General features: G+C 66.5%; 681 protein-coding genes, 7 tRNA genes, 4 pseudogenes and 1 riboswitch (1 of these 693 cut by a window edge). Of the genes and pseudogenes, 358 read left to right on the top strand and 334 right to left on the bottom strand.

Going from position 1 to position 708,022, the window contains the following annotated elements; all coding sequences use genetic code 11:
• The first annotated feature begins 822 nt into the window (after positions 1 to 822).
• Positions 823 to 1,209, top strand: a complete 387-nt coding sequence (locus tag CAL26_RS05920) for a phage tail protein (protein WP_179283265.1) — start codon at positions 823 to 825, stop codon at positions 1,207 to 1,209.
• Here the strand turns inward: CAL26_RS05920 and CAL26_RS05915 are convergent.
• Entirely contained in the window at positions 1,206 to 2,216 is a 1,011-nt protein-coding gene (locus CAL26_RS05915) for a site-specific integrase (protein ID WP_256988010.1), read from the bottom strand. The two genes, CAL26_RS05920 and CAL26_RS05915, sit on opposite strands and share 4 nt — an antisense overlap.
• Positions 2,217 to 2,459: 243 nt before the next feature.
• On the opposite strand from CAL26_RS05915, the gene CAL26_RS05910 reads away from it, so the two are divergent.
• From CAL26_RS05910 to CAL26_RS05870, 9 genes are all read left to right on the top strand, one after another.
• Positions 2,460 to 2,663 carry a Com family DNA-binding transcriptional regulator gene (locus CAL26_RS05910; protein ID WP_094845932.1) on the top strand — a complete coding sequence of 68 codons (204 nt, stop codon included), beginning with the start codon at positions 2,460 to 2,462 and terminating at the stop codon, positions 2,661 to 2,663.
• On the top strand, positions 2,593 to 3,384 hold the full coding sequence (locus CAL26_RS05905; protein ID WP_218831504.1) for a DNA-methyltransferase: 792 nt from the start codon (positions 2,593 to 2,595) through the stop codon (positions 3,382 to 3,384). The genes CAL26_RS05910 and CAL26_RS05905 overlap by 71 nt, the downstream gene beginning before the upstream one ends.
• 127 nt (positions 3,385 to 3,511) lie before the next feature.
• Positions 3,512 to 4,693 carry a phage tail sheath protein gene (locus CAL26_RS05900; protein ID WP_094845930.1) on the top strand — a complete coding sequence of 394 codons (1,182 nt, stop codon included), beginning with the start codon at positions 3,512 to 3,514 and terminating at the stop codon, positions 4,691 to 4,693.
• A gap of 60 nt (positions 4,694 to 4,753) precedes the next feature.
• Positions 4,754 to 5,269 carry a phage major tail tube protein gene (locus CAL26_RS05895; RefSeq protein ID WP_094845929.1) on the top strand — a complete coding sequence of 172 codons (516 nt, stop codon included), beginning with the start codon at positions 4,754 to 4,756 and terminating at the stop codon, positions 5,267 to 5,269.
• A gap of 23 nt (positions 5,270 to 5,292) precedes the next feature.
• Complete coding sequence (locus CAL26_RS05890; protein ID WP_094845928.1) at positions 5,293 to 5,628, top strand: phage tail assembly protein; 336 nt, start codon at positions 5,293 to 5,295, stop codon at positions 5,626 to 5,628.
• Positions 5,628 to 5,756, top strand: a complete 129-nt coding sequence (locus tag CAL26_RS05885) for a GpE family phage tail protein (RefSeq protein ID WP_373454442.1) — start codon at positions 5,628 to 5,630, stop codon at positions 5,754 to 5,756. Before CAL26_RS05890 ends, CAL26_RS05885 begins: the two co-directional genes overlap by 1 nt.
• Before the next feature lie 3 nt (positions 5,757 to 5,759).
• Positions 5,760 to 8,378: a phage tail tape measure protein gene (locus CAL26_RS05880; protein ID WP_094845927.1), complete on the top strand. Its 2,619-nt coding sequence runs from the start codon at positions 5,760 to 5,762 to the stop codon at positions 8,376 to 8,378.
• A gap of 11 nt (positions 8,379 to 8,389) precedes the next feature.
• The gene (locus tag CAL26_RS05875) at positions 8,390 to 8,848 is read left to right on the top strand and encodes a phage tail protein (protein ID WP_094845926.1); all 459 of its coding nucleotides are present in this window, start codon (positions 8,390 to 8,392) and stop codon (positions 8,846 to 8,848) included.
• Positions 8,845 to 9,906, top strand: a complete 1,062-nt coding sequence (locus CAL26_RS05870) for a contractile injection system protein, VgrG/Pvc8 family (RefSeq protein ID WP_256988004.1) — start codon at positions 8,845 to 8,847, stop codon at positions 9,904 to 9,906. The genes CAL26_RS05875 and CAL26_RS05870 overlap by 4 nt, the downstream gene beginning before the upstream one ends.
• On the opposite strand, the gene CAL26_RS05865 is transcribed toward CAL26_RS05870, so the two are convergent.
• The 3 genes from CAL26_RS05865 to CAL26_RS28285 form a co-directional block, all read right to left on the bottom strand.
• Positions 9,893 to 10,174 carry a hypothetical protein gene (locus CAL26_RS05865; RefSeq protein ID WP_094845925.1) on the bottom strand — a complete coding sequence of 94 codons (282 nt, stop codon included), beginning with the start codon at positions 10,172 to 10,174 and terminating at the stop codon, positions 9,893 to 9,895. The genes CAL26_RS05870 and CAL26_RS05865 overlap by 14 nt on opposite strands.
• 162 nt (positions 10,175 to 10,336) lie before the next feature.
• A complete protein-coding gene (locus tag CAL26_RS28030) occupies positions 10,337 to 10,825 on the bottom strand; it encodes a hypothetical protein (RefSeq protein ID WP_143277357.1) in 489 nt (162 codons plus the stop codon).
• A 9-nt stretch (positions 10,826 to 10,834) separates the two neighbouring features.
• Positions 10,835 to 11,236 (bottom strand): hypothetical protein, encoded by a 402-nt coding sequence (locus tag CAL26_RS28285; protein WP_179283264.1) that lies wholly within the window; start codon positions 11,234 to 11,236, stop codon positions 10,835 to 10,837.
• Between the two features lie 78 nt (positions 11,237 to 11,314).
• Here CAL26_RS28285 and CAL26_RS28025 point away from each other — a divergent pair, with 78 nt between their 5' ends.
• From CAL26_RS28025 to CAL26_RS05825, 9 genes are all read left to right on the top strand, one after another.
• The gene (locus CAL26_RS28025) at positions 11,315 to 11,527 is read left to right on the top strand and encodes a hypothetical protein (protein ID WP_143277356.1); all 213 of its coding nucleotides are present in this window, start codon (positions 11,315 to 11,317) and stop codon (positions 11,525 to 11,527) included.
• A 2-nt stretch (positions 11,528 to 11,529) separates the two neighbouring features.
• Positions 11,530 to 11,814 (top strand): ogr/Delta-like zinc finger family protein, encoded by a 285-nt coding sequence (locus CAL26_RS05855; protein ID WP_256988001.1) that lies wholly within the window; start codon positions 11,530 to 11,532, stop codon positions 11,812 to 11,814.
• Positions 11,801 to 12,211, top strand: a complete 411-nt coding sequence (locus CAL26_RS05850; protein ID WP_094845924.1) for a hypothetical protein — start codon at positions 11,801 to 11,803, stop codon at positions 12,209 to 12,211. The genes CAL26_RS05855 and CAL26_RS05850 overlap by 14 nt, the downstream gene beginning before the upstream one ends.
• Positions 12,212 to 12,289: 78 nt before the next feature.
• The gene (locus CAL26_RS05845) at positions 12,290 to 12,529 is read left to right on the top strand and encodes a hypothetical protein (RefSeq protein WP_094845923.1); all 240 of its coding nucleotides are present in this window, start codon (positions 12,290 to 12,292) and stop codon (positions 12,527 to 12,529) included.
• Positions 12,526 to 12,861, top strand: a complete 336-nt coding sequence (locus tag CAL26_RS05840) for a hypothetical protein (protein WP_094845922.1) — start codon at positions 12,526 to 12,528, stop codon at positions 12,859 to 12,861. The genes CAL26_RS05845 and CAL26_RS05840 overlap by 4 nt, the downstream gene beginning before the upstream one ends.
• Complete coding sequence (locus tag CAL26_RS05835) at positions 12,858 to 13,184, top strand: DUF4406 domain-containing protein (RefSeq protein ID WP_094845921.1); 327 nt, start codon at positions 12,858 to 12,860, stop codon at positions 13,182 to 13,184. Before CAL26_RS05840 ends, CAL26_RS05835 begins: the two co-directional genes overlap by 4 nt.
• Positions 13,185 to 13,190: 6 nt before the next feature.
• Entirely contained in the window at positions 13,191 to 15,875 is a 2,685-nt protein-coding gene (locus tag CAL26_RS05830; RefSeq protein ID WP_179283263.1) for a toprim domain-containing protein, read from the top strand.
• Positions 15,875 to 16,144, top strand: coding sequence for a hypothetical protein (locus CAL26_RS28020; RefSeq protein WP_143277355.1), 270 nt, complete (start codon positions 15,875 to 15,877; stop codon positions 16,142 to 16,144). The genes CAL26_RS05830 and CAL26_RS28020 overlap by 1 nt, the downstream gene beginning before the upstream one ends.
• Before the next feature lie 37 nt (positions 16,145 to 16,181).
• Positions 16,182 to 16,436: a hypothetical protein gene (locus CAL26_RS05825; protein ID WP_306437088.1), complete on the top strand. Its 255-nt coding sequence runs from the start codon at positions 16,182 to 16,184 to the stop codon at positions 16,434 to 16,436.
• Here CAL26_RS05825 and CAL26_RS05820 read toward each other — a convergent pair.
• Complete coding sequence (locus tag CAL26_RS05820) at positions 16,433 to 17,461, bottom strand: site-specific integrase (protein ID WP_094845920.1); 1,029 nt, start codon at positions 17,459 to 17,461, stop codon at positions 16,433 to 16,435. The two genes, CAL26_RS05825 and CAL26_RS05820, sit on opposite strands and share 4 nt — an antisense overlap.
• Before the next feature lie 170 nt (positions 17,462 to 17,631).
• Between CAL26_RS05820 and CAL26_RS05815 the strand changes: the two genes are divergently transcribed.
• Together CAL26_RS05815 and pbpG are read left to right on the top strand one after the other, a co-directional pair.
• Positions 17,632 to 17,706 (top strand) — tRNA-Arg (locus CAL26_RS05815).
• Positions 17,707 to 17,959: 253 nt separating this feature from the next.
• Positions 17,960 to 19,126 carry a D-alanyl-D-alanine endopeptidase gene (gene pbpG / locus CAL26_RS05810; RefSeq protein ID WP_094845919.1) on the top strand — a complete coding sequence of 389 codons (1,167 nt, stop codon included), beginning with the start codon at positions 17,960 to 17,962 and terminating at the stop codon, positions 19,124 to 19,126.
• A 46-nt stretch (positions 19,127 to 19,172) separates the two neighbouring features.
• Here the strand turns inward: pbpG and CAL26_RS05805 are convergent, their stop codons facing one another.
• The gene (locus tag CAL26_RS05805) at positions 19,173 to 19,814 is read right to left on the bottom strand and encodes an HD domain-containing protein (RefSeq protein ID WP_094845918.1); all 642 of its coding nucleotides are present in this window, start codon (positions 19,812 to 19,814) and stop codon (positions 19,173 to 19,175) included.
• 124 nt (positions 19,815 to 19,938) lie between these two features.
• Between CAL26_RS05805 and CAL26_RS05800 the strand changes: the two genes are divergently transcribed.
• Positions 19,939 to 20,907: a GlxA family transcriptional regulator gene (locus CAL26_RS05800; protein ID WP_094845917.1), complete on the top strand. Its 969-nt coding sequence runs from the start codon at positions 19,939 to 19,941 to the stop codon at positions 20,905 to 20,907.
• A 9-nt stretch (positions 20,908 to 20,916) separates the two neighbouring features.
• Here CAL26_RS05800 and ybaK read toward each other — a convergent pair whose 3' ends face one another.
• The 3 genes from ybaK to fumC form a co-directional block, all read right to left on the bottom strand.
• The gene (gene ybaK, locus CAL26_RS05795; protein WP_094845916.1) at positions 20,917 to 21,405 is read right to left on the bottom strand and encodes a Cys-tRNA(Pro) deacylase; all 489 of its coding nucleotides are present in this window, start codon (positions 21,403 to 21,405) and stop codon (positions 20,917 to 20,919) included.
• A gap of 87 nt (positions 21,406 to 21,492) precedes the next feature.
• Positions 21,493 to 22,476 (bottom strand): tripartite tricarboxylate transporter substrate binding protein BugE, encoded by a 984-nt coding sequence (locus tag CAL26_RS05790; RefSeq protein WP_094845915.1) that lies wholly within the window; start codon positions 22,474 to 22,476, stop codon positions 21,493 to 21,495.
• Positions 22,477 to 22,700: 224 nt separating this feature from the next.
• A complete protein-coding gene (gene fumC / locus CAL26_RS05785) occupies positions 22,701 to 24,098 on the bottom strand; it encodes a class II fumarate hydratase (RefSeq protein WP_094845914.1) in 1,398 nt (465 codons plus the stop codon).
• An 82-nt stretch (positions 24,099 to 24,180) separates the two neighbouring features.
• Between fumC and tsaE the strand changes: the two genes are divergently transcribed.
• Positions 24,181 to 24,702: a tRNA (adenosine(37)-N6)-threonylcarbamoyltransferase complex ATPase subunit type 1 TsaE gene (gene tsaE, locus CAL26_RS05780; RefSeq protein ID WP_094845913.1), complete on the top strand. Its 522-nt coding sequence runs from the start codon at positions 24,181 to 24,183 to the stop codon at positions 24,700 to 24,702.
• Complete coding sequence (locus CAL26_RS05775) at positions 24,648 to 26,033, top strand: N-acetylmuramoyl-L-alanine amidase (RefSeq protein ID WP_094845912.1); 1,386 nt, start codon at positions 24,648 to 24,650, stop codon at positions 26,031 to 26,033. The genes tsaE and CAL26_RS05775 overlap by 55 nt, the downstream gene beginning before the upstream one ends.
• Here the strand turns inward: CAL26_RS05775 and CAL26_RS05770 are convergent.
• Positions 26,026 to 26,664 (bottom strand): VTT domain-containing protein, encoded by a 639-nt coding sequence (locus CAL26_RS05770; protein WP_094845911.1) that lies wholly within the window; start codon positions 26,662 to 26,664, stop codon positions 26,026 to 26,028. The genes CAL26_RS05775 and CAL26_RS05770 overlap by 8 nt on opposite strands.
• 100 nt (positions 26,665 to 26,764) lie before the next feature.
• Between CAL26_RS05770 and mutL the strand changes: the two genes are divergently transcribed.
• Together mutL and miaA are read left to right on the top strand one after the other, a co-directional pair.
• Positions 26,765 to 28,771 carry a DNA mismatch repair endonuclease MutL gene (gene mutL / locus CAL26_RS05765; protein WP_094845910.1) on the top strand — a complete coding sequence of 669 codons (2,007 nt, stop codon included), beginning with the start codon at positions 26,765 to 26,767 and terminating at the stop codon, positions 28,769 to 28,771.
• 73 nt (positions 28,772 to 28,844) lie between these two features.
• Positions 28,845 to 29,780, top strand: coding sequence for a tRNA (adenosine(37)-N6)-dimethylallyltransferase MiaA (miaA, locus tag CAL26_RS05760; RefSeq protein WP_094845909.1), 936 nt, complete (start codon positions 28,845 to 28,847; stop codon positions 29,778 to 29,780).
• Positions 29,781 to 29,796: 16 nt separating this feature from the next.
• Here miaA and purM read toward each other — a convergent pair whose 3' ends face one another.
• Positions 29,797 to 30,846, bottom strand: a complete 1,050-nt coding sequence (gene purM, locus CAL26_RS05755) for a phosphoribosylformylglycinamidine cyclo-ligase (protein WP_086063726.1) — start codon at positions 30,844 to 30,846, stop codon at positions 29,797 to 29,799.
• A gap of 207 nt (positions 30,847 to 31,053) precedes the next feature.
• On the opposite strand from purM, the gene hda reads away from it, so the two are divergent.
• Genes hda through CAL26_RS05735 form a run of 4 tightly spaced genes read left to right on the top strand, consistent with a single transcriptional unit; the run spans position 31,054 to position 34,361 of the window.
• The gene (hda, locus tag CAL26_RS05750; protein WP_094845908.1) at positions 31,054 to 31,755 is read left to right on the top strand and encodes a DnaA regulatory inactivator Hda; all 702 of its coding nucleotides are present in this window, start codon (positions 31,054 to 31,056) and stop codon (positions 31,753 to 31,755) included.
• The gene (locus CAL26_RS05745) at positions 31,752 to 32,450 is read left to right on the top strand and encodes an HAD family hydrolase (protein ID WP_094845907.1); all 699 of its coding nucleotides are present in this window, start codon (positions 31,752 to 31,754) and stop codon (positions 32,448 to 32,450) included. The genes hda and CAL26_RS05745 overlap by 4 nt, the downstream gene beginning before the upstream one ends.
• A gap of 5 nt (positions 32,451 to 32,455) precedes the next feature.
• On the top strand, positions 32,456 to 33,841 hold the full coding sequence (gene pcnB, locus CAL26_RS05740) for a polynucleotide adenylyltransferase PcnB (RefSeq protein WP_094845906.1): 1,386 nt from the start codon (positions 32,456 to 32,458) through the stop codon (positions 33,839 to 33,841).
• A 4-nt stretch (positions 33,842 to 33,845) separates the two neighbouring features.
• Positions 33,846 to 34,361 (top strand): 2-amino-4-hydroxy-6-hydroxymethyldihydropteridine diphosphokinase, encoded by a 516-nt coding sequence (locus CAL26_RS05735; RefSeq protein WP_094846029.1) that lies wholly within the window; start codon positions 33,846 to 33,848, stop codon positions 34,359 to 34,361.
• 9 nt (positions 34,362 to 34,370) lie between these two features.
• Here the strand turns inward: CAL26_RS05735 and CAL26_RS05730 are convergent, their stop codons facing one another.
• The gene (locus CAL26_RS05730; protein WP_094845905.1) at positions 34,371 to 35,891 is read right to left on the bottom strand and encodes a fumarate hydratase; all 1,521 of its coding nucleotides are present in this window, start codon (positions 35,889 to 35,891) and stop codon (positions 34,371 to 34,373) included.
• 34 nt (positions 35,892 to 35,925) lie between these two features.
• Positions 35,926 to 36,693, bottom strand: a complete 768-nt coding sequence (locus CAL26_RS05725; RefSeq protein WP_086063721.1) for a crotonase/enoyl-CoA hydratase family protein — start codon at positions 36,691 to 36,693, stop codon at positions 35,926 to 35,928.
• A 166-nt stretch (positions 36,694 to 36,859) separates the two neighbouring features.
• On the opposite strand from CAL26_RS05725, the gene glyQ reads away from it, so the two are divergent.
• From glyQ to CAL26_RS05700, 5 genes are read left to right on the top strand one after another with little or no spacing between them, the layout of a single operon-like run.
• Positions 36,860 to 37,771: a glycine--tRNA ligase subunit alpha gene (gene glyQ / locus CAL26_RS05720; protein ID WP_094845904.1), complete on the top strand. Its 912-nt coding sequence runs from the start codon at positions 36,860 to 36,862 to the stop codon at positions 37,769 to 37,771.
• On the top strand, positions 37,768 to 39,903 hold the full coding sequence (glyS, locus tag CAL26_RS05715) for a glycine--tRNA ligase subunit beta (protein WP_094845903.1): 2,136 nt from the start codon (positions 37,768 to 37,770) through the stop codon (positions 39,901 to 39,903). The genes glyQ and glyS overlap by 4 nt, the downstream gene beginning before the upstream one ends.
• Positions 39,900 to 40,445, top strand: a complete 546-nt coding sequence (gmhB, locus tag CAL26_RS05710; protein ID WP_094845902.1) for a D-glycero-beta-D-manno-heptose 1,7-bisphosphate 7-phosphatase — start codon at positions 39,900 to 39,902, stop codon at positions 40,443 to 40,445. Before glyS ends, gmhB begins: the two co-directional genes overlap by 4 nt.
• Positions 40,442 to 41,179, top strand: a complete 738-nt coding sequence (locus CAL26_RS05705; protein WP_094845901.1) for a lysophospholipid acyltransferase family protein — start codon at positions 40,442 to 40,444, stop codon at positions 41,177 to 41,179. The genes gmhB and CAL26_RS05705 overlap by 4 nt, the downstream gene beginning before the upstream one ends.
• A complete protein-coding gene (locus CAL26_RS05700) occupies positions 41,166 to 42,137 on the top strand; it encodes a M48 family metallopeptidase (RefSeq protein ID WP_094845900.1) in 972 nt (323 codons plus the stop codon). Before CAL26_RS05705 ends, CAL26_RS05700 begins: the two co-directional genes overlap by 14 nt.
• Before the next feature lie 22 nt (positions 42,138 to 42,159).
• Here CAL26_RS05700 and CAL26_RS05695 read toward each other — a convergent pair whose 3' ends face one another.
• Positions 42,160 to 43,149, bottom strand: coding sequence for a Bug family tripartite tricarboxylate transporter substrate binding protein (locus CAL26_RS05695; protein ID WP_094845899.1), 990 nt, complete (start codon positions 43,147 to 43,149; stop codon positions 42,160 to 42,162).
• Between the two features lie 240 nt (positions 43,150 to 43,389).
• Between CAL26_RS05695 and gloA the strand changes: the two genes are divergently transcribed.
• The 3 genes from gloA to CAL26_RS05680 all read left to right on the top strand — a co-directional run bounded on the left by gloA (position 43,390) and on the right by CAL26_RS05680 (position 45,650).
• Positions 43,390 to 43,785 carry a lactoylglutathione lyase gene (gene gloA / locus CAL26_RS05690; RefSeq protein ID WP_094845898.1) on the top strand — a complete coding sequence of 132 codons (396 nt, stop codon included), beginning with the start codon at positions 43,390 to 43,392 and terminating at the stop codon, positions 43,783 to 43,785.
• Positions 43,786 to 43,870: 85 nt separating this feature from the next.
• Positions 43,871 to 44,404, top strand: coding sequence for a peptide deformylase (gene def, locus CAL26_RS05685; protein ID WP_094845897.1), 534 nt, complete (start codon positions 43,871 to 43,873; stop codon positions 44,402 to 44,404).
• Positions 44,405 to 44,420: 16 nt separating this feature from the next.
• Positions 44,421 to 45,650, top strand: a complete 1,230-nt coding sequence (locus CAL26_RS05680; RefSeq protein ID WP_094845896.1) for a nucleoside recognition domain-containing protein — start codon at positions 44,421 to 44,423, stop codon at positions 45,648 to 45,650.
• A gap of 10 nt (positions 45,651 to 45,660) precedes the next feature.
• On the opposite strand, the gene pyk is transcribed toward CAL26_RS05680, so the two are convergent.
• Positions 45,661 to 47,103: a pyruvate kinase gene (gene pyk, locus CAL26_RS05675; protein ID WP_094845895.1), complete on the bottom strand. Its 1,443-nt coding sequence runs from the start codon at positions 47,101 to 47,103 to the stop codon at positions 45,661 to 45,663.
• Between the two features lie 157 nt (positions 47,104 to 47,260).
• On the opposite strand from pyk, the gene CAL26_RS05670 reads away from it, so the two are divergent.
• Positions 47,261 to 48,400 (top strand): glycerate kinase, encoded by a 1,140-nt coding sequence (locus CAL26_RS05670; RefSeq protein ID WP_094845894.1) that lies wholly within the window; start codon positions 47,261 to 47,263, stop codon positions 48,398 to 48,400.
• A gap of 56 nt (positions 48,401 to 48,456) precedes the next feature.
• On the opposite strand, the gene rsmA is transcribed toward CAL26_RS05670, so the two are convergent.
• The 3 genes from rsmA to CAL26_RS05655 are packed head-to-tail and all read right to left on the bottom strand — an operon-like array spanning position 48,457 to position 53,379.
• Positions 48,457 to 49,275: a 16S rRNA (adenine(1518)-N(6)/adenine(1519)-N(6))-dimethyltransferase RsmA gene (gene rsmA / locus CAL26_RS05665; protein WP_094845893.1), complete on the bottom strand. Its 819-nt coding sequence runs from the start codon at positions 49,273 to 49,275 to the stop codon at positions 48,457 to 48,459.
• A 19-nt stretch (positions 49,276 to 49,294) separates the two neighbouring features.
• On the bottom strand, positions 49,295 to 50,929 hold the full coding sequence (locus CAL26_RS05660; protein ID WP_256987992.1) for a peptidylprolyl isomerase: 1,635 nt from the start codon (positions 50,927 to 50,929) through the stop codon (positions 49,295 to 49,297).
• The gene (locus CAL26_RS05655) at positions 50,926 to 53,379 is read right to left on the bottom strand and encodes an LPS-assembly protein LptD (protein ID WP_373454441.1); all 2,454 of its coding nucleotides are present in this window, start codon (positions 53,377 to 53,379) and stop codon (positions 50,926 to 50,928) included. The genes CAL26_RS05660 and CAL26_RS05655 overlap by 4 nt, the downstream gene beginning before the upstream one ends.
• A gap of 194 nt (positions 53,380 to 53,573) precedes the next feature.
• On the opposite strand from CAL26_RS05655, the gene CAL26_RS05650 reads away from it, so the two are divergent.
• The 3 genes from CAL26_RS05650 (at position 53,574) to CAL26_RS05640 (ending at position 56,231) form a co-directional block, all read left to right on the top strand.
• The gene (locus CAL26_RS05650; RefSeq protein WP_256987991.1) at positions 53,574 to 54,614 is read left to right on the top strand and encodes an aminoglycoside phosphotransferase family protein; all 1,041 of its coding nucleotides are present in this window, start codon (positions 53,574 to 53,576) and stop codon (positions 54,612 to 54,614) included.
• Positions 54,614 to 55,318, top strand: a complete 705-nt coding sequence (gene murU, locus CAL26_RS05645) for an N-acetylmuramate alpha-1-phosphate uridylyltransferase MurU (protein ID WP_094845891.1) — start codon at positions 54,614 to 54,616, stop codon at positions 55,316 to 55,318. The genes CAL26_RS05650 and murU overlap by 1 nt, the downstream gene beginning before the upstream one ends.
• Before the next feature lie 211 nt (positions 55,319 to 55,529).
• Positions 55,530 to 56,231, top strand: a complete 702-nt coding sequence (locus tag CAL26_RS05640; RefSeq protein WP_179283262.1) for a DUF6776 family protein — start codon at positions 55,530 to 55,532, stop codon at positions 56,229 to 56,231.
• Positions 56,232 to 56,295: 64 nt separating this feature from the next.
• Here CAL26_RS05640 and CAL26_RS05635 read toward each other — a convergent pair whose 3' ends face one another.
• The 3 genes from CAL26_RS05635 to CAL26_RS05625 form a co-directional block, all read right to left on the bottom strand.
• Complete coding sequence (locus CAL26_RS05635; RefSeq protein ID WP_094845889.1) at positions 56,296 to 56,841, bottom strand: cytochrome b; 546 nt, start codon at positions 56,839 to 56,841, stop codon at positions 56,296 to 56,298.
• Positions 56,842 to 56,904: 63 nt separating this feature from the next.
• Positions 56,905 to 58,125, bottom strand: a complete 1,221-nt coding sequence (locus tag CAL26_RS05630; RefSeq protein ID WP_094845888.1) for an amidase — start codon at positions 58,123 to 58,125, stop codon at positions 56,905 to 56,907.
• Between the two features lie 4 nt (positions 58,126 to 58,129).
• Entirely contained in the window at positions 58,130 to 59,005 is an 876-nt protein-coding gene (locus tag CAL26_RS05625; protein WP_256987989.1) for an IclR family transcriptional regulator, read from the bottom strand.
• Positions 59,006 to 59,132: 127 nt separating this feature from the next.
• Between CAL26_RS05625 and CAL26_RS05620 the strand changes: the two genes are divergently transcribed.
• Together CAL26_RS05620 and CAL26_RS05615 are read left to right on the top strand one after the other, a co-directional pair.
• The gene (locus CAL26_RS05620) at positions 59,133 to 60,002 is read left to right on the top strand and encodes a polysaccharide deacetylase family protein (protein ID WP_094845887.1); all 870 of its coding nucleotides are present in this window, start codon (positions 59,133 to 59,135) and stop codon (positions 60,000 to 60,002) included.
• Positions 60,003 to 60,186: 184 nt separating this feature from the next.
• A complete protein-coding gene (locus tag CAL26_RS05615; RefSeq protein WP_094845886.1) occupies positions 60,187 to 61,167 on the top strand; it encodes a Bug family tripartite tricarboxylate transporter substrate binding protein in 981 nt (326 codons plus the stop codon).
• Positions 61,168 to 61,285: 118 nt separating this feature from the next.
• Here CAL26_RS05615 and dnaJ read toward each other — a convergent pair whose 3' ends face one another.
• The 6 genes from dnaJ to hrcA all read right to left on the bottom strand — a co-directional run bounded on the left by dnaJ (position 61,286) and on the right by hrcA (position 67,790).
• A complete protein-coding gene (gene dnaJ / locus CAL26_RS05610) occupies positions 61,286 to 62,410 on the bottom strand; it encodes a molecular chaperone DnaJ (RefSeq protein ID WP_094846025.1) in 1,125 nt (374 codons plus the stop codon).
• Between the two features lie 122 nt (positions 62,411 to 62,532).
• A complete protein-coding gene (gene dnaK, locus CAL26_RS05605; RefSeq protein ID WP_094845885.1) occupies positions 62,533 to 64,458 on the bottom strand; it encodes a molecular chaperone DnaK in 1,926 nt (641 codons plus the stop codon).
• Between the two features lie 99 nt (positions 64,459 to 64,557).
• Positions 64,558 to 64,893 carry a thioredoxin family protein gene (locus CAL26_RS05600; RefSeq protein WP_094846024.1) on the bottom strand — a complete coding sequence of 112 codons (336 nt, stop codon included), beginning with the start codon at positions 64,891 to 64,893 and terminating at the stop codon, positions 64,558 to 64,560.
• A 62-nt stretch (positions 64,894 to 64,955) separates the two neighbouring features.
• Positions 64,956 to 65,510, bottom strand: coding sequence for a nucleotide exchange factor GrpE (gene grpE / locus CAL26_RS05595; RefSeq protein WP_094845884.1), 555 nt, complete (start codon positions 65,508 to 65,510; stop codon positions 64,956 to 64,958).
• Positions 65,511 to 65,662: 152 nt separating this feature from the next.
• Positions 65,663 to 66,739: a ferrochelatase gene (gene hemH / locus CAL26_RS05590; protein ID WP_094845883.1), complete on the bottom strand. Its 1,077-nt coding sequence runs from the start codon at positions 66,737 to 66,739 to the stop codon at positions 65,663 to 65,665.
• A 46-nt stretch (positions 66,740 to 66,785) separates the two neighbouring features.
• Positions 66,786 to 67,790 (bottom strand): heat-inducible transcriptional repressor HrcA, encoded by a 1,005-nt coding sequence (gene hrcA / locus CAL26_RS05585; protein ID WP_094845882.1) that lies wholly within the window; start codon positions 67,788 to 67,790, stop codon positions 66,786 to 66,788.
• A 117-nt stretch (positions 67,791 to 67,907) separates the two neighbouring features.
• Between hrcA and CAL26_RS05580 the strand changes: the two genes are divergently transcribed.
• Together CAL26_RS05580 and recN are read left to right on the top strand one after the other, a co-directional pair.
• Complete coding sequence (locus tag CAL26_RS05580; RefSeq protein WP_094845881.1) at positions 67,908 to 68,807, top strand: NAD kinase; 900 nt, start codon at positions 67,908 to 67,910, stop codon at positions 68,805 to 68,807.
• A 7-nt stretch (positions 68,808 to 68,814) separates the two neighbouring features.
• On the top strand, positions 68,815 to 70,461 hold the full coding sequence (gene recN / locus CAL26_RS05575) for a DNA repair protein RecN (protein ID WP_094845880.1): 1,647 nt from the start codon (positions 68,815 to 68,817) through the stop codon (positions 70,459 to 70,461).
• Between the two features lie 28 nt (positions 70,462 to 70,489).
• On the opposite strand, the gene fur is transcribed toward recN, so the two are convergent.
• Positions 70,490 to 70,909 (bottom strand): ferric iron uptake transcriptional regulator, encoded by a 420-nt coding sequence (fur, locus tag CAL26_RS05570; protein ID WP_086063696.1) that lies wholly within the window; start codon positions 70,907 to 70,909, stop codon positions 70,490 to 70,492.
• A 185-nt stretch (positions 70,910 to 71,094) separates the two neighbouring features.
• On the opposite strand from fur, the gene CAL26_RS28550 reads away from it, so the two are divergent.
• The gene (locus tag CAL26_RS28550; protein ID WP_373454453.1) at positions 71,095 to 71,670 is read left to right on the top strand and encodes an outer membrane protein assembly factor BamE; all 576 of its coding nucleotides are present in this window, start codon (positions 71,095 to 71,097) and stop codon (positions 71,668 to 71,670) included.
• 33 nt (positions 71,671 to 71,703) lie between these two features.
• Positions 71,704 to 72,495: a 4-hydroxy-tetrahydrodipicolinate reductase gene (dapB, locus tag CAL26_RS05560; protein WP_094845879.1), complete on the top strand. Its 792-nt coding sequence runs from the start codon at positions 71,704 to 71,706 to the stop codon at positions 72,493 to 72,495.
• Positions 72,496 to 72,572: 77 nt separating this feature from the next.
• Here dapB and murB read toward each other — a convergent pair whose 3' ends face one another.
• Complete coding sequence (murB, locus tag CAL26_RS05555; protein ID WP_094845878.1) at positions 72,573 to 73,616, bottom strand: UDP-N-acetylmuramate dehydrogenase; 1,044 nt, start codon at positions 73,614 to 73,616, stop codon at positions 72,573 to 72,575.
• Between the two features lie 89 nt (positions 73,617 to 73,705).
• On the opposite strand from murB, the gene CAL26_RS05550 reads away from it, so the two are divergent.
• A tRNA-Gly gene (locus CAL26_RS05550) sits at positions 73,706 to 73,781 on the top strand.
• A gap of 96 nt (positions 73,782 to 73,877) precedes the next feature.
• Here the strand turns inward: CAL26_RS05550 and CAL26_RS05545 are convergent.
• On the bottom strand, positions 73,878 to 74,669 hold the full coding sequence (locus tag CAL26_RS05545) for a helix-turn-helix transcriptional regulator (protein WP_094845877.1): 792 nt from the start codon (positions 74,667 to 74,669) through the stop codon (positions 73,878 to 73,880).
• Between the two features lie 124 nt (positions 74,670 to 74,793).
• On the opposite strand from CAL26_RS05545, the gene CAL26_RS05540 reads away from it, so the two are divergent.
• A complete protein-coding gene (locus CAL26_RS05540) occupies positions 74,794 to 75,405 on the top strand; it encodes a glutathione S-transferase family protein (RefSeq protein WP_094845876.1) in 612 nt (203 codons plus the stop codon).
• A gap of 135 nt (positions 75,406 to 75,540) precedes the next feature.
• On the opposite strand, the gene CAL26_RS05535 is transcribed toward CAL26_RS05540, so the two are convergent.
• Positions 75,541 to 76,512, bottom strand: a complete 972-nt coding sequence (locus CAL26_RS05535; protein WP_094845875.1) for a Bug family tripartite tricarboxylate transporter substrate binding protein — start codon at positions 76,510 to 76,512, stop codon at positions 75,541 to 75,543.
• Positions 76,513 to 76,753: 241 nt separating this feature from the next.
• Here CAL26_RS05535 and CAL26_RS05530 point away from each other — a divergent pair, with 241 nt between their 5' ends.
• Complete coding sequence (locus CAL26_RS05530; RefSeq protein WP_094845874.1) at positions 76,754 to 77,770, top strand: GlxA family transcriptional regulator; 1,017 nt, start codon at positions 76,754 to 76,756, stop codon at positions 77,768 to 77,770.
• A 10-nt stretch (positions 77,771 to 77,780) separates the two neighbouring features.
• Here the strand turns inward: CAL26_RS05530 and CAL26_RS05525 are convergent, their stop codons facing one another.
• From CAL26_RS05525 to purU (CAL26_RS05485), 9 genes and pseudogenes are all read right to left on the bottom strand, one after another.
• A complete protein-coding gene (locus CAL26_RS05525) occupies positions 77,781 to 78,812 on the bottom strand; it encodes a proline racemase family protein (RefSeq protein WP_256987986.1) in 1,032 nt (343 codons plus the stop codon).
• A gap of 131 nt (positions 78,813 to 78,943) precedes the next feature.
• Positions 78,944 to 80,348 (bottom strand): annotated as a pseudogene (locus tag CAL26_RS05520) (L-serine ammonia-lyase).
• Entirely contained in the window at positions 80,348 to 82,114 is a 1,767-nt protein-coding gene (locus CAL26_RS05515) for a gamma-glutamyltransferase family protein (RefSeq protein ID WP_094845872.1), read from the bottom strand. Before CAL26_RS05515 ends, CAL26_RS05520 begins: the two are co-directional and overlap by 1 nt.
• Before the next feature lie 17 nt (positions 82,115 to 82,131).
• Positions 82,132 to 82,824: a sarcosine oxidase subunit gamma gene (locus tag CAL26_RS05510; protein WP_094845871.1), complete on the bottom strand. Its 693-nt coding sequence runs from the start codon at positions 82,822 to 82,824 to the stop codon at positions 82,132 to 82,134.
• The gene (locus CAL26_RS05505) at positions 82,748 to 85,759 is read right to left on the bottom strand and encodes a sarcosine oxidase subunit alpha family protein (protein WP_094845870.1); all 3,012 of its coding nucleotides are present in this window, start codon (positions 85,757 to 85,759) and stop codon (positions 82,748 to 82,750) included. Before CAL26_RS05505 ends, CAL26_RS05510 begins: the two co-directional genes overlap by 77 nt.
• Positions 85,756 to 86,055 carry a sarcosine oxidase subunit delta gene (locus CAL26_RS05500; protein WP_094845869.1) on the bottom strand — a complete coding sequence of 100 codons (300 nt, stop codon included), beginning with the start codon at positions 86,053 to 86,055 and terminating at the stop codon, positions 85,756 to 85,758. The genes CAL26_RS05505 and CAL26_RS05500 overlap by 4 nt, the downstream gene beginning before the upstream one ends.
• 12 nt (positions 86,056 to 86,067) lie before the next feature.
• On the bottom strand, positions 86,068 to 87,309 hold the full coding sequence (locus tag CAL26_RS05495; RefSeq protein ID WP_094845868.1) for a sarcosine oxidase subunit beta family protein: 1,242 nt from the start codon (positions 87,307 to 87,309) through the stop codon (positions 86,068 to 86,070).
• On the bottom strand, positions 87,306 to 88,247 hold the full coding sequence (locus tag CAL26_RS05490) for a bifunctional 5,10-methylenetetrahydrofolate dehydrogenase/5,10-methenyltetrahydrofolate cyclohydrolase (RefSeq protein ID WP_094845867.1): 942 nt from the start codon (positions 88,245 to 88,247) through the stop codon (positions 87,306 to 87,308). Before CAL26_RS05490 ends, CAL26_RS05495 begins: the two co-directional genes overlap by 4 nt.
• Positions 88,222 to 89,067 (bottom strand): formyltetrahydrofolate deformylase, encoded by an 846-nt coding sequence (gene purU / locus CAL26_RS05485; RefSeq protein WP_094845866.1) that lies wholly within the window; start codon positions 89,065 to 89,067, stop codon positions 88,222 to 88,224. Before purU (CAL26_RS05485) ends, CAL26_RS05490 begins: the two co-directional genes overlap by 26 nt.
• Before the next feature lie 195 nt (positions 89,068 to 89,262).
• Between purU (CAL26_RS05485) and CAL26_RS05480 the strand changes: the two genes are divergently transcribed.
• Complete coding sequence (locus CAL26_RS05480; protein WP_218831502.1) at positions 89,263 to 90,144, top strand: LysR substrate-binding domain-containing protein; 882 nt, start codon at positions 89,263 to 89,265, stop codon at positions 90,142 to 90,144.
• Here the strand turns inward: CAL26_RS05480 and CAL26_RS05475 are convergent.
• Entirely contained in the window at positions 90,135 to 91,115 is a 981-nt protein-coding gene (locus tag CAL26_RS05475) for a Bug family tripartite tricarboxylate transporter substrate binding protein (RefSeq protein ID WP_179283261.1), read from the bottom strand. The two genes, CAL26_RS05480 and CAL26_RS05475, sit on opposite strands and share 10 nt — an antisense overlap.
• Before the next feature lie 256 nt (positions 91,116 to 91,371).
• Here CAL26_RS05475 and CAL26_RS05470 point away from each other — a divergent pair, with 256 nt between their 5' ends.
• Entirely contained in the window at positions 91,372 to 92,823 is a 1,452-nt protein-coding gene (locus CAL26_RS05470; RefSeq protein ID WP_256987983.1) for a DHA2 family efflux MFS transporter permease subunit, read from the top strand.
• A gap of 10 nt (positions 92,824 to 92,833) precedes the next feature.
• Here the strand turns inward: CAL26_RS05470 and CAL26_RS05465 are convergent, their stop codons facing one another.
• Positions 92,834 to 93,742 carry a LysR substrate-binding domain-containing protein gene (locus CAL26_RS05465; RefSeq protein ID WP_094845862.1) on the bottom strand — a complete coding sequence of 303 codons (909 nt, stop codon included), beginning with the start codon at positions 93,740 to 93,742 and terminating at the stop codon, positions 92,834 to 92,836.
• A gap of 157 nt (positions 93,743 to 93,899) precedes the next feature.
• On the opposite strand from CAL26_RS05465, the gene CAL26_RS05460 reads away from it, so the two are divergent.
• Together CAL26_RS05460 and CAL26_RS05455 are read left to right on the top strand one after the other, a co-directional pair.
• The gene (locus CAL26_RS05460; RefSeq protein ID WP_094845861.1) at positions 93,900 to 94,880 is read left to right on the top strand and encodes a Bug family tripartite tricarboxylate transporter substrate binding protein; all 981 of its coding nucleotides are present in this window, start codon (positions 93,900 to 93,902) and stop codon (positions 94,878 to 94,880) included.
• Between the two features lie 66 nt (positions 94,881 to 94,946).
• Positions 94,947 to 95,822, top strand: coding sequence for an N-formylglutamate amidohydrolase (locus CAL26_RS05455; protein WP_094845860.1), 876 nt, complete (start codon positions 94,947 to 94,949; stop codon positions 95,820 to 95,822).
• 24 nt (positions 95,823 to 95,846) lie between these two features.
• On the opposite strand, the gene CAL26_RS05450 is transcribed toward CAL26_RS05455, so the two are convergent.
• Positions 95,847 to 96,764, bottom strand: coding sequence for a LysR family transcriptional regulator (locus CAL26_RS05450; RefSeq protein ID WP_094845859.1), 918 nt, complete (start codon positions 96,762 to 96,764; stop codon positions 95,847 to 95,849).
• A gap of 109 nt (positions 96,765 to 96,873) precedes the next feature.
• On the opposite strand from CAL26_RS05450, the gene CAL26_RS05445 reads away from it, so the two are divergent.
• Positions 96,874 to 98,412, top strand: a complete 1,539-nt coding sequence (locus CAL26_RS05445; RefSeq protein WP_094845858.1) for an MFS transporter — start codon at positions 96,874 to 96,876, stop codon at positions 98,410 to 98,412.
• 108 nt (positions 98,413 to 98,520) lie between these two features.
• On the opposite strand, the gene CAL26_RS28545 is transcribed toward CAL26_RS05445, so the two are convergent.
• The 3 genes from CAL26_RS28545 to CAL26_RS05430 all read right to left on the bottom strand — a co-directional run bounded on the left by CAL26_RS28545 (position 98,521) and on the right by CAL26_RS05430 (position 100,702).
• Positions 98,521 to 98,739 carry a hypothetical protein gene (locus CAL26_RS28545; protein WP_256987981.1) on the bottom strand — a complete coding sequence of 73 codons (219 nt, stop codon included), beginning with the start codon at positions 98,737 to 98,739 and terminating at the stop codon, positions 98,521 to 98,523.
• A gap of 201 nt (positions 98,740 to 98,940) precedes the next feature.
• Positions 98,941 to 99,741, bottom strand: a complete 801-nt coding sequence (gene otnI / locus CAL26_RS05435; protein WP_094845856.1) for a 2-oxo-tetronate isomerase — start codon at positions 99,739 to 99,741, stop codon at positions 98,941 to 98,943.
• Between the two features lie 13 nt (positions 99,742 to 99,754).
• On the bottom strand, positions 99,755 to 100,702 hold the full coding sequence (locus CAL26_RS05430; RefSeq protein ID WP_094845855.1) for a peptidylprolyl isomerase: 948 nt from the start codon (positions 100,700 to 100,702) through the stop codon (positions 99,755 to 99,757).
• A gap of 276 nt (positions 100,703 to 100,978) precedes the next feature.
• On the opposite strand from CAL26_RS05430, the gene CAL26_RS05425 reads away from it, so the two are divergent.
• The 7 genes from CAL26_RS05425 (at position 100,979) to urtE (CAL26_RS05395) (ending at position 108,647) form a co-directional block, all read left to right on the top strand.
• On the top strand, positions 100,979 to 101,305 hold the full coding sequence (locus CAL26_RS05425) for a helix-turn-helix domain-containing protein (RefSeq protein WP_094845854.1): 327 nt from the start codon (positions 100,979 to 100,981) through the stop codon (positions 101,303 to 101,305).
• Positions 101,292 to 102,515 carry a type II toxin-antitoxin system HipA family toxin gene (locus CAL26_RS05420; protein WP_094845853.1) on the top strand — a complete coding sequence of 408 codons (1,224 nt, stop codon included), beginning with the start codon at positions 101,292 to 101,294 and terminating at the stop codon, positions 102,513 to 102,515. The genes CAL26_RS05425 and CAL26_RS05420 overlap by 14 nt, the downstream gene beginning before the upstream one ends.
• A 421-nt stretch (positions 102,516 to 102,936) precedes the next feature.
• On the top strand, positions 102,937 to 104,190 hold the full coding sequence (gene urtA / locus CAL26_RS05415; RefSeq protein WP_094845852.1) for an urea ABC transporter substrate-binding protein: 1,254 nt from the start codon (positions 102,937 to 102,939) through the stop codon (positions 104,188 to 104,190).
• Positions 104,191 to 104,276: 86 nt separating this feature from the next.
• Positions 104,277 to 105,902, top strand: a complete 1,626-nt coding sequence (urtB, locus tag CAL26_RS05410; RefSeq protein WP_094845851.1) for an urea ABC transporter permease subunit UrtB — start codon at positions 104,277 to 104,279, stop codon at positions 105,900 to 105,902.
• Positions 105,903 to 105,904: 2 nt separating this feature from the next.
• Positions 105,905 to 107,089, top strand: a complete 1,185-nt coding sequence (gene urtC, locus CAL26_RS05405) for an urea ABC transporter permease subunit UrtC (protein WP_373454452.1) — start codon at positions 105,905 to 105,907, stop codon at positions 107,087 to 107,089.
• Positions 107,086 to 107,946 (top strand): urea ABC transporter ATP-binding protein UrtD, encoded by an 861-nt coding sequence (urtD, locus tag CAL26_RS05400; protein ID WP_094845849.1) that lies wholly within the window; start codon positions 107,086 to 107,088, stop codon positions 107,944 to 107,946. Before urtC (CAL26_RS05405) ends, urtD (CAL26_RS05400) begins: the two co-directional genes overlap by 4 nt.
• A gap of 2 nt (positions 107,947 to 107,948) precedes the next feature.
• The gene (urtE, locus tag CAL26_RS05395; RefSeq protein ID WP_094845848.1) at positions 107,949 to 108,647 is read left to right on the top strand and encodes an urea ABC transporter ATP-binding subunit UrtE; all 699 of its coding nucleotides are present in this window, start codon (positions 107,949 to 107,951) and stop codon (positions 108,645 to 108,647) included.
• An 18-nt stretch (positions 108,648 to 108,665) separates the two neighbouring features.
• Here the strand turns inward: urtE (CAL26_RS05395) and CAL26_RS05390 are convergent, their stop codons facing one another.
• Positions 108,666 to 109,724 carry a DUF481 domain-containing protein gene (locus CAL26_RS05390; RefSeq protein ID WP_094845847.1) on the bottom strand — a complete coding sequence of 353 codons (1,059 nt, stop codon included), beginning with the start codon at positions 109,722 to 109,724 and terminating at the stop codon, positions 108,666 to 108,668.
• A gap of 353 nt (positions 109,725 to 110,077) precedes the next feature.
• On the opposite strand from CAL26_RS05390, the gene CAL26_RS05385 reads away from it, so the two are divergent.
• From CAL26_RS05385 to CAL26_RS05370, 4 genes are all read left to right on the top strand, one after another.
• Positions 110,078 to 110,153 (top strand) — tRNA-Gly (locus tag CAL26_RS05385).
• 262 nt (positions 110,154 to 110,415) lie between these two features.
• Complete coding sequence (locus CAL26_RS05380; RefSeq protein ID WP_256987980.1) at positions 110,416 to 111,354, top strand: LysR family transcriptional regulator; 939 nt, start codon at positions 110,416 to 110,418, stop codon at positions 111,352 to 111,354.
• A gap of 121 nt (positions 111,355 to 111,475) precedes the next feature.
• Positions 111,476 to 112,447: a Bug family tripartite tricarboxylate transporter substrate binding protein gene (locus tag CAL26_RS05375; protein WP_094845845.1), complete on the top strand. Its 972-nt coding sequence runs from the start codon at positions 111,476 to 111,478 to the stop codon at positions 112,445 to 112,447.
• 36 nt (positions 112,448 to 112,483) lie between these two features.
• Positions 112,484 to 113,494, top strand: coding sequence for an ornithine cyclodeaminase family protein (locus tag CAL26_RS05370; RefSeq protein WP_094845844.1), 1,011 nt, complete (start codon positions 112,484 to 112,486; stop codon positions 113,492 to 113,494).
• Between the two features lie 15 nt (positions 113,495 to 113,509).
• Here CAL26_RS05370 and CAL26_RS05365 read toward each other — a convergent pair whose 3' ends face one another.
• On the bottom strand, positions 113,510 to 114,421 hold the full coding sequence (locus CAL26_RS05365; RefSeq protein WP_179283260.1) for a LysR family transcriptional regulator: 912 nt from the start codon (positions 114,419 to 114,421) through the stop codon (positions 113,510 to 113,512).
• A gap of 117 nt (positions 114,422 to 114,538) precedes the next feature.
• Here CAL26_RS05365 and CAL26_RS05360 point away from each other — a divergent pair, with 117 nt between their 5' ends.
• From CAL26_RS05360 to CAL26_RS05350, 3 genes are all read left to right on the top strand, one after another.
• The gene (locus tag CAL26_RS05360) at positions 114,539 to 115,579 is read left to right on the top strand and encodes a Bug family tripartite tricarboxylate transporter substrate binding protein (protein WP_094845842.1); all 1,041 of its coding nucleotides are present in this window, start codon (positions 114,539 to 114,541) and stop codon (positions 115,577 to 115,579) included.
• Positions 115,580 to 115,613: 34 nt separating this feature from the next.
• Positions 115,614 to 116,780, top strand: coding sequence for an enolase C-terminal domain-like protein (locus tag CAL26_RS05355; RefSeq protein WP_094845841.1), 1,167 nt, complete (start codon positions 115,614 to 115,616; stop codon positions 116,778 to 116,780).
• Positions 116,781 to 116,858: 78 nt separating this feature from the next.
• A complete protein-coding gene (locus tag CAL26_RS05350) occupies positions 116,859 to 117,710 on the top strand; it encodes a fumarylacetoacetate hydrolase family protein (protein ID WP_094845840.1) in 852 nt (283 codons plus the stop codon).
• 17 nt (positions 117,711 to 117,727) lie between these two features.
• On the opposite strand, the gene CAL26_RS05345 is transcribed toward CAL26_RS05350, so the two are convergent.
• Entirely contained in the window at positions 117,728 to 120,586 is a 2,859-nt protein-coding gene (locus tag CAL26_RS05345) for an autotransporter family protein (RefSeq protein WP_094845839.1), read from the bottom strand.
• A 491-nt stretch (positions 120,587 to 121,077) separates the two neighbouring features.
• Between CAL26_RS05345 and CAL26_RS05340 the strand changes: the two genes are divergently transcribed.
• The 4 genes from CAL26_RS05340 to CAL26_RS05325 are packed head-to-tail and all read left to right on the top strand — an operon-like array spanning position 121,078 to position 125,734.
• Positions 121,078 to 122,343 (top strand): MFS transporter, encoded by a 1,266-nt coding sequence (locus CAL26_RS05340; RefSeq protein WP_094845838.1) that lies wholly within the window; start codon positions 121,078 to 121,080, stop codon positions 122,341 to 122,343.
• Between the two features lie 27 nt (positions 122,344 to 122,370).
• Entirely contained in the window at positions 122,371 to 123,906 is a 1,536-nt protein-coding gene (locus tag CAL26_RS05335) for an LVIVD repeat-containing protein (RefSeq protein ID WP_094845837.1), read from the top strand.
• Positions 123,907 to 123,928: 22 nt separating this feature from the next.
• On the top strand, positions 123,929 to 124,918 hold the full coding sequence (locus CAL26_RS05330; protein ID WP_094845836.1) for an amidohydrolase family protein: 990 nt from the start codon (positions 123,929 to 123,931) through the stop codon (positions 124,916 to 124,918).
• Positions 124,919 to 124,969: 51 nt separating this feature from the next.
• Positions 124,970 to 125,734, top strand: a complete 765-nt coding sequence (locus tag CAL26_RS05325; protein WP_094845835.1) for an IclR family transcriptional regulator — start codon at positions 124,970 to 124,972, stop codon at positions 125,732 to 125,734.
• Positions 125,735 to 125,749: 15 nt separating this feature from the next.
• On the opposite strand, the gene CAL26_RS05320 is transcribed toward CAL26_RS05325, so the two are convergent.
• From CAL26_RS05320 to CAL26_RS28280, 5 genes are all read right to left on the bottom strand, one after another.
• Complete coding sequence (locus CAL26_RS05320; RefSeq protein ID WP_094845834.1) at positions 125,750 to 126,523, bottom strand: ABC transporter permease; 774 nt, start codon at positions 126,521 to 126,523, stop codon at positions 125,750 to 125,752.
• Positions 126,520 to 127,296: an ABC transporter permease gene (locus CAL26_RS05315; protein ID WP_094845833.1), complete on the bottom strand. Its 777-nt coding sequence runs from the start codon at positions 127,294 to 127,296 to the stop codon at positions 126,520 to 126,522. The genes CAL26_RS05320 and CAL26_RS05315 overlap by 4 nt, the downstream gene beginning before the upstream one ends.
• Positions 127,293 to 128,081, bottom strand: coding sequence for an ABC transporter ATP-binding protein (locus CAL26_RS05310; protein ID WP_094845832.1), 789 nt, complete (start codon positions 128,079 to 128,081; stop codon positions 127,293 to 127,295). Before CAL26_RS05310 ends, CAL26_RS05315 begins: the two co-directional genes overlap by 4 nt.
• On the bottom strand, positions 128,078 to 129,115 hold the full coding sequence (locus tag CAL26_RS05305) for an ABC transporter substrate-binding protein (RefSeq protein ID WP_179283259.1): 1,038 nt from the start codon (positions 129,113 to 129,115) through the stop codon (positions 128,078 to 128,080). Before CAL26_RS05305 ends, CAL26_RS05310 begins: the two co-directional genes overlap by 4 nt.
• Positions 129,116 to 129,192: 77 nt before the next feature.
• Positions 129,193 to 129,612, bottom strand: a complete 420-nt coding sequence (locus CAL26_RS28280) for a RidA family protein (protein WP_179283258.1) — start codon at positions 129,610 to 129,612, stop codon at positions 129,193 to 129,195.
• A 249-nt stretch (positions 129,613 to 129,861) separates the two neighbouring features.
• Here CAL26_RS28280 and CAL26_RS05295 point away from each other — a divergent pair, with 249 nt between their 5' ends.
• Positions 129,862 to 130,797: a LysR family transcriptional regulator gene (locus tag CAL26_RS05295; protein WP_094845829.1), complete on the top strand. Its 936-nt coding sequence runs from the start codon at positions 129,862 to 129,864 to the stop codon at positions 130,795 to 130,797.
• A gap of 1 nt (position 130,798) precedes the next feature.
• On the opposite strand, the gene CAL26_RS05290 is transcribed toward CAL26_RS05295, so the two are convergent.
• On the bottom strand, positions 130,799 to 131,560 hold the full coding sequence (locus tag CAL26_RS05290; protein WP_094845828.1) for a YdcF family protein: 762 nt from the start codon (positions 131,558 to 131,560) through the stop codon (positions 130,799 to 130,801).
• A 287-nt stretch (positions 131,561 to 131,847) separates the two neighbouring features.
• Here CAL26_RS05290 and CAL26_RS05285 point away from each other — a divergent pair, with 287 nt between their 5' ends.
• Positions 131,848 to 133,197, top strand: a complete 1,350-nt coding sequence (locus CAL26_RS05285; RefSeq protein WP_373454451.1) for an MFS transporter — start codon at positions 131,848 to 131,850, stop codon at positions 133,195 to 133,197.
• A gap of 28 nt (positions 133,198 to 133,225) precedes the next feature.
• Here CAL26_RS05285 and CAL26_RS05280 read toward each other — a convergent pair whose 3' ends face one another.
• Entirely contained in the window at positions 133,226 to 134,299 is a 1,074-nt protein-coding gene (locus CAL26_RS05280; RefSeq protein ID WP_094845826.1) for an alpha/beta fold hydrolase, read from the bottom strand.
• 237 nt (positions 134,300 to 134,536) lie between these two features.
• Here CAL26_RS05280 and CAL26_RS05275 point away from each other — a divergent pair, with 237 nt between their 5' ends.
• Positions 134,537 to 135,541 (top strand): alpha/beta fold hydrolase, encoded by a 1,005-nt coding sequence (locus tag CAL26_RS05275; RefSeq protein WP_179283257.1) that lies wholly within the window; start codon positions 134,537 to 134,539, stop codon positions 135,539 to 135,541.
• On the opposite strand, the gene CAL26_RS05270 is transcribed toward CAL26_RS05275, so the two are convergent.
• The 5 genes from CAL26_RS05270 to CAL26_RS05250 all read right to left on the bottom strand — a co-directional run bounded on the left by CAL26_RS05270 (position 135,538) and on the right by CAL26_RS05250 (position 142,034).
• On the bottom strand, positions 135,538 to 136,515 hold the full coding sequence (locus CAL26_RS05270) for a Bug family tripartite tricarboxylate transporter substrate binding protein (protein WP_094845825.1): 978 nt from the start codon (positions 136,513 to 136,515) through the stop codon (positions 135,538 to 135,540). The two genes, CAL26_RS05275 and CAL26_RS05270, sit on opposite strands and share 4 nt — an antisense overlap.
• Before the next feature lie 31 nt (positions 136,516 to 136,546).
• Positions 136,547 to 137,542, bottom strand: coding sequence for a ketopantoate reductase family protein (locus CAL26_RS05265; protein ID WP_094845824.1), 996 nt, complete (start codon positions 137,540 to 137,542; stop codon positions 136,547 to 136,549).
• A 9-nt stretch (positions 137,543 to 137,551) separates the two neighbouring features.
• Positions 137,552 to 139,306 carry a thiamine pyrophosphate-requiring protein gene (locus tag CAL26_RS05260; protein WP_094845823.1) on the bottom strand — a complete coding sequence of 585 codons (1,755 nt, stop codon included), beginning with the start codon at positions 139,304 to 139,306 and terminating at the stop codon, positions 137,552 to 137,554.
• A gap of 32 nt (positions 139,307 to 139,338) precedes the next feature.
• On the bottom strand, positions 139,339 to 140,787 hold the full coding sequence (locus CAL26_RS05255; protein WP_094846022.1) for an aldehyde dehydrogenase family protein: 1,449 nt from the start codon (positions 140,785 to 140,787) through the stop codon (positions 139,339 to 139,341).
• A gap of 578 nt (positions 140,788 to 141,365) precedes the next feature.
• On the bottom strand, positions 141,366 to 142,034 hold the full coding sequence (locus tag CAL26_RS05250; RefSeq protein WP_094845822.1) for an RraA family protein: 669 nt from the start codon (positions 142,032 to 142,034) through the stop codon (positions 141,366 to 141,368).
• 287 nt (positions 142,035 to 142,321) lie between these two features.
• Here CAL26_RS05250 and CAL26_RS05245 point away from each other — a divergent pair, with 287 nt between their 5' ends.
• The gene (locus tag CAL26_RS05245) at positions 142,322 to 143,179 is read left to right on the top strand and encodes an oxidoreductase (protein WP_094845821.1); all 858 of its coding nucleotides are present in this window, start codon (positions 142,322 to 142,324) and stop codon (positions 143,177 to 143,179) included.
• A gap of 94 nt (positions 143,180 to 143,273) precedes the next feature.
• On the opposite strand, the gene CAL26_RS05240 is transcribed toward CAL26_RS05245, so the two are convergent.
• Positions 143,274 to 144,236, bottom strand: coding sequence for a LysR family transcriptional regulator (locus tag CAL26_RS05240; RefSeq protein ID WP_094845820.1), 963 nt, complete (start codon positions 144,234 to 144,236; stop codon positions 143,274 to 143,276).
• Positions 144,237 to 144,407: 171 nt separating this feature from the next.
• Here CAL26_RS05240 and CAL26_RS05235 point away from each other — a divergent pair.
• A tRNA-Cys gene (locus tag CAL26_RS05235) sits at positions 144,408 to 144,481 on the top strand.
• A gap of 608 nt (positions 144,482 to 145,089) precedes the next feature.
• Here CAL26_RS05235 and CAL26_RS28275 read toward each other — a convergent pair.
• The 35 genes from CAL26_RS28275 to CAL26_RS05060 form a co-directional block, all read right to left on the bottom strand.
• On the bottom strand, positions 145,090 to 145,473 hold the full coding sequence (locus CAL26_RS28275) for a hypothetical protein (RefSeq protein WP_179283256.1): 384 nt from the start codon (positions 145,471 to 145,473) through the stop codon (positions 145,090 to 145,092).
• Between the two features lie 7 nt (positions 145,474 to 145,480).
• Positions 145,481 to 145,963: a glycoside hydrolase family 108 protein gene (locus CAL26_RS05220; protein ID WP_094845817.1), complete on the bottom strand. Its 483-nt coding sequence runs from the start codon at positions 145,961 to 145,963 to the stop codon at positions 145,481 to 145,483.
• Positions 145,956 to 146,168 carry a DUF7940 domain-containing protein gene (locus tag CAL26_RS05215; protein WP_094845816.1) on the bottom strand — a complete coding sequence of 71 codons (213 nt, stop codon included), beginning with the start codon at positions 146,166 to 146,168 and terminating at the stop codon, positions 145,956 to 145,958. The genes CAL26_RS05220 and CAL26_RS05215 overlap by 8 nt, the downstream gene beginning before the upstream one ends.
• Positions 146,165 to 146,503, bottom strand: coding sequence for a hypothetical protein (locus CAL26_RS05210; protein WP_094845815.1), 339 nt, complete (start codon positions 146,501 to 146,503; stop codon positions 146,165 to 146,167). Before CAL26_RS05210 ends, CAL26_RS05215 begins: the two co-directional genes overlap by 4 nt.
• 115 nt (positions 146,504 to 146,618) lie before the next feature.
• A complete protein-coding gene (locus tag CAL26_RS05205; RefSeq protein ID WP_094845814.1) occupies positions 146,619 to 149,348 on the bottom strand; it encodes a glucosaminidase domain-containing protein in 2,730 nt (909 codons plus the stop codon).
• Positions 149,349 to 150,680, bottom strand: a complete 1,332-nt coding sequence (locus tag CAL26_RS05200; protein ID WP_094845813.1) for a hypothetical protein — start codon at positions 150,678 to 150,680, stop codon at positions 149,349 to 149,351.
• 7 nt (positions 150,681 to 150,687) lie between these two features.
• Positions 150,688 to 151,389, bottom strand: coding sequence for a hypothetical protein (locus tag CAL26_RS05195; RefSeq protein ID WP_094845812.1), 702 nt, complete (start codon positions 151,387 to 151,389; stop codon positions 150,688 to 150,690).
• 7 nt (positions 151,390 to 151,396) lie between these two features.
• Positions 151,397 to 152,527: a hypothetical protein gene (locus CAL26_RS05190; RefSeq protein ID WP_094845811.1), complete on the bottom strand. Its 1,131-nt coding sequence runs from the start codon at positions 152,525 to 152,527 to the stop codon at positions 151,397 to 151,399.
• Entirely contained in the window at positions 152,524 to 152,949 is a 426-nt protein-coding gene (locus CAL26_RS05185) for a hypothetical protein (RefSeq protein WP_094845810.1), read from the bottom strand. Before CAL26_RS05185 ends, CAL26_RS05190 begins: the two co-directional genes overlap by 4 nt.
• Before the next feature lie 2 nt (positions 152,950 to 152,951).
• Entirely contained in the window at positions 152,952 to 153,353 is a 402-nt protein-coding gene (locus tag CAL26_RS05180) for a hypothetical protein (RefSeq protein WP_094845809.1), read from the bottom strand.
• Between the two features lies 1 nt (position 153,354).
• Positions 153,355 to 153,849 carry a hypothetical protein gene (locus CAL26_RS05175; RefSeq protein WP_094845808.1) on the bottom strand — a complete coding sequence of 165 codons (495 nt, stop codon included), beginning with the start codon at positions 153,847 to 153,849 and terminating at the stop codon, positions 153,355 to 153,357.
• Complete coding sequence (locus CAL26_RS05170; protein ID WP_094845807.1) at positions 153,849 to 155,393, bottom strand: hypothetical protein; 1,545 nt, start codon at positions 155,391 to 155,393, stop codon at positions 153,849 to 153,851. The genes CAL26_RS05175 and CAL26_RS05170 overlap by 1 nt, the downstream gene beginning before the upstream one ends.
• A 2-nt stretch (positions 155,394 to 155,395) precedes the next feature.
• Complete coding sequence (locus CAL26_RS05165; protein WP_094845806.1) at positions 155,396 to 156,607, bottom strand: hypothetical protein; 1,212 nt, start codon at positions 156,605 to 156,607, stop codon at positions 155,396 to 155,398.
• Positions 156,607 to 157,188 (bottom strand): phage adaptor protein, encoded by a 582-nt coding sequence (locus CAL26_RS05160; protein ID WP_094845805.1) that lies wholly within the window; start codon positions 157,186 to 157,188, stop codon positions 156,607 to 156,609. The genes CAL26_RS05165 and CAL26_RS05160 overlap by 1 nt, the downstream gene beginning before the upstream one ends.
• Positions 157,185 to 157,499 carry a hypothetical protein gene (locus CAL26_RS05155; protein ID WP_094845804.1) on the bottom strand — a complete coding sequence of 105 codons (315 nt, stop codon included), beginning with the start codon at positions 157,497 to 157,499 and terminating at the stop codon, positions 157,185 to 157,187. Before CAL26_RS05155 ends, CAL26_RS05160 begins: the two co-directional genes overlap by 4 nt.
• A 44-nt stretch (positions 157,500 to 157,543) precedes the next feature.
• The gene (locus tag CAL26_RS05150) at positions 157,544 to 158,482 is read right to left on the bottom strand and encodes a DUF5309 domain-containing protein (RefSeq protein ID WP_094845803.1); all 939 of its coding nucleotides are present in this window, start codon (positions 158,480 to 158,482) and stop codon (positions 157,544 to 157,546) included.
• A 4-nt stretch (positions 158,483 to 158,486) separates the two neighbouring features.
• Complete coding sequence (locus tag CAL26_RS05145) at positions 158,487 to 159,452, bottom strand: hypothetical protein (RefSeq protein WP_094845802.1); 966 nt, start codon at positions 159,450 to 159,452, stop codon at positions 158,487 to 158,489.
• 119 nt (positions 159,453 to 159,571) lie between these two features.
• Positions 159,572 to 160,030, bottom strand: a complete 459-nt coding sequence (locus CAL26_RS05140; RefSeq protein ID WP_094845801.1) for a hypothetical protein — start codon at positions 160,028 to 160,030, stop codon at positions 159,572 to 159,574.
• A complete protein-coding gene (locus CAL26_RS05135) occupies positions 160,023 to 160,337 on the bottom strand; it encodes a hypothetical protein (RefSeq protein ID WP_094845800.1) in 315 nt (104 codons plus the stop codon). Before CAL26_RS05135 ends, CAL26_RS05140 begins: the two co-directional genes overlap by 8 nt.
• On the bottom strand, positions 160,324 to 162,468 hold the full coding sequence (locus CAL26_RS05130) for a portal protein (protein ID WP_094845799.1): 2,145 nt from the start codon (positions 162,466 to 162,468) through the stop codon (positions 160,324 to 160,326). Before CAL26_RS05130 ends, CAL26_RS05135 begins: the two co-directional genes overlap by 14 nt.
• Entirely contained in the window at positions 162,468 to 163,733 is a 1,266-nt protein-coding gene (locus CAL26_RS05125) for a PBSX family phage terminase large subunit (protein WP_094845798.1), read from the bottom strand. Before CAL26_RS05125 ends, CAL26_RS05130 begins: the two co-directional genes overlap by 1 nt.
• On the bottom strand, positions 163,734 to 164,174 hold the full coding sequence (locus CAL26_RS05120; RefSeq protein ID WP_179283255.1) for a terminase small subunit-like protein: 441 nt from the start codon (positions 164,172 to 164,174) through the stop codon (positions 163,734 to 163,736).
• Between the two features lie 52 nt (positions 164,175 to 164,226).
• Positions 164,227 to 164,565, bottom strand: a complete 339-nt coding sequence (locus CAL26_RS05115; RefSeq protein ID WP_094845797.1) for a hypothetical protein — start codon at positions 164,563 to 164,565, stop codon at positions 164,227 to 164,229.
• A 173-nt stretch (positions 164,566 to 164,738) separates the two neighbouring features.
• On the bottom strand, positions 164,739 to 165,260 hold the full coding sequence (locus CAL26_RS05110; protein WP_094845796.1) for a hypothetical protein: 522 nt from the start codon (positions 165,258 to 165,260) through the stop codon (positions 164,739 to 164,741).
• On the bottom strand, positions 165,260 to 165,601 hold the full coding sequence (locus CAL26_RS05105; RefSeq protein ID WP_094845795.1) for a DUF1064 domain-containing protein: 342 nt from the start codon (positions 165,599 to 165,601) through the stop codon (positions 165,260 to 165,262). The genes CAL26_RS05110 and CAL26_RS05105 overlap by 1 nt, the downstream gene beginning before the upstream one ends.
• Entirely contained in the window at positions 165,598 to 165,972 is a 375-nt protein-coding gene (locus CAL26_RS05100; protein ID WP_094845794.1) for a hypothetical protein, read from the bottom strand. Before CAL26_RS05100 ends, CAL26_RS05105 begins: the two co-directional genes overlap by 4 nt.
• A complete protein-coding gene (locus CAL26_RS05095) occupies positions 165,969 to 166,319 on the bottom strand; it encodes a hypothetical protein (protein ID WP_094845793.1) in 351 nt (116 codons plus the stop codon). Before CAL26_RS05095 ends, CAL26_RS05100 begins: the two co-directional genes overlap by 4 nt.
• Entirely contained in the window at positions 166,316 to 167,266 is a 951-nt protein-coding gene (locus CAL26_RS05090; protein WP_094845792.1) for a DnaB-like helicase C-terminal domain-containing protein, read from the bottom strand. The genes CAL26_RS05095 and CAL26_RS05090 overlap by 4 nt, the downstream gene beginning before the upstream one ends.
• A complete protein-coding gene (locus CAL26_RS05085) occupies positions 167,263 to 167,589 on the bottom strand; it encodes a hypothetical protein (RefSeq protein WP_094845791.1) in 327 nt (108 codons plus the stop codon). The genes CAL26_RS05090 and CAL26_RS05085 overlap by 4 nt, the downstream gene beginning before the upstream one ends.
• Positions 167,586 to 168,311, bottom strand: a complete 726-nt coding sequence (locus CAL26_RS28015) for a hypothetical protein (protein WP_143277352.1) — start codon at positions 168,309 to 168,311, stop codon at positions 167,586 to 167,588. Before CAL26_RS28015 ends, CAL26_RS05085 begins: the two co-directional genes overlap by 4 nt.
• Entirely contained in the window at positions 168,308 to 168,709 is a 402-nt protein-coding gene (locus CAL26_RS05080; protein WP_094845790.1) for a nuclease domain-containing protein, read from the bottom strand. The genes CAL26_RS28015 and CAL26_RS05080 overlap by 4 nt, the downstream gene beginning before the upstream one ends.
• Entirely contained in the window at positions 168,709 to 169,122 is a 414-nt protein-coding gene (locus CAL26_RS05075) for a recombination protein NinB (protein WP_094845789.1), read from the bottom strand. The genes CAL26_RS05080 and CAL26_RS05075 overlap by 1 nt, the downstream gene beginning before the upstream one ends.
• A gap of 2 nt (positions 169,123 to 169,124) precedes the next feature.
• Positions 169,125 to 169,313, bottom strand: coding sequence for a hypothetical protein (locus CAL26_RS05070; RefSeq protein ID WP_094845788.1), 189 nt, complete (start codon positions 169,311 to 169,313; stop codon positions 169,125 to 169,127).
• Positions 169,310 to 169,663, bottom strand: a complete 354-nt coding sequence (locus CAL26_RS28010; RefSeq protein WP_143277351.1) for an XRE family transcriptional regulator — start codon at positions 169,661 to 169,663, stop codon at positions 169,310 to 169,312. The genes CAL26_RS05070 and CAL26_RS28010 overlap by 4 nt, the downstream gene beginning before the upstream one ends.
• 109 nt (positions 169,664 to 169,772) lie before the next feature.
• Entirely contained in the window at positions 169,773 to 169,988 is a 216-nt protein-coding gene (locus CAL26_RS05060; RefSeq protein ID WP_094845786.1) for a Cro/CI family transcriptional regulator, read from the bottom strand.
• A gap of 18 nt (positions 169,989 to 170,006) precedes the next feature.
• Here CAL26_RS05060 and CAL26_RS05055 point away from each other — a divergent pair, with 18 nt between their 5' ends.
• Both CAL26_RS05055 and CAL26_RS05050 read left to right on the top strand, forming a co-directional pair.
• Positions 170,007 to 170,795, top strand: a complete 789-nt coding sequence (locus tag CAL26_RS05055; protein ID WP_256987975.1) for a LexA family transcriptional regulator — start codon at positions 170,007 to 170,009, stop codon at positions 170,793 to 170,795.
• Positions 170,796 to 170,797: 2 nt separating this feature from the next.
• Complete coding sequence (locus CAL26_RS05050) at positions 170,798 to 171,814, top strand: acyltransferase family protein (RefSeq protein ID WP_094845784.1); 1,017 nt, start codon at positions 170,798 to 170,800, stop codon at positions 171,812 to 171,814.
• Between the two features lie 29 nt (positions 171,815 to 171,843).
• Here CAL26_RS05050 and CAL26_RS05045 read toward each other — a convergent pair whose 3' ends face one another.
• Positions 171,844 to 172,818: a P63C domain-containing protein gene (locus CAL26_RS05045; RefSeq protein WP_094845783.1), complete on the bottom strand. Its 975-nt coding sequence runs from the start codon at positions 172,816 to 172,818 to the stop codon at positions 171,844 to 171,846.
• A gap of 106 nt (positions 172,819 to 172,924) precedes the next feature.
• Entirely contained in the window at positions 172,925 to 173,158 is a 234-nt protein-coding gene (locus tag CAL26_RS05040) for an Arc family DNA-binding protein (RefSeq protein ID WP_094845782.1), read from the bottom strand.
• A 140-nt stretch (positions 173,159 to 173,298) separates the two neighbouring features.
• Between CAL26_RS05040 and CAL26_RS05035 the strand changes: the two genes are divergently transcribed.
• The 25 genes from CAL26_RS05035 to CAL26_RS04940 all read left to right on the top strand — a co-directional run bounded on the left by CAL26_RS05035 (position 173,299) and on the right by CAL26_RS04940 (position 184,555).
• Positions 173,299 to 173,496 carry a hypothetical protein gene (locus CAL26_RS05035; RefSeq protein ID WP_094845781.1) on the top strand — a complete coding sequence of 66 codons (198 nt, stop codon included), beginning with the start codon at positions 173,299 to 173,301 and terminating at the stop codon, positions 173,494 to 173,496.
• A 162-nt stretch (positions 173,497 to 173,658) separates the two neighbouring features.
• Entirely contained in the window at positions 173,659 to 173,856 is a 198-nt protein-coding gene (locus CAL26_RS05030; protein ID WP_094845780.1) for a hypothetical protein, read from the top strand.
• Between the two features lie 9 nt (positions 173,857 to 173,865).
• Positions 173,866 to 174,096 (top strand): hypothetical protein, encoded by a 231-nt coding sequence (locus CAL26_RS05025; protein WP_094845779.1) that lies wholly within the window; start codon positions 173,866 to 173,868, stop codon positions 174,094 to 174,096.
• A 130-nt stretch (positions 174,097 to 174,226) separates the two neighbouring features.
• Positions 174,227 to 175,030, top strand: a complete 804-nt coding sequence (locus tag CAL26_RS05020; RefSeq protein WP_094845778.1) for a DUF7666 domain-containing protein — start codon at positions 174,227 to 174,229, stop codon at positions 175,028 to 175,030.
• A gap of 11 nt (positions 175,031 to 175,041) precedes the next feature.
• Positions 175,042 to 175,293: a hypothetical protein gene (locus CAL26_RS05015; protein WP_094845777.1), complete on the top strand. Its 252-nt coding sequence runs from the start codon at positions 175,042 to 175,044 to the stop codon at positions 175,291 to 175,293.
• 3 nt (positions 175,294 to 175,296) lie between these two features.
• Complete coding sequence (locus tag CAL26_RS05010; RefSeq protein ID WP_094845776.1) at positions 175,297 to 175,536, top strand: hypothetical protein; 240 nt, start codon at positions 175,297 to 175,299, stop codon at positions 175,534 to 175,536.
• Complete coding sequence (locus tag CAL26_RS05005) at positions 175,533 to 175,817, top strand: hypothetical protein (RefSeq protein WP_094845775.1); 285 nt, start codon at positions 175,533 to 175,535, stop codon at positions 175,815 to 175,817. The genes CAL26_RS05010 and CAL26_RS05005 overlap by 4 nt, the downstream gene beginning before the upstream one ends.
• Positions 175,818 to 175,913: 96 nt before the next feature.
• A complete protein-coding gene (locus CAL26_RS28270; RefSeq protein WP_179283254.1) occupies positions 175,914 to 176,069 on the top strand; it encodes a hypothetical protein in 156 nt (51 codons plus the stop codon).
• Positions 176,056 to 176,325 carry a hypothetical protein gene (locus tag CAL26_RS05000; protein WP_094845774.1) on the top strand — a complete coding sequence of 90 codons (270 nt, stop codon included), beginning with the start codon at positions 176,056 to 176,058 and terminating at the stop codon, positions 176,323 to 176,325. The genes CAL26_RS28270 and CAL26_RS05000 overlap by 14 nt, the downstream gene beginning before the upstream one ends.
• Positions 176,322 to 176,540, top strand: a complete 219-nt coding sequence (locus CAL26_RS28005; protein ID WP_143277350.1) for a hypothetical protein — start codon at positions 176,322 to 176,324, stop codon at positions 176,538 to 176,540. Before CAL26_RS05000 ends, CAL26_RS28005 begins: the two co-directional genes overlap by 4 nt.
• Positions 176,537 to 176,806 (top strand): hypothetical protein, encoded by a 270-nt coding sequence (locus CAL26_RS28000; RefSeq protein ID WP_143277349.1) that lies wholly within the window; start codon positions 176,537 to 176,539, stop codon positions 176,804 to 176,806. Before CAL26_RS28005 ends, CAL26_RS28000 begins: the two co-directional genes overlap by 4 nt.
• A gap of 140 nt (positions 176,807 to 176,946) precedes the next feature.
• The gene (locus CAL26_RS04995; RefSeq protein WP_094845773.1) at positions 176,947 to 178,005 is read left to right on the top strand and encodes an AAA family ATPase; all 1,059 of its coding nucleotides are present in this window, start codon (positions 176,947 to 176,949) and stop codon (positions 178,003 to 178,005) included.
• Positions 178,005 to 178,454, top strand: a complete 450-nt coding sequence (ssb, locus tag CAL26_RS04990; protein WP_094845772.1) for a single-stranded DNA-binding protein — start codon at positions 178,005 to 178,007, stop codon at positions 178,452 to 178,454. Before CAL26_RS04995 ends, ssb begins: the two co-directional genes overlap by 1 nt.
• A gap of 10 nt (positions 178,455 to 178,464) precedes the next feature.
• A complete protein-coding gene (locus tag CAL26_RS28265; protein WP_179283253.1) occupies positions 178,465 to 178,614 on the top strand; it encodes a hypothetical protein in 150 nt (49 codons plus the stop codon).
• A 6-nt stretch (positions 178,615 to 178,620) separates the two neighbouring features.
• Positions 178,621 to 179,505 (top strand): hypothetical protein, encoded by an 885-nt coding sequence (locus CAL26_RS04985; protein WP_094845771.1) that lies wholly within the window; start codon positions 178,621 to 178,623, stop codon positions 179,503 to 179,505.
• The gene (locus CAL26_RS04980) at positions 179,498 to 179,821 is read left to right on the top strand and encodes an ASCH domain-containing protein (RefSeq protein WP_094845770.1); all 324 of its coding nucleotides are present in this window, start codon (positions 179,498 to 179,500) and stop codon (positions 179,819 to 179,821) included. The genes CAL26_RS04985 and CAL26_RS04980 overlap by 8 nt, the downstream gene beginning before the upstream one ends.
• Complete coding sequence (locus tag CAL26_RS04975; protein ID WP_143277348.1) at positions 179,818 to 180,210, top strand: hypothetical protein; 393 nt, start codon at positions 179,818 to 179,820, stop codon at positions 180,208 to 180,210. The genes CAL26_RS04980 and CAL26_RS04975 overlap by 4 nt, the downstream gene beginning before the upstream one ends.
• Positions 180,207 to 180,551, top strand: coding sequence for a hypothetical protein (locus CAL26_RS04970; RefSeq protein ID WP_094845768.1), 345 nt, complete (start codon positions 180,207 to 180,209; stop codon positions 180,549 to 180,551). The genes CAL26_RS04975 and CAL26_RS04970 overlap by 4 nt, the downstream gene beginning before the upstream one ends.
• Before the next feature lie 5 nt (positions 180,552 to 180,556).
• Positions 180,557 to 182,080, top strand: a complete 1,524-nt coding sequence (locus CAL26_RS04965) for a hypothetical protein (RefSeq protein WP_094845767.1) — start codon at positions 180,557 to 180,559, stop codon at positions 182,078 to 182,080.
• Positions 182,073 to 182,318, top strand: coding sequence for a hypothetical protein (locus CAL26_RS27995; protein WP_143277347.1), 246 nt, complete (start codon positions 182,073 to 182,075; stop codon positions 182,316 to 182,318). The genes CAL26_RS04965 and CAL26_RS27995 overlap by 8 nt, the downstream gene beginning before the upstream one ends.
• Positions 182,305 to 182,706 (top strand): hypothetical protein, encoded by a 402-nt coding sequence (locus CAL26_RS04960; protein WP_094845766.1) that lies wholly within the window; start codon positions 182,305 to 182,307, stop codon positions 182,704 to 182,706. The genes CAL26_RS27995 and CAL26_RS04960 overlap by 14 nt, the downstream gene beginning before the upstream one ends.
• Positions 182,703 to 182,978 carry a hypothetical protein gene (locus CAL26_RS04955; RefSeq protein WP_094845765.1) on the top strand — a complete coding sequence of 92 codons (276 nt, stop codon included), beginning with the start codon at positions 182,703 to 182,705 and terminating at the stop codon, positions 182,976 to 182,978. The genes CAL26_RS04960 and CAL26_RS04955 overlap by 4 nt, the downstream gene beginning before the upstream one ends.
• 149 nt (positions 182,979 to 183,127) lie before the next feature.
• Positions 183,128 to 183,406 carry a hypothetical protein gene (locus tag CAL26_RS04950; RefSeq protein ID WP_094845764.1) on the top strand — a complete coding sequence of 93 codons (279 nt, stop codon included), beginning with the start codon at positions 183,128 to 183,130 and terminating at the stop codon, positions 183,404 to 183,406.
• Between the two features lie 49 nt (positions 183,407 to 183,455).
• Positions 183,456 to 183,773, top strand: a complete 318-nt coding sequence (locus CAL26_RS28845) for a helix-turn-helix domain-containing protein (protein ID WP_094845763.1) — start codon at positions 183,456 to 183,458, stop codon at positions 183,771 to 183,773.
• On the top strand, positions 183,668 to 184,555 hold the full coding sequence (locus CAL26_RS04940; RefSeq protein WP_373454450.1) for a tyrosine-type recombinase/integrase: 888 nt from the start codon (positions 183,668 to 183,670) through the stop codon (positions 184,553 to 184,555). The genes CAL26_RS28845 and CAL26_RS04940 overlap by 106 nt, the downstream gene beginning before the upstream one ends.
• A gap of 350 nt (positions 184,556 to 184,905) precedes the next feature.
• Here CAL26_RS04940 and CAL26_RS28260 read toward each other — a convergent pair whose 3' ends face one another.
• Positions 184,906 to 185,331 (bottom strand): hypothetical protein, encoded by a 426-nt coding sequence (locus CAL26_RS28260; protein WP_179283252.1) that lies wholly within the window; start codon positions 185,329 to 185,331, stop codon positions 184,906 to 184,908.
• A 115-nt stretch (positions 185,332 to 185,446) separates the two neighbouring features.
• Here CAL26_RS28260 and CAL26_RS28255 point away from each other — a divergent pair, with 115 nt between their 5' ends.
• From CAL26_RS28255 to CAL26_RS04910, 6 genes are read left to right on the top strand one after another with little or no spacing between them, the layout of a single operon-like run.
• Positions 185,447 to 186,394 (top strand): aldose 1-epimerase, encoded by a 948-nt coding sequence (locus CAL26_RS28255; RefSeq protein ID WP_179283251.1) that lies wholly within the window; start codon positions 185,447 to 185,449, stop codon positions 186,392 to 186,394.
• Between the two features lie 35 nt (positions 186,395 to 186,429).
• The gene (locus CAL26_RS04930) at positions 186,430 to 187,047 is read left to right on the top strand and encodes a DUF2946 family protein (protein WP_094845760.1); all 618 of its coding nucleotides are present in this window, start codon (positions 186,430 to 186,432) and stop codon (positions 187,045 to 187,047) included.
• Complete coding sequence (locus CAL26_RS04925) at positions 187,044 to 187,619, top strand: NUDIX hydrolase (protein WP_373454440.1); 576 nt, start codon at positions 187,044 to 187,046, stop codon at positions 187,617 to 187,619. Before CAL26_RS04930 ends, CAL26_RS04925 begins: the two co-directional genes overlap by 4 nt.
• A complete protein-coding gene (gene aat, locus CAL26_RS04920; protein WP_094845759.1) occupies positions 187,616 to 188,383 on the top strand; it encodes a leucyl/phenylalanyl-tRNA--protein transferase in 768 nt (255 codons plus the stop codon). Before CAL26_RS04925 ends, aat begins: the two co-directional genes overlap by 4 nt.
• Before the next feature lie 60 nt (positions 188,384 to 188,443).
• A complete protein-coding gene (locus CAL26_RS04915) occupies positions 188,444 to 189,187 on the top strand; it encodes an arginyltransferase (RefSeq protein WP_094845758.1) in 744 nt (247 codons plus the stop codon).
• A gap of 42 nt (positions 189,188 to 189,229) precedes the next feature.
• Positions 189,230 to 190,276, top strand: coding sequence for a quinone-dependent dihydroorotate dehydrogenase (locus tag CAL26_RS04910; RefSeq protein ID WP_094845757.1), 1,047 nt, complete (start codon positions 189,230 to 189,232; stop codon positions 190,274 to 190,276).
• Positions 190,277 to 190,541: 265 nt separating this feature from the next.
• On the opposite strand, the gene phaP is transcribed toward CAL26_RS04910, so the two are convergent.
• Positions 190,542 to 191,126 (bottom strand): TIGR01841 family phasin, encoded by a 585-nt coding sequence (phaP, locus tag CAL26_RS04905; protein ID WP_094845756.1) that lies wholly within the window; start codon positions 191,124 to 191,126, stop codon positions 190,542 to 190,544.
• A 489-nt stretch (positions 191,127 to 191,615) separates the two neighbouring features.
• Between phaP and CAL26_RS04900 the strand changes: the two genes are divergently transcribed.
• Positions 191,616 to 192,593, top strand: coding sequence for a tripartite tricarboxylate transporter substrate-binding protein (locus CAL26_RS04900; protein WP_094845755.1), 978 nt, complete (start codon positions 191,616 to 191,618; stop codon positions 192,591 to 192,593).
• A 57-nt stretch (positions 192,594 to 192,650) separates the two neighbouring features.
• On the opposite strand, the gene CAL26_RS04895 is transcribed toward CAL26_RS04900, so the two are convergent.
• Positions 192,651 to 193,556: a LysR family transcriptional regulator gene (locus CAL26_RS04895; RefSeq protein WP_094845754.1), complete on the bottom strand. Its 906-nt coding sequence runs from the start codon at positions 193,554 to 193,556 to the stop codon at positions 192,651 to 192,653.
• Positions 193,557 to 193,761: 205 nt separating this feature from the next.
• Here CAL26_RS04895 and CAL26_RS04890 point away from each other — a divergent pair, with 205 nt between their 5' ends.
• Together CAL26_RS04890 and CAL26_RS04885 are read left to right on the top strand one after the other, a co-directional pair.
• Entirely contained in the window at positions 193,762 to 194,745 is a 984-nt protein-coding gene (locus CAL26_RS04890; protein ID WP_094845753.1) for a Bug family tripartite tricarboxylate transporter substrate binding protein, read from the top strand.
• A gap of 6 nt (positions 194,746 to 194,751) precedes the next feature.
• Positions 194,752 to 196,041 carry an amidase gene (locus CAL26_RS04885; RefSeq protein WP_094845752.1) on the top strand — a complete coding sequence of 430 codons (1,290 nt, stop codon included), beginning with the start codon at positions 194,752 to 194,754 and terminating at the stop codon, positions 196,039 to 196,041.
• Between the two features lie 45 nt (positions 196,042 to 196,086).
• Here CAL26_RS04885 and CAL26_RS04880 read toward each other — a convergent pair whose 3' ends face one another.
• The 3 genes from CAL26_RS04880 to CAL26_RS04870 all read right to left on the bottom strand — a co-directional run bounded on the left by CAL26_RS04880 (position 196,087) and on the right by CAL26_RS04870 (position 198,762).
• Complete coding sequence (locus CAL26_RS04880) at positions 196,087 to 196,947, bottom strand: IclR family transcriptional regulator (protein ID WP_094845751.1); 861 nt, start codon at positions 196,945 to 196,947, stop codon at positions 196,087 to 196,089.
• Between the two features lie 188 nt (positions 196,948 to 197,135).
• Complete coding sequence (locus CAL26_RS04875; protein ID WP_094845750.1) at positions 197,136 to 197,957, bottom strand: competence/damage-inducible protein A; 822 nt, start codon at positions 197,955 to 197,957, stop codon at positions 197,136 to 197,138.
• A complete protein-coding gene (locus tag CAL26_RS04870) occupies positions 197,947 to 198,762 on the bottom strand; it encodes an EI24 domain-containing protein (RefSeq protein ID WP_094845749.1) in 816 nt (271 codons plus the stop codon). The genes CAL26_RS04875 and CAL26_RS04870 overlap by 11 nt, the downstream gene beginning before the upstream one ends.
• 88 nt (positions 198,763 to 198,850) lie before the next feature.
• Here CAL26_RS04870 and CAL26_RS04865 point away from each other — a divergent pair, with 88 nt between their 5' ends.
• Positions 198,851 to 199,231: a thioredoxin family protein gene (locus CAL26_RS04865; protein WP_094845748.1), complete on the top strand. Its 381-nt coding sequence runs from the start codon at positions 198,851 to 198,853 to the stop codon at positions 199,229 to 199,231.
• A 116-nt stretch (positions 199,232 to 199,347) separates the two neighbouring features.
• Here CAL26_RS04865 and CAL26_RS04860 read toward each other — a convergent pair whose 3' ends face one another.
• The 3 genes from CAL26_RS04860 to CAL26_RS04850 all read right to left on the bottom strand — a co-directional run bounded on the left by CAL26_RS04860 (position 199,348) and on the right by CAL26_RS04850 (position 202,089).
• Positions 199,348 to 200,841: a DEAD/DEAH box helicase gene (locus CAL26_RS04860; protein WP_094845747.1), complete on the bottom strand. Its 1,494-nt coding sequence runs from the start codon at positions 200,839 to 200,841 to the stop codon at positions 199,348 to 199,350.
• Between the two features lie 163 nt (positions 200,842 to 201,004).
• A complete protein-coding gene (locus CAL26_RS04855) occupies positions 201,005 to 201,334 on the bottom strand; it encodes an AzlD domain-containing protein (protein WP_094846020.1) in 330 nt (109 codons plus the stop codon).
• A gap of 8 nt (positions 201,335 to 201,342) precedes the next feature.
• On the bottom strand, positions 201,343 to 202,089 hold the full coding sequence (locus CAL26_RS04850) for an AzlC family ABC transporter permease (RefSeq protein ID WP_179283250.1): 747 nt from the start codon (positions 202,087 to 202,089) through the stop codon (positions 201,343 to 201,345).
• Positions 202,090 to 202,227: 138 nt separating this feature from the next.
• Between CAL26_RS04850 and CAL26_RS04845 the strand changes: the two genes are divergently transcribed.
• The 4 genes from CAL26_RS04845 to CAL26_RS04830 all read left to right on the top strand — a co-directional run bounded on the left by CAL26_RS04845 (position 202,228) and on the right by CAL26_RS04830 (position 205,102).
• The gene (locus CAL26_RS04845) at positions 202,228 to 203,148 is read left to right on the top strand and encodes a branched-chain amino acid transaminase (RefSeq protein ID WP_094845746.1); all 921 of its coding nucleotides are present in this window, start codon (positions 202,228 to 202,230) and stop codon (positions 203,146 to 203,148) included.
• 76 nt (positions 203,149 to 203,224) lie between these two features.
• A complete protein-coding gene (locus CAL26_RS04840; RefSeq protein ID WP_094845745.1) occupies positions 203,225 to 203,437 on the top strand; it encodes a zinc-finger domain-containing protein in 213 nt (70 codons plus the stop codon).
• 130 nt (positions 203,438 to 203,567) lie between these two features.
• A complete protein-coding gene (locus CAL26_RS04835) occupies positions 203,568 to 203,990 on the top strand; it encodes a YybH family protein (RefSeq protein ID WP_086063607.1) in 423 nt (140 codons plus the stop codon).
• Between the two features lie 14 nt (positions 203,991 to 204,004).
• A complete protein-coding gene (locus tag CAL26_RS04830) occupies positions 204,005 to 205,102 on the top strand; it encodes a YheT family hydrolase (RefSeq protein WP_094845744.1) in 1,098 nt (365 codons plus the stop codon).
• Positions 205,103 to 205,116: 14 nt separating this feature from the next.
• Here CAL26_RS04830 and CAL26_RS04825 read toward each other — a convergent pair whose 3' ends face one another.
• The gene (locus tag CAL26_RS04825) at positions 205,117 to 206,583 is read right to left on the bottom strand and encodes a M48 family metalloprotease (RefSeq protein WP_256988050.1); all 1,467 of its coding nucleotides are present in this window, start codon (positions 206,581 to 206,583) and stop codon (positions 205,117 to 205,119) included.
• A 118-nt stretch (positions 206,584 to 206,701) separates the two neighbouring features.
• Between CAL26_RS04825 and galU the strand changes: the two genes are divergently transcribed.
• Positions 206,702 to 207,541, top strand: a complete 840-nt coding sequence (galU, locus tag CAL26_RS04820; RefSeq protein ID WP_094845742.1) for a UTP--glucose-1-phosphate uridylyltransferase GalU — start codon at positions 206,702 to 206,704, stop codon at positions 207,539 to 207,541.
• A 4-nt stretch (positions 207,542 to 207,545) separates the two neighbouring features.
• Here galU and CAL26_RS04815 read toward each other — a convergent pair whose 3' ends face one another.
• The 4 genes from CAL26_RS04815 to CAL26_RS04800 all read right to left on the bottom strand — a co-directional run bounded on the left by CAL26_RS04815 (position 207,546) and on the right by CAL26_RS04800 (position 211,428).
• On the bottom strand, positions 207,546 to 208,397 hold the full coding sequence (locus CAL26_RS04815) for a cytochrome c oxidase assembly protein (RefSeq protein ID WP_094845741.1): 852 nt from the start codon (positions 208,395 to 208,397) through the stop codon (positions 207,546 to 207,548).
• Positions 208,398 to 208,480: 83 nt separating this feature from the next.
• On the bottom strand, positions 208,481 to 209,602 hold the full coding sequence (locus CAL26_RS04810) for a porin (RefSeq protein ID WP_094845740.1): 1,122 nt from the start codon (positions 209,600 to 209,602) through the stop codon (positions 208,481 to 208,483).
• A gap of 45 nt (positions 209,603 to 209,647) precedes the next feature.
• Positions 209,648 to 209,983 (bottom strand): hypothetical protein, encoded by a 336-nt coding sequence (locus CAL26_RS04805; protein WP_094845739.1) that lies wholly within the window; start codon positions 209,981 to 209,983, stop codon positions 209,648 to 209,650.
• 434 nt (positions 209,984 to 210,417) lie between these two features.
• On the bottom strand, positions 210,418 to 211,428 hold the full coding sequence (locus tag CAL26_RS04800; protein WP_094845738.1) for a sodium:calcium antiporter: 1,011 nt from the start codon (positions 211,426 to 211,428) through the stop codon (positions 210,418 to 210,420).
• 117 nt (positions 211,429 to 211,545) lie between these two features.
• Positions 211,546 to 211,645, bottom strand: a riboswitch (yybP-ykoY riboswitch).
• Positions 211,646 to 211,734: 89 nt separating this feature from the next.
• On the opposite strand from CAL26_RS04800, the gene CAL26_RS04795 reads away from it, so the two are divergent.
• The 8 genes from CAL26_RS04795 (at position 211,735) to CAL26_RS04760 (ending at position 220,434) form a co-directional block, all read left to right on the top strand.
• Positions 211,735 to 213,078 (top strand): aminopeptidase P N-terminal domain-containing protein, encoded by a 1,344-nt coding sequence (locus tag CAL26_RS04795; protein WP_094845737.1) that lies wholly within the window; start codon positions 211,735 to 211,737, stop codon positions 213,076 to 213,078.
• A gap of 39 nt (positions 213,079 to 213,117) precedes the next feature.
• Positions 213,118 to 214,011 (top strand): LysR family transcriptional regulator, encoded by an 894-nt coding sequence (locus CAL26_RS04790; RefSeq protein ID WP_094845736.1) that lies wholly within the window; start codon positions 213,118 to 213,120, stop codon positions 214,009 to 214,011.
• Between the two features lie 129 nt (positions 214,012 to 214,140).
• Entirely contained in the window at positions 214,141 to 215,295 is a 1,155-nt protein-coding gene (locus CAL26_RS04785; RefSeq protein ID WP_094845735.1) for a ring-opening amidohydrolase, read from the top strand.
• Positions 215,296 to 215,387: 92 nt separating this feature from the next.
• Positions 215,388 to 216,416: a BMP family protein gene (locus CAL26_RS04780; protein ID WP_094845734.1), complete on the top strand. Its 1,029-nt coding sequence runs from the start codon at positions 215,388 to 215,390 to the stop codon at positions 216,414 to 216,416.
• Between the two features lie 35 nt (positions 216,417 to 216,451).
• Positions 216,452 to 218,002: an ABC transporter ATP-binding protein gene (locus CAL26_RS04775; RefSeq protein ID WP_094845733.1), complete on the top strand. Its 1,551-nt coding sequence runs from the start codon at positions 216,452 to 216,454 to the stop codon at positions 218,000 to 218,002.
• Positions 217,999 to 219,063: an ABC transporter permease gene (locus CAL26_RS04770; protein WP_094845732.1), complete on the top strand. Its 1,065-nt coding sequence runs from the start codon at positions 217,999 to 218,001 to the stop codon at positions 219,061 to 219,063. Before CAL26_RS04775 ends, CAL26_RS04770 begins: the two co-directional genes overlap by 4 nt.
• Positions 219,064 to 219,071: 8 nt before the next feature.
• A complete protein-coding gene (locus tag CAL26_RS04765) occupies positions 219,072 to 219,995 on the top strand; it encodes an ABC transporter permease (protein WP_179283248.1) in 924 nt (307 codons plus the stop codon).
• A 25-nt stretch (positions 219,996 to 220,020) separates the two neighbouring features.
• Entirely contained in the window at positions 220,021 to 220,434 is a 414-nt protein-coding gene (locus CAL26_RS04760) for a RidA family protein (protein WP_094845730.1), read from the top strand.
• Here the strand turns inward: CAL26_RS04760 and CAL26_RS04755 are convergent.
• Complete coding sequence (locus CAL26_RS04755) at positions 220,429 to 220,881, bottom strand: TM2 domain-containing protein (protein WP_094845729.1); 453 nt, start codon at positions 220,879 to 220,881, stop codon at positions 220,429 to 220,431. The genes CAL26_RS04760 and CAL26_RS04755 overlap by 6 nt on opposite strands.
• Before the next feature lie 102 nt (positions 220,882 to 220,983).
• Here CAL26_RS04755 and CAL26_RS04750 point away from each other — a divergent pair, with 102 nt between their 5' ends.
• The 6 genes from CAL26_RS04750 to ruvA all read left to right on the top strand — a co-directional run bounded on the left by CAL26_RS04750 (position 220,984) and on the right by ruvA (position 226,372).
• The gene (locus CAL26_RS04750) at positions 220,984 to 222,162 is read left to right on the top strand and encodes an FAD-dependent monooxygenase (RefSeq protein WP_094845728.1); all 1,179 of its coding nucleotides are present in this window, start codon (positions 220,984 to 220,986) and stop codon (positions 222,160 to 222,162) included.
• Positions 222,163 to 222,291: 129 nt separating this feature from the next.
• Positions 222,292 to 223,317: a tRNA dihydrouridine synthase DusB gene (dusB, locus tag CAL26_RS04745; protein ID WP_094845727.1), complete on the top strand. Its 1,026-nt coding sequence runs from the start codon at positions 222,292 to 222,294 to the stop codon at positions 223,315 to 223,317.
• A gap of 37 nt (positions 223,318 to 223,354) precedes the next feature.
• Positions 223,355 to 223,594 (top strand): helix-turn-helix domain-containing protein, encoded by a 240-nt coding sequence (locus CAL26_RS04740; RefSeq protein ID WP_086063588.1) that lies wholly within the window; start codon positions 223,355 to 223,357, stop codon positions 223,592 to 223,594.
• 46 nt (positions 223,595 to 223,640) lie between these two features.
• Positions 223,641 to 225,230 carry a bifunctional phosphoribosylaminoimidazolecarboxamide formyltransferase/IMP cyclohydrolase gene (gene purH, locus CAL26_RS04735; RefSeq protein ID WP_094845726.1) on the top strand — a complete coding sequence of 530 codons (1,590 nt, stop codon included), beginning with the start codon at positions 223,641 to 223,643 and terminating at the stop codon, positions 225,228 to 225,230.
• On the top strand, positions 225,230 to 225,781 hold the full coding sequence (gene ruvC, locus CAL26_RS04730; protein ID WP_094845725.1) for a crossover junction endodeoxyribonuclease RuvC: 552 nt from the start codon (positions 225,230 to 225,232) through the stop codon (positions 225,779 to 225,781). Before purH ends, ruvC begins: the two co-directional genes overlap by 1 nt.
• Before the next feature lie 18 nt (positions 225,782 to 225,799).
• A complete protein-coding gene (gene ruvA / locus CAL26_RS04725; RefSeq protein WP_094845724.1) occupies positions 225,800 to 226,372 on the top strand; it encodes a Holliday junction branch migration protein RuvA in 573 nt (190 codons plus the stop codon).
• A 25-nt stretch (positions 226,373 to 226,397) separates the two neighbouring features.
• Here ruvA and CAL26_RS04720 read toward each other — a convergent pair whose 3' ends face one another.
• Both CAL26_RS04720 and CAL26_RS04715 read right to left on the bottom strand, forming a co-directional pair.
• A complete protein-coding gene (locus CAL26_RS04720; protein WP_094845723.1) occupies positions 226,398 to 227,330 on the bottom strand; it encodes a complex I NDUFA9 subunit family protein in 933 nt (310 codons plus the stop codon).
• Between the two features lie 81 nt (positions 227,331 to 227,411).
• On the bottom strand, positions 227,412 to 228,377 hold the full coding sequence (locus tag CAL26_RS04715) for a threo-3-hydroxy-L-aspartate ammonia-lyase (RefSeq protein ID WP_094845722.1): 966 nt from the start codon (positions 228,375 to 228,377) through the stop codon (positions 227,412 to 227,414).
• Between the two features lie 120 nt (positions 228,378 to 228,497).
• Here CAL26_RS04715 and ruvB point away from each other — a divergent pair, with 120 nt between their 5' ends.
• A complete protein-coding gene (gene ruvB / locus CAL26_RS04710; protein ID WP_094845721.1) occupies positions 228,498 to 229,571 on the top strand; it encodes a Holliday junction branch migration DNA helicase RuvB in 1,074 nt (357 codons plus the stop codon).
• Between the two features lie 74 nt (positions 229,572 to 229,645).
• Here ruvB and recQ read toward each other — a convergent pair whose 3' ends face one another.
• Together recQ and CAL26_RS04700 are read right to left on the bottom strand one after the other, a co-directional pair.
• The gene (gene recQ / locus CAL26_RS04705) at positions 229,646 to 231,472 is read right to left on the bottom strand and encodes a DNA helicase RecQ (protein ID WP_094845720.1); all 1,827 of its coding nucleotides are present in this window, start codon (positions 231,470 to 231,472) and stop codon (positions 229,646 to 229,648) included.
• Between the two features lie 126 nt (positions 231,473 to 231,598).
• Positions 231,599 to 233,005 (bottom strand): hypothetical protein, encoded by a 1,407-nt coding sequence (locus CAL26_RS04700; RefSeq protein WP_094845719.1) that lies wholly within the window; start codon positions 233,003 to 233,005, stop codon positions 231,599 to 231,601.
• Between the two features lie 219 nt (positions 233,006 to 233,224).
• Here CAL26_RS04700 and CAL26_RS04695 point away from each other — a divergent pair, with 219 nt between their 5' ends.
• Positions 233,225 to 233,926 (top strand): response regulator, encoded by a 702-nt coding sequence (locus CAL26_RS04695; protein ID WP_094845718.1) that lies wholly within the window; start codon positions 233,225 to 233,227, stop codon positions 233,924 to 233,926.
• The gene (locus CAL26_RS04690) at positions 233,926 to 235,389 is read left to right on the top strand and encodes a sensor histidine kinase (RefSeq protein ID WP_094845717.1); all 1,464 of its coding nucleotides are present in this window, start codon (positions 233,926 to 233,928) and stop codon (positions 235,387 to 235,389) included. Before CAL26_RS04695 ends, CAL26_RS04690 begins: the two co-directional genes overlap by 1 nt.
• 35 nt (positions 235,390 to 235,424) lie before the next feature.
• Here the strand turns inward: CAL26_RS04690 and CAL26_RS04685 are convergent, their stop codons facing one another.
• Together CAL26_RS04685 and CAL26_RS04680 are read right to left on the bottom strand one after the other, a co-directional pair.
• The gene (locus CAL26_RS04685) at positions 235,425 to 236,468 is read right to left on the bottom strand and encodes a cytochrome d ubiquinol oxidase subunit II (protein ID WP_094845716.1); all 1,044 of its coding nucleotides are present in this window, start codon (positions 236,466 to 236,468) and stop codon (positions 235,425 to 235,427) included.
• On the bottom strand, positions 236,465 to 237,808 hold the full coding sequence (locus CAL26_RS04680) for a cytochrome ubiquinol oxidase subunit I (protein WP_094845715.1): 1,344 nt from the start codon (positions 237,806 to 237,808) through the stop codon (positions 236,465 to 236,467). The genes CAL26_RS04685 and CAL26_RS04680 overlap by 4 nt, the downstream gene beginning before the upstream one ends.
• Before the next feature lie 165 nt (positions 237,809 to 237,973).
• Here CAL26_RS04680 and CAL26_RS04675 point away from each other — a divergent pair, with 165 nt between their 5' ends.
• A complete protein-coding gene (locus tag CAL26_RS04675) occupies positions 237,974 to 239,743 on the top strand; it encodes a glutamine--tRNA ligase/YqeY domain fusion protein (protein ID WP_094845714.1) in 1,770 nt (589 codons plus the stop codon).
• A 35-nt stretch (positions 239,744 to 239,778) separates the two neighbouring features.
• Here the strand turns inward: CAL26_RS04675 and CAL26_RS04670 are convergent, their stop codons facing one another.
• Entirely contained in the window at positions 239,779 to 240,117 is a 339-nt protein-coding gene (locus CAL26_RS04670) for a hypothetical protein (protein ID WP_094845713.1), read from the bottom strand.
• A 193-nt stretch (positions 240,118 to 240,310) separates the two neighbouring features.
• Here CAL26_RS04670 and minC point away from each other — a divergent pair, with 193 nt between their 5' ends.
• The 3 genes from minC to minE all read left to right on the top strand — a co-directional run bounded on the left by minC (position 240,311) and on the right by minE (position 242,572).
• A complete protein-coding gene (gene minC / locus CAL26_RS04665; RefSeq protein WP_094845712.1) occupies positions 240,311 to 241,324 on the top strand; it encodes a septum site-determining protein MinC in 1,014 nt (337 codons plus the stop codon).
• Between the two features lie 174 nt (positions 241,325 to 241,498).
• Positions 241,499 to 242,314: a septum site-determining protein MinD gene (gene minD, locus CAL26_RS04660; RefSeq protein WP_086063573.1), complete on the top strand. Its 816-nt coding sequence runs from the start codon at positions 241,499 to 241,501 to the stop codon at positions 242,312 to 242,314.
• A gap of 3 nt (positions 242,315 to 242,317) precedes the next feature.
• On the top strand, positions 242,318 to 242,572 hold the full coding sequence (minE, locus tag CAL26_RS04655) for a cell division topological specificity factor MinE (protein ID WP_086063572.1): 255 nt from the start codon (positions 242,318 to 242,320) through the stop codon (positions 242,570 to 242,572).
• Positions 242,573 to 242,660: 88 nt separating this feature from the next.
• Here the strand turns inward: minE and CAL26_RS04650 are convergent, their stop codons facing one another.
• The 3 genes from CAL26_RS04650 to ettA all read right to left on the bottom strand — a co-directional run bounded on the left by CAL26_RS04650 (position 242,661) and on the right by ettA (position 245,344).
• Entirely contained in the window at positions 242,661 to 242,882 is a 222-nt protein-coding gene (locus CAL26_RS04650; RefSeq protein ID WP_094845711.1) for a glycine zipper 2TM domain-containing protein, read from the bottom strand.
• Between the two features lie 189 nt (positions 242,883 to 243,071).
• The gene (locus CAL26_RS04645) at positions 243,072 to 243,608 is read right to left on the bottom strand and encodes an isochorismatase family protein (protein ID WP_094845710.1); all 537 of its coding nucleotides are present in this window, start codon (positions 243,606 to 243,608) and stop codon (positions 243,072 to 243,074) included.
• Positions 243,609 to 243,670: 62 nt separating this feature from the next.
• A complete protein-coding gene (gene ettA / locus CAL26_RS04640) occupies positions 243,671 to 245,344 on the bottom strand; it encodes an energy-dependent translational throttle protein EttA (RefSeq protein WP_094845709.1) in 1,674 nt (557 codons plus the stop codon).
• 216 nt (positions 245,345 to 245,560) lie between these two features.
• On the opposite strand from ettA, the gene CAL26_RS04635 reads away from it, so the two are divergent.
• The 5 genes from CAL26_RS04635 to CAL26_RS04615 all read left to right on the top strand — a co-directional run bounded on the left by CAL26_RS04635 (position 245,561) and on the right by CAL26_RS04615 (position 251,273).
• Positions 245,561 to 246,109 carry a hypothetical protein gene (locus CAL26_RS04635; protein ID WP_094845708.1) on the top strand — a complete coding sequence of 183 codons (549 nt, stop codon included), beginning with the start codon at positions 245,561 to 245,563 and terminating at the stop codon, positions 246,107 to 246,109.
• A gap of 163 nt (positions 246,110 to 246,272) precedes the next feature.
• Positions 246,273 to 247,421, top strand: a complete 1,149-nt coding sequence (locus tag CAL26_RS04630; protein WP_094845707.1) for an ABC transporter substrate-binding protein — start codon at positions 246,273 to 246,275, stop codon at positions 247,419 to 247,421.
• 8 nt (positions 247,422 to 247,429) lie between these two features.
• Positions 247,430 to 248,467: a branched-chain amino acid ABC transporter permease gene (locus CAL26_RS04625; protein WP_094845706.1), complete on the top strand. Its 1,038-nt coding sequence runs from the start codon at positions 247,430 to 247,432 to the stop codon at positions 248,465 to 248,467.
• Positions 248,464 to 250,254 (top strand): branched-chain amino acid ABC transporter ATP-binding protein/permease, encoded by a 1,791-nt coding sequence (locus tag CAL26_RS04620; protein ID WP_094845705.1) that lies wholly within the window; start codon positions 248,464 to 248,466, stop codon positions 250,252 to 250,254. The genes CAL26_RS04625 and CAL26_RS04620 overlap by 4 nt, the downstream gene beginning before the upstream one ends.
• Before the next feature lie 98 nt (positions 250,255 to 250,352).
• Positions 250,353 to 251,273 (top strand): LysR family transcriptional regulator, encoded by a 921-nt coding sequence (locus tag CAL26_RS04615; protein ID WP_094845704.1) that lies wholly within the window; start codon positions 250,353 to 250,355, stop codon positions 251,271 to 251,273.
• A gap of 120 nt (positions 251,274 to 251,393) precedes the next feature.
• Here the strand turns inward: CAL26_RS04615 and CAL26_RS28540 are convergent, their stop codons facing one another.
• The 4 genes from CAL26_RS28540 to CAL26_RS04600 all read right to left on the bottom strand — a co-directional run bounded on the left by CAL26_RS28540 (position 251,394) and on the right by CAL26_RS04600 (position 254,066).
• Positions 251,394 to 251,522, bottom strand: a complete 129-nt coding sequence (locus CAL26_RS28540) for a hypothetical protein (RefSeq protein ID WP_256987965.1) — start codon at positions 251,520 to 251,522, stop codon at positions 251,394 to 251,396.
• A gap of 132 nt (positions 251,523 to 251,654) precedes the next feature.
• Complete coding sequence (locus CAL26_RS04610) at positions 251,655 to 252,578, bottom strand: sugar kinase (RefSeq protein ID WP_094845703.1); 924 nt, start codon at positions 252,576 to 252,578, stop codon at positions 251,655 to 251,657.
• Entirely contained in the window at positions 252,571 to 253,230 is a 660-nt protein-coding gene (locus CAL26_RS04605) for a bifunctional 4-hydroxy-2-oxoglutarate aldolase/2-dehydro-3-deoxy-phosphogluconate aldolase (protein ID WP_094845702.1), read from the bottom strand. Before CAL26_RS04605 ends, CAL26_RS04610 begins: the two co-directional genes overlap by 8 nt.
• Positions 253,227 to 254,066, bottom strand: a complete 840-nt coding sequence (locus tag CAL26_RS04600; protein WP_094845701.1) for an IclR family transcriptional regulator — start codon at positions 254,064 to 254,066, stop codon at positions 253,227 to 253,229. The genes CAL26_RS04605 and CAL26_RS04600 overlap by 4 nt, the downstream gene beginning before the upstream one ends.
• Before the next feature lie 135 nt (positions 254,067 to 254,201).
• Here CAL26_RS04600 and uvrA point away from each other — a divergent pair, with 135 nt between their 5' ends.
• Genes uvrA through CAL26_RS04585 form a run of 3 tightly spaced genes read left to right on the top strand, consistent with a single transcriptional unit; the run spans position 254,202 to position 261,777 of the window.
• Positions 254,202 to 259,952, top strand: coding sequence for an excinuclease ABC subunit UvrA (gene uvrA / locus CAL26_RS04595; protein WP_094845700.1), 5,751 nt, complete (start codon positions 254,202 to 254,204; stop codon positions 259,950 to 259,952).
• An 8-nt stretch (positions 259,953 to 259,960) separates the two neighbouring features.
• Complete coding sequence (locus tag CAL26_RS04590) at positions 259,961 to 261,094, top strand: aminodeoxychorismate synthase component I (RefSeq protein WP_094845699.1); 1,134 nt, start codon at positions 259,961 to 259,963, stop codon at positions 261,092 to 261,094.
• Positions 261,091 to 261,777 carry an aminotransferase class IV gene (locus tag CAL26_RS04585; protein WP_094845698.1) on the top strand — a complete coding sequence of 229 codons (687 nt, stop codon included), beginning with the start codon at positions 261,091 to 261,093 and terminating at the stop codon, positions 261,775 to 261,777. Before CAL26_RS04590 ends, CAL26_RS04585 begins: the two co-directional genes overlap by 4 nt.
• 4 nt (positions 261,778 to 261,781) lie before the next feature.
• Here the strand turns inward: CAL26_RS04585 and CAL26_RS04580 are convergent, their stop codons facing one another.
• The 3 genes from CAL26_RS04580 to CAL26_RS04570 are packed head-to-tail and all read right to left on the bottom strand — an operon-like array spanning position 261,782 to position 264,837.
• On the bottom strand, positions 261,782 to 262,633 hold the full coding sequence (locus CAL26_RS04580; RefSeq protein WP_373454439.1) for a tRNA threonylcarbamoyladenosine dehydratase: 852 nt from the start codon (positions 262,631 to 262,633) through the stop codon (positions 261,782 to 261,784).
• Positions 262,634 to 262,684: 51 nt separating this feature from the next.
• Positions 262,685 to 263,353 (bottom strand): response regulator, encoded by a 669-nt coding sequence (locus CAL26_RS04575; protein ID WP_094845696.1) that lies wholly within the window; start codon positions 263,351 to 263,353, stop codon positions 262,685 to 262,687.
• Positions 263,354 to 263,361: 8 nt separating this feature from the next.
• On the bottom strand, positions 263,362 to 264,837 hold the full coding sequence (locus tag CAL26_RS04570) for an ATP-binding protein (RefSeq protein WP_094845695.1): 1,476 nt from the start codon (positions 264,835 to 264,837) through the stop codon (positions 263,362 to 263,364).
• 244 nt (positions 264,838 to 265,081) lie between these two features.
• Here CAL26_RS04570 and CAL26_RS04565 point away from each other — a divergent pair, with 244 nt between their 5' ends.
• From CAL26_RS04565 to purU (CAL26_RS04540), 6 genes are all read left to right on the top strand, one after another.
• Positions 265,082 to 266,290 (top strand): MFS transporter, encoded by a 1,209-nt coding sequence (locus CAL26_RS04565; protein WP_373454438.1) that lies wholly within the window; start codon positions 265,082 to 265,084, stop codon positions 266,288 to 266,290.
• Positions 266,283 to 266,921 (top strand): gamma-glutamylcyclotransferase, encoded by a 639-nt coding sequence (locus tag CAL26_RS04560; RefSeq protein WP_256987963.1) that lies wholly within the window; start codon positions 266,283 to 266,285, stop codon positions 266,919 to 266,921. Before CAL26_RS04565 ends, CAL26_RS04560 begins: the two co-directional genes overlap by 8 nt.
• A 137-nt stretch (positions 266,922 to 267,058) precedes the next feature.
• Positions 267,059 to 267,700, top strand: a complete 642-nt coding sequence (gene pdxH, locus CAL26_RS04555) for a pyridoxamine 5'-phosphate oxidase (protein ID WP_094845693.1) — start codon at positions 267,059 to 267,061, stop codon at positions 267,698 to 267,700.
• Positions 267,701 to 267,705: 5 nt separating this feature from the next.
• Positions 267,706 to 268,224 carry a flavin reductase family protein gene (locus CAL26_RS04550; protein WP_094845692.1) on the top strand — a complete coding sequence of 173 codons (519 nt, stop codon included), beginning with the start codon at positions 267,706 to 267,708 and terminating at the stop codon, positions 268,222 to 268,224.
• Between the two features lie 10 nt (positions 268,225 to 268,234).
• Positions 268,235 to 269,350, top strand: a complete 1,116-nt coding sequence (locus CAL26_RS04545) for an NAD(P)/FAD-dependent oxidoreductase (protein WP_094845691.1) — start codon at positions 268,235 to 268,237, stop codon at positions 269,348 to 269,350.
• 97 nt (positions 269,351 to 269,447) lie between these two features.
• Positions 269,448 to 270,305: a formyltetrahydrofolate deformylase gene (gene purU / locus CAL26_RS04540; RefSeq protein ID WP_373454449.1), complete on the top strand. Its 858-nt coding sequence runs from the start codon at positions 269,448 to 269,450 to the stop codon at positions 270,303 to 270,305.
• 67 nt (positions 270,306 to 270,372) lie between these two features.
• Here purU (CAL26_RS04540) and CAL26_RS04535 read toward each other — a convergent pair whose 3' ends face one another.
• From CAL26_RS04535 to CAL26_RS04515, 5 genes are all read right to left on the bottom strand, one after another.
• Positions 270,373 to 271,110 (bottom strand): amino acid ABC transporter ATP-binding protein, encoded by a 738-nt coding sequence (locus CAL26_RS04535; protein ID WP_094845689.1) that lies wholly within the window; start codon positions 271,108 to 271,110, stop codon positions 270,373 to 270,375.
• A gap of 34 nt (positions 271,111 to 271,144) precedes the next feature.
• The gene (locus CAL26_RS04530) at positions 271,145 to 271,837 is read right to left on the bottom strand and encodes an amino acid ABC transporter permease (protein WP_094845688.1); all 693 of its coding nucleotides are present in this window, start codon (positions 271,835 to 271,837) and stop codon (positions 271,145 to 271,147) included.
• A gap of 10 nt (positions 271,838 to 271,847) precedes the next feature.
• Positions 271,848 to 272,606: an amino acid ABC transporter permease gene (locus tag CAL26_RS04525; protein ID WP_086063545.1), complete on the bottom strand. Its 759-nt coding sequence runs from the start codon at positions 272,604 to 272,606 to the stop codon at positions 271,848 to 271,850.
• A 125-nt stretch (positions 272,607 to 272,731) separates the two neighbouring features.
• A complete protein-coding gene (locus CAL26_RS04520) occupies positions 272,732 to 273,661 on the bottom strand; it encodes an amino acid ABC transporter substrate-binding protein (protein WP_094845687.1) in 930 nt (309 codons plus the stop codon).
• A 243-nt stretch (positions 273,662 to 273,904) separates the two neighbouring features.
• Positions 273,905 to 274,798, bottom strand: a complete 894-nt coding sequence (locus CAL26_RS04515; RefSeq protein WP_094845686.1) for a LysR substrate-binding domain-containing protein — start codon at positions 274,796 to 274,798, stop codon at positions 273,905 to 273,907.
• Between the two features lie 202 nt (positions 274,799 to 275,000).
• On the opposite strand from CAL26_RS04515, the gene CAL26_RS04510 reads away from it, so the two are divergent.
• The 7 genes and pseudogenes from CAL26_RS04510 (at position 275,001) to CAL26_RS04480 (ending at position 286,027) form a co-directional block, all read left to right on the top strand.
• Positions 275,001 to 275,531, top strand: a complete 531-nt coding sequence (locus CAL26_RS04510; RefSeq protein ID WP_179283247.1) for a DUF2846 domain-containing protein — start codon at positions 275,001 to 275,003, stop codon at positions 275,529 to 275,531.
• A 193-nt stretch (positions 275,532 to 275,724) separates the two neighbouring features.
• Positions 275,725 to 276,045, top strand: coding sequence for a hypothetical protein (locus CAL26_RS04505; RefSeq protein ID WP_094845685.1), 321 nt, complete (start codon positions 275,725 to 275,727; stop codon positions 276,043 to 276,045).
• A 4-nt stretch (positions 276,046 to 276,049) separates the two neighbouring features.
• The gene (locus CAL26_RS04500; RefSeq protein ID WP_179283246.1) at positions 276,050 to 276,538 is read left to right on the top strand and encodes a hypothetical protein; all 489 of its coding nucleotides are present in this window, start codon (positions 276,050 to 276,052) and stop codon (positions 276,536 to 276,538) included.
• A gap of 157 nt (positions 276,539 to 276,695) precedes the next feature.
• Positions 276,696 to 278,381 (top strand): thiamine pyrophosphate-binding protein, encoded by a 1,686-nt coding sequence (locus CAL26_RS04495; protein ID WP_094845684.1) that lies wholly within the window; start codon positions 276,696 to 276,698, stop codon positions 278,379 to 278,381.
• Positions 278,382 to 278,517: 136 nt separating this feature from the next.
• On the top strand, positions 278,518 to 279,711 hold the full coding sequence (locus CAL26_RS04490; RefSeq protein ID WP_094845683.1) for an acyl-CoA dehydrogenase: 1,194 nt from the start codon (positions 278,518 to 278,520) through the stop codon (positions 279,709 to 279,711).
• A 471-nt stretch (positions 279,712 to 280,182) separates the two neighbouring features.
• Positions 280,183 to 284,361 (top strand): annotated as a pseudogene (locus CAL26_RS28790) (autotransporter outer membrane beta-barrel domain-containing protein).
• Positions 284,362 to 284,482: 121 nt separating this feature from the next.
• Positions 284,483 to 286,027, top strand: coding sequence for a hypothetical protein (locus CAL26_RS04480; protein WP_094845681.1), 1,545 nt, complete (start codon positions 284,483 to 284,485; stop codon positions 286,025 to 286,027).
• Here the strand turns inward: CAL26_RS04480 and CAL26_RS27985 are convergent.
• Entirely contained in the window at positions 285,979 to 286,449 is a 471-nt protein-coding gene (locus CAL26_RS27985; protein ID WP_143277343.1) for a hypothetical protein, read from the bottom strand. The two genes, CAL26_RS04480 and CAL26_RS27985, sit on opposite strands and share 49 nt — an antisense overlap.
• 1,569 nt (positions 286,450 to 288,018) lie before the next feature.
• Here CAL26_RS27985 and CAL26_RS04475 point away from each other — a divergent pair.
• The 4 genes from CAL26_RS04475 to CAL26_RS04460 all read left to right on the top strand — a co-directional run bounded on the left by CAL26_RS04475 (position 288,019) and on the right by CAL26_RS04460 (position 296,345).
• Entirely contained in the window at positions 288,019 to 290,145 is a 2,127-nt protein-coding gene (locus CAL26_RS04475) for a hypothetical protein (RefSeq protein ID WP_094845680.1), read from the top strand.
• Between the two features lie 109 nt (positions 290,146 to 290,254).
• The gene (locus CAL26_RS04470; protein WP_094845679.1) at positions 290,255 to 293,854 is read left to right on the top strand and encodes a hypothetical protein; all 3,600 of its coding nucleotides are present in this window, start codon (positions 290,255 to 290,257) and stop codon (positions 293,852 to 293,854) included.
• A 63-nt stretch (positions 293,855 to 293,917) separates the two neighbouring features.
• The gene (locus CAL26_RS04465; RefSeq protein ID WP_094845678.1) at positions 293,918 to 295,171 is read left to right on the top strand and encodes a hypothetical protein; all 1,254 of its coding nucleotides are present in this window, start codon (positions 293,918 to 293,920) and stop codon (positions 295,169 to 295,171) included.
• A gap of 46 nt (positions 295,172 to 295,217) precedes the next feature.
• Positions 295,218 to 296,345 (top strand): hypothetical protein, encoded by a 1,128-nt coding sequence (locus tag CAL26_RS04460; protein ID WP_094845677.1) that lies wholly within the window; start codon positions 295,218 to 295,220, stop codon positions 296,343 to 296,345.
• A gap of 18 nt (positions 296,346 to 296,363) precedes the next feature.
• Here the strand turns inward: CAL26_RS04460 and CAL26_RS04455 are convergent, their stop codons facing one another.
• From CAL26_RS04455 to CAL26_RS04430, 6 genes are all read right to left on the bottom strand, one after another.
• Positions 296,364 to 297,302: a hypothetical protein gene (locus CAL26_RS04455; RefSeq protein ID WP_094845676.1), complete on the bottom strand. Its 939-nt coding sequence runs from the start codon at positions 297,300 to 297,302 to the stop codon at positions 296,364 to 296,366.
• 14 nt (positions 297,303 to 297,316) lie between these two features.
• A complete protein-coding gene (locus CAL26_RS04450) occupies positions 297,317 to 297,766 on the bottom strand; it encodes a MaoC family dehydratase (protein ID WP_094845675.1) in 450 nt (149 codons plus the stop codon).
• A gap of 85 nt (positions 297,767 to 297,851) precedes the next feature.
• Positions 297,852 to 299,195 carry a benzoyl-CoA 2,3-epoxidase subunit BoxA gene (boxA, locus tag CAL26_RS04445; RefSeq protein ID WP_094845674.1) on the bottom strand — a complete coding sequence of 448 codons (1,344 nt, stop codon included), beginning with the start codon at positions 299,193 to 299,195 and terminating at the stop codon, positions 297,852 to 297,854.
• Positions 299,196 to 299,226: 31 nt separating this feature from the next.
• The gene (boxB, locus tag CAL26_RS04440; RefSeq protein ID WP_094845673.1) at positions 299,227 to 300,654 is read right to left on the bottom strand and encodes a benzoyl-CoA 2,3-epoxidase subunit BoxB; all 1,428 of its coding nucleotides are present in this window, start codon (positions 300,652 to 300,654) and stop codon (positions 299,227 to 299,229) included.
• Between the two features lie 10 nt (positions 300,655 to 300,664).
• Positions 300,665 to 302,323 carry a 2,3-epoxybenzoyl-CoA dihydrolase gene (gene boxC / locus CAL26_RS04435; RefSeq protein ID WP_094845672.1) on the bottom strand — a complete coding sequence of 553 codons (1,659 nt, stop codon included), beginning with the start codon at positions 302,321 to 302,323 and terminating at the stop codon, positions 300,665 to 300,667.
• Positions 302,324 to 302,459: 136 nt separating this feature from the next.
• The gene (locus CAL26_RS04430; RefSeq protein ID WP_094845671.1) at positions 302,460 to 303,365 is read right to left on the bottom strand and encodes a helix-turn-helix transcriptional regulator; all 906 of its coding nucleotides are present in this window, start codon (positions 303,363 to 303,365) and stop codon (positions 302,460 to 302,462) included.
• A gap of 182 nt (positions 303,366 to 303,547) precedes the next feature.
• Here CAL26_RS04430 and CAL26_RS04425 point away from each other — a divergent pair, with 182 nt between their 5' ends.
• The 8 genes from CAL26_RS04425 to CAL26_RS04390 all read left to right on the top strand — a co-directional run bounded on the left by CAL26_RS04425 (position 303,548) and on the right by CAL26_RS04390 (position 315,484).
• A complete protein-coding gene (locus tag CAL26_RS04425; protein ID WP_094845670.1) occupies positions 303,548 to 305,104 on the top strand; it encodes a benzoate-CoA ligase family protein in 1,557 nt (518 codons plus the stop codon).
• A 2-nt stretch (positions 305,105 to 305,106) separates the two neighbouring features.
• Positions 305,107 to 305,910, top strand: coding sequence for an alpha/beta fold hydrolase (locus CAL26_RS04420; protein ID WP_373454448.1), 804 nt, complete (start codon positions 305,107 to 305,109; stop codon positions 305,908 to 305,910).
• Between the two features lie 73 nt (positions 305,911 to 305,983).
• Positions 305,984 to 307,153, top strand: a complete 1,170-nt coding sequence (locus CAL26_RS04415) for an ABC transporter substrate-binding protein (RefSeq protein WP_094845668.1) — start codon at positions 305,984 to 305,986, stop codon at positions 307,151 to 307,153.
• Positions 307,154 to 307,163: 10 nt separating this feature from the next.
• Positions 307,164 to 308,045: a branched-chain amino acid ABC transporter permease gene (locus CAL26_RS04410; protein ID WP_094845667.1), complete on the top strand. Its 882-nt coding sequence runs from the start codon at positions 307,164 to 307,166 to the stop codon at positions 308,043 to 308,045.
• A gap of 33 nt (positions 308,046 to 308,078) precedes the next feature.
• Positions 308,079 to 309,071: a branched-chain amino acid ABC transporter permease gene (locus tag CAL26_RS04405; RefSeq protein WP_094846016.1), complete on the top strand. Its 993-nt coding sequence runs from the start codon at positions 308,079 to 308,081 to the stop codon at positions 309,069 to 309,071.
• A 67-nt stretch (positions 309,072 to 309,138) separates the two neighbouring features.
• A complete protein-coding gene (locus CAL26_RS04400) occupies positions 309,139 to 309,903 on the top strand; it encodes an ABC transporter ATP-binding protein (protein ID WP_094846015.1) in 765 nt (254 codons plus the stop codon).
• Between the two features lie 23 nt (positions 309,904 to 309,926).
• A complete protein-coding gene (locus CAL26_RS04395) occupies positions 309,927 to 310,667 on the top strand; it encodes an ABC transporter ATP-binding protein (protein ID WP_094846014.1) in 741 nt (246 codons plus the stop codon).
• A 110-nt stretch (positions 310,668 to 310,777) separates the two neighbouring features.
• Positions 310,778 to 315,484 carry an NEL-type E3 ubiquitin ligase domain-containing protein gene (locus tag CAL26_RS04390; RefSeq protein WP_094845666.1) on the top strand — a complete coding sequence of 1,569 codons (4,707 nt, stop codon included), beginning with the start codon at positions 310,778 to 310,780 and terminating at the stop codon, positions 315,482 to 315,484.
• Here the strand turns inward: CAL26_RS04390 and CAL26_RS04385 are convergent.
• From CAL26_RS04385 to fba, 8 genes are all read right to left on the bottom strand, one after another.
• Positions 315,432 to 316,454 carry an amino acid ABC transporter substrate-binding protein gene (locus CAL26_RS04385; protein WP_086063523.1) on the bottom strand — a complete coding sequence of 341 codons (1,023 nt, stop codon included), beginning with the start codon at positions 316,452 to 316,454 and terminating at the stop codon, positions 315,432 to 315,434. The two genes, CAL26_RS04390 and CAL26_RS04385, sit on opposite strands and share 53 nt — an antisense overlap.
• Positions 316,455 to 316,590: 136 nt before the next feature.
• Complete coding sequence (locus CAL26_RS04380) at positions 316,591 to 317,625, bottom strand: L-threonylcarbamoyladenylate synthase (protein ID WP_094845665.1); 1,035 nt, start codon at positions 317,623 to 317,625, stop codon at positions 316,591 to 316,593.
• Positions 317,626 to 317,638: 13 nt separating this feature from the next.
• Positions 317,639 to 318,904 carry a 5-(carboxyamino)imidazole ribonucleotide synthase gene (locus CAL26_RS04375; RefSeq protein ID WP_094845664.1) on the bottom strand — a complete coding sequence of 422 codons (1,266 nt, stop codon included), beginning with the start codon at positions 318,902 to 318,904 and terminating at the stop codon, positions 317,639 to 317,641.
• The gene (gene purE, locus CAL26_RS04370; protein ID WP_094845663.1) at positions 318,901 to 319,431 is read right to left on the bottom strand and encodes a 5-(carboxyamino)imidazole ribonucleotide mutase; all 531 of its coding nucleotides are present in this window, start codon (positions 319,429 to 319,431) and stop codon (positions 318,901 to 318,903) included. Before purE ends, CAL26_RS04375 begins: the two co-directional genes overlap by 4 nt.
• Before the next feature lie 57 nt (positions 319,432 to 319,488).
• The gene (locus tag CAL26_RS04365) at positions 319,489 to 320,061 is read right to left on the bottom strand and encodes a disulfide bond formation protein B (protein WP_094845662.1); all 573 of its coding nucleotides are present in this window, start codon (positions 320,059 to 320,061) and stop codon (positions 319,489 to 319,491) included.
• A gap of 10 nt (positions 320,062 to 320,071) precedes the next feature.
• Positions 320,072 to 320,230 carry a DUF5993 family protein gene (locus CAL26_RS28250; protein ID WP_179283245.1) on the bottom strand — a complete coding sequence of 53 codons (159 nt, stop codon included), beginning with the start codon at positions 320,228 to 320,230 and terminating at the stop codon, positions 320,072 to 320,074.
• Positions 320,231 to 320,365: 135 nt separating this feature from the next.
• Entirely contained in the window at positions 320,366 to 321,247 is an 882-nt protein-coding gene (locus tag CAL26_RS04360; protein ID WP_094845661.1) for a phosphoribosylaminoimidazolesuccinocarboxamide synthase, read from the bottom strand.
• Between the two features lie 92 nt (positions 321,248 to 321,339).
• Positions 321,340 to 322,404 carry a class II fructose-bisphosphate aldolase gene (fba, locus tag CAL26_RS04355; protein ID WP_094845660.1) on the bottom strand — a complete coding sequence of 355 codons (1,065 nt, stop codon included), beginning with the start codon at positions 322,402 to 322,404 and terminating at the stop codon, positions 321,340 to 321,342.
• A 290-nt stretch (positions 322,405 to 322,694) separates the two neighbouring features.
• On the opposite strand from fba, the gene CAL26_RS04350 reads away from it, so the two are divergent.
• Together CAL26_RS04350 and CAL26_RS04345 are read left to right on the top strand one after the other, a co-directional pair.
• Positions 322,695 to 323,018 carry a hypothetical protein gene (locus tag CAL26_RS04350; protein WP_094845659.1) on the top strand — a complete coding sequence of 108 codons (324 nt, stop codon included), beginning with the start codon at positions 322,695 to 322,697 and terminating at the stop codon, positions 323,016 to 323,018.
• Positions 323,019 to 323,148: 130 nt separating this feature from the next.
• Complete coding sequence (locus CAL26_RS04345; RefSeq protein WP_306437087.1) at positions 323,149 to 323,724, top strand: hypothetical protein; 576 nt, start codon at positions 323,149 to 323,151, stop codon at positions 323,722 to 323,724.
• A 77-nt stretch (positions 323,725 to 323,801) separates the two neighbouring features.
• Here CAL26_RS04345 and CAL26_RS04340 read toward each other — a convergent pair whose 3' ends face one another.
• Entirely contained in the window at positions 323,802 to 324,236 is a 435-nt protein-coding gene (locus tag CAL26_RS04340; RefSeq protein ID WP_094845658.1) for a hypothetical protein, read from the bottom strand.
• 191 nt (positions 324,237 to 324,427) lie between these two features.
• Here CAL26_RS04340 and CAL26_RS04335 point away from each other — a divergent pair, with 191 nt between their 5' ends.
• The 3 genes from CAL26_RS04335 to CAL26_RS04325 are packed head-to-tail and all read left to right on the top strand — an operon-like array spanning position 324,428 to position 326,798.
• Positions 324,428 to 324,970 (top strand): YfiR family protein, encoded by a 543-nt coding sequence (locus CAL26_RS04335; protein WP_094845657.1) that lies wholly within the window; start codon positions 324,428 to 324,430, stop codon positions 324,968 to 324,970.
• The gene (locus CAL26_RS04330) at positions 324,967 to 326,247 is read left to right on the top strand and encodes a diguanylate cyclase domain-containing protein (protein WP_094845656.1); all 1,281 of its coding nucleotides are present in this window, start codon (positions 324,967 to 324,969) and stop codon (positions 326,245 to 326,247) included. The genes CAL26_RS04335 and CAL26_RS04330 overlap by 4 nt, the downstream gene beginning before the upstream one ends.
• Positions 326,248 to 326,267: 20 nt before the next feature.
• Positions 326,268 to 326,798, top strand: a complete 531-nt coding sequence (locus CAL26_RS04325) for an OmpA family protein (protein WP_256987960.1) — start codon at positions 326,268 to 326,270, stop codon at positions 326,796 to 326,798.
• A gap of 10 nt (positions 326,799 to 326,808) precedes the next feature.
• Here CAL26_RS04325 and CAL26_RS04320 read toward each other — a convergent pair whose 3' ends face one another.
• From CAL26_RS04320 to phnG, 8 genes are all read right to left on the bottom strand, one after another.
• Positions 326,809 to 329,796, bottom strand: coding sequence for a hypothetical protein (locus CAL26_RS04320; RefSeq protein WP_094845654.1), 2,988 nt, complete (start codon positions 329,794 to 329,796; stop codon positions 326,809 to 326,811).
• A 73-nt stretch (positions 329,797 to 329,869) separates the two neighbouring features.
• A complete protein-coding gene (locus tag CAL26_RS04315) occupies positions 329,870 to 331,072 on the bottom strand; it encodes an alpha-D-ribose 1-methylphosphonate 5-triphosphate diphosphatase (protein ID WP_094845653.1) in 1,203 nt (400 codons plus the stop codon).
• Between the two features lie 3 nt (positions 331,073 to 331,075).
• Complete coding sequence (gene phnL / locus CAL26_RS04310; protein WP_094845652.1) at positions 331,076 to 331,789, bottom strand: phosphonate C-P lyase system protein PhnL; 714 nt, start codon at positions 331,787 to 331,789, stop codon at positions 331,076 to 331,078.
• A gap of 21 nt (positions 331,790 to 331,810) precedes the next feature.
• A complete protein-coding gene (gene phnK / locus CAL26_RS04305; protein WP_094846013.1) occupies positions 331,811 to 332,587 on the bottom strand; it encodes a phosphonate C-P lyase system protein PhnK in 777 nt (258 codons plus the stop codon).
• Positions 332,587 to 333,504, bottom strand: coding sequence for an alpha-D-ribose 1-methylphosphonate 5-phosphate C-P-lyase PhnJ (locus CAL26_RS04300; protein WP_094845651.1), 918 nt, complete (start codon positions 333,502 to 333,504; stop codon positions 332,587 to 332,589). Before CAL26_RS04300 ends, phnK begins: the two co-directional genes overlap by 1 nt.
• Entirely contained in the window at positions 333,501 to 334,700 is a 1,200-nt protein-coding gene (locus CAL26_RS04295; protein ID WP_094845650.1) for a carbon-phosphorus lyase complex subunit PhnI, read from the bottom strand. Before CAL26_RS04295 ends, CAL26_RS04300 begins: the two co-directional genes overlap by 4 nt.
• Before the next feature lies 1 nt (position 334,701).
• Positions 334,702 to 335,346: a phosphonate C-P lyase system protein PhnH gene (phnH, locus tag CAL26_RS04290; protein ID WP_094846012.1), complete on the bottom strand. Its 645-nt coding sequence runs from the start codon at positions 335,344 to 335,346 to the stop codon at positions 334,702 to 334,704.
• An 88-nt stretch (positions 335,347 to 335,434) separates the two neighbouring features.
• A complete protein-coding gene (gene phnG, locus CAL26_RS04285) occupies positions 335,435 to 335,911 on the bottom strand; it encodes a phosphonate C-P lyase system protein PhnG (RefSeq protein ID WP_094845649.1) in 477 nt (158 codons plus the stop codon).
• A 124-nt stretch (positions 335,912 to 336,035) separates the two neighbouring features.
• On the opposite strand from phnG, the gene phnF reads away from it, so the two are divergent.
• Genes phnF through phnN form a run of 4 tightly spaced genes read left to right on the top strand, consistent with a single transcriptional unit; the run spans position 336,036 to position 339,343 of the window.
• Positions 336,036 to 336,770: a phosphonate metabolism transcriptional regulator PhnF gene (gene phnF / locus CAL26_RS04280; protein ID WP_094845648.1), complete on the top strand. Its 735-nt coding sequence runs from the start codon at positions 336,036 to 336,038 to the stop codon at positions 336,768 to 336,770.
• Positions 336,771 to 336,824: 54 nt separating this feature from the next.
• Positions 336,825 to 338,021 carry an alpha-D-ribose 1-methylphosphonate 5-triphosphate diphosphatase gene (locus CAL26_RS04275; RefSeq protein ID WP_094845647.1) on the top strand — a complete coding sequence of 399 codons (1,197 nt, stop codon included), beginning with the start codon at positions 336,825 to 336,827 and terminating at the stop codon, positions 338,019 to 338,021.
• A gap of 24 nt (positions 338,022 to 338,045) precedes the next feature.
• The gene (locus tag CAL26_RS04270) at positions 338,046 to 338,783 is read left to right on the top strand and encodes a DUF1045 domain-containing protein (RefSeq protein WP_094845646.1); all 738 of its coding nucleotides are present in this window, start codon (positions 338,046 to 338,048) and stop codon (positions 338,781 to 338,783) included.
• Positions 338,780 to 339,343 (top strand): phosphonate metabolism protein/1,5-bisphosphokinase (PRPP-forming) PhnN, encoded by a 564-nt coding sequence (gene phnN, locus CAL26_RS04265; RefSeq protein ID WP_094845645.1) that lies wholly within the window; start codon positions 338,780 to 338,782, stop codon positions 339,341 to 339,343. The genes CAL26_RS04270 and phnN overlap by 4 nt, the downstream gene beginning before the upstream one ends.
• Before the next feature lie 92 nt (positions 339,344 to 339,435).
• Here phnN and CAL26_RS04260 read toward each other — a convergent pair whose 3' ends face one another.
• Positions 339,436 to 340,365 (bottom strand): LysR family transcriptional regulator, encoded by a 930-nt coding sequence (locus CAL26_RS04260; protein WP_179283244.1) that lies wholly within the window; start codon positions 340,363 to 340,365, stop codon positions 339,436 to 339,438.
• Between the two features lie 161 nt (positions 340,366 to 340,526).
• Between CAL26_RS04260 and CAL26_RS04255 the strand changes: the two genes are divergently transcribed.
• A complete protein-coding gene (locus CAL26_RS04255) occupies positions 340,527 to 341,411 on the top strand; it encodes a TauD/TfdA dioxygenase family protein (RefSeq protein ID WP_094845643.1) in 885 nt (294 codons plus the stop codon).
• Between the two features lie 63 nt (positions 341,412 to 341,474).
• Entirely contained in the window at positions 341,475 to 342,356 is an 882-nt protein-coding gene (locus CAL26_RS04250) for a TrmB family transcriptional regulator (RefSeq protein ID WP_094845642.1), read from the top strand.
• Here CAL26_RS04250 and CAL26_RS04245 read toward each other — a convergent pair.
• A complete protein-coding gene (locus CAL26_RS04245) occupies positions 342,353 to 343,429 on the bottom strand; it encodes a mandelate racemase/muconate lactonizing enzyme family protein (RefSeq protein WP_094845641.1) in 1,077 nt (358 codons plus the stop codon). The two genes, CAL26_RS04250 and CAL26_RS04245, sit on opposite strands and share 4 nt — an antisense overlap.
• 314 nt (positions 343,430 to 343,743) lie before the next feature.
• Here CAL26_RS04245 and CAL26_RS04240 point away from each other — a divergent pair, with 314 nt between their 5' ends.
• Complete coding sequence (locus CAL26_RS04240) at positions 343,744 to 344,808, top strand: Bug family tripartite tricarboxylate transporter substrate binding protein (RefSeq protein ID WP_094845640.1); 1,065 nt, start codon at positions 343,744 to 343,746, stop codon at positions 344,806 to 344,808.
• Positions 344,809 to 344,837: 29 nt separating this feature from the next.
• On the opposite strand, the gene CAL26_RS04235 is transcribed toward CAL26_RS04240, so the two are convergent.
• The 4 genes from CAL26_RS04235 to phnC are packed head-to-tail and all read right to left on the bottom strand — an operon-like array spanning position 344,838 to position 348,091.
• A complete protein-coding gene (locus CAL26_RS04235; RefSeq protein ID WP_094845639.1) occupies positions 344,838 to 345,389 on the bottom strand; it encodes an HD domain-containing protein in 552 nt (183 codons plus the stop codon).
• A 10-nt stretch (positions 345,390 to 345,399) separates the two neighbouring features.
• Positions 345,400 to 346,197, bottom strand: coding sequence for a phosphonate ABC transporter, permease protein PhnE (phnE, locus tag CAL26_RS04230; RefSeq protein WP_094845638.1), 798 nt, complete (start codon positions 346,195 to 346,197; stop codon positions 345,400 to 345,402).
• Between the two features lie 4 nt (positions 346,198 to 346,201).
• Positions 346,202 to 347,194 (bottom strand): phosphonate ABC transporter substrate-binding protein, encoded by a 993-nt coding sequence (gene phnD, locus CAL26_RS04225; RefSeq protein ID WP_094845637.1) that lies wholly within the window; start codon positions 347,192 to 347,194, stop codon positions 346,202 to 346,204.
• Between the two features lie 39 nt (positions 347,195 to 347,233).
• Entirely contained in the window at positions 347,234 to 348,091 is an 858-nt protein-coding gene (gene phnC, locus CAL26_RS04220; protein ID WP_094845636.1) for a phosphonate ABC transporter ATP-binding protein, read from the bottom strand.
• Positions 348,092 to 348,519: 428 nt separating this feature from the next.
• Between phnC and CAL26_RS04215 the strand changes: the two genes are divergently transcribed.
• A complete protein-coding gene (locus CAL26_RS04215) occupies positions 348,520 to 349,614 on the top strand; it encodes an acyltransferase family protein (protein WP_094845635.1) in 1,095 nt (364 codons plus the stop codon).
• On the opposite strand, the gene mctP is transcribed toward CAL26_RS04215, so the two are convergent.
• Both mctP and CAL26_RS04205 read right to left on the bottom strand, forming a co-directional pair.
• Positions 349,582 to 351,081 (bottom strand): monocarboxylate uptake permease MctP, encoded by a 1,500-nt coding sequence (mctP, locus tag CAL26_RS04210; RefSeq protein ID WP_094845634.1) that lies wholly within the window; start codon positions 351,079 to 351,081, stop codon positions 349,582 to 349,584. The genes CAL26_RS04215 and mctP overlap by 33 nt on opposite strands.
• Complete coding sequence (locus CAL26_RS04205) at positions 351,081 to 351,260, bottom strand: DUF3311 domain-containing protein (protein WP_086063493.1); 180 nt, start codon at positions 351,258 to 351,260, stop codon at positions 351,081 to 351,083. Before CAL26_RS04205 ends, mctP begins: the two co-directional genes overlap by 1 nt.
• Before the next feature lie 495 nt (positions 351,261 to 351,755).
• On the opposite strand from CAL26_RS04205, the gene infA reads away from it, so the two are divergent.
• Complete coding sequence (infA, locus tag CAL26_RS04200) at positions 351,756 to 352,019, top strand: translation initiation factor IF-1 (RefSeq protein WP_094845633.1); 264 nt, start codon at positions 351,756 to 351,758, stop codon at positions 352,017 to 352,019.
• Positions 352,020 to 352,109: 90 nt separating this feature from the next.
• Positions 352,110 to 352,406: a hypothetical protein gene (locus tag CAL26_RS04195; RefSeq protein WP_094845632.1), complete on the top strand. Its 297-nt coding sequence runs from the start codon at positions 352,110 to 352,112 to the stop codon at positions 352,404 to 352,406.
• Between the two features lie 69 nt (positions 352,407 to 352,475).
• On the opposite strand, the gene CAL26_RS04190 is transcribed toward CAL26_RS04195, so the two are convergent.
• The 3 genes from CAL26_RS04190 to CAL26_RS04180 form a co-directional block, all read right to left on the bottom strand.
• Complete coding sequence (locus CAL26_RS04190) at positions 352,476 to 352,814, bottom strand: hypothetical protein (RefSeq protein ID WP_094845631.1); 339 nt, start codon at positions 352,812 to 352,814, stop codon at positions 352,476 to 352,478.
• Positions 352,815 to 352,927: 113 nt separating this feature from the next.
• Positions 352,928 to 353,554, bottom strand: coding sequence for a molybdopterin adenylyltransferase (mog, locus tag CAL26_RS04185; protein WP_094845630.1), 627 nt, complete (start codon positions 353,552 to 353,554; stop codon positions 352,928 to 352,930).
• A gap of 119 nt (positions 353,555 to 353,673) precedes the next feature.
• Positions 353,674 to 354,603 (bottom strand): DnaJ C-terminal domain-containing protein, encoded by a 930-nt coding sequence (locus CAL26_RS04180; RefSeq protein WP_094845629.1) that lies wholly within the window; start codon positions 354,601 to 354,603, stop codon positions 353,674 to 353,676.
• A gap of 237 nt (positions 354,604 to 354,840) precedes the next feature.
• Here CAL26_RS04180 and CAL26_RS04175 point away from each other — a divergent pair, with 237 nt between their 5' ends.
• Both CAL26_RS04175 and yfcF read left to right on the top strand, forming a co-directional pair.
• Positions 354,841 to 356,511: a sensor domain-containing diguanylate cyclase gene (locus CAL26_RS04175; protein ID WP_179283243.1), complete on the top strand. Its 1,671-nt coding sequence runs from the start codon at positions 354,841 to 354,843 to the stop codon at positions 356,509 to 356,511.
• 119 nt (positions 356,512 to 356,630) lie between these two features.
• Positions 356,631 to 357,260, top strand: a complete 630-nt coding sequence (gene yfcF, locus CAL26_RS04170; RefSeq protein WP_094845627.1) for a glutathione transferase — start codon at positions 356,631 to 356,633, stop codon at positions 357,258 to 357,260.
• Positions 357,261 to 357,290: 30 nt separating this feature from the next.
• Here yfcF and CAL26_RS04165 read toward each other — a convergent pair whose 3' ends face one another.
• The 3 genes from CAL26_RS04165 to tkt all read right to left on the bottom strand — a co-directional run bounded on the left by CAL26_RS04165 (position 357,291) and on the right by tkt (position 361,730).
• Entirely contained in the window at positions 357,291 to 358,484 is a 1,194-nt protein-coding gene (locus tag CAL26_RS04165) for a phosphoglycerate kinase (RefSeq protein WP_094845626.1), read from the bottom strand.
• 173 nt (positions 358,485 to 358,657) lie between these two features.
• Positions 358,658 to 359,668, bottom strand: coding sequence for a type I glyceraldehyde-3-phosphate dehydrogenase (gap, locus tag CAL26_RS04160; protein ID WP_094845625.1), 1,011 nt, complete (start codon positions 359,666 to 359,668; stop codon positions 358,658 to 358,660).
• Positions 359,669 to 359,684: 16 nt separating this feature from the next.
• Entirely contained in the window at positions 359,685 to 361,730 is a 2,046-nt protein-coding gene (gene tkt, locus CAL26_RS04155) for a transketolase (RefSeq protein WP_094845624.1), read from the bottom strand.
• Between the two features lie 259 nt (positions 361,731 to 361,989).
• Here tkt and CAL26_RS04150 point away from each other — a divergent pair, with 259 nt between their 5' ends.
• Positions 361,990 to 362,751 (top strand): 16S rRNA (uracil(1498)-N(3))-methyltransferase, encoded by a 762-nt coding sequence (locus tag CAL26_RS04150; RefSeq protein WP_094845623.1) that lies wholly within the window; start codon positions 361,990 to 361,992, stop codon positions 362,749 to 362,751.
• On the opposite strand, the gene CAL26_RS04145 is transcribed toward CAL26_RS04150, so the two are convergent.
• The 3 genes from CAL26_RS04145 to CAL26_RS04135 all read right to left on the bottom strand — a co-directional run bounded on the left by CAL26_RS04145 (position 362,733) and on the right by CAL26_RS04135 (position 366,819).
• The gene (locus CAL26_RS04145) at positions 362,733 to 363,197 is read right to left on the bottom strand and encodes a barstar family protein (RefSeq protein WP_094845622.1); all 465 of its coding nucleotides are present in this window, start codon (positions 363,195 to 363,197) and stop codon (positions 362,733 to 362,735) included. The genes CAL26_RS04150 and CAL26_RS04145 overlap by 19 nt on opposite strands.
• A 267-nt stretch (positions 363,198 to 363,464) precedes the next feature.
• Positions 363,465 to 365,753, bottom strand: a complete 2,289-nt coding sequence (locus CAL26_RS04140; protein WP_094845621.1) for an NADP-dependent malic enzyme — start codon at positions 365,751 to 365,753, stop codon at positions 363,465 to 363,467.
• A gap of 151 nt (positions 365,754 to 365,904) precedes the next feature.
• Positions 365,905 to 366,819: a hypothetical protein gene (locus tag CAL26_RS04135; protein WP_094845620.1), complete on the bottom strand. Its 915-nt coding sequence runs from the start codon at positions 366,817 to 366,819 to the stop codon at positions 365,905 to 365,907.
• A 47-nt stretch (positions 366,820 to 366,866) separates the two neighbouring features.
• On the opposite strand from CAL26_RS04135, the gene CAL26_RS04130 reads away from it, so the two are divergent.
• Positions 366,867 to 368,033, top strand: coding sequence for a pyridoxal phosphate-dependent aminotransferase (locus CAL26_RS04130; protein WP_094845619.1), 1,167 nt, complete (start codon positions 366,867 to 366,869; stop codon positions 368,031 to 368,033).
• A gap of 88 nt (positions 368,034 to 368,121) precedes the next feature.
• Here CAL26_RS04130 and CAL26_RS04125 read toward each other — a convergent pair whose 3' ends face one another.
• Positions 368,122 to 368,988 (bottom strand): transglycosylase SLT domain-containing protein, encoded by an 867-nt coding sequence (locus tag CAL26_RS04125; protein WP_094845618.1) that lies wholly within the window; start codon positions 368,986 to 368,988, stop codon positions 368,122 to 368,124.
• 145 nt (positions 368,989 to 369,133) lie between these two features.
• Here CAL26_RS04125 and ubiD point away from each other — a divergent pair, with 145 nt between their 5' ends.
• Entirely contained in the window at positions 369,134 to 370,678 is a 1,545-nt protein-coding gene (gene ubiD, locus CAL26_RS04120; protein WP_094845617.1) for a 4-hydroxy-3-polyprenylbenzoate decarboxylase, read from the top strand.
• Here ubiD and CAL26_RS04115 read toward each other — a convergent pair.
• The 4 genes from CAL26_RS04115 to CAL26_RS04100 form a co-directional block, all read right to left on the bottom strand.
• Positions 370,635 to 371,039, bottom strand: coding sequence for a hypothetical protein (locus CAL26_RS04115; protein WP_256987952.1), 405 nt, complete (start codon positions 371,037 to 371,039; stop codon positions 370,635 to 370,637). The genes ubiD and CAL26_RS04115 overlap by 44 nt on opposite strands.
• On the bottom strand, positions 371,032 to 371,490 hold the full coding sequence (locus tag CAL26_RS04110) for a phage holin family protein (RefSeq protein ID WP_094845616.1): 459 nt from the start codon (positions 371,488 to 371,490) through the stop codon (positions 371,032 to 371,034). Before CAL26_RS04110 ends, CAL26_RS04115 begins: the two co-directional genes overlap by 8 nt.
• Positions 371,491 to 371,557: 67 nt before the next feature.
• A complete protein-coding gene (locus CAL26_RS04105) occupies positions 371,558 to 371,872 on the bottom strand; it encodes a DUF883 family protein (RefSeq protein ID WP_094845615.1) in 315 nt (104 codons plus the stop codon).
• A 113-nt stretch (positions 371,873 to 371,985) separates the two neighbouring features.
• Positions 371,986 to 372,744, bottom strand: coding sequence for a hypothetical protein (locus CAL26_RS04100; protein WP_256987951.1), 759 nt, complete (start codon positions 372,742 to 372,744; stop codon positions 371,986 to 371,988).
• A 324-nt stretch (positions 372,745 to 373,068) separates the two neighbouring features.
• Here CAL26_RS04100 and cysG point away from each other — a divergent pair, with 324 nt between their 5' ends.
• Complete coding sequence (gene cysG / locus CAL26_RS04095) at positions 373,069 to 374,487, top strand: siroheme synthase CysG (protein WP_094845613.1); 1,419 nt, start codon at positions 373,069 to 373,071, stop codon at positions 374,485 to 374,487.
• Between the two features lie 6 nt (positions 374,488 to 374,493).
• On the opposite strand, the gene upp is transcribed toward cysG, so the two are convergent.
• Positions 374,494 to 375,132, bottom strand: a complete 639-nt coding sequence (upp, locus tag CAL26_RS04090) for a uracil phosphoribosyltransferase (RefSeq protein WP_094845612.1) — start codon at positions 375,130 to 375,132, stop codon at positions 374,494 to 374,496.
• 39 nt (positions 375,133 to 375,171) lie between these two features.
• Entirely contained in the window at positions 375,172 to 376,695 is a 1,524-nt protein-coding gene (gene dacB / locus CAL26_RS04085; RefSeq protein WP_094845611.1) for a D-alanyl-D-alanine carboxypeptidase/D-alanyl-D-alanine endopeptidase, read from the bottom strand.
• Between the two features lie 128 nt (positions 376,696 to 376,823).
• Here dacB and queA point away from each other — a divergent pair, with 128 nt between their 5' ends.
• The 6 genes from queA (at position 376,824) to CAL26_RS04055 (ending at position 383,109) form a co-directional block, all read left to right on the top strand.
• Positions 376,824 to 377,870 carry a tRNA preQ1(34) S-adenosylmethionine ribosyltransferase-isomerase QueA gene (gene queA, locus CAL26_RS04080; RefSeq protein WP_094846011.1) on the top strand — a complete coding sequence of 349 codons (1,047 nt, stop codon included), beginning with the start codon at positions 376,824 to 376,826 and terminating at the stop codon, positions 377,868 to 377,870.
• Positions 377,867 to 379,003 (top strand): tRNA guanosine(34) transglycosylase Tgt, encoded by a 1,137-nt coding sequence (tgt, locus tag CAL26_RS04075; protein ID WP_094845610.1) that lies wholly within the window; start codon positions 377,867 to 377,869, stop codon positions 379,001 to 379,003. Before queA ends, tgt begins: the two co-directional genes overlap by 4 nt.
• A 180-nt stretch (positions 379,004 to 379,183) precedes the next feature.
• Positions 379,184 to 379,516, top strand: coding sequence for a preprotein translocase subunit YajC (gene yajC, locus CAL26_RS04070; protein ID WP_373454447.1), 333 nt, complete (start codon positions 379,184 to 379,186; stop codon positions 379,514 to 379,516).
• A 154-nt stretch (positions 379,517 to 379,670) separates the two neighbouring features.
• Positions 379,671 to 381,566, top strand: a complete 1,896-nt coding sequence (secD, locus tag CAL26_RS04065) for a protein translocase subunit SecD (RefSeq protein ID WP_094845609.1) — start codon at positions 379,671 to 379,673, stop codon at positions 381,564 to 381,566.
• Between the two features lie 116 nt (positions 381,567 to 381,682).
• Positions 381,683 to 382,612, top strand: a complete 930-nt coding sequence (secF, locus tag CAL26_RS04060; RefSeq protein WP_094845608.1) for a protein translocase subunit SecF — start codon at positions 381,683 to 381,685, stop codon at positions 382,610 to 382,612.
• Between the two features lie 119 nt (positions 382,613 to 382,731).
• Entirely contained in the window at positions 382,732 to 383,109 is a 378-nt protein-coding gene (locus tag CAL26_RS04055) for a hypothetical protein (protein WP_094845607.1), read from the top strand.
• Positions 383,110 to 383,134: 25 nt separating this feature from the next.
• Here CAL26_RS04055 and CAL26_RS04050 read toward each other — a convergent pair whose 3' ends face one another.
• The 3 genes from CAL26_RS04050 to CAL26_RS04040 form a co-directional block, all read right to left on the bottom strand.
• Positions 383,135 to 383,863: a haloacid dehalogenase type II gene (locus CAL26_RS04050; protein WP_373454437.1), complete on the bottom strand. Its 729-nt coding sequence runs from the start codon at positions 383,861 to 383,863 to the stop codon at positions 383,135 to 383,137.
• Between the two features lie 189 nt (positions 383,864 to 384,052).
• Positions 384,053 to 384,910 (bottom strand): FRG domain-containing protein, encoded by an 858-nt coding sequence (locus CAL26_RS04045; RefSeq protein ID WP_179283241.1) that lies wholly within the window; start codon positions 384,908 to 384,910, stop codon positions 384,053 to 384,055.
• Between the two features lie 27 nt (positions 384,911 to 384,937).
• Positions 384,938 to 385,744, bottom strand: coding sequence for a transporter substrate-binding domain-containing protein (locus CAL26_RS04040; RefSeq protein ID WP_094845604.1), 807 nt, complete (start codon positions 385,742 to 385,744; stop codon positions 384,938 to 384,940).
• Positions 385,745 to 385,955: 211 nt separating this feature from the next.
• Between CAL26_RS04040 and CAL26_RS04035 the strand changes: the two genes are divergently transcribed.
• Both CAL26_RS04035 and CAL26_RS04030 read left to right on the top strand, forming a co-directional pair.
• Positions 385,956 to 386,882, top strand: a complete 927-nt coding sequence (locus tag CAL26_RS04035; RefSeq protein WP_179283240.1) for an SMP-30/gluconolactonase/LRE family protein — start codon at positions 385,956 to 385,958, stop codon at positions 386,880 to 386,882.
• A gap of 71 nt (positions 386,883 to 386,953) precedes the next feature.
• Entirely contained in the window at positions 386,954 to 387,337 is a 384-nt protein-coding gene (locus CAL26_RS04030; RefSeq protein WP_086067681.1) for an RNA-binding S4 domain-containing protein, read from the top strand.
• 25 nt (positions 387,338 to 387,362) lie between these two features.
• Here the strand turns inward: CAL26_RS04030 and CAL26_RS04025 are convergent, their stop codons facing one another.
• Positions 387,363 to 388,112: a phosphatase PAP2 family protein gene (locus CAL26_RS04025; protein WP_094845602.1), complete on the bottom strand. Its 750-nt coding sequence runs from the start codon at positions 388,110 to 388,112 to the stop codon at positions 387,363 to 387,365.
• A 169-nt stretch (positions 388,113 to 388,281) separates the two neighbouring features.
• Between CAL26_RS04025 and miaB the strand changes: the two genes are divergently transcribed.
• From miaB to lnt, 5 genes are all read left to right on the top strand, one after another.
• On the top strand, positions 388,282 to 389,721 hold the full coding sequence (gene miaB / locus CAL26_RS04020) for a tRNA (N6-isopentenyl adenosine(37)-C2)-methylthiotransferase MiaB (RefSeq protein ID WP_094845601.1): 1,440 nt from the start codon (positions 388,282 to 388,284) through the stop codon (positions 389,719 to 389,721).
• On the top strand, positions 389,721 to 390,737 hold the full coding sequence (locus CAL26_RS04015; protein ID WP_094845600.1) for a PhoH family protein: 1,017 nt from the start codon (positions 389,721 to 389,723) through the stop codon (positions 390,735 to 390,737). Before miaB ends, CAL26_RS04015 begins: the two co-directional genes overlap by 1 nt.
• On the top strand, positions 390,727 to 391,227 hold the full coding sequence (gene ybeY, locus CAL26_RS04010; protein ID WP_094845599.1) for an rRNA maturation RNase YbeY: 501 nt from the start codon (positions 390,727 to 390,729) through the stop codon (positions 391,225 to 391,227). The genes CAL26_RS04015 and ybeY overlap by 11 nt, the downstream gene beginning before the upstream one ends.
• A 107-nt stretch (positions 391,228 to 391,334) precedes the next feature.
• Entirely contained in the window at positions 391,335 to 392,228 is an 894-nt protein-coding gene (locus CAL26_RS04005; protein WP_094845598.1) for an HlyC/CorC family transporter, read from the top strand.
• 104 nt (positions 392,229 to 392,332) lie between these two features.
• Complete coding sequence (gene lnt, locus CAL26_RS04000) at positions 392,333 to 393,913, top strand: apolipoprotein N-acyltransferase (protein ID WP_094845597.1); 1,581 nt, start codon at positions 392,333 to 392,335, stop codon at positions 393,911 to 393,913.
• Between the two features lie 104 nt (positions 393,914 to 394,017).
• On the opposite strand, the gene CAL26_RS03995 is transcribed toward lnt, so the two are convergent.
• On the bottom strand, positions 394,018 to 395,025 hold the full coding sequence (locus CAL26_RS03995; protein ID WP_218831514.1) for an aldo/keto reductase: 1,008 nt from the start codon (positions 395,023 to 395,025) through the stop codon (positions 394,018 to 394,020).
• Between the two features lie 272 nt (positions 395,026 to 395,297).
• On the opposite strand from CAL26_RS03995, the gene CAL26_RS03990 reads away from it, so the two are divergent.
• The 3 genes from CAL26_RS03990 (at position 395,298) to CAL26_RS03980 (ending at position 395,628) form a co-directional block, all read left to right on the top strand.
• Positions 395,298 to 395,373 (top strand) — tRNA-Ala (locus CAL26_RS03990).
• 36 nt (positions 395,374 to 395,409) lie between these two features.
• Positions 395,410 to 395,485, top strand: a tRNA-Glu gene (locus tag CAL26_RS03985).
• 66 nt (positions 395,486 to 395,551) lie between these two features.
• Positions 395,552 to 395,628 (top strand) — tRNA-Asp (locus CAL26_RS03980).
• Positions 395,629 to 395,680: 52 nt separating this feature from the next.
• Here CAL26_RS03980 and CAL26_RS03975 read toward each other — a convergent pair.
• The 5 genes from CAL26_RS03975 to CAL26_RS03960 all read right to left on the bottom strand — a co-directional run bounded on the left by CAL26_RS03975 (position 395,681) and on the right by CAL26_RS03960 (position 399,386).
• Positions 395,681 to 395,884 (bottom strand): hypothetical protein, encoded by a 204-nt coding sequence (locus CAL26_RS03975; RefSeq protein ID WP_094845595.1) that lies wholly within the window; start codon positions 395,882 to 395,884, stop codon positions 395,681 to 395,683.
• Between the two features lie 230 nt (positions 395,885 to 396,114).
• Positions 396,115 to 396,288: a hypothetical protein gene (locus tag CAL26_RS28245; protein ID WP_179283239.1), complete on the bottom strand. Its 174-nt coding sequence runs from the start codon at positions 396,286 to 396,288 to the stop codon at positions 396,115 to 396,117.
• A gap of 92 nt (positions 396,289 to 396,380) precedes the next feature.
• Positions 396,381 to 396,878 (bottom strand): TspO/MBR family protein, encoded by a 498-nt coding sequence (locus CAL26_RS03970; protein ID WP_094845594.1) that lies wholly within the window; start codon positions 396,876 to 396,878, stop codon positions 396,381 to 396,383.
• Positions 396,879 to 396,946: 68 nt separating this feature from the next.
• On the bottom strand, positions 396,947 to 398,227 hold the full coding sequence (locus CAL26_RS03965) for a RidA family protein (RefSeq protein ID WP_094845593.1): 1,281 nt from the start codon (positions 398,225 to 398,227) through the stop codon (positions 396,947 to 396,949).
• Positions 398,228 to 398,387: 160 nt separating this feature from the next.
• Complete coding sequence (locus tag CAL26_RS03960; protein ID WP_094845592.1) at positions 398,388 to 399,386, bottom strand: Bug family tripartite tricarboxylate transporter substrate binding protein; 999 nt, start codon at positions 399,384 to 399,386, stop codon at positions 398,388 to 398,390.
• Positions 399,387 to 399,765: 379 nt separating this feature from the next.
• On the opposite strand from CAL26_RS03960, the gene CAL26_RS03955 reads away from it, so the two are divergent.
• Positions 399,766 to 406,077: an autotransporter outer membrane beta-barrel domain-containing protein gene (locus CAL26_RS03955; RefSeq protein ID WP_094845591.1), complete on the top strand. Its 6,312-nt coding sequence runs from the start codon at positions 399,766 to 399,768 to the stop codon at positions 406,075 to 406,077.
• Between the two features lie 47 nt (positions 406,078 to 406,124).
• Here CAL26_RS03955 and CAL26_RS03950 read toward each other — a convergent pair whose 3' ends face one another.
• Entirely contained in the window at positions 406,125 to 406,427 is a 303-nt protein-coding gene (locus CAL26_RS03950; protein WP_094845590.1) for a YciI family protein, read from the bottom strand.
• 275 nt (positions 406,428 to 406,702) lie between these two features.
• Here CAL26_RS03950 and bioB point away from each other — a divergent pair, with 275 nt between their 5' ends.
• The 4 genes from bioB (at position 406,703) to bioD (ending at position 411,127) form a co-directional block, all read left to right on the top strand.
• Positions 406,703 to 407,704 (top strand): biotin synthase BioB, encoded by a 1,002-nt coding sequence (bioB, locus tag CAL26_RS03945; protein WP_094845589.1) that lies wholly within the window; start codon positions 406,703 to 406,705, stop codon positions 407,702 to 407,704.
• The gene (gene bioA, locus CAL26_RS03940; RefSeq protein ID WP_094845588.1) at positions 407,692 to 409,050 is read left to right on the top strand and encodes an adenosylmethionine--8-amino-7-oxononanoate transaminase; all 1,359 of its coding nucleotides are present in this window, start codon (positions 407,692 to 407,694) and stop codon (positions 409,048 to 409,050) included. The genes bioB and bioA overlap by 13 nt, the downstream gene beginning before the upstream one ends.
• Positions 409,051 to 409,142: 92 nt before the next feature.
• Positions 409,143 to 410,351, top strand: a complete 1,209-nt coding sequence (gene bioF / locus CAL26_RS03935; protein ID WP_094846010.1) for an 8-amino-7-oxononanoate synthase — start codon at positions 409,143 to 409,145, stop codon at positions 410,349 to 410,351.
• On the top strand, positions 410,348 to 411,127 hold the full coding sequence (gene bioD / locus CAL26_RS03930; RefSeq protein WP_094846009.1) for a dethiobiotin synthase: 780 nt from the start codon (positions 410,348 to 410,350) through the stop codon (positions 411,125 to 411,127). The genes bioF and bioD overlap by 4 nt, the downstream gene beginning before the upstream one ends.
• On the opposite strand, the gene CAL26_RS03925 is transcribed toward bioD, so the two are convergent.
• The gene (locus CAL26_RS03925) at positions 411,042 to 411,575 is read right to left on the bottom strand and encodes a thioredoxin family protein (protein ID WP_094845587.1); all 534 of its coding nucleotides are present in this window, start codon (positions 411,573 to 411,575) and stop codon (positions 411,042 to 411,044) included. The genes bioD and CAL26_RS03925 overlap by 86 nt on opposite strands.
• A 111-nt stretch (positions 411,576 to 411,686) precedes the next feature.
• Positions 411,687 to 412,388, bottom strand: coding sequence for a cytochrome c biogenesis CcdA family protein (locus CAL26_RS03920; RefSeq protein ID WP_094845586.1), 702 nt, complete (start codon positions 412,386 to 412,388; stop codon positions 411,687 to 411,689).
• A gap of 193 nt (positions 412,389 to 412,581) precedes the next feature.
• On the opposite strand from CAL26_RS03920, the gene CAL26_RS03915 reads away from it, so the two are divergent.
• The 3 genes from CAL26_RS03915 to CAL26_RS03905 are packed head-to-tail and all read left to right on the top strand — an operon-like array spanning position 412,582 to position 415,304.
• Positions 412,582 to 413,322 carry a response regulator gene (locus CAL26_RS03915; protein ID WP_094845585.1) on the top strand — a complete coding sequence of 247 codons (741 nt, stop codon included), beginning with the start codon at positions 412,582 to 412,584 and terminating at the stop codon, positions 413,320 to 413,322.
• A 12-nt stretch (positions 413,323 to 413,334) separates the two neighbouring features.
• Positions 413,335 to 414,666 (top strand): sensor histidine kinase, encoded by a 1,332-nt coding sequence (locus tag CAL26_RS03910; protein ID WP_094846008.1) that lies wholly within the window; start codon positions 413,335 to 413,337, stop codon positions 414,664 to 414,666.
• Positions 414,667 to 414,677: 11 nt separating this feature from the next.
• Positions 414,678 to 415,304 (top strand): alpha-ketoglutarate-dependent dioxygenase AlkB, encoded by a 627-nt coding sequence (locus CAL26_RS03905; protein ID WP_094845584.1) that lies wholly within the window; start codon positions 414,678 to 414,680, stop codon positions 415,302 to 415,304.
• Here the strand turns inward: CAL26_RS03905 and CAL26_RS03900 are convergent.
• Positions 415,261 to 415,860 carry a YbhB/YbcL family Raf kinase inhibitor-like protein gene (locus CAL26_RS03900; protein WP_094845583.1) on the bottom strand — a complete coding sequence of 200 codons (600 nt, stop codon included), beginning with the start codon at positions 415,858 to 415,860 and terminating at the stop codon, positions 415,261 to 415,263. The two genes, CAL26_RS03905 and CAL26_RS03900, sit on opposite strands and share 44 nt — an antisense overlap.
• A 282-nt stretch (positions 415,861 to 416,142) precedes the next feature.
• Here CAL26_RS03900 and CAL26_RS03895 point away from each other — a divergent pair, with 282 nt between their 5' ends.
• Positions 416,143 to 417,138, top strand: a complete 996-nt coding sequence (locus CAL26_RS03895; protein WP_306437086.1) for a GGDEF domain-containing protein — start codon at positions 416,143 to 416,145, stop codon at positions 417,136 to 417,138.
• A 24-nt stretch (positions 417,139 to 417,162) separates the two neighbouring features.
• Here CAL26_RS03895 and CAL26_RS03890 read toward each other — a convergent pair whose 3' ends face one another.
• The 3 genes from CAL26_RS03890 to CAL26_RS03880 form a co-directional block, all read right to left on the bottom strand.
• Positions 417,163 to 418,083: a 2-deoxy-5-keto-D-gluconate 6-phosphate aldolase domain-containing protein gene (locus tag CAL26_RS03890; RefSeq protein WP_094845581.1), complete on the bottom strand. Its 921-nt coding sequence runs from the start codon at positions 418,081 to 418,083 to the stop codon at positions 417,163 to 417,165.
• A gap of 19 nt (positions 418,084 to 418,102) precedes the next feature.
• Complete coding sequence (locus tag CAL26_RS03885; RefSeq protein WP_094845580.1) at positions 418,103 to 418,780, bottom strand: HAD family hydrolase; 678 nt, start codon at positions 418,778 to 418,780, stop codon at positions 418,103 to 418,105.
• 140 nt (positions 418,781 to 418,920) lie between these two features.
• Positions 418,921 to 419,433 carry a DUF1993 domain-containing protein gene (locus CAL26_RS03880; RefSeq protein WP_094845579.1) on the bottom strand — a complete coding sequence of 171 codons (513 nt, stop codon included), beginning with the start codon at positions 419,431 to 419,433 and terminating at the stop codon, positions 418,921 to 418,923.
• Between the two features lie 244 nt (positions 419,434 to 419,677).
• On the opposite strand from CAL26_RS03880, the gene CAL26_RS03875 reads away from it, so the two are divergent.
• Positions 419,678 to 421,189, top strand: a complete 1,512-nt coding sequence (locus CAL26_RS03875) for an FAD-dependent monooxygenase (protein ID WP_094845578.1) — start codon at positions 419,678 to 419,680, stop codon at positions 421,187 to 421,189.
• A 31-nt stretch (positions 421,190 to 421,220) separates the two neighbouring features.
• Here the strand turns inward: CAL26_RS03875 and CAL26_RS03870 are convergent, their stop codons facing one another.
• The 7 genes from CAL26_RS03870 to CAL26_RS03840 all read right to left on the bottom strand — a co-directional run bounded on the left by CAL26_RS03870 (position 421,221) and on the right by CAL26_RS03840 (position 428,449).
• Positions 421,221 to 422,033, bottom strand: coding sequence for an amidohydrolase family protein (locus CAL26_RS03870; RefSeq protein ID WP_094845577.1), 813 nt, complete (start codon positions 422,031 to 422,033; stop codon positions 421,221 to 421,223).
• A 23-nt stretch (positions 422,034 to 422,056) separates the two neighbouring features.
• The gene (locus CAL26_RS03865) at positions 422,057 to 423,118 is read right to left on the bottom strand and encodes a Bug family tripartite tricarboxylate transporter substrate binding protein (RefSeq protein WP_094845576.1); all 1,062 of its coding nucleotides are present in this window, start codon (positions 423,116 to 423,118) and stop codon (positions 422,057 to 422,059) included.
• A gap of 138 nt (positions 423,119 to 423,256) precedes the next feature.
• On the bottom strand, positions 423,257 to 424,183 hold the full coding sequence (locus CAL26_RS03860; protein WP_094845575.1) for a LysR family transcriptional regulator: 927 nt from the start codon (positions 424,181 to 424,183) through the stop codon (positions 423,257 to 423,259).
• Between the two features lie 63 nt (positions 424,184 to 424,246).
• Positions 424,247 to 425,239 carry a D-2-hydroxyacid dehydrogenase family protein gene (locus CAL26_RS03855; RefSeq protein WP_094845574.1) on the bottom strand — a complete coding sequence of 331 codons (993 nt, stop codon included), beginning with the start codon at positions 425,237 to 425,239 and terminating at the stop codon, positions 424,247 to 424,249.
• Complete coding sequence (locus tag CAL26_RS03850) at positions 425,236 to 426,612, bottom strand: MmgE/PrpD family protein (RefSeq protein ID WP_094845573.1); 1,377 nt, start codon at positions 426,610 to 426,612, stop codon at positions 425,236 to 425,238. Before CAL26_RS03850 ends, CAL26_RS03855 begins: the two co-directional genes overlap by 4 nt.
• Positions 426,613 to 426,670: 58 nt before the next feature.
• Complete coding sequence (locus CAL26_RS03845; protein ID WP_094845572.1) at positions 426,671 to 427,645, bottom strand: Bug family tripartite tricarboxylate transporter substrate binding protein; 975 nt, start codon at positions 427,643 to 427,645, stop codon at positions 426,671 to 426,673.
• Positions 427,646 to 427,750: 105 nt separating this feature from the next.
• Positions 427,751 to 428,449 carry a GntR family transcriptional regulator gene (locus CAL26_RS03840; RefSeq protein ID WP_094845571.1) on the bottom strand — a complete coding sequence of 233 codons (699 nt, stop codon included), beginning with the start codon at positions 428,447 to 428,449 and terminating at the stop codon, positions 427,751 to 427,753.
• 205 nt (positions 428,450 to 428,654) lie between these two features.
• Here CAL26_RS03840 and CAL26_RS03835 point away from each other — a divergent pair, with 205 nt between their 5' ends.
• Positions 428,655 to 430,181 carry a methyl-accepting chemotaxis protein gene (locus tag CAL26_RS03835; RefSeq protein ID WP_094845570.1) on the top strand — a complete coding sequence of 509 codons (1,527 nt, stop codon included), beginning with the start codon at positions 428,655 to 428,657 and terminating at the stop codon, positions 430,179 to 430,181.
• 76 nt (positions 430,182 to 430,257) lie between these two features.
• Here the strand turns inward: CAL26_RS03835 and CAL26_RS03830 are convergent, their stop codons facing one another.
• The 3 genes from CAL26_RS03830 to CAL26_RS03820 form a co-directional block, all read right to left on the bottom strand.
• Positions 430,258 to 430,665, bottom strand: coding sequence for a VOC family protein (locus tag CAL26_RS03830; protein WP_094845569.1), 408 nt, complete (start codon positions 430,663 to 430,665; stop codon positions 430,258 to 430,260).
• A gap of 166 nt (positions 430,666 to 430,831) precedes the next feature.
• Positions 430,832 to 431,521 (bottom strand): helix-turn-helix transcriptional regulator, encoded by a 690-nt coding sequence (locus CAL26_RS03825; RefSeq protein WP_094845568.1) that lies wholly within the window; start codon positions 431,519 to 431,521, stop codon positions 430,832 to 430,834.
• Between the two features lie 124 nt (positions 431,522 to 431,645).
• Complete coding sequence (locus CAL26_RS03820) at positions 431,646 to 433,028, bottom strand: aldehyde dehydrogenase family protein (protein ID WP_256987943.1); 1,383 nt, start codon at positions 433,026 to 433,028, stop codon at positions 431,646 to 431,648.
• 155 nt (positions 433,029 to 433,183) lie between these two features.
• On the opposite strand from CAL26_RS03820, the gene ptrR reads away from it, so the two are divergent.
• Positions 433,184 to 434,071, top strand: a complete 888-nt coding sequence (gene ptrR / locus CAL26_RS03815; protein WP_094845566.1) for a putrescine utilization regulator PtrR — start codon at positions 433,184 to 433,186, stop codon at positions 434,069 to 434,071.
• A gap of 31 nt (positions 434,072 to 434,102) precedes the next feature.
• On the opposite strand, the gene CAL26_RS03810 is transcribed toward ptrR, so the two are convergent.
• The 5 genes from CAL26_RS03810 to CAL26_RS03790 all read right to left on the bottom strand — a co-directional run bounded on the left by CAL26_RS03810 (position 434,103) and on the right by CAL26_RS03790 (position 437,294).
• Entirely contained in the window at positions 434,103 to 434,555 is a 453-nt protein-coding gene (locus tag CAL26_RS03810) for a GNAT family acetyltransferase (protein ID WP_094845565.1), read from the bottom strand.
• 265 nt (positions 434,556 to 434,820) lie between these two features.
• Positions 434,821 to 435,201: a type II toxin-antitoxin system VapC family toxin gene (locus tag CAL26_RS03805; protein ID WP_094845564.1), complete on the bottom strand. Its 381-nt coding sequence runs from the start codon at positions 435,199 to 435,201 to the stop codon at positions 434,821 to 434,823.
• Complete coding sequence (locus CAL26_RS28530) at positions 435,198 to 435,350, bottom strand: DUF2191 domain-containing protein (RefSeq protein ID WP_094845563.1); 153 nt, start codon at positions 435,348 to 435,350, stop codon at positions 435,198 to 435,200. Before CAL26_RS28530 ends, CAL26_RS03805 begins: the two co-directional genes overlap by 4 nt.
• Positions 435,351 to 435,397: 47 nt before the next feature.
• Positions 435,398 to 436,027 (bottom strand): Vgb family protein, encoded by a 630-nt coding sequence (locus tag CAL26_RS03795; protein ID WP_094845562.1) that lies wholly within the window; start codon positions 436,025 to 436,027, stop codon positions 435,398 to 435,400.
• 46 nt (positions 436,028 to 436,073) lie between these two features.
• Positions 436,074 to 437,294, bottom strand: coding sequence for a helix-turn-helix domain-containing protein (locus CAL26_RS03790; RefSeq protein WP_094845561.1), 1,221 nt, complete (start codon positions 437,292 to 437,294; stop codon positions 436,074 to 436,076).
• Positions 437,295 to 437,452: 158 nt separating this feature from the next.
• Here CAL26_RS03790 and CAL26_RS03785 point away from each other — a divergent pair, with 158 nt between their 5' ends.
• Positions 437,453 to 438,487, top strand: a complete 1,035-nt coding sequence (locus CAL26_RS03785) for a ketopantoate reductase family protein (RefSeq protein ID WP_094845560.1) — start codon at positions 437,453 to 437,455, stop codon at positions 438,485 to 438,487.
• Between the two features lie 64 nt (positions 438,488 to 438,551).
• Here CAL26_RS03785 and CAL26_RS03780 read toward each other — a convergent pair whose 3' ends face one another.
• The 4 genes from CAL26_RS03780 to CAL26_RS03765 all read right to left on the bottom strand — a co-directional run bounded on the left by CAL26_RS03780 (position 438,552) and on the right by CAL26_RS03765 (position 443,136).
• On the bottom strand, positions 438,552 to 439,931 hold the full coding sequence (locus tag CAL26_RS03780; protein WP_094845559.1) for an MmgE/PrpD family protein: 1,380 nt from the start codon (positions 439,929 to 439,931) through the stop codon (positions 438,552 to 438,554).
• A gap of 13 nt (positions 439,932 to 439,944) precedes the next feature.
• Positions 439,945 to 440,949 carry a Bug family tripartite tricarboxylate transporter substrate binding protein gene (locus CAL26_RS03775; protein ID WP_256987942.1) on the bottom strand — a complete coding sequence of 335 codons (1,005 nt, stop codon included), beginning with the start codon at positions 440,947 to 440,949 and terminating at the stop codon, positions 439,945 to 439,947.
• A gap of 83 nt (positions 440,950 to 441,032) precedes the next feature.
• Positions 441,033 to 441,800, bottom strand: a complete 768-nt coding sequence (locus CAL26_RS03770) for an SDR family NAD(P)-dependent oxidoreductase (RefSeq protein WP_094845558.1) — start codon at positions 441,798 to 441,800, stop codon at positions 441,033 to 441,035.
• Positions 441,793 to 443,136 carry an MFS transporter gene (locus tag CAL26_RS03765; RefSeq protein ID WP_094845557.1) on the bottom strand — a complete coding sequence of 448 codons (1,344 nt, stop codon included), beginning with the start codon at positions 443,134 to 443,136 and terminating at the stop codon, positions 441,793 to 441,795. Before CAL26_RS03765 ends, CAL26_RS03770 begins: the two co-directional genes overlap by 8 nt.
• 206 nt (positions 443,137 to 443,342) lie before the next feature.
• Between CAL26_RS03765 and CAL26_RS03760 the strand changes: the two genes are divergently transcribed.
• The 3 genes from CAL26_RS03760 (at position 443,343) to CAL26_RS03750 (ending at position 445,904) form a co-directional block, all read left to right on the top strand.
• Positions 443,343 to 444,041 (top strand): GntR family transcriptional regulator, encoded by a 699-nt coding sequence (locus tag CAL26_RS03760; protein ID WP_094845556.1) that lies wholly within the window; start codon positions 443,343 to 443,345, stop codon positions 444,039 to 444,041.
• A 211-nt stretch (positions 444,042 to 444,252) separates the two neighbouring features.
• Positions 444,253 to 444,558 (top strand): helix-turn-helix domain-containing protein, encoded by a 306-nt coding sequence (locus tag CAL26_RS03755; protein WP_094845555.1) that lies wholly within the window; start codon positions 444,253 to 444,255, stop codon positions 444,556 to 444,558.
• Positions 444,558 to 445,904, top strand: coding sequence for a HipA domain-containing protein (locus tag CAL26_RS03750; protein ID WP_094845554.1), 1,347 nt, complete (start codon positions 444,558 to 444,560; stop codon positions 445,902 to 445,904). Before CAL26_RS03755 ends, CAL26_RS03750 begins: the two co-directional genes overlap by 1 nt.
• Positions 445,905 to 445,909: 5 nt before the next feature.
• On the opposite strand, the gene CAL26_RS03745 is transcribed toward CAL26_RS03750, so the two are convergent.
• Complete coding sequence (locus CAL26_RS03745; RefSeq protein WP_094845553.1) at positions 445,910 to 446,710, bottom strand: class I SAM-dependent methyltransferase; 801 nt, start codon at positions 446,708 to 446,710, stop codon at positions 445,910 to 445,912.
• A gap of 128 nt (positions 446,711 to 446,838) precedes the next feature.
• Here CAL26_RS03745 and CAL26_RS03740 point away from each other — a divergent pair, with 128 nt between their 5' ends.
• A complete protein-coding gene (locus CAL26_RS03740; protein ID WP_094845552.1) occupies positions 446,839 to 447,744 on the top strand; it encodes a LysR family transcriptional regulator in 906 nt (301 codons plus the stop codon).
• A gap of 5 nt (positions 447,745 to 447,749) precedes the next feature.
• Here CAL26_RS03740 and CAL26_RS03735 read toward each other — a convergent pair whose 3' ends face one another.
• Together CAL26_RS03735 and CAL26_RS03730 are read right to left on the bottom strand one after the other, a co-directional pair.
• A complete protein-coding gene (locus CAL26_RS03735; RefSeq protein ID WP_094845551.1) occupies positions 447,750 to 448,739 on the bottom strand; it encodes an NAD(P)H-quinone oxidoreductase in 990 nt (329 codons plus the stop codon).
• Positions 448,740 to 448,755: 16 nt separating this feature from the next.
• Positions 448,756 to 450,192 carry an NAD-dependent succinate-semialdehyde dehydrogenase gene (locus CAL26_RS03730; RefSeq protein WP_094845550.1) on the bottom strand — a complete coding sequence of 479 codons (1,437 nt, stop codon included), beginning with the start codon at positions 450,190 to 450,192 and terminating at the stop codon, positions 448,756 to 448,758.
• Positions 450,193 to 450,321: 129 nt separating this feature from the next.
• On the opposite strand from CAL26_RS03730, the gene CAL26_RS03725 reads away from it, so the two are divergent.
• Positions 450,322 to 451,266 carry a LysR family transcriptional regulator gene (locus tag CAL26_RS03725; RefSeq protein ID WP_094845549.1) on the top strand — a complete coding sequence of 315 codons (945 nt, stop codon included), beginning with the start codon at positions 450,322 to 450,324 and terminating at the stop codon, positions 451,264 to 451,266.
• Between the two features lie 65 nt (positions 451,267 to 451,331).
• Here the strand turns inward: CAL26_RS03725 and CAL26_RS03720 are convergent, their stop codons facing one another.
• Both CAL26_RS03720 and CAL26_RS03715 read right to left on the bottom strand, forming a co-directional pair.
• Positions 451,332 to 451,703, bottom strand: coding sequence for a YciI family protein (locus CAL26_RS03720; protein ID WP_094845548.1), 372 nt, complete (start codon positions 451,701 to 451,703; stop codon positions 451,332 to 451,334).
• Positions 451,704 to 451,808: 105 nt separating this feature from the next.
• On the bottom strand, positions 451,809 to 452,699 hold the full coding sequence (locus CAL26_RS03715) for a LysR family transcriptional regulator (protein ID WP_094845547.1): 891 nt from the start codon (positions 452,697 to 452,699) through the stop codon (positions 451,809 to 451,811).
• Positions 452,700 to 452,843: 144 nt separating this feature from the next.
• On the opposite strand from CAL26_RS03715, the gene acnA reads away from it, so the two are divergent.
• Positions 452,844 to 455,510, top strand: coding sequence for an aconitate hydratase AcnA (gene acnA, locus CAL26_RS03710; protein WP_094845546.1), 2,667 nt, complete (start codon positions 452,844 to 452,846; stop codon positions 455,508 to 455,510).
• A gap of 7 nt (positions 455,511 to 455,517) precedes the next feature.
• Here acnA and CAL26_RS03705 read toward each other — a convergent pair whose 3' ends face one another.
• On the bottom strand, positions 455,518 to 456,474 hold the full coding sequence (locus CAL26_RS03705) for a GlxA family transcriptional regulator (RefSeq protein WP_094845545.1): 957 nt from the start codon (positions 456,472 to 456,474) through the stop codon (positions 455,518 to 455,520).
• 120 nt (positions 456,475 to 456,594) lie between these two features.
• Here CAL26_RS03705 and CAL26_RS03700 point away from each other — a divergent pair, with 120 nt between their 5' ends.
• The 3 genes from CAL26_RS03700 (at position 456,595) to CAL26_RS03690 (ending at position 458,938) form a co-directional block, all read left to right on the top strand.
• Positions 456,595 to 457,137, top strand: a complete 543-nt coding sequence (locus CAL26_RS03700; RefSeq protein WP_094845544.1) for a carbonic anhydrase — start codon at positions 456,595 to 456,597, stop codon at positions 457,135 to 457,137.
• Positions 457,138 to 457,155: 18 nt separating this feature from the next.
• Positions 457,156 to 458,052, top strand: a complete 897-nt coding sequence (locus CAL26_RS03695) for an NmrA family NAD(P)-binding protein (protein WP_094845543.1) — start codon at positions 457,156 to 457,158, stop codon at positions 458,050 to 458,052.
• Between the two features lie 142 nt (positions 458,053 to 458,194).
• Positions 458,195 to 458,938, top strand: coding sequence for an SDR family oxidoreductase (locus CAL26_RS03690; RefSeq protein ID WP_094845542.1), 744 nt, complete (start codon positions 458,195 to 458,197; stop codon positions 458,936 to 458,938).
• A 21-nt stretch (positions 458,939 to 458,959) separates the two neighbouring features.
• Here CAL26_RS03690 and CAL26_RS03685 read toward each other — a convergent pair whose 3' ends face one another.
• Positions 458,960 to 459,208 (bottom strand): hypothetical protein, encoded by a 249-nt coding sequence (locus CAL26_RS03685; protein ID WP_094845541.1) that lies wholly within the window; start codon positions 459,206 to 459,208, stop codon positions 458,960 to 458,962.
• Positions 459,209 to 459,280: 72 nt separating this feature from the next.
• Positions 459,281 to 459,484, bottom strand: a complete 204-nt coding sequence (locus CAL26_RS03680; protein ID WP_094845540.1) for a cold-shock protein — start codon at positions 459,482 to 459,484, stop codon at positions 459,281 to 459,283.
• Positions 459,485 to 459,837: 353 nt separating this feature from the next.
• On the opposite strand from CAL26_RS03680, the gene CAL26_RS03675 reads away from it, so the two are divergent.
• The 7 genes from CAL26_RS03675 to CAL26_RS28235 all read left to right on the top strand — a co-directional run bounded on the left by CAL26_RS03675 (position 459,838) and on the right by CAL26_RS28235 (position 465,956).
• Positions 459,838 to 460,107: a hypothetical protein gene (locus tag CAL26_RS03675; protein ID WP_094845539.1), complete on the top strand. Its 270-nt coding sequence runs from the start codon at positions 459,838 to 459,840 to the stop codon at positions 460,105 to 460,107.
• Between the two features lie 457 nt (positions 460,108 to 460,564).
• Complete coding sequence (locus CAL26_RS03670) at positions 460,565 to 461,161, top strand: VOC family protein (protein ID WP_094845538.1); 597 nt, start codon at positions 460,565 to 460,567, stop codon at positions 461,159 to 461,161.
• 14 nt (positions 461,162 to 461,175) lie between these two features.
• Positions 461,176 to 461,931 (top strand): SDR family NAD(P)-dependent oxidoreductase, encoded by a 756-nt coding sequence (locus CAL26_RS03665; RefSeq protein ID WP_094845537.1) that lies wholly within the window; start codon positions 461,176 to 461,178, stop codon positions 461,929 to 461,931.
• A gap of 74 nt (positions 461,932 to 462,005) precedes the next feature.
• A complete protein-coding gene (locus CAL26_RS03660; protein ID WP_094845536.1) occupies positions 462,006 to 463,007 on the top strand; it encodes a Bug family tripartite tricarboxylate transporter substrate binding protein in 1,002 nt (333 codons plus the stop codon).
• Positions 463,004 to 463,963 (top strand): TRAP transporter substrate-binding protein, encoded by a 960-nt coding sequence (locus CAL26_RS03655; RefSeq protein WP_094845535.1) that lies wholly within the window; start codon positions 463,004 to 463,006, stop codon positions 463,961 to 463,963. The genes CAL26_RS03660 and CAL26_RS03655 overlap by 4 nt, the downstream gene beginning before the upstream one ends.
• Before the next feature lie 41 nt (positions 463,964 to 464,004).
• Positions 464,005 to 464,976, top strand: coding sequence for a Bug family tripartite tricarboxylate transporter substrate binding protein (locus tag CAL26_RS28240; protein WP_179283237.1), 972 nt, complete (start codon positions 464,005 to 464,007; stop codon positions 464,974 to 464,976).
• 2 nt (positions 464,977 to 464,978) lie between these two features.
• The gene (locus CAL26_RS28235; RefSeq protein ID WP_179283236.1) at positions 464,979 to 465,956 is read left to right on the top strand and encodes an NAD(P)-dependent oxidoreductase; all 978 of its coding nucleotides are present in this window, start codon (positions 464,979 to 464,981) and stop codon (positions 465,954 to 465,956) included.
• Between the two features lie 40 nt (positions 465,957 to 465,996).
• Here CAL26_RS28235 and CAL26_RS28840 read toward each other — a convergent pair whose 3' ends face one another.
• The 6 genes from CAL26_RS28840 to CAL26_RS03615 form a co-directional block, all read right to left on the bottom strand.
• A complete protein-coding gene (locus CAL26_RS28840) occupies positions 465,997 to 466,332 on the bottom strand; it encodes an RES domain-containing protein (protein ID WP_373454436.1) in 336 nt (111 codons plus the stop codon).
• Positions 466,333 to 466,374: 42 nt separating this feature from the next.
• Positions 466,375 to 466,614: an MbcA/ParS/Xre antitoxin family protein gene (locus CAL26_RS03635; protein WP_094845534.1), complete on the bottom strand. Its 240-nt coding sequence runs from the start codon at positions 466,612 to 466,614 to the stop codon at positions 466,375 to 466,377.
• A 34-nt stretch (positions 466,615 to 466,648) separates the two neighbouring features.
• Positions 466,649 to 466,987: a hypothetical protein gene (locus CAL26_RS03630; RefSeq protein ID WP_143277342.1), complete on the bottom strand. Its 339-nt coding sequence runs from the start codon at positions 466,985 to 466,987 to the stop codon at positions 466,649 to 466,651.
• Positions 466,972 to 467,658 carry a Fe2+-dependent dioxygenase gene (locus tag CAL26_RS03625; RefSeq protein WP_094845532.1) on the bottom strand — a complete coding sequence of 229 codons (687 nt, stop codon included), beginning with the start codon at positions 467,656 to 467,658 and terminating at the stop codon, positions 466,972 to 466,974. Before CAL26_RS03625 ends, CAL26_RS03630 begins: the two co-directional genes overlap by 16 nt.
• 9 nt (positions 467,659 to 467,667) lie before the next feature.
• On the bottom strand, positions 467,668 to 469,878 hold the full coding sequence (locus tag CAL26_RS03620; RefSeq protein WP_094846005.1) for a TonB-dependent receptor: 2,211 nt from the start codon (positions 469,876 to 469,878) through the stop codon (positions 467,668 to 467,670).
• A 119-nt stretch (positions 469,879 to 469,997) separates the two neighbouring features.
• Positions 469,998 to 470,885: a LysR family transcriptional regulator gene (locus tag CAL26_RS03615; protein WP_094845531.1), complete on the bottom strand. Its 888-nt coding sequence runs from the start codon at positions 470,883 to 470,885 to the stop codon at positions 469,998 to 470,000.
• Between the two features lie 78 nt (positions 470,886 to 470,963).
• On the opposite strand from CAL26_RS03615, the gene CAL26_RS03610 reads away from it, so the two are divergent.
• Positions 470,964 to 471,746, top strand: coding sequence for an MBL fold metallo-hydrolase (locus CAL26_RS03610; protein ID WP_094845530.1), 783 nt, complete (start codon positions 470,964 to 470,966; stop codon positions 471,744 to 471,746).
• A 26-nt stretch (positions 471,747 to 471,772) separates the two neighbouring features.
• Positions 471,773 to 472,486, top strand: a complete 714-nt coding sequence (locus CAL26_RS03605; protein WP_373454435.1) for an SDR family NAD(P)-dependent oxidoreductase — start codon at positions 471,773 to 471,775, stop codon at positions 472,484 to 472,486.
• Positions 472,487 to 472,497: 11 nt separating this feature from the next.
• On the opposite strand, the gene CAL26_RS03600 is transcribed toward CAL26_RS03605, so the two are convergent.
• Positions 472,498 to 473,478: a Bug family tripartite tricarboxylate transporter substrate binding protein gene (locus CAL26_RS03600; RefSeq protein WP_094845528.1), complete on the bottom strand. Its 981-nt coding sequence runs from the start codon at positions 473,476 to 473,478 to the stop codon at positions 472,498 to 472,500.
• A gap of 192 nt (positions 473,479 to 473,670) precedes the next feature.
• Between CAL26_RS03600 and CAL26_RS03595 the strand changes: the two genes are divergently transcribed.
• The 5 genes from CAL26_RS03595 (at position 473,671) to CAL26_RS03575 (ending at position 480,317) form a co-directional block, all read left to right on the top strand.
• Positions 473,671 to 474,594: a LysR family transcriptional regulator gene (locus tag CAL26_RS03595; protein ID WP_094845527.1), complete on the top strand. Its 924-nt coding sequence runs from the start codon at positions 473,671 to 473,673 to the stop codon at positions 474,592 to 474,594.
• Between the two features lie 131 nt (positions 474,595 to 474,725).
• Positions 474,726 to 476,918: an acetate--CoA ligase family protein gene (locus CAL26_RS03590; RefSeq protein WP_094845526.1), complete on the top strand. Its 2,193-nt coding sequence runs from the start codon at positions 474,726 to 474,728 to the stop codon at positions 476,916 to 476,918.
• A complete protein-coding gene (locus CAL26_RS03585) occupies positions 476,915 to 478,207 on the top strand; it encodes a DUF1254 domain-containing protein (protein WP_094845525.1) in 1,293 nt (430 codons plus the stop codon). The genes CAL26_RS03590 and CAL26_RS03585 overlap by 4 nt, the downstream gene beginning before the upstream one ends.
• A gap of 13 nt (positions 478,208 to 478,220) precedes the next feature.
• Positions 478,221 to 479,405 carry an acetyl-CoA C-acyltransferase family protein gene (locus CAL26_RS03580; protein WP_094845524.1) on the top strand — a complete coding sequence of 395 codons (1,185 nt, stop codon included), beginning with the start codon at positions 478,221 to 478,223 and terminating at the stop codon, positions 479,403 to 479,405.
• Between the two features lie 33 nt (positions 479,406 to 479,438).
• The gene (locus tag CAL26_RS03575) at positions 479,439 to 480,317 is read left to right on the top strand and encodes an SDR family NAD(P)-dependent oxidoreductase (RefSeq protein ID WP_094845523.1); all 879 of its coding nucleotides are present in this window, start codon (positions 479,439 to 479,441) and stop codon (positions 480,315 to 480,317) included.
• An 86-nt stretch (positions 480,318 to 480,403) separates the two neighbouring features.
• Here CAL26_RS03575 and CAL26_RS03570 read toward each other — a convergent pair whose 3' ends face one another.
• The 8 genes from CAL26_RS03570 to CAL26_RS03535 all read right to left on the bottom strand — a co-directional run bounded on the left by CAL26_RS03570 (position 480,404) and on the right by CAL26_RS03535 (position 487,256).
• On the bottom strand, positions 480,404 to 481,543 hold the full coding sequence (locus CAL26_RS03570) for a DUF1501 domain-containing protein (RefSeq protein ID WP_094845522.1): 1,140 nt from the start codon (positions 481,541 to 481,543) through the stop codon (positions 480,404 to 480,406).
• Entirely contained in the window at positions 481,540 to 482,934 is a 1,395-nt protein-coding gene (locus CAL26_RS03565) for a DUF1800 domain-containing protein (protein ID WP_094845521.1), read from the bottom strand. The genes CAL26_RS03570 and CAL26_RS03565 overlap by 4 nt, the downstream gene beginning before the upstream one ends.
• A 55-nt stretch (positions 482,935 to 482,989) precedes the next feature.
• A complete protein-coding gene (locus CAL26_RS03560) occupies positions 482,990 to 483,502 on the bottom strand; it encodes a periplasmic heavy metal sensor (RefSeq protein ID WP_094845520.1) in 513 nt (170 codons plus the stop codon).
• Positions 483,499 to 483,915, bottom strand: coding sequence for a hypothetical protein (locus CAL26_RS03555; protein WP_094845519.1), 417 nt, complete (start codon positions 483,913 to 483,915; stop codon positions 483,499 to 483,501). Before CAL26_RS03555 ends, CAL26_RS03560 begins: the two co-directional genes overlap by 4 nt.
• Entirely contained in the window at positions 483,905 to 484,471 is a 567-nt protein-coding gene (locus tag CAL26_RS03550; protein ID WP_094845518.1) for an RNA polymerase sigma factor, read from the bottom strand. Before CAL26_RS03550 ends, CAL26_RS03555 begins: the two co-directional genes overlap by 11 nt.
• Before the next feature lie 178 nt (positions 484,472 to 484,649).
• Positions 484,650 to 484,952 (bottom strand): YXWGXW repeat-containing protein, encoded by a 303-nt coding sequence (locus CAL26_RS03545; protein ID WP_094845517.1) that lies wholly within the window; start codon positions 484,950 to 484,952, stop codon positions 484,650 to 484,652.
• A gap of 121 nt (positions 484,953 to 485,073) precedes the next feature.
• On the bottom strand, positions 485,074 to 486,228 hold the full coding sequence (locus tag CAL26_RS03540) for an MFS transporter (RefSeq protein WP_256987934.1): 1,155 nt from the start codon (positions 486,226 to 486,228) through the stop codon (positions 485,074 to 485,076).
• A gap of 83 nt (positions 486,229 to 486,311) precedes the next feature.
• Positions 486,312 to 487,256, bottom strand: a complete 945-nt coding sequence (locus CAL26_RS03535; protein WP_094845516.1) for a LysR family transcriptional regulator — start codon at positions 487,254 to 487,256, stop codon at positions 486,312 to 486,314.
• Between the two features lie 127 nt (positions 487,257 to 487,383).
• On the opposite strand from CAL26_RS03535, the gene CAL26_RS03530 reads away from it, so the two are divergent.
• Entirely contained in the window at positions 487,384 to 488,796 is a 1,413-nt protein-coding gene (locus CAL26_RS03530; protein ID WP_094845515.1) for an MmgE/PrpD family protein, read from the top strand.
• 69 nt (positions 488,797 to 488,865) lie between these two features.
• On the opposite strand, the gene CAL26_RS03525 is transcribed toward CAL26_RS03530, so the two are convergent.
• From CAL26_RS03525 to yghU, 9 genes and pseudogenes are all read right to left on the bottom strand, one after another.
• Complete coding sequence (locus tag CAL26_RS03525) at positions 488,866 to 489,456, bottom strand: cupin domain-containing protein (protein WP_094845514.1); 591 nt, start codon at positions 489,454 to 489,456, stop codon at positions 488,866 to 488,868.
• Positions 489,457 to 489,575: 119 nt separating this feature from the next.
• Positions 489,576 to 489,779: a putative motility protein gene (locus CAL26_RS03520; protein WP_094845513.1), complete on the bottom strand. Its 204-nt coding sequence runs from the start codon at positions 489,777 to 489,779 to the stop codon at positions 489,576 to 489,578.
• Between the two features lie 79 nt (positions 489,780 to 489,858).
• On the bottom strand, positions 489,859 to 490,134 hold the full coding sequence (locus tag CAL26_RS03515; protein ID WP_094845512.1) for a DUF3325 domain-containing protein: 276 nt from the start codon (positions 490,132 to 490,134) through the stop codon (positions 489,859 to 489,861).
• On the bottom strand, positions 490,131 to 491,702 hold the full coding sequence (locus CAL26_RS03510) for a PepSY-associated TM helix domain-containing protein (protein ID WP_256988036.1): 1,572 nt from the start codon (positions 491,700 to 491,702) through the stop codon (positions 490,131 to 490,133). Before CAL26_RS03510 ends, CAL26_RS03515 begins: the two co-directional genes overlap by 4 nt.
• A gap of 209 nt (positions 491,703 to 491,911) precedes the next feature.
• Positions 491,912 to 494,275, bottom strand: coding sequence for a TonB-dependent receptor (locus CAL26_RS03505; protein ID WP_094845511.1), 2,364 nt, complete (start codon positions 494,273 to 494,275; stop codon positions 491,912 to 491,914).
• A gap of 176 nt (positions 494,276 to 494,451) precedes the next feature.
• The gene (locus CAL26_RS03500; protein ID WP_094845510.1) at positions 494,452 to 495,480 is read right to left on the bottom strand and encodes a FecR domain-containing protein; all 1,029 of its coding nucleotides are present in this window, start codon (positions 495,478 to 495,480) and stop codon (positions 494,452 to 494,454) included.
• A 4-nt stretch (positions 495,481 to 495,484) separates the two neighbouring features.
• A complete protein-coding gene (locus CAL26_RS03495; protein ID WP_094845509.1) occupies positions 495,485 to 496,000 on the bottom strand; it encodes a sigma-70 family RNA polymerase sigma factor in 516 nt (171 codons plus the stop codon).
• Between the two features lie 220 nt (positions 496,001 to 496,220).
• A pseudogene (locus CAL26_RS03490) lies at positions 496,221 to 496,693 on the bottom strand (hypothetical protein).
• A gap of 152 nt (positions 496,694 to 496,845) precedes the next feature.
• On the bottom strand, positions 496,846 to 497,724 hold the full coding sequence (gene yghU / locus CAL26_RS03485; protein WP_094845508.1) for a glutathione-dependent disulfide-bond oxidoreductase: 879 nt from the start codon (positions 497,722 to 497,724) through the stop codon (positions 496,846 to 496,848).
• Positions 497,725 to 497,892: 168 nt separating this feature from the next.
• Here yghU and CAL26_RS03480 point away from each other — a divergent pair, with 168 nt between their 5' ends.
• Complete coding sequence (locus CAL26_RS03480) at positions 497,893 to 499,551, top strand: ATP-binding domain-containing protein (protein WP_094845507.1); 1,659 nt, start codon at positions 497,893 to 497,895, stop codon at positions 499,549 to 499,551.
• A gap of 31 nt (positions 499,552 to 499,582) precedes the next feature.
• Here the strand turns inward: CAL26_RS03480 and cydC are convergent, their stop codons facing one another.
• Positions 499,583 to 503,257, bottom strand: coding sequence for a thiol reductant ABC exporter subunit CydC (gene cydC / locus CAL26_RS03475; RefSeq protein ID WP_094845506.1), 3,675 nt, complete (start codon positions 503,255 to 503,257; stop codon positions 499,583 to 499,585).
• Between the two features lie 118 nt (positions 503,258 to 503,375).
• Here cydC and CAL26_RS03470 point away from each other — a divergent pair, with 118 nt between their 5' ends.
• The 3 genes from CAL26_RS03470 (at position 503,376) to CAL26_RS03460 (ending at position 505,920) form a co-directional block, all read left to right on the top strand.
• A complete protein-coding gene (locus CAL26_RS03470) occupies positions 503,376 to 504,311 on the top strand; it encodes a LysR substrate-binding domain-containing protein (protein ID WP_094845505.1) in 936 nt (311 codons plus the stop codon).
• A 43-nt stretch (positions 504,312 to 504,354) separates the two neighbouring features.
• Positions 504,355 to 504,615: a hypothetical protein gene (locus tag CAL26_RS03465; protein ID WP_094845504.1), complete on the top strand. Its 261-nt coding sequence runs from the start codon at positions 504,355 to 504,357 to the stop codon at positions 504,613 to 504,615.
• Between the two features lie 135 nt (positions 504,616 to 504,750).
• Positions 504,751 to 505,920, top strand: a complete 1,170-nt coding sequence (locus tag CAL26_RS03460) for a zinc-dependent alcohol dehydrogenase (RefSeq protein ID WP_094845503.1) — start codon at positions 504,751 to 504,753, stop codon at positions 505,918 to 505,920.
• On the opposite strand, the gene CAL26_RS03455 is transcribed toward CAL26_RS03460, so the two are convergent.
• From CAL26_RS03455 to CAL26_RS03445, 3 genes are read right to left on the bottom strand one after another with little or no spacing between them, the layout of a single operon-like run.
• A complete protein-coding gene (locus CAL26_RS03455) occupies positions 505,898 to 507,469 on the bottom strand; it encodes an efflux transporter outer membrane subunit (protein WP_094845502.1) in 1,572 nt (523 codons plus the stop codon). The two genes, CAL26_RS03460 and CAL26_RS03455, sit on opposite strands and share 23 nt — an antisense overlap.
• A complete protein-coding gene (locus tag CAL26_RS03450; protein WP_094845501.1) occupies positions 507,469 to 509,049 on the bottom strand; it encodes a DHA2 family efflux MFS transporter permease subunit in 1,581 nt (526 codons plus the stop codon). Before CAL26_RS03450 ends, CAL26_RS03455 begins: the two co-directional genes overlap by 1 nt.
• Complete coding sequence (locus tag CAL26_RS03445) at positions 509,046 to 510,251, bottom strand: HlyD family secretion protein (RefSeq protein WP_094845500.1); 1,206 nt, start codon at positions 510,249 to 510,251, stop codon at positions 509,046 to 509,048. The genes CAL26_RS03450 and CAL26_RS03445 overlap by 4 nt, the downstream gene beginning before the upstream one ends.
• Positions 510,252 to 510,396: 145 nt before the next feature.
• Here CAL26_RS03445 and CAL26_RS03440 point away from each other — a divergent pair, with 145 nt between their 5' ends.
• Positions 510,397 to 511,293 carry an RNA polymerase sigma-70 factor gene (locus CAL26_RS03440; protein ID WP_094845499.1) on the top strand — a complete coding sequence of 299 codons (897 nt, stop codon included), beginning with the start codon at positions 510,397 to 510,399 and terminating at the stop codon, positions 511,291 to 511,293.
• A gap of 53 nt (positions 511,294 to 511,346) precedes the next feature.
• Positions 511,347 to 512,357: a LysR family transcriptional regulator gene (locus tag CAL26_RS03435; protein ID WP_094845498.1), complete on the top strand. Its 1,011-nt coding sequence runs from the start codon at positions 511,347 to 511,349 to the stop codon at positions 512,355 to 512,357.
• On the opposite strand, the gene CAL26_RS03430 is transcribed toward CAL26_RS03435, so the two are convergent.
• Positions 512,354 to 512,833, bottom strand: a complete 480-nt coding sequence (locus CAL26_RS03430; RefSeq protein ID WP_094845497.1) for a carboxymuconolactone decarboxylase family protein — start codon at positions 512,831 to 512,833, stop codon at positions 512,354 to 512,356. The two genes, CAL26_RS03435 and CAL26_RS03430, sit on opposite strands and share 4 nt — an antisense overlap.
• A 241-nt stretch (positions 512,834 to 513,074) precedes the next feature.
• Here CAL26_RS03430 and CAL26_RS03425 point away from each other — a divergent pair, with 241 nt between their 5' ends.
• A complete protein-coding gene (locus CAL26_RS03425; protein WP_094845496.1) occupies positions 513,075 to 514,382 on the top strand; it encodes a UDP-N-acetylglucosamine 1-carboxyvinyltransferase in 1,308 nt (435 codons plus the stop codon).
• Positions 514,383 to 514,410: 28 nt separating this feature from the next.
• On the opposite strand, the gene CAL26_RS03420 is transcribed toward CAL26_RS03425, so the two are convergent.
• Positions 514,411 to 514,728 (bottom strand): DUF4148 domain-containing protein, encoded by a 318-nt coding sequence (locus tag CAL26_RS03420; protein ID WP_094845495.1) that lies wholly within the window; start codon positions 514,726 to 514,728, stop codon positions 514,411 to 514,413.
• Between the two features lie 357 nt (positions 514,729 to 515,085).
• On the opposite strand from CAL26_RS03420, the gene CAL26_RS03415 reads away from it, so the two are divergent.
• Positions 515,086 to 516,324, top strand: coding sequence for an ABC transporter permease (locus CAL26_RS03415; RefSeq protein WP_094845494.1), 1,239 nt, complete (start codon positions 515,086 to 515,088; stop codon positions 516,322 to 516,324).
• A 73-nt stretch (positions 516,325 to 516,397) separates the two neighbouring features.
• On the opposite strand, the gene CAL26_RS28525 is transcribed toward CAL26_RS03415, so the two are convergent.
• Genes CAL26_RS28525 through CAL26_RS03405 form a run of 3 tightly spaced genes read right to left on the bottom strand, consistent with a single transcriptional unit; the run spans position 516,398 to position 518,004 of the window.
• Positions 516,398 to 516,766 (bottom strand): nucleotidyl transferase AbiEii/AbiGii toxin family protein, encoded by a 369-nt coding sequence (locus CAL26_RS28525; RefSeq protein WP_256987930.1) that lies wholly within the window; start codon positions 516,764 to 516,766, stop codon positions 516,398 to 516,400.
• Positions 516,735 to 517,418: a nucleotidyl transferase AbiEii/AbiGii toxin family protein gene (locus CAL26_RS03410; RefSeq protein ID WP_256987929.1), complete on the bottom strand. Its 684-nt coding sequence runs from the start codon at positions 517,416 to 517,418 to the stop codon at positions 516,735 to 516,737. The genes CAL26_RS28525 and CAL26_RS03410 overlap by 32 nt, the downstream gene beginning before the upstream one ends.
• The gene (locus tag CAL26_RS03405; RefSeq protein ID WP_094845493.1) at positions 517,411 to 518,004 is read right to left on the bottom strand and encodes a DUF6088 family protein; all 594 of its coding nucleotides are present in this window, start codon (positions 518,002 to 518,004) and stop codon (positions 517,411 to 517,413) included. The genes CAL26_RS03410 and CAL26_RS03405 overlap by 8 nt, the downstream gene beginning before the upstream one ends.
• A 176-nt stretch (positions 518,005 to 518,180) precedes the next feature.
• Between CAL26_RS03405 and CAL26_RS03400 the strand changes: the two genes are divergently transcribed.
• The 3 genes from CAL26_RS03400 to CAL26_RS03390 are packed head-to-tail and all read left to right on the top strand — an operon-like array spanning position 518,181 to position 521,191.
• Entirely contained in the window at positions 518,181 to 518,390 is a 210-nt protein-coding gene (locus tag CAL26_RS03400) for a hypervirulence associated TUDOR domain-containing protein (protein ID WP_094845492.1), read from the top strand.
• Between the two features lie 51 nt (positions 518,391 to 518,441).
• Positions 518,442 to 519,665: a putative DNA modification/repair radical SAM protein gene (locus tag CAL26_RS03395; protein WP_094845491.1), complete on the top strand. Its 1,224-nt coding sequence runs from the start codon at positions 518,442 to 518,444 to the stop codon at positions 519,663 to 519,665.
• The gene (locus CAL26_RS03390) at positions 519,662 to 521,191 is read left to right on the top strand and encodes a UdgX family uracil-DNA binding protein (RefSeq protein WP_094845490.1); all 1,530 of its coding nucleotides are present in this window, start codon (positions 519,662 to 519,664) and stop codon (positions 521,189 to 521,191) included. The genes CAL26_RS03395 and CAL26_RS03390 overlap by 4 nt, the downstream gene beginning before the upstream one ends.
• Here the strand turns inward: CAL26_RS03390 and CAL26_RS03385 are convergent.
• Positions 521,188 to 522,111: a LysR family transcriptional regulator gene (locus CAL26_RS03385; RefSeq protein WP_094845489.1), complete on the bottom strand. Its 924-nt coding sequence runs from the start codon at positions 522,109 to 522,111 to the stop codon at positions 521,188 to 521,190. The two genes, CAL26_RS03390 and CAL26_RS03385, sit on opposite strands and share 4 nt — an antisense overlap.
• Before the next feature lie 117 nt (positions 522,112 to 522,228).
• Between CAL26_RS03385 and CAL26_RS03380 the strand changes: the two genes are divergently transcribed.
• From CAL26_RS03380 to CAL26_RS03365, 4 genes are all read left to right on the top strand, one after another.
• The gene (locus CAL26_RS03380) at positions 522,229 to 522,843 is read left to right on the top strand and encodes an FMN-dependent NADH-azoreductase (RefSeq protein ID WP_094845488.1); all 615 of its coding nucleotides are present in this window, start codon (positions 522,229 to 522,231) and stop codon (positions 522,841 to 522,843) included.
• 73 nt (positions 522,844 to 522,916) lie between these two features.
• The gene (locus CAL26_RS03375; protein WP_094845487.1) at positions 522,917 to 523,261 is read left to right on the top strand and encodes a DUF2322 family protein; all 345 of its coding nucleotides are present in this window, start codon (positions 522,917 to 522,919) and stop codon (positions 523,259 to 523,261) included.
• Between the two features lie 129 nt (positions 523,262 to 523,390).
• On the top strand, positions 523,391 to 523,651 hold the full coding sequence (locus tag CAL26_RS03370; protein WP_143277340.1) for a hypothetical protein: 261 nt from the start codon (positions 523,391 to 523,393) through the stop codon (positions 523,649 to 523,651).
• A 54-nt stretch (positions 523,652 to 523,705) separates the two neighbouring features.
• Positions 523,706 to 523,894 carry a hypothetical protein gene (locus CAL26_RS03365; protein WP_086063329.1) on the top strand — a complete coding sequence of 63 codons (189 nt, stop codon included), beginning with the start codon at positions 523,706 to 523,708 and terminating at the stop codon, positions 523,892 to 523,894.
• Between the two features lie 24 nt (positions 523,895 to 523,918).
• Here CAL26_RS03365 and CAL26_RS03360 read toward each other — a convergent pair whose 3' ends face one another.
• Together CAL26_RS03360 and argH are read right to left on the bottom strand one after the other, a co-directional pair.
• Positions 523,919 to 524,881: a Bug family tripartite tricarboxylate transporter substrate binding protein gene (locus CAL26_RS03360; protein WP_094845485.1), complete on the bottom strand. Its 963-nt coding sequence runs from the start codon at positions 524,879 to 524,881 to the stop codon at positions 523,919 to 523,921.
• Positions 524,882 to 524,908: 27 nt separating this feature from the next.
• The gene (gene argH / locus CAL26_RS03355) at positions 524,909 to 526,441 is read right to left on the bottom strand and encodes an argininosuccinate lyase (protein ID WP_094845484.1); all 1,533 of its coding nucleotides are present in this window, start codon (positions 526,439 to 526,441) and stop codon (positions 524,909 to 524,911) included.
• A gap of 143 nt (positions 526,442 to 526,584) precedes the next feature.
• Here argH and CAL26_RS03350 point away from each other — a divergent pair, with 143 nt between their 5' ends.
• The gene (locus CAL26_RS03350) at positions 526,585 to 527,541 is read left to right on the top strand and encodes a LysR substrate-binding domain-containing protein (protein WP_094845483.1); all 957 of its coding nucleotides are present in this window, start codon (positions 526,585 to 526,587) and stop codon (positions 527,539 to 527,541) included.
• Here CAL26_RS03350 and CAL26_RS03345 read toward each other — a convergent pair.
• The gene (locus CAL26_RS03345) at positions 527,477 to 528,331 is read right to left on the bottom strand and encodes an EamA family transporter (protein WP_094845482.1); all 855 of its coding nucleotides are present in this window, start codon (positions 528,329 to 528,331) and stop codon (positions 527,477 to 527,479) included. The genes CAL26_RS03350 and CAL26_RS03345 overlap by 65 nt on opposite strands.
• A 106-nt stretch (positions 528,332 to 528,437) precedes the next feature.
• Between CAL26_RS03345 and gcvA the strand changes: the two genes are divergently transcribed.
• From gcvA to CAL26_RS03300, 9 genes are all read left to right on the top strand, one after another.
• The gene (gcvA, locus tag CAL26_RS03340; protein ID WP_094845481.1) at positions 528,438 to 529,328 is read left to right on the top strand and encodes a transcriptional regulator GcvA; all 891 of its coding nucleotides are present in this window, start codon (positions 528,438 to 528,440) and stop codon (positions 529,326 to 529,328) included.
• A gap of 172 nt (positions 529,329 to 529,500) precedes the next feature.
• Positions 529,501 to 531,222, top strand: coding sequence for an allophanate hydrolase (gene atzF / locus CAL26_RS03335; RefSeq protein ID WP_094845480.1), 1,722 nt, complete (start codon positions 529,501 to 529,503; stop codon positions 531,220 to 531,222).
• Positions 531,223 to 531,277: 55 nt separating this feature from the next.
• Positions 531,278 to 532,294: an ABC transporter substrate-binding protein gene (locus CAL26_RS03330; protein ID WP_094846002.1), complete on the top strand. Its 1,017-nt coding sequence runs from the start codon at positions 531,278 to 531,280 to the stop codon at positions 532,292 to 532,294.
• 3 nt (positions 532,295 to 532,297) lie between these two features.
• Positions 532,298 to 533,158, top strand: coding sequence for an ABC transporter permease (locus CAL26_RS03325; protein ID WP_094845479.1), 861 nt, complete (start codon positions 532,298 to 532,300; stop codon positions 533,156 to 533,158).
• A gap of 6 nt (positions 533,159 to 533,164) precedes the next feature.
• On the top strand, positions 533,165 to 533,986 hold the full coding sequence (locus tag CAL26_RS03320) for an ABC transporter ATP-binding protein (RefSeq protein WP_086063321.1): 822 nt from the start codon (positions 533,165 to 533,167) through the stop codon (positions 533,984 to 533,986).
• Positions 533,983 to 534,204, top strand: a complete 222-nt coding sequence (locus CAL26_RS03315) for an AtzG-like protein (protein WP_094845478.1) — start codon at positions 533,983 to 533,985, stop codon at positions 534,202 to 534,204. Before CAL26_RS03320 ends, CAL26_RS03315 begins: the two co-directional genes overlap by 4 nt.
• The gene (locus CAL26_RS03310; RefSeq protein ID WP_094845477.1) at positions 534,201 to 535,622 is read left to right on the top strand and encodes an AtzE family amidohydrolase; all 1,422 of its coding nucleotides are present in this window, start codon (positions 534,201 to 534,203) and stop codon (positions 535,620 to 535,622) included. Before CAL26_RS03315 ends, CAL26_RS03310 begins: the two co-directional genes overlap by 4 nt.
• Positions 535,622 to 535,996 carry an oxalurate catabolism protein HpxZ gene (hpxZ, locus tag CAL26_RS03305; RefSeq protein WP_094845476.1) on the top strand — a complete coding sequence of 125 codons (375 nt, stop codon included), beginning with the start codon at positions 535,622 to 535,624 and terminating at the stop codon, positions 535,994 to 535,996. Before CAL26_RS03310 ends, hpxZ begins: the two co-directional genes overlap by 1 nt.
• A 9-nt stretch (positions 535,997 to 536,005) precedes the next feature.
• Positions 536,006 to 536,725, top strand: coding sequence for a GntR family transcriptional regulator (locus tag CAL26_RS03300; RefSeq protein ID WP_094845475.1), 720 nt, complete (start codon positions 536,006 to 536,008; stop codon positions 536,723 to 536,725).
• Positions 536,726 to 536,777: 52 nt separating this feature from the next.
• On the opposite strand, the gene CAL26_RS03295 is transcribed toward CAL26_RS03300, so the two are convergent.
• Entirely contained in the window at positions 536,778 to 537,821 is a 1,044-nt protein-coding gene (locus CAL26_RS03295) for a lysophospholipase (RefSeq protein ID WP_094845474.1), read from the bottom strand.
• Positions 537,822 to 538,016: 195 nt separating this feature from the next.
• Here CAL26_RS03295 and CAL26_RS03290 point away from each other — a divergent pair, with 195 nt between their 5' ends.
• Positions 538,017 to 538,382, top strand: coding sequence for a nuclear transport factor 2 family protein (locus CAL26_RS03290; RefSeq protein ID WP_094845473.1), 366 nt, complete (start codon positions 538,017 to 538,019; stop codon positions 538,380 to 538,382).
• Here the strand turns inward: CAL26_RS03290 and CAL26_RS03285 are convergent.
• From CAL26_RS03285 to CAL26_RS03265, 5 genes are read right to left on the bottom strand one after another with little or no spacing between them, the layout of a single operon-like run.
• Positions 538,379 to 539,521: a mandelate racemase/muconate lactonizing enzyme family protein gene (locus CAL26_RS03285; protein ID WP_094845472.1), complete on the bottom strand. Its 1,143-nt coding sequence runs from the start codon at positions 539,519 to 539,521 to the stop codon at positions 538,379 to 538,381. The two genes, CAL26_RS03290 and CAL26_RS03285, sit on opposite strands and share 4 nt — an antisense overlap.
• 6 nt (positions 539,522 to 539,527) lie before the next feature.
• Complete coding sequence (locus CAL26_RS03280; RefSeq protein WP_094845471.1) at positions 539,528 to 540,484, bottom strand: NAD(P)-dependent oxidoreductase; 957 nt, start codon at positions 540,482 to 540,484, stop codon at positions 539,528 to 539,530.
• 4 nt (positions 540,485 to 540,488) lie between these two features.
• Positions 540,489 to 541,382, bottom strand: coding sequence for a fumarylacetoacetate hydrolase family protein (locus tag CAL26_RS03275; protein WP_094845470.1), 894 nt, complete (start codon positions 541,380 to 541,382; stop codon positions 540,489 to 540,491).
• Between the two features lie 20 nt (positions 541,383 to 541,402).
• On the bottom strand, positions 541,403 to 542,371 hold the full coding sequence (locus tag CAL26_RS03270) for a Bug family tripartite tricarboxylate transporter substrate binding protein (RefSeq protein ID WP_094845469.1): 969 nt from the start codon (positions 542,369 to 542,371) through the stop codon (positions 541,403 to 541,405).
• Positions 542,372 to 542,404: 33 nt separating this feature from the next.
• Entirely contained in the window at positions 542,405 to 543,514 is a 1,110-nt protein-coding gene (locus tag CAL26_RS03265) for an enolase C-terminal domain-like protein (protein ID WP_086063313.1), read from the bottom strand.
• A gap of 170 nt (positions 543,515 to 543,684) precedes the next feature.
• Here CAL26_RS03265 and CAL26_RS03260 point away from each other — a divergent pair, with 170 nt between their 5' ends.
• Positions 543,685 to 544,446, top strand: coding sequence for a GntR family transcriptional regulator (locus CAL26_RS03260; RefSeq protein WP_094845468.1), 762 nt, complete (start codon positions 543,685 to 543,687; stop codon positions 544,444 to 544,446).
• Positions 544,447 to 544,463: 17 nt separating this feature from the next.
• Here CAL26_RS03260 and CAL26_RS03255 read toward each other — a convergent pair whose 3' ends face one another.
• The 5 genes from CAL26_RS03255 to CAL26_RS03235 form a co-directional block, all read right to left on the bottom strand.
• Positions 544,464 to 544,760, bottom strand: coding sequence for a hypothetical protein (locus tag CAL26_RS03255; RefSeq protein ID WP_094845467.1), 297 nt, complete (start codon positions 544,758 to 544,760; stop codon positions 544,464 to 544,466).
• 64 nt (positions 544,761 to 544,824) lie between these two features.
• A complete protein-coding gene (locus CAL26_RS03250; protein ID WP_094845466.1) occupies positions 544,825 to 545,910 on the bottom strand; it encodes an ABC transporter ATP-binding protein in 1,086 nt (361 codons plus the stop codon).
• On the bottom strand, positions 545,907 to 547,658 hold the full coding sequence (locus tag CAL26_RS03245; RefSeq protein ID WP_094845465.1) for an ABC transporter permease: 1,752 nt from the start codon (positions 547,656 to 547,658) through the stop codon (positions 545,907 to 545,909). The genes CAL26_RS03250 and CAL26_RS03245 overlap by 4 nt, the downstream gene beginning before the upstream one ends.
• A 20-nt stretch (positions 547,659 to 547,678) precedes the next feature.
• A complete protein-coding gene (locus CAL26_RS03240; RefSeq protein ID WP_094845464.1) occupies positions 547,679 to 549,016 on the bottom strand; it encodes an ABC transporter substrate-binding protein in 1,338 nt (445 codons plus the stop codon).
• Between the two features lie 627 nt (positions 549,017 to 549,643).
• Positions 549,644 to 550,282 (bottom strand): DJ-1/PfpI family protein, encoded by a 639-nt coding sequence (locus CAL26_RS03235; protein ID WP_094845463.1) that lies wholly within the window; start codon positions 550,280 to 550,282, stop codon positions 549,644 to 549,646.
• Positions 550,283 to 550,581: 299 nt separating this feature from the next.
• Here CAL26_RS03235 and CAL26_RS03230 point away from each other — a divergent pair, with 299 nt between their 5' ends.
• From CAL26_RS03230 to CAL26_RS03175, 12 genes are all read left to right on the top strand, one after another.
• On the top strand, positions 550,582 to 551,901 hold the full coding sequence (locus tag CAL26_RS03230; protein ID WP_256987927.1) for an MFS transporter: 1,320 nt from the start codon (positions 550,582 to 550,584) through the stop codon (positions 551,899 to 551,901).
• 100 nt (positions 551,902 to 552,001) lie between these two features.
• Entirely contained in the window at positions 552,002 to 552,388 is a 387-nt protein-coding gene (locus tag CAL26_RS03225) for a RidA family protein (RefSeq protein ID WP_094845461.1), read from the top strand.
• A gap of 13 nt (positions 552,389 to 552,401) precedes the next feature.
• Positions 552,402 to 552,893 carry an MOSC domain-containing protein gene (locus CAL26_RS03220; protein WP_094845460.1) on the top strand — a complete coding sequence of 164 codons (492 nt, stop codon included), beginning with the start codon at positions 552,402 to 552,404 and terminating at the stop codon, positions 552,891 to 552,893.
• Between the two features lie 11 nt (positions 552,894 to 552,904).
• A complete protein-coding gene (locus CAL26_RS03215) occupies positions 552,905 to 553,855 on the top strand; it encodes a PDR/VanB family oxidoreductase (RefSeq protein WP_094845459.1) in 951 nt (316 codons plus the stop codon).
• A gap of 53 nt (positions 553,856 to 553,908) precedes the next feature.
• Entirely contained in the window at positions 553,909 to 554,583 is a 675-nt protein-coding gene (locus tag CAL26_RS03210) for a helix-turn-helix domain-containing protein (RefSeq protein ID WP_094845458.1), read from the top strand.
• Between the two features lie 278 nt (positions 554,584 to 554,861).
• Positions 554,862 to 555,698 carry a MurR/RpiR family transcriptional regulator gene (locus CAL26_RS03205; protein ID WP_094845457.1) on the top strand — a complete coding sequence of 279 codons (837 nt, stop codon included), beginning with the start codon at positions 554,862 to 554,864 and terminating at the stop codon, positions 555,696 to 555,698.
• 45 nt (positions 555,699 to 555,743) lie between these two features.
• A complete protein-coding gene (locus tag CAL26_RS03200; RefSeq protein WP_094845456.1) occupies positions 555,744 to 557,369 on the top strand; it encodes an ABC transporter substrate-binding protein in 1,626 nt (541 codons plus the stop codon).
• Between the two features lie 15 nt (positions 557,370 to 557,384).
• Complete coding sequence (locus CAL26_RS03195) at positions 557,385 to 558,209, top strand: ATP-binding cassette domain-containing protein (protein WP_218831500.1); 825 nt, start codon at positions 557,385 to 557,387, stop codon at positions 558,207 to 558,209.
• Positions 558,206 to 559,225, top strand: coding sequence for an ABC transporter ATP-binding protein (locus tag CAL26_RS03190; RefSeq protein WP_094846001.1), 1,020 nt, complete (start codon positions 558,206 to 558,208; stop codon positions 559,223 to 559,225). The genes CAL26_RS03195 and CAL26_RS03190 overlap by 4 nt, the downstream gene beginning before the upstream one ends.
• On the top strand, positions 559,218 to 559,955 hold the full coding sequence (locus CAL26_RS03185; RefSeq protein ID WP_094845454.1) for a glycerophosphodiester phosphodiesterase: 738 nt from the start codon (positions 559,218 to 559,220) through the stop codon (positions 559,953 to 559,955). The genes CAL26_RS03190 and CAL26_RS03185 overlap by 8 nt, the downstream gene beginning before the upstream one ends.
• Positions 559,952 to 560,884, top strand: coding sequence for an ABC transporter permease (locus tag CAL26_RS03180; RefSeq protein ID WP_094845453.1), 933 nt, complete (start codon positions 559,952 to 559,954; stop codon positions 560,882 to 560,884). Before CAL26_RS03185 ends, CAL26_RS03180 begins: the two co-directional genes overlap by 4 nt.
• A 4-nt stretch (positions 560,885 to 560,888) precedes the next feature.
• The gene (locus tag CAL26_RS03175) at positions 560,889 to 561,773 is read left to right on the top strand and encodes an ABC transporter permease (RefSeq protein WP_094845452.1); all 885 of its coding nucleotides are present in this window, start codon (positions 560,889 to 560,891) and stop codon (positions 561,771 to 561,773) included.
• Positions 561,774 to 561,789: 16 nt separating this feature from the next.
• Here CAL26_RS03175 and CAL26_RS03170 read toward each other — a convergent pair whose 3' ends face one another.
• From CAL26_RS03170 to CAL26_RS03160, 3 genes are all read right to left on the bottom strand, one after another.
• Positions 561,790 to 562,218, bottom strand: a complete 429-nt coding sequence (locus tag CAL26_RS03170) for a nuclear transport factor 2 family protein (protein WP_094845451.1) — start codon at positions 562,216 to 562,218, stop codon at positions 561,790 to 561,792.
• A 132-nt stretch (positions 562,219 to 562,350) separates the two neighbouring features.
• Positions 562,351 to 562,821, bottom strand: a complete 471-nt coding sequence (locus CAL26_RS03165) for a MarR family winged helix-turn-helix transcriptional regulator (protein ID WP_094845450.1) — start codon at positions 562,819 to 562,821, stop codon at positions 562,351 to 562,353.
• 50 nt (positions 562,822 to 562,871) lie between these two features.
• Positions 562,872 to 563,675 carry an alpha/beta fold hydrolase gene (locus tag CAL26_RS03160; protein ID WP_094845449.1) on the bottom strand — a complete coding sequence of 268 codons (804 nt, stop codon included), beginning with the start codon at positions 563,673 to 563,675 and terminating at the stop codon, positions 562,872 to 562,874.
• A 94-nt stretch (positions 563,676 to 563,769) separates the two neighbouring features.
• Here CAL26_RS03160 and CAL26_RS03155 point away from each other — a divergent pair, with 94 nt between their 5' ends.
• The 5 genes from CAL26_RS03155 to tehA all read left to right on the top strand — a co-directional run bounded on the left by CAL26_RS03155 (position 563,770) and on the right by tehA (position 567,516).
• Complete coding sequence (locus tag CAL26_RS03155; protein ID WP_094845448.1) at positions 563,770 to 564,675, top strand: alpha/beta hydrolase; 906 nt, start codon at positions 563,770 to 563,772, stop codon at positions 564,673 to 564,675.
• Positions 564,676 to 564,720: 45 nt separating this feature from the next.
• Positions 564,721 to 565,122, top strand: a complete 402-nt coding sequence (locus CAL26_RS03150) for a tautomerase family protein (protein WP_094845447.1) — start codon at positions 564,721 to 564,723, stop codon at positions 565,120 to 565,122.
• 77 nt (positions 565,123 to 565,199) lie between these two features.
• Entirely contained in the window at positions 565,200 to 566,213 is a 1,014-nt protein-coding gene (locus CAL26_RS03145) for a Bug family tripartite tricarboxylate transporter substrate binding protein (RefSeq protein ID WP_094845446.1), read from the top strand.
• Positions 566,214 to 566,234: 21 nt separating this feature from the next.
• Complete coding sequence (locus CAL26_RS03140) at positions 566,235 to 566,390, top strand: hypothetical protein (protein ID WP_256987923.1); 156 nt, start codon at positions 566,235 to 566,237, stop codon at positions 566,388 to 566,390.
• A gap of 97 nt (positions 566,391 to 566,487) precedes the next feature.
• On the top strand, positions 566,488 to 567,516 hold the full coding sequence (gene tehA / locus CAL26_RS03135) for a dicarboxylate transporter/tellurite-resistance protein TehA (protein WP_094845445.1): 1,029 nt from the start codon (positions 566,488 to 566,490) through the stop codon (positions 567,514 to 567,516).
• Between the two features lie 87 nt (positions 567,517 to 567,603).
• Here the strand turns inward: tehA and CAL26_RS03130 are convergent, their stop codons facing one another.
• Both CAL26_RS03130 and CAL26_RS03125 read right to left on the bottom strand, forming a co-directional pair.
• Positions 567,604 to 569,130, bottom strand: a complete 1,527-nt coding sequence (locus CAL26_RS03130; RefSeq protein WP_094846000.1) for a tripartite tricarboxylate transporter permease — start codon at positions 569,128 to 569,130, stop codon at positions 567,604 to 567,606.
• Positions 569,130 to 569,558: a tripartite tricarboxylate transporter TctB family protein gene (locus tag CAL26_RS03125; protein WP_094845444.1), complete on the bottom strand. Its 429-nt coding sequence runs from the start codon at positions 569,556 to 569,558 to the stop codon at positions 569,130 to 569,132. Before CAL26_RS03125 ends, CAL26_RS03130 begins: the two co-directional genes overlap by 1 nt.
• Before the next feature lie 332 nt (positions 569,559 to 569,890).
• Here CAL26_RS03125 and CAL26_RS03120 point away from each other — a divergent pair, with 332 nt between their 5' ends.
• Positions 569,891 to 570,103, top strand: coding sequence for a hypothetical protein (locus tag CAL26_RS03120; RefSeq protein ID WP_094845443.1), 213 nt, complete (start codon positions 569,891 to 569,893; stop codon positions 570,101 to 570,103).
• 135 nt (positions 570,104 to 570,238) lie between these two features.
• A complete protein-coding gene (locus CAL26_RS03115; RefSeq protein ID WP_179283234.1) occupies positions 570,239 to 571,837 on the top strand; it encodes a methyl-accepting chemotaxis protein in 1,599 nt (532 codons plus the stop codon).
• Positions 571,838 to 571,844: 7 nt separating this feature from the next.
• Here the strand turns inward: CAL26_RS03115 and CAL26_RS03110 are convergent, their stop codons facing one another.
• Positions 571,845 to 573,341 (bottom strand): RecQ family ATP-dependent DNA helicase, encoded by a 1,497-nt coding sequence (locus CAL26_RS03110; RefSeq protein ID WP_179283233.1) that lies wholly within the window; start codon positions 573,339 to 573,341, stop codon positions 571,845 to 571,847.
• Between the two features lie 202 nt (positions 573,342 to 573,543).
• Here CAL26_RS03110 and CAL26_RS03105 point away from each other — a divergent pair, with 202 nt between their 5' ends.
• Positions 573,544 to 574,512 carry a tripartite tricarboxylate transporter substrate binding protein gene (locus tag CAL26_RS03105; protein ID WP_094845440.1) on the top strand — a complete coding sequence of 323 codons (969 nt, stop codon included), beginning with the start codon at positions 573,544 to 573,546 and terminating at the stop codon, positions 574,510 to 574,512.
• A gap of 3 nt (positions 574,513 to 574,515) precedes the next feature.
• Here the strand turns inward: CAL26_RS03105 and hpaH are convergent, their stop codons facing one another.
• The 5 genes from hpaH to CAL26_RS03080 are packed head-to-tail and all read right to left on the bottom strand — an operon-like array spanning position 574,516 to position 578,479.
• On the bottom strand, positions 574,516 to 575,298 hold the full coding sequence (gene hpaH / locus CAL26_RS03100) for a 2-oxo-hept-4-ene-1,7-dioate hydratase (RefSeq protein ID WP_094845439.1): 783 nt from the start codon (positions 575,296 to 575,298) through the stop codon (positions 574,516 to 574,518).
• A 55-nt stretch (positions 575,299 to 575,353) separates the two neighbouring features.
• On the bottom strand, positions 575,354 to 576,235 hold the full coding sequence (locus CAL26_RS03095) for a fumarylacetoacetate hydrolase family protein (RefSeq protein ID WP_094845438.1): 882 nt from the start codon (positions 576,233 to 576,235) through the stop codon (positions 575,354 to 575,356).
• Positions 576,232 to 577,104 carry an amidohydrolase family protein gene (locus tag CAL26_RS03090; protein ID WP_094845437.1) on the bottom strand — a complete coding sequence of 291 codons (873 nt, stop codon included), beginning with the start codon at positions 577,102 to 577,104 and terminating at the stop codon, positions 576,232 to 576,234. Before CAL26_RS03090 ends, CAL26_RS03095 begins: the two co-directional genes overlap by 4 nt.
• On the bottom strand, positions 577,101 to 577,496 hold the full coding sequence (locus CAL26_RS03085; protein WP_094845436.1) for a RidA family protein: 396 nt from the start codon (positions 577,494 to 577,496) through the stop codon (positions 577,101 to 577,103). Before CAL26_RS03085 ends, CAL26_RS03090 begins: the two co-directional genes overlap by 4 nt.
• An 11-nt stretch (positions 577,497 to 577,507) precedes the next feature.
• On the bottom strand, positions 577,508 to 578,479 hold the full coding sequence (locus CAL26_RS03080) for a Bug family tripartite tricarboxylate transporter substrate binding protein (RefSeq protein ID WP_094845435.1): 972 nt from the start codon (positions 578,477 to 578,479) through the stop codon (positions 577,508 to 577,510).
• A gap of 243 nt (positions 578,480 to 578,722) precedes the next feature.
• On the opposite strand from CAL26_RS03080, the gene CAL26_RS03075 reads away from it, so the two are divergent.
• From CAL26_RS03075 to CAL26_RS03060, 4 genes are all read left to right on the top strand, one after another.
• Entirely contained in the window at positions 578,723 to 579,373 is a 651-nt protein-coding gene (locus CAL26_RS03075; RefSeq protein WP_094845434.1) for a flavin reductase family protein, read from the top strand.
• On the top strand, positions 579,370 to 580,203 hold the full coding sequence (locus CAL26_RS03070) for an IclR family transcriptional regulator (RefSeq protein WP_094845433.1): 834 nt from the start codon (positions 579,370 to 579,372) through the stop codon (positions 580,201 to 580,203). Before CAL26_RS03075 ends, CAL26_RS03070 begins: the two co-directional genes overlap by 4 nt.
• Before the next feature lie 132 nt (positions 580,204 to 580,335).
• On the top strand, positions 580,336 to 581,652 hold the full coding sequence (locus CAL26_RS03065) for an MFS transporter (protein ID WP_094845432.1): 1,317 nt from the start codon (positions 580,336 to 580,338) through the stop codon (positions 581,650 to 581,652).
• An 8-nt stretch (positions 581,653 to 581,660) separates the two neighbouring features.
• Positions 581,661 to 582,485, top strand: a complete 825-nt coding sequence (locus CAL26_RS03060; protein WP_094845999.1) for a phosphodiesterase — start codon at positions 581,661 to 581,663, stop codon at positions 582,483 to 582,485.
• 40 nt (positions 582,486 to 582,525) lie between these two features.
• Here the strand turns inward: CAL26_RS03060 and CAL26_RS03055 are convergent, their stop codons facing one another.
• Positions 582,526 to 583,554, bottom strand: coding sequence for a Bug family tripartite tricarboxylate transporter substrate binding protein (locus tag CAL26_RS03055; protein WP_094845431.1), 1,029 nt, complete (start codon positions 583,552 to 583,554; stop codon positions 582,526 to 582,528).
• A gap of 139 nt (positions 583,555 to 583,693) precedes the next feature.
• Here CAL26_RS03055 and CAL26_RS03050 point away from each other — a divergent pair, with 139 nt between their 5' ends.
• Positions 583,694 to 585,112: an amidase gene (locus tag CAL26_RS03050; protein WP_094845430.1), complete on the top strand. Its 1,419-nt coding sequence runs from the start codon at positions 583,694 to 583,696 to the stop codon at positions 585,110 to 585,112.
• Here CAL26_RS03050 and CAL26_RS03045 read toward each other — a convergent pair.
• The 10 genes from CAL26_RS03045 to urtA (CAL26_RS03000) form a co-directional block, all read right to left on the bottom strand.
• Entirely contained in the window at positions 585,105 to 586,772 is a 1,668-nt protein-coding gene (locus CAL26_RS03045) for a TRAP transporter large permease (RefSeq protein WP_094845429.1), read from the bottom strand. The two genes, CAL26_RS03050 and CAL26_RS03045, sit on opposite strands and share 8 nt — an antisense overlap.
• A 1-nt stretch (position 586,773) precedes the next feature.
• Entirely contained in the window at positions 586,774 to 587,427 is a 654-nt protein-coding gene (locus tag CAL26_RS03040; RefSeq protein WP_094845428.1) for a TRAP transporter small permease subunit, read from the bottom strand.
• Positions 587,428 to 587,437: 10 nt separating this feature from the next.
• Positions 587,438 to 588,541 carry a TRAP transporter substrate-binding protein gene (locus CAL26_RS03035; protein ID WP_094845427.1) on the bottom strand — a complete coding sequence of 368 codons (1,104 nt, stop codon included), beginning with the start codon at positions 588,539 to 588,541 and terminating at the stop codon, positions 587,438 to 587,440.
• Positions 588,542 to 588,733: 192 nt separating this feature from the next.
• A complete protein-coding gene (locus CAL26_RS03030; RefSeq protein WP_094845426.1) occupies positions 588,734 to 589,066 on the bottom strand; it encodes an FmdB family zinc ribbon protein in 333 nt (110 codons plus the stop codon).
• Between the two features lie 18 nt (positions 589,067 to 589,084).
• Positions 589,085 to 590,314, bottom strand: coding sequence for a formamidase (gene fmdA, locus CAL26_RS03025; protein ID WP_094845425.1), 1,230 nt, complete (start codon positions 590,312 to 590,314; stop codon positions 589,085 to 589,087).
• An 18-nt stretch (positions 590,315 to 590,332) separates the two neighbouring features.
• Positions 590,333 to 591,025, bottom strand: coding sequence for an urea ABC transporter ATP-binding subunit UrtE (urtE, locus tag CAL26_RS03020; RefSeq protein WP_094845424.1), 693 nt, complete (start codon positions 591,023 to 591,025; stop codon positions 590,333 to 590,335).
• An 18-nt stretch (positions 591,026 to 591,043) separates the two neighbouring features.
• Complete coding sequence (gene urtD, locus CAL26_RS03015; protein ID WP_232464698.1) at positions 591,044 to 591,817, bottom strand: urea ABC transporter ATP-binding protein UrtD; 774 nt, start codon at positions 591,815 to 591,817, stop codon at positions 591,044 to 591,046.
• A complete protein-coding gene (urtC, locus tag CAL26_RS03010; protein ID WP_094845423.1) occupies positions 591,814 to 592,977 on the bottom strand; it encodes an urea ABC transporter permease subunit UrtC in 1,164 nt (387 codons plus the stop codon). The genes urtD (CAL26_RS03015) and urtC (CAL26_RS03010) overlap by 4 nt, the downstream gene beginning before the upstream one ends.
• Positions 592,978 to 592,995: 18 nt before the next feature.
• Positions 592,996 to 593,913: an urea ABC transporter permease subunit UrtB gene (urtB, locus tag CAL26_RS03005; RefSeq protein WP_094845422.1), complete on the bottom strand. Its 918-nt coding sequence runs from the start codon at positions 593,911 to 593,913 to the stop codon at positions 592,996 to 592,998.
• A gap of 38 nt (positions 593,914 to 593,951) precedes the next feature.
• Positions 593,952 to 595,214 (bottom strand): urea ABC transporter substrate-binding protein, encoded by a 1,263-nt coding sequence (urtA, locus tag CAL26_RS03000; protein ID WP_094845421.1) that lies wholly within the window; start codon positions 595,212 to 595,214, stop codon positions 593,952 to 593,954.
• A 202-nt stretch (positions 595,215 to 595,416) separates the two neighbouring features.
• On the opposite strand from urtA (CAL26_RS03000), the gene CAL26_RS02995 reads away from it, so the two are divergent.
• Positions 595,417 to 598,827 carry an ATP-binding protein gene (locus tag CAL26_RS02995; RefSeq protein WP_094845420.1) on the top strand — a complete coding sequence of 1,137 codons (3,411 nt, stop codon included), beginning with the start codon at positions 595,417 to 595,419 and terminating at the stop codon, positions 598,825 to 598,827.
• Complete coding sequence (locus CAL26_RS02990; RefSeq protein ID WP_094845419.1) at positions 598,808 to 599,770, top strand: response regulator transcription factor; 963 nt, start codon at positions 598,808 to 598,810, stop codon at positions 599,768 to 599,770. Before CAL26_RS02995 ends, CAL26_RS02990 begins: the two co-directional genes overlap by 20 nt.
• Before the next feature lie 60 nt (positions 599,771 to 599,830).
• Here the strand turns inward: CAL26_RS02990 and CAL26_RS02985 are convergent, their stop codons facing one another.
• Complete coding sequence (locus tag CAL26_RS02985) at positions 599,831 to 600,724, bottom strand: LysR family transcriptional regulator (protein WP_094845418.1); 894 nt, start codon at positions 600,722 to 600,724, stop codon at positions 599,831 to 599,833.
• Positions 600,725 to 600,874: 150 nt separating this feature from the next.
• Here CAL26_RS02985 and CAL26_RS02980 point away from each other — a divergent pair, with 150 nt between their 5' ends.
• Complete coding sequence (locus CAL26_RS02980; RefSeq protein WP_094845417.1) at positions 600,875 to 601,552, top strand: type 1 glutamine amidotransferase domain-containing protein; 678 nt, start codon at positions 600,875 to 600,877, stop codon at positions 601,550 to 601,552.
• A 93-nt stretch (positions 601,553 to 601,645) separates the two neighbouring features.
• Here CAL26_RS02980 and CAL26_RS02975 read toward each other — a convergent pair whose 3' ends face one another.
• Positions 601,646 to 602,395: a glucose 1-dehydrogenase gene (locus CAL26_RS02975; protein WP_086063261.1), complete on the bottom strand. Its 750-nt coding sequence runs from the start codon at positions 602,393 to 602,395 to the stop codon at positions 601,646 to 601,648.
• 171 nt (positions 602,396 to 602,566) lie between these two features.
• Here CAL26_RS02975 and CAL26_RS02970 point away from each other — a divergent pair, with 171 nt between their 5' ends.
• Entirely contained in the window at positions 602,567 to 603,484 is a 918-nt protein-coding gene (locus CAL26_RS02970) for a LysR family transcriptional regulator (protein WP_094845416.1), read from the top strand.
• Between the two features lie 15 nt (positions 603,485 to 603,499).
• Here the strand turns inward: CAL26_RS02970 and CAL26_RS02965 are convergent, their stop codons facing one another.
• On the bottom strand, positions 603,500 to 604,147 hold the full coding sequence (locus CAL26_RS02965) for an ArsR/SmtB family transcription factor (protein ID WP_256988034.1): 648 nt from the start codon (positions 604,145 to 604,147) through the stop codon (positions 603,500 to 603,502).
• 284 nt (positions 604,148 to 604,431) lie between these two features.
• Here CAL26_RS02965 and CAL26_RS02960 point away from each other — a divergent pair, with 284 nt between their 5' ends.
• The gene (locus CAL26_RS02960) at positions 604,432 to 605,796 is read left to right on the top strand and encodes an MFS transporter (protein WP_094845415.1); all 1,365 of its coding nucleotides are present in this window, start codon (positions 604,432 to 604,434) and stop codon (positions 605,794 to 605,796) included.
• Between the two features lie 3 nt (positions 605,797 to 605,799).
• Here CAL26_RS02960 and CAL26_RS02955 read toward each other — a convergent pair whose 3' ends face one another.
• Entirely contained in the window at positions 605,800 to 607,296 is a 1,497-nt protein-coding gene (locus CAL26_RS02955; protein ID WP_094845414.1) for a M81 family metallopeptidase, read from the bottom strand.
• 82 nt (positions 607,297 to 607,378) lie between these two features.
• On the opposite strand from CAL26_RS02955, the gene CAL26_RS02950 reads away from it, so the two are divergent.
• The 4 genes from CAL26_RS02950 to CAL26_RS02935 all read left to right on the top strand — a co-directional run bounded on the left by CAL26_RS02950 (position 607,379) and on the right by CAL26_RS02935 (position 613,227).
• A complete protein-coding gene (locus tag CAL26_RS02950) occupies positions 607,379 to 608,377 on the top strand; it encodes a LysR family transcriptional regulator (RefSeq protein WP_256987920.1) in 999 nt (332 codons plus the stop codon).
• Between the two features lie 121 nt (positions 608,378 to 608,498).
• Positions 608,499 to 609,467: a Bug family tripartite tricarboxylate transporter substrate binding protein gene (locus CAL26_RS02945; RefSeq protein WP_094845412.1), complete on the top strand. Its 969-nt coding sequence runs from the start codon at positions 608,499 to 608,501 to the stop codon at positions 609,465 to 609,467.
• A gap of 123 nt (positions 609,468 to 609,590) precedes the next feature.
• The gene (locus CAL26_RS02940; RefSeq protein WP_094845411.1) at positions 609,591 to 611,567 is read left to right on the top strand and encodes a CocE/NonD family hydrolase; all 1,977 of its coding nucleotides are present in this window, start codon (positions 609,591 to 609,593) and stop codon (positions 611,565 to 611,567) included.
• A 70-nt stretch (positions 611,568 to 611,637) separates the two neighbouring features.
• Positions 611,638 to 613,227 (top strand): ABC transporter substrate-binding protein, encoded by a 1,590-nt coding sequence (locus CAL26_RS02935; protein ID WP_218831499.1) that lies wholly within the window; start codon positions 611,638 to 611,640, stop codon positions 613,225 to 613,227.
• Here CAL26_RS02935 and CAL26_RS02930 read toward each other — a convergent pair.
• On the bottom strand, positions 613,204 to 613,752 hold the full coding sequence (locus CAL26_RS02930) for a M23 family metallopeptidase (RefSeq protein ID WP_179283232.1): 549 nt from the start codon (positions 613,750 to 613,752) through the stop codon (positions 613,204 to 613,206). The two genes, CAL26_RS02935 and CAL26_RS02930, sit on opposite strands and share 24 nt — an antisense overlap.
• A 143-nt stretch (positions 613,753 to 613,895) precedes the next feature.
• Entirely contained in the window at positions 613,896 to 615,161 is a 1,266-nt protein-coding gene (locus tag CAL26_RS02925) for an MFS transporter (RefSeq protein ID WP_094845409.1), read from the bottom strand.
• Positions 615,162 to 615,404: 243 nt separating this feature from the next.
• Here CAL26_RS02925 and CAL26_RS02920 point away from each other — a divergent pair, with 243 nt between their 5' ends.
• Positions 615,405 to 616,169: an SDR family NAD(P)-dependent oxidoreductase gene (locus CAL26_RS02920; protein WP_094845408.1), complete on the top strand. Its 765-nt coding sequence runs from the start codon at positions 615,405 to 615,407 to the stop codon at positions 616,167 to 616,169.
• A gap of 49 nt (positions 616,170 to 616,218) precedes the next feature.
• Here the strand turns inward: CAL26_RS02920 and CAL26_RS02915 are convergent, their stop codons facing one another.
• Positions 616,219 to 616,866 carry a TIGR02444 family protein gene (locus tag CAL26_RS02915; protein WP_094845407.1) on the bottom strand — a complete coding sequence of 216 codons (648 nt, stop codon included), beginning with the start codon at positions 616,864 to 616,866 and terminating at the stop codon, positions 616,219 to 616,221.
• Complete coding sequence (locus tag CAL26_RS02910; RefSeq protein WP_179283231.1) at positions 616,863 to 617,720, bottom strand: IclR family transcriptional regulator; 858 nt, start codon at positions 617,718 to 617,720, stop codon at positions 616,863 to 616,865. Before CAL26_RS02910 ends, CAL26_RS02915 begins: the two co-directional genes overlap by 4 nt.
• 203 nt (positions 617,721 to 617,923) lie before the next feature.
• Between CAL26_RS02910 and CAL26_RS02905 the strand changes: the two genes are divergently transcribed.
• From CAL26_RS02905 to hutH, 9 genes are all read left to right on the top strand, one after another.
• Positions 617,924 to 619,267 carry a UbiD family decarboxylase gene (locus CAL26_RS02905; protein ID WP_179283230.1) on the top strand — a complete coding sequence of 448 codons (1,344 nt, stop codon included), beginning with the start codon at positions 617,924 to 617,926 and terminating at the stop codon, positions 619,265 to 619,267.
• Positions 619,254 to 620,285: a glutamate cyclase domain-containing protein gene (locus CAL26_RS02900; protein WP_094845404.1), complete on the top strand. Its 1,032-nt coding sequence runs from the start codon at positions 619,254 to 619,256 to the stop codon at positions 620,283 to 620,285. Before CAL26_RS02905 ends, CAL26_RS02900 begins: the two co-directional genes overlap by 14 nt.
• Positions 620,273 to 620,998 (top strand): maleate cis-trans isomerase family protein, encoded by a 726-nt coding sequence (locus CAL26_RS02895; protein WP_094845403.1) that lies wholly within the window; start codon positions 620,273 to 620,275, stop codon positions 620,996 to 620,998. The genes CAL26_RS02900 and CAL26_RS02895 overlap by 13 nt, the downstream gene beginning before the upstream one ends.
• On the top strand, positions 620,995 to 622,116 hold the full coding sequence (locus CAL26_RS02890) for a pyridoxal phosphate-dependent aminotransferase (protein WP_094845402.1): 1,122 nt from the start codon (positions 620,995 to 620,997) through the stop codon (positions 622,114 to 622,116). Before CAL26_RS02895 ends, CAL26_RS02890 begins: the two co-directional genes overlap by 4 nt.
• Positions 622,091 to 622,897, top strand: a complete 807-nt coding sequence (locus CAL26_RS02885) for an ABC transporter permease (protein ID WP_094845401.1) — start codon at positions 622,091 to 622,093, stop codon at positions 622,895 to 622,897. The genes CAL26_RS02890 and CAL26_RS02885 overlap by 26 nt, the downstream gene beginning before the upstream one ends.
• The gene (locus CAL26_RS02880; RefSeq protein WP_094845400.1) at positions 622,894 to 623,670 is read left to right on the top strand and encodes an ABC transporter ATP-binding protein; all 777 of its coding nucleotides are present in this window, start codon (positions 622,894 to 622,896) and stop codon (positions 623,668 to 623,670) included. Before CAL26_RS02885 ends, CAL26_RS02880 begins: the two co-directional genes overlap by 4 nt.
• A gap of 22 nt (positions 623,671 to 623,692) precedes the next feature.
• Positions 623,693 to 624,706 carry an ABC transporter substrate-binding protein gene (locus CAL26_RS02875; RefSeq protein WP_094845399.1) on the top strand — a complete coding sequence of 338 codons (1,014 nt, stop codon included), beginning with the start codon at positions 623,693 to 623,695 and terminating at the stop codon, positions 624,704 to 624,706.
• A gap of 57 nt (positions 624,707 to 624,763) precedes the next feature.
• The gene (locus CAL26_RS02870) at positions 624,764 to 625,339 is read left to right on the top strand and encodes a UbiX family flavin prenyltransferase (RefSeq protein WP_094845398.1); all 576 of its coding nucleotides are present in this window, start codon (positions 624,764 to 624,766) and stop codon (positions 625,337 to 625,339) included.
• A 68-nt stretch (positions 625,340 to 625,407) separates the two neighbouring features.
• Positions 625,408 to 626,946, top strand: a complete 1,539-nt coding sequence (hutH, locus tag CAL26_RS02865; protein WP_094845397.1) for a histidine ammonia-lyase — start codon at positions 625,408 to 625,410, stop codon at positions 626,944 to 626,946.
• Here the strand turns inward: hutH and CAL26_RS02860 are convergent.
• Positions 626,943 to 628,913: a hybrid sensor histidine kinase/response regulator gene (locus CAL26_RS02860; RefSeq protein WP_179283229.1), complete on the bottom strand. Its 1,971-nt coding sequence runs from the start codon at positions 628,911 to 628,913 to the stop codon at positions 626,943 to 626,945. The genes hutH and CAL26_RS02860 overlap by 4 nt on opposite strands.
• Before the next feature lie 99 nt (positions 628,914 to 629,012).
• Positions 629,013 to 629,897: a methyltransferase domain-containing protein gene (locus CAL26_RS02855; RefSeq protein ID WP_094845996.1), complete on the bottom strand. Its 885-nt coding sequence runs from the start codon at positions 629,895 to 629,897 to the stop codon at positions 629,013 to 629,015.
• Positions 629,898 to 630,074: 177 nt separating this feature from the next.
• Between CAL26_RS02855 and CAL26_RS02850 the strand changes: the two genes are divergently transcribed.
• Positions 630,075 to 631,493, top strand: coding sequence for an iron-containing redox enzyme family protein (locus tag CAL26_RS02850; protein WP_179283228.1), 1,419 nt, complete (start codon positions 630,075 to 630,077; stop codon positions 631,491 to 631,493).
• On the opposite strand, the gene CAL26_RS02845 is transcribed toward CAL26_RS02850, so the two are convergent.
• Positions 631,490 to 632,401 (bottom strand): LysR family transcriptional regulator, encoded by a 912-nt coding sequence (locus CAL26_RS02845; protein ID WP_094845394.1) that lies wholly within the window; start codon positions 632,399 to 632,401, stop codon positions 631,490 to 631,492. The two genes, CAL26_RS02850 and CAL26_RS02845, sit on opposite strands and share 4 nt — an antisense overlap.
• A 117-nt stretch (positions 632,402 to 632,518) precedes the next feature.
• On the opposite strand from CAL26_RS02845, the gene CAL26_RS02840 reads away from it, so the two are divergent.
• The 14 genes from CAL26_RS02840 to dbpA all read left to right on the top strand — a co-directional run bounded on the left by CAL26_RS02840 (position 632,519) and on the right by dbpA (position 649,065).
• Positions 632,519 to 633,343 carry a TauD/TfdA dioxygenase family protein gene (locus tag CAL26_RS02840; protein WP_094845393.1) on the top strand — a complete coding sequence of 275 codons (825 nt, stop codon included), beginning with the start codon at positions 632,519 to 632,521 and terminating at the stop codon, positions 633,341 to 633,343.
• 102 nt (positions 633,344 to 633,445) lie between these two features.
• Entirely contained in the window at positions 633,446 to 634,468 is a 1,023-nt protein-coding gene (locus CAL26_RS02835; RefSeq protein ID WP_256987917.1) for a Bug family tripartite tricarboxylate transporter substrate binding protein, read from the top strand.
• 2 nt (positions 634,469 to 634,470) lie between these two features.
• Positions 634,471 to 635,193, top strand: a complete 723-nt coding sequence (locus CAL26_RS02830) for an SDR family oxidoreductase (RefSeq protein ID WP_179283227.1) — start codon at positions 634,471 to 634,473, stop codon at positions 635,191 to 635,193.
• 223 nt (positions 635,194 to 635,416) lie between these two features.
• Positions 635,417 to 636,760 (top strand): hypothetical protein, encoded by a 1,344-nt coding sequence (locus CAL26_RS02825; RefSeq protein WP_094845392.1) that lies wholly within the window; start codon positions 635,417 to 635,419, stop codon positions 636,758 to 636,760.
• 100 nt (positions 636,761 to 636,860) lie between these two features.
• Positions 636,861 to 637,532, top strand: a complete 672-nt coding sequence (locus tag CAL26_RS02820) for an HAD family hydrolase (protein WP_256987916.1) — start codon at positions 636,861 to 636,863, stop codon at positions 637,530 to 637,532.
• A gap of 45 nt (positions 637,533 to 637,577) precedes the next feature.
• On the top strand, positions 637,578 to 639,062 hold the full coding sequence (locus tag CAL26_RS02815; RefSeq protein WP_094845390.1) for a sensor histidine kinase: 1,485 nt from the start codon (positions 637,578 to 637,580) through the stop codon (positions 639,060 to 639,062).
• The gene (locus tag CAL26_RS02810; RefSeq protein WP_094845389.1) at positions 639,047 to 640,435 is read left to right on the top strand and encodes a sigma-54-dependent transcriptional regulator; all 1,389 of its coding nucleotides are present in this window, start codon (positions 639,047 to 639,049) and stop codon (positions 640,433 to 640,435) included. The genes CAL26_RS02815 and CAL26_RS02810 overlap by 16 nt, the downstream gene beginning before the upstream one ends.
• Before the next feature lie 184 nt (positions 640,436 to 640,619).
• Positions 640,620 to 641,477 carry a hypothetical protein gene (locus CAL26_RS02805; RefSeq protein ID WP_094845388.1) on the top strand — a complete coding sequence of 286 codons (858 nt, stop codon included), beginning with the start codon at positions 640,620 to 640,622 and terminating at the stop codon, positions 641,475 to 641,477.
• Positions 641,478 to 641,578: 101 nt separating this feature from the next.
• Positions 641,579 to 642,133 (top strand): hypothetical protein, encoded by a 555-nt coding sequence (locus CAL26_RS02800; RefSeq protein WP_094845387.1) that lies wholly within the window; start codon positions 641,579 to 641,581, stop codon positions 642,131 to 642,133.
• A gap of 69 nt (positions 642,134 to 642,202) precedes the next feature.
• Positions 642,203 to 643,390: an MFS transporter gene (locus CAL26_RS02795; RefSeq protein WP_094845386.1), complete on the top strand. Its 1,188-nt coding sequence runs from the start codon at positions 642,203 to 642,205 to the stop codon at positions 643,388 to 643,390.
• Positions 643,391 to 643,437: 47 nt separating this feature from the next.
• The gene (locus CAL26_RS02790; RefSeq protein WP_094845385.1) at positions 643,438 to 644,706 is read left to right on the top strand and encodes an Hsp70 family protein; all 1,269 of its coding nucleotides are present in this window, start codon (positions 643,438 to 643,440) and stop codon (positions 644,704 to 644,706) included.
• A gap of 160 nt (positions 644,707 to 644,866) precedes the next feature.
• A complete protein-coding gene (locus tag CAL26_RS02785) occupies positions 644,867 to 645,622 on the top strand; it encodes a class I SAM-dependent methyltransferase (protein WP_218831498.1) in 756 nt (251 codons plus the stop codon).
• A gap of 137 nt (positions 645,623 to 645,759) precedes the next feature.
• Positions 645,760 to 647,673, top strand: coding sequence for a B12-binding domain-containing radical SAM protein (locus CAL26_RS02780; RefSeq protein WP_179283226.1), 1,914 nt, complete (start codon positions 645,760 to 645,762; stop codon positions 647,671 to 647,673).
• Positions 647,674 to 647,676: 3 nt separating this feature from the next.
• Positions 647,677 to 649,065 (top strand): ATP-dependent RNA helicase DbpA, encoded by a 1,389-nt coding sequence (dbpA, locus tag CAL26_RS02775; RefSeq protein WP_094845382.1) that lies wholly within the window; start codon positions 647,677 to 647,679, stop codon positions 649,063 to 649,065.
• Between the two features lie 93 nt (positions 649,066 to 649,158).
• Here the strand turns inward: dbpA and CAL26_RS02770 are convergent, their stop codons facing one another.
• The gene (locus tag CAL26_RS02770; protein WP_094845993.1) at positions 649,159 to 650,586 is read right to left on the bottom strand and encodes an aminotransferase-like domain-containing protein; all 1,428 of its coding nucleotides are present in this window, start codon (positions 650,584 to 650,586) and stop codon (positions 649,159 to 649,161) included.
• A 127-nt stretch (positions 650,587 to 650,713) separates the two neighbouring features.
• Between CAL26_RS02770 and CAL26_RS02765 the strand changes: the two genes are divergently transcribed.
• The 5 genes from CAL26_RS02765 to CAL26_RS02745 all read left to right on the top strand — a co-directional run bounded on the left by CAL26_RS02765 (position 650,714) and on the right by CAL26_RS02745 (position 655,659).
• On the top strand, positions 650,714 to 652,012 hold the full coding sequence (locus CAL26_RS02765; RefSeq protein WP_094845992.1) for a hydroxymethylglutaryl-CoA reductase, degradative: 1,299 nt from the start codon (positions 650,714 to 650,716) through the stop codon (positions 652,010 to 652,012).
• Positions 652,013 to 652,080: 68 nt separating this feature from the next.
• Positions 652,081 to 652,575, top strand: a complete 495-nt coding sequence (locus CAL26_RS02760) for a hypothetical protein (RefSeq protein WP_094845381.1) — start codon at positions 652,081 to 652,083, stop codon at positions 652,573 to 652,575.
• Positions 652,572 to 653,960, top strand: coding sequence for a tripartite tricarboxylate transporter permease (locus CAL26_RS02755; protein WP_094845380.1), 1,389 nt, complete (start codon positions 652,572 to 652,574; stop codon positions 653,958 to 653,960). Before CAL26_RS02760 ends, CAL26_RS02755 begins: the two co-directional genes overlap by 4 nt.
• Positions 653,961 to 654,100: 140 nt before the next feature.
• Complete coding sequence (locus CAL26_RS02750) at positions 654,101 to 655,093, top strand: zinc-dependent alcohol dehydrogenase family protein (protein ID WP_094845379.1); 993 nt, start codon at positions 654,101 to 654,103, stop codon at positions 655,091 to 655,093.
• A 74-nt stretch (positions 655,094 to 655,167) separates the two neighbouring features.
• Positions 655,168 to 655,659 (top strand): hypothetical protein, encoded by a 492-nt coding sequence (locus tag CAL26_RS02745; RefSeq protein ID WP_373454446.1) that lies wholly within the window; start codon positions 655,168 to 655,170, stop codon positions 655,657 to 655,659.
• 12 nt (positions 655,660 to 655,671) lie between these two features.
• Here the strand turns inward: CAL26_RS02745 and CAL26_RS02740 are convergent, their stop codons facing one another.
• The 6 genes from CAL26_RS02740 to CAL26_RS02715 all read right to left on the bottom strand — a co-directional run bounded on the left by CAL26_RS02740 (position 655,672) and on the right by CAL26_RS02715 (position 658,759).
• A complete protein-coding gene (locus CAL26_RS02740; RefSeq protein WP_256987913.1) occupies positions 655,672 to 656,235 on the bottom strand; it encodes a hypothetical protein in 564 nt (187 codons plus the stop codon).
• Complete coding sequence (locus tag CAL26_RS02735) at positions 656,235 to 656,714, bottom strand: hypothetical protein (protein WP_256987912.1); 480 nt, start codon at positions 656,712 to 656,714, stop codon at positions 656,235 to 656,237. The genes CAL26_RS02740 and CAL26_RS02735 overlap by 1 nt, the downstream gene beginning before the upstream one ends.
• Positions 656,715 to 656,992: 278 nt before the next feature.
• Positions 656,993 to 657,556 carry an isochorismatase family protein gene (locus tag CAL26_RS02730; protein WP_094845376.1) on the bottom strand — a complete coding sequence of 188 codons (564 nt, stop codon included), beginning with the start codon at positions 657,554 to 657,556 and terminating at the stop codon, positions 656,993 to 656,995.
• Between the two features lie 20 nt (positions 657,557 to 657,576).
• On the bottom strand, positions 657,577 to 657,978 hold the full coding sequence (locus CAL26_RS02725) for a type II toxin-antitoxin system VapC family toxin (protein ID WP_094845375.1): 402 nt from the start codon (positions 657,976 to 657,978) through the stop codon (positions 657,577 to 657,579).
• Complete coding sequence (locus tag CAL26_RS02720; protein ID WP_094845374.1) at positions 657,975 to 658,247, bottom strand: antitoxin; 273 nt, start codon at positions 658,245 to 658,247, stop codon at positions 657,975 to 657,977. The genes CAL26_RS02725 and CAL26_RS02720 overlap by 4 nt, the downstream gene beginning before the upstream one ends.
• 104 nt (positions 658,248 to 658,351) lie before the next feature.
• Positions 658,352 to 658,759: an NUDIX domain-containing protein gene (locus CAL26_RS02715; protein ID WP_179283225.1), complete on the bottom strand. Its 408-nt coding sequence runs from the start codon at positions 658,757 to 658,759 to the stop codon at positions 658,352 to 658,354.
• Between the two features lie 92 nt (positions 658,760 to 658,851).
• On the opposite strand from CAL26_RS02715, the gene CAL26_RS02710 reads away from it, so the two are divergent.
• From CAL26_RS02710 to CAL26_RS28515, 3 genes and pseudogenes are all read left to right on the top strand, one after another.
• Complete coding sequence (locus tag CAL26_RS02710) at positions 658,852 to 659,424, top strand: helix-turn-helix domain-containing protein (protein WP_094845372.1); 573 nt, start codon at positions 658,852 to 658,854, stop codon at positions 659,422 to 659,424.
• 1 nt (position 659,425) lies between these two features.
• Positions 659,426 to 659,947: pseudogene (locus tag CAL26_RS28520) on the top strand (GNAT family N-acetyltransferase); the annotation flags it as partial.
• Between the two features lie 150 nt (positions 659,948 to 660,097).
• Positions 660,098 to 660,478: a GNAT family N-acetyltransferase gene (locus tag CAL26_RS28515; RefSeq protein ID WP_306437089.1), complete on the top strand. Its 381-nt coding sequence runs from the start codon at positions 660,098 to 660,100 to the stop codon at positions 660,476 to 660,478.
• A gap of 50 nt (positions 660,479 to 660,528) precedes the next feature.
• Here CAL26_RS28515 and CAL26_RS02700 read toward each other — a convergent pair whose 3' ends face one another.
• Positions 660,529 to 661,269: an IclR family transcriptional regulator gene (locus CAL26_RS02700; protein ID WP_094845370.1), complete on the bottom strand. Its 741-nt coding sequence runs from the start codon at positions 661,267 to 661,269 to the stop codon at positions 660,529 to 660,531.
• Between the two features lie 245 nt (positions 661,270 to 661,514).
• Here CAL26_RS02700 and CAL26_RS02695 point away from each other — a divergent pair, with 245 nt between their 5' ends.
• The 3 genes from CAL26_RS02695 (at position 661,515) to CAL26_RS02685 (ending at position 665,151) form a co-directional block, all read left to right on the top strand.
• Positions 661,515 to 662,507, top strand: coding sequence for a Bug family tripartite tricarboxylate transporter substrate binding protein (locus tag CAL26_RS02695; RefSeq protein WP_094845369.1), 993 nt, complete (start codon positions 661,515 to 661,517; stop codon positions 662,505 to 662,507).
• Positions 662,508 to 662,570: 63 nt separating this feature from the next.
• On the top strand, positions 662,571 to 664,061 hold the full coding sequence (locus CAL26_RS02690; protein WP_094845368.1) for an aldehyde dehydrogenase: 1,491 nt from the start codon (positions 662,571 to 662,573) through the stop codon (positions 664,059 to 664,061).
• A 106-nt stretch (positions 664,062 to 664,167) separates the two neighbouring features.
• Complete coding sequence (locus CAL26_RS02685; RefSeq protein ID WP_094845367.1) at positions 664,168 to 665,151, top strand: aldo/keto reductase; 984 nt, start codon at positions 664,168 to 664,170, stop codon at positions 665,149 to 665,151.
• On the opposite strand, the gene CAL26_RS02680 is transcribed toward CAL26_RS02685, so the two are convergent.
• Complete coding sequence (locus CAL26_RS02680) at positions 665,148 to 666,092, bottom strand: LysR family transcriptional regulator (RefSeq protein WP_094845366.1); 945 nt, start codon at positions 666,090 to 666,092, stop codon at positions 665,148 to 665,150. The genes CAL26_RS02685 and CAL26_RS02680 overlap by 4 nt on opposite strands.
• A gap of 142 nt (positions 666,093 to 666,234) precedes the next feature.
• Here CAL26_RS02680 and CAL26_RS02675 point away from each other — a divergent pair, with 142 nt between their 5' ends.
• The 3 genes from CAL26_RS02675 to CAL26_RS02665 all read left to right on the top strand — a co-directional run bounded on the left by CAL26_RS02675 (position 666,235) and on the right by CAL26_RS02665 (position 681,852).
• Positions 666,235 to 667,680 (top strand): MFS transporter, encoded by a 1,446-nt coding sequence (locus CAL26_RS02675; protein WP_094845365.1) that lies wholly within the window; start codon positions 666,235 to 666,237, stop codon positions 667,678 to 667,680.
• Between the two features lie 380 nt (positions 667,681 to 668,060).
• A complete protein-coding gene (locus tag CAL26_RS02670) occupies positions 668,061 to 674,909 on the top strand; it encodes an autotransporter outer membrane beta-barrel domain-containing protein (RefSeq protein WP_143277338.1) in 6,849 nt (2,282 codons plus the stop codon).
• 211 nt (positions 674,910 to 675,120) lie between these two features.
• Positions 675,121 to 681,852, top strand: coding sequence for an autotransporter outer membrane beta-barrel domain-containing protein (locus CAL26_RS02665; protein ID WP_094845363.1), 6,732 nt, complete (start codon positions 675,121 to 675,123; stop codon positions 681,850 to 681,852).
• Here the strand turns inward: CAL26_RS02665 and CAL26_RS02660 are convergent.
• Complete coding sequence (locus CAL26_RS02660) at positions 681,849 to 682,769, bottom strand: LysR family transcriptional regulator (protein WP_179283224.1); 921 nt, start codon at positions 682,767 to 682,769, stop codon at positions 681,849 to 681,851. The genes CAL26_RS02665 and CAL26_RS02660 overlap by 4 nt on opposite strands.
• 161 nt (positions 682,770 to 682,930) lie before the next feature.
• Here CAL26_RS02660 and CAL26_RS02655 point away from each other — a divergent pair, with 161 nt between their 5' ends.
• Together CAL26_RS02655 and CAL26_RS02650 are read left to right on the top strand one after the other, a co-directional pair.
• On the top strand, positions 682,931 to 684,400 hold the full coding sequence (locus tag CAL26_RS02655; protein ID WP_094845361.1) for a sulfatase-like hydrolase/transferase: 1,470 nt from the start codon (positions 682,931 to 682,933) through the stop codon (positions 684,398 to 684,400).
• 105 nt (positions 684,401 to 684,505) lie between these two features.
• On the top strand, positions 684,506 to 685,486 hold the full coding sequence (locus CAL26_RS02650) for a Bug family tripartite tricarboxylate transporter substrate binding protein (RefSeq protein WP_094845360.1): 981 nt from the start codon (positions 684,506 to 684,508) through the stop codon (positions 685,484 to 685,486).
• A 14-nt stretch (positions 685,487 to 685,500) separates the two neighbouring features.
• On the opposite strand, the gene CAL26_RS02645 is transcribed toward CAL26_RS02650, so the two are convergent.
• From CAL26_RS02645 to CAL26_RS02635, 3 genes are all read right to left on the bottom strand, one after another.
• Complete coding sequence (locus tag CAL26_RS02645) at positions 685,501 to 687,135, bottom strand: amidase (RefSeq protein WP_094845359.1); 1,635 nt, start codon at positions 687,133 to 687,135, stop codon at positions 685,501 to 685,503.
• 74 nt (positions 687,136 to 687,209) lie between these two features.
• Positions 687,210 to 688,217: a Bug family tripartite tricarboxylate transporter substrate binding protein gene (locus CAL26_RS02640; protein ID WP_094845358.1), complete on the bottom strand. Its 1,008-nt coding sequence runs from the start codon at positions 688,215 to 688,217 to the stop codon at positions 687,210 to 687,212.
• A complete protein-coding gene (locus CAL26_RS02635; protein ID WP_094845357.1) occupies positions 688,214 to 689,677 on the bottom strand; it encodes an MmgE/PrpD family protein in 1,464 nt (487 codons plus the stop codon). The genes CAL26_RS02640 and CAL26_RS02635 overlap by 4 nt, the downstream gene beginning before the upstream one ends.
• Before the next feature lie 132 nt (positions 689,678 to 689,809).
• Here CAL26_RS02635 and CAL26_RS02630 point away from each other — a divergent pair, with 132 nt between their 5' ends.
• Positions 689,810 to 690,721, top strand: a complete 912-nt coding sequence (locus tag CAL26_RS02630; protein WP_094845356.1) for a LysR substrate-binding domain-containing protein — start codon at positions 689,810 to 689,812, stop codon at positions 690,719 to 690,721.
• A gap of 9 nt (positions 690,722 to 690,730) precedes the next feature.
• Here the strand turns inward: CAL26_RS02630 and CAL26_RS02625 are convergent, their stop codons facing one another.
• A complete protein-coding gene (locus CAL26_RS02625) occupies positions 690,731 to 691,612 on the bottom strand; it encodes an NmrA family NAD(P)-binding protein (protein ID WP_094845355.1) in 882 nt (293 codons plus the stop codon).
• A gap of 200 nt (positions 691,613 to 691,812) precedes the next feature.
• Between CAL26_RS02625 and CAL26_RS02620 the strand changes: the two genes are divergently transcribed.
• Positions 691,813 to 692,775, top strand: coding sequence for a GlxA family transcriptional regulator (locus CAL26_RS02620; RefSeq protein ID WP_256987910.1), 963 nt, complete (start codon positions 691,813 to 691,815; stop codon positions 692,773 to 692,775).
• 21 nt (positions 692,776 to 692,796) lie between these two features.
• Positions 692,797 to 693,492, top strand: coding sequence for a substrate-binding domain-containing protein (locus tag CAL26_RS02615; protein ID WP_094845990.1), 696 nt, complete (start codon positions 692,797 to 692,799; stop codon positions 693,490 to 693,492).
• A 25-nt stretch (positions 693,493 to 693,517) separates the two neighbouring features.
• Here CAL26_RS02615 and CAL26_RS02610 read toward each other — a convergent pair whose 3' ends face one another.
• A complete protein-coding gene (locus tag CAL26_RS02610; RefSeq protein WP_179283223.1) occupies positions 693,518 to 694,270 on the bottom strand; it encodes an IclR family transcriptional regulator in 753 nt (250 codons plus the stop codon).
• Positions 694,271 to 694,434: 164 nt separating this feature from the next.
• Between CAL26_RS02610 and CAL26_RS02605 the strand changes: the two genes are divergently transcribed.
• The 4 genes from CAL26_RS02605 (at position 694,435) to CAL26_RS02590 (ending at position 698,594) form a co-directional block, all read left to right on the top strand.
• Complete coding sequence (locus CAL26_RS02605; protein ID WP_218831497.1) at positions 694,435 to 695,826, top strand: MFS transporter; 1,392 nt, start codon at positions 694,435 to 694,437, stop codon at positions 695,824 to 695,826.
• Positions 695,795 to 696,280 carry an ureidoglycolate lyase gene (locus tag CAL26_RS02600; RefSeq protein WP_094845352.1) on the top strand — a complete coding sequence of 162 codons (486 nt, stop codon included), beginning with the start codon at positions 695,795 to 695,797 and terminating at the stop codon, positions 696,278 to 696,280. Before CAL26_RS02605 ends, CAL26_RS02600 begins: the two co-directional genes overlap by 32 nt.
• A gap of 10 nt (positions 696,281 to 696,290) precedes the next feature.
• Positions 696,291 to 697,229 (top strand): polysaccharide deacetylase family protein, encoded by a 939-nt coding sequence (locus tag CAL26_RS02595; protein WP_094845351.1) that lies wholly within the window; start codon positions 696,291 to 696,293, stop codon positions 697,227 to 697,229.
• A 90-nt stretch (positions 697,230 to 697,319) separates the two neighbouring features.
• Positions 697,320 to 698,594: a YbfB/YjiJ family MFS transporter gene (locus tag CAL26_RS02590; protein ID WP_094845350.1), complete on the top strand. Its 1,275-nt coding sequence runs from the start codon at positions 697,320 to 697,322 to the stop codon at positions 698,592 to 698,594.
• A 21-nt stretch (positions 698,595 to 698,615) separates the two neighbouring features.
• Here the strand turns inward: CAL26_RS02590 and CAL26_RS02585 are convergent, their stop codons facing one another.
• The 10 genes from CAL26_RS02585 to CAL26_RS02540 all read right to left on the bottom strand — a co-directional run.
• Positions 698,616 to 699,323, bottom strand: a complete 708-nt coding sequence (locus tag CAL26_RS02585) for an ABC transporter ATP-binding protein (RefSeq protein ID WP_094845349.1) — start codon at positions 699,321 to 699,323, stop codon at positions 698,616 to 698,618.
• Positions 699,316 to 700,095: an ABC transporter ATP-binding protein gene (locus tag CAL26_RS02580; RefSeq protein ID WP_094845348.1), complete on the bottom strand. Its 780-nt coding sequence runs from the start codon at positions 700,093 to 700,095 to the stop codon at positions 699,316 to 699,318. The genes CAL26_RS02585 and CAL26_RS02580 overlap by 8 nt, the downstream gene beginning before the upstream one ends.
• Positions 700,092 to 701,072 carry a branched-chain amino acid ABC transporter permease gene (locus CAL26_RS02575; RefSeq protein WP_094845347.1) on the bottom strand — a complete coding sequence of 327 codons (981 nt, stop codon included), beginning with the start codon at positions 701,070 to 701,072 and terminating at the stop codon, positions 700,092 to 700,094. The genes CAL26_RS02580 and CAL26_RS02575 overlap by 4 nt, the downstream gene beginning before the upstream one ends.
• The gene (locus tag CAL26_RS02570) at positions 701,065 to 701,958 is read right to left on the bottom strand and encodes a branched-chain amino acid ABC transporter permease (protein WP_094845346.1); all 894 of its coding nucleotides are present in this window, start codon (positions 701,956 to 701,958) and stop codon (positions 701,065 to 701,067) included. Before CAL26_RS02570 ends, CAL26_RS02575 begins: the two co-directional genes overlap by 8 nt.
• A 21-nt stretch (positions 701,959 to 701,979) precedes the next feature.
• Positions 701,980 to 703,170, bottom strand: a complete 1,191-nt coding sequence (locus tag CAL26_RS02565) for an ABC transporter substrate-binding protein (RefSeq protein ID WP_218831496.1) — start codon at positions 703,168 to 703,170, stop codon at positions 701,980 to 701,982.
• A gap of 120 nt (positions 703,171 to 703,290) precedes the next feature.
• Positions 703,291 to 704,097, bottom strand: a complete 807-nt coding sequence (locus tag CAL26_RS02560) for an enoyl-CoA hydratase/isomerase family protein (protein WP_094845345.1) — start codon at positions 704,095 to 704,097, stop codon at positions 703,291 to 703,293.
• Between the two features lie 41 nt (positions 704,098 to 704,138).
• The gene (locus CAL26_RS02555) at positions 704,139 to 705,674 is read right to left on the bottom strand and encodes an AMP-binding protein (protein ID WP_094845344.1); all 1,536 of its coding nucleotides are present in this window, start codon (positions 705,672 to 705,674) and stop codon (positions 704,139 to 704,141) included.
• Positions 705,667 to 706,203, bottom strand: a complete 537-nt coding sequence (locus CAL26_RS02550) for a (2Fe-2S)-binding protein (protein ID WP_094845343.1) — start codon at positions 706,201 to 706,203, stop codon at positions 705,667 to 705,669. The genes CAL26_RS02555 and CAL26_RS02550 overlap by 8 nt, the downstream gene beginning before the upstream one ends.
• A complete protein-coding gene (locus tag CAL26_RS02545) occupies positions 706,200 to 707,018 on the bottom strand; it encodes an FAD binding domain-containing protein (protein ID WP_094845342.1) in 819 nt (272 codons plus the stop codon). Before CAL26_RS02545 ends, CAL26_RS02550 begins: the two co-directional genes overlap by 4 nt.
• Positions 707,015 to 708,022, bottom strand: partial view of a xanthine dehydrogenase family protein molybdopterin-binding subunit gene (locus CAL26_RS02540; RefSeq protein ID WP_094845341.1) — the 3' end only. 2,070 nt of this gene lie beyond the right edge of the window; the window shows 1,008 of its 3,078 coding nt (coding positions 2,071–3,078); its start codon lies beyond the right edge, outside the window — the gene reads right to left on this strand; its stop codon occupies positions 707,015 to 707,017. The genes CAL26_RS02545 and CAL26_RS02540 overlap by 4 nt, the downstream gene beginning before the upstream one ends.

Below are 708,022 nucleotides of genomic sequence, written 5' to 3'. Positions count from 1 at the left end.
GCATCAATCACCAGGTCAGCTTCGACTCGGCTCGGGTTGCGCGATCGTCGAGCGAAACCCGCCCGGTGAACGCCGCCTACCATCCTCGCATCCATGCGTGACGTACCTGACACTGCAAATGCAAGGGCGCTCGGATCCAGGCAGAGCGACGCGTTCAAGGCCCACAGCCACCAGCTCTCGTCCAAGTCGCTGTCTATCGGTTCCGGCGGCTTGGTAGATGTGGCTTCGAGTGCTGCTACGGGCGGCTGGGGGCTCACCACGAACACAGGCGGCGCTGAAACCCGCCCCATAAACCTAGCCTTCTTTCCGCGTCTTCATGCGTGATCTAGACATGGATTCGCGGGTTGTAGGCAGTGTTGTCCGGCCGGCTTTCAGCGCCACCGGAAGAACCAGTGGCGGTAGTCGCCAGCCCGTTGTACGGCTCGGACGAGCGCCACACAGCTCCGTTGTTCAGCGACACCAGATTAGGGACGGAATGAGTATGCGCCTTGTTCTGGTTCGATTGCCGAGAGCCCATTACCCTTGCATTTGCAGTGAAAGGTACGTCACGCATGGATGCGAGGATGGTAGGCGGCGTTCACCGGGCGGGTTTCGCTCGACGATCGCGCAACCCGAGCCGAGTCGAAGCTGACCTGGTGATTGGTGCTTCGCGTGCCAGTATTCGGGGTGTTGGAGCTTGTGTTGCTGCCGACGAAAGCACCAGAGAACGTTGCGAAGTCGTTGTACCCGTCGACCGACCCCTGGATGCGTTGGAGGGCATCCAACTGCCGGCTACCGAGCGCTCTTGCATTTGCAGTGCAAATTTCTTAACCACAGGAGTAGATGATGCAACTTCCCGTATATCAAACTGACACCAGCGGGCTTTTCCTCTACCCGACAAAGGCAAACGAACTGGCCTTGGATGCCGGCAACTACAACATCCCTTTTGGCGCGGTTCGCCAATCACCGCCGCAGGCGCCCGAGGGGCATGTCGCGCGCTGGAACGGGCAAGCGTGGGATGTGGTCGAAGACCATCGCGGTGACACCCTTTATATGGTAGGCACCGGCAAGCAATACACGCTGGGCGAAATCGCGGAGGTCGATGGGCAGGACGCGCGATACTCAGGATGGGGAGAAATCCCCGCTTGGCTTACTACGGAAGCTCCCGAAGTGGTGGAACCCGGGGACGGCGATCAGCAGGTAGACGACGAGACTGCGGCGTCCACCTAAGCCGCCTCCAGCAGCAGCCGCTCGTCCCGCAACTGATCGAGCTGACGCCGGCCCAACGCGCTGCGCGTTAGCTTCTGGGCCAACTCCCTGCCGTGAGGATGGTAGTAGCGCAGCAGCATCCGCGTATCGACGTTACCGTTCACCTTCGCCAGCTCATGGATCTGGAATACCGTCGCGAGCTGCGATGTCCCCTCGTGCCGCGCATCATGAAAGCGCAGGTCTTGGAAATAGGCGGTGTTCGGCCGGCGCCCATGCTCACGGCAAAGCGCCTCGTAATGTCGGCGCGCGCGCTTCCTGGCACGGATGAACGCCCGTGTGACCGATCCGCCCGCCATCGAAAATATCCGCCCGCGCATTGGCCGTCCGATCACCCACCGCCGCAACGCTTCCTTTGCGAACGGCGTCAACGGCACGTCGCGCGCTCGGCCGTTCTTGGAGTTCGGCACATGCACCACGCCATGCTGCAGGTCGAGGTTCTCGCGGCGTATTCCCACGATCTCGGAGCGGCGCATGCCCGTTTCGACTGCGAGGGTAAGGATGGTCGGCAGCTCGCGCGACCGCGTGGCGCGAATGATCCATTCGACCTCGCGGCGCGGGCATTCCCCTTCCGACACGCCACGCAGACGTATCCGGTCGAAGAACCGCCGGTCGCGGGCATCGCTGACCGCAGGCCTGCGTACGAGCTGCACGGGGTTCGCCAGCGAGTCGAATCCCCAATCCTTGCGGATGACGGTGTAGACATGAGACAAGAAGGCAAGGCGGCGGACCACGGTCGAAGCTGCGTGCGTCGCCTGCCAGGCGTCGCGCAGCTCGATTAAGTCGGAATTCCTGATGCGGTCCACGGGGCGATTGCACAGGCGCGTTGCCATCCAGGCACGGGCGATGGATCGTTCCTGGATGTGCCCTTTCTTCGCTATCGACACCTCTTCCAGATATCGCCGTAGCGCCTCGCTCAATGTCGGGGTGATTTCACGAAGCCGCCGTGCCTTGATGCCTGCAATGTTCATTGTCTGCGCAAAAAGACGAAGTATCACATTGTGATCGAGGCGCAAACAACCCATTCGGGGTGCGCGGGTGCGCGGGAACGCAGACACTACCCGCAGCACGAAAAAGACGCGGCGGTATCGGGAGTGCGCTAACACTCCCGATACCCCGCACCAGCAGTATAGGGCTGCCGGATTGGCCAGGGCCGCGCCACCTGTCGACAGGCGGGGCAAAGGCTACCAAAACTTCACACGGTTTGCAGCCCCATGACCGAATTTCGATGCGGTTCCTGCCAGCGCAAGCTGGCCGAAGGTCTTTTTGTCTCCATCCGGATCAAGTGCCCGCGATGCGGGACTTTCAATCACGCGAGTGCCGCGAGCACCCTAAACGCCGAACGCCATGGAGCGTCCAACAAGGAATTGCTCCATGAAGATTCGCCCCCGCACCGCTCCCGTCGCAGTCAGGCATAAGGCCCTTACCACGGCCGATCTGTTCCTGGGCGACTGCCTTTCCATATTGCCAGCGCTGACCGGCACGTTCGACGCCGTCGTCACGGACCCACCCTATTCCAGCGGCGGGCAGTCCAAGGGTCAGCGCGCCGGATCCACCGGGAACAAATACCTGAATTCCGGCAAGGATTCACCCTGGCCCGATTTCCCCGGCGATACCAAGGACCAGCGGAGTTACTTGCATTGGTCCGCCTTATGGATGTCCCTATGCTTTGCGCGCCTCGCCCCCGGCGGCCTGATGGTTGTTTTCAGCGACTGGCGGCAACTTCCCGTCACCACCGACGCGTTGCAATCGGCGGGCTTCACCTGGCGTGGCGTCGGCGTATGGGATAAAGCGGGCAGCTCGCGCCCTTACAAGGGCGGTTTTCGCGCCCAGGCGGAGTATTTCGCGTGGGGCAGCAAGGGCGCCTTGACGGGCAATGGCTATGCCCCGGGCGTATTCCGCGTCCAGCAGAAGCCGGGGGAAAAGCTGCACCAGGTCGGCAAACCACTGCCCTTGATGGACAGCCTGCTGGCCGCGTGCGGCGCGCACGTCCTCGATCCGTTCATGGGGTACGGGACGACGGGCGCCGCCGCCATCCTGCAAGGAAAGCAGTTCACCGGCATCGAGATGAGCGAGCACTATTTCAACGTGGCCGTGGATCGCCTGTCCGGCATCACGAAAGAGCGCCGCACAGCATAGCCACCACCTTGTTGGCGCGCCGTATACAACGGCGAATACGTGCGCGCGCGAGAGCGCAACCTCAGACTGGGCGGTATTCCCGTCGCCATCCCGGCGGGTTCCGCTCACCATCACTTGAGGGCTCTCCATGGCTGCCGATTCCTACCATCACGGCGTACGCGTGCTCGAAGTCGACGACGGCACACGGCCGATCCGTACCGTCGAAACCTCCATCGTCGGCATTGTCGCGACGGCCGAGGATGCCGATGCGACGACGTTCCCGCTCAACCGCCCCATCCTATTGACCAACGTCCTGGGCGCGCTGGGCAAGGCGGGCGACAAGGGCACGCTCGCCAAGACACTGTCCGCCATTTCCGCGCAAACCAATCCCGCCACCGTCGTGGTGCGCGTGGCCGAGGGCGAAACGGAGGCGGAAACCACGTCCAACGTTATCGGCGGTGTCGACGCATCCGGCATGTACACCGGCTTGAACGCCCTGCTGGCCGCACAGACTGGCGGGCCGCGCGTCAAACCCCGGATCCTGGGCGCACCGGGCCTGGAAAATGAAAGTGTCACCGCGCAGCTCGCGAGCATCGCACAGAAGCTACGCGGCTTTGCATACGCGAGCTGCCTGGGGAACGACACGAAAGAGGACGTGGCGGCGTACCGCGAAACGTTCGGCCAGCGCGAGCTGATGCTGATCTGGCCCGAGTTCATGGGCTGGGACACCGTCGCCAGCGCCGATGCCATCATTTCGGCGTCAGCCACCGCCCTGGGCCTGCGCGCTAAGATCGACAACGATATCGGCTGGCACAAGACCCTGTCCAACGTCGTCGTCAACAACGTGACGGGCATCAGCAAAGATGTTTGGTGGGACCTGCAGGACCCCGCCACCGATGCGGGCTACCTGAACGCAAAGGACATCACCACACTGATCGAAAAGACCGGCTACCGCTTCTGGGGTAGCCGGACCTGCGCCGGGCCACAAAGCCTCTATCCCTTCGAGAATTACACCCGCACCGCCCAGATCATCGCCGACACCATGGCCGAGGCACATATGTGGGCAGTGGACGCACCGCTGCACCCCACGCTGGTGAAAGACATCATCGAAGGCATCAACAGCAAGATGCGGACGTGGAAGAACCTGGGTTACATCATCGACGGCCAGGCCTGGTTCGATCCCGAGCCCAATACCAAGGAAGTGCTCAAGTCCGGGCAGTTCTACATCGACTACGACTATACGCCGGTCCCGCCTGCCGAGAACATCGTCTTCCGTCAGCGCATCACGGACCGCTACCTGGTCAATTTCGCTGATCGCGTGAACGCCTGATAGCCGGTCGGGCATCCGCCCGGCCCCTTTTTCCGATCATCGACTTACGGAGCAATCGACATGGGCATGCCCTCCAAGCTCAAGAACATGAATATTACGAACGATGCCGAGTCCATGCTCGGCGTCGCCACGGCCGTCACGCTGCCCAAGTTGTCGCGCAAGATGGAGGCCTTTCGGGCCGCCGGCATGGGTGGCGCGGCCAAGGCCGATTTCGGCCTGGACGACGACGCTCTGAAACTGGAGTGGACGTGCGCCGGCTACGTCAAGAAGGTGCTCCAGCAAATGGGTAACGGCACCGTCGACGGCGTACAGCTCCGGTTCATGGCCGCGTACCAGCGCGACGACACCGGGGCCGTGGACACGGTGGAAATCGTCTTTCGCGGCCGGCACTCGGAGCTTGACCGCGGCGACTCGAAAGTGGGCGACGACACCGAATGGAAGATTTCCACCGAGTGCGTCTACTACAAGGAAACGCTCAACGGCGAAGTCCTGATCGAAGTCGATATCTTCAACCTGTTGGAAATGATCGGTGGCGTGGACCGCAACGAAGCCATCCGCCGCGCCATCGGCATGTAAGCCGCCAACCCTCTGGAGCATTCATGACTACCACCAATGACCAGGACGGCAAGCAAGCTGCCACCGAAAACCCGAACATCCGCGTCGTCGAGTTGGACGAGCCCATTCAACGCGGCGAGCAGAGCATCGGCAGTATCACCATCCGCAAGCCGGATGCCGGCGCCCTGCGCGGCGTGTCGCTCGTCGCGCTGGGCCAGATCGATGTCATCGCCCTGCAGACGGTGCTGCCGCGCGTCAGCACGCCGATGCTGACCGCGCTGGAGGTGTCCCGGCTCGACCCCGCCGATCTGATGAGCCTGGGGGCGGCGATTGCCTCTTTTTTGCTGACGAAGGCAGACAGGGCCAAATTCCTGATCTAGTGGACGAGGCGGTGGCCGACATCGCCTATGTCTTTCATTGGCCGCGTGCGGATCTTTACGCCATGGCCTTGCACGAGCTGTACCAATGGCGTGAACGGGCGCGGGTGCGGCACAACCCGGAATCCTGACCCATGGACAAAGCCCTCGCGCTGCGTGTCGTCACGGCCCTGCAGGACAAGCTTGCAGGGCCACTCTCCAAGATCAAGGGTGAAGCCGCCGCGTCAGGCAAGGAAATGGTGGCGCTACGTGATCGCCTGCGCACCTTGAATGCCACCCAACGCGACATCGGCGAGTTTCGCGGCCTGTCGGCCGGTCTGCGCGGCGCCCGTAGCGAGCTTGCCGCTGCCCAAGAACGTGTCGGGCAGCTCTCCCGGCAAATGCGCGACACGCAGAATCCAACACGAGAGATGCGCCGCGAATTCGACCGTGCCGTCGCGACGGCTGGCCGTTTAAAGGATGCCGCTGCCCAGCAATCCGTCCGGCTCCAAGAGCTGCGCAGCCGGTTGTCGGCAGCGGGGGTCTCCACCGGCAACCTCTCCAGCCACGAACGCGAACTGCGCCAGAACATCGGACAGACCAACCAGGCCTTGGCGCAACAAGCGGCACGGCTGAAGGCTGTCGCAGAACGTCAGGAACGGCAGGCGCGAGCCCGGACGGCACTGGAGCGCGGGCGCAGCGTAGCGGGCAGCGCGGCGGTGGCCGGTGCGGGCGGCCTGGGTGGCGCCTATGCGCTGTCACGGCCTCTGAGCGCCGTGGTCGGCGCTTTCGCGCCCGCCGAGGACGCCGCCACCCAACTCAAGGTCGCGCTAATGGGCAGCGACGGCACCGTGGCGGCCGATTTCCAACGCATCAGCGATCTGGCGACGCAGTTGGGCGACAAGCTACCCGGCACGACCGCTGACTTCCAGAACATGATGACCATGTTGCGCCGCCAGGGCATGTCATCCGCAACGATACTGGGCGGCCTGGGCAAGGCCACGGCCTACCTCGGCGTGCTGCTCAAAATGCCTGTCACCGAAGCCGCCGAGTTCGCCGCCAAGATGCAGGACGCAACACGCACCAGCGAAAAGGACATGATGGGCCTAATGGACGTGATACAGCGCACGTTCTATATCGGCGTCGACTCCAACAACATGCTGCAGGGCTTCACGAAGCTTTCTCCAGTCCTCGGCATCATCGGGCGCGAGGGCCTGGAGGCCAGCAAGATGCTGGCTCCGCTGCTGGTCATGATGGACCAGACCGGCATGGTGGGCGAATCGGCCGGCAATGCCCTGCGGAAGGTATTCCAGGCCGGGCTTGATGCCGATAAGGTGGGTAAAGCCAACGCACTGCTCGCGACGCAAGGTTTCAAACTGGACTTCACTGACGGCAAAGGGGAGTTCGGCGGACTGGACCAACTATTCGCGCAGCTCGACCGCCTGAAATCGCTCACCAGCGTGCAACGCACCAGCGTCCTGAAAGCGCTATTCGGCGACGATGCCGAAACGCTGCAAGTCGTCAATACGTTGATGGCGAAGGGAGTCGCGGGCTACAAGGATGTCGTCACGCGCATGCAGGAGCAAGGCGACCTGCAAAAGCGCGTCGACGAGCAGTTGCAAACGCTCGCCAATACCGCCGAAGCCGCCGAGGGTAGCTTCACAAACGCCCTTGCCACCGTGGGTGCCACCGTGGCGCCGCAATTGAAGGAACTGCTCAATTGGGCGGGCGACCTGGCCGCGCGCTTCGGCGAGTGGGCGCGCGCCAATCCCGTACTGGTCGGAACGCTGGTCAAGATCCTGGCCGTCGCGACGGGCCTGGCCGCTGCGTTCGGTGGACTCGCGCTGGCCTTCGCGTCCGTCGTCGGCCCCATGGCGCTGACTCGGTTCATGTTCGCGCAGATCGGCATAGCGCTACCCAGCGTTGCATCCCTCTTCGGCCTATTGGCCCGGGCGGTGGGCGGCGTCGGGTCCGCTGTCGTGGCCGTTGGCCGGGCATTGCTCACGAACCCACTGATGCTCGCATTGACGGGCATCGCCGTGGCCGCTTACCTGATCTATCAGTATTGGGAGCCGATCAGGGCGTTTTTCATCGGGTTGTGGGATAGCGTGAAACAGGCATTCTCCGGCGGCCTTGCCGGCGTGGGCGCCCTGCTCGCCGACTGGTCGCCCATGGGCTTGCTCTATCGCGCGATTTCGGCCGGCCTGTCCGCCCTCGGCGTCGAGCTGCCCGCGAAATTCAGCGAGTTCGGCAGCATGCTGATCCAGGGCCTTATTAACGGCATTACCAGCATGGGCGGCGCCGTGAAGGACACCATCAGCAACCTGGGCGGCGGCATGGTCGACTGGTTCAAGGAGAAATTGGGCATCCGCTCGCCTAGCCGGGTTTTCATGGCGCAGGGCGAATTCGTGTCCCAAGGTGCGGCCGCCGGTATCCGCAATGCCCAGCCGGCCGCGATACGCGCCGCACAGGCGCTTGCCGCTTCGGTAGCTATCGGAGGTGCCCTGGCGCCGGTTTCGCCCGTCCTGGCCGATTCTGGCGCGCCGGGCGGCGTCATTGCCGCGCAAGGTGCCGGGCCGTTCGATACCCGGCCGGCACTGCCGCCTGCCGAGGCCCGCCAGGTCATCGTCCAGGGCGACACCATCCAAATCACCATTTCGCCCGCCGCCGGCATGTCGGCCGACGACATCGGACGCGCGGTCGAGGACGCATTGCGCAGGCGAGACCGCGAGAAAGCCGCGCGCGTGCGGTCTGCCTACCTCGACGACGCATAGGAGCATTCACCATGATGATGGCCCTTGGAATGTTTGTTTTCAGCCTGCCGACGGTCGCTTACCAGACCTTGCGGCGGCAATCGGAATGGCGGCATCCGTCCAAGCCGAGGATGGGCGCCCAGCCTGCCTACCAGTTCGCCGGCATCGGAGAGGACACCATCACGTTGGCCGGATGGGTCGCGCCCGAGCTGATTGGGTCGGCCGGCTCGCTCACGCTCCTGCACCGCATGGCTGACACCGGCAAGGCTTACGTCTTGGTGGACGGGTCGGGCGCGGTCTACGGCGCCTACGTCATCCGCGACAAGAGCGAGGACCATAGCAACCTCAGCGTGAACGGCCAGGCCCGGAAGGTCGATTTCAGCATCACGCTGGCGCGCGTGGACAGCAGCAAGGCCCAGACACTGCTCGATGACTTGCAGCTTCCTATCGGCGCCCTGGATGGCTCTGTGACCGATTGGGGGCTTTCGTGAGCATTGGGCCGTATGCATATCCGCGCGCGATCTGGCGCGTCACGCTCGATGGTCGCGATGTCAGCGCCGGGATGGCGTCGCGCCTGGATAGCCTGTCGATCACCGAATGCCGGGGCGGCGAGGCGGACCAGCTCGATATCGTGCTGCACGACAACGATGGCCTGCTGGAGATCCCGAGGCTGGGTGTCACGCTACGCGTGTTCCTCGGCTGGGAGCAAACCGGCCTGGTCGACAAGGGAACGTTCGTCGTGGACGAAGTCGAGTACAGCGGCCCACCGGACCAGATCACACTGCGCGCCCGCAGCGCCAACCTGGCGGCGGCGCTGCGCACGCGCACCGAACGCAGCTTTCACGGCAAGACCATCAACGATATCGTGTCCACCGTTGCCAAGGCGCATGGCCTGGATCCAGTTGTGGGGCAATCGTTCGGCAACGTAGTGGTGCCGCACATCGACCAGACGAACGAATCGGACGTGGCATTCCTGAACCGGATAGGCAAGCGATACGACGCGGTGGCGACGGTCAAAGAGGGACGGCTGCTCTTTCTCTCCATCGACAAGGGAAAAACGGCCAGCGGCGCCGACATGCCTACCGTGGTCTTGTCACGCGCGGATGGCGACGGGTTTCGCTTCCACGTCGCCGACCGCGACGCGTATACAGGCGTGCGGGCGTATTGGCAGGACAAGGCGGGAGGAACACGCCGCAACGTCGTTGTCGGCGTAATCGGCAATGCAAAGCGAATGAGGTCCGTCTTTGGCAGCGAGCAGGACGCGCTCGATAACGCCCGGGCCGAATGGCAGCGAATTCAGCGCGGCACGGCGACGCTGCAATTCGATTTGGCCTACGGTCGCCCGGAGCTGGTGCCACAAGCAAAGATCCAGTTTCCTGCCATGAAAGCCCCCATGGGCGGCATCACGTGGCTTGTATCGCGCATCGTGCACAAGCTAGACGAAAATGGTCTGACCAGCAGCCTGGAGGCTGAAACTGTCGAGGCCGTCGCGCTCCAACAAGAGGCGGACGACGCGGCGGCACTCGATGGTGAAGCTACTGACGGTTGACGCGAACGTTTACGCGCACCAGTAGGTGGGCGCCGCTGATCTGCACGTTGTTGTTGCCGCAGATTTTCTGCGATGTCGCGTCGGCAGTCGTGACCTGCACGTTCCAATCTCCTTTGACTTTCTGATGGTGCTCAGGCTTGGAAGCCGGTGCATCCGTGGGTGTGGATTCCTGTAGCGCCGCCGCCAGTACGCGCAGCACGTCAACATTGGCCTTGTGGGCCGTTGCATTGGGTTTGAAGGGCAGCACCTTTGATTCTTCCGTGTACATCGATCCTTCCTATACGAGCTGCCGGCGCCATGCACGCGCGCTTTTCCTCTCCCCACACGGTGCAGCCCTTACCGGCGAGTTAAGGGCAACGCTGCAAACGAAGCGAACCAACAGGCTATACCTAATGCAAGGAATCGCGACGCGAGTGGAAAGCATAGAAAGTCATATTTCTCGAGCGCATAGGAGTGCCAAAAACGCGCTAATGCCGGCGACAAGAGTCAAAGGCCAGTGCCACGAAACGGGCAGGTCCAGTTGCATCAGGGCCATGGCGATCAAAAAGACGGTGAATAACCCGCCACCTACATAGGTCGCTCGCCGCTGCACTCTGGCGCGATGAATCTGCTGGAAATGACGAGTGACGTTGTTACCGCAATGCAAGCAATGATCTGCATATCGCCCGACGGCTAAACCACACGCAGGGCAAGAAATGAAATCGCCACGCGATGGGAACGACGCCCCATGATGCACGTGGACGTCGCCCGCGACCTGCATGTTTCGATCTCCCTTAATGGACTGTCGCGTGACTGGCCGCTGTGCCTCGTCTATTACTGATTTCTCTGACTCAGATTCGGACAATGCGGCCTGGAGTGTTTGGAGCACATCTGAATCGCGGCCCGAACCGGGAAACCTCAATATCTTGTCGTCGTCCATATCCTGTCCTCAGGCCGCGAGTTCTATTACCAACGAGAGCTGTTGCTCATCGATTCCGTCTTGGCCCTTGCTTGCGCGGTACAGCGCGTCGACAGCCTTGCGCTTTTTCTCGGGCGGGAGCGTCCGCTTGAACTTGCTCAATGCCGCGTCAAGCAATTGCCACGCGTCGGCGTAGCGCTTTAAGTCCTCAGCGGCTTGCCCTTCAGACATGGCGCGGTGTCCCGTGACGATATAGAGCACGTCAGCCCCGACCTTTGCGATGGCCGCGAGATAGGGCAAATCCGGTTGTCTGATGCCCTTCTCATAATTCGCTTGCGCTCCCCTGCCGACGCCGCCAGCGGCCGCAAATTGCCCAATCCCCATCCCAAGTCGAGTCCGTTCTTCCGTAATGCGCTCGGCCGATGCATCCATTTGAATTCATTCCTATTGACGAATGCTCTCGATTGAGAGCATAATCAGGTCGTCACGCTACAAATCAGGGTGTCACACATGGAACATACACCAAACATGAGTAAAGATGCGCTCAAACGGGGGCACCGTCCGATGATTGGTCTCCGCATGGAGTCGCTCGAATTCGAGAAATGCAAGCGTTACGCAGCCGCCGACGAGCGTTCGGCTGCTCAGTTCGCGCTACTGATGTACCGGCGCGGTCTTGAGGCCTACGAAGCCGAATGCAAGAAGCAACGGCGGCGTCAGGGATAGCCGTGAACACCATCGGCCAGCACTGCCCCCATTGCGGACACTTCGCCACGGTGCGAACCAGCGAAACCATGTCGCCAACGCTGCGCGTCCTCTACTTCCAATGCCGCAGCCTCTTTTGCGGTCACACCTGGGTGTCCCATCTGGAAGCAGTGCGCACCGTTTCACCGCCGGCCATCGCCAACCCGGCAATCGACCTGCCTCTCGCCAGCCGCGCCGACATCCTGCGCAAGCTGGCCGAATCCAAGACAGACCCTCGTCAAGGGAGCTTCCTCCATGAGCACGATTAACCCGCACCGCATCCACTACCGCAACCAGGTCGCCGCCGTGGACTGGGGCCGCGACTTTATCTCCGACCAGGCCTATCAATTCGTCCGGCTGGAGCTGGAGAACGGCACGCCCAAGCCTGGCTTGCAGGACAACCTCATGCTGGAGCGCTGCGTGTCGCATTTGATGGCGCTGTGCAGTTGCTCGAAACACACCGCCGAAACGCATGCGGCCCGGGCCATCGCCGAACTGTGCAGCCGCGAAAGCCGTGTCAGCTTCGATATGGACCGCAGCACCAGCTACGCGCTCTTCGTCGTCGACCGCGCGACGAACACCACGCGCGTGGTGTCCGCCGCCGAGCTGCTGCGGATGCTCCACCAGCACCACGTCTCGCCGGCCGAGCCCACCACCGCCGCCTAAAACCTCCCATTTTTCATCCGATCCGCCAGTGGGCGTCCGCGCCCATTGCGGGGAACTGTTGCCCGAAGGAATGCAAATATGCCCGCAATCCCCGTCATGGCCCGCATAGAGGCCCATTTGAGCGATGCCCAACTGGTGGCCTTCAACGGCCTCATGGAGCGTCTGATCGTCGCGCACTACGAGAACGCAAGCACCTGGTTCCTCGACGCGGCCCAGGGCGAGAAGGACCTCGCCACCGACATGCTCAACGCGGTGTGCCTGGTTCACGTCGCCGCGCGCCACGCCATGCTTGAACGCAACATGCCGGAGGCCGCATGATGCCCATCGGCAAACCCACACCCGAATCGTGGCACCTCGATGACTCGATATCGCTACGAATCGTCGCTGGCGACAAGATAATCGCAGATGTCGCCCCGCATTGCGCGGGCGTCGGGCGGGCCAACGCCCGTCTGATGACCGCTGCGCCGGATCTGCTGGCGGAGCTGCACGCTGCCGAAGAAATCATCCTGGTGATGCTGAACGTCATGACGCCCGCACAGAAGGCGCGTGCCGACGAAAAGCTGACGCACGCCGGCATCAGTCCCGACGGCATGACGCGATACCACGAGCGCCGCGCCGCCATCGTCAAGGCCACCGGGGGACAGGCATGAAGGTCTATCTTGCCGGCCCGATGACGGGCCATCCTCACCTGAACCACCCCGCGTTCCATGACGCCGCTGCCAGGTTGCGCGCCCACGGTATCGAAGTCATCAACCCGGCCGAAATCGTCAAGCACCACGGCACACCGTGGGCCGAATGCATGCGGCGCGACATTCCCGAATTGGTAGGGTGCGAAGCCATTGTTTTGCTGCCCAGATGGGACGCCTCGCGCGGCGCGAAGCTCGAATGCACCATCGCCACATCACTGGGCATGCGCGCCTGGCTCTACCGCCTGGACGAACACGGCGCCGCCGTCCTTCAACAATATCGGTAGACCAGCATGAAACCGGACATTCACCGCGAAGTGCTGGCGCGCCTGGAGCCATACGGCTTCAAGGAACGCGCGGGATGGCTCCGGCAAGGGCTGTGCCCCGCTTGCCACAAGAAAGAGCTGTATACCAATGCGGAGCACCCCTGGGTGCTCCGTTGTGGCAGGCTGAATAACTGCGGGTGGGAGGGACACGTCAAGGAACTGTTCCCGGATATCTTCGACCATTGGTCGAAGCGGTACGCCGAGCAGCAAAAGACCAACCCGAACGCCGCCGCCGACGCGTACCTGGTCCACGCGCGCGGCTTCGACCTGTCAAAGATTGCCAGCACCTATTCGCAGGAGCATTATTTCGACCGGGACAGAAACATCGGCTCCGCCACGGTGCGGTTTCCGGTGGCGAACACCTGGTGGGAACGCCTGATCGACGAACCGTCGCGCTTTGGCAAGCAGAAGGCGCGGTTCAAGTTCGGCGGCAGCTACATGGGCGAATGGTGGACACCGCCTCGCGTGGACCTGAATACCGTCGACGAATTGTGGCTTGTGGAAGGCATCTTCGATGCCATCGCCTTGCTGCATGTCGGTATTCCGGCCGTCGCACTGCTTTCATGCAACAACTACCCCAGCGGCGCGCTACGCGCTTTGCGTGACAGCCGCGATTCCCTGCCTAAGCTGGTATGGGCACTGGACGGCGACAAGGCTGGAAGGTCCTACACGGTCAAGCACGTGCGCCGCGCCCGGGCCGACGGCTGGACATGTCGTGCCGCCCTCATTCCCCAGGGCAAGGTCAAACGCGACTGGAACGACCTGTATTTGCTGGACCGCAATGCAGGCGACGACACCGCGAAGAAGCACCTTACACCGGATGGCCTGAAGGCCTATTTCCACCACGGTGCGCTGCTGCTGGCGTCGAACGCCACGGAAAAGGCCCTGCTGATCTACGAGCACGACAACAGCCGTACCGAGTTCGACTTTGAATTCGGCAAGCGCCTGTACTGGTTCAGCATCGACCTCAATGCGTACCACAAGGCCATGGACCGGATAGCCGAGGAGCCCGGCGCCGAACCTATGACGCACGACGAGTTGCGCGAGAAAGCGCTACGCGAGTCGGGCGGCATTCGCCCTATCTCCAACTGCTACCCGCAACCGCTGTACTTCCAGGAAAACAAGCTCACCGACGAAAGCTGGTACTACTTCCGCGTGGAATTCCCGCACGATGGCGCCCCCGTGAAAAACACCTTCACGGCGTCCCAGGTATCCACGGCCAGCGAGTTCAAGAAGCGGCTTCTTGCCGTGGCGCCAGGCGCGATGTTCAGCGGCACAGCCCAGCATCTTGACCGCATGATGGAGCGCCGCCTGTACAACATCAAACGGGTGGAGACGGTCGATTTCATCGGATACAGCCGAAACCACGGCTGCTATGTCCTCGGCGACATCGCCGTCAAGGACGGCACCATCTACCGAATCAACGAAGAAGATTTCTTCGACATCGGCAAACTGTCGGTCAAATCCCTAAACCAATCGGTCGCGTTGTCGGTCAACAACGATCCACACGCCTACACGTCGGGATGGGTTAACCAGGTCTGGACGGCCTTCGGGGCGAAAGGCCTTGTTGCCCTGGCCTTCTGGTTCGGGTCCCTGTTTGCCGAGCAGATACGTGCGATCCACAAGAGCTATCCATTCCTGGAAATCGTCGGCGAAGCCGGTTCTGGGAAATCGACGCTCATCGAGTTCCTATGGAAACTGGTCGGGCGAAGCGACTATGAGGGCTTCGATCCGTCCAAGGCGTCGCTCGCAGCACGCGCGCGCAACTTCTCCCAGGTGTCCGGCCTACCTGTCGTGCTGATCGAGTCCGACCGCGAGCGCATGGGAGACGAGAAAACCCATGTGAAGTCCTTCGATTGGGACGAGCTGAAAACCGCGTACAACGGCCGCAGCATCCGCGCTCGCGGGGTCGCCAACGGTGGCAACGAAACCTACGAACCCCCGTTCCGGGGATCCATCGTCATCGCGCAGAACAACGACGTGAGCGCGTCGGAAGCGATTCTTTCCCGTATCGTTCACCTGAACATCGACCGCGCCGGCCAGAACGCACAGACCTATGCCGCCGCGGTAGCGCTGGAATCGACGCCAACGGCCGACGTGTCCGGATTCATTCTCGCGGCGACGAAGCGCGAGGCCCAGGTGCTCCAGATCATCGAAGCGCGCACGCCGCACTACCACGACGTAATCAAGGCGCGGCCCGACGTGAAAATGGTCCGCATCGTGAAATGCCACGCGCAAATGATGGCGACCATCGATGCCCTGCGCATTGTCGTCAAACTGACCGACGAGCAGCACGCCGCAGCCATCGCGCTGCTGGGCGACATGGCGGCGGAACGACAGCACATCATCAATGCCGACCATCCCATCGTGCAAGAATTCTGGGATTCGTTCGAATACCTCAACGGCGACGAGCTGCCGCCTAAGCTGAATCACAGCTGCAATGACGACGAGATAGCTGTCAACCTGAACCAATACGTCGAGGAAGCGGTCAACCGGCGCCAGCAAGTCCCCAACCTGCGGGATCTGAAAAAGGTCCTGCGCACCAGCCGCCGGCACAAGTTCATCGGCGTCAAGACGGTTAAGAGCCGAATCCGAACGAACGCCAGCGGCGCGAGCACCGTGCATTGCTGGGTCTTCCGGAAGGGAGCGTGATGCCTAAGCCCACGCCCCAGCAGATCGAGCGCGCCTACGCGGCTTCTAACCTGCACGTGCCCCTTCCTGACGCGCTGCGCAACCCGCTGCTCGCCCGTTGCCTCGAAATCACGGCCGAGGCTCTTGCCAGTCGCGCCCATCCCAACGAATTCCGCCCGCCACCAGCCGAGGCGCTCGTTCTCGACCCACCTGGATCAACCCGTACCAACCACAACCCGCAGGCAGCGCTCGATTTCAAACGGGCCTGCGCGGGAGACGTGGACGATTAAAAATGCGCACAGCGATGGATCTCATATGAAAGGCCGCATGACGTCTCAGACCGGAAATGCAGGGGGCGCGTCCACCTCGATGCTTCTATACATGCGGTACGGCCGCATGCGCCTGACTCTCGGAGAGCTGGCAATAGAACTTGGAATCGCCGAGGGAACGCTGCGCAACCAAATATCCGACGACAAGTGCCCAGTCCCGACGTACAAGGAAGGCCGCAACCGCTTCGCCGATGTCCGCGCCGTGGGCGAGTACCTCGACCAGCGGTACCACGCCGCCCGACAGGCCAATTAGGCAGCAGCCTTGCGCAGCGGCAGCACCTTGCTGTGCAGCCCTGCCGGGTCGATCTGCGTGTATCGCTTCAATTGCCGCCAGTCCTTATGTCCGGACACGGCGGCAACCTCCGGGATCTGCCACCCTGCCTCGAACAAGCTGCTCACTGCCTCGTGGCGCATGTCGTGAAAGTGCAGGTCCTGGATGCCCAGGTCTCGGCAAGTTCTTGTGAATAGCTGGCTCACAGTCGGCGCCCGATAGGGAAATATGCGGCCGTCGACCGTATCCCTCGGTTGACGGTCCACGGCGGGCCAGGCCTCGCCCAGCAGCGGCACCTCCTGGTCGTTGCCGATCTTCTGCTTTGGGTGCTTGCGGTCCCGCACCACGATGATGCGGCGCTTGGAATCGAGGTCGGCCCATCGGATACGAAATATCTCGCCCTGCCGCAGCCCCGTGTGCAGCGCGACGGTCAGCACGTCCACCATGTAAGGGAAATGAGCGGCGAAATACGTGAAGAGCGCCTCCAGCTCTTTGGCCGTCGGCCGGCGGTCGCGCTTCTTCCCCGGCCCAATGAGGCCGAAATGATGCAGAGTCGGACGGGCATCGCCGACGGGATCGCCCAGGCGCAGGCCGAGCACACTTTTCGTATGCTTGATGGCGGTTCCAAGCTTCGACATGTGCATGTTGATCGTGTACGGCCCAACGTTATCTTTCTTGCGTCGCTGACACCAGGCCACCAGGTCGGACGTGCCGAGGCGTTCCATCTTGATCGGCCCCAGGCCGAGGTCCGCGTCCGCCAGGTGCCGAAGCATGTAGTCCTCGTTGGACTGGTCTTTGACCGGCCGGCCGGAGTCCCGACGCAGGTCACGGTATTTCTGGATCAGAGCGGCCACGGTAAGGTCGGTCGCCTGGCCAGGGCTGCACTCGATTTCCATCGCCCAGCGTTGCGCCTCGATTTTGGTGTCGAACGTCCTGCTGATAGACTTGCGTCCGGCTTTGCGTACCTGAGCGCGCCACTTGGCGCCGATCTTCACAATCGCGGCCATGATCCCGTCCCTGCTGTAGTAGTTTCTGTAGTAGCTGGATATTAGATCAGATGAGATTGCGTGATAAATCGTGATATAGTTTTGGCTAGCGCTTCCCCTGAGAAATCAAAGCCTTAGCTAAAAAATTCAGTGTTTTTCAGGGGTTACGCAATCCCCGCAAAAAAGCACGTCTCGCCGTAGTTAAATGGATATAACCGGCCCCTCCTAAGGGTCAATTGGTGGTTCGATTCCACCCGGCGAGGCCATCCCCCCCCGCTCGCGCGCCGTCCCGCGCTGCCGGCCCCCCTCTTCCCTCCCCCAGCCCAGACCCTGCTCTTCCGTGCCGCGCCGTGCACCAGGATGAGCATCTGGCTGTTCGTCCGACGGAAATCTCGGATATCATCGCCGGGAAGCTTAAAAAGATTGTTTAAATTCTCAGGCTAACCCTATAATTCGATTCAACTTTCTGACGCGCCCCATTACGGTGCGTCGATCCAGTCATTCGGACCTGTCCTAACTATGGCGCTATTTTCGACACGTTCAGTGGTAACAGCGACCGCGCCGGTCCTGCTTGCCGCCTCCCTGTTCCTATCGCCCGGCGCCCGGGCGGCAGCTGATCCTTGCAAGGTCAACGCCAAGTCCTCCGCCTGCAAGGCGGCCCAGGCCAAGGCCAAGGCCAAGCAGACCACCACGACCACCGTCACCAAGAGCACGACCACCGCCAAGACCGGCAACAAGACGACGGTGGCGAAGACGGAAAGCAAGACCACGACCGTCGCCAAGAAAACGCCCGGCGGCAAGACCAACACGACCGTGCGCAAGGAAGTGGTCGCGGATACGACCACCAAATCCGGCAACAAGGTCGTCGCCCACAAGAGCACCGCCACGCGCAGCAAGGTCACCGCCGCCGCGCCGCCGGCCACGACCTCGGCCCAGGCCGCGGCCTTGCGCTCCAGCGTCGCCTACGTGCAGGACCTGGCCACGTCCACCGTGCTGTTCTCCAAGAACGAAGACACGATCAAGCCCATCGCCTCGATTTCCAAGCTCATGACCGCGCTGGTGGTGGTGGACGCCAACCAGCCCATGGATGAGATGCTGGAGGTCACCGATGACGACATCGACCGCCTGCGCCACGCCGCTTCGCGCCTGCCCGTCGGTTCGCGCCTGACGCGCGCCGACATGCTGCACGTCGCCCTGATGTCCTCGGAAAACCGCGCCGCCCATGCCCTGGGCCGCTATTACCCGGGCGGCATGCCGGCCTTCGTCAGGGCCATGAACGCCAAGGCGCGCGATCTGGGCATGATGGACACGCACTTCGTCGAGCCCACGGGCCTGTCCAGCGAAAACGTCTCGTCGCCGCGCGACCTGGCGCGCCTGCTGCGCGCGGCGGCGCAGCGGCCGCTGATCCACCGCTACACCACGGATACCGAGTACGACGTGGACATGGGCAAGGGCCACACGCGCACCTTCCGCAATACCAATGCGCTGGTGCGCAGCGCGGACTGGGACATCAAGGTATCGAAGACGGGCTTCATCAACGAAGCCGGCGAATGCCTGGTGATGCTGGTCAACATGCAGGGCCGCGAGCTGGCCATCGTGCTGCTCGACTCGCAAGGCAAGTATTCGCGCATTGCCGATGCCGTGCGCATCCGCAAGTTCGTGCAGAACGAAGTCGCGATGATGTAAACCGCGCCCCGGCGCCGTGCACGCGGCGCCGGGCCTCGCGTCCCCTTCAGGAACGCCAGGCCGAATCGCGGATGACACTGCAGAAGTTGCCGCGATGGAAGTGCGGCTCCTTGTCGGCGATGACGTCGGCCTTGACGTTGCCGAAGGTGGTGTCCGGCTTGTGCCTGATGCCATCGTAGAAGGTCTGGATGATGCCTTCCTTGAAATGGTCGCCGCGCGGATGCGCATGCACCACGGCTTCACGGTCGGCATCGGCGAAGCCGGAATAATCGATCCCCAGGACATCCATCTCCACGCCCGCCGTCAGCAACGCGACGACGGGATGCATGTGTTCGGGGATGCCGGGCGTCGTGTGCAATGCGATCGCCGTCCACACCAGATCGATCTCTTCCGGCGCGATCCCGTGGCTTTTCAGGAAGTCGCGGGCGACGTTGGCGCCATCCACCTCGAAACGCAGATGATCGCTGGCGTGCTGATGCGTCAGCCCCATGTCGTGGAACATGGCGCCGGCGTACAGCAGTTCCGGATCGAATTCCAGGCCGCGGCGCTTGCCGGCCAGGGCGCCGAAGTAGTACACCCGGCTCGAATGATGGAATAACAAGGAAGATTCGGTGTCGCGCACCAACTCGGTGATCTCGCGCGCCAACTGGCTGTCGGGGATGGCGATGCCGTCTATGGTCAGGCTCATGGCTGCTGCTCCGTAAGAGTGTGTGCGGCCATTGTGGAATCGCGGCGCCATGGCATCAATCGGCGGATTACGTCATATACTGCCATTTCGCGCGTGATCGGGACATGACGGGAGAATCGACGGAATGGCCAAGTCCATCGCCATCCTGGCCCTGCCCGGCGTCCAGCTGCTGGACGTCTCGGGACCCCTGGATGTATTCGCCCAGGCGAACCTGGAAGCCGGACGGGATTGCTACGACCTGCACGTGGTCGGCTACGAGCGCGGACCGCTGCGCAGCTCTTCCGGAGTGCGGGTCCTGCCGGACCTCGTCGCCGGCCAGACGGATGAGCGCTTCGACACGCTGCTGGTGGCCGGCGCGCCGCACGCGCACCAGTTGGCCTTGCGCAAGGATGTCATCGAATGGCTGCGCGGCAGCGCGCGCCGGGCGCGCCGCTACGGCTCGGTGTGCACCGGCGCCTTCGTGCTGGCCGCGGCCGGGCTGCTGGAGGGCCGCCGCATCACCACCCATTGGGCCGCGGTGCAGACGTTGATGCAGGCCTATCCGTCGGTCACCGTCGACGAGGACGCGCTCTATGTGCGCGACGGCAAGCTGCGCACCGCCGCCGGCGTGACGGCGGGCCTGGACCTGGCCCTGGCGCTGGTGGAAGAAGACCTGGGCCGCGATATCGCGCGCCGGGTGGCCAGCCAGCTGGTGATGTTCTTCAAGCGGCCGGGCGGCCAGTTGCAGTTCAGCCGCAAGGGCGAAACGCATGCGGCGGGCCGCTCGGTGCTGCAGGAAGTACAGCGCTGGGTCGCCGCCCATCCCGGGCTGCGGCATGACGTCGCCAGCCTGGCGGAACACGCGGGATTGAGCCCGCGCCATTTTGCCCGGCTGTTCCGCACGGAAACCGGCATCACACCGGCGTCATGGGTGGAAGCCGCACGCGTGGCGGCCGCCCGATCGATGCTGGAATCCGGTACCCGCATGCCCAAGCAGGTCGCGGCGGAGTGCGGCTTCGCCAATGCCGATACGCTGCGCCGCGCGTTCTGCAAGCACGTGGGAATCACGCCGGCGGAGTACCGCCGCCGCCATGCGCACGCGCAGGAATCCTGACGGCGGCGCCTATTCCAGCGCGACCGTCACCGGGCGCGCGCCCAGCAGATCGACCAGCACCGCCGGCGCGATACCGATCAGATAGCCCCGCCGCCCGCCATTGACGTAGATGGCCGGGTAGTCCAGCACGCTGGCCTCCACCCATACCGGCATGCGCTTGCGCGTCCCGAACGGAGACGTGCCGCCCACCTGGTACCCGGAATGGCGTTGCGCCACGTCCGGCTGGCAGGGGCCGACTTTCTTCAAGCCGGCCTGGCGCGCCAGGTTCTTCGTCGACACTTCGCGATCGCCATGCATCAACACGATCAATGGCCGCGCCGCTTCGTCTTCCATCACCAGGGTCTTGACGACGGCGTGCGGATCCAGGCGCAGCTGGCGCGCGGCCTCGCCCGCGCCGCCGTGGTCGACGTAGTCATAGGTGTGCTCGGTGTAGGCGACCTTGTGCTGCTTCAGGAATTGCGTCGCCGGCGTCTCGGATACGTGTCGTGTCTTGCTCATGATGACGCATTGTAGAAAAGAAAAGCCAGGCTCGATGCCTGGCTTTTCATCACGTCGCGCCCGGGCGGCGCCGGGCGATCGCGACCATTACTCCAGCTTGATGTTCTGCTTCTTGACGATTTCCTTCGCCCAGTCGTACTGCGACTTGATTTCCTTGGCGAATTCCTCGGGAGTGTTGCCGGACGGCTCGGAACCCTGTTCGTCCAGCGCCTTGATCACCTTGGGATCCTTCAGCGCCACCACGGCAGCGTCGCGCAGCTTGTTGACGATGGCCATCGGCGTGCCGGCGGGCGCCAGCAGGCCGTACCACACCGGCTGGTTCACCGCGGGGAAACCGACTTCCGCGAAGGTGGGAACGTCGGGCATGGTCTTGATGCGCGTGGGCCACGCCACTGCCATCGCGTTGATGGCCTTGGCCTGGATCTGCGGCATGGACGACGGCAGGTTGTCGAACAGGATCTCGATCTGGCCGCCAACCGCGTCGGCCAGCGCCGGGCCCGATCCCTTGTACGGCACATGCACGATGTCCGTGCCCGTGGCCAGCTTGAAGGACTCACCCATCAGGTGCAGCACGCCGCAGGTCCCCGAACTGCCGTAGGAATACTTGCCCGGGTTCTTCTTCAGCACATCCAGGAATTCCTTGAAATCCTTGACGGGCATCTTCTTGGGATTCACCGACACCACGTTGGCGGTATTGGCGAAGTTGGTGACCGGCTGGAAATCCTTGATCGGGTCGTAAGGCAGGTCGTTGGGGCGGCAGGCCGGGTTCACGGCCATGGTCGACACCGTGGCGATGGACAGCGTATAGCCATCGGGCGCGGCCTTGGCGGCTTCGGCCGCGCCGATGGCGCCGCCCGCGCCGCCCTTGTTTTCCACGACCATGGGCTGGCCCAGCTCCTGGCTCATGCGCTGGGTGACCAGGCGCGCGATGATGTCGGTGGAGCCGCCCGGCGCGAACGGGACGATCACGCGTATGGCGTGGCTGGGAAATTTATCGGCGGCCTGGGCGGAAGACGCCAGCGCCCCGGCGCCCAGTGCGATTGCCACGGCCAACGTGCGGATTTTCATCATTTGAGAGATCTCCTGTATGTTCTTCAACCCGCCCTTCGCGGGCTGATTTGACTGCGGAAGCGCATCGCCGGGCTTCTTGGGCCGGCGCGCCTTCCTGCACATTCGCCAGGATAGCAGCATTCTTTTACATGAGGTGGGAACGATCCCCGCAGCCGCCGGGCGAGGCGGCCGCGGGGACCGGTCCGGCCCTTGCCGTCGCGCGCGGCAGGGCCAGGGACCGTCGCCTACGGCTTGCGCCTGGCGTTGGTCATGTCACCCGGCACCACCCATTGCTGGAACTGGTCTTCGGTCACATGGCCCAGCTGCAGCGCCGCTTCCTTCAAGGAAAGGTTTTCCTTGTGCGCCTTCTTGGCGATCTGCGCGGCCTTGTCGTAGCCGATGTGCGGGTTCAGGGCGGTCACCAGCATCAGCGAACGGTCCACCAGCTCGGCGATGCGTTGGTGATTGGGCTCGATGCCCTTGGCGCAGTGTTCGTTGAAGCTGTTCATGCCGTCGGCCAGCAGGCGCACCGACTGCAGGAAGTTGTGTATCAGCAGGGGCTTGAACACGTTCAGCTCGAAGTTGCCGCTGGCGCCGCCGATATTGATGGCGACGTCGTTGCCCAGCACCTGCGCGCCCAGCATGGTGACGGCTTCGCACTGCGTCGGGTTGACCTTGCCCGGCATGATGGAGCTGCCGGGTTCGTTCTCCGGAATGCTGATTTCGCCCAGGCCGGAACGCGGGCCGCTGGCCAGCCAGCGCACGTCGTTGGCGATCTTGATCATGCCGGCGGCCAGCGTCTTCAGCGCGCCATGCATGAACAGCAGGGCCTCATGCGAAGCCAGGGCCTGGAATTTGTTGGGCGCCGACACGAAGGCCGCGCCGGTATCGTGCGCCAGCTGCGCCGATACGCGCGTGCTGAATTCGGGATGCGCGTTCAAGCCGGTGCCCACGGCCGTACCGCCGATGGCGAGTTGGTGCAGGCCGGGCAGCGCCGCGCGTATCTGCTGTTCGGACAGGTCCAGTTGCGCGACGTGGCCGGACAATTCCTGGCCGAGCGTCAATGGGGTGGCGTCCTGCAGGTGGGTACGGCCGATCTTGACGATGTCGTAGAACGCGGCGCTCTTTTCCGCCAGCGTCGCGCGCAGCGACTTCAGTGCCGGCAGCAGATGCTGTTCGACCTGCACCGCCGCGGCCACATGCATCGCCGTGGGGAAGGTGTCGTTGGACGACTGGCCGCGGTTCACGTGATCATTGGGATGCACCTTGCGGCCTTCGCCGCGCTCGCCGCCCAGGATTTCCGAGGCGCGATTGGCCAGCACCTCGTTCATGTTCATATTGCTTTGCGTGCCGGAGCCGGTCTGCCAGACCGACAAGGGAAACTCGTCGGGCCACTTGCCGGCGATGACTTCGTCGGCGGCCTTGACGATGGCGTCGGCGATGCCGCCATCCAGTTCGCCGAGCTGGGCGTTGACCTGCGCCGCCGCCTTCTTCAGCCGGGCCATCGCGTCGACCAGGGGCACCGGCATCTTTTCCGTGGAGATGGCGAAGAACTGCAGCGACCGCTGCGTCTGCGCGCCCCACAGGTGATCGGCCGGGACATCGATGGGGCCGAAGGTGTCTTTTTCGGTGCGGGTCTTCATGGTGATGCGGCTCCGTTGTTCGCCGGCGCGGCAGGCGCCTGCGGTTCCTATAATCCCTTGTTTTTACCACTCGCCTCGCGCCATGTCCCCCTCCAGCAGCCTGACCCTGCATCTGCCCGACGACCAGGCCACCGACGCGCTGGCGCGGCGATTCGCCCCTTTGCTCGACGGCAGGGCCGGAATCGCGCCGCCGGGCGGCCGCATCCACCTTTCGGGCGACCTGGGCGCCGGGAAAACTGCCTTCGTCCGGGCGCTGTTGCGAGAAAGCGGCATTAAGGGCCGGATCAAAAGCCCGAGCTATGCCCTGCTTGAAAGCTATAAAGTTTCTAACTTATACTTCTATCACTTTGATTTTTATAGATTTAGCGATCCGCGCGAGTGGCTGGACGCAGGATTCCGCGATTTACTGCGGGATGATGTGGTCGTCTTGATCGAATGGCCAGAGCGGGCGGAGGCCTTTTTGCCCCCTCCCGATCTGCACATACACCTGGCTTATGCCGATCAAGGACGCGACGCCACGTTGACCGCGCATACCGCTCGAGGACAACTATGGCTGAACGCGATTGTCCCCCCGCCGGCGCACCGGTCCACCGGAGCGCCCTGACGCGACGCCGCCTGATCGGCGCCGCGGCGACCCTGCTCGTCCTCCCCGTTATTCCGCGCCTGGCCCAGGCCGCCACCATCCTGGCGGTACGGACCTGGCCTGCCGACGAATACACCCGCGTGACGCTGGAACTGGACAGCGAACTCAAGGCGGAACAATTCACGCTGGAAAATCCCGACCGGCTGGTCGTCGATATCCAGGGCCTGTCGATGAGCCACTCTCTGAACGAGCTGGCGGCCAAGATCCGCAAGGACGATCCGTATATCCGTTCACTGCGCATCGCGCAGAACCGTCCCAATGTCGTGCGCCTGGTATTCGATCTGAAGCAGGCGGTGGCGCCGCAGATCTTCACGCTCAAGCCGGTGGCCGACTACCAGTTCCGGCTGGTGCTGGACCTCTATCCCAAGGTGGCCCAGGATCCCCTGATGGCGATCCTGAAAAAGTCGCCCGGACCGGACGTGGACGACCCGCTGGCGCGCATCCTGGACGATATTTCGCGCAATCCGCCCGGCCCGGCCACGGCGACGATTCCGCCTCCCGCGCCGCTGCCCAATACGCCCCCGCCGTCGGTCGCGCTGCCGCGTCCGAGCGACTCGCCGCCCAAGCTCAGCGGACGCAAGCGCATGCTGACCATCGCGCTGGATCCCGGCCACGGCGGCGAGGACCCGGGCGCCAGCGGCCAGACCGGCCTGCGTGAAAAAGACGTGGTATTGCGCATCGCCCATCGTCTGAAGGCCCTGATCGACTCGCAGCCGAACATGCGCGCGTACCTGACCCGCGATGACGATTATTTCGTCCCGCTGCACGTGCGCGTGCAGAAAGCCCGCCGCGTGCGCGCCGACCTGTTCGTCTCCATCCACGCGGATGCCTGGATCAAGCCCAGCGCCAGCGGTTCATCGGTTTTCGCCCTGTCGCAGCGTGGCGCTTCCAGCGCCGCGGCGCGCTGGATGGCGAACAAGGAAAACGCCGCCGACCTGATCGGCGGCGTGAACCTGGGCGCACACGACGAACAGGTCGCGAAAGTCCTGCTGGACCTGTCGACGTCGGCGCAGATCCACGATTCCCTGAAGCTGGGCAGCACGCTGCTGGAGGAAATCAAGAAGATCAACCGGCTGCACAAGGACGATGTCGAACAGGCCGGTTTCGCGGTGCTGAAGGCCCCCGATATTCCGTCCATCCTGGTGGAAACGGCGTTCATCAGCAATCCGAACGAGGAAGCGCTGCTGAAATCGTCGGCTCACCAGGACAAGCTGGCCCTGGCCATGTTCACGGGCATCCAGCGCTACCTGACCACCAACCCCCCGCTGGCGCGGGTGGGCGACGTCAGCTAGCCTGCCGGCGGCGCACCAGCTTCCACACCCCCGCCAGCACCAGCGGGGCGATCGCCGCCGCCAGGCCGACCAGCACGATCAGGTTCAGGTGCTCCTTGACCGCCGGGATGTTGCCGAAGAAGTATCCGGCGGCCACCAGGCTGCCCACCCACAGGATGGCGCCGGTGATATTGAAGAGCTGGAAACGCGCCACGCTCATTTCCGCCACCCCGGCCACGAAGGGCGCGAAGGTGCGCACCAGCGGGATGAAACGCGAAAGCACGATGGTCTTGCCGCCGTGCTTTTCGTAGAACGCGTGCGTGCGCATCAGCGCGGACCGGTCCAGGAAGCGCACGTTCATGGAAAAGACCCGCGGGCCGATGTAGCGCCCGATCGCATAGTTCAGGGTATTGCCGGTGATCGCCGCCACGATCAGCAGCACGCCCAGCAGCACGGGATCGATGTGGCCCGATGCGCCGAAGGCGCCGGCGATGAACAGCAGCGAATCGCCCGGCAGGAATGGCAGGACGACAAAACCCGTTTCGCCGAAAACGATCAGGAACAGGACCAGATAGACCCAGGCGCCATACTTGGCGACCCAGATCCCGAGCGTCTGGTCGACGTGCAACACCATATTCAGTAGATCGAGCATGCCGGCGAAATCAGGAAAGTAGGGGTGGGCGTAGCCCGCGACTATAGCCGACCCGGCACCCCGGCTAAAATCGATCGCAAACCCTGAGTCATCCTTGTCCATGTCCGACCGCCGCCCCATCACCGCCCTGCCCGACCTGTTGATCAGCCAGATCGCCGCTGGCGAGGTCATCGAGCGCCCCGCATCGGTGCTGAAAGAGCTGCTGGAAAACGCCATCGACGCCGGCGCGCGGGCCATCGAGGTCCGGCTGGAAGGCGGCGGCATCCGGCGCATCGCCGTCAGCGACGACGGCGGCGGCATTCCGCCGGAAGAACTGCCGCTGGCCCTGCGCCGCCATGCGACCAGCAAGATCGCCACGCTGAACGAACTGGAAGCGGTGGCGTCCATGGGTTTCCGCGGCGAAGCGCTGGCGTCCATCGCATCGGTCGCGCAGGTCACCCTGATCTCCCGTACGCGCGATGCGTCCCACGCGTCGCAGATCGATGCCGGCAGCGGCGAAATCGCCCCGGCCTCCGGCCCGGCCGGCACGACCGTGGACGTACGCCAATTGTTCGATGCGGTGCCGGCGCGGCGCAAATTCCTGCGGTCGGAGGCGACCGAGTTCGGCCATTGCCTGGATGCCATGGAGCGCATCGCGCTGGCGCATCCCCGCATCGCGTTCCGCCTGTTCCACCATGATCGCGCCCATCGCCAATGGCTGCCGGCCGAGCCGCCGCAGCGCATCCGCGACGTGCTGGGCGCGGAGTTCGCCGACCAGGGCCTGCTGATCAGCCGCGCGGTGGGGCCGGTCGCCTTGAGCGGCATGGTCACCCGGCCCACCGCGGCGCGGGCGCGGGCCGATCGCCAATACCTGTACGTGAACGGCCGCTTCGTGCGTGATCGCACGGTCAGCCACGCGCTGCGCAGCGCCTATGCGGATGTGCTGCATGGGGACCGCCAGCCGGCCTACGTGCTGTTCCTGGACATCGATCCCGCCGCGGTCGACGTCAACGTGCATCCGGCCAAGCATGAAGTGCGTTTCCGCGACAGCGGCGCGGTGCACCGCTTCGTGTCCCAGTCGGTCGCGGATGCGCTGGCGCAGACCGGCGGACAGAACGCCGCGGGTGGGGCAGCAGCGGCCGAGGCGCCGGACGCCTTGGCGGCGCGCGATGGCGTGGCCATGGGCGGCGGCGCGTACGCCGTTCCGGATACGCGCATGCCGGCTGGCAATGGCAATGGTGCTGGCAATCACGTTGGCAATTACGTTGGCAATGGCGCTGGCATAGGTCCGGGCGCCGGCGCGCGCCCGCATACGCAGATGCCCTTCCGTCTGCACACGCCGCCGGCAAGCGGCGGCTCGGCCGACTGGCAGAGCCTGTACCGCCCGCTGGAAGTCGGCACGAATGCCGCTGCCGCACAGCTCGGCAGCCGCGACGCGCCGGCCCTGGTCGACTACGCATCCGTCATGGCGGACGCCGCGCGCTTGCAAGCCGCCACGTCGCTGCGCGAACCCGCACCCGGCGGCGGCTTGCCGATGGACGAGGAACAGCCCCTGGGCATGGCCCTGGGCCAGTTGCACGGCATCTATATCCTGGCGCAGAACAGGCGCGGCCTGGTGCTGGTCGATATGCACGCCGCGCACGAGCGCGTCGTGTACGAGCAGCTCAAGAGCGCGCTGGATGCGCGCGACATGCCACGGCAGGACCTGCTGGTGCCCGTGGTGTTCAATGCGCAGGAAAAGGACGTCGCCCTGGTCGAGGAATGCGAGGAACAGATGGAAGAGCTGGGCTTCCGCATGCGGCCGTCCGGGCCGGCGTCCATCGCGGTGCGTTCGGTGCCGGCGCTGCTGGCGCGCGGCGACGTGGAATCGCTGGCGCGCGCGGTGCTGCGCGACCTGGCCACGGTCGGCGTGTCGCGGCTGTTGACCGAACAACGCAACGAACTGCTGTCCACCATGGCATGCCATGGCTCGGTGCGCGCGAACCGGCGCCTGACCATCGAAGAGATGAACGCGCTGCTGCGCCGCATGGAAGCCACCGAGCGGGCGGACCAATGCAACCATGGCCGGCCCACCTGGGTGCAATGGTCGGTGGCGGAGCTGGACCGGCTTTTCCTGCGCGGGCAATGAGACGCATGACCCAGTGCATGCATCAAAACCCACATCGACATCCGAACCAGCGCCCGCGATACCGCGTCACGGCATGACCCGCCGCACCATTCTCTGCCTGACCGGCCCCACCGCCGCCGGCAAGAGCGCCGCCACGCTGGCGCTGGCGCGGCGCTGGCCGCTGGAAATCGTCAACGTCGATTCGGCGACCATCTATCGCGGCATGGACATCGGCACGGCCAAGCCGACCGCCGAAGAGCGCGCGCGCGTGCCGCAGCACCTGCTCGACATTCGCGACCCCGTGCAGGCGTATTCGGCGGCGGAATTCCGAACCGACGCCTTGCGCCTGATCGCCGATATCCACGCGCGCGGCCGCATCCCGCTGCTGGCGGGCGGGACCATGCTGTACTTCAAGGCGCTGCGCGAAGGGCTGGATGACCTGCCCTCGGCCGACCCCGCCCTGCGGGCCTCACTGGAAGCACGGGCGGCGCAGCAGGGCTGGCCGGCGATGCACGATGAGCTGGCGCGCCTGGACCCGGTGACCGCGGCGCGGCTCAAGCCCAATGACAGCCAGCGCATACAGCGGGCCCTGGAAGTGTGCATCGTCAGCGGACGACCCATGTCGTCGCTGTTCCGGCGCGCTGCCGCACCCCAGGACCACGATTATGTGACCATCAGCATGGAGCCGGCCGATCGCGCCGCGCTGCATGCGCGCATCGCGCGGCGCTTCGACACGATGCTGGAACAGGGACTCGTGGAAGAAGTCGCGGCGCTGCGGGCGCGCGGCGACCTGCATACGGGATTGCCGTCGGTGCGCTGCGTGGGCTATCGCCAGATATGGGCCTACCTGGAGGGCGAAGTCGACCTGCCCACCGCGCGGGAACAAGGCATCGCCGCGACGCGGCAGCTTGCCAAACGGCAGATCACCTGGCTGCGCGCGCAGCCGGAACGACTGGTCGTGGACAGCCTGGCCCCCGATGCGACGGAGCAGGTGGAAAGGACCTGCGCCAGGATCCTGGCGCAGACCTAGCGCCGGAGAGCGGCGATCAGCGAACCACGGTCTGCGGGGCGTCGCCCTGGCGGGCGACGACCACGCCGATCCGGTCGACGGTTTCGCCCTGCTCACGCAAGGTGGCCGCGACGGCGTCGGCCTGGGCCGCGTCGACCACGATGGCCATGCCGATGCCGCAGTTGAAGACGCGATGCATTTCCGCGTCCGCCACGCCGCCCTGCTGCTGCAGCCAGCTGAACAGCGGGGGCATCTTCCAGGCGTCCCGCTGCAATTCGGCGGCGACGTCCGCCTGCAGGATGCGCGGCACGTTTTCGACCAAGCCGCCGCCGGTGATATGGGCCATGCCCTTGATGGCGGCCCCATGGCGCGCCAGCGCGGCCAGCACCGGCTTGACGTAGATGCGGGTGGGCGCCATGACGACGTCGCCCAGGGGCTGGCCCTGGAAGTCCTGCTCCGGCCGGGCGCCGGCACGGTCGAGGATCTTGCGCACCAGCGAATAACCGTTGGAATGCGCGCCGCTGGACGCCAGGCCCAGGATGGCGTCGCCCGGCCGGATCGACTTGCCGTCCAGGATGGCGGACTTTTCCACCGCGCCGACGGCAAAGCCGGCCAGGTCGTACTCGCCATCGGGATACATGCCCGGCATTTCGGCGGTTTCACCGCCGATCAGGGCGCAACCGGCCAGTTCGCAGCCGCGCGCGATGCCGCCGACCACCGCCGCGGCGGTGTCCACGGCCAGCTTGCCGCAGGCGAAATAATCCAGGAAGAACAAGGGTTCGGCGCCCTGGACGAGGATGTCGTTGACGCTCATCGCCACCAGGTCGATACCCACGGTGTCGTGCCGGTTCCACTGGAAGGCCAGCTTGAGCTTGGTGCCCACGCCATCCGTACCCGACACGAGCACCGGTTCGCGGTATTTCCCGGGGACTTCGAACAGTGCGCCGAAGCCGCCGATGCCGGCCAGCACGCCGGGCCGCATGGTGCGAGCCGCCAGCGGCTTGATGCGGTCGACCAGGGCGTCACCCGCGTCGATATCGACACCGGCGTCGCGATAGGTCAGCGGGGCGGAAGGTTGATTTGTCATGAGGAAAACCGTGGGGTGTGTAAAAATTGCGGGATTTTTTCAAGTCAGCTTTCCTGATTTTACGATGAGCCCACCTTTTCTACGCCAGCGGACCTCCGAAGCGGGTTTTGGCCGCGCCGCGCCAGGCCGAGCCGCGCCAGGCCGAGCCGCGCCAGGCCGAGCCACGCCAGGCCGGCCCGCGCCTGGGCGGGCTCCCGGCTTCTCCAAATGAATCGCCAGCTGCTGCTAGACGTCCTGCCCGAGCCTGCTCCGTCGCTCGGCAACTACATACCCGGCCCCAACGGACAGGCGCTGGACGCGGCGCGCCGCCTCGCGCCCGGACATGCGCTGTACCTCTGGGGCCCGGCCGGCTGCGGGCGCAGCCATCTGCTGCGCGCCATCGCCGGGACGCCCGGCGGCCGCTATATCGGCGCCCAGGACGCTGCCGCCGCGCTGGCTGGCCTGGCCCAGGCCAGTCCCACCGACCCCATGCCCCGCGTCGTGGCGGTGGATGACCTGCACCGCATGGACGAAGCCGGGCAGGCGTCGCTGTTTGCCTTGTACAATCGCTGGCGCGAGTCGGCGGCCACCCAGCATGCATTCGCGCTGGCCGTCGCCGGGGACCGCGCGCCCCTGGCCATGCCGCTGCGCGAAGACCTTCGCACCCGGCTGGGCTGGGACCTGGTGTTCCGCCTGGACCCGCTGTCGGATGCCGACAAGCTGGCGGCGCTGTCCGCGCAGGCCGCCGAGCGAGGACTGCAACTGGCGCCGGAAGTCATCAATTGGATGCTGACGCATTACGAGCGCGACATGCGCCGCCTGGCCGCGCTGCTGGACGCGCTGGACCGCTATTCGCTGGCCACGCGCCGGCCCCTGACCATACCGCTGCTGCGCGCGATGCTGGCGGACCCGGATACTCCTACTTCATGACTGCTGCACGCCTGGCCCTCTTCGATCTCGATCACACGCTCCTGCCTCTGGATAGCGATTACCAATGGGCCGATTTCCTGGCCCGTACCGGCCGCGCCGGCGACCCGGACGAAGCCCGCGCGCGCAACGAAGACCTGATGGCCCGCTACAACCGCGGCGAACTGACCGCCGAGCAGTCGGCGGCGTTCATGCTGGGCCTGCTGGCCGCCCATACGCCCTTCGAGCTGGCCCTGTGGCACGAGGAATACATGGCGCAGGTCATCCGCCCCGCCATCGAGGCCAGCGCCGTGCAACTGGTGCGCCAGCACCTGGAAGCGGGCGACCTGTGCGCCGTGGTCACCGCCACCAATCATTTCGTCACCGCGCCCATCAGCCGCGCCTTCGGCATTCCGCACCTGATCGCCACCGACGCGGAATACGTCGCCGGCCGCTACACCGGCCGCATCGCCGGCACCCCCAGCTTCAAGGAAGGCAAGGTGGTGCGGGTGCGGGAATGGCTGGCCAGCATGGGGCTGGCCCTTGCGGATTTCTCCGAAACGTTTTTTTATAGCGACTCGATCAACGACGTACCGCTGCTCGAAGCGGTCACCCGGCCGGTGGCGACCAATCCCAGTCCCGCGCTGCACGAGCTCGCGCGGGCGAACGGATGGCAGGTGCTGAATTTGTTCGCCCACATGGAAGATGCGAAGTCCTGAATTCGATGATCACCGAAACCATAAAAAAATTCGTCGCCCGGCTATTCCCGGCGCGCGGCCCGCAGCGTATTTCGAAAGAGCGCCACGGTATCGATCGCCGCAACGTTTCGCGGCATGCCATCAAGGTCTGCGAAGTCCTGCGACAGGCAGGCTATGAGGCCTACATCGTCGGCGGCGCGGTACGCGACCTGATCGTCGGCATGGAGCCCAAGGATTTCGACGTGGCCACCAATGCCACGCCGGAAGAAATCCGCCCCCTGTTCCGCCGCGCCCGCATCATCGGCCGGCGCTTCCAGCTGGTCCACGTCGTTTTCGGCCAGGAGATCATCGAGACCTCCACCTTCCGGGCCTTGGCCACCGGCGACCAGGAAACGGACGAACATGGGCGCATCCTGCGCGACAACGTCTTCGGCAGCCAGGAAGAAGACGCCGCGCGCCGCGACTTCACCCTGAACGCCCTGTACTACGACCCGCTGACGGAAGTCGTCATCGACTACCACCAGGGCGTGGCCGACCTGAAAAAGCGCGTGGTGCGCATGATCGGCGATCCCGCCAGGCGCTATCGCGAGGATCCGGTGCGCATGCTGCGCGCCGTGCGCTTCGCGGCCAAGCTGAATTTCGTCATCGACGACGAAACGCGCGCGCCGATCCGCGCCATGTCCGCCCTGATCGAGAACGTGCCCGCGTCGCGGCTGTTCGACGAGATGCTCAAGCTGCTGACCTGCGGCCACGCCATGGACTGCCTGCGCCAGCTGCGCGCCGAAGGCCTGCATCACGGCGTGCTGCCTTTGCTGGATGTCGTGCTGGAGCAGCCTCAGGGCGAGCAGTTCGTCGAGCTGGCGCTGGAACGCACCGACGCGCGCGTGCGCGCCGGCAAGACCATCAGTCCCAGTTTCCTGTTCGCCTCGCTGCTCTGGCAGCAGGTGGAAGTGCGCTGGCGCGACCTGTGCAAGCAGGGCGAGCTGCCCATCCCCGCCCTGCTGCAGGCGGCGGACTCGGTGCTGGACGAGCAGACCGAAAAGCTGGCGATCCAGCGCCGGTTTTCTTCCGACATGCGGGAAATCTGGTTCATGCAACCGCGCTTCGAACGGCGCGTGGGCAAGACCATCTTCCGCATGCTGGAGCAGCCGCGCTTCCGCGCGGCCTGCGATTTCCTGCAGCTGCGCGCGGCGGCGGGCGAGTTCGATAGCGTGCTGGCGCAATGGTGGATGGATCTGGCCAATGCCGACGACATCACCCGCGCCCAGATGATAGACGAGGCCTCGCGCGCGCCCCGCGCCAAGGGCGATGAACCCGCGCCCCGGCGGCGCCGTACGCGGCGGCGCAGCGGTGGCGGCGACCAAGGCGGCCAAGGCGGCCAGCCCGTCATCGCCCAGGGCGGCGACGAGTAGCGCCATGCAGGCGGACCGAGCGGTTCCGCCCGGCGCGTTTGCCTACATCGGCCTGGGCGCGAACCTGGGCGATGGCGCCGCCACGCTGCGGGCCGCCTTGCGCCAGCTGGCGGCCCTGCCGGATACCCGGGAATGCACGGCATCGCCCTTCTACCGGTCCGCGCCGGTGGACGCCACGGGTCCGGATTTCGTCAATGCGGTCGCGCGCCTGCGCACCACGCTGGCGCCGCTGGATCTGCTGGATGCCCTGCAGGCCATCGAGCTCGAGCAAGGCCGCGCGCGGCCTTACCGCAACGCGCCGCGCACCCTGGACCTGGACCTGCTGCTCTACGATGACCTGCGCCTGGATACGCCGCGCCTGACGCTGCCGCATCCGCGCATGCATGAACGCGCTTTCGTGCTGCTGCCCCTGCGCGACCTGACGCCGGACATGCGGCTGCGGGACGAAACGCTGGACGCCCTGCTGGCGCGTTGCGCGGACCAGGCCATTCACCGAATGGCCGGTCCCGGCGATCGCTGAGTCTTCGCGTCAGGCCACGGCGACGGGAATCTTGCCGATCTTCGCCTGCCATTCGCGCGGGCCGGTGGTATGCACCGACGTGCCCTGCGCATCCACGGCCACCGTCACCGGCATGTCCTTGACGTCGAACTCGTAGATCGCTTCCATGCCCAGGTCTTCGAACGCCAGCACCTTGGCGGCGCGGATCGCCTTGGAAACCAGGTAGGCCGCGCCGCCCACCGCCATCAGGTACGCAGACTGGTGCTTGCGGATGGCCTCGATCGCCACCGGACCGCGCTCCGACTTGCCGATCATGGCGATCAGGCCGGTCTTGTCCAGCATCATGTCGGTGAACTTGTCCATGCGGGTGGACGTGGTGGGGCCGGCCGGGCCGACGACTTCGTCGCGCACCGGATCGACCGGGCCGACGTAATAGATCACGCGATTGCGGAAGTCGACCGGCAATTGCTCGCCCTTGGCCAGCATGTCCTGGATGCGCTTGTGCGCGGCGTCGCGGCCGGTCAGCATCTTGCCCGACAGCAGCAGGGTCTGGCCCGGCTTCCAGCTGGCGACTTCTTCCTTGGTCAGGGTGTTCAGGTCGACCTGCCTGGACTTGTTGTAGTCCGGCGCCCAGCGCACTTCCGGCCATTCCGACAGCGCCGGCGGCGTCAGGTGCGCGGGACCGCTGCCGTCCAGCTCGAAGTGCGCATGGCGGGTCGCCGCGCAGTTCGGAATCATCGCCACGGGCAGCGAGGCCGCATGCGTGGGGAAGGTGGAGATCTTGATGTCCAGCACGGTGGTCAGGCCGCCCAGGCCCTGCGCGCCTATGCCCAGCGCGTTGACCTTTTCGTAGAGCTCGATGCGCAGCTCTTCCAGCTTGTTCTGCGGGCCGCGCTGCAGCAGCTCGTACATGTCGATGTCTTCCATCAGCGACTGCTTGGCCATCAGCATGGCTTTTTCGGCCGTGCCGCCGACGCCGATGCCCAGCATGCCGGGCGGACACCAGCCGGCGCCCATGGTCGGGACCGTCTTCAGCACCCAGTCCACCAGCGAATCGCTGGGATTGAGCATGGCGAACTTGGACTTGTTCTCGGAACCGCCGCCCTTGGACGCCAGCTGCACGTCGACCTTGTCGCCGGGGACCAGTTCGACGTTGACGATACAGGGCGTGTTGTCCTTGGTATTGCGCCGGGCGAACAGCGGATCGGCCAGCACCGATGCGCGCAAGGGATTGTCGGGATTGGTGTAGCCGCGGCGCACGCCTTCGTCGCACAGTTCCTGCAGGCTGCGCGCCGTGTCGAAACGCACGTTCATGCCGACTTTCAGGAACACGTTGACGATACCGGTGTCCTGGCACAGCGGGCGCTTGCCTTCGGCGCACATGCGCGAATTGGTCAGGATCTGCGCGATGGCGTCGCGGGCCGCGGGACTTTCCTCGCGCTCATAGGCGCGCGCCAGGTGGCGCAGGTAGTCCACGGGATGGTAGTAGCTGATGAACTGGATCCCATCCGCGATGGACTGGATGAAGTCTTCTTCCTTGATGACGGTCATGACGTGCTGTAGCGTAAGGTTGAGCGATGAAGGTTTATTTTCCCTGCCAGACCGGCTTGCGCTTTTCGGCGAAGGCCAGTGCGCCTTCCTTGGCGTCGGCGGACGTGAATATATGCGCAATCAGGGGCCGCTGGCGATCGAACATGCCGGCCTGCTCCCAATCGACGGCCTGCGACACGATGCTTTTGGCGGTCTGGACGGCCAGGGGACCGTTTTCGACGATGGTGCGGGCCAGGGCCTTGGCCTCGTCCAGCGCCTTGCCGGGTTCCGTCAGGCGATTGACCAGGCCGAAAGCGTGGGCGCGTTCCGCCCCCAGCATGTCGCCGGTCAGGATGATTTCCATGGCGATGTGGTACGGCAGCCGGCGCGGCAGCCGCAGCATGCCGCCCGAGCCCGCCACCAGGCCGCGCTTGACCTCCGGCAGGCCGAAACTGGCGTTGCGGGCCGCGACGAGCAGGTCGCAGGCCAGCGCCATTTCGAAGCCGCCCGCCAGCGCGTAGCCTTCCACGGCGGCGATCAGCGGCTTCTTGGGCGGCGCTTCGTTCAGGCCGGCGAAGCCGCGTCCCGGGATCAGCGGCCGTTCGCCGCGCTGCCCGAAGGCCTTCAGGTCCATGCCGGACGAAAAGGTATTGTTGGCGCCGGTCAGGATGCCGATGCGCACGGCCGGATCCTTGTCCAGCTGGTCCAGCGCGGCGGCCATCGCCTGCGCGGTTTCCAGGTTGATGGCGTTGCGGGCGTCCGGACGGTTGATGGTGATGGTCTGGATGCCGTCTTCGACTGCCACCTCGATCAGGTCGGCCATGTGCTGTTCTCCTTCCAGTTGGCGGATGCGCGCCGCGGGGGCGCGCGAGGCGCGGAAATGGAATGATACGACCAACGCCGCGCAAGGATTTTCCGGCGGACGGGCCGGCTCCAGTAAAATGCCGGGTTTGTCATCCGCGGGCCCATCGGGCGGTTTCCCCAGCACCATGCTCACCTTTCAGCAAATCATCCTAAAACTCCAGGAATACTGGGATAAGCAGGGTTGCACGCTGCTGCAGCCCTACGACATGGAAGTCGGCGCGGGAACCTCGCATACGGCCACCTTTCTGCGGGCGATCGGCCCGGAGCCCTGGCGCGCGGCCTACGTGCAACCGTCGCGCCGCCCCAAGGATGGACGCTACGGCGAAAACCCCAACCGGCTGCAACACTATTACCAGTACCAGGTCGTGCTGAAGCCGGCGCCGCCGGAAATCCTCGACCTGTACATCGGTTCGCTGAAGGCCTTGGGCATCGATCCGACCCGCCACGACATCCGCTTCGTCGAAGACGACTGGGAAAACCCCACGCTGGGCGCCTGGGGGCTGGGCTGGGAAGTCTGGCTGAACGGCATGGAAGTCACCCAGTTCACGTACTTCCAGCAGGTCGGCGGCTTGAACTGCACCCCGACCACCGGTGAAATCACCTATGGCCTGGAACGCCTGGCCATGTACCTGCAGGACGTGCAGAGCGTCTACGACCTGGTCTGGACGATCGGCCCGGACGGCCGCCCGGTCAAGTACGGCGACGTGTTCCACCAGAACGAAGTGGAACAGTCCACCTATAACTTCGAATACTCCTCGGCCGACATGCTGTTCGCGCATTTCAACGACTACGAATCCGAAGCCAAGCGGCTGATGGAAGTCCCGCTGGCCCTGCCCGCCTACGAGGCGGTGCTCAAGGCCGCGCACACCTTCAACCTGCTGGACGCGCGCGGCGCCATCAGCGTCACCGAGCGCGCGGCCTACATCGGCCGCATCCGCAACCTGTCGCGCGCCATTGCGCAGGCCTACTACGAATCGCGCGAACGGCTGGGCTTTCCCATGCTGGGCGGCCGCAGCGCCGCGGAGGTCGCGCAATGAGCGACGTCCGTCCCCTGCTGGTCGAACTGCTGACCGAAGAACTCCCGCCCAAGGCCCTGCGCAAGCTGGGCGAGGCTTACGCCGAAGGCATCCGCCAGGGCCTGGACGCGCGCGGCCTGCTGGGCGCCGACTGCCGCACGCAGGCCTACGCGACGCCGCGCCGCCTGGCAGTGCACCTGTCCGCCGTCCTGGCGCAGGCGCCCGACCAGGACTACGCGGAAAAGCTGATGCCGGTGAAGGTGGGCCTGGACGCCGAAGGACGGCCGACCCCCGCGCTGCTGAAGAAACTGGCCGCCAAGGGCCTGGACAACGTCGACGTCGCGGCGTTGGCGCGCGAATCCGACGGCAAGCAGGACTACCTGGTGGCGCGCGGCACGGCGCCCGGCGCGCGCCTGGCCGACGGCCTGCAGCAGGCGCTGGACGCGGCCATCGCCGGCCTGCCCATCCCCAAGGTCATGAGCTACCAGTTGGCCGATGGCGTAACCACCGTCAAGTTCGTGCGCCCGGCGCATGGCCTGGTGGCCTTGTTCGGCGCCGACGTCGTGGACATTTCCGCGCTGGGCCTGACGGCCGGCCGCGACACGCTGGGCCATCGCTTCATGAGCGAAGGCGCCATCAGCCTGGCCGACGCCGATACCTATGTCGACCGGCTGGCGGACGCGGGCCGCGTGATCGCCTCCTTCGATGCGCGCCGCGATGAAATCTCGCGCCAGCTACAGGCGCACGCCCAGCGCCTGGGCGCCACGCTGGGAGACGATCCCGAAGTGCCGGCGCTGCTGGATGAAGTCACCGCGCTGGTCGAGCATCCCACCGTCTATGTCGGCGAGTTCGAACCGCGCTTCCTGCAGGTGCCGCAGGAATGCCTGATCCTGACGATGCGGTTGAACCAGAAATATTTCCCCTTGTTCGCCCCCGACACCGGCAAGCTGACGCACCGCTTCCTGATCGTCAGCAACATGCAGGTGGCCGATCCGGTGAACATCGTCGAAGGCAACCAGCGCGTGGTCCGGCCCCGGCTGGCGGACGCGCAGTTCTTCTTCGAGACCGATCGCAAGACGCCGTTGGCCGCGCGCGTGGAGCAACTGGGTTCGATCGTCTATCACAACAAGCTGGGCAGCCAGCTGCAACGCGTCGAACGTGTGCGCGGCGTGGCGCGCGGCGTCGCGCAGGCGCTGGGCGCCGATCCGCAAGCCGCCGACCGCGCGGCCCTGCTGGCCAAGGCCGACCTGGGCACCCTGATGGTGGGCGAGTTCCCCGAGCTGCAAGGCATCATGGGCGCCTACTACGCCGAAGCGGATGGCGAAGCCGCCGACGTGGTGCGCGCGCTGCGCGAGCAGTACCGCAACCGCCTGGACGCGCCGGTCGACCGCGACAGCCTGACCATGGCGGCCCTGTTCATCGCCGAGCGCGCCGAGACCCTGGTGGGCATCTGGAGCATCGGCCTGGCGCCTACCGGCGAACGTGACCCCTTCGGCCTGCGGCGTGCCGCGCTGGGCCTGATCAGCGCCTTCGAACAACTGGCGGCCGGCGGATGGCTCAAGCCCAGCCAGAATGGTCCCCTGACCCTGCAAGGCGTGCTGCGCCTGGCGGCCGACAGCTTCGGCGCCGGCCAGATCGCCGATACCGTGCTGGCGGAAGTCGCCGACTTCACCTACGAACGCTACCGTAACCAACTGGCCGCCGAATTCGACCGCAACGCGGTCGATGCCGTGGTGGCGCTGGCGCCGCCGCTGCACCAGGTGGCCGCCCGCGTGCGCGCCGTCACCGCCTTCGGCGCGCTGCCGGAGGCCGCCAGCCTGGCGGCCGCCAACAAGCGCGTCGGCAATCTGCTGAAGAAGGCGGAAGGCGACATCGGCGCCGTCGATGCCGCGCGCCTGCAGGAGCCCGCCGAGCGCGCATTGGCCCAGGCCATCGACAGCCTGAGCCCGCGCGCGCAAGCGCAATTCGACGCCGGCGATTTCGCCGGCAGCCTCAGCACGCTGGCCCAGGCTCGCGAACCGGTGGACGCGTTCTTCGCCGATGTCATGGTCATGGCCGACGACCCGGCCGTGCGCGCCAACCGGCTGGCCCTGCTGGGCCAGCTCCATGGCCTGATGAACAAGGTCGCAGACATTTCCCGGCTCGCCCAGTGAAAATCATCATCCTAGACCGCGACGGCGTCATCAATCAGGACAGCGACGCGTTCGTCAAGTCGCCGGACGAATGGGTCGCCCTGCCCGGGTCCTTGCACGCAATCTCGCGGCTGCACCAGGCCGGCTGGACGGTCGTCATTGCCTCCAACCAATCGGGATTGGGCCGGGGCCTGTTCGATATGCGCACGCTGACCGCCATCCACGCCAAGATGCGGCGCGAACTCGCCCAGGTCGGCGGCGCCATCGACGCCATTTTCCTTTGCCCGCATCTGCCTGAAGACAACTGCCGCTGCCGCAAGCCGCTGCCCGGCATGTACGAGCAGATCGCCGAGCGCTTCGACGTGGACCTGGCCGGGGTGCCGGCCGTCGGAGACTCGCTGCGTGACCTGCAGGCCTGCGCGACGGCGGGCTGCGCGCCTTGGCTGGTCAAGACCGGCAATGGCCAGAAGACGCTGGCCTCGGGCCAGATGCCGGCGGGTACGCGAGTGGCCGACGACCTTGCCGCGGTGGTGGATATCCTTCTGGAAGAAAGCGCCGCATGAAGGCCGTCTTGTTTCTGCGTTCGCTGCTGTATGTGGTTTTCCTCAGCGTCACCGTCATTCCCTACGCGCTGGCCTGCCTGCTGTGGGCGCCCCTGCCCCTGCACTGGCGCTATCGCCTGACGGTGGGCTGGCCGCGCCTGGCCATCTGGGGCGCGCGGGTGTTCTGCGGCATCCGGTGGCAGGTGCGCGGCTGGGAGAACCTGCCCGACGGCCCTGCGATCCTGCTTTCCAAGCACCAGTCCGCGTGGGAAACGCTGTGCTTCCCGGCCCACATGCCGCGCGAGGTCTGTTTCGTCTACAAGCGTGAATTGCACTACGTGCCGTTTTTCGGCTGGGGACTGGCGCTGCTGCGCATGATCCCGATCGATCGCGCAAAGGGGCGCGACGCCTTCGAACAAGTGGTGCGGCAAGGACAACGCCGCCTGAACGAAGGCCGCTGGCCGCTGCTGTTCCCGGAAGGCACGCGCATCGCACCCGGGCAGAAGGGCCGCTTCAAGATGGGCGGCGCCCTGCTGGCATCACGCACCGGCAGCGTGGTGATTCCCATCGCGCACAACGCCGGCGAGTGCTGGCCGCGCAACGCTTTCGTCAAGCGTCCGGGCATGATCACCGTTTCGATCGGCCCCGCGATAGAATCGCAAGGCAAATCACCGGAGGAGCTGAATCGCCAGGTCCAGGACTGGATCGAAGGCGAAATGCGCCGCCTCAACCCTGAAAGGTATGTCTCGGAATAATCAGCTCGAACTTCTGTTCGATGCAGCCGGTTCAGGCGCGCCGCCCGGCGATACGGGCGGCGGCGACGCCGAGCCGGCGCTATTCCCTGCGGAATCGCCCGCGCTGGGTGCGACGGTTCCGTCGACGCGGGACGCCCCCGATACTTTCGATCTGCGGCCTTCTTCGGCCAGCCCGTTCATCGTCCCGACGATCTGCCCGCCCACCCTGCCGCCCAATGCACGCTGGCGCGTCGTCGCGACGCCGCAGCAGGAGATCGGCTTCGTGCTGCTGCGCTCGCGCCGGCGCACGATAGGCTTCGTGGTCAGCGACGATGGCCTGCGCGTGACGGCGCCGAACTGGGTCACGCTGCGCCAGGTCGACGAGTCCGTGGTGGAGAAATCCGGGTGGATCCTGGCCAAGCTGCGCGATTGGCAGAAGCGCAGGGAACAACTGGCGCTGTCGCAGACGCAATGGCGCGCGGGCGGCGAACTGCCCTACCTGGGCAAACGCATCGTGCTGGAACTGGGGTCACACGAACGGCATGCGGCATTGTCCGGCGACGCGGACGCGCCGTGCGACGGCGACGTCCTCCGGCTGGCGCTGCCCGCCGACGCCGCCGCTTCGCGTATCCGGGACGCCGCGCAGGCCTGGCTGCAGCAGCGCGCCGGGATCTGGTTCGGCGCGCGCCTGGGGTATTTCCTGCAGGCGAGCGGCTTGAAGATCCGCCGCTGGCGGCTGTCGTCCGCGGCCACGCGCTGGGGGTCGTGCACCAGCGACGGCAACATCATGCTGAACTGGCGCCTGATCCATTTCGGGCCCGCCATCATCGACTATGTGATCGCGCATGAGCTGGCGCACTTGCGGGAAATGAATCACAGCCCCAATTTCTGGAACGAGGTCGGGCATATCCTGCCCGACTACCAGCAGGCGCGCGACGTCCTGCGCCGCCACGATCCCGCGATGCTGCCGCAGCTTTGAACCGCCAACGGACAGGAACCGCCTAGGACGAAGGCTGGACGTTGCGGGTTTCCAGGATGGTCGTCCACCTTTCGGTTTCTTTCGCGATCAAGGCCCCGAAGGCCGCCGGCGTGTCCGGCGCGGGCGGGACATAGGCCAGCTGGAGCAGGGCCTCCTGCAGCTCCTGCCTGGCCAGCGCCGCGTTCATCGATTGATTGAGCCGCGCCACGACTTCAGGCGGCGTAGCCGCCGGCGCCATCAGGCCGTACCAGGCGTCCAGCGCCAGGGAGGGGAAGCCGGCTTCGGCGATGGTCGGGGTGTGCGGGAGACTGGACACCCGCTCTCGGGACATGACGGCAAGCGCCTGCACATTGCCCGCCTGGATATGCGGAAGCGCCGCTGGCAGCGGCGCGAAACGCATATCGACCCGTCCTCCTATGACGTCGTTGAACGCATGCAAGCCACCCCGATAAGGCACATGCGCAATGTCGGTGCCTGTCTCCTCCTGGAACATCGCACATAGAAGATGATCGCTGGTGCCGACGCCCGCCGAGGCGCAGGTCGGCGCGCCGGGGTACGTTTTCGCCAGGTCGATGATGTCTTGCACACTGCCGAGAGGAGCGTCCTTGCCCACTGCGATGACGAACGGCATCGTCGCGGCCAGGCCGATGGGTACCATCTCGCGCGCGAAGTCGAAATCCAGCTGCGGATACATCGCCTTGTGTATCGTGTTCGGGCGTGCGCCCAGATAAATGGTGTACCCATCGGGCTTCGCGCGTGCGACAGCCTTGGCGCCGATATTGCCCGCCGCGCCCGGCCGAAAGTCGACAATCATGTTCTGCCCCAGCTCCGCGCCCATATATTTGGCCAACACCCGTGCAAGGGCCTCCGCGCTGCCGCCCGGCGGGTAGCCAATGACCAGTGTCACAGGCCGCTGCGGGTACATCAGTTCCGCGTCGGCCGCCGTGGCGCTCCACGGGATGAAGCTGCTCAACAAGGCTAGGGCCACGAACTCCCGTTTGCAAAATTGCATACCTGTCTCCTGTTCTGCTGTTGTGGCCGGCGGCGGCGATCGTGGGTGGCCGGCGCACAGTTGATCGCGGCGGGTTGGGTGCCAGCCCGGCGGCAGGGGTTCCTTGCCGCGGGCACAGGGGCCTCGCAAGGCACGCCGGCGTCGGCCTGCTCGACGCGGCTCGGGCTCGCAGCCTCTACAATGTCGAATTGCCCGCGCCCCGCGCGGCCGCCGCGATCAGCCAGTTGAAAGGAAACCATCATGCGACTGCTCCACACCATGCTCCGTGTCGGCAATCTGGACCGTTCCATCGATTTCTATACCAACGTGCTCGGCATGCGCCTGCTGCGCCGCAAGGACTACCCCGACGGCAAGTTCACCCTGGCCTTCGTCGGCTACCAGGATGAGAAGGACGGCGCGGTGCTCGAGCTCACGCACAACTGGGACACCGAACGCTACGACCTGGGCACGGGCTACGGCCACATCGCCATCGACGTGCCCAATGCCTACGAAGCCTGTGATCGCGTGCGCGAACGCGGCGGCAAGGTCACGCGCGAGGCCGGTCCCATGAAGCACGGCACCACGGTCATCGCCTTCGTCGAGGACCCCGACGGCTACAAGATCGAGTTCATCCAGAAAGGATCGCAGAACGATTGATCCGAGTTTGCGCGGCGTGTGGACGGGCCATGGACACGCCGCCTAGAATGCTCCGCCGAGCATCCTTCACCGTGACACCGACGCCATGATCCACGAAATCCTCAAAATGGGTGACCCCCGCCTGCTGCGCGTGGCGGCCCCCATCCGCGACTTCGACACGCCTGAGCTGCACGCCCTGGTTCAGGACATGTTCGACACCATGAAGCACGCGCACGGCGTCGGCCTGGCGGCGCCGCAGATAGGCGTGGACCTGCAGCTGGTGATCTTCGGCTTCGAACGCAGCGAACGCTACCCGGATGCGGAGCCCGTCCCGCAAACGGTGCTGTGCAATCCCATCATCACCCCGCTGTCGGACGACCGCGAAGAAGGCTGGGAAGGCTGCCTGTCGGTGCCCGGGCTGCGCGGGCTGGTACCGCGCCATACGCACATCCGCTACACCGGCTACGATCCCGCCGGCAACATGATCGAACGCGAGGCGCGCGGCTTCCATGCACGCGTCGTGCAACATGAATGCGATCACCTGATCGGCCGCCTGTACCCCACCCGGATGACCGACCTGACCAAGCTGGGCTACACCGACGTGCTATTCCCGGGACTGGATCCCAAGAGCGACGATTGAGCCGCGATGCCGAGTCATGCTGAATAGGCTCTGGCTGGCATTCTTCCTGGCCGCCGGCGTCGCCGGCGGGCTGCGTTGGCTGATCGGCGGCGATGCCGGCGTCTTCGCGTCCATGGTGGGCGCGCTGTTCGACATGGCGCGGCTGTCGGTGGAAGTCATGGTGCTGCTGTTCGGCACCTTGACCTTGTGGCTGGGATTCCTGCGCATCGCCGAGCAGGCAGGGCTGGTTGGCGCCCTGGCCCGCCTGCTCGGCCCGCTGTTCGGCCGGCTCATGCCGGAGGTGCCGCGCAACCATCCCGCCATCGGCCTGATCACGCTGAACTTCGCCGCCAACGCGCTGGGGCTGGACAACGCCGCCACGCCGATCGGGCTGCGCGCCATGCGCGAACTGCAGACGCTGAATCCACAGCCGGAAACGGCGACCAATGCCCAGATACTTTTCCTGGTGCTGAATGCCTCGTCGCTGACGCTGCTGCCGGTCACGATCTTCATGTATCGGGCACAGCAAGGCGCCACCGACCCCACGCTGGTCTTCCTGCCGATACTGCTGGCGACCTGCGCATCCAGCCTGGTGGGGCTGCTGACGGTCGCCGCATGCCAGCGCCTGCGCCTGCACGACCCCGTCGTGCTTGCATGGCTGGCGGCGGTCGCCGTGATCCTGGGTGGCTTTGCCGCGCTGCTGGCCACGCTGTCGTCCGGCGCGATCGCGGCGCTGTCCTCGCTGCTCGGCAACCTCACGCTGTTCGGCATCATCCTTGCCTTCCTGCTGGCGGGTGCGTGGAAAAAGATCCCGGTGTACGAGTCCTTCATCGAAGGCGCGCGCCAGGGCTTCGACATCGCGCGGGACCTGCTGCCCTACCTGGTCGCCATGCTGTGCGCGGTGGGCGTGCTGCGGGCCTCGGGCGCCCTGGACGCCGTGCTGGACGGCATGCGCTGGCTGGCGCATGCGGCGGGCTGGGACACGCGCTTCGTCGACGCCATGCCCACGGCGCTGGTCAAGCCGTTTTCGGGCAGCGCCGCGCGCGCCATGATGCTGGACACCATGTCCCATTTCGGCGTGGACAGCTTTCCGGCGCTGCTTGCCGCCACGGTGCAGGGCAGCACCGAAACCACCTTCTACGTGCTGGCGGTGTATTTCGGCGCGGTCGGCATCCGCCGCGCGCGCCACGCCGTGGGCTGCGCATTGCTGGCCGACCTGGCCGGCGTGCTGGCATCCATCGGCGTGTGCTACTGGTTCTTCGGCTGAGCCGCCGCGCCTATTCCACCGGCAGCAGCTTCATGCCATTGGTGCCGCCGCTGTCGCGGTAGGAATCGCCTTTCGTCAGGATGACCCAATCGCCCGCTTCCACACGGCCACGCTGCTTCAGCTCATTGATCGCGGCGTTGCTCAACTCCGCGGGATCATAGGACGACGGGTCGAAGGGTACGGTATATACGCCACGAAACAGCGCCGCGCGATGCTGCGTCACGGGGTGCGGGCTGTAGCAATAGATGGGCACGCCGGAGCGGATGCGCGACATGATCAGCGGCGTATGGCCGCTTTCCGTCATGGCGATCACCGCCTTGACGACGGGAAAGTGGTTGGCCGCGTACATGGCCGCCAGCGCGATGGTTTCGTCGCAGCGGGAGAAGGTCTCGCCCAGGCGGTGATGCGAATGCGTGGACGTGGGATGCTTTTCCGCGCCCAGGCAGACGCGCGCCATGGCCTCGACCGCTTCGACCGGATACTGGCCCGACGCGCTTTCGGCGGACAACATCACGGCATCGGTGTAATCGAGCACCGCGTTGGCCACATCCGAAACTTCCGCGCGCGTGGGCAAGGGATTGGTGATCATCGATTCCATCATCTGCGTGGCGGTGATGACGACCTTGTTCAGCGTGCGGGCGTGCTGGATGATGCGCTTCTGGATGCCCGCCAGTTCGGCATCGCCGACTTCGACACCCAGGTCCCCGCGCGCCACCATGACGCCGTCGCTGGCGCGGATCAGGGCATCCAGGGCTTCATCGTCGACCACGGCTTCGGCGCGTTCGATCTTGGCGATGATCCATGCGTCGCTACCCGCCGCACGCACCAGTTCACGCGCCTCTTCGATGTCGGAACCGTGGCGCGGAAAGGAAACCGCCACGTAGTCCAGCTGCAACTCCGCCGCCACCTTGATGTCGGCGCGATCCTTGTCGGTCAGGCTGGGCGCCGACAGGCCGCCGCCGCGGCGATTGATGCCCTTGTTATTGGACAGCACGCCACCGACCATGACGGTGGTCTGCACCGAGTCGCGGTCTATGCTTTCCACGCGCAGCACCACGCGGCCGTCATCCAGCAGCAGCTCGTCGCCCGGGCGGCAGTCCTGCACCAGTTCCGGATAGTCGATGCCGACGATTTCCGCATTGCCCTCGTCGTAGGGATAGCTGTTGGACAAGGTGAACGTGGACCCGACCTTCAGCGTGACCTTGCCATCGGCAAAGCGCGCGATGCGGATCTTCGGACCTTGCAGGTCGCCCATCAACGCCACGAAGCGGCCCTGCCTGGCAGCGGCCTCGCGCACCAGTTGCGCGCGCTGCCGATGGTCTTCGGTATCGCCATGCGAGAAGTTCAAGCGGGCTACGTCCATGCCGGCGCGCACGAGCGCTTCGATCCGCTCCGGCGACGATGTCGCGGGACCCAGGGTGGCGACGATTTTGGTGCGACGCAGCACTGCCATGACGTATTCCTCGGGAAGTTGAGCAAGCGTCCTATGGTACGCCTGCCGGACTGCAATGGTCATACACGCGCCGGCAGGGCGTTATCATGGGCGGCTCCCAGCGGGGCAGCCGCCCTGCCCCGCAGCCCACAGCACACAACCAACAACGAGACCGCCTGTGAAAATCGTCATCGCGCCCGACTCTTTCAAGGAAAGCCTGTCCGCTCCCGACGCCGCCGCCGCCATCGCGCGTGGCGTGCGCGCCGCCTGCCCGCAAGCGGAGATCGTCGAGATCCCGATGGCCGACGGTGGTGAAGGGACGGTGGCGGCAGTGCTGGCGGCCGCTGGCGGCGAATGGCGATCGACGGATGTGACGGACGCGCTCGGTGGCCGCGCGGCGGCAGCCTGGGGCTGGCTGGACGACGGCACGGCGGTCATCGAAATGGCGGCCGCCGCGGGCCTGGAACAGGTCCCGCCGGAACGGCGCGATCCCTTGCGCGCGACCAGCCGCGGTGTTGGCGAACTGATGCGCGCGGCACTGGATGCCGGCGCGCGCCGCATTATCCTGGGGCTGGGTGGATCGGCGACCAACGACGCCGGCGCGGGCATGCTCTGCGCGTTGGGCCTGCGCATACTGGATGCGCACGGTCATCCTGTTCCCGACGGCGGCGCGGGCCTGGCCCAGGCCGCGCGCATCGACACCGGCACGCTGGATCCGCGGCTGGCGAAGGTGCGCGTCGAAGTCGCGTCCGACGTCGACAACCCCTTATGCGGCCCGCATGGCGCGTCCGCGGTGTTCGGGCCGCAGAAAGGCGCGACGGCCGAACACGTGCGGCAACTGGATGCGGCGCTCGCGCGCTTCGCGGACCTGAGCGCGCGCACCTTGGGGCGCGACGAACGCGAACGGCCGGGCGCCGGCGCGGCGGGCGGGCTGGGCTTCGCGGCGCACGCCTTCCTGAACGCCGATTTCCGGCCGGGCGTCGAGGTCGTCGCGGAATTGGGGAAACTGGCGCACGCCATGCAGGGCGCTGTCCTGGCCTTCACGGGCGAAGGCCGCATGGACGAACAGACGCTGCATGGCAAGACCCCGGCGGGCGTCGCGCGCATCGCCAGCCAGGCGGGCGTGCCCGTGGTGGCGCTGGCGGGGTCGCTGGGCGAAGGCTACGAAAAACTGTATGGCGCCGGGATCACGGCGGCGTACAGCCTGGCGGCCGGGCCGATGACCCTGGCCCAGGCGTGCGCGCAGGCCGCGCAACTCTTGTCCGATCGCGCTCGCGATGCGACGCGCCTGTTCCTGGCCGGGGCGCGCAGGCTGTAGGCCCCGCGCCGGCGCCTGAAAGCCCAAATCTTGGCGCCGGTATTCAGGCGCCGTTATCAGGCATCGAGCTCCGCGCTATGCGGCCGCTCCGGCCCTACCAGGCCGGCATCGAACAGCGCATCGGCCAGGGCAATGAACCGGGCCACCGGCACTTCTTCCGCGCGCGCCGTGGGCGCGATGCCCAGCGCTTCCCAGGGCACGTGCGCCGCCCAATCGCCCAGGGCGCGGCGCAGCATCTTGCGCCGCTGCGCGAATGCCCGCGCCACCACCTGTTCCAGCGCGGCCTCGCTGCGCGGCCGGGTCCGGTCCGCCGGCAGCGGCACCATGCGCACGACGGCAGACACCACGCGCGGTGGCGGGTCGAAGGCTTCCGGCGGGACATCGAAAAGCTTGTCGATGCGATAACGTGACTGCAGCATCACCGACAGCCGCCCGTAATCCGACGACGACGGCTGCGCCGCCATGCGATCGATGACTTCCCGCTGCAGCATGAAGTGCTGGTCCCGCACCGTATCGCTGACCGTCATCAGATGGAACAGAATGGGGCTGGAAATGTTGTACGGCAGGTTGCCGACGACGCGCAGGCCGGCGCCGAATTGCGAGAAGTCGACGGTCAGCGCGTCGGCTTCCACCACCACCAGCCGGTCGGCGGGATGGTCGCGCCGCAGGCGTTCCGCCAGGTCGCGGTCGATCTCGACCACATTCAACTGCCGCACACGTTCCAGCAGGGGGCGGGTCAGCGCGGACAAGCCCGGCCCGATTTCCACCATGCGGTCATCGTGTGCGGGCCCGATGGCGCGGACGATGGCGTCCACGACGCCTTCGTCGACCAGGAAATGCTGTCCGAAGCGCTTGCGCGCCTGATGCTGGGCCATAAGCTATTTGACGACGGGGTTACCGCGTAGCGCTGTCCTGGCTATTTTCGCGATCCTGCTTCTCCAGGCGATTGTCGATATACGCCGCGTCGCGCAGTTGCTCCAGATAGTCGTCGAACGCCAGTTCGGAGCGCCGTTCGAACAGCACACGGCGGGCCTGCAGGCGCTGGACCTCGTCCTTGACGTCCTTCTCGCGACGTTCCAGGACCTGGATCAGGTGCCAGCCGAAGCGGGTCTGGACGGGTTCGCTGACCTGTCCGGGTTGCAGGGCATTCATGGCCTGTTCGAATTCCGGCACCGTTTCGCCCGGGTTCAGCCAGCCGAGGTCGCCGCCCTGCGGTGCCGTGGCGTCCTGCGAGTTCTGCCGCGCGAGCAGGCCGAAGTCCTCGTGCCCTTCGACGATACGCTGGCGCAACAGCGTCAGGCGCTGGCGAGCCTCGTCATCCGACATGACGGCGGAGGTCTTGATCAGGATGTGGCGCGCATGGGTCTGGGTGACCTGCACCGGACCCTGCGGCAGCGGCACGGTGCCGTCCGAGCTCGGGTTGGGCGGCGCGGCCGGCGGCGTGGCCGGCGTCTGCGCCGGATTGCGCGCCGGCGCGGGCGCGCCCGCGCTGCGGCGGTCCAGCACCTTCAGGATGTGGAAGCCGTTGCCGCTCTGGACGATGCCGGATACCTCGCCCTTGCGGAGGTTGGCGACCGCATTGACGAACAGGTCGGGCCAGCCTTCCAGCGGACGCTCGCCCATCACGCCGCCCTGCAGGGCTTCGGGGCCGTCCGAGGCGGCGGCCGCGACGCTGGCGAAATCGGCGCCGCCTTTCAGGCGCGCCAGGATGTCTTCGGCTTTCTTGCGCAAGGCGGCGACGGCATCGCGCGTGGCGCTTTCGGGCACGCGCACCAGGATCTGGGCCAGGGCCACGATTTCCGGCCCGGCCGGGGCCTGGGCCTGCGGCGCCGCCGCGACGGCCGGTCCGGGCGCGGCGGGCGCGCTGCCCGAACGGCCCTGGCGGCGCTCCTGTTCTTTCAGGAAGGCATCGACTTCCGCGTCCGATATCACCAGTGTGGCGTCGACGGTGCGCTGGCGCAGGCGGTCAGCCAGCACTTCGCTGCGGATGCTCTTGCGATAGGCTTGCCAGGTGATGCCCTGCTTTTCGATGGCCTGCCGCAGTTGGTCGGTGGACATCTTGTTGCGCGAGGCGACCGTACCGATGGCCTGGTCCACCTGCGCGTCGTCGACACGGATATTCAGGCGCTTGGCATCCTGGCGCTGCAGGTCTTCCATGATCAGGCGTTGCAACACCTGGCGCTGCAGGACCTTGGTGTCGGGCAGCTGGATGTTCTGGCGCGTCAATTCCTGCGTGGCGGTTTTGACGCCTTCGTTGACCTCGCGCATCGTGATGACGTCCTTGTTCACCACGGCGGCGATGCCATCGGCGAACTGGTCCGTCTGCGGCGCGGCCGCGGGCTGCGGTGCGGGCGCGGGCGCCGCCGGCTTGGCGCCGGGCTTGGCGGCGGGCTTATGCGACTGCGCGGAAGGCCGCCCCTGCGACTGCGATTGCGACTGCGCGACAGCCGAGAGCGGCAGCGCGGCGCACGCGATCGTTACCACGATGTCGCGCGCCAGGCTGGCCGGCAAAAACACACTACGCATCATTCATACCTTTCGAAAGTCGTTCCGGACGCCGGGGGCGGATTGACCGGCTCGTAACCCGGGATGCTGCGCCGCAGGAGCTTCAGGGGATCGGTTCCCAACGCGCCCAGTCCGGTCAGCTCCAGCTGGAGGAAGAAGGCCGTATTGTTCTCGTCGGTCGCCACGGCATAGCGCTGGAATACCGCGCGGCCTGTCCAGCAGCAATCGCCTTTGTACTCCACGCCGAGGATAGCCTGCGTCACGCGCCGCGAATCCTGGGTCTGCAAGCCGTTGGAATCGGTGATCGGCCCGGTGTGCAAGGAATAGTCGATGCGGCCCACCCCGAATATGCGCTGGGTGAAGGGCCACTGGAACGCCAGGCTCACCTGGTTCTGGCCTTGGATATAGGACTGCTGCGCGCCCGTGCTGATCGTCGGGGGATCGCGCTGGTAGCGATAGGAGACGGAAATCGACGTCAGGCGCTGCGGCGACCAGCGGGCGGATATCAGGCCCTGCTGGAAGCGGCTATTGTAAGGGTCGTACTGGCCGCTGAGGGTCGTGGTCAGCGTGTCCGTCAGCGCCGCGGTCGTTTCCGCCAGGAAATTGGAACGGACGTTGGTGCGCGGCGTTTCGTTCGGCAGCGTGACCCGCTGGTCCTGGAAATAGATCTGCTGCCCTATCGACGCGGACAGGCGCTCGAACCCGGAGTTGGCATCCAGCCAGCGCGTCGTCAGCGCGGCGGTCAGCTGGTTCGCGTTGGCGATCCGGTCCCAACCGCCGGTATAGATGTTTTCCTCGAAAGCCTGGGCGAAGCTGAAGTCCGCCAGCGCGGTGTCGTAGACGGGCAGCTTCGACTGATCGCGATACGGCACGCGCAGGTAGTACAGACGCGGTTCCAGCGTCTGGATGGAGTCCTTGCCGAACAGCGTGGTATCCCGTTCGAAGGTCATCCCGCTGTCGACCGAGAAGATGGGCAGGCCGCGCGACTCGCTGCTCGGATAGTTGGTCGTGCCCAGGAAGTTCCAGTCACCGCCGTACCAGTTGGTGCTTTGATACTGGGTGAAGTTGTAGCCGACCTTCGGGGTGACATACCAGCCCGGACGCACGATCGGGAAGGCCAGTGTCGGATACGCCTGCAGGCGGTCGCCGTTCGGTCCGTAGTGGCCGTTGATGGCGCCAGCGATGTTTTCCGCGGGTCCCACCAGAGTCCGTTCGAAGCGCGTCGCGGTGCTGGTGAGATTGGCGTCGAATCCGTAGAAGTTGTAGCGCTGGCCACGCAGGGAGAGCTCCGGCACCTTGTCGTACGGCGGCAGGATCAGGGAGTCGACGTCCTGCAGCGTTTGATACTTGTAGACCTGGACGTAGGTCTGCCAGTACTGGTTGCTCCAACCCACCATGCCTTGGCGAGGCAGGTAGGTGGTGGACGCCTCGTTCAAGCCGATCGTGGAAAAGTCGCGGTAATAGTCGTTATCCGACACACCATTGAGATTCCACATCCCATAGAAGCCGTTGCCGAACGTCTGCCAATGCTTGCTGCTGTACATCCATCGCTTCTCACCCGTCTGCGCGTCGTCGGGCAGATAAGTGCCCTGCATGATCCCGCTGTATGACGGCCCCAGATACCGGAATTCCCCGCCGAGCTGCAACCCGCGCTTGGACAGCAGCCTCGGGTACAACGTGGCGTCATAATTCGGCGCCAGGTTGAAGTAGTACGGCGTCATGACCTCGAAGCCGCTGCGGCTGGTCGACCCATACGTGGGAACCAGGAGACCCGACTTCCGCTCCTTCTTGACCGGAAAGGTCATGTACGGCGACGCCAGGATGGGCACGTCCTTGAAGTACAGCACCCCATTGCGCGCCACGCCTTCGTTTTCGTCGAAATCCAGATCCGCGGAATCGGCCTTGATGTACCAGGACGGGTTGTCGCAGGCGCAGCCGGCGTAGGTGGTGTTCTGCAGCCGCATCGTCGAACGGCTGAAGATGTCGGCATGCTGCGCCTGGGCGAAGCCGCCGGAAGCGCCCAGCCAGAAATCCGGCGCGGTCAGCTGGCCGCTGTCGGTGTCGACGTTGTATTGCAGGGCCGGCCCGGTCACCACCGTGCCGTCGCGCATCAGCCGGGCGCTGCCCTGGGAGTCGACCTGGCCCGACGCGCGGCGGTAGGTGATCGTGTCACCCTTGAGCACGGAATCGATGCGGCGCACCTGCGCGCTGCCGGTCAGCGTGAGATTGGAATCGGGGTCGCCGTCCATTTTGTCCGCTTCCAGGTAGGCGGGCGCCTGGTCGCCGTTCAGGCGATGCACCCGCAAACCCGGCGACGAACGCAGGCCCAGGACCTCGACGTCCTGGCCGGCGGTTTTGGAAACGGACTGCGTCGTCGACGACTTGGAATCCGCTGACGTATCCGTTGCGACTTGGGCCTGGGCGACAGAGACCGCGCCAGCAAGGAATAGGATCAACGACCGGACGATGCGCACGTACGAGGGAACCTGAAAAAAGGGCAATGCGGCCGGAACGGCGATGGTCGCCCGCCCGGTGTAACCCGCGAAGAGCCGGTATTATAGATAAGCTCGGCGTCAGCGCAGCCAGCGATTGCCCGGCATGCGCGTTATTCCGTACGACCGGCCTTTCACGCCCCTCGAACGCCCCTATTCCACACAGGTCGCTTTCCTTGTCTCCCACCGCCGATTCCCGCCTGGAAGCGCTGCGCCTATGGCTGCGCGGCCTGCCCTCCTCCCTGGGGCTGCAAACCGAAACCCTGCGTCCGGCCTCCAGCGATGCCAGCTTCCGCCGGTATTTCCGCCTGGATGCCGGCGCCGGCTCCGTCATCGTCATGGACGCCCCGCCGCCGCATGAAGACACCCGGCCCTTCCTGCACGTGGCCGGACTGCTGCGTGACGCCGGGCTGAACGTGCCGGCCATCCTGGCCGAGGACCCGCCCCGCGGATTCCTGCTCCTGTCGGACCTGGGCCCGCATACCTACTACCAGCGCATCCAGGACGGCCTGGACGACGCCACCCTGCAGACCCTGTACCGGCAGGCGCTGGCCGCGCTGGTGCGCATGCAGCAGGCCTCGGTCAGCGGCCTGGCCGCGTACGACAGCGCCAGGTTGATGGCCGAACTGGAGCTGTTCCCGGAGTGGTACGTGGCGCGCCATCACGGCCTGGCCCTGGATACCGACGCCCGGGCGGCCCTGCAAGGCGTCTTCCAGCTGCTGTCCACGGCCAACGGCAGCCAGCCGACGGTCCTGGTCCATCGCGACTTTCATTCGCCCAACCTGATGGCCTGCGAGGATCCGCGCCACGGCCCCAACCCGGGCATCATCGATTTCCAGGACGCCCTGGCGGGTCCCATCACCTACGACCTGGCATCGCTGGTGACGGACGCGCGCACGACCTGGGAAGAAGCCCAGCAACTGGACTGGGCGATCCGTTATTGGGAAATGGCGCGCGCCGCGAGCCTGCCCGTCGCGGCGGATTTCGCCGATTTCCACCGCGCCTACGAGTGGATGGGCCTGCAACGCAATCTGCGCATCCTGGGCGTCTTCGCGCGCCTGCATCACCGCGACGGCAAACCGGGCTACCTGGCGCATATTCCACGCGTCAACGGCTATGTCCGCCAGGTAGCGAGCCGCTACGGCGTGTTCGCCCCCCTGCTGCGCCTGCTGGACAGGCTGGACGACAGCCAGCCCACGGTGGGATACACGTTCTGATGCGCGCCATGATCCTGGCCGCGGGGCGCGGCGAGCGGATGCGTCCGCTCACCGACACCACGCCCAAGCCCCTGCTGCGGGCGGGCGGCAAGCCGCTGATCGCCTGGCATATCGAACGGCTGGTCGCGGCGGGCATGCGCGACATCGTCATCAATCACGCCTGGCTCGGCGACCGGCTGGAAGCCGCCCTGGGCGACGGCAGCGCCTATGGCGCCCGGTTGCGCTACTCCCGCGAAGGCACGGCGCTGGAAACCGCGGGCGGCATCGCCCTGGCGCTGCCGATGCTGGGCGACGCCCCCTTCCTGGTCGTCAATGGCGATGTCTGGTGCGACTGGAATCCCGCCGCCGCGCCGGCCCGGGCGCGGGAACTCGACGGCGTCCGCAGCCAGGCCTGGCTGCTCCTGGTCGATAACCCGGATCATCACCCCCTGGGCGATTTTCACGCCGGCACCGCCGGCGTGCTGGACCCGGATGTGGGCGATCGGCTGACCTTTTCCGGCATCGGCATCTACCATCCGTCGCTGTTCGGCGGCATCGCGCCGGGCGCGGCGGCCCGGCTGGGGCCCTTGCTGGGACAGGCCATCGCCCGGCACGCCGTGCGCGGGCAGCGGCATGACGGGCGCTGGGTCGACGTCGGCACGCCCGAGCGCCTGGCCGCGCTCGACGCCGAACTGCGTAAAAAGGCCTCGGGCGCGGCGTCCTGACCGGATATTTCACAATATCAAGGTAGGCAACCATGCTTGTCGAAATGGCTAAGCCCTGGCCGGCCGGGTTATCCTTTCAGGCTTTCAGCGATCGGCCCGCCTTTCGGCGGGCCGATCGCGTCGCAACGCATACTGGTTTCCGCGCGCTTTCAACGCCGTCATGACGGCGCTGCAAACAGGCACGGAGTGGTTTCTGTTTGGATGGATGGGGATGTTCGGACGCTCGCAGCGCGCGGTTTTCAAACCTTCGGTTTATCAACCCGGTAAACGGTCGCGGCGCATGCCGCGCTGGCTGGTCCTGCTGCTCGCCGGCGTCGTGCTGGGTGCGGGCGGGGTGTTGTTCCTGCAGACCAATTATGGACCGCAGCGGTTGACGGTCGAACAGTCGGAACAGTTGCACGGCGAACTCAGCGCCGCCAACGTCGATCGCCAGCGGCTGCAAGGGCTGGTCGAAGAACTGACGCAGCAACGTGACGCCGCCCGCGCCACGCACGACAAGCTGACCGCCGATCTGTCACAGGCGCGCCAGCAGATACAAGGACTCAACAAGGACCTGACGCTGTTCCAGGACGCCGTACCGCCCGATCCGCGCGGCGGCCCCATCGGTATCCGGTCGGCCACGCTTTCGCGCCAGCCCGGCCAGTTGAATTACCAGGTGCTGGTGATGCGGGATAAGGACAACAGCGGCGTCCCGTTCAAGGGCACGCTGGTCTTCGCCATCGAAGGCCGTTACCCGAACGGCCGCAGCGGCACCGTCACGCCCGATGCGCTGCCCGTCGATCTGGATCGCTTCGACAACCTGAGCGGCACCCTGCAGCTGCCGGACGGCTTCATCGCCCGCGGCGTCACCATCAAGGTGCTGGACTCCGCGCAGAAGCAACAGGCCATGCGGATCTTCTACGTACGCAGCTGACGCGGGCGACCGCAAGGCCGCCCGCGTGCAAAGCCGGCGCGGCGGCCAGTCTTGCGATCCATCTTCAGAGCATCTTGCGCAGCGTGCCATCCTTGCGCACGTACTGGTGCCACAAGGCGGCCAGCGCATGCAGGGCGATCAAGTAGAACAACGCATTGCCCATGAAAACGTGGATGTCGTGCACGACGCCGCGCGCGTCGCTGTTGGCGCCGGCGATGGTGATGGCGATACCGGTCCCCATCAGCCTGACCGGATTGCCGCCGAAGTTGATCATCAGGATGCCCAGCAGCGGCTGCGCCAGCAGCACGATGTAGAACAGCCAATGCACCGCCCGCGCGGTGACGGCCAGCAGGCCGCCGCCCTGCTCGGCCGCCGGCACGCCGTGCACCAGGCGCCAGACCAGCCGGACCGCGGTCACACAGAGCACCGACACGCCGGCCCACATATGGATGCCCGTCCAGAACGCCCGCGAATCGCTGCCGCGCGGACCACGGATTTCGATCGCGAACAAGGCCAGCGCGACCAGCAGGAAGACCACCCAATGCAGGATGATGGCCGGGCGGCTATAGCGGGCCGGCGCGAGGGATGTAGCGGAAGGCGTGGCGGACATCAAGGGCTCCTGTTCCTGTATGTGGATGGTGCGGGCGACCGGGCATCGCCAGGTGTCCCTACCTTACAGCACCCAGCGGGCGGCGCTGTCCAGCAGAGCCTGGTCGCGGCCGCGAGCCGTTATCAGTGACAGGCCGACCGCGCACTGGTTCCCCGCCATGGCGGGCATGGTCAACTGCGGCAACCCCGCGAGGCTGGCGACGCAAAGCAGGCAAAGCGCACGGGTGCGATCCTCGGCCGCGGTCGTCGAGCCCTTGATGGGCGCCACGAAGGAAACCGTGGGAATGCAGAGGACCGCGTCCCGCAGCAGCTCGTCCAGCTGCGCGGCGATGCGTTGGCGCTGGATCGCGGCGGCGTCGGCGTCATCGGCGGCGATGGTGGAAGCCCATTTGAAGCGTTCGGCGATATCCGGGCCGAAGCTGGGCGCGTGGCGGCTGATCCATGCGCCATGCGCGGCCCAGACTTCGCGGCCCTGGATGACGCGGAATACCTGCTGCCATGCCAGCAGGCCTTCCGTGGCCAGCGTCATATGTTCGACCTTGCCGAATCGCGCCTGGGCCTTTTCCAGCGGCGCGGCCAGGCCCTGGCGTACCTCATCCGACGCCAGCGCCCAGGCGTCGTCGGCGATCAGCAGGCGGCCGTCCAGCGGCTGGCCCGGCGCGCCGCCAGGCAGCAGCGTCTGCCCCACCCGCGCCAGCGTCGCCGCGTCGCGGGTGATCCAGCCCACCACGTCGTAGCTGGGCGCCAGCGGAACGACGCCGGCGCTGGACACGGCGCCGTGCGTGGGCCGGAACCCCCAGGCGCCGCAGAACGTCGCGGGCAGCCGGATCGAACCCGCCGTATCCGTGCCGAGTCCGATATCGCACAAACCGCTGGCCGCGGCCACGGCCGAGCCGCATGAAGAGCCGCCAGGAATGCGTTCGGGAGTGACCGGATTCACCGGCGTCCCATAATGGAAATTCTCGCCATTCAGGCTGTAGGCGAGTTCGTCGGTCAGCGTCTTGCCGATGACGTCGGCGCCGGCATCCAGCAGTTGGCGCACCACCGGCGCATGCTGTGGCGCCGGCCCATGCGTGGCCCGCCAGTCCGGGTTGCCGGCCCCGGTGATCCTGTCCTGGATGTCGATCATGTCCTTGACGCCGACGCGCAGCCGGGCCAGGGGGCCGGCTGCCGCGCCGGCCAGCTCGAAGCGGCCTTCCGGCGCGAAGGCGCCGCTGGGATTGGCCGCGGCCGAGTCCGCCGGCTTGCCGCCGGCCGGGGCCGACGCGATATTCGCTTGTGTCATTGGGTCACCGATACAAAAGAGTTCCGATTACGTTCACTTCATTGCGCAGCAAGGGGTAGAGCGCGGCCTGTCGCGCCGGCGTCATCCGGCTGGAAATCGCCGCGATCGCCAGCGCCGCCACCGGCGCGCCGAAGGGATTGCGCACGGCCAGGCCGATGGCCGTGACGCCCGGCACCGCCTTTTCGCCGATGGACGCATAGCCCTGGGCGCGGCCGGCGGTGATGGCGTCCTTCAGGTCCCGCTCGTCCAGCTCGCCGTAGGCGCCGATGCGCGGCCGTATGGCCTCGACCACGCGGTCCACTTCGGCGGGCGCGAGCGCCAGCAGGATCGCCAGGCCGCCCGCGTTCACCCCCAGGGGTTGCCGGCTGCCAACCGTGACCACCGGGGTCTGGATGGGGTAATGGCCTTGCATGCGGCTGATGCATACGGCGTCGTTGCCACGGCGGATGAACAGGAAGGCCGTGTCCCCGGTCGCCTCGGCCAGGCGCTGCAACGATGCGGCGCATAGTTCGCGCAGGTTGAACTGCGGCGCCGCCACCAGCCCCAGTTCGAAGACCAGCGTGCCCAGGCGGTAGCGCCGGGCCCGGGCGTCCCTGGACACCATGCCCTCGGCCACCAGCGCCTTCAGCATGCGATGCGCCGTGGGCGCTTCCAGCCCGCACAGGCGCGCGACGTCGACGAAGCGCAGCCCGCCTTCCTGGTGTTGCGCCAGGACCTTCAGCACATTCACGACGCGGCGGATGGCCTGGGTGCCCGCCGGCGCGCCTTCGGCCGACGCCACCAGTCGCGCGGCGTCCAGGGCAGCGCCGGGATCCGCGCCGGTTTCCGGCTTCATGAAGTCGCCATTGTCCGGGCGCAGCAAGGCGTCAGGGTTTACCACGACCAAAACTTCCAATAGATGGATACTTTATTGCACTGCATTGACAGCCCACGCCCTGCTAAATACATTGGCCCGAACAATACAGAGGCGGAAGGCCCGGGTCAAACATCCATTATATGGACTATCAATGCTACCCAAGCAACGTATCGATTACTCCGCGATCATCGATCGCAAGAAGCTGACGCCGCCGGACGGCGCGCGCGTCATCGTCTGGCCCATCGTCAACGTGGAAGACTGGCAGATCGAGCGCTATATGCCGCGCCAGGTGCTGCCCCCGCCGACCGGCGTGACCACCCTGCCCGACATCGCCAACTGGGCATGGCATGAATACGGTATGCGCGTCGGTTTCTGGCGCCTGAAGGCCGCGCTGGACCGCCTGGGCATCGTGCCCACGCTGTCGATCAACGGCAGCGTCTGCCTGAACTATCCGCGCGTCGCCGAGGAAGCCCACAAATCCGGCTGGGAGTTCATGGGCCATGGCTTCATCCAGATGCCCACGCATCAGGTCGAGGACCAGCGCGCCATGATCAAGCGCACCGTCGAAACCATCGAACAGTTCACCGGCAAGAAGCCGGTCGGCTGGCTCGGACCGGGGCTGACCCAGACCCTGGAAACGGTCGACTACCTGCACGAAGCCGGCATCCGCTACATCGGCGACTGGTGCCTGGACGACCAGCCCTGCAAGGTGCGCACGGCCACCGGCGATATGGTCGCCATGCCGTACGCCCTGGAACTCAACGACATTCCGGTCGTGGCGGTCCAGCACCATTCGTCGGACGAACTGCTGATCCGCGTCAAGGACACCTTCGACCGCCTCTACCAGGAAGGCGGGGATCACGTGCGTGTCATGGGCATCGCCGTGCATCCCTTCCTGAGCGGCGTGCCGCACCGGATCAAGTATTTCGAAGAAGCACTGGCCTACGTCGCCGGCCACGATCACGTCAAGTTCATGACCGGCGCGCAGATCCTGGAGTGGTACCAGGCGCAGCAGGCCTGACGGCACCGGCATTACCAGCGGTACCCGGACAGCGGTGCGGCCTGCCAGGCCTGCATCGCGCCGAAAAAATCAGGGGATCAGGGCGGTGGGGGAAAACAACGGACGCAAGTGTCCAGATACATTGCGCGGCGCGCCATGCGAGCCGCGTTACCGCCCTAGTTATTCAAATCAGTTCGGAGTTTTTATGCGTACCCGCAGTCTACTCGGCGCCTTCGCCTGCCTATTCGCTTTGTCCGCCAGCACGGGGGCCCTGGCCCAGGCCGACGACTATCCCAACCGGCCGATCCGGCTGCTCGTGGGCTTCCCGCCCGGCGGCATCTCGGACGTCATCGCCCGCACGGTCGCATCCAAGGCCAGCTCGATCCTGAAGCAGAACATCGTCGTCGAAAACCGCCCCGGTGCCGGCACCACCATCGCCGCCGATACGGTGGCGCGCTCGGCCCCCGACGGCTATACGCTGCTGCTGCAGGACACGACCACCCACGCCATCAACGCCAGCCTGTATCCCAAGCTGCCGTTCGATACGGTCAAGAGCTTCACGTCGATCTCGCTGGTTTCCAGCTCGCCGCTGATGCTGGTGGTCAAGGAAGATTCGCCGGCCAAGACGGTGAAGGAGCTGATCGCCCTGCTGGCGTCCAAGCCGGGCGGTTATGCCTATGGCTCGTCCGGCAACGGCACCATCATCCACCTGGCCAGCGAAATGATGGACCGCGCGGCCAACGTGCAGGCGGTGCACATTCCCTACAAGGGCAGCGCCCCCATCATCCAGGCCCTGTTGTCGGGTGACGTGGCCTACGCATGGAGCAGCATGCCGCCCGCCATTTCGCAGGTGAAGGCAGGCAAGCTGCGCGCGCTGGCCGTCAGCACGCCCAAGCGCATCCCGGCCGCGCCGGATGTCCCGACGATCGCCGAAGCCGGCGTACCGGCGGCGGAAGTGATTCTGTACAACGGCGTCCTGGGACCTGCCAATCTGCCGCCCGCCATCGTCAAGAAGTTGAATGCCGCCTTCAATGAAGCGGCCAACAGCGACGAAGTCAAGACCGTCTATGCCACGCTGGGCGCCGAGCCGGTGGCCGTGACGCCGGAACAGATGCAGGCGCAGATCAACGCCGACATCCCCAAGTACGGCAAGGTGGTGAAGGAAGTCGGCGCCAAGGTCGACTGAGGCACCGGAATAAAAAAGCCCGGATTCCATCTGGAATCCGGGCTTTTTCGTTTCCTTCGTTTCGGCGGCGCCGATCCGGCGCCACACGCGAACGCCTGGACGCACGAACGCATGGACGTCAGCTGAAGAACTCCTTCACCCGGTCCGTCCAGGACTTGCTTTGCGGCGAATGGCGGTCGCCACCGTCGTTCAGCGAGGCTTCGAACTGGCGCAGGATGCCCTTCTGCTCCTCGCTCAAGCGCACCGGGGTTTCCACCACCACGTGGCAATACAGGTCGCCCGGATAGCTGCCGCGCACGCCGCGTATGCCTTTGCCGCGCAGGCGGAAGGTCTTGCCCGACTGCGTGCCTTCGGGAATGGTGATCTCCGCCTTGCCGCCCAGCGTCGGCACCTGCAGTTCGCCCCCCAGGGCCGCGGTGGTGAACGGGATGGTCAGCTCGCAATGCAGATCGTCGCCGTCGCGCTGGAAGATCTTGTGCTGCTTGATGTGGATTTCCACATACAGATCCCCGGGCGGGCCCCCATTCAGGCCAGGTTCGCCATTGCCGGCCGAGCGGATCCGCATCCCATCGTCGATGCCGGCGGGAATCTTCACCTGCAGCGTCTTGTTGCGGCGGATGCGTCCCACGCCATCGCAGTTCGTGCAGGGATCGGTGATTTCCTTGCCGCTGCCATGGCAGGTCGGGCAGGTCTGCTGCACGCTGAAAAAGCCCTGTTGCATGCGCACCGCGCCGGAGCCGCCGCAGGTGCGGCAGGTCTTGGGCGTGGTGCCGGGCTTGGCGCCGCTGCCGTGGCAGACTTCGCAGTTTTCCCAGCTGGGCACCCGGATTTCGGTATCGAAACCGTTGGCGGCCTGCTCCAGGGTGATTTCGAGCGCGTACTTCAGGTCCGCGCCGCGGTACACCTGAGGCCCGCCGCCGCGCCGCGCGGCGCCACCGAAAATCTCGCCGAAGATATCGCCGAACGCATCGGCGAAGCCGCCGCCCATGCCGGCCCCCATGCCGCCCGCGGCATTGGGATCGACGCCGGCATGCCCGTAGCGGTCATAGGCGCCCCGTTTCTGTTCGTCGGTCAGGACCTCGTAGGCTTCCTTGGCCTCTTTGAACTTTTCCTCGGCCTCTTTGTTATCCGGATTGCGGTCCGGATGGTATTTCATCGCCAGCTTGCGATAGGCCTTCTTGATGTCGTCGTCCGAGGCGTTCTTGGCAACACCCAGGATCTCGTAATAGTCACGTTTTGCCATGATCTTCCAAAGGCTTTCTTCTTCGAGGGCGCCGAACAAAACCCTGCTTTCATACGACCGCGCCCGGGGCAGGAAAACTTCCGGCCCCGGGCGTTCACACCATCACTATACGCGGTGGTTCATCACTGGTCGCGCTTGACTTCCTTGAAGTCGGCATCGACCACATTGTCGTCGGCCGGCTTGGCGTTGTCCGCCGCGGTCTGCTGCTGCGCGGCCTGTTGGGCCTGCATGTCGGCGTACATCTTTTCGCCCAGCTTCTGCGACGCGGTGGACAGCGCCTGCACCTTGGCATCGATCGCGGCCTTGTCGCCATCCTTCAGGGTGGCTTCCAGGTCCTTGATCGCGGCCTCGATGCTTTCCTTTTCGGCGGCATCCAGCTTGTCGCCATACTCGGTCAGCGACTTGCGCGTGGCGTGCACCAGGGCGTCCGCCTGGTTGCGCGTCTGCGCCAGCTCGGCGATGCGGTGATCCTCGTCGGCGTTCGCTTCGGCGTCTTTCACCATGCGCTGGATCTCGTCTTCCGACAGACCCGAGTTCGCCTTGATGGTGATCTTGTTTTCCTTGCCCGTACCCTTGTCCTTGGCGGACACGTGCAGGATGCCGTTGGCGTCGATGTCGAAGGTCACTTCGATCTGCGGCACGCCGCGCGGCGACGGCGGGATGCCTTCCAGGTTGAACTCGCCCAGCGCCTTGTTGCCCGCCGCGATCTCGCGCTCGCCCTGGAAGACCTTGATGGTCACCGCCGGCTGATTGTCGTCGGCCGTCGAGAACGTCTGCGAGAAACGGGTCGGGATGGTCGTGTTCTTCTGGATCATCTTGGTCATGACGCCACCCAGGGTTTCGATACCCAGGGACAGCGGCGTGACGTCCAGCAGCAGCACGTCCTTGCGTTCGCCCGACAGCACGGAACCCTGGATCGCGGCGCCAGCAGCCACGGCTTCATCCGGGTTCACGTCCTTGCGCGGATCGCGGCCGAAGAATTCCTTGACCTTGTCCTGCACCTTGGGCATGCGGGTCATCCCGCCGACCAGGATCACGTCATGGATTTCCGAAACCTTGACGCCGGCGTCCTTGATGGCGATGCGGCACGGTTCGATGGTGCGCTCGATCAGGTCTTCCACCAGCGCTTCCAGCTTGGCGCGCGTGATCTTCAGGTTCAGGTGCTTGGGACCGGAAGCATCCGCCGTGATGTACGGCAGGTTGATTTCGGTCTGCTGGCTGGAGGACAGCTCGATCTTGGCCTTTTCGGCGGCTTCCTTCAGGCGTTGCAGCGCCAGCACGTCCTTGGACAGGTCGACGCCCTGCTCTTTCTTGAACTCGCCGATGATGTAGTCGATGATGCGCTGGTCGAAGTCTTCGCCGCCCAGGAAGGTGTCGCCGTTGGTGGACAGCACTTCGAACTGCTTTTCACCGTCGACGTCGGCGATTTCGATGATGGAAATATCGAAGGTACCGCCGCCCAGGTCATACACGGCGATCTTGCGGTCGCCCTTTTCCGCCTTGTCCAGGCCGAAGGCCAACGCCGCCGCGGTGGGCTCGTTGATGATGCGCTTGACTTCCAGGCCCGCGATGCGGCCGGCGTCCTTGGTCGCCTGGCGCTGGCTGTCGTTGAAGTACGCCGGCACCGTGATGACGGCTTCGGTCACTTCCTCGCCCAGGTAGTCCTCGGCGGTCTTCTTCATCTTGCGCAGCACTTCGGCCGACACCTGCGGGGGCGCCAGCTTCTTGCCCTGGGCTTCGACCCAGGCATCGCCATTGTCCGCCTTGGCGATCTTGTAGGGCATCAGGTTGATGTCCTTCTGCACTTCTTTTTCGTCGAACTTGCGGCCGATCAGGCGCTTGACGGCGTACAGGGTGTTCTTGGGATTGGTGACGGCCTGGCGCTTGGCGGGGGCGCCGACCAGGATTTCACCATCGTCCATGTACGCGATGATGGAAGGCGTCGTGCGGGCGCCTTCGGCGTTTTCGATGATGCGGACCTGGCCACCGTCCATCACAGCCACGCAGCTGTTGGTGGTGCCCAGGTCGATGCCGATGATCTTGCTCATGATGGTTTACCTTGGATTAGGTCGTATTTAAGGTTGAATTGGTAAAAAAACCGCTTAGCAGATAAGTGGGGCTGGCGTCAGGGTTTTCAAGCGCTTTCTTCAGCTCTTTTCCGACTGCAGCCGCCGCACGGCTTCGGTGAACTGCGGCAGGCCCGGCCAGCCGGTGATCCGGCCCAGCCGCTTGCCCGCGCGGTACATCACAAAAGTGGGGACGCCATGCAGGGCGAAGCGCCGGCCCAGCGCGACGTCCGCGTAGACGTCCGCCTGGAACCAGCTCAGCCCCAGCGCCAGCAACGCGTCCTTGTGCAGCAAGGCGGTCTGCTTGAAGAGATTGCAGTTATAGCAATCGGTACCCCACAGGAAGACGCAGCGCAGGTCGTCGCCCGGCGCCTGCACGACATCGCGATCGAAGCCATCGCTGGCGACGGGACGCATGCCGAACAGCTCGAACACCTGGGAAGGGTCGAAAGCCTGGGACGTTGCCACGGGGCGCTCCGTCAGCCCTGCTGGCCCGCGGACACCACGACCAGCGCCGGACGCAGGACACGGTCGACGATCAGATAGCCCTTCTGCAGGGTCTGCACGACGGTGTTGGCGGGCTGGTCGGAGGGGACCGAGGAAATGGCCTGGTGCTGGTGCGGGTCGAACTTCTCACCCGCCGCCGGCGCGATTTCCATCAGCTTGTTCCGCTCGAAGGCGGAGGCCAGCTGCTTCAGGGTGGCCTCGACGCCTTCGCGCAGGAATTGCACGGTCTGGTCCTGCTGGGCCAGGGCGGCTTCCAGGCTGTCCTTCACGGGCACCAGGCTTTCGGCAAACGACTCGATGCCGAACTTGTGCGCCTTGGCGACGTCGTCCTGCGCGCGGCGGCGGATGTTTTCCGCGTCGGCGCGGGTGCGCAGCAGTTGATCGTAGTGTTCGGCCGCCTTGGCTTGCGCAGCCTCCAGTTCGGCGCGCAGCGTCGCCAGCAGGTCCTGCTGGCCTTCGGCCGCGCCCGCGCCGCTCGCTGCGTCGATGTCGGGCCTTTTCTCGGCAGGCTCGTTCTGTGCCGTCATGGGATGGATCCTCCTGGGTAACGAACAACGTTGGAGAGCAGTGTGGGGGCCAATGCCCCCATTTCAAGGGGGGTTAAAGCGTCGGGTGGAAAGAGGGGCGACAGGGGCCATTCCACGGCCCCGCCCCGGGCGCGGCAGTCAGCGGTCGGCGGTCAGGCCGGCCAGCCCTGCAACTGGCGTTGCACCAATTCCGACAGCGCGGCGATCCAGGTCTCGTCATCGTTGAGCGCCGGGATGTAGCGCAGGCGCTTGCCGCCGGCCTCGATGAAGGCATCGCGGCATTCGACCTGGACCTCTTCCAGGGTTTCCAGGCAGTCGGCCAAAAAACCGGGACAGACCACGTCGACCTCGGTGACGCCGTCCCGCGCGAGGGCCATGACGGTGGGCGCGGTGTAGGGTTCGAGCCAGCGGGCCGAGCCGAAGCGGCTCTGGAAGGTGACCAGGGCCTGTTCGGGCATGAGGCCCAGGCGCTCGCGCAGCAGGCGGCCGGTGCGCAGGCAGTCCTGGTAATAAGGATCCCCGAGCTCCACCGAGTAGCGCGGCAGTCCGTGAAAGCTCATCACCAGCTTCTGCGGCCGGCCATGCTCGGCCCAGTAACGTTCGATCTTGCCGACGATGGCCTGCACATAGCCCGGATCGTCGTGGAAGCGCTTGATGAAGCGCAGTTCCGGCTGGTCGCGCAGGCGCGCCGCATGGCGGCCCACCGCGTCGACCACGGTCGCCGTCGTGCTGGCGGCGTATTGCGGATACATGGGGACGACCAGGATGCGTTCGCAGCCGCGGCGCCGCAGCTCATCCATGGCGTCGGCCACCGCCGGGCTGCCATAGCGCATGCCGAGCGCGACTTCCACCTGCAGGCCGCGCTGCGCGAGCAGGCGGCTCAAGCCTTCGGCCTGCCGGCGGCTGTAGACCATGAGCGGCGAACCGCCGTCCATCCAGATGCCGCGATAGCGGGGCACCAGTTTCCGGGGCCGCAGGGTCAGCACCAGCCCATGCAGGATGGGCCACCACAGATAGCGGGGGATCTCGATGACGCGGGGATCGGCCAGGAACTCGCCCAGGTAGCGGCGGATTTCCGGGGCCGTCGCGGCCTGAGGCGTGCCCAGGTTGACCAGCAGCACGCCGGTCTTGCCCAGCGCGGGCAGCATGCGCTCTTCGAAGGGATCGGCTTGTTCGGGTTCCGGCAGGAAACGCTCGGGCCACAAATACTTGAACGCACGCAGGAACACGCGGATACCTCGCCACCCGTACGTCCCCCGCGGGACGCCGGAATTATCAGTGGTTATGACTCAATGCGTTGGACAGCAGGCGTGCCGTGATGTCCACGATGGGAATGACGCGCTCGTACGACATGCGGGTGGGGCCGATCACGCCCAGGGTGCCGACGACCTGGCCATCGACGCCATACGGCGCCGTGATGACCGAGACTTCTTCCAGCGGCACCAGTTGCGAATCCCCGCCGATATAGATCTGGACGCCCTGGGCCCGGCTGGACACGTCCAGCAGCTGCAGCAGGTCGGTTTTCTTTTCGAACAGGGCGAACATCTTGCGCAGCCGGTCCATGTCCGAGGCGATGTCGGTGACGTCCAGCAGCTTGCGTTCGCCGGAAATCACCACGGCGTCGCCGTCTTCGATGGCCTCGGTGCCGGCTTCGACCGCGGCCTGCATCAGGCGCGAGATATCGTCGCGCAACTGCGCCAGCTCGGTCGCCAGCGTGCGGCGCACGGCGTCGAAGGACTTGCCGGCGAAGTGCACGTTGAAGAAATTGGCCGCCTCCAGCAGTTCATGCTCGGCGTAATCGCGCTGGACGAACAGGATGCGGTTCTGCACGTCGCCGTCCGGCGTGACGATGATCAGCAGCACGCGCTTGTCGGAAAGGCGGATGAACTCGATCTGGCGGAAAACCTGGGCGCGCTTGGGCGTGAGCACCACGCCGGCGAACTGGGTCAGGTTGGACAGCAGCGCGGCCGCCGCATTCACCGCCCGCGCGGGCTCCGCGGCCGGCAGGCTTTCGCGGATGTGCTCCGGCTGGATGTCGTAGCTGCGCACCGCCAGCAGCGAATCGACGAAGAGCCGGTAGCCGCGTGGCGTGGGAATCCGCCCGGAAGAGGTATGCGGGCTGTGGATCAGCCCGGACTCTTCCAGATCCGCCATCACATTCCGTATGGTGGCCGGGGAAAGATCGAACACCTTCGAAAGCGTGCGCGATCCGACCGGTTGGCCGTCGGCGATATAGCGTTCAATCAACGCCTTGAGCAGTGCGCGTGCGCGGTCGTCCATGTCGCTATTCTATGGAAACTTTTTTGCAACGGTGCCAATTTTGTCCCTTAAAGGCAAATATGACCCCATATAATCGTTGAATCCTAGCTCAAACCCACACCGGACGCCGCCTCCAGCATGCATTTTCCGACTGTCGCCCTCATCGGCAGATACCAGGACACCGGACTGGACGCCCCCCTGCGCGCCTTGGCCCAGATGTTGACCGAGGAAGGCCGCGGCGTGCTTATCGAAAGGGACACGTCCCACAATACCGGCCTGGCGGAATTCCCCGTGGCGGACATCGACGAGATCGGCCGTCGCGCCGATCTGGCCGTGGTGATGGGCGGCGACGGTACCATGCTGGGCGCGGCGCGCTACCTGGCGCCGCACGGCGTGCCCCTGATCGGGGTCAACCACGGCAGGCTGGGCTTCATCACCGACGTGCCTCTGCACGACGCCAAGAGCGCCCTGTCGCGCGTGCTGGAAGGCAACTTCAAGGCCGAAGACCGCATGCTGCTGGAAGGCGGCATCTGGCGCGGCGACCAGCAATTGTTTTCCTCATCCGCGGTGAACGACGTGGTGCTCAACCGCGCCGGCCGCGGCGGGATGATCGAAGTCCGGGTCGAGCTGGACGGGACCTTCATGTACACGCAGCGGGCGGACGGCCTGATCGTCGCCACCCCCACCGGGTCCACGGCCTACGCCCTGTCGTCCAACGGCCCCATCCTGCATCCGGGCCTGCAGGCCATGGTGCTGGTGCCGGTGGCGCCGCAGACCCTGTCGAACCGGCCCATCGTCATCCCGGACAACGGCGAACTGGTGATGACCCTGACCGGCATGGGCCGCGTCGAACATGGCGCGTCCTGCCATTTCGACATGCAGACCTGGTCGGACCTGCAGCCCGGCGACCGCATCGTGGTCCGCCGCGCGCCGCATACCATCCGCTTCCTGCATCCCGAAGGCTACAGTTTCTTCACGACCCTGCGACGCAAGCTGCATTGGAATCTGATGCCGCAAGCCACCGACAGCGGAGAATGACGCCGCCATGCTGCGCACGCTGCATATCCGGGACTTCGTGATCGTTGAGAAGACCGACATCCATTTCGGTGCCGGCTTTACCGTGTTTTCCGGCGAAACCGGCGCCGGCAAATCCATCCTGATCGACGCGCTGGCGCTGACGCTGGGCGAACGCGCCGACGCGTCCGTATTGCGCGAAGGCGCGGCGCGCGCCGACATCAGCGCGGTGTTCGACACGCCCGAGCATCTGCGCCCCTGGCTGGCCGAACGCGAAATCGACGCGGAAGACGAACTCGTGCTGCGCCGCGTGGTGGACGCGCAGGGCCGCAGCCGCGCCTTCGTGAACGGCGTGCCGTCCACGGTGGCGCAGTTGCGCGAGCTGGGCGACAGCCTGGTGGATATCCACGGCCAGCACGCCCATCAAAGCCTGATGCGGCCCGATGCCCAGCGCGACCTGCTGGACACCCAGGGCGGCCATGGCGAGCTGCGGCAAGCGGTATCGCAGGCCTGGAAGCGCTGGCGCCAGCTTGCCAAGCAGCTGGAAGGCGCCGAACGCGACAGCGCGACGCTGGAAGCCGATCGCGAACGCCTGCAATGGCAGGCCGACGAGCTGGACAAGCTGGATCCTCACCCCGGCGAATGGGAAACGCTGCAGGCGGAGCATACGCGCCTGTCGCACGCGCAATCGCTGCTGGACGGGGCATCGCGCACCGTGCAGGCGCTGGATGGCGACGATGAGTCCGCGCATAGCCGGGTGGTGGCCGCCGTGCACGTGCTGGAGCAGCTCAAACGCCACGATCCCGAACTGGCGGGCGTCTACGATGAACTGGAGTCCGCCCGGATCGCCATCGCGGAGGCGGTCTCGGACCTGAACAACTATGTCAGCCGCGTCGAGCTGGACCCGGCCCGGCTGGCGCAGGTCGAGGAACGGATGACCGCGGTATTCGAGCTGGGACGCAAGTTCAAGGTCGATCCCGAAGGCCTGTCCGAACTGCGCGAAACGCTGCACGCCCAGTTGGCGGACATGGCGGCGGCCGCCGACGTGGACGCGCTGCGCGCCCAGACCGAAGCCGCGCAGGCCGACTACGCCAAGGCCTCGGCCAAGCTGTCGACGGCCCGCCGCAAGACCGCCAAGGAACTCGGCAAGCTGATCACCGAAGCCATGCAGACGCTGGCGATGCAGGGCGGCCGCTTCGAAGTGGCGGTGGAAAAAGCCTCCGCGCCGTCGGCGCAGGGGGACGACGTCGTGGAATTCCTGGTCGCCGGGCACGCCGGCACCACGCCCCGGCCGCTGGCCAAGGTCGCGTCGGGCGGCGAGCTTTCGCGCATTTCGCTGGCCCTGTCGGTGATCGCCAGCCGGGCGGCACGGGTACCCACCTTGATATTCGATGAAGTCGACAGCGGGGTGGGCGGCGCGGTGGCCGAGGTCGTGGGCCGCCTGCTGGGAGAACTCGGGCAGCGCCATCAGGTGCTGTGCGTGACCCACCTGCCGCAAGTCGCCGCGCGCGGCGGTGCGCATTACCAGGTCAGCAAGGCGGAAAAGGCCGGCACCACGCACTCGCGTATCGTCGAGCTGGATGCCGAGGCGCGCGTCGAGGAGATCGCGCGCATGCTGGGCGGAATCAAGATCACGGCGACCACCCGGCAGCACGCCCGGGAAATGCTGGGCGCCTGAGCAGGCGCCCACCGCGTCGGCCGTCGCATCAACGGCGCGTGGCGCAGTCCCCGCACGTGCCGTACAGCACCATCGCATGGCTTTCGAGTAGAAAGCTATTGTCCTTGGCGATCTTGTGCTGGCGCTTTTCGATTTCGATATCGTTGAACTCGACCACCTTTCCGCAGTTGGTGCAGATCAGATGGTCGTGGTGGTCGCCGTCGTTCAACTCGAAAACGGCCTTGCCGCTATCGAACTGGCTGCGCGCCAGGATGCCCGCCTGCTCGAACTGCGTGAGCACGCGGTAGACGGTGGCCAGGCCGATTTCGACGTTTTCGGCGATCAGGGCACGGTATACGTCTTCCGCGCTAAGATGGCGCTGCTCCGCCTTACGGAAAATATCCAGGATCTTCAGGCGCGGAAAGGTCGCCTTCAAACCCATCGTCTTGAGGTCGCTTTGATCGCTCATTGGTCCAATGGAGAAAGATCCGCGCCGTAGGCGGGACGGGAACGGGCCGGCGTGGCCGCCGACTCATGCCCCTGCGCTTGAGCTTTGCTCATGCGCCCGTCGCCCACGCCACGCGGAATGACTTGATAAACCTTTATGATAACGGTTTTGCCAGTATCCATTACGGGGAACCCCGAGTGTCCACGATCATACGTCCCACATCCCGCCGCTTGAAAGCGGTAATCGCAGTCGGTGCGATCGCCCTTGCCCTGGCGGGATGCAGTTCCGGCAAATGGGGCTTCCCGTACAAGGCGCCGGTCCAGCAAGGCAACTGGATCACCAGCGAGCAGGTCGGCCTGCTGCGCCCCGGCATGACCCGGGAACAGGTGCGGTTCGCCCTGGGCAGCCCCACGCTGACCAGCGTGCTGCACGCCGACCGCTGGGACTATCCCTACTACTACAAGCCCGGCTATGGCGCGGCCCAGGAACGCAAGTTCACCGTTTTCTTCGAAAACGACAAGCTGACCCGTTGGCAGGGCGACCAGCAGCCTGACGTGCAGCCTTATCAGCTGGCCGACGGCCCGTCCAATTCGGCCGGCACCAACGTGCCGCCACCGCAGGCGCCGGCACCCGCCGGTACCGCCCCGGTCGGTCCGACCGGGGCCGGCCTGCCCGCCGGCGTCAGCGGCAGCAGCGGCACGCCCGCCAACGTCAATGGCACGGGCGGTACGCCCACCACCATCAATGGCGCCAGCACCCCGGCGGCTCCCAGCCAGAAGTAGCGCCTACCCAGCAGCCAACGACAAGGATTTCACATGCGCATCGCCATTGCCGGCGCCGGCGGCCGGATGGGCCGCATGCTTATCGAAGCGGTCCTGAACCATCCCGACATGACGCTGGCGGTCGCGCTCGACCGCGCGGGCAGCGATCGGATCGGTCAGGACGCCGGTGCCTTCCTGGGCCGCGATACCGGCGTGGCGATCACCGATGACCTGCAGGCGTTGGCCGGCGCCGACTGCCTCATCGACTTCACGCGCCCGGAAGGCACGTTGGACCATCTGCGGGCCTGCGTGCGGCATGGCGTCAAGGCGGTGATCGGCACCACCGGCTTCGACGAAGCCGGCCGCGCCGAAATCGCCAAGGCGGCGGAAAGCATCGCCATCGTCTTCGCGCCGAACATGAGCGTGGGCGTCAACGCGACGCTGCGCCTGCTGGACATGGCGGCACGCATCCTGAATTCGGGCTATGACGTGGAAGTGTTCGAAGCGCATCACAACAAGAAGGTGGATGCGCCGTCGGGCACCGCATTGAAGATGGGCGAAACCATCGCGCAGGCCTGGGGCGTGGACCTGCCCGACGTCGCCACGTGGACGCGGCATGGCGACACGGGCGTGCGGGAGCCGGGCACCATCGGGTTTTCCGTCGTGCGCGGCGGGGACATCGTCGGCGATCACACGGTGTATTTCTGCGGCATCGGCGAGCGCGTCGAGATCACGCACCGCAGCAGCAGCCGCGCCACGTACGCGCAAGGCAGCCTGCGCGCCGCCGCCTTCCTGCGCGACAAGACGCAGGGGCTGTTCGATATGCAGAAGGTCCTGGGACTTTAGGCGTACAGCGGGCAGGTCGGGGCCCCCACCGCTCACGGCTGCACTACTCGGGGTCGCACTACACGGGGCCACATCACTCAGGGTCGCACCGGCTCGGGTTCCAGGTCCACGCCATAGCGCGCCTGGACGTCCGCGCGTATCGCGTTGGCCAGGGCCATGATGTCGGCGGCGCGAGCGCCCCCGCGATTGACCAGTACCAGCGCCTGGCGGTCATGCACGCCCACCGGCCCCAGCGAACGCCCTTTCCATCCGCATTGGTCGATCAACCAGCCGGCCGCCAGTTTATAGCGGCCGTCCGCCTGGGGGTAGGACACCAGTCCGGGAAAGCGGTCGCTCAGGACGGCATGCTGCGCGGCCGTCACGATCGGATTCTTGAAAAAGCTGCCGGCGTTGCCGATCACCGCGGGGTCCGGCAATTTCTGGCGGCGGATGGCGCATACGGCATCGAAGATCGCCCGCGCCGACACGGCGTCGGCCAGCGCCGGATGCGTCCGCAGATCGGGATAATCGAGCACGGGTTGCCAAGGCCGCGGCAACGCGAAGCGCACCGACACGATGGCCCATCGGCCAGGCGCGTCATGCTTGAAGCGGCTGTCCCGATAGGCGAAGCGGCAGTCCCGCGCCGACATCTCGACCCTCTCGCCGCGCGCGATGTCCCAGGCCGTCAAGCCCAGGAAGCGCTGATCCAGCTCGACGCCATACGCGCCGATGTTCTGCACGGGGCTGGCGCCGACCGTACCCGGTATCAGGGCAAGATTTTCCAGGCCGTCCCAGCCGTTGCGCAGGCATGCATCGACGAAGCCGTGCCAGCTTTCGCCGCCGCCGGCCTCGACGATCCACGCGTCACCGCGCGCTTCGACCAGCCGGATGCCGGGGATGGCCATGTGCGCCACCAGGCCTTCCATGGTGGACGGCAGCACGACGTTGCTGCCGCCGCCCAGCACGAAGGCGCCGCCGTGCGCCTGGGCAAGCCTGGACAAGGCGGGGAGCTGCGCCGGCGAAACGATGCGGACGTAGGCGGCCGCTTTCGACACCAGGCCGAAGGTGTTCAGCGGGGTCAGGTCCGCCGCCATCGGCGTAAGAGTGTCGATTTCGCCGACGGGCGCCGCTGAGTTTGACATCGCTTTTCGTGATCTGATATAGTTTCTGTCTTCGCTGATTTTACGCGAAGCATGAAAGACCGATGTGGAAACACCGGTTTTGAAACACTGCGGGAATAGCTCAGTTGGTAGAGCGCAACCTTGCCAAGGTTGAGGTCGCGAGTTCGAGACTCGTTTCCCGCTCCAGAATGATCGAAAAAGGCCGGACACTTGTTGTTCGGCCTTTTTCTTTTCCACTTTCTCTTTTCCACTTTTTCTTTTCCAGCGAAAGTTCAGCCGTGCTCACGCTCCATCCTGGATGGGCGTGCATATCACGACCCGCAAGCTGGGCGTGTCCTCCGCGCTCAGCAAGTGCAGCATAAAACTGCGCGGGGCGCCGTTGGCTTGGCGCAGTGCGATTACCGTATTACCAATGCGAACCACCTCAGGGTCCGCCCACCAGCTCGCGGCGGCGGGAAGCCGTTCCAACGCGTCATCGAGAATGCCGCGCAGCATCGGCGATTTTTCGCCCGTCAGATGATCATGGCGTGCCTTGAGCAATATCAGGCGAGCTGCCCGCTCCCAATCGAGCACCCGGGCGCGATATCGGCTGGAGAAGAGCACGATGCGCAGCATGTTCGGATTGGGTTCCCGAAAATCCTCGAATAGCTCGGTGGCCGCGTCGTTGAACGCCAATATGTCCCACGCACGGTTCATCACATAGACGGCTTGGGGCAGTGTCGCAATGAGCGTGCGCAGGCTTTCGGGCACTTCGGCAACGTTGCTCGTTGCAGTCACTTGCCGTCCCGCCAAGGCGAACAAATGCTCATGCTCGGCACGACTCAGGCGCAAGCCATGCGCGAGACGGTGCAGGAAGGCGTCGGAGACGGCGATGTCGCGTCCCTGCTCAAACCACGTGTACCAAGTCAGGCCGACGCCGCATAGCGCGGCCGCTTCCTCGCGCCGCAATCCTGCCGTGCGCCGACGCCGCGCCGGCGGGAAGCCGCACGCTTCGGGCGAAGCACGTTCACGGCAAAACCGGACGAACTCCGACAGCCGTTGTTTGGCAGGCAGGCGTGCCAGCCGATCGCTCATAAACGATGCCTTCCCACCCAATGCATCTCGTCCATTACCTTAGTAATAGCATAAAGCGAATATTGTAATAGCTAAAACTCCTTCCTACACTGGCCGCACCTGAACGGAAATAACGAGAACATTCATGCTGCTTTACCAGTTTCGAAAGGGCACCAACCCCAGGCGCGTCATCATCTACCTGAGCGAAAAAGGCCTGCATGTGCCGCGTTATGAGCTCGACTACGCACAGGGCGAACACAAATCGCCCGAGTACCTGGCCATCAACCCGAGTGGCAGGGCTCCCACCCTGCTTACGGACGACGGTACGCCCATCAACGACTCCGCTGCGATCGTCGAATACCTGGAAGAGCTGTATCCGCAAAAGCCGATGATGGGCGCGGACGCCGCCTCGCGCGCGAAGGTGCGCGCTCTCGAGCGCCTTGGGACGGACCTCATCGTACGTTCGCAGTTGTGGCTGTGGAATGTGACGACGGCTTTCCCGGCGAAGGAGGCGCAACCGTCGCGTGAACTGGCGGACAAGCTATATACCTATGTCGATGAGATTCTGGAGGCACTGGAAGCCTCGATCGGTGAACAGGCGTTCTTGGCCGGCGCCGCGCCTACCATCGCCGATTGCACCGTGTTCGCGATTCTTCAAACCGCGCGGGAGCGCTTTGAATTGCCCTTTGCGAACCGGTATGAGCGCCTCAATGCCTGGTACGACAATTTCCGCCAGCGCCCCAGCGCAGACTATTGATCTCCCTCTGACGTGGCAGCCAGACGCGTCGCGATATGTCCGCGACGCGACCATCGACGAGATCGATGAATCATCGCCGCGCACCGCGCCATCCTGGCGCGGGCCGCAACGCCCGCGCGCGCCGCACAATAACCCCTACTCCGCAACGATGCCCTTCTCCCTGATCAGTTTTCCCCACACGTCGCTGTCCGTGCGGGCCCGGCTCAGGAATTCGGCTGCGTTGCCCTGCCACAGGATCAGGCCCTGTGCGTCGTAGAACGCCTGGACCTTGGGGTCCTGCTGTGCCCTGTGCAAAGCATCGGCGAGCTTCACGGCGATCTCGGCCGGCAGTCCCGCCGGTCCCACCAATCCCACCCAACCCGCGATCTTCGGCAATTCATAGCCTTGTTCGGAGGACGTGGGCACGTCGGGTAGCAAGGCGCTACGCTTGTCCGCGAACACGACGATCGGCACCAATTTTCCGGATCGGGCGGGCCCATATACCGCGCCTACCACGTTCGACAGCAGGTCCGTCTCATTGGCTATGACGCTTGTCACCGCGGGTGCGGTGCCTTTATAAGGCACGTGCAGCAACGATATCCCTGCACGCTCCGATAGCATCTCCACGGACAGCTGGGAAGCCGACCCGACACCGGAACTTGCGTAAGTCATACGCCCCGGCGCCGCCTTGGCCTTGCGAACGAGCGTAGCCAGATCGGTGACGCCGCTTTTGTCGCTGGCGGTCAATACCATCACGACATCGGCCGCGGGAGCGATATAAGTGAAATCCTTGAACGGGTCATAGGCCGCCTTCTTGAAAAGATGCGGTCCCAGGCTCAGTTGGGAGGCAATGCCCATCATGAGCGTGTATCCATCGGGCTTCATCTGCGCCACGCTCGCCGCGGCAATCGTGCCGCCAGCGCCCGCCTGGTTTTCGACGACGACCGACTGGCCCAGGTACTTGCCCATCTCGGCCGCGAGCAGGCGCGCGACCCCATCCGCGGCCGAGCCTGGCGACTGCCCCACGATAAGCCGGATGGGCCGCTCCGGATAATGCTGCTGGGCATCAACCGGCGAAGCCGCGGTCATCAGGGCCGCAAGTGCGGCGCCCGCGATCAGTCCTTTCATGGAATCCCCTTGTATGAGGCGACGAACGCGCCGTCTCCAGCGGCTACGATATAAAGGTCCGCGCCCGGGTTCTTCGTAGTTTCGGGACAAGGTGGAGTACAAAAGCGACAGGCGGGGGAATACCCTGCCCCAAGGCGCAGCCGAACTACGGCATTCTCGCTTTTCGTGTAGTGCGGCAACGGCACCGTCCGCGCGCGGATGCGGCGGGCTTTGCCAAACGCCTCGTGGCCAAGGAAGTCCGATGGATTGGGAAACCCGATTGGAAGATACGGTGTGCGAAACCGGCCGTCCCAGCCTGGCTGTCGGCTTCGTCCTGCTGCCGAACTTCACCCTGATGGCGCTCAGCTGCTTCGTCGAAGTCCTGCGGCATGCGGCCGACAGGGGGGACCGCAGCGGCCAGTTGCTGTGTTCGTGGACCATCATGACCCACGATGGCGCCGCCGTGCTGTCCAGCTGCGGAATACGGATTACGCCGACGTGCGGACTGCTGGCTCCGAAGCGTTTCGATTATGTCGTCGTAGTGGGAGGAAAACTTCCGGAAGCCCTGGAGTACGACGGCCGCGTTCTATCGTATGTAGACCGGGCCGCGCGCGAGGGAACGGCACTGGTGGGCGCATGCACCGGATCGTTCGTGCTCGCCAAGGCGGGTCTGCTGAGAGGGGTGCGAACCAGCGTCCACTGGTACCACTACGAAGATTTCCTGAGTCATTTCCCTGGCGCCCTGCCCGTCACCGACGAGATCTTTTCCATAGATCAAGGCATCATCACATGCGCGGGAGGGGCATCGACAAGCGATCTCGCCATGTACCTGGTAGAGCGCCATTGCGGCCCGGAGCGAGCCCTGAAATGCATGAGGCAGCTGGTCCTCGCACAGCTGCGGCCCCCGGCCCATCCTCAGTTCTACTCCGTTTCCAGCGGAGCCCTGCCGGCCGACCCCCGGCTACGCAAGGCGGTCTTTCTCATGGAACGCAACCTGCGGGAGCCGCTATCCCTGGACGATCTGGCGCACAGAGTCAATGTCAGCTCACGCCAGCTTTCCAGGCTTTTCAAAAGCCATTACGCGGAAACCATTACCCAGCACTACCGGTCATTGCGCCTGACGTACGCCCGTTATCTTCTGGAGAATACCCACCACCCGCTGGAGCGGATCGCGCAGGAATGCGGATTCACCGACGCCTCGCACATGAACAGGCTGTTCCGCGCCAAGTTCTCGCTGTTACCGAGCCAATGCCGCGATTCGCAATCCGCCGACGCGTAGCAACGCACGGCTAAGGGCGCCCGTGCGCTCCGATCCTGGTCGCACCTGGTCCCCAGGTATCGGCCAGCACGTAGCCATCGGGATAGGGATCATCCGGATCGCGGCCATACTGTTCCATCGAATAGATCCATGCCCGTCCCGATATTCGAGGCACCACCGCGGCACGCGAGGCCACCTGCGTCGTGCGCGCGATCTGGCAATCGAAGCGGCTATCGATCAGGCTGTACATGACCACGTCCTCGCCCACGTCCAGCAGACCGCGCGCATGCATCACCGCCAGCCTGGCCGCGCTCCCCGTGCCGCAAGGAGACCGGTCGACGCGGCCGGGGAAAATGATATTGCAGTTACGGAATCCATCGGAGTGGGACCCGGCGAAGAGCGCATATTCGATTTCACTCACCTGCTGCAATACGGGGTGACGGACCGCGATCTGCGCGGCTGCCGCCTGCTGGATCGCCGCACCGAGCTCCACCAGTCGACGCGCCTCCGTCCGGTCCAACGCCAGGCCCAGCTGGCGCGGATCGACCAGGGCGAAATAGCAGCCCCCGAACGCGACGTCCACGGTGATCCGGCCCACCCCCGGCACATCGATCGGGTAGTCGAGATGCTCGACAAAGCTGGGCACCATCTCCAGTGACACACGCTGGCATTTCCCATCCTTGCACTGCGCGGACACCTGGATCAGGCCGGATGGCGTCTCCAGAACCAATCGGGTTTCCGGTTCGCGCATGGGCACCACGCCGGTTTCCAACAGTGCGGTGGCTACGCACATGCAATTCGATCCGGAGAGCGCGTGCGCGCCGTCCGGCTGCAGCGGGATGAACGCGACGTCCGCATCGGGGTGGATGGCGGGCAACAGTACGTTCACGGTCATCTGCGCCGCGCCCCTGGGCTCGAACAGCAGGAAGCGCAGGAGCCTATCGTCGGCGGTGTTGATGTGATGCATTTTCTCAAGCAGCGTTCTGCCTGGAATAGGCGGCAACCCGCCGGTGATGACGCGGCCAATTTCGCCTTCCGCGTGCACACCCAGTGCGGAAACCATTCGGTTCCAACGCATGGTTCTACGTCCTCATCGCGCTTCATTGAACTGCCATCAGGATAAGAGACGCGGCATTGTCTCCCGCTGGTAGATTCCGGCCATATTCGAGTATCGCCGTGACGTCGCGCCGCGTTCTAACACTGCTTGATATTGATGGCCAATCCGCCGCGCGACGTTTCCTTGTATTTGGTCTTCATGTCCTGGCCGGTCTGCCACATCGTCTGGATGACCGCGTCCAGCGATACATGGTGGGGAGCGCGGCTGCGCAACGCCAGGCGGGCCGCGTTCACCGCCTTCGCGCTTGCCACCGCGTTGCGCTCGATGCACGGTATCTGGACCAGGCCTCCCACCGGATCACAGGTCAAGCCGAGATGATGTTCCATCGCGATCTCCGCGGCCTGCTCGACCTGCCCAGGCGTCCCGCCGAGCACTTCACACAAGCCGCCCGCGGCCATGGAGCACGCCACCCCCACCTCGCCCTGGCAGCCGACCTCGGCTCCCGAGATCGATGCATTCAGCTTGTAGAGCATGCCGATGGCGGCGGCGGTCAAGAGAAAGCGACGAACCCCGCCGATATCGGCGCCGTCGATAAAGCGCATGTAGTAATGGAGGACCGAAGGAATGATGCCGGCGGCGCCATTGGTCGGCGCAGTCACAACTTTTACTCCCGCGGCGTTTTCCTCGTTTACCGCCATCGCCCAAACGTTCAGCCAGTCCATGGCGTGCAGCGCGTCCTTCGCGCCCGCGCCTTCAGAAAGGAGGAAGCCGTGAAGATCCTTCGCGCGCCTGCTCACCTTGAGCGGGCCGGGCAATTGTCCCTCGGCCATCACTCCCCGGCGCACGCAATCCTCCATCGCGCGCCAGATCGTGTCCAGGCGCGCATGGATTTCGGCCGCGGGCGTCATGCAGGCTTCGTTGGCATAGACGATTTCCGATACCGGACATTGCCGATCCTGGCACCAGCCCAGCAATTCCTGGCCCGAGCCGAAGGGATAGGGGACGCGCACGCGCGGCGAGCCATCGTCGCGGTTATCGTCGCCGTGGAGCAACGCCCCCCCACCGATCGAGTAGTAGGTCCGCTGCATCAATTCAACGGCCTCGACATCGAATGCGTGGAAGGTCAGTCCGTTGGGGTGTCGGTCCAGCGGCCTGACGCGAAAGACGATATCCGAGCGCGGATCGAAAGTTATCCGCCTGCATCCCGACAGCGCCAGGGAGTTCGTCGTGCGCAGCATCCAGAATGCCGCTGATTTCCGGCGACGTGACAGTTTCGGGCAGCTTGCCGGCCAGGCCCAGGATGACGCCCCGGTCCGTCCCATGCCCCTTGCCGGCGGCGCCCAGCGATCCATACAGCACGATGCTCACGCGGGCGACGCGTGGCAACAAGTCCGAGGCCTCCAATTCACGAACGAAAGCGCCTGCGGCGCGCATCGGGCCGACGGTATGCGAACTGGACGGACCGATGCCGATATGGAAGATATCGAAAACGCTGTAACGCGCTACCGCCGGACCGTCGGGCGGGGAAGCCGAAGTCCGCATCACCAGGCCAGCGCGTAGGCTTCCCGACGCGGGTCGGCGCCGGCATGGAACAACCGGGTATGCGGGTCCCGCAGGACGGCGCATACCGCACCGCTCATCGCGGGCAAGACAGGAATTGTCTGCACATCATGTCCCAGCGCCCGCATCGCGTCGAAGACCGTCCGCGGCATATTTGCCTCAAGGCAGAGGCGGCCCGGCATGTAGTCGTGCGGCGCGAACGAGTTGGGGAAGCTCGCGCTCGAGAACCGGGGCGCCTCGACGGCTTGCTGTACCTGCATGCCGAACTCCGTGATATTCAGAAAGACTTGCAGCATCGCCTGCGATTGCACATCGCCACCCGGCGTGCCGAAGCAAAGGTAAGGGCTGCCGTCGCGCAGCGCCATGCCGGGACTCGGCGTCAGGCGCGGTCGCTTGCCGGGCTCGACCCTGGCGGGGTGGCCGTCCTGTAGTCGCGACTGATGGCCACGCGTGGAAACCACCATGCCCAATCCCGGTACCACCGGGGCATCGTGCGATGTATCCGACAATGTCGCCGAATAGGCGTTGCCATATCGGTCCATGACGCAGGCATAGATGGTGTCCGGGGACATGCCCACGGGGCCGGAAGAAGGATTGTTCGCGTCGCGCTTGCCTTTCCACACGCCATGCGCATCGCCCGGATCGGGCATTTCGCCGAAACAGGCATCGGGTCGGATACGCGCACGCTGCGCCCGCGCATAGGCATCCGAAAGCAGCGTCGCCGTCGGGACATCCACGAACTTCGGATCTCCGATGTACGCTTCGCGATCCGCGAAGGACAGATTCAGGGCCTCCGTCAGAAGATGCACATAGGCTGGAGAGTTCTGACCAAGCGCGCGCAGATCGTCATGCTCGAGCAGCTTGAGCGTTTGCAGCAGTACGATGCCCTGGCACCAGGTATCGCAGGAGTGGACCTCCGTGCCATGGTAGACAGCGTGAATGCTGTCCTCGGGCTCCACTTCGAACGCGGCCAGGTCCTCATGGCGTAGGAATCCCCCGCTTTCCCGCTGAAACCGGACGATCGCGTCGGCGATCGGTCCTCGGTAGAAATGGTCATGCACCGCCCGCAGCTTCTTGTCGCGATCGCCATGCGCGCCGCGCTCGGCCTCGACCAGGCGTTGCAGTGTCCGGGCAAGATCGCGCTGGACGAACAGCTCGCCGACACCAGGCGTGCGCCCATCCGGGACGAAGATCTCCCTGCTCGACGGCCAGCGCTCGTATCTCCATTTGGCCTGGCGCAGGCTTTCCGCCAGAAAGGGATACGTGGCGTAGCCATCCCGCGCAAGCTCGAGGGCAGGCGCCACGGCGTCGGCGAAGGAGATCGTCCCGTACCTGCGCAAGGCGGTAATGTGGGTGGCCGGCGCGGCCGGGACAACCGTGCGCAGCACTCCGTCCGGCACGGAAAACCCATCCCCTTCGGCGAGCAGGCGCCGGATATCCGTAGCGGCCGGCCAGTGCCCCAGGCCTGGCAGGGATACGACGCGGCCAAGCTGCTGCACATAGATCAGCGTCGGCGCCACCCCGGCAACCGATACGATGTCCGGCTGCAGCACCGCGAGCGCGAATGCAGCCGTCACGCCCGCATCGATCGCATTGCCGCCGGCGTCCAGCACCCGATTGGCGGCTATGCTCGCCAGATAGTGTCCGGTCGAGACCGCATGCTGCCTTCCCATGGGAGTCGGCCGCATGCTGACGGCGGGGATCGCCAGCGATACAGGTCCGCTTTCGGCTTGCTTGGCATGTTCCATTTATCAACCCCTGAGGCTCAGTAGCGCAGGTTTGCCTGCTGGATCGGCTTGTAGGCGTCGAGCAACATCAGCATGACGTACTCCGCGAAGCTGCGCCTGACGATCAGGTCATATATTCCGCAGCCGCCGGCGCAGACAATGACCGGCGCCTTGAAAAGGACGCTTTGTGCGCACTCGCCCATGGCGAACGCCCGGGCGCTCAGGTCCAGCGGGCAGCCACGCGAAAGGACGAGCGGCGCTTTCCTGCCGCTCAGGGTCACGCTGGTATAGCCGCTGGTCACGTCGACAACCGAATAATGCCCCGGGCCCAGCGCATGCCGGAGCCTGTCTTCCATATCGCGTGCCGACCGGACAGCGGATGCAAGCATCCATTCGTCAGGCCCCAGCCAGATGGCGCGGATATCGGCGCCTTGCGTGAAAGTATTCGGCCGAAGCGGCAAGCCGATGCCTAGTACGGAAGCTGCGCGCGCGTGCAGGGCTTCATCCTCGGGCGAGGCGCGGAAGATGCAGAAACCGACCAACGGGCGGCCCTGCACCTGGAATTCCCCATTTGGCACGCCATGCTCCGCCAGCAGGTGTCCAATACCCGCCAACGGCGATTCATGCCGGGGAGCCGTCCAGGCGGCTTGCTGTTCACTCAACATTTTGGCGCAGCCCCTCTTTATCGAAAAACACGGTATCGCCGACTTTCGCGGCAACGTGGGTGCCATTCGCCAGACCGACCATCACGGTCTGGCCCTTCATGTTCGACCCGTTGCGCAACATGGCCAGGGCGATGGACCGTTGCAGTATCGGACTGAAATAGCTGGACGTGACATGACCGGCGGACTTGAAGCCGTGTCCGGCGGCATGGCCAGGGCCGTCCGCCGGCAGGACTTGGCTCCCCTCGGGCAGCACCAAGGCGGCGTCTTCAGTCAGCAAGCCGACGTACTGCCGTCTTCCTTCACCCGCCGTATCCATGCGGGTCAATGATCTCTTCCCCAGGCATTCCTTGTTCCTCGATACCATCGCGCCCATGCCCATGTCGGCCGGCGTCATCGATCCATCCGTATCCTGGCCGACGATGATGAAGCCTTTTTCCGCGCGCAGCACGTGCAGCGCTTCGGTCCCGTAGGGAACGATGCCGTGTTCCGCCCCCGCGGCCATGAGCGCTTCCCATACCGCCCGCCCATAGTCGGCCGGCACGTTGACTTCATAGGCCAGCTCGCCCGAAAAACTGATACGCATGACGCGGGCGGAGACGCCGGCGACAGTGCCTTCGCGATAGCTCATGAAGGGAAAGGCCGCATTGTCGAAGTCGATGTCGTCGCAGACCTTCCGCAGAACGGCGCGGCTGCGCGGCCCGGGTACGGCGATCGTGCACCAGTGGTCGGTCACGGAAGTCAGGCGCACCCGCATATCCGGCCATTCGGTCTGCAGCCACAGCTCCAGCCAATTCATGACGGTAGCCGCATTGCCCGTGGTCGTAGTCATGAGGAAATGTTCCTCGCCCAACCGCACCGTCACGCCATCATCGAAGATCATGCCGTTTTCGTTGAGCATCAACCCATAGCGGGCGCGGCCGACAGCGAGCTTGCTCCAGTCGTTCGTATAGACCCAATTCAGCAGCTTGACCGCGTCCGGGCCCTGGATGTCGATCTTTCCCAGCGTGGAGGCATCCAGCAAGGCCACCGAACGCCGCACGGCCAGGCATTCGCGCGCCACCGCCGCATGCATGTCCTCGCCGTGCCGGGGGTAATACCAGGGCCGTTTCCATACCCCGACGTCTTCGAATACCGCCCCGTGTTCGGCATGCCAGTCATGCAGGCAGGTTTTGCGGACAGGTTCGTGATGAAGGTCCAGATCGCGGCCGGCGAACGCACCGAAGGTCACCGGCGTGTAATTTGGGCGGAACGTCGTGGTGCCGACATCGGCGATCGGCTTGCCAAGCAGGCCGGCCAGGATCCCCATGCCGTTGATATTGCCGAGTTTTCCCTGGTCGGTGCCGAAGCCGAGCGCGGTGTACCGCTTGACGTGCTCCACCGATTCGAAGCCCTCGCGCACGGCCAGCATGATGTCGGCGGTGGTGACGTCGTTCTGGAAGTCCACGAACTGCTTCGGGCCCCGGCTCGCCGTGACGTCGTCGGTCACCCGCCACAATGGAAGAAGCGGCATCCCCTGGCCTGCGTCAACCACATTGTCCGGTTGCTGCCCTGGCGGCTCGAAGCCGCATGCGTTCGCCGCCGCCCGGCCCGCCGCCTCGCCTTCCGCCATGGCGGCGGCGAGCGCGAACGTGCCATTGGCGGCCCCGACGCTCTGTGCCCCTTGCCCGCCGGCGCCGGGAACAAAGCACGAAAGCGCTTCGTCCCATCGCGCCTTTCCACCCGACTGGCTGAACAAATGTATGGTTGGACTGAGTCCGCCGGATACGGCCACCAGGTCGCATCGCAGGACGACTTCGTCGCCCTTGCCGCTACCGGCATGCCGGCGGACCTTCACGCTACTGACGCGCTTGTCGCCCGACGCCGCAACCACGACCGAATCGTTGTACATCGCCACGCGCGCTTGGCGCGCCGCTTCGAACAGTGCCCCGTGGCCAGGCTTGCGTGGATCGACGACGGACACGGCGGCGCCTACCGCCGCCAGTGCGCACGCGGTACGGTAGCCTTCATCGTTGTTGCAGAAGACCACGACGTTGCGACCGGGCAGCACACCGTAGCGATGGATATACGATGATACGGCTGACGCCAGCATGATGCCGGGCAGGTCGTTGTTTCCAAACACGATGGGACGCTCATGGGCGCCCGTCGCCAGGACGACGCGCCTTGCGCGGATTTTCCACAGCAACTCGCGCGTGCCGATGCGCCGGTCGAGCGGCAGATGGTCGTGCAGCCGCTGCGTCACGGTGACCAGGTTGTGGTCATGATAGCCAAAGGCGGTGCTCCGGTTGAGTATCGTGACGGAGGTCGAGGCCGCGAGCTGCTGGCAGGCCCTGGCGATCCATGCCGCGGACGACTGCTCCCCTATCGCCCGAGGACTGGACAACAGGAAGCCGCCCGGCGCCGGCTGGTCGTCGACCAGGATGATTCTTGCGCCGCTGCGCGCTGCGGCCAGCGCGGCCGAAAGCCCCGCGACACCGCCTCCCACGATCAGCACATCGCAATGCGCGAACCGCTTGTCGTATCGCGACGGGTCGCGTGCCGCCGGCGATGTCCCCAGGCCAGCGGCGTCGCGAATGCGGCGTTCGTACCTGGGCCAGAAGGACCGCGGCCACATGAAGGTCTTGTAATAGAAGCCCGCGGGCAACAAGCGCCCTATACGCTGGTTGAACGCCATGCGGTCCTTCTCCAGCGTAGGGTATGCATTGACGCTGCGCGCGGCCAACCCTTCGTACAACTCGATCTCGGTGGCCTTGGCGTTCGGCACGGTGTGCGGACCGTCTTCCAGCTGCACGATGGCATTGGGTTCTTCGGGACCCGCCGAGACGATGCCCCGCGGCCGGTGATACTTGAAGCTGCGCGCGACGAAATGCACGTCGTTCGCCAGCAGGGCCGACGCCAGGGTGTCTCCCTGGAAGCCCGTATACCGCTTTCCATTGAAGGTAAACGTGATGGGCCTGGCCCGGTCGACGTTGCCGCCGCCAGGGATTCGATTCTGTTGCTTCATTGTTTATCTTCCTGGCCGCCGTCGCCGATGGCTCGACCGGTACCGAACCGCGACGTCCGCAAAATTTCATAAGTCACGGTGTCGCGCTCCACCTTGAACCAGCGGCGGCAGCCCTGGGCGTGCAGCCATTGCTCCTCGCCTGGCCCACGGGGGTTCTTGCGCATGAACAGGTAGTCGGCCCATTCGCCGTCCGTCACGTCGGCCGACGGCGCGGGACGGCGGATATTGGCCTCGCCACCGTAGGAAAACTCGATCTCCGCGCGCGGACCGCACCATGGGCAATCGATCAGTAGCATGTCAGTTCTCCATCAGTGCGCGACGTTCGCGGCGCCATACTCATCGATCAGCCTGCCGGTGGTGAAGCGGTCCAGGCCAAACGGTGCATTCAATTCGTGCGGCCGGTCCAGCGCCACCGTATGCGCGAAGACGGTGCCCGATATCGGGGTCGCCTTGAAGCCTCCGGTCCCCCAGCCGCAGTTGAAGTAGAGGCCTTTGACGTCCGTCTTCGTGATGATCGGGCACGAGTCCGGTGTCAGGTCGACGATGCCGCCCCATTGCCTGTTCATCCGTACGCGGGAGAACACCGGGAACATCTCGACGATCGCCGTCACCGTGCTTTCTATCGTCTGGAAACTTCCGCGCTGGCCATAGCCCACGTACTGGTCGGCACCCGCGCCGATGACCAGGTCGCCCTTGTCCGATTGGCTGATGTAGGCATGCACGGCATTGGACATCACCACCGTATCGAGCACGGGCTTGATCGGCTCCGACACCAGCGCCTGCAAGGGATGGCTCTCCAACGGCAGCCGTATGCCCGCCATATCCGCCAGGACCGTCGTGTTCCCGGCCGCGACGACCGCGACCTTCCTGGCCTTGATCGTCCCTTTCTCGGTCCTCACCCCAGTGACCTGGTTGCCGTCCCGCTCGATCCCCAGCACCGCGCAGTTCTGGATAATGTCCACCCCGCCCCGGTCGGCGGCTCGGGCGTAGCCCCACGCGACCGCGTCATGCCTGGCCACACCCGCCTTCCTTTGCATGGCACCGCCCCAGACGGGGAACCGGCAATCCAGATTCAGGATCGGGATCTCGCGCCCGAGCGCTTCCCGGTCGAGATACTCCACATCGATACCGAGCAGCCGGTTCGCGTGCATGCGGCGCTGCACATCCCGGAAGTCCTTCTGCGAGTGGACCAGGCTGACCACGCCGCGCTGGCTGAACATGACGTTGTAGTTCAGGTCGGCGGACAGGTTTTCCCACAGCTTGATGCCCGCGTCGTACAAAGCCGCCGATTCTTCCCATAGATAACTGGATCGGACGATCGTGGTATTTCGCGCGGTGTTGCCGCCGCCGATCCATCCTTTCTCCACGACGGCCACATTGGTGATGCCGTGGTTCCTGGCCAGGTAGTAGGCTGTCGCCAGGCCATGCCCACCGCCGCCGACGATAATCACGTCGTATTCCTTCCGAGGTTCCGGGCTGCGCCACTGGCGCTCCCATCGTTCGTGGTACGACATGGCGTTCCTGGCGATACTGAAAATCGAGTATTTCATCGACCATTGCTCCCCGTCACCGGCACGGCACGCGTTTGCATCCTGGCCTGCTCGGCCAGGACCGCGGCGGTATAGGTGTTTTTCATCAACATGGCGATGGTCATCGGACCCACCCCTCCGGGCACGGGGGTGATAAAGGACGCGATTTCGGCCGCTTCGTCGTAGGCCACATCGCCGGCAAGCCTTTTCCGCCCGCCTTCGCCGTCGACGCGATTGATACCGACGTCGATGACGACGGCGCCCGGCTTTATCCAATCCCCCCTGACCAGACCCGGCGAGCCGGCGGCCACGACCAGGATGTCGGCCGTACGGCAGAGCTGTTCGATATCCCGCGTGTGTATGTGGGCGACGCTCACTGTGCACTCGGCGTGCATCAACAACGTCGCCATCGGCCGGCCGACGATGTTCGATTTGCCGATGACGACCGCGTTCAGGCCCTTCAAGTCATGGCCGATGGCCTGGTGTATCAGATGCATGCATCCCAACGGCGTGCAAGGGACGAATGCGCTCCGACTCGATCGCAGCGTCATGCGACCGACGTTGACCTCATGAAATCCATCGACGTCCTTGTCCGGGGCTATCTGGCAAGCGACCGCTTCCGCGGATAAATGCGGCGGAAGCGGCAGCTGCACGAGTATCCCGTGCACGGATGCATCGTCATTCAGCCCGCAGATAACGGCGGCAAGCTCCGCATCCGACGTCCGTGCGGGCAGGCGGACCTGCAGCGAAGCGTAGCCGATGCGCTCGGCCTGCCGGGCTTTGTTCGCAACGTACACCATGCTCGCCGGATCCTCGCCGACCAGGACGACCGCGAGCTTCGGCACGACGCCCGAACGCCGCATCTGTCGGGCGACGTCGGCGATCACTTCCGCCGCCGCCTCGGTGCCATTGAGCGCCTGGGCGGCGCGGGCCTTAGAAGATGACGGTGCGGTTTTCATTCAGCAGTATCCGGTGTTCGACATGAGTCTTGACGGCCTTGGCTAGTACCTGGCACTCGGTATCCCGTCCGATCGCGACCATTTCATCCGGGCTCGTCCCGTGGTCGATACGCCGGATGTCCTGTTCGATGATGGGTCCTTCGTCCAGGTCGGCGGTGACGTAATGCGCGGTCGCGCCGATAAGCTTCACTCCGCGCTCGTACGCCTGGTGGTAGGGCTTCGCGCCCTTGAAACTCGGCAGGAAGGAATGATGGATATTGATGACCTTGCCGGGCAGCCTGCGGCACAGGTCGTCGGATAAGACCTGCATATACCTGGCCAGAACCACCAGGTCCACCTGGAGGGTATCGAGCAATTCCAGGAAGATCCGCTCCTGCCGCGCCTTGTTTTCCGGCGTGATCGGCATATGGTGGAACGGGATGCTTTCGTGCTCCACCCTCGAGCGATAGACCGTGTGGTTGGACACGACCCCCACGAGTTTCAAGGGCAGCTGGTCGATGCTATTCCGGTAAAGCAGATCGTTCAGGCAATGGCCCAGCTGTGAAACCATGATCAGCACCCTGGGCTTTTCCGCAAGGTCGAAGGTCTCCATCTGCATCCCGTACCGCCGCGCAATGGGGTCCAACTGCAGATCGAGCGCTTCGTGCGACATGTCGGTTTCGCATTGGAAGCAGACTCGCATGAACAGGCGGCTGGTCGTGGGATCGACGAATTGGCCGCTTTCCGTTATGCATCCACCCAGCGTGGCGATGCATTGGCCCACCGCTCCGACGATGCCACGTTGGTCCTGGCACGTCAGCTTGAGTACGAATTTCTTCATGGCCGGCTTATTCAACTATTCCTGGGGAGAATGCCTTGATAAAGGCTGTTTATTTACTTCCACGCTTGCTATCATGAATTCAGCCAACGAAATTCACTAGCGAATTGGACGCACAACTCATTCCCATTGGGAATTCATAACCGGCCTGTCATGCTCGATATAAATGGTCCCCGCCTGTTCGCCAGGCTTCCGTCCATGGAAAACCTGGTCTGCTTCGAAGCGGTCGCCCGGTGCGGCAGCTTCACCCGGGCCGCGCAGGAGCTTTCCCTGACCCAGAGCGCGGTCAGCAAACAGATGGCAATGCTGGAGGACAGCCTCAAGACGTCGCTGTTCGACCGAGTGGGCCGTGGCATACGCCTGAGCGCGCGTGGCCGTGAACTGCAATCGGAGTTGCAGCCCCTGCTCCTTCGACTCAATGACGTGGTGGCCCGCCTGCGCAGCACCAATGCCGAGCAATCTGTCGCGGTCCGGTGTACCCAGGCGGTGGCGCATAGCTGGCTTTTCCCGCAGGTGGTTTATTTCAACCAGGACCACCCTGAAATCAATGTGAATATCATCGCCAGCAATTCGATCAACGAAGAGAGCTGCAGCGATGGATCCTTCGGCATTCTCTATGGCGATGGAAACTGGAATTCCCTGGACGCGACCCCGCTGTTTCCGGAAGTCGTCTATGCGGTCTGCCGGCCGGATCTCCCCTTGCCCCCGATCGACACCGTCGAGCAGTTGCGCGACGCGCCGCTGATCCAGCTCGACTCCCGAGAATGGAACTGCATGGATTGGCCCGCCTGGTTCAGCCAGTTCGGCGTCGAGTACACCGCCCCGACGCGCGCGCTGACATTCAACCAGGTGACACTCGTGTACAACGCGGCGCTGCAAGGACTCGGTGTGGGATTGGGATGGGACTACATGGTCCGGGAATCGATCGATCGAGGCCAGTTGCGGACAATAGGCAACTTTGCCTGCCGCACCGGCCGATACGACTATCTCGTGCATTCGCGGCACCGGACGCTCAGTCCAGCGGCCCGACTGTTCCGGGAATGGCTGCTGCAAAGGAAACCCCTCTGGGGTCAGTCATAGGTGATCGACAGTTCCTTGCCCAAGGGCACCCATTTCTTGATCTCGCCATCGATGTCCGACGAGAATCCGGCAGGTGATTCCGGTGTCAGCTGGATGCCCAGTTGGGCGAACCGTGCGGCGACATCCGGTTCCGCCAGCACACGGTTGATGCGCGTATTGAGCAGCTCGACGATCCGCGGAGAAGTGCCCGTCGGCGCGACGAAGCCGAACCACTGCATGACTTCGAATCCAGGCATGCCTTGGGATGCAAGCGGCGGGATATCGGGCGCGATGGCCGCCGGCGCCAGGCTGGTGACGCCGAGCGCCTTGAGCTTGCCCGCTTTTATCAAGGGCAAAGCCGCCGACAGGCTCGGATAGTTGAGGCTGATCATGTGGCCCACGACGTCGCTCATTGCTTGCGCAGCCGACTTGTAGGGCACGTGCATCATCGAGACGCCGAGTTTCTTTTCCACCAACGCCCCGATCAAGTGCGAATAGGTGCCTATACCGGCGCTCGAATAGGTGAGCTTTCCCGGATTCTGCCGGGCATATTCCGCCATTCCGGCCACATCCCCGAATGGCGCATCGGCTGCGGCAACCAGCACGCTCGGCGCCGCGCCGACTTTCGCCACGGCGACGAAGTCCTTGGAAGGATCATAAGGCGTTCGCTTGAAGAAGTACGGGGTGTAGGCCCAGGGCGAAGCCGCAAAAAGCAGCGTGTAACCATCCGGCTTGGCACGCAACACGTATTGAGCGCCAATGAAGCCGCCCGCCCCATCCTTGTTTTCAACGACGACGGATTGGCCTAACGCCTCCCCCAGCCTGGCGCCGATCAGGCGGGCGTAGGTGTCGCTTGCGCTGCCGGCTGAGAATGGCACCACTACCGTAATGGCTCGTTCGGGATAGGCGGGCTCGCCACGGGCCCCGATGGACCAGGCAAGGAAAGCGAGCGCAAAAGCTCCTCCCAGGAACTTGGAAATTCGATTGTTCAAGATAGCCCCTTGTATGAATGCATGGCGGGCCGTTGGCGCCCGATGCAACCGTTATCTCGGTGAAGACAGCATACAAATGCGGGGCTGGCAGGACTAATGAAAGAATCGCACAACTCATTCCAGCGAGAAATGTGTCGCGCGTCCGCCGGCAATGGCCGCGCCCGGGTGCGCCGCGGCGCAGGTCCTTTTAAGCGGCCGGACACTAGAATCCCGGTGATCTCACCACCAATGCCAGACTGCCGAGTTCGATTCCGCCGTGTCCGTCACCACCCCGGGTAAGTCCCGAGCCAGCCAACCCTCCGCCGAACCCGTCGCCGGGGGGCTCGCCCACGACCGCATCGACGCCCGCGTATGGAAAACCGCCAGCGTGGTGATGCTGGCGCCGCTGATGGCGCAGCTCGATTCGACCGTGGTGAACGTATCGCTGTCGACGCTGGCGCAGGCGCTCAATACGGACCTGGCCACCATCCAATGGGTGTCCAGCGGCTATCTGCTGGCCCTGGCCTTGACGCTGCCGCTGACCGGGTGGCTGGTGGACAGGATGGGCGCGAAGCGGATGTACCTGATCTGCTTTTCCATCTTCACGCTGACCTCGCTGTTCTGCGGCATCGCCACCGATGCCAACGGGCTGATCGTGTCGCGCGTCCTGCAGGGCATGGCGGGAGGACTGCTCACACCGATGACGCAAATGATGATGGCGCGCGCGGCGGGGCGGCACATGGCGCGCGTCATGGGCTTCGCGGTCATGCCGGTGATGATCGGGCCCATCCTCGGCCCCACGTTGGCGGGCCTGATCCTGCAACATGCCGGGTGGCCCTGGATCTTCCTGATCAACCTGCCGGTGGGCGTGCTGGCCATCCTGCTGGCCTGGCGCGTGCTGCCGGCGGACGGCGACCTGCGGGTGCGGCGGGGCTTCGACGCGATCGGCTTCCTGTTGCTGGCGCCCGGGCTGGCCATGCTGCTGCACAGCCTGGAAGCGCTGGCGAACACGGATAACGGGGCGGCCAGCGTGAACGGGCTGGAACTGGCCATCGCCGTGCTCCTCCTGGCGGTCTTCCTGCTGCACGCGCTGCGCCGCGGCGCGAAGGCCCTGATCGATATCCGCCTGTTTCGCGCGCGGTCGTTCGCGCCTTCGGCCGCCACCCAGTTCCTGACAAACTGCATGACCTTCGGCGGCCAGTTGCTGTTCCCGCTATACCTGATCAGCGCGCGGGGCTACAGCCCGTCGCGCGCCGGCATCCTGCTGGCGGCGATGGGCATCGGACTGCTTTGCGCGTTTCCGTGGATGGGCCGGCTGACGGACCGCTACGGCGCGCGCCGCGTCTCGACGGCGGGCGCGCTGATCGGGCTGGCCGGTACCGTGCCCTTCATGCTGGTCGGCGTCTACGAAATGCCGGACACGCTGATCTGCCTGCTGCTGTGGCTGCGCGGCGTGGGCCTGGGTTCGATCAACATCCCGTCCATGTCATCCGCCTATGCCAGTATTCCGCGCGAACAGCTGCCGGTCGCGACGACGGCGCTGAACATCGTGCAACGACTGGGCGGCCCGATCGCCACGACCTGCCTCGCCATCTGGCTGCACGCCAGCCTGGCCGCGCACCAGGCCGACGCGCCGCCGGCGTTCTCCAGCACCTTTGCGGCCTTCTGCCTGATACACGCGTTGGGCGTGGTGGCCGCATGGACGATTCCGGCACGGCGCGGGGCTTGACCGCCCTGGCTCAACCGCCGTCCGTCCTCGGCTCCGCCACCTGCGACGCTTCCATCAGCCACTGCCGGAAAGCCTGCAGGATAGGCAGCTTGGATTTGGTCTCGGGATAACACAGGTAATACCCTTGACGGGCGCGCAGCCGCAGATCGATGACCGGCGCCAGTTTGCCGTCGCGCAGTTCGTCCTCGATCAGGCAGCGCGGGATCAGGGCAATGCCGAAACCCGCCGCCGCGGCCTGGGACAGCAGGTTGTACTGATCGAAGCGGGCGCCTTCCCGCGTGCGGCGGGTATCGCAACCGGCCTGCGCGAACCAGTCGGTCCAGCCATCCAGCGCCGAGGTGTGATGCATCAGCGGTTGCTTGAGCAATTCCTCCGGCGTCGCGCAGGGGCGCGGGAAAAGCCTGGGACTGCCCACCGGCACGATGTCACGGCCGACGATATAGTCGGCCCCGCTACCCGGCCATACGCCTTCGCCGAAGCGCACGGCGGCATCCAGTTCCGGCGTCGAAAAGTCATAGCCCTGGCGGTGCGGCAGGAACTCGACGTGGATGTCGGGACGCAGGCGCATGAAACCGGCCAGGCGTGGAATCAGCCAGCGCGCGCCGAAGGTCGGCATGCTGGTCAGATGCAGCATGCCGCCCTGGCCCTGGTGCGAGATCAGTTCCAGCGTTGCCGCTTCGAGCTGCCCCAGGCCGACCTGGATCTTGGCGAGGTAGGCCTGTCCGGCTTCCGTCAGCACCAGGCCATGCCTGAGCCGCAGGAATAGCTCGACGCCGACGAATTGCTCCAGTTGCTTGACCTGCTTGCTCACCGCGCCCTGCGTGACGGACAGTTCCTGGGCGGCGCGCGTGAAACTACCGTGGCGGGCAGCCATTTCGAAGGCCTGCAGATCGGTCAGGGAAGGGCAAAGGCGGCGCATGAATAAGGGTCGTAAGGATGGGCACAAGCCATCAGGTATGAAATATTTTCATAGCATAAGGAGAATTCTTCGTTTGCACAATTTGTTGCGCAAGCCAAGAATCGCCGGGGCTCATCAAGCGCCCATATATCCAGAACACCTTCCACAAGGGATCTCCATGTTTTCCAAGCAACGCCTCCTCGGGCTGGCCGCCGTCGCCGCCATGGCCGCCCTGCCGCTCGTGGCTCACGCCGACGACGCCTACCCCAGCAAGCCCATCCGCCTGATCGTGCCCTTCCCGCCCGGGGGCACGACCGACATCATCGGCCGCCTGTTCGCCGACAAGCTGGGCCGTGAACTGGGCCAGACCGTGGTGGTCGAGAACCGCGGCGGCGCGGGCGGCTCCATCGGCAGCGCGGCCATCGCCAGCAGCACGCCGGACGGCTACACGCTCGGCATCGCCACCGCCAGCACCCACGGCATCAACCCGGCCGTGTACGCCAAGCTGCCGTTCGACGCCGAAAAGGACTTCACGCCCATCACCAACCTGGCGGCGGTGCCGAATATCATGGCCATCAACCCCAAGCTCGGCGTGAAGAACATGGCCGACTTCATCAAGCTGGCCAAGAGCGAGCCGGGCAAGCTGACGTACGCCTCGGCCGGAAACGGTTCGGTGTCGCACATGATGGGCGAACTGTTCAAGATGGCCTCGGGCACCAACCTGGTCCACGTGCCGTACCGCGGCGTGGGTCCGGCCTTGAACGACGTGCTGGCGGGCCAGGTCGACGTCATGTATGACAACCTGCCCTCGACGCTGCCGCACGTGCAGGCCAACCGCCTGATCGCCATGGCCGTGGCCGCGCCCCAGCGGGTCAAGGCCCTGCCGGACGTGCCGACCTTCGCCGAAGTCGGCCTGCCCGCTGTCAACGACGCGTCGTGGTTCGGCCTGGTCGGCCCGGCCAAGCTGCCGAAGGCCGTGGTCGACAAGCTGAACGCCGCCGTCGCCAAGGTGGAAGGCGAAGAAGACGTGAAGGCCCGCCTGGAAGCGCTGGGCGCCGCGCCGGCCAACAACACGCCGGAAGCGTTCGCCAAGCAGATCGACGCCGAGATCACCAAGAACAAGCGTGTGGCCGCCGAAGCCCACGTCAAGGTCGACTGACCGTAGCCACGGGCCGCGGGACGACACGCCCCGCCGCCCGTCTTCCCGAATACCATAGCCATCACCATGCTGAAAACCCAGCCGCTTTCCTACCGCCTCCATGCGCCGGACAATTACCCGGCCACTTCCGTCTCCGCTCCCCTGGTCCTCGATTCGCCGCACAGCGGCACCACCTATCCCCCCGACTTCGCGCCCGCCATCGATTTCGGCGCGTTGCGCACCGCGGAGGACACCTGGATCGACGATCTCTGGAGCGGGGCGCTGGCGTTCGGCGTGCCCATGGTGGCGGCGTCCTTTCCGCGCGCCTATATCGACGCCAACCGCGCGGCCGATGAAATCGACGCGCTATTGCTGGACGCGCCCTGGGATGGGCCGCTGAACGAGACGGGCAAGGTCAAGCTGGGCAAGGGACTGATCTGGCGCATGCTGGACGACGGCACCCCGCTGTACACGCGCAAGCTGAGCGTGGCGGAAGTCCACCATCGGATCGACGCGTGCTGGAAGCCTTACCACCAGGCCGTGGCGCAGCTGCTCGACGCCGCCCACCAGCGCTTCGGCAAGGTGTGGCACATCAACTGCCACTCCATGCCCAGCGTGGCGGGCGCCTACGCCACCGACAAGCCCGGGCTGGTCCATCCCGACTTCGTGCTGGGCGACCGCGACGGCAGCACCAGCGCGCCGGAATTCCGCCAGTTCGTGGCGGGCTGGCTGCGCGACAAGGGCTACGACGTGGCCGAGAACGACCCCTACAAGGGCGTCGAGCTGGTGCGCGCCTTCGGCCATCCGGCCGCCGGCCGGCACAGCCTGCAGATCGAAGTCAACCGCAAGCTCTACATGGACGAAGTCACCCTGCGTCCGCATGAAGGCTATGCGCGCCTGCAGGCCGACCTGCGCGGCTTGAGCGAGGCCCTGGTGGCCTGGATGCGCGGCCAGATCGCCTGATCCGGCCTGGATCGCTCGCGGCGTTCACGCCAGCGGAAACGGCGACGCCACGACCGGCTCGGTCTGCCGGATCTGCTCGATGAAGTGCCGCACCGTGGGCGTACGCTCGTGGCGCCGGTAGAGCGCCGCGATCGTGGATGGAATGTCCGCCCCGGCGACCTGCCGGAACACGACGTTGGGCAAAGCGAGCACGTCCTTGACGATGCTGGGCAGCACGGCGACGCCGACGCCCAGGGACACGTGGGTCACCACCGCGAGCAAGGAACCCGGCACGGCGCCTATGCGTGGCGTGAAGCGGCCGCGCCTGGCGACTTCGCGCAGGCCGAGGTCCTGCTCGGGGACGATGAAGTCCTCGTCCGCCAGGTCGCGAGCCTTGACCGCGGGTCCGTGCCGGCGTCCGCCGGTGCCGGCCAGGCGATGGCCGGACGGCAAGGCCAGGCAGAAACCGTCGCGCACCAGGACGTGGCTGGCGATGCCCCCCGGCAGGGGAACCGGCAGGCGGACGAAGCCAATGTCCACCGTGCCGGCGTCGATGCACGCGGCCACCTGGTCCATGGGCAGTTCGCGCGCGTGCAGCGTCACGTCCGGCCAGTCCGCGCGAAAGCGTTGCATCTGGTGCTGCAGGACGCCGGAAAAGGCAGCGGAACCGACGTAGCCCAAGGCGATGCGTCCAAGCTGCCCGCGGCCCGCGCGACGCCCCACATTGACGGCCCGGTCGAAGCGGTCGAGCACCGCGAGCGTTTCCGCCAGGAAGGCGACGCCGGCCTGCGTCAAGGCCACGGACCGCTTGGTGCGGTCGAACAATCGCGCCTGCAATGCACGCTCCAGCTCCTGGATCTGCAGCGTCAAGGTGGACGAGGAGACGCCCAGTTCTTCCGCTGCCTTGGCGAAGTGCAGCGCGCGGGCCGCGACGACGAACGAGCGCAGATGGCGCAACTCCATGGCGAGCTCCTGTATTCGATTTTTTCGAATTATCTTGCCTGAGTAGTTCATTGAACTCAATCATTCCCCGTGCTGCAATGTTCCGTTCCGCCCCCCCACCGAGGCAGCCATGGAAGCCACCCTCCCCGCCCGGCCGGCCAGCAGGCAGACCGCGATCCTGTTGATCGCATCGCTCGGTTGCGCGATGACGGTGCTCGACACCAATGTCGTGGGCATCGTGCTGCCGACGATCGCGCGCGACCTGCAGGCGACCTTCGCCGAGATCGAATGGGTGATCAGCGCCTACGTCCTGTGCTTCGCGTCGCTGCTGCTGCCGGCGGGCTCCATCGCCGACCGCTACGGCCGCAGGCGTGTATTCCTGTGCGGGATTGTGTTGTTCGCGCTGGCCTCGCTGGCCTGCGGGCTGGCGCCGTCGCCGGCGGCGCTGTACGCGGCGCGCGCCGCGCAGGGCGCCAGCGCGGCTTTCCTGCTGGCGCCCGCGCTGGCGATCGTCGGCCACGCCTTTCATGACGAGCATGCGCGGGGACGCGCATGGGCGGTGTGGGGCGCCATCATGGGCCTGACCATGGTCCTGTCGCCCTTGCTGGGCGGCGTCATCAACAGCCTGCTGGGATGGCGCTGGGCCTTCCACGTCAACGTGCCGATCTGCGCGGTGCTCGGCGTGGCCGTATTCCGGCGCGTCGACGAATCGCGCGATCCCACGCCGCGGCCTTTGGACTTCGCGGGTATCGCGCTGTTCGCGTCGGCCATGTTCGCGGTGACCTGGGCTCTGATACTCGGGCCGGGACACGGCTGGGGCAGCGCCGCCGTACTGGGCCGCGCGGCGATCGGGGTGATGCTGTTTTTCGCCTTCTGCCTGGTGGAGCGCGCGCGGCCGCATCCCATGCTGGACCTGGCCTTGTTCAAGGCCTGGCCTTTCGTCGGCGCGGTCATCGCCATGTTCGCCTATGCCTCATCGGCCCAGGTCATGGCTTCCGTGCTGCCCCTGTTCCTGCAGAACGGGCGGGGCGACAGCGCGCTTGCGGCAAGCGTCGGCATGTTGCCCTTCGCCCTGGCGATGCTGGTCTTTCCCCAGGTCGGGCGGCGCCTGTCGCGGTGGCTGGACGGCAAGGACATCCTGGCGCTGGGGCTGGCTGTCGTCGCCCTGGGCAACGCGATCATGGCCTACGCGGCGCTGCAGGCCGGCCAGGGCGTCGTGATCGCGGGAATGGCGCTGCTGGGGACCGGCGGCGGCCTGCTCAATGGCGAAACGCAGAAGGCCATCATGGGCAATGTCCCGCCGCACCGGGCGGGCATGGCGTCCGGCATCAGCACGACGGCCCGCTTTTCCGGCATCCTGCTGGGCTTCGCCGGCCTGGGGGCGGTGCTGGCGAGCAATACCGGCGCGGCCATCCGCGCGGCGACGGAGGCGGCACGCCTGCCTGTCGACGACGCCTTCATCGGACGCGTGGTGGCAGGCGACATCCAGGGCGCGATCGCCGCCTATCCGTCCAGTGCGTGGGATGCGCTGGGCGCCATCGCCCGCCTTGCCTACGGCGCCGGCTTTTCCGGTGCATTCCTGCTGGCCGCCGGTAGCGCGGCAATCTGCGCGGTTGCCGTCTTTCTGGCTATGGGACGATCAGGCAAGCGCGCTACGCTGTCCGGATAGGAATGACGGTCGATCTGACGTTCCAGGGTAGCGATATCGATCTCATTCACGCCGTGGCGGATGAAGTGATCTTTCCAGCCCGCCACCACCTTTCGATATTGAAGGCGATCATGTGTCAACATCCGAGGTACCGTTGGTCGGCGACGGTAGTTGGTACAGCGGCGGGCGCTTGCGCACGGAGCGCGACTTGGCCGCGCGGATAGCGTCTTCCAGCGCGCCCCTGTCGTGCTCGGGGGCCGCGATTTCGGCGAGCACCTGAGCACGCCCCATCATCCATAACGCCGTCGCGTAAACACCCATCGAAACGCTGGGATCGCCCTTTTCCATGCGTATAAGCGTGGGCTCAGAAACCCCTATTCGCTGAGCCCAGGACCTTAAGGGTTCGCGGCGACGCTTGCGGGCGATAGCCAGGTCCTCGCCCAGCGCCCGCAGGTTCGCGAGCACGGACGGGGGCATGGTATCGAGCGCGGCAGATCGCTTTGACATAACATATATTTTATTATTTTCAGAAAAATACTCAATTTTATGTTAATTGCGCGAAGCGGCATGCCCTGCGGCGCGCAGCCATCCCAGGCCAGCGCGGGTGCCGTTGGCCGGGCGGTATTCGCAGCCTATCCAACCGTCGTAGCCCAGTTCGTCGAGCACGCGGAACAGATGGGGATAGTTGACTTCGCCCGCGTCCGGTTCGTGGCGGGCGGGGACGCCGGCGATCTGCATATGCCCTATCCGGCCGGTGGGTAGATATTGGCGGATACGCATTTCCAGATCGCCTTCGACGATCTGGCAGTGGTACAGATCCATCTGGACTTTCAGGTTGGGCGCGCCGACCGCGTCGATGGCGGCGTGGGCGTCCGCCTGCCGGTTGAGGAAATAGCCGGGGATATCCCGCGTGTTGATGGGTTCGATCATCACGTCGCGGCCGGCCTTCGCGGCGGTCTCGGCGGCCCAGGCCAGGTTGCGGACGTAGGTTTCGCGCAGGCTGGCGCGATCGGCGTCGGCCGGCGCCAGGCCGGCCATGACATGGATACGCGGACACGATAGGACTTCGGCGTAGTCCAGCGCCCGCTCGATACCGTCGCGGAATTCCGCTTCGCGGCCGGGCAGGCAGGCCAGGCCGCGTTCGCCGGCGTCTTCCCTGCCGGGCGGGCCGTTGAACAAGGCCTGGGTCAGGCCGTTATCCCGCAGGCGAGCGGCCAGTTCGCTTGCCGGCCAGGCGTAGGGGAACAGGCACTCCACGCCTTTGAATCCATCTTGCGCGGCGGCCTGGAAACGGTCCAGGAAGCCGTATTCGTTGTACAGCAGGCTGATATTCGCGGCGAACTTCAACATAGTTGGTCCTTGGCTATCGGGGGGCGGCGTCCAGGACGGCGCCCAGCGCGGCGCCATCGACGGTCACCGACTGCTTGTCCAGCAGGCCCTGCAGATAGGCCTGCGCCGACTGCTGCTGGCGCTCCTGCCGCATGCCCTGGCGCAGGCGATCGCGCACCTGCGCGTAGGTAGCGGCCTGCTGCGGGCGCTCGTCCACGAGCTTCAGGATATGGAAGCCCTGCAGCGACTGCACGGGCGCGGATACCTGGCCCTTGCGCATGGTGGCGACCACGGGCCGCATTTCCGGCAGCAACTGCCCCAGCGGGATCATGCCGGTATCGCCGCCCTGCTGGGCGCCCGCGTCCTGGGAATACTTCCTCATCAAGGCCGTGAAGTCCGCCTTCGGACCCTGGGCCTGTTTGGCGACGTCGTCCGCCTGCTTGCGGGCGCGCGCCACGGCGGCGGTGTCGTTGGCCGGCGCGGCCAGGAAAATCTGCGCCACCCGGTACATGGCGGGTTCGACCCAATTGGATTTGGTGCGCTCGTAGGCGGCGCTTAGCTCTTTGTCGGAAGGATAGTCGGCGGGCACCGTGCTGACCGACGCCAGGTAGGAGCGGAACACGAGTTCCCGCGTGGCGGCCTCGATCTGCGCCTTGACCTCGGGACGCTGCGCCCAGTTCTGGCTTTGCGCCTGCTGGAGCAAGGCTTTCTCCGCCAGGCGGCCTCGGACCATATTGTCCAGCAGGGAACGGTTGGCCTTCACTTGCGCGCGGGCCTGCGGCGTCAGCGCGTTCAGCATGGCCTGGACTTCGCCTCTCAGGACTTCCACGGTGCCCATTCTGGCCACGACCGCACTGTCGCTGCTGTCCGCCGTCGAAGATGCCTTGGCAGCGGGCTTGGCGGCATCCGCCGCCTGCGCTTGAGCGGCGCAGGCCATGCAAATCGCCGCGGCGGCGATCCATCCATAGGTATGGTTTTTCATCGGGCGGGTATTGTCATGGGACGCGGAGCGGCAACGATAACTCGAATATGCCGGACCCGCGTCGGACGCGCGTGGAATCAAAAGCGCAGGTTGTTGACACTCAGCCCGCCGTTCCGAATGGCTGCCGTGCTGAAAATGCAATAGATTAGACCTATCATAGATATCGGGTTACTGCAGATAAAACGATATCTATAAGATAATTAACGCAGAGATTCCGGTTGCCACCCATCGTAGAAGTCGGTTTAATTGGCTTAATCCGACATTTATGACTGCCCAATGCCCAAGAAAATCCAGCCAACGGCCGCCGTGCCCACACTCGTGGCCGAACGTCTGCGCATCTGGGGTCGCTGCATCCGGACACAACGCGTGGCGCAACATCTTCCCGCCGCGGACCTCTGCGCCCGCATGGGGATATCGGACGCCACGCTCCGCCGCGTGGAGCGGGGCGACCCTGGCGCCGGCGCGGCCGTCTATCTGTCCGCTTTCTGGGTGCTAGGTATCCTCGACACCATCGCGCCCCCGCCCGATCCACCCTACTGGTCGGCGCATCCCAACTCGCGCGCGCGCACCCCGTCATCCGAAGCGAACGATGAATACTTCTAAACCGTTGTACGTCTACCTGCAACGCCCCGACAGCGACGAGTGGGTCACCGTCGGGCGCTACAACAGGCGCGACGAGACGGGGGTCTTCCGCTATGCGCCCAGCTATCTCGAAGCCGGGCTCCCGTGGTCGATCGACCCGGTGAACATGCCCTTGCTGGGCGGTATCGATCTGCTCGCCCATCGATACCGCGGCCTGCACGATGCATTGCGTGATACCTGTCCGGACTCCTGGGGCAGGCTGCTGCTGCAACGCCAATATGGCCTGCCGGACAATTCGCCTGACATCGAGTACCTGCGACGCGCGCGCAACGGCGACCTGTGGGGGGCGCTGGCCATCGGCACGTCTCGCCGGCCCTCCATCGATGTCATCCAAAGTCCCAGGCTGCCTCAACTCGAGGAACTGACGGACGAGTTATTGGCCTTGTACGAGCGGCGCCCGCCCGTGCACCCCGGGTTGCGCAAGATGCTCATGGCCACGCCCAGCCTGGGCGGCGCTCGGCCGAAGGGCACGCTCCAGGACGATGACCTTTGCTGGTTGGTGAAACCGCTGCTGCCCAGCGACGTGGTCGATATCCCCGTGCTGGAACACTTCGCAATGCGTTGGGCCGCCAGCGCCGGCTTGAACGTAGCCCCCACGGTCCATCACTCGGAGGGAATAAGCGTGTTGCGCGTGCTGCGCTTCGACAGGCACGGCGCGCGCCGGACGATGGCGATCAGCGGCGCCACCCTTTTGAGCACCGAGTATCCAGGCGCCGCGCGTGCCTCATGGAGCTATCCCCGACTTGCGGAACAGCTCCGCCAGATCGGCGCGCCGGTCGAAGACCAGATCGAGCTTTTCGACCGCATGGTGTTCAATGCCATCGTTGGCAATGACGACGACCATCCGCGCAACCATGCGGCCATCTATTGCGCCGACGAAAAGCGCTGGCGCCTTTCGCCAGCATTCGACATCGTTCCCGACCCGGAATCGACGCCCCGCATGCTGTCGATGCAGCTGTCGGAAGGCCGCTTCGATATTGATCGCGAAGCCGTGCTGGCCGGCGCGGCGCATTTCGGCCTGTTCGACAAGCACGCCGCGGACGCGCACCTGCAGGCCCTGGTTCAACGCATCGCCGACGCCTATGGCAAGGTGGACGCCGAGCTGCCGCCGGCGCTGCGCCGCCTGCTGGACGACAGGCTCGCCCATAACCTCCATCTGCTGCACGGGTAGACCTGGCGTCATGAACGCCGGGGCAGGCCGCACCGCACCAGGGCGGCCCGCGCGCGCCCCGATCGCTGACGAAAGGCTCCCGAAAGCAAACATCTCGCACCAGGTTGCCGCAAAGGACGCACCATTGACGTGCGCATTCGCGTAACCACGCCCTCTATCGGTGCGCGGATTCACGCCGTCGTGCAGGCCGGTGACGCCGCGCTGGACGCGCGCCGCGCATACGGCGGGTCGTCGCCACGCACGACCGGTGCGCGCGGCGGGGACCCGTCCAGGGCCGTCTTCCGCCGCAAAAATTGGCATACGTTTTGCTTTGAATGCTCGTGCCTCCGCGCATCCATCGACGCGCGGGCCGCCGCTGTACGACGCATTGCCACGCACTCCTGCCGGCCCGTGCCGGCTCACCGTTAAGGATCCCGACAACATGAACCGCAGACTCGTACTCAAACAATTGACGGCCGCCAGCGTGATGGCGATGACGGGATGGCTGCCGGAAGCCCTGGCCGCCGAAGAGACCATCAAGGTCGGCATCCTGCATTCGCTGTCCGGCACGATGGCGATTTCCGAAACGTCGCTGAAAGACGTTGCCCTGATGACCATCGAAGAAATCAACGCGGCCGGCGGCGTGATGGGCAAGAAGCTCGAACCCGTGATCGTGGACCCCGCGTCGAACTGGCCGCTGTTCGCCGAGAAGGCTCGCCAGCTGCTGTCGCAGGACAAGGTCGCCGTGGTTTTCGGCTGCTGGACCTCGGTGTCGCGCAAGTCGGTCCTGCCGGTCTTCAAGGAGCTGAACGGCCTGTTGTTCTACCCCGTGCAGTATGAAGGCGAGGAGCTCGAACACAACGTCTTCTACACCGGCGCGGCGCCCAACCAGCAGGCCATCCCCGCGGTGGAATACCTGATGAGCGAAGACGGCGGCGGCGCCAAGCGTTTCGTGCTGCTGGGTACGGACTACGTCTATCCCCGCACCACCAACAAGATCCTGCGCGCCTTCCTGCATTCCAAGGGCATCAAGGACGAGGCTATCCAGGAGGTCTACACGCCCTTCGGCCACTCCGACTATCAAACCATCGTCGCCAACATCAAGAAGTTCGCCACCGGCGGCAAGACGGCCGTGATCTCCACCATCAACGGCGACTCCAACGTGCCCTTCTACAAGGAACTGGGCAATGCCGGCCTGAAGGCGACCGACGTGCCCGTCGTGGCGTTCTCGGTGGGCGAAGAAGAACTGCGCGGCGTGGACACCAAGCCGCTGGTCGGCCACCTGGCGGCCTGGAACTACTTCGAGTCCATCAAGAATCCGGTCAACGCCGAGTTCATCAAGAAGTGGAAGGCCTACGCCAAGGCCAAGAACCTGCCCAACGCGGATACGGTCGTCACCAACGATCCGATGGAAGCCACCTACATCGGCATCCATATGTGGAAGCAGGCCGTCGAACAGGCCAAGACAACCGACGTCTCCAAGGTCATCGCGGCGGTGGGCGGCCAGAAGTTCAATGCGCCTGACGGCTACACCATCGAGATGGACAAGACCAACCATCACCTGCACAAGCCCGTCTACATCGGCGAAATCCGCGCCGATGGCCAGTTCAACGTCGTCTGGAAGAGCAAGGGTCCCATCCGCGCGCAACCGTGGAGCCCCTACATCCCCGGCAACGAAGGCAAGCAAGGCCTGTAATGGCGATCCTCGCCGGGGCGGCCCGCAAGGCCGGCCCGCAAGGACGCCGCCGAGTACGGAAACGCATAGGAAGGAACGGCATCGCCATGCGCCTCGCGCTCTTCGCAATCACTCTGCGCCGCCTGCTGGCCGCATGGCTGCTCGCCATGCCCATGGCGGCGGCGCTGGGCGCGGGGCTCGATGCCTCGCTGCTCGCGCCGCTGGCCGGCGACGATACCGACGCCAAGCTGGAGGCGATCGGCAAACTGGGCCAGTCCACGCAAGCCGAGGCCGCCGATGTTCTGGCGGCCATGGGTTCGGACCGCCTGTATGCCACCGCCGACGGCCGCGTGCTGGTCGATACCGGCAAGGGCGCGCTCGACCCCGCCACGGGGCAGAGCCTGCCGATGCCCGCCGACGCAAGCTCCGTCATGATCAACAACCGCCTGCGCCGCGCCATCGATGGCGCGCTGGCGGAGTCGCGGCTGCATGCCGCCGATCCCGCCCAGCGCCTGGCCGCCGCGCAGCGCCTGCAACAGACCTCGCAAGCCAGCGTGCTGCCGCTGATCGTCGCCGCGCTGGACAAGGAAAAAGACCCGCAGGTGCGGGCCGCGCTGGAAATCGCGCAAGCCAATCTCGAACTGAAAAGCCCCGACGCCAACGTGCGCCGCCACGCCGTCGACATCCTGGGCCGCAGCCTGAACACCGGCTTCATTCCGGTCCTGACCGCGATGACCGGCCGCGATGCGCAGGGCAACTACGCGGAAGCGGATGCCGGCGTGCGCGACGCGGCGGCCGCCGCGCTGCGCGCCATCGACCGGCACCTGGCCGCCATCGAATGGGCCGGCAATCTCTTCTACGGCATCAGCCTGGGCAGCGTGCTGCTGCTGGCCGCGCTGGGCCTGGCCATCACCTTCGGCCTGATGGGCGTCATCAACATGGCGCACGGCGAACTGCTGATGATAGGCGCCTACGCCACCTTCGCCGTGCAGGGCGCGTTCCGCGCCTGGGCGCCCGCCTGGCTGGACTGGTACGTGATCGCCGCGCTGCCGGTCGCCTTCGTCGTGACCGCGCTGGTGGGCATGGCGCTGGAGCGCACCGTCATCCGCTGGCTGTACGGCCGGCCGCTGGAAACGCTGCTGGCGACCTGGGGCATCAGCCTGATCCTGATGCAGCTGGTGCGCTCGCTGTTCGGGGCGCAGAACGTGGAGGTCAGCAATCCCGGCTGGATGAGCGGCGGCGTCACCGTCATGGGCGGACTGGTGCTGACCTACAACCGCATCGTCATCATCGTGTTCTCGCTGCTGGTGCTGTTCTTCGTCTGGCTGCTGCTGAATCACACGCGGCTGGGCCTGTTCGTGCGGGCCATCACGCAGAATCGCCGCATGGCGGACTGCGTGGGCGTCCCGACCGGGCGCATCGATATGCTGGCCTTCGGGCTGGGATCCGGCATCGCCGGGCTGGCGGGCGTGGCGCTGTCCCAGCTGGGCAACGTCGGACCGGACCTGGGCCGCGGCTACATCGTCGACTCCTTCATGGTGGTCGTGCTGGGCGGCGTCGGCCAGCTCGCCGGCACCGTCATCGCCGCGCTGGGCCTGGGCGGCCTGAACAAAATCATGGAGCCCTACGCGGGCGCCGTGCTGGCCAAGATCGCCATCCTGGTGCTGATCGTGCTGTTCGTGCAAAAGCGGCCGCAAGGCCTGTTCGCCCCGCGCGGCCGGAGCGTCGAATGAAGATGTCCCCTTCCATGGACCTGGCCGCGATGGCGCGGCCACCGCTGTATTCCCGGCGCGCCTGGATGGCGCTGGCCCTGGTGGCGCTGATCCTGGCCCTGCCTCCGCTGCTGAACCTGGCCTTCCCGCCGGGCAGCCCGCTGCACATGTCTTCGTACGTGGTGGCGCTGCTGGGCAAATTCATGTGCTACGCGCTGGCCGCGCTGGCGCTGGACCTGGTGTGGGGCTACGCGGGCATCCTGTCGCTGGGCCACGGCCTGTTCTTCGCGCTGGGCGGCTATGCCCACGGCATGTACCTGATGCGCGCCATCGGCCATGACGGCGTCTACAAGAGCGACCTGCCGGACTTCATGGTGTTCCTGAACTGGAAGTCCTATCCCTGGTACTGGTCGTTCACCGAGCACTTCTGGTACGCCGCCTTGCTGGTGGTGCTGGTGCCGGGCGTACTGGCCTTCGTGTTCGGCTACTTCGCCTTCCGCTCGCGCATCAAGGGCGTGTACTTCTCCATCATCACCCAGGCCCTGACGTTCGCCGCCATGCTGCTGTTCTTCCGCAACGACACGGGCTTCGGCGGCAACAACGGGTTCACGGATTTCAAGCGCATCCTGGGTTTCGACATCACGTCGGCCGGCACCCGCGCGGCGCTGTACTGGATCACCCTGGCCTTCCTGGGCGGCTGCCTGGTGCTGGCGCGGTCGGTCACGCAATCCAAGCTGGGCCGCGTGCTGACCGCCGTCCGCGATTCGGAAAGCCGCCTGCGCTTCATCGGCTATGAGCCGCTGGGCTTCAAGCTGTTCGTCTGGACGCTGTCGGCGGTGATGTGCGGCATCGCCGGCGCCCTCTACGTGCCGCAGGTGGGCATCATCAATCCCGGCGAAATGTCGACCGAGAACTCCATCGAAATGGTGATCTGGGTCGCCACCGGCGGACGCGGCACCCTGATCGGGCCTATCCTGGGCGCGGGCGTCGTCAACGGCCTGAAGACCTGGTTCACCAGCGTGTTTCCGGAGTTCTGGCTGTACGCGCTGGGCCTGATTTTCGTGCTGGTGACGCTGTTCCTGCCGCAGGGCATCGTCGGCCTGGTGCGGCAGCTCGCCGCGGCGCGCGCCGACCGCCGCGCACGCGCGCAAGGCAGGCCGCCGTCCATGGGCGAGAATGCCGACGGCGACAGGAGGGTGACGGAATGAGCCGCGAAGCAATACCACCACACGTGCCCGCCGAGCCGCCGCTTCCGGAAAACGACGGCCCCAGCGGCAGCGCCAGCTACGGGCGGGTCAATTCCAAGGACGTCGACACCACGCACGGGGCGATCCTGTACCTGGACGGCATCACCGTCAGTTTCGATGGCTTCAAGGCGCTGAACAACCTGACGCTGGACATCAGCGTCGGGGAACTGCGCTGCATCATCGGTCCCAACGGCGCCGGCAAGACGACCATGATGGACGTGATCACCGGCAAGACCCGGCCCACGTCCGGATCGGCCTTCTTCGGCCAGAACATCGACCTGACCACGCTGAACGAGTCGCAGATCGCGCATGCCGGCATCGGCCGCAAATTCCAGCGTCCCACGGTGTTCGAGAACCATACCGTGTTCGAGAACCTGGAATTGGCGATGAAGACCGACAAGCGTGTGCGGCCCACGCTGTTCGCGCGCCTGGACAGCGCGCAGGCGGACCGCATCGCCGACACGCTCGCGCTGATCCGCCTGACGGCGGAAGCCTATCGTCCGGCCGGCCTGCTGTCGCACGGGCAGAAACAGTGGCTGGAGATCGGCATGCTGTTGATGCAGGAGCCGCGCCTGCTGCTGCTGGACGAGCCGGTGGCCGGCATGACCGACGCCGAAACCGAACGCACGGGCGAACTGCTGAACGAACTGCGGGGCCGCCACTCGCTGATGGTGGTGGAGCACGATATGGATTTCGTGACCGGCATCGCCGGCGACGGCAAGGTCACCGTGCTGCACGAAGGCTCGGTCCTGGCCGAAGGCAGCATGGCCGAGGTCCAGGCGCATCCCCGCGTGATCGAAGTGTATCTGGGACGCTAAGGATGCTGGACGTACAAGCCATCAACCAATACTACGGCGGCAGCCACACGCTGCGCGGCGTGTCGCTGGACGTCCGCCAGGGCGAGTGCCTGGCCCTGCTGGGCCGCAACGGCGTGGGCAAGACCACGCTGCTGAAATGCCTGATGGGCGTACTGCCGCTGGCCAGCGGCAAGGTGCTGTTCGCAGGCCAGGACGTTTCGAAGCTGCCGCCGCACCGGCGGGCCGCCATGGGCATGGCCTACGTGCCGCAGGGCCGCGACATCTTCGCCCGCCTGACGGTGGAAGAAAACATCGTCATGGGCATGGCGGCGTTCTCGGGCGCCAAGGCGCGGCGCATCAAGGACGAAGTCTTCGAACTGTTCCCCGTGCTGAAGACCATGCTGGCGCGCCGCGGCGGCGATCTGTCCGGCGGCCAGCAGCAACAACTGGCCATCGCGAGGGCCCTGGTCGCCGAACCGAAGCTCATCATCTTCGATGAGCCGACCGAAGGCATACAGCCTTCCATCATCAAGGACATCGGCCGCGTCATCCGCCTGCTGCGGGAACGCGGCGACATCGGCATCCTGCTGTGCGAGCAGTACTTCGACTTCGCCCACGAACTGGCCGACCGCTTCGTCGTCATGTCGCGCGGCGAGGTCGTGGCGCGCGGCGAGCAGGCGGCGATGGGCGACGCCGAGGTGAGGCGCCACCTGTCGGTGTGACGCGCGGGCGGCGCTCCGCTAGAAGCTCCAGCCCACGCCCGTACCGTAGATGGACTCGTTCATGCTTTCGCGGGTGCCCGTGACCAGGTCGCGCGCGTACTTCACGTACAGCGACAAGGTGCTGTTGATGTTGTAGCGCAGGCCGACTTCGCCGTTCAGGCCGAAGCCGGCATCGCCCAGCGCCCGATAGAATTCGCCGTTGGTATACACCTGGAACTGCTTGCCGCTCAGGTAGCGCGAGTAGTTCCAGCGCAGGCCGCCGGCGAAGAAGCCTTCGTTGCCGCCGTCGCTGTAGCCGTACTCCACGCGGCCCACCAGCGCCGACAGCGAGAACGCGCCCAGCTCGTCATCCCAGAACTGATAGCCCGGACCGGTGCCGTAGGCGGTCTGGCGGCTGACTTCCTCGACGAAATCGCGCTTGTAGCGGATGCGGCCCTGCCAGAAGGCCTTTTCGGTCAGGAAGCGGTCCAGCGCATAGTCGCCGCCGTAGTTGTCCGTACCGACGTCGTCGCCGTCCTTGCTGCGGTTGTAGGCCGCGCTGAGGACGTTGCGCCACAGGCCTCGGCGCGCATCCAGGGAAAACGCGGCCGCGTAGTTCTGGGAATTGACCGACGCGGTTTTCTGCGCGATCGACAAGTCCAGCTTGCCCTTCACCGAAGTCTCGCCCAGCAGGGGCTTGGGGGCCGTGATGCTTTGCAGCGACGAAAGCGCCACGTCGGTCTTGACCTCGTTTTCGCCGTCCGGGCTGCGCTGCAAGCCCTCCACCAGCACCTTGCCCTGGTCGGCGCTCACCAGCTTGGCGTAGTAGTCGTGCTCCACGGATTTGTCGCGGATGACCAGCGCCTTGTCGCTCTGCAGGGTCTTGACATGCTTGAACTGCAGGCGCACGTCGCCGCCATAGGGCGTGTTCACCAACAGGATGCCGTTGTCCAGCGACAGGATATTGCCGCTGATCCGGTCGCCGTTGTCCATCCACACGGTACCGGCCTGCGCGCAGGCGGCGAACAAGGCCAGGGACGACAGCAGGAGAAAACGGACAATGCGGCGGCACGGCGCCGCGTAGGCGGGGTTCGGCATGGATTGCTTCTGGGGAGTGTTGGCGATGGATCAGGCAGGCGGGCCCGAGGCCGGGCAGCTCTGCCGTGAGTCCTACATCCTAAAGAGTCCACACGAAGCGCCACGCGATGGGATGTAACCAGAGACTCGGCAGGTAAGCGCCCGTTGCCCCTGTCGGGGCGCTCGCGCGGGGTGGGGCGGAAAGCGCTGATGCTTCTTGTATCGTCACTGTCAGCCTGGGCGCGGCGGTCCGCGTCGCGAGGCGGGCCGACCCGGATTGCCGAATGCCCTCGGCCCGATAAGACAGCCGCCAGGATTTATGTATAATGCCGGTCTTGCTGCTGACCCAGGCGCCACGCCAGGCCAGCCAGTACGCGGGAATAGCTCAGTTGGTAGAGCGCAACCTTGCCAAGGTTGAGGTCGCGAGTTCGAGACTCGTTTCCCGCTCCAGAATTTGGCATGCAGGCTGGTGAACGGCCTGCGGGCCGATCAAAAAAGGCGAATCGCAAGATTCGCCTTTTTCTTTGCGCGTCACTATCTGGCGGGTAGCCGCCATGCCATGTCCCGCCGCTGACATGCACGACCACTCGGCCGGCGAGATTTGCAAGGACCTGGATGCATGCGCCGCGCATCAGGGAAATATATTCTTGGCGCACCGAAGCAAGCCTCTGGCTATGCAATACTGCTCCGTCGATCATGTGGGAGCCTACCCGTGCGCCTTCCGCAGCTTCATTACTCCCTGCGCCAGCTGCGCTATTTCGTGGCGGCGGCCGAAACCCTCTCGTTCACGGCGGCCGCCAAGGCGCTGCATATCTCGCAGCCGTCCATGTCCACAGCCCTGGCCGAGCTGGAGTCCAGCTTCGGTGTCCAACTGTTCATCCGCCACCACGCGTCAGGACTTTCCCTGACCCAGGCTGGACAGGAGATGCTGGGCCGCGCCCGAGCGCTGCTGAAGAATGCCGAAGAGCTGCAGAACGCCGCGCGGGACATCGATGCGGGCCTGTCCGGCGATATCGCGCTGGGTTGCCTGACGTCCCTGGCGCCGCCGCTGTTGCCGGGCCTGATCAGCCGGTTCATGAAGGCACACACGGGCATCAGCTTCCGCACCCGCGAAGCGCCGCAGAACGAGTTGCTGGATGGGCTGTACGACGGTTCGCTGGACGTCGCACTGACCTACGACATCGACACCGGAGATACCATCGACTTCCAGCCGCTACTGACGCTGCCGCCATACGTTATCCTGCCGAAGAACCATCCACTCGCATCCCGCCGCACCATCCCTATTCCCAGCCTGCTGACGGTGCCTTATGTGATGCTTGACCTGCCTCACAGCCGTGAATATTTCTCGAGGCTTTTCGATTCCCTGGGCGAGCGTCCCACACCCGTATTCCAATCCGCTCAGCCCGAAGTCGTGCGCGGCCTGGTCGCCAACGGCCTGGGATACAGCATCCTGAACTTTCCGTTGAAATCCACCCGCACCGTCGACGGCGCCGAATTCGCGGTCCGTCCCTTCAGCGGGGAAGTCGGCGCGATCACATTGGGCATTGCTCAAGCCGGCGGGATGAAACCCAGGCGCGCGGTGCAGCAATTCGCCGCATACTGCGGCGAGTACATACGCACGCACTATAAGCGGAGAGCGGGCCGCGCATAGTTGTTAACCCTGATGCTGCATAGCCGCAAACTTGGGGTTGTATTCAAAAACAATATTTTATTTTTGCGCCTGATCTGGCCGAGACTTGTGCAAAGCACACAACGACAGCCAAGGGGAAATCATGCGAGCGCTCATCACCGCATCCATCATGGCGCTGGCGGCGATTGGTACCGCCAGCGCGCAAAGTCCGGACGGCGGCTACCCATCCAAGCCCATCCATCTGGTCGTGCCCTATCCGGCCGGCGGAATGCCGGATCGTGTTGCGCGCGACGTCGCCCAGGAACTGCAAGGACGCCTCAACCAGCCTGTGATCGTGGAAAACCGGTCTGGAGCATCGGGCAATATCGGCTTCGATTATGCGATGCGCCAGCCGGCCGACGGCTATACGCTGGTGTTGTCCCCCGCCTCGAACCTGGCAACCCAGAAAGCGTTGTTCAAATCCCTTTCCTATGACCCCCAGCGCGATTTCGAGGTCGTGTCCGTGCTCGTCGAAGCGCCGCAGATATTGCTGGTCAACCCCAAGGTGGAAGCGGAAAGCGTCGGGCAACTGATCGCCTTCGCCCGCGCGCACCCTGGCAAGCTGAGCTTCGGCACCACGCTGGGCGCATTCTCGCACCTGGCGGGCGAACTGATGCGGACCCAAGAGGGAATCAGCTTCGCGACCATTCCATACCAGGGGAGCAATGTGGCCGTGCGCGATCTCCTCGGCGGCCAGGTGGACATGATGTTCTACGACAGTGTGGGTTCGATCCCCCTGATACGCGGCGGCAAGGTGCGCGCCCTGGGCGTGGCGTCCTCCACGCGGCTGGTGGCCCTGCCAGACGTGCCGACCCTGGACGAAGCGGGAATCAAGGGGTTCGAGGCCATATCCTGGTACGCGCTCGTGACCCGCACCGGCACCCCGGACTCGGTGGTGGATACGCTCGGCAAGGAACTGCGGGAGATCCTGGCATCCCCTGCCTTCCGCAAGCGCTACGAAGAAATGGGAGCGTCGACCGTCTCGTGGACGACCAAAGAGGCCGCGGCCTTCGTGGCATCCGAAACCGCCAAATGGACCGCGGTAATCAAAACCGCCGGCGTGCAGGCCAACTAACGTCAACATATCGATCCACACCAGCAAGGGACCAATATGGCCAAAGTCGATTTCCGCATCCTCAATCGCGAACAGGTCTCCGGCCTCATACCCGCCGGCGCCGAGCTCGTGGACATTGTCGCCAGGGGATTGCAGGCGCATGCCCAGGGCAAGGTGGTCCTGCCGCCCAAGGCCCATGTGGATCTGGACGACAGGTTCAACGGGCACCTGAATATCCTTGTGGGCTGGGCCGAACCAGCTGGGCTTTCGGGCGTCAAGGTCATCAGCGACTACGTCGACAACTATAAGCTCGGGCTACCGTCGGAAGTGGCGATGCTGACGCTGTACGACCCGAAGACGGGAGTTCCGGTGGCCATTATCGATGCGACGGACATCACGACCTGGAGAACCGGGGCGGTCACCACGATAGGCGCGCGCCACCTGGCGCCATCGGGCAGCAAGGTCCTGGGCCATATCGGCGCACGCGGCACGGCGTTCGCGAACATTGCCCTCATGGCCCGTCAGTTCGACCTGGAAGAAGTCCGCATACACAGCAAGCGCAGCGAAACCCGTGAGCTGCTGGCCAAGCGCGTCAGCGAGGAGCTGAAAATCAAAGCCGTCGCCGTCGACTCCACGGAGGCCGCCGTCCGCGATGCTGACATCGTGGTCGAGGCGACGCGCCTTGAAAAACCGGAAATACTGATCCGGGACGCATGGCTCAAGCCGGACTGCCTGCTGGTGTGCTACGGCTGGAAGATGGCGGTCGACCCCACAACGGTACTGACGGCGTCCAAGGTAGTGGTGGACGATTGGCGCCAGTGCTGCGTCGGCGGCCAGCTGCATGAGCTGATCGTACAAGGCAAGCTGACCCGGGACATGCTCCACGCGGAAATCGGCGAGATCGTCGACGGAAGCCGGACAGGCCGTGAAGAAGGCGATGGTCGCATCGTCTTCTGGCACCGTGGCTTCGCCATCAGCGACATCATGGTCGGCCGCGCCGTTATCGACCGCGCGCAGGCGCGGGGCGTGGGGGCGTCCTTCACCCTGTTCGACGGCCCGGACGAATAGCCGATTTCCTCGCGCTCAGGCCGCCAGAAACAGGCCTTCGCTTACGCACTGGGCCACGTGCTCTTCGATCGCGCCGCGGAAAGCTTTCGCGGCGAGGCTGACGGGTCGCCCCTTGGCAAGGGCAAGCATGCGCGTGACAGAGAAGGCCCGGATCGGCACCGCCACCAAGCCCTGCCAGATCGCCGATGTCCGCGAGACCGACCCCGGCATCACCACCACCCCGACACCGGCTCGGGCCAGCTGCGCGGCGCCCTCTCCGCCATCCATCTGTATGACGGGCTGCACCGCGCCGTGCTGCGCTTCGAGGCTGTTGCGCAAGCCCAGCGAAATGATGATCGGCAGCTTGGCCAGCTCACGGGCGTGCAGGCTGGACCGGGCGGCCAGCTTGCTGCCCGGTTGGCAGAAGACGGCGATCTCCTGCCTCATCAAGGGCGTGAAGCGAATGTGTTCCTGGTTGCCCGGATCCGAGACGATAGCCATGTCGATGGTGCCCGCGGACAGGCGATGCAACGCGTCCTCGGTCGGGCTTTCGGTCAGCTCGAGCCGGACCTGCGGAAATCGTGTGCGGAAATCCAGCGCGGTCCGCCCGTACAGGGCCTGACCCACCGTCGGAGCCGCCGACATGCGCACTGTGCCACGCACGTCGCGATTGGAGCCTCGCATCCCTCGGTTGAAATCCGAGACATCCTGGGTGGCGCTCTGCAATTCACGCAGGATGAATCTGGCACGCTCCAGGAACATGAGACCGCTGTCGGTCAGCTCCACGCCGGCGACACTGCGTGCGAATAGCGGGCCGCCCAGGCTTTCCTCCAGCAGGCGTATCTGCCGGCTGATGGCCGACTGGGCCACGTGCAACACCGCGGCGGCCGCGCTGATGCTGCCCTTCTCCGCCACCGCCAGGAAATACCGCACCGGCCGCAGATCCATCCGCGTCTCCTTGTATAAGTCCATATAAATTATAGATGGAAGGCATCTGAAAACGATTATTTTTAGTTGGCTCGGTACGATCCAGAATACGCAGGCAAACTACAAAACGGAGACAACATGGCCACCATGGACAAGGCGCCGCGCGCGTCACGATCCGCCTGGGCGCGGCGAGCGAAACGGACCCGGCACAAGCATCCAGGCTGGGGCGCGATCGCGTTGGCCACCCTGCTGTCGGGCACCACCGTCCATGCCGAGTACCCTGAAAAGCCGGTGCGCGCCATCGTGCCATTCGCGGCGGGCGCGGGTGCCGACATCGCGTCGCGCTTCATGGCCGAAAAGCTGAGCGCGATGTGGGGCAAGGGCGTGGTCGTGGAAAACCAGGTCGGCGCCAATAGCATCATCGGCGCACAGCAGGTCGCTCGCGCCCCCGCCGACGGCTATACGCTGCTGGTTCCCAACGACACTACCCTGGCGGCCAACCCATGGTTGTATGCCAGGCTTCCCTATGCCCCCTTGAAGGACTTCGCGCCCATCGCGCTGATCGGCGAGACGCCCTTTGTGCTGGTGGCGTCGCCGCGACTCCCGGCGCGCTCGGTGAAGGAACTGGTCGAGCTGGCGCGAGCCAGGCCCGGCGCGATCAACTTCGGCTCCAGCGGCCTGGCCAGCGCGCAGCATCTGCCGATGGAAATGCTGATGCACAGCGCGCACATCAAGTTGACGCATGTTCCGTACAAGAGCGCATCGGATGCGGCGGTCGGCGTCGTGAGCGACCAGATACAGGTGATGTTCGCGGGAGTGTCGGCGGTGCTGCCATTCCTGCAGTCCGGCAGGCTGGTCCCGCTGGCGGTAAGCACGGCCGGAAGGCTTGCCGTCCTGCCCCAGGTGCCCACGATAGCCGAGTCGGGCTACCCCGGCTTCCGTTATGGCGCATGGCTGGGTTTCGTGGCGCCCGCCGGCACGCCGGCGGCCATCGTGAACAAGATAAATGCCGACGTCAACAGCGTGCTGCGCCGGCCGGAGACACGCCAACGGCTGACCGAACTCGGCTTCCTGCCCGCCGCGCCGGCCACACCGGACGCCTTCCGCACGTTCATCAGCGACGAGACCGAACGCTACGGCACGCTGATCCGCGCCGCCGGCATCGAACAGACTCGCTGACGCGACACAACATACAGGGACCCCGAACCACGCCATGCGCATCATCGCCCTTCACGAAGCCGCGTTTCCGGTGCAAAGCACCATGCGTAACGCGGTATTCTCCTTCGCGGAGATGACCACCTCGATCGTCGCCGTCAAGCTCGATCCGGGCGCCGGCGCAGCCCCGGTAACCGGCTACGCCTTCAACTCCACCGGCCGCTATGCCTGCGGCCAATCGATGCGCGACCGCTTCTTCCCGCGCCTGCTCCGCGCCAAGCCCGAAGCGCTGCTGGACGCCGCCGGCATGCTCGATCCGGCAAAGGCCGTGGCGACGATGCTGGTCGGCGAAAAGCCTGGCGGCCACGCCGAACGTTGCATCGCCATCGGCACCATCGAGACCGCGCTGTGGGACGCCTTGGGCAAGGCGCGGGACCTGCCCACCGCGGAGCTGCTGGCGCGCCGATACCGCGGCGGCTCGATGCGGCAGAAGGTGTCGGTATACGTGGGCGGCGGATGGTATCGCCCGGGCGGCGTTCCGCGGGACGTGGCCGACGAGATCCGTGGCCACCAGGAAAGCGGCTATACGCACGTCAAGATCAAGGTGGGCGGCGCGTCGCTGGACGAAGACCTGCGGCGCATCGACTGCGCCCTGGGCGTGTTGCCCGACAGCGGGTACCTGGCGGTGGACGCCAACTGCAAATTCGAGCGCGACGAAGCGCTCACCTATGCGGCCGCGCTGGCCCCGTACCGGCTGCGCTGGTTCGAAGAACCATGCGACCCCAACGACTATTCGTTGATGGCGGAGCTCGCCTCCGTCTACGCGCCGCCGCTGTCGGCCGGAGAAAACCTCTACGGCATGCAGGATGTGGTGAACCTGGTTCGCCTGGGCGGCTGGCGTAGCGGACAAGACCTGATCCAGGTGGATCCTCCGCAATCCTATGGCATGGCCGCATACGCCACCATGGTGCTCGATCTGGAAGCGCGGGGCTGGCCGCCGTCCAGCCACTTCCCGCATGGCGGCAACCAGATGTCGCTGGCCCTGGCCGCCGGACTGGGCCTAGGCGGCTGCGAGGCCTATCCCGGTGTGTTCGGCTCCTTCGGCGGCTACGCGGACGGTACGGTGGTGGAAGAAGGCTATATACATCCGCCACAGTTGCCCGGCATCGGCTTCGAGGGCCACGGCGCGCTGTACGCATTGATGCGCACGGTCGGTGCGGATTGACGCCGATCGCTCCTCAGCCGGGACCGCGCGCGGGCCCCGCGCCGTCCTCCCACCTACAAGCAACCCTGGAATATGCCTATGAACTTCGTCACTTTCCGAACCGCCACCGACGGTATGCCCCGGTTGGGCGCCGTGGTGGATGACTCAGTCGTCGCCCTTCCCGGCGACATGGCCAGCCTGTGCGCCAGTGGCGCTGACGGCTTCGCCGCGGCGACACGGACGGCTGCCGCGGCGCCCGCCGCGGATCGCCGCCCCCTGGCCAACGTGGCGCTGCTGCCGGTGGTGCCGCGTCCCGGCAAAATCATCTGCCTGGGCCTCAACTATGCCGACCACGCCGCCGAGGGCGGCAACAACAAGCCGGAATACCCAAGCTTCTTCATGCGTGGCCCCTCGTCCCTGACGGCCCACGGCGCACCTTTGCAGCGCCCGCGCGCGTCGACGAAGCTCGACTTCGAAGCCGAGCTGGCCGTGGTCATCGGCAAGACCGCGCGCCACCTCATCCCGGCCAACGCCCTGGAAGCCGTGGCGGGTTATTCCTGCTTCAACGACGGCACGCTGCGCGACTACCAGCGCAAGACGGCGCAATGGACGATAGGCAAGAACTTCGACCGGACAGGCGCCTTCGGTCCCTGGCTGGTCCCCGCGTCGGCGCTGCCCGCCGGCGCGGCCGGCTTGAAAATCCAATCCCGCCTGAACGGGACGGTCATGCAGAGCAGCAACACCGCGCACATGCTCTTCCCGGTGGAAGAAACGCTGTGCCTCATTACCGAAGCCATCACCCTGGAACCGGGAGACGTCGTCATCATGGGGACGCCGGCCGGGGTCGGCTACGCGCGCACGCCGCCAGTGTGGATGAAGGCCGGCGACACGATCGAGATCGAAATCGAAGGGATAGGCGTACTGTCCAACCGGATCGAAGACGAAATGTGACGTCGGCCGGCGCCGGACTAGAAGCGCATGGCCACCTTGAACAGCCCCGCCTGCTGCCGGTTGCCGCCGCCGAACTGCGCGTCGTAGCTGACGGCGGCGGTCGTGTTGCGCGTGATCGCCATCTCGATCCCCAGGCCGAGCACCGCGGCGTCGCGGGCGATCGGGACGCCCGCCACGGTGAAGGTGCTGCCGCCATCGAAAGACAGGTCCTGCCTGGGCGTGACGTCACCCATGGCGTGGCGCCAACCCAGCGATGCGGTCAGGCGGCCCGGCGCGCGCTCGGATTCGAACTGCCATGAGCCGCGCAGGCCCAGCGTGGTGCTGGTCACGTCGCTGTGGTCGGCCGAGCCGTGCAAGGCCGCCGTGCCGCCCGATTCATCGAAGGCGCGCGTGCGCAACTGGTTCCAGGCGACGCCCGCGAACGGCTCGATGGTGTAGGCGTCGCCCAGCGGCAGGTTGTAGCCCAGTTCGCTGAACAGCTGCGTCGAAGACGCGTGGTAGGACGATTCCAATTGCTGGTTCAGGGCGCCCGCCGCCACGTCGCGCTTGGTATCAATGTCGTGCCAGGTGTAGGCGGCGCCGGCGGTGAAGCGGAAATGGCCGGCGCCAGCCTGGAAGTTCCGCCCGCCGAATACCGTCGCCGTGTAGCTGTCGATGCTGCTGCGCGACGACACGTCGTCGATGGAACTGTGGCTGCCGATGTAGCCGACCGCGCCGCCCAGCCGCCAGCCGCCGCCGACCGCGCCGTCGCCGCCGACGAACAGCCCGCCGTCGGACTGCCGCACGCGGGACGCATTGCCGTCGCCCGAGAAGGTGCGCCAGTTGCCGAACACCTGGGCCCACACCGGCGACGCGCCGCTGCCGGGAAGGGCGTCGGCGGATGGCGATCCCAGCTGCGCCGTCGGCCGTCCCGCCACTGCCGGTGCGTCCAGGTTGCCACGCAGATGGGCCATCGGCAGCGTGCGCACGGTATCGCCCAGGCCTTGCAAGACGCTGGCGGTGCTGGCGTAGGCTTCGCCGGAAAGCATGTTCAGCGCCGACCGCGCCTGGTCCGGCGTCATGGCGAGAACCGCCGCGGCGACCTGGCTTGCGCCGGTGCCGCTGGCCGCCCCGGCCACGGAGCCGACGGCGCCATTGCCGCCGCCCGGCGCGGCCCCCGCGCCGGCACCGCCCGCCGCGCCATTCGCGCCACCGGCCCCACTGGTGCCACTGGTGCCGCCAGCACCCGCGCCGCCGCTGCCCGCAGGCGCTCCGTTACCGTTGGCCGGCGGCGCTTCGTTATCCAGCGCGCCGCCCACGCTGCCCTGGTTGCCCGTGTTGCCGACGCTGCCGATCGGCACGTCGTTGCGCGTCAGCGTCATGAACGCGTTCTTCGGGTCGTAGCTCAGCGTCGGGGTCAGGAACGCATAGTCGCTCGACACGCCGGTGAACCGGCCCTGGATGCCGCCGTCCGCCGTCAGGATGTTGTACGTCGTGCGCGGCGCATAGCTGCCGTTGGGCCCCACGTGCGCGACGGTGCCGTCCAGGTAGGCGATGCCGGTCACGTGGATGTGATCGCTGGCGCTGCTGGCCGGATCCGCATGCACCCGATAGATGGTGTCCTGGCCGAAGGTGAGGTTGCCGTTGACCGTCAGCGTGCCGATCGGCGACGCATCGTTGCCCGGGGAGATGACCGCGGTGGGATACAGCGTGGTGGTGCCCACCTGCCCCACGCCGGCCAGCACGACCTCGCGGCCGATGTCGATCGGGCCGTTCAGCTTGCCGTTGATCTCCAGGGCGCCGTCGGCGATCAGGATGGGGCCGCTGAGCCCGCTGCTGTCGGCGTTCAGGATGACCGACCCGGGGCCGGTCTTGACGAAGCCGCTCGTGCCCTGCAGCGGGTTGTCGATGGTGTCGACGAACTGGCCCGACGCATAGGTGCCGTCACCCACCACGATCGCCGGCGGATTGCCGCCGCTGGCGACCAGCGTGATGGGCGCGCCCTGCAGGCGATACCGGTCGGTGGCGAACTGGATGCCCGACACCCGGACCGGTCCGGCGCCGCCGTCGACCGTCACCAGTCCGGCCGCGCCGGTGAAGATGGCGTACGCGCCATCGGGCAGCGCGCCCGTGGCATTGGCGGGGCTGTTCCAGTTCGTGCTCGCGGCGGTCCATGTCCCGTCGCCGCCGCCTGCGCGAGTCGCGGACGCCAGGCCGTTGCCGTTCCAGAGATTGGTCGTGCTGGGGCCCAGGATCAGGTTGATCTGCTTGTCGCCCGTCAGCGATTGGATGGTGGCCGCGGGCAGCGAATCGCCGCTGACCGTGCCCAGGGACAGGCCGTTGCCGCTCAAGGTGCCGCCGTACGACATGATCCGGTAATAGCCGGCGTTGACCCCCAGCGTATTCACGGAGACGTTCAGCGTGGCGTTGTTGAGGGCGACGTTGCCGCCCACGGTGATGTTGTCGCCGGTACCTGGCTGCGTGATCGGCAGCCCGGCATAGCCGGTTTCGAAGTCGAAGGCGGCGTTGCTGATCGACAGGTTGCCGTTGACGACCATATTCCCGTTGGACACCCCGGTCGGCGTACCGACGGGGTAACCCGGCGCGACCCGTGAATTGCCGGTCAGGCTGAGATCGCCGTTGACCGCGCCAAAGCCCCCGACGGTGGCGCCCGCGGTCGCGGCGACATTCCCGTTGAGGGTGGTGCCGCCTCCCGGGCCGGCGCTGCCGATCACCAGGGTGCCGCCGTTGACGTCGACCCCGCCCGGATAGCTGGCGGAGCCGTCGATGAGCCTGGTATCGGTCGGCCCGACCACCAGGTCGGCGGCCATGACACCGCCGCAATAGGACGCGCTGAGCGCGAGCGTTGCCTTGAGCAACTTCTTCGTTTTAGCCATAGCTTCGGATTCCCCTTCTGGCGCATGCCGTCCGCGGTTCCGGGACGGCGTTTCCGACTCCCACGAATGCGCCTCGGCAAGGAAGAGCATTCGCCAAAAAAGAAGGCAATGTATACGCCTTTCGTGGCAATACCAAGCATTTAGTGCGTAGATACCATCCAGTTAGCCGAAGATACATACTAGATAGCATCTAAAAGATGTAGAAGCGCGCTGCTGGATACCATCCGGAACCGGCCGGCGCTATCGTTTTCCCGCGAATTTATTGCTATCTGGGAAAAGTCCGGATTCTCCTTTGACCACGTTTTGGCCGCGCCACTAGGATCGATTCGAGCGGTTGACCGGGCCCCTTCCCCCATGCAAATGCGGCGCGACCGGCCGCACCTGGCCGGCCGCACCTGGCCGGCCGCACCTGGCCGGCCGCACCTGGCCGGCCGCACCTGGCCGGCCGTACCTGGCCGGCCACGTCCGCCGGTCCCCAAGGGAGAAATTCCATGCAAAAACGCCACGCCGCGATTGCAATGTTCCTGATCCTGCTGCTGTCCTACGTGCTGAACGCCGTCGACCGCACCCTGTTCTCCGTCCTGGCCATCGAAGTGCGCAACGCGATGAACCTGTCGCTGCCGCAAGTCGGCCTGGCATCGACCCTGTTCACGCTGGGCATGGGATTGGCCGCGATACCGACCGGCTATCTGCTGGGCATCCGCTCGCGCAGGTCGGTGGTGATCCTGGGCCTGCTGATTTTCTCCGTGGCAACGCTGATGACCGCCTACGCCCACGGGCTGGCGGACCTGCTCGCCTACCGCTTCATTTCCGGATTGGGCGAAGCCATGCAGGCGACGGCCATCATCGCCATCGGCGCCATCTATTTCTACAGGCACCGCGCGCTGGTCACGGGATCGGTCTCGTTCGGCTACGGCATCGGCGCCTTCCTGGGACCGACCAGCACCGCCGCGCTGTTGAACGCATACGACTGGAAGCAGCCGTTCATCGTCTTCGGCATGATAGGCGCCGTCGCGATGGTGATGGTCTGGTTGTGGGTCAAGCCATGGTTCAGCGAGAGCCGTGAAAACGAGTCGCCGGCCAATACCGCGGGCAACAGTGCTCCCTACGACACCAACGAGACCATCTGGAACCCGACCACGGTCACGCTGGGGCTCGCCGCGATCTGCGCGGGCGTGGCGGTCTACGGCTTCTCTGGCCTGTATCCCACCTATCTGCGCAACGCACTGGGATTCACGCCCGCGCAAGCGGCCTACGTCATGAGCGCCATCGGCATCGGCGGTTTTCTCGCGCCGCTCAGCGGCTGGCTGGGCGACCGCCTGGGTTATCACAAGGTGCTGTTCCTGGCGCTGCCGCTGGGCGCCCTGTCCGGCGGCATCGCCTTCACCGAACTGGATCGCTCGGTGTTCCTGCATGCCCTGGCGGCCGGCGTGTTCGGCGTGTCGGTGCTCAGCCTGCTCTATTCCAACCTGTCCGCCATCATCATCGAATCCATGAGCCCGGCCAAGACGGCCCAGGGTTCGGGCATGTTCATCGCCAGCTACTACATCCCCGCCGCCTTCGCCGGCTATCTGCTCGCCGAGCTGAAGGAAGTGTTCGGCTGGACCGCGGCCGGCATCATCCAGACATCCGGATTCGCGATCCTTTCCATGATCCTGGTCATGATCGCCACCACGATGCGCCGCAAGGCGACGCGCCCGTCCGCCGGCATCGAACTCGGCGCGGCGGGCGGGCCGGCGCATCGGCTCAAGGCATAGGCACCACTTACCCACAGGAGATCCGCAATGGCGAAAATCGACGACCAGGCACTTGCTTCAGGCGGCCAGGCCCAAGCCGAACGCATCGAAGGCGTCATGCCGGGCGGGGGGACCGTACCCTTCCGGCTGCCCGCCGGCGCCCTGAACTACCTGGACAAGAACCAGTACCTTTCCAATATGGAGGTCATCGACTTCTTTCCGTCGATCAAGCTGACGATCTTCGGGGACGAGCATTCCTGCATGTGGGCCAAGGGCGAGCGCCGCCTGATCGCCTTCGAAGGCGGCTGGGTCGACATCACGGACCCGCGCAAGGCAAGCGTCATTCCGGAAGAGAAACTGTCGACCTTCCAGAGCTGCGTCTACAACGAAAAGCTCGGGAAATGGATACGCGTCGTCGCGCACCAGATGCCGCTGACCCCGGGCACGATGCAATACCCGCGCGGCAAATACCACGAGGAATATGCCGACAAGGCAAAGCGCCACGCGGGCTTTCGGGGCATCAAGACGTATGACGTCACCAATCCCGAAAAGACCGTGTTGCTGAACGAGTTCGAAACAGGCAGCACCGGCCATGGGGTACACCTGCCCTTCTACGATGGCGGCAAGTACGCCTACCTGGCCTGCGGCTGGGACGATCAGCTGCGCATGGAAAGCACCGAGCGCGTCTACAGCAACGGACTCATGATCGTCGATATGTCCGACCCCGCCAAGGTCAAGGAAGTGTCGCGCTGGTGGGCGCCGGGCCAGCGGCTGGACGAAGAGGACTACTACCGCGCCACCTACCCCTTCGCCGGCGACCAGAGTTCCTGGACCTGCAACCGCACGCCCTGCATCGTCCCTGTCCGCGTCGAGGACGGCGGCACCGTCGGCTACGGCGGCTGGGGCCATTTCGGCATGTACGTCCATGATCTTTCCGACATCCGCAATCCCAAGGTGTACGGCAAGGTGACGCATCCCTTGGAAGCCATCGGCGGCATTCCGTATCACCACGTCGTGCCCGTCACCGCCGACCCCAAGCGCTATCCGCAGTTGCAGAAGCTGGTGATCGCCATACCGGAGTCGCTGGAGTCCGACTGCCGCGAACCTTTCCATACCAGCTATGTGGTCGATGTAAAGGATCCTGCCCATCCCCGCATCATCGGGCTGTTCCCGCGCCCCATGCCCCATCCGGATGCGCCGTACAAGGATTTCGCGATGGCGCGCGGCCGCTTCAGCTCGCGCGTCATGCAGCACTGGATCGCGCCGGGCCAGGCGCGCCCGGACATTGTGGCGCTGTCCTACCTGAATGCCGGCCTGCGTCTTTTCGACATTTCCGACCCTACCACGCCCAAGGAGGTCGCCTACTTCGTGCCGGCGCGCGACGGCGATATCCACGACTACATGAGCTGGCGCCGCGGCACGTCGGAGGCGGTCTTCATCGAATGGGATCGCAAATTGATCTGGCTGTCCACGCACGCCGGCCTGTACCTGCTGTCGGCGCCCTTCCTGGGCGAGCCGGTGCTCAAGCCCATGGCTGTCGAACAATGGTCGGTGCCGCACGTGAACGTGGGCTGGGAAGGCTAGCGCAACGAGGATCGCCCCAACCATGCAGATCGATATCCACAGCCACGTCATTCCCGATCGCATCGTCGCGGCGATCGCGGCCGACCCCGCGCGCTTCCAGGCGCGGATCGTGGGGGAAGGCGCCGCCCGCAAGATGGTCCATGACCAGGGCTACGTCTACCCGCTGTTCGACGAATTCCACGTCGTCGAAGCCAAGCTCGCGGCGATGGATCGCAAGGGCATCGATATCTCGGTGATCTCGCCCGCGCCGCCGATGTTCTATTACTGGGCGGACGCCGACCTGGCGCTGCACGTTGCCAGCCTGGTCAATGACGGCGTCGCCGACATGGTGGCGCGCAAGCCCGACCGGCTGCGCGCCATGGCCACCGTGCCGATGCAGCATCCCGACGCCGCGGTGGCCGAACTGGAGCGCGTCGTGCGGGATTACGGCTTCAAGGCGGTGGAGATCGGCACCTCCATCGAAGGCGCCCAGCTTGCCGAGGAACGCTTCCGGCCCTTGCTGCGGCGCGCCGCCGAACTGGGCGTCTTCGTCTTCGCGCATCCGTACTACGTCGGCGCCAAGAGCGGCCTGGAAAACTACTACCTGACGAACCTGATCGGCAATCCGCTGGATACGACCGTCATGCTGGCCAACCTGATGTTCTCGGGCCGCCTGGACGAGCTGCCCGACCTGCGCATCGTGCTGGCCCATGGCGGCGGCTTCGCGCCCTACCAGATCGGCCGGCTGGTGCACGGCCACGCGGTGCGCGCCGAGACGCATGGCGTCAGCAAATCGTCGCCCAAGGATCTGTTGAAGCGCATTTACTTCGACAGCCTGGTGTTCGATCCGCAGGCGCTGCGGTATCTTATCGATCTGGTCGGCGCCGATCATGTCTGCGTTGGCACCGACGCGCCGTTCGACATGGCCGATGACGATCCCGCGGCCACCCTGGACGCGGTGCCGCGCATGACGCCCATGGAGCGACGATGCGTGTGTTGCGGCACGGCGTTGAAGCTGCTGCGCGAAGCGTGAAACGTTACGTCCGGCGCGGCCTGCGCGCCAGGTTGAAGCGGGAGGTGTATCGTGGCCGTCGCCACATCGACGTCGCAAACGGTGGGCCGGGCCATCCAGTTGATCCGGCTGGTCGCATCGAGCAAATCGCACAACCTGCGCCTGATCGATATCGCCGAAATGGCGGCGCTGGACAAGTCCACGGCGCACCGGCTGCTGCAACGCCTGGTGCAGGAACGGATGCTGGCGCGCGATCCGGGCCGGCGCGGCTACCGGCTGGGACCGCTGCTGCACGAACTGGGCCTGGGCGCCCTGCCGGAAACCAATGTGGAAGAAGCCGCCGAGCCCGCCTTGCGGCAACTGGCCCGCACCACCGGCGACATGGCCTTCCTGAGTAGCCGCAGCGGGCTCGAAATCGTCTGCCTGCGGCGGATAGCCGGCAACTTCGAGATCCAGACGCTGGCCCGCAACGTGGGCGACAGGCACCCCTTGGGCATAGGCGCGGCCGGCCTGGCGATCCTGGCCGCGATGAACGATCACGACGCGGACGTCGCGATCGAGGCGATTGCGCCGCAACTGGGCCGCTACTGCCTGACGGAGGCTGTCCTGCGCGACAGGATCATGCAGACCCGCCATCGCGGCTACGCGCTGGACCAAGGCAGCGCCGCGCTGGACATCGTCGCGCTGGGGCGGGTGGTGCGCAACCGCGGCGGCGTCCCCAGCGCGGCGGTTTTCGTCGCGTCCATCAGCAGCCGCATGACCGAGATGCGCCAGCGCATGGTCGACAGGCACGTCCTGGAATGCGTCGCGTCGATCGAAGCCGCGCTTATCCGTTAGCCATCGCGCCGCGACTCAGCCATCATGTTCGTCCTGCCAGGGGATGAACCGCCCCCGCAGCGCCACCAGCAGCCGGTCCAGCAGCACCCCGGACAGCAGCATCAGAACGATGCAGACGAAGACGGTGGGCGTTTCGAAGAATCGTTGCGCATACATCAACACCGCGCCCAGCCCGCCGCCGCCGGCCACCATCTCCGCCGTGTAGGCGGTGATCAGGGCGACGGGAACGGTGACGCGGACGCCGCTGAAGATCGCCGGCACGGCCGCGGGCAGCACGACGCGCCACAGCATGCGGCGCGGCGTGGTGCCCATGGCGCGCGCCGACCAGAGCATGGGCGCCGGCGTCGAAATCGCGCCTTCGTACGCCGCGATGATCATGGGGAAAACGCAGGTGAACGCCACCAGCAGCACTTTCGAGAGGCTGTCGATGCCGAACCAGAGGATGAAGATGGGCATGAACGCTATCTTGGGCGCGGGAAAGGCCACCGCCACCAAGGGGTCGGCCACCCGGCGCAGCCAGCGCACCCGTGCCATGCCCAGACCCAATGCGACGCCCGCGGCCACCGCCAGCAACAGCCCCAGGAAGGCGCGATAGAGGCTCAGGAGCACGGGCTGGATGACCTCCTGCGAAGACAGCAGGGAGAGGAACTGGCGCAGGACCGCCATGGGTGACGGCAGGAACATGGGACGCGCCGCGCCCCACTCGGTCGCGGCGAACCAGGCCGCGATGACCAGGGCGAACGGATAGAGCCCGACCAGCCAGCGGAAACATTTCGACCGCGCCATCATGCGGCCTCCCGGGCCTGCGCGGATTCGTGCCACCGCAGCAGGCGCGCCGTCAGGCGCACCATCAGCCGGTCCATGGCATACGCCAGGATCACGATGGACGTGATGCCGGCGAACATATAGGCATAGGATCCGTTCTCGCCGTACTGGAACACCAGCTTGCCGATACCCGACCGGGCGGCGATCATCTCGGCCGACAAGGTCAGCACCCAGGAGAATCCCAGGGCAATGCGCACGCCGGTCAGGATATGGGGCGCGCTGGCGGGCAGCAGCACCCGTGTCAGTATCCGATGGAACGGCGTCCCGAAAGCGCGGGCGCTCCACACGAGCGTATGCGGGACCGCCTTCACGCCATGGTAGGTATTGACCACCACCGGCAGCAGGCTGGACAGGAAGACGGTCAGCATATTGGTCACGTCACCCACGCCGAACCACAACACGAACAGCGGCACCAGGGCGGCCTTGGGCAAGGAATAGGTGGCCGCCACCAGCGGCCCGAAGAAACCGTTGGCGCGGCGCGAGGTGGCCATCAGCAATCCCAGCGCGACGCCCGCCGCGGAACCCAGCACCAGGCCGCCCAGCGCGCGGTAGGCGGATATCGCCAGGTCACGCCAGGCCTCGCCTTCGGCCACCAATTGCCAGAACGCCTCCGCCACCTGGTGCGCCGGCGGTAGAAAGGCCGGATCGACCACGCCCGCCATGACGACGGCTTCCCACAGGAGCACCAGGCCCAGCAGAGGCAGGGCCCGGCGCAGATGCAATGCGACGGCGGTCATGCGGGATGCGTCTCCGTATCCGCGACCGCCTGCCGGCGCACCGACAGCCACACCCGATTGCGCAAGGCATTGAAGGCATCGGAAAGCATCAGCGCTTCGCGCCCCTGCGCATGATCGAGGTCGACGTCGAATTCTTCCACGACCGTGCCGGGACGCCGGCTCATCACCACGATGCGGCTGGACAGGTAAACCGCCTCGTTGACGTCATGGGTGATCATGATGACGGTGGTGGAGGTGGCCTTCCAGATTCGCAGCAGCTCGTCCTGCATGCCTTCGCGGGTCTGCGCGTCCAGCGCGCCCAGGGGTTCGTCGAGCAGCAGGATGCGCGGCCCGCAGGCCAGCGTGCGCGCGATGGCCACGCGTTGCTTCATGCCGCCGGACAGCTCCTTGGGATACCGGTTCTCGAATCCGGCGAGCCCGATCAGGCTCACGTAATGCCGGACGATGCGCTCGCGCTCCGATGCCGGCTTGCCGGCCTCTTTCAGGCCGTATTCGATATTGCCCGCCACCGTCAGCCACGGGAACAGCGCGTACTCCTGGAACACCACGCCGCGGTCCACGCCAGGGCCGGTAACCGGCCGGCCGGCGGCATGGATGGCGCCCTGCTCGGCTTGCAGGAACCCCCCGATCAGGTAGAGCAGCGTGCTCTTGCCGCAGCCTGAAGGCCCCACGATCGAGACGAACTCGCCTTCCCGTATGGACAGGTCGACGTCGCGCAGGGCCAGGACGTCGCCGTGGCGCGAGCCGTAGCGCTTGGAGAGGCCGCTGACGGTGATGAAACTCATGACGCGCAGGTTCCGGGCAACAGGCTGGGATCCAGATAGTCGGCGATTTTCAAGGGCTGGGGAATCAGGCCTTGTTCCACCATGGCGTCCACCGGCCGCTGGATCAGTTCCGCATTGACGCAGGCATTGCGGTCGCGGTAATAGTCCTTGCCGGTCATGAAGTACGAATCCAGCACGTCGGGCGACGACTTGGTGAACCCGGCCGTCAGCGCGATGGCCTGCTTGCGGTTGGCGGGGTCGTAGAACCACTGCAGCCCGCGCACGTAGTCGGCCAGGAAGGCGGAAACCGCCGGACGGTTGGACTTGATGAAGGCGCGCGTGGCGACCTGGAAAATGGGGGCATAGGTACCGAAGGCGTCGCCGCCATTGAACAGCGCGCGCAGGCCGCCCTTGGCGGTTTCATTGACCATGAAGGGAATCACCAGCACGCCGCAGTCGATGCGTTTTTCGCGCAAGGCCGCGCCGATGTTGGGAAAGGCGACCTCGACGATTTCCACGTCCTTGCGGGCGTCCAGGCCGCTTTTCTTCAGGCGCACCCGCAGCCCGAGGTCCACCGCGGAGCCATAGGCGTTCACGCCGATGCGCTTGCCGCGCAGGTCTTCCACCTTCCGGATCGGCGAACCCTCGAGCACGAAGAAGGTGTTCGCGGCATAGCCCGGCTTGGCGTCCTGGTAGTTGTCCGCCACGATGGACAGGCCGTCCGGCACCGCGCCTTTCAGCATCAGCGTCGCAAATACGGAAAACGACAGCGTGGCCATGTCGGCCTGGCCCGCCGCCAGCAGGGTGGCGGCCTCGGGCGTGCCGCGCGTGTAGGTCATGTCGACCACGTAGTCCTTGCCGTACTGCCGCAGCACGTTCTTCTGCATCCAGTCCAGGAAGATCACGGTCTCCATTTCGTTGGGACCGATGCCGCCGCCCGTGGCGTAGCGGATCTTCACCGGCGCGCCCTGCGCGCCGACCCAGGCCGGCAAGCCCAATGCCGCGCCCGCGGCGGCCGTCGCCCCGGCGCGCAGCAAAACGCGCCGGGACCGCATGATTCCGCTGCTGTTTCCACTGTTGTTTTCACTCATCGTCGTTTTCCCTTGTATCGTTTTTTTCCTGCCCGCGGCGCTTATGCCGCCGGTGGCGCCAGGACCGCCATCGCTTCTATCTCCACCATGAAATCCGGATGGGACAGCCGCGTGACCTCGACGGTGGTACTGGTGGGCAGGCTGGTGCCCAGGTATTCGTGGCGCGCGTCGACATGGCGGAAGAACTCGTCGATCTTCGTGGTGTAGGTCGCCGTGCGCACCAGATCGTCCAAGGTCGCGCCCACCGACGACAAGGCGCTCTTCAGGTTGGCGCCGACCTGGTGGATCTGCGCCGCCATATCGCCAGCCCCGACGATATCGCCGTCGGCGTTGCGCGCCAGCAGGCCAGAGACGAAAACCAGCTTGTAGCCGCCAATATCCACCGAAACCACCGGCGAATAAAGCGTTCTTCCTCCCACGATGCGCTTGGACAGGCCGTCCGGGAACACATTGGCGCGCATGAAAATCTCCGTATTGGTGCGCCAGGCACTGATCCAGTGCGGCGCGGGTCGCCGCGCGCGGCGGCATGGATGGCGTGAGGAAATTCTAGGGTCGCGTGGCGGCCGCGATAAGCCATCCCGCTGGAATTTGTCTTTTTCCATTCGTTGACGAATCGGTGCGCCGTTCGTAACCTTTGGTGGCGCTGAACGCCGCTCGCCCCATTTCGCCGGTTCGCCGATTCGCCGATTCGCCATCGCGTATAAGCCTGTATGCACAATCCCATCGACATGATCGTGTTCGCCAAGGTCGTCGAATACGAGAGCTTTTCGGCCGCCGCCCAGCACCTGCAGATGTCCGCGTCCGCGGTCAGCAAACATGTCTCGCGCCTGGAGCAGTCGCTGGGCGTACGCCTGCTGAATCGCACCACCCGCCGCCTGAGCCTGACCGAAGTCGGCGAAGCCGTATTCGCCCACTGCGCCCGCATGTCCCGGGAAGCGGAAGCCGGCGAACGCGTGGCCGGCCATTTCGCGGCGGAAGCCCGCGGCCTGCTGCGCATCGGCGCGGCATCGGCGTTCGGCCGCCTGTATGTCGCGCCCGCCATTCCGGAATTCCTGCGCCTGCATCCCCATCTATCCATCGAACTGACGATGAGCGATCGCCTGGCGGATTTCGTCAAGGAACGCTTCGACCTGGCCATCGGCGCGGACGTGATACCCGGCGCGAATCTGGTGGCCCGCAAGCTTGCCGACGTGCGCTGGGTGGTCTGCGCGACCGACGACTATCTGGCGCGCCACGGCGTCCCCCGCACGCCCGCCGACCTGGAGGCGCACAACTGCGTGTTCTACCGGTCATCGGTGACGTCGGGCGAGGTATGGCGCTTTCGCGCCGGCACGGCCGAATTCGCGATTTCCGTCCGCGGCCGCTACCTGGTCAACGACAGCGAGGCCGTCTACCGCGCCACGCTGGCGGGCATGGGGGTGGGCTTGATGCCGACCTTCGCCATCGGCGCCGAGGTCATGGAAGGCAGGCTGCGGGTACTGCTGAGCGATTACGAGGCCCTGGGCACCTTTGGTTCGCACGTGTGGCTGCACTACGTGGCCGGGCCCTTCGTGTCGCCCAAGATCCGCGCATGCGTCGACTACTTCGCCGAACGCTTTCGCCATGATCTGTATTGGGACAAGCTGGCGCTGACGGCGGCGAGCTGATTCACGCCTGGCCGGGCAAGGTCCTTGCCGCGTTCCACCCCATCGCGTTGTAGACGTGGTAGCGCGCGATGCCGATGAATTCGTGCAGCGCGACATCCGCCAGGGTGAAATTGAAGGACAGCGGCAGCCACGATCTGACGGCCTGCAGGTAGTCGGCTCGCACCGGCACCGGCGCGATGCCGAAATGCGCGAAATACATCAGGCCGCGCCGCAGATGCAGGGCCGATGAAACCAGCACCACGCGGCCGGGCCGGTAATCGGCCAGCATGGCGCTGGTGAACTGCGCGTTCTGCCAGGTATTCATGCTTTCGGCTTCGGACAGGATGTCTGAAGCCGGAATGCCGATGTCCACGAGCGCGGCCCGGTAGACCGAGGCTTCCGGCATGCCGTGGTACTGCGCGTCGCCGCCGGTCACGATGATCTTGCAGTCCGCCTGCGTCGCGCGGCAGCCGCGATACAGCATCGCGGCCTCGACCAGGCGCGGGTAGGAGAAGAAGCCGGGTTCGACGCCGGGCGAACCATAGATCCGCGCGGTGCCGGCGCCCAGCAGGACGATGGCGTTGCGCTCCGCCCATTGCACCACGGGCCGCTTTGCATAGGCGGTTTGCAGCTCACCGAGCAGCCAGGCCGGCACGGGCCCGCAGCCGACCGCCAGGAACAGGACGGCCGCGACGCCGTAGCCGGCCTGGCCGGAGCGGCGCCCGCCCAGGCAAAGACACAGTGTGGCGATCGCGACGATCGCGACGAAGACGATAAGCGTCATTTGTATTCAGCGTAATGCAAGGTCGCCGCACGTCGTGGGACAGGGGGGACTGACAGGGAGGACGGACAACGCGCCTGAGAACCGCCCACGCCGGACAAGTTCATTATTGGAATGGAACGCATGCTGACAGAACCATGAATCGCTGGCAATCGCTGCTCGGCATTTTGACAAGGCACGGGCCTGTAGCGAGAATCCTGGCTGCCCGCCGCCCTCACCAGCAACAACGATTTGTGAATCCGCACAGCAATTTTCGCGTCATCGCCGTGGTGGTCGCCACGACGCTATTCATGCAGAACATCGACAGCACCGCCATCGCGACGGCGCTCCCGGCGATGGCGCGCGATATGAACGTCAATCCGGTGCACCTGAGCGCGGCGATCACATCGTATCTGGTGGCGATGACCGTTTTCATCCCGGTCAGCGGCTGGGTGGCGGACCGCTTCGGCGCCAAGCGGATATTCATGTGCGCGATCTTCCTGTTCACCGCGGCATCCTGTTGCTGCGCCCTGTCCAATGGCCTGGGCGGCCTGGTCATCGCCCGCATCGTGCAGGGCGCCAGCGGCGCGATGATGGTGCCGGTGGGCAGGCTGGTGCTGCTGCGCGGCGTGCGCAGGGAAGACCTGCTGTCCGCCACCACCTGGCTTTCCATGCCGGCGATGGTCGGACCGGTGATCGGTCCGCCCCTGGGCGGTTTCCTGACGGATGCGTTTTCCTGGCGCAGCATCTTCTGGATCAACCTGCCGATAGGCATACTCGGCCTGGCCCTGGTCTGGCGCCTGATTCCGCGTTCGGAAACCGAACGTCCGCCCAAGCTGGACGTCATGGGGATGACCTTGATGGGCATCGCCATCAGCGTCTTCATGATAGGCGTGGAAACCGTCGGCCGCGGCATCGTGGCGCCGCAGTTGCCCTGGCTGGCGATCGGCGCCGGCCTGCTGTTCTTCTGCCTGACGGTGTGGCATTGCAAGCGCGCGGCCAATCCGGCGATCGATTTTTCGCTGCTGGCCATTCCCACCTTCCGGGCCGCGACCGCGGCCGGCAGCCTGTTCCGCGCCGGCGCCGGCGCCCTGCCCTTCATGGTGCCGCTGACGCTGCAGCTGGGCTTCGGGCTGTCGGCGTCGCGCAGCGGCATGCTGACGCTGGCCAGCGCCGTGGGCGCATTCTGCATGCGCCCCATGGCGCAGTTTTTCCTGCAGCGCTATCGCGTGCGCACCATCCTGCTGGGGGGCTGCTATGCCTTCACCGCGACCCTGCTGGTTTGCGCGACGCTGACGTCCAGCTGGCCGGAGAGCGCCATCTTCGTGCTGCTGCTGTGCGGCGGCCTGGCGCGTTCGCTGAACTTCGCCTGCATGAATGCCTTGACGTATGCGGATATCCCGCCGGCCAAGCTTTCCGCCGCGACCTCGTTTTCCGGCACGGCCCAGCATCTGCCCCGCGCCGCCGGCGTCGCGGTGGCGGCGGGCGTCATGCAGCTGTCCATGCTGATCGCCGGCCGCGACCATCCGGAACATTGGGATTTCGCCTGGTCTTTCATCGCGATCGGCGCGGTGGTGCTGGCGTCCACCCCGGGCTACGCCGCGCTGGCGCCGGAAGCGGGCGCGGGGATCTCGCGCGGACGCGCACGCAAGGTCGCGTGAAGGACGGCGCGGGGCAGGTCGGCGCCCGCTACCACCTGGCCACTTCGATGATGGCGTCGGCGAACTCGCGCGGCGCTTCCTGCGGCAGGTTGTGGCCGATATCGCCGGGCAGGTCGATGTGCTTGTACTGGCCCGTGAATTTGTTCGCGTAGGCGGCGGGCGGCGGATGCGGCGCGCCGTTGGCCGCGCCTTCCATGGTGATGGTGGGCACCCTGATGGTCGGCAGATCGGCCAGCCGCCTTTCCAGCGCATCGTATTGCGGTTCGCCTTCGGCCAGGCCCAGGCGCCAGCGGTAATTGTGGATCGTGATGGCGGCATGGTCGGGATTCGCCAACGACGCCGCGGACCGTTCGAAGGTCGCGTCGTCGAAGCGCCATTGGGGCGATGCGGTCTTCCAGATCAGCTTGGCGAAATCGTGCCAGTTCTTTTCATAGCCCAGGCGGCCGCGATCCGTGGCGAAATAGAACTGATACCACCACGCCAGCTCCGCGTCCGGCGCCAGCGGCGCCTGGTTCGCCGCCTGCGTGCCGATCAGGTAACCGCTGACGGACACCATGGCCTTGCAACGCTCCGGCCACAACGCGGCGATCACGTTCGCCGTGCGCGCGCCCCAGTCATATCCGCCGATGACCGCGCGGCGGATCTGCAGCGCATTCATCAAGGCGATGATGTCGGCCGCGACCGCGGTCTGCTGCGCGGTGCGCCGCGTCTCTTCGGACAGGAAGCGCGTGGTGCCGTAGCCCCGCAGATGGGGAACGATGACGCGGTAACCCTTGGCCGCCAGCATGGGCGCGACGTCGGCATAGCTGTGGATATCGTAGGGCCAGCCGTGCAGCAGTATCACCACCTGGCCATCGGCGGGACCGACCTCGGCATAGCCGATGTTCAGCGGTCCCGCGTCGATCTGCTTGATCACCGGGAACGGCGCGGCGGCGCGCGCGGTCTTGCCGGTGGCGGCCGGGGCAGGCTCATTCCCGGGCTGGCTGGCGGGCGCCACGGTATCGGCATGGGCCAGCCCGGCCATGGCCAGCTCCACGGCGCCGATCCCGGCGGCGGCTGTCCCGAGGAAACGGCGGCGACGTTGATTGATCTGGTCCGGCATCGGTGGTTCTCCTGTGCGTGGCGTTGGCGGGGTGCGTGGTACGGATTGCACGCATTTCAACGGACCGATGTATCGGGCGTTTCTTCGGATCGGGCCCTGCTGGTATCGCCATGTACCGCCCGCGGGTATCCGTATACAGTGCGATACATTGCGCCTTGGACGGCCGCCAGGATGCGGCGGGACGCCCGCCGGTCCGGCGGACACGTCCCACACGAGCGGGCGCGGGAGGATAAACGCATGCACCCTATGACGGCGTTCCGCCGGCCCCACCCGGGCCTGGCCGGGCGCAAACTGCTGGCGACGGCCGCTCTGGCCACCTTGGCCGCCCTGGGCACCGGCGGCGCATCATGGGCCCAGCCGGTCAGTTGGAAGGAAGCCATGGTGTGCGGCACGGATCCGCGCCGCCCCGATGCGCAGGCCGGCCTGACCCAACGGTACGTGGTCACGCCCAACGGGCCCATCGCCTATTACCGGTTCGGCCAGGGCAGCCCCATCGTGCTGGTCACGGGCTACCGCGCCACCATTGCCAACTGGAATGCCTACTTCCTGGGCGAACTGGCGACGCGGCATGAGGTCATCGTGTTCGACAACCGTGGCATAGGCGGGTCGGGGCCGGCCGCCGGGGACTACGGCATCGAGGACCTGGCACGCGATACGTCGACCTTGATGCAGACGCTCAGGTTGCGGGACGTCACCCTGCTGGGATGGTCGATGGGCGGCATGATTGCCCAGACCCTGCTGGCACACCAGCCGGAGCAGGTGCGCAATGCGGTGCTGATGAATACGGCGCCGCCCGGGCCGGCGGGCGCCCCGGTGCCGGAACAGGCCATGCGCGTCCTGTCCGGCGGCCCCGGCGTCACCTTCTCGCAGGTGATGGCGGTGCTGTTTCCCGCGAATGCCCGCGAACAGGCGGACCGCTGCTTCGCGCGCGACATGTTTCGTCCGGCAGACTATGGATCGGTCGGCATCCCGGCCCAGGTCACCCGGTCACAGGACGCCATCCTGCAGGCCTGGAGCGTGGACAGGCCGGCCTACGCCGCGCTGGCACATATCGGCGTGCCGACGCTGGTGGCCTATGCGAAGGACGATGCCATCCTGGCGCCCCGCAACGGCGACGCCTTGCTGCAGGCGCTGCCCGGCTCCACCGCGCTGGAAGTGGACGACGCCGGCCACGCCATGATGTACCAGTACCCACGCGCGCTGGCGCGCCGCATCAGCGAATTCGCCGATACGGGCCGCTAGTTCGGCTGTATGCCGGCGTCCGCCGCGACCTTCTGCCACAAGGGGATTTCCTCGGCGATGCGGGCGGCGAAGGCCTTGGACGTGCTGCTGACGGGGGTGATGGACATGCCTTCCACCCGCTTGCGGACGTCGGCGTCGTCCATGATGGTTTTCATCGTGGCCTCGAGCTTCCGGACCACGGCGGGCGGCGTCCCGGCCGGGACGAACAGGCCGCTCCACAGCTCCACATTCATGTCGATGCCGAGCTCCTTCATCGTGGGCGTGTCGGGCAGGAAGCCGGTCCGGCTCGGCGACGTCACCGCCAGCGGCCGCACCCGGCCGCCGGAAATGCCCTGCATGGCGGGCCCCGAATCGGCCAGCGTCATCGTGGCGTCGCCCGTGCTGACCGCCATCACGGATTCGTAGCTGCCCTTGTAGGGGATGTACTCGAACTGCGTGTCCGTGCGGCGCTTGAACAGCTCGGTGATCAGTTGGAAGGAAGCCGAACTGGCGCTGTAGTTCGATTTGCCGGGGTGGCCCTTGGCATAGGCGGCCAGGGCGGGCAGGGAGCCGGTGTCCGGGTTGGACTTCTGCGTCAGCAGGACCAGCGGGAATGTGCCCACCAGGGAGACCGGCGTCAGGTCCTTCTGCGGATCGTAGGGCAGTTTCTTGTACAGCGAAGGATTGAAGGAAATCGGGCCGCTGGCGCCCATCAGCAGCGTGTAGCCATCCGGCTTGGCCTTGGCGACGAAGTTCGCGCCGATGATGGACCCGGCCCCCGGCTTGTTCTCCACGATGACCGGCTGCTTCAGCAGGGTGGACATTTTCTCCGCCACGACGCGCGCCAGCAGATCGTTGGCGCCGCCCGTGCTGTAGCCGACCACGATGGTGATCGGCTTGGAGGGATAGGTGTCGTCGGCGTGGGCGCAGGTCGCGGCCAGCAAGCCCGCCGCCAGGGCCAGCGCGCGCAGGCCGCGCTCGGGGATAAGCGTCATGATTCTTGTCTCCAGTGTTTTATAAGGTCTGTTATTTCGTGGGTGGCGGCGCGTTGTCGATCACGTTGTTGTTCGCGCTGCTGTTCGCGCTGTCCTCAAGCTGGATCGCGCGCGCCAGCTCCAGCCCCTTGACCAGGCGATAGACGGTGCGGCATGCCGTCACGTCGACGCCCAGCCGGTCGCCCTCGCGGACGACGAACCCGGTCAGTTCCTCGATTTCCGTCGGGACCCCGCGCGCGATGTCCAGGGCCATGGACCCCGCATGGCGCGTGATCGGACGCTCGCCCGCGCGCGTCTGCTTGACCAGTTGCATGGGATCGAAGGCGAGCCGGCCGCCCAGGGCGGTCACCACATTCGAGCACTCGCGCGCCAGATCGTCGATCAGGTCGCGCACCTGCGGCACGTCATACCGTGCGCGATTCACCCCCAGCAGCAAGGCGCCGACGGGATTCATCACCGCGTTGAAGATGAACTTGGACCAGACCGCATCCATGGGATCGGCGATCGCCTGCGCGGGCATGCCGGCCTCGCTCAAGAGGCGCGCCAGCCAGTCGCAGTCTTCCACCACGCCGCGTACCGGGCCGATCCACGTCGTATTGCCGCGGATCAGGTGTTCGACCCGGCCGGGCCCCAGGTAACGGCCCGCGTCGAGCGTGATGCCGCGCGCCACCGGCGCATCGCCGCCGTCCTGCAGGGTCTCGCTGTTGCCCATGCCGTTCTGCAGCGTGACCAGCAGCGGCGTGCCGGCCAGCACGGCCCGCAGGGCCGACCATGCGGCGCCCGTCTGGCCGGATTTGGTCAGGAAGATCAGCGCATCGAAGGACTCGCCGGCAAGCGCATCGGCCGACAGGACGGCGCGCAAGGGCACGGTGCGCGGTTCGGCGCCTTCCACCCGCAGGCCCTGCGCGCGGATCGCCTGGACATGGTCCGCGTTGACGTCCAGCGCGGTCACGTCCGCCACGGCGGCCAGGTGGGCGGCGAAGATGCCGCCCATGGCGCCGCACCCCACGATCAATATGCGCCGCATGGCTGCCCCCTACAGCGCCGCGATGCGCACGTGCATGACCGCCGCCTGTCCCGCGTCCACGGCGGCCAGGCAGCGCGCGATCGCGGCCTCCAACTGCGCGGGCTCGTCCACGTATTCGCCATGCGCGCCGAAGGCCATCGCCACCTGGTCGAAACGGCGCTCGCCGCGGTTCGCCAGGCGGGCCTGGAAGTTGTCCACGCCGGCGGCCTCGCCTTCGGGATACACCCGCAGCACGGCTTCCTTGACCGCCTGCCAGCCGCCGTTGTCCAGCACCACCGTGAAGATGGGCAGGCCATATTGCTGCGCGACGGCGTAGACGGAGGTCGGCGTGGAGAAATGGAAACCGCCGTCGCCGACGATCTGCACCACGCGGGCCTCCGGCCGCGCCAGTTTCACGCCCAGCGCCATGCCGCCGCTGTAGCCCAGCCCGCCGCCGGAACATCCCAGCAGGCTGAGCGGCCGGCTGCGCGGGATCTGTCCCAGCACGGCGGGCGAATTGCGTATGGCCTCGTTGACGACCACGTCGTCGCTGGCGATGGCCCGGCCCACGGCGGCGCACACATACGGCGCGGAGAGCGCGCGCGCCGCGCCCGGCTGCGACGCGGCACGCGCCAGCATGGCCCTGCGCTGCGCGTTGTCGGCTTCCCAGGCCTCGCGGCGCTGCCGGGCGCGCTGGTCGAAATCGGCCGTGGCCAGGCGCTCCACCGCCGCCAGCACCTGTTCCAGGGCGCGTCCGCAATCGGCCTGCAGGCGCCGATGCGTGGCGAAGCCCCACATGGGAAAGTCCTGCTTGACCGCGTCCACGTCGATGTGAGTCCAGGCGGTGCGCGGGTTCGCTTCCGCGAAGGCGGGCAGCCACGGCACGTCCACGTCCAGCAGCATGCCGACGTCCGCGCCGGCCAGGCCGGCCTTGGGGTCGAAGCCGCCGAAGCAGGCCGCGTCGCGCGGCACGTTCATGTAGGTGGGCATGAATTCATAGACCCGCATGCCGCAGCGGTCGGCCAGCCGGGTCAGGGCCGCCACGGCCTGGGGATTGCGGCCCAGGTAAGCCGTCACGGCGATCGGCATTTGCGCCGCGATCAGGTCGCGCGCGATCGCCTCGGCCTGTTCGGCATCGATGCCGCCGCGCATCACCGCGCCATAGCGTTCGGCGGGATAGGCCGGCATTTTCGTTTCCGGCCAGGACTCGGCCAGGGTCTCGCGCGGCAGCGTCATGTACACCGGCCCCGGTGGATCGCTCTGCATCATCGTATGGGCGCGGCGCAGCGCTTCCTTCGCCACCACGCCGGAAGGCAGGGTGTATTCCCACTTCACGTAAGGGCGCACCAGGCTGCCGATATCGAACGGGTCCTGCACGAAGTGCACGTAGTTGTCGCGCGAGGCCGGCAGCTCGCCGCGCAGCGTATAGGGCGCCTTGCCGGCCATGAGCATGACGGGCAGGCGGCTGCGGAACATGTTGTGCATGCCCATGGCGGCGTTCGCGGTACCGGCGTCCACGTGCACCATGACGGCCTGCCCGCGTCCCGTCATGGCCGCATAACCGGCCGCCATGTGCATGGCGACATTTTCGTGGGGGCACAGCACGGTGGCGGGCGCGCGCCGGCCTTCGCGCTGCCAGCGCGCCAGCTCTTCGATCAGCGTCACATGGTCGGTGCCCAGGTTCGAGAAGATGTACTCGACGCCCGTATCGGCCAGTCCTTCCAGGAAGTAGTGCGCCGTCGTGCGCCGGGTCTGCGCGCCCGAACCGGTTTGCTGCGTGTCCATGTCGTCTCCTGTGTTGTTTCGTCGCGGTGCGGTCAGACGCCGGTCTCGAAGTAGTAATGCTTGGTCTCGAGGAAATCGTTGAGCCCTTCCACGCCATGGAGCCGGCCATAGCCGCTATCGGCGTGGCCGCCGGTTTCCGCCTCGGCGAACAGGCGGTTGTGGGTATTGGCCCAGACCGTGCCGAAGCGCAGCTTCGCGGCCACCCGTTCGCCGCGCATCGCGTCGGCGGTCCACACGCTGGAAGCCAGGCTGTAGCGCGTGGCGTTGGCGCGGCGGATGGCGTCTTCCTCGTCCTTGAATCGCTCGACCACCAGCAGCGGGCCGAACAGTTCGCGCTGCACGTAGTCCGATTCCAGGTCATCGATGGCGACCAGGCTGGGCGTCAGGAAAGCCCCCCTGGCCAGCACGCCGCCCGGCACCTCGCCACGCACCAGCACTTCACCGGCGTCGCCGGCGCGCGCGACCAGTCCGGCCACGCGATCGCGGCTGGCGACGTCGATCAGGCTGCCCATCTGCGATCCGGGATCGCTGCCCGGGCCTACCCGTACCGACCGGAAGGACTCCGCCAGGCGGCGGGTGAAGTCGTCATAGACGCTGTCCTGGACCAGCACGCGGCTGATGGCGGTGCATTGCTGGCCGGCGAGGACCAGGCTGCCCGCGGTGATGCCCTTGATGGTGGCGTCCGAGGCGCCATCCGCGAAGACCAGCGCGGGGGCCTTGCCCCCCAGCTCCAGCGACAGGCGCTTGAGCGTGCCCGCGGCGGCCGCCGCGATCTTCTTGCCCACGGCGGTCGATCCGGTGAAGCTGACGACGTCCACTTCGGGCGAGGCGCAAAGCGTCTCCGACACCGCCGATCCGCTTTCGATCACGGAATTGACGATTCCCGCCGGAAGCCGGTCGTCCACCGTCAGGCATTCCAGGGCCAGGTTATGGGCCAGCGCGGTCTGGAAGGCCGGCTTGATGACGGTGGAACAGCCCGCCGCCAGCGCCGGAGCCAGCGATCGCACCAGCAGCGTGATGGGCGCGTTCCAGGGCAGGATGATGCCCGCCACGCCCGCGGCCTCGCGCCGCAGCGAAGCATGGCAGCCGGGCTCGACTTCGATGAGCCGCCCGAATAGATTGCGCGCCAGGCCGGCGTAGTACTTGAGCTCCGACACGCCCGCCATGATCTCGCCCATGGCCTCGCGCCGCAGCTTGCCGTTCAGCGTGACCAGCCAGTCGGCGATTTCCTCCTTGCGGGCGTCCAGGCGCAGGGCATAGTCCCACAGCACCTCGGCGCGCAGCCGTGGCGACCGGCGCCAGGCGGTCTGCTCGAAAGCGCGCCGCGCCGCGGCGATGGCGGCGTGCGCGTCTTCCACGCCACCGTCGGCGTAGCGAGCCGCCGGTTCCGAGGTCGCGGGGTTGCCGGACACGCCCTGCCTGTCGCTGCCCCCGATGGAGTCGGTCCATTTTCCGTCGATATGGTGCCTGGCAAGCTGCATGCGCATCGTCCTGTGAGGGGTTCGAATAAGGGGTTTGAAATATGCGGCGCGGCGCCCTCGCCTCCAGGCGACGGGCGTACGTATCCATCGCGCCTGGCGTCCAGCAACGGACGCAGGCGCGTCCAGGTGGAGATTGGAGTGCGGCGTGCGCCTGCCGCGACGCGCGCGAAGGCGCGGCGCCGCCGGCGGCGGAGGCTAGCCCGCGCTATCGCGTGGGCCCGCGCCGCGGCGTGCGTCGGCAGCGGACGCGCGCAGCGGTCGCGCGCAGCGGTCGCGCGGCGCGCGGGTCGTACAGGGGAATGGAACAGGCGCGATGAAGCCGCGCGCGGGAAAACATGGCCATGACTGTCTCCATATGGCTAGCCGCATGGCGCGGCTGCTATGACCGCCTCCGGCGGCGTTACCCGCCGGGGTCGGCATGTGCCGGTTGGATCGCTCGCCCAACGTGGCGCCGCGATCCCCGTGCTTGTTTTGTCATTCGTCTTCGAAGGAAATTATCCTGTCGGAGCCATGCAGTCTGAAATGAATTTAAATTATCAACCATACCGCCCAGCGTATATCTGCCGGGGCGTTCCGGTTCACTTGATCACGCCCAGCGCCTTGAGGCGGGCGTCGACCCAGCTGGTGTCGTGCTTACCCGAGGCGATGTTGGCGAAGGTCTTTTCCTCGGCGGCGTGCTTGCCCTTGGCCGCTTCATGGATGGCGTCCACCTGGTCGTAGGGGATGCACAGCAGGCCATCGTCATCGCCGACGATCAGGTCGCCCGGCTCGATGGTCATGCCATCCAGCGCGATCGGGCAATTGATTTCACCCGGGCCGTCCTTGTAGGGACCGCGATGGGTAATGCCCGCCGCGAACACCGGAAAATCGCCGCGCCGCAACGCCCCGGCGTCGCGGATCGAGCCATTGATGACGATGCCGCCCAGCTTCCGCGATTTGGCGTACGACACCATGATTTCGCCGATGATGGCATTGGTCAGGTCGCCGCCGGCATCCACCACGACCACGTCGCCCGGCGCGGCCAGGTCCAGCGCCTTGTGCACCATCAGGTTGTCGCCCGGCCGCGTGCGGACCGTCAACGCCGGGCCCGCCATGAAGCTGCCGTCATGCATGGGACGCAGGCGCGGGCCGCCGGCGGTCATGCGGGACATGACGTCGCTGATATTGGCGACGGGCAGGCCGACGTATTTGGCGACGATGTCGGCGGCGACCGCGCGGCGGCGGGCGTGAATTTCAAAACCGATCATGGGCAGTTCTCCGTGTTTGGCGCGACAGAGTCGGGATGCTTGGCGCGCCCGCGCCGCAGGCCGGCCTCCAGCCGCCACGCGACGCTTCGGGGACATCGTAAACGACCCTTGCTGGCAACCCGCTTGCAAGGCCATGGAGGACGGATTCACAAGTTCTGCTTGTCAATCAAATCAGTATTCCGTGGCTAGGCCGGATACGGGCGGAAACCTAAAGTGGCATCCAACACGGCGCCACAAGCAAATGCATACGGGCCGTGCCCTCTCACCTGATATCCCGGAGAATTGCCATGACGACTACGACTTCTTCCTCTTTCAAGCGCGTGTGGTTCATCACCGGCGCCGCCCGCGGCCTGGGCGCCCTGATCGCCGATGCGGCGCTGGCCGACGGCAACGCCGTGGTGGTGGCCGGCCGCAACGTCGCCGCGCTGGCGGAACGTTTCGGCGACGCGCCCAACGTGCTGGCCGTCCAGCTCGACGTCACCGACGAAACCCAGGCCCGCGCCGCGGCCAGCGCGGCCATCGGGCGCTTCGGCCGCGTCGACGTGCTGATCAACAACGCCGGTTTCGGGCTGCTGGGCGCGGTCGAAGAGGCCGACGACGCCGACGTCCGCCGCATGTACGACACCAACGTCTTCGGGCTGTTGAACGTTACGCGCGCCATCCTGCCGTATATGCGCGAACAGAAGGCCGGCCACGTCATCAACATTTCATCCATCGGCGGCTATCGCAGCGCGGCGGGTTTCGGCGTGTACTGCTCCACCAAGTTCGCGGTGGAAGGCCTGACCGAAGCCCTGCATGACGAGCTGGCGCCCCTGGGCATCCATGCCACGGTGGTCGAGCCGGGTTATTTCCGGACGGAATTCCTGGATGCGACGTCGCTGGTGAAGTCGCCCACGATCATCGACGACTACGCGGAGACCGCCGGCAAGGTGCGCGAACGTGCCGTGCAGGTCAATCATCAGCAGCCGGGCGACCCCAAGCGGCTGGCCGCCGCGATGATCGCGCTGGTGGACGCCGGCCAGCCGCCGCTGCGCATGCCTTTCGGCACCGATACGCTGGCCGCCATCGCCGACAAGAATGCCTATGTGGCCGCGGAAACCGCGGCCTGGCGCGCGCTGGCCGCGTCCACGGACTTTCCGAGGTAAGGTCGGGCGCCACGCGCACGGGCTCGGGCCTGGCCCTGGGGTCAGGCCCAGGGCTCAGCCTCGCGGGCCAAGCCCGCGGGCGTCCACGCACGGATCATCCCTTGCGCGGCTGACGCTTGCGCCCCGGCTTGCCGGCGCGCAGTTCGTCCTCGCTCAGATGCCACTCGGTGCTGGCCAGCAGCCGTTCCATCATGAAGTCGATGAACAGCCGCGCCCGCTTAGGCATCTGCGTGCGGCGCGCGTAATACAGGTACATCGCGATACGCTGCACCGTATGCGGCAGCAGCAGCGGCACCAGTTGCCCCGCCCGGATCAGGGGCACCGCATTGAAGCTCCCCAACTGCCCTATCCCCAAGCCCGCCAGCACGGCGCGCGTTTCCAGGTCCGGATCATTCATGCAGATGGCGGGCGGTACGTCGCGATAGACGACGTCATCGCCCACCTGGAATTCCCAGGGCGCCACCTTGCCCGTGTTCGGCTGCAGGTAGCCGGTGCAGCGATGCGCGCCCAGATCGTCGATGCTGGCGGGCGCGCCATGCCGCGCCAGGTACTCCGGCGACGCGCACACGATCAGCTGTATGGGCAGGACCCGCCGCGCGATGATGCGTCCGTCCGGCTGCTGACCGGTGCGAAAGCCCACGTCGATGCGTTCGGCCACCCAGTCCTGCAGGCGATCTTCCAGCTGGATGTCCAGATGCACGTCGGGATGCGCCCGCGCGAAGGCCTCGAACAGCGGCCACAGCACCGAGTAGCCCAGGCTGCGCGGCGCCGTCACCCGCAATGGGCCGCTCGCCAGGTCGGCATGGCGGGCGCTGTGCATGGCATCGTTCAGCGCCTCCAGCGGCGGCTGCACGGATTCCAGGAACCGGCGGCCTTCGTCGGTCAGGCTGATCCGCCTGGTGGTGCGATGGAACAGCCGTATGCCCAGATGCTTTTCCAATTGCGTGACCGCCAGGCTGGCCGCCTGCGGCGTCACGCCCTGCTCGATCGCGGCCTGGCGCAGGCTGCCCAACGTGGCCGTCCTGACAAAAAGCGAAATGGCGCGGATCTCGTTCAAGGAATCCCCTTTGCTGTTCCGCGCGGATTTTTGCACGCTGGCGGCGGCTTGGCATGGCCGGACGGGCACCGCTGCAGGCCGCCCGTGGATGATGTTAGAATCTCGGGCTTCCCTGCGGAGATCGCCGGGGGAAACCAAGGCGACGCCCGGGCAATATCCAGGCAACAGCAAGGCGCAATGGCAGAGTGGTTATGCAGCGGATTGCAAATCCGTGTACGTCGGTTCGATTCCGGCTTGCGCCTCCAGAATTCCAGCGGCCCCCAGCGATGGGGGCCGTTTTTCATTCTGCGGCAGTCTGGGGAGAATCTGACATTGCTTAGTGGGACGTGGGTAATTACACTGTACATCCATACAGCAATAAGATGCTCAGCCATGCCGTTCCGCCCCGCCCTGACCCGAGAAGAGTTAGCCAAGATCCGAGCCAGGTACGCCCCTACGCCGGAACGTGCCCCCTGCAATTACCAAGATGCCGTGGTGTGGGCGGATGTAGTCACACTGCTCTACGAGATAAAGCGCCTACGCGCCATGTTGCTCAAGGCTGAGCAGCTTCGGGACCGCTTCCCAAGGCCGGACAACGCCCTGAACCCTCTTTGGGAGCGATTCGTTCGGGAGTTGTCGGAAGAGCCCTGTGTGATCGAGCAGGTGCAGCTGAAGAGTGAATTGCTCTCCCCCTTGGGAAAGCTGGAAGGGTAGCCGAGGCAGGACCCGGCTATGCCGCAAGAGCTAGCTCCTCGGCTTCCAGCCGCAGTTCCGTGCCCCGGCTAGGTTGTGTGCCAAGATTTGCTTTGCTGTTCCGTCCGAAAGGACGTCGCCCTTGTCCACGAAGATTGGCTTCGTCCAATCGCAGCCGGTATCAATGATTCGCGTCTTGACCTGCACTTCCGGCTGCACTGGCTGCACCTGTTGGGGCTGCCCATTCGTCGAGCAGCTGGCCAGCAGCAGCACCAGCAGGCAGGGAAGCAACGTCGATTTCCACATTCGCACGCTCCTTGACGGAATTGGCACCAGCGGCGGCAGCCGCGGCATTTGCTTGGGATTCGCCATCCCGCACGGTAGCGGTCTGGGCCTTGGCTTCGGCGGTGGCCTGATTGGCCTCCGCAACCCGCTGGTCAGCCTTCGCTACTTTTGTGTCGGCCGACTTCTTGACCACGAAGGCGGTCAACAAGCTGCCGACCGCCAGGACGGCGCTAGCGATATAGGGCCACGCAGAGCCCAGCAATCCAAGAATGGTGGTCATTGCTCTCTCACATGTCTTGTGCGCCATAGCGCAGGTTGTCGGCCATGCGAGCCATCCAGCCACTGCCGAAATAGGAGAAGGTGGATCGCGTGCGCATGAAGTCGATGCGCTGGGCCACATAGCGCATGATCTGCGGCCCCTCCGCCATTGCCAGGGCAGCCGCGCGGGTGACCGGTCCCCATACGCCATCAGCGGGCACGCCAAGCGCCTGCTGAAGCCCCAGGATGGCCTGCTTGATGCCGGAGTTAATGGCGTAGTCCAACCCCTGATAGGCAATGCCGTCATACAGCTCGTCGGCGTGGATCTTCTGCCAGAAGTCGCGCTGGTAAATCTCGATGGCCTGGTCGCGCGTCAGGTTCTTGATGTCGAGATTGGGGTAACTGCGCTTGCTGATGCCCCATTTCGTCTCACCGCCAGGGTCTCTGGGGTCGTTCACATAACCACCCTCATGGCCAAGAACTCGCTCGATGGCAGTCCGAAAATCAACCATCGCCTTCCTTGCGCTGGTCGATCAGCCTGCCCAACACGCCGAGTCCCAGTATGGCCATGGTGAGAAGCGCGACAGCCCACAACGGGATGGAGCGCCGCATGTCGTCCGGCAGCGCGATGTAAGCACCCTGAATGGCTGTCGCTGTTGCCATGCAGTGCATGGAGAACCACCGCCAAGCTTGACGCCAGTTATCTACAAGCTTCATTTCGCCCACCTTTGAATGTCTGGCCTGTTGGCTACGCTGTTCGTGATCATTTGGTCTTTGAGCTGGTCGAACTTGCCGCTCAGCTCCTTCACGTCCTGACCGATTGAGCGGAGCTGATCGCGTGTGTCAGACCGCTGCTCCATGATGGAAGCTTCGATCCGGCCAAATCGAAGTTCCTGCTGCCGGTCATGCTCTTCAAGCGTTTGAACTCGGCTCCCCAATGAGAACCAAGCCGTCACCGCGACGGCGGCAATTGCCGTCAGCCAGACCAACAGGCTTTGCAGGCTGATCGTGTAGTCGATCCATTTCGGCTTCTGAGGGTGCGGATCCTGCATATCCTTCCTTTGTCCCGGTGGCATTAAAAAACCGCCTTGCGGCGGTCATTGGTCGTAGAATTCGAAGATGGTTTTCGACCCCATCTATCTCGGCTGGCTCGGTGCGCTCGTGGTCCTATGGGCCTGGAACGCCTGGCGCCGCAAGTAGGCCACCCATCGACGCAGCAGGCAGCAGAAGGCTCGCACCAGCGGGCGCTTGGCGTTGGGTCTGCATCAGAAGTCCGGGCAAGATATTCTGCGCCTGACCTTGACGGATAGAAATCTCGATATTCCGCAACGGATTGAGAATCGCAGCCTCGCCAAACGGGATCTTCCCCGCAATCGACCGCATCAGGTCGTAGCCGCGTCCGGCCAGAAGCGCCCCGGAATTGCTGTTGTTCACGGCCGACCCGACCGGCTGGGCCTGGAGATAGCTCGCCACGCGACCAACCGCTTTCAACTGCGTGATTTCCTGCGGCGTGAAGAACAGCTGAAGCTTTCGATCCCCGATGGCTTTGATGGCACGGTTGTACGCGGATTGGCTGAACTTCCCTACCTCGTCAGAAGCACCATTGAGAGCCTTGTCGCGCAGATGACCGACAATGGAATTGCGCACCGCTTCCTTTTCGCCGGGGCCAATGTTGGCCACCACCGCGCGGGCGTCGGTTAGGTCGCCGTTCACCACGAACTTCTGCACGAACTTGTCCGGCTGGGCACCGGCGAGAGCCGCCTCCACCGGCTTGGACGACTCCTGCCAATCGAAACGCGCCTTGGACGCAGCGCGAGCCTGATTCAGGGCCTCCATGTACGCGGCAGGCGACTCGTCAGCATTGCGCAGGGCGCTTGCCATATCGCCGGTCACAATGCCCTGCGGCAAGCCCGTAGCGGGCCGGGGCTCCGCGGCGTCGATAGCCCGGCGCGCGATGGCGAGCGCCGCCTTCACGTTCCCGTCCTGGGTGCCTCGCTGGGCCGTGGCGAGCATGGTTTTTAGGTTATCCAGCACCTGGGCGTTGAACGGAACCTGGAACTCTTGGTCACCTACGCGGACGGTCCCCTTGGAAATCTGGTTCAGCATCGAGCCGATGTTGTCCGGCAGGAAAGCCAGCTTGTTCTCTTTCGCCAGCGCATCGAACACCCCATTTATCAGAGGCGCACGATCCAGCGGAATATCCCCACCCGCCATTGAGCGGGCGCGGTTGTACAGGTCTGTGACGTGAGATTGCGCCGCTGCGTCCCGATTCAGGATGGTTCCGATCACACCGGAACCCGCCTGAAACGGATCAGCCTTATCCGCGCCCGCTTCGTTCAGCCGCTGGATGAGGGTGGCGTTGTTCGCGTTCTGGATTCGCGGCAGAGCGGCGAGCTGATCATCCGACGTGTTGGCCGCGACCTTGGCCAGGTTCTGCTCCCGGGTGATCTGCACGGGATCCAAGGTGATAGCGCCACGGGTGGGCGTCGCACCGACAGTGCGGAAATCGGCCAGGCGGCGGACCGCATCCGGCCGCAGCTCTCGGCCAGTACGGAGAACAGAACCCATCTCCGCTTTCAAGGCCCGGAGGACGCCATCAGGCAGCGTGGACGCATCTATCCCTGCGTCAGTAAGCGCGTTAGATAGCCGGACGTCGATGTCAGCGGGAGATAGGCGAGAGAGCAGCGACCTGCCGGCATTGATCCCGGCATTGGCAGCGCTTGTCAAACCAGCACCAGCCAGACCTCCCAGCAGCGCGCCACCGGCTTGCCCCAGCGCACCACTGCCATTTTCCCTCGTCAAACCCCCGAGCAGGCCCGCCCCAGTGGCCGAAGCGACTTGCGCGCCTGGCCCTGTGGTCAGCAGGCTACCAACCTGTCCAGCGATCCCGGGAGCGGCCTCAAGCACCTTGGCGACACCAAAACCAGGGGCAACACCGGCCATCAGTCGAGCGGCATCCCCGACGATGCGCTCTTGCTTCGTCTCAGGCTGAGGGAGCCCCACGGCACCCGCCAACTGAGAAGCCGATTTCCCGGTCGGCGCAGCCTCGGGCAGCCCGACCGCGCGCGCGATAGGATTAACGACACCGGCGCGCAACGGTTCGGTGAACAGTTGCAGGGCATTGCCCACACCCTCGAGGCCATACCGCGCCGTCAGACCGAACTGGCGCGCCAGGTCTTCCATGAAGGTGCGGTCTTGCGGTGCTTCCTTCTGGCCTGCGGGCGCAGACGGAGCGGTGGACGGCGGAGTCGATGGAGCTTGGGTCGGCGCGACGGGCGCGTCCTGATTCCCCATCTCGACCCGAAGTACACCGTCCGGACCACGGGACGTGGAGACACGCGGCGCGGCGGTCTTCGCGCCTGCGAAAATGTCGTCCGTAGACTCAGCCTTTGGCGCCGCTGTTTTGGCTCCGCTGAAGATATCGTCCGACTCCGCAGCCTGCGCCGAGGGGAAGATAGCGTCCGCCGCTTGGTTCAGCATGCCACGCCACCCGGAAACGCCGCGTACGGCGCTCGCAGCAGCCACAAGCTTGTCCGCGTACTGGGGATCTTGGGCATAGCCACCGGATGCCAGCGCAGCAGCGTACTTCTGGGCGTCATCCCCCACATTCATCGCGCCCTGGTACCGACGCCCAATCAAACCGGCGAAGTCCCTCCCGAAGTCGTCAGGGGATGCATACGCCCGGTACTGGTCATTGCTGCCAGTCATGTTGTCGGTTGCGGCGACGCCTGGACCTTTGATGTTGCCCAGGTTGTTGGTGCCGGGCACGACGCTCTTGCCCCAGCCGGTTTCTAGCCCCCACTGACCTAGCAGGATCGACGGATCGACGCCCAGTTGACCGCCGATGGTGTCGGCCAGGCCGCCGTACTGCTGTACGAACTGCTGCGGATTAGCCATTTACTGTCCTTGCGGGAAAAGCGGGTTGTTCGCGGACCAATTGGAGAGCGCGGTTTGGAAGTCGTTGCCACTCGGATCCTGGGAATCCAGGCGCCCAAACTTCTGCCGCCACTTGCGTGCGAACGCGGCCACGTCCTTGTTCCGCTCCAGCACCTTTACCTGATAATCGATCAGCTGCTTTCGGCCGGCGTTACTCTGGGTCAGGTTCGGCACAGACGCTTGGAGGAAGTTGCGGTCAGCGTCCGACATGGCGCCAGGCATACCGCCACCGTTGGCCGGGTCGCGGAGTTGCAGGGCCAGTTGATTCCCGATGGCGACGGCGGCTTCCTTGGCCGGCAGCTTTTCGTCCAGCTTAATATCGAGCGAGTTCGCCAGCTTCGCCCCTTGCAAGCCAAGATTGGACAGCGTGCCACCCTCGAATCCGTCCAGCAGTTGGCCTACGCGCTGGTAGTTGGCAATCTGCTTGTCCGCGTTCATGCCGGAGGTTTGCAGGTTGTTGTAGGTGTCAGCCGACGCTTTCGCGACAGATTCATTGAAAGTCTGGTCCGCCTGGCTCGGCGTGCGCCCCAAACCGCCAGCCTGCCGGTCGCCACCCAACATGCCCACGGCCTGTGCGCGGGGCATCAGCTGCGTGCCGCCCTTACCGTCAGGCACAGGCACCAAGTCATATCCAGCCTGCGCGCCTGCTGTGGCGGCAGCCGTGGCGCCTGCCATGTTGGCAGCCGAGGCCACCGCGCCAGGCAGATTCTGCACGCCGACAACACGCCCGTCCTTGATGACAGGCGTCTGGCCCTTGTCGATGTTCGGCGTATATGTCAGTTGCCCATCAGCGCCCACATTGAAAGAGCCAGGGTTACGGTCTTGTCCATAATGCGCGAGCTTCCACGCGTCGGTCAGATCGCCTCCACCCAGCGCCTTGATTAGCGCAACCTGATCGATGCTCATGTTCGCCAGTCCGCCCTTAGGCGGCGCGACGGGAGAGGCCGGAGCGGTCCCGTTGGCACTGACCGGCATTGACTGTGCCGCACCACCACCCGCTTGCCCGCCCGGCGTTATTCCGCCCAAAAGCCCCAGCAGCGCGCGTTGCTTGTCCGATTCCTGCTGGAGCTTCGCCGCTTGAGCTTTGCGATAGTCGTTCAGGTAGGCCGTCTGCTGCGCGCCTTGTGCCGCTTGTAGGCCTGCCAGCGCTCCAGCTCCGATGGCGTTTTGCGAGTTGGCGCCGCGAGCGTTGGCGAGGATACCCAGCCCAGCGGCCAGGAGACCATAGTTGCCAGGATTCTGGAGCTGGTTGAAGAAGCCGCCGTCCGCGTCCGATCCGTCTAGGAGTGCCATATTTCCCTCAACCCAAAATTCCAAAGCCGGTCAGTAGAGAAGATTTCTTCAAATCCTTGAATGCCTTCCCGAACTGGAAGGACCCGACGTCAGCGGCGAACGAGGCATCGTGGCCGAAGCCCATGTTGTCGTTCTTCCCGAAAATCATCGGACTCCACCGGTTGTCCACGTCTTGGCTCAACACGCGGCCGGTCGCCAAGTCCTTGTAGTAATCCGCGCCGTCGCGGCGATACCCGTGATTCTTGGCGTACATCTCATTGCCGACCGCAGCAGCCACCACCGCGGCGGGCCAAAACGCCGCCAGGCCTGCGCCGGCGCTACCACCACCAGCAGCGCCACCCGCCGCCGCTCCGCCACCTTCGGCAAAAGCACCCAGCGTTCCGCCCGCCCCGATGCCGCTGGTCGCCGCGCCACTTCCGGCCAAACTAACCCCGGGCGCTGCCGTGAGTCCGCCAAGCCCGCCAAGTCCACCGGCTTGCGATACCGGCAGCCATGAGCCGGTCATTCCATCGGTAGAACCCAGCAGGTTGTTCCCCCCGGCTTTCGGCAGAAACTGGTTGAGCATGGACGTGTTGATTCCACCGCCCTGCTGCTGTTGGCGTTGCTGCTGCTGTTGCAGCATCATCTCCCGCTGCCGCCTCGCTTGGTCGGCCTGCTGGCCTGCGGCTTGAAGGGACTGGAGCAGGCCTGGATTCAGTGTCGTCAGCATGTCGGCCTCACAGCGCGCTCAGAAGGCCCAGACCGCCGCCTATCAGCGCCCCATAGCCACCGTTGCCGCTTCCAATACTGTTCCCGATGGCGCCACCAGCCAAAGCCCCACCCAGCCCACCGGCCAGGGGGTTGGACCCGCCAGACACTGAGCTCGTGCTCGAGCCGCCAATACCCGCGCCAGGAGAGATGATCGAGGCGTAGTTGCCCAGATTCGCCCAGTTGTAGTTGTCACCCGCACCCAGCAAAGACAGCATCTGCTGATAGCGCGCGTCTTCCGCCGCTTGGTTCTGCTGCGTCATGGCAGCGCCAGAGCCGATCAGCGACGCGCCGACCTGGGCCGCGTTCAGGCGGTTATTGATGTTGTTCTGAGCGACTGTCCCGGCCTGGTCGTTCAGCGCCTGGGCAGTGGTCTGCATCCGGTTCTGAGCATTCTCGAAGGCGGTCCCGCGCAGATTCGCGGCCTGCGTCGCCAAAGCGTCCGTGACGCCCTGCGTACCTAGCCCTTCCACGATCCCTTGACGCGACCCGCCAAAGCCACCCGCAGCAGTGGCACCAGAGCGCAGGCCCGGAGCGACGTTCTCGAGGAAATTGCTCGACAGGTCGTTACCCAAGGCAGCGATCTGGTCGTCCAGGTACGGATTGTTGACCTGGCCCGAGAGAATCTGCTGTAGCGCCGCAGTCGGGTCTAGGGCACCCTGCGATGCGCGAGCGGCATTCAGGTCAACCTGCGAGCCGTTCCCGTTGATGATGGACTGCCCTGCATTGGTAATCGCGCTCGCCCCGCTTTGATCGGTCTGCCGGCCACCAATGGACGCAAGCCATTGGTTCACCACGTCCTGCATGCCGGAGGTCCAGCCTCCATTCTGGTACAGATTCTGGGCCTCTCCGTAGATACCTGGAGTGCCGCCCGTGGTCGTCGTGATGTAGTCGTTCGGATCGTAGATCGGGGCTCCCTGACCAGGCCGCACTGGGTCATAGTCACCGCCGCTGCCCACCTGTTCATAGCCGATCGGCACCGCACCAGGGCGTAGCGTCTTGGTCGTTGTGCCACCGCTTCCCGTGAGGTACTTCTTTACCCCATCCCACGGTTCCGACGTGGTGGTCTGTTCGTTGCTTCCGCCGCCGCCCTTGCTCATGCTATTTCCTTCATCACGTTAACCGTGTCTTCCTGCCATCCGTATTGAGCCAGCCGCTTGACCCATCCCCGTCTACCGTGCAGATAGACCCGTTTGCATCCTTTGTCTTTGGCGAACCCACAAATCACGTCTTCGACCGCGAATAGCCAGCGATCCATTCCCTTCCCGCCCAGGCACACAGCGACTAAAGCCGAGCCGAGCGAGCCCGAATAGATGCGCGTCACGAAAGCCGCAGCAGGTTGACCGTCATCCACCACCCAGAGCTGATATTCCTTGGCGAGGATGCGAGTCAGAACGTCATCGGGCGTATCGAGCGACTGGCCACGCTCCAGTGCTTCTGCGATCCACTCTTGAACCAAAGGCCAAATAGCCGGCACCGCATCCGTGGGAACACCCTGGATGCGGATCACGATTTCAGTCATGGCTAGATGATCTTGTTGGCTTCGATAAACATCGTGTCACGCTGTTCGTCACTGATGCCCATCTGCTCACACGCATAGTTCAGCGCCGGGCTGCTACGGTTGAACGTAGGAGCACGCAGCCACGCAATCTTTCGTTCGTCGTCGTCTGCCATGGTGGAAAAGAGGCCGTCAGCCGTCGCCCATATCCCGATGCGACGCATGTAGACTTCGCCTTGGTAGCGGGTGACCGATTGGGGAACAATGATCGGTAAGCCTGGAGCTGGATCAGGCGTGTTTCCGTTGCTGGCCCACGCCTCATAGGACTGCCATGCGGCGTCATCTGGGTTGTTGGCGATCCAGAGAACCGACCCGTCGTCCTGCGTCGCCACAACGCCGTCGTAGCCCTGTTGCAGTCGGTATCCCATGTCAGTGAGTCGTCACCGCACCGATGCGCGTGCCGTCGATGTAGACAGAAAGACCAGAACCATCCCATCCAAACTGCACGACATTGCCGGTTAGCGTATTAACGAGCCAGTTCTGGTTTGTGGTGTCAATGGTTAATTTCAGAGCGCCGGTAGTTCCCTGGGCAGTCCACGCCACATTGACCGCGTTGCCACCGCGCGTCACATAGTTGCCGGCCGGCTGTTTTCCCGCAATCGTCGCTGAAGTCCCGACAGGCAGCCCTGACGGCACCCACTGGCCACCAAAGTAGCCGTAATAGCCCTTCCCCTGCCCAGGATTCCACTGCGTGCCGTCTGCGAGCGCGATCATGCCTTCACGCGGCTTGGGGGGTGCGACATATTGCATATCCAGGTAGGCAAACGGCTGCTGCCCTGTCATTGCCTCCCGGATCTTCTGTAGCTCCTGGCGCATCCACACAGCGTCGTACTCGACGGGGGGATTGGCGGGTGAATATGCCATCAATATCCCCCTACCACGGTCACGTCCATATCGAATTGCTTCAACCGCCAGGACACAATACCGGTCGATTCGATCCGAACCGCCAGATATCGACCCTCAAATTCCATGTCGGCCTGTAGGCCTTCTCCCACCACATACTGAACTGGGTCGGTCCACGTCACGGCGCCTTCAAGGTCGTCCTGCGCCCCGCCATAGACGTTCAGCACAGTCCCAGCCTGGGCCTCAACACGCAGTCGAATCCCCTTGCAGTACTTGACCATTTCCGGGGTGTCAAAGGACATGCCTGTCTTTTCGACGTAGCTGGTGAAGGCTTGACCCTTGAAGGTCTTGCCAGTATCTACCAGCGACAATGAGCTGTTCACGGCAGATGCCAGCACCACGCGCGGAGATGCCTGCGTGTACTCGTACTGGTTCCAAGCGGTGTCGTCGGTATCCCAGGGGTCCGGGTCAGCATCCCAGGAATTGCCCAGGCTATAGACTATGGTGCCTGAAGCGCCCGCGGAAGTTTGGCCCAGATCACGAATGCCCCACGTGCCATCTTTCCAGTTATAGATGAGTGCCGTATCGGGCCAGTCAGAGCCGGTACGGGGCACACACAACCACGCCTCGTTGCGTCGATAGTTCGGCACCGCGAATGAGCGCTGATACGTATCGGCGTTCAGGTTATCGAACAGCCATTTACGCACACGCGCATCCGCGATGGAGGGAGCAGTGGACCCGTCGAAGTTCACCACATCGCCCTGCGTCAGAACGATATGGCCACCCGCGTAGGGAACCACGCAGTTCTGAGCCAGAGCACCCACGCCAGCGCCCGGCACAGGCTTGTTCGACCAGATGTAGGGCGCGCCCACATAATCCATTTGCCAGATGCTGTTCTCTTTGTAGACGATCAGGCTTTGTCCCAGCGGGACAGCATCGACGATCACATCACTGGTATCCGCAAGGTCAAACTGGCCTGCGTCCTTGGTCGGATCGGTGATATCCCAAGACACTGGGAGCGTCCCAGGGTCGGCAGGATGAGACCAGCGCACCGCGTACGGGCGTGCGGCGCCGTTATCGGTCAGGTTCAGCGCGAACAGGTAGTTTCGGAATGGTCGGATGACCTTTGCCCTCAACGTTGAGGGCCAGGCCGTCAGGTTTGCGGCTTTCGTGGCAGGGTTCCCGCCCCAGAACTGCGGAATATCCTTCCCATTGTTGACGACCAGCACACCCGATAGAACGCCGCCATTCCATCGGTCGTCCGCTGTCCCCGTGTACGCGCCAGCAGTGCGCGTAATGTCGGTATGGGTCACGTTCTGCACACACGCGAGTTTCTGCAATCCCGCGTAGACCCAATAGCGCCCGGATGTTCCTTGCGTCGGGAAAAGAGCGTATGGCGCGAACAATGGCGTACCGTTTACAAGGGCCTCCCCCTGCATTTTCTCGGAGTACCCGTCCCTGAAACGCACGTTCCGGCCATTGGACCATTCAGCAGGCGCCAACTCGTGAGGGAACCCGTCCAGGTTCAAGCCAGCCCCCATCGATTTGAACGGAATGAATGACATTGTCACGCCACCTGTATGTAGCCGATGTCAACCCCGTTCACAACCATACGCATACGACCAGCCCCCGGATCCCAGCGGAATTGCAAAGCGGGTATCCCGCCAGATGCCGCAGTCACGATCGGATAGTTACCCGCCGCCTGCTTGCTGCTTGGGTCAAAGTTCCCGCTCGTCCAAACCGCGCCCATGCTGGTGCTGTCTACCCCCAAGTTCACCCGCGAGCCGTCCCAAGCCATCGATACAGCATTGCCCGAGTTGTTGAGTACATACCCCGAGCCGCCGAAACCGCCTCGGATAGATACCTTGCTCGAGATGCTAGGCGTGATGACGTTTGCAAAGTATGAGCTGAGCGTCCCGCCCCACGTCCCGCCGATCAGATCTCCTGAAGTTGTCAACGTCGCGCTTCCGCTGCCGGACGAGATGTTCCCCGTTGAGACAATAGACGGGGCCGTGATAGGCCCTGAGAATGCCGCACTCGCAAGGTTTGCCTTCGCGTTCAAGGCGGTTTGCGTGGCGGTGCTTATGCCCTTGTTTGCGTCGGAAGTGTTATCGACGTTGCCCAGCCCAATACTTGCTTTGGTAATAACTGCGGCGTAAGCCGACCCATTCCATTCCTGTGGCCCAACTCCACCACGATAAATAGGACCGATGTTAGAAGTCGGTGCGGCGTTGTAGATGGGTAGCGCAGGCTGCCAAGACGCAGTTGTCCCGTTCGTGGTGAGGAACTTGCCAGCCTGCGACGCCTGGCCTGGCAAGGAAGACTGGAACTGAGCCTGATCCACGTAGTCATAGATCGCCTGGCTATTCCCGGCGAGCAGGCGGAAGTTCGTCCCGTCGCATATGACCATCGTCATGCAGTCAGCGACAATCGCATTCGCGCGAATGGGCGTACCCTCCGGGTTGACGATGGAAACAGCCGCTAGCGAGCCAACCTTGAGCGTCGCGGCCCCGGTGTTCGCATGCGTCGCCTTGAAGACCAGCACGGTATTGGCTGCATACGCTGTCGGTGCCGGGTCCACCGTCACCACGTAGTCGTTTGCCGTCGCGCCCTGCGCTTCCGTGCCCGCCAGCAGCACTTCCGCGGCGAACCCACCAAAGCAGTGCTGCAAGACGTTCTTGAGCAGGCGCAGGTGATCGTCGCCCTCTGACTTCGGGCTAGACCCATCCGGCTTGGTCGGATCCAGTCCGTTGATTTTTGTAGTGTTCTCGACCGCCATTATTGCCTCGCCCGTCCAATAGCCAGTGTTCCACCTGCGAATCGCGCCTGATCGTCCGCGAGCTGGATACCTTGAATAGCGGTATCGCCACGGTCCTTCCACATCTGCATACGCGCGTCGTTCAAGAGATAGGGTTCCGCCTCCGTCAGCGCCCCGAACAGGTACGCATCAGGGTGATTGGCCAATACCCAGTTGCTGGGCATATCAGCGGTCAGCGACGGAATCCGCGCGTAATAGCGAAGGTTCACCAGGCCGGTATCGCCGGACACCAGGATGGAACCACCCTCTATCGCGTAGAACCCGTTCTCGACCTGGCTGGGTCCGAATTGCAGGGTCGTCATGAAGTTCAGCCCATCCTTGCCGTCGTCGATGGCGATGGGCTCGAGGAAGTCGTCAGGCAGGACAACCGAGCCGCCATAGACGGTGAGCGCCGCATATTTCCGCTGGTTCGTAGTCCGCAGAACTCGGTTCATGCGGGCCTCAAAGAGGGCGATGAAGTCCGGAATCCGTGCCTGCTGGTCCTTACGCTTGATCCACCCAGCGATGGAGGTCGTCAGCGCCGTGTAGCTCTCAAAGCTCATACCTGGCCCTTATCCACACGGAAATGGCTGTGATCGGGATCATTCAAAAACTCTTTCAAGATCCGGTTGTCCTGCATCACCGCGTCAAACGTCACGCCGCGCTTGATCGCCCAGGCGTTCAGCACCACAGCTGGGATCGACGCCACATGCCTGTCGCCCGAGGCGGTGCGATGAAAGCCCTCGTTGTGGAGTGCCTTGGCAAACTCCAACTCGGGCTCTACATCGGCTACCGTTTCGATGGCGAAACCCTCTTCCAACTCATGGAATCGGGTGACTTTTCGCGTTTCAGCGGTCAGGATTCGTCCGGCCATAAAAAAAGCCCGGGTTTCCCCGGGCCTCTCCCTCTCGTTGCGGCTTAGGTCAGGTCGCGGACCGCAAAATTTGCCAGCGGCGCATCGCACTTCAGCGTCCATTCCGTGTTGACCAGACGCTTGCGGTTGTCACCCGTCTTCGCCAGGTCCTGGCCCTTCATCGGGCGCAGGGTCAGAATCGACCACTTCGCCGTATCGATGCCGAACACTTCGCGCTGACGCTGATAGCGGCTGTTGACGACCTTGTAGGTGCCGAAGTCACCCACGTAGACGTCGATGGTCGCGTTCAGCTCCTTGCTTTCGGTGCGCTGGAACTTAGTGGAGTTCGCGTCGAAGGACGAAAACACCGGACGCTGCGACGAAGGCACGTACAGGGACAGGCTGTCGGACGCACCGGCATCCCATGCCTTGGTCGCGGCTTCGTTCAGCAGTGCTTCCGTGAACGCGCGTTGCGTGCCATCGGTCGGCGCCGTGTTGGTGACCGGGTTGGGGTCCGCGCCACCCGTGCCGATGCTGGTGTTGCCGTAGATGAAGCCCAGCACGCCGCGCGACTGCGGGGCGGTCGTGGCGTCGCCAGCGATGGCGGTCGTGTTCTGGAGCGCGGCGAACTCGATATCGCGCTTCAGTTCCACCATCTTCTTGGCGTCCTGGTACGCGACTTCGGATTTGCGGCCGGCCTTGTTCACCGCTTCCTGCGTCTCGGTGATGGCGTACGTCTTTTCCGAGATTTGGGTACGGTTACCCAGGCGGACGGTCGGGGTCAGCGCGGCCGGAGTGGCCTCGTTACCCTGCACCACCTTGTTGTTGCTGGGCGTAGCCAGCGCGTCGGTCTGCCATTCTTCGAACGTGGCTTGGGCCTTGCCCTTGCCGATGGCCGACACGAACGGGGTTTCCTCCGGGCTGATCCGATAGATCTGGTCCGAGAGGGATTCGCGGTCACCTACTGCGGTGTAGGTGTCAAAGGAATTGGCGAGTTTTGCCATGATTTCATACCTTTCCAGTTGCCATGAGCATTTCAGCCAGGCCACCCACGGTGGGTTTGGCATTGAAACGCTTCCTGACGGTTTCAATGGTCGAAGGCGGGGTCGAACGGGTCTGCTTGGCCGGCTTTTGCGGCGCGGCGGCAGCCTTCTTCACCGCTTCGGGCTTGCGGTTTTGCAGGTCGCGGAACTTCACTGCGTCATCCAACATGCGGAAGACGCGCGGATCGGTCACGCGGCTCAATTCCTCGGGCTTGAACCCATAGGTCTCGACAGCGTGCTTGTTCCAGGCCTTCAGACGATTCCCAAAGTCCGGCATTTCGGCAGACAAGACTTTCGCCGCCTCCTGCTGGCCCTTCGCGATCCGTTCAGCCTCTTGCGACTGCATCAGCTGAGTTGCTTTGCCGAGCCGTTCAGACAGGTCCTGCGCGGTCTGTCGGGCGGTCGATAGGTCGGACTGCACCAGGGCGTAACGGGACGGGTCATCTTCGCGGTTGATCTGCTTGAGGGCAGATTCCAGATGCGCCACCGCCGCGCGGGCCATGTGCAATTCGCCAATCTTCTCGCCATACAGGTTCAGCGCTGCGACCTGCTGTTGAGCTCGGTTCTGGATCTCGCTTTCCGCCTGCTCACGTTCGCGTGCGAGGCCCTGGGTCTTCTGGCGGTAATCCTGCTCCCGCATGTAACCCTTCTGGAGTTCGGACTCCGGAACCTCGTACTCGGTACCATCGGCAGTCTTCCACTTGACCACGCGGTCCTGCGGCGATTCCTCTTCAGGTTGATCGCCCTCACCATCCTCGGATCCTTCCGAATCGGCGCCCTCGTCGTCAGCGGCTTCCCGCTCCTGGCTCTCGCCGCCTCCTTCTTCCGCCTCGGATTCCGTCTCCGGGTGATCCTCTTCGGTTTCGGGTTCATCGCTCATCTGCGATTCGACGGCTTGCGCCAGGTTTTCCAGGGTGAAATCTTCAGGCATTGCTTGCATCCCTATAAGGTTTGACTCCGATCAACAAAAAAGCCGCCTCAGTGGGCGGCTAGTCGGTTGGTCTTTCTTACGGCTGCCATCAAAGGGCTGGCAGCAGGCCCATACTTGAATCAGTGCTTGGAACCGTCGCTGTACTGCGCGGATGGCGAGCCCTTGGCGACTCGGATCCCAGCGTCACGGCCCTTGTAGATGCCATTGGTATCCGGCGCATGCGGATGGGTCAGGCCGGTCACGACCAGGCCGATGGCAGCCGCGGCGTCTTCATGCTTGCGCACGAAGGCGTCGAAGGGCGGTAGGCTTTTCAGATCGACGGGCTTGGGAACCTCGAGCTCGGCCTTGGGGGCGTAGTCCACGGGCTGGTTGCCGTGTTGCGCTTCGCCCACGACAGGCGGGTTGGCTTCCACGATGCCAGCCGGTTGCACGGGCTCGACCTGCACGGTCGTCTCCGTCACGGCGTCGTTGGTGCCGCCAGTCTGCTGGTCCTCGACCATCTTGTCGTTGACCGGCTGGGAGGCAGCCTTGCGTTCGGCGTCGATATCCTTCGCCTGGGTGTCGGTTTTCTTAGCCATGGATGTACTCCTTGATGCGTTGAAGGAAGGTCTTCGAAGGCGGCGCCATCTCCAGCATGTGCCGCGCTGCTGCCCCGTTCTGCAAATACGCTTCGAAGGCAGCGATAAACCGGTTCTTTGCCTGGAGCATCCGGTACAACTCTTCTCGGTCGGCAGGACCTAGGAGCGTCTGTCCCTCACCTGCCCACAGATCGTGGATGTGCTGGTCCATTAGCGACAGCGCTTCCAGTACCAGCGGGTCTTGCATGATCCGCTCAGCCTGGATCGATCGGTCCAGGTCCTGCTGATCCTTGTCATTGAGCTCCATGCGGAACCTCCGGGCGGCTCAGGTTGGCGACAGTTTCCAAGTCCTTGCGATCCTGCTCGCGGGATGCCAAAGCGGCCTTGCTGCCCGCCTCAGCCTGCTCGAGCCCGAGTTTGGCTTTGGCAATCTCCAGCTGGACTTGAGCCTGTTGCAGCTTGACCTGTTCGATCTGGAATTCCAGTTGGCGCGCTTCGCGGTCGGCCTGAACCTGCATCTGCTTGCCCTGGAGCTGAATCTGGGCGGATTGGACTTGCGCCTGGGCCAATGCTGTGGCGTTCGGATCCTGGTCGCTCTGCCCCTGCGGCGGCTGTGCCGGGGCGTCCCCTGGGTCGGTGAAGTACTTGTCCACGTACTTGAGCCCGGCAACCTTCACCAGCTGGGCCAGCGTGTTGTAGACGTTCTTCATCGTCACCACGGGCGCCTGCGCGCCGATCGCGGTCTGCTGGATCGTCAGCACCTGGTTAAGGATCGCGACCATCTGCGACTTGTCGCCGGAGCCCAGGCCCGTCTCGATGGTCACGTCCATCTCAGGCGACCAGCCCGTGGGGTCCATCTGAACCCATTGGTTGCGCAGCTTGATCGTCGCCGGCTTATCCTGGTTCTCCGTCACCAGCCGAAGCAGAAGACGGAACAGGTCTTTGACGCCCGTCTCAGCCATGATGCGGGCCATCATCAGCTTGCGCCGGTCGCCGGCCGTCATGATCTTGCTGACGCCCGTGGCGGTCTTGTTCAGGCTGTCCGCATCCAAGCCCTGGTTGTACCGGGTGATGCCGGTACGGGCTTCCCTGCGGCTGTCCATGAACTCGATGCCCTGAAGCGCCGAGTCCGCTACGTTGGTGGTCACCAGGGGCGAAATGGCGTTCTGCATCGGCTGCTGGCCCCGGACGATGCCGCCAATCCGATTGTTCAGCAGGTCGTCCAGGTTCACCCCAGCCTGGGTGTTGACGTACGTACGCGGATTGTTCGCCAGCATCAGCGAGTCGATGTACTGCCGCTGCATTGCCGTGCTGGACTGCTGGATCGGGACCACAGGGTCGGCCAGGGCCATCCCCACCAGCCGGTGCGGGATCAGGATGGGCGACATGACCACAAAGTCGTGGTCCTCTGCGTCGTCGTTCGCGAGCGTCAGGTTTCCGCCACGGACCACCCGCCGCCATTCCGCGATCCCGTCGCCGTCATAGTCCAGGCGGATAAAGCCGTCGAAGACCAGGACTTCCTCGGTCGCCTTGTCCGGCCACTCCTGGGTGTCGCGGTTCGATTCCGTCTCGTCGTTGGCAGTCTGGGCGATCCCGCCATCCTCGGACAGGATCGTGTCGAACGACTGCACTTTCATCACGTCCGACTTCTTGTACCCAGCCTCCAGCATGTCGGAACGGGACATGTACTTCATCTCGCCCACGATGTCAGCCGCGCCGATGTTCTTCGCCCGTGGCGTGACGATGAAGTTCTCAGGCTGCACGTTGTCGATGTAGACCCGCCCTTTCTTGCGCGTGGTCTTGATCGTCACGTCGTACAGCTGCCGAACAGGGCTGGCCAGATACGCCTCGACCTGGCCGCGCATCTCGGGCGCCAGGGTGTTCAGCACCTGGGCGGCTTGCTCCCGGGCAGCCACATCCTGCGGGTCATCCTGCGTGGACTGCTCATCGACTTCGGCGTCAGGGTCAGCCAGCAACTGCGTCAGCTGGTCCTCATCAATGCCCGTATAGTCCTTGCGCGTGACCTTCTCGCAGGTCGCCCAGTACGCCCGGACAATCCCCATCTTCGACAGCAAGGCGTCCTTGATCCAGGTATTCATGATCAGGAAGCCGGGGTTTTGCTTCAGGAAGATGTAGTTGATGTAGTCGGTCGCCTGCTGCGCGTAGGCTTCGTCCTCCTGGCCCACGGGCTCGTACTCAGCCACGTTGTCGCCGGAGAGGAAGATTTCGATCAGGTCGGGGAGCGCAGACTCGACGGTCTCGTATACGTCCCAGGACACAGCCTGGGAGCGGCCAGCAGGCGCAGGTTCAGCCCAACCCAGGTAATACCGGTAGTTTCGGTCCCGGTCGTCCTTCAGGTGCTCTTCCTGCCAAGACGCGGCCTCGTTGATCTGGCTATCCAGGATCTTGTGGAATTCTTCGTCCGATAGCTTCGGCATCAGAACGTCCCCAAGTCAGGATAGCGGAGCGGTCCGCCCCAATCTTCGTTTGTCATCTGGTCAGCGTTGATTGCGATGTACCGCAGGTTGTCCGCGCCGTGGCTCCACTCGTCATGGAGCGGAGAGCCTGGCTCGTTGGTTTGCTGGTTGATGCTACGGCGGTAGCGCTTGGCGCACTGGACGATGCGGTCCGCCTTTACCTTGTCGAACACCATCTGCGGGAAGGCCATGCGGGTCAGCTTGATACCCTCTTCCACCCGCAGATTCGGCGTGATCTTCACCGTCCACCCCAGCGCCTCCATGATTTCCTTGGCGCTCTTGGCAGTCTTGAAGTCCTTGTGCTCGCCGTCGTGGGGGAGGAACATCGTTCCCCAGTTAATGTTCAGCTTGCGCAGCTCGGCCGACCACCAATCCAACGTCTTGTGGCTGTCTTCCAGGCTGGTGATGACCCGTATCTCGCTGCGGACCTTCTGGACCAGGGACACGAACATCGCGTCGTTCCAGCCCAGATCAAGGACCACATGGACCTTGAGCATCGGGTCATACGGCACGCTGGCGATCCGCCCGTCATCCTGGGCTGCCTGGATCTCGTCGTAGTAGATCGCCCCAGCCACGGCCGGCAGGCACTTCCCTTCCCATATCTGCGCGTAGCCCTTCGGGTCGCGCTTCAAGCAGTCAAGCCGCTCTTGCTCCAGCACTGCCGGGAACCACGGGTTGTCGCTGAAATTGATCTGGACGACCACCGCGTTATCCGGGGGATTCAGCACGAAGCGCGAATAGGTCTCGTCCGTCTCCAGCTCGGGATTGAAGGACACCCAGATTTCCGAACCGTCCTTCCGGATCGTCGGAATCAGGATGCTCCAGGAACGCTTGCTGACGTTCTTGGCTTCCTCGACCCACACAATATCGACGCCCTCATAAGACTTGATCGATTCGGCCGTCTGGTCAGACAGCCCAGTAAAGATGAACTCCGTACCGTTCGCGCCGCGTATCTCGGTCGCCAGCACTTCGTAGAACCAGCCCAGGCCAATCCCTTCCACCTGGTCGGACAGCAGCTTGTGCACGGAATCCTTGATCGACTTCTGCACTTCCCGCGTGCAGAGGATCCGGAGCTTTCGCTGCGAGCCTAAAGCCAGCAGCGCCCGGGCGAACGACCACGACTTTGCCGAACCCCGCCCACCGTGCGCCACCTTGAAGCGCGCAGGACGGAACAGGCACTGGAGTTTTTCAGGGAACTCCAGTACCGGTAGATCGCGGGCGCCCATCTATTCCCCTGGCGCCTTGAACTTGATCGTCAGAGCCATGTTGATCGGCTCTTCCGGGTTGCCTACGTGCTCGATCTTGTCCCCGTACTTCTTCGGGGCCATCTTGGAGGCCAGCCACTTACGGGCGTCCACACGCAGGCGAGAGCGGGCCACCACGTCGTGATCGGTCCGCTTGTTACCTTCGTCGTCCACATAGGTGTCATTCAGGCCGTCATCCGCAATGGACAGAATCTCCTCTGCCAGCTTGTCGGCCTGGGCTTCCCTCGCGCGCGCGTATTGCTCACGGAAGACGGCGTTGTCTGCCAGCCACCGCATCACCGTGGTCATCGAAGGCAAGTCTTCCGCCTTGCAGATCGTCCGCAGGCTTTCCCCTTCAGCCAGACGAGCGCATATCAGAGCTGCCGTTTCATCCGTGTAGGAGGAAGGACGCCCTATGCTCATGTCTCAGTCAATAAAAAAGCCGCCCAAAGGCGGCTTTGCCACGCGCGCAACCTTAGAAACCGAGCGGAGCGATGTATTGCCCGCTCATCTGGATAATTTCATTGGTTGCGGCAAATTTGCCGGTGATCCGAAAGGACCGGTCCTGGGCGGACCCCTCGCAGTTCACCCGGAAAATCTGCTGCCTCTGGGCATGAGTCTCCACGTAAATCTGGGCGGACACCTCCGCGCTAACGACGGTGGCGCCTTGCCCGGTTCCGCTTTGATTGAGCTCGCCCTCGTAGATGAACAACTCATCTCCGCCGCGCACCTTGTTCTTATCGAGAACCAGGACGCCAACAGAGCTCCCAAAGGGACCAACAACCTGCGTCCTATAGAAGCCATCTCGAAGCATACATATCTCCTCAGGTTAAGGTCAGAGGAGTATATCCACGGATGAACGCTGCCCACTCAAAATAGACAAAATGCAAAAAACCCGCTCAGTTTCTTGGCGGGCTTACGTTTTCTCAGGGCGAACGAGCCCCGACCCCGATATTTTGGACGAAACGTCAGCATCTTGCAAGCCAATCATGCGGCCATCTGGAGCATGCCGCGCCGGCGCAACAGCGGCACCAGGTCAAGCTTTGCCTGCTGGTAGTGCTGGTGCGCCTCTTCGAGCGTCATGCTAGGGTTGCGCAGCACACGGGCATCCGACGCCTTCTCGGCCATGCTCAGGCCCACCGCTGCCCGCGCCTGCCATGTCAGCTCGTTCAGGCATGCGTCCACCGCCTCGGCATCTGCTGCGCGTAGCCTGGAGTCTATCTCGTCCCCGTCCGCATAGACATCGCTGCTGTCCGCTCCGCGCCCATACGGCGATACCTTAGGCGCGCCCAAAGCTGGCCGGTACGCCCTGGCCCACTCGTACCAGGTCATCAGCAGTTCTTCGATGCGCTCGCTATCGTCTCGGTCCATGACCATTACCCCCTTTCTCCAAATCGCCCCAAAGGGGTCTGCCTTCAATTCACGCCGCTCTTTGTTGCGCTTGCCCGCCTCTATCCGCTCGTAGACTTTGGCGGGATCCCCCAGCTCCCAGCGATGGCGCCAGGTCATCAGAACTCCTCCATGTCCCAGCCGCCGCCCTTTGACTTTGGACGTGGCCGTACTGCGATGAACTTCAGCGGAAAAATTGAAGATGCCACCTTAATCTTCACCCTGGCATCCTCTTGCCAGAACCCTTTGACCTCATGAGCCTCCAACTGCCCCCCAGGCTGCATGACGATGAAATCCGGCGTGTAAAACGTGTTGTCGGCTAATCGGAACTTCATCCCCTCAAACTTGTGCCAGAGAATCCCTCCTACGGCCTGGAGCTGGGATAGGTAGTCGGCATATGCCTGTTCGGTCTTGTTGAGCTGTCCGGTCTTGAGGCGGCCCAGGGCGAAGTTTCGATTCATGCCACCTCCGTATACTTGCTCATGAAGAACTGCGCCACGGCCTGCACCATGAAAGCCTCCCACTCGGACCCAGCCGACTTCTCATTCATCCAGTCTCGGCACTCCTGCATGACGTGGACTGCCTCGTGGCAGAGAAGCGCAGCGACCTCGATAGGCGTCTTGTCTTCCAGCATTTCATGGTCAAGGCACATGATCTGCCGGATGGACGTACCCTGCTCGAAGGTATGCACGCAGGCCGGCGAGCCAGCCGTGAACGGAGGAGCCCCTGTCACCCTGAGCCGCCTCATCTCTTTCTGGAACTGGCCAGGATCGAAGCAGGCCGCAACAACAACCGGCATGGGCATCAGCTCGAAGTATTCCAACCTGCTCATCGCACCCCCTGGGTGACATTCCACATGGCAGTGGCGAAAGGGCCGAACAGCGCACGGTCAGCCCATGCGGCCATAGCCTGAATCACCGCGCGGTCCGCAGGCGGACGGGGCAGCGAGTATTCCGCGTCTTCGTCGCTCCCTATGGCCCAGATCGCAGCCGGTCGCTTGCCGTTCACACTGGGCTCCCAGGAGTCAATATGCACAATCGATTTCTTGTGCATGTCAGACAGGAGTGAGGCGACACTCCGGGAGTTCTTGTCAGTCTCCAGGGCGATCCTGGATGTGGTCATATTCCCCTCGTACTCGAGGAGTTCTAAGATCTGTTCGCGGATGCTTTGGTTGCTCATCGATCTTCCCCTAACAGGTCCAGCGGAATGCACCGCTTGTCAGATGTGTATTGAAGGGATTGCGGGTCGTACCAAAGGTTGATCTTCCCTTCCCATTCCCCGTGGCGGTTTTTGTCGCAGATAAGCAGTGCGTCGGGGGCGCTGGCATTCTTCTCGTCCAGCTGGGCTCCACTGCGCTGCGCCTGCTCGACGGCCCGCTCCTTGGCCTTGTTGCGCCATACCGTCAGAACTTGATCGACCTGATCCGAGATTGCCCCGGAGCCCTTGGCATCGAACTTGCCCGGCACCTTGTCCTCGTTTTCAGCCTTGCGGACGTGGTGGACAAGGTGGATGTGGACGTTGTGGTCACGAGCCAGAGCCGTGAGCATGTCCACGAAGTCCTTCTGCCCGTTGTAGTCGTCTTCCCCGCGTACGCACTTCATCAGGCTATCGATGACGATATGCTTGATCTTGAGCTTGTCGGCGCAGTACCGGATGACCGCATACATCATCTCCGGCTTGACCTGGCCCTGTTGGTCGTAGAACCAATACTTCCCTTCCAGCCAGTCGATTAGGCGGTTCGCCATCACTTCGCCCGGGTTGCCGTTCCTGGACGCCTGCCGAAGCATCCGTTTCAGCGTAGACAGCGGCTTCATCTCGAAGCTGGCGACGCACACCTTTTCGCCCTGGGCGGCAAAGGACATCGTGCTTTGCCCCAGGAGCTGGCTTTTCCCGTGGCCGTTGATCCCCTGCCACAGCGTCACTTCTCCGCCGCGGAATCGGATGTGCTCGTGAGTCTTCCCCCACGGAAGCTTTGCCCCAGACAGGGAATGCCCACCCTGGGTAGAGGCGATCAATTCGTCGCGCCACGCCTCGGGCGATAGCACCTTCGCCTTGGGTTCTGCATCGACCATGTATTCCTGGAAGTTCATGGACGATGGAATGATGAGTTTTTGGACGTTGCTCATTCCGGTTTCCAGTGCAGCAGCTCGTCGGTCACGGCCAGGATTTCGGCAGGATCGAACTGCTGGATGCGGTTAAATGCTGCCCTGACACGCCTGTGGTTCAGACCCACCACATGCACCAAAACCCCGTGCAAGCAGCGGAAATCCAGCGTGGCTGGGTTGTCGGTTGGCAGAACGTCAATCTCCGGCAGGAACCCGCTGTTCATCAGGTTCTCAGGGTGCGTTCCCTCGAAGTACCGGGGCTCGGAAGCCAGGACATGCACCACCACGCTTGCAGGGGTGTAGCCCCGCATGCGCAGTTCGACGATTGCGTTCTGCCCGGTCATATCCCACCCTCGAAGAGTTCTGATCTACCCCCGTCCGCAGGAACACCGTCCTCCCAGCGGGATTGATTCAGATACGTCAGGGGGGCAGGTTCAAAACCGTCACGCCAGGATTTCGACGACTTCAACGCCTCGACGTGGGCAAGGATCTGGTCTGCAACGTCATCGAGCCTTCGGGCCCTCCACTTCTGGGCACACTTGGCCTTTGCCACCTTCCGCTCGGATGCTGGCCAGGTATCCCAGAATTCTGCAAACCGGGCAGGCAAGGAGGCGTCAGCCGACGTATGTTTTTTCTTTGAAGATGAAGAAGAAGATGAAGGGGTTGGATCTTGGTTGGAGGTTTGCTTATCCTTTTGCTTAACCTTATCTCCAAGCAAACTCGGGTTTCCTCCAAGCTTTCCAGCCTCGGCCCTTACGTTCCGGATATGCTCGTCTCTAACCATCCGGCGCGAGAACACCACACCATCGTCCGTGAACGATGGGACGCCGGCCTCGGTCAGTTCTGCCAGCAGCTTCCGGTAATCGCGCTCAGATACGCCGACCAACCGCGCAACCTGGGCGGGTTTCATCGGGTTGCCATTGATCGCCAGATGCCCGTAGGGCTCGCACTCGTGCATCAGGCAAAGCAACTCATGCCAAAGCCCACGGGCTTCCAGGGAGCAGCTCTGAAGCGCGGCATCCTTGCGCCAATCGCCGGGGTAGAACTGGAATGCAGGCCGCTTCATGCCGCCTCCCCAAACACCAGCTGATAGCCAGCCTCAGCCTCGTCGGGCCACTTCCCGAGTTGCATGATCGCCAGCCGAGTCCGCTTGATGCCGTCCTCCAGGTAGGCGTCACGTATCATTTTTGATACGTTATTAGCGCTATCGACCCATTGATGACACATCCAGCAGCCCCAGGCCGCAGCCCAGTCATGGCTCTTCAGTCCCTTGGCTTTGCCAAACCGGGATTCGTTTGCGTGGCACGCCACCACCGTGGCAGGGTCGCCGCAGCAGACACCAGGGACGCGAATGAGGCAGGGCTGACCCGCTGCCAGGTCCAGCAGTTCGCGATTGCGGTACAGGGTCTTTGTCGGGCGCGGAGTGCGGCGACGACGGCGGATAGGACGGGAGCGGCCTAACATCACTGGATCCATCCCGGCATGACAACCTTCTCCGACCAAATGACGTCGTGCTCCGCGCCGAAGTGGAACAGGAAGTCGATGACCTCCGTCATTTCCTTGATCGTCATGGAGCTGGTCGAAGTCCCAAGCATCACGAAGCCACCGCGTACACCCGGAGCCATGCGGTTCTCTTCCCGCAGACTGGCTGTGATGATGGTCTTCCACTCTTCTGGAGAGAGCTTCTCCGCATGACCATTGACCGTCCAAACGACCTGCTTCGACACGTCGCCCAACATCGCCCACATACGTGCGTTCTGCTCCAAGCTACGCTTGGATTCCTTGATGTGGACGTAGACCCCATCAGGTGCCGCAGCAATCGACTGCAGAACCTTGGGGCGCGTGACGGGGGTGAGGCGTATCGGGCGGTTGTTCATGGTTAATGCCTCGTCTGCTGTTCTTCCAACAAGCTGCGGAAGCTCAATATCTCGCGGGCTTCCTTGAACTTCGGATCCTTCTCGGCGCGTCGATCCAACGCTTTTAGGGTTGTCTCCATGTTCTTTCCTGCCTTGGCCCACTCTTCGCGGGCCACCTGTGTTGCGTACTCGTGCGCCTGGTCATGCGTCATTCGGTGTCCTCGTCAATCACGTACCGCACCAACTTGATTCCCTGCCTGCGATTCAAGAACTGCTGCATCGCGTGGTTTCCCAGCACCTGCTCCGCTACGGCCAACTTCTCTGCCGGCAGGTCGGGATACCGCCGACCGTGCTTGTCGTACACCTTCGGATTCAGCCACTGGCTCACATGAGGCGGATGGCATTCGATCAGCGCGGCGAAGCGCTCTTTCGTCATTGCCTTGTCTGCCCGGTGCTTCCAGGCCAGTTGGACGGCGTCGCGGAATGTCTGGCATTCGCTGACTTCCGCCTTGTTAACCAACTGGTGCGGTGCTACGTAGGTAAGTTGTTGAGATGCGGTCATTTTTTTTGTTCGCGGTTAGAAAAAAACAATGGGATTACGACTAGAGTTACGAGTTGAACTGCGGCTAAAAAAGAGCCCATCAACAATGGATGGGCGCATGAAGAAGCGATCAGGCGGAATTTCGAACGCGCAAGAACTCGTGGAGCTGGCTCCGCGACCGAACCTTGCCGTGGCACAAAGCAGCGCCCACGACCATGTAGCTGCGGCCCTTATCGAGTTCATGCGGCCATTGAGAAATGGCGCTGCGCGTGAACCCAAGAGCGCGGGCAAGCTCGGCGCCATTGCCAAACAGATCGATCGCGTTTTGCTTAGTCAGCGTGGTCATGCAGAGCCTATTTAGCGTATGGATATTTCGCTCAACAAGCATACCGAAAGTTGGCTCAACAGGCAACCGGTTATTCTGCTAACCATGACCTCGTTGCAAGAAAGACTCAAGGAAGCGATGGCCGAAGCCGATGGCGGCAGGGGCATCAGCCAATCCGAATTAGCGCGCCGCGTACGGGTGACGCGAAGCGCCATCGCGCACTGGGTATCCGGAGCGGTGACCGAGCTGAAAGGGGAAAACCTGATCGCCACGGCTGGCGCGTTGGGCGTCAATCCGACTTGGCTAAGTCGTGGGACTGGTCCTAAAGTAGGAGCTTCGGCACAACTAGCAGAAGGGAAAGTGGCTGTCTGGGACCGTCCTGAGGACTTGCCCGAGGGAGAAGAACGCGTCTGGATAGACCGCTGGGACTACAGGGTGAGCGCAGGAGACGGCGGTGTACAGTGGGAAATAAGGGAAAAGGCAGCCCTACCCTTCAATGTGGCCTTTTTCCAGGCGCTTGGGTCCAAGCCAGCCAATTGCAAGCTGGTTATGGTGCGGGGCGATTCGATGGAACCATTCCTGTTTAACAGGGACATGGTGATGGTCGATGTGACCAAAACAGCGGTGAGGGATGGCGTTGTCTACGCCGTGCTGTTCGAAGATGAGCCGCTCGTAAAGCAGGTATTCAAGAAGGCTGGCGGTGCGCTGATGCTGCACTCCTACAACAGCAAGTACCCGGACCGCGACGTAACCGTTGAGGACATGGAGCGGCTACAGATAATCGGAGAAGTCGTCTACCGGTCAGGGTCCGGTTTCGCCTCCAATTGAGAATGGACAGCCACAAGTCCAACAACTTCGATGCGTTGCGCATCATCCTGGCGCTGATCGTGGTCGGCGCGCACGTGGCCGACGTCACGGGGCTTCCGGACTTCCAAACCTTCCGGCCCTTCTTCGATTCAGATTTCGCGGTCAAGGCATTCTTCGTGGTCAGCGGCTTCCTGGTCATGCGGAGCTACCGCTCCAGCGGATCGCTGACCGAGTTCGCGGAAAAGCGGCTGCGGCGGATCTATCCCGCGTACCTATGCGCGATCCTGCTATGCCTGGTCATTGGCGCCTGCCTGACGCGGTTGCCGCTGGGCGACTTCCTATCTTCTCCTACGACTTGGAAATACTTCGCATTCAACGCGATCTTCCTCAACTTCCTACAGCCGACACTACCGGGCGTCTTCGAGTCCAACCCCATGCCGGCGATGGACGGCGCGCTCTGGACGCTCAAGATCGAGGTGGCTCTGTACTTCTGCGTCCCGGTCATCTTCTGGCTGTTCAAGCGCTTCCGCGCCCTGCCTGTGGCCCTGGTCATTGCCGCTGCCAGCATCGCCTGGGCGTACTTCTTCCTCAGCCACGGCTCCGCCGAACTTGCCCGCCAGTTCCCGGGCCAGCTCTCCTTCTTCGTCCTCGGCTCGCTGCTGGCGATGGATGGGCGGATCTTCGCCAGGGCTGGGTACATCGCCCTCGCGTCTGGGGTTGTCTTCTGGATGGCCCGTGGCACGCCCTGGGAGCCTCTCGTTCAACCGTTCTTCTACGCCAGCTTGACGATCTTCCTGGCGACCGGCGGAAAGATGCATTTGTCGGCCGGCCGGCTGGGCGACGTGTCGTATGGCATTTACCTGTACCACTTCCCCATCATCCAGGCGCTGATTGCCGTAGGTGCGTTCGCCAACCCGTGGCTGGGGCTGGTCGATGCCGTTGTGCTGACCTTGACCGCCGCCTGCCTGTCTTGGCACCTGGTGGAACGGCCTCTCCTTCGCCGCTCATCCGTGGGCATCCCGGCCGGGGCGCAGGCATGAAAAAGCCGCCCGGAGGCGGCTATTCATGATCATTCCAGCCTTAGTGAAGCTTGACCGAACACCTTCTCCTGGATGTGCTTTTCGTACTCCTCGCGGCTGTTGGAAACCGTAGCGATACCGGTGATTTTCCCGATCTGAGTTCTCAAGGCTTTAACACCAACCTCGGAGAGAAATTGGTGGATCTTATCGGTCGCCTCTCCGTGCTCAGCCTTAGTGCTTTTCGCCAGCTCGAAAACCTTGCCAGAGCTGCGAGCAAGGGGCTTATAAATGTGGTCGATGGTGAGGTATCGGAACTCCCAGGGGCGCCCACGAACGGGGCGCGCCAACCCGTATAACCTGTACCACTCTTCGTACAGCTCCGGCGTGAACTCCCTCTCGTATTCCCTGGCCTCTTCGCGGACATACATCTTGTATGCCTCGATGACCTCTTCTTTTGTTCGGTTATACCCGGCCAGCGCGTAAACCAAGCCATCAATGCCCGACTTGGCCGAGGCACCAAGTAGCACAGCGGCAGCGTGCGCAATCTTTTGTTGATGCGATTTCAGCGCCTTGTGCGCTTGTGCTTTCGTGATGGCTTGGCAAACATCTATAAGCAGTGTCGCCTCGTAACCGTGGATCGTGATTGGAGGTCCCGCGCCATCGTTACGCCATTGAAAAATAAGGGGATTTTCGAGTTTTTTACGAATCTCCGCGCCAAGGTAAGGCCCCATTGCTTGGCTTTCCAAGAAGCGCGGGAACGCATTGCCTCGCGAAGAAAGTCCAATGGCTTGTCCCATGCCGATCTGGCTGATGACGGCGGTCTTCTTCGCATCGTCAATCACGTAGCACTCAACGTCGATACCGAACTGATCCTTGAAGTTCCCTCGATGGGATGCTTTCAGACCATACCGCTTCTGCGCCGCTCTGCGCGCAATCTCGCTCCGCTCCTCCGGCGATAGCTTTGCGGCCCGCGCAAGCCCTCCCTTGGCTCGGCCTTTGGCCTCAGGTTTCGATTCTTCGTTCATGCAAGCACCTCAATCGGTCGTTGTGCTTGCATTATGAACAGCATCTGCATACTTTGCAAGCAGATAATTATTTGTGTGCTTGCATTGAGATCACTGCGGGTAGGGGTCACTTGTGCTTTTCAACTAACGCAGCCCGCACCTCTTCCCGGACGGCTTGGCGCACGGCCTCCAGGCTTAACGGGGCAGACTCCATGGATGCCTGCAACCGCGCCACTATCTCAGCGTTGGCCGACCGGCCGTTTTCCGCCGCTAGATCGTTGATCTGGTCGCGCATTCCGGGCGGCAGGCGTAGCGTCACCTGGTCCCAAAGCCTGATTCCGGTAGTTCGTGCTCGTGCCATGCGCGGCAGTCTGCCCGCACAGTGATGGATCAAATAGACGCACTGTGATGGTATTCGGCGCCTGATCCGCTGATTGCAACTTAATGACAGATGATGCAATGAATAAACGGCAGACGTTGCCGTTTACGCGGAGAGGGACTATGCACCAACCGAAGAGCATAGAGATAGATCGCTATGAGGAAGCCGTGTCCAAACTGGCCCAACTGGAGGCGCTTCTTACCGCAGCCACTGGACTGGGATTCAGCCACTTCATGGCAATGAGGCAAGACCTGCAAGATAGCTTTTTGATGCTGGCGTTAGACCTGGCACACCAAGCCGCCGACCAACTTTCCTGTTGACTAACCTGCCCACCCAAGAAACCCGCTCCGGCGGGTTTTTTTTCGTCTGTCGCTTTGCCTCAACTTTTTTAGGTTAGTCCGCTTGACGACCACTAAACAACGCATGTATAGTTCTCTCAACACGCAGCACCTACGCACTCACCCACCGCAACGGAGATGACGATGAACCTGATCCAAGAAATCGAAGCCTACGGAGAAGTCCGGGACGAAGGGTGCGTGCTGAAGAAGCAGAACGGCAATTACCAAATGCGCGAGGCCCGCAATGTCTGCGGCCCGCATCGCCATGACCTGGCCGGCGATATCTCCCTGGAGCGCCTGGAAGCGCACTGGGAAGGCTTCAAAGACAACGTCAACGCCTAAGGACTCCCCATGCAAATCCTCAAACGCCTGACCGCCCGCTTCGTCGTCGTTGGGCCGACGGACAAGCGCTACGCCTACACGGAGCGCGGCGTTCTGGAGCAGATGCGCGCGTGCCCTGATCCGAGCGTCGAAGTGTTCGAACTGATCGGTGGCTATCCCGCAGTGATTCCGATTGCGGGGCGCTCTATGCCGCCGAATCCTTGGGATCGAGTGCCGGATTTCGAGTGGATCGAAGCGTAGCCCCTAACGGGGATTCAGGAGAGGAAACAGGAAGCGCGGCACTCCCTCCTAGCCATTCGTCAGCCAAGCGGACTTGCTTCCTCCCCTGAATCTCTGACCTAACACAACGCAGTCCATACCGGAGAACTCCGTGGAAGACCAGAAGAAAGAAGAAGTCGTCATCTCGTACAAGGGCTTCGACAAAGACCTGATCTGCAATCCGGACGATAAGCCGTTCCAGTACAAGATCGGCGAGACCTACGAACTGGATGGAGAGATCGAGGCCTGCCGCCGCGGCTTCCATGCCTGCGAGTACCCGCTGAACGTCTTCGACTACTACGCGCCGGCGGGCAACCGCTTCGCCATCGTTGAACAGTCCGGGCAGATCAGCCGCGAAGGCGGCGACACCAAGGTCGCCAGCTCGCGCATCACGATCAAGGCTGAACTGACGCTGCCGGGCATCATCAAAGCGGCTATCGACTACACGTTCAGCCGCTCGAAGCCGGAAGGTGAAACCGCCACGGGCGACCAGGGTGCTGCTTCTGCCACGGGCGACCAGGGTGCTGCTTCTGCCACGGGCGACCAGGGTGCTGCTTCTGCCACGGGCGACCAGGGTGCTGCTTCTGCCACGGGCGACCAGGGTGCTGCTTCTGCCACGGGCGACCAGGGTGCTGCTTCTGCCACGGGCTACCAGGGTGCTGCTTCTGCCACGGGCAACCGGGGTGCTGCTTCTGCCACGGGCAAGCACGCCGTCGCCGCTGCAGTTGGCACCCAGGGCCGCGCCAAGGGCCTCGACGGTTGCGCCATCGTCGTCTGCTATCGCGACATCGAATCCGACGGCGACGGCTACGGCCGCATCGTTCACATCCGCGCGGCCATAGTTGGCCAGGATGGCATCAAGCCGGATACGTGGTACTCGCTGAATGCTGATGGCGAGTTCGTGGAAGCTGAGTAAGGAGCCCCTCCATGTCTATCCCCCCCGACTTCACCCTGCAGGAGAACCCGCAGATTGCGGAACTCCTGACCGCATTGAAGTATGCGCGCCGTTTCCTCAAGCCACATGAGGTTGATACGGGCTACATCGACACCGTAATCGCCAATGCGGCGGCTCCGGCTGCGCAGGCCCACTACCGCAACGAACTCGCCCTAGACGCTGCTGCGAGGACTGGCGAGACGCCGTTGCGTGAACACTTGCCCGGCGTGCCGGGGATGGAGTGAGAGATGAGCGAACCACTTGAACCGGCCTTCCCTCGCGATCATCGCTACGAGGGCCACAACGGGCTCACGATGCGCGACTACTTCGCAGCCAAAGCGCTCGCTGGGATACTCGCTAACAGCGAGGCTGCAAATGGTGGCGCTGAGCCGATGCTGTCGTATCTGTCCCGGCGTGAAGATGGTGCGGATTGGGTCGCGTCGATGTCATACCAGATCGCCGACGCCATGCTAGAGGCCCGCAAATGAGCGCCCTCCCCACCTTCCGCGAGCCTGACGTAATCAGCGCGACTGTCGACGAAGTGATGGAAGTCCTTCGCCGCCCGTCCGCATGGGATTCAGACCATCACACCCGTATGTGGTGGGTGCAGCGTATCGACGCGCAGGGGCTTATGGATGATCCGGACCTGCACGATAAGGCAGCTTATATCACCGCCGTGGCTCGGGACACCACCCAGTGGACTGCGGACCTTCGCAAGCGCCTTGAAGCAGCCATTGAGCAGGAGATAGCGGAATGGCCGGCTTCTTGATTATCGGCTACCTGCTGGTCGCACAAGGAATAGCGCCGCTGCTGGATCGACTGGCGAAGTGGCACAGGGATTGTGACCCACTGATTGGAGAGACGCATGACTAAAGGATTTATCCCTGACGACTGGGTCATCGCCGCGCGATGCTTGCTTGATGACGCGGAAGACGGCGACGAACCGACGCTGACCCTTACCGCCCGGCAGATCGTTGAAGCCGCCGAGGCCGACCCCGGAGAAAGCCATGGACAACGATGACGACGTGGTGATCGAGGATTGGTACCTGTTCACAGATCCGGCCAAGAAGGTCTTGGACGATGTCGAGGTCTGCTACCGCGTCTGGGCGAATGGCTTCCCGCTGCGCCCGAACCACTGCGTGCGGCTGATCTACGACAAGAAGGCCCAGGCCAGGATTGAGGAAGAAGTCTCGCCCGACATCATGCACCAGGTCTGGGACAACATCGAGCCGGCGAAGAAAGAGGAAGCGGAAGCGCTTCGGAGGATGGCGGCGTGAATCTGACTGGTGATCGTAATCAATGCCAGGGATGCAAGGAGTACTTCAATTCCTCCTTTGCGTTCGACAAGCATCGCACTGGCGAGTTCGGCAAAGACCGTCGCTGTATGACAGTCAACGAAATGCAGACCAAGGGTATGTGCAAGAACGCCGCTGGCTTCTGGGTCAGCGCGTCGATGCCCGAGAAGGTTCTAACCGAAAAGGTGGCGGCGTGAAACAGCACACGAAAGGCCCATGGTTTGGTATTCCCGATGGACACGGCGGAATCTGCATAGACGACGCTGATGGCAGACAAGTGGGATTTGTCAGTCTGCGCAAGGAACAGGAACCCAACGCCCGCCTGATCGCCGCTGCGCCAGAGCTGCTGGAGGCGCTGGAAGAACTCCTGTGGCGTGCTGAGTGCGAACTATCTGACCCAACTACCGAGGTCGATAACGCCCGCGCCGCCATTGCCAAGGCCATCGGAGTCAGCAATGGATGATCTGTGGAAACACGGCTGGAAGCTCGCCGTAATCATCGCCTGCTATCTCCTGGCATCACATTGGGACTACCAGGACTCGCAGAGGGTCAGGACTGCCGAGTACTCGGCGCGTATCGCACACAGGTAACTGGAGAAAGAATATGGGACTGTTGAAGCCCGCAACGAACAAAATGGCCTACGCAAAAGTGGGTCTGTACGGCGCCGCTGGCTCCGGTAAGACCCGTACCGCGACGGAAATCGCTATCGGGCTGCATAAGGCGATTGGCAGCACCAAGCCGGTCGTTGCTTTCGATACCGAGCCGGCGTTTTCCTTCGTCAAGCCGCTTTTTGATGACGCCGGGATCGAACTGCTTGTCGCGGATGAAAGCCGCGCCCTGGCTGACCTCATGCTATTCATGGACGAGGCCGAGCAGGTCAGCGATATCGCCATCATCGACAGCATTACCCACGTATGGCGGGATGCTCAGGAATCGTTCCTGGACCGCCTGAACGAGTCCCGACGCCGCAACGGGCGCAAGCCGCTCCTGTCTCTGGAATTCCAGCACTGGCGCCCTATCAAAGCGGCGTGGGCGGAATTCACTGACCGCTTCTTGTCCTCCAAGATGCATGTCATCGTCTGCGGCCGTGCCGGCAACATCTACGAGTACCAGGACAAGGATGACGGCACCGGCAAGAAGGAACTCATCAGCACCGGTACCCGCATGGCGACGGAAAAGGAACTCGGCTACGAGCCGTCCTTGCTGATCGAGATGGTGGCTCGACGTGAGGCCAACAAGACCGTCAACGTCGCTGTCATCCAGAAGGATCGCGCCGACAAGCTGAACGGCCATGAAATCGACAAGCCCAACTACAACAAGTTGCGCGGGCACTTCGACTTCCTGAACATCGGCGGTCAGCACTTCGAGAGCATGGACCAGCGTGATTCCAAGGAAATGTTCCCCGATGCCGACGAAAGCGGATGGGACAGCGAGAAGCAGGACCGGGCCATCGCTTCCGAGGAAATCATCGAACTGATGAAGAAGCACGCACCCAGCATGTCCGTCGAAGACAAGCAGAAGCGCGCTGAGTGGATGGAGCAGTTTTTCCAGACGCGCAGCTGGACCAAGGTCGAGAACATGCACAGCACCATGCTCAAACAAGGCCTCAAGCAGCTGCGCGATTTCCTGGAGCCTGAACAGCACCAGCAGGAGGCTGCGTAATGGCTAACGATCTGAACCGATGCGAATTCATCGGCCGGCTGGGACGCGATCCTGAGACCCGCTATGGGGCTGATGGCGGATGCGTCGTGAACTTTTCCCTTGCTGTCGGCTGGAAGACCAAAGACAAAGACGGCACCGAATGGGTCCGCATCGTCGTCTTCGGCAAGTTGGCCGAAATCTGCGCCGAGTATTTGACCAAGGGCAAGCAAGTCTATGTCTCCGGCCGCATGCGCACCCGAGAGTACGAAAAAGATGGCGATAAGCGCTATGTGACCGAGGTCGTGGCCGACCAGATGCAAATGCTGGCCGGGAAGGACAACGACCAGGAGCGCGAGCCCCAGCAGAAGCGCAGCAGCTATGCCGACCGCAAGTCTGCGCCGCAACCTTCCCAACCCGCCAAGACGCCGGAGCAGAACCTGGCGGACATGGACGACGACATCCCCTTCTAAGGAGCCAGCCATGCAAGAACACGTATGGATCGTACAGGTATTTTCACGTAGCACCGGCAAATGGGTGAACTACACGATGGCGCAGTCTCGCTCGGAGGCCCGCGAATTCCAGCGCACGACGAGTTTTACCACCCGCATCCGCAAGTTCATCGCTGCGTAAGGAATCATGGATAGCAAAGAACAGTCGACCCGCGCCGAGGCTTGGAAGGCGTTTGCGCTGCACCAGACATGGTGCTCAGCTTGCGCCGAATCGGTAGCTACCTGCGATGAGGGGATGCGCCTACGGGACGCCGCTATCGAACTGGACGCCCAGCCCCAGCAGCCGCCCAAGATCGACGTAGAGCACCTTATCCGCACCGTCCTGCCTGGTGGATATTCTGTCGATCCGCAAGCTGTCGCAGATGATCTGCGGCGGTATTCCGATGCGTGGGAGCCCCAGCAGCCGGCCGAGCCCCCGTTCGGATATGCGTACCTTCTCTGGGACGAGAACGACTGTATCCAGAGGATCAAGTTCAGCACGATTCAGGCGCATGAGCCTTTTGGTGTTGCCGGCAAGGATTTCGACCGTTCCTTCCTCGTTACCTGCGTGCCTCTGTACGAAGAACCCCAGCAGCCGGCCGGGTGGGAGATGGTGCCGGTAGAGCCGACCGATGAGATGGTAAGCGCTGGCTGCCAGAAGCATACCTGCGTGCAGCAGGACCCCTGGTATAGCGACGAGGACATCACCGAAGAGGATTGCAAGCGCATCTATGCCGCCATGCTCGCTGCCGCCCCTGCCCACCCATCGCAGCAGGAGGATGCGGTACGCCCCGATGCCGACTGGGTACAAGGTCCCTATATAGCTGCGACAGGGCGCGGCTGGTGCGCGCGTATCGACGGCACGGATATCTTCTCCGACCTGAACCGGCACGGCTGCAAAGGCCGCATCACGTTCGAAATCGCGGGTGGTCTTCCCAGCCGCGAAGCCGCCGAGCAGGCGCTGCGGGATTGGCTGTCCAAGCAGATAGCCGCCATGTCAGATAGCGCTAGGGAGGGCGGGAAGAATGGCTGACCTTACCCTTTCGCTCAAGGGCGAATACTTCGACGCCATCAAGGCGGGCACCAAGACCGAGGAATACCGGCTCTGCACGCCGTATTGGAAGCGACGCCTTACGCGGCAATCCAAGTATGCCGATTCGCTGGTTGAAGGTTCGATAACGGTAGAACGGTGCTATGACCGGATCATCCTGACACGAGGCTACCCGAAGCGCGACGATCAAGAGCGCCGCCTCATTCTCCCCTGGCGCGGCTACACCATCCAGACCATTACACATCCTCACTTCGGGCCCGAGCCAGTCCAGGTATACGCAATTGAGGTGCGGACATGAACACCCCCGCTGACAAGCCAGACCTGCCGGAAGCACCGGATTCGAATCTTCCGAGTTGGGAAGATTGTGCGATGCGAGTGGCGAACTCGGAATTCATCGCCAAACGCGTTGCCGAAGGCGGATACGGTGCGGAGCTGGATAGCAAGCTTGCATCGCCCTTGCACGCGTTCATCTACGAATACGACGATGAGGACGCTTACCGAAGCGCTTGGTTCCGTCATCGTCTGGACCTACTACTCGCCGATGAGCGGCGCAAAGCGCTGGAAGAAGCGGCCCAACGGTGCGAGGCCGAAGCGCGATTGTGTGGCGAGTCGCCCCATGCGGGGGCTTGCTACCAGTGCGCTACCGACATCCGCTCCCTGATCGAGCACAAGGAGTCCGCAGCATGAGCAAAGCCGCATACAAGGCAATGCGAGAGGCGCATGCCCTCTGCCCCGCCGACCTGCCTCATTTGGATCGCATGCGCTGGATGGCCGACTACGTTGAGCGCGCCATCATCGCCCAGGCCCGCGCCGAGATGCGAGCGGAGCAGTGGGTGCCTGTCGAGAAAGGCGAGCCGCACTGCGAAGGCCAATACGTGATCCGCATCAACAAGCACGGGCATATCCGGCTGGGCCAGCGCGTGCTGAACCCCGACACCCTGCGTCATCAATGGCAAGTGGGCGGCGAGGTCTGCAAGACCGTCACGCACTACCACCCTATTCCGCCGCTGACGCTCTCCAAGGAATAGACGACATGGACACCAACACTACCGTGCTGACGGACGATTCGATCCTGCACGCCATCATCAACGCCTGCGACAGCCTGAACATAACCCGCGCACACGAGATAACAGGCGGTATGTGGCAAGCACGCACGATCGCCGACGACACGGGGCTAATCCAGATCGGCCGAGCCATCGAGCGCGCCGTCATCGCCAAGCTGGGCGGCATGCCGACGCAGGACTGGCTGAAGAAGATGGACGAATTGATTCATGCCGTTGGCCACGATAGCCACGATGTGCCGCGCAGTGTCCGGGAGGCTCAGGACCACGCGCGCATCCGTGCCCTGCCTGCCGCCAGCGAGGCCGAGCGCGCAAAACTGCAAAGCGCCTACGCCGGCGCCTGCGAACAGATTGACAGGCTGCTGCGTGAGAAGGGAGCCGCCAGCGAGGCCGAGAAACGCGTGGCGGAACTGGAAGCGGCGCGCATGGCGTACGCCAGCGAGTTTGCTCTGAACGCCGATGGCGAGCCGGATGTGGGCAACATTCACGCGAATATCCGGGCTCTGAAAGCCACGGTTGCCGCGAGCGAAGGCGGGACCGTCTACGCCGACTCCGGTCATTTGCGCGAAGTCATGGCGGGCAACGACATGCCGGTATCCATGTCGGCCATGCCGTTCCACGGCATGACGGCGTTGCACTTGGCCAGCGAGGCCGACCCAGTTATTCGAAATCCTCTAATAACTGCCAGCGGGGGAGGGGCGGTGCCGGTGGCGTGGCGTTACTGGAACGAAAAAAGCCAATCCTGGAACACCACGACATCGCAGGCCGTGGCAGACGCCATGCGCGAAGGTGGACGGGCAGTGGAACCGCTGTCCGCCCCTTCCGCGCAGCCCGAGAAGCAAGCGGCGCAGGACGACGGCGGCCTGCCTGTATGGTGGGGCACGTTCATCCAGAACATCAGCGAGATTCCCGACCGCAACAGCCCTGACGACGAGCCGGAAGCGATGATCGCGACGCGGGATGATCTGGAAAACTGTGCGCTCAACGCCATCGAAGCGCACACCGCCGCCCCGCCTGCACCCAGTCAGCAAGCCGTGGCGGATGCGAGTGCGGAGCCGATGCAAGGCAAGCTGGCCAGCCTGATTTGTCCGTTATGCCGAGGGACGGCAGCGACGCACCGACCTGGGTGCGACCACTATCTGGCGCCCACCGCAGCACCGGCTGCGCAGGGCGACGAGCGGGCACGAGCACTTGCACAGATTGAGGCATGCGCCCTCATTGCGGAGGATAGCGAAACTGTTCCCGTATTGAAAACAGCATTGCGCCGCTGGCACACCGCCCTGTCTCGCCAGCCCAGCGCGGGGGATGCGGAGTCATTGCTTTCCCGCATCGAAGACTTGCCTCGTTACCGCTTCGGGCATGCAGAAAACGATCCCGATTCCGTCCCTGGTGTTTACAAACACAAAGGCGGCCGCTGGCTAGATAGGGATGAGGTCTTGGCGACCCTTGAAGCCGCCCGCGCCCAGCGTGCCGCAGAGGGGGCGAACGATGCCTGACCGTCTCAAGGCTCTGCGCGAAGCAGAACACCCTATCGATTTCTGGGGTAACGACGAGCCTAAGTGCCCACACTGCGGCGGCGAATGCTCTGTCAATGATAACGAGTGGTGGCAGCTGTATGAGGAAGGCGAGCACCAGGTGGAATGCCCATCATGCGATTTGGAGTTCACAGTGAGCACGCGCGTTTCCTACGCCTTCAGCACCGACCAACAGGAAGATGACGATGACCGCGGCTGACGATAAGGAACTTCTCAGGAGAGCGGCGAAGGCGGCGGTGGTTGACAAAACGCAGAATATGCAAGAAACCTCGGTTGACAAATCCGCGAATCTGCAATGTTCGGCGTCCGGTGTCCATCACATCATGAACGCCTGCATGTTCCGGGATGACTGCCGGGCCATGCAAGCCCGCATCGACAAGATGAACGAGACCATCAAAGCGCTGGATTCCCGCGTTGTTGAACTGGAGGCGGCGCTGCGGCCGTTCGCCAAGGATGCCGCCATGTGGTCGATGGTCTCCAGCGATTACCGCCCTATGTTCTTCCAACTGGCCGGCGAGCCAGATCCTGCCAAATTCACCGTCGGCGACCTACGGCGCGCTGCCGCTGCGCTGGGAGGAGACAAGTGAAGATAACCCTACCCTACCTCCCCATAGGCATCTGCCGTGACCAGACCGTGCACGATGTGGAGTACTACACGATGGAGCATATGCACGAATACGCGGAGCGCGCCGTCCGCGAGTTCGTTGGGTCTCAACAAGTAGTGGCTTGGCGCTACACCCCATCTGACGCATGGAAGGCATCCATTCTGACTCCCGACCCCAAGATTGCAGACATGGCGAGACTGGCGGGGATAGACGTTAGTAGCCTCATCATCAAACCGGAGCTAGACGATGCCTGACAGATACGCCCCAGCCGGGAAGATTTGGCAGTGCATGGCATGCGGGAAGACGAGCCATGACCTATATGACGGCCCGCGTGGCTGGGATGCGGCATGCGTACTGAACGCGCAATTGGTCGAAGACTCGCAACACAATCAGGAGCTAGACGATGCTGACGAATGAAGTATTGGATGCGATAGTTCGCGCCTCCTGGGAGGCAGTGCAGGCCAACAATCTATCGCCTGAAGCGGCAGAGACTACGGCCGAACTGGTGAAGATGGCGCGGCGGTATGCGTGGCTGAGGGATGGCGTCATGGTAGATGGAGAAATCAATGATTCTCTCTATGTGGCCGTCGATAGCGCGTCATGGATCGGGAAATGGGCTCTTACCGGCGAAGACCTCGACGCCGCCATAGACCAAGCCATCGCGGAATCGAAGCAGGAATGACCACCATCCAACGCATCATAGAGACAACCAGGAAAGCATGGGGGCTTGAATGACCATCCTGACGCCAGCCGACGTAGCCGAGAGGCTGCAAATCAGCCCCAGCAAGGCGCGCCAGTTGGCGGCGCCAGGAGGGCCTATTCCCTGCATCCGGATCGGTCGCCTGATCCGATTCGACTCCACTGACATATACGAATACGAGCAATCATGTCGGTCTATCACGATAAAAAGCGAGGTCGATATTGTTTTGAGTTCGACCGACTTATACAGGGAAGAAGAGTCCGAGCTACAAAGCTACTTCCAAAGGGATGGACGCAAGCGCAGGCGGACAAGTTCGACAAGGAAGAAACAGCGCGCCTCTACGCCGTAGCGCAGGGGATCGAGCAGGCGGTGCCAAAGATCGATACCGCCGTCCTGTTTTATCTCAAGGAGAAGGAAGGGACCAAGTCGCATCGCCAGGCCGAGAGCCATCTAGAGGCGTGCCAGGACTTCTACAAGGGCAAGCGCATGAACCAGCTGCCCGAGGTCGCGGAGGCGATGATTGCCGATTGGGACAAAGCCCCGGCCACGGTAAAACAGCGTATTGCCCTGCTGAGAGCTGCGTGCCGGTACTACTGGAAGAAGAAACGTCTATCCATCCCGGACCCGGGATCGCACGTCATGACGCCGGAGGTCCGGAACGAACGGCAGGAGTATCTGACCCGCAAGGACGCAATAAGGCTCGCCAGGAAGTGCAAGAACCGGCCTACCCGCGCACTGATCCTGATCGCCTTCTATTCCGGTATGCGAAAGGGAGAAATCTGGGCGGCAACGCCGAAGAACGGCGACTTCATTCTCCCGGACACCAAGAATGGCGACCCTCGGCATGTGCCGATCCACCGGAAGATAAAGCGGTATGCGAAGCGGCACTTGCCACCCAAGATCAGCTATCGATCTATGATGATCTGGTTCCGGCACGCCAGAGAGGCTATAGGCCGTCCTGGGCTCCATTTCCATGACTTGCGGCACTCCACCGCGAGCGCGATGATTAAGAGCGGCAAGAGCCTGTACACGGTGGGGAAGGTGCTAGGCCACAAAAGCGCCAGGTCCACGCAGCGGTACGCCCACCTGGCCAACGAAGACATGCGCAACGCCCTGGAATCCATCGAATAAGTGTCTGGGGATTTTCTGACACTGCCCGGCGTTTTCCTGGTTTTTATGGCCTGGGTGGCGTCTGGATTCCCCTACGTAGGACCGATTTACCACTGTGTGCCCGTACAGCAGATTCGCATTGCAAATCCGTGTACGTCGGTTCGATTCCGGCTTGCGCCTCCAGAATTCCAGCGGCCCCCAGCGATGGGGGCCGTTTCTTTTCCCCCACCTTTCATTAAGGTTAACGCCAACTTCCTAAGACGCCGTGTAGACGGCAAAATAGCCGTGGATTTGGTTTGGTAGACCGAATCTCACACGAGCTTAAGCCGCCCCGATGGGGCGGCTTTTTTATGGCGGGACCCGCGCGCCCTTCAGCGGCCGAGCTGGTTGTCCTTGGCCCCGCGCGATCCCGCCGTGCCGCCGGCGGGATCGCCGATCGAGCCGGGCGCACCCTTGCTGCCGCTCACGGTGCCCTGCCCCGGCATGGATGAAGACGGCGCGCCCGACGGCACCTTGGTCATGGGCGGCGCCCCGGTTCCGGCCGCCGGCGCGGGCGTGCCGGGACGCTGTGCGTTCGGCCCCATGGTCGAACCGGGAACAGGCTGGTCCAACCCCGTCCCGGCCGGCTGGTTGCCCGGCATCAACGGGCGCGAAGAACCCGAAGACGAACGCTGGTCCGCGGCCTGCACGCTGGAAGCGGCCCAGGGCGCCAGGGCCAGTACGACGGCCGTCACGATGTGGAGCACGGTCAGGACGGCCGGATGTTTCCTCTCTTGCTGTTCACGCATCTTTTTCATGGTGGAGCTCCGTTGCGGAATCGGTTCCGCTGCCTGCCGCACGCCGCAAAACATGTTCCCGCCGGGACCACCCGGGACGACAGCCGGGCATGCCCGGATGCGCCATAATCGGTCCATGAACGACACCACAGCGCACCCTGCGACCCTGCGGCTGCAACACGGCGATGCCAGCGTCGAGATCCGCCCGAGCCTGGGCGGGACCATCCTGCGCTACACCTGGCGCGGCATTCCGATCCTGCGGCCCAGCGACGGCGTACCCGATATCGCCAGGCTGACGGCATGCTACCCCCTGCTGCCCTACTCCAACCGCATCGGCGGCGGGCGCCTGCGCTTCGGCGGCCAGACATACGCCATCCCGCCCACCGTCGATTACGCGCCGCTGCCCATGCACGGCCTGGCCTGGCAGCGGCCCTGGCGCGTTGCCTCGTGCACGGGCCACCAGGCCGTGCTGGAGCAGGACTACGCGCCGGAGGACGCGTCGCCGGCCTGGCCTTTCCCCTATGCCGCGCGGCAGACCTTCGAACTGCACGACGCCGGGCTGCGCATGACGCTGTCCATCCGGAACACCGGCCCCCTGCCGCAGCCCGCCGGCCTGGGCTGGCACCCGTATTTCCCGCGCACGCCGGAAACCTGGATACGCGCGGGCGTCGGCGATATGTGGGTCAACGACGCCACCCATCTGCCCACGCGCCTGACGCCGCCCCCCACGGCGCTGGCGACCCGCCTGGCGGTGGCGGACACCGACTACGACAACGTTTTCCGCGATTTCGATGGCCATGCCTGCGTGGCCTGGCCGGAACGCGACGCCGCCGTCAGGCTGGAAGCGGACCCGGCATTCAGCCATCTCGTCATCTTCACCCCGCCCGGCAAGCCGCACCTGGCCATCGAGCCGGTTTCGCACATGACCGATGCCTTCAACCGGTATGCGGGCGACGCTGGCGCCCGCGGCGATACGGCGGGCGCGGATCCCGCCACCGGCACGGTCGTCCTGGCCCCGGGCGCAACGCTTGCCGGCGGCATTTCGCTGCTGCCCTCGACGCTGGCCGAAGCCGGCGCGCGGTAGCCGCCACGCCACCCGGACGGACACCAGGAGACCCCATGGACCCATCAGTGCTGGAAGCCATCGCCCGCTGGCCCGACGTCCCCGCCGTGGCGGGCTGGCTGTCGCTGGACGCCCAGGGCCGCTGGAAGCTGCATCCGCAGGGCGATGCCGCCCAGGGCGGGCCGGGCGTGTCCATCGCCAACACGGCCATCCTGGCCTTCATGGATCGCAACTACGGCCACGACGACCAGGGCCGCTGGTTCTTCCAGAACGGACCGCAGCGCGTCTACGTCCGCCTGGACGCGGCGCCCTATATCCTGCGCACCGGCGCGGATGCCTCGGTCTTGGAAACCCATACCGGCCAGTCCGTGGGCGACGTCGCCGCCTGGTATCTGGACGATGCGCACCAGCTATATGCGCGGACCGACCTGGGCCCGGGCATGGTGGCGGGACGGGACGTCGCCGTCCTGATGGACGCCATGCGGTTGGAAGACGGCGGCGACGCGCTGGAAGCCGCGGCCACCCTGGAGGAAGGCGCCGTGCTGCGGGTATGCCATCCGGCATCGAAAGCCTGCGTCCCCCTGACCCGGGTCCCGCGCGTCAGCCTGCCGCGCGAACTGGGCTTCGTGGGCAACCCCGGCGTCCCGGCCAAGCCGGTAGAATCGGCATCATGAGCGAACAGCCCCCACACTATTTCCCGGCGCCGCGTCGGGCCAAGTTCTGCAGCCAGTGCGGATCGCCGGTCGATCGGCGCGTGCCCGACGGCGACAATCGCGAACGCGACATCTGCGACCACTGCGGCGCCATCCACTACCAGAATCCGCGCGTCGTGGTGGGCACCGTGCCGGTATGGGAAAACCGCATCCTGCTGTGCCGCCGCGCCATCGAGCCCCGCTACGACACCTGGACGCTGCCCGCCGGCTTCATGGAGCTGAGCGAAACGTCGGCGCAGGGCGCCGCCCGCGAAACGCTGGAAGAGTCCGGCGCCCGCGTGGAATTGGGCCAGCTCTTCACCGTCATCGACGTGCCGCAGGTGGATCAGGTGCACATCTACTACCTGGCCCGCGCCCTGGGGCCGGAGCTCGATCCCGGCCCCGAAAGCCTGGAAGCGCGCTACTACGACGAAGCGGACATCCCCTGGGACGACCTGTCGTTCCGCACCGTCGTCACGACGCTGCGGCACTACCTGGACGATCGCCGGCGGGGCGTCTTCGCCACCCACCGCTACTCGCTCGAACATCATTGAAGCTTCCCTGGGTCGATCCCGACACGCCGCTGCCGCCGGTCGAGTGCGCGATGAGCGAGCCCGACGGGCTGCTCGCGGCCGGCGCCGACCTGTCCGTCGAGCGGCTGACGGAAGCCTATTCGCGCGGGATCTTCCCGTGGTATTCGGCCGGCGAACCGGTGCTGTGGTGGTCGCCGAATCCGCGCATGGTGCTGGCCTGCGAAGACTTCGTCGTCTCGCACTCGATGGCCAAGCTGCTGCGCCGCCTGGCGCGCGATGAACAGCAAGCCCACCCTTGCGTCCAGGTGCGCGTGGACACCGCCTTCGAGCAGGTGCTGGAAGCCTGCGCCGCGCCGCGCGACCACCTGTCCGGCACCTGGATCACGCGCGAGATGCGCGAGGTCTACACCGACTGGCACCGCGCCGGCGCCGCGCACAGCGTCGAGACCTGGGTCGACGGCGAGCTGAGCGCCGGACTGTACGGCATCAGCCTGGGCGCGATGTTCTTCGGCGAATCGATGTTCACGCGCGTGACGGACGGCTCCAAGATCGCGCTGGCGCACCTGGTGCGCTTCCTGTCCAGCCACGGCGTGCCCTGGATAGACTGCCAGCAGCAGACCCGCCACCTGGCCAGCCTGGGCGCGCGGCCGCTGCCGCGGGCCCAGTTCGTCGCCCGGGTGGCGGAACTGGTGGCGCGGCCCGCGCCGCCCTGGCGCCCCGGCCGGCTGGATACGCAAGGCCGGCTGCTGCCCCTGCCGGCGGCGGAAACCGATGGCGCGTGCTAGCGCGACTGGCGTTATCATGTCCAAACCGCCACCGGGCCTCACACCGGCTGGCGGCCGCGCATGAGCCAGCTAAAAGAACTCCCTTTTTCTACCCTGCAGTTCTATGCCACGGCCCCCTACCCCTGCAGCTACCTGCCGGGGCGCCAGGCGCGCTCGCAAGTGGCCGCGCCGGGCCACCTGATCCATGCCGGCACCTATTCGCAGTTGGTGGAGCAGGGTTTCCGCCGCAGCGGCCTGTTCACCTATCGGCCGCACTGCGATGGCTGCCAGGCCTGTATCCCCGTGCGCGTGGACGCCAAGGGGTTCACGCCCAGCCGCACCCAGCGCCGGGCATGGAAGCGCCACGCCGACCTGCGCCCCTTCGTGGCCGAGCTGGCGTGGTCGCCGGAACACTACGAGCTCTACACCCGCTACCAGCAGGGCCGCCACCCCGGCGGCGGCATGGATGAGGACAGCCGCACGCAGTACGCGCAATTCCTGCTGACCAGCCGCGTGAACACCCGGCTGGTGGAGTTTCGCGACCCGGACGGCACACTGGCGATGGTGTCCATCATCGACGTGCTGGACGAAGGCCTGTCGTCGGTCTACACCTTCTACGATCCCGATCATCCCGGCAGCCTGGGCACCTACAGCATCCTGTGGCAGATCGACCAGTGCCGCGTACTGGACCTGCCCTGGCTGTACCTGGGCTACTGGATCGCCGCCAGCCGCAAGATGGCGTACAAGGCGGGTTTCCGCCCTTCGCAGCTGCTGATCGACGGTCTCTGGCAGAGTCCGCCCGCGCACGAAGACGGGCCGCGCTGATACGTTCCCCGCCGCCGGCGGTTGGCTCTACAATGCCGCCCCATGTCTATCCTGTTCCACGCCTATCCGATCGCGCGCCAGGCCTTGTTCGCCATGGACGCCGAAACCGCGCACGACGTCACGCTGAAAAGCCTGCAGCGCGCCTATGAATGCGGACTGACCCGTTCGCTGTTGCACGCCGCGCCGCTGGCGCCGGTGACGCTGATGGGCCTGCGCGTGCCGAACGCCGTGGGCCTGGCGGCCGGGCTGGACAAGAACGGCGCCTATATCGATGCGCTGGGCAACCTGGGCTTCGGCTTCGTCGAGGTCGGCACGGTAACGCCGCGGCCGCAGCCGGGCAACCCCAAGCCCAGGCTGTTCCGGCTGCCCAAGGCAAATGCGCTGATCAACCGGCTGGGCTTCAACAACCTCGGCCTGGATGCCTTCATCGCCAACGTGCAACGCAGCCAGTGGCGCGCGCGCGGCGGCATCCTGGGCTTGAACATCGGCAAGAACGCCGACACGCCCATCGCCCAGGCCGCGGATGACTACCTGAAGGGGCTGCGCGGCGTGTTTCCGCACGCCGACTACGTGACGGTGAACATCTCGTCGCCCAACACGCAGAACCTGCGTTCCCTGCAAGGCGGCGACGAACTCAGCGACCTGCTGAGCCGCTTGCGCGACACGCGCAAGGAACTGGCCGATACGCATGGCCGCGACGTGCCGCTGGCCGTCAAGATCGCGCCCGACCTGACGCCGGAACAGGTCGATGCGATCGCCGACATCCTGACCCGCTATGGCGTGGACGGCGTGATCGCCAGCAATACCACCCTGTCGCGCACCGCCGTGGCCGGCCTGCCTCATGCCGACGAAGCGGGCGGCCTGTCGGGCCCGCCGGTGCACGAACTCTGCCTGGCAGTGATCGCCCGCCTCAAGCAACGCCTGGGATCCAGCCTGTCCATCATCGGCGTGGGCGGCATCCACAGCGGCCGCCAGGCGGCGGAAAAAATGGCGGCCGGGGCGGACGCGGTGCAGTTGTACACCGGCCTGATCTATCGCGGCCCGGAGCTGGTCCGCGAATGCGTGGCCGCGGTGTCCAGGCGCGCCTGAACGACGGAAAACGGCCCCCACGCCGCGCCGATAAATCGGCTTGCTGCCCCCCAAGGGGGCTTTTTGCCTTGGGGCGGCCCGGCGGCAAAAACAGCCCCCACGCCGCGCCGATAAATCGGCTTGCTGCCCCCCAAGGGGGCTTTTTGCCTTGGGGCGGCCCGGCGGCAAAAAAAGGGCCGCCCATCGGGCGGCCCAGCTCCAGCTCTGCTCAAACTGGCTTACTTCGATGACGCCGCAGGGCGGCGCGTGCTACCTGTGAACGATCTCAGGCGGCGGCGCGGCGGCTGCGCGGCGTGGCGACCTTGTTGGCGGCATCGGCGGCATCCGACGCAGCTTTGAAGGTCGCATTGGCGGCGGCATTCAGGTTCGATTCGGCGACTTCGGCGGCCTGCTTGGCGGCCTTGGTCATCGAGTCATACGCGCTGGTCGCGGTGGCCAGCGACGACTTGATCAGGGCCACGGCGCCTTCGGTGCCGGTGGGGGCATTCTTGGCCATCTGGTCGATGGCTTCGGACAGCTGCGCCTGGTTGTCGGCGATATGTTCCTCGCCGAGCTTGACGAGCTCGCCTTGCACGCCGGCCACGATGTCATACACGTGCTTGCCGTAGGCCAGGGCCTTTTCCGCGCTGGGCTGCACCAGGCCGGTGGAGAACGCCAGGGCTTCCTGGGGATCCTTCACATCGGAGGCCTGCTGCGAACGCAGGGCGACTTCATCCATGGTGGCCTTGATGACCTTCAGGTTCAGGTCGATCAGCTTTTCGAAACCCGAGAACAGCGCCGACTGCGTGGCGATCAGGGTGTTGATGCCGGCTTTCTGGCGGGCGAAAACTTGTTGCGGAATAGCGCTCATTAGGGGATCTCCTCTAGTGCCCCTGCACGGGGGGCGGAATTGACATGGGAAGCGGAAGACAGCAGAGGGTCCCGTACTGCTGGAGACGCCTCCGGCTCGCGGCCTACCACCAATCCCGAGCCGTTGTTGCACTGCACAATTCACATTGTAGATAGCTCGGAAACGATGTCAAGCACTTTTGGTGCGCCGCAACAAAGAAAAACAAATCGCCGGGGCGAGGCCAAATCCGGGCAAGCAGAACCAGCCCAATACCACCCCAAACCCAGCCGCGCACCCCTGGAAATATGGGGTGGGAACATAACGCCTTCAATACTCGGACCGAAAGATAGAGATTGCGTGGAGCAGACGCAACATGGGGAAACAACTAGGGTGACGCGTCCCTCGTTATTCCCTAGACTGGTTCTCAGAGTGAGCCTCGGCGGGGTCCCCCCGGCGGGTAGTCCAGCAGGCGCTCATGACCATAATGCATCCGCAAATCCAGGAGACAACATGCCCTTCCCTTCCCGTCGGCTGGCCGCTGTCCTCACGGCCGTCACCTTGTCCGCGGCAGGCGCCGCGCACGCCGAGTATCCGGACCACGTCATCAATATGGTGGTCCCGTTCGCCGCCGGCGGGCCGACCGACAACGTCGCGCGATCGCTGGCCGAAGCCATGCGGCCGTCGCTGGGCCAATCGGTCATCGTGGAAAACAAGGGCGGCGCCGGCGGCACGATAGGCACGACATTCGCGGCCCGCGCGCCCGCCGACGGCTATACCGTGCTGCTGATGCACGTGGGATTCTCGACGGCGCCATCGCTGTACAAGGACCCCGGCTACGACCCCTACAAGAGCTTCGAGCCCATCGGCCTGGTGGTCGACGTGCCCATGACGATCCTGGCGCGCGACAACTTCCCGCCCAACAACATCAAGGAACTGGCCGAATACGTCAAAAAGAATTCGGACAAGATCACGCTGGCCAATGCCGGCATCGGCGCCGCCAGCCATCTGTGCAGCACCATGCTGAACGAAGCCTTCGGCGTGCAGCTGCTGACCGTTCCGTACAAGGGCACCGCGCCCGCCATGAACGACCTGCTGGGCAAGCAGGTGGACATGCTGTGCGACCAGACCACCAATACCACCCAGCAGATCAATGCCAAGAAGGTCAAGGCCTATGCCGTCACCAGCCTGAAGCGCGTGGCGACGCTGCCGGACCTGCCGACGATGGACGAATCGGGCTACAAAGGCTTCGAAGTCGGCATCTGGCACGGCATGTGGGTCGCCAAGGGCACGCCCAAGCCTGTCGTCGACAAGCTGGTCAGGGCCCTGCAGGCCGGCGTGAAGGATCCCAAGTTCCAGGAACGCATGCAGACGCTGGGCGCCACCGTACTGGTCGATGACGCCAATCCGCAGGCCCTGGACGCCAAGGTCAAGCAGCAGGTGCCCCAATGGGCCGAGCTGTTCAAGAAAGCCAAGGTCGAAAAACAATAAGAACCACGGCGCCCCCCGTGCATCCCGGCCTTCCGGGATGCACGCAGGCCGGCCAATTCATGGCCGCGCCACGACTCCCGCATCGACCAAAGCCGCCCGCAACTGCGGCACGGCTGGATTGATGCCGTCCTTCCGATAGGCGACGTACAGGGTAGAAGCTGGCAGGACCTTGGCCTTGAGCGGCAGGTATCTGACGCCGCGAGGGCGTAGCTCGGCGATCGACGCCGGCACGACCGCCACGCCCACGCCGGCCGCCACTGGCGTCAGCAAGGTCGGCAGCAGGCTTTCCATGACGATGTCCGGCGCAACGCCGTTCGCCCTGAACAACTCGTTCAGCAGCGCATGGAAATACTCCGATTTCGCGCGCACGAAGCCTACCAGCGGCATATCCGCCAGCTCGCCGATGTCGATCTCGTCCCGCGCGGCCAGGGGATGGTGCGCGGGCACCGCCACGACCAAGGGTTCGGTATCGACGGGCTCCATATGCAGGTCGCCATCCGCGATGCTTTCGTGGCGACGGGTCACCGCGATGTCCAGCCTGTCGTGGCGCAGCAAGGCAAGCAGGTGGGCGGTATCGGCCTCGATCATGGAAAGGTGCACACCCGGGTACTGCTGGCGATACGTGCCGACCGCGGCGGGCACCAGACGATAGGCGGCCGTGGGCGTGAAACCGATGCGCAGCAGGCCGGACTCGCCGATGGCCACGCGCCGGGCAGCGGTGAGCGCGGCGTCGCCATCGTCCATCAGGCGCTGCAAGGCGTTGCGCAACGCAAGACCGGCCGCCGTCAGCCTGACGGTGCGCGTGGAGCGCTCGATCAGCGGCACCCCGACCCGTTCCTCGAACAGGCGGACCTGCTGGCTCAAGGGCGGCTGGCTGACATGCAGGCGTTGCGCCGCCCGGCCGAAATGCAGCTCTTCGGCTACCGCCATGAAGGCAATCATCTGACGGGAAAAGAGCGCCATGGGATCTCCGGTTCATGGGGCAAGGGAGACCGGCGCCCGGCGGCACGGTCCACCCCGCAGTCCACCCGTAGTCCACCCAATTGAGACGATTATCGTATCAACGACCGCGGAATTTTATATTGGATATATGGACCGCCCTTTCCTACCATGCCGGAAAGCCAGGGCGCACAGCGCCCGCCGATGAACCACGCATGAAGGGGAAGATATGTTTATCCGCAAACGCCGCCTGGCGGCACTCGCCGCCGGCCTGACGCTGGCGATGGCCGCCACGCCGGCGGTCCATGCCCAGGCTGGGGCTTATCCCGCCAAGCCCATTCGACTGATCGTGCCGTTCGGTCCCGGCAGCGTGACGGACCAGTTGGCGCGCATCGTCGCGACCGGCCTGGCCGAACGCCTGGGACAAACCGTGGTCGTGGAGAACAAGGCGGGCGCGGGCGGCAACATCGGCGCCGGCTATGTGGCGGAGAGCGCGCCCGACGGCTATACGCTGCTGATGGGTGCGGCCAGCACGAACGCCATCAATCCCAGCCTGTATTCGAACCTGAAGTTCGACCCGATGAAGGACTTCGTCCCCATCGCGAACGTCGCGTCGGTCACGAACGTGCTCGTCGTCAATCCCCAGGTGAAGGCGCGCAGCGTGGCGGCGCTCATCGACGAGCTGAAGACGAACAACTACAGCTATGCGTCCGGCGGCGCCGGCGGCAGCCAGCATCTCTCGGCCGAACTGTTCAAAAGCATGTCCGGGACCGATATGGTGCACATCCCCTACAAGGGAGGCAGCGAGCCCCTGCCCGACCTGATGAGCAACCGCGTCCAGGTGATGTTCTGCAACCTGCCCGTCTGCCTGCCCCATATCCAGGCCGGCAAGCTGGTCGCGCTGGGCGTGACGTCCACGCAGCGCTCGCCGCTGCTGCCGAACGTGCCGACCATCGCGGAGGCGGGCCTGCCGGGTTACGCCGTGGATGGCTGGTTCGCGTTGTTCGGGCCGGCCAGGATGCCCGCCGGGATCGTGGCCCGCCTGCATGACGAGACCGCGAAGGTGCTGGCCGCGCCGGCGACTGCGGAGCAGATCCGTCGACAGGGCGCGGAACCGAATTCGGGCAGCCAGCAGGACTTCGCGCGTTTCGTGCAGGCCGAGCACGACAAATGGGCCAAGGTCATCAAGGACGCCAACATCCGCCTCGAGTAGTAGAAGATGGAACGATCGAATGCATTGCTCGGCATCGCGGAAGCATTGCGCCGGATCGAGGCTGGCGAACTCCGCGCGCGGGATCTGGCCGAAATGTGCCTGGCCCGGATAGCGGCGCGCGATGGCGAGGTTCAAGCCTATGCCGCCTGCGATCCGGCGCGCGTGCGCGCACAGGCCGACGAGATCGATGCGGGCCGCCGGCACGGACTGCTGCGCGGCATTCCCTTCGCCGTCAAGGACATTATCCAGAGCGCCGACTACGCGACGACCTATGGCTCGGCCATCTATGCCGGCCACCGTCCCGGCCGCGACGCGGCCTGTGTGGCCCTGTCCCTCGAGCAGGGCGGCGTTCTCATGGGCAAGGTCGTGACCAGCGAGTTCGCCACGCAGACGCCCGGCCCGACGCGCAACCCCCTGAATCTGGGGCATACGCCGGGCGGCTCTTCGAGCGGCTCGGCGGCCGCGGTGGCGGACGGCATGGCGATGGTCGCCTGGGGCACCCAGACCACCGGCTCCATCACGCGCCCCGCCATCTACTGCGGCGTGGTCGGCTACAAGCCCAGTTTCGGCCTGGTATCGACGGCCGGCGTGGGGCTGCTCAGCCCCTTGCAGGATACCGTCGGCGTGCTGGCGCGGGATGTCGGCGATGCCGCGGCCACCGTGCTGGGCATCCATGGCCGGCGCTTCGAATCGGCACCCGAGGATAGCCGCTACCGGCTCGGCATCTGCCTGTCATCGCAGTGGCGGCACGCCAGCCCGCATGCGGTCCAGGCATTGCAGTCCTGGGTCGCCCGGTTGGCCTCCGCGGGCTATGCGATCAGCGAGCGGTCGCTGCCCGCGGAGTTCGAAGCGCTGATCGAGGACCAGGGCCGTCTGGTGGCCTATGACGCACGCCACGCCCTCGCCCACGAGCGCCGCACGGACGGTGCCAGGCTCAGCGCACGACTCACCGCGCGCATGGCGGGCGGCGAGGACATCGATTTGCCTTCCTATGTGGCCATGCAGCGGCGCGCGGCGCTGGGCCGATGCCGCGCCGAATCGCTGTTCGACGGTGTCGATGCCCTGGTCTATCCAGCCACCGACGGAGAAGCAGAGGCAGGGCTGGAAAACTCCGGCTCGCCGCGCTACGGCGCGCTGTGGACCCTGCTGCATCTGCCCACGGTCGCCCTGCCGGTTGCGCGCGGGCCCGGTGGCCTGCCCCTGGGCGTACAGTTGGTGGGCCGCCATGGAGAAGACGAAGCGTTGCTGCGGATCGCCGAGCATGCCGCGACGCGGGGTGCGCGCATCGACGATTGATGCGCTTGGCTGATGCGCTTGATTGATGCGTTTGGTTGACGCGCTTTAACGGGCTTCGCCGTTTTCCGCGGTAGCAAGTTGTCCGAACCCTGTGCCGACCGCGCGGATGTCATAACCCAGCGACGCGGAAATCCGCGCGGCGGTCTCTTTCAGCCGCGTGACCCACTCGTCCTGCATGCGCTCGGCCGGCGCGGAGATCGACAGCCCGGCCACCAGCTTGCCGCTGTCGTCATGAATGCCGGCCGCGATGCAGCGCACGCCGACTTCGAGCTCTTCGTTGTCGCGTGCGTAGCCGTGCCTGCGCACGGTGGAGAGCTCCTGCTCCAGCAGATCCAGCTGGGTCAGGCTGTTGCCCGTATGGCCGGCCAGCCCGGTGCGCGACGCGTAGGCGCGGACCTGGCGCGGTTCGGCCATGGACAGGAAGAGCTTGCCCGTGGACGTCAGATGCAGCGGCGCGCGGCCGCCGATCGCGCGCACCACCTGCATGCCGGACCGTTCGCTCCAGGCCCGGTCGATGTAGACGATTTCGTCGCCCTGCTGTACCGACAGGTTGATGGTCTGCCCCGTCATTTCGTGCAGGTCATGCATGGGCGCCTTGGCGGCGTCGCGGACGTTCAGCCGCCCCTTCACCAGCGAACCCAGTTCCAGCAGGCGCATGCCCAGCTGATAGACGCCGTTGTCCACGCGCTCGACGTAGCGGCCCACGACCAGATCGTTCAGGATCCGATGCGCCGTGGATGCATGCAGCCCGGTCGTGGCCGCCAGCTCCTTCAGCGTGACGGGCTCCGGCTGGGCGGCCAGCGCGTCGAGCAGGCGCATGGCGCGCTCGATGACCTGGATGGCAATGGTCGTGTGGCCATCGCCAGCTTGCTGGCCGGTGTTGCCGTAAGTAGAGGGGCGGGTCATATGCTCTATGCGCCGGTCCAGCGCCCCACCGGAGCGTGGGGTAAAGCGGCGCCGAAATAATTCGTTATTTCCCGTATTGTGAAATACGTAGGTGCGTTTGGCAACCTGGACCGTCCCGGCCCCGGGCGCGCGGGCCAGGCCCGGGCCCCTCCATGACCGCCCGCCGCCCTGCCGCCCGGCGCACGGAATCAGGCAGCGGCCTGGGTGGGAGGCGTCAAGCGCCCGCCCAGCCTTTCGACTTCCGCGCGCAGGTAATTCATCGCTTCCGCCGCGGCGGCGGGCTCGCCCTTGACGCCCAGATCGATGTGCGGCGACTTGCCGTCTTCGCCCACGCTGGGCAGGCTGAAGGCCTTGACCTGGGGCCACCGCGACTCGATTTCCTCCATGACCGGCGAGATGCGCGATTCCGGCAAGCCGTACACCAGGAAGGCGTGTTCCGCATGCGCGGTCCGGTGCTGCAAGTGGCGGTAGCGCGTATCCAGTGTCCACTCCAGCATGGGCCAGGCCATGACGGGAAAGCCCGGTACGAAAGTATGGTCGCGAACGAAAAAGCCGGGGATGCGGTTATAGGGATTGGGCACCACCTCGCAGCCTTGCGGGAACCGTCCCATCTCCAGCCGGCGCTGGTTTTCCGGCGTGCTCATGTCCGCGGAGCCCTGCCCCTTCTGGGCCATCTCGGCGCAACGCAGGGTGATTTCCCGTTCCGCGTCCGGATGCAGCGCCAGGGGCAGATCCAGGGCCGCGGCGGCGGCCTGGCGCGTGTGGTCGTCGGGCGTGGCGCCTATCCCGCCGCAGGAAAACACGATGTCGCCGCTGGCGAAACTGCGGCGATAGGCGGCGATCAGGGTATCCCGGTCATCGGGCAGGATCTCGGCCCAGGCCAGGCGCAGCCCCCGCGCGGAAAGCAGCTCGATCACTTTGGAAAAATGCTTGTCCTGCCGGCGGCCGGACAGGATTTCGTCGCCGACGATGATCAGCCCGATGCGGGGCGTGGTGGAATCAAGAGACATTGGTAGACCTCGACATTTCGATGACCTTTTCCTGCCGCAGGCGCTGCAAGGCGTCCAGGCCGTAATGGGCAAACACCAGGGCCGAGAACACGGGCAGGAAGACCCAGGCCGGCGGCAGCAGATTGATCAGCGAACATATCAGGCCCACGACCCAGAAACCCACGTTGTTCCGGCGCAGCAGGATACGGCGCTCCTCGGGGCTGGCGTGCTCGACGATGGCGTCGATGCGCATCATGCGCGAGAACGCGAAGGCCCACCAGAATACGGACAGCAGAACGGCCATGGGCGGCACCAGCCACAGGGGCAGCGTCAACAGCCACCCCAGGGCGAAGGCCAGGCTCACCCACAACGCATTCCAGACGCTGACCGCCGTGCCGAACTTGCCCTGCTTGCCGACCGCCGCGTATTCGCGTTGGCCCACATGCCGCAGCACCAGCGGCATGACGAATATCGCCGCGATGGCCAGGCCCAGGATTCCCGACACCGGCAGCAGGATGGCGGCGGCCACCACCGGCACCAGATAGACCTTCAGCGAGAACAGGCCCACCGTCACCAGCCATTCGTCGACGTTGTTGACGACGCTCCAGCGGGACGCTTCGTCGCGCAGCCAGTCGGTCAGCGGGGTCCAGCAGAACCACAACAGCAGCATCGCGCCCACCAGCGCGATCAGGAAAGGCAGCAGCACCGCGAACAGCATGGCGGGGTGGCATTGCGATACCGCCGCGCGCCTGAAGGCTTGCCACACGCCTGTCATACCGGCCGACGCGGGCGGCGCGTTGAGCGAAAGATAAGGGGATGGGCGCATGAGTGTGGTCCGGTTGTGCATCGAAGGTATGATAAATAAATAGTCGTCCCGCCGCCCCGTATGTTCAATCCCAGTATGTTCGCTCCATATGTCCGCCCTGGAACCCGGTAACGATACCGCCGCCCTGCGCGCCCTGCTTCAACGCCCCGACATCGACCTGGTCGCCTGCTTCTGCGCCGCCTGGTGCGATACCTGCCGGGAATACCGCCCCAAGTTCGACGCGCTGGCCGCGCGCACGCCGGCCGCGGCCTTTGCCTGGATCGACATCGAAGACCATCCGGAATTGCTGGGCGAGGAAGAAGTGGAAAACTTTCCCACGCTGCTGGTGCAGCGCGCGGGCCGGACGCTGTTCTACGGACCCATGCTGCCGCACATCGGCCACCTGGAACGATTGCTGGATACGCTGGGACCCGACAACGCCGCGGTGGCGACGGGCTTGCCCGACGTGCGGGCGTTGCTGACAGCCTAGCCTGGGCTGGCCGGGCCTGGCGGCCCTGGCCGCGGGCCGCTCCGGGCGAGCCCGGCGACATGATGTATCGGCGGGCGCGTGGCATCGGCGGGCGCGGCGATGGCGCCCGTGGCAAATCAGGAAGGCTTGCGGCTGCCGCCCAACAGCACGGCGACCTTGCGCTTGGCCCCGGCGCGCTCGGCGGGCGCCTCGGTTTCCGGCGCGGCTTCGGGTGCGGGATTGCTGGGCACGTAAGGCTTGAGGAAGAAATCGTCCACCGGCGCCTGGCGCGGACCGCCCTGGCGCGAGCCCGATGGGCGCGAGCCGCCCTGGCGCGCACCGGCGTCGCCGTAGCGGCGATCGCTGGCGCCACGTCCCGAGGATTCGCGGGATTCGCGTCCGCCGCGCGCCTCGTCGCCATGGCCGCGGCTGCGCGCGATCAATTCGGCCGGCACGTCCAGATGGCCGCGCGGCACGGGCCGCTTGATGAGCTTTTCGATGTCCAGCAGCAGGCGTTCTTCGCTGGGCGTGTACAGGGCGATGGCTTCGCCCGAAGCGCCCGCGCGGCCGGTGCGGCCGATGCGGTGCACGTAGTCTTCAGCGTTGTACGGCAGGTCGTAATTGATGACGCAGGGAACGCCCGCCACGTCCAGTCCGCGCGCGGCGACGTCGGTGGCGACCAGTACTTCAAGCTGCCCCGCCTTGAAGGCTTCCAGCGCCTTCATGCGATCCGCCTGGCTTTTATCGCCGTGTATGGATTCCGCCTTGACGCCGTCGCGCTCCAGTTGGCGCGCGAGCCGCGCCGTGCCGATCTTGGTGTTCGAAAACACGATGACCTGGTTCAGGTTGCGCGATTTCACCAGATGCACGACCGCCGCGCGCTTGCCTTCGCTGCTCATTTCGTAGGCGATTTGCGTCACCGTGTCGGCGGTGGCATTGCGCGCCGCCACTTCGATTTCGACCGGCTGGTTCAGATAGGAACGCGCCATCTTCCGGATTTCGTTGCTGAACGTCGCGGAAAACAGCAGGCCCTGGCGCTGCGCGGGCAGCAGGCGGATGATGCGCTCCAGATCGGGCAGGAAGCCCATATCGAGCATGCGATCCGCTTCGTCCAATACGAGTATGCCCACCTGGCCCAGATTGACGTTCTTCTGCTCCACGTGGTCCAGCAGGCGGCCGGGAGTGGCGACCAGGATTTCGCAGCCGTTGCGCAGCGCTTCTTTCTGCGGACCGATATCGACGCCGCCGAACACCACGGCGGATCGCAGCGGCGTGCGCTTGCTGTAGCGCTTGACGCTTTCGGCGACCTGGTCGGCCAGCTCGCGCGTGGGCGTCAGGATCAGCGCGCGCACCGGATGCCGCGCGGGCGACGCGCTGCTGTTGGCCATCGGCATCAGGCGATGCAGGATAGGCACGGTGAACGCGGCCGTCTTGCCGGTGCCGGTCTGGGCGGCGCCCATCACGTCGCGCCCCGCGATCACCACCGGTATGGCCTGGGCCTGGATGGGCGTCGGCGTGGTGTAGCCCGTTTCGGTGATCGACGCCAGCAGTTGCGGGTGTAGATCGAAATCCGAAAACGAGAGAGTCGGCGCATCCGTGGAAGGCGCTGCGGAAGAATTTATTTCAGTCATGGAGTAGGCAGATTCCGAGGCCACGTGCAAGCACGAAAACAGAAGGAATCAGGCCCGGATTGCTGTGGATAACTGGATTTTAACGCAGGTAGCACCAGCCGGCAGGGTCATTGTTAATTTAATAGGGACACAACAACCCGATCCGGCGCCGGATGCGCGGCCTTCAGGGCGCCAGCCAGCGCAGCCCCCACAGCACCAGCATGCCCACCACGATCACCAGCACGGCGCTGCGGGTGCGCAGGAACACCAGCACGCCGGCCACGCCGGCCAGCAGTCTCATGTCCAGTTGCGGACCCATGCCCGCCTTCCACGGCAGCAGGTCCGGGACGATGATGGCGGTCAGGGCCGCCGCGGGGGCATAGCGCAGGGCGCGGCGCACGCCGTCCGACAGCGGCAGGTAATCGCCGAATACCTGGTAACCCGCGCGGGTGATCAGGCTGCACAGCGTCAGCAGCGCGATGGCGGCGTACACATAGGCATCTTCCGAGACCAGATCGAGGTTCACGTCCGCGCCCGCCCATAACGTTCCGCCAGCATGCCCGCCCCCACCCCCGCGACGACGGCCGCGGCCAGCCCCAGGCGCAGCGGGAACACCTGCCCCACCCAGGCGGTAACGGCCGCCGCCACCATGGCCGCCAGCATGGGCCGCGTCGTGGCCAGCGGCACCACGATCGCCAGCAGCGCCAGGACCGCGGCGAAATCCAGCGACCAGGCCGTGGGCACCAGGGCGCCCAGGTAGATCCCGGCGATCGACGTTCCCTGCCAGACGAACCAGGCGGGCGCGATCGACCCGATGAAGAACCACAGCTGCTCGCGGGTGCCGCGCATGCGGGCGTCGCCATAGCGCGGCACGAACATCACGAAGCTCATGTCGGTGGTGAAATAGCCCAGCGCCAGACGGCGCGGCCATGGCAGGTGGCGAAAATAGGGATGCAGCGCCGCGCCGAAGATCAGGAAACGCAGGTTCACGATGAAGCCGGCGGCGAAAATCAGCCACAGCGGCGAACCGGAGGCGATCAACGGCAGCGACGTCAGCTGCGCCGACCCCGCGTACAAGGCCAGCGACATCATCAGCGCCATGGACTCCGTCAGGCCGGACTTCACCATGGCGACGCCGGTCACCAGGCCCCATGTGCCGGTCGCGATCAGGGTGGGCGCGACGGCCTGCACGCCCTGGCGGGCGGCGCGCCACCGCTCCTGGCGGATGGCGAGCGCTTCGGTATCGGAAACTGCCGGCTCGGACGACAACGGCGGACCTGGGTATGGGGGTTGATGCCGCCGCGCGGGCGGACAAAAATGGCGCACATTGGGGCATATTGCGCACCGCAATGGGGCATATTGTAGCTGTCCGCTTGATACAATACCGCCCACTCAAGGAGAACGAACATGTCGATGGCCGACCGCGACGGACTCATCTGGTATGACGGCAAAATGGTTCCCTGGCGCGATGCCACCACGCACGTGCTGACCCATTCGCTGCACTACGGCCTGTCCGTGTTCGAAGGCGTCCGTGCCTACAAGACGGACACCGGCACCGCCATTTTTCGTCTCCAGGACCACACCAAGCGGCTGTTCAACTCCGCCCACATCTACCAGATCCCCATTCCCTACGACGCCGAAACGCTGGAAGCCGCGCAGTGCGAAGTCGTGCGCGCCAACCAGCTGGAGTCCTGCTACCTGCGGCCCCTGGTGTTCTACGGTTCGGAAAAAATGGGCGTATCGCCCAAGGGCGCCAAGGTGCACGTCGCCATCGCCGCCTGGCCCTGGGGCGCCTACCTGGGCGAAGATGCCCTGACCAACGGCATCCGCGTCAAGGTGTCGTCCTATTCGCGCCAACACGTGAACGTCACCATGCCGCGCGCCAAGGTGGCCACCACCTACGCGAATTCCATCATCGCCAACTCGGAAGCGCTGCAGGACGGCTATGACGAAGCCCTGCTGCTGGACACCGACGGCTTCGTCGCGGAAGGCGCGGGCGAAAACATCTTCATCGTCAAGGACGGCGTGCTGGTGGAACCCGAGATCGCGTCCGCGCTGACGGGCATCACGCGCTCGACCATCCACGCCCTGGCGGCCGACCTGGGCATACAGGTGCTGACCCGCCGGCTGACCCGCGACGACGTCTATATCGCCGACGAAGCCTTCTTTACCGGCACGGCGGCCGAGGTCACGCCCATCCGCGAAGTCGACAATCGCCGCATCGGCGCCGGCCGCCGGGGCCCCGTCACCGAGCGCCTGCAGAAAGCCTTCTTCGACATGGTCCAGGGCCGCAATGCCAAGTACCAGTCGTGGTTGACCAAGGTGTGACGCGCCCACCTACCCGTACATCGATTCCTCCGCTATCGTTGCGCTATTCGAAGCACCCATCGTTCCAGGACCTGCCATGACCGCTGCCGCCACTGCCTCCAAACACGAAATCATCGAGGTCGGCGCCGAAGACCTGCCCGTTTACTGTCCCAACCCCAAGGCCCCGCTGTGGAGCATGCATCCGCGCGTGTTCCTGGATGTCGCCCATACCGGTTCGACGCGCTGCCCGTACTGCGGCGCCGAATACCGCCTGAAGGCGGGCACGGTGTTGAGCGGCCACGGGCACTGACGCGCGCCTGCCCAAGCTTGTGCGCGCCTGCCCGCGCCTGACCACGAACGTCGGCCCGGCCGGTTTTCGCCAGGATCCCGGGCCGAGCCGGCCTTGCCTTTCGTCCACTTCGTTTTCGTCCGACCAGCCCATGTTCGCCACGCCGCAAGAAACCGAAGACGCTTTCTACGAAGCACTGGAACACGCCGACCTGACCCGCCTGATGCAGGTCTGGGCGGACGACGAGGAAATCGTATGCATCCACCCCGGGGGCATGCGCATCGTCGGCCACAAGGCGGTGGAAGAATCCTGGCAGGCGATACTGGCGGCGGGCCCGCTGCACGTGCGCCCGATGCGGCCGCTGATCATGCAAAGCATGGGCAGCGCGGTGCACATCCTGGTCGAACAGGTCGGCTCGTCCAAGGGGCCGCATGACGGCTACGTCAGCTGCTACGCGACCAATATCTACCACAAGGGACCGACCGGCTGGCGCATGGTCATGCACCATGCGTCCGCGGCGCCGGCGGAAGCCGGATTGCTGGACCTGCACGACGTCCCTGACATGCTGCACTAGGCGGGTGACAGCTTTTGGCCTACGCCCGACTGGATACCACCCCCTGCCCCGTACCGCGCTGGCTGCCCGACGGGCATAGCCAGACCCTGTACGCCGCCACCCTGGCGCACTATCACCGTATCGCCTTCGTGCGCGAACGCGTCGACACGCCGGACGGCGATTTCATCGATATCGACTGGACCGGTCCCGGCCTGTTTCCCCATAAGTCCGTGGACGGCCAGCCCGCGGCGGCGCCGCCGGTCGTCACGGCCAAGAGCGCGGCGGCACGCTGGATCGTCGACGCCGATTGGGCGTCGCTGCCACAATTGCCCGGCACCCCGGCGCTGGTGCTGTTCCACGGCCTGGAAGGCGGCAGCCTGAGCCGCTACGCGCAGTCCATCGCCCACCATTTCCGCGCGCGGGGCTGGATCGTCGCCATCGCGCATTTCCGCGGCTGCTCGGGCACGCCCAACCGGCTGGCGCGCGCCTATTACTCGGGCGACTCGGACGAAGTCGGATTCATGCTGGCCAGCGTCCGGGCGCGCGCGCCGCACGCCCGCTGGCACGCCGTGGGCGTATCGCTGGGGGGCAACGCGCTGCTGAAATACGTGGGCGAACAGCAGCAGGCGGTGGATTGGCTGGCCGCGTGCGCCGGCATTTCGGTCCCCCTGGACCTGGTGGCCGGCGGCAACAGCCTGTGCCGCGGTTTCATCAACCGCCGCATCTACAGCGCGTACTTCCTGCGCACCATGAAGCACAAGGTGCTGGAAAAGGCACGGCGCTTTCCTGGCGCCATCGACGTGATGCGCATCGCGCATGCGCGCAACCTGCGCGATTTCGACGATGCCTATACCGCGCCCATGCACGGCTTCCGCAACGCCCTGGATTACTGGACGCGGGCATCCAGCAAGCCCTGGCTGGCCTCGATCGCGGTGCCGACGCTGGTGCTCAACGCGCGCAACGATCCTTTCTTCCCCGAGCCGGCATTGCCGGGACCGGCGGATTGCTCGCCGCACGTGCTGCTGCACCAGCCGGCCAACGGCGGCCACGCGGGATTCCCCACGGGCCCGTTTCCCGCCCACCTGGGCTGGCTGCCGCAGCGGCTGGGACGCTTCTTCGAAACCGGCGGCTGACCGCGCCGGGCCTCTCAGCTCTTGAACCGTTGCAGCAGTTCGCGTTGCTCGTCCAGCTTGTCCCTGACCTGCTTGATCTGCACGTCGATCTGCGACGACACATAGAAATCGCGCGACAGATCACGCGCCTGGCGCAACTGCGCCTCGGCGGCCGGGAAAGCGCCGATCGCGGTGTAATAGGTCGCCATGTCGCGCCGCGCCTGCACCCGGTCGCCGGTCCTTTCCTCGCTTTGCGCCAGCAGCTGGTAGAACACCGGCTCGTCCTCTCCCCATTGCTTGATACGCTCCCGCAGGAAAGCCTGTGCCTGCCCGTCGCGTCCCGCCTGCTGCAGGGCCTGCACGTAGGCGATGGCGATCGCATAGCTGCCCGGCCAGGCTTTCCACGCGGCCTCGGCCAGCGACAGCGCGCGCGCCGTATCCTTCTGCGCGTTGGCCAGGTCGATGGCCAGCCTGTCGAGTTCCGCCGATGACCGGCCGTCCGCCATCGCCTGCTTCAGGTAGCGATCCGCGCCGGCCAGGTCTTCGCGCCGCATGGCGCCCAGGGCCAGGCCGTAATAGGCGGCCGACTGCTGCACGCCCGTCAGCGTGCGGGCTTCGTCCTGGAACTGTTGGGTGGACGTGCGCAGCCCCGCCGTATCCTGCCCCTGGATGACGCGCATTTTGGCGCGCACATACCAATAATCAGCGGTGTCGACGTGGTTGCCGCGCGGCAGGTTGCGTACGCGGTTCTCGATGTCCGACATCCGGTCGATGGACAGCGGGTGGGTCGATGCCCAGGCGCCGCCGCCTATCCCTTCGTTCAGCCGCGATGCGTTCATCAGCCGCTCGAACATGTGCGACATTCCGCTGGGGTTGTAGCCCGCGCTGGTCAGCATCTGGAAGCCGGCGCGGTCCGCCTCCCGTTCGGCATCCCGGGAAAAGCCCAGTTGGCGGTCGATGGCGGCCGCCTGCCCGAAAGCCGCCACGCCCACGGCCAGGTTGCCGCCGGCGCCGGCCAGGCCCGCCAACAGCGCCGCGGCCAGCGAGGCGAGCATGATGGCGCTGGTCTGCTTGCCCTGCGTCATGCCGCGGGCGATGTGCCGCTGCACGACGTGGCCGATTTCGTGCGCCAGCACCGCGGCCAGTTCGGATTCGCTTTGCGTGGCCACGACCAGGCCGCTGTTGACGCCGATATAGCCGCCCGGCAGGGCGAAGGCATTGATCTCGGGATCGCGCACGCCGAACAGGTCGACGGTGGGGACCGTGCCGGGAGCGTAGGTGGCCAGCTTGCGGCCCATGTTGGTCAGGTACTGGTTGATTTCCGGGTCGCTGATGTACGTCGGGTCGCGCCGCCCCTCGGCCATGACCAGGTTGCCCAGCTGGCGTTCCGAGTACGGCGACAGCTGGTCCGCGGACGCGGCGCCCATCGAAGGTAGCCCGACTGGCTGAGCCCGGCTGGCCGATGGCGGTCCGCACAATAATGAAGCACAAAGCAACAGCATGAGCGGCTTGCTTACGCCGAACGAGGGCCGCGGGGCACGGCGTTTCATGCGAGTATCATAGCCACGCACAAGTATCCCTTTCCTAGCAATACCCAGATTCCATCATACCGAGGTTCCAATGCGACCCATAAGAAAAGCTGTCTTCCCTGTTGCGGGCATGGGCACCCGTTTTCTGCCGGCCACCAAGGCCATGCCCAAGGAAATGCTGCCTGTCGTGGACAAGCCGTTGATCCAGTACGCCGTGGAAGAAGCAGTGGCCGCGGGCATTACGGATCTCGTATTTGTCACCGGGCGCAACAAGCGGGCGATCGAAGACCATTTCGACTCGGCGCCGGAACTGGAATCGGACCTGGAAAAGAAGGGCAAGGTCGAACTGCTGAACATGGTTCGCGGCATCCTGCCCGCCGGCGTGAACTGCATTTATATCCGTCAGTCCGCCCCCCTGGGCCTGGGCCACGCCGTGCTGACCGCCGAACCCGCGGTGGGCAACGAACCCTTCGCGGTCGTGCTGGCCGATGACCTGATCGATGCCGACACGCCGGTGCTCAAGCAACTGGTCAACACCGCCATCAAGTACGACGGCAGCGTGCTGGGCGTGCAGGACGTGCCGCGCGCGGAAACCAAGAAATACGGCATCGTGGCCGCCCGCGGGGTCGACGAACGCACGGAACGCGTCACGCATATCGTGGAAAAGCCCGAACCGGAAGATGCGCCCTCCACCCTGGCGGTGGTCGGCCGCTATGTGCTGGAACCCGAGATCTTCGAACACCTGCGCGCCACCAAGCTGGGCGCGGGCAACGAGATCCAGCTCACCGACGGCATCGCGTCGCTGATGCGCGAGCGCGCGGTGTTCGCGCATCGCTATGAAGGCACGCGATACGACTGCGGCAACAAGCACGGCATGTTCGAAGCCACCGTCGCGCTGGGCCGCAAGTACCACGGCCTGGAACCGAAGTAAGTCGTCAGCGCGGCGCGGCGACGCCGATACGGCTTCGCCGCCCGCGCACCGGCAGCCTGCCCTTGCCGGACAAGCGCATCAGGCTGCCCAGGGCCACCAGCAGGCCCACCAGCTCAACGAGCGCCGCGGGTATCCACATGGTCAAGCCCCCTATGCTCTGATCCATCAGCGCGGGCATCGGTATGGCGCGGCCGCACAGTTCGAACAGCGGGTACAGGTCGGTCTGGGTCAGCGCGATATACGCCCCCGCCACCATCTGCGGCGCCATGGTCAGGATGGGGGAAATGACGCGGCCCCCGGGCGACATCGCGGCGGGCGGACTGGGCCGGCGATCCAGGATCAGGTTCCAGTACAGGAAGCCGGTGATGACGACCGACCAGTTCATCAGCCGGTACAGGCGCCAGTCCAGCATGGAATAGAACTGCACGGTGGGCAGCAGCCACACCACCACCAGGAACACGAACAGGACCGGCACCAGTATCTTGTGCGTCAGCGTGGCTTCCACGAGCCGCCCCAGGGTGGTGGCGCGAAAGCCGTGCAGCCAACGGCGCATGCCGACCGGCAGGCCGGCACGCATGGCGGACCCGGGATAGGCGGCCATGACCACCAGCGGCCCCAGGTGATGCAGCACCAGGTGCTGGATGCGGTGGATGAAGAACATCCGCTCCGCGTAGTAGTCCACCCGGGTGTGCAAGGACAGGTAGAGCAGCGCCATGCCGGCCCAGAACAGGCCTTTGCGCACCGCCGATACGTGATGCACGCGGCCGCCGCGCACGAAGAGCACCCCGCCGGCGACGAACAGCGCCACCAGCGTCGGTGAAAATTCCCAGGGTATGAGCCAGTCGAGCAGCGGCAAAGGCGGGGTCCCGAAAAGCGCTCCGCCTGCATGGCGGTGAATGGGCCATTGTAGTCGGCGCGCCCGGCTGCCGCGCGGCGCGCCTAGAACTGATGCGTGATTCCCACCGCCACGCGGGTGGTATGGGAGTTGTCGGGATCGAACTGGTTGTCCAGCGTGTAGTTGCGCGCGTAGCCGACGAAGGAATACAGGCTGGTGCGCTTGGACAGCGGATAGATGTAGCCCAGCGTGGCCAGCTGCGCCGTACGCGCATGCCTGCCGTCATCCCAGGACCAGGAAGGCTTGGCGGGCGACCACTGCGCGACCAGGCTGCCCGGGCCCATGGGCACCGTCGCGCCCAGGAACCAGGCATCGACCCGCCCGCCTTGCACGAAGGCCGCGGGCCCGATGTCCACGCCCAGGCCATCCGGATCGGCGCCATCCAGTCCGACGAAGCCGTCCTGCTGGCGCGTCCATGCCACGGCGATCTTCACGACATCGAAGTCATACGACACACCCAGTTGCAATGCGCGCGGCCGGGCGCCGCCGGCGTCCGTCGCGCCCAGGCGCATCTGGTCCCAGGTCGCCACCGCCAGCAGCGGGCCCTGCTCGTAGCGCAGGCCCAGGCTGTAGGCGCGATTGTTGTTCGCCGTGCGGAAACCGGACGCGCTGCCGTCGTCCGCGTTGAACGAATAGCCCATGCCGAACTTCAGGCCGCCGAAGCTGGGCGACAGGTAATTCACGGTGTTGTCGAACTGGAAGGTGTCGGAAGCCTTGAAGGTCGCGCCCAGGCCCATGTCCTTCCATCCGGCCTGCTCCAGATCGCCGAAGAACTGGTTGGCGATGGTCGCCTGCCGGCCCAGGCGCAGTTCGCCCACGGCGTCGTGGCCCAGCCCGACCCAGGCGTTGTAGTTGAACAGGCGGTTGGCGTCGTCTTCCACCAGGCCATTGGCGGCATTGAAGCCCGTTTCCAGCTGGAACGAGGCACGCCATCCGCCGCTCAGGTCTTCCTTGCCACGCATGCCCCACAGCGAATCGGTCTGTCCGCCGGTGATCATGCCGTTGCGCGTGCCCTGCCCCGACGTGTGCTGGCTGGCGACGCCGATATCGATCAGGCCGTACAGCGTCACGCCCGCGGGCGTGTCGTCGTCCGGGTCGGCATGGCCGACCGATGGATAAAAGAAAGCCGCGCTGGTGAGCGCGGCGGATACAACGTATTTCTTCATTGAACGCAGCCTCGGAAACCCCTGAACCACGTGCGCGGCCGAGGTTCAGGACACGGCGCGGCGCAGGTCACCGAAGTGTACGTGCCTGATGCTGGGATGAGCCTGCAATTGGCGCGCTTGCGACATAAGTATCGTTCTCATATCAGCAGGGCATTTAACGGTGATGCAGGCGGAGGCCAGCTGTTGGTCGCTACCCTGGTCGACCTGCATCTGCGATACCGTCAACCCCGCGGCCTTGAAGTCGGAAACGATGTGCTTGCGCACCGCGCCCAATGCATCGCGCGGACAGACCACCGTCAGGCGCGAACTGGCACCGCGGCGGTCGGGCATGGCGGCACGGTCGACACCGGCTCGGCGCAGGAACATATCGAAAACACGCATGGTGGCCTCCTTGCTGAAGCGGGTCCCGCGTGAACACGCGTCACGACGGCATCCACGGCCATGCATGCGCTGGGCAAGGCATGGGCCACGGACGACGACGGACGATTCAAACGACTTCGCTGCGCAAAGGCAGGCCGCGCCGCTATTCCAGACATGCGCGGCGCATGACGCGGCGCGTGGATCCCGGCTTGCCATGCACCATGGGGCACAGGCAGACAGAGAGGAAGCGGAACGGGGAGTGAGCGGTTTGGAGACCGCACCCTGCGAAATAGGGTGCGGCAGAGCTGATCTGCGTGAACCCTATCAGGCAGCGACGCCGACACTAGGTCGACTACTACTGTCGCCGGAATCTGTATTCACGTAGCAACTCCTGGGGATTCGAAGTCCTTATTGTAAACGGGTTTACCCCATGAGCTCAATGGCTTGGCGTCTCTTCAAGCGTAGAAATGCCAGCCGATGTAACCGGCGAACAACGCATACAGGCCGCCGACGGCGGACAGCGTGCGCAGGTTCATGGCGTCCTGGCGGAACCGCAGCCACAGCACGCCGATGGACAGCATGGTGAACAGGCCGGCGGCCAGCAGGGTGTCGTCCAGCAGCCAGGGCGTCAGGAAGATGCCCAGGGCGCTGGGTATGGTCGCCTGGATCATCATCGCGCCGGAGATATTCGCCAGGGCCAGGCGCTCCTTGCCCTGACGGACCCAGATGATGGCGTTCATGATCTCCGGCAGCTCGGTGGCGACGGGGGCCAGCAGCAGCGCCGCGATATGGGGGGATGCGCCGAACAGCTCGCCCAGGGATTCGATCTGCAGCACGAATACCCGCGAGGCGATCGCGATCACGACCAGGGCCAGGACGGTCTGGAAACAGGCCCAGCCCATGGTGGGCTGGGGGTCGCGCGGCCGCAGCTTGAGCGGTTCCAGCACGTCGGCTTCCGAACAGGTCTCCTCGGCCGCCAGCTCGCGCTTGACGTACAGGGCGTAGGCGGCCAGGAACAGGATGCCCAGCCACGGCTTCCAGGCGAAGGCGATCAGGCCCAGGCCCACCTTGAAGATGAAGATGGCCATGAACCAGCCCTGGTCGCGGGCCAGGCGCTGTTGGTCGGCCTTGATGCGGGGATCGTCGGCGCCCACGGGACGCCGCTTCTGCAGCCGCAGCAGCGACAGCCCCACCACGGCATAGGCCACGGTGGACAGCACCAGCGGGCCGCCCATGGCCGCGCCGACGCCGATGTCTTTCTGGTCCGGCGTCGTGCCGAACACGACCGCCATGAAGGTCACGGCGCTTTCCGGCAGCGCGGTGCCGAAGGCCGCCAGCACGGTGCCTACCGCGGTGGCGCCCAGTTCCAATCTATGGCCGACCCATTCGACGCCATTGACGAAGTATTCGCAGGCGAAATAGATCACCGCTGCCGAGGCGAAAAACAGCAAGATGGAGGAAATCATGATGACACAGCCGGACGAGCGGATACCGATGGCGCGACGACACGGCTCGCCCGGCTGGGTTAGCGTATCGTGGCCAAAGGTCTCGCCTGGCGGTTCCGCGCGGCGCGCGCGGGGCGCGGCCGTCACGAAAGGCCGTTTGCGCCATGGGGTCCGGGACCACCAAGTGTGTTGACGCAAACTCCTTGGGGAAGGATGGCTACTCCCCGATGACAACGGGCCGGATTGTAGCAGCGTATGGTTGAGCCGTATCGTGAAACTTGCGTGACGCGCGGTAAAGTAGCCCATCGGACAACAGCCGGATACGCCATGAGCCTGCCTCCCGAAGACCCTGCTCCCCATATCGCCCGGCGTCGCCGGCTGCAGGACACCATGCGCGCGGCCGGCGGCGGCATCGCCCTGCTGCCGGCCGCGCGGCCGGTGATCCGGAATCGCGACGCCGAATATCCGTATCGGCAGGACAGCGACTTCCTGTACCTGACCGGCTTTCCGGAGCCGGAGGCCTGGCTGGTCCTGATCGCCGGCGAGACCGATCGCGCGCTGCTGTTCTGCCGCGACAAGAACGAGGACCGCGAACTGTGGGAAGGCCGCAGCGTCGGTCCGGACGCCGCCGTGGCGGAATTCGGCTTCGATGAGGCCTATCCTGCGGAGCGCCTGGACGACATGCTGCCGGCGCTGCTGCTGGACCAGCCCACGCTGTTCGCGTCCGTCCTGCGCGACACCCGCGTCGACGAATGCCTGCGGCGCGCCACGGAAACGGCGCGCCGGCAATCCAGGACGGGGCAGCGGCCGCCCGATCGGCAGCAGGACCTGCTGCCGATCGTGGCCGAGATGCGGCTCGTGAAGGACCCGACGGAAATCGCCCTGATGCGGCGCGCCGCGCGGATTTCGGCGGGAGCGCATGCGCGGGCCATGCGGCACGCGCGCCCGGGCATGCGCGAGTATGAGATCGAGGCGGAACTGCTGTATGAGTTTCGCCGGCACGGGGCGCAGTCGCCGGCCTACGGCAGCATCGTGGCGACGGGGCCGAACGCCTGCGTCCTGCACTATCCCGCCGGCGATGCGGTGCTGCGGGATGGCCACCTGCTGCTGGTCGACGCCGGTTGCGAGGTGGACGGCTATGCGTCGGACATCACCCGCACCTTTCCGATCAACGGCCGCTACAGCGGTCCGCAGCGGCTGCTGTACGACCTGACGGTGGCCGCGCAGGAAGCCGCCGCCGCGGCGACCCGCCCCGGCCTGACCTGGAACGACGGCCATGACGCTGCGGTGCGGGTGCTGGCGCAGGGCATGCTGGACGCCGGGCTGCTGCAGGGCTCGCTGGACGGCGTGCTGGAGTCCAAGGCCTACAACCGCTTCTACATGCATCGCACCGGCCATTGGCTGGGGCTGGACGTGCACGACGTCGGCGACTACCGCATGCCGGACGCGCCCGCCGGGACGGAACGCCCGTGGCGCGAGCTGTGCAAGGGCATGATCCTCACGATAGAGCCGGGCATCTATGTGCGGCCGGCGGATGATGTGCCCGAGGAATTCTGGAATATCGGCATCCGTACCGAAGACGATGCGCTGGTCACCGACGAAGGCTGCGAGCTGATCACGCGCGGCGTACCGGTGGATGCGCGCGAGATCGAAGCGCTGATGCGGGAATAGCCGGGAGGTCCCGGCGCGGCGGGTGTAGACGGATCGTCCATGCAGCAACTGAAATTGCTTGAAAGCTTTGTCGCGGTCGCGCGGAGCAAATCCATCCGCGAAGCGGCGGAGGCGACGCATCTGACCTCGTCGGCGCTGAACCGCCGCATCCTGGACCTGGAGGCCGAACTGGGCGCGCCGCTGTTCGACCGGCACGCGCGCGGCATCCGCCTGACTTCCGCGGGCGAGGTCTACCTGGCCTACGCGGTACGCGCGCTGCGCGACGCGGAAGCCGTGCACTCGCAGATCGACGACCTGCGCGGACTGCGGCGGGGCAACGTCAACCTGGCCGTCATCGCGGTGGCCGCGAACGACCGGCTGACGGAGATCATCGCGAAATTCCAGCAGCAATATCCCAAGATCGCGTTTTCCGTCCATGTCGCCGGCGCCGACGAAGTGGTGGCCTCCGTGCTCGAGAACCAGGCGGACCTCGGGATCTCGTTCAACCTGTCGGCCGAAAGAGACTTCTACGAGATCGCCGAACGGCGGTACGTGATGTGCGCCGTCGTGCGGCGCGACCATCCTTCCGCCAGCAAGGGCGGCATCTCGATCGCCGAATGCACCAACTATCCCATCGCCATGGCCGACCGCAGCTGGGGCGGGCGCAAGCTGCTGGACGAATACCTCAACCGGACCGGATTCCGGCTGACGCCGCAACTGGTGTCGAACTCCTATGAGACGCTGACGTCCTTCGTGAAGCGGACCAATGGCGTGTGCTTCCAGATCCGGCCCGAAAAGGAATATGACAACGCCGACGATGGCCTGGCGGCCGTGCCGGTGGCGGAAATGGCGCGCTATGCCCGGCCCGTGGTGCTGGGATCGCTGCGCGGACGCCTGCTGCCGGTCGCGGCCGCGCTGTTTGGCGAAACGCTGAAACGGGACTTCTTCGCCTGAAGCCGCCGCCGGGCGGGACAACGCTGCCGCCCCCTTGGCCACGCCAGCCGCGAGTGCTGCACAATTTGCAGCGCTGCTGAAAAAAATTAGCGCTAGTTCTTTGCGCTGGCCGCTCCTACAGTGACGGCCATGAACACACCGCGACTCGCTCTCGTACACCGCCTGCCGGCCTCCGCGCCCGATGACGTCACCGCCCTCGTCCAGGCGGTCGATCGAGGCGAGATCGACCCGCGCGCGATCGTGGCCGTCCTGGGCAAGACCGAAGGCAACGGCTGCGTGAACGACTTCAGCCGCGGCCTGGCGACCCAGGCCCTGAAACATGCGATCGCGCGCCTGGCGCGCCGCGACCTCGATGAGGTCGCCCGCGACGTGGCCTTCGTCATGTCGGGCGGGACCGAAGGCGGCCTGTCGCCGCATTGGCTGGTGTTCGAAGTCCGGAACGCCCCAGCGGCTCCGGCAGCCCCAGCCGAGCCGGAGACGGGTCCGGCCGCGGAAGGCGTTCCGACGCTCGCCATCGGCGTCGCCATCACGCCCGCCTTCCTGCCCGAGGAAATAGGCCGCATGCCGCAGGCCCTGCGCACCGCCGACGCCGTGCACGCCGCCATGCGCGCCGCGGGCATCGCCGACGTCCGCGACGTGCACTACGTGCAGGTCAAATGCCCCCTGCTGACGCGCGCACGGATCGCGCAGGCCCATGGCCGGGGCCGCGACGTGGCGACGGAAGACACCTATCTTTCGATGGGCTATTCGCGCGGCGCCTCGGCCCTGGGCGTGGCGCTGGCGCTGGGCGAAATAGCCGCGGACGCGCTGGACGACGCCCGCGTGTGCCGCGATGCCGGCCTGTACTCGGGCCGCGCGTCGACCTCGGCGGGCATCGAGCTGATGGAGAACCAGATCATGGTGCTCGGCAACAGCGCCGCGTGGCGCAGCGACTATATCGTGGGCCATGGTGTCATGCGGGACGCGCTGGACGTCGACGCCGTCGACACGGCCCTGGCGTCGGTCGGCCTGCGCATGGGCGGCGAATTGCGCGGTTCCGGCCGTGAACGCGTCGCCGCGGTACTCGCCAAGGCGGAGCCGTCGCAGACGGGCGCCATCCGCGGCCGCCGGCACACCATGCTGGACGACAGCGACATCCACGCGTCACGCCACGCACGGGCGCTGGTCGGCGGCGTACTGGCCGGCGTATTCGGCGAAACTCAGCTGTTCGTTTCCGGTGGCGCGGAACATCAGGGCCCCGACGGAGGCGGGCCGGTCGCCGTCATCGCGCGGCGCGCCCCCTGACCCCAGCCACTGCAACGCCCGCCCGCGCGCCACCGAAACGCCAGGCTATCGCGCATTCCATCCCATTTACTTGTCCGCCAGGAAGCCCCGCCATGAAATCCCTCCCTACCCCGCGCCGACTATTCGGCCTTGCCGCCACCCTCGCCTGCCTGGGCATCCCTGCGGCCGTCCTGGCGCAGAATGCGGCACCCAAGGCCGCCATGCTGCTGCCCGGCAGCATCAACGACCAGAGCTGGAATGCCGTGGGCTATGCCGGCCTGATGAAGGTCAAGGAACTGGGCTTCGACGTGTCGTATTCGGAGAACGTGCCCGCGGCGGATCACGTCAACGCCATGCGCGACTATGCGCGCCAGGGCGCGAAGCTGATCATCGGGCATTCGGGCCGCTTCCTGTCCGCGGAGCAACGGGTGGCGCCGGAGTTTCCCAACGTGCAGTTCATCACCGCCGCCGGTTCCAAGGGCTATCCGCCCAATGTGATGTCCATCGACTTCAACAACGTGCATTTCGGCTGCCAGCTCGGCGCCTTGATGGCCTTGATGAGCAAGACCGGCAAGATCGGCGGCGTATACGGGTTGGAAGGCCTGCCGACCACCATCGACCAGGTCGGCAGCTTCCGCATCTGCGCCAAGCAGGCGCGGCCGGGGGTGGAAGTCACCATCCTGTACATCAAGGACATCGAGGATGCCGCCGCCGCCAAGGAAGCCGCGTTTTCGCTGATCTCCGGCGGCGCTGATGCGCTGGTCGGCCAGTTGAACGCCGCGCAGGGCGGCCTGATCCAGGCGGCGAAGGAAAAGAATGCCTGGGTGGCCGGACGGTCGTACGAACATACCGCCATCGCGCCGCAGCAGGTGCTGACCAACATCATCGAGAAATGGCCGGAGATGTACGCGGCAGCGGCGACGGACGTCAAGGCCGGCAAACTGTCCGGCGCGTACAAGGTCTACGGTTACGATACCCCCGGCTCGACGGGAGCCGAGCTGGGCTACGCGCCGGATCGCGCCTTCAATCCGAGCGTGCCGGAAGCCGTGGTGGCGCGGCTCAAGCTGTTGCAGGACGAGCTGGCGTCGGGCAAGTTGAAGATCGTGCCCACCAAGGCCGACGCGATGGGCGGCAAGGGCTGAAAGCGCTGCTGTCGCGGCGCGGATGAAAGGATGAAATGAGCAAGCTCATGCTGGAGATGCGCGGCATCACGAAGCACTATGGTGCCGTGCGCGCCAACGACGGCGTCGATCTCGACGTCCGGCCCGGCAGCATCGTGGGCCTGCTCGGCGAGAACGGCTCCGGCAAGAGCACGCTGATGAAAATCCTGTTCGGCATGACGGAGCCGGACGCGGGCGTCATCGTGTTCAAGAACCGCGAGCTGTCCGGGCATCGGCCGGCGGCGGCCCTGGAAGCCGGCATCGGCATGGTGCACCAGCACTTCATGCTGGTCGACGCCATGAGCGTGGTGGAGAACGTCATGCTGGGTTGGCCGCGCGCCGGCCGCCGCGTGCTGCGCGCGGCCGACATGGCGCGGGAGATCGCGGCCGCCAGCGCGCAATACGGCCTGGACCTCGACCCCCACGCCATGGTCGAGACCCTGTCGCTGGGCGCGCGCCAGCGCGTGGAGATCCTGAAAGCCCTGCTGCGCGGCGTGGACCTGCTGGTGCTGGACGAACCGACCTCCAACCTGAGCCCGCCGGAAGTCGCCCGGCTGCTGGACGTCATGCGCCGCCTGCGCGCGGAGCAGCGTTCGGTGATTTTCATTTCGCACAAGCTGGGCGAAGTCCTGGAGATCTGCGACGACGTCGTGGTGCTGCGCGATGGCAAGACCGTCGGCAGGACGTCCGCCGCGCTCGCCACGCGGGACAGCCTGGCCGCCATGATGGTGGGCCGCGCCGGCGGCGGCTGGACGGCCGCCGCGCGCGAGGCCGGCAGCCCGCCCGGCCGTGCGCTGCTGACGGTCATGAACCTGGACCTGCCGGGCAAGGTGTCGGAGCCGGGGCTGCGGAACGTGCAATGCGAGGTCCGCGCCGGCGAGATCGTCGCGATCGTCGGCGTCGACGGCAACGGCCAGCGCGAGCTTACCGACACGATCGCCGGCATGCGCGAGCCCGCGGCGGGCAGCATCCACATCGACGGCGCCGATATGACCCGCACCGGCGTGCGCCAGCGGATCGCGGCGGGCCTGTCGTATATCCCGTCGGACCGCGCCGCCACCAGCCTCGTGCCGGCGATGTCCATCGCCGACAACCTGATGCTGAGGGACTATGACCGCGAGCCTTATTCGCGCGGACCATGGCTGCGCTCGAAAGCGACGCTGGCCGACGCGGCGCGGCGCCTGATGCGCGCCTACGACGTGCGCGCCGAGCGGCCGGACATTCCCGTGCGCCAGCTTTCCGGCGGCAACCAGCAGAAGATCGTGGTGGCCCGCGAGGTCGACCGGCAACCCAAGGTCATGGTGGCGCTGCAGCCGACATGGGGGCTGGATCCGGCGGCGACACGCTTCGTGCTGGAACGCATGCTGGCGCTGCGCCAGGCGGGATCGGCGGTGCTGTATGTCACCGCCGAGCTGGAGGAAGGCCTGGCGATCGGCGATCGCATCGGCGTCATGTACCGCGGCCGCCTGTCGGCGTTGATGCCGCGAGATAGGGCGACCCCTGAACGGATAGGACTGCTGATGGCGACGGGCGAGGACGGAACGGACCTTGCGGGGAGGCCGGCATGAAGGCCGATATCGCCGTGGCATCCACCGATCGCCCCGCGCGGCCGCACTGGCGCCCGCCCAACCGCCAGTTCGTCATGGCGATCGTCCTGGGCCTGGCCGCGGTGGCCTGCCTGATCGCTCTCTCGGGCACCGACCCGATGACGGCCACCCGTGCTTTCGTGCGCGGCGCCTTCGGTTCCTTCGACCGGATTTCCGTGGCGCTGAACAAGGCCACTCCCTACATCCTGTGCGGCACGGGCGTGGCCTTGTGCTTCCGCGCCAACATCATCAACATCGGCGGCGAAGGGCAGATCGCCCTGGGCGGACTGGCCGCCGCGGCGTGCGCCCTGGCCTTCCCGTTCGAAAACCCGGTGCTGGCGATCGGCACCAGCCTGGCGGCGGGCGTCGCGGCCGGCGCCTTATGGGCGGTGATCGCCGCGCTGCTGCACCTGACCCGGCGCATCAACGAGGTGATCGTCACGCTGCTGATGAACTTCGTCGCGGTGCTGGCGGTGCAATGGATCGTCCAGGACTACATCGGCGAAGCGGGTGCCGGCTTTCCGCAGACGCCCTTGCTGGAATCCGCCTATTGGCTGCCCAAATTCGTCGCCGGCAGCGACCTGCACTGGGGCGCGGCGCTGGCGGTCGTCGTGGCCATCCTCGGGCATGTGGGCCTGTGGCATACGAAATGGGGCTACACCTTGCGGCTGGCGGGCGCCAGCCGGGCGGCCGCGCGCTACGCGGGGGTGGGCGTGTTCGGCACCACGGTCGCGGTGATGGCCGTGGCGGGCGCCCTCGCCGGCCTGGCCGGATCGGTGGAAGTGCTGGGCCTGCACTACCGCCTGATCGCGGGCTTCTCGCAGGGCTTCGGCTTCAACGCGGTGGCGATCGCATTGCTGGCGGGCAGGCAACCGCTGGCCGTGCTGCCGGCGGGGCTGTTCCTGGGCTTCCTGGAAGCGGGCGCGCTGGCCATGCAGCGCGAAGTCGGATCGCCCTCATCCCTGGTGGCGATGATAGAAGGCCTGACCATGCTGTTCGCGCTGGTCATCGCGGGCGCCGCCGGCCGCAAGGGACGGGTATAGGAATGGATATGTCGGTGCTCGATTTCCTGGCGTCCGTGCTGCGTATCGCCACGCCGCTGCTCTTTGGCGCGATGGGCAGCATCCTGTCCGAACGGGCCGGCGTGTTCGCGGTGGGCCTGGAGGGGATGATGCTGGCCGGCGCTTTCGGGGCCGCCCTGTTCGCCTTCCTGACGGGCGACGCCGTCGCGGGCATCGCCGGCAGCATGGCGGCGGGCGCCATCGTGGCCGCCATCGTGGCCGTGGTGAGCGTCCGGCTGGGCGCCGACCAGATGGTGACCGGCCTCGCCGTCAACGTACTGGTGGCGGGCGCCACCAGTTTCCTGGTGCGGACGGCCAGCGCGCATGCGCATGTGCCTTCGCTGCAGGCGGCCCTGCTGTCGCCCTGGCCGCTGCCCGGGCTGTCCGGCATCCCTTTCCTGGGCCCGCTGCTGTTCGCGCAACCACCCCTGACCTACCTGGCGCTGGCCATGCTGGCGCCCCTGAACTTCTTCCTGTTGCGCACGCCCTGGGGACTGACGCTGCGCGCCGTGGGCGAGAATCCCGCCGCCGCCTATGCCGTGGGCGTCGACCCGAATGCCGTGCGCATGGCCGCCGTCATCGCCGGCGGCGCCATCGCCGGACTGGGCGGCGCGGTGCTGGTGCTGCAACAGGTGGGCACATTCACCGACGGCATGACCAGCGGACGCGGCTTCCTGGCGCTGGCGGCCATCATCGTGGGGCGCTGGACGCCATGGGGCGCGTTCGCGGCCTGCCTGGTCTTCGGCGCGGCGGAAGCGCTGCACCTGCGCCTGCAGATGTCCGGCCTGCCGGTCAGTTCCTACGTGATGCAGATGCTGCCCTACCTGATCGCGCTGGCGGTGCTGGCCGGCCTGGGCCGGTCCGTGCGGCTGCCCGCCGGGATAGGCCGGTACATCGAACGAAAAAGCGCGTAGCGCGCGATACCCACAGGAGAAACGCATGGCCAGATCGCACATACCCGCCGACATGATGCCGGTGGTCGGCCCCTTGAGCTGGGGCCTGGAATTCCCCATGCAGGGACGCTGCCTGCTGGTGTCGGGCCAGGTCGGCGCCGATGCGCGGGGCGACGTGCCGGAAGGCCTGATCGCCCAGACACGGAATGTGTGGGCCAACATCGACCGCGTGCTGAAGTCGGCGGGCATGTCGGCGCGCGACGTCGTGCGCACCGGCATCTATCTGTCTTCGCAAGTGGAGTTCGGCGAAGAGGAGCGCGCGGCGTTCAACGCCTTGCGCGTGGAATTCCTGGGCGACAACCGGCCGGCGTCCACGCTGATCTTCGTGCACCGGCTGATGGACAGGCGGTGGCTGGTGGAAATCGACGCGATCGCGGTGGCGCCTGGCGCCGGGTCATAGGACGTAGCCTTCCAGCCAACCCATCGCCTGCCACACGTAGACGACCACCATGGCGATGGCGAACATCCCGCAGATCGAACCGATCAGCACCGCGCCCAGCGCGACCAGTACGGGTCCCCAGCCGCTGCGCGGCGACGCCGGCAGGCCCGGGTTATAGGCGCGATCGAATTTTTCATCGGGCCGCAGGGACAGCACGGCGCTTTCGATGAAGCCTTCGATCATGGGGATGAACAGCAGGAAGAAAGCGGGATTGTCGTACCAGACCGGAAACCAGCACGTGGCCAGCAGGCAGGCGGCCGCGTACAGGGTGATCCAGGCGGCGCCGCGGCGGCCCAGGTACCACCAATGCGCGCCCATCCAGCCGAAGAACAGCGCCAGCAGGCCGGCCCGCACCTTGGTGCGCGGCGCGCGGCGAGGCGGTTGCAGAACGGAAGAAGCATCGGCCATGGATAACCCCACGCGAACTTGACGGCGTCGGCGATTGTAAGCGCATCGGCGCGGCTGGGCTGGCCCGCGGGCTCTCCGCGGCGGCCGGGATAGAATTCCCGCATGAATGACTCCGCATTTCCCATCGCCATCCTGGGCGCGGGCCCGGTCGGGCAGGCCCTGGCGCTGATGCTGGCCCGGGTCGCCGACGACGCGTCGCGCATCGTGCTGATCCAGGGCGCCGCGCCAGCCCCGACGCCGGCCGCGTCGACGGGTCCCGCCGCCACGCCGGAATCGCGCGTGCTGGCCTTGAACCACGGCAGCCTGGTGCTGCTCGATACGCTGGACGCGCGCCCCGCCCCGGCGGCGGACATCCAGACCATCCATGTGTCGCAACGCGGCCGCCTGGGCCATACCGTCATCCGCCATGGCGATTTCCAGGTGCCGGAGCTGGGCGCCGTGGCGGCCTATCCCGCCGTGCGCGATGCGCTGGCGCGGGCCGTGGCCGCGTCGGGCGTCACCGTCGTGCATGCGGATGGTGCGCGCGTGGCCGCCCGCACCGGCGACGGCGTGGTGGTGCGCGCGACCGGCGACCGCGAGATCCGCTGCGGCGTGGCGGTCGTTTCCGACGGCGCGGCAGCGGGCCAATTGCGGCGCGAATACGGCCAGGACGCCGTGCTGACGGCCGTCCGCGCCAGCCGGCCGCGGCGTGGCTGGGCCTACGAGCGCTTCACGCGCGAAGGGCCCCTGGCCCTGCTGCCGCATCCGGCGGCGGACGACTGCTACGCGGTGGTGTGGTGCTGCGCGCCGGAACGCGCGGCGACGCTGGCCACGCTGGATACGGCGGCATTTTCGCAAGCCCTGACCGACGCCTTCGGCGACCGGCTCGGTCGGCTGGACTGCATCGGCGAGCGCCACGTCGCGCCCCTGTTCATGAGCATCCGCCGCACGCAGGTCGACGGCCGGGTCGTCGCCATCGGCAATGCCGCGCAAACCCTGCATCCGGTCGCCGGGCAGGGCCTGAACCTGGGCTTGCGCGACGCCGCCAGCCTGGCGCAATCGCTGGCCTCCTGGCTGCGCGATCCCGCCAGGGATCCCGCGCCGGCGCTGCGCGAGTTCGCGGGCGCGCGCCGGGGCGACCGCTGGCTGACCACCGCGCTGACCGATCTGCTGCCGCGGGTCTTCACCACCGGCCTGGCGCCGGTGGAGCACGCCTGCGGCCTGGCGCTGCTGGCGCTCGACCTGGCGGCGCCTATGCGCGCGCCGCTGGCCCGGCATCTGCTGCAGGGCTGGCGCGCCTGACGGCAGGGGGCCGGCTTGTCCCTGGCAAGGCGATAAACCGGGCCTGATCCGCGGTTGTCAACTGCGTCGAGCCAACAGTCGCCAACCCGGCGTAAATCGGGCCGTATCCCGCCCGGGTAAAATCCGCCGATGCAAATTGGTTCCTGGACTCTTCCCAACAACGTGCTGGTCGCGCCCATGGCGGGCGTGACCGACCGCCCTTTCCGGCAGCTGTGCAAGCGGCTGGGGGCGGGCTATGCCGTGTCGGAAATGGCCGCCAGCAATCCCCGGCTGTGGGACAGCGTCAAGACGTCGCGCCGCCTGAACCATGACGGCGAGATCGCCCCGGTGTCGGTACAGATCGCCGGCGCCGATCCGGCGATGATGGCCGAGGCCGCCGTGTTCAATGCGCAGCGCGGCGCCCGCATCATCGACATCAACATGGGTTGCCCGGTCAAGAAGGTCTGCAACGTGGCGTCGGGCTCGGCGCTGCTGCGCCATGAGGACCTGGTGGCACGCATCCTGGACGCCGTGGTACGGGCCTGCCAGCCGCTGGGCGTGCCCGTCACGCTGAAGACGCGCACGGGCTGGGATCGCGAAAACCGCAATGCGCTGCGCATCGCCAGGCTGGCCGAGGACACCGGCATCGCCGCGCTGACGCTGCACGGCCGCACGCGCGCCGATCTCTACACCGGTCACGCCGAATACGACACCATCCGCGCCGTCAAGGCCGCCATCCGCATACCGGTGGTGGCCAACGGCGACATCGACAGTCCCGAGAAAGCGCGCCACGTCCTCGACTACACTGGCGCCGACGCCGTGATGATAGGCAGGGCCGCCCAGGGGCGTCCCTGGATCTTCCGCGAAATCGATCACTACCTGCGCACGGGCGCCAGGCTGGCGCCGCCCACCTACGGTGAAATGCGCGACCTGCTGCTCGAGCACCTGGACGACCACTACCGCTTCTACGGCGAGCACACAGGCGTGCGCACCGCGCGCAAGCACATCGGCTGGTACGTCGAGGGCCTGCCCGGCGCCGACGATTTCCGCGCCGCGATGAACCGCCTCGACGATACCGCCGCGCAGGCGCGCGCCGTCGGCGCCTGGTTCGATCACTTTCCGCGCGATGGCCGGCCTGGGCAGGCCGGCCACGCGCAAACCCTGCTGGCGGCCTGACCGCCAGTCACATAAACAAAAATAGTTGTGCCTCGAAATGAGTAAAAAAGTTGGATTGGAAGAATGCGTGCGCGCCAGCCTGGAGCGCTATTTCGAAGACCTGGGTGACGCCGAACCCCACGATATGTGGGACATGGTGATGCGTTGCGTGGAACGTCCGGTCCTCGAAATGGCGATGGAACGGGCGGGCGGCAATCAGTCCCGCGCTTCCGAAATGCTGGGCATCACGCGCAATACCTTGCGCAAGAAGCTGCTCGCGCACAACATCCAGGTTTGATCCATCCGCCGCCCGCCATCCGCATCGCGCTTTCCAGACTCCCATCATGAAAATCGAAACCGCCCTAATTTCGGTCTCCGACAAGACCGGTATCGTTGAATTCGCCCGGTCGCTGGCGGCGCGCGGCGTGCGCCTGCTGTCCACCGGCGGCACCGCCAAGCTGCTCGCCGACGCCGGCCTGCAGGTCACGGAAGTGGCCGCGCATACCGGTTCGCCGGAAATCCTGGACGGCCGCGTCAAGACGCTGCATCCCAAGATCCACGGCGGCCTGCTGGCCCGCCGCGATAGCGAAGCGCACATGGACACCCTGCGCGCGCAGGGCATAGACCGCATCGACATGCTGGTCGTGAACCTGTACCCGTTCCGCGAGACCGTGGCGCGCGGCGATTGCACCTTTGCCGATGCCGTCGAGAACATCGACATCGGCGGACCGGCGATGCTGCGCGCGGCCGCCAAGAACCACGGCACGGACGCCGGCGGCGTCACGGTGGTGATCGATCCGGCGGACTACACCCGGGTGCTGGCGGAAATCGACGCCAGCGGCACCACGTCCTACGCGCTGCGCCTGGCGCTGGCGACCAAGGTATATGCCCATACCGCCGCCTACGACGGCGCCATCGCCGCCTACCTGAGCAGCCTGGCCGACGCCGCGCCCGTGCAGCACGTGGCGCCGGCGCGCAACGCCTGGCCCGAGACCCTGACGATCCAGATGCGCCAGCAGCAGGCCTTGCGCTACGGCGAGAACCCGCACCAGTCGGCGGCCTTCTACGTCGATGCGCAGCGGCCCGCGGGCGTGCTGGGCAACTACCGGCAGCTGCAGGGCAAGGAACTGTCGTACAACAACATCGCCGACGCCGACGCGGCGTGGGAATGCGTGCGCACCTTCGACAGCGCCGCCTGCGTCATCGTCAAGCATGCCAATCCCTGCGGCGTGGCCGTGGCCGAACACGCGCTCGAAGCGTATCGCAAGGCCTTCAAGACCGATCCCACGTCGGCCTTCGGCGGCATCATCGCCTTCAACCGGCCGGTGGATGCCGCGATGGCCGAGGCCGTCAGCGAGCAGTTCCTCGAAGTGCTGCTGGCGCCGGCCTATGACGGCGCCGCGCTGGCCCTGCTGGCCAAGAAGAAGAACGTGCGCGTGCTGGAAGTGCCGACCGGCGCCGGCCACAACGCCTTCGACGTCAAGCGGGTGGGCGGCGGCTGGCTGGTGCAGACGCCCGACTCCTTCGCCGTGGCGCCCGACGCGCTCAAGGTGGTGACGCGCAAGCAGCCTACCGAACAGCAGATGCAGGACATGATGTTCGCCTGGAAGGTGGCCAAGTACGTCAAGTCCAACGCCATCGTGTTCTGCGCCGGCGGCATGACGCTGGGCGTGGGCGCCGGCCAGATGAGCCGCGTCGATTCGGCGCGCATCGCCTCGATCAAGGCGGAAAACGCCGGCCTGACGCTGAGCGGTTCGGCGGTGGCGTCCGATGCGTTCTTCCCCTTCCGCGACGGCCTGGACGTCGTCGTCGCGGCGGGCGCGAATTGCGTGATCCAGCCCGGCGGCAGCGTGCGCGACGATGAAGTCATCGCCGCCGCCGACGAGCACGGCATCGCCATGGTGCTGACCGGCACCCGCCACTTCCGCCACTGATGCGCATCCTCGGCGTCGATCCCGGCCTGCGCCGCACCGGCTTCGGCGTCATCGACGCCGAAGGATCGCGCCTGCGCTACGTCGCGAGCGGCACGGTGGTGGTGCCGCCCATGAAGACGCTGGCCGACCGGCTGAAGGTCATCCTCGACAACCTGCGCGAAGTCGTCCGCGACACGCAGCCGGACGTCGCCGCACTGGAAATCGTCTTCCTGAATACCAACCCCGCCTCCACGCTGCTGCTGGGCCAGGCGCGCGGCGCGGCGCTCTGCGCCATGGCCGACAGCGGCCTGGCGGTGCACGAATATACGGCGCTGCAGATCAAGAAGTCCGTGGTCGGCACGGGGCGGGCGGCCAAGGAACAGGTGCAGGAAATGGTGCGCCAGCTGCTGGCCCTGGACGGCCTGCCGGCGCCCGATTCGGCCGACGCGCTGGCCTGCGCGATCTGCCACGCCCACGTCGGGCCGCTGGCCGACCGGCTGGCGGCATTGAGCGGGCCCCTGGCGTCCACGCGCGGCCGCATGCGCCTGCGCGGCGGACGCTTATCCGGATAACGAAACCAGACCCCCACCATGATCGGAAGAATCACCGGCACGCTCATCGAAAAATCGCCCCCCACCGTTTGCGTGGACGTCAATGGCGTGGGCTACGACGTCGACGTGCCCATGAGCACGCTGTATTCCTTGCCCGAAAACGGCGCGAAGGTATCGCTGTACACGCACCTGACGGTGCGCGAGGACGCGCATCTGCTCTACGGCTTCGCCACCGTGGGCGAGCGCAGCGCCTTCCGCGAACTGATCAAGGTGAGCGGCATCGGCGCGCGTACCGCCCTGTCGGTGCTGTCGGGCCTGTCCGTGGCCGATCTGGCGCAGGCGGTCACGCTGCAGGAGTCGGGACGGCTGACGCGGGTGCCCGGCATAGGCAAGAAAACCGCCGAACGCCTGCTGCTGGAGATGCGCGGCAAGCTGGGCGCGGACATCGGGGCGGCGCCGCATGCCGTGCCCGACAGCCAGTCCGACATCCTGAACGCCCTGCTCGCGCTGGGCTATTCGGAGAAAGAATCGCTGGCGGCGCTCAAGACCTTGCCGGAAGGCGTCGGCGTGTCGGATGGCATACGGCAGGCGCTGAAGTCGCTGGTGCGCTGAGGTCGCTTTCCACCAGCGCGCGGCGCTACATGCCGCGCGCCCGCCGCTGCCCCAGGTAGCCCGGCACGACGGCCTCCATCGCGGTGGGGATGATGCCCAGCTCGGTGGACATGTTCGCGCGGCTGACGTTATCGATCTTCAGGCTGTCCAGATTGTCGGGGGTCATCAGCGGCCGGCCGGGCAGGCAGGCCAGGAAGGCCGCCTGCAGGCGGCCCACGCCCATGGGCACGCTCACCACCATGCGCGGATGGCCGCTCCATTTGGCGCACATGCCGGCGATGGCGCCCAAGGTGTGCACCTGCGGCCCGGCCAGTTCGTAGGCCTTGCCGTAGGTGTGGGGATTGTCGAGCATGGTCTCGATGGCCGCCGCGACGTCTTCCACATACACCGGTTGCAGGCGCGACTGCGCGCCGGCCAGCGGCAGCACGGGAAACCAGCGCGCCAGGCGCGCGAACAGATGGGTGAAATCGTCGTCGTGGCCGAACACCACGGATGGCCGCACGATGGTCCACGCATGATCGGGCGCGTTGGCGAAGGTCTCGCGCACCGCCGCTTCGCCCGCGCCCTTGGACCGCAGGTACATGCTCGGCCCGCCAGGGTCGGCGCCCAGCGCGCTGACGTGGATCATGCGCCGCACGCCATTGCGCAGGCAGCCTTGGGCGATGCGGCGCGGCAGCTCCACATGCGCCCGCGCGAAGCCAGGACCATACGGACGGCCCCTGCCGTCGTGCAGGATGCCCACCAGATTGACGACCGCGTCGCAATCCGCCAGCAGCTCATCCAGCGCGGCGTCGTCGTAGACGTCCGATTGGGACAGGGTCACGGTGGGCACGACCTGCAGGTCGCGGCCCCGCGCGTACAGGCGCGTCGGCACGTGTACCTGATGCTTGGCCACGCCCAGGCGCGCCACCAGATGACGGCCTATGAAGCCGGTGCCGCCTATGACAAGGATGCGCATCCGCCGCTCCCGCGTCGATACAAAACAGGGTCGATTCTGCGCCGTGGCGGGCCCTGGACGCAAGCGCGGCGGACCGGGCGATCAGGAACCCAGGTATCCGGCGTAGGCCTTCAGGTCGACATTGCCGCCGCTGATGATCACGCCCACCCGCGCATCGCGGGTGGGCACGACCTGGTTCAGCACCGCCGCCGCGCCCAGGCAACCGGTGGGTTCGACCACCATCTTCATGCGTTCGGCGAAGAGCTTCATCGCATCGATCAGTTGCGCGTCGCTGACCGTCACGATGTCGGTGACATGCTGGCGGATGATGGGAAAGGTCAACTCGCCCAGGTGCGTGGTGAGCGCGCCGTCGGCGATGGACTTGGGCGTGGGGATGGGCACCACGCGGCCGGCGCGCAACGACTGCTGGCCGTCATTGCCGGCTTCGGGCTCCACGCCGTACACCTTGCACGACGGGCTGAGCGCGGCCGCCGACAGCAGCGACCCCGACAACAGGCCGCCACCGCCCAGGCAGACGAACAGGTAGTCGAGCTCGCCGACTTCCTCGAACAATTCCTTGGCGGCGGTGCCCTGCCCCGCGATGACGTCGAAGTGATCGTACGGCGGGATCAGCGTGGCGCCGGTTTCGGCCTGCAGGCGCTTGGCGACGGCTTCGCGGTCTTCCGTGTAGCGGTCGTAGGTGACGACCTTGCCGCCGTAGCCTTCGGTCGCCGCGCGCTTGGCGGCGGGCGCGTCCAGCGGCATGATGATGGTGGCCGAAACGCCCTGCAGCCTGGCGGCCAGCGCGATGGCCTGCGCATGGTTGCCGGACGAAAACGTCAGCACGCCCGCGCGCCGCTGCTCCGGCGTCAGCCGGGCGATCGCATTGAAGCCGCCGCGGAACTTGAAGGCGCCCATGCGCTGGTAGTTCTCGCACTTGAAAAAGACACGCGCGCCCGCCCGCGCGTCGGCGGTGGTGGACGTCAGGACCGGGGTGCGATGCGCCGCGCCGCTCAGTCTTTCACTGGCGGCGACGACGTCGGCGTAGGTGGGCAATTCGCGGGACATGGTGGTTCCTAGGCAGGGGATAGGGCGAAACCGAAGGATGATAGTCCAGCACGCCGGCCGCCGCCACGGCGCGCGGCCGCCGTGGTGTACGATAGCCGGGCATCGTTCGCCACTGCCCCCATGGCCATCCAGTCAGACTCCCTCTCTTCCCGCCCAGACGCCGGCCGACTCGTCGCGCCGCAGCCCGTATCCCCGAACGAGGAGTCCATCGAACGCGCGCTGCGCCCCAAGATCCTGCGCGACTACGTCGGCCAGGACCGCGCGCGCGAGCAGCTGGAAATTTTCATCGCCGCGGCCCGCAAGCGCGGCGAGGCGCTCGACCACGTCCTGCTTTTCGGCCCGCCCGGCCTGGGCAAGACGACGCTGGCGCACATCATCGCGCATGAGATGGGCGTGCAGTTGCGGCAGACCTCCGGCCCGGTGCTGGAACGCCCGGGCGACCTGGCCGCGCTGCTGACCAACCTGGAAAAGAACGACGTCCTGTTCATCGACGAAATCCACCGGCTGTCGCCGGTCGTCGAGGAAATCCTCTACCCCGCGCTGGAAGACTTCCAGATCGACATCCTGATCGGCGAAGGCCCGGCCGCGCGCAGCGTCAAGCTGGACCTGCAGCCGTTCACCCTGGTCGGCGCGACCACCCGTGCCGGCATGCTGACCAATCCGCTGCGCGACCGCTTCGGCATCGTGTCGCGGCTGGAGTTCTATAACGCCACCGATCTGGCCCACATCGTCAGCCGCAGCGCCGCGCTGCTGCAGGCGGCCATCACGCCCGAAGGCGCCGACGAAGTGGCGCGCCGGTCGCGCGGCACGCCGCGCATCGCCAACCGCCTGCTGCGCCGGGTCCGCGACTATGCCGAAGTGAAGGCGCAGGGACGCATCGACGCCAAGGTCGCCGGCGCCGCGCTCGCGATGCTGGAAGTCGATCCGCAGGGGCTGGACCTGATGGACCGCAAGCTGCTGGAGGCCATCGTGCACAAATTCGATGGCGGCCCGGTGGGCGTGGACAGCCTTGCCGCCGCCATAGGCGAAGAGCGCGACACCATCGAAGACGTCATCGAGCCCTATCTGATCCAGCACGGCTACCTGCAGCGCACCCCGCGCGGCCGCATGGCCACGCAGACGACGTGGCGCCACCTGGGGCTGGCGCCGCCCGCGGGCGCCACGGCGGCCACGGGCGACCTGTTCGGCGGATAGGGCCGGCCTCCGCTGGCTCTCATCGGCCCTGCCCGAGCGTCCACGCGCTCCCCGGCGCGTCGCAGCGCCACGGCTCAGGCGAAGCCGGCCACGCACTCCAGGATTTCGTCGCCGTAGGCTTCCAGCTTGCGCGCGCCCACGCCGCTGATGCCGCCCAGCTCGTCGGCCGTATCCGGCCGCGCCAGGGCGATTTCGCGCAGCGTGGCGTCGTGGAAAATCACATAGGCGGGCACGCCGTGGTTGCGGGCCACCCCGGCCCGCCAGGCGCGCAGCGCTTCGAAGACCGGCTGGGCCTCGGCCGGCAATTCCACCGCGGGCGCCCTGCCGCGCGTGCCGGCGCTCTTGGCGGCGCGCGCCGCCTTGGGCGATTCACGCCGCAGCATCAACTGCCGTTCGCCCTTGAGCACCGCGCGGCTGGCCTCGGTCAAGGCCAGCGTGCCATAGCCTTCATGATCGACGGCCAGCAGTCCCTGCGCCAGCAGTTGCCGCAGCACGCCGCGCCAGGCCGAGTCCGACAGGTCGGCGCCGACGCCGAAGACCGACAGCGCCTGATGCCCGTACTGGTTGACGCGATCCGTGGCCTTGCCGCGCAGGATATCGATGATGTGGCCGGCGCCGTAGCGCTGGCCGCGTTCCTTCCACAGGCGATAAACGGCCGACAGCACCTTCTGCGCCGCCACTGTGCCGTCCCAGGCCTGCGGCGGGTCCAGGCAGACGTCGCAGTTGCCGCAGGGGGATATCTGCTGGCCGAAGTACGCCAGCAGGCGCACGCGCCGGCACTCCACGGTTTCGCACAGCCCGAGCATGGCGTCCAGCTGCTGGCCCAGCCTGCGCTTGAAGACTTCGTCGCCCGGCGATTCGTCGATCATGCGGCGCTGCTGCACCACGTCCTGCAGGCCGTAGGCCAGCCAGGCGGTCGCGGGCAGGCCATCGCGGCCCGCACGCCCGGTTTCCTGGTAGTAGCCTTCCACCGATTTCGGCAGGTCGATGTGCGCGACGAAGCGCACGTCGGGCTTGTCGATGCCCATGCCGAACGCGATGGTGGCGACCATGACGATGCCGTCCTCGCGCAGGAAGCGCGACTGGTTGGCCGCGCGCACGGCGGCGCCCAGGCCGGCGTGGTAAGGCAAGGCCTGGACGCCGTTGTTGCAGAGGAATTCCGCGGTTTCCTCGACCCGGGCGCGCGACAGGCAATACACCACGCCGGAGTCGCCGGCGTGTTCGTTGCTGATCATCTCCAGCAGCTGTTTGCGCACCTCGTTCTTTTCAACGATGCGATAGCGGATATTGGGACGGTCGAAGCTGGCGACGAAGTGGCGGGCCTCGTCCAGCGCCAGGCGCTGGGCGATTTCGGTGCGCGTGGCGGCGGTGGCGGTGGCCGTCAGGGCGATGCGCGGCACCTGAGGCCAGCGCTCGTGCAACAGGGACAGCCCCATGTACTCCGGCCGGAAATCATGGCCCCACTGCGACACGCAATGCGCTTCGTCGATGGCGAACAGCGCGATGCGGCCACGATCCAGCAGGTCCAGGCAGCGGTCGGTCAGCAGGCGTTCCGGCGCGACGTAGAGCAGATCGAGTTCACCGTCCAGGAAAGCGCGCTCGACCTCGCGGGCGACACGCCAGTCCTGCGTGGAATTCAGAAAAGCGGCACGCACGCCCAGTTCGGTCAGCGCATCCACCTGATCCTGCATCAGCGCGATCAGCGGCGACACCACCACGCCGGTGCCTTCACGCACCAGCGAAGGCACCTGGTAGCACAGCGACTTGCCGCCACCGGTCGGCATGAGGACGAGCGCATCGCCGCCCTGGACCACATGATCGACGATGGCCTGCTGTTCGCCGCGGAAAGATTCGTAGCCGAAAACGCGCCGCAGGACTTCCAGGGCGCGCGGGTCAGACATGAAGAAAAGCCGATAGCATCATGGCGGGCATTTTATAGGAGCGCCGGCGCGGCGGCGCGGGCGCCGGGACGTCGCCGACACCCGGCGCCGGCACGGTGCGACTTTGCGAGGCGGCCGGATGGCCGGCTAGCGTCCGCCCAGCGGCATGCTCAACTGCATGTTGACGCCGTAATCGCCGGTGATCACGTCATGGTCGGCCCCCACGGCCAGGCGGACGTTGGGCGACAGCATCATGCTTTGCGATATGCCATAGCGGCGTTCCAGCATCTCGCCGCTGGTGTCGCGCAAGCCGGAATAGGTGCCGCTCAGTTCGCCCCAGCCGCTGATCGGCAGGCCGGCGGAAAACGTATTGCGGAACTGGCTGGTGGCCGTGGCGCCGTCCTGGTAGGTCGACAGGTCGCCGTAGCCGCTGCTGGTCAGTTCATTGCCATAGCCCAGCCTGACCGTATCGAAAACCTTGACGTTGTAGCCCAGGTTGTAGCGCCAGCCCTGCGAGGTATCGAAATGGCTTTGCGTCGCGCCGCCCTGCAGCGTGCCCCAATCGCCCAACGAATACGTGGTGCCGAGACCGGTCGTGGTCAGGGCGCGCGCGCTTTGGACCTGGCCTTCCAGCGTGACGTCGGGCGTCAGGCCGTAGCGCACGGCATTGCTGCCCGCGGGGGCGCCGTACTGGACGCCGCCCGCGGTCACCGCCGGGTCGGTGTTGTTGATGCGGCCCCACACGGACGAATAGCCCAGCTTGCCTTCCGGCACGGTGCTGTCGCTGCTGGCGCTCAGGTTGGAGACCTGCACGCCGCCGATGGCGGCGGCGCTGCTCCAGGCGGGCGCGAAGGGCGTCAGGCTGCCCAGCGACACGGACGGGCCATCGACGCTGCGGTAGGTCAGGCTGCGGTCGCCCAGCTGCATGCCGCCTTCCGGCGTCACGCTGGAAAACCAGGGTTTCGGGGTGCCCAGGGGCCGGCCCCACTTGACGGGGGTGGAGCCCGGAGGCAGCGGGACGTAGTCCAGATCCAGCCCGCCCGCCATGGCGTCAGCGGCTTCCGAGGCGGCGGTGGGCACGACGGGGCAGCCTTCCATCACGCTTGCCGGGGCGTCGTCGCCCGCCAGGGCGTCCGGATCGATGCCGGCGGTCGCGTCGCCGCCCGCCGGAGATGCGCCTGTCGCCGCATCCCGCGCGGGCGCGGTGCCCGCCGATACCGCATCCGCCGGTGGATACCCCGCCGGCGCGGATCCCGCCGGGTCGGCCGTCGGCGCGGCGCCAGGTGCATCTGGGGCCGGGCATGGCAGCAGTTCGGCCGTGATGCCGACGGGCGCCTGCGGCTTGACGGGCACGGGCAGCGCGGGCGCCAGCACGCCCAGGCCGCGGCCGGCCTGCGCGAGCAGCAGCGGTTCGCGCGCCGGACTGTCGGCGCGCGCTACGGGAATCGTCGAAATCGCGGGGACCGGCGCGGCTCGCGCGCCCGTCTGGACGCCGCAAGCCACCAAGGCGGCAAGCGCGGCGCGGCAGGCGCGCCGCCGGACAAAAAAATGCATAAGGCCAGATTCCGGTGCCAGGGGGCGCTGCATCCGCGCGGCATCTAGGCTCACTGTAGCGAGATGCGCCGCCCCGGCAGTTACATATTCCGCCTCCTCCTGGAACGCCGTATTTTAATCGGCCCCGCCCGCCGCCGTACCTTATAGTTGCCCTCGATTACCGATTTCAGTTCATTTCCTCCCCTTGCCCGCGAGGCGACGGCCTCGCAATATGCGGACATGGATACGCCTCATACCAAATTGCTGGTCGTCGACGACGACCCCGCCCTGCGGCAACTGCTGGCCGACTACCTGAACAGGCACGGGTACGACACCCTGCTGGCGCCCGACGCGGCCGACCTGCCGGCGCGCATCGCCCGCTACGCGCCGGACCTGCTCGTCCTCGACCGCATGCTTCCCGGCGGCGACGGCGCCGACGCCTGCCGCCGCCTGCGCGAACAGGGCGAGGACATTCCGGTCATCCTGCTGACCGCCCGCGACGAAGCCGTGGACCGCATCATCGGCCTGGAGGCCGGCGCCGACGACTACCTGGGCAAGCCCTTCGATCCGCGCGAACTGCGGGCGCGCATCGAAGCCGTCCTGCGCCGCAAGAAAGGCCCGTCGGCGCTGACGCGCGACGCCGCGGTCAGCTTCGGTCCCTTCGTCTTCGAACCGGCCACGCGGCAGCTGCTGCGCGACGGCGTCGCGGTCAAGCTGACCGGCGGTGAAATCAACCTGCTGGAAGCCCTGGTCCGCAACGCCGGCAAGCCGCTGTCGCGCGAACGCCTGCTGGCCCTGGCCCGCGACGACGACGCCGGCGAACGCAATGACCGCGCCATCGACATCGCCATCCTGCGCCTGCGCCGGGCCATCGAGGAAGACCCCAAGCAGCCGCGCTGGATACAGACGGTGTGGGGCATAGGCTATCGCTTTTCGCCGTGATGAAATTTTCGCCGCGGTCGCTGCTGCCGCGTTCTTTGCGCACCCGCCTGATCCTGCTGGTGCTGGGCTGCATGCTGGTGGCGCAGGCCGGCACGCTGGCCGTCGGTTCGCACTACCGTGAGCGCTTCATTACCGACGTGGTGATGGACTACATCGTCACGACCATACGCACGCTGCGCGCGGCGCTATCCGAAGTGCCGGCGGAAGACCGCGCCAGCTTCGTCCGCGATTCCTCCGGCGGCCAATGGCATCTATGGGCGCGATCGCTGCCCGCCGAGGCGCAACTGGCCCGCTTTCATCGCGGCGGCCTGCCGCCGCCCCCGCTGCGCGACGACGCCTCCGACGCCGACCGCGAGGCCCGGCTGGCCGAGCTGCGCGAATACCGCCGCCAGCGTCCCGACGGTCCGGACGACGACATCCGCCGCGACCTGCGCGGACTGGTGCGGCAGCTCAACGAACGCCTGAACGACGGTACGCGCGTGGCGCTGTCGCGCGGACCGCGTCCGGAGATGTTCATCTCGCTGGCGCCCAATCCGACCAGCGAAGACACGCCGCAACTGCGCGAGTGGCTGGTCATCCCGCTGGACCGCCTGGACCCGCCGCTGGCCACGCCGCTGGTGATCACCTGGCTGGGCGTGTTCGGCGTGGTGCTGATACTGGCGGGCGGATTCTCGTGGCATATCACACGGCCGATCACGCGCCTGGCCGAAGCCGCGGACAAGCTGGCCGCCGGCCAGCCGCAGCGCGTCGAACCCTCCGGTCCGCACGAGACGCGCGTGTTGGGCGAACGCTTCAACGCCATGCTGGACGCCCTGCAGGAGTCCGAGTCGGTCAGGCGCACCCTGCTGGCGGGCCTGCCGCACGATCTCAAGGCGCCCCTGTCGCGCATGTGGCTGCGCATCGAGATGTCCGACGATGTGGCCTTGACCGAGGGCCTGCGCAAGGACCTGCACGACATGCAATACATGGTCGACCAGTTCATCGGTTTCGTGCGCGGCACCGATCCGGCCGGCTACCGTTACGCGCCCATTCCCCTGGCCGAATGGCTGACGGAGCGGGTGCAGGGCTGGCAGGGCGCGGGATCGCCGGTGGAACTGCGCATGGAGAGCGATCCCGGCATGACAGTGCAGGGCGACGCGGTGGCGCTGGCGCGCCTGCTCGACAACCTGATCGCCAATGCCCTGCATCATGGCGCGCCGCCGGTGGAGGTCTCGCTGGAGGAGCGCGATGGCAACGCGGTGCTGCGCGTGGCGGATCACGGGCCCGGCATACCGGCCGAGCGCCGCGCCGAGGCACTGCGTCCTTTCGCGCGGCTGGATGACGCCCGCACCCGCACCGGCAATGTCGGCCTGGGCCTGGCGCTGGCCGACGCCATCACGCGCGCGCATGGCGGCACGCTGGCGCTGGGCAGCGCGCCGTGGGGCGGCCTGAGCGTGGAAATCGTCCTGCCGCTGCGGGCCTGAACGCTGGGTTCCGGTACCCTGGGTTCCAGGTACCCTTAGTTGCGCACCTGGCGCGCCTGGCGCGCCTTGCCGAACACCGAGCGGTACGCCAGGATGTTGAACACCACGATCAGCGGAATGGCGACGATCGCGCCCGACAACACCAGCCGCATCGAGCCCAGCGACGCGGCGCCGTCCCACAACGTCATGTCGTCCAGGATCAGGAACGGGAACAGGCTGTAGGCCAGGCCGCCCAGCATCAGCAGGAACAGGCCCACGCAAGTGACGAAAGGCACCCAGCTGAAACGTTCGGCATGGCGTGGCAACCGGGTCAGGACCATTTCGGTGCCGACGAAGCCCAGCAGCATCGCCACCCACACCCCCACCGCCAGGCCCAGATGGGCCAGGTTGCTCCACTTGTAGAAGATGCCCGCGTTGGCCAGCCCCAGCGTGACGGCGATCGCCACCATGCCGGCGGCCGTCCAGCGGATCGCGTGGCGCGCCCAATTCACCGCGCGGCGCTGCAGATCGCCGTCCACCCGCATCGTCAGCCAGGTGGCGCCCAGGAGCACATAAGCCGCGACCGCGCAGAGCCCGACGAACAGGGAAAATCCGTGGTAACCGGCGGTATTCTGGTAGCCGGTCGCGATGCGCCCCAACGCCATGCCCTGCCCGAACGCCGTCATCAACGATCCGATCCAGAACGCCGTCACCCAGCGCGGCTTGGATTCCGTCCGGGCGCGCAGGCGGAATTCGTAGGACACGCTGCGCAGCACCACCCCCAGCACCATCAGGGTCAGGGGCGCATAAAGCTGCCCCAGCACCGTCCCCCAGGCGAACGGGAACGCCGCCGCGAACAGCCCTATGCCCAGCAGCAGCCAGAATTCGTTGGCATCGCGCCATGGACTGAGCAGCCCCAGCATGCGGCCGCGTTCCTCTGCCGGCGCCAGCTGCAGCAGGATGCCCACGCCCAGGTCGAACCCGTCCAGCACCGTACCCGCCACCACCAGCACGAACAGCATGCCCATGAACACCAGCGGCATCCAGAACGACGGATCGTCCGGCGTGAGACCCAGCGACGCGGCCAGCGTGGCGATCACGACGCCGCCCCCGCCGCCTTGCGCACCGGCACCACGCCATAGCGCGCCGCATGGAAAAGCATGCGCACGAAAGCCGTGAAAAGTACGCCGTACAGCAGCACGTAGCCCAGGGTGCCGTACAGCAGCGAACGCGGCGAAGCGGCGCCCAGGATTTCCGACTGCGTGACGGCGCCGTTGACCGCGTAGGGCTGCAGGCCGACGATCGTGAACACCCAGCCGAAGACCACCAGCGCGCCGCCCGACAAGGTCATCGCCGCCAGGGCCCGCAGCCAGCGCCGCGAAAGAAAGGAGGGATCGAAGCCGCGCTTGCGCAGCTTGAAGACGGTGGCCCAGGCGATGCCCGCCATCAGGCCCGCCAGGATCACGATGACCCGCAGGGACCAGAAGGTCAGCGCCACCGGCGGCTGCATGTTGGCGTAGTTTTCCAAGGCCAGGAAATGGCCGTTGACGTTGCGGCCCAGCCAGCGCGCGGCCGCCCCTTGCACCGTCCAGGCGCCGCGGTTGGCCGCCAGGTCGGCATCGGGCCAGCCCAGCAGGACCAGGTCCGGCGCGTCGCCTTCATGCCAATAGGCCAGCGCGGCGGCCGCCTTGGCGGGCTGGTAATGGGCGATCATCTTGCCCATGCCGATGCCGACCGGCACCAGCAGGACCACCGAAATGCCGGCCAGGCCCAGGGCGGCCCGGAAACCCAGGCGCTGGCCGTCGTCCAGCGGCCGGCGCAGGGCCTGCCAGGCGGTAATGCCCATGATCAGGAACGCGGCCGCCAGCAGCGCGCCCAGCAGCGTCGATCCTATGGTCCATCCGAGCGAGGGGTTGAACAGCACCTTGGCCCAGTCGTAGATCTGGAAGCGGCCGTCCACCACGACCGCCCCGTCCGGCGTCTGCATCCACGAGACCAGCGCCAGCACCCAGAAGGCGGTGGCCACGTGGCCCAGCGCCACCATCAGGACCGACAGGGTATGCACGGTCTCCGACACGCGCCGCTGGCCGAACAGCATGACGCCCAGGAAGCAGGACTTCAGGGCGAATACCGACAGCACGGCGAACCCCAGCAGGGGGCCGGCCACATTGCCGATCTTGTCCATCAGGCCCGACCAGATCGTGCCGAGCTGCAGCAGCACCGGCACCCCGGATGCCAGCGCGAGCACGAAAGCCAGGGCGAAAATCCGGACCCAGAAGCGATAAGCGGCGGTCCAGCCGGCGTCGCCCGTGGCGCGGGCGCGCAGCTTGAAATACAGCAGCAGCCAGGACAAGGCCATCGCCAGCGCCATGAAAAGCGCCACGAAGGCCAGGCACGCGATGAACTGCAGACGTCCCAGGAATAAAGGGGGGATGCTCATGGTGGGCGCTAGTTTAGTCGGGTTTGTGCCGGCCGCGACGCCCCGCGGCGGCCGGTTCGGCGCGGGCGCGGGCGGCGCGCGGCGGCCCGCCGTGGGGGCCGCCGAGGCGGCCGGCCCCGAACGTGGCAAAATTGTCCCTTTGCCGCCGCCTTAACGACGCCCAGCATGACCACTGCTTCCCCGCCCCCCGCCGCCGCCGCCAATTTCCTGCGGCACATCATCGAGGCCGATCTCAAGGCCGAGCGCTTCAAGGACAAGCACTGGGCCGGCGTTCCCGGTCCGGCGGCGGTACAGGCCCAGGGCGGCCTGGATCCGGCACGCATCCGCACCCGCTTCCCGCCCGAGCCGAACGGCTACCTGCATATCGGCCATGCCAAGAGCATCTGCGTGAATTTCGGGCTGGCGCGGGACTACGGCGGCACCTGTCACCTGCGCTTCGACGACACCAATCCCGAAAAGGAAGACCAGGAGTACGTCGACGCCATCGTCGAAGCCGTGCGCTGGCTGGGTTTCGACTGGAAAGCCGCGGATGGCCGCGAACAGCTGTATTTCGCCAGCGACTACTTCGACACCATGTACGCCTTCGCGCAGGCGCTGATCCGCGCCGGCTACGCCTACGTGGACCAGCAGTCGCCCGAGGAAATCCGCGCCCGCCGCGGCACGCTGACCGAGCCGGGCACGAACTCGCCCTGGCGCGACCGGCCGGCCCAGGAATCGCTGGACCTGCTGGCCGAAATGCGCGACGGCAAGCATCCGGACGGCAGCATGGTGCTGCGCGCGCGCATCGATATGGCGTCGCCCAACATCAATCTACGCGACCCCGTGATCTATCGCGTGCGCCACGCCACCCATCACCGGACCGGCGACAAGTGGTGCATCTATCCCATGTATACCTGGGCGCATCCCATCGAGGACGCCCTGGAAGGCATCACGCACAGCATCTGCACGCTGGAATTCGAAGACCAGCGGCCGTTCTACGACTGGACGCTGGACCGCCTGGCCGAGCTGGGCCTGCTGGCGCGCCCGCTGCCGCACCAATATGAATTCGCGCGGCTGAACATGACCTACGTGGTCACCAGCAAGCGCAAGCTGCTGCAGCTGGTGCGCGACGGCCATGTGGACGGCTGGGACGATCCGCGCATGCCCACCCTGTTCGGCATGCGCCGGCGCGGCTATCCGGCATCGGCCATCCGCCTGTTCTGCGACCGCACCAGTATTTCGAAATCGGACTCGCGCATCGACTACAGCCTGCTGGAAGCCGCGGTGCGCGACGAGCTGGATCCGGTCGCGCCGCGTTCCGTGGCGGTGCTGCAGCCCTTGAAGCTGGTCATCACCAACTACCCGGAAGACCGCGTCGAAATGTGCAGCGCGCCGCGCAATCCGCACGACCCCGCCCAGGGCCAGCGCGAATTCCCGCTGTCCCGCACCCTGTGGATCGAGCAGGACGATTTCCGCGAGGAGCCGCCCAAGAAGTATTTCCGCCTGTTCCCGGGCAACCTGGTGCGGCTGAAGTACGGCTACGTCGTGCGGTGCACCGGCTTCGTCAAGGACGACCAGGGCAATGTGGTCGAAGTCCAGGCCGAATACCTGCCGGAAACCAAGAGCGGCACGCCGGGCGCCGACAGCGTCAAGGTAAAGGGCAACATCACCTGGGTCAGCGCGGCGCATGCCGTCGGCGCCACGATCCAGCTCTATGACCGCCTGTTCGCCGATCCCCACCCGGATGCGGGCGACAAGGACTTCATCGCCGCGCTGAATCCGCATTCGCGCCAGACCGTACAGGGCTGGCTGGAACCGGGCACCGAACTCGCGCCGGGCGTGACCTGGCAGTTCGAACGGTTGGGTTATTTCACTCTGGACAGCGTGACGTCGACGGCGGACACGCCCATTCTGAACCGCGTGGTCACGCTGAAGGACTCCTGGGGCCAGGGCTGAGGCCCGCTCAGGTCCACTCCAGGTCCAAGCCCCGGCTAGGGGCGCCGGCGCCGGGTGTCCGGGTCCAGGTTGGCCGGCGTCGAGCCGGTATCGTCGGGACGGTCCATGGGCGGCGTGGCCACGTCGTTCGGCGGCAGCAGGCCTTTGCGTTCGGCGTCGCCCAACGGATCGGCGGACGCCCGGCCTGCCCCATCCCGGCCCCGCGGGGCCATCGCATCGTCGCCCGGCTTGCGATCGCGATCGTCATGCACGGGCAATTCCTTGTCCGGCAAGGCCCCGGCGTCGGGATCGTAGCCTTTTTCCAGTGTCCGCAGCGCCTCTTCTTCCTGGCCGCTCAGGTTGGTGGGACGGCGGGGCGTATCGCGATTGCTCATGGGAATGCTCCTGTTCAGCCGATAGGGTCGCCTGGCGCCGCGCAAGGCATGTGCCCGTATCGCCGTCCGGCGCGCGGCGCTACCCCGGCGATGTCACGGCAATATCGCGGCGAGCGGTCCGCGGGATGGCCGCTCGGTTATCATGCCCGTCGTTACCGTAACCGGCGGTCTTTTCCGGTTTTTCGCCGCAAAGATGAGCTCCGATTCCCTAGCCCTGGATTTCAAAAGCGCAACGCTTTACGCCGTGCGCGTCGTTTTGCATAGCGCCGATATCGCCCGGCTCGCCGCCGCACTCGATCAGCGCATGGCCGACGCCGGCAGCTTTTTCGAGAACGAACCTGTCGTGATCGACGCCAGCCGCGTCGATGGCCTGGTCGATTGGCCGGCGCTGCTGGACGCCCTGCGTAAACATAATCTGCCGCCCATCGGGGTGGTGGCCGAAGGCGACAATCTGCAGGCCGCGCAGGCCGCCGGCCTGGCCCCTGTCGAGCTGTCGACCCCGCCGGCTCGCCCGGCGCCGGCCGACGCCGGCAACTCGCCGCCGCCCATGCCCACGCAGCCCGCCGCCGCCCTGACCGCGGAGCCGGCCCCGCAAGCGGGCGCCGAAGAACCCGCCGCCGACGGATCAGCCACGGACGCAGCGGCCACGGATGCGCCGGCCGCCGATGCCGGCAAGGCCTCCGCCGCCGCGGCCGACAGCAAGGCAGCCTCGGGCACCCGCAAGGAAACCGCCGGCGGCAAGCCGGCGCCGTCCGTGGGCGCCAACGGCAAACCGGCGACCGCCAACGGCCGCACGCCCGAACCCCTGCCTTCGCGCGCGGCGCGGGAGACCACCTCGTCACCGGCCCCCACGCCCGCCGACCCGCAGTCTTCATCCGCGCTGGTGATCAGCCGTCCCCTGCGGTCGGGGCAGCGCGTCTACGCGCGCCACACCGACCTGGTGGTGATCGGCATGGTCAGCCAGGGCGCGGAAGTCATCGCCGACGGCAATGTGCACGTCTATGGTCCCCTGCGCGGCAAGGCCATGGCCGGCGCGCGCGGCGACACGTCGGCGCGCATCTTCACCACGCATCTGGATGCCGAACTGCTGGCCGTGGCCGGGGTATACCGCGTGGTGGAAGACAAGCTCGACTCGACGCTGCACGGCCAGCCCGCCCTGGTCCGCCTGGACGGCGACACCCTGCGTATCGAGGCGCTCAAGGGATAAGCTCCCGGCGCCGCGGGACAGCGCCCGCACACATGGGCCCGCGGCGCGGCGGGTCCCGTCCCCCATGGGACTTGGTGACCAAGGGTTGCCAGGCGCGTTGAATAAACGCTAAACGCGCAGTTTTGCTTTACGATACTGCGATTTATTTGCTCAGGACATAAGGGTTCTATCGACATGACGCGTACTGTTGTGGTCACTTCCGGCAAGGGCGGGGTGGGCAAGACGACTACCAGCGCCAGTTTCTCTTCCGGCCTAGCGATGCGCGGACACAAGACCGCTGTAATCGACTTCGACGTCGGCTTGCGTAATCTGGACCTGATCATGGGCTGCGAACGGCGTGTCGTGTACGACTTCGTCAATGTGATCCAGGGCGAAGCCTCGTTGAAGCAGGCGCTGATCAAGGACAAGCAGCTGGAAAACCTGTTCGTCCTGCCCGCTTCGCAGACCCGCGACAAGGATGCCTTGACGCAGGAAGGCGTGGGCAAGGTCATCGACGAATTGAAAGAGATGGGTTTCGACTACATCGTCTGCGATTCGCCCGCCGGTATCGAAACCGGCGCGCTGATGGCCGCCTATTTTGCCGACGACGCGCTGGTCGTCACCAATCCGGAAGTCTCTTCCGTGCGCGATTCGGACCGCATCCTGGGCATCCTGGCGGCCAAATCGAAGCGTGCCGTGGAAGGCGACGAGCCGGTCAAGGAATACCTGCTGCTGACGCGCTACAACCCCAAGCGCGTGTCCGAAGGCGAAATGCTTTCGCTGCAGGATATCGAAGACATCCTGCGCATCAAACTGATCGGCGTCATCCCCGAATCCGAATCGGTTCTGCAAGCGTCCAACCAGGGCGTGCCGGCCATCCACCTGAAGGATACCGATGTCGCGGAAGCGTACAAGGACGTGGTGGCCCGGTATCTCGGCGAGGAGCGTTCGCTGCGTTTTACCGACTATGCGAAGCCCGGTTTCCTGAAACGCATATTCGGAGGCAAGTAATCGATGTCCCTTCTGTCCTTTCTGCTCGGCCAGAAAAAGTCATCCGCCAGCGTTGCCAAGGAGCGTCTGCAGATCATCCTGGCGCATGAGCGCTCGGGCCGCGACGGCTCGCCCGACTATTTGCCGCAACTGCAGCAAGAGCTGATCGCCGTCATCTCGAAATACGTGAAGATCAATCCCGAGGACATCAAGGTGCACCTGGAACGCCAGGACACCCTGGAAATCCTCGAGGTCAAGATCGAGATGCCGCAGCCCTAGCAGCCGCGGACGCCCAGGCAGGGACGCAAAAAGCCCGCCCCGCGCAGAACGCGGGGCGGGCTTTTTACCGCCGGCTTGCCGCCGCGGATTACTTGCCGACCTGGTTGCCGATCACGCCGCCGATGGCCGCGCCGCCGACCGTGCCGAGCACGCCGCCGTTGGTGATGACCGCGCCGGCCACGCCGCCGATACCGGCCCCCGTGACCGTCGCCTTCTGCCGGTGGCTCATGCCATCCCATGTGGAGCATCCCGCCGCGGACGCGGCGATCAGCGCGACCGCGCACAGTTTGGACAATGTTTTGATCTTCATGATTTCTTCCTCCTGACATCGAAGGCGCCAGGCGGGGAAATCAGGCCCTGCCGCCGCGCCGTCTTGGGCGATGCCGTCATGGACGACACATCCAGCATTGCAAATGAATGACGGTGGGGGTGTGAACTTTGCCCAACAGTTGTGTCAAACCGTTCAGTTCCACGCCAGCTCCCGAGGCGCGATGTTGCTCTATTTGACCAGACGTAACACGTCGCGGAAGCGCGGATGTTCGCAGGTGCCCAGCCATTCGAAAAGCGCCATCTCGACGCTGACCACGTCGATGTCGTGGGCGCGCGCCCGCTGCATCGCGACATCGAAATCGGCGCGCTTGCGCGAGCCGCAGGCATCCGCGACCAGGCACACGCGGCGCCCCATGCGCCGCAGTTCGAGCGCGGTCTGCAGCACGCAGATGTGCGCCTCGCAACCCGCGATGAAGACCGTGCCGCGGGCGTTGGGCAGCCAGCTGTCGAAACCGGACTCCGCTGCCGCCGAAAAATGCATCTTCTGGAAGACCCCGCGCACCTGTCCGGCGATCTCGGGCACCGTGGCGCCCAGCGCCGCGCGGTGGTGCTCGGTGGCCACCACGGGCACGTCCAGCAGGGCCGCGCCCGCCGCCAGCTTGACGGCAGCGGCCAGGACGGCGGCACCGTCGTCGATCACGGGCATCAGCCGCGCCTGCATGTCCACGACCAGGACGGTGGCATCCGCTGCATTGTGGACGGGCATGGCGATCTCCTGACGATACGGGCGACGGGGCGCGGCTGGCGCCGGCGGCTTACTTCAGCGGCTTACTTCAACGGCTTGTAGCGCAGGCGCTTGGGCTTGGCGCCTTCTTCGCCCAGGCGGCGGCGCTTGTCCGCTTCGTATTCCTGGTAGTTGCCGTCGAAGAACACGACCTGCGAGTCGCCTTCGAAGGCCAGGATGTGCGTGGCGATACGGTCCAGGAACCAGCGATCGTGGCTGATCACCATGACGCTGCCCGGGAATTCGAGCAGGGCGTCTTCCAGCGCGCGCAGCGTTTCCACGTCCAGGTCGTTCGACGGTTCGTCCAGCAGCAGCACATTGCCGCCGGCGATCAGCGTCTTGGCCAGATGCAGGCGTCCGCGTTCGCCGCCCGACAGCTGGCCGACGATCTTGTTCTGGTCGCCGCCCTTGAAGTTGAACCGGCCCAGGTAGGCGCGCGACGACATTTCGAACTTGCCGACGGTCAATATGTCGGCGCCATCGGAGATCGCGTCGAACACGGTCTTGTTGTCGGTGAGCGAATCGCGCGACTGGTCCACATAGGCCAGCTTGACCGTCTGGCCCAGCGTGACCTTGCCCGAATCGGGTTGTTCGCGGCCGGCCAGCATGCGGAACAGCGTGGATTTACCGGCGCCGTTGGGGCCGATGATGCCGACGATGGCCCCGGGCGGCACCTTGAAGCTGAGATTGTCGATCAACAAACGATCGCCATAGGCCTTGCTGACGTTTTCGAACTCCACGACTTCATTGCCCAGGCGTTCGCCGACCGGGATGAAGATTTCCTGGGTTTCATTGCGCTTCTGGTACTCGTAGGACGACAGTTCTTCGAAGCGCGCCATGCGGGCCTTGGCCTTGGCCTGGCGGCCCTTGGGATTCTGGCGCACCCATTCCAGTTCCTTCTTGATGGTTTTCTGGCGCGCGGATTCGGTGGCTTCTTCCTGCTTGAGGCGGTCTTCCTTCTGCTCCAGCCAGGAGCTGTAGTTGCCCTTCCAGGGAATGCCATGGCCGCGGTCCAGTTCCAGGATCCATTCGGCGGCGTTGTCCAGGAAATAGCGGTCGTGGGTGACGCCGACCACGGTGCCGGGGAATTTCTGCAGGAACTGTTCCAGCCATTCGACACTTTCCGCGTCCAGGTGGTTGGTGGGCTCGTCCAGCAGCAGCATGTCGGGCTTGGACAGCAGCAGGCGGCACAGCGCGACACGGCGCTTTTCACCGCCCGACAGATGTTCGACGGACGCGTCCCAAGGCGGCAGGCGCAGGGCGTCGGCGGCGATTTCCATCTGGTGCTCGATATCGTCCGCGCCGCTGCTCGCGGCGGCGGCGATGATGGCTTCAAGTTCAGCCTGCTCGGCGGCCAGCGCGTCGAAATCGGCGTCCGGCTCCGCGTAGGCGGCATAGACCTCGTCCAGCCGCTTGCGCGCGGTGACGACCGCGCCCAGGCCTTCTTCCACCGCCTGCCGCACGGTATGCGAGGGATCCAGCTGCGGTTCCTGCGGCAGATAGCCGATATTCAAGCCGGGCATGGGCACGGCGTCGCCTTCGATGTCCTTGTCGACCCCGGCCATGATCTTCAGCAGGGTCGATTTGCCCGAACCGTTCAGGCCCAGCACGCCGATCTTGGCGCCGGGGAAGAAAGACAGCGAAATGTCGCGCAGGATCTGGCGCTTCGGCGGCACGATTTTGCCGACGCGGTTCATGGTGTAGACGTATTGGGCCATGGAGGATGCTTGAAAAATATCCGATCGAATTGGTGATTGTAGGGTGTGCGGCCGCGCGGAGCGACCGGCCCGTGCCGTCGGCGGCGCCAGGCGATCAACGGCGGGCGGGAAAAAGCAGGGACGACCCATTGGCCGATTCTCCTTTTGCCGCTCTTTCGATATTCTTACAGTTCCCCTGGCGCCTTGCGAGGCGCCGTGCAGCAGCAGGAAAGCATAATGTCCGCATCAGCCACTCCCCCCGACTCCGTTTCGCGCTTCCAGGCCGCCGAACTGGACATGCTGGCCAAGACCGCCGATGCCCTGAGCGCCTACCTGGGCAAGCCGGTGCTGGCCGAAGTCGGCACCGCGGACGACGGCCTCGAATGGGTCACCTTCGGCATCCCGCTGGATGCCGATGCGCTGGAAGGCGGCGAACATGATCCCGTGCGCGTGCAGATGGGCGGTCCCGACGCCAGGCTGCTGGGCAGCCGCGGCGGCCTCACCGGCACGGACGAGCAGGCCTACGATTGCCTGTACCTCTGGGCCATCCAGATCACGCTGGCCGAAGGCGAACGCTTCGTCAAGCTGGACCAGGACGGGGAAGAATCCGCCTGGTCGGATACCCTGGCCGACGTATTGCCCTTCGTCGTTTCCGATGAAGACTTGGCCGCCCTCGAAGACGAGGACGACGAGGACGAGGACGACGAGGACGACGAGGACGACGAGGACGACGAGGACGACGAGGACGAGCAGGACGTCGACCGCGGCGGGCCGCCCCGCCACTAGGCATGGGTGGGCACCGGTGGGCACCTTCAAGCAGGGATGCACGGCGCGTCGACGCGCCGGCAAGGCGCGGATGACGGCGGACGGGCCCGGCCATGCGCGGGGTGCCCGCCGCGTGGTTCAATAGCGCCCGTTGCCTGATCCCCACCCGATCCTGGAGCCCATCATGCCGTCCAAAGCCTTGCGTGCCGCCATGGCGCTGCTGGCCGCCTGCCTAGCCTTGCCGAGCTTCGCGCAAATGAAGATCGGCGTCGTCACGTCCTCGACCGGCCCAACGGCGCTGGTCGGCATTCCGCAGAAGAACACCGTGCCGCTGCTGCCCACGCGCATCGGCGACCTGACGGTGCAGTACATCGTGCTGGACGACGCCAGCGATACGACGCAATCGGTCACGGCGGTGCGCAAGCTGATCAACGAAGACCACGTCGACGCCATCATCGGGCCGCCCGGATCGCCCAACACGCTGGCCATCCTGCCCTTCGTCGCCGAAGCCGGCGTCCCGCTGCTGGCGCCGGTCGGCACGGCGGCGGCGGTGCTGCCCATGGACGCGCAGAAGAAGTGGGTGTTCAAGACCACGCAGAACGACGACATCATCGCCCAGGCCCTGGTGGACCACATGGCGCTGGCCGGCGTGAAGACGGTGGGCTTCATCGGCCTGAACGATCCGTACGGCGAGAACTGGCACAAGGTATTCGCCGACCTGGCCGCGCGGCGCCGTATCGAGATCGTCGCCAGCGAGCGCTACGTGCGCACCGACAGCTCGGTCACCGGTCAGGCCCTGAAGCTGCTGGCGGCCAAGCCGGACGCCGTGCTGATCGCGGCCCCCGGCGGCGCCAGTGTCCTGCCGGAGACCACGCTCGTCGACCTGGGCTACCGCGGCCAGTTCTACCAGACCCATGGCGCGGCGCTGCCCGACTTCCTGAAGCTCGGCGGCAAGAAAGTGGAAGGCACCATCCTGGCCGCCGGCCCCATGCTGGTGCTGCCGGAGATCGCCGACGACAACCCGTCCAAGAAGGTCGCCACCGCCTATATCGAGGCCTATCGCCAGCGCTACGGCGCGGCGCCGGCCACGTTCGGCGCGAATGTGTACGACGCCGGCCTGCTGCTGGAACGCGCCGTGCCCCAGGCCGAAAAAGCCGGCGCGCCGGGCACGCCCGCCTTCCGTTCGGCGCTGCGCGATGCGCTGGAACAGACCCGCGACCTGGTCGGCACACAGGGCGTGTACAACATGAGCCCGCAGGATCACAGCGGTTTCGACCAACGCGGCCGCGTCCTGATCACGGTCAAGAACGGCAACTGGACGCTGGTCAAGTAGCGGCGGCGATGAGCGCGCAGATCGCCCTGATCCTGGGCCAGGACGGCGTGGCCAACGGGGCGGTGTATGCCCTGCTCGCGCTGTGCATCCTGCTGGTGTTTTCGGTCACCCGCGTGCTGCTGATCCCGCAGGGCGAATTCGTCGTCTATGGCGCCCTCTGCATGGCGGCCATGCAGAACGGCCGCATGCCCGCGCTGGTGTGGCTGCTGGCCGGATTTGCGGTGGCCGAAGCCATCGCCGACGCGCGGGCGCGCGGCCCGGCGGCGGCTGCCGTCGCGCCACGCCGGCTGCTGGCCAGGATCGCCTATCCCTTCTTGCTGGCCGGCCTGTTGTGGCTGCTGCCGCTGGCCGCGCTGCCCATCTGGCTGCAAGGCCTGCTGACGCTGGCCATCGTCGCGCCCATGGGCCCGCAACTCTATCGCCTGTTCTACCAGCCCATCGCCGACGCCTCGACGCTGACGCTGTTGATCGTCTCGATCGCCGTGCATCTGGCGCTGGTGGGCCTGGGCCTGCTGGCCTTCGGGCCGGAAGGCGCGCGTACCGCGGCCTTCAGCGATGCCCGCTATCCGCTGGGCCCGGTGACCATCGCCAGCCAGACCGTGTGGATCGTCGCCGTATCGGTCGTGTGGATGGCCGTCCTGTTCCGCTTCTTCGGCCGCACGCTGGCCGGCCGCGCCTTGCTGGCGGCCGCGGACAATCGCATGGGCGCGCGGCTGGTGGGCATTTCGCCGGCCTACGCAGGCCGCGCGGTATTCCTGCTGGCCGCGACCCTGGGCGCATGCTCCGGCATCCTGGTGGGGCCCGCCACCACGCTGTATTACGACTCGGGCTTCCTGATCAGCCTGAAGGGCTTCGTCGCGGCCATCGTCGGCGGGCTGGCCAGCTACCCGCTGGCGGTGGCCGGGGCGCTGGCCGTGGGCCTGGTGGAAGCGTTCTCCGCATTCTGGGCCAGCGCCTACAAGGAGATCATCGTCTTCACGCTGATCATTCCTTTCCTGCTGTGGCGATCGCTGCGCCAGGGCCCGATCGAGGACGACGCCGAATGACGCCCGGCAAGGCACTGGCGGCCTTGGTGGCCCTGCTGGCCTGCGCGCCGTGGCTGCTGCCGCCGTTCCAGGTCAGCCTGCTGGGCAGCATCGGCATGTACACGCTGGTGGCGCTGGGACTGGTGCTGCTGACGGGGATCGCCGGCCTGACCAGTTTCGGCCAGGCGGCCTTCGTCGGCGTGGGCGCGTACACGGCGGCCCTGCTGGCGACGCGCGCGGCCACGCTGCCGGCCTGGATCGCCTGGCTGGGCGTGTCGCCATGGCTGTCGCTGGCGGCGGGGCTGGCCGCCGCGTTCGTGCTCGCCTGCTTGCTGGGCGCGATCACGCTGCGCCTGTCGGGGCACTTCCTGCCCATCGGCACGATCGCCTGGGGCCTGGGGCTGTACTTCGCTTTCGCCGCGATTCCCGGCCTGGGCGGTTTCAGCGGCATCGGCGATATTCCGCCGTTGCGCGTCGCCGGCTGGGCGCTGGGCGATCGCGGCATGTACTACCTGACCTGGCTGTTCCTGTTGCTGGCCGTCTGGACCACGCGCAACCTGCTCGACTCGCGCCAGGGCCGCGCGATGCGCGCGCTGCGCGGCGGCCGCGTCATGGCCGAATCCATGGGCGTGGACACGACGCGCGCGCGGGCCGTCATCTTCGTCATCGCGGCGCTGCAGGCCTGCGCGTCGGGCTGGCTGTACGCGCATACGCAGCGCTTCGTCAATCCGACGCCCTTCGGCCTGCAGATGGGGATCGAGTATCTGTTCATGACGGTCATCGGCGGCGCGTCGCACGTTTGGGGCGCGCTGGTGGGCGCCGGCGTCTTCACGCTGGCCAAGCAATGGCTGCAGGACTGGCTGCCGCGCCTGCTGGGGCAGAACGGCAACTTCGAGATCATCGTGTTCGGCTTCGGCATGGTGCTGGTGCTGCATCGCGCGCGCGGCGGGCTGTGGCCGGCGATCGCGCGGCGCCTGCCGGTGGCGCGCGCGCCGCGCAACGTCAATATGTCGGCCGAGCCGCTGCCGCGCCGGCCCCTGCCGCCGCGCGGCGACGTGGTGCTGGAAGCGCACGGGCTCACGCGGCGCTTCGGTGGACTGGTGGCGAACGACGGCATCGGATTGGCGGTGGAAGCGGGTCAGATCGTCGCGGTGATCGGCCCCAACGGCGCCGGCAAGAGCACGCTGTTCAACCTGCTGTCGGGCGTCGATACGCCGACGGCGGGATCGATATTGTTCCAGGGCGAACCGGTGGCCGGCCGCGGCGCCCGCCATATCGCCGCGCTGGGCATGAGCCGCACCTTCCAGCACGTGCGCCTGCTGCCGCGCATGAGCGTGCTGGACAACGTGGCGCTGGGCGCGCATCTGCGCGGCACCCATGGCGTCTGGGCCTCGAGCTGGCGCGCCGACCGCCGCGAGGAAGCCCGCCTGCTGGCGGAGTCCGCCAGGCAGGTGGAGCGGGTGGGCCTGGGCGCGCACATGCACGACGAAGCCGGCACACTGCCGCTGGGCCGCCAACGCATCCTGGAAGTCGCGCGGGCGCTGGCGGCGGACCCCTGCCTGCTGCTGATGGACGAACCCGCCGCCGGCCTGCGCCATCAGGAAAAGCGCGAGCTGGCCGCGCTGCTCGCGCGATTGCGCGCCGGCGGCATGGCCCTGCTGCTGGTGGAACACGACATGGATTTCGTCATGGAGCTGGCCGATCGCGTGATCGTGATGGATTTCGGCCAGAAGATCGCCGAAGGCACGCCCGCCGAGGTCCAGCGCGACCCGGCGGTCATGGAAGCCTATCTTGGTGCCATCGACTAAGGGCCGCGCCGCGGCACGGCGCGGCCCCAAAGGCAAGCGCGCCGAAGTAAAATGCGGCGCATCCCCACGGGCTTGCCGCTGATTCGCACGGAACGCGTATGGACGCCGCTACGGTTCAACTGAACGACATCGCGCTTTTCGTAGAAGTGGCGCGCCGCAAGAGCTTCAGCCTGGCGGCGCGGGCGCTGAACATTCCGACATCCACGCTTTCGCGCCGCATCAGCGAGCTGGAGCGCGCGGTCGGCATGCGCTTGTTGAACCGCAATACGCGGCGCCTGGATCTGACGGAAGCCGGTTCGCAGTACTTCGATCGCTGCCAGGGCCTGGTGGACGAAGCGCGCTTCGCGCATGAACAGCTGTTTTCGCGCACGTCACGGCCGGAAGGCAAGCTGACGGTCTGCCTGCCCAGCAGCCTGGCGATGCTGTTGATGGCGGAATCGCTGCAGGCCTTCACCGACGAATATCCCGAAATCGAATGCGAGCTGGACCTGAGCCTGCGCTCGGCCGACCCGCATGCGGAGCCCTTCGACGTGATGCTGCGTTTCGGCGAACCGGCCTCGGCCGACGGCATGGAAGTGCGCGAGCTGATGGCGCTGAGGCGCAACCTGTACGCGTCGGAGGATTACGTGGCCCGCCATGGCGAGCCGGAGACGCCGGCCGACCTGACCCGTTTCGAATGCCTGCGCAGCGGCTCGAGCGAGATGAGCTCCACGTGGATATTGACCCGCGATGGCGTCGTCGAGCGCGTGCCCGTCTACGGACGCATCATGGCGAACAATATGGGCCTGTTGAGCGACTTCGCCAGCATGGGCCTGGGCATCGCCCCCCTGCCCGTCTACGCCGCCACGCATGGGCGCATCTCCAGCGAGCACAGGCTGCACCACATCCTGCCGGAATGGTCGGCCGCGCCCCTGCCGGTATATGCGGTATTCCCGTCGCGCATCCTGCCCGCCAAGACGCGGGCCTTCATGGAATTCATGATGCCCAGGCTGGCGCCCGTGAATGGCGACGCCGCCTGAGTCCACGATGCGCCCCTGAGCCGCGACGGAGCTCAAATAAAAAACCGCCGGTGAGGGCGGTTTTTTATTGGGTCTACCATCTGGTACCGGCGCCGTCGGCGCCAGCCGATCCCGTGCCGTTCAGGCGCGCTTGATCTTTTCCAGCATCTTGAACACGCCCTTGGGCGCGTTCACGAACAGGCGCTTGAAGGACTTGCCCAGGCAACGACGTTCCAGGGTATTGCGACGCACACGCTTGCGCTCAGCCATGACGAATCTCCAATCTAGTTCCGGGCCCCGGCCCGGGTTTGGGTATCACGCGCCCAGCGGGGAGTCCGTGGCGCCAAATGAGGTAAACCCGGCATTCTACCCGGTTTTTCGCCCCCCCGCCGCGCGAGGGCCTCAGGCCCGCAGGAAGGCGTCCACCTCTGCCGCCGTGGGCAGCGGCTGGACGGCGCCGAAACCGCGCGTCGACAACGCCGCCGCGGCATTGGCGTAGCGGACCGCGGCGCCCCAATCGTCGCCCTGGGCGCGCCGCGCCAGCAGGCTGCCCGCGAAACAATCGCCGGCCCCCGTGGCGTCGATGGCGTCGACCACCAGCCCCGGCACGATGACCCGCCCATGTCCGTCGTCCAGGACGGCGCCTTCGCGGCCCAGCTTCAGCACGATCACCCCGGGCGCGCCCGCCGCGCGTATCCAGTCCAGTGTCCGCGCGGCGTCGGTATGGCCGGTGAGATGCCGCATATCGTCCATGCTGGGCAGGAAAACGTCGGCCAGCCGCATGGCTTCGCGCAGGATGGCGCGGGCGCGATCGACGGGCCACAGGCGCAGCCGCAGGTTGGAATCCAGGCAGACCTGCGTGCCGGCGCCGCGCGCCCGCTCGATGGCGGCGAACACGGTATCGCAGGCGGTGGCGCTGATCGCCAGGCTGATGCCGGATACGTGCAGGAATGCCGCGCGTTCCACCAGTCCATGCCGCAGGTCTTCCGGGTTCATGCGGCTGGCGGCGGAGCCATGGCGCATATAGCTGAACACATGGCCTTCCGGGCCGTGCTGGACGAAGTACAGCCCGGTGTGCGCATGCGGATCGATCATCGCGCCGCGGGTATCGACGCTCTCGTCGCGCCACAGCTGCATGAGCTGTTCGCCGAACACGTCCGCGCCGATGCGAGTCAGATAGGCGCAGCGCGCCCCCTGGCGCGCCGCGGCGATGATGGCGTTGGACGTATCGCCGCCATAGCCCTGCAGGAACTCCGGATGGCCGGGACGGGTCTGGTTGAACTCGATCAGCGGCTCGCCCAGGCCGACGATGTCGAAATCACGCATGGGCCGCCTCGCGTATGCGCCGGATCTGCGCGACCAGCGCCCCGGAATCGCGCGCGGCGAAGGCCGCCTTGTTGTACAGGTTGCCGCCGATGCCGACCAGCGACGCGCCCGCCTTGAAGTAATCGCCCATGTTCTTTTCCGTCACGCCGCCGGTGGGGCAGAAATCGGTATCGGGGAACACCGACTTAAGCGCGGCCAGATGCCCGGGACCGCCGGTTTCGGCGGGGAATATCTTGACCATATCGGCCCCCGCGCGACGTGCCTGGATGACTTCGGAAGGCGTGAAGGCGCCAGGCAGGCACAGGGCCGACGCCGCATGCGCCAGCTCGACCATCTCCGGAACGAGGCCCGGCGATACGAGGAAATCCACGCCCGCCACCAGCGCGTCGCGCGCCTGGTCTTCCGTCAGCACCGTGCCCAGCCCCAGCAGCAGGCGATCGCCGTGCTTGTCACGCAGCGCCTTGACCAGGTCGATGACGCTGGGGATGGTCCATGTCAGCTCCAGCGTGGTGCAGCCGGCGGTGATGGCGACTTCCGCGGCGTAGGCCGCGGTGGTGGCGTCGCCGTAGCGCAGCACGGGCACCACGCGGGCGGCCATCAGCGCCTGGCGCTTGGCAACACGGGCGTCTGGGGAAGGATGGGTCGCGTTCATGAGTCCTCTCGAAAAAGTGCGCCGCCGGCAACCGCCGGCCAGGCGCTGAATCTGGCTTGCGCCGCATCGCGCAGCCGCATGAGCGGCGCGATGCAGCGGGAAGGCGGCGGCGCTTGCGGGCCCGCCCGGCCCAGCGAAAACTGCAGCGTGCTGACGCTGACGCAGGCCAGCGGCTGGCCGCCCTGGCCAGCCAGGGCGACGCTGTAGCAGACGATGCCGCGTTCGTTTTCCTGGTCGTCGACGGCATAGCCGCGTTCGCGGATGCGCGCCAGTTCCTGGCGCAGCGCTTCCTTGTCCGTGATGGTAGCCGGCATGCGGGCCGGCAGCGCCAGGGTGGCGAGCAGATCGTCGGCGTCCGCCGGCGGCAGCGCCGCCAGGTAGGCCTTGCCGGCGGCCGTGCAATGCAGGGCCAGGCGGCCGCCCACGCGTGACGCCATGCGCACCGGGCCCTGGTTTTCCAGCTTGTCGATGTAGATCAGTTCCCGCCCCGCCGGGATCGCCAGGTGGACGGTTTCGCCGGTTTCGTCGCGCAAGGCCCGCAGGTCTTCCGCCAGCGCGGCGCGCAGGTCCAGCTGCGACCAGGCGCGGCTGGCCAGTTGCAGCAGCCGCGGCCCCAGCGCGTAGCGCACCACCGGGCCGGGACCGCCGGCCGCTTCGGCGATCATGCCCTGCTGCTGCAAGGCGGCGACGATGCGATAGACCGTTCCGCGCGGATAACCGCAGGCGCGCACCAGCTCCGCCATGCCCAGCGGGCTGGCGGCGTCCGCCACCGCCTGCAGGACGGTCATGAACTTGGAAAACGCGGCGGTGCCGGCGACCTGGGGCTCTCTGTCCATCACGGGCTGTCCATAATATGGACAATTGACTCACAATATAGGCGATTATCCCACAGCCTCCTCCCCGGGCGCTATCCCGACTGGGGACCAAGGGCATGGTCCGACCCCTATTGACGCCCAGGCTACGATACGTACATGACATCCGAAATCCGCATTGTTGGCGCTCGCCAGAACAACCTGAAAAACCTGGACGTATCGTTCGCCACCGGCGAATTCGTCGTCGTCACCGGCGTATCCGGCTCGGGCAAGAGCTCCCTGGCCTTCGACACCCTTTATGCCGAGGGGCAACGGCGCTACGTCGAAACGTTCTCCCCGTACGCCCGCCAGTTCCTCGACCGCATGGACAAGCCGCAGGTCGATCGGATCGAAGGCATCCTCCCCGCCATCGCGATCGACCAGACCAATCCCGTGCGCAGCTCGCGCAGCACGGTCGGCACCATGACGGAGCTGAACGATCACCTGAAGCTGTTGTTCGCGCGGGGCGCCCGCCTGTACTGCCGCGGCTGCGGCACCCTGGTGCGCCGCGACACGGCCGATTCCATCTTTCGCTCGGTGCGTGAACGCTGCACCGGCGCGGATGACCGCCGGCTGGTGGTGACCTTCCCCATCAAGGTCCCCGCCAACTTCACCGAAGACGAAGTGCGCGGCTTCCTGGAACAGCAGGGCTACACCCGCGTGCACGCGCAGGAAGGCGAGCCCGCCGCATCCGAAGCCGAAGGCCCGACGGTCGACGCCGCGGCCAGAAAGGGCAAATCCAAAAGCGCCAAGGCCAAGGCGGGCGCCGGCGCGCCTGCCCAGGCGCTGCGCGTGCTGCACGTGGTGCAGGATAGATTCCGCTTCGGCTCGGTGGAACGCGAGCGCGCGATGGAAGCCCTGGACACCGCCCTGCGCATGGGCGCGGGCCACCTGTCGGTGCACGTGCTCGATGACGACGGCAAGGACGCCCAGGTCTGGAAGTACAGCGACCGGTTGCATTGCGCCGACTGCGACATCGAATACACCGACCCGTTGCCCAGCTCTTTTTCGTTCAACTCGCCGCTGGGCGCATGCGAGACCTGCCGCGGCTTCGGCCGCGTCATCGGCATCGACTTCGGCCTGGTGGTGCCCGACGAAAACAAGACCCTGCTGGAAGGCGCCATCAAGCCCTGGCAGACCGCCAGCTACAGCGAATGCCAGGACGACCTGCGCAAGTACGCGCCCAAGGCCGGGGTCCCCTTGTCGGTGCCCTGGAAAAGCCTGACGCCCGAACAGCGCGATTGGATCCTGCATGGCGATCCCGAATTCAAGGGCGGCAGCCAGGCCTGGAAAACGCAGTGGTATGGCGTGCAGCGCTTCTTCGCCTGGCTGGAAACCAAGGCCTACAAGATGCACGTGCGCGTGCTGCTGTCCAAGTACCGCAGCTACACGCCCTGCCCCGTCTGCCACGGTTCGCGGCTGAAGCCGGACGCGCTGCTGTGGCGCGTGGGCAGCAAGGAGGAAGCGGACAACGTGCTGCCGCCGGACGACGGCCGCTACAAGCGCTTCAAGCCGGTGCAGGCCAACTGGTCCGATGAACTGCTACATCTGCTGGACGGCCTGTCCATCCATGACCTGATGCTGCTGCCCATCGAGCGGGTACGCGCTTTCTTCGACACGCTCGGCTTCGTCGGCGTGCTGGACGCCGCCACCGACCTGTTGCTGACGGAAGTGCGCGCGCGCCTGAAATTCCTGTGCGACGTGGGGCTCGGCTATCTGACGCTGGACCGCCAGAGCCGCACCCTGTCGGGCGGCGAAGTACAGCGCATCAACCTGACCACGGCCCTGGGCACCTCGCTGGTGAACACCCTGTTCGTGCTGGACGAGCCCTCCATCGGCCTGCATCCGCGCGATATGCACCGCGTGGTGGAAGTCATGCATCGCCTGCGCGACGCCGGCAATACGCTGGTGGTGGTGGAACACGACCCGCAGGTCATGATCGCGGCCGACCGCGTCATCGATATCGGCCCCGGTCCCGGCGAACGCGGCGGCCACATCGTGTTCGACGGCACGCCCGCGCAACTGCGCAAGGCGCGCACGCTGACCGGCGACTATCTGGGCGGACGCCAGCGCGTGGAAGCGCCGCGCCCCATGCCGGTGGCCGCCAATACGCCGCGCCTGCTGCTGGAAGGCGTCAACGCCCATAACCTGAAGAACGTTTCCGTCGAAATCCCGCTGGGCCGCCTGGTGTGCGTGACCGGCGTGTCCGGCTCGGGCAAGTCCACGCTGGTGCAGGACGTACTGTATCCGGCGCTGCTCAAGCTCAAGGGCAGGCCTTCGGAAGCCCCCGGCGCGCATGCGCGGCTGCTGGGCGCGGAACAGATCACTGATGTCGTCATGGTCGACCAGGCGCCCATCGGCAAGACCGCGCGTTCGAATCCGGCCAGCTATGTCGGCGCCTTCGACGCGATACGCAAGCTGTTCGCGCAGGCGCCGGTATCGAAAGAGCGCAGCTATACCGCCGGCATGTTCAGCTTCAACAGCGGCGAAGGCCGCTGCCCCACCTGCGGCGGCACGGGCTTCGAGCACGTCGAAATGCAGTTCCTGTCCGACGTCTACCTGCGCTGCCCCGATTGCGACGGCAAGCGCTTCCGCCCGGAAGTGCTGCAGGTGCGCGTCGAACACCTGGGCAAGAGCGCGTCGATAGACGAAGTGCTGGACATGACCGTCAGCGAAGCGATCGAGTTCTTCAAGGGCTTGCGCGACGTACAGACCGGACTGGCGCCGCTGGCCGACGTCGGCCTGGAATACGTGCGCCTGGGCCAGCCGGTGCCGACCCTGTCGGGCGGCGAGGCGCAGCGCCTGAAGCTGGCGGGCCACCTGGCGGAAGCCGCGCGCAGCGGAATTTCCGCGGCCAGGGTCGCCAAGAAGGGCAGCCTGTTCCTATTCGACGAACCCACCACCGGCCTGCACTTCGATGACGTCGCGCGGCTGATGCGGGCGTTCCGGCAACTGCTGGCCGCGGGCCATACGCTGCTGATCATCGAGCACAACCTGGATGTGATCCGCGCGGCCGATTGGCTGCTGGACCTGGGTCCGGAAGGCGGCGACGCCGGCGGCCTGCTGGTGGGCGTGGGCACGCCCGCCGACCTGATGAAGAATCCCGCGTCGCACACGGGCGCGGCCTTGCGCGACTACGAGGACGCCATCGTGCCGGCGGCCCGTGACGGCGCGGCGGCCGACACCGTGGCGGAACCGGCGCTGGCCTATGGCAATGGCAATGGGGGCACGCCGCTGCAGACCGCGGTGCGCCGGCGCGCCGCCCAGGCGATCGAAATCCGCAACGCGCGCGAGCACAACCTGAAAAACGTCAACGTGGAAATCCCACGCGACAAGTTCACGGTGATCACCGGCGTATCCGGCTCCGGCAAGTCCACGCTGGCATTCGACATCCTGTTCAATGAGGGGCAGCGGCGCTATCTGGAATCGCTGAACGCCTACGCCCGCGCCATCGTGCAGCCGGCCGGCAAGCCCGACGTCGACGCAATCTTCGGCATTCCGCCCACGGTCGCCATCGCCCAGCGCACCAGCCGCGGCGGGTTGAAGTCCACCGTGGCGACGATGACGGAAATCCATCACTTCCTGCGGCTGCTGTACGTGAAGCTGGGCGTGCAGTATTCGCCGGACTACAACGTGCCGGTGGAACCGCAGACGCCGGACCAGATCGTCGCCCGCATCATGCGCGACCGCGTGGGCCAGCACATCGGCATCCTGGCGCCGCTGGTCATTGCGCGCAAGGGCTACTACACCGACCTGGCGAAATGGGCCGGCGGCAAGGGCCATACGCATCTGCGGGTGGACGGCGTGTTCACGCCCGTCAGCCCCTGGCCGCGCCTGGACCGCTACCGCGAACACACGATCGAACTGCCGGTGGCGGACGTGCAGGTCAATGCCGCCAACGAACCCGCGCTGCGCGAGGCGATCAAGCGCGCGCTGGAATACGGCCAGGGCGCGTTGAGCGTGCTGTGGCCGCTGGACAATCTGCGCGACAACCCCGATACCCCGCTGGAGCAGGCGCACTTTTCCACCAAGCGCACCTGCCCGATCAGCGGCGTCAGCTTCCCCGAGCTGGATCCGCGCATGTTCTCGTACAACTCCAAGCATGGCTGGTGCCCCACGTGCTTCGGCGCGGGCGTCGTCATCCCGGAATTCGACGAGGAACAGAGCGGCGAGGAAAGCGCCTGGATCGACGGCTCGGGCGAAGCCCAGGTCTGCCCGGCCTGCCACGGCCAGCGCCTGAACCGCGTGGCCCTGGCCGTGCGCTGGCGCGACCGCAACATCGCCCAGTTGGCCGGCATGGCGGTCAGCGAAGCCCATACCTTCTTCGAAGGCCTGGTGCTGCGCGGCCGCGAGGCCGAAATCGCGCGCGACATCCTGCAGGAAATCCGCAGCCGCCTGAACTTCATGAAGGAAGTCGGCCTGGATTACCTGGCCCTGGACCGGTCGGCGCCCACGCTGTCGGGCGGCGAAGCGCAGCGCATCCGCCTGGCCGCGCAGCTGGGATCCAACATGCAGGGCGTGTGCTACGTCCTGGACGAGCCCACCATCGGCCTGCATCCGCGCGACAACCGCATCCTGCTGGACGCCTTGAGCAAACTGGAAGGCAACGGCAACACGCTGGTGGTGGTCGAGCACGATGACGACACCATCCGGCGCGCCGCGCACATCATCGACATCGGCCCCGGCGCCGGCGTGCGCGGCGGCCGCGTGGTGGCCCAGGGCACGGCGCAGGACGTCATCGATGCGCCGGACTCGATCACCGGGCGCTACCTGGCGCAGCCGCTGCGGCATCCGCTGCAGGGCCGCCGGGCGGTCGACAAGGACACCGCCTTCATCGAAGTGCGCAATGCGCATCTGCACAACCTGCGCAACGTCACGGCCAGGCTGCCGATCGGCCGGCTCAGCGTGGTGACCGGCGTGTCGGGTTCCGGCAAGTCCACCCTGGCCCGCGAGGTCCTGCTGGACAACCTGCTGCAGGCCGTCTCGCAAGGCCAGGCGCCCGCCTGGAAGGGCTGCACCGCCATCAACGGCTGGGAAGTGCTGGACCGCGTGCTCGAAGTGGACCAGACCCCCATCGGCAAGACACCGCGCTCCTGCCCCAGCACCTATATCGGGTTCTGGGACGAGGTGCGCAAGCAGTTCGCCGACACGCGCGAAGCCCGCATGCGCGGCTGGACGCCGGCGCGCTTTTCGTTCAACACCGGCGACGGCCGCTGCCCGATCTGCGAAGGCCAGGGCATGCGGACGATAGAAATGAACTTCCTGCCGGACGTGAAGGTGCCCTGCGACGCCTGCAACGGCGCGCGCTTCAACGCCGACACGCTATCCGTGCAATTGCGCGGCAAGCATGCCGGCGAAGTGCTCGCCATGGAAGTCGACGACGCACTGGCCTATTTCGAGGCCCATCCCAAGGTGCGCCGGCCGCTGCAGCTGATGCAGGACGTCGGCCTCGGCTACCTGACGCTGGGGCAGCCTTCGCCCACGCTGTCGGGGGGCGAGGCGCAGCGCATCAAGCTGGTGACGGAACTGTCCAAGGCGCGCCTGACGGAAGGCGTCATCACGACGGGACGCGCGTCGCGCGCGCCGCATACGCTATACGTGCTGGACGAACCCACGGTCGGCCTGTCGATGGCGGACGTGGAAAAGCTTATCCACGTCCTGCATCGTCTGGTGGAAGCCGGCAATACGGTGGTGGTCATCGAGCACAACCTCGACGTCATCGCGGAAGCCGACTGGCTGCTGGACCTGGGCCCCGAAGGCGGCACCGGCGGCGGCCAGTTGGTCGCCCAGGGATCGCCGGAGGACGTCATGGCGCTGCGCGACCGCTCGCATACCGGCCGGGTCCTGGCCGAGTTCCTGGAGCGGCAGTAGAGGTTCCGATGTTCTGCCGTTTCGAAGACCGCCTGGCCGGGCGGGCCTTGCAGCTGGAAGGCCCGCGCGACCGCATCGAGGCCTGCGCGCCGGATCAGGTGCAGGCTGCCCTGGACGCCATGGAGGCCGCCCGTGCCGCCGGCCGCTGGGTCGCGCTGCTGCTGGATTTCGAACTGGGCGAATGGCTGCTGCCCCCGCCGGCCGGCACGGCGAGCGGCATCACCGGCCGGCCGCGCCTGCGGGCCCTGGTATTCGACCAGGCCCGGCAGGAAACGCCCTGGGCGGCCGCCGCGCCGCCGGCCGGAAGCGCGGGCGCCATCGCCGCCATCGCCGCGCGGCAGGATCGCGCCAGCTACCTGGACCGGATAGCGGCCATACGCGACGGCATCGGCCGGGGCGACTATTACCAGGTCAACTACACCATGCCGCTGGACGTGCGCGTGCGGGGTGACCGGCGCGCGCTCTATCGCCGCATCGCCGCCCGCAATCCGGTCGCGCACGCCGCCTTCATCGAGGATGGCGGGCAGTCGGTGCTGTCCTTCTCGCCCGAACTGTTCGTGCAGCGGCGCGGCGACCTGCTGACCACCCGGCCCATGAAAGGCACCGCGCCACGCGATGCCGATCCCGCACGCGACCATGCGCTGGGCCAGGCGCTGCTGGCCAGCGACAAGAACCGCGCCGAAAACCTGATGATCGTCGACCTGCTGCGCAACGACCTGGGCCGCATCGCCGAAACCGGCAGCGTGCGCGCCGACCCCTTGTTCACGCTGGAACGCTATCCCACCGTGTGGACCATGACGTCGACCGTCACGGCGCGCGCGCCGCGAGCCGGCCTGGGCGACGTGCTGCGCGCGCTGTTTCCCTGCGGTTCGGTGACGGGCGCGCCCAAGGTCGCCGCGCTGGCCCACATCCGCCAGGCCGAGATCGCGCCGCGCGGCCTGTATTGCGGCAGCCTAGGCTGGCTGGCGCCGGACGGCGATTTTTCGCTGAACGTGGCGATCCGCACCCTGGTGGTGGACGCCGACGGCCGCGGCGTCTATGGTGTGGGCGGCGGCATCGTCCACGACTCCGAGCCAGATTCCGAATGGCAGGAATGCCTGTGGAAGGCCCGCATCCTCGACCAGGAACTCGACCCCGCATGAGCGCCACCTCCAGCCCACGCGCACCGGCCGTCCTGCCGGACCTCATCGAAACCCTCCGCGTCGATGCCGACGGACGCATGCCGCTGCTGGATCGCCACATGGCGCGCCTGCAGGCTTCGTGCGCCGCGCTCGGCCACCGCTCGGATGCCGCCAGGGTGCGCGCGGAAGTGCTCACGGCCGCCGGCACGGCGCAAGGCCCCGGACCGCACCGCCTGCGCCTGCTGCACCATCCGGATGGCACGCTGACGCTGCGCACCGCGCCGCTGCCGCCGCTGCCCACGCCCCAAGGCGTCTGCCTGTGGACCAGCCGGCTGTCGTCCGGCGAATCGATGCTGCGCCACAAGACCACGCACCGGCCCTGGTATGACGACATCACCGAATGGCTGGCGCGGCATCCGGACCTGTTCGACGCGGTGCTGTGCAACGAGCGGGGCGAGTTGTGCGAAGGCAGCCGCACCAACGTCTATCTGCAGATGGGCGGCACATGGTTCACGCCGCCCGTGGACTGCGGCTGCCTGCCCGGGGTGCAGCGCGCCGCGCTGCTGGACGCCGGCCTGGTCCAGGAGCGCATCCTGTACGAGGACGATATGCGGCGCGCCAGCCGCATCCGTTTATCCAACGCGCTGCGCGGGTGGATGGACGTGGAATTCCGCCTGGGCGCGAAAGCGGCGCCGGCGCGCTAGCCGGCTAGGTGCGCGCCAATACCAGCCGCAGGGCCTGATCGGCCGCCGCCATGCCCATGGTCGCGGTGATGGTGATGGACGAGCCGTACCCGGCGCAGGACAAGCCTTGCGGCGCGAGCGGCGCCACCATGGCGCCAACGTCGTCTTCCGCCTCCGCCCCGGCGGTCCAGGCGGCCGGCAGGATCGCCGGCTGGTCGAACCACAAGGCCCGCACGTGCATCTTCGGCGTCCGTGACGGCGCCTTGCCGGCCTTGGCGGCGGCCTTGGGATAACCGTGTTCGCGGCGCAGCTTGTTGCGCAGCTTCGCCAGCAAGGCGTCATTGCAGGCCTGCGACAGATCGCCCACGCGCAAGGCCAGCGGGTCGGTCTTGCCGCCCGCGCCGCCGCATACCAGCAGGCCCAGGCCACGCCGGCGGGCATGCAGGATCATGGCGATCTTCGCCGCCGCCTGGTCCGTGCAGTCGATCACGGCGTCAAAGTCCGAGGCCAGCACGTCGGCGACGTTATCGGGCGTGACGAAGTCGTCGACCTGCGTGACGGCGCACGCCGGATTGATGCCGCCCACCCTGGCCGCCATCGCCGCGACCTTGGCCTGGCCCAGCGTTTCCGACAAGGCATGGATCTGCCGGTTCACATTGGATTCGGCGATGTGGTCGAGGTCGATCAACGTCAGGGCGCCCACGCCGCTGCGCGCCAGCGCTTCCGCCGTCCAGGAACCGACGCCCCCCAGGCCCACCACCGCGATGCGCGCGGCGCGCAGGCGGTCCGGCGCGCCGGGGCCGTACAGGCGCGCCAGGCCGCCGAAGCGGCGCTCCGCGTCGATGTCGCAGGTCGGGGGATCGATGGCAATGCTCATGATGGGTGGCATTTTCGCATGCGCCCGCGCCGCGGCCCGGTCAGGCCGGCCTCAATGCATTTCCAGCTTGTAGCCCACGCCGTAGATCGACCGGATCAGGTCGTGGCCGGGCAGCACGGCTTCGAACTTGCGCCGCAGGTTCTTGATATGGCTGTCGACCGTGCGGTCGGTGACGACGCGATGATCCGCGTACAGGTGGTTCAGCAGCGCGTCGCGCGACAGGATCTTGCCTTCCGCCGCCGACAGCGCCTGCAGCAGGCGGAACTCGACGGGGGTCAGCGACAGCGCCTTGCCGTCCAGCGTGGCCATATGATGCTCCGGACGGATCTCCAGCAGGGACTGGTGGTGCCCGCCGTTGTTGGGACCGCGCGCGCGCCGCAGGATGGCCTTCACGCGCGCCACGACTTCGCGCGGGCTGAAGGGCTTGCAGATGTAGTCGTCGGCGCCCATCTCCAGGCCGATGAGCCGGTCGATTTCCTCCACCCGCGCCGTGACCATGATCACCGGCACGTCGCTGAACGTGCGCAATTCGCGGCACACTTCCAGGCCGTCGCGGCCGGGCAGCATCAGGTCCAGCAGCACCAGGTCGGGTTTCATGCGGCGTATCGCCGCCAGCGCCTCGGCGCCGTCGGCCAGCGATTCGGTTTCGTACCGCGCGGCGCGCAGGTAGTCGGTCAGCAGGGCCGCCAGCTTGGGTTCGTCTTCTACGATCAGAATCATGATGTGTCTCAGGACGTGGCCGCCTGGGCCAGGGGAAAAACGATGCGCACGCACAGCCCGCCCAGGTCGGACGGCATGGCCTGGATGGTGCCGCGGTGCGATTCGACGATGCGCTGGCAGATGGCCAGCCCCAGGCCGGCCCCCCCGCTTTCGCGGGATCGCGACGGATCCACGCGAAACAGCCGGTCGAACAGCCGGGGCAGGAACTGCGCGGGAACGCCCGGCGCGGAGTCCTGGCATTCCACCACCACGGTCTCGCCTTCGGTGCGCGCGACGACCCGCACCACGCCGCCCGGATCGGTATAGCGCGAGGTGTTCTCGAGCAGGTTGTTCATCAGTTGCGTCAGGCGCTGGGCGTCGCCTTCGACGATGCAGGGATCGCCGCTGAAAGAAGTTTCCACGCGCAGGCCGCGCGCGGCCAGGCGCTCGCGGTACGCGTCGATCGATTGCTCGACGATATCCGCCATGCTGACCGGCGCCAGGCGGTACGACAGTGCGCCCACATCGGCCAGCGCCAGTTCGTAGAGATCGTCGATCAGCTTGCTGAGCATCGACACTTCGGCCTGCAGCGACGCCAGGGCCTCGGGCGAGAACGGCCGCACGCCATCCTGCAGTGCTTCCATCTCGCCACGCAGTATCGCCAGCGGCGTGCGCAATTCATGCGAGATGTCGGCCACCATTTCGCGCCGCAGGGACTCGTTGCGTTCCAGGGTATGGGCCAGGCGGTTGAAATCCTGGCCCAGCCGCCCCAGTTCGTCCGCCGAGGTAACGTTCACCCGGGTGGCATAGTCGCCGGCCGACAGCCGATGGGTGGCGCTGGCCAGCCGCCTGACGGGCGCCAGGAAAATCCGCGCCAGTAAGATGCTGACCGCCGCCGCCAGCAAGGCGGCCAGGGCCCCGATCACCCAGGTCGCTTCGGATTGCTCGCGCTGGAACCGCTGGTCGGCCTCGCTGGGCAGGCGGTTGGGGAATGGGGTGACCAGCCATCCCACGGTCATGCCATCCACATCGACGGCGCGGCGGGGCGCGCCAGGGGTGGGCGCGGAATAGCCCGCCACCACGCGCATCTGGTTGTCCAGCAGGGTGAAGGGCAAGGCCAGGAAGTCGCGCCCCGGGGCCCAATCCGGATCGGGCGGCTCCATCAGCGGCCCCGGCGGCGGCAGGTTGGGATCCAGGTCCGACAACCATTCCAGCACGCCATGGGGCGGCGGATGGCGGCGCAGGGCGGGATCGCCGGGCGGCACCGTCAGGATATGGTTCCAGAGCGACGGATTGCCGCGCAGCGCTTCCCAGCTGCCGCGCTCGCGATACAAGTCCGCCAAAGTTTGCCGCATCCGATCGACTCGTCGTAGTTCCCTTTCCTTGACGTACGAAAGGAAATGACGCTCGAAGTTCCACCGCACGGCGGATCCCATGGCCAGGGTCACCGCCAGGCTGGTGGCGAGGATGGCCAGGAACAATTTGAAGGTAATGCCTAATCTCATGGCTGGATGCGGACGATGCGCGGCACGAACGACGCCCGCGCGGGCCGCGGCGAATCGGTCAAATGTTAACCACCCCGGCGCGCCCTCGGGGTTGCCTGCGCCACTGTTCCACAATCTTTACGCCTTGCCACAGGCCACGAAGGACGAATCCTGCATACTGTTGCGTAAATGTTACTGACCCTCCTCACCTAGCAAGCTGACTCGACATAGGGGGAAGTTAGGCACAGAATAAGACAAAATTACCGTGCCACAGTCCGATTCTTCCCCCTCGATCGCGCCGATTGCCGCCTCCGCCTCAGGAGCCGTGTCGCTGTGCCTGATCAATATGATGAACCACGTGGCGTTGACAGGCGGTCGTGTAACCGTTTCTCTCAGCGCCCTGCACATCGGGCTCTCCACATTCACGGTCGGCGTACTTATCGCCGTTTTCGCCATACTTCCCATGGTTTTCTCGGTAAAAGCGGGAAGATGGGTGGATAAGGTCGGCACGCGGCGGCCCATGGTCATCGGTACGGCGATATTGGCGGTCGGCACGCTCGTGCCGGCACTGGTGTCGACCCGCATGTCGCTGCTGTTCGCCTCGTGCTGCCTGGGCGTGGGCTTCATGCTGCATCAGGTGGCGACCCAGAACGTCCTGGGGCAAGTGCGCACGGAAGAGCGGCTGCGCAACTTTTCCTGGATGTCGATCGCGCTGGCCGCATCCGGCTTCTGCGGACCGCTGGTGGGTGGTTTCGCCATCGACCACATGGGCGGCGGCGCGGCCTTCGCCCTGCTGGCCGCGGGCCCGCTCGGGGCGGCGACCGGCCTGTACCGGCTGCGGCGCCATCTGCCGCGCAAGCGGCAGCGGCGAGGTGAGCCGCCGCAGCTGGAACAGCGGCGCGTGACCGAATTGTTGGCTTCGCCGCCGTTAAGGCGCATCCTCCTGGTCAACACCATCCTGTCGGGCGCCTGGGACAGCCATCTGTTCATCGTGCCCCTGTTCGGCGTCGCGATCGGCCTGTCCGCCACCACGATAGGCATCGTTCTCGCCGCTTTTTCGGCGGCAACTTTCATCATCCGCCTGGCTTTGCCGCTCATCCAGCGGCGAGTGCGGTCCTGGACCCTGATCCGCGTTGCCATGGGCACGGCGGCGGCGGACTTCATGATTTACCCGTTTTTCACCGACGTTGCCATCCTGATCGGACTGTCGTTCGCCCTGGGCCTGGCGCTCGGGTCCAGCCAACCCAGCATCCTGGCCTTGTTGCACCAGCATTCCCCGCCAGGCCGCGCGGCCGAGTCGGTCGGTCTGCGCATGGCGATGATCAACGGCTCCCAGGTGTCGCTGCCCCTGACCTTCGGCGCCCTGGGCGCCGTCGTCGGCATCGCCCCGCTGTTCTGGGCCTACGCCCTGGCCCTGGCCGCGGCAGGATGGTTGAACCGTATGCCGCCAGCCGGGTCCGATGGGAATGCCTGAGCCTAAAACGCCCGCCCAGATACCGTTCCGCCTGTGGACGCCGGAAGAGCGCCAGGCGTCGATGGAAGACGCGCTGCGGCACCGACGGCCGGACGAGGACGTCTGGATCTTCGGCTACGGCTCCCTGATCTGGCGGCCCGAATTCGAGTATGTGGAAAGGCGGCTGGCCACCCTGCGCGGTTACCACCGCGCCCTGTGCCTGTGGTCGCGCATCAACCGCGGCACGCCGGAATCGCCGGGGCTGGTGTTCGGCCTGGACCGTGGCGGTTCATGCCGCGGCGTGGTGTACCGGATGGACAGCGCCCAGGTGCCGGCCTTCTTTCCGCAGCTCTGGAGGCGGGAAATGTCCACCGGCGCCTATCTGCCGCGCTGGCTGTCCTGCGCCACGGACGACGGCCCGGTCAAAGGACTGGTGTTCGTGATGAACCGCAGCGGACCGGCCTATATCCCCGCCTTGCCCGAGGACGAAATCCTGGCCATCGTGCGGCGCGCCAGCGGCCAGTATGGCCCATGCATGGATTACGTCCTGCAGACCGCGGAAGCGCTGCGCCAGTCCGGTATCCATGACCGCCGCCTGATGCGCGTGGCGCGCCTGCTGGCGGCGGAGCGCCACACCTTGCCGGATAGCTGAAACGGCCGCTTCATGACCGGTGGTCCGAGGCCGCATATCCGCAAGAGCGGTAAACTGGCGCTTTAGCCCCAGGCCAGGCCGCACCGCCCTCTTGTCCATGCAAGCGCGCGCAGCGCGGCCGCCTCCGTGAGCCCGCCATGTCCCTTGCAGATCTGCGCCAAAGCTACGAAAAGAAAGTCCTGCTCGAAAACGACGCCGCCGCTTCGCCTTTCGACCAATTCTCCACCTGGTTCGACGAGGCGCTCGCCGCCCAGGTGCCCGAACCCAACGCCATGACGCTGGCCACCGTCGACGAACGCGGCCATCCGTCGGCGCGCATCGTGTTGATCAAGGGCGCGGATCCACGCGGATTCGTCTTCTACACCAATTACGAATCGCGCAAGGGCCAGGAACTGGCGACCAATCCGCGCGCCAGCCTGCTCTTCTTCTGGCAGGCGCTGGAACGGCAGGTCCGCATCGAAGGCTCGATCGAAAAAACGTCGGCCGAAGAATCCGACACCTACTTCCACAGCCGCCCCCTGGGGTCGCGGCTGGGCGCCTGCGCCTCGCACCAGAGCCAGCCGGCCACCCGGGAAAACCTGGAAGCCGCCTTGCGCGACTGCGAACAGCGCTTCGGCGATGCGCCGCCGCGCCCGGACTACTGGGGCGGCTACCGCCTGGTGCCGGATCGCTTCGAATTCTGGCAAGGCCGCCCGTCGCGCCTGCACGACCGGCTGGTCTACGAGCCGGACGACAGCGGCGACGGCAGGGCCTGGCGCATCGTCAGGTTGTCGCCCTGAAGCACATGTCCGCATCCGCTCCCGATTTCGACGCCGGCTATTTCCGCACCGCGCTGGGCCGCTTCGCGACCGGCGTGACCGTGGTCACGGCCAACGGGCCGGACGGCAAGCCGCTGGGCTTGACCGTCAGCTCCTTCAATTCCGTGTCGCTGGAACCGCCGCTGGTGCTGTGGAGCCTGTCGGCGTCCTCCGGCTCGCGCGACGCCTTCATGCGCTGCGAGCGCTATGTGGTCAACGTGCTGAGCGCCGACCAGCTGCACCTGGCCCAGCGCTTCGCGCGCGGGAGCGTGCTGGAGCGCTATGCGGGCATGCGCGACGTCTACGCGCCGGGCGGCACGCGCATGCTGGACGAACACTGCGCGGCCTGGTTCGAATGCTACAACCGCAGCCGCTATGAAGAAGGCGATCACATCATCATGGTGGGACAAGTGGAGCATTGCGGCCATAGCGGCGCCCTGCCCCTGGTCTATCACGCCGGCGGCTTCGACCTGACGCCGGACCGCGCCACGACGGAAAGAGGATAGGCGGGCGGCAATGGGTACCGATATCGATTGCGTCGTGATCGGCGCGGGCGTCGTCGGCCTGGCCATCGCCCGCGCGCTCGCGATGGCGGGCCGGGAAGTCCTGGTGGCCGACGCCGCCGAAGCCATAGGCACGGGCACCAGCTCGCGCAATTCGGAAGTCATCCACGCGGGCATCTACTATCCGGCCGGCAGCCTGAAGGCCGAGCTTTGCGTGCGCGGCAAGCAGCTGTTGTACGCCTACTGCGCCGGACGGGGCATTCCGCACCGGCGGCTGGGCAAGCTGATCGTCGCCACGGACGAGGCGCAGGCCGCCATGCTGGACGACATCGCGCGACGCGCGGCGGCCAACGGCGTCGACGACCTGCAACGCCTGGCCGGCGACCAGGCGATGCGGATGGAGCCCGCGCTGCGGTGCACGGCGGCGCTGCTGTCGCCGTCGACCGGCATCGTCGACAGCCATGCCTTGATGCTGGCCTACCAGGGCGATGCGGAAAACGCCGGCGCCCAATGCGTATTCCATACGCCCCTGCTGTCCGGCGGCGTGCGGGCGCAAGGCGGCTTCGACCTGCGCTTCGGCGGCGACGACGGCATGGCGCTGTCCTGCTCGACGCTGATCAACGCGGCGGGCCTGCAAGCGCCCGCGCTGGCGCGCGCGATCGCCGGTGTCCCCGCCGATACGGTCCCGACCGCCTACCTGTGCAAGGGCAGCTATTTCACCCTGGCGGGACGCGCGCCCTTTTCACGGTTGATCTATCCGGTGCCGCAACATGCCGGCCTGGGCGTGCACCTGACGCTGGACATGGGTGGCCAGGCCAAGTTCGGACCCGATACCGAGTGGATCGCGCGGGAAGACTACACGCTGGACCCGCGCCGCGCGGATGTGTTCTACGATGCGGTGCGCAGCTACTGGCCCGGGTTGCCGGATGGCGCGCTGGCGCCGGGCTATACCGGTATCCGTCCCAAGATCTCCGGGCCCCACGAACCCGCGGCGGACTTTGCCATCGTGGGACCGGCGCGACACGGCGTTCCTGGCCTGGTGAACCTGTTCGGCATCGAATCGCCCGGATTGACCGCCAGCCTGGCGATCGCCGAACGCACGCTGGCCGCGTTGCAAGAACGGAGCTGAACGCCTGGACGCCATGACCTGCCCGGAAACGCCGCCCCACTCCCGATGACCGCCCGCCTGGGCCAGAACGATATCCAAAGCCGGACGCCACGTACCCATCATGCAGCACAACGACTACATCCTGACGCTATCCTGCCCCGACCGTACCGGCATCGTGTACCGCGTCAGCGGCCTGCTGTTCGAACTGGGCTGCAACATCCTGGATTCGCAGCAGTTCGGCGATGACGAAACCGGGCGCTTCTTCCTGCGCGTGCACTTCGACCTGCCGGCCTCGACCGCGCCGGACGCACTGCGGGAACGCTTCGGTCCGCTGGCGCGCGAACACGCGATGGACTGGCAGATCCACGATGCGCGCCGCAAGGCCCGCCTGCTGATCATGGTCAGCAAGCAGGGGCATTGCCTGAACGACCTGCTGTTCCGGGTCCGCAGCGGCCACCTGCACGCCGAGGTCGCGGCCATCGTGTCCAATCATCCCGACTACGCGGGCCTGGCGGCGTCCTACGACATCCCCTTCCATCATCTGCCGCTCACGGCGGACAGCAAGGCCGAACAGGAAGCGCGGATCCTGGAACTGGTCGATACGCTGCGGATAGACCTGGTGGTGCTGGCGCGCTACATGCAGATCCTGTCGGCGGACCTGTGCCGGGCGCTGGCGGGCCGGGCCATCAACATCCATCACAGTTTCCTGCCCAGCTTCAAGGGCGCGCGGCCCTATCACCAGGCGCACCAGCGCGGCGTGAAGATCATCGGCGCGACCGCGCACTACGTCACGCCGGACCTGGATGAAGGCCCCATCATCGAGCAGGACATCGAGCGCGTCGACCACACCATGTCGGCGCAGGACCTGACCCAGGTGGGCAGCGACGTCGAATCCCTGGTGCTGGCGCGCGCGGTGCGCAGCCATGTCGAGCACCGCATCCTGCTGAACGGCAACCGCACGGTGGTCTTCCGCTAGCTTGCGGAGGCGGCCGTCGGGGCGACGGCCGCGTGCCTGTCAGTGCGACACTTTCAGTGCGACACTTTCAGTGCGACAGGATCTTCGACAGGAACTGCTGGGCGCGCGGGGAGCGCGCTTCCAGGTGGCCGAAGAATTCTTCCTTGCCGCAGTCCTCGACGATCAGGCCGCCGACGTCCATGAACACGACGCGGTTGGCGACCTTGCGGGCGAAACCCATTTCGTGGGTCACCACCATCATGGTCATGCCTTCGCGCGCCAGGTCCACCATGACGTCCAGCACTTCGTTGACCATCTCCGGATCCAGCGCCGACGTCGGTTCGTCGAACAGCATGGCGATGGGATCCATGGACAGCGCGCGCGCGATGGCCACGCGTTGCTGCTGGCCGCCGGACAGCTGGCCGGGGAACTTGTCCTTGTGCGCGCTCAGGCCCACGCGCTCCAGCAGCTTCAGGCCGCGGGCGATGGCCTCGTCCTTGCCGCGGCCGAGCACCTTGACCTGCGCCAGCGCCAGGTTCTGCGTCACCGACAGATGCGGGAACAGTTCGAAGTGCTGGAACACCATGCCGACGCGCGAACGCAGCTTGGGCAGGTCGGTCTTGGGCGAACCCACCGACGTGCCGTCCACCGTGATCTCGCCCTTCTGGAAAGGCTCCAGGCCGTTGACGGTCTTGATCAGCGTGGACTTGCCGGAACCGGAAGGTCCGCACACCACCACGACTTCGCCCTTTTCGACCGACGTCGTGCAATCCGTCAGCACCTGGAAGTCGCCGTACCACTTGCTGACGTTCTTGATTTCTATCATTGCCATTCAATAAACCCCTAAGTGGCGGCGCGCGTCAGCGCACGATTGCCATGCGAGTCTGCATCCGCTTGACCAGCCGCGAGAGCGTGAAGCAGATGATGAAATACACGACCGCCGCGAACAAATACATTTCCACCAGGCGGCCGTCGCGCTGCGCGATCTTGGCCGCGGCCCCCATGAAGTCCGTCAGGGACAGCACGTAGACCAGGGACGTATCCTGGAACAGCACGATGGTCTGCGTCAGCAGCACCGGCATCATGTTGCGGAAGGCCTGCGGCAGGATCACGTGGCCCATGATCTGGAAGTAGCGCAGCCCCAGCGCCTGTCCCGCCGCGATCTGGCCGCGCGGAATGGACTGGATGCCCGCCCGCATGATCTCGCAGTAGTAGGCCGCCTCGAACAGCGTGAAGGTGACCAGCGCGGAGGTGAAACCGCCCACGGCCAGCGGCCGGTCCGATCCCGTCAGCCAGGCGCCGATATAAGGCACCAGGAAATAGAACCAGAAGATCACCAGCAGCAGCGGCAAGGCACGCAGGCCGTTCACGTAGACCGTGCCTATCCAGTTGAAGGCGCGGTTGCTGGACAAGCGCATCATCGCCAGCAGCGTGCCCAGGACCAGGCCGCCGACCGCCGACAGTATCGTCAGCTTCAGCGTGAACACCATGCCGTCGCGGAACAGGTAAGGCAGCGAACGTATGATGACGTCGAAATCGAATCCGTTGTTCATGGCCTTCCCCTCAATGTCCGCCGGTGCCGCTGGACTTCGAGCCGACGAAGCCCGGCACGGAGACGCGGCGTTCCAGCACGCGGGCGCCGAGCTGCACGACGATGTTCAGCGCGAAATACAGCAGCGTCGCGCCGGCGAAGGCCTCGAACACCTGGAAGCTGAATTCCTGCATCGAGCGGGCCGCGCCCGTCAGCTCCAGCAGCCCGATGGTGAAGGCGATGGAGGTGTTCTTGATCAGGTTCAGGAACTCGGACGTCATCGGCGGCAGGATGATGCGGTAGGCCATGGGCAACAGCACGTAGCGATAGACCTGCGCCGGCCGCAGGCCCATGGCGGTGCCCGCCATGCGCTGGCCGCGCGGCAGCGAACCGATGCCGGAACGCACCTGCTCGGCGACGCGCGACGACGTGAAGAAACCCAGGCACAGCACGGCGGGCCAGAACATGCCCCACGGCGGCGGCATCTGCTTGATGGCGTCGCCCAGGGATGCCGGCACCAGCTCCGGCACCACGAAATACCATATGAACATCTGCACCAGCAGGGGCACGTTGCGGAAGATTTCCACATAGCAGGTGCCGATGCGTTGGGCGAGCTTGCTGTCGGTGGTGCGCATCACCCCGATCACGGAACCCAGGAAAAAAGCCATGATCCAGGCCAGCAGCGCGGTCGAGACCGTCCACCCCAGCCCGCGCAGCAGCGCATCCAGATAGGTACCGGACCCATCGGGCGCCATCTGGAAAAAGATGGACCAGTTCCAGTTGTAATGCATGTGAGATCCTGCGGAAAAACCGCGCCGGCGATCATGCGCCGGCGCAGGGAATCGGCGTAGCCGCGCCGCGCTGGGCGCGGGACGGGCCTGGCCCGTCCACGCCGTTCATCGAGACTGGACGTCGATTACTGCTTGTAGACCGACGGATCGCCCGAGTCCGTGGGATTGGCCAGGACCTTCTTCAGCGCCGGGCTCATCGGCAGGTTCAGGTTGACGTTCTTCGGCGGGATGGGCGACTCGAACCACTTCTTGTACAGCTTTTCGACGGTGCCGTCCTTGATCATGGCGACGACGGCTTCGTCCACCACTTTCTTGAAGGCCGGATCGTCCTTGGGTTCGATCATGGCGTACGGTTCGACCGAGTAAGCCTGCTCGCTGATCATCCATTCCTTGGGATTGCGCGAGGTGGCCACCAGGCCGGCCAGCAGCACGTCATCCATGAAGAAGGCGGCGGCACGGCCGCTTTCGACGGTCAGGAAGGCTTCGGCGTGATCCTTGGCGGGAATGATGTTCATGCCCAGCGCCGGGACCTTCTTGCCGTCCAGGTAGGTGGCCTGGCCGCCGTTGGCTTCCGTCACCCACTTGATGTTGCTGGTGCCGGCGGTGGAGATCACGGTCTTGCCCTTCAGGTCTTCCAGCGTCTTGTAGCCGGCCGACTTCTTGGCGACGAAACGGTTGGCCGTCACGAAGGTCGTGGGCGCGAAGCTGACCTGCTTCTGGCGCTCCAGGTTGTTCGTGGTCGAGCCGCATTCGAGGTCGACGGTGCCGTTGGACACCAGCGGGATACGGGTGGACGAGGTCACGGCGACCAGGTTCACCTTCAGCGGCTTGCCGACACTTTTTTCCACGGCCTTGACGATGCCGTAGCAGATATCCATGGAATAGCCGATGGGCTTCTGGTTATCGTCCAGATAGGAAAACGGCAGCGAAGCGTCGCGATAGCCCAGCTTGATGGTGCCCGACGACTTGATGTCGTCCATCCGCCCGGCGTGGGCGGACAGGGACGTCAGCGTGGTGGCGGCAGCGAGAGCAGCGATGAGCAGCGTTTTGTTCATGAAGAAATTCCCATGGTCAGGAGAAACACTCGAACCGCACCGGTAATGAGGTCCGAGACTAGCCGGGTATTGTTTCAGAAAACGTCCCGGAAACAATCGGTATTACCCCTTTGATAAAAGGCAAAACCCTGGCGTGATCGTTGATTCAACGGCGGGTAAATATAGACAAAACCGCGCCGCCGCGCTTGGAAGCAAGCTTCGTGCTGACGTATGCCCTGTTGGCGTACCCGACAACGGGGCGGGTCATGCGCCGACCATCGCCTGCAGCCAGCCCTGGAATATACGCGGCGCGTCGGCACGATGCCCGCGGTCGGGGTAGCTGAAATAATAGCCGTGCGGCACCGGCAGCACGCCGGTCGTCGGCAGGACGACCTGCCCCGCGTCCAGCGATTCCTGGGCCAGGAAGCGCGGCACCAGGCCCACGCCCAGCCCGGCCTCGGCTGCCGCGAGTACCATGGAAAACAGTTCATAGCGCGGGCCGCCGGCCGCCTGCGGGCCGAACAGGACGTTGTTTTCCGCGTACCACAGCCGCCAGGCATCCGGGCGGGAATACAGGTGCAGATGCGGCATGCCCCCCAGCGGCCCGCCGCCCTGTTCGCGGCTGGCCTGCGCCAGGGCCGGCGCGCAGACCGGCACCAGCTCGCGTTCCCGGAACAGCAGCACCCCGCGCGTGCCGGGCCAGACGTGGTCGCCGTGGTACAGCGCGCCGTCGAAAGGCTGGTCCTTGAAGTGGAAAGGCATGGTGCGCACCGACAGGCTGACCGTGATGTCCGGATGCAGCCGGTTGAAGTCGGCCAGGCGCGGAATCAGCCAGGTGGTCGCCAGGGTGGGCACGACGGCGATGTGCAGGCTGCGGCCCATGCCGGTACGGCTGACCAGGCCGAAGGTGTCCTTTTCGATCTGGTCCAGGTGATGGCGGATGCGGCCCGCGTACTCCGCCCCATGGTCGGTCAATGCGATACGCCGCCGCACACGGGTGAACAGTTGCACGCCCAGGCGCGCTTCCAGGCTGGCCACCTGGCGGTAGACCGCGCTGTGCGTCAACGAAAGTTCTTCGGCCGCCCGGGAAAACGTGCCCAGCCGTGCGGTGGCTTCGAATGCCTGGAGGGCGCTCAGGTTGGGGATGCCTTTCCTCATGGTTGTGCGATTTTATCAATCGCTTCGTGCGCGGGACTCACAAGCTTGGGGAAGCCGGGGTGTCCTGGCATCGGGCGGGCGATGGCCGAGGGCGCAGCAGGCGGAACGGGAACGTGCAAATCGCCACATACTGTTTTATACTGAAATATATCCTTACTTTACTCCCACAAAGCGCTCGCAATTCGCGCACGCGCCCGGTCTCATGAATCTCCTGTCACGTATCTCCCGCCGTCTCTCTTTCCGCCTGGCCACCTTTGCCGCCCTGCTCCTCCTCGCGGGCTGCGCCTCCCACAAGTACGCCGATATCGCCAACGCCATGGCCCCCATGGCCTCCGGCGAAGGCCGCATCGTGCTGTATACGCCCGCCACCAGCGTCAGCCTGGGCGCGAACGCGCAGCCCCGTGTGCGCCTCAACAACCGCCTGGTCGGCTGCGCCAAGCCGGGCGGTTTCTTCTACGTGAACCGGCCCGCCGGCAGCTACACCGTCTCGTCCCAGCGCGGCAAATCGCTGACCTTCGCTCTGGCCGCCGGCCAGACCCAATACGTCCGCTTCGTACCGGATGGCCTGTTCTCCTCGAACGCCGGCGACGCCGGCGCCCGATCCCTGCGCCCCGAACTGGCCGCCTCGCCCGCCGACGCGCAGGCCGAGCTGCAACCCATGCAGTTCTGGGGCGCCTCCTCGCGCACCCGCAACGAAGAAGGCATCGCCCGCGACGGCGGCAGCGCGAGCTGATTCCACTCCCTGGCAGGGCGGCGCGGCGCGCCGGGATGCAGAGTTGTAGTCAGTAGAAATATTTTGGAACACTGCCTATACTCCGCGCTTTGCGCCGAGAGTCCGCATGAACCTTCGTCTTGCTCACGGAAAACCCGGGTCGCCGCTACGCTTCATTGCGGCGTGCGTCCTCATATCGACCTTGGCGGCCTGCATGTCGATCGCCATCCGGCCGACCACCTACTCCCCCGCCAGCGCCACGGGCGCCGCGCCGGTTCAGCTTGCCAGATCCGTGTCCGCGCCCCTTACCAACGACGCCACGGTCACGCTCGCGGGCGGGTCCCAATGGATACTGTCGGGTTCCATTCCCGAGGGCCAGGTTTACCGCAAGGCCGGTGGCACGCTGATGATCGATGCGAAGCGGCTGCGCGAAGCGTATCTGGTCGTCGCCAACGGCAAACTGGTCGGATTCTTCTTTCCTGGCGAATCGGCATTCACGCCCGTCGCCTACGCACCCAACCTGAGCCTGGAGTAATTGCATGACGCCCACCCGTCTGGCGGCCTGGATTGCCGGTATTGCCGCGGCCATATTGCTCGCCGGATGCGCCGGCCCTCGCTACGCCAGCATGGCGTCTTCGCTGCCGGCGCTGAAGCCGGGTGACGGACGGATCGTCTTTTACAACCCCATGCAGGATGCGGGCGCGGGGCCTTCCGGCCAGCCGAAGATCCGGGTGAACAAGCAGGTGGTCGGGCGCTCCAAGCCGGGCAGCTTCTTCTATGTCGATCGCCCCGCCGGCAGTTATATCGTGACCGACAAGCTCTGGACGGACGACGGCCTGAGCTTCATGCTCAACCCGGGTGAAACGCGTTATGTGCGTTTCGTGGCGCCCAGCCTGGGTAGCACCGGCATCGGCAACCTCCATATCGAGCTGGTCGACTCCCAGAGCGAGGCGCAACGCGAACTGCTTCCGCTGCGCTATTTCGGCGCGTCGCCCAGCGTGCAGGCACAGGCGCAGTTGGCGGAGTAGCTCCCCACGGCGAACGCGCCAGCGGCGGCCGCCCATCCGCCCGGCCGGGGACCTGTGTCCGCCACGCACTTGATTGTGCGTTTTTATCAATTGCGTTGTGCGCGTTTGGAACATTATTCTCACGGGTACCCTAGCCTGTACTCCGTGAAATAACGCCATGCAGACACCGCAGCCACCCCGCCTGGGCGGGCATATTCTTGTCGACCAACTCGCCGCGCACGGGGTGAAACACGTGTTCTGCGTGCCCGGCGAAAGCTACCTGGCCGTGCTGGACGGCCTGCACGATGCCAAAATCGACGTCACCGTCTGCCGCCAGGAAGGCGGTGCGGCGATGATGGCCGATGCCCATGGCAAGCTGACCGGCGAACCGGGTATCTGCATGGTGACCCGCGGCCCCGGCGCTTCCAATGCGCTGGCCGGCATCCATATCGCCATGCAGGACTCGACGCCGCTGATCCTTTTCGTCGGCCAGATCGAACGCGGCATGCGCGAACGCGAAGCCTTCCAGGAAATGGACTATCGCGCGGTGTTCGGCACCCAGGCCAAGTGGGTGACCGAGATCGACCAGGTGGAACGGATACCCGAACTCATTTCGCGCGCCTTTCACGTGGCGACGTCCGGACGCCCCGGCCCGGTGGTGATCGCGCTGCCGGAGGACATGCTGGTCGAGACCGCGGAAGTCGCCGACGCGCCGCGCTACGAGGTGATCGACAGCGCGCCCACGCCCGCGCAACTGGGCGAACTGGAAGCCCTGTTGAAATCCGCGCGGGCGCCCATCGCGATCCTGGGCGGTGCGCGCTGGGACGCCGACGCGGTCGCCCGCTTCGCCGATTTCGCCACGCGCTTCCAATTGCCGGTGGCGGTGTCCTTCCGCCGGCAGATGCTGTTCCCCGCCGACCATCCCTGCTATGCCGGCGACGTCGGCATCGGCCTGAACCCCGCGCTGCTCAAGCGCGTGCAGGATGCCGACCTGGTCCTGCTGGTGGGCGGCCGCATGTCGGAAATGCCCAGCCAGTCGTACACGCTGTTCGACATTCCCGTGCCGAAACAGAAGCTGGTGCACGTCCACCCCGATGCCGGCGAACTGAATCGCGTCTATCGCGCCACGCTGGCGATCAACGCATCGCCCATCCCCTTCACGCAGGCGCTGGCGGACCTGCGGCCCGCGAGCGGCGCCGGCTGGCCGCGGGATGTGGAGGCCGCCCACCAGGCCTATCTGTCCTGGAGCGATCCCAGCGCGATCACGACGGCCGGCGCGCTGCAGATGGGCCAGGTCATGCAGACGCTGCGCGAAACCCTGCCGCCCGACGCCATCATGACCAACGGCGCCGGCAACTACGCCACCTGGCTGCATCGCTTCCATCGCTTCCAGCGCTACGGCACCCAGCTGGCGCCGACCTCCGGTTCCATGGGCTACGGCCTGCCGGCCGCCGTCGGCGCGAAGCGCGTGTATCGCGACCGCACGGTCGTGTGCCTGGCCGGTGACGGCTGCTTCATGATGCACGGCCAGGAGTTCGCGACGGCGGTGCAATACGACTTGCCTATCCTGGTCCTGATCATCGACAACGGCATGTACGGCACCATCCGCATGCACCAGGAACGCCATTACCCCGGCCGCGTTTCCGCGACCGCTCTGCGCAATCCGGATTTCGCCGCCTACGCGCAGGCTTTCGGCGGCTACGGCGAGCGCGTCGAATCCACCGAACAGTTCGCGCCCGCGCTGCGGCGCGCCCTGGACAGCGGCAAGCCCGCCATCCTGCATTGCCTGCTCGATCCGGAAGTGATCACGCCGACCACCACGCTGGAAAAAATCCGCGACGCGGCGCTGAAGGCAAAACACTGAGCCGCGATAGTCCCGCCGCGGCGCGCTGCGTGAACCCACGCGGCGCGCGCGCGACGCCAGACGCCAGACGCAAAACGCAAAGCGCCAGACACCAACGAACCACCATCAAGCACCAAGCGAGACCGAGGAGTACGCCATGTCATCCAATCCTTCCTTCCACTGGCAAGACCCGCTGCTGCTGGACAGCCAGCTCACCGACGACGAACGCATGGTCCGCGAAGCCGCCGCCGCATACGCGCAGGACAAGCTGATGCCGCGCGTGCTGGAGGCCTTCCGCCACGAGCACACCGATCCCGCCATCTTCCGCGAAATGGGCGAACTGGGCCTGCTCGGACCGACCATCCCGACCGAATACGGCGGCGCCGGCCTGAACTACGTCTGCTACGGCCTGATCGCCCGCGAAGTGGAACGCGTGGATTCGGGCTACCGCTCCATGATGAGCGTGCAGTCCTCGCTGGTCATGGTGCCGATCAACGAATTCGGCAGCGACGAACAAAAGCAGAAATACCTGCCCAAGCTGGCCAGCGGCGAATGGATAGGCTGCTTCGGCCTGACCGAACCCAACCATGGGTCCGACCCGGGCAGCATGGAAACCCGCGCGGTCAAGACCAGCGACGGCTACAAGGTGTCGGGCAGCAAGATGTGGATCAGCAACTCGCCCATCGCCGACGTCTTCGTCGTCTGGGCCAAGGTCGTCGGCGGCGATGACGACGGCAAGATCCGCGGCTTCATCCTGGACAAGGGCATGAAGGGCCTGTCGGCGCCCGCCATCCACGGCAAGGTCGGCCTGCGCGCGTCCATCACCGGCGAAATCGTCATGGACGAAGTCGAGATCCCGGCCACGCAGATGCTGCCCAAGGTCAGCGGCCTGAAGGGCCCCTTCACCTGCCTGAATTCGGCGCGCTACGGCATCGCCTGGGGCGCCCTGGGCGCGGCCGAGTTCTGCTGGCACACGGCGCGCCAGTACACCATGGACCGCAAGCAATTCGGCCGTCCGCTGGCCGCCAACCAGTTGATCCAGAAAAAGCTGGCCGACATGCAGACCGAGATTACGCTGGGCCTGCAAGGCTGCCTGCGCCTGGGCCGCATGAAGGACGAAGGCACCGCGGCGGTGGAAATTACGTCGATCATGAAACGCAATTCCTGCGGCAAGGCCCTGGATATCGCCCGCCTGGCGCGTGACATGATGGGCGGCAACGGCATCTCCGACGAGTTCGGCGTCGCGCGCCACCTCGTCAATCTGGAGGTCGTGAACACCTACGAAGGCACGCATGACGTGCATGCCTTGATACTGGGCCGGGCGCAGACCGGCATCCAGGCGTTCTGCTAAGCGTCATACGCATGGCGCCCCGGTGACGCCGCCGGGCTACGCGCAGGGGGCGAGGGTCATACACCCTCGCCCCTTTTTCATTTTCTCAACGCGCAATTTGTCACACGAAGTTGCTCCTTCGTCTCAGTCGAATTCCTGAAGAATTAAGTCCAAGCCGCGCAAGCGTCGAGACAACGCAAACGATCAGGAATGCGCACATGAACGGTCTCCCCGCCCCCTCCCCGACTTGTGACCAGCGCCTCGGCCATGGCGGGAGACACCAGCAGCCGCGCCTTCGCGCGCGCGCCTCGAGACGCGGATCCCGCGACTCCCTCGCACCGTTATCCAGCAGCTTATGAACGCGACCCGCGTTTGCCGTTCCGAACGGCAAAACGTGGTCGGCAACGTTGAATCGCACCTTTGCCGGCGTAAGAACTTCCTGACGCCGCGAAGGCCGAAGCCTGCTTTCCCACACGGACGAAGGATAAGTCTATGCAGCGATCACCATGCGTTCCCATCGACTGGCGAACCCACGCACGGCCCGCGGGCCGGCGTGCGCCGATCGATTTCCCGCTGGCGCGCTATGCCTTGCTGCTGGGGTCGATATGCGCGGGCACACTTGCGTCGGCGACTGCCTCCGCCCAGCAAACCGCATCGGGTGGCAGCCAGGTGCAGATCACCGCGCCCAACTGCACGGTGCAGAACTGCTTTTCGGCGACCGGCGCCGGCTCGGTCCTGTTTTCCAATCCGCCCACGCAGATCAATGTCGCCCCGGTCAACGCGTTCAGTACGACGATAGGCGTCAGCGCGACGACCGGCGGCACCGTGCGGCTGGGTAACGGCGGCGCCATCGCCGGCACCACCGCCCTGCTCTCGGACAACGGCACCATCACGGTCACCGGTCCGCTCACCCTGACCCAGGACCGCCAGGGCAGCAACGCGCTATTCGTCAATGCCAGGAATGGCGGAACCATCACGCTCAATGGCCCGACCACATTCCAGGGCGTCTATCTCTCGAACGCGCTGGTCGCGCAGGGCGCGGGTTCGACCATCACCGTCAACGGTCCCGTCACCGCAACGGGGCTGAACAATTCGCCGAATTTCGCCTTCGCCCTCAACGGCGGCCACGTCAGCCTGAACGGCGGCGGCACCCTCACGTTGACCGGGACCAACTCGTCGCTGTCCATCCTGCAGGCGGCCAACCAGGTCGACACCACGCCCACCATCGTGGATGCGACAGGCATCACCGCCAATACGACCGGCAACAACGTGAATGCGTGGGGCGCCCGCGCCGTGGGCGCGGGCACCATCAACATCACCAACAGCAGCTTCACGATCGGCGGCGTCGCGTCCGGGAACCTGCCCGCCGGCATCATGCTGCAGGACGCCAACAACCAGGCCCTGGCCGGCACCGTCAATCTCGACAACTCGCACTTCCAGACCAGTTCCACGGCGGGCCCGGTGGTGCAGTACAACGGGACGACAGGTTCGCAGGTCAACCTGACCAACAACTCGAGCCTGACCGCCTTCAACGGCAGGTCGGGCACCATGGTCAACGTGTCTTCCGGGACGACGAACGCCGGCGCGGGCGCCAACGTGGCACTGCACGCCACCGACTCGACCCTGACCGGGCAGGTGTTCGTTCAAGCCCCCGCGACGACGAATCCCAATCATCTGGCGATGACGCTGGACGGCAACTCCACATGGGCGGGCGACCTGAACGTCGGCGCCGCATCGAGCGCGTCGCAGACCGTGGGCGGCACCGCCGTGTGGACCGGCACGACGCTGGCCGGTGCGGGCGTCGACGTGTCCATGCAGGACGCGGGACGATGGACCGTAACCGCGCAACCGACGGGCCTGGACAATCTGTCCTTCAACGGCGGCACCGTCCAGGCCGGCGTGAGCAACCTGGTCTTGTCCAGTCCCATCACGGTGGGCGCCGGCGGCGGCAGCATCGATACGCAGCGCTTCGCCATGTCCCTGTCGGCCCCCCTGTCCGGCACGGGCACGCTGAGCAAACTCGGCTCCGGCACCCTGACGCAGACCGGCAACAACGGCGCGTTCGGCGGCGGCACCACCGTGAACGCCGGCACCCTGCTGGTCAACGGCACGCTGGGCGGCACGATGAATGTCGCATCCGGCGGCGCGCTCGGGGGCACCGGCACGGTCGCCGGCGAGGCCACCGTCGCGAACGGCGGCGCCTTGCTGGGCAGGCAGGGCCAGGTGTTGAACTTCGCCGGCAACCTGACCCTGGCCAGCGGGTCGAATGTGAACGTCTCGCTCGGCGCTCCGGAAACCAACGGCTTGTTCAACGTCGCGGGCAATCTCACGCTCGATGGCCAGGTCAATGTCACCGATCTCGGCGGCTTCAGCCCGGGCCTCTATCGCCTGTTCGACTACAGCGGCAGCCTGACGAACAACGGCATCGACGTCGGCACCTTGCCGGCCGGGATCGACGCCGCGTCGATCACCGTACAGACCGCGCCCGGCCAGGTGAATCTGGTCAACACGACGGGCGTCGACCTGGACTTCTGGGACGGCGGCAACACCCAGGACCACAACAACAACGTCGTCAACGGCGGCAACGGCGTCTGGAACGTGTCGAACGCCAACTGGACCGAAGCCGATGGCGCGCTGAACGGCCGCTGGACCAACGACCACTTCGCGGTGTTCATGGGGCAGCCCGGCACCGTCACGGTGGAAGGCAACGGTCAGGTCGCCGTGGCCGGCATGCAGTTCGCGGTCGACGGCTATCGCGTCGAAGGCGGCGCCATCACCCTGAATCGTCCGGAGACCATCATCCGCACCGGCGCGGGCGGCCCCGGCAACGTCACCGCCACCATCGCGTCGGAACTGACCGGCGCCGGCGGTCTGGTGAAGACCGACACCGGCACGCTCATCCTGAGCGGCAACAATACCTACCAGGGCGGCACGGTGATACGCGAAGGCACGCTGCAGCTCGGCGAAGGCGGCACCAGCGGCTCGATCGCCGGCGGCGTCACCAACAACGGCACGCTGTCCTTCAATCGGTCGGATACCCTGACGTTCGACGGCGTCATCCAGGGAACTGGCACGCTGACGCAGGCCGGACCGGGCACTACGGTGCTGACCGCCGCGAACACCTATACGGGCGACACGCTCGTCAAAGCCGGCACATTGGCGGTGAACGGCTCCATCGCGTCGCCGACGACGGTAGCGCCCGGCGCCACGCTGGGCGGCACCGGCACCATCAGCGGCAACGTCGACAACTACGGCGTCATCGCGCCCGGCAACGGCGGATCGCCGGGAACGCTGACCGTCGCCGGCAACTACACGGGCCATGGCGGCGTCTTCCAGGTGAACAGCGTGCTGGGAGACAGTGCCTCGCCGGCCGGCCGCCTGGTCGTCAGCGGCGGCGAAGCGAGCGGCAGCACCAGCGTCAATGTCGTCAACCAGGGCGGCGGCGGCGCGCGCACCACGGGCCTGGGGATCCCGATCGTGTCGGTGGCCAACGGCGGCACCACCACTAGCAATGCGTTTTCCCTATCCGCGCCGGTGGCGGCGGGCCCTTACGAGTACCAGCTGTACCGCGGTTCCGAATTCGGTGCCACCGGAGACGATGGCAACGGCTGGTACCTGTCCTCGGTCACGCCGCCTTCGACCGATACGCCGACGGGTTCCAATCCGCTCTATCGCCCGGAAGCGCCGGTGTTCGGCGCGGCGGCCGGCGTGGCCCGCGAGCTGAGCCTGGCCATGATAGGCACGTATCACGACCGTGTCGGCGATGCATCGCTGATGGGCGCGTCGTCGACGACGGGCGGCGACGCCCTGTCCGATGGCGACAATGGCAGCCTCGGCAATAAGGGCGCCTGGGGCCGCTGGATAGGCGTGTCGCAGCGGCGCGGCTACGGCGGCGAGTTGAATGCACGGACCAATTCGAACATCAACGGCCTGCAGGTGGGCACGGATGTCTACCGGCGTGCGCCCCAGGCCCCCGGCGATTCGGAAGACAGGATAGGCACCTTCTTCACCTACGGCCACACCGACACCGAAGTCCATGGCTTCGCGCTGGGCCAGCAGAACTACGACTCCGGCAACATCAACCTCGACAGCTACTCGATCGGCGCCAACTGGACGCGCGTGGGCGCATCGGGCTGGTACCTGGACGGCGTTCTGATGGGGACCCGCTACGACGGCAAGCTGCGGTCGAATCGCGACGTCGGCGCGCCCATACAGGGATACGGCGCCACGGCGTCGCTCGAAGCCGGTTATCCGATCCGGCTCACGCACAACATCACGCTCGAACCGCAAGCACAGCTGATCTGGCAGTACGTCGATCTGGACAGCACGAAGGACGATTTCTCGTCGGTCGGCTTCAATTCCACCAGCGCCTTCGCCGCGCGTGCGGGCGCCAGGCTGACCAGCACGTTCTAGGTCGGCCGGACCGTCGTCACGCCGTCCCTGACCACGAACATCTGGCAGGAATTCAATCCCAAGGACAAGACCGATTTCTCCGGCACGACCTTGTCGTCCGGCGGGCAGGACACCACCGCATTCGAGGTCGTCGGCGGGCTGTCGGCGAAGGTGGCGAAAAACGTCGGGATCTGGACGTCGGTTTCCTACCTGACCGGTATCGCCGGCCCCAGCCAGAACGCCTGGAGAGGCAACGTGGGCGTACGCATCACCTGGTAGTCCCGAGCCCGCTCACCAGTACGTGACGGGACGCATTGCCTGATTCTTGATCGTCGATTTTTCTTACGCTCCTGCGCTATCACCAGCCTGGAGTCAACATGCGACAGCGAAGGGAGTAATCATGGCTATCTCCGTCACAACCTGGCTAGCGGGCGACGTCATTCCGCTCACGGCCACCAAACTACTGCTGGGCGTGGCCACCGACGGTCCGGGAAGCGTGGCGTTCGCGCAGACCGGCACCGTCACGCTTACCGGCTTTCCCACGGGCAGGATCAATATCGAACAGGGCCCGGCCGGCGATTATTATGCGACAGTTACCGGCGTCGGCGTGCCGGTGGGCACGTCCGACGGGGAGACGGTGGACATCACGGTCACCCCCTACGACACCACCGGCGCCCCCGGTACCCCGTTCCCGCAGACCCTGACCTGCAAGGAGTACAGCACAGACTCCGGGACGAAAACCATCACCAACGGCAACTTCGTCCTGACGCCGGCGGACGAGAATACGAACGGCAAGTATTGGCTCGTATCCATGGAAGCGCGCGCCATAGGCGGCGCCACACCGAGCCCGCTGGCAGGCGCGATGGTCAGATTCATACCGCGCGTCACCCGCGACCTCAGGTTCTGGACCGATACCACCCCTGCCGCGGACGCCGCCACGCTGCAACATGCCAACGGCTACTTCGTCAAGACGGATATCAACGGCGTCGCCGCCCTGCGCGTCACCACGCTGGGCGGCACGCTGAACCAACAGGCCTCGTTCGACGTCGTCATGACCGGCATCGAGGAGAACAAGCGGGCCGACGGCTATCTCGCCAACGGCAACGACGACGCCGACGAAGACGGATTGTGGATTCCCCCGTCGGCGGGGGTGGACAACAGCGGCAACATCGAGATCCCGGAATACGGCCAGACGTTCAGCCTGGACGTGTCCGTGAATGGCGAAACCGGGCAGGGAACGCAGAATTTCGTGCGGTACGTGGTGATGAACAATACGGCGGTCTTTCCCTACGACCAGGACAACGACGGCGTCCTGCCGATCGACTATTCCATCCTGAACCAGAGCAACGCGCCCAATTCGAACTTCTTCACCTACGTCCGGATTTCGGACGCCAACACCAAATGCAGCGGCCCCTGGAACTGCGGCGTGGACGGCACGCGCGTCAATCTGCCCAACCCGGACCCGCAGGACGGCCAGCGCGTTGCGCCAGCGCTGCGCGTCATTCCAGACCCGGGCCTGGACCGGACCATAGGCATCAGCACGCTCAAGTACTACAACGGGCTGCGGCTGGAGCTCAACAATTTCAGCACCAGCCTGTTGCCGGGCTACAGCACCGGCGCGCTGTCGATCGTATTCAATTGCTATATGAACGGCTACGACCAGGACGGGAACGACAGGCCGCCCATGGTCTACAACAGCGTTCGTGACGCCGCCCTGTACGACCTCGTTCCCACGATCAGCGATGTAGGCGGCGTGATCACATTTTCCGACCTCTACGTGGAGCTCTCGAAAGGCGCTGCCAGCAATTGGGGGAGAAATCCGTTCGATGGCGGCGACAAGAAGAAGGTCGGATTCGAGTACATCATCACTCAGGGCGCCAACACGTGGTACAGCGTCTACTCGTCGACCAACAGCTGGTATTTCATCTCCACCGGAAACTGGTAATTCCGCGGGCATTCAACCCACGTGACGCCTGAACGGGCAGCCGCCGCGGGAAACCGCGGCCCGATCGGCGCCGGCATTCCAATCGGCATGCGGAAATCGATGCGCAATGCATGTGATTTCCGCCCGCCCATGCGCTCGTCAAGGAATTCCAGATGAAAATCGAATTGCTGCAGCCCACTGAAGATCAGATCCTTACTGATGGGCTCGTCCTGTCCATCGCTGTGTGTGTCCGGGATGATAGGAATACCGCCGTGCCGCGGGCCGCGGTGACCTGGCTGATAGATGGCCACGAACATCGGTGGGAGCAGGCGGCAACGTCCACGGACAAGACAGGAGTCGCGCGCAATACGGTCGTATTGTCCGAGATGTCTGGCATCGGACGCGGCACGGTATCGGTCCGGACCACCGACAATCACGTCCACCCGATTGGATCGTTCCTGGTCGTTTCCCAAGGCGCGGGCGCAGCCGGTGCGGTGCTTTTCCGTCCCACTGCCGGCAGGCTACCCGCGCGCCCGCCGGTCATCACGAACATCACCGCTCGCTCGGCCTCGAATCCCGCCACCAAGGCTGCCGGAAATACCCTGACGATTGAGTATCCAGGTAGCGGTGTGAAGCTTCGTTGGGGCGTGCCCCAATATGCCTGGGCGCAATACCTGGATAGCGCCGGCAAACCGCTTGCGGGACAAGCGTTGATACCCACCGGCGACGGCGCCGTCTACATAGATCCCAAAGATCCGGTGCCAGTCACCGATCAGAACGGCTGGGCCGTTGTCAAGATCCAGGTTACGCCCTCTCTGGGGGACAACCCGCCGTTCGTGGCCCAGGACGCGGGCGGCACGCTCTATCTGCAAGCCCAAGGCAATACAAGTGACCGTGGGCAGGCCGCCATTACCTTTTCGACAACCATGGAAGGGCGCGGCTATATCACCGCGACACCGGCGGCTGAACGGACGCAGGGCTCCTGGTGGGCCGTCAAGATAAGCTATCGGTATGCCGATGGGACGCCTATCCCACATAGATACCTGACCTGGTACAACCTGGCGGACCCTTCGGGTACGTCCCATCCAGTTTCATTTTCGTGGGGTCCGTCGAATCCACCCTCTCCATCTATCTCGCAACGGAGCTATTCGGTAACGGACCAGAACGGCGAGGACACGCTTTATATCCTGACGGATAGCGGCTACGGCCACGATATCGATATATCTCTGCTCATCACGTGCCCGAACCTCGTAGACGCCTCGGACGACGCCACGCAAATCGGCCCTCTGGCGGTGGCGTCGCGCCTCCGGTCCGCAAGTATCTGGCCGCGCCTCCAAGGTTCACTTAATGGAACTCTTGGCGCCAATGCCACCCCCGTCGCCCTCACATTCCAGACGAAAGCACCGGTTCCAGATGGCACCGCCATCACATGGACCTCGCTCGACCCACGAGCTACCCTCACGCATGCATCGACCCTGCTGCAAAACGGCATGGCGGTCAATTGGGTCACGGGAAAGGCCGTCGATGACCTGTACGACGCGACAGTGTATGCACAAGTCAATTACCCCCCAGGCTCTTCGGAACAGGCATACTTCACCATAAGATTCTTGAAGCCCGGGTCGAGCCTGCCGGCCAACCCGCAGATTCTCGCTCCGTCACAGGATCGGCTGTCCTCCGACGAGTGGTACACCTTCACGCTGCGGTATGCAGGGGGGCCGACCGGGCAGCCTGTAGATTGGTATGCGGAAGCGTCTCTTCCATCGACCGTAATTGAATTCCACCCCCCTTATCCAGGCACGTTGAATGCCGGAGGCACGTGCTCGGTGCAAATGCGCGCCCACAGCATCAGCCCCGACCGCGCATCGATCACGGCGCGGACCTTCAATCCCGATTCAGGCGTGGTCTTTGCTCAATCGATCCACACGATCTCTCCTCCGCAGCAAACAAATCCTCCCAATCAAATCGTCATCGGAGCCATCACCCCCCCTCCCGTTCTATATGTGCCATCTCCTGTGTCGGCCACGTACACCAAAGACGGCAAGCCGGTATCGGGCGCCGACATCCAGTGGGCCGCGTCGCCGCCGAACACCGCCGCGTTCTCGCCCAACCTGTCGCAGACCAACAGCCAGGGCATCGCATCGACCACGATGACGGCATACGGTCCGAACCAGGCCACCAGCCTGACCATCGTCGCCAGTTCCTATGACGACACCACGCAGGAAACCGTCGCCGGCAGCCTGGACGTACAGGTCGGCGCCGCGTCCACGCCGCCGGCCGATTCCGCCGCCTGGCTGGACCTGGTTTCCCTGGAAGGCGACACGCTCTACGGCCTGACCTGGCATGTGCTGCAGGTCAGCTATCTGTACGACGACGGCCAGCCCGTGACCGGCAAGCGCCAGATCGACTGGTCCACCGTGAACGGCAGCGGCGCGGAACTCCAGGAAACGTCCACCTGGACCGACGAAAACGGCGTGGCCACCAACATGATCCACGGCCCCGGCACCTTCCACGGCGATCTGGTCCATGCCATCGTGCGCGTCAGCACCGCCAACCCGCAGACCAGCCAGCCCGACTCCGCGACGGTATCGATCATCCTGACCGCGAACGACGTCGAGCCGGTGTCCAAGACCATGACGATCACGGTCGACGGCACCCAGCCCATCAACAGCGGCTATGCCTGCCCGATCAGCGTCAAGTACACCCAGGCCGACCTGATCACGCCCATGGTCAACGCCCCCGTCACCTGGGCCGTCTATCCCTATGTGGAAGACAGCGCCGACCCGCCCTACGAACTGAGCTTCGGCGAACTCAATCCCACCTATACCGGCGACGACGGCGTGGCCCACAACACGATCAGCTACAACGGCACCCAGGACCTGCCGAACGCCATCCTGGTCGCCAGCTGCTTCAATCCTGTCAGCGGCCAGACCGATTTCGCCACGACCCGCCTCAGCTTCGATTACGTGTCGCCGTTGACCGGCATCATGATTTCCCGGCCTTGGGCGACGAATCCCGCGTCGGGCAATGTCATTCCATCCATTCCCTGCCAGGTGGTGACGGCCAGGATGAATCTGGCCAGCGGCGAAGGCGATGCCCAGGTCAAGATGATGACGGAGCCCGGCCAGCTCAATGGCGTCCAGGTCTACACCACCAACGGCGTCCAGGTCCAGCCCGTGGATGGCGCGTTTACCGTCATGAGCCAGAACGGCGCGGTCGAGGTCCTGGTCGGCGCCCGCTTTCCGACCTTCTTCACCCTGCAGGCCTATTACCCGGTCGATGCGCCGCAGCCGCTGTGCGACACCGACCTGTGGCTGTCGACGCTGGGCGGCAAGTATTCGGACTCCCGGTTCCCGCTGACCATCGAAAACCTGGATATGTCCGCGACGCCGCCGCTGCTGACCATGCCGGACAAATCGACCTGGCCCGACCCGTCGTTCACCGTCAGTCTGGCGGCCAGCGGGCAACAACTCGACCCGGACGCGCCCCTGGCGATCCTGTTGAATTACCGTGTCGCCTATACCGGCAAGGTCGCCGATATCCAGGCGCCGAATAGCATCGACATCGCGTATGCCATGCTGCAGCCCACCGGCAATACGATCGCCTATTTTGTCGGCACCAGCGTCGCCGTGACCCAGCGCGGCAACCTGACTTTCGATGCGCAGGGCCAGGCCCAGACCTATCCCTGGACCGGCAGCATTTCGCCGATCCTGTCGATGCCGGCCCTGGTCCCCCCGCTGCAACGCGTCACGGCGGTGGACATCATCAACGGACTGAACGTCAGGATACTGCCGTCATCGACACAGTCCGGCTGGAAGTACCAGGCAGGCGACCAGATCACCGTGTACTTCTACCTGTCCGGCAAATACCCCTTGCCCGACGTGGCGTCGAACTATTGCCCGAGCATCACCCAGCCCGCGCGCAACATCGCCACCCTGCGGTACACGGTACAGCCCGGCGACGAACTGACCATGGGACAGCCGCAGGTGCTCGGTCCGATGGCGCAGGCGCTGCTGGCCGGCTATGGCGGATCGGGCACGCTGCAACTGAACTTCTCGGTCCAGCGTGGCAGCACCACGTATTGGTCGAAGGCAGGCAGCACGATAGGCATGGACACCGCGACGATCGATCCATCCTTGTAGATCCTGTTAGCGCGGCGCGGCCCCGACGGCCGCCCGCCTGGCACGGTCGCCGCATTGCGCGCAGGTAGCGATTCTCCGCCCATATGGCCTGGGCTATCGAGGATTCCAGATGAAGACCGACTTGCTGCAGCCTGGTGAAGCCCGCTCTAGCGCGGCGAACTCGCTGACCATCCTGTATCCCGGCAGCGGCGTGAAGCTGGCCTGGGGTGTACCGCAATATGCGTGGGCGCAATACCTGGACGGCGCGGGCCAACCGTTGGCGGGGCAGACGCTGATACCCACCGGCGATGGCTCCGTCTATATCGACCGCGGCGATCCCAAGCCGGTGACCGACGCGTATGGGTGGGCCGCCATCAAGATCCAGGTGATTCCCCCCCTGGCCTACAACCCGCCATTCACGGCGCAGGACGCGACCGGCAATCTCCATCTGCAGGCCCAGGCCACCCCGGGCGACCAAACCCAGGCGCCCATCGCCTTTTCCACGACCATGGGCGGTCGCGGCTACCTCAGCGCCACGCCGGCGACCGGGCGGACGCAAGGGTATTGGTGGGCGGTGAAGGTCAGCTACCGCAATCCGGACGGCACGCCCGTGGCCCATAAAAAGCTGGTGTGGGAGAACATCAGCGGCACGTTCGGCACCGTCTATCCGGTTTCATATTCCCCGATGCCGCTGAATCCGCCCGGCGACTTCTCGTCGCTGATCGCCTGGTCCTATACGGACCAGAACGGGGAATGCACGCTCTACATCCTCACGCAAAGCGGATATAGCCGATCCATCGGCATAGGGCTGCAGATATCGTCCACCAACGAACTGAACCCGCCGGCCGACTCGATCCAGATCGGGCCGCTGGGGGTGGACCCGCGCCCCTATGCCGCGGCCGTCTGGCCGAACCTTTCCGGCAACTCCGGAATCGTCCGTCCGGGCACCCAGGTGGCCCTGACGCTCACCTCGAAAAAGCCGATTCCGGACGGCACAAACGTCACCTGGAAATCCCTGGACAAGCGGGCCACGCTCGCCTATCCGTCCACCCAGATCCAGAACGGGACCACCGTGAACTGGGCGACCGGCAAGGACGTGGACACCTTGTACAACGCCACGGTGCTTGCGGAGTCGATGTATCCGCCCGGCGTCCCGGAGCAGGGCTATTTCACCTTGACCTTCGGATACAGCACGCCTTCCGTCGACCGGTACGTCCAGCCCAATGCAAGCCAGCCGCTGTCTTCCGGCGATTGGCACACCTTCACCTTCAACTATGCGAGCGGCGGGTGGGCGACGGGACATGCCGTGCGGTGGTCGGCCAATCCGGCCGAAAACATCGAGTTCAAACCGCCCTATCCCGGCACCCTGAGCGCGAGCGGAACCTCTTCCGTCGACCTGCGCGCGGTGGGTGTGACGGCAGATACCCGCATCGCCATCCAGGCCGAGATCTACAACCCGCTCTGGGGCGAATACGACAGCGCCGGCTCCACCTACACGTTCCTGGCGCAGGCGGAGACCGGTGGCGAGATCGTCGTCGGGACGATCACGCCGGCGCCCGTGATGTATGCGCCCTCCACGGTGTCGGCCACCTACACCATGGGCGGCAAGCCGGTATCGGGCGCCGACATCCAGTGGGCCGCGACGCCGCCGAACACCGCCGCGTTCTCGCCGAACCTGTCGCAGACCAACAGCCAGGGCATCGCATCGACCACGATGACGGCATACGGTCCCAACCACGCCACCAGCCTGACCATCGTCGCCAGTTCCTATGACGACACCACGCAGGAAACCGTCGCCGGCAGCCTGGACGTACAGGTCGCCGCCGCGTCCACGCCGCCCGCCGATTCCGCCGCCTGGCTGGACCTGGTTTCCCTGGAAGGCGACACGCTCTACGGCCTGACCTGGCATGTGCTGCAGGTCAGCTATCTGTACGACGACGGCCAGCCCGTGACCGGCAAGCGCCAGATCGACTGGTCCACCGTGAACGGCAGCGGCGCGGAACTCCGGGAAGCATCCACCTGGACCGACGACGACGGCGTGGCGACCAATCTTATTCGTGGGCCCGGCTCGTTCCAGGGCGATCTGGTCCAGGCCATCGTGCGCGTCAGCACCGCCAACCCGCAGACCAGCCAGCCCGACTCCGCCACGTTGTCGCTGATCCTGACCGCCAACGACGTCGAACCGGTATCCAAGGTCATGCGGATCACGGTCGATGGCCCCCAGCCCATCAGCAACGGCTACGCCTGCCCGATCAACGTCAAGTACACGCAGGCCGACCTGACCACGCCCATGGTCAACGCGCCCATCACCTGGGCCGTCTATCCCTATGTCGAGGACGACGCCGACCCGCCCTATGCGCTGAGCTTCGGGCTTCCCAATCCCACCTATACCGGCAACGACGGCGTGGCCGTCAACACAATCAGCTATGAAGGCATCCGGGACCTGCCGGATGTCACCCTGGTCGCCAGCTGCTTCAATCCCGTCACCGGCCAGACCGACTTCGCCACCACCCGGATCAGCTTCGTTTATGCGTCGCCATTGACCGGCATCATGATCTCCCGCCCCTGGGCGAACAATCCCGGATCCGGCAACGTTCTTCCATCCGTCCCATGCCAGGTGGTGACGGCGGGGATGACCCTGGACAGCGACGAGGGTGACGGCCAGATCAGGTTGCAGACCGTCCCCGCCCAGCTCAACGGCGTCCAGCTCTACACCAGCGATGGGACCCAGATCCAGGCCGTGAACGGCGCTTATACGGTCACGACCCGGGATCGCTCCGTCGAGGTCCTGGTCGGCGCCCGCTTTCCGACCTTCTTCAACCTGCAGGCCTATTACCCGGTCGACGCGCAGCAGCCGCTGTGCGACACCGATCTGTGGCTGTCCACGCTGGGCGGCAAGTATGCCGACGGCCGGTACCCGCTGACTATCGAAAACCTGGATATGTCCACGACGCCGCCGCTGCTGACCATGCCGGACGAATCGAGCTGGCCCGACCCGTCGTTCACCGTCAGCCTGCCGGCCAATGGCAATAGCAATGGCAATGGCCAACAGCTCGATCCGGACGCGCCCCTGGTGATCATATTGAATTACCGCGTCGCCTATACCGGCAAGGTCGCCGATGCCCAGGCCCCCGACAGCATCGACATCGCCTATGCGATGCTGCAGCCCACCGGCAACACGATCGCCTATTTCGTCGGCACCGGCATCGCCGTGACCCAGCGCGGGACCCTAGTTTTCGACGCGCGGGGCCAGGCCCAGACCGATCCCTGGACCGGCGGGATTTCGCCGACGCTGCCGGCGCCTGCCCCGGTGCCCAGCCTGCAAGGCGTCACGGCGGCCGACGTCGTCAACGGCCTGGCGGTGAGGATACTGCCCGGATCGACACAGTCCGGCTGGAAGTATCAGGCTGGCGACCGGATCACCGTGTACTTCTATCTGAGCGGCACGTATCCCTTGCCCGATACCGAGGGTTGTCCGAGCATCGCGCAACCGGCGCGGAACGTCGCCACGCTGCGGTACACGCTGCAGGCGGGCGATGACTTGACGACCGGGCAGGCCCAGCTGCTCGGCCCGATCGCGCAGGCCTTGCTGGCCGGCTACGGCGCCCCGGGCACGCTGCGGATGAACTTCGCGGTCCGGCGTGGCGGCACGGCGTACTGGTCGCAGGCAAGCGCCACGATCGGCATCGACACCGCGACGATCGATCCCCCTTCGTCATCGCTGTCGTGATCCTCGTCGCAACGGCGCTCGAGCGGATGAAACATCGATTCAAACCACACTGAGAAGGACACCATGGCCCTGTACATACCCTATATCGCGGTCGACAAATATGTGGCGACGCCTTACGACCCCGGCACCAACCAGCAGAACGTCCTGCCTGACGCCACGGCGTATTATCGATTGGGCATACAAGTGCACAACGCCGACGGATCGTTGCCCCAGGGCGCGGTTCCGGTGTACCTGGGCGACGACCAGAACCGTAACCGCGTCCAGTACTGGAAGAGTGACAAGCAGACCAACATCACGCAGACCGTTCTGGATGGAGGGTCCATCATGTCGGATGCCCAAGGCCATCTGACGGTCTATATCGCGGTCACCAACTTCCACTACCCGTCGTATCCCGGCTGCATATTCAACGTCTACGCCAGCCCGACACCCGATCCGGTCGACTATGGCGTCAATCAGACGTTGACGTGCTGTTATTACACCCAGGACGCCGCGTCCAAGGTCATGGACCCGGACCTCGAGCCGCTGGTGCTTTCGGTTGACGGGCACGGGCAGGTCACGATACCGGCCTGGAATAGTTTCGACTATGCCTTGAGCATTTTGCTGGAAAGCCCGGATCCGAACGTGAGCTCCGACGCGAAGCTTTCCATCGTGGTCAATGGCAAGCGCGTGGACAACAGCAGCTACACATACCAATCCTTGTTCACTGGCGTAAACATCCCCTATAGCCTGATGATCCCGGGCAACAACTGCATCGTCTACATGACCGACGACGGCACCCCGAGGTTATCGAAACCGTGGCCGTTCACCATCGTCGGCGTGCCCCTGCTGATGCCGAACCCCAACATACAGAACCGCTACGGCCTGCCCTGGTGGTTCGGCGCCCCACCGGGCAAGCCGCCCAAGAAAGAACCCCTTGGGCTGAGCGACATGCAAGACAGCGACGACGGGCCCGGTTTCGACGTCGTGCTGGCCTTCGCCTCCGACGTCAAGCCAGGCGACGTCTACAGCGTTCTCATCTACATGAACGGCTACACCGCGTCCGGCGAACCGCAAACCCGAATGCTGGGAGACGGAAGTCCGTTGCCGAACGGCGTGGGTGGGGACAATCTGCTCACGATCATCGCGCCGCCGAACGTCCAACCCGGAGACACGATGTCGGTGGCTTCACCGATCGCCACCGTGGAAGGATTCGGCGCGAAAGATGCGGCCGACCCCGGCTTTCTGTTCGTGAATTTTCAAGTCAACGGACAGGACTGGTCCGCCCCCTATGTAGGCAATAAACGGCCAGTAAAGATCAACTTCGCGGAAGGCACCTGATGGCGGCGAGAACCGCCGCCGAACTTCCGATGCTTGAGGAACAGCCATGTCCGAGATCATTTACTTCCGCGCCGACAAACAGCTCGCCGCGCCGTCCGGCCTGCAGGCGTTTTCGTCTGACCCTGCCGATCCGCACGATCCGCGGAAGACCATCACGATCACGATCCAGGTGCTCGGCGACGGGACGGCGGGAGACTCGCTGCCCCTGGCCGTCGGCAGCGGCGAAGCACGCGACGCGATCCTTTATTTCGATGCGGACTTCCTGCCGATACCGGTGGACGAACAATCGTTCATCCACGTGGCCACGCGGAAGGACGGCGGATTGAGCATCTATGTTTGCGCGCCGCAGAGCATCCTGTGCACCCTGCTGGCCAAGATCGACCAACCCGGCCAGAACTTTCGCTCATTGGAACTGCTCTTCTTCGATTACCAGCTGACGCCCGCGGAAGGGCTTCTGGCGCCCAGCCTCTCGCGCGCCAATGGCCAGCTGAAGATACCGCCCTGGAGCAGCTTCGATTACGCGGCCAACGCCAATACGCCGCTGCCGCCCGCCGTCTACGAGGCCGCGGCCATCGTGTGCAATCAAACCTATGCGCATATCGGCGACCCCAACATCATTTCCAACGACTTCCGCGTGCCCTATGGGGTGATGCTGCCGCAGGGCAAGCAGAACACCGTGGCGTATGTTTTGAAAGCGGGCAGCAATACGATCTGCTCCCCCGTCGTCAACTTCATCGCGGTAGGGCAAGGCCTGGTCATGCCCGATCCCGAAAAATATGCGACCTACCCTGCGCCCGAATGGGAAGGCGGCACCTCGCGCCAGCTCAATACCTACGATATCTACCCCGATCTCGTACTGAACATCACCCTGGTTGACGATGTGCGGGAGGGCGACCTTTACGAGGTCAATATCTACCTGAACGGCTACGACAAGAACGGCGTGCCCATGCCGCCGGCGCCTGTCCAGGTCTATACGCTGCGGGCGTCCAGGGACGCGCGCGCGGGCCAGCAGTTACCTTGCGCGATCAGCCAGGACAAATTGCTCGGGTACCGGCGGAAGGATGCGAGCAATTGGGGCTATATGTGGGCGGACTGCCAGATCACCAGCGCGGCATGGTTATACGCATCCGGGTGGACCCGCCCCTGGGGGCCGATAAAGATCGATTTTTTCTAACCCGGCTTCCTTGCGCAGTCAGGGTCCGTTTCGGGATTTCGGACCTGCCGGCGCGTACCCCACGCCGCGCACCAGGAACCGCCAATAGCGCGGTCCGGCGCCGGTGTCGATCACCGCGACGCCGCCGACGTTCACGCGCGCCTGGCGCACGCATGCGGGATCGCGCGCCATCCATACGGACGCGGTGCCGCGCGGCGGCAGCTCCAGCCACTCCCGTGGTGCGTAACCCTGCGCGACGGGCACGCCGGTGATGGCCAGGCGGGTGCACAGGCCGACGAAGGCCTGCGATCCCAACAAGGCCATGCGGACCGGCGCGGGACGGGGATTGTCCACGCGCAACCAGACACCGGATCGATCGGCGGCAGCCGGATCGGATCGGTTGGGCAATGCGGGCGTATCCGCCGCGGGGGCATCGCGCTGCCCTGTCACGGTGATCCGCAACGGCTGTTCCAGCGCCGCGTCGCGCGGCCATTGCCGGTCGGCGCGCGCCTGGCCCGCCAGTACCTGCCGCGAGGTATCCGCGACGTAGGCCGCCCGGCCGCGCCATTCCGCCAGCGCATCTGTCTTGCACCCGCCGGCATTGGCGACGACGCGCACCGCCTGTTCCGCGGTCATCAGCACCGGCGGTACTTCGTCGCGCAGCGCCTCCAGCAGCGCCTTCGCCGACAGCTTCAGGCGCTGCCTGGCGACGGTTTCCAGTTCGTCCAGGCGGCGGGCTTCCCGGTCGCGGCCGCCATCGGGGCACAGGACGTCGACCTTGGACAGCATGTCCGAGGCCATGAGGGCCTGCCGCAGGGTGTAGTTTTCCTGCGCCGGCACCGGCGCGGCGAGCGCGGCCGACTCAGCGGATGCGGCGGGCGCGTTCGGCAGGACGTTTGGCACCGCGTCCGGTGCGGCATGCGCGCCCATGGCGCACGTCGCGAACCCCAGCGCGATTGCGGCCTTACCGATGCGCATGGAGCGCCCGGCCCTCAAGCGGAGGCGTCCTCACCCAGGTCGAACAGGCTGGTCGCGTCCAGTTCCAGCACCGCTTCGTCATGCTGGTTGTAGACGACCCACGCCCAGTTGATGATGCCCAGGTCGCTGCGCGACGACGAACTGCGCACGCCGTGCACGCGCGCCTCCAGCCGCAGCTGGTCGCCCGGACGCACGGGCACGCGCCAGCGCACTTCGCCCAGTCCAGGTGAGCCGAAGGATTCGGAATCGTGCAGGGCCGCGTCGACGGCCATGCGCATGGCCATGGCGCAGGTGTGCCAGCCGCTGGCGATCAAGCCGCCCCAGCGCCCTTCGTTGGCGCGTTGGACGTCGGTGTGGAACCACTGCGGATCGTACTTGCGGGCGAAATCCAGGATCTCGGCTTCGGTGACCTTGAGCGGGCCGGCGTGTATGACCATGCCCTGCTTGAACTCGGCGAACTTCATCTAGCGGCTTCCCCATGGCGACCGGGCCGGGACTGCGCCATGCCGCGCGCCCCGTGGGCGCCTGGGCGGGATCGTCCGGTCGCGGTCAGTACGTCTCGAAATGCAGCCGGCCTTGGCGGCACAAGGCCTGGTGCAGGATAGACCAATCCTGGCCGGCTTGCACGGCGGCATGTTCCAGGGCGTCCAGCACGCCGGTTTCCATGCCCTTGAGTCCGCAGACGTACACACAGGTCTTGTCATCGTTGAGCAGCGCCAGCACGTCGGCCGCCCGCTCGACGATCAGGTCCTGCACGTAGCGCTTGGGCTGGCCGGGTTCGCGCGACAGGGCCAGGTTGATGTCGATGAAGTCGGCGGGCAGCTTCATCAGCGGACCGAAATACGGCAGTTCGCGGCGCGTGCGGGCGCCGAAGAACAGCATCAGCTTGCCGTTTTCCTTGCCGTCCATGCGGCGGCGGCAGCGCTCCGTCATGGCGCGCATGGGGGCGGAGCCGGTGCCGGTGCAGATCATCAGCAGGTTGGCGCCGGCGCGGCCGGGCATCAGGAAGGTGTTGCCGAAGGGCCCGATGACGCGCACCGTGTCGTGCTTGGCCAGGTCGCACAGGTAGTTGGAACACAGGCCGTCGTGGCTGTTGCCGTCGCGGCCGGCGGCGACGCGCTTCACGGTCAGGGACAGGTTGTTGTAGCCGGGGCGCTCGCCATCGCGCGGGCTGGCGACGGAGTACTGGCGCGCGTGGTGCGGCCGGCCCCGCGCGTCCACCCCGGGCGGCAGGATGCCGATGGACTGGCCTTCCAGGACGGGGAAGGACGCTTCGCCGAAATCGAGGACGATGTGGCGCACGTCGCTGTCGGCATCGTCGCCGGTGACGCGGTAGTTGCCGACGACGGTCGCCACCACCGGTTCCTTGTGGGTGTACAGGTTGACGTAGGGATGGGCGGCGGACCAGGGCGGGACGGTGGCGCCGCGGTTGACGACGACGGCTGGCGACGCGGCGCCTTCCTCCATGAGGGGATTGTCCGGCGCGCCGGCCATGGCGGCACTGGCCATGGCGGCATTGGCCGACCCGGGCGCGGCGAGGGCCGGCGTGGCATCCGCGTCGGCGGACGCGCCGCCTTGGCCGGCCTCGGCCTGGGCTTCCGCCAGCAAGGCCTCGACCGGCTCCTGCGGCGGCAAGGCATCCCAACCGAACTGGGCGTCCACGCCGTAGGCCCGCGCGCGCGGAATGACGCGCCAGTTGTCGATGGAGCCGGTCGGACACGGCGGCACGCAGGCCATGCAGCCGTTGCAGACGTCCGGATTCACGACATAGTTGTTGCCATCGTGCGTAATGGCATCGATGGGGCAGGTTTCCTCGCAGGTGTTGCAGCGGATGCAGATCTCCGGATCGATCAGGTGCTGCTTCAGCAGGCTGGCGGGTAATGGCGCGTTCATCGTGGCACCCTGGATACGGCGGGCGGGCGGATCAATTGAAACGGATGTACTCGAAGTCCACGGGCTGGCGGTTCACGCCCATGACCGGCGGCGCGATCCAGTTGGCGAACTTGCCCGGCTCGGTGACACGGCCCATCAGCGACGCCACGAAGGCGCGGTCGTCCGCGGTGGGCAGCCAATGCGGCAGGCCCGCGCGCCATTGCGCGTCGTCCACCACCTGGCCTTCCGGCGTCACGTTGATGCCGGCCAGCGTGCCGATCTGACGGTTGAAGGCCTTGTGCGGCACGCTCAGGCGGAACGGCAGGCCGTTTTTTTCGATGACCTTGTTCCACCGCCCCACGCCGGCCATGGAATCGCGGATGAAGTCGTCGCGCAGCACTTCGTTCAAGGCGTTCAGCATGGGCACTTCCGTTTCGCCCAGCCTGCCGCCTTCCAACGACAGGATGCGATAGGTGTCGTTCTTGAGCTGATGGTCGTCCTTGCGCTTGCCCTCTTCGTAACGGCCCTTCAGGCCGGCGCTGTAGAAAATGGCGGCATTGGACGACTGGTCGGCGCCGAACAGGTCTATGGTGACGCTGTAGTGGAAATTCAGGTAGCGCTGGATGGTGGGCAGGTCGATGACGCCGGCCGCGCGTATCGAGGCGGGATCGTCGGTCTTCAGCTGGTTCATCACCTCGCAGGTGCGCTGGATGATGCGCGACACGCCGGATTCGCCCACGAACATGTGATGCGCTTCTTCGGTCAGCATGAACTTCGTCGTGCGGGCCAGCGGATCGAAGCCGGACTCCGCCAGCGCGCACAGCTGGAACTTGCCGTCGCGATCGGTGAAGTACGTGAACATGAAAAAGGAAAGCCAGTCCGGCGTCTTCTCGTTGAAGGCGCCCAGGATGCGCGGGTTGTCGGCGTCGCCGGACGTGCGCTGCAGCAGCGCGTCGGCTTCCTCGCGGCCGTCGCGGCCGAAGTAGCGATGCAGCAGGTAGACCATGGCCCACAGGTGGCGGCCTTCCTCGACGTTGATCTGGAACAGGTTGCGCAGGTCGTATTGCGACGGCGCGGTCAGGCCCAGGTGGCGCTGCTGTTCGATCGACGCGGGTTCGGTATCGCCCTGCGTGACGATGATGCGGCGCAGGTTGGCGCGATGCTCGCCGGGCACGTCCTGCCAGACCTCGCGGCCCAGGTTTTCGCCGAAGTGGATCCGGCGCTGGCCGTCCTGCGGCGCCAGGAAGATGCCCCAGCGGTAATCGGGCATTTTCACGTGGTCGAAATGGGCCCAGCCGTCCGGCTCCACGCTGACGGCGGTGCGCAGGTAGACGTCGTGGCTGTGCGAACCGTCGGGGCCCATGTCGCGCCACCATTGCAGGTAGTTGGGCTGCCAGTGTTCCAGCGCGCGCTGCAAGGCGCGGTCGCCGGACAGGTTGACGTTGTTGGGGATACGGTCGGAATAGTTCACGCCTGACATGTCGATGCTCCTAGACGCGGTTCCAGTCGAACTGGGCCTGTTCGCCTTTGCCATAAAGCTTGAGTGCGCCTTTTTCACCGGCGGCGTTGGGCCGGTTGAAGATCCAGTTCTGCCACGCGGTCAGGCGGCCGAAGATGCGGGTTTCCATGGTTTCGCGCGGACCGAAGCGCAGGTTGGCTTCCATGCCGGTCAGCGCATCGGGCGAGAGCGCGCCGCGTTCTTCCAGGGCCAGGCGCACTTCGTCGTCCCAGTCGATGGCGTCCGGGGCGAAGGTGGCCAGGCCCAGATCCAGCGCCTGCGGCGCGGCCAGCGGCTGGCCGGCCTGCGCGCGCACGGCCTCCAGCGGCGCCGCTTCGCCGTGGAAGCGGCGCTGCAAACGGCTTTCGCCGCTGACCATGGGATAGGCGCCGAAGTTGCGATCGCCGAGCACGAGCCGGGCGGGCGCGGCGGCGTCCTCGTCATCCAGCATGTAGATGCGATCCGCCGCCAGGGCCAGTTCCAGCAGCGTGCCGGCGAAGCAGGAGCCGGGCTCCACGAACGCGAACAAGGTGCGCGAGGTGACGTCGAGCCGCGCCAGCGTCCGGCGCAGCATGCCGGCCGTTTCGTTGACGAACCAGTGCGCCGCATGCGCCTGCAGGGCGGCATCGGCGGCCAGCACGGCTTGCGCGTCGCCCTGGGTGCGCAGCACCCAGGTGCCGATATCCAGTTCGTTTGCGCGCATCCACAGGATGGCGTCGTCCAGTTCGCGCGCCATTTGCAGCGGCCACCAGGCCGTCCCCTGCGCCAGGATGGCGTCCAGTCCGGCGGGCAGGTCGCCGTCGGGGGCGCGCACGGTCCAGTTGGCCAGGCGCCGCGCGCGGTCGATCTCGACGGACACGTAGCGGTAGGACAGGCCATCGGGCGCGTCGCGGCGCTCCAGCGGCGTCAGTGCGATGCCCTGGGCCTGCGCGGGACGGCTGCTGCCGGCGGCCAGGGCCAGGGCGCGTTCGCGCACGCCGGCCGCGAACTGCTGCGGCTTGATGACGTCGTCGACCAGGCGCCAGGCCTTGGCGCGTTCGCCGCGTACCCCTTCGACCAGGGTGCAGAAGATGTCGGCATGATCGTGCCGCACCCTGCGCTTGTCGATCACCCGGGTCAGGCCGCCGGTGCCGGGCAGCACGCCCAGCAGGGGCACTTCCGGCAAGGCAACCGCGGAAGAGCGGTCGTCCACCAGCAGGATTTCATCGCAGGCCAGGGCCAGCTCGTAGCCGCCGCCGGCGCAGGCGCCGTTGACCGCCGCGATGAACTTCAAGCCGCTGTGCCGGCTGGCGTCTTCCATGCCGTTGCGCGTCTCGTTGGTGAACTTGCAGAAGTTCACCTTCCAGGCATGCGAGGACAGGCCGAGCATGAAAATGTTGGCGCCCGAACAGAACACGCGGTCCTTCAGGCTGGTCACCACCACGGTGCGGACTTCGGGATGCTCGAACCGGATGCGCTGCAGGGCGTCGTGCAGTTCGATGTCGACGCCCAGGTCATAGGAATTCAGCTTGAGCTTGTAGCCGGGGCGCAGCCCGCCGTCTTCGGCGACGTCCATCGCCAGGGTGGCGATCGCGCCGTCCGTGGTCAGGCGCCAATGACGATAGCGGCTGGGATCGGTCCGGAAATCGACCGGGGGTACGGCATGGGTCATGAGGGTCTCCTGCACCGTTCGCATGCAAGATACTGCATGCGGTTTATTTTGATGCAGAATAGTGCAGCAAAGTGCAGGCGTCAAGCAGCACATGCAGAAAAATGCCTGTTGGCGCGTTTGCCCTGCCCGCCGGTGCTCAGAGGGGCAGCTCGCCCGCCTTGCGCACCTGGGCCCGCAGGCCCGCGAAGCATTCGCTGATATCCATATGGCTGGTGACCCACGTCAGGTCGGCCTTGGCGTAGAACGCCTCGCGCCCGGCCAGGATGCGCTTCAGGTCGGCCATGGCTTCGCTATTGCCGGACATGGGCCGGAAGTCGCCCTGCGCCATGACTCGGCCCATGTGTTCCTCCGGCGTGGCGCGCAGCCACACCGTGTAGCAATGCGCCAATAGCAGGTTGAAGGTCGCCGCCTCCGACACCAGGCCGCCCGGCGTGGCCAGCACCATTTCCGGATAAAGCTGCACCGCTTCTTCCAGCGCGCGCCGCTCGTAGCGGCGATAGGCGTTGGGGCCATACAGGTTGTGGATTTCCAGGATACCGCAGCCGGCCACCCGTTCGATTTCCACATTGAGCTCGACGAAGGGGTAGCCCAGGTCGTCGGCCAGCATCTGCCCCAGCGTGGACTTGCCCGCCCCGCGCAGGCCGATCAGGGCAATGCGCTGGAAGCGGTTGGGCCGCTGTCCGCCGCCCACCCCGAAAAGCTGCGCCAGCGATTCGCGGGCGCGTTGCAGGTCAGCCTCGCCCCGGCCGCTGAGCAGCTCGCGGATCAACAGCCATTCGGGCGATTCGGTGGTGACGTCGCCGACGAGTTCCGCCAGCGCGCAGTTGAAGGCCTTGGCGATCTGCAGCAGCACCAGGATGGACGCGTTGCCGACGCCGTGCTCCAGGTTCGCCAGATGCCGTTCCGATACGCCGGTCGCCTGCGCCAGGGCCTTGCGCGTCAGGCCGCGGATGGCCCGCAGGCGGCGCACGCGTTCGCCCAGCGCCATCAGGAAGGGCTCCCGGGCGGGGTCCGGGATCGCCTTGTCCAGTGCTTGACTCATGAATCTCCTTGCTCCGAGATTTCCCTAGGAGGCGACATTTTATGCATTATAGTGCTTGACCCAGCCCGATTAAAGCACTATTTTTCCTGAAAATCGGACGCGGGCGATGGCGCGCGTCCGCCGAACGAGCGCCGGCCCATGTCGCCATCGCCGGTCGGATAAAGACAGACCAGGAGACAACCGTGGAAAGCTGTCCGCACGAATTGAATTTCGCGCAGTATCTGGCCGCCTCGAACGCGGCGCGGGCCGACAAGGTAGCCTATATCGACGACTTCCGCACCTTGCGCTACGGTGAACTGGCGGACCGCGTCGCGCGCTTCGGCGGCGTGCTGAAGCAGCTGGGCCGGCGCCGCGAAGAACGCATGCTGCTGCTGATGCACGATACGGCGGATTGGCCGGTGGCATTCCTGGGGGCCTTGCATGCGGGCATCGTGCCGGTCGCGGTGAATACCCTGCTGACCGCCGAGGACTACGCCTACATCCTGTCGCATAGCCGGGCGCGCGCGGCCATCGTGTCGGGCGCGCTGATGCCCATCCTGCGCCAGGCCATGGCGCTGGCGGATACCGAGATCGAACACCTTATCGTCTCGCGGCCCGCGGATGGAAACGAAAGCGGCGTCATCGAACTGGAACAGGCGCTGGCGGACGCGCCCGCGATACCGGCCATCCGCACGCTGGCCGACGAAATGGCCTTCTGGCTGTATTCGTCGGGGTCCACCGGCAAACCCAAGGGCGTCGTGCATACCCATGGCAACCTGTGGCACACGGCGGAACTGTACGCCAAGCCCGTGCTCGGCATACGCGAGGACGACGTCGTGTTCTCGGCCGCCAAGCTGTTCTTCGCCTACGGCCTGGGCAACGGCCTGACCTTTCCCCTGTCGGTGGGCTCGACCGTGGTGTTGATGGCGGAACGTCCGACGCCGCAAGCGGTGTTCGAGCGATTGATGCGCCACCGCCCCACGGTGTTCTACGGCGTCCCCACCCTGTACGCCGCGATGCTGGCCGCGCCCGACCTGCCTGCGCGCGAACAGCTCGCGCTGCGCGTCTGCACGTCGGCGGGCGAAGCCTTGCCGCGCGATATCGGCGAACGCTTCCGACGGCACTTCGGCTGCGACATCCTGGACGGCATCGGCTCCACCGAGATGCTGCACATCTTCATCAGCAACCAGGCGGGGCGTATCCGCTACGGCACCACGGGCATGCCGGTGGCCGGCTACGAAGTGCAGCTGCGCGACGACCAGGGCCTGCCCGTGCCGCCCGGCGCGATCGGCGACCTGTACATCAAGGGCCCCAGCGCCGCGCTGATGTACTGGAACAATCGCGAGAAGACCCGCCAATGCTTCCTGGGGGACTGGCTCAAGAGCGGCGACAAATACGTCTGCGACGCCGACGGCTACTACACCTACGCGGGCCGCAGCGACGACATGATCAAGGTCAGCGGCCAGTACGTGTCGCCGGTGGAGGTCGAAAACGTGCTGATCCAGCACGAAGCCGTCCTGGAAGCGGCCGTCATCGGCGTCGCCGACGAGCAGGGCCTCGTCAAGACCAAGGCCTTCGTGGTGCTGCGGCCGGGCCATGCGCCGGGTCCGGACACTGGCGCCGCCCTGCAGGCCTACGTCAAGCAGCACCTGGCGCCCTTCAAGTATCCACGGCAGATCCACTTCACGGAAGAACTGCCCAAGACGGCGACCGGCAAGATCCAGCGCTTCCGCCTGCGGCAGCTGGAAGAACGGGCATGACGATGACGGAGCACGCATCCTCGCTGGCGCCGGTGCGGGTGGCGGGGCGCGAGCTGTTCGTGGAATATCAGTGGATCGCGGCCGAACGCCGCGACGCCCCCTTGCTGGTATTCCTGCACGAAGGACTCGGTTCGGTCTCCATGTGGAAGGACTGGCCGGCGCGCGCCTGCGCGGCGGCGGGCTGCCGCGGCCTGGTGTATTCGCGGCCGGGCTACGGGCGGTCCACGCCGCGCCCGCATGGGGAAAAATGGCCCCTGCGCTTCATGCACGACCAGGCCGCCGACGTGCTGCCCGCGCTGCTGCGTGCCCTGGACGTCGACGCCCGCTCACATCCACCGATACTCTTCGGGCACAGCGACGGCGGCTCCATCGCGCTGCTGTATGCCGCGAGCCATCCGGACGCCGTCGGCGGCGTGATCGCCGCCGCGCCGCACGTGTTCGTCGAAGACGTGACGGTGCGCAATATCGCGGCGGCACGCGTGGCCTATCTGGAAGGCGACCTGCGCGGCAGGCTGGGCCGCTACCACGATGACGTCGAATCCGCCTTCTGGGGCTGGAACGACGTCTGGCTGGACCCGGCCTTCCGCGCGTGGAACATCGAGCAGGCCCTGCGCGACATACGCTGCCCGGTGCTGGCCCTGCAGGGCATCGACGACGAATACGGCACCCTGGCGCAGATCGAGCGCATCGTCGACAACGCGCCGCATGCGGCCATGCGGGTGCTGCCGGATTGCGGGCATACGCCCCATCGCGACCAGCCCGCCGCGGTGATCGAGACCATCCGCGATTTCCTGCGAGCGCAATAACGATGAACGCAGCACCGATAAACGACATATCGACCGGCATATAGACCGGCACATAACAACCAGGAGACACACGATGAACACGCGCATCACCCGGGCCGCACTGGCGGCCTTGCTGGCCACGTCGGCGGCGCTCGCCCAGGCGCAGCCCCAGGGCCCCGTCAAGGTGGGTTTCATGCTGCCGTACAGCGGCACCTATGCGGCGTTGGGCACCGCCATCGAAAACGGCTTCAAGCTGTACGTCGACGAACAGGGCGGCAAGCTGGCCGGCCGCGAAGTCGCGTACTACAAGGTCGACGACGAATCGAATCCGGCCAAGGCCCCGGAAAACGCCAATCGCCTGATCAAGCGCGACCAGGTCGACATCCTGGTGGGCACCGTGCATTCCGGCGTGGCGATGGCCCTGACCAAGGCGGCCAAGGAATCCGACACCACGCTGCTGGTCACCAATGCCGGCGCTGACGCCATCACCGGCCCCATGTGCGGCATGGGGGTGTTCCGCACCTCGTTCAGCAACTGGCAGCCGGCCTATGCCATGGGGCCGGTCGCCGCCGAAAAAGGCTACAAGACCGCCGTGACCATCACGTGGAAGTACGCCGCCGGCGACGAAGCGGTCGCCGGCTTTCGCGAAGGCTTCGAAAAATCGGGCGGCAAGGTCGTCAAGGACCTGAGCCTGCCCTTTCCCAATGTCGAATTCCAGCCCTTGCTGACGGAGATCGCGGCGCTGAAGCCCGACGTCGTGTTCACGTTCTTCGCCGGGGGCGGCGCCGTGAAGTTCGTGCAGGACTATGCCGCGGCGGGCCTGAACAAGACCATTCCCCTGTACGGATCGGGCTTCCTGACGGACGGCACGCTGCAGGCGCAAGGCCAGTCGGCCCAGGGCCTGCTGACCACCCTGCATTACGCCGACGGCCTGGACAACCCGCGCGACAAGGCCTTCCGTGCCGGCTATGCCAAGGCCTACCCCGGCGTGGCGCCGGACGTGTATGCGGTGCAGGGCTACGACGCCGCGCAGCTGCTGGCCGCCGGCCTGCAGGCGGTGCGGGGCGACCTGTCGAAGAAAGCCGATATGCGCAAGGCGATGCGGGCGGCCACCATCGATAGCCCGCGCGGCGCCTTCACCCTGTCGCCGGCCGGCAATCCGGTGCAGGACATCTACCTGCGCCAGGTCGACGGACTGGAAAACAAGGTCGTGAAGGTCGCCGTCAGGAAGCTCGCCGATCCGGCGCGCGGCTGCCGCCTGTAGGCCCGGCGCCATGACCGCGTCCGTCTTCCTGATCCAGTGCCTGAACGCCGTGCAGTACGGCCTGTTGCTGTTCCTGGTGGCCAGCGGGCTGACGCTGATCTTCGGCATCATGGGCATCATCAACCTGGCGCATGGCAGCTTCTACATGGCGGGCGCGTACATGGCCTTCTCCCTGGGCCCCTGGATAGACAGGACGACGGGCGGCGGGCTGCTGCTGACCATTGCGGCCTGCGTGGTGCTGGCCGCGGTGCTGGGCTACCTGCTGGAGCTGGCTTTCTTCAGCTTCCTGTACCGGCGCGAGCACCTGCAGCAGGTATTGATGACCTACGGCCTGATCCTGGTGTTCGAGGAAGCGCGCGCCATCCTGGCGGGCAACGACGTGCACGGCGTGCCCATCCCCGGCTGGCTGCAAGGCGGCATCCCGCTGGGTGACGTGATGACCTATCCGGTCTACCGGCTCTTCATCTCGGCCGTCGGCGCGGCGGTCGCGCTGCTGCTCTACGCGGTCCTGACGCGCACCCGTATCGGCATGATGGTGCGGGCCGGCGCCAGCAACCGCGAAATGATCGCGTCGCTGGGCGTGGACATCAACCGCCTGTACCGCCTGGTGTTCGCCGGCGGCGTGGCCCTGGCGGCGCTGGCGGGCGCGATCGCCGCGCCGGTGTCGTCCGTGTATCCGGGCATGGGCAATGGCGTGCTGATCGCCTGTTTCGTGGTGGTGGTGATCGGCGGCATCGGCTCCATCCGCGGCGCCTTCGTCGCGGCCATGCTGGTGGGCTTCGTCGATACTTTCGGCCAGGTGTTCTTTCCGGCGGCCGCGGGCGTGCTGGTGTATGTGTTGATGGCCCTGGTCCTGCTGTGCAGACCCGAAGGCCTGTTCAAGCAAGGCTGACGAGAGACGCCGATGAAGATTTCACCCGCGGGGATGGCGGCCATCGTCGTCCTGCTGTGCCTGGCCCTGCTGCCCTGGGTCACCAGCGAATACTACGTGGGCCTGGCCCAGCGCATCGTCATCTACGCCGTGTTCGCCTTGAGCCTGCAACTGCTGGTGGGCGAAGCGGGGCTGGTCAGCCTGGGACATGCTGCGCCTTTCGGCATCGGCGCCTACGCGGCGGCGCTGCTGTCGCCGGCATCCGCCGCGGGACCGCTGCTGCCGCTGCTGGCGGCCGCCCTGGCCGGCGGCGCGGCCTATGCCCTGGCCACGGGCGCGCTGGCGCTGCGCACGCGCGGCGTGTACTTCATCATGGTGACGCTGGCCTTCGCGCAGATGGCGTATTACGTGTTCCACGACACCAAGGTGGGCGGCGGCAGCGACGGCGCCTATCTGTATTTCCGTCCGGAATGGCGGGTGGGCGACTGGATGCCATTCGACCTGGCGCGGGCGACGACCTTCCACCTGTTCGTGGTCGCCTGCCTGGCCCTGGCCTGGGGCCTGCTGGCGCGCCTGCGGCGCTCGCCGTTCGGCGCGGCGCTGGCAGGCATACGCATCAACGAGCAACGCATGCGTGCGGCGGGGTTTTCGACCTTTCCGTACAAACTGGTCGCCTACACGCTGGCGGGCGGGCTGGCCGGGCTGGCGGGTTTCCTTTACGCGTTGAAGGACGGCTTCGTGACACCGGAGCTGTTCGCCTGGGAGCAATCCGGACTGGTCCTGCTGATGGTGATCCTGGGCGGGATGGCGCGTCCTGGCGGCGCGGTTGCCGGGGCGGCGGCGCTGGTGTTGATGCAGGAGCTGTTCCAGTCCGAAGCCGTCTTCGGCGATTACGCGCGCCACTGGCATCTGCCGATGGGACTGGCGGTCATCCTGCTGGTGGCCCTGCTGCCGCGCGGCCTGGCGGGCCTGGCCGGCGTCGGACGCACGCCGCGCGCGGCAAGCATGGCGCCCATCGCCGACACCGCGGAGAAATCCCATGCCTGAGATTCCGATGCCCGGCATTTCCAGTCCCGGCATGAAGCGCGCGGACGCCGCGGGACCGGACATCGCCATGCCCGGCGTCCTGATGCAGGCCACCGGACTGCGGCGCAACTTCGGCGGGCTGACGGCGGTGCAGGACGTATCGTTGGCGCTGCCCCGGGGCAGCCTGCATGCCGTCATCGGCACCAATGGCGCCGGCAAATCGACGCTGATCAATCTGCTGTCGGGCGACCTGCCGCCCAACGGTGGATCCATCATGATGGACGGCCGCGACATCACCGCCTGGCCGCAGCCGCGCCGGGCGCGCGCCGGGCTGGGCCGCACCTATCAGCGGTCCACGCTGTTCCCGTCGCTGACCGTGCACGAGAACTGCCGGTTGGCGGCGCAGGCCGCGCGGCAGCGCTTCTGGCAATGGTGGCGCCATGCCGGCGATTGCAGGCACACCACGGGCCTGGCCGACGACGCGCTGGAACGGACCGGCCTGGCCGACGCCGCAACATGCATCGCCGGCACGCTCCCGCACGGACGCAAGCGCCAGCTGGAGATCGCCATGTGCCTGGCGACGCGGCCATCGGTGCTGCTGCTGGACGAACCGCTGGCCGGCATGGGCGCGGAAGAAACGGGCCGCATGCTGGACCTGCTGGAACGCCTGAAACCCGACCACGCCATCCTGCTGGTGGAACACGATATGGATGCGGTCTTTCGCGTGGCCGATACGATCACCGTGATGGTGAACGGCGCGGTGATCGCCAGCGGCGACCCCGACACCATCCGCGCGGACGAGGCCGTGCGCACCGCCTATCTCGGCACGGATGCAGCGGAGGGAACGCCATGAACGCGCATCCTGGCATGGAGAAGATGCGCGTAGCGACGGAAGAACAGCGCGCGCATGAGGAATGGGTGCGCGCGGAAGGCTTGCATGCCCACTACGGCGCCAGCCACGTCCTGCGCGGCATCGACCTGCGCATCGATCGCGGCGAAGCCGTCGGTCTGCTGGGCCGCAACGGCATGGGCAAGACCACGCTGATACGCGTGCTGACCGGGCACCTGCGTTGCAGCGCCGGGCGCATGCGTATCGGCGGCGGCGACAGCACCCATATGCCGCCGCACGCGCGCGCCCGCCTGGGCATCGCCTACGTGCCCGAAGGCCGCGGCGTCTTTCCCAACCTCTCCGTGCGCGAGAACCTGATGGTGGCGGCGCGCGCCGGCGCATCGGGCCGCCGCGACTGGGACTACGAACGCGTGATGGAGACCTTTCCGCGGCTGCGCGAACGCACGCGGCACGGCGGTCAGGAATTGTCGGGCGGCGAACAGCAGATGCTGGCCATCGGCCGCGCGCTGATGACCAACCCCGACCTGCTGATCCTGGACGAAGCCACCGAAGGCCTGGCCCCGCTCATCGTCGCCGAACTCTGGCGCGTGATCGCCGCGATCCGGCGCACCGGCATATCGACGCTGATCGTCGACCGCAACTATCGCGCGGTCCTGGCCCACACCGACCGCTGCGTGGTCATGGAAAAAGGCGTGCTGGCCCACCAGGACGCCAGCGCCACCCTGGCGGCGCAACCGCATCTGCTGGAACGTTATCTGGGCGTGTAGCCCCCGGCGAAGACCATTGAACGCTAGCGGCCGCGCGGGTACTACCGGGGTCAGCTCCGCCGCCGGCGTATTGTCGATTCATCCGGCGGTCCACACACCGAGGCCCGCCCATGTCCGTCGCTCACCGTCCTGTCGCACCCTTGATCTGCACGCACGCAGGGCCGCCGGCGCAAACGTGCACGCATACGCAGACGCAGCCGGATGCCGGATCCGGCGAAAACGCCGGTGCGTATCGCGACGGCGGCGAAATGGCGCTGCGTTTCGCGCGTGCCGCCGGCGCCATGGACGGCACGCCTGCCGCGGCGGCGGCCACGGTCGCCGATCGGCCGCCCGTCGTCGCGACGCCCCGCCCGCCAGCGCAAACCGAACCGATGGCGGTCACGCCGTGGCCACGGTTGGCCGCCTTCATCGGCTCCGATGTCGCCACGCAATTGGGTTTGAAGCCGAACCGCTACACCGCGGCGGAGCTGGCCGATCTTGGCCGGCAGTTCATCGTCGACCATGCGCTGCACGGCGACCGGGCCGCGCGCCTGCGCGTGCTGGCCGCGCTGACCTCGGCATCCAAGAGGCTGCAACGCTCCAATACGCCATCCGGTATCGTGCCGCCCGCGACGGATTCCCACGACAGGCTGGCCGCGTGGATCGCCGACTTCCTGGTTTCCGCCACCGGCAACGAGATGGCGGTCGCCCATGCGGCCGAGGACCTTGCGGCATTGCGGCCTCGAACAGGACAGTTCGACGCCTATGCGCGCGCCGCGACGGATAAAACGCTGGTCCTCGTCGACCGCTGGCTCGCATGGATCGCCGCGACGCTCGGCGCGGACCTCGGTGCGTCGCATGTCGATATCCAGTCGGTGAACCTGCAGCTGTACCGGCGGGAAGTCACGTTCCCGCTGAACAAGGCGTTCGTCAACGACAACCGCGTCGACGAAACCGTGCCCGCCACCGGCTATATCGCAGCGGTCCACGCGCACGGCCTCGCCCACCGCTACTTCCTCTCGACCCGCGACGGCAGCGTGCACCCCTTGCCGTTGCACGAACCCACGGCGGACTGGGTCCTGCGGCATTCCGATCTCGTCCTCGGCGTCGCGCCCGATCGTGCCAGGCCGGATCCGAAGCGCACCAGCCGGCGCAGCCGCGTCGTCCTCGATCCCGTGGCACAGGGCCGCCGCGACGACCTGCACACGTGGCTGAAACCGGCGCTGCGGCAACGCTACGATCGCCTGCGTCCGGCGAACGATGCCGCGGCCCCCACGGAAAGCGTGGCCGACACCTTGCTGGATTTCATCCCCTTTCGCCGCATGGTGCAGTCCATCCGCCACGGCGAATACGGGACCGCCGCGCTGAGCGGGGCCGTCGACCTCGCCACCATCTTGCTCCCGATGGTGGGCGCGGGCTTCCGCGCGGCCGCCGAAGGCGGTGTCGACCTGGCGCGGGCGGCGCAGGCGATCGGCGGTGAATTGGCCGGCGGCGGCCTGGGCCGCGCCGCGGCGTTCTCCCGGCCGGCCATGCGATCGGAACTGCGAGCCGGACTGAGAGCCGCGCTGCAATCGCTGCACGGCACGTCCGCCCTGTCCCAGGGACTCCGGCCGCTGGACATCGATGGCATGGCGACGGCGTTGCGCGCGCGCAGCCCGCGTATCGCCAACGCCCTCGAACTGCAAGCCCAGCAGGCGCGCGGCATCGTCCTGGGCGACGGCTGGCGCCTGCCGGACCCGCCGCAAACGCCGGCGGAAAACGCCGGCATCGAAGCGCTGAACCCAATCATGGCGCGCGGGCCCGATGGCGGCACCATGCCGCTGCTCACGTACGGCAGCGACGCCGCGCGTGCCTATACGCGCATCCACCCATCGGGCGAACGTAGCGGTGCCCTGCTGCTGGCCGACCGGGACGGTGGTCTCCATGCGTCCCTGCCCGCCGAGACGTTCGAGCGCTACAGTGTGGGCAATCCGGAACTGGCGCAGGCGCTCGGCCAGCGCCGGCCTGGCGCGGATGGTGTCATCGCGCACCAGGGCAGGACCTACGCCCGCATTGCCGGCGCCCATGTCGAAATCCTCAGCGAACCGGCTTCCACCGCCGAGCGGCCGGTCTGGCGCGTGGCGGCGCCGGAAGGCGCGCGGCGCGACATCGTTTTCCACCGCGTTGCGTACGACAAGGACAAGGATCTCTGGCTGCGCGCCGATCCCGCCCGGTTGAAGGGCGGCCAGGGCGGCTCCGCATCCACGCCCCGGCAGTCGGGTCCGGCCGGGCCATCCGCCGGCGAAGGCACGCGTGCGGACCAGGCCGGGCCATCGGGCGCCGCCGCGCCTGGCGCACCGGGCGCCCCCGTGCCCGCCGGACTGGTTCCGCGGGCGCTGCCGTCCGCCGCGGCAACCGCACAGAAGCTGAAGGACTTCAAGCAGGTGCTGCTGGAGCACATCGCCGACCCGACACCCGCCAAACGGGACGGCGTGCTCGCCCTGTTGAACCGGGTGCAGGCGGATCCGCGCGGCAGGACGATACTCAGCGCCATGTCGGCCTACCATGAGTTGACGGGCAAGACGGCCGATATCGTGTTGCAGACGGGTAATGATGCCCTGCTGCCCAGGCCATCGCTGGCCTCGCCGCTGCGCGGCCCGCGATGGAACCTCGCGCTGGATGCCCTGGCGAACGACCGGCTGGAATCGTCCGTGCAGGAACTGGCGGCCGTGTACAACAACCTCACCGGGATAGGTGAAGGCGAAGACCCCTACGCCGCGATCCTGGCCAGCGGCGGGCCGCCGCTGGCGGCGGACGAAGAAGCCGCCCTGGCGAATTGGGTGGGCGATGACAAGGGATCCTTCCTGCCCGCCGACCCCACGCGCTTCATTCCTTCGCCGCGCCAGCTCGCCGCCGACGAACTGCGCGCTCAGATCAAGCGGGCGCGCTGCCATGGCGGCGTCGACAAAACCACGCTGACGCGCGTATTGCACAACCATCCCAGCGCACGGCTACCCGGCCTGACGCTGGACCTGGCCGAACTCAACCTGACGGACATTCCGCCCCTGCCCGTCGACGTGCGCAAACTGGTCATGCACAACAACCCCATCACGGACTGGAGCCGGCTGCCGGCCACGCTGCATACGCTGGACGCGGCCCAGACCAGCGCGACCGTGGTGGATCACCTGCCACCCGAGTTGCGGGAACTCGACATATCGGACAACGACTTGGGCTCGATACCGGTGGACAAGCTGCCGCGCGGATTGACGCGCCTGGCCGCCGAAATGAACATGCTCACCGAAATCCCCGCCGGACTGCCTGAAACGCTGCTGCAGCTGCACCTGGCCGATAACGCCCTGAGACGATGGCCGTCGGAACTGCCGCCGCGCCTGCGCGTCCTCAAGCTGTCGGGCAACTACCTGGCGGCGCTGCCGCCGCGCCTGCCGCCGGACCTGGAAGTGCTGGACCTGTCGGAAAACATCATCTGGCAAGTGCATGCCGGCGTATTGCCGCCGCGCCTCCGGACACTGTGCCTGGCGGACAATCTCGACCTGTTCCGGCTGCCGCCCCTGCCGCCGACGCTGTCGGTCCTGTACGTCGACGCCACGGCCTTGACCACCCTGCCCGAGGACCTGCCACGCGGGCTGCGCGAGCTCTACGCGAACGACATGAACCTGACGCGGCTGCCGGACAACCTGCCGCGCGGACTGACCGTGCTCGGCGTCGCGGACAACCGCTTGTCCAGACTGCCCGCGAACATCACCGAACTGACACGTTGCGACATCTATCTGGACGGCAATCCGATCGACCCGACGGACCTGCCCACCCTGCCGGAAGGCCGGCGCGGACCCGTCTTCCACCTGTCCGGCATGACGCCGGGCCTGGGCACGCACGCATCCCGTACGGTGGGCCAGGCCGTGCGGCATTGGCTGGGCGGCAACGCGGGCGACACCGCCGCGCGTTGGGAATCCATCGGCGAGACCTTGGAGCACGCGCCCCCGCACCGCATCGGCGCTGTGGAATTCCGCCGGCTGCTCGACCGGTTGCGTGGCACGACGCTGTTCACGGACGGCGCGACACGCGCCCACGTGCGCGCATGGCTGGAAGAATTGTCCAGGCCCGACCGTGAACCCCTGTTGAAAAGCACGCTGGAAATGTGCGCCGGCGCCACCGAAAGCTGCGAAGACCGCGTCATCCTCGCCTGGAACGAACTGCGCAAGCTATGGACGCACGACGACATCCGCATGGGCCGCTACGATGGCCGTCCCGCCGACGCCCTGCAAGCGATGCGGCAGCTGTTCCGCGAAAGAAAGCTCCAGGAGATCGCCTACCGCAGAATCGTCCGCATGGCCGCGATCGGTCCCGGCATGGTGGATGACGTCGAGGTCTATCTCGCTTACGTCGTGGGCCTGCGCGACAGGCTGGCATTGGCGCAGGCGCCGTCGGACATGGCGTTTTTCCATCTGTCGGACATCACGCCGCAGGATCTCGACCGGGCTTTGCGGGAGGTGCGCGACGCCGAGCTCGCCGCGTTCTACAGGGACCTGGTCGTGGACGACACCTGGAACGCCCTGATCAAACGAGCCATGCCGGCGCGGTACGCGGCAGCGGAAAGCCGCAAGATCGAACAGTCATCCGCGCCCTTGCGGGAGCAGGTGCGGGCGCGACTGCTCGCGCTGGGCCTGGACCCGGACGACCAGGACGCCTACAGCAATGCCGCGCCGGGAATCTGGCGCGACATGCTGTACGACATCATGGAGCCGCTGACCCGCGATTACCTGCAAGCGGCGGGCGTGGCCTTGCCGCCTAGCGTACCGGCCAGGGATACATCGCCCCGCCCTGGTTCCACAGCGCATTGACGCCGCGCTTGAGCCCCAGCTTGCTGCCGCCGCCCACGTTGCGTTCGAAGATCTCGCCGTAGTTGCCGACGGCCTTGATCGCGTTGTAGGCCCATTTCTCGTCCAGGCCCATATTCTTGCCGGCCCCGGGCGTCACGCCCAGGATGCGCAGCACGTTGGGGTTGTTGCTCTTGAGCATGTCGTCGACATTCTTCTGCGTGATGCCGTATTCCTCGGCTTCCATCAGCGCGAACAGCGTCCAGCGCACGATACCCAGCCAGTTTTCGTCACCCTGGCGCACCATCGGGCCCAGGGGCTCCTTGGAAAGCCGTTCGGGCAGGATGTCGTAATCGTTGGGGTTGGCCACTTGCGACGCGCGCACCGCCGCCAGTTGGGAGGCATCGTCGGTAAAGGCATCGCAGCGGCCCGATTCGAAGGCGCGCACCACCTCGGTCACCTTGTCGATGACCACCGGCGTGAACTTGATGTTGTTGGCGCGGAACCAGTCGGACAGGTTCAGCTCCGTCGTCGTGCCCGGCTGCACGCAGATCGTCGCGCCGTCCAGCTCCTTGGCGCTCTTGACGTTCAGCGACTTGCGCACCAGGATGCCCTGGCCGTCATAGAAGCTGGCCGCCACGGCAGCCAGGCCCAGCGACGTATCGCGCGTCTGCGTCAGCGTGACCGTGCGCAGCAGCACGTCGACTTCGCCCGATTGCAGCGCGGTGAAACGCTGCTGCGTGGACAGGGCCGTGCCCTTGAATTTGCTGGCGTCGCCCAGCGTCGCCGCCGCGATGGCGCGGCAGATGTCCACGTCCATCCCCGCCCATTCGCCCTTGCTGTCGGTCGCGCTGAAACCGGTCACGCCATCGCTCAGGCCGCACTGCACGAATCCTTTCTTCTTGACCGCGTCCAGCGTCGGTCCCGCGACCGCGACGTGCGCGGCGCCCGCCAGCGCCAAAGCGCTCGCGGTCAGGGCAAGAAACTTCTTCATGGGTGTTCTCCTAGTGGGCGCCCGCCGGCCTCGTGAGCACGGCAAGCCGTTATCGCCGGGCTGGTTGCCGGCGGTTCTTGCATGTAGGCGGCGCAGCGTAAGCCGCGGCGAACGGCGCGGCAATTAGGTGGAACACTTATTCGAAGGCGGCCGCGGCGCGGCCGATGCGGTCGTTCACCGCCGCCCATTCCGGCGTCAGGGGCGGCGCTTCAACCAGGATGCGGCGATAGCCCATGCCATCCAGTTCGCGCAACACCGCGTAGAGCGCCTGCGCGTACCGGGCCGGGTCGGCGGCCACCGGCTGCCAGACCAGCCGCGGATCCAGCTCCAGGGGACGCGGCGTGTAGGCGACCGCCACGACGCGGCCGTCGTCCGGCAGGCCCAGGCCCACCGCGGCGGCCTCCAGCTGTTCCCGCGAGACCAGCGCCAGCGGGGTGTGCGGGGCATAATGGGCGCGCAGCGTGCCCGACGCGCGCGGCGCCGCCGCATCGGGCAGCGCGGGCGCGACGCCCAGCACGCGGGCGATATCGTCGGCGGAGATATGGCCCGGCCTCAGCAGCACCGGCCCCATCCCCCGATCCACGCGTGATAGATCGACGATGGTGGACTCGATGCCCACGGCGGACGCGCCGCCCTGCAGGACCGGCATGCCCTGGGCGACCTCATCGGGGAATTCGGCCCGCACGTGCTCGGCGCGCGTGGGCGACACCTGGCCGAAGCGATTGGCCGACGGGCCCGCGACACCGCCCTGCCCGCTGGGATTCAGGGCGGCGAAGGCGCGCAGCAGGCGCTGCGCCACCGGGTGCGAAGGGCAGCGCACGCCCACGCTGTCCTGGCCGCCGCTGACGGCCGGATCGATGCGCGGGGCGCGCTTCAGGATCAAGGTGAGCGGGCCCGGCCAGAAGGCGTCGATCAAGTCGCGCGCCTGCGGCGGAATGTCGGACGCCCAATACGACAGGTCGGCATCGGGCGCGATATGCACGATGACGGGATGGCTGGATGGGCGGCCCTTGGCGGCATAGATACGCCCGACCGCGAGCGGACTTTCCGCATCCGCGCCCAGCCCGTAGACGGTTTCCGTCGGAAACGCGACCAATTGGCCGGCGGCCAGGACACGCGCGGCATGCGCGATCTGCTCGTCGCTGGCTTCGGCTTCGGTCTGGGACGCCATCGTGGACTCCTGTTCAGGGCGCCGGGCTACCGGGCGCCGGAATGCCGAGCGCCTCGGCGACGCGGGCGGCGTCGCGCCGTGCCTGCGACATGGTGGGCGCGACGATGGTCACATGGCCCATCTTGCGGGCGCGCCGTGCATCGCGCTTGCCGTACAGATGCAGCTTGGCCGTGGGCACGGACAAGGCCGCGGCCCAGTCGGGTTCGCGCTGCGTGTCCGCGGATTCAGGCGCGGCCTGGGCGGCGTCGATGGCCTCGAACCAGATGTCGCCCAGGATATTCAGCATGACCGACGGCGCCAGCAGGTCCGTGGCGCCCAGCGGCAAGCCGGCCATGGCGCGCGCCTGCTGTTCGAACTGGCTGGTGACACAGGCATCGATGGTGTAGTGGCCGCTGTTGTGCGGGCGCGGCGCGATCTCGTTGACCAGCAGGGTCCCGTCGCGCAGCACGAAGAACTCCACGCACAGCACGCCGTGATAATCCAGGCCGGCCGCGATGCGCAGGGCGGCGTCGCCGGCGGCGCGCTCCAGTGCCGCGTCGGGGCCCGACAGCGCCGCGCGATCCACGGTCGATACCGCCAGGATGCCGTCACGGTGGACATTGCGGGCCACCGGGAACATGACCGTGCCGCCGTCGAAGCCGCGCGCGATCACCACCGAGATTTCATGGTCCAGCGGCAGCAGGGCTTCCAGCACGCAAGGCACGCGGCCGAAGGCTTCGAATGCCGCCAGCGCCTGGTCGCGCGTCTGCACGCGCGCCTGCCCCTTGCCGTCATACCCCAGCCGGGCCACCTTCAGGATGCCGGGAAACAGCGTATCGGGAGCATCGCGCAGGTCGGCGTCCTGCCGCACGGCGACGTGGGGCGCGACCGGGATGCCCTGCCCGGCGATGAAGGACTTTTCGGCGATGCGGTCCTGCACCACGGCGACGGCGTCGGCCGACGGGCTGACGCGGCAGCGCGCCGCCAGGGCGCGCAGGCTGTCGGCCGGCACGTTTTCGAATTCGGTGGTCACCGCGCGGCAGGTGCGCGCGAGTTCGTCCAGTCCGGCGGGGTCGTCATAGGCCGCGTGGATATGGCGGTCGGCGACCATCGCCGCCGGACCGTCGGCGGCCGGATCCAGCACCGCCACCTTGTAGCCCAGGCTTTGCGCGGCGTGGCAGAACATGCGGCCCAACTGGCCGCCGCCCAGCAGGCCCAGCCATCCGCCCGGTTCGACGATCGTGGCGGAAGCGGGCGCGGCGCCGGCCTTGCCGGCCTTGGCATCGTGGCGCGCGGTCATGCTTGCGCTCCCGGCGGGGGCACCTGCATATCGCGCGCGGCCTGCGTCTGGCGGGCGCGGAATTCCACCAGCCGCGCATGCAGGCGATCGTCGGTGGTGGCCAGGTTCGCGATGGCGTGCAAGGCCGCGTTGGCGGCGCCGGCTTCGCCGATGGCGAAGGTCGCCACGGGCACGCCCTTGGGCATCTGCACGATGGAAAGCAGCGAATCTTCGCCGCGCAGGTACTTGGACGGCACCGGCACGCCGAACACCGGCACTTCGGTCAGCGCGGCCATCATGCCAGGCAGATGCGCCGCCCCGCCGGCGCCGGCGATGATGGCGCGCAAGCCCCGTCCGCGTGCCGCCGCGCCGTACTCGGCCATGTCCAGCGGCATGCGGTGCGCGGAAATCACGCGGGCTTCGCAGGCGACGCCGAAGTCGTCCAGCATGGCGACGGCGTGCTTCATGACTTCCCAGTCACTGGAGGAGCCCATGATCACGCCGACCAGGGGCGTCGGCGCGGGCGTAGAGGTGGATTTGGCGGTCATAACGGCGGTTGGGGCGCGGCGAGGAAAGTCCTCGATTTTACCTGCCCCGGCGGGCAGTCAGCCGCCGAACGCCGGAAGCCACTGGTAGGCCGTGGGATTATCCGGGCAAGGCCCCAGGCCGCATTCCAGCGTCGTGCCGGCGGCATGCGCCACGACGGCCACGAAAAACAGCCACATGATGGCGCCCGCCACGATGCCGGCGCGCCGCGGATGGCTGTTGTCGCCCGACCGGCGGTCCAGCGCCAGCATCACCGCGCAATAGGCGATCAGCGCGACGAAGGCCACCAGCGCCCAGGTGTAGAAATGTATGCCGAGCAGCGTCGACCCGTAGCCCGGGTCCCCCGGCGCCTGATGCAGCATCATCTGCCGTGCCGCCACCACCGCGCCGGCCAGCGCGGCGGCGAGGACCATGGCGTAATGCGCCGGCGATGCGCCGAAACGCAGATTCAACAGCAGGCCCGCGCCCGCCATCACGAGGGCCAGGCGCTGCAGCAGGCACAGCGGGCAGGGCAATTCGTTGAAGACGATCTGCCAGGCGAAGGCCAGGATCAGCGAGCCCGTGATCGCCAGCAAGGCCAGCGCGTTCAACAGGGTCGAGGCGGGATGCGAGGCCCGGGAGGCGAATTGCATGGCCGTGTTCCTAGAGCGACAGCCGCAGCGGGTCGGTCATATGGTGGTTCGCCCAGGCGGCGAAGACCAGCAGGGTCACGATCCATAAGGCGAAGCAGGCGGATCGCCTGCCCCGGATGCCAAACCAAACCGCCAGCATGCCGAGTACGAACGGCAGCATCATGATCATTTCAGCGCCACTCCTTGCTGCGCCGACACCCCACCCGGGGCGCGGCTGCGCGGCACTATATATGATCCTTGGCGGAAAGACGACTACGGCGGAGCAGGCCGGCGGCCCCGCGGCCCGGCGATCAGGCGGGGCCGCCTAGGCTGTCAGCCGGTCCAGCGCCTCGCGGTACTTCTCCGCCGTCTTGCGGATGACGTCGGCGGGCAGCCGCGGCGCGGGCGGGGTCTTGTCCCAGGGCTGCGTTTCCAGCCAGTCGCGCACGAACTGCTTGTCGAAAGAAGGCGGGCTGATGCCCACGGCATAGCTGTCGGCCGGCCAGAACCGCGAGGAATCCGGCGTCAGCACTTCGTCCATCAGGTGCAGCGCGCCGTCGTCGTCCAGGCCGAATTCGAACTTGGTATCGGCGATGATGATGCCCTTGGTCGTGGCGAAGGCGGATGCTTCCGCGTATAGGGCCAGCGTCACCTCGCGGATGCGTTCGGCCAGCGGCTGTCCGACCTCGCGCACCACGTGCTCGAAATCGACGTTCTCGTCATGGGTGCCGAACTCCGCCTTGGCGGCCGGCGTGAAAATAGGCTGCGGCAGCTTTTCCGCCTGCCGCAGGCCGGCGGGCAGCGCGATGCCGCACACCGCGCCGGTGGCCTGGTAGTCCTTCCAGCCGGACCCGATCAGGTAACCGCGCGCCACCGCCTCCACCAGGATGGGCTTGAGCCGCTTGACGACCACCGCCCTGCCCCTGACCTGCTCGATTTCGTCGGGCGCCACCACGTCTTCCGGCGCGACGCCGGTGGAGTGGTTGGGGATGACGTGCGCCAGCCTGGACAGCCAGAACTCGGTCAGCGCCGTCAGCACCTGGCCCTTGCCGGGGATGGGATCGTCGAGGATGACGTCGAAGGCGGAAATACGATCCGTCGCGACGATGAGCAGCTTGTCGTCGCCGACGGCGTACATGTCGCGTACCTTGCCGCGCCCGAGCAGGGGCAGGGACCGGATACTGGATTGATGCAGGGCTGAAGTCACGGGAGGCCTATGGCGGAAATGAAACATTCCCGCGGGACGCGCGGTCCGGCGGGAATGTCCGAAGAAAATGAATGCCGACGGATGCGCGCAGTTTACTGCACGACCTGGGACAGCTTGCCCCCGGCGTACTGCTGGGCCATTTCCTGCAGCGGCATCGCCTTGATCTTGCTGGCGTTGCCGGCCGTGCCGAATTCCGTGTAGCGCTGCACACAGATCGCCTTGGCCGCGGCGCGCGCCGGCTTCAGGTATTCGCGCGGGTCGAACTTGGAAGGATTCTCGGCGAAGAAGCGGCGGATCGCGCCCGTCATGGCCAGGCGGATATCGGTGTCGATATTGACCTTGCGCACGCCGTACTTGATGGCTTCCTGGATTTCCTCGACCGGCACGCCGTAGGTTTCCTTCATGTCGCCGCCGAATTCACGGATTTCCGCCAGCAGGTCCTGCGGCACGCTGGAGCTGCCGTGCATCACCAGGTGGGTGTTGGGCAGGCGGCGGTGGATTTCCTTGATGCGGGAAATGGACAGGATGTCGCCGGTGGGCTTGCGGGTGAACTTGTAGGCGCCGTGGCTGGTGCCGATGGCGATGGCCAGGGCGTCCAGCTGCGTCTTGCGGACGAAGTCGGCGGCCTGTTCCGGATCGGTCAGCAGTTGCTCGCGCGTCATGGTGCCTTCGGCGCCGTGACCGTCTTCCTTGTCGCCCATCATGGTTTCCAGCGAGCCCAGGCAGCCCAGCTCGCCTTCCACCGTAACGCCGACTTTATGGGCCATTTCGACGACTTTGCGGGTGACTTCGACGTTGTAGTCGTAATCGGCGACGGTCTTCCCGTCTTCCTTCAGCGAGCCGTCCATCATCACGCTGGAAAAGCCCAGGTCGATGGCGCCCTGGCAGATCTTGGGCGACTGGCCGTGGTCCTGGTGCATGACCACGGGGATGTGCGGGTAGGACTCGACGGCCGCCTGGATCAGGTATTTCAGGAAACCTTCGCCGGCATACTTACGGGCGCCGGCCGACGCCTGCATGATCACCGGGCTGTCGGTTTCGGCGGCGGCCTCCATGATGGCCTGGACCTGCTCGAGGTTGTTGACGTTGAACGCCGGGATGCCGTAGCCGTTCTCGGCGGCGTGATCGAGCAGCTGGCGCATGGAAACTAGGGCCATGAGGTCCTCCTGGTAGGCAATGATTGAGTAATGTTGAATTTTTCGCGGCGAGCGAGCCGAACCGGGCGATTTTAGCGGGGCTGCACGGAAAGTTCTTGGGACGTAGGCACTAGCCCGGGCGCGCGATTGTTTCCGGGCATTACCCGGCCCGCCTGTCCGGGACCTGTTTCAGGGCGTGAACCACCCGCCGGCCGCCGTGTCTTACGCCTGTTAAGCTCGGGCAAGCCCCTTGCGAAGCGGCTCGCCCGCCCACCCGTCCGGCGCACGCCGGCGCACCCTCAGAGGACAGCATGAAATCACGCGCGATATCCGCGACCGCAATCGCCCTGATGTGGGCCGCCGCCGGCGCGGCCTCGGCCCAGACCCAGCAGGAAATGCAGTTTCCCGGCCATGACGGCAGCCTGTCGCCCCCTTCCACGCTGCGCATGACGGTGACGCCCCAGGGGCCCGCCGTGCCCCCGCCGCCGCCGGTGCGCGACACGCCGGGAAGCCTGCGCCTGTATACCCAATGCCGCAACGACGCCGACCGCGAAGCCACGTCGGCGGAAAAGATGCGCCAGGCCGTGGGCGTTTGCCTGGACCAGCTGAACCAGCGCCGCGCGCAAGGCCAATGACCCGCGGGCGGAATCCCGCGCCGCGCAGGCGCCGGGCGTCCATGCCGGCGCGATCCCGGGTAAACTCCCGCGCGTTCGCGCCGGGACCACCGCGCCGCCGGCCCATGGGGGCCGGCCCTTTTCTTACGCCATGACGCAGAATTTCACATCCGCTCCGCCGACGGTTTTTCTGTACACCGAGGAAAAACGGGGCAATCAATGGGTCGAATCGGTCATCGTCGGCCAACTGGGCGATTTTTCCGGCTCGGAAAAATTCATCGTGATCCAGGATCCGCATACGCAGATCAACTTCGTCTACCGCATCGACAGCATGAGCAGCAATCTGGATGCGGTGTCGATGACCACCCTGACGGAAGCCGACTTCGCCGGGCGCAAGACGACCACCATCAGCGGCGCCACCTTCAAGCTGGGACCGGCCGAGGACGCCGTCAGGCTGTTGCGCGGCAAGACGCAATGGATCCAGGACAAGGGCGCGATCCTGTCGGTCCTGCTGCAGGGCGCCGCCACCAAGAAAGTGGGTTTCGTCTCTTCCCGGATCCAGCGGGACCGGGTCACGCAGGTGAACCCCAATACCCCGGTGGAGTACCTGCGGGACCGCACCCGGCGCCATGGGGAAGAAGACGCCGGGTCAACGGGCGGGTCAACGGACGCGTCGGCGGCCGGAACGTCGGCGGCCGGCGCCACGCAATACGGCCCCGCGGAGTAAGGCGGGCCAGTCGCGCCGCAGGCGGCCTGCCGTCTGCCCGCCTGCCGTCTGCCCGCCTGCTATGTGCCCGTTGGGGGCTATTCGTTGACCGTACACGCGACGGCTTCGCCGCCTTCGAACTCGACGTCGTAGGTGTGTTCCTGGTCCCACGGCACCGTGAACCACAGTTCGTAGTCCTCGCCGCTTTCGTCGAACACCCATAGCGCCCGCAGCACGGCGACCTCCGCCATGGCCTCGGGCGTGTCCTGGCGCGGCAGCCGCGCCAGGTCGATCCCCATCTTTTCGCATTCGTCACGCGAATACTGCTCGAGCAGCAGCTCCGCGGCCTCCAGGACCTTGTCGCTCAAGCCGTCCAGCAGGGCAAGCAGTACCTTCTGGCACTCGCGCGACGGCGTTTCGCCATCGGTCTGCACCATCACGTGTATGGGGGGACGATCCACCGCATACATGACGTTTTCCACCGCCCAGAGTTCTGGCTCTTCGGGATCCTGGTTGAATTTCAGGAGCGCCATCTTGGATCCTCCACCGGAATTTAAGTCCGGTCGCCATGGTAACGCGTGGCGCATGACGGTGGGGGCGCCATCGGCGTTCTTTGCCGGATCGGGCCGAAGGCTTAATGCATCTGACGGCTATTGACAAAAAATAACCAAACTAATCTACACTCCCACGGTTTATCCGGATCCTCTTCCCATTTGCCGCTCCCATGATAGGCCGCCTCGCATGGCGCTTCTGGTTCCCTGCGCTGCTGGCGGTCTTCCATGCGGCCGCGGGCGCCGCCCCCTCGCCGACCGACGCGGATGCGCGCGCCGCCATGGTGGGCCAGGTGGTCATGGGGATCCTGGGCTATGCACGCTGGCCGGTGCAGCCTGAAGCGATACGCCTGTGCATCGCGGGCCAGCCGGCCTACGCGGCCGCCCTGTTCGACGAACAGGCGCGACCGCCCTCGCTGGCCGTACAGGCGCGGCGGATGGCCGCGGACGATCCCGCGCTGGCGGCGGGCTGCGACGCGGTCTATATGGGGGGCCTGGGCAATGACGCGCGGCAGCGGCTGTTGCGGCGCATCGTCGGCCATCCCGTGGTCAGCATCGTCGAGGACGACGCCGAGTGCGCCGTCGGTGGCATGTTCTGTCTGGACATCCAGTCCGACCGTGTCGGCTTCCAGATCAATCTCGATTCCGTGGCGCGCAGCGGTGTTCGCATCAACCCCAGCGTGCTTCAGCTTTCGCGTCGCAGGTCATCTCCATGAAGAAGAACGCGCGCCCCGACTACAACCGCCCCACCCTGCGCCAGGCGCTGCGCAGACTGCATATCGCCGTGACCCTGTTCGCCGTGGGACTGGCCGGCATCATCGTGATGGTGATGGGCCTGTTCGCGTTGCGGACCTATAGCGATCACCACCAGCAGCTGATCGCCCGGTCCATCGCATATACCGTGGAAGCGGCCACCGTCTTCCACGATCGGCAGGCCGCCATGGAAATCCTGGCGACCATCGCCGCCAAGGAGGACGTGTCGTCCGCCGTCGTCTTCGACGGGGGCAACGAGATCCTGGCGGAATGGCATCACCCGAAACAGGAAAACTTTGTCTGGATACGGGAACAAGTGGCCCGGCTGGTGAATCCGCCGCCCGTCTACACGCCCATCGCGCACCAGGGCCAGGTGGTGGGACGCCTGCTGCTGGTGGGCCGGGGCGCCAATCTGTTCGATTTCCTGTTGAAAGGACTGGGCGGCGTGCTGGCGTGCGTGCTCGTCAGCGGACTGATCGCCAGCTGGCTTTCCCGCAGGACCTCGCGCGAAATCGTGCGTCCGCTGCGTACGCTGGCCGAGGTCGCCCACGCCGTGCGCAACGAGCGCGCCTTCGCGCGCCGCGTGCCGCCCGCGCGCATCCAGGAACTGCACGCGCTCGGCGAGGACTTCAATGCCCTGCTGGATGAGCTGGAAGCGTGGCAGACGCAATGGCTGCATGAAAACGCGTCGCTGGCGCACAAAGCCGCGCACGACAGCCTGACCGGATTGCCGAACCGCGCGCACTTCGAGGAACAGCTGGACCGCGCCATCCATGATGCCGCCGTGCTGGACCGGCGCGTGGCCATCATGTTCCTGGATAGCGACCGGTTCAAGGAAATCAACGACGGCATGGGCCATGCGGCCGGCGACGCCGTCCTGATCAATATCGCCGCGCGCGTGCGCGGCCAGCTGCGCGAAGGCGACGTGGTCGCCCGGCTGGGCGGCGACGAGTTCGCCGTCATGCTGTCGCCGCTGCGCGAACTGAGCGACGCGCAGCGCATCGCCGACGACATCCTGCTGGGCATGCGGGCCCCCATCCGCCTTCCCAATGGCGAAGACATCATCTGTTCGCTGAGCATCGGCATCGCCGTCTATCCCGACCACGCGGGCAATCCCACCGACCTGTTCGACGCGGCGGACAGCGCCATGTACCGCGCGAAACGGCGCGGCGGCGGCACCCAGTCGACGGCCGGCCGCCGCGGACGGCCGTCGCGCGAAATCCATACCGCCTACAACTGATCATGCAGAGGAGTCCTTCCGTGTCCGCAATCCGTCTTTCCGGCCCTGGCCGTTTTCCCGCCACGATCGGCGCCTGCCTGCGCTGGATCCTGTGGCTGGCCTGCGCCGGACTGGTGCTGGCCGGCTGCCAGACCGTGCACAAGGGGCTGACCCCGGCGCAGATTGCCGTGCTCAAGCAGGAAGGCTTCAAGCAGACCGAGGAAGGCTGGGAGCTGGGGCTGTCCGATAAAGTGCTGTTCGACTTCGACGCCTACGTCATCAAGCCGGAAGCCGGCCAGAACCTGCAACGCCTGACCGGCAACCTGCTGCGGGTCGGCCTGGACCGCATGCGGCTGGACGGCCATACCGACAATGTCGGCGCCGCCGACTACAACCAGCAGTTGTCGCTGCGGCGCGCCCAGGCCGTCGCCGACGTCGTCAAGGCCGCCGGCATGCCGGCGGCCAACATCCAGGTGCGCGGGCTGGGCGCGACCCGGCCGGTGGCCGACAACGGCAGCGCGGCCGGCCGTGCGGAAAACCGCCGCGTCGCCATCGTCATCACCGTGGAATAAGGCCCGGCGCTCATACCATCCAGCTCTGCAGCCAGAAGACGATCCGGTCGAGCAGGCCGCCTCGCGGCGCGCGGCCGCCGAGGTGGAAGGCCTGCCACTGATCCGCCTGGCCCGCCTTGCCGATGTGCGGTTCGATGCGGCTGTCCACCAGGATTGCGCGAAAGGCATCGATCGCGTCCTGATGGCCGCCCCGCACCGCCAGGGGCATTCCGTTCATGCCCGATACGCCGCGCTTGATCAGCAGCGCAGCCAGCACATGCGGTATTTCCGGCAGGATCTTCCGGTCCACCAGCATGCCGTGATAAGCCTTCAGCACGTCCGCATGCCCGGCACCCAGGGCCTGCGCCAGGCCGTTGGCTTCCCCCAAGGGGCGCGCCTTCAACAGGCCGGGCAGGCTGGCGCGGATAGTCGGCCAGATGGCATCGTCGACCAGTATCGCGTGATAGGCGGCGATGGCGCGCGCGCTTCCCCGGGATGCCGCGACCGCGAGCCCCGGCGACCCCCAGCTGTCCTCGGCCCGCAGCAGTTCAGGCAGTGCGGCGCGCAGGTGCGGCGTGACGTCGGGATGCGCCAGGAAGGCATGGTAGGCGTCGATCGCCGCCGCGCAGTCCTTGCGCAGCGCCGCGTGCAGCGCGGTGACGCGGCCCGCCGGATCGCATCCGGCAAGCACGTTAGGCAGATGCGGCTTCATGCATGCCATGACCGCCGGCTGCGTCAGTATGCGCTGGAAGGCGCACACGGCGCCGGCGTGGCCGTTGTTCATGGCCCACCATAAAGGAGCCCGGCAATAGCCGCGCGCCGAGCCGCGCCTGCGGGTGCCGCGGCTGCCGCTGATGCCGAACAGCTTGGGGATATCCTTGCCTATCCGCGGCAGCAGCGCCGGATGCACCAGCAATTCGCCGTAGGCCTCGATCGCCGCCACGGCGCCGCCATCCATGCCGTACATCAGCGCATTCGCGCGGTGCGGCGTGCGCCGGAACCGCGATCCGGTACCCGCCAGGAGCGTGGGCAGTTGCGTAGGCAGTTCGGTCAGCAGCCGCGCATCGGCCAGCATCGCGCCGAAGGCGGCGACCGATGCGGCGCGGTCCTTGTGCATCGCCTCGCACAGCGCGGAAATACCGCCCTGCCGGTCGGCGACCAGCAGGTCCGTCAGCATCGTCCCGATGTTCGGCAGGATCACGGACGAACATAGCAGCTGCCCCCAAGCGCCTATGCCGGCCGCATCGCCGCGTGCCATGGCTTCGTAGAGGATGGGGGTCTGCTTGTTTCCGCGCATCAGTGCCGCAAGCTGCGTGGCTTTCCTGGGTGGGCAGGTCGCACCGCCCCAGCCGTTGTCCGCCAGATCGCGCGCGGCGTCGATGGCGGCGGCATTGCGCAGCGTCATCCAGCGCTGCAATCGCGTCGGACCGCCGGCGACGGCGGTCTCGCTCAGCAAGGCATACATGTCGGCATACCAGCTGCACGCCAGCAAGCCCGCGGCGGGGCCGCGATGCATCGCCCCGTCGATGAAAGCCGCCCGCTGGTCGCGCGGGAAGCGCGCGAGAAAATGCGACACGTGCGTTTCCAGGTAGCGGTTTGCCCGCTCATCATCCCGCCCGTCGCCCCGTTCATCGTCCATCCGCGCGAGTAACTGCAGCGCGGTGTCGGCGTCCATCAGCCAGGCCGCCGGCGTGGCCGCCAGCGCCTCGGGTTCGTCAGCCCGGATCGCCGCCCGCACCAGGATCGCGGGGACGTCGCCGCCGAACGGCTCGTACGCATGCGTCCATCGGCGCAGGTCATCCACGGTGAGCAGTTCCGCGGCGCTTTCCGCCGCATTCCAGACGGGGCGCGGCTCCCCCCGGCCCATGGCCGTGGCGCGCCAGGCCAGGGCGCCGTGCACCAGCATGGCGGCGCGCTGGCCGTCCTGATCCACCCACATGCCGCCGTACTGCGGCATGTGGTCCATCAACCCTTCCGCATGGATCGCGTCCAGCAGCGCCACGGCGACCAGCGTGGCGTCGGTTCTCAACCGGTAACGCTGGCCGCTGTCGTCCAGTTGCACGAAGGCATGCAGCGTCAACCTGTCCGCGCCCAGGCGCAGGTCCAGCAGGATGGCTTCCAGGGCGCTGTCGAACCAGGCCGGGATGCCCGTGCCGTAGGGCGCGCCGCGAGCGCCTTCGGGCGCCGATCCCACGAACGCGCCCAGGCAGTCTTCCGCCAACCGGGTGGCCAGGTTTTCCGGGGTGAGCCCCGCCAGCAGCCGCGCGCGGCACAGGTCCAGGAACGCGCTGTCGCCAGCCAGCAAGGCGTCGGCGCCGGGATCGTTCATCGGCTGCAGGCCGAACTCGCCTGCCAGGTGATTCCAGGCCGAATTCACGTAATGCAACTCGGCCGTAAGGTATTCCTTGCGGGTGTGGAATTTTTCGTGCACCGCTTCCAGCAGCAGGGCGCGCGCGCATTCGTCCTTGATCTTCCAAAGCCTGGCGCGCATGCCCCCGGCCGACGTCATCAACGTCCGTTGCGCGAGCAACAGATTGGACAGCGTGCCGCCCTGGCACACGCTCAGGCTGGTCGAAAGATTGCAGGCCGTGGCGCGGCGCAGGGCCAGCGGTATGGAGTCGTCGTGGACCAGCGCGCAAATGCTTTCCAGCGTGCGCTTGCCGGGGCCGTCGATCAGCTCGGCATATTGCTCCACGTATGGCGTGTCGAAGCGCCGTTGGTACAGCTGGTTGAAGCCGTCGGCGATCGCTGTGCGCGTGGCCGCGGGCATGCCGTCGTCCACGGCGAAGGCGGTCAGGATGTCCAACAGGACGCGCATTTCTTCGCGATAGCGCGGAAACACGGGGCTTGCGCAGAAGGCCCGATTGGAGCCGTGCAACTCCCGCGAATAACTGAGGCCCGTGTCCCCGGGCGCCGCGTCGGACGGCGGCGCGTCCGGGTTCGATCGAAAGGGCAGGAAAAACTCGGACCGGAAACCGGACGCCGCGTGCGCGGTCACGCCTGCCGTCTGTGCGTACATGCCACATCCCACAAAAACCGCTTATGTGGCGGCTGCGGAATATGGTTCCGGTCCGGCTCCCGCGTCGGGCGTGCTAGGCCGCCAGCGCCGCGCTGCCCTGGCTGGCGGGCTCGGCGTGATGGCTCGGCAGGGGATAGCCCGCCGAGAAAACCAGCCGGCCGGCGCTCCAGGTATGGCTGACCAGCGGCTGCCCGCCCACCATGGCCACCGCGGTCAGGTCGGCGCGCAGGCCCGCCTGGATGCGCCCGCGATCGCGCAGGCCGGCGGCGTCGGCGGGATTCGACGTGACCAGCGCCAGCGCCCTTGGCAGCGGCAGCGACGCCTGACGCGCCGCGACGAAGGCGGCGGCGATCAGCGTGGACGGCTGGTAATCGGAGCACAGGCAGCTGGCGACGCCCGCGCGTATCGCGTCGATGGCGCGCATCGAGCCGCTCTGGCTCTGCCCGCGCAATACGTTCGGCGCGCCCAGTATGGTCGGCAGCCCGCACGACACGGCCGCCTTGGCGGTATCCAGGGTGATGGGGAACTCGCTCATCGCCACGCCCAGGGCGCGCATCGCCGCGATGCGATGCACGGAATCGTCGTCATGGCTGGCGGTCGGGATGCCGTTCAGGCGGGCGCGTTCGAGCAGATGCTCGACGCGGCCGACCGCGCCTTCGCGCGCCGCCGTCTTGGCCTGCGCGGCTTCCTCGGCCTGTTCGCGGCTCATCCCGTGGTTGCCCATCATGTACTCGAGATAGGCGTCCAGCGTCTTGAACTGGCCCTGGCCAGGCGAATGGTCCATGACCGACAACAGGTGCACCACCCCTTCGTCCATCAGGCTGGTCAACACCGGGACCGCGTGGGGATCGGTGACTTCGTAGCGGCAGTGCACGCGGTTGTCCACCAGGCTGTGCTGCCGGAAGGCATGCACCATGCGGATGACCTGCGCGGCCGTTTCGTTGTTGCGCACGCCCCATTCGCGGTTGGCGAAAGACACCGCGTGGTAGGGCGTGGTGATGCCGGCGGCGGCATTGCGGCGGTCCACCTGCGCCACCGCGAACTCCAGGGGAAACAGCACGCGGGAGCGCGGCTCGGCCTCTTTTTCGATGGCGTCGCAGTGCAGGTCGACCAGGCCGGGCACCAGCGTATGGCCGCGCAGGTCGACAACGTGGTCAGGCCGCGCGTTGACGGGATCCACCGCGGCGATAACGTCGTCCTCGATCAGCAGCGAGGCGTTTTCGAGTACGTCGTCGGCCAGCACGATGCGGGCATGGGTCAGCAGCGTCGTCGGCATGGCTTACTCCTGCAGGGCCGCGGCGGCCGGTTCCAGGGCGAGGACGCGCGTCGACACGGCGTCGCGCACGGCGTCGTCGTGGAAGATGCCGATCACGCAGCGGCCCTCGGCCACGGCGTCGCGGATCAAGGCGACGACGACTTCGCGATTGCCCGCGTCCAGCGACGCGGTCGGTTCATCGAGCAGCAGCAATGGATGGCCGGCGATGAAGCCGCGCGCGATATTCACGCGCTGCTGTTCGCCGCCGGAGAAGGTGGCGGGCGGCAGGTCCCACAGGCGCCGGGGCAGGCGCAGCCGTTCCAGCAGCCCGGCGGCGCGTTCACGGGCTTCGCCGGCGCCCACGCCACGGTGGCGCAGCGGCTCGGCCACCACGTCCAGGGTCGATACGCGCGGGACGGCGCGCAGGAACTGGCTGACGTAGCCGATCACGTCGCGGCGCAGTTGCAGGATGCGCTGTTCGGGCGCGCGGGTCAGGTCCACCCAGTCCTCGCCATCGCGCACCCGGATGCTGCCCGAGGTCGCCAGGTAGTTGCCGTACAGGCAGCGCAGCAGCGTGCTCTTGCCGGTACCGGAAGGCCCGGCCAGCACCAGGCACTCGCCGCGCGCGGCGTCGAAGGAAACATCGCGCAGCACCGGCAGCGTGATGCCGCCCTGGTTATGCAGCGTGAAGAGCTTGGACAGCCCCCGCGCTTCCATCATGATGTGTCTTTCGGTCATGTCAATAATCCATCCCTTCCTCTAGCCCTGCAATATGGAAGATACGAGCAGCTGCGTGTACGGGTGCTGCGGGTCGTCGAGGATCTGGTCGGTCAGGCCGCTTTCGACGACGTGGCCGCCGCGCATCACCAGCGTGCGATGCGCCAGCAGGCGCGCCACCGCCAGGTCGTGCGTGACCACGATCGCGGCCAGTCCGAGGTCGGATACCAGCTGGCGCAGCAGGTCCAGCAGCCGGGCCTGCACCGACACGTCCAGCGACGCGGTCGGTTCGTCCATGAACACCATGCGCGGGTGCGTCACCAGGTTGCGGGCGATCTGCAGCCGCTGCTGCATGCCGCCGGAAAACGCGGCCGGCCGGTCATCCAGGCGCCCCACGTCGATCTCCATCTTGTGCAGCCAGTTGCCGGCGACCTCGCGCAGGCCGCCATAGTGCCGCTGGCCCACCGCCATCAGCCGTTCGGCGATATTCGCGCCCGCGCTGACCTGCATGCGCAGCCCGTCGCGCGGGTTCTGCCGCACGAAGCCCCAGTCGGTGCGCGCGAGCAGCCGCAGGCGCGCGCTGGACAGCGTCGCCAGATCGGTCGGGCCTTCTTCGCGCAGGTCGTAGCGCACGCTGCCGGCCTGCGGCGCCACCTGGCACGACACCGCCTGCAGCAAGGTGCTCTTGCCCGATCCCGATTCGCCCACCACGCACAGCACTTCGCCGGGGTACAGGTCGAAATCGATGTCGCGGCAGCCGTGGATGCCATCCCAGGTGTGCGTCATGCCTCGCACGGAGAGCAAGGGGGTGGTCGCCATCATGCCGCGCTCCCTTCGGCGGCGTGGCCGCGATGCCCGGCGGATTGACGGTCCGCGCAGTATTCGGTGTCCGAGCAGACGAATTGCCGGCTGCCCTTGTCGTCCAGGATGATCTCGTCCAGATAGCTGTCGTGCGATCCGCACAGCGCGCAGCAGTCCTGCCACTTTTCCACGGTGAACGGATGATCCTCGAAATCCAGGCTCTTGACGCGGGTATAGGGCGGCACCGCATACACCCGCTTTTCACGGCCGGCGCCGAACAGCATCAGCGCCGGATTGCCATCCAGCTTGGGGTTGTCGAACTTGGGAATGGGCGACGGGCGCATCATGTAGCGCTCATTGACCACCACGGGATAGTCGTACGTCGTGGCGATATGGCCATGCTGCGCGATATCTTCGTACAGCTTGACGTGCATGCCGCCGTACTCGGCCAGCGCGTGCATGGTGCGTGTTTCGGTTTCGCTCGGTTCCAGCCAGCGCAGGGGCTCCGGAATCGGCACCTGGAACACCATGATCTGTCCTTCGCGCAGCGGCGTTTCGGGAATGCGATGGCGCGTCTGCACGATCGATGCCGCCTGCGTGGACTCCGTCGTGCGCACACCGGTCACACGGGCGAAGAAGCGGCGGATGTTGATCGCGTTGGTGGTGTCGTCCGAGCCCTGGTCGATCACCTTCAGCACGTCGCCGGACCCGATGATGGCGGCCGTCACCTGTATGCCGCCGGTGCCCCAGCCGTAAGGCAGCGGCATTTCGCGGCTGCCGAACGGCACCTGGTAGCCAGGAATCGCCACGGCTTTCAGCAGCGCGCGGCGCAGCATGCGCTTGGTCGATTCGTCCAGGTAGGCGAAGTTGTAGTGCGGATCGCGCGGGATGTCGCCCTGCGCGGCGGTGGCGAAGGATGGCGTGGCGGTGCTCATGATGCGATGGCCTCGTCCAGGGTGGCGCCGGCGGCCGGGGCCAGGCCTGGCGCGTCGTGTTGTTCGGGGTGTCGCGCGTCCTGCGCGGCATGTCGCGCGGCGTCCTGTCCGTCGGCCTGCGCCGCCTGCGCGGCCAGTTCCGCGCGCATGCGCCGCACCAGCGCCAGGTTGGCCTGGAAATCCACGTGATGGGGCAGCTTCAAATGCTGGACGAAGCCGGACGCCTCGACGTTGTCGCTGTGATACAGCACGAACTCGTGATCGTTGGCCGGGGAATCGCCGGCTTCGCCGAGTTCCTTCGCGCGCAGCGCCCGGTCGACCAGCGCCATCGACATGGCCTTGCGTTCGCCGTAGCCGAACACCAGCCCGTAGCCGCGGGTGAAGCGCGGCCCTTCCTGCGGGTCGCCGGCGAACTGGCTGACCATCTGGCACTCGGTCACCTCGATCTCGCCCAGCGTGACGGCGAAGCCGAGTTCCTCGACGAACATCTCGACTTCCACCGTGCCGTAGCGGATCTCGGCGGCGAAGGGGTGGGTGTTGCCGTAGCCGCGTTGCGTCGAATAACCCATGGACAGCAGATAGCCTTCATCGGCGCGCGCCAGGTTCTGCAGGCGCGCCGGACGCGAGGCGGGAAAGGTCAGCGGCTGCCGCGTCAGGTCGAAAGGCGCCGGGTCGCCCGGCGGGACGGCTTCGCCTTCGATCAGCGACTCGCGGCGCAGCAGATCGGTGACGCGCGGCATCTCCGCCGCCACGGGGTCGTCGGCGGGCGGCAGCGGCTCCGCCGGCGCGTCGTCTTCGAGGCTGAAGTCCAGCAGGCGCTGCGTATAGTCGTAGGTAGGGCCCAGCACCTGGCCGCCCGGCACATCCTTGAACGTGGCCGAAATGCGCCGCTGCAGGCCCATCCGCGCCGTGTCCATCGGCTGCGTGTAGCCGAAGCGCGGCAGCGTGGTGCGATAGGCGCGCAACAGGAAGATCGCCTCTATCGTGTCGCCCGCGGCCTGCTTCAGCGCCAGGGCCGCCAGATGGGGATCGTACAGCGAGCCTTCGGCCATGACGCGCGACACCGCCAGCGGCATCTGCTCGCGTATCTGCGCCAAGGTCAACGCCGGTACCGCCGGATCGCCGCGGCGATAGCAGTCCAGCATGCGATACGAATTCAGGATGGCGCGTTCGCCACCCTTCACGGCTACATACATGTCAGTTCTCCATTCGCGTCGTGCGCGGCAGGCCGCAGATCTGGTCGCCGTGCGTCAGGAAGACGTCCACGCCCAGCGGAAACAACGCGTGATTGGCGGCCCATTGCGCCGCGAAGCCGTCGGGCAGTCCCGCCACCGACACGACGCGCGAACCCGGAATGCCGGGGCCGGAAAGCGTCAACGCGCTGGCCGATGTGCCGGATGCCAGGCCGTCCACGTCCAGCAGCACCGTGGCGGAACGATCGGGATACGCGGGATCGCCCGCATCGCAGCGCGCCAAGGGCGGCATGGCGTGGCCCGCGGGGACGGCGACGAAGCGCGCCTGGGCCGGATCGTCCACCAGCGGGCAGGCGCAATGGAAACGCAGGAAACCGCGCACCGCCTCGTCCACGCCGGCCGGCACCCATACGGGGGCATCGATGTCCGCCAGCGCCAGCAGCAAGGCGGTCATGGCTGGCGACAGGCCCGCCGGCACGCCGCAGGCGGCGTCCACCACCTGTACCTGTCCCGGGTTGGCCAGCGCCTGCAGCGCCGCGCGAAACGCCGCCTGCGCGCCGTCGACGGGATCGTCGAAGCCGGGCAGCAGGGTCGCGCGGTGCCCGAAGGCGCCGCCGGACGTGCCCGCGGCCGTCGCCGCCTGGGCCATGGCGCCGTTCGCCACATTCGCGGCCCCATTCGTCGCAATGAGCGGCGATATGAAGGGCGACACGGGTACGGATTGAGCGTTCGACATATCAGTTATCTCCCCGCACCATGGTGAAGAAGTCCACGCGGGTCTGCGCGGCCACCGCCGCGCGGCGGGCAGCCTTGTCGGCATGCGCGCGGGCCAGGGGCTCGATGACGCCGGCATGCACGCGCTGGTGCCAGGACGCCATTTGCAGCAGGCCATCGAGCACCGCGGCCTGCTCCGCATGGCGGTGAGCGCGGCCACGGACATACGCGGTGCCGACCACGCCGTCGCCGTCGAAGGCCACCGCGCAGCGCGTCACCGAGACTTCGCCCAGGTTGAACTGCGCGCCGGTGCCGCCGGCACGCCCACGCACCATCGCCATCCCGGTTTCCGGCGCCCGCAGCTTGCGATAGCCGGGCAGCTCGCCCAGGGCGGCGTAGGCGCGCGCCAGCGCATCGGGCTCCGCCAGCGCCATCACACGCATCCAGGCGGCGCGAGTGCCGCGGGCGGCTTGCCGCTGATCACCGCTTTGCGTAATCATGGTTACCTCTAAACGTCTATACGAGTAGATGTAGTATGATCCCTTGCACGGCAAAGTTCAACCGCAGTGGACCACGATCTTGGTGAACTTTTTATGACTGCGCCGGCATAACAGGAAGAACATCATGGTGGAACGAGGATCAGGCATCGCCGTGTGGCGCCAGATAGGCGAAGCGCTGGCGACGGACATCCGCAACAAACGCTACGCGCCCGGCGAACAACTGCCGCCCGAGCCCGAACTGGCGGCGAAGTTCTCCGTCAACCGGCACACCATACGGCGCGCGATGGGCGCGCTCGAACAGGGTGGCCTGGTGCGTATCGAGCAGGGACGCGGCACCTTCGTGCAGGAACATGCCATCGATTACGCCATCGGCAAGCGCACGCGCTTTTCCGAGAACCTGGGCAGCCAGGGCGTGCTGGGCCACGCGCAGGTCCTTGAAAGCCAGGTGACCAAGTCCGCCGAGATCGCGCAGCACCTGGGCCTGCCGCGCAATGCGCCGTTGCTGTACGTCAAGCTGATCGGCAAGACGGAGAACCGCACCATCAGCGTGGCGGAGCATTACTTCGATGAAAAGCGTTTTCCCGGCTTCGTCGACAAGCTGGCCGCCGCGCGTTCGATCTCGAAGACCTACCGCCAGTTCGGCATCGCGGACTACACGCGCAAGTGGTCGCGCATCACCGCCACGCTGCCCGGCGACGACATCGCGCGCCTGCTGGGCCAGCCCAAGACGCGGCCCATCCTGAAGGTGGAAGCGCTGAACGTCGACCAGGACCAGGCGCCGCTGCAATACAGCATCACGCGGTTTTCCGGTGACTGGGTGCAGCTGATGGTCAATGACGACGATCGGGCAGACATCTAGACATCTGTTCGTCATGAAACGAGCCTAATCTATCGGTTCAAATAGGTGAACCCCATGTACACAGACAGCACGCCTCCCTCCTTCTTGCGCGGCATCAGCGGCCGCCGGGTATTGACCGCACAAGGCGTGGGCCCGGCCTGCCTGGCCTTCGAACAGGACCGCATCGGCGGCGTCTGCATCGGCGCGGACCCGGCGGACGCCGAATTCGACGCCGGCGACCTGCTGGTGCTGCCCGGCATCGTGGACCTGCATGGGGACGCTTTCGAGCGCGCGGTCATGCCGCGCCCGGGCGTGGCATTCCCCTATGACGGCGCGCTGCTCGACGTCGACCGGCAATTGCTGGCCAACGGCATCACCACCGAATTCCATGGCGTGACGCTATCCTGGGAAGGCGGCCTGCGCGGCGAACCCTATGCGCTCAGCATGTTCGACGCGCTGGAGCGCATGCAGCGCCTGTTGGGCGCCCGCCATCACGTGCACCTGCGCTTCGAAACGCATCACGTCGCGGGCGTCGAGACCGCGCAGGCGTGGATCCGCGCGGGCAAGGTGCGCTTCCTGGCCTTGAACGACCATCTGCCCAGCATGACGAAACGCCTGGGCGACGACCGCAAGCTGCTGCAGTATGCCGAGCGCGCGGAATGCGACCTGGACACCTTCCAGGACCGCATCCGTGCCGCCATGCAGTCGGCCGACGCCGTCGCCGGCGCCATGCGCGAATTGACGGACTGCGCGCGCGAAGCCGGCCTGGAAGTCGCTTCGCATGACGACCGCGACCCGGCCACGCGGCGCTATTACCACCAGCTGGGCTGCAAGGTGGCGGAGTTTCCCTTGACCATCGAGGCGGCGCAGGTGGCGCGTTCGCTGGGCGATTCGATCGTCTTCGGCGCGCCCAACGTCGTGCGCGGCGGCAGCCATACCAACGCGCCGGACGCCACCGAAATGATCCGCGCCGGCCTGTGCGACATCCTCGCGTCCGACTACTACTACCCTGCCCAGCTCAACGCGGTGATGAAGCTGGCGCACCGCGGCATCCTGCCGCTGGAACAGGCCTGGGCACTGGTGTCGCGCAACCCGGCGCGCGCCGCCGGCCTGCGCGATCGCGGCGCGCTGGACGCCGGCATGATGGCCGACGCCATCGTGGTGGACGACAGCGTGCCGGACGTCCCGCGCGTCTGCGCCGCCATCGTCGGTGGCCGGCTGCGCTATGCCGCGCGGCAATTCGATGCCCGCCTTGCCCACGCCGACGCGTGAGGCGCGACGCTGGAATTCGATCTTATGCCGCGAGCCTATCGCTATGCCGTTTATCTTGCCCCGGTCGGCGCCTGGCGTGAAATCGGCGCGGCCTGGCTGGGCCGCGACGAAGAAACCGGGCAGCGCCTTGCGCGCGCGCGGGAAGACGATCCCCGGCTGGACGCCTGGACCGATGCGCCACGCCACTACGGCCTGCATGCCACGCTCAAGCCGCCCTTCCGGCTGCGCACCGGCACCACGGCCAACGCGCTGGATGCGGCGGTGCGCGCGCTGGCGCGCACGCGTACGCCTTTCGGCATCGCCCTGACCCTGCGCGCGCTGCGCGGCTTCCTGGCATGGTGCCTGCCGGACGACGCGGCCACGCACGCGCGCGTACGCGCGCTGGCCGACCGCGTGGTGCGGGACCTGGATCCCTTCCGGGCCCCGCCCACGCCGATGGAAATCGCCCGGCGCCGCCCCGACCAGCTGACCTTGCCGCAACAGCGCATGTTGGCCGAATGGGGTTATCCGTACGTGTTCGACACCTTCACCTTCCACATCACGCTGACTGGCAACCTGGGCGCGACCGAGCTGGAGCATGCGCAGGAATTGTTGCGTGCGCGTGCTGGCGGGATGCTCGACGCGCCCATGCCGGTCGAGGCCATCAGCGTCTATGTCCAGCCCGGCGCCGACGAGCCCTTCATCGTGGCGCGGCATTACGGTTTCGACGGCACGGTGCGGGACGGGGCCGGGGCGGGCCATATGGACGACGATGCGTCATGAATGCCGCGACGATACCGTTGATCTACGTAATGGGCGCATCCGGCAGCGGCAAGGACACCCTGCTGCGCCACGTGCGCGCGATGAGCACGCCGCAGGACCGCCTGCTGGTCGCGCATCGGTACATCACCCGGCCCAGCGGCGCCGACGAGGCATCGGTGGCGCTGACCGAGGACGAATTCATACGCCGCGAAAGCCTGGGCTGCTTCGCGCTGTCCTGGCGCAGCCACGGCCTGGCCTACGGCGTGGGCGTGGAAATCGATGCCTGGATGGCGGCTGGCGTGACGGTGCTGGTCAACGGCTCGCGGGCCCACCTGCCGCGTGCATGCGCCCGCTATCCCGGCCTGTGCGCCGTGGAGATCACGGTCGACGCGCAGGCGCTCAGGCAGCGCCTGGCCGGACGCGGCCGGGAAAGCGGCCAGGCCATCCAGGAACGACTGGCGCGCGCCAACACGCAATTCGATTTCCCCGCCGATTGCGAGCGCCTGACGATAGACAACAACGGCGCGCCGGAACAGGCCGCGGAAAGACTGCTGCACATCGCGCGCCGCCGCCACGCGTAATGCAACGCGGGCGCGCGCCCGTGCCACATTGCAGCCTGGCGGGCACGCGCATCCCCTATCCGCCATTCACCATTCGCCATTCGCCATCGCGCTCACCGCGCCCGGGCCGCCTCCACCACGTCCCGGTAGAAACGGCGCAACAACGGATCTTCCAGCGACATGCGGTGGTAGGCGAGCATCACCGGATTGACCGGCAGCGCGCGCCGCACCTTGACGATGCGCAGTACGCCGAAGCCGACATGCCGGCGCACGATGGATTCCGGCGCGATGGACACCAGGCGCGACGCGGCGACCAGCGCCAGGTTGGCTTCGAAGGAGCGCGTTTCCATCAAGGGCGTGATCGCCGGCAGGCCCTGCTGCGTCCAGAACGCATCGAAGGCTCCGCGGGAAGTCGTGCCGCGCTCGGGCAGGGTCCAATCCAGGGCGGCCAGGCGCGACAGCGACACTTGGCCATGCGCGATATCCGGATGGTCGGCCGCGCAGTAGATCACCGTGCGTTCGTCGAAGAGGCGTTCGATGGCCCATTCATCCCCGGCTTCCTGCACGTTGCCGCGCAGGATCGAAAAGTCCAGGTCGCCCGCCACCAGGGCGTCGAACAGCGCGACGGAATTGCCTTCCTGAACCACGAAGCGCATGCCGGCGGGACCCGCGCCATCGGCGCCATCCCGGCGCGGATAGACGCGTTCCAGCAGGCGCGGCAACAGCGTGTGCATGGCGCGCGGGATGCAGCCGAGGCGGATGGGCGGCGCATCGCCGGTGGTCAGGTCGTTCAGGCGTTCCATGCTGCGCAAGGCGAAGCGGGCGCGTGGCAGGATCAGGCGGCCTTGCGCGGTGGGGACGCTGCCGTGGCTCGAACGCTCGAACAGCCGCGCGCCGACCAGCGCTTCCGCCTCGCCCAGCAGGCGTGACAGCACCGGTTGCGGGACGCCGAGCTCGCGCGCGGCGCGATGCACCGACCGGCTTTCCGCGACGGCGACCAGGGCTTCGATATGGCGGCGCTGCAGGTTCTTTTGCTTGGACATGGGCGGAACGCAAGACGGCCCGCAGGATGCGGGGAGATACGAATTCAGTATAACGATATGCCTTATATATATCATTTACCGCATTACCCGCCGTTGCTATATTGATTCGTCCGCGGCCCGTCAGCGCCGCATCGGAAACACGAACCGCAAGGGCCGATACCATGTCCTCGATAACCGTCACCCCCATCGCGCCGGCGCTCGGCGCCGAGATTTCCGGCGTCGACCTGCGCAAGCCGCTGGCTGCCGACGACCTGGCCGCGATCAAGCGGGCCTGGGCGGATCATCTGGTGCTGCGCTTTCGCGGCCAGTTGCTCAGCGATCCCGAACTGATGGCCTTGAGCCGTTCCTTTGGCGAACTCGATCCCCCGGGCCCCAACCCCTACGGCAAGCCTTTCCTGACCGAGTTTCCGGAAATCAACGTGATTTCCAACGTGAAGAAGGACGGCGTGCCGATCGGCAATCTGGGGGATGGCGAAGCGGTCTGGCACTGCGACATGACCTACATCGACACGCCGCCCATGGCCGCGATGCTGCATGCGCTGGACGTGCCGCCCAGCGGCGGCGATACCTTCTGGGCCAATATGTACATGGCCTACGAAACGCTGCCCGCGAAGCTGAAGCAGGCCATCGCCGGCCGGCGCGCGATCCACGACGCCACGTACAACAGCGCGGGCATGATGCGCAAGGGCATGAAGGAAGTCACCGACCCGCGCGAAGCGCCGGGCGCGCACCATCCGCTGGTGGTGCGGCATCCGGAAACGGGCCGCGCGGCCCTGTTCCTGGGCCGCCGCCGCAACAGCTATATCCTGGGACTGCCGCTGGACGAAAGCAATGCCCTGCTGGACGAGCTGTGGGCCCACGCGACGCAGCCTGAATTCACGTTCCGGCAGGAATGGAAGCCGCACGACCTGATCCTGTGGGATAACCGCTGCACCCTGCACCGCCGCGACGCCTTCGATCCCAGCGTCAGCCGCATCATGCACCGCACGCAGATCAAGGGCATCGCAACGATACCGTACGAGCAGGCCGACGCCGTGGCCGCCTGACGCGCGGGATCCCGTCGAAAACCGCTCTGCTAAACTCGCACGGTTTTCGACGGGGGTATCCCCATGAGCGTCAAGCCTGTGTCCAGCGACGTGCCGTCCCTGGACAACATTTCCGGCGATCTGAAACGCCTGGGTTTCACGGAATACGAAGCCAAGGTCTACGTGCAGTTGCTGGGCATGCCGCCTTCGACGGCGTACGAGATTTCCAAGCTGGCCGGAGTGCCTCGGCCCAATACCTATAGCGCGCTGGACAGCCTGGCGCGCCGCGGCGCGGTGCTGCCCGTGCGCGAAAACCCCACCTGCTATGTCGCCGCGCGTCCGCGCGAACTGCTCGACGCCATCGCGCGGCAGACGCGCTCGCTATGTACCGGGCTGACGGAACGGCTGGAAGCCGTGACACCGCGCACGGACGACCAGTACGTCTGGACGCTGCGCGGCGATTCGGCGGTGCACGAGCACATCGACATGCTGATCGATCGCAGCACGGAAACCGTATGGATCAAGGCGGCGGACCACGTGCTGCGGCGCCATGCCGATGGCCTGCGCGAAGCCGCGGTCACGCGCGGCGTGCGGCTGCTGATCGTGCTGTTCGGCACGAACGCCGATGAATTCCGCTACACCGAGAAGTGCAGCGTCTACATCCACGAAAACAACGGCGTACGCATGGGCACGGCGGACAACCTGTTCACGCTGGCGGTCGATTATCGGGAAATGCTGACGGCCAACGTCGAAGGCGACGTCATCGCGGCGCACTCGAAGAACATGCCCATCGTCACGATGGCCTTGTCGCTGATCCGCCATGATTACTACATGGCGGAAATCTTCGCCCGCTTCGGCGACCAGATCGACGACGCATTCGGGCCTTACCTGCGGGATCTGCGCCTGCCCAGTTTCACGCCTGAACAGGTGGCCTCGTTCAGGAAGAACACCGGGCTGGGCGATTAGCCGCCGAAGTCGCGCCGCTCTATCGTGAACGCCTCGACGGCGGCGCGATCCAGCGCGGGCCGGTATCCCGCCGGCATGATCACCGCGCCGTTCTCGAAGCCCAGCGGCTGGCGCAGCAGCTTGGCCGGGTGCTTCAGGAAACCATTGAATTCGCCGGCATTGTCGATGATGCCGCGCGCGACGCATGCTTCCATCCAGTTGTGGATTTCGCTGCCCAGGCCGTCGCCCAGGACGGGGCGCATGCCCTTGGCATGGACGCGGTTCAGGCCTTCGGCCAGCCGCTCCATGCTGCCGAAGCGCTTGAGCTTGAGTTTGCAGTAACCGACGTTGCGTAGGGTGGCGGCGCGATCGATATCGGCCAGCGCGCAGATCGGCTCGTCCAGCATCAGGGGCACGGGACTGGCGTTGGCGACGGCCGCATTGGCGTCCCAGTCGTCGGCGTCGCAGGGCTGTTCGAACAGATCGATGCCCGCGGGGTCCAGCTCGCCGACGAAGGCGATCGCGTCTTCACGGCTGTAGGCGCGGTTGGCATCCAGGCGCAGGGTCGCGCGGCCGCCCGCCGCCTGCTGGATGGCGCGCACGCGATCCAGGTCCGCCCGCACGTCCTTGCCCACTTTCACCTTGAAGACGTGGAAGCCGGCGGCGACGCGGCGGTCGATTTCCTCGGCGATGGCCGCCGGTTCCTGCGCGCTGACGGGGACCAGCAGGGGCAGCACCGTGTCCTGCGCGACGTCGAGAAAGCGCGAGCCTTCCAGCGCCTCGATCGCGCACACCATGGCGGTGACGGCCACCTTGCTGTCCTCGAACCGGGCCAGCAGGGCCTGCCTGGCCTGCGCGGTGTCACGGCCGGGCAGCAGCGCCAATTGTTCCAGGCAGAAGGCCCATGCCCCTTCCCGCGTTTCGCTGCTCGAGCCCGGGGACACGTGTCCATCCGCGAAGGACTGCCGCCCGCTGTCGTCTTCCAGTTCCACCAGGTATGGCTCGAATTCGGTGAAGGTGCGGTAGGACAGCCGGTAAGGGCTGGACAGGGGCAGGCGCAGGCGGCGCAGGGTGATCTTGCGGATGGTGCTCAATGGGCGGCCTCGATGGCTAAGCCGGGGATATGGGTCCGTGAGAGGTCCCGGCCGGTTTCCTTGTTATCGTCGTTGCGTACACTACTACGATAATCCGCCGCTCGCAACGATGCAGGGTTTGGCGGCGCCCTATTGCTGCGCCGCATGGAACCCGGCACTTATAAACATATGCGTTTTTGCCCGATTGACGGCTCGCCCCGGCCGGCATCACAATCCGCAAACTAGTAGTTGTACGAACGACAACGATATAGGCGACAACGATATTGAAGCCGTGCGGGACGTCGCGTCCCGGACAGGCGTCAAGGGAGACAAGGATGCAGGACGACCATAACGAGCGCCACCCGTCGCGGCGCGCGCCGATGACGCCGGAACGAGCCGCGGGAACCCGCCCCGCTCGGCGGTGGCTCGCCCGAGCCGCCGCCGGCCTCTCCGCCTGTGCGGCGCTCGCGGCGGTCCCGGCGATTCCGGCGCACGCCGCCGACGATTGGCCCACCAAGCCGCTGACCATGCTGATTCCCTACGCGCCCGGCGGCACGACGGACATCATCGGCCGCGTCCTGGCGGACAAGGTCGGGCGCATCCTGGGGCAGACCGTCGTCGCCGACAATCGCGGCGGCGCGGGAGGCACCATCGCCGGCACCATGCTGGCCCGATCGAATCCGGACGGCTACACCTTCATGCTGGAGCACATCGGCTTCGCCTTCAACGCGTCGCTGTATCCGCATCTGAGCTACGAGCCGCTGAAGGACATCACACCCGTCGCCTACGTCGGCCAGACGCCGAACGTGCTGGTGGTGACGAATTCCATGCCGGTCAAGACGTTCAAGGAGTTCCTGGACTACGCCCGCGCCCACCCCGGCGCGGTGAACTACGGATCCGGCGGCGTGGGCAGCGCCGGCCACCTGCCCATGGCATGGCTGCAGTCCAAGGAACACCTGACGCTGACGCACATCCCCTACAAGGGTTCCGGGCCGGCCATCACCGACCTGATCTCCGGCCGCATCGAGGCGATGCTGTTGACCATCCCCGCCGTGCTGCCCTACATCCGCAGCGGCCAGGTGCGCCCCCTGGCGACGTCGGGCGCGGCGCGCGCGGCATCGCTGCCGGACCTGCCCACCATGCAGGAGGCGGGCGTGAAGGGCTTCGACTATGAGCCCTGGTACGGCGTATTCGTGCGCACCGGCACGCCGCCGGCCGTGGTCGCCAAGCTGCACGACGCCATCAACAAGGCGCTGGCGGATCCCGATACCCAGAAGAAGATGCTGGAACAGGGACTGGCCGTGCAGACCTGGACGCAGCAGAAGTTCCAGCAGACGGTGCGCGACGATACCCAGAAGTGGCACGGGATCATCACGTCGCTGAACATCAGGATGAACTGACGGCGTCCAGGAGGACGCCGCCGCGCGCGTCAGGCGGCGTTGTCGACCGCCGCCACCGTCTCCAGCATGTCCAGGTAATAGCGCAGCGGCGGCGTGGCCGCGCCGGGCACCTTGGCCAGGTCGTCGTAGCGGCGCAGGCGCACCGCCTCGGCGAAGTAAGGCAGGCGTTCGAAAGCCTCGACTTCCCGCGCGGTGTAAGGACCGCCCTGCAACACCAGGGTGTCCTTGGACGCCTGCGACAGCGTGGACCAGTATTCCGCATCCACCGCGCACAGATAGCGCTTGGCCGGCACGTGCAGGCGCACCGGCGCGATCACGCTCTCGCCCACCAGGCCCAGCAGCGCGCGGGCGCCGATGTCCTGGTGGCGCTTGTCCTCCAGCGTGCTTTCGGCCATGACCAGATGGCCGATGTCGTGCAACAGGCTGGCGGCGATGGTGGCCGGCGTTTCGCCCGCCTGCTCCGCCAGCGCCGCGCATTGCAGCGCATGCTCGGTCTGCGTGATGGCCTCGCGGCCGTAGTAGGCGCTGCCGTAGCCCGCGAACAGGCTTTCGATGCGCGACAGGGTCAAGGCTTCCGACATGGCGGTCCCCTCAGATGAACACTTTGCGGATGCGCGACGACAGCACGTCGATGCCCGTCACGAAGAGGATGATGATGATCATCACCGCGCAGGTCTGGGCGTACTGGAAGCTGCGGATGATTTCCCACAGCACCATGCCGATCCCGCCCGCGCCGACGATCCCCACGACCGACGCCGACCGCACGTTCGATTCGAAGCGGTACAGCGAATAGGAGATCCACAGCGGCAGCACCTGCGGGATCACGCCGAAGACGATTTCCTCGATGGCGCCGGCGCCGGTGGCGCGCACCCCCTCGACGGGCCGCGGATCGATGGCTTCGACGGCCTCGGAGAACAGCTTGGCCAATACGCCCAGCGTGTGCACCCACAAAGCCAGCACGCCCGCGAACGGACCCAGGCCCACCGCCACGATGAACAGCATGGCGAAGACCATTTCGTTGATCGCGCGGCAGGCGTCCATCAGGCGGCGCACCGGCTGGTAGACCCAGGCCGGCACGATGTTGGACGAACAGAGCAGGCTCATCGGCACCGCCAGCACGATCGCCAGGAAAGTGCCCCAGATGGCGATCTGCACCGTCACCAGCATCTCTTCCAGATACATGCGCCAGTCACGGAAGTTCGGCGGGAAGAAATCCCGCGCGAACTGCGACATGTTGCCGGAATCGCGGAACAGGTCCATGGGGCGCATATCCGCCCCATGCCACGACGCGGCCAGCACGGCGATGACGATGGCCCATACCAGCAAGGTAGGCAGGGAGCTCTTGGCGGGCGTGGGCGCGGGGCGCGCCGGGGTCAGGGTGGCGCTCATCGGCTTACTGGGACTTCGCGGCGGCGACCTGCTTGGACAGCTCGGCCAGCCTGGCGTCCATTTCCGCCAGCTTCTGCTGCTTTTCCTGGGCGCTCAGCGTGGTGTCGTGCTCGACCTTGGCGCGCTGGCCGGCCAGGTTGATCTGGCGGATCGGCAGCAACTGGCCGTTGTCCGACGCGACGAAGCCCTTGTAGGTCAGCGCCTGCAGGTTCTTCAGCTCCTGCGCGGCGTTGGGACCGCTCTTGCCGTAGTTGACGAAGAAGGCCTGGATCTTCTGCTTCAGGTCGGCTGGCAGGTCGGTGCGCCACACCAGCGGATCGGCCGGGATCAGCGGCGACTTCCACAGCACGCGCACGGAATCCTCGGGCGACTTGCCGGTGTTGATCTTGTAGCGCTCCATGGCTTCCGTATTGGTGATGGCCACGTCCACCTGGCCGTTCATCGCCGACAGCAGGTTGGTTTCGTGGTTCGCGATGCGGAAGTTCTTGAAGAAGGTCTTGGGATCGATCTTGTTGGCGGCCCACAGGTAGTAGCCGGGAACGGCCGTACCGGACGTGGAGTTGGGATCGCCCGCGCCGTAGCTCATGCCCTTGCCGTTCTTCAGCACGTCGTCCAGGGTGGCGATCTTGCCGTTCTTGGCCGTCACCAGCACCGACCAGTAGCCGGGATTGCCGTCCTTGTCGATGACGTGGGCGAACACTTCCCCCTGCGAACGATCCACGGCCTCGATGGCCGACAGGTTGCCGTACCAGGCCATCTGCACCTTGTTGAAGCGCATGCCTTCGATGATGCCGGCGTAGTCGGAAGCGAAGAAGGGCTTGACCGGCACGCCGATCGCCTTGCTCAGGTCATCGATGACAGGCTGCCAGCCGCTGCGCAGATTGGACGACGATTCCGTCGAAATGATGCCGAAATTCAGGGTCTTCGCGTCCTGGGCGAACGCCGGGGCGGTCAGGGCAGCGGTCGCGATCAGGGCGCAAAAGGTTCTGCGAAGCATGAGGGGTAACTCCGTGTCTTGCGGTAGGAAGGAAAGAAACTAGGCGGCCGCCAGCTGCGGACGCCCGAGGGAAGGTTGCGGCGCCGCGCCTTCGGCCGGTCCGCCGTCCCGCGCCTGCGCGGCCGGCATCAGCTCGTCGAGTTCGGCGCCGTACAGGTCGCGCAGCATCTGCGCGGTCAATTGGGCGGACGGGCCGTCATACACGACCTTGCCGTGGCGCAGCGCGACCACGCGGGGGCAATAGCGCATGGCCACGTCGACCTGGTGCAGCGACACCACGACGGCCACGCCGCGGGTACGGTTGATCTGCGCCAGCGTATCCATGACGCGGCGCGACGATTCCGGATCGAGCGACGCGATGGGTTCGTCGGCCAGGATGGTGCGCGCGTTCTGCACCAGCGTGCGGGCAATGGCCGCGCGCTGCTGCTGCCCGCCGGACAGATTGGATGCGCGCTGGAAGGCATGGCCTTCGATGCCGACCTGCGCCAGCGCGTCCAGGCCGACCTGCACTTCCGCGCGCAGGAACCAGCGCAGCAGGCTGCGATACAGCGGCACGCGCGGCAGCATGCCGGCCAGCACATTGGTAATGACAGGCAGGCGGCCCACCAGGTTGAATTGCTGGAATACGAAACCGATGCCGGCGCGCGCGCGGCGGACGTCGCGGCTGATGCGGCCGTTGCGCTGGATCAGGTCGCCGTTGACGCGGATCTCGCCGGCCCCGGTGTCGCCCGCGACGAAGCCGGCCAGATGGCGCAGCAGCGTGGACTTGCCCGATCCCGAAGCGCCCAGCAGCGCCACCATTTCACCGTCGCGCACTTGCAGGCTCACGTCGTCCAGCGCCTTCTGTCCGGCGCGGAAGGACTTGCTGAGTCCGCGCACTTCGATCGCATAAGTCATCGCCGTAGATCCGCATTCATAAGATGCGGATAGTCTGGAGACGACCAATGACAGCCGCGTGACCATGTAATAAAACATTCAGGCGGTCTTTGGTGACGAGGTGTTGGTTCGTCATCAAACTGAAATACCCAGTCGGTCCGGACGCTGACGCGCCTCGACCGGCGCATTAGTCCGCGGCTTAATACCGATGGCCGAGCCGGCCAGGCCGCGCGCCGCGCGATACCAACTGGTACAAGTCGATTTCTTCGGGCTACTGCCCGCGAACTTTCCGTATCGCGCGCAAGGATGCTTTAAGCATGAGCATGCGGCGGCGCCGCATGCCCCGCTGTAGGCTGCGACCAAAGCATATGGATCATCTCCGCTCCATATGGAGGACGCATCGCCCGGCACCCGGCGCGCAGAATCTCGGGCATGGATGGAGACTGCCCATGGGTTTGCTGAGGACGTTATTCGCGCTGTCGGTGGTGCTGGACCACTCCCCTTTCAACGACGGCAACATGCTGGTCGGGGGCCGACTCGCGGTACAGCTTTTCTACGTCATATCCGGTTTTCTGATCTCCTACATCCTTACCACCAACAAGGCCTACGAGAGCACCGGGCGCTTCTACGAGAATCGCCTGCTGCGGCTGTTCCCGACCTATTTCGCGGTCGCCGTCGTCGCGCTGGCGCTGAACGTCGTGGCGAATCCCGAATTCCTGGACGTCTATCGCCGCGGCCCCAACAGCGCGGACCTGTTCCTGGTGCTGGCCAACCTGTTCATCTTCGGCCAGGACTGGCTGATGTTCTTCGGCATCAAGGGTGGCGAGCTGACGTTGACGGGCAGCTATGCCGACAGCGACGTACCGCTGTACCAGGGCCTGCTGATCCCGCAGGCATGGACACTGGGCGTGGAGCTCAGCTTCTACCTGATCGCGCCGTTCATCCTGCGTTCGATGCGCTGCGTGGTGGCGCTGTTCCTGGCGTCGCTGGCCTTGCGGGCGGTGCTGCTGCACAACGGCGTGGCGCAATCGGATCCGTGGAGCTATCGATTCTTCCCGCTTGAACTCGCGCTGTTCCTGGCGGGCGCGCTATCGCATCGGCTCTTGCTGCCGATATGGCAGAAGCTGAGCGAGCGCTTCCATTACCTGCCCGAACTGGCCACGGGCTTGTTCGTGGTGTACGCGCTGTTCCACTTTTCGGTGACGATCAACCACAACCTGCGCGATGCCCTGGCACTGGCCGCCTTCACCGCCATCCTGCCGTTGACCTTCATCTACCAGGCGCGGCACCGGCTGGACAAAAAAATCGGGCAGCTCAGCTACCCGATCTATATCTCGCATTCCGTCGCCCTGCTGCTGGTGCACCAGGCGACCAGCTGGATGGGCTGGACCAGCGCCCTGTTGATTTCCACCTTGAACGTCCTGCTGTCATTGGTGCTGGCCGTGTTGCTGTGGACCATGATAGACAGCAGGATCGACAAGGTGCGCGAACGCGTCAAGAGCGGCGCGCCGTCAGGCGCTCCGGCGCGCGCCCTGCGCGCCTGAGAACGTGCTGACCAGCGCCTGCGCGATGACGGCGACCACGATGTTCACGAGCAGCGCGACCAGGCCGGTATAGACGCCATAGGTATTGCCGCCCACCACGAAGGCATGCACGGGCTTGATGCCGTCCATGTACGCCAGCGTGGTGCCGGTGGCCAGGCCCACCAGCCAGCCCAGCAGCAGCGGACCGCCACGGAACCAGCCGAAGAACAGGCCGAACACCACCGCCGGGAAGGTCTGCAGTATCCACACGCCGCCCAGCAGCTGCAGATCGAGCGCGAACTGCGTCGGCACGAACACGATGAAGACCAGCGCGCCGACCTTGACCACCAGCGACACGATCTTGGCGACCTTGGCCTCGCCTTCCGACGTGACCGCCGGATTGACGTAGGCCTTCCAGAAGTTGCGCGTGAACAGATTGGCCGCGCCGATCGACATCACCGCCGCCGGCACCAGCGCGCCGATGGCGATGGCGGCGAAGGCGAAGCCCGCGAACCAGCTGGGGAACAAGGTATTGAAGAGCGCGGGCACCACGTCGTTGGGCGTCTTCGGGTGCAGGTTCGCCGCGTAGGCCATATAGCCCAGCAGGGCGATCAGGCCCAGCAGCAGGGTATAGGCCGGCAGGAAGATCGCGTTCTTGCGTATCGTGTCGGCGCTCTTGGCGGCGAAAATGCCCGTGAGCGTGTGCGGATACATGAACGCCGCCAGGGCCGAGCCCAGCGCCAGCGTGGCATAGGGCAGGAACTGCGAGGCTTTCAGCGTCAGCCCCGTGGCGCCGCCTTTCGCCGCGAAACCGGCGGCCGCGGACGAAAACACCGCGCTGTAGCCGCCCAGCTTGGCCGGCACCAGCACGATGGCCACCAGGACCACGATATAGATCATCAGGTCCTTGACGAAGGCGATCAACGCGGGCGCGCGCAGGCCCGCCGAATAGGTATAGAGCGCCAGGATCACGAAAGCGGCGGCCAGGGGCAGTTCGCCCTGCAGGCCCAATGCCTTGATGACGACTTCCATGCCGACCAGCTGCAGCGCGATATAGGGCATGGTCGCGAGCACGCCGGTGGCCGCGATGGCGAGCTCCAGCGGCCGCGACTGGAAGCGCGCGTAGACCACGTCGGCCGACGTCACGTGCCCGGCCTTCTGCGCCACGCGCCACAGGCGCGGCATGATGGTGAAGACGATGGGATACACCAGTATCGTGTACGGCAGCGCGAAGAAGCCATAGGCGCCGACGGCGTAGACCAGCGCCGGCACGGCGATGACCGTATAGGCGGTGTAGAAATCGCCGCCCACCAGGAACCAGGTGATCCAGGTGCCGAAGCGCCGTCCGCCCAGGCCCCACTCATCCAGGTGCGAGGCGGAATCGCCCCGCTGCCAGCGCGAGGCGGCGAAACCCATGACGGTGACGAGCACGAAGAAGAAAATGAACACGCTCAAGGCGGTCCAGTTGATTTGTGCGAGGTCGTTCATTACTCGTCTCCCCGGTGGCGCTGGCTGCGGTAGACGATCCACGTCAGCAAGGCCGTGATGGGCACCCAGAGCAGCTGGTACCAATAGAAGAAGGGAAAACCGAACAGCTCGGGCAATGTCTCGTTATAGAAGGGCACCCAGAGCAAGCCGATGAACGGCAGCAATAGCAGAATCCACATGCCTAGACTCGTTATAGGAAAGGTTGTCTCTTGATATACCGCGATGATGTGTCGCGGGGCGGCAATGATGCCGGTCGCGCGGGGTACGCACGAAGGCGAGGCGCAGAATACTCCCGTCCGGGAATCGGCGCCAAAATGACCATTTCGCTGGTAGGGAGCCGCGATTCAGGGTTTACACCAGGGTAAAATTAGACTAGACTCTATTGCTTGTTGATCTTCGATAGATTCGGCTTGCGTGCGTGATCGCCCGCCGACCTGACGAAGTTCGGATCGGCCTGGGTAGTTCCGGGCATTTTTGCGGCTCCGCCGCACCACCAGCTTCTTCCAGCGCGCCGACCGGGCCGCTGCGACCAAGCGCCCGCCACGGCGGGTTCAGCGGCCTTGACGGCCAGCGTCCTTGCCCTTAATCCCCGCGTCCCCGACGCACCGGCCCGCCCAGGCCCCAGGCCGCGTCCGCCCCAGGCCGCGGCCACCGCTCTTTTCTGGAGACTTTTCATGGCGAAAGAAGAATTGATCGAACTCGACGGCATCGTCGACGAAGTACTGCCCGACGCCCGCTACCGCGTCACCTTGGACAATGGCGTGGAAGTCGGCGCGTATGCGTCTGGACGCCTGCGCAAGCACCGTATCCGTATCCTGGCTGGCGATCGCGTCACCCTGGAAATGTCGCCCTACGACCTGACCAAGGGGCGCATCAATTTCCGTCACAAGGACGCCACGCCGATCGCCCGCCAGGGCGCGCCGGCATACCGTCGCTAGGAACAGCCGCCGTTTCGGCCTGATTTCGATCGAATGCCGCGCCCGCGCTTGCGGTAAGGTTGCGGCTTTTGCGGAATCACCCGGCCAGCCATGGCTACCGAACAGGAATTGCGCGCCGCGGCCGCGCGCGTCGCGGAGGTCCAGAAACAGCTCGCCCTGGCGGACCGGGGCTGGCAGTTGCTGGGCCGGTCACGCGCGGCGTTCATCAGCAGCCTGCGCCACACCGGGCTTTCCTACGCCCACGCCCAGATCAAGTTCGACGACTTCGTGGAAGAACAGCGCCGGCTGTACGAGCACCTGACTCAGGCGCTCGAAGCGGCGCAAACCCACTACGCCCATCTGACAGGCGGCTCGGTCGCCGCGCCGGCCCAGGCCGCGGGGTCCTGAAGGCGGGCCCGGGCCACGCCCTTGCCCAGAGCGGCCCGGACCGCGCGGTCCCGCGGGCCGGCCCACCCCCTACATGCAAAGATTCGCGGTCTGCACCAGGTTTTGCGCGCCATACGTCGAGCGCGAGACCATGCGGATGTCGACCGTGCCGTTGGCGTACTGGAGAACGCGCAGCGCGGAACTGAGCCCCAGGGCGCCGTCCTGCAGGACATCGTAGCCATTGCTGACGGCCTCCACCCGGACCTTCTCGCCCTGGCCTCGCCATCCATCCGCCACGCACTGGGCATAGGCCTGCGGCGATTTGGTCGTATGGCCAAAGAACACGGGGTCTTTTTTCATCAGGTCAGTGGGGGACGTGCAGGCCGCCAGGGCCAGTACGGCGCCGGCGACGCCTAAACGACGGATCATCGGGACATCCTTGGAGATCGAAAACGATCTCGGACTATAGCGCACGGACGCGCGGGGTCAGCCGCCGCATCGCAGCCGCCGCATCGCAGCCGCCGCATCCCGATCGCCGCCTCTCAGCCCCGTATCGCCGACTTCGGCCGGAACGCCTTGACCACCTCGGGGCGCGTCTCCATGTACGGGCCGCCGATCAGGTCGATGCAATACGGCACGGCCGCGAAAATCCCCGGCACGGCCACCGCGCCGTCCTGTCCGCGCAGTCCTTCCAGGGTTTCCTTGATGGCCTTGGGCTGGCCCGGCAGGTTGATGATCAGCGCCGCATGGTCGGCGGTCTCCCGCAACACCGCCACCTGGCGGGAAAGAATCGCCGTGGGAACGAACTTCAGGCTGATCTGCCGCATCTGCTCGCCGAAGCCCGGCATTTCCCGCGTGGCGACCGCCAGCGTCGCTTCCGGCGTGACGTCCCGGCGTGCCGGTCCGGTACCGCCGGTGGTCAGGACCAGATCGCACCCGGCCTGGTCCACCAGTTCGATCAAGGTGGCGGAGATCCCGTCCCGTTCGTCGGGTATCAGGCGATCCACGGCCTGCCACGGCGACGCCAGGGCCTGCCCCAGCCATTCCCGCAGCGCGGGGATGCCCTGGTCCTGGTAGGCGCCCTGCGACGCGCGGTCGGACACGGACACCAGGCCCACGATCAGTTCATCGGGATGGCGGCGCGCAAGGCGCGTGACGGTATTGCTCATGAAGGACACCTGACGGCGGATGGGAATGGATAGGGGGACGGCCTACTATACCGTCCGCCGGCGCCTTCGCGCACATCGCCGCCGCCTGCCCGCGCGCCGGCGACGCCCGCCAGCGTCCCTTACCTGCCCAGGTTGGCGCGTGGATCGAAAGGCGCCTGGCGCTGCAGGTTGCGGTAGGCCTCCTGCATCGCCGGCGTATTGGCCGGCGGCAGCACGACCTCCAGCTCCAGGTACAGATCGCCCGGCGGCTTGCCCGGCAGTCCGCGCCCTTTCAGGCGCAGCTTGCCGCCATTGCGCGACCCCGCGGGTATCGCGACCTCCACCGGACCGCCCGGCGTGGGCGCCGTCACGGTGCCGCCCAGCGCCGCTTCCCAGGGCGCCACGGGCAAGGTCAAGGACAGGTCGCGGCCGTCGACGCGGTACAGCCGGTGCGGCTTGAGACGGACCTCCAGATACAGGTCGCCCGCGCCGCCGCCCGCGTAGCCGGCCATGCCCTGCCCCGCCAGGCGGATGCGCTGGCCTTCGCGGATGCCGGGAGGAATCTTCACGCTGAGCTTGCGCTCCTGCAGCCGCGGACGTCCCTGCTCGTCCATTTTCATGGACCGCAGGCTGATCTCCCGTTCGGCGCCATGCAGGGCGTCTTCCAGGTCGACTTCGATGGTGGCGTGGTGGTCCTCGCCACGCGCGCGGAACCCGCGCGTCCGCTTGCGGGTCGCGTTGCCGAACAGCGACGAAAAGAACTCGCTGAAGTCGGCGTCTTCCGCCCCGTTGGCCGACGTGAACTCGAAGCCCTGGTCCCAGCCCGGCGGCGGCCGATGCCCGCCGCCCGCCGATACGCCGGCCGCCAGGTCGTCATAAGCGGCGCGCTTTTCCGCGTCGCGCAGGACGTCATAGGCCTCGTTGATGTCGCGCATGCGCGCTTCCGCATTGGGCTCGGTGCTGACGTCGGGATGGTATTGCCGCGCCAGCTTGCGATAGGCACGGCGCAGCTCGTCGTCGCCCACGCCGCGTTCCACGCCCAGAATGTCGTAATAGTCTTTGAACTCCATAGCGCCCGTTCCCGGAGACCGGGTCATAAACTTTCAGATAGTGGATATATCGGGGTGGATGGCCTGTTTTCAATGTAAGGCAGCCGCATGGCTACCAGAACGCTACACCGGCAGCAGCGGTCCGGCGATCAGCCGTCAGGGGGATTGCAGCAACTCAACAGTTGCGGGAACAAAATGTAGCGCGACGACGGGCTTTGCGACAGAATGAGTGCCGTTCATATCAGCCAGGCAGCAGGCTTGCTCCGTCGCCAAACCCTCACGATCCAACAGCAGATCCTACTGCTGGCCGGCACGCTCTGCCTGGCCCTCGTGGCGGCGGCGGCCGGTGGCGCGGCCTACATGGGCCAGCGCCAGACCCGGGACCTGATCGAGCAGCACGTGGCCGATATCGCCGGCGCCATGGCGCGCACGCTGGACCGCGACATGTTCGAGCGCTTCCGCGAAATCCGCAACCTGGCGGAAGCGCCCACCACCCGCACCATGGACCCCGCGGCATTGCGCGGCCTGCTGACCGGCCGCCAGCAATCGATGACCGACTATGCCTGGATGGGGGTGACCGACCCGGCGGGCAACGTCATCGTCTCCACACAGGGCAAGCTGGAAGGCAGCTCCGTCGCCGATCGCATGTGGTTCAAGCGGGGCCGCGAGGCGCCCAACATCGGCGACGTCCGCGAATCCAATATGCTGAACGAGCTGCTGGGCCGTCCGCGCGGCAAAGGCTTCCGCTTCGTCGAGATCTCCGCCCCCATCGTCGACCGGGGCCGGCTGCTGGGTGTCCTGGGCGCCCATCTGAGCTGGACCTGGGCCGCCGACGTCCGGCGCACCATGCTGGAGGCCGACACGTCCGGCGGCGTCCGCGACCTGTGGATACTGTCTTCGGACGGCACCATGCTGCTGGGCCCGCGGCTGGGGAGCCGGCCTTTCTCCGACGAACGGATCGCCCGGATGCGCGCCTCCGGCCAGGGCTACTTCGAGCTGCAGACGGACCAGGGCGAAATGCTGACCGGCTACGCCCTGGCGTCCGGCTATCGCGACTACCCGGGCCGCAACTGGATCATCGTCGCGCAGCAGCCGTCGCGCGATGCCTATGCGGCCGTCCGGCGGCTGGAGTGGCGCGTGCTGATCCTGAGCGTGCTGATCAGCATCGCCGGCATCGCCCTGATGTGGACCATCGCCAAGCGCATCGCGCGGCCGCTGCGCGCCTTGACCGAGGCCGCCAGCCTCCTGGGCCGGGACGAGACGGTCACCATGCTGCCCCGCCTGGCCGGCGCCCGTGAAATCGTCGACCTGTCCGCCGCGTTGCGGTCGCTGATGCGGCGCCTGGACGTCGAGCAGGCGCGCGCCGAGCATGCCCAGCGCCGCGCCCAGATCGAGGAGCAGCGCTACGTGCAGGAAATCAGCGAACTGCGCAAGGCCGCGGGCATCGACCCGCTGTCCGGCCTGCTCAACCGCCGTTCCTTCCTGTACGCCGCCGCCATGCTGATGGCCGAGCAGAGTTCGCGCATGGGCCAGGTCGCGGTCATCATGGCCGATATCGATTTCTTCAAGCTGGTCAATGACAACCATGGCCATGGGGCCGGCGACGCCACCATCCGCAAAGTCGGCGAAATACTGACAGGATCGGTCCGCGAACACGACCTGGTCGCCCGCTTCGGCGGCGAGGAGTTCGTCATCCTGCTGGCCGGGGCCTCGCCCAATGCCGTCCTGGCCACGGCCGAGCGCATGCGCCGGAACGTCCAGGAAACGCCCATCGAATACCACCACGTGACCATACGCATCACCATCAGCCTGGGCATCGCGGTCGCCAGCGCGCGCGACGCGGACATCCAGGCCGTCATCGAAAGCGCCGATCACGCCTTGTACCGGGCCAAGCAGCGCGGCCGCAACCGCGCCGTCCTGTCCGCCTGACCGTCGATGCCCGGGCCCTGCTCTTCCTGGCGCCGGCGCACCGATCCGCGCGCTGCTAGTATCTGTATACGCGCGACGGATCCCGTCCCATCTTCGCGCGGATAAACCTGGAGGAGACCGTGGCCGTACCGCTGACCCTATATGTCGACGCCCAGTTCCTGAGCCCCTACGCGCTATCGGCGTACGTGGCGCTGGAGGAAAAAGGGCTGGACTTCGAGGTCAGGCAGATCGATCTGGAGCAGGGCGACCAGCGCGCCGCGCCTTTCCTGCACCGTTCGCCCATCGGCAAGGTGCCGGTGCTGGCGCATCTGGATTTCTACCTGAGCGAATCGAGCGCCATCGCCGAATACCTGGAGCAGGCGTTTCCGCCGCCCGAGTACGCGGCCCTGTATCCCGCCGATCCGCGTCCGCGCGCGCAAGCGCGGCAAGTGCAATCCTGGCTGCGCAGCGATCTGCACGCCCTGCGCCGCGATCGTCCCACCGAAGTCGTTTTCGAAGGCACGCGTCCCGCGCCCCTCACCGACGCCGCCCTGTGCGACGCCGCGCTGCTGGTACGGGTGGCCAGCTCGCTGCTCGCCCATGGGCAGGCGCACCTGTTCGGCGCCTGGTCGCTGGCCGATCTGGATCTGGCCCTGATGCTCAATCGCCTGGCGATCCCCGGCGATGACCTGCCGGAACCGTTGCGGGACTATGCCCAGGCCCAGTGGAATCACCCCGGCGTGCGCCGCTGGCTGGCCAGCCGGGGCTAGCCGCGCGCCCAGGCGCGCGGCGTATTCCGATCAGCCGGCCCGCTGCTGCAGGATCTCCACCGCGGGCAGCGTCTTGCCTTCCAGGAACTCCAGGAAGGCGCCGCCGCCGGTCGAGATATAGCCCACCTTGTCCGTGATGCCGAACTTGGCGATCGCCGCCAGGGTATCGCCGCCGCCAGCGATGGAAAACGCCGACGATTCGGCGATCGCGCGAGCGATCACCTCGGTCCCGTGCGAGAACTGTTCGAACTCGAACACACCCACCGGCCCGTTCCACACGATGGTGCCGGCCTTCTTCAGGATGCCCGCCAGGGCCTGCGCGGTCTGCGGGCCGATGTCCAGCACCATGTCGTCGGCGCCGATCGCGTCGGCGGCCTTGACCGTCGCCGGCGCGTCCGCGCCGAAGCTCGGCGCGCAGACCACGTCCGTCGGAATGGGTACATCCGCACCGCGCTTGCGCATGATGTCGATGACGGCCACGGCTTCGCTCTTCTGGTCGGGCTCCGCCAGCGACTTGCCGATGGACTTGCCCGCCGCCAGCATGAAGGTGTTGGCGATGCCGCCGCCCACCACCAACTGGTCGACCTTGCCCGCCAGCGACTGCAGGATGCTCAGCTTGGTGGATACCTTGGAACCGCCCACGATGGCGACCAGCGGCCGCTTGGGTTCGTGCAGGGCGCGGCCCAGCGCGTCCAGCTCGGCCTCCAGCAAGGGGCCGGCGCAGGCCACCGGCGCGAATTGGGCGATGCCGTAGGTCGTGGCTTCGGCCCGATGCGCGGTGCCGAAGGCATCGTTGACGTAGACGTCGCACAGCGCGGCCATCTTGCGCGACAGGGCTTCGTCGTTTTTCTTTTCGCCGGGATTCACCCGGCAGTTTTCCAGCAGGACGACCTGGCCCGGCGCCACCTGCACGCCGTCCACCCAGTCGCGTACCAGCGGGACGGGGCTGCCCAGCAGCTCGGACAGGCGGCGACCGACGGGGGCCAGGCTGTCGGCATCGGTGAGCTGGCCTTCCTTCGGCCGGCCCAGATGGGAAGTCACCATCACCGCGGCGCCGGCATCCAGCGCCATGCGGATGCCCGGCACGGAGGCGCGGATGCGCGTGTCTTCCGTGATGTTGCCGGCGTCGTCGAGCGGCACGTTGAAATCGGCACGAATGAAAACGCGCTTGCCTTTCAGCGCGCCGGCCTTGGCCAGCGCGGACAAAGTATTTACCTTGGACATTACAACCTCCCCATTATTCCCACGACGTGCAAAAAAAAGGAACGTCGAGCGTCCCTTTGCCGTTGCCCGAAGAAACAGGTGTTCCCCCGATCGCGGACGCCGAGGATCCGGGTCCCCCGGTCCTCGGGCGTCGCCCCCTTGAGGGGGAAGCGCGCAGCGCTTCGGGGGTGGGCTTACTTTGCGTTCATCAGCGCGACGGTGGTGTCCAGCATCCGGTTGCTGAAGCCCCACTCGTTGTCGTACCACGACGACACCTTGACCAGCGCGCCGGACACCTTGGTCAGCGTGGCGTCGACCGTGCTCGAGGCCGGGTTGTGGTTGTAGTCCACCGAGACCAGCGGTTCGGTGTTGTACTCCAGAATGCCCTTCAGCGCGCCCTGCGAGGCGGCCTTCAGGATACCGTTGACTTCCTCGACCGAGGTCTCGCGCTTGGCGATGAAGGACAGGTCGACGATCGACACGTTGATGGTCGGCACGCGGATCGCGAAGCCGTCCAGCTTGCCGTTCAGTTCCGGCAGCACCAGGCCCACCGCGGCGGCGGCGCCGGTCTTGGTGGGGATCATGCTCATGGTGGCCGAACGGGCGCGACGCAGGTCTTCGTGATAGACGTCGGTCAGCACCTGATCGTTGGTGTAGGAGTGGATCGTCGTCATCAGGCCCGACACCACGCCCAGTTCGTCATGCAGCGGCTTGACCAGCGGGGCCAGGCAGTTGGTGGTGCAGGACGCGTTGGAAATGACGGTGTGCTCGGGCTTCAGGGTCTGGTGGTTGACGCCGTACACGACGGTGGCGTCGACGTCCTTGCCGCCGGGCGCCGAGATGATCACCTTCTTGGCGCCGCCCTTCAGGTGCGCGCTGGCTTTTTCCTTGCTGGTGAAAAAGCCGGTGCATTCCAGCACCACGTCCACCTTGAGGTCGCCCCAGGGCAGCTCAGCCGGATTGCGATTGGCCAGCACGCGGATCTTGTCGCCGTTGACGACCATGTAGTCGCCGTCGACTTCCACCGTGCCGGGGAAGCGGCCGTGCGCCGTGTCGTAGCGCGTCAGGTGCGCATTGGTCTTGGGATCGCCGAGGTCGTTGATGGCGACGATCTGGATGTCGTGCTTCTTGCCGCTTTCATAGTGCGCGCGCAGGACGTTGCGTCCGATGCGGCCGTAGCCGTTGATGGCAACACGTATGGTCATGACTCGATCTCCTCGTTTACAAAACCTGTTTGACGGCAGCGGCGACTTTCTCGGCGGTCAGGCCGAAGAAGGGGAACAGCACGCCGGCCGGCGCCGACTCGCCATAGCGGTCGATACCGACGACCGCGCCTTCCAGTCCCACGTATTTGTGCCAGAGGCCGGTCGTTCCGGCCTCGACGGCGACGCGCGGCACGCCCTTGGGCAGCACGGCGGCGCGCCAATCGGCGTCCTGTTTGTCGAACACGTCCGTGCTGGGCATGGATACCACCCGCACCGCGACGCCTTCCTTGGCCAGCAAGTCCTGTGCTGCGAGCGCCAGGGCGACCTCGGACCCGGTGGCGATGATGACCGCGCGGGCGTCGGGCGCATCGCGCAGCACATAGCCGCCGCGCGCGATCGCGGCGATGGTGGCCTCGTCGCGCGGCACGAAAGGCAGGTTCTGGCGCGACAGCAGCAGCGCGCTGGGACCGCCATCGTGCACATCCATGCCGATGCTGGCCGGGCGGCTGACCGCCTCGATCCAGGCGACGGCGGTTTCGGTGGTGTCGCAGGGGCGCCATACCGACAGATTCGGAATCAGGCGCAGGCTGTTGGCATGTTCGATCGACTGGTGCGTGGGGCCGTCTTCGCCCAGGCCGATGGAATCGTGCGTGAACACGTGCACCACCCGCTGCTTCATGAGCGCCGCCATGCGCAGGCCGTTGCGCGAGTAGTCGGAGAACGTCAGGAACGTGCCGCCGAAAGGCAGGTAGCCGCCATGCAGGGCAATGCCGTTCATGATGGCGGCCATGCCGAATTCGCGCACGCCGTAGTTGATGTGGCGGCCGAACTGGATGGCCTTGTCGCCGGCGCGCACGGGCGCCACGCCCTTCCAGTCGGTGTAGTTGGAGCCGGTCAGGTCGGCCGAGCCGCCCAGCAGTTCCGGCAAGGCCTGGGCCAGCGCGCCGATCGCGTACTGCGAGGCCTTGCGGGTGGCCACCGTTTCCGCCTTTTCCACCGTGGCGGCGACGAAGGCGCGTGCCTTGTCGGCGAAATCGGCGGGCAGTTCGCCCCGCATGCGGCGGGTGAATTCCGCGGCTTCGGCGGGGAACTGCCGCGCATACGCGTCGAAACGCGTCTGCCATTCGTTCTGGGCCATGGAGCCCGCCCGGCGCGCATCCCAGCCTTCGTAGACGTCCGCAGGAATCACGAAGGGTTCATGCTGCCAGTTCAGGGCGGCGCGCGTGGCGGCGATCTCATCCTTGCCCAGCGGCGCGCCGTGGACCTTGTCGGTGCCCGCCACGTTGGGCGCGCCCTTGCCGATGACGGTACGGCAGGCGATCAGGGTCGGACCGCCATGGCTGGCGGCGTTCGCGCGCGCCTGGCGCAGGGCGGCGTCGACCGCGTCGACGTCGTGGCCATCGACGCCGCGGATCACGTTCCAGCCATAGGCTTCGAAGCGCTTGGCCGTGTCGTCGCCGAACCAGGCTTCCACCTTGCCGTCGATCGAAATACCGTTGTCGTCGTACAGCACGACGAGCTTGGACAGGCGCAGCGTGCCGGCCAGCGAGCAGACTTCGTGCGAGATGCCTTCCATCAGGCAGCCGTCGCCGACGAAGGCATAGGTGTGGTGATCCACCACGCTATGGCCCGGGCGGTTGAATTCCGCCGCCAGCAGGGCTTCGGCCAAGGCCATGCCGACGGCATTGCCCAGGCCCTGGCCCAGCGGGCCGGTGGTGGTTTCGACGCCGGCGGTGATGCCGACTTCCGGATGCCCCGGCGTGCGCGAGTGCATCTGGCGGAACTGCTTGATTTCTTCGATGGGCAGGTCGTAGCCCGTCAGGTGCAGCAGCGAGTACAGCAGCATCGAGCCGTGGCCGTTGGAAAGCACGAAGCGGTCGCGGCCGGGCCAGGCCGGATCGGCCGGATTGTGGCGCAGGTGGCGCGTCCACAGCGCCTGCGCGATTTCCGCCATGCCCATGGGAGCACCCGGGTGCCCGGAGTTCGCCTGCTGTACGGCGTCCATCGCCAAAGCGCGGATGGCATCCGCCAAAGAAGGTTGTCGGGCGGTCGGATTGCTCATTCTGGAAGGGCTCGCTGCGCACGCTGTCCCGGCGGGGATAGACAAGCGCCGGGCCTGGGGTTTGAAGAGCTCACGATTTTAGCATCCGGGCGGGGGCCGGCCGGCCGCGCGGCCTCGCCCGGGCGAACTAGGGCACGGCCGGCCATATGATGGACCGCGGCTGCGCCATGGGCGGACCAGGGGATGGACCACGGAGCGCCGGCGGGTAAGATGCGGCGGACATCCGCACGTTTACGATGGCCGCCCAGGCCCGCATCCCATGCCCAGCCCTCGCTTCTATTGTTCCTTCGCCCTCGCGCCGCATGCGCGCATCGAACTGCCCGACGCCATCGCGCACCATGCCGCGCGCGTCCTGCGCCTGCGCGATGGCGACACGGCGGTGCTGTTCGACGGCACGGGCGGGGAATATCCGGCGACGCTGGCGATCAACGGCAAGTCGGTGCACGCCGAGCTGGGCGCGCACGATACCCGCGAGGCCGAACTGGCGGGGACCATCACCCTGGTCCAGGGCCTGCCGTCGGGCGACAAAATGGACTGGATCGTCGAAAAAGCCGTTGAACTGGGCGTACAGCGGCTGGTGCCCGTCGCCGCGCAGCGCAGCGTCCTGCAGCTGAACGGCGAACGGCAGGACAAGCGCCTGGCGCACTGGCGGCGCATCGCCACGGCCGCCAGCGAGCAATGCGGGCGCAACAGGCTGATGCGGATCGAGCCGGTCACGCCGCTGGCGCGCTGGCTGGAAACCGCTGCTGCGGGGCCCCGGCTGCTGTGCCATCCGGACAACGGCAGTCCGCTGAAGACGGCGCTACGGGATATCGGGGACGCGCGGTCGATCGCGCTGCTGGTGGGGCCGGAAGGCGGCTGGTCGGACGCGGAGCGCGACGCCGCGCGGGCGGCCGGGGTGGACGTGGTCAGCTTCGGCCCGCGGGTGCTGCGCACCGAAACCGCCGGACTGGCGCTGGCGGCCGCGGCCACGGCGCTGCTCGACTGGGATGGGCCCGGGCTTCAGTCGGCTTCGCCATAAGGCGCGGCGGCCACGCCGGGTTCCGCCGCGGGGTGCGCGCCCGCGTGTTCCACGACATAGGCGAACAGCCGGCCGTTTTCACGGGCGTATTCGGTGACATCCTCGCAGATGGAGCGTATGCGCGCCGCGTCTTCTTCCAAAGCGGGATCGCCGGAATGCAGCTTGTGCAGCCACAACACGACGCCGACTTTCTGATCCAGTACGGTGTCGGACAGGCAATCCGACAATTCATCGAAACTGCGGAAGTGCATCGGAAAGTCCACCGCCTTGGCGATGGCCCGGAATACGGCCGACCGGCTGCGCGCGCGATCGCAGTCCGCGACGTACAAGGCCGCGCGCAATTCGCCGGCGGCATCCGCCACCGATTCCCTATCCAGCGCAGCAGCATCGAGCTCGCCGCCTCGCTGCAACTGTCGCTGCAATGCGGGCTGACCTGTTCTGGCCATGCTCGGACCTCCTGCAAAAAAACGACCGCGAGTCATCCGCGGATTACGCTGCATCGTATCGGCATAAACCGGTTCGATCAATCGCGCCGCGCCATGTTTTTGCGCGCCCCCGATCCACGCGATATCCACGGTCGGCGCATTGGATTCGGAAGATACAACGAGCAGGATGCAATGAAAAGGGCCGGAGCCCGGGCGGCTGCCCGGGGCTCCGGCCCCTGGGACCGGCGCCGGCCATGGCTGGCCGGTCGCGGCTTCGGTTGCGCTTCCTTAGCGGCGGTTGTTGGCGTCCACCACGGCCAGGGCCGTCATGTTGACGATGCGGCGCACCGTGGAACTGGACGTCAGGATATGCACCGGCGCGTTGGCGCCCAGCAGGAAGGGACCGACGGCCACATTCCCGCCGGCCGCCGTCTTCAGCAGGTTGTACGCGATGTTGCCCGAATCGACGTTGGGACATACCAACAGATTGGCGCTTCCTTTCAGCGTCGACGACGGCAGGATGCGCATGCGCAGTTCCTCGTCCAGCGCGCAATCGCCATGCATTTCGCCGTCGATTTCGATCTCGGGCGCGCGCTCGCGCACCAGTAGCAGCGCTTCGCGCATCTTCTCGCCCGACGACGAACTGCCGGAACCGAAGTTCGAACGCGACAGCAAGGCGACCTTGGGCGCGACGTTCAGGCGGCTCATTTCCTGCGCGGCGGCGATGGTGAACTCGGCGATCTGTTCGGCGGTGGGATCTTCGTTGATGTGCGTATCCACTAGCACCACCGTACGCTCGGACAGCAACAGGATGCTCATCGCGGCGTAGACGTTGCTGCCGGCACGCTTGCCGATCACTTCGTCGACGAAGCGCAGGTGATCGGCGTACGCGCCGACCGTGCCGCAGATCATCGCGTCGGCGTCGCCCAGGTGGACCATCATCGCGCCGATCAGCGTCAGGCGGCGGCGCATTTCCACGCGCGCCATCTCCTTGGTGATGCCGCGGCGGCACATCAATTCCCAATACGTGGTCCAGTAGCGGTGGAAGCGCTCGTCGTATTCGGGGTTGGTGACTTCGACGTCTTCGCCCAGGCGGATGCGCAGGCCCAGGCGCTCGATGCGCGCGGCCAGCACGGCCGGACGGCCGACCAGGATGGGCTTGGCCAGGCCTTCGTCCACCACCACCTGCACGGCGCGCAGCACGCGCTCGTCTTCGCCTTCCGTGAACACCACGCGCGACTTGGCGCCTTCGCGCACCAGGCGCTTGGATGCCGCGAACACCGGCTTCATGAAAGCGCCGGAGTGGTAGACGAACTGCTGCAGCTGTTCGACATAGTTGTCCATGTCGGCCAGCGGACGCGTCGCCACGCCCTCTTCCATCGCGGCCTTGGCCACGGCGGGGGCGATGCGCACGATCAGGCGCGGATCGAACGGCTTGGGAATGAAGTATTCGGGTCCGAAGCAGAGGTCGAAGGTACCGTACGCGGCCGCCACGACTTCGCTCTGTTCTTCCTGCGCCAGCTTGGCGATGGCGTACACGGCGGCTTTTTCCATGCCGCGCGTGATGGTGGTCGCGCCCACGTCCAGCGCGCCGCGGAAGATATACGGGAAGCACAGGACATTGTTGACCTGGTTCGGGTAATCCGAGCGGCCGGTCGCCATCACGGCGTCGTCGCGCACGCTCTTGACCACTTCCGGCAGGACTTCGGGCGTCGGGTTGGCCAGCGCCAGGATCAAGGGACGGGCGGCCATCGCGGCCACCATGTCCGGTTTCAGCACGTTGCCGGCCGACAGGCCCAGGAAGACGTCGGCGCCTTCGATCACTTCGCCGAGCTTGCGCAGGTCGGTCTTGCGCGCGAAGCGGGCCTTGTCCGGATCCATCAGCGTGGTACGGCCTTCGTACACCACGCCTTCGATATCGGTCACCCAGATGTTTTCGAGGGGCAGGCCCAGGTCCACCATCAGTTCCAGGCAGGCCAGCGCCGCGGCGCCCGCGCCCGAGGTCACCACCTTGACCTTGGCGATGTCCTTGCCCACCACCTTCAGGCCATTGATGAAGGCCGCGGACACCGTGATGGCGGTACCGTGCTGGTCGTCATGGAAGACCGGGATCTTCATGCGTTCGCGCAGCTTGCGCTCCACGACGAAGCATTCCGGCGCCTTGATGTCTTCCAGGTTGATACCGCCGAACGTCGGCTCCAGGCCGGCGATGATTTCCACCAGCTTGTCGGGATCGGTTTCGCTGATTTCGATGTCGAACACGTCCAGGCCGGCGAATTTCTTGAACAGCACGGCCTTGCCTTCCATCACGGGCTTGGACGCCAGCGCGCCGATGTTGCCCAGGCCCAGCACCGCCGTACCGTTGGAGATGACGCCAACCAGATTGCCACGGCTGGTGTAGCGGTAGGCGTTCACCGGATCCGTGACGATTTCTTCGCAGGCGGCCGCGACGCCGGGCGTGTAGGCCAGTGCCAGATCGCGTTGGTTGGTCAGTTGCTTGGTCGGCGTGACCGAGATCTTGCCGGGGCGGTCCTGCTCGTGATATTCGAGCGCGGCCTTGCGCAGATTGGCGTCCATGATCGCTTGATACGTGTGAAGAAAGTTGAAAACCGAAAAGGCAGGATTCTAGTCCCTTGCCGGACCCTGTGCCGGGAATCGGGTCAAAGGGTTCAATCTTACTCCGATGCGGCGGCACGCCCCCCCCACGGCGGCGCGTGGCCGCGCATGATCAAGCCAGCTCGGGGAACAAGCCCGCGGGATCGAAGCTGTCCTTGATGCGCCTGTCGAGCGCCCGCGCGCGCGCCGGCGGCAGCGGCGTAGCCGAGTCGCCGGCGCCTGCGGGTGCGGATGACGATGCGGATGACGATGCAGGTGGGGAGCCCTGCGGCGGCGCTTGCAGGACCAGGCTTTCCAGCCACGCCAGGGTCCCTTCATGGCCATGCAGCAGGCACCCCAGGTTCACGCTGGCGGGCGCGGCCGGCAGCAAGGCATCCAGCCGATAACGGGCCGGCCACGCCGGCTGCTCGGCGCACCAGCGCGCTTCGTCGCCGGACGCCAGGCGGAACAAAGCCGGCACCAGCTGCTGCAGGGTCCCGCTGCGCAATGGCCGGCCATCGTCCGCGCCGAAGGGCCCCAGCGTTTCCACCACGCCGTCGGCCAGCAGTACGCCGGCCTCGTACACGCCTGACAGATCCCCCCGCCCCGTCGGCCAGGCCGCCGCGCGCCGGTCGGCGAACCACGCGGCCAGCGTGCGCGCCGGATCGGCGTCCATGAATTGCGGCAGGCCGACGCCGGCCAGCTCACCCAGCGTGACGCCGGGCCCGGCGCGCCAGCGCGGCACGGCACCCGGTTCGCGCACCAGCGAGGTCAAGGCCGCCGGATCCACCCACAGCACCGGCCGCCCGTCCACCGCCCCGGCCGATCCGGCCAGGACCAGTTGCACCCCGTGCTCCAGGCAAAGCAATCTGGCTTGCCGCACGTCGGCGCCATCGACGGGGGTCCAGCGCGCCCGCGGCGCGGCGTCGGCCGCCTGGATCAGCTTGAGCTCGCCGGCGCACACCCGGCGCAGGCTGTGGCAAAACACCTGCCACGGCGTACGCGGCGTGGCGCGGCCCATCAGAAACGCGCGTCGCGACTGCTGCATGACTACAATTCCTTTCTTCCTATTCCGCGACCGCCGCAAGCATCCGTATGTCTCCCCTCGCCGACCGTACCCATGAATTCCTGACATTCCACGCGGTGGAGGTCTTCAAACAGGCGCAGGCCATGCAGGCCGTGGGGCGGGACATCGTCAGCCTGGGCATAGGCGAACCGGACTTTACCGCGCCCGCCCAGGTGGTGGAAGCGCTGGAACGCGCCGCGCGCGCAGGCCGGAGCGGCTACAGCCCACCCGCCGGCCTGTCGGCGCTGCGCGAAGCCATCGCCGAGTTCTACACCCGTTTCGGCGCCCATGTCGATCCGTCGCGCGTCATCGTGACGGCGGGCGCGTCGGGCGCCCTGTCGCTGGCCTGCGCCGCCCTGGTCAATCCGGGCGACGAAGTGCTCATGCCGGATCCCTCCTATCCCGCCAACAGCAATTTCGTGCTGGCGGCGGGCGGACGGCCGCGCCTGATCGCGAGCACGCCGGAGAAGCGCTTCCAGTTGTCGGCCGCGGACCTGCGCGAGCACTGGTCGTCCCGCACCCGCGGGGTGATCGTCGCGTCGCCCAGCAATCCCACCGGCACCTCGGTCGCGCAGCCGGAGCTGGCGGAGCTGCTGGGCGAGATCGGCGCACGCGGCGGTTTCACGCTGATGGACGAGATCTACCTGGGGCTGTCCTACGACGGCCAGCCGCGCTCGGCGCTGGCCCTGGACGACGACGTCATCGTCATCAACAGCTTTTCCAAGTACTTCAATATGACGGGTTGGCGGCTGGGTTGGCTGATCGTGCCGCAGTCCATGGTGGCAACCGTCGAGAAAATGGCCGCCAGCCTGGCGATCTGCGCCCCGACCCTGGCCCAGCACGCGGCCCTGGCCTGCTTCCAGCCCGACACGCTGGCGCTCTACGAAGAGCGGCGCCTGGCCTTCCAGGCACGCCGCGACTTCCTGCTGGACGCCTTCGACCGCCTGGGGATCCAGGTGCCGGTCAAGCCGGATGGCGCGTTCTATATCTATGCGGACGTGTCGCGCTGGGGCATGGACAGCGCCAGCTTCGCCATGCGGCTGCTGCAGGAAGCCGGTGTGGCCGCCGTCCCGGGCCTGGATTTCGGCCCGGCGCACGCCAGCCGCACCGTGCGCTTCGCGTACACGACCGGCATGGAACAGCTCAGGGCGGCGGTGGACCGTATCGGCGGGTTCCTGGACACGCTGCGCCCTTAGGCGTCGGTGGCAGGACACGGTCGGCGGGACACGCTCGGCGGGTTCCGCTCGGCGGGACACGCTCCCGCCGACGGGCCCCGTCCTGGTCCTAGTCCCGCGCCAGCGGGATACCCGACGCCAGCGCCAGGCGGCGACGTTCCGCCTGCACCTTGTCGCCGTAGCCGCCGTCGTTCGCGCCGCTCGCGCCGACGTAGCACGCCAGGCCACCCGGCACCGAACCCCGGCGCTTGATGCAGTCCTTCAGGATGCCGGCGCCCACGCGGATATTGGAAACCGGGTCCAGCGCGCCCTTCTTGCCATAGGCATCGAACTTGGACTGATGCACGCTGGTCATCACCTGCATGAGGCCCTGCGCGCCCACGCTGGACTCCGCGAACGGGTTGTAGCGCGACTCGACCGCGATGACCGCGAGCAGCAGCAGCGGATCGATCTTCAGCTCGCGGCCCACCTTGTACGAGGTATTCACGAGCACCGCGGTGGCGTCCGAGGCGACCTTGTATTTGCGCGAGATATAGTTGCGCAGGGCTTCGGTCTGCCCGGTGTTCACGGTTTCGGCTCGCGGCGCAGCCTTGAGTTCGGGATGAGGCAAAGGCGTAAGGAAAGCGGTCGCGTTATTGCCGGTATCCGGCACCGCCAGCGCCACGGCGCCCGGCGAACCATCTGTCCTGTTGCTATCGTCCGCGTCCAGGTCGGACAGCGTGTCGGCGTCGGCATAGGCGCTATCCGAAGATCCCGCCGGGGAAACCGTCGCGGGTGCAAGCGCCGTCAATAATGCTTTGTGTACCTGCAAGGCCTGATCGCGCAGACCAGGCAAAGCCAAACCCATGCTGACTGTGACGATGACCGCGATGCCCAGGTAGACCGAACAGATACGCAGCCATTCGCCGAGATAACGGTGAACGCCTTGTGCCAATTGCCGGAAGACCGGATAACTGGCGACTGACGCATAAGGCATTAGTGACCTCCTGCGTTTTATAGGGAAGGGGATGTTAACCTCTTATGGACTGCCCATATGTAACAAAAACCCGTAATTACCACGCAACGTTGGGCAACTTTGTCGAACTTCCGCGAACTCACATACGCTCTCCCCTAGGCCTTCCGTGAAATACCGAGATTTAAGAGATTTCATCGCCCAACTCGAAGCGCGCGGCGACCTCAAGCGCATCGCCGCGCCGGTGTCCACCCACCTGGAAATGACCGAGATCGCCGATCGGGTGCTGCAAAAAGGCGGCCCCGCCCTGCTGTTCGAAAACGCGATGCACCAGGACCGTCCCGCGGGCATGCCGGTGCTGGCCAACCTGTTCGGCACGCCCAGGCGCGTGGCCTGGGGCATGGGCGCGGAACAGGTCGAGGCGCTGCGCGACACCGGCGAACTGCTGGCCTCGCTGCGCGAACCCGAACCGCCCAAGGGCCTGCGCGACGCCTTCGCCAAGGTCGCGATGCTCAAGGCCGCGCTCTGGGACATGAGCCCGAAAACCGTGCGCAGCCCCGCCTGCCAGGAGATCGTGCTGGAAGGCGACGACGTGGACCTGTCGCGCCTGCCGCTGCAAAAATGCTGGCCCGGCGACGTCGCGCCCTTGCTGACCTGGGGCCTGGTGATTACCAAGGGTCCGCGGGCGCGGCGCCAGAACCTGGGAATCTACCGCCAGCAGCCGGTCGGCCGCAACAAGCTGATCATGCGCTGGCTGTCGCACCGGGGCGGCGCGCTGGACTTCCGCGAGCATGCCCAGGCGCACCCCGGCCAGCCCTTTCCCATCGCGGTGGCCTTGGGCGCGGATCCGGCGACCATCCTGGGCGCCGTGACGCCGGTGCCCGACAGCTTGTCCGAATACCAGTTCGCCGGCCTGTTGCGCGGTTCGCGCACCGAAGTCGCCAAGGCGCTGGGCAGCGAACTGTCGGTGCCCGCCTACGCGGAGATCGTCCTGGAAGGGCACCTGCTGCCCAGCAGCGATCCGCGCGCCATCGCGCCCGCGGTCCCCGAAGGCGTGGCGCCGCCGCCGGACACGGGTTACGAGATGGCCTTGGAAGGCCCGTACGGCGACCATACCGGCTATTACAACGAACGCGACTGGTTCCCGGTGTTCACGGTGGACCGCATCACGATGCGGCGCGATCCCATCTACCATTCCACGTATACCGGCAAGCCGCCCGACGAACCGGCGGTCCTGGGCGTGGCGCTGAACGAAGTGTTCGTGCCCCTGCTGCGCCGCCAACTGCCGGAAATCGTGGATTTTTACCTGCCGCCCGAAGGCTGCAGCTACCGCCTGGCCGTGGTATCCATCCGCAAGCAGTATCCCGGCCACGCCAAGCGCGTCATGTTCGGGCTATGGAGCGTGCTGCGGCAGTTCATGTATACCAAGTTCATCGTGGTGGTGGACGAGGACGTCAACCCGCGTGACTGGAAGGAAGTGGTGTGGGCCATGACCACCCGGATGGACCCGGTCCGCGACACCACGCTGGTGGAGAACACGCCCATCGACTACCTGGATTTCGCTTCGCCGGTGTCGGGCCTGGGTGGCAAGATGGGGCTGGACGCCACCAACAAATGGCCCGGCGAGACCGACCGCGAGTGGGGCCGGCCCATCGTGATGGACCCCGCCGTCAAAAGTAAGGTGGACGCGATGTGGGGCCAGCTGGGTTTGTGACGGACGCCGAACCGGCCGCGCCGGCGGCCTGGCGCGCCTTCCAACCGCGGAAGACCTGCCAGCCCACCACGGCGGCGGTACCCAGCTTCAGCAGCCGGGAACGCTTGCCGCCCAGGAATGCGGTGGACAGCGTGGACGTAATGATGGGATAGCGGCGCACCAGGTTGAAGGCCTGCCAGGCCAGGCCGGGCATATTGCCCGCCCCCAGGCGCGGAACCAGGCCTTTGACCAGATGCGAAGGCGACAGGGACTGCGTCAGTCCGGCGACGTTGTGCACCAGCGCCTGGCGCTCGACCGCCGCGCGGGCGCGCAGCAATTCGATGCGCACCTGGCGGTCGACCTCGGGGGACAATTTACTCATGGCGCGTCTCCCGCCGGCGGGCGGCGTGGGCTTGGCGTTCGGCTTCGGCGCGGCGTTCCGCTTCCTCTTCTTCCTGCGCCTTGATGCGCAGGTGTTCGAGCAACTGCACGTCTCGCGCCAGCTCTTCCATCGTGGCGGCGAAGGGGGCCGGCCCCTGCGTCAGCATGCGCCGCACGACCAGCAGCAGGATGACGCCAAGGACGGCGTAAACGGCCGCCAGCGCGCCGAACGCCATATAGCGTTCGTCGGTGGGCCAGAAATACACGGCCACCAGTATGGAAAACACCAGCACGGCCAGGGTCAGGAACAACAGGGCCGCGAAGGAACAGCCCAGCAGCTTGAGCAGCCGGCCTTTTTCCGCCGAGGCTTCCAGCGCCAGCAGCTCGAAGCGCGTGCGCCCCAGTTCGACCAGGCTGGAGGCGACGCCGAGCAAGGATTTGCGTAAGGGCATGTTCGGGGGTGCGGAGCGCCGGCGGGTCGAAGGATTCGCGCCCGCCGTCGGTCCGCCAGGTGAGGGTTCAGCGGCGCGCGATCAGCAGGCCCAGCAGCAGGCCCGTCACGCCCGCGATGCCGATGGCTTGCCACGGATTGTCGTGCACGTAGTCATCGGTCGCGCGCGCTGCCTTGCGGCCACGCTCGACCACGGCGTCCTGCACTTCGTAGAGCGCTTCGCGGGTGCGCTTGAGCGACGTCATCGCGCGGTCGCGCAATTCGGCGGCCTTGTCGCCGGTGCTGGAGGCAGCTTCGCGCAGCAGGCTTTCCGCATCGTTCAGGCTGCTTTTGACGCTGTCGATCAGGTGGTCTTTGGCGGCGTCGGAAGTTTTCGCGTTCATGTTCGCTCCTTTCTTGTTGCAAGTCCTGGACAAAAACAATGATACCAGTGGGCCTTGGTCTCAAGCCCCGTATTGCTACCGTCTGCTACGCTCGCAAGCGGTCTATTTGATCGTTATTTGACCTTGGTTATCTCTACCGCGGATTTGATGCCCTGCTGATCGATATCCTGCTTCATGACCAGATTGACGGCCGGGCAATACCAATCGGTGACGGTGGTGTTCAGCGCCGGGATCGGAATGGTCAGGCCCTTGAACGTGGCCATCGTCGGGTCGGTATCGCGACGGTAGGAAATCGGCCAGCAGGATTGCTGCCCCAGCGCGGTTTCCATGTTGCGGCGGGTGCCGACGGTCTTCTGGCCTATGCGCACGGTGGTGCTGGGGGTGCCGCCCACGGGCGCTTCCTTGCCGATGTTCAGGCGGAAATTCGCCCCAGGCAGCTTCTGGCCCGGCCCGCTGATCTTGCCGTCGTAGGCGAACAGGCCCAGCATGCGCAGGTCGAACTGGCCGTCCGACGCGGGCCGTTCGCCGGCGTTTTCATACTTCACGAACGTCGCCTTGCCGTCGCGCACGGTCATCAGGTAATCCAGCTTGGATTTGCCCGGCGGCAACCCGGCATAGGAAAAAGTCGCGACGCCGCTGACACGGGCGCGGCAGTTCTCACCATTGCTTTTGGTTACTTCGGCAAACGCCAAATCGGCACCCAGTTGCAAATTGCCCGAGCCCGTCAGCTGAACCTGGCCTCCGTCGCGCACGAATTGGGCGTCGCAGACGCCGGCTTGGGCCGCGCCCGCGGCCAACGACAACGCGGCGGTGGCGAGCGCGTACCCAAGGACGTGGGGAAGCCGGCCGCCTCGCGGCGACACGGATGACATGGGGGGGCGGCTGGGGAACGCGGCGTCGGAAGCGGAATGCGGATACACGATTGGAGACCTCTTCGAAAGCGGCCGCCCATGGCGTCGGGCGGGTGCATCGATACTACACCGTGGCCGTCCCCCGCACGGCGCGGGCCGGCAGAGGCGCCTAATAGCGGCCGCCCATAAAATCGGGCCGCAATATTCCCACGACTCATAAGGACATGCCTATAACTTCGTTCCTGCGCCAGGGGATGGCTTTCTAGAATGCGCCTGTTGCCCACTTCGCGCCGCGACGGTGGGCTTGCGTCGTTTTGCCGCACCCCATACCGACCGCCCACCGCCATGAAACTATTTCCCCTGTTCGCCGACCTGAACCAGCGCCTCGTCCTGGTCGTGGGGGGCGGCACCGTCGCCGCGCGCAAGGCCCAGGCACTGCTGGAAGCCGGCGCCCGCGTGAAAGTGGGCGCGCCCGAGCTGGCCCCGGAACTGGCGGCGCTGGCGCAGGCAGGCAGGATCACCCATATCCCCGGACGGTTCGATGAAGCGTGGCTGGACGACAGCTGGCTGGTGGTGGCGGCCACCGATGACGAAACCGTCAACGCCCAGGTGGCGGCGGCGGCGGGCGCGCGGCGCATCCTGGCCAACGTGGTGGACGACCCCGCGCTGTCTTCCTTCCAGGTGCCGTCCATCGTCGACCGCTCGCCGCTGATCGTGGCGGTCTCGTCGTCCGGCGTGGCGCCGGTGCTGGCCCGCCGCATGCGCGAACGCATCGAATCCCTGTTCGACCACGCCCTGGGCCCCCTGGCCGAGCTGGCGGCCCGCTACCGGGCGCGCATCCGCGAACGCCGTCCGGACCTTGGGGCGCGCCGGCGCTTCTACGACACCCTGCTGGATGGCCCGGTCGCCGCGCTGCTGCGCCAGGCCCGTCCGGCGGAAGCCGAGCAGGCGCTGGAAGCCGCGCTGGCGCAGCCGCAGGAGACGCCCGTGGGCAGCGTGGTGCTGGTCGGCGCCGGCCCCGGCGACCCTGGCCTGCTGACGCTGAAGGCGCTGCGCGCCCTGAACGAAGCCGACGTCATCCTGTACGACCGCCTGATCAGCGCCGAGATCATGTCGCTGGCCCGGCGCGACGCCGAACGCATCGACGTGGGCAAGCGGCCGGGCGAAGACCACCCGGCCACCCAGGCCCGCATCCACGGCCTGATGGTCGAGCACTCCAGGCGCGGACGCCGCGTGGTGCGGCTCAAGGGCGGCGATGCCTTCATCTTCGGGCGCGGCGGCGAAGAGCTGCAATACCTGCGGGCCCACGGGGTTCCCTACGAGGTCGTGCCCGGCGTGACGGCGGCGCTGGCCTGCGCGGCCCATGCCGGCATCCCCCTGACCCATCGCGAGCACGCGCAATCGCTGCATCTGATCACGGCGCACTGCCGCGATGACAATGCCCAGGCCATGGACTGGCAGGCCTTGGCGGGCGCCAACCAGACGCTGGCGTTCTATATGGGTGTCGGGCAGTTGGAGTCGCTGTCGCGGCGCCTGCGCGACCATGGCCGCGCGGCGGATACGCCCTTCGCGCTGGTGGAAAACGGCAGCCGGCCGGAACAGCGGGTACTGACGGGCCGGCTGGAAGACCTGGCTCCGCTGGCCCTGACCCACGAAATACGCTCGCCCGCCCTGCTGATCGTCGGCAGCGTCGCGGCGCTGGCCAATGACCTGCACTGGTTCGGCCAGCATATCGACGGCATGGCCGCCGTGCCGGCGGGCTGAGGCCGGCTACTCCGCCTTCTGCCGCGTGCCGAAGATGCGGTCGCCCGCGTCGCCCAGGCCGGGGATGATGTAGCCGTCCTCGTTCAGCCGCTCGTCGATGGATGCCGTGTACACCTGCACGTCCGGATGCTCCCGGTCCAGGCGGGCGATGCCTTCCGGCGCGGCCACCAGCACCAGCGCGCGGATATCGCGGCACCCTGCCCGCTTCAGCATGTCGATGGTGGCGCACATCGAGCCCGCCGTCGCCAGCATGGGATCGACGATCAGCGCCACGCGCTGGTCCAGCTCGGCCACCAGGCGCTCCAGATAGGTGTGCGCCTGCAGGGTTTCCTCGTTGCGGGCGATGCCGACCACGCTGACCTTGGCGCCGGGCACCAGCGTCAGCACGCCGTCCAGCATGCCGATGCCGGCGCGCAGGATGGGTACCACGGTGATTTTCTTGCCCGCCAGCTTTTCCACGTCGACCATGCCGCTCCAGCCCTGCACCTGGCATGGTTCCAGGGGCAGGTCCTTGCAGGCCTCGTAGGTCAGCAGGGCCCCGACTTCCTGCGACAGCTCGCGGAAGCTCTTGGTGCTGAGGTCGGCGCGCCGCATGATGCCGAGCTTGTGGCGGATGAGCGGATGGCGGATTTCATGCACGGGCATGGGGATTCTCCGATGACAATGGGTGGAATCGTAGCCTGTTCAGCGATCGACCAGCCACTTGATCAGCGCATCGTCGAACGGCCGCACCGCGTCGGCGCGATCGTCGTTGACGATGCTGACCACCACGTAGCGCTTGCCGCTCGCGCCCAGCACATAGCCGGCCATGGCGCGCACGTTGGCCAGCGATCCCGTCTTCAGGTGCGCCATGCCGCGGGTGTCCTTGTCGCGCAATCGGCGGCGCACCGTGCCGTCGACGCCGGCGATCGCCAGGGAAGACATGAATTCCGGCATATAGGGCGAATTCCAGGCCACCGTCAGCATGGACGCCAGGCTGTCGGCCGAGACGCGGCCCGTGCGCGACAGGCCCGAGCCATTGTCGATGACCAGCTCGGGCATGGACAGGCCCTGGCTGCCCAGGACGCGCCGCACCACGGCCGCGCCGGTGTCCGGGGTGGCGGGACGGCGGCCGCCTTCCGCGCCCAGGGTCAGCAGCAGCAGGCGCGCCATGACGTTATTGCTGCGCTTGTTGATGGTGCGGATGATGTCGCCCAGCGGCGGCGATTCGTGTGAAGCCAACGGGACCGCGTCCGGCGGCACCATGCCGGCGCGGACCTGGCCGGTGAAGGTGCCGCCCATCTCGCGCCACAACTGCCGGATGACGTCGGTGGCGAAATCGGCTTGCGACAGGGCCAGGCGGTACAGGCTGAATTCGCCGCAGGAACCGGCCACGGTGCCGGTCACCCGCAAGGTAATGCCCTGCTGCGTGATGAGCGGCTCGGTCGAGACGTCCGGCGATCCGGGGCAGGTGGCGTCGCTCCATTCCACCTGGCCGCTGAGGCTCACGCCGGGTAGCGGGGGGTCGATCACCGGCCGCCAGCGCCGCGCCGCCGGATCCGGGATGAACAGCAGGCGCAAGGCGCCGAAGCCGACCATGAGCGCGTCCGGGCTGGCGTTGTAGGGTCGGTCTGGCGCGCCGTCGAAGGCGCCGGGGTCGGTGGCGACCGGGCCGAAGATCGTGCGGTCGATCACCAGGTCGTTGATCTGCCGCACGCCATGCAGGCGCAGGTCGCGCAGCAGCGTCCACAGGTCCTGCAGCATGAACAGGGGGTCGCCGCCGGCGCGCAGATACAGCGGACCCGGCAGGACGCCGCTGGCGTTCGGCCGGGCGCCCGGCTGGGCCAGCAATTCAGTGCGCCACGTGTAGTTGGCCCCCAGGCTGGACAGGGCGGACCAGGTGGTGACCAGCTTCATCACCGAAGCCGGGTTGCGCGGCTCCTTGGCGTTGATGGACAACAGGCGCTGGCCGCCCAGTTCCTGGACCACCAGCGACAGCGACCCGCTGGGCAGCTTGCTGGCTCGCCAGGTCGCCGCCAGGTCATGCGGCAGGACATTGGCCGAGGCCGGCGCCAGGCCCTGGGCGTTGGCCACCCCTGCCACCCCCACCGTCAGGGCCGCGACCGTGGCCGCTCTCAGGACCGTCAGGCCGGCCGAAACCGACTGCCGCAACCCTGAACCGGCCGCCGCCCACCACCCCGTCGTCCGCTTGCCTGCCCGCTCTGTCATTCCCGCCCGCTGCCGTCGCCAGATCGCCAAAAGCGCCAAGGATACCTTGCGTGGCGGGGTCGTGCGCCCGGGCCACTACAATGCCGGGTTGGCTTTTTACGATTTCGACGTCCAGCGTGTCTCCGTCCCTGCCCTCTTCCCTTCGCCTTGCCGATTTCGACTATGACCTGCCGCCGGAGCTCATCGCGCAGCATCCCAGCGCCGAGCGCGGCGGCAGCCGTCTGCTGCACCTGGACACCCACGGCGAGCTGCACGACCGGCGCTTCGCCGACGTGGCCGCGCTGCTGCGCCCGGGCGACCTGCTGGTATTCAACGATACCCGCGTGATCAAGGCGCGCCTGACCGGCCACAAGGCCAGCGGCGGCAAGATAGAGGTCCTGGTCGAACGCATCACCGGGCCGCGCCGCGCCCTGGCGCACGTGCGCGCCAGCAAATCGCCCGGGCCGGGAACGGTCCTGCGGCTGGCAGACGCCTTCGAGGCCGTGGTGGAAGGCCGCGCCGGGGAGCTCTTCGACCTGAGTTTTACGGAGGACGTACTGGCGCTGCTGGACGCCCATGGCGCCACGCCGCTGCCGCCCTATATCACCCATGCGCCGGACAGCGACGACGACACCCGCTACCAGACCGTCTACGCCCGTGAACCCGGCGCGGTGGCGGCGCCCACCGCCGGCCTGCATTTCGACCAGGCCATGCTGGACCGCCTGGAAGCCCTGGGCGTCGGGCGCGCCTTCGTCACCCTGCACGTCGGCGCCGGCACCTTCCAGCCGGTGCGGGTGGACAATATCGCCGACCACGTCATGCACGCCGAGTGGTACACCGTGCCCCAGGCGACCGCGGACGCCGTCGCGCGCGCCAAGGCGGCCGGCGGCCGCGTGGTGGCGGTCGGCACCACCAGCGCCCGCGCCCTGGAATCCGCGGCGGGGCAGCATCTGCCGCTGCGCGCCACCCAGGGCGATACGCGGCTCTTCATCACGCCGGGCTATCGTTTCCAGGCGCTGGACGTGCTGATCACCAATTTCCACCTGCCGCAGTCGACGCTCCTGATGATGGTGTCGGCGCTGGCGGGCATGGAACCCATCCGCCGCGCGTATGCCCACGCCGTGGCGCAACGCTACCGCTTCTTCAGCTACGGCGACGCGATGTTCATCGAAGCCGCCGCGGCCCCCACACCATGACCGGACTCGATTTCCAACTGCTGGCCACCGATGGCGGCGCCCGGCGCGGCCGCATCACGCTGAACCATGGCGTGGTCGAAACCCCCATCTTCATGCCCGTGGGCACCTACGGCAGCGTCAAGGCCATGCTGCCCCACGAGCTGGAAGAAATCGGCGCCCAGATCGTGCTGGGCAATACCTTCCACCTGTGGCTGCGTCCGGGCACGGACATCATGGAAAAGCATGGCGGGCTGCACGGATTCATGGGCTGGAACCGGCCCATCCTGACCGACTCGGGCGGTTTCCAGGTGTTCAGCCTGCAGGGCATGCGCAAGATCACCGAAGAAGGCGTGCGGTTCGCGTCGCCCATCGACGGCGCCCGGCTGTTCCTGACGCCGGAAGAGTCCATGCGCATCCAGCGCGCGCTGAACTCGGACATCGTGATGGTGTTCGACGAATGCACGCCCTATGAAATCGACGGCCGCGCCGCCACGGAAGAAGAAGCCGCGCGCTCCATGCGCATGTCGCTGCGCTGGGCGCGCCGCTCGCGCGACGCCTTCGACGGCTTGGCGAACCCCAATGCCCTGTTCGGCATCGTCCAGGGCGGCATGTACGAACGCCTGCGCGACGAATCGCTGGCCGGCCTGCTGGAGATCGGCTTTCACGGCTATGCGATCGGCGGCCTGTCCGTGGGCGAGCCCAAGGAAGACATGATGCGCATCCTGGCGCACGTGGCCCCGCGCCTGCCGGCCCAGGCCCCGCGCTACCTGATGGGCGTGGGCACGCCGGAAGACCTGGTGGCCGGCGTGGCGCAGGGCGTCGACATGTTCGACTGCGTCATGCCGACGCGCAACGCACGCAACGGCTGGCTTTTCACCCGCTACGGCGACGTCAAGATCCGCAATGCGCGCTACCGCGACGATACGCGGCCGCTGGACCCCAGCTGCGCCTGCCACACCTGCCGGCACTTTTCGCGGGCCTACCTGCACCATCTGCAGCGCGCCAACGAAATCACCGGCGCGCGGCTGAATACGCTGCACAACCTGCATTTCTACCTGACGCTGATGGGCGAGATGCGCGAAGCCATCGCCGCCGGCCGCTTCGAGGCCTGGCGGGCGCAGTTCGCGGCCGACCGGGCGCGCGGGGTGGATTAGCGACGCCCCGGCGCCGCCCCGCCGGGCTGCGCCGGCGGTGGGGGCCTACCCCGGGCGGGCGGCTTCGCTACAATAGCGGGCTGCCCTAGATGCGCAGGCTCGCGAAAAACCCACAACCAGATCAAAAACCGATAACCGGATCCGGCGACCGGATCCCACAGGAGTATCACGATGTCCTTCATGACCGACAACCTGGGCGTGGTCATCGCCCAAGCCGCCCCGGAAAGCGCGCTGATGAACTTCCTGCCGATCGTGCTGATGTTCGTCATCCTGTATTTCCTGATGATCCGTCCGCAGATGAAGCGCCAGAAGGAACACCGCAACCTGCTGGCCGCGCTGAGCAAGGGCGACGAAGTGGTCACCGCCGGCGGCGTGCTGGGCAAGGTCACCCGCGTCACCGACACCTACATCACGGTGGAGATCTCCGAGTCCGCGGACAAGCCCGTCGAAGTCGTCGTCCAGAAGAGCGCCGTGTCGACCGTGCTGCCCAAGGGAACCATCAAGGCGCTGTAAGCGTCCCAGCATGCCGGGCCGGCGGCGCAGCCGCCGCCCGCCCGGGCTCGCAGCGTTCCGGCGCCTCGCATTAAGCGCGTCGCCTTAAGCGCTTCGCCTTATGCGTCCCGGCTTTTCGCCTCAACCGTCTTTCTTCACCTACAAGTAGCCGGCCATGAACCGCTATCCCCTCTGGAAGTACCTTACGGTCCTGATCGCGGTCGTCATCGGCCTGCTGTATACGCTGCCCAATTTCTACGGCGAATCCCCCGCGGTACAGATTTCCAGTGCGAAAGCGACGATCAAGGTCGACAACGCCCTGCTCGGCACGGTGGAACAGATCCTTGCCCAGGCCAAGATCCCCACGACCGGCGCCTACTATGAGCAGAACGGGCCGCTGGGCACCATCCGCGCGCGTTTCGGGTCCACGGATCAGCAGCTGCAGGCGCGCGACCTGATCGACAAGACGCTGAATACCGTGCCGGGCGATCCCCATTACACGGTGGCGCTGAACCTGCTGCCGGCTTCGCCCGAATGGATGCGCGCGCTGGGCTGGTTCGAACCCAAGCCCATGTACCTGGGGCTGGACCTGCGCGGCGGCGTGTATTTCCTGCTGCAGATCGACATGCAGGGCGCATTGACCGCCCGCTACGATTCCCTGGCCGCCGATGTGCGCAGCGTGCTGCGCGATCAGGACGTGCCGGGCGTCACCGTCGACCGCACGGGCCAGTCCGTCACCGCCGCCTTCCCGAATGCCGACGCCCGCGACAAGGCCGTGTCCATCCTGCGCACGCGCATGCCCGACCTGCAATTCGTCGACCAGAACGACGGCGGCAAGCCGCAGCTGGTCGGCACGCTCAGCCCGGCGTCCATCACCCGGGTGCAGGAAACCGCGCTGAGCCAGAACATCAATACGCTGCACAACCGGATCAACGAGCTGGGCGTAGCCGAACCGGTCATCCAGCAGCAGGGCAACGACCGTATCGTCGTGCAGCTGCCCGGCGTGCAGGACGTGGCCAAGGCCAAGGAACTGCTGGGCCGCACCGCCACCCTGGAAATCCGCATGGTGGACGACTCGCCGTCCGCCCAGGCCGCGCTGGCCGCCAATACGGTGCCCTTCGGCCTGGAACGCTATACCGACCGCGACGGCCGCCCGCTGCTGGTGCGCCGCCAGGTCATCCTGACCGGCGAAAACCTTCAGGACGCCCAACCGGGACGTGACCAGCAGACCCAGCAGGCCGCCGTGCACCTGACGCTGGACGCCAAGGGCGCGCGCATCTTCCGCGACGTCACCCGCGACAACGTCGGCAAGCGCATGGCCATCCTGCTGTTCGAAAACGGCAAGGGCGAAGTCGTCACCGCGCCGGTCATCCGCGGCGAGATCCCCGGCGGGCAGGTGCAGATCTCCGGCAGCATGACCGCCGAAGAAGCCGCCGATACCGCGCTGCTGCTGCGCGCCGGCGCCCTGGCCGCGCCGATGTCCATCATCGAAGAACGCACCATCGGGCCCAGCCTGGGCGCGGACAACATCGCCAAGGGTTTTGCCTCGACGCTGTACGGCTTCCTGGCGATCGCCGTCTTCATCATCGTTTATTACCGCCTGTTCGGCGTGTTCTCGACCATCGGCCTGGCGGTGAACGTGCTGCTGCTGCTGGCGCTGCTGTCCATGCTGCAGGCCACGCTGACGCTGCCCGGTATCGCGGCCATCGCGCTGACGCTGGGCATGGCCATCGACTCGAACGTGCTGATCAACGAACGCATACGTGAAGAGCTGCGCAACGGCGCTTCGCCACAGCAGGCCATCCATCACGGTTTCGAACGCGCCTGGGGCACCATCCTGGATTCGAACCTGACCACGCTGATCGTCGGCCTGGCGCTGCTGGCCTTCGGTTCCGGCCCCATCCGCGGCTTCGCGGTGGTGCACTGCCTGGGGATCCTGACGTCGATGTTCTCGTCGGTGGTGGGTGTGCGCGCGCTGGCCAACCTGTGGTACGGCCGCCGCAAGAAGCTGGCGAGCGTATCGATCGGCCAGGTGTGGAAGCCGTCGGACGACGGCAAGGCGAAGGCCTGACGGACAACAGGCCTGCCGTCCGGCGCATGCCGGACGTGCAGGGATAGCGCGACACAACACGATTAGGACAGGGCCGCGGCGGCGTCGCCACCCGGCCCAACCAAGCAAGGCGAATCATGGAATTTTTCCGCATACACCGCACCATCCCATTCATGCGGCATGCGCTGGTGCTCAATATCATCAGCGCGATCACCTTCCTGGCGGCGGTCTTCTTCATCCTGACGCGCGGTTTCCATCTGTCCATCGAGTTCACCGGCGGCACGGTGATGGAAGTCAACTACGCACAGACGGCGCAGCTGGAGAAGGTGCGCGGGTCCGTGGCCAAGCTGGGCTATGCGGACTTCCAGGTGCAGAACTTCGGCACGTCGCGCGACGTGCTGATCCGCCTGCCGCTGCAGGCCGGGCAGACGTCTTCGCAGCAGAGCGACGCGGTGTTGAAGGCCCTGAAGGCCGACGATTCTTCCGTCGAGCTGCGCCGGGTGGAATACGTCGGCCCGCAGGTGGGCCAGGAGCTGGTGCACAACGGCCTGATGGCGCTGCTGTTCGTGGTGCTGGGCATCGTCATCTACCTGGGCATCCGCTTCGAATGGAAATTCGCGCTGGCGGGGGTGGTGGCCAACCTGCATGACGTGGTCATCATCCTGGGCTTCTTCGCCTTCTTCCAGTGGGAATTCTCGCTGTCCGTGCTGGCGGGCGTGCTGGCGGTGCTGGGGTACTCGGTCAACGAATCCGTGGTGATCATGGACCGGATCCGAGAGAACTTCCGCAAGCAGCGCAAGGCGTCGGTGCAGGAAGTCATCAACGGCGCCATCACGCAGACCATCTCGCGGACCATCATCACGCACGGTTCCACGCAGATGATGGTGCTGTCCATGCTGTTCTTCGGCGGCCCGACCCTGCACTACTTCGCGATGGCGCTGACCATCGGCATCTGGTTCGGTATCTATTCGTCGGTGTTCGTGGCCGCGGCGCTGGCCATGTGGTTCGGCGTCAAGCGCGAAGACCTGGTCAAGCCGGCCAAGAAGGACGGACCCGAGGTCGCCTGATCTCGTACCCGCGGCCGGGAACGCGTCGCCCGCCGCGGGCGGCGCACCGTTGATCCGGGGTTACGCGTGGCGCATCCGTCATATTGCCGCGCTGGCGAACCGGGAAGATAATTTCCGGTATGGAAGCCGCCACCCAGCCCCGCCGAAGATTTCACTCCAGGCTCGAAGCCATCGAAGCCAGCATGGACTGCCGGATCTCGCGCATTGAAGATTACGCGCACGACATTCGGGAAACCTTCAAGGAAATTCGCGCGGACAACAAGGAAATCCGTGCCGACATGAGAGAAATGCGGGCCGAAATGCGCGCGGAGCTGCAAGAGGTCCACAACAAGATCGCGGGATACAAAATGGTGCTGGTCACGACGGCGGTCGCCGTCGTGCTGGGCATCGCCTCAGTCAACGCCGCGCTGACGTCGAACATGCTGAGCGCCTTTCAGGCGGGTATCCAGAACGCGGCACAGAAGGCGCCCGCCGAAGCGCCTGGGCCGCGGCAGTAACCCCCCCGCCACCAGCGCGGCCGGCTCAGGCCGGGCAGTTCATCTTCGTGGCCAACTGCCCCATATCGTCGGCGACCCAATCCCAGTCCTGTTCCGCGCGCAGATTGGTTTTCTGGTCCGGGCCGTATTCCGTGGGCCGCAGGACGAACGCGGTATGGAATCCGCACTTGCGCGCGGCCGCCAGGTCGGAGTTGTGGGCGGCGACCATGCAGATTTCTTCCGGGCGCAGGTCCAGCACTTCCGCGGTGCGCAGATAGGCCTCGGGCGAAGTCTTGTACGCCTTGACGACTTCCGCGCCCAGGATCGCGTCCCAGGGCAGGCCGGCGCCCTTGGCCATGTCGGTCATCAGCCGGATATTGCCGTTGGACATCGGCGCGATGATGAAGCGCTGCTTCAACCGCCGAAGACCCGCGACCGAATCGGGCCACGGATCCAGCCGATGCCAGATCAGGTTCAGGTCGTTCAGCGTTTCCTCGGACAGGCTGGCGACGTCCACCTTGTAGTCGGCCAGCAGCTTTTCCAGGTTCTCGCGATGCAGGACGTCCAGCTTGACGAAGGGACGCCGGCCGGTACGCACTTCTTCCAGCGCCGGCTGGTACTTCTTGCGCCAGGCATTGGCGACGTCATGCGGGTCGTCCTGGATACCATGCTGCTCCAGAAACGGCCGCAACTGCCGCGCGACGCTGGTGCGCCAGTCGACCACCGTTCCGAACACATCGAACAGCAGCGCCTTGATCGTATCTTCCTTGGCCATGGTCTCCATCCTTGCATCGAATCAGTTCGATGCCGAAGTCTACCGCTGGTGATACGCTCGCGGCTTAATCGTCGCTGAACCGATATCCAACGAATCTGGAGTGACGAATCTGGACTGCTGCCACGTCCTGGCGTGCTCATCGCGCCAGGCAGCGCCCAGGACTGGCGCCCGCGCTGGCGGCGCCGACCTTCAGCGCGATTCGCGCGCCAGCCTGGCGCTGACCCGCCGCGCCAGGTCCAGCATGGGGTCGCTGGACGGATAGAGCTCATGCTTGCCCACGATGGGAAAGCTGTGCCCCTTCCAGAACTGCCTGGGATCGAAGCGGAACTTGGCCACCAGGCGCCGCCCGAAATCCATTTCGTGATGCAGGTACAGCGCTTTCTGGCCGATGCCGGACATCTCCGGATATTCGCCCAGCAGATAGCCTTCCTGCAGATGCGGCCGCGCGGCGGATGGGGGGCAGACGCTGGACAGGCGGATGGTCTGCAGGCCGGATTCGGCGCTGACGGTAATGCCGCCGCTCAGATACGGCACGCCGACGACGAAGACATAGGCCTCGTTCCGCGCATCGTGGCTGGCGAACGATGCCGCCACGCGCAGCGAGTGCGTGACGTCGAGCAGCGGCGTGGCGCAGATTTCGTAATGCTGCAGGATCGCCCAGCGCACCATGCCGTGGCGGCCCACGCGCTCCAGGCCCAGGAAGCCCGCCCCCAGGTATTCCTCTGCCAGGATTTTTTCGGCCGCGGTCAACCTGGCGTAGCGTTTGCGCAGCTCGTCCAGGCTGGGGTTCTTGCCGCCGTTGCCGCGCAGTATCGTCGGCTTCAGCGATGTGTAGCCGGCACGATTGCGATGGTCGGCCGCCTGGCCGCGGAACAGCAGGATGTGGTCGCGGTTGTGGAACTGCAGTTCGGCGATCCGGGTCGCCAGGTCGAAGTACGAGCTGACCGGATAGGCGTCGGCCTTGCGATAGTCCTGCCGCTGCACCACGGTCGCCACCGGCGAGCCGCCGGTGAACGACCACAGCTTGTACTCGGTGATGGTCTCCAAGCGCCGTCCTTCAGGTGGTGGGATGGGTCATTTGCCCAGCCATTTTCCACTGATCTGCGCGTATTCGCCGCTGGCTTGCGCCAGGTGCAGCCATTGGTCGACGAAGCGCTTGAAGATTTCGTCGCCCTGCGGCAGCAGGTAGGCCATCTCGGCATACTGCAGCGGCTTGTCTGGGTTGACCGCGCACAGCTCGGGATGCAGCTTGCTCTGCACGATGGCTTCCGCCGCTTCCGTGACGAAGACGTCGGCCTGGCCCTTGATCAATTCGTCGAAGATGGTCAGGTTGTCCGGGTGCATGGTCAGCTTCGCGTGGCTCAGCCTGGTCTTGGCGAAGCGTTCGTTGCTGCCGCCGGGGTTGGCGATCACGCGCACCGAGGGCTGGTCGATCGCCTCCACGGTCTGGAATTTGGCCACGTTCTCGCAGCGGGTCAGCGGGGTCTTGCCATTGATCATGTACGGCATGCTGAAGTAAGCCTGCTTCTGGCGTTCCAGAGACGCGGAAATCCCGCCCACCGCGATGTCGCACTTGCCGGCGACGAAGTCGGGCATCAGGTTGGCCCAGGTGGTCTTGATGAACTGCGGCTTGGCCTTAAGGGCCGCGGCCAGCGTCTGCATCAGATCGATGTCGATGCCCTCGAATTCGCCCGGCGCGTGCTGGAAGCTGAAAGGTTTGTAGTCGCCGGGCGTACAGACGCGCAGCACGCCCGCTTGCTCGATCCGGCCCAGCGCGGAATTCGCGGCGGGAGTCGGGGTGGCGGGCGCGCCGGCCACGGGCGCCTGGGCGTATGCCAGGGCCTGGACGGAGAGCAGAATCAAAGCGGCAAGGATTTTCATGGCCGGGTTTCCTTTGGTATTGGAGTTGTGCGGTACCGCGGACCGCCAAGGGCGCGGGACGCGGTCGATCCGACTGACAACTGTAATCGCTTGCGGGGGGGCATACATTGCGGGTTTGCACGGCTTGCGGGCGGGAGGGGAACTGCCGCGCGCGCGGGCCGTCGAAGGTAGGCCGCGCCCGGGGGGGACGGCTTTCCAGGAGCATCGATCCATGCGTTATCCCATGCGTTATCCCATGCGTTATCTATTGCTTGTGCTGATGGCGCTATGCGCCCCCCTGCATGCGGCGCCCGCCAGCGACGCGGAGCGCTTCGCGTCCGGCTTGCAGTTCCCCGAAGGCACCGTGTTCGTCGGCGACACGCTTTATTTCGTGGACTACGGCACGTCCGCCGTGCTTCGCCTGGGCGCGGACCGGTCGGCCGTACACGCGTGGCAATCGGCGGGCTGTGGCCCCAATGGCCTGCTGCCGCTGGCGGACGGCACGATGCTGGTCGCCTGTTATGACGCCGGAACGGTGGAACAGCGTACGCTGGATGGCCGGCTGCTGCGTACCGTGGATAGGGGCGCACAGGGGGAGCCTTTGGTCCGCCCCAATGATCTGGCGCCGGACGGCCATGGCGGCGCCTATTTCACCGCTTCCGGCGGCGCGCAGGGGATAGAGGGCCGGCTTTATCACCTGGCGGCGGGATTGGCACGGGCCGACATGGTGGTGGACCACGTGCAGAATGCCAACGGCGTGGCCTTGTCGCCCGATGGCCGTACCCTTTACCTGGGCGAGAGCACCACGGACAAGCTGCTGCGCTTCGATGTGGCGGCGGACGGCAGCCTGACCGGGCGGCGGGATTTCCTGGTGCTGGACGATCTGGGCCATGGCGAGCGGCTGCCGGGCGACGGACGCCATACCCCGGATGGAGTGCGTACGGATCCCTCGGGCCATGTGTACGTCAGCCTCTACAATGGCGACGGCTTTGCCGTGTTCGGCGCCGATGGCCGCCTGCTGGCAACGCAGTCCCTACCGGGCACCCACCATGCCAATCTGGCGATCTCGCCGGATCAGGCCTGGGTCTACGGCACCATCGATGACGACGAAGGAAGTCTCTACCGGGTCAGGAATCCGCTGGCGCCGCCGCGAGGATGAGCCGCGCCGAGCGGGCATGGAACGTGTGACGGGACGCCACGACAAAGCCGCCGATGACGTCTGAGGACTCCATGACGAACAAGATACGGTTGGATAAATGGCTGTGGGCCGCGCGCTTCTACAAGACGCGTGCCCTGGCGGTCGAGGAAATCGGCAAGGGTCGGGTGCTGGTCAACGATCAGCCCGCCAAGCCGGCGCGCGACGTGGGCGAAGGCGATTACATCACCTTGCGCAAGAACGATCCGCCCATACGCGTGCTGGTCCGCGCGGTCAGCACCATACGCGGCCCCGCCACAGCGGCGCGCCTGATGTACGACGAAACCCCCGAAAGCATCGCCGCCCGCGAACGGGCCGCCGAAATGCGCCGCCTGGCACCCGAACCTGCCCTCGATATCGTCGAAGGCCGCCCGACCAAGCGCGACCGCCGATTGATCGATCAGTGGCGCGGTAAATAGGCGGCCAGTTCGGCCGCGCCCTGGCTCAGGCCCGCTCGCCGCGACGGAACCAGCGCCAGGGCAGCCGCGTGGGCCACCGATAGGCGGGATCCAGGAACCACGGCTTGAGCACGTGCACGGCGGTGATCGCGATCAGCGCCGAGGCGGCCACGTCGGACGCGAAATGATCCAGGTTGACCAGCCGGCTGATGCCCGCCAGCACCGCCAGCGCGAACACCGGCAGCCGCCAGCGCGGCGCCACCACCGCGATCGCCGACGCCAGCACGAAGGCCGTCAGGGAATGGCTGGACGGGAAAGAGTTGAAAGGCTTGCCCTGGAAGGCGTGTCCCAGCCCGTAGTAGCCCTGCTCGAACAACACATAGGGCCGGGCGCGCGCCACCGTCTGCTTGAGCAGCCCCGTGACAATGCCGCCAGCGATCCAGGCGCCCATCAGCAGCAGGCTGCCGCGCACCACCCGTTCGTAGCCGCCGATCCAGGCGCCGTCCCTGCCGCGCCGCAGCGCCGCCAGGGCGGCGATATAGACCGCCAGCACGACCCACGCGTAATTGTTGCTATCGCCCAGTTCGCCTATCCATTCGAAGGCGTTGTCCACGGCCGGCGACACATTGGCATGCAGGTACCTGGCCAGGGGCAGATCGACGAAGACCACCAGGCCGCCGATCAGCAGCAGGGCCAACAGCCAGGCGGCCATCCATCGATTGCGTGCCGCCTTACCGTGGCGCGGCGCCCCGTGGCTGGAATGCGCATCGTCGCGCAAGGCCGTGTTCTGGACCATGTCCCCTCGTCTTCCCTGTCGATTGCGCGGCGCCGCCCCGTGCGGCCGGCCGCGTATCCGGCCTCATGCTAGGACCGGACCGAGACAATACCAAGACAACGGCGCATCCGGGGTAAAATTCTGTTTTTCTCCTCCGCCCCCGGGATCTACACCCGTCACGGCTTCCGACATGCAAGAAACCCTACTCGCGCGCGACGGCGCACCCGCGCCGGCGTCCGCCGACGCTACGCCTGCCCTGTCCGCTGGCCCGGCCTCCGATACGCCCCGCAAATTGTTCATCCGCACCTTCGGCTGCCAGATGAACGAGTACGACTCCGACAAAATGGTGGACGTGCTGCGTGAATCGCAGGGCGTGGAGTTGACCGACACCCCGGAAGACGCGGACATCATCCTGTTCAACACCTGTTCCGTGCGCGAAAAGGCGCAGGAAAAAGTGTTCTCCGACCTGGGCCGCGTGCAGCAGCTCAAGAAAACCAAGCCTGGGCTGGTCATCGGCGTGGGCGGCTGCGTGGCCAGCCAGGAAGGCGAGGCCATCGTCAAGCGCGCCCCGTACGTCGACGTGGTGTTCGGTCCGCAGACCCTGCACCGCCTGCCGGAGCTGATCCGCCAGCGCGAAGCCGAAGGCCGCGCCCAGGTGGACATCAGCTTCCCGAGCATCGAAAAATTCGACTCGCTGCCGCCGCCGCGCGTCGACGGGGCGACCGCCTTCGTGTCCATCATGGAAGGCTGCAGCAAGTACTGCAGCTTCTGCGTCGTGCCCTACACCCGCGGCGACGAAGTCTCGCGCCCCTTCGACGACATCCTGGTCGAAATCGCCGACCTGGCGGACCAGGGCGTGAAGGAAGTCACGCTGCTGGGCCAGAACGTCAATGCCTACCGCGGCCGCCTGGGCGATGGCGACGACATCGCCGATTTCGCCATGCTGCTGGAATACGTGCACGACATTCCCGGCATCGAACGGATCCGCTACACGACCTCGCACCCCAAGGAAATGACGCCGCGGCTGATCGAGGCCTATGCCCGCCTGCCCAAGCTGGTGTCCTTCCTGCACCTGCCGGTGCAAGCCGGCAGCGATCGCGTGCTGGCCGCGATGAAGCGCGGCTACACCACGCTGGAATTCAAGTCCATCGTGCGCAGACTGCGCGAAGCGCGCCCCGGCCTGACCCTGTCGTCCGACTTCATCGTCGGCTTCCCCGGCGAAACCGAAGAAGACTTCGAGAAGACCATGAAGCTGATCGACGACGTCGGCTTCGACACGTCGTTTTCCTTTGTCTACTCGCGTCGTCCCGGCACGCCGGCCGCCGACCTGGCCGACGAGACGCCGCAGACCCTCAAGCTGCAGCGCCTGCAGCGGCTGCAGGCGCGCATCGCCGAACAGGCGTCGGCGATCAGCCGCGCCATGACCGGTACCACCCAGCGCGTGCTGGTCGAAGGACCGTCGCGCCGCGATCCGAATGAACTGATGGGCCGCACGGAAAACAACCGCATCGTCAATTTCGCCGCGCCGGCGCGGCTGATCGGCCGCATGGTCGACATCGTCATCACCGAGGCCTACCCCAATTCCCTGCGCGGGCGGGTGGCGGTTGCCGGCGACGGGGAGGCCGCGTAATGGCAGGCGCGCCCCGCAAACAACCCGGCATCACCGTCCAGCTCAGCGGCGACAACGCGCAGCTGGCGAATCTCTGCGGTCCTCTCGACGAAAACCTGCGCCAGTTGGCCGATGGCCTGGCGGTCAAGCTGACGCGCCGCGGCAGCCGCGTCACGCTGGAAGGCGAACAGGCGGAACTGGCCGCGCAGGCGCTGCGCCGCTTCGACGAGCAGGCGGCGCGCAAGCCCTTGTCGGTCGACGACATCCAGCTGGGCCTGGTGGAAATCGGCATCGGCCGCGTCGGCGGCGCGCCGGGCGCGACGCAGGCGTCGAGCCCCGGCGCGATCCCCGCCCTGGACGACGACCGCGACTTCATCGCCCTGCGCACGCGCCGCTCGGACCTGCGTCCGCGCACGCCGCGCCAGCGCGACTATCTGGAAAACATCCTCAAGCACGACATCACCTTCGGCATCGGACCGGCCGGCACGGGCAAGACCTGGCTGGCCGTGGCCTGCGCCATCGACGCCATGGAGCGCGACACCGTGCAACGCCTGGTGCTGACGCGCCCGGCTGTCGAGGCCGGCGAACGCCTGGGCTTCCTGCCAGGAGACCTGGCGCAGAAGGTCGATCCCTATCTGCGTCCGCTGTATGACGCCTTGTACGACCTGATGGGATTCGAACGCGTGCAGCGCCTGTTCGAAAAACAGACCATCGAGATCGCCCCGCTGGCCTATATGCGCGGCCGCACGCTGAACCATGCGTTCGTCATCCTGGACGAAGCGCAGAACACCACGCCGGAACAGATGAAGATGTTCCTGACGCGTATCGGTTTCGGCAGCAAGGCGGTGATCACGGGCGATCCGTCGCAGGTGGACTTGCCGCGCGGCCAGCAAAGCGGCCTGGCCCACGCGGTGCGGGTGCTGGAAGAAGTCCAGGGCATCGCCACCACGCGCTTCACCAGCCGCGACGTGGTCCGCCACCCGCTGGTCGCGCGCATCGTCGACGCCTACGACAAGGCCGCGACGGATGAGGAATAGCCTGGGCGACGGCGCCGGTTCCGTCGCGCTGTCGCTTTCCGTTCAGTATGCCGTCGACGCGCCCACGCTGCCGCGCTGGCGGCTGCGGCGCTGGATACAGCGTGGGCTGCAGGCCGCGCGCGACGATGGCCTGGTCGATTTCCAGGGCGCGGAAATCAGCCTGCGCATCGTCGGGCAGGCCGAAGGCCGCCAGCTCAATCACGCGTTTCGCGGCCGGGACTATGCGACCAATGTGCTGACCTTCGAATACGGCGTCGGGCCGGACCGGATCGCCCGGGGCGATATCGTGCTCTGCCTGCCCGTCCTGCGCCGCGAGGCGCGCGAACAACGAAAAGCGCCGCTGGCCCACGCCGCCCACCTGACCGTGCACGGCGCCCTGCATGCGCTGGGCTACGACCACATCAAGGCGCGCGACGCCAAGCGCATGGAAGCGCTGGAAACCCGCGTGCTGGCCGGGATGGGCATCGCCGATCCCTACGAACCGCAGTAGGCGGCGGCCGCGGGCCGGTTCCTACTGGGGTTATCCCCGCCGCGCCGTTACAAAAGCGCCGCGCAACATCGGTTATGCTGGATTCTTTGTAACCTGTCCTCTGGACGATGCCCGACCCCTACCCTGCGAACGACGCGGATTCCACGCGTCAAGCCAAGCCCGCCAACAAATCCCTGCTCGACCGCCTGCTGTCCCTGGTTCGCCGCGAACCGGAAGATCGCGAAGGCATCAAGGCCATACTCGAGGCCGCCCACGAACGCGATCTGCTGGACGCCGAGTCGTACGCGATGATCAAGGGCGCGCTCGCCGTTTCGGAGCGCACCGTCGGCGACATCATGGTGCCGCGTTCGCGCATGGACCTGCTGGACATCGCGCAGCCCCTGCCCTATCTGCTGTCCGTCATCATCGATACCGCGCATTCGCGCTTTCCGGTATTCGAGGACGACCGCGACAACATCATCGGTATCCTGCTGGCCAAGGACCTGCTGCGCTGCATGCTCGAACCGAACATCGAGCTGCGCTCGCTGGTGCGCCCGGCTGTTTTCATTCCCGAATCCAAGCGCCTGAACGTGCTGCTGCGCGATTTCCGCGAAAGCCGCAACCACCTGGCCATCGTCATCGACGAATACGGCGGCATCGCCGGACTGGTCAGCATGGAAGACGTGCTGGAGGAAATCGTCGGCGATATCGAGGATGAATTCGACGAAGACGAGGAAGCCACCATCTTCCCGGAAGGCGACAACCAGTGGCGGGTGCAGGCGAGCACCGAAATCGAGAAATTCAACGAGGCCTTCGGCCTGGCGCTGCCGGACGATGAGTACGACAGCATCGGCGGCTGGCTGGGCGGCGAACTCGGCCGCATCCCGCGTCGCGGCGATTACGCCGAGCGCGACGGCCTGAGTTTCGAAGTCGTGCGCGCGGATCCCCGCCGCGCGCTGTGGCTGCGCGTGAAGCGGCTGCCTCCCACCGCCACCCCTGCTGCTTCCGCCGACGCAGAATGAGCATTCCGGACAAGCGCGACCCGCGCGCGGAGGACGCGGCGGGAACAGGCACGGCCGGTTCAACCCGGCTCGGGCGACGGCGGGCGGGTATCGGCGCGGCGTGCATGATCGTGGCCGGCGCCGTCCAGGCGCTGACCTTCGCCCCGGATCCGCTGCCCGACGGCGCCCTGGCGCTGGTGCAGGTCCTGATGCTGGCCATCGTGGCCCGTCGCCAGTTGGCGGCGCCCACCTTGCGGCGGGCGCTATGGGACGGCTGGCTCTTTCACTTCGCATGCTATGCCCTGGGCTTGTACTGGCTGTACGTCAGCATGCACGACTATGGCGGCCTGTCGTCGCCCCTGGCCGCCGCGGGCGTGCTGGCGCTGTCGGCGTTCATCGCGCTGTTCCCCGCGGCGGGCGGCGTGCTCGGACGCTGGCTGGCGCCGCTGCGCGCGGACGCCGCGCCCGGCCGCCGGCTGCGCGCCGCGCTGGCCTTCGCCTGCGGACTTGCCGCGCTCGAATGGGTGCGCGGCACGCTATGGACCGGCTTCCCCTGGCTGAACATCGGCTACGCCCACGTCGACAGCCCCTACGCCGGCTGGGCGCCGGTGCTGGGCGTGTACGGCGTCGCCTGGCTGGCCGCCTTCGCCGCCGCCGCCCTGGCGGTGCTCTGGCGGCCGGCCGAGACATCCCGCGACCCGCGCGACGGCATGGCCGCCGCGCTGGCGATCGTGGCGGCGCTCGCGGGCTGGGGCCTGTCGCATATCGCATGGTCGCGGCCCGATGGCGCGCCGCTGCGGGTGCGGCTGGTCCAGGGCAACATCGAACAATCGCAGAAGTTCGATCCGGCCCAGATGGAAAGAGGCCTGCTGCAGCACATGAACCAGGCGTCCATGCCGCCCGCCGCGGGCGAAGCCGCGCCGCAGGTCATCATCCTGCCGGAAACCGTATTGCCGGTATTCCAGGACCAGCTCGACCCGCGCGCCTGGGACCTGTGGCGCCGCATCGCCGAAGAACGCAACGCCACCATCGTGATGGGCGTGCCCCTGCACCGCGTGGTGGACGGCCGCGACCGCTATACCAACAGCGCGGTGGCCTTCGACGCCCACACGTCGCCGGAAGCGCTGCGCACCGGCGAGCTGCCCATGCGCTACGACAAGCGCCACCTGGTGCCCTGGGGCGAGTTCGTGCCGCCCGGCTTCCACTGGTTCGTGCGCATGCTGGACATCCCGCTGGGCGATTTCGATCGCGGCGACGCGCGCCAGGTGCCGTTCGACATCGCGGGCCAGCGCCTGGCGCTGAACATCTGCTATGAAGACCTGTTCGGCGAAGAGCTGCTGCCGGCGCTGCGGCCCGGGCCGCAAGGCGAACCCGGGGCGTCCATCCTGGTGAATCTCAGCAACCTGGGCTGGTTCGGCGATACCTGGGCCTTGCGGCAGCATCTGCAGATCGGCCGCATGCGCACGCTGGAAACCGCGCGGCCCATGCTGGCGGCGACCAACACCGGCCTGACGGTGTCCATCGATCCGCAAGGCCATGTGCTGGCCCAGGCGCCGACGATGCAGATGACGGCGCTGGCGACCACCGTGCAGGGGACCACGGGCCTGACGCCCTATGTCCGCACGGGCAATACCGCCATCATGGGACTGGTCGCGCTGGGACTGCTGGGCCTGCTGGCGACACGCCGCCGCGGGCTGGCCGCCTAGCGCGCTGTTTGGCCGCGGCCGGACGGTCCGCATGACCGGTCGTCCGGCCGCGCATGGGGCTGCCCGCAAGGCGCGGCGTTCGGCCGCGCCCGGGCCGCCGCGATTCAGGTCTCGCGCAGCGGCAGCTCCGCACCCGCTTGCCGCTGCGGCGACGACGGCCCCGTGCCCACGCCGCTCAGCTCGATGAAGGACGCGATCTCGGCCATGTCCTGCTCGTCGAGCTCCAGGGTCGCGGCGCCCAGCCAGCCATCCACCTGCCCCGCCGACCGCGCGCCGACGATGGCGCCGGTGACGCCGGGCCACGCCAGGGTCCAGGCAATCGCCGCGGCGGCCACCGTGCAGCCATGCCGCTCCGCGACACGCCGCAGTACATCGGCCAGCTCCAGGTTGCGCCGCAGGTTCTCACCCGTGAACTCCGAATTGCGCGAGCGCCAGTCGTCCTCGGGCAAGGCAGCGGCGCGCGCCTGGCTGAAGCTCCCGCTCAATAGCCCCGACTGCATCGGGCTGTAGACGATTACACCCGTGTCGTGATCCAGGCACCAGGGCAGCAGGTCGGCGGCCGCGTCGCGCCGTATGGCGGAAAATGGCGGCTGCAGCGTGTCGACGTGGCCCAGGCGTTCGGCATCTTCCAGCTGCGCGGCATTGTGATTGGACAGTCCGATGGCGCGCACCTTGCCCTCCGCCTTCATGTCCAGCAAGGCCTGCCAGTATTCCGCCAGCGTGGCGCCGTCGCCGGCGGGCCAGTGCATCTGGTACAGGTCGATGCGCTCGACGCCCAGGCGCTTGAGCGAGCCTTCCAGCTCCGCGCGCAGGCTGCGGGTGGCGCCGACCCGGCGCGGCGGCGCCGTCGGCGCGTGCTCGTCCCACACCAGGCCGCATTTGGTGAACACATAGGGGCGCTGGCTGGGCGCCATGTCCTTCAATGCCTGGCCCACCAGTTCTTCGGAATGGCCCAGGCCATACACGGCCGCCGTATCGATCCAGTTGATGCCGCGAGCCACGGCATGGCGGATCGCCGCGATGGAATCGGCGTCGTCCTGCGCGCCCCAGCCCGCGGCCCAACCGGCGCCGCCGATGGCCCACGCGCCGAATCCCACGCGCGTGATGTTCATGTCGGTACGGCCCAGAGGACGCACCGGAAAGGAAGTCGGACTCATGCTTGGCCTCCTGAAATCGATGTCCTGAACAAGCTGGGCGGCATATGCCATGCCCGGGCCTGCCCAACTTGCACGCCCCAAAAAAGTCGTGCATAATCTCGTTTCTTCGCCAACGGCACAGACAAAAGCCGGCAAGAACAGTCGCAACGAACAGTTTTATCGCTGTACCCAAGCACTGATTTTGCGGGATTTTGGCTAGTATTTCGTCAGCAGTATCGCGAATACACGGGGGTATAGCTCAGCTGGGAGAGCGCTTGCATGGCATGCAAGAGGTCAGCGGTTCGATCCCGCTTACCTCCACCAGTCGAAAGCGAAGTATGCAGTAAAAGACGAGTTCAGGTCCCCTTCGTCTAGAGGCCTAGGACATCACCCTTTCACGGTGAGTACAGGGGTTCGAATCCCCTAGGGGACGCCAGCTTCATTGCTGGCAAGGTTGTAAAGTCCGGCGTCGTTCGCGATGCTGTACAAAATACGCCGCTGCGGAGCGGTAGTTCAGTTGGTTAGAATACCGGCCTGTCACGCCGGGGGTCGCGGGTTCGAGCCCCGTCCGCTCCGCCAAAATTCAGATTGTTGTTGTGACAACAGCGATCATGCTGAAAGCCCTGAGAAATCAGGGCTTTTTGCTTTGGGGCGGCCCAGCGATCTCGAGCCGTCCCGTGAACGCGGCGCCGACGCGTGTCTGCCGCCCGGCGCCCGTTGCACGGGATGTGACCGCTTCCGGCAGCACTTCAGAAGCAGGACGAGCCCGCTTGAATTCCGCGTCCTTCCATTCCGGGCTGTCTTCATCAATCAATTCTGGATCTGGCTTCTTCATAGCGCACCGCCTCCCTATTGTCTGCCTTGTATAGGCCGATCAAGCCCGCTCGGCGCGCACGGGGCGGATCGGCTTCCTAGGTAACAAAGTCGGCACGACAGTCCGATGCGGACATGCGATTGCGATGTCCGCCTTGGTCGCTTGCCGAACGGGATTCAGCCGCCGGGCCGACGTGCAGGTAGCCAACGGAATGATACTGTTGCCGATGATCTCCGCGGCATGACCGGCATTCACTCTGCCGGCTGCATCAACGCCGTGAACGCGCGGGCGTCCTGGCATTTTTCCAAGGCCCATACGGTGTCGCACAACCGGCGTGACCGAGCCTCGCCCAGGACGGGGGTGAGCAGCCCCATGGCCTTGGTGTGTTCCACCAGGGTGCTGCCGTCTTTCAGGGTGATCTCCACGATTCCAGCATGTCGCGGTTGTTGACGATGGTCAGCGACTCGTGCGGAATGCGCACGCGTACGGACTCGATGGCATCCGGCCCCGCACCCTTCTATCCCAGCAACTGCGGATTCAGGCGCCACGTCTTATAGCAAAGCGCGGTGGCGAAAGCGACCCATGCCAAGTAAGGCAGCATCAATACACCCGCCAACGCCCGCACGCGCCAGAACGCGACGAGCGTCGCGACGATCAGCAGCAGCAGCAGGCAGACATCGACGAAGGCGGCGGCGCCCATGTGCCATGCGAAGAACAGCCAGCTCCATAGCGCGTTGACCAGGAGTTGCACCAGGAACAGCGCCAGCGGTTTCGCCTGGACCCGCCAGCCGCCCTCGCGCCAGACCAGCCAGGCCGCGACGCTCATCAAGACATACAAGGTGCTCCAGACAGGCCCGAACACTCCCGCCGGGGGCGCCCAATCCGGCCGGGTCAGCTGCCCGTAGAACTGCGCCGCCTGGACGGACGCGATGGCGCCGGTCGCCGCCGTGGCGAAGCCGACCGCGAGCCAGCCGATCAAACCCAGGATCTGTTGTCGCATCGAAAGGAATGGCATAGGTGTTCGTGTGCTGAATGGGAGTAAGAATTACAGCACGGCTCGATCCCGCCGATCGATGGGCCGGATCAAGGCACGTAGCCCCACAAGTCCAGGATGACCGCCGCGTCCGGCAGGAACAGCGTGTCCGCGACCTGGATGGCGCTGAATGGCAGCCCGACGCGGCGCAGGCCCGGATCCCAGGCCATATAGCCCCGGCGGAAATCCGCCAGGTCGGCATGGAAATGCAGCGCGCGCGTGACGTAGGCGAGCTCCGTGCCGGCGGCGGCGAAAATCGTCGCCGCCTTTTCCAGGATGTCGCGCATCTGGGCCTGCACCGGGTCGTCATAGAACGGCGCGCTGGCGTGCACGTGACAGCCGGCGCACAAGCCGCCATCCTCGATACCCATCAGGCCGGCCACGAACAGGACGCCGTCGAAGACGCGCGCGGGCAACATGTCGGTGGCGATCAGCGACACATCGCATTCGACGTCGCGCACACGGTCGGCGGCGGATTCGTGGGCGGCGACCAGGTTGACCTCGATGGTGGCGTCGCGCGTGCCGAAGCCCGGATGCCGCACGGGCACCACCGTGGTGGGCGGCACGCGGCCGCCGAATGCGCGCGACCAGGACTGCCAGAACGCGGGCAGGTCTTCGTGATGGCTCAGGTAGACCTGGGCCTTGAGCACCAGGTCCAGCCGGCTGCCCGCCGCTTCCAGCGCGGGCACCAGGCGCTTCTGGACCAGGTAATCGGTTTCCAGCTTGATGCGCGTGCCGTTCCACATCTGGCCGTCCGGCACCTGCGCTTCCGGTGCGATGTTACCCGTGGCGTCACGCGCCAGCTGGCCGGCGACGAAGATCATGTCGCCCATGCGCAGACAGGGCGCATAGCCCGACGTCTGCGGTACGTTGAGCTTGCCGGCGCCGGCTTTTTCCGCGGTATAGCCGCTGGCCGCGGTGGCGGCCATGACCTGCACGTCCATGGAGACGTCCAGGTTCAGCAGGCGGTCGACAATGACCGAGGTGCTGGGCGCGACCTGCCCAGCCAGGGCCTGCTTGCGGGCGACGTGGTAAGGGTCGACGTGGCGTGGGTCCGGGTAGTACTGGTCCAGGCGCGCCACGCGGTCCAGGCCGCTACCCGCTTCTTCCAGGTGGCGGCGCATGGTGTCGAAGATGGCCTGGGCTTCGCGCTGCGCCTGCGGCGGCGCGCCCAGCGGGTGGTCGGCGCGCAGTACGGCGGGATCGGCCAGTCCGTTGGGACGCACGGCGCGCAGGCCGGTGCCGAACACCCAATGGCCCGCGCGCACGAAAGGCACGTGAATGATGTCGCCGTTGCCGTAGCGGCGGATCCCATAGCGCTGGAAAGGCATGCTGTCTCCAAATTATTGCCTTGGGGGCGGACATTTGTTCCGCCACCGCAAAGTGCTGCCACCTCGACCCGGGCGGCGGATCGGGCTCTGCCGGCCCGCCCGCCGCGCCCCCTTGAGGGGGAAGCGCGCCAGCGCTTCGGGGGTGGGTGAATCCATTGGGTCAATCTATCTTCAAACCGGCTTCCTTGATCACCTTGGCGTCGCGTTCCTTCTCCTCCTGGAAGAAGGCCTGGAACTCGGCGGGCGTGTTGGTGATGATTTCGACGGACGCATTATTCATGTAGGCCTTGACGGTCTCCGACTCCATGGCTTTCTTCAGCTCGCGGTTCAGGCGCTCGATGATGGCGGGCGGCGTGCCTTTGGGGGCGACCAGCCCCGACCAGACGTAGGCGGAGAACCCGGGGAAGCCTGACTCGGCCAGGGTCGGCACATCGGGCAGCAGCGGCGACCGCTTGTCGCCGGTGACCGCCAGCGGGATCAGGCGCTTTTCGCGGATGTGCGGCATCATCGCCGCCAGCCCCGGCATGGCGACCATGACCTGGCCGGCGACGACGTCGGTCACGGCCTGCGCACTGCCGCGATAGGGGATATGCATCATCTGCAGGCCCGCGGCGGACAGGAACATGGCGGTGAACAGATGCTGCGCGCTGCCGTTGCCGGATGAGGCGTAATCGATCTTGCCCGGCCGCGCCTTCACGTAGTCGATGAATTCCTGGACGCTGCGCACCGGCATCTTCGGATTGACCACCAGCACGCCAGGCTCGCGGCCGAACAGCGAGATCGCGGCGAAGTCGGCAACCGGGTCGAAATTCAGCCGGCTGTACAGGGTCGCGCTGATGGCCTGCGGATTGGAGGCCAGCAGCAGGGTGTAGCCATCGGGCGCCGAACGGGCGACGTATTCCGCGCCTATCATCGCCCCCTGCCCCGGCTTGTTCTCGATGACGATGGCCTGCCCCATCTGCTGGGCCATCTGCTGCGCGATGACGCGCATGGGCGCGTCCGACGAACCGCCCGCGGAGTACGGCACGATGATGTGGATCGGGCGCGAGGGATAGTCGTCGGCGCGCGCGGACGGCGCCCCCAGGCTGGCCGAAACGGCCAGCAGCGCCATCCATGACGCGGCGCGGCGGAAAAAGCGGCGGGGCAACAGAGCAAGCATTCCGACTCCTGCGATACAGGTTCACGTTGGGCGTCCACGGGACGCCGTCGCCTGTTGAAAGCAATATGCGCGCCAGTTTTGCGCCGGCTTTTGCATTTACACATCCGGTCCCAGCATGCACCAGCGCGGGGACGGCGGGGATCCGGTCTTTCCCGCAAATGTGCAATTTCCGCCCGCGGACGTGCCCCACGGTGGGATGAGGATGTGGCTTTTTTGATAATCGGCCGGAATTTCGTCGAAGAAAACAGGCTATTCGTCGAAAAACCGCCTGCTGCGCGGACGTAAACGGAACAATCCGCTTACGAACAATGGCGTCTCGTCATGCTTGCGCAAGCGAATCAGCATCCACGAGGCCGAACCGCCGCCTACAGGATCGCTGATGAGACGACGCACCGCCCTGCCCGCCACGACGAAGCACAGGGGCGCGCGTCCCCCCGTACCGACCCGCACGGCGCATCCGCCGCGGCCGGCGGCCTTGACGGTGCTGTCCGCCGCGCTGTGCGGCGCCTTGGGAACCCTGGCCGCGCCATCGGCGCAGGCCGCGCTGTCCTGCCCCGCCCCCAGCTCATCGACGGGCCCCGCCACCACCTGCACCATAGCGTCGAGCCAGGGGGGCTCGGGGGCGCAGATCAACATCAATTTCACCGCCAACGCCGGCACCGGCACCAACATCGGCGACTACGGCGGCAACTACACCGTGGTCAACAATGGCGCGGTGCTGCAGCCCAGCGTGCCGCAGGCCGGCCTGTTCGTGAAACTGCAGGGCGGCTTCGGCTCCAGCGACACGTCCAACAATGCCACCAACGGTGGCAACGGCGGTACGATCTCGATCAACAACAGCGGCGCCATCAACGTCTACACGACGCCGACGTCCAGCAGCCAGGGCGGCGCGCCCGGCATCTGGGACGACGCGGGCGCGCAGTTCGGCATCTACGCCGCGTCGGTGGGCGGCAACGGCGCCAACGCGAACAGTACCGTCATCGGCGGCGGCAATGGCGGCTCCGGCGGCCAGGCTTCGGCGATCTCGATCACCAACAGCGGCGCGATCCAGGTGAACAACCTGCCGTATGGCGGCGTGGGCATCTACGCGGCGGGCATGGGCGGGTCCGGCGGCGCCGAGGACAAGGCCGGCACCGGCGACCAGAATGGCGGGAACGGCGGCGACACGAATACCATCTCCATCAACAACAGCGCTTCCGTCTCCGTCAACTCGGGCAGCGCGTCGCGCTACGCCTGGGGCATCGGCGTCGAATCCATCGGCGGCAATGGCGGCAACTACAACGGCTACGGCGGCAATGCCGGCTTCGCGAACACTTCCGTCCCCAGCAATATCGTCAACAGCGGCGCCGTCACGGTCCAGCTCAACGGCGGATCCAGCTTCGCCAACGGCGTGCGCGGCCTGTACATGCTCAACCAGGGCGGCAACGGGATCACTTCCGAAGACGGCAGCGACAACGGCGGCGCGGGCGCCAACGCCGCCGGCATGACCATCACCAATTCCGCGCCGATCAACCTGTCCATGCTCAACGCGCTGCCCGCGCCCACCGGGCTGTCCGGCGTGTCGGGCGGGATCGTCATGATAGGGTTGGGCGGCAACGGCGGCATGAGCGCCCAGACGGTCACGAACACCACCGGACAGCGGGGCGGCACGGGCGGCTCCAATCCCTATACGTCGACGATCAACCTCAACAGCGGCTCCGCCATATCCACCTACGGCAACTACCTGCCCGGCGTGGTGGTGATCAGCCAGGGCGGCAACGCCGGCGCGGGACGGGAAGACGGCAACGGCGGCGCGGGCGGCTACGGCGGCCTCATCAACGTCTACATGAATGGCAACGCGAGCATCACGACCAACGGCACGCAGGCCCACGGCATCGCCGCCCGCAGCGCCGGCGGCGCCGGCGGCGGCGTGGAGACCAGCAGCGGCCTGATCGACTTCACCCCCGAAAATGCCGGCAGCGGCGGCGCGGGCAAGGACGTCACCATCACGACCGGCAACCAGTCGGGCAGCGGCGGCACCATCGGGACCTATGGGGCGAACTCCATCGGCATTCTGGCGCAGTCCATGGGCGGCTTCGGCGGCGGCACGACGTCCAATTTCGAGTTCTTCGGCGATGCGGGCGCCAACGCGGGCGACGGCGGAACCCCGGGCAACGTCACGATCAGCAGCCTGACGGCCATCACCACCACTGGCGCTTCGTCGCATGGCATCGTGGCCCAGTCCCTGGGCGGCGGCGGCGGCGCGGCGGGCCAGAGCAGCGGCATCGTGGCGCTGGGCGGTTCCGGCGGCAACGCGGTCAACGGCGGCACGGTCAGCATCACGCAATCCGCGACGCTGGCGACCAAGGGTTCCGCGGCCATCGGCCTGCTCGCGCAGTCCATCGGCGGCGGTGGCGGCGACGGCGGCGGATCCAGCGGCATCGCGACCATCGGCGGCCAGGCCGGCAACGGCGGCGGCGGTGGCGGCAGCGCCACCATCAACCTGAACGGCGGCGCCATCACCACGACGGGCGATACGTCTTACGGGTTGGTCGCGCAATCCATCGGCGGCGGCGGCGGCACCGGCGGCGCGGCGTCGTCGTTCAACGCCAGCCTGGGGTTTTCCATGGCGGTGGCCGTGGGCGGCAGCGGCGGCAACGGCGGCGCTGCCAGCAGCGCCAGCGCCAACCTGACGAACGGCAGCATCACCACCGGCACGTCCGGCACCAGCGCGACCGACGCCCACGGCATCGTCGTGCAATCCATCGGCGGCGGCGGCGGTATCGGCGGCGCGGCGGTGGCGCAGGCCTATGCGGTGGCCGTGCCCGACGATTCGGTGTCCGTCGGCGCGTCCGTGAGCTTCGCGGCCGGCGGCAGCGGCGGCACGGGCGGCAGCGGCGGCAATGCCAACGCCAACCTGTCCGGGTCCAGCGTGACGACCTATGGCGCCGGCTCGAACGGCCTGCTGGTGCAGTCCATCGGCGGCGGCGGCGGCGTGGGCGGCAACGCCACGGCGACGTCGACGGTGATCGGCACGGAAAGCTCGGTGGGCGCCGAGGTCAGCGCCGCTTTCGGCGGCAACGGCGGATCGGCGGCCTGCGGCGGCACGTCGACCTCCACCTGCGCCAGCAACGCCAACGTATCGCTGCAAGGCAACAACCACATCCAGACCTGGGGTGACTCGGCCAACGGCATCGTGGTACAGAGCATCGGCGGCGGTGGCGGCGCGGGCGGCATCGGTTCGGCCACCGGCAGCAACCGCAACACCGACGCCAACGTGCAGGCGACGATCAGCCTGGGCGGTACCGGCGGCGGCGGGGGTACGGGCGGCAGCGTCAATTTCGCCAGCACCCTCACCGACACGATCATGACCGGCGGCGACGGCGCGCGCGGCGTGCTGCTGCAATCCATCGGCGGCGGCGGCGGCGCGGCCCAGGGCGGCCAGATCGGCCTGTCGCTGGCGTCGGAAAGCGAGGATGGCAGCACCGACGTGCGCGGCACCGTGAATGTCGGTCGGGGCGGCAGCTCCGGCGGCGCGGGCGGCAGCATCGCCCTGTCCTCCTACGGCAACATCACCACCTATGGCGCGGACGCGGACGGCCTGGTCGCGCAAAGCATCGGCGGCTCCGGCGGCCTGGGCGGCGTGGCCGGCGGCGACTCCGCCGATCCTTCCACCGGCGCGCTGCGCAAGCTGGCGGGAACCCTGAACGACCAGGGCACCAGCTACGAATTGAACCTGGGTGTCGGCGGCACCGGCGGCAATGGCGGCAACGGCGGCGCAATCGGCAGCAGCACCACCGCAGCCAGCCTGGGCTCGCAGATCAATACCTACGGCGATTACGCCGACGCGGTGCTGCTGCAATCGATAGGCGGCGGCGGCGGACAAGGCGGGGCGTCGACCACCTCGTCCAGCAGTTCCTCGTCGCACCTGACGCTGTCGGTGGGCGGCAAGGGCGGATCAGGCGGCGCGGGCGGCGATATCGTGGCGTATTTCGACGACAACTTCGCCACCAACCACAACGGCAACCTGTTCAATACCAACGGCTTCGGCGCGCATGGCGTGGTGCTGCAGTCCATCGGCGGCGGCGGCGGCGTGGGGGCTTCCGGCTCGCCCCTGGTCAACGGCACTCTCACCGTCGGCCGCAACGGCGGCAACGGCGGCAATGGCGGCAACATCACCGTGAACCAGGCCAGCTGGGCGAATATCTCGACGCACGGCGACAGCGCGTATGGCCTGGTCCTGCAATCGATAGGCGCCGGCGGCGGCATCGGCATGTCCGGCACATCCGACACGGCGACCTCCAGCGGCCGCCAGCTCAACCTCACCCTGGGCGGCCAGAACGGCGCCACCGGCAACGGCGGGACCATCACGGTCTCGACCGGCCTGGGCATGAACACTTACGGCGCGCGCGCCATCGGCGTGGTGGCCCAGTCCATCGGCGGCGGCGGCGGCATCGCCACCAGCGGCGCGGCCAGCAGCATCAGCGGCATCAGCCTGGGCGGCCAGACGGGCAACGGTGGTGTGGTCAACCTGAACATCACGGGCGGGGGCGTCAACACGCGAGGCGACGGCGCCCATGCCATCGTGGCGCAATCGATCGGCGGCGGCGGCGGCATCGTCGGCGACACCGCCAAGGGCATACAGCTGGATCCGACGGCCTGGGGCGTGCCGACCCGGCAGCCCAGCGCCTCCGGTAGCGGCGAATCGGTTTCCGTCACGGTCAATGGAACGCTGACGACGTCCGGCAGCAATGCCTTCGGCATCGTGGCGCAATCCATCGGCGGCGGAGGCGGGCTCGGCGGCAGCGCCACCAATGGGTTTGCCGGCACCAACAACCCGCAGTCCAGCGTCATCGGCAGCGCCGTCACCGTGAACCAGTCCGGCACGATCACGGCAACCGGCGCGGGCTCGACCGGGATATTCGCGCAAAGCCTGGGCTCCGGCGACGACAGTACCGTCACGGTGAACGTCAATGGCGCGGTACAAGGCGGCTCAGGGTCGAATGCCTCGGCGGTATGGATCGCCAACGGCAAGCAGAACGTGATGAACGTGGCCGTGGGTGGCAGCCTGAGCGCGGCTTCCGGCGTGGCGATACGCTACGACGGCGAGGCCGGCACCGGCTACGGTTCGGTGCTGACCGTGAACAACAGCGGCACCATCAGCGGCAGCGCCATGTGCGAAAACGCCGATGGCACCGGCGCCTGCACGATCAACAACCTGCAAGGCGGAACCCTGACCAACGCCGCGGTGTACCAGGCCGACGTCAACAACGACGGGTTGCTGGTGCTCGGCGCGCCGGGGCAGTTCAACGCACTGACCATCACCGGCAGCTTCATCCAGCGTCCCACCGGCGTGATCCGCGCGGACGCCGATTTCAGCGCATTGAAATCCGACAGCCTGGTCGTGCAAGGCAATGCATCGCTGGCGGGCGCCGTGGACGTGGTGCCCAGCGCCCTGCTGCCCAATCGCGACCTGACGGTGCTGACGGTGCAAGGCCAGACGCAAGGGTCGCTGCAGGCCGTGGACAGCCCGATCATCGATTACGGCGTGCGGCAGAACGGCCAGACCTACCAGGTGCGCGCCGACTCGGCGAACTTCAATGCGCCGTCCATGGATCTGTCGGGCAACCAGAGCCGGATCGCGGGCCAGTTGCAGCGCATCTGGGACGCGGGCGGCAACGCCGCGCTGGCCCCGCTGTTCGCGCAGTTGGACCTGGCATCGCGCGTGGGCGGCGGCGCCTATCGCGGCAACGTCGACAGCCTGTCGCCCGGCGCGGCCATCGCGCCCGCCGCCCAGTCGATGGCGGCGCTGGGACAGTTCACGGGCAACATGATGTCCTGCCCCACGTTCACGGGCGTCGATGCGATGACCGGGGAACAGAACTGCTTCTGGGGCCTGGTGTCGGGCCGCTCGACCACGCAGGACGGCAGCCGAGGCAGCTCGGACTTCGACTACGACAGCGTGACGTATCAGTTCGGCGGACAGCGCGAAGTCAGCCCGGGCTGGTTCCTGGGCGCATCGATGGCCTATCAGAACAATGACCTGAAGGGCGACAGCGGCCGCTTGAACGGCAACGGCGACAGCGGCTACGCCGGGCTGGTGCTGAAGCGCCAGAGCGGCGATTGGACGTTTTCCGGCGCGCTGGGCGGGGGCTACGGCTCGTACCGCATGAACCGCGACATCACGGTCCCGGGCTATCAGGACACGCTGAAGAGCGATCCCGACATGTACAGCTTCGGCCTGCGCCTGCGCGCGGCGCGCACGTTCAGCTTCGACCGGGTATACGTGAAGCCCTACCTGGACTTCGACGCCAACTACACGCGCATGTCTTCCTACTCCGAATCCGGCGGCAACGCGCTGGGCCTGTCGGTGGACAGCAGCCACCAGTTCATCATGGGCTTCTCGCCGATGATCGAAATCGGCGGGCGCTCGGAGCTGCCGAACGGCGCGGTGATGCGGCCCTTCGCCTATATGGGCGTGACCTTCCTGACGCAGAACAGCTGGGATGCCAATGCACGCCTGCAAGGCGCGCCGGCGGGCACCGGTTCATTCACGACGTCTCTGCCGATCGACGACGTCATCGGGCGCGTCGGCGCGGGCCTGCAGGTCGCGACCGCCAAGGGCGTGGACTTCCGGCTGCAATACGATGGGGAATTCGCGCAGCACACCAAGAGCCATAGCGGGTCGCTGAAGGTGATGGTTCCGTTCTGAGTCCGGCATGGCGCCGGGGAACGGCGGATCACCGAGGCCGGCCCGATTCAACCGGCCGGGAAGCCCACCTTCTGCGGCCACAGATTGACGAAGGCGTGGACCGACGTCGAGCCGTACACGCCGTGGCGGGTGAAGGGCTCGTCGCGCAGCCACTGTTCCGCCGCGTCGCGGGACGGAAAGTCGATGACCAGCAGGCTGCCGATCATGGTTTCGCCGTCGTCCGCCAGCAGCGGCCCGGCGAAGGCCATCTGGTCGGCCTTGGTCGCCAGATAGGCCCGATGCTCGGGCCGGATACGCGTGCGGATTTCCGTGACGCCGGGTTTGTCGAGCATGTGGATCGCATAGAGCACGGGGATTCTCCTTGTGTCGGTGGACTGCACTGTAGACCTGGGACGCGCCGGCGCGGGGCCCTGCCTGCCCCGACAGGAACATCTTGAAACAATAATCTCGGGCACAAGCGCCAGACGCGGTTGCCGGCGAGTTATGCGCGTCCTGGCCCCTACGCCGGGCAACTCCCCGGAGTTGTAGGCAACAGGCTGCCAACGACGGCCAATTGGCGCGATTGCACGCCGGGACTCTCCTTCCTACGATGCGGCCGTTTTTTCCTAGCCGCCGGGAGTCCCGCATGTCCACTATCCAGACCATCGCCCCGCCTGGGCGTCCGCAACCGCGGGCGCAAGGTCCCTGGTCCAACGCGAGCGTCGCCACGCTCTTCGACCTGCCCTTCTCCGAACTGCTGTATCGCGCGCAGGGGGTTCATCGCGCCCACTTCGATCCGACCGAAATCCAGCTCTCCAGCCTGTTGTCCATCAAGACCGGGGGCTGTCCGGAAGATTGCGGCTATTGCTCGCAATCGGCGCATCACGACACCGGGCTCAAGGCGCAGCCCTTGATGGAACTGGAACAGGTCCTGGCAGCGGCGCGCGCCGCGCAGGCGGCGGGGGCGCGCCGCTTCTGCATGGGGGCCGCTTGGCGATCCCCCAAGCCGCGCCAGGTTGCCGCGGTCGCGCGCATGGTCGCCGGCGTCAAGGCGCTGGGACTGGAAACCTGCGTGACCCTGGGCATGCTGGACGCGCCGCATGCGCGCGAGCTCGCCGACGCCGGCCTGGACTACTACAACCACAACCTGGACACCTCGCCCGAGTTCTACGGCAACGTCGTCACCACGCGCACCTACCAGGACCGGCTCGACACCCTGCGGTGCGTGCGCGAGGCCGGCATCAAGGTGTGCTGCGGCGGCATCGTCGGCATGGGGGAGGACCGCACGGTGCGGGCCGGCCTGATCGCCCAACTGGCCAATCTGGATCCTTATCCCGAATCGGTGCCCGTCAACGGCCTGATGCGCATCGCCGGCACGCCCTTGCACGGGTCGGCGCCGCTGGATCCCTTCGAGTTCGTGCGCACAGTCGCCGTGGCGCGCATCGCCATGCCGCGCGCGGTGGTGCGGCTGTCCGCCGGCCGCGAGCAGATGGACGATGCGACCCAGGCGCTCTGCTTCCTGGCGGGCGCCAACTCCATGTTCTACGGCGACGCGCTGCTGACCACCGGCAATCCGCGTGTCGACGCCGACCGCCAGCTGCTGGCCCGGCTGGGCATGCGCGGCGGGGACGCGTCATGCAAGGTATAGCGGAGCCCTCGCGGGGCGATGCGCTGGTGGCCCGCAGCCTGCGCGCGGTATGGCATCCCTGCACGCAGATGAAGCATCACGAACGCAGCCCGCTATTGCCGATCGCGCGGGGCGCGGGCGCGTGGCTATATGACGCCGACGGACGCCGCTACCTGGATGGCATCAGTTCGTGGTGGGTGAACCTGTTCGGCCATGCGCATCCGGCGATCAATGCCGCGCTGGTCGATCAGCTGGCGACGCTGGAGCACGCCATGTTGGCGGGGTGCACGCACGAGCCCGCGGTGGCGCTGGCGGAGCGCCTTTCCGCGCGCACGGACGGCGCGCTGGGCCACGCCTTCTTCGCTTCCGATGGCGCGTCGGCGGTCGAGATCGCGCTGAAAATGAGCTTCCATTTCTGGCGCAACGGCGGCCGCCCGGACAAGCGGGAGTTCGCCTGTATGGAACACGGCTATCACGGCGAAACGCTGGGCGCCCTGGGCGTCACCGACGTCGCCCTGTTCCGCGACGCCTATGGGCCCCTGCTGCGGCAGGCGCACAAGGTCGCATCGCCGGACGCCAGGCAGGCCGCGCCCGGCGAAACCGCCGCCGACGTGGCGGCCCGCGCGCTGGCGGACGTCGCCGCCCTGTTCGAGACGCGCGGCGCGTCGATCGCGGCGATCATCGTCGAGCCGCTCGTGCAGTGCGCGGCGGGCATGGCGATGCACGACCCGGCTTACCTGCGTGGCCTGCGTGCGCTGTGCGATCGGCACGACGTGCACCTGATCGCCGATGAGATCGCGGTGGGCTTCGGCCGCACGGGCAGCTTCTTCGCCCACGAGCAGGCCGGCATCCGGCCGGATCTGCTCTGCCTGTCCAAGGGCATCACCGGCGGTTACCTGCCCCTGTCGGTCGTGCTCTGCAGCGATCGCGTCCATGACGCTTTCTACGACGACGATGTCGCGCGCGGTTTTCTGCATTCGCACTCCTACACCGGCAATCCGCTGGCCTGCCGCGCCGCCCTGGCCACGCTGGACCTGTTCGACCGGCAGAATGTGCTGGCCGGCAACCACGCGCGCTTCGATGCCCTGGCGGCCGCGCTGGCCGATCTCGCCTCGCACGACGATGTCGCGCACCTGCGCCGTTGCGGCGCCATCCTGGCGTTCGACGTGCGGGGCGACGCGCGGACGGACCCGGGTTTCGCGCGCCGCTATGCCCGCCATGCGCTGGAAGCCGGCGCCTTGTTGCGCCCCATCGGCCGCACGGTCTACCTGATGCCGCCTTATGTGCTGGATACGCAGGAAATCGCCGGGCTGGCATCCGCCACCGTGCAGGCGCTGGCGCGCAGCCTGGATCCGCGCCACGCCTGAATGGATAAGGTTCTTCGAGGTCCTTTATGAATGGTATGAACGTGAATGGTATGACCGGTATGAGCCATCCTCTTTCCGAAACCCCGGACGTCATGACGCCGGCGGACGTGCTGGCACGCGGCCTGGCAGATCTGCGGTCGCGGGCGCTGGCGCGGCGCCGGCGCGTCGCCGATACGCCATGCGCCCCGCGTATCCGTATCGATGGCGCCGACCTGGTCGCCTTCGCCAGCAACGACTATCTTGGCCTGGCCAGCCACCCGGTGCTGATCGATGCGATCGCCGCCGGCGCGCGCCGCTATGGCGCGGGCAGCGGCGGTTCGCACCTGCTCGGCGGACATTCCCGCGCGCACGCCGTGCTGGAAGACACGCTTGCCGAATACGCCGGAGGCTTCGCCCGGCACCCGCGCGCCCTGTCGTTTTCCACGGGCTATATGGCGAACCTGGCGATACTCGGCGCGCTGGCGGGACGCGATGCGACGATCTACTCCGATGCCTTGAACCATGCGTCGCTGATCGACGGCGCGCGGCTGTCGCGGGCCCGCGTGCGCATCTATCCTCACGCGGACGCCGTGGCGCTGGCCGCCATGCTCGACGAGGACCGTGGCGGCGGCCCGAAAATGATCGTGACCGACGCCGTCTTCAGCATGGACGGCGACGTGGCGCCGTTGGGCGAACTCGTCGCGCTGGCCGAAAGGCACCAGGCCTGGCTGGTGGTGGATGATGCCCATGGCTTCGGCGTGCACGGCGCCGATGGCGCCGGCACGGTGGCGGCGGCAGGTTTGCGATCGCCGCTAATGGTCTACATGGGCACGCTGGGCAAGGCCGCGGGCGTGGCGGGCGCATTCGTCGTGGCGGAAGAGACGGTCATCGAATGGCTGGTGCAGCGCGCGCGGACCTATATCTTCACCACCGCCGCCGCGCCCGCGCTGGCCCATGCCGCGAACGCCAGCATCGCCTTGCTGCGCGGGACCGAGGGCGCGGCGAGACGCCGCGCGCTGCGGGCGCACATCGATACCATGCAAGCGTTCATCGCGCGGACCGCGTGGGCGGGCTCGGCCACGCCTGCGCCCACGCCCATCCTGCCCATCGTGATCGGCGCCAACGAAGCCGCCCTGCGGCTGGCCGACGCGCTGATGGAACGAGGGTTCTGGGTGCCCGCGGTCCGGCCGCCCACGGTGCCGCCCGGCACCGCCCGGCTGCGGCTGTCGCTTTCGGCGGCGCATGAACCGGCCGATATCGAACGCCTGGGCGCGGCTCTGATGGCGGCGTCCCAGGCGGCGGACCGGACATGCACGCCATGACGCATCATCAGGCCTCCTACTTCGTGGCGGGCACCGACACCGAGATCGGCAAAACCCTGGCCGCTTGCGCCCTGCTGCACGCCTTCGCGGCCCACGGACTGTCCACCGCGGCGATGAAGCCCATCGCCGCGGGCGCGCAACAGGATGCCGGCGGCACCTGGCGCAACGACGACGCAGATCTGCTGGCCGACGCCGCCACGGTCGCCGTGCCGCGCGCGCTGTCCACGCCCTTCCTGCTGCGCGCGGCGGCGGCCCCGCATCTGGTCGCCCGGCAGGAAGGCGTCACGCTGGACATCGGCCACATCGTGCGCTGCCATCGCGACGTGTCAACCCGCGCGCGCATCACCATCGTCGAAGGCGTGGGCGGCTTCCGCGTCCCGCTGGACGACGACCGCGATACCGGCGACCTGGCGCGCGCACTGGCCTTGCCGGTCATCCTGGTGGTGGGCATGCGGCTGGGCTGCCTGAACCACGCCTTGCTAACCGCCGAAGCCATCGCGGCGTGCGGCCTGCGCATGGCGGGCTGGATCGCCAACGGCATCGATCCCGCCATGCCGCTAGGCCAGGAAAACCTGGAGACGCTGCGTGTACGCCTGGCGCGCCTTCATGGCGCCCCCCTGCTCGGCGCCATTCCGTGGTTGCCGGCGCCCACCGGCCAGGCCGCGGCTGCCTGCCTGGACGTCGGGGCGCTCATCCCGCGGCCGGCTGCGCCAGGGCCTGCTGGATCATCGCTTCCGTCTCCTTGTACTGGCCTTCGCCGAAGTGCGTGTAGATGATCCTGCCCTGCTTGTCGACCAGGTAGAACGCCGGCCAGTAGACATTGCGATAGGCCTCCCAGGTCGCGTACGTGTTGTCCTGCGCCACGGGGTAGGTGATGCCGAAACGCTTGATGGCGTCCTGCACATTCCTGGTGGAGCGTTCGAAGGCGAACTCGGGCGTATGCACGCCCACCACCACCAGGCCCTGGTCCTTGTACTTCTCATGCCAGCTTTTCACGTAGGGCAGCGTGCGGATGCAATTGATGCAGGTGTAGGTCCAGAAGTCCACCAGCACCACCTTGCCCCGCAGCGCGGCCAGGTCCAGCGGCTCGCTGTTCAGCCACTTTTCTATGCCGGTGAAGGCCGGCGCCTGCGCCGCCGGCTGCGCGGCCTGCGCCATCCCCGCGAGCGGCAGGGCAGAGAGGGCGAATACGGCCGCCAGGGCGAATTTCTTGAATGTCAGCATGAGAGGTCTCCTCGGGTCGTCCTTGGTTGGTGCGGAAAATGATTCGAATGCCTGGTTGCGCGAGCCCCACACCCGCGCGGGTGTGCTCCAGCGGTTCAGCGGTTCAGCGGTTCATGGGGCGGCGCCGCCGAACAGCCCGGCGATCCACGCATACGCGAGCACGTCGTATTGGAAATAGATGGCGGCCGCCGTCAGAATGAGCAGGACGCCAAAGGCCCGCTGCAGGCTCGCCGCGTGTCGCGCCACGCGGCGCACGCGGCCGACGACGAGCTTGCCGCCATAGGCGATGGCCAACATGGGGATGCCCGCCCCGATGGCGTACAGCAGCAGGAGCAGGCTGGACTGGCCGACATCCTGGGCGCGCGCGGCGAGCAACAGGATGGAAGCCAGCACCGGCCCCGCGCAGGGCGTCCATACCGCACCCAGCGACATGCCCAGCAGGAAACCGCCGGCATTGCCGCTGCCGGCGTTCGCCCCCAGCGCCGCGACGCGCTGCACGGGACCGCCCAGCCGGGCCATCAGCCAGTCGTACGGCCGCGGCCATAGCCGGGCCAGGCCGAACAAGGCCAGCAGTACGATCGAGGTCGACCGCACCGCTTCCTGCACTTGGCCGGACGAATGCGACAGCAGCCCCAGCAGGATGCCCAGCGCGGCGAACGCCAGCACGAAGCCCGCCACGATGAACAGCGGCCGCAGCCGCCCGGCGCGTTCCACCGAGCTGCCCAGCACCACCGGCAGCAGCGGCAGCACGCAGGGCGAGGCGATGGTCAGCACGCCGGCCAGCAGCGCGAGGGGAGGATCGATCAAATCCATGGGGGTCTCCCGTATCAAGAGCCCACATTCCAGCGCCCCCAGGTATCCGGCCTGTGCCCGCAAACGGGGTTTTTTCCGCGCTTTTGTATCCCGCCCTGGAGCGTATACAGTACGACACAAACGCCGACCCGGGCGACGGTATAAAGCGATCATGCGCTCTGCCGGCTCGGGCAGACCCAGAAAGGCAAAACCCATGGATCATGTCGATCACATCCTGATCGTCGACGACGATCGCGAAATCCGCGAACTGGCCGGCAACTTCCTCAAGAAGAACGGCCTGAACGTCAGCTTCGCCGCCGACGGCAGGCAGATGCGCGCGCTGCTGGAAAGCGCCACGTTCGACCTGATCGTGCTGGACATCATGATGCCGGGCGATGATGGCCTGGTCCTGTGCCGCGAGCTGCGCGGCGGCAGGCACAAGCGCATCCCCATCATGCTGCTGACGGCGCGCAGCGACGACATGGACCGCGTCCTCGGCCTGGAGATGGGGGCCGACGACTATCTGGTGAAACCCTTCGTCGCCCGCGAACTGCTGGCCCGCATCAAGGCCGTCCTGCGGCGCACCCGCATGCTGCCGCCCAATTTCCAGGTGACCGAATCCGGACGGCAGATCCGCTTCGGCGAGTGGCGGCTGGACACCACCGCGCGCCATCTGCTGGACGCGGACGGTACCGTGGTGTCGCTGAGCGGCGCCGAGTACCGCATGCTGCGGGTCTTCCTGGACCATCCTCAACGCGTGTTGACGCGCGACCAGCTGCTGAACCTGACCCAGGGGCGCGACGCGGACGTCTTCGGACGTTCGATCGACCTGCTGGTCAGCCGGCTGCGCCAGCGCCTGCGCGAGGATGCCCGCGAACCCATGTTCATCAAGACGGTGCGCAGCGAAGGCTATGTTTTCGCGTCGACCGTCGAAGTGACCGAAGGCGACGACTGAAGCAGAATGAAGATGCCCGCCGCCCTCTCCGCACGACGCGTCGCCTTGTGGCCGCGTACGCTGGTCGTGCGGTTGTTCGTGATCTTCCTGATAGGCCTGATCGTCGCCCAGGTCATGTCGCTGGCGCTGCTGTTCTATGAACGCTACGAAGCCGGCAAGTCCATGATGCTGGGCAACCTGGAAAGCGAAGTCGCGCTCGCCATCGACATCCTGGACCGCCTGCCGCCGGAGGAACGCGCCGCGTGGCTGCCGCGCCTGAATACCTCGACTCGCACCTATCTGCTGAGCGCCGGGGTGGCCGACCAGCCCCTGACGACGCTGGCGGCGCGCTCCGCCGCGGCCACCATCGAACGGGCCTTGCCGGGCCGTGAAGTCAAGGTGCGCGAGATGCCCGGCCAATCCAAGCATATCCAGGCCATCACGCGGCTGCTCGATGGCAGCCCCGTCACCCTGGACATCAATATGTTGATGATGCCGATGGCGATGTGGCTGCCGCTGGTACTGGCGCTGCAGCTGCTGCTGCTGGTGGGCTGCGCCTGGTACGCGGTGCGCCTGGCGGTGCGGCCGCTGACGCGCCTGGCCAATGCCGCCGATACCCTGGACCCCAACAGGACGGGGCCGCGGCTGGACGAGCAGGGACCGCTGGAGGTCGCGCACGCCGCCACCGCGTTCAACGCGATGCAGGATCGCATTGCGAGCCACCTGGCGGAACGCATGCGCATACTGGGCGCGATCTCGCACGACCTGCAGACGCCGATCACGCGCATGAAGCTGCGTTCCGAACTGATGGACGATTCGGTCGACAAGGCCAAGCTCACCCAGGACCTGGACGAAGTCGAGCGCTTGGTGCGCGAAGGCCTGGCCTATGCCCGCACGGCCCACGGCGCCATGGAAAAGCCCGCGCGCCTGGATTTGTGCGCCTTCCTGGACAGCCTGGTGTGCGATTACCAGGACACGGGCAAGGACGTGAGCCTGTCCGGCGCGCCCCGCGTATCGCCCCTGCTGACGCGGCCGCACGCGCTGCGGCGGCTGCTGGGCAACCTGATCGACAACGCCCTCAAGTACGGCGGCGGGACGGCGGAAGTCCACGTCGCGCCGCGCGACGATGGCGGGCTGACGGTATCTGTCCTGGACCGCGGCCCCGGCATTCCGGACGACAAGCTGCGGGACGTACTGCAGCCGTTCTACCGGCTCGAAGGCTCCCGCAACCGGGACACCGGCGGAACCGGCCTGGGCCTGGCCATCGCCAGCCAGCTGGCCGCCGTCACGGGCGGCACGCTATCCCTCACCAACCGCGGTGGCGGCGGCCTGCGCGCCGAGCTGCGGCTGGCGGATTTGGAGTAAGGAAGCGCGACATGCAGGCCGATCTGTTCGGCACACCGGTTCCCGCCGGGCCCGTCGTGATGCAGGACATCCTCGGCGTGGCGGAAGAACATCGATTGCTGGCCGCATTGCAAGCGGTGGAGCTGCAGCCCTTCCGCTTCCAGCAATGGGAAGGCCGGCGGCTGACCAGGACCTACGGCTGGAAGTATGACTTCGGCGCAGGCACGTTCGAACCGGCCGAAGCCATACCCGGCTTCCTGCTCCCGCTGCGCGAGCGCGCGGCCGCATTCGCCGGCCTCGAGGCGCCCCTGTTCGTACAGGCCCTGGTCACGCTGTACGAACCCGGCGCGGGGATAGGCTGGCACCGCGACCGTCCGGAGTTCGAAGATGTCATCGGCATATCGCTGGGCGCTCCGGCGACCATGCGTTTCCGGCGGCGGCTGGCGAATGGCAAGTTCAAGCGCCTGGGCCTGGCGATGGCGCCCCGTTCCGCGTATCACCTGGCTGGAGAGATACGGCACGAATGGGAGCACAGCATCGCGCCCATGACGGCGCGGCGCTGGTCGGTGACCTTCCGGCGCCTGTCGGCGCGCGGCCTGGCCCGCGAACGCGACGTCACTTCATCCCGGATTTCGCCGGACGGCCGTAGCGGAGCATGACGCTGGAATATCCGAGCACGTGCCCGCGCATTTCCTCGATCAGCTCATCCCGCTTCAAGCCCTGCTTCAAGGCGCCGGGCTCCAGGTCCAGGGCATAGGCCTGGAAGATGTAGTGATGCGGCTTGTCCCCCATCGGCGGACAAGGGCCGTAGTAGCCCGGCCCGTTCGTGCGGTTGGTGCCCGGCGTGGAACCCTCCGGCCCCTTCGCGCCGACGCCGCGCGCCAGCGTCTTGGTCGACGCGGGGATGCCGTACACCACCCAATGGACGATGCCCAGCCCCGTCGCGCCGTCGGGATCGTAGACCGTGACGGCGTAGCTCTTGGTACCCTTCGGCGCGTTGTTGAAGGACAGCTCCGGCGATACGTTCTCGCCGCCGCACATCGCGCCGGTGGCGTCCTTGGCGCTGGCCGCGTTGGCGCGGCTCAGCGAGCCATTGTCGTGCAATCCCTTCGCGACCAGTTCGAAAGGCTGTGCGGCCTGGGCGGATAGCGCCCAGCTCAGGCACAGCGCGCCGGCGGCGACGCCTACGCTACGCAAACCCATGGAACGGACCATCTGCAGCTCCTTGTATGGAACGCCCCGGCGCCGCGACGGCAGCCACGAGACGCATGACAGACAGAACCGGGACACGATGGTTCCGCACGCGGCAGGCGGGCGCCATCCGAATCGACGTCGCCTGCTGAGCATTGGACTAGGCTGCCGGCACTTGCGCAAGCACCTGCTACATATGGCGGACCGCCGAGGTTTACACCTCATCCACCCGATGGTACCGTCAGTCTTGTCCCGAAAAGAACCGGTCCCGGGGCGCCGGCCTGCTCATGGCCCGGGCGTCACGGCGTGCCACCGCTTCCTTCCGTGCCCATGCAACCTGCCGCCATACCCCTGAACGAGTCCGCCCGCATCGCGCGGCTGCGCTCGCTGCAAATCCTCGACACGCTGCCCGAAGAGCGCTTCGACCGGCTGACCCGCCTGGCCAAGCGCATGTTCGGCGTGCCCATCGCGCTGGTCAGCCTGGTCGACGTCAATCGCCAATGGTTCAAATCGCACCAAGGATTGGACGTCGCCGAAACGCCGCGCGACGTCTCGTTCTGCGCCCACGCGATACTGCACGACGCCGTGCTTGAAATCCCGGACGCCCGCGACGATGGCCGCTTCTTCGACAACCCCCTGGTTACCGGCAACCCGGGCATCCGCTTCTACGCGGGCTGCCCGCTCAACGTGGACAACGGCATGCGGGTGGGCACGCTGTGCCTAGTCGATACCGAGCCGCGCCAATTGAGCGATGAAGACCGCGCCCTGCTGCAGGACCTGGCCAAGATGGTCGAACAGGAATTGGCGTCGCTGCACACCGCCACGGTCGACCATCTGACCGGCCTGAGCAATCGCCGGGGTTTCGAGATCCTGAGCCAGCACGTGTTGTCACTGTGCGAGCGGCTGCGCTTGCCGGTGACGCTGATGCTGCTGGACGTGGATCACTTCAAGGCCATCAACGACACGCACGGCCATGCCGAAGGCGACCAGGCGCTGGCGGCATTCGCGGAAATCCTGCGCGGTACGCTGCGCGATTCCGATGTATTGGCGCGCCTGGGCGGCGACGAATTCGTGGCGCTGCTCAGCAATGTCGACGCGCCACAGGCAAGCGTGGTCAGCGAACGGCTGCGCCAGTCTTTCGAGCAGGCCGGCGACGACTCCACCCGCATCTACGAACTGCTGCCCAGCATAGGCTGCGCCACCGTGAACGAGCATACCGGCTATCGGCTGGAGTCCCTGCTGCAGGCCGCCGACGGCGCGATGTACCAGAACAAGCGCGCGCGCCGCGCCCGGATGCGCTGACCGCCGTGTCGGCAGGCCCCCGGATCAGGCGGCCGAATCGCGCGCCCGCTCGAAAATATCGACCCACTGCGCGTACTGCGTGCCGATGCGCCGGGCCGCCTCTTCACGGCTGATCTTCTTGGCCTCGTAGTCGGCGACGGCGCTGAAGAAGCTGGTGCGTCCCACCGCGAAACCGATGAAGCCCGGGACCGACGCGGCGGTTTCCAGCCACATGCGCACCTTGGCGTCGTCGGCACCGCGTCCCAGCACGATGCAGCCCACGCGGTCACGGCCCCCGCGCCGCGCCTGCTGAACGACGCGCTCGCAATCTTCCCGGCGGTCCAGGCCTTCGATCTTCCAGACGTCGGGATCCACGCCGGCATCCTGCAGCGCGCGCATCGCCTCGATCATCAGATCGGGGCGCAGACGCAGATCGTAGGCGTCCTTGTCGCCGCCGACGCTGGCCATCTGCGCGTCGGTGGCCGGCACCAGCAGCTCGAACATCAGGCGGCGATTGGCGCCGCGGCAGTACTCCGACAGGCTGCGCAGCCGCGCCGCCTGGCGGCGGTTCATGGCGTCGTCGTCTTCCGGGTTGTAGCGCACCAGCACCTTGGCGAAGGCCGGGTCGAATTCCTCGATATGGTCCGCGTAATCGTCGCCATACTCGAAGTGGAATTCGTCGGAACCGCTGCGTTCGACGGACAGGGCCACCACATAGCCGCGCTTGCGGGCGTCGCGCAGGATAGGCGTGCCGAATTCCTCGTCCACCAGGATGCCGGCATGCTCCTTGGCCAGGCCGCCGCCGGCCGCGTGCAGGAAGCCTTCATAGATCAGGTTCTTGCTGTCTTCCACCTGCGCCTGTTGCGCCGCGCTGAGCGGTGGCGTGTAGTGGAACATGCTCTTGACGTACGAATTGCGGTGGTCGAAAGGGAGCAGATACAGGGCTTGTTCGTAACCGGGTTGCATGGCGGCCTCCTGGGTAGGATCAAACGCCGCGGGCCCGCGGCGGGCGGGAGCGGGCGGGAATATCGGCATCGGCGAACTGGCCGATGTGGTCGAGCGTAACGTCGGCGGGCGGGTAATCCGCGTTGGCCTTGGCGTCAAGGGCGTAATGGCCCTGGCGCACGAAGACGGTGGTTACCTTGTCGCCCCAGGCCTGCTTGATGGCGGCCAGCAGGCGCAGCTTGTCGTCCAGCACGATGTAGTGCGGCGCGGGGTGGTCGGCGGCGATCCGCGCCAGCACTTTTTCCTTGTGCACGTGGATAAGCACGCGGCCTTGCACGGCATCCCACAGGCCGGCGCGGCGCACCTTGTGCGGCTGGAACACCACGTCGCCATCCGAAAGTATGAAGGGATCGCCCGCGCTGGCCAGGGCATCCATGGCGCCGGGGAACACGCCGCGCGCGAAGGGATATTCCAGCAGGAAGGTGGACGCCTGTACCAGTTCCGCGTCATTCACCCCGGGTTCGCGCAGGACCTGCAGGCTGCCCAGGTAGTCGGCATAGCCGAATTCGTCGCGGCGCTGCTCGTAGACCTGCCGATAGCGCGTCGCGGCCGCGTCGCCCAGCAGGTGGCGCAGCCACTCGTCCAGGGCACGGGTCATGCCGTCATTGTCGAACAGGGTGTTGTCGACGTCGAACAGGACTAAGGGTTCATCGCGCATGCCGTGGAGCCTCCATGGGACCGGGCGGCGGCCAACGCGGCGACACGCGCGCCCGGCGGGCTATCCGGATACCGGTACTTCGGGTGGTTCATGGTAAGCCCGCCGCCACGGCGGGGCAATCGCCCTACCGTAACGCTTGTTCACCCGGCATACGAGCCCAGGTAATCCATCTTGCCGACCGGCACGCCGCTATGGCGCAGGATGGCATAGGCGGTCGTGACGTGGAAGAAAAAGTTCGGCAAGGCGAACGTCAGCAGATAGGCATCGCCCTGGAACGACTGCTTGTGTTCGCCGAAACTGAGTTGCACGGTCCTGGCTTCGCTGCCTTCCAGGGCGGAAGCCGGCACGCTTTGCAGCCAGGCGATCGTATCGGCGATCCGCTTGCGCAACTCGGGAAAGGTCGTCTCGTTATCCTCGAAGCTGGGCGCATCCACGCCGGCCAGGCGCTTGATGGCGAACTTGGCCCCGTCGCTGGCGCGCTGAATTTGCCCTGACAGCGGATACATATCGGGCGCCAGGCGGGCGTTCACCAGCGTCGACAGCGCGACGCCCTTATCGGCCGCGTGCGCTTCGGCCTTGTCCAGCAGGCCGTTCAGGACATTCAGCGCGCGGACAAAAACGGGGATGGAAGCCTGGTACATCGACAAGGGCATGATGGTCTACTCCGGTTCGCGGGAACGGCAGGCGCCCACGATGGGCACCGTACGCCGTGCATCGCCGCATAGTAGCGTCCCGCCGATGACGGTACGGCGGACAACCCTGCCGGCAGTCGGGTGAATGGCTGCGTCGGGCCGCCGCGCCGCTTCCGCCAGCCGCCCGGCCGCGGGCATAATGCGTCGGCGGCCGCGGGCGCGGGCGTCGATCGTAGCCGGTCATCCAGGATCACGGAGCAACCCCATGAACCACCCCGTATTGGTCGCAGGCGCAGGTCCCGTCGGCTTGACCCTGGCGATGGCGCTGAAGCGCCGCGGCGTCGACGTGCGCATCGTCGACAAGGCGTTTGCCCGCAGCGACAAGTCCAAGGCGCTGGTCATCTGGTCGCGCACGCTGGAATTGCTGGAGATCCAGGGCTGCGCCCACGCCTTCATCGCCGCCGGCATACGGGCGCGCGGCGCGCGCATCTTCGCGCAGGACACGATGCTGGCGCACGTGCGCTTCGACATCGCGCGCAGCGCCTACGATTACGCGCTGATGATCCCGCAAAGCGAAACCGAACGCCTGCTGGAAGAACAGCTGGAAGACCTGGGGACGCGCGTCGAGCGCAGGGTCGAACTGGTCGCCTTCCAGGACAACGGGGACGATGGCGTCACCGCCACGCTGCGCCATCCCGACGGCCGGCAGGAAACCATGGACGCGTCATATCTGTGCGGCTGCGACGGCGCGCACAGCACGGTCAGGCACACGCTGGGCAGCCAGTTCGAGGGCGAGACCCTGCCTTCCGACTGGCTGCTGGCCGACGTGCATCTGGACGGCGACTTGCCGCAGGACGAGCTGACGATCTGCTGGAAGCCGGACGGCGTGCTGGTGGCCTTCCCCATGGGCGGCAAGCGCTTTCGTGTCATCGCCGACCTGGGAACGGCGGACGGGACCATCCCGTCCACGCCCACGCTCGAACAGATACAGGCGGTGCTGGATGCGCGCGGGCCGCGGGGCCTGCACGCCCACGATCCCTATTGGCTGAGCGGCTTCCGCATCAACGAACGCAAGGTCAAGGACTACCGGCGCGGCCGCGTCTTCCTGAGCGGCGACGCCGCCCATGTGCACAGTCCTGCCGGCGGCCAGGGCATGAACACCGGCATGCAGGATGCCTTCAACCTCGCATGGAAGCTGGGCATGGTCTGGCATGGCCACGCCGCCGGGCCCCTGCTGGACAGCTATTCGGTGGAGCGCAGCGCCATCGGCGACCAGGTCCTGCGCAACGCCGGCAATATGACCAGGATCGCCCTGCTGCGCAATCCCATCCTGCGCGAACTGCGCAACCTGGCGGCGGGCACGCTGTCACGCATACCGGGATTGCGCCAGCGCATGGTCGACCAGCTGACGGAAATGGACCTGCACTATCGCGACGCCAGCCCGCTCACGCAGACGCCGCGCGGCGCCGCCGAACGGCCCCTGCCCGGCGACCGCGCGCCCGACGTCGGCCTGCGCGATACCAACAGCGATATCCGCAATCTGTATGGCCTGCTGGGCACCGGGCGTTTCGCGGTGCTGTCGGTGGACGCGCCGGCCGTGGACCTGCCGCAGGGTGCGCGCGCGCTAGCCGTGGCCGCCGTCGCCGCGGCCGACCCTGCCTACGAATCCGGCCACGTGTACCTGATCCGCCCCGATGCCTACGTGGCGCTCAGCACGCGTGCCGGGGACGATGCCACCGTCATCGCCGCGCTGGAGCGCCTGGAAGCGGACGTCTGAAGGTCGCTGGCGGCGCCCTGCCTCCGCGTCTTCAGGTGAAATAGAACTCCAGCGCGTTGGGTCCGTACACCCGGGTGCGCGCGGCGTCGTCGGGGATCACCTGCTTGAGCCAATCGATGGCGCGACGATAGTCCGTGTCCTTCTCGCCGCCGACGAATGGACAGTCGCTGGCCCAGAACATTTTTTCGTAGCCGACGCGCCGGCACAGCTCCTGCGCGCAGCCCAGGGCATAGTCGCCCAGGCGATAGGCGCCCGACAGCTTGACCCACGTACGGCCTTTTTCCACCGACGCGACCATGGCGCGAAAACCGTCGCTATCGATGCCCTTGGCCGGGTCCGGCCGCCCGATGTGATCGATCACGATCTTGACGCCCGATCGCTCCAGATACGGCAACACCAGCGGCAACCGCGGCCCGTCGATATGCACGTGCACGTGCCAGTCCAGGTCGACCAGGCGGCGCAGGAATTTGCGATAGTCCCAGCTGTCCAGGTCGGGCAGTTGCGGCATGCTGATGAAGGGCAGGCGCACGCCGACGATACCGTCGCGATCCATCTGGTCCAGCACCATCCGTTCGATCGACGGCTCGGCGATGATGGTGCCGCGCAGCCGCTTGTTGCCGCGCACCGAATCGATCACGTAGTCGTTGTAGTCGCCCCAGGGGCTGGCGGCGGCGATCACCGCGTAGCGCACGCCATGCTGGTCCATCACGCCGGTCAGCTGCTCGACGGTGAAGCTGTAGGTCGGGCTGTGGCGCGGGTTCGGGATCAGCGGCATGTCCTGCTTGAAGACGTGCACGTGGGTGTCGACCAGAAGGCCTTCCGGCGGGTAGTTCGTGCTGCTCATGTGTACTCCTGTTTTCACGGCGATCACTGGCGCTGTATGCCTGCCTGCTGGATCACCTTGGCCCACTTGTCGATATCGCCGCGCAGCGTCGCGCCGATCTCGTCGGGCGTGCTGCCCTTGGCTTCGGTGCCCAGGTCGCGAAAGCGCTGCTTGACGTCAGGCATTTGCAGCACTTCGTTCAACTGCGTGTTCATCACCTTGACGGCTTCTTCCGGGACGCCTTTCGCCGCGAAGATGGCGTTCCAGCCCGTCACGTCATAATCGAGGCCGCTTTCCCGCACCGTCGGGACCTGCGGCAGCCAGGCCGACCGCTGCGTACCGGTCGCCGCGATCGGCACGATCTGGCCGGAATCGACGATGCCCTTCACCGCCGCATACGATTCGAACGCGACGTCGACGTCGCCGCGGATCAGCGCGGACACCACGTCCGAGGTCGTCTTGAAGGGAATGACCGAGGCGTTCAGCCGCGACGTGGACTTGAACAGTTCGGCGGACAGGTTCTGGGTGCTGCCCGGGTTGATGGTGCCCAGCACGATGGGCCGTTTCTTTGCCTCGGCCAGCACGTCGGCGACGGAATGCAGCGCCCCCTTGGCCTTGGTCACCAGGATCAGGTCGAAATACGCCACCGTCGAGACGGGCGTGAAGTCCTGTACCGGATCGTAGGGCAGCTTGAACAGCGACTTGCTGATGGCCGTGCCGTTGGAAAAGGCGATGAACGTGTAGCCGTCATGCGCCGCGTTCAGGGTCGCGGTGCCGGCGACGATGCCGCCGGCGCCCGGACGATTCTCGACGATGATTTTTTCGCCGTAGCGCTCGCCCATCTTCTGCGCGACCAGGCGCATGGAGATATCCGCCAGCCCGCCTGGGCCGAAGGGGATGATGAAGCGGATCGGCTGCTCGGGATACTTGGCGTTGGCGGCCGGCGCGGCCACCAACAGGCCCGCCAGCAGCGCCACGCCGCCGGCCAATCCGCGCGCGGCATCGAACCAGCGCGCGCGGCGCGCCGGACGCAACGTCCGCGTCCGCCCTTGCGGCTCCCCGAGGATAGGCAGCGTGCCCATATCGCCCACGCCATGTCGGTTCATGAATCGTCTCCCTGTCGTTATGTGCCGCGCATCGGGACGCGAAAACGCTGCGCCCGGCGGCCTGCTGTCAATCAGCAAGTCTAGGGATGCGGTCGTGAGGGAACAAATGAATTGTTTGGGAGGATTTATTCGTGCGGTTCATCCGCCGCGCGCGGCCCCAGGGTCGTCGTGCGACGGCAGGCCGGCCCGCAGCGCGTCGACCAGCAGGTCGCGCAGGGTCCGCGCGGGCTCGGAAAGCACAGCGCCACGGCGCGTGAGCACCGCCAGCTTGCGGGAGATGCTGGGCTGCAGCAAAGGCCGCGTGGCCAGATCGTCGCCCGGCGCGACGGAGAGCGCAGGCACCACGGTCAGGCCCAGGCCCGCGCGCACGAAATTCAGGGCGACGGCGGTGTGCTGGGTTTCATAGGACCAGCGCAGCGCCAGTCTTCTTTCGCCCAGGGCGTCATCGATGGCGGTGCTGTTGCCGGCGGGCAGGCTGATGCGGATCAGCGTTTCGCCTTTCAGCTGGTCCCAATGGATGGCGTCGTGCGCGGCCAGCGGATGATCCGGGCGGCAGGCCAGCACGAAAGGCTCGTCGGCCCAGGGCTCCACCGCCAGGTTGTAGGGGTTGGACGTGGCGACGGAGATCCCGAACAGCGTGGTCTCCGCGTGGGTGAGTTCGGCGATCTCCTGGATGGAGTTGTCGAAGACGCGGACGGCGATGGCCGGATGCAATGCGCGGAAGCGGGTCAGCGCGGGCGCGATGCGGTGCGCGGCTAGGGTCGGCAGGCAGCCGAAGGCCAGCCACTGCGGCGCGGTTTTGCTGTGCTGCCGCAAGGCATCGTAGGAAAGTTCGAACTCGCGCATGGCGCCGCGCACGCGCGGCAGCAGCGCCCGCCCGGCGTCGGTCAGGGTGACGTCGCGGGTGGTGCGGGCCAGCAGGGTGACCCCCAGGCTGGCTTCCAGCTTGCGGATGCGGTGGCTGACGGCGGTCTGCGACAGGCACAGATGCGCCGCCGCCTGCTGGAAGCCGCCTTGTTCGACGATGGCCAGGAAGGCCTGCATGCCCAGGAAATCGATTTGCATGCGGCTATTAAAGCGCGGCGCCGGGGATTTTGCTGGCCATCCACCGGCGCCACGGGTCGCCGGCTACCCCGTCACGCGATTGGGCACGGCTTCGCCCGCCAGCCAGGCGTCCAGGTTGCCGCGCACGCCGCGCGCGAACTCCTGGAATACCGGCTCGGCGACGAACCCGTAGTGCGGCGTCAGCAGCACGTTCTTCAGGCCCAGCAAGGGATGGCCTTGCGGCAGCGGTTCCGCATCGAACACATCGAAGGCCCCGAATCCGGGACGTCCGGCGCGCAACGCGTCGACCAGGGCTTCGGTATCCATCAGGTCCGCCCGCGACGTGTTCACCAGGATGCTGTCCGGCCGCATCAGCGCCAGGCGTTCGCGGTTCAGCAGCTGCCGGGTCGGCGCGGAAGGCACGAGATGCAGGCTGACCACCCGCGACGTGCTCAACAGGTCTTCGAGACTGACGGACAGGGCGCCGTGTTCGGCCGCGCGTTCGGCCGTCATGTGGGGGCTCCACGTGACGACCTCCATGCCCAGCGCCTTTCCCACCGCGGCGACGCGCTGGCCGATCTGGCCCAGTCCCACCAGGCCCAGGCGCTGGCCATGCAGCACCGGGGGCAGGAAGGCGACGCGGGACGGATCCCGCCAGGCGGAGCGCTCGGGGGTGAGGTTGAGCCCGGGGATGCCGCGCGCGGCGGCCAGGATCAGCGACCAGGTCATCTCGCAGGTGCTGGCCTTGGACGGGCCCCACTCGGTGTGGCTGACCACGATGTCCTGGGCCAGCGCGGCGTGCAGGTCGAGCTTGGTGTTGCGCGTACCGGTGAACAGGATGTGCCGCAGGTCCGGGAGCTGCCGCAACAGCTCCGCGGGCATCGGCGTGCGGTCGCGGATCAGCACCACGCATTGCACGCCGCGCAGCGCGGCCATCAGGGCCTCGCCGCGCAGCATGGTGTTGTGGATTGCGACGTCGGCGCGCTCGCCGATCGCCTTCCAGTCCACCCGCTCGCGCAGGGCGTTTTCCCAGTCGTCCAGCACGACGACCTTGGGGCGGCCAGCAATCGCGCTCATGCTTTGGCTCGCCCGAGTTCCGCGACCTTGCGGACGTCGGGGGCGTTGCCCAGGTCCCAGCACGCGGCGATCAGTTGGCGGGTCTGCTCGGCGCCGAGCACCTGGTCCGCCATGCCGCTGAACTTGGCTTCCAGGTCGGCGTCGCTCATCGGCCGCTGCAGCGAACCGATCGCGTGTTCGACGAAGATATGCACCTTGCTGCCGTCCTTCAACGTCGCCACCGCATCCACGCTGGCCTCGTCGATGGCATCGTCCACCGTCGCGACCACCTTGCGGCGCACGTCCACCACGTCGGGACGGTTCACGATATCGTCGGCATATTCGTCTTCCGACGCCCGGCCGAAGATCAGTCCCGCCGCGCACCCGTGGTACACGCTGAACTTGCCCTGCAGGCCATCCGCGGGTTCCTTCTTGCCGGTCAGCTCCAGCACCAGCGAGTGCACGCGCAGGTCGATGCGCTCCAGGTTCTCCGGCGTCACACCCTTGCCGCGCAGTTGCGCGCACGCGTCGATGCTGGGATGGATCACGATGCCGCAGGCGAAAGGCTTGTAGGTATTGAAGGAAATCTCGAACCGCTTGCCCAGCTCGTCGGTGATCTCGTTCCAATCGTACTTGGTCGACGCCACCTGCGCGAACCCGCGCGGCGCTTCGATGGCGCGCTTGCTGGACGTGAAGCCTTCGCGGGCCAGCAGCGCCGACATCAGGCCGGCCTTGGCGGCGCCGCCGGGATGGAAGGGCTTGGTCATCGTGCCGAACTGCTCGCGCAGGCCCACCGGCTGCGACGCCGCGATGCCCAGCGCCATCTGCGTCTGGTCCACGCTCAGTCCCATCAGGCGCGCGCACGCCGCCGCCGCGCCGAACCCGCCCGTGGTGCCGGTGATGTGCCAGCCGCGATCGTAGTGCTGCGGGTAAACCATATTGCCGATGCGGCAAGACACGTCGATGCCGATCACGATGGCATCGATGATCTGGCGGCCGCTGGCCCCCGTCAGTTCGGCCAGCGCCAGCACCGCCGAGCACACCGGCCCGGCGGGATGGATGATGGTCTTGAGGTGCGTGTCGTCGAAGTCGAAGGTATGCGACGTGATCCCATTGATCAAGGCCGCGCTGGCGATGTCCACGCGTTCGCGGCGTCCCAGGATGGTGGCCTGCTCCGACGGCTTCAGCACCTGCACCGCGTGCAGCGCGGCCAGCGCCGCTTCATGGTGCGCCGCGCCGACCGCGCAGCCCAGCCAGTTCATGAAAGTGCGATGGGCCTCGTGGTCGACCTCGTCGCTCCAGCCGCGCGAAGGATGGTTGACGACGTATTCCGCCAGGGTGCGGGTCACGGGCGGGGCATTGTGATCGGCATCGATCTTGGTGTTCAGGGCCATGCTTTTCTCTAGGTTGAAGGTATGGGGAATCCGTGGCGGCCAGGCCGCCGGCTAGCGTTCATGCATCCAGGCTGATGTTCTGCGCCTTCGCCAACTTGGACCAGCGTTCGAAATCCTTGCTGACGTAGGCCGCGAACTGCGCGGGCGACATGGGCATGGGAATGATGGCCTCGGTATCCAGCTGCTTGGCCAGCGCCGGGTCCTTCAGGACCTTGTTCAACGACGTATTCAAGGTCTGGACGATACCCGAATCCATGCCGGCCGGGCCCGACACGCCGTACCACTGGAGCACGTCGTCGAAGCCCGCCAGGCCCAGTTCCTTGAAGGTGGGCACATCGGGGAAGCCGGCATTGCGCTGGTCGCCGGTCAGGGCGATGGCGCGCACGGCGCCCGAGCGCAGGTGCGGCACCGCCGCGGCCAGGCCCGGGAACATGGCCTGGGTCTGCTGGCCCAGCAGGTCGGTGAAAGCCGGCGCGATGCCCTTGTAGGCAATGTGCACCATCTTCGTTCCGGCCTGCTGCTGCAGCAGCTCCATCAGCAGGTGGGTCAGGGAGCCGGCGCCGGCCGACCCGTAGTTCATATTGCTGTGCGCCTTGGCATAGGCGATGAATTCCTTCAGGTTGGTGATGGGCAGCTTGGCGCTCACCACCAGTACGTTGGGCGTGCCGCCTATCATGCCCACCGCCGTGAAGTCCTTGATCGGGTCGTAGGGCACCTTGCGCGTCGCCGGGCTGGTGCCCAGGGTGGCGACGTAGCCCTGCATCAGCGTATAGCCGTCCGGCTTGGCGCGCATGGTCTTCTGGCAGGCGATCACGCCGCCGCCGCCGCTCTGGTTTTCCACCACGAAATTGGCATCCAGGTCCTTGCCCCAGGCCGCGGTCGTGGCGCGGCCCACGTAGTCGCTGCCGCCGCCCGGCGCCACCGGCACGATGTAGGTGATGGGATGGTCGGGATACTTGGACGCGGCGAAGGACGCGTAGGGCAGGCTCAGGGCGCTTGCGCCCGCGCCCAGCAGGAATGAACGACGATTCACGGTATGTCTCCTTTTTTCTGGGTAGAACTTCCACACGGGGTCGAGATGGAATCCCTTTATCTGTGCCGCTCGCCAGCCTCTTCGGGCGGTCGCGGCGATGCGCCCTCACATGGCCGACAGGCGATCGTGGGCGTTGATGACGTGATCGGCGAGCAGGCGCGCGCAATCCTCGGCCTGCGCCGCGGTGCATGACTCCCGCAGGGCCTTGACGATCTGCTTGTGCTCCGCGTTGGACTGCTCGCGATGCGGTTCGGACGACAGGTTCTTCAACCGCGCCAGGTGCAGTTTCTGGATCACCTCGCGGTAGGTCTTGGCGATCTCGCGATTGCCGGCGTATTCGATGAACAGCCAATGAAAGCGCAGGTTCTCGCGGTAGTAGGCCTGGGGATTGGCTTCGCGGATGGCGGCGTCCATGGCGTCGGTGCAGGGCTCCAGCGCCTGGACCAGGGCCTGGCGGCGTTCGGCGGGCAACCGCGACGCGATGCGGCCGGCATGGCTGTCCAGCAGCGAACGGAATTGATAGAGATCCGCGACCTCGGCGTCGGTCAGCTCGCGTACGTATACGCCCGAGTGCTTGCGGGACACCACCAGGCCCGAGCTTTCCAGCTCGCGCAGCGCTTCGCGCACGGGAACGCGCGAGACCTTCAGGCGTTCCACCAGCTCGGACTCCCGTAGCGCCTGGCCGGGTTCGAACTCGCCGGCCAGGATCTGGCTGAGCAGGCGGTCGCGCACCAGCTTGCCCAGCGAGGTGTTCTTGATTTCCTCGAAGCTTTCCTGCCCGACGGGGGAAGACAACCAGTCCATGAATTCGTCCGATATTGCCGTTTGTCTAATCGTATACGATTAGACGAGGACCGCGCCAGTCCTACATTCGGCCGCGCGGGTTGTCGGGCGGGCTCCCATCCCAAAATTGAATATTTGCGCCGCACGGGAAATTTTCTGCGACAAGTATTCACAAACTGATTTAAATTGCGGGGTTCGTGAGTTTTGCCGTTTCCAGGACACGCCCATGCGAGACACCGCTCTGTTACTCGAAGCCTCTTACCGCCGGGTCGACCGGGCCATGCTGCCCCTGCTATGGGCCTTGTTCATCATCGCCCTGTGCCTGGCGCCGCAATATGGCCGCTGGACGTCCGCGCTGGCGGTCGGCGTGCCGGCGGTACTGCTGCCCACGCTGCTGATCGTCTGGCTGCCGTCGCGGCTGTTCACGCGCCTGACGGTGGCCACGGCGCTCATGGTGTTCGCCGCCCTGCAGATCCACCTGGTTTCCGGCATGGCGGAAATGCACTTCGGCGTGTTCGTGCTGCTGTCGCTGCTGCTGGCCTATCGCGACTGGCGGCCCATCGCCTGTGCCGCGGTCGTCATCGCGATCCACCATGTGTCCTTCAACTTCCTGCAGCAGTGGGGCTACAGCGTGTCCTGCTTCACGCAGCCGGGACTGCGCATCGTCGCCCTGCACGCGGCCTATCTGGTGGTCCAGGCCGGCGCGCTGGGCTGGCTGGCCTGGCGCATGGAGAAGGACGCGGTCGCGGCGGAAGAACTCGCCCGCCTGAGCGCGCACCTGGGCCGCGAAGCCGGCGCGTTCGACCTGCGCTTCGGCCGCCTGGACCTGAACAGCGAGCTGGCCGGCGCTTTCAAGAACACGATGGACGCGGTCCATCGCACCCTGAACCACGTGCGTGTGAACGCGCTGGCCATGTCCGGCGCGACGCGCGAACTGACGCAGGGCAATGCGGAACTGGAACAGCGCACACGCACGCAGGCGGATTCCCTGCAACGCACGGTGGCGTCGATGCAGATGCTGGCCGACAACGTCCACAACAATGCGTCCAATGCGAATACGGCCGCCCAACTGGCGGTGGCCGCCCGTCAGGTGGCGGGCACCGGCAGCCAGGCGGTGACCGAAGTGGCCGGCGTCATGGGCGAGATCCGCCAGGAAGCGCAGAAGATTTCCGAGATCACCGGGCTGATCGACAGCATCGCCTTCCAGACCAACATCCTGGCCCTGAACGCCGCGGTGGAAGCGGCGCGGGCCGGCGAAAGCGGCCGCGGCTTTGCCGTGGTGGCATCCGAAGTGCGCGCGCTGGCTCAGCGCAGCGCGACCGCCGCGAAGGATATCCGCGGGCTGATCACCGCGTCATTGGACAAGACCGACAACGGCGCGCGCAAGGCCGACGATGCCGCCGCGGTCATGGGCGAGATGGTCGAAAGCGTCCAGCGCGTCGCCACCATCGTCGCGGAGATCGGCCAGGCCAGCCAGACCCAGCGCGCCGGCATCGATGAAGTGAATGCGGCCGTGGCGGAGATCGATCAGTTGACCGGGCAGAATGCCGCGCTGGTGGGCACCGCCGCCGCCGCGTCGGCCTCGCTGCAGAGCCAGGCCGCGCAGTTGCTGGAAGCGATCGGCGCATTCAGGCTGTACGACAGCGCGGAAGCGATGCGCGTGCATGAAGCGATGTCCGATGAGGAAGCCGAGTCGGCCTATACCGACTCGTATGGGCTGCAGGCCGCCAACGCGCCTTTGCTCACGGCTTGATGGGTCAGGCCTAGCCGGCCACGCCTGACCGGCGGCGTCTTTCGGCCACCCCGGGCCACCCGGGGCCGCGCCGCGATCACGCGGCGATGGCCTCGTCCTCGACGCGCCTGATGCTGGTCGCGCCGAGTCGGAACACCCGCAGCCGGTGGCCGTCCGGATCCAGCGCCACGAAGGTGCGCCCGAAATCCATATCGGTAGGCGGCTGCACGATGGCCAGGCCGCGTTCCTTCCAGCTGGCGTACATGGCATGCAGCGCCTTGTCGTCGTCCACGGGTATCCCCAGCTCGCACCCGCCGCCGCGCGAAATCACCATGGGCTCGGCATCGCGCCGCGACCACAGGCCCAGGCGCACGCCGGACGACAATTCGAACAGCGCGAAGGACGGCGTCGCCTCCACCGGCTTGCAATCCAGCAGCGACGCATAGAATGCCGCGCTGATGATGGGATTTTCGACGAAAAGCAGAACGTAGTTAGGATGTGGCATAGCGCTTTCCTCGTTTCATCGGCCGAACGGCAGCCATACGCAGCGCCTTCGCTTGCCGGCGCGGTGCGATAGCCTATCCGGCCATACTGTCAGAATTTGTCAGCAGCGTTGGCTGCATCATCGAGACCCGCGACGCGATCGGCGCCGCCGGAACATCAACAGGAAGTCATTCCGGACTGGCGGTGGACATCATCTGCCGCCAGGTCTTCAAGAGCGACTGCCGCCGCTCCGGATACCGGTCGCCCGGGGCCGCCAGGGCCACGATGCGGTCGGTGCGAAAATGCCGGAAGCCCTGACGCAGCTCGCACCATGCGGCCACGATGCGCACCCGATCGAAGAACCCCAGCGCGAAGGGCCAGATCACGCGCGCCGTTTCGGCCGCGTGCTCGTCCCGGTACTCGATGCGCAGCTTGCGCTCGCGCCGGATGGACTCGCGGATCAGCGCAACGTCGGCCGTATCCGCCACCTGCTCGCCGGGCACCACGAACAGCGTCCCGTCGTCGAAATCGTGCCGCAGGTCGGCCGGCAGCACCGCCGCGATCTTCGCCAGGGCGTTGCGCGCCGCCTGTCCCAGCTGGTTGTCGGCATGCTCCCACACCCAGCGCGATCCCAGCGCCAGGGCCTGGATTTCCTCTTCGGAAAACATCAGGGGCGGCAACAGGAAGCCCGGCCGCAGCACATAGCCCACGCCGGCCTCGCCTTCGATATGCGCCCCCTGCTCCTGCAGCAGCGCGATATCGCGATACAGGGTGCGCAGGCTGATGCCCAATTGTCCGGCCAGGAGCGCGCCGCTCACCGGGTAACGGTGGCTGCGCAGGATCTGCAGAAGGTCGAGCAGCCTTTGGGCGCGGGACATTGCGCGGATCGCTTCCGGTGACGTTGATCATTGGACGGAATTATGCCGCCCGGCAGACCTTCCGGACTGTCAATTTCCACGCAATTCCTGCCCAAAAGTCCGAAGCCGGGCGGAAAGGCAGCGGTTACTTCCGGTCCAGCCAGACCGTCTGCACATTGCAGAATTCACGGACGCCGAAGTGCGACAGCTCGCGGCCGAAGCCGCTCTTCTTGACGCCGCCAAAGGCCAACCGGGGATCGCTCGCGCTATAGCCGTTGATGAATATGCCGCCGACCTCCAGCCTGGCGGCCAGCCGGCGAGCCAGTTGCGGGTCGCCCGCATAGACCGTCGCCGTCAGGCCGAACTGGCTGTCGTTGGCCAGGGCCAAGGCGTGATCCGCGTCGTCGGCGCGGATGATCGACGCCACCGGGCCAAACATTTCTTCGCGGAATGACGTCATGCCGGCCGTCACATTGGCCAGCACGGTAGGCTCGTAGAAGTTGCCCGGCCCGTCCAGTTTGCGGCCGCCCAGGAGCAGCTCGGCGCCCTCCCGTATCGAGCGTTGCACCTGGTTGTGAAGTTCGTCGCGCAGATCGAAGCGCGCCATCGGGCCGATGTAGGTGGCAGCGTCGGCGGGCGACCCCACGACCAGGGCCTTGGCGCCCGCGATGAAGCGTTCGGTGAACGCATCGGCCACGTCGCGATGGACGATGAAGCGCTTGGCCGCGGCGCAGACCTGCCCGGTGTTCTGGAACCGCCCCAGGACGGCGGCCCGCACGGCCTCGCCCAGGTCGGCATCCGGCAGCACGATGAAGGGATCGGAGCCTCCCAGTTCGAGCACGCATTTCTTCAGCGCCTGGCCGGCTTGCGCGCCGATCGCGGCGCCCGCCCTGACGCTCCCGGTCAGCGTGACGGCGGCGATGCGGTCGTCCGCGATCGCCTCGGATACCAGGTCGTTGGACAGATTGGCCACCTGGAACACGCCATCCGGCAGTCCTGCGCGGGCGCATGCCTCGCGCAACAGGTAGGCGCTGCCCATTACGTTGGGCGCGTGCTTCAGGACATAGGTATTGCCCGAGACCAGGGCCGGCACCACGCTGCGTATGACCTGCCAGATGGGAAAATTCCAGGGCATCACCGCCAGCACGGTCCCGAGCGGCCGGAATTCGATCCACGCCGCGTCGTTCTCCACGCTGGTGGGTTCGGGGGCGACCATGCGGGCGCCGTTTTCGGCGTACCAGGCGCAGGTGGCGGCGCACTTTTCGATCTCGCCCCTGGCCTGCGCGATGGGCTTGCCCATTTCCGCCGTAATCATGCCGGCGAGGCGATCGATGTCCGCCCGCAGCGCTTCGCCCAGGCGCTTCAGCATCGCGCAGCGATCGGCCGCCGACGTCAGGCGCCATGTGCCGAAGGCGGCTGCCGCGCGGTCCAGCACGGCATGCAGGACGGCCTGCGTGTCGTAGGGGTAGGCGCCGATTTCTTCTCCGGTGGCAGGGTTGATGGAAATGGCATGCGTGGGGTTCGACATCGAGGGCATCCTGGAATCAGCAATAGACGCCCGCCAGGATACGACGGCGGAAGACTCTCAAAAACTGAATATTCATGAACAAAACGATCTCGTTTCGAGAGGATCGGGATATAGTGCAGGCGGACGCCAGGGCGACGTCGCCCGCAGGAAGAGCCATGGATCTCGTACAGCTGGAAATCTTCTGCGCGGTCGCGCAGCATCAGAGCATCGCCGCCGCGGCGGAACAGATACACCGGGTGCCGTCCAACCTGACCACCCGGCTCAAGCAGCTGGAAGCCGACCTCGGGGTGGACCTGTTCATCCGGGAAAACAACCGGCTGCGGCTGTCGGCGACAGGCCGCAACTTCCTGGGCTACGCGAAGAACATCCTCAGCCTGGTCGACCAGGCACGCAGCGCGGTATCGGGCGAAGAACCCGCCGGCAGCTTCCCCCTGGGTTCGCTGGAAAGCACCGCCGCGGTCCGCATCCCGGGCATACTCGCCCGCTTCAACGCCCGCCATCCGGACGTCGAGCTGGAGCTCTCGACAGGCCCGTCCGGTTCGATGATCGACGGCGTGCTGGAAGGCCGCCTGGTCGCCGCCTTCGTCGACGGTCCGATCAAGCACCCCGCCATCGACGGCATCCCGGTCTTCGACGAGGAAATGGTCATCATCGCCCCGGCGCAGCACGCGCCGGTACGGCGCGGGCGCGATGCGGCCGGGGACACCATCTACGTGTTCCGCGACAACTGCTCTTACCGCCACCACTTCGAGAAATGGTTCGCCGAGGACAAGGCCATCCCCGGCAAGGTGCGCGAGATCGAGTCGTACCACACCATGCTGGCCTGCGTCAGCGCCGGCGGCGGCCTGGCCGTCATCCCCAGGGCCATGCTGGAAAGCATGCCTGGATATCTGTCGGTGGCGGCCTGGCCCATGCACGGCAGGTTCTCGGTGCTGCAGACCTGGCTGGTCTGGCGCCGGGACACCGCCTCGCGCGCCTTGGATGCCTTCGCCGCCATGCTGCGGGAACACCGGCAGGCCGCCCAGGAAGTACAGGTCGCGTGAGCGCGCCCGCGGCAGCGTAGCGCGGCCGCCCTCAGCCTTGCGCCTGCTCCTGCGTGTCGGGGATCAGGCGCTTGCCGTAGCTGACCACGTCATCCAGCGTGAAACCCAGGCCGCGATAGAAATCCTGGACCTGGACGTTGTCGCCGCGTATGAGCAGATTGATCTTCGGGCAACCGGCGGCGATGAACCGCTGTTCGGCCGCCTCGACCAGTGCCTTGCCGTAACCGCGCTTGCGGCAGGCGGGGTCGACGGACAGGTAGTTGATCCAGCCCCGATGGCCGTCGTAACCGGCCATCATCGACGCCACGACGCGGCTGCCTTCAAGACCGACCAGAAACCATTCCGCCTGCACCGTCAGCTTGCGCTGGATGTCCTTGCGCGGATCGTTCCAGGGCCGCGTCAGTCCGCAGGCCTGCCAAAGCTGGATGACGGCCGCTTCGTCGGCATCCTGGTAAGGCCGGATATGAAAGTCAGGGTGATGCATGCTTGCGCTCCTTCAGCGTGAAAGCGAAGGCCGGAGACATCACCCTTGGCCGCGCCGGGAAGCGCACTCGAAAACAAAAAAGGCCACGAGGGATGTCGTGGCCTTCAAGGTTGATCGCTGGATATTCGATGATCAGCGACCGGACAGCGAGAAACCACTCAACGTCGGCGTCGAGTGATTCGTCGGAAAGCGGAAACGGCGGATAGGCCGGGAATGCGTACGTGCATGTGTGCGCGTGATCGGGCTAGGCAGGAATGGCGGAAGTTTACCTCGGCTGACGATGCATGATGCCGAATCGCTCGCACAATGCGGACAAGCGTTTGTCATATGTCCACAATTCGGCATCTGGAGTAATCAAGGTGGACGCCAGCAGAACCAGATCTACCAGCCCGTATCCCAATCCATACAACTTTTCGTTTTCGATGAAGTCCACGACCTCGGGCAGGGTTGCCTGCTGCGTCTGTCGCAGCAGGCCCAGATGACTCAGGGCCTCGGTGCGTGGAGCCGGGGGCGTGCCGCACGCCAGCTCGGCCATCACCATGGGATGCGTCATGGCAAGGTCCAGACTGAGCAGTCGAACGAGCGCGTCATCGGACGCGCGGAAATGCTGCACCCACACCGAGGTATCGACCAAGACTCCCTTCACTTGCCAGATTCCGTGGTGCGCCTGGGAATGTCTTGCATGGAAGGCAGCTTTCCGCCCAATGCAGCCAATCGCTTGGCTGCCTGCAGGCGTACGAAAGTCTGGATGGCCTCGCGAAAAAGATCCGCTTTGTCGAAAGAAGGGCCAGCCATCTCCAGCGCCTTTCAAGCCTGGATGGGCCTCGGCAAAGTCCCGCAACCTATCGAACCGGCCGGCGGACGACGCGGATCTTGCCGGTGGGGCCGCCGCCGCAGAAAAGCAGGTCGCGGCCGTTGGATTCCATGCCGGATATGTGGATGCCGGCCGGCATGTCCAGCTGCTGGATCACTTTGCCGGTTTCCGGACAGATCTGGCGGATTTCGCTGGCGTCGTCTTCCCAGGTGCCATGCCACAGTTCGCCATCCACCCAGGTGATGCCGGTGACGAAGCGATTGGATTCGATGCTGCGCAGGACCTCGCCGGTCGCGGGGTCGACCTGGTGGATCTTGCGTTCGCGGTACTGGGCCACCCACAGGAAGCCTTCGGCCCAGGCCATGCCGGAACAACCCGTGGCCGGCGTGGGTATGGACCCGGTGACCTGGCCAGTCCGGGGATCGACTTTCTGGATGCGTTCGCCGGCGATCTGGTAGATGTGCTTGCCGTCGAACGCCGTCCCGGCATTGGCTTCCATCGCGATCGTACGCAGCGTCGCGCCGCTTTCGCCGTCCACGCAATTCAGCCGGTCGCCCGAGGCGAACCATACGTGCCGCCCGTCGAAGGTCAGGCCGTGCACGGCCGACACCCCGGGAAAAGGTCCAAGTTCGCGAATGATTTCTGCTGGCTTGTTCATGGGTCGAGTCCTTGTCGAAGTCCATCCGTGTTTGCGAGCCTTCATCCTAGTCAGGCAGCAAGGGGTACGGGAGTAACAAGGTTGTCGTGCAACCGGGCGGCGGCGGCGCCATCCAGCGGCGCGCGCGGCCCTGGCCGGCGCACTGGGTCTGGCCGCGCGCCGCCAGCACTTCCAGGGCGCGCTGCACCGTGCGCTGGCTGGTGCCCAGCGCCATCGCCAAGGCCGAGCTGGACCAGGACTCGCCGTCCGACAGCAGGGCGAGCAAGGCCGCGTGTGGCTCGTCGACGGGATGCGCCAGCACCGCGGCCTCCCGCCCCGCGCGTGGGACCAGCGCGAAGCCGCGCGGCGTGGCGTCGATGTCGGCCAGGCCCCGCAGCGCCTTGCGCAGCCGGCCGATCTCCACGCGCAGACGCACGCGATGCGTATCGTCGCCGTGCCGCGTACGAAACGCATGTTCGATCAGCACGTCGCGCGAGACATCGCCGGGCCACGCCTGGGCCAACAGCCGCGCCAGCGCGAACAACACGGGCCGCGTGGCCAAGGGCACCGTCACGTTGCCCTCCACCACGGCGTGGCGGCAGGCGTCGACCACGAAGGTGGACGACCGCAGCAGCGCCTCGACTTCCTCCAGGCGCAACAGGCGCTCGCCATCACGGACAAGCAGGCGCGCGGCCGGCGCTTCCAGCACGCGGGCCACCGTTTCCACCTCCGCCGCCAAGGCGGGAATGCCGGCGTTGCGCGCGGCGCGTTCGGCCCGCGCCAGCGCCTCGCGCGCCGTCGCCGCGCGCAGCCGGCGCATGGCGATGCCGGCGACGGCGAGTTCGTGGGCCGCCCGCGATGCCGGGGTCATGGCCGCGGTATCGATGGCCGCAATGGCTTGCTCCGCATCGCCCAGCCTGCCCAGCAGCAGCAGATGGCGCACATGCAGGTGCCGCGCATGCGCGGCATTCATGCGGTCGCCGCTGGCTTCAAGCACGGCGAGCGCGGCATGCAGGGGCTTATCCGGCCAGGCCAGGTCACGCGACACCAGTGCGATCTCCGCTTCCGCGACCACGCAGCGCGCGCGAGCCAGGGCGTTGCGCGCGCCGAAGCCGCGGGCCGCCCGCCGCAGCAGCGGCCGGGCCCGCGCGAACTCCGTCAGCTGCGCCATGGCGATGCCGCGCAGCGCCAGCGCCTGCGGGTCTTCCCGCAAGGCCACGCAGTTCAGCGCGCCCAGCGCGTCGCCGCCCGCCAGCGCGCGGGCGGCCGAGGTGATGAGGCGGTCCATTGCATCTCCACTGGATCTGACCTGTCCTGCACAAGGCGGTGCTATGCTGCGCAGCTCGCGGCTGGCGCAGGCGTCGGGCATCCGGTCCTGCCGTCGTCCACAGGCCGCGTCGCCCTCCTTCGTCAACCACCGCGCGGCACGCGCCGGGAGCAGCAGTGATGGATGTTTGCGTATTCGGCGCTGGCGCCATAGGCGGATTCATGGCGGCTCATCTGGCTGCCCATTCAGCGGCCAAGTCGGCGGCCGGCGACCAGACGAATGTATCGGTGATCGCCCGCGGTGCGCAACTGGCGGCGATCCGGCAGCATGGCCTGCGTGTGATTTCCAATGGCAGCGATGTCTTCGGACGCCCGGCGCAGGCGGTCGAACGGCCGGCGGACCTGCCGCCGCAGGACATCGTCTTCGTCACGCTGAAAGCCTATGCCCTGCCCGCCACGGCCGGGGCGATCGCGGCCCTGCTCAAGCCCGAAGGCCATGCCGTGTTCGTTACCAACGGCCTGACGTGGTGGTGGAAACACGGCCAGCCCCATCCGGGCCCCCTGCCCCTGCTGGACCCGGACGGCGCACTGTGGAACACGCTGACGCCGCAACGCGTGCTGGGCTGCGTGGTGTACGCACCCAATGAGGTCATCGAGCCGGGCGTGGTGCGCCACACCGGCCCGAACCGTTGGCTCGTGGGCGAGCCCGACAACTCGGATAGCACGCGCCTGCGCGCCACGGTGGACTTCATGACGCAGGCCGGCCTGGGCGGCGAAGCCTCGCTCGACCTGCGCCGCGAGGTCTGGGCCAAGCTGATGCTGAACGCGGCCCTGAACCCCTTGTGCGCCCTGACGCGCCTGCCCTCCAGCTACCTGTCCGTGGATCCCGAGCTGCTGGCCATCGGCGATGGCATCATCGAAGAACTGGTCGAGATCGCGGCGGCGCAAGGCAGCGATGTCGCCGACCAGGCCGAAAAGGCGCACACGGCGCTGCGCCGCCGCCCCAACGGCGGGAACGGCGCCAGCGCCCCGACAGGCGGCACGCGGCCATCCATGCTGCAGGACGCGCTGGCCGGCCGCCCCACCGAAGTGGAAGCCATCCTGGGGCAACTGCAGGCCTTCGCCCGCGAAGCCGGCATCCGCTGCCCGCGCATCGATGGCATCCTGCCGCTGATGCGTGGGCTGGACCGCTCGCTGCGTATGCCCGACGCGTGACGTCGGCGTCGTCGACGGCCATCATGCGCATGGCGGCTGGGACGGCCGGGACGACCGGGACGGACTAGCGCCTCGCTGGCGCAAAATCCACCGTGGGCCGCTCGAAGGCGCCGTCGATATGCGCCAGCAGCGCGCGCGCATCCGCCTCCGCCAGCCCGCCATAGGCGCAGTTCGCCTGGAACTTGCGCGTCAGGTCCTCATCGCTGAGCGGATGTTCCGCGCCGCCCTTGAAGTAGCCCTGCCGGAACTCGTGCACCTTGCCGTCCGTGAGCTTGACGCGCACGTGCCCGGTGAACTGCCTGGGATAGGGATTCTGCGGATCCACCACATAGGACACCTTGGACGCCACGCCCAGGATGGCGGCGTCCTTGACGATCACGTCGTCGTATTCGCGCAGCCCCGCGTCGCCCCGCACGATCGCCACCGCGATCGCATAGGGCACGCTGAACTTGGCGGCGTAGCCGTTCGGCGGCGAGCGCTTCTGGTCCAGCGGTTCCCACAGGCGGTGCAGCACGCCTTCGGCGGCTTCGCATTCGATGCTGGCGATGGACGCGGGATCGACGCCCAGCTTGCCGAATTCACGCGCGCAATCGATGTAGGGATGGCACATGGTGCCGCAGGCGTAAGGCTTGAACGCGATGGTTTCCCAGATCCACTTCCGGCCGAAATCCGCCATCATCGCGTCGAAGTCGCCGTCCAGCGTATTGGCGAAGCCGTGGAACAAGCCATGCGTGCCCTCGAAAACGGTGCGCGGGCCCTTGAAGCCTTCCAGCGCCAGCCGCACCGCCCGATAGCCCGATTGCGCCGCCCAGCCGGGATGCATGCGCTTGGTCCACGATCCATCGGACAGGTATTCGATGATCCCCGACGCCATGCTGCCCGCGATGCCGAAGGCATCGACCAGCTGCTGTTCCGTCAGCCGCAAGGCCGCGCCGATGCCGGCCACCGCGCCCATCACGCCGAACACCGCCGTCGGGTGAAAACCCGCCTTGTGCACCTTGGTCGGCGCCACCGCGCACAGGCGGCACATCAGTTCCGATCCCACCGCCAGGCCGCGCAGGAAGTCCTGCCCGGAAAGCCCGTGGCGTTCGGCGGCCGCCAGCAAGGCCGGCACGATCACCACGCCGGCATGCACGGGCCCGCCCTCGAAGGTATCGTCGAAATCCTCGCCATGCGCGGCGATGCCGTTGACGAAGGCCGCGCCTTCCGCGCCCATGCGGCGCCCGTGGCCCAGTACCGTGCAGGGTCCGTCGCCGTCGATCGCGGCCATGGCGGCCTCGACATAGTTCTGGTCGCGCGCGGCGATGCAGATGCCGACGATATCCAGCAACATGCGCCGGCCGACCTCACGCGCGCCGGCGGTCTTCTGCGGCTCCGCCGCCAGGATGCCACGCGCCAGGCGTTGCGATATCGAGACTTCGGGGTTCCTGCTTTCCTTGGACATGGTCTTTCCTGTGTCAATCGATGCTGATCTTGCTGTCGTGCGCCACCTGGGTCCAGGTGCGCACTTCCCTGGCGATGTAATCGCCGAACTGCGGCGGCGTCATGGGCATGGGTTCGATACCGATCTGCTCCAGTTTTCGCTGAAAATCCGGCGATTTCAGGATGTCGTTGATCGTCGTGTTGAGCTTGTCGGTGATGGCCTGCGGCATCTTGGCCGGTCCGACCACGCCATACCACGTCAGCGCCTGCATGGACGGATACCCCAGTTCCTGGAACGTCGGGACGTCGGGCAGCACGGCCTGGCGCTTTTCACCCGTCACCGCCAGCGGCGTGACGCGGCCCGACTTCACCGCGGGCAGTCCCGCCGCGACGCCGGGGAACACCGTCTGCACGCGGCCGCCGATGACATCGGTCAGCGCCTCGCTCATGCTTTTGTACGGCACCGACAGGTCATTGAAGCCCGCCACGTGCTTGAACTGCTCCATGGCAAGGTGGTTCAAGGTGCCGTTGCCCGACGTACCGTAGCTGAGCTTGTCCGGATTCTGTTTGGCGTAGGCCACGAAGTCCTTCAAGGTCTTCACGTCCAGGTGCTGGCCGACCAGCAGCATGTTGGCGGTGCCGCCTATCATGGCGATGGGCGTGAAGCTTTTCACCGCGTCATAGGGCGTCTTGCGCACCGCCGGATTGGTGCCATGGGTGGCGACGTAGGCGATCATCAACGTATAGCCGTCCGGCTTCGCGCGCGCCGTATCCGACGCGCCGATGATGCCGCCCGCGCCACCCTGGTTCTCGATATAGAAGGACTGGCCCAGCCGTTGGGACAGCTGTTCCATCAGCAGGCGCCCCACCACGTCCACCCCGCCGCCCGCGCCTTGCGGCGCGATCACGCGGACCTTGTGATCAGGGTAGCCGGTTTGGGCGTGAGCGGCCTGCATGCCCGGGCCCAGCGCCATGGCGATCCCCACGGCCAGGCCGGCCGCGCGCGCTGCGATGCGCGAGGTTGTGCTTGTCGGTTTCATTCGGTCTCCAGGGAAATTCTTGTTTTGTCCGGGCAGCGTTCGCACCACGCCATCAGGTACCCGGTACGGGTGTGCATTCAGCCTCAGCCACCCAGATACGCCCCGCCATTCGCATGCATCGTCTGCCCCGTCAGGTACCGGGTTTTCGGTCCGCACAGGAACGCCACCAGGTCGGCCACCTCCTGCGACGTACCGCGACGTCCCAGCAAGGTCGTGTGCCTGGCGTGGTGCGCCGGCGTCCCCTGCGCGGAGTGCCCTCGCGCCGTATCGATCAGTCCCGGCACCACGCAATTCACCGTCACGCCGTCGCCGCTCATGTCATGCGCGAGCGCGCGCGTCAGGCCGACCAGGCCCATCTTCGCGGCGATGACGTGGGCGCGCCCGCTCGATCCGCCATGCGCGGACATGCCGCCGATGTTGACGATGGCACCCGCCGGAGACCGCCGTATGTACGGCGCGGCGGCATGCGCGCAAAGATACGCGCCGTCCAGGATCACGCCCGTCACCTCGCGCCATTGCCGCCAGTCGAGCTCGTCGAACGGCGATTCGCGGCGAATCGCGGCGTTGTTGACCAGGATGTCGATCCGTCCGAAGCAGTCGACGGCGACATCGATCAGGCCCTGCGCACCGTCCGGATTGGAGATATCCGCCAGATGCACCAGGGCTTGCGCGCCCGCTTGCCGGATCAGCGACGCGGTCTCTTCGACTTCGGCGGCGGACCGTTGCGCGTTAACCACCACGTCCGCGCCCTGCCTGGCCAGCTCGACCGCGATCGCGCGGCCGATATTGCGGGCCGCGCCCGTCACGATCGCCACCTGTCCCGCCAAGGGGCGGTCCACTGCTTCACTCATGCGCTGTGCTCCTGAATTCCATCACTGGCGCGCCCGGCCTGGGGGCCTTGGGTTTGGCCGCCGGCACCTGCAGTACCTTGTCCGGCCGCATCCAGAAAGACATCACGATGCCGACCACCAGGATGGCGATCGACACCACGAAAGGCGATGTATAGCTACCCGTAACGTCGACGATGTAGCCGAAGGTGATGGGCGAAATCACCGCCGCGAGCCCCGCGGCCGTGCTCACGAAACCGGTCGCCACGCCCGCGTAGGCGGGCGCCACGTCCATCGGTGTCGCGAACACCGGTCCCGCGCTCAACTCCAGGAAGAACAGCGCGGCCGCCAGGCACAGCGCGACGATGGTTTCGTCGTGCACGAACAGCACGCCCGACATGAACAGGATGGAGCCACCGAAACCGAGGATCACCACGTTGCGCCGCGAGGCGTTCAGCTTGCCCGTGCGCGTGTAGAGGCTGTCCGTCAGCATGCCGCCGGCGGTGTTGCCGATCACCGCCGCCAGGAACACCGCCCCGGTATAGAACGCGGAATGCTCCAGATTGATGTGGAAGTGCGAGACGAAGAAGCTGGGCAGCCAGCTCAGGTACATCCACAGCGCCCATGCGTGCGCGAAGAACACGATGGTGACCGGCAGTATGCGTCGCAGCAGCGCCAGCCAGGGCACGGCTTGCCGCGTGCCGTCCTGCCCGCGCGCCGCGTCGCTATAAGCCGGCAGCGCCGCCAGTTCTTCCTGGGTGATCGCGCGATGGTCGCGCGGGTCGTCGCGGAAATAGCCGTACCACAGCGCGACCCAGATCAGGCTGACCACGCCCATCACCATGAACGATCCGCGCCAGCCGACGAAGGGAATCATGAAGACCACGAGCGGCGGCGTCAGCGCCGCCGCCGCGCGCGATGCGGAATGCGTGAAGCCCTGCGCGAAGCCGCGCCGGCTGGTGGGCACCCAGTTGCTCATCGCCCGCGTGGCGACGGGGATTGTGCCGCCCTCGCCCGTTCCGACGAGCAGGCGCGCGACGATCAAGCCGCCGAGTCCCGTCGCGAAGCCGGTCACCAGCGTACCCAGTGCCCAGACCAGCCCCGACACCGCCAGCATGCGGCGCGGTCCCAGTCGATCGCCCAGATAGCCGCAGATGATCTGGAAGATGGCATAGCAATAGCCGAACGCCGCCAGCGCGACGCCCAGCCTGGTATTGCTCAGCCCGAACTCCTGCTTGATCAGCGGCGCCGCCACCGACAGGTTCACGCGGTCCACGTACTCGATGAAGTACATGGCGCACAGCAGGATGAACACCTTGCCGGGCGTGCCACGGAATACTTTCGCCTTGATAGCGGCCATTTGTCTCGACTCCACGGATGTCCGGTACTTGCCAAACACCTCGGGTTGATTGCATCCTACAGATTGTCGACGATTCGACAATCTGCGGGATACAGTACTTTTGTTATGCTTACCGGCCGCTGAAGTTGGTGCGTGATATTGGCGCAGGTGTCCGCGCAGCTCCCGGCGCCCGCGCAGTCGTCTGTCATCTCAAGGTTGCACCTTCCATGTCCTCCACCGCCGCGTCGCCGTTCGACCTGTTGCGCTCCATGACCCTGTCCGGCCTGGTGCAGGAAGAACTCCTGCGCGGCATCAAGTCGGGCGAACTGACGGTGGGATCGCGGCTGAACGAAAGCGAACTCTCGCAACGCCTGGGCGTCAGCCGCAGCCCCTTGCGTGAGGCCTTTCGCGCGCTGGAAGAAGCCGGACTGGTCCGCCTGGAGAAAAACCGCGGCGTCTTCATCCGCGACCTGTCCGACGAAGAAGCCGCCGAGCTGTACGACGTCCGCGCCGGCATGGACGAAATGGTCGGCCGCCGCCTGGCGCCCAGGATCACCGACGCACAACTGGCGGAACTGGGCGCCATGCTGACCGAACTGGAAAGCACCTCGTCGCGCGATGGCGTGAACCGGTATTTCGAATTGAACCTGGCGTTCCACGACCGGCTGGTGGAAATGACGGGCAACGCCACCCTGCTCGGCCTGTACCGGCAGGTCGTGAACCGCATCCACCTGCTGCGCAGGCGTGGGTTCTCACTGGCGGGCAGCTCCTCGGCATCCCACGCGGAACACCGCGCCATCCTGGATGCGCTCGCCACCCGAGACCCCGACATCGCCGCCAAGGCCATGCGGCAGCACGTGGAAAGCGGCTTCCAACGCGCGGTGGCCGCGCATCATCTCGAAGAAAACGCCGCGACGACAGCTTAAGGGCCTTCCTCGCCTTACCGTGCTCATCCATGGAGCTTCTGAGGAGGGCGTCATAGCCCCGTGTTCGACCCGCCAGCGCGAGGGGTCACATAGTTCTGACATTCCAGGATTAATACCCGGACCGACTGCGTTTTCCCGATAGTTCTCATAAAACCGGAACAACTAGCCATATTGGGTGTATAGTGCCATTTATTCCTGGAATATCAGAACTATGGCACGAGCCCTTCCGAAACCTATTGAGGAACAAAGTCCAGTCGCTGCGGATCTTCAATCCCTAGGCCAGCTCATCCGAAATCGGCGAGCGCACTCGATGCTACGCATCGACGACGCCGCCGCACTTATCGGCGTCTCCAAGGACACCCTGTCGAGGCTGGAAAACGGCCGTCCCGTCGGTACCGACAAACTGATGGCGGTGGCTGAAGGTTTTGGCTTGACCTTGTTCGTCTTGGATAAGTCGTTGGCAAACGTAGCACTGCGCGCATTTGAGCAGGACGATGGCGAGAAGGACGCCATGTGATGGCCCGTCACGTGCTAGCCGTTCTCGCACCGCAAGGCCACGTTGGAAGCCTGGCTTTCGACTCTGCTGAAGATCGATATGAATTCGACTACGACCCAGACTGGCTGGCTAGTCCACGGCCTTTCCCGCTGTCACCGCACATTCCTCTAAAGGGACAACCCGCTGCATCTGGTGTGATTGCCCGGTTCTTGCAGAATTTACTGCCGGAAGGTCGCGCCCTGGACGTCGCTTCCGCCTTCCACCAGATATCCAAAAATAATATTTTCGGCTTGGTCAATCTACTGGGCAGAGAGCCCGTTGGGGCTTTGAGCTTCGTATCGGAAGAAGTGCAACCCTCGGAGGACGCTCGCCAAGCATCACGACGGCCGATCAGTGACGAAGAGTTGAGCAACCGCATCCGTGAGCGAGATCGAGTCCCTTTCCCTATCTGGGACGGCAGGGTGCGACTGTCGGTAGCGGGCTTCCAGGACAAGCTGCAAGTACTGCTTGACGGCGATCGGATCAACTTGGCCGAAGCTCCCTTGGCATCCACCCACATCCTCAAGCCAGAAGCGCACAATCCTGCCACGCCATTCATGGTGGCCAATGAGCACTTCTGCATGACACTCGCCTTTCGCATGGGGCTGCCGGCTGCACCTGTTCGGATCCGGCGCATTCCAGATCCCATTCTTCTCATCGAGCGGTTTGACCGGAAGGTAAAGCTAGCGGAAAACGGCCAACTCGTTGCCGCCGTACGCCGTCTGCATGTTATCGACGCCTGTCAGGCATTGGACTTGCCGGTCGCACTCAAGTACGAACGCAATATGGGCAGTACTGAACACGTCAAGCATATCCGGGATGGCGTGAGCTTTGAGAAGCTGTTCGCTTTAGCGAAAAGCTTCGCGAGTCCGGTGATTACTCGTTTGTTCTTCCTGCGCTGGGCGATTCTGCAGTTGCTGATAGGGAACAGCGACGCGCACGGCAAGAATCTTTCATTCTTCTTGAATGACGCCGGACTTTCGCCGGCAAAGCTCTACGATCTGGTCTGCGTTCATGCCTATGGCCAAGCAGTCGAACAGGAAATGGCCATGGGGTACGGCGACGAATTTCACTGTGAAGCCGTAACACCATACGACTTGGCTGATTTTGCGCACCGCACGGGCATGCAGGCGATGCTGGTGGCGCGCGAGCTCACTCGGATGGCGCGGCGAGCACAGGAATTGGCACCAGTCCTAGCCGAAAGCGAGGTTTACACGGATGCCGAACGAGTTATGGTGCGACGGATCGCGCAATTTGTGATCGGCCAAGCCGGACGTCTACTAAAAGTCGCGCCCCAGATCCCTAAGGTCGATCCAAACCTGTTGTGAAGCGTTTATCCCTGTTGGCTTCCGCTAGCAGCCGGCTTGGTCGCCGACCACAGGGTCCATCTGTCCTGTTCGACGATCCGCTCGCCCGCGGGCAGGCGTTCGTGGATGAAGGCGATCAGTTGTTCGAGTTCGTCGTCGCTCAATTCATGCAGGATGGATCGTCCGGTACGCGCGCGTAGATCGCTGGCCAGGGACTCGAAGTCGTCATAGGTTTTGCGTATCTCCCACCAGGTGCGCGATTCGGTGTTGACGAAGCCCGCTTCGTCCAATGCGACGCGAACGCGGGCGTCGGCGGGGCGCCGGCCGGATTCGAAGGCGGACAGGCGCGGGAAGCATTCGAAGAAGTAGCCGCGTATGTGCCGGGGCGAACCGGGAAGACTCACGTCATCGACCGTGCGATCCTGCACCAGCAGCATTCCGCCTGGCGCCAGCAGGCGCGCCGCTTCGCGGAAGGTATCCATGTACTCCCTCAGATGATGGATCAGCGCCCGCTGGAACACGACGTCGGCGCTAGCAGTCGGCAAACCCGTGGCGTCGGAAGCGCCCACCTTGAACGCCAGGTCGGCGCGATCCTGCGCCTGCTTCGACGCGGTATCGATCATCACTTCGGAGAAGTCGACACCTGTGACATGCGCGGCGCCCAGATTCGCCCAGGCCAGCGTATAGATCCCGCCGCCGCAGCCCACGTCCACCACACGTTTGCCCGTGGGCTGTAGCAGTCCCTCGATTGCCTGAGTCCAATCCGCATGCGCATCGCGGTTGGCATACGTGTCCTTCACTGCTTCCGAGTGGAAATCGATGCTCATTCTTTACTCCGGCTGAGGCCTTTGCGTCCTGGCTGATATACGCAACGAAGATTCTGGACGCTCTGGTGAGATATGTAAAATATATTGTTCGTACCAAATGAATATCTTCTACATCTGCAAGGCAGGCGATGGAACTGCGTCATCTTCGGTACTTCGTGGCAGCGGCGGAGGAGCAGCATATGACCCGCGCCGCGCAGCGCCTGGGCATACAGCAGCCGCCGCTGAGCCAGCAGATCCGCGACCTGGAACGCGAACTGGGCGTGCAGCTATTCGACCGCACGCCGCGCAGCATCAGGCTGAACGCCAGCGGACAGGTCTTCCTGAAAGACGCACGACGCCTGCTGGCCGAAGCCGAAGCCGCCGTCGCAAGAGTCCGCCAGGCATCCCGTGGCGAATCCGGCCGCATCGCCTTCGGCTACACCAGCTCTGCATCGCTGCATCCGCTCGTTCCGAAACTACTTCGTGCATTCAACGAAAAGCACCCTCAGGTCGACCTGGAGTTCCAGGAGAACGCCACCCGCGACCTCCTGGAAGCGGTAGCGAACGAATCCCTGGATGCCGCCTTCGTCCGCTCGACGACCGACCGCTACCCTGCCCTGCGTTCGGTGATCCTGGATAAGGAACCCATGGTCGTCGCCTTGCCCGTCGGCCACCGGCTGGCGAAACGGCGCAAGGCAATTTCGTTGGAAGAACTGGCTGACGAACCGTGGATCTTCTACCGCCGCGCGGACGGCCCCGGCATCCAGGATGAACTCATGCCGGCGTGCCGCAAGGCAGGCTACACGCCCCGCATCGTCGCCGACGTGCCGCGGCTGCTTTCCGCCGTCACGCTCGTTTCCGCGGGTAGAGGCATCACCATCGTTCCGCAGGCGATCGGCGCCGTGCATCAGGAGAGCGTCGCCTATCGCCAGTTGGCGCGGGCTTCCGCTTTCACGATTCCGCTGACCCTGGTTTATCGCCGAACCCTATCCGCGCCGGCCGAACGGCTGGCGGACATGGCGGCCAGGACCGCCAAGAACGCCGGGCGCCCCTGACCATGTCAGGCAGTCATCGTCAGGATGATCTTGCCCACGTTCTGAGCCGACTCCATCCTGCGATGCGCATCAGCCGCGCGTTCGAGCGGGTAGGTGCTGTCAACCACGGGCACCACCCCCGCGTCGCTTGAAAATCGGTCCAGCCAGTGCTCTCGAAAGCGCTGCACCATCGCGTGCTTGTCGACCCGCGGACGCGACTTCATGACCGTGCCTAGAATCTGCAGATGGCGGTACAGGATGTCCTCCATGGCGATATTGACCTGGCCGCCGCCGCCCAGAATGCCCACCTGAACCAGCCGCCCGCCGTTGGCCAGCGAGGCAATGTTGCGCGCAAAATAAGGCGCGCCTATGAAGTCGATCACGACATCCACGCCTTGCCCCGACGTCTGCTCGGCCACGACCTGCGAAAAATCCTGCGTGCGGTAATCGATCACGCAGTCCGCACCCAATCGCTTGACCTGCCCAAGCTTGCCGGCATCGGCCGTGGCGTACACGGTGGCGCCCGTGGCACGGGCAAGCTGCACCGCCGCGGACCCCACCCCGCCCGCCGCCGCGTGGATCAGCACGGAATCGCCGGCCTTCAGGCGCCCCAGGTGCAGCATGGCTTCGTGTGCGGTCACGAACACTTCGGGTATGGCGGCGGCGTGGACATAGTCCAGTCCCTTCGGGATCGGCAAGGCCATGCGCCAGTCCAATCTGGCCAATTCCGCATAGGCGCCACCGCCCACCACGCCCATCACGCGGTCGCCGGCCTTGAAGCCCCGTACGGCGCTACCGGCCCGCAGCACCTCGCCGGCTATCTCCAGGCCCATGATGGTCGAGTCGCCAAAGTTCGGACGGCCATAGCCGCCACGGCGATGGGTCAGGTCGGCGCGATTCACGCCGGCGGCGTGAACGCGGACGATGAGATCGTCGGGCCGCATTTCGGGCGGCTCAACCTCCGCGACCTGCAGTACGTCGGCATCTCCAAACTGATTGAAAACAATCGCTCTCATTGCCTATGCTCCGGTTTCAGGCTTGACTGATGAACTTGTGCGTGAGGTAGTACTCGATGCCTTCGACGCCGCCTTCCGAGCCATGCCCGCTTTCCTTCATTCCACCGAAGGGCAGCTCCGTGGCGACGATACGGTATTGGTTGATGCCGATCATTCCGGCCTCCAGGCCGTCGGCCACATCGATCGCCGTACGGGCATCGCGGGTGAATGCGTAGGCTGACAAGCCATAGGGCAGCCGGTTTGCTTCGCGCAAACCGTCCGCGAGTGCATCGAAGGCCATCAGCACCGCGATCGGGCCGAACGGCTCCTCGTGCATGATCTTCGCGTGCATCGGCACATCGGCCAGCACCGTCGGCTCGAAGAAATAACCTTCTCCGTCGATTGCCTTTCCCCCCGTCAATACCGTCGCGCCGCATGCCAGCGCATCGGCAATCAAGGCCTGCATCTTCTCCAACTGGCGCGGGTTGGCCAAGGGGCCGACTTGCGTCCCGGGTTCAAGGCCATTACCGACCTTCAAGGCGCGGGCGGCCTTGACGAAATGTTCGCGGAACTCGTCGTAGACGCCGCGCTGGACCAGAAACCGCGTGGACGAAATGCAGACCTGGCCGGTGCCGCGAAAGCGGTTGGCAGCGCCCTCGACCGCCGCGCGCTGGACGTCGGCATCGTTGAATACCAGCACCGGTCCGTGGCCGCCAAGCTCCAGGGTGATGGGTTTCACGCCTTCCGCGGCACGCGCCGACAACAAGCGGCCTATCGGCACGGAACCGGTAAACGTCACCTTGCGAATAACCGGTGACGCAATCAGGTGCCGGGAAACCTCGTCCGGAATGCCGAACGCCACTTGCAGTACGCCTTTGGGCAAGCCCGCGTCGTCCAGCGCGCGCGCCAGCGCCAGCGCGGTTGCCGGGCTTTCTTCGCCCGGCTTGATAATCACGCTGCACCCGGCCGCCAATGCGGCGGCCAGTTTGCGCGCAGGGGTAATCGCGGGAAAATTCCAGGGTGTGAACGCCGCCACCGGCCCGATTGCCTGCCGCTTGACCAATTGCTGCACACCCGGCCGGTTGCCCGGCACCACGCGGCCATCGATCCGTTTCGCTTCTTCGGCAAACCATTCGAAATAGTCGGCGGCGCGCTGCACTTCGTCGCGGCTTTCGGCCAGGGGCTTGCCTTCTTCGAGTGTCATCAGGGTAGCGATGTGCGGGGCGCGTTCGCGCATCAATTCCGCCGCGCGCTTCAGGACGCGAGCGCGCTCGTTGGGAAACGTCGTGCGCCAGGCCTTGAAGGCCGGCACCGTCGCCAGGAGCGCCCGGTCCAGGTCCGCCAACGTCGCCAGGGGCACGCGGCCCAGCTCCTGCCGCGTGGCGGGGTTGATCACACCAGCCGTGTCGCGTCCGTTCGCACCCATCCATTCGCCGTCAATAAACAGATAAAGGGGGTCATAATTGCCGTTCATCGCTGAAACCTCCGATAAGATCGATCGATACAGCGAAGTCTAGGCGCGAGGGGCGTGCGGATTTAGCCCCGCACGAAGGAATGACTTTCCCTCCCAGGGAAAAAGTCGCACGCACAACATGGACGCAGGATGGACAAGCTATACAACATGTCGGTTTTCGCGAAAGTGGTGGAGATGGGCAGTTTCACCGCCGTGGCCAACCATCTTTCCACCACGGTCGGCAACATTTCGCGCGCCGTCACGGTGCTGGAAGAAGGCCTGAATGCACGCCTGATTCAGCGCTCCACCCGCCGCCTGGTCGTGACCGATGTGGGGCATCGCTTCTATGACCGATGCATCGCGATCCTGGGCGACGTCGAGCAGGCCGAAGCAGAAGCCAGCCACGCAACGGCTACTCCAAGGGGCGTATTGCGTGTGCATGCGATCCCCGGCCTGGGCCGCACGCTTGTCACACGCGCCGCCCTGGCCTACAGAAAGGCCTACCCCGACGTCTCGGTCGACCTTTTTCTATCGCAGCGGATGCCGAACCTGCTCGAAGATCAGCTTGATGTCGGGATCGTGATCTCGCGCACCCTGCCGGACTCGGCCTATGTCAGCCAGAAGATAGGCGTCAGCCACTGCGTAATGGTCGCGTCGCCCGCGTATCTTGAACAGCATCCCCCTGTGCATAATCCCGAGGATCTGGCGCAGCATGCCTGCCTGTGGCTGACCACGGTGGACTATGCGCCGGACGAGTGGCACCTGGAAGGGGAACACGGCGCGTTTACCCATAGGCCGACGGGCGGACACCTGGGGTTGAACGACATGGATGCCATGGCCACGGCGCTACGCGACGGCGCCGGGATAGGCCTGCTCGCGGGATACTCCGCGATCGAAGACCTGCGCAGAGGTACGTTGGTGCGCGTATTGCCGGGGTATTACACGAACCAGCGCAACGTGTACGCGCTATATTCCTCGCGGCAATTCGTCGATGCGAAGATCAAGCTCTTTGTGGAGACACTGAGGCAGCATGTTGGCGAGCAACTTGAGCGCGATGCCTCTGAATTGGGCATCGCGACCAAAGAGACGGCTTGAATGTCCGGCATCGTCCTTGGCCTTGCCATCTCCGATGCCGGCTGACGCCCAACTCATCGGTTACCTCATGGAACCAGATAGAAATCCATCGGAATCAGCTCGACGGCCCATCCACCCTCCTCGCCCAGCGTGGCGGCAGGATGCATGGACGCGATGCGCAACGCCTCGTCCTGGCTATCCGCCTCGATGATGAACAGGCCTCCCACCACTTCCTTGGTCTCGGCATAGGGTCCATCGGTGATGCGCGTCTGGCCGCCGCTCGGACGCAGCGTCTTCCAGTTCTCGAGGTCGCCCAGCGACGCGGAAACCAGGACCTTGCCGGTGGCGCGCATCTTCTCATCCAAGGGCGGGCATTGGCTGACCAATGCCTTGACGTCTTCGGGGGCCATCGCGGCGAATTTTTCGGGGGTGAAGTAGGCCAGGCCGAGATATTTCATGGGAGATCCTTAGGGTGGTGATACACCAACGACGAACCTGGGGATGAGAAATCGACATGCGCGGCGAAAATCTTCAGCGGCGCGCCTGAAACAGCAACCGCGTTGTCACCCCGACACGCCGCTCAACACCAGCTCGACAAAATTCCGCAGCGCGGGCGACAGTTCGCTCGAACGATGCGCCATGCCCAGGCTGGCGACCAGGCCGGCGTCTTCCAGGAAGATGTAGTGCACGTCGTCCGATCGGGTACCGCGCATGCATGCCGGCACGATGGAAATGCCCAGGCCGCTGGCGACCAGGTTGATCGTCGACGAGACCTGCGGCGCGTGCTGTACCACCTTGGGACTGAACCCCCTGGCCTCGCAAGCGGAGACGATCATTTCCGGCACGCCGGACCGGTTGGAGCGCGGATAGAGCACGAACAGTTCCTCGCGCAGGTCTTCCAGGCGCACGGTCTGACGACCGTCCAACGGGTGGCCTTTGGGGACGACCGCCATCAAGGGTTCGGTCGAGAGCAAGGAAAACGTGATGCCGCTGTCGTCGCCTATCGGCAGCCGCACGAACGCGACGTCGATGCGGCCCTGGCGCAGGGCGTCCATGAGCGGCCCCGTGCGGCTTTCCTCCAAGGAGATTTCGACGCGCGGGTAGAGGCTGCGATAGCGTTGTAGCGCGGTCGTGACCTCGGCCCGGAACGAGGCCGATTCCGTGAAGCCGACGCTGATTCTTCCCACCACGCCTTGCGCGCTGAGCTGGCAGCGCAGGGCGGCGCGGTTGACGTGCTCCAGGATCGCCCGCGCTTCTTCCAGATAAACCTGGCCGGGCAGCGTCAGGCTGACCCGCCCGGGCTGGCGATTGAACAGCTGCACGCCCAGTTCGCTTTCCAGCGCCTTGATCTGGGCCGTCAGCGGCGGCTGGGCGATACCGATGCGCTGCGCCGCCCGCGTGAAATGCAGTTCCTCGGCGACGGCGACGAAATACCGGAGGTGACGCAGCTCCATATCTTTTAAGTATCAGATGTGCCAACACAATATATTAGACGGATAGCCACGCATTCCCTAGACTCGGCTGATTCGCGCCCGCGCACACACGCCGGGCCCTGCAATGCGAGCGATCGGCTCGCACATTCGAATAGCGAGGAGACCATGGCCTTCCAACCCGCCCACACCCTGCGTCCGCTTTCCATCGAAGGCAGTCCCGACAGCCGCTACTACTCGCTGCCCGTGCTCGAGGAGATGGGGCTGGGGAAGATTTCCCGTTTGCCGCATTCGATACGCGTGATCCTGGAATCGGTGCTGCGCAATTTGAACGGCGCCAGCGTGCAGGAGCACCATCTGCGCCAATTGGCCGGTTGGCAGCCCAATGGCGAGCGCAGCGGCGAAGTCCCGTTCGTGGTGTCGCGCATCGTGGCGCCGGACTCTTCGGGCGTGCCGCTGTTGGCGGACCTGGCGGCCATGCGCGAGGCCGCCGCCGAGCTCGGTATGGTGCCGGGTGACATCGAGCCCCTGGTGCCGGTCGACCTGGTCGTCGACCATTCCATCATCGTCGAACATGCAGGTTCCGCCGATGCGCTCAAGCTGAATATGGAAATCGAATACGAGCGCAATGCGGAAAGGTATTCGTTCCTGAAATGGGCGGCCAACGCATTCAAGGCCTTCCGCATCTTTCCGCCAGGCTCGGGCATCGTCCATCAGGTGAATCTCGAGAACCTGGCGCGCGGCGTGCACCAGAAAAACGGCGTGACGTATTTCGATTCGCTGGTCGGTACCGACAGCCATACGCCCATGGTCAACGGCATCGGCGTATTGGGTTGGGGTGTCGGCGGCATCGAAGCGGAAGCCGCCATGCTGGGCGAACCGATGTACCTGGTCGCGCCCGACGTGATCGGCGTGGAGCTTACCGGCGCGCCCGCCCCGGGAATCGTGGCCACGGATATCGTGCTGACGGTGGTCCAGGCCTTGCGCGCCAGGAAGGTGGTGGGCAAGTTCGTCGAGTTCTTCGGCCCCGGCGCCGCGGCCCTGACCGCGCCGGACCGCGCCACGATATCGAACATGGCGCCCGAATACGGCGCGACGGCGGCGTTTTTCCCGGTCGATGCCAATACGCTGGACTACCTGAAAGCCACCGGCCGTACGAAGGCGGAGATCGCGGCCTTGAAGGCCTATTTCCAGGCCCAGGGCATGTTCGGCATGCCGTCGCTGGGCCAGATCGACTACACCGATATCGTCCATATCGACCTCGCTTCCGTCGTGCCGAGCGTGGCCGGGCCATCACGTCCGCAGGACCGTATCGCGCTGGGCGACCTGAAGGAAAAGGTGCGCGCCCTGTTGCCCCAGGAAGCCTCCGCCGGACCGGGCGCCGGCAAGGCATTGCGCAACGGCGATATCGTCCTGGCGGCGATCACCTCCTGTACCAATACGTCCAATCCCCAGCTGATGCTGGCGGCGGGTATCCTGGCCAGGAAAGCCGTCGAAAAGGGCTTGCGGGCCGCGCCGCAGGTCAAGACATCCTTCACGCCCGGCTCGCGTGTCGTGACCTCGTATCTGCAGGCGACCGGCCTGGCGCAGTATCTGGACGCGCTGGGCTTCAACGTCGCGGGCTACGGCTGCGCGACCTGCATGGGCAACTCCGGCCCGCTGGATGCGAAGATTCTCGAACAGATCAACGCCGGCAACCTGACCGTGGCCGCGGTCCTGTCGGGCAACCGGAATTTCGAAGCGCGTATCCACCAGGCCATCAAGGCAAACTTCCTGATGAGCCCGCCGCTGGTGGTGGCATTCGCCATCGCGGGCAAGGCGGATTTCGATCCGGCCAGTGACGCGCTGGGCGTCGGGCCGGACGGCAAGAAGGTCTACCTGGCCGATCTTTGGCCCACGGCGGGAGAAATGGCGCAGGTGCTGCCCGTCGCGCAGGACCCCCAGCATGTGCTCGCCATCTATGCCCAGACGGGGCGGAACAATGATCTATGGGAAGCGCTGCCCGCGCCCAAGGGCGACCTGTTCGTGTGGAACGACAGTTCGACCTATCTGAAGCGGCCGCCCTTCTTCGACGGCGTCACGCTCGATATTCCCTCCAAAGGCGAGATCAAGGGCGCTCGCGCGCTGGCGATCCTGGGCGATTCGGTCACCACCGATCACATCAATCCCGGCGGTTCGATCCCATCCGAATCCGAATCCGGAAAATTCCTGATATCGCTGGGCGTGCAGCCGCGCGATTTCAACAGCTATATCTCGCGCCGCGCACAGGACCGCGTCATGGTGCGCAGCAGCTTCGCGAACGTTCGCATCCGCAACCTGATGGTCGACGAGGTGGGCAGCGTGACCTTGCACCAGCCGGACGGCCAACGCATGAGTATCTTCGAAGCCGCCACGCAATACGCCGCCGAAGGCGTGCCGATGATCGTCTTCGCGGGCGAGGAATACGGCAACGGCTCCAGCCGCGACTGGGCGGCCAAAGGCCCCAGCCTGCTGGGCGTACGCGCCGTGATCGCGCGCAGTTTCGAACGCATCCACCGCAGCAATCTGGTCGGCATGGGAATACTGCCGCTGGAGCTTCCCGAGGGTGTCAGCGCGCAGACCCTGGGGCTGGTGGGGGATGAGACCTTCGACGTGGACGGGAACATGGACCATGTCCGCACCGGCCAGGTTCTCGATCTGCTTATCCATCGTCGTGATGGGGAAACCGTGCGGGTGCCGTTGCGGGCGCGTATCGACTCGGCGATCGAAGAGGCTTATTTCAGGAATGGGGGCATCCTGCCTTACGTGCTGAGGCAGCGGCTCGCCCGCCATGTGGGTGGCGCCGGCCACGCCTGATCGGGTATCAGACGCCCGTGACGGGTTCCCGGCGGGCGTTCCTGCGCATGACGTCGGCGGGTACGCCGAACGATCGCACGAACGCCCTGCGCATGCGCTCCCGGTCGACGAAGCCGGTCTCCAACGCCACCACGTTGATGGTGTGCCGCCCTTGTTCGATCATGAATCTGGCAGCTTCGAGACGAAGCTGCTCCACTGCCTTCGCCGGCGATTGACCGGTCTCGGCAACGAAGGCACGGCTGAACTGGCGCGGACTGAGCCTGGCGACTTCCGCGAGCTCCTCGATGGTGAGCGGTTTGCGCAGGTTGCGTCGGATGTACGCGAGCACCGATTCGATGCGGTCGGATTTCGGCGTCATGTCGAGCAGCGCGGAATGCTGCTTCTGTCCACCCAGCCGACGCTGATGCATCACCAGGAGCCGGGCGACCAGTTTCGCGACATCGGGGCCCAGGTCGTTATCGAGCAACGCGAGCGCGAGGTCGATCCCGGCCGTCATGCCGGCCGACGTCCAGGTGGAACCGTCATTGACGAAAATCCGGTCCTCGTCGGTCAGGATATTGGGAAAGCGCGCGCGGAATTCGGACGCATGAGCCCAATGCAGGGTCGCGCGCCTGCCGTCCAATAATCCGGCTTCCGCGAGCACGAACGCGCCGCTGCAGATGGACGCCATGCGTCTCGAGGCCTTGGCGGCCTCTTTCACGAAGGCGACGACGGCAGCGTCGGAAGACGGCATCTTCATTTCCGTGATCGAGCCCACGATGATCGTGTCGAACGCGGGGTCGCCGAAGGCCTCGGTGTTCAAGGTCATGCCACCTGACGACTCGACGGGCCCGCCATGCTCGGACAAGACGTGGACGTCGTAGAACGGCCCGCCCGGCGCCAGATTCGCCACCTCGAACACCGTGAGGGCAGCGAGGCTCATCATCTGGAATCTTCTGGGCACTATGAAGCCGATCCGGTGCATATCCGTATGTCCTGAAAGGTGGCAACAACGACATCATCGTACGGGCCCGTGGCGCTAAGGTACAAGCACTTCCCGAATCCACCCCGGCGTCGTCGCCGTCGAAACACAGGAGCAAGAAAGATGGACTTCAACGAAGTCATGCTGGCGCGCAACGCCGATTTCGCCAGGACGGCGTTCTCTCCCGAACTCAAGATGATGCCGTCGACAGGTACGGTCGTGGTCGGCTGCGTCGATCCGCGTGTCGACCCCGCAGACGTGCTGGGCCTGAGGCAGGGTGAAGCGGCGGTGATCCGTAACGTCGGCGGACGGTTGAACAAACCGCTGCTCGAGACATTGTCCATCCTGAGCGTGGTCGCCAAGGCGGCGGGCCGCCCCGACGGGGCACGCAATCTTGTCCTGCTCCAGCACACGGATTGCGGAATCATAGGCTGCCACACGCACGCGCCGGCCTTGCTCGCGAAACATCTGGGGGTCGAACCGAATGAGCTCGATGGTCTCGCCATTACGGAGCCCTATGAAGCGGTCGCGCTCGACATCGCGGCGCTTCGCGCGAATACGGCGCTACCCGACAACCTCGTCGTGTCGGGCCTGGTGTACGACGTCAAGACCGGCCAGGTCGCCACCGTCGTTCCGCCCGCCCCGCTGCGCGGGCCCGCTGAGTGATCCAGCCTGGAGCATGACATGAACAACGATCCATACCTTATTACGGGCGCGACCGGCGCGACAGGCGGTGCGGCCATCGAAGAACTCTTGTCCCGAGGCGCGCGCGTACGTGCGTTTGTTCATCGTGACGACGAGCGTGCCGCCGCATTGCGCGCACGAGGCGTCGAGATTGTCGTCGGCGATCTGCTGGACAGTCATGCGGTCCGGGCGGCGCTACGGAACGTGGCGGGTGCGTACTTCGTGTACCCGATCATGCAGCCGCAGCTCGTCGACGCGACTGCCTATTTCGCGCTTGCCGCGCAGCTGGCGGGCGTTCGCTCGATCGTCAACATGTCGCAGATTTCGGCTTCCGCCGACGCGCGGAGCCGGGCATCGCTCGCGCACTGGTATGGCGAGCGCGTGTTCGATTGGTCGGGCGTTCCGGTCACGCATCTGCGGCCTACGCTCTTTATGGAGTGGTTGAGCTACGCGTTTCAGCGGTCGCAGATCGCGAACCAGGATTTGCTGCGTGTCCCCGCCGGGGATGGACGCCACGCGCCTATCGCCGCGGCCGATCAAGGCCGTGTGATCGCCCGGATCCTGCTGGACCCGGAGCCTCATATGGGCAAGACATACCCGTTGTTCGGCGCCGAAGAGCTCGATCACACGCAGATGGCCAGGATAATCGGCGACGCCCTGGGCCGGCCGGTGCGTTACGAAGCGGAAAGCCTGGAGTCATTCGAGGCGCGACTCACGAAAATCGGGTTGTCGGCGCATTTCATCCAGCACATCACGTCTGTGTACCGCGGCTATCAGGCTGGCGAATTTGCCGGCACGAACGATGTTGTCGAACGGGTTACCGGACAAAAGCCGATATCGGTGCGCGACTATATCCTCGCGAGTCGTGGGGCTTTCCAGCCGGAAAGAGCAGTCTAGCCCCCCGGGCCGGCGCTTTTCTGTTGCGAACCGAGTACGCCCAAGGTGTGAGCCTCCCCCTGCCATCTCCTGATTGATCTATTCCGCGTGAACGTCCAAGATATGCCGTCCCAACATCATTCACGCGGCTCAGGAGCGAGACATGACTGCGAATCTAGCTGGCAAAGTTGCTTTCGTCACCGGCGGCAGCCGGGGTATCGGCGCGGCGATCGTGCGGCGCCTGGCCGACGATGGGGCGACCGTGGTGTTCAGTTATAAGGGCTCGGCGGACGCGGCCAATGCATTGGCCGCGAGCATCGGGCAGGCCGGTGGCAAGGCGCTGGCGCTGCAGGCCGACGCGGGAGACGCGGCGGCGGTGACCGGCGCGATCGACAAGGCCGCCGCCCAGTTCGGCAAGATCGACATCCTGGTGAACAACGCGGGCATCGCCGTGCTGGGTCCGGTCGAGCAGATATCGCTCGAGGATTTCGACAGGACGCTGCAGGTGAACGTGCGGGCGGTTTTCGTCGCGATCAAGGCGGTGCTGCCGCACATGGGCGAAGGCGGCCGCATCGTGAATATCAGCAGTTGCAACGCGGAACGGATGCCCTTCCCCGGCGGGGCGGCCTACGCGATGAGCAAGTCCGCGCTGCGGGGATTGGTGCAAGGCCTGGCGCGGGACCTGGGGCCGCGCGGCATCACGGTCAACAACGTCCAGCCGGGGCCCGTCGATACCGACATGAATCCCGAGGACGGCGATTTCGCGGCCATGCTGCATGGCCTGATGGCGATTCCCCGGCACGCGCGCCCGGAAGAAATCGCCGCGATGGTCTCTTATGTCGCGAGCCCGGCGGCGGCATTCGTGACGGGCGCGCACCTGACCATCGATGGCGGGTTCAACGCCTAGCCGAAGAAACGGCCGGCGGCCTTACTCCGCCGGCACCCGGCTCATTTCATCCACCACCTGCCTGCCATGCAGGATGGCCGCATCGACCGCGCGGCTGGGTGTGGCAACGGCGCCACCGTGCGCGAATTGCGGCACACCGTGCGCGGAGGCGATGGCGCCTTCGTGGCGGACGACCAGCAGCGTCGCGGTGAATGCGGGCTGCTTGCCGGCGGTTTCCCGCTTCACGATGGCGCTTAGCCGATAGCCTTTGTAGACGGAATTGTTTTCCATATCTGATCCTCTTGCCCGAGCGGGCCAATCAAAGCCACGACAAATAAAAAAGCCCTCCTGGGAGGGCTTTTTTTACAGCATGCGAATGTTCGCGGTTTGCGGTCCCTTGGGACCTTGTCCTATCGAAAAGGTGATCTTTCGCGGCTCGTCGGGCGTCGCGGCGACCCTCTTTTCAGCGGCGGAATATTCGGCGTAGAGATCGCCGCCGTCGCCCGCGGGCATGATGAATCCATGGCCGTAACCGGCGTCACGCGGACTTTCGATGTGTGTGTGCATGCGCTTTCCTTGTATCGGAAGGGACGCCCCCTTCAAGCGAGATATCAAGGAAAGGACTTTGGACAATGAAGCGCGCGGGCGCAGGACGGAACAAATCGCGGTACTTGAGTCTTGGCAGCAATGTGAACCACATGAAGGGCAGAGTCAAGGAAAGACTCATGGGGACGCACCCTCTTTGGTTACCGCGTGTGCCAGGTGGCGCGACACGCCGGGCGTGTCCGGGAGCGATTCCGGCGAATCAAGGCTCCAAGGATGAGCTTGGACTTGTGAGGTGCGATGAATAGAGGCTACTGTGCCTGACGGCTCGTCCCGCGCGCATTTGCCGCGGGCGGAAACCAGACAGGAGCAAATGTATGCAGCGCATTATTTCCGAGCACCAGATCCCCACCGGCGACTTCAGGCAGGTCAAGTACGTGGGCGCCATCAAGGATCGCGTCGACGACGGCAACAGCACGCCCGTCTGGACCATAGAGCCGAAGTCGCCTTACTACACGCAGATCGGCGCGAAGCCGGTGGAGACCTGGGCGGAAGTGCTGATCGACGTGGAAGATCCGGATTCGCCCGAAACGCTGGCCAGGTTGCGGCGGGCGGTCGAGGCCCGGCTCGAACAACAGTTGGGATGACCGGACGGGCGTCCTGAGCCAGGTCATATCAAGATGTGATGGCTCACCGCAAATTCAGCATTGGACTGAGCCATCCCGCCTCCCTACACTCCTATAAAAACCAGAGCCTGACAAGGCAACAAGGCGGAGACGACATGATCGGACATAACAAAACGGCATCGGTGCGGGCCATTCGGCTAGCCGAACGACCGGCAGGGGACTGGATGGCGGCCTGCCATTCCGCGCGCGGCAATGTCCGTCGCCCGCGCCTTCGATAAATCCTGACGATTCCGCCGCACAGGCCGCCGCCGGCATGACTTCAAGCCGCGGCCGCGCCTGACCTGGCGGCGCGCGCGGCCGCCGGTCGCGCGGCGACGACCGCCGCGCGGATCGCACCGGCCGCACCCACCGCGGAAATACCGAACGCCGGGGCCGGATTGCGCCCGACGACGCCCTACAACGAGACGAGGAGACCATCATGGGACTGCGCTTCATGGAGCACATCCTGATTCTGACCCACGACCCGGAAGCGACACGCGACTGGTTCTGCGACAACCTGGGCTTTCGCAACGGCTATCACCCGGAATTCGGCTTCCCGGTGTACTGGCTGTATATCGGCGACCAGGATGTGGTCCACATCGGCAAGGCGCGCCATTCGAACCATCAGGACACCTACCTGCGCACGCCCAGCGACAAGGAAAACGAGGACTATTCGGCGGGCGGCGCCATGGGCTCCGGCCGTATCGACCACGTCTGCTTCAACTGCGAGAACATCAACGAGTTCATCGAGCGGCTGACGCGCAATGGCGTGACGTTCAGCGAACGGAAGGCGCACAACTCCGACCTGTACCAGCTGTTCATGCGCGAGCCGGTCAACGGGATCAAGGTCGAGTTGAATTTTTCCGCCGAAGAAGCCGTGAAGGCCGGCCGCGTGCCGAGCTGGACGGATGCGGGTGCAACTGCGGGCGCAGCTGCGGGTGCAACTGCGGGCGCAGCTGCCGGTGCAAGCACGGGCGCCACCGCGGATACCAACGCCAACGCGGGCGTCGGCGCCGTAGCGTCGGCCCATAAGTAAGCGGAGCCCGAGCCATGCCGATCTATCCAGAGCTGTCGGGCCGCAGCGTCGTCATCACCGGCTCGGCCGGTGGCATCGGGGAAAAGGCGGCGCGCGCCTTCCATGCCCAGGGTGCCTGGGTATTCCTGATGGACATCCAGGAGGATGCCGTGCGGTCCATCGCCAGTTCGCTGGGCGAGCGCGCAATGGGCCTGGGCGTGGACATCACCGATGAGACGCAGGTGCGGCAGGCCTTCGATGCCGTGCTGTCCGCCGGGCATGGACTGGACGTGCTGGTGAACTGCGCCGGCGGCTACCGCAAGCTGCTGACGGTGGAGCAGATGGACCTGGAGGAATGGGAGCGCACCGTGGCGCTGAACCTGCGCAGCGTCTTCCTGTGCTGCCGTGCCGCGATCGCGCCGCTGAAGCAGTCGCGGGCAGGCCGCATCATCAACGTCACGTCGATCTCCGGCCGTACGGTACATGCGGCGTCGTCGCCCGCGTATGGCGCCGCCAAGGCCGGCGTGACGCAGCTTACGCGCTTCCTGGCCTATGAGCTGGGCCCCCACGGCATTACCGCCAATACGATCGCGCCGCTGACCACGGTGACACCGCGCGTGGCCGCGCTGCGTTCCAAGGAAGACCTGGATCGCATCGCGGCGCAGGTGCCGCTGCGCCGGCTCGCGACGTCCGACGACCACGTGGCCGCGATGCTCTATCTGGCTTCCGACGGCGCGTCCTTCGTATCGGGCGTGAACCTGGACACCAACGGAGCACGAGTCATGTTGTAGCCAGGCGTCCTCGGACGCCACTTCGGGACAGTCCCCGCCAGACGGGACGCCCTTCCAAGAACGAGGAGACAAGGATGCACCCCTACACGTTGGCCCATCGGTCGCTGCGCGCCGTGCTGGCCCTGTCATTGTCGGGCGGCATGGCCGCCGCGCTGTCGCCGGGCCTGGCGCGGGCGCAGGCTTACCCGCAACGCGCCGTCACGCTGGTGACGCCGCTGGCCACCGGCAGCGCTTCCGACCTGGCCTTGCGTATCGTGGCCGAACGCCTGGCGACGCCGCTGGGGCAGTCCATCGTCGTCGAAAACCAGACCGGCGCCTCCGGCGCGATCGGCGCGGAAAAAGTGGCGCGCGCAGCGCCGGACGGCTACACGCTGTGCGGCTGCAACAACGCCATCCTGAGCGTGCTGCCGCACGTCCGCAAGGTCAGCTACGACCCCGCCACGCAATTCCGGCCGGTCGGCATGGTGGCCGTGCTGCCGACCGTGCTGGTGGTGAACCCTGCCCTGCCGGTGAAGACCGTGCGCGAATTGACCGACTACGTGAAAGCGAATCCGGGCAAGGTCTCTTATGCGACCGGCGGCGTCGGCAGTCCGCAGCACATCGCCATGGCGATGTTCGAGGCGGGCTCCGGCATCAAGATGATGCACGTCCCGTACAAGGGCGCGAGCCCGGCGGCGGTCGGCGTGGCCGGCGGCGAGGCGCAGGTGATGTTCAACGCCATCGGCACCGTGCTGCCGCTGATCAAGGCCGGCAAGCTGCGGCCCATCGCGGTGGCCGGCGCGCAGCGCACGGCCATCCTGCCGGACCTGCCCACGGTGGCGGAATCGGGCGTCCCGGGCTACGACTATGCGTCCTGGATAGGCATCGTGGCGCCGGCGGCGACGCCGGACGCCGTGGTGGAGCGTTTGTCGAAGGAATTGATGCAGGTGCTCAAGGCGCCCGCCACGGTGGCGAAGCTGGCGGAAAACGGCATCGACCCGCTGGTGATGACGCCGCAGGAAATGGCCAAGTACATGGCCGACGACAGCCGCCGCATGGCGACGGTGGTCAAACAGGCAGGCATGGAGACGGAATGAGCAGCACAGCGAAGTCCTCGGACGCACAGTGGCGCGGGCGCCAGTTTCACTACCAGCCGGTCGCCAGCCACGTGCATCCCTTTCTGGTGGACCTGTGGGATGCGGTCCGCGAAGAAACCTCGGGCCGGCTCGACATCGAGGTCGTCGCCGACAACGGCGGGCTGAAGAAGTCGCATCTGGAAATCGTCGACGCCGTGATCGCCGGAGACATCCAGTTCTATGCCCTGATGGGCAGCATACTGGGGCCGCTGGCGCCGGCGATGAACGTGCAGAGCCTGCCCTTCGCCTTCCGCGACAACGATGACGTGTACCGCGCCATGGATGGCGCGTTGGGCGATGCGCTGCGGGCGGATCTGGCGGCGCGCGGCCTGTACCTGATGCCCCATGGGCTGATGGAGAACGGCTTTCGCCATATCGCCACCACCGGCCGCGTGATCAATGACGCCAGCGATCTGGAAGGCCTGTCGATACGCATCCCCGAAGGCAAGGTGTTCGAGGAGACCTTCCGCACGCTGGGCGCCGATCCCGTTCCCCTGTTCGTGCTGGAACTGTACGACGCGCTGAAGACGGGCAAGCTGCAGGCGCAGGAAAATCCGCTGGCCATCATCGATTCGCTGCGCCTGCACGAGGTGGTGACGCACGTATCGATGACCTCGCATATGTGGTCCGGTTTCAACATCATCGGGAATCTGCCCTTCTGGAACGCATTGCCCGAGGACGTGCGCGAGATCGTCCTGCGCAACGTCAAGCTGCACGTCGGCCGCCAGCGCAGCCACACCATCGCCTTGAACGAGGATCTGGCCCGGACGCTGCGCGAACGCGGCCTGCGGTTCAACACGGCGGATACCGACAGTTTCCGGCGCAAGCTGGCTGGCGGTTTCTACCGGCAGTGGAAGGATGAACTCGGTACGCGCATCTGGGATCTGCTGGAAGCGGAAGTCGGCAAGCTGGGCTGATCGGCGGCAGCCGCGCATTTCTACAACGAGGGGACACTTCAATGACGACAAGAAAACTGGGAATGCTGCTGGCCGGCCTGACGCTGGCGAGCGGCGCGGCGTCCGCGCAATCGACCTGGCCCAACAAGCCGATCCAGGTCATCGTGCCGCTGCAGGTAGGCAGCGCGGCCGACGTGGCGACGCGCGTGGTGCTCGCCAAGATGGGCGAGAACATGAAGCAGACGTTCATCATCGAGAACCAGGCGGGCGTGTCAGGGCTGCTGGGCGCCGAGCGCGTGGCGCGCGCCGCGCCGGATGGCTACACGCTGGGCGGCATCACGGACAGCGTGCTGAACTATGCGGTGAACCTGAGCGACAAGGTGAACTTCGACCCGCTGAAGGATTTCGCGCCGATCAGCCAGATGGCGAATATCTCGTGGGTGCTGGTGGTGAACAGCGCCTACCCCGCCAAGGACCTGCCCGACCTGCTGGCGCGAGCGCGCGCGCAGCCGGGCAAGATCGACTACGCGACGGGCGGCACGGGCAGCCCGCATCACATCGCGATGGAGCTGTTCGCGTCGAGCGCCGGGGTGAAGTTCGCACACGTCCCCTACAAGGGGGCGACGCAGGCGACCACGGATGTGGCGGGCGGCCAGGTGCCGATGATGTTCTCGGCGGTGTCGGTGGCCCTGCCCTTCATCAAGGACGGAAAATTGCGTGCACTGGCGCAGCCCAACGACAAGCGTTCGGCGCTGCTGCCCAATGTGCCGACCTTCGCCGAGGCGGGGGTGAAGGAGTTCCGCTTCTCGACATGGCTGGGCCTGTATGCGCCCAAAGGGACGCCGGCCGACATCGTGAATCGCCTGAACGCGGAGGTCGTCAAGGCCGTGGCGGATCCGGGTGTGCGGGAGCGCCTGGCCGGACTCGGGCTCGATCCGGTGGCGTCCACGCCGGCGGAGCTGGGCACGTTGACGCGCGAAGGCTATGCGCGCGTCGGGCAGGCCATACGCGACGCAGGGATCAAGGCGCAATGAACATGAGTACTTCAACGACACGGACGGTCGGCATCGCCGGACTGGGACTGATGGGGTCCGCCAGCGCGCAGCGTCTGGCCCTGGCGGGCTTCGAGCTGAGAGGATATGACGTGGACCCGGCCCGTTGCGCGCAGTTCGCCAATACGGGCGAGCCAGCCCGCGCGGCGGTGCAATCGCTGGCGGATCTGGCGGTGCAATGCGACGCCATCGTGTTGGCGGTGTTCGACACGGAGCAGGTCGAGCAGGCGCTGTTCGGACCGACGGGCATCGTGCAGGCCGCGAAGGCCCCGGCGCAATCGGCGGCACGATCGGCAGCGCAATCGGCCAAGGTCGCGGTGGAAGCGGCCGCGCGGGCCGCTGGTCGCATGCCCACGATCGTCTGCATCAGCACCTGCGATCCCGACCGCATCGCGGCCGTGGCGCAGCGTTGCGCGGCGCAGGGCGTACCGTTCGTCGAATCGCCGATCTCCGGCACCAGCGCAACGCTCGCCAAGGGCGAGGCGGTCGGCCTGGTGGCGGGACGCGATCAGGATCTGGCGCTGGCCGCGCCCGTGCTGGACGCCTTGTGCGCGCGCCGCTATGCGATGGGCGCGCCAGGCAACGCCGCGCGTGCGAAGCTGGCCGTCAACCTGGTGCTGGGCCTGAACCGCGCCGCCCTGGCCGAAGGCCTGCAATTTGCTGGGCAGCTGGGCCTGGATCCACAGGAATTCCTGTCCGTACTGACGGGCTCAGCCGCCTATTCGCGCGTGATGGAAGTCAAGGGCCCCGCGATGGCGCAACGCCGTTTCGACCCGCCGCAAAGCCGTGTGGACCAAAGCCTGAAGGACTTCCGCCTGATCCTGGAACAAGGCCAGTCCCGCAGCCAGCGCCTGCCCTTCGCCGAAGTCTACGTGCGCATGCTGGAAGACTGCGTCGCGCACGGCGAAGCGCAATTCGACAATGCCGCTATCATTGAGGCGATAGCTCGGTTACGCGGCTAACCCGATACCGATTGCAAGCGACACGGGCGCCGGCGGAATTCTAGCGAAACAGCCTGTTGTATTGAAACTGGCGAACGACCCGTACCTTGAACTGGTGTGCCAGCGCGTGCGACGGGTTGATCAAGGTGACACCTTCTTCCGGCACGACTACCGATGGCACAACCAGGATCGCCGTGTACCCTTGGCGCAGCCATTGCGACCCCACAGCCGCACTGGCTCGGCCCGCGGGGATGGCACACCACGCAGGAGGTAGCTCGGCGAGGCCGGCAACCGCCCTGGCACGCCAAACCGGCTCAGGTACATCGATTTCAATCAAGAACCGATTCAGAGGAAGTCCGCCCTCGGGAATATGCGGCGCCGGCACCGGACATATCATCCGCGGCGTAATTGCGCGTCTCGGTTGCGATACGCCACAACTTCACTGATACGCCCCACTTTCGAGAGCGCCTAGGAGGCGGGCGACCACGTCCACTCCTGTCGGAGTATCAATGAGGTCTCCAGGCTTGCGTCCGCCAAGTGCGGGTTGAGGGCTATCCAGCCATTGACCTAGCCAGGCGACCGCATCGAAGTTTTGGGCTTCCGGTGCCGTGGAGTTTGCGACGATAGATTGGGCAATGCCTAAAAGGCGGGCCAATCCGAGCGCCGATTTGCCACCCATTCCAGTCAAGGCTTGATTGGCAGCCGCCTTTTTTTCAATTATGGCGCACCTCTACTCCGCCACGCCGTTTGACGACGAGGACGTCGGGACGGGGCATTCGCAACCAATCGACCGTGCCGCGGTATAGCAGGCAGGCGAAAACCCATAGGCCCACGGCCATTGGCAACATGGTGACGGCGGTGTCCTGGGCCAGGGACATGCGGGCTTCCTTGATGCGGACTTTCAGGCCTTGGTCGGCGAATGTCCGGGCGAAAGAGCTGGCCAGGCCGTCGACCTCGTTGACGTTTTCCAGATGGAACGATTCCCGCACGGCGAGCAGGCGGGATAGTTCATCGGTGGAGGGTAAACAACCACTCCTCAGGTCTCGCTCCACTCCCGCAGCAGGTTGTGATAGCAGCCCACCAGCTTGCTGCGCGCGACGGGATCGGCCTGGGTCTGGTTCAGGCGCTGGATGGCGTTATCCAGGTCATAGAGCAGGCTGCGACGGGAATCCTCGCGGATCAGGCTTTGCACCCAGAAGAAACAGCCCAGGCGCACGCCGCGCGTGATGGGGGTGACCTGGTGCAGGCTGGTGGCCGGGTAGACCACCATGTCGCCGGCGTCGAGCTTGACGCTTTGCAAGCCGTAGGTATCGTGCACCTGCAGCTCGCCGCCGTCGTATTCGGACGCATTGCTCAGGAATAGCGTGATGGACACGTCGGTGCGGACTTTGCGGCCGGTGTGCGGGTGGATGCGCACGCCGCCGTCGACGTGGGCGCCGAAGGTCATGCCTTCCCCGTAGCGGTTGATCATCGGCGGGTAGGCCACGTTGGGCAGGACCGCGCTGATGAAGGCGGGGTTGCGTTCCACGGCGCCGAGGACGATCTGCTGCACGCGGTGCGCGACTTCGGAACGTTCGTCGATCTGCTGGTTGTGCTTGACGGCGGCGCCCTGGTAGCCGGCTGATACACGGCCGTCGACCCATGCGTCGCCGGCGTTGTCGAGCAGGCCGCGGATGGCCTGGACCTGCGTGGCGTCGAGGACTTTCGGGATGGTGATCAGCACGAGGGTCGCCTATTGAATGTGATAACTCACCGTCAACATGGCGGTGCGTCCGGTGCCCGGCACCGCGCGGCCGCCATCGGACGGGATCAGCGCATCGTAGTATTTTTTGTCGAAGATATTGAACAGGTTCAGCCGCACATCGTACTTGGGCTGGTGCCAGGCCAGCGTGCCGTCCCAGCGGGTATACCCGCCGACCTGCACGGCGTCGGTGTTGGCCGCGTAGCGCGAGGACGTATACACCGCGCCGCCGCCCACCTCCCAGTTCTGCAGGAACTGGTACGTGCTCCAGAAGTTGAACGTGTTCTTGGGCGTGTTGGCCGGCGTGTTGCCTTCCGTGCCGTCCTTGGCCGAAGTGATCTCGGCATCCAGATACGTGTAGGCGGCATACAGCTGCCACTGCCTGGTCAGATGCCCGGATGCCCCGGCCCGTACGCCGTTCACCCGCACCGTCCCGTCCAGCTCGTACACACCAGGACTGATCTGGGTGCGCGCGTTCTCCTTCTTGATCTGGAAGACCGCCGAGTTCAGCGACAGGTTGCCGTCGAACAGATCCCATTTGCCGCCCGCCTCGTAGGAGCGGTTCTTTTCCGGCTCCAGGGTGTCCTGGCCGACCGTCGCGGTCAGCTGCTCCAGCGACGGATTGAAGGACGTGCCGTATGAGATGTAGTACGACTGCCAATCGCTGGGCTGCCAGATCGCGCCGCCCCGCACGCTGGTGTAGTGCACCGTCTGGTCGGCATTGGCGGGCGTCGTGCTGCGCGGCACGGAGTTGGTGACAGTGGCTTCATAACGGTCCCAGCGCAGGCCGCCCACCAGCTTGAACTGCTTGGTCAGTTCGACGGTGTCGTTGGCGTAGATGCCCACCGTATTGGCCGAGCCCGTGGCGAAGTTGCCGGGCACTTCCGGCAGGTCCGCGGACGTGTGCTGCGGGTCAACCATCTGCGTGCAGCCCACGAAACCGCTGTTCAAGGTAAATCCGTCGCAGGTGCCGGTGCGCGAATAGGCCTGGTTGCTGTAGTGGTCGTGGCCCAGCTCCACGCCGGTCAGCAGGGTGTGCTTGATCGAACCGGTATCGAACTTGGTGCTCAGTTCGGTCTGATTGAAGATGGACTCGTCATGGATGACGCGGTCATGGCTTTGCTGCAGGATCCACAAATCGTCCAGCGGCAGGTTGGTGACGTTGCCGGCGGGCAGTTGCTGGAAACCCTTGGGACCCAGCGTGCCCACGGCCTGCGGCGCGGTCTCCCGGGCATCGGTGCGCACGTTGTTGTACTGCGTCTGGTTGCGCAGCACGGTGTCCGGCGTGAATTTGTGCTGCACCGATGCATTGAGCATCGCGATGTCCTGCATGGTCCGGTCATCGTGGAAACCGTACGCCGTATTGCGGCTGACACCCGCCGGATGGCCGTTGACGGACTGCACGCCGTAGTCGGGCATGTCGTCGTTGTGCTGCAGCAATGCGGACAAGGTGACTTCGGTCGGCGTGCCGATGCCGAACTTGAACGAAGGCGCCGCGCCGAAATCCTTCACATGCGATTGGTCGCGCGTGGTCGCGTCGCCGTTCTGCGTCATGCCGTTGAAGCGGAAGGCCGATGTCTCCGACAACTGCATGTTGGTATCGACAGTCGAACGCACCAGGCCGTTGGTCGTGACGGATCCGGTGACGTCGGTGAAGTCCGCCAGCTTGGGTTTCTTGCTGACCTGGTTGATCACGCCGCCGGTGGAGCCACGGCCGAACAGCATGGACGATGGCCCCATCAGCACTTCCACTTCATCGAGGTCGAAGGTGTCGCGGTAGTACTGCGCGCGATCGCGAAAGCCGTCCAGGTAGATGTCGGTACGCGCCGAGAAGCCGTTCAGGTAGATGTTGTTGCCTATCGTGCCGCCTTCGGCCGCGCCCAGCGTGATGCCGGCGACGTTGCGCAGCGCGTCCTGCAAGGATGTCGCGCCCTGCGACTGCATCAGCGCCTTGTTCACCACCGTGACGGATTGCGGCACGTCATGCAGATCGACGCCCAGGCGCGGCAGCGCGGATTGCTGGGTGTTGAAGTCGTCGGATGGGGCATCACCGTTCACATGGACGGTGTCCAGCGTCGCGGTGGGCGCCGCGGGGGTGGCGGGCGCCGGCGTCCCGGGCGCCGCGGCTTGCTGCGCGATGGCCGCGACGGGCGCGGCGAACAGGGCCAGGACTGCGGCGGCGATCGGGGTCAGCTGTTTCATGAAGGCGACGGATTCCAAAAAATTTCGCGAATGCTAACTATTCCCGTTATCGTTAGCAAAAGCTTTTTCAAATCTGTCGACGCGCTTTGATTGCGCTGTCTGGAGGCTGAACGAAAAGCTCAGTTTTCGAACAAGGTCCGCTCGTCGGCGAACACACGCAGCAGGTGATCGACGACGAACCTGATCGCCGAGTTGTTGCGATCCTGACCCCGGGTCAGGACGTAGATCTCCCGCGGCTCGGGTACCGGCTCCAGCCGGCATTGCCGCAGCGCGGGCTCGCCGCGACCGATGTAGTGCGGCAGCAGGGCCAGTCCCGCGCCCGCGCGCGCGGCGGCAGCCTGGGCGACATGGTTGTTGGCCTTGAATGCGATGCGCGCGGCAGGGTGCGTGCGCGCCAGCCATACGGCTTCCGGGATATCGGTGTTGACTTCGTCGAAACCGACGAAGACCGGGTCCCCGTCCGCTTCGACACGCTCGCAGATCGCCGGCGCGCCGTACCAGCCGTAGGCCATGCTGCCCAGTCGCCGGGCGATGAAGCCGCCATCCGTCGGCCTTCCGAGGCGGATGGCGATGTCCGCTTCACGGCGTTCCAGGCTGACCGGACGCAGATCCGTGGCCAGGTCGATATCCAGGCCGGGATGCGATACCGGGAGCGCCGCGAGGCGCTCGGCGAGGAATCCCAGCGACAAGGCCGGCGGCGCGTTGACGCGGACCAGGCCCTTGATCGCGTCGTCTTCACCGCCGCGGCCCAAGGTATGGACGGCGGCTTCCATGTCGCCGGCCGCCGCCAGCGTGCGCGTGCCGGCCGGCGTCAGTATGTAGCCTTCCGGACGACGCTCGACCAGCTTTTCGCCCAGCGTCGCTTCCAGCGACTGGATGCGGCGCGCGATGGTCGCGTGGTTGACCGACAGCGCGCGCGCGGCGCCCGACAGGCTGCCATGGCGGCCCAGCGCCAGGAAGACGCGTATGTCCTGCCAATCGACCTCTGTGCGTTTTTTCTCAGCCATTGAGCGCGAATAGCGAATTCCGCGGAAACGGACTGGAGCTTAGGCTACGTCCATCGCCAAATCAACACGGAGAACGACATGCGCGAAACGACGCTGAGCCTGACCCTGGTAGGCGGACCGACGGTCCTGATCGAGTACGGGTCCATACGCCTGCTGACCGATCCCACCTTCGATGCGCCAGGCCATTACCAGTTGCCCTCCCTCTCGTTCGAGAAAACGTCCGGTCCCGCGTTGACCAGGGATGAAGTCGGTCGCCTGGACGCCGTGCTGCTTAGCCACGACCAGCATATCGACAACCTGGATATCTCTGGGCGCGCGATGCTGGGCAGCGTGGGCAAGACCTTCACCACGCAGGCGGGCGCGCAACGGCTGGGCGGCAACGCGATCGGCCTGGCGCCTTACGAGACCTGCACCTTGCACGGCGCCGGCGGCGAAACGCTGCTGGTGACCGCCACGCCAGCCCGGCATGGCCCCATCGGGATCGAACCGATCTCGGGCGACGTCGTGGGCTTCGCGCTGGGCCGCCAACAGCCTGGCGATCTGCTGTACGTGACGGGCGACACCGTCTGGTACGAAGGCACGGCCGAGGTGGCGCGCCGCTTCGATCCCAAGGTCGTGGTTCTGTTCACCGGTGCGGCCGAACCACGCGGCCGCTTCCACATGACGATGGGCAGCGAGGGCGCCATCGAAGCCGCCCATGCCTTTCCCAATGCGGCCCTGGTATCCGCGCATTCCGAAGGCTGGATGCATTTCCGCGAAAGCCAGGAACAACTGGCCGACGTTTTCCAGAAGCTGAATCTTGCCGGCCGCCTGACGCCCTTCGACAAGGGCACGCCGGTACGCTTTCCCATCCCGGCCTGATGGGCCCGGCCTTGACGAGGAACATCATGCATACGCAAACCAAAGTCGCCATCGTGACCGGCGCATCCCAAGGCATAGGCGCCGGCATCGTGCGGGGCTACCGCAAGCAGGGTTATGCCGTCGTCGCGAATTCCCGCAATATCGAGGCGGGCGAGGATACGGACGTGATCGCCGTTCCCGGCGACATCGCCGATCGAGCCGTCGCGAACAAGGTCGTCGCCACCGCGCTGGAGCGATTCGGACGCATCGATACGTTGATCAACAATGCCGGGATTTTCGTCAGCAAGCCCTTCACCGAATACACGGAAGAAGACTATACGAACGTCGTCAATGTGAACCTGGGTGGTTTTTTCCACATTACGCAGTGCGCGCTGCAGCAGATGGCGAAGCAGGAACACGGGCATATCGTCCAGATCACCACGACGCTGGTCGAACAGCCCCTGTCCAACGTACCCGCGGGCCTGGCTTCGCTGACCAAGGGTGGACTGGCGGCGGTGACGCGCGGCCTGGCCATCGAGTATGCGCGCAAGGGCATACGGGTCAATGCCGTGGCGCCCGGGATCATCAAGACACCCATGCACGCGCCGGAAACGCATGAATTCCTGGATGGCCTGCACCCGGTCGGCCATATGGGCGACATCGCGGATATAGTCGAAGCGATCCTGTATCTGGAACGGGCCGGCTTCGTGACTGGCGAGACCATCAATGTCGATGGCGGCCAGCACGCGGGGCATTGGTAGGCGACGCTGCCTTACTCGCCCTTGATGCCGGCCTTCCGGATTACTTCGCTCCACTTCTTCATTTCCGCGTCGATGAACCTGGCGAAGTCGGCGGCGTTGCCGGGATAGGGCTCCATGCCTTGCGCCAGCAGCTTGCGCTGGATGTCGGGGTCTTTCAGGGCGCCGTTGATCTCGTTGTCCAGGCGGCTGACGATGGCGGCCGGCGTGCCGGCGGGGGCCATGAAACCGTACCAGCCGGAAGCCACGACATTCGGCAACCCCTGTTCGCGCAGGGTCGGCGCGTCCGGGTAGATCTTGCTGCGCTGCGCCGACGCCACGCCGAGCACACGCAGCTTGCCGGCCTGGATATGCGGCAGCGCGGCGGTGATCGCCGTCAGCGTGGCGTCCAGCCGGCCGGCCAGCAGGTCGGTATAGGCGGGAACGTCGCCGCGGTACTGGACGCTCAGGCCCTTGACGTTGGCGTCGCGCAGGAACAGCTCCGCCGCCAGGTGCGGCAATGATCCCGTGCCGGGCGTGCCGAAGGTCAGTCCGTTGGGCAGCGACTTACCGTAGGCGATCAGCTCCTGCGCCGTCTTGGCGGGCGACTGGGCATTGACGATCAGGAACAGCGGCACGGTGGCGGCCATCGCCACGGCCTGCAGGTCCTTGCGCGGGTCGTAGCCCAGCTTGCCGTACAAGGCTTCCAGCGTGGAGTACGGCGCCGCCCCATACAGCAGCGTGTAGCCGTCGGCCGGCGCGTGGGCGACGTATTCGTTGCCCAGCCGGGTACCGGCCCCGGCCTTGTTCTCCACGATGAAGGACTGGTTCAGGCGCCGGCCCAGGTATTCGGCGAACAGGCGCGCCGACAGGTCGTTGGGGCCGCCGACGCCATACGGCGAGATGATGCGGACGGGACGGGCAGGCCAATCGCCCTGTGCGAAGACGCGCGGGGCAACGCCGCCGCACAGGCCGGCCGCCGCCGCGCCCAGCAGGGCCCGTCGGGTGATCTTCATGGTGGTGTCTCCTGATTATTGGAATAGGAACTGCCGACCCGCGCCTTGGGACATGGCGACGGGACGCGAGCCTGGAGACGCGATGATAGAGGCGGCCAACCTATCAGGACAAACTTCATTTTTTTGATGACTTAAAGGTTAAAGTTATAAATCCGACCGACAACGAGACCGACAACGAGAAAGGGAGACCTCATGGCAGCTGAAGTGACGCTCAGGCAACTGCGCGCTTTCCTCGCCGTGCTGGAATGCGGCAGCTTTTCCGAGGCGGCCGACACCATGCATCTTTCGCAGGCGGCGCTGAGCGGGCTGGTCAAGGAACTGGAAAGCCGGCTGGGCGTGCGCCTGCTGGACCGCAATACGCGCAGCGTCAGCGCGTCCGCGGTGGGCAGCGCATTCGAACCCATGGTGCGGCGCGTGCTCGCGGACCTGGACGAGGCGCTGGAAGGCGTCAGCAACCTGAAGGAGCTGCGCCGCGGACTGGTGCGCGTGGCCGCGCCCGAACCGCTGTCCTGCACCTTGCTGCCGGAGCTGATATCCGGCTACGGCAAGGCCTACCCGGGCGTCGAGGTGCGCTTCGACGACGTACCCATCGAACAGGTCCTGGCCAACCTGCACAACGGCAGCGCGGACATCGGTTTCGGGCCGGCCGGCGTGCTGACCGACGACGCCATCGAAGCGCACGTGGTGCGGGCCGACCCCTTGTGGGCCGCATTGCGCCCGGACGATCCGCTGGCCGACGCCGAATCGATAAGCTGGAAAGACCTGCGCGATCGCCCCCTGATCAACTACATGCCCAACCTGGCCGTCAACGTCCTGGCCCATATCCCGCCCCGCAACCATCCGCGCGACATCGTGTCCGTGCATCGGGTCAACACGGCCCTGTCGCTGCTGCGGGTGCGGCCAGGCTACGTGATATGTCCCGCCATGGCACGGGCACTGGTCGAAGGATTCGGCCTGGTGTTCCTGCCAGTGCTGCAACCGGTGGTGAGCTGGCGCATCGCGATCTTCGCGCGGCCACGGACGTCCATATCGCCCGCGGTCGAGCGTTTCCTGGACTACACGCTGCAGGACGGCAAAGGCCGGCAAAGGCCGGCGATAAATAATCTCAGCTTATAGAAAATTCAGAAAACACAGTTTGTCTGATAAGACCACTGGCGGTATCTTGGCCGATCTCCGGAGACATCCGGCGCGCATAACCATGACATCCATAGCGCGCCCACCCTGCCCGGCATTCGTGCATAGATCCCATGACCCTGCCAGACCTAGACTCTTTCCTGTCGCCACGCTCCATCGCCATCGTCGGCGCTTCGTCGAACCGCAGCAAGATCGGGGCGGTGCCTGTCCGCTACCTGGTCGAACACGGCTACGAAGGGCATATCTATCCCATCAACGCCCGCGCCGATGAAATCGAAGGACGGCGCGCTTATGCATCGCTCGGGGCCGTGCAGGCGCCCATCGACCTGGCCATCTTCGCCATCCCGGCTTCCAGCGTGAGCGCCGCCCTGGACGAGGCCATCGCGGCCGGGGTGAAGAACATCGTCATGTTCTCCGCCGGCTTCGCCGAAATGGGCAAGCAGGGCGAACAGGCGCAGGCCGAGTTCGCCGCCAGGGCCAACGCGGCGGGCATCCGCGTGCTGGGTCCCAACTGCCTGGGCTTCATGAACGTCGCCCGCGCTGTGTACGCCACGTTCTCGCCGGTGGTGGGCACGGGGTCGAACACGCCCGGCCACGTCGGCATCGTGAGCCAGAGCGGGGCCTTCGGCGCCTATGCCTACGCGATGGCGCGCGAGCGTGGGCTGGGATTGTCGGCCTGGATCACCACGGGCAACGAATCGGATATCGGCGTGGCCGACTGCATCGCCTGGATGGCGCGCGATCCCGCCACGCGCGTGATCATGGCCTATCTGGAAGGCTGCCGCGACGGCCGCAAGCTGCGCGAGGCGCTGGACCTGGCCCGCGCGGCGGGCAAGCCGGTGGTCGTGGTCAAGGTCGGCCGCACCGAACTGGGCGCCATGACGGCGGCTTCCCATACCGCGGCGCTGGCCGGCGACGATGCCGTGTTCGACGTGCTGTTCCGCCAGCATGGCGCCTACCGGGCGCGCACCATCGAGGAGTTCTTCGACGTGGCCCATGGCCTCGCGGTGGCCGGCCTGCCGCCCAATACGCGGGTGGGACTGCTGACCGTCTCGGGCGGCGTCGGCGTCATGATGGCCGATGAAGCGGCCGACGCGGGGCTGGACGTGCAGGCGCTGCCGGCCGCCGCGCAGGCCATGATCCGGGCGCGCGTGCCGCTGGCGGCCACGCACAATCCCGTCGACATCACGGGCCAGGTGACGGCGGAGCCGGACCTGCTGGAAGCGACCGCGCGCGCCATGCTCGGCGAAGCGGACCATGGCAGCCTGCTGATATTCCTGGCGGCATTCGGCGCCACGCCCGCCATGCGGATCTTGCAACAGCAACTCGCGCGCGACCTGCGACGCGATTTTCCGGGCCGGCTGGTGGTCTTCAGCACGCTGGCGGATGCGGCGCAGCAGCGCGCGCTGGAAGAAGCCGGCTGCCTGTCGTTCACCGATCCGGCGCGCGCGATACGCGTCATGGCGGCCATGCGCTTTTTTCTGCGCGACCGCGAGAAGGCCATCATCCGCGCCGGCGCTCCAGGGGCGGCGAGGGCGGCCCCGCGCGATGCGCACGCCGCAGCGGCGGACGCCATGCCGCAGCCGGCCGGTTCGCCGGCGATCGCGGCCCGGGCCGACGCGCCTCCGGCCGCCCTGCGCCACTCCCCATACAGCGAAGCCGACGCGCTGGAATTGCTGACCGCCCGCGGACTGCCCGCCGTGCCCTTCCACCGCGCCCACGGCCGCGAGGACGCCATCGCGGGCGCCAACGCCCTGGGCTACCCCGTCGTCATGAAAGTGCTCTCCGCCGACATTACGCACAAGAGCGATATCGGCGGCGTCGTGCTGAACATCCGCCAGGAGAAGGAAGCCGGCGCGGCGTATGACCGCATCATGGCCGCAACGCGCGCTGCCGCGCCGGACGCGCGCGTGGACGGCGTGCTGGTGGCGCCCATGGTGCGCGGCGGCGTCGAATGCATCCTGGGCGCCCGGCGCGACCCGGCGCTGGGGGTCGTCGTCATGCTGGGTTCCGGCGGCGTGAACGTCGAACTCCTGGGCGACGTGACGTTCCGCCTCGCCCCGGTCAACGTCGAAGAAGCCCGCGACATGATCGACGAGTTGAAGACGGCGCGCCTGTTGCGCGGCTTTCGCGGCGCGCCGCACGCCGACGTCGAGGCGCTGGCGCAGGCCATCGTGCGTCTCTCGCAGTTCGCGCTGGCGGCGGGCGACACGCTGGAATCCGTGGAGCTGAATCCCTTCGTCGTACTGCCCCAGGGCCAGGGCGCGCTGGCCCTGGACGCCGTACTGATCTCGAGCCAGGCATGAATACCGACATCGTGAACACCGACATCTTGAACGCCAACACCCAGGCCGTCTCCGCCGACGTCCGCCAGACCGTCCTGATCACCCTGCCGCTGTTCGAAATGGCCCGCATGCGGGCCGCCAACACGGCGCGCAAGCACGCCGTGCAGGGCTACGCCGGCGACAGCCCGACGTCGCGCATGCGGTGGCTGAACCAATTCACCCACACGCGCCGCCTGCGCGGTCCGGAAGACAAGGAAGTCGTCACACCGAACAACGATACCTTGTTCACCAATGCCTGGCTGGACCTGTCCGCCGGCCCGCTGGTGATCGACGTGCCCGCGATGGGCAACCGCTATTGGGTGCTGGGTTTCCTGGACGCCTGGACCAATCCCTGGGCCTATGCCGGCCGCCGCACCACCGGCGGAGAGGCACAGCGCCTGTTCGTGCACGGCCCCGCATGGCAGGGCGACGTGCCCGCCGGCATGCACGAGATCAGCGCGCCCAGCGACGACGTCTGGGTCATCGGCCGCATCCTGGTCGACGCCACGGAACAGGACCTGGCGCAGGTCCATGCGCTGCAGGACCGCTTCGCGCTGCTGCGCCCGGATGGCGAGCCGGCGCTTTCGCGCATCGACACCCTGATCGACGATCGCGGCGCCGGCGTGCCGCAGGCCGCCGAGTACCAGCGCGTCGTGGATGCCATGCTGGCGCGCAATCCTTCCGCGCATCCCCTGCCCGCCTGGCCGGTCGGGCCCGCCCTGCTGCAGGACGCATTGGCGCAGGTGTACACGGAGCTGCGCGACGTCGCGCAAGCGTCGGAACTGGGCGGCGGCTGGACCACGGCGGTCAGCGTGCGCGAGAACTTCGGCGACGACTTCCTGACCCGCGCCCGCGTGGCGCGCAACTGGATAGGCACGCTGGGCATCGAGGAAGCCATGTACATCATGGCCGAAGTCGACGAACAGGGCGAGGCATTGACCGGCGCGCACCGCTACGTGCTGCGCTTTCCGCCGGGCGCCCTGCCGGAGGTCCGCTCCTTCTGGTCCATCACCTTGTACGGACGCAGCGACTGCCTGCTGGTGGCCAATCCCATCGGACGCCATTCCATCGGCGACCGCACGCAGGGCCTGCGGCACGACGCGGATGGCGGCCTGAGCATCCGCATCCAGGCGGACGACCCCGGACCGGGCCACAACTGGCTGCCCGCGCCGGCGGACAAGGGCTTTTACCTGACGCTGCGCCTGTACACCCCGGCGCGGTCCCACCTGGAAGGGACCTACGCCTATCCGCCGGTACGGCGCGCCGCTTGAAGAAGGAATCGCCATGCAGAAAGATGTCTATGTCATCGCCGCCGCGCGCACCGCGATCGGCACCTTCGGCGGCACGCTGAAGAACACGCCGCCCGCCGAACTGGCGACCCTGGTGGTGCGCGAAGCCCTGGCGCGCAGCGGCGCCGCGCCGGCGTCGGTCGGCCACGTATCGATGGGCACGGTCATCACCACCGAGCCGCGCGACATCTACATGAGCCGCATCGCCGCGCTGGATGCGGGGCTGCCGCAATCGGTCTCGGCCTTCAACATCAATCGCCTTTGCGGCTCCGGCTTGCAGGCCATCGTATCGTCGGCGCAGGCGATCGCCGCGGGCGATTGCGACGTGGCCGTGGGCGCGGGCGCCGAATGCATGTCGCGCGCCGGCTACCTGTCGCCGTCGAACCGCTGGGGCGCGCGGATGGGCGACACCGTCATGCTGGACCTGATGCTGAACGCCCTGCACGATCCCTTCCATGGCATCCACATGGGCATGACGGCGGAAAACGTCGCCGAGCGCTACGGCATCACGCGCCGGATGATGGACGAGCTGGCGGTGACCAGCCACCAGCGCGCGGCCGCCGCCATACGCGAAGGCCGCTTCAAGGAACAGATCGTTCCCGTGAAAATCGCCACGCGGCGTGGCGAGATCCACTTCGATACCGACGAGCACGTCAAGGCGGATACGACGCTGGAGGTGCTGGCCACCATGAAGCCGGCATTCAAGCGGGACGGCGGCAGCGTGACCGCCGGCAATGCGTCCGGCATCAACGACGGCGCCGCCGCGCTGGTCCTGGCGGGAGCCGATGCCGTGAAGGCGCAGAACCTTACGCCCATCGGACGGCTGGTCGGCCACGCCTATGCCGGCGTCGAGCCCGCCTACATGGGCACGGGGCCCATCCCGGCGACCCGCGCCGTGCTGGCGCGCACGGGGCTGAAGGTGGCCGACATGGACGTCATCGAATCCAACGAAGCCTTCGCCGCCCAGGCCTGCGCGGTCATGCGCGAGCTGGACTTCGATCCGGCCAAGGTCAACCCCAACGGCTCCGGCATATCATTGGGGCATCCGATCGGCGCCACGGGCGCCATCATCGCCACCAAGGCGCTTTATGAGCTGCAACGCATACGCGGCCGCTATGCGCTGGTGACGATGTGCATAGGCGGCGGCCAGGGCATCGCCGCCATCTTCGAGCGGGTCTGATCGGGACTCGCCGTCCGCGAACAAGGGAAACGAATGTCGAATGTGCTGAAAGACCGGGTGGCGATCGTAACGGGCGCCGGCGGCGGACTCGGACGCGCGCACGCGCTGGAGCTGGCGCGCCATGGCGCCCGCGTGGTGGTCAACGACCTGGGCGAGGCCGCGAAAGCCGTGGCGGAGGAAATCCGCCGCGCGGGTGGCCAGGCCATCGCCCACGCGGGCGACGTCAGCCGCTACGACCATATGGAAGCCATGGCGGCGCTGGCCGTCGCCGAGTTCGGCCGGGTCGACATCCTGGTGAACAATGCCGGCATCCTGCGCGACCGCACCTTCGCCAAGATGTCGCTGGACGAGTTCCGCCTGGTGATGGACGTGCACGTCATGGGCGCGGTCCACGCCACCAAGGCGGTCTGGGCCGGCATGCGCGAGCAGAACTACGGCCGCATCGTCATGACGACCTCGTCGTCGGGCCTGTACGGCAATTTCGGCCAGTCCAACTATGGCGCCGCCAAGATGGCGCTGGTCGGCTTCATGCAGACGCTCGCCATGGAAGGCGCCAGCAGGAACGTGCGCGTGAACTGCCTGGCGCCCACCGCCATGACCGCCATGACGCAAGGCCTGCTGCCGCCCGAGGCCGACGCCGTGCTGACGCCCGAGCGTGTCAGCCCCGGCCTGCTGGCCCTGGTGGGCGAAGACGCGCCGACGCGCATGATCCTGCTGGCCGGCGGCGGCAGCTTCGAAAGCGCTCACATCACCATGACCCAGGGCATATACATCGCGGACGCCGACGATCCCGCCGGCACGCTGCCCGGCCGTATCGCCGAAGTGCAGGACCCGGCAGGCCAGGTGGCGCCCGAATCGGGCTGGGACCAGGCCAGGCACGAACTGGCCAAGGCGCAGGCCGCGGCGTCGTGAAGGACGCGTCGACGCGGGGCCCTTGAAGGGCACGTCGCCGCGGAGGCCTCAGGGCACGCGGCGCGACGGGCCCGGGCGCGACGCCATCAGGTGCGCAACCACCCCGTCGCCGCCGGCGGCAGCCTGTCCAGGCCGAACAGCACGCGAGCGGTTTTTTCCGGATCCAGCGCCAGCGCCTCGGCGGCGGCGCCGGCGATCAGCGCGTCCAGCGACGCGGTCGGGCGCAGGTCCCGTCCTTCATAGAGATCCGCCTGCGCCAGCCCGGGCCAATCGGCCTTGACGCGGCCGCCCGCCACGGCGCCGCCCAGCAGCATCGCGACGGCGCCCTGCCCGTGATCCGTGCCGCCCGTGCCGTTGGCGGCGGCGGTGCGGCCGAATTCGGTCGCGACCAGCACCGTCGTCCGGTCCCAGTTCGACCCCAGGCCCGCGCGCAGCGCCGCCAGCATGGCGTCCAGCGCCTTCAACTGATAGGCGAGCCGCTGGTCCTGGCCGCTATGGGTATCCCAGCCGTTCGTTTCCATCATGGCGATGCGCGGGCCATCGGGCCGCGCCAGGAATTCGGCCGCCATCCTGCCCAGGTGCGCGGGATCCTGCCGCGCACCCACGTCGCCCGCCAGCATCCGCGTCTGCAGCGCCTGGCGCCACAGCGGCCCCAGTTGCGCATCGGCGTCGTACAGCTGGGACACCCGCGCCAGCAGGTCGTCGGGCGCCGCGGGCAAGGCGGAAGGCGCGTACGAGGTGACCGCCGCCGCGCCGCGCAGCGCCGCCGGTATCGTCGGCGCAAAGGCGATGGCCTCTTCCCGGGACGTCGGCAGCATGCCCGCCAGGCGGTTCAACCAGCCGTCCTTGATCCGATACGGCGCGCTGCCGCCCGTCTCCAGCACGTTCTGCCCATCGAAGTGCGAACGATCGCGGTAAGGCGACGCCACGGCGTGCACGAACAAGGCCTGGCGCAGCGCATACATGCGCGCCGTCTGTTCCAGCGCGGGATGCAAACCGAAAGTGCCGTCCAGGCGCGTCGCCGAGACGTCGATCGCCAGTTCGCCGCGCAGGCGGGAATAGGCGGGGTCGGCATACGGCACGACGATATTCAGGCCGTCGGCCGCGCCTCTCTGGATGACGAAGACAAAGCGATGGTCCGTCTCGACATTGGCGAAGACGACGCGCGGCCTGGCGAGCAGCGACGCGGCGGCCAGGGTCAGGAAATGGCGGCGTGGGATAGTCATCGTCGTTGGAACTCCGGTGAAACGAGCAGCAGCGCGATGCCGGTTTGCACGCTTTCCGCGCGCGCCACGGCCGTGGCGGTGGCCGGGCTGGCGGCGCCCGCGAACAAGGCATGGACCAGCACGCGCGGGTCGCGCGCGCCATCGCTGCGCGCGGCCAGCCGCTGGGCGGCTTCGACCCTGCGCACCAGCGCGTCCGGCGCCGCCCACGCCGCCGCCACGTCGTCGTAGCCCGCCGGCGAACCGGGGCGCCACACCGGCTGCCCCAACTGCGCCGAGAGCGGCGCGTAGGCGATATTGCCGCGTATCCGGCCGCCCAATCCCCGCACGGCCGAGATCATCCATTCCCAAGGCGTCTTGAACTTCGCCGTCGGCGCCTGGGTCGGCCAGGTCCATGCGGCGGGCATGTCCACGAGATCGCGATACAGGGCGGGCAGATCGCCGCCGCTGCGCGCATAGGTCCGCGCAAGGCGGTCGACGGCCTGCGATGGCGGATCGTCGGCGATGAAGTGACGCGCGAGCTTGAAGGCGATATGGCGCGCCGTGTCCGGCGATGCCGCGAGATCGCGCAGCACCGCCAGCGCCTGTTGCGGGCCGGCCTGCGCATACTGGCGTCCCATGATGGTCCGCGCACCGGGCTCGTGCAGTCCAGCGCGGAACACGAACGCGCCCGGCGCGGCATCGTCCGGCTGAGGACCGCGCGCGCCCGCGATGCTCCAGCCCGTCAACGCCCGCGCGAACTCGGTGACGTCCGCCTGGGTGTAGCCCGTGCGCACCCCCAGGGTGTGCAATTCCATGATTTCGCGCGCGAGGTTTTCGTTCAGGCCGCGCTTGCGGGACGGATCGCGCTGCGCCGCGCGCTGCACCGCCTTGCTGTCCGGTCCGGCGGATCGCGGCTGGTCCAGGAACAGCTGCATGGCCGGATGCTGCTCGACGGCGACCAGCATGTCCTCGAAACGTCCCAGCACGTGCGGACGGATCGCCTCGGCCTCGAATGAGCCGGCCAGCGCGGCGACCACCGGTTTGTCCGCCGACACCGCGAAATGGTTGGTCCAGAAGTGCACCAGCCTTTCGACGAAGGGGGTCGACGTCGTCAAGGCGCTTTCGACACGGGCGGCCACCGCGCTCCGGTAGGTGTCGCGCGCCTCGCCGGGCTTGCGGTTCTGCTGCGGATCGGCGGCCAGCGCCAGGGACGAGGGTTGTGCCCGCCAGACGGCGGGGCGGGGATCGTAGGCGTCGAGCTGCGCCAGCAGCCATGCCTTGGGATCGGCGGGCGCCTGTTCATCGGGACGCGCGCCCAGGCCGAAGCGGTTCAGCGCGATGGCCGCCGCATGCGCGCGTCCGCCGCCGGCGGCGGGAACGTTCGAATCGAGAGCTTGCGCGCGAGTATCCATTGGCGAAGTCCTTGGCGTTTCGGCCCGTGGTTTCCCATCGCTGGCTTTCGCGGCGTCAGCGGGCAGCGCCGTCGCGCGCCGCGCCCTGTGCCGCCTTGTTGCCGGCCGCGGGCGGATCGCGCCATTGCCCGCTGCGGCGCAAGCCGTCGACGAAGACCATGCGCTCCCGCGGCGACAGGCTTTCCGCGAAATCCGCGACGGCGCGCTCGACCCGCTTGCGCACTTCGCCATCGGCTTCGCGTGCGCGGGCCAATGCGGTATCGAGCGCCGCGCGATCGAATTGCGGCGCGGCCAGTTGCTCCAGGACTTCCCGGCGGGCCTCGCGCGCGGCCAGCGCATCGTCACGGCCTTGCCGCCGCGCCTGCCTGAGTGCCTGCAGGAACTGCTGGCGCCGTTCCGGCGCCAGTGCTTCGGCGGCGAAGCGCAGGGCGCTACGTGGCGCCGCCACGCTCTCCGCGACATGATCGGCGGAAAACCAGCGATAGGCGCCGCCGGCGATTCCGCCCAGCAGGAACGCGTTCAGCACCAGCGAGCCGACCAGCGCGAACTTCCACGTACGGCCTGTCATTCTTCGCTCCAGTCGGAGACGGGACTGCTGAAACCGGTCTCCATCCAAGGCGCATCGGCATGCATGGCCGGAACCGCCGTCAACATGTAGAAGGAAACGGCGAAGGCGCCGACGCAGCCGCCCGCCACGCCCACCCCGGCGAACACCGCGCCGGACCACCAGAGGCGCGCGCGCCGCCACAGCGGCCGCGCGGGCGCGCTGGCGACGATGCGATCGAACAGGCTTCGGTCCGGCGGCGCGACCGTGTCGCCATCGAGCCAAGCGTCCAACGGCGCGGCGGCCGCGAGTATCGCGTCGGCCGCCGCGGGATGGCCGGACGCCCAGGCTTGCGCGCGGGCACGCTCGGCCTCGGGCCAGCGGCGCGCGTCGGCGCCGTAGGCTTCCACGATGGCTTGGAATCTTTCAGGTGTCATGGCGTACCTTTGCGGTTTCGGTGGCGGCCAGCGTCTCGCGCAGGGCCCGCCTGGCTCGCACCAGCAGGCTTTCCAGGGCCTCCACGGTGATCTCCATCACGGCGGCCGCTTCGACATTGGACAGATCCTGGTAGTAGGTCAGGACCAGCGCCTCGCGCTGCCGCGTCGGCAAGCCCGCGAGCGCGGCCTGGACGCGCCGGTCGCGCTCGCCCGTTTCCACCACCGCGTCCGGCCCCGGCCCGGGATCGGCGCCTTCGGGCAATTGATCGGACGCTTCTTCGTGGCGACCCCGCAGCCGGTCGTAGCACAGGTTCAGCGCGACCCGGTGCAGCCAGGTATCGAATCGCGCGTCGCCTTCCTTCCAGCGCGGGGCCTGTTTCCATATGCGCACGAACGCTTCCTGCGCCACGTCCTCGGCTTCCATGCGATCGCCCAGCATGCGCGTGGCCAATGCGAGCAGCCGAGGCAGCTTGAGCGCGACCAGCTGGCGCACGGCCGAAGGATCATTCCTGCCGACCCTGGCCAGCAGGTCGGCATCGGGGTCGCGTTCGCTCAAAGTGCGGGTCTGGTCGTGGAGAGGACGTCAGTAAACGTACACCGGATGAACGTGGACCGGCCGCGCCGGGACGACGACGCAGCCGCTCAACGTGGCGGCGGCCAGCAGCAGGATAGCGATGGTTTTGATCATGATGCGAACTCCAGGTTCTGTTTCATGTGCGAAGACACACCGCACGCTATGCCCAATGCCCGGGAATCCAGTGCCAGTTGGGACCGTGCGCGACCCAGTGGCCCGGTACCCAGTGATGGCCGACTCGTACGGGTCGCCAATGACCGGGGGCCCAGGCGTAGGCCCCATGGTCCCAACGCCAATGGCCGGCGTCCCAGACGTAACCCGCGCGCGGGCCGGGCATGACTTCGACGCGCGGCGGAGGCGGCGGCGCGGTGGGCTCGACGATCACCAGTTCGGCACACGCCGACGAAGCCGCGGCCAGGGCGCCCGCGGCGCATGCCATCTTGAGGAGAACAGGAAGCTTCATTTTCACGACTCCCAGCGATACCGTCGGATCGGGACGGCGCCGTTTCTACTTCAACGGACGGCGCGCGGGAAATCCGTCGCGGGCAGATGTAAGAGTCGGTAAAGACACCACGGGCCCGGCGCTAGCCCGGCGCCGCCGCCGGGCGCCCGATGCGCAGCACCTGGCGTATTCCGACGGCCGCGATCAGCCCCATGATGAGGGCGACCGCGCCCAGCGCCACGCGCAGGTCGGCATGATGCGTGATGGCGCCGATGATGGCCGGCCCCAGCAGCATGCCGGTATAGGCGCATCGGGCGATGGCCGCCACGCCCTGCGCCGGCGTGGTTCCGGGCAGTCGTGCGCCGGCCAGGAAGAACAGCGGCATCAGGTTGGCCACGCCCAGCCCCATCAGGACGAAGCCCGCGACCGTCCAGGCCGGCTGCGGCAAGGCCACCGCCACCGTGATGCCGGCGAAGCCCATCCAGGTGCTGATCGTCAAGGTCGCCCCATCGCCGATGCGGCGGCGCAGGGGATCGGCGGCGAAGCGCCCGCAGGCCATGCCGGTGGAAAAGGCGGCATATCCGTAGCTGGCCAGCTGCGGCGCGGCATGGGCGACATCGCGCAGGTACACGCTGGCCCAGTCGTACATGGCGCCTTCGCAGATCAGGCCCAGGAAGGCGAAAAAACCGAGTATCCACAGCGCGGCGGGGATCCTTCTGGAACCGGTTCCCTTGGCCTCGTCATCCGCCGCCGCGTCGGCCAGCAGATAAGGCCGGCCCCAGGCAATGGCGCCCAGCGTCGCCAGGCCTATGCCGGCGGGATATATCCAGGCTGGCAGATCGCCCAAGGCCGCCAGGCCGCCCAGGCCCGCGCCCACCATGCCGCCCAGGCTGAACATGCCGTGCAGGGTCGACATGATGGGCCGGCCGCCGCGCGTTTCCACCGCGACGGCCTGCACGTTCACGGTGACGTCGTAACCGGCCGTGGCCATGCCCAGCACCAGCAGCAACGCCAGCAGGATCTCGAAGTTCGGCATCCATGGGATCAATGCGGTGGCCACGGCATATACCACGCCGCTGACCACCAGCGCGTGGGCGCTGCCGACCCGGGTGGCCCAGCGTCCGACCGTGCCCATCGCGATGATGGCGCCGCCCGCCACGGTCAGCATGGCGAAGGACAGCACGAAGTCCGACAGGCCGAAGCGCGACTTGATGTCGGGTATCTGCACGCCCCAGCAGGCGAAGGCCATGCCGGCGACGAAGAACTGCGCCATGACGGCGCGGGTGGTGGCGCGCATGCCATGGGCATGTGCCGTTGCGGAAGGAAGGGAGTCGTTCAAATCCACCGATTCAGGTATCCGTTTCAGAAGCCGGTCTGGCGTTACAGGGAATAGCGCGCGGCGCGTTCCGCGGCCTGGCTTTGCAGCAGGGGCGCCAGTTGGCGCACCGACCGCCGGAACTGCTGCGCCACGGCGCCCAGCGGAATCGCGCGGCGCCGCAGCAGTCCCAGTGTGCGCGTCACTCGCGGCCCGCCCAGCGCGCGGATCGCCAGCCGCGGGTCCGGCAGGTCCGGCAAGGCCGACAAGGGCACGACGGAAATGCCCAGCCCGGCTTCCACCAGGCCGAGCGAACTGGTCAGGTGGTCGATCTCCACCAGGTGGTCGCGTTGCCAGCGCCACTTCCGCAAGGCTTGTTCCAGCACCGCGCGGTTGCCGCTGCCCGGCTCGGAAACGATCAGCCGGTAGGGCTTGAGGTCGCTCCAGTCGACCTGGCGCCGTTCGGCCAGGGGATGGTCGAGCGGGCAGGCCAGCAGGAAAGGTTCGGTGAGCAAGGCGTCAAAGGCCAAACCGGCGCCCGCCGCGGGCTGCAGGGTAATGCCGAAATCCACGGTACCGTTCAGCACCGCCGCGGTCACGCCCGCCACGTTGTTTTCGGCGATGCGTATGCGGGTCTGCGGCCTTTGCTCGTGGAAGGCGCGCAGGATATGCGGCAGCAGGAGCTTGGTGGCCGTGGGGATGCAGCCCAGGCTGAGCTGCCCGCTGCGGCTGGCCAGCGCATCGTCCACCGCGGACAGGGCGTCCGCCAGGTTGGCCAGGATGTCGCGTGCGCGCGGCAGCAGCAATTCGCCGATGGGCGTCAATTGAACGCGGCGCGTGGTCCGTTCGAACAGGGGCGCGCCGATGGCGGCTTCCAGCCGCTGGATGCGGCGCGTCAGCGCGGGCGCCGAGATGTTCAGCTCGGTCGTGGCCAGTTGGAAACTGGCATGCCGCGCGATCGCCACGAAACCCCGCAGGCCTTCGAGATCGACAGCGTTCAAGGAAGCCATGGCACCTGATTATTCCACTTCACGCAATAATAATCGCGCAACGTGCAATTCACAATCCGCCGCCGCGCGCCGGATACTTCCAGGTCACCCTATTCGAAAAACCCCTGAGGGAAAGCCGGAGACGACCATGGGCCACGCGCACGACACCGAAGAGATCCAGAACACCTATACCCGAGGCATCGCCGAATTCGTCGCCACGCTCGACTACGACGCCATCCCCGAACACGTGCGCGAGCGCATCAAGCTGCTGATCCTGGATTCGTTCGGTTGCGCCATCTTCGGCGCGGAGCTGCCGTGGAGCAAGATCCTGCTGGAAACGCTGCTGGCGGAAGACCAGAGCACCACGACGCCGGTCTGGGGCACGGACAAGCGCCTGTCCTCGCCGCACGCGGCGCTGGTCAACGGCACGCTCATACAGGGCTTCGAGATCGATGACGTGCATCGTGTCGGCGTGCTGCACGTCGGCGCGGTCACCTTGCCCGCGGTGCTGGCGGTGGCGGGCCGGCGACCCGGCATGACGGGGCAGGATTTCCTGCGCGCCTGCGTGGCCGGCTACGAAATCGGGCCGCGCGTGGGCATGTGCATGGGGCCCGAACACATTGCCCAGGGCTGGCATTCGGGCGCGACGGTGGGCGTGTTTTCCGCCGCCGCCGGCGCCGCCGCGGCCTTGCGGCTGACCGCCGACCAGACCGTGCACGCGCTGGGCATCGCCGGCACGCAGTCGTCCGGCCTGATGGCGGCGCAGTTCGGCGCGATGGTCAAGCGCATGCACGCCGGCCGCGCGTCGCAAAGCGGTCTGTACGGCGCGCTGCTGGCGGCGCGCGGCTTCACGGGCATCGTCGACGTGTTCGAAAATCCGTATGGCGGTTTCTGCAGCACGCTGTCGCGCTCGACCGACCGCTTCGACCTGGCCAAGCTGACGGCGGGACTGGGCTCGCAGTTCGAAACCATGCGCATCGCCCTGAAGTTCTATTCCTGCGTGGGCAGCAACCACACGACGCTGGACGCCCTGCGCACCATGCGCGCGCGCAAGCCCTTCGGGCCTGACGACGTCGAGGAAATCGTGGTGGAAGGCTCGCGCGTCACGGTGGACCACGTGGGCTGGAAGTACGTCCCGCAGGGCCTGACGTCGGCGCAGCTGAACCTGCCGTACTGCGTCGCCACGCTGCTGCTGGAAGGCGACGTGTTCGTCGATCAGTTCACCGAAGCGGACGTCACGAATGCCGAGCGCATCCGCGTATCGCAGAAGGTGCGGGTGATCGAAGACCCGGCCATCACCGCACGCGGCGCGGTGTATCGGCACATGGTGAAGGTCAAGGTGGCGCTGAAGGACGGCACGCGGATGGAGGAAACCGTCGAAGCGCCGCGCGGCAGCGAGCATTCCTTCGCCTCGGCCGACGACGTCATCGAAAAGTTCGTCAAGCTGGCGTCGCGGCGCATCGCGCGGACGCAGGTGGATCGCGTGGTCGACACCATGATGAACGTCGAGAAGCTGGCGGACATCGGCGAGCTGATCGATGCGCTGACCGTCAAACGCTGACGGGTCAAGCGCTGGCGTTCATGCGCTGGTGGTCATGCGCTGGCGGCCATGCCGTCTTCGGCGCGACCATCAGGCGACCTGCCAGTACCTCGCCAGCGCCGGATCCTTGCCGGTGACCGGGTCGCCCGCCGGGAACGGCAAGCGGGCGATGCGGTCCAGCATCGCCTGCGTGGGTGCGTCCCGGCAGATATCCCACTTCTGCCCGGGCGGATAGGCGCCCACCACCAGGAAATCCGGGCTGGCCGACAGGCGGCAGTGGCCGGTGCCGGCCGGCAGCACCAGCACATCGCCCTTCTGCACGGCCATCTCGGTGCCGTGCGGACCGCCCAGCATCAGGCGCGCCGAGCCGGCCGCGATGCCCAGCGTTTCGTGCGCGGTGGAGTGGTAATGGTGGTAGTCGTAGATGCCGTCGCGCCATTGCGGCACCCAGCCGTTGCGCGCGAACAGGCCTTCGAAGGCGGACGCGACGTCGCCGTCCATGAGCACGCCCATGTACTGCAGCACCGGCAAGCGCGGATTGTTGGGCACCCAGTCGTTACGCTGCAGCAGCAGCATGGCGGGCACCTGCACCGCGGCAAGCGCGGGCGATGAAGGAATGGCCAGGCAGGCGGCGCCGAGCAGCGCGCCGGTAATGAAATCGCGCCGATGGAATGTCGTCATGGTCAGCTCCCGAGCTGTCTTCGTATCCGGGGCAAAACCCGTAGTGTGACACCCAGGGACCGGCTGTGGAATCCACCGTCGCACCGCGCCCTATGGCCGACGGCCGCGGCGCGCGCAGGTCAGGCGGTGACGTGCAGCTGCGTGCCCACCATGCCGTAGGTCGACAGCTGCGGCACCGTGGCCGCGTCCAGCAGGCTGGTGATGGCCTGCGCCTGGTTGTCCAGGACCTTGCGCAGCAGGACGTTCTGGGCGTCCTGCATGGCGTTGGCCTGCTGCAGGCCGACGGCGGTGGCGACGGTCCCTTCGATCGACATGTTGTCCATGGACATGATCCTGGCTGGAGAAAGATTCCGAAGCATACCGTACGATTGTGACATTTGGCACAATTTCCGCCGCCGCAGGCTATCCCCGGCGATCTCGGATGATCAATCCCAGGTAGACGAGCCCGGCGGCCAGGCTGGTATGGCCGCTGTAGCTGACCAGTCCCAGTCCCCAACCCTGCCGCGCGACGACGATGGACAGCGCCACCGCGAGTGCGCTCCAACCGGCCAGGCGCAGCATGCGGGTGCGCGCGGGCGTGAGCAGGCGGCCGAACAAGGCCTCCTGCTGGCGCTCGGTCGCCATGGCCAGCGCCAGGAATCCGAGCAGGCAGAACCACAGCGTCAGCAGATGGGTCATCGGACCGCCCCGCGCGGCGCGCGCGGCCTGTGCCGCGCCATCCGCACCGCCAACGCCGCGTGCAGCGCCGCGAACAGCCACAGCATCAGGTCGAACCCGGCGTAGACCCAGTCGCCCGTGGCGATGCTATGCCACAGCGGGCGCTGCGTGGTCAGCGCATTCACGACGGGCAAGGCGGCCAGCAGGGCGGCGGCCAGCCACAGCAGCTCCAGCCACGCCCGCCGCGCCGGCCGCGCCAGGGCGTACAGCAGGGTCGCGGCCCAGACCGCGAAGAACAGATCGATCTCCCGGGCGGCGCGCGCCTCCAGGCCGGCCGGGAGCAGGCGGTTGCCCCAGAGAAACACCGTCATCGCCACGGACAGCCCGGCGATGGCGGCGATATTCAGCCGTTCGACCAGCAGGAACCCGACATGCGGCCGTTGCGGATCCGGCAGCTTCTGCCGCCGCTTGACCGTCCACATCACCAGCCCGGTGCCGACCATGGCCGTGCCCGCCAGGCTGACGATGAAATACAGCCAGCGCAGCTCGAGGTCGCTGAAGCGGCCCAGATGCAGGGCGTACATCACGCCCCTGACCTCGGCCGCCGGGCCGACACGGTCGTGGACCTGCAGCAGCCTGCCGGTGGCGCCTTCGAACAGCAGATAGTGCGGACTCATCGACGGTCTGCCGGCCTCGCCGCGGGTCACGGCGACGCGCGCCGCGGCATCGCCCGGCAAGGTCACCGTCACGCGGCCCACCTGGTCGGCGCCCCAGCGCGCCTGGGCCTGCCGCACCATCTCGTCGATGGGCGCCAGCGCGGCGGGCTGGCCGCTCGGCTTGCCCGGCTGGATGAAGGCATTGAGCTGCGCCGTCAGTTCCTGGCGCTGGGCCGGCGTCTTGATCGCGACCTGCTGCCCCCAGGGCATGTACAGCGCCATCAAGGTGACCAGTCCGGTGTAGGTAATCATCAAGTGGAAGGGCAAGCCGAAGACCGATAGCGCGTTGTGCGCGTCCAGCCACGAGCGCTGGCCCTTGCCCCAGCGGAAAGTGAAGAAGTCGACGAAGATTTTCTTGTGCGTGATGACGCCGCTGACGATGGCCACCAGCATGAACATCGCGCACAGCCCGGCCAGCCATCGCCCCCAGAAGGCCGACATGTAGTGGAACTGGAAGTGGAAACGGTAGAAGAAATCGCCGCCCAGGGTGGCGCGCGCGGCAACCTGGTGGCCGCTGGCGGGATCCAGCGTCGCGGAACCGAACGAGCGCCGGCCCGGCTCGGCGCTGGGCAAGCGCCAGAACACGTCGACCACATTGCTGCGCGGCGTGGGCAACTCCATATTCCATTGCGTGGTGCCGGCGGCCAGCACCCGCAGCTCGTCGGCGACGCGCTGCGCGGTGGCGGCGGGGTCTCCCAGCCGGGCCTGATGCGGCAGCTCGGGCCGCATCCATTGGGAGATTTCGTCCTTGAAGTAGCTGACGGTGCCCGTCAGGAACATCGCGTACAGGACCCAACCCGCCAGCAGGCCGGCCCAGGTATGCAGGTCCGACATGGTCTGGCGTATGCCGCGGCCCGTGTACGCGGCGAACATCCAGACCACGGCGCCGGCGTAGATGGCGAAGCTGGCCAGCATGCCGGTCAGCACCGCCTGCGGGCGGCTGATGGGCAGCGCGAGCGCCGCCACGCTGGCCAGCGCCGCCAGCGCATAACCGCCGCCGACGGCCAGAACGATGCGAACGACAAGCGCGCCGGTGCGCCCCATCCCTATCCGTATACCCCGCAAGATTCCTCTTCCCTCTCTCAGAAATCGATCTGCGCCGACAGCAGCAAGGTGCGCGGCGCCGCGACCGTGGCGTAGGTCCCGCTGACCAGCCAGTAGTCCTTGTTGAACAGGTTTTCGATGTTGGCGCGGAACACCACCGATTTGCCCATCACGTCGGTGACGTAGCGCGCGCCGACATCAAAACGCGTCCACGACGGCACCTTGAAGGTGTTCGCCGCATTGAAGTACGTCGACGACGTATGGATGACGCGCGCGTTCAGGCTCAGCCCGCGCACCCAGGGCGTATCCCAATCCACGCCCGCGTTGAAGGTGCTGTCCGGCACGCCGTTGGCATCGTTGCCGTCGTTTACGCCACCCGCCGTGCGCTTGAGCTTGGCGTCGAAGAACGTCGCGCTGGTCATCACGCGCAGGCCGCGCGTCAACTCGCCGTAGGCCGACAGCTCCACGCCGCGATTGCGCTGTTCGCCGTCGAAGCTGTAGATGTTGGTGTCCGGATCCGTGATGGCGTTGGGCCGGTCGATCTGGAAGACCGACGCGGTGGTGATCACGCTGCCCCAGTCCACCTTGACGCCGGCTTCGTACTGCTTGGACTTGTACGGCGCGAACACCTGTCCGGCGTTCGCCGCCGTGGCCGGCGCGATGCCGCCGCGCGTCAGGCCCGAGGTGAAATTGCCGTACAGGGACACGTTGGACATCGGCTTGAAGACGATGCCGGCCAGGGGCGATACCGCGCTTTCGTCATACGACGAGGTGCGGGCGCCGCTGGTGGTCGAATAGTTGTCCAGCTTGACGCGCTGGTCGCGCAGGCCGCCTGTGACCAGCAGGCGGTCGTTGAAGAACGACAGCGTGTCGGTCAGGGCCACGCTGGAAAGCGCGGTGTCCGACGCCTTGCTGGGCGACACGCGGTCGCCGGTAACGGGCGGCAACGGCGACGGGTGGTAGATATTGGACGCGACGCGGGTCGCCGAGGTCACGTAGGCATTGCCGGCTTCCTGGTCCAGGCGCGTGGCGCCCAGGGTCAGCGTATGGCCGACGCCCCAGGTATCGAAGCGCGCGCGCATGCCCACTTCGCCCGTGGACGTCTTGCTGTACGAGTCGTAGTACGCGTTGGTGGCGGTGAAATTGCCGAACTGGTCCACCGGCCCCGACGGGAAGGTCTGGTCGGCCGAGCCGTAGCGATAGCCGCCCGCGGCATAGACGGTGACGCGGTCGGTGACGTCGTACTCGACGCGGCTCAGGACGGTGGAGTCCTGCAGTTTCAGCTTGGTGCCCGGGAAAAAGTTGCGATGCCCGGACGGCGCGTCCGGCATGGACGTCACCGACGACTGGAAACCCACCTGCGGGCGAAAGTTATCGGTATCCTCGCGCTGGTCATAGGCATCCAGCGACCAGCGCAGCCGGGTGCCGCGATAGTCCAGTCCGATCGCGCCCACCGTCTGCTGCTGGTTGCCCTTGTCGATCGTGGTGGCGCCATCCTTGTACACGCCGTTGACGCGTATGCCCCACTCCTTGTTGTCACCGAAGCGGCGGCCGATGTCGAACTGCTCGCCCAACTGGCCCTTGCTCTGGTAAGTGGTGGTCAAGCGGGTCAGCGGATCGTCGCCGGCGCGCTTGGTCACGATGTTGATGCCGCCGCCGATGCTGCCGTTCGGCGCGATGCCGTTCATCAGCGTGCCGGGACCTTTCAGCACTTCGACGCGCTCCATGATCGCGGCCGGCATGCGGCTGGCCGACGCCAGGCCATACAGGCCGTTGATGCCGACGTCGTTGCTCGACACCGTATAGCCGCGGATCTGGAAATCCTCGCCGAAGCCATTGGTGGAGGTCAGCATGCGCACGGACGACTCGTTCTGCACGACGTCCGCCAGCGTGCGGGCCTGCAGGTCCTCGATCGCCTCGGCGGTGTAGTTGGTGGTGTTGAAGGGCACGTCCATGACGTTGTTCGTGCCCAGGATGCCCAGGCCGCCGCCGGTGGCGATCTGCCCGCCGGCATAGGCCGGCGGCAGGTCGTTTTCCGCGGTGGTGTGGACCTTGACGGTGGGCAGCAGCACGGCGCCGGCACCGGCGCCCGCGTCCATGGGACGGTTCAGAACATAGCCGCCGTTGCTCTGGCGCACCGCCTGGATGCTGGTATTGGCCAGCAGCGCGTCCAGCCCGCCCTCCACCGTATAGCTGCCGCGCAGGCCATTGCTCTGGCGGCCTTGGGTCACCTCGGGCTTGAACGACAGCATGATGCCGGACTCGCGGCCGAAACGGCCCAGGACGCTTTCCAGCGTGCCGGCGGGGATATCGTAGTTGCGCACCTGCGCGGCCTGGGATTGCGCGTGGACCGCCGGCGCCAGCGCCATCAAGGGCGTCGCCGCCACCGCGCCGAATGCCATGCGCCCCGCGGCGCATGCCCACGCGGTCCGGCGGGCAACCGATTTCAGAGAGCGCCTGCGCGCCATAACCTTGTACATATGCAGCCTTTCGTTCCGAATGAGTAAGTGTTCTCATTCGCAATGACCCGCGAAAACTCAAAACGGATCAGGTTGGCTGGATTTTTTTGCGTGCACCTTCAGCTTTGCGCCGCGCCGGGCCCGGGAACCAGCCGCATGGCCTTGCCCCAGAAGCGCCGGCGTATTTCCAGCTGCGCGCCCAGCGTCGTGCCAACCGTGCGCATCACCTGGTCGATATCGCGCAAGGGGAACGAGCCCGACACCCGCAGTCCGGCGATGCCCGGATCACAGGACAGCGATTCCGGGCTGTATCGCGCCAGCTCGGCGATGAAGTCGTCCAGGCGCATGCCGTGGGCCACGATGAAGCCGTCCTTCCAGGCGGCGCTGTCCTCGTCTTCCTGGCGCGGCGGCTCGATGGCGCCGGCGGTATAGATGGCGGCATATCCGGCCTGGATATCCAGCGCGCGCCCGGCGTCGCCGCGCGGCCGGACGCGCACCGCCCCCTTGTACACGCCGATGCGCGTATCGCCGTCCTGCTGGCGCACGGTGTACTCGGTGCCCAGCGCCTGCGCGGTACCTTCGGTGGTTTCCACCAGGAAGGGCCGCGGCGCGACCGCCCGGTCCACCGCCGTGGCGATGAATATTTCCCCCGCCAGCAGCCTGATGCGGCGTTCGGCGGCGTCGAAGCGGACGTCGATCGCGCTGTCGGTGTTCAGCACCAGCTTCGTGCCATCGGCCAGCACCAGTTCGCGGCGCTCGCCCACCGCGGTGCGGTAGTCCGCGCTCCAGACGCGCCACGGCGCGCGCGCTTCCAAACCCCAGCCCGCGCCGCCGGCGAACACGATTACCGTCAATGCCTTGATGATGCGGCGCCGGTACGCCGATCGCGGCCCCAGCAGCGTGGCCTGCGCCACGGCGGCATGCATGGGCGACGCCAGGGGCTGCAGCCGGCCGCCCACGGCTTCGATGCGCTGCCAGGCCCGCGCGTGGTCCGGATGCGCATCGCGCCAGCGCGCCCATTCTTCACGCACCGCCGCCGGCACCGCGTCGCCCTGCAGCTCCACCAGCCATTCGAGCGCGCGCTCGGCCACCGCCGGCGGAATGCCGGACACGTCGGTGGTGTCGCGATACCAGGGAGAAGCGGACAAAACGTTATCCCGTGAACGAAAGATCGGCGAAATAGCAGCGCTGCAGGGCCTTGACGATGTAGCGCTTGACCGTGGGGATGGACACGCCCAGCGCCTCGGCCACCTGGGCGTGCGTGTGCCCGTCCAGCTGCGACAGCAGGAAGGCGCGCCGCACCACGGCCGGCAGGCCGTCCAGCAGCCGATCCAGCTCCAGCAGCGTTTCCAGCAGGATGGCCTGGGTTTCAGGCGAGCAGGCCATCTCCACCGGCGCCTGGGCCAGGGCCTCCAGGTAGGCCTTTTCGAGTTTTTCGCGGCGCCAGTGGTTGGACACCAGGCGCTGCGCCACCGTGGTCAGGAAGGCGCGCGGCTCGTCCAGCGCGGCGGGCACCCGCTCGCTGCTGAGCAGGCGGATGAAGGTGTCATGCGCCAGGTCGGCCGCCTGGTCCGCATTGCCCAGGCGCCGATGGAGCCAGCCTTTCAGCCAGGAGTGATGGTCGCAATACAGCGCTTCCACATGGGTGGGGAAGTATCCCGTACTCAAAACAGGGCCTTTTTGGTCGGGCCGCCGCCACCCCCGCGGTGGGCGTCAGCCTGATGCATATACGCAAATAGTAATCGTTACCATTTTCAAGTGTACACCGGTCCAGGGGTATAGGCCCAATGGCCGTTACCACCGACAGCGTCGGCCCAGGCCCAGGGCATGCACCGACGCCAGCTGTTTTCCGAGGCGTGTTTTGTCGTCCCCCCTTGATCGGGCCTTGTCAGGAAACGGCGCCCTGGCCATACTTGCCCGTCAGCAGCGCGCCGGTCTGGAAGCGCTCGATGGAACAGCGACGCAGGGACACCTGCGTCGGCAGGCCCAGGGCTTCCTGAGCCAGGACCAGGCCCACGGTGGGCGAAAGCTTGAAACCATGGCCGGAGAAACCATAGCCCACCCGCGGTCCAGATGTTCTGGGTGCTGATGACGGTGTTGTCGGGCTGATAGCCGATGAGCGCCGCATCGTCGAACCGGGCGATCGGCAGCAGCTCGGCAGCCTGTTGCCGGCTCAGCAATTCAAGCGGGATGCCCTGGTCCCGCTGCTGCCGCAGGGACGCGCGCAGCGGGACCAGCTTGTCGCCGTCCGGCGCCGCGATCCAGGACGAGCACGTTCGTCGCGCCGAGTTTGGCAATATGAAAAGCAACCGAGCTGCCGATGACGCCGGCGTCGATGACCACTACGGCGTAGGTATTCACGGGGTGCGTCTTCCTTATCGAGGGCATGTTGCGGAGTGTCATACGACTGCCCCTCCACGTAAGGAATATAAGTGGCAGGTATGCATGGCAAAACCGGGCGCCAAGCCAAGGCCGGCTCGGACGTCATCGGTCCGGCCCTGGCGACCCTGGCGTCAGGCGCCGGAAGCCTGCAGCTTGTCCTGCGTGCGGGTGTCGAAATCAGAGGCGTCGTGGCGCTCGTGCAGCTGGTTGGCCAGGTCGCCGTTGACGCGATTGACCATCCTGCCGCGCCGCACCGCCGGCCGCGCATTCACGGCGTCGGCCCAGCGCTGGAGGTGCGTGTAGTCCTGTACCGACAGGAACTCCCCTGCCCCGTATACCTGCCCTTTCACCAGGGCCCCGTACCACGGGAATATGGCGATGTCCGCGATGGTGTAGTCGCTGCCCGCGATGTATTCGTTGTCCGCCAGCCGCTTGTCCAGCACGTCCAGCTGCCGCTTGGTCTCCATGGCGAAGCGGTCGATCGCATATTCGATCTTCGTCGGGGCGTAGGCATAGAAGTGGCCGAAGCCGCCGCCCAGGTAAGGCGCGCTGCCCATCTGCCAGAACAGCCACGACAGGCACTCGGCGCGCTGGGCGGGATCCTTGGGCAGGAAGGCGCTGAACTTTTCGGCCAGGTAGAGAAGGATTGCGCCGGATTCGAAGACGCGGATGGGCTGAGGACCGCTGCGGTCCATCAAGGCCGGGATCTTCGAATTCGGATTCACCTGCACGAAGCCGCTGCCGAACTGGTCGCCGTCGCCGATGCGGATCAGCCAGGCGTCGTATTCCGCGCCCTGTTGGCCCTGCGCCAGCAGTTCCTCCAGCAGGATGGTCACTTTCTGCCCATTGGGCGTCGCCAGCGAATAAAGCTGCAGGGGGTGGCGGCCGACCGGCAGTTCCTTGTCATGCGTCGGACCGGAAACCGGACGGTTGATGCTGGCGAAATGGCCGCCATTCGGTTTTTTCCAGGTCCAGACCTTGGGCGGCACGTATTCGGGGGATGCGCTCATTCAACAGCTCCTTGTCAGCGGCGGACAGCGTTCCGCCATGCTTTCGTATAGCACTGGCGCGAATCGCGGCCGCGCATAGCCCCACTCGGCGTGCGGACAAAGGGCCCGGGGCGGCCGGCGTGGCGCTGCGGTATCCTGCGTGCACGGCATACGCACGTGGAGCGAAGGTTGGCACACATCATTCCGGACGGCTGGGAGAACCAGCAGCGCAGCGGCCCGGCGCAACGGGAGCTGGACACCCTGGCCCGGCTCAAGGCCGGCCTGCCCGACGACTACACGGTCTACCACGCGGTGCATTGGACCAACGTCGAAGGCCGCCACGCCATCCATGGCGAGATCGACTTCGTGATCGCCAACCGCGCGGGCGAGCTGCTGGTCATCGAGCAGAAAACCGGCGCGCTCGACGAAACGCCGGAAGGCCTGGCCAAGCGCCACGAAGGCAAGGCCAGGCTGGTGTCCGTGCAGATGGCCCGCACCGCCGACAGCCTGCGCGCCAAGCTGGCCCGCAGCCTGGACGGCGCGGAAATCCGCCTGGACTACCTGCTGTACTGCCCGGACCATCGCGTGGTGGCGCCCACCACCGCGGGGCTGGTGCCGGAACGCATCGTCGACGCCAGCCGGCGCGACCGCCTGTGCGGCGTGATCAAGGACATCCTCCCGCCCGGCACGCATACCCCGCTGGCGCCGCGCGTGGACCGTTTCCTGCGCGACATCATCCGCCTGGAAGTCGACGTCAGCGCGCTGATCGGCCAGGCGCGCACGCAGGTGACGCGGCTGGCCGGCGGCCTGGCGCATTGGGCGCGGCAACTGGACGTCGATCCCTATCGCCTGCGCGTCACGGGCACCGCGGGCTCGGGCAAGACGCAGCTCGCGCTGGCCGAGTATCGCGATGCCGTCGAGCAAGGCAAGCGTCCGCTCTACGTGTGCTTCAACCGTCCGCTGGCCGATCACTTCAACCGGATCGCGCCCGAAGGCGGCCTGGTGTGCTCCTTCCATATGCTGTGCGACCGCCTGCTGCGGGCCGCCGGGCGCAAGCCGGATTTTTCCCAGCCCGATGCCTTCGATCGGCTGGTCGAACAGGCCGCGACGCTGGAGGTGCCGGCGGATTTCCTGTTCGACACCGTGATCGTCGACGAAGGCCAGGACTTCAGCGCACGCTGGCGCGACATCGTGCTGCGCCTGGCCAAGCCCAAGGCGCGTGTCCTGTGGCTGGAAGACCCGCTGCAGAACCTCTATGGCAATACCCCGCCCGAGCTGCCCGGCTGGGTCCGCATGCGGGCGCAGAGCAATTTCCGCAGTCCGCGCCCGGTGGTCGGCTTCCTGCACACCATCCTGCCCGACGATGCGCACATCGACGCCCAGGCGCCGGTGCTGGACGCCGACGTGGAAGTGCTGTCCTATCGCGATGAAGAAAGCCTGGCCCGCGCGGTCAAGCAAGGCATACGCAAGTGCTATTCGGCCGGTTTCCGGCAGGAGGACATCGCGGTGCTCAGCTACCACGGCCACAAGACGTCGCAGGTGCTGCGCCGGGACAAGCTGGCGCCGCACACGCTGCGCCGTTTCACCGGCCAATACGACATGTTCGGCCAGCCCGAATATTCCGCCGGCGAAATCCTGGCCGAATCGGTTTATCGCTTCAAGGGGCAGTCGATCCCCGCGGTGGTGTTCGCGGAGATCGATTTCGATACGCTGGACGAACAGGCCGTGCGCAAACTGTTCGTCGGCGCGACGCGGGCGACGCTCAAGCTGATACTGATCGCGGCCGAGCCCGCGGCCGCCGTCCTGAGCGACAGGCTGGGGCAGTCGGCGGAAGCGGAACAGGCCTGACGGCGGCCCGAGCCGCTGTCGATGCGCGCCGTCAATGCGCGCTGGCGCGCGCGTAGAAGCCCCGCCGCCCCAGCAGGTCGTCATGCGTGCCGGACTGCGCCAGCCTGCCCTCCTGCAAGACGAGTATCAGGTCGGCCTCGCGGATGGTGGACAGGCGATGGGCAATGACCAGCGTCGTGCGATTCCGCATCAGCAGCTGCAGCGAACGCCGGATGCGCAGCTCCGACAGCGTGTCCAGGTGCGAGGTCGCCTCGTCCAGGATCAGCACCGGCGCGTTCTTCAGGAAGGCGCGCGCGATGGAAATCCGCTGGCGTTGTCCGCCCGACAGCTGCATGCCGCGTTCGCCCACCCTGGTCGCCAGGCCGTCGGGCAAGGCGCGCACGAAATCCGTCAAGGCTGCCTGCTCCAGCGCCGTCCGCAGCTCGGCGTCGCTGGCGTCCGGCCGCGCGAGCCGGATATTCGCCTCCAGCGTCTCGTTGAACAGGTAGGTGTCCTGGGTCACCAGCGCGACGCATTCGCGCAGCCCGTCCAGTTGCAGCTCGCGCACGTCGACGCCGCCGACGCGTATCGTGCCCTGCGCGGGATCCCAGAATCGCAGCAGCAGGCCGGCGACGGTGCTCTTGCCGGCGCCGGACGGGCCGACGATGGCGGCCATGGCGCCGGCCGGTACGTCGAAGCTCAGGTCCTTCAGCGTGTACTCGCGCTTGCCGGGATAGGCGAAGCTGACGTGATCGAAGGCCAGCGACAGTCCTTCCGCCGCGCGCGGCGCGGGCCGGGGGCCGTCCTGCACGGGCTCGGGCTCGTGGTTGACCACGTGCAGGCGGCGCGACGCCGCGATGGTGTCCGCCAACTGGCGGCTGACCTGCGAGATCTCCGACACCGGCAGGAATGTGGCCAGCGAGATCAGGATCAATAGCGGCAGCATGCCCGCGTCCAGCGTGCCGGCCGACACCTGCAGCGCGCCGACGACGGCCACGGCCAGGCCGCCCAGGCCCATCGCGATTTCGAAGCGGGCCGCCTGGCCCGAAAGATCGCGCAGGATGTCCAGGCGGCGCAGGCCATAGCGTTCGGCCAGCGCCAGGAAGTCGGCACGGCGGCGGCCGGTCGCCTGGAATGCCGTCAGCTCGGCGAGTCCCTGGATGGTGTCGGTGGCGTGGGCGCTCATTTCGCCCAGTGCGGCCCGGGCCTTGTCGCCCAGGGCATCCACATGGCGGCGGCCGCGCACGGGCGCGAACAGGGCATAGGCCAGGAAGGGCAGCAGCACGGCAGCCACGGGCCAGCTGAAGGCGAACAGGAAACCGAGCACGGTCAGCGGCACGAGCAGCGCGACGATCGCCGGGGCGATGGTGTGGGCGTAGAAGTACTCGATCATCTCCACGTCCTGGGTCGCCAACGCCACCAGGTCGCCCGAGCGGCGGCGCAACAGGTATGCGGGCGCCAGCCGTTCCAGCTTGTCATAGAGATTGACGCGCATATCGCCCAGCAGGCGGTAGGCCATGGCGTGCGCCAGCCAGGACTCCAGCCAATGGAACAGCGCGGCCAGGGGCGCGGCCACCAGCAGCGCGACGATCAGGCCGCCGGTGTCGCGGCCGTCGCGCACGGCGGCCACCACCAGGGCGCTCAATACGCCGACGCCGATGTAGGCCGCCACGCGGGCGACGCCCAGGACGATGGTGGTGACCAGCGTGCCGCGCCACGGGCGCACCACCGCCAGCAAGGTGGCCACGGTCTCGCGCCAGCCGACGTGTTGCGCGTCGTCGTCGAGGGCGCGCGCCTCGGGCCGCGAGGGGTCGCCGGCCGGGGATGCGGCCTGCGCCGGGGCATCTCCGTATGCATCGGCATCCGCGGGTGCATAGGCATAAGCATGCGGGTCGGCATCCGCGTGCGCGTCCGCGGGCGTGGCCGCATGCGCATCGGCATGCGCCCGTGCATCCCGATCGCCGCCTTTGCGCCGCGCCTCGTCCTGCTCATGCATCAGCCCGTAGTAAAGGCCGCGCCGCGCCATCAGCTCGGCGTGCGTGCCCTGCTCCGCCACGCGGCCGCCATCCAGCACCAGGCACCGGTCCGCGCCCAGCACGCTCGCCAGGCGATGCGCCAGGATCAATGTCGTGCGGCCGGCCATCAAGCGGTCGAGCGCCTGCTGGATGATGGCTTCGTTTTCGGTATCGACCGACGACAGCGCCTCGTCCAGGATCAGGATGGGCGCATCGCGCAGCAGGGCGCGCGCGATCGCGATGCGCTGGCGCTGCCCGCCGGAGAGCTGCAAGCCGCGTTCGCCGATGCGCGTCGCGTAGCCATCGGGCAAGGCCATGATGAAATCATCGATATTCGCGGCGCGCGCCGCGGCGCGGACCTGCTCCGGGCTTGCGTCGAACCTTCCCAGGCGCAGGTTCTCGTCCAGCGTGCCATGGAACAGCGTGATGTCCTGGCTGACCACCGCGATACGCGACAGCAGCGCCTGCTGATCGATATCCCGCAAATCATGGCCGCCTATGCGCACCGCGCCCTGCTGCGCCAGGCATTCGCGCAGCAGCAGGCGGACGATGGTCGATTTGCCGGCGCCGCTGGGCCCTACGATCCCCACGCGTTCGCCCGCGTCGATGCGAAAGCTCAAGCCGCGATGCGCCGTGCGCTGCGCGGTGTAGGCGAACGTCACGTCGTCGAATTCGACACTGGGCCGGAAGCCGGCCGCGATGGCGCGGCCCGAGGCGTTCGCCGCCGATTCCGCGCTGGGACCGGCCAAGGTCGCCGTGGCGGATTCGGCATCCATGAGGGCATGGATGCCGGCCGCCGCCGATTGCCCCAGCATGCCACGGTGCAGCACCGCGCGCAGGTCGCGCAGCGGGCGAAAAATCTCTGTCCCCGCCATCAGCACGATCAGCAGCGCCTCCACGCTCATCTCACCGTGCCCGACGCGCCAGGCGCCCAGGGTAAGCGCGAGCGCGGCGCCCAGCGCCACGCCCAGGTCGCTGATACCGCGCGTCAGCAGGCTGACCGACAACACCCACATCGTGCCATCCGACAGGCGCCGCGCGCGCTCGGCCAGCCGGCGCCCCCAGGACTTTCCCTGCCCGAAGGACTTGAGCGTCGGCAGCCCCTGCACCGCGTCCAGGAAGTCTTCACCGAAATCATGCAGCGACCTGGATCGCGCCAGGCTGGCGCGCCGGTCCAGCATATGCACCGCCATCGGCCCGACCAGGGCGAATATCGCCGCCGCCAGCAACACCAGGGCCGTCGGCACGTCCCAGAAAGCGATGACGGCGAAGATGGCGAAAGGCGCCGCCGCCGCGATCGCCAACTGGGGCAGGTACTGGCCGAAAAAAGTCTGCAGCTGTTCGACCCCGTCGACCACCGTCAGCATCACCCCGCCCGTGCGCTGGTTGGCGAACCAGCCGGGTCCCAGCGCGACGATCCGGTCATACAGCTTGGCGCGCAGCACCTGCTGCACGGTGGCCGCGCAGCGGTTGGCCTGGACGGTGCGGCCGTGGTCCAGGGCGGCACGCAGCAGCACCATCGCCACCGCTGCCCCGGCCGGCCATATCCAGCGCTGCCAGGGCGCGCCGACGAATACCAGCGCCAGCATCTGGCCGAGGAATACATAGCGGCCGATGCCGGCGGCCAATGCCAGCAGGCCCAACACGATCCCGCCCGCCAACTGCCCCCGCATGCCGCGAGTCAGCCGCCAAAGCCGAAAGTCGAAATACATCTGTCCGTCCTTAATCTCTACTGCGCACCCGGGCGGCGCCTTGCCGGCATTGTTGCCTTGGCGGGTGGAAGAGGAATAGTGATAGTTTTTCGCTCGTGGGTAGAGTTAAATTACACCCATGCCGACACTACCTCTGCGCACGCCTCCCCTGGCCGCGCTGCGCGCATTCGAAGCCGTCGCCCGCCTGGGGAGCCTGAGCCGGGCCGCGGCGGAACTGAACGTGACCAAGAGCGCCGTCAGCCATCAGCTGCGCGGCCTGGAGGCCGACCTGGGCGTGATCCTGCTGCGGCGGGGCGGCACCACCCGCCGCGCGGAACCCACCGAAGCAGGCGCCGACCTGCTGGCCTCCGTGCAACAGGCCTTGACCCTGCTGGCGACCGCCTGCCGCAATGTGCGCGTTTCCGCCCGCGAGCGCCAGGCCTATCGCCTGAACATATCGTCCAATCCATCGTTGGCCGCGCTGTGGCTGGCGCCGCGCATCGGCCGCTTTGTCCAATCGCATCCGGAGATCGACGTGCAAGTCTATCTGCACACGAACCAGGATCCGGCCTGGCAGGAGCAGGACATCGATCTGGCCTTTCTTCACATGCGCGACGAAGGCCCGCACCGGCCGGCACCGGGCGATATACAGCTCATGCGGGAAACAGTGGTGCCGGTGTGCAGCCCCAGCCTGATCGACGCCGCCGAGCGCGACGACCCGGCGGTCTTCACGCGCCATCGCTGGCTGGAGGAAAAACACGTCGCCAGTCCGGAAACCAGTTGGCGCACCTGGCGCAAGCGCTTGCAACTGAGCGACGCGCAAGGGCAGGAACCGCTGATCCTTAGCGGACTGAGCACCGTGGTGTCGGCCGCCGTCGCAGGGGCGGGCATCGCGCTCGGGAGGTCGCCGCTGATCGACGAGGAGATCGCGCGCGGCGGCCTGGTGTCGCTGGTGCCCGCGCTGCGCATGGCGGGGTCGTGGGGCTACGTGATGCGCATGCGCTCGGATCGGGCCGACGATGCCGCCCTGCCCACGCTGGTCGAATTCCTGCTGGACGAAGCGCGGCAGGTATGAGTGTTGCGGCCGGTCGGTCTCGTCACCGATACGGAGCACCGACATGACCGACGACCGTCCCATCGAAGATCCCACCCGCACCGCGCCGCCCGAACCGTCCACCCGCAGCCAGGTCGACATCGCCAACGATGTGCAGGCCGGCCTGCACAAGGGCAAGGACGCGGATCAGCAACGCCAGACCACCGTCGGTCAAAAGGCCACGCAGTTCGACGGCAATCCCAACCCCGAAAGCGACGACGAAGGCGGCGTGTTCAGCCCGCCCGACGATACGCCCGCCGTGCTGCCCAAGAAGGAAGGCGTCTGATCGACGCGACGCTGCCGGCCCGTAAGCACGCGGCTGGCGGCGCACGGCACACCGCCGCGTGCCGACGTACTCAACTGGGGCATGGCCCTTGCGCGACTCGCGACGTCAAATCGAACCACGGTACGGGAGAATGCGATGAGAGCACTACGTTGGCACGGCAAGCACGATATCCGTTGCGATACCGTTCCTGATCCACAGATCGAACATCCGCGCGACGCCATCGTCAAGGTGTCATGTTGCGCCATTTGCGGTTCCGACCTGCACTTGTTCGACGGCTTCATGCCAGGCATGAAGCACGGCGACATCATGGGCCACGAGTTCATGGGCGAGGTCATGGAAGTCGGCGCCGAGAACAAGTCCTTGAAGCCGGGCGACCGCGTGGTCGTACCCTTCACCATCATTTGCGGCGAATGCGACCAGTGCAAGCGCGGAAACTTCTCAGTCTGCGAGCGCAGCAACCGCAACAAGGAAACGGCGGACAAGCTGTTCGGCCACACCACGGCGGGGCTGTTCGGCTACACCCACCTGACTGGCGGCTATCCGGGCGGTCAGGCCGAATTCGTGCGCGTGCCGTTCGCCGACAAGACGCACATCAAGATCCCGGACGGGCTGAGCGATGAGCAGGTTCTTTTCCTGGGCGACATTTTTCCGACCGGGTGGCAGGCTGCCGCGCAGTGCGACATCGAACCTACCGACACGGTTGCGGTGTGGGGCGCGGGGCCGGTCGGGCAGATGGCGATCCGCAGCGCCGTGCTCCTGGGCGCCAAGCAGGTGATCGCCATCGACCACGTGCCCGAGCGGCTGGACATGGCGCGCGCCGGCGGCGCCATCGCGATCAATTTCGATGAGGAAAGTGTGCTCGACCGGTTGCAGGAACTGACGCAGGGCAAGGGACCGGAGAAATGCATCGACGCGGTCGGCATGGAATCCCATGCCACCCGTTCCATCGATTCGATGTACGACCGCGCCAAGCAGGCGGTGATGCTGGAAAGCGACCGTCCGCATGTGCTGCGGGAGATGATCTACGTTTGCCGGCCGGGGGGCGTGCTGTCCATCCCGGGCGTGTATGGCGGCCTGATCGACAAGATACCTTTCGGCGCGTCGATGAACAAAGGGCTGACCTGGCGCATGGGCCAGACGCACGTCAACCGCTGGACCGACGATCTGCTCAAGCGTATCGCCGAAGGCCAGATCGACCCGTCCTTCGTGATCACGCATCGCGTCAGCCTGGAAGACGGTCCGGATATGTACAAGACGTTCCGCGACAAAAAGGACGGCTGCATCAAGGTTGTGCTGAAGCCATAGGCTCCCAGCCACCCCCGAGCGCCTTGTACAGGGCCACCAGGTCGGTGGTGACGCGCACCGTCGCGTTGGCCAGTTCGATGCGGCTGTTGGACAGCTGGCGCTCGGTGTCCAGCACCTCGATGAAGCTGTTCAGGCCATTCACGTAGCCATTGCGGGCCAGGTCGAAGGCGCGGCGGTTGGCGTCCACCACCGTCGACAGCGTGTCGCGCCGCGCCTGGTCGGTGCGGTAGCGCACCAGGGCATTGTCCACGTCGTGCAGGGCGGACAGGACCGTCTGCCGGTAGGCCAGCGTCGCTGCCGCCTGGTCGGCCTTCGCCATGGCGATCTGCGCGCGCAGCGCGCCGCCCTGGAATATCGGCAGGCTGACCTGCGGGCCTATGGAATAGAAATGGCTGGCCCAGCGCGTCAGGTAACTGGCCTCCGTCGCCCGCAGGCCGATGCTGCCGGTCAGGGAAATGTCGGGGAACAGTTGGGCGATGGACACGCCGACCTGCGCCGTGGCGGCGTGCAGGTCGGCCTCCGCCCGCCGGATGTCCGGACGCCGGCGCGCCAGCTCCGCGGGTAGGCCTATCGGCACGCTGGGCGGAACGGGCGGCACCGCGCCGGGCGTCGAGAGCTCCGCGTCCAGGGTCCCTGGCGGCGCGCCCATCAACAACGCCAATCCATTCAGCGCGGTCGTCATCTGCTGCTCGTAGAACGGCAGCTGCGATTGCGACGCGCCCAGTTGCGCCTGTGCGCGTTCCACATCGGTCTGGCTGGCCAGCCCGGCCTGCTGGCGGCTGCGGGTCAGGTCCAGCACTTCCTGGTCTTCCTGGATCTGCTCGGTCGCGATGCGCGTCATCAGCTGCGCTCCACGCAGTTGCGCATAGGTCTGGGCGACCTCCGCCTCCAGCGACACCAGCGCATCGTTGCGCGCCTCTATCGCCGATTCCGTCTGCGCGTCGGCGGCTTCCACGGTGCGGCGCACGCGGCCGAACAGATCCAGCTCCCAACTCGCATCAAAGCCCACCTGGTACAGATTGACGGGATCTTCGATCTTGTCGATCAGCTGCTTGCCGGCAGCCTGGGCCGCCGCGCCCGCCCCGGGCGACACGTTGTCCAGCGGCGAGCCGGGCGCACCCAGGCTGTCTATTTTTTGCGGTACGCCGCGCGATTCCAGCAGGCCGCGCGCGCCCAGCTGCTGATAGGTGTAGCTGCCGCTGGCGTTCAATTGCGGCAAGGCGGCCGCGCCGGCGGCACGCGCCTGCGCCCGCGAGGCCGCGATGCGCTGCACGGCCTGCTGCAAGGACAGGTTGCCGGCGATCGCACGGTCGATCAGCGCATTTAGCTCCGGATCGTTGAAGCGCCGCCACCAGCGCGGGTCCGTATCGGCCTGGTCGGTCACCGTCGACGCGGGCTCCGCCCCCGGCGCCGCCGACTGGACGCGCGTGCGGTCCGCATAGGCGGCCGGCACGGCGGGATCGGGTTTCTGGAAATCCGGGCCGACCGTGCATGCGGCGCACAGCAAGGCGACCGCGCCGCATGCGAGCAGCTTCAGCGGCCGCGGCATCAGTGGCCTCCCGGCTTGCCCGACGCCTTGGTCGGAGAAAACAGGAACGTCAGGGGAATAAAACACCATGCAAAGATGCCGCATATGGCGAACACGTCTATGTAGGCCAGTATCGTGGCCTGGGAAACGAACATCTGGTACATCTGGCCGGCCGCCGCCTGGGTCACGTCGCCGGCGGCGCCCGCATAATCGTGCAAGGCCTGCGCCACGCGGTCCAGCGTGTCCTGGTAAGGCTGGTACAGCGGCGTCATAGAGTGGGAAAGATGCGCCATGCGGACCTGCGTGCGTTCGCGTATGCCGGCGGTGGCCAGCGAAATCCCGATGGACCCGGCGATGTTGCGGAACATCGTGAACAGCGCCGCCGCGTCGTCGTTCATCTCCTGCGGCAGGCTGACGTAGGCCAGCGTGCTGGTCGGCACGAACAGGAATGCCAGTGCAAAGGACTGCGCCATGCGCATGATCACGAGCGTGTTGAAATCGATGTCCGGCACCAGATGATGGGAATAGAACAAGGCCGCGCCCAGCAGCAGGAAGCCCACGGCGATCAGGTGCCGCGTCTGCACCAGCGGCATGGCCTTGCCGACGATCGGTATCATGAAGGTGATCAGCAATGCGCCCGGCGACAGCAGCAGGCCCGCCAGCGTGGCCGTGTAGCCCAAATGCTGCTGCGCCAGCTGCGGCAGCAGCACCGAACTGCCATACAGCACGCCGGCGAAGGCGGCGATGGTGATGCAGCCCAGGGTGAAGTTACGATCCTTCATCACCCGCAGGTCCACCACAGGCCGCCGCGCGGTCAAGAGCCACGCAATGGCGCCTGAAATGCCCAACGCCGCCAGCACCGCGAAGACGCGGATGAAGCTGGAGCCGAACCAATCTTCGTCCTCGCCGCGATCCAGCATGACCTGCAGGCATCCCAGCCCCAATGCAATCAGGCCGATGCCGGGCAGGTCGATGTGCAATTTTGAGAGCGGCGTCGGCTTCTGCCAGGGCGGGTCTTCGACCACCTGCATCACGGCAAGCGCCGTCAGCACGCCGACGGGCACGTTGATCAGGAATACCCAGCGCCAGGAAAAATTGTCGGTAATCCAGCCGCCCAGCGTCGGCCCCAGCACCGGCGCGACCACGATAGCCACCGCCGAGACGGAAAACGCGCGGCCGCGCTGCGAAGGCTCGAAGGTATCGAGGATGATGGACTGCTGGCTGGGCTGCAGCCCGCCGCCGAAGAAGCCCTGCAACATGCGGAAGACGATCAGCTCAGCCAGGTTGGTGGCGATGCCGCACAGGAAGGAGCAGCAGGTAAAGGCGATGATGCAGATCAGGAAATAGCGTTTGCGTCCCAACGTGCGCGACAGGAAGCCGGAGATCGGCAGAACGACGCCATTGGCCACCAGGTAAGACGTCAAGGTCCATGTAGCTTCGTCATAGCTGGCCGACATCGTGCCCGCGATGTGGGGCAGCGACACGTTGACGATGGTGGTGTCCAGCACCTCCATGAAGGCCGCCAGCGTCACCGCCACGGCGATCAGCCACGGATTGGCGCTGGGGCGCCATTGCCGCGCCGTCGCGTCGGAGTTGCTCATTTCACATGCACCGTCGGCGTGACCGACAGTCCCAGGGGCAGGGGCAAGGACGGATCCAGCCCGTCATCGATGACGATCTTGACCGGCACGCGCTGGACGATCTTGACGAAGTTGCCCGTGGCGTTTTCCGCGGGGAAGGCGGAAAAGCGCGAGCCCGAACCCAGCTGCACGCTGTCGATGTGGCCATGCAGCTTCAGTTGCGGATAGGCGTCGACTTCGATGTCGACCGGATCGCCGGGACGCATGCGGTCCAGCTGGGTTTCCTTGTAGTTGGCGGTCACCCATACCGCCTGGGGCACGAGCGAGAACAGCGACATGCCCGCCTGCACCAGCTTGCCGGACTGCACATTGCGGCGCGTGACCCAGCCGTCGACGGGCGCGCGCACTTCGGTATATGACAGGTTGAGTTCGGCCTGTTCCAGCTGCGCCCGAGCGGCGCGCGCCTGGGCTTGCCGCGACTCGACCAGCGCGCGGGCCTGCGCGACCTGCTCGCGCACCACGCTGGCGGCCTTGACCTCGGCCTGCGCGCGGGCCACGGCGGCCGTGGCGCTGCGCAGCTGCGCGGTGGCGGTGTCGACGTTCTGCTGGCTGGTGGCGCGCGGGTCGACCTTGCGTTGCCGCTGGTAGCTGGCGCGCGCGTTCGCCAGATCGGCCTGGGCGGCCTGCTCCTGGGCCTGCGCCTGGGCCAGCTGGGCGGGGTACTGGACTTCCGCCAGCGCCAGCTGGGTCTGCGCCTGGTGCAATTGGGCGTCCGCCAGTTCGACCTGTGCCTGCGCCTGGTCACGCGCCGCGACATAATCGCGGGGATCGATGCGCAGCAGGACGTCGCCCCGGCGCACACGGGTGTTGTCGCCGATGCGCAGGTCGACGACGTAGCCGCCGACCTTGGAGGCCACGGTGACGGCGTCGCCTTCGGTATAGGCGTCGTCCGTGGAGATGTCGTTGCGGGTAAGGAACCACCAGATCGCGCCGACGATGGCCAATACGATGACGACGATGACCAGGATGATCAGCGGTTTCTTGCTGCGGCGCCTGGGCGCCTTGCCGGCGTCGTTTTCGTCGGCGGCCTGCTCGCCGCTATCCTTGTCGTCGCCGTGACTGCCGCGTCCGTGATTGCCGTCATTGCCGTTGTCGGCGCCATTGCCGTCCGCCCCGGCGGGCGCCGGGTGTCGTTCACGGTCTTGCTGCGATGATTCTTCCATACGTGCGTGCGGTTCAAGTTGAGCACGCGGCGACAGCAAGACCCGTGCCTTGCTCAAGCGCTAAACTCGCCCCGGCGGTTCAGCTTTTTTTAAGTGTGCAAGCCATGCCAAGCGCGCAATTTTTTTGCTTTCAAGCACTACTGCCATGATCGATCCCACCGGGCTGTTCAACCGTCACCGACCGCGCCTGCAGGCCATCGCCTACCGCATGCTGGGCGCCGTCGCCGACGCCGAGGACGTCGTCCAGGATGCCTGGCTGCGCTGGAACGAAGCCGACCACGGCGCGCTGGACAACCCGGAAGCCTGGCTCGTCACCGTCACCACGCGCCTGTCCATCGACCGCCTGCGTGTCCTGAAGGCGCAACGCGAAAGCTACGTCGGCGTATGGCTCCCGGAGCCCTTGCTACAGGAATCGCCGCCCACCCCCGCCGAAATCCACGAAGCCGCCGATGACTTCTCGGTCGCGTTCCTGTTCATGCTGGAGCGGCTGAGCCCCGAGGCGCGCGCGGCCTTCCTGATGCGCGAGGTGATGGACGCGGATTACGACGAAGTCGCCCGCACGCTGGGCAAGACCGAAGCCGCCTGCCGCCAGCTGGTCCGGCGCGCCAAGCAGCAGCTGCAGGAAAAAACGCCGCGCCGCACCGTGCCGCCCGATACCCACCACCGCCTGATGCAGGGCTTCGCGCAAGCCATCCGCGCGGGCGACCTGCGTGGGCTGTATGCCATGCTGGCCGACGATGCCGAACTGATCGCCGATGGTGGCGGCAAGGTGCCGGCCTTCTCCAGCCTGCTGGGCGGCAGGCGCCTGGCGCACCTGTACTACGCGGTCACGCGCCGCCACGGCGACAGGCTCCGCATGGAGATGGCGTGGGTGAACGGCCAATGGTCCCTGCTGCGGTTCATCGACGGCACGCTGGAATCCGTGCAGTCCTACGAGACGGACGGCGCACGCATCGTCCGCGTGCTGGTACAGCGCAACCCCGACAAGCTGGCGCTCGTGGCGGCCGCCTGGGCGCGCTCGGCGGCCCGCCTGCCCGGCTAGTCCGCCAGGCCCCGACGACGTCACAAAACCCGCCGCTGCTCCGTCTAAGGGGCATGGACAGACACACAACGCTTGCCTATGCGGGCCCGGACCCGCTCGCCTCCAGCTTTGCGACCAGCTATGCGGGCGTCGTGGCATTCATCGCGGTCGCCGCGGAAGGCAGCTTCGCCAAGGCGGGCGACCGCCTGGGCATAGGCCGTTCCGCCGTCAGCCGCAATGTGCAGAAACTGGAAGACCAGCTGGGCGTGCGGCTGTTCGTCCGCACCACGCGCAGCACGTCGCTGACGCGCGAAGGCGAGCGCTTCTACCAGAACTGCCACCAGGGCGTGCAACGGGTCGTGCAGGCCGTGGACGATATGCGCGAGCTGCGCGCGGGACCGCCATCGGGGCATTTGCGGGTATGCGCCACCGTGGGCTTCGGCCGCAAGGTCGTCGCGCCGCTGCTGGCCGGCTTCCGCGCGGCCTATCCGGAGATTTCGATCGACCTGCTGCTGGATGACGGGCCCACGGACTTCACCCGCGACCGGGTAGACGTGTCCTTTCGCAATGGCCGCATGGAGGACAGCCAGGTGATCGCCAGGCAGCTGATCCCGATGCGGATGCTGCTGTGCGCGTCGCCGGACTATGCGCGCGCGCATGGCTTGCCGGCGACCCTGCGGGCGCTGGACGAGCATCGCTGCGTGAACTTCCGCATGGCGTCGGGGCGGATCTACGAATGGGAATTCCTGGTGGACGGGCAGTTGCAGCGCTTCCTGCCCACGCCGCCGCGGGCCATGCTGGCCTTCGACGACGCGGACCTGGTGTTGCAGGCGGTGCTGGATGGCCAGGGACTGGCGCAGATGGCCGGTTACCAGGTCGACGCCCATCTGCGCGCCGGGCGCCTGCTGGCATGCCTGCCGCACTGCGCGCCGCGCGATCGCGGCCACTATGTCTGCTATCCGAGCCGCCAGCATCTGCCGTCGCGGATCCGGGTGTTCGTGGACTACATGACCGCGCGCATCCGCGATGCGGAGCCGCGCGCCGTTCCGGCGGCCGCCGGGATGCAGGCGGCCCTGGCGGCTTAGTCCAGATTCGCCTTGTCCAGACCGAACGCCTTGTCCATCGAGCCCGGCGTGGTGCGGAAACCCACGTTCAGGCGGTTCCAGCCATTGATCATCATGACGGCATAGCTGAGTTCGGTGATTTCCTTCTCCGAGAACTGCTCGCGCACGTGCTCGTAGATCGCATCGGGCACGCCGTCATCGGGCAGCCGCGTCAGCGCTTCGGTCCAGGCCAGCGCCGCGCGTTCCCGCGGCGAAAACAACGTGGATTCGCGCCAGACGGCGACGTGGTGCAGGCGCAGTTCACGTTCGCCCTGGATCGTCGCCTGCTTGACGTGCATGTCCAGGCAGAAGCCGCAGCCGTTCATTTGCGAGGCACGGATTTCGATCAGGTTGAACAGCGACCTTTCCAGGTCGCCCGATTTCAACAACTTGCCGACTTCGGCGAATTTCTTGAACAATTCGGGGCATTGTTCAGCGGCGTTCAAGCGTTGCATCATGACGATCCCATCGATGTATTTGGCCGGACCCTGCCGTGCATTTCGGTCCCACGTTGCCGGCGTTGCGACAACGTAGCCATCGTAGGCCGCCGACCCTGCCGGCGCTAGACGCGTGCCGTGAATCATCGCGTTTCCCGCCGCGCAACAATACCGCCGCACTGAGATCTACGCCGTATCCCCGGCACGACGGGCATGGCATGATAGGCGCCTCTCATCGCGAGCCCGCATATCGACCCTCCCTATGTCGAACCTGATCGTAAACGGCGGCCTGCCGCTGCGCGGCAAGATTGTGCCGTCCGCCAACAAGAACGCCGTCCTGCCCATACTCTGCGCCACCCTGCTCACCGACCAGCCGTTGCGGCTGGTCGGCGTGCCCGAGATCACCGACGTCAAGAAGATCCTGGACATCTTCCGCACCCTGGGCAGCGACGTCGCCATGGATTTCACCATCGGCATCCTGGACCTGCACCACCGCGCGACGCGCTTCGATCCCGCCGAGCATCGGCTGCCGGAGGAAATGCGTTCTTCCATCATGCTGGTGCCGCCGCTGCTGGCCCGCTTCGGCGTCGCCCGCCTGGAGAACGACGTCAAAGGCTGCACCCTGGGCGTACGCGAAATCGATCCACACGTGGAGGTGCTGGAACGCTTCGGCGCCAGCGTATCCCGCACCGCCGATTCACTGATCGTCAGAACGGATCTGCGGGGCGGCATGACGGCCAACCACCATTGGCTGGACTACGCCTCGGTCACCACCACCGAAAATTTCGTGCTGTGCGCGGTTTCCGCCCGCGGCACCTCGACCCTGGTCAATGCCGCTTCGGAACCGCACGTGCAGGAGTTCTGCCGTTTCCTGGCGATGCTGGGCGCCAGCATCGACGGGATAGGCACGTCGCGGCTGAGCGTGGAAGGCGGCCACAAGCTGGATGGCGGCGAATTCCGCTTCAGCGAGGACTTCCACGAAATCGCGACCTTCCTGGCCTTGGGCGCCATCACGGGCGGCGACATCGCGGTGCGCAACACCGCGCCGGAACAGTTTCCGCTGATCGATCGGACGTTCGCCAAATTCGGGGTGGAGGTCTCGCATCGCGACGGCTGGTCGCGTGCGCTGCGCGATGGCCCCTTGCGCGTGCGCAAACCGTTCACGCAGAACATCCTGACCAAGGTGGAGGCCGCGCCCTGGCCCTATCTGCCGGTCGACCTGCTGCCCATCTTCATCGCCCTGGGCGTGCAGGCCGAGGGCAGCGCGATGTTCTGGAACAAGGTCTATGACGGCGCCATGGGGTGGTCCGTCGAGCTGTCAAAATTCGGGGCGCATGTTTTCCTTTCGGATCCGCACCGCCTGATCACTTTCGGCGGGCTGCGGCTCAGCCCCGCCAAGGTGGAAAGCCCCTACATCATCCGCGTTGCGATCGCCCTGCTGATGGTGGCAGCCAGCATCGAAGGACGATCGGAAATCACCAACGCGTTGCCGATCCGCCGCGCCCATCCCAACTTCGTTGAAAACCTGCGGTCTGTCGGCGCCAACGTCGACTGGACCAGCGGGGAATAGGACGCGGCGGGACGGGCGCGGCGACCGATCAGCCCTGGAACGGCATGTTGTCGGTGTCGCCGAACTTCATGTGGCTCAGGCCGCTGGGGTCATGCTGGCCGTCAGTGGCGACGCTCGTGCGCGGCGCGCTGGCGGCGGGCTGGGGCTTGAAGGGCTGGTTGTCCATGTCTTCGTTGCCCATCTGCCCCGCGGCGCGCGCGGTCTGCAGTTCCTGGGCGACCTGGTCGCGCGTCACGTTGCTGTATTGCTTGCCATAGACGCCCTGGAACGGCGTCGTCTGCGCCTGGGCAACGCCCACGCCCGCGGCCGCCAGAACCAAAGCGGAAACAATCGTCTTGATCTTCATGGCTGTACTCCTCGTCCTGTTTGGTTCGGGGGCGGGACACCGAGATCGGCGCCTGGTTGTGCCCTTCCGTATGGCCCGAATTCTGCGCGTCGCCGCGCGGCGGATAAATCGTCATGGCGAGAATCAATTTTTCAGAATCGAGGGTAATCCCTAGGCCGGCGCGTTTTCTGCTGGGACCCGGATGAACCTTTTTTGCAGGGGCACGGATGACGCCATTCGCACGGTTCCCCCACTCACGTTGTCAAAACATCACACGTATGTACCTAATTAGTGCCAAACCGGCGCGGCTGGGTTACTTTGCCGTGGATCAGGCGTGCCTGCCCGCGCGGCCCGCCACTGACGTATTGAAGGGCCGCGATGACGCTGCCGGTATCGACAAACTTCGCCCTGCGCCAGCTGGGCCACAAAGACCTGGGACTGGTCGCGGCGCTTGCGGGCGTCTGCGTGGCGGTAGTGCTGATTTTTATTCAGCTCGGCTTCAGGAACGCGCTCACGGATAGCGTGCTGAATTTCGATCGCGCGCTCGACGCCGATATCGTCCTGGTCAGCGCGCAGTTCGACACCATCGCGCATACCCCGCCGTCGTTCGCGCGCGGCCTCGTCTACCAGGCGCGCGACGTGCCCGGCGTGCGCAGCGCGACGCCCCTGTATGTGCACATGGCCCGACTGAGCCTGACCGAGCACGGCGAACCGCTCCCGGCCCGCGTCATCGGCGTCGATCCAGGGAACGCCGCGTTGCACGCTCCAGGATTGGTGCATCAGCAGATGCGGCTACGGCAGCCCGGCACCGGGCTGATCGACGCGCTGTCGCGCGGCCCTTTCGCCGATCGCGTCGAACAGGTGAACGACGGCGAGACGCCACGGGTCTATCTGCGCAATGCGAAACACCCGGGCAACCTCGTCGACGCCTCACGGCCGGAGCGTGCGCCCACGGGTAACGGCAGCGCCACGCCACCGCCTATCGACCTGATCGGCGCCTTCCAGCTGGGACCGGACTTCAACTTTCCAGCCAACCTGATCGTCAGCGACCAGGATTTCTCCCGCCTGTTCGATCAGCCCGCGGAACAGGTTTCGCTGGGCCTGGTCAAGATCGTCCCCGGGGCGAACGCCGAACGCGTCCGCGACGAACTGGCGCGCCGCATGCGCGGCAGCGCACAGGTATGGCTGAAGGAAGATCTCATCGCGCACGAGCGGAACCATTTCATTCATCGCACGCCGCTGGGCATCGTCACCAACTTCGGCATCCTGGTCGGCATCATGATCGGCGTTGTGTTCGTGCTGGAAGTGCTGCACGGGATCATCGAAAAGAACCTTGCCGAATACGCCGTCCTGCGCGCCGCCGGACGCGGCAACGGCTTTCTGCTGGCCCTGGTGATCCAGCTCGCGCTATTCGTCGCCGTCGCGACGTTCGCGGCGTCCCTTGCCGTCACCGCGCTGCTCTACAAGGTGCTGGAGCGCGCCACCCAGCTGAACTTCTCCATGGACGCCAGCATGGCCGCCTTGGTACTGCTCGCGACCCTGACCATGAGCGCCCTCGCCGTCGTGTTCGCGATGCGCAAGCTCCTGCAAAGCGACCCCGTTGATTCGTTTGCCTGATGGATACGCGCATCAACGTGGTGCATCCATGTTGAAGGCGGATGTGCCGCTGGTAGTGCCCGAAAAAGAGTAACTATGGCGGGGTAGCGAGATTGGCCCGAACGGCGATATCGGCGCATTGTTTCATGAGTTCTTCGAACGGCTCGGCATCGTCCAGCAGCAGCCCATCCTCGACCATGCGTGCGTAGTCGTCCTGCAAGGCTTTGAACGCCACCCCGTCTGGTACGAGGTGCAAGCCACCGCTCACAGCTGCGGTGTAATCGATCGAAGTTCGATCGGCGGCTTTCTCGGCGAAGAACATACCTTTATGCCTGGCAACGGCATTCGCCAGCTCACGATCCGCGAACGCCGCATCTGCGAGGCCCGCCTCATCCAGCCGCACGACATCATGCCAGTGCCGCGCGAATCGGTCACCCCGGAGGCGCTCCTGCAAGCAGAACACGTGGATCGCCGTGGTTTTTTTGCCAAAAGGTACGTTCGGCGTGCATCACGCGAGGACGTGCGGTGGGAAACGCCACGCCTTCCACAACATCAGATGCATCGCAAGCCACTGCGCGTGGACTCGCGGGTTCTCCAGTCGAGCGCGCGCCAAATTCGAGCATCACGCTTGGTGCCACATAGCCTGAACCGCCGACCGTGGGCTCGTAGTCTAGGTACAGCTTTTCGCCCTCGGTGCGCACCGCAGCAGGTAGTGCGTCGGCCTGCAGCGCATCCACGATGATCGGCTTCGCTGTCCCGGCAACCCACTCCGGAAGGCGCTTGCGCACTTCCGACGACCACCGCTTTTCTTCGCTACGGGTTCTTGGCAGCGCCTCACCCTCGTGATCCGTCATGTCCGGCACGATGGATCGAATATCGTAGGTCAGATCAACTTCTTCCGAAAATCGACGAATGACCCCATAGGCTTTCGACAGCGACGTACCGCCCTTGAATACCAGATGTTCGCCGAGTGCCGACCCATAGAGGATTGACAGCGCCCACACTACCCAAATGTCCTTTTCCAGAAGGTGAGCTGGCCGCCCCGTCCTGTCGGCCGCAACGCCCAGCACATCGCGACGGTCGCCAGCCGAAAGCTCAAGGAATGCGTCAGCCATACGCAACCTTCCCTACGCTGCGCGCAAGCCAGGTGGGCAACCGCGGCGCCGCGGCGACCAATTCGTTAAAGCTGCTCGGAGCGAGTCTGCGCTTCAGTGTTTTCAACGCGGACTCCGCCCTTTCTGGTCCCAGCCAGGCCAGAGCCCGCACAGCCTCGCCAGCAGGCTTGTCGGCGAGCGCGAGTTGCCACCGCGGCGCATGGCGCAGTTCTATGACCTGTTTGCCGAAATTCATTTTCCGGCTGCGACCGGAAGTCAGATAAATGGCGCGAACGGGCACCTGTGTCGTCAGCCCAAGCGTATTGGCAGCCGCCGCCCCGCTCGACACGATCACCTCACCACGCTGAGTGGCGAGCGCGTCGACTGCCTGCTGGACGGAAGGGGCCCTGACGCCAAAGCGGGTGGGGACCGGCCGAAGATAAATCCCACGTCCCGCGCGTATCAACCGTCCGCGCGCGGTCAACCGTGACAAGGCCTGATCCACCGCGGCGCGATTGCCGAGGTGCAGAAGGCTCTTGGCCGAAATGGGGGCACCTTCCGGCAGGGTGTCGGCATAAGCCAGGATTTGTTCGCTCAACCATTGCATACTGATCTCCTGTCAGAAATATAAACATTTTTCTGACACTCTGGCAAGGTTGCGGGCGCCCAATGCAGAAAAATCAGACCAAACCGCAGGCGACCAATCGAGTTCTCCTGCGGCATGCGTATTGCGTCGGTGGCCGGAACCGCGGCCGCCCGGCGCCGCGTTTGTGGAGTTGCGGCATGGCCAATCTTTCGAAGGGCGACAAGGTCCAGTGGGAGACCTCACAGGGGCGGACGGAAGGCACCGTTACGCGGAAGGTGACGGGGACGTCGAAGGCTGGCGGCCATGTGGCGAAGGCGTCGCCGGATCACCCGCAATATGAGGTGAAAAGCGCTCGTACCGGCAAGACGGCGATTCATAAGGCCGAGGCCTTGAAGAAGACGCGCTAGCGCGGGCGGGCCGCGTATAATACTGGATATAAACACAGCATATCCTCTGCCATGGAACTGCTTACCAAGCTGGAAATCCTTGCGGACGCGGCCAAATACGACGCGTCCTGCGCCAGCAGCGGCGCCCCCAAGCGGGACAGCCGCGGGCTTGACGGTCTGGGGGCGAGCACGGGCGCGGGCATCTGCCACAGCTTCACGCCGGACGGGCGCTGCGTTTCGCTGCTGAAAATCCTGCTGACCAATTTCTGCCAGTACGACTGCCAGTACTGCGTCAATCGGCGGTCCAGCAACGTGCCGCGCGCCCGCTTCGCGCCGCGCGAAGTGGTCGACCTGACCATGGATTTCTACCGCCGCAACTATATCGACGGCCTGTTCCTGAGCTCCGGCATCATCCGCAGCGCGGACTACACCATGGAGCAGCTGGTGCACGTGGCGCGCTCACTGCGCGAAGACCATCAATTCCGCGGCTACATCCACCTGAAAACCATCCCCGATGCCGATCCCAAGCTGATCTCGCAAGCGGGCCGGTACGCCGATCGCCTGAGCGTCAACATCGAGTTGCCCACCGATGGCGGCCTGCAGCGGCTGGCGCCGGAAAAGAGCGCCCATACGATCAAGCGCGCCATGGGCTCCATCCGCCTGGACCAGGAAACCGCGCAGGAAGAAGCCAAGGGCGCCAAGCGGCCGCCGCGCCATGCGCCGGCGGGCCAGAGTACCCAGATGATCGTGGGCGCGGACGACGCCGACGACCGCACCATCCTGCAGACGGCGCAGACGCTGTACGGCTCCTACAAGCTCAAGCGCGTGTACTACTCCGCGTTCAGCCCCATACCGGACAGTCCCACCGCCCTGCCCGCGCAAGCGCCGCCGCTGCTGCGCGAACACCGCCTGTATCAGGCCGACTTCCTGCTGCGCGGCTACGGATTCCGCGCGGAAGAATTGCTGCCCGGCGCGGGCGACCTGCCGCTGGACATCGATCCCAAGCTGGCCTGGGCCCTGGCGCACCGCGAATCCTTCCCGGTGGACATCAACCGCGCGCCGCAGCAGCTGATCGCGCGCGTACCGGGCATAGGCATGCGCAACGCCAAGCGGCTGGCCGATCTGCGCCGGCTGCGGGCGGTGCGCTACCAGGACCTGGTGCGACTACGCTGCGCGATGGACAAGGTCAAGCCTTTCATCGTGGTGCAGGATTATCGGCCGAGCCTGGCCGAGCCGCCTTCCGAGCAATTGCGGCGTTCGCTCACGCAGGCGCCCCAGCAATTATCGTTGCTATGAAGGACGCTCCGTCGCCGACACTGACGGTACAGGACGGCTATGCAGGCTGGCGCGATCTGGCGCTGCGCGCGCTTGCCCGTGGCTGGCCGCCGGAAGCCGTAACGTGGGTAGAACAGCTGCCGCTGCCGGGCGGCGGCGGAGCCGAGCAGATGTCGCTCGACTACGCGGCGGGCGACGTCCACGCCGCGCCGGCCAAGGCACAGGATCCAGCGGACGCACCGGCCGCACCGGACACCCCGGCGGCCGGGGCCCCGGCGCCCGCCGTACGCATTTCCAGGAGCCTCGCGACGCTGCTGCAGGACGCCGCGCTCTTTCGTTCGCCGCGCCGTTGGGCCTTCCTTTACCGGGTACTGTGGCGCTGGCAGCAAGGCGATCGCGCGGTGGAGTCGGCGGCGGACGAAGACGGCCAGCAACTGCACGCCATGGCCAAATCGGTGCGGCGCGCCAAGCACGACATGATCGCCTACGTGCGTTTCCATCAGGGCGAGCCGGGCACGATGCCTGAGTACCGGGCGTGGTACGAACCCGACCACGACGTCCTGGCCTACGCCGCCGAACACTTCGCGCGCCGCATGGGCAAATCGTCCTGGCTGATCGGCACCCCACAGGGCGCCGCGCTATGGGATGGCCAGGCGCTGCACCTGACCAACGCGCCGCCCGACGCCGATGCGATACGCGCCGGCGCCGCGCGCGACCAGGCCGAACCGCTGTGGCTGGCCTACTACCGGAACATCTTCAATCCCGCGCGGCTGAACGAAAGCGCCCTGCACCGGCAAATGCCGGTGCGCTTCTGGAAAGGACTGCCGGAAGGCCCCCTGATCCCCGGCATGATCGCCGACGCACGCAACGGCGCGCGCCGCGTGGCGCAGGCCAACACCGTGGGCGCGATGGGCGGCAAGCAGGTGGCCGTCGACGCGCGGCGCGCCCAGCCGGCCCGTCCGGCGCCGACCACCCTGGACGAATGCCGTCGCTGCGAACTCTGGCGCCATGCCACGCAAGCCGTGGCGGGCGAAGGGCCGGCGGACGCCCGCATCATGCTGGTGGGCGAACAACCGGGCGACCAGGAAGACCTGGCGGGCCGCGCTTTCGTCGGGCCGGCGGGGCAGGTGTTGAACGAAGCCCTGCAGCGCGCCGACGTACCCCGCCAGGACCTCTTCCTGACCAATGCGGTCAAGCACTTCAAGTGGTTTCCTCGGGGCAAGCGGCGCATGCACAAAACCCCCGCCCAGCAGGAAGTGGATGCCTGCGCGCACTGGCTGGAAGAAGAACTGGCGCGCGTACGGCCTGCCGTGATCGTCACCCTGGGCGCCACTGCGCTGGGCGCGCTCCTGCATCGCAAGGTCAGCATGCGGGATTATCTGGACGCGCCGGTCAGGCTGGGCGACGCCTGGCTGGTCGCCACCTGGCACCCTTCCTATGCCTTGCGGGTGGACGACGCCGAAGCGCGCGAAGAAATCGTCGCCGGCATCGCGCGCGCGCTCTGCCGCGCCCGCGATCTGTCGGACCAGGCCCTGGCCCTGCCCTAGGCCAGGTCTAATGACTGCTGCTGGAAGGACGTCTTCAACCGCTCGGTCAGGAAATCCAGCATGGCGCGCACGGCGGGCGTCATGCCGTGGCGCGACGGATAGATGCAATGCAGGATGCCGGTCTGCGACCGCCATTCCGGCAGCACATGCACCAGCCGGCCCTGGCGTCGTTCCTCGTGCGTGGCGGTCACCGGCAGCAAGGCGATGCCGCGCCCTTTCAACGCGGCCTCCACCAGCACCGTGAAATCGTTGCACACCAGGACCGGCCTGATCGGCACGTCGACCTGGACGTCATGCTCGTCCAGCAGCGTCCAGCGCGGCGCTTCGCCCGGCGCCGCGAAATGCAGGGCGGCATGTTCAGCCAGGTCCTGCACGTCGGCGGGCTGGCCCCAGCGCTGCAGATAGCCGGGGCTGGCCACCAGGCATCCCGACGCCTGGCCCAGGTGCCGCACCACGAAATCGGCATCGGTGTTCAAGCGCTCGCGAACGCGGATCGCCAGGTCGACGCCTTCGGCGATCAGATCGATGCGGCGATTGGTCACCAGCAGCTCGACCCGGATGTCCGGCCAGGCATCGAGAAATTCGGGCAGGATCGGCGCCACCATCCCCTGCGCGATGGCGACCGGGCAGCTCACGCGCACGGGACCCGAAGGCGCCGCCTTCATGTGCAGCATGGCGTCGTTGGCCGCGCGCGCGGCCGCGGAGATCTCCCGGCAATACTGCAGGTAGCGCTCACCCGCCGCGCTCAGGCGCAGCCGTCGCGTACTGCGCTGGAGCAGCCGCACGCCCAGGTTGGCCTCCAGCTCGGCGATACGCCGCGACAGCCTGGACTTGGGGACGTTCAGCGCCCGCGCCGCGGCGCTGAACCCACCGTATTCGATGACCTGGGAAAAGTAGTAGAGATCGTTCAGGTCCTGCATGTCCGCCGCCCATTGTTCTATTAATAGAACGATCCGTTCATCTTAACCCCCTTTTTGTGGCGAATCGATCTGCGTACAGTTTGCCCATCGCACACTCACTCCCGACGGAGATTCGCCATGAACATGCTTGTTATCCACTCCTCCATCCTGGGCGCCAATTCGAAGTCCCGCCTGGTCGCCGACCAACTGGTCAGCCGGCTTGCCGAGGCTGATCCCGGGATGACCATCCGCACGCGCGACCTGGGCGCGCAGCCGCTGCCTTACGTGGATGCCGGGCATCTGGGCGCGCTGTTCACGCCCGCCGACCAACGCTCGGCCGAACAGGCCCAAAGGGCCACCCTGGCCGACGAACTGATTGCCGAGATCACCCAGGCCGACCGCGTGGTTATCGCCGCACCGGTCTACAACTTCAATGTTCCGGCCCAGTTGAAGACCTATATCGATTACATCGCCCGCGCCGGGGTCACCTTCAAATACGTCGACGGCAAGCCGCAGGGCCTGCTGACCGGCAAGAAGGTCTACGTGGTGACCGCGCGCGGCGGCAAGACGGTGGGCACGGAGCTGGACCAGGCGACCTCCTACATGAAGATCGTCCTGGCTTTCCTGGGCATGGAAGACGTCACCTTCATCCACGCCGAAGGACTGAACATGGGCGAACAGGCCGCGGCCGCCGGACTGGAAGGCGCCCGCGCGCAGATCCATCGCCACGTGGTGGAACCAGCGCTGGCGTAAGTCGGCGGCCGGGCCGGCCCGCCATGGCGTCGTCGGATAACATGTCGGGCCGCAAAGCACTCAGGAAGGAACCATGCTTTCAACCATACAGCCCGGCCCCGTCTTCAAGGACAACCTGCAGCAGCTCCCGCCCGTCACGGCAATCGCGCGCATCGATCTGATCGATGCCGACGGCAGGATCGCCGGGACCATCGAAAACCAGCCGGGCAAACAGGGATCGTTGGCCGTCTATCACTATCTGGCGCGCGCCTATGGCGCCCTGGACGCCAAAGCGGCGGAGCATGGCCTCGCGGTGTTCGCCAAGCATACCGCCGACGCGCGCAACCGTCCGGGCGCACATCCCAATGTGGATAGGCTGCTCGCCATCGCCGATGGCGGGGCCGCGCTGCGCATCGAAGTGATACCGGCTCAGCAATAGCGACCACTGCAGGCCGGCGCAGGGAGCCGGCGGAGCATGCGCACGACCATGGCCGGGATGGGCCGGCACACCGATTGCGGCCTGTAAGGCAAGGGGCGGCTTCCGCCCCGGCACTTACAGGAGTCCGCCATGCTTCCCTATCCCGACCCGAACCGGGGTGCGCCCCGGCCTTCCAGGAAGGCCGATCTTTCCGACACTCGCCCCGACATGGACCATCCGCCTTCGGCGGAAGCGCAGGATGCGCCGCTGTTCGACCGCGCCACCGCCGCGGCTGAGCAGGATGCGCGCGCCGGCGAACCCAACGCCACGCAAAACCCCACGCCGCCCGACACGGGCCGCCACAACAAGCGTGGCACGCTGCGCCGTTCGCCCGACGATGAAACGGCATGACCACATCGCAATGTGGCATGGGCATGACAGCACGGTTTCGACAGGAGAATCATCATGGCCCCGCAACAAGGCAGCAGTCCTCTCGCGCCCCACACCGTCGATCGCCTCAAGGAAGACCGGCACGACGTCCCGCGGGACGTACCGCCGCGCGATGAGTACAACCCCAGCGACGGCCGCCTCGGCTCACGCGATACGGACGAGGAAAGCGAGGACGAAGAAGGCGATGCCGGCGACAAGGCCTGAAGCCGTGTCCCGTCGCGGCGGAGGTCAATTCGCCTGGATATGGGCGCCCTGGATGATGCGCGTCCAGCGCTCCGTTTCCTGCTCGGACTGCCGTGCGAGATCGGCGCTGCTGCCCGGAAACGGCAGCGCGCCCTGATCCGACAGGTGAGCAATCATCGCCTTTTCCTTCGCGATACCGACGATCGCGTCCTGCAGCTTGCGTATCACTTCCGGACGGGTGCGCGCCGGCGCCATCACGCCGTACCAGGACTCGACGACGGCATCCTTGACGCCCGCCTCCGCCAGCGTGGGCACGTCCGGCAGCGCCGGACTGCGCTGGTCGCTGGCGACGGCCAGCACGCGCAGCTGCCCCGCCTTGACGTAGGGCAGCACGTTGGGCAGGTTGGCGAACAGTATCTGCACCTGGCCTGACAACAGGTCAGCCGTCGCCGGCCCGGCCCCCCGGTAAGGCACATGCGCGAAACGCGCGCCCGATCGCAGCATGAACAGCTCGCCGGTCAAATGATTGACCGAGCCGATACCCGCCGATGCCATGTTGAGCTTGTCCGGGTTCTGCCTGGCGTAGGCCACCAGTTCGGCCACGGTCCTCGCCGGTGTGTTGGCGGAAACGGCCAATACATTGGGTACGGTGGCGAACAGCGCGACGGGCGCAAAATCCTTGGCGGGGTCGTAAGGAAGATCCCTGGACAGCAAGGGCTGGATGGATTGTTGGCCCATGGTCGCGAGCAGAAGCGTGTACCCATCGGGCACCGCCTTGGCGACGAAATTCGCGCCTATGCTGCCGCCCGCGCCGGGCTTGTTTTCCACGATGACGGGTTGGCCCAGCACTTCGGACAAGCGCGTGGCCAGCAACCGGCCCATCAGGTTGACGGTGCCGCCCGGCGCGAACGGCACGACCAGGGTGACCGGCCTGCCGGGATACGTCTGGGCCGCGGCAGGCAGGCACAGGCCCATCGCCAGTGCGGCGGCCGCCATGAGTCTTCGCATTGTTGTTCCCCTTGAAATGTTCCGGTGTCAGTGTGTTGTGTGGCAGGACGCACCGGCGTCCTTGGAAACCAGTTGTCCGATGCGCTCCCGCAATAGCGCGCGTGCGTCGCCGAACCGCCTCGCCGTCGCGTCGAACCCCTCGCCCTGGGCGGCCAGCGACACGCTTTGTTCTTCGATGCGCCGCAGCACCAGTGCGGGCGCGGGCGCCCCGTATGACAGTCGCGACGCCACATTGCGGACCGGGTCCAGGCAGGCGCGGATATCCTCTTCCCGCAATGAAACCGGCCGCCCCAATTGCTCCCGCGCGGCGGCATCGATCATCGCGGCCGTGATCTCGCTGGCTGGCAGCTTGCCTTCCAGCGCTTCGCGCACGACCGCTCCGATGATGTGATGGGCATCGCGAAAAGACACGTCCGCTTCGCGCACCAACAGGTCGGCCAGGTCGGTGACGGTGGAGAAGTCGCGTGCGGCACGACCCACCATGCGCGCCTGGTCGGGGACGACCCGCTCCACCAGCAGCCGGACCAGCTCCAGCGCCTTGAGCGCTTCTTCGCACGCTTCCCAGCAGGTGCGCGTGCTCTCGCGGCTGCTATCGCCGGAATGAGTGAAGTGAGTCGACTTGACGGTCGACATAGCGGCGGCGGTCAGGCCGATCAAGTGTCCCGTCTTGCCGCGCAAATATTCCAGCACGGCCGGGTTCTTCTTTTGCGGCATGATGCTGGACGTGCTGGCGACGCTATCGGGAAACGACAGATAGCCGAACTCCGGCGTGGACCAGATATAGAAATCCTGCACCATGCGGCTGCACGTAATCATCATGATCGATAGCGCGGCGCTCAGCTCCAGCGCGAAATCCCGCGACGCCACGCCATCCAACGCATTGTCCAGGGGACGGGTGAACCCCAGCATCGCGCTGGTCGCATCGCGATCGATGGCGAAGGACGTTCCCGCCAGCGCGCACGAACCCAAGGGTGAAGCATCGGCCCTGTCCAGCGCTCGCAGTACCCTGTCGATATCGCGCGACCATGCGTCCACCAGGGCCGACAGGTAATACCCATAGGTAATCGGTTGCGCGGCCTGCATATGGGTGTATCCGGGCATCACGTAATGCGCGTACCTGCCGGCCTGCGCCAGCGCGGCCCGCGCGACGCCGATCAACGCCTGGCCTATGCGCAAGGCAAAATCACGGGCGCGGATCCGGTCTATGGTCGCGCCGATGTCGTTGCGGCTGCGTGCCGTATGCAGGCGTCCGCCCACGTCCTGGCCCACCAGCTTGATCAGGTGGGCTTCGTAGTTGAAATACGCCTCTTCCCGCGCCGCGTCCAGCTCGACGGCGGCGGGGCCGTCCTGCTGCATCTTCATCAAGGCGCGCGCCAGCGTCCCCGCCGTGTCGTCGTCCAGGATGCGCTGTTCATGCAGCATCCAGAGATGGGCCTGGTTGATCTCGTTGAGCATCTCGAAGTTCGCGAAAAACTCGCGGTTCAGGCGCGGCAGGAAGATGTGCTGGATGACCTCGCTGGCCAGGGGCTGTTTCAGGCGGCTGCTGACTTTGGATTCCATATTGCTTGGCGTCGAAGCTGTGTGAACGGCTAGTCTCGGCCCGCGGCGCTGAATACGTCAAATTAGGTTTTCATAGCTGTTCATACAAAAATGATATGCTGCGCCGGGTGTGCGGACAGGCCGCGGAACGGGAGCATCGACGCATGAATTTCAAGCAGGTGGAAGCCTTTCGCGCAGTCATGATGACGCGTTCCATGACCACCGCGGCCGGCCTGCTGCACACCTCGCAACCCAATGTGAGCCGCTGGATCGCGCTCCTGGAAAAGACCCTGGGATTCGTGCTGTTCCAGCGCGTGGGTACCCGCCTGATTCCGACGCCGGAAGCGGAAGCCTTCTACGCCGACGTCGAAAGAGCCTTCATCGGCCTCGAATCGCTGAACGACAGCGCAAGCTCCATACGCCGGCGCGGAACGGGCATGCTGAGGGTGGGCGCGGTCGGTTCGATTACGCAATGCGTGATGCCCGACGCGATGCGTCTGTTCAGGCAGAAGTGCTCCGACATTCCGGTCGTCGTCAACACCGGAGGATCCGACGTCGTCGCCAAATGGGTGGCCACGGGCTACTGCGATATCGGGTTCAGTTCCATCCATACCGATGTTCCCACTCTGCATTACGAGCGCATCAATATGGCCCAAGGGGTGGGAATCGTCGCCAGCACGCACCGGCTGTCGCGCAAGAAGCTGTTGAAACCCACGGATTTCAAGGACGAGGCCTTTATTTCGCTACCCGCCGGCAGCTTCAATCGCGCGGCGATCGATCGCCACTTTCCCGACGACGCGCGGATACTTTCCATCGAAACCCCGTATGCCACCACCATCTGCACGATGGTCGCGAAGGGGCTGGGCGTTTCCATCGTCAATCCTATCGTGTCGCGGGCGCTGCGCGATGCGGGGCTACGCGAAATCGCATTCTCGGAGCAGGTGGAATTTCCCAGCTACGCCGTCACTTCGCATCAGTTTCCGGTCAATGTGCTGGCCCGCCGCATGGCGGAATGCGTGCGCGAGGTCTTCGGCGAACTCCACGGGCCGGGCGGCCTCAAGCGCCCAGGCATATCGCGCCGGCCGCCACGACCGAACACGCGACCCAGCGCTGGACGCTGACGGTCTCGCCCAGGAAGGTCCGGCCGATCAGCAGCGCGAACACCACGCTGGTTTCGCGCAAGGCCGATACCGCGCCCATCTCGCCCCACTGCATGGCCCAGATGACGATGCCGTAGGCGCCTATGGATACCAGTCCGCCCGCGATGGAGGTCCACACGGCGGCGGGCGCCCCGCGCGCCGGCGCCCACAGCGCGCGCACGCCCCTGCTGGCGATGAACAGCAAAGGCGTCAGCCAATAGAACAGGAACATCCACGCGATGTACGGCATGGCCTGGCCGTTCGACAGCCGCACGCCCATGCCGTCGATGACGGTGTAGATGGCGATCAGCGCGCCGGTGCCGAAGGCGGCCAGCAGGCCCAGGCGCGTGCCCTTTCCCGCGGACGGGCGCCGGTGCAGCGCCAGGGCGATGATGCCGCCCGACACCAGGGCGATGCCCAGCAGGCGCAGCGGCCCCATCTCTTCATGCGCGAAGATCGCGGCGCCCAGCGTCACCAGCAAGGGCGAAGAACCGCGCGCGATCGGGTATGCCTGTGTCAGGTCGCCGCGGCGATAGGAATGGACGAGGCTGGCGTTGTAGATCACATGCGTCAGGCCGGACGCGGCGATGTAAGGCCAGGCCGCCGGGTCCGGCAAGGGCAGGCAGGCGACGGCAACGGTGGACACCGCGGCGATCGCGATACTCATCCAGGCCATGGACAGCAGCCGGTCGGAATTGCCGTGCAGCATGGCGTTCCAGCTGGCGTGCATCAGCGCGGCAAGCAGGACGATACCGCCCGTGTAGCCCAACATCATGGATCCTTGGCCGTCGAGGATAAAGGAATAACGAAGATATCTATCTTGTGGCGGGCCGGCAAACGATATAAATTCCCTGCTCACGTTAGTTTCTCTAACTCGAATGGCCAAGTCCCTGCCCCCGCTCCATGCCTTGCGTGTCTTCGAGGCCGCCGGCCGCCTGGGCAGCTTCAAGGCCGCCGCGGAGGAATTGCACGTGACGCAGGGCGCGGTCAGCCAGCAGATCCGGATGCTGGAAGGCTGGCTGCAGGCGGCCCTGTTCGAGCGGCACAACCGCCGCATCACGCTCACGCCCGCCGCCCAGGCTTACCTGGCGAAGATAGGTCCGCTGTTCCGGCAACTCGCCCAGGCGACGGCCGACTATGGCCTGCCGGAAGTCCTGCCCCGCACGCTGTCCGTGAATGCGTCCGCGACGTTCACCCTGCGCTGGCTGGTGCCCAGGCTGGCCGCCTTCCGCGCCGCGCATCCAGATGTGGACGTCAGGGTCGAGACGTCGAACGAGCCCGTCGAAAGCCTGCGTGACGGCTACGACGTCATCATCCGGGGCGGCCCGGATACCTTCTATGGTTACGTGATGCGGCCGTTCCTGGCCGAGGAAAGAGTGCCGGTATGCAGTCCGGCGCTGCTGCGCGCGCAGCCGCTGCGCGTGCCGCGCGACCTGCGCCGGCATACCCTGCTTCATACCTCCAGCCTGCCGCGCCTGTGGCCGGACTGGCTGGCGCGCGCGAAGCTCGCGGCATTGCAGCCGGCCGCGGCCCTGACCTTCGATCACTTCTACCTGACCCTGCAGGCGGCCGTCGATGGCGTGGGCGTCGCCATGGGGCCCATCGCGCTGGTGTCGGACGACCTCGCCGCCGGCCGACTGATCGCGCCCTTCGACGCGCCGCGGCTGCCCTCGCGCAGCTATTGCAGCTATATCCCGGAGGCCAGGGCCGAAGACGACCTTGTGCTGCGCTTTCGCGCTTGGCTGGAAGCCGAAGGCGCCGGCCGCTGACGCACCGTCGCTGTGCCACGCACGACCACGGTGCCTGCGCGCGCCGCGTTCCGGTGCATTTCAGTGGTCTGGCTGGCGTGGTGAACCGGCGCGCCATAGAGCGCAGGAAATTGGCACAAGCTTTGCTTTGATCTTGTACACAAGTTTGGATATCTCTTGAGACAAGGTCGCCATGCCAGCTCCTGAAACCGCCATTCCCGCCGCGCCCGGACCGGGGTCCGCGTCGCCCGATCACGCCTGGATCCGCCGGTTCGAGCCCGCCCAGGCCGGCGCCGCCGGGGGACCGTTGTCGGGCCTGCGCTTCGCCGTGAAGGACAACATCGACGTCGCGGGCCAGCCCACCACCGCCGCCTGCCCCGACTTCGCCTATACCCCGGCTGTCCATGCCGCCGTGGTCGAGCGGCTGCTGCGGGCCGGCGCCGCGCTGGCCGGCAAGACCAACCTGGACCAGTTCGCCTGCGGCCTGAACGGCACGCGCTCGCCCTATGGCGCGGTGCCCAATGCCTACGACCCGGCTTATGTCAGCGGCGGCTCCAGCTCCGGTTCGGCTTATGTGGTGGCCGCCGGTGAAATGGACTTCGCGCTCGGCACCGACACCGCGGGCTCCGGCCGGGTACCGGCGGGACTGAACAATATCGTGGGGCTCAAGCCCAGCCGCGGCCTGATCCCCGCCCATGGCGTATTCCCGGCGGCGCGCAGCGTGGATTGCGTATCCATCCTGGCGCGCACGGTGGCCACGGCGGTCCAGGTGCTGGAAGCGGCCGCCGGCCCCGATCCGCGCGATCCCTACTCCCGTGTGCTGGCGATGAAGACCACGCCGCTGCCGCCCCGGCCGCGCGTCGGCGTGCCGGCGCAACTGGAGTTCTTCGGCGACACCCTGTCCGAACAGGCCTGGCAGGACGCGATGCGGCAGGTCCAGGACCTGGGCGGCACCCTCGTTCCCATCGACTACGCGCCGCTGGCCGAGGCAGCCGCCATGCTGTACGACAGCGCCCTGGTGGCCGAACGCTACGAGGCGGTGCGGGAATTCTTCGACGCGCACGCGGACTCGGTCATCCAGCCGGTGCGCGACATCATCGCGGCGGGACGCGGCTACGACGCGGCCGACCTGTATCGCGCGCAGCATCGCCTGCAGGCGCTGGCCCGGCAGGCCGACGCGATGTGGGCGGACATCGACCTGCTCTGCGTGCCCACCGCGCCGACCCATTGCGCGATCGCCGCGATGCTGGCCGATCCGGTGGCCCGCAACCGCGAGCTGGGCTACTACACGAACTTCGTCAACCTGCTCGATTACGCGGCCCTGGCGATTCCCACCGGCCTGCGCACGGACGGCCTGCCCTTCGGCGTGACGCTGATCGGCCCCGCCGGCAGCGATTGGCAGCTGGCCGACGTGGGACAGCGCCTGCATCACGCCACCGGACTGCCGCAGGGCGCGACGGCCCTGCCCCTGCCGGCGCCGCAACCCATCGCCGCGTTGCAGCCCACGCCGGCCACGCATCTGCATATCGCCGTCGTCGGCGCGCATCTGACGGGCATGCCGCTGAACGGCCAATTGATCGAGCGCGGCGCCACCCTGGCCGAAACGACCCGGACCGCGCCCCACTATCGCCTCTACGCCCTGCGGGGCACGGTTCCGCCCAAGCCGGGCCTGCGCCGCGTGGCCGGCGAGGGCGTCGCCATCGACGTCGAAGTCTGGAACGTGCCCTTGCCGGCGGTGGGCAGCTTCCTGGCGCTGATTCCATCGCCACTGGGCCTGGGCAGCCTGGAACTGGCGGACGGCCGTTGGGTGCATGGCTTCATCTGCGAAGACCATGCCTACGGCGATGCCCAGGATGTCAGCGCCTACGGCGGCTGGCGCGCGTACGTGGCATCGCGCGCACAGCCGCCCGCCTGACGGCCGCCTCATGCCTTATTCCTTCAACGATCACGAACTCAACAAGGGGAATTCCATGCGCAACCCACACTCCAAGCCCGTCCTCGCAACGGTGGACGGCCACCGGCGCCGTCTGCTGCGTAGCGGCGCCGCGGTCGCCGGCATGCTGGCCATGCCGGCCATCGTGCGCGCGCAGTCGACACCCAGGATCCGCATCGGCTTCTGGCCCGTCGCGGCAGGCCTGCCGTTCTTCGCCGCGGTGGAGCAAGGCTATTTCAAGGCAGCCGGGCTGGATGTCGAGGCGCTGAAGTTCGCCGGCGCCCAGCAGGTGATGGAGGCGATGCTTTCGGGCCGCTGCGACGGCAGCGCCAATGGCACCGGGTCGGCCAACCTTGCCATCGGCGAGATCGCGCAGCCGGGCCTGTTCAAGATCTTCTGCACCAACCCCAGCAACGCCCGCAACGTGCTGGAAGAATTCCTGGTGGCGAAGGACAGCGGCATCAAATCGGCGGCCGAGTTCAAGGGCAAGAAGATCGCCTCGGGCCCGGGCATCCAGAACGTGACGCTGGCCAAGACCATGCTGGAGCGCGCGGGCGCCAGCGGCGCGACGGTCATCGAGCTGCCCATCGGCCAGCACGTCGCCGCCGTCGCGACGGGACAGGTGGACGGCTGCTACACGCTGGAACCCACCGGCACGGTGGGCCGCCTGAACGGCACCACGCGGGTGCTGGAAGCCGGCGTGGTCGCGCACTACATCCTGGGCGACCCTATGGCGCCCTGGCATGGCGGCGCCGCCAGCCTGACCACGGACTTCATCCAGAAGCACCCGGACATGGCGAAACAGTACATCGCGGCCTACCGGCGCGGCGTCGAGTTCGTGCGCAAGCAGCCCGCCGACGCGCGCCAGTACATGAAGGGCTATACCGCCATCGAAGGTCCGCTGACCAACGAAGTGCCCTTGGCGGCATACATGATGTACGACGAATTCCAAGCCAGCGACGTGCAGTACTTCCAGAAGTTCTATGACCTGTTCACCGAGAAAAACATCTTCTCGAAGAAGGTCGACGTAGCACCTTTGATCTACAAGGGGTAAGCGATGGACGAGGCTACTTCAACACCGGGCGCTTCCGCCGTGCCGGCCGCTTCCGTGGCGCCGGCGGCGACGTGGTCGCCTCCCGCGTCGGCCGACGCGGCGCCGCGCACGCCGCTGCGCGAACGCCTGCTGCCCTTCGTCGGGCCGATCGTGCTGTTCATCATCTGGGACCTGGTGGTGCGCGCCGGCCTCATCAAGCCCATCCTGCTGCCCAGTCCCGCCGATACGCTGGTGGCGCTGGCCACCGGACTGGCGGGCGGCCCGCTGCTGACGGATTTCCTGGTGACCGTCAGCCGCACCCTGCAAGCCTTCGTGATCGCCGCGGTGATCGGCATGCCCCTGGGCGTGCTGCTCGGCAGCAACGAGCGCGCCTACCGCACCGTCGAGTTCCTGGTCGACTTCTTCCGCTCCACACCGTCTTCCGCCCTGATCCCGCTGTTCCTGCTGATCTTCGGCGTGTCGGACATCAACAAGGTCGCGATCGCCGCCTTCGGCGCCTTCCTGATCGTGGTCTTCAACAGCGCCTACGGCGTGATCAATGCCCGCAAGCAGCGCGTGATGGCGGCGCGCGTCATGGGGGCATCGCGCTGGCGCATCTTCAAGGACGTGCTGATCTGGGAAAGCCTGCAGCCCAGCTTCGTCGGGCTGCGCTCCGCGGTGTCCATGGCCCTGGTCATCGTCATCGTGGCCGAGATGTTCATCGGCTCGGAAAACGGCCTGGGCCACGCCATCATCGACGCCCAGCAGGTGCTGAACGTCAAGACCATGTACGCGGCCATCCTGAGCGCGGGCGCGCTGGGCTACGTGCTGAACATCCTGTTCCTGCTGCTGGAACGCCGCGTGGTCCATTGGAGCGGAAGGTAGAACGCCATGAGCACCGTCCTGAACATACCCGCCTACGCCGACGTGCCGCCGCCGCGCTTCCAGCCCGGCCCGGCCGGCACGCACATCACCATCCGCGGCCTGACCAAGTATTTCGCCGGCTGGCCGCTGTACGAAAACTTCGACCTGGACATCCCCAAGAGCAAGATCGTCTCGGTGTTCGGCCCCAACGGCTGCGGCAAGAGCACGCTGATCAACATGATCGCCGGCCTGATCCCGGTGGATCGCGGGGAGATCCTGTTCGACGGCAAATCGCTGCGCGATACGCGCATCGGCTACGTCTTCCAGAACTACCGCGAGGCGCTCTTTCCCTGGATGCGCACCATCGACAACATCGCCTACCCCTTGCTGCTGGAAGGCAAGAGCAAGGCGGACGTCGATCGGCGCATGGAAGAACTGATCGAATCCTTCGACGTCAAGTTCGACCTGAAACGCTATCCCTACGAACTGTCGGGCGGGCAGCAACAGACGGCGTCCATCATGCGCGCGCTCGCGCCGCGGCCGGAGGTGCTGTTCCTGGACGAGCCGTTTTCCGCGCTGGACTTCGAGATGACGCTGTTCATCCGCGAAAAGCTGCAGGAAGTATTCATGCAGACCGGCACCACCATGCTGCTGGTGTCGCACGATCTGGAAGAGGCCGTCTACCTGGCCGACCAGATCCTGCTGCTGACCAAGCGGCCCACGCGGGTCGCGGAAATCCTCGATTACGCCGACGCCCGGCCGCGCACGGTGGAAACGCTGTCGCAGCCCAGCTTCGTCGCCGCCAAGAAAGAGAGCCTGGAAATATTTCAACGAGAGGTACGCCGATGACCCCGCCCACCCACCCCGAAGACACTGCGCTGGCCTATGTGCGGGCCAGCGCCGCGCTGCTGGACCTGCCGCTGGAGGCGGACCAGGCGGCCCGCGTGGCCGTCTACCTGGCGCGCACCGCGGATATGGCGCGCGTGCTGGAAGATGCCCCCTTGGACGTCGCCGACGAGCCGGTCGCCTTGTTCTGCCCGGCGCCGTTTCCGGAGGTGCAGCCATGACGGCCAAGCAGCCGCACGCCACGTCCGGCGGCATCGCCGGGCTGGAGGCCATCGCGCGCGGCGAGACCACGGCGCGCGCATGGCTGGAGCGCAGCCTGGCGCGTATCGATGCCACCGATGGCGTCGTCAACGCCTTCACCGCGCGCACGCTGGAGCGGGCGCGCGCCGACGCCGACCGCGTGGATGCCATGCGTGCCGCCGGCCAGGCCTTGCCGCCGCTGGCGGGGCTGCCCTACGCCGTCAAGAATCTGTTCGATATCGAAGGCGTCGTGACGCTGGCGGGCTCCAAGGTGAATCGCGGCCATCCCGCGGCCACCGCGGACGCCATACTCGTGCAACGCCTGCGCGCGGCCGGCGCGGTGCTGGTCGGCGCGCTGAACATGGACGAGTATGCCTACGGCTTCACCACCGAAAACACGCACTACGGTCCCACCCGCAATCCGCATGACCGGTCGCGCATCGCCGGCGGATCGTCGGGCGGTTCGGGCGCGGCCGTCGCCGCCGGGCAGGTGCCCGTGTCGCTCGGATCGGATACCAACGGGTCGATACGCGTACCGGCGTCGCTGTGCGGCGTCTGGGGGCTGAAGCCGACCTTCGGCCGGCTGTCGCGGCGCGGCACCTTCCCCTTCGTGCACAGCATCGACCACCTCGGCCCTTTCGCGGATTCCGCCGCCTTGCTGGCGCGCGTCTACGACGCCTTGCAGTATCCCGACAGCCAGGATCCCGGCTGCCATGCGCGGGCTGTCCAACCGGTGTCTCCGTCAGTGGGCTCGGGCACGCAAGGCCTGCGCATCGGCGTGCTGGGCGGCTACTTCGACACCCACGCGACGGCGCCCGCGCGCGCCGCGGTGGCCGCCGCCGCGTCGGTCCTGGGCGCGAGCCGCACGGTGGAATGGCCCGATGCGCAGATGGCGCGCATCGCGGCCTTCATCATCACGGCGTCAGAGGGCGGCAGCCTGCATCTGCCGGCGCTGCGCCGCCACGCGGCGGACTTCGAACCCCTGTCGGTGGACCGCTTCATCGCCGGCGCGCTGCAGCCCGCGCACTGGGTGGCGCGCGCGCACCGCTTCCGCCGCATGTACCGGGAACGCGTGCTGGCCTTGTTCCAGGATTGGGACCTCCTGCTGGCGCCGGCCACGCCGGTGGCCGCGCCGGAGATCGGCACCGAATGGCTGGACATCAACGGCGCGACGCATCCATGCCGTCCCGCCATGGGGCTGCTGACCCAGCCGATCTCGTTCGCGGGATGCCCCGTGGCGGTGGCGCCCATGTGGCCGGACGGCACACAAGGCATGCCGATCGGTGTACAACTCATCGCAGCGCCCTGGCGCGAGGACATCGCGCTGCGCGCCGCCGTGGCGCTCGAACAGGCCGGCGCCGCCGGCATCCGCCACCCGCATTTCGACGAAGGACTCTGATGGACATCAATCTGCCGGACGTGCTGGCCGAAGTACAGACGCAATTCGCCCGCTACGAGAAAGCCCTGACGGGCAACGACGTCGCGGTGCTGGACGAGCTGTTCTGGAACAGTCCGCACACCCTGCGCTACGGCGCGACTGAAAACCTGTATGGCTACGACGAGATCCGCGAGTTCCGCGCCGCGCGCCCGGCGCAAGGGCTGGATCGCGAGGTGCTGCGCACCGTCATCACCACGTATGGCCGGGATTTCGCGACCGCCAATATCGAGTTCCGCCGTGCGGGTTCATCGCGCGTCGGGCGCCAGAGCCAGACCTGGCTGCGCACGCCGGATGGCTGGCGCGTGGTGTCCGCCCATGTCAGCCTGATGGGCTGAACACGTCGCATGAATGTGAACAGTATCGACCACGCACCGTCCAAGGCGCCGCGCCTGACGCGCGCCGAGGACGTCTACCAGTTGCTCAAGCGGGATATCGCCGAGTTCCGGCTGGTGCCGGGCGACCGCTTCACGGAAGGCGAGATCAGCGACCGGCTCGGGGTGTCCCGCACGCCCGTGCGCCAGGCCTTGTTCCGCCTGCAGCAGGAAGGCTATGTGGAGGTATTGTTCCGCAGCGGCTGGCGCGTGCTGCCGTTCGACTTCGACCAGTTCGAACAGCTCTACGACCTGCGCCAGGTGCTCGAATCCGAAGCGGTCAGGCGGCTGTGCACCGGCGCGCCGCACATCGACAGGCAGTTGCTGGACGACCTGGCCGATATCTGGCTGGTCGCGCCCGAAGCGCGCAGCACCGACATGGCGCAGGTCGGGGTGTGGGACGAAGCCTTTCACTGCACGCTGGTGCAGGCCGCCGGCAACGCGGAAATCGCCCGCGTGCACCGCGAGGTCACCGACCGCATACGCATCATCCGCCGGCTGGATTTCACCAAGCGGCCGCGGGTCGACGCGACCTATGACGAACACGCGCGCATCCTGCGCGCCGTGCTGGCGCAACGCGCCGACGAAGCCTGCCGCCTGCTGTCGGCGCACATCGCCGCCAGCCAGGCGGAGGTGCGGAAGATCACGCTGCACGAGATCCACCTGGCGCGCCAGGCGCACGCGACGGGCTGAGCGCGAGGGACTCGACGCGGCGGGATCAGCGCGGCGCCGGCGTCGATGGCGGCTACCTGGCCTGTGCCGACAGCCACTTGAGGATATAGTCCGCCACCGCCAGGTTGTTCTTGTCCTGCATCATCATGTGCGAGTTGCCATGGATACCCACGCTGGGCAGCGTGACCAGTTTCGCCTTGCCGCCCGGCTGCTGGTTGATCCGGTCCACGACGGCCTGGCGGGCGCGCATCCTGACCGCGCCCGTGATCGCCTGGGCGTCCAGGTGATCGCCGAACAGTTCCAGGTCGGGAATGCCCTTGTAGGCGGCAACCTGGGCGTCGGTGGGCACGATGTACTGCGCGCCCTCGATGTTCACCACGGCGCGCACCAGCTTGGGCCGCAGGCCGACGAGTATGTCGGCGTAGGGGCCGGACAGGGAGTGGACCAGCACGATGGACGGCCCGATCCTGTCGAGCAGGGCGGCCAGCGCCGCGGGCGCGGTCTTGGCGCCGCCGCCGGTCAGCGTGGCTTCCGAATTGGGTACGCCCTGGGCGGCGAAGGCGTCGATGGCCGCGACCGGGAACTGCGTATCGGGGAACGGCGTGCCGAACTGGGGGCCGAAGCGGAAATTGGTCCAGGCGAATTCGCCGGTGGCGCTGAACAGCCCGGACGGCAGGATGGCGGGGTCCTTCTTTTCCTTGGCCTCGTTGATGGACGTCGCGTCGAAGCCCGCGCGGCCGCGGCCCGGCGTGTCCACCACATAGACCGGATAACCCTTGCGCGCGAAGTAGGTGGCCCAGCCTTCGCGGCCATCCGGCGTGGTCTCGTATTCGGCGCCGGTGAGCCCGCCGCCGGGTACCAGCACGATGGGCGTCTTACGGGCATGCTCGGGAATGACGTAGCTGACGTACATCTGGTCGACCGCGATCTTGCCGTTGGGCACCCGGCCAGCCGGGAAAGACCCCGGATACTGCGTCTCGATGATGCGGCCACCCACGAAGAAGCTGCCCATATCGGCAATCTGCAGGGGCCCGCCCATGCCCGCGGCGAACGCCGCGTTGACCGTGCACAGCGCCAAGGCGCAGGCGCCCACCAGCAGGGAAAATCGTCTGTTCATAGCGTCGTCTCGTTCGTTCTAATAATTGGAATCAGCGCCATCGCGATGCGGCGCGCGAAGGCGAGACGCGGGCACCGGACGCCGCGCGCAAAAAAGCGTACGCCAAGCAAGCTGACAACTTGCCGAAGCTGGTCGGGCGCCGGCGCCCTTGCGAGCAAAGTATGCTACGAATCCGACCACTTGCCGAAGCCGACTATGACAGAAGAATACGCCGCTGCCGTCGTTCAAAAACAATTGGACGCCTACAACGCCAAGGACCTGGAGGCTCTGATCCAGACCTATGCTCCAGATGCCGAACAGTATGCGCTGCACGGCGGCTTGCTGGCCAAAGGCCGTGATGCCATGCGCGAGCGGTTCGCCGCCCGCTTCGCCGAACCGGACCTGCATGCACGTTTACTGGCGCGCACGGTGATGGGAAACTTCGTCACGGACCTGGAGCTGGTCACGCGCAACTTCCCGGAGGGCGTCGGCAGCATGGAGATGCTTTGTATCTACGAGGTGGCCGACGGCATGATTCAACGCGCTTCATTCGCACTGGGCGAGCCGCGCCTACCCGCCTAGACGTAGCAGGGCCCTTCGATCAGCGGGTGGGCGGCGATGAAGGCGTCGTCCAGGCGCAGGCCTATGCCGACGCCGTCCAGCGCCTGGACGCAGCCGTCGGCGTCCAGGACATAGGGCGGACGGTCGGTCATGTCGTCGCGGAAAGGGTTGTAGGGGGTCAGGTCGGCTTCGAAGTAGCCGGGATTGTCGATCGCGCACAGAAAGCTGATCGACGTCGCCATGTTGATCGCGGTGGCGGACGTGTGCGGATTGATGCTCGTGCGGCGTGCGCCGGCCAGGGCGGCGATCTTCAGGGATTCGGTGATGCCGCCGGTCTTGGACAGATCCGGCTGCGCGAAGCCGATGGACTCGGACGCGAGCAGCGGATCGAACTCGAAGCGGGTGTAATGGTTTTCGCCCGCCGCCAGCGGCGTGCGGCCCAGGCGGGCGGCGCGGACGTACAAGGCCAGGTCGGCCGCGGGAAAAGGTTCTTCCAGCCAGCCGACGTTCAATTCGTCGTAGGCTGGCAACACCCGCCTGACGTCGTCCAGCGTGTAGCTGGTATTCGCGTCGACCAGGATATCGACATCGTCGCCCAGCGCCGCACGCACCGCCGCCACCCTGGCGATGTCGCGGGCGACCGTATCCCCGACACGCAGCTTGACCGCGCGATAGCCCTGCTCCACATAGCGCCTGGCTTCATCGGCCAGCGATTCGGGCGCCTGGTAACCCAGCGAGATGCCGCCGGCGTAGGCCTTGATCGAGCGGTTCCTGCCCCCGAGCAGCGTATGCAGCGGCAACTGCGTCACCTGGCACCGTATGTCCCACAGCGCCAGGTCCAGGCCGCTGAGCGCCAGGGCCGCCGCGGTGCCCATGCCATGGCTGCCGATCTGCATCTTGTGGACGCGCGCCCACACGCCGGACACGTCCATCGCGTCCATCCCCAGCACCAGTTCGCGCATCGTCGTATCGATCAGCCTGGCGATGGCGCCGGGGCAGCGTCCATGATGCGCTTCGCCCCAGCCCACCAGTCCGTCGTCGGTGTCCACGCGCACCAGCACCGCATCGCGCTTGACGCTGCGGCCTATGCCCAGCGTCACGGACTTGTCGGGAGGAACAGGTACGGAGATCGGATACGCGCGTATGTCTCGGATTTTCATGATCAGTCAGTCGTATATCTGCGGGTTCACCAGGTTGGCGTAACGTTCGCCACGCAAGAGGCGCAGCACTTCATCCACGGTGCCGCGGCTCATGCGCGTCATGCTGGACCGCGTGATGCCGGCGACGTGCGGCGTCAGCAGCAGGCGGGGCAGCGCCGTCGGATACAGGCCTTCCGGGATAGGCTGAACGTCATGCACGTCCAGCGCCGCGCCGCCCAGGCGGCCGTTCTGCAGGGCCTGCAGCAGGGCCGCGGTATCGACCACCGGTCCGCGCGACACATTGATCAACACCGCGTCCGGCTTCATCGCGGCCAGGGTCGCGGCATCCACCATGCCGCGCGTATCGGGCGTCAGCGGACAGGCCAGCACCACCACGTCCGCCCGCGCGAACAGATCCGCCTTGTTGGCCGGAGCCACGCCGGCGGGCAGGCTGTCAGGCCGCCGCGTCAGGCCGATCACCTTCATGCCCAGGGCAAGCGCGACCTTCGCCAGGGCGCTCCCTATCGTGCCCACGCCCACGATGCCCAGCGTGCGCTCGTGCAGTTCCAGGGTACGGTCGGCCTGCGCGCGCCTGTCGTTCCAGTCGGAAGGACCGCGTAACGCCAGCGCCTGCATATTCCGGTACAGGTGGAACATCGCGTTCACGCAATACTCCACCACCGACGCGGTATTCGAACCCGGCATATTGGCCACGGGAATCTTCAGCGCATCGGCCTGCCGCATCGGGATCAGGTCGACGCCGACACCGTGGCGCACGACGCCCTTCAGCCGCGTCTGGTGGTCGAAGATATCCTCGGGCAGCCTGGAGCGAACCACCAGCACGTCGGCGTCCGCGATCAGTCCGCGCAGGGTGTCGGCACGCGCGTCCGGCGCGACCACCACCCGGGCATGCCGCGCCAGGCGCGCATGTTCGTCCGCCTGGATGGCGTCGGTCAACAGGACGACGGGCAGGTCCGCAGCCATAGTTCTACAACTCCACGACAGGATTGCTGAGTTCGCCCAGGCCGTCGATGCGTATTGTCAGGCGCTGGCCGTGCCGCAGCCACGCGGGCGGCACGTGGTTGGCGGCCACCCCGGCAGGCGTGCCGGTGGCGATGATGTCGCCCGGATCGAGCGGCATCCGCTCCGATGCATACTCGACCAGCCGGTCGATGCGGAACAGCATGCGCGACGTGCTGGACGATTGCAGCGAGACGCCGTCGACCTCCAGTTCGACGGACAGATCGTGCGGATCGGCCACGTCGTCGGCCGACACGATCCACGGCCCCAGCGGCCCCGTGGTCGGCTGGCTCTTGCCGCGCACGAAACCGCAATCCTCGCGCACCATATTGCTGTAGCTGACGTCGTTGAAGATGGCGTACCCGCATACATGCGCGTGGGCGGCGTCGCGGTCGGCCTTCAGGGCCGGCTTGCCGATGATGGCCGCCAGTTCCGCTTCGTAGGTCACCTGGTTGCCCGGCGCCAGCCTGACGGGCGCATCCGGCCCCACCACCGTCCGGCGCGACTTGACGAAGATGATGGGTTCTTCGGGCACCGGCCGATTGCCGACCGCCAGCGCGTCCAGGTAATTGAAGGCGGCGCCGACGATCTTCCCGGGATTCGGCAAGGGCGCCAGCAGCCGCACGTCCGCCAGCGGCAGCAGGCATGCCGGCGCCGGCGACAGCGGCTTCAGCGCCAGCGACAAGTCGACCAGGCCATGCTCTATCCAGGCCATCATGGACGGCTCCAACGCGCGCAGCGGCGGCGGGCGGTCCGGATGCGCCCCGTCGATCAGGGCCGCCGACCGGCCGCCGGCGGCACCGGAATCAAGCAGTACGCCGGCCCGTGCGCGGCCTTGGTGCTCGAAGGTAATGAAGCGCATGACGATCAGCTCCGGTTCGTTCAGTCGGCGGACGCGCCGGAGGTCTGCACCAGGTCTTTCCACAGGACCGCTTCGCGATCCAGGAAGGCCTTGAACTCAGCGGGCGTGCTGCCCACCGCTTCCGACCCCTGGTTCTCGATGGCCTTGCGCATTTCCGGGCTGCGGGTGACTTCGACGATATGCCTGGCCAGGACCTCCACGACCGCCGGCGGCGTCTTGGCCGGCACGAACACCGCGTTCCAGGTGGCGATATCGAAGCCGGGCAGCGTGTTGGCGATGGGCGGCACGTCGGGGACCTGGGGCGCCGCCTTGGCGGTCGTGATGCCCAGCGCCTTGACCTTGCCGGCGCGGATGAAGGTGAGCGCGTCGATCAAAGGCGCGAACATGATCTGGATATTGCCGCCGATCAGGTCGGACATGGCCGGCGCCGCGCCCTTGTAGGGCACGTGGGTCATTTCCACCTTGGCCATCTTTGCGAACATCACGCCGCCCAGGTGCTGCGACGTGCCCGGACCGCCGGAACCGTAGTTCAACTGGCCCGGCTTCTGCTTGGCCAGCTTGATCAGTCCGGCGACGTCGTCGACCGGCAGGCTGTTGTTGGCGACCAGCACCAGCGGCGTATTGGCGATCTGCGATACGGCCGTGAAGTCCTTCATGATGTCGAAGGGCAGCTTCTTGAACAGCGTGATGTTGGCGATCGACGTGCTGGTCCCCATGAACAGGGTGTAGCCGTCCGGAGCGGACCGCGCCACGTAGTCGCCGGCGATGTTGCCGCTGGCGCCCGGCTTGTTTTCCACCACCACGGGCTGGCCCATGGCCTTGGTCAGGCCCTGCGCCAGGATGCGCGCCACGATATCGGTGCTGCCGCCCGCGGAGAACGGCACCACGATGTTGATATTGTGGTCGGGGTACGCCGCTCCCGCGCTCGTCGCGCAGAGCGTCAGTGCGGTAGTCAGTCCTGCCAGGATGCTTCTTATCGAATTTTTCATGTCTTCCTCCTGTTTCCTCTTGGCGATGGACGCCTATGACAGGACCGCGACCTGTTTCCGTTTGATCAGGTCAAAGTCGATTTCCGCGCCCAGGCCGGGCTCGGTGGGCGCATACACGTAGCCGTCGGCATCCGCATGGATGTCCTTCGCCAGTCCGTACTTCTGCGCGCCGTCCGGCAGCAGCACTTCGAAGAATTCGGTGTTCTTCAATGCCATGATGACGTGCAGGCCCGCCACGTTGTTCAGCGAGTTTCCGCCATGGTGGACTTCGTAGTTCATGCGGAAGGACTCGGCCAGATGGGCGGTCTTCATCATGGTGGTGATACCGCCCTTGAGCGCGACGTCGCCGCGCAGGAAGTCCGTGGCCTGCTGCAGCACCCAGGGCGCATACGAATCCAGGCCGGCGGCCGGGAATTCCGTCGCCATGAGCGGAATGTGCAGCTGCTGCTTCAGCTTCACGTAGTTGTAGACGTCGGCATCGTGCAGGGGATCTTCGTACCAGTAGTAGTTCAGGTCCTGCAGCGCGCGGCCGACGCGGACGGCTTCCGGATACTGGTAGCTCCACGCGGCGTCCAGCATGACCAGGTAATCGTCACCCACCGCCTTGCGCACGGCTTCGCACACCTTGATGTCTTCCTGCCAGGGGTGCGGCGGATGGATCTTGTAGGCGGCCCAGTTCAGCGACTTGTAGTGCTGCGCCTCTTCGGCGTAGGCCTCGGCGCTGTCCAGGATCATCGAGCTGGCATAGGCCTTGACGCGGTCGCGGAAAGAACCCAGCAGGCGATGGATGGGCATGCCCGCCGCCTTGCCGCAGATGTCCCACAGCGCGACGTCGCAGGCGCCGATCGTACGCACGGTGGTCGTGCGGGAACGACGCCATAGCGCCTGGTTCAGGCGTTCGCGGTCCAGCGGGTTCTGCCCCACCAGGATGGGCTTCAGGTACTTGATCAGGTTGGGGCCGTCCAGGTCCGCGCCGTAGTAGGCCGAGCCCAGGAAGGCGTGGCCGGTGATGCCTTCGTCGGTTTCGATCTTCAGCAGCCCGATTTTGCTGGAGCCGGCGAACTTGCCGGTGTGGGCGGCGTAGCTGGTGGGGGGAATGTCGTCCCAGGCGAACAGGGTGAGGCTGACGTCGATTATTTTCATAGGAAGTCCGTCCATGGTGGAAAATGCAAGTGCTATAGTCCTATACAGGACTAAGTGTCTTGCAAATCATGGACCCTGTCAACGGTTTCGCGGGCGCAGAAGGTCGGGACGCCGGGAGGCGGGAGCATGGCGCGCCACTGCCCGCATTTGCTTGGAGATAAACTGTCGCGATGCCGAAGAACACGCCCCGCACCTTGCCCCGGATCAAGCTCGCCGGCCCCGATGGCCTTCCGAAATATCTGCAGTTCAAGAACGCCCTGGCGCAGGAAATCGCCGCGGGCAGCTGGGAAGCCGGCGATCAGTTGCCGGCCGAAGACGTGCTGGTGGAAGCCGCCGGCCTGAGCCTGGGCACCGTGCAGCGTGCGTTGCGGATGCTGGTCGACGAAGGAATCCTCGTCAGGCGGCACGGTTCGGGCACCTACGTCGCCAAGCGCAGGTATCCGATGAGCGGGCCGTTCCAGCATTTCAGGTTCATCGACGATACGGGTGAAGGCATCCTGCCCATCTACACCCGCGTCCTGAAGCGCTACACGGTCAATGAAGACGGCCCGTGGGGCGACCTGCTGCAAAGCGAAAAGGTAGTCTGCATCGACCGCGAGTTTTCGATCAACAACGAATTCTCGCTCTATGTGCAGATCTATTTCTGTGGCGTGCGCTTTCCGGAGCTGGTCACGATAGAGGCGGCCAAGCTGAACGACGTCAGTTTCAAGGACCTGCTCTCGCGCAGGTACGGCCAACCGACGGCGTCCTACACCGAGCGCATGAGCGTCAGCAAACTCCCGGGCTTCGTGGTGCAAGCCTTGAAGCTGCCGCGCAATACGGTGGGCGTGCGGCTGGACATCGTGGCGGCCGACCAGAGCGGCCAGGCCATCTACTTCCAGCACGCCTATGTGCCGCCCAACGAGCGGCAGCTATTGATGCAGGATCACTGAGGCGAACGAGCGCGGGATCACTGACGCGAGCGGCGCAGCGCGATCAGCTCGCGCGCTTCTTCCTCGGAATCGACGCCCAGCCGCACCAGCATATCCAGCTCGTCGACGCCCTGGGATTTCGCGTAGTCGGCGATCTCCTGCTCGATCTCGGCTTCGTAAAGCTCCATGCGCCGCTCGCTTGCCGCGCCCGCCTTCTCCGTCGCCCTGGCGTCCGCGTTGCGCGCCAGCTCGGGCTCCGCCGCCAGCAAACGCTCGCGTCCCTTCGCCATCGCGATATCCAGGCGCTTATCCGCCGCCAACCGGTTTTCAGACATGTTCGACTCCTGAGAAGCTGGGTGATGTGACGCCATGGTAATCCGGGTTTTGCCCGCCCGCCGCTCAGGCGGCCAGCAGGCGGATCTGGCCGGGCTCGACGCCCACAGCGACCGGGGCACCGGGCTGGAAGATGGAGAGCCCGGCCAGATGCGCCCGGTCGGCGGTGATCGTCCGCTCACCGACCTGTACCTGGTAGCGCGTGAACTCGCCCTGGAACTCGCTGCCCCGCACCACGCCGGCCAGCCAGAGATAACGCGTGTCGGTGTTGCCGCCGGCCATATCGATCCGCACCACGTGCGGCCGGAAGCTGGCCGCCAGCCGGGCGCCGGCGGGCACCTCGCCCTGCACGGGCATGTGCAGATCGCCCACGCCATCGACCGCCAGGGTGACGCTGCGGCTGCTGCGTTCCTTGACGGTGCCCTCCAGCACATTCATGGTGCCGACGAAGTTGGCGACGAAGCCGTTGACCGGGAAATCGAACAGCGTGTGCGGCGCGCCGATCTGTTGCAGCACGCCATGATCGAGCACCGCCATGCGGTCGGCGGTGGTCATGGCTTCTTCCTGGTCGTGCGTGACGAAGATCGTGGTGATGCCCAGCCGGCGCTGCAGCGCCAGCAGTTCGCGCCGCATCTGCACCCGCAGCTTCTTGTCCAGGTTGGACAGCGGTTCGTCCAGCAGCAGGACCGCCGGTTCGATGACGATGGTGCGCGCGAGTGCGACGCGCTGCTGCTGGCCGCCGGACAGCTCGTTCGGGCGGCGGCCGGCGTACTGGGACAGGCCCACCAGCGCCAGCGCGGCCTCGGTGCGTTCGCGCACCTCGGCGCGCGGCAGGTGGCGCTCGACCAGGCCGAAGGCGACGTTATCGCGCACCGTCATGTGCGGCCACAGGGCGTAGTTCTGGAACACCATGCCGATGTTGCGGCGCCAGGGCGGCACGCCGGTCACGTCCTGCCCGTCGACCAGCAACTGCCCGCGCGCATGCTGGTTGAAACCCGCGATCAGCCGCAGCAGGGTGGACTTGCCCGATCCGGACGGCCCCAGCAGCGCGAAGAACTCGCCGGGCTCGATGTGCAGGTTCAAATCCTTCAGGACTTCGGTCTTGCCGTAGGAAAGGCAGATGCCGCGGCATTCCACGCTGACTTTCTTCATGTCGTCTCCAGCCGGCGCGTGGCCGATGCGTTCTGGGGGTCCAGTCCCAGCGATTCGTCCATGCGGGCGGGGGCACGCCGCGCGCCGGTGCGGGCCACCAGCAGATGGCTGACATAGGTGCCGATCGCCACGGCGACCACCGCCAATACGCCCAGCGCGGCGCCAGGGCCGCGCCCGGACGCGCTTTGCATGTACAGATAGATGCCGTAGCTCATCGGCGCCTGGCTTTCCTTGGTGACCAGCATGATGGTGGCCGACAGCTCCACCGCCGCGGTGATGAAGCTGGTCACGAACCCGGCCAGCATGCCGCCCGCCATCAACGGAACGACGACCCTGCGCAGCGTGCGCCAGCGGTTGGCCCCCAGGGACTGGGCGGCTTCTTCCAGCGATACGTTGATCTGCTGCAGCGCCGCCACGCAGGACCGCAGCGCATACGGCAGGCGCCGCACCGAATAGGCGATCATGATGACCACCCACGACGACGTCAACGTCGTCGCCATGAAGGGCAGCTCGATGCCGCGGAAGGTGCGCAACAGGCCGATCGCCAGCACGATGCCCGGCACCGCCAGCGCGGCCGATGCCATCCAGTCCAGCCATTGCCTGGCGGGCAGGCGCGTGCGCAGCAGCAGATAGGCGATCGCGGTCCCCAGCACGACATCGACACCCGCCGCCAGGCCGCAGTAGAGCAGCGTGTTGGCGATCATGCCGCCGGAGTCCTGGAATACGGTGGCATAGTGCGCCAGCGTATAGCCGTCCGGCAGCGGCGCGAAGCTCCACACGCTGGCGAAGGACAGCAGCAGCACCCCGATGTGCGGCGACAGGACCAGCAGCAGCACGAGGATGATCCAGCCATAGGCCAGCACGGCTTCGCCGCGGCGCAGCCGGCGCTTCTGGATGCCGGTGCCGCCTTTCTGCAGCGTGGAATAGTCCCTGCCCTTGAGCACCCGCGCCGACAGCCACAGCGAGGCGATCGAAAAGGCGATGATGATGACGCTGATCACATAGCCCAAGGGGTCTTCCAGGCCGACCTGCGTGATGCGCAGATAGGCTTGCGGCGCCAGCATGTTGGTGGTGCCCAGGACCAGCGGGGTGCCCAGGTCGTCGAATACCTTGACGAAGACCAGCGATGCACCCGCGACGTAGCCCGGCAGGGCCAGCGGGAAGATCACCCTGCGGAACAACCTGAACCCGCGCGCGCCCAGGTTGAAGGCGGCCTCCTCCATCGCGCCGTCGATGTTGCGCAGCGCGACGACCAGATTCATCAGGATGAACGGGAAGTAGTGCAGCGCCTCGACGAAAATGACGCTGTTGAGTCCTTCCATCAGCGGCAGATTGATGTCGAACCAGTCGCCCAGCAACAGATTGACGCTGCCGGAACGGCCGAAGATCAGTTGCATGGCCACCGCGCCGACGAAGGGCGGCATGATGAGCGGCAGGATGCCCAGCGTCTGGATCAGCAGCGCGCCGCGGAACTGGAAGCGCACCGTGAAGTACGCCAGGGGCACGGCCAGCAGGGTCGCGATCAAGGTCGCCCATACCGCGACGTACAGGCTGTTGTAGAAAGCCTCCCGCATCAGCGGCTGATTGAAGAACGCCAGGAAATGGCCGCCGGTGAAACTGCCATCCGAGTTGACGAAGGCGGCATGGAAGACCGTCGCCACGGGCACGATCAGGAAGGCGGCCAAAAAAGCGATGACGCAGGCCGCCGTCACCGCCGGGCCCTTGCTCGACGCGAAGTTGATGGACACGGGATGCTCCGGAAAAGCCGCTACTGCGACGCCGCCTGCTGCGCGAGCTTGACCGCCTCGTCATAGTTGGCGCGCGCCTTGCCGTTCCACTCGCCTTCCAGTTGGGTGATCTTCTGGTTGACGGCGCTGTCGCGCTTGTCGCCGGCGAAGAGCTTCAGGAATTGCCCGTCGCCGCTCTGTTGCGCCGTCACCAGCGGCGACCAGGCAAGCTTGCGTGCCTGCGCCAGCAGTTCCGCCGCCTTGCCGGCCTTGGCCTTGTCGCCCAGCTTGCGCTCGGCGTCATAAATCGCCTTGGTCGCCTGCTGCAATTCCTTCAGGCGGAAGGTGATGGTCTGGTCGAACAGCGACTGCACCAGGTAATACCGCTGCTGTGACAGGTCCACGTCGAAATGCACCGTGCTGCGCTTGGCGAGTTCCAGGGGATCGGGATAGCCGGCGGGAATCTTGCCCTTGAGCTCGCTGTAGGGAACGACAGGCAGGCGCGATATCTTGGGCTCCAGCAGCACCTCCTGGCCGGCCGTACCGAGGGCGAACTTGATGAATTCCTTCGCTTCAGCCGTATTCCTGGCGCCCGCGATCAGCGCGATGTTGGCCGGCACGATGGCCGTCTCCGTCGGGTAGACGAAATCGACGGGGAACTTGGAGAACTTGCTGGACAGGCCGAAAAAGTCGATCACCGGACCCGCGCCGAACTGGCCGTTGTTGACGCCATCGGGCACGCCGAACGACCGCTCGGTCACGGCGCTGCTGTTGCCGGCCATGCGCAACATGGTGTTCCAGCCCTTGTCCCAGCCTTCGCCCTGCAGGATCGTTTCCACCGTCAGGTGCATGGTGCCGGAGCGCGACGGCGACGTGATGCCCACGTGCCCCAGCCATTCGGGCGCCAGCAGATCGGTCCATTGCCTGGGGGGCGCCAATTTGTGCGCCTTGATGTAGCGCGTGTTGTACATGATGCCGTAACCGGCCAGCGCCTGCCCGTAGTACATCCCGCCCGGGTCGTTGATGGGGAAGCTGCCGATCTTGTCGGGCACCTTGGGGTTGGTCACGTCCTTCGCGGGTTCCAGCAGCTTGTCGCGATTGAGGACTTCGAAGGCGTCCGGCGCGCTGGCCCAGAACACGTCGGGCCGCTGGCCCACGGGAGTCTCCCGCACATAGGCGAGGCCCGCGACGGTGTTCTTGTTGAGGAACTCCAGCGTGATGCCGGGATGGGCCTTCTCGAACGCCGTCTTGTAGGCCTGGGTCAGGTCCTTCGGAAAGGAAGTGATGACGGTGACGGTCCCGGCGCAGGCAGCGCCCCCGGCGAGCGGAAGCGCGAGCGCCAGCCCCGCCGCCAGCGCACATTGACGGAATTTCGGCATCTTTGTCTCCTCTTCATTTGTTATAGCCGGGACCGTAAACCGCCACCGGACGGGCTGTCCAATCAAAAATTCTGATATGCCCCATCGAACGGCCGCGAATGCGGGGTGCAGGCGTTTAAAGCGGGTTGACCAATCAATAAGGTATCGGCTGTCGCAAAGACTACCCTATGTGATCGGAGGCCTGAATGATCCACGAGCAAAGGTTCGCGAGACCGCACAGGAGCGTAATTGGTGTCACGCGATACGGATCGAGGACCCCGCCGGTCCGTACTATGTCTTTTTCGAGATGCGCAGACCGGGGAGCAGGTTTCGAGATAAGCAGGAATTGAATCTCGTCGTAGAGAGCGCCTACCCTCAGGATCCCGGGCGCAGAGCCCCAGTCCTGAAGGGACTGATGTCTTTCCACCTGTTGTGCGGAAAAGTCTATCTGGGCGAACGCACCAGCACCACCCGATAGAAAAACAAAAGGCGCCGGTAATCGGCGCCTTTTGAGATCCGGACACCATTTGCAACTCACCTTGCGTGAGTACAGCTGACGCTGCTGGGGAGCGCTCAATTTCATCCGGTCAGTCGCTCCAAGCTTGAAATTTCACGAGTAAGGTGCCTGAGGGTCAATCAATCGCCCGACTAGCCGTCAGATCGGGAGCTTGCCGAGACGACTGGCAATCGGCACCGGTTGGCGGCGTGGGCGGCGCCGTATTCCATGATGCGGGCCACGTCGTCGGCGGCGGATTCGCCGTAGCGCCGGGCCAGCAGGTAGAGAACCAGGTCGATGCATAGCGTGACGCCGCCGCCGGTGATGACGTCGCCGTCATCCACCAGAAGGGCGTGCTCGGCCATGATGGCGGGGTGGGTGCTGGCCAGTTCCTGCAACGGGACCTGCTCGGGCGGCACGACCTGGACCTTGGTGGTCGCGCGGCGCCCATCGAGCACGCCGGCGGCGGCCAGGATCATGGCGCCGGTGCAGGCGGACGCCAGTGTGCACCGGCCATGGAAGCGACGGATGAAGGACAGCAGCCCGGCATCGGCCGCGGCATCCCGCCAGCCCGGGCCGCCGGGGACGAGCAAGACGTCCAGCTGCCGCACGTCCGCGACCGATCGGTCCGGACATACGGCCAAGCCGTTCGCCAGCACGACCGGCCCGCTTCCGATCGACACCGTCTGGTAGGAAACTTCCGGAATGACCCGCCTGGCCATCGATATCACGCCGATGGCGGCCAGGTCGATCGGCTCGACGCCTGGATAAAGCAGGAAACTGAGCTCCATGGCTACGCCCTCCGAGGGATGCCCCGCTGATTCAAGGTTTTCTATTGGGAAACAATTATAGGCAGCCGTTCCCCCGCCCGCCAGCCGGGCCATCCCGCGCGCAGGAGGCACCGTTGTGGGCTGCGGCGGACGCACCAGATACGTGCACATAGACGCCTTTTATCCAGATGGCCGCCGAGGAACTGGCCGCGTTCCACTGGCGCGGTCCGTGCCTGGCCCGAGCACGAAAACTGGCACGCGTATTGCTTAATGGGAAACCTGTAGGAAACTTTTGGGAAACCATCCAGGGGAGCACCATCGTGAGCCAAATCGCAGCGGTCCCATCCTTGTCCAAGGAAACATCCAGTTCATCCGAGCTCAACCGCGTCGTCTTCGCGAGCTCCATAGGCACCATCATCGAGTGGTACGACTTCCTGATCTACGGCACGGCGGCGGCGCTGGTGTTCAACAAGCTTTTCTTTCCCGCCGCCGATCCCTTCCTGGGTACCCTGGCCGCGCTGGGCAGCGCCGCGGTCGGATTCTTCGCTCGCCCCTTCGGCGGCGCCTTGTTCGGCTACATGGGCGACAGGCTGGGCCGCAAGTCCATGCTGCTGCTCACCCTGGCGATCATGGGCCTGGCCACCTTCGCCATCGGCCTGCTGCCGACCTACGACAGCATCGGTATCTGGGCGCCCATCCTGCTCGTCACGCTGCGCATCGTCCAGGGCATCGGCCTGGGCGGCGAATGGGGCGGCGCCGCGCTCATGGTGGTGGAACACGCGCCGGCGCATCGGCGTGGGCTGTGCGGCAGCCTGGTGCAGACGGGCTTTCCCGTCGGCCTGATCCTTTCCACCGCGGCCTACAGCGCGATTTCCGCGTTGCCCGAACAGGCGCTGCTGTCCTGGGGCTGGCGCGTTCCCTTCCTGGCCAGCATCGTACTGGTGGCCATCGGCACCTTCATCCGGCATCGCGTCAGCGAATCCCCGGTGTTCCTGGAAATGAAGGCGCGCAACGAAATCGCGCGCAACCCGCTGGCGGAAGCGATAGGCAACAATCGCAGGGAGTTCGTGGTCGCCATCGGGCTCAAGCTCTGCGAGGTCTCCTGGGTTTACCTGGTCACGGTGTTCCTGGTCGTCTATGCCACCACGCACCTGGGCCTGTCCCGCTCGACCATGCTGAACGCAATCCTGGTCGCATCCGTCATCGAAGTGGCGGCCATTCCGTTCTTCGGACACCTGTCCGACCGCATCGGCCGGCGCCCGATGTTCTTCATGGGCACGGCGTTCACCATCGTCTTCGCCTTCCCGCTCTTCTGGATGATGGATACGCGCGATCCCACGCTCGTGTTCTGCGCCGTGGCCATGGGGCTCATACTGGGACAGGGACTGATGTTCGGCGTCGAAGCGACCTACTTTCCGGAATTGTTCGGCGCGCGCGCACGTTATACCGGCGCCTCGTTCGGTTTCCAGGTTGCCGCGGCCATCGGCGGCGGCCTGACCCCGGTATTCGCGACCCTGCTGGTCGAGAAATTCGGCGGCACCACCGGCGTCTCCGTCCTGCTGATCGGCGTGGCATTGATCACACTGGTCGCCGCCTTGTTCGCACGCGAGACGAAGGATGACCCCATCGGCCACGAATAAGCGAATTCCGCTACACTTATGTTTCCTATTGGGAAACTTTGCGGGATCCGGCGCCGTATCGGATGTGCCGGCCCATCCACCCACTCCAAGGATCAAGCCCATGACCCACCCGCTTCCCCTGCGGACCACCGAGGCGCCTGCCGCGGTGGGTCCATACGCCCAGGGCGTACGCCTGAACGATCTGGTGTTCTGCTCGGGCCAGTTGCCCATCGACCCCGCGACCGGCGCCATCCCGGACGGGGTGCCTGCCCAGACGCGGCAATCCCTGGCCAATGTGCAGGCCGTCCTGCAAGCCGGCGGCGCCTCGCTGGCCAGCGTCGTCAAGACGACCGTCTTCCTGAAGGACATGAACCAGTTTGCCGCGATGAACGAGGTCTATGCCTCGTTTTTCCCGGGCGCCGTTCCGGCACGTTCGACCATCGAAGTGGCGCGCCTGCCCCGCGACGTCCTGGTCGAAATCGAAGCCATCGCCGCGGTATCGAACTGAAGGGAGCCTGGTGATGACGACATGGACAGGCGGGCGCCTGCTGCACATACACATCGCCCCGGCGGCTTCCTACGAAATGGAAGAGCTGCAGCGCGCCGAACTCATCGCGGGCAAGGGCATCGTCGGTGACCGGTATTTCCTGGGCACGGGCACTTACTCGCCCAAGCCGGACATCCGCGAAGTGACGCTGTTCGCGGCGGAGGTGCTGGATGCGCTGGCGCGCAACGACCCGCCGCTGCAGGCGGGCCCCATCATCCTCAAGCCCGAGGAGCACCGCCGCAACCTGACGGTCACCGGCGTCCCGCTGGATCATCTGGTCGGCAAGCGTTTCCGCGTGGGCAACACCATCCTGCGCGGCGGGCGCATGAACTTTCCCTGCAAGTATCTGGAAGAGCTGCTCGGCATGCCGCTATACCTGCCCCTGTACAACCGCTCCGGACTGAACTGCGCCATCGAACAGGGCGGCTGGATCGCGCCGGGCGATGCCATCGAACCGCTGGATTGACGGGAGCCCCCATGTCGGCCCGCATCATCATGAAGCTGCAGGTGTCGGAGGTGTCGCAGGACGCCTCGGGCGTCAAGATCATCCGCTTCGTCCATCCGACCCGGCCCGCGCTGCCCGCGGCGCCCGCCGGGGCGCATGTGGACGTCCATATCCCCGGCGGCAAGATCCGCCAGTATTCCCTTTGCGGGGATCCGCGCCAGACTTCGCACTACACGATCGCCGTCAAGCGCAGCGATACCGGACGGGGCGGATCGCGCTGGCTGCACGAGCACGCCGAGCCGGGGCTGGTGTTGCCCGTGAGCGCGCCGCGCAGCAATTTCCCGCTGGCGGCCGAGGCGAGCCGCCATATCTTCGTCGCGGGCGGGATCGGCATCACGCCCTTCGTTTCCCTGGCCTGGCAGGCGCGCGCCCAAGGCCAGGATTTCCTGCTGCATTACTGTGCGCGGCGGCGAACGGCCGCGCCGCTGCTCGACATGCTGCGCGGCCTGTGCGGCACGGACGGACTGGCGACCTGGTTCAGCGGCGATCCGGACGGTTGCCGCTTCGATGCACGCACGCTGGGACAACCCGCCGAGGACACCCATGTCTATTGCTGCGGGCCCGCCAGCCTGATCGCGGCGGTACGCGAGGCCACGGCGCATTGGCCCGAATCACAGGTGCACTTCGAAGTGTTCGAAGCCACCCTGGATGAAAACTTCAAGCCCGAGCCATTCGACATCCGCATCGCGTCGACCGGCGCGACGCTGCGGGTGCCCGCGGACAGGTCGGCGCTGGACGTCCTGCGGCAGCAGGGCCATGCCCTACCCTCTTCCTGCGAGATGGGCGTGTGCGGCGCATGCGTATGCGGCTACACCGACGGCACGGTATTGCACCGCGATGCGTTCCTGGACGCCTCGCAGCGGCAGGAGAAAATGGCCCTGTGCGTATCGCGGGCGCGCGTCGGCGTCACACTCGATCTTTGACGGGAAACATAGGCGGTAAACTCGGTGCAGGCAGTAAACATGACTCCAGGCCAATGAAACCGGTTCGTCGCCCTTCGTCCCGCCGCAAGACCGCCTTGCACAACGATCTTCCCCTTGAGCAAGACGCCGCCGACGCCGAAACCCCGGCGCATATCGCGCTGGGTGTACGCATCCGCGGCTTGCGCCAGCAGGCCAAGCTGACCCTGGCGGAAGTGGCCGAACGCGCGGGCTTCGGCAAAGCCTATCTGTCGCGCATCGAGAACGGCCAGAAAATGCCGCCGCTGGCGACCCTGACACGCATCGCGGAAGTACTGGGCGTGGAAGCCGCCGGCCTGCTGGCCGAGCACAATCCGGTGCACGACTGGCGAGGCGTCAGCCTGGTACGCAGGAACGAACGGCGTCCCACCGTACTGGGCGGCACGGCCTTCGGCTACGACTATCTGTCGGTATCCAACGCCACGCATGGCAGGGCGCTGCAGCCCTTCCTGTTCACCTTTCCGGACCAGATAGACAAGTACGTTTTCTTCGAGCATGACGGCGAGGAACTCATCCATATCCTGTCCGGCCGTGTCGAATGGCAGATTGGGATGGACAAATTCATGCTGGAAGCCGGCGACACCCTGCATTTCGATTCCCGCATGCCGCACCGGGGCCGCAGCCTCGGCGGCCCCGCCACCGCCCTGGTGGTGATGTACGCCCCGCCCCACGGTACGGGCGAGCTCGCCTAGCCGGCGGCCGCCGCCCGCGGGCGATTCCCGCAACCGCGCCCGATTCCGGCATTCCGGCATTCCGGCATTCCGGCCGGCGCGCGCTCCTACGCCGCATACGTTCCATCGCCACCGCCGCCCCCCCGGTGCAATAGTGGCGTTCTCGCGTTCATGCATGCCGCACTGCAAGATAAATTGCTGCTCTGCAACTAATCTTGCAGCTGTAAAATTACTGCAATATATTTTGCAGTAGTATCGCTTCCCATCGCACCAACCCAACCCTCGCCAACAAGGCCCGGATGCGTTTCGAAGAACTCGTCGCCGACAAGAACGACACCCTGACCGGCTCCGACCGCAAGCTCGTGGACGTGCTGCTTGCCGATACCACGGTGGGCAGCTTCATGCCCGCGCACAAGATCGCCGAACGGGCGGGCGTGCACCCGTCCACGGCCGGACGCCTGGCGCGCAAGCTGGGGTTCGACTCCTACCGCGCCATGCGCGAAGCCATGGTGTTCGAACTGGACGCGTCGGCGCGCGTGCGCAAGCGCATCGACAATGCCACCGGCAGCACGCTGCTGGAATCCGTCATTGCCGGCGAGATCGCGGCGCTCGGCCGCTTGATGGAACAGGTCACCCAGAAGGAAATCGCTGCCGCCACCAACGCCCTGCGCCGGGCGCGCCGCATCATCGTGATCGGCGAAAGCCATGCCGGCAGCCTGGCCGAGCTCTTCGCGCGTCGGCTCAAGCGTTCGGGCTACCACGCCGTGGGGCTGTCGCATGCCGACTGGCAGGCGGCCGACGAGTTCATCAGCCTGACCGACAAGGACCTGGTCTTCGGCATGATCTTCCGCCACGACAGCCCCGGCGTCGCGCGGGCGCTGAAGCTGGCCCGCGACACGGGGGCCGGCAGCATCCTGCTGACCGACCTGACGCTGCCCGTGGAAGCCCGCCTGACCATCACCGCCCGGCGTGGCGAACCCGGCGAATTCCAATCGCTCACGGTACCCATGGCGATCTGCAACACCTTGATCCTGGAGCTCACGCGCGTCGATCGCGGCCGCTCCATGGAGGCGCTGGCCCGGCTGGAAGACCTGCGAGTCAGCTTCGAAAAGGCCGGCGGCGCCAGGCGCCGCTGAACGCACCGTATCCATCATCCATTTATTGCTCGCGCGGGAGACAACATGATCAAACTGAACCGGTACGTCGCCAAGGGCGTACTGCTATGCCTGCCGGTCATCGGCATGGCCACGGCCGCCCTCGGCGTCGCGCGGGCCCAAACCGCCGCCGACACCCGCCCCAGCCTGACCGTCGCCGTCAACGAACTGGCCCGCACGCTGGATCCCGCGGCCGGGAACGGCACGGTCGACGTGCGCGCCTACTACTCCATCTACGACACGCTGATCCGCCGCGACTTCGACCATCCCGAGGCCAACGGCGGCGCCCGGCTGCAGCCGGGCCTGGCGACCAGCTGGGGCTGGACCACCCCCACTACCTTCGACGTCAAGCTGCGCGCCGGCGTGGTGTGCCACGACGGCAGCCCCTTCAATGCGGACGACGTCCTGGCGACGTTCTCCCCCGAACGCCTGTGGGGCCCGGATGCCTACTACGCCGAAGGCCCGGCCTACTTCGGCACCCTGAAGAAAGTCGAGAAGCTCGATGACATGACGGTGCGCTTCACCACCGCGGAACACGATGCTTCCCTGGACCAGCGGCTGTCCAGCTACATGTCCTTCGTGATCTGCGACGAGGCCTGGAACAAGTACCGCAAGGACGGCGTGCCCGCCAAGGCATGGATGGACGAAGCCGCCAAGGCGCTGCGCTTCAATCCCGTGGGGACCGGACCGTACAAGTTCGCCAGTTACCAGAAGAACGACCACATCACGCTGCAGGCCTTCGACAAGTACTACGGCGGCAAGCCGGCCGCCAGGACCGTTACCTTCAAATCCGTGCCTGAGGTCGCCGCGCGCATCGCCGGCCTGGTTTCCGGCGAATACGACATCGCCGCGGAAATCCCGCCGGACCAGTGGCAGAGCCTGTCCGCGTACAAGGACCTGACGCTCAAGACCGTCGCGATGGAGAACAGCCACGTCGTCGTGTTCAACACCAACGATCCGCTGCTGTCCGACAAGAACCTGCGCCATGCGCTGAGCCTGGCGATCGACCGCAAGGCCCTGATCGACGCGCTGTGGAAGGGCCGCACCTATGCGCCCAACGGTTACCAGTTGCCCAGTTTCGGCAACCTGTACGACAAGAACCGCGTGGGCTACCAATACGATCCCGAGCAGGCGAAGAAGCTGCTGAAGCAAAGCCGCTACAAGGGCCAGGAGATCTCCTACCGCCTGATCCCCAACTACTACCTCTACAACGTCGAAGCCGCGCAGATCATGCAGGAGATGTGGCGGGCGGTGGGCATCAACGTGCGCATCGACTTCGTCGACAGCTTCAAGGACGTGCGCAAGCCCGGCATCCAGATGTACGCCTGGTCCAATACCTACCGTATTCCCGATCCGACCGGGTCGCTGCTGATCCTCTGGGGCGCCAATTCCGAGGTGCAGAAATCCTCCAAGGTGTACACGCCGAATCCGGAGTTCAACACCCTGTCGCAGACGCTGTACACGGCCACCGACGCCGCCCAGCGGCGCGCCACGTACCAAAAGGTCCTGGACATCTTCGAGGACGATATGCCGATGACCATGCTGTACAACCCGGCGACCGGCTACGCCATGAAGAACACGGTGCGGTGGGAACCGTACTCGCAGTACTACATGGACTTCCGTCCCGACAACCTGTCGTTCGGGCCGAAGTAATTGGAAGCGCACGCAGTGCCGCTCCTCTCCGTGCAAGGCCTGCGCGTGGGCTTCCGCACCGCTGCGGGCTATGCCGACGTCCTGCATGATGTCAGCTTCGACGTCGGGCCGGGACGCACGCTGTGCATCGTCGGCGAAAGCGGCAGCGGCAAAAGCATTACCTGCCAGGCCGTCCTGGGGCTGCTGGCCCGCAATGGCCGGCGCACCGCCGGGAGCATCCTGTTCCAGGGGCGCGACCTGGCCACGCTGTCCGAAGGCGAACTGCGGCAGGTGCGCGGCAGCGGGATCGGCATGGTGTTCCAGGACCCGCTGGGCTCGCTGAATCCGGTTCACACCGTCGGCAAGCTGCTGGACGAAACGCTGGCCCTGCATACGCCGATGGACCGTGCCCAGAGGGCGACGCGCGCCGTCGAGCTGCTGCGCATGGTCGGCATTCCGGAACCGCGGCAACGCCTGGCTTCCTACGTGCATCAGTTCTCCGGCGGCATGGCGCAACGCGTCATGATCGCGATGGCCCTGGCCTGCGGACCCAAACTGCTGATCGCCGACGAACCGACCACGGCCCTGGACGTCACCATCCAGGCGCAGATCCTGGACCTTTTGAACCGGCTGAAGGCCGAGCTGGGCATGGCCATCCTGTTCATCACCCACGACCTGGGCGTAGTCGCCGAAATGGCGGACGACGTGCTGGTCATGCGCCATGGACGCGTGGTCGAGACGGCGCCGGCCGCGCGTCTTTTCGCCGAACCGCGGGCGGCCTACACGCGCGAACTGCTGGCCGCCATGCCGCGCCTGGATACCCGGGCGCCGGTCTACCAATGGCGCGAGGAATGGGCATGACGGCGCGCGCACCCCTGCTCGAAGTCAGCGACCTGCGCCGCTATTTCGGCGCATCGCGCTCGCTGACGGGGCGCGGCGGCCGCGCCATACAGGCCGTGGAAGACGTGTCCTTCCACGTACGCACCGGCGAGACGCTGGGCCTGGTCGGCGAAAGCGGCTGCGGCAAGTCCACCACCGGACGCATGATCGTGGGCCTGGACCGCCCGACGCGCGGCGCCATCCGCTTCAAGGGCCAGGACCTGGCGGCCTTGAGCGACGCGCAATGGCGGATCAAGCGGCGCGAGGTCCAGATCATTTTCCAGAACCCGCTGGCGGCGCTGGATCCCCGCCTGTCCATCGCCAGGCAGATCCGCGAACCCCTGGACCTGCACGGCATCGGCCCGGCCGGCGAGCGCGACGCCGCGGTCGACGCGCTGATGAACGCGGTGTCGCTGCCTTACGCCCTGCGCGACCGCTATCCGCACCAGATCAGCGGCGGCCAGGCGCAACGCGTGGTGATCGCGCGGGCGCTGGCGCTCAAGCCCAGCCTGATCGTCTGCGACGAACCCGTCTCGGCCCTGGACGTGTCGGTCCAGGCCACGGTGATCGCGCTGCTGGAGAAACTGCAGCACGATCACGGCATCGCCTACCTGTTCATTTCGCACGACCTGCGGGTGGTCAGGCGCCTGTCGCACCGGGTGGCGGTGATGTACCTGGGCCAGATCGTGGAAGAAGCCCCGACCGACGCGCTCTACGAGCGGCCCCTGCATCCCTACACCCAGGCCTTGCTGTCGGCCATCCCCGACATCTCGGCCACCTTGCAGCGTACGGCGCACGCGTCGCAGGACAAGCCCCGCGTCGTCCTGCAGGGCGACCCGCCCAGTCCCGCCCAGCCGCCCGACGGCTGCCGCTTCCATACCCGCTGCCCGTACGCGCAGCCGCGCTGCGCGCGTGAAATGCCGGCCTTGCGTCCTGTGGCGGACGGCCACGCGGTGCGCTGCCATTTCGCGGAACAGATAAGTGCCAAGCATGCATAAACCCCTGGTCATCGCCCATCGCGGCTACTCATCGCGTTACGTGGAAAACACGCAGTCCGCGTATCGCGGCGCCGCCGAGATCGGCGCCGACATCGTCGAAAGCGACGCACGCCTATCCCGTGACGGCTGCGTCTTCGCCTGCCACGACGCCACGCTGTCGCGCATCGCGGGCGATCCGCGCGCCATCGCGGACATGACGGCGGACGAGCTGCGCGCGGTGGTTCTCGAAGGCGGCGAACGTCTCTCGCCCCTGCCGCGCACCTTGACCGACATCGCCCCCCTGCGGCCGGTCCTGATCGACGTAAAGACCCAGGACCTGGACATCATCGAGGCCATCGTGCGCGACGTACGGGCCTGCGGCGCGGCCGCCAGGGTCTGGATAGGCGTGCGCGACGCGGCCCAGATGGACCTGGCGCGCAGCCTGCTGCCCGACACCCGCCTGCTGGCCTTCCTGCCGGATTACACACGGGCCGATGAATTCGAACGCGCCGGGGCTCGCGCCTTCCGGGTCTGGGAAGGGCAGGTGGAGGACCCCGCGGCGATCGACGTGCTGCGCGGCAAGCCGACGTGGATCACGCTGGGCGGCAAGCAAACACCCTGCGAAGTCGGCGACACCACGCCGGCGCGCCTTGCCCGTATCCTGGCTTTGCGGCCGCGCGGCATCCTGTTGAACGATCCCGGGCTGATGACCGGATCCACGGCGGCGCCGCATGCGCCGGATACGCCATGAACGGCCGCCTGCTGACGCGCAAGCTGCTGCGCGGCCTGTTGACGGTGTGGATCGTCGTCACCTTCACCTTCGTCGCGCTGAACCTGTCCGGCGACCCGCTGGAAGCCTTGGTGGGCGACCAGGCCTCGCCCGAGGTGGTACAGCAGTACCGCCAGAAGTTCGGCCTGGACAAGCCGCTGTGGCAGCAATACCTGTCGTACCTGGGCAACCTGGCGCACGGCGATTTCGGCTTGTCCCTGTCCGACCAGACGCCCGCCACGCAATTGATCGCCGCGGCCCTGCCCTACACGCTGCGCCTGGGCCTGACCGCGTTCGGCTTCGGCCTGGCGGTGGGCCTGGCGCTGGGCATCGTCGCGGCGCTGAACCGCAACCGCCCCGTGGACCGCTTCGTCATGAGCTTCGCGGTGCTGGGCTTCAGCCTGCCGAATTTTTTCCTGGGCATCCTGCTGATCCTGCTGTTCTCGCTGCATCTGCGCCTGCTGCCCAGCGCGGGCGCGGACACGTGGTGGCATCTGATCCTGCCCGCCCTGACCCTGGGCACCCATTTCGCCGGCGTGTTCGCGCGCTTCACCCGCTCGGCGATGCTGGAAGTCCTCAACCGCCAATACATGGTGGCCGCCCGCGCCAAGGGTGTCCCGCGCCTGCGGCGGGTGGTCTGGCACGCGCTGCCCAACGCCGCGATCCCCATCGTCACCATCGCCGGCCTGAAGCTGGGCGACCTGGTGGCGGGTTCGATCATCGTCGAAACCGTGTTCGGCTGGCCCGGCGTCGGCCGGCTGCTGGTCGGCTCGGTGACGTCGCGCGATTTCGCCGTGGTGCAGGCCATCCTGATCCTGACCGCGGTCACGATGGTGTTGACCAACCTGGCGGTGGATTTCATCTACACCCTGCTGGACCCACGCATGCGCGCCGCGCGCAAGGAGGGCTAGGAATATGCTGTCCGCACTGCCCTGGCGCCGCAACAAGGCGGCCGGCGTCGCCGCCGAGAAGCGCTATCCGGCACTGGTGGTCCTGTCGATCGCCTTCATCGTCGTGCTGCTGACGGTGGCCTGCCTGGCCGACGTGCTGGCGCCTTACGACTATCGCACCCAGGCGCTGCGCCTGCGCCTGGCGCCACCCGTCTTCCTGGGCGGCACCAGCGCCCATCTGCTGGGCACCGACGAACTGGGCCGCGACATACTCAGCCGCCTGCTCTATGCCATCCGCTTCAGCGTCCTGGTGGCGCTGGGCGGCACGGCGATCGGCGCGGCCGTCGGCACCATGCTCGGTTTCCTGGCGGCGCATTTCCGCGGCGTCGTGGAAGAAACCATCATGATGCTGACGGACGTCCAGGCGTCCCTGCCCTTCATCCTGATCGCGCTCGCGCTGATCGCCGTGTTCGGCGGCAGCTTCACGCTGTTCATCGTGATCATGGGCTTCTATGGCTGGGAAGTATTCGCCCGCCTGACGCGCGGCGTGGTGATCGCCGCCAACAACCAGGGCTACGCCACGGCCGTGAAGGCCCTGGGCGCCCCGCCCTGGCACATCTACTCCAGACACATCCTGCCGAACATCCTGAGCGTGCTGATCGTGCAGTTCACGCTGAACTTCCCGCAGGTGATCCTGCTGGAGACCTCGCTCAGCTTCCTGGGCCTGGGCATACGGCCGCCGTTGACCAGCCTGGGACAGATGCTGGGATCCGGCCGGGCCTTCCTGACCACGGCCTGGTGGATCGCCATCCTGCCCGGCACCGTCATCTTCCTGACGACGATGTCCATTTCCATCGTCGGCGACTGGATACGCGACCGCCTGGATCCTTCGCTGCGCGACGCAAGATAGCGCTCGCCCGCCGCCCTCAATCCAGCAGCAGCTTGGGGTAGCGGCGGGGGTCCCGGCCCTCCAGCACGTCACGGCCCCGTGCCGTATCGGCGTAGATGCGTCCGTAGACGATGTTGCCATCCTTGACGCGGAACAGGAAGCAGTGCTCGTTCTCCATCGAATGGCCCGCGTTGGACTTCGCCCGCGCGATCACTGGAACGATGATGTAGTCCTCGGCGTGAAGCACCGCGCGCGCGTCGTAGTGGAAGAACTCGTACTCGCTATTGACGTGCTTCCAGAACGCCAGGAATTCCTTCTTTCCGTGGTACGTGCCGCCATAGGGCAACGAGTCGGAAAATTCGAATACGACGTCATCGGCCAGGGCGGCGACCAGGTCCGCCCTATCGTTCTTTTCGAACCCGGTAAAAGCCTTCCTGCATGCGGCGAGCAATTCGGCGTCGGTCATATCGTGTCTCCTCAATCATCATCTGTCGTGGTTGTCGGCGCATATATGAGCATATACTCGTATATACGGGAAAGAAAGCGGGTGGAAACCCGCGTGGCGCCGTCGATCGACGGCGGTACATCGCCTGCGCCGCTATGCGGCGTTTTCCGCCCAGGGCTCGAATCCGCTTTGCAGGACGAAGCCCAGGGCCTTGCGCAGATCCTGGGCCCGCTTGGCGCCGTAGCTCGACTCGAAGCGCGATTGGACGTCGGACCACAAGGGGAAAGCCTGCTTGTAGCGTGACTTGCCCGCCTTCGTAATGGCGGCGAGCTTGGCACGACGGTCTTCGCCCGCGGCCATCTCGATCAGGCCGTCACGCTGAAGGAGCTTCAGATTGGTCGACAGCGTGGTCCGATCCATTGCCAGCCTGGCGGCCAGTTCGCCGATGGGCATCGGGCCATTCTTCGCCAATTGGTACAGGATGGAGAACTGGGTGATACGCAATCCAGCCGGGCTGAGCGCCTGATCGTAGACAGCGGTCAGGTAACGCGATGCGCGGCGCACCGCCGTCAAGTTGCACAGACCGTCGATATTGACCGTGAGCTCCTCATCGAGCGTGGGCATGCCTTGCTCCTTCGTGTCGTGGCATGCCTGGAATATACGCTCATCTACTCCTATTTTCCAGCCGCTGCACCCAGCTGCAGGAACCGCGCCAGATGCGCGGCGGTGCTCGCCGGCTGCTCCAGTTGGGGCCAATGGCCGCTGCCGTCGATGAAGGCGAGCTCGGCGCGCGGATGCCGCGTGGAACGTATGCGCTCCACCATTGCGGATGGAATCACCGGATCTTCCACGGCGCCCAGGATCAGGGTAGGACCCGGATACTGCCCGGGCCGCTCGCCCGCGCGATCGCCACCGGTGAAAGCGTCGTAATAGCCGCGTACCGCCGCTGCGCCCATCATGCGTCGAGGGTCCAGGCTGGCGTCCACAAGCGCATCGGGAAGATTCCGCGAGAAGGCCTTCCTGATACCACGCTGGGCGGCGACGTCCCCGCCCGATTCGCGCAGCATGGCGCGCACCTCGTCCGGCAACGCATTCCCTTCCAAGGGCGTCGGCGTGATCAGGGCCAGCGCCGAGACGGACGCCGGCGCCCGCATGGCCGCCAGTTCCGCGATCTGCGCGCCCATGCTGTGGCCGACCAGCGCCACCCCGCCTGCCGCGGCAGGTTCGCGCAGGCGGTCAAGCACATCGTCCACCGCCTGCGCCAGCGTATACGGCCCGTCCTGATCTGCGCGGTCTCCCGCCCCGCGCAGGTCCGGCGCCAGGCACGCCAGGCCATAGGGGGCCAAGGCATGCACAAGCGGCTGCCACGACGCCCCGCTATCCAGGAATCCATGAATGAATATCACCGTGCGTATCGGGTATGCCGCCAGGGAGGCGGGCTGCGATCGCGGCGACGCGTGATCGACGTGGGTGCTCATGTCTCGGCTCCGTTTTATCGAAAGGGCTTGTCATCCCCCCAGTGACATGAATATTATGCGCATATACTCATATTGTCCACGACGCGGGTACGACATGCCGACCAGACAGGAAATCGAGTTCACCGGAGAATCCGGCGCGACGCTGCGCGGCTGGTACTTCCTGCCCGATGGCACGGGGGAAGCGCGGCTTCCCGCGATATCCATGTGCCACGGCTATGCGGCGGTCAGGGAACACGGCCTGGAGCCTTATGCGCAGGCCTTCGCGCGCGCCGGCTTCGCGGTGCTGGTGCACGACCATCACGGTTTCGGGGCGAGCGACGGCGAGCCGCGGCACGACATCGATCCCTGGCTGCAGATCGCCGATTGGCGACGCGCGCTGTCCTGGCTGGAAAGACGTCCGGAGGTGGATGGGCAGCGCCTGGGCATCTGGGGTACCAGCTACAGCGGCGGCCACGCATTGGTGTTGGGCGCGACGGACCGGCGGGTGCGCTGCGTGGTTTCCCAGGTGCCCACCATCAGTGGTTTCGAGCAGGGACGGCGGCGCGTGTCCCCCGACGTCGCACCGGCCTTCGTGGAGACCCTGACCGATGACCTGCGGGCGCAGCATCGCGGCGAAGCGCCCCGTTATCAGGCCATCGTCGACGCCGATCCCGCGCGGCCGGCGGCCTACCGTTCGCCGGATGCCGTGGCTTTCTACTCTCGCGAACTGGGCGGCGCGCGCTGGTCCAACACCGTGACGCTGCGCTCCACCTACGCGGCGCGGATGTACGAGCCCGGCCTGTGGGCGGGCCGGGTGTCCCCTACCCCGCTGATGATGATCATCGCCCAGGACGATCGCCTGACCATGACCGACCTGGAGCTGCAGGCCTACGAGCAGGCGCTCCAGCCGAAACGCCTGGTGCTGTTGCCTGGCGGCCATTTCGATCCTTACGACACGTATTTCTCGCTATCCAGCGGCGCGGCCGTGGAATGGTTCGTCGAGCACCTGGCGGGCCGCTAGCGCCGATGCCAGGCGGACCCTGGCGCACATACCGGAGGTTTTTCCATGCCCGTATTCCACGCGCATGTCCCCAAGGGGCGCTATACCCGCGACCGCAAGATGGCGATCGGCAACGCGCTGAACCAGTCGCTGGTCCAAGGCCTGGGCATACCCGAAGGCGACCGCTTCATCGTGATCTCCGAACACGGCGACGACGAACTGTTCATCCATCCCACCTTCATGGATATGGCGCGAACGGAAGGCGCCATGATCATCGAGGTCCTGATCGGCGCGCACCGACCGATCTCCGACAAGCGCAAGCTGATGGCGGCCATGACACGCCTGCTGGAAGCGGATGCCGCGGTGTCGCCCGACGACGTCTTCATCGCCTTCGTGCCGGTGCCCAACGAGAATTTTTCCTTCGGCCGGGGCATCGCGCAACTGGCCGAGATCGACCCCAAGTGGTGACGCGGCGCTGACGGAACCGCCGGCGGCCGCCGACGCGTCCCCCGACCACATCAAAACGACAATATCAGGAGACTTCCATGCCCCGTACCGCAACGACGATGCTTGCGCACTTTCTGGTCCGCCTCGGGCGGGCAGCCCTGTTCGCCTGGGCGTGCATGGCCACGGCCAACGCGACGGCCGATACCTTCCCGACGCAGAATGTGGTCATCAAGGTCGGGTATCCGCCGGGCGGAGGCGCCGACGTGGCAGCCCGGCAGTTGTCGGCCCAATTGCAGCAAGTGCTGGGAAAACCGGTGGTCATCGAAAACCAGGGCGGCGCGGGCGGCAGTGTCGCCGCGCTGACGTACCTGCGGCAGCCGGCGGACGGCCACTATCTGGTAGTGCTGACCGGCAATGATGCCGTGATGAATCCCATCGTATCCGCCTCGGCGAAATACAAGCCGGACGAACTGCGCCTGATCCATCCGCTGATCTTTTCCGATTTCGTGCTGGTGACGGCGCGGGATGACGCTCCCGCCAGCATCGATGCATTGATAGACCGCATGAAGGGCGCGGGCGCCCCCGAATACTCGTTTGGCAACTGGGGGATAGGATCCACGCCCCACCTTGCCGCGGCCGACTTCCGCGCGCAGGCCGGCGTCCAGTCGCTGGACGTTCCCTACAAGGGAATTTCACCCATCGTGCAGGACTTGATCGGCAAGGGCCTGGACTACGCGTTCATACCCCTGGTCTCATCGGTGCTGGACATGATACGCAGCGGCCGGCTGAAGGCGGTCGGCATGGCGACCCTCACACGCAACGACCTGCTTCCCGACGTACCCGCGGCCGGCGAGAGCAAAGTGCTGAAGAACTTCGACTACAAGGTCTGGCCCGGCGTATTCGTGAACAGCAAGACGCCGCAGCCCGTGGTCGAGAAACTGCACGCGGCGATCTCGTCCGTGGTGAATGGCGAGAAGTACCAGAAGTGGTCCGTGGATACCGGCAACCGCCCGATGACGCCCATGTCATTGGCACAGGCGGACACCTTCTACCAGGACGAGCTCGCCCGCAACCAGCGCCTGGCCGCGACGATGAAGCTAAGTCCGCAATAACGGCGCATCGGCAGCCTGAGCATGCAGCAGGCGGGCGTGATCGTCTCCGACTACGCGACCTTGATGGTTGAAATCCTGAAGGACAACGGGCGGCCCGAAGCCGGCGCGGTGTACGCCGCGCTCGACATGCCATGGGCCACGCTGGTCGGCCAGGTCGCGCAGGCCTACGCCAGGTAAGCGGAAACGCCGCGGCCGAGCGCCCGTTCCAAACCTACATTTTGCATCTACACTCACCCACGGGCGTCCACAGGGACGGCACAACGAAGGACGGGAAATGAGCAAGGCATCGACATCGCGCGGCTTGCCGCTGGTTCCCCCGTCCTTCTTCGCGATCGTGCTGGGCCTGGCTGGACTGGCCGGCAACTGGCGGGCGGCGCACGCGGCCTGGTCGCTGCCGGCGGCGGTGGGCGAAGCGCTCTACGCCCTCGCCTTCCTGTCCTGGCTGGCCATCACGATCCTGTACGGACTGAAGTGGATCGCCGCGCCGGCGGTCGCGCGGGCCGAGGCGGAGCATGCGGTCCAGTGCTGCTTCATCGGCCTGGCGGGCGTGGCGACGATGCTGGTGGCCCAGGGCGCGTTGCCGTATTCGCGGCCCGCCGCGATCCTCCTGTTCATGCTCGGCGTGGTGGCGACGTTCGCCTTCGGCGTATGGCGCACGGGCCTGCTCTGGCGCGGCGGGCGCGATCACGCCGCCACCACGCCGGTACTGTATCTGCCCCTGGTAGCGGGCGGATTCGTGACGGGCACCGTATCCGCTGCGCTCGGCTGGCGCGAGTGGGGGCAGATGGCCTTCGGCGCGGCGTTTTTCGCCTGGCTGGCGATCGAATCGGTGCTGCTGCACAGGCTTTACACCGCGGCGCCGCTGGCGCCCGCGCTGCGGCCGACGCTGGGCATCCAGCTCGCCCCGCCCGCCGTCGGCGCGGTGTGCTACCTGTCGGTGGGCGGAGGCCAGCCCGACCTGTTCGCCCATATGTTGATCGGCTACGCCCTATTGCAGGCGCTTCTGCTGACGCGCATGGCACGCTGGATAGGCGAGCAACCATTCTCGCCCGCGTACTGGGCCTTCACCTTCGGCGCCACCGCGCTGGCCGGCGCCACCGTACGCCTGTCGATCGTCGAGCGGACCGGCGCCTTCGCGACGCTGGCGCCCGTGCTGTTCGTGCTGGCCAATGTGGTGGTGCTGGCTGTCACCGCCGGCACGCTGAAGCTATGGGCGCAGGGCAGGCTGCTACCCCCCGTCGCGCCCGCGCCGGTACAAGCGGCGGAACCCGCGGCCGCCACGCCCGCACGCGGCGACAGTTAAAAAAATGCCCTCCCGGAAGGGAGGGCATTCAGGAGGCCGGCCAGTGAGGCCGGCGGCGGCACATACCCGGTCGAGTTCTTCGTGGGTTCAATCCACCTGCGCGACAGGTTGCGCGGTGGCCAGGGCGTCGGCCTTGCGCTGCCGGTTCTTGCGGAAGAAGGCGTACGCCTGCCACGCCACGATGACGCCGATGACTGCAAACAGCGTGCCGCTGATGGGCCGCGACACGAAGGTGCCGAAGTCGCCACGGCTGAGCAGCATCGCGCGGCGGAAGTTCTCTTCCAGCATCGGTCCCAGGATGAAGCCCAGCATCAGCGGCGCCGCTTCCATGCCCAGGCGCATGAACAGGTAGCCGATGAAGCCGAACACGGCGGTGATGTAAATATCGTCCAGGCTGTTATTGATGCTGAACGTTCCGACGCAGCAGAAGAACAGGATGGCGGGGAACAGCACCGTGTACGGGATCTTGAACACCGACAGCCAATAACGCACCAGCGGGACGTTCAGGATCAGCAGGAAGCAGTTGCCGATCCACATGCTGGCCACCAGGCCCCAGAAAAGGTCCGGGTGATTGGCGATCATGTTGGGTCCCGGCTGCACGCCCTTGACGATGAAGGCCGCCAGCATCAGCGCCATCACGGCGTTTTCCGGAATGCCGATCGCCATCAGGGGAATGAAGCTGGTACGTGCCGCGGCTTCGTCGGCCGCTGCCTGCCCCGCCACGCCTTCGATGGCGCCCTGCCCGATTTCGTCGCGGTACTTGCTGAAGCGCTTGTCGGCGGCATAGGCGGCGAACTGCGCGATCGTCGGGCCGCCGCCGGGCAGGATGCCCAGCACCGAACCGATGACGCTGCCGCGCAAGGCGCTCGGAATGATGCGTTTGAACTCGGTCCAGTTCGGCAGCAGCTTGATCTTGCCGTTGAAGGGCGTCAGCGTATTGCGCGCGTCCAGGTTCTTGACGATCTCGGCAATGCCGAAGCAGCCCAGCGCGATGCTTATGAGCCCCACGCCATCCTGCAGGAAGATCAGGTCCATGGTGTAGCGCGCCATGCCGCTGTTGACGTCGGTGCCGATCACGCCCAGCAGGATGCCTATCATGGCCATGGCCAAGCCGTTCAAGAGGCTGCCGCTGCTGACGAAGCTGACGCAGAAGAAGCCCAGCAGCATCAGCGCGCAGTAATCGGCCGGCCCGAACAGCATGCCGACTTCGCCCAGCGCGGGCGCCATGGTCGACAGCACGACGATGGCGACCGTGCCCCCGATGAAGCTGGACAAGCCGGCCGTGAACAGCGCCAGGCCTGTCTTGCCCTTGAGGTTCATCTGGTAGCCGTCTATGCACGCCACGATACTGCTGGCATGCGGGATCTTCATGGTGATGGCACTGACACTATCGCCGTACTGCGCGCCGTAGTAGATGCCCGCCAGCATGATGAGCGCGCCGCCGGCGGGGATGGAGTAGGTGATGGGCAGCAACAGGCTGATGGTGGACAGCGGTCCCAGGCCGGGCAGCAGGCCGATCAGCGTGCCGACCGTGCATCCCAGGGCGCAGTACATCAGGTTTTCCAGTGTCAGCGCCTGTTCGAAGCCGAACGAGAGGTTGTGCAGGATTTCGATCATAGGAGTGGCAGGTTCAAGCCCAGCAGGAATTTGAAGGCGCACGCCACCGCGATCAGGCCGACGGATATCTTGACGTTGCGCGCCACGGAATAGGATGTCCCGGCCAGCGTCGAGCTGAACACCAGGAACACGATGCCGAGCAGCATGTTCAGGTAGTTCGACACCAGCACGAAACCGACCAGGCTGGCCATGACGATGGCGACGTTGCGGAAGCTGTAGTTCAGGGGAACCGGCTCCACGAAATACGCCCGGATCACGGTGATGACGCCCACCAGCAGCAGGCAGCCGCAGACCAGCAGGGGAAACAGGCCGGGACCGAAACGCGCCATGTTGCCCAGGGGATAGGTCGACGCGACGCCGCCGAATACCAGGGCGAAGACGATCAGGAACAACCCCCTGACGAAGTTGCGATTGTTCATGTTCATGGTCGCCGCCCTCCCGGCCCCACCATGCATGTTGGGAATTTCATGTGCTCTTACCTCCACCCTTGGGTTTTTTTGCGGGCGCATCGCGCGGCTTGCAGGATGCTGAACGCGATTCTCGGCTGGCCGACTTTCAGTCGGCTGTCGGTTTCAGCCGATACGCGTATATACCTAGGGTGGAAAAGCAACAGGGAGCTGAACGAAAGCAAACCAAAAGCTGAACGTGATATGACGCCCAGCTGAACGAATTCGCCTCCAGGGTATGGGCCTTGCTGGACACGCTGGACGCCGGGCCCGGCACCCGGGCGCCTGGCACCCACAGGAGGAAAATGCTCATGAACAAGCCGTCCACGACCCGTCCCGCCGACCTGCCCGCCGCCCGCGAGGGCGCCCACGAAAAGAAGCCCGACGAAACCATCCGCAGCCGCAGCGCCGATCCCGGCCAGAGCAGCTATGGCGGCTTCAAGGGAGAGGATCCGCGCCGGCAGGTGGAAGACCTGTCGCCAGGGGATGCAGCGCAAGGCGGGCAGGACAAGCCGCGGAAGTGACCAGGGCGGCGAGTTCGCCGCCCGCTTCAAGTTTGCCGGCCGCTTGCCGTTAACCAGGCGCGGCCCCGCCGCGCTTGCGCACAAGACGCGCAATCATCCTGCAACATGCGCCCACCCGGCGCGGCGAGACGTCCCATGATCCGTGGCCTCACCCTCAAGATCAGCACGCGCATCGGTGCGGTCCTCGGCATCTTTTCCCTTATCCTCGTGGCGATCAGCGCAGCCGCGCTCTATGCGACTTCGCACGCCAATGGCGTCATCCACGAGATCTACAACGACGATATGGCGGGCGCCGCCGATATCGCGGTCATCCAGTTGGGCGTATCGCGCCAGCGCCTGGCGCTGGACCGCGCGGTGCTGGTGGTCGGCACGCCGGAGGCCAGCGAACGGGTCGCCACGCTGGCCACGCGCCAGAAGCAGATGGACGAAGCGTGGAAACATTTCCAGTCCCTGCCCCGCGATGCGGAGGAAGAAAGGCTGACCAACGAATTCGGCGCCGCCAGCACCGGCGTGCGGCAGGCCGTCGATGGCTTGGCGTCGGCGGTGCGTGCCGGCGAGCAGGCCCGGCTGCTGGAACTGATGCGCGACCTGACGCAGCGCTATGAGACGATGATGAGCAAGGCCGACGCGCTCAAGAAGTTCCAGAGCGTGTATGCGGCGCAACGTTATGCGCGTGCCGAGCAGACGTACGCCGTATTCAGGATGGCCTCGCTGGGCGCGGCGGCTTTCGCGATCCTGGTGGCGCTATGGTCCTACGTTGCCCTGCGCCGCGCCATCGTGCGGCCGATCGACAGCGTGCTGGCGCATCTGCGGCATATCGCGGCCGGCGACCTCGGCCAGCATATTCCCCGCCACGCGAACGATGAACTGGGGCAGGTGCTGGAAGGCCTGGACGGCATGCGGCGGCAACTGGCCGATACGGTAAGCGAGGTCCGCGCGAGCAGCGCGTCGATCAGCGCCGCGACACGCGACATCGCGGCCGGCCAGCTGGACCTGTCCTCACGCACGGAAGAGCAGGCCGCGTCGCTGGAGCAGACGGCGGCCAGCATGGGCGAGCTGACGGGCATCGTCAAGCAGAACGCCGACAACGCGCACCTGGCCAGCACGCTGGCGGAAAAGGCGCGCGCCACCGCGCAGCAAGGCAGCCAGGTCATGGGCCGCATGACCGATACGATGGGCACGATAGACCAGAGCTCCCATGAGATCGGCGACATCGTCACGCTGATCGAAACCATCTCCTTCCAGACCAATATCCTGGCCCTGAACGCGGCGGTCGAAGCCGCGCGCGCCGGCGAGGAAGGCCGCGGCTTCGCCGTCGTCGCCAGCGAGGTGCGCGCGCTGGCGCAGCGTTCGGCGACCGCCGCCAAGGAGATCAAGACGCTGATCGGCACGTCCACGGAACGGGTCGAGCTGGGCATGTCGCTGGTGGAAGAAGCCGGCACGACGATGCGCGGCATCATCACCGCCGTGCAGCAGGTCAGCGACATCATGGGCGAGATCGCCTCGGCATCCGTCGAACAGAGCAACGGCATCGAGCAGGTCAACAAGGCGGTGATGCAGATGGACGAGATGACGCAGCACAACGCGGCGCTGGTGGAACAAAGCACCGCGGCCGCGCAATCGCTGCACGAACAGGCGGACCGCCTGGACCGCGCGATCGCCGCCTTCAGGACATCGCACGCGGCCACGCCCGTCGTCGTCGAAGGAAGGCCACTGGCGCTGGCGGCCGCCTGACCGCCAGCTAGGCCGCCGCGGCCCGCGCGTCCGCTTCGGCCTGGCGGGCCAGTTCGCAGCTATCGCAGTGTCCGCAGCGCTCCCAGTCGGGCACGTCGCCGAAGTGTTCCAGCAGCATGCGCCAGCGGCAAAGCCCGCTGCGCGCGTACTGCACCATCGAGGCCAGGATGGCCTTGTCGTGTTCCGCGCGCTGTTCGTATTTTTCGGCAGCCAGCGCGGCGCGCTCGCGCGCGTCCTCCACGCCGCACGGCCGCACCCGATCCTGGTCGTCGCTTTCCACCAGTCCCGCGTCGGCCAGCAGCTTCAACCCCACCCGCAGCTTGCGCACCCCGACCTTGCCCAGCGACGCCGCCAGCGCGGCTTCCGTCAAGGGAGTGTCCGCGTCTTCAAGCACCTGCAGCACGCGCAGCAGCAGGTCCTTGGTGGGATAGCGATTGGCCAGGAAGAACTGCTGGATGCGCTTGTCCTTCTCCTCGTGTATCAGCACGCATGACGCGGGTTGGCCATCGCGTCCGCCGCGACCGGACTCCTGGTAGTAGGAATCCAGGCTGCCCGGCAACTGCGCATGCACGACCAGCCGCACGTCGGGCTTGTCGATGCCCATGCCGAAGGCGTCCGTCGCCACCATCACCGGGGTGCCGCCCGACATGAAGGCGTCCTGCGCCTCGTGCCGCGCCCTGGCGGCCAGCCGGCCGTGATACAGCGCGGCGTCGATACCGGCGTCACGCAGCACCTGGTGCAGCACTTCCGCTTCTTTCACGGTCGTGCTGTAGACGATGGCGGGACCCCGCGCCTGCTTCACCAGTTCCAGCACGGCGTCCTGCTTGCGGCCCTCATCGCTGACCTGGCGTACCGCGTAGTGCAGGTTGTCGCGGTAAACGCCCACCTTGACCACGCAGGCAGCGGTCAGGTCCAGCGTCGCGGCGATGTCGTGGATCACTTCGTCGGTCGCGGTGGCGGTCATGGCCAGGACGGGTGGCGAACCGACCGCGCGGACTGCGGCCGGTATATCCAGGAAGGCCGGCCGGAAGTCGTGGCCCCATTGCGAAATGCAGTGGGCTTCGTCGACGACGAACAGCCGCACGGTCTGCCGTTTCAGCCAATCCATGAAGCCCGCGTCGGCCAGGCGCTCCGGGGTCGCCAGCACGATGGGTTGCTTGCGGCTGCCGCCGTTCTTCAGGTAGCGCTCCTGTTCCTCGCTGGGCGTCGCGCTGTTGAAGACCGCCGCATCCACGCCGAACTCGCGCAGCTTTTCGTCCTGGTCCTTCATCAGGGCGATGAGCGGGGACACGACCACGGTCACGCCGGGCTTGCATAGCGCGGGAACCTGGTAGCACAGGGATTTGCCGCTGCCGGTGGGCATCACGGCGATGGTGTGGTTGCCGCGCAGCACGCTGGCCATGACTTCGGCCTGGCCTGGCCGCAGATCGGCAACCCCGAAGCGGTCGCGCAACACGCGGCGCGCCTGGGCGGGTAAGGCAATGGGTAGGGTCGCGGTAGGCATGGGATGTCTGCGAGAAAGCCCCGCCATTGCAAGCCGTGTGCCGCCACCCGCGTCCGCGTTCGACGCCCCGGCCGGGCAAGTCGCCGCCGGCCGCCAGGGCGGCGGCTCCCTGGCGCACGGGGCAAAGAAACGCTTGCATTGCCGCGGCCGATGCAGTGATATTCTAATGTTTTAGTACAACAATAACCCCGGAGGAGACCCCATGCGACCATTTCGCCTTGCCGCCGCCTGCGCCCTGCTGGCCGGCGCGGCCGGCACCGCCGCCCAGGCAGCCGACAGCTACCCCAGCCACCCCATCACCATCATCGTTCCGGCTTCGCCGGGCGGCGCGATCGATATCGTCGCGCGGCTGATCAGCCAGAAGATGACGACGTCCATGGGCCAGTCCGTGGTGGTCCAGAACAAACCCGGCGCCACCGGCACCATAGGCGAGGACTATGTCGCCAAGAGCGCGCCCGACGGCTATACCCTGGTCCTGGCCGCCAGCTCGCACGCCATCAACCCCACCATGTTCAAGCTGCCGTACGACACGGTGAAAAGCTTCGAACCCGTCGCGCTGACGCACTCCGTGCCGCTGATGCTGGTCGTCACCCCCAGCTTGCCGGTCAAGTCGGTGAAGGAATTGATCGCCTACGGCAAGGCGCATCCGCATGAATTGACGTTCGCCTCCAGCGGCCCCGGCGGCGCGCCGCATTTTTCCGGCGAGCTGTTCAAGAGCATGACGGGCATCGATATGGTCCATGTGCCGTACAAGGGCAGCACGGCGGCGCACCCGGACCTGACCAGCGGCCGGGTGTCCATGATGTTCGATACGCTGGCCGCGCTACATGCGCCGGTATCCGGCAAGCTGGTGCGCCCGCTGGCCGTCACCACGACCAAACGCGCCCCGGCCTACCCCGACATTCCGACCATGGCGGAAGCGGGCCTGCCCGGCTATGACACCAGCACCTGGGGCGGCGTGCTGGCGCCGGCCGGCACGCCGGCGGCCGTCGTCAACAAGTTGAACGCCGAGATCAACAAGGCCCTGTCCGACCCCGTCGTACGCAAGACACTGCAGCAGGCCAGCATCGATCCGGTGACCGAGTCGCCGCAGTACTTCGCCAAATTCATCGACACCGAAATGGTGAAATGGGCCAAGGTCGCCAAGGACGCCAACATCCACCCGGAATAGGCATCAGGAAAAATGCACGCCGATGCCGCCCAGCGGGCCGTAGTCGGCATGCAGCGTATCGCCCGCCTTCACCGGCACGGTGCGCGTGAACGAACCGGCCAGCACGATATGCCCGGCTTCCAGTCCGGTATCGTGCTGCGCCAGCTTGTTCGCCAGCCACGCGATGCCCAGCGCGGGATGCCCCAGCACGGCGGCCGATACGCCGGATTCCTCGATCACGCCGTTCTTCAGCAGGATCGCACCCACCCAGCGCAGATCGATGTCCATGGGACGCACCGGACGGCCGCCCAGCACGATGCCCGCGCAGGCGGCGTTGTCGGCGATGTTGTCGACGATGGTGCGCGGATATTTGCTGCGGCCGTCGATGATCTCCAGGGCCGGCACCACGTAATCCGTGGCACCCAGCACGTCGAACAGGCTGACGTCGGGACCGCGCAGCGGCTTGCCCAGCACGAAGGCCAGCTCGACTTCCACGCGCGGCACGATCAGCGTCGCGGTCGGGATGTCCTGGCCATCCTGGAAGAACATGCTGTCCAGAAGATGCCCGTAATCCGGCTCGTCGATGCCGACGGTGCTTTGCATGGCCTTGGACGTCAGGCCGATCTTGTGCCCGCGCAGGCGCGCGCCCTGCGCGATCTTCTGGTCGATGATGCGTTTCTGGATGGCATAGGAATCCGCGATTTCCATGCCGGGAAAGGTCTGGGCCAACTGCGTGACGGGTTGGCCGGTGCGTTCGGCCTGCAACAGCAGCGTCGCGGCGCGATCGCGGTCCTGGTCGTTCAACATGAGTATGTGCTCGCGAAAGACAGTAAAGCAGTCAGGCGGCAAGGCCGTCAGGCGATCAGGCGGCCGGTCCCCGGGCGATGGCCGCCGGGTCGTCGGCAACGGGGTTGGACAGGGTGCCGATGCCGGGCACCTCGACGTCGACTACGTCGCCGGGCTTCAGGAAACGCGGCGGATCGAAGCGCACGCCCGCCCCCACCGGCGTGCCGGTGGAGATGATGTCGCCCGGCTCCAGGGTGGTCCAGATGGAGATGTAGCGGATCAGCTCGGCGAAGGGGAACATCAGGTTCGCCGTCGTGTCGTGCTGCCTCTGTTCGCCATTGACGCGCGTCGTCACGGTCAAGGGGGCATCCGGATCGAAGGCGTCGGACGTGACCATCCACGGTCCCATCGATCCGCTCGCGTCGAAGTTCTTGCCCTGCGTCACATTGAACTTGCCATGGCGCAGCCAGTCGCGCACCGTGCCTTCGTTGGCGCAGGTCAGCCCGGCCACGTGCGACCAGGCATCGGCCGCGGCTATGCGCCGGCCGCGCTTGCCGATGACCAGCGCGATCTCGCCTTCGTAGTCCAGCTGCTCCGACTCGGGCGGGCGCAGCAGCGGCTGGCCGTGGCCGACGAAGGATCCCGGGAACCGCGGGAATACGCTGGGATAGGCCGGCGGCGCACTGCCGTCCTTGTATTCCTCGTTGCGGTTGCCGTAGTTCACGCCGACGCAGATGATTTTTTCCGGATGGGGAATGGGCGGCAGCAGGCGCACGTGCGCCAGCTTCAGGCTGGCGCTCAAGGTCTCCGCGCGGCGGGCGAGTTCCGGCAAGGCGTTCGCCGCCAGCGCGGCGCGCAGGTCCGCATGCCCCTGCCCGCCCAGGTCGACGACGTCGTCCTCGCCGCGCAGCAGGCCGAAGCTGGCGCGGCCCTGGTGTTCGAAGGAAAGCAGCTTCATTTGTCGAATCCGAAAAGGCGGGCGGGGTTGTCGACCATGATCTTCCGCAAGGTGGCGGCGTCGCCCGCGTAGCGCGCCGCCTGGTCCACCAGCCGGCCTTCGTCCGGCGTGGCCTTGACGGACACGGGATGCGGCCAATCGCTGCCCCACACCACGCGATCCGGATTGGCTTCGATCAGCGCATGCGCCAGCGGCAGCACGTCGTCCCACGGTTCGCCGGCCTTCGACAGCTTCTCCGTCAACGACAGCATGACCCAGAAGTTGCCGCGCTTGAGCAGTTCCAGCAGCTTGCGCCGGCTGGGGTCCTGGGCGCCCGCGGCGGGGTCCGCGCGGCCCATGTGGTCGATCAGCACGGGGATATCCAGGTCCTCGAACTGCGCGGCCTGCGCCATGATGCCATCGGGTTCCGGCTGGAACTTGGCGTACCAGCCCAGCTCGCGCAGCCGCGCGATGGACCGCTGGAACACCGCGGGCTCCATGCTGATGCCCAGGCCCTGCCGCGTGTAGCGCGCGCCGCGCACGCCGGCATCGTGCAGTTTCGCGATGTAGGCGTCGTCGCGCTCGGCCAGCACGGCGGCGTTGGCGCAGCCGCGATAATCCGGCCCGGCGGCGGCCAGCCCGTCGAGCACGACCTGGTGGTCCGCTCCGTAGGTGGTCGCCTGCACGATGACGCCGCGCTGGATGCCCAGCAGGCGGTGCAGGCGCAGGGCCACCTCGATGGTGGCGCCGGGCATCTCGTAGGCGGCGCTGGGGCGCACGGGATACCGGTCCGCGGGGCCGAACACATGGAACTGGCTGTCGCAGGCGCCGGCCGGCAGCCGCGTGCGCGGCGCGCTGGGATTGGGATGGAACGATTGATACTGCGTCATGCCGCGTCCTCCTCGACGATCACCGCGACGAAGTCGCATTCGATCAGCTTGTCGCCATCCAGGTCGGCCTGCATCGTGTGGCGCGCCGGCCGGTCCTCGGCATTCGGAAAGGCGCGCAGCCACACGGCATTCAGCGCCGCGCGCTGTCCGCGGTCGCGCATCCACACCGTCATCTTGACGATGGAAGCCAGCGAGCCGCCGCCGGCTTCGACGATGCGCCGCACGTGATCGAACATCAGTTCGCACTGGCGTTCGAGGGTCTCGCCATAGGCGCCCGTGGCAGGGTCGGTGCCCTGGATGCTGCCCGAATACAGCATGGCGCCCAGGCGGCACGCAGCCGGGATGGGATTCTTGTGGCTGAAGCCTTCGGCATAGATGCTGCGTCTGCTCATGGCGGGATTCCTCAGTTGGCGGTGATGCCGGCGCGTTCGATGATCGGCGTCCAGCGCGCGTCCTCGGCGGCCAGGTAGCGCGTGAATTCTTCCGGCGTGTTGCCGCGCGCCTGCGCACCCATGTCGTCGAAGCGCTTGATGATGTCGGGCTGCTTGAGTATGCCGGCCAGGGCCTGGCTCAACCGCGCGAGGATCTCCGGCGACGTGCCCTTGGGCGCGAGCAGCCCGGTGAACGTCGCCGCCTCCATGCCCTGCACGCCCGCTTCGGCGAAGGTCGGCACGTCGGGCAGCGATGGCAGGCGCGTGGCCGTGGTGACCGCCAGCGCGCGCAGCTTGCCGTCCTTGATGAAAGGCGTGGCCACCGAGATCTGGTCGAACTGGAAGTCCACCTGGCCGCCGAGCAGGTCCGTGTTGGCGGGCGCGTTTCCCTTGTACTGCGCGGTGGTCCAGCGCGCGCCCGTCACGTGCTGCAGCAGCTCGCTGACCAGATGATTGGTGGTGCCGGCGCCGGGCGACGCCATGGTCAGCTTGCCCGGCTCCTTCTTCGCCAATGCGATCAGCTCGCCCACCGTCTTGACCGGCAGCGAGGGTTTCACTTCCAGCACCAGCGGCGTGTACGACACCGAACTGATGGGCGCGAAATCGCGATCCCACTTGTAGGCCGGACGCTTGAAGATCAGCGGGCTGAACAGCAGCGGACCGTTCGCCGCCATGAAGAGCGTGTACCCGTCGGGATCGGCGCGCGCAACGAATTCGCCGGCGATCATGCCGCCCGCGCCCGGCTTGTTCTCCACGATGATGGGCTGGCCCAGCGCGGCTTGCAGGCCGGGGCTGATCAGCCTGGCGGCCACGTCGACGTTGCCGCCGGGCGGGTACGGCACGACGATGCGTATGGGGCGGTCGGGCCAGGCGGCATGGGCAATCGAAGTCAGGCCGGCAAGCGCGATGGCGGCGCAGGCCGGAGCCAGCAGGCGGCGGATCATGATGTTGTCTCCGTATTCGTCGTTGTGTCGATCTTGTGCAAGCACTCTAGGAATTTGCGCGGGAAGCGACAATGCCGAAGTCGAAAAAAAGTCCGTATAGTGGACTTAATAGCGCGATGCCATCGGCGGCGCTTTTGCTCGCTCGCGCAAAATTTCCGACAATACGCCTGGAGACATCGGCAAAAAGGCCGATTGGCCATCGACAGATGGTTCAATAATTGGACACCTCGGAACAGATCCATCATGCGTATCGATGCCCCGGAACTGACGCCCCAGCAAACCTACAAGCTCCTGTCCGGCATCGTGGTGCCCCGCCCCATCGCCTGGATCAGCAGCGTGGGTCCCCAGGGCAAGGTGAACCTGGCGCCCTTCAGCTGCTTCACTTTCGTGTCGAACGCCCCACCGCTGTTGGGCATCAACATCGGCCGCAAGGCCGGCGAACGCAAGGACACGGCGCGCAACATCCTGGCGCAGCGGCATTTCGTGGTGAACGTCGCCGACGAAACGCTGCTGGATGCCCTGCATGACAGCGCCGAGGAGCATCCGCCGGAAATCAGCGAAGCCGAGCTGCTGGGGCTGGAGACCGTGCCTGGCGTCGCGGTCGATACGCCGCGCCTGGCGGCCGCGCCCATCAGCATGGAATGCCGGTTCCACAGCGTCACGCCGTACGGCGACACGGGCGCGGAGTTCTTCGTGGGCGAAGTGCTGGTCTTCCATGTCCGCGACGGCCTGGCGCACGACTGCAAGATAGACACCGAAGCCTTGCGGCCGGTGTGCCGCATCGGCGGCCCCAACTATGCTTCCCTGGGGCCCATCGTCAGCAAGCGCGTCATCCGCCAGACGCCGAAATCGGTCATGGCGGCCGAACCCGACGCGTCGCCGGACCAGCCGTGAGCACGCCGGCCGCCGATGATGCGCCGGCCGGCGCGCAGACCGTGCGCCGCGCCGTGGCGCTGCTGCGGCTGGTGGCCTGCGGACAGGAACGCGGCGTCCGCCTGATCGATCTGGTGCGTATGTCCGGCCTGAACCGGCCGACGGTGCACCGCCTGCTCAAGGCCTTGATCCAGGAAGGCGCGGTGGAACAGGATCCCGAGACGCGGCGCTACCTGATCGGGCAGGAAGTCACCCTGCTCGGGCTGGCGCGGACGCGCCGCTTTCCGCTGCTCACCCTGGCCGATCCTTATCTGATCGAACTGGCGCAGCAAGTGGGCGACACCGTGTTCCTGAGCATCCGCCACGGCCACGACTCCATCTGTATCGGCCGGCGCACCGGGCATCACCCCATCCAGGTGCTGTCGATCGAAGTCGGCGTCCGCCGGCCGCTGGGCGTGGGCGTGTCCGGCGTGGCGCTGCTGGCCAGCCTGCCGGAACAGGAAAGCGATGTCCTGGTCGCCGACAATGCCGCGCGCCTGGCCGTGCTGGGTGAAAAGCCCCAGGACATCCTGGCGCGCGTCGCCGCCGCGCGCGCCACCGGCATCGCGCACGCGCCCGCCGGTCTGATGCCGGGCACCAGCGCGGTCTCGGTGCCGGTCCCGGGTCCCGGCGGCACCGCCCTGGGCGCGGTGACCGTCACCGCCATGGCCAACCGGCTGACGGCGGACCGCTATGGCGAAGTCGTGCGCCTCATGCGCCAGACCGCGCAGGCGATCGCACGCCGGCACCAGGAGCGCTATCCCGGCCTGGCCTGGTCCGGCGACATACTGGCTGGCGACGGCGGGTCCTGATCCACACGTATAGGGTCGTTACATCTGGGCGCAGGCCGTGAACGCGGCAAGCGCCGTTATGGGCCACCATGCGGCCTTGGATTATGACCAGTCATAAATACACCCGGGCCTACCCGGAGGAGGAAGCAGCATATGAGTTTCGACGGATTCGATTCCGCGCGGGTCGCGCGTTTCCAGCGCAAGGTCACATTGTTATCGGCAGGCGGGACGTTCCTGGACGGCTTCGACCTGACCATCGTGGCGGTGGCCTTGCCGCTGATCAAGCAGCAATGGAACGTGCAGGCGGGCGCGCAGAGCCTGCTGGTATCGTCGGCCATCATCGGTTCTTTCGTCGGCGCCATATTGCTGGGTCGGCTGACCGATCGCTTCGGGCGCAAGGCCATGTACGTGGTGGACCTGCTGGCCTTCGTCATCTTCGCCGCCTTGACCGCGCTGTCCCAGGACATCTGGCAATTGATCGCCTTCCGCTTCCTGCTGGGGGTGGGCATCGGCGCGGATTACCCGATTTCGGCCACACTGGTTACCGAATTCAGCTCCCGCCACAAGCGCGGCCAGCACGGGACTTTCCTGGCGGCCATGTGGTTCGTGGGAGCGGTGGCGGCCTACCTGGTCGGCCTGGCCTGCCTGCCCGCCGGGCCGGCGGCATGGCGCTACATGTTCATGGTCGGCGCGGTGTTCGCACTGGTCATTTTCTTTTTCCGGATCACGCTGCCGGAATCGCCGCGCTGGCTGCAATCGCGCGGACGCATCGAGGAAGCGCAGGCCATCATGTTGAAGGTCACCGGCGAGCCGGTGGTGCTGGCCCCCGACACGGGACGCAAGGTGGGACTGGCGCAGTTGTTCAGTCCGGCGCTGGCGCGGCGCACCCTGTTCGTCTTCGGCTTCTGGTTCTGCTACGCCACCGCCTACTACGGCATCGCCATGTACACGCCCACGCTGATTTCGCCCTTCGCGCAGGGTTCGCACGCGGCCACGCTGGTGGGCTCGGGCATCGTCGCCGTGCTGGGCATGATCGGCGCCTTCATCGGCATGAAGCTGGTCGACAGCTGGGGGCGCCGGCCGCTGCTGATCACGTCCTTCGCGGGCCTGACCGCGGCGCTGGTGGCGCTGGCCATGAACAGCAATCCCAGCTTCGGTTTCCTGGTGGTGCTGTTCAGCTGCGCCGTGCTGTTCGCCAACTCGGGCGGCGGCATCCTGAATTTCGTCTATCCGACCGAGCTGTTTCCCACCGACATCCGCGCGGGCGCATCCGGCATGGCCACCGGCGTCAGCCGCATCGGTTCCATCCTGGGCGTGCTGGTGTTTCCCAACTTCGTCGCATGGTGGGGCAACAGCGCCGCGCTGTGGTTCTTTTCGGCGATCGGTGCAATGGGCCTTATCATTTCCGTGGCCCTGGCGCCCGAAACCAAGGGCACCAGCCTTGAAGAACTGAACCAGGCGCGCGCATGACCATGGCCATGACCACATTGATCGCCCAGCTTTCCGATCCGCATATCCGCGAACCCGGACGCCTGGCCTACGGACGCATCGACACGGCGCCCTACCTGCGTCGCGCGGTGCAGGCCGTCATGTCGCTGAAGCAGCGGCCTGACGCCGTGATCCTGACGGGCGACCTGACCGACTTCGGCCGGGCCGAGGAATACGCGCACCTGGCCGAGCTGCTGAGCGGACTGGGCATGCCGACCTACCTGCTGCCGGGCAATCACGATGACCGAGACCAGCTGCGCCGCAGTTTTCCGGCGCACACCTACCTGGGCGAAGCGGGCCCGGTGCGCTACGCCGTGAAGATAGGCGGCCTGCGCGTGGTCGCGCTGGACACCAGCGTGGCGGGCCGCAGCGATGGCGCGATCGGCCCCGATCAGCTCGACTGGCTGGAGACGACCCTGTCGGCCCATGATGGCGAGCCCGTCATCGTGGCCCTGCATCATCCGCCCTTCGAGACCTTCATCGGGCACATGGACGCGATCGGCCTGCGCGAAGGCAGCGCGGCGCTGGAAGCGGTGATCGCGCGGCACCCCAATGTCGAACGCGTGATCTGCGGCCATGACCATCGCGCCATCGAAAAGCGCTTCGGGGGCACCATCGCGACGGTCTGTCCCAGCCCCGCGCACCAGGTCTGCCTGGACCTGTCGCCCGACGCGCCGTCGGCGTGGGTGCTGGAGCCCCCGGCTTTCCGGCTGTACGCCTTGGGCCAGGATGGCCGCGTCGTCAGCCATCTGGCGCCCATCGGCGATTTCGACGGGCCGCATCCTTTCCACGAAAGCGGCAAGCTGATCGACTGAAGCGGCGGGCGATGCGGACGCGTGTCCGCATCGCGGCGACTCATTCGAACTGGAAGCCGGCCTGCTTGGCGACAGGCGCCCAGTAATCGCGCTCCTTGCGCACACGCGCGGCCAGTTGCGCATGATCCATGGGCTTCACGATCAGGCCGTTCTCCTGCAGGCGCTTTACCAACGCGGGATCCTGCGCGGCCTTCAGGAACACGCGTTCCAGCGCCGCCGCGGTCTTGTCGGGCAAACCTGCCGGCGCGAAAATCGCATAGAAGCTGGTGGCGGCTTCGAATTGCGGAAAGCCCTGCTCCCTGGCTGTCGGCACGTCGGGCAGGGAGGCCAGGCGATCCGACCCGCTCAGCCCCAGGAACTTGATTTTGCCGCCTTGATAGAGCGGCATCATGCTGGCCGCGGCATCCCAGCCCATCGATACGCGGTCGCTGGCCACATCCACCAGCATGGGCGAGGCGCCCTTGTACACCACCGGGGCGATGTCCACGCCGATCGCCTTGCCCAGCGCGATCGTGCCCAACTGCCCCGAGCTGCCTTGCGCGGCCAGCCCCACGGTGGCATTGGCCGGGTGCGCCTTGGCCCAGGCGACATACTCCTTCATATTGCCGTAGGGTTGGCCGGCGCCGGTGACGATGGCGGTGGGTATGTCCACCAGCAGCGCGATGGGACGGAAATCCTTGTCGCCGTCATAGCCCAGGTTCTTGTAGGTGTGCGGATAGATGGTGAAGGCCGGCGACGTCGCCAGCAGCAGCGTCAGGCCATCGGGCGCGGCGCGCTGCACGTAGCTGTTGGCGATGCGCGTCGACGCTCCGGGCCGGTTGTCGACGATGACTTCCTTGACGCCTTCCTTCGACAGCTGCTCGGCGAAGGTACGCGCCGTCAGGTCCGCCGCCCCGCCGGGCGCGAAGCCGACCACGATCTTGATCAATCCGTTGGGCAGGCCGTCAGCAGGCTGTGCGCCCTGGGCGTGGGCGCAGGACACGGCCATCGACCACCCCGACACCATCAGCACGGCGGCGCGCAGAAAGCGCGCCGGTTTGGCATGAATGGCTGCGTACTGCTTCGTCATTACTTCCACCTCATATAGGGACCTGCCTGGGGCCGGCCCGCGTCCTGGAACGCCCGCCGGATTTTCTGGGATACTAAGCGCGCCGCGCTTGTATCTACATCGGTACTTACCCATGCGGGCGCGCCTCACCGGGGAAGAGATGAGCGACCTGAGCTATACGTCGGCTGTCGAGCTGGGCAAATTGATCAAGGCAAAAGCCGTGTCGCCGGTCGAGCTGGTCCGCGCGACGCTGGAACGGGCCGAACGCCTGCAGCCCGCGCTGAACTGCTTCATCACGCTATGCGGCGACGCCGCCATGGACGCGGCCAAGGCAGCGGAAAGCGAGATCATGGCGGGCCGGTATCGCGGTCCCCTGCACGGCATTCCCTACGCGGCGAAAGACCTGGTCGACACGGCCGGCATACGCACGACCTACGGAACGCTGGCCTACAAGGACCACGTGCCGACGCAGGACGCGGTGGCCGTCGCGCGGCTGAAGCAGGCAGGCGCCATCCTGTTCGGCAAGACGACCACGCCTGAATTCGGCAGCCAGTCGATCACGCGCTCGCCGCTGTTCGGCGATACGCGCAACGCATGGAGCGCCCGACACTCCAGCGGGGGATCCAGCGGCGGCGCGGCCGTCGCGGTGGCCACGGGCATCGGCGCGATCGGCATCGCCACCGATGGCGGCGGCTCGACCCGCATTCCCGCGTCGGTGAACGGCGTGGTCGGGCTCAAGCAAGGCCTGGGCGTGGTCCCGCACAGCCAGGCGCAGGACACCTACGGCAACCAGACCTATGTCACGCCCATTTCGCGCACCGTCATGGACACCGTCGTCATGCTCGACGCCATGGCCGGCGCGGACGGTTGCGATCCCTGGTCCATGGCGCGCGGCAGCGCCGCGATCATGGATGGGACGACACCTTCCTTGCACGGTTGCCGGATCAAGTATTGCCTGGCCCCGCGCGGCAAGCTGGTCGAGGCCTCCGTGGAGCAGGCGTTCGCCGATGCATTGAAAATCATGGCGGACGCGGGCGCGCGGCTGCAGGCCTTCGACGCCGGCGACGAGTTCGACGTCGAACCGATATGGCGCACCGTCAATCACACGGTGTGGCGCGCGCGCTTCGGCAAGCTGGTCCAGGAACGGCCGGCCGACTTCAGCGCGACCTTCATCCGGCAGATCGAATCCGCCCAGTCATACACGGCGGCGGATTACCAGGAAGCCATGTTCGCCCGGACGCGGCTGTTCCGCCATGTCGAAAGCCTGCTGGCCGACGCGGATATGCTGGTGACGCCGACGCTGCTGCGGCCGGCGCTGCCGCTGGAGCAGGACCTGTTCGAGCCCTTCGAGATCGCCGGCCGCCGCATCGAAGGCATACGCAGCAACTGGTTCCCCTGGACCATGCCGTTCAACATGACGGGCAATCCCGCCATCAGCCTGCCCAACGGCTACGACGCGGCCGGGCTGCCGATCGGCATCCAGTTCGTGGGATCGTTGGGCCGCGATGGAGACCTGCTGCGGCGCGCCCTGGCCTTCGAGGCGCTGACGCCGCAGCATTACCGCCAGCCTGCTATTTGAAAAGCGCGCCGGCGTCGCCGCTATCGTTGCCGTAGACGCTGCCGCCGTAGCCGCCCTGCACGTCTATCTTCACCGACGACGGGTCGACCTGCGACTGGTCGCCCTTGTAATGCATCACCATCGCGGGCATCAGCATGACCATCGCCACCATCGCCAGCTGGATCACGATGAACGGCACCGAACCCCAGTAGATCTGCCCGGTGGTCACCGGTGCGATCGTGCGGCCCGTGACCTTGTCGCGGTACGGATCCTTGGGCGCGACCGAGCGCAGGTAGAACAGCGCGAAACCGAACGGCGGATGCATGAAGGACGTCTGCATGTTCACCGCCAGGATCACGCCGAACCAGATCAGGTCGATGCCCATCTTCTCGGCCACCGGTCCCAGCAGCGGCACGATGATGAAGGCCAGTTCGAAGAAGTCCAGGAAGAACGCCAGCACGAAGGTCAGCACGCTGACCACGATCAGGAAGCCCCACTGCCCGCCCGGCAGGCCGGTCAGCAGGTGCTCCACCCACAGGTCGCCGTTCACGCCTCGGAAGGTCAGCCCGAACACCGTCGATCCCACCAGGATGAACACCACGAAGCAGGACAGCTTGGTAGTCGTGTCCATGGCCTGCTTCATCAGGTCCAGGGTCAGGCGCTTGCGCGCCAGCGCCATGGCGATGGCGCCGACCGCGCCCATGGCGCCGCCCTCGGTGGGCGTGGCCACGCCGATGAAGATGGTGCCCAGCACCAGGAAGATCAGGAACAGCGGCGGGATCATCACGAAGGTGACGCGTTCGGCCAGCGCCGACAGCAGGCCCAGCCTGAGCACCTTGTTGACGATGGCGATGACGAAGGCGGTCAACCCCCACAACAGCAGGCTGAGCACGATGCGCTCGTCGGCGGGCGCCGTGTCGTTCTCCATCCACTGGCCCAGCGCCCAGGCCACCGTCACCGAGATCGCCATCAGCACCAGCAGCGAGCGGCCGCCGCGCGTGCCGTTGTCTTCGCGGAAACGCCGGGCCTCTTCCGGCAGGGCCGGCGCCGACGCGGGCTTGATCACGCACATGATGGCCACGTAGACGATGTACAGCCCCGCCAGCACGAAGCCCGGCACCATCGCCGCGCGGTACATGTCGCCGATGGAGCGGCCCAGCTGGTCGGCCAGGATGATCAGCACCAGCGACGGCGGAATGATCTGCGATAGTGTGCCCGATGCGGCGATCACGCCGCTGGCCAGGCGCCGGTCGTAGCCGTAACGCAGCATGATGGGCAGCGAGATCAGGCCCATCGAGATCACCGATGCGGACACCACGCCGGTGGTCGCCGCCAGCATGGCGCCGACGAACACCACGGCAAAGGCCAGGCCGCCGCGCACGGTGCCGAACAGCTGGCCGATGGTCTCCAGCAGGTCTTCGGCCATGCCGGATCGCTCCAGCACCAGGCCCATCAGGGTGAAGAACGGCACCGCCAGCAGCGTGTCGTTGGAGATGATGCCGAAGATGCGCTGCGGCAGGGCCTGGAACAGCGCGGGCGTGAGCAGCCCCAGCTCGATGCCGATCAGGCCGTACAGGATGCCGTTGGCCGCCAGCGCGAAGGCGACGGGAAAGCCCAGCAGCAGGAACACCACCAGGGTGGCGAACATGATGGGCGCGAGGTTGGCGATGAGGAAATCCATCTCAGCGCCCTCCGTCGCGGGAATCGGCCGGGCCGGCCGGCGCCGCGGCCTGCGCCAGCGCGGCGGCTTCGCGGGCCTGCGCCTCGCGGGCGATCTCCTCGGCCAGTTCCTCTTCGGCCGAACGGGCGCCGTCGCGTTTGCCCGGATCCTCGCAGCGGCCCCGCAGGAAGCCCACGCACTTGATCAGGTGCGACACCCCCGCCAGCACCAGCAGCGCGAAACCCGCCGGGATCAGCAGCTTGACCGGCCAGCGCACCAGCCCGCCGGAGTTCGAAGACTGTTCATTCGTGACGAAGGAATCGACGAACACCGGCCAGGACAGCACCAGGATCAGTACGCACGCCGGCAGCAGGAAGAACACCACGCCGAAGATCTCGATCCAGATCTGCTTGCGCCGCGGCAGGCGCGAGGACAGGATGTCCACGCGCACGTGCTCGTTCTTCAGCAGCGTATAGCCCGAGGCCAGCAGGAACATCGCCCCGAACATATACCATTGCAGCTCCAGCCAGGCGTTCGAGCTGGTGTGCAGCACCTTGCGCACCACCGCGTTGCCGGCGCTGACCAGCACCACCAGCAGCGTCACCCAGGTGACGGCGCGGCCCACGCGCAGGTTGATCGCGTCGACCAGACGCGACAGGGCAAGTAGGGATTCCATTGCTGCTCGCTTACTTGCCGCCGTTGTTGCGCCCTATGGTGCCCATGTAGCCGTCGAAGCTGCCGTCCGCCACGCGGAACCACGGGATTTCGTTGTCGCGGAAGGCCACCATGCTTTCGTAGAGCTTTTTGAACATGGGGCTCTTGGCGCTCATTTCCTCGTAGACCTTGAGCGACTCGGCATAGCAGGCATCCATCACCGGCTTGGGGAAGGCCCGCAGCTGCGCGCCGTTGGCGATCAGGCGACGCAACGCAGCCGGGTTTTCCGCGTCGTACTTGGCGATCATGTCGTTGGTCGCCGCGGCGCTGGCCTGCTCCAGCACGGCCTGGTAGTGCTTGGGCAGCTTGTTGTAGGCCTCCTGGTTGACGTACAGCGAGACCTGCAGCGTGCCTTCCCACCAGCCCGGAAAGTAATAGTATTTGGCGACCTTGTTGAAGCCGAGCTTTTCGTCGTCGTAGGGTCCGATCCATTCGGCGCCGTCGATGGTGCCCTTCTCCAGGGCCGGGTAGATGTCTCCGCCGGCGATCTGCTGCGGCACCACGCCCAGCCGCGACAACACCGCGCCCGCGAAGGCGCTCATGCGGAATTTCAGGCCTTTCAGGTCGTCGACCGACTTGATCTCGTTGCGGAACCAGCCGCCCATCTGGGTGCCGGTATAGCCGCACGGGAAGTTGACCACGTTATAGGTCTTGAACAGCTCGCGCAGCAGCTTCAGGCCGTCGCCGTGGCGCATCCAGGCGTTCATCTGGCGCGTGTTCAGGCCGAAGGGAACCGCGGCGTCGAAGCTGAGCGCCGGGTCCTTGCCGAAGTAGTAGTAGGACGCGCTGTGGCCGCATTCCACCGTACCGTTCTGCACGCCGTCCAGCACCTGCAGCGCGGGCACGATTTCGCCGGCCGGGAAGGCGCGGATGCTGAACTTGCCCCCGGTGGCTTCGCCGACGTATTTCGCCAGGTTCTCGCCGCCGCTATAGATCGCATCGGCGCTGCGCGGGAAGCTGGAGGCCAACCGCCAGTTGAGGGTGGGAGATTCCTGGGCAAAAACGGGGGAAGCGAGGGTGGCGCCACCGGCGGCGGCGCCCAGGGTGGCCTTTTTCAGGAAGGAACGGCGTTGCATCGAGGATGTCTCCCGGGTGTAGGAATGAACGGCTTCGGGACGCCGCCCGGGTAAGGCGGGTCCCGATTAGGAATTGTGTACAACAGCTTTCAACAAGCTGTCATTTGGGCCGACATCTTACGGGGGAACAGACGCAACGGGGCTTGCGGATAACCCTTAAAGATCGTTACAGATATGGAGCCCGGTGGGTGCTCAATGACTGATCATCCACGGCCGGCTGTTGGCGAAGGTCTTGCCGCCGTCGGCCGTGGTGCGCGTCTTGCCGGGACGGCGGCCGCCGCCGCAGCAGCCGCAATTCATGCCGTGCCCGCCGCGCGTACTGCGCGGTTCGCTGGCGTTCCGTTCATTCATGGCATGGGCCCGGTTGACCGCCGATGACAAGGCGCCCAGCGCGGGCGCCCCGGCCAGGATGCGGTCCGAGGCGGCGCCGCATTCCGGGCAGGGCGACGGATCGCGCCACTGCGCCATGGGCCGCATGGCGGAGAAGTCGCCGCATTGCTCGCAGGAGTAGTCGTAAAGGGGCATGGCGCGCTCCGGGACCGTTCAGAGATCGGGCGACAGCGGCATGTCGACCCCGCCGCTGATCGCTTTCACCGGGCCGTCGGCCGAAGGCTGGATGTCGAACTCGAATATCTCGGTCGGCAGCCACAGCGTGGCGCAGGCGTTCGGGATGTCCACCACCCCGCTGATATGGCCCTGCACCGGCGCCGTGCCCAGGATGGAATAGGCCTGCGCGCCCGAGTAGCCGAACTTCTTCAGGTATTCGATGGCGTTCAGGCAGGCCTGCCGGTAGGCGATGTGCACGTCCAGGTAATGCTGGCCGCCGCCCTCGTCGACGGAGATGCCTTCGAAGATCAGGTAATCCTTGTAGTTCGGGGTGATGGGACTGGGCTTGAAGATGGGGTTCCTGATCCCGTACTTGGCCATGCCGCCCTTGATCAGCGACACGCGCATGTGGATCCAGCCCGCCATCTCGATGGCGCCGCAGAAGGTGATCTCGCCGTCGCCCTGGGAGAAATGCAGGTCGCCGACCGACAGGCCGCCGCCCTTCACATAGACGGGAAAGAACACGCGCGATCCGCGCGACAGGTCCTTGATGTCGCAATTGCCGCCATGCTCGCGCGGCGGCACGGTGCGCGCGCCTTCGGCCGCCGCCTTGTCGCGGCCGGCGCCCTGCAGCTTGCCCATGTGGGCGGTCTGCGGCGAAGGCGGATTCGCCAACGGTGGCACCCGGGTGGGATTGGTATCGATCAGGGCCTGTTCGCGTTTGTTCCAGGTATCCAGCATGGCCTGGTCGGGCAGGCAGCCGATCAGGCCGGGATGGATCAGGCCGGCGAAGCGCACGCCGGGCACGTGGCGAGACTTGGTGAACATGCCCTCGAAATCCCAGATGGATTTCTGCGCCTGCGGAAAATGCTCGGTCAGGAAACCGCCGCCATTGTTCTTGCTGAAGAATCCGTTGAAGCCCCACAGGCTGTCCGGCTTGGCGCCGATGTCCAGGAAATCCACCACCAGCAGGTCGCCCGGCTCCGCGCCTTCGACGCCCACCGGGCCCGACAGGAAATGCACGGTCGACAGGTCGACGTCGCGCACGTCGTCGGCGCTGTCGTCGTTCTTGATGGCGCCGCCGGTCCAGTCGTAGGTTTCCAGCACGAAGTCGTCGCCGGGTTTCACCCAGGCGGCCATGGGAATGTCGGGATGCCAGCGGTTGTGGATGTTTTCGTTTTCGTACGGCGACTGCGCGAGATCGACCTTGATCAGGGTTTCGGGCATGGCTTGCTCCTTTGGGTTCTACACGGACAAATAGCGGCTGATGGTCTGCTCGTCGACCTGGTCGCGCACGTCTTCATGCACGAAACGGCCCTTGTCGATGACGATCAGGCGGTCGGCGATCTGCATGGTGAAGCTGAGCACCTGCTCGGACACGATGATGGCCAGGTCCTTGAGCTTGCGGATCTCCAGCAACGTGCGGGCGATGTCCTTGATGATGGACGGCTGTATGCCTTCGGTGGGCTCGTCCAGCATCAGCACCTTGGGCCCGGTGACCAGGGCCCGCGCGATCGCCAGCTGTTGCTGCTGGCCGCCGGAAAGATCGCCGCCGCGGCGGCGGCGCATTTCATGCAGCACCGGGAACAGCGCGAAGACGTCGTCCGGAATCGGATCGCGCAGCGCCCGGCCCGGCAGCCCGGTACGGATGTTTTCCTCCACCGTGAGCGTGGGAAAAATCATGCGGCCCTGCGGTACGTAGGCGACGCCGTTGCGCACGCGCTGGAAGCTTTCCATGGCGGTGATGTCCCTGCCATCGACGTCCACCTTGCCCTGCATCGACGGCAACACCCCCATCATGGTCTTGAACAGCGTGGTCTTGCCCATCCCATTGCGGCCCATGATCGCCACGATCTCGCCCTTGGCGACGCTCAGGTCCACGCCATGGATCACGCGGCTTTGGCCGTAGCCGGACACCAGGCCGGAAACATTGAACATGCGGGTTCTCCAGAACGGTCAGTGACCCAGATAGACTTCGATGACGCGCGGATCCGACTGCACCTTGTCCATCGGCCCTTCCGCCAGCACCTTGCCCTGGTGCAGCACGGTCACCTTGTGGGCGATGTTCTTCACGAACTCCATGTCGTGCTCGATGACGATCATGGAGCGGTCCTTGCTGATGCGGTTCAGCAATTCGGCGGTCTTTTCGCGTTCGGACACGCTCATGCCGGCCACCGGTTCGTCCAGCATCATCAGCTCGGGCTCCTGCATCAGCAGCATGCCGATCTCCAGCCATTGTTTCTGCCCGTGTGACAGCAGCTCGGCGGATTTCTCCAGCATGTCGGCCAGGAAGATGTCCTCCGCCACCTGCTCCACGCGCTCGATCACGTCGGCCGTGCGGCGGAAGGCCAGCGCGCCGAACACGCTGCGGCCGCGCGGGAAGGACACTTCCAGGTTTTCCCGCACGGTCAGGGTCTCGTAGATGGACGGCGTCTGGAACTTGCGGCCCACGCCGGCGCGCACGATCTCGTGTTCGGCCATGCGCGTCAGCTCGGTGTCCTTGAAACGGATCGAGCCGGACGTCGCCTTGGTGCGGCCGCAGATCAGGTCCAGCACCGTGGTCTTGCCCGCGCCGTTGGGCCCGATGACCACGCGCAGCTCGCCCTTGTCCACGTACAGGTTCAGGTCGTTGACGGCGACGAAGCCGTTGAAGGAAACGGTCAGGCCTTCGACGTAGAGCGCGAACTCCTGCGCGCCGGCGGGGCGGACATTCATCAGCGGCGGATTCATGCGGCCTCCGTGGGCGATGCGGCTTCAGGCGCGGCCGGACTGGCTACGGCCGGTGTTGCCCGCGGCGCCGCGGCGCGTTCTCGGCGGCCCAGGCGGGGCTGCACGTACCGGGTATAGAGGCCGGCCAGGCCATTGGGGAAGGCCATGACCACGGCGATGAACAGGCCGCCCATCAGGAACAGCCACAGTTGCGGGAAACTTTCGGAAAAATAGCTCTTGCCGAAGTTCACCAGCAGCGTGCCGTAGACCGCGCCCAGCAGCGACAGCCGGCCGCCGACCGCGGCGAAGATCACCATCTCGATCGATGGCACGATGCCGACGAAGGACGGCGACATGAAGCCCACCTGCAAGGTGAACATCGCGCCGCCGATGGCGGAAAAGACCGCCGCCACGCAGAACACGAAAACCTTGAACCCGGCCACGTCATAACCGGAAAACCGCACCCGCTCTTCCTTGTCGCGCATGGCCATCAGCAGCTTGCCCAGCTTGGACGACAGCAGGAAACGGGCGAACAGCAGGCAGGCGAACAGCAGGACGCCGTTGACGAAATACAGGATCACGCGCGCCGAATCGGTGCGGATGTCCCAGCCCAGCAGCGTCTTCAGGTCGGTGATGCCGTTCACGCCGCCGGTCAGCCCCTGCTGGCCGATGATCAGCACCGACAGGATCAGCGCGATGGCCTGGGTGACGATGGCGAAGTAGGTGTCGCCGACGCGGCGCTTGAACATCGCCACGCCGATGATCAATGCCAGCAGCGCCGGCACGATGGGCACCGCGAACACGGTGAACAGGAAACTCTTGAAGGGAACCCAGAACCAGGGCAGCGCCGTGATCTGGTTCCAGTCCATGAAGTCGGGGATGCCCGGCGTCGACTGGATCTTGGTGGCTTCCACCGTGGACGCCTCCAGCTTCAGGAACATCGCCATGCAATAGCCGCCGATGCCGAAGAACACCCCCTGCCCCAGGCTCAGGATGCCGCCGTAGCCCCAGCACAGCACCAGGCCCAGCGCCACGAAGGCATAGGTCAGGTATTTGCCCACCAGGTTCAGGCGGAAGCCATCCAGCGCCAGCGGAAACACGATGAAGATCAGCGCCGCCAGGACCGCCAGGCCCACCAGGCCCTGGCGCCCGCCCAATACATTCTTGTAGATGAGTTTCACGTTCGATCTCCCGGCGGCCTACTTGCGTACCTTGATCGTGAACAGGCCCTGCGGACGCAGCATCAGGATGATGACCACGGCCGACAAGGTCAGTACCTTCGCCATGGAGCCCGTCAGGAAGAACTCCGACACCGACTGCGTCTGCGCGATCACGAACGCCGAGGCGATGGTGCCGTAGAGGCTGGCGGCGCCGCCGAAGACCACCGTCAGGAAGGTGTCGACGATGTAGAGCGATCCGCTGGTCGGCCCGGTCGAACCGATGGTGGTGAAGGCCGCGCCGGCGATGCCCGCGATGCCGCACCCCAGCGCGAACGTCATGCGATCGACCTTCTTGGTATCGATGCCCACCGCGCCGCTCATCACCCGGTTCTGCACCGTGGCGCGCACGTGCAAACCCCAGCTGGAGCGGAACAGCGCGAACAGCAGGGCCACGGTCAGGATCACAGTGATGGACATCACCACCAGGCCGTTGATCGGGATGTCGACGCCGGCCAGCGGCTGCACCGACCCCATCAGCCAGTCCGGCAGGGTCGGACTGACTTCGCGCGGGCCGAAGACGGACCGCAGCGCCTGCTGCATCACCAGCGACAGGCCCCAGGTCGCCAGCAGCGTATCCAGCGGCCGGCGGTACAGATGGCGGATCATCAGCCATTCCACCAGCCAGCCCAGCGCGAACGTCGCCACGAAGGCGGCGGCGATCGCCACGAAGAAGTAATACGGCATGGCGCCGGGCGCGTATTGCTGGGTCAGTTCCGAGAACAGGTAGGTGGTGTAGGCGCCCACCGCCAGGAACTCGCCGTGCGCCATGTTGATGACGCCCATCTGCCCGAAAATGATGGCCAGCCCCAAGGCCATCAGAAGGAGGACACTGAACACGGACAGGCCATTGAAGCCCTGCATCAAAAGGATCGCGCCTAGATCGGAAAAGGATTCCATGGCCTGGACCTGTTCAAGTTGAAGGGGAAGAAGGCTGCTTATTGATAGCCCTCGGGAAAGGGATCCGGCTTGATCAGGTCGGGCGTCTCGTACACCACGTCGAACTGGCCGTCCTTGCGGATCTGCCCCACGCGGGTACGGCTCCACAGGTGATGGTTGGGATCGACCTTGACGTAGCCTTCCGGCGCCTGCTTGAACTCCAGGTTGGGCGAGGCGGCCACCACCTTGTCGACGTCGAAGCTCTGCGCCTTTTCCACGGCCATCTTCCACAGCCAGGGGCCCAGATACGCCGCCTGCGTCACGTCGCCGATCACGGCGTTGGGTCCGTACTTGGCCTTGAAGGCGGCGACGAACTTCTTGTTGTTCTCGTTGGTCAGGCTTTGGAAATACTTCATGCACGACCAGAAGCCTTCGGCGTTTTCACCGCCGATACCGAGCAGTTCGTCCTCGGTCACGGAAATGGTCAGCAGCTTCTGCTTCTGCGACGTGACGCCCGCGGCCTTGAGCTGCTTGTAGAAGGACACGTTGCTGCCGCCCACCACGTCGGCGAAGACGACGTCGGGCTTCTTCAGCTTGATCTTGTTGATCAGCGAACCGAACTGGGTGTGGCCCAGCGGGTAATATTCCTCGCCCACCACTTCGCCCTTCAGCACGTTCTCGATGTGCTTGCGGGCGATCTTGTTGGACGTGCGCGGCCAGATGTAGTCGGAGCCGACCAGGTAGAAGCTCTTGGCCTTCTTTTCCTTGGCCAGCCAGTTCAGGCTCGCCAGGATCTGCTGCGTGGCCTCCTGGCCGGTGTAGAACACGTTCTTGGACTGTTCCAGGCCTTCGTAGAAGGTGGGGTAGTACAGCAGGCCGTTTTCCTTTTCGAAGACCGGCAGTACGGCCTTGCGCGAAGCGGACGTCCAGCAGCCGAATACCGTGGCCACCTTGTCGCTGACCAGCAGTTTGCGGGCTTTCTCCGCGAAGGTCGGCCAGTCGGAGGCGCCGTCTTCCTGGATGATCTTGATCTGCCGGCCCAGTATGCCGCCCATGGCGTTGATCTGCTCGATGGCCAGGCGCTCGGCCTGGATGGAGCCCGTTTCGCTGATGGCCATGGTGCCGGTGGCCGAATGCAATTGCCCCACCGTCACTTCCGTGTCGGTAATGGCCAGTCCCGTGGTGTTGACGGCGGACGTCGCCGGCCCCGCGGCGCGGCCGAGCGCGGGAATGCCGATCAGCGGCAGCGCGGCCAGCGCCAGCGCCGCGCGGCGCCGCGAGGGCGACGCAAGGTCTTGTTCGTATGGGGGTTTGCGGGACATCGGATGCTCCTTGCGGATGGATCGCTTCAGGGGAAACCCGATGCCGCGAACGCTATCTTGCGCTGCCGCAATCCGGGGGTTCGATGCGATACTAGGAGCCCGTGTCGCAGTGCAACATACGTTGATTGACGTAGTGGCTGTTACCTGCCCAGCGGGTACAAACACGGCATACGTCAATTGACGCATACCGGAGACTTCAAGCGTGGATGCCGGCGCACCTCAACGCATCGTCAAGATACGGCGCGACTACAACACCTGGGTGGCGAACGAGACCCTGGAAGACTACGCGCTGCGGTTCACGCCGCTGTCGTTTCGCAAATGGTCGGAGTTCCGCGTCGCCAATACGGCGATCGGCGCCCTGTCCTTCCTGGCCCTGGAAGCCATCGGCGGCACGCTGGCGCTGAACTACGGCTTCGTCAATGCCTTCTGGGCCATCGTGGCGGTGGCCGTGCTGGTCTTCTTCACCGGGCTGCCCATCGCTTACTACGCGGCGCGGCATGGGCTGGACATGGACCTGCTGACGCGCGGCGCCGGCTTCGGCTATATCGGCTCGACCATCACGTCGCTGATCTACGCGTCCTTCACTTTCATATTCTTCGCGCTGGAAGCCGCCATCATGGCGCTGGCCATCGAGGTCTGCACGGGCCTGCCGCTATGGCTGGGATATATGGCCTGCGCCATCGTGATCATCCCTTTGGTCACCTACGGCATCACGCTGGTGAACCGGCTGCAATCGTGGACGCAGCCGGTGTGGCTGCTGCTGCTGGTGCTGCCCTATGCGTTCATCCTGTACAAGGATCCTGACGCCCTGCGCGGGCTGATGGATTTCGCCGGCCGCCACGCCGGCACCGGCCTGGCGCGGCCCGGCGGCTTCGATCTGCTGATGTTCGGCGCGGGGGCGGCGGTGGCCGCGTCGCTGATCACGCAGATCGGCGAACAGGTCGATTTCCTGCGCTTCCTGCCGGAGAAGACCCCCGCCAACCGCGTGCGCTGGTGGACCGCCCTGCTCTGCGCCGGCCCGGGCTGGATCGTGCCTGGCGCGGCCAAGATGCTGGGCGGCGCCTTCCTGGCCTGGCTGGCGCTGGAACATGGCATCCCCGCCGCCAAGGCCGCCGACCCCACGAAGATGTACCTGCACGCCTTCGGCTACGTGTTCTCCAATCCCGGGCTGGCACTGGCGGCGATGACGCTGTTCGTCGTCATCTCGCAGGTGAAGATCAACGTGACGAACGCCTACGCCGGCTCGCTGGCGTGGTCGAACTTTTTCGCTCGCATCACGCACAGCCATCCTGGCCGGGTCGTGTGGCTGGTCTTCAACGTACTGATCGCCATCGGACTGATGGAAATGGGGGTGTTCGATGCGCTCGAACACGTGCTGGCCGTGTTCGCGCACGTGGCGATCGCCTGGATAGGCTCGCTGGTGGCGGACCTGGTCATCAACAAGCCCCTGGGGCTGAGCCCGCGCGGCATCGAGTTCCGGCGCGCCTATCTGTACGACATCAACCCCGTGGGCGTGGGCGGCATGCTGATCTCGATGGCGATCGCCTTTACCGCCTATAGCGGGGTGGCCGGCGCCACCGTGCAGGCGCTGTCGCCCTTCATCACCCTGCTGGCCGCTTTCATCGCCGCGCCGGCGATCGCCTGGGCGACGCGCGGCCGCTACTACCTGGCCCGCCAGCCGCAGGACCTGCGCGCCCACGGCGCCGGCCTGACCTGCGTGATCTGCGCCAAGCCCTTCGAAGCGCAGGACATGGCGCATTGCCCGGCCTACAACGGCGCCATCTGCTCCCTGTGCTGCACGCTGGACGCGCGCTGCCAGGACCGCTGCAAGACGGAAGCGCGCCTGCAGGACCAGCTGGGCGCGGCGCTGCGGCGCATCCTGCCGGGCGCCGCCACGCCCCTGTTCCATAACCGCCTGGCGCATTACCTGGTGGTGATCGGCATGATAGGCGGGCTGTTCGCGGCCATCCTGGCGCTGATCTATTACCAGGAAGCCGTGACCTTCGGCCAGGTCGGCGCCGACACCACGGTGCTGCGGGCTACCTTTCTCAAGCTGTTCGCCGCGCTGCTGCTGGTGGGCGGCGTGGCCGCATGGTGGCTGGTGCTGACCAACGAAAGCCGCCAGGTCGCGCAGGAAGAGTCGGACCGCCAGACCAACCTGCTGCTGCACGAGATCGAGGCCCACCGCCAGACCGACGCCCAGCTGCAGAAGGCCAAGGAAGCCGCCGAGGCCGCCAATCTGGCCAAGAGCCGCTTCATGGGCGGCATGAGCCACGAACTGCGCGCGCCCCTGAACAGCATCCTGGGCTATGCGCAGATCCTGCAGCGCGACGCCGCCATTCCCCCGGCCCGCCGCGAGGCCATCGACGTCATCCACCGCAGCGGCAAGCACCTGATCGGGCTGATCGACGGCCTGCTGGATATCGCCCGCATCGAGGCCGGCAAGCTGCGCCTGGAAAACGCCGAGCTGCGCCTGCCGGAATTCCTGGAGCAGATCGTCAAGATGTTCCAGCCGCAGACCGCGCTCAAGGGCCTGCGCTTCGACTACGAGGTGGCCACCAACCTGCCGAAGATCGTCCACATCGACGAAAAGCGGCTGCGGCAGATCCTGATCAATCTGATGAGCAACGCGGTCAAGTTCACCCGCGTCGGCCACGTGGCGCTGCGCGTGCGCTACGCCGCCGACATGGTGCAGATGGAGGTCGAGGACAGCGGCGCCGGCATCCCGCCGGAGGACCTGGAGCGGATCTTCATGCCGTTCGAACGCAGCTGGGCGGCCGCCGACCAGGCCGATACCGGCACGGGCCTGGGACTGACCATCTGCCGCATGCTGACCGGCATCATGGGCGGCGAGCTGACGGTGCGCAGCGAGGTCGGGCGCGGCAGCGCTTTCACGCTCAAGCTGTTCCTGCCGGAAGTGCGCTCGCCGCGCAGCGATATGCGGCCGGCGGGCGCCATCGTCGGCTATGCCGGCGAACGCCGCGCGGTGCTGGTGGTGGACGACCAGCCTTCGCAGCGCCGCATCCTGCGCGACATGCTGGAGCCGCTGGGTTTCGACGTCCTCGAAGCGGGCAACGGGCAGGAGTGCCTGGCCTGCGTGCACACGCTGCGGCCGGCGCTGATCCTGATGGACGTCTCCATGCCCGGCCTGGCCGGGTGGGAGGTCTGCCGGCTACTGCGTGACCAGGGCGTGGGCGTGCCGGTCATCATCGTCTCGGCGAACGCCTACGGCGTGGATCCGAAAGAGGCCGTGCAATGCGGCTTGACCGACTGGCTGGTCAAGCCGGTCGTGCTGGAAGAACTGCTGGCCAAGATCGGCCTGCACCTGCGGCTGGAGTGGATCGTGCGCCCCTTCGCGACGGCGGCCCAGCCCACGATGGCGACGCTGCGCGGCGTGGCGCTGGATAGGGAGGATGCCGAATCGCTGCTGGAATTGGGCGCGATGGGCTATATCAAGGGCATCTTCGCCCGCCTGGACGAGATCCGCGCACGCGCGCCGCACACGGCGCCCCTCATCGATCACCTGGCCACGCTGGCGCAGGACTTCCGCCTGGCCGAGTACAACGCCTTGCTCAAGGAACATCTACAGCACCATGTCGCCGCCGTCCGCTAACAATCTGGTCCTGCTCGTGGACGACACCCCGGACAACCTGAAGATGCTGTCCGAGGCGCTGGACCACGCCGGCTATATGGTGATCGTCGCCACCGACGGCCATTCCGCCCTGGAGCGGCTGGACTTCGTGGTGCCGGACATCGTGCTGCTGGACGCGGTCATGCCGGGCATGGACGGCTTCGAGACCTGCCGGCGCATCAAGGCCCATCCCACCGCCGGCCACGTTCCCGTCGTGTTCATGACGGGCCTGACCGAGCCGGAAGACGTGGTGCGGGGCTTCCAGGCGGGCGGCATCGATTATGTCGTCAAGCCGCTGGATACGAATGTCGTGCTGGCCCGGCTGCAGGCCCATCTGCGCAATGCCCGCATGATGTCGGTCGCCATCAATGCCATGGATGCGGTGGCGAACGCGGTCGTGGTCCTGGACGACGCCGGCGCGGTCACGTGGAAGACCGCCAAGGCGCGGATGTGGCTGACGGAGTTCTTTGGCGACGACGACGAGGATGGCCTGCCGGCGCCGGTGTCGAAATGGATCGCCCAGCATCTCGCGAGCGCGGCCCTGCCCGCGGGAGGCGTGCCGGGCGCGGGGGGCGCCGCCGACGGGGAAGCGCCCACCTTCCTGCGCCGCACGGGCGAACGCGAGCTGCGCATCCGGCTGACGGTGTCCCGCAAGCCCGGCGAGCACGTGCTGCTGATGGACGAGCGCTGCGCGCCGCCTCCACCGGCTTCATCGCTGGCCGTGGCGTATCAGCTCACGGCCAGGGAACACGAGGTCCTGCTCTGGCTGGCCAAGGGCAAAACCAATCGCGACATCAGCGACATCCTCGGCATGAGTCCGCGCACGGTCAACAAGCATCTTGAGCACGTGTACGTGAAGCTGGGCGTGGAAACCCGCGCCGCGGCGACCGCGCTGGTCCTGACCCATATGCATGGGCAGGCATAGCCGCGAACCGGCTGCGCTGCGCCGCCAACCCAGCCGCTGGCCACACTGGCGCCAGCATCTCTAGTCCTTCGCGGCGTCCAGAAGAAAATCCCGCAGCAGACGGGCGCTCGGCCCGATTCGTCTGGCATGCAACAGGAAGATATCCAAAGGCGGCGTTTCGACGTCAGGCAACAGGCGCACCAGATCGCCGGCGGCGAGCGCGGCCGCGGCGTCGTAGGCCGGTAGCCGGGCAATGCCTTCCCCGGCCAGCACGAAAGCCAGGCGGGATGCCGCGCTGTCGGTGACGATATCGCCCTGCACCGGGACGTCGACACGCCCCTGCTTCGTCCGCACCGCGACGGATCGCTGGCTGGGCGGATAAATGACCCAGCGATGCTGCGCCAGATCCGCGACCGTGTCCGGCGTTCCATGCCGGCGCAGATAGCTGGGCGAGGCGCACAGCATCGTGGTCTCCCGCACCCACGCACGCGCCACCAGGTCCGAGTCCGGCAACGGACCCGCGCGCACCGCCAGCTCCACACCCGCCTGCACCAGATCGACATTGGCGTCGCTCATCGACACGTGCAGGCGTATTGCGGGATAACGCCTGCGAAACTCGACCAAGGCGGGAAGGACACGCTTGTGGCCGAAGTGATGGGAGCAGGTCAGGCGGACTTCGCCACGCGGTTCGGCGCGCAGCAGCTCCATGCCGCGTATGCCGTCGGAGGCCTCATCCAGCAGGCGCTCGCAGTGCACGCGGAATGCGTCGCCCGCCGGCGTCAGGCTGAAACTTCGGGTGCTTCGCTGCGCCAGGGGTACGCCCAGCCGTAGCTCCAGCGCGCGCACGTGATGGCTGACCACGGCTCGGGTCAGGCCGAGCGAGCGGGCCGCGGCCGCGAAGCTGCCGCAGCGGACGACCGTCGCGAAGACCGCCATGGCGCGCAGCTCGTCGAGTATCGGTGAGGTACCGCTCATGCCATTCCCTGCGTGCATCGTGACCGAGCATTGTCCAATTTTATAATCCAATACGTCAATCCGAGCGGTGCTACCGGGCGAACGGCGATTTATCTAAAGTGCCTTCATTCCCCGAAGCAGGGGCTACGTTCAACCAGACAGGAGCCTGCCATGACCGTTCGACATGTACTTTTCGTTGTGACAAACGCCGCGGAGATCGGCCCCAACCATCGCGCCACCGGATTCTTCTTTCCGGAGATCGCCCACCCCTTCGAAGCGCTCGACCAGGCTGGCATCGCCGTGGAATACGCGTCGCTGTCGGGCGGAAAGCCGCCGGAAGACGGCTTCGACGCCAACGACGCCGCGCAGGCCGCCTTCCGGGAAAGCAAGTCGTACCGCCGCATGGCGCACAGCAGGAAGCTTTCCGAAGTGGACGTACTGGACTACGACGCCATCTTCTTTCCCGGCGGATTGGGCCCCATGGTCGATATCGCGCGCAATCCGGAGATCCAGGATGCCGTCCAGCGCGCCTGGAATGGCGGCAAGATCGTCGCAGCCGTGTGCCACGGCCCCGCCGCGCTGCTGGGCGTCACCCTGCCCGATGGCAGCCCCCTCGTTCGCGGCCGCCGGCTGGCGTCATTCTCGACGGCCGAGGAAGACGGCTACGCCAGAAGCGACGTGCCGTTCGATCTGGAAAGCGCATTGCGCGCGGAAGGCGCCATCCACGAATCGGTCGAACCGTGGCAGCCCAAGCTGGTCGTCGATGGGCGGTTGATCACTGGCCAGAATCCCGCATCGGGCGGCCTGGTCGGGGAAGCCATCGCCCAGGCGCTGCGCCAGCAGGCCTGATGGCGGCAGCGGGCCGGCCATCCTGGCCGGGAGAAGAGCCGGGCATCGCAATGCGCGCCCCGGCTCCCCCCTGGATGCCAGACGCCGCGACGGTCAGACCTGCGCCATGCCGCCGTCGACGAACAGTTCGATGCCGTTGACGAAGCTGGACGCGTCGGAAGCCAGGAAGGCCACCGCCTTGCCGACCTCTTCAGGCTCGCCCAGGCGTCCCAGCGGTATCTGTGAGGCCAGGTAGTCGAACAGGCCCTGGCGCCCCTCATCAGGAACCAGGCCGCCCAAGCCTGGCGTGCGGACAGGACCCGGGCTGACGACGTTGACGCGGATGCCCCGATCCTTCAGATCCAGCGCCCAGGAACGGGCGAAGTTGCGCACGGCCGCCTTGCTGGCGCTGTAGACGCTGAAATTGGCCGTGCCCATCACGGCAGCCGTGGAAGACGTCAGGATCACCGACGCGCCATCGACCAGCAGGGGCAGCGCCTTCTGCACGGTGAAGAGCACGCCGCGCACGTTGGTGCCGAAGATGCGGTCGAAGTGTTCCTCGGTGATCGCGCCCAGCGGCAGCATGTCGCCGCCGCCGGCATTGGCGAACAGGATGTCCAGCCTGCCGGCCGTCCTGGCGATCTGCGCATAGACCGCATCAAGGTCGGACAGGACGGAGGCATCCGCGCGGATGGCGGTGGCGGCCGGGCCTATCGCCGCCACCGCGGCGTCCAGCTCGGCCTGGCGCCGGCCGGTGATGAAGACACGCGCGCCTTGCGCGGCCAATTCCTGGGCCGCCGCCAGGCCGATACCCGTGCTGCCGCCGGTGACCAGGGCGATCTTTCCGTTCAGTTGCTTGCTCATGACTTTGCTCCATTCTGCTGGTTACAGGAGGCCCTGACCGCGCGCTTTTCGCGCTTTCCGACGCGATTCGCGATCGGTAGGTCGTCAGGCAATGGAGAGACTGTAGGGGCTTCGTATTTATGGAACAATGGATAACAATGGAATCACTATCCATATACGTGGATAATCAAAATGGATCAGCTCCTTGCCATACGCGCATTCGCCCGGGTCGTGGAAGCCGGCAACTTCACGCGGGCGGCCGACTCTATCGACATGCCCAATGCCACCCTGAGCAAGCTGGTACAGGATCTGGAGGCGCATCTCGGCGTCAAGCTGCTGCAGCGGACCACCCGCCGCGTCACCGTCACGCCGGAAGGCCAGGACTACTACGCGAAGACCGCGCGCCTGCTCAATGACCTGGAAGACGTCGACGCTTCCTTCAACGCAGCACATGGCAAACCGCGCGGCCGCCTGCGTATCGACGTCGGCGGGTCCACCGCTCGCGACGTGCTGATCCCCTTGCTGCCGGACTTCATTGCCCGCTATCCGGAAATCCGGATCGAACTCGGCGTATCCGACCGCTCCATCGATCTGATCGGCGACAACGTCGACTGCGTCATTCGCGGCGGCGTACCGAACAGCGCAACGCTGGTCGCGCGGCCCGTCGGCCATGCCGTGATGGTGACCTGCGCATCGCCGGCCTACTTGAAGCAGTACGGCGTCCCCGCCTATCCGCTGGAATTGCAGAACGGGCACCGGCTGGTCAACTACATCTCCACCCAGAACAACCGCGCCGTCCCCTTTCGATTCAGGCATAACGGCGAGAAAACCGAGATCAAGGGGGAGCACCAGGTGGGCGTGAACGAAAGCAATGCCCACCTGGCGGCCTGCCTGGCGGGCCTGGGGATCATCCAGACATTCACCTACGCCGCCGGCCCGGCCCTGCGCAGCGGCGCGTTGGTGGAAATACTTAAAAAGTGGCGGCCGCCTGCCTACCCCTTTCATGTCATCTATCCACAGAACCGCTATGTCGCCCGGCGCCTGCGCGTGTTCATCGACTGGCTGGTGGATGTGTTTCCGTCGAAATTGGCGGACGGCGGAGTCGCATAACGCGCGTGCGGCTATTCACTCGAACCGCAGCGCGCGCTCGCCGCTGCGTGTCAGGCGCAGGGCGCGGCTGTCCAGTTGCTTTTCCACCCACCGGCGCGCCACGAAATGGGCCAGCAGGGCGTCGCCCAGGGCGCCGCCGATGTGGGGTTTGCGGGCGCTCCAGTCCAGGCAGGGGTGGGCGAAGCTGCGGCGCGTCGTGCGGATGGCCTTGATGTCCATGCCTATCCCTTCCAGGTAGGCCGAACCGGCTGGCGTCAGGACGTATTGGCCCGAGCGGTTGCGCAGGTAGCCGCGCGCCAGGAAGGCGTCGTGGATGCGGACGGCGACCGTGCCGGCCATATGCTTGTAGCAGGTGCGCGCCTCGCGCAGTTCCGGCGGCGTCGTCGGCGTGTACGGCGTGGCCTTGACGCCGGCGATCACCAGCAACGCTTCCAGCGCGCCGGCGACGTCGCGGCTGGCCAGGCGGTAATAGCGGTGCTTGCCCTGGGTGGCCTGTTCCACCAGGCCCTGTTCGCGCAAGCGCGTGAAGTGGCTGCTGGCGGTCGATGCGCCGATCTCGGCCACCGCCGCCAGCTCGGTCGCGGTGCGCGCGCACCCGTCGAGCAGGCTGCAAAGCATGCGGGCGCGCACCGGGTCGCCGATCGCGGCGGCGATGGCCGCCAACTGGACGTCGGCCGTCGCGGCATCGGCGGCCGCGTTGGCCTTGGCCTTGGCCTTGGCGTTGGCGTTGGCGTTGGCCTTGGCGTTGGCGTTGGCGTTGGCATTGGTCTGCGCGACCTTACGAGGCGTGGCCCGGCCGCCGGCCGGAACCGTGGCCTTGGCGCCGCGTGGCGAGCGTGCAAGACGCCCGCCCATCTTGTCCATGTATTCCACGATTCGATCCATCCTGAAGTATGCATGCGAGGTTCCAGCATACTGGGCGCCTCGACATCACGGCAAGGGCAGACATGACGCCAGGCACGGAGGCCAAGCATCATCCTTTTTTCGGCGGCACGGTCATCGCGGCCACCTTCCTGCTGGCCGTGTTCGGCTGGGGCGTGGGCTTCTACGGCCCGCCTATCTATCTTCAGGACGTGCTGCGCCGCGGCGTCGCGGACGTGGCGGTGGCATCCGCGGCGATCACCTTTCATTTCGTGCTCGGCGCCCTGGTCGTCGCCAATCTTCCCCGGCTGTACCGGCGCTTCGGCGTGCCGCGTATTACGGTGCTGGGCGCCGCGCTGCTGGCGGCCGGCATATATGGATGGTCGGCGGCCGCGACCCCGGCGCAACTGTTCGCCGCGGCCGCCTTGAGCGGCGCGGGCTGGGTGGCCATGGGCGCGGCGGCGGTCAATGCCTTGATCGCGCCGTGGTATGCGGCGCGCCGCCCCGCCGCATTGGGCATGGCCTACAACGGCGCCAGCATGGGCGGCGTCCTGTTCTCGCCTTTATGGGTATTGCTGATCGAACGCATGGGCTTCGGCGGCGCAGCGGCGGCCGTCGGGATCGCGATGGTCGCCGTCGTGACGGCGCTGGCGCTAGGCGTCTTTCGGCACACGCCGGCATCCAAAGGGCAGCGGGTGGACGGCGTGCGGGAAGTCGCGCCAGCGGCTGTGGCGACCGCCACCACCCCGGCATCCGTGACGACGAATCCGGTCGCCGCGACAATGACGGAAATCCCACGGCCCCCGGACCCGTCCGCGGCGCCTCTCGGCTGCGTATGGCGCGACCAGCGCTTCACCACGCTGTGCGTCGGCATGGCCCTGGGCCTGTTCGCGCAGATCGGCCTGATCGCGCACCTGTTCTCCATCCTGGCGCCCACCATGGGCGAGCGCATGGCCGGCGCGGCGATGGGGCTGTGCACCGCGTGCGCCATCCTGGGCCGCTATGCGGTCGGCCGCCTGATGCCCCCGGGAGCCGACCGCCGGCGTGTCGCCGCGCTGGCCTACGGCCTGCAGACGCTCGGCGTGCTGGCGCTGCTGGCGAGCATGCCGCTGCGCGATTACGGCTGGCCGGCCGATGCCCTGTGCTGGGCCGGCCTGCTGCTGTTCGGCTCCGGCATCGGCAACGCGACGTCGCTTCCGCCGCTGATCGCCCAGGTCGACTTCCAACCCGCCGATACGCAGAAGGTGATCCCCCTGATCGTCGCGATATCGCAAGCCACCTACGCCTTCGCGCCCGCCGTGTTCGGCCTGCTGCGTACGAGCGGCGGCACATGGGCGCTGTTCTGCCTGGCCGCGCTGGCGCAGCTGGCCGCAATGGCCAGCCTGCTGCGGGGCCGCCGGGCGGCCTCGCCGGGCTTTCCGGCCACTCGGCCGCGGGCATCGCGGCAGTGAACCTCACGGCCGCAAGCGGGTGGCCGGTGACAGCTTCTTCCAGGGCAGATCGGCAGGATCGACCAGGAGCAGCCCCGGCGCCAGCGCGAACAGCACATCGGTTTCCGGATCGTCGACCAGCCTGTCGAAATCGGCCCGGAAGTGATGCGAACTCTTGACCACGATGATCTTCATGGCCTCCGGTTCGACGCCGACCATGCGGAACAGCTCGCGATCCTGCGCGCCTATCCTGCCGCTGGCCACGACGATGGAAATGCCGTCGATCGACAGGCAGGCCGTGGGCCCGAGCTGGGCGCGGAAACCGGTCATCTTGGGCCCCTTGAACGTCGCCACGCCGTCCGACAAGGCCAGCACGCGAAAGCTGCCTTCCACCGGCGGCTCGCTGGCGCCCGCCGGCGTCCGCACGGACTCGCCGAGCGCGCAACGGATCTCCTGGCCCACGCCCGCCCGATGCGCCAGCGCCGCCGCGGCCGGATCGTAGAGCACCCCCAGGGCCACCCGTCCGGGAAAAGCGCGGCCCGCGCCCGCGTCCAGCAAAGCATGCAGGACGCCGGTGGTGGAGCTCGTGCCGCCGATGCCCGGGTTGTCCTGCGTATCGGCGATGACGACCGCCCGCCGGCTGGTGGCGGCGCGCCGCAGCGCCCGTGCCACCGCTTGCGGCGCCGTCTGCGCCGTCAGGCGCCATTGGGAAGGTTCGGCCACCCGGGCCTGCAAGGCCGCGACGGCCTCGCGCGCCCGCTCGCCGTGGGCCCACAGCACCGGCCCGCATTCGTCGAAGTCCGACGCCGGGAATCCCATGCAGAAGCTCGACACCGTGCCGTATCGCGCGTCCACGTCCTCCAGCAGGGCATAGCAGCTCCTGGCCGGTTCCGATCCCGTACCCTGTGAATTGATCGAGATCAGGAACGGCAGCCGCCTGGACACGCAGGTTTCACGCCGCCCCTGGCGCAGCAATCGATCCAGCAGCTCCGCGGCGCGTTCGCCCGTCCGTACGTAATCGATGTGGGGATAGGTGCGGAACGCCACCAGGCCATCGGCGAGCGCCAGCATGGCGCGCGTCACGTTGGCGTGCAGGTCCAGGCTGGCCACGATAGGCATGTCCGGCCCGACGACCGCGCGGATGCGCGCCAGCAATTCGCCTTCCGCGTCGTCGAACGAGACGGTCAGCGCCGCGCCATGCAATTCCAGGTAGATGGCGTCGAAGTCCAGCTTGCGGGCGTCCTCCAGGATGGACGTACAGATGCGCTCGAATGCGTCATCGGTGACGTAGGAAGAAGGCACGGCGCCGCACCACAGGCTGGGCACCAGGGTCCATCCGCGTACACGCGCCTGCCGGGCGAAGCCGGTGGCCGACACATCGACGGTCGCCAGCATCTCCAGCATGGCCTGTCCGCGCACCGGCTTGGGGAACATTTCCCCGCGCTCGAATGCGGCCCAGTCGGCCTGGTTGGAAGCAAAGGTATTGGTCTCGTGCTTGAATCCTGCTATTAGTACGCGCATTCGTATCCCCTGCGTTTCGGTCGTTGGGATTCTTGACCCGCATACCGTCGATCACAAGCGCTTAATAGTGCGGCACGCATCAATGAAACTAATGAACCCTGGCGGCGCTCCCCCGCTATCGCCATCCGAACTGGCCTGGCTGCGTTGCTTCGACGCCGCCGCGCGCTGCGGCAGCTTCACCAGGGCGGCTACCGAACTGCACGTCTCCCAGGGAGCCGTCAGCCAGCAGGTCAAGAAGCTGGAAGACCGACTGGGGCATGTGCTGCTGCTGCGTACGCAGACCGGCCTGACGTTGACGCCCGAAGGGGAACAGCTGTTCGCCGCCACGCGCGAGTCCTTCCGTGGCCTGGAGACCGCCGTGCACCGGTTGCATGGCGCCCGTATGGGCGAACCGGTGAACTTCAGCTGCTCGCCGTCTTTTGCGATGTTCTGGCTGACCTTGCGGCTGGGAAGCTTCTACCGCGCCTATCCGCACCTGGCCCTGCGCATCGTCGGCGAATCCGACCGCGTCGATCCTTCCCGCATGGCCCAGGACAACATCGCCGCGGCGGTACGGTTCGGGCCGCCCGACAGCCAGGACGCCAAGGCGGTCATCCTGTTCGACGAATGGCTGGTGCCGGTGGCGACACCGGCCTTCATGCAGGCGCATCCCGACTTGCAAGGAGCCGGCGATCTCAAGGGCGCGCATCTGCTGCATGCGGCCGATCCCTGGGAAGGCACCGAGCCGACCGAGGAATGGGCCAGTTGGCTGACGGCGGTGGACGTTGACCTGCCGACGGGGGCATTGCGCCAGGGCACGCAGTTCAATCATTCGCTGCTCGCGATGCAGGCGGCCTTGGGCGGCCAGGGCGTCGCCATGGGCCGGCTGGCGCTGGTACTGGGCTATTTGCTGCAGGGTCGGCTGGTCGTGCCCTTTCCGTACCGTGTGCGGTTGCAGGGGGCGTATCGTTTCATCGGCAGCCCGACCCATCCTGACACGTCCACCATCCTGGAGTGGCTGCGTGGAGAAGCCGATTTGTTCACGCAGCAGCGCGACGCGCTATTCGACAGCGCGGGGATCGCGGCGGCATGGGATGCCTGAGGGTCCGCATTAGCGCCACTGCGATGCCCCTCAACAATAGTGGCTTGCCGCGCCATGAGCGGCAACCAACAATAAGCCCGCGGGATCTTCACCGTCCATAACGATCCAAGGGGTACTCAACATGCGGCGTACACGCCCAATACACGGAATCATCGCCGGATTGATGATGCTGCTGGCGCACGGCAGCGCGCTGGCGGCGGACACATCGGCTCCCATTCGGCTGATCGTGCCGACACCGCCGGGGTCGGCGTCCGACGCATTGGCGCGCGCGATGTCGGCGCCCTGGGGCAAGGCCAGCGGGCACGCCATCGTGGTCGAGAACGTGGCTGGCGCCGGCACCACCATCGGCACGCGCCAGCTCGCTCGCGCCTCCAGGGACGGGCTGACGCTGGGTGTGATCAGCTCCAACCACACCATCAATCCCTGGCTGTACAAGAATCTGCCGTACGACCCCATCAGCGACTTCACGCCCATCGCGATGATAGGCAGCGTGCCCGCCATGCTGGTTGCCAACAACAACCTTGCCGCCAGCACGCCAGCCGAACTCATCCAGCTGTCCAGGTCGGCGCCCAAGCCCCTGGCGGAAGGTGTCGTCACAGGGACGGCCTATCACATGGCCAGCGAAGTCTTCAAGGAACAGGCTGGCGTTACCACCAACCCTATTCCATACAAAGGATCCACGCAGGTCATCAACGATCTGATCGGCGGCAACCTCGATATCGCCTTCGTCGCGGCCCAGGCCGTGGCTCCCCTGGTCGCCGCGGGCAAGCTGAAGGCGCTGGCCGTCACCAGCCCGATCCGCAGCGACATGGCGCCGCAGGTACCGACCCTGCGTGAAAGCGGCCTGCCGAAATACGACGTCGACGTCTGGCTCGCGATCGCCGGTCCCGGCGGCCTGGCCGCCGATCAAGTGGCCGCCAGGCGCAAGGAAATCGAAGCGGCGCTTGCCGATCCCGACATGAAAAACGCCATGCAAAAGCAGGGCGTCCAGCCGATCCGCATGGAGCAGGCCCAGATCGCGCCCTTCATGAAACAGGAATTGGAAAGAAACCGCGCGGTGATACAGCGCGTGGGCATCTCAGTGGAGTAGCAGCCCGCCCCCGTCATAGATCACGTTTATGCCGATATAAATGGGATCTGTCGGCCAACCCGGCAAATTCCATTAAAGTCGGACGCCGATATTGCGGCATAACGATGACTCAGGGGAGCGGGCATGGCGGTCGACATCATCAAGGGCCTGCGCGTGCCGATGCGCGACGGCGTCGAGCTGAATGTCAGGATCACGCGGCCGGCGGCCGAAGGCCGCTTCCCCGCGATCATCGAATACAACCCATACCGCCGCCTGGACCACGCCCAGCCCAGCTTTCCGCCCGCGGTGCCATACCTGGCGCAACACGGCTATGCGGTCGTGCAGTTCGACGTTCGCGGCACCGGCAGTTCGTCGGGCGCCAGTTCGGACGCCTACTCGGACGACGAGCAGCAGGACGGCTACGACATGGTCGAATGGGCCGCGCGGCAGCCCTGGTGCAGCGGTGCGGTAGGCATGATCGGCAAGTCCTATGGCGCGACGGTGCAATGGCAGGTCGCGGGCAAGGCGCCGCCGCATCTCAAGGCCATCATCGTACGATCCGGCAGCAACGACATGTACGAGGACACCGCCTATCCGGGCGGCTGCCGGCGGCCATGGCGTTTCGAATTCTTCGCGCCCAATATGAGCGCCTACAACTTCTCGCCACCCGATCCAGCGCTGGTCGGCGCGAACTGGTCCCGCATCTGGAACGAACGCCTGGAAGGCAGTTCGCCATGGAGCCTGGAGATATTCCGCCACGACACCGATGGCGAATATTGGCGCGGCAAGAGCATCAAGAACAACTTCGACAAGGTCGGTTGCGCGGTCTACCTGATCGAGGGCTGGGCCGACTGGTACGCGAACGCCGAGCTGGACGCATTCCGCCAGCTGAAAGGTCCGAAGAAGGTGGTGATCGGACCGTGGGGCCACTACTACCCCGAAGAAAAATTCGCATTGCCCGGCCCGCGCATCGACACCCGGGTTGAATACCTGCGATGGTTCGATTACTGGCTCAAGGGCATCGACAACGGCATCATGGACGAACCGCCGGTCACGGTGTTCGTGCGCCAATGGCAACAGCCCACGCTGCTGACGCTGAGCGAACCCGGACACTGGCACGCCGACACGCAATGGCCGCCAGCCGCGTCGCGAGCCGAAACGCTGTATCTGGAGCCGGGACCGGCGGCCGCCGGCAAGCTCGCGCATCAGCCGCCGGCGGACGGCGAGGTCGGCTACGACTACCGCCCCACCGTCGGCATGGCCAGCGGGCGCATCGGCCTGGGCAGCACATCGCCATGGGGCATGCCTACCGACCAGCGCGTCGACGATGCGTATTCCGCCTGCTTCACCACGATGCCCCTGGACCGGACGATGTCCATCCTGGGGCAGCCGGAAGCGGTGCTGCATGTGTCGTCCTCAGCCGAAGTCGCCTATTTCAACGTCAGGATCTGCGACGTCGCGCCCGACGGGACCTCGCGGCTGCTCAGCCACGGGGGCTGCCTGGCGACGCACCGGGAAAGCCACGACAGGCCCGCCCCGCTGGAACCTGGCAAGGTCTACGAGCTGCGCCTGAAACTGCGTGACCTGGCCTACGAGATCGCGCCGTCCCATCGCCTGCGCATTGCCGTATCCAGCGCCGATTTCCAGAATGCCTGGCCCACGGGCATGCATGCACGGAACATCATCCATTGCGGGGCGGCGCACCCATCGCGCATCGAACTGCCGATCATGGCGGCGAACGGCGACGGCCTGCCGGCGCCGGCTTTCCAGGCATCGCCGCATCCCTTGCCCTCGGCCGCGGAAGTGCCCAAGGCCACCTACACGCTGACCCATGACCTGGCCGCCGACACCGTGGTCTGCACGCTGGGCGCCGCGGACAACGGCACGACCCGGCATTCGGACTACACGGTATCGAACCGGAACCCGGCCTGCGCGTCCATTGTTTCCGAGGTCCGCTACCGGGCGCCGCATCCGCACATGGCCATAGACGTGCAGGCCAGCTGCCAGACCAGCAGCACGGCAACGGAGTTCACGCACGCGGTGCAGGTGTCCATACGCGTCGAAGACCGGCTGCATTTCCACAAAAGCTGGATGGAAAGCCTGCCGCGCAATTACGCATAAGCAATTACGCATAAGCAATTACGCATAAGAATCGAGCATCAGCATAAGCAAGGGGAAGCAGGCAATGACGATGAACCGACGTGATTTTCTTCTGGGCGCCGCGGGCACCATCGCCACGCTGGGCGCGGCCGCACCGGCATCCGCGCAAGCACGCAAGGATACGCTGATCATAGGCACGCGGTCCGCCGCGACATCGGCCGACCCGCATTATGCGAACACCCAGCCGAACATCGACTACGCGTCGCACATCTACGAAAAGCTGGTCGAACGCGACCAGAGCTCCAAGCCGGCCGCGCGGGGCCTGGCGCAGTCCTGGCAGCTGATTTCGGATACGGTATGGGAATTCAAGCTGCGGCCGAACGTGCGTTGGCACGACGGCAAGTCCTTCACGGCTGAAGACGTGGCCTACACCATCGATCGGGTGATCAAGCTGCGCGACGTGCCCGGCGGCTTCGCCAGCTACATCAACGCCATCACCCAGGTCGAGATCATCGATCCCTTGACCGTGCGGCTGCACACGGCAAAGCCTTATGCCAACCTGCCGCGCGGCGTCGGCACGGTCTATATCGTCTCCCGGCACGTGGGCGAGACTGCCACCAGCGAGGACTACAACAGCGGCAAGGCCGCCATCGGCACCGGCCCCTACCGCTACGAATACTTCCGCCAGAACGAGGAAGCCGGCTTCATCCGCAACGACGATTACTGGGGCGCCAAGCCGGCCTGGGCGCGGGCACGGCTGCGCACCATCGCGAATGACAGCACGCGCATCGCCGCCCTGCTGGCGGGCGACATCGATATGGCCGACCAGATCCCCACGGCCGACATCGCGCACCTGAAGTCGGCGGCGAACGTCACGGTCGACCAGATCGCGGGCATGCGTTCCATTTTCCTGTTCCCCAACGTCTCGCGCGACGACGATATGGCCTTCATCAAGGCCGCGGACGGCACCCCGCTGCCGCACAATCCGCTACGCGACCTGCGGGTGCGGCAGGCGCTGTCCCTGGCCATCGACCGCAAACTGCTGGTCGACCGCCTGATGAACGGCGGCGCCGCGGCCAACGGCCAATGGATACCGCCGGGCGCCTATTCCTACAATCCGCAAATCCCGGTACCGCAGGTCGATGTGCTGGAAGCCCGCCGCCTGCTGGCCGAAGCCGGCTTTCCCAAAGGCTTGCGCATCACCTTGCACAGCACGAACGACCGCTATCCGAACGACTCGCGCGTGGCGCAGGCGATCGGGCAGATGTGGTCGCGCGCCGGGCTGGGCGTCGAAGTGGCGACCATGCCCTATGCCGTGTTCGCGCAACGCGCCCGCAAGCAGGAGTTCGCCATCCATCTGATCGGCTGGGGCAACTCCGCCGGCGATGCCTCGACGGGGCTGATGAATGTCGTCGGCACCTACAACGCCGCGACGGGCTGGGGCGTGGCGAACGAGGGGCGCTACAGCAATCCCAAGCTGGACGCCATGACCGCGCAGGCCCTGGCAACGATGGACGACAAATCGCGTGAAAAGCAGATGCAGGAAGCGGTCAAGATCGCCGTCGACGACTTGGCCATCATTCCGCTGTACCAGGTGAACCCGGTGTGGGCGGTCCGCAAGGGCATCCACCACGATCCTCGCGCCGACGAACGGACGTCAGCCATCGATATGTCGATCTGATCCGGCGGTAAGGAGCGGAAACGGGTTGATGGCGCCGTCCGGCGGGTAGATGCCGTAATGCAGGTGTGGCGGCGTGCCTTGCGCGTTCCCGGTATTGCCGACGTAGCCCAGCACGTCGCCCGGCATGACATGGCTGCCCCATTTCACGTGGCCATAGTCTTCCAGGTGCGCGTAGTAATGCATCTGGTGCCCGGGCCCCATGACCCATACGACCTTGCCGCCCAGGCGGTTCGTTCCCACTTGGGTGACCACGCCTTCGGTGGTGGACAGCACCGGCGTGCCGCGGCGCGCGAAGATATCTATCCCCTGGTGCTTGCGGCCTTCCGACCGGGCCGCGTTCCAGGTATCGGCCAGCTGGCGGGGCGTTACGCCGCGGACCGGCACGGGCAGGGCCGTGGGCGCTTCCCGCAGGGCGAGCCGCGCCATATGCCAGGGCGCCCGCCAGGGGTCCGGCAGGCGCGGCCAGGCCCACCAGGCCGCCACGGCCAGCAAGACAACGATCAGAAGACGCGCGATCGTACCCATTTGCCTATCCCGAATCACCGTTGCCCAGACTCAAGCACATAATGATCCCGGTGGAGGGCGGCCGCCCGGACGGAACACACGGCATGCCGGCAAGGGCCGAGAATGCACGCGATCGGCCTTGGACGGACGCGCATCCGGAGCGCCTACGTCGCGCGCACCGCTTCCGCCGTCCTGGCGTCGTAGGCGTAGGGCCGGACCTTCGACACCCACCACATCGAAAAAACGATGCAGGCGCAGCACAGCCACCCGTTGACGCCGTAGCCGGAGATCTGGCCGCTGGGCGATGTGGTCAGCATCAATCCGCCTATCCATGCGCCCGTGCCGGTCGCGATCTGCTGGACGGCCGAGTTCACGCTCATGAAGGCGCCACGCCGGTGTGCTTCCGGCACGGTCGTCAACAGCGCCTGCACGGGTATCATGCGCGCGTTCGCCGTGACCAGGAAGAACGGGAAGAACAGGATCAAGGCCCACAGCGGCAGCTGCGGCAGATGGGTGATGAAGAGCGCCGGCACCAGGGAAGCGAGCGCCGCCGCGCGAAAGACCTGCCGCTTGCCGTAGCGGTCCGCCAGGCGCCCCACGGCGCGCGACGTAAAGAAAGTGGCGGCGCCGCCGGCCATGTAGATCAGCGAGATATTCTCGGGCTCCACGCCCAGGTTGCCGACCAGGAAGGGCGAGATGAACGGCACGATCATCATGTGCGCGCCCATCACGATGGCCGTCAGGCCGAAGCCGCGCAAGTGCGACGGCTCGCGCATCAGGGACCACAGGTCCGGCAGCGTCCGCGACAGCGGCACCGGCGGAATCCGGATATGCGCGGTCAGCCTGGGCACCACCTTCCAGGCGCCCGCCCAGATCACCGCCGACAGCAGGACCAGCTCGAAGAACGGCGAACTCCAGCCGTAATGCGCGCCCAGCACCACGCCCAGCGGCACGCCCGCCACGGCCGCCAGCGAGAACGACGTCATCACCACGCCCATCGCGGCGCCGCGCCGCTGCGGCGGGATGACGTCGCCGATGATCGCCAGCACCAGCGAACCCAGCACGCCGCCCGTCAGGCCCGCGAAGGCGCGCGACAGCAGCAGCGCGTGGTAGTTGGTGGCCATGGCGCAGACCAAATTGGACAGCGCGAACAGGGCATACACCACCAGCAGCATCTTGCGCCGGTCGAAGCGGTCGATGTAGGTCGCCGCCAGCAGGCCGGAAATGCCGGCGCACCAGGAATAGGCGGACACCGCCGCGGCGAAGGCCGCCGGACTGATGGTGAAGGCCTGCATGATCTGCGGCCCCAGCGGCATCATCACCATGAAGTCGACCACGATGGTGAACTGGGTCAGCGCGAGCAGCCAGAGCAAGGTGCGCTCGCGTCCCGGAGGCAACGCAGGCGTGGGCAAGGCGGAGGAAGGAGACATGGCGGTGGGGCAGCGGCCGTTTTCCGGCTCGTTTTACCGGCTATTGGGGGAATGGACGCGCGGGGACGATTGTCGACAAGCGCCATTGCGGCGGCCTCGCGTCGCTGCGGATTGTAGCCATAAAAGCTTGCCGGTTTCCTGAACGATCCCGGTCGACGGGGGGCGATACCCGCGCAGCCCGCGACCGCGCGCGGTATGGCGCTTGCAGCGACGCCCCGTCCACGAATCGCACAGGAGATCGCCATGAACCGTTTCGCAGGGAAAGTCGTCATCGTCACGGGCGCCGGATCCGGGATCGGCGCCGCCACCGCCCGCCGCTTCGTCCAGGAAGGCGCCAACGTGGTATTCGCCGGCCGCACGGCGTCCAAGCTGAAGCGCGCCGCCGAAGGGCTGGACGAGTCGAAGATACTCATCCATACCGCCGACGTATCGGTGTTGCGGGAAGTCGAAGCCATGGTCCAGGCCGCCGTCCACCGCTTCGGCCGCCTGGACGTCATGGTGAACAACGCCGGCACCGCCGTGGAAGGCACGATCACCGAGGCGTCGCCGGACGACTGGCGCAAAGTCATCGCCACCGACCTGGACGGTGTCTTCTACGGCTGCCGCGCCGCCATGCCGGAACTGATCAAGACGCGCGGATGCATCGTCAATGTCTCGTCGGTATCCGGACTGGGCGGCGATTGGCGCATGAGCTTCTACAACGCGGCGAAGGGCGCGGTCACCAACTTCACGCGCTCGCTGGCGATGGACCATGGCCGCGACGGCGTGCGCGTCAATGCGGTTTGTCCCAGCCTGACCCGCTCGGAACTCACCAAGGACATGTATGCCGATCAGGCCCTGATGGAAAAATTCGCGGAACGCATACCCCTGGGCCGTGGCGCGGAGCCGGAGGAAATCGCTTCCGTCATCGCCTTTCTGGCCAGCGAAGACGCGGTCTTCGTGACCGGCGTCAACCTGCCGGTGGACGGCGGGCTCACCGCGTCGAACGGCCAACCGCCGCAGGCGTGATATGCGTGATGTGCGTGCGTGATGTGCCGGCGGCGCGGGCCTGTCCAGGCTATTCCGGCCTCGGCGCCGAGACGGCGGCCAGCAATACCTGCACGAAAGCCTGGGCGTTCGCATCGCACGGGCAGTGCATGTAAGCCAGGTACCCGTCCAGATTCGCCGCGCCCAGGGTGTCGATCGCGGCCGCATCCAAGGCATCCAACGAATCCAGCGCATCTCGCGCATCCGACGCGATGCCGTCGCCCGCACCGGCCGCCAGCGATACCGCGGCGCCCGGCCGCGCGGCCAGCCACTGCTCCATATTGCATTGCTGCGCGCGTTCGGCCGATAGTTCCGCGCGCTTGATGGCCGCGTAGGTCTCCTGCTCGACGGACGCCGGCGACGGCGTCTTGCCGCCCGGCGTGGCGCCGCCATCGCCCAGCGTCGTTTTGACGTGGCGGCGTATGGCACGCAACGGCGCCACCACCTGCCGGCGCCAGCTGGCGACCGCGCGGTCCAGATCGGCGAAAGCGCCGGTATCCAGCGACGTCCCGTGCTGCGCCGCGTACAGCGCGAACAGCAGCACGTTGACGTCCAGGCCATAGCCGTCCTGCAGCGCCAGGCAGGCCTCCGGCACGCCGGGGCGCGCGTAGACGGCCAGCGAAAACGCCCAGAAGCCGCCCGGCATCGCCCCGGCGCGGGGCAGGTTTTCCGTCGTCATGGTTGCCTCCTGGCGATGCCGGCCGCCGTCATGGCGCCGATCTGGCCGGAAATATCCCGCGCGGCATGCCCCACCAGTTCCAGCAGCTTGCGCTCGCGCGCCTTGCTGAACCGGTACATGGGCACGGTGATGGTCAGCGCGATCGTCGCCTGGCCGTTGACGTTGCGGACGATGGCCGCGACGGCGCCCGCGTCTTCCGAGAATTCCGCGCGGTTCAGCGCCAGGCCGGTCTCGCGCACGCGCGCCAGTTCGCGCTGGAGCACGGCCGGTTCGGTGATCGTGCGTTCGGTGTAACGCGTCAATGGCGCCCGCAGCACCGCCGACCGGTCGGCTTCCGACGCGAAGGCCAGCAGCACCTTGCCCGACGCCGTGCAATGCGCCGGGTTGTTCTGTCCCGGCGCCGCATAGTGCGTGATGGCGTTGGGCCCCACGGTCTGGTCGATGCTGATGGCTTCGCGGCCGTCCCAGATGCTCAGGTTGACCGTTTCCGCGGATTCCTCCGCCAGCTGCGCCATGCGCTGCCGCGACGCCTGCGAGATGCCCATATGGTTGATCAGGGGCGCGGCGATCGCGATGAGGCCCGGCGCCAGGCTGACGCGATCGGTGTGGGGATTGCGTTCGACCACGCGCTGCGCTTGCAGCGTCGCGACCAGCCGCGACACCGAGCTCTTATGCAATCCGATGCGGCGCGCGATGTCGCTGACGCCGATCTCCGGCTGCGACTGCGAGATGCATCGCAGGATCTCTATGGCATGCCGCGCCGCATGCACGGTGGGGTCGCGCCGGCCCGGCCCCGCGGCGCTATCGCCCTCCCCCATGGCGTCGGCGAGCTTGGAATTCGTGGTCTCAGGCATCGGGGCATTCACGTCGGGGTATTCCATTAGATAGCCGCGAAATACGCATATCCGGGCATGCCCGGCGTTGACAGCCACCCGGGCGATACCCATAATCAAAACGTGATTGCGCAACAGCGTTGCGCAGTAACCAACACTATAACCGGCTTCCCAACGCCGATCAAGCAATCGAAGATCCAGAACAAGCGTCCGATATGAAACCGATGGAATCCTTTCGTCAACTGGTGGCCTGGCTGGAAACCCGCGGCCTGGTGTCCGAGGTGGCGCGCCAGGTCGATCCCCGCCACGAATTGACGGCGGTCATGCGCTGCGTGCAGAAAGCCGGCAACCAGGCCTTGCGCTTCAACGATGTGAAAGGCGCCAACGTGCCCGTGGTCACCAATGTGTTCGGCTTCCGCAGCCATGTCGCCGCGGCGCTGGGCCTGGAGGAAAAAGATCTGCTGCGTACCCTGGTGCGCCAGGAGGCGCGCGGCATTCCGACCGAACGGGTGACGGACGCGCCGGTGCAGCAGGTCGTCAGCCAGGGCGCGGACATCGATTTGCAGCGCGACGTCCCGCAGGTGGTGTTCTCCGAGCACGACGGCGGCGCCTACATCACGGCCGGCGTGCTGATCGCGCCCCATCCCGACACCGGCGTGTACAACGCTTCCTGGAACCGCTGCCAACTGGTCGGCAAGGACAAGCTGCGCGTGCGCATGATGCCGCCGCAGCACCTGGGCCGCTACCACGCCGAAGCCGAAAGCAAAGGGCAGAACCTGCCCTGCGCGATCGTCATCGGTGCGCCGCCGGCGCTGATGTTCTCGGCGGCTTCCAAGGTCCCCTACGAGGCGGACGAGCTGGAAGTCGCCGGCGCCTGGCAGGACAAGCCGCTGCGCGTGACGCGTTGCAAGACCATCCCCGTCGACGTGCCGGCCGACGCCGAGATGGTGATCGAAGGCGAAGTGCTGTGCGGCGTGCGGGAAGACGAAGGCCCCTTCGGCGAGTTCACCGACGGCTACGTGCCCGTCATGAAGAACCACGTCTTCCGCGTCACGGCGATCACGCGCCGCAGCGACGCCATCTACCACACCATCCTGGCCGGCGGCACGGAAGACCTGAACCTGGTGGGCGTACCCATCCAGACGGAAATCTACAAGAAGGTCTCGGCCTTCGTGCCGCGCATCCGCGACATCGCCACGCCGGGCTATGTGTTCGGCTGCGTGATCGCCATTGAAAAGCAGAACGAGGACCAGGCCAAGAACGCCTTGCTGGCCGCGCTGGGCGGCTATTCCTGGACCAAGATCGTGGTGGTCGTCGACGAGGACGTCGACCCCTTCAATGCCGCTGACGTGCTGTGGGCGATACAGACCCGCTGCACGCCCGAGACCGGCACCTACATGATTCCACGCATGCCCAGCTATACGCGGGAGGACGTGCGCGAGGTCCATCGCGGCAAGCTGGGACTGGACGCCACCGTGCCGGTCGCCATGAAGCAATTGTTCGAACGCCGCCGCTTTCCCGGCGAGCACGACATCAACCTGCAGGAGTACCTGAATGTCCGGAATTAGCATCGAACGCATCGGCGAAGCCGTCGATCACCTGATCACCGCGCCGATGTCGAACTGGACCATCCTGAAGGGGATCCCGCTGCTCAAGCTCTACGCCACCGCGCGGCGCCACGCCGGCGGCGCGCCGCTGACGCTGGCGGCTGCCGCGCGGCTCAAGGAACACGTCGCGTCGGGCGACACGGTGTTGATGATCAGCGGCTTCATCATGCGCGGCTACGGCCTGCCGGAAACCGACGGTCCGATAGGCGCGGCCGTGCTGGCGCGCGCGCTGGCGGTCGGCCTGGGCGCGATCCCGGTGGGCGTGTCGGAAACCTCGGTGGTGCCCTGCATGCAGGCGTGCTTCGCGGCCGCGGGCCTGATACCCGCTGACATGGGCGACATCCGTTCGGGGCGCAACCGCTGCGCGTTCACCGGCTTTCCCGTGGACAGGAAGGCCGCCGAACAGGCCGCGGTGGCGCTGCTGGACCAACTGCAACCCAAGGCCGTGGTGGCGGTCGAGCGCCCCGGCGCCGGCCGCGACGGCCACTACCATGGCGGCGGCGGCTTCGAGATCAGCGATTTCACCGCGCATACGGATGCCCTGTACGCCGAGGCCCGGCGGCGCGGCATTCTCACCATAGGCGTCGGCGACCTGGGCAATGAACTGGGCATGGGGGTGGTGGCGGAAGACGTGCGCGCCGAAGTGCCGCTGGGCGACGTCATCGCGGCCGAGCAGCCCGCGGACGTCGCGGTCATCGCCAACATCTCCAACTGGGGCGCCTACGGCATCGCGGCGGTGCTGGCGGCCATGGTCGGCAACGACGCCGCCTTCCACGACGGCACGGAGGAAGTACGGCTGATCGAGGCCTGCGTGCGCGCCGGCGCCATCGATCCCGTGGGCGGCATGCTGCGCCAGTATGTCGACGGCACCGACGCGCGCACCAATGCGGCGATGGTGGACCTGCTGCGCTCATTGGTCGTGTTGAGCCAGCGCGAAGGCGCCAACATGGCCGGCTATCAATCGTCATGGAAAAAGTGAGCGGCTCCTCCACCGCCCGGCCGCGCCGCGTGGGCCTGATCGTGCCCTCGGTCAATGCCGTGATCGAGCCGGACTACGCCCGCCTCGGCCTGCCCGGACTGACCTTCCATGCGACGCGCGTCATGCTGCGCGAAACCACGCCGGAAGGCCTGCGCGCCATGAATGCCGGGGTGGCGCAGGCCGCGGAACTGATCGCATCGGTGACGCCCGACGTCGTGGCCTACGCCTGCACCAGCGGCTCCTTCATCGACGGCGAGGCGGCACTGGCGAGCCAGCTGGAATCGCTGGAAGCCATCGCCGGCTGCCCGGTGGTCGCCACGTCCCGCTGCATCGTCGAAAGCCTGCAGGCACTGGGTATCGAGCGCGTGGCGCTGGCCACGCCCTATCTGGACAGCGTGAACGAGGCCGAACTCGCCTTCCTGCAATCGCATGGTTTCGACGTCGTCGGCGTGGAAGGCCTGGGGCTGTCGGGCAAGGCCATACGCGAAGTCGCGCCGGACGCGGTGGCCGAACTGATACGCCGGGCCGACCGGCCGGCGGCGCAGGCCGTCTTCGTCAGCTGCACGGACTTCCGCGCGTTGGAAGTCGCTGGCCGCATGGAAGCCGAACTCGGCAAACCCGTCCTGACCAGCAACCAGGTCACGCTGTGGGGCATCCTGAAGTCATTGAAGCTGCGCCTGCCCGTTGCCGGCCATGGAGACCTGCTGGCATGACGATCAACCCGCAGAACGCCTTGATGGCCAGCATGCGGCTGTACGAGGCCGAAACCTCGGTGGACGATATCGCCGCGCGCCACGCCCTGGACGTGCGCGACGTGGTGGACTTCTCGTTGAACGTCAATCCTTTCGGGCCGCCTGAAAGCGCGATCGCCGCGGCGCGCGCCGCGCTGGGCCAGAGCCACCTGTATCCCGACCTGCGTTTCGCCGAGCTGCGCGCCGCCCTGGCCCGGCGTCATGGCGTCCATCCCGATTCGCTGTTCTTCGGCGCCGGCCTGGACGACGTCATCAAGCTGATCGTCCATGCCTGGACCAGCGACGGCGACACCGTGCTGCTGCATCTGCCCACCTTTCCGCGCTATGAGCTGGAAGCCCGATTGCGCGGCTGCCGGGTCATCTGCGTGGAAGGCGACGTCCCGGAAAGAACCGACGTCGCCGGCATGCATGTCGCGCTGCGCGCCGGCACGATCGCCATGACCTTCGTCTGCTCGCCCAACAATCCCACCGGCGAGAAAATCCCGCGCGACGCCATCGCGAGCCTGGCGCGCGCCGCCGATCCGGGCCTGCTGATCGTCGATGAAGCGCTGCTGGACCCCGTCGAGGACGGCGCGGTGCCGCTGCTGGCCGCGCATGCCAACCTGGTCGTCCTGCGTACGTTCTCCAAGTATTTCGGCCTGGCCGGCACGCGGGTGGGCTATGCCATCGCGGCGCCGGCGCTGGTGCGCGCGGCCGAGGTCGGCCGCCCTCCCTTCAACCTGGCGCGGGCCTCGGTCGCCGCGGCCCGCGCGGTGCTGGACGACAATGCTTTCCTGGACACCTGCCGCGCCACGTTCGCGCAGGAGCGTGCGTGGTTCGCGGACGCCATTGCGGACATTCCCGAAGTGCGCATCCGCGGCGGCAACGCCAATATGGTGCTGCTGGACGTCGACATGCCGCCGGACCAGGCCGCCGACCGCCTGGCCGCGCAAGGCGTCGTCGTGGCCGATGCGACCTCGTTCCGCGGCATGGAACGTTATCGCGCTCTACGCGTGTCCCTGAGAGGGCGCGCGGACAACAAAAAGCTGCTCGCAGCATTAAGGGGTATTTTCAATGAACCGGGAAAAGACGGCGGCTAGCACCGTCCGCTGGCGTCCGCCGCGATCGCTGGACGGCCTGATCGTCGGCATCGCGCTGCTGCTGATCTGGGAAGCGGCCGTGCGCATCGGCCAGGTGCCGGCCTATCTGCTGCCGCCGCCGTCCGCGGTGGCGATGCGGCTGGTCACCGACTACCACAGCATTCTGGTCCATACCCTGACCACCACCGGCGAGATCCTGCTGGGCTTCGGCCTGGCCATTGTCGTGAGCATTCCCATGGCGGCGCTGCTGGCGCAATCGCAATGGGCCGAACGCGTGCTGCACCCCATCCTCGTGCTGTCGCAGACGGTGCCCAAGGTCGCCGTGGCGCCGCTGCTGGTGGTGTGGTTCGGTTTCGGGCTGGCGCCCAAGGTGCTGATCGCCTTCACGATGTGCTTTTTTCCCATCGTCGTGGACACGCTGACGGGATTCAAGTCCGCGCCGGCCCACCTGCGCTGGCTGGCGCTTTCCACCGGCGCCAGCCGCTGGCAGACCTTCCTGCATTTCCAGGTGCCGGCGGCCTTGCCGCACATTTTCTCCGGCATCAAGGTGGCCAGCACCCTGGCCATCGTCGGCGCCGTGGTCGGTGAATTCGTGGCGGCCGATCGCGGACTGGGCTACCAGCTGATCGTGGCCAACGGCACGCTGGACGTGACGCTATCCTTCACCGTACTGGTGGTGCTCAGCATCATGGGCGTGGTGCTGTACGGCCTGGTCGACCTGGTCGAGCGCCTGGCGCTGCCCTGGCATGTGTCGCAGCGCGTGCATGGGGGTGGGCGATGACGGCCGCGCTGACCCTTTCCCACGTCACCAAGATCTATCCCACCAAAAGCGGGCCGCTGACCGCGCTGCAGGACCTGGACTTCGACATCGCCGAAGGCGAATTCCTGTCGGTGCTGGGGCCCAGCGGCTGCGGCAAGAGCACCCTGCTGACGCTGGCCTCCGGCCTGGAAGCGCCCACCGAAGGCGCCGTGCTGCGCGCGGGCGAGCCGGTGCGCAGCGCCGTCACCGACATCGGTATCGTGTTCCAGACCGACGCCTTGCTGGAATGGCGCCGTGTGTTGGAGAACATCATGCTGCAGCCGCAGATACGCGGCCTGGACATGGCGGCCTACGAACGGCGCGCGCGTGAACTGCTGGAGATGGTCGGCCTGGCCGATTTCGCCGGCAAGTATCCGCACGAGCTGTCGGGCGGCATGCGCCAGCGCGTATCGATCTGCCGCGCGCTGGTCCACGATCCTTCCCTGATCCTGATGGACGAACCGTTCGGCGCGCTGGACGCGCTGACGCGCGAACAGATGGTCATGGAACTGCACCAGATATGGCTTAGAACCAAGAAGAGCGTCATGTTCGTGACCCACGACATCCAGGAAGCCATCCTGCTCGCGCAGCGGGTCCTGGTCATGACGCCCCGCCCGGGACGGGCCGCCGAGATCGTCGAGGTGGACCTGCCCTACCCCCGGACGCCCAAGACCATGGAGACGCCGCGTTTCATTGCGTTGGTGGCACACGTGCGCAATCTCTTCGAGCAATACGGTGTGCTTAAAAAGTACTAGCCCTGGATCAAGGATCGACATCATGAAAACGACACGGCGCAGCTTCCTGACTTTCGCCACGGCGGCCGCGGCTGCCGGCCTGCCCGTACTGGGCCGTCCGGCCTGGGCGGCAAACGGCTCGGACAAGCTGACCAAGGCCACGGTGCGCCTGGCCTTCAACTACAACGGCCATCGCTCGCCCTATCTGCTGGCGGTGGACAAGGGCTTCTACCGCGACGTCGGGCTGGACGTCGAGGTGCTGGAAGGCAAGGGCGTGACGTCGTCCATGCAGCTGGTGGCGGGAAAGCAGGACACCTTCACCATCGTCGACCCGCCCTCCCTGATGCTGGGCGCCGCGCAGGGCATGCCGGTCCGGCAGGTGGCCCAGCTCTACCAGACCAGCCCGAACGCGCTGATCAGCTGGAAGGACCAGGGCATCGCGCGGCCCGCCGACCTGGCGGGCAAGGCCGTGGCGACGCTGCAGGGCGACACCACCACGACCATGCTGTACGCGCTGCTGGCCAAGAACAAGGTTCCGCGCGGCGCGGTGCAGATCATGGCTTCGGACGGCGGCACCCGCAACCAGGCCTTCCTGGGCAAGCGCACGCAGGCGATCACCGGTTTCCTGAACGACTCCTACCCCGGCATGGCGGCGCTGACCGAAAACGGCGTGGCCTGCTTCGCCTATTCCGATTTCGGCGTCGACACCATGGGTGACGGGATCGCGGCGCATGCCGACACGGTGGCCTCGTCGCCGGAAGTCGTGCGCGGCTTCGTGCAGGCCTCGATACGCGCCTACCAATACGCGATGGAGCATCCGGAAGAAGCCATCGCGTCGCTGCTCAAGCGTTCGCCGTCGCTGAAGGCCGACGTGGAGCTGACCAAGCTCAAGGCCACGGCGCCGCTGCTGCGTGCCAAGGGCGACGCCAGGCAGGCCATCGGTTACTCCGACAAGGCGCGCTGGGAGGAAACCCAGACGCTGATGGCGGAGTTCGGCGGCCTGAGCAAGACCGTGCCCGACGTGTCGGTGTTCTACACCAACCAATTCCTCGCATAAGACAGTGGCGGCAAGGGCAATGAAGCAAGGCTCCTTATCTCCCATCGGAGACTCGCGATGACCGCCTCACCGCCGCCGCGGATCATCGTCGGCATCAGCGGCGCGTCCGGCGTGATCTACGGCGTGCGCGCGCTCGAGCTGCTGGGCAAGGCGGGCGTGGAAACGCATCTGGTGATGACCCGCTCGGCGCAGATCACGCTGGCGCACGAACTGCCGATGAAGGTCTCGGACGTCCATGCGCTGGCCAGCAAGGTCTACAAGGCCGACGACATCGGCGCCAGCATTTCGTCGGGATCGTTCAAGACCATGGGCATGCTGGTCGCGCCATGTTCCATACGCAGCCTGTCGGAGATCGCCACCGGGGTCACGTCGGGCCTGCTGAGCCGCGCGGCCGACGTCGTGCTGAAGGAACGGAGGCGCCTGGTGCTGATGCTGCGCGAGTCTCCCCTGCACCTCGGCCATCTGCGCAGCATGGCGCAGGTGACCGAGATGGGCGCCATCGTGGCGCCGCCGGTGCCCGCTTTCTACGCCAGGCCCCAATCGCTCGACGACATGATCGATCATACGGTGGGCCGGGCGCTGGATCTGTTCGGCATCGAAACCGGCGCGGTGCGGCGCTGGGGCGAAACCTAGGCCCGCCTGCGCCCCGATGCGGGCACATTGCCCGCATCAGCGGGCCTTTTTTGATGAGGAATTCCATCATGGACAACGATACCCTGGTGATGTCCCCCGGCCAGGTCGACCTGCCCACCCTGCGGCGCATCCATGCCGGCGGCGTGACCTTGCGGCTCGACCCCGCCACGCGGCAGGAAATGCAGGCATCGTTCGACGCCGTACGCCATATCGTCGACTCCGGCGCCGTGGTCTACGGCATCAATACCGGCTTCGGCAAGCTGGCGCAGACGGTCATCGAACCCGCCCGCCTGGCCGAGCTGCAACGCAACCTGGTGCTGTCGCACAGCGTGGGCACGGGCAGTCCGTTGTCGGCCGGCGTGACGCGCCTGGTGCTGGCGACCAAGGCGATCAGCCTGGCGCGCGGGCATTCCGGCGTGCGGCCCGAATTGGCCGAGGCGCTGCTCGCCTTGTTCAATGCCGGCATCCTGCCCGTGATCCCCGCCAAGGGATCCGTCGGCGCATCCGGCGACCTGGCGCCCCTGGCCCACCTGGCCTGCGTGCTGATCGGCGAAGGCACGGCCACCGGCCCGGACGGCGCCGTGATGAGCGGCGCGCAGGCGCTGGCGACGCTGGGCCTGGCGCCCTTCGTGCTCGGCCCCAAGGAAGGCCTGGCCCTGCTCAATGGCACGCAGGTATCCACCGCGCTGGGGCTGTCCGGCCTGTTCGGCGCCGAAAACGTCTTCGCGGCGGGACTCCTGGCCGGCGCCCTGTCGCTGGAAGCCATACAGGGCTCGATCAAGCCGTTCGATCCGCGCATCCATCAGGCGCGCGGGCAGGCCGGCCAGATCGCGGTGGCGGCGGCCTTGCAGGCACTGTTGCAGGGCAGCGGCATCGTCGCTTCCCATGCCAACTGCGGCCGTGTGCAGGATCCCTATTCCATCCGCTGCATGCCGCAGGTCATGGGCGCCTGCCTGGACAACCTGGCGCACGCGGCCAGGGTGCTGGAGATCGAAGCCAATGCGGCGTCGGACAACCCGCTGGTATTCAGCGACAGCGGCGAGGTGATCTCCGGCGGCAACTTCCACGCCGAGCCAGTCGCCTTCGCGTCGGACATCATTGCGTTGGCGGTCAGCGAAGTCGGCGCCATCTCGGAGCGCCGCATGGCGCTGCTGCTGGACTCGGGCCTGTCGCAACTGCCGCCCTTCCTGGTGCGCGACGGCGGCGTGAATTCCGGGTTCATGATCGCCCAGGTGACGGCGGCGGCGCTGGCTTCCGAAAACAAATCCCTGGCGCACCCGGCCAGCGTGGACAGCCTGCCGACCTCGGCCAACCAGGAAGACCACGTGTCCATGGCCACCTTTGCCGGCCGGCGGCTGGCCGACATGGTCGAGAACACGGCCGTGGTGGTCGGCATCGAAGCCATGGCCGCCGCGCAAGGCATGGAATTGCGGCGCGGCCCCAGGAGCACCCCTGGCATCGAGGCTGAATTCGCCGCCATCCGCGAACGCGTGGCCTTCCTGGACCAGGACCGCTACATGGCGACCGACGTCGCCGCCATGCGCGACTGGGCGATGCGTTCCGACTGGCCCGCGCCCGTCACTGCCATCCTGCCCTGCTCGGCCTAGGCGCCGCGGCGCTGCTTATGGTTGGCCAGCACGTGCCGGATCTTGCGCGCGAGTTCTTCGCGGGTATAGGGCTTGGTGATCAACTCCACGCCCTTGTCCAGCCGGCCGCCGTGCACGATCGCGTTCTGCGTGTAGCCTGACGTGAACAGCACCGCCATGTCGGGCAGATGCTCCTGCGCCTTGCGGGCCAGGTCGCGGCTGCGCATCGGCCCGGGCATCACGACGTCGGAGAACAGCAGATCGATCCTGACGCCGCTTTGCACGATGGCGAAGGCGCTCTCGCCGTCCACCGCCTTGAGCACCTTGTAGCCCAGGCCCCGCAGCATATCCACGACGGTGGCGCAGACTTCGGCGTCGTCTTCGGCGACCAGTATGGTTTCGGTGCCGCCCGTCGCGTCGCTCGCCAGGGATTGCGCCGGCAGGTCTTCCTTTTCCATGGACCGCGGCAGATACAGCTTCGCCGTGGTCCCGTGGCCGACTTCGCTATAGAGCGCGAAATGGCCGCCGGACTGCTTCACGAAGCCGTAGACCATCGACAGGCCCAGGCCGGTGCCGTGCCCTTCCGGCTTGGTCGAGAAAAACGGTTCGACCGCCTGGGCGATGACTTCCTCGCTCATGCCGCATCCGGTGTCGGTGACCGCCAGCATGACGTACTGCCCCGGCGTGACTTCAGGCCGGGTCCGCGCGTACGCGTCGTCCAGGTAGGCATTGCCGATCTCGATCGTCAGCTTGCCCACGCCGTTCATGGCGTCGCGCGCGTTGATGGCCAGATTGAGCAGCGCGTTCTCCAGCTGCGCGGTATCCACCATGGTGTTCCAGAGGCCGCCCGCGACGATGGTCTCGATTTCCACGGCTTCTCCCAGGCTGCGTTGCAGCATGTCGTCGAAGCCGCGCAGGAAGCGGCTGACGTTGACGACGCTGGGCGCCAGGGGTTGCCTGCGGCCGAACGCCAGCAACTGGTTCGCCAGTTTCGCGCCCCGCTGCACGCCGGCCATGGCGTTCGCCAGCCGTTGCCGGGCGCGTTCATTGTCGGGAAACTCGTAGGCCAGCAGCTGCAGGTTCCCGCCGATGACCTGCAGCAGGTTGTTGAAATCATGCGCGACGCCACCGGTCAGCTTGCCGATGGTCTCCAGCTTCTGCGCCTGCTGCAGGGCGCGCTGGGTGCGTTCAAGCTCTTCCTTTGCCGCCTGCTTTTCCGTGATGTCGCGCGTGATTTTCGCGAAGCCGACGTGGTTGTGCCGGCCATCGAAAATGGGATCGACCACGACGTGCGCGTAGAAGCGCGAACCGTCCTTGCGTACGCGCCAGGATTCGCTTTCGTAGCGTCCGTCGGCCAGGGCCGTGCGCAGCGCATGCGCGGGCATGCCCGCTTCGCGATCCGGTTCGGTGTAGAAGCGGGAGAAATGGCTGCCGAGGATTTCTTCCTTGGTATAGCCCTTGATGCGCTCGGCACCCGCATTCCAGCTGCTGACGTGGCCATCGCGGTCCAGCATGTAGATGGCGTAGTCGACCACGCCGCGCATCAGCAGCTGGAATTGCTCTTCGCTCTGGCGCAGCGCCTCGTCGGCGGCCACGACGTCGGAAAGATCGCGCGAGACGAAGGCGTACCCGAGCAAGGCGCCGGCGCCGTCGCGCATCGGGCTGATCGCGGTGCTGACGCGCAGGTGCGTGCCGTCCTTGCGCTTCAGCCACCCTTCGCGATGCAACACCTCGGGCGGCGCCGCGTCGTTGCGCGGGGCGGCCAGGTCGTCCGAAAACGCCGCGAAGGCGGGACAAAACGTCGAATAATGCTGGCCGATCGCGTCGGCCGGATGCCAGCCGGTCAACTCGCGCGCACCGGCGTTCCAGCTGGCGACGGTGCCATCCGGGGTCACCATATAGACCGCATAGCTGACGATGGCGTCGACCACGCGGTCCGGTTCGTAGGTTGGCAATGGGCGGCCGTCGTTCGGCTCCAAGGAAGACATCTCGCACCCCATGCGGTTCATTTTGTGCGCAATGGTACAACAAGGAGCCAACTTTGTTACACACCCCCGCCACGGGCCGCCGTGGTCCTGCCATGAGGACTATCGCGGTACGACTTCGACCTCCAGCGCATCGGTCAGTACGGAGAGGAAATCACCCGCCCGGTACCGGAAGCGGATCCTCAGTGTATCGCCGGCTTCCACGCTCAGGGGCGTGCGCAGCGGGAATGTCATATACCGGTTCAGCCAATCGATGGTGGAGCCTCGTTCCATGACCATGGCAAGAATGTTCTTGGTGATGAAACGAAGGGTGTTCACGACGCCGCCACGCTCGATCACGACCGTGCCGTCCCAGGCGATGTCCATCGGCGTATCGAGGGTGAAGTCCAGCAGGCTGTAGACCGCCGGCTGGGCCAGGTCCACGGTTCCCGGCGCGTTCGCCCCCAGCTCTTCCACCTGGATGATGGGTGCGTGGAAGCCTTCGAAATCATAGGCCTTCTGCAAAAGCTGCACCGCCATGACCACGGCGGTCGGCATCAGGATGGGCAGCGGATCGCCGAACCGCTCGCGGTAGCGCCGCTTGAAGGACTCGACCATCTCGACCTGCTTTTCCCTGAGCATGGCGACGTGGATCATTTCGCAGATCATCACGTCGACCGGCTCGGGTGGCAGATACTCGAAGGCGTCGGCGTGCACGACCTCCACTTTTTCGCCGTTGGGATTCATGGCGAGAAAGCGCCTGGCCTCGGTCACCAGCTCGCGATTGAACTCCACGCACCAGACCTTTTGCGCCGTGGCGGCGGCGAACCAGGAAAGAACGCCGGTGCCGCCGCCCAGCTCCAGCACTTTCGCGCCCGGCTTGACAACGTGGTCGATGGCGGCCTTGAAGTTCTTCATCCGGTTGGCGTCCATCAGCATGGCGTGATGGTATTGGATGGGGATGAATTGGCCGAGGTACTTACTATCCTCGTCTTGCTCGGTGACCATGGTCATTTTCTTGGCGTCCTCAGGAGTCCGGGGGATGTGCGCGGCGCGGGTTGTCCGCGGCTGGCACAGCCCGTAGTTCGTCCCAGGGTGGGGTTTGGTTACACCCGTTGCGGAAATAGTCCCCCGTGCGGCACACAACTTGCCAAAGAAGGACATCCACGGAACACGGACCAAAAAATGACCTGCTCATCCAACGAGACAATACGCATGGCGCGGCGAACGGCAGAGCTCGCGACGGACGCCGCCCCCTCCGGCGGCATGCCGCACAAGGAGCTCTATCAACAGATGGTGGCCAGCCCCGACGACGCACGCACGCTGGAGGCCAGCGGCGCCTGGTTGGCGGCAAAGCTGGCCGGCGTCGACGTGGGCGCGGCGGCATTGCCAGCCGACCCGCAGGACCTGTATGCCTGGATGGATGCCAACGTCGACGCGGTCGGCGACCGTTACCAGCAGTACCTGGCCCGCCGCAAGGCCGGCGGCCCGCGCGAAATGTTCCCTACCCGTTCCCACGCGCTCTATTTCCTGGCCCAGGTCGCGCCGACCAAGCTGGTCGATGGATCCTGGCTGTACGGCAGCCTGCGGCACCAGGGCGACCCGCGCTTCGAACCGCTGATCTCGACCTATCTGGAAGAGCTGGGCATGGGCGACGAGGCACAGAACCACGTCACGCTGTTCCTGAATCTGCTGCGTTCCACCGGCGCGGACGGCTGGGAGCCCACGGACGACAGCCTGTATGAGCAGGGCGCGACCCAGCTCGCGATAGGCTTGCACGGCCACACGCTGACGGCGGAGATGGCCGGCTTCAACCTGGGCTATGAGCAACTGCCCTATCACCTGCATGTCACGGCCTACGAGCTGGATGAACTGGGGATCGACCCGTACTACTTCACCGTGCACGTCACCGTGGACAACGCCGGCTCGGGCCACGCCCGCCAGGCGGTGGACGCCGTGCTGCGGCTGATGCCGGAGGAGCCCGTTCAACGCGCGGCGTTCTACGAACGCGTCAAGCGCGGTTTCCTGCTCAACGATGTCGGCGTATCTTCCACCGCCATCGCGGCCAGTTTCGATCCCCAGCAGGTCGTCACGGAGATCTTCCGCAAGAAGTCCCGCTACGGACGCGCGGCGCATGCCGATTACTGCCGGATCGCGGGCCGCACGGTCAACGCCTGGCTGTCCGATCCGGACAACATTCCGGAATTCCTGCAGGCACTGCAGCAGAAGAACTGGATCGTCCGCCACCAGGATCCGTCGCAGTCCCGATTCTGGGCGCTGCTGTCGGGGACCGACGCCTGCATGTTCGGCGTCTTCAATTCCTTCGAGCTCCAGGCCATCTACGACTGGATCGCCGGCGACTGCAAGGAATACCTGGAAGGCCCGCAGCTGCCCGGCCGCCTGCCGCGCGTCATGGTCAACGGCCGTCACCTGAGCTTCCGCGCCGCCAGGCGGCACGCCGCCCTGGCCGGGAACCGGGAGCGTTCGCTGGCGGCTTCCAGCGACCTGCTGGCCAAGCTCGCCCCCGGCTCGCACTACACGCCGGAAGGCCTGGCCGCCACCCGCACCTTCGCCGAGCAGGCCCGCCAGGCGACCACGGTCTAGCGCCCCGCGCGCACCGTGGACCAGCGGGCGAAGTGCCTGTCGCAGACGTCGATGAAGCTATCGATGGCCGGCATGGGCTTATCCTCGCGCCACGCCAACCCGACCGCCAGGTCGGGCGCCTGCTCGCGGAACTCGCAATAGCGCACGCCCGCCAGCGGCAGCATCGATTGCGAACGTGGCACGGGCGCGAAGCCGCGGCCGGCGGCGACCAGCGCGAGCGACGCATGCATCGTCCTGACCTCGAAATAATCCAGCGGGCGCACGTCGTGGCGATGGAAGAAGTCGCGGAACAGGCTTTGGGTGCTGCGCCGCACATCGTGACTGGGGTAGCCGATCATGCTGCGCCCGTCGAAATCCCGCACCGAGACCTTGCCCTTCCGCGCCAGCCCCCAATCCTCCGGCACCGCCACTGCGTAGCGTTCCGAGAACAGTCTGCGCGTGCGTAGCGAAGCGTGGTGGATGGGCTCGCGCACCAGGCCGATATCGATCGTGCCTTCCAACAGCCGGCCCACCTGCTCGGTCGTGGTGTATTCGACCAGGTGCACGCGGCGGCGCGGGTCCTGTGCGAAGTACTCGCGCAGCAGCGCGGGCAGGAAGGTGTAGGTATGCGCGTGCAGCAGCCCCAGCGTCAGGGTCAGGCTGTCCTTGCTGCGGGCCGCGTGTATGACCTCGCGGCATTTGTCCACGTCGCGCAGGATGGCGCGCGCGTGCTCGAGCAGGGCTTCGCCCTCTGCGGTCAGGCTGACCGAACGGGTGGTGCGAAACAGCAGCTTGCAGCCCAGCTCGGCCTCGAGCGCCTGGATGTGCTCGCTGAGCGGCGGCTGGCTGATACCGAGCCGGCTGGCCGCCCGCCCGAAGTGGGCCTCCTCCGCCACCGCGACGAAATAACGCAGGCGCTTGAGATCCATGATTTATCCGTATTTGCCTATCAATCGACTCACGAAACTGTATTAGACGCTAATAATGGCCGTCGATAAACTTTGGCCACACGGTCATCATCAGGCCGGGACCATAGCGAGGACGACATGGAAATACGCAGGTTGACGGGCGTGATCGGCGCGGAACTGCTGGACATCGATATATCGCGGAACCTGGGTGCGGACGAGGTGGCAGCCATCCGGCGGGCCCTGCTCGATCACCAGGTGATTTTCTTCCGCGATCAGGACCTGACGCCCGAAAAGCATATTGCCTTCGCGCAATGCTTCGGCGAAATCAGCATGACGCCGGTCTATCACACCCTGCCGGACTATCCGCAGATCATGCCGGTCGTCAAGGAACCGACGGACAAGGACGTCATCGGCGACACCTGGCATACGGACGAGACCTACCACCCCACGCCGCCCCTGGGCTCCATCCTGTACGGACGGGAAGTGCCGGAGGTGGGCGGCGATACCCTGTGGTGCAACCTCTACCGCGCCTACGACACCTTGTCCGATGCCCTGAAGCGGCAGCTCGAAGGCATGCGGGCCGTGCACAGCAACAACTTCCTGTCGGCCAACTCGCAGGCGCGCAACGCGACGCGCTCGACCAAGCTGCGCGAAGACGTGGGGGTCATCGACAGCGTGCACCCGGTGGTGCGCACGCATGAAGAGACCGGCCGGAAATGCCTGTTCGTGAATCATCCGTTCACCTACGCCTTCGAAGGCATGACTCGCGAAGAAAGCCTGCCGCTGCTGCAGTACCTGTACCAGCACAGCGCCAAGCCCGAGAACACCTGCCGCTTCCGCTGGCGCAAGGGGTCGATGGCGTTCTGGGACAATCGTTGCACGATGCACTACGCCATCAATGACTATCCCGGAGAGCGCCGGGCCATGCACCGCATCACGATCCAGGGTTCCGTGCCGCGCTGACGCCCCGCGCCGGCGACGGCTGTCGCGGCACGGGCAAGCACGGGATGCATAACGCCTGCATAACGCCATAAGCCGCGACCAGCGGCAAACGAGGAGACAACGATGATGCAAGCTGCTACGCGGACCGCCATGCTGGCGGTCGCGGTATCGATATTTACCGGCGCCTTCACAGGTATTTTCCCGGGCGCCGCCCGGGCCGCGCCCGCGGCTGAAAGCGCGGCCAGATGGCCGGCGCAGCAGGTCAACCTGATCGTGGGGTACGCGCCCGGCGGTACGACCGACATCATCGCCCGCGCCGTCGCGAGCGTGCTCACCGAGCAGACGGGCCATCCCTTCGTCGTCGAGAACCGCACCGGCGCCAACAGCAACATCGGCGCGGAGTTCGTCAAGCGCGCGGCGCCAGACGGCTACACGTTCTATGTCGGCTCCACCGCCAACGCGATCAATCGGACCCTGTATACCAACCTGAACTACGACATCGCGGCCGACTACCGCAACGTCGCCCTGCTGGGCACCGTGCCCAACGTGCTGGTGGTCAATCCCAAGCTGCCCATCCATAACGTGCAGGACTACATCGCGTATGCGAAATCCCATCCCGGCAAGCTGACCTGCGCGTCGTCCGGCACCGGGTCGGCGATCCATATGTCCTGCGAACTGTTCAAGATACAGACCGGCACGCAGATCCTGCACGTGCCCTACCGGGGCAGCGGACCCGCCATGACCGACCTGCTGGGCGGACAGGTCGATTCGATCTTCGACAACCTGCCGACCGAACTGCCCAATGTGCAGGCCGGCAAGCTGCGCGCGCTGGGCGTGACGTCGGCCGAGCGCTCGCCATCGGCGCCGGACATCCCGACGCTGCGCGAGTCCGGCCTGCCGGACTTCAACGTCGTGTCGTGGTTCGGCCTGTTCGCGCCCAAGGACACCGATCCCGCCATCGTCGACAGGATGAACGCGGCGCTCAACAAGGCGCTGGCCACGACCAAACTGCAAGGGATATACAAGCAATCGGGGATCGCGCTGCCGCCGCCGCCCAACAGCCCGGCGCAGTTCAGCACCTTCGTGCGGGGCGAGGTCTCCCGCTGGGCGGACGTCGTCAAGCGCTCGGGCGCCCACGTGGATTGACCATGGCCGACCGCATCACGCTCATTACCGGCGCCAACCGCGGCATCGGCCGCGCCACCGCGGAGCGCCTGGCGCGCGACGGGCATCATGTGATCGGCCTGGCGCGCCATGCGCCGGCGGATGGATTCCCTGGCGATTTCCACGAAGTCGACCTGGCCGACGCGGCGGCCACCGCCGACGTGCTGGCGCGCATCACGGCGGCGTTCCCGGTGGACAACGTGGTGAACAATGCCGGACTCACCACGTCGAGCACGCTGCAGGAGACCTCCGTCGAGGAGCTGGACCGCATCCTGGCGGTCAACATGCGCGCGCCGATCCAGTGCGTGCAGGCCTGCCTGCCGGCCATGATCGCCAAGGGCCGCGGCGCGATCGTCAACATTTCCAGCCGCGCCGCGCTGGGCATCCCGCGCCGCACGGCCTACGCGGGCGCCAAGAGCGGCCTGATCGGCTACACGCGCACCTGGGCGCTGGAGCTGGGCCCGCATGGCATCACCGTCAATGCGGTGGCGCCGGGGCCGGTACTGACCGAGCTGTACAAGAAGAACAACCCCATGGACGAAGACGCGGCGCGCAGGCTCGCCGAACGCATCCCCTTGCGCCGGCTGGGCCAGCCGGAAGACATCGCCGGCACCATCGCGTTTTTCCTGTCCGATGATGCCCGCTTCGTGACGGGACAGGTGCTGTACGCCTGCGGCGGCCTGTCGGTGGGAAGCGCACCGGTGTAGAGCGGACGTGGCGGGTCGGCCCGGCCCACGCTGTTGCGTACGCGCCGCGGATTTCGCCACATGGGGGTGCATGGCCGCGCTACAACAGGGAATGTGCGCGCCACATCGGGGAAGCGAGGTTCTGCATGGTCCCGCTCGTGGCACCATGCCTGTGCTGCACGCACCGCGGCGCTGCCGCGCCAGCGGCAGCGCGCCATAAACCCTTACACGGACCGATGCATCCATGCCGTACAAATCCATCGCCGGGGCCGCCGCCGCGGCGCTTTCCGCTTTCTACATGACCACCGCCGCGGCCTGGACGCTGCCGGCGGACAAGGGAACACTGCCGCAAGCGCAGGTCGAAGAGATACTCGCGGGCAAAGACTATCCCGAAACCAGCCAGTTCACGAAGAAAATCACCTACGTCGACTATCCCGCGAACGGCATGACCTTCACCCAGGTCGTCATGCGCTTGGAACCCGCGAAGCCCTTGATGCACAACGGCCGCAAGGTCGTGCTCGTCGCCACGGAGGAAGGCAGCTCCAGCGCGAACGGGTTCATCGAAACGGATGAAGGCAAGGAAGGCATAGGCGTGTGGCTCGCCAAGCGCGGCATCACCTTCATCGCGTTGACGCGCGTGGGACGCTGGAATTTCTTCGCCCCCGATCGCAGCGGCACCTGGGAAACCATCCCGCTGGACGAGCGCATGCCCATCTTCTCGCAGCACCAGAAGGCATACTGGTCCAAGGACGACTACACCATCCAGCCCGCGGGCAATACGGCCAGCAAGAGCGGCAGCGAATACGTACGCTTTCCCAAGCCAGGTACGCAGCTGTTCAACGAGATGGTCGCTGCGACGCCGGTCGCCATGGTCGACGGACTGGAGGCCGGCCTGCGCAGTACGCTGTCGGACCAGGAACGCAGGAAGTCCATGGTGCTGTACTGGGGCTTTTCCACCGGCGGCGCCTTGATGTGGCCGCTGGCCGAGCGCGTGCGCCCGGATGGCTACCTGAACTGGGGCTCTTCGCCCCCCGGCGTGGCGTATTACTACGGCGCCGCCCAGGCGGGCCGCTGGGATTGGCCGTATGAGAAATCCGCCCTGCGCGTGCGCGGCCGCGGGCGCGCGGACTTCGAGTTCTACAACAAGCGCGCCGACCCCGCGGAAAAGGACGCCCGCTGGGCGCGCGACCTGAAAGAGCCGCGCTTCAAGGAAGTCGAAGACCCCATCATGTTCTACAACGCGGGCGCGCTTTCCGAGCTCGCCCTGCGGCTGTACATGGCGCCCTTCGTCCCCGCCAAGATGAAGCAGGCGGGCTTCAACAAGATGCTGAACGACATCCTGGCGACCAGCATGCCCGGCCCGGCGCTGAAGGGGTTGCCCGTGTGGGACATGAACGGCACCTATGACGAAGTCTATCCCGTCGATTGGATGGAAGCGGCCCGCACCATGATGGCGCCCTACATCGGCAAGCACGTGCTGATCCGCATCGAAGGATTCAATCACAGCATCGTCAATCGCCAGGTCCGCGTGATCGGCCCGGTGTGGCTGCGGGCGATCCAGCAGGGCTACTTCGACCGCAAGTCGTAACGGGCCGACCGCTGCGCTGGGACAAGGCCGGAACGGGTAAGATCGAAGCGGCGCGGCCAGCATAGGGCAGCGCCGCTTCCTTATTCATGACGGGGTGCCTTTGAAAGCCAAAGCGGTGCTATTCGATTGCGACGGCGTGCTGGTCGACAGTGAACGCATATCCGCGGGCGTGCTGCGTGACATGCTCGATGAACTGGGCGTCGCCATGACGCACGACGAGGTGCTGCGCCGCTTCGTCGGCAGGACGATGAAGGACGAGCTGCCGTGGATCGCGCAGGCGTCCGGAAAATCGATAGGGACGGAATGGCTGGGGCAATTCTGGCAACGGCGCAACGTGGCGTTGGGCGAGCAGGTTCAGCCCATCCCCCACGTACTGCGCACGGTGCAACTGCTGCATGAACGGCTGGACGGCCGCATCGCCTGCGCGTCGGGCGCCGACCGCGCCAAGCTGGAATTGCAGTTGAACAAGACCGGCCTGATGCGCTATTTCCAGGGAAGGACCTTCAGCGGCTACGAAATGGCCCGCTCCAAGCCCAGCCCCGACGTCTACCTGGCCGCCGCCGCGGCCTTGGAAACCGACCCCGCCGAATGCGTGGTCATCGAAGACAGCGTCACCGGCGTCACCGCCGGCGTGGCGGCCGGCGCCATCGTGCTGGGCTACTCGCCCGGCGGCCCCTCCCACAGCCCCGCCACCGCCCTGCTCGCCAGCGGCGCCACCGCGGTATTCGCCGACATGGCGCGCCTGCCCCTGCTGCTGGGCGTGGGGGCCTGACTATAATCATCGGCGCGCGCCACTCACACTTCAGGCAGGCCGGCCATGCCCAGACCGTCGTTCTCCACCCAGCTCGTCGCGCTGTGGATACTCGTCGCCGGGCTGTGCGGATTGCTGGGCGCGGCGGTGTGGCTGATGATGTCCTCCGCGCTGGGCGAACGCGTCGCCGTGGCGCGGCAGCAGGCCTACGCCGCGTGCGCGGCCGTCGCGGCCCGCTACGATCTGTCGCTGCAGGAGCCGGGCACGATCAACGTCGACCTCATGCACGCGGTGCTCGATCTCGCCCTGCTGCGCGCCGAAGGCATAGAAGGCGGTTTCTGGAGCGCGGCCGCCGCGACCGGATCGGCCAGCGGTTTCCTGGCCTACGCCTTCCCCACCTATGAAGGCAGTGGGCTGAAGCGCGATATCCCGGAAGCCGAAACCCCCCTGATCCTGCGCACCCTGAAGAAAGCGGCCGGCGCCGGCGACACGCAGGTCGACGTGGTATCCAGCGGCGCGGATGCCGTGATCGCGGTGGCATGCCCGGTGCCACGCCATGACAAGCTGCTGGCATGGACGCTGACGCGGGCCCGGCCGCCGCTGGGCCCCTACGGGGAACGCGCCACCACGGTACTGGCGGCCATGCTGGCCGTCGTCGTCCTGCTGGCCTTGTTCGTCGCGCTGGCCCTGCGGCGATGGAAGCGGAACCTGACGCGGCTGCAGCAGGCGCTGGCGTCCAAGGGCGCGTTCGAACAGGGCAAGACCCTGGGCCGGCTCGGCGAGCCGGACCTGGACCAGATCGTCGATGCCCTCAATCGCTACGTGGAACGCGCCCAGCAGCTGCAACGCGAAACGCATGCCTTGAGCGCCCGGCTCACCCAGGCGGAGCGCTTCGGCGCGCTGGGAAAAATGGCGGCCCAGATCGCGCACGAGATCCGCAATCCCGTCGGCGCCATGCGCCTGAAAGCGGAAAACGCGCTGGCCGGCGATGCCACGCGCCGCGAAGCCGCGCTGCGGACCATCATCGAACAGGTGGGCCGTATCGAATCGCAGGTCGCCAGCCTGCTGGCATTGACGCAACCGGTCAACCTGCAGCCGCGCGAAGTCGATCCGCGGCCCTGGCTGGCGGACGTCGCCCATACGCACGAGCCGCGCGCGGAAAGCCGCGGCATCACCCTGGAGGTCGACGTCGTGGACGGCGCGACCCTGCCCGTCTTCGACCCCGTGCAACTGGCGCGCGCCATGGACAACCTGATCGCGAACGCGCTGCGGCATGCGTCGGCCGGCGGCAAGGTGACGCTGCGCGCATACGGCATCCGCACGGACACGGGCGAGCGCCTGCGGCTCGAAGTCATCGACGACGGGCCCGGCGTGAGTCCGGCGGAGCGCGAACGCATCTTCGAACCCTTCGTGACGGGCCGTCCGGATGGCTCCGGACTCGGCCTGGCGGTCGTTCGCGAAATCGCCGCGGCCCATCGCGGCGGCGCCTGGCTGGCGGAAGAGGCTCCCCCGACCCGTTTCATCATCGAGCTGCCATGGCGACCGTACTGATCATCGACGACGACGACGCCTTCCGCGAAGGCCTGGCCGAAACCATCCAGGATTGCGGTCATGCGCCGGTCGAGGCCGGCGACGGCGCCGAGGCATTCGAACGCCTGCGGGACGGCATGGTCCCCGACTGCATCTTCCTGGACTTTCGCCTGCCGGGGGATGACGGCCTTGCCGTGCTGGAGGCGCTGCGCGCCCGGCCTGGGCTGGAACACGTTCCCGTCGTCATGCTGACCGCGCATGCCACCAGCGCCAACACGATAGGCGCCATGCGCCTGGGCGCCTTCGAGCATCTGACCAAGCCCGTCGGCCGCGCCGAGATCGCCGCCCTGCTCGCGCGCATACTCGCCTCGCATCCAACGGCGGCGGCCACCGCCGATGCGCCCTTCGCCGAGGAGTCCGCCTCGAACGAACCGCAACTGCTCGGCGTCAGCGTCGCCATGCGCGACGTGCAGAAGCGGCTGGGCCGCGCCGCGAGCACGAACTCGACGGTACTCATCACGGGCGAAACGGGCACCGGCAAGGAAGTGGCGGCACGGCTGCTGCACCGCGCGTCCGCGCGGGCCGCCCGGCCCTTCGTGGCGGTGAATTGCGCGGCCATTCCGGAAGGCCTGCTGGAAAGCGAACTGTTCGGCCACGGCAAGGGCGCGTTCACCGGCGCGTACGCCGAGCGCAGCGGACGCTTCGAGGAAGCGAACGGCGGCACGCTGTTCCTGGACGAGATCGGCGATATGCCGCTGGCGATGCAGGCGAAGCTGCTGCGCGTGCTGCAGGAACGGCAGGTCACGCCGCTGGGCACCGCACGCCGGGTGGCCATCGACGTGCGCATCGTGGCGGCGACGCACCGCGACCTGGCGGCCATGGTGGCCGCCGGCACGTTCCGCGAGGACCTGCTGTACCGGCTGAACGTGATTCCCCTGCACATGCCGCCGCTGCGCGAACGCGTGGCGGATATCCTGCCGCTCGCGGAACATTTCCTGTCGACGCGGGCGCCCGCGCCCCAGCGCAAACACCTGTCCACCGATGCGCAACGGCTGCTGGCCACCTACGCATGGCCGGGCAACGTCAGGGAGCTCGCCAACGCCATGGAACGCGCCAGCGCGATGGCGCCGGGTGCGACGCTGACCCGCGAAGACTTCGGCTTCCTGCACGAGACGGCGGGCAATGGGGGCGACGCGCTTCCTTCCGCGTTGCTGGACCTGCCGCTCAATGAAGCCCTGGCGCAGGTCGAGCGGGCGGCCATCCAGCGCGCGCTGGCGCTGGCCAACGGCAATCGGGCCGAAGCCGCGCGCCGGCTGGGGATCAGCCGCCAATCGCTCTATGGCCGTCTCGCCAATCTCAGCATGTCGGCTGGCGACGCGGACAACGGCGGTTGACCTGGCCATCGCTGTCGGGGGATCCGACACCCGGTGTCGGATTGCTTGACAGGCGCATCGGCGGTTCACGGCCGTTTCATGGGCGGCACCCGGTGCGGTGCCCGGTGCGACGCCTCATATGGCCCGCATGGCCGACATGGCACAGGCTTTGCATATCACTCCGTATCCCACACAGGAGTGGATCATGCCAACGTCCTCGATATCCCCGATCACACGCGCCGGCCGGCTGTCCGCCTGCGCGCTAGGGCTGGCCGCGCTACTCGCGGCCGGCATCACCGGCGCGGCGGAAACGCAGCCCGACGCGAGTCCGGCGCCACCGGTCGGCGCGGCGCCGCCAATGAACGCGGCAGCGCCGGCTGACCCGGCGCCGCCGACGAACCCGGTCCCGCCCGTGGGTGTGATGCAAGCGCTTCCGCCGGTACCCCCGCCTCCGCCGCGTATCGGCGCCGGTCCGCCACCCATTCCGCCCGCCGACGAAGGCGCGCTGGTGACGACACAGGCGACCGTGTCGCGATTCATCCCCAATCCCGACGGCGACGTGGAAGGCTTTCTCAGCACGGACGGCGTGCTGGTGCGCTTTCCGCCGCACCTGAGCACCGAGCTGACCTCGACGGTACGCCCAGGCGACGGCGTGCAGATCAGCGGCAGGAAGGACGCCGCCGGGAACCTGAAAGCGGAACGCATCGTCGACACGAGCAACGGCCGCGCGCTGGTCGATCGCCCGCCGGCGCCCGGCACGCCCCCGGTGCCGCCGGGATCGCGCAGCGCCCGGCTGTCGCAGCTGAGCGCCCAGGGCCGCGTGGCTTACGTCATGACCACGCCGCGCGGCGACCCCGACGGGGCGATCCTGGCCGACGGCACCGTCATCAAGCTGGCGCCGCCCGATGCAAGACAGTTCACGGAACTGCTGCGCGCTGGCGCGGACGTCTCCGCGCAAGGCTACGGCATGCGCAACCAGTACGGCACGGCCCTGCAGGCAACGTCGTTCGGCATGCCGGGCAATGAAGTCCGGCTCTACGACCGCGCCCCGCCGGCCCCCTGAACGCCTCACGCCCGCTTTACGGCCTACACCCCAACGACATCCCACAGCCGCCCGCGCGACATGGCGGGCGCTATTTTCGCAACACTGCCAGGATAAGCAACATGCATTGGATCGACCCCGACGGCCTGCCGCAATGGCGCGGAACAGTCAGCCGCTTTCTCATCAACCCGCACGGCGAAATGGATGGCTTGATCCTCGGTTCCCGGCGCCGCCGGCAGGTCCATTTTCCGCCCCATCTGTCGGGGCAGGTCGCGCGCCACATCGCGGTCGGCGACAAGATACGCGTAAGCGGCGTCAAGCCGCGCGGCGCCGACATGCTCGTGGCGGTGGCGCTCACGGCGCAGGACGGCAGGACCATACTCGACGAAGGCCCGCGCCACGACCGCGACAAGCATCACAAGCCCCACCGGGAACGCCAGGAAATGGAAGCCAGCGGCGAGGTCGTGCTCCACCTGTTCGGCGGCAGAGGCGAGCTGCGCGGCGCCCTGCTGGCCGACGGCACCGCTCTGCTCATGCCGCCCGATACCGCGGCGCGATTCTCGGAATACCTGACGCCAGGCACCCATGTCCAGGCATGGGGACACGGCGTGCGCAACCGCCACGGGCGCGCGCTCGAGGTCGACGCCATCGCCGAACTCGTCGACGTGGCGTCCTGACCGCCACGCACGCCGCCAGACACACGCCTCCACACACGCGCCCACACAGCCAGAATCGCCAGGGGCCGCATGATGCGCCAGTACAAACTCGAAGCGCTGAATTTTTTCATGGCCGACGTGCAGGCGGGACTCGGCCCGTTCCTGGGCGTGTTCCTCCAGGCTCAGGGTTGGCGGCCCGACGCCATAGGGGCGATGATGACACTGGGCGGCATCGCCGGCATGCTGGCGACTTCTCCGGCGGGCGCCCTGGTCGATGCGACGCGCCGCAAGCGGGCGCTGATCGTCGCGGCGGCCCTGCTGACCACCCTGGGCTCGCTGGCCCTTTGGCTGTCGCAAGGCTATTGGACGGTCGCCGCGTCGCAGGTCGTCACCGGCGTGGCCGGCGCCGCGCTCGGCCCGGCGGTGGCGGGGGTGACGCTGGGCATCGTGCGCGAACACGGTTTCGGACGGCAGATCGGGCGCAACCAGGTGGCGAATCACGCCGGCAACGTCGTCGGTGCGGCGCTGTCCGGCCTGCTGGGCTGGCGTTTCGGCTTCGGCGCGGTATTCGCGCTGGCGGGCATCTTCGGGCTGATGACGATCGTGTCGACTTTGCTGCTGCGCGCCGACTCGATCGACCACGACAGTGCGCGCGGCCTCAGCCCGGCGTCCGCAGCGGATACCCGATCCGGACATGCCAGCGGCTTTCGCGAACTGGCGAAGAACCGGCCCCTGCTGCTGCTTGCCATGGCGCTAGCGCTGTTCCATCTGGGCAATGCCGCCATGCTGCCCCTGTTCGGACTTGCCGTGGTGGGCGCGCACAAGGGGGACCCCAGCGCCTTCACCGCGCAGACCATCGTCGTCGCGCAACTGGTCATGGTCGTCGCCGCGCTGGTCGCCAACGCGCTGATACGCCGCATCGGCTACTGGGGCGTCATGCTCATCACTTTCCTGGCGCTGCCGCTGCGCGGGCTGCTGGCCGCGTGCTTCATCGACGCCTGGGCCGTCTGGCCGGTGCAGGCGCTGGACGGCATCGGCGCCGGCCTGCAGAGCGTCGCCGTGCCGGCGCTGGTCGTGCGGCTGCTGCAAGGCACCGGCCGCGTCAACGTCGGCCAGGGCATGGTCATGACGGTCCAGGCCATCGGCGCGGCGCTGAGCGCCACACTGGGCGGCGTGATGGCCCAGCATTTCGGCTACCCGGCCGCATTCCTGGTCCTGGGCGGCGTGTCGCTCGGTTCGCTCGCGCTGTGGGCGCGGGCCCGTACAATGCCGCTTTGACACCCACATCGCGCCCCGCGCCAGCCAGCGCGGGGCGCGCGCATTTCATGACTTCTTCCGCTCCCGCCGTCGCCTGCGGCATCGACTTCGGCACTTCCAATTCCGCGGTAGGCTGGCACCGGCCAGGCGCATCGCCGCTGCTGCCTCTGGAAGACGGTCAACCGACCATGCCATCGGCCATCTTCTTCCATGAAGAAGACAGCACCATCAGCTACGGCCGCGCCGCGCTGGAAGACTACCTGGCCGGCTATGAAGGCCGCCTGATGCGCGCCATGAAGAACCTGCTGGGCAGCTCGCTGATCGACGGGCATACGGAGATCCGCGGCCGCGGCGTCCCATTCCGGGTGCTGCTGACCCACTTCATCGCGCAATTGAAGACGCGCGCGGAACAGGCGGCGGGCCGCGCGTTCACGTCGGTGGTGATGGGCCGGCCAGCGTACTTCGTCGATGGCGATGAAGCGGCGGATAAAACCGCGCAGGATACATTGGGCGAGATCGCCGCGGCGGTAGGCTTCAAGGACATTGCCTTCCAGTATGAACCGCTCGCGGCCGCCTTCGACTACGAGTCGCAGATCAGCCGCGAGGAACTGGTGCTGGTCATCGACATCGGCGGCGGTACATCCGACTTTTCCCTGATCCGGCTGGGCCCGGAGCGCGCCGGCCAGGCCGACCGCAAGCAGGACATCCTGGCCCACGGCGGCGTGCATATCGGCGGCGGCGATTTCGACCGGCACCTGAACCTGGCCGCCTTCATGCCGCTGCTGGGCCTGGGCAGCAAGCTGCGCAACGGCAAGGACGTGCCGTCGACCCAGTACTCCAACCTGGCCTCCTGGCACACGATCAACTTCGCCTATACCAACAAGGCGCAGGAAACGCTGGCGTATATCCGCGCCAATGCCGCGGAGCGCGACAAGGTCGAACTCCTGCTCAAGCTCGTCAAGGAACGCGCCGGCCATTGGCTGTCCCTGCAGGTGGAAAAAGCCAAGATCGAGTTGTCCGACGCGCCGCTGGCGCAGGCCAGCCTGGACCGCATCGCCCCGGGCCGCATGCTGGACGTCACGCGGCCCGAGCTGGACCACGCGACCGCGCCGCTGATCGCCCGCATCGAAGATACCGTCGCCGCGCTGCTGCGCGATGCGACGGTGGATAGCGCGGCGATCGACACCGTGTTCTTCACCGGCGGTTCGAGCCGCGTTTCCTGCCTGCGCGAGCGCATCGCCGCGCTGCTGCCGGAAGCGCGCAGCGTGGAAGGCGACCTGTTCGGCAGCATCGGCGCCGGACTGGCGCTGGATGCCGCCCGCAAGTTCGGCTATTGATCGGCCGAAAAGCCTGGTCGCCGTGATGCCGCGCGCCATGGCGAACCAGGCGGCGACGGTTGCGGCAATCGGCGCAAGGCATTAAGGTCAGGCGGCAACGCGCCGCATCCGCCCTGACGCACCGCGGCGCACCTGGGGACCACTGACTGGAGCCTGAACCTTGAAACCCGTCGTTGTAATGCTTGCCGCGGCCAGCCTGGCGCTGGCGGCGTGCGCCCAGCCGCCTCGCCAGCAAGCGAGCGCCGCCATCGATGCCGCGCTGGCGTCGTCCGATCGTCCCGCCGCCGACGTGCAGCGCGATGCCGCCCGCAAACCCGGCGAGTTGCTGGCATTCGCCGGCATCAAGCCGGGCGACCGCGTGGCCGACCTGATGCCGGGCGGCGGCTATTTCACCCGCCTGTTCAGCAAGGCCGTCGGTCCCGGGGGGCATGTCTATGCCGTCGTGCCGCAGGAATTCCTGGCGATCGCGCCCAAGTCCCTGGCCACGGCGCAGGCCATCCCGACCGCGGCCTATGCCAACGTGACCGTCGCCAGCCAGCCGCTGGCCACGCTGTCGCTCCCGGAACCGCTGGACGTCGCGTGGACTTCCGAAAACTATCACGACGTCTACGGATTCGCCGGACCGGCAGCCGCGGCGCAGCTCGACGCCGCGGTCTACCGGGCCTTGAAGCCGGGCGGCGTGTTCATCGTCACCGATCACGTGGCCAATGCGGGTACCAGCGGCCAGAGCGCGCACACCCTGCATCGCATCGATCCGGAAACCGTCAAGCAGCAAGTATTGGCGGCTGGCTTCCAGTTCGTGGCCGAAAGCAGCATCCTGCGCAACCCGCAGGATCCGCATGACGTCCCGGTGTTCGCGCCGGCGGTACGCGGCCATACCGACCAGTTCGTGCTCAAGTTCCGCAAGCCCGGTTGAGTCCTGCCCGCTAGCCGCGCGCCGCCGGCCGCGCGCCGTCGTAGCTTATGATTCGTACCGCGATACCGCGCACGCCGGCGATGCCCGTCGCGTGTGCGCCACTTACACCCATTCGTTCGGCTGCCCTGCCGCGCCCCATGTCTGCTCTGCCCTTGCGCGTGCTGTCTGTCATCCCGCCGATGACGCAGCTGAATACGCCCTACCCATCCACCGCCTATCTGACCGGCTTCCTGCGGTCGCGCGGCGTGCCGTCGTTCCAGGAAGACCTGGCGCTGGCGCTCGTGCTGCGCCTGCTGTCGCCCGCAGGCCTGCGCGCCGTGGCCGCGCGTGTCGACGTGCTGCCCGCGCACACGCATGGCGCGTCGGTCCAGGCCTTCCTCGCGCAGCAGCCGCGCTATCTGGCAACCATCGGCCCGGCGATCGCCTTCCTGCAAGGCCGGGACTCGACGCTGGCGCATCGCATCGTCGGCCGCCACTACCTGCCCGAAGGACCGCGCTTCGACTCCCTGGATGTCTATGTGGATGAGGAAGGCGGCGATCCCCTGGGCTGGGCGTTCGGCGCCCTGGGCCTGCAGGACCGCGCCAAGCACCTGGCCACGCTATACCTGAACGATCTGGCCGACGTCATACGCGACGCCGTCGACGAACGTTTCGAATTCGTGCGCTATGCGGAATCGCTGGCGGGCAGCCAGCCTACCTTCGACCCCCTGGCCGACGCGCTGGCGGCGCCCGCCAACCTGGTGGACGATACGCTGCGCGACCTGACGCTGGACGCGCTGGCGCGCCATGCGCCGACCATGGTGCTGCTGTCGGTGCCCTTTCCCGGCGCCGTGTACGCGGCCTTCCGCATCGCGCAGACCATCAAGGCGCGAGATCCCGGCATCGTCACGGTCCTGGGCGGCGGCTTCGTCAATACCGAACTGCGCGAGTTGAAGGATCCTCGCGTATTCGATTATTTCGACTACGTCACGCTGGACGCCGGCGAGCGCCCCCTGCTCGCCCTGCTGGAGCACGTACAGGGCAAACGTTCGCACCAACGCCTGGTGCGGACCTTCCTGCGCGATCCCGATACGGCGACGGTCCGCTACGTGAACATGGTCGAGCCCGACGTCGCGTTCGCGGAAGTCGGCACGCCGACCTGGGACGGGCTGCCGCTGGATCGTTACCTGTCGCTGCTGGACATGCTCAATCCCATGCACCGGCTGTGGAGCGACGGACGCTGGAACAAGCTGACGGTGGCGCACGGCTGCTATTGGAAAAAATGCAGCTTCTGCGACATCAGCCTGGACTATATCGACCGCTACGAAGGCGCATCCGCCACCGTGCTGGCGGACCGCATCGAAGCCATCGTGCGCGAGACCTCGCAAACCGGTTTCCACTTCGTCGACGAAGCCGCGCCGCCCAAATCGCTGAAGTCGCTCGCCACGGAGCTGATCGCCCGCGACACCGGGATTTCGTGGTGGGGCAATATCCGTTTCGAAAAAACCTTCACGCCGGACCTGTGCGAGCTGCTCGCCGACAGCGGCTGCATCGCGGTGTCGGGTGGACTGGAAGTCGCGTCCGACCGGCTGTTGAAGCTGATGAAGAAAGGCGTGTCGATCGATCAGGTGGCACGGGTGACCCGCGCCTTCACCGACGCGGGCATCCTGGTGCATGCCTACCTGATGTACGGCTTTCCGACGCAGACAGTGCAGGATACGGTCGATGCGCTGGAGTACGTGCGCCAGCTGTTCGAGAACGGCTGCATCCAGAGCGGCTTCTTCCATCGTTTCGCGTGCACCGTGCATTCGCCGGTCGGCAAGCATCCCGAGGAATACGGCGTCACCTTGCGGCCGTTGCCGCCTGCGTCCTTCGCCAGGAACGATGTCGGCTTCGACGACCCGACGGGCGTGGATCACGACAGCCTGGGCAGGGGCCTGAAGAAGGCCATCTACAACTACATGCACGGCATCGGCCTGGAAGAGGACGTGCGCGCCTGGTTTCCTTTCAAGGTGCCGCGCACGACGGTGGCGCGCAATCGCATCGAACGGGCCTTGAGCCAACGGGGATAGTTTATGAACGATCACGCTTTTTCATCGCTGCCCCTGCAGCCCGCCCTGCTGGACAATCTGCAGGGCCTGGGCTTCGCGCGGATGACGCCCATCCAGGCGCAGAGCCTGCCCGCCATACTGGAAGGCCGCGACCTGATCGCCCAGGCCAAGACCGGCAGCGGCAAGACCGCGGCGTTCGGCCTGGGCCTGCTGCACGAGCTGGACGTCGCGCGCCTGGTCCCGCAGGCACTGGTCGTGTGCCCGACCCGCGAGCTGGCCGACCAGGTGGCCCAGGAGCTGCGCCGGCTGGCGCGGCTGATTCCCAATGTGAAGATATCAACGCTGTGCGGCGGCGCCGCCGCCCGTCCGCAGGCGGAGTCGCTGGCCCGCGGCACGCACCTGGTGGTGGGCACGCCAGGACGCATCAAGGACCATCTGGAACGCCAGAACCTGGACTTGTCCGGCTTGCGGACGCTGGTGCTCGACGAGGCCGACCGCATGGTCGACATGGGCTTCTACGACGACATCGTCGCCATCGCCTCGCACTGCCCGGGCAAACGGCAGACGCTGCTCTTCTCCGCCACCTATCCGGACAACATCCGCAAGCTCGCTGCGCGCTTCCTGCGCAATCCGGTCGAGATCAAGGTGGAAACGCAGCATGACGCCAGCCACATCGAACAGGTTTTCTACGAGATCGACGACCGGGAGCGCCTGGACGCGGTGATCACGCTGTTGAACCACTTCCGGCCCGTGTCCACGCTGGCGTTCTGCAATACCAAGGTCCGCAGCCACGACCTGGTGGAGCGCCTGCAGTCGGCGGGCATCAGCGCGCAGGCGCTGAATGGCGACCTGGAGCAGCGCGAGCGCGACGAGATCCTGATCCAGTTCGCCAACCAGAGTTGCGCGGTGCTGGTGGCCACCGACGTGGCCGCGCGCGGGCTGGATATCCAGAACCTGGGCGCCGTCATCAACGTGGACGTGACCAAGGACACCGAGGTCCACGTCCACCGCATCGGCCGCGGCGGCCGCGGCGAGCAGAAGGGGCTGGCGCTCAGCCTGTGTTCGCCGGAAGAAATGCGCTGGGCCAATCTCATCGAGGAATACCAGAAGTCCCCCTTGAAATGGGGCGACCTGAAATCGCTGCGGACCAAGGCCGATCGCCCCTTGCGGGCGCCGATGGTCACCCTGTGCATACAGGGCGGCAAAAAGGACAAGCTGCGCCCCGGAGACCTGGTTGGCGCGCTGACCGGCGATGGCGGCCTGGCCTTCGAGCAGCTCGGCAAGATCAACATCACCGAATTCAATGCCTACGTCGCCTTGAATCGGCAGATCGCCAAGCAGGCGTACGCGCGACTCTCGCAGGCCACGATCAAGGGGCGCAAGTTCCGGATGCGTTTCCTGGAAGAGTTCTGATCGGCCGGTACGCGCGACCTCGACGAAAAACATCGGCGCGAATTTCGGTGCGGACGCAGGTGCGGCCGCAGGTTCGGCCGCCGGCGCGGCCTTTCAGCGCAGCCGTGCGCGCATCGCGGTGCGGAAGCGTTCGTCCACCAGCGCGCCGACGTTGCACCGCGACCATCGTGACGACGGTTCCGCGTCGACGCTGAACACCCGTCCCGGCGCGAGCAGGATTTTCTCCGGCATCAGTTCGCGCGCCAGCGCGACGGTATCGTCGATGCCGGGGAAGGCCGACCACAGATAGAGCGAACTCGCCGGGCGCGTGAAGACCTCGGCGCCCAGTTCGTCCAACACCTGTAGCGCCCGCGCCGTGGCGGCCTCCAGCCGGCGGCGCAAGCGGAACAGGTGGCGCTCGTAGTGGCCTTCGCGCAGCATGACGTCGACCATGCGCTCGCAGTATTCCGAGCTGCTCACGTGGACCAGCGCCTTCAGGTCCGCCAGATCGCTGGCCAGCGCCGTGTCGCAGGCGATGAATCCGACACGCAGCGCCGCCGAGAACGACTTCGAAAAGCTGCCGATATAGAGGGTGCCCGCCAACTGGTCCAGCGCCGCCAGGCGCACCGCCGACGTAGGCTTGAAATCCGCCAGCGGATCGTTTTCGACGATGGTCGCGCCATGAGCCTGGCATAGCTGCAGCACGCGATAGGCCTTGGCGGCGGAGATGTCCGAACCCGTGGGATTGTGCGCCAGCGATTGCGTGAAGAACAGCCGCGGCTTGTCGCGCGCCAGTAGCCGTTCCAGTACCGCGACGTCCGGCCCGTCCGGCAGGCGCGGAACGCCCAGCATGCGCGCGCCCGCCAGCTTCAGCTTGCCGAACAGCGGGTAATAACCGGGATCGTCCACCAGCACGGCCGCGCCCGGCGGCACGAAATAGCGGATCAGCAGGTCCATGGCTTCGTTGGCGCCATGCGTCAGCACCAGCTGGGACGTGGACGCATGCACGCCGATGTCGCCCAGCTTGCGCACCAGGCTTTCCCGCAAGGGGGCGTAACCGAAGCGGCTGCCGTAGCGGAACAGGCTGCCCAGGCCGGTGCGCACGACCTTCTGGTGATAACGATCCATGCGCATGTCGGCCAGCCATTCCACCGGCGGAAAGCCGTCGCCGACGGCCACCGCGTCGGGTTGGGTCTTGAGCTGCTCGCGCATCAGCCACACGATGTCCATGGCGCGGCTCAACTGCCCGGATTCCTCTTCCACGGGCTTGCGCACGTAATGGCGGTCCGCGACGTAGAAGCCCGAACCCCGGCGCGGTTCCACGAGGCCCTGCGCCACCAGTATTTCGAACGCGACCACGACCGTGTTCTTGGCGTAGCGGTGCAGTTGCGCGACCTCGCGCAGCGACGGCAATTTGTCGCCGGCGCGGTACACGCCGTCGGCGATCTGCTGGCCGATCAGGCGGGCCAGGCCTTCGGCAATGGGGGCGCCGCGCGCCTCGCGCGGCGCGCGCCGTGCCGGCGTTTTCCTGCTGTCGTCCATGGCCACCATCCTCGGGCATCCGCAAAAATTGGTGCAGTGCGATGGTACTGTTTGCCCAAACTGTACCTGTCAACAGCGGTACAGTTTACCTAGCATCGACCCGTTGATTCCCAAACGGAGCATTTCCATCGTGGTCGATTCACGCTTGTCCAATTTCCGCGCCCTGCCCCCATCCGAACGACTGCTGGCCATCGCCAACGCGGCAGGCCTGGACGAAGGGGAAAGGCTTGCCCTGTCCCGGCCCGGCGCGCTGGCGCTGGACCGCGCCGACGGCATGATCGAGAACGTCATCGGCACGTTCGAACTGCCGATGGGCGTCGCCGCGAATTTCCAGGTGAACGGCAAGGACGTGCTCGTGCCCATGGTGGTCGAAGAGCCTTCCGTGGTCGCGGCGGCTTCCTATATGGCCAAGCTGGCGCGCGAATGCGGCGGCTTCGAAACGTCCAGCAGCGCGCCGGTGATGCGCGCGCAGATACAGATCCTGGGATTGACCGATCCCCAGGGCGCGCGCCTGTCGCTGCTGCGGCAAAAGGAACGCATCCTGGCGCTGGCCAACAGCCGCGACAAGCTGCTGGTGGAGCTGGGCGGCGGCTGCCGCGACATCGAGGTGCATATCTTCCCCGACACGCCGCGCGGCCCGATGGCGGTGGTGCATCTGATCGTCGACGTTCGCGACGCCATGGGCGCCAACACGGTGAACACCATGGCCGAAGCGGTCGCCCCCGTGGTGGAAGAGATCACCGGCGGTTCGGTGCGGCTGCGCATCCTGTCCAACCTGGCGGACTTGCGGCTGGCGCGCGCCCGCGTCAGACTGAGGCCCGCCGTGCTGGCCACGCGCGAACGCGGCGGCGAGGAGATCATCGAAGGCATCCTCGACGCCTGGGCGTTCGCGGCGGTCGATCCTTACCGCGCGGCCACGCACAACAAGGGCATCATGAACGGCATCGATCCGGTCGTGGTCGCCACCGGCAACGACTGGCGCGCGATCGAAGCCGGCGCGCATGCCTACGCCGCGCGGACGGGCCGCTATACCTCGCTGACCGCCTGGGAGAAGGACGCCTCCGGCGCGCTGGTGGGTTCCATCGAAATGCCCATGGCGCTGGGGCTGGTGGGCGGCGCGACCAAGACGCATCCGCTGGCGCGCGTGGCCTTGAAGATCCTGGGCGTGCGCTCGGCGCAGGAACTGGCGGAGATCGCGGTGGCCGTCGGCCTGGCTCAGAACCTGGGCGCCTTGCGCGCCCTGGCGACCGAAGGCATACAGCGCGGCCACATGGCGCTGCATGCCCGCAATATCGCGCTGACGGCAGGCGCGACGGGCGCCGAGGTGGACACCATCGCGAAACGCATGGCCGCTGAAAAAGACGTACGCACGGACCGCGCCATCGCCCTGCTGAAGGCCTTGCGCGAGCCGGGCTCGGTCGCGTAGCGCCAAGGACACCGCATCGCGCGAAGGACAATAACGGCGGCGGACGCCGCCATCAGGAGGAGACCACAATGAGCATCGACATCAGCCCTCACGGGCAGCGCACCGTGCCGGATCGCGCATCCGCATGGCAACTCGCGGAAGTCTGGAGCGACACCGTCGACCTGCGCCACCTGGCATGGTCCATCGTCATCGGCGTCGCCATCAGCGTCGCGGCCTTCATCGCCGCCGGCCGCTGGCTGAGCGGCGTCGCGGCGTCGGCGGAACTCGCGCATGCCTACGCCATGCTCGCGGGCCTGGCGGGCAGCGTGATCGCCGGCGTGGTCTGCGCCCGCCTGTTCCCGCCCAAGCGTGAAGTCGTCGAGGACACGGCCCTGGCCGATCCCGCCTGGCGCGCGGAAGTGCTGGCCGAGCTGGCCGGCGAGCCGGGCGGGTTGGGCACGCTGGCCGACCTGCCGCCGGCCGCGCTGCGGGAGCTGCGCGAGCTGGGCCTGCTGGAGCTGTTCGACGGACAGCCCGAGCCGCGCGATGCGCGCCTGCCCCGGACCAAGGAGGCGCTGGCATGAGCGATCCCGTATTGTTGAACCAGATCCTGGCCGCGGCCGCGATGGGCATGGTGGGCGCGGTCGTCTTCGCCGCCATCGGCCTGATCTCGGGCACCGACGAAACCACCACCATCGCGCCCCTGACCCTGCTGGTCGCCTTGCTGGGCGTGCCGCCAGCCGGCGTGTTCACCTTCTTCCTGGCGGGCGCGGTCGCGAAGCATATGACCCATGCGGTCCCTACCGCGCTATTGGGCATACCCGGCGACACGCTGGCGACGCCGCTTCTGCAGGACGCCAACATGCTGCGCAAGCTGGGCGTGCCGCACATCGCCCTGCGCAAGATGATTTCCGGCGCCATCATCGCCGCCTTCGTCGCCGTGCCGCTGGCCGTCCTGTTCGCCGTGCTGCTGGCGCCGTTCGGGCCGGCGATCACGCGCTCGGCGCCGTGGATATTCCTGGCGGCCGCGGTGCTGATCGCTTACTTTTCCGCCGGTCGCTGGGCCGCGGTCGCGCTGCTGATTCCTTTCGTCGTGGTCATCGTCGCGCTGCAGAGCCTGACGGCCCGCTATGGCGTCAAGCTGAGCGTCAGCTACTTCCTGGGCATCGCCATCGGCCCGCTGATCGCGGACCTGTTCGCCGTCATGTCGCCGCAGGGCCGCAAGCGGATGGCGCGCGACAAGGTCCATACGCTCACGCTGGCGCCCGACGTGAAGGGCTGGTCGGGCTATTTCCCCAATCCGCTCAAGGTGCTGGACCGCACGCAGACGCGCTGGACGCTGGCCACCGCGGCCGTCTCCAGCGCGACCTTCGTCTTCAGCCCCGTCGCGATGACCGTGGTGATGGGCGAGATGGTAGGGTCGCGCATCCGCCATGCGTATCACCGGCTGACGACGGTGCTCAGCGCCCGCAACGGCGTGACGGAGGCAACCTACATCGCCGAAGCCCTGATCCCGCTCATCGCCTTCGGCCTGCCCTTGAGCCCGGTCGCGGCCGGCCCCGCCGCGCCCTTGTTCAACGCGCCGCCGCGGTTCACGGTGGACAGCGCCACGGGGCAGACCCACAACCTGCACAACCTGATGAACCACTGGGAATTCCTGGGCTACGGGATGCTGGCGGTGATCATCGCGTCCCTGGTGTCCTATCCCTTCGCGATGAACTACGCGCGCCGCGCCGCGCTGTTCGTATCGCGCAAGGTCAGCCACGAAGCCATCATCGCCACCTTCGTCGGCCTGATCGTGGTGATCAGCGTCTGGGAAGGACAGCTGCTGGGACTGCTGGTGATCCTGACCATGGGGCTGATCGGCGGACTGCTGTCGCGATTCTTCGCGTTCAACACGGGCGTGCAGTTCATGGGCTACTACACGGCGGTGCTGACCGTGCCGGCCCTGGTCAAGCTGATGACCTAGCCGGCGCCGGGCGACGCACGCGTCGCCCGGGTTTTCGTCATGTCGGGCGGAATGGGGATCTCCACGGGAAATGGCCGGCTCGGATTATGCTTGCGCGAGTACAGGCCGTGAATACAGGCCCCATTTCAATGGAGACGTCCATGACCCGAGTTGTCCGCTTTCATGAGTACGGCGATGCGAGCGTGCTTCGCATCGAAGACATCGATGTCCGCGCGCCCGCCGCGGATGAGGTGCAGATCGCCGTCAAGGCCATCGGCCTGAATCGCGCCGAGGTAATGTTCCGCACCGGCCGCTACCTGCAGGAAGCCGTGTTTCCGTCCCAGCTGGGCTACGAGGCCGCGGGCGTGGTGCGGACGATGGGCGACGACGTGGCCGGCTTCGAGGAGGGAGATGCCGTCAGCGTGATACCCACCCCCGACATGGCGCGCTGGCCGACTTACGGCGAGCTGATCAACGTGCCCGCCAGGTATGTGGTCAAGCACCCGGCACGGCTGAGCTTCGAACAGGCGGCGGCGTCGTGGATGCAGTACGTGACGGCCTGGGGCGCCTTGATTGCGCAGGGACGGCTGCGTTCCGACGATTTCGTGATCGTCTCGGCCGCGTCCAGCAGCGTCGGTATCGCCGCGATCCAGATCGCGCGCAGCGTCGGCGCCACGGTGATCGCGACCACGCGCGGCAGCGCGAAGGCGCAATCGCTCAAGGACGCCGGCGCGCACCACGTGATCGCGACCGCCGAGGAGGACCTGGCGGCCAGGGTCATGGCGATCACGAACGGCAAGGGCGCGCGCCTGGTGTTCGATCCCATCGGCGGACCGGCCATCGCCCAGCTGGCGGAATGCATGGCCTTCGGCGGCATGCTGCTGGAATACGGCGCCCTGAGCACCGAGGCCGGCGCCTTCCCCCAGTTCGCCTTGCTGGGCAAGTGCCTGACCTTCAAGGGCTACCTCTACATCGAGGTCATCACGCACGACGAACTGCTGGCGCAGGCGAAGGCGTTCATCAACGCGGGACTGGAGTCCGGCACGCTGTCGCCACTGATCTCGCGGACGTTCGCGTTCGACCAGATACAGGACGCCACGCGGTTCCTGGAATCGAACGAGCAGGTCGGAAAGATCGTGGTCACGGTCGGTTGATCGCGCGGGTGCGTATACTTTGCGGCCGCACCCCGCACGAGCAACGATCCAGGAGTACCCAGGCAGTGAACGACATTCCCGCGGACGACGCAGAAACCCCCGAGGACCGCAAGACGCAGGAGGCCAGGCTCTGGTGCGATGACGGCTGGACCGCCCGGGTCATCAAGAACGAGGACGACGACGGCTGGGCCGTGGAAATGACCAAGGACGGCGAAGCGGAACCGGCCCTGGTCGGCCCCTGGACGATGGGCCGCGACAAGAAGAATCCGAAGCCCCTGGATGCGCCCGCCTTCTTCACGCTGGTCAAGACCGCCAATGAAGTGCTGCGCCGGCACGAACAGCAATTGCACGCGACGCTGCACAAGAGCGTGAAGATAGACGTCGAAGGCGGCCGCCTGACCGTCAAGCTGGACATCGTGCCCGACGAGGACGAACCGTACGCGGTGTTGAGCGCCTACGACGAGCTGGGCGAGCAATTGGCCCAGGTCAACGTCGCCCCGAACTACAAGCTCAGCGTTCAACGGGCGTCCGAGTGGGCCGCGGGCGGGTTCGGCAAGCCGCGCTGAAGCAGCGCCGCGTTACTGCAGGCTTCCCCAGCGGCCGACCGCCGGTTCCGCGGCGGCCCAGCGCCACTGCTGGTCGCTGTTGCGGCACACCTGGGTGACGAACCATTGCGAGGTCGCGGTTTCCGCCTCGCCGGTGACCACGGAAAACGCAACGTCGCGGCATGTCGTCAAGGCGTTCTCCGTCTGGTTGAGCACCTGCAGTTCGCCGTGCTCATCGAAGAAGCTGATCGAGTAATGCGCCGCCCATACGCGCTTTTCACCCGGGGCCATGGTGCCGGCGGCGCGGGCGATCAGGGTCTGCTCGGTGTCCTGCATGTTGCGATACACCCGCTGCACGGCCGCATCGGTGGCGGCCTTGACGGCCACGCCGACGCCCACGCCGATCGCCGGATTGCTGGTCGCCGCGCCCGTCGCGATACCGGCGGCGGCGCCCGTGAAGCCGCCGATCGAGCTGCAGCCGGTCAGCGCGACGGCGAGCAGGCAGGCGGCGATTGCCAGGCGCGCGCCGGGCATGCGCGCACCCGCGTCGCGGTCGCTCTCGCCGCGCGCGCCCGAGCATGAACAGGGTTGCGCCATCACTGCAAGGATCCCCAACGCGCGGTGGCGGGCTCGGCCGATGCCCACTTCCAATGGCCCGCCTGCTCGCAGATCGTCGCGGTGTAGAAGTCGCTGCGCGGCTTGTCCTCCACCACGTCGTCGACCGAGAAGACGATTTCCTTGCAGTTCAGGTCGCCGGCGCTGATCTGGCGCGACACCGTCACCCTGCCGTGCGCGTCCGGTTCGATTTCCACGGCATGGCGGCTTTCCCACTTGGCGGTCTTGCCGATCGCCAGGGGGCCGGCCGCGGAGGCGATGCGGTCCTGCTGCTCTTCGTGATAATTCTTCTCGACATACTTGACGCCCGCCTGCGCGGCGGCCAGCGCACCCAGGCCGATGCCCGCGGCCACCGTCGGATTGCGGGTGACCTTGCTGGCCAGCGCGGCGCCACCGACGCCGGCTCCCGCGGCGGCGCCTTCGCTGAACAGCGAACTGCACCCGCTCGCGGAGAGCAGCATGAGCGCACCTGCCAGCACCGCGACGGCGCACCGGGCGCCGCGCGGCACACTGCCACGACAGGGATGATCGGGACCGGGCAGTCTTGTGCCGGCACGTGGACTGAACGCGTGCGCTCGCAAATTTTCGAACGCGCTGGATGCAGGGGGCATAGGGATGCTCTCGCTGATGGAAACTTATCGGCGCCCGAAGCGAGTCGCACCCCGGACGCAGCAGCGGTGCGCGGCTGTACCGCGCAAGACGGAGAGTTTACGCGAGCGCGCGAGGATGCACGGTAGAGCTAGCCGCCACAGATGTGCATCAGAAAATCCGCACTGGAGATCACGCCCCCCGATCTCCCGGGCGCCCGCTGCCCGCTCCAGTACAGATTGGTGTGCCGGATCACTGCATCCGCCGTGGGAGCGCCCTGCCGCGTCCTGTCGATGGTCGTATGGCCGTCGCTGACCAGCACCGCGTCATAGCCCCGGACCAGCGCGCCATGCAACGTCGAACGCACGCACATGTCCGTCAGCGCGCCGGCCACAACGAGCTTGCCCACATGCAGCCTGGCGCAAATGGCTTCAAGCTCGGTATCCTCGAACGCGTCGCGGTAGCGCTTGTACACCACCGGCTCATGCGATCGCGGCACGAGTTCGTCGACGAAGCGCCACGCGACGCTGCCCTCGGCGAGCTCGTCGTCCGTATGCTGCACCCAGATGACGGGCATGCCCTCGCGCCGGGCATGCTCGACCAACGTCCTGACGACCTCGATCACCTCATCACGCCGGTATGCTTCGGCGACCACGCCGTTCTGCAGGTCGATCACCACCAGCGCCGAATTGGCGCGATTCGTCAGCGTTGTCATGAAAGCCCCTGGTAAGCGGTTTATTCGAGCCAGTTCTCGACCGCGAGGCCGCGAATGCGGGCGAACTCGCGTGTATTCGCGGTCACCAGCGTGAGGCCAAGGGACTGAGCGTGGGCACCGATCAACAAATCGTTGGAGCCGACGATTTCCCCGGTTGTTTCGAGCGTGGCTCGGATATCTCCGTACTCGACATCCGCCGGGCATTCGAACGGCAAGACGGTGATCACATCCAGCAGGCTCTCGACCTTGGCGGTCAGCCTGGGCGATGCCTTCTTGGCGCAGCCATACCGTAGCTCGGCTGCCACGATGATGCTGGTGCAAACCGCGCGATGGCCCACTAGCGCGACACGGCGTGCGGCGTGACCATCGGGTTCACGCAGCAGTGCACTGATGATGTTGGTATCGAGGAGATAGCCGCTCACAAGATATCCTCGGGCCGGAGCGGCGCATCGCTGATCTCGGGAAACTGATCTTCAGGCCCTAGCGGCTCTTCCTTTCGCCACTGTGCCAGGAGCTCAACGATATTCCTGGGCCCGGTCAATGGCTCGATGATCAGCCTTGCCCCCTCTCGTCGGATGAGCACACGGTCGCCGGGGAGTTCGAACTCGACGGGGATGCGAACAGCTTGGCTGCGGTTATTGCGGAAGAGCTTGGCTTCCCGCGGCCGCGTCGCATGAACATGGGTAGCCATGATGCCGCCCTCCAGGTTGTATATGCCAGATTGTATATGCCAGCCGAGCCTTTGAAAAGTCCCGGGGCAACGGGGATCTATTCGGCTAAACCCTGAACTGCCGCCTACGCTGCGATGCCAAACACATCAGGCCGGTTGGCCAGGTACCACGCCACTGAGCGCGTGACGTGCAGCTGCCGTATTTCGTGTAGCGGGAAATAAGCGGCGCCCGCGCCTTCCAGGACGCGGAAGTCGCCCCATTCGACGGGGCGGCGCAGCAGCATCAAAGGGGCTTCCTGGCCATCGCTGCCGGTGCGGCGGCCTATCTCGATGAAGTCGGCGGGAAGCGCGGCGATATCCAGTTCTTCCGCCAGTTCGCGTGCCGCCGTGTGGAGATGATCCGCGTCTTCCGGCTCCACGCCCCCACCCCAGAAGCTCCAGGCCAGCGGGCCGTTGGGGGCGTTGCCGTCGCGCATCTGCAGCAGCGTACGACCCAGCCCGTCACGGACGAGAATTCCGACGTTGGTGATCACGGTGGCTCCCGGGCCGCCAGTTGACGCGGCGGCCGTTATCCATAATAATAGAATCAATATCCAATATTATAGATGATCGTCGACATCAATTCATGGACATCAACCAGCTTATCGCGTCCCGCCTGCGCGACCTGCGTAACAAGCGGGCCTGGTCGCTGGACGTGCTTGCCGATCGCAGCGGCGTGAGCCGGTCCACCATCTCGGTGATCGAGCGGGGCGAAAGCAGCCCCACCGCCATCATCCTGGACAAGCTCGCATCGGCCCTCGACGTCCCGCTCGCGTCCTTGTTCGAACGGCCGCCTTCCGAAGCAAGCCCCTCGCCCATCTCGCGCGCCGACCAGCAGGCGGTCTGGAAAGACCCCGCATCGGGCTACGTGCGCCGGCACCTTTCCGCGGCCTTTCCCTGTCCCACCCAGCTGATCGAGATCCATTTCCCGCCAGGCCAGAGCGTCGCCTACGAGGCGACGATGCAGAATCCCGACGTCATACAGCAAGTGTGGATGATCCGCGGAACGATGGACGTGCGGGTGGGCGACACCACCTGGCAGCTGGCGAAAGGCGACTGCCTGACGATGCCGCTCGACGTGCCGACCGCTTTCCATAACCCAGGCGCGGCCGCCGCGCATTATCTGGTCGCGATCACGACGCCTCCCAAAGGACTTTAGGATGACCACCGAAACCAGGATCCGCATCGTCGGCGCGGACGAAGCCCCATCGCTGGCCGGGCCGCTGGCCGAGCTCTTGATGGACTGCGTCGACGGCGGCGCGTCGGTCAGCTTCATGACGCCCCTGGACAAGCCGAAGGCCGAACGCTTCTGGATGAAGGTCGCGGCCGGCGTGGCGAATGGCGACCGCATCCTGCTGATTGCCGAATCCGGCAACCGCATCATGGGCACCGTCCAGGTCGTCATCGGCCTGCCCGAGAACCAGCCGCACAGGGCGGATGTCTCCAAGCTGCTGGTGCATCGCGATTTCCGGCGCCTGGGCGTCGGCGCTCGGTTGATGGCGGAAGTCGACAAGGTCGCCGCCCAGGCCGGGCGGACGCTCCTGGTCCTGGACACCGCCACAGGCAGCGATGGCGAACGGCTTTATGCGCGCTCCGGCTGGATCCGCGCGGGTGTCATCCCCGGCTACGCCCTGAAGCCGCATGGCGGCGCGACGGACACCACGTTCTTCTACAAGCAGCTGTCGGCCGACGGCACGCCGGTCGATCACGCGAAGAACGCGGCCGCCTCGCACGCGCCGGGCGCCGCGCAGCAACGGGGCGCGCACGCTATCGAACCGGCGCGGCCCGCCGATGCCGCCGCCATCAAGGCGCTGGTGGACGGCGCCTATTCCATGTACATCGAGCGCATGGGGAAACTGCCCGCGCCGATGAAAGCCGACTACGCCGCGCTGGCGGCGTCGGGCGACCTGTACGTGCTCCGCGCACACGGCGTCATCGCGGGCGCGATCCTGCTCACGCAGGACCGCAACGCGTTGAAGGTCAACAACCTGGTCGTGGGACAGGCGGACCAGGGCAAGGGCTACGGCCGCGAACTGATGCTGTTCGCGGAACGCATGGTGCGCTCGCGCAATCTGCGCGCCCTGACCCTGTACACCAATGCGCTGATGCATGAGAACATCGCGCTGTACCAGAAGATCGGCTTCGTTGTCACGGACCGTGTGTCTGAACACGGATTCGACAGGGTGTACTTCCGCAAGCAGCTGGCCCCGTGATCCCTGGACGGGCTACCTGCCCAGCCAGCGAAGGCGCGTCGATCTAGCGTTCAGTCGGCGCGCAGGCGTGCGTCGAATGCCGCCGTGTCGCCGCCCAGGAGTTCCGTCAGGCCGCGGGCGGCTCGCATCAGCGTGGGCCACATGGTTTCCGCGCCGCGCGCTTCCAGCCGGTACCGGGGGCCGGAAACGCTGAGCGCGCCGAGCAGGGCCTGCTGCACGCCGAAGACCGGCACGGCGACCGCCGCCATCTCGGGGTGGGCGCCGCCAAAGGTGGCCGCCCATAACTGGACGCGCACGGCGTCCATTTCCTTGCCTTCCGCTCCACCAAAAGCCAGCAGGATGGTTCCCGTGGCGCCGCCTTCCAAGGGCAGCCAGTCGCCTTCGCGCACGGAATCGACGATCACCTGGTTGCTGGCGCTGACGCGATGCAGGCAGAGCCGCCCGCCATTCTGCGGAATGTAGAAGGACGCGCTTTCGCCCAGTTCTTCCACGATCCGGTGCAGGAAAGGCGGAACGTATTCCGCGGTGCGCATCTGACGCTGGAAGATGGCCCCGAGCTGCAACGGCTTGGCGCCCAGCTGGTAGCTGCCGTCCGAAATCCGGTACAGGTAGCCTTCGCGCACCAGGGTATCGATCAGGCGCGACGCCGTGCTCTTGTACAGACCGACGCGTATGGAAAGTTCGGTCAGGGTCAGGCTGTAGTCATCTCTCCGGAACGCGGAAAGCAGGCTCAGCGCGCGGCTCACCGCCGCCACGCCCTTGTCTTCCGCCTCTGGTTTGGGCCCCGCCATGCTTGCTTTCGTGATCATCACGAGATTCGCCCCGACGGGCGCCAGTCTCAAACCGGCAGATTGTCTCACGCAGGGGAAATTCCATCAGACAGGACCGGGTTTTATTTTTCGGTTGCGTCAAACAGGACTCGATTCTATTATTTCGATATTGCACCAGCAGCAGTCCTAGCGCCCCAGGGTTCAGAGAGGCGCGGAAGGGTGGAGGCAGCGCGTGCAATTCCTGAAACATCTTCTGGAATTGACCCATGAAACTCAGTACTTTCCTGGGCCGCGCTGTCGTCGCGGCCTCGATGTCCGTCTGCGCCACGGGCGCGCTCGCGGCAGACAACTATCCATCGCGTCCCGTCCGCCTGGTCGTCGGCTTCGCAGTGGGCGGCCCCACCGATATCGTGGCGCGCGTGGTCGCGAACGAGCTCGGCAAGGCGTTGGGGCAGACCGTGATCGTGGAAAACCGCCCCGGCGCGAACGCCACCATCGCCGCCGCCCTGGTCGCCCGCGCGCCCGCGGATGGCTATACCGGACTGATCGCCGCGACCAATCACACGATCAATGCCGTGCTCTACCGCGATCTGCCGTTCAAGAGCGTCGACGACTTCGCGCCTGTCGCGGCCGTCGCGGTGGCGCCCACGGTGCTGGTGGTGAACAAGGACTTTCCGGCCAAGGACCTGAACGAATTCCTGCAGGTCGTGAGGGCCAACCCCGGCAAGTATTCCTATGCATCGGCGGGTAGCGGCGGCACGCCCCATCTGTCCGCGGAGCTGTTCAAGAAGCTGACCCATACGTCGCTCGTGCACGTGCCGTACAAGGGCGCGGCGCCCGCCATCAGCGACGTGATGGCAGGCCACGTCGCCATGTCCTTCGCCACGCTGGGGTCGGTGCTGCCGCAGATCAAGGCGGGCCAGGTGCGCGCGCTGGCGGTGGCGGCGCCCCAACGGTCGCCGCTGCTGCCCGACGTGCCCACCTTCGCCGAATCCAGCAGCGAGCCGGAACTCAAGCAGTTCCGCCTCGATTCCTGGTACGGGCTCATGATGCCCAAGGACACGCCGAAAGCCATCGTCGATCGCCTGGCCAGTTCGCTGCAAGGCATCGCGCGCACGCCGGAGTTCGCCGCACAGATGGCGACGGCCGGATTGCAGCCCATCACCGACAGCACGCCGCAAAGCTTCGAGAAGCAGTTGCGGGACGAGGTCGCCCAGTTCGCCGATCTGGTCAAGAGCAGCAATCTGAAGATCGACTGATCCGCCTCGCAATGTGATCGCCATCTCCGCAACGATTTCATCTACCCCATACAGGCAGCGCGCATGAGCAACACCCCCAGCCAATACCAACTCTTCATCGATGGCGCGTGGACCGATCCCGCTTCCGGCGTATGGTTCGACTCGGTCGAGCCTTACTCGGGCGAGGTCTGGGCGCGCATTCCGCGCGGATCGGCCGACGATGCGGATCGCGCGGTCAAGGCCGCGCATGCGGCCTTCACGTCCGGCGTCTGGCCCACGCTCACCGCGACCCAGCGCGCGGCCATGCTGCGCAAGCTGGCCGCGCTGATCGAAGCGAATGCCGACCACCTGGGCCGTGTGGAACAGCGTGACAACGGCAAGCTCATTACGGAAGTGCGCGGACAGGTGCTCAATATCGCGCAATGGTTCTATTACTACGCGGGCCTGGCCGACAAGGTCGGCGGCGATGTGATTCCCGTGAACAAGCCGGGCGTCATCAACTACACCCGCTACGAACCGCTCGGCGTGGTGGTGGCGATCACGCCCTGGAATTCGCCGCTGTCGCTCACCGCCTGGAAGATGGCGCCCGCGCTCGCGGCGGGCAATACCATCGTCATCAAGCCATCGGAACACGCCTCGGCGTCCATACTCGAACTCGCCAAGCTCGCGGAACAGGCGGGCATCCCCAAGGGCGTCGTCAATGTGGTCACGGGCTTCGGCGCCGAAGTCGGGGAGCCGCTGGTTCGTCATCCCCTGACGCGCAAGATCGCCTTCACCGGCGGCGACGCCGGCGGCCAGAAAGTGAATGAGCTGGCGGCCAGCGGCTTCAAGCGCGTCACGCTGGAGCTGGGTGGCAAATCGCCCAACATCGTGTTCGACGACGCGGACCTGGACCAGGCGATGAAAGGCGTGATCGCGGGCATCTTCGCGGCCGCGGGACAGACGTGCATGGCGGGGTCGCGGCTCCTGATCCAGGAAAACATCCACGATGATTTCGTGGCGCGGCTGGCCGAACTGACGCGGCAGGCGCGGATCGGCGATCCCTCGCTGCCCGAGACGCAGCTGGGCCCCATCGCGACGCGCCAGCAGTGGGAGCATGTGATGCGCATGATAGACGTCGCCAAGGCGGAAGGCGCGCGCTGCATCCTGGGCGGACACGCGCTGAGCGGCGAAGGCTATGGGCAGGGGCAGTTCGTCGCACCGACCATATTCGTCGACGTCGACAACCAGATGGAAATCGCGCGCAAGGAAGTGTTCGGCCCCGTGCTGACGGTCATCCGCTTCAAGGACGAAGAAGAAGCCATGCGGCTGGCCAACGACAGCGACTTCGGCCTGGCGGCCGCGGTCTGGACCCAGGACCTGAGGCGCGCCATGACCTGCGTCGAACGGCTGCAGGCCGGCACCGTCTGGGTCAACAACTATCGGACCACCAGCTTCACCTCGCCGTTCGGCGGCTACAAGCGCAGCGGAATGGGCCGTGAAGGCGGCGTCGACGCCATCAAGGAATACATGCAGGTGAAGAGCGTGTGGATCACGCCGTCGCCGCGCCGCGACAACCCCTTCGTGCTGGGTTGATCGCTGGGGTTGATCGCCGGGGTTGATCGCCCCGCGAGCCTATACCTGCACTCGCCATCCGGACGCCGGCGCCGGCGTCCCTCGTCCACCTATCGGAACGTCACGAATGAAACCCAATTCCATGCTGGCCGACGCGCCGCCGCCATTTGTCCTCGGGACCATGGCCATGACCGGCTACTACGGCCCCAGCAGCGAGAGCCAGGCACTTGAAACGCTGGACTATTACCTGACCCAGGGCGGCCGGTGGATAGATACCGCCGATCTCTATGCCAATGGCGCGAACGAAACCTTGATCGGCAAAGCCATCGCCGGACGCCGCGATGGCGTCGTGCTGTGCACCAAGTTCGGCTATCTGTTCGGCGAACGCGCGGACCAGCGGGGCCTGGATGCCCGTCCCGAACGCGTCGAGGCGGCTTGCGATGCCAGCCTGCGCCGCCTCGGCACCGACGTCATCGACCTGTTCTACCTGCACCGCGTCGATCCCAACGTCGCCATCGAAGACACCTACGGCGCGATGGCGCGCCTGGTCGAGAAAGGCAAGGTCCGCGCGCTGGGCCTGTGCGAAGTCGGCCCGCGGACCTATGCGCGTGCCGCCGCCATCCATCCGGTCGCCGTGGTGCAAAGCGAATATTCCTTGTGGAGCCGCGAACCTGAAACCGACATCATTCCCACGCTGCGCCAGCACGGCACCTGGTTCTTCGGCTATGCATCACTGGGACGCGGCATCCTGAGCGGCAATCTCAAGTCGCCGGCGGACCTGCCTGCCGGCGACCAGCGCCGCGACATGCCGCGCTTCCAGGGCGAGAACTTCTACAAGAACCTGGAACTGGTGGATCTGCTCAAGCAACTGGCTGCCGAAGCCAAGGTCAATGCGGCCCAGCTCGCGCTGGCCTGGTGCCGGCGCCATGGCGAGGCCAGCCCCATCGTGGGGGCCACCGAGCCGCAACACGTGCGCGACGCGCAGGTGGCGGCTTCGCTCGAGATTCCCGCCAGTGTCTGGCAGAAGCTGGATGAAGTGTTCTCGCCCGACGCGGTGGCCGGGCAGCGCTATCCCGAGTCCGCGATGAAACGCCTGGAGAGCGGACGCTAGGCAGCCGGGTCCGGCTCTCGAGCCAGCCTGCCCTGCTCCTCGGGCCGGCAGATCTCCAGCACCACCGAGCGCAGCCAGCGGTGCGCCGGATCGCGGTCCAGGCGCGGATGCCACATCTGCGACACGGTGATGGCCGCCGTGGGCATGGGCAGCGGAAAGGCGCGCAGGCTGCCGCGCTCGCGCAGGTGTTCGAAGTAAGAAGCCGGGATCAAGGCGACCAGGTCGGTGGCGGCCGCCACCGACAAGGCGGTGTTGAAGCTGGGCACCACGACCGCGGCGTTGCGCGCCAGGCCCATCGCCGCGAGCGCGTCGTCAACCGGACCCGCGCTGCGGCCGTGGCGCGAGGTGACCACATGCCCCCAGGCGGCATAGCGTTCGGCCGTAATCGCGGGTTCGTCCAGCAACGGGTGGCCGTCGCGGACGACCGCGATGAAGCGGTCGCGAAACAGCGCCTGCACGCGTACCTCCGGGCCCGCCTCGCCCAGCACGCCGATATCCAGGTCGAGCAATCCTTCGCGCAGCGGACGGACGTCCTTGTCAGGCTTGGGCGCGAAGCGCAGGCGCACGCCGGGAGCCTCGCGCGCGGCGCGCGCCACCAGCCGGTGGGCGAAGGCCTCGATGAATCCATCGTTGGCACGTATGGTGAACAGGTTCCGCAGCGTGCCGGGGTCCAGGTCCACGCCGGCGGGCTGCAGCACCGCGCGCGATTCCTGCACCAGTTCCCTGACACGGTCGCGCAAGCCCAAGGCATGGGGCGTGAGCACCATGGCGCGGCCCGCCCTGACCAGGAGCGGGTCGGCGGTCGCTTCACGCAGGCGCGTCAGCGCCCGGCTCATGGCCGATTCGCTCAAGGCCAGCCGTTCCGCGGCCTTGGCGACGCTGCCTTCGGAAAGCAGCGCGTTCAATGCCAGCAACAGGTTCAGGTCGGCTTCGGTCGGCATGCCGGAAATCTAGCATGCGCGCGCGGGTTTCGACAGGCGTCGCACGCAAGGACTCATTGCGCGCCACGCGCTGGGCAGGCGGCGCCGCGACGCCTAAGCTGACCTGACCCGAATAGAACCCGCACGCATAGGTATTCCGACCATGAAATCAACCTTGTCCGGCCCGATACCGGCCCATACGCCCTCCACCCATGCGCTTTCCACCCATGCGGCCGCCCCATCCGCGCCCGTCCAGTCGGGGAACGACGCGGATGAGGCCGATGGCCTGCCGCTGCCGCGCCGCATCGCCGCCGTCACCGCCGTGCTGGGCGCGGGCGTGCTGGTGGTGCTCGACGGCGCGATCGCCAATATCGCGCTGCCGGAAATCTCCAGCCAATTGCAGGCCGCCCCCGCCGATACGATCTGGATCGTCACCGCGTATCAGCTGGCGGTCGTCATGTTCCTGCTGCCCGCTTCCGCGATCGGAGAGCGCTACGGTTATCGGCGGATCTTCGCCGGCGGTGTGGCGCTGTTCACCGTGGCGTCCGTCATGTGCGCGCTGGCGCCATCGCTGCCATGGCTGGTGGCCGCCCGGTGCCTGCAAGGCCTGGGAAGCGCGGCCGTCATGCCGCTGGGCCTGGCGCTGCTGCGTTTCACCTACCCGCGCCGTTTGCTGGCGCGCTCGATCGCCTGGAACGCGCTGGCCGTCGCGGCCGCTTCCGCGGCGGGACCGACGCTGGGCGCGCTGATACTTTCCGCGGCAAGCTGGCCGTGGATTTTCGCGGTGAACCTGCCGGTCGGCCTGTTCGTGCTCGTGGCCTGCGCGGCCCTGCCGACACCGGCGCGTTCGAATCGCCGCATCGATGCCTGGAGCATCGCGTTGAATGCCGCCATGTTCGCTTCGTTCGTGTTGGGGAGCGACCGGGTGGTCATGCAACCGGGCCAAGGTGGCGCGTTGCTGGCCTTGGCGCTGATCTGCTTGGTCTCGCTGGTGCGGCGCGAGACGTCCAAGTCCGCTCCCCTGATCCCGCTCGACCTGCTGCGTGTGCCTTCGTTCCGTGCGTCGGTGGTGGCGTCCGTGTGCTGCTTCACCGGCCAGATGGCCGCCTTTGTCGCCCTGCCTTTCTACATCCAGCATGAACTGGGGCAGAGCGCCGTGACCGCCGGGCTGCTGATGATCCCGTGGCCGCTGGCGGTGATGGTGGCCGCGCCGCTGTCGGCGCGCCTGGCCCAGCGGGTGCCAGGCGCCTGGCTGTGCGCGGCAGGCAGCACGTGCTTCGCGCTCGGCCTGGCCTTGTGCGCGGGGTGGCCGCTGCAAGGCAATCCGGCCTTGCCTATCGTCGCGTTCACCAGTCTGGCGGGCCTGGGGTTCGGCTTCTTCCAGACGCCGAACAACCAGAACATGCTGCTGTCGGCGCCCAAGGAGCGCAGCGGCGCGGCCGGCGGTGCGCAAGGTACCGCGCGGCTGACCGGTTTGACGCTCGGCAGCCTGATGATGAGCCTGATGTTCGCGCTGCTGCCAGCACACGACGCGGTGCATTGGGGATTGGCGTCCGCGGCCTTGGCCGCACTGGCCGGGAGCGTCGCCAGCTTCGCCAGGCGCCGTTGAAACGCTTCGCGCGGCCTCCTCAATCCCCACAATGTTGGCATGGTCTATGTCGTTTTGTGCCAACGACCAACATATTTTGCGGGGAATCTTCAAAAACCACTGCTAATCTTTCGCCCGATGCAACGCTCTGCAACGCTCTTGTACTATTTAGTCACAACTACAACACTGGCGGACAGCGTGGTCGCGGTACGCCCGAAAGACAACTGGAGAGGACCGCGAGAATGGAGCCGTCGATCGATGTCGGGGAAGACACGCAACGCATAGCGAAAAGATTCAGCCCCGACAATCCAATAAACAGAAATAGATCGATCCACACTGGTTTCCCCAAGTCCTTCAAACCACATGCGCTCGCCGGCGCCCTGCTCGCCGCGATGCCGGTCATGGCGGCCCATGCGCAGTCCGGGATCTCGGTAAACAACAGCACCACCATCAACCAGACGGCCGTCGACAGCAATGGATATATCTTCGGCATCTGGCAGAGCCAGTCCGGATCGACCGGTTCCTCGGGAGGCTCGACTTCCAACGGCGTCACCATCAACAACACCGCGGCAATCACACTGAACGCCAGCGGTCCGGCCTTGAGCGGCGCGGCGATCTGGGCAACGGACCAGGGCGGCAACGCCAACAACGGCGGCGCGGGCGGTGCTTCCTCCGGCGTCACCATCACCAGCTCCAACAACCTCATCACCGCCACGGCATCGGGCACGGCAGGTTTCGCCGACATCCAGGCCATGTCCTACGGCGGGAACGGCAACAACGCGGGCAGCGGCGGAAATGGCGGCACGGCGCAGGTAACCTTGAACCAGGCCGCCAGGCTCAATTGGACCTGGCAGAACGCCGGCAGCGGCAATAGCGGCGTCTACGGCGTCCAGGCCTTGTCGCAGGGCGGCCAGGGAGGAACCACCAACACCGGCAGCTCGAACAGTAACGGCGGCTGGGGCGGCAACGGTGGTTCGGCGATCGTGAACCTCAGCTACTACGGCGACATCTACGTGAATGTCGCCGGCACTCCCCCGAGCGGGCAGCCCGCCATCCCCAGCGGCGCCGCGGTTGCGGCCAGCGTGGGCGGCAACGGCGGGTCCGCCATCCAGGGCAACAACAATTCCGGCGGGCAAGGCGGAAGCGCCGGCGCGGTGACGATCAGCCATGCGGATTCCAGCATCACGACCAACAACGATTACCTGCCAGGTTTCGTGGCGTATGGCGTCGGCGGCGCCGGCGGCAATGGTGGGACGCCGTCTTCCCAGGTCGGCGCCGCGAACCCGTCGCAGAACGGCGGCAACGGCGGGAGCACGAACGGCGCGAGCATTACCTTCAGCGCCCCAACGCGTTGGGCGTCGATAACGACCAGCGCCTCGGGGGCCGGCTTTTCGCCCGCGATCGCGGCGACACAGGTGGGCGGCGCGGGCGGCTTCGGCGGCTACAGCCACGACACCGGGTTCTCGGCCTCGCACGGCGGCGATGGCGGCGCGGGGGGCAATGCCGGCGCCATCAACGTGACGGTCCAGGGCAGCAACGGCCACTTCGTGGGCCTGACCACGGATGCGCCCAGTTCTCCAGGCATCTATGCTTCGAGCCTGGGTGGCGCTGGCGGCTATGGGGGCTATGCCGATACGTCGGCGGCCGGCAATGCGCATGGCGGCGACGGCGGAGCCGGTGGCACGGGCGGCGACATCACCATATCGGTCACCAATGCCATCATCACCACCAATCATTCCAACTCGCCGGGGATCATGGCGCGTTCGGAAGGCGGCGTCGGCGCGGAAGGCGGCTCGGCGGATGCGGGCACCGGCAAGGCCTATGGCGGCGACGGCGGCGCGGGCGGAAACTCCGGCGGCATAACGATCACCACGGACAGCTACTCCACCATCACGACAACCTATGGCACGGATGCCATGGGCATATTCGCGCAGAGCCTGAGCGCCGCGGGCGGCAACAACAACGGCAAGAACGGCGGCTTCGGCGGCGACGACGGCACCGCGGGTGCCGGCGGCAGCGTAGGCACGATACAGATCAACAACGGCGCCACCATTTCAACCGCGGGCCCGACTTCCCGAGGCATATTGGCGCAGGCCATGGCAGGAGCCGGCGGTACCGGCGGATCCAGCTGGTCGCTGGGCCATTCGGGCGGCGGCACCGGCGCGTCCGGCGGCGCGGCCGGCACGATCAACCTGACCAACAGCGGCGCCATCAGCACCGCCGGCGACAGCGCGCAAGGGATCCTGATGCAATCGATCGGCGGCGGCGGCGGTGCCGGCGGCGCGGGGTCCGGCATCATCTCCGCGATCGGTGGCAACGGCGGCAACGGCAGCGACGGCGGCACGATCATTTTCAACAATACCGGCAGCGTGTCGACCACCGCGGCGGGCAGCATCGGCGTGCTGGGCCAATCGATCGGCGGCGGTGGCGGCGATGGCGGCGGCGCCTCTGGCATTTCCGTCGCGATCGGCGGCAACGGCGGCAATTCCGCGAATGGCGGGAGCCTCACGGCCAACCTGAACAGCGGTACTGCGATCACGACCGTCGGCGACATCGCGCATGGCGCGGTCTTCCAGTCCATCGGCGGCGGCGGCGGGAATGGCGGCAATGCCATGGCCACCGGCATCAGCGTGTCCGAAGCGATCGGCGGCACGGGCGGCGCGGCGGGCACGGGAGGACAGGTGACCGTCAATACGAACGGTGCCGTCATCACGACGTCGGGGAGCAAGTCCGTCGGCCTGGTCGCCCAGTCGATCGGGGGCGGCGGCGGCACCGGCGGATCGGCGATGAGCACGTCCATCGGGCCGCTGTACGACGTCTCGATCGCGGTGGGCGGCGCCGGCGGCAGTGCGCCGAGCTACGGCGGCATCGCGGCGATCAACATGACCGGCGGTTCGATTGCCACGGGCCAGAGCCCCAGCCTGATCAACGGGTCGTCGGCCGCGACGGGCATCTGTCCCGGAACCTCCAACGGCGCCTGCAACGTGCAGCCGGTCGACAGCTACGGCGTCGTGGTGCAGAGCATCGGCGGCGGCGGCGGGCATGGCGGCGCCGCCAGCGCGCAGGCCATCGCGATTTCCACGACGTTCGAACCCGACGGCAGCCAACTTGCGCTTTCGGAGGCGCTGAGCGCGGGCGGCAATGGCGGCGGCGGCGGCAACGGGGGGACGGCGATGTTCGCCATGTCCACCGGCGCGAAGATCGTCACGGCGGGCAACGGCGCGACCGGCGCGCTGGTGCAAAGCATCGGCGGTGGCGGCGGCAATGGCGGCGACTCCTCCGCCATGGCCGCGGCCGTCGGCTACACGTCCAATTCCGCTCCGACGGGCTTCTCGCCAGGGATCAGCTTGACGGCCACCGTTTCGGGTAATGGCGGCAGCGCGGGCGCCGGCGGTCCGGTCCAGGTCGCGATCGGCGGCGGCACCGACCAGTGGGGCGGATTCTGGGGTGACGGCAGCGGCGCGGCACCGACCTCCATCGTGACCTACGGCGACTACGCGGCCGGCATCAAGGCGCAATCCATCGGCGGCGGCGGCGGCGACGCCGGCGTGGGCTCGGGCAATACGCAGAACTTCGGTACCGGATCGACCACGTCGCTGTCGATCAACCTGGGCAGTTCGGGCTCCCCGGGCGGCAACGGCGGCAACACCACCGTCGCGCTGTATCCGGGCAAGGGCATACAGACCTTCGGTTCCGGGGCGGTGGGCATCATCGCCCAATCGATCGGCGGCGGCGGCGGCACGTCGCAAGGGGGCTCCTTCAGCTTCGCGCAGTCCGCCAAGCAGGATAACGGTCCCGACGTGAAACCCGGCGTGAATCTCGCGCTCGGCCACGCAACGAGCGCCAGCGGCGGCTCGGGCCAGACGGTGGTGGTGAACGTGCAGGCCCCCATCACGACCCATGGCAACGATGCGACCGGCGTGGTGGCGCAGTCGATCGGCGGCGGCGGCGGCGTGGGCGGCTCGTCCGGTTCGGACGGCTCGGGCGACAACCCGGTGCTGCAAGCGATGCAGGGGCGCGAGTTCGAAAGCGACGTCACCAACTGGCTGAACGACAAGTCCCTGCCGCAGGAAAACACGACGCTGAACATGAACGTCGGCGGGCAAGGCGGCGCGGGCGGCGACGGCGGTCCCGTGACGGTGTGGCTGTCCTCGACCATCGCGACGGTGGGCAACCCGGTCGTCGCGGGCGGCAACCAGGCGCCCAGTTCCGGCGACTGGGCGCATGGCATCGTGGCGCAATCCATCGGCGGCGGCGGCGGCAAGGGCGGTACTGCCCTCGCATCCAGCCGGGGCGGCGATTGGGCCGAGATCAACGCCTCCTATAACCTGGCCGTGGGCGGCACCGGCGGCCAGGGCGGATCGGGCGGGACCGTGACGGTGAACCTGCAGGATACCGGCGTGGTGCAAACCGTCGGCTATGGCGCGACGGGCGTCGTCGCGCAGAGTATCGGCGGCGGCGGCGGCATGGGCGCCGATGGCTCCGATGCGCTGGGCGGACGCATTTCCCTGGGCGCCTCGGGCGGTGGCGGAGGCGGTAGCGGCGGATCGGGCGGCACCGTGTACATCCAGGAGGACGGCAACCTGGGCAGCACGATCACAACGTCGGGAACCTTCGCCGACGGCATCAACGCGCAAAGCATCGGCGGCGGCGGCGGCATCGCGGGCGCGGGGTCCAGCGTGTGGGCCGAGTACGGATCGAAGCAGGTATCGGGCAGCATGCAGCTGACGGCAGGCGGCGGGAACAACTCGGGCGGCTCGGGCGGCAGCGTCTACATCAACCAGAACTTCCAGAACTATCCGCTGTTCGTCAACGTGTCCGGCTATGGCGCCTATGGCATCCTGGCGCAGAGCATCGGCGGCGGCGGGGGCAACATCATCGCCAACCAGGCCGTGTCGGGAGGGACGACGACGCAGCTCGGCAGCCTGAGCACGTCGGGCGGCGCGTATGGCGGCGGCGTCTATATCAACCTGACTTCCGGCTCGATCATCAGCGCCAGCGGCACCGCCGGCATGGGCGTCGTGGCGCAATCCATCGGCGGCGGTGGCGGCATCATCCGCGTGAACGACGGCACCGGCACGACGCCTTCGCTGTTCACCGGCTACCAGCCGTCGTTCACGAAACAGACCAACACCAGCGCGGCCAACGGCGGCCCCGTCATCATCACCTCGTACGCGAACATCAGCGCCAACGGCCCTGGCGGCATCGGCATATTCGCCCAGAGCGTGGGCGGCGGCGGCGGCCTGATACTGAACGGCTCGTCGCTGTATGCGGGCACGCCCTTGGCGGATGGGTGCAGCCAGGCAAGTTGCGGCGGCACCGGGGCCAACGGCAGCGATAACTTCACGGTGACGCTGCTGGGCGGATCGGTGTCGGCCACGGGCGCCAATGGCATCGGCATCTTCGCGCAATCGACCGGCTTCGCGCAGTTGGCGAACGCCACGCCCAACGTCGTGATCGGCAGCGGAGACCCGACGAACATCGTCACGGTCACGGGCGGTTCCGGCAGCGGCGCGGGCGTGTGGATCGATCGCCCCGGCGGCGATTCGAACGACAACCAGGGCTGGCTGAAGATCCAGGAAGGCGGCGTGCTGACGACCGTGTCGGGCTCCGGCGGCATGGCGGTGAATGCGACCGGCGGCGGCAGCGTCGCGGTCACGAACCTGGGCACCATCGTGGGGTCGATGTCCCTGGACACCACCGAGACCAACTACAACAACGCCAGCTGGACGCCCGGTCCGGTGGACAGCAAGGGCATGCTGCAGAACGATCGCGGCGCCCTGCTCAACCGCGGCACCTGGGTGCCCGGCGCGTCTGCGCGCGCCGACATCCTGAACCAGGGCATCATCGCGTTCGATAGCCCGACAATGGCGACGAACGTCCATGGCCGCTTCATCCAGTCCGGCACGGGCAGCCTCAGTCCGGTCATCGATTCGCTGAACAACCAGGTCAGCCACTTCAACGTGAATGGCGCCGCGACCCTGGACGGCTTGATCGTGCCGAACGCCGTGTCGCTGCTACCCGGCACCACGCCCGCCGTCTTGACCGCCAACAGCTTCGCCAGCACCGCGCAGGCGCGGGATTCGCTGGTATTCGATTGGGACGCCACGACGTCCGGCAACTCGGTCGCGCTGACCCCGAAAAGCTTCACGCCGAATATCAACGCGCTGAACGGCAGCCAGTCTTCGCTGGCGAATTACTACAGCCGGGGCTGGGGCAACGTCGATCGCGGCCTTGCCACCACATTCGCGGGCCTGTCGCACATCGACGACGTCGACACCTACAAGAAGACGCTGAACAACCTGTCGAGCAAGGCGACGCAGGCGCAGTCCATGGCCGTCATCGAATCGGCCGGCACCATACTCGGCGCCGGCATGAGCTGTCCCGTATTCGTGGGAGACAGCGTGCAGCTGGGTGAGGACAACTGCGTCTGGGGCCAGATCAACGGCCGCTGGACGGATCAATCGTCCACCAACGACATCCAGGGCTATCACGTCTCGGGCACCACCTACCGCATCGGCGCGCAGCACCAGGTGGCGCCGAACTGGTACGTGGGCGGATCGCTGGCCGCGGGCCAGACCTATGCGCGCACCAAGGGCGGATCGTCCGGCGACGGCGACGTCTACGACGGCTCCGTCACGGTGAAGCACCTGGCGGGCCCGTGGTATTTCGCGGGATCGCTGGCCATGGCGACGGGATCGTTCAACAACAACCGACAGGTCGACGTGTTCGGCGATTCGGTTTCGCTGGGCAGCGATTCGAACATCTTCCTGGCGGGCGGCCGCTTCCGCGCGGGCTACGAGTTCGATCGCGGGGACTGGTACATCCGGCCCTACGGCGACGTGGATGTGGTCTACACGCACGCTCCGGGTTTCAAGGAAGGCGGATCATCGCCCTATGCCCTGAACGTGCGCACGACCGACCAGACCAACGTCTCGTTCTCGCCCATGATCGAATTCGGGCGGCGCGGCGACCTGGACGCGAAGACGACCATACGCGCCTACGCCGCGTTCGGCATTAGCTGGCGACCCGACAATACGCGTACGGTGAAATCCAGCTTCTCGAACGCGGACTCGTCCAACGGCACCTTCACCGACTACATCAAGTCGCCCGAGGTGCTGGGCAAGGTCGATCTGGGCCTGCAGTTGTTCCGCGCGGGCGGCTACGAGCTCAGGGCCGGATATACAGCCGATATCGGAAACCACTTCATCAGCCAGTCGGCGACCGCCCGTTTCGCTTACCACTTCTAGGATGGCGAAGGATGGGCGCGCTGTCCGGTCCGACCCTTCCCCGACCGGACGCGCCTTGCGCGTCCGCGCCGCGATTCATCGACAAAAACCCCCGATTCGTCGAAAAAAAGTCGGGATTTGCAGGTCCGCATGGCACACTCGCGCGCTCCCGAGAATCAAAAGAACCATCGCGGTCGTTCGAGTCGAGGCCGCTGCGCGGAGCAGATGCAGGATGAACGAAACGGCCGGGTTTCCCAAGCAGCACACCACGACGAAAGACGCGCCCGCGCGGCATGCCTCGCATGCGGACCTCGCGCCTGGGCCGATCCCGCCGTCCGCCGGTACATGGCCACGCCTGTCCGTGCTTTCCGCCGCGGTGGCATGCGGCTTGATCGGCGTCCTGCCCCGTGTGGCGCAGGCATCGTGCAGCTCGAGCACGGCCAATGGCACCACCACGGAAACCTGCAGCATCTCCAGCGGATCGTATTCCACGGGCCAGGCGCTGCTCTATAGCGGCGCCAGCGGCACCAGCAGCAACAAGACGGGCAGCGCCGGGCCCCAGGTGTCGATCACCAACGACGGCAACTTTTCGCTGAATTATTCGACGTCCAACATCGTCGGCGGCGCCGCGATCCTGGGCGGCAGCGAAGGCGGCACGGGTTATGACGAGGGCACCGCCGGCTCCGCCGGGGCCATCACGCTGACCAACAACGGCACGCTGAGCGCTTTCCTGAACGGCTCGGGCGGCGGTTTTTTCCCCACCGGCAAACTGCTGTATGCGCTGTCCGCGGGCGGGAGCGGCAGCCAGGACAACAAGAACAACAACTCCAATGGCGGTCTCGGCGGCAACAGCGGCACGGTGACGGTGACCAACAACGCCGCATTGAGCATGTCGGGCACCGTCTCCGGTGAAGGGTTCTTCGGCATATTGGCCGACGCCCGCGGCGGGCTCGGCGGCGAACAGAACAACTCCGCCTTCGGCGACCAACTGGGCGGCGGCGGCGGCAGCGCCAGCACGGCCACGGTCAACAACAACGGCAGCATCGCGCTGGGCAGCAGCGGCAGCCGCGTACAAGGCGTGGCGCTGGGCGCCGCGATCCTGTCGCAATCCGTGGGCGGCAGCGGCGGACCCAACAACGGCAACGCCGGCGCCGGCGGCTACGGCGTGATCACCAACACGGCGCCCATCAGCGTCTACTGGAACGCGACGACCCAGGGCTACCTGTTCGGCCTGGCCGCCAGGTCGGCCGGCGGCGACGGCCTGCCCTCCACCGACAACAGCGACCGCGGCGGCGCGGGCGGCAACGCGGAATACGCCTCGGTCACGGCGTCGAACGCGAACGTATTGCTGGACGTCACCGGCTCCCCGAGTGCCGTGGGCGCCGGCATCGCGGCGCTGAGCCATGGCGGGGCCGGGGGCCAGGGCCCCGGCAGCGACGAATATGGCGGCAGCGGCGGCGCGTCCTGGGGTTCCCAGGTAAAGCTGATCGATGGCGGCTCCGTGACCACGCGCGGCGATTCGATGTTCGGCATACTCGCCGAGTCCTTGGGCGGCCTGGGCGGGGACGGCAGCAATGGCGGCGCGCTGGCCGGCACGGGAGGCGGCGGTGGCTTCGGCGGCAACGGCGGCCTCGTGTACGTGTACACGGACGCAAGCACGACCATCACGACCAGCGGAAACTATTCGGCTGCCATCGTCGGCCATTCCGTGGGCGGCGGCGGCGGCACTGGTTCCGATTTCGTCGGCGTGCTGGGCGGCTCCGGCGGCAACGGCGGCAATGGCGGCGACGCCTCCAGCGTGACCATCCAGGCGGCCGGAAGCATCAATACCAGCGGCGACCATGCCTACGGCATCCTGGCGCAGTCCGTGGGGGGCAGCGGGGGCAATGGCGGCGTGGACACGTCGTCGCTGGTGTCGCTGGGCGGTTCCGGCGCGGGCGGCGGCACGGCGGGCATGGCGCAGGTCGCCAATACCGGCCCGATCACCACGGCCGGCTACGCCGCCCACGGCATCGTCGCGCAGTCGATAGGTGGCGGCGGTGGCGCCGCCGGGTCGTCCAACGGCCTGCTGGCCGTCGGCGGCAACGCGGCGGGCACGACGACTTCGCCCGGCGGCATGGTCCAGGTCTACAACTCGGGCGCGGTCACCACAAGCGGCAACGCGGCCATCGGGCTGTTGGCGCAGTCCGTGGGCGGGGGCGGCGGCACGGGCGGCAGCGCCAAGGGCATCGCCGGCGTGGGCGGCACCGGATCGGCGGGCGGCGCCGGCGGCGCCGTCAATATGTTCAACCTGGGCACGATACAGACCACGGGCAGCTATGCGATCGGCGCACTGGCCCAATCGGTGGGCGGCGGCGGCGGCAACGGCGGCGACACCATGACCGTCTCGACGGGCGTGTCGCTCGGCATCGGCGGCAGCGCCAGCGGCGGCGGCAACGGCGGCACGGTGTGCGTGGACAACACGGGAGCCTGCGGGCCCCTGCCCGCCATCCTGCCTGGCGTCATCACCACGCAGGGCGACTACGCCGTGGGCCTGGTCGCGCAATCGGTCGGCGGCGGCGGCGGCAACGGCGGCAGCGCCAGCAACGTGAGCCTGGCGTCGTTCGTGCAGCTGCAGATCGGCGGCTCGGCCGGTGCGGGCGGCAGCGGCGGAAACGTCTCGGTGCAGCAGGATTTCCTGTCGATCGCCACCAGCGGCCAACACGCCACGGGCCTGCTGGCCCAGTCCATCGGCGGCGGCGGCGGCAACGGCGGCGACTCGTCATACTTCAACGCAACGATCGGCTTCGACGCGGGCGTGGCCATCGGCGGCAGCGGCGGGGCCGGCGGCTCGGCGGGTACGACCACGGTCACCCTGAACAACGGCAGCATCGTGACTGGCATGCCGCCGCCGAACGTCAACCCCGCGACCTTCGCGCCCGACGACGCCTTCGGCATCCTGGCGCAATCGATAGGCGGCGGGGGCGGTAACGGCGGCAGCGCCACCGCCAAGGATTTCGTGCTCGTGGCCCCGACCGGAACCGGCGTTCCCGTCGCGGTGAATATGCAGGCCTCCGTGGGCGGCAACGGCGGCATCGCCGGCGCGGGCAACACGGTCACCGTCAACCTGGCCAACGGCACATCCGTCGCGACGCTGGGCGACGGATCGCATGCGGTGGTCGCGCAGTCCATCGGCGGCGGCGGCGGCAATGGCGGCGACGCATCCACGCTGTCGACCACGCTGGGCGATTCGGACAGTGTAGAGATTTCTTCGTCCATCGCCATCGGCGGCATCAACACCGGCAGCGGCAGCAACGGCGGCCAGGTCAACGTGACGCTGGGCGACGCCGGCAGCGCATACGCCCGCATTCCGGCCGCGCTGCAACTGCCGCCCGTCGACGTGCGGCCGCCGGCTTCCACCATCGTGACCTACGGCGACTACGCCAACGGCGTGCTGGCGCAGTCCATCGGCGGCGGGGGCGGCAACGGCGGCGTCGGCGCCAGCAACGCCTATGCGCAAGGCGGCCTGGTGAATCTCAAGGCCACCGTGGGGCTCGGCGGCCAAGGCGGCCAGGGCGCCGATGGCGGCACGGTCACCGTAACGCAGAACCCCAACCAGACCATCCAGACGCTGGGCTCGGGGTCGCGCGGCATCACCGCGCAATCCATCGGCGGCGGCGGCGGCAATTCGCAGGGCGGCACGCTATACCTGGGCGGCGCGGTGAACGGCTATGGCGGTCGCCTGAGCGTGGGCGTGGGCAAGACCGGCGGCAGCGGCGGCAACGGCGGCGCCGTGACCGCGACGACGTCCGGCGCAATCGCCACGGCGGGCGGCGATGCCGACGGCGTCATGCTGCAATCGGTAGGCGGAGGCGGCGGCCTGGGCGGCTCCATCGGCGCGGATGCCTCTTCCAATCCCATCCTGGATCGCATCGGCACCTTCGAGGACAACAAGAACCGGCTGTCGGATTCCGGCGCAACCTACACCCTCACCGTCAACGTCGGCGGCAGCGGCGGCGGCGGCGGGGACGGGGGCGCGGTCACCTTCACGCATGCCGGCCAGATCGCCACCCAGGGCGACTGGGCGGACGGCTACGTCGCCCAGTCCATCGGCGGCGGCGGCGGCGCCGGCGGCTCGTCCACCGCATCGGGCAGCAAGGTCAATGCCAACATCACTGTCGGCGTCGGCGGCACCGGCGGCGTGTCGGGCAACGGCGGCGACGTCAAGGCGGTCTTCGACGACGACCATGCCAACCTGATCACCACCGCGGGCTATTCGGCCTACGGCGTCCTGCTGCAATCCATCGGCGGCGGCGGCGGCCAGGGCGGCGACGGCTCCGACATGGCCAGCGGCAACATCACGGTCGGCGGCGTGGCCGGCGGCGCGGGCGGCGCGTCGGGCTCGGGCGGCACGATCACGATTCCCACTGGAGGCAGCTGGATCAATATTTCCACCACGGGCAGCGACTCGCCCGCCCTGGTCATGCAATCCATCGGCGGTGGCGGAGGCATCGGCGGCGCGGGCAACACGAGTTACGCGCTCGGCCTGAACACGCACGAAATCGCGCTCGCGGTGGGCGGCAAGGGCGGCGTCACCGGGGACGGCGGCAGCATCAACGCGTCCACGGGCGGCGCTTTCACGACCACGGGACCGCGCGCGTATGGCGTGCTGGTGCAGTCCATCGGCGGCGGCGGCGGGATAGGCGGCGCGGGCAATAGCGGCAACCTGCTCGGCGCGGGACTGGGCGGCAGCGGCGGCGCCGGCGGCAATGGCGGTTCGGTCAACCTGGCGCTGACCGGCGGCAGCCGATTGAATACCTCGGGCGCGGGCGCGCATGCCATCGTGGCCCAATCCGTCGGCGGCGGCGGCGGTATCGCCGGTGACAGTTCGCTGAGCCTGCAACTGGACCCCGCCGACTGGAGCGGCAAGCCCGCCGACGCGAATGCCAGCGGCAACGGCGGCCCCGTGACCGTCTCGGCCGATGGCGGGGTCAACGTGTACGGCACCAACGCCTTCGGCATCCTGGCGCAATCGATCGGCGGCGGCGGCGGCGTGGGCGGCGTGGGCGGCAGCGGCTTCGCCGGCAACACCAACGTGTCCGCCCAGGGCACGGCCGGAGCCGTGCAGGTCACCCAGGCGGGCACCTTGAACGCGACCGGCAGCGGCGGCACCGGCATCTTCGCGCAGAGCCAGGGCCCATCGGGCAACGGCATCATCACGGTCACCGTGAACGGCAGCGTGCAGGGCGGCACCGGCGACAACGGCAACGGCGTCTGGATCGTCTCCGGCACGGACAACGTCCTGAACGTCGGCGCGGGCGGGTCCATATCCGCCCTTTCCGGCGTGGCGGTGCGCTACAGCGGCGATAACGAGACCTCGCTCGGATCGGTTTTGACGATCAACAACAGCGGCACCGTCCAGGGCAACGTCATCTGCAACAACCTGAGCGGCAACACGGCGTGCACGGGCAACCTGCCCGACCTGAACAACGCGAGCACCGGCACGCTCGCGAACGCGAGCATCTATCAGGCCGACGTCGACAACGCCGGCCTGATGGTCATCGGCACGCCCGGGCGCTACGACACCACCAGCGTCAGCGGAAGCTTCCGCCAGCAGCCTGCCGGCGTCCTGCGCGTCACGACGGACTTCGATCAGTTGCGTACGAACAGCCTGGTCGTGCAGGGGCCGTCGACCCTGGACGGCAAGGTGGACGTGACGCCCACCAACCTGCTACCCGACCGCGAGGTCACGGTACTGACGACCCAGGGCGCCACGCAGGGTCAGCTCGATGCGGTGGATTCGCCCGTCATCGACTACGCGACGCGCCAGGCCGGGCCGGACGTACGCGTGCGCGCCGCCGGCGCCGATTTCGCGGCCTCGTCGATGGGCCTGCGCCATAACCAGGAGACCGTCGCGAACAATCTGCAGCGCGCGTGGGACGCCGGCGGCAACCCGGGGTTCGGCGTGCTGTTCGCCGCCCTGGACCAGGCCTCGCGCCAGGGCGCCGACACCTACCGGCAAAGCCTGTCCGACCTGTCGCCCGGCGTGGCGCTGGCGCCCGCGGTGCAGATGCAGGCCAGCATGGCCCGCTTCAACAACGGCATGATGTCCTGCCCGGTCTTCACGGGCAGCGGCCCGCTGACCGGCGAACGCGACTGCCTGTGGGGCCAGGTGACCGGCCGCAGCACGCACCAGGATGGCAACGGCGGCACCGCGGACCTGAAGTACGACAGCATGACCTACCAGTTCGGCGGCCAGCGCCAGTTCCGCCCGGACTGGTTCATCGGCGCGTCGGGCGCCTACCAAAGCAGCCAGCTGCGCGGCCAGGATGGCCGCGTCACGGGCGATGGCGATAGCGGCTACCTGGGCGTCGTACTGAAGCACCAGGCCGGCCCGTGGACCTTCTCCGGCGCGCTGGGCGGCGGCTACGGCTCGTACGAACTGGATCGCAACATCGGCATTCCCGGACTGCAAAGCACGGCGGACGGCAATCCGGACGTGTACAGCATGGGCGCCAAGCTGCGCGCGGCCCGCACCTTCGCGCCCACCGACAGCTTCTACCTGAAGCCTTACCTGGACCTCGACGCGACCTATGTGCGCATGCCCGGCTACAAGGAATCCGGCAACGAGCTGCACCTGTCGGTCGATGGCAGCGACCAGTTCGTGATGGCCTTGTCGCCCATGCTGGAAATCGGCGGCCGCGCCGAGCTCGGCAACGGCGCGACGATGCGGCCCTATGCCTATGCCGGCGCGTCCTTCCTGTCCAAGGACAAATGGCGCACGAACGCGAGCTTCCAGGGCGCGCCCGCCGGTTCCGGATCCTTCAGCACCACCATGGAAACGGACAGCGTCATCGCCAGGATAGGCGCCGGCCTGCAGGTCACCACGAAATCGGGCGTGGACTTCCGGCTGCAATACGACGGCGAACTGTCCGGTCGGATCGCCAGCCATAGCGGCACGCTGCGGGTGATGGCGCCGTTCTAGCGCGTGCCGATGGCCTGGCCGATTTCTTCAAGGGTGTTGCGCAGGATATGCGCCACCTCGCGGCAGGCCAGCGTCATCGGCCGCACCTCGGAGGTGGCCAGCGTGATGCTGCGCGTCAGCGACGGCTTCACGATCACCGCAGCCTGCAGCACACCGGCCGCGCGATCGCGCGCGACCGCGTGCTCGGCCAGCACCGCATACAGGCCGCCACGCATCACCATATGCTTCTGGAACTGCAGCGAATCGCATTCCAGCGCCACGTTCAGCGTGACGCCCAGGCGCCGCGACAGCTGGTCCATCTGCCGGCGAAACGCACTGGGCGCGCCGGCCAATATCAGCGGCAGTCCCTGCAAGGCGGCGAACGGCACCGTCGCGTTGCGGGTCAAGGCGTCGCCCGGCGCGGCCACCAGCAGGTGCCGCGCGGCGAACAGGGTGCTTTCACGGCGCCGGTGGTCGCCGCCTCCGCGCATCAGAATGCCGATGTCGACGTCGCCGTTCTCCAGCCACTCGCTGACCGCGGCGCCCACGCCGTCGCGGATGCGCAGCCGTATCTGCGGATGAAGCTGGCGGACGCGGTCGTAGGCGCGTGACAGGTGTTCATGATCGATGGATGACAGCACCCCCACCCGCACCAGCCCGGCGGGCTGGTCCACCGCGCGGACCGCATCGCGGCTCAAGGCGTCGGCCTCTTCGATCCATGCCACCACGCGCGGATAGAGCTGCCGTCCGGATTCCGTCAGTTCGACGCCCCGGCCCGTGCGGTGGAACAGGCGGCCGCCGCACTGCTTTTCCATGGCGGACAACTGCCGGCTGATCGCGGACTGGGCGCCGTCGCGCAGGGCGGCCACCTTGGATAGGCTGCCCTGGTCCGCGATCTGGACGAACAGGCGCCATTGGTCGAGGGTAAGCGCGACCATGCGGGCTCCCGGCTGATATAACGCCAGAAGCATATCTGATCTTCCTGCTATACCTCTGGCAGGCCGGCGCGCGCTCCCCTAGACTGGGCGGTCATCTCCTTACGTGGAATCACCTGGGCGGCTCGTCGCCGGCGCCTCGCGACGGTTCATCCAGGACGCATATGCCTCATCCCAACGTGCTCTTCGTCATGGTGGACCAATGGCCCGGCGCCTTGCTGGGCAGCGCCGGCCATCCCGTCATCCAGACCCCCACGCTCGATCAGCTGGCCCGCCTGGGCACCCGCTATCCGCGCGCCTACTCCGAATGTCCGATCTGCATCCCGGCGCGGCGCACGGTCATGACGGGCACGTCGCCGCGTGGACATGGCGATCGCAATTTCGCCCCGGCGATGGAGATGCCGGCCCTGCCCACGCTCGCGCAGTCGTTTCGCGACGGCGGCTACCAGGCCTATGCCGTGGGCAAGATGCACCTGTATCCGCAGCGCGACCGCATTGGCTTCGACGACATCCTGCTGGCCGAGGAAGGGCGGCCGCAGCTGGGCGCGGTGGACGACTACGACATCTTCCTGGCCGAACAGGGCGCCGCCGGCGAACAGTACCTGCACGGCATGAACAACAACGACTACATGCACCGGCCCTGGCATCTCGCCGAGAAGCTGCATGTCACCAACTGGACCACGCGCGAGGCCGCCAAGATGATCAAGCGGCGCGACCCGCGCCGGCCGGGCTTCTGGCACGTGTCGTATACGCATCCGCACCCGCCGCTGGTGCCGCTGGCCGCCTATCTGGACCTGTACGAGCGCGCCCGCATCGACCTCCCCCCGCAAGCCGATTGGGACACGGGCACGTTGCCGCCCGCGCTGCAGAGCATCCGCGACCACTGGCCGATCCGGGACGCCGACCTGCAATCGATACGGCGCGCCTTCTACGCGCTGTGCACGCACATCGACCACCAGCTGCGCGTGCTGATCGGCACCCTGCGCGAAGAAAACCTGCTGGACGACACCATCATCATGGTCACCGGCGATCACGGCGATATGCTCGGCGCGTTCGGCCTATGGGCGAAGCGCCTGTTCTACGAAGGCTCGGCGCAAGTGCCGATGATCCTGGTGGACACGGCGCGCGATGCACGCGTGGCGGCGGGCCATGTCGACGAGCGCCTGGTGGGCCTGCAGGACGTGATGCCCACGCTGCTGTCGCTGGCCGGGCTGCCGATACCGGACACCGTCGAAGGCATGCCGATGGTGGGCGCGCGGCGGCGCGACTTCCTGTACGGCGAGTGCAAGGAAAACGTGCTGGCGACCCGCATGGCGCACGATGGCCGTCACAAGCTGATCTGGTATCCGGCCGGCAACGTGCTGCAATTGTTCGACCTGCGGGAAGACCCGCGCGAATGCCGCGACGTGGCGGACGTGCCTGCCTACGCGGACGTCAGGCGGCGCCTGGAGCAGGTCCTGGTACAGAAGGCCTGGGGCGTGGACGAGGCGTGGATCAAGGACGGGCAACTGGTCGGCGTCGCGGCGGACACGACCCGACGCGGGGCCGACCGCGCGTTCGGTGGACAGCGCGGCCTGCATTATCCGCAGCCGCCGCTCAGCGATCCCACGCAGACGGTGGGGTCGCCGGGTTGATTTTCCTCGGGATGCCGGCGGCAGGTTACCTCCGGCGGCCCGAAACCATAACGCTGCGGCCCAGGCAATCGGGGCACGCACGATAACGACAATGGAGACAGCATCATGTATCGACCGAGAGCGGCGATTGCCGGCCTGCTGGCGATGTTCGCTACCCTGGCAATCGCGCCGCGTCCCGCGGCCGCCGCGGAATGGCCCGCGGACAAACCCATACGGCTGATCGTGCCCTACCCCGCCGGCGGCAACTCCGACGTCATCGGCCGTGTCTTCGCGCGCAAGCTGGGCGATGCGCTGCACCAGTCCGTCATCGTGGACAACAGGCCGGGCGCGGGTGGCTCCATCGGCGCGGCGCTGGCCGCCAAGGCCGAACCCGACGGATACACGCTGCTGCTGGGCGACATCGCCACGCATGCCATCAACCGCCTGTCGATGCCCAACCTTCCCTATGACGCGCAGGCCGACTTCACCCCCGTGTCACGCCTGACCAGCATTTCCCTGCTGCTGGTCGCCAACCCGAAATACAAGTTCAAGTCGGCGCGCGACTTCATCGACTACGCGAAGGCCCATCCCGGCAAGATGGCCTACGCCACGGGCGGCAACGGCACGCCCAGCCAGCTCGCCATGGAAATGCTGCGCGGCGCGGCGGGCCTGGACATCCTGCAGATTCCCTACAAGGGCAGCGCGCCCGCGCTGACCGACGTGGTATCCGGGCAGGTGGACGTGATGATCGACGGCGCCGCCACCCCGCTGGTGAAGGCCGGCAAGCTGGACCTGCTGGCGGTAACGGCGGACCGATCGCCCGCCTTCCCCGACACGCCCACGCTGGCCGAATCCGGCGTGCCGGGCTATCGCTTCGTGTCATGGCATGGCGTGTTCGCGCCCAAGGGCACACCGCAAGCGATCGTCGACAAACTGGCGGGGGAACTGCAACGCGCCGCGCAGGACCCGGAAGTGCGGAAGCAGTTCCAGGCGCTGGGAATCGGCCTGGATACGCAGAACGGGCCGGCGTTCGCGTCCTTCATCGCGGACCAGCGGAAATCCATCGAGGACCTGGTGAAGGAACGCGGCCTGCAGCTGGCGCAGTAGGCCGAAGGCGCCGCTTATTTCGCCTGCGCTACCGGCATTCCCGCATGGCTGCGTTCGAATGCGGCGGCCAGGGCCAGCACCCGCGCGTCGTCGCCCGGCCGCCCCAGGAACGAGATACCGACGGGCATATTGCCCGGCGCCCAGCCTGCGTTAACCGTGATCTCGGGGAAGCCGGTCGCCGACGAGATCTTTCCGGCAGCGTAGGCGTAGCTGTTGCAGACGAAGGTCGGATCGGTCTTTCCCGGCACCACCGGCGCCGTGCACGCGATGGTGGGGAACACCAATGCGTCGTAGCCGCCCTGGTCCATCAAGGCGAGCAGGCGCCGCTTCAGGTCGGGGATCACCACGCTCAACATCCTGATGTACGCCGCCGAATCGGTCGTATGGGTCTCCAGGTTTTCCACCAGGCCCTTGTAGCGGCCAGGATTGATGACCTTGGTTCCCCGGTCGGTCGGGCCGTCGAGCGCGCGCAGGAACGCCGGCAGGTCGTGCGGCTGCCCGGCTGGTAGTTTGGCCAGATAGGCCTCAAACTGCGGACGGAATTCAGCGAGCCCGATCGGGCCCAGCAGGTCCGGTTGCAGCGTGGCGTACGGCTTGGGCAGGCGGAGCTCGACGATACGGGCGCCCGCCTTCCGCAACCCGGCGACGGCCTGGCGCTTGACCGCGTCCACATCGGGGCTGCCGCCATCGAAGTTGTCCACCACGGCGATCGACTTGCCGGCCAGCGCCGCGCCGGCCAGGCCCGATGCCAGCGAAGACAACGGCCGAGCGACGTCCACGGTCGCGCCATCGGCATCGTCCTTGCCCTGGATCGCATCGAGCACGATGGCCTGATCCTCCACGGTCCGCGTGATCACGCCGGCCACGTCGGAGGTGAGCGACATGGGAATGATGCCCGAGCGGCTGATCAGACCCATGGTCGTGCGCATCCCGACCGTCCCCGTGACGCTTGCCGGGGCACGGATGGATCCGGTGGTATCGGTGCCTAGCGCGAACGGCGCGAACTTCGCGGCCACAGCGGCGGCCGAGCCGCTGCTGGACCCGTCCGCCGTGCGCAAGGGGCTGTAGGGATTCAAGGTCTGCCCGCCCACCGAGCTGTATCCATACCAGCCATACGAGGCCGCCAGCTCCGACAGATTGGTCTTGCCCAGCAGGATGGCGCCCTGATCCAGCAAGCGCTGGATCACGAATGCGTTCGTGGCCGGAATGGACGTGCGCAACGCGAGCGAGCCGCCCGTCGCGGGCATGCCCGCGGCATCGTAGTTGTCCTTCGCCAGGAATGGGATGCCGGCGAGCGGCGCGCTCGACTTGCCCTGGCCGTGCCGCGCATCCCACGCCCTTGCCTGGGCCATGGCGTCGGGATTGAGCGCGATCACGGCATGGAGTCCTTGTTCGCCGCGATCGCCGGCCTCGATGCGCGCCAGGTAGGCGCCGACCAGCGCCTCGGCGCTCAGCGCGCCGCTGTCGAGCGCGGCGCGCAATTGCGGCAGGCTCATGGCGACGATTTTGTCCGCGGGCATGTCCGCCGCCCACAGGGTCGTATGCGCACCCGCCAGCAATAGCGCGATGGCGGCAAGCCGGCGCGTCCCGCGCGGGCGACGGGCAGGGCGTGACAGGGATATCGGGACATGATTCGACAGGGCGTGCATGATGGCATGCCTCCTCAGGGACAAACGTGGTGAAACGGAAAGCGGCAGGACCCGCCGGCAGCAGACCTGGCCGGTCAGTCCACCTGCGCGCCCGAGGCCTTGACCACGGGTGCCCACAGGGCGCGCTCCTCCCGCAGCAGCGCGGCGAAGGATGCGGGATCTCCGCCCGAGGTGCCCGGCGGGCGATCGATGCCCATGACCCGCAGCTGGCTGGCGACCGCCGGGCCCTGCATGGCTTTGTTCACCTGGTCGTTGATCTCGTTGACGACCGCGGCAGGCATGCCCGCCGGACCGACGAGGCCGAACACGACGCTCGCTTCCATGCCCGGATAACCCGCCTGCGCCATGGTCGGCACGTCCGGCAAGGTGCCGAGCCGATGCGGCGCCGTCACAGCCAGGGCGCGCACCTTGCCGCCCTTGATCATCGGCAAGGCCACCGGCACCGATGCGAAGAACATGTCGACCTGGCCGCCGATCAGGTCCGTCAGGGCGGGCGCGGCGCCGCGGTACGGCACGTGCAGCATGTCCAGTCCGGCTTGGCCTTTCCACCGCTCGCCCATCAGATGCGCCAGGGTGCCGTTGCCGGACGACGCGAAGGTGATCCGCGTTTTCCGGCCGGCGGCCGCGAGGTCCGCGACGCTGCCATACGGTCCGTTGGCGGCGACGATCAGCACCAGCGGCACCTTGGCGAGCAGCGCGATGGGCTGCATGTCCTTTTCGATGTCGTACGGTGTGCGGTGGTAGAGGAACTCGTTGACGATCATGTTGCTGGACTCGCCCAGGGCCAGCGTGTAGCCGTCCGGCGCCGAACGGAAGGCCTGGTCGAAGCCGATATTCCCACCCCCGCCGGGACGGTTTTCCGCCACGACGTTCCACTTGGCCGAATCCGCCAGGGCATTGGCCAGCAGCCGCGCCATGGCGTCCGTGCCGCCGCCCGGCGGCGCCGGTACGATCAGCCGGATGGGCTTGACGGGAAAGTCCTGCGCGACGCCGGCGCCGGCGGCCGCGCAGGCCGCCAACAGGAAAGCCGAACGCAGCACCGTGCGGCGCCGGCGATCGATAGGATGGCTCGTGATGGTCATGGCTGATCTCCCTTGCAATGTTGTTGTTCCGTCCCGCCCGATACGTCCAGGACGCCCGATGCGCCCACCGCGCGCGCCAGGGGCGCGCCGTCGCCGTGACGCAGGTCCGAGATCGCATCGAGCACGGCCTGCTGACGGACGGGCGACAGCCCCGCGCGCGTGGCCACGCGGAACTTGGTTTCCAGCTCGGCCCATCCCAGGGGCGTGGCGGGGTCGCCGCGCGGATCCATCACGGGCGAATACAGGCGCCTTCCGTCCTTGAGGCTGACGGTGACGCTGGCCGGCGAGCGGGCGGGAAAGAGCGCTTCCACCCCGGCGTCATGCACGACCGTGATCCGCGCGGCCAGGTCCCGTACCCCGGCGTCACCCAGGTGCATTGCTTGCAGCGGGACCAGGGCATCGCTGCCGCGCAACGCGCACAAGGCCAGGCAATAGGGAACGCTGTACTGGGCTTCCACCAGCGTGCGCGGGGCCGGGCTGTTGGACAGGTTGAACGTGGCGCGATAGGTGCGGACCTGCATTCCAGCGATGTCTCCGGCCTCCAGGCCGTGCCTGGCCCGCAGATGCAGCCACGCATCCAACGGCGCGTGGATGTGGCGGCAACATCCGTAGGGCTTGAAATAGGTACCCCGGATCAGCGGCGTGCCGCCCAGGTCGCGCAGCGCCATGTCGGGATCGAACAGCCGCACGTCATCCAGGACCGCGATCGGGCCCACGTATCCCGCCATCGCCAGGCGCAGCGCGGCCCAGCCGGCCGCCACGCCGGCCGCGATGCCCTCTTTCACGTCGGAGCCGGCAATGCCCGCCAGCGCGGGCAAGGCGGGCGCCGTCTGGGCGGCGATCGCCAGCGCATGCGCGATCACGGCGGGATCGAGACCCAGCATCTTCCCGGCCGTGGCGACCACCGCGTAGCCCGACCACGCGCCCGAGGGTGCATAGGCAGGCCGGGCCATGGCCAGGCGCAGGCCTACCTCATACCCGGCGACGATCGCCGCCACCAGGTCCGCGACGGTGCGGCGCGGGTCCTCACCCATCAGGGCGAGCGCCGTGGGAATGACCGCCGCGCCCGGGTGCCCCCGCGCCTGCCGATAACCGTCATCCAGGTCGAGCGCCGCCGTGGCCGCGCTGTTGGCGAACAGGGCGGCGGCCGTGCTGGCCGGCTTGCCCGTAAACCACATGGGCACCGCGCCGCGACCGTACAGCGCCAACGCGGTCTCCCGCGCCGCCCGTACCGCGGGCAGGTCGAGCGCGGCGCCCGCGCTGGCAAGCGCGTCCAGCAAGCAACGCCAGACAGCTTCCCTGGTGGGTTCGTCGACCGCGTGGGTGTCCAGGCCGGCGACGTAACGCCCCAGCCGCAAGGCCAGTCCGGCGTCCGGCGCGCGGTGGGCGCCGTGCCCGGCCGGCGCGCGCGGCACGTCCGTTCTGGGTTCCTCTATCCCTTTATCATTACTTTTGAGCATATTCCCACGGGCGCCTCGGCCGAGTACTTTCCCGGCCCTACTACGCATCAACAGCAAGTCCGTGAATAATAGACAGGCGCCAAGCCGCGAAATAGTCAAGAATCAACGCCTGCTTATGCCTTTGAGGTATAGATGAAGATCGACATGAACATGCGCCATATCGAAGCCTTCCGGGCGGTCATGATCTCCGGGAGCGTCGTGGGCGCGGCCAGGCTGCTGAACGTCACGCAGCCCGGCGTCAGCCGCACCATCGCGTTGCTCGAACTCCGGCTGGGCTATGCGCTGTTCCAGCGCAAGGGGCGCCGGCTCGTGCCGACGTCGGAAGCCGAAGCCCTGTATCGCGAGGTGGAGCATCTGTACGTCGGCATCGAACGGATCACGCAGGTGGCCTACGACATCGGCCACCATCGCGCGGGCGCGCTGCGTGTCGCCACGCTGCCCGCCCTGGCGCACTGGTTCATCCCCAAGGTGATCGCGTCGTTCCTGAAGACGCGCCCCAAGGTACGCGTCTTCGTGCAGACCTTGCCGTCCACGCAGATCGCCGAACTGGTGGCGACACGGCAATTCGATATTGGCCTGGTCGAGCTGCCGATGTCGAAGTCGGGCGTCAGCGTGCAGGCGCTGCCGGCCTGCCGCATCGTCGCGGTCATACCCGCGCGCCACCGGCTGGCCGCCTCGGATCGGATCGCGTTGCGCGACCTGGATGGCGAACGGCTGGTGCTGCCTTCTCCGCAGAGCTATCTGCGCTACCAGATCGACGACGCCTTCAACCGCCAGGGCATCACGCCGGATGTGATCGCGGAGACGCCGACGTCACCGCTGATCTGCGGCCTGGCGGCGGAAGCCTCGGGTATCGGGTTGGTATCGGCCTGGACGCCGATGCCGCAGGGCGACCCGCGTATCGTGCAACGGCCGTTGAAAGAGCGGCTGGTGTCGCAGTACGCCTGCGTGCGCGCGGACAACGCCGTTCCCATGGCATTGGCCGATGAGTTCGAGTCCCTGATCGGCACGCAGATACTGGACCTGGCGCCGGAACATGCGTAGGCAGAACTTTCAGGCGAAGGCCTGCCTGTTCTGGCCGATGAACTCCCGCACGGACAAGGCCGGCTGGCCGGTGATCCGTTCCACCGCGTCGTTGGTCCCGGCGAAAATGCCGTTCTGGTAGTCCTGCGCGACTTCGACCAGATGCTGGGTCATGAAGGGATGGAAGCGGTAGGCATGTTCCATACGCTCGCGAAATTCTGGGATGGACAAGGGCGCATACGCTATCTTCGCCCCCAGCACCTCGCTCATTTCGGCGGCGATTTCGTGGTGGTTCATTTCGCGCGGACCATGCAGCGTGTAGGTCTTGCCTTCATGGCCGGCCGGCTTGGCCAGCAGGTGCGCGATGACGCGGCCCTGGTCGTCGGTGCTGATCGGCGCGTGGCGCCCATCTCCGAAAGGAAATTCGATCCGCTTGCGCGCCCAGATTTCCTTGGCGAAATGCGGGTACACCAGCCAGTCGGCAAAGAACGTCGGCCGGATATGCGTGGTGGGGACACCCCATGCGTCGAACACCCGCTCTGAAATCCAGTGATCCCGGGCCGCATTGCTTTTCGAATCGCGCCGGGCGGAGATCTGCGACATGTTGACGATCGCCTGCAGTCCCGCCTCCTTCGCGGCCTGGGCGAAAAAGGCGCTGGCCTGGACGATGCCGGGACTGATCGGATGCAGGAAGTAGGCGGAACGCACCCCTTGCATGGCGGTCCGGATCGCGTCGATATCGGCGAAGTCGCCGATGGCGATCTCCACGCCCCTGCTCCGCAGCGCGGCCGCCTGCTCTCCGTCCTTGCGCACGTAGGCGCGCACCCGCTTGTTCATGTCGAGCAGCGTGTCGATCGCGACGCCGCCCGTGCGGCCTGTCGCGCCGCTCACGAGAAATTCCGCCTGGCTCATCGTCTTTCCTTCATTTTTGGGATACTTGCAGTCTAGCCACGCGCAACATGGCATGAATGACTCTTTTCGGTCGTTTCATGCCAGAATCAGGCGATCTCGGCTGGAGCAGCCGGGGCCGTTGAACCCCACGGATGCTCGCTATGTCCAAACGCGCCAGTTCGAAACCGACACCGCCGCGGACCGCTCCCCGGCGCGTCGTGATGCTCGCCCTGCAACCGGTGGACGCGCTCGACGTCATCGGCCCCGCGGAGGTCTTCACCCTGGCCAACCTGCTGCACGACGGCTCGCCGTATCGATTCGAGTTGGTCAGCACCGGGTCGACGAACGAGATCGAGACGGAGTCGCGCATCGGCCTCAAGGCGCACAAGACACTGGCGGAAGAGCGGCGATCCCGCCTGCCGATCGACACCTTGATCGTGACGGCGGGCTTCGAGCCCTTGACGGGACTGACCGACGCCACGCTGCGCTGGCTGCAACGGATGGCGCCGGCAACGCGGCGGGTGTGCGCCATCTGCGTCGGCGCCTTCGTCCTGGCCGAAGCCGGCCTGCTGGACGGCCGGCGTGCCACCACGCACTGGCGCATGACCCGCCAGCTGGCTGAACGCTATCCGCGCGTCAGGGTCGATCCCGAACCCATCTGGATCAAGGACGGCACTTTCTACACGTCCGCCGGCATCAGCGCCGGCATCGACCTGGCGCTCGGGCTGGTGGCCGAGGATCTGGGAGACCCGGTGGCGCTCGACATCGCGAAAAACCTGGTCCTGTTCCTGCGCCGGCCTGGCGGACAGGCGCAGTTCAGCTTGGCCTTGCAGTCCCAGCAGGGATCGGATTCCCGGCTGGAAGAACTGTGCGCATGGATAGGCGAACACCTGCACATGGATCTCTCCACCGAAACGCTGGCGGACAGGCTGGCCACCAGCGTACGCACGGCGATCAGGATGTTCCGACGCGAGCTGAACACCACGCCCGCCCGGTACGTGGAAGATGCGCGCATGGAAGCCGCCCGCCGGGCGCTCGAAATGGGCGGCCATACGATGGAGGACATCGCCAGGCAATGCGGCTACAGCAGCGTCGCCGTACTGCGCAAGACATTTCTCCGGCGTCTGGGTATCACGCCCAGGGAATATGCGGCGCGGTTTATGATCGGGCAAACCCAGACTTAGAAAATCATGGCGACCCCCATCATGGCAACCCTCACCTGCATCTCGTCGATGGCGACGAAACGCCTGCTCGAAGAAGCCGCGGCGGACTTCCGCTCGCAAACGGGAATCAGCGTCGCGCTCGAATCGGTGGGCGGCGTCCTGGCGGCAAAGCGCGTGTCGGATGGCGAGCCCTTCGACGTGGCCGTCCTGGCGCAGGACGCGCTGGACGCCCTGGCGGCCGCCGGCAAGGTCGATCCGTCCACGATGACGCCCATCGCCCTTTCCCAGGTCGCCGCCGCGATGGCGGAAACGGCGCCCGCGGTCCCATTCGAGCGAGCCGACGACCTGCGCGCGCTGATGTCTTACGCGACGCGCATCGGCTATTCGACCGGTCCCAGCGGCGTCGCCCTGATATCCCTGATCAAGGCATGGGGCCTGTACGACGCGCTCGCGCCCAAGCTGATGCAGGCGCCGCCCGGCGTGCCGGTCGCCAGCCTGATCGCCGACGGGACCGTGCAGCTGGGCCTGCAGCAGCGTAGCGAGCTGCTGGGCATGCCCGGCATACGGATCCTGGGCGACATGCCGCCAGGGGCGGAGATCAGCACCGTTTTTGCGGGCGCGGTGTGCGTGGCCGCCCCGGCGCGCACAGATGCGGCGAGCTTCCTGGCCTATCTGGCGTCCGACCGCACCGCCGCGCTGAAGCAAAAGATCGGCATGGCGCCCGCCCCCGCACGCTAGGCGACGGCCGCCGGCGAAGCACCGCTCACGCGGATGCGTCGAAGGCCAGGGCGATGTCCCCGGCAAACTTGCGCAGGATGGGAACGTTGGCGACCATCTCTTCGTAAGTCATGCGCGCCGTCGGCGCGGACACGCACAGCCCGATGAACGCGGAGCCTCGCAGCGGTATGCGTACCCCGCAGCCGACCACCCCCGCGTTCCATTCCTCGTTGCAGGATGCCCACCCCTGGGCGCGGATCTCGTTGAAGTGCGCGCGCAGGCGCGTCTCGCCGGTCAGCGTCTTGCTGGTGAACTTGCGCCGGGTGGACGATCGCAGCCACGCGGACAGCGCGTCGTCCGGCATATGCGCCAGGTGCAGCTTGCCGATGGACGTGCAGTGCAGCGGACCGCGGTTGCCCTGCTCCAGGTGCAGGCCGCCGGGCCGGCGCACCGCGGCGGCGTCCACGCAGACCAGCTCCCCGTCCACCACCATGCTGATCTGCGCGAACTCGCCCAGCGACATCGCCAGGGACTTCAACAAGGCGTGGGGCTGGTCGGCGTTCAAGGACGCCTGCACCGCGTCGATACCCAGGCGCGTCAGGCGGGCGCCGGCCATTACCCGCTTGGAAGCCAGGTGCCGGGCCAGCACGTTGCGCTCCGTCAACTGGACCACCAGCCGGTGCGTGGTCGGCATCGACAGCCCGGTCAGCTCGGCGATCTCGGTCACCGTCAGGGGACGGCGCGACCCCGCCACGGCTTCCATGATGGCGAGCGATTTATCGATGGGCGCCTCTTCCATGTGTCCCCCAGGGATTTCCACAATCAAGAACAAATATTCCGGAATCTGGAAATTCGCGGTTGTTCGCGGTGTGGGGCGAGCATAGCATCGTGCCGCGTCGACCCATATCGACGCAACGATCAAGTGACCCATATCGATGGTCCGAATATTCCAAGGGGTAAGTCATGGCTCAAGGCATTGAAGGCGTGGCCGGCGTGGACGGCGGCGGCGCCTACACCGGTTCGATCGAGGATCGCCAGGTCATCGGAAAGGCGGCGCGCCGCCTGATTCCGCTGATCATGATCCTGTACGTGTGCGCATATCTGGACCGGGTGAACATTTCGTTCGCCGCGTTGCAGATGAATGCGGACCTGGGACTGTCGAATGCGGTCTACGGCTTCGGCGCCAGCATGTTCTTCGTCAGTTATTTCCTGTTCGAAGTGCCCAGCAACCTCGTGCTGGACAAGGTCGGGCCGCGCCGGTGGATCGCCCGCATCATGATCAGCTGGGGCATCGTGTCGGGCTGCATGGCCTTCGTGCAGGGCGAGACCAGCTTCTACGCCCTGCGCTTCCTGCTGGGCGTGGCCGAGGCGGGATTCTTCCCCGGCATCGTGATGTACATCAGCTACTGGTTCCCCAAATCCTACCGGGCGCGCTTTACCAGCATTTTCATGATGTCCATCCCCGTATCCGGCCTGATCGGCAGCCCCATCTCGGGCTCCATCCTGGACGGCATGAACGGCGTCGGCGGCCTGGCCGGCTGGCAATGGATGTTCATCGTGGAAGCCCTGCCGGCGGTGGTGCTGGGCATCGCCTGCCTGTGGCTGCTGACCGATCGCCCGGCCAAGGCCACGTGGCTGGCGCCGGCCGAACGCGACCGGCTGGAAGGCATGCTGGCCCATGAGCGCGCCAGCCTGGAATCCGTGCGCAAGTACAAGCTGTCGGAGGCCTTCACCTCGCCCGGCGTGCTGTTGCTGGCCGGCATCCTGTTCTGCATCGTATTCGGCACGACCGGCATTGCCTTCTTCCTGCCGCAGATCATCAAGAGCTTCGGCTTCACCAATACGGCGGTGGGATTCCTGAGCGTGCTGCCCTACCTGGGCGGGGTCTGCGCCATGTATCTCTGGGCGCGGCACTCCGACCTGAAGCGCGAGAAGATACGCCACCTGGGTGTGGCGCTCGTGCTGGCGGCGGTCGGCTTCATCTTCACCACGCTGATGCTGGGCAATCACGCCGCCGCGCTGTTCGGCCTGGTCGTCGCGGCGGCGGGCGTCTACGCCGCCAACACCATGCTGTGGACCTTGCCGACGTCATTGCTGACCGGCACGGCGGCCGCCGCGGCCGTGGCGCTGATCAATTCGCTGGCGAACCTGAGCGGCATCCTGGCGCCGCCCCTGCTGGGCTGGAGCCGCGACGTAACCGGCGGCTTCGCGGCCACGGGCATCATCTTCGCGGCCTTCGTCGTGCTCGGCGCGCTGCTGACCTGGGCCTTCTGGCACAGCGAGCTGGCCGCCGGCGAGCGCCGCCCCACCCCCAAGGAATCCCATGGCATTGCGCCACATCGTCGTTCGGCCTGAGGCCGGGGAAACACGCCTGGCGCCTTATGGCGTGGTCTTCCCGGTCACGCCGGGCGATGAACGCATCCCCGTGCCCTTAGGCGTCGACGAATCCGCACGCGGCGCGTTCACCGCCACGGTGGTACGCGCGCGGGCCTGCCGCGCGGCGGGCCCGCTCAACAGCGTGGAGCGCCATCCCTATTCGGTACAAGCCTTCGTTCCCCTGGGCGCCTGCCGGCTGGTGGTGGTCGCGGCGCCGCCGGGCCCCGCGCCGTCCCGGCTGGATCAGTTGGCCGCGATCCACGTGCCGGCCGGATGGGGCATCGCCTATCACCCCGGCGTCTGGCACACCGGGCTGATGGGAGACGGGATGGAAGCCGCACTGGTGTCGATGGTGCGGCGCCTGCCGGACGGCAGCGACACGGAATTCGCCACCCTGCCCTTCGAGATCGAGATCGACGCGATCGCAACCTGAAGCTTCAGCCATGACCCATAGCCCCCCTCTTCCCCGCGACCTGGCGGGATACGGACAAACGCCCCCCGACCCGCAATGGCCGGGCGGCGCGCGCGTCGCCGTGAACATCGTCATCAACGTCGAGGAAGGCTCCGAACCGTCGGTGCCGGACGGCGATGACGACAGCGAGGTCGGCCTGATCGAAACCGGCGGCCGGGCCTTTCCCGGACGCGACCTGGCCGCCGAATCGATGTTCGAGTACGGCAGCCGCGCGGGCTTCTGGCGCCTGTGGAAAATCCTGCGCCGCCATGACGCGCCGGCCACCTTCTTCGCCTGTTCGCGGGCACTGGAACGCAATCCCGACATCGCGGCGGCGATCCGGGACGGCGTCGCGGCATCACGCCACGACGTGTGCGGCCACGGCCTGCGCTGGGAGCGCCACCAGGCCCTGACGCCGGAGGCCGAAGCCCAGGCGATACACACGGCCTTCCAAGGCATCGCGCGACTGACGGGCGCCGCGCCCGCCGGCTGGTACTGCCGCTATGCGCCCACCGTGCACACGCGGCGCATCGTGGCGGAGCATGGGGGCTTCCTGTATGACAGCGACGCCTACAACGACGACCTGCCCTACTGGACCACCGTGGACGAACGGCCGCATCTGGTCGTGCCGTACACGCAGGTGATGAACGACGCCAAGTTCCTGCGTGGCGGCTTGAACACGGGGGCCGATTTCTTCGACGTCCTGCGCGAGCAGTTCGATGCCTTGTGGGAAGAAGGCGCCACGGAGCCCAAGATGATGTCGATCGGCCTGCATTGCCGCGTGGCGGGCCACCCTTTCCGTGCCACCGCGCTGGAGCGCTTCCTGAAGCACATCCGCGCACGGCCGCAGGTGTGGCTGTGCCGCCGCGTGGACATCGCGCGACACTGGATCGAGCACCATCCCTTCCGTGACGGCGCGCGGGCCGGCTGATCGCTTTTTGTAGCAACGCCGGGCTCCCATTACCGCCGGGACTGCGTTATATCTGCTGGTCGAGCCGAAAACCCCTATCACCGGTGAGCCATGGCAGAGCAGAGCGCGACACGCATAGCACTGATCGGGATGTTGTCTGTCGCCACTGCCATCGGCATTGGACGTTTCGCCTACACGCCCATCCTGCCGGTCATGCTGCAGGACGGGTGGCTCACCCTGGCGGAAGGGTGCTGGCTCGCCGAAAGCAATCTGCTCGGCTACTTTTTCGGGGCGATCCTGTGTTCGCTGATTCCCGGCGCCTGGATGCGTTGGACCCGCCGTGAGGCGCCCGACGAACGCCTGGCGGTCGCCGGACTGGCTGCCACGGCGGTGCTGACGGCGGCGATGGCCCTGCCGTGGCCCTGGCTGTGGCAATGGCTGCGCTTTTTTTCGGGCCTGGCCAGCGCCATCGCATTCGTGTTCACGTCGAGCTGGTGCCTGCGCCGGCTGGCGCAGCAGAACGGCACATCGCTGGCGGGCCTGATCTATTGCGGCTCCGGCGTGGGCATCATGCTGGGCGGCATCCTGGTCAGCGCCACCATCTCGCTGGGCTGGAGCGCGAGCGCATGCTGGAAGATCCTGGGCGCCGTGGTCGGGGCCTTCGTGCTGTGGATCGCGTACGAATGCCGCCGCGACCGCCGGCATGCGGCGCGGCACGCCAGCCTCGCCAACGATGCCGGCGCCGTCCCCCACATGCCGCAGTCGCCGTCGGAACTGGTCGAATCGCTGGCCGCCAACCGTGGGTTGGCCTGGCTGATGCTCGCCTATGGCCTGGCAGGCTTCGGCTACGTCATCACCGCGACCTTCCTGCCGGTGATGGCGCGCGAAGTCCTGCCGGACTCCATCTGGGTCGACTGGATCTGGCCGATCTATGGCGTGTCGGCGGCATTGGGCTGCCTGGCTTCCACGCGGCTGCCGCCCCATTGGGACAACAGCCGGCTCCTGGCGGCCTGCTACGGCACCCAGTCGCTGGGCGTGGTGATGGGGCTGTGGTGGCCCGATGTGGGTGGCTTCGTACTCAGCAGCATCCTGGTGGGCGCGCCGTTCACCGCGCTGACCCTGTTCGCCTTCCGCGAGGCCAGGCGACGCTGGCCGCACCGGTCGACATCGGTCATCGGCCTGATGACCGCCGTCTACGCCATCGGCCAGATCCTGAGCCCGCCGCTGTTCGGTGCGCTGCTCCGGAGCGGCATCGGCCATCGCCAGGTCTTCTCGTGGTCGCTGCATACCGCAAGCGTGGCGCTGTTGATCGGTGGCGCCATCTGGTTCTTCGCGGCGTCGCGCTTCCCGAGCCGGCGCCCCGCATCGCAAGCGACTGGATCTTGATGTCCGCGCGCCCCGCCCGGCTCAGACCGCGATCGCCCGCATCAGCGCCTGCACGTCCTCGGGCCGGTCGGCGCGTCCGCTCAGCACCACCCGCCCGCGCTCCAGGGCATAGAAGCGGTCGCACAGGGTCAGCGCGCGCGAGACGTTCTGCTCGACCAGCAGGATGGACTGCCCGGCCGCCTTCACCTGCGCCATGACCTCGAACAGGTCGTTGATGATCAGCGGCGCCAGGCCTTCGGTCGGCTCGTCGATCAGCAGCAGGTCGGGCTGGCCCAGCAGCACGCGCGCGATCGCCAGCATCTGCTGCTCGCCGCCCGACAGGGTGGTGCCGGGCTGCGCGCGGCGCTCGGCCAGTCGCGGAAATCGTTGATAGATGCCATCGAGCCGCGCGCGTTCCTCGGCGCGGCCCAGGCGAGCGCGCTGCATGAAGCCCATGGCCAGGTTTTCCTCGGTGGTCAGGCCTGGAAAGATGCGCCGGTCCTCGGGGACCAGGCCGATGCCGCGCCGGCATATTCTGTCGGACGGCAGGCCCGCCAGGGATTCGCCCCGGAAGCGGATCTCGCCGCCGCTGGTCGTCGTCCAGCCCGCCACCGTCTTGACGGTCGTGGTCTTGCCCACGCCGTTGCGGCCGAACAGGCCCACCACTTCGCCCGGCCCGACTTCCAGCGTCAGGCCTTGCAGGACGTGGCTGAGTCCGTAATGCACGTGTACGTCGCGCAGTTCAAGCATGCGCGGCCTCCCCGAAATAAGCGGCCTGGACCGCGGGATCGGCGCGCACCGCCGCCGGCCGTCCTTCGGCCAGCTTGCGGCCCTGCGCCAGCACGATCACATGGTCCGACACGTCCATGACCAGCCCGACGTCGTGCTCGACGAGCAGGATCGTCAGGCCGCCGCCCAGCCGCTTGATCAGCGCGGCGGTTTCCTGCGTGTCGCCGTGGGACATGCCCTGGGTGGGTTCGTCCAGCAGCAGCAGCCTGGGCCTGCAGGCCAGCGCGACCGCGATCTCCAGGCGCCGCTGCTCGCCGTGCGACAGCGCGCCGGCGGGGTCGGCCGCCTTGGCCTGCAAGCCGAACTCCTCCAGCAGCTCGTCGACCCGGGCCTGCGCGATGCGCGAGGCCGACAGCGGCCGCAGCCCGTTCCAGCCGCCGTCCAGCACCTGCGCGGCGAGCCGCAGATTCTCGGCCACGGGCAGCTCGAAAAACAGATTGGTGATCTGGAACGAACGCGCGAGCCCGGCGCGCAACAGCGCATGGGGTGTCCAGCCGGTGACGTCGCGGCCATCGAAGGCGACCTTGCCCGCCGTCGGCCGCAAGGCGCCGCTGATGAGGTTGAACAAGGTGCTCTTGCCCGCGCCATTGGGGCCGATCAGCGACGTGATGCCGCCGCGCGCGACCTGCAGCGTCACGTCGTCCACGGCCCGCAGCGCGCCGAAGCGCACGCCCAGGTGCTCGACCTGCAGGATGGGATCGCCGCTGGCGGCCGTTCGGTCGGTCGTGCTCACTTGCGCCTCCGCAATGCACCCACCAGCCCGGCGGGAAAGAAGATGACCGCGATCATGAACAGCACGCCGATCACGATCAGATGATGTTCGGTGTAGGTGCCGATGATCGATTTCAGGCCGAACAGGATGACGCTGCCGTAGAGCGCGCCGATCAGGGTCCCGACCCCGCCCAGCACCACGGTGATGACGGCGTTCCCTGACGTCTGGAAGTACAGCAGCTCCGGCGAGGCAAAGCCGCGCAGAACGGGGTACAAGGCGCCCGCCACGGCCGCCAGGACCGCGGCGATCACGAAGGCCGCCAGCTTGTACCGCCAGGGATCGAAGCCCAGGAACGACAGGCGCTGCGGATTCGCGCGCAACGCCTGCATATTGCGTCCAAAGGGAGTGTTCAGCAGGTAGCTGAGCACGCCGTACATGATCATGACGATGGCCAGCACGACCAGGAAGAATCCCAAGGGGTCCGACGCGGGAACCTGCCAAGGCCCCACGCCGACGGCCACCACCGGAACGCCCATCAGGCCGTCGGAAGCCCCCAGCGCCTGGATGTTGTAGACCGCCTTGGCCGCGATCTGCGCCAGGCCGAAGGTGATCAGGGCGAAATACACCCCGCGCGCCCGGATGGCGATGATGCCGGCCACCAGGCCCGCCACCGCGCCGCCAGCCGCCACCACCACCAGCATGGGCCAGAAGGACAAGCCCGCGTCGCGCAGCAGCAATCCCGCCAGGTAGGCGCCGAACCCGAAGAACAGCGCCTGGCCCAGCGACAGCAGGCCCGCGATGCCCAGCAGCAGATCCACCGCCATGGCGAGCCCGCCGAAGATCAGCGCTTCGGTGGCCAGCCGCAGATAGAAAACGTTGTCCGTCAGCCAGCCCGCCAGGCCGCCCGCCAGCGCAAGGATCACGAATACCAGGGCCAGTCCGGGACGCACGCGCGTCCGCTGGTTCGCCGCGCGCGGCAATGCGATCGTGTCAGCCATGGCCCAGCCTCCCGAACAGGCCTTGCGGACGGAACATCAGGACCAGCACCATGATTCCGAACAGCAAGGGATCCGACCACACCGGCGAGATATACAGGCTGGACAGCGCCTGGACCTGGGTCAGCAGCAAACCGGCGATGATCGCGCCCTTGATGCTGCCCAGGCCGCCCACGATGACCACCGAGAACGCCATCAGGATGAAATCCTTGCCCATGGTCGGAAACACCGAATACACCGGCGCCAGCAGCACGCCCGCCAATCCGGCCAGCGCGACGCCGAAGGCGAAGGTGGCCGCGTAGACCCGCAGCACCGGGATACCCAGCGAGGCGGCCATGTTGCGGTCGTAGGCGGCGGCCCGCACCATCGCCCCCAGGCGGGTGCGGTAGACCACCCACCAGACGGCGGCCACGATCGCCACGCCCACGCCCATCAGGAACAGGCGATAGGTGGGGAAGATCATCCCGAACAGCTCCGTCGCGCCGGTGATGGGCGCGTCCGGACGCAAGGGATTGGGACCGTAGGCCAGCTTGAACAGGTCTTCCAGCACGATCGCCATGCCGAAGGTCAGCAGCAGGGTCAGGATATGGCGGTCCTTGTGGTGGAACACGCGCTGGATCAGCGCACGCTCGGTCAGGTAGCCGATCGGCAGCATGACCAGCGGCACCAGCACCAGCGCGGCCCAGAAATCCACGCCCATCGCCAACAGCGACATGCCCAGATAAGCCCCCAGCGCGTAGAACTCGCCGTGCGCCATATTGATGACATCGAGCAGGCCGAAGATGATGGTCAGGCCCAGCGCCATCAATATCACGGCCACGCCCAGCGACAGGCCGTTGACGACCTGCGGGGCATAGACGAACTGCAGGCTTTCGAACAAGGCGTTCATGGCATTCCTTGTGAACCGGGCCTACCAGCGCTTGCAGACGCTGGCATCGATGGCGTCCTTGCCGTCGACCTTGCTGACGATGGTGAATTCACCGTTCTGGATGCGCACCACGTACATGTCCTGGATCGCCTGGTGATCGGCCGCGCGCATGGTCTTGCGGCCTTGCGGCGTATCCCACTCCAGTCCTTCCATGGCCTTGCGGACCTTGGCCGTGTCGGTGCTCTGCGCCTTTTCGACGGCGGCCTTGTAGAAATACAGCACGCCGTAGGAATCGGCGCCGTACAGATCGGGCAGGACCTTGTTCGCCTGCTTGAACTTGTCGACGAACTGCTTGTTCTCGGGCGTATTGATCTCGGGCGAGTAGCCGACGCCGGTGACGAAGCCTTCCGCGTTCTTGCCGATGGCCTTGATGTTCTGCGCGGTGATCGCGCCGGACACGCCGACCATGGTCAGGTTCTTGTTCATGCCGTATTCGCTCATCTGGCTGAACAGGCGCACGGTGTCGTTGCCGGCCGTCGACGTGTAGAAGACCTGCGGCCGTGCCGCGCGTATCTGGCCGAAATAGCTCGAATAATCCTTGCTGTCGAGCGGCGCGAACAGGTCGCCCACCGGCTTGATACCGCGCTGCTCGGCGGCGCTCTTGAACGCCGCCACCGTGCTGCGGCCCATTTCGTAGTCCGGTCCCAGCAGGAACAGCGAAGAACCCGGCTTTTCCTTGGCAAGCCAGGCCGCCAGCGCGACCGATTGCTGGCCCGCCTTGGCGTTCACCCGGAACACGTTGGGCGAACACTTGTCGCCGGTAATGGCGTCGGAGAAGGACACCGTCGTGGCGATCAGCTTGTTGTTGCGCTCGGCCACCTGGCCCACGGCCAGCGTCGACCCGGAGTTCACCGTGCCCGTCAGGAAATCCACCTTGCTCTGCTGGAACAGCTTTTCGGCTTTCTGCACCGCCACCTGGGGATTGGCTTCTTCGTCTTCGTACAGCAGCTCGACCTTGCGGCCCATGATGCCGCCCGCCTGGTTGATCTCGGTCAGGGCCATGTCCAGGCCCATCTTCACCTGGGCGCCGATGGGCGCGTAGGTGCCGGACAACGGCGTGACGACACCCACGCGTATCGGCTGCGTGTCCTGCGCCAGCGCGCCCTGCGCGCCCAGCGCCATCACCATGGCCGCAGCCATATGCAGGGGGAACTTGCGTTGCGTGGTGTTCATGCGATGTCTCCTTGTCGTTTTATGCAGGCCGGCGGCCAGGCGGCGCGCCGGTCGGTCCCGCGTTATGGCTTGCGTTTGCCGTACGTTACGTCGTCATGCCGCCCAGACGGGCGGCGCCCATCAACTACCCTTGAAATCCGGCGCCCGCTTGCCGTGGAAGGCTTCCACCCCTTCACGGAAATCGTCGGAGCTGCGCAGGCGGCTGTAGCAATGCCCCTCCAGCTCGATGGCGATCGACAACGTGGAATCCTCCGTGTCGTTCAACAACTTCTTGGCCGTACGCTGGGCCAGCGGCGAGAATCCGACCAGTTCTTCGACCAGGCGGTCGGTGGCGGCTTCCAGCTCGGCATCGGGCACGCACTCGGTGACGATGCCCCAGTCGTAGGCCTGCTTGCCCGGGATGCGGCGCGAACGCATCACCACGTCCTTGGTGCGCGTGATGCCGACCATCTTCTGCAGGCGCGCCGAACCGCCCGAACCCGGAATCTGCCCCAGCTTCTGCTCGGGCAGCGCGTAGCGCGTGGTGTCGGTGGCGATACGGAAATCGCAGGCCAGGGAAATCTCGAAGCCCACGCCAAAGCAATAGCCGCGGTTGGCGGCAATCACCGGCTTGCTGCAGCGCGCCGGCGCGGCGATGTTCCAGGCCAGCTGGGAGACATGCTCCGGCGTCGCGGCCAGGAAGCCCTTGATATCCCCGCCGCTGGAAAAGTGCTCGCCTTCCGCGCGCAGCACGATCACCCGCACCGCGTCGTTTTCGTCCAGCGCTTCGAACACCAGGCGCAGCTGGTCGCGCTGCGGCATGGAAATGATATTGAACGACGGGCGCGCCAGCACGATGTCGGCACGCTGGCGGGATTCGTCGATCTCGACGCGGAAGCCGTCGAGATCGGCGAGCAGGTGTTGGGCCGGATGCTTCAAGGTAGACACGAGTACTCTCCTGGATGAATGGTTGCGGTCCGGTGCCGGGATCAGGATGGATCCCGCTCGAACTCCCCGGCCACCAGCAGGCGGCGCAGGATCTTGCCCACGGGCGATTTGGGGATGACCTGCACGAAAACATAGTCGCGCGGGCGCTTGAAATTGACCAGGTCGGACTCCCGGCAATGGGCGTCCAGCGCCCCGGCATCCACCGGCTGGCGGCGCTTGACGAAGGCGACGACCCGTTGGCCCCAGCGCTCGTCCGGCAGGCCCACCACGGCGACCTCGTCGACCGCGGGATGCAGCGAGAGCAGCGATTCGATTTCGACAGGCGATATGTTTTCACCGCCGGAAATGATCATGTCGTCGACCCGGCCGGTCACGTAGAGATCGCCGTCGGCGTCGAGATAGCCGGTATCGCCGGTGAAGTACCAGCCGCCGCGCAGGGCCTTGGCGTCCGCGTCCGGGCGATTCCAATAGCCTTCGAAGGCTTCGTCGCCGGCCAGGTCGGCGATGATCTGTCCTTCTTCGCCCTGGCGCGCCAGGTCGTCCGGTCCGGCGGCATCCAGGCGCACCACGCGGATGCGGGTATTGATGCCGGCACGGCCCGCGCAGCCGGCCTTGCGCGGCGCGTCCTGGTTGACCGTGCAGGTATAGACTTCCGACGACCCGTAGTGATTGGCGAACAGGGCGGGCTGGAACGCCGCGTCCAGCCGCTTGAGCAGGGCGTCGTGCATGGGCGCGCCGGCGAAGCCGATCTTCCGCACCGACGATATATCGGTGCGCGGAAAATCCTCGTGGCCCAGGATGTCGTGATACAGCGTGGGAACCAGGTACAGCGTGGTGATGGCTTCGTCCTGGATGGCGCGCAGCACCGCCGCGGGATCGTACTTGGGGATGCAGACGAACAGGCCGTCGACCAGCGCCATCGACAGCAGCGAGCGCACGCCCATGGTGTGATACAGCGGCATGACGCCCAGCGTGCGTTCGCCCACCCGGTAGGTATTCTGCGCGACGTGGGCCAGCGCCGCGGCGCGCTCCTGGCGATGCCGGCGCGGCACGCCCTTGGGCTTGCCGGTGGTGCCCGAGGTGTACAACATGAGCGATATGTCCTCGGCGCTTGCCCGTGGCGTATCCGCGTCTGCAACGTCGGCGCCGCCGCGCAGCAAGTCGGCGAACGACAGGCCCGGACCGGCGTCTTCGCCCACCACGATGCGCGGCAAGGCGCCGGCGGCGGGAGAAAGCGCCACCGCGTCGGCGCTGACGCTTTCGTAGGCAATCGCACGGGCACCCGAATCGCGCAGGCAGTATTCGATCTCGTCGCCCTTGGCGCGCCAGTTCAGCGGCGTCGAGATCACGCCCAGGAACTGGCAGGCCCAGTGCAGGGTGGCCATTTCCCAGCGATTGCGCAGCACCATCAACAGATGATCGCCGCGCCCCAGTCCCAGGCCGGCCAGTCCGGCGGCGGCGGCCCGCACGTCTTCATGCCACTCGCCGTAGCTGCGCCGCACCGCGCCGTCCACGATGGCCAGGGCCGCCGGACTGCGCTCCACGCTTTGCAGGAAGGTGCGTCCCAGGTCAAGCATCCGCGTCGCCTCCGCCAAGATGGGTCCTGGCCAGGCGTTCGCGCGCCGTTTCCATCACCGCGCGGACGATATTGGTGTACCCGGTGCAACGGCACAGATGTCCCGACAAGGTTTCCCGGACCTGCTGTTCGGTGGGATCGGGCACGCGCGCCAGGAAATCGTCGCAGGTCATGAGTATCCCGGACGTGCAGAATCCGCATTGCAGGGCGTGGTTGCGCTTGAAGGCGGCCTGCAGGTCGCCCATGGCGGTTTCGGACTGGTGCTTCCGCGCCAGCCCTTCCACGGTGTCCACGCGCAGGCCTTCCGCCTGCACCGCCAGCATCATGCAGGACCGCATGGCCACGCCGCCGACCTGCACCGTGCACGCGCCGCACACGCCGTGTTCGCAGCCGACGTGGGTGCCGGTCGCGCCCAGTTCGTGGCGCAGGAAATCCGCCAACAGCGTGCGGTTGTCGCATGCGCCCGTGCGCGCCTTGCCGTTCAGGGTGATGGCGATGGTGTCGCGCTGTCCCCGGTCCAGAGCTTTCATCGGGTAGCTTCCTCTATCACGCGCCGTCCCAGGTTGCGCACCAGGTGGCGGCGATACACCGCGGTGGCATGCGGATCGTCCTGGGCATCCAGCTGCCACGCGAAATCGTTGATGGCGCTCGCCAGTTCGCTCGCGTCCAATCGCGGCAAGGTCAACACGCGCGGGCGGTCGGCCACACCGCCCACGGCCAGGCGTATCTCGCGCTCGTCCGCCACGGCCGCGCAGGCGACGATGGCGAAGTCGCCGTGCCTGCGGCTGACTTCGGCGAAGGCATAGCGGGTTCCCGGACGGTGCAAGGGATAGTGCACGTCCTCCAGCAGTTCGTCGTGGCGGCGCGCGGTGGTCAGCATTCCCTGGAAGAATGCTTCAGCTTCCAGTTCACGGCGCCCCTTTCGCGATCGCAGCCTGACCTTGCCGCCCAAGGCCGCCAGCGCCAGCGGCAGCTCCGCGCTGGGATCGGCGTGCGCCACCGACCCGCATACGGTGCCCCGGTTGCGGATCTGGAAATGCGAAATCCTGGGAAAGGCGAGCGCCAGCAGCGGCACTTCCCGCGACAGGCTGGCGCGCCACTCGACGGAGGCCTGCGTGGCCGATGCGCCGATCGCCAGGAAGCCATTCTCGGCGCGCACGTAGTCCAGGCCTTTCACGCGGGAAATGTCGACCAGTACGCGCGGCTGCGCCAGGCGCATGTTCAGCACGGCCATCAGCGACTGGCCGCCCGCCAGCACGCGGGCGTCGTCGCCGTATTCGTCGAGCAGGGCCAGCGCCTCGTCGACGGTGTCGCAGCGGCGGTAATCGAAGACGGGAGGCTTCATCTGGATATCCCCATCCAACGCAGCAGGCGCCGCCAGAGCGGCACGGCCGGCGATTGCCCGGCGGCGTGGCCGCCGGCCGGCGCGCCGGCCTGGCTGCCCAGTTTCTCGAAGAGCTGCGCCAGTACGATCCTGGCGGCGCCTTCCAGCATGCGTCCTCCCACCGCGGCCACCTTGCCGCTGACTTCGGCCTGGTAGTCGTAGCGCAGCAGCGTGCCCGAACCCTGCGGCTCCAGCTCCACGCTGCCGCTGCCACGTGCCGTGCCCAGCGATGAAATTCCCGAGCCGGACAGCCGCAGGCGATGCGGCGGCTCGAGGTCGGAAAGCGCGATCTCGGCGGCATAGCGCGCCTTGACCAGGCCCACGCCGATCGTCACATCCGCGCGGTAGCGATTGGGCCCGGCCGGCTGCAAGGCATGGCAGCCGGGGATGACGCGGGCCAGGCTGTCGGGGTCCAGAAGCACGTCGTAGACGGCTTGCGGCGGCGCCTGCAAGCGCACCTCGCCGCGCGCGGTCAGCCCGCGCCCCTTTCCGGCGGGCGCGGCCGCGGACGACCCGGCGGCTGTCCCCGCGCCGGAGGCCCCGGCGGTTGGCGTTCCACCGGCCGGTGACTCGCCAGCCATCGATCCGCCCGCCCGCGCGGGCGCCCCGCCGGCAGGCGGGGGATCGGCCATGCCGATCAGGTCCATGACCCGCGACGAACTCAACGGCAGGCGCACGTCCGCCACGTCCAGCGCGTCGGCAACCGCATTGGCGATGCAGACCGGCGTGCTCATGTTGTTGCCTTCTCCCAGGCCCTTGGCGCCCAGCGGTGTGAAAGGCGACGGCGTTTCCATGTGGACGATCACCGGCTCGGGCACTTCGCAGGCGGTCGGCACCGTATAGTCCGCCAGCGTGCCCGACAGGAAACTGCCATCCGGTCCGTAGACGAACTCTTCCATCAGCGCCGCGCCCAGGCCCTGCGCATAGGCCCCGCGGATCTGTCCATCGGCCAGCGCCGGATTCAG

The organism is Bordetella genomosp. 9, assembly GCF_002261425.1.
Taxonomy (GTDB): Bacteria; Pseudomonadota; Gammaproteobacteria; order Burkholderiales; family Burkholderiaceae_B; genus Bordetella_C.
This window is presented reverse-complemented; position numbering and strand designations above follow the sequence as displayed.

Excerpts from the sequence above, each read along its gene's own strand:
- CAL26_RS05920 (WP_179283265.1), top strand. The coding sequence starts at position 823 with ATGATGCAACTTCCCGTATATCAAACTGACACCAGCGGGCTTTTCCTC.
- CAL26_RS05915 (WP_256988010.1), bottom strand. The coding sequence starts at position 2,216 with ATGAACATTGCAGGCATCAAGGCACGGCGGCTTCGTGAAATCACCCCG.
- CAL26_RS05910 (WP_094845932.1), top strand. The coding sequence starts at position 2,460 with ATGACCGAATTTCGATGCGGTTCCTGCCAGCGCAAGCTGGCCGAAGGT.
- CAL26_RS05905 (WP_218831504.1), top strand. The coding sequence starts at position 2,593 with ATGGAGCGTCCAACAAGGAATTGCTCCATGAAGATTCGCCCCCGCACC.
- CAL26_RS05900 (WP_094845930.1), top strand. The coding sequence starts at position 3,512 with ATGGCTGCCGATTCCTACCATCACGGCGTACGCGTGCTCGAAGTCGAC.
- CAL26_RS05895 (WP_094845929.1), top strand. The coding sequence starts at position 4,754 with ATGGGCATGCCCTCCAAGCTCAAGAACATGAATATTACGAACGATGCC.
- CAL26_RS05890 (WP_094845928.1), top strand. The coding sequence starts at position 5,293 with ATGACTACCACCAATGACCAGGACGGCAAGCAAGCTGCCACCGAAAAC.
- CAL26_RS05880 (WP_094845927.1), top strand. The coding sequence starts at position 5,760 with ATGGACAAAGCCCTCGCGCTGCGTGTCGTCACGGCCCTGCAGGACAAG.
- CAL26_RS05875 (WP_094845926.1), top strand. The coding sequence starts at position 8,390 with ATGATGATGGCCCTTGGAATGTTTGTTTTCAGCCTGCCGACGGTCGCT.
- CAL26_RS05865 (WP_094845925.1), bottom strand. The coding sequence starts at position 10,174 with ATGTACACGGAAGAATCAAAGGTGCTGCCCTTCAAACCCAATGCAACG.
- CAL26_RS28030 (WP_143277357.1), bottom strand. The coding sequence starts at position 10,825 with ATGGACGACGACAAGATATTGAGGTTTCCCGGTTCGGGCCGCGATTCA.
- CAL26_RS28285 (WP_179283264.1), bottom strand. The coding sequence starts at position 11,236 with ATGGATGCATCGGCCGAGCGCATTACGGAAGAACGGACTCGACTTGGG.
- CAL26_RS28025 (WP_143277356.1), top strand. The coding sequence starts at position 11,315 with ATGGAACATACACCAAACATGAGTAAAGATGCGCTCAAACGGGGGCAC.
- CAL26_RS05850 (WP_094845924.1), top strand. The coding sequence starts at position 11,801 with ATGAGCACGATTAACCCGCACCGCATCCACTACCGCAACCAGGTCGCC.
- CAL26_RS05845 (WP_094845923.1), top strand. The coding sequence starts at position 12,290 with ATGCCCGCAATCCCCGTCATGGCCCGCATAGAGGCCCATTTGAGCGAT.
- CAL26_RS05840 (WP_094845922.1), top strand. The coding sequence starts at position 12,526 with ATGATGCCCATCGGCAAACCCACACCCGAATCGTGGCACCTCGATGAC.
- CAL26_RS05835 (WP_094845921.1), top strand. The coding sequence starts at position 12,858 with ATGAAGGTCTATCTTGCCGGCCCGATGACGGGCCATCCTCACCTGAAC.
- CAL26_RS05830 (WP_179283263.1), top strand. The coding sequence starts at position 13,191 with ATGAAACCGGACATTCACCGCGAAGTGCTGGCGCGCCTGGAGCCATAC.
- CAL26_RS28020 (WP_143277355.1), top strand. The coding sequence starts at position 15,875 with ATGCCTAAGCCCACGCCCCAGCAGATCGAGCGCGCCTACGCGGCTTCT.
- CAL26_RS05825 (WP_306437088.1), top strand. The coding sequence starts at position 16,182 with ATGACGTCTCAGACCGGAAATGCAGGGGGCGCGTCCACCTCGATGCTT.
- CAL26_RS05820 (WP_094845920.1), bottom strand. The coding sequence starts at position 17,461 with ATGGCCGCGATTGTGAAGATCGGCGCCAAGTGGCGCGCTCAGGTACGC.
- pbpG (WP_094845919.1), top strand. The coding sequence starts at position 17,960 with ATGGCGCTATTTTCGACACGTTCAGTGGTAACAGCGACCGCGCCGGTC.
- CAL26_RS05805 (WP_094845918.1), bottom strand. The coding sequence starts at position 19,814 with ATGAGCCTGACCATAGACGGCATCGCCATCCCCGACAGCCAGTTGGCG.
- CAL26_RS05800 (WP_094845917.1), top strand. The coding sequence starts at position 19,939 with ATGGCCAAGTCCATCGCCATCCTGGCCCTGCCCGGCGTCCAGCTGCTG.
- ybaK (WP_094845916.1), bottom strand. The coding sequence starts at position 21,405 with ATGAGCAAGACACGACACGTATCCGAGACGCCGGCGACGCAATTCCTG.
- CAL26_RS05790 (WP_094845915.1), bottom strand. The coding sequence starts at position 22,476 with ATGATGAAAATCCGCACGTTGGCCGTGGCAATCGCACTGGGCGCCGGG.
- fumC (WP_094845914.1), bottom strand. The coding sequence starts at position 24,098 with ATGAAGACCCGCACCGAAAAAGACACCTTCGGCCCCATCGATGTCCCG.
- tsaE (WP_094845913.1), top strand. The coding sequence starts at position 24,181 with ATGTCCCCCTCCAGCAGCCTGACCCTGCATCTGCCCGACGACCAGGCC.
- CAL26_RS05775 (WP_094845912.1), top strand. The coding sequence starts at position 24,648 with ATGGCTGAACGCGATTGTCCCCCCGCCGGCGCACCGGTCCACCGGAGC.
- CAL26_RS05770 (WP_094845911.1), bottom strand. The coding sequence starts at position 26,664 with ATGCTCGATCTACTGAATATGGTGTTGCACGTCGACCAGACGCTCGGG.
- mutL (WP_094845910.1), top strand. The coding sequence starts at position 26,765 with ATGTCCGACCGCCGCCCCATCACCGCCCTGCCCGACCTGTTGATCAGC.
- miaA (WP_094845909.1), top strand. The coding sequence starts at position 28,845 with ATGACCCGCCGCACCATTCTCTGCCTGACCGGCCCCACCGCCGCCGGC.
- purM (WP_086063726.1), bottom strand. The coding sequence starts at position 30,846 with ATGACAAATCAACCTTCCGCCCCGCTGACCTATCGCGACGCCGGTGTC.
- hda (WP_094845908.1), top strand. The coding sequence starts at position 31,054 with ATGAATCGCCAGCTGCTGCTAGACGTCCTGCCCGAGCCTGCTCCGTCG.
- CAL26_RS05745 (WP_094845907.1), top strand. The coding sequence starts at position 31,752 with ATGACTGCTGCACGCCTGGCCCTCTTCGATCTCGATCACACGCTCCTG.
- pcnB (WP_094845906.1), top strand. The coding sequence starts at position 32,456 with ATGATCACCGAAACCATAAAAAAATTCGTCGCCCGGCTATTCCCGGCG.
- CAL26_RS05735 (WP_094846029.1), top strand. The coding sequence starts at position 33,846 with ATGCAGGCGGACCGAGCGGTTCCGCCCGGCGCGTTTGCCTACATCGGC.
- CAL26_RS05730 (WP_094845905.1), bottom strand. The coding sequence starts at position 35,891 with ATGACCGTCATCAAGGAAGAAGACTTCATCCAGTCCATCGCGGATGGG.
- CAL26_RS05725 (WP_086063721.1), bottom strand. The coding sequence starts at position 36,693 with ATGGCCGACCTGATCGAGGTGGCAGTCGAAGACGGCATCCAGACCATC.
- glyQ (WP_094845904.1), top strand. The coding sequence starts at position 36,860 with ATGCTCACCTTTCAGCAAATCATCCTAAAACTCCAGGAATACTGGGAT.
- glyS (WP_094845903.1), top strand. The coding sequence starts at position 37,768 with ATGAGCGACGTCCGTCCCCTGCTGGTCGAACTGCTGACCGAAGAACTC.
- CAL26_RS05705 (WP_094845901.1), top strand. The coding sequence starts at position 40,442 with ATGAAGGCCGTCTTGTTTCTGCGTTCGCTGCTGTATGTGGTTTTCCTC.
- CAL26_RS05700 (WP_094845900.1), top strand. The coding sequence starts at position 41,166 with ATGTCTCGGAATAATCAGCTCGAACTTCTGTTCGATGCAGCCGGTTCA.
- CAL26_RS05695 (WP_094845899.1), bottom strand. The coding sequence starts at position 43,149 with ATGCAATTTTGCAAACGGGAGTTCGTGGCCCTAGCCTTGTTGAGCAGC.
- gloA (WP_094845898.1), top strand. The coding sequence starts at position 43,390 with ATGCGACTGCTCCACACCATGCTCCGTGTCGGCAATCTGGACCGTTCC.
- def (WP_094845897.1), top strand. The coding sequence starts at position 43,871 with ATGATCCACGAAATCCTCAAAATGGGTGACCCCCGCCTGCTGCGCGTG.
- CAL26_RS05680 (WP_094845896.1), top strand. The coding sequence starts at position 44,421 with ATGCTGAATAGGCTCTGGCTGGCATTCTTCCTGGCCGCCGGCGTCGCC.
- pyk (WP_094845895.1), bottom strand. The coding sequence starts at position 47,103 with ATGGCAGTGCTGCGTCGCACCAAAATCGTCGCCACCCTGGGTCCCGCG.
- rsmA (WP_094845893.1), bottom strand. The coding sequence starts at position 49,275 with ATGGCCCAGCATCAGGCGCGCAAGCGCTTCGGACAGCATTTCCTGGTC.
- CAL26_RS05660 (WP_256987992.1), bottom strand. The coding sequence starts at position 50,929 with ATGATGCGTAGTGTGTTTTTGCCGGCCAGCCTGGCGCGCGACATCGTG.
- murU (WP_094845891.1), top strand. The coding sequence starts at position 54,614 with ATGCGCGCCATGATCCTGGCCGCGGGGCGCGGCGAGCGGATGCGTCCG.
- CAL26_RS05640 (WP_179283262.1), top strand. The coding sequence starts at position 55,530 with ATGTTCGGACGCTCGCAGCGCGCGGTTTTCAAACCTTCGGTTTATCAA.
- CAL26_RS05635 (WP_094845889.1), bottom strand. The coding sequence starts at position 56,841 with ATGTCCGCCACGCCTTCCGCTACATCCCTCGCGCCGGCCCGCTATAGC.
- CAL26_RS05630 (WP_094845888.1), bottom strand. The coding sequence starts at position 58,125 with ATGACACAAGCGAATATCGCGTCGGCCCCGGCCGGCGGCAAGCCGGCG.
- CAL26_RS05620 (WP_094845887.1), top strand. The coding sequence starts at position 59,133 with ATGCTACCCAAGCAACGTATCGATTACTCCGCGATCATCGATCGCAAG.
- CAL26_RS05615 (WP_094845886.1), top strand. The coding sequence starts at position 60,187 with ATGCGTACCCGCAGTCTACTCGGCGCCTTCGCCTGCCTATTCGCTTTG.
- dnaJ (WP_094846025.1), bottom strand. The coding sequence starts at position 62,410 with ATGGCAAAACGTGACTATTACGAGATCCTGGGTGTTGCCAAGAACGCC.
- dnaK (WP_094845885.1), bottom strand. The coding sequence starts at position 64,458 with ATGAGCAAGATCATCGGCATCGACCTGGGCACCACCAACAGCTGCGTG.
- CAL26_RS05600 (WP_094846024.1), bottom strand. The coding sequence starts at position 64,893 with ATGCGTCCCGTCGCCAGCGATGGCTTCGATCGCGATGTCGTGCAGGCG.
- grpE (WP_094845884.1), bottom strand. The coding sequence starts at position 65,510 with ATGACGGCACAGAACGAGCCTGCCGAGAAAAGGCCCGACATCGACGCA.
- hrcA (WP_094845882.1), bottom strand. The coding sequence starts at position 67,790 with ATGGACGACCGCGCACGCGCACTGCTCAAGGCGTTGATTGAACGCTAT.
- CAL26_RS05580 (WP_094845881.1), top strand. The coding sequence starts at position 67,908 with ATGCATTTTCCGACTGTCGCCCTCATCGGCAGATACCAGGACACCGGA.
- recN (WP_094845880.1), top strand. The coding sequence starts at position 68,815 with ATGCTGCGCACGCTGCATATCCGGGACTTCGTGATCGTTGAGAAGACC.
- fur (WP_086063696.1), bottom strand. The coding sequence starts at position 70,909 with ATGAGCGATCAAAGCGACCTCAAGACGATGGGTTTGAAGGCGACCTTT.
- dapB (WP_094845879.1), top strand. The coding sequence starts at position 71,704 with ATGCGCATCGCCATTGCCGGCGCCGGCGGCCGGATGGGCCGCATGCTT.
- murB (WP_094845878.1), bottom strand. The coding sequence starts at position 73,616 with ATGTCAAACTCAGCGGCGCCCGTCGGCGAAATCGACACTCTTACGCCG.
- CAL26_RS05545 (WP_094845877.1), bottom strand. The coding sequence starts at position 74,669 with ATGAGCGATCGGCTGGCACGCCTGCCTGCCAAACAACGGCTGTCGGAG.
- CAL26_RS05540 (WP_094845876.1), top strand. The coding sequence starts at position 74,794 with ATGCTGCTTTACCAGTTTCGAAAGGGCACCAACCCCAGGCGCGTCATC.
- CAL26_RS05535 (WP_094845875.1), bottom strand. The coding sequence starts at position 76,512 with ATGAAAGGACTGATCGCGGGCGCCGCACTTGCGGCCCTGATGACCGCG.
- CAL26_RS05530 (WP_094845874.1), top strand. The coding sequence starts at position 76,754 with ATGGATTGGGAAACCCGATTGGAAGATACGGTGTGCGAAACCGGCCGT.
- CAL26_RS05525 (WP_256987986.1), bottom strand. The coding sequence starts at position 78,812 with ATGGTTTCCGCACTGGGTGTGCACGCGGAAGGCGAAATTGGCCGCGTC.
- CAL26_RS05515 (WP_094845872.1), bottom strand. The coding sequence starts at position 82,114 with ATGGAACATGCCAAGCAAGCCGAAAGCGGACCTGTATCGCTGGCGATC.
- CAL26_RS05510 (WP_094845871.1), bottom strand. The coding sequence starts at position 82,824 with ATGGCACCCACGTTGCCGCGAAAGTCGGCGATACCGTGTTTTTCGATA.
- CAL26_RS05505 (WP_094845870.1), bottom strand. The coding sequence starts at position 85,759 with ATGAAGCAACAGAATCGAATCCCTGGCGGCGGCAACGTCGACCGGGCC.
- CAL26_RS05500 (WP_094845869.1), bottom strand. The coding sequence starts at position 86,055 with ATGCTACTGATCGATTGCCCATGGTGCGGTCCGCGCGCGGAGATCGAG.
- CAL26_RS05495 (WP_094845868.1), bottom strand. The coding sequence starts at position 87,309 with ATGAAATACTCGATTTTCAGTATCGCCAGGAACGCCATGTCGTACCAC.
- CAL26_RS05490 (WP_094845867.1), bottom strand. The coding sequence starts at position 88,247 with ATGAAAACCGCACCGTCATCTTCTAAGGCCCGCGCCGCCCAGGCGCTC.
- purU (WP_094845866.1), bottom strand. The coding sequence starts at position 89,067 with ATGAAGAAATTCGTACTCAAGCTGACGTGCCAGGACCAACGTGGCATC.
- CAL26_RS05480 (WP_218831502.1), top strand. The coding sequence starts at position 89,263 with ATGGAAAACCTGGTCTGCTTCGAAGCGGTCGCCCGGTGCGGCAGCTTC.
- CAL26_RS05465 (WP_094845862.1), bottom strand. The coding sequence starts at position 93,742 with ATGCGCCGCCTTTGCCCTTCCCTGACCGATCTGCAGGCCTTCGAAATG.
- CAL26_RS05460 (WP_094845861.1), top strand. The coding sequence starts at position 93,900 with ATGTTTTCCAAGCAACGCCTCCTCGGGCTGGCCGCCGTCGCCGCCATG.
- CAL26_RS05455 (WP_094845860.1), top strand. The coding sequence starts at position 94,947 with ATGCTGAAAACCCAGCCGCTTTCCTACCGCCTCCATGCGCCGGACAAT.
- CAL26_RS05450 (WP_094845859.1), bottom strand. The coding sequence starts at position 96,764 with ATGGAGTTGCGCCATCTGCGCTCGTTCGTCGTCGCGGCCCGCGCGCTG.
- CAL26_RS05445 (WP_094845858.1), top strand. The coding sequence starts at position 96,874 with ATGGAAGCCACCCTCCCCGCCCGGCCGGCCAGCAGGCAGACCGCGATC.
- CAL26_RS28545 (WP_256987981.1), bottom strand. The coding sequence starts at position 98,739 with ATGGAAAAGGGCGATCCCAGCGTTTCGATGGGTGTTTACGCGACGGCG.
- otnI (WP_094845856.1), bottom strand. The coding sequence starts at position 99,741 with ATGTTGAAGTTCGCCGCGAATATCAGCCTGCTGTACAACGAATACGGC.
- CAL26_RS05430 (WP_094845855.1), bottom strand. The coding sequence starts at position 100,702 with ATGAAAAACCATACCTATGGATGGATCGCCGCCGCGGCGATTTGCATG.
- CAL26_RS05425 (WP_094845854.1), top strand. The coding sequence starts at position 100,979 with ATGCCCAAGAAAATCCAGCCAACGGCCGCCGTGCCCACACTCGTGGCC.
- CAL26_RS05420 (WP_094845853.1), top strand. The coding sequence starts at position 101,292 with ATGAATACTTCTAAACCGTTGTACGTCTACCTGCAACGCCCCGACAGC.
- urtA (WP_094845852.1), top strand. The coding sequence starts at position 102,937 with ATGAACCGCAGACTCGTACTCAAACAATTGACGGCCGCCAGCGTGATG.
- urtB (WP_094845851.1), top strand. The coding sequence starts at position 104,277 with ATGCGCCTCGCGCTCTTCGCAATCACTCTGCGCCGCCTGCTGGCCGCA.
- urtC (WP_373454452.1), top strand. The coding sequence starts at position 105,905 with ATGTCCCCTTCCATGGACCTGGCCGCGATGGCGCGGCCACCGCTGTAT.
- urtD (WP_094845849.1), top strand. The coding sequence starts at position 107,086 with ATGAGCCGCGAAGCAATACCACCACACGTGCCCGCCGAGCCGCCGCTT.
- urtE (WP_094845848.1), top strand. The coding sequence starts at position 107,949 with ATGCTGGACGTACAAGCCATCAACCAATACTACGGCGGCAGCCACACG.
- CAL26_RS05390 (WP_094845847.1), bottom strand. The coding sequence starts at position 109,724 with ATGCCGAACCCCGCCTACGCGGCGCCGTGCCGCCGCATTGTCCGTTTT.
- CAL26_RS05375 (WP_094845845.1), top strand. The coding sequence starts at position 111,476 with ATGCGAGCGCTCATCACCGCATCCATCATGGCGCTGGCGGCGATTGGT.
- CAL26_RS05370 (WP_094845844.1), top strand. The coding sequence starts at position 112,484 with ATGGCCAAAGTCGATTTCCGCATCCTCAATCGCGAACAGGTCTCCGGC.
- CAL26_RS05365 (WP_179283260.1), bottom strand. The coding sequence starts at position 114,421 with ATGGATCTGCGGCCGGTGCGGTATTTCCTGGCGGTGGCGGAGAAGGGC.
- CAL26_RS05360 (WP_094845842.1), top strand. The coding sequence starts at position 114,539 with ATGGCCACCATGGACAAGGCGCCGCGCGCGTCACGATCCGCCTGGGCG.
- CAL26_RS05355 (WP_094845841.1), top strand. The coding sequence starts at position 115,614 with ATGCGCATCATCGCCCTTCACGAAGCCGCGTTTCCGGTGCAAAGCACC.
- CAL26_RS05350 (WP_094845840.1), top strand. The coding sequence starts at position 116,859 with ATGAACTTCGTCACTTTCCGAACCGCCACCGACGGTATGCCCCGGTTG.
- CAL26_RS05345 (WP_094845839.1), bottom strand. The coding sequence starts at position 120,586 with ATGGCTAAAACGAAGAAGTTGCTCAAGGCAACGCTCGCGCTCAGCGCG.
- CAL26_RS05340 (WP_094845838.1), top strand. The coding sequence starts at position 121,078 with ATGCAAAAACGCCACGCCGCGATTGCAATGTTCCTGATCCTGCTGCTG.
- CAL26_RS05335 (WP_094845837.1), top strand. The coding sequence starts at position 122,371 with ATGGCGAAAATCGACGACCAGGCACTTGCTTCAGGCGGCCAGGCCCAA.
- CAL26_RS05330 (WP_094845836.1), top strand. The coding sequence starts at position 123,929 with ATGCAGATCGATATCCACAGCCACGTCATTCCCGATCGCATCGTCGCG.
- CAL26_RS05320 (WP_094845834.1), bottom strand. The coding sequence starts at position 126,523 with ATGATGGCGCGGTCGAAATGTTTCCGCTGGCTGGTCGGGCTCTATCCG.
- CAL26_RS05315 (WP_094845833.1), bottom strand. The coding sequence starts at position 127,296 with ATGACCGCCGTCGCATTGCATCTGCGCCGGGCCCTGCCTCTGCTGGGC.
- CAL26_RS05310 (WP_094845832.1), bottom strand. The coding sequence starts at position 128,081 with ATGAGTTTCATCACCGTCAGCGGCCTCTCCAAGCGCTACGGCTCGCGC.
- CAL26_RS05305 (WP_179283259.1), bottom strand. The coding sequence starts at position 129,115 with ATGCGGTCCCGGCGCGTTTTGCTGCGCGCCGGGGCGACGGCCGCCGCG.
- CAL26_RS28280 (WP_179283258.1), bottom strand. The coding sequence starts at position 129,612 with ATGCGCGCCAATGTGTTCCCGGACGGCCTGTCCAAGCGCATCGTGGGA.
- CAL26_RS05295 (WP_094845829.1), top strand. The coding sequence starts at position 129,862 with ATGCACAATCCCATCGACATGATCGTGTTCGCCAAGGTCGTCGAATAC.
- CAL26_RS05290 (WP_094845828.1), bottom strand. The coding sequence starts at position 131,560 with ATGACGCTTATCGTCTTCGTCGCGATCGTCGCGATCGCCACACTGTGT.
- CAL26_RS05285 (WP_373454451.1), top strand. The coding sequence starts at position 131,848 with ATGCAGAACATCGACAGCACCGCCATCGCGACGGCGCTCCCGGCGATG.
- CAL26_RS05280 (WP_094845826.1), bottom strand. The coding sequence starts at position 134,299 with ATGCCGGACCAGATCAATCAACGTCGCCGCCGTTTCCTCGGGACAGCC.
- CAL26_RS05275 (WP_179283257.1), top strand. The coding sequence starts at position 134,537 with ATGCACCCTATGACGGCGTTCCGCCGGCCCCACCCGGGCCTGGCCGGG.
- CAL26_RS05270 (WP_094845825.1), bottom strand. The coding sequence starts at position 136,515 with ATGACGCTTATCCCCGAGCGCGGCCTGCGCGCGCTGGCCCTGGCGGCG.
- CAL26_RS05265 (WP_094845824.1), bottom strand. The coding sequence starts at position 137,542 with ATGCGGCGCATATTGATCGTGGGGTGCGGCGCCATGGGCGGCATCTTC.
- CAL26_RS05260 (WP_094845823.1), bottom strand. The coding sequence starts at position 139,306 with ATGGACACGCAGCAAACCGGTTCGGGCGCGCAGACCCGGCGCACGACG.
- CAL26_RS05255 (WP_094846022.1), bottom strand. The coding sequence starts at position 140,787 with ATGCAGCTTGCCAGGCACCATATCGACGGAAAATGGACCGACTCCATC.
- CAL26_RS05250 (WP_094845822.1), bottom strand. The coding sequence starts at position 142,034 with ATGATCGGTTTTGAAATTCACGCCCGCCGCCGCGCGGTCGCCGCCGAC.
- CAL26_RS05245 (WP_094845821.1), top strand. The coding sequence starts at position 142,322 with ATGACGACTACGACTTCTTCCTCTTTCAAGCGCGTGTGGTTCATCACC.
- CAL26_RS28275 (WP_179283256.1), bottom strand. The coding sequence starts at position 145,473 with ATGACCACCATTCTTGGATTGCTGGGCTCTGCGTGGCCCTATATCGCT.
- CAL26_RS05220 (WP_094845817.1), bottom strand. The coding sequence starts at position 145,963 with ATGGTTGATTTTCGGACTGCCATCGAGCGAGTTCTTGGCCATGAGGGT.
- CAL26_RS05215 (WP_094845816.1), bottom strand. The coding sequence starts at position 146,168 with ATGAAGCTTGTAGATAACTGGCGTCAAGCTTGGCGGTGGTTCTCCATG.
- CAL26_RS05210 (WP_094845815.1), bottom strand. The coding sequence starts at position 146,503 with ATGCAGGATCCGCACCCTCAGAAGCCGAAATGGATCGACTACACGATC.
- CAL26_RS05205 (WP_094845814.1), bottom strand. The coding sequence starts at position 149,348 with ATGGCTAATCCGCAGCAGTTCGTACAGCAGTACGGCGGCCTGGCCGAC.
- CAL26_RS05200 (WP_094845813.1), bottom strand. The coding sequence starts at position 150,680 with ATGGCACTCCTAGACGGATCGGACGCGGACGGCGGCTTCTTCAACCAG.
- CAL26_RS05195 (WP_094845812.1), bottom strand. The coding sequence starts at position 151,389 with ATGCTGACGACACTGAATCCAGGCCTGCTCCAGTCCCTTCAAGCCGCA.
- CAL26_RS05190 (WP_094845811.1), bottom strand. The coding sequence starts at position 152,527 with ATGAGCAAGGGCGGCGGCGGAAGCAACGAACAGACCACCACGTCGGAA.
- CAL26_RS05185 (WP_094845810.1), bottom strand. The coding sequence starts at position 152,949 with ATGACTGAAATCGTGATCCGCATCCAGGGTGTTCCCACGGATGCGGTG.
- CAL26_RS05180 (WP_094845809.1), bottom strand. The coding sequence starts at position 153,353 with ATGGGATACCGACTGCAACAGGGCTACGACGGCGTTGTGGCGACGCAG.
- CAL26_RS05175 (WP_094845808.1), bottom strand. The coding sequence starts at position 153,849 with ATGGCATATTCACCCGCCAATCCCCCCGTCGAGTACGACGCTGTGTGG.
- CAL26_RS05170 (WP_094845807.1), bottom strand. The coding sequence starts at position 155,393 with ATGTCATTCATTCCGTTCAAATCGATGGGGGCTGGCTTGAACCTGGAC.
- CAL26_RS05165 (WP_094845806.1), bottom strand. The coding sequence starts at position 156,607 with ATGGCGGTCGAGAACACTACAAAAATCAACGGACTGGATCCGACCAAG.
- CAL26_RS05160 (WP_094845805.1), bottom strand. The coding sequence starts at position 157,188 with ATGAGCTTTGAGAGCTACACGGCGCTGACGACCTCCATCGCTGGGTGG.
- CAL26_RS05155 (WP_094845804.1), bottom strand. The coding sequence starts at position 157,499 with ATGGCCGGACGAATCCTGACCGCTGAAACGCGAAAAGTCACCCGATTC.
- CAL26_RS05150 (WP_094845803.1), bottom strand. The coding sequence starts at position 158,482 with ATGGCAAAACTCGCCAATTCCTTTGACACCTACACCGCAGTAGGTGAC.
- CAL26_RS05145 (WP_094845802.1), bottom strand. The coding sequence starts at position 159,452 with ATGCCTGAAGATTTCACCCTGGAAAACCTGGCGCAAGCCGTCGAATCG.
- CAL26_RS05140 (WP_094845801.1), bottom strand. The coding sequence starts at position 160,030 with ATGGCTAAGAAAACCGACACCCAGGCGAAGGATATCGACGCCGAACGC.
- CAL26_RS05135 (WP_094845800.1), bottom strand. The coding sequence starts at position 160,337 with ATGGAGCTCAATGACAAGGATCAGCAGGACCTGGACCGATCGATCCAG.
- CAL26_RS05130 (WP_094845799.1), bottom strand. The coding sequence starts at position 162,468 with ATGCCGAAGCTATCGGACGAAGAATTCCACAAGATCCTGGATAGCCAG.
- CAL26_RS05125 (WP_094845798.1), bottom strand. The coding sequence starts at position 163,733 with ATGGGCGCCCGCGATCTACCGGTACTGGAGTTCCCTGAAAAACTCCAG.
- CAL26_RS05120 (WP_179283255.1), bottom strand. The coding sequence starts at position 164,174 with ATGAGCATAGGGCGTCCTTCCTCCTACACGGATGAAACGGCAGCTCTG.
- CAL26_RS05115 (WP_094845797.1), bottom strand. The coding sequence starts at position 164,565 with ATGCTTCGAGATGGCTTCTATAGGACGCAGGTTGTTGGTCCCTTTGGG.
- CAL26_RS05110 (WP_094845796.1), bottom strand. The coding sequence starts at position 165,260 with ATGACCTGGCGCCATCGCTGGGAGCTGGGGGATCCCGCCAAAGTCTAC.
- CAL26_RS05105 (WP_094845795.1), bottom strand. The coding sequence starts at position 165,601 with ATGAATCGAAACTTCGCCCTGGGCCGCCTCAAGACCGGACAGCTCAAC.
- CAL26_RS05100 (WP_094845794.1), bottom strand. The coding sequence starts at position 165,972 with ATGAGCAGGTTGGAATACTTCGAGCTGATGCCCATGCCGGTTGTTGTT.
- CAL26_RS05095 (WP_094845793.1), bottom strand. The coding sequence starts at position 166,319 with ATGAGCAACCAAAGCATCCGCGAACAGATCTTAGAACTCCTCGAGTAC.
- CAL26_RS05090 (WP_094845792.1), bottom strand. The coding sequence starts at position 167,266 with ATGAGCAACGTCCAAAAACTCATCATTCCATCGTCCATGAACTTCCAG.
- CAL26_RS05085 (WP_094845791.1), bottom strand. The coding sequence starts at position 167,589 with ATGACCGGGCAGAACGCAATCGTCGAACTGCGCATGCGGGGCTACACC.
- CAL26_RS28015 (WP_143277352.1), bottom strand. The coding sequence starts at position 168,311 with ATGAAGCGGCCTGCATTCCAGTTCTACCCCGGCGATTGGCGCAAGGAT.
- CAL26_RS05080 (WP_094845790.1), bottom strand. The coding sequence starts at position 168,709 with ATGTTAGGCCGCTCCCGTCCTATCCGCCGTCGTCGCCGCACTCCGCGC.
- CAL26_RS05075 (WP_094845789.1), bottom strand. The coding sequence starts at position 169,122 with ATGAACAACCGCCCGATACGCCTCACCCCCGTCACGCGCCCCAAGGTT.
- CAL26_RS05070 (WP_094845788.1), bottom strand. The coding sequence starts at position 169,313 with ATGACGCATGACCAGGCGCACGAGTACGCAACACAGGTGGCCCGCGAA.
- CAL26_RS28010 (WP_143277351.1), bottom strand. The coding sequence starts at position 169,663 with ATGACCGCATCTCAACAACTTACCTACGTAGCACCGCACCAGTTGGTT.
- CAL26_RS05060 (WP_094845786.1), bottom strand. The coding sequence starts at position 169,988 with ATGACCACGCTGACTAAGCAAAACGCGATCGATCTGTTTGGCAATGGC.
- CAL26_RS05055 (WP_256987975.1), top strand. The coding sequence starts at position 170,007 with ATGGATATTTCGCTCAACAAGCATACCGAAAGTTGGCTCAACAGGCAA.
- CAL26_RS05050 (WP_094845784.1), top strand. The coding sequence starts at position 170,798 with ATGGACAGCCACAAGTCCAACAACTTCGATGCGTTGCGCATCATCCTG.
- CAL26_RS05045 (WP_094845783.1), bottom strand. The coding sequence starts at position 172,818 with ATGAACGAAGAATCGAAACCTGAGGCCAAAGGCCGAGCCAAGGGAGGG.
- CAL26_RS05040 (WP_094845782.1), bottom strand. The coding sequence starts at position 173,158 with ATGGCACGAGCACGAACTACCGGAATCAGGCTTTGGGACCAGGTGACG.
- CAL26_RS05035 (WP_094845781.1), top strand. The coding sequence starts at position 173,299 with ATGCACCAACCGAAGAGCATAGAGATAGATCGCTATGAGGAAGCCGTG.
- CAL26_RS05030 (WP_094845780.1), top strand. The coding sequence starts at position 173,659 with ATGAACCTGATCCAAGAAATCGAAGCCTACGGAGAAGTCCGGGACGAA.
- CAL26_RS05025 (WP_094845779.1), top strand. The coding sequence starts at position 173,866 with ATGCAAATCCTCAAACGCCTGACCGCCCGCTTCGTCGTCGTTGGGCCG.
- CAL26_RS05015 (WP_094845777.1), top strand. The coding sequence starts at position 175,042 with ATGTCTATCCCCCCCGACTTCACCCTGCAGGAGAACCCGCAGATTGCG.
- CAL26_RS05010 (WP_094845776.1), top strand. The coding sequence starts at position 175,297 with ATGAGCGAACCACTTGAACCGGCCTTCCCTCGCGATCATCGCTACGAG.
- CAL26_RS05005 (WP_094845775.1), top strand. The coding sequence starts at position 175,533 with ATGAGCGCCCTCCCCACCTTCCGCGAGCCTGACGTAATCAGCGCGACT.
- CAL26_RS28270 (WP_179283254.1), top strand. The coding sequence starts at position 175,914 with ATGACTAAAGGATTTATCCCTGACGACTGGGTCATCGCCGCGCGATGC.
- CAL26_RS05000 (WP_094845774.1), top strand. The coding sequence starts at position 176,056 with ATGGACAACGATGACGACGTGGTGATCGAGGATTGGTACCTGTTCACA.
- CAL26_RS04995 (WP_094845773.1), top strand. The coding sequence starts at position 176,947 with ATGGGACTGTTGAAGCCCGCAACGAACAAAATGGCCTACGCAAAAGTG.
- ssb (WP_094845772.1), top strand. The coding sequence starts at position 178,005 with ATGGCTAACGATCTGAACCGATGCGAATTCATCGGCCGGCTGGGACGC.
- CAL26_RS28265 (WP_179283253.1), top strand. The coding sequence starts at position 178,465 with ATGCAAGAACACGTATGGATCGTACAGGTATTTTCACGTAGCACCGGC.
- CAL26_RS04985 (WP_094845771.1), top strand. The coding sequence starts at position 178,621 with ATGGATAGCAAAGAACAGTCGACCCGCGCCGAGGCTTGGAAGGCGTTT.
- CAL26_RS04980 (WP_094845770.1), top strand. The coding sequence starts at position 179,498 with ATGGCTGACCTTACCCTTTCGCTCAAGGGCGAATACTTCGACGCCATC.
- CAL26_RS04975 (WP_143277348.1), top strand. The coding sequence starts at position 179,818 with ATGAACACCCCCGCTGACAAGCCAGACCTGCCGGAAGCACCGGATTCG.
- CAL26_RS04970 (WP_094845768.1), top strand. The coding sequence starts at position 180,207 with ATGAGCAAAGCCGCATACAAGGCAATGCGAGAGGCGCATGCCCTCTGC.
- CAL26_RS04965 (WP_094845767.1), top strand. The coding sequence starts at position 180,557 with ATGGACACCAACACTACCGTGCTGACGGACGATTCGATCCTGCACGCC.
- CAL26_RS27995 (WP_143277347.1), top strand. The coding sequence starts at position 182,073 with ATGCCTGACCGTCTCAAGGCTCTGCGCGAAGCAGAACACCCTATCGAT.
- CAL26_RS04960 (WP_094845766.1), top strand. The coding sequence starts at position 182,305 with ATGACCGCGGCTGACGATAAGGAACTTCTCAGGAGAGCGGCGAAGGCG.
- CAL26_RS04950 (WP_094845764.1), top strand. The coding sequence starts at position 183,128 with ATGCTGACGAATGAAGTATTGGATGCGATAGTTCGCGCCTCCTGGGAG.
- CAL26_RS28845 (WP_094845763.1), top strand. The coding sequence starts at position 183,456 with ATGACCATCCTGACGCCAGCCGACGTAGCCGAGAGGCTGCAAATCAGC.
- CAL26_RS28260 (WP_179283252.1), bottom strand. The coding sequence starts at position 185,331 with ATGAAAAAGATGCGTGAACAGCAAGAGAGGAAACATCCGGCCGTCCTG.
- CAL26_RS28255 (WP_179283251.1), top strand. The coding sequence starts at position 185,447 with ATGAACGACACCACAGCGCACCCTGCGACCCTGCGGCTGCAACACGGC.
- CAL26_RS04930 (WP_094845760.1), top strand. The coding sequence starts at position 186,430 with ATGGACCCATCAGTGCTGGAAGCCATCGCCCGCTGGCCCGACGTCCCC.
- CAL26_RS04925 (WP_373454440.1), top strand. The coding sequence starts at position 187,044 with ATGAGCGAACAGCCCCCACACTATTTCCCGGCGCCGCGTCGGGCCAAG.
- CAL26_RS04915 (WP_094845758.1), top strand. The coding sequence starts at position 188,444 with ATGAGCCAGCTAAAAGAACTCCCTTTTTCTACCCTGCAGTTCTATGCC.
- CAL26_RS04910 (WP_094845757.1), top strand. The coding sequence starts at position 189,230 with ATGTCTATCCTGTTCCACGCCTATCCGATCGCGCGCCAGGCCTTGTTC.
- phaP (WP_094845756.1), bottom strand. The coding sequence starts at position 191,126 with ATGAGCGCTATTCCGCAACAAGTTTTCGCCCGCCAGAAAGCCGGCATC.
- CAL26_RS04900 (WP_094845755.1), top strand. The coding sequence starts at position 191,616 with ATGCCCTTCCCTTCCCGTCGGCTGGCCGCTGTCCTCACGGCCGTCACC.
- CAL26_RS04895 (WP_094845754.1), bottom strand. The coding sequence starts at position 193,556 with ATGGCGCTCTTTTCCCGTCAGATGATTGCCTTCATGGCGGTAGCCGAA.
- CAL26_RS04890 (WP_094845753.1), top strand. The coding sequence starts at position 193,762 with ATGTTTATCCGCAAACGCCGCCTGGCGGCACTCGCCGCCGGCCTGACG.
- CAL26_RS04885 (WP_094845752.1), top strand. The coding sequence starts at position 194,752 with ATGGAACGATCGAATGCATTGCTCGGCATCGCGGAAGCATTGCGCCGG.
- CAL26_RS04880 (WP_094845751.1), bottom strand. The coding sequence starts at position 196,947 with ATGACCCGCCCCTCTACTTACGGCAACACCGGCCAGCAAGCTGGCGAT.
- CAL26_RS04875 (WP_094845750.1), bottom strand. The coding sequence starts at position 197,957 with ATGTCTCTTGATTCCACCACGCCCCGCATCGGGCTGATCATCGTCGGC.
- CAL26_RS04870 (WP_094845749.1), bottom strand. The coding sequence starts at position 198,762 with ATGCGCCCATCCCCTTATCTTTCGCTCAACGCGCCGCCCGCGTCGGCC.
- CAL26_RS04865 (WP_094845748.1), top strand. The coding sequence starts at position 198,851 with ATGTCCGCCCTGGAACCCGGTAACGATACCGCCGCCCTGCGCGCCCTG.
- CAL26_RS04860 (WP_094845747.1), bottom strand. The coding sequence starts at position 200,841 with ATGACTGAAATAAATTCTTCCGCAGCGCCTTCCACGGATGCGCCGACT.
- CAL26_RS04845 (WP_094845746.1), top strand. The coding sequence starts at position 202,228 with ATGTCGATGGCCGACCGCGACGGACTCATCTGGTATGACGGCAAAATG.
- CAL26_RS04840 (WP_094845745.1), top strand. The coding sequence starts at position 203,225 with ATGACCGCTGCCGCCACTGCCTCCAAACACGAAATCATCGAGGTCGGC.
- CAL26_RS04835 (WP_086063607.1), top strand. The coding sequence starts at position 203,568 with ATGTTCGCCACGCCGCAAGAAACCGAAGACGCTTTCTACGAAGCACTG.
- CAL26_RS04825 (WP_256988050.1), bottom strand. The coding sequence starts at position 206,583 with ATGCTGTTGCTTTGTGCTTCATTATTGTGCGGACCGCCATCGGCCAGC.
- galU (WP_094845742.1), top strand. The coding sequence starts at position 206,702 with ATGCGACCCATAAGAAAAGCTGTCTTCCCTGTTGCGGGCATGGGCACC.
- CAL26_RS04810 (WP_094845740.1), bottom strand. The coding sequence starts at position 209,602 with ATGAAGAAATACGTTGTATCCGCCGCGCTCACCAGCGCGGCTTTCTTT.
- CAL26_RS04805 (WP_094845739.1), bottom strand. The coding sequence starts at position 209,983 with ATGCGTGTTTTCGATATGTTCCTGCGCCGAGCCGGTGTCGACCGTGCC.
- CAL26_RS04800 (WP_094845738.1), bottom strand. The coding sequence starts at position 211,428 with ATGATTTCCTCCATCTTGCTGTTTTTCGCCTCGGCAGCGGTGATCTAT.
- CAL26_RS04795 (WP_094845737.1), top strand. The coding sequence starts at position 211,735 with ATGAGCCTGCCTCCCGAAGACCCTGCTCCCCATATCGCCCGGCGTCGC.
- CAL26_RS04790 (WP_094845736.1), top strand. The coding sequence starts at position 213,118 with ATGCAGCAACTGAAATTGCTTGAAAGCTTTGTCGCGGTCGCGCGGAGC.
- CAL26_RS04785 (WP_094845735.1), top strand. The coding sequence starts at position 214,141 with ATGAACACACCGCGACTCGCTCTCGTACACCGCCTGCCGGCCTCCGCG.
- CAL26_RS04780 (WP_094845734.1), top strand. The coding sequence starts at position 215,388 with ATGAAATCCCTCCCTACCCCGCGCCGACTATTCGGCCTTGCCGCCACC.
- CAL26_RS04775 (WP_094845733.1), top strand. The coding sequence starts at position 216,452 with ATGAGCAAGCTCATGCTGGAGATGCGCGGCATCACGAAGCACTATGGT.
- CAL26_RS04770 (WP_094845732.1), top strand. The coding sequence starts at position 217,999 with ATGAAGGCCGATATCGCCGTGGCATCCACCGATCGCCCCGCGCGGCCG.
- CAL26_RS04765 (WP_179283248.1), top strand. The coding sequence starts at position 219,072 with ATGTCGGTGCTCGATTTCCTGGCGTCCGTGCTGCGTATCGCCACGCCG.
- CAL26_RS04760 (WP_094845730.1), top strand. The coding sequence starts at position 220,021 with ATGGCCAGATCGCACATACCCGCCGACATGATGCCGGTGGTCGGCCCC.
- CAL26_RS04755 (WP_094845729.1), bottom strand. The coding sequence starts at position 220,881 with ATGGCCGATGCTTCTTCCGTTCTGCAACCGCCTCGCCGCGCGCCGCGC.
- CAL26_RS04750 (WP_094845728.1), top strand. The coding sequence starts at position 220,984 with ATGAATGACTCCGCATTTCCCATCGCCATCCTGGGCGCGGGCCCGGTC.
- dusB (WP_094845727.1), top strand. The coding sequence starts at position 222,292 with ATGCAAATTGGTTCCTGGACTCTTCCCAACAACGTGCTGGTCGCGCCC.
- CAL26_RS04740 (WP_086063588.1), top strand. The coding sequence starts at position 223,355 with ATGAGTAAAAAAGTTGGATTGGAAGAATGCGTGCGCGCCAGCCTGGAG.
- purH (WP_094845726.1), top strand. The coding sequence starts at position 223,641 with ATGAAAATCGAAACCGCCCTAATTTCGGTCTCCGACAAGACCGGTATC.
- ruvC (WP_094845725.1), top strand. The coding sequence starts at position 225,230 with ATGCGCATCCTCGGCGTCGATCCCGGCCTGCGCCGCACCGGCTTCGGC.
- ruvA (WP_094845724.1), top strand. The coding sequence starts at position 225,800 with ATGATCGGAAGAATCACCGGCACGCTCATCGAAAAATCGCCCCCCACC.
- CAL26_RS04720 (WP_094845723.1), bottom strand. The coding sequence starts at position 227,330 with ATGCGCATCCTTGTCATAGGCGGCACCGGCTTCATAGGCCGTCATCTG.
- CAL26_RS04715 (WP_094845722.1), bottom strand. The coding sequence starts at position 228,377 with ATGTCCCGCGAATTGCCCACCTACGCCGACGTCGTCGCCGCCAGTGAA.
- ruvB (WP_094845721.1), top strand. The coding sequence starts at position 228,498 with ATGGCCATCCAGTCAGACTCCCTCTCTTCCCGCCCAGACGCCGGCCGA.
- recQ (WP_094845720.1), bottom strand. The coding sequence starts at position 231,472 with ATGTCTGACCCGCGCGCCCTGGAAGTCCTGCGGCGCGTTTTCGGCTAC.
- CAL26_RS04700 (WP_094845719.1), bottom strand. The coding sequence starts at position 233,005 with ATGCATTTTTTTGTCCGGCGGCGCGCCTGCCGCGCCGCGCTTGCCGCC.
- CAL26_RS04695 (WP_094845718.1), top strand. The coding sequence starts at position 233,225 with ATGGATACGCCTCATACCAAATTGCTGGTCGTCGACGACGACCCCGCC.
- CAL26_RS04690 (WP_094845717.1), top strand. The coding sequence starts at position 233,926 with ATGAAATTTTCGCCGCGGTCGCTGCTGCCGCGTTCTTTGCGCACCCGC.
- CAL26_RS04680 (WP_094845715.1), bottom strand. The coding sequence starts at position 237,808 with ATGAGCATCCCCCCTTTATTCCTGGGACGTCTGCAGTTCATCGCGTGC.
- CAL26_RS04675 (WP_094845714.1), top strand. The coding sequence starts at position 237,974 with ATGACCACTGCTTCCCCGCCCCCCGCCGCCGCCGCCAATTTCCTGCGG.
- CAL26_RS04670 (WP_094845713.1), bottom strand. The coding sequence starts at position 240,117 with ATGAGCAATCGCGATACGCCCCGCCGTCCCACCAACCTGAGCGGCCAG.
- minC (WP_094845712.1), top strand. The coding sequence starts at position 240,311 with ATGAGCTCCGATTCCCTAGCCCTGGATTTCAAAAGCGCAACGCTTTAC.
- minD (WP_086063573.1), top strand. The coding sequence starts at position 241,499 with ATGACGCGTACTGTTGTGGTCACTTCCGGCAAGGGCGGGGTGGGCAAG.
- minE (WP_086063572.1), top strand. The coding sequence starts at position 242,318 with ATGTCCCTTCTGTCCTTTCTGCTCGGCCAGAAAAAGTCATCCGCCAGC.
- CAL26_RS04650 (WP_094845711.1), bottom strand. The coding sequence starts at position 242,882 with ATGAAGATCAAAACATTGTCCAAACTGTGCGCGGTCGCGCTGATCGCC.
- CAL26_RS04645 (WP_094845710.1), bottom strand. The coding sequence starts at position 243,608 with ATGCCCGTCCACAATGCAGCGGATGCCACCGTCCTGGTCGTGGACATG.
- ettA (WP_094845709.1), bottom strand. The coding sequence starts at position 245,344 with ATGGCCCAATACGTCTACACCATGAACCGCGTCGGCAAAATCGTGCCG.
- CAL26_RS04635 (WP_094845708.1), top strand. The coding sequence starts at position 245,561 with ATGTCCGCATCAGCCACTCCCCCCGACTCCGTTTCGCGCTTCCAGGCC.
- CAL26_RS04630 (WP_094845707.1), top strand. The coding sequence starts at position 246,273 with ATGCCGTCCAAAGCCTTGCGTGCCGCCATGGCGCTGCTGGCCGCCTGC.
- CAL26_RS04625 (WP_094845706.1), top strand. The coding sequence starts at position 247,430 with ATGAGCGCGCAGATCGCCCTGATCCTGGGCCAGGACGGCGTGGCCAAC.
- CAL26_RS04620 (WP_094845705.1), top strand. The coding sequence starts at position 248,464 with ATGACGCCCGGCAAGGCACTGGCGGCCTTGGTGGCCCTGCTGGCCTGC.
- CAL26_RS04615 (WP_094845704.1), top strand. The coding sequence starts at position 250,353 with ATGGACGCCGCTACGGTTCAACTGAACGACATCGCGCTTTTCGTAGAA.
- CAL26_RS28540 (WP_256987965.1), bottom strand. The coding sequence starts at position 251,522 with ATGGCTGAGCGCAAGCGTGTGCGTCGCAATACCCTGGAACGTCGTTGC.
- CAL26_RS04610 (WP_094845703.1), bottom strand. The coding sequence starts at position 252,578 with ATGCGTGATTTCGACATCGTCGGCCTGGGCGAGCCGCTGATCGAGTTC.
- CAL26_RS04605 (WP_094845702.1), bottom strand. The coding sequence starts at position 253,230 with ATGAACGCGACCCATCCTTCCCCAGACGCCCGTGTTGCCAAGCGCCAG.
- CAL26_RS04600 (WP_094845701.1), bottom strand. The coding sequence starts at position 254,066 with ATGGACAGAGAGCCCCAGGTCGCCGGCACCGCCGCGTTTTCCAAGTTC.
- uvrA (WP_094845700.1), top strand. The coding sequence starts at position 254,202 with ATGACATCCGAAATCCGCATTGTTGGCGCTCGCCAGAACAACCTGAAA.
- CAL26_RS04590 (WP_094845699.1), top strand. The coding sequence starts at position 259,961 with ATGTTCTGCCGTTTCGAAGACCGCCTGGCCGGGCGGGCCTTGCAGCTG.
- CAL26_RS04585 (WP_094845698.1), top strand. The coding sequence starts at position 261,091 with ATGAGCGCCACCTCCAGCCCACGCGCACCGGCCGTCCTGCCGGACCTC.
- CAL26_RS04580 (WP_373454439.1), bottom strand. The coding sequence starts at position 262,633 with ATGAGCATTGCCATCGATCCCCCGACCTGCGACATCGACGCGGAGCGC.
- CAL26_RS04575 (WP_094845696.1), bottom strand. The coding sequence starts at position 263,353 with ATGATTCTGATCGTAGAAGACGAACCCAAGCTGGCGGCCCTGCTGACC.
- CAL26_RS04570 (WP_094845695.1), bottom strand. The coding sequence starts at position 264,837 with ATGAGATTAGGCATTACCTTCAAATTGTTCCTGGCCATCCTCGCCACC.
- CAL26_RS04560 (WP_256987963.1), top strand. The coding sequence starts at position 266,283 with ATGCCTGAGCCTAAAACGCCCGCCCAGATACCGTTCCGCCTGTGGACG.
- pdxH (WP_094845693.1), top strand. The coding sequence starts at position 267,059 with ATGTCCCTTGCAGATCTGCGCCAAAGCTACGAAAAGAAAGTCCTGCTC.
- CAL26_RS04550 (WP_094845692.1), top strand. The coding sequence starts at position 267,706 with ATGTCCGCATCCGCTCCCGATTTCGACGCCGGCTATTTCCGCACCGCG.
- CAL26_RS04545 (WP_094845691.1), top strand. The coding sequence starts at position 268,235 with ATGGGTACCGATATCGATTGCGTCGTGATCGGCGCGGGCGTCGTCGGC.
- CAL26_RS04535 (WP_094845689.1), bottom strand. The coding sequence starts at position 271,110 with ATGATAGAAATCAAGAACGTCAGCAAGTGGTACGGCGACTTCCAGGTG.
- CAL26_RS04530 (WP_094845688.1), bottom strand. The coding sequence starts at position 271,837 with ATGAACAACGGATTCGATTTCGACGTCATCATACGTTCGCTGCCTTAC.
- CAL26_RS04525 (WP_086063545.1), bottom strand. The coding sequence starts at position 272,606 with ATGCATTACAACTGGAACTGGTCCATCTTTTTCCAGATGGCGCCCGAT.
- CAL26_RS04520 (WP_094845687.1), bottom strand. The coding sequence starts at position 273,661 with ATGAACAAAACGCTGCTCATCGCTGCTCTCGCTGCCGCCACCACGCTG.
- CAL26_RS04515 (WP_094845686.1), bottom strand. The coding sequence starts at position 274,798 with ATGAGGAAAGGCATCCCCAACCTGAGCGCCCTCCAGGCATTCGAAGCC.
- CAL26_RS04510 (WP_179283247.1), top strand. The coding sequence starts at position 275,001 with ATGAATCTCCTGTCACGTATCTCCCGCCGTCTCTCTTTCCGCCTGGCC.
- CAL26_RS04505 (WP_094845685.1), top strand. The coding sequence starts at position 275,725 with ATGTCGATCGCCATCCGGCCGACCACCTACTCCCCCGCCAGCGCCACG.
- CAL26_RS04500 (WP_179283246.1), top strand. The coding sequence starts at position 276,050 with ATGACGCCCACCCGTCTGGCGGCCTGGATTGCCGGTATTGCCGCGGCC.
- CAL26_RS04495 (WP_094845684.1), top strand. The coding sequence starts at position 276,696 with ATGCAGACACCGCAGCCACCCCGCCTGGGCGGGCATATTCTTGTCGAC.
- CAL26_RS04490 (WP_094845683.1), top strand. The coding sequence starts at position 278,518 with ATGTCATCCAATCCTTCCTTCCACTGGCAAGACCCGCTGCTGCTGGAC.
- CAL26_RS04480 (WP_094845681.1), top strand. The coding sequence starts at position 284,483 with ATGGCTATCTCCGTCACAACCTGGCTAGCGGGCGACGTCATTCCGCTC.
- CAL26_RS04470 (WP_094845679.1), top strand. The coding sequence starts at position 290,255 with ATGAAGACCGACTTGCTGCAGCCTGGTGAAGCCCGCTCTAGCGCGGCG.
- CAL26_RS04465 (WP_094845678.1), top strand. The coding sequence starts at position 293,918 with ATGGCCCTGTACATACCCTATATCGCGGTCGACAAATATGTGGCGACG.
- CAL26_RS04460 (WP_094845677.1), top strand. The coding sequence starts at position 295,218 with ATGTCCGAGATCATTTACTTCCGCGCCGACAAACAGCTCGCCGCGCCG.
- CAL26_RS04455 (WP_094845676.1), bottom strand. The coding sequence starts at position 297,302 with ATGCGCATCGGTAAGGCCGCAATCGCGCTGGGGTTCGCGACGTGCGCC.
- CAL26_RS04450 (WP_094845675.1), bottom strand. The coding sequence starts at position 297,766 with ATGAAGTTCGCCGAGTTCAAGCAGGGCATGGTCATACACGCCGGCCCG.
- boxA (WP_094845674.1), bottom strand. The coding sequence starts at position 299,195 with ATGAACGCGCCATTACCCGCCAGCCTGCTGAAGCAGCACCTGATCGAT.
- boxB (WP_094845673.1), bottom strand. The coding sequence starts at position 300,654 with ATGTCAGGCGTGAACTATTCCGACCGTATCCCCAACAACGTCAACCTG.
- boxC (WP_094845672.1), bottom strand. The coding sequence starts at position 302,323 with ATGACCCATGCCGTACCCCCGGTCGATTTCCGGACCGATCCCAGCCGC.
- CAL26_RS04430 (WP_094845671.1), bottom strand. The coding sequence starts at position 303,365 with ATGAGTCAAGCACTGGACAAGGCGATCCCGGACCCCGCCCGGGAGCCC.
- CAL26_RS04420 (WP_373454448.1), top strand. The coding sequence starts at position 305,107 with ATGACGGAGCACGCATCCTCGCTGGCGCCGGTGCGGGTGGCGGGGCGC.
- CAL26_RS04415 (WP_094845668.1), top strand. The coding sequence starts at position 305,984 with ATGAACACGCGCATCACCCGGGCCGCACTGGCGGCCTTGCTGGCCACG.
- CAL26_RS04410 (WP_094845667.1), top strand. The coding sequence starts at position 307,164 with ATGACCGCGTCCGTCTTCCTGATCCAGTGCCTGAACGCCGTGCAGTAC.
- CAL26_RS04405 (WP_094846016.1), top strand. The coding sequence starts at position 308,079 with ATGGCGGCCATCGTCGTCCTGCTGTGCCTGGCCCTGCTGCCCTGGGTC.
- CAL26_RS04400 (WP_094846015.1), top strand. The coding sequence starts at position 309,139 with ATGCCCGGCGTCCTGATGCAGGCCACCGGACTGCGGCGCAACTTCGGC.
- CAL26_RS04395 (WP_094846014.1), top strand. The coding sequence starts at position 309,927 with ATGCGCGTAGCGACGGAAGAACAGCGCGCGCATGAGGAATGGGTGCGC.
- CAL26_RS04390 (WP_094845666.1), top strand. The coding sequence starts at position 310,778 with ATGTCCGTCGCTCACCGTCCTGTCGCACCCTTGATCTGCACGCACGCA.
- CAL26_RS04385 (WP_086063523.1), bottom strand. The coding sequence starts at position 316,454 with ATGAAGAAGTTTCTTGCCCTGACCGCGAGCGCTTTGGCGCTGGCGGGC.
- CAL26_RS04380 (WP_094845665.1), bottom strand. The coding sequence starts at position 317,625 with ATGGCGTCCCAGACCGAAGCCGAAGCCAGCGACGAGCAGATCGCGCAT.
- CAL26_RS04375 (WP_094845664.1), bottom strand. The coding sequence starts at position 318,904 with ATGACCGCGCGCCACGATGCCAAGGCCGGCAAGGCCGGCGCCGCGCCC.
- purE (WP_094845663.1), bottom strand. The coding sequence starts at position 319,431 with ATGACCGCCAAATCCACCTCTACGCCCGCGCCGACGCCCCTGGTCGGC.
- CAL26_RS04365 (WP_094845662.1), bottom strand. The coding sequence starts at position 320,061 with ATGCAATTCGCCTCCCGGGCCTCGCATCCCGCCTCGACCCTGTTGAAC.
- CAL26_RS28250 (WP_179283245.1), bottom strand. The coding sequence starts at position 320,230 with ATGATCATGATGCTGCCGTTCGTACTCGGCATGCTGGCGGTTTGGTTT.
- fba (WP_094845660.1), bottom strand. The coding sequence starts at position 322,404 with ATGGCCCTAGTTTCCATGCGCCAGCTGCTCGATCACGCCGCCGAGAAC.
- CAL26_RS04350 (WP_094845659.1), top strand. The coding sequence starts at position 322,695 with ATGAAATCACGCGCGATATCCGCGACCGCAATCGCCCTGATGTGGGCC.
- CAL26_RS04345 (WP_306437087.1), top strand. The coding sequence starts at position 323,149 with ATGACGCAGAATTTCACATCCGCTCCGCCGACGGTTTTTCTGTACACC.
- CAL26_RS04340 (WP_094845658.1), bottom strand. The coding sequence starts at position 324,236 with ATGGCGCTCCTGAAATTCAACCAGGATCCCGAAGAGCCAGAACTCTGG.
- CAL26_RS04335 (WP_094845657.1), top strand. The coding sequence starts at position 324,428 with ATGATAGGCCGCCTCGCATGGCGCTTCTGGTTCCCTGCGCTGCTGGCG.
- CAL26_RS04330 (WP_094845656.1), top strand. The coding sequence starts at position 324,967 with ATGAAGAAGAACGCGCGCCCCGACTACAACCGCCCCACCCTGCGCCAG.
- CAL26_RS04320 (WP_094845654.1), bottom strand. The coding sequence starts at position 329,796 with ATGTACGCACAGACGGCAGGCGTGACCGCGCACGCGGCGTCCGGTTTC.
- CAL26_RS04315 (WP_094845653.1), bottom strand. The coding sequence starts at position 331,072 with ATGCCGACGACGCTGCTGACCCATGCCCGCATCGTGCTGGCCGACGAC.
- phnL (WP_094845652.1), bottom strand. The coding sequence starts at position 331,789 with ATGACCGAAAGACACATCATGATGGAAGCGCGGGGGCTGTCCAAGCTC.
- phnK (WP_094846013.1), bottom strand. The coding sequence starts at position 332,587 with ATGGCGACCACCCCCTTGCTCTCCGTGCGAGGCATGACGCACACCTGG.
- CAL26_RS04300 (WP_094845651.1), bottom strand. The coding sequence starts at position 333,504 with ATGAGCACCGCCACGCCATCCTTCGCCACCGCCGCGCAGGGCGACATC.
- CAL26_RS04295 (WP_094845650.1), bottom strand. The coding sequence starts at position 334,700 with ATGTATGTAGCCGTGAAGGGTGGCGAACGCGCCATCCTGAATTCGTAT.
- phnH (WP_094846012.1), bottom strand. The coding sequence starts at position 335,346 with ATGGCCCAGGCGGCGACGGCCGCGGGCACGTCCGGCGGCGCCTTCGGG.
- phnG (WP_094845649.1), bottom strand. The coding sequence starts at position 335,911 with ATGATTACGCAAAGCGGTGATCAGCGGCAAGCCGCCCGCGGCACTCGC.
- phnF (WP_094845648.1), top strand. The coding sequence starts at position 336,036 with ATGGTGGAACGAGGATCAGGCATCGCCGTGTGGCGCCAGATAGGCGAA.
- CAL26_RS04275 (WP_094845647.1), top strand. The coding sequence starts at position 336,825 with ATGTACACAGACAGCACGCCTCCCTCCTTCTTGCGCGGCATCAGCGGC.
- CAL26_RS04270 (WP_094845646.1), top strand. The coding sequence starts at position 338,046 with ATGCCGCGAGCCTATCGCTATGCCGTTTATCTTGCCCCGGTCGGCGCC.
- phnN (WP_094845645.1), top strand. The coding sequence starts at position 338,780 with ATGAATGCCGCGACGATACCGTTGATCTACGTAATGGGCGCATCCGGC.
- CAL26_RS04260 (WP_179283244.1), bottom strand. The coding sequence starts at position 340,365 with ATGTCCAAGCAAAAGAACCTGCAGCGCCGCCATATCGAAGCCCTGGTC.
- CAL26_RS04255 (WP_094845643.1), top strand. The coding sequence starts at position 340,527 with ATGTCCTCGATAACCGTCACCCCCATCGCGCCGGCGCTCGGCGCCGAG.
- CAL26_RS04250 (WP_094845642.1), top strand. The coding sequence starts at position 341,475 with ATGAGCGTCAAGCCTGTGTCCAGCGACGTGCCGTCCCTGGACAACATT.
- CAL26_RS04240 (WP_094845640.1), top strand. The coding sequence starts at position 343,744 with ATGCAGGACGACCATAACGAGCGCCACCCGTCGCGGCGCGCGCCGATG.
- CAL26_RS04235 (WP_094845639.1), bottom strand. The coding sequence starts at position 345,389 with ATGTCGGAAGCCTTGACCCTGTCGCGCATCGAAAGCCTGTTCGCGGGC.
- phnE (WP_094845638.1), bottom strand. The coding sequence starts at position 346,197 with ATGAGCGCCACCCTGACCCCGGCGCGCCCCGCGCCCACGCCCGCCAAG.
- phnD (WP_094845637.1), bottom strand. The coding sequence starts at position 347,194 with ATGCTTCGCAGAACCTTTTGCGCCCTGATCGCGACCGCTGCCCTGACC.
- phnC (WP_094845636.1), bottom strand. The coding sequence starts at position 348,091 with ATGACTTATGCGATCGAAGTGCGCGGACTCAGCAAGTCCTTCCGCGCC.
- CAL26_RS04215 (WP_094845635.1), top strand. The coding sequence starts at position 348,520 with ATGGGTTTGCTGAGGACGTTATTCGCGCTGTCGGTGGTGCTGGACCAC.
- mctP (WP_094845634.1), bottom strand. The coding sequence starts at position 351,081 with ATGAACGACCTCGCACAAATCAACTGGACCGCCTTGAGCGTGTTCATT.
- CAL26_RS04205 (WP_086063493.1), bottom strand. The coding sequence starts at position 351,260 with ATGTGGATTCTGCTATTGCTGCCGTTCATCGGCTTGCTCTGGGTGCCC.
- infA (WP_094845633.1), top strand. The coding sequence starts at position 351,756 with ATGGCGAAAGAAGAATTGATCGAACTCGACGGCATCGTCGACGAAGTA.
- CAL26_RS04195 (WP_094845632.1), top strand. The coding sequence starts at position 352,110 with ATGGCTACCGAACAGGAATTGCGCGCCGCGGCCGCGCGCGTCGCGGAG.
- CAL26_RS04190 (WP_094845631.1), bottom strand. The coding sequence starts at position 352,814 with ATGATCCGTCGTTTAGGCGTCGCCGGCGCCGTACTGGCCCTGGCGGCC.
- mog (WP_094845630.1), bottom strand. The coding sequence starts at position 353,554 with ATGAGCAATACCGTCACGCGCCTTGCGCGCCGCCATCCCGATGAACTG.
- CAL26_RS04180 (WP_094845629.1), bottom strand. The coding sequence starts at position 354,603 with ATGGAGTTCAAAGACTATTACGACATTCTGGGCGTGGAACGCGGCGTG.
- CAL26_RS04165 (WP_094845626.1), bottom strand. The coding sequence starts at position 358,484 with ATGTCCAAGGTAAATACTTTGTCCGCGCTGGCCAAGGCCGGCGCGCTG.
- gap (WP_094845625.1), bottom strand. The coding sequence starts at position 359,668 with ATGACCATACGTGTTGCCATCAACGGCTACGGCCGCATCGGACGCAAC.
- tkt (WP_094845624.1), bottom strand. The coding sequence starts at position 361,730 with ATGAGCAATCCGACCGCCCGACAACCTTCTTTGGCGGATGCCATCCGC.
- CAL26_RS04150 (WP_094845623.1), top strand. The coding sequence starts at position 361,990 with ATGCCCAGCCCTCGCTTCTATTGTTCCTTCGCCCTCGCGCCGCATGCG.
- CAL26_RS04145 (WP_094845622.1), bottom strand. The coding sequence starts at position 363,197 with ATGGCCAGAACAGGTCAGCCCGCATTGCAGCGACAGTTGCAGCGAGGC.
- CAL26_RS04140 (WP_094845621.1), bottom strand. The coding sequence starts at position 365,753 with ATGGACGCCAATCTGCGCAAGGCCGCGCTCGAATATCACGAGCAGGAC.
- CAL26_RS04135 (WP_094845620.1), bottom strand. The coding sequence starts at position 366,819 with ATGCAGCAGTCGCGACGCGCGTTTCTGATGGGCCGCGCCACGCCGCGT.
- CAL26_RS04130 (WP_094845619.1), top strand. The coding sequence starts at position 366,867 with ATGTCTCCCCTCGCCGACCGTACCCATGAATTCCTGACATTCCACGCG.
- CAL26_RS04125 (WP_094845618.1), bottom strand. The coding sequence starts at position 368,988 with ATGCCTTATGCGTCAGTCGCCAGTTATCCGGTCTTCCGGCAATTGGCA.
- CAL26_RS04115 (WP_256987952.1), bottom strand. The coding sequence starts at position 371,039 with ATGAGTAAATTGTCCCCCGAGGTCGACCGCCAGGTGCGCATCGAATTG.
- CAL26_RS04110 (WP_094845616.1), bottom strand. The coding sequence starts at position 371,490 with ATGCCCTTACGCAAATCCTTGCTCGGCGTCGCCTCCAGCCTGGTCGAA.
- CAL26_RS04105 (WP_094845615.1), bottom strand. The coding sequence starts at position 371,872 with ATGAACGCGAAAACTTCCGACGCCGCCAAAGACCACCTGATCGACAGC.
- CAL26_RS04100 (WP_256987951.1), bottom strand. The coding sequence starts at position 372,744 with ATGTCATCCGTGTCGCCGCGAGGCGGCCGGCTTCCCCACGTCCTTGGG.
- cysG (WP_094845613.1), top strand. The coding sequence starts at position 373,069 with ATGAAACTATTTCCCCTGTTCGCCGACCTGAACCAGCGCCTCGTCCTG.
- upp (WP_094845612.1), bottom strand. The coding sequence starts at position 375,132 with ATGCCCGTGCATGAAATCCGCCATCCGCTCATCCGCCACAAGCTCGGC.
- dacB (WP_094845611.1), bottom strand. The coding sequence starts at position 376,695 with ATGACAGAGCGGGCAGGCAAGCGGACGACGGGGTGGTGGGCGGCGGCC.
- tgt (WP_094845610.1), top strand. The coding sequence starts at position 377,867 with ATGACCGGACTCGATTTCCAACTGCTGGCCACCGATGGCGGCGCCCGG.
- yajC (WP_373454447.1), top strand. The coding sequence starts at position 379,184 with ATGACCGACAACCTGGGCGTGGTCATCGCCCAAGCCGCCCCGGAAAGC.
- secD (WP_094845609.1), top strand. The coding sequence starts at position 379,671 with ATGAACCGCTATCCCCTCTGGAAGTACCTTACGGTCCTGATCGCGGTC.
- secF (WP_094845608.1), top strand. The coding sequence starts at position 381,683 with ATGGAATTTTTCCGCATACACCGCACCATCCCATTCATGCGGCATGCG.
- CAL26_RS04055 (WP_094845607.1), top strand. The coding sequence starts at position 382,732 with ATGGAAGCCGCCACCCAGCCCCGCCGAAGATTTCACTCCAGGCTCGAA.
- CAL26_RS04050 (WP_373454437.1), bottom strand. The coding sequence starts at position 383,863 with ATGGCCAAGGAAGATACGATCAAGGCGCTGCTGTTCGATGTGTTCGGA.
- CAL26_RS04040 (WP_094845604.1), bottom strand. The coding sequence starts at position 385,744 with ATGAAAATCCTTGCCGCTTTGATTCTGCTCTCCGTCCAGGCCCTGGCA.
- CAL26_RS04035 (WP_179283240.1), top strand. The coding sequence starts at position 385,956 with ATGCGTTATCCCATGCGTTATCCCATGCGTTATCTATTGCTTGTGCTG.
- CAL26_RS04030 (WP_086067681.1), top strand. The coding sequence starts at position 386,954 with ATGACGAACAAGATACGGTTGGATAAATGGCTGTGGGCCGCGCGCTTC.
- CAL26_RS04025 (WP_094845602.1), bottom strand. The coding sequence starts at position 388,112 with ATGGTCCAGAACACGGCCTTGCGCGACGATGCGCATTCCAGCCACGGG.
- miaB (WP_094845601.1), top strand. The coding sequence starts at position 388,282 with ATGCAAGAAACCCTACTCGCGCGCGACGGCGCACCCGCGCCGGCGTCC.
- CAL26_RS04015 (WP_094845600.1), top strand. The coding sequence starts at position 389,721 with ATGGCAGGCGCGCCCCGCAAACAACCCGGCATCACCGTCCAGCTCAGC.
- ybeY (WP_094845599.1), top strand. The coding sequence starts at position 390,727 with ATGAGGAATAGCCTGGGCGACGGCGCCGGTTCCGTCGCGCTGTCGCTT.
- CAL26_RS04005 (WP_094845598.1), top strand. The coding sequence starts at position 391,335 with ATGCCCGACCCCTACCCTGCGAACGACGCGGATTCCACGCGTCAAGCC.
- lnt (WP_094845597.1), top strand. The coding sequence starts at position 392,333 with ATGATCGTGGCCGGCGCCGTCCAGGCGCTGACCTTCGCCCCGGATCCG.
- CAL26_RS03995 (WP_218831514.1), bottom strand. The coding sequence starts at position 395,025 with ATGAACATCACGCGCGTGGGATTCGGCGCGTGGGCCATCGGCGGCGCC.
- CAL26_RS03975 (WP_094845595.1), bottom strand. The coding sequence starts at position 395,884 with ATGAAGAAGCCAGATCCAGAATTGATTGATGAAGACAGCCCGGAATGG.
- CAL26_RS03970 (WP_094845594.1), bottom strand. The coding sequence starts at position 396,878 with ATGCCATTCCTTTCGATGCGACAACAGATCCTGGGTTTGATCGGCTGG.
- CAL26_RS03965 (WP_094845593.1), bottom strand. The coding sequence starts at position 398,227 with ATGCCTTTCCAGCGCTATGGGATCCGCCGCTACGGCAACGGCGACATC.
- CAL26_RS03960 (WP_094845592.1), bottom strand. The coding sequence starts at position 399,386 with ATGCTTGCTCTGTTGCCCCGCCGCTTTTTCCGCCGCGCCGCGTCATGG.
- CAL26_RS03955 (WP_094845591.1), top strand. The coding sequence starts at position 399,766 with ATGAGACGACGCACCGCCCTGCCCGCCACGACGAAGCACAGGGGCGCG.
- bioB (WP_094845589.1), top strand. The coding sequence starts at position 406,703 with ATGTCCACTATCCAGACCATCGCCCCGCCTGGGCGTCCGCAACCGCGG.
- bioA (WP_094845588.1), top strand. The coding sequence starts at position 407,692 with ATGCAAGGTATAGCGGAGCCCTCGCGGGGCGATGCGCTGGTGGCCCGC.
- bioF (WP_094846010.1), top strand. The coding sequence starts at position 409,143 with ATGACGCCGGCGGACGTGCTGGCACGCGGCCTGGCAGATCTGCGGTCG.
- bioD (WP_094846009.1), top strand. The coding sequence starts at position 410,348 with ATGACGCATCATCAGGCCTCCTACTTCGTGGCGGGCACCGACACCGAG.
- CAL26_RS03925 (WP_094845587.1), bottom strand. The coding sequence starts at position 411,575 with ATGCTGACATTCAAGAAATTCGCCCTGGCGGCCGTATTCGCCCTCTCT.
- CAL26_RS03920 (WP_094845586.1), bottom strand. The coding sequence starts at position 412,388 with ATGGATTTGATCGATCCTCCCCTCGCGCTGCTGGCCGGCGTGCTGACC.
- CAL26_RS03915 (WP_094845585.1), top strand. The coding sequence starts at position 412,582 with ATGGATCATGTCGATCACATCCTGATCGTCGACGACGATCGCGAAATC.
- CAL26_RS03910 (WP_094846008.1), top strand. The coding sequence starts at position 413,335 with ATGCCCGCCGCCCTCTCCGCACGACGCGTCGCCTTGTGGCCGCGTACG.
- CAL26_RS03905 (WP_094845584.1), top strand. The coding sequence starts at position 414,678 with ATGCAGGCCGATCTGTTCGGCACACCGGTTCCCGCCGGGCCCGTCGTG.
- CAL26_RS03900 (WP_094845583.1), bottom strand. The coding sequence starts at position 415,860 with ATGGTCCGTTCCATGGGTTTGCGTAGCGTAGGCGTCGCCGCCGGCGCG.
- CAL26_RS03890 (WP_094845581.1), bottom strand. The coding sequence starts at position 418,083 with ATGCAACCCGGTTACGAACAAGCCCTGTATCTGCTCCCTTTCGACCAC.
- CAL26_RS03885 (WP_094845580.1), bottom strand. The coding sequence starts at position 418,780 with ATGCGCGATGAACCCTTAGTCCTGTTCGACGTCGACAACACCCTGTTC.
- CAL26_RS03880 (WP_094845579.1), bottom strand. The coding sequence starts at position 419,433 with ATGCCCTTGTCGATGTACCAGGCTTCCATCCCCGTTTTTGTCCGCGCG.
- CAL26_RS03875 (WP_094845578.1), top strand. The coding sequence starts at position 419,678 with ATGAACCACCCCGTATTGGTCGCAGGCGCAGGTCCCGTCGGCTTGACC.
- CAL26_RS03870 (WP_094845577.1), bottom strand. The coding sequence starts at position 422,033 with ATGAGCAGCACGAACTACCCGCCGGAAGGCCTTCTGGTCGACACCCAC.
- CAL26_RS03865 (WP_094845576.1), bottom strand. The coding sequence starts at position 423,118 with ATGAACCGACATGGCGTGGGCGATATGGGCACGCTGCCTATCCTCGGG.
- CAL26_RS03860 (WP_094845575.1), bottom strand. The coding sequence starts at position 424,183 with ATGCAAATCGATTTCCTGGGCATGCAGGCCTTCCTGGCCATCGTCGAA.
- CAL26_RS03855 (WP_094845574.1), bottom strand. The coding sequence starts at position 425,239 with ATGAGCGCGATTGCTGGCCGCCCCAAGGTCGTCGTGCTGGACGACTGG.
- CAL26_RS03850 (WP_094845573.1), bottom strand. The coding sequence starts at position 426,612 with ATGGCCCTGAACACCAAGATCGATGCCGATCACAATGCCCCGCCCGTG.
- CAL26_RS03840 (WP_094845571.1), bottom strand. The coding sequence starts at position 428,449 with ATGGACTGGTTGTCTTCCCCCGTCGGGCAGGAAAGCTTCGAGGAAATC.
- CAL26_RS03835 (WP_094845570.1), top strand. The coding sequence starts at position 428,655 with ATGCGAGACACCGCTCTGTTACTCGAAGCCTCTTACCGCCGGGTCGAC.
- CAL26_RS03830 (WP_094845569.1), bottom strand. The coding sequence starts at position 430,665 with ATGCCACATCCTAACTACGTTCTGCTTTTCGTCGAAAATCCCATCATC.
- CAL26_RS03825 (WP_094845568.1), bottom strand. The coding sequence starts at position 431,521 with ATGTCCCGCGCCCAAAGGCTGCTCGACCTTCTGCAGATCCTGCGCAGC.
- CAL26_RS03820 (WP_256987943.1), bottom strand. The coding sequence starts at position 433,028 with ATGTCGAACCCCACGCATGCCATTTCCATCAACCCTGCCACCGGAGAA.
- ptrR (WP_094845566.1), top strand. The coding sequence starts at position 433,184 with ATGGATCTCGTACAGCTGGAAATCTTCTGCGCGGTCGCGCAGCATCAG.
- CAL26_RS03810 (WP_094845565.1), bottom strand. The coding sequence starts at position 434,555 with ATGCATCACCCTGACTTTCATATCCGGCCTTACCAGGATGCCGACGAA.
- CAL26_RS28530 (WP_094845563.1), bottom strand. The coding sequence starts at position 435,350 with ATGGCTGGCCCTTCTTTCGACAAAGCGGATCTTTTTCGCGAGGCCATC.
- CAL26_RS03795 (WP_094845562.1), bottom strand. The coding sequence starts at position 436,027 with ATGAACAAGCCAGCAGAAATCATTCGCGAACTTGGACCTTTTCCCGGG.
- CAL26_RS03790 (WP_094845561.1), bottom strand. The coding sequence starts at position 437,294 with ATGGACCGCCTCATCACCTCGGCCGCCCGCGCGCTGGCGGGCGGCGAC.
- CAL26_RS03785 (WP_094845560.1), top strand. The coding sequence starts at position 437,453 with ATGGATGTTTGCGTATTCGGCGCTGGCGCCATAGGCGGATTCATGGCG.
- CAL26_RS03780 (WP_094845559.1), bottom strand. The coding sequence starts at position 439,931 with ATGTCCAAGGAAAGCAGGAACCCCGAAGTCTCGATATCGCAACGCCTG.
- CAL26_RS03775 (WP_256987942.1), bottom strand. The coding sequence starts at position 440,949 with ATGAAACCGACAAGCACAACCTCGCGCATCGCAGCGCGCGCGGCCGGC.
- CAL26_RS03770 (WP_094845558.1), bottom strand. The coding sequence starts at position 441,800 with ATGAGTGAAGCAGTGGACCGCCCCTTGGCGGGACAGGTGGCGATCGTG.
- CAL26_RS03765 (WP_094845557.1), bottom strand. The coding sequence starts at position 443,136 with ATGGCCGCTATCAAGGCGAAAGTATTCCGTGGCACGCCCGGCAAGGTG.
- CAL26_RS03760 (WP_094845556.1), top strand. The coding sequence starts at position 443,343 with ATGTCCTCCACCGCCGCGTCGCCGTTCGACCTGTTGCGCTCCATGACC.
- CAL26_RS03755 (WP_094845555.1), top strand. The coding sequence starts at position 444,253 with ATGGCACGAGCCCTTCCGAAACCTATTGAGGAACAAAGTCCAGTCGCT.
- CAL26_RS03750 (WP_094845554.1), top strand. The coding sequence starts at position 444,558 with ATGGCCCGTCACGTGCTAGCCGTTCTCGCACCGCAAGGCCACGTTGGA.
- CAL26_RS03745 (WP_094845553.1), bottom strand. The coding sequence starts at position 446,710 with ATGAGCATCGATTTCCACTCGGAAGCAGTGAAGGACACGTATGCCAAC.
- CAL26_RS03740 (WP_094845552.1), top strand. The coding sequence starts at position 446,839 with ATGGAACTGCGTCATCTTCGGTACTTCGTGGCAGCGGCGGAGGAGCAG.
- CAL26_RS03735 (WP_094845551.1), bottom strand. The coding sequence starts at position 448,739 with ATGAGAGCGATTGTTTTCAATCAGTTTGGAGATGCCGACGTACTGCAG.
- CAL26_RS03730 (WP_094845550.1), bottom strand. The coding sequence starts at position 450,192 with ATGAACGGCAATTATGACCCCCTTTATCTGTTTATTGACGGCGAATGG.
- CAL26_RS03725 (WP_094845549.1), top strand. The coding sequence starts at position 450,322 with ATGGACAAGCTATACAACATGTCGGTTTTCGCGAAAGTGGTGGAGATG.
- CAL26_RS03720 (WP_094845548.1), bottom strand. The coding sequence starts at position 451,703 with ATGAAATATCTCGGCCTGGCCTACTTCACCCCCGAAAAATTCGCCGCG.
- CAL26_RS03715 (WP_094845547.1), bottom strand. The coding sequence starts at position 452,699 with ATGGAGCTGCGTCACCTCCGGTATTTCGTCGCCGTCGCCGAGGAACTG.
- acnA (WP_094845546.1), top strand. The coding sequence starts at position 452,844 with ATGGCCTTCCAACCCGCCCACACCCTGCGTCCGCTTTCCATCGAAGGC.
- CAL26_RS03705 (WP_094845545.1), bottom strand. The coding sequence starts at position 456,474 with ATGCACCGGATCGGCTTCATAGTGCCCAGAAGATTCCAGATGATGAGC.
- CAL26_RS03700 (WP_094845544.1), top strand. The coding sequence starts at position 456,595 with ATGGACTTCAACGAAGTCATGCTGGCGCGCAACGCCGATTTCGCCAGG.
- CAL26_RS03695 (WP_094845543.1), top strand. The coding sequence starts at position 457,156 with ATGAACAACGATCCATACCTTATTACGGGCGCGACCGGCGCGACAGGC.
- CAL26_RS03690 (WP_094845542.1), top strand. The coding sequence starts at position 458,195 with ATGACTGCGAATCTAGCTGGCAAAGTTGCTTTCGTCACCGGCGGCAGC.
- CAL26_RS03685 (WP_094845541.1), bottom strand. The coding sequence starts at position 459,208 with ATGGAAAACAATTCCGTCTACAAAGGCTATCGGCTAAGCGCCATCGTG.
- CAL26_RS03680 (WP_094845540.1), bottom strand. The coding sequence starts at position 459,484 with ATGCACACACACATCGAAAGTCCGCGTGACGCCGGTTACGGCCATGGA.
- CAL26_RS03675 (WP_094845539.1), top strand. The coding sequence starts at position 459,838 with ATGCAGCGCATTATTTCCGAGCACCAGATCCCCACCGGCGACTTCAGG.
- CAL26_RS03670 (WP_094845538.1), top strand. The coding sequence starts at position 460,565 with ATGGGACTGCGCTTCATGGAGCACATCCTGATTCTGACCCACGACCCG.
- CAL26_RS03665 (WP_094845537.1), top strand. The coding sequence starts at position 461,176 with ATGCCGATCTATCCAGAGCTGTCGGGCCGCAGCGTCGTCATCACCGGC.
- CAL26_RS03660 (WP_094845536.1), top strand. The coding sequence starts at position 462,006 with ATGCACCCCTACACGTTGGCCCATCGGTCGCTGCGCGCCGTGCTGGCC.
- CAL26_RS03655 (WP_094845535.1), top strand. The coding sequence starts at position 463,004 with ATGAGCAGCACAGCGAAGTCCTCGGACGCACAGTGGCGCGGGCGCCAG.
- CAL26_RS28240 (WP_179283237.1), top strand. The coding sequence starts at position 464,005 with ATGACGACAAGAAAACTGGGAATGCTGCTGGCCGGCCTGACGCTGGCG.
- CAL26_RS28235 (WP_179283236.1), top strand. The coding sequence starts at position 464,979 with ATGAGTACTTCAACGACACGGACGGTCGGCATCGCCGGACTGGGACTG.
- CAL26_RS28840 (WP_373454436.1), bottom strand. The coding sequence starts at position 466,332 with ATGATATGTCCGGTGCCGGCGCCGCATATTCCCGAGGGCGGACTTCCT.
- CAL26_RS03635 (WP_094845534.1), bottom strand. The coding sequence starts at position 466,614 with ATGGGTGGCAAATCGGCGCTCGGATTGGCCCGCCTTTTAGGCATTGCC.
- CAL26_RS03620 (WP_094846005.1), bottom strand. The coding sequence starts at position 469,878 with ATGAAACAGCTGACCCCGATCGCCGCCGCAGTCCTGGCCCTGTTCGCC.
- CAL26_RS03615 (WP_094845531.1), bottom strand. The coding sequence starts at position 470,885 with ATGGCTGAGAAAAAACGCACAGAGGTCGATTGGCAGGACATACGCGTC.
- CAL26_RS03610 (WP_094845530.1), top strand. The coding sequence starts at position 470,964 with ATGCGCGAAACGACGCTGAGCCTGACCCTGGTAGGCGGACCGACGGTC.
- CAL26_RS03605 (WP_373454435.1), top strand. The coding sequence starts at position 471,773 with ATGCATACGCAAACCAAAGTCGCCATCGTGACCGGCGCATCCCAAGGC.
- CAL26_RS03600 (WP_094845528.1), bottom strand. The coding sequence starts at position 473,478 with ATGAAGATCACCCGACGGGCCCTGCTGGGCGCGGCGGCGGCCGGCCTG.
- CAL26_RS03595 (WP_094845527.1), top strand. The coding sequence starts at position 473,671 with ATGGCAGCTGAAGTGACGCTCAGGCAACTGCGCGCTTTCCTCGCCGTG.
- CAL26_RS03590 (WP_094845526.1), top strand. The coding sequence starts at position 474,726 with ATGACCCTGCCAGACCTAGACTCTTTCCTGTCGCCACGCTCCATCGCC.
- CAL26_RS03585 (WP_094845525.1), top strand. The coding sequence starts at position 476,915 with ATGAATACCGACATCGTGAACACCGACATCTTGAACGCCAACACCCAG.
- CAL26_RS03580 (WP_094845524.1), top strand. The coding sequence starts at position 478,221 with ATGCAGAAAGATGTCTATGTCATCGCCGCCGCGCGCACCGCGATCGGC.
- CAL26_RS03575 (WP_094845523.1), top strand. The coding sequence starts at position 479,439 with ATGTCGAATGTGCTGAAAGACCGGGTGGCGATCGTAACGGGCGCCGGC.
- CAL26_RS03570 (WP_094845522.1), bottom strand. The coding sequence starts at position 481,543 with ATGACTATCCCACGCCGCCATTTCCTGACCCTGGCCGCCGCGTCGCTG.
- CAL26_RS03565 (WP_094845521.1), bottom strand. The coding sequence starts at position 482,934 with ATGGATACTCGCGCGCAAGCTCTCGATTCGAACGTTCCCGCCGCCGGC.
- CAL26_RS03560 (WP_094845520.1), bottom strand. The coding sequence starts at position 483,502 with ATGACAGGCCGTACGTGGAAGTTCGCGCTGGTCGGCTCGCTGGTGCTG.
- CAL26_RS03555 (WP_094845519.1), bottom strand. The coding sequence starts at position 483,915 with ATGACACCTGAAAGATTCCAAGCCATCGTGGAAGCCTACGGCGCCGAC.
- CAL26_RS03545 (WP_094845517.1), bottom strand. The coding sequence starts at position 484,952 with ATGAAGCTTCCTGTTCTCCTCAAGATGGCATGCGCCGCGGGCGCCCTG.
- CAL26_RS03540 (WP_256987934.1), bottom strand. The coding sequence starts at position 486,228 with ATGCGCGCCACCACCCGCGCCGTCATGGCGCAGTTCTTCGTCGCCGGC.
- CAL26_RS03535 (WP_094845516.1), bottom strand. The coding sequence starts at position 487,256 with ATGGCTTCCTTGAACGCTGTCGATCTCGAAGGCCTGCGGGGTTTCGTG.
- CAL26_RS03530 (WP_094845515.1), top strand. The coding sequence starts at position 487,384 with ATGGGCCACGCGCACGACACCGAAGAGATCCAGAACACCTATACCCGA.
- CAL26_RS03525 (WP_094845514.1), bottom strand. The coding sequence starts at position 489,456 with ATGACGACATTCCATCGGCGCGATTTCATTACCGGCGCGCTGCTCGGC.
- CAL26_RS03520 (WP_094845513.1), bottom strand. The coding sequence starts at position 489,779 with ATGGACAACATGTCGATCGAAGGGACCGTCGCCACCGCCGTCGGCCTG.
- CAL26_RS03515 (WP_094845512.1), bottom strand. The coding sequence starts at position 490,134 with ATGACCCATCTGCTGACGCTGTGGTTCTGCCTGCTCGGATTCCTGGCG.
- CAL26_RS03510 (WP_256988036.1), bottom strand. The coding sequence starts at position 491,702 with ATGTTCGCCGCGTACACGGGCCGCGGCATACGCCAGACCATGTCGGAC.
- CAL26_RS03505 (WP_094845511.1), bottom strand. The coding sequence starts at position 494,275 with ATGGCATTCGGCGCGGTGGCGGCGACGCCCTTGATGGCGCTGGCGCCG.
- yghU (WP_094845508.1), bottom strand. The coding sequence starts at position 497,724 with ATGAGCGCATCCCCCGAATACGTGCCGCCCAAGGTCTGGACCTGGAAA.
- cydC (WP_094845506.1), bottom strand. The coding sequence starts at position 503,257 with ATGTATTTCGACTTTCGGCTTTGGCGGCTGACTCGCGGCATGCGGGGG.
- CAL26_RS03470 (WP_094845505.1), top strand. The coding sequence starts at position 503,376 with ATGCCGACACTACCTCTGCGCACGCCTCCCCTGGCCGCGCTGCGCGCA.
- CAL26_RS03465 (WP_094845504.1), top strand. The coding sequence starts at position 504,355 with ATGACCGACGACCGTCCCATCGAAGATCCCACCCGCACCGCGCCGCCC.
- CAL26_RS03460 (WP_094845503.1), top strand. The coding sequence starts at position 504,751 with ATGAGAGCACTACGTTGGCACGGCAAGCACGATATCCGTTGCGATACC.
- CAL26_RS03455 (WP_094845502.1), bottom strand. The coding sequence starts at position 507,469 with ATGCCGCGGCCGCTGAAGCTGCTCGCATGCGGCGCGGTCGCCTTGCTG.
- CAL26_RS03450 (WP_094845501.1), bottom strand. The coding sequence starts at position 509,049 with ATGAGCAACTCCGACGCGACGGCGCGGCAATGGCGCCCCAGCGCCAAT.
- CAL26_RS03445 (WP_094845500.1), bottom strand. The coding sequence starts at position 510,251 with ATGGAAGAATCATCGCAGCAAGACCGTGAACGACACCCGGCGCCCGCC.
- CAL26_RS03440 (WP_094845499.1), top strand. The coding sequence starts at position 510,397 with ATGATCGATCCCACCGGGCTGTTCAACCGTCACCGACCGCGCCTGCAG.
- CAL26_RS03435 (WP_094845498.1), top strand. The coding sequence starts at position 511,347 with ATGGACAGACACACAACGCTTGCCTATGCGGGCCCGGACCCGCTCGCC.
- CAL26_RS03430 (WP_094845497.1), bottom strand. The coding sequence starts at position 512,833 with ATGATGCAACGCTTGAACGCCGCTGAACAATGCCCCGAATTGTTCAAG.
- CAL26_RS03425 (WP_094845496.1), top strand. The coding sequence starts at position 513,075 with ATGTCGAACCTGATCGTAAACGGCGGCCTGCCGCTGCGCGGCAAGATT.
- CAL26_RS03420 (WP_094845495.1), bottom strand. The coding sequence starts at position 514,728 with ATGAAGATCAAGACGATTGTTTCCGCTTTGGTTCTGGCGGCCGCGGGC.
- CAL26_RS03415 (WP_094845494.1), top strand. The coding sequence starts at position 515,086 with ATGACGCTGCCGGTATCGACAAACTTCGCCCTGCGCCAGCTGGGCCAC.
- CAL26_RS03410 (WP_256987929.1), bottom strand. The coding sequence starts at position 517,418 with ATGGCTGACGCATTCCTTGAGCTTTCGGCTGGCGACCGTCGCGATGTG.
- CAL26_RS03405 (WP_094845493.1), bottom strand. The coding sequence starts at position 518,004 with ATGCAATGGTTGAGCGAACAAATCCTGGCTTATGCCGACACCCTGCCG.
- CAL26_RS03400 (WP_094845492.1), top strand. The coding sequence starts at position 518,181 with ATGGCCAATCTTTCGAAGGGCGACAAGGTCCAGTGGGAGACCTCACAG.
- CAL26_RS03395 (WP_094845491.1), top strand. The coding sequence starts at position 518,442 with ATGGAACTGCTTACCAAGCTGGAAATCCTTGCGGACGCGGCCAAATAC.
- CAL26_RS03390 (WP_094845490.1), top strand. The coding sequence starts at position 519,662 with ATGAAGGACGCTCCGTCGCCGACACTGACGGTACAGGACGGCTATGCA.
- CAL26_RS03385 (WP_094845489.1), bottom strand. The coding sequence starts at position 522,111 with ATGCAGGACCTGAACGATCTCTACTACTTTTCCCAGGTCATCGAATAC.
- CAL26_RS03380 (WP_094845488.1), top strand. The coding sequence starts at position 522,229 with ATGAACATGCTTGTTATCCACTCCTCCATCCTGGGCGCCAATTCGAAG.
- CAL26_RS03375 (WP_094845487.1), top strand. The coding sequence starts at position 522,917 with ATGCTTTCAACCATACAGCCCGGCCCCGTCTTCAAGGACAACCTGCAG.
- CAL26_RS03370 (WP_143277340.1), top strand. The coding sequence starts at position 523,391 with ATGCTTCCCTATCCCGACCCGAACCGGGGTGCGCCCCGGCCTTCCAGG.
- CAL26_RS03365 (WP_086063329.1), top strand. The coding sequence starts at position 523,706 with ATGGCCCCGCAACAAGGCAGCAGTCCTCTCGCGCCCCACACCGTCGAT.
- CAL26_RS03360 (WP_094845485.1), bottom strand. The coding sequence starts at position 524,881 with ATGCGAAGACTCATGGCGGCCGCCGCACTGGCGATGGGCCTGTGCCTG.
- argH (WP_094845484.1), bottom strand. The coding sequence starts at position 526,441 with ATGGAATCCAAAGTCAGCAGCCGCCTGAAACAGCCCCTGGCCAGCGAG.
- CAL26_RS03350 (WP_094845483.1), top strand. The coding sequence starts at position 526,585 with ATGAATTTCAAGCAGGTGGAAGCCTTTCGCGCAGTCATGATGACGCGT.
- CAL26_RS03345 (WP_094845482.1), bottom strand. The coding sequence starts at position 528,331 with ATGTTGGGCTACACGGGCGGTATCGTCCTGCTTGCCGCGCTGATGCAC.
- gcvA (WP_094845481.1), top strand. The coding sequence starts at position 528,438 with ATGGCCAAGTCCCTGCCCCCGCTCCATGCCTTGCGTGTCTTCGAGGCC.
- atzF (WP_094845480.1), top strand. The coding sequence starts at position 529,501 with ATGCCAGCTCCTGAAACCGCCATTCCCGCCGCGCCCGGACCGGGGTCC.
- CAL26_RS03330 (WP_094846002.1), top strand. The coding sequence starts at position 531,278 with ATGCGCAACCCACACTCCAAGCCCGTCCTCGCAACGGTGGACGGCCAC.
- CAL26_RS03325 (WP_094845479.1), top strand. The coding sequence starts at position 532,298 with ATGGACGAGGCTACTTCAACACCGGGCGCTTCCGCCGTGCCGGCCGCT.
- CAL26_RS03320 (WP_086063321.1), top strand. The coding sequence starts at position 533,165 with ATGAGCACCGTCCTGAACATACCCGCCTACGCCGACGTGCCGCCGCCG.
- CAL26_RS03315 (WP_094845478.1), top strand. The coding sequence starts at position 533,983 with ATGACCCCGCCCACCCACCCCGAAGACACTGCGCTGGCCTATGTGCGG.
- CAL26_RS03310 (WP_094845477.1), top strand. The coding sequence starts at position 534,201 with ATGACGGCCAAGCAGCCGCACGCCACGTCCGGCGGCATCGCCGGGCTG.
- hpxZ (WP_094845476.1), top strand. The coding sequence starts at position 535,622 with ATGGACATCAATCTGCCGGACGTGCTGGCCGAAGTACAGACGCAATTC.
- CAL26_RS03300 (WP_094845475.1), top strand. The coding sequence starts at position 536,006 with ATGAATGTGAACAGTATCGACCACGCACCGTCCAAGGCGCCGCGCCTG.
- CAL26_RS03295 (WP_094845474.1), bottom strand. The coding sequence starts at position 537,821 with ATGAACAGACGATTTTCCCTGCTGGTGGGCGCCTGCGCCTTGGCGCTG.
- CAL26_RS03290 (WP_094845473.1), top strand. The coding sequence starts at position 538,017 with ATGACAGAAGAATACGCCGCTGCCGTCGTTCAAAAACAATTGGACGCC.
- CAL26_RS03285 (WP_094845472.1), bottom strand. The coding sequence starts at position 539,521 with ATGAAAATCCGAGACATACGCGCGTATCCGATCTCCGTACCTGTTCCT.
- CAL26_RS03280 (WP_094845471.1), bottom strand. The coding sequence starts at position 540,484 with ATGGCTGCGGACCTGCCCGTCGTCCTGTTGACCGACGCCATCCAGGCG.
- CAL26_RS03275 (WP_094845470.1), bottom strand. The coding sequence starts at position 541,382 with ATGCGCTTCATTACCTTCGAGCACCAAGGCCGCGCACGGGCCGGCGTA.
- CAL26_RS03270 (WP_094845469.1), bottom strand. The coding sequence starts at position 542,371 with ATGAAAAATTCGATAAGAAGCATCCTGGCAGGACTGACTACCGCACTG.
- CAL26_RS03265 (WP_086063313.1), bottom strand. The coding sequence starts at position 543,514 with ATGAAAATAATCGACGTCAGCCTCACCCTGTTCGCCTGGGACGACATT.
- CAL26_RS03260 (WP_094845468.1), top strand. The coding sequence starts at position 543,685 with ATGCCGAAGAACACGCCCCGCACCTTGCCCCGGATCAAGCTCGCCGGC.
- CAL26_RS03255 (WP_094845467.1), bottom strand. The coding sequence starts at position 544,760 with ATGTCTGAAAACCGGTTGGCGGCGGATAAGCGCCTGGATATCGCGATG.
- CAL26_RS03250 (WP_094845466.1), bottom strand. The coding sequence starts at position 545,910 with ATGAAGAAAGTCAGCGTGGAATGCCGCGGCATCTGCCTTTCCTACGGC.
- CAL26_RS03240 (WP_094845464.1), bottom strand. The coding sequence starts at position 549,016 with ATGCCGAAATTCCGTCAATGTGCGCTGGCGGCGGGGCTGGCGCTCGCG.
- CAL26_RS03235 (WP_094845463.1), bottom strand. The coding sequence starts at position 550,282 with ATGGAGCTCAGTTTCCTGCTTTATCCAGGCGTCGAGCCGATCGACCTG.
- CAL26_RS03225 (WP_094845461.1), top strand. The coding sequence starts at position 552,002 with ATGACCCACCCGCTTCCCCTGCGGACCACCGAGGCGCCTGCCGCGGTG.
- CAL26_RS03220 (WP_094845460.1), top strand. The coding sequence starts at position 552,402 with ATGACGACATGGACAGGCGGGCGCCTGCTGCACATACACATCGCCCCG.
- CAL26_RS03215 (WP_094845459.1), top strand. The coding sequence starts at position 552,905 with ATGTCGGCCCGCATCATCATGAAGCTGCAGGTGTCGGAGGTGTCGCAG.
- CAL26_RS03210 (WP_094845458.1), top strand. The coding sequence starts at position 553,909 with ATGAAACCGGTTCGTCGCCCTTCGTCCCGCCGCAAGACCGCCTTGCAC.
- CAL26_RS03205 (WP_094845457.1), top strand. The coding sequence starts at position 554,862 with ATGCGTTTCGAAGAACTCGTCGCCGACAAGAACGACACCCTGACCGGC.
- CAL26_RS03200 (WP_094845456.1), top strand. The coding sequence starts at position 555,744 with ATGATCAAACTGAACCGGTACGTCGCCAAGGGCGTACTGCTATGCCTG.
- CAL26_RS03190 (WP_094846001.1), top strand. The coding sequence starts at position 558,206 with ATGACGGCGCGCGCACCCCTGCTCGAAGTCAGCGACCTGCGCCGCTAT.
- CAL26_RS03185 (WP_094845454.1), top strand. The coding sequence starts at position 559,218 with ATGCATAAACCCCTGGTCATCGCCCATCGCGGCTACTCATCGCGTTAC.
- CAL26_RS03180 (WP_094845453.1), top strand. The coding sequence starts at position 559,952 with ATGAACGGCCGCCTGCTGACGCGCAAGCTGCTGCGCGGCCTGTTGACG.
- CAL26_RS03175 (WP_094845452.1), top strand. The coding sequence starts at position 560,889 with ATGCTGTCCGCACTGCCCTGGCGCCGCAACAAGGCGGCCGGCGTCGCC.
- CAL26_RS03170 (WP_094845451.1), bottom strand. The coding sequence starts at position 562,218 with ATGACCGACGCCGAATTGCTCGCCGCATGCAGGAAGGCTTTTACCGGG.
- CAL26_RS03165 (WP_094845450.1), bottom strand. The coding sequence starts at position 562,821 with ATGCCCACGCTCGATGAGGAGCTCACGGTCAATATCGACGGTCTGTGC.
- CAL26_RS03160 (WP_094845449.1), bottom strand. The coding sequence starts at position 563,675 with ATGAGCACCCACGTCGATCACGCGTCGCCGCGATCGCAGCCCGCCTCC.
- CAL26_RS03155 (WP_094845448.1), top strand. The coding sequence starts at position 563,770 with ATGCCGACCAGACAGGAAATCGAGTTCACCGGAGAATCCGGCGCGACG.
- CAL26_RS03150 (WP_094845447.1), top strand. The coding sequence starts at position 564,721 with ATGCCCGTATTCCACGCGCATGTCCCCAAGGGGCGCTATACCCGCGAC.
- CAL26_RS03145 (WP_094845446.1), top strand. The coding sequence starts at position 565,200 with ATGCCCCGTACCGCAACGACGATGCTTGCGCACTTTCTGGTCCGCCTC.
- CAL26_RS03140 (WP_256987923.1), top strand. The coding sequence starts at position 566,235 with ATGCAGCAGGCGGGCGTGATCGTCTCCGACTACGCGACCTTGATGGTT.
- tehA (WP_094845445.1), top strand. The coding sequence starts at position 566,488 with ATGAGCAAGGCATCGACATCGCGCGGCTTGCCGCTGGTTCCCCCGTCC.
- CAL26_RS03125 (WP_094845444.1), bottom strand. The coding sequence starts at position 569,558 with ATGAACATGAACAATCGCAACTTCGTCAGGGGGTTGTTCCTGATCGTC.
- CAL26_RS03120 (WP_094845443.1), top strand. The coding sequence starts at position 569,891 with ATGAACAAGCCGTCCACGACCCGTCCCGCCGACCTGCCCGCCGCCCGC.
- CAL26_RS03115 (WP_179283234.1), top strand. The coding sequence starts at position 570,239 with ATGATCCGTGGCCTCACCCTCAAGATCAGCACGCGCATCGGTGCGGTC.
- CAL26_RS03110 (WP_179283233.1), bottom strand. The coding sequence starts at position 573,341 with ATGCCTACCGCGACCCTACCCATTGCCTTACCCGCCCAGGCGCGCCGC.
- CAL26_RS03105 (WP_094845440.1), top strand. The coding sequence starts at position 573,544 with ATGCGACCATTTCGCCTTGCCGCCGCCTGCGCCCTGCTGGCCGGCGCG.
- hpaH (WP_094845439.1), bottom strand. The coding sequence starts at position 575,298 with ATGTTGAACGACCAGGACCGCGATCGCGCCGCGACGCTGCTGTTGCAG.
- CAL26_RS03095 (WP_094845438.1), bottom strand. The coding sequence starts at position 576,235 with ATGAAGCTGCTTTCCTTCGAACACCAGGGCCGCGCCAGCTTCGGCCTG.
- CAL26_RS03090 (WP_094845437.1), bottom strand. The coding sequence starts at position 577,104 with ATGACGCAGTATCAATCGTTCCATCCCAATCCCAGCGCGCCGCGCACG.
- CAL26_RS03085 (WP_094845436.1), bottom strand. The coding sequence starts at position 577,496 with ATGAGCAGACGCAGCATCTATGCCGAAGGCTTCAGCCACAAGAATCCC.
- CAL26_RS03080 (WP_094845435.1), bottom strand. The coding sequence starts at position 578,479 with ATGATCCGCCGCCTGCTGGCTCCGGCCTGCGCCGCCATCGCGCTTGCC.
- CAL26_RS03075 (WP_094845434.1), top strand. The coding sequence starts at position 578,723 with ATGCGTATCGATGCCCCGGAACTGACGCCCCAGCAAACCTACAAGCTC.
- CAL26_RS03065 (WP_094845432.1), top strand. The coding sequence starts at position 580,336 with ATGAGTTTCGACGGATTCGATTCCGCGCGGGTCGCGCGTTTCCAGCGC.
- CAL26_RS03060 (WP_094845999.1), top strand. The coding sequence starts at position 581,661 with ATGACCACATTGATCGCCCAGCTTTCCGATCCGCATATCCGCGAACCC.
- CAL26_RS03055 (WP_094845431.1), bottom strand. The coding sequence starts at position 583,554 with ATGACGAAGCAGTACGCAGCCATTCATGCCAAACCGGCGCGCTTTCTG.
- CAL26_RS03050 (WP_094845430.1), top strand. The coding sequence starts at position 583,694 with ATGAGCGACCTGAGCTATACGTCGGCTGTCGAGCTGGGCAAATTGATC.
- CAL26_RS03045 (WP_094845429.1), bottom strand. The coding sequence starts at position 586,772 with ATGGATTTCCTCATCGCCAACCTCGCGCCCATCATGTTCGCCACCCTG.
- CAL26_RS03040 (WP_094845428.1), bottom strand. The coding sequence starts at position 587,427 with ATGGAATCCCTACTTGCCCTGTCGCGTCTGGTCGACGCGATCAACCTG.
- CAL26_RS03035 (WP_094845427.1), bottom strand. The coding sequence starts at position 588,541 with ATGCAACGCCGTTCCTTCCTGAAAAAGGCCACCCTGGGCGCCGCCGCC.
- CAL26_RS03030 (WP_094845426.1), bottom strand. The coding sequence starts at position 589,066 with ATGCCCCTTTACGACTACTCCTGCGAGCAATGCGGCGACTTCTCCGCC.
- fmdA (WP_094845425.1), bottom strand. The coding sequence starts at position 590,314 with ATGCCCGAAACCCTGATCAAGGTCGATCTCGCGCAGTCGCCGTACGAA.
- urtE (WP_094845424.1), bottom strand. The coding sequence starts at position 591,025 with ATGTTCAATGTTTCCGGCCTGGTGTCCGGCTACGGCCAAAGCCGCGTG.
- urtD (WP_232464698.1), bottom strand. The coding sequence starts at position 591,817 with ATGAATCCGCCGCTGATGAATGTCCGCCCCGCCGGCGCGCAGGAGTTC.
- urtB (WP_094845422.1), bottom strand. The coding sequence starts at position 593,913 with ATGGAATCCTTTTCCGATCTAGGCGCGATCCTTTTGATGCAGGGCTTC.
- urtA (WP_094845421.1), bottom strand. The coding sequence starts at position 595,214 with ATGTCCCGCAAACCCCCATACGAACAAGACCTTGCGTCGCCCTCGCGG.
- CAL26_RS02990 (WP_094845419.1), top strand. The coding sequence starts at position 598,808 with ATGTCGCCGCCGTCCGCTAACAATCTGGTCCTGCTCGTGGACGACACC.
- CAL26_RS02985 (WP_094845418.1), bottom strand. The coding sequence starts at position 600,724 with ATGAGCGGTACCTCACCGATACTCGACGAGCTGCGCGCCATGGCGGTC.
- CAL26_RS02980 (WP_094845417.1), top strand. The coding sequence starts at position 600,875 with ATGACCGTTCGACATGTACTTTTCGTTGTGACAAACGCCGCGGAGATC.
- CAL26_RS02975 (WP_086063261.1), bottom strand. The coding sequence starts at position 602,395 with ATGAGCAAGCAACTGAACGGAAAGATCGCCCTGGTCACCGGCGGCAGC.
- CAL26_RS02970 (WP_094845416.1), top strand. The coding sequence starts at position 602,567 with ATGGATCAGCTCCTTGCCATACGCGCATTCGCCCGGGTCGTGGAAGCC.
- CAL26_RS02960 (WP_094845415.1), top strand. The coding sequence starts at position 604,432 with ATGACGCCAGGCACGGAGGCCAAGCATCATCCTTTTTTCGGCGGCACG.
- CAL26_RS02955 (WP_094845414.1), bottom strand. The coding sequence starts at position 607,296 with ATGCGCGTACTAATAGCAGGATTCAAGCACGAGACCAATACCTTTGCT.
- CAL26_RS02950 (WP_256987920.1), top strand. The coding sequence starts at position 607,379 with ATGAAACTAATGAACCCTGGCGGCGCTCCCCCGCTATCGCCATCCGAA.
- CAL26_RS02945 (WP_094845412.1), top strand. The coding sequence starts at position 608,499 with ATGCGGCGTACACGCCCAATACACGGAATCATCGCCGGATTGATGATG.
- CAL26_RS02940 (WP_094845411.1), top strand. The coding sequence starts at position 609,591 with ATGGCGGTCGACATCATCAAGGGCCTGCGCGTGCCGATGCGCGACGGC.
- CAL26_RS02935 (WP_218831499.1), top strand. The coding sequence starts at position 611,638 with ATGAACCGACGTGATTTTCTTCTGGGCGCCGCGGGCACCATCGCCACG.
- CAL26_RS02930 (WP_179283232.1), bottom strand. The coding sequence starts at position 613,752 with ATGGGTACGATCGCGCGTCTTCTGATCGTTGTCTTGCTGGCCGTGGCG.
- CAL26_RS02925 (WP_094845409.1), bottom strand. The coding sequence starts at position 615,161 with ATGTCTCCTTCCTCCGCCTTGCCCACGCCTGCGTTGCCTCCGGGACGC.
- CAL26_RS02920 (WP_094845408.1), top strand. The coding sequence starts at position 615,405 with ATGAACCGTTTCGCAGGGAAAGTCGTCATCGTCACGGGCGCCGGATCC.
- CAL26_RS02915 (WP_094845407.1), bottom strand. The coding sequence starts at position 616,866 with ATGACGACGGAAAACCTGCCCCGCGCCGGGGCGATGCCGGGCGGCTTC.
- CAL26_RS02910 (WP_179283231.1), bottom strand. The coding sequence starts at position 617,720 with ATGCCTGAGACCACGAATTCCAAGCTCGCCGACGCCATGGGGGAGGGC.
- CAL26_RS02905 (WP_179283230.1), top strand. The coding sequence starts at position 617,924 with ATGGAATCCTTTCGTCAACTGGTGGCCTGGCTGGAAACCCGCGGCCTG.
- CAL26_RS02900 (WP_094845404.1), top strand. The coding sequence starts at position 619,254 with ATGTCCGGAATTAGCATCGAACGCATCGGCGAAGCCGTCGATCACCTG.
- CAL26_RS02895 (WP_094845403.1), top strand. The coding sequence starts at position 620,273 with ATGGAAAAAGTGAGCGGCTCCTCCACCGCCCGGCCGCGCCGCGTGGGC.
- CAL26_RS02890 (WP_094845402.1), top strand. The coding sequence starts at position 620,995 with ATGACGATCAACCCGCAGAACGCCTTGATGGCCAGCATGCGGCTGTAC.
- CAL26_RS02885 (WP_094845401.1), top strand. The coding sequence starts at position 622,091 with ATGAACCGGGAAAAGACGGCGGCTAGCACCGTCCGCTGGCGTCCGCCG.
- CAL26_RS02880 (WP_094845400.1), top strand. The coding sequence starts at position 622,894 with ATGACGGCCGCGCTGACCCTTTCCCACGTCACCAAGATCTATCCCACC.
- CAL26_RS02875 (WP_094845399.1), top strand. The coding sequence starts at position 623,693 with ATGAAAACGACACGGCGCAGCTTCCTGACTTTCGCCACGGCGGCCGCG.
- CAL26_RS02870 (WP_094845398.1), top strand. The coding sequence starts at position 624,764 with ATGACCGCCTCACCGCCGCCGCGGATCATCGTCGGCATCAGCGGCGCG.
- hutH (WP_094845397.1), top strand. The coding sequence starts at position 625,408 with ATGGACAACGATACCCTGGTGATGTCCCCCGGCCAGGTCGACCTGCCC.
- CAL26_RS02860 (WP_179283229.1), bottom strand. The coding sequence starts at position 628,913 with ATGTCTTCCTTGGAGCCGAACGACGGCCGCCCATTGCCAACCTACGAA.
- CAL26_RS02855 (WP_094845996.1), bottom strand. The coding sequence starts at position 629,897 with ATGGTCACCGAGCAAGACGAGGATAGTAAGTACCTCGGCCAATTCATC.
- CAL26_RS02850 (WP_179283228.1), top strand. The coding sequence starts at position 630,075 with ATGACCTGCTCATCCAACGAGACAATACGCATGGCGCGGCGAACGGCA.
- CAL26_RS02845 (WP_094845394.1), bottom strand. The coding sequence starts at position 632,401 with ATGGATCTCAAGCGCCTGCGTTATTTCGTCGCGGTGGCGGAGGAGGCC.
- CAL26_RS02840 (WP_094845393.1), top strand. The coding sequence starts at position 632,519 with ATGGAAATACGCAGGTTGACGGGCGTGATCGGCGCGGAACTGCTGGAC.
- CAL26_RS02835 (WP_256987917.1), top strand. The coding sequence starts at position 633,446 with ATGATGCAAGCTGCTACGCGGACCGCCATGCTGGCGGTCGCGGTATCG.
- CAL26_RS02830 (WP_179283227.1), top strand. The coding sequence starts at position 634,471 with ATGGCCGACCGCATCACGCTCATTACCGGCGCCAACCGCGGCATCGGC.
- CAL26_RS02825 (WP_094845392.1), top strand. The coding sequence starts at position 635,417 with ATGCCGTACAAATCCATCGCCGGGGCCGCCGCCGCGGCGCTTTCCGCT.
- CAL26_RS02815 (WP_094845390.1), top strand. The coding sequence starts at position 637,578 with ATGCCCAGACCGTCGTTCTCCACCCAGCTCGTCGCGCTGTGGATACTC.
- CAL26_RS02810 (WP_094845389.1), top strand. The coding sequence starts at position 639,047 with ATGGCGACCGTACTGATCATCGACGACGACGACGCCTTCCGCGAAGGC.
- CAL26_RS02805 (WP_094845388.1), top strand. The coding sequence starts at position 640,620 with ATGCCAACGTCCTCGATATCCCCGATCACACGCGCCGGCCGGCTGTCC.
- CAL26_RS02800 (WP_094845387.1), top strand. The coding sequence starts at position 641,579 with ATGCATTGGATCGACCCCGACGGCCTGCCGCAATGGCGCGGAACAGTC.
- CAL26_RS02795 (WP_094845386.1), top strand. The coding sequence starts at position 642,203 with ATGATGCGCCAGTACAAACTCGAAGCGCTGAATTTTTTCATGGCCGAC.
- CAL26_RS02790 (WP_094845385.1), top strand. The coding sequence starts at position 643,438 with ATGACTTCTTCCGCTCCCGCCGTCGCCTGCGGCATCGACTTCGGCACT.
- CAL26_RS02780 (WP_179283226.1), top strand. The coding sequence starts at position 645,760 with ATGTCTGCTCTGCCCTTGCGCGTGCTGTCTGTCATCCCGCCGATGACG.
- dbpA (WP_094845382.1), top strand. The coding sequence starts at position 647,677 with ATGAACGATCACGCTTTTTCATCGCTGCCCCTGCAGCCCGCCCTGCTG.
- CAL26_RS02770 (WP_094845993.1), bottom strand. The coding sequence starts at position 650,586 with ATGGACGACAGCAGGAAAACGCCGGCACGGCGCGCGCCGCGCGAGGCG.
- CAL26_RS02760 (WP_094845381.1), top strand. The coding sequence starts at position 652,081 with ATGAGCATCGACATCAGCCCTCACGGGCAGCGCACCGTGCCGGATCGC.
- CAL26_RS02755 (WP_094845380.1), top strand. The coding sequence starts at position 652,572 with ATGAGCGATCCCGTATTGTTGAACCAGATCCTGGCCGCGGCCGCGATG.
- CAL26_RS02750 (WP_094845379.1), top strand. The coding sequence starts at position 654,101 with ATGACCCGAGTTGTCCGCTTTCATGAGTACGGCGATGCGAGCGTGCTT.
- CAL26_RS02740 (WP_256987913.1), bottom strand. The coding sequence starts at position 656,235 with ATGGCGCAACCCTGTTCATGCTCGGGCGCGCGCGGCGAGAGCGACCGC.
- CAL26_RS02735 (WP_256987912.1), bottom strand. The coding sequence starts at position 656,714 with ATGCTGCTCTCCGCGAGCGGGTGCAGTTCGCTGTTCAGCGAAGGCGCC.
- CAL26_RS02730 (WP_094845376.1), bottom strand. The coding sequence starts at position 657,556 with ATGACAACGCTGACGAATCGCGCCAATTCGGCGCTGGTGGTGATCGAC.
- CAL26_RS02720 (WP_094845374.1), bottom strand. The coding sequence starts at position 658,247 with ATGGCTACCCATGTTCATGCGACGCGGCCGCGGGAAGCCAAGCTCTTC.
- CAL26_RS02710 (WP_094845372.1), top strand. The coding sequence starts at position 658,852 with ATGGACATCAACCAGCTTATCGCGTCCCGCCTGCGCGACCTGCGTAAC.
- CAL26_RS28515 (WP_306437089.1), top strand. The coding sequence starts at position 660,098 with ATGTACATCGAGCGCATGGGGAAACTGCCCGCGCCGATGAAAGCCGAC.
- CAL26_RS02700 (WP_094845370.1), bottom strand. The coding sequence starts at position 661,269 with ATGGCGGGGCCCAAACCAGAGGCGGAAGACAAGGGCGTGGCGGCGGTG.
- CAL26_RS02695 (WP_094845369.1), top strand. The coding sequence starts at position 661,515 with ATGAAACTCAGTACTTTCCTGGGCCGCGCTGTCGTCGCGGCCTCGATG.
- CAL26_RS02690 (WP_094845368.1), top strand. The coding sequence starts at position 662,571 with ATGAGCAACACCCCCAGCCAATACCAACTCTTCATCGATGGCGCGTGG.
- CAL26_RS02685 (WP_094845367.1), top strand. The coding sequence starts at position 664,168 with ATGAAACCCAATTCCATGCTGGCCGACGCGCCGCCGCCATTTGTCCTC.
- CAL26_RS02680 (WP_094845366.1), bottom strand. The coding sequence starts at position 666,092 with ATGCCGACCGAAGCCGACCTGAACCTGTTGCTGGCATTGAACGCGCTG.
- CAL26_RS02675 (WP_094845365.1), top strand. The coding sequence starts at position 666,235 with ATGAAATCAACCTTGTCCGGCCCGATACCGGCCCATACGCCCTCCACC.
- CAL26_RS02670 (WP_143277338.1), top strand. The coding sequence starts at position 668,061 with ATGGCGGCCCATGCGCAGTCCGGGATCTCGGTAAACAACAGCACCACC.
- CAL26_RS02665 (WP_094845363.1), top strand. The coding sequence starts at position 675,121 with ATGAACGAAACGGCCGGGTTTCCCAAGCAGCACACCACGACGAAAGAC.
- CAL26_RS02660 (WP_179283224.1), bottom strand. The coding sequence starts at position 682,769 with ATGGTCGCGCTTACCCTCGACCAATGGCGCCTGTTCGTCCAGATCGCG.
- CAL26_RS02655 (WP_094845361.1), top strand. The coding sequence starts at position 682,931 with ATGCCTCATCCCAACGTGCTCTTCGTCATGGTGGACCAATGGCCCGGC.
- CAL26_RS02650 (WP_094845360.1), top strand. The coding sequence starts at position 684,506 with ATGTATCGACCGAGAGCGGCGATTGCCGGCCTGCTGGCGATGTTCGCT.
- CAL26_RS02645 (WP_094845359.1), bottom strand. The coding sequence starts at position 687,135 with ATGCACGCCCTGTCGAATCATGTCCCGATATCCCTGTCACGCCCTGCC.
- CAL26_RS02640 (WP_094845358.1), bottom strand. The coding sequence starts at position 688,217 with ATGACCATCACGAGCCATCCTATCGATCGCCGGCGCCGCACGGTGCTG.
- CAL26_RS02635 (WP_094845357.1), bottom strand. The coding sequence starts at position 689,677 with ATGCTCAAAAGTAATGATAAAGGGATAGAGGAACCCAGAACGGACGTG.
- CAL26_RS02630 (WP_094845356.1), top strand. The coding sequence starts at position 689,810 with ATGAAGATCGACATGAACATGCGCCATATCGAAGCCTTCCGGGCGGTC.
- CAL26_RS02625 (WP_094845355.1), bottom strand. The coding sequence starts at position 691,612 with ATGAGCCAGGCGGAATTTCTCGTGAGCGGCGCGACAGGCCGCACGGGC.
- CAL26_RS02620 (WP_256987910.1), top strand. The coding sequence starts at position 691,813 with ATGCTCGCCCTGCAACCGGTGGACGCGCTCGACGTCATCGGCCCCGCG.
- CAL26_RS02615 (WP_094845990.1), top strand. The coding sequence starts at position 692,797 with ATGGCAACCCTCACCTGCATCTCGTCGATGGCGACGAAACGCCTGCTC.
- CAL26_RS02610 (WP_179283223.1), bottom strand. The coding sequence starts at position 694,270 with ATGGAAGAGGCGCCCATCGATAAATCGCTCGCCATCATGGAAGCCGTG.
- CAL26_RS02605 (WP_218831497.1), top strand. The coding sequence starts at position 694,435 with ATGGCTCAAGGCATTGAAGGCGTGGCCGGCGTGGACGGCGGCGGCGCC.
- CAL26_RS02600 (WP_094845352.1), top strand. The coding sequence starts at position 695,795 with ATGGCATTGCGCCACATCGTCGTTCGGCCTGAGGCCGGGGAAACACGC.
- CAL26_RS02595 (WP_094845351.1), top strand. The coding sequence starts at position 696,291 with ATGACCCATAGCCCCCCTCTTCCCCGCGACCTGGCGGGATACGGACAA.
- CAL26_RS02590 (WP_094845350.1), top strand. The coding sequence starts at position 697,320 with ATGGCAGAGCAGAGCGCGACACGCATAGCACTGATCGGGATGTTGTCT.
- CAL26_RS02585 (WP_094845349.1), bottom strand. The coding sequence starts at position 699,323 with ATGCTTGAACTGCGCGACGTACACGTGCATTACGGACTCAGCCACGTC.
- CAL26_RS02575 (WP_094845347.1), bottom strand. The coding sequence starts at position 701,072 with ATGGCTGACACGATCGCATTGCCGCGCGCGGCGAACCAGCGGACGCGC.
- CAL26_RS02570 (WP_094845346.1), bottom strand. The coding sequence starts at position 701,958 with ATGAACGCCTTGTTCGAAAGCCTGCAGTTCGTCTATGCCCCGCAGGTC.
- CAL26_RS02565 (WP_218831496.1), bottom strand. The coding sequence starts at position 703,170 with ATGAACACCACGCAACGCAAGTTCCCCCTGCATATGGCTGCGGCCATG.
- CAL26_RS02555 (WP_094845344.1), bottom strand. The coding sequence starts at position 705,674 with ATGCTTGACCTGGGACGCACCTTCCTGCAAAGCGTGGAGCGCAGTCCG.
- CAL26_RS02550 (WP_094845343.1), bottom strand. The coding sequence starts at position 706,203 with ATGAAAGCTCTGGACCGGGGACAGCGCGACACCATCGCCATCACCCTG.
- CAL26_RS02545 (WP_094845342.1), bottom strand. The coding sequence starts at position 707,018 with ATGAAGCCTCCCGTCTTCGATTACCGCCGCTGCGACACCGTCGACGAG.